Here is a 922,746-nt window from a genome sequence, read left to right as displayed (position 1 = left end):
GGCATGGATAACGCGGACATCGGCAGGCCGCCCAAGCACAGTGTCATGCTGCTGCTGGAACTGCTCAAGCAGTACGGATTTCAGTGCTGGCGTCCAGCCGGGATAAACATTGCTGGTGGCGGGTGAGAATCCTGCTAGGCGGCATACTGCCTTGATTCGTGCCACCAGCGCCAGTGCTGCACTGTCGCACAGCGAACGCGTCATAGCGTCCAGCGTCAGCTGACCTTCTGCTAGCCGCAGCTTGCCGATATTATTGGATGTTTCAACCACGCCCTCCAGTTCGTCGCTCCAGCGTGCGACGCCATAGGGCAGCGCGTTCAACAGGTCGATCAGCGTGGCAGAGGCCTCGGCGGACAGCGCGTTGCTTTCTGGCTGTGCTGCCTCGTTCAGCGACAAGGTGGCATCAGGATCGGAATGCGCCCATTCAGCACGTACAACCTGCTGCAGGCCATCCAACGTCTTGGCAACGCGTTCGACCTGATCGGCGGGCACCGCAATGGTCGCAATGGCATCGCGCGGGATCGCATTGCTCATGGTGCCCCCCTCTATGGCCACTAGGCGCAGTTCATCGACGCTCTCGCGCACGGCCAATAGCGCGCGCGCCAGTAGTACGTGAGCGTTGCCGCGCTGAAGCCCAATATCGATGCCTGAATGACCGCCTTTCAATCCGGAAACGGCAAGCTGTACTGTACGCAGCGCTTCCTTGCGCGGCAGCACGGGCAGCGACTCATCCAGCAGCACATGCACGCCACCTGCGCAACCCACGTAGACACTGCCCCACTCTTCGGCATCCATATTGAGCAGATAGCGGCCATTGAGCCATTCAGGGTCCAGCGCCAAGGCCCCCTCCATCGATACTTCTTCTCCGATGGTGAACAATGCTTCGAGCGGGCCATGTACCAGCGTATCGTCTTCAAGTACCGCCAGCGCAGCCGCCACACCGATGCCGTTGTCCGCACCGAGGGTCGTACCTTTGGCGTGCAGCCAGCCGTCGCGCACTTCAGTTTCGATCGGATCACGCTGAAAGTCGTGAGGTACGGCCGCCTGTGCCACCATATCCACGTGGCCCTGCAGCACGATGCCCGGAGCCTGTTCATGCCCAGGCGTCGCAGCCTTGCGCACCAGAAGGTTGCCGACAGCGTCCTTGACGGTTTCCAGACCTCGCGCAACGGCCCATTGGGCAATGCCGTCGATAACGGCGGTCTCACTGCCGGAAGGGCGCGGCGTATCACAGAGAAAACGGAAGTGCTTCCACAGGATCGGCGGATCCAGCCGATCCAGATGGGCATTGGGTGACGCAGCGAAATCGGTCATCAGAAACACCTCTTATATAGAGAAAGCGGACGATGGCAGCACACGAAGGCGACTGCAGCGATAGTCTCAGCATGCAGAATAGCGTGCCCACAGTGCAACCTTTCCGCGCAGCCACTGTTCGAATGCACGCTTGCCTGTCAGTTGAGGAAGCTGTGTTCTGGCCCACGTTTCCGAACGTCCCTGCAACAGCACGCCCGCCATGACAGCCACTTCTTCTAATGTGAAGGCATCGGCATAGCGCAGCAGGGCCCGCTGCAGGAAGGACCGCACACTCGCTAGCGGTGCCTTTTCTTCCCCAAAGCGTCGAAGCGCATCGCGCTCCATGCCATCGATCGGCGGAAGGGCTTTGTGTCGATCACGCAGCAGTGCTGCCACCCGTATCGGCGACAGCTCAGCCAATTCGAACGCCAGCTGAACGACGAATGTCGACCAGAACAGTCCACTCAGCGACGCCACGCTCACTTCGCTCTTACAGCACTCGCGCACCATCATTACGGCGCGCTCACCGGTCACCGTGTCGTCCTTTAATCCCACTCTTACCGTCGTGAAGCCAGTGTGCTGCCAGAATGCCAGTGTCGAAGGTTTGCCGCCAAAACTGACTCCGAGCAGATCAATACCCTCCTGCGCACTGGCATGGTGAACATGTGCCAGCAGCTGCGATCCGATACCCTGCCTTCGACACTGGGGATGCACGGCGATGCGCGTAATACGCCGCCAGCGCATACGGGCAACCTCAGGGTTCCCCGTATGCAGTGCCAGAGTCTGCGGTAACAGATGACCCGGTGGACGGCGACGGCCATCAGCCACCGCCTGAGCCAAGACATCAGACAGGCCGCCTTCATCAAACGCCATCACCACTGCCGCGACTTGCGGTACACCAGCGTCTGATGCCACGCAGGCTGTCCACAGCGACAGCGCAGGGTGATCAAGCAACGTCTGCAGATCACTGGGTGAAGTGCGGTAGTGGGCCTGTACCAATAGACCAAAGACCTGATCCAGCACTGCGGGCTGCGCCAGTAACTGTGTCTGACCGACGGCCTCGATATGTAATGCACCGTTTGTTAGTACTGGACACGGTGCCGCTTCTAGCCGCAGCAGCCGCGCCGTCAAAGCCTCCAATGGATCGTCAGCAGCCCAGCGGATAGGTGTCAGCAGTTCATAGTGAAGAACACCAGCAGCGTGCGATTGACCATGTCGCCGCTGCTGAAGCTGTTGGATGTAATCGGTAAAACCGTGCGCGCTGCCTTCGTAGCCGTGCAATGTGGTCGATAGCACGACATGAGGGCACCGTGACAGCCAGCGCCTCAGAAACGGCAGCGGTAAAGCGGCCGCTTCATCGACCAGTAGCAGTTCCGGCAGTGCAGCGTCCTCATCCTGCAGCTGATGAATCAGCGCATCCGGTGCGATGAACTGCAGCACCCGCTCTCCAAGCTGGAAGCGGTTACCCTCACGGCGGCCGCCCGGACAGAGACATTGCACTCGCTCGAACAATGCTTCTACTGCAGCGGCACGCGGCGCGGTCAGCCACAGCGTTTCCAACGCCCCTTCTTGCAGCCATGCAGCGACGGCAAGCCCCAGCACAGCGCTCTTCCCTCGCCCTCTGGCTGCAGTCAGCACCGTTACAGCCCGCTCAGGGGCGCCCTTTAGAACCTCAAGTGCCTGCCGTTGATCAGCGGTAACGGCTTGCTGCTGGGCAAGCTGCCATGCGGAGCGGGACACCGAAGTCTCGACAGATGGTGCGGCAGCACCGCTAGGCGGTGACACAGACAGTGCTGGGGGTATCGGTAAAGCCGCCAACCCACCTTCAGGAATGGACAGCACACAAGGATCTTCCGCCATCACCTGCTGTTGCCACTGATCAAAAAGGCCATCAGCAGCGCCTTCGGTATGCGCTGCCAGCAATATGGCGACGCCTCCCCCGGTCAGCGCACCAGCAATCGCTCCAAACGCATCGGCATCAAACTGCTCGCGGGCATCGACAACCAGCGTTCCCACTTCCCGCCCGAGCTGGGTACGCGCCTGCTTTAGCGTCAGAAAATGTACATCGGGGGGCAACGCTTCGGGCGGCTCGACACCTATCCAGACGTGCGGTGCGGGAAAGGCCTGCCACAAAGGCTTCACGGCAGAAATACAGACATTTCCCGACCATGCCCATAACCGGCGCTGACGCAGCGCCGACAGATAGCGGTGCCAATCGCGCAAGCGAGTAACGGCAGCAGAACAGGTATGGGTCATGGCAGGAGCGGCTCTCTTCAGGGCTAGGGATAAGGGATCGCAATGCGGCAGCGTACGGCTTCTGTCGTTTCAAGGCATAAAATCATTGCGTTTTTGTTATATTATAACTATTTTAGAGACCTTCTGTTTTCCTGGGTTCTCTTCCCCTCTTCATTTCATATACGGAACGGCATATGGCACACCAGCATCGTCGTGACAGAGCCTGCCAGTTTTCCTTGATGTCGATGTCGGCGATCAAGCGCGTAGGACTTACGCTCATTCCCATTGCTATGCTCTGGCTGGCGGCATTCTGGGCATTGAAATCAGGCCTATGACACACGACACCTCTACCCAACTCCGTCTTGATCACCTGACACTGGCCCGCAGCGGACGCGTCGTGCTGGACGATATTTCCGGTGAATTCGCCAGTGGGCGCATCACGGCCATCATCGGTGCCAACGGCGCGGGCAAAAGCACGCTTGTCTCCGGCATCATGGGCGAACTTGCGCCGGTATCGGGGCAGATCCAGTGCAACGTTCCCCGCGAACGCCGCGCATGGTTGCCCCAACAGCTGGTGCTCGACCTCAGTTTTCCGATGAGCGTCGAAGAACTCATCATGACCGGCTGCTGGCCGACACATGGCGCTCTACGTGGCTACTGCAGCCGCTGCTACGGTCGTGGGCGCGACATCATGGAACGCCTAGGCATTTCCCATCTGGCTCACCGCCCACTGGGCGAGCTGTCAGGTGGCCAGCGCCAGCGCGCCCTGCTGGGCCGCACGCTGATGCAGAATGCACGTCTGCTGATTCTGGATGAACCGTTCGCCAACGTCGACACCAACACCGTCGACGTGCTGACCCGCGTACTGCGCAGTATGGCCGATGAAGGGGTCACGATTCTGGTCGTGCTTCACGATCAGCAGCAGCTGGCCGAACTGGCCGATGAAGTGCTACTGCTGGCACAGGGCAAAAGCTACTGGTACAGCCGCGACCAGATCATGGCCGCTATCGACGCCACACCGGGCATGATGCTTCCCGTCCAGCCCATCGCCACTGCCAGTACTAAGGAGCCTGCGCTGTGATCGCCGACCTTCTTTCTTTTCTTCATACCCAGTTCTTCGACTGGCTCGATTTTGCTTTTATGCGGCAAGCACTGGTGGCATCGCTAGCGCTGTCGATTGCGGCCCCACCGCTGGGCGTTTTTCTGATGATGCGCGGCATGAGCCTGATCGGCGATGCCATGTCTCACGCCATCCTGCCCGGAATCGCGCTCGGCTTTTATATGGCGGGGTTCTCGCTTCCCGCCATGAGCATTGGCGGCATTCTATCAGGTCTCATCGTGGCCGGAATGGCCGGTGGCGTTTCACAGATGACCGGTCACCGAGAAGATTCGGCCATGGCCAGCTTCTTTCTAATGTCACTGGCAGGCGGTGTGCTGCTGATCTCGTTGGGCGGCAAGGACGTCGACCTAACACACGTACTGTTCGGCTCGCTGCTGGCTGTTGATCGCACTGCACTGATGCTGATTTTGACCATCAGTAGCGTAACGTTGCTGTTGCTGGCGGTCACGTTCCGCGCTCTGATTGTGGAGTGCCTCGACCCGCTGTTCCTGCGTGGTCAAGGCGTGCGCAGCGGGCTTATTCACGGACTGTTCCTCGGCATGGTCGTACTTAACCTGACCGCGGGCTTCCAAACACTGGGCACGCTCATGGCCGTCGGCCTAATGATGCTGCCCGCAACGGCGGCTCGCTTCTGGAGCAACCGCCTTGAAGGGCTGATCGGCATTGCCATTCTGATCGCCATGCTCTCAAGCATATTCGGACTGATGATTTCCTACCATCTGGATCTACCGTCCGGCCCCAGCATCATCCTCTTGGCTGGTCTGGCGTACCTGCTGTCCGCACTGTTAGGTCGCCAACACAGCCTGCTCAGCAAGTGGCGCAAACGTGCCGCTCCGTTGGACAGCACCCTTTAAATCAGGCGCTGCCCGCTTCCAACGTAATAGACAAGGAGATCGCCCATGAAGCCAGTCGCGTTCATGATGTCATTGATGCTGTCGCTCGTCCCACTTGCCAGTCACGCCGCCGAACGGCCCATCAACGTCACTACCAGCTTCAGTATTCTGGATGACATGGTGCAGGAAGTCGGGGGAGAACACGTCCACGTTCGCTCACTGATTTCGCCAGAAGGTGATGCGCATGGCTACAACCCGCGCCCGCGTGACGTAGGGGCCATCGCTCAAGCAGACCTAGTGGTCTTCAACGGCCTGCAGTTCGAAGGTTGGATGTCACGCCTGCTGGATGCTGCGCACTATCGCAACCCTGTCGTCATTGCCAGCGACGGCATCACACCGCTCAAAAATCAGGAAGAGCATGACGATGATGACCACGATCATGATGCGCACGAGCATGAAGCGGGTCATGAACACCATCACCATCACGGTCCGCAGGACCCACATGCGTGGCAGGATCTGCGCAACGGTGCTCAGTACGTCCGTAATATCCGCGACGGTCTGATCAAGGTCGATCCGGCTCATGCCGACGACTATCGCCAGCGTGCCGACGCCTACATCGCGCGCATCATGACGCTGGACGGCCAAATTCGCCAGCAGATGCAGCAACTGCCAAAAGACAGTGTCGTCATTACCGGCCACGCTTCCTTCAACTATTTTGCCAACGCTTATGGCCTGCCATTTATGGCGCTGCAAGGGCTATCCACCGAAGACGATCCATCTGCGGCCAGCGTTGCCGGACTGGTACGCACGGTCAACGAACATCACGTGCGCGCACTGTTCAATGAAAGCATGACGCGCTCGGCCTTGCTGAACCAGCTGTCTCAGGAAACGCGTGTTCCGATCGCAGGCACCCTGCACTCCGATGCGCTGGCGGCCAAAGGCGATGCCAGCACCTACCTCGGCATGATGCAACACAATGCCGATCTGTTGTATAACGCATTGCATGCTCCAGCGGCACCGCGCCCCTGAGCCAAAGACTCTGGATGAGTACAGAGCGGAGCGGTCAGCGCTCTGAAAACGCAAGGGGCCTCGCTCACATTGATGAGCGAGGCCCCTTGTCATGAAGAACCGACGTATCAACAGTTCCCCTCTCTTATCAAGTTCATCAGATTTAAACCTCTGAACCTGCCATCCACGTCACATGCACCCGCCCTAATCACCCGGGCCTCCCGCCCATGGCTTCGCTGCTCACTCCTACACAAAAAGGCCTGCATTCCATGGAATACAGGCCTTTATTCACCGACCGACCAAGCTCACCTTAAAAAGAGATACCGTACTGTCATACGCAGAGTTTCTCGTCAGATGAGGGGCGTCAGGTCAACGATCAGTGATGACCACCGCTAGCGGCTGGCTTTTCTTCGGCAGCACTGCCGACTTTAATGAAGTACACCAGTGTCTTCGCGTTGGCCTTAAGGGTCAGCTTGCCGCGACCATACTCTACCGTGGCACCTTTTTCGAGCATGGCACCGATATCATGGTCGAGTGCATTCAGCTGATCATCAGCACACAGGCGGCGCGTCATAGCGAGCATCGGCGCTGTCAGCACCTGACCATCCAGCTTGGCGCTGCCAGAGAAGCTGTTGCACATCTGCCCCGCGATCCGCAATGAACCGTCATCGTTACGCACGAAGCTAAGGGACGGTGCGCCCACTTCACGCGAGTCAATTGCCTTACCATCGACTTCCTTCAGTTCGAAGACGTGGTTGTTCACTGCATCGTTCAAGGTCGGCGGCGTGTTATCGCTCTCCGTCTTGCTGTGCCCGCAACCGGCCAGCAGAGCAGCCATGCCAAGAATTACTACCGAACGCTTCATCATCACGATTCCTCCCTGGGCAGAGCGCTCTGCCCTCCGTGCTCAACCTGAGCCGAGCGCCGTTTCCATGTATGAACTAGAGAATAATCAGCGGCAAAATGCCTCTCAAGCATATCGGCACGTTGACCATGATGCTTGCCAAAATTCTGACCTAAGTTGTCAGTATTCAAGGCTTACTGTAGCGGGTGGCGGCGCACCTCGCCATCATCAATGGCGATCAGTGCGCGCCTTTGGACTGCGCCTTGCGCAGTATGAGCACGAGAGGAAGAGAAATGAAGAACATCAGCCCCAGCCAATAGAAGATGTTGGTGAATGCCAATGCCTCTGCTTGGGTAGTAATCGAGGCCGCAATGCTCTTCAGACCGGCCGCCCACGGATGGTCGGTAGACGACAGCATCACTTCATAGGTCTGCAGACGCTCGACCACTTCTGGCCGCCCATCATTAATGGCGGGAATCATCTGGTTCCAATGATAACTAACTTGGCGCAGATGAATCGTGTTCAGCAGTGCCAGACCGATGGCGCCCCCAAGGTTGCGCATGACGTCCAGAATCCCCGAGCCTTGACCGACATCGCGCGCAGGCAGGTTCCCCAGCGCCACACGCGAGATGGCGATGAAGGACATCATCATCCCTACACCGCGGATGATTTGCGGCCAGAAGAATTCATGAAAATCGGACTGCGCCGTCAGGTTGGCGTTCATCAATGATCCCCAGCCAACCAGTGCAAAGCCACCAAAGATGAACATGCGCAGGTCGACATGGTCGCTGACGCGGCCCAAGATCGGCGCAGAGACAAACATCGCCACACCGGTGACGGCCATAATATTGCCGATTTGCATGCTGCTGAAGCCTCGCACCGTACCGAAATACAGCGGCATCAGATAGACCAGTCCGTAGACCGCCACGCCCAGAATGAAGTTCAGCCAGACACCGACGCAGAAATCGCGCTGTCGGAACAATCGCAGGTCAATAATGGGGTGAGCGGTAGTAAAGACGCGCAGAAAGAACAGTACGGCGGAAATGGCACAGATCACGGCGCAGATAAATACCGGCTGGCTGGAAAGCCAATCGTGCCGCGGCCCATCCTCGAGAATGTATTCCAGCGTTCCGAGGAAGAACGCCATCAGTACTAGCCCTATCACATCGAGCTGCTCGAGGACCGATCGCTCGCCCTTGTCGATATCAAGGAAACGCCAGACACCGACCACAACCAGCACCCCCGGCACCACGTTAAGCAGGAACAGCCTGTGCCAACTCAGGTGCTCGGTGATATAGCCACCGAGCGTCGGCCCGATGGAAGGTGCCGTAGTGGCCACGATGGCGATGAGTGCTTGGATCTTGCCCATCTGATTGCGCGGAAACAGCGTGAAGCTGATGGCGTGGGCCAGCGGAATCATCGCCCCGCCGAGGAACCCCTGCAACGCACGCAGGATGATCAGCTGCCCGATAGATTCCGACATAGCGCAACCAACGCTCGCCAGTACGAAACCGCCCCCTGAGATCACGAACATGATGCGGGTGGAAATGATACGCGCCATGGTGCTGGCCAGCGGAATCATGATGACTTCAGCGACCAGATAAGCCGTCTGCACCCATGCGATCTCGTCAGGGCTGGCCGACACGCCCGCCTGTATCTCGTTGAGCGAGCTGGCCACAATCTGGATGTCCAGAATGGCCATGAACATCCCCAGCACTGCGGCGAAGAACCCTATCTGCACCCGCAGTGGTGGCATTTCCTGTGGGCCTAGCGCCTTGACTGCACTCATGAGTGGTTCGCGTTATCTGCCGTGGTGGAAGTAGACACTTCATCTACCGTCGTGCGCAGCGCAGGGGCAACGTACAACGTATTCCCGCCGAGATCATGAGTGTCAACGCTGGGTTCGACGGACAGCCCGACCTGCAGCAGATTGAGCTTATCAAGCGGCCCTGTCAGGCGGATACGCACCGGCACGCGCTGAACGATCTTGTTGAAGTTACCGGTAGCATTGTCAACCGGCAGCAGGCTAAAGGCCGAGCCGGTAGCCGGTGCCAAACTTTCGACCTGTCCGGTAAAGCGAATATCAGGATAGGCATCAGCACGAATCTCGACCGGCTGACCGATACGCATGCGCGTGATCTGCGTTTCCTTGTAGTTCGCGACGATATACAGCGAATGTACCGGTACCAGCGTCATCAGGGTCTGGGACGGCTGCGCCAGCGTTCCCTTCTCGACGCTGACGTTACCGATAACACCGTCGGTGGGTGCCATGATGCGCGTCTTGGTCAACTGATGGCGCGCATAGTCGACCTGAGCCTGCGCTTCGGCAATCGTGGCACGTGCACGTTCGAGGGAAGCCTCGCGCAGCTCTAGGCTGCGGTGCGCTGAGATAATAGCGGCACGTTCGGCGCGCACAGCGGCATGCGCCACATCGTAGTCGGCCTGCATGTCGTCAAGGCGCTGTCGAGACACAGCCCCCTTGTCGAACAGCTCTTGGATACGCGCCAAGCTAACGCGAGCCTGCTCATCGCGTGCTGTGTCCGACGCCAGCTGTGCATTGTATTGGGTGATGGTGGCGCGCTGGAGCTCGATGTTGCGGGCCGCTTCAACGCTGGAGGCTTTCGCTTCATCCAGTGCCGCAATGGCTTTTTCCAGCTGACGCTGATAATCGGTAGGATCAAGCACGACCAGCACATCGCCGGCCTTCACCTGCTGGTTATGAATCACGGGAACATCAAGCACGCGCGCAGTGACTTCACTGCGTAGCGACACCGAATCCGCTCGCACATATGCATTGTCTGTCGATTGGTGGAACCGCCCCGACTGCAACCAAGACACCAGCATGAACATGCCAGCGACGAGCAGGATAAAGACGACAAGGGTGATGATGAAGCGTTTCAGCCACGTTCTGGTCAATGCATGCATGGCGATTCCAAGGAGATATAAGCGGGCGAACAGGAATAGGGCCGACCGAGTGGGCCTGGCACACGAGCAGCACAGGCACGGACGCGATCACGCCAGAAAGGGTACGCGATTGCCTAGACCATCGCAACGCACTGGCTCCGCCATTGTAGCGGCAGATGATGCAAATGTGTGCATTTCTATCGAACAGTGTTCCGTATTCCGATAGTGAGCGCTAGGGGATGACGATATACTCGATACAAGAATCCAGCGACAGGCCAATGCCTGCCCTCCTTCTTCTGTCCATCAGAGGTCGATCATCATGATGCAACGCGGATACCTTTGTGCCCTGCTTGTAGGCTTTATCGGCCTGTCGGCAGGCAATGTACAGGCCGATGATACCGGCTATACGCTGCCCTATCGCGACGTTCTGGCCATGCCTCAAGCGCAGGAACGGCTTGATCCTGCCGTACGGCTCTTCTTCGGCCAGCAACAGTTCCCCCAACCCACCTCGTGGCGTCACGACTACTTCGTCGATCGCTCGGGCAATGCCCTGTTCAAATCGGCTGAAAGCGCCTGTCGCAACGTTGCATTAGAAAACCTAGTAACGCTGCAAGAACGTGCACGCGCCGTAGGAGCCAATGCCGTGGTCAATATCGTCAGCGACTACTCGCGCTCGCCACGTAACGATAGCGACAGCTACCAGTGTCATGTAGGCAGCATGACAGCTAACGTGTCACTGAAAGGCACCATGGCGACATTGCCGGACTGACCGCACGCTCCACACGCGTTAGCATGCGCCTTCTATAGACCAAGTGAATGGAGAACCTTATGGCGACAACATCTGACTGGTGCCTGATTTTCGACTGCGACGGCACGTTGGTCGACAGTGAACCCCTGCTGGCCGACGAAATCGCCACCGCGTTCACATCGCTGGGCTTTCCATTCGTTCCCGATGATTACCTGCACGTTTACAGGGGCACCGCGTTCCTATCCATCCTTAACCAGCTTCAGGCGCGCCACGGACCGCTTCCAGTGACAACTGAGCAGGCTGCCAAGGCCGAGGCAGAGATGCGCGTGCGCCTACTGAAGCGCATGGAAACGGATATGGGGCTGATTGACGGCGCTGAAGAAGCACTCGACGCACTGGTGGACATCCCCCACTGCATCGCCTCTAACGGTCCAGGTAACAAGGTGCGCCTATCGATGCAGGTCACTGGCCTCGGCCGCTACTTCGGCGACCGCCTCTACTCCGGCTACGATCTGAAATGCTGGAAACCGGATCCGGGCATGTTCCTCAAGGCCGCAAAAGATCTGGGCAGCCGCCCCGAACACAGCATCGTCATTGATGACGCCTTGGTAGGAGTGAAAGCAGGGCTGGCAGCGGGCATGCACACACTGCATTTCAAGCCTCATCACCCTGACGAACCGACTCCGGAAGGCGCACTAGAACTGTATGACCTACGCGATCTGCCGCAGGTAGTGGCCCGTTTAATGGCCGAAATGCCGTAATAACACCACGCACGGGAAGCGGCCATCACCCTTTCCGTGCACTCAGTATTCATGGTTAGAAAAGCAATTTCAGGAAGATGGCGCGTGTAACGGCTGCCGTTTTGTTGGGCGCATCTAGCTTTTGCATGGCTTTACGCAGGTGGAAATTGATTGTGCTGGGGCTAAGCATCAATATCTCAGCGATCTGATCGGCTGTCTTACCATCGCTTGTCCAGCGCAGCACTTCTTTTTCACGCAGTGACAGCTGTATATCGGTATCGCTTCTTACCTTGTTCATTCGGCTCAGTACCGCTGTCGCGACCCACTGCATTCTGAAATCGACATTATCCAAATAGCGTTTGGTTAGGCTGTCACTGCTATCTGCATAGAAAACGCTGTACATGTTTTTCCGCTCGACCAACGACTGTGCCCATCCCCCACGATGACCAGAGCTGTAGTATTCCTCACATAGGTCAGGGATTTCCTTGAAGACGGCATCTTCGGTCGTTCCTTCCCATGAAAATGGCGTCATTGACCGAGCACAGTGACGTGACATGGGCGTTTCTAGGTAATCCCCATTCCTCTCACGTTCGTATGTCTTATCCTCTGCCGTATACAGTGTCATTATCTTGGGGGTTGCCAAAGGCAGCGGAATGAGGGAGCGAAACCCGCAGAATTCGAACCCAATAGGGGCTATGACCTTTATGGTGGCATCCAGCACATCCTGCATGCCGTTTGCGTTTTCTAGACCAGTGAATAGATCAACCTGCCAGTTGTTCATTTCAAGTGTCCTTTGATGTAATTGTTACTGGACATCCTCTTCTACATAGCGCCAGAAAAAGTGGCGATATAGCGCCTTCCTGACAGCGGTTTTCTTGTTGAATGCGTCCAGTTTCTTCGGCACGGCTCAGGTGGAAATTGGATCAGCCTGCATAATCGGGCGGCACGTCAAAACAACAGTCTAAGGAAGATGGCGCGCACAACGGCTGCCGTTTTGTTGGGCGCATCCAGCTTTTGCATGGCTTTGCGCAGGTGGAAATTGATCGTGCTGGGGCTGAGCATCAATATCTCAGCGATCTGATCGGCTGTCTTGCCATCGCCTGTCCAGCGCAGCACTTCTTTTTCACGCAGTGACAGCTGTATGCCAGAGGTATGCTTTATCTGATTCAGTCGGCTCAGTACCGCTGTCGCGACCCATTCCATTTTCAAGGTCACACGTTCAAGGTGTGCCGCTGTCATGCTGGTGCTGCTATCGGCATAGAACAGGCTGTACATGTTCTGTTTTTCGATCAACGACTGTGCCCAGCCGCCTCGATGGCCGTAACCGTAGTATTCTTCAAAAACCTCTGGCATCTGCTTAAAGACGGAATCTTCGGTGGTGCCTTCCCACACGAAGGGTGTCATTGATTGCGAACAGTGCACCGACATTGGTGTTTCCAGATAGCCACCGTTCCTTTCCTTCTCATACATCTCGTCTTCAGCGGTATAGGTCGTTATCAGCTGAGGACGAGAGAGCGGCAAGGGAAATAGCAACCGGAAGCCACAATATTCAAACCCGATGGGTTTTATGATCTTGGCAGTCACATCCACTATGTCTTGCACGGTATCGGCACGCCCAAGGCCCGTAAATAAATCAACCTGCCAGTTGTTCATTTCGAGTGTCCTTTGCTACTTGGAAGGTCATCCTAATAAAGAAGCCTGAGAAAAATGGCGCGCGCCACCGCCATATTGATATCCGTACAGCCCAGCAGCTTGCAGGCATTCTCCAGCACGGCATTGATCCACCGGAGAGGCTTATGCAGGACATCGGCGATCTCCTCGACGTGCGGACAGCCCTGCGCGTAGAGCCGCAGTATCTGCCGCTGTTCGGCCGTCAGGGCAATGTCCACCGTAGTCGGCAGTTCGTTGAGCCGCACATAGGCAGCGGCACATACCCATTGCAGGTGCTGATCGGCGCTGTGCATATCGGCGGCGGAAAATGGCTGCGTGCTCTCGACATAGAACATGTTGTAGTGCTGTTCATCGGTATCTATCGACTTGGACCAGCCCGCGTGGTGACCAAGACCGTAATATTCTTCGAACAGTTCGGGAGCCAGATGAAAAGCCTTGTCTTGGGTTGTTCCCAACCAACTGAAAGGTAAAGACGATTGCAAGCAATGGCGGGAACTCGGGGAATCATCATAGCGGCGGGCGCTTTCCTGCTGGTGCGCCATATCGTTCGAAGAAGTGATGGAGAGATGTTGCCCGCCCTGCGTATCACTCGATGCCAGTCGCCAGACACAGAAATCGAACCCGAAAGGACGCACGGCGGCAACGGAGGCGTCCATCACGCCCTGTAACGACTGGGCCGCATCCAGCGAGGAGAACAGGTCAATCTTCCAATTATTGGCGTTCATGGACCTATCCCCCTTCGGTTGTTGTGCATGCAGCGCTAGACAGTATTTGTCGGAGACGTTTCTAATCGCATCTTCGCGATGGAAATTAGCATCCGTAATACGCAGGAATACCCGTGGTATCTATAAGCCGCCAACTTAAAAGCAGATTGATTACTCTAAAGAAAATACGAATGCAGCGACTACTGTCTATAAGATCAGATCGCGTCGTTCAAGCGCACTACAAGCGCCCACAACAAAAGAAAGCCGCCTGATCGGGCGGCTTTCAAAGCTCGGTTCAATAGTGGGTGACCCGATGGTTTACCACAGCGAGCCACGTAGGACGATAGTGATCTCCTGAGATTCCTTGTCCACTAGACGAATGCCCATCGGCTGTTCGCCACCATCTTCAAGAATGGCATGCGCCTGATAGAAGGTATCGGTGACCTTGCGATCAAGTTCTACCTTGATGCATTCATGATTGGTATCGCCGCGTTGCATAAGCTGCGTGGTCAGCTGGCAGGCCTTAGTCGCAATGGCTTCTTCCTGCTGACTGGGTGCCGTCTTGTGGATATCGCTGTTGCAGCCGGCCAGTGCCAGCACACCACCCAGCACAGCAACGGACAGCATGCGTGAAACCTGTGCACTAAGTGTCGTGGTTGACATTGAAATTCTCCCCCTAAATGCTTAAGAAAAACTTTAATCACCCGTCCTATTATCCATTAACTTGATGAATATAAAAAGAAAGATAACGACATAGCGCTATTTGTCGCAGCGCATTGATCCCGCTGCAAAAAAGCGCAACGCATCAGCGCCGTGCAAGGTCTCCACGCATGCCATCTCTTGCCGTACACGTCCTTTATTCAGCGACTTCGACAGTGACGCTCTGGGCCTGCCACATTCGGGCATAGCGCCCACCGCTTGCTATCAGCGCTTGGTGCGTACCGCATTCGACGACACGCCCTTCGTCAATCACCGCAATCTGATCGGCACCGATGACCGTGGTCAGGCGATGCGCGACGATCACGACCGTCCTTCCCGTAACCAGTGCGTCGATGGCCTGTTGTACGGCGAACTCCGATTCGGAATCAAGGGACGCCGTCGGTTCGTCCAGCAAGACAATAGGGGCATCCTTGAGAATCGCGCGGGCAATCGACAGGCGCTGACGTTCCCCACCGGACAGCATGGCACCCACCTCACCGACCACGGTGTCATAGCCCTGTGGCAGCGCGTTCACGAAGTCGTGGATATTGGCAGCCTTGGCGGCATCCTTCATCTCCTGCTCGGTCGCCGAGGGGCGACCACACAGTAGGTTAGCGCGAATCGTATCGTCGAACAGCCAAACGTCCTGATACACCACCGAGATGGCGTGAGCGAGCTGTTGGGGCGTAAAGGTACGGATATCGACACCCCCCAGTGTAATGCTGCCCGACAACGGGTCTGCGAAGCGATTAATCAGCTGGGTGATGGTGGTCTTGCCGGCGCCTGATGGCCCTACCAGCGCTGTAATTTTGTGCTCAGGCAGCGTCAGCGAAACGTTATGCAGCAGTGCCTGATCGGGACGGTAACCAAAACTGACGCTCTTCAGTTCGACCGTCACGTCTTCTGGCATCGAAGCGCCTGCACCGCACGGCAGTGGTGCCACCTTCAGCAGCGCATTGATCCGCGACAGCGCCACTTCGGCCATTTCGAACAGCTTGCTCATGGTGGCGATGATGCCCAGCGGTTCGATTAGGTGTACAGCGATGACTAGCAGTGCTGCCAGCGTGGCGACATTCAGCCGCCCGTGTGCGACCAACACTCCTCCAACGGCAATCATCACGATCAGTGCCAGCTGCACGATAAGCTGGCACAGCGAGACATAGTACGCCGCAGAATGGCTGCCTTCCTGCTGCGCATCATGCTGATGCTCAAAGACGGCACTTAGACGCGGAGAATCGGCCCCCGCTTGGCCGGTCGCTTTAAACACTGCCAGCCCTGACACGTACTCGACGATCTGTGCGGCACTGGCCGCATCGGCGGCATCAACACGCAGGCTGTCCCGCTGGTAGAGCCGCTGTACTCGTCGGACAAGCGGCAACATGAGCCCTCCCGCGATGGCGAATGCTAACCCCAGCCGCCAGTCGATCAGCAGCATCAACACGATCATCAGCGCAGGAAGTGTCACCATCTGCACGAACAGCGTGGCAAGCGACGACAGTGCAGAGGCCGCTACATTGACGTTGCCACCAATGGTGTCAGCCAGTTCGCCCGCATCGTATCGACGCAGTGTCAACAGTGGTATGTCGTACAGGGCCTGCCCTAGCCGCAGGCGGGTATCACCGATCACGCGGTGCCAGCAGTGCCAAGTGAACCCCATGCTCTTCAGGCGCAGCATCGCTTCAGCCACCACTAACAGAGCATACAGTCCGAGCCACGGCCAGAGCCGTTCAAGCGGCACGGTAGGCGTACACATGATGTAGAACAACGGCACCAACACGGCATACGACATCACCTGAACCACTACCGCGGCCAGTACATAGCCCAGCGTGTGTCGGAACTGCGGGGCATAGCGACCCGCAATCAGCATCATCAATCTATATAGCCGTTTCATCGTGCCTCTCCTTGCCTGCCGCCATTCACGCCCCACTGCTGGGTAGCATCGTAGTGACGCCAAATGCGGGCATAGCGCCCCTCTTTGGCCAACAATGCGTGATGACGTCCCTGTTCGACTACGCGTCCGCTCTCGAGCACAACGATCTGATCAGCCTGAGTAATGGTGGACAGACGATGGGCAATGATCAGCACTGTTCTGCCTCGCATCAGACGGGCAAGGCCGGCCTGAATCTCGGCTTCATTTTCAGGATCGATATAGGCCGTTGCCTCATCCAGAATCACGATCGGCGCTTGAGACAGCATCGCCCGCGCAATAGTGATGCGCTGACGCTGCCCGCCGGATAGCCGGCCGCCACGTTCGCCCACTTGGGTCTGGTAACCGTCTTCCAGCACATTGACGATGAAGTCGTGTGCGTTGGCCGCCCGAGCGGCCCGTTCAACGTCGTCATCAGAGGCCTCGGGCTTTGCCAAACGAATGTTGTCCGCCACGCTACCCTTGATCAAAAACGGCTCCTGAAAAACGAAGGCCACCTGTTGGAGCAACGTGCGGCTGGCGATATCACGTAGGTCAATGCCTCCTATGCGGATGGCCCCTTGGCTGACGTCATAGAAGCGAGGAATCAGTCGCGCCAAGGTCGACTTGCCCGAGCCAGAGGTGCCGACCAGCGCACAGACCGTACCTTGAGGAATGGTCAGCGACACGTCAGTAAGGGCTGCCCCTCGCCCTTGCACAGCGTAGGAAAACGAGACGTGCTCGAAGCGGATGTCGAAACGCTGCGGCGTCTGGGGGAACTGCGTTTCGGGCAACGGTGGACGGGCCAGTATCTGACAGATGCGATGCGCTGATGCCTTGGCATCGTTCAATAGATTGGATAGAAACATTAGCGGCATGACTGCCTGCACCGGCAAGGTGCCGATCATCAGTGCCAACAGCAGATCGGTCAGCGAGATCATGCCCGCGTGCAGCATAGGCACCCCAAATAGCCCTAGCAGCAACAGGGTCGGCAGTGGTGCAATGAACACCGCATTAGCCTTACTGGAGCGGCGTGATGCCGCCAGCCACTGCGCCACTGCATGGGTGAAGTCCTCCACCCTAGCGCTGAAGCGCCGGAAGGCAACACGATCACCGTCGAAGGTGCGCACTACGGGCATCCCCTGCACGAACTCGATCACGGCCGCGTTAATGTTCTCACTAGCGGTACTGTAGCGCTCGCGCTGGGTCGCAAAGTCACGCGTCATCATGTACATGCACAGCATGATGACGGGCATCATCAAGCAGACCACGATGAAAAATTTCCACTGCACGAGCAGTAGCATCAGCAATGCCGCCAGCGGCTGGCTGACACCAACACCAACGAACGGCGATGCATCGGCAACCGCCGCATGCAGCCCTTTGACGTCATCGTGCATGATCTTCTTCAGACGCCCTGCCCCTAGCCCCTGCACCTCTCCGAGCGGCAGATGGGCCAGTGTTTCAGCAAGCCGCTTGCGAATCACGACTTCAAGATGAAAGGACGCGTCATGCGTGATGAGGTCAGCCAGATTGCGTGCCATGAAGCCGCCACACAGTCCCAAGGCGCCACCCACCAGCCAGTACCAGAACTCGGCAGCCAACGGCAAACCCACCGCCAGCTGCCCGACAGCATAGGCGCAACACGTCAGACCGATGACCGTTGATAAACCACCCGCAACGCCCAGTGCAACACCACAGCGAATGCGCGACCGTACCGTCGGTGACAGGCGGATCAACTGCTGAATGAGTTCGAATCCCTTCATCTCATATCTCCCCTTGAAAGAGCCGCATCGACACTGATGAACCTCATGACAAGGCCCATCACCAGACACGCCTGCTCGAACACGTTGTTTTGAGGGCCGTCATTGACAATGCAATCGTCGCTTGCGCGCATCACCTATCCGGCACACAGACAGGCTGCTCACGATGATAAGCGGGCGCACGTTACGCTATATGCACCATAGGAAGGTGACGCTCGGTCAACAAACGCCCTGAACACATGCGAGTGATCAACAGTCCTGAGGGGCACGCCCAATGAGAAGAGGTATCAGCTCCGGTGCTAGCGCTATACGCGTTCTTGCTGTGCCCCCCCGATGCTGGCATAGGCCAGCATCGCATGTGTAACGGGGTGCTTCGGTGCCGCAAAGACCTCACCAACGGCACCGCGTTCGACGATACCGCCCTCCCCCATCACCAGAATGTCACCGCCCAGCCGAGCGGGAACGGCCATGTCGTGAGTCACCATAATCAGGGTCATCTGCCGCTCGCGCCGCAGATGATCCAGCACATCCAGCAGTGCATTACGCCGTTCACTGTCGAGTGCGCTGGTCACTTCATCACACAGCAGAACATCCGGTGTCGCCAGCAAGGCTCTCGCCAGAGCCACGCGCTGGCGCTGACCGCCAGACAGCCGCTGCACCTTCACGCTCAGCAGGGATTCGGGCAACCCCACCCGCTGCATGGCATTGGCCAGCGCTTGTTCGCGAGCAGCACGCGGCAGTTCAGGAGAAAAGAGATGCAGTAAACGCCCTAGCAGCGCCCTGACCGACCAGAAAGGATTGAGAGAATCGTAGGGATCCTGCGGCACATACTGCAGGCAACGCTGTTGTTCACACGTACGCTCGTTTAGGCACTGCACCAGCGGCCGGCCGTGCAGCGTCAGCGATCCAGCCGATGCCGTATGAAGTCCCAGCAGGCAGCGCAGCAGTGTAGTCTTACCACACCCCGATTCACCGACGATGGACAAACAGCCTCCGCGCGCCAGCCGGAAACCAACGTCCTGCCACAGCGGCGCTGTCGCCCCATGACCACACTCCAGAGACTGCACACTCAGGATGGGCGACGATGTCGGAGAAGGGCGTTCGGAGCCAAGTACGGAGACGCGCCGCTGCGCCCTCATCAGACGCCGGCCCGCCAAACTGGTGGGTGCCGCAAGAAAATCAGCGACCCTACTCTGTTCGGCGATACGCCCTTCTTCCAGCACGATGAAACGGTCAGCGATACTGGCGGCCTGCTCTAGGCCGTGCGCGACCATCAGTACCGCGATTCCACGCTGGCGGGCAATCCGACGGATGTGCGTATACAGGGATTGAGTGGCGATACTATCCAGTGCGCTGGCGGGTTCATCCAGTACCAGCAGACGCGGCTGTCCCAGCAGCGCCAGAGCCAGCATGATGCGCTGACGCTGACCGCCAGACAGCTGATGAGGATAACGGCGCAAAAAGGCGGCATCCGCGGGTAGCCCAACATCCTGCAGCTGCTGAAGCAACCGAGCCGTGCGTGCCGCTCGAGGCAAACCAAGTGCGCGGGCACGCCGTTGCAGCACTAACCCCACACGCTGAAACGGCAGCAGTGCTGCTCGCGCATCCTGAGGCAGATAGCCAACATAGCGACGGCGAAGAAGGCGCTGACGCGCCGAGGGGATGGCCAGCATGTCCTCTCCAGCCAGCCAGATACCGCCCTGCGTTGCATGGCAGCCGTGCGGTAGTTCACCGAGTGCCGCATGCAGCAGCGTGGTCTTGCCACTGCCGGAGGCTCCGATCAATGCCACCACGTCTCCTGCCTCCAGCGCCAGCGATACCTGTTGCAGCAAAGGCTGGTCGGCGTGATGAATACTGAGCGAGCGAATATCCAGCACATCGCTGCACGGTGCGGTGCATACCGACTGCCGAGATAGCGGCGCCTTCGGATAGCGTTTCGGGCCGCGGGGACGAGCAACGATGCCATCAAGCAACAGGTTGGCGGGCACCAGCAGCAACAACAGCGCACCGACAGGCGCAAGCACCGCTAGCGGCTGAAGGCCTAACCCTTGGCTGTTCTCCATGATCATCAACCCCCAATCGGCCATGGGGGGCTGCGCGCCCAACCCCAAAAAACTGGCAGTAGCCATGATGAAGACCGCCGCAATGAAGCGTACGCCAACGTCGGCGACCACTAGCGGCCAAAGGTTCGGCGCAATCTCGTAGGCGAGGATCCACAGCGTTGACTCACCACGCAGTCGCGCGATATCGACATAGTCATGCTGCATGGCCTGCAGGGTCGCGGCCCGCGCAATGCGAATGATATCGACGGCGGATATCAACACGGCAGCACAGGCTGCACTGCGATACCCCGCTCCCAGCAGCGCTACCGTCACCATCAGCACCACCAAACTGGGCAGACTCTGCAGCACGTCGACCACAGACAGCACTAGGCGCTCAAGCCAGCCACCGCGCAGTGTGCTCAGCATCGCCAGCGCGCCTCCTATCAGCCATGCCGATACCACAACCGCCAGTCCCAACACGATCAACTCATGACCACCCACCAGTAAACGGCTCAACACATCAGCGCCCAGGTAGTCAGTGCCCAGCCAGTGATCAGCTGACGGCGGCGCAAAGGGCATATCGGCGATGTCATCTATGCCATAGGGCGCCAACAATGGACCGCACAGACTTATCAGCAGCGCCGTTGCCGCACAGAGCAGCAACAGCCACTGCGTCCAAGTCAACGATCGGCGAGCGGTCATGACGCCTCCCGCCTAGCGGCAGGGCTGGCCAACCGCGCCAGTCCATCCGCCAGCGCATTGACTACGACGGTAAAGGTGCAGATCAGCATCGCGATCGCCATGATGACCGGCACATCGCGGCTCTGCGTCGCGTCCAGCAGCGTCGAGGCCAGCCCTGGCCATGAAAAGAGGGTTTCAGCAATCAGCGCCCCGCTCAGCAGTGCCGTGACGTAGCGCGCTAGCAGAGGAACATAGGTGATCATCGCCATTGGCATGATCCAGTGCATGATCACCTGTCCCTCACTGAACCCGTTCAGACGCGCCATCTGACAAGCCTCGCTGCGGGTGGCTGCCAGCGTGCCTGCTCTGATTAAACGCACGTTCTGGGCCAGACAAACGCTCAACAGCGTCAGTACGGGCATCACCATAATCAACGCCCACTCACGGTATGACATTCCGTCATGCCACAGTGACAGCGCAGGCAGCCAGTGCAGTGTGAACGACAGTAATGCCACCAGTAGTGTACCGATCACGAACTCAGGCGTTCCTAGCCCGACCAGCGACAGTGTACTGATGAGACGATCACTCCACTGCCCTTCATGCAGGCCGCTCCACACGCCCAGCACAATCGCCAGCGGCACTAGCAGCGCGATCGTGACCGCGCCCAGTAGCAGCGAGGCCTTGCCACGCACCACCAGCAACGGCATGACCGGATCGCCACTGACGTCACTGTGGCCAAAGTCGCCGTGCAGCATGTGCATCAGCCACGTGCCATAGCGCGTTACAAAGGACTGATCGAGATGGAGCGCATGGCGTAGCGCAGCCACCTGGTCAGCGCCTCCGGTGCTGCCCAACCGCGCGGAAGCGGCATCACCGCGGATAAGTGACAGCAGCCAGAACAGTATGAGAGAAAGCACTAGCAGCGTGATGGCCACCTTACCGACCCGCCATAGCATGGCTTTGAAGATATGCACGCCGCCTCCTCAACCCGCCAGCCAGGCACTGCGCAGTGTGGGATAGTCAAAATAACCCGCGGCCTCAACGCCGTTGACGCGAGGAGAACTCAAAGCGATAGAAGGGATACGCATGAAAATGGCATCCCCCCCGTGGAAATACAGCGCTTCTTGAACATCGTGCACGGCGTTCACCAGCGCCTCCCCCTGTGCGGCTTGCAATGTCTGCATCAAGGCATTGAGTTTCGGTGAAGAAGGACCGGTAAACGGATAAGGCGCATGGCGACCGTAATAGAACGGCAGCGCGACAGGCAGCGGCATTGGGTGGAAATAGTTGGTTTTGAGGGGAGCATCGAACAGTGCATTAAGATCACTGTAATAGTCGGAAGCAGGCAGTTTGTTGAGACTCAGAGTGAATCCGGCAGGCTTGGCTTGGCGCAGCAGCAACGTCGCGCTTTCGGCCAGCCCCCAAGCATAGTTGCTGGTCAATATGGACAGGCTTGGCGGCGCCCCCGCCTTCTTGAGCAGCGCCTGTGCCCGCTCGGGGTCGTAGTGGCGTTGTGGCAGCGTACTGTTGTGCCACGGCTGACCCTGTCCCAGCGTATCATTGGCCACATCGCCCTTTCCAAACGATAGCGTGCGCACCATCGCCTCTCGGTCAATGGAGAGCTTCAATGCTTCGCATACGTCAGGCGAATCGAACGGCGGCTTACTGAGGTTCATTGAGAACATCAGACTATCCCAGAGGGCAGGCGGTGCCGTCACTACCTTGACGTTGGGATTATGTTGCTCAGTGAGGCCGCTTGTGAGTGCCACACCTCCTACATAATCGAACTGCCCCGCCTTCAATCCGTTGACGCGCGCGTTCATGTCCATGATGCCGTACAGCTGGATGCGATCCAGCAGCGGCCCACGCTCGCTGTCCCAGTAATCACTTCGCGGAGAGAAGGCATTGACGCTATCGCTGGACGACGTCAGTGTCCACGCCCCCGTTCCCGGCGCGTGATCAAGATCGCGCGTATCCGCAGGAAAGACGAACATGCCCTGCGCCAGCCGCCAGTCAAAAGCCCCGACGGGCTGCTTTAGTACCAGTGTCAAAGTGTAATCATCGTCAATGCGGGAGGCAGCGGTATCCAACGGGGCTAGCCAACCGCTCTGCGTGCAAGGGTTGCTCGCCAACACATGCAGGCTGTAGAGCACATCACGCGCCGTCAGCGGTCGACCGTCACTGAAGGTGATGCCGCGTCGGATTGTCAGTCGCCAACGGGTCGCTGTCCGATCGGACACCGCCGAGGTCATCAAGCGGTAGTCGATACGCCCATCATCGGTGTCGGCTAGCGCATCCCAGACCAAGCGTGCTCGCACATAGTCAAGAGGACTGCGGGTCGCCTGCAATACATTCATGGGCGTGCCAGCACGGCCAGCAAACGCCGCACGCAGCACTCCGCCACGACGCACCCTCGGTGCAGTGCCAGAAGGCATCTCTCCCGCTGCCAGCAGCGACCCCGGAAGCAGCAGCCCCCCCACGCCCAGTCCCCCAGCTTTCAAAAGAGCACGCCGACTCATGTTGCGCTTCATGCCTGACTCCCCCTGACACACAACCATCCAAGAACGTCATCGCTATCGGCGCAGTATGAGATAAAAGAGGGGCGACATCAATATAATGACAATCATTATCATTTGACACAAACACTCAACAATGGCCTCGATATGTACACCAAAGGCTACCAATGGCAAGGCATTCCGCCATGGTAACGTCAGCATATCCCTGCCGATGCTCAGCGCTCTTCCACCGCAGTCATACTCTATTTACCACCGCTATGTACCGCCACTCGATAACCAACACTGCGAGCCCAAACACTCCAGCGTCTTCTATCTATCTCCTGCGCAAAGTGCTACGTCGCCCCTCTAACGATCATGGCCCTCACTCATACGTCATCAGCATTCACACTCATGCGCATGTCTATGCGGGCAACAGGCGCTCCTATTTACACCCGGCCCATACGCAAAAGGCCCTGATCCGATTCAACGGATCAGGGCCTTGGCATTAGCGATAGGAACGTGCGCTACGCCCAGCGCGGCAGCGTGTCAAACAACACCCACCGGAAGCGTCAGTGCGCTTCATCCCAGTCTCGGCCTGCCCGCGCGTCAACGACCAATGCAACATCCAGATCGCCCGCTGCTTCCATGCGCTTACGCACTTCCACGATGAAGTTATCGACCTGCTCATCACGCACTTCGAACACCAGCTCATCGTGTACCTGCATGACCATCAGTGCATCCTGATGCGTATCGCGCAGCCAACGGTCCACATCAATCATGGCCCGCTTGATGATGTCGGCAGCAGTCCCCTGCATCGGCGCATTGATCGCCGTGCGTTCGGCGGCCTGACGACGGTTGTGCTGACGTGCGTTAATGTCCGGCACATAGAGGCGACGCCCGAAGACCGTTTCGACATAGCCTTGTTCGGCGGCCTGACGGCGGATGTCGTCCATAAAGCGTGCCACGCCCGGGTAGCGATCAAAATAGCGTTCGATATAGACCTGTGCCTGCGAGCGTTCGATGCGCAGCTGACGCGCCAATCCCCATGCACTCATACCGTAGATCAGCCCGAAGTTGATCGCCTTAGCGCTGCGGCGCTGTTCGCCGGTCACTTCGCCAAGCGGTACGCCGAAGACCTCGGCCGCCGTGGCCGAGTGGATATCTTGATCGTGTGCAAAGGCGTCCAGCAGCCCCTTGTCACCGGACAGGTGGGCCATGATGCGCAGCTCAATCTGCGAATAGTCCGCTGCGACGATGCGATAACCATCGCGTGCCACGAACGCCTTGCGAATCTGACGCCCCAGTTCGGTACGGACCGGGATGTTCTGCAGGTTGGGATCGGACGACGATAGACGCCCCGTCGCAGTCACCGCCTGATGATAGCTGGTGTGCACACGCTGCTGATGATCGACCAATTGCGGTAGCTTGTCGGTATAAGTCGATTTTAGCTTCGACAACCCGCGATGCTTCATGATGACCTTGGGTAGCGGATAATCGAGTGCCAGTTCTTCCAGCACGGCTTCGGCCGTGGAGGGGGCTCCTTTAGGGGTCTTCTTCAGCACAGGGATCTTCTGCTCTTCGAACAAAATTTCTCCCAACTGCTTGGGCGAGCCCAGATTGAACTCGCGGCCTGCCAAAGCATAGGCGTCCTGTTCACATTGCTGGATCTCGGCCGCCAGCGAAGCGCTTTGCGCATCCAGTGCCGCCGCATCAATCTTGACGCCGTTGCGCTCCATTTGCGCCAGTACGCGGATCAAGGGCGTTTCCAGCGTATCGAGCACCTCTTCCAGCCGCCCTTCCCGTGCCACGCGCGGTGCCAGCACGTCATACAGACGCAGTGTGACGTCGATATCCTCGCAGGCATAAGGCGCGGCTTCTTCCAGCGCGACCTGATTGAAGGTCAGCTGCTTCACCCCTTTACCCGCGACATCTTCGAAACTGGTCGTGGTGTGGCCTAGGTGTGCCAGCGCCAGCGAATCCATGTCATGACGGTTGGCGGTGGAATTCAGCACATACGACATCAGCATGGTATCGAGCAGTGTTCCCGACACACCGATCTCATAGCGTGCCAGCACCTCGATATCGTACTTGAGGTTATGGCCGAGCTTGGCAATGGCGGCATTCTCGAACAGCGGCTTAAGGCGCGCCAGTACCTGACGGCGATCAAGCTGATCAGGCGCGCCGATGTAGTCATGCGCCACCGGCACATAGGCTGCTTCGCCGGGCGCTAACCCCAACCCGATACCGACGATCTCGGCTTCCATATAGTTGAGGCTGGTCGTTTCGAGGTCGAAGCAGAAACGCTCGGCCTGCTCTAAACGCGCTACCCATGCCTCGAACGCTTCGGGTGTCAGCACCGTTTGATACTGATCCTGCGTGATGGGTGGCAGTTCGACGCTTTCGGCCTGATCATTCTCGTCATCATCACCGAATAACGCCCCCTGCGGCCCAGTAGAAGGGGCCTGAGCCGCGACCGCAGTGCTGGTCGTCTGGGCCGTGCGAGATACGCTGCTGAAAGTGCCGTTGTCCAGTTCTTTTAGCCAGCCTTTGAACTCTAGGTCGGCAAATAACTGATGCAACGCGCCGATATCGGGCGCTGGCAACGTCAGATCACACAGCGACACGGGCAGTTGGCAGTCAGTTTTGATCGTGGCCAACTGATAAGACAGGAAGGCCTGCTCACGATGCTCGGCCAGTTTTTTAGGCATGGACTTCGCCCCACGGAAGCTCAGCGCCGTCACTGCCTCTAGGTTTTGATAGATGGCGTCCAGCCCACCCTCAATGCCGGTCAGCAGTGCCAGCGCGGTCTTCTTGCCCACACCAGGCACCCCGGGGATGTTGTCGACGCTGTCGCCCATCAGCGCGAGAAAGTCGATGATGCGCTCGGGCGGCAAACCGAACTTCTCGGTAACGCCGTCAATATCCAGCGTTTCGTTGGTCATCGTATTGACCAGCGTGACGTGGCTGTTGACCAGCTGCGCCATGTCCTTGTCGCCGGTTGAGATAATGACCTGACGCCCTTCATCGCGCGCCTGATCAGCCAGTGTTCCGATCACGTCATCGGCTTCGACGCCTTCAACACACAGCAGCGGCAGCCCCAAGGCTCTCACGCATGCGTGCAGAGGCTCGATCTGAGCGCGCAAGTCATCAGGCATCGGCGGTCGATGGGCTTTGTACTGATCGAACAACTCGTCGCGGAAGGTCTTGCCCTTGGCGTCAAATACCACTGCCATCGGGCTGTCCGGCCAACTGTTGATGAGACTGCGCAGCATCGACACCACCCCTCGGATGGCCCCCGTCGGTCGGTTATCCGACGTCGTCAGTGGCGGCAACGCATGGAAAGCGCGATAGAGATAGGCAGAACCATCAACCAGAACGATGGGGGGCACGGCTTGGGCAGTCATGGTAACTCCACACGGGAACGGGTCTGTCGCGCTGCGCGCAGGACAACGGCGCACAGCCAGAAGAAATGGGCATCGTGCCACGGTAACTCGCCTTTGGCACAGGCATGGAACGAAGAAGGCATTAGGCCGCTCCACCCCGAGACACGGTGGCCTACATCACGGCCAGGCCCGCGAAAGTCAGCGCGCAATACCACCCGACAATGGCACCTCCCAAGGTCGACGTGGCGTACGCATCGGCTACCGCTTACACTGCGTGATGTCTTATGCCATTCTATCGTAATTGGACGGCACGCGCAGATGATCAAGCAGGAGGCACTCATGCAGCATACGCAATCAGGTCGACGGTTCGCCCGTCTGGCTCTAGGTCTGGTCGTGACGGCCGCCGTTCCGAGTCTTACGACAGTGGCGGCCCACGCCGACGACAAGCCTGCGGCAACACAGGCTCAGCAGCAGACACCCGATATCACCACACGTCAGGAAAAAGATCAGACGATCGAAGAGTATCGTATTCACGGTAAGCTGTACGCGATCAAGATCACGCCCAGTCGAGGCGAACCATACATGCTGGTTGACCACTCCGGCGACGGCAACTTCCAGATGGAGCGCAACCTGCGAATTGCTATTCCAGAATGGACCTTGCTCCGCTGGTAGCCTCTCGCACGACGGTTCCAATCAGAAACGACCGCTTGGCACTCAAGCGGTCGTTTTGCTGTCAGTGACATGAGCGGTAGGCCTTCCGTATACTCAGCGAATTCCTGTTTTATAGAGTCAACGCTGACTCCCACAACAACACATTCCAACACTGCTTCAGGATACCGAACGTATGGCGGTTTTCACCCCTTTGAACGCAGACCAGGTCTCTTCCTTTCTCGAACGCTACGATGTAGGCACCCTTGACAAACTCGCGGAAGTCGCGGGTGGAACGGAAAACTCCACCTTCTTCGTCACGACCGATCAGCAGCGCATGGTGCTGACCCTTTTCGAGCAGGGCGGAACGGATGAATTGCCATTCTTCGTCGATATGCTCGACTTTCTAGCCCATCACAATTTGCCCGTCCCTGGCCCGATTGCCGACCGCAGTGGACAGGCACTCCAGACGCTGGCTGATCGCCCTGCACTGCTGTTCCCTCGCCTACCCGGCAGCTCTCCTGAAGCCCCCACCCCTGCCCAATGCACCGAAATAGGGCGCTTTATGGGGCGCATGCACCAAATCTCACACACCTTCGACGGCCAGCGCGGTAACCAACGCGATCATCACTGGGTCGAACGCCAGATTCCCCGCGTACTGCCGTTCTTATCTACGGACGAACAGGCGCTGATGACTCGTTATGGCCACGCGCTCTGCGACCGCTTCAGTAACGCCCCAGCTCTTCCGCAAGGTGCTATCCATGGCGACCTGTTCCGCGACAACTCGCTGTTCGAAGGTGATCATCTGGGCGGTGTCATCGACTTCTATAACGGTTGCGTAGGTGACTTCATCTATGACTTGGCCGTTCTGGTCAACGACTGGTGCCATACAGAAGACGGCACACTGGACGAAGTTCGCTACAGCGCCATGATCAACGCCTATGTGCAGGAACGCCCCGTAACCGATACGGAGCGCGACTATTGGCACGATATGCTGAAGCTGACCGCGCTGCGCTATTGGCTGTCACGACTGCTGGTCATTCACGTTGACCAACCGGCCTTCCAGCTGACGCCCAAACCGCCGCGCCAGTTCCTTGATATCCTCAACGCTCACTACGCGACACGCCTGTCCGACCTGCCCTAAATATAAAGGGCCATTCGATTGCACCAAGCATCTGCATGAAAAATGCGACAAGGGCGACCTGTTTAGGGTCGCCCTTGTCGTTGATGCATCGTGCGCCGTCATGCTTCACAGCAGAAACAGTGCGGCATGTCCGTTCCTCAAGATACTGGGGCTTTCTGCGCCGTACGCGATGACGCCACTTCTTCGCCCTTCAGTACTTCGACACGCACCTGCGCTACCCCTTGCCCAGTCATGTTCATGCGCTGTGCCGCCGCCGTGGACACATCAAGAATGCGGCCTTTGACGAACGGTCCACGATCGTTGACACGCACAACGACCTGACGCTGATTAGACAGATTGGTCACGCGGATGCGCGTTCCGAAAGGAAGCGTGGGATGAGCCGCCGTCAGTTCATTCTGATTGAACCGTTCACCGCTGGCGGTCAAGCGGCCGTTAAGCGCCGCACCACCGTAATACGAGGCTTTTCCCTGCTGAACACGGGAAGGTGACGTCTTGTGCTGAACAGCAATCTTACGCTCGAAAGCTGCCGGTTTGGTGCGTGAAGGCGTGGCTTTGGGCTTTTCTTTCTTAGGAGGAGTGTGCGGCGTGGGCTTAGACGCGGCACGACGTTCGGGAGACTTCTGGCGCCCCTGTTGAGCCTGGGGCTTGGCGGCATGCTCATGGGCCTGAGCAATATGCATCTGGAACGACAGGCAGCTTACCAACAGAACCAGCAGCGCCTTGAACCCGCACCATCGCTGGCGATACGACGATTGTTGCAGCGGCCTTTGGGCCTTTACCGAATGCTTGTTCATGAAAGGAAGGACTCCACAAACGGCCGCTGAAGCTACATGCAGCGACCCGAAAATAAGGGGAAAGCAATAGGCCTACGGCGGCCCGTCTTTTTTTATTGACACCATTGAACCACATTCAGGGCGCACCGCGCAGACCAATCCACTACGCTTGACTCGGCTTTTCATCATTTTTGCGCATGCATCATCATGGTGCACGATACAGCAGCCTTTGCGCATGAGCAGCGTAAGAAAAGACGCCTCTCACCCTCAACATATTGAAAATAAATACAAAAAAACAAAAAGGCCGGAAAAATGCTTACCCGCAGGGCATGTAGCCATCACGCCTACTCTACCTACGAACGCTATCACTCTTGCTTCAGGAGCCGGGATATGTTGCCGAAACGCCTCACGTTTTCATCTTATCGGACAGGATGGCCGCTCGCCGTGCTGGGCGCGCTCATGGCCTGGTCAGGCGCGGCTACCGCAGATACGGCCACGCTCAACAGCGGTGACACGGCTTGGATGCTGACCTCATCCGTATTGGTACTGGCCATGACCATTCCTGGCCTGTTTCTGTTCTACGGCGGCCTTGCACGTAGCAAAAACGTACTGTCGGTGTTGATGCACTGCTTCAGTCTTACCGCCATCGTCAGCGTGTTGTGGGTGCTCTATGGGTACTCGCTCGCCTTCGACGACGCCGGTATGAAGGAAGGAGAGCTCAACTTGCACTCCTTTATCGGCGGGCTAAGCCATATCGGCCTGCGCGATCTGACAGCAGCAGCCGTACACGGCACAATTCCAGAAAGCGTCTGGATCATGTTCCAGATGACCTTTGCGATCATAACACCCTCACTGATTGTAGGTGCTTTCGCCGAACGCATGAAATTTTCAGCCATGCTGTGGTTCTCGGTGCTGTGGGTCTCCCTGGTGTACTTCCCGGTAGCCCACATGGTGTGGGGCGGCAGCGGCGCGTTCATGGGCAGTGACTGGGGCGTTATCGACTTCGCGGGGGGGACGGTTGTACACATCAACTCCGGTATTGCCGGGTTGGTCGCCTGCATTATGCTGGGGCGCCGCAAAGGCTATCCGACTCAGCACTTGGCCCCGCATAACCTGACCTACTCCGTCATCGGTGGCAGCTTGCTGTGGCTGGGCTGGTTCGGCTTCAACGCTGGCTCTGCCGCTGCTGCAGACGGCAACGCCGGGATGGCGATGCTAGTGACACAGGTGGCCACTGCTGCCGCAGCACTGGCTTGGATGTTCCTCGAATGGTTCCGTGCTGGCAAACCCAGCGTATTGGGTGCCGTCACAGGCGCCGTTGCGGGACTGGTGGCTGTCACGCCTGCCGCCGGTACGTGTGGTCCGTTGGGTGCCCTTCTACTGGGTGCTATCACCAGCGTGGTCTGCTTCTTCACCTCAACGACCGTCAAGCACTTCTTCGGCTATGACGATGCCTTCGACGTGTTCGGCGTTCACGGTACAGGCGGTATCGTCGGCTCCATCCTGACCGCCGTCTTCGCCGCGCCGCTCTTCGGCGGTAACGGCAATGGTGCCGTGGACTACGCCATGGGCGTGCAGCTGTGGGCACAGGTCAAAGGTGTGATTTTCACCGTGCTCTATAGTGGGATTATCAGCTACATCATCCTACGCGTGCTCAAGTCCACTCTGGGCCTGCGTGTCAGCGAAGAGACGGAAGCGACCGGCCTTGATCTAGCCGAACACAGCGAACGCGGCTACAACCTGTAATTACTAGCACAAATCAATAACCTAGTCGCATCCACCGGGCAGGAGAGGGTTCTCTCCTGCCCGTTGTGCGTTGTGCGTTGTGCGTTGTGCGTTGTGCGTTGTGCGTTGGGTGTTGGGTGTTGGGTGTTGGGTGTTGGGTGTTGGGTGTTGGGTGTTGGGTGTTGGGTGTTGGGTGTTGGGTGTTGGGTGTTGGGTGTTGGGTGTTGGGCAGGCCTTTTCCTTCGTTCACTGGCCAGATGCTGTCGGCATTACTCCCGTTCTTCACAGTCGGCCGAGTACCTCTCACGATCAGTGCTCCTTCATCATCTATATAAGGAAGATGCTGATTGGTGCAGTGAATTGCTTTTTTTTCACACCGGCATCGCTCGGCAACCTCCGTGAGCAAGCGCCTTTCAATCGCTCACATTGGCATGCACGCATCAAGAAACGCTTTGCCACCCTTCCAAGCCTTTCTGGCACCGATCAGCCGCCGCATAAGGCGAAGCTTAACTACAGCAAATCTGGCTCGACCTTTCTATTCTTAGCAGCAGGACAACGTGCTAAAAAATTGCTTACACAAGCAATTCACTAAGGTATATATCCACCATACTCACCCGCTGCCCGATCGCCGTTATTTCACCTTGTCATGGAGAAGCCCTTATGCAAATTCAGGAGAATTCCCCTTTTCGCTGGATCGAACGAGCAGGACTGCTGATCATTACCGCGGTCATTCTGTTCGCTATTGGCGAAAAATGCGTCGCGATGTGGGAAGTCCAAATCGTCACTGTCACCGATATATTGCTGCTGTTCATGTTTCTCGAGCTGATCACAATGGTCAAACTCTACTGGCATGAAGGACGCCTATCGGTACTGCTGCCGATCTTCATTGCCATCATTGGTATCGCGCGTCATATGATGGCGGACTCGCAAGAGTTCGGTCAGCATGACCTGATCTTCAGCGCAGGCGCCATCGTACTGCTGAGCCTGTCACTGCTAATACTGGCCTATTGCCAAGTACGGTTTTCATTCTATCCTTCCCATGAGGATCGCCGCCTTATATCGAGGGATACTCCAGAAGATAAAGACAAGCGCTCCTAAATCCTGCAGTACCTTCTTGCCCCCTCTGGCACACCCTTTGCTGCGTAAAACGTGTTGCCAGAGGGAACCTGATAGGCTAAAGATTGCCATATTCCTATTGAAGCCTCCGCCATTCTGTCATTTATGAGGCTTATATCCCGCAATTCTTAGTAGATACCGCTATATTCAGTGATATGAACGCTAGTTAATGCTCATTTTCAGAGGTTAAGGGCCCACACCACAGAAGAAATTATTCCATTCTCCTGTATAATGGATCCCTTCCTGTTTGATAATTTATCATTATTGATTGGTTCAACGTCTGTATTATTGCCTGCCAAAGGAGCACATGATGAGCTCGGCTCATGACAATCGAACGCTGAACGAACAGCGTCAGACATCGCACCAGCATCTAGGATTGGACGACATCACCATCGTCGACAACAGCACCCTGCGCAAAGCCGTTTCTGCTGCCGCGCTGGGTAACGCCATGGAATGGTTCGACTTCGGTGTATTCAGCCTTGTGGCTGCCTCCATCGGTAAGAACTTCTTCCCGGATGCTTCTCCGACCATTCAGCTGATGAGCGCTTTCGCCGTCTTCGCGGTTGCCTTCTTTGCGCGCCCGCTGGGTGGCTTGGTCTTCGGCCCGCTGGGCGATCGCATCGGTCGCAAACAGGTCTTGGCCCTCACCATGATCATGATGGCGATCAGTACCTTCTGTATCGGTCTGATCCCGAGCTTCAGCGCCATCGGCCTGGCAGCGCCCATCCTGTTGATCGCCTTCCGACTGGTACAGGGGTTCTCTGCGGGGGGTGAATACGGCGGTGCTGCTACCTTTGTGGCGGAGTACTCTCCTGACCGCAAGCGTGGCTTCATGGGCAGCTGGCTTGAGTTCGGCACGTTCGCAGGCTTCATTCTTGCCTCACTGACCGTAGCCGCCGTCAGCTACTTCACTGGCGAAGCAGCTATGCACGACTGGGCGTGGCGCATCCCGTTCTTCATCGCGGGTCCACTGGGTCTGATCGGTCTGTACCTGCGTACACGTTTGGAAGAAACGCCGGCGTTCGCCGAACACGCTGAAAAACAGAAAGCGGAAGGCAGCAGCGAAAGCGTGCCGCTGAAAGAGCTGTTCACTCAGCACTGGAAACCGATGCTGCTGTGTATCGGTCTGGTACTGCTGATGAACGTCAGCACCTACCTGCTCACCACGGTCATGCCGACCTACATGCAGCAGCACGTGACTGATCCGAATACGGGTGAACACATCCGTGCGCTGACTGCTGACGGCATGATGACCTTTATCATGTGCGCCATGTTAATCTTCTTGCCACTGCTGGGTCTGCTGGCAGACAAGGTAGGGCGCAAGCCGCTGATCATTACCGGCTGTATCCTCACCATGATCTTTGCCGTACCGCTGCTGCACCTGGTACAGCAAGGCTCTCTGCTCTGCATCGGTCTGGGCCTGCTGGGCTTCTCACTGATCCAGAGCTGCTTCTCCAGCACCATGCCGTCCAAGCTGCCGTCGTTGTTCTCGACCAGCGTCCGCTACGGCGGTTTGGCGATCGCGTTCAACATTTCAGCAGCGCTGTTTGCGGGCCCGACACCGGCCGTCAACACGTGGCTGATGGATCACACTGGCAGCATTGACGTCCCAGCCTACTACTGGATCGCAGCGGCCATTATCGGTCTGATCACGATCTTGCTGACACGAGAAACTGCATCTCAGCCGTTGGAAGGTTCAGCCCCGGCCGCCTCCTCTCGTGCGGAAGCCCGCGAACTGCTGCAGGAGCACCGCTCTAATTTGGAAAACGAGCTGGAAGAGGTCGAAGACGAACTGCGCGCTCTAAACGAACGTCGCGCGGAAATCATCGCCGACCATCCGCACCTGCACGACGATCACACCTCGCCCAAGAAAGACTGATGGCGTGATGCGTAAATAATGAAGAAGGCTGCCCTACCCGGGCAGCCTTTTTTGTGAGCATTTCCTACCCTCGACATCGCCACCTAGCGGCATTCAGCAACATCTCAGGTTCAACTCTGCGTGGAAAGGCCGATAGCTAAGACAGTCTTTAGCGCGTTAGCGCAGAAACACGCATATTCAATTTCCCCGCTTTCCTGCTGGTCTTGTAGAATGGGAAGGCAGGACGGTCGATCAGCATACCGTGGAGCAAGGTTATTTCAGATGGGCATTCGAGAGTAGTCTCATAACGTCGTGTCATCCCACCGACATATGAAGAAAGATTACATACATTCTCAGTATGCAATGCCGATATGAACGAGACTTTGCCCCAAAAAGTTGGTAAACTTACCTACATCACAAACCAGTGATCATCCCGAGGTATAGAAATGGCCATGAATGAAACAGTGACCCGGGTCACTCAACGCATCAAGGAACGTTCTGCTGAACGTCGTGCTCTGTATCTGAAACACATGCAAGAGCAAGAAGCTCGCGGCGTACACCGCGGCCAACTTGACTGCGGTAACCTGGCTCACGGCGTTGCCGCCTGCTGTGGCGACGACAAGCAGTCTCTGAAGCTGATGAACAGCGCCAACTTGGGCATCATCTCCGCTTACAACGACATGCTGTCTGCTCACCAGCCGTTCGAAGTCTTTCCGGATCTGATCCGCAAAGCGGCTCGTGAAGTAGGCTCCACTGCCCAGTTCGCTGGTGGTGTTCCGGCCATGTGTGACGGTGTCACTCAGGGTCAGCCGGGTATGGAACTGTCTCTGTTCTCCCGCGACACCATCGCCATGGCCGCGGCCATCGGTCTGTCTCACAACATGTTCGACGCCGCGCTGTACCTCGGTGTCTGCGACAAGATCGTACCGGGCCTGTTCATCGGTGCCGCTCGTTTCGGTCACCTGCCGACCGTCTTCGTTCCGGCTGGCCCGATGACGACCGGTATCTCCAACAAGCAGAAAGCTGAAGTTCGCCAGAAATTCGCTGAAGGCAAAGTTGGCCGTAAAGAACTGCTGGATTCCGAATGTGCGTCCTACCACGCACCGGGTACCTGCACCTTCTACGGTACTGCAAACTCCAACCAGCTGATGGTTGAGCTGATGGGTCTGCACCTGCCGGGTTCCTCTTTCGTCAACCCGAACACGCCGCTGCGTGATGCGCTGACGAAATATGCGACTCAGCGTGCGGTCAAAATGACCAAACAGGGCGGCGAATTCACTCCGTTCTACAAACAGGTCGACGAACGTACCATCGTCAACGCAATCGTTGGTCTGCTGGCATCTGGTGGTTCCACTAACCACACCATGCACCTGGTTGCTATGGCCGGTGCTGCGGGCATCACCATCACGTGGGATGACTTCACCGAGCTGTCTACTGTCGTACCGGGCCTGATGAAGGTTTACCCGAACGGCCAGGCTGACGTGAACCACTTCCACGCAGCAGGTGGCATGAGCTTCCTGACTCGCCAGCTGATCAAAGGCGGCCTGATCCACACCGACATCCCGACCGTATTCGGTACCGGTATGGAAGCCTATACCAAAGAACCGTTCCTCGACGGCGACAAACTGGTATGGCGTGAAGGTCCGGAACAGAGCCTCGACGAAAACGTTATCGCAACGATCGAAAAACCGTTCGCGAAAACGGGTGGTCTGGCCGTTCTCGACGGTAACCTCGGCCGCGGCGTCATCAAAACGTCTGCCGTTCAGCCGGAACACCGCAAAGTTGAAGCACCTGCACGTATCTTCAGCGATCAGCACCAGCTGAAAGCCGCTTTCGAATCTGGCGAGCTGGACCGTGACGTTGTCGTCGTTGTCCGCTTCCAGGGTCCGAAATCCAACGGCATGCCGGAACTGCACAAACTGACACCGTTCCTCGGCGTACTGCAGGACCGTGGCTTCAAGGTCGCGCTGGTCACCGACGGTCGTATGTCCGGTGCTTCCGGTAAAGTACCGGCCGCTATCCACTTCACTCCTGAAGCACTGGAAGGCGGTCCGCTGGCCAAACTGCGTGATGGCGACATCATCAGCCTTGACGCAGACAAAGGCGAACTCAACGTCATCATCGACGACGCTGAGTGGGCCAAACGCGAAGTCGTCAAAGAAGACCTCAGCGCTTACCACATGGGCATGGGCCGCGAAATGTTCGGCGGCATGCGTCAGCTGGTAGGTCCGTCTGAAGAAGGTGCTTGCACTTTCGGTGGCTTCGAACAGAGCATGCTTAAAAACAAATAAGCATTCGCCCTGTACGACGAAACCGGCTCCCAAGAGGAGCCGGTTTTTTTATGACATATTATTCGGCCCATATAGTTATCGCTGGATCAATTGAGTATGCCCCACCTGCCCATTCTCTCTGTCTATTACCGTTTACAAACAATAAATACCAGTAGCCACACGCGTTATCATTCAACTTTTTTATTAATTCGCTTATTTATATTCCCCATCCTATACATCTCCCCTCTAGGTAGCGCATAGTCGTCGTTAATGGCATAGCGTGGTCTCCCGCTGCCAGAAGCTCAGCGACGTCCTTGCTGTAGAGACAACACCAAGCCGCTCACCACCATAAATACGCCTTCACTTAAGTACGATGATTACGATTTGCACGCACATTGCAGCCAATGACATGCCGGTATGCGCATGCCCGCGCGATTAATCGTACTGACCCGTTAATGATCATGAGAAATAAGAGGACTGAATGATGTACTTCGAGATGCGTACTTATACGGTCAAGATCGGCAAGATGAATGAGTATATATCACTGTTCGAACACGTGGGCTTGCCCATCCTATCGAAGTACGCCACGTTGGTCGGCTATTGGCAGGCCGAATCGGGAGAGCTCAATCAGATCATCCATATCTGGGCTTATGAAAGCCTTGATGACAGGATCGAGAAACGGCGTGCGCTCTATCAGGATCAGGAGTGGCTGACGGCCTTCATTCCCGAAGCACTGCCAATGCTGGAAAAGCAGGAGAGCCGTATTCTGGTACCCAGCAGCTTCTCCCCTCTCCGATGATCAGCGAAGACCAGAAAGAACAGCTTCAGCACGTATCGGGCGAATACGTGCTCGCTGCACGAGCATCAAAACGCGAAAGGGCCTCCGAGGAGGCCCTTTCTACTGAATCCGTTCACAAGGCAGCGTGGCTAACTTGTGACACGTCAGACGGCGATTAGCAGTCTTTCAGTGCTTCAACGGTTTCGCGGCACAGCTTGGTGATGCCGTCCCAGTCTTTAGCGTCGATCAGGTTCTGCGGCAGAACCCAAGAACCGCCAACGCACATGATGTTGGACAGTTTCAGGTAAGTCGGCGCTTTTTCCAGCGTGATGCCGCCAGTCGGGCAGAATTTAACGCCCTGGATCGGACCACCGAAGGATTTGACAGCAGAAGCACCACCGCTGGATTCAGCCGGGAAGAATTTGAAACGACGCAGGCCGTAACGCATACCTTCCATCAGCTCAGAGATAGTCGCAACACCCGGCAGCATCGGCGCTTTGGCGTTGACGGAGTATTCGAACAGCTCGGAAGTAGCACCCGGAGTCACGATGAACTCAGCGCCAGCTTCTTCAGCCTGTTTGTACTGTTCGACGGTCAGAACGGTACCAGCACCAACGGTAGCGCCTTCAACGTCTTTCATCGCGCGGATAGCGTCGAGTGCACAGTCAGTACGCAGGGTGACTTCGAGGTTCGGCAGACCACCTGCAACCAGCGCTTTCGCCAGCGGTACAGCGTCTTCGATCTGGTTGACGACGATAACCGGCAGCACTTTTGCGCGTGCGCAGATTTTGTCGATGGAAGCGGTGAATTCCGCCGGGAACTGTTTGAGTTCGGACATGGAAAGACTCCTGACAGGAGGTAGGAACGAGGCGGGCAAACCTTCACCCACGCTCTGGATTCATATGCCGGCCCCATGATACGCCCACAGCGCAGGAGCCAGAAACCCTTGGTCTATTGGATTGGCCGACTGATCTTATACCGCACCATTTATATCACATTCACTTGTGCACCCACCTGCGACGGTAGCGCACATTGGCAAGGTGACTAGGTGTCCTATCGGCAGGATTCAGTAGACATTCAGCCAACGCAATGTACCGACAGGCAGTATACCGTGTTTTGGGGTTGCTCTGCAGCGCCAAATCGCCGGAATCGCGGCTAAGTCACGCAGGCTGTCGCCCATTCAGAAACGAATTCCGTATAATCGCACTCAACCTGTAGGGGCGCTGAGCGCTCGGTACATCGCGGCACCCCCTCATCTTCGTGGAGAAACCTAGCTCATGCATGTCATGTCGAAACGTCAGGCGGTCATTACCAGCCGCCTCCTCTTTGCCGGGGGCCTGATTATGATGTTTCCCCTGCACCTGCTGACCTGTCTGCTGGCGGGGCTGCTGGTGTTCGAGCTGGTGAATGCCCTGACGCTGCCGCTACAGCGCTTGATTCCAGGCGAACGCGCACGCTGGCTGGCCGTGGCACTGCTGGGGGCATGCATCGTCGCCATTTTGGCTGTTCTCGCTATTCTAGGGATCAGTGCGGTCTCGCATGAGCTACGCAATCCAGGCACGCTGTTCAACAATGCGATGGACATCATCAACCAAGCCCGCCAGCAGCTTCCTGCCAGCGTCGTCGCTCGGCTACCAGGCAGCGCTGAAGAAGTGCATCAGACACTCAAGGAGCTGCTGCACGAGCATATCTACGACCTGCAGCTGGTGGGCAAGGGGGCGATTCATATCTTCATCACTATGCTGCTGGGGATGATCATCGGGGCTATCGTGGCCCTACAGCGGCCACCCGCATCAACCTCAATGACGCCATTCACGTCCGCCCTGCTGCAGCGTGTGATCCTGCTACGCCAAGCATTTCACAACATCGTGTTCGCTCAGCTGAAGATCTCGCTGGTTAATACCGCCCTGACGACCATCTTCCTGCTGGTGATACTGCCGATCTTCGGCATCCACCTACCGCTGGCCAAAACGCTGATTATCTTCACCTTTGTGGTCGGGCTACTGCCGATCATTGGCAACCTGATCTCCAATACGCTGATCTGCATTCTGGCGCTGTCGGTGTCGTTCTGGGTATCGCTGGCAACGCTCGGCTATCTGGTTGCCATTCACAAGGTGGAGTACTTCCTCAACGCCCGCATCGTGGGGAACCAGATCAATGCCCGCTCATGGGAGCTGCTGGTCGCCATGCTGGTCTTTGAAGCCACCTTCGGCCTGGGTGGCCTGATCGCGGCCCCGATCTACTATGCGTATATCAAAAGCGAGCTGAAGAACGACGGGCTGGTCTAACCCTTCCCCTTCAGCCCCTCCTCGCCTTCCTTACAGCAAAGGCGAACACAAAAAGGCAGCCCACTAGGGCTGCCTTTTCATTTGCCTGTAGATACACAGCCTACCCGCACTATCGCGATAGGGCCGCCGTTGTCGGCCTACAGCCGCTCGGCAGGCATCGGGTCGGCATCCGCACGCCACAGCATATAGCGCACTTCGATATCGGCGGGCGTGTAGATCACGATGGGCATCCGGCTGTTGTAGCGCAGCATGCGGTTAGCATCGACAGCCTGAACGAATGCACTGCGCTCGCTGTCGGGCGGACACGCCTTTTCCGTCGAGACCAACGGATGCTCTTTGCCATACACAAAGTAATCGTAGCCCCAGCCGGGCACGTGACGTTCAACCAGCTCGCCGCCAAACGCGTAGTGGTTGCAGTCGATGGTCAGCGTCTTGCCTACCTGAATTTCAACCTGAAAGCGCGGTTCTTCTGCACGCGCAGGCAACTGAATGACGTGGCGGACCTGACCCGGCTCGGGCTGAGGAAAAGGTGCCAACGCGGCGTTGGGCGCAGCACTGGCCATCGTCGGGCCTAGCATCAGCAGCACGGTAGCAGCGTTCGCGAGAGTGGACATCTTCATATCATGAGGGTTCTTCGTGTCGGTGCATGAGTTACGGTGCCATTACGGCCTCAGTGGGAATACCCACTGTTGATCTGACAGTCCGCGGCGACGAAATCGAATGCCCTGTCGGTATGAATGCTGGGCAGATTACTGTAAAGGCACTGTCGAGCATCATTGCTCATCGCCTTGACATCGATACCGCCATCGACGAGATAAGGAGCAGGTGCGGAACAGCGTCCCAGCATGATCCCTATGATGAAAAGAATGAACGTTGTGACGACGCTTCGGGTACTCATTTCCACTCCTTGGATGTCTTTGTGCGGCGAACGGCATATAACGTCATGCTACACCAGCTAGGTATAGCAATATATATGGTTCATGACATCGCAACGTTCAACATTCGCAGCAGTCAGCTGCTACACTTCGTCCTCGTCTGTTCAGGAGAATGTCCATGAAAAGGATTGTCTTGGCGATGGCCCTGAGCGCCGTCGGTCTGCCCCTCGCAGCCGTCGCGGCACCTGCCTCTCAACCTGCCGTCGACGCGTATTACCACGATATGCTGTCCATCACGCACGATGCGAATCAGGCCGGTGAAGCCTGCATGTCGTCACTCAAGAATCATCGTTCTTCGGCGACAACGCCTGCCTGCCGCACGTTCGAACAGCGCTATCAGCGTGCGGTCGATCAGAGCGAAAGTTTGGCCGCCCGCCTTAAGGTGGCGGGTCAGACCTTGCACCGTTCCGATCCGCGTCTAGCTCAGCTGACGCGTGCAACCGAAACGCTCAACCACTATATGGACAACTATCAAGACCGCCCGTCAGCGGGCGAGCAAGACGGCGTTATGCACATCATGGAAGAACCCATGCACTAACGTCGCTTGATGCTGTCGGCAGGGTCGCATCACCGTCAATTAAACGGCCTGACCTTGCCGACACATCGGCTCAGCCGCCATCGGAAATGGCCGCTGTCAGGCCATAGGCCATCGCGACCGGCAACGGCAGGGTGTGGTCACGGATAGTGATCTCTGTGGGGCGCGTGTCGTCCAACGGGTGTTCGCAGTGCAGCACGCGCTTGCCATCAGCTGACGTCGAGCGCGTTACGTTTTCGCACGGCGTGGCTGAAATCATCAGGTGCTGTCCCGGCGTATGCGCAGTACTGCCCTGTATCTGCAGCAGCACGTTGACAGGAGTGTCGGTTCCGAACAGCTCGGGCGCCACCATCTGACCACTGGTCACGATCGTTTTATCCGCGTGCTCGGCGACACTTTTGGGAAAGGCGATGCTTGAGACCAGCGACATGCTCGCCGTGTCGTAGAACACCACCTGGTACTGCTGATGCGCTTGCTGCTTCGCCTTTTCATCCTCGGCGCTGGGGTGACAGCCCATCAGACCCACGGCCAGCAGTGCGATCATCCATCGTACGCCTCGTAACAGCATGAATACTCCTTACCTTCACTTCACCCAATACCATACTTGATACATTGAATTGATTGAACGCGCCTGTCCTCCATTGGACAGCGAGCACGGCCACAAAGTCGCTTATGGTAAAGACAACCGCTATGGCACGTCCACGTCGAAGGCTGCCTTACAGGCACTGAACGTCGACATGTGCCGCGCGTGTACTACCGTTTACTACCGTTCGCGGGCGGCACAAAGCCCTTCGCCAGCGCTGACCGAGCATCGCACGCTCGCTCTTCTTTATCCCTTATCATCAATCATTAACCCTTATCATCAATCATTAAAAGGACGACACACGGATGTGGGCACTGTCAGGCATTGCCATCGTCATCATTGGCTTCGCGCTACGTTTCAACCCGCTAGTGATTGCCCTTGCGGCTGCGCTCGCCACCGGCATTAGCGTGGGCCTGTCATGGGTAGAAGTCATCTCGCTTGTGGGCACAGCGTTCGTCGACCAGCGCTTCATGGTACTGGTTTTTCTAGTCGTGCCCGTGATCGCGATTCTGGAAGCCTATGGACTGCGCGAACGCGCTCAGCATGTCATGCGTAAGGCACACGCGCTCTCGACCTCACGGCTGCTGATCGGCTATCTGGCCCTGCGGCAGGTGATGTCATCGCTGGGGCTGATGGCGCTAGGTGGACACCCCCAGATGGTACGTCCATTGATAGCTCCCATGGCGGAAAGCGCGGCCCACCACCGCTATGGCATCGTTCCAGGACACTGGCGCGAGCAGATTCGCGCTCACGCAGCGGCCGTCGATAATATCGGCCTATTTTTTGGTGAAGACACCTTTGTGGCCGTAGGGCCTTTGTTGCTGATGCAGGGGTTCCTTGCCGCACAGGGCTACGCCTATGATCCACTTCAGCTTGCGGTATGGGCCATTCCCAGCGCCGTGATCGTCTTCATGCTGCACAGTGCGCGCCTCAGGCATTTCGAGGGCCAACTTCGCCGTGCCAGCCACCATGCCCCTCAGCACCGGGAGGCCTCATGAGCACACTTGATCTGCTCTATCTGCTGATGGGCGTCGTACTGGCCTGTGTCAGCGCATTCACAGCGCTTGATCATCACCATACCCAGCGACTCAAGGCCACCGCATTTTGGTCGATCAATGCCGTGCTATTTTTGGCGGGAAGCCAACTGCCACCCTTCGCATGCGGCGTACTGGTCATCATCATGGTTGCACTGGTGGCAACGCGCGGAGGCATCGGCCGCAGCCAGCGGCCCAAGGTCGATCGCACCCGCCGTGATGCGCGCGCCGCGCAGTTAAAAGGACGCCTTTTTCTACCAATGCTGGTCGTGCCGCCCATCACGCTGGCGGGCACAGCCCTCTTCAAGATAAGCGCTGCCAAAGGCTACCCGCTGATCGACCCGCACCATGCCACCCTGGCGGCACTGGCGTTGGGCATTGGGGTGGCGTTTATCGTGAGCCTGTACGTATTACGTGTACGCCCCGCCCAAGTAATGCGCGAAGGCACACAGCTGTACGACACCATCGGCTGGACGCTCATACTGCCGCAGATGCTGGCCGCGTTGGGGGCTATCTTCGCCAAAGCCGGTGTGGGCGCGCCTATCGCTCAGTTGGTTCAGCAGATGCTGCCACTGGCCCACCCTGAGGTGGCCGTACTGACCTATGGATTGGGCATGGCCCTGCTGGCGTTTATCATGGGCAATGCGCTGGCAGCGTTTCCCATCATGACCGTTGGGGTCGGGCTGCCGTTCATTGTGATCCAGTCAGGCGGTGACCCAACGGTCATGGCCTCGCTGGGCATGCTGTGTGGATTCTGTGGCGGGCTGATGTCGCCGATGGCGGCCAATTTCAACACGCTACCGGCCACGCTGCTCCAGCTTTCGTCACGCCATGCGGTCATCCGGCTGCAATGGCCAACGGCGCTGATTATGCTGGGGGTTAATCTGGGGCTGATGATGCTGCTGGTGTATCGCTAAAGGTGAGGATGCCGCGCTGTAGGGTTACAGCGCGGCGGTACGGGCGATGCGACCATAGCGCTGGCCGCGGTTCTCAACGCCGATAACGGCGCTGACGGGCAGTTCGGCCCCGTAGACGTTTTCGGGCGTCATGGCCGCACTGAGACACGCGGGCCGCTTGCCCACAGGGGCAATCACGATGTGGTGGGCGTCAACGCGTACGATCTGACCGACGTAGTAGCCATTGTTGTATTCGATTTCGGCTCGATCACCGGTACTGCAGCTCAGCAGTATGCGCAGGAACCGGTCATCCGGTACCCGCTGACAGTCACTGTTCACGGACGTCATCTCCTTGCAGATCATGGAATCGACCTCTGTCACAATGATATGACGTGATCCCACTTTTAGCACTCTGTGTTAAATGCTCTGCTTATCTGAATATGTATATATTGAATAACCCAACCGGTTCTTATTCATTTATTATAAGCGACAGACCATGTACTCTTATACTTTCATTCTGCGAACAGGCCAAGGTCACCCGCTGAGACGTGTTCGACAGTGGCATGGCGAACGCATGGCAAAGTAAAGGTGTTCAATAACGATGATTACGCTAAGGAACGTGTCCAAGCGCTTTGAGACACGCCACGGCATCGTGACGGCCGTCGATGATGTCACGCTGCACATAGAAGCGGGACAGATATTCGGCATCATAGGATACAGCGGTGCGGGCAAGAGTACCCTGATTCGTCTGCTCAATGGGCTGGAACTGCCCAGCGAAGGCTACCTAGAGGTGGCCGGTCATGAGCTGCCTAAGCTGACGACCGCTCAGATGCGCACCGCACGCCGGAAGATCAGCATGGTCTTTCAGCACTTCAACCTGCTGTGGTCACGTACGGTCGAAGAGAACATTTCGCTGCCGCTCGAAGTGGCAGGTGTACCAGCCTCCGAACGCCAGCAGCGCGTACAGGAACTGATCGAACTTGTTGGGCTGAACGGGCGCGAGCAGGCCTATCCGTCCCAGCTGAGTGGCGGCCAGAAGCAGCGCGTCGGTATTGCCCGGGCGCTGGCCAACAACCCTGACGTACTGCTGTGCGACGAGGCGACGTCTGCGCTTGACCCCAAGACCACCAACTCCATTCTGGAGCTGCTGTCGGACATCAACCGTCGCCTCGGCCTGACCATTGTGCTGATCACGCATGAAATGAACGTTGTGCGTCAGATCTGTCACCGCGTGGCTGTGATGGAAGCGGGCCGCATTGTCGAAAGCGGGCCAGTGCTGGAAGTCTTCGCGCATCCGAAGCAAGAGATCACGCGTAGCTTCATCCGCCAGTTGACGGGGGCCGAAGACACCGCCGATCAGGTCATTGCCCATCTTCGCAAGGCAAACCTGCCGGGCGTCATTATCAAGCTGACGTTCATTGGCAACCAGTCCGAGCAGCCGCTGATTGCGACATTGATCCAGCGCTACCAGCTGCCGATCAGTATTCTTCACGGTTCGATCAACTACACCTCGGAAGGCGCCTTCGGTTTGCTGTTCCTGCACGTACAGGGTTCACCGGAACAGATTCTCGAAATGCGCACCTTCATCGAAAGTCAGGATGTCGACATGGAGGTCATTTCCTCATGAGCCTTGCAAGCCTTTCCGACAGCAGCCACTTCTTCGGGCTGCTGCCCAATGTCACGTGGGACATGCTACAGACTGCGACCCTGCAGACGCTCTACATGGCATTCGTTTCAGCACTGATCGTGTGCCTGCTCGGCCTGACCATAGGTGTTTTCCTGTTTCTGACCTCGCCGGGACAGGCGCTGGATCGCCCGTGGATCTATCGTCCGCTGGCGCTCGCCGTGAACACACTGCGTGCCATTCCGTTCATCATCCTGCTGGTACTGCTGATTCCGTTCACCAAATTCTTGGTGCACACGACGCTCGGCCCGACAGCGATCCTGCCGACACTCATCATCGGTGCGGCGCCGTTCTATGCCCGCTTGGTCGAGATCGCGCTCAAGGAAGTTGACCACGGTGTGCTGGAAGCCGCTCAGGCCATGGGCTGCAACCTGCGCCACATCATCTTCAAGATCCTGCTACCCGAGTCATCCCCGGCACTGGTGTCCGGCATCGCCGTCACCACCATCCTGATGATCGGTTACACCGCCATGGCCGGCTTCGTCGGCGGCGGCGGCCTAGGTGATCTGGCTTACAACTTCGGTCACCAGCGCGGTATGACGGACGTCACGGTCTGCACAACCCTGATCCTGCTGGCACTGGTTATCATCGTGCAGTTCGTGAGCGACAGGGTCACCCGTCGTCTGGACAAACGCTAAGGCGACTCCCCCCGAGCTGCACCGATAGCCGCCTATAGTGGCATCGCCCTTCCCTTCCTGCTGTTATGCCAGACAGCGTCAGCCACCCTGCTGGCGCTGCCTGACAAACGGTTCCCGCCCGGCTGGTACACGAAAAGGATTTCGTTATGAAGACACACTGGATGACCACCGCGGCCGCTCTGGCGACTGCACTGCTGCTGTCGGCCTGCGGCGGCGGACGAGATGCCGACCATACGATCACCGTCGCGGCCAACCCCGTACCGCATGGCGAAGTGCTCGAACAGACGCGCCCGATCCTGAAGGCTCAGGGCTATGAGCTGGATATCAAGGTGGTCAACGATTACATCGTGCCGAACACCGCGCTGGCCAACGACGACGTCGATGCCAACTTCTTCCAGCACGAGCCTTACATGAACACGGTCATCCACGTCGAGCACAAGGGTGATCCCAAGTACGATTTCGTCAAAGCCGGCGGCTATCTGCTGGCCCCTATCGGCATCTACTCCAAACACTATAAGCGCCTGCAGGACCTGCCTGACGGTGCCAAGGTGCTGATGCGCAATGCGGTGGCCGATGAAGGTCGTGTGCTGGCCATCTTCCAGCGTGAGGGTCTGATTAAGCTCAACCCGAACGTACCGATTGTGTCTGCTAGTGTGGCCGACATCATCGACAATCCAAAACACCTCGACTTCCGCCCCAACATCGAAGCCTCCATGCTGCCCGCGATGTACCGCAACGATGAAGGCGATGCCATCGTCATCAACGCCAATTTCGCGCTGGGGGCGGGCCTTGATCCGGTCCACGATCCAATCGCCGTCGAGGCGTCCAACAATAACCCTTATATCAATATCGTAGCGGTGCGCCGCGGCCACGAACACGATCCGAAGGTTGAAGCGCTGCTGGGTGCACTACGCGACCCGAAGGTGCAACAGTTCGTGATCGACAAATACAAAGGCGCAATAATCCCGGTCAATGACTAAGGTAATGATAACGTTATAACCATTAGTCGCTTGTCCTCACGGCTAATCGTTATATGATCTGCTCAATACTGCGCACTGCCCTCTGCGCTCAGGACACGTTTCTCAGGAGAACATTGATGAAAAAGACATTGATCGCCACTGCGGCCGCATTGACCGCTGCTCTTGCCCTGACGGCTTGCGGCGGCAAGAAAGATGACCCGCATACGCTGACCCTCGCAGCGACGCCGGTACCGCACGCTGAGATCCTCGAACAGGCCAAACCGCTGCTGAAAGCCGAAGGCTATGACCTCGACATCAAGGTGGTGCAGGATTACGTGATTCCGAACACCGCACTGGCCAATGATGACGTCGATGCCAACTATTCGCAGCACCTGCCCTACATGGATACGGTCATCGCAGAGCACAAAGGCGATCCGAAGTACGATTTCGTCAATGCAGGGGCCATTCACCTCGAACCGATCGGCATCTACTCCAAAAAATACAAAAGCCTGAACGATCTGCCGGAAGGCGCCAAAATTCTGATGCGTAACACAGTATCGGATGAAGGCCGTACGCTGGCTATCTTCCAACAGGCCGGTCTGATCAAGCTGAAACCGGGCATTCCGGTCGTGTCTACTCGTGTTGCCGACATCATCGACAACCCGAAACACCTCGACTTCCGCCCGAACATCGAAGCCTCCATGCTGCCGACCATGTACCGCAACGATGAAGGCGATGCTGTTGTCATCAATGCCAACTTCGCACTGGGTGCGGGCCTTGATCCGGTCCACGATCCGATTGCCATCGAAAGCCCGGACAACAACCCCTACGTGAATATCATTACCGTTCACCGCGGCCATGAACACGATCCGAAGATCGAAGCGCTGGTCAAAGTGCTGCGTTCTCCGGAAATCCAGCAGTTCATCCGCGACAAGTACAAAGGCGCAGTGATCCCGGTCAACAACTGATTCAACCGGTGCGTATGCTGTGCTGACAAAGAAAGCCCGTATGCTTGTGCATACGGGCTTTCTTCATATCACGATAAAGGCGTAGCCGTTATGGCATAAGGTTCAGAGCCGGGTCATGCCGTCGACGTGGATGGAGCGCTTGAAGACCGATGGCAGCACGCCAAACTGCTTGTGGAAGGCGGCCGAGAAGTGGCTGGCATTGGCATAGCCGAGATCGGAAGCCACCGTCATGACAGAGACGTTATCGCACAGTAGCCGACGCCGCGCTTCTTGCATCCGCTCCGCTTGGAACAGCCCATAGACACTGTTATTAAACATTGAGCGGAACCCTTTCTTCACCTTCAAAACACTCAGCCCGGTTTCGCGCGCCAGATCGGTGATCGTAGGGGCTTTGGTTAGATCAGACAGCAACAGTGCCTTGGCCTTCATCAGCTTCTGGCGGTCAGGCTGCCGCAGCGGGCAATCGACACAGCGATCGATCTCCATATGCTTTTCGAGCATCAGGCTCAGCATCACCAGACTTTGCCCTTTCTGCCACATCGTGGCCAATGCATCGCCACCACGCTCGTCGGCATTGATCAAGGCATTCCACAGCATCTGTGCAGCACCGTGTATTTCAGCGCTGTGATTATTACGCTGACAATAGCCGTATGATATTTCACATTGCTGAAGAATATCGTTTACATTAGGAACACATTGTTTCAATACAACAGGGTCGATGGATAAGGTGATACTTTCAAAAATGCCCTCGTAAAAGGCTTTACCACGACAGCCCGAAGTATGACTTATATAAAACGTGCCGGTTTCTAATACACATTCATTATTGCTACGTCGCATATCAGGAATGATGCGAGATTTCCCATTGAGAATGCAGCTGAAGTTGATACGTCCGGAGTCGTCATAGAGATAGAATTCGCGCGGGGAGGACAGATGGGTGCGCCATAAGATCAGCTCCATCCCTTCCTGAACGGGGTAGCGGCGCAGCATGTACTGGGCATCGTGATCTAGCTGGGGGACGGGCTGCCCGTCCAGCAGGCGACTGATGGCAATGTCATCGGTGAGGTGACGCTCCCTCATAACGGCTGTCGCTCCGCATAACAGGGTTCAGCACCGATACGGATATTTAAAATACCCTTTGGGGTAGATGGATTCTTACCATGCATTACTCTGTCGCGGTTATATCCGACACCGCCCTCTGTTCGCTGGGAGAGAGTTCATGCTACTACACCCCAAACTCAGGGCACAATATAAGCGCAATGATATAAAGTCGCGTTCGCTATGGCATATAATGGCGCCCGTACATGTGCCCATTGTCACAGCGATGACAATTTCCGGCGTGGCGGCTCTGGCGTCTTTGGGAGCGCTGATCTGTTTGGCTTGGATCGTTCATTCACTCGCGATATCCCCGCAGTGGTTTCCAATATTCCCCTTCTGCTGCTGCCTAGCAGCGACCGTGGCAACCTATCTGCTGCGACTGACCGCCTTCACCGTTTCCCATGATGCCGCCTTCCAGTTGGAAGCGGGGCTACGCACTTCGCTCGCCCAAAAACTTATGAGGCTATCGCTCTCAGATGTACGTGCCCTCGGTACGGGCACGCTCTCTAATGTCATGCAAGAGGACGTGAGATCCCTGCATGCCTTCGTCGCCGACAGCACGCCGCTGTATGCGCGAGCGATCGTTATGCCGATAGCCACGTTTCTGGTAGCGGCCTACTGTGACTGGCGATTGGCCTGCGGCATGCTGAGCGTGTTGCTGCTGGGCGGGAGCGTTATGTACTGGGCGAGATGCCACGGCGATATGGGCCATCAGTACGGCCAAGCACGCGAACGCGTCAGTGCTGCGATTATCGAATTCATGCAGGCCATGCCCGTCGTGCGCATGTTCGACGGCGGCTCGTCCAGCTTCGTCAGCTATCAGCGTGCGCTAAAGGCGTGGCGAGACGTGCTGACCCGTTGGTACCGAGAAGCCTCCTGCTCTGCTCGGCTGTCGTTTGCACTGATCGGCCCCCTGCCGACCCTGCTGGTGCTGGTCTGGCTGGGCCATGGTCTGGCCGCACAGGGAACCCTGCGCCCTTTTGCATGGGTGACCGTGCTACTGATCGGCAGCGGGATGGCCGAGGCGGTGATGCCGATGATCGCCCTTCAGCAACTGGTGAAACACACACGTCTATGCGCGCTGCGTATCCAGCGCCTGCTGGCACAGCAAGAGCAGCCGCAGCCCGTGCAGCCGCGGTTTCCTGCCGATGCCAGCGTGAGGTTCCAACATGTCAGCTACCGTTACCCGGGCACGTCCGGAGACACGGCACTAACCGACATTGATTTCTATGCCCCAGCCGACTCAATGACAGCACTGGTAGGCACTTCCGGGGCGGGCAAGAGCACGGCTATGCGGCTACTCTGCCGTTTCGCAGACACCACAGAAGGGAGCATTACGCTCGGCGGCATCGACGTTCGCGCCATGACCACCGATACCCTAATGCAGCAGATCGCCTACGTTGCGCAGGATACCTTTCTGTTCGCCGATACTGTGGCAGCCAACATCAGCGTGGGTGTACCCAATGCAACGCGAGACGACATTATCGCGGCCGCTCGCCTGGCCTGCGCCCACGAGTTCATTGAAAAGCTACCCAACGGCTATGACACCGTAGTAAGCGAAAAAGGCTCCTCGCTGTCGGGCGGTCAGCGTCAGCGACTTGCCGTAGCCCGTGCCCTTCTCCAACAACGCCCGCTGATGGTGCTCGATGAAGCCACCGCCTTTCTGGACAGCACCAGCGAAGCCGCGCTGATGGCATCGCTGCGTACCGCGCGGCACAGCAGGACGATCCTCTTTATTACCCACAAACCCACAATCGCGGCCCAAGCCGATCATGTTCTGTTCTTCACAGAAGGACGGATCGTCGCACAGGGAACGCATGCCGTTCTGCTCGCGACCGTACCCGACTATGCGACACTGTGGGCGACCGCCAACAGTGTCCGCGGTTCTCAGTCATGACTCACGCGGAGATGGACGAGACGGATTGCTGATCCGCCCGCCATGACGAATATGCACACCCTTTTGCTGCCTTCTCGGCTACTGACGCTGTACCGCCACCTGCGACTGGCCGTCGGCCCGGCCGCCTCTCGACTGACCCGCTCACTGGTGGCGCTGCTGCTGGCAGCCATACTGCAAGGCATCGCGTTTTCGTGCCTGTACCCGATCGTGGCCATCATCATTAATAACCAGCCCATTGCGGGCATGCGGGTTCCTGCCACCGTGATGACAATCACCGGCCTGCTGTCGCTGGCTTTGCGTTGGTACGGCCAGGGGTTCGAGTACGCGGGTCATCTTGCTAACGCCACTTATGCCCTACGGCTGAGGCTCGGCGAGAAACTGCGCAGCATCTCTTTGGAAGCGCTGCAGCAAACGCGGGCGGGCGAAATGAACGCCGTGCTGCTCGGCAGCATCGACGAGCACTTCAACTACGTCATTGCTATTGCCAACACCGCCTTCACCTCGATCGCCACTCCACTCACCGTGACGGCCATCACCGCTGTCATCAATGTGCCTTTGGCACTTGCCCTACTGGTGATGTTTCCGTTGATGGCACTGCTGAACCACTGGCAGCGTCCGATGAAGCGACGCCACATCGGCGAGCTAGTGCAGGCCAATGAAAGGCTCAGCGGGGACATCGTCGAATTCGTGCAGGGGCTAGAAACGCTTCGCTTCTGTGGCGAGGAAGAGGCGCGTTACGCCGCCATTCGTGACCGCTGTCACGCCTTTAAGCAGCTCCAGCAGCGCCTGCACCGCGGTGGCGCTAATGCCACACTGCTCACCTCTAGCGCCATCGAACTGAGCCTGCTCAGTGTGGTGTGCCTCGGTGTGCTGTGGGTGATATCGGGATCGCTGGCCTTGCCCGCGCTGATGACCGCCATGATCATCATCAGCCGCTTTTCCGAGCCAATGGCAAGTTTCATTAGCCAAGCAGTGGTGCTAGAGCTGCTGTCCTCAACGCTGCTCCACCTTCAGCGTCTGCTCGATACGCCCGCCCTTCCCGTACTGCCCGGCGCCGCAGCGCCCAATTCATTTGAGGTGATCTTCGACCAGGTGACGTTCCGCTACGCACAGGCTCCGCACGATGCCGTTAACGCGCTGTCAGCCCACTTCGAAAGCGGGCGTACCAGTGCGGTGGTCGGGGCCTCCGGCGCGGGCAAAAGCACTGTCGCTAAGCTGCTTCAGCGCTACGCTGATCCGCAGCACGGCACGATCAGGATCGGCGGTGTTGATATCCGCACTCTGCCTGCGCAGCAGCTGAACCGTTACATTTCGGTGGTCTTTCAGGACGTCTTTCTGTTCAACGAAACCGTGCTGGCCAACCTATGGATGGCGCGCCCTGAGGCATCACGGGAAGAGGTGCAGGAGGCGGCACGACAGGCGCAGTGCCTTGAGGTAATCGAACGGCTGCCCGATGGCTGGCAAACACACATCGAAAATGCGGGTGTCACACTGTCGGGCGGCGAACGTCAGCGTCTGTCGATCGCCCGAGCACTACTGAAAGACACTCCCATCGTGGTGCTGGACGAACCAACGGCTTCACTCGACATGGAAAGCGAGCACGCGGTTCAGCGTGCGCTGGAACGACTGGCCGAAGGGCGTACGGTGGTACTGATCACCCACCGCCTAGCAACGCTGATGGCCGCGGATACGGTCTATTTCATGCAACAAGGCACCGTCACCGACCATGGGGCGCACACCGAACTGATGGCGCGCAATGCCGCCTACCGCGCGCTCTGGAGTGAAAGCACCAACTGAAGCGACGCCGCGTATATTCCCCTTAGCGATACCTCCCATCTTTCTGCCCTGACGCGCCTGCGTCGGGGCTTTCGCACGCACCCATATTCAAAAATTCCTTAATGATGAAAGGGTTATAAATACCAAATAGAGCATAAGCCAACCCTTTTCGGGTAGCTTACAAATGATAATGAATATTATTCTCATAAAAGAAAATACTGTCATTCATCGCGTGACACCGTACCCACACGGCGCTCGATCTGGCTGATAACGCTTATTGCTTCATGTCGTTCCGGCGTCATGAGCCGTCGCAGGCCAGCGTCAGGAGGACTCATGGCATCAGATACCTTTTCTTCTTCCTTTTCAGCACTCGATACGGACTACCAGCAGCTTCGCCAGCGTACCGCCGCGGCGCTGGGCATGGCGCTCAACGATGTAAGCCCGACAGACAATCTGCTACAGCTAGGGCTGGATTCGATGCAACTGATGCAGTTGATGCACTGGTTCCGCCAGCGCGGCTATCGCATTGCGCTAAAAGCGCTGTATCAGCAACCATGCCTTGCGCAGTGGCACACACTGATGGAACACCATGCGGAGGAGCACGCGGCTACGCCCCGCTCTTCATCCACCGCCGGCCCTTGTATGACCGACGGTACGCCCTTCCCGCTGACGCCCGTGCAGCACGCTTATCTGATCGGCAGAACGCCGGGGCAACCTCTCGGGGGCGTTGGCTGTCATCTCTATCAAGAGTTTGACGGCCATGGCCTGACGGCAGCACGTCTTGACCAAGCGCTGGCGGTGCTGATAGCTCGCCACCCGATGCTGCACGTTGCCTTCCGGGCCGATGGGCAGCAGTACTACCGGCCGCAGCCCTTTTGGAACGGCACCACGGTGCATGATCTGCGCCATACCTGCGATGACGCACGTGACACTTACCTAGCGGCCCTTCGCCAGCAATTGGGGCACCGCCGCCTCGACGTCGAGCAGGGCGAGACCTTCGACTTCCAGCTATCGCTGCTACCCGACGGTGCACATCGGCTGCACGTTAACATCGACCTGCTGATCATGGATGCCTCCAGCTTCACGCTGTTCTTCGATGAACTCAGCACGCTGCTGGCGGGCGGCACTCTCTTGCCCCGCCCAGCAGACTACGATTTCCGCAGCTACCTACATCACTATAAAGCCACCTACGCAGCCGCTATCGAGCAGGCCAAAGCCTATTGGCTCGATAAGTGCGAGACCCTGCCACTGGCACCGCAGCTGCCTCTGGCATGTGATCCGGCAACCCTGCCGGACGTGCGCATCACTCGACGACGCCATCACGTGTCGCCGTCCGCATGGGAAGCCTTTGTCCAGCAGACGCGTGCCCTCGGCGTAACACCTACCATGGCCCTTGCCACTTGCTTTGCCGCCGTGCTGGCACGCTGGAGCGGCCAATCCCGCCTGCTACTGAACCTGACAATCTTCGATCGACTGCCCTTGCATGACGCCGTGGAAGGCATGCTGGCCGACTTCACCAACATTCTGCCGCTGGACATGGACTGCCACGGTAGTCCGCTGGCGGCACTGATTCAGCACAACCAGCAGACGTTCGCCAGCGACCGCGAACACAGCGCATGGTCCGGGGTCGATCTGCTGCGCGAACTCAAGAAACGGCAGCGCCATCCACACGGTGCGCCCGTGGTCTTTACCAGTAATCTAGGCTCGTCGCTGTACGCCACTCACGATGACGCGCCGCTGGGCGAACCAGCATGGGGCATTTCGCAGACACCACAGGTGTGGCTTGACCATTTGGCCTTCGAGCACCGTGGCGAGGTGATACTGCAATGGGACAGTAATGAAGCGCTCTTCCCTACGGGGATGGTCGCCACGCTGTTCGACGCCTATACAGGGCTGGTCGACCAGCTGTGCCGAAACGCTTCGGCTTGGACGGCCCCCGTACCGGAACTGATGCCGGAAGCCCAGCGAGCGGTAAGGATGCGGGTCAACGCAACGCAAGGCCCAGTTCCTAAAGGACTTCTTCACCAGCGCATTCTGGATCAAGCTCAGCGTTCGCCCTCCGCGACGGCTGTAATTTCGGCACAGCAGTGCTGGTCCTACGCCGAGTTGGTGGATCGCGCCCAGCGCTGTGCCCAAGCGCTGGTGACGCGTGGCGTGACACCGGGCGATACCGTGGCGATCAGCATGCCAAAAGGCCCAGGCCAAGTTGTAGCGGTGTTGGGTACGCTGCTGGCGGGGGGCGTTTACGTGCCCGTGGCCGCTGACCAGCCGCTCGCTCGCCGCAACCGCATCTATCACGATGCGCATGTGCGTGTGGTGCTGGTCTGCGCGGATCACCCGCTCGCCGTAGGTGACAATATTCCGTGTGTAAGCTGGCAAGACACTTGGCACAGTGCGCCGCTGCCATCCCTCAAAACCGATGTTTCCCCCCTCTCTCCGGCTTACATCATCTACACCTCAGGGTCGACGGGCGTACCCAAAGGGGTCGTGGTCGCCCACCGCAGTGCATTGAACACCTGCATCGACATCAACCATCGCTACCACGTTGGCCCGCACGACCGTGTGCTGGCGCTGTCAGCACTGCACTTCGATCTGTCGGTTTACGACCTGTTTGGCGTATTAGGTGCAGGTGGTGCACTGGTAATGACGGATGAACACCAGCGCCGCGACCCTGATGCGTGGTGCACGCTGATCGAACGGCACGGGATAACACTCTGGAACAGCGTTCCCGCACTGTTCGATATGCTGATGACATGGTGCGAAGGCTTCGGCAATACTGTTCCGGCCCGCCTGCGCACCGTCATGCTGTCGGGCGACTGGATAGACCGGGCGCTGCCGGCACGCTATCGAGCCTTCAACCCTGACGGTCAGTTCGTTGCCATGGGGGGCGCAACAGAAGCGTCGATCTGGTCGAATGCCTTTGACGTCACTACGCTGCCCAGCGACTGGCGCACCATTCCGTATGGCTTTCCGCTGACCAATCAGTGCTATCGGGTCGTCGATACCCTTGAGCGTGACTGCCCAGACGATGTGCCCGGAGAGCTGTGGATCGGGGGAATCGGCGTAGCCGAAGGCTATTACCTTGACCCCGAGCGCAGCGCGGCGCAGTTCATAACGCGTCAGGGAAAACGCTGGTATCGCACAGGCGATATGGGATGCTACTGGCCCGACGGCACGCTGGTCTTTCTGGGGCGGCGCGATACACAGGTCAAAGTCGGTGGATACCGCATAGAACTTGGTGAGATTGATGCAGCATTGGCACGCATTCCCGGCGTGGCACGCGGCGTCACGGTGGCACTGGGCGAACAGGAAAAGACGCTGGCGGCCTTCGCCGTGGCCGAAGGAGAGGCATTGTCAGTGCCGCTGTATCGTCACACAGCGCTGCCCGACCACTATGCCGCCTTATTGCCGACACCGCTTGATGCCTCCTCGAACGCCGAGCTTCCCGACAACGAACTGCGCTGGGTCACCGCGTTTCTGTCCCACCATATTCATCATCATCTTGATGGACAGCACCTGTCCCCGTGCACAGCCGAGCAGCTCATCGCTCACAATGGACTAGCGCCGCACTGGGCTCCGGTATTGGATCACTGGCTGCACCTGCTGGATGCCCAGCATGCTGGCAAGGCTGACACGCGCTCGAAAGCTCATACAGAACAGTACACTCGCATTGCAGCAGGCGTGGATGCCCAACGTCGAGAGGCCACGACCACCGCTCACCATGCCCGATTACGCCAGATTATGCGGGAAGAACGCTCGGCACTGGAACTGCTGAACGATCCGGTATGGTCGCCGGAAGCGCTGGCCTTGCGTTCCCCCTGCTCCGCTCGATATCAGCAGGAGCTGACGCACCTCATCACAACGCTGGCGGAACGCCTAGAACGCCCCGTTCGTGTGATTGAAGTGGGTGCCCGTAGCGCGCGGGCAGCGGTGGAGCTGCTGACCCCGCTGACCGCAGATCAGATTGACTATGTCGGGCTGGAAGATTCCAGCGAACTGGCCCGGCAGGCTAATGAACGCCTTACCGCATGGCCGCATGCCCGCGTGGAACACACGACAAGCCATGCTCCCGCCGCGCTTGCCCATACCGCTGATATCGTATGGAGCCACAATGCCTTGCACCGACTGCTGCCGAACAACCCGGCGCTGCTGGCACAACTCGATACGCTGGCCGCTCCCGGCGGTCTGATCTACCTCACGGAATACACACGGCTGCCCGCGCTGGCGCTGCTGAGTACGTTGCTGCTTTCACCGGATCATCCCGAACAGCACCTGTGCTCTAAGGCCGCTTGGCAGACACGCTTTGCCGCGACGCGTCTGGAATGGCAGCACAGTGAAGAAGACGCCGGTCAGCTGCGTGTCATGCTGCGTGCACCGTCGTCTTGCGTCGTTCCAAGCACGGAGCGCCTCAAAGAAGCACTGGCTGCACAGCTTCCCCCTTACATGGTACCCAGCCAGCTGCATTTTCTGGATGCACTGCCACTAACGGCCAACGGCAAAATTGATCGGCGTGCACTGATGGCGCAAGCAGGCACGACGACGGACGAAACATCATCACTGCGCCCTCAGGGCGATGTGGAATGTTATGTTGCTCGCCTGTGGCAAGCGTGGCTGGCACTGCCCAGCGTCAGCCGCGACACCGACTTTTTCTTGCACGGCGGGGACAGTCTAATGGCGACCCGCCTGATCGGTGAACTGCATCAAGCAGGCTATCGGGCCACGCTGGCCGCACTGTTCAATGCACCGACACTGGCGGGTTTCGCCGCCACGCTTGAGAGTTCGGAGCAGGCAGTGCTGCCGCCGCTCCAGAGTGATCCTGATCACCGCGACCAGCCGTTCCCGCTCACGGAGGTTCAGCAGGCCTATCTAGTCGGACGTCAGCCCGGGCTGGTACTTAGCGGTGTAGGTGCACACTTCTTCGTCGAATTCAGCGTACAGGACTTGGACGTCGGGCGACTGGAGCGGGCATGGAATGCCTTGATCGCACGCCACGACATGCTGCGGGCCGTGATACGCGATCAGCAGCAGTGCATTCTGACCGAGGTGCCACACTACACCGTTGCCCAGCACTATCTGTCCACGGAACAGGACATCACCTCGCTGCGAGAAACGCTGTCGCATCAAGTGATCGACCCGACCCAGTGGCCGACGTTTGACTTACAGGTCGGCCTGCATCCGAGACAGCCCGCTCGACTTTGGCTCTGCCTCGACAACCTGTTTTTAGACGGTCTTAGCATGCAGTTGCTGCTGTCCGAGCTGGAACAGTGCTACCAGCAACCAGAACGACAGCGCCCAGCACCGCCACTGTCGTTTCGCGACTACCGGATGGCGCTGGCCGATCAGCCACTGAATCAGAACTCGATCGCCTACTGGCAGCAACGCCTCGATACCCTGCCGGATGCACCTCAACTACCGCTCAAAGCGCGTCCGGACAGCATTGGTGCTCCTCACTTCGTGCGCTTGAAAGGCGCACTCGACGCGGACGACTGGACTGCACTCAAGGCGCGCGCCGCACAGCATCGATTGACACCCTCGGCGCTGCTACTGACCGCCTACGCATCAGTGCTGTCAGCGTGGAGCGAGCGACAAGTGTTCACCCTCAATCTGACACTGTTCGACCGCCAGCCGCTTCACCCGCAGATCAACCAAATTTTGGGCGATTTCACCTCGCTCATGCTGCTGGAATGGCACCCTCACGGCGACTGGCAGGACAGTGCAGAAGCGCTGCAGCGACAGCTGCGCCGCGACCTAGAACACCGCGATGTCTCTGCACTGTGGGTGATGCGCCAACGCGCGCAGCGCCTTGGACTGCCTGCCACACCGATGCCTGTGGTGTTCACCAGCGCATTGGGCTTTGCCCACGACAACTTCCTCGCGCAGCACTCTTGGCTCAAGGCCGAATGGGGTATCTCTCAGACACCGCAGGTCTGGCTCGACAATCAGGTCTACGAGTCGGAGGGCGAACTTCGCTTTCACTGGGATGCCGTAGAAGCGCTGTTCGACAAGACGCTACTGAACACCATGTTCGAACAGTTCCAGACCCTGCTGAGACAGCTAAGTCGGGATGAGAACGCGTGGACCCACTCCTTGGCGCGGCTCATTCCTCGTCGGAACTCCCCGCGGCAGCCAACCTTCGCGACCAACGTACCGTCCCCTAGCGATGCCCGCGCCACACAGCCTTCTTCACCTTCACCTGCGCAGGCCGATGCCGTGGCGCTTATCCGTTCAGCGTTTCAGCACGTGGTGGGGCATCCCATCGACGTTCGGCAGCACTTCTTTGAAGCAGGAGCAAACTCGTTGAGCCTCGTTCAATTGCATATCCATTTACAGCAACAGGCGTTTCCGTCGCTGACCCTGCTCGACCTGTTCAGCTGGACATCACCGTATGCGCTGGCTCAGCACGTCATACAGGACACGGAAAAACAGTCGCCCGCGCCCGACTCGCGCCGCGAACGCCACCTGATGCAGCGTCAGCGCCGCCACAAGCGTTCGCCATGAGCGATGCCCTTGTTCACCGTCACAGCGCCCTCTCTTCTTTCAATGACACAGGAACGGTCATGGATGTCTCGCACATGTCTTCACGGTCAATGGATCAGATCGACGAACTGATCGCCCAGCACTTCCCCGACAGCGACCCGATCGCCGTCATCGGCTATGCCTGCCGCTTCCCCTGTTCGCCGGACAGTACCGCCTTCTGGCACAACATCGTGGATGGACAAGAGTGCAGTCGCCATTTCAGTCACCAGGAAATGCGCGAAGCCGGGGTACCCGATGAGGTCATCGACGCCCCCGACTTCGTCAATGTCGGCGCAGTACTGGAAGATGCCGACCGCTTCGATGCCACGCTGTTCGGTTATTCCCGACAGGAAGCAGAGTCCATTGACCCACAGCAGCGCCTGTTCCTGCAGAACGCTTGGCATGCGCTGGAACATGCGGGCTATGCACCGCGCCAAGTGCCACACAGAACGGGGGTCTTCGCCTCGTCTCGCATTAGCACCTATCCCGGACGAGCACAGGTCGACGTTACCGAAGTCGCGCAGGTGAAAGGACTGCAGTCGCTGATGGGCAACGACAAGGACTATGTCGCTTCACGCGTCGCCTACAAGCTTGACCTGCACGGCCCCGCACTGGCCGTACAGACGGCCTGCTCCAGTTCACTGGTCGCGGCTCACCTCGCCTGCGAGAGCCTGCGCAGTGGCGAGTCCGACATGGCCATCGCGGGCGGCGTAGCCCTCGCGTTCCCACAGCAGGCCGGCTATCGCTATCAGCCCGGCATGATCTTCTCGCCGGATGGACGCTGCCGTCCGTTCGATGCAGAAGCACAGGGCACCTTTGCAGGTAACGGTGTCGGGGCGATCGTACTGCGACGCCTGCGCGATGCGCTGCATGATGGCGACCCCATCGCGGCCGTAGTGCTTGGTAGCGCCATCAACAACGATGGTGAACGCAAGGTCGGCTATACCGCTCCGTCGGTGGCCGGGCAGCAAGCGGTCATCGAAGAAGCGTTGCAGCTGGCGGGTATCGGGGGGCAGCAGATCGGTATGATCGAGGCCCACGGCACTGGCACGCCGCTGGGTGATCCAATCGAGCTCAAGGCGCTTTGTGCAGCCTTCGGCGACACTGGACAACCAGCGCACTGTGCACTCGGGTCGATCAAGGGCAACTTCGGCCATATGGACACCGCTGCAGGCGTTGCCAGCCTGCTCAAGACCGTGCTGGCCGTGGAGCACGGCACGCTGCCGCCCACCCTCAACGTCCAAAAGCCCAACCCGGCACTGGCGCTGGATGAAAGTCCGTTTCGGCTGCTCACTTGCGCACAGGACTGGGGCGCGTCGCTGCGCTATGCGGGCGTGTCGTCCTTCGGCATCGGCGGCACGAACTGCCATATGATCGTAGCGTCGCTACCGGAGGCGCTGCGTCAAACCGCGCCCTCTTCATCACCATCAACACCAGCGCAACTCTGCCCACCGCTGCTGCTCAGCGCAGCCAGCGATACGGCATTGCACACGCTGGCCACACGCTATGCCGACGCACTGCGTGAACCTTCTTCTCCTGAGGCACTGGCCGCCACAGCACTGCATGGTCGTCAGCTCGACCTCCCTTACCGCTTGGCGTTGACGGTCGATCAGCACACCCCCGAGGCGCTGAAAAACTGGTCCGAAGGCGCCGCCGACGAACGTATCCACTGCGGTAGCGGCACCTTCGGCCGTCAGGCTTGGCTGTTTACCGGGCAAGGAGCACAGTGGCCAGGTATGGCCGCCGCCATGTACGCGTTCTCTCCCGTATTCGCAGAACAGCTGGACACATGCATCGCGGCCTGTCACGACCAAGCACCCGCGCTGCGCGAAGCACTGCTAGAAGCAGACTCGACGTGGCTTGACAGCATGGCGTACACCCAGCCAGCGCTGGTGGCGTTCGAGATTGCTATGGCCGCGCACTGGCAGTCTCTCGGTCTGGCGCCCGAACGGGTCATCGGGCATTCCGTGGGAGAATTCGCAGCGGCCGTGGTGGCGGGACACTACACGGCCGCTCAGATCATGCCGCTGGTCTGTCAGCGCGGCGCACTCATGCAGCAGTGCGCCCCCGGCAGCATGATCGCCGTTTTCGCTGAGGCTGAGCGCATCGCACCACTCGCCGAAGCCTACGGGCTCGATCTGGCCGCGGATAATGGCGTTCAACACCACGTCTATTCCGGCACCACAGCAGCCGTCGATACCTTCCAGCGTGCTCTTTTTGAACAGGATATTCTCTACAAGCGCCTCCCCGTCACTGGAGCCGCGCATTCCGCGCTGATGGACCCGATCATGGCAGACTTCCAAGCCGCTTGTGACGCACTACCGCCTGCGTCACCGGGCCGGGTACCTTTGATTTCGACGCTGAACGCCACGCTCGTTGACGCGACCGACCTGACAGCGGAGCACTGGGCTCGCCATCTGCGTCATCCCGTACGCTTCCAGCAGGCACTGGAACTCGCTCAACAACAGAATGTACGTGTCTTTCTGGAGGTAGGACCCGACGCTACACTGAGCACGCTGGGTAAGCGTGAAACTGACAGCCAAGAATGCACGTGGATTGCCAGCCAACACCGTGCCGCTGCCGACGAACTACCATTGCGCACGGCGCTAATGCAACTGTATGCCGCAGGTTGCCCGCTTCCCTGGACATCACTGTTCGGCGACACACCATTGCCGCGCTGCCGCGCGCCGCTTTATCCCTTCGATCGCAAGCGCTACTGGTGCGAGACTGAATCCCGCGCCGTATCGGCCGCATCTTCATACGCAACCTGCGCAGTGGAAGCCGGTCAGCGAGTCGCCATGAAGGAAGCAGGCTCGCTGTCACTTTCGCGGCTGCACACCCTGTACGACTGCGTTACCGAATTGCATGCCCTCTACGTCGATCAGCTGGTACGGCGCTGCGTCGGCGACCGCATTGACCACGATGAGGGCGTCGATGCGCTCAGCATTTTGCGGGCAGGCCGCTTGCTCCCCCGCTACCGACAACTGCTGACCCGCCTACTCAATAGCGGCGTGGAAGACGGCTACTACACCTGCCTCAATGGCACTCACTACCGCACGGTGCGTCGCGTCGAAGCCGACAGCAAGGTCACGCTGTTGGACACCTTAACGGACTGCTGCGAGGGGCTAGAAGCCATTCCTCGCACCGTGGCACACGCGGGCGACAACCTGTACGCGATGATGAGCGGGGGCATTGATCCCGTCGCCATCATCTTCCCGCAAGGCTCGTCCAGCGGCGTAGAAGTGCTCTACCAAGAGTTCAGTTTCGGCCGCTATTTCAATCAGATCGCCGCAGGCGTGCTAGAAGGCATCGTGGCCTCGCGGCCCACTGACAAGCCGCTGCGGATTCTGGAGGTGGGCGGCGGCACAGGAGGCACCACGGCTTGGCTGCTGCCGGTGCTCAAGGCTCATCCTCATGTCGACTACACGTTCACCGACATATCACTGCTGTTTACCCACCGCGCGCAGGAAAAATTCGCCGACTACGACTTCATGCACTACCGAGCCTTCGACCTGCATACCCCCGCGCTGGCTCAAGGATTCACGCCCCAGCACTACGATGTCATCATCGCCGCCAACGTTATTCACGCCACTCAACACGTAGGCAAAACACTCAGCAACCTCAGAACGGTGCTGAAGCCGAGCGGCCAGCTGGTGATGCGTGAAATTACTCAGCCTATGCGGCTGTTCGACTTCGTGTTTGGACCGCTGGTGCAGCCTTTGCTCGACTACGAGGCACGCCAGCAGGAACTTTTCCTGTCCACCTCTCAGTGGAAGCAGCAGTGCCATGAAGCCGGGTTTTCACGCGTCGATTGGCTGCCACTGGATGGCGGTCCTACCTCCGAGATGAGCGAACACGTCATCGTTGCTACGCCCACGGACATGCCGCTGTCCTCATCAAGCTCGACGCTGCCTTCCATCGACGCAGAAACTGACGACCCTATTCTGGGCCAGCGTCTCAGCGTGGACGGCACTTACCAAGCCGACTGGCACGAATGTGCAGCAGACCCCGAACGCTGGAATGCCTACTGGTGCCACGCTTGGCAAACCCTCTCTGAACGCCACGGTCAGGGGCAAAGCACACCGCCCGCACCGCCGTGCGCCGCACCGGCAACGCTGTCATGGGTGCGTCTGCACTGGCAAGCAACGCCGTTCGCACACGGTGCGCTGCAGATCGAAGCGCTGACGAACAACCGCTTCTGGCAACCGCTAACCCAAGCGTGTGCGCTGGCGCTGTCTCCCGCTCCGGAAACACACTACCAATGGCATTGGCACACGCAGCCGTTCCCGACCGCCCATGGTGAGGCCACCTACCGCGTGCTGAACGAAAAGGCCATAGCACACCTTTCGCTTTCCGAACCGCCCCCCCTCGCCGATGACGCGCCAACACTGCTATTCATCGCCGAAGACCCCTGCTCCACTCTGAGCGCACTCGTTCACGACGTGCTGGCCGCCCTCACTCAACATGACGAGGATCTGATCGTCGTAACCCATAACGGTTGGCGCATTCATCCCACCGATGGGGCAGCGCTATCACCTGAACATCATGCACTGTGGGCCTTGCTTCGCGTCGCGGCCAATGAGCAGCCCGAGCGCCTAATTGCAGCTGTTGATTTATCCGATACCCGCGATGATGCCTTGCTGCCCGCAGCCCTTGCTGCCATATCGCCCAACCAGCGCTGGCTAGCCCTTCGAGAAGGCCATCTTTTCAGCGAGGAACTGAACGCCTGTCAGCACACGGCACCACCACTGCCAGAGGACGCGTTCAGCGCCGATCAATGGCATGTCGTGACCGGTGCTTTCGGTGGACTGGGGCGTCTGACCGTCCGCTGGCTGCACGCCCGCGGTGCACGTCATATCGCCCTGCTTGCCCCACGCGCCGATGAGGCATGGCTGGCGCAGTGCCGCAGTGCAATGGGCGATGATACGGAACTGCGCTGGTGCGCCTGCGATGTCAGCGACGCTGCAGAGCTGGCGCAAGTGATGGAAACGCTTGCCTGTGAACGCGACATTGCGGGGGCCGTACACGCGGCAGGACAGTTGGACGATGGCCTGCTGCCGCAGCTCTCGGAACAGCGACTAACGCACGTGCTGGCGGTCAAGGCCACTGCCGCCGCCCAGCTACAAGAATGGCTTGCCGCACACGGTAGCCGCTATCTCGTGTTGTATTCCTCCGCCGCTGCCGCCCTAGGGGCTCGCGGCCAGGGTGCTCATGCACTGGCCTGCGGCTATCTGGATGGACTGGCACAGCGCACGCTCTCTTCTCCCTTATGCACACTGTCGATTGCATGGGGGGCTTGGGGAGAAAGCGGTCGAGCAGCTGACCCTGCGCTGCTGGCAATGCTGGCGGAAGACGGCATGGACGCACTGACCGACGCCGAAGGACTGTGGCACCTCGAACAGGCCATCATGCGCAACTGTCCGTACCGCCTTGCTATGCGTGTCCGACCGCAGCGTATGCCGCCCATCCAACAAGCGCTGCTGTACCCCCCCTCTGGCGAAGATGCACCGACGGACAAGGACCGCCCTCGACGCTCATCCTCGTCGACACTCGCAACGCCCTCCGCGTCATTCACCGGTCGCCGCGACGATGTCGATGACATCATCACGTGGCTGAAACAGCGCGTCGTCGCTCAGCTGCGCATCGAAGACCCCGAACAACTACAGCCCGAGCAGGACCTGCTACAGATTGGGATGGACTCGCTACTGTTCCTTGAACTGAGCAGCGATATCCAACGTCAGCTGGGCATTCGCCTTGATGCCGAAGCCGCGTGGCAGAACATGTCCATTGCCGGACTGGCCCGCACACTCTGTGCCGACTCGCACGAAACGACGCTACCGGATGCCCTTCCGGCGGAGCTTCATCACGACGAAGAGCACCGCTACGATCCGTTCCCGCTGACGCCGATCCAGCACGCCTACTGGCTAGGCCGCACGCAGGCGATTCAGTACGGTGGCGTGGCATGCCATGTGGTGTTCGAGTGGGACAAGCGCCACGACGAATTCGATATTTCCCGCCTCGAAGAGGCATGGAACCAACTGATCGAACGTCACGATATGCTGCGCATGGTGATCGACGATGACGGGCGTCAACGCATTCTGTACGACACCCCACGCTACCGTATCCGCCATCATGATTTGCGTACGCTGACGCCCGCGCAGCGCGAGGAAGCGCTGACGGAGACCCGCCAAGCCCTGAGCTACCAAGTTCTGCGCACCGATCAGTGGCCGCTGTTCGAACTGTTCGTCAGTGACCTCGACGCCGAGCATTATCGTCTTCATATGAACCTTGATCTGCTGCTGTTCGACGTGCAGAGCTTCAAAGTGATGATGGACGATCTGGCCGCTACCTGGCACGGCACAGCGCTTCCCGCGCCGGCCATCACCTTCCGCGACTACGTGATGGCCGAGCAGGCTCATCGCCAGACGACCGTTTGGCACGATGCGTGGGAATACTGGCAGGACATTTTGCCGATGCTTCCCCCAGCCCCTGCGCTGCCAACGGCCGATACCCCTCCTGACACGCCGCGCTTCATCACCTATCAGTCACGCCTCGAACCACAGGCATGGAGCGCTCTGAAACAGCGCTGGCAACAGGCCGGCATCACGCCCTCTGCTGCGCTACTGACTTTGTTTGCCGCAACACTAGAGCGCTGGAGTCGCCATCCAGCGTTCACCCTCAACCTGACATTCTTCAATCGGCGTCCCTTGCATCCGGACATTGACCGAATCATCGGTGATTTCACCGCCGTCACGCTGGTCGATTTTGATTTCAGTGCCGAACGACCGCTCTCCGAGCGCATGCAACAGACCCAACAGCGGCTTTGGCAGCATATGGCGCATAGCGATGTGAACGGTGTGGAAGTGATCCGTGAGCTGGGGCGTCTTCGTGGTCAGCAGCGCCAACCCCTCATGCCGGTGGTGTTCACCAGTATGCTAGGCATGTCGCTCGAAGGCCTCTCCATTGAGCAAGCGATGACTCGTCTGCTCGGCGATCCCTGCCATGTGTTCACCCAGACTCCGCAGGTGTGGCTGGACCATCAGGTTATGGAAAGCGAAGGTGCGCTGATCTTCAGCTGGTACTGCATGGAAGACGTGCTAACACCCGGCACCGCTCGTGACATGTTCGACGATTACTGTGCCGTACTGGCTGCCTATGCCACCCCCGGTGAAGAAGAGTCGCCGCAGCTCCAGCGTCTGCTGGCCGGACAATCCACCCCCTTCCCGCGCCAACGCTGGCCGCTGCCTGCCACGGACGCCTTTGATTTGCGCGATATCGAGCAATTCACCCAGGCCCAGCCCCATGTGAAGCAGGCGCGAGCCGAGCAGCAGCCGGACGGTACGCTGCGCCTCACCGTGACGGGTCGCCACGAAGCGTTGCCCAGCGCAGCACTGCCGCCGGATTCACCGCTGACGACTCTGGCCCTGCCACCGCTGACCGCCGACGAACAGCATGATCTGGACGCCACATGGGCATGGCTGGAAGCTCGCGCACTGCACGGCATGGCCGAAACACTGCTGCGCCATTCTCTGTTCGTTCAGGTGGGTGATCATCATGCGTTGGAAGACGTTATGACGGCACTGGGTGCACAACCGCAGTACCAGCGTCTGGTGCGGCAGTGGCTGCGCCATCTGCATGAAAAAGGGGTACTTGATCCACAGCAGGAGGGGTGGACGTGCGTGTCGCCATTGCAGAACATTCTTGCACCGCAGAGCCAGCGTCCCTCTTCCGACTGGGGAAAGACACTGGCCGACTATCTGGACAACTGTGTGGCACAACACGATGCGCTATTCAGCGGCGAGTGCTCACCCCTCGGGCTACTGTTCGACGCACAGGACAGCGTGGCCGATGCTTTCTACTGTCTGAACCCCGCCAGCCGCTGCCTCAACGAACAGGCGGCACGCATTATGGATCGACTGGCGGCCGAAACACCCTCGCTGAACGTGCTCGAAGTCGGTGCCGGCACCGCTGCCACATCACGCCACCTACTGGCCACGCCGCACAGCAAGGGCATTCACTATCGCTTCACCGATCTATCGGTGCAGTTTCTCAACGACGCTGCAGCACGCTTCGGCGATGACCCGCGCCTTAGCTATGGATTGCTCGACATCAATCAACCCGCCGTATTCGATGACCACCCTGACGGCGGCTATGACCTTATCGTTGCAGTCAACGTGCTGCACGATGCCAGCCATGTGCCTCATACACTGCAGCGGTTACGTCTTTTGCTTGCGCCCGGTGGCCGTCTGCTGATGATTGAGGCCACTGAGCGCGATAGCTCGCTACAGCGCGCCAGCATCGGCTTCATCGAAGGGCTGAGCGGCTACCGCGATGCTCGTCTGCGCGATGACAAACCGATGCTCAGTGCAGAAGGCTGGCAGAGTGCACTTCAGCAAACGGGCTGGGTGCCTGAACTGATCTGGCCTTCAGCCACTGCCCCTTCCTCGCTGCGCCAACACCTGATCGTCGCGCGCCACCCGGGCCACCATCGCCCTGCCTGCGATGAGATTGAGCACGCACTGCGCCAGCAATTTGGCGAGGCGCTGCCAACGCTTGCTGTTCGCTATCAGGAAGATATTCATACGCCGTCCTCGTGTGCGTCCCCCAGTACCGACGCCTTACCGCTTGCAACATCTACAGAAGCCCCTTCACACGGTGATGCTCAACGGCAGACGATACATGCGCCGACAGCGCTCGAACAGCAGGTCGCGGCACTGTGGAAAACGCTACTATCACGTCCAGTCACACACGACAGTGATTTCTTCCAATTGGGGGGCGACAGCCTAATCGCCACGCGCATGGTCGCGCAGCTCAACCAACGCGGTATCGGACAGGTTCGCCTACAAGATCTGTTCGAACACGCCCAGCTCGCCGACTTCTGCCGCTGCATCACGCCGCCCGAAGTGAACGATGCCACCCCGCTGGTGCCGCTCGCCAGCTCAGCACAGCAGCCCACACTGTTCGTGTTCCACGCATCGGATGGCGATGTCAGCAGCCTGCTACCTCTTGCCCGTCAGCTGAATGGCCAAGTATTCGGGCTTCAAGCCGTCGAGCCACAGCGCCATAACACCTTGCGCGCACTGACCGAAGCGTACGTTCAGGCCATCACGCGGCAGCAGCCTCACGGCCCCTATACACTGGTGGGATGGTCATACGGCACCTTCTTGGCCGCCGAAGCCGCGCATCTGCTGCATGCACAAGGGCATGTCGTCCGACTGGCACTGATCGACCCGGTCTGTCAGTGCGATTTCCAGTGCGAGAATCGCGCCGAGCTGTTTGCTCTGCTCTCACAGAGCGATGCGGCATGGACACTGCCCGACATGTGGGATTGCCTGAGTGATGACGAGCAGATGGCGCAGCTCGTCCAGCGCGGCACTGCGGCGGGGTGGCTGCCCGCCCACATGCAGGAAGAAGAGGCACGGCAATGGCTAAACCGTGTCCAGCACCTGCTGAGCCTGCTCGCTCACCACCCCCTACGCGAACCACTAGCAGCGCCGTGCCTGATACTGACGGCCGCACACCGCCCTGCCCATTGGACACCTGCGGATCGCGTCTGGCGTGCCTGGTTGGACAACGCGCACTGCCACACCCTTGATGCTGACCATTGGCAGCTGATGCTGGACACGTCTGGCACTGCCGAATGCGCTCACCGCATCCATCAATGGTTGACCCACCTGCCGGAGACCCTGTCATGACCAGTTCCCAACCCAAACGCCGCATAATCGTTGTGGGCGCAACGTTCGGCGAGTGGTACCTCAATGCGTTCATGCAGATTGATGCCCCGCTAGAGCTGGCAGGGCTGATGAGCACGGGCAGCGAACGCTCGCGACAGCTTGCCCATGATTTTGGCATTCCTCTCTACACCGATATCCAGGCTCTCCCTGACGACATCGACATCGCCTGCATCGTCGTCAGTTCGACGGTAGCTGGCGGTGCTGGCACCCGGTTGGCCGAAGCGTTTTTGTCACGTGGCGTTCATGTAATCCAAGAGCATCCCGTGCACCCCGACGAGGTAAGCGCCCTGCAACAGCGGGCTGCCCAGCACCAGTGCCACTACTGGGTCAGTAGCCTTTACCCGCACGTGCCTGCGGGCCGCTGCTGGGTATCGGAAGCACGCCAGATCAGCGAACGCCTCCAAGAACCCGCACGCTTCATCCGCCTGACCACCAGCCGCCAATTGCTATATTCGACGCTCGACATGCTGCTGTCGGCACAGCCGATTGATGCAGAAGCTGTCGACATCGTCCTGATCGACACCGACGCTGATTTCCATCTGCTGCGCTATCGGTGGCCCACCGGTACTGCCACGCTGTGGCTGCAGCGTTATCAGGACCCCACCTCGCCGGACATGCACAGTTTGGTGATGCACCACCAGCAGATCGGCTGGACTGAAGGCTATCTGACCCTCAATGCCAGCTACGGGCCGGTGATATGGTCATCCACCCTTCATGTGAACCACCCGCATGACAGCACCACCACGCTTTATCACCGCCCAGAGGCTCTCAATGAAATCGCCTCTCAAACGCGCTACGCCGCCCCATACCAATGGCGCGACTGCTGCGAAAGCGAAGGCCCCGCAGGCATCGCCCACCTGCTGACCCAGTTCGACCACGCACTAAACGCAGACCCCACTGCCCTCGCTACGGCGGCCACTCACCAACGTGCAGTGGCTCGACTGTGGCAGCGCACTCTGCAGTGCGTGGGTGCTGCCGAAGATCGCCATTTGGAGGCCCCACGCTACGACGCACTGACCCCGTGGACCTATGCTGAAGAGGAACATTTATGAGCACGTCATCCCTACTGACGCCGCTGGTGGATAATGCAAATGGCCCTTTCCACTTGATCATGTGTCCCTTTGCCGGAGGCAGCGGCAGCGCCTTTCAGACTTGGCGCGCGCTTACACCGTCCCGACAACTGCCCAGCCTTACACTGGTCACCTATCCCGGACGGGATCGTCTGCGCAACCGCCCTCCAGCACAGAGTATTGAAGTGCTGGCCGACCAGCTGGCCGATACGCTCAGCATGCTGGACCCGCGAATGCCGGTCGTCATGGCCGGCCATAGCATGGGCGCGCAGGTGGCCTTCGAGACCTGCGCGCGGCTACACGGCAGCCCCCATGCCCCGCAGGCACTGGTGATATCGGGCTGCCATGCGCCGCATGAACAAGGACGTCGCCAGCTTCGCTCACTGAACGACAGCGCTTTTATCGAACAGCTGGCCGATATCGGGGGCTGCTCCCCAGCCTTGCTCGAAGCCCCCGAACTGATGGCACTGTTCATGCCCTTACTGCGCGCCGATTTCCACGCTACCGAGACCTATCACCGCACGTTGCCTGCCCACGATGCGAAGCTGCACCTTCCTGCCCTGCTACTGTGCGGACGCCAAGATAGAGAAGCCTCTGCGGAAGAAGTTGCTGCATGGCAAGCCTGGTTACCGCAGGCGGACGCACCGGCCATCATGGAAGGCGACCATTTTTACCCACTTCAGCACCCCAGCGCGTTCCTTCACCGTATTGTGCACCACTTCCACCTTCACGCAGAGCAAGGCAGGCACCACCATGAGCACCCATGACGCGCTACTGGCACCTTTCGCGACACCCCTTGATGAACAACTGGCCGAATGGGCCATTCGGTACGCCAGCAAAACCGCACTGGTCGAGGGGCATCACCGCCTGTCCTACTGCGCTCTGAACGAACGAGTGGATACCGCTGCGCGCCACCTGCATACGCTGGGCATCGCTCCCAGCGACCATGTGCTGCTGCAACTGCCCAATAGTGCAGATTTCGTCATCGTGCTGTTCGCGCTTTTGCGGCTGGGGGCATTGCCCATACTGATGGTTCCATCGCTGCGTGAACGCGACCTGCTGCCCTTACTGGATGCCACTCAGCCTACGGCCTACATCATGGAGGTGGCCCAGCATCAAGCACAGGCCGAGACCTTCCGTACCCACTGCCCGGCCCTGCGCCTCGTAATCGGTCGCGGCGATAACTCCGGCATGCCCGACGATTCCACCGTTCACCCGCTATCCCGCCTGTACGCACCTTGCACTCAGCCACTCCCGCACCTACAGCGCCAGGGCAGCGACATCGCCGTACTACTGCTGTCAGGGGGCACCACGGGGACACCAAAACTCATTCCCCGCACCCACGCTGACTACAGCTATAACTTCCGCGCCTCTGCGGAGGTCTGCGGCATGGATGACCGTAGCGTCTATCTGGCTGGCGGTACTGCCTATCGCCCACAACTTCCCACTGGCCTGCCCCGGTGTACTCGGCACACTGTCACAGGGCGGTCGTGTGGTGCTATCCGATACAGCCAGCTGTGATGAAGCGATGCCGTTGATTGCCTCGGAACGGGTGAGCCACGTAGCGCTGGTTCCCGCACTGGCTCGGCTGTGGCAGCAGGCACGCGAGTGGGAGGACAGCGATCTCTCATCGCTGAACGTCATGCAGGTAGGGGGTGCCCCCCTCGACCCGCGCAGTGCACAAGCCCTAAGCCGTACCTTTGCCTGCACCCTGCAGCAGGTGTTCGGCATGGCAGAAGGGCTGCTGTGCTACACGCGGCTTGATGACGACGACGAAACCTGCCAGTCCACGCAGGGACGGCCGCTGTCTTGTCATGACGAAATACGCATCGTCGACGAACAGGAGCGCCCCGTACCCACAGGCGATATCGGTCAGCTGCTGACGCGCGGCCCCTACACCATCACCGGCTACTACCGCGCTCCAGCCGCCTCGGCACAATCGTTTACGGCCGACGGTTTTTATCGCACTGGCGATCTGGCGTGCTGCGATAAACACGGCAACGTGCGGGTCGAAGGGCGACTCAAGGAACAGATCAACCGTGCAGGCGAGAAGATCGCCGCCACTAGTGTGGAAACGGGCCTGAAGCAGCTGCCGGGTATTGAGGATGCCGTGGTCGTGGCGGTCCCTGATGCCCTACTGGGAGAACGCATCTGTGCCGTACTGATGACTTCGGCTTCACAGCCATCGCTGCCCGAACTTCGTCATGCCCTGATCGAATGCGGCCTCAGCCGTCACTCGCTGCCGGATCAACTTATGGTGGTAACGCACTGGCCACTCACAGCCGTCGGCAAGATTGACCGTCAAGCGCTTATCCGGCAAGCCACCGTCACCCCGCCTGAGTCTGCCGCGTAAATATCATAGTAGAAACAAGGGAATTACGACCCGACACGGGCAGAATGCTGCTCATATCGGGTAGCCGCAACAATAGAAACGATTATCATTTACAAGCACAACGCGCTCAGAAGGCCATCAACACATCAGGAAGACAGACCTCATGTCCATCATCAGGCGCTACTCAATTGCGCTAAGCGGCGTACTGCTGCTGCCCATTGCCCAGGCAAGAGCCTTACAGCGAACATCCGACGTCTACGAAGTCACGGCCAGTAAGGTCTCTCCCGATTCAGCATCGTCACAGAACGCTGCTTCGACCGTAGTGGATGCCCCCGCCTTGAGGGCCGCAGGTGTCACCGATACCAGCAAGCTGGATCGCGTGTTGCCAGGGCTGCATATGGAAAACGCTGGCTCACTGTTGTTTCCTTCTATTTCCCTGCGGGGCGTCACGTCGGCACAGGACCCTTACAACCCCGCGCTCTCCGTGTACGTAGACGGGGTGCCGCAGCTTTCGACTAACACGATACAAGCGCTGACCGATGTCCAGAGCGTCGAACTACTGCGCGGCCCGCAGGGCACGCTGTACGGCAAAAGCGCACAGGGCGGGGTCATCAACATCACAACTCGCCGTCCGACGAATACCCCTCATGGCTATATCGAGGGCGGCGTCGAAAGCCGAGATGGCTACCACAGCAAGCTACACCTTAGTGGCCCGCTGCAGAAAGGCCTGCTGTACGGCAGCATGACCCTTCAACGCCAAGTTGATGGGGGCGACATGACCAACCCTGCCACGGGTCACGATGATCTAGGGGGAGCAAAGACCAATACCGGCAACGTTAAACTGCTGCTGGCTCCGGACAATCAGCCGTGGGAAATCGGGGTATCCGCCACTCGCGAATGCACCCGCGCCACGCAGGATACGTATGTCGCTTTCGGCGATCCGCACAACCACACGTTGAGCGTCGAGTCGGGCTCACCTGATCCCTATCTCGACCGCTGCACCAACAGCCAGACACTGACAGGCAAGTACACCACCGATGCGTGGACGTTCTCGCTGATCAATGCTTGGCAGCAACAGCACTACGACCGCAGTTTTCCCAACAGTACGCTGATCGCCAATACCCCGGAACGCTGGAACCAGAACCTTCAAGAGCTGCGAGCGACCACCAATCCTGGCGGTCCCATGGACGTGACACTGGGTCTTTACCGCCAGAACACGCGTGAAAATCTGGACATGCGTTATGACATGCCTACCGGCAACTACCTGTCCACCCAGTCCCGCACTACCAGCAACACACTGGCCGCCTATTCCGATCTGACCTGGCACGTGACCGATCGCTTTGATCTTGGTGGAGGACTGCGCTTTTCGCACGATAAGGCCAGCACGCACTATGCCGGCACCATGCTTGGAAGTCCTTTTGGTGACGGTAACACCACTAGCGACGATCAGGTACTGGGGCAGCTATCTGCGGGCTATATGCTGAACGACGACTGGCGTGTGTACACCCGCATCGCACAGGGCTACAAACCGTCGGGCTACAACATCATACCGTCGCCCAGTCTATCGGCGACCCCGTTCGCAGCGGAAAAATCCATCAACTACGAACTGGGCGCACGCTACGAAAGCGATGCCGTTCGACTGCAGAGTGCCGTCTTCCACACCCACACCAAAAACCTGCAGCTGTACTCAGGCGCACAGGGCCTACAAACCCTGACCAATGCGGGCACCGCCGACGCAACGGGCGTGGAACTGGAAGCGGCCTGGCAGTTCACCCCGAACTGGAGCTGGGACGTTAGCGGTAACGTCGTGCACTCAGTCTTCGCCAACGACAGCGACTCCTATGCGGGCAAACGCACTCCCTTCACTCCCCGCTATACGCTGGGCAGCGGTCTGAGCGGCCACATCGACACGTCCTATGGCGCGCTGACCCCACGCCTTGCAGGCCACATGGTCGGCTCGCACTACTTCGAAGGAGATAACACGCTACGCCAGGGCACCTATGCGACCGTCGATGCCCGTCTGGGGTGGCAAGCCACTCAGCGCCTGAATGTCGAACTGTACGTCGATAACCTGTTCGATCGCCGCTACTTCACCTACGGCTATCTAAGCGGCAGCAGCGCCTTCGGGCAGGTCAACATGGGCCGAACCGTCGGCCTCAACGTCCGCGCCAACCTGTTCTAAATGAATATGGCATGGCACCCGTGTGATCGGTGCCATGCCATAAGGACCATCTGACCGGCCACTTCCCTTCCCACGCGGTACTGGAGGCTTCCCATGCAGACACCCATCACCTGCCGCAGCCTGACCGATATCCGGCAGGCCATCGACCGCATTGACCATGACATCATCCTGAAGCTGGCCGAACGTATGCACTACGTACTGGCCGCCTCGTACTTCAAGCCCGATGCCGCCAGCATCCCTGCCCCTGAACGCGTCAGAGCAATGCTGCCCAAGCGCATGCAGTGGGCGGAAGAACATCAGCTGGACGGCACCTTTGTGCATGACCTCTTCACCCAGCTCATCCAGTGGTACATCACCCAGCAGACCCTCTACTGGCACCAACAACACCCACCGTCTCAGAACGACAGCGCCCTATAACCCCTACCGCATAGCTCGGCAGCAAACGCTAGCGATCGACCCTGACAGCACGACACTTGCCCACAGTCCACATAAAGCAGAGCCAGCGCCCGATAGCCCGATGTTATCGACACTCCCTTCTGGCCACTTGGGCGCTTCTGCTTCTGCTTCTGCTTCTGCTTCTGCTTCTGCTTCTGCTTCTGCTTCTGCTTCTGCTTCTGCTTCTGCTTCTGCGGGTAGCGGGTAGCGGGTAGCGGGTAGCGGGTAGCGGGTAGCGGGTAGCGGGTAGCGGGTAGCGGGTAGCGGGTAGCGGGTAGCGGGTAGCGGGTAGCGGGTAGCGGGTAGCGGGTAGCGGGTAGCGTATGACGCCCGATAGCACGGGGCCATGCAAATGTGCACCGCCCCATCTTCGTCTCGCGCCTTTTCATCGACCATAAAAAAACGTCACCCTCGAACAAAGGTGGCGTTCTAGCGACAGCACGTCCGACGTGCCGCAGACTTAGCGCTTCAACTGATGGATATACGCCTTGACGATATCCGTGGTAAACAGCTGGCTGGCTTCAGACGTTGCCGGTTCGAACTGCGAACCGTTGGTCGCATTGTTGGTGATGACGCGCACGCCCATGAACGGAATGTTGAATCCTCTGGCGATCTGTGCAGCCGCAGCGGTTTCCATCTCTTCCATCGACGACCCGTACTGCTGATGGAACAGGGCGATGCGGTCTAGCTCGTTGTTCCAGACATCAGAAGAAGCAATGACACCATCAACCACCTTACCGCGAGAATAGTGCTCAGCGGCGCGGTGCGCGGCCTTCAGCAAGCCGGTATCGGCTGGAAACGCTCTCATCGGCTTGTCGACGATTTTGTCGCTGGTGTCTTCTTCCTCGGTCAGCAGATCCATCGGGGCCCACGTGTCGGCATGCGTGCCTTCACCGCGCGCTTTGAACGGGGTCTTAAAGCTGCCGATGTTAATGGATTCCTTACCGATCACGATATCGTAATTGTGCAGCTCAGGATCATGCCCACCGGCGGTGCCCTGATTGATGATCGCTACCGGATGGAAGGTGGCTGCGGCTAGCGCGGTCGCCGCCGAGGCATTTTCCATGCCGATATCCGTTTTGGACACGATAACCGGATAGCCATCAAGCTGCCCTTGCCAGAACTGCCACTTGCCGATGGTCATTGGCTTGGCGTCCTTGAGCTGCTTGATCAAGGTATCGATTTCAGAGCTCATTGCGCCCTGCACGACAATCGGAGCCTGCTGCGGTGCAGCGGCGGCCACGCCAGCGCCCATGAGAGTGGCACAGCACAGCCCTGCTTTTACTACGGTGCTGATCGACACGCTTAGTCCCTCGCCTGATCAGGATGATGATCGGCCGCCCGTCACCCTCGGTGCACGCAGCGGCCCATGAAGAATGAAGATACCTGCCAGTGGCCTACAGCCCTTCTTCCAGCAGCTGCGCAGCGAAATAGGTCAGAATCAGATCTGCTCCCGCACGACGCATAGCGCCCAGCGATTCCCGCACGACCGCACGCTCGTCGATAACACCAGCCTGCGCCGCAAACTTAATCATCGCGTATTCACCGCTGACCTGATAGGCCGCGAGCGGCAACAGGCTGTGGCGGCGGATGTCGGCCATCACGTCCAGATAGGCCATCGCGGGCTTGACCATCAAGATGTCCGCCCCTTCGGCTTCGTCCTGCAAGGATTCACGCAGCGCCTCGCGCCCGTTCATCGGATCCATCTGATAGGCCTTACGGTCACCCTTCAGCGTGCTGCCCGCCGCTTCGCGGAACGGACCATAGAACGACGAGGCCATCTTGGTCGAGTAGGCCATGATCGGCACATGGGAGAAGCCAGCGTCATCAAGGGCCGCGCGGATGGCCGCAACTTGACCGTCCATCGCTGCCGACGGCGCCACCATATCAGCCCCTGCGGCGGCCGCGATCACCGCCTGACGCCCGAGGTTGGCGATGGTGATGTCGTTGTCGACGTGATCATCGCAGATGACACCGCAATGGCCGTGAGTGGTGTATTCGCAAAAACAGATGTCGGGAATAACCACCAGTTCCGGCGCGGCTTCCTTGATCGTACGCGTCATACGCGCTAGCAGCCCAGTGCCCGACAATGCATCGCTACCGATATCATCCTTGTGGTGCGATACGCCAAACGGCATGATGCTGCGCAGCCCCAGTGCCGCCAGACGGCGCGCTTCATCGGCCAACTGGCTTTCGGGAATGCGGTACTGGCCCGGCATGCCATTAATGGGCTGAGGCTCATCCAGCCCCTCTTCGACGAAGATGGGATAGATCAGATGTTCGGCACTCAGTGTGTTTTCACGGACCAGATCGCGCAGGGCTGGCGTGCGACGCAAACGGCGAAGGCGAGTGGTCGGGAAACGGCTGGACATGATGCGCTCCTTTCATCATCAGGCGAGTGTCAGCAGTGTGCTCTATGCTGAATATCATACGCGAGTCATGCCATAACTGCTCCATTTCGCCAAGGATTGTCGCAGAAAAGACGCGATTCAGAGCAGTACATCGCCGTTATGCCATCAGCCGGACAAAGGAGAACTACCGTGAGCGCACAGCACTACGACTACCTCATCGTTGGCGCAGGTATGGCGGCCGCCTGCGCGGCTCAGGGCATCCGTGAGCGCGACAAGAACGGTTCGATCGGGATTATCGGCGATGACATCGATCCACCGGCCACCCGCCCCGCCCTGTCGAAGAAGTTGTGGCTCGATCCCGCGTTTAGCCTACAGAAGATATGGATGCGTCCCGATCAGCATGCAGATGCCCACCTCCACCTTCAACATCATGTCGTCGAACTGGACCGACACAAATGTACGGTCCGCTGTAGTAACGGTGCCCGCTTTCACTATGGCCGCCTACTGCTGGCAACTGGAGGCAAGCCCACTCTGCAACGGCTACCACCAAGTGAGCGCGTGCTTTATTTCCGCACGGTCTCCGACTACCGTGTGCTGCGCGCGTGGAGCCACACCGACGGCACTCTGCACGCCGTCGTCGTAGGTGGCAGCTGGCTAGGCATGGAGCTTGCCGCGGCGCTGTGCCAGCAGGAACGCGTACAGGTGCAATGGGTCTTCTCTCAACCACAGCCTGGCATCGACCGCTTTCCTCCCGAGCTATGCACATGGCTACAGCACGCCTTCAGCACCCACGGCGTGGACATGCTCAGCGAGAATCATGCGCTACAGGGTGATGAAAGCGAAGACGGCATATCGCTAGTATTGGAAGACGGCTCGGACATCAGCGCCGACGTTGCGGTGATGTGCACCGGGATAGCCCCGTGTGACGAACTGGCCTATCAAAGCGGCCTCGCTGTTGACGACGGCATTACTGTCAACGAGCACCTACAGACCTCCGACCCCGCCGTATTCGCCGCAGGCGATATCGCTTTCTACCCCGACAGCAGGCTAGGACGGCAGCGCGTGGAACACGTGGACAACGCCCAGCAGATGGGGCACTGCGCCGGACGCAACATGGCGGGTGCGTCCGAGGCCTATACACATACACCTTACTTCTATACCCGTCTGTTCGGGCTGGACTTGAAGGGCATCGGCCACATGAGTACCGACCTGCAGCTCATCTGCCACTGGAAGACGCCGCCCGCCCCCGGTAACACCCCGTGCGGGGTGATCTACTACGCCGACGATGACAGCACCTTACGAGGAGTCGTCCTTATCAATATCGACGATAGCGAAGCCGGTCTGACCCTAGCGCGCCAAGTGATCAACACACGCGACAGCGGCCGCCCAGAAGCGCTGCTGAAAGCGTAAATCAGGTCAGAGCATCGACCACCGCGTGCATCGCTCAAATGAAGGCGCAGCTAAAAAAAGGCAGACTCATGGAGTCTGCCTTTCTGTCTAAAACATCGCTCACCCGCCAGTCAGAACCTGTTCAGGCGGGTGAACGATACACAACCTCACCGGTGATATGGGGCAAAATGCATGCCGTGAATCACACCTTCAGGTAGTCCAGAATGCTGCTGGCCGCTACGCGTCCTTCATGCACGGCGGTCACCACCAGATCGGAACCACGGACCATATCGCCACCGGCAAACACCTTGTCATTGGTGGTCTGATACGCCAGCGGGCCACCCACGTTTTCCTGTACCGATGCCACCACGCGACCACGGCTGTCCACATCAATGCCGTGCTCGGCCAACCACGGTGTATCGTGTGGCTGGAAACCAAAGGCGACGATGACAGCATCGGCTGGCATCACCATTTCAGAGCCAGGGATGACTTCCGCGACGCGACGCCCTTCTGCATCCGGTGACCCCAGGCGCGTCTGGACAACCCGGACACCCGTCACCTGACCGTCAGCCCCCGCTTCGATCGCGATCGGTTGGCGGTTGAAGCTGAACTCGACGCCTTCTTCACGCGCATTCTTCACTTCGCGGCGTGAACCCGGCATGTTCGCTTCATCACGACGATAGGCACAGGTCACGGAAGCCGCGCCCTGACGAATCGCCGTACGCGTGCAGTCCATCGCGGTATCGCCACCGCCCAGCACCACGACGCGTTTATCGCGCATCGACAGGTACTCGACATCCGTTCCCAACCCCAAGCGGTGCTTGACGTTGCTGATCAGGAAGTCGAGCGCCTTGTGCACACCCGGCAGCTCTTCGCCCGGCAGCCCACCGGTCATAGACTTGTAGGTACCGGTACCAATGAAGACCGCATCATAGCCTTCGATCAGATCGGTAAAGCTGACATCACGTCCCACTTCACTGTTGAGGTGGAAATGAACGCCCATGTCTTCAAAGATCGCACGGCGACGCGTCATCACGGTCTTTTCGAGCTTAAATTCGGGAATCCCGAAGGTCAGCAGCCCGCCGATTTCTGGATGACGGTCGTAAACGACCGGACGTACACCGTTGCGTACCAGTACGTCCGCACAGGCCAGCCCGGCAGGACCAGCACCGACGATGGCAACGCGGCGGCTCGTCCAGCGCACGTTGCTCATGTCAGGACGCCAGCCCAACGCAAAAGCGGTTTCGGTAATGTACTTCTCTACCGACCCAATGGTGACGGCCCCAAAGCCATCGTTCAGCGTACAGGCCCCTTCACACAGGCGATCCTGCGGACACACACGACCACAGACTTCCGGCAGCGAGTTGGTCTGGTGAGACAGCTCGGCAGCCTTAAGGATGTTGCCTTCGCTGACCAATCGCAGCCAGTCGGGAATGTAGTTGTGGACCGGGCATTTCCACTCGCAGTATGGGTTGCCGCAGCCTAGGCAACGGTGCGCCTGACTGGACGCATCCTGCGGACGGAAGGACGCGTAGATCTCGTTGAAGTCGCGAGCGCGCAGGCGGGCATCTTTCTTCTCGGGATCGTGCCGACCTACATCAATAAACTGAAAATTGTTGGCAAGACGTTCGGCCATGAGAAAACCTCTTTCGATTCTGCATCCGTCGAGAGGCAGCGCCCACAGGCACTGCCTGCCATTATGCTCTCCGACACCACCGTGCCGGAGCTGCCGTTACTGAGCGCCGCGACTCGGCTGCTTCAGCAGATCGTGCAGGCTGGCGGCCTTCGGTTTGACCAGCCAGAAATGGCGCAGATACGCGTTGAAGTCATCCAGTATCCACTGGCCCCATGCCGAGTGCGTCTCGGCCACATGCTCTTCGATCACTTCACGCAGGTGACGACGATAGGCATCCATCGTTTCACCGCTGAGGCGGCAGATTTCGACCAGCTCATGGTTATAACGATCCACGAAGCCGCGGTCTTCATCCAGCACATAGGCAAAACCACCGGTCATGCCCGCCCCAAAGTTGACGCCCGTCGGCCCCAGTACGCAGACCATACCGCCAGTCATGTACTCGCAGCCGTGGTTGCCTACGCCTTCGACCACGGCATGCGTACCGGAGTTACGTACCCCGAAACGTTCGCCAGCCGTTCCTGCGGCGAACAGCTTGCCGCCGGTCGCGCCGTAAAGGCAGGTGTTGCCCATGATCGCCGTCTCACGGCTTTCGAAGCGGCTACCTTCTGGCGGAGTGATGACCAGCTTGCCGCCGTTCATACCTTTACCGACATAGTCGTTGGCATCGCCTTCGAGGTACATGTTCAGCCCGCGAGCGTTCCATACCCCGAAGCTCTGGCCGACGACACCGCGCAGATGCACGTCAAGCGGTGCTTCGTCCATACCTTCTTCGCCATAGCGACGTGCGATTTCACCGGACACACGCGCCCCGACGGAGCGGTCGCAGTTGGTGACGGTGAACGAGAACTCGCCGCCTGTACGACGGGCAATGGCACTGGCCATCGTTTCGTACATCTCGCGGTTCTTCAGCCCCTTGTCGTGCGGTGCATTGCGCGTCAAGGTGCAGAACTGCGGAGCATGCGGATCGATTTCATCGTTAAGCAGCAGCGGAGTCAGATCAAGACGCTTCTGCTGCGGTGTGTCGCCTTCGATGCGTTCCAGCAGATCGGTACGACCGATCAGGTCAGTCAAGCGACGAATGCCCAGCATTGCCATGATTTCGCGTACTTCTTCCGCAATGAAGTGGAAGTAGTGCTTGACCATGTTGACGGTGCCACGGAAGTGCTCATGGCGCAGCTGCTCATGCTGCGTCGCTACCCCCGTCGCACAGTTGTTGAGGTGACAGATTTTCAGGTATTTACACCCAAGTGCCACCATTGGTGCCGTACCGAAACCGAAGCTTTCTGCCCCGAAGATCGCGGCCTTGACCACGTCTAGCCCGGTCTTCAGACCACCATCCGTCTGAAGGCGGATCTTGTGGCGCAGGCCGTTGGTACGCAGCGCCTGATGCACTTCCGGCAGCCCCAGCTCCCACGGCGAACCCGCATGACGAATGGAGGTGATCGGGCTGGCGGCCGTACCGCCGTCATAACCAGAAATGGTGATCAGGTCCGCATAGGCTTTAGCAACACCCGATGCGATCGTCCCAATGCCCGGCTCGGATACCAGCTTGACCGACACCTGCGCACGCGGGTTGACCTGTTTGAGGTCGAAGATCAGCTGCGCCAAATCCTCAATGGAATAGATATCGTGGTGCGGCGGCGGCGAGATCAGCGTCACGCCCGGCACAGCATAGCGCAGCCGTGCAATCAGGCCGTTGACCTTGCTGCCCGGCAGCTGCCCGCCTTCGCCCGGCTTGGCCCCTTGCGCCACCTTGATCTGCAGAACATCGGCGCTGGCCAGATAAGCGGGCGTCACACCAAATCGTCCGGAAGCGATCTGCTTGATTTTGGAGCGTTTGACGGTGCCATAGCGAACAGGGTCTTCACCACCTTCACCGGAGTTGGAGCGGCCCCCCATTTCGTTCATGGCCTGCGCCAGCGCTTCATGCGCCTCAGGCGACAGTGCCCCCAACGACATGCCCGCACTGTCAAAGCGAGGCAGCAGCGATTCCACCGACTCGACTTCATCAAGCGAGATCGGGCGCTGGCCGGGCTTGAGACGGAACAAATCGCGGATCGTCATGACCGGACGGTCGTTGACCAAACGTGCGAATTCCTTCCACTGCTCATAGTCGCCATGCTGCACAGCGGCCTGCAGGGTCTTGACCACATCAGGGTTGAAGGCATGGTATTCCGTGCCGTGCACGTATTTGAGCAGCCCACCGCGACGCAGCGCCTTGCGTGATGACCACGCTTCGCCGGCCAGCAGTGCCTGCTGCATCTGAAGCTCGGCAAAACCGGCACCCTCGATGCGAGAAGCCATGCCAGGGAAGCAGTCGTCGATAATTTCGCTTGCCAGTCCCACGGCTTCGAACAGCATCGAGCCACGGTAAGAAGCAATGTGCGAGATCCCCATCTTCGAGAGGATCTTCAGCAGGCCTTTCTGCAGCCCACGGCGATAGTTATCACGGCAGTCCGCTGGGTCGCCGATGATTTCGCCTTCCTGTTGCATGCGCGTCAGAATCTGGTACGACAGATACGGGTAAACCGCCGTCGCCCCAGACCCAAACAACACCGCCATATGGTGAGAGTCACGCGCATAGGCCGTTTCGACGATCAGGTTGATGCGCGTACGCAGCCCTTGGCGACCCAAGCGGCTATGTACAGCACCGGTGGCCAGTGCCGGATGGATCGGCAGCTTACCTTCTTCCATGTGCGCATCGGACAGCACCACGATAACGTCACCGCCACGGGCCGCATCGGCCGCCTGCTCGCACAGCTGGTCGATGGCAGCCTTCAGGCCGATGCCTTCATCGTAATAAAGAGAAATAGTGCGGGAACGGAACGCCTTGTCCTGCTGCGTCGTCAGCGCCTCAAATTTCTGACGAGTCAGGATCGGCGACGTCAGAATCAGGCGATGAGCGTGACGCTCGGTGGCATCGAACAAGTTGCGCTCGGCCCCTAAGCAGGTTTCCAGCGACATCACGATCGCTTCGCGCAATGGGTCGATCGGCGGGTTGGTGACCTGTGCAAACTTCTGACGGAAATAATCGGTCAGCAGACGCGGCTGGCGAGACAGCACTGCCATCGGCGTGTCGTCACCCATAGAGCCAACGGCTTCGAGCCCCGTTTCCGCCAGCGGCCGCAGTACCTGATCGCGCTCTTCGGCAGTGACGAGGAACATCTTCTGGTAGCGCACCAGATCATCGGCATTCATCGGCTCGAAGAGGCTTTCTTCGGTCAGCGTCGACTCCAGATAGCGCGCACTCTCACGCAACCATTCACGGTACGGGTGAGCGGACTTCAGACGGTCATCAACGTCGTCGGTCTGCAGCATTTCACCCGTCTGAGTGTCGATCGCCAGAATCTGGCCCGGTCCGACACGCCCTTTGGCAATGACGCGCTCAGGGCTGCAGTCGTAGACCCCAACTTCGGATGCCAGCGTGATGAAACCGTTGTCGGTGATCACCCAGCGCGCCGGACGCAGGCCGTTGCGGTCAAGCGTACAGACGGCGTGGCGACCATCAGTGATCACTAGACCCGCCGGACCATCCCACGCTTCCATATGCATGGAATTGTATTCGAAGAAGGCACGCAGCTCGACGTCCATCGTTTCAGCGTTCTGCCACGCAGGCGGCACCATCAGACGGATCGCACGGTACAGTTCCATGCCACCAGTCACCAACACCTCAAGCATGTTGTCCATGCTCATGGAGTCGGAACCATTGGTGGATACCAGTTCGTCCAGCTCGTTCAGATCAGGCAGCAGCTCGCTGACTAGGTTGTCGCGGCGCGCGTTGGCCCAGTTGCGGTTGGCCGAAATAGTGTTGATCTCACCATTGTGGGCGAGAAAACGGAACGGCTGAGCCAGCGGCCAGCGCGGTGCGGTGTTGGTCGAGAAGCGCTGGTGGAATACGCAGATGGAAGTCTCGACACGCGAGTCGCTCAAATCGGCATAGAACGCAGGCAGGTCCTTCGGCATCACGAGGCCTTTGTAGGACACGACCTTGGGCGACAGCGAACAAACGTAGAAGTCCTCGTCGGCCACCATTTCCTGTTCGGCCATACGGCGCGCACGGTAGAGATCGACCATGAACAGCGTGTCGCTCTCGCGACCTTCTGCCGGCGCAACGAACACCTGGCGGATACGCGGCATGACATCAAGGGCAAGCGGACCACAGACGGAGGAGTCTACGGGTACGTCACGCCAACCGATCAAGGTCAGCCCGTAGCGACCAAGGTTGCGCTCGATGGCCGCGCAGCCGGCACGGCTCTGGGCATCGCTGTTGCCGACGAAAATCGTCCCAACGGCATACTGGTCGCCCAGCGTGACACCGAACGATTCTTCAGCAATGGCGCGCATGAAGACATCGGGCATGCGAATCAGCAGCCCGCAACCGTCTCCGGTTTTGCCATCGGCGTTGATACCACCACGGTGGGTCATGCAGGCCAGTGCATCTATGGCCGCGTCGAGCAGTTCATGGCTGGCCTGGCCTTCCATATGGGCGATCAGGCCGAAACCGCAGTTGTCTCTGAACTCTGACGAGCGATGAAGACGTTGCGTCATGTATGAGCCTCTTGCTTGTGCGGACTTTCCTGCCACGCCATTTCGAGACGCGAGCAGATCCGTCATTGTCGTTATGCTCTACACCAGCGCACGGCATCACCCGCGACAAGTGGGATCGCCGGTGATGAGTGATGAGCGCACAGCGCCCGCCGAAGAACGGCGAGCGTTGAGGGAAGGCCCTCTACCGCAGCAGTAGAGGAATCAGGCGCTGATGGTGAGCGTATCTCGCGGATAGGCCTCAATGAAGGCGCGCAAGCGCGCTTCATCGACGCCCTCTTCCATGCAGCCTTCACCCAGTGCCTTCAGCAACACGAGGCGGATGCCTGAATCGAGGGTCTTCTTGTCACGGCGCATCAGCGAGATAAAGCTTTCGGTGCTCATGCCTTGTGGCGCATGGGTCGGCAGGCCAGCAGAGATCAGAGCGGTTTCCACACGGGAAACTTCGGCAGCGGTCAGATATCCCAGTTCCTGAGAGAAGTGAGCGGCCATGGCCGTACCTGCAGCCACGCCTTCACCGTGCAGCCAGTTACCGTAGCCTTGGTGGTTTTCGATGGCGTGGCCGAACGTATGGCCAAGATTGAGCAGCGCACGAACGCCCTGCTCGGTTTCATCCTCGGCCACGACGTCCGCCTTGATGGCGCAGCTGGTCAGGATGGCGTGCTGGAGTGCGGTGGGATCAAGACCACGCAGTGCACTCATATGGTTCTCGAGCCAGTCGAGGAAGATGCTGTCACGGATAAATCCGTATTTGACCACCTCAGCCAGCCCGGAGGACAGTTCACGCGCCGGCAGCGTGGCCAGCGTGTCGATGTCAATGATAACCGCGCGCGGCTGCCAGAAGGCACCGATCATGTTCTTGCCGAGCGGATGGTTGACACCGGTCTTACCACCAACGGAGGAATCGACCTGCGACAGCAACGTCGTTGGCATCTGGATGAAGGCCACGCCGCGCTGATAGCAGGCGGCGGCAAACCCGGTCATATCGCCGATGACACCACCGCCCAACGCGATGATCGTGACGCGGCGGTTGCTGTTGATTTCCAGCAGTGCACGCCAAACGCGCTCGACCATTTCAACGGTCTTGTGTTGTTCGCCGTCAGGCAGGATCACATGGTGGACACCGAAACCGCGCGCTTCGAGCTGGGCCCGCACTTTATCGAGATAAAGGGGTGCCACGACATCGTTGGTCACAATCATGACCTGTTTGCCCACGATATAGCGGGCATAGGTATCGCCGTCATCCAGCAGGCCACTGCCCACGTGAATCGGGTACTGGCGTTGATCAGGCAATTCGACCATCAGGGTTTGCATGACTCTATCCTTTGATGATGCGCAGAAAATGATCGCCACCCCTCCTGGCATGGATGATGCAGGTTACTGGCGTAATCGGCGCTTTATTTCATTAACGACGGCCCGAGGGCTACGTCGTTCGGTACTGATGGTCCAGTGAGCCACTTCACGATAGATCGGCTCACGGACCTTGAACAGTGCGCGCAGGCGCTGTTCGGGATCTTCGCACTGCAACAGCGGACGATTGCGGTCACGCATGGTGCGTCGCATCTGCTGCTCGACGGAGGTTCTTAGGAAGATGACCAGCCCACGCTCGCGCAGGCACTGGCGATTCTCTGGGCGCAGGATAGCCCCGCCCCCCGTGGCCATCACTATACCGTCCATAGCGGTCAGGGAAGCAATCGCTTCTATTTCGCGCTGACGGAACCCTTCTTCACCTTCGACATCGAAGATCCAGGGGATTCGGCAACCACAGCGTGCCTCGATCTCATGATCGCTATCATAGAAAGGACGCTGCAGTTCGGCAGCCAACAGCCGCCCTACAGTGCTCTTGCCTGTGCCCATTGGGCCGACCAGAAAAATATTGCGTGTTCTTTGCATCAATCTGCCACTGCAGGGGTGTCAACTATTCTCGGAGTGATGAAAATCAGCAGCTCTGCCCGTTCATTGCCGTTCTCCCGAGCACGAAACAGCGCGCCCAGTAGTGGAACGTCTGCCAGCCAGGGTGCCTGACTGAGACGCTCAACCTGTTTGTGCGTCAGAATACCGCCAAGTGCTATGGTTTCGCCATCATTGACGGCCACTTGCGTCTGGATGCGGTTGGTGTCGATCACCGGCATGTCGTTGAATCGTAGATCAGACACGCTATCGTTCTGGATGTCCAGCGTCAGCATAATCTGCCGCCCGGTCATGATGACCGGCGTCGCCGAAAGCGCCAGCACGGCATCATGCAGATGCGAACTGGTGGCTCCTGAGGCACTGGTTTCCTGGTAAGGAACTTGCTGCCCTTGCCGGATGACAGCGGGCTGACGTTCCACGGTAACGACGCTGGGCTGGGACAGCGTTTGACTGCTGCCTTCGCTTTCCAGCGCTTCAAGCGTCAATGCCAGCAAACGATGGCGAGTGACAAAGCCTAAACCCAATCGGGCGGCCGTACTCGCTGCGGGGTCGCTCAGCAACGTCAGACCCGTCGATGCCTCAACGGCACCCGGCGTGTCGTGCTGCCAGCGAATGCCCAGCTGGCGGGCATGGTGCTCTCGCATAACGACGATACGGGCCTCGATCTGCACCTGATGCACCGGCTTGTCGAGCAGCGCGACCCACGCGGAGAGGTGATCCAGTCGCGAGGGGATATCACTGATCAGCAGCTGATTGGTGCGCGGATCGGCCTGTAATACGGCCTCTGCACCCAGTAGGCTCGCGCCATCACGCCGCATCAGTGCAGCCACCTCGACGGCATTGGCATGGGCAAGTCGAAACGCGCGTGTTTCGGTGCGTTCCGACAGCGGGCGGTCATTTTGCGGTTCGATGATATCGACCGCTCCCACTCGTGTACGGTGCAGGCGTTCTGATGACATTACTGATCTAAGCGCCTGTTCACAAGTCACATCATCAAGATGAAGACTGACATCTCCCTTTACCTTATCGGAAATCACGATATTCAGATGGGCGCTATCGGCCAACAGCGTCAGCATGTCCCTAATCGGAACACGTGCATTATCAATATGTAGGTGACGACAGTCCTGTGCCTGCCCCATCGGCTGTGCCGCTGTTGGCGAGACGTTCAGCACCGCAGTGCCGGATATCACTGATGCCATCAACCACACCGCGTGAAGACGTCGAGTCATGTAGTTTCCCTGCGTTATATGCCGCCCGCACCTCATCCTCGTGGCGGGGCCGCTTATCGTTATGCGTCGCGTGCTCTACGGGCACGGATCGTCGGTAAAGATGCCCGGAAGCATCCTGCTGAATGACAAAGACCTGTCCGTGGCTGATCACTGAACCACGAAGGGCCTCATGGCGGCGAGTAGCCGGCTCGGCAACGGGTGCCGCTACACTGCTTGCCATCAACGAAGGCCAGCACGCTACCTCACCCGCCGCGATGTCCGGCACCGCCGTTTGCGGTTTAACCAAGGCCGTGGAAGAAACGGTGCTGACTCCCCGCGGCATCAGTCCATACCCCAACACCAGCAGTCCTGCACACCACACCGCACACAGCGTCCACAACCCTTTCTCTTTACGAGGGCTCATGATGACAGCGCCTCCCAATGCCAAAGCTCGGGCAGCAGGGTCACATCCAACTGATACCGTCTGGACGCCCTTTCCTCACCGCCCTCTTCCTTTGGCAATGCCTGCCACTGCCACCGTTGAACACTCCCCAAGAGCACAGAACGCCCAACATCATCCCACCACCCCAGCAGCGACGTACTGTCGCCACGCAGCGATACGTCGAGCCGCCCCTCATGGGCATGCCACTGCAGCGCCACCAGATCGATCCCGCGTCGAGTGGCCTGATCGCGGCACGCTTGCAGCAATGGCGCTTCGGTAACGCGTACCAGATGGCCTACGGTAGAAAGCCGATGCACCGCATCCGCAACATGCTCCGCATGCTGGCGCTGCGCGTAAGCCTGTTCGATCTGACGGCTGACACGTCGCCACTGCGGCGCGATCATCCACTGCTGCCCGCCCCACCACAGTCCCAACAGCATGACGATTGCGACGGCCGTGCTCGGCGCCGGCAACAGCACGGACCTTGCCCAGCGACCAGCTTCCCAGTAACGCTCAGTCATGACGCCCTTCTCTATTCTTATCATCAAGACGAGCGCAGTGAATCAACGTCTCCGATAGCGCCTGACAGGTCAGCCGTGGCACTACGCTGTACACGTGCTCATCAAGCGGCCGATGCGAGAGATTGATCACCTTTATTTGAACCTGCTCAGGCCGCCAATCAACGGACTGGACAGGCAAACCCGCCATCGTCAGCGTCTGCCACAGCGACGCCAGTGCCTGCTGATCTTCCAGACGCCGTTGCTGATGCGTCATAGCATCCAAGCGCCATTGTTCAGCAGTCCATTGGGACTCCTGTCGCCGGCGCTCAGGCGCACGCTGTGCATCAACATGCTGCATATATACCCTCTGCCTTTCAGCAAGGTGATTGCGCCACCCGCTGTGCCATAGGTGTCCGCAGCCGCACCACCCCACCAACATAACGACACTTCCGTACAACCAGCCTCGCTGCCGTTGCCATCGCTGCTGACGATGCTCATGCCATGGCAGCATATTGATATCGAACCGTATCATGCCCATCGCTGCTTCCCTTTGAGCACCGCCCCCGCTGCAATAGGGTGCACATCATCACAACACTGCCAGTCAAGCCGATCGCCATATGCCCGCCAGCGCTGGCACAGTGCCGCCGAACCGGCCAGACGCACCGGAAATTGGCAAGGCTCATCATTGCCCGTCATCAAACCTGCGCGCCGCACTGTGCTGTACAGCGTGTGACGCGCATCCTCCAGCGCGAGTGCACACACGGAAGGAAGCGGCTCGGCGTGATAGGCCCACGGCCATGCCGCTGGCCAATACAGTGTGCTCGCTTTGGGCATTGCCACCAGCCACGCCTGATGATCCGCCTGCTGCCGCTGGGCGTAGCGCCATAGGGCATGACAATCTGGTTCGATGGCGACGATTTTTTCCTGCGCTGTCGCGTAGTGCGCACACCATTGTTCTGTCTGCGCGCGAGGCAGCAAAAAGACAGCCACCGAGCGGCGTTCCTCCGGTTCAACGAGCAGATCAAGGTGCTGATCGCGTGCACACATTCTCCTTGATTGCAGCACCGCCATGATCTGATCCCGCGACAGCGGTGGTTCGAACGGGACAATATGAAGCTGGAAAGCTCGCTGAGGTACTGCCAACACAAGCGCTTGCTGCCGCCTCAGCGTAAATGCGTGCTTACTTGCCCCACAACGCGACGCGCGCGCCCCTGAAGCCAAGTCGATTCCCTGCCGTTCATTTACCCCAGGAGCATAGCGAGAGCCTATGCGCTGCAGCCCCTGCCACAGTCGAGCACCGCTATCGGATACGTGCGCCATCATGTCATCGGATCTCCTGCACTGTGTGTCTCGGTTTGCAAGCTCCTTTCACTGGTTCCTCCTGTTCATGCGCCTTATACTAGGCTGTTCCCATGACAGCTAAATTGCTCTCATTCCGGCCGATGGCGCAGCGTCACGGTCCGGGACGGTCGTCGGCACCTGCCGCGCCGGCCCGCACTGTTTCCCGTTCCCATCGCAATTCCCATGAGATGGGCTGCCCATAACGATGAAGTCGATCACACGCATAGTCTTAACTCTTGTCTCTCTGGCACTCTCGGTTACGGCGGCTATTACGCTGGCTGTAGTCGGCATGGTCATCTATTTCACGCCAAGCCTGCCGGACATCAACAATCTCCAGCACTATCAGCTGTCGACCCCGCTGCGCATCTACAGCAGCGATGACAAGCTGATCGGTGAGTTTGGGGAACAGCACCGCCAGATCGTGTCTTATGACGATCTGCCGCCTCATCTGGTCAATGCCTTTTTGGCCGCCGAGGATCAGGATTTCTTCCACCATGCTGGGGTAGATCCCAAAGGCATCGGGCGCGCGCTCGCCTACATGGCGGGTTACGGCAAGGTGCGCTCAGGCGGGAGTACCATCACGATGCAGGTGGCGCGCAACTACCTGCTGACCCTCGACCAGACCTTCTCGCGCAAGATTCGCGAAATCATGCTGTCACTGCAGATGGAGCGCATCCTGTCCAAACAGCAGATTTTTGAGCTGTACGTGAACAAGATCTATCTGGGGCAAGGAGCTTACGGAGCGGGTGCTGCGGCACAGGTCTACTTCAACAAGCCGATCGACCAGTTGACGCTGCCTGAAGCGGCGACGATTGCCGGGCTGCCGAAGGCGCCTTCTGCCTTCAACCCCGTCGTGAACCCCATCCGTTCGCTGGACCGCCGCAACTGGATCCTCAGTCGCATGCGTCAGGCCAATACCATCACCGAGCAGCAGTATCGTGACGCGCTGGAAACACCGCTTGATGTTCGCCAAGCGCACTCCGACATGCAGCTGCAGGCCCCTTACATCGCAGAAATGGCACGCCAGTACGCAGTTCGCCACTTTGGTGAACAGGCCTACACCAACGGCTACACCATCAAGACCACCATCAACAGTGCTGAACAGGAAGCGGCTCGGCAGGCACTGATCGACGGGCTGGTCGCGTATGACGTGCGCCACGGCTGGCGCGGCGTAGAGCAGAAAGGCATTCCGAAGACGCTGGTGGAAGCACAACAGCGTGCAAGCCGTACAAGCGCAGCGGATGAAGAGCAGGCGGTGTCGGCAGACGTCAAACAGGCCACTCGCCGCGCTGCCGAACGCAGCGTAGCGCGCATTCCCGGTATCGACGGCGACGTTTCCAACTGGATGCACGAGCTGAACAATGCCGCCAATGTCGGCCCGCTCGAACCTGCGATCGTGGTCAGCGCTGACGGCCAGCAGATCAAGGCGCTGCGCCGCAACGGTACGCTGATCACCCTAAGCGGTGACGACGTTCGTTGGGCCGCACGTGCCCGCGCCGCATCGCCGGTAACCGGCGACATGATCCGCGTGCTGCCACTGAAGGACGGTGGCTGGAAGCTTTCTCAGGTACCGCGCATCGAAGGGGCCATCGTGGTGCTTGATCCGACCACGGGCGCCATCCGCGCACTGCAAGGGGGCTTCAGCGACGCCAGCAGCAGCTTCAACCGCGCAACACAGGCACGTCGCCAGCCGGGTTCCACCTTCAAGCCGTTCATCTATCTGGCCGCACTGGATCAAGGCAACATGACCCCAGCGACCGTACTGAACGATGCCCCGATCGTCGAATCCCAAGGCGGCAAGGTATGGCGTCCTGAGAACGACAACCGCACCTTCCAGGGACCGACACGTCTGCGTGTGGGGCTGTACACCTCGCGTAACATGATCGTGATCCGCGCCCTGAACGAAGTGGGCGTCGATAAAGCCATCGACATGCTGGTGCGCATGGGGTTCCAACGCGACCAAATGCCGCCGGGCCTGTCGCTGGCACTGGGGAGCGCGTCGCTCACGCCGCTGGAAATGGCACGCGGCTATGCTGAAATTGCCAACGGCGGCTTCAAGGTCGAACCGTGGTACATCCAGAGCGTGACGCAGAACGATGATCCGACCAACCTGCTGGAACAGCAGGAAGGCTATCATCTGCCGCCAGTCGCCTGTCCAAACTGCAGCACAACGGCGACCACGACAACACTGGCTGATGGCAAGACCTATCCGGTAGCCGAACGCATTGTTGATCCTGCCGCGGTCTACATGATCCAAGACATCATGCGCGACGTTATCGTGCGCGGCACTGGGCAGCGCGCCAGCGTTCTACACCGCAGCGACCTGTCAGGCAAGACCGGGACATCCAACGATCAGCGTGATGCGTGGTTTGCAGGCTTCAATGCCAACCTCGTCACCACGGTCTGGGTCGGTATGGACAACAACTCCCCGACGGGTGAGTACGGCGCTCAGGCCGCCCTTCCCATCTGGGTGCAGTTCATGGGCCAGGCCCTGAAAGGCAAACCGAACGCCATCATGCCGCCGCCGGACAACATCGTTCGTGCCCGCATTGATCCGGACAGCGGTCTGCGCCTGCGCGATGAACAACCGGGCGGCATCTCGGAAGTCTTCCGCGCCGACAACCTGCCTCAGTTCAAGGAAATGACAATCGATCCTGAGCTACAGCAGAAATCAGGATCGGAAGGCACGGCAAGCTACGACTCGATCTTCTAATCGTTCGCTTAGCCATACAGTACGATGCAGCGGGGGCGACTAAGGGTCGCCCCCGCTGTCGTTGATGACAGAACAGAACGCTTCCGACACAACAACACTCACCGACACAGTGCACCCAATCCTGCGCGGATATCGCTTCGGGCATGGCAAGAAAGAAGGCCAGACCTACCACAACAGAGACGTTCAGCGAGCCTCTGTCGAAACGATATTCGAAAAGCCTCCCTCCACCCGCCTAAAACGCTACCCAGCAGAAATCATCATGACTGGCGTGTGGCGTGTGGCGTGTGGCGTGTGGCGTGTGGCGTGTGGCGTGTGGCGTGTGGCGTGTGGCGTGTGGCGTGTGGCGTGTGGCGTGTGGCGTGTGGCGTGTGGCGTGTGGCGTGTGGCGTGTGGCGTGTGGCGTGTGGCGTGTGGCGTGTGGCGTGTGGCGTGTGGCGTGTGGCGTGTGGCGTGTGGCGTGTGGCGTGTGGCGTGTGGCGTGTGGCGTGTGGCGTGTGGCGTGTGGCGTGTGGCGTGTGGCGTGTGGCGTGTGGCGTGTGGCGTGTGGCAGTAATGATGAACGAGCCATCAGCAACTGCAAGGGGTAGTAATGATTTTTCATCCCCCTGAAATGCAAGAACCCACGCCCGAAGGCGTGGGTTCTTGTGGACTGTATCGAAACGCGATTAGCGTTTGATAGCAGCACCGAAACGCTTGTTGAAGCGTTCTACGCGGCCGCCAGTAGTCGCCTGTTTCTGCTTACCAGTGTAGAACGGGTGGCAGTTGGAGCATACGTCCAGAGACAGGTCGTGATCTGCAGTTGTGTGAACTTCAAAGGAAGCACCGCAAGAGCAGTTGGCAGTGATGGTGTTGTACTGCGGATGGATACCGGGTTTCATGAGCATATACCTCATAGAGGCATGCCGCCGCGCGATCACCAGAGGTGTCGGGCACCGCATGCGTTGATGATTAGAATGGGTATTTTCTCTCACCGCACGTACAACAATCAACCGACGTATTGCAGCACCACGCGCGTAAGAAGCGCGCCATTATAACACGTGCCCTCAGCGAATGACCACTCCCTCCAACACGTATGTTTCGGCTTGCGCGATCCGCACGTGGCCCCCATCATCATGGCATGCTGAATACGATGGTGTGGCGTTGCTACCGACGGCTGCGCCTGACTCCCTGATTTGCCGTGAACGATACTGCCATGTCTCTCCCGCTGGTTCTTCATGTGGCGGTGCCTTCTCCACTGCGCCGCCTCTTCGATTATCGTCCGTCCCGCACAGCCCCCGAATGCGGCTGGTGCAAGGGCATTCGTGTCCGCGTATCGTTCGGCAACCGCACGGTGGTCGGCATCGTCATGGGCGTCGACAGCAACAGCGACCTGCCCTACGCTGATCTGAAACCGGTCACCGACGTACTGGACGACGCTCCGCTGCCGGAAGACTGGCTACAGCTGTGCGAATTCACGGCCCGCTACTATCAGTACCCGCTGGGTGAAACGCTGGCCCATGCTCTGCCCAAGCTGCTGCGTCAAGGGCGCGCCCTCGAAGCACAGACCCGCGAGCGCTGGAAAGTCGCCACACACACAAACGGCGCGCCCTTCAGCGAGGAAGAAAAAAGCGAGCGTCTGGGCCGAGCTACCCGCCAGAAAGCACTGCTGGCCCTGTTGGAACAATATCCGCTCGGCATGTTCAGCAGCGCTATCATGGCGCACGGTTTCACTCGCCCTCAGCTGGAAGGACTAGAACACAAGGGGTTGATCTCTCATCAACAGGAATGGGTAACGGGGGGCGCTTCGTCCAGTAAGCCACTGTTAGCCGAACCCGCTTTGCCACTTAATCGTGAGCAAGGGGAAGCGCTGTCGCGCCTGCACCAGGTCATTAATGAGTTTGCCCCCGTACTCCTGCATGGCATCACCGGCAGCGGCAAAACCGAGGTCTACCTCCAGCTGATCGACGCGGTGTTGCGCCGCGGCAAGCAAGCGCTGGTGCTGGTACCGGAAATCGGTCTGACACCGCAGACCCTGTCGCGTTTCCGCAAGCGTTTCAATGCACCAATCGTGGTCATGCACTCCAACATGAGCGACACCGAGCGACTGGACGGCTGGGAAGCGGCGCGCTCTGGTCGCGCCAAGATTGTCATCGGGACGCGATCGGCCATCTTTACCCCTATGCAGGCACTCGGTACCATCATCGTCGATGAGGAGCACGACAACTCCTTCAAGCAGCAGGACACGCTGCGCTACAACGCACGCGACCTTGCGCTGGTCAGAGGACGCCGCGAGAACGTCCCCGTAATTCTAGGCAGCGCCACGCCATCGCTGGAAACGCTGCTGCACGCACGCCAAGGGCGCTATTGCTATCTGCGCCTAACCCAGCGTCCCGGCAACGCTATGCCAGCGAAGTTAGAGCTGGTCGACCTGCGCATCGGGCAGCGACGCGGCGGCATCGGTGCCGTCGCTATCAAGGCCATCAAGGCCCAGCTGGAAGCGGGCCATCAGGTGCTAGTCTTCATCAACCGGCGCGGGTTCGCTCCCACATTAAGCTGCCAAGCATGCGGCTACGTGTTTGAGTGCAGCCACTGCGATGCCCGACTGACCTATCACCGCCAGCCCCCCATGCTGCTCTGTCACCACTGCGAGCATCGCTGGCCCATACCCGATGCCTGCCCTAAGTGCCAGAGCGCCGACCTGCGTCCGCTGGGAGCAGGCACCGAACGTGCCGAGGAAACGCTGGCCGAACTGCTGCCGGACGTACGTATTTTACGCATCGACCGCGACAGCATGCGCCGCCGCCATGCGCTTGAAGAGGCCATCGACGAGATCAAGCGTAACGAACCTTGTCTGTTGGTCGGCACCCAAATTCTAGCCAAAGGGCATCACTTCCCCCACGTCACGCTCGTGGTGGTAGTCAACGCCGATGGCGGCCTATACAGCGCCGACTTCCGCGCCCCCGAACATATGGCACAGCTGCTGGTACAGGTAGCGGGCCGCACCGGACGTTCTTCACTGCCGGGGCAGGTGCTGATTCAAACCATGCACCCCGACGACCCAATGCTGACCACCCTGACCACCGAGGGCTATGACGCACTGGCCGATCAGCTATTGGATGAGCGCCGCATGGCACAGCTCCCCCCGTTCCAGCATATGGCGTTGCTACGCTTTGAAGGTGCACAGATGGAACAGGTGATGACGCTGGCGCAGGAAGTGGCCGATACCGCACGCGCGCATATCCAGCAGCATCAACTGCCCGCCCTGTGCATGGGGCCATCGCCCGCCCCCATGGAGCGCCGTCAGAACCGTTATCACGTACAGTTGCTGGTCACCAGCGAGCAACGCAGCGCACGCCATGACACCGTAGCCTGCTTGATTCAAGCGCTGACGCAGCACCCATTGGCGCGCCGCTGTCGCTGGTCGGTAGACATCGACCCACAGCTGATGGGGTAACCCTACCAAAGCGTACCGCCAGTCACTTTTAATCGCCCCTTGGCGCGTACACGACTTGAGCCGTGTAGCCCGCTGCCACATAATGGCGCTATTCAGCACCGCCGTTCATCCGCGAATAGGCGGTGCCCTATTTTCGTAACCGATGCATCGTGCCATGCCTGCATCGGCCTTCAGGTCCTTCCGACGATACGGCTTCTTCATGAAAGATACCCTTGTTTCCCTGCTCGAACGCGCCCTTGATTCCCTCAAGGCCGATGGTGTCATCCCAGCAGATGCAGCCCCGGCCATCCGCCTGGACGCCGCCCGTGACAAGAGCCACGGCGACTATGCTTCTAACATTGCCATGATGCTGGCCAAACCGGCAGGCATGCCGCCACGCGCACTGGCCGAGAAGCTGGTCGCGGCACTGCCGCAGGACAACGCCGTCAGCAAGGTCGAAATCGCCGGACCGGGCTTCATCAACTTCTTCGCCAATAGCGCCGCGGCCGCCACCGTCGTACGCACGATCCTCGACAGCGGCAAACAGTTCGGCCGCCACGACTTCGGCAAGGGTGAAAAGGTGCAGGTTGAGTTCGTCTCTGCCAACCCGACAGGGCCGCTGCACGTGGGCCACGGCCGCGGTGCCGCAGTGGGCGACAGCATCTGTCGCCTGCTAGAAGCAACAGGCCACGATGTTACGCGCGAGTTCTACTACAACGATGCTGGCGCACAGATCACCAATCTGACCCTGTCAGTTGCCGCTCGCATCAAGGGACTGACACCGGATGATGCACAATGGCCGGACGATGGCTATCGCGGTGAGTACATTCAGGACGTAGCCAAAGCGTATCTGGACGGCGCCACCATTGAAGCCGACGACCGCAAAGTCACCGCCAAAGCAGATCCCGACGACATGGAGGCGATCCGCGAATTCGCTGTCGCCTACCTGCGTCACGAACAGGACTTGGACCTTAAGGCGTTCAATGTCAGCTTCGATGTCTACTTCCTTGAATCCTCGCTCTATCAGGACGGCAAGGTTGAAGAGACCGTCAAGCGTCTGATGGACAACGGCTATGTCTACGAAAACGAAGGTGCACTGTGGCTGCGCACCACCGAGTTCGGCGACGACAAAGACCGCGTCATGCGCAAGCAGGATGGTCATTACACCTACTTCCTGCCGGACGTTGCCTATCATCAGGACAAATGGAACCGCGGCTTCACCACCGTGGTCAATGAACAGGGGGCCGATCACCACTCGACGGTCACCCGCGTTCGCGCAGGTCTTCAGGCACTGCAAACGGGCATTCCGCAAGGCTGGCCGGAATACGTGCTACACCAGATGGTCACCGTGATGCGTAGCGGTCAGGAAGTAAAACTGTCCAAGCGTGCAGGTAGCTACCTCACCCTGCGCGACCTGATCGAAGAAGTGGGCTGCGATGCAACCCGCTACTTCCTCGCCGTGCGCCGTGTGGATTCGCAGCTGACCTTCGACATCGACTTGGCCCGTTCGCAGTCCAGCGACAACCCGGTCTACTATATCCAGTACGCACATGCGCGCGTCTGTAGCGTGCTGCGCAAGGCCGAAAGCGAAGACAAGGCATTCGATCAGGCGCTGGCCCTCGACAATCTGGCCCTGCTGGAAGACGAGCGTGAAAAGCACCTCTTCAACCGTCTGTCCGCCTATCCTGAAGTGGTCAAACGTGCTGCCGTGCAGCGTGAGCCGCACCAGATCGCACAGTATCTGCAGGATCTGGCCAGCGAGTTCCATACCTACTACAACGCCGTCCGCGTCATGGTCGATGACGATGCGCTGCGCAACGCCCGTCTGGCGCTGGGCATCGCCGTTCGCCAGACCCTGCGCAACGGCCTCGAATTGCTGGGCGTATCGGCCCCAGAGGAGATGTAAATGGCCCGCGGAGCCTCCCACACACCTTCACGGAAGAAGACGACACAGCGTTCCGCTTCGACAGGCTCTAGTGGCCTGCCGGGGTGGGCAAAAGGCGCGCTGTTCGTTGCCGTAGGCTTTGGCATTGCTTACTTTGTCTTCGGCAAAAAGGAAAGCTCTGCACCCACTCCCCCGACACCGCCGCTCGTCAGCCCCGTTCAGCCGCCCGCGGCCGGGAACGTGGGTAAGCCAGCGGCGACGGCACAGCGACCCACTACGTCGGCCTCTCAGGCGCCGCAGGAGCAGAAGAAGAACGAAGCGCAAAGCTTCGACTTCTATACCATTCTGCCGTCGTCCGAGATCACACCGACCTCGTCGGCACCTATGCCTCGCGCGACACAGGCTCCCGCGGCAACAGCAGCACCGTCTCGCCCAGCCATAGCGACAACGGCAACACCAGCGCGCCCGTCAGAAGCACAGCCCGCCGTGGTTGCGCGCCCAGCACCGGCAGCGCCAACAACCAGTGCTCCTACAGCGGCCAGCACCAGCGGCGCCAGCTACATTCTGCAATCGCTGTCGACAAGCTCGCAGGAAGGAGCCAACACCGTGGCCGCACGTCTGCGCGATCTGGGCCTGCCGACGCAAGTACGGGCCGTGCAACTTGCGAACGGCAAGACCACCTACCGCGTGCAGTCTGGCCCGTTCCCTGAAGGCGCCGAACGCGACCGCGCGCTGGGACTGATCCGCGTACAGCATCTGGACCCCATGGTGATCCGAGTACGCTGACGTCGAACCGGATGTACGTCTACGGCCCGTGCCGCCATGCTCTGCTTGCATGTCGATCACGGGCCGTCTTCATTTCGAGAGCAGCTTAACGGACAAGGAGAAGTGCCGATGCAGATACATACCAAGCGCGCCCCCAATGCACCGAAAGGCTTCCTAGAAACCGAAGCGGCCGGTCTGGAATGGCTACGCGAAGCCCACGGTGCCGCAGTAGTGAAGGTGGTATCCGTATCGGCGTCCACGCTGGTACTGGAAGCGCTAGTACGCGGCCGCCCCAACGCCGACATGGCCTATCGCTTCGGCGAAGCGCTGGCCCACACCCATGCCGCAGGTGCAAAAGGGTTCGGCGCGCGTCCCCCTCTGGCACCGCTTGATCACGGCTATTACGGCCCCACGGAAGAACCGCTGCCGATGGCCTATGCCGACGAGCGTCAATGGGGCCGGTTTTTCGCCGACCATCGGCTGCTGGCCTATGCTCGAATCGCCCATGCGCGCGGCCAGCTGACATCATTGGCCCCATTCGAACAGCTAGCTGAGCGGCTACGCGCAGGCGATTTCGACGACACCTTGCCTCCCGCCCGCATCCACGGCGATCTGTGGTCCGGCAATCTGCTGTGGACACCCACCAGCGGCGTCCTGATCGACCCTGCCGCGCATGGCGGTCATCCACTCACCGATATCGCCGCGCTGGCCTTATTTGGCGTTGCCCATTTCGACGATATCGTGGCGGGCTATCAGCACGTCACCCCGCTTCCTACACAGTGGGAAACGCTCATCGACCTGCACCAGTTGCCCTGTATCCTGCTGCATGCTGCTCTGTTTGGCAGCGTCTATGGCGCACAGGCACGCCAACTGGCACAGCGCTACCTGCACTAGCGATCAGGCCCGCGCTGCACGACAGCAGTAGTGCCGTGCCCGTGCATGATCGTCGGCAAGACCGCGCCACAGCCACCTATTCGCGCAAAATTCTAAAAGAAACACTTCTTTTCAGCATAAATTGACGAGGATTAGAAAAAATCCCCCTTGATTTGCATGCGAGCAGCCCGCACCTACAACGTCATGTGCTGGTGATTTATCGAGTTCATCCGACACACCAGGCCACCACTCACTAGTAGCGAGAGAACACAATGACCACGATTGTATCCGTGCGTCGGGGAAATCAGGTTGCCATCGCCGGCGACGGCCAGGCCACCATGGGCAACACCGTAATGAAAGGCAACGTCTGCAAGATCCGCCGCCTCTACCGCGGTCAGGTACTGGCAGGTTTTGCGGGCGGTACCGCTGATGCCTTCACGCTGTTCGAGCGCTTCGAAGCCCAGCTTGAAAAAACACAGGGTCACCTGACCCGCGCCGCCGTCGAAATGGCGAAGGAATGGCGCAGCGACCGCGCCCTGCGCAAACTGGAAGCCATGCTGGTCGTAGCCGACCATACCGCTTCATTGATCGTGACCGGTACGGGTGACGTCATGGACCCCGAACACGGCATCGCCACCATCGGTTCTGGCGGCATGTACGCTTTTGCTGCGGCCCGCGCCATGCTCGAAAATACCGAGCTGACCGCACGTGAAATTACCGAGAAAAGCCTGAATATCGCGGCAGATATCTGCGTGTATACCAACCACAACATCAAGCTCGAGGTGCTGGACTGATGAATGTCAAAGCACAGATGACGCCGCGCGAGATCGTTCATGCGCTTGACCAGCACATCGTCGGTCAAAAAGAAGCCAAGCGTGCCGTAGCTATCGCGCTACGCAATCGCTGGCGCCGTATGCAGCTGGACGATAGCTTCCGCGCCGAAGTGACGCCGAAAAACATCCTGATGATCGGGCCAACCGGTGTCGGTAAAACCGAGATCGCACGTCGCCTGGCCAAGCTCGCCAACGCCCCGTTCCTTAAGATCGAAGCCACCAAGTTCACCGAAGTGGGCTATGTGGGTCGCGATGTGGAATCCATCATCCGCGATTTGGTCGAGATGTCGATGAAGCTGGTGCGCGAACAGGCCCAGCAGGAAGTGCGCAACAAGGCAGAAGATGCGGCAGAAGAGCGCCTGCTTGACGCTCTGCTCCCTCCAGCCCGCGGTGGTGAGTACGACAGCACCGCGCGCAAGGACAGTTCCACTCGCCAAGTCTTCCGCAAGAAACTGCGTGAGGGTGAGCTGGAAGATAAAGAAATCGACATCGAAGTAGCGCCAAACGTCAACGGCACGATGGAGATCATGACGCCGCCCGGCATGGAAGAAATGGCCAGCCAGCTGCAGAACATGTTCTCCAATCTTGGCAAGCAGAAACGCGAATCGCGCCGCATGACCGTGGCCGAAGCACGCAAACTGCTGATCGAGGAAGAAGCGCAGCGCATGGTCGGCGATGACGACATCAAGCAGCGCGCCATTGAGGCCGTCGAACAGAACGGTATCGTCTTCATCGACGAAATCGACAAAGTCACCAAGCGTGGCGAAAACACCGGCGGTGGCGATGTCTCCCGCGAAGGCGTTCAACGCGACCTGCTGCCGCTGATCGAAGGCTGCACGGTCTCGACCAAGTACGGCATGGTGAAAACGGATCACATCCTCTTCATCGCTTCCGGTGCGTTCCACCTGGCCAAGCCGTCCGACCTGATTCCAGAATTGCAGGGGCGTCTGCCGATCCGCGTCGAATTGAGCGCGCTGACACCAGATGATTTCGAACGCATCCTGACTGAACCGTCTGCTGCTCTGACGCGTCAGTATCAGGCGCTGCTGAAGACTGACGGCCTCGATATCGAGTACACCGCCGACGGTATCAAGCGCATCGCTGAAATCGCGTATCAGGTCAACGAAGGCACTGAAAACATCGGGGCACGTCGTCTGCACACCGTCATGGAACGGTTACTGGAAGAAGCCCTGTTCGCCGGTGGCGAGCTTGAAAAACAGGTCATCGACCGTGCATACGTCGATGAACGTCTGGGCGATCTGGCCCGTGACGAAGATCTGTCGCGCTATATCCTGTAAGCGTAAGCGCACGTCTTGCCAGACCGCTGACGCAAACGGCTATCACTTACCGCAGTGATCATGCTGCTACGCCAGCCGGTCTTTCACGGGCACCTTCGGGTGCCCGTTGCCGTATCTGCATGGCATACTTTTACAATTCCGACCAATATCATTGGCATTACCCAATGCACCCGCAGTCACGAGGTACGCCCACATGACGGATACGCCACTTCCCTGCCACGTTCACTATCACCGCGATCAGCGAATGCTTGAACTGATCTACGCGACGGCGGACAGTCAAGGCATGCCACCCGCACAGCCCGATGACGAAGGACGTGACCATTATTGGCTACCCGCCGAACTGCTGCGGGTCTACTCGCCATCGGCCGAAGTGCAAGGCCACTCCCCCGAGCAAGCCATACTGCAAACGGGCAAACGTACAGTGGGCCTCAACGACATCACCCCCGTCGGACGCTACAGCCTTAAACTGCACTTCGACGATGGTCACGACAGCGGCTTGTTCACTTGGGAGTACCTGTACCGCATGGCACGCGAACAGGACGCATGGTGGGAGCGCTATCTGGCACAACTGGAAACCGCCGGCGCATCACGCGAACCAACGGCCATTACCTTCAAAGCCCTCTGATCAAAGGCAATCGAACGAGCAGCATTCCCTTGATTGGCGCGACCATAAACGGACATATTCAGGCATCCTGGCCGCTCGCCAGCAGCCAGCGTCACCCTGAACGGCATCTGTCGCGAGGCCTTCATCATAATCAGAGGCCATGTCGGCAGACATTGCGGCCCTGCAACGCTAAACTCTAACTATCCATCGCTTTATTCGACATTCATCCGGCTGGCCTGCCCTTTTGGGACTACACAGGCCGCGATAAGACGCCTCAAGGGACACATCATGGACGACAAGCGCACGACCCACTTCGGATTTCAGAACGTACCCGTCGAGGAAAAGGCCAGCCGCGTTGCCAACGTATTTCACTCCGTGGCACAGCGCTATGACCTGATGAACGATCTGATGTCGATGGGCATCCACCGCCTCTGGAAGAAACTGACCATCGAAAAAGCGGCGGTTCGCCCCGGTCAGACGATCCTCGACATTGCGGGCGGTACGGGCGACCTGACCGCCAAGTTCGCCAAAAAGGTCGGCCCGACCGGCCGCGTGGTGCTGGCTGACATCAACGCCTCAATGCTGAATGTTGGACGCGACAAGCTGATGAACATGGGCATCGGTCATGAAGTGGAATACGTTCAGGCCAATGCAGAAAGCCTGCCGTTTCCGGACAATACCTTCGACCGCATCACAATCGCTTTTGGTCTGCGTAACGTCACTGACAAGGACAAGGCGCTGCGCTCAATGGCGCGCGTGCTCAAGCCGGGCGGTCGTCTGCTGGTGCTAGAGTTCTCGAAACCGACCAATCCTCTGTTTGAGAAAATCTACGACCAGTACTCGTTCCAGATCCTGCCGCGTATCGGCCGTCTGATCACGCAGGACGCCGATTCCTACCGCTATCTGGCAGAGTCGATCCGTATGCACCCGGATCAGGAAACGCTCAAGGGCATGATGGAACAGGCCGGACTGGATCGCGTCGAGTACACCAACATGACCAACGGTATCGTCGCCCTGCACACAGGCATCAAGTTCTGAACGGCCGAGGCCCAGCTGGCTCATGATGTTTCTACCCCGTTTTATGCTCAGGCGTGCCGAACGAGCGCTCAACGTCCTGCTGCAGCGCGATCCAGCCACGCCCCAGCGTCTGGCCCCACTGGCCGGACGTTCGCTAGCCCTCGTGCTGACCGCACCGGCGCTGCAGATCGTACTGGTGGCGACTGACGCCGGGCTGCGTATTGCCGATGGCTCATCTGCTCCCTCGCCGGATGTGCGCCTTACGCTGACGCCAACGGCCCTCGGTGCGCTGCTGGGTGGCGCCGATATCGAAACCGTTATCCTGCAAGGCAGCGTACGGGCGGAAGGCGATACGGCACTACTGAGCCACTTTGGCACTCTGCTGCGCCGTCTGGACCCTGATCTTGAAGGCGCGCTGGCCCAACTGATTGGCACACTGCCCGCCCATGCGCTGATGAGTCAACTGCGCCGCCAGCAGGCGCTGTATCGCAGTACTTGGACACAACTGCGCACCGACAGTGCCGATTACGCGACCGAAGAAGCGCGAGTAGTAGTGGGCCAGCGTCAGCTTCACATCATCCGTGACCAGCTGGATGAACTTGTACGCCAGCTGGAACGCAACGAACGGCGCTTGGCCCATATCGAACACCGCCGCACTTCCCTCGACGACAACAAGGAGCCACCCGCGTGATGCTAACGCGCCTGCTGCGGATTTTCTGGGTCATCGCTCGCTACCGCCTCGACCTGCTGCTACCTCGCCACCGCCTACCCACACGGATGCGTCTGCTTCTGCTGGTGCTGCCGTTCTGGCTGTTTCCAAAGCGCGATCTTCCCCGCGCTGTACGGCTGCGCGTGGCGCTGGAAACGCTCGGGCCGATCTACGTCAAGTTTGGTCAAATGCTGTCGACGCGCCGCGACCTACTGCCCAACGATTTTGCGACCGAACTGAAGAAGCTACAGGATCAGGTTCCCCCGTTTCCCAACGACGTCGCGCATCGCGTGGTCGAAGAAAGCCTTGGTGCCCCTATCGACCGTCTGTTCTCGCACTTTGAAGCATCACCACTGGCATCGGCTTCCATCGCTCAGGTGCATGCAGCACGGTTGCCCGAGGGCGACGATGTCGTGGTCAAAATCATCCGCCCCGGCATCGACAAGGTGCTGCGCAGCGACATGCTGCTGCTGACCCGTGTGGCACGTCTGCTGCGCTGCGTACCTGAGTTCCGCCGCCTGCGCCCGGTCGAGGTGGTCGACGACTACCGCCTGTCGCTGTTCGACGAACTGGATCTGCATAAGGAAGCGGCCAATACCTCGCAGCTACGCCGCAACTTCAGCCAGTCGCATCTGCTGTACGTTCCCACGCTCTACTGGCCGCTCACGCGCCGCAATGTCATGGTGCAGGAGCGCATCTACGGTATTCCGGTGGCGGATATTGAGACCCTGCGCGCCAAGGGCGTCGACCTGCGGCTGCTGGCCGAACGTGGCGTCGAGATATTCTTCACCCAGGTCTTCCGCGATAACTTCTTTCACGCCGACATGCATCCCGGCAATATCTTCGTGGATGCGCGCGATCCGGCCGACCCTCGCTATATCGCCATCGACTGCGGCATCGTCGGCAGCCTGACACGTGAAGATCAGGACTATCTGGCCCGCAATATCCTAGCGTTCTTCCATCAGGACTATTACGAAGTGGCAGCCCTGCACATCGAATCAGGCTGGGTGGGTGAAGGCACTCGTGCCAACGAATTTGCGTCGGCCATCCGCGCCGTATGCGAGCCGATCTTCGAGAAACCGCTGAAGGATATTTCGTTTGGGCAAGCGCTGATGGGGCTGTTCCAGACCGCACAACGTTTCAATATGGAAGTGCAACCACAGCTCATCCTGCTGCAGAAGACGCTCATCAACATCGAAGGGCTGGGCCGTACGCTCTACCCCGAGCTAGATCTGTGGCATACCGCCAAGCCCTACCTCGAAAACTGGATGCGCGAGCGCTCAGGGCCACGCGGGCTGTGGAAATCGCTCAAGCGCCATGCGCCCGAACTGACCGATCGGCTGCCCGAGCTGCCACTGCTGGCACACCAAGCCTTGCGCACCTACGCACATGGGCAGCGCCACCGCCAACAACTGGCAGTGGCGCAGTCACAGCAGCTGCGTCAATCACGCCGTCAGCCACGCCGCTACCGCCGCCTGCGCATCGGACTACTGCTGTTGGCCACCGCACTGGCTTGGCAACCCTTCTTGAGCGACTGGGTAGCCGAACAGCATTGGAGCACTCTGACAGCCGGTGCTGTGGGCCTGCTGCTGCTGCTGTAGCGTCATTCCCATCCGCAGTATGATAGAAAGGCCTCGGGCACATCCGAGGCCTATACCACGATAACGACAAGGTCTACCGATGAGTGATGTTTTCGATCGTCTGAGCCAGGTACTGGCAGAGCGCCGCAACGCGTCCCCCGACTCTTCTTATGTGGCGCAGCTGCACCATAAAGGGTTGAATAAGATCCTCGAAAAAGTGGGCGAAGAAGCCACCGAGATGATCATTGCCGCCAAGGATGCCGAACATCCCACCGACGCCGATCGTGAACGACTTCGCCTTGAAGCCGTCAAAGAAACGGCCGACGTCTGGTTCCACTCTCTGGTAGCGCTTTCACACCTCGGACTGGGGCTTGAAGACGTCGAGGCCGAACTGGCACGCCGTTTCGGTACCTCAGGACTGGAAGAGAAAGCATCACGCACCCGCTCCTGATGGCCGCCACTGGCGCGTTCCTTGCACACAGAATAATGCGATACCGATCGCCGAACGCGCCCGTGGACCGAACAGGCTTTATCGAGTCACCTTGATGTCCCTGCGAGAATCCCAATGCTGAACGGCGTATCCCTTTCTTCCGTCATGATGGTCATAGGTGTCCTGCTGATCGTACTGGCCCTGTGGCGACTGCTGCGCGTCTTCCGTCCAGCCAACCGCCATCGCAAGGCTGCGGCACCTGCCGAAACGACACGGCAGGAACCGGCCATCGGCTCATCGGATAGTGAACGAGGTGAATAATCATGCTGGATTTCAGCCTGTCAGAACTGGCGGTCGTCGGCACGATAGCGCTGGTCGTACTGGGCCCTGAACGGCTGCCCAGCGCCGCGCGAACGGCCGGGCGCTGGATCGGCAAGGCACGACGCTTTGCGACCCAGATGCAGCAGGAACTGACCTCACAGCTGGACGCAGAAGAACTGCGCAAGGAAATGAGCGAGCATCAGCGCCTACTGGATGAACAGATGCAGGAGACGCGACAGGCCCTCGCTCAGGTACAGCGCGACACCCAGCATGCCTTGACGGATGCCACCGTTGATCCGACGAAGCCCGTACCCACCGTGATAGCACCGCCTCGCGATCACTATGCACAGCAAGATGAGGTGGCCCCTTGGCGGCCTGTCGCCTCCATGCCAACACCTGCCGTGCAGGATGCACCGCGCCCGCGCATAGCAGCGAGCGCCCTGCGTCCCACATTATCTTCAGACAGCAACGCCGCTACCACGACAAGGAATGCCGATGACTCATGAAGCGCCTTCCTCTGCGCCCGACGATGAAAACGGTGGCCTGCGCGCCCCACTGATCGAACACCTGATTGAACTGCGCAAACGGTTGATTCGCTGCGCACTGTCGATCGTGGCCGTTTTCCTCGCGCTCTATCCCTTCTCTAACCGACTTTACGAGTTCGTATCCGAGCCGCTTATCCGCATGATGCCGCAGGGCACACGCATGATCGCCACGGAAGTGGCATCACCGTTTCTCGCCCCGTTTCGCCTGACCGTACTGACGGCCATCGTCATCACGGTGCCCTTCCTGCTTTATCAGATTTGGGGCTTCGTCGCGCCCGGCCTCTACCGCAAAGAAAAGCGGCTGGCTCTGCCGCTGCTGGTCTCCAGCGTGCTGTTGTTCTATCTAGGCATGGCCTTCGCCTATTACGTCGTCTTCCCCGTGCTGTTCCATTTCTTCACGGGCACCGTTCCCGCGCACGTTGAAATGATGACGGACATCGACGCCTACCTCTCTTTCGTCGTGAAGCTGTTCATCGCGTTTGGCGTTGCATTCGAAGTGCCTGTCGCCACAGTTCTGCTGGTGATGACCGGTATCGTGAGCGTCGATACCCTGAGCAAGAAACGTGGCTACGTGGTCATCGGCTGCTTTGTGATCGGCATGCTGTTTACCCCACCTGATGTGCTCTCACAGTGCATGCTGGCCGTTCCCATGTGGGTACTGTTCGAAGCAGGTCTGCTGTTTGGCCGCTTGGTCAGTCGGCGCCAGACATCACGCGATGATGAAGAGGATGCACAGGCAGACGACTAGCGCACCTGCCTGCACCATACGGTAGCGGGAGCCAATACCTCTGCCCCGCTGCCTACTTCCCCGCGTCATCCTTACCCACTCCGCTCATCTTGCCCCGCCCCGTCTTCCCGCATGAACAACCTCAAGCACAATGCCAATGTTTAACACTGTTCATCACGCGTGACATCCTGCATCACGGCTTACGCACGCACCTTTTTATCTCCAGCAAAATCAGGCCATTGCTCGCCGCAGAGCACCGGTATCTGGCACTATTTGCACATGACAACAGTACGGTGGCCTGTACGGCGCCCGTAGCGTAGGGATTATTTTGAATCACAAGAGGGGAAAGGAAATGACGTCGAACACTGCATCCCGTCACTCGTTCAAGTGGGCGCTGATCAGCATCATGCTCGGTGGTGCAATGTGCTACTTGCTGCCCTGGCACAGTGTCCTACTGAGCAACGGTATCTATGACATTCTGGTCAACCGCACACCGATATTCTATCCGCTATTTTCATGGCTGATGGCATTTCCCAACGGCATCATAATCGTTGCACCGCTGACGCAATTGCTCGGGCTGTACTATTTCCATCAGATCATCATCATGAAACTTGCGCTAGATGATAAAAATCGGGGGCTATTCAGAAGCAGCATCACACTTATCTTCGCATTGGTGGCGGTCTTTTTTGCGGCGATAGTGACACTGAATTTGCTGAACCCTCACCACTACGGTTATGGGCCCAGCAGCGATATTATTCTGATAGCGCTTCTACAGCTGCCGATGGTGGCAGCACTGTGCGGTCCCTGCCTATCGATCGCTCAACAAGGGGGACTGCGTTCGATGATGGCCGCGCTAGCGGCTTTCCTGTTCATTACCTTTGCCTTACCTGCCTATAGGGCCTACTCCCTGCTAACGTTTAATAAACAACTGGCTTACATGGTGCTTATCCATGCGGCCTTTACAGCAATCAATATCCTGTTCGCCACCCTGCTAAGAATGAGCGGTATCTCGATGCGATCGACGCTGTACGGTGTAGCCCTTGTCTATATTCTCTCTCATATCGTGGTCCTAATCGTCATATGACGTCTCGTGTCTGCAACGCATCATGAGCTCGTAGCGACCCCGCTGGTGCCATAAACTACTGCTTCTGGCACCAGCGAAAAGCCCCCTCTTATGGCGAATAAGAGGGGGCTTACTGTCTGGCGAGCAGCTATATAACGTCGATAATGACAATCAGCGATGATATGGCCTAACGCACTATCCGCAATGGCCGGAGTAACGCAAAGCGATACCGACCCGGCCGAACACTAGGCCGGGCGAGAGCGCTTCCAGAGCGGCAGCGCTTCCTTTAAGGCACCGATCCAAGGCACGGAGCGCGCGTCGCGCTGCTCACAGTTCAGCCCCACGAAATGCTGGAAAGGGTGGCTAACCGTCATTGCCAGATAGCGCAGCTTACGCGATATCGCATCGCGCTGGGTGAACAGCCGAGCGATCTCTTGCGTCGCCAGATACAGCGGTCGGGCGGTCAGTTGGGCCCGACGTGCCACGGTAGCCACCACACTGTCGCCACCGATATCGTCACCGTTCAGGCAGGCCACAGCAACCTCGGCCGCCAACGAACGTGCCCCCATCAGCCCCAAGTTCAGTCCATGCGCTGTGATTGGCAGCATGCCGACGGCGGCATCGCCCAGCAAAATGGTACGCTCAGCGTGAAAGCGATCAGCATAACTGCCGCTGAGCGGCACACGGTAGCGCGACGACGTCAGCGCGATATCCCCCAGCCGTCCTTGCAGCCGTGTATCCAGATAAGCGCGCAGAGTCCCCTCATCCATCATCATCACGCGATCGGCATCGACAGGTTTTAGCATCAAGGCCAGCGATGTCTGCTGCCCCTGCAACGGTAGCGTGGCAATACTGCCGCCATTGTCGAACTGCTGTAGCGTCCAACCATCGTGAGGTTCAGAGTGCTTCACTCGACAGCACAGCATGTCGAACCCTTGGTCATCCGTACGGTGGCTGATATTGACGAGCGAACGCGTTTTGGAACCGCGGCCATCGGCGGCCACCAGCAAGCGGGCACCCAGCGAACGTCCATCATCAAGCGTCAGCTGAATGTGATCGGACAGCATGTGGACGCCGCTCAAGCGATGCTCCAGTAACGGCTGAAAACCGGCCTGCCGAGCCACCAAAGTAAACAGCTCATCACGCAGACGATGTTCAGGAATAAACTCCCCCACCCGGTCCGCTCCCGGCACCGGTCCAAACGACAGCGAGCGAGACACTTCCAAATCGCTGACGCGCGCGCCACGAATAGGAGAGCGTTCGCCGTCAGCGAGTCCGCTCAACGCCCCCAATGTATCAAGCCAGTCCAGAATACCGTTAGATAAGGCCACATCGCGCCCATCGTATTCGGAATCTTGCAACGAGGTAGCGGGCCGTGGATCGATAACGGCCACTGACAGTCCCTGAACCAGCAACGCCAGCGCAGCGCTGAGCCCTACCGTTCCCGCCCCGATCACTGCAACGTCAACGGTATCGCGTTCTTGATGCATCAAATGTCCCTTGTGGTATTCCTGCGGAAAAGTTCCTTTTCCATTGCGCCATGCCTTCTCCACTTTACGGCACGGAGTACACAGTCTAGCAGCATCGGCAACGGCATCGGAGCGCGAACGCCGCTGAATGAGGAATGTTCACGCGGAAGAAAACACCCTTCACTCGATATGGACATCAGCGGATGAAGGGTGTACAGGGGCGTGGGCAATACACGGATTAGCTTACCAGCTGCCCTGATTTTCCATGCTGCTCCACGGTTCGGCAGGCGCGAGCGCTTCGCCTTTCTGCAGCAGTTCAATGGAGATGCCATCCGGAGATTTGATGAAGGCCATATGCCCATCACGGGGCGGCCTATTGATCACAACGCCATCGTCCATCAGACACTGGCAGAGGGCATAGATATCATCGGTTTCGTAGGCCAGATGACCGAAGTTGCGACCGCCGCTGTAAGTTTCGGGGTCCCAGTTCCAAGTCAATTCAAGTTCAGGAGCATGTTCGGAAGACGAGCGGATTTCATCTTGCGGAGCGGCCAAAAAGATCAGCGTGAAGCGTCCTTTGTCGTTATCGACGCGGCGCATTTCACGCAGACCCAGCAGGTCGCAATAGAAATGGAGGGAGGCATCGACATCCTGGATACGAACCATCGTATGTAGATAACGCATGAACAGCACTCCTTGTTGTTGCGGGCAACGATCGTGGCCTTGATATCCACTGTAGTGACGTGTGGATCACTTTGCCTATCGTTTGCCTGCTTATCAAGTGCCGTTCATGCGTTAACGGATTATCGATTGTTCAATGATCCGCAGTGCTGCGGATCGCAGGCCCTCACTGAGAAGGCAAGGGCCTGATAACGCTTACTTCTGGTAGCGAGCGCGCAGCTGGCGAGCTGCAGCCACCATGTTGTGCAGTGCCGGATCAACTTCTTCCCAGCGGCGTGTTTTCAGACCGCAGTCCGGGTTAACCCACAGACGTTCGACCGGAATGTACTGAGCCGCTTTGTCGAGTAGGTCAACGATTGCTTCGACGCTCGGGATGTTCGGCGAGTGGATGTCGTAGACGCCCGGGCCGATTTCGTTCGGGTATTCGAAGCTACGGAACGCTTCCAGCAGCACCATGTGCGAACGAGAAGTCTCGATGGTGATGACGTCGGCATCCAGTGCAGCGATGGATTCAATGATGTCATTGAACTCGGAGTAGCACATGTGGGTATGAATCTGGGTTTCGTCCTGCACACCAGCAGCGGACAAACGGAAGCAGCCTACGGCCCATTCCAGATATGCATCCCATGCGCTGCGCTGCAGCGGCAGACCTTCACGAACCGCAGGTTCGTCGATCTGGATAATGCCGATACCGGCTTTCTCAAGGTCGACCACTTCGTCACGCAGGGCCAGAGCGATCTGACGGCAAGTGACTTCGCGCGGCTGGTCGTCACGAACGAAGGACCACTGCAGAACCGTAACGGGACCGGTCAGCATGCCTTTCATCGGTTTGTCGGTCAGCGACTGAGCATACTGACTCCAACGTACCGTCATCGGCTGCGGGCGTTCGACGTCACCGAAGATGATCGGCGGCTTAACGCAGCGAGAACCGTAGCTCTGAACCCAACCATTGCGCGTGAAAGCGAAACCGTCGAGCTGCTCACCGAAGTATTCGACCATGTCGTTACGTTCGGCTTCACCGTGTACCAGTACGTCGATGCCGTATTCTTCTTGGCGTTTGACCGCATCGGCGATCTGCGCCTTCATCTGCTCTTCGTAGCCCGCCTGATCCAGCTCACCACGTTTGAACTGACGACGTGCGGCACGGATTTCCTGCGTCTGCGGGAAGGAACCGATAGTGGTCGTCGGAAGCAGCGGCAGGTTGAAGCGCGCACGCTGTGCTTTAGCACGTTCCGCATACGGATGCTGACGGTCGTAATCGCTGTCTTTGACAGCTTTCAGACGGTCGGCCACGTGTGTGCGGTGAACGATCGTAGAGGCAGCGCGATCGGCAACGGCCTTGGCCGCATCTTCAGCGGCGGCTTTGTCAGCATCGCTGGCACTGCCATCGACCAGACGGGAAACCAGTGCGATTTCATCCAGCTTCTGACGTGCAAAGGCCAGCCACGGTGCCAGATAGTCCGGCAGGTCGGTTTCGAAGGACAGATCGACCGGCGTGTGCAGCAGAGAGCTGCTACCTGCAACCCACAGACGATCGCCCAGGGCTTTGTGCGCTTTTTCCAGCGCTGCCGCTGCCGCCTTGGTGTCTTTGCGCCAGATGTTACGGCCGTCGATGACGCCCAGAGACAGCACTTTGTCCTGCGGCCATGCGTTTAGGTAATCAGCGTCCTGACCTTTGCCGAACACGAGGTCAAGGTGAACACCGTCAACCGGCAGTTCAGAGACCCATTTAGCAGACTGCTGTACGGCACCGAAGTAGGTCGCCAGCAGAATGCGCGGGCCTTTGCCTTTCAGCGCGGTATAGGCTTTCTGTACGGCCTGCGCCCATTCCGCCGGGACTTCCTGAACCAGCAGCGGTTCGTCGAGCTGAACCCATTCGACGCCCTGTGCTTTCAGTTTTGCCAGTACTTCACCGTACAGCGCAACCAGCTGGTCGAGGTAGTCAAGACGGGACGCTTTGCCGGTAGCACGTGCCAGCCACAGGTAAGTGACCGGACCGATCAGACTGACCTTAACGTTGTGGCCCAGATCCAGCGCTTCCTGCACTTCGTCAAACAGACGAGTGCTGCTGAGGCTGAAGGTCTGACCGTCTTCCAGTTCCGGCACCATGTAGTGGTAGTTGGTGCCGAAGAATTTAGTCATCCCGCAAGCAGCGGCGGGTTTACCACTCGGCGCACGGCCACGAGCCATGCGGAAATAGGTGTCGAGGTCGACCGCTGTTCCGGCTTTGTGCTCGAAACGTGCAGGAACGGCACCGATCAGCGCAGTGATATTGAGCACGTGATCATAGAAAGCGAAGTCGCCGACAGTAACGAACTCAAGACCGGCCTGTTTCTGGTCGTTCCAGTGGCGAGCACGCAGTTCACGTGCGGTGGCTTCCAGTGCATCAGCGGAAACCTCACCCTGCCAGTAACCTTCCTGAGCTTTTTTCAGTTCGCGCTGTGCCCCGATGCGCGGATAACCAAGAGTATGTGCCGTAACGGTCATGTACCTGTATCCTGTGTGTAGAGAAAAGGGAAAGCGATGGATGGTCGAGAGCCGTAAACAGCTCTGTGTGTCGGCCTCTGCTTATGGATTCAGTCTCCTTTGCATTCGAGATTGAATCAAACTCATAAATTTCATCATTTGAGTGAATATAATTCATGCCACGCCTCGAAATCAGACATTTGCGCACTCTGGTCGCCCTGCGTGACAGCGGATCACTGGTAGAGGCCGCCGAACGGGTGCACCTGACCCAGTCGGCCCTCTCCCACCAGCTCAAGGAGCTGGAGGGGCGTGTCGGTACGCTGTTCAAACGCAAAACGCGTCCCATTCAGTTCAGCCCCGTTGGCCAGCGCTTACTCGTACTGGCCGATCAGGTACTGCCGCAGATCCGGCTCGCTGAGCGCGACATCGACCGTCTGATGCGACGCCATGAAGCACGTCTTCACATGGCGATCGAGTGCCACAGCTGTTACCAGTGGCTGATGCCCACACTGGATCACTATCGCCAGCAATGGCCCGATGTCGAAGTCGACCTGATGGGCAGCAATGTCTTCGAACCACTCACGTCACTCCTGCGTGAACAGCTCGATTTGGTCATCACCTCTGACCCGCAGCCACTGGACGGCATTGAGTACATCCCGCTGTTCCGCTACGAGAGCCTGCTGGCTGTCGCTCAAGATCACCCTTTAGCAAAACGCGCATGGGTGGCACCGGAAGATCTGCGCGAACAGGTGCTCATCACCTACCCCGTCGAACATTCACGATTGGATGTCTTCAGCAAGTTCATGACGCCTGCTGGCGTCTACCCGGACGAAGTACGCACCGCTGAGCTCACCATGATGATGGTGCAGTTGGTGGCAAGCGGCCGTGGCGTCTGCGCGCTACCGAACTGGGCCCTCACCGAATACCTCAACCGCCAGTACGTCAAAGCACTGAAGCTGGGCGAACAGGGCGTTTGGAGCACGCTGTACGCCGCCATTCGTCAGGAACAGCGCGAACAGCCTTGGATGAAAGCGTTCCTGCAGATTGCTCGCCAAACCTCCTCCGAAGAGCTGGACGGCATTCAACTGCCATGAAGGACAGCGCAGCGTCTGCGCATGAATCAGAATTAGTGTAGCGCCAATGCACGGGCACGCGGTATACGGCACATCGCTATAAGAACATGCCTGCCAGCACTAAAGGCACTAAGAGAGGAAGGTGGGAACAGAAGAGGGGGGATTACGCAGGCGGAAGCGTTGCCCGCACGCCAACCACGATCAGCGGCTGACGCGCGGTAACAGCGCCTGCTGTTCCTGCCCCTTGGCATCCTGCGGAGGCGTAGGGATCAGCATGGAGAAGCGTGCGCCATTTAGACTGGGCGCAGAAGAGATGATCAGCCGGCCCGCATGCCAAGCCACGATCTTGGAGACGATGGCCAGCCCGAGCCCGTGACCACTCGAAAACGGATTAGGCGCTGACGAGCGCGTACGGCTACCGTCCAGACGCACGAACGGCTTGAACACCTTGTTGCGGCTGCTAGCAGGAATCCCTGGCCCATCGTCGTCTATTTGGATGCACACCACGCTATGGATATAGGCCAAACGGACATCAACCTGCTCCTCGGCATACTGGCATGCGTTGCAGAGCACATTGAGCAGTGCACGTTTCAGATAGCGCCGATCAGCCAACACCCACAACACGGCCTGCCCTTTCATACGCACCTCGATATGCGGGTAGCGTACCGCTAATTGCTCAATCAGATCACTGATCAGCTCATGTGCTTCAATCCACTCCTTGGCCAGCGGTAACTGCCCTGCGGAGCTTTCCAGACGCGAATAAGTCAGGATCTCATCCATCAGGTGATCGATGGCTTCAATATCATTGTCGATATCGCTCAGCTGACGCTGGATGGCCTCGGACTCACTGATATCCGCCACCATCTGCAACGCGAAGCGAATACGCGCCACCGGTGTACGGAACTCGTGTGATACCGCCTGAATCAGATCCTGCTGCGCACTGAGCGACGCCTGCACCTGCTCCGCCATGGCATTAATGGCATGGCTTAACGGGTGAAACGGGTCATGGAAGTCGACGGGCACGCGATAGGTGAAATCACCCCGTGCAATGCGCTCGGCCGCCCGTTGCAGACGCGCGAAGCGCCGCTGCCGGATCGAAATAAGCCAGCACCCCATCGCCACCAACATGATACCCAACGCCACCAGCAGCATCACAACAGGCATAATGGGCGTTGCGGTATAGAACGTGATCGGTCCTACCGCAATCCAATGACCATCGTTGAGCAACGCATACATCGACAGCGACGGCCCCTTGGCTGAGATCGAGGTCACGATTTGATGCGCACTAAGCTGCTCACGCTGCTCAGGTGTCATGGTGGAAAGCGACTCGCTTCCCATCTGCATTGGCCAGTCACTGGTCAGACGTAATCGATCGAAACGCGCATCGCGCGCCTTGGGCGGTTGCTGCTCAATCCACTCACGCAGCAATTGCATGAGAATGATGGGCTGGCGTTCAGTGAAGGAAATGGTATCCAGCACAAGCACCTGGCGCCCATCGGGCAGCAGGTGAAAGAGACGCCAGCCGTTATCGCTAGCTTCCACAACGGTCTGCAGACTATCTAGCCGCCGTTGCTGGAAATAGTTGAAGTGCAGCGTGGCTTCGTCGATAAGCGACAGATCGACACCCAACCGTTGGCCCCACACCGCCACCCAGTGCGCCTGCTCGGAAGGCTGCTTGCCTTCCAGCATATACGACAGGAGCGCCATGGGCATGCTGGCCGTCTGCTCACGGTAGTGCTGGGCCCTCCAGGACTCCCAGTACCAGAAGGCCGAGGCTGCCAAGGTCAGAATCAAGACAACCAATAGGATGAAGCGTCGATAACCAGCAAGCACTGGGCGTTTCAGATAAGACATCAAGCATCTCTGACAAACAGGTAGCCCTTGCTGCGTACCGTCTTGATACGCTGCGGATGATGCGGGTCGTCGCCGATCTTGGGACGAATACGTGACACTCGGACATCGATCGAACGATCTTGTCCGTCATACTTGATGCCACGCAGCGCCGAGAATATCTCTTCTCGTGTAAGTACTCGCCCCGCGTTGGATGCAAGCAACCATAGCAGATCGAACTCGGCGCTGGTCAGATCAATACGTTCGGCGTTCAGCCAAGCTTCACGCGTTCCCGCATCCACTACCAGATCCTTGAACTCTAGGCGGGCATCGGATGGTGCCGTTTCCACGGTTTCCGAACGGCGCAGCAACGCACGCATGCGTGCCAGCAGAACACGGGGAGGCACAGGTTTCGGGACGTAGTCATCTGCGCCCATCTCCAATCCCAGCACCTGGTCCATGTCATCCGTGCGGGCAGTCAGCATCAGGATCGGACCGGCATACTGGGGGCGTACGCGGCGGCAGATAGACAAACCATCTTCCCCCGGCAACATAAGATCGAGAATGACAAGATCCGGCCGCAGTGACAGGATGGTCTTCACGCCACGACTGCCATCATGTTCAACGCTGACCTTGAAACCGCTCCCTTCCAAATATTCCTTGGTCAGAGCGGCCAACCGCTCATCATCTTCGATGATCAGGATATGATCGTTTTCCAAAGCACACTCCATCGCTCGCCCTGTCGTCATTTTGAGGCGCTACCGACACATTCTGCTGTCATAGGCCTGTCATCATCGCCAGGACATCGTCGCCGGATGGTCGATTGACCCCCCTTCCTGAAAGTCAGCGTTCCGGCAACGTCCTGTGCCTGGCTCATATCATTGCATGATTCATTAGGAAAAAAGCTGTACGCGGCATGGTGACACCGTTCCCCTTACTCAGATCCAATTGAAGAAGCGGGGAAAATACGTACAGGGCCTTGGGTACTTTAATACCTGCCCATGAGGCCCACCACAGTTATTACAGAAAAGTTACAATTCCCTCCCCCGCATACCGTCAGTGCATACCCTCGCCAGACGCTAGGCGTACCGTCGATTGCAGGACTTGATGCCGACCTGCGCAAAGCCGCTCCAGAGAAGCGTTCACCGCAGGCTATTGCCACCATTGACAGATTACATGACCCTTAACCGGCTCATTGCAGTAGGCTTCTTAGGAAATGCAGCGTGTTCTGCACTATTTTCCGTTTTTGTAGGGGTTGATGTTTCCCCTATTCAGCGCCATCTTTCTAAGCAAGGCAGGATGCTTGGGTTATCGACAGCATCGCCTATTCAGGACACACTTTTGAAAAGGAACATTCCCATGAGCAGTGCAAAAACCAGCCATCTCAAAGACGCCAAAGCAACGGCGACCCGTCTGTTCCCGACCCGCAATGACATCCCTGAAAAGCAGCGTAGCCAGATCGTTGCCATCATGAATGCCCGCCTGGCCGAACTGATCGACCTGTCTCTGGTCATCAAGCAGGCACACTGGAACCTCAAAGGCAAAAACTTCATCGGCGTTCATGAAATGCTCGACGGCTTCCGCAGCGGCATTGATGCTCACGTAGATGAAACCGCAGAGCGTCTGGTACAGCTGGGCGGCACTGCCTTCGGTACGGTCCAGAACGTCGCTGAAAACACGTCTCTGGCGGCCTATCCGGCAACCATCCATAAAGTGGAAGACCATCTGAAAGCGCTGGCCGATCACTATGCAGGGGTTGCTGCAAAAGTCCGTAAAAGCATCGACGAAACCGATGAACTGGGCGATGCCGACACAGCTGACCTGCTGACAGGCGTATCTCGTACGCTGGACAGCAACCTGTGGTTCATCGAAGCGCATCTGCAAGCCTGATAGGCATCAACAGATCGAAAATCGCGTCGCTCCGTGATATTAACGGGCAGTGGGAAACCACTGCCCGTTGTCATATCCAGCGGCCGTACCTAACACCCTTTGGCACTGCATAGGTTCAGAGAAGTTTACCTCAACTTGCCTGATCATGCTCTCTACTGCTGTGTAACGCTAGTATCCACATACCTGCCCCCTAATCAAGCGCACGGCTACAGTATCCTCTTTTCAGAGCCAAGAGACGCAGTGTTAACGCATAAAGCATTAATATATCAATGTATTACAGTATGTTTCTCATATTAAAACATGCTCAATGCACACTGCTTTCATCTCAAGTGCCACTAGCGTCCTGCTTGCTCGTTCATGCCTTACCTATCGGACATGATTTACCTTACCACGCCACCGTTTCATATTGGAACTCAACCTATTGGGCATATCCGAAAAGCGTCAGCGCGGTGCATAGCTGAAGACATCCGAGAACACCTGCTCGGTCATTGGTTCAATAGAAGCCAGAGAATCCACGACACCGTATACCATGCCCGGAGACCCCGACAGAAAAATGCTGTAGTGACGATGCGCCTGAACATGCTGGATCAAGGCATCGTCGATACGCGCCACAACGCCACCTATGTTATGTTCCCCCGCCTGCTCGACAACGGGAAAGTAGGATAGCGCTGGCGTTGCCGCGGCCCACTGCCGCAGGTGAGTATGCAGGTACAGGTCATCAGCACCGCGCGCGCCCCACCACAGATCGACCTGGCGCTGCGGATAGCGCTGCAAAGCCGCCTCTGCAATGGCCTTCATCTGCGCCATGCCGGTCGCGGCGGCCACTAACAGCAAGGGACGGTCATCATCTTCCTGCAGTACGCACTCGCCTTTGGGCAAGCGCACCGTCAGAAGCGACTCTGCATCAAGCTGGTGTGCCAGTGCGGCTAGCGATGCGCTTCCTGACTGGAACTGGACGTGCAGTTCCAAACGCCCATCATGCGTACAAGCGTTAGCGATCGAGAAAGGCAGCCAGCGCTCTTCTCCCTCCACACTCGCCTGGATTTCCAGATACTGTCCTGGCTGATAGCAAAGCGATTCAGGCCCTTGCAGCCAGATGCGAGCGACCTCTTGACTCAACGGCTGACGTTCGACCACACGGCAACGTACAGTACGAGGTGTCACAGTGGCATGTGTCATGGATAACATCCTGTCATGAATGGCACAGCAGATGGACTGCCGATGAATACAACAACTGCCAGCAATGGCTGGCAGTCACGGTGTCCCCTATACAGAAGCGCGCACACTCAGTCCGGCAAAATGCCGTATTCTGCCCAGCGCTCGTCGACCCGCTTGACGATATCGTCATTGCGCGTGATCGGTCTTCCCCACTCGCGGTCGGTTTCACCCGGCCACTTATCTGTAGCATCCAGCCCCATCTTTGACCCCAAACCACTGACGGGAGAAGCGAAGTCCAGATAGTCGATCGGCGTATTCTCAACCATCACGGTATCGCGGCCGGGGTCCATTCGCGTCGTGATAGCCCACACAACGTCCTGCCAGCTGCGTGTATTGATGTCTTCATCCACGATGATGATGAACTTGGTGTACATGAACTGGCGCAGAAAGCTCCATACGCCCATCATGACGCGCTTGGCATGTCCCGCATAGCGCTTGCGGATTGAGACGATGGCCATCCGATAGGAACAGCCTTCCGGCGGCAGATAGAAATCGACGATCTCGGGAAACTGCTGCTGCAGGATCGGTACAAACACTTCGTTGAGTGCAACGCCCAGCACAGCAGGCTCGTCCGGTGGACGCCCCGTATAGGTGGAATGATAGATCGGATCGCGGCGGTGGGTAATGCGCGTGATCGTAAAGACGGGAAAACGGTCCACTTCATTGTAGTAGCCCGTATGATCACCGAATGGCCCTTCCTCCGCCAGTTCGTCGGGATAGATGAACCCTTCCAACACGATTTCTGCAGATGCCGGTACCTGCAAGTCAGCATGCCCACAACTGGCCAACTCGGTGCGCGCATCGCGCAGCAGTCCAGCAAAGGCATATTCGGACAGACTGTCAGGAACGGGCGTGACGGCGCCCAGAATGGTTGCGGGGTCAGCCCCCAGCGCGACGGCCACCGGGAACGGCTCACCCGGATGGGCTTTCTGCCACTCCTGAAAGTCGATGGCTCCGCCGCGATGCGACAACCAGCGCATGATGAGCTTGTTCTTGCCGAGCTTCTGCTGACGGTAGATGCCAAGGTTTTGACGCTTGCGGTGAGGGCCTTTGGTGATAACCAGCGGCCACGTCACGAGCGGTGCCGCATCTTCCGGCCAGCAGTGCTGGATGGGCAGACGATCAAGATCGACGTCATCGCCTTCCAGCACCACTTCCTGACACGGTGCACGGCGAACCTTCTTCGGCCCCATGCTCATGACCTTCTTGAGCAGCGGCAGCTTCGACCATGCGTCCTTGATACCCGTCGGCGGCTCAGGTGAGCGCAGCCACGCCAGCAGCTCACCAATCTCGCGCAGTGCGGAAACGTCGTTTTGCCCCATCCCCATGGCCACTCGGCGCGGGGTGCCAAACAAGTTCGCCAGCACAGGCATATCACTGCCCTTGACGTTTTCAAACAGCAACGCAGGGCCGCCAGCACGCAGCACGCGATCACAGATTTCCGTGATTTCGAGATAGGGATCGACCTCAGCGGTCACCCGCTTCAGCTCCCCTTCCCGCTCAAGATGGGCGATGAAATCACGCAGATCCCGATACTTCATGCGGCGTCCTCCTGACAGGCCAGCATCATCCGTGCACTCGTGTTCTAGCGACGCTTCATGGCCTCGAAGAACTCGATATTGGTCTTGGTATCTTTCAAGCGGTCAATGAGAAATTCCGTAGCCGCCACGTCTTCCATCGGGTTGAGCAGCTTGCGCAGGATCCACATGCGCTGCATTTCATCTTCGCTGCACAGCAGATCTTCACGACGCGTACCGGAACGGCGGATGTTGATGGCAGGGAATACGCGTTTTTCGGCCAGCTTGCGGTCGAGGTGCGCTTCCATGTTACCAGTCCCCTTGAACTCCTCGAAGATGACTTCGTCCATCTTGGAGCCAGTATCGACCAGTGCAGTCGCGAGGATGGTCAGGCTGCCGCCCTCTTCAATGTTACGTGCCGCACCAAAGAAACGTTTTGGTTTTTCGAGCGCGTGAGCATCAACACCACCGGTCAGCACCTTGCCGGAGGACGGCACGACGGTGTTGTAGGCACGGGCCAGACGCGTGATGGAGTCGAGCATGATCACAACGTCTTTCTTGTGTTCGACCAGGCGCTTGGCCTTCTCAATGACCATCTCGGCAACCTGTACATGGCGTGCCGGCGGCTCGTCGAAGGTGGACGCGACCACTTCGCCACGTACCGTACGCGACATTTCGGTCACCTCTTCGGGACGCTCGTCGATCAGCAGCACGATCAGGTAGCACTCAGGGTTGTTGCGCACGATCGCATTGGCGATGTTCTGCATCATCATCGTCTTACCGGCTTTCGGCGGCGACACGATCAGACCACGCTGCCCCTTACCGATCGGAGCGGTCAGGTCGAGGATACGAGAAGTGATGTCTTCGGTGGAACCGTTACCGATTTCCATGACCAGACGTTCATCGGGGAACAGCGGCGTCAGGTTTTCGAAGAGGATCTTGTGGCGGGCGTTTTCGGGGCGATCGAAGTTGATCTGGTTGACTTTCAGCAGGGCGAAGTAGCGTTCGCCTTCCTTCGGCGGACGAATCTTGCCGGAGATGCTGTCACCCTTGCGCAGGTTGAAACGGCGGATCTGCGACGGCGAGACGTAGATATCGTCCGGGCCGGCCATGTAAGAACTGTCGGCGCTGCGCAGGAAGCCGAAGCCGTCCTGCAGAATTTCCAGCACGCCATCGCCGTAGATATCTTCACCGCTTTTGGCGTGCTTCTTGAGGATGGCAAAGATGATGTCTTGCTTGCGCGTACGGGCAACGTTGTCGATACCCATGTCCTGAGCGATGTCGAGTAGCTCAGTAACGGCTTTTTGCTTAAGTTCGGTAAGGTTCATTGGCGTCTATAGGAAAGAGCTGAAAGCTTCAGCATGAGCATGAAAGAAAACGAGACGGTGGGCCTAGAAAGCACACGACTCATGAAGCGTGCGAGCGGGAAGCCACACACACTCAACAGGAGCGTCATGTGATTCCCGAGGTAATCCTCTTGAACCTGCTGTGGTCGATACCACGGCATTGACTGTCTAGACAGCAAGCCGGTCAACGAGAGCAACCGTAGGCACACGGCGAACAAACGCCATGTAAATGCCGTTATCGTGGCGATGACGCCAGACGGTGCGAATGCCATCAACAGTGGTGACCTCATCATGCCGGACAGGTCTCGAGCGGACGTGACATGCTTGCGACGAGCGAGTAAACCGCCTCGGTTTCATATAGCCTCGCCTGACGCCTGAAAACAGACGTAAGCTCAGAGGGAGAGTGGCAAAGGGAAACGAGAGTGGCTCGGCAGTACCAATGGATATCGGTGACTTAAATGCGCGCCGAAGCGTTGAAGATGTTTTTTAAACAGATGGATGCTCTGATGTTATTCAAGGAATCTTGGAAGTGCAAGTTCTGAACGCAATTTTCTGTTTCGGAACATTGTCGACAGCCAGACGACACCCTTTATCCCCCTTTTATTCACGTCCGCAGACGGTTCCATCGCGCCAAGCATGCCACCCATCCGCCACGATAGCGTCGGTATCGGACACCAGTGCCACAGGGGTCTCACCCACCCACGCTACCCGGAAACGTTCGCGCAGCCATGGCGGCACCCCACGGGCCTGAAAGAGAGCCTTAATCGAACGACGACAACCATTGACCCGCAAGCGCTCGCCACCTTCGCGCGCGACAAAACGCACATCAAGCGAGACATCACCGGCAATCAGCGGTTCGACCCGCCACTGAGCATAAGCGTCGATTGTCGCACTCGACAGAACGGCGCCATCGGCAGAGTTGGCCGCAAGATATAAGGCACCTTGCCACAACCGCACCTCACCGCCAGGCCAGTGGATATGCCCATGCCCAACCTTCAATTGCGCCAGCACCGTCTCAAGCCGAGCGCGTGGTGGCATTGGAATTCCCTGATGCGCCAACGCACGCCGGATCATCAGACGTGCCTCGCTATCACTCATCGTAGAGAGTGCATTGATCGGCAGTTGCTGGGGGGCTTTGGGCCACTGCGCCAGCTGTCGATCGGCCATCATCTCCAGCAGTTCGTGCGCTTCACGCGCATGCGCTGCCACCTGCCCCAGCGCAGCGACCGCTTGCGGCCAGCGTTCACTCAGACAGGGAATAACCTGATGACGCAGATAGTTGCGATCGTACTGCGACGAGGCATTGGATGGATCATCACACCACCGAAGGCCATGACGGCGCGCATATGCGCCGAGCGCTTGCTGACGATGTGCCAGTAGCGGCCGCATTAGCAGCGCCCTACCCAGCGGCCGCTGAGCAGGCATACCAGCCATGCCTGCAATGCCACTGCCTCGCATGGCCCGCTGCAGCACGGTTTCAGCCTGATCATCAGCATGGTGTGCCATCCACAGCACATCATCCTTGCGCAGCACCTTCATAAAGGCGGCGTAGCGCGCATCGCGTGCCTGCGCTTCAGGCCCACCGTCCGCGTCACTATCAATCGTCACGCGCTCAATGTGCAACGTGACACCCCATTCAGCGCAAGTAGAACAACACAAGCGTTCGAAAGCGGCCGCCGCATCTTGAAGCTGATGATTGACATGCAAAGCGTGAAGTTCAAGCGAGGAAGAAGGCAGTAGACGCAGCGCACGCGCGGTGCAATGAAGCAGCGTGATGCTATCGCAGCCGCCAGACAGCGCGACCCATAGCCGAGAACAGCAAGACGGCAGCGAAGCCAAGGCTTCGACTACCGTCTTGAGGAGAGGCTCTGCCGACCCGTGAAGGTCGGCGAGCACATCAGGACATGGCGCCATAGCTCATCAGACGCTTGAAGCGACGCTCCAGCAGCGCTTCAGTGCTCAGACCCTCAAGATGAGACAGCGACTGGTTAAGCGCTTCGCGCAGATTCTGTGCCATGACAGTCGGGTTGCGGTGAGCGCCACCCAGCGGTTCGTCGATGATGGTATCGACCAGACCGCGCTCCTTGAGCTGGCGAGCGTACACGCCCATGGCTTCAGCCGCTTCAGGTGCTTTCTCGGCGCTCTTCCACAGGATGGAAGCACAGCCTTCCGGCGAGATGGTGGTATACGTGGAGTATTCCAGCATCATCAGCTCGTCACAGACACCAATGGCCAGCGCACCACCGGATCCACCTTCACCAATAACGGTAGAGATGATCGGCGTTTTAAGGCGCGACATGACGGCCAGGTTGCGAGCGATAGCTTCACTCTGCCCGCGCTCTTCGGCATTAATGCCCGGATACGCCCCTGGCGTGTCAATGAAAGTGAAGATCGGCATGCGGAAGCGTTCTGCCATTTCCATCAGACGCAGTGCTTTGCGGTAGCCTTCAGGACGCGGCATACCAAAGTTGCGACGCACCTTCTCTTTCACCGTGCGGCCTTTCTGATGGCCGATGATCATGACGGGACGATCTTCGAAGCGAGCGACCCCACCGACCAGCGCATCGTCGTCGGCAAAGGCACGGTCGCCGTGAAGCTCATCAAACTCGATGAACACGGCGTCGATGTAATCGAGCGTATAGGGACGATCCGGATGACGGGACAGCTGACATACTTGCCATGCCGTCAGATCGCTGAAGATGTGCTCAGTCTGTTTGAGACTTTTCTCTTCCAGACGTGCGATTTCTTCGCTGATATTGATCTTGCTGTCGTTACCGACCAGGCGCAGCTCTTCGATCTTGGCCTGCAGCTCGGCGATCGGCTGTTCGAAATCCAGATAGTTGGGATTCATAAGGCGTGAAAAGGCTCTTCTGAAAGTGGCTACGGTACCTGCCTTCATGACACCGCAAAAAACGGCAGGCACCGACCTTGCGAGCATCGCCCTTGTCGCAGAACTGCCAGTAGGCAGTGCGGGGGTCGTCACGAGATGCTCGATCTTGTAAATCAACAGTGGCGCTTGCCACGTAGCGTGAACAGCCACCATAACGGCTGAATGCCACAAAGCGCACTGTTTCCAATATACGGCATTATCTCACGCATAACGAAACGTGCAAGAGTAGAAACTCTACCGGTACGTTAGGCGCACACCGCGCTGTCCTTCAAGTTCATTAAGCGAGATCATCAGTTCGTCGCTCGGTGAGACCCGCCATTCCGCCCCGAGTTCGATCAGACCACCGGCCTGCTCGTTGCGGTAGTTGAAGCGCACGGGCAGCCCCTCTTGATCAAGGTGTGGTTGCAGACCTTCCTTCAGACGGCGTGGGAAATGAATGTCCAGCCGACGCGTGTCTAGCGTGACCTCAATAGCCTCACCGTAGCGCTTGCGAGCATCCACCATCATGGTGATTTCCTTGCCGCGCAGCCTCAAACCACCACTATAGTCGTCCGAGCTGACATCGCCCTCAATGATCATCACCTGTGAGTCATTGAGGCTTGCACGCACCTGATCATACAGCTCGCCGAACAGCGAGACTTCGATGCGCCCGGTGCGGTCATCCAGCGTCACAAACGCGATCGTATCGCCGCGGCGCGACTTCATGGTACGCGTGCCAACCACCAGCCCTGCCACTCGCTGGGGTTCGCGCGAAGGACGCAAGTCGTTAATACGCGTACTGACGAAACGCTTCAGTTCCGGCTCATATTCGTCGATCGGATGACCGGTCAGGTACAAACCCAACGTATCTTTCTCGCCACCCAGACGTTCGCGATCGGTCCACTCGCGCACATCGCGATACTGCGCGTAGTTATCCGTTTCGCTCTCTTCAGCGGCGAACATGTCACCGAACATATCGTCAATGCCGATGGACTGGTTGGCATGCGACTGAGAAGCCGCCTTGAGTGCATCGTCCAGCGCCGCTGCCAGTATCGCGCGAGACGGCCCTAGCTGGTCCAACGCACCAGAACGGATCAGTGCTTCCAGCGTACGCTTGTTAAGGCGTTTGCCATCGACGCGGCGACAAAAATCGAACAGGTCAATGAAATCACCGCCCTGACGACGCGCGTCCACGATCGCTTCGATCGGGCCTTCACCGACACCGCGAATGGCCCCTAGCCCGTAAACCACCTGACCTTTCTCGTTGACACTGAAGCGATACTCGCCGCGGTTTACGTCCGGCGGCGTCACTTCAAGCTTCATCCGTCGGCACTCTTCGATCAACGGCACAACCTTATCAAGGTTGTCCATTTCGGTAGAGATAACGGCCGCCATGAATGAGGCTGGATAGTGGGTCTTCAGCCATGCCGTCTGGTACGAGACCAGACCGTACGCCGCAGAGTGCGATTTATTGAACCCGTAACCGGCAAACTTTTCTACAAGATCGAAGATGTTACCGGCAAGATCCTTATCAATACCGTTCTTCGCACACCCTTCCATAAAGCCAGACCGCTGCTTGGCCATCTCTTCCGGCTTTTTCTTACCCATCGCGCGGCGCAGCATATCGGCCTGACCCAACGTATAGCCAGCCAGTACCTGCGCGATCTGCATGACTTGCTCCTGGTACAGGATGATGCCGTAGGTCGGCTCCAGTACCGGTTTCAGCCACTCATGCTGGTAATCGGGGTGCGGGTAGGACAGCTCGGCACGCCCGTGCTTACGGTTGATGAAGTCGTCCACCATGCCCGACTGCAAAGGGCCAGGGCGGAACAGCGCCACAAGGGCGATCATGTCTTCAAGCGAGTCAGGTTTCAGGCGCTTGATCAGCTCTTTCATCCCGCGCGATTCAAGCTGGAACACGGCGGTAGTTTCCGCACGCTGCAACAGGCTGAACGTTTCACGGTCATCCAGCGGGATAGTGGCGATATCCAGCGGACCTTGGCCGCTACGGGCACGCTCTTTGTCCACCCACTGGAGCGCCCAGTCGATGATGGTCAGGGTGCGCAACCCCAAGAAGTCGAATTTAACCAGCCCGGCCTCTTCGACGTCGTTCTTGTCGAACTGGACGACCAATCCCGAACCGTCTTCATCGCACAGCAGCGGCGAGAAGTCGGTCAGCTTGGTCGGCGCGATCACCACGCCCCCGGCGTGCTTACCGGTACCACGCGTGATCCCTTCCAGCTTGAGCGCCATTTCCCAGATTTCGGCCGCTTCTTCATCGCCCTCGACATAGTCACGCAGCGGCTCTTCCTGTTCCCAGGCCTTGGCCAGCGTCATGCCCACCTCAAACGGAATCATCTTGGACAGACGATCCCCAAGCGAGTACGGCTTGCCCTGCGCGCGCGCCACGTCGCGCACCACGGCCTTGGCCGCCATGGTACCGAAAGTCACGATCTGCGATACCGCATCGCGACCGTAGGTGTCGGCCACGTAGTCAATGACGCGGTCACGTTTTTCCATGCAGAAGTCGACGTCAAAGTCGGGCATGGAAACACGTTCAGGGTTCAGGAAGCGCTCGAACAGCAAGTCGTATTCGAGTGGATCAAGGTCGGTAATCTCAAGCGAATACGCGACAAGCGAGCCAGCACCGGAACCACGCCCCGGCCCGACGGGAATCCCGTTCTGCTTGGCCCAGCGGATGAAGTCCATAACGATGAGGAAGTAACCGGGAAACCCCATCTGGTTAATGATTTGAAGCTCGAACTCCAGGCGTTCGCGGTACTTGGGTTCTTCTTCCTCGCGACTGCGCTCACGGTAGATGGCATTCGGACCTTCGAACAGCAACTCTAGGCGCTTGGTTAACCCCTCATGGGACAGCTTATTGAAGAATTCTTCGATACTAAGGCCATCAGGAATGGGGTATTCCGGCAGGAAGTAGGTGCCCAGACGCAGGTCGACGTTGCAGCGTGCGGCAATCATGACCGTGTTCTCGAGCGCCTCGGGGATATCATCGAACAGCTCAGCCATTTCGGCAGGCGATTTCAGATATTGCTCTTCGGTATAGCGCTGTTCACGGCGCGGATCGTTGAGCGCCCGCCCTTCCCCGATGGAGACACGTGTTTCATGCGCCCAGAAATCTTCACGCTTCAGGAAGCGGACGTCGTTGGTCGCCACCACAGGTGTGCCCGTCTCAGCGGCCAAAGCGACTGACAGATGCACGCACTCTTCATCGTACTGGCGGCCGGTACGCTGCAGCTCCAGATAAAAGCGATCAGGGAAGAAGCGCTGCCATTCAGCGAGCAGCGTCCGCGCCATTTCGGCGTGGTCTGCCAGCAGGAAGCGTCCGATTTCACCCTCACGCGCGCCGGACAGGGCAATAAGGCCTTCAGAAGCTTCGAAGATCCATTCTTTGTGCAGTAGCGGTACGCCTTTGACCTGCCCATGCTGCCAGCCGCGGGAAATCAGCTCGGTCAGGTTCTTATACCCTTCCGCGTTCATGGCGAGCAGTGTCAATCGGTACGGGTGCTCTTCATCCTGCGGGTTGATCATCCACAGGTCGCTGCCCACTACCGGCTTGGTACCGGCCCCCTGTGCCGCTTTATAGCCCTTGACCAGCGCAAACAGGTTAGTTTCGTCGGTAATGCACTGTGCGGGCATGCCCATTTCGGTGACGGTTTTGGTCAGCGGCTTAAGCCGCACCAGACCGTCCACCAGAGAATATTCGGTATGTACGCGCAGGTGTACGAAAGGCGTCGTCATGGCAACTCTCGAAGAAGAAACAGAGGTGATCGCCCTTCATACAGAAGGGATCACTCGCCGTGATATGCAACACACATCATGGCAGGGAATCGCAGCTAAAGGGTGCAGACTTCCGGCATCATTCCAGAAGCCTCACGCCTCACAGCAAGGATAGCTGACGCTGTACGGGGCCGAAGGAACGGCGATGTTCGGGCAGAGGCCCCAGTTTTTCCAGCATGGCCAGATGCTCGCGCGTTGGATAGCCCTTGTGGCGAGCAAAACCATATTCGGGGTATTGCGCATCCAGTGCGACCATTTCCGCATCGCGCGCCACCTTGGCCAGAATGGAAGCGGCCCCGATAGCGGGGTGACGTGCATCGCCTTTAACGACCGCCTGCCCGGGCAACGAATGGCCCGGCAGACGGTTGCCGTCAACCAGCAGGTATTCAGCGGCCGGAGCCAGCGCGTCAATGGCGCGCCGCATGGCCAAATGCGTCGCGTGATAGATATTCAGCTCGTCGATCTCTTGCGGAGAGGCACTGCCGATCGCCCAGGCCAGCGCTCGCTCACGGATCAGTACATCCAATGTCTCGCGCTTCTTGGCCGACAGCGCTTTGGAATCGGTCAGCCCATCAATGGGACGCGAGGGATCCAGAATTACGGCGGCCGTTACGACATTGCCGATCAACGGTCCTCGTCCCACTTCATCCACACCCGCCAGCAACATGCCATCGTACTCGATGACGAGTGGCGGCCACTCTTTAGGAGTACCTTTAGCGGCACGAGAGCGAGAGCGCGTTGAAGAGGAACGTACGGTCATGAGCAACAGTCCTTTGCTGGTAGCCGTGGCAAGCACGACTACGGTCAATCAGGCGAATTCTGAACGAGTGACAGCACGGCATCGGCTGCTCGCTCACTGGCATGGCATGCCAGTTGCGCGTGCAGCTGCCGGAAGCGCGTCATGATCGCAGCATTGTCCTGATGGAGCAAAGGTCTCAAGGTGTCATGCAGCCGCTCGGGCGTGACCTCATCCTGAATCAGCTCGGGAATCATGTCGTCCTGCGCGATCAGGTTGGGCAGCGATATCCAGCGCGTCTTCACCATTCGCTTCGCGATGGCATGCGTCAGCCACGGCATGCGATAAGCCACCACCATCGGACGATGGCAGAGCATGGCCTCAAGCGCCGCCGTTCCTGACGTAAGCAATACAGCATTGGCCGCTGTCATGACCGTCGCAGCCGGCTCGGTCGTCACGGCAATAGCGGCCGCCACCGCAGGGTCAGCCTGTGCCAGCAGCGCCCTGATCTCATCGTAACGAGCAGGCGTGGCCGCAGGAATGACGATCGACAGCTGAGGCTGATCCGCCAATAGCAATGGCACCGTGTCTAGGAAAACGGGGAGCATGCTCGCCACTTCACTGCGCCGCGAGCCCGGCAGGATCGCTAGTACTGTGGCCTCACCGGTAAGCGCCAGTATCCGGCGCGCGGCCGCCTGGTCATCTTCAACGGGCAACGTATCGGCCAGCGGGTGTCCCACAAAAGTGACCGGCATCCGATGCTGGCGATAAAAATCGGCTTCGAACGGCAGTAGTGTCAGCATGTGCTCGGCCGAGGCCTTGATGCCCTTGATGCGCCCCTGTCGCCATGCCCACACTGAGGGACTGACATAGTGCAACGTATGCATGCCGCGTTCGCGCAGCTGCCGCTCCAGCCCAAGCGTGAAGTCCGGCGCGTCGATACCGATCATGATATCAGCCCCCCATGCCAGAGCAGCCTCACGCAGCTGACGCCGCACGCTGAAGAGCCGTGGCAGATGGCGCACCACCTCAACCAGCCCCATCACGGACAGCGTTTCCAGCGGGAAAAGACTCTCCATGCCCTCAGCAATCATTCGGGGGCCACCAATGCCTTTGAAGGCAATCTGTGGATGGCGGACTTTGAGCGCGTGCAGCAAGCCACCGCCAAGGATATCGCCCGAGAGTTCGCCCGCAACGACGAACACCTTGAGCGGCGCGGGAGCAACGGTCTGAGTCATGGGTAGGGTCACCGTACCGGAGAATAGGCGGGACGATCCGATCACAGTCGCGCGAGCCGTGCCCTGCTGGCTGGCGTGTCTGTACGGCCGATCATGGAGACAGGGTCACCGAAGCGGCATGGAAGCGCAGGCAGTGTTCCATGAACGCAACGGGAAACCCTTCGTCAGCAGTACTGACGGTATGTCCTGCACGCCGATAGAGGGTATCAGCGTGTAAGGCCTCGAGTAGACGATACCAACGAGTCGATGAACATATCGACTTCTGGCAGGGTCTCTTCCTTTTGCAGCTCGGCAATCGCTTCGCTGAGCGTTTGCTTGCCACGGAAGACGCGCTTGTAGGCGTCTTTCAGCGCGCTGATCGCTTCAGCGGAGAACCCACGTCGACGCAGCCCTTCCGCATTGATGCCGTGCGTATGAGCCGGGTTGCCATTGACCATGACAAAGGACGCAATGTCCTTAGTAATGATCGAGCCGCCACCACACATGGCATGCGCACCAACGTGACAGAACTGATGCACGGCGGCCAGCCCACCCAAGATAGCATGATCACCAATGGTGACATGCCCGCCCAGCGTGGCTTGGTTGGCCATGATGCAGTGATCGCCAATAACGCAGTCGTGTGCTACGTGCGAGTAGGCCATGAACAGGTTGTGGCTGCCGATACGCGTCAGCGCCTGATCCTGAACCGTACCTCGGTGCACGGTAACACCTTCACGGAACGTATTCTCATCACCAATCTCGAGATACGTTTTTTCACCGTGATATTTCAGATCTTGGCAGTCCTCACCGATAGTGGCGAACTGGAAGATACGATTGCGCGCACCGATGATCGTGGAACCCTTGATGACGACGTGGGGTGCAATGACACACCCCGGTCCGATGACGACATCAGGCCCAATAACACTATAAGGCCCGATTTCGACGTCATCGGCGACCCGCGCTTCAGGGTCGATGATAGCAGTCGGGTGGATCAAGCGATCTTCCTCTCAGCACAGATGATGTCGGCTTCACAGGCAAGCTCGTCGTCGACATAGGCACGGCAAGTAAACTTCCAGATGCCACGCTTGGACTTGTCCATGTGAGCTTCTAGGTACAGACGATCACCCGGGTAGACCGGACGCTTCAGACGCACGTTGTTGCTACCGACGTAGTAATAGATGTAGCCATCACGTGGCAGCTTGTTGACTGTCTTGAACCCGAGGATACCGGCCGCTTGTGCCAGTGCTTCGGTGATCAGTACGCCCGGCATGATGGGATGATCCGGGAAGTGACCGGTGAAGAACGGTTCGTTGTAGCTGACGTTCTTGTAAGCTCTGATGTACTTGCCCAGTTCAAGTTCCACTACTCGATCCACGAGGAGGAACGGGAAGCGATGCGGCAGGTACTCCTGAATTTCCTTGATACCCATGACCATGTAGTCAACCTCTGAGGCACGGCCTCTGAAAATTAAAATGCCTGCGACCAGGCAGGCTTTATATAGTGCGTATTGGCCCGATGCAACCTTGCGGGCCAAGACACTCTCCGAATATCAGCGCTTTTCGAGCCGAGAAAGACGGCGGGCCATCTCGTCCAGCTGCTTGAATCGAACGGCATTCTTACGCCACTGGGCATTCGGCATCGCGCCAGTACCCGAGGAGTATACACCTGCCGAGTGAATCGAGTTGGTGATCAGGCTCATACCGGTAATCTGGACGCGATCGGCGATCTCAAGGTGACCTGCGACGCCGACACCACCGCCCAGCAGACAGCCGCGGCCGATCTTGGTCGACCCAGCGATGCCAACGCAACCCGCCAGCGCGCTATGATCGCCAATCTGGACGTTATGGGCAATCTGCACTTGGCTGTCGATCTTGACATCGTTGCCGATGATCGTATCGCCGAGCGCACCACGGTCAATGCTGGAACAGCTTCCGACTTCGACGTCATCGCCCAGACGAACGCCACCGATCTGTGCGATTTTGGTCCAGCCCTTGCCGTTGAAGGCAAAGCCGAAACCGTCACCGCCAAGTACCGCGCTGCTGTGGATGATGCAACGTTCGCCAAGCGTAACGCCGTGATACAGCGTGACATTCGGATAGAGGTGCGATCCCTTGCCGACGATGCAGCCATCGCCGATGGCCACGCCAGCGTCGATAACGACATCGTCTTCGACGGTCACATGGGCACCGATATGGACATGCGGTCCAATGGATACACGCTCACCGATAGTCGCTGTATCGGCAATTACGGCAGTTTCATGAACAGTGGGTGCTTGCTTCATAGCCATCGGATCGAAAAGCTGCGATAGCATGGCATAGCCGAGATAAGGATCCTTGAGCACCAGTGCGGGCACTGGACAGGCATCTTTATGCTCTTCGCGGATCAAAACACCCCCTGCATGAGTATCTTGCAGGAAGCGCAGGTAAGAGGGGTTGGCCAGAAAGGCCAGATCTTCGGGGCCCGCATCATGAAGGGTGGCCAGTCCGGTGATCAGCGCGTCTCCGTTTCCGGATACGGTCGCTCCCACGCGTTCGGCCAGTTCATTCAACGTGTAGCCGTGCTTGGCAATCGTATTCATGGCTATCCGTGACAGGGCCGGAAAGGCGGCATGCCCTTCCGACCACAGGAATCATCATTTGGCGGCGTTATACGCCTGTGTGACTTCGCCGGTCAGATCCAGTGCGTCGTCGGCATAGATGACACCGGTACGGTCAACGAGGACTTTCACACCGTGACGCTGAACGACCTGCTTGATGGCAGCGTCAAGACGCGGACGCGCGGAACGCAGGAACTGATCTTCTTGGGTCTGACGCTCTTCTTCGAGCTGAGCGCGAAGTTTCTGGAATTCCGCACCTTTGGTCTGGAACTGCTGCATCTGCTGGTTACGCGCAGAGTCAGACAGGGTGGCACCGTCACGCTGCAAACGCTGCTGCATCTGCTGGAGCTCTTGGCCCATCGTCTGGAGCTGCTGCGGACGGTTACCCAGCTTGTTCTTAAGCTGGTTCATGGACTGTTTGGCCGCGTTGGTATCCAACAGCGCCTGCTGCCAGTCCACAACGGCGATATCCGCTGCCTGAGCAGCAGTTGCCGTTGCCGTACCGATGAACGTGGCCGCAGCCATGCCCAGAGCCAGAGTCAGTTTACGCATTCTTATCTCCTTTTGAAACGTGATCGACACGTGCTGTCACCTTCATACAGCGCGATGAGGCAAGCACGCTCTGGATATGAAGGCCGCATTGCCTGCTGCTGGTGAATATCCATTTCGGTTAGCAAACACTACACAGCAGGCATCGCATGGCATCAGAAAGTCTGGCCCAAAGAGAACTGGAAGACTTGAGTATCGTCGCCAGATTTCTTGTGAAGCGGTTTAGCCAGACTGAATGTCAGCGGTCCCACTGGGGTCAGCCATGACAGTCCGACACCGACAGAGTAGCGAAGTTCGCCCATATCGACACCGGTCTTGCATTCGTTAGTGCGTGCCACGGAACCTGTAGAATAGCAATCCGTGAGGAATGTGTTACCCGCATCCAAGAACAGAGAGGTCTGCAGCTGGCGGCGATCTTCGATGAACGGCAGCGGGAAGATCAGCTCAGCCGAACCTTCGACAAGGATGTTACCGCCCAACGTGTCGTCGTCACCGTCGTTGCGCTTGGTGGTCTTCTGTCCCAGCGTGCTGTTGGTATAGCCACGCACAGAACCCAGACCGCCTGAATAGAAGTTCTCGAAGAACGGGTACTGCTCGGTTTTGCCGTAACCGTTGGCGTAGCCCAAATTGGTGCTGAATTTCAGCGACCATTCCGGCTTAAGTTCGAACAGGGTCTGCGCGCGATAACGCAGTTTGTAGTACTCGGCATCGCTACCCGGGCCGGTACCTTCAAGGGACGCACGCTGATAGTTACCGCTGGTCGGCAAGATGCCGCGGTTCAGGTTGTTGCGCGTCCAGCTCAGGCTCAGCTTATAGTTGTTGTAGTCGCCGCCGTTGTCTTTGATGTACTGGTCGATCTCGGCCGGAGAATCGTTGTAGGCCTTGACCTTCAGGTGTTCACCGCCCAGACCAAAGTTCAAACGTGACAAGTCGCTGATCGGGTAGCCGAAGTTGATTCCGCCCCCGATTGCATCACTCGAATAGGTCGAGACGTCGGAGTCTTCGTAGTTGGTCTTGCGGTAGTAAAGGTCATAGCCGCGAGAGATACCATCCAGCGTCCAGTACGGGTTAGTAAACCCGAAGCGCAGGTTGGTGTAGTACTTGCTCTTCTGGGCGCCAACATCTACGCGGTTACCCGTACCGAGGAAGTTGCTCTGCGAGAGCGACGCCCCATAGATGATCCCTTCCGACTGTGCGAAACCGACGCTGGCCGAAATGCTACCGGACGGCTGTTCGGTGACGCTGTAATTTACGTCGAGCTGGTCGGGTTCACCGGGAACGGGCTGTGTCTGTACATCCACTTGACTGAAGAAGCCAAGACGCTGCAAGCGTTCACGCGACAGGCGAATGTTGTCTGACGATGCCGGCGCACCTTCAAGCTGTACCATTTCGCGGCGCAGCACTTCATCGGCCGTCGTGGTGTTACCTCGGAAGGCGACACGGCGCACGTAGGCGCGCTGGCCCGGATCGACGTTAAAGGTAATGTCAACGCGGTCATCCGAAGGATGCACGGTAGGCACGGCATCCACCTTAGCGAAGGTGTAACCGGCATTGCCCAGCGCCAAGCGCATGGCTTCCGTTGATTTCTGCAGTTCGGCCTGATTGAAGACCTGACCGCTTGAGACGGTCAGTAGCTTGCGCGCTTCCTCTTCGCTCATACCCAGTTTGCCGGCGAAGCCGATGTTGCCCAGCGTATAGCGCTGACCTTCATCGACATTGACCGTGATATAGATATCGGCTTTGTCGGGACTGATCGACACCTGCGTGGAGGTGACGTTGAAGTTGACGTAACCACGGTCCAGATAGAACGAACGCAGGCGGTCAAGATCGGCCGTCATAGCATCGCGCGAGTAGCGGTCACTCGAAAACATCCCGAAGAACCAACCGGGCTTGTCGGCCAGCTCGAACTGTTTGCGCAGTGTGTCATCGCTGAACGCGTGGTTGCCCACGATATTGATCTGACGAATACGGGCGCTCGCCCCTTCGTTGATGTCGATGTTGACTTGGACACGGTTGTCCGGCAGCGACTTCAGCGAGGTACGGATGGTAGCGTTGTAACGCCCTTGGGACTGGTACAGACGCTCCAGCTCGCGCTGCACTTCGTTCAGCGTGGAACGCTGCAGCACCTGCCCTTCACTGACTCCGGACTGCGTCAGCCCTTTCTTGAGGTCTTCGGTGGACAGCTGGCGGTTCCCCTTGATTTCAAGGCGCGCAACGACCGGGCGCTCAGCCACTCGCACGACCAGCACGTTGCCGTCGCGCACGAAATTCACGTCGTCGAACAGGCCAGTGCGGAACAGCGCTTGCCCGGCCTGTGACAGCTGAGCATCGTCAAGACGCTGATGTGATGAAAACGGCAGCGCGTTCAGCACCGTTCCCGTGGATACGCGTTTCAGACCTTCGACGCGGATGTTCGCTACATCGAAGGGTGCTGCAGAAGCCATCTGCGCACTGCCGAGCAGCCAGGCTGCGGCCAAACCAAGGGTCTTCTTCTTCATGCCGTCCATGCCGTCAATATTCGCTTTCACAAGGTCGCTACCGAGAGTTGCCGTGTCGTCCCTGCAACCTTGTCACGTAGCGTGCACCTTATACATAACCTGACCTACCTGACAAGGTTCGTCAGCGTGCGAACCAGGTCGAAGTAGAATGCCATTAACATTAGCCCACCAACCACGATAAGCCCTACCACACGCCCTCCAAGCTGCATGCGCATGGAGAGCGGCCGTCCCTTGATCGCTTCTGCCAGCAGATAAACCAGCTGCCCACCATCCAGCATCGGGATAGGCAGCAGGTTAAAGATGCCGAGGCTGACCGAAAGATAGGCCATGAAGTCGAGGAACGTTTCCAGACCGCTACGCGCCGAAGCGCCCGCCACCTGGGCAATCATCACCGGGCCACCAAGGCTTCGCGGCGACGCGGCTCCGGACACCAGCTGCCATACGCCTTTCGCAGTCAGCACTGTCATGTCCCATGTACGCCCTACCCCACGCATGATTGCTTCATGCACAGGATAGCGCTGCTGATACAGATGTGTCGCGGGCCATGCCACGTTCTGCGGCTGGATACCGATGACTGCATCGCGACCATTACCGAGCGTCTGTGGCTGCACCACTACCGTACGCGGAGTTTCGCCCGGTGACCACTGTACGCTAAGACGCATCGCGCGATGTTCGGTATTGCTGCGTACGTGCGTCAGCACCTCTTCCCATGAGACGACCGGCTGATCGTCGATCGCCACGATGCGAACACCTTCCGACAGTCCCGCAATGGCGGCGGGCGTATTGGGTACCACCTTACCGATCACGGGTGGCAGCGTTGGCTGCCAAGGCACAATTCCTGTTCGCTGCCACAGGGAGAGCGCCTCGGAACTCGCTGCCAGTTCAGGCATGCGGTGCTGAACACCATCCGTCGTTTCGATCGTGATCGGCGCCTTTAACGTACGAGATTCCAGCACCTCTTTCACTCGCGACCACGTTGGAGTTGCTTCACCATTGATCCGCTGGATCTGCTGGTCAGCCTGTAGCCCGCCACGTGCCGCCCAGCTACTGTCACCAACATCGCCGATGACCGGGGTAATGTCCGTTGCACCGCGCATAAACATCACCGCGCAGACGGCGATAGCCAGCACGAAGTTAGCTGCTGGCCCAGCGGCCATGATAATGGCACGTTTCCAACAGGGCTGAGCGCCCATGGTTGTGCCGTGTGGCACCTCTCCTTCGTCCAGCTCATCGGGATCGTTCAGCAGACGGACATAACCGCCCAGCGGCAGCAGCGAGAGCATGAAGCGCGTACCCTTGCGCCCTCGCACGCTCACCAGCGGTTTGCCAAAGCCAAACGAAAAGGCGAGAACATGGACACCGCACCAGCGTGCCGCCAAAAAATGGCCAAACTCATGGAATGTGACCAGCCCGCCCAGTACGACGATGGCAGCCAATATGTTTTCAACGATATTCATGCGCGTTTCCGTTGCAGAGCATGGCGGCGAGCGCGGCGAGTACCCCCCGCCAGCATCAGACCCGTCTCAGTGCCAGTCGTTCACTCATCACACCACCGAGCGACGATTTTCGCAGCATAATCACGGGCCAACGCATCCTGCGCAAAGATAGTCTCCAGCGTATCAGCGGCCACGACCGGCAACGCCGCCATAACCTCGTCAATCAGCTTCGGAATAGCCGTAAAGCGAATCTGACCGTTTAGGAAAGCATCCACGGCCACTTCATTCGCTGCATTGAGCACGACCGGTGCCGTTCCACCCGCGTTCATAGCACGCCGCGCTAACCCCAGACAGGGAAACGCCTCTTCATCCGGCGGGCGGAACTCAAACTGCGCCATGCTGAACACGTCCAGCGGCGCAACGCCAGAGTCGATGCGCTCGGGCCACGCCAATGCATGTGCAATCGGCGTACGCATATCGGGATTGCCCAGCTGAGCTAGCACCGAACCGTCGCGATAGGCCACCATCGAGTGCACAATGCTCTGCGGGTGTACCACAACGTGGATATCGTCAGGCGTCAGATCAAACAGCCAGCAGGCTTCGATAATTTCCAGCCCCTTGTTCATCATGGTGGCGGAATCAACCGAAATCTTACGCCCCATCGACCAGTTGGGATGGGCACACGCCTGCTCCGGGGTCACGTCGTGCAGTTGATCACGCGACCAGCCTCGGAAAGGCCCCCCGGAAGCGGTCAGCAGCAAGCGTATCACGCCGGCCTGTGCAAGATCGGTATGCAAGGCCGTCGATGATGAAGGCGCTGGCAAGCACTGGAAGATCGCATTGTGTTCGGAGTCCACCGGCAGCACGCGCGCACCGCTCTGCCGTGCCGCGTCGGTAAACAACGGCCCCGCCATCACCAGCGACTCCTTGTTGGCGAGCAGAATCTGGTGCCCAGCTCTTACTGCCGCCAACGTAGGCGCCAATCCCGCGCCGCCCATGATCGCCGCAACCACGACATCGACATCAGCAGCCGATGCCACATCGCATAGTGCCTGCTCACCGTACAGCACCTGCGTTTCACAGCCCGCATCCTGCAAGGCAGCACTCAGCCAGCGGGCATCGTGCTCATGGGCGATGACTGCAGTATCAGGATGATGCTGAAGACACTGTGCCAACAGTTTGTCGCGCGAAACGTGCGCCGTCAGGGCAGCCACACGGTAACGTTCGGGATGACGCGCAATGACGTCCAGCGTACTGGTGCCAATGGAACCGGTCGCACCCAGCACTACAATCCTTTTCTGCATTGACGGATTCACACGTCGTCCTTGTAGTGAAAAGAAAGGCGTTCTCTTATGAGCATAGAAGCTAGAACAGGCACTTGCGACCATTACGTCACAGGTGCCTGCATAAGATCAATGAACGAGGAAAGGCAGGAACAGCGCAAAGACAGGAATAGCCGCCAGAAGGCTATCGATACGATCCAGCATGCCACCATGCCCCGGCAGCAACTGGCTTGAATCCTTCAGACCGCGGTAGCGCTTGAGCATACTTTCGAACAAATCGCCTACAACGGACGTCAGCGTTACCAGCCAAGTTACGCCGAGTAGCACTATCGCCTGACGCAGATCAAACCCTTGAATGGCATCCATCAGGAACGACAGCACAGCGGTACCTGCCAGCGCACCATAGACGCCCGCCCACGATTTGCCCGGGCTGACGCGTGGTGCCAGCTTACGTTTGCCGAACGCCTTGCCCGCAAAATACGCACTGATATCGGCACCCCAGATGATGAACAGCACGTACAGCAGCCACCATGCAAACCCGGAGGATCCGGTCGCGATCTCACGCAGCTGTTGCAGCCCCATCCAGCTGGGCAGCATGATCAACCCACCCAGCACCAGACGCACGACGCGCGAGTGCCACATCCGCCCCGTTGCGGGATAGGTCAGCACCCAGCCGCAGCAGACGATCCACGTCGCCAGCGCGACCCACATCGGCCAGTTCTGATGCACGATATCGGTCAGACAGGTGGAGATCATGCCCGCCCCGATCGCCAGTGTATACACGAAGCGACCACCCGGGCTTTCGAGGCCGGAGAGGTTGGCCCACTCCCAAGCACCCAGCAGGATGACGAAGCCAACGAACATGGCAAACGGCAATCCCGTCAACGTGAACAACAGCACGAGTGACAGCGGGCCAATGGCCAGCGCTGTCAGAAAACGTTGCTTAAGCACCCTTCACCTCTATCTGCTCGCCCGTCATGCCGAAGCGACGGGAGCGGTTTGCAAAGGCATCGAGCGCGTCATCGAAAGCCGCCGCATCAAAATCAGGCCAGTAGCACGGCGTAAAATACAGCTCGGCATAGGCCATCTGCCATAGGAGGAAGTTACTGATGCGCTGCTCACCGCTGGTACGAATACACAGATCGACATCCGGCAGACCACCCAAACAAACTTCCTGACCCAGCAGTGTTTCGTCGATATCAGCCGAGGCCAGCTCACCCTTCTCGACCTGCTCGGCCAGACGACGTGCGGCCTGTGCGATATCCCAGCGCCCACCGTAGTTGGCCGCCACGACCAGATGAAGGCCGGTATTGTCGCGCGTACGCGTTTCCGCCTTGGCGATCAGCTTCTGCAACACCGAGGAAAACCGACTTCGATCACCGATAATCGACAGACGGATATTATGACGCGCCAGCTTGCCGACCTCCCGCTGGAGCGCCAGCATGAACAGCTCCATCAGTGCGCCCACTTCTTTGGCTGGCCGCTTCCAGTTCTCACTGGAAAAGGCAAACAGTGTCAGCACTTCGACACCGCGCTCGGCAGCACGACGGATCGTAGCCCGCACGGCATCGACGCCGGCGTGGTGCCCACGGATGCCGGACATGCCTTTTGCCTTCGCCCAGCGGTTATTGCCGTCCATAATGACGGCGACATGGCGCGCAGGCGTGGACGTAGGCTCGGTCTTCGTGGAATCCGTCATTGACTCAGACCTGCATCAGGTCGTGTTCTTTCAGTTCGAGCAGCTTATCGATTTCAGCGATATGCGCATCGGTCAGCTTCTGGATCGCGTCTTCGCCCTGGCGAGCATCGTCTTCGCTGATCTCTTTTTCTTTCAGCAGTGATTTGATGTCGTTGTTGGCATCGCGACGTACGTTACGAACGGCAACACGGCCCGTTTCGGCTTCCGCACGTGCCTGACGCGTATAGTTGCGGCGCGTTTCTTCGGTCAGCGGCGGCATCGGTACACGAATGACGGTACCGGCAGTCGACGGATTCAGGCCGAGGTCAGAGGTCATGATCGCTTTCTCGACCTTCTGGACCATCGGTTTTTCCCACGGCACGACGGCCAGCGTGCGTGCATCTTCAACGTTGATGTTGGCGACTTGGCTCAACGGTACTTCACTGCCGTAGTAGTCAACGCGAACGGCGTCGAGGATACTCGGGTGCGCACGACCGGTACGGATCTTGTTGAAGGCGGATTTCAGCGCTTCAACGCTCTTGTTCATGCGTGTTTCAGCGTCTTTACGAATTTCATTGATCATGGGCGTTACCTCTGCCTGAAAATAAGCTGACCGCCATGAAGAAACGGTCAGCAGTATACGAAACGATATGCAGGGACTAATGATACAGGAAGTCGCCGACTCTCAGGAGAGCGACACGCAAGGAATTCACCTCGCATCACTCTTTCCTGAGCGCAACGCGGTGCATCTTATTCGATGACCGTACCTTCCTTACCGCCCGTGACTAGATTCAGCAGTGCACCCGGCTTGGTCATGTCGAAGACGCGTACCGGCATGTTGTGATCACGAACCAAGCAGATGGCCGTCAGGTCCATAACACCCAGCTTCTGATCAAGCACGGCGTCGTAAGACAGGCTGTCGTATTTGACGGCATCGGCGTGCTTGACCGGGTCCTTGTCGTAAACGCCATCGACCTTGGTGGCCTTGATGACGACATCCGCGTCGATTTCAATACCGCGCAGACAGGCCGCAGAGTCCGTTGTGAAGAACGGGTTACCGGTACCTGCAGAGAAAATCACGACGTCGCTGGCCGTCAGATAGCGGATAGCCGTACGGCGGTCGTAGTGCTCGACGACGCCGCTCATCGGAATGGCTGACATGACACGTGAACGGATACCCGCACGCTCAAGTGCATCGCGCATCGCCAGGCCGTTCATGACGGTGGCCAGCATCCCCATGTGATCGCCGGTCACGCGATCCATGCCCGCTTCGTGCAGAGCCGCCCCACGGAACAGATTGCCCCCGCCGATAACGAGACCTACCTGCACACCGATACCGATCAGTTGGCCAACTTCTTGGGCCATGCGATCCAGCACTTTGGGGTCGATCCCAAAGTCGTGCTCTCCCATTAGGGCTTCGCCCGAGAGCTTGAGCAGAATCCGCTTGTATTTGACACTTCGATCATGAACGACGGGCATGGCAGCGCTCCTTACAGGCATGCGAAAGCAGCACGCGACTTATGGGCATGCTGGACGCAACTATACAGATACAAATTGGCGTGCGAACAACGCACGCCAGAGAGAAACGGGAATCCTGCCGATGCATCCATGATGATCGGCTGGTGGCAGTGGCGAGAAAGCCGCTGCGGATGGTGACCCGGAAACTCCGGGCCACCATTGGAAGGTGACGACAGCATAATCGTCATGCAAGCACTCGCTTACTTATTGAGGCCAGCCTGTTCCATGACTTCCTTAGCGAAGTCAACTTCTTCCTTCTCGATGCCTTCGCCGACTTCGAAACGTACGAAGCTGACGACTTCACCGCCCGCGCTCTTGGCGTATTCGGCAACGCTGACGTTCGGATCTTTAACGAACGGCTGGTTAACCAGGCTATTTTCAGCCAGGTATTTTTTCAGGCGACCCTGAACCATTTTTTCAGCGATTTCGGTCGGCTTGCCGGCCATGTCAGGCTGCGCCAGGATGATGGATTTTTCATGATCCAGCTGTTCCTGCGGCATATCTTCCGGACGAGCAACGGCCGGGTTGATAGCGGCAACGTGCATAGCGATGTCGCGAGCGACGTCTGCATTGCCACCTTTCAGGACGACAACGGCACCGATGCGATCGCCGTGCACGTAACCACCGACAACACCTTCCGGTGCTTCGACGATCGCGATGCGACGAACGCTGATGTTTTCACCGATTTTCTGAACCAGCTGGTTACGAGCGTCTTCCAGCTCGCCTTCCATCAGGGCAGCAACGTCTTCAGAGCGCGCTTCGAAAGCTTTGGCCGCAACGTTCTGTGCGAAAGCTTTGAAGTTTTCGTCGCGAGCAACGAAGTCGGTTTCAGAGTTGATTTCCAGCATGGCAGCAAAGGAAGCATCGTCGGCAGCGCGGATAACGATAGCGCCTTCGGCAGCGATGCGGCCTGCTTTCTTGGCAGATTTCAGACCTGCATTCTTGCGCAGATCGTCGATTGCCTGTTCGATATCACCGTTGGCTTCCTGCAGTGCTTTTTTGCACTCCATCATGCCCAGACCAGTGCGTTCACGCAGTTCTTTGACCATAGCAGCGCTGATAGCGGCCATACTAATTCTCCATTCTTTAGACGTTTCTTCGAACGTGGGTGATGTACGCCCCCATCCAAAGAAGGCAGCACACAGGCCAAATGATACCTGTGAGCGTCGTATTCCTGAACCTTAGACGATCCTGCATGCCTATGGCGAACACCGGGCCAAAAAAATGGGGCCCGCACGCCATGATATGGCGCATGGTACGCCTGCCGACGCGTCGGTGAACAGCAGCAGGGTTCTCAGGTGGATATGAAAAAGGGGGCCGAGGCCCCCCTTTCGCCTTTTGTCATCGCACTCGGGGCGCGCGGACAACCAGGCGTCAGCGGCTGACCTTATTCGGCAGCTGCTGCATCTTCTGCTTCTGCAACTTCGACGAACTCGTCCGGACGACCTTCTTTCGCTTTGGCACATGCATCAGCAATGGCTTCAACGTAGATCTGGATAGCGCGGATGGAGTCATCGTTACCCGGGATGACGTAGTCGACACCGTCCGGGTTGGCGTTACTATCAACGATACCGATAACCGGGATACCCAGTTTGTTGGCTTCGTTGATGGCGATGCGTTCGTGGTCAACGTCGATCACGAACAGTGCATCAGGCAGACCGCCCATTTCCTTGATACCACCGATGGAGCGCTCGAGTTTCTGCTGCTCACGGGTGGCCATCAGGACTTCCTTCTTGGTCAGCTTGTCGAACGTGCCATCCTGATGCATGGCTTCGAGTTCGCGCAGACGTTTGATGGACTGACGGATGGTTTTGTAGTTCGTCAGCATACCGCCCAACCAGCGGTGGTTGACGAACGGCTGACCTACACGGGTAGCCTGTTCGGCGATGACCTTGCTCGCAGCACGTTTAGTACCAACGAACAGGATCTTGTTGTTGCTCGCAGCCATCTTCTCAACAACCGCAGTCGCTTCGTTCAGCGCCGGCAGTGTTTTTTCGAGGTTGATGATGTGGATCTTGTTACGAGCGCCGAAGATGTATTTGCTCATCTTCGGGTTCCAGTATTTGGTCTGGTGGCCGAAGTGGGCACCCGCTTTGAGCAGGTCACGCATTGAAACTGCCATGGAATTTCTCCTTGAATCGGGTTGAGCCTCCACGCATCCCATGGATCCGACCCAGCGCAGCCTGCGACAGGCACCCGGGACCATGTGACGATACGTGTGTGGGGTCAGTGATAGCGCAGTGAACACTGCCTATCTGTAGTGGGACACTACAGAGTATAGAGGGTTCACCGAAGAATCGTTCAGATCCGTCATTAAGCGCGGCGTTTTATATCATACCCGATGGAAATTTAGAAGCTGCGCATTCGCCCCATGCGTCCACATCACCCCTGTGCACATGTCCAATAAGGCGATATCCTTTCTCCCAACATCAAGAGCAAGGCGGTACACGCGACCTTCGTTCTGACACCTCTTGCCTGGAAAATCCGTGTACGCACAGGGATCTTCCGGGCATCACCCTTTGGAGATTGCACTACTCATGTCTACCGACATTCCTCGCTACGGCGCCGAAGAGATCGAAAAACTACGCATCGCTGGCCGCATGGCCGCCAGCGTTCTGGAAATGATCGAACCGCACGTCAAGGCGGGAGTCTCTACCGGCGAACTGGATCAGCTCTGCCAGCGCTATATTGAAGATGAACTGAAAGCGGTTCCGGCCTGCCTGGGCTACCACGGCTTCCCGAACGTCAGCTGCATCTCGCTGAACCACGTGGTATGCCACGGCATTCCCAGCTTCAGCAAAAAACTGAAGAAAGGCGACATCCTTAACATCGACATCACCGTCATCAAAGATGGCTACTACGGCGATACTAGCCGCATGTACTACGTCGGCGAGAACATCCAAGGTGAACGCCTCAGCCGCGTGGCTCAGGAATGCCTGTACAAGTCGATCGAGATCATGAAACCGGGCGTACGTCTGTCTGATATCGGTAAAGTGATCCAGCAGCACGCGGAAGGTAACGGCTATAGCGTCGTCCGCGACTACTGCGGTCACGGCATCGGCACCGAGTTCCATACCGACCCGCAAGTGCTGCACTACGACGGCTATGACGAGCACACTGATCTGGTACTCGAAGAAGGCATGTGCCTGACCGTCGAGCCGATGATCAATGTGGGCGGCTATGCCACCAAGGTGCTCAAAGATGGCTGGACGGCAGTGACTCGCGACAAGAGCCTGTCAGCACAGTGGGAACATACGCTGATCATGACCAAGGATGGCGTACTGGTGACCACTGCTCGCAAGGATGAAGACTTCTCCGGCATGCCAAACGTCACCGTGTAAGCCTGTCTGCACGCGTTACCGAGGCACCTGTTCATCAGCGTGCCTCGGCCACGCCACACAGTTGATCCTTCATTTCTCTTGCCCTATTTCCTCACCGAACGCCCCATCAGGTCGCACACAACGCCCTAACGTCCAGAACACCTGATATAAGCAGGGTACCAACGGATTGTAGTTTCTTGATTCTTGTTGTTTTTTATCGTTCATCTGCCTCAAGACATATCGGATCACACCCTTCATTAATACGGCGTACGCCCCGTAAACGTCGGGATGAGAAGCACTCCTCTATCTTTCCTTCAATACCCCGTGGCCATCGCGCCTATCGCGTGCGGATTCTTGCCGTGCTGGCTCTCCATCGCAGCGTCAGGATCGGATATGATGCCAACAGACGATTACGCCTTTTCTGTTCATCCTCTTTTCGCGAGGTCCCGACATGCCGGATACAACGACAACAGCATCGGCACTGGCGCTTCCAGATATCGATCAGCTACAGCATCAGCTGACTGATCACCCGGCCATTCCCCTTTTCCGCAAGGCGCTCGGTACACTCTACGCCGCCCTCGCCGAACGCTTTCGCCAAGGCGCACCGATCGACCAGCTGGTTCACCTGCGTGCCGAGGTCATGGACCGCATCATCAGGGCCGCTTGGCAGCATGCAGGATTACCCTCCGACGATGCGACCAACATCATGTTGCTGGCGGTCGGCGGCTATGGCCGTGGTGAACTGCTACCGCACTCCGACATCGACCTGTGGGTCGTACTTCAGCAGGAAGATGCGGTCCATCAGGAAGCGCTGTCGGCCTTCGTCATGCTGCTGTGGGACATCGGCCTGATGCCAGGACACTGCGTACGCACGCTGGCGGACTGCGAACGTCTGGCGGCCGAGGACCTGACGGTCATCAGTGCCCTGCTGGAAAGCCGCCTGTTGATCGGCCCTCAGACCCTGTTCGACACGCTGCATACCGCAACGTCGACCGCACACATGTGGCCTTCCCGCGATTTCTTCGAGGCCAAGAGAGAAGAACAGCGGCAGCGGCACGGCAAGCTGGATCAGACCGAGTCGCTGCTGGAACCTAACGTCAAGGACTCTCCTGGCGGCCTGCGCGACCTGCACACGATCGCTTGGGTGGCTCGCCGCCACTACGGGGTGCACAGGCTGGCCGAAGCCGTGACGCTGGGGTACATGACCGAAGAGGACCTGACACGCTACGACCAGAGCATGCAGTTCCTGTGGCGTCTGCGCTTCGCGCTGCATCTCGAAACTAACCGTGAAGAAGACCGCCTGCTGTTTGAGCATCAGCAGGTGATCGCACAGCAGCTGGGCTTTGTCGACACGCCCGAAAAGCTAGCCGTCGAGCAGTTGATGCACGTCTACTATCAGACAGCAGCGATCGTGACCGAGCTGAATGACATCATCTTGCTGCACTTCCGTGAGCAGTGGGTCGATCTCGATACCGAGGCCCCGACCGAACTGCTGGACGCCCATTTCGCGCTCAGCGGCGACCACATCCAGATTCGGGAGCCCGATACCTTCGAGCAGTTTCCCGAAACGCTGCTATCGCTGTTCGCATGGCTGGCTCAGCGCCCTGATATCAAGGGCATCCGGGCCGACACGCTGCGAGCGCTGTGCGCGCAACGCCATCTGATCGACGATGAGTACCGAGACAACCCACTGCACCAACAGATCTTCATGCTGATGATGCGTGCGGAAGGCAATATTCCCCGCACGCTGTCGCTGATGGCACGCTACGGCGTACTGGGCCGCTACCTCCCGCAGTTCGGACGCGTCAGTGGGCTGATGCAGTACGACCTTTTCCATATCTATACCGTAGGGGCGCACACGCTCAACCTACTGCAACGCCTGCAGCAGTTCCTCGAAGGCGATGAACGCTGCGATGCGCCATTGGCGATCGAGATCATGCAGCGCCTGCGCAAACGTGAGGTGCTGTGGATCGCAGGGCTGTTCCACGATCTGGGCAAAGGGCGCGGCGGCAACCACTCGCTGCTGGGCGCAGAAGACGTGCGCGTGTTCTGTGAGCGCCACGGACTGTCGGCGGAAACCACCGAACTGGCCGAGTGGCTGGTACTGAACCATCTGCTGATGTCGCAGACAGCGCAGAAGCGTGATCTGTCAGAACCCGCCGTCATTCGTGAGTTCGTTGAGATCGTGCAGGACAAGCGCCACCTTGCCACGCTCTATCTGCTGACCGTCGCTGACATTCAAGCCACCAACCCGACACTGTGGAACGGCTGGCGTTCGGCACTGCTGCGTCAGCTATTCGAAGAAGCTTTCCGCTTGCTGGAACGCGGCCTGTCCGTACCGTTCGATCGCAGCGATGCTAGCCGTGAAACGCGCCGTGATGCGTGGGCCATGCTGGAGGCGCTGGGCTGCAATATGAAGGCGGTCGAGCGCTGCTGGCATCACTGCGGTGACGACTACTTCCTGCCCTACTCTGCCTACGAAATCGCGTGGCAAACGCTGGGTATTCTCGAGCACCCCGGCGTACCGATCATCATGTTCAGTACCCCGGGTGACGATACCCCTGAAGGCGGCACCCAGGTCTTCATCCACACGCACTCGGTCAACGGCCTCTTCGCGGCCATCGTCAGCACCTTCGACCAACTGGACCTGTCCGTACACGACGCACGCATCATCACGTCGAGCGATGACTGGACGCTGAACACCTTCACTCTGCTGGATGCTCAGCATCAGCCCGTGACAGACCCCGCTCGTCTGCGGCATATTCATGCTGTACTGACCGAAGCACTGCGCACGCCGCAGAACCTGCCGCCGATCGTGACACGCCACACATCGCGCCAGTTGCGCCACTTCCAAGTGCCGACACAGGTGGCTTTCCGTGAGGACAGCATGCACCGCGGTAGTATCCTAACCGTCGAAGCCGCCGACAGGCCAGGGCTGTTGGCCCGCATCGGACGGCTGTTCGTCGAGTTCGACGTATCCGTGCATTCAGCGAAGATCTCGACACTGGGCGAGCGGGTGGAAGACGTCTTCTTCGTGACCGACGCACGCGGCGGCCCACTGCGCAATACCGATTACAATCAGCGCCTGACGTCGCGGCTGAAAGAGGTGCTTGATGCGGTACTCGGCAGTTAAGGTCCGGCTTTGGTACACTGGCAGACCTGAACGTCAGAAGGCAGCCCATCGCGCTGCCTTCTCCACTCATTCGATCAGAGAAGTCCGAGCATGACAGTGCCTCATCCTCTTCCGACGCTGTATGGTCTTAAGCAGTGTGACAGCTGCCGCAAGGCCCGCCGCCTGCTGGATGAACTCGGCGTTACCTACCGCTTCATCGACCTGCGCGCCGATGCTACCGATGCAGAAGGGCAGCTAGACAGTGCGCTACTGGCACACTTCATGGCCGCGGTGCCTTGGGAAACGCTGCTCAACCGCCGCAGCACGACATGGCGCCAGCTGGATGCCGCTGACCGTGAAGCGCTTGATGCCAATAAGGCACGCGCTCTGCTGCGTCAGCACCCCACACTGTTGAAACGCCCTTTGCTGGTGACGGACAGCGCCGTGATCGTCGGCATCGACGACGCGCGCTATTCGGCGCTGGCCTGAGCACACCGCTCACGGCCCACATTCAATGAATTCGCGGCTTTCGCGGCGTCACTGACAGAAAGCTCTTTTCGCGCCACATTGCTTACCGCGTCGGCGTTTAATCGCGACACGGTGGCTTCAGGAGAACGATTACAATGTTGAGTCTTGGACTAGGTATCGGTACACAGAATCTGCAAGGCGAATGGCTGGAAGTGATGTTCCCGGCACCGCTGCTGTCGCCTTCAGAAGCGATCACCACCGCGGTAGCTCGCGCGCTGGACGTCACCATCACTAAAACCACTAACATCAGCGTTCATCAGGAACAGTGCCCGGCACTGGCGAGCGCTTTGGCCGCGCTGACCCACGATGCCGCACTGAAACAGGAAGTGCAGCCGCTCATCGATCTCGTCGAAGCCCTCGAAGACAGCCAACGTCCGCTGGTCGCGACCTTCATCGTGGCAGACGAAGCGCCGCAGAGCGTTCCTGAGGTCTACCTCAAGCTCCAGCTGATCTCCCATCGTCTGAGCCGCCCGCACAGCCTCAATCTGGACGGCATGTTCGGCGTGCTGAAAAACGTCGCATGGACCAGCGAAGGCGCCATCGACATCGAAGAACTGCCGGCTCGCCAGCTGAAGGCGCGCTTGGCAGGCCGTACGCTGTCCGTCGACTGCGTTGACAAGTTCCCGAAAATGACCGACTACGTCGTGCCGACGGGCGTACGTATTGCCGATACATCCCGCGTGCGTCTGGGCGCCTACTTGGGCGAAGGCACGACGGTCATGCACGAAGGTTTCTGCAACTTCAACGCGGGCACCGAAGGCCCCTGCATGATCGAAGGCCGCATTTCTGCTGGCGTCTTCATCGGCGCACACTCCGACCTGGGTGGCGGTTCCTCCACCATGGGTACGCTGTCCGGTGGTGGCAAGCAGGTCATTTCGGTTGGTGAAAAATGCCTGATCGGTGCTAACGCGGGGATCGGCATTCCGCTCGGCAACCGCTGTACGGTCGAGTCCGGTCTGTACATCACTGCGGGTGCCAAGGTCGCTGTACTCGACAGCAATGGTGACGTCGCCAAGGTCGTAGCTGCACGCGAACTGGCCGGACAGGACGATCTGCTGTTCCTGCGCCATTCGCAGACGGGCCGCCTCGAATGTCGCACCAACAAAACGGCCGTTGCACTGAACGAATCGCTGCACGCTCATAACTGATCCGCGGATCGACCGACACAGGACACTGCTACGCATGACACACCCCACCGCTCCCACGCTCGACGATACACCGACACTGGCACTGGCACGCGATCTACTGGCGCGCCCGTCGATCACACCGGACGACGCAGGCTGCCAGCAGCTGATCGGTGATCGCCTGAAAGCGTGCGGCTTTACGCTGGAAACACTGGCTGAAGGTGGGGTGATCAATCTGTGGGCAACCCGCGGCACCGGCACCACGCTGGCCTTCGCGGGACACACAGATGTCGTGCCGACCGGTCCTATCGAACAGTGGCAGACACCGCCTTTCGAGCCGACTATCGACGAGGAAGGCTACCTGCGCGCCCGTGGTGCGGCAGACATGAAGGGCAGCGTGGCCTCAATGGTCACGGCCGTCGAACGCTTCGTGGCGGCACATCCCGACCATCAGGGACGTCTGGCGTTTCTGATCACCAGTGATGAGGAAGGCCCGGCGATCCATGGCACACGCATGGTCGTCGACGCACTGCGGGAACGCGGTGAACAGCTCGACTACTGCATCGTCGGTGAACCTTCCAGCGTCGACACGCTGGGGGATATGGTCAAGAACGGCCGTCGTGGCTCGCTGAACGCTACCTTGACCGTCATTGGGCAGCAGGGACATGTGGCTTACCCTCACAAGGCCCGCAACCCAATCCACATGGCACTGAGCGCACTGGATGAACTAACCCGTACCCAGTGGGACGATGGTCATGACGGTTTCCCACCGACCAGCTTCCAGATATCGAATCTGAATTCAGGCACTGGCGCGGAAAACGTTATTCCGGGTGAGCTAACGGCCCGCTTCAACTTCCGCTTTTCGACCGCTTTTACCGCTGACGAACTGAAAGCACGCGTTACCGAAGTGCTGACGCGCCACGGTCTGATCGACGGCAAGTCGTTCACGCTGGACTGGTCACTGTCGGGCAACCCATTCGTCACCCTACCCGGTCGTCTGCTGGATGCGGTGTCTCATGCCGTCGAAGCGGAATGTCAGCGCGCGCCGGTACTATCGACCAGTGGTGGCACCTCTGACGGTCGCTTCATTTCCACACTGGGCACGCAAGTCATCGAACTCGGGCCGGTCAATGCAACAATCCATCAGGTCGATGAACGCATTCTCGCCGACGACCTAAACATCTTGAGCCGCGTCTACGAGCGCATTCTGACTACCCTGTTCGCCAATCAGGCCTAAGGAGGCTCTGATGAGCATCGAGCGCTTCCCCGATATCGAAGTCTACGTTAAGGGCATCACCTCCGATGCGCTGCTGGCATGGCTGCAGGACACGCTGCAAGCCACTCTGACGCCCGCAGGCAAGGGCCACTGGCGCGGTGAAGGCCGGGGCGAAGGCGGCGCTGTCATTCCTTGCATGATCATGGAAAAGGCAGCGGACGGTTTCACTAGCCTGTCGATGGACAGCGATGCAACCCCGTGGCCGCGCGACATCGACTGTGCCCGTGCCCTGCATGCCGCACTTGGCGGCGAAGTGCGCTGTTCACCGGGCGGCTGGCTGCCAGGCGAAGAGCCGGAATGCTATATCCGCCTCGTCAACGGTGAAGAAAGCACACTGCTTTGGCAGTGAATGCATGTCCGGTTTATAACCCACGACAGAACGAAAAAACCCTGCGACCTCTCGGTCGCAGGGTTTATTTTTACTGCGGTGTTGCCTGTCAGGTGATGACGGTCACGTCTTCAGCCTGAAGGCCACGTTCGTTGCGGATGGCGTAATAACGCACGCGCTGCCCTTCAACCAGCGTGCGATGCCCTTTACCACGGATGGCACGGAAGTGAACGAAGACGTCTTCGTCTTCACCGTTGTCACGCGTGATGAACCCGTACCCTTTATTAACGTTGAACCACTTGACCATACCGGTCTCACGGTCATCGTTCTCAAGTTCAGCAATGGAAGACTGACGCGGGCTGAACAGCTGTACGGCAAAGGTGGCAATCAACAACAGGATGAAAGCCGCAATGACAATCCAGATATAATGGTTAAGGAAAACGGTGTATGCGTTTTCGTCACCGGTAATGGAGACCAGCAGTCCCATCAGCAGCGGTGATACAAGGGCAAGTGGGATACTGATAATAAAACAGCGAACTAATGCTTTCAGACTCATGGCACACTCATTCTCTTGATGAAGTCACATATATGATGAGGAATCACTGTACAGCAGGATATTCAGGAGCCTCATCACAACTCCTGGGCGATGCAGTATCATTGTAGTCATTCGGGCGATACCGTCCTGCTCGCTCACTCATACACACGGCCTAAACCGCGCGCTCTAAAGGAATATAACATGGCTCAAGATGCTTTGCCTGCTTCGTTTCTGGAGCAAATCGAGGCCCTCGAAACCCGTCTTGCCTTTCAGGAAGACTGGCTGGAATCGCTCGATCGCACCGTCATCGAACAGGGCCGTCAGATCGAACGCCTAGAACGCATGAATGCCCTACTTCAGCAGCGTCTGCGCGAACAGGGGGAGACCCAGAACCGCTTCTCTCCCATGCCATCGCTGGATGATGAACGTCCGCCACACTACTGATACTTTATTAAGATCCATTTCAGCCTGTGTACCCTGCTATGCGCCATGACGGCATTCCTACACACGCAGCGACAAAAAAGCGCCCGGGGTGATATCCCTCGGGCGCTTTGTCATTCGTGTACATCGCTCATAGGCGAGCGACCTCAAGCATGCGATACGCTGGGGTCAAGATGATCAAGGAAGCGCTCGGCATCCAGCGCGGCCATGCAGCCACTGCCCGCCGAGGTGATCGCTTGACGGTAGATACTGTCGGCCACATCACCGGCCGCAAACACGCCGGGAATACTGGTCTGTGTCGCGTTGCCCTGCGTACCAGACGCCACTTCCAGATAGCCGTTGTTCATTGCCAGCTGACCGTCAAAGATCTGCGTGTTGGGATGGTGACCAATGGCAATGAAGATGCCCGGTGCTGCGATATCGTGCGTTTCACCTGTACGCACATCTTTGACACGCACGCCGGTGGCCCCCGTGTCGTCGCCCAGCACGTCATCAACCTCGTGATGCCACAGCAGCTCGACATTGCCGCTCTCGGCACGTTCATACAACTTGTTCTGCAAAATCTTCTCGGCGCGCAGCGTATCGCGACGGTGGATCAGTGTGACCTTGGAGGCCAGATTGGACAGGTACAGCGCCTCTTCGACGGCAGTATTGCCCCCACCCACCACCACGACGTCCTTGCCACGGTAGAAGAAGCCATCGCAGGTCGCACAAGCGGATACGCCTTGACCACGGAAGCGTGATTCGGACTCCAGCCCCAAGTAGCGCGCGCTTGCGCCTGTTGCGATGATCAACGCATCGCAGCTATAGGTGCCCACATCACCGCGCAGCACGAACGGACGCTGCGTCAGCACGGTTTCATGAATCTGATCGATAACGATATCGGTGTCGAAACGCTCGGCATGCTGCTGCATGCGCTGCATCAGTTCCGGTCCTTGCACGCCTTCGGCATCGCCGGGCCAGTTATCAACGTCGGTGGTCGTGGTCAGCTGTCCGCCCAGCTCCATGCCGGTGATCAGCATGGGTTCAAGGTTGGCACGCGCCGCATAAACAGCAGCGGTATACCCCGCCGGACCGGAGCCAAGAATGATCAGTTTGCGATGAATGATGTCGCTCATATCGAAATCTCGCCAGAAAAACAGGGTGCCTATGCTGGAAGGCACAGGTCACGGAAGAAGGGAAGGCCGTGCTGCTGCAGGCAGAGGATGAATCACGGCTAAAGTGTACGTATGGTAAAGGAAAACCGTGCCGATGTGACCCGCGACGCACAACCGGATGGTGCTATCGTTATGACAGCCTGGGTCTATGAGCGTTCATCGCCCGTCATATCAGCACCACCGGGCTCGCGGGATAAGAATGTCGTGGGCTGTCTCTAGCATAGAAAGGCATGAACAGAATGATAAGCGCTCAATAGCCACCTTCGCTCATATCGACTGGATGCTTGCCAGCGCCGATACGCCCAGCGTCTTCCCTTTCGCTCTGTGCTCAAGGAGTTGCCATGACCTCACACTCACCGATCACAGCCCGCCAGCTGACGGTCCAGACGCATGCGCTGCCTTATGAACCGCCCTATGCATGGCCGCTGCTGTGCGCGTTCTATCGATCACACCCCGTTCCTGCACAGGAATGGCTAACGGAAGACGCGCTGGGAAGAACATTCGAACTCGACGGCACTCACGGCTACTTTTGCGCTCGCGTCGTGCCACAGCATGCGCGGTTCGATGTCGAACTGGCGCTCGATCGTCCCGAACATACCGATGCCGTGATCAAACAGATCCGTCACATGCTTGATCTGGACAGCTCTCCACAGCAGATCGAAGGACATCTTCACCACCATTTCCCTCATCTGCCACTGGTTGAAGGACTTCGTATTCCGCGCTTGTGGTCGACTTTCGAAGCCGGTGTGCGTGCGATTCTCGGCCAGCAGATCTCGGTAGGTGCCGCCAGCAAGCTGGTAAATACGCTGATAGAAGCCGCTGGCCGCCCCATCGACACACCGCGGGGCATGCGTTTTCTGTTTCCTAGCGTCGAAGCGCTGCGGCACACCGACCTTGGCGTGCTGCCGATGGTCAATGCGCGCCGCGATACGCTGAAACGCTTCGTCGAGTGGTACAGTGAAGCGGGCGAATATGCCGATGATCCCGAGCGGTGGCTTGCGCTGAAAGGCATCGGGCCGTGGACAGTCAACAGCGCGGCCATGCGCGGTCGCGGCGACAGCGATATGTGGATTGGCGGCGATCTAGGCATCCGCAAAGCACTGGAAGCGCTGGCCCCCACCGATGACTTCGATCCCCTGCGGGCCTCGCCGTGGCGCAGCTATCTGACGCAGCAACTGTGGAGCCAGCCCGCGGCTTGGGCTCCCGCTCGGCGCAAAACATAAAGTGCTGGCGCTGGCCGCCGCGCGCGGGCTATTGAATTCAGACATCACTGCCCCCATCCGCTCTTCTCATGACCGCCGATGATGGAAGGCCACACCATCGGCACTGACACATCTGGCGAGGTAGACCATGCAGATCATCGACCCGCGTACCGGCATGCCCATGCGCGCCGCGTCCTCCACCCCTCATACGGAAACCGGCGCCGCTCCAGCAAGCAGTGCATCTCCGTTTATCGTCGACATCGACATGCACAACTTCCAGCAGGTTGTGCTGGAAGGATCCATGCAAGGGGCGGTCATGCTGGTGTCGTGGATGCCGGGACACCCCGACTGTGCACCGCTGATGCAGTCGCTTGAAAAGATCGCCAACGAGTACCAAGGCGCATTCACGCTGGCACGCCTGAACATCGAAGAACAGCAACAGATCGCCATGCAGCTGCGCGTTCAGCAGGTGCCCGACGTCAAGCTCATCGTTCAAGGGCAGATGTACGGTCAGTTCCAAGGCAGCCAGCCCGAGCACAAGCTGCGTGAATGGCTGGGTCAATTCCTCGAAGCCCCCGAAAGCGCAGAAGGTGATCTGAAGGGGCAGGCAGAAGCCGCGCTGGCGGCAGGCGATACGGCTACAGCACAAGCGCTCTATCAACAGTGGATTGAAACCGCACCGGAAGACCCCGCACCGCGCATTGGTCTAGCCAGCGTACTGGTCGCAACGCATGCACTGGAAGATGCCGAACAGGTACTGGCCTCGTTGTCCGAAGAAGATCAGGCCACTCCTGATGCTCGTGCGGTCAAGGCTCGACTGACCTTCGCCCGCCAAGCGCCGACGCCGGAAGAGATTGCGGCACTGGGCGATGCCGACGACCTGACATCGCGCACTCAGCGTGCGCTGCGCGCCATCGCGGATGGCCAGTATGACGAAGGACTGGAAAGTTTGCTGTCGGTCATGAAGGCCGACCGCGCGCACGATGACGGTGCTGCTCGCAAGCTGCTGATCCAAGTGTTCGAAGCCCTCGGCAACGATCACCCGCTGACGCTGCAGTACCGCCGTCGCATGTTCGCCCTGCTGTACTGATGGACTGAGGCTCGTTTCGTCACCCAGACCGCGGTCGGTGCAGACGACAAGGCCCCGTGAATGCGAAGCGAAACGCTCTCCATTCACGGGGCCTTATCATTTCATACCAGAGCAACTGCTTGCTCCTCGGGAACAGTACCGTCACGGCCCCGCTCCCGCGAATCGTTTCTGCGCTTACGGCTGACGCCTTGCAATGCGGCGGTCAATGCGCTGGAGCGCTTCTTCCAGAATATCGCGGGTCGTCCCGAAGTTGATGCGGACGAACCCCGGGTTGCCGAAATCGGCACCGTCGGACAACGCAACCTGCGCGTCCTTCAGTAGCGTCTGCTGAGGGTTATCGCCCAGATTAGCCTGACGCAGATCGATCCATCCCAGATAAGTCGCCTGCGGCGGCAGGAAACGCGCGTTAGGCCAGCGATCGACATACGACTGGATCAGCGCCACATTGCCTTGCAGATGTTCGACCAGCTGCTGGCGCCACGGCTCACCGTCACGATAAGCCGCTTCGGTCGCGACCATGCCCAGCACGTTGTGGGAAGGCATCCAACCTTCGCAAGCCGCAGCAAAACGGCTGCGCAGCGCCGGATCAGGGATAACGGCACACGCACAGGTCAGACCCGCAATATTAAATGTCTTGGAGGCAGCCCACAGCGTGATAGTACGGTGTGCGATCTGCGGGGCACTTTTAGCGAATGGGCGGTGTGCTGTGCCGTCGAGAATCAGGTCACAGTGCAGTTCGTCGGAACAGACCAACAGATCATGGCGTTCAACGAACGCTGCCAGCGCGGCTAGCTCACTATCGTCGAACACACGGCCCGTGGGGTTATGCGGATGGCACCACAGCAGCAGACGCGTCTTCGGCGTGACCGCACGTTCCATAGCCTCAAAATCCAGCGTCCAACGCTGACCGTTAGCCTCGCTGGGTTCAGCCATCGGCGCCGTCACCATCCGACGCTGGGTGTGCTGGGCAACTTTGAGAAATGGCGGGTAGATTGGGGTGATCACCAACACTTCCTCATCGGCGGCACACAGGGCCTGCGCCGCGATGTGCAGTGCCGGCACAACGCCCGGCAGCCAGTGCTGCCACTCGTTCTCGATCGCCCAGTCATAGTGGCTGCGGCTCCATTCAGACAACGTACTGCGCATGGCAACCGGCGGGTTGGCATAGCCATAGACACCATGGGCAATACGCTGGGTCAGTGCTTGCTGAACACAGTCAGGTACTGCAATATCCATATCGGCTACCCACAGCGGCAGCACATCATCATCGTAGGTTTGCCATTTGGTGCTCGTGACCTCACGGCGGTCGATACGGGTCGAGAAATCTGCGCCCATGATGCATCCTCATTGAAACGAGTACCGCAGCGACGCTATCGGTACTCTCGGTGTTATTGTCGTGCACGGCGGCCATGTACCGGATTGTCGCTATATGACCGGCATCAAGGCGGCTCGTGCCACCACCCGCTTTTCCCCAGGCCATCGAACAAGAGCAACAACTAGGCCGCTGACAAGAGGTGTTTCCTTACCATGCCCGAAGCCCCTACGTTTGCCAAGTTCTATCCCTTGGCACGGCAAGGATTTGCGCCACTGATCCAGCGCTGGCGCACGCACGTTACAGCGACCGATGAGCGCTCGCTGATGATGCTGGCGGACACCGCCCGCATCGCCGATCTGGGGCAACCGCCCGTCGAACTGCCCGTCCCCGAAACGCTCGTGCAATGGGCCAGTAGCGAACGCGATGATCCTCCGCTGTGGCTGCTGAAAGCCCTGCTGTTCTTGATCGTCCAAATGCCCTCTCGACCGGTGCCCGACAGCAAAGCAGAGCAGGCCGCATGGGCGTACCTATGGCTGCGCCTGCGCCCGTGGTCATCCACTGACGACGCTTGTCGCGCGCTGCCGGAACACCTGCAGGGCGTGCTGAGCGATGCACTGCCAATGGGCTGGCAGGACATGCAGGCACAGCGCCTCTGACGCGGTATCATAGCGTTGGTCAGCCAAACGCTGACGCTCATTTATTTCTGCGAAGACAGGAGACACGATCATGGCCAGAACCACGCCCGCTACCCGCGCGCTCGACAGTGCCGGCATTCCTTACGAACTGATCGAATACACGATGCAGGCGCACGAGGACGGCTATGGGCAGGCCGTGGTCACTGCGACGGGGCAGGCCCCGGAGCAGGTCTTCAAGACGTTGATGGTCATCCATGACCGTACGCTGATCGCCGCGATGGTGCCTGTTGCGGCCAAGCTCGACCTCAAGGCCGTCGCACGCGCGCTCGGCGTAAAGAACGTTCAGATGGCTCCGCAAGCGCAGGCCGAGCGCGCCAGCGGCTACAAGGTTGGCGGTATCAGTGCGCTGGGCCAGCGCCAACCGCATCCCAGCCTGCTGGACGTTTCAGCGATGGGCTTCGACAAGATTTATATCAGTGGCGGGCAGCGCGGGCTGGAAATCGGCATCGCACCGCAGGATCTGGTCGATACCACCGACGCGGACATCGTCGAGATCGCACGTTTCTGAACGAATGCCGCTGACAGCAGGCCTGCGCTTGCCGTCACGCGCCGCGCCCTCTACCATGCGCGCTGCCTTTCGAAGGGCACGGCCTTGCTTGAGCATTGCCGCTCGCGATGCCCCCTTCGACGCTTATTCAGTCTCACCACACGGAGTGAACATTCATGGTCATCACCCTTGATCAGGCCCCCGATGAACGTCAGCTGGCGCTGATTCGCGAGCAGATCGGTCGCGAACCCCGCGGCATCGACGCGGTGACGGCCGAAGATGGCGAAGGCACCCCACTGGTACTGCGCATGCAGAGCCTAGTGGACGGTGCGCCGTTCCCTACCCTCTACTGGCTGTGCAGCGATCGACTCAAGATCGAACTGTCGCATCTTGAAGCGGCCGGCGTGATCAAGCAGTTGGAAGCCATGCTGGCCGAAGACCCCGAGTTCATGGCCGAGTACCGCCGCAGCCACGAGGACTATGTCGCTCAGCGCTGGCATTACATGCCGGATGACGTCAAGGCCGAGGTCGAACGTCGCGGTTACGATACGCTACTGAAGGAACGCGGCGTAGGCGGCATCGCCAACTGGACACAGGTCCGCTGCCTGCACACTCAGTACGCCCACCACCTGTGCGGCGACAATGCCATCGGCCGCTGGATCGACGAACACTACCCGCAGGTCGCCGCCTGTCTGCCGTGATCGCATAGCGCGCACGGCCTGCGTCAACGTAACCCTACAGTGATCCTGCTCTGCGGCCGAAAACAGGTTCGGATGATTCAATCGAGGCTTCGCCGGGCGGGTACTATACCGCTCGGCGTTTTTCATTTACGGCTTCCCCCCGTTTTCAAACCGCCTTTCATCATGACAAACCCGTCAGCGTGTAGGCTAGCGCCCCCTCTCATCATCAACGCTGATCACCACACACCAAGCATCTGTGACGAGCCTTAATGACGCTTTTAATTCCTATCAATCGCATCAAGATATTCGATAATAGAGAGAGGGGCATAAATGCTACACTTGCCGCTCATTTTCCTGACAGGTAACGGGACATGCTCTGCGTCATTTCGCCAGCAAAATCATTGGACTTCACTACGCCTGCCCCGACGGCTGCGTACACTCAGCCATCGCTGCTGGAGATGAGCCAGCCACTGATCGACCGCCTGCGTGAGTTCACACCCGCGGAGATTGGGGCACTGATGAAGATCAGTGACACGCTGGCAGCGCTCAATGCTACGCGCTACGCCCAGTGGCAAACCCCGTTTCAGCTCGGTGACGACGAGCACCCTGCCAAGCAGGCGCTGTTCGCCTTCACCGGCGACGTATATACCGGCATGGACGCTCTGCGTTTCAGTGAAGAAGAGATCGCGCGCGCCCAGCGACAGCTGCGCATTCTGTCCGGCCTGTATGGCGTACTGCGTCCACTGGACCTGATGATGCCCTATCGCCTTGAGATGGGCACGCGGCTGACCACCTCGGCCGGCCGTACGCTCTACGACTACTGGGGCGCGGTGATTACCGACACTCTGCGACAAGCCATGCAGGATGCCGATACCGACGTCGTGGTGAATCTGGCCTCCAACGAATATTTCAAGGCCGTCGATGTCAAACGTTTAGGCGCTCGCCTTATCACGCCCGTGTTCAAGGACGAAAAGAACGGCGAGTTCAAGATCATTTCATTCCATGCCAAGAAGGCACGCGGTGCCATGGCGGCGTGGATCATCCGCGAAGGACTTGATGAGCCGGAACAGCTCAAAGCCTTCGACGGCATGGGGTATCAGTACTCAGCAGCACACTCCCGCAGCGACACTTGGGTGTTCACACGCTAGGCTGACACTATCGAACGACGACCGCGCGGCCAGGGCCGCAGGGTCATCCGAAGCAGCGGCATATGGTCCTGCTTCATCACTACAGGAGAAGACGACAAATGCGTCATATCATGATCGCGCTGATGGTCGCCCTGCTCTCGCTCGGAACGACGATCGAAGCGGCCAACGCGGCACGCTTCGGCGGCGGCGGCTCATCGGGCAAGATGTCCCGTTCCATCGGCGGGGGTTCATCCTACTCGAACAGCAACTACGGTAACCGTGGCGCAGCGGCACAGCAGAACGCGGCACGCCCTAACGCAGCAAACAATGCCGCGAATGCTTCGCGTGGCGGCCTGTCTCGCTTCATGGGGCCGCTGGCCGGCTTCTTGGCGGGTGGCCTGCTGGCCTCTATGCTGTTCGGCGGCCACTTCAGCATGCCAGGTATCCTCGATATCCTGATCATCGCGGCCATCGCCTACTTCGGCTATCGCTTCCTCAAGCGTCGCCGTGAAGCGGCAGCATCAACGTCGTCTTCGACGCACAGCACCGCATCGCCGTTCGGCAGCACACCGAACGACAACTACTCGCGCCAGCACGACAGCGTGAACCAGAATGCCGCTGCGCCGCAGGGCTACCAGAACGATGCTACGCAAAATGATGCCCCGAGTGCCGTCACTAACACGACCGTACCGGCCGACTTCCAGCGCGAACCGTTCCTCAACGAGATGCGCCAGCGTTTCGAGCGTCTGCAGAAAGCCTGGGATGCCAACGATATGGCCAGCATCCAGGACAACGTGACGCCTGAGTTCTATAACGTGCTGAACGCCGAACGCCGCAAGCAGCCCGAGAACAACGTCACGGAGATCGTGCGTCTGTTCGTCGAGATGGGCCACGTGCAGAGCATCGGCCAGCAGGACGAAGCGACGGTACTGTTCCACGGTGTCATCCGTGAACAGGGTCAGGAACAGGAGTTCAACGAAACGTGGCACCTGATTCGCGAACAGCGCCCGAACGAAAAATGGTATCTGCAAGGTATTGAGCAGAACGGTTGATTATCGACCGTAAACCATCAGTCAGATCAACCCGCTCTATATGAGCGGGTTTTTCTTTATATAGGGAGAGAAGATATAGGGATTACATTGAACGACGTGTATGATGCCGAATGCCATTCATTATAATAGTGTTAGTGAATATGCAGTGGATAGCCGCGTTAAAACAACAGCGGCAACAGGGATAGATAATAAATGTTCTATACAAAATCATATTTAATTCGCCAGCTCGGTTATACCTACGATCGCTGGATGCCCATTGCACTTGAACAGATCAACGCCATTGCCGCCGAAGAAGGTGAGCTGTCGGATGAACGAGTACGCAACATCATCACACAGCTGCTGGACTCGCCAAAATTCAGGAAAAGCGCTTGGCGTGACGCACCTAGCCCGTTCTATATCAACCTAGAGCGCCAAGCGTCCACGGATGATGCCGATAGCCATTACCTTGCCGACAATTACCAGCAAGTGGTGACGGTCATGTCACATCTGATGCGCCTGCCAACGGTCGAGGCCGGAGCGGTCATGCCAGATGCCTGCCCGGCAGGCACCATCTGCGTTGGCGGTGTAGTGGCTGCGCGCAATGCGATCCATCCGGCCTTCCATTCAGCGGACGTCTGCTGTTCGATGAGTCTGACCGAGTTTGATACCGAGGATGCCGCAGCGGTACTGGATGCGGCCATGAAGGTAACGCATTTCGGGCCAACGGCGCGCCCGGAACCACAACCGATGCCGGATGAACTGGTAGCGCGACTAGAATCCAACCCGCTGACACGTTCGCTGATGGGCAACGCCGTGCGCGACTTCGCCACTCAGGGCGATGGCAACCATTTCCTGTTCGTTGGCACGTCACGCAAAACCGGCAAGGTCTGCGTAGTGACACACCACGGTTCGCGTTCACTGGGGGCCAAGTTATACAAGCAAGGAATGGCGACAGCGCGCTCGTTCGCAACCCATATCGCGCCTGACGATGTACGCGATCGCCGTCCGCTGGCGCGCGGCGTCAACGCGGGCGACATGGCCTGGATACCGTTCGATACACCAGAAGGCCAGCAGTATTGGGATGCCCTACAGATCGTGCGCCAGTGGACGTATGAGAACCATAAGCGCATACACGACCTCATCCAGCAGGCATTGGGGCTTGAGGTACTCGACCACTTCTGGAACGAACACAACTTCGTCTTCAAACGAGGTGATCTTTTTTATCATGCCAAGGGCGCGACGCCGGGCTTCGAAGGCTACGAACGCACGCTGGTGCCGATGAACATGGCTGAGCCAGTACTGGTCACGCGCGGCACGGGCGCAGAGAATGGCCTTGGGTTCCTGCCTCACGGTGCGGGCCGCAACATGAGCCGCAGCGAGTTCCAACGCCGCTACCCGCAGCTGCCACAGCACGTCGATGTCCGCAGCTTTTCGGGCACGCTGGACACCTCCGAACTACCGCAGGCCTACAAAAATGCTGCCGAGGTTAAACGTCAGATGGTCGAGACCTACAAGCTGGCCGAGGTCATCGACGAAATTCTCCCTTACGGGTCGATCATGGCCGGCGAACCGGAGTTCGATTTCCGCTCGCGCCGCAAACGCCGTACACCGGCGACACGGCACATCGACAGCGAGTGAATGACACTCATCCCTGACGAAAAAAGGCCCACCGATCGGTGGGCCTTTTCATTTTGGTACCTGATTTGGTACCTGAAACGTATGAAGCCAGACGCTCGCCACAGATCTCGCTTTGGTACAGCCAGCGACATACCGCTTATCCTTCACACCGTATTCACTGTAGAGAGATAAACCGCTACTCAGGCGTCTGATCTCGCCAAACACCTGCCGTGCACAACGGTGCCAGCTGCCGGAAACACGCCTCAATGGCAGTCATAAACGCGTCTTCATCACTCTCAAGGTACAACATTTCCCCTACCGCGACGTCGCAGTTGACCGGCACCAACAGTGCTTCACCTTTCGGCAGCGCGCGGCCTAGCCCTCGCAGTAGCACTGGTGTTACCCCCACCTGAGGATAATCGCGCAGCAGATGACTGATGCCGCGCTTGAGCGGTTGCATCTGCTCAGGACGCCCACGGCTGCCTTCCGGAAACAAAATCAGAATATTGCCCGCGTCCAGCGCATCGAAGCAGCCCTGCAGGGGATGCGCCTGCCCGGCACGCCCCCTGCGCTGTACAGGAATAATGTCGAGCACGTTACGCGAGAACCACGACAGCCACCGGTTTGCTAGAAAGTAGTCGGCAGCGGCCACCGGGCGCGTGCGCCACAGCAGTCGCAGGGGCATCAGGCTCATCAGCACCATCGTATCGAGGTGGCTATTGTGGTTGGCGATGACCACATGTGGCCCGTCCTTCGGCAGTCGCTCACGGTGATACACGTTCAATCCGATCAGCAGAATGACCAGCGGGCGCACCAGTACGATGAAAAACAGACACTTGAGCAGACGCGTTTTCATGCGACGCCCCCTCCCAGATAGTGATAAAAATGGAAGAAGATCGGGGCGGTATAGATCAGACTGTCCAGACGGTCCAGCAGCCCACCGTGGCCGGGGATCAGACGCCCTGTATCCTTGATCTGCAAATCACGCTTCACGGAGGAGATCACCACATCACCGAAGAAGCCGCAGACCGCCATAAGCCCCCCCGCCAGCGCGCTCATGGCAGCACTCAATCCGGTCAGCCACGGTCCCAGCAACGCCGACACGATTACGATAGTGATGCAGCCCCCCACCATGCCTTCCCATGTTTTGCCCGGACTGACCTTCGGTACAATCTTATGTCGCCCCAGCGATTTACCCCAGATGTACTGCGCTACATCGTTGAGCTGCGTCATCAGCAGCACGAACAGCACCGGTCCGACATAACCGGCCTGCGCATTAGTGACCGGTAGCATCAGCAGCGCCCCTAGGTGACTCAGACAGTAGACCGCCAGCATGACCATCCAGTGAATCACGCCTGCCGAACGAATGAATCCTCGGGTTTCACCGATCAGCAGCATCCGTACAGGCAGGAACAGAAACACATAAACGGGTATGAAGATGCTGATCATCGCCAGCCAGCCCATCCCCACCCACAGATACTGTACCGGGATGGCCAGATAGGCCCAGAACAGCACGCGCCGATCCATCAGCCGTGTCGGCACAATGGAAAAGAACTCCTTGAGCGCGAGATAGCTGAGCACCGCAAAGAACACGATGGCCACGGTTCGGTTGAACAGCAGTGCCATAAACAGCAGCGCGATCATCCACCACCAAGAACGGATGCGCTGGCGCAGCTCGGTATGGTCGCGCTGCGGCTGTAGCTTCACCATGGCGATACTGATCACGCTGGCGACCGCCAGCAGCACGACCACACACCCTACGACCCACTGCACATGTGGTGGTATTTCTAACATGTCATCCCCCCCTTGAATGCCCATTGGACACGAGCGAACCTCATTATGATGTTCCTTGAAGAATAGCTATCGACAGCACTTATCCGATATACGTCATCATGGCGGCCAGAAAGCACAACCCTCATGCCCACTTTCGTTGCCACGACGTATAACGTGTCAGAGGTGATTATTGAGTGGTATCACTTGCGCCTGTTCTATAATGCGCCGCCATTATGCGGTACATCCGTGCGGCATAATACCTTCCAATGGGCATCTCCGCTTATGATAACGGGACAGCACTCTTCTATCAGACATTGGGATAGCTCGGTCGATTACTATGTAAGTATATATTTATATCAACAAGGCAAAGCCGGGCACCTAGAGACGGTTTCATAACCTCAATATCCATCTCATGAATAAAGCTTAATGCCACAAAAGTGCGGTAGAAACTGTTTGCTCTAGAAGAGGTAAAGGCCGCCGATCAGCCTCTCATAGGAACACTGAGCACTACGGGCATTCTTCAACCCGGCGCGCCAACGTCCTATTTAGCCGTCAACCCTGTCCTGATGATCAGCGCTGATCTTCATCCTCAACCAGCACTCCAGTACGTCCAGCACATAGGCGCGTTCATCCTCGCTGAGCGCATGCCCTTTCGGGATACGGTGCCATTTCGCCAGACAGCCTCGGCAACAGGTACCGGTCGCATGCTGCGCCACGAAGATGGGGTGCCCTTTCATCGGCGTTTGCTTGCCATCGCGGGCAGGAAGTGCAGGGGCAAGACGCTGGATGATGAAGTCATCACCGTGCGACATAATCGTGTCCCAGCCTTTATCGAAAAGGTAGCGCAGCTCCTGCTCACGCAGGCGAAAGCGCCGTCGGAAATCAGACGCGGCCAGTGCCATCATCACACTATCCAGTCCGGTATAGCTCGTGCGCGAAGAACGGCACATGCAAGCACCTCCTGATGAACGTCAGCTCACTCACAGTATACCCGCGCCAACACGCTTCGACGCAAAGCCCCCAGCTTATCGCCCCCCGTAACCCCACGGTCACAACCGACTGTCCCCTATCACTTTCAGCATCGTGTTCTTGGGCTGTGTTCTTGGGCTGTGTTCTTGGGCTGTGTTCTTGGGCTGTGTTCTTGGGCTGTGTTCTTGGGCTGTGTTCTTGGGCTGTGTTCTTGGGCTGTGTTCTTGGGCTGTGTTCTTGGGCTGTGTTCTTGGGCTGTGTTCTTGGGCTGTGGGCTGTGGGCTGTGGGCTGTGGGCTGTGGGCTGTGGGCTGTGGGCTGTGGGCTGTGGGCTGTGGGCTGTGGGCTGTGGGCTGTGGGCTGTGGGCTGTGGGCTGTGGGCTGTGGGCTGTGGGCTGTGGGCTGTGGGCTGTCAGTAGTGCACTCCGAGCGGTCTAAATCCACAAGCAATCTCGACATATCAGCACGGTTCAATAGTCATTAAAGTGTGCAATTCATATCATGCCATTGCAGTCATGAAGGCATGCCGAGCCTGAGCGAGGTGAAAAAGGTCACCGCTTAGACACACTGATCCGGCGTCTATCAACAAAAACGCCCCCTTCAAAGAAGGAGGCGTTGAAAGTCAGCCCAACTCGCGATCAGAAGGTGTAGCGAACACCGAGATCTAGTGTGCTGGCATGGATGGTGCCGTAATCGTCATCGCCGTCCTCATCGGCAAGCAGCTTGCTGCTGATAGCGTTGTGGATGTATTCGTAGCGACCGAACAGCGCCAGGTTATCCGTAAAGGCATAGGACGCCCCCAGCCCCAGTGTCGGCGCCAGCGTCGTGCGACGCTCGTCATACTCGGTGTAGCCACCGAGGCTGTCATTATCACTGGATGTCAGCTTGGAGCGTGTCATCGCCAGACCTACGCTACCTTCCAGCTTGAATTTTTGGGTAATCGGCAGCGTTGCGATGGAGCGCAGCACCAATGCCTGAGAAGAAATTTTCAGGCCGCCAGTCTCAGAGAAAGTGGAGCTTTCATCGTTATAACTGGATTTGAAACGGCCCAGATCCTTATAACCCAGTTCGAAAGACCAGGTGTCATCCAACACATAGCCAGCACCGAAACCATAGCGGTTATGTTCCTGTTTGAAGGACTCCGTACCGCTGTAGTCTTCGTTTTCACTTTCGTAAAGTGAATTCAGACCATTGAAGTTGGAATGGGTGTAGTGACCAAACAGGTAAACATCCCCTGGTTTTGCAACCGCGGAACCTGTGGCAACAAGACCGGCCAGTGCCAGTGCTGATACAAGACGTTTCATCGAACCCCCTTGATTCGATCAGATCAATAAAAAAGTGCGCAGATGCGCGAGCATGGAAAGAGCAATGGGTGTGCGCGTGTTCGTTTCTGAGTAGAAATGGGCACAGCCTTACCTTAACGGTAAGGCTGTGCATTCAACCCGTTGAATTAACACTACATCCATTGCTTATCTATTACTTAATCGTCAAAAGGGGGGAATACATTAGCGTTGTGCTTGCTGGCGCTGCTGATGGCGTTTCTTAAGGTACTGGTAATCGGGATCGTGCTTTATCTGTTGGAGTGCTCGTTGGAATATCTGTGCGGAAGCCGCTTTGACAGGGTCTTCTTCTGCCAATGGACGCTCTTCGCCTGTTTCGGGGTCATATTTTCGCCCACCGCGGTGGCGGGCATAGCGACGCGAGCGGGTATAGCCCATCTGGATGAACTTGCGTGTCATGTCCATGCCGACGAAATCATCATGTGCTTTGTAATCGGCATAGCGTTGCAACAGAGCGGCGGCAGATTGCTCGGCAATGTCTGGCGTCTTAAAGCGCCATAGCGGCAACAGTTCACTCTTATAAGGTTCGATCGTCAGAACACCCCGTTCACCGTGTCCGATAGGGTAGCGCTCGGGGTGCTGACGATAGTTCAGGTCTGGGTCGATCTCCACGGTCACCTCCTCGTTGATCAAAACGACAGACGGAAAAAGCGCCGTCCGTCGCAATGTCGATCAGCAGGACAGTCGATAGCGCAATTCACTGGCCGCTTGACGCAGTGCGCTACGCACGGCGGGCACCTTGGCTAGCGGGTTCAATAGACCGAAATCATGTATCAGGCCGTTATAACGCACGCAGCTAACTTCGACACCGGCAAGGGCCAAAGCGCGGGCGTAGGCTTCTCCTTCATCGCGTAGTACGTCGAACTCGGCGGTCTGGATCAGTGCAGGAGGAAGACCGCTAAGCTGTTCTCGTGTGGCCTGCAAAGGAGACACAAGGTGCAAACGCCGCTGATCATGGCCGTCGAGATAGTTGTTCCAAAACCATTCCATCATTCCACGCGTTAGGAAATAACCATTTTCCCATTCCTGATAAGAGTGCGTGTCAAAACGCGCATCGGTGACTGGCCATAACAACAGCTGGCTGCTGATTTTGGGGCCGCCACGCGCCTTGGCCATCATGCAGACCACCGTAGCCATATTACCGCCAGCGCTGTTGCCCACTACGCTGATACGAGAAGTATCTAACCCTAGCATGTCACCGCTAGCAGCCACCCAGCAGGTCGCACTGTAGGCTTGTTCGATGGCCACCGGGAAGCGTGCCTCAGGTGAACGGCTGTAGTCGACAAACACGCAGGCGGCACCTGACAGTGTGACCAAATCACGAATCAGACGCTGGTGCGTAGGATAATCACCGAGCACCCAACCTCCGCCGTGAAAGAACATAAAGACGGGCAGTGCTACGGAGGCATGGGCGGGCGTAACGATGTACAGCGGCACTTCGCGGCCGTCTACGTCGATGACCTGTCGTTGCTGCGTTACGCCGTTGTCGATACTGCTCTGCTGCTGGAGCTCTTCCAGTACCTGACGTGCTTCTTCTGGCGTTAGGGATTCGAGAGGAGCCGCCCCGCTGTTGTTGAGCCGTTCAAGAAAGGCGAGTACATGGGGTTCCACTCCCTGCGATAGAGTCATCATGGCCGTTAGCTCTCCATTCGTAACAAGATGTCACTACTGAGTAACAGCCTAGCTGATCCACTACAGGCGTCGAGGAATTGTCGCCCCCATCGTCGCCTGTCTCGCTCAGCCCTGCATTAGCACGCGGGCATACTCTTCGCGGTCCAGATTGCCACCGCTCAGAATCACACCAACGCACCGTCCCTGCTGACGTTCGCGTTCGTGCAGCAGGCCAGCCAAGGCTGCCGCACCAGCACCTTCCGCCAGATTATGAGTCGCTTCATGGTAGAGACGCATTGCCTCAGCGATTTCATCATCGCTAACGCGGATCACGCGCGCTGCACCACGGCGAATTATATCGAACGCCACCGGATCTGGCTTGCGACAGGCAATACCGTCCGCAATGGTATCGGCGGTCTCAGTCGTCCGGATTTCACCGCATTCCATGCTCTGCGCATAGGCGTCGGCCCCTTCGGCCACCACACCTACGATTTCAGTATCCAGCCCCAACAGATCGCGAGTGCGGATCAACCCACAGATACCTGACCCCATGCCGATCGGCACATAGACCGTATCCAGCGGGGCCGCCTGTTCAAACAGTTCAAGCGCATAGGTAGCGACACCACGCACTAGATCCGGGTGAAACGACGGAACGCGCAGATAGCCCTCTTCTTCAGCAAGACGCGTGGCTTCTTGGCTAGCCTCATCAACGTCGCGCCCTTTGATGACGACGGTGGCTCCCTGCGCCCGCATAGCGGCGTTTTTCTCGCTTGAGTTGCCTTCTGGAACCACGATCGTCAGCGGGAACCCCGTCATTTGACTAGCGACGGCAATGCTCTGACCGTGGTTACCACGGGTAGCGGTCACTAAAGGCTGACCAACGGGCACCTTGGATGCCAGCACCGCCATATACGCGAGCCCACCGCGCAGTTTAAACGCGCCTACTGGCGAGTGGTTCTCGTGTTTGACCCATACCGTGCACCCCAAACGCTGGGCCAACAGCGGCCATGCGTACTGCGGCGTTGCGGGCATATGACGATGAATGAGATCGGCCGTCTGGCGAAGTTCAAGCAGCGTAAACATGGCATTTTCCTTTTAGGAGGTGACGCGGTGTTAGTGCCATGCTAGAAAATACGTATTGCATGAGTAAACATATATATTGCATGGGCAGCAATATCGTTATTCCAGAAAAGAATAATTCACACCAAGAGGCCGCCATGGCAGCGCAGCAAGCGATATGGATTCCAGACATTCGTCCATTCAGCCACCTCCCCACCTATCTGGGGCTGGTAGAGGCGATCGCCGCCGCCATCCGGTGCGGCGAACTGAAGGCTGGCGATCGCCTGCCCCCTCAGCGCCGTCTGGCGTGGGCCATGGATCTGAACCCAAGCACCACGCTTCAGGCCTATCGCGAGGCTTCGCGCCGCCATCTCATTTCAGGTGAGGTCGGCCGTGGTACCTACGTACTGGCCGATAGCCAAGAAGCGTCGCTGTTCCGGCTGCGCACGGCGACGGTCGCGGCCACCGAGCTGATTGACCTGACCACCAATGTGCCCATTCTTCCGCTGGAAGGTCACGACATGCGCGATACGCTGCACCATCTGGCCGATGACGCTGATGCACATTCGGGTTGGGCAAACTACCTGACCGATGCCGATGCGCTTCAGGGCGAACTGTTGTGCGCGCAGTGGATGCGCGAGGTACGCCAGATGGAAGTACCTCCGGATCAGTTCATGCTGTGCCCCGGTGCCCAGAAGGGCCTGCTGGCTGTATTGATGTCGTTCTGCCACGGAGGTGACCCCGTGCTGGTGGAGGCACTAACCGCCCCAGGAATCCGTTCGGGCTGCCGTCAGCTGCGTCTGCCATTGCACGATATCCGCATGGATAGCGAAGGCATCCTGCCCGAAGAGCTTGACCGTATGGCGCGTTCCACCGGAGCACGCGTGGCGTTGCTGACTCCTATCCTGCAAAACCCAACCGGAACCACCATGACCGTGCAGCGCCAGCACGCAATCGCCGAAGTGGTGGCGCATCACGACTTGCAGGTGATTGAAGATGATGTGTATGGCGGCCTAAGCGATGTACCCCCACTCACACGGCTGCTGGGACATCGCGGCATTCTGGTCAGCAGCCTGTCGAAAACGGTTGCACCGGGACTACGCTTTGGGTTCATTCACGCCCAACCGGAGCGATTAGCCCAGATCGACCCCGACACCCAGCTGACGCGCTGGGGCATGTCACCGCTTATGCTGGGCGTTGCGCGCCACTGGATCGAACACGGCATTGCTCAGCGCCACCTACGTCATCAGCGACAAGCCACAGCGCAGCGCTGGCAGCTGGCACAGCGCCTGCTCGGCCACGCTATGTTGATGGGCACCCAGCCATCGCCTCACATCTGGGTGCATAACGTAGGGCACCTACCTCAGCTGGCCCAGGCCTGCGAAGCACGCGGTGTCAAAGTCACCCCCGAAAACGTCTTCGCCATTCATCCTCATACTGAACAGGCCGTGCGCATCAGCCTGTCGGCGGCCCCCGATATGGAAACGCTGGAAAAAGCACTGCGGCTGATTGCACCGCTCTTTGCCCCACCAACAGCCTCATAAGCGAGCACGGATCTCCTTTCCGTCACCTGCCGCCCTTTCTGTTCAGGCATAAAAAAAGCCGTCTTCCTGAGGGAAGACGGCCTACGTCACAACCATAAGCGATACCGCTTACAGCATGACTTGCCCACCAATCTCGACCACGCGCCCCGACGGCAGATTAAACGCTCGAGCCGGGCTGCGTGCATTGCGGAACATCAGCTGGAACAGCCATTGCTGCCAGTGCAGGATACCGTTCTGGCACAGCGGCACCTCACGGCCGACAAACCAGCTGGCCTTGTCGGGGTCGATACCGGCAACGCAGCTGTGACATTCCTTCAGCGCCAGCGGTACGTCCGTGCACTCCATGAAACCGAAGTGCAGCACCAGTCGGCTGACCCCGCTGCCCAGATAACGCGCTTCGCAGCGTCTGTCCGCAGGCACGTGAGGCACCTCGTCCGTAATCACGGTCAGCAGCAGCACCTGTTCATGCAACACCTTGTTGAATTCAAGGTTCTGGCGCAGCGCAGAGGGCGTGCCGTTGAAGCGACCACACAGATAGATTGCACAGCCTTTGATGCGCGCCGGCGGATGCTGCTTCAGCGCATGGATCAGTTCGTCCATGCTCGGCTCGCCATCCTGTTGCGCCCGTTCGAGGCGCATGCGGCCACGACGCCATGTATCCATGGTAATGAACACCACGATGGCAATAACGACTGGCACAGCGCCGCCGTGGAAGAACTTGGTCAGGTTGGCGTAGAACAGCGCCACATCAACGACCAAAAACGCCAACACCAGCGGCAACCCACACCAGATTGGCCAACGCCAGTGCTTCAGCACGATCAGGACCATCAGGCAGCTGGTAATCACCATCGTACCGGTAACCGCCACCCCATAAGCCGCCGCTAGACGCGCCGAACTCTGGAACAGCGTAATCAGCAACAGCACGCCCACCATCACCGTCCAGTTTACGGCCGGCATGTAGATCTGGCTCATGGCATGGTTGGAGGTGTGGCGAATGCGCAAACGCGGCAAATAGCCCAGACGAACCGCCTGCTGGGTCAGTGAGAACGCCGCCGTGATTACCGCCTGAGAGGCGATGACCGTTGCCATCGACGCCAGAATAACCAGCGGCAACAGCAGCCAATCCGGCGCCATCAGAAAGAACGGGTTGCGCAGTGCATCGCCGTTGATCGTCAGCAACGCCCCTTGCCCGAAATAGTTCAAGATCAGGGCGGGCATGGCGACCCACGTCCAAGCACGGATGATCGCCGGACGCCCAAAATGCCCCAGATCAGCGTACAGCGCTTCCGCCCCGGTCAGTACCAGCGTGACCGCGGAAAAGACCGTGATGCCGACACCCGGATTATGATGAAAGAACGTCAGCGCCCACCACGGGTTGACCGCTTCCAGCACGGCCGGTGCCTTGAGGATATTGATCAGCCCAAGTACACCCAGCGTCAGGAACCACAGCAGCATGACCGGGCCAAACAGCTTGCCGATCCGCTCTGTACCGAATCGCTGAAGGGTGAACAGCCCAAGGATGATGACAACCGAAATCGGCACCACCTTATCGTCTAGATGCGGATAGGCCAGTTCCAGCCCTTCGATGGACGACAGTACGGATACCGCCGGCGTAATCATGCTATCGCCATACAGCAACGCTGCACCGAGCAACCCCAGCGTCACCAGCAGGCCGCGCCTGCGCGTGCCGGGTTTCACATAGCGACGTGCCAGCGCCATCAGCGACAGCACCCCGCCTTCACCCTGGTTGTCGGCGCGCGTGACCAGCATCACGTACTTGACGCTGACCACCCAGATCATCGACCACAGTAGCAGCGACAGCACGCCCCTGATGCTATCGGGCGACACAGTCACGCCATAGCCACCGATGAAGATTTCCTTGAACGCATAGAGCGGACTGGTCCCGATATCCCCGAGGACAACGCCTACGGCAGCGACCACAAGCCCTGTGCTCACCTTGCGCGCAGCGTTCATCGCGGGAGCGGATTCTGTTGATACCAGAGAGGACATTGAATTCACGACCAACGGTTGAGGATGATGAGTTGCGCAAATTACGCTTCTCATGCGGCAGGTGGAATAGCTCGCCCCCTACTAAAGACACATTTTTACGCATTTTTTACGCATGCGACGGCGGGCGTTCACTGTTCCAAAAAGGATACTCACCTCAATGAGTGCCAACTTACCGTTATGCGCCCCCGAGGCCTTTGCTCGCAAGACATTTAGCAAGCATGAACGGATATGCACACGACAGATACGACAGCGCCGCCACGGCATGCGTAATGCAGTGGCGGCGCAGGGACATTGCGCTAGGCAGGCAGTGCGGTTATTTCGACTGGGTGAACAGCCAGTCACGCACGGCAGGAATGCGGTATGCGATCGGCCATGTCCAGACGTGGCCACTGGCGGCCGACGTGACATTGGCCGGAATCACTGTGCCTTTTTCGAAGCTGGTGAAGTACATGTTGCTGTTCGACCCCTCTTTCAGCATCGCAGCAGCGGCAGTAGCGAACTCTTGATCGCTTGAGCGTCCGTTCCACGTGGCTCGGGTCACCTTAGCGCCGTTTTGCTCCCACTTGGCGACCAGACTGTTCATTCCCGGCCACGCCTTGTCATCATCCTGAGATACGATGATCCACAATTTCTTGTCCGCCATGCTGGCCACAACCTCAGGGTCCCACTGTCCCGCTACTAACAGCGTGGCAGCAAACAGTTTTGGGTACTTCAGGTTCATCGCAATGGACGCCATGCAGCCTCCCGACTGCCCGGTCGTGTACAGGCGATGGCTATCAATGCGGTAGCGGTGGGTCAGCGATTTAACCAGACGCGCCGTAACGTCGACATAGTCGCTGGTCTGGAACGCATCGTTCGCCAGTCCGACCGGATACTGCGGTGCCAGTACGAAGGCCGGATGACGCGCCTGATCTTCGGGGCCAGCGAACGATACGGCCCCAAGCCCCTGCTCTAGCGTGCGCAGCGGGTTGGTGCCCGTGACACCGTAATCATGCATGAACAGCACCAGCGGGTAGCGCTTGTGCGGATCGTAATTTTTGGGAATGTACAGATTGTAGGTCAGCGACAGGCCCGTCTCGGCATCGACATAGGTGAATTGACGGAAATCATCGACGATCTGATTGATCTGACGCGTGTTGATTAACGGCTGGGCACTGGCAGCAATGGATGACCCGTTAGCCGCGGTCAAGGCTTGGGTCTGACTCACCACGACCGTTGCGGGCTGCTCGACATCCGGCGCGAAGATGACGCTTTCACTGTCGTCAGGGTCCAGTTCCAGCACCACATAGCGCCCGTCATGGCCCTGTGCGGCACGCTCAGGCCTGTCGTTCACATAGGCTCGAACGATATGGCGATTGGTCACGCTCCACAGTGCCGCATCGACATCGGCATTCCTGAGCGGCGTATCGTATTCGATGATCGCGGCGGTCGTGCGCTGGCTACGGCCAAATACGTCGGTGACGGCCGTCACCTCGCGCACATGCTGATCGCGAAATACCGTTGAGTTGATGATAGGGCCTCCCTGCTGTGCCGCCTGCGCGGGCATGCCGCCCAGCGTCAGCGCTCCCAGCAGACAGGCGGCCAGTACCGCCTTCAGATGACGATGCTCTGAAACGGGTGCTGACATAATCACTTCTTTCATCATTGAAGCCTCTCTATGGCGTAATGTCATTAACCTACCGCCCAATAGCAGTGGATGACTTACAGTCTAATGGTCAAATGAGGAATCAATTATGGTGCAACCGATAGTGCGCAGTGTCATCGCCATACTTACATCGTTGATATGCACGGCAGCCGTAGCCCAGCAAGCGACAGACGACGATACTCAGGCGCTGCGCGATCAGACGCGTCAGCTGATGGAACAGCAGGACTATGCGCAGGCGCTTAAGATTACTCGCGCTGCGGCAGCTAACGGCAATGTCGAAGCGCTCGCTATCCTCGGCCAAATGTACATGAGCGGCTCGCAGGGCGTGCCTCAAGATTACGCCCGTGCCCGCTGCTACTTCCGCCAAGCCGCAGCAAAGGGCAATGCCAGCGGACTGTTCAATCTGGGGCTGATGTACTGGCAAGGGCTAGGCGTAGCCAAACGACAGGAAAAGGCGCTGACGTATTTCGAAGCAGCGCGCAAAGCAGGGCACATGAAAGCCGGCCGCTATATTGGCCTCTATCATGAACAGCATGGTAATGACGCTCTGGCCGTGGAGGACTATCGACAAGCAGCGCAGGCTGGCGATATCACCAGCCAATACTATCTGGGACGCGCCTACGAACTCGGCAAGGGCATCCCTCGTGACTACGCACAGGCAATGGCGTGGTATACCCAATCGGCCACCCGAGGCGACAGCGTTGCCTCGGACGGTATGGTAGGACTGGCGTCGCTCTACGAACATGGCGAAGGCGTGCCCACCGATCTAACCCACGCTAAGGCACTGTACGAACAAGCGGCACAGCTGGGCAACGCCAATGCGCAGGCCGCACTGAAACGCCTTGCGGCCCAAACGCCCTGACTCGCTCGCGTTCATCCCGGGCGCCCCGATGCACGGCCAGCGGTCTCTTTCCAGCCGCCACCTAAAAGATCAGTGCTTCTATGACACGGTAGAAGCCTGGCGCTGGTGATACGGCTCGGCGGGCGCCCACTCATCCCCCCGCAACTCGCGGTCGTCGTACGCCACAATGCCTTGATAATGATGATCCCGGTCCTCGACATACAGCTTGCCGACAATGGCTTCTGCTACCGTGCGTGCCGCCTGACTAATACCGGGAATCAGACCAATCACATGTCCGTTGCTTAGGTGTGCCGGATGGCAGAAGCAGTAGACATTCGATATCGCGGCGGGGGCTTGTGCGCTGCGCGGCTGAAACGAAAAGTCATCATTGAGATAAGGGTATTCGGTCAACTGTTCATGCTGCTGATCGGGTGTCGGCTGGAAGGCGTCCCCCCAACGTTTGATATGCGGTACTAGGGCTGAAAATGCAGGCTGGGCCGCCCAGTCGAGCCGATATCCGGTTGCCAGAATCACATGGTCGACGGCGATATCCCCTTTCGGGGTGTGCACCAGAACGTCATGCTGGCGCGGCCGGATACGCGTTACGGGACTGCTGAAGTTGAACCACACATTGTCGTGCCGCGAGACGCGCAGTGTGCTGCCATGCGGCGGCGCAATCTGCTCGGTCAGCAGCGCATGCTCAAGCTGCCACTTCCAAGCATCCGGCAGTGCTGCGTAGCCCTGTCGGAAGCCGGGGTTACTGACCCCTTTGGTGCGGTTGAAGCGCGGAAAGTCAGGGCGTCGAATCAGAATCTCCACCTCACTGGCTCCCGCTTCCAGCGACGTTGCAGCGGCATCCATCGCGGAGGCACTGCCACCGACCACGGCCACCCGCTTCCCCTTCAAGGCCGCATAGTCCGGCGGTGCCGAGGTGTGCGACCAGTAGCGCTGCGGCACATCACGCACAACATCGGGTAGCGACGGGCCGCCAAAGGCATCCATCCCCAATGCCAGTACCACATGGCGTGCCATCACAGTATGCCGTTCACCGCGATGGCTCAGCGTTAGCGCCGTCACGCCATCATCACGCGGTACCAGCGAGATCAGCTCATGCTCGTTGCGCACATCAAGCGTCAGCACCCGCCGATACCAGCGCAGATAATCCATCCATTGCAGACGCGGAATCTTGTCGAGTGCATCCCATGCTTCGCGGCCAAACTGGGCTTCATACCAAGCTCGAAACGTCAGCGAAGGAAGCCCCAGCGCTGGCCCGGTAAGGTGCTTGGGAGAGCGCAGGGTTTCCATGCGCGCAATAGTGGCCCACGGCCCTTCATAATCACGAGCGGCTCTGTCGTACAGCACGGCGTGAACACCCTGTAACTGCAGCGCCGCGGCAGCGGCCAGTCCCGCCATGCCGGCCCCGATCACCACGACGTCCTGAACGGGCTGTCCATCACGCTGCACGCGAGGGGTCCAGCGGCCGGCTGGCAGAGCCAGCCACTCCAGATCCTGCTGTAGGCGGGCCTCCAGTGCGGGAAGCCCACTCGGCGGTGCAGAGGAATGAGGCATGCGTGCTCCTTCATTTCAGTGTCAGCGTGTCGGGTTATCCTTGAGGAATAGCATTTATATTCCCGACAATGCCAATAACCTTTTTGCCTAGGCTAATAATCCCTTTCTTTTTGTCCCGGCCAATGCACTAGCCGCTACTGATAGGAAAACGTGACGCCCGCCAGCGCATTGGCCGTGCCGCCCTTCAAGTCCCCCGTGCGGACATAGCGCACGCGTAGCGGCACCGTAACAGAAGCACCATCACCACTCACATCAGTAATCTTAAACTGGTGGACAGCCCCTTCGGAGCTGTCATCGGGCCCCAGTTCGAGCGGTACGTCGCTGTCACCGTACAGCACCTGAACCCCGACGCCACCACCAGTCGAATCGCTGCTCAGTGACACCACCTGCGAAGTATTGGCAAGATTCGACTGGTCCGACACCGTGGCATTCAGATGCACCTGATCGTCACAGGTCAGCCCGATCGGAACCTCCTTCGCCGCCGACACACTGCCAACGCTGGGCAGATCGCTGGGGGTAACCGTACCGAGATCGACGTTCTGCTGGACCGAACCGACCGTGCAGGCACGGGCCTTGATGGTTAGCGTGGTCGACGAAATATCAATCGTGGAGGTTTTCTCGGTTCCTACCTGATCTTTGGCGCTCACATAGGCGATGGACTGTGCGGGAATGACATAGGTGCCGCTCTGTAAATGGCCGGTCGTCTTCACGAATGTGATATGAGCGTTGAAGCCAATGGTATACAGCACCAGCTGTAGCAGCTTACGACTGAAAGACTGGTTGGCACTGCTGCCCATTGGGGTGTAGGCCGTCGCATGAGTATCTTTAATGCCAACGATATAACCAATGCCGGGCACTCCGGTGTCAAAGACGGAATAGCTCACACCGTTCCAAGTCGTCGTCAAGGGTAAAGGGGCCTTCACTGGCCATATCCATGACTCATCGCACTGCCCCAACACGACAAGCGCAGGCCCGCAGGAAAACATGTTCCATTCACTGCCAGTGGTCACCCAGTCATCGGCGATCAGCCCCCCTAACTCGGCGCTGTCACTGGGACCTGAGTAGCTTTTGGGGGCGGGAGTCAGCGTCAGCGGGTCCTGAACCGTGACCCATGCGCTGGCAGCCCCCGACCATACGGCAAGACACAGCGCCAAGACACCCGCCAGACAGCGCCATCCGGCGTGATTGCAATGTCGATGCTTGTCCATCCAACTGTCCTTACTATTCATATTCAATGGCGAAATCGACCACGGCATCTGCCTGACCCGGCTGCAGTACGGTATCCGTCGCCACATAGCGCGCGGTGAAAGTCAGCGTATTGGTAATATCCGGCAGCAGCGCATAGGCACTGCTGGGTTGATTCAGTCCCACTAGCGTTCCCTGTGCATCTCGCAGCTGAATGCCCAACCCGCTTGCCCCGCCTTCGCTCAGCGCTAACACCTGGCTGTCCTGCGTGCTGGCGGTGCCTGAAAAGGTCACTCGTGCCTTAGCGGTTGCGCTGTTGCACTTGGCAATACCGATAGTGAAGAGCGTCGGCTCGAAGACATCCCCGATCTGATAACGCGCCTTACCCAACAGGGCGCTCTTCATCGGCACCGTCATTTCCTGCGCCGCACTGCTCAGCTCGCACGTGTTCACCTTGACGTTTCCAGTGACACGAATCAGTACGTCAGCCGCCTCGACGGGCACAGTGACAACGGTCAGGGCCAGCAGCCCCCATAGCCATCGCTTCATGGTGCACACTCCGACGTAATGTAGGTCAAGGGGTCTTCCAGCACGGATTCAGGCAGCAGATAGTCGATATGGCACTGTTGATCCTCCGCGTCTCCCCACCGTACCCACAAGCGACCGCGCAGCGGCAGGCCCGCCATATATGCCTGGCTGTGGTCATCGACGATTCCTTCGGACACCGTACGCGGATCGCTGCGCCGCGGCACCAGCGTCACGGTTGCCCCAAAAGGCACAGGCTGCCCCCCCGGCTGCCGTAGGGTGATCAGGCTGCGCATGCCCGTGCGGACATCAAACTCGGCACGCACCAGTGCTCCTCGCGTCGGTACCACGTGCGTCACGGCATCAGTCAGTTCGACGTTGTTGTGCAGGGTGTTGATATCCAGTGCTACACGATTGCGACGATAGAGAGAGGCATACGGCACGATGGCATACCCCCGGCTGTCGGTGGTCAGGCCGCTGTTGTCTTCGATCTTCACGTGCTGTGCACCGGGCGCCTTGACCAAAATGTTGGCATCGCCCAGCTGCCGCCCCAGCGTCAGGCCATCGCGGTGCGCTACGGCGCTTCCGCGCAGCACATAACTGATCTGCCGGCTGTCACGGTCGTAGCTGTACCCCAGTTGGCTTTCTGCCAGCGCACCGTGATAGTCCAGACTAACCCCACCGTTATAGCCATTGCCCTGATTGGCATAGGATTGGCGCACGCTGTAGCCCAGATTGTTATCCGCCAGCGCCGTGCCGGACAGGATCGCACTGTGGTTCATGCGCCCATCATCATCGCGGGTCGTGGTCCACGACAGCCACGGAGAGGAATCTCCAGGCCTACCGCCCAGCCGCCCAATCGGATACGACAGCGACACGGTGTACAGCTGGTTGTCGCGCGCACTCCATGCGCTGCGGCTATCACTGAAGGCCAATGAGTAGTTGAGCGACCCCACGCTGTCCGAGTACCCCATCTGCCACAGTCGGTTCTTACGTTCCATGTGCCAGTAGGCTTCTTCGCTACCGCTGATAAATAGCGTCCCTGCGCCGGGAATGCGTTGGGAAACACTCAGCTGAATGCGTGAGCGGCGCGAGTGATGCAGATTGTAGTAATCGAGCGCATCGGCGACCCAAGCGGGGTCTCGTTCGCGGCGCTGCTCGTCGTCGAGCACGACCCCGCCGCTCATATGGCGATTGGCGGTCTGATCAAGGGTATAGAACCCTTTTGAGGAATAGCGATAGCCCAACAGCTGAAAGGTCGTGCCCAGCTCGTTAAGTGATTTGGAATACAGGAATGACCACGACTGCCCACTGTGCTCGGAACCGTCCACCAGCTCGCTGTGCGCCTGTGTACCGCTCACCGAAAAGGCCCCGAATTCGCCCATGTTCTGGCCCCAGCCCAGCGCCAGCGCCCGGTAGCGATCGGCGTACTGCGCGCCGCCGAAGACCGTCATGCCATGCGGCAGTCCATAGATCAGCGACGCCTGCCCAAACGAAGGACTGCTCTGATCGGTATTGCCACGCAAGCGCCCCGCCGTCACGGCGTACTTGATACGCCCTTGACGCTGTAGGATCGGCACTGCTGAATAAGGGATAATGAAGGAGTGCGTTTCACCATCATTTTCCTGCACGCTGACGGTCAGGTCGCCACTGCTGCTGGCCGGGTACAGGTCAGTGATCTCGAACGGTCCCGGAGCCACACTGCTTTCGTAGACGACATAGCCGTTCTGGCGCACCGTCACTCGTGCATTACTGCGGGCAATGCCCCTCACCGTGGGCGCATAGCCACGTCGACTGTCAGGCAGGGCGCTATCATCGGACGCCAGCTGAACCCCTTTGAACCCCAACCCGTCGAACACGTCCGCCGGAGAGAAACTTTCCCCCACGACAAGATCGCTTTCCCACGCGGGCAGCGGCATCTCCATAAAGGTCTTGATATGGGTCCACTGCGACCCCGACCGCCCATGACGCCACGTCATGTCATCGTGAAAGCGCAGTGCGCCCACATTGATACGGTTCTGAAGGGTGAGGAAATAGTCATCGTAGCGGTAGTCGCCGCGCTGATGCGCACCGTTGAACGAGTAGCTGACCATGGCCGCATTGATGCCATCATCCCACTCCTGCGGCGATACATAGCCACGCGGACGATGCGCCAACGAGGCCTGCGGCAGAGTGATATCGAGCCGCTGATGGCCCGCCTCGAAGCTGCCGCCCGCCTCGGGCACATACTGCTTCAGCGACACGCACGCCATAGATGACATCTCTGCAGCGGGCCAGACATCTTCACGCAGCCCGAACTGCGCCACCACTGACGCGGGCAGACACACGTCCATATCCCCCACACCCAGCAGTAGCGGCAGATAGCGCGGTTCATCTCGACGCAGCGTACTCAGTGGCGCGAAGGTCAGGTCGTAGGGCGCCAGATAGTGCTGATTGACGTACACCATCACCCGGTAGCGCCCGGGAGGAATAACGGCCCCTTGCTCGATGGGCGTCAGATCGGCCACGGCCCCACTGTCACCGGCAAGAAAGGCCGGATTGAACACCGGCGCCGCATGCCCCAAGGCAGGCCATAGCACCGCGACGGCGGCGATGCGGATTAACCATGGCGTGTCGTTGTTCGTTTTTCTCTGCTGGCGCGGCCGTCCGTGGCCCTGTCGCACAACGCCAGGCGATTCATATGTCATGATCGACTGCCACACAGCGCTGGCGCTCAGCGGCATGCGTACCCCATACGGCTGACGGCCCAGCGATGACCGTTCTGACCGCCACGCCCTGCATCCTTGCAGGCCGCTTCCATCCGGCGATCACCCCTTGGGCGCAGCCATCCGCTGCGCCAATGACTCCGCCTACGGCAGCGTCTTTTGCTGCACGCGCGTCACCGCGCCATAGTCATTAATGGTCTGAAACGCTACCGTATGAGACGTCGCACTATCCGGCAACGATGCCGTGCCCTTAGGCGGCACCATCACACTGGCCGCATCACGGCTATCAAGACGCACATTAACCATCGTTATGTAATAAGGCGTCGGATTATGTGCCACGATAGCCCCTTGCTCACGCGCAAGCGCCAGCATCGACTGCGCATCATCAGCACTTGGCTGAAGCCCCTCGGGACGATAGAACAGTTTAATTCGACTGGTGAACGACAGCTGCAAGGTGCTCTGATCAGCAGGCCGATTCTGATCGCGTGCAGGTATTGCCTTGACGCTGATCCAGTAGGCCGTCTCACGGTCAGCAGGCAGCGGCGCCCCCACGTGAATCAAGCGCAGCGTGTTCTCGCTGCCCGGTTTGATAACAAACAGCGGTGGCGTCACCGCGAAATCACCGCTGCGCTTGCCGTCGATATCTTCGATCCACGACTGTAATAGAAAGACATGTTGCGTATCGCTGTTGATAACGGGCAGCGACGCTTGGCGCTCGCTGGCGTTGTAAACCAACCGCGTAGCCCCCAGTGCCACCCCGCCGGCATGTGCCGACGCATTCAGCCCCGCGACGGCCATCACCACCGCACCCGCTGACAGCGCAGCCCGGCGGCACAGATCACGTCCCTTTGCTATTGGCATGACATCCCCTCCCCACTTACGGCTATCGCGACCAACGCGCGCCGATGAATGACGCAAGAAGATGCCGGTGTTACCACCGACATCTCTGCGCCCACAGATTTAACTCATTGCCATGTGCGCCTGACAGGCATCAGGAATAGGTAATGTTGAAGTTGGCGGTCGCGCTGGCATCCCCCGCGGTAGCCGCGTCAGAGGTGCCGTAGAAACTGGCGTTGAAGTCCAGCTCGTTGCTGCCATTGTTAAGCGAGAAGGTGCTTGACGGCGTGCCAAGCGTCACAGCGGTACCCGTGCTGTCGAAGATCTGGATACCTACACCGGTCGCAGCGCTACTGCCTTCGCCGGCCTGAAGTACGTTGGTGTAGCCTGTAGCAGCCGTACCGGTGAACGATACCGCTGCAGATTTATAGGTGCTGGTATCGCAGTCGCCTAGCATGATCTTGAAGGGAATGCGACTAGAAGACAGCGCATTCTTAGTCAGCTTGGCCGTACGCACCTGACCCAGCTGGACTTCCTGATTGACACTGTTGGCATCCACCGCGCAGGCCGCATTGACCGCCGTGCCCACGAAATGGATTTTGCCGCCCGGTGCCGTCTGCGATGCAGCGGGCGTGTCCGCTGCAGAAGCCGCCAACGGCAGCACGCCTGCCAGCGCAACCGCGCCCAGCCATGCGATTCTTTTCATCGTTATGCTCCTGACATTCATGGTGCCCTCTTGAAGAGGGTCACATCCTTGTTCATGACAAACAAACGCCCACCCTCCGGGCTTAAACGTGCTCAGAAGCCCGGAAGCAGCAGGCGATTGAAGTATTGGTCAGGCTGACAAAATTGCAAAATTTCGACTAATTTTGTGCACGTTCACAGCTATAGAAAGATATTAACGTCAGAATATCTCTGCACACTCGGCGGATGACTCACGGTAGCCTCTTGTATTTCCGCCTGTTTGCGATAGACACATTGAGTTGACCTCAGCATAACGACGGCCCCACGCCCCCATAAAACGTGCAAGCAAGGGCTGTCCTGCATGCTCACGCAGCCCTTGGATCATCAACGACTAGGCTACCGCCCCCCACAACACACCATGTCTTATCAGGAAAACCGATCGGAACACGCCTGTGCCGCAGAAGGGATTGAGGAGGGAAAATGGATATACAGAACACGAGAAAGGATAAAAGCCGCCCCATAATATCGGGCAAGTCACGATAATTATTTATTCAGAACGCTTACATAACACGCGCCATTATCGCAAGATAACAACGCATCCATAATTCTTATCAGCAAGACTTATATTTTCTTATGAAAGTGCAATCAATGCCGCTTGAACCGCGGACTCTTCTTTTGAACAAGCACATTCAACATCTAGCAATAAAAGATGAAAAACACGTACTTTCAATTACCTACACGACATTACTATCAGCCAATAACCACACCGGCCTTCAGCCTTGATGACGCCATTGAACATGGCCGTTTCACAATCAGCATGAAATCGTGATCAAACTCCAGCGCAGGAACCGCTTATATCTGTTATGCGTCTTACTACCGGCTGCTCGAAAACATACTGCGAACATCGCCAGTATCTTTCCAAGCAGCGCACCGCCTGTGAAAGAGCAAACCGATGACCCACGCTTGCCGTGCTTCACAGGCGATCCTGTATCCGTTCAAAGGGGTATGTATGACGACATCAACGACGACGAACGCAACGACACAGCCTTCACATTGGACGCGCGAGACCGCCGCCAGAATCCAAGCCAGTTCGACCAACACCTTTCCGCCCTTCAACTTGGCGAAGGTGCTGCCCTTGATGCCCGGCTACCATGTCTGGGACAGCTGGTTCGTTATGACGGAAGCCGGGCAGATTGCCAGCGTCAAAGGGTTTAAGGTGCTGATCGCACTGGTACGCCCCGTCGAGGATAACGAAAGCGCCAATGCCCGCATCGCATACTTCTACTCGGCCGATGGTGAACACTACACTCCCGGTGGTTTCCTGTTCGAAAGCAAGCTGTACGATGACTGCCAGGAATGGAGCGGCTCGACGGTGCTGCGCGACGACGGCCGCCTGCAGACGTTCTATACGCTGGCCCAGAGCGTTGAACTGAACGGCAACTGGCAAACCCGCCAACGCTTCGCCACCGCGCTTCAGCCCCTTAGCAGCACCGGCGGCAAACTGATCATCAGCGCCCCGACCTATCATGACGTACTGGCCGAACCCGATGGTGTTTATTACGAAACAGCGGAACAGGCCAGCCTGCGCGAGTCCCACTACCCAACGGCCCATGACCGCAGCCTTGGCTCTGACCAGAGCGAAAACAGCTGCTTCCGCGATCCGCACAAGTACGTCGATCCGCATACTGGCAAACACTATCTGCTGTTCGAAGCGAACACTGCCACAGCCCTCTGTCCGGCAGGCAGCGTCAAGCGCGACTACATCGGCAGCAATGACTTCGAACCGGACTACCAACCCACCATCGATGACCTTAAGGCCAACGGTTGCGTCGGTGTACTCGAATTGCAGGATGAAGACTGCACCCACGGTGAGTTCCTGCCCCCGTGGCTGACCGCCAACCTCGTGACTGATGAGATCGAGCGCATCAACATCATCGACCACGATGACCACGTGTACCTATTTGTGGTCGGGCACGGCAACAAGAACACCTTGGTGACGCACTACCCCGCCCTGTCCAACCGCGACTACCTGCTGGGCTTCCGTGCCGACCACTTCCTCGGCTCCCTGACCCCGCTCAATGACTCCGGCGTCGTCGTACAGCAGAAATCGCTAGGGGCCCCCTATCAAGGGCAGGAGCAGAACACACAGTACGTCTACAGCTGGATGCTGATTCCCACGCACAATCCCGACGTATTCGACTGTATCAGCTACGCTAACTACTCGTTTGATACCGCAACGGGGCAGAGCAAGGCGGTCAAGACGGCCGGTCCTACGGTGCAGGTATGGCTGAAAGGGTTGGAAAGCCGCGTAGTCGGCATGAAATACACGATCCTGCCCCTGCCCGATAGCGCAGAGAAAAGCACACGGGATAGCATGGAAAGCATCACCACGGCATAGTGGTTACACACCGTTTAAGCAACGCCATATCAATAAAACGCGAGCCAACCAGAGCGGTTGGCTCGCGTTTACCTACCCCAAGCGATATCCTATTTTTCCATCAAAGAACAGGAGTTCCATACGATGAAATCAATCAAAGGCATCGCGAGCGCCCTCGGTATCGCGGCCGCACTGGCGGCAAGCGGCGTACAGGCCGTAAGCCTGCAGGACTCCCTTTCCGGAGCACTTGGCCAGCTCGGCCAAACACAAAGCAACACATCATCGGCCACCACGTCGGCCTCAACCACCGCCACGGCGGGAAGCGCCCTGACAGGGCTGCTGAACGGTAACAACCAGACACTGAGCTCCGGCACCATGAGCAACGCCACCGGCGTACTGCAATACTGCATGCAGCAGAAACTGGTATCGGCCACCAATGCCGAAAACGTCAAGACGCAGCTAATGAACAAACTGGGCCTGACAGGCACGCAGGAACAGGAGCAGCAGACCGACTATACCCAAGGGCTGGCGGGTATTCTTAATACCAGTAACGGACAACAGATCAATCTGGACAGCCTCAAGAACACTCCTGTTGCCAAGAAAGCTCGAACAAAAGCGTGTGATATCATCCTGAAGCAGGGCAAGAACTTCATTAATTGAGCATGTGATAACAAGAAGGCCTATATCCTGAATGATATAGGCCTTCTTATATAAAGGAGCGTGGATATCGTACCAAGACACCACAAGAGTGCCTTGCTATTGATACTCCTTCGCCTTTATAGCCGTATCGCCTTGATCACCAGATCGGTTGCTGCCGAGAATAACTCACGGCAAGCCCATAGCGTGGGCGTTTCGTGCCCTTATCAAGGCAAGCAACAATACCGGCAAAAGATACGGGCACACCTCGGCACACCAAGGCGCTATCGGGTTAGATTAGGGTCGTACGATCTTTCACCACGTCTTATTGGTCAGGTCGATATGGCACGCCTTCGCAATCCGATCGGCCGCATTGCGAGCCCCCGCCGAGGATACGGTCATGCTGAGAGGCTCCCCATCCAGCTTGACCCCCATGGTGATCGGCCCCTTGGCATTGCGCACCATATAGAGCGCCCGCACCGCATCCTTTTCACGCTGGGATTCCACCCCCACATAGTGACTGTTACGGCGCACGATCTCCGTCGGCCCGAAATCGAGCGTTTCCTGACCGACCTTCAAGCGCATGGCAGAACTCAGATCAGAATTGAGCTCTTCATCCGCCCGCTCCTCATACTCTTCGATCAAGGACACCGACAGCGTATCGTCTTCACAGTCAAAGATGATGGACTGATCGCTGTCGTCGTCACTGGTGATGAACCCCTCTTCCTTATCAGAGAACGCTGAAGGATCCAGACTGACCATCCATTCCGCATTCGCATGCACGGATAAAGACGCCAGCACGGCCAAAGTCGCTAATTTCAATTTCATGAATATCCCCTATTCGTGAATGGTAACGGACCCACGCCTAACAGCAGTGGCGGACCCGCTAAATAAAGATGACGCAGCCTTCACGGCCTGATTGTTCGTGATCCACAGGACAGGACGTACACATGTCCACATAATATCGGCACGCGCAATGCCGCCCGCATATGGACATAAAGAGAAACACTCCAGAAGCCTACAGATCCTTATAGATCAGACTCTTGGCGATCGCGCCCGATCATATACGGCTTGAAGACTCACTGCAAAAAGCCAGAGAGCCTACGGCCTGTAACACTGCGGCTATTGTTAGCGGCTATACAAGCAAGAGGGGATGATTCATGTTCTGCAGACATTCGGCCTCAATGATCAGCAACGACTGGGACGGATGCATGAGGAGTATGGAGGTTCGTGGATGAGAGAAATGCAGAATGTAAGCAGCACGAAGGGATTTATGTGAAGGCGCAAAGGACTGAGGGGAAAGATGGCGCTGTAAAATATTAAACGGCAGGAAAAACAAAGGGGTTCAGATGGCTCCCCTGACTGGACTCGAACCTGCGACCCAATGATTAACAGCCACACTAGAACTCAACATATAACAGCATTGCTTGTATTTAGCAAAATAAAAAGGCACTTATACCACCATATAAGTGCCAAAATATCTCGATCTATTGCCGTATAAAACGCATTATTTCATTGTAACTCTCTCTTGCTTCAGAGTCTAATTTTATATTGTTAGACATTATTTTTGAACACAGATTGTATAGATTGCCTTTTTTATCTTTTGTAATTTCCAGCATAGATTCCAAATAACTTTTATTATAATTATGGTTTTTTATCGCAGAATAATACCAACCTATTGCACTGCTAATAATATTTTCATCTTTATATCCATCTTGATTACAAAGCAATCCATATAAGTTTGCAATGGTAAACTCTGCATTTGTTAATGTCTTACTCCTTTTCCCATCGTTATATGCTTTTTTTGCATAATCTATGGCGTCAAATATATGACGGGGATCTTTTACTATTTTGCCCATTGCTTTGGCTCTTTGTAGCCAGTAATCAGGATCATGACTCAAAATTGGCTGCAAATCTTCGTAAAGTTTTATTAAAAGCCTTCCGGCACCTCTTTCTCTTGAAAAAAACTGGTTGACAGTATCAAACATAATGAGTTTCTTTCCAACTTCTTCAAGTTGTTTATTTTTATAAAAATGAGAGATCATTTCGATCATAACTTCTGACAATTCATTATCTTTCAGACTATCCGTCATATAGTCTTTAATTATACTAAATAGCCAAGTCTTGGAATTTGATACCAGTTTAAATTTAGATTTGTGGTTTTCTTCTTCTTTTGTCGTTTCTATAATTTCCACTATGGGGCTATATTTTTTACTAAAATCATTAGCTTCATTATTTCCGAAACCTATCTCGCGTCCAAGAGAAATATACACTTTATCCAAAAGAGCAAGAAGTATTAACAATTTAAATTCTTTTTTATTTATTTTTGGATAATCAAATATTTCCTGTTTCATCTGAGGATAATTTCTTGCAGTTGCATAAGAATTATCTAAAAAATTACAATCCTTTTTCCACTCGATTATTCCCAATTCTGATACTTTCTCATTAAAATTCTGTAACTCATCAAGATCGAACCTATTTTTTAACTCGAAAAAACCTGTTTCTATTTCTAGGCTGCTAAAAGTATTTGCCACATCTATTTCCGTAGGATTGCATGCTATTAAAAACTTAACGCCACTATCAATTATTTGTTTTTTAAAAGCTCTTATTTTTGATGCTTCCAGATATGTAATAACATTACTATCTATTAAAAATATGGAGTCTTTCACGCTGCATATTTTCTCTATTTCATTTACATTAAGAGAAAAAGAAGACGGAACAAAATAAACTTTTTTATCTTTTATTTTTTGAGATAAATTTTTAAGAAATAGGGACTTGCCTGAAAAACGCCTACCTTTTATTATGGTAAATGGTGTAGACAAGATTGACTTTATCACGTCGGGAGTAAGGCTTCTATCGATGCTATAACAAGGAATACTAAAATTTTTATTGCTATTGTCTCCTTCTTTAAAAACAGCGCCTCCTTGTAACATAAAAGATATATTAGAGTTTTTTTCACTGCTTATTTTTTTTATATTTTTACTGTCAAAGTTATCGAATATCGAGGTTTCATCTCCAGCTCCGAATAGAAATGCTTCATTTACTACTCGATATATATCATCATAATTTTCAAGAAGCCCCACTACATTTATGCCATAATCTTCTATTTCATCCATCATCATTTCATCTGGGCAATTTCGAGTTATAAAGATTTTTTTAGACTCAATAAAATCATCTTCTTTTTCACCTGAAACAGAATACATCAAGTCAATTTCTCTGCTTAGACTACACCCGATGTATAGCATGTTACTTTCTAACATATCAGATCTTAGCGCTTGCAATATATGCTCATTTTTTATCAAGCTTCTCACATATTGAAGATCTGTAAAAACAAGTGTACTTTCTTGAATATAAGTACATTCTTCCATCGCACACCCATGCACCTTATAAACAAGGTTTATATCATTTGCTCGTTTTTCTATTTTCTTATATGGCAGTATTTTGGTTAGATTTTTGTTTTGCCTTTCGATAGCATCATCAATATTTAAAGTATATACATATCTCCATTTATTTTCGATAAATCTTTTTTTCAAATAACTAAGCTCAACTTTTGTGAAATTATTTTTTATATCTTCAACAAAAGATTCCCTAGAAACATAACGTTGAGATAAATAGTACCTTGAAACTGACTTAAAATCTTTTTTTTCACAAAGTCGAGATATCTTACTTTCTTCTAGATTACCTTCTTTTTTCAATCTACCTATCATCAAATCTATTAGTCCATTGCCATCAGGTACTGTTCCTCCTAGAGCCTTCTCACCTTTGGTAAATCCGGCGCCGATAACAGGAATTAACCCTGTGGTATTTATACATAGTTTAATCATTTCTTTAAACTCAGCAGAGTTAACATCCATTATTTTCATCTCACTACTCCCATAATAATTGATAGCACCAAACTATCTAGAACAAAATTTTTCACACTAGACTAGTCAAGGATAGTAAATGATAAGTTTTTTTCAAAACGCATAAATCCGCATAATTTTTTTGCCCTCAAAATTTCGCTACAGCCCGCATCATGCGGGCTGTTTCGTATCCTTCCCCCCTGCATAAAAATCGACCTATTTAGAAACCGCAGGCGCGGGGGGCAACTGCGCGTGGTGGCGTGTGGCGTTGAGGTCTCGCCGAGGTGGTGGGGGGGAGGGTCTCGCTGTCGAACAGACGAAAAAAAGCCGCCTCGCGGGCGGCTTAGATATCGGTATAACGCAGGGACTATGAACGGGGCTGGCTAAGGCTGAACGGGGCGAAGCGGACCACCTCTTGCCCAATCATATCGTTGAACTCCGATAGCGTTTCCTGCAGCGGTTCCAGTTCGTTGGCCACGAACACGGCCGCCGCTTTCTCAATGTCCCCAAAGCCGCCGGTATTGTTGGGGATGATCCCCATCAGCTGCGGCGGTACGCGATGTGCGGCCAGCTGGTCGTCGCGGGTCTGCCCTTTGATCGCTTGAAAATCATCCTTTGCCGCAATCTCACTGATCGGGATTAGGTTCACCGAGTCTTTGTTGCCATCGGTGATGTGCATGTAGAAGTTGCGGAAGTTGCCGGGGCCTTTCGAGTCCTTCAATGCCTTGCGCATGTTGTCCTGATCAGTGGGATCAATCTTGTCGCCGGTGGTGTACAGAATGAACCCCGCATGGCTGCCGTTGCGGTAGTAGCGCAGGCGGAACGTGGTCGCTTCCTTGTTGAGTTGGATTGAGTCCAGCGCGCCGATATAGTCCGGCTCGCCGTAGACCTCTTGATCAATGCCTGGTTGCATCAGGTGCCACGGCGGGGTGGTAAAGGCTTCTTCTTGTCCGTACAGCGGCACCCAATAGTAGGTGTCAAGATCAAGGCCACGGCGCACGTACTTGGCGCGCGGCACATCAAGGGCCATCAGGTTGCCAAGGCGGCTATAGATCGGGTGCAGGTAGCGTTGCCGAAGGTCAAAAAGTCCAGTGCCAGCGCAGTGAACTGCTGGCGCTGTTTGCGGATAATCTGCTGGGTCTGGCGTACCATCGCCGACTTGAGATCCGGCGTATAGCGGTAACGAGTGACGTTGGGAAAGAACATCTCGACCAGCTGGGCCACGGAGTCCCCCCATGCCAGTGACGTCGATACCGATGTGCTCGACGTTGTAGGCTTGGTCACGCGTTCGATGAACTCGGCCTGTGCGACAAGCTCGACCGCCGCAAGCCCCGCACGCATAAATAGGACGCGCGTCAGCTATTGGGGGTCACACCGAAGATACGGCAAGTCGCCTCCGGCAGTATTCTGCTAAGGAAATAATAAGGTGATAACTTCTTACTTGGGCAGGGGGAGTAATCAACATGACGGCTTATACATGTCCAGCCCGCGCGTGAAGCAACATCGCCGGTCACATCGTCTGACACGGTCGCACCACCTGCCGGCAGATATCACAGATAAACCTATCTTGTGAAAATAAAAAAACGCCCCGGTTGTTGCCAGAGCGTTTAATTCATACTGATTGTGTCCAGTCTTCCACGCGTAGTCCTGGGACTTGGTCGAACTCGCGCCGATTATTCGTGACCACAATCAAACCTAGGCTGCGCGCATGTCCAGCAACCATTTGATCATAGGGCCCAATAGGGCGACCTATCTTTGCCTGCTCAGCACGTAATTGCCCTGTATGCTCGGCGGCCAGTGTGTCATACGTCAACACCGTCACTCTGGCAGCGAACCCTTCAACCACTGAGAGATTGCGTTCAGGACAAGCACTTTTCTCTGCGCCGTAGATAAGCTCCATGAGCGTGACTGTACTGATGCACATTCTGCCATGATGGAGGTTGAACAGATCACGTATATGAGAAGGTCTGTTCTTGATCGTAAAAATACAGATGTTGGTATCCAGCATGTATTTGAGCATCAAAACACCTCACGCGGCTGATCTGATGGCTGCTCACGATCTGCCATATAGTCAGACCCAATGCTTTCGCCGTCGAACCACTCATCCCAGACCTTGTTGGCCGGCGTGATGATGCGCGTATGGCCTACTGCGATGACTTCGACGTATTTGACATCATCAGGAAGAGCCACAGCTTTAGGCAGCCGTACCGCCTGACTGCGATTACTTTTGAAGATCGTTGTTTGCATAACGGCACGCCTCCAGCGTATATACCTTACGTATATCCAAACCTGCCACATAAGATGGATATGTCAAAGGGATATACATTTATGCCTGTATAGCTTTGCCCTCACTCCAATGAATGGCAACGTGCTGGTTATCCCTACAGCTAAGAGACTGTTTCATAACCTGAGTGGTTGTTTTACCTTTTCTAAAATAGACAGTTTCTGCCGCCATATTGTGACTTGACGTCTCTTCAACGACATGGGCATTGGAGTTATTAAACATGCTCTAAGCGGACTTAGATAACTATGATCAAGTTTTTTATCAACCTTATACACTATGGCTATCTATGGCTACTGCTGATTGCACTACAGGGTGCAAAGTACGACTGGATGTCAGAGATAGATCCTTCCATTCAGCCTGGTGACATTGTCGATGATTCAGGCGACAGGGCCACTGTAAAAGTCATGATGGTCACCTGCATGGTGATTTTGCAGACCATCATACTGGGAGTGGCTCAACGACGCCATGAACGTAAGCTTGCGCTTTTGCTGATGGCAGTAGCCGTCGTGACCTACTGCGTCACGCGCTAAACTTGCGCCTCGCGATAGTAAAAAGCCCGCGTATAGAGCGCAGGCTTTTTCATAACATCATTCCGCGTGGATATGTTTTTGACACCATGGGCCTCACTGCGGGTAACAGACAGCTGCATAACGCATATATGCGCTATATGCATGATCAAAAGTCTCTAACACAAGGGGCTGAAGAAGTTCTTTGACACCAACACGACGGGAATTTAGAGTGCACACGCTACCAAGCTCAGCACTCAGCTGGGCGCACGCAATGCCGCCACCTGTCCAACCGACATGAGGCACCTTCATTCCCCAAAGGCAGATAACGAAGCACGCGGCAGGCCTTTTTCGCATGAGCATCTCCACCCCACGATGACCGCATAGCAATATCCAACTTCAATTCCGCTAATTCGAGCAGCATCCAACATCTACCTTGCGCATTAGCAATGAGACGATGCCACCCGATATACCTATCGAAAGCGGCAGCCTTACACCGAAGGAGCCATGAGGATAGGCCAATGCTTACCCTGCTGACATGTGGATCGTAATGGAACAGGCTTACCTCCACTTCATTGCCCTGCTACTGCATGAAGAAGTGGTTCACTCCTCACAACGATTTGGCATCTACGGCTTAAAAAGTCAGGGAATTACAGACATGCCCAGCACACGCTATGACAAACAGGAAGCGTTGGGGCATAGAAGCAGTACAATGATGGATATCTACGATTTGAGCATTCCGCTGGTATCAACGCCAGAAACTACGAAAGCGGAGACTGAACCCGAGTAGGAATATTACGGAAAAATCTATGTAGTTTGAGAATTTCAGGGAAGAAATACGATACAGGGATGTATCAAAAAGGAAGGGAAAACAAGGGGATTCAGATGGCTCCTCGAGCAGGACTCGAACCTGCGACCCAATGATTAACAGTCATTTGCTCTACCAACTGAGCTATCGAGGAATATCTGATTGTCTAGCAGTGTGTAAGGCGCTTGGCTCCTCGAACAGGACTCGAACCTGTGACCCAATGATTAACAGTCATTTGCTCTACCAACTGAGCTATCGAGGAACATCTTGCCTAAGCACGAGGCGTATTATACGCAGCCGATCGAAAACGTCAACAGGGATGTCACCGATTTCGTTAAAAATATCGGAAGCCAGACGACATCAGCGCTGCCTACCAGCCTCCGCATTCTCGCGCCACCAGCAAAACACCTATCGCGGACATGATCGACTATATTTTCGACATTTTTGCCTACCCAGGGTTCGCCCTTGAATCATGAACATCCAGAGCCTTTCTGGGTCATCGGCCGGCATTCTCGGGGCTCGTTGCATCCCCGATAGATTCAGTCTGCCATAACAGCTGTGTCATACTCAGCGCCAACGATCCATCCGCACCCTTTAGGCAGTGGGTCCATCCACCACCGCTACGGTGCCCTTACGGTATGACCTTGCATTAGAAGCCACCCTTCGCACACTGACCCAGAGGAGGTCCGTCATGTCGAACACATCTCGCGGTCAGCATCGCGAATACGATTACATCATTGTTGGTGCTGGCTCCGCCGGCAGCGTAATCGCCATGCGCCTGACAGAAGACAGTCATGCGCGTGTACTGCTGCTGGAGGCGGGCGATGCCGAGCGCCGCTTCGATCTCAATACCCAAATGCCGGCCGCACACATTGATACTGATCACGGCAGCCGTCATCACTGGGAATACCATACAGCGCCTGAGCCTCATTTGAATAACAGGCGGATCACCTGCGTTCACGGCAAAGGGTTGGGCGGGTCATCTCTGATCAACAACATGTGCTATCTACGTGGCAATGCGCAGGACCTAGAGCACTGGGCAACCTTGGACGGGCTTTCCGACTGGCACTACGCCGACTGTCTGCCCTACTATCGCAAGGCTGAAAACCGTGATATCGGGCCAAACGATTACCACGGCGACGAAGGTCCGCTGTCAGTAACCACTGCAGATATCGACGCCTACCCGCTGAATCGCGCCTTTATCGAAGCGGCCAAGCAGGCGGGCTATGCAGAAACTGCTGATATGAACGGCTACCGCCAAGAAGGTTTCGGCCCCATCGACCGCCTCACGACGCATGAAGGACGCCGCGCCTCCACTGCACGTAGCTATCTGGATATCGCTAAGGGCCGCAGCAATCTGAGCGTCGAAACGCAGGCTACCGCAGACCGCATACTGTTTGATGGCACGCGGGCGATCGGGGTGCGCTATCAGCAGCACGGCCAGACCAGAGACGCATTCGCACAAAGCGACGTCATCATCTGCGCAGGCGCTATCGCGTCTCCTGCGTTACTGCAGCGTTCTGGTGTCGGCGACCCCGCACTGTTGTCCTCACTCGGCATTGAGGTGGTACACCCCCTTTCCAGCGTAGGCAAGCACCTTCAAGACCATCTGGACGTCAGTATGCAGTATCGCTGTACACCACCGCCCGCACTGTACGCCACTCTGTCTCGCATGAAACGCTTTCAAGCCACCGCACAGTGGCTTTTCAAAGGCATCGGCCCAAGCGTTAGCAACCAGATAGAGGCAGGTGGTTTCATCCGTACGGATGAGCAAGAACACTCTCCTGATATTCAATACCGCTTGCAACCGCTGCAAAGCTCCCAAAGTGCGGTTCATGGTGGCTTTCAGGTCGTGATCACCTTGGTACGTTCGGACAGCCGTGGGCGGGTCGACATCACCTCCCGCGACCCGCATTCCTCCCCTCGCATTCAGCTTGCTTATGCAAGCACCGCTCAGGACAGGGAAAGGCTTCGTCGTGGCATCCGTATCGTTCGCCGCATTCTCCAACAATCGGCTGTCGAAAACTGGCAGGTGCAGGAAATAGTGCCGGGTCCGGATTGCACAACAGATGACGCGATTGATGCGTTCGTGCAGGCTCATGCTGTCAGCGCTCACCACCTAGGCGGCTCCTGTCGGATGGGGGAAGGCGATGAGGCCGTAACCGATGCACAGGGGCGCGTACACGGCACTGATCACCTGCGCGTCATTGATGCTTCGCTGATGCCCACTCTCGTGACCGGCAACCAGCATGCGACGACCCTTATGATGGCGGAGCTGATAGCCGATAGAATTCGAGGAAAAGCGCCACTGGCCCGCAGCACAGCCCCTTCCTACCGCTTGCATGCCGACAGCTGATGGATGAGTAAGGCGCACTAATATCAAGCATGCTTTGATAATACAGGTGCGCCTTGCAATTCATATTTATCTCAAGCCATTACCGACCGGTTCGCTCAATTCATTTTCATGAAGCACATCCCGATGAATCGGCGCGTAATCTGCCTGATGTTCTGAAGCATTCCATCAGGCCTCATTCCAAAAGCCAATTAAAAACAAAACATTACAATAATTGGCGCATTGCGAAACCTGCCACCAACTAGACTAAAGAACAGTAGTAAAGACCTTTCATAGTTTCCTAAAGTAACCTGACAGAATAGGCAGGCAGAATGGAACCTGAATACGATAAAGAGGCAGGGTCATGAACACGAACAACTGGAAGATTGACCTGTTTACATCCTTGGACTCGGCCCATTCATTTCAATCGGTCATGCAGGCCGCTTTGAACGCGATCCGACCCTTTGGCTTCGACTATTGTGGCTGGCGCACAGATCTCCCTTTAGAAGGCAAGGTCAAGCACAGTGGCATCACCGCGTTGAACGCCGTCGAAGATGAGGTCTATTGCACGGTGGTGCGTGGCGGCTACGAAAAGGGTCCCATTCCCCGCCACTGCGCCCATTCGACAACGCCCATTTCATGGCAGGGCACGTTCGAAGACGACATGTTCATGCAGTCCCCCGAGCTTATGGAATCCTACTATGGCCTTGGACACCGGGGTGGCTGGGCAATCACCACCATCGCACCAGATGGCACTCGGGGCATGTTCTATGTCGAAAGCCAGCACACGCTCTCTCAATCCGATCTGTATCACGCCGAACAGCACATGCCCTGGGTAAGTGCCGCAGCCTGTATGAAAATCAATGAGATAAAGGAAGAACTGCCGGCAACGGTTACCCGTAAGGAAAAGGAGCTACTGAGGGTGCTGTCAGAAACCAACGGCAGTATCAAAAAGACGGTAGAACATACTGGATGGAACATAAATCCGCTCATTGCCAGCCTCAAGACGATAAAGAAAAAGCTGGAGTGTCGTGACCTGCATAGCGTAATCACACGAGCGACGTTTCTTGGGCTGATATCCTGAATGGAACACGGATTTATGCCTGAGCTGACACAGCATATGAAATATACGAGCTATTATCGATGCCCACTATTATCAATAGTCCGCCATTGCATATGCGGGTTAATATTGCACCAACCTCATATATAATCAGCACACTACACCAATATAAATTCAATGTAGTAGCGATCAATTATTATTTTTATTCGATGCCATCAACGGATTTAGTGAGCGCCGTTAAATCATAAATAAGACAGGCAGAAACCCTACAATAGGACAGGTCACTCTCTATTTCCAACCAACGTATTTTTTGTATAAGAAAACACGTCGTATCGAACCGTCAGGTCACTTAAATGCTCGAGACAGCAGCCCCCGCCTCACGACCGCCTTGTAGCAACCTGTTTTTTGCAAGGACACCTTGTCGCATCTACCCGCCGCACAAGGCGCTATCAAGCCAACGACACCTCACCTGAACCTACAGACAGTAGCTGTACCTTCTGCCATTTCTCTAGAGTAACAGGATAGAAAGAAACGCGATTTCGGCACTGTTTATACTGACTCGACTCAAATAACACACTTTCTGTATAAGAAAGCCCGTCATCTCCATTACGGTCCTACCATCTTGATATCGCAAACAGTTCTATAAACGCCTGTCGACTAAAGGATATTTATCATGAACAATTGGCAGATAGATTTATTCACAGGACTAGATACGTCGACCAACATGCAAGATGTGCTGGATGCCACCTTGAAAATAGTCAAGCCCTTTGGTTTTGACTATGTCGGGTGGAGAACAGAGCTTCCTCTTCCCATGTCCGCCAAAAAGACGCTGGCATTGAACACGGCCGAAGATCACGCGCTGGAAAAAACAGCCAATGGCGGCTACGACGACGCACCAGTCCCCACCCACTGCTCTCGATCAATGGATCCCATATCGTGGCTGGGCACAACGGAAGACTGGCTGTTTAAAGCGATACCGGACACCATGGAAGAGTATTACAGCTGGGGTCGGTTCGGCGGCTGGGCTCAATCACTGGTAGAAAGCAAGTCCATATACAGCATGTTCTGGGTCGATACATCTAACCCTATTCAGAAGGCCGATATCGACAACATCTATTACGAGATGCAGTGGATTTCAACGGCTGTGCTTAGTCGCATGAATCAGGTCAGAACGAAATCCAACATCACGCTTTCACTGCGTGAAAAGGAAATCCTACGCTGGACTGGCGATGGCAAAACGGCTGACCAGATTTCCCAAATATTGTCGCTCAGCCAAAGCACCGTCAATTTCCATCTGCGCAATGCTATGACCAAGCTGGATGCGCCCAACAAGACAGCGGCCGTCGTTCGCGCCATCTACCTTGGCCTACTGCACTGATCGCACTGCAAGTACGGTTCCACCACACGCCCATGATGCCGAAGGAGGCCTCCATGAATACTCTGCAGATCGACCTGTTCACCGGTTTGAATGACGCCGACAGCATGCAGGATGTCCTGGATGTCGCTCTGAAAGTCATCAAGCCCATGGGGTTCGACTATTGCGGCTGGCAGTCCCAGCTGCCGCTGCCACTCACGCGCCCTAGGCTCGCTTCGCTCACCACGGTGGAAGATGAAGTCGACAGCAAAATCTCCAGCGGTGCCTATCTCGATTCACCGCTCATTCGCCACTGCTCGAGCACAACTACCCCGCTGCTCTGGAAAGGCACGACCGATGATGAAACCTTCCTGCAGGACCCCGCGCTGATGGAAGAGTATTACAGTTTCAACCATCGCGGTGGATGGGCCCAGTCCGTGTTTGGCCGGGTCGGCACTTTCAGTCTGTTCCATGCCGACAGCATCAATACGTTTACGCGGCAGGATCTGCAGAACAGTTCAAGGGACATGCAGTGGGTCGCCATGGCTGTACTGGGACGCATGAATCAGATTCGAGAACGGTCGGATATCAAGCTTTCGTTACGCGAACAGGAAATCCTGCGTTGGACCGGTGATGGCAAAACCGTCGAGCAGATATCGAGCATCCTGTCGATCAGCGCCAGCACCATCAACTTCCATCTGCGCAATGCCATGATGAAGCTAGATGCTCCGAACAAAACCGCGGCCGTCGTGCGGGCCATATTTCTAGGCCTTCTTTATTAAGATATAGAGACGCTTATGCACAACTGGCGACTGGACCTTTTTTCGGGACTCGATTCGGCCCAGGACATGCATGGTGTTCTGGACGTCGCTCTCAAGGTCATCCGTCCGTTCGGGTTTGAGAACTGCGGCTGGAGAGCCCTAGTGCCGACGGCACCTATTGGCCGTTATACGCTGCTGCACTCATGGGAAGACAGTTTCGTTCGTAAGGAACACGATGGGCGCTATGACGACGCGCCGGTTCCTCAGCACTGCGCGCAGTCAACGGACCCTATCTCATGGCAAGGCACAACCGAAGACCCGCTGTTCATGAAAGCGCCGCTGTTGTGGGAAGAGTATTACGAATGCGGTCACTATGGCGGTTGGGCACAGTCTCTGCTGTCAGGCGAGGGAAACTTCAGCATGCTGTATATGGACAGCTCGCACGTGCTGTATCCCGATGATCTTCTGCATGTCGATACGAATCTGCGCTGGATCACGGCTGCCGTGCTCTGTCGCATGGATGAGGTCAAACAGTCCGATTCCGTGCGTCTTGCCCCCGTCGAACACGACATCCTGCGCTGGCTGTGCGAAGGACTGGACGATGAACAGATCGCCAAACGTATGACGACCTCGGTCTATCTAATACACATGCACCTGCGCTCCGCGATGGTGAAACTCAAGGCCTCTACGCGACAGGCGGCCGTGGCGCGCGCCGTTTTTCTGGGACTGCTGTAGGTAGCGGCGCACGTATAACAAAAGGAGGAGCTATACGATGAACAACTGGAAGTACGACCTTTTCACCGGACTGGGTAACGTCAGCACCATGCAGGACGTGCTGGGTACGGCCACACGGGCCGCGCATGCCTTAGGGTTCAACTACTGTGGTTGGCTATCGCAGCTGGCACAGCCGCTGCCCAAGGTAGGCCATCTTTGCTTCACCTCTACCGAAGACGCTGTTCACGAACGCATCCGCCAAGGGCGCTATGATGAAACGCCCGCGCGTCGCCATTGCGCGGCCAAGACCAGCCCCTTCATGTGGACGGGCGGAACAAACGACAGCGTGTTCCTGCAGATCCCTGAAATCGCCGAAGAGTACTACAGTAGCGGTCACCGCGGAGGCTGGGCCCAGTCTGTCATCCTTGATGATGGTTTGAGCTATATGTTCTATACAGACAGCCGCGATGAAATTCCCATGCACGAACTCGAACAGCGCTCACCGCACCTGACCTGGGTTGCCGCTGCGGTACATGCCCGCATGCTGGCCTTCAAGACACCGTCGTCGGTCACGCTGACATTTCGGGAACGCGATATCCTGCGCTATCTTGGCGAAGGGTTCGATCTACCGGACATCTGCCTGAAAATGAAGCTCAGCACCGAAACGGTAGAGTTCCATCTTGAAAATGCGCTTTATAAGCTGGAAATTCCTGATATCCGCACGGCCATAGCTCAGGCATCCTTCATGGGCTTTCTGCACTAAAGGCGAGATACAGATAGCTCGGCCGCGCCTGTCTTCAGGTACAGAGTGTATCCTGACGGCATGACTTCTATCCTAGTGCGATTATCACAAGAATCACGCCGTTCATCACGACAAGGATCCCCAGGGGGGCATACATATGAATGACTGGAAACTTGCACTGTTTACAGGGCTGTCACAGGCCAGCGGCATGGAAGACATCATCGACACGGCCGCCGAAGCCGTTCGTCACCATGACTTCGACTACTGTGGCTGGAAGATACGACTGTCACATCCCTCTATCCGTCAGAAGGTGCTGACAGTGGCCTCTGCCGATGAAGATCTCTACGACCACGTCGTGGATGGCCAAGCATCACTGCCCTCTTCTTGCACTACGCTGTGGGCCGGCATGACACGCGACGAGCTTTATGCCAAAGCGCCCGAACTGGTAGATGACGACACGACGCCAGATAGCGTTCACAGCCGCTGGTGCCATTCGGTTCGCGATACCCATACCGGCGCCTACTGCGTCTTCTATGCCAACAGCCTCTCGCCGCTGTCACAGGAACAACTCCAGCATGCGGCTGCCAACCTGCAGTGGATCGCGGCCGCCGTGCACGCCAGCATGCTGTACATGCCGGTACGCCAGGATCAGGCCCTAACCCTGCGCGAACAGAATGTGCTGATGCATATCGGTAACGGCCTGACGATCGAAGAGATTGCCGACCATATGCGGCTGAGCTTCGAAACAACAGCGTTCCATGTGGAAACCGCCGAATATAAGCTTCAGACACCTGATCCGCAGCAGGCGGTCGCCAAGGCGCTGTTCTTCGGCCTACTGGATTGAGTGCGTTGAGGGGAGCTTTCCGTCATGCCCCCATGGCAAATGGCATTTCTGAATGCGCTCTATAATCTGGACGACATGCAAGACGTGCTCGACATCGCCACCAAAGCGGCATAGAAACTGGGGGCCGAGTTCTGTGCTTGGCGACACAGCGCCCCATACCGCTGACGCAGCAGCGCTCGTTCGGTCTGTCTGCCTTCGACGGACGATGAGGTACACAGGAAAGGATGCGAAGGCGGTTATGATCAGTCGCCTTGATGCAGCACTGTTCACGCTCGACTATGCCGTTCCACTGGTGCAGCACCACCAGCGACAGCATTTTCAAGCAGGCACCGGAACTGTTCGAAGAATACTATGGAGGGGGACATCAAGGCGGGTGTGTGCAGTCGGCCTTTTACAGCCTAAACACTTGCGGTGTCTTTATTATTGCGGATACAAGCCAGAGTTTGGCTGCAGGCCGTCGAGCTGGACATGTAATGAATCGCAACGACCGTGCATTGCAGCATGCTGCGCATCCAGAGTGCAAAGCACACGCGTTAACGTTATGAGAACAGGAAATACTCAAGTGGAGCGTCGATTTCTGAATGCGCTCTATAATCTGGACGACATGCAAGACGTGCTCGACATCGCCACCAAAGCGGCATAGAAACTGGGGGCCGAGTTCTGTGCTTGGCGACACAGCGCCCCATACCGCTGACGCAGCAGCGCTCGTTCGGTCTGTCTGCCTTCGACGGACGATGAGGTACACAGGAAAGGATGCGAAGGCGGTTATGATCAGTCGCCTTGATGCAGCACTGTTCACGCTCGACTATGCCGTTCCACTGGTGCAGCACCACCAGCGACAGCATTTTCAAGCAGGCACCGGAACTGTTCGAAGAATACTATGGAGGGGGACATCAAGGCGGGTGTGTGCAGTCGGCCTTTTACAGCCTAAACACTTGCGGTGTCTTTATTATTGCGGATACAAGCCAGAGTTTGGCTGCAGGCCGTCGAGCTGGACATGTAATGAATCGCAACGACCGTGCATTGCAGCATGCTGCGCATCCAGAGTGCAAAGCACACGCGTTAACGTTATGAGAACAGGAAATACTCAAGTGGAGCGTCGATGGCAAAACGGCAGAGGAAATTGTCATCATCCTGTCGCTAAGCGTAGGGCCGGTCAATTTCCACCTGCGCAATACAATGCTGAAACTGGACGCGCCCAACAAGATATCAGCCGTCGTCAAGGCCATCTATCTACGGCTGCTGGACTGACAAAACCGGCCGAGTGGCCGCGCTTATCTTTTTCGCACCTTCGGGATTCTTTTCCCGTGGGTCACTCAGCCGAACTGATAGATAGCCTTCTCCCTGCGTCGCAGCCTGCCGCGAACCTTCAATTGCATCCACGTCACGCGTCACTCAGGCCTTATTCGGCACTGGCAAAACGCTCTAGCCCTTTGACGAAACGCGCCGAGAGACGTTCAAACAGTGCACGATCCGTCTTGAACTGCTGCATGATGCGGTCTTCATCTACCATCAGCGTAGCACTGTACTCGCGCGTACCACGGGTAAAGCCGATCCGTTCACCGCTATCCCGCCAACTCCAACGCTTGAAACCGGCATCGCGCAGCCAGCGCTCATGAGCTTCGGTAGCCACTACCTTCAGACGCATTCGCTTGGTAAGACGGGACACCAGCGCACGCGCATAACCACGGCCCCGCAGCGGTTCGGGCGTCGTCAGCCACTTGAGTTCAGCCCCTTTGCCCCCTTCTTCCAACACGAGCAGTGCCACACAGAGAATGCGTTCCTCGGCATCGACCAGCGCTAGCACGCGAGCCTGATCACGTGGCAGCCACTGGGTCAGTGCACCGGTGTAAGCGAGCAGCGGTGCCAGCCCGGCCTGTTGTCCATAAGTATTGGCACACAAAAGCGCCACACTGTCGTCGCGACGCTCGTCAGCGCCCAGTTCGATCAGATGCATGTAAGACGAAATTCCTTGCGGGTTCTGCTAAGTAGAAGAAAGGCTGCACGATATGAACCTGAAGCACCTCGACTGTACTTCACAGTCCAAGAAAGGCTACTCTTGATGAAGATAGTCTGACTGAACAAAGACAGCTAACAGGTGCGTTTCGCACGCCAAGACCTCCATATTGCCACACTGTCTCCGATTGCCATAGGCACACGGTTCGTACATGTCGAGGTCGGCCGTCTGCGGCCTTTCTCTTCCAGCAGGAGCACTCATGAAACTTCCAGCGCTTATCGCTCATCGCGGCTATTCGGCACGAGCGCCCGAGAACACGCTGGCCGCCATTCGTGCTGCCGCGGAAGCGGGCATTCGCTGGGTCGAGCTGGACGTCCAGTGTCTGGCCGACGGCACGCCGGTCATCTGGCACGATGCGCATATGGCACGCTGCAGCAATGGCCGCGCCCTGCTCGCTCACCTTACACTAGAGCAGGCGCGCCGCTATGACGTGGGCAGCTGGTTCGATCCTGCGTTTTCGAACGAACGCATCGTCACCCTTGATGAGGCGCTAGAAGAAATCGAACGCCTCGATATGGGCTTGAACCTTGAACTGAAAGTATGCCTTGCCCGCGACCCCATTCGTCTTGCTAATCAGGTCGTTCCGCGCCTGAAAGGCAAGCTGCAAGATCGTCTGTTGGTAGCCAGCTACAGTCAGGATGCGCTGTATCAGGCGCGCAAACTCGATCATGCACTGCCGCTCAGCATCATCTACGACGAGAAGGTGCCGCGTACATGGACATGGGACGTCGAGCGCGTCAATGCGGTTGGCGTTCATGCCAACTGGGAACATATCAATGCGGAACAGATGAAAGAAATCAAGACGGCGGGGCTGACCATGGTCTGCTATACGATCAATGACCCGAAAGCGTTCGCTCCGTGGTGGAAGCGCGGTGTGGACAGCGTGATCTCCGATGACCCGCTGCTGTTTCATCAATACGACATGGACCCGGAGAGCTTCGACAGCCGCGAACGCGAACTGGGCGCACGCTGCCCCGTCAACATGCGTATCCCCGGCCTGCGCCGACTGTTTCGACGCCACCGATAGCCCCATCCATCAAGGTATCCATGCTCTTTAGACGGATAGCCCACATGTCACAAAGATGCCGCTGAACTTTCGCTCCAGCGGCATCTTTGTGTATTACGACTGCGGCGGGAAGAACAGCGCCTGCAGTGCATCGCCCGGTACGTCGGCGCGCATGAAGGCCTCACCGACCAGGAAACCGTAAACGTCGGCAGCCAGCATCTGCTCGACATCGGCGCGATCCAGAATGCCGGACTCGGTAATCAGCGTCACGCCTTCAGGCACGCGATCACGCAACGTCAGTGTCGTATCGAGGCTGACATCGAAGGTATGCAGGTTGCGGTTGTTGATACCCAGCAGTGCCAGTGACGGAATCGTCAGCGCTCGGGTCAGCTCTTCATCATTGTGCACTTCGACCAGCACGTCCATGCCCAGCGACAGTGCCAGCGCATGCAAAGAGTGCAGCGCCTTGTCATCCAGCGCGGCGACGATCAGCAGGATCGCATCAGCCCCCATCACACAGGCTTCATGTACCTGATAAGCACTGACGATGAAATCCTTACGCAGCACGGGCAACGCACACGCCGCGCGCGCATCTTGCAGATATTCAGGGCTGCCTTCGAAGAAGTGAGGCTCGGTCAGTACGGACAGGCAGGCAGCGCCCCCTTGTTCATAGCTCTGTGCGATATCCGCAGGTTCGAAATGCTCGCGGATACGCCCCTTGGAGGGCGAGCTGCGCTTGATTTCGGCAATGACGGCCGGTTCCCCGCGAGCGATGCGTGCGTTCAGCGCTTGAGCAAAACCGCGGCGCGGTGCTGCCTGTTCGCTGGCATGCTTCAGCTCGGCCAACGAGACCTGCTGCTGACGCGCGTCGATCAGCTTGCGTGTGGCCGCGATGATGCGCGTCAGTACGGTAGGTTGTTGTGTCATGGTACCTGGTTCCTCGGTCGAGCGGGCAAACGGCCCCTCTGAATAGTCTTTTGCCATCAGGCCGACACGGCCGGCGCAAAAGCTTGTAGCTGTCGGACGCGTTCGGCGGCGGCCCCGTTCGTCATCAGAGAACGTGCCATGGCAACCCCCTCAGCAATAGTGCCTGCTCGCTGTGCAACACACAATGCCGCCCCTGCATTCAAGGCAATGATATCAGCAGCGGGTCCCGGCTCCCCGGCGAAGGCAGCCTGAATCAGCGCTAGACTCTGTTCCGCTGAATCGACGACCAGCGGCTCCAGCGACCCTAAAATGCCTACCGATGCAGGGTCAAAATCGCACAGCGTAATCTCACCGTGATCGAGCATCACCATCTGGGACGGTGCCGCAATCGACAGCTCATCCAGACCATCTTCGGAATGAACGATGAGCGCTCGCTCGCTGCCCAAATCACGCAGAGCTTCGGCCATGACCGTCAGCAGTTCTGGCGCATAGACCCCGATCACATGATGCCTGACGCGAGCAGGATTGATCAGCGGCCCCAGCACATTAAAGAGCGTTCTGACACCCAGCGCTTTGCGCACCGGCGCGACATGCTTCATGGCCGGGTGGTGCTGAGGCGCGAACATAAAGCCGATACCAACGTCATTGATACAGCGCCCGATTTGCTCGGGTGACAGCGATAAGTCCAACCCTAGTGTACGAAACAGATTGGCGCTGCCAGAAGACGATGACACCGCGACATTGCCGTGCTTAGCCACCGGTACACCCGCTGCCGCCACCACGAAACAGGCCGCCGTCGACACGTTGAATAGGTTGGCACCATCGCCGCCCGTTCCCACGATATCAATCGCGGGTGCGGAGGCCTGCAGTTCCACGGGAACCATCAACTCACGCAGCACTTCCGCCGCCGCCGATATCTCAAGACTGGTTTCCCCCTTGGCTGCCAGCGCGACCAGCACACCCGCAATCTGCTCGGGCTGTGCGCTGCCGGACATGATGGTTTGCATCACCTTATGCATCTGATCACGCGACAGCGTTGTCCCCTCAATCAAAGACGCCAGTATTTTCTTCATTTCACTCTCTCTTGTTATTGGTCCTGTTATTCCTATGAAGCCAGCCGAAGTGAATCGCATCGGCAAACCATACTGACGATGCCTGCGTCAGCGGTACCGCTTGGCGTCTCTACCGCGTTGATCCTTGACGCTCACCGCGCATCAATGATGCAAGCCGGTTAGGCGGCAGCGTTGCCGACGGGGCGTCGCTTGAGGAAATTGCCCAGCAGCTCATGGCCCTGGCGGGACAGAATCGACTCGGGGTGGAACTGAACGCCCTCGATATCCAGCGTACGGTGGCGCAGCCCCATGATCAGCCCGGGAGTGATATCGTCGGCCGCAGTAACAGCCGTAATTTCCAGACATTCGGGCAGCGTGTCACGGTCGACGATCAGTGAGTGATAGCGCGTCACTTCGAGTGGGTTATCGAGTCCTTCGAAGACACCGCTATCAGTGTGATCGACAAGCGACGTTTTGCCGTGCATGACACGTGGGGCGCGCACGACACGGCCGCCGAAGACCTGACCAATGGCTTGATGGCCAAGGCACACGCCAAGAATTGGCACCTGTCCGGCAAAATGTTCGATGGCCGCCATGGAAACGCCCGCTTCATTGGGAGAGCACGGGCCAGGAGAAATAACGAGGTGGGAAAAATCACGCTGGGCAAGCTGTTCGATCGTTTCAGCGTCGTTGCGAATAACCTCTACCTTCGCGCCCAGTTCACCCAAGTACTGGACGATGTTGAAGGTAAAACTGTCGTAGTTGTCGATCATCAGTACATTCATGGCGGTTATCCTCAGTGAACCCTGCACCCTTTTTATTGATAGTCGCTAAATGCGCTGGATGCAGATATTGCCCGCATTACGAGCCGTTCCCTTTGAAGCCATAAACGCAAAAATGCCGCCTCAAAGGGGCGGCATTCGAACGTTTCATTCGGACATACGTTAGCGCCGCACCAGTTAAGAGGAGCGCCACCAATTACCGTTAGTCAGAGTGTTACGTATAAAATTGTTCATATGCTCAAAATGCTACATCCGGCCAGACCTGTCAAGCGCCTGAAGACTGTCGCAAGCGCAGCGACATGACGATGGAACACTCCGAGTACAGGTTTCGTTAAAAACACCCTATCGATTCCCAGTTTGATCAGCCTGCCGAGCACTTTGTCGTGCTCTGTCACGACGCTACAGATATTTCGCCAGCGGTGCGATCGTCAGTTCACCGCAGCGCTTCCCATCAGCGTTCATAGGGCGTTCATTCCCATGCTTTTAAGGGATTATCAATATCTATCACACATAAAAAAGCGATGACCGTGATACATCACGACCATCGCTCATCAAGCGCCCCATCACAGAAAAGGCCATCCGTGCTACCCGCAGAGGATCAACATCATACTGGGCGGCCCATTATGCGTGCGGTATACCACTCGGCAGACTTACTGACCGACCTTCCAGCCTTTGCCGACTTTCACGACCGGTACATCCGCTTCGTGCGTTTCACCGTTGCGGGTAGACCCCTTGATGTGCACCGTCATATGGCTAACATCAGCGCCTTTTTGGGCGTTGGAGACCTCCAACGCTTTCAGCCCGCCTTCGTTCTTCAAGCTGGCCTGCATCTGCTGGAACATGTCGTGACGGATCTGCTGAGATTGCTCTGCCGGCAGCTGTGCCAGGACATCAGGGAACTGCATCAGATCATTGAAGCCCGCTTCGTCACCTTTATCCACAGCGTTGAAGTAGCTTTTTACTGCCTGTTCAGGCGTGGCAATAGTGGCTGCCTGAGCGGTAACGGCCAGCAGGCTGCTACCCGTCAGAACGATGGCACCCAACAGTGTCTTGATCTTCATAAAATTATCATCCCTATATTGCTAACGTAGGCGAACAACCATGAAACGGTCCGCTTTCAACGGTCGGGCATGTCACTGCACGACATTACGCAAGGCAAGGTGCGCGGACACGCCCGATATCGGGCTTATTGGCCGACCTTCCAGTATGTACCCACCTTGACGACCGGAACGTCTTCTTCGTGCGTCTGGCCGCTGTTCGTAACGGCCTTGTAGTGCACGATCATGTGCGCGCTGTCCTGACCGGCCTGAGCCTTAGAGACTTCCAGCGACTTGAGACCGCCTTCCTGCTTGACCGCCCCCTGCATGCCCGCGAAGACCTGGTGTTTGGCTTCGGTCTGCTGTTGCGCTGGCAGCTTGTTCATAGCTTCTGGCATCTTCATCAGCTCAAAGAAGCCATTTTCATCGCCGCGCTCCAGCGTACTAAAGTAGCCTTGGACGGCCTGTTCCGGTGTCGTTGCAACCGCAGCCTGTGCGCTGATGGTCATCAGGCTGGTGGTCGCCAGCACGATAGAACCCAGCATCATTTTGATTTTCATTGAAGCCCCTCGTTTTAATCAGCTCGGCAGCACCCGCAGGGCTGCCGTTCAGTACAAAATCCATCTTGTGCGTGTCGTCGATCATACGGGATAGCACCGGGCATCTCACCCCTAAACTGCTGTTCTACAATATGCTTTCACGTTCTTCCGTATTCACCGACACACGGTAATGAAAGGGCGGAGCCTGAAGAAGACAGACCCCGCCCTTTCGTCATATGGCATGAACCCATCAGAGATTCAGGCCACGCTCCGCCAGTTCGATCGCCTTGAACATTGCGGCACGTTTGTTAAGCGTTTCTTCCCATTCCTTTTCAGGAACAGAATCGGCCACGATGCCCGCCCCCGCCTGCAGATGCAGGTTGCCATCCTTGATGACGGCTGTACGAATGCCGATGGCCATGTCCATGTTGCCCTGCCATGCCAAATACCCAATGGCACCGGAATAGATACCACGTTTGACGGGTTCCAGTTCATCGATGATTTCCAGCGCACGGATTTTCGGTGCACCGCTGAGCGTGCCGGCTGGGAACGTGGCTCGCAATACGTCCATCGGGCCAAGGTTCTTACGCAGCGTTCCCACCACATTCGAGGTGATATGCATGACATGGGAATAACGTTCGATCACCATCGTATCAGTGACTGATACTGAACCGTCTTCGCTGATGCGCCCAACATCGTTACGCCCGAGGTCGATCAACATAACGTGTTCGGCACGTTCTTTGGGATCGTTGATCAGCGCCTCCGCCTGCGCACTGTCCTCTTCCGCATTGCGGCCGCGCTTGATGGTGCCCGCAATCGGTCGCACCGTCACCTGCCCGTTCTCGACGCGCGCCAGTATCTCGGGCGACGCTCCGACCACGTGATGATCTTCAAAGTTGAAGTAGAACATATACGGCGACGGGCTGATGTTGCGCAGGGCGCGATACAGCACCAGCGGCGACACCTTGCAGCGGGTCGACATGCGCTGCGAAGGCACGCACTGCATCAGGTCCCCGGCGCGGATGTATTCCTTGATCCGCTCGACCGCCGCTTCGTAATCCTGCTGTGAAAAGCTGGAGAAGAAGTCGTCTTCGCTCGTAGGGTCACTGACCACGCCCGCTTTGGTCTGCTCGGGCGTCAGCACGCTGTCGCGCAGTTGATGCTCCAGCGTGGACAGGTACTCCTGCGCGCGGCCATAGGCATTGTCTTCGCTCGGATCGACATAGGTCATCAGCTTCAGGCTATTGCTGAAACTATCGAAGACCACGAAATCGTTAGCAACCAGCAGCAAAATATCGGGGATTTCAAGCGGGTCGGGTTTTTCGATGCCCGCCAAGCGAGGCTCGATATAGCGTACGGTGTCGTAACCGAAATAACCCACTAGCCCCCCGTTGAGTCGACTATCCGGCTCTTCGGGCACTTTAAAGCGCAAACGGAACTGCTCAATCCATTCCAGAGGATCGGCCACTTCAGTGGCTCCCACCTGATACCCGTCCTTGAAGCGGCGTACCACGTGACCACGCACTTCAATACGCTCACGACACGGCAAGCCTATCCAAGAGTAGCGCCCCCACTTTTCATCCCCCTGAACGGATTCCAGCAGAAAGCTCCAAGGCGCATCTGCCAGTTTCATGTAGGTGGAAAGCGGTGTGTCCAGATCAGCCAGCAACTCTCGAGTCACTGGAATCCGGTTGTAGCCTGCTTCTGCAAGAGAAGCAAAACGCTCTGGGGTCATCATGTGACAGCGCTCTCATTATTCGAAAAGAAAGGTATACACGGCACCAAATACAGAATGCCCATACGGAATCGTAGCGCACATCCGGTGAGAAGAGCGCAGGAGAGCCGCTGCAAGGCGTATTGGCCGCCTGCCGCGCAGCCGCGGGCATCCTAGTGACACTAAACGAGTCGATGGGGTGATTCAACCGAGGAAGGCTTCTGGCATTGGCAGCGACGTCATGAAGACTTATTGGGATAGGCCGATAACCCGTTGCTGACGCAGCGTGGGGGCGGTATCGACTAAGCGGCAGCGTTCACTTTTTTTATCCCGCCAACCCACTGCCTTTGCGCGATTTTTAGATAAAGAAGGCTTATCGCTTGTCGATAAAGTTGACATTGCCCATACCGTATTCGTTCAATTCGCGGCATAATGTCACATATAGCTGTAGTATTATGATCAGTTATTGGCTACAGCCAGAGTATTCAAGCACAAGCCAGTGCCCACTACTACACTGCAGTTTAGGCACTGAAGCTTGACCTCTATCGTGGGACGGCAAGTACCGGTCTTTCAGCCGCCGTATGCGGGGATCGGCCGCCGTTCGATTATTTTTCATCAGCGCTCGAAGGAACATTCCATGACATGCCCCCGAATCGTTGTCGTTGGCGGAGGCGCTGGCGGCCTTGAACTCGCCACTCGCCTAGGTCGCACGCTGGGCAAACGCAAGCGCGCCGACATCATTCTCGTCGACCGTAATCCGACGCACATCTGGAAACCGCTTCTGCATGAAGTCGCTGTCGGCGCACTCGATACTGACCTCGACGCGGTGTCGTATCAGAGCCATGCGCGCCAGAACGGCTACTACTTCCAGCGCGGCACCCTGACGGGGCTGGACAAGGAAACTCGTACGCTGACGCTGGCGCCGATCAATGATGAAGAAGGCAAGGTCATCATCGGTGAGCGTTCGCTCAACTATGACTATCTGGTGATGGCGGTAGGCAGCATCTCGAACGACTTTGGTACTCCGGGCGTTCGCGATAACTGCTACTTCCTCGACAGCCCACAGCAGGCAGAAAGTTTCCGCCAAGCAATGCTGAGCGCATTCCTGAAGAACGCTCCGGCCGACAACGGTCAGGACGGTGACAAGGAACTGACTATTGCCATCGTAGGCGCAGGCGCAACCGGCGTGGAGCTGTCCGCCGAGCTGTTCAACGCCGTCGAGATGCTGCACAGCTATCGCGTGACAGGCGTTGATCGCCAGCGCCTCAAGGTGCATATCATCGAAGCAGCCGACCGCATTCTGCCGGCACTGGCCGAACGTATCAGCAGCAACGTTCATCAGGAACTGACACGCCTTGGCGTTCAGATTCACACCAAGACGATGGTTGCCAAGGCCGATGAACACGGCTTCGAGACCTCAACGGGTGAGCGCATTGATGCAGACTTGCTGGTATGGGCAGCGGGTGTCATGGCACCGAAGTTCCTGTCAGAGCTGGGCCTGAGCACGCGCCGCAACAACCAGATTGAAGTGCATCAGACCATGCAGAGCGTCGATGATCCGCATATCTTTGCGATCGGCGACTGCGCCGCCTGCCCGCAAGCGGATGACAAATTCGTTCCGCCGCGTGCTCAAGCCGCCCACCAGATGGCCAGCACCATGTACAAAAACTTGGTCGCGCTGATCAACGGTAAGGAAATGAAGCCGTTCGAATACCGCGATCTGGGCGCACTGGTATCGCTGTCGCACTTCCACGCAGCAGGCCGCCTGATGCGCGGCGCATCTACACGTGGTCTGTTCATCGAAGGCTGGTTGGCGCGCACCTTCTATACATCGCTGTACCGCATGCACCAGCAGGCGATCTACGGTACGCCACGCATGCTGGCGAAGATCGTTGTCGACCGCCTGAACCACTGGCTGCGCCCGCGCCTCAAGCTGCACTGATCGCGCGGCTCGACGTTGAAAAGGCACCCTTCGGGGTGCCTTTTGCGTATTCGTGCCCCTATGTTTTCATAGCGGCCGATGCGCTATTGGCGCGGAACAGGTACCCCCGGCAAAAGGCTGGCATCCTGTACCATTGCCGTCATACTGTAGTCGCAGGCACTTGATAAGTGCGGTAGTTCGGTACATCTTCGAAGCATGCTTTCCATTAGTGACAGAGGGCCGCTCGACTACCCCGCTATCGCTAGGTGCTTTTTTCTCACCGTTCACTGCAGGAATTCGCCATGAGTGCTCCCGTCTTCATCTGTGCCAACGCATTCGGTCCCGTGTTCGTCAAACACCACGGTCACGCCACGGCAGCCAACTTGGCTTCCCGCGCCGGTGCCGCTGGCCTTGAGGTTCGCCAAGAACTAATGACACCGGCTGATTATCCGCTTTCCTCGCTCAAGAACGTGCTCGACAATCTGCAGCTGGGCTGCACGTTCTCTGCCAAGGTGCACGTGTGGAACTACGAACACTGTGACAAAGAAGGGCTGCTCAAGGCACTGGAGATCGCGGAAGAACTGGGCGCACGCTTGCTGAAAGTCAGCATTGGGGCCCTACCCGCCGATCCGTCGCTCTCACGTGAAGAGCTGGAAACCGTAGCGGCTCGCCTCAAACAGAGCTCGGTTCGCTTGGTGATCGAAAACGATCAGACCCCTGAGGGCGGTGACATTGAGGTCATGGAAAGGGCTCTGGCCTTGTTGGCCGAAGCGGGCATAGAAGCTGGACTGACCTTCGATACTGGCAACTGGTACTGGGTGGGCGAGAACCCGATTGACGCGGCACGTCAGCTCGGCGCCCGGGTCGAGTACATCCACTGCAAAAGCATTGATATCGTTCACGACCAGCCGCGAGTCTGTCAGCCGCGCGCACCGCATCTGGCGGCGTGGTCAACGTTGTGGACCGCCTTCAAGCCCAATACTCTGCGCTCCATCGAATTCCCGCTGGCACAGGAAGACAGCATTGACCTGAACCACAATGCCCTCGTGGCCAGCGCACACGAATTCATCGCTCGTCTGCGCCATTATTAAGCGCCACTCTGGGACGCCTTTTAGGCGTCGTCGATGATCGCGATAGACACCGCATGTGCATAGCGCCAGGTCCGCAAGGGCTTGGCGCTATGTCATTCGGGGCTGTTCTCTGTCTGTCACACAGCAACATGTATCCATATCGCGTATCAGCGCACCGGCAACTCGATATCGTCTAGCAGCTGGGCGTCCTGTCGAGTGTTCTGCATAACCGCATCTACTCGCTCACGTGTCAGGTGAGGAGCCATGCGCTCGATGAAGTCGTACATGTACTTGCGCAGATACGCTCCCCGACGCAGAGCGATACGCGTCACGGAGTAATCAAACAGATGGCGCGCGTCGATCGCAACCAGATCCGTGTCGGTCGCTTCCGCAGCCATGTGCGCGACAATCCCGACCCCTAGCCCAAGACGAACATAGGTCTTGATCACGTCGGCATCCGCGGCCGTCAGTACGACGTTCGGTTCCAGTCCTTTGGCCAAGAAGTTCTCTGCCAGCTGCGCACTGCCGGTAAAGCCACTGGTGTACGTGACAAGCGGGTACTTGGCGAGCGCTTCCAGCGTCAGGTGCTCTTCATCGCACAAGGGATGTCCTTTAGGTACCAGCACACTGCGGTTCCAGCGATACCACGGCAGGGCTGCCAGATCATTGAACTGGGTCAGCGCTTCGGTGCAGATCGCGATGTCGGCCTGACCGTCGCATACCATCTGCGCAATCTGACGCGGATTGCCCTGGTGCATGTGCAGGCTGATGCCGGGATAGCGCTCACCAAACTGCTTGATGATTTCGGGCAACACATAGCGGGCCTGAGTATGCGTCGTCGCCAGGGTGAGGCTCCCCTGGTTTTCGTCGTTGTGCTCTTGGGCCACCTGCTTGATGTTGTTGACGAGGTGCAGCACCTGGCCAGCAAGGTCAATGACCGTCTGTCCTGCCGGTGTCACACGCGTCAAGTGCTTGCCACTGCGGGCAAATATCTCGATGCCCAGCTCGCCTTCCAGCAGACGAATCTGTTTCGAGATGCCCGGCTGGGAAGTGTACAGCCGCTGAGCCGTCGCGGAGACGTTCAGGTTATGGCGCGAGACTTCCCAAACGTAACGTAACTGCTGAAGTTTCAAGGCAATATCCTTCTGAACGATAGTGAGCGAACTTTTTTTTCAAGCTATCAGGGAATAAGATAATGAACAAACGATACTTTTTGATATAAGAAATTGCGCCTACAGTGTCAACATTCTTTTTCCACGATGGCAAGTGATATTCGCACCGTGTGAGCGGAGAGGCCTTTCATGACATTGGAAACGTTTGGAATTTTCATTGCAGCAGGTGCGGCGATCGGATTCTGTATGGGGTGCACGGGTATCGGCGGGGGCTCGCTGATGATGCCTGTGCTGCTGTTCATGGGAATCCCATCACAAGTGGCCGTGGGCACTGACCTGCTGTACGCCTCAATCACTAAGTGCAGTGCCGTGGTATCCCATCAGCGTCAGCGCAACATTGATTGGAAAACGGTGGCCTTCTTGCTGCTGGGTAGTATTCCTGCTTCGCTGCTCACGCTGTTCGTGCTGCGCCATCTACAGGCCGAAGGCGGCATCAGCGATGCGCTCATCACCCGCTCACTGGGTGCCCTACTGGTGTTGACTGCTGTTACGTTGATCTTCCGCGCCCGCCTATACCGCTGGGCCAACGCACACGGCAGCGTTCTGTTGCGCCATGCCACCACGCTGTCGGTGCTGACAGGACTGTTTCTGGGTATCTGCGTGACGCTGTCCTCGGTCGGCGCAGGCGTCATTGGTACGGCACTTCTGATGCTGATCTACGCCCAATACCCCTCTCGCCATATCGTGGGCACCGATATCGCACATGCCGTGCCGCTGACGTTTGTTGCCGGCTCGGGCCATATGTTCATGGGCGGCATCGACTGGTTCCTGCTGTGCGCCCTGTTGATCGGTTCGGTACCTGCCGTCTACTTCGGTGCCAGCATGGCACGACGCATGCCTGACAAGTTGCTACGTGGGGTGCTGACCGTCATCTTGCTGGGCATGGGTCTGCATTACCTGTGGCCACTCTAAATAGTGTCACTATAAACGGTGTCACTCTAAGCCCACGTTGGTGAGGGGACTGCCTATCTATGCGGCTTGTAGCGCGGGACATTAGGCAGTCTCTCTACGAGTAGAAACCACTACAGTACACGCCATCAGGTCATCATGAGCACAAAGCACGACATCCTGCTCCCCGGCAACCCTCTAGAATCGCCCCCCGTATCTGTCACCCCACGACGGCTGATCGTCATGGGGCGGTAGATGCTCTGCTAACATGATAATGACCCGCTCGAGGAACTACTCGTCGTGCCCCGGTGAGCCGATGCAAATGATTACCGTTGATAAAAAAAGAGTGTGCGCCCTCTTTTGTTCACCGCCAAGTGACCTGATATAGAGTAAGTTGATAAAAAAGATAGCCTGCGTTGTATTTGCTCCACTTCTGACATCAGGCTACCATCTGACTATAACGGTTGGTTAAACCTGCCCCACCGAATTCAAGGAGAGCCTTATGTCCAAGTTCATTGACGTCAATGACAGCAATTTCCAGAAAGACGTACTGGAATACGCCGACACCCCCGTGCTGGTGAAGTTCTGGGCGCCGTGGTGTGGCCCGTGTAAGGTCATGACGCCGATCGCAGAACAGGTTGCCGCTGCACGCAGCGATGACGACCTGCGTTTCGTCGACATCAACGTCGATGAAGCCGTTAATGTCACGCAGGCACTCAGCATTCGCGGTGTCCCCACCGTCATGCTGTTCAACAAAGGACAGCGCGTTGCGGCCGTCACCGGCGGCCTGAACCGCCAACAGCTCGAAGCGTTCATCGACCAGCATATCTGATCGCTCGCAACGACTGACGATACGTCTCTATACAAGAAGGCCCCAGCTTCATAGAAGCTGGGGCCTTCTTGCTATCGCGCGCTTGAATGAGTCATTTGTCGATGGCCCATTCTTCAATGAACCTTGCACGCCATCTCCTCTCATCAAGTGCGCAGAGAGGAGTCCTCTAACTCAGCATGCGGTTTCTCTGCAAGCCCCTCTCTGGACGTGGTGCGCGCATGCGCTTCGGACAGCAGACGAAACATCACGTTGGAAATGACGCCGACGCTGGTCAACATAATGACCAGCGGCCATGGGCCATAGTCCCCAAACGCATTGACAATAAAGCTACCGATACCGCCGGAACTGAACTGGATGCATCCCAGCGCCGCTGTTGCCGTGGCACTCATGCTGGGGAAATAGTCCAGCATCGACGAGATGGCATTGGCCGTAATCAAGCCGTTCATCGAGCTAAAAATAATGACCAACGGCATCAGTGTCCAAGCCGCATCCAGACGCAATGCAACCGTCAGCAACGCCATCACCCCAAAGCCGAGCTGCAGCATCATCCCCACCTTGAGAATGTCATGCGGCGAGTGATGCTTCAGCAGCGATAGATTGAGGCGGTTAGCCCCCAGCACCAGAATGATGTTGCCGGTAAACATCAACCCATAGATCCACTCGGGCACCTTGTAGTAGTTGATGCACAGGTACGATGACGCTGACAGGAACGAGAAGATACCCGCGTATGAGCAGGCCACGGCAATGATGTAGCCCAGCGCGGCACGGTGCCCCAGCACACGTCCGTAACGACGTGCAATGGTTGCCAGTCCTTCGGCATGCCCGGACAGCACCGCCGTTTCTGGCAGCTTGCGACTCACCAGTGTCAGTGCGACCAAGGCATAGATCGCCAAGAACAGGAAGATAGCCTGCCAGCCGCCTGCATAGTTGTTGAGCAAGGCACCGAGTGACGGGGCACCCAGTGGGGCCAGCAACAGGATCATCGTCATGGTCGACATCATCCGTGCCGATTCACGCCCTGAAAAACGGTCGCGCACGACGGCAGCCGCATTCACAGAGCACGCACCGCCCCCTAGGGCTTCGACGAAACGCAGCGAACAGAACATCATCAAGCTGCTTGAGAAGGCAAGGGCAAGGCTGGAAAGAAAGAAAACGATGATACCGCCGATGGCGACAGGGCGACGACCGATACGGTCAGAGATAGGACCGAAGATAACTTGACCACAGGCAAAGCCCAATAGATAGAGGCTCATAGAGTTGGCGGCAGCACTGGCTTCGGTTCCTAGATAACGAGCAATATCTGGAATGGCGGGGAGATACGCATCCGTTGCCAGAGGTGTCAACGCCATCATCAGGGCCAGCAAGCGGGCCAGACGGCGGGGGGCGAAACGTTTCAAGACTGCACCTCCTTTTTTTCTCATCATTAGTATGTCCAGGCAGTCTGTCGGAGCATTGCTGACAGCCAATGGCCTATGCCAAGGCCTTTCACTCATACTTCATGTGCTGTCACGGTCTATCTGCCTGTCAGGGTCAACGCCTGTCACGACGGCCCTAGCGCCTCATCTCGCGGTCGTCATCCCTCGATAGGCCGCGGATCAGATACTGCGTCCATCGCGCGCTGTTTCTTATCGAAAAAATGGGGATTCGAGCGCACGATAGCCCCCTTCTGCGGACATCGCGTAGAAGGGTAAAAAAGACCGTCCGAAAAAGGCTGATTGCAGCGACTTTCTCGAACGGTGATCACATCGTGAAGTGCGGGTTACTTCTGTGTGGCAGGTACGGCCCCGGCAGCCGGTTCGTCATAATCAAAATCGCCCGAGGCGAAAGGATCATGCTTTGTCTGCCCACCGTCGATCTCAAACTGACGGCGCTGCATCCACGCATCGCGCAGCAGCGTATAGCGATCGCCTTGCAGCAGCTTTTCTTGCTCCAGCATGCTCGCACGCCAATTGACGGTATTCAGGCCATACAGCCCCCAGCGCGTATAGTCATCGCTGATCTGGTGCGTTGGGCTGACATACCAGTCACCCGGCTTGCCGACCGTATCACGCAGCGAACTCGGCCCCAGGATGGGCAACATCAGGAAAGGCCCTGAACGGAAGCCCCATGCGGCCAGCGTCTTGCCCACGTCTTCATGACGCGCTTCGATACCCAGCTGCGTTGCGGGGTCGAGGAACCCACCCAGCCCGAGGGTCGTGTTGATCAAAAAGCGCGACAGCGAAATGCCCAGTATTTTCGGGTTGCCCTGCAGCACGCCGTTGGCCATGTTGCCGACTTCGCCTAGGTTACCGAAGAAATTCGTTACCCCGTCCTGTACCGGCTGAGGCGTCACTGCGTTGTAGCCCTTGGCGACCGGGCGCAGCGCATACTCATCCAGCGCGTCGTTGAACGCAAACACCTTACGGTTGACTGGCTCTAATGGATCGTTGGGCGCACCGTCCTGTGTGTACATGCCAGCACAGCCGCTCAGCGTGGTCGCCAGCACTGCTGCTGCCGTGAATTTCAATCCTGCTGCCTTCATGCCTGCCTCTTCGACACTTGAAGCATGCCTGCGGACATGTGCCCATCCACAACGGCATGCAAATATGTGGGCATCGTATCACGATGCTTATACGGTTGGCCCTGCCCTTTTACAAAAGCAAACAACAGAGCGAAGTTCCGTATCCAAACGTTATTCTCCGGCAATGATTTCCTGCCAGCGCCGTTCCAAACGTTTGACCGATACGGTGTCCAGTGTGCCCAGCTGCTGGGCAAACAGGGAGACGCGCAGTTCCTCAATCCACCAGCGGAATTCGGCCAGTGCGGGGTCAAGGGCACCCTTGACGCTCTGTCGTCGCGCATCCCAACGCGCTTCGAAATCGTGGATTTCCTGCATTGCAACGGTATCGCGCCGATAGTCGCGCCCCAGCTTCTCAAGGCGAAGCAGTGCCGCCTGCATGTAGCGAGGATAGTGGCTCAGCCACTCCCCTGCGTCGACGACAAATCCTGGGTGAACCAATCGAGCCATCTGTGCTTTCAGATCGGAATAGGCCCGCGCCAGCTGAAGGCTAACGTTGCCCTTCAGCTTCTTGGTGACGTCAAGATAGCCCTTCAAAGCAGCTTCGACCTCATCGGCCAGCATATCGGCCAGTTCGCCCAGATCACCGCGGCGCGCTTCGATACGTTCGGCCATTTCGTCCGCACTGCGGGGCAGTGGATCGAAAGCGAACGCCCGTAGAAACAGGGCATCTACGATATCGGATGCCAGCGCCTGACGTGATCCGACTTTGGTGAAAAGCAGCGCACAACGATCCAGTTTCGGCATCGACTTCGTAAAATAGCGTACCTGCTCCGGCAGCGCCTGCATGGCGGCGCGTTTCACCCCATGTCGATGCTGCTCGTGAGCCTTGCCCGGGTGGTCGAATAGTACGACCCCGAGGCTATCGCCTTCGTCAACCAGTGCGGGATAGGCTTCAACGCGGATGCCCGCTTGTTCGCGGCGCTCGCGTTCGGGCAGACGCTGTGAAGGCCATGCAGTCAGCCCCGTGCGCGGCTGGCGGCTATCGGCCAGTGCCGCTGCGCCTTCTTCTGCCTGTCGCTCGAAACGCGCGATCAGCGCATCCAGATCACGCCCCTCGCCGAGCACTTTCCCTTTGTGATCCAGTACACGGATGTTCATGATCAAATGAGGCGGTAGCTGTTCGACCTGCCAATCCTCATCTGACAACCGCACGCCGGTACGGCGGCGCAGGAACTCGCCCAGCGCCTCGGTCATGTAGGTCTGCCCCGGCGTCAGCGCTTCCAGCGCCGCATCGACCCAGTCGGGGATCGGCACGACCTGACGGCGCAGCGCCTTGGGCAGTGACTTCATCAGCGCAATGCCCTTGTCGCGCCGCAGCCCCGGCACCAGCCAGTCGAGCGCCTCACGCGGCAGGGTACTGAGCATCACCGCCGGCACCGACACCGTCACTCCATCGTCTGAAGCGCCAGGGGCAAAGTGATAGGACAGCGGAAGCTGCATGTCGGCTACCATCAGTCGCTCGGGGTAGCGCTGATCGGTAACTTCTTCGGCTTCACGCGCCATCAGCGCATCCAAATCAAAGAACAGTGCTTCCGGTGCTTTGTGTTCGACATCCTTGCGCCAGCGCTCGAAGCTGGCACCGTTCGTGATGTTGTCGGGAATGCGTTCGTCATAAAACGCGAACAGCGTGTCTTCATCGACCAGAATGTCGCGGCGGCGCGCCTTATCTTCCAACGCCTCCACTTCCCCAATCAGAGCGCGGTTATGGGCGAAAAACTTGCCCTGAGTGCGAAACTCGCCTTCGACAAGCGCGCTGCGGATGAAGATTTCACGCGATTCCTGCGGTGCGATCGGGCCATAGTGCACCTTGCGCTGGGTCACGATGGGCAGCCCGAACAGCGTAACCTGTTCATAGGCCACGACCTGTGCGCGCTTCTTCTCCCAATGCGGTTCGCTATAGCTGCGCTTGACCAGCTCACCGGCCGTCGGCTCGATCCATTGCGGCTTGATACCCGAGACTTCACGCGCATATAAGCGGGTGGTTTCCAGCATTTCAGCGGCCATGATCCACTTCGGCGTTCGCTTGGACAGCCCCGAACCGGGGTGAATCATGAAACGACGGTTGCGCGCCCCTAAGTATTCGCGGTTCTCAAGGTGCAACCCAAGGTTGGACAGTAGCCCTGTCAGCAGCGCGCGGTGCATGCCATCGACTTCGATCGCCAGCTTGCCCTCTTCGTCGCGCGCCAGACGCGGATGCACCTCGCCCAGCTTCAGTTCCTGTGCTAGCTGACGCAGCTGACGGAAGGTATCGTGCCACTCGCGCAAACGCATGTAGCTCAAGAAGTGTGTACGACACCAGCGTCGCAGCGCACTCGATGACAGATCATCGCGCGCGGTCGCGAAGCCATTCCACAGGTTGAGCCAGCTGACGAAATCGGAGTCCTTATCGGCCCACTCACGGTGCTTCTGATCCGCCGCCTCACGCTGATCTGCCGGGCGCTCGCGAGGGTCTTGCACCGCCAGCGCACTGACGACGATCAGCACTTCCTGCAACGCTTTGAATTCGGCCCCCGCCAACACCATGCGCGCTAGGCGCGGGTCAATGGGCAGACGCGCCAACTTGCGCCCCAGCGGCGTCAACTGATCGTTGCTGTCGACCGCCCCCAGCTCGTTCAGCAGCCGGAAGCCATCGCGCACCGCACGGCTTTCGGGCGGCTCCAGAAAGGGGAAGGCTTCAATATTGCCCAGACGCAGGGCCAGCATCGACAGAATGACCGCCGCCAGGTTGGTCCGTCTAATCTCCGGTTCGGTAAAGGCCGGTCGCAGGATGAAATCATCTTCACTGTAGAGACGAATGCATGCCCCTTCGCTGATACGACCACAGCGCCCCTTGCGCTGCTCCGCACTGGCCTGACTGATCGGTTCGATCGGCAGCCGCTGTACCTTGGCCCGCGGGCTATAGCGACTGATGCGTGCAAGCCCGGGGTCAATTACATAGCGAATACCCGGTACGGTCAGCGAGGTTTCCGCCACGTTAGTGGCTAACACGATGCGTCGCCCAACGGACGGCGTGAAAATGCGTTGCTGCTCGCTGACCGACAGGCGCGCATACAGCGGCAGAATCTCAGTATCACGTAGTTGTGCCTTGCGCAGCGTTTCTGCTGTCTCGCGTATTTCACGCTCGCCCGGCAGAAAGACCAGAATGTCACGCGGCCCCGTAAACCAGCGCTTTTCACGCTCGATATGCGCAATCTCTTCGACAGCTTCAAGGATGCCTTCCTGCAGCGTCAGGTCGCTTTCTTCAGCACTGTCGCGCATCAGCGGACGATAACGCGTCTCGACCGGGTAAGTACGCCCGGATACCTCGATGATCGGTGCAGGCTTGCCCGTACGCGGATCAGCAAAATGTTCGGCGAAGCGTTCGACGTCGATGGTCGCCGAGGTGATGACGATCTTGAGATCATGGCGACGCTGAATCAGCTGGCGCAGATAGCCCAGCAGAAAGTCGATGTTAAGGCTGCGCTCGTGCGCTTCATCGATGATAAGGGTGTCATAACGTAGCAGCTGAGGATCATGCTGAATTTCGGCCAACAGAATACCGTCGGTCATCAGCTTGATGCGCGTGTGCTCATTGGTATTGTCGGCAAAGCGCATCTGAAAGCCGACCGTTTCACCCAGCGGCACCTGCAGCTCTTCGGCCAAACGTGCGGCCACATTACGCGCTGCAAGACGCCGCGGCTGGGTATGACCAATCAGCCCACGACGACCGCTGCCCGCTTCCAAACACAACTTGGGAATCTGAGTTGTTTTCCCCGAACCGGTTTCCCCCGCGATCACGACAACCTGATGCGCTTCCAGAAGCTTCAGTATTTCATCGTGGCGCGCGGATACGGGCAGTTCTGGCGGATACTGCAAAGTGATGGGCCGAGACAGCCGCGCCTCCAGCTGTTGAAGACTGGCATCGCACTGCGCCTGCAGCGCCGCCAGCGAGCGGTCGACAGGCTGACCTTGCTTAACGCGTCGCCGCAGTGCGGAAAGGCGCTTGCGCACATCGGCCGCTTCACGCAGAGGAAGCTGATCGCAGCACTGCTGCAACCGAGCCAGCTGCGCGTCGGCCGCGTCAGAATGATGGGGCACAGAAGGAGAATCGCTCAAGACAGCCTCACAGAAAATCGGTGATGCGCTTCCGCTCCCCCAATGCCGAGGACCCAATGCGAAGCGCCAAAGATAACGCTATTTTATCGCGGATTGCAGGTTATCCCTACCCCATGCGCAAACCTACCGTTATGACAGCATGAAAAACCCACTCCAATAGACTGATATCAAAGTAAATGGGGATAGCGAAGGCCGTCATCATTCAACGAAGAAGAGTAGGCCAAGTATCGATCGTCATTCCTTGCTGCCACAAAAAAGCCCGACCTTGTAGAAAGGCCGGGCTTTTTCAGCGTCGAGTGATGCCCGTAGGCATTTTCTCAATCGCTTAGAACGCTTCCAGGAACAGCGCTTCGACTTCTTCCTGAGAACCCTGACGCGGGTTGGTCAGTGCACAAGCGTCTTTCAGCGCGTGGTCAGCCAGAATCTGGACGTCTTCACGTTTAGCACCCAGATCCGTCAGCGTTGCCGGAATGTCGATGCGTTTGGACAATGCTTCAACGGCAGCGATAGTGGCGTTAGCACCGTCGCGGTCACTCAGACCCGCAACGTCGACGCCCATTGCAGCACCCATATCCTTGATGCGAGCAGCGGCGACTTCAGCGTTGTAGCGCAGTACGTGCGGCAGCAGTACGGCGTTGCAAACACCGTGAGGCAGGTTGTAGTAACCGCCCAGCTGGTGTGCCATGGCGTGTACATAGCCCAGAGAGGCGTTGTTGAACGCCATACCGGCCATGAACTGTGCGTAAGCCATGGCTTCACGCGCTTCCATGTTGCTGCCGTCTTCGCAAGCGATCGGCAGGAAACGAGCGATCAGTTCAGCCGCTTTCAGCGCGCAGACGTCGGTCAGCGGCGTTGCAGCGGTAGAAACGTAGGCTTCGAAAGCGTGCGTCAGCGCATCCATACCGGTTGCCGCTGACAGGCCTTTCGGCATGCCCATCATCAGAATCGGGTCGTTGACGGAAACGATCGGAGTGACATGACGGTCGACGATCGCCATTTTCACGTGACGTTCTTCATCAGTGATGATGCAGAAACGCGTCATTTCGGACGCCGTACCGGCCGTGGTGTTGATCGAGATCAGCGGCAGCGCGGCTTTGCTGGAACGATCAATACCTTCGTAATCTTTGACTTCACCACCGTTGGTAGCCACCAGAGCAACCGCTTTAGCGCAGTCGTGCGGTGAACCACCACCGACGGAAACAACCAGATCAGCGTCGTTTTCTTTCAGCAGTTCGAGACCCTGTAACACGCTGCCGACTGTCGGGTTAGGCATAACGCCATCAAAAATGACGGAAGGGATACCCGCCGCGTCCAACAGAGATGCCACTTTACCTGCCGTACCGCAGGAATTCATGAACGCGTCGGTAACGATCAGCGCACGGTTGAAACCGCGGCCTTTCAGGTCACCGATGGCTTTTTCCAAAGAGCCTTCGCCCATTTCGTTTACTGGTGGCACATAGAATGTTGAAGATGCCATTGAAGACAGCCCCTCTGATAATCGTGGTGAGTGGCGGGGACAGCAATACCCCGACCGATCTGTTACGCAGCACGCGGGTACTGCGCATCGGGACAGGCAGGCAACAGGGGATACCGGTGGGCTAGTGCGCATACGGGCGACAAAAACCCTTCCCGTCCATAAGAACAGCATACGCTTGAAATAATGTAACATCACTTGGGCATTTGGCCGCATGCCAAAAGGGTAACGGGACGATCAGGCACTGAATGGTGCGCACCCTGTTAGCGCATGCCCAACCGAGTGATCGAAAACCGTAGTATTGCCCTGCCATCGCCATTTCAAGCCGCTATCCAACACTGGCAAGCCCATTCCCTGATTGTCATCCCTGCACCCTGACGCGATGCCACCATACAGAGATTGCGCAGACTCCATGTCCATCACGACACGCACAACAGCGCCGTTGGCGTGTGGCGTCAGTGTCATGTGCTCGACGGACTGCCGCGGTTACGATACACCTAATGTTACGGTAAGGAACCTGTATCGAAGTGCAATAAAAATCCCACTATCACACTGAGAAATAAGCAAAAAAAGGCCGCCATCATGGCGACCGTTCAGAGCCTAATAAGAGTGAACATCACGCCGCTACGGCGTAGGGGCTGCCATCGCCTGCGCATAAGTAGGGGAATGAGGCCCTGGCAGGATGCCATTGACGCGCTGCGGGCTCAGCAAACGTTCATCGGCTCGCCCCGCCACTTCATGACCGTAATCGCTGACGGAATCCACGATCTGATTGATGATGGCGCTCAGCAGCATGCCCGCCAGACTACTGCTCTGGCCGCGCTCTTCTGCAGTTGAAGCATACCCTGCCCCTTGCCACAGCAGTGTGCCCGTCCGCAGATCCACCAGTCGCGCCGATAGCGTCACCGTCGTGTCACTGTTAATGACGTGATAGGAAGTGCCATAGTCCTCAACCACGACGTATAGCGCTGCGTCGGCACCAAACGTGTCGTGCAGCTTGTCGAACGGGATGCTCTGGATGTCTTCGGGCGTGGTCATGCCGTTGCCACGGAACGTTTCGTCGACCAATGCGACGGGCAGTACGTAATAGCCCGCTTCGCCCAGCGGACGGCTCAGCTGCGCCAGCACGCTATAGGTGGCCTTGACCTCAGGCGAGTGGTTGATCGGTGGCAGGATCAGCACCGATGTGGGGCGACTAGCACGATATGCCGTGTAATCGTACGGCGTGGACGGCAGGGCACAGCCTGACAGCAACAGTGCACCAACAACGACACCTACCGCTTTTATGAACAGAGTTCGCATGCATCAGCTCCCATGAACACGGGCATTGCCGTGATCGGTCTTGATGTTGCGCATCAGGAAGCGCATGTACGGCACCGACTCAGGAAACAGTGCCTGCTCGCGTTCGAAAGCAGGAACAGCTTCATCCATACGCCCCGTCAGGCTGTAAAGCATGCCCAGCTGAGCGTAGTACCCCGGAGCCGGGGTCATCCCCTTGCTCTGCGCCTTCTGCAAGTGTTTCTCCAGAATGTCGATCTGCTGCTCGGCAGATGTCTCGTTCTGGAAGTGGGCATAGACCTGTTCTTGATAGCCCGGCCAGTAATAGAGTGGCGCTGGCTTGCTGGCACAGCCGCTTAAAAGCGCCATGCCCGCCAGCAGCCCCACCCAGATCCCCCTTGGTCCCATGACATCTTCCTCGAAGTTATTGCGCCTGAGATGGAGCCCATGCCCCGCTGTCGATGCCTTCTACCAAGCGATTGACGGCTTCACGAATGGCCAGATCAAGCACCTTGCCGTTTAGCGTGGCGTCATAGCTGGCGGTGCCACCAAAACCGATCACTTCGCGGTTAGACAGGCTGTACTCTCCGGCCCCCTGCGTGGAATACACCACTTCGGACGTGCGCACGTCGATAATATTGAGGTTGACCTTGGCATAGGCGATCTGCTGTTTGCCACGTCCCAGCAGGCCAAAGAGCTGATGATCACCGACTTCCTTACGCCCAAACTCGGTCACATCCCCAGTCACGACATAGCGGGCCCCCTTCACTTGCTGGGCCTTTTTCGAATACGCGCTTTCCTGCGCCAGCTCATTCATATTGTCGCGATTCAGCATCGAGAAATGGTGGGTCTGCTGCAGGTGCGTTTCCAGAATGGTGCGCGCCTGCCCGCCCAAACGATCGGTGCCGTCCGAGAACAGTCCGCGCATGTAGCTCGAACGGTTGTCAAACTTGCCGATCGCTAGCGGCTGGCGTGGACCGTGATAGTCGCTGTGTGCTGAGTTGACCTGTTCGACTTTCAAAGCCTGCGAAGACTCAGTGGCGCAGCCTGACATCAGCGTTGCAGCCCCCAGAACGCCAGCAAGAACCAGTGTCTTTTTCATTTGTACACGTCATCCGTAGTGTTGTGATAAGGGAGTTCAGTCACCGGCCTCGTGCCGAGTACTAAGGGTTTCCCTGTCGCTATAGGCGTGAGCAAGCTCTCTCAACTATCGGCAAGCCGCGGTACCTCTTGCATGATCGGTTGAGAAGCGGCACATGCCACTCGATAAAAATGCGCTATTTTTATATTTTAAAAACAATGAAGTATGAATAATAACACACGGCCATTTGATGTTATCGGTCGGCACGCTGTCCAAGCCCTCCGGGCTTTCCTATCTTGATATCAAAGGATGTGAATAGACTCTAAGGTCATAACCTTTTTCTCTTTGCCCGGGTTCTGCTCTGGCGTTAGGCTGGATTCAATCGCTTGTTGCCGTGCGCAGCCGCATGCCACTGCAAGCCACTTCATTTGCTGCTAGGGAGCGTCTCATGAGCCGTATCGTCGAGGACAACACGGAAACCATTGGCAATACACCGCTGGTCCGCCTGCGCCGCGTGACCCAGCATCCGCGCGTCTACGCCAAAATTGAAGCGCGCAACCCTGCGTTTTCGGTCAAAGACCGCGTTGGCGCCAACCTGCTGTGGAGCGCTGAGCAATCAGGCGAACTGAAGGAAGGCATGAGCATCGTCGAGCCGACCTCCGGCAATACCGGAATCGCGTTGGCCTTTGCCGGTGCCGCACGCGGCTATAAGGTCATCCTAACCATGCCCTCTTCAATGAGCATTGAGCGTCGTAAGGTACTGAAGGCACTGGGAGCCGAGCTGGTACTGACCGAGCCGGCCAAAGGCATGCAGGGGGCCGTCGACAAGGCAACCGAGATTCGTGACAGCGACCCGGCATGCTATTATCTTCCGCAACAGTTCGAAAACCCGGCCAACCCCGAGATTCATGAACGAACGACCGGACCAGAGCTGTGGGAGGCAACCGATGGTGAGCTAGACGTGTTAGTGGCAGGTGTAGGCACTGGTGGAACGCTGACCGGAATTTCACGCTATTTCGAGCATGCTCGTAAACGCCCGCTGCACTCGGTGGCGGTGGAGCCGGCCGAATCCCCGATCATCAGTCAGGCGCTGGCGGGCCAACCACTGACACCCGCCGGACACAAGATTCAGGGAATCGGTGCGAACTTCATTCCGAAGAACCTAGACCTTGAGCTGGTCGATGACGTGCAGCCCGTGACCAGCGAAGACGCGATTGCCATGGCCCGTCGCTTGGCCACCGAGGAAGGCATTCTGTGCGGCATTTCCTGTGGTGCAGCGGTAGCAGCGGCCGTTCGGCTAGCCGAACGCCCTGAGTTCCAGGACCGTTCGATTGCCGTCATTCTGCCCGATGGCGGTGAACGCTACCTGACGAGCCCGCTATTTGCAGACCTCAACGTCGACTGATCTCATTTTTCACCAACAAAAAGGCATCCATAAAGGATGCCTTTTTCATTGCAGTGCTGACGATCAGCTGCTGCACTATAGCGTTGAATCGGCCACCGTTCAGAGCGTTGGCTCGCGACGTTCACGACGCTGCGGTTCAGCATGCGCCGAGCCACTCGAGTCCTGATCATCGCCCGAGGCATGACGTGCGCGCCATGCACCGAACAAAACGCCCACAGCTCCCCCAATGATGGCGGCCAGCAGTACGACCAGCAACGCCGTGCTTGCACGATGGCGCATAACGTCCATCATGGCGACGATAACCGCCGGCGCGACACCGGAGAAGCTATCGTCGGTGACGGTAGCGGTTTCATGGAAGCTCCACGGCATCCAGCAGACGCCCGCCACGATGCCGACCAGCACCCATTGCAGCGTACGTGGCAACCAGCGCGTGCCGAGCCATCCCATTATCAGTACGATAAGGGACAGCACAAGGTAGAGCATCCAAAGAGTAGGAAGAGAATTGAGCACCGAAGCCATTGTACGGATGTCTCCTCGTTTTCAAGACGTTTAACGAACAATGTTTAACGAACAATAGTGACTATGGTACACGCCCAGTGATGAAAGCGCAGTCTCCATCAAGACCCGAACGCCCCGTTGACCTTTTCTTTCAGGATCACGATCCCGAGTGGCTGTGGCTGGAATCGCGGGAAGACCCGCAGGTCCGGCGCTTTCTAGAGGCCGCCAATCAGGAAGCCAACGCCTGGTTTACGCCGCTAACACCGCTGATCGAACGGCTGTATGACCAGCAGCTAAAACGCCGAGAGCTGGCCGTCACCAGCCTGTCCACCACGCTGAGCCATCATGTGTACTGGCACCACACCGAAGCCGAGGCGGAATACCCCATATGGTATCGGCATCCCATTGGCCAGCCTGAACAGCGCCAGACGCTGCTCGACCTGCCCACCCTCGCCCGCGAAACGGGATTTGCCGAACTGGGCGACTTGGCCATTTCACCGGATGAACAATGGCTAGCTTGGACGCTCGATACCCGCGGCGATGAATATTACGACCTCTACATGCGCCCTCTGCCCTCAGGCGAACCGATCAAGCTGGCCGAAGGCATCGGCCCCGAGTTGATCTGGGCAGAAGATAACCGCCACTTGCTGTATAGCCACTACGATGCCACCCAGCGCCCGGCCAGCGTCTGGGCGATGGATACACAGCAGGCCAACGCGCCGTTCTGCCTGTTCGAAGAAGACGATACCGAATTCTGGGTTGGGCTGGGCAAAACGCGTTCACGCCAGTGGCTAATGATCGAAACCGCGTCCAAGGACACCTCAGAGACGCATCTGCTGCCGGCCGATCTGTCTTCACGCACGTTGACCTGTGTTCGCCCACGTGAAACGGGTATCGAATACCATCTGGACCATATGCCCGGTGTATTTCTAGTACTGCATAACACCACGCTACCGCAGGGGCAGCTTGATCTGGCCCCGGAAAGTGCTCCGGCACAGTGGCACGCCTGGCTTCCAGCACGCGAGGATGTCACGCTGGATGGCGTAGATGCCTTCGAATGGGGTATCGTGCTGACCGAGCGCTATCATGCGGATGCACAGGTACGGCTACGCATTATCGAAGGGACGCCATCGGCCACAGCATCAACGGCAACCTTTGCGGTGACCCATGATGCGCTGCTGCCGCTGGAAGAATCGCCTTCCAGTCTGATGCTGGAGGACATCCCGCATTTCAACAGCCGCACGCTGCGCATCCGCGAAGAGAGTTTCACCACCCCACCGCGCTATATTGCCTGCGACCTCGACACGGGCAGTCGCACGCTGTTGAAGCAGCAGCCCGTCTATGGTGATCTTCAACCGAACGATCTCGTTGCACGCCGCCTGTGGGCCACCGCACCGGATGGCGTAAAGGTGCCGGTATCGGTCGTGATGACAAAAACGGCAGCCGCCACTGGTGCGCCGCTGCCCACACTACTCTATGGCTACGGTGCCTATGGCGAAGCGCTCGATCCGTGGTTTTCCATTCCGCGGCTAGGGCTGCTCGAACGCGGTGTCGCCTTTGCGGTGGCCCATGTCCGCGGTGGCGGTGACTGCGGCGAACCGTGGTACCGTGCTGGCAAGTTAGAACACAAGCACAACACGTTCACCGATTTCATTGCCGCTCGCGATGCATTGGTCAATGAAGGCATCAGCGATGAGCAGCATGTCGTGGCCCACGGTGGCAGTGCTGGTGGGCTACTGGTAGGTGCCAGCATTAACCTGGCCCCGGACGCCTTCTGCGCCGCCGTACTGGATGTGCCGTTTGTCGACGTGCTGCGCACGATGCAGAACCCCGATCTGCCACTGACAACGGCGGAATACACCGAATGGGGTAACCCCGAGCAACCCGATGTGTTTGAGCGCATCAAGGCCTACTCGCCGCTCGATAACGTGCGTGATCAACCCTGGCCCGCCCTGTTCATTCAAGGCAGCTGGCACGACTCTCGCGTGGCCTATTGGGAACCCGCCAAGCTCTATGCCCGCATCACGCAGGCCGGCACGGCGCGAGGCCCCGTGCTGATGCGCACTGAAATGGATGCCGGTCACAGTGGCGCCTCGGGGCGCTTCGAAGCATGGCGCGATACCGCACGACAGGACGCGTTTATTCTCTGGGCGCTGCAATGTGCCGATAGATAGCACCTAGGTGGCTCACAGCAAATCGCATACACGGCGGCTGTGGGCCCATCTGCCACCGGGCTACCCAGCGCCGTTCTCATCATGCGCGCCGCATCCCTTGTGCTGACAGGATAAGCATCGGTATCGGTATGAATCTGATGGCAAGACAGCGATGCCTCGCTCACCTTGCCATCAGACTAGTCACTAAAATGCTGTGGCACTAAGAGGCTGTTTCATAACCTGAGTGATGGCTTCTACCCTTCCCCAAATAGACGGTTTCTACCGCAATTTTGTGGCTTGAAGCCCCTTCAATGACATGGGTATTAGGGTTATGAAACATGCTTTAAAGCTATTGTATGCAGACAAGCACCGGTATCTCTCGCGCTAAATGATGATCGTCAACAGAATTCAACCATAAGTGGCTATGCGCAATGCAGTTTCGCCTGCCCATTAGCGTGTTATATAGGTGATGACTTATATTTAAAGATTAAGGTTACTATCGTGACCCACTCTTATAATTCAGATACATGTCACCGCCAGCCATAGTCCCCCCGGTCACTATGAGCCTTACCGCCCCGCCATTTACACGTTCCTGCACTTTTCCCCAATACGCTCGCATTCATACTTCTATAGCGTCCTGTTCTACTGTAATAGAATCACCGTGCTTCTAAGGTTAGAAAAAAAGAACTAGCCCGTTAATTGTCAGCCGATTACAAAGCTGTTTACTCTAAAACCTCATTATTTCATGACTTGATGACATGAAGGGACGCCCGCGTCGCCTTATGCCATCGGCCATGGCTGACAGGGGGGCGTCATGACACTTTCATCCGTACTGCGCGCGTTATTCCAGAAGATCGCTCGCGTTGTTCGCCTTGAAGAAAGTGCGGTACAGCACGCAGCGAGCGGCATCCCGCGCATTTTCATGCTGGCAGACGAGGGTCTTGGCGGCCTGACGACCTTCAGTCCATCGCTATGGCAAGCACAGGCTCGCGAAACGGCACCCTACGACCGCCGCAGGAGCACTGCGTCCCAATGAGCAATTCAACCTTGCTATCGACGCGTCGCGTGCTGCCTGGGTTTACCTTGTCGCTGGGCACGACGCTGCTTTACGCCGCGCTGATCCTGCTGCTGCCACTGACCAGCCTGATTGGGCAGCTGTCGCAGCTGTCTTGGGCGGAGTACTGGGGGGTCATTACCGATTCACGCAACATCGCGAGTTACAAGGTGACGGTTCTTACTGCACTGGCAGCGTCAGTCATCAATGTGCTGACGGGGTTATTGCTGGCCTGGGTATTGGTGCGCTATCGCTTTCCCGGCCGCACTCTGCTTGATGCGCTGATTGATCTGCCGTTTGCGCTGCCCACTGCCGTTGCCGGCATCACGCTGGCCACACTGTACGCACCAAACGGTGCACTGGGAGCATGGCTGGCCAAAGTGGGCATTACGGTGTCTTACTCGCCGTTGGGCATCATCATGGCCATGGTATTCACGAGCCTGCCTTTCGTGGTACGCAGCGTGCAGCCCATTTTGGAAGAACTGCCAGCGACACTCGAAGAAGCGGCTGTGTCGCTGGGCGCAACCGAACGTCAGACGTTCTGGCGTGCACTGTTTCCGATGGTATGGCCCGCCCTACTGACAGGTGGTGCGCTAAGCCTGGCCCGCTCACTGGGCGAGTACGGCGCAGTGATTTTCATCGCAGGCAATACCCCTTACAAGACCGAGGTGATGTCGCTGGCGATCGTCACGCAGCTTGAAGAATACAGCTACACCAACGCTGCGGCACTGGCATCGCTGGTGCTGGCCTCATCGCTGCTGCTTCTACTGTTCATCAACGCGTGGCAGGCCCGCTTCTTCCGCCGTCTGCATGGAGGTGAGGCATGATCAGAATCGGCTATCAGCGCACGGTACGGCGCGTACTGATCGGTGCCGCCAGCCTAGTAGCGCTCTGGCTGCTACTAGTGCCACTCATCGCCATCGTTGCGCAGGCCTTCGCGCAAGGGGTTCAACCGTTCTGGGCCAGTATCACCGACCTCTACACGGTCAAAGCACTGCTGCTTACCTTGCTGGTGGCAGTAATCACCGTGCCGATCAATCTGGTGTTCGGGGTCACGCTAGCATGGCTAATCACGCGATTCTCATTTCCCGGGCGCCGCCTGCTGCAGACGCTGATCGACATTCCCTTTGCGGTGTCCCCCGTCATCGCGGGGCTACTGTACCTGCTGCTGTATGGCACCAATGGCTGGCTGGGCGGTTGGCTTGCAGACCACGACATACAGCTGATGTTTGCATGGCCGGGCATTGTGCTCGTCACGCTGTTCGTGACCTGCCCGTTCGTCGCGCGTGAGGTCATTCCCGTCATGCAGGTACAAGGACGTCTGGAAGAGGAAGCGGCCGTGACGCTAGGGGCCAACGGCTGGACGCTGTTCTTCCGTATCACGCTGCCCAATATTCGTCTAGCGCTGCTGTACGGTGTAGTGCTGACCAATGCACGCGCCATCGGCGAGTTCGGAGCTGTATCCATCGTATCTGGGGCTATTCGCGGTGACACCAGCACACTGCCGCTACAGGTCCAGCAGCTCTATCAGGACTACAACATCGTAGGCGCCTTTGCGAGCGCCTTGATACTGGCACTGCTGGCGGTCCTCACCCTGTTGATTAAGGCGCTGCTGGATCGTTATGCCCAGCAGCACACCGAAGGAGAGTAACGGATGAGCATCATCGTAGATCAGGTAGCACGCCGCTTCGGGGACGTCACGGCCCTGCATCCGACCTCTCTGGAGATAAGACAAGGAGAGCTGGTTGGGCTACTCGGACCGTCAGGCTCCGGCAAGACGACGCTGCTGCGTATCATTGCCGGTCTGGAACACCCCACCGCGGGCCGCATCCTTTTCGGTGACCGGGACATGACGGCGGTACACGTACGCCATCGTCAAATCGGCTTCGTATTCCAGCACTATGCCTTGTTCCGCCATATGACAGTCTTCGAAAACATTGCGTTCGGGCTTCGCGTGCAGCCTCGCGCTCAGCGCCTTTCGTCACAGGCGATTGCCGAGCGAGTGAATGGCCTGTTGGACACCATCCAGCTATCGCCTCTGGCCAAACGCCTGCCCGCTCAGCTGTCCGGTGGTCAACAGCAGCGTGTGGCACTGGCTCGCGCGCTGGCCGTTGAGCCCAAGGTACTGTTGATGGATGAACCGTTCGGCGCGCTCGATACTCAGGTGCGCGTCGAGATGCGCCGTTGGCTGCGAGCACTGCATGACAAGCTCAAATTCACCTGTGTCTTCGTCACCCACGATCAAGAGGAAGCGCTCGAACTGTCGGACCGCGTTGCAGTGATGAGCCACGGCCGCATTGAGCAGATCGACACGCCCACAGCCCTCTATCAGGCCCCCAGCAACACGTTCGTGTTCAATTTTTTAGGAGAAAGCAACCTGTTCAAGGGCCAGTTGGCAGACGGCCTACTGACATGCGGTGAGGCCTACCTGCCCGCCCAGAGCACTACGGTGCAGATTCGTCCCTACGACCTAGGACTCGACCGCCAGCCCGATGCATCTCATACGTACCTGCCCGTCGATATCCATGACGTTGTATCGTTGGGCGCGCATGTCCGCGTCGAGTTGCACGCACCGTGGCTGGAACGCCCTTGGCACGCCTTACTGCCCCACCATATCGCGGAACAGCAGCGCTTCACGCGCGGCGAGCGAGTCTTCGCAACGCCACATCACCTGTTCAGTTTTCCCATGTAAGCACCGGCGGCCCACCTCATTACCCCTCGCGTGATAACGCGGAGGATTGATCGGGAGGCCCTTCTCCACAGGTTCCGGCGGCAAAAAGCCCTTCACTTCTATCAACACACAAGACGCTAGACTCGCCATAACAATAGAAAAAGGGGCCCCAGAGGCCCCTTTTTCTATGACGATAGCGAACAGAGGCGGTGCGCGATCAGCGCTTGTAGATCTGATCGAAGGTACCGCCGTTGGCAAAGTGGGTCTTCTGCGCCGTCTGCCAGCCGCCAAAATCGTCGACTGTTGTCAGCTGGAAGTTTGGAAACCGGTCTAGCAGCGCTTTTGGAACGCCTTCGGTACGGCGGGGACGATAGAAGTTCTCTGCCACGATGCGCTGCCCTTCCGGAGAGTACAGATGCTCCAGATAAGCCTTGGCGGCCTGCTCGGCCTTCGGCCCTTTGCGCTCAACGTTACCGGAGACCAGCGCCACGGGCGGCTCGGTCAGAATGCTGATCGACGGCGTCACGATCTCGTAGTCCTGCCCGCCCGATTCCTTCAATGCTAGGAACGCTTCGTTTTCCCACGCAATCAGCACATCCCCCAGCCCACGCTGAACAAAGGTATTGGTCGCACCGCGCGCCCCACTGTCCAGCACGGGTACATGCTTAAACAACTGCGTCACAAACGCCTGTGCATCGGCCTGCGCTTTTGCCACATCCGCCTTGCGCGCCGGATCATGCAAGGCCTTCAGATCACCCAACGATTGCTTCAGCCCATACCCCCATGCCGCCAGATAATTCCAGCGTGCGCCGCCGGAGGTTTTGGGGTTCGGCGTGATCACCGAGATGCCGGGCTTGATCAGATCATCCCAGTCCTTAATGTGCTTAGGATTGCCCTTGCGCACTAAAAATACGATCGTGGAAGTATAGGGAGAGCTGCGGTCGGGCAACGCCTTCTGCCAGTCCGGCGCGACCAGCTTGCGTCCGCGTTCCGCGATGGCGTCGATATCGTAGGCCAGAGCCAGTGTCGCCACGTCCGCAGGCGCCCCCTCAATGATGCTACGTGCTTGGGTGCCCGACCCTCCGTGACTTTGGCGAATCGACACCTGATCGCCGCTCTGCTGGCGATACCATTGGCTAAAAGCTTGGTTGTATTGCTGATACAGCTCGCGCGTCGGATCGTAAGACACGTTCAGCAGTGAAATATCCTCTGCATGCGCCACTGGCTGGTAAGCCAGCCACAACGGGAGTAGCCATGCTACTTTCTTGAATGTCGATGCCATGCTGTCGTACTCCTGCTGCCGTAATGGATGAAAGGCCTGCTTCGAGTGTACGAAGCAATCCCCTATCAACAGAAATACTGATTGGTAAGGTTGTTATGCGGATCAGCTATCCATATTGAAAGTGACAGATCGACTATAACTGCGCCCCCTTTCCCTCATAATATTTTTATTCTTCAATATTCAGAAATATCGTCATTATCATACTTCATTAATAGCGGTAAGCCCTTACACTCATTTAACGCGCCGCATTATAAAGAAGAATAAATATCAAACTTATATAGCATCTATGCCGATATCAATAATCATTAACACCATGCCAAATCACATGCACAGATAAAAAGCATTTTGTTTAATTAAATGATGCATGTACCGCTATCAATCGACACCTATGTTTATATTCAGAATGGCACCGCACACCATAGCCGCGGTGGCAGGAGGGGATGCAATGACAGGGGCACTCGTTGAATTCACGCACCATGACCATCAGGACAGCGTCTACACCACCAGAATTGGCCTGATTTTTAGGAAGACGCTCACCATCACGGCAGAAGGACTTCAGTGGAAAAACCGCTTTATCCATTTCAATGACATTGCCGCAATCGGCTGGGGCGGGCTGTACCCTATCTACAGCTTCATCCCAACCGGCACGATCTACTGCATTCTGCTGCAGGATGACCGCGATCGCTTTCCAACCCAGATCGTGACGCGCCGCAAGAGCGTGTACAAGAAGATAGTCGAGCAGCTGTGGGAACATGCCTGTTCGCGCCTTATGATCTCGCTGCTGGTAGGCCTGCAACACGGCAAGCGCTACCGGTTTTCAAGTGCAGTCATCGACGACCGAGGGCTGTATATCTCGCGCCCTCGCCTGTTAAGGCCGTCGGAGATGTTTTACTTCACATGGGATCGCGTCGACCTGTGGAGCAACAACGGCCAGCTGTTCATCGGCCAGCGTAATGGGCTGTTCCATCAGCTGCCTTATGCCTCGTGCGACAACATCCACTTGCTCGAAGCGATGGTGTCTTCAGCCATTGAGCACGGCTACGATCAGCTCAGTCAGTTATTGAAATAGCAGGTGTCTACGCCCCTACACACTGATGCCACACCCCTAGGACGAAGCCAGCAAGTGAATGTTCGCCCTTCTAAACGTTTTGTCGGTATACATGAGGGTACATACACTGGCGATTCAGGCCGTTGGCCAATATAGAAGCATGCGGCTTTGAACGCAGCTGCGCCAAGTTTTTTGCGGCAGGATAACAGTAGGAGCAACACTAAAAGAAAGCGCCATTCACGACATAGGCAAGTAGAACGACAGGGTGTCTAGAGACTATTTCATTACCTGAATGATCGCTTTTGCTCTTTTAAAGACAGATGGTTTTTACCGCAATGTGATGCGTTAAAGCCCCCGCAATGACGTGGGCATTGAGGTTCTGAATACATGCCGTTAAGGCAACAGCATAGGGCAGCCAATTGTCCTTTTCCATCTTAAGGGCGATACGGCTACTGTTTGATAGACGATAAATATCGGTATAGAAAAATCGTCCACTCATCGCATTGAATCTTGCGTCATGCCTGACGCAATACATCTACGATTAGCGCTCTAGCGAACCATTCGTGCAGCCGCCTGATGATGGCACATTCAGACGGCCGCACCTTCACGCCGTCATGACCAGCGTGAGTTGGCCCCCAGTGCATAGCGACCAGCGCCCAGGAACATGATGCTAAGCCCGCCGAAGAAATACAGCGCTTCGGTTTCCAGAGCCCATGCACCGACGTCCGTCAGCGAGAAGAAACGTCCCATACCCACCAACAGCGTCGCAACCAGCAGGTTAAAGGCATATACCAACGCTGCAGGACGCGTCAGCACACCGATGATAATCAGAATCGGCGCAACTATTTCACCAATAAAGACGCCGTAAGCAATAAACCCCGGGATGCCCTTGGCGTCTAGCATGGCAGAGATCCAGCCGATACCGTGCTGGGCTTTTGAAACACCGTGGAACAACATCAGGATGCCGAACGTCAGGCGCAGCAGAAGTCGCCCAAAATCAGAGTGAGCCACTGCGGTATTAAATCGAGTCAGCATGGAAACCTCCTAAGGTTTACAGTCAGGTCATTCGCTATGAAAAAGCATTCACGTGCCTACTGATGTCAGGCACCCTTATGGTCGCTAAACGTTGTCGACCCCATAGAGAGGTAGGTATAGTCAAAATGGCGCGCTTCGTGCAGGAAAACAGCGTCCTCGCTCGAGAGGCATAGGCCTAGCGTTCATTGCAAGACAGCTCGCTTTCAGCCGCCGATGCAGACGACGGATACACACCTAGACGCCCTACTAGGCAATGAAAATCATTTTCAGCTTATACACAATGGTAATGTCGTGAAAGAAGGCACCTGCACGACACTACGTTACCTCCGAGTGACTACCTCAAGAGAACACAGTGGTTATGAGTGAACGGTTTACCTACGATATTTACAACGACTGCTGCCCGGCCAGAGAAGTGCTGGGACGGCTTGCCGACAAATGGGCCTTGCTGATTCTGGATCGGCTAGAACAGGGACCCGTTCGCTTCAACAGCCTGCGACGCGACATACAGGGCATTTCACAGAAAATGCTGACGCAGTCCCTGCGTCGACTTGAACGCGATGGCCTAGTTCACCGCGAAGTGCAGCCCACTGTACCGGTCACGGTTGAATACAGTCTGACAAGACTGGGCCAAACGCTTACGGAGACCGTCACGGTGCTCACCCATTGGGCCGAACACAACATGAACGCCATCATCGCCGCCCAGACGGCCTATGACGAGGCCCAGCAGGCCTGAAAGTCGCCCTCTACATCCCTGACAATCGCCCCGCCGCTTCCCATAGCGGCGAAGAGCGCTCCTCAATAAGCACTCAAGGCGGCGACGCGCCAAGCGTTACGCACCATGCCACACAGTCACTGGTGTGGTCGGCATGTTCCTGTTCCTCCCGACGAAGCGGCATACAAGCAGACGATCAATGCTCCCGCCAGCCATCAGGCTACCTACCCGACACTACGAACCTCACCACAACGCACGACGTTACGCGAGCAACGAGAGCTCAGCGTATGGCAGCGCTCCCTCATGCGTAGTGGCGCGGATACGGTGGCAACACGGTAAGGCCTATCGGATTATCCACTTCTTCATGCGCAGCGGCACAGATGGTGTGGCGACGTGGTGGAGCCTATTGGATGACCCGCTCTTTAGCGCCTATTTCATAACCCCAATACCCATATCATTGAAGGGACTTCAAACCACAAAATTGCGGTAGAAACCGTCTATTTTAGAGAGGGTAAAAGCCATCGCTCAGGTTATGAAACCGTCTCTTACCACGCAACGGCACAGATGTCGTACATGTCGCATGGTATCCCCCATACGTTTACTGCTGCGACATTCATTATCAGCGTATCCTGCATAACCGTATTATTCCTACGCTAATCATAGGTAATACGACAGCTCTATTCTTATTATTCAATGAAGATAAATAAGGCGATTAGTCCCTATTTCCTTATGAAATCCTGTCAATGAAAAGCACCGTATGCGCCGTTGGTGACCCATCGTGTGCTGTGGCTGCAGGCCATCCATCGTCATCGCGCCTCGCCAAAGCAACGGCCGGTTCCACCACCGTTGCCATCAATGAACCTTTATCACACATGTAAAAGAAACACTGCACGCATTATATCTTAAGATCATATGCGTCTAGCCCCTCGATTGACGCTCCACGTCATATGTTTTAAGAATATGTAAATAACGCGCACTTAAATAAGTTATTTATTTCATACCGTCGTGTTCTACGCCGTCAGATCAGCCTCTTTTTTATTTCATCACATAAAAATAGCGATTGCTGATCATGATCACTTATCGCGGTTATGAAGCCGCGCGCACCCACATTCGACGAAAAACTAAAGGGATGGGACAAATGGCACTACGCGATGCAATCGACACCTTCGTGGAGACGTTCTTAGGCGATTACCAACAGGCAGCGCTACAGATCCACGCAACGCCTGAAACCAGCAATCATGAGTTCTTTGCCCGCGATACCCTAGTGGCTCTACTGAAGCAGCAAGGGTTTACCGTACGGCAGGAGGTGGCAGGTCATCGCACCGCGTTCGATGCCCGCTACGCAAGTGCGAAACCCGGTCCCGTTATCGTGTTTCTTGCCGAATATGATGCCTTGCCCGATATCGGTCACGCCTGTGGCCACAACCTGTTCGGCACCACATCATCACTGGCCGCCAGTGCGTTGCGCCATGTCATCGACGCGATCGGCGGTGAAGTCCGGGTATACGGTACGCCGGGCGAGGAAGGCGGTGAACAGGGATGGGCCAAAGACAGTTTTGTGAAGGCGGGCTTCTTCGACGATGTCGATGCAGCGCTGTGCGCTCACCCCGGCTATCGACACACCCGCACCTCGCCCTCGCTGGCCGTGGACATGGTGAATGTGCAGTTCGTTGGCAAAGCCGCCCATGCCGCGGCACGGCCTGAAGCAGGCATCAATGCGTTGGATGCCGTCATTCAGGTCTTCAATGGCGTCAATGCTTGGCGTCAGCAGCTACCGCCGGGGGCCCGCGTTCACGGCATCATCACCGATGGCGGTGCCGCGCCCAATATCATTCCCGAGCACGCCAGTGCCAAATTCTTTCTGCGAGCCGAAACACGTCCGGTGCTGAATGCCATGACCGAACGGTTCCGCGATATCGTGCAAGGTGCAGCGCTGGCAACAGGCGCGTCAGCCTTCTTCGACAAATATGACAACAAACTGGATAACACGCTAATCATCCGTGAATTCGATGATGTCTATGCCCGCAACCTTGCACTGTACGGCCAGACGCTCGAAGAAAAGCCGGTGAACGAAGGCTACGGTTCCAGCGATGTGGGCAACGTCAGCCAGCTCGTGCCGACGATTCAGCCCATGATCAGCATTTCGGACACGCCTATCGTGCTGCATTCACTAGACTCAAGAGAGGCTGCCAAGAGTCGCAAGGGACTGGACAGCATCGGTCTAGGCGCACGAGTGCTGGCCCTGACAGCCATCGAGCTCATCCAGACGCCTTCACTGCTGACATCCATTACCGCCGCCCATCGGCATGTACTCGATGGACAGCAGGCAAAGTGACAGAGAAGACGACATGATCAGATTTCAGCACATAACGAAGTCATTCTCGCAGCGTCAGAGCAATGTTCTGGCTCTAGATGACATCACCCTAGAGATCCCCAAAGGCGAGATATTCGGTCTTATCGGTCACAGCGGTGCGGGCAAAAGCACGCTGGTACGTCTGATCAATGCACTGGAAACGCCCACCAGCGGCAGCGTGTTCATCGACGGACGCGACCTTACTCAGGCCTCACCGCAGGCCGTGCGACAACAGAAGAAGAAGATTGGTATGGTCTTCCAGCACTTCAACCTGCTGGAAAACCGTACCGTGGCCGAGAACGTCGGCCTGCCACTGCTTCTCAACGGGGTTAAAAAATCAGAACGCAAAAAGATCGTCGATGACCTGCTCGACTATGTGGGATTGAAAGACAAGAAGGATGTTTACCCGCGTGCGCTGTCCGGCGGCCAGAAGCAACGCGTGGGTATTGCGCGCGCGCTTACCAATAGGCCGGATATTCTGCTATGCGATGAAGCCACCTCAGCGCTGGACCCACAGACGACCCGCTCCATTCTCGATCTGCTGAAAAGGATCAACCGGGAACACGGCGTCACTATTGTTATCGTCACACACGAGATGAGTGTGGTCACTTATGCCTGTCACAGCTTGGCGGTGATGAGCGGTGGCCGCGTGGTTGAGCAGGGCAGAACCCCCGCACTGTTCAAAGCACCCACGCACCCGGTGACGCGCCAATTCGTTAACGCCATCATCCATCAGAAACTGCCGGTGACTGTGTTTAGGTCGCTGTCTCAGACCGATGCCGATCACCTCTACCGGCTGGAATTCCTTAACCCAACGGCCAACGAGCAGGCATTAACCCAGCTCATTCGCCGCGGTGAAGTCGAACTCAGCATCATCTTCGCCAACATGATCGATATCCAAGGCGACATCATCGGCCATATGTTCGTGATCCTCAAAGGTCAGGAACAGGAGATCGCTAACGCACTTGAGTACCTTTCATCACAGAACATAAAAGCGGTACAGATCGACCCTCGGGAGTTCCAGCATGACGACTAACATCACCACCGGACTTTTCCTGCAGTCGGCCTACCAGACCCTCTTCATGACCGGCGTATCGTTCGCGATCGGCGCAGTGCTGGGCATGGGACTGGCTTTAATCCTGATCCTGACGCGCCCGCAGGGGCTAAAGCAGAACGTTCCGCTATATACGGTCATCAGCACCATCATCAATATCCTGCGCTCGCTGCCCTCGCTCATTTTGATGATCGCCGTGATACCGCTGACGCACCTGATTGTCGGCAGCTCGATCGGCTCAACGGCAGCGATTGTGCCACTGACCCTTTTCATCACGCCCTATATCGCACGCCTGCTGGAAAACTCTCTGCTGGAGATCAACACCGGCATTATCGAAGCTGCCGATGCCATGGGAGCCACTACCTTCCAGATCATCTGGCACTTCATGCTGCCCGAAGCCAGCCCCTCGATCGCTCTGAGTTACACCACGTCGATCATCACCCTGATTGGCGCCACGGCGATGGCCGGTGCCATCGGGGGCGGCGGTATCGGTGACTTGGCGATCAGCTATGGCTACCAGCGCTTCGACAACGTCGCGATGATCATCACGGTCGTGACACTGATCATCGTCGTGCAGCTACTACAATCACTGGGTAATGCCCTATCCCGATACTTCAAAGGGAACTGAGAGGAATAACGATCATGAAGACCTATCTGCTTAGCGCATCACTGGCTGCCGTACTGGTTCCTTTTGCCCTCGCTGGCTGCGGCCACGACAAGTCCCCTGTCGGCAGCGACAAGAATGAAATTACTATGGGAATCTCACCGGGACCGTACAGCGAGCTGTTCATTTCCGCAGTAGAGCCGATCCTGCAGCAGAAAGGCTATACGGTGAAGCACGTGAACTTCACGGGGCTGCTGGAATCCGATGTGGCCATCAACGAAGGCTCCGTGGACTTCAACGTGGATCAACACACTGCGTACCTGAACACGTTCAACGCCCAGCGCGGTGCTGACCTGACGCCGCTGGTGCGCATTCCGACCGTGGCCGCTGCCATTTTCTCGACACGTCATGCGTCTTTGAACGACATCAGCGCCCATGCCAAGATCGCAATTCCACAAGACCCGTCCAACACCTCGCGCGCCTACCGTCTGCTCGAAAAAGCAGGCTGGATAACACTGAAAGCTGATGCCAACCCGGTGCTGCTGACGCGCAATGATATCGCCGACAACCTCAAACAGCTCGACATTGTCGAGATGGATTCAGCGAATATTCCAAGGACGCTGCAGGACGTCGACTATGCCGTTATTCCCGGCAGCGTGGCCTATGCCTCCCAAGTTGATCAGAGCAAGAGCCTGCTGCGCGAAGACCTGATCGATAACCTATATCTGGTCGTAGCCGTCAAGGCTGGCAACGAAAAGACCAAATGGGCTGAAGAGATTAAGCAAGCGTACCTCTCTCACGACTTCAAACAGTACATCATCACCCACAATGCCAATGATTTCTGGAACCTGCCTCCGGAACTCCAGCAGCAATAAGCCCCTTTGTGTACCTCACCTTGCCTTCCCGCTCGGGAAGGCTTTTTAGCCTGCTCTGAATTGTTACTCGTGATAACACGTATTCGTGAAGTGATCACTCTCACGGCAGCGGCTTTGGCACGTGCCTTTATCAAGCACTTATTGTCATCCTTATTTATACAACAGTAATAAGGCCTGTTTGCAGAATCCCACTAACATCCCCACCAATGTACTTGTTCTGCCATAATGACGCATATCCTTAGCACTAACGTTCCGCTAGAATACCGCCTATCTGTTGCCAGATTATTATCCGCAACCTACTGTCTGGGTCTCGCTCGTTATTATAATGCTACACATTTTCGAATACGTTCTTAATTATTGTGATCATTATTGCGTACACGTGCGAGCCACAACCTACTTTTTATTAATTATCGCCTAGAGATATCTCCGTATGACCGATAACGCCACGCCGTCCCCTGCCCCCGCGACGCAGACGCCAATATATGAAGTGAAGATAGGTTTGATATTCAGAAGCACACTGACCATCACGCAAGAAGGTGTGCGATGGAGAGGCCGGTTCGTGCGCTTCAGCGATATCGTTTCCACGGGCTGGGGCGGTACGCGCCACATCTACAATGGTATTCCAACCGGTACAACTTACGATATCCACCTAGACGATCGCCAAAAACGCCGCCCCATGACGATCCGTACCCGCCGGAAAGCGGTGTACAGCACTATTGTCGACACGATCTGGCAGATGGCTGGCATTGCGATTTTGACACGCCTTCTGGAAGGGCTCCGCGCAGGCGAACGCTATGTGGTCGGCGGATCGATGGTCAGCGATGAAGGAATCCATATCAGTCGCAAGAAGCTGTTTAAGGATCCCGAAGTCGTGTTCTTCCCGTGGCGTCAGGTCAGTGTGGTACGCCAACAGGGCAACTGCATCATCCATGGCGAACGCGGCTTCAGCGAATGCCTGCCCTACAACGAGAACAACAATACCCACATCATTGACTACGCCATAGAGATGGCGCTGCAGAACGGCCTGACGCGCCTAAGCGACATGCTTCAGCCGGCCGCGCAGTGAATACCGCCATCTATAGGGATACACGTTCTATGAGTAATCAAGCCTCTCCTGCACCGCATCATATGAGGCTGTACGCGGGTGGAATAACACTGTCTGTCCTGCTCGCGGTCTACTACTGGCATGCTGCACCGTTGGCGGCCTTCGTGCAGAAAGCCCTGCCCCCGTCGATGGGCCTTTGTTCACCGACACTCCGTGCTACCATCGGCCTTACCGCGCCGGGCCTGATTGTCGGCACGGTGCTGTGCCTGATCTGGCCGCTTGTCCGCGCCAACATTGTCCCCTCTCCCCGCGATGAATCGGCCGTTCTGGCGGCATTTCTCCATGCACGACGACCGGCATCCTCGTCAGCCTACATGGCCATCGTTATTACGCTGATCTGTGCCTACAACCTGTTCTTGCTGATGCCGCCCGACTCCCTTCTCGACTACGGCACCAACCTAGTGAATGTGCTCTACCCACTGATATCAAAGTGGGGGCTGGTCATGTTTGTGATAGTCGGGGTCATCTGGGATCGCTGGGCCGCACGGCAGTTCAAATCGGCCGTTGTCCTGCTCACGCTGGTGCTAGCGTTACTGTTCTTCTCACCCGTGATACTGAGCATCGCCCCTTCGCTAGCCTACGGCCATGACACGATACCGTACGAGCTGACGTACCTGATACTGTCCAAGATACCGTTGGTCGTCGGCATGGCAATCATCACCGACCTATTTCGGCGCATCGACACGAACACGGGCTATTTCGGCGTAGCGCTGAGTTCGATCGTTGTGATGCTGCTGTCTTCGTCATTGCTCACCACTAATGCCATTGCCATGCTGATCTGCTGTGGAATATTCGGCACGCTGCGCGCCGCAGGTGTATCACTGCGTATCATGCTAGGCCTGCATGTGCTGTCACAGGTGTCGGCTTATCTGATCTTCAGGGGAGGGTATCTGCTGCACTACGTGCCGACCAACCTGCCCCATCCCTTCTCGTATTATTAAGCAAATAGAGAGACATCAGCACAGGCGACACATGATAAAAAAGGCGGTGCAGAAGCAAGGCGCTGCGTGACGCCCGATGTCTTTCCTCTGCAGCCTTTTCACGGACACCTTCGCCATGCGACAACGCCCATGCCGTCAGATCGACGACATGGGCGTTGTTATGGAGAAGCAACCTATCAGCCCACCGGACTCAAGGCGACATCCATTTTTCATCACAAGTGAAGGAGATCGTCAGCCAGCGGTGTGGTGAAGGCTTGCCGAGCGCATCGGCCAACTCTTGACGAATAACGTCCAGTGTCTTCAGGGTTTCAACGCGGTAGTCATCGGGCACTAAAATGTGAATTTCGATGAAGCGCCCTCTACCGTGCTGCTCAACGTAGGTTTCGTAACCAATGAAGCCGTAGCGCTTGACGATGGTCGAGACTTTCTCCTGCACGCGAGCGTCGAGCGGTTCAGGTGCCATCCCCAGCACCTCGCGGAACGACGGCATCAGTATCTCCAGCGCCATCGGGAACATTGCAATCGCCAACAGTACCAGCAACAGCGGGTCCACATAGACTGACAGCCACGCCCACTGTGTCTGCTGCAACCACCACGCCAGCAGGAAGCTGACCATCAGCCCTGCCGACAGCATCGCATCGACGAGCCAGCTCACGTTGTCGTATTGGATCAGACGCGATTTGAGCGTTCGGTTGCGGTTGCGGACGTAAAAGAAGAAGGAACCGTTCAACACAGTGAACAGTACAGCGTATACGGATGCGGCGCCGAACTCGACGGCGTGACCACCACCGATGATACCGATAACGCCATTGACCAGTGCGTAGATGGCGATGACGAAGACGAACGCGCCTTCCAGCACCAGTACCATCGGTTCAAGATGCCAGAAGCCGAACTGAAAGCGGTCGCTGGTTTGTCGCTCGACGAGCCGAACGATGAAGAACATCAGCAGTTTGATGGCGACGGCAATGACCGAGAAGTAACCGTCGAAGAGAATGGAATGCGATCCAGAGTACACCCCAAAGCCGAGGCCGCCGATAGCGACAAGGGACATCATCAGGGTGGAGTAGGTGATCAGTCTTTGCTCAAGGCGACTGGTCTTCATGGTGACACCAGAGGGTTATGGAAATGCGGCATCCCGTTCGGCTTGTCGTCAGGCGGGATGTACTGTCGTCGTGACAGTGCCTCTAGTGTATATGAAGCGCATCGGAAAGCGCAGAGGGAGCCACGCGCTGTTTCGCTTTCCATCACGAAACAACATGAGCTCCCTCCGGTGCATTGCGGGTACAAACATCCCGCCATTTAGCGTTCAGCGAAACGATGGCGCAATCGGCAAGATAGCAATGATATGGTCGTCCAGCTGGGCATCGGTCACATTGGCTTCCGAGTACACGCGTCCCGCAACGCTGATGCCCTTCTCACGCATGCGACGGTCGCTACCCGCCCGCAGAGGGTGCCAGCCGGCCAGTGCACGGTGTTCGTACAGACGGCGGTACGCGCAGCTATTAGGCAACCAGCTGTATTCTTCCAGTTTGTCACGGCTGAGCTGTAGGCACTCCGGTACACGCGAAAAGCGGTTGTCGTAATCGCTGCAGCGCGCCGTCGTGGTATCCATCAAACGACACACCACATCAGTGATGGCCCGTTCGCCGCTGTCAGGGTCTTCCAGCTTGATCTGGCAGCACTGACCACAGCCATCGCACAGCGCTTCCCACTCGGCATCGGTCATCTCTTCGAGCGAATAACGCTCCCAGAAACGCTCGCGCAGCTCAGGAACAGCTACCGTACTCATCAGTAACGTCCCTCTGTCGGCGCGCTGTAGGCATTGAGCCCCTGCACGGAGCCATCCTTCGGCGGTGGCAGCTGCAGATGGAAACCCTTCGCTTCGATATCAGCCAGTACCGTCATCGCATCAACACGCACCATTGAGCGCTCGGGCGTCAGCACGAACACGATCGACGGTTCCGGCACCCCAAATTCGGCCAGCAGTGCTTCAGGCACACGCGCTAGCCCTTCTGCCTTTTCGACGAACAGGTACATGCCGTCATGGCGCTTACTGCGATAGACCTGACACAGGCAACGTTGCATCACGATGGAACTCCTTACTTAGCAGCGGGCTGAACGAAGACCGTGTCCCATATCGGCGCGAGCAGCGGTGCACGCCAGTCATCCGGCAGCGCAGGACGCGTCCCGTACAGCCAGTCGGTAATCCACTCTTCACGCTCGCGGCGACGCATCAACAGTTCCGGCGCGATGCCAAGTGATTCGGCAACCTCATTCACGGCGGCACGCAACGGCTTGAGCGTAGATTTCCATGCGGTGCCTTGCTGTGAAGGCAGCGTCTTGGGCAGCTCACTTTCGGGCAGCGCCAGTACCTTCTGGATCATGTCCAGCACGGTTTCGCCGTCGCGCTTGATAAAGGAAGGCCGCAAGCCTTGGATATCAGCCAAGCTGTAAATGTTCTTCGGCAGACGCTCGGCGATAGTCATTAACTGCCCATCATTGGCTAGATAGCCACGCGGGATGTTGCGACGACGGATTTCCTCTTCACGCCATGCGCACAAGCGGGCCAGTGCCGCCAGTCGGCGCGCATCAAGCCGCCACGCCTGACGATGGCGCAGATAGTAGTGCGAGTGATCGACGGGATGTGAGGCCACTTCTATCATCGCCTGACAGCACGCTTCGACCCAGCTCAGGCGCCCCGAGGCGGTCAGCTCGGCTTTCTGCTGCGCCCAGATCGGCGGCAGGTACTGAACGTCCAGAGCGGCATAGCGACACTGGGTTTCGGTCAGCGGGCGCTGGGTCCAGTCAGAACGTGTGGCATCCTTGGGCAGATCAACGCCCAGCCGCTGTTCAACCAAGCGTTTGTAACCCATACCAGCCTCACCACAGCAGAAGCCTTCAGCTACCTGAGTGTCGATCATCGGGCGCGGAATATCCCCCAGCCACAACTGGAAGATTTCCAGATCTTCTCCGCAAGCATGCAGCAGCTTAACAGGCCCTTCTGGCCCCAGCAGGTGGCGGACGGCATCGGTCGGCGCCACCGTCATCGGGTCGATTAACCACGCCTGCTGACCGTTTCCGAGCTGAATCAGGGCCGGAATCGGGGCAAAGGTGGTCTCACGCAGAAACTCGGTATCGACACCGATGACGTCGCTCTGCGCCAACTGGGCACAGGCATCATTCAACGCCTCAGGGCTATCGATCCAGAACCAGGGCTGGGTCATGGCAGGTTACTCGTATCCAATCCGTTCGACGATGCATCCGTGCGACACGGATGGCAGACAAAGGAAAAAGCGGGCACGAAGCCCGCTTTGTTCAAGGGAAACCGCGACAAACCGCTGTCTGAAACGAAGCGATCGCGTCCTTGTCCTTTCGATAAGGTGCCTATTATGCCACGACAGCCCCTCAGGACTGAAACGGTTGGCGACCCGAAAAGGCCCGCGATAGCGTTCCGCCATCCACGTATTCCAGCTCGCCGCCAAGCGGCACCCCGTAAGCCAAGCGTGAAAACGTGACGCCCAATGGCCGCAGCTGCTCGGCGATGTAATGGGCCGTGGCCTCGCCTTCAACGGTAGGGTTGGTCGCCAGCACGATCTCTTGATAGCGATGCGTGCGCACTTCCTGTTCGAGCAGATCAAGGCCCAGCGCATCCGGCCCGATGCCATCCAGTGGCGACAGGTGGCCGTGCAGCACGAAATAGCGTCCACGATAGCCGCCCGCCTCTTCGATCGCCATCAAATCCGCCGGCGATTCAACCACGCACAACGATGTCGATTCGCGGCGTGCATCTTCGCAGAGGCTGCACACCTCGTGCTCGGTCAGGTTGCGACAGCGCTGACAATAGCCCACACGCTCAAGCGCCTCATGGAGTGCCTGTACTAGGCGTTCACCACCGGCACGATCGCGTTCGAGCAGGTGCAGCGCCATGCGCTGAGCACTCTTGGGCCCGACACCGGGCAGCACGCGCAGTGATTCGAGCAGGTGCTCGACGACCGGGGAGAACAGCATCAGAAGGGCATCTTGAATCCGGCAGGCAGATCAAGACCGGCCGTCAGGCCTTCCATCTGCTTGCGGGAATTTTCTTCGACCTTGCGAACGGCATCGTTCACCGCCGCGGCCAGCAGGTCTTCAAGGAATTCCTTGTCTTCTTCCATCACGCTCGGGTCCAGCTCGACGCGCGTCACGTCATGACGACCGTTCATAACGATCTTAACCAGCCCGGCCCCAGCGCTGCCTTCCACTTCTGCATTGGCCGCTTCTTCCTGCGCCTTCTGCATCTTTTCCTGCATTTCTTGGGCCTGCTTCATCAAATTGCCCATTCCACCCTTGAACATCGCTAGTCTCCTGTAGCAGCAGCGGTGTGCCCTGCTCTTTCTGATACGGTGATCACAGGCCGTGCCTTATGCACGGCCTGTGGCTCAGTGAGATGACTCCCCCTCGAACGACGTCACGCTGTCTTCGAGCAAGCGCGCACTGAACTGTGTCTGGAACAGCTGAACATGGGGATCGCTGCGCAGCGCTTCAACCGCGCGTGCCTGACGTTCAGCCTGAAGTCGGCGACGCCGCACGATAGGCGTTTCCACGCCTTCTGCAATAGCGCCAACTTCAATGTGTATTTGTCGCTGCCAGCCTTGCTGAGACAGTGCCTCGCTCAGACGCTGGGCGTGCACTTCCGCGTTCATTGCGCCTTGAGAGGGATCAAGACGCAGCTGCAACGTGCGACCGTCATCGTGCTCCAGCACCGTATGCGCCACCAGGTTACCGGTCAGACCACCAAGCGATAGCCACGTGAACAGCGCCAGCCAAGCGGGATGGTCCAGCGGCGCATTGTCAGGAGGCAGCGAGGCAGCCGCGGTGTCCGGCACGGCGGACACCGGCGCACTGGGCGCTGGCACCGCCTCAGGCTTTTTTGCAGTCGTACTGTTGACCTCAGCGGACGACTCCCACGCCGAAGCATTCTGCATGCTTTCAAACGCAGCGTAGTCATCCATAGCATTTATATCGCTATCGTGAGCGACAGGTGCCGCTGACGCTTGGGGCGTAGGCTCACGCGAAGCCGCCGCATTGGCAGGCGTCGCCTGCCCCGGCATGTCCCACGGCGGCTCGCTGACCGCTGCTGCGGTGGCTTGCGATTGCTGCGGTTGCTGCGGTTGCTGCGGTTGCTGCGGTTGCTGCGGTTGCTGCGGTTGCTGCGGTTGCTGCGGTTGCTGCGGTTGCTGCGGTTGCTGCGGTTGCTGCGGTTGCTGCGGTTGCTGCGGTTGCTGCGGTTGCTGCGGTTGCTGCGGTTGCTGCGGTTGCTGCGGTTGCTGCGGTTGCTGCGGTTGCTGCGGTTGCTGCGGTTGCTGCGGTTGCTGCGGTTGCTGCGGTTGCTGCGGTTGCTGCGGTTGCTGCGGTTGCTGCGGTTGCTGCGGTTGCTGCGGTTGCTGCGGTTGCTGCGGTTGCTGCGGTTGCTGCGGTTGCTGCGGTTGCTGCGGTTGCTGCGGTGCGGCAGTAGATGCGCTGGGCGCCTCATTTGCAACTGAATTTTGCGCCACGCTAGGCGCAGCTGCGGCACTGCCCACCATCGGCAAAGGCACCTTGGCGGGCGCCGGTACGCCCTGAGGACGAAACGCCAGCATGCGCAGCAACGTCATTTCAAGCGCGGAACGCGGTTCAGGAGCCGAGGTCATGTCCTGACGCCCTTGCAGCGCAATCTGGTAATAGAGCTGGACGTCTTCAGCCGTGAACTGCTGGGCCAGCTGTACCACCTGCTGCTGATCCTGCGCCCCCGATATGGCTTCCGGCACCATTTGCGCAACGGCCAGCAGGTGGAACAGCTCGCACAGCCCATCAAGTACCGCGCTATAGTCGGGGCTCTGCTCGGCCAGCTCACCGACGGTGCTCAGCAGCGCAGGCGCGTTGACGGCCGCAAGGGCCTGTGCAATCGAGGTCAGATGACGATGATCAAGCGTTCCCAGCATGCTGGCAACATCACGTTCATGGATCGCGCCCTGTCCGAAGGCAATCGCCTGATCGGTCAGCGACAGTGCATCGCGCATTGACCCCGACGCGCCACGCGCCAACAGCCAGAGTGCAGCTGATTCGAAGGTGATACCTTCCTGCCCCAGAATATGCTCGAGGTGGCCAACGATGTTCTCAGGCGACATCGCCTTCAGCGCAAACTGCAGACAGCGTGACAGCACGGTGATCGGCAGCTTTTGCGGATCTGTAGTGGCCAACAGGAACTTCACATGGGGAGGTGGTTCTTCTAGCGTCTTCAACAAGGCATTGAAACTGTGCGACGACAGCATGTGCACTTCGTCGATCAGGTAGACCTTGTAGCGCCCTTGGGTCGGCGCGTACTGCACGTTATCCAGCAGCTCGCGCGTATCTTCGACTTTGGTGCGCGATGCCGCATCGACCTCAATCAAATCGACAAAGCGCCCTTCATCTATCGCACGGCAGGTATCGCACTGACCACACGGGTTGGACGAGACGCCCTGTTCGCAGTTAAGGCATTTGGCCAGAATGCGCGCGATGGTGGTCTTACCTACCCCGCGCGTTCCGGTGAACAGGTAAGCATGGTGCAGGCGATCCTGATCAAGCGCATTAATCAGCGCGCGGCTGACATGGCTCTGGCCGATCAGTTCATGAAAGGTGCGCGGCCGCCATTTGCGGGCCAGTACCTGATAGCTCATGCGGCACGGATTCCTTCGCCGAAGACGAGTCAGTAGAGAGAAGCAGAACGAGGTCATGCAGGGCCGTGAACCGGCGCTACGCCTAGGGTATCGCCAACGCTAAGTCGCTGTTGGCACGATGCCAGACCTCATTGATGATGCAGGCATTCTAGCGTTCTGGGACGCCAAGTGCGAGCCGGGACACCGCGAAGCAAGCGTGAATCATCTTTATATCAGATGAAGGAAAAGCAGCCGATCAGTGCGATGTAAGCGACTTATCCACACCCAGTTACAGCATGACCTATTGTGGATAATCCAGAATCATACGGACACGCCATCCATCAGGGATGAAGTCTGATCAAACAATCGATGAGAGAAAACGAGGAGGAACGAAGCGCAAGAAAGGCGGTGGCCCCTACCAGCCACATCCCGGCACACACTACATCACTACCGTTGCTCCCTTCCGGGCCTGGCGGGGTTCGTGATTTCATGTTGCGAGAGGACCGATAAGGGCCACCATAACGACTCGGCCGCGTGCAGTGCTGCGACGAGTAGGCATGCATATTAACAGCACGCTTCATCGGCATCAAGCGCCACCATCAATCGAGTGCTGTCGAAACCTGCCGCCACCCACGGTCTGGCACGCTCATTCTAGCGGTCACGAGCCTTGCACGTCGGTTCAGAGACGCTCGTCTTTCTCCAGCATCATGACATGGCGCAGGCGGCTTAGGCTGATGATTACGGCCAGCGCTGTGGCACCAAACGCTCCCCACAAGCTCAGGTGAATGGCGAACATCTCTTGGTCGAGGGTGCCATGCAGCGCGGCATAGGCCGACAGCACGCTCCCGACCGCCGCTGCCCCGAGGCACTGTCCTGAAATACGCATGATGGCCAGAATGCCCGACGCATAGCTGCTGCTTGAGCGCGGTACGTTGGACATCATCTCGCGGTTGTTGGGACTCTGGAAACAGCCGAAACCGATACCGCACAGCAGGCTGCGCAGCGCGATATCAAGGATGGAGGCATGCGCTGACAAGTTGGCCAGCAGCACCAGCCCGATAGCGAAGCAGCCCAGCCCACACGTTGAAATAAGAGCGGAAGGGTAGCGATCAGACAGCTTGCCCGCCCACGGAGCCACCAGAATGATGCCGATGGGCCATGGCATAAACAGCAGCGCCGACCCCAACGCGCTGTAACCATAGGCACTCTGAAACAGGAATGGCAGGGCAACGAACGTAATGCCTTGGCTGACGAACGACACCATGGAGGTCAGCGCCGCCAGTGAAAAGCGTACGGAAGAGAACAGGCTCAGCGGTATAAGCGGGCGTGGTGCGTAGCGCTGGCGAACGACGAAAGCGATGCCTGCAACGACAGCCGTCGCACCGTAAGCGGCCGCCATGAGCATCGTACGGAAGGACGAACTGCCTGCCGCAGGATGCGCAAAGGCGTTGGCCGTCATGACAAGCGCCCCAAGCGCCACCGCAGATAGCAAAGCGCCATAGATGTCGAACGGTTCATGTCGAGCACTGCGTTCATTGGGAATAACTCGCAGAGTCAGCATTAGCGCAACGATCCCTAGGGGAATGTTGATCGCAAACAGCCACGGCCAACCGAGCGCCGACAGCAGCGTTCCTCCTAGAATCGGAGCCACGGCGGTACTGGAACCGACCAGCATCGCATTCAGACCGATAACCTGTCCCAACAGCCGACTGGGGAAAATGGAACGCATGATGGCCGGACCAATACTCATTGTTGCGGCACCGCCAATGCCCTGTACCACACGCATAGCAACCAGCATCGGCAGCGATGTCGATAGCGCGCAACCCAACGAGCTGAGCGTGAAGACGCTGATACCGAAGGTAAACAAGGTGCGGTAGCCTAGGTGCGTGGCCAGCGCCGCAAAACTGGCCAGCAGCATGGCGGCCGCCAACAGGTAACTGCTGGCCACCCACACCGCTGTACCGGCCGTCACCTGCAGGGTCTGTGCTATCTGCGGCAGGGCGATATTGACGATGGCACCATCGAACACCGCCATCATCGCTGCCGTCATCACCGCGATCATCGCTAGGCGTCGCTTATTTCCCGGCAATCCTTCATCACCGGGTTTGTCTACGAATAATTCCATGCGCGAGCGGCCTCCAGACCTGCACTGTCGGTTAACGGCGACGAGCCTTATTTGCTGTGCCAAAAAGCGTGAGCACCATGATCGGGCAAAAGCACTGGAAAAGATATGCAACTGCGACTCATTGTCATTAAAGAAGGAAGAAATAGGCAAAGACGCGCTGTATACATTTCTCCCATCCTCTATTATCAACCAAATCTCGACCGTCTGATCCCGATTGACGACGCTCCCCGCCATACCGCTCAGGCAGTGGCAGTGTAGAAAAGCGCATCCTTGCGAAAAGGCCCATACCCCATGCACCAGGTGGTCATGATAAAGTGCGTTTCCTCGCACCAATGGACCTTCACTACCATGCAACGTCTCGACCAGCTCATCGTTACCCGTGGCCTGATTTCCTCGCGCACACGCGCCCAGCGGCTCATCAAGCATGGCCGTGTCTTTCTGACCAATGCCAGCGGCCAGCGCCTCAAAGCGCTGACGCGTCCGGGAGAAAAACTAGCGGACGATGTTCTGCTGGATATCGAGCCGGATGAGGAAGAGCGCTATGTGTCGCGGGCAGGGCTAAAACTCGAAGGGTTGTTGGACGTAACGGGGCTGGATGTTCAGGGCATGACGCTTCTGGATATCGGACAATCTACCGGTGGATTCACCGACTGCGCCCTCCAGCGTGGAGCCGCACGCGTGATCGGTATCGAAGTGGGCCATGACCAACTGGACCCATCACTGCGTCAGGATGAACGCGTGACCTGCATGGAGGGGGTCAATGCCCGTGATCTGCCCCATGATGCGATTCTCGCCCATGCACCCGAAGGCATCGACGGTGCGATGATGGATGTGTCGTTCATCTCCCAGACCCTAATCCTGCCCTCGCTGGCACCGCTGTTGCCAAAGGGCGGCCATCTGCTGACACTGGTCAAGCCGCAATTTGAGCTGACCCGCGATGCCATCAATGACAAAGGGCTTGTGCGCAACCCCGCGCTGTATGCCGATGTGGAACAGCGCATCCGCGACTGCTGCCACTCACTTGGACTAGACGTACAGTGCTGGTATGACAGTCCCATCAAAGGCGGCGATGGCAACCACGAATTCATTCTACATGCGATAAAGCGCGCCTGATCTAGCAATACGCGATGACGTCTGTGGTAGAGGGCAAGCTTCTGTTGCCCTCTTCCTCATGCCTATTACGCTCGCTATATTTCCCCACTGCCCCAAGCTTTTCTGATGCTGATAGCGCATACAGCCCCTCTTCTATAAGTAGCGCGCAAGGCATCTCCTCTGCGGCAGCGCATGGATATCAACGAAAACAATAGCGCCCATCATTCCCCTATACAGGATGGGATGGCACGGCACACTCGGTTCGATAGTCCTACAGGGCAGTGTTCTTAGGGCGTGTTTAATCCCTCTACTCATGTCATTGATGAGGCTTAAGCGACAAGATTACGGTAAGCGCCATCTATTTTAGAAAGCGAAAAATCAATCTGACGTCACCTCTAACAGTGCATATATCAAACCTCAGCAACGCCCCGCCGTATCCTCCTAGCCTTGCCTAGGACACTGACACGCCTCGAATGCTCTCGCGTTCGCCTCCCCTCTCCATGTTCAGCACGGCGCTAAGTGAAGTGTCTGTCGCCACGTGCGTGGGCTGGTGCCATACCAGCGCTGAAAGGCGCGCGAGAAAGCACTCAGCTCCGAGTAGCCCAGCTGCAGTGCAATATCTGACAGTGGCAGCTGACGCTGAGGAAGCAGGTACTCGGCCAGTTCTCGCCGTACGGTGTCGATCATCTGGGTGAAGCAGGTCCCTTCTTCGCGCAGGCGTCGCTGGAGCGACCACGGCGAAATACCCATGTTGTCAGCCACACGTTCAAGGCTCAGCGGCCCTTGCGCCAACAGCAGATGAATCTGGTTGCGCGCCTGATCGACAATCCCTTGATGCGGTGTCCGGTCATTAAGTCGGCGGATTGCATCCTGCATCACCGCGAGCAGGAGCGGATCGCTGTCAGGCATCGTTCGACCAATATCGCGCTTGGGAATCAGCAGCGAATTGAACGGCTGCTCAAAATACACAGGGGCGTCGAAGACCTTGCAGTGCTCGTGCCAGCCCTCCGGACGAGGGTGCTCGAACTGCACCTCACGTGCGGCCCACTGCGGCCCCAGCACATAGCGGATCAGGTTGAGGAACATGCCTAGCGTCAGCTCGGCATCCTGCCGGCGAGCCAGAATGGCACCGTGATGCACCTGATAGTCGAGCCGTAGGCATTCGCCTTGATCAACCAACCGCGTCAGAGTGTCGTGCTGATGACAGGGAAAGGCACTCACCACATTACGCAGCGCCTGTTCCAGCGTCGGCGAACACAGACCGATATAGCCGATCAATCCAAGCGCTTGGGGTTTGAACTGGCGGCCGTAGTACAGCCCGAAGTTATCCTCCCCCGATGACCGTGCGGCTTCCTCCATCACTCGGCAATAATTGACCAGCCCCAGACTCAGCGTAGGGCTGCCCAACAGCTCGGGGTCGATGCCACTGATGCCGAAGATATGGTCAATATCGCCGCCACAGTGACCAATAAAGTCGCCTAGCCCAGAAGCCGCAGCGGATAGTACACCGCGGTGCCCGGCGGGTACGCCAGCAAAGGCACCGGCCAGCGCGGACTGAAACGAAGGCATTGCCATGGACACCTCTCTTGCACAACGATCACCGGAGATGGTGATCTCCAAGCAAGATGCGTACCACCTTCCCACTCCCACTCCCACTCCCACTCCCACTCCCACTCCCACTCCCACTCCCACTCCCACTCCCACTCCCACTCCCACTCCCACTCGCGGTCGAAAAGGCGATAGTGGCTAGCTCCCCACAGGCAACACCTGCTCTTCCAGATAACGACGGCACAGCCGCACGGTATGGTGCATCCAGTCAGAGCCAAGGCTCTGCGCCATTTGGGTCTGAGCATGCGACGCTACCCACGCGGTCATCTGGATACGACGCTGCATCACCAGTGCTGGAATAACGGCCAGATCATCGTCGTCGAGGTGTGCCTCACGCTCGTAACCGGTCAGCCAGTGTTCGATCCACGCTGGCGCATTAGGGTGATGCTCTTCGAAGCTGATGGCCGCTGCCAGATCATGCAGATACCAGCCCATGCCGCAATCGTCGAAATCAATGACGCGCGTTTCCCCCTGATGCAGCAGCAAATTGGTGAGCCGCAGGTCGGCGTGTATCAGCCCATAGCGCGCCGGAGACGTTCCAAACGCGGCCATTTCGACACCGATACGCGCTACCGCTTCATCCATCAGCGCCCGATCGCTCGGCCGCAATCCCGGTGCCTCACACCAGTGGCCCCAATGCCCTTCCGCGCCAATCATTGAGGCATGATCCCAGCGAATGCGCGTGAATCCCGCGGGTTTCTGCCAGCACTGGCTGTGACGATGAAGCCGTGCGGTGATCTGCCCGAGTGGCTCAAAGGCTCGTGGGTCGATGCCATGAGTGGGCATTTCACCTGCGACCCAGTGAAAGATCACCGCATGCCGCTGCTCGCCACCCGGCAACGATAGCGTTTGCACTCGCTCGCCTTCACCATCGTAAAGCGCCTCGGGCACCGAGATGCCTTCCTCACGCAGCGCATCCAACCACAGTAGCTCACTTTCGATAGCCACCTTGCGATGATAGTGGCCACGATGCAGGCGCAGCGCATAGCGCTGTCCCCGTGCCTGCACGCAGAACGTCGCGTTCTCCGAGCGGCAGATCAACTGCAACTCGCCATCTCTGAGAAAGGGGTAGCGCTGCAGCGCGCAATGGGCCAACTGCGCTACCGCAGCATCGTCAAGGGTGTCGTACTGAGCGGTACTCATCGAACGTACTCCAAGCGGATAAGAGGCATTCAGCATGGCGCGCCCGTTCCCTTTCGCGCTTGACCTCGCCGGTGCATCACTTGACGCCAGACGACACCCTCTCTGCCTTTCTGTCGAAGTTGACCGCAGCGCGCACAGGTAGGCGCGGCCACGTCAAGTTTTCCGTCTCGTCCTGGTGGCATGATCGATAGCGACCTCACAACAGTGGTCAGGCATAGCGCTTCGGCACACAACAACAACGAGGACGGCCGTGATGACACACGCACTCAAGCCCACACTGGGCACGTTGCACCTTTGGGGAATCGCTGTCGGGCTGGTGATTTCCGGCGAATACTTTGGCTGGAGCTATGGTTGGGGCACGGCCGGAACGCTCGGTTTTCTGGTCACAACACTGTTCATTGCCGTGATGTATACCTGCTTTATCTTTAGCTTTACCGAGCTAACTACCGCCATCCCGCATGCAGGCGGGCCCTTCGCTTACAGCCGCCGAGCCTTTGGCGATACGGGCGGTCTGATTGCGGGCATGGCGACACTGATTGAATTCGTGTTTGCCCCACCCGCTATCGCGATGGCCATTGGGGCCTATCTGAACGTGCAGTACCCCACACTCAGCCCCAAGTACGCCGCCATCGGCGCCTATTTCGTCTTCATGACGCTCAACATTCTCGGGGTGAAGCTGGCCGCAATGTTCGAGCTGGTCGTCACGGTACTGGCCGTCATCGAACTGCTGGTCTTTATGGGGGTAGTCGCGCCCGGCTTCAGCCTGGCCCACTTCACGGCCCACGGCTGGGCGGGCAGCGATAGCTTTTCAGGTACTGCTATGGCGGGCATCTTTGCCGCGATTCCCTTCGCCATCTGGTTCTTTCTTGCCATTGAAGGTGCCGCTATGGCTGCAGAAGAAGCCAAGAACTCAACGCGCACCATTCCCCGCGCCTATATCACCGGTATCATGACGCTGGTTGTGCTGGCGATTGGGGTGATGCTGATGGCCGGCAGCGCAGGCGACTGGCGCGTACTGTCGGGTATCAACGACCCGCTGCCACAGGCAATGAGGATGATCGTTGGCGAACACTCTAGCTGGATGCACATGCTGGTATGGATCGGGTTGTTCGGTCTGATAGCCAGCTTTCACGGCATTATCTTGGGCTATTCGCGTCAGCTGTTCGCACTGGCCCGCGCGGGCTATCTTCCGCAGGGGCTGGCCAAGCTGTCACGCTTCCAGACGCCCTACCGGGCCATTCTGGCCGGCGGCGTGGTGGGCATCATTGCGATCTTCGGCGACGGCATCAATTTACAGGGCATGAGCTTGACCGCCGCGATGATCACCATGGCCGTCTTCGGCGCTATCGTGATGTACATCATGAGCATGCTGAGCCTGTTCCGTCTGCGCCGCACGGCTCCGGATCTTCCACGCAGCTTCCGAGCCCCCGGCTATCCCATCGTGCCCGCCGTTGCCCTGATCTGCGCCATCATTTGTCTGGCCGCCATGCTGTGGTTCAACCCAATGATCGCCACCCTATTCCTGCTGTTTATGGGGGTGGGCTACCTGTACTTCCTCACCACCAAGAACCGCCGAGAACGGCAGGCAACTCCCACTACTGCACAGGAAGGCGAGGCCTGACACCGCCGTCGTCAGAACCACTTCCCCGGGTTGCTCTCTTTACGTTTTATGGCTTCATTTCTCGATCTTCACGCCCTCAACGAGGTGACTCATGAAAACGCGCTCCACCATCATGGATACCAACAGTTTTCGCGCTGAACATGCCAATGCACTCAGCCCTGACATTCGAGCGCTGACCGATAAACGCGGCCAGGTGTTAGGCGGTGCTTATCGGCTGTTCTATCGCACCCCGGTGCATCTGGTGAAAGGCAAGGGGCAATACCTGTGGGATGCCGACGGCCACCAGTACCTCGACGTCTACAACAACGTGGCCAGTATCGGCCACTGCCACCCTGCCGTCATTGATGCTGTCTGCTCCCAGATGGGCCAGCTCAATACACATACGCGCTATCTGCATGAACGCATCCTCGACTACAGCGACGCGTTGCTGGGCACACTTCCCGCTGAAATCGACCGTGCGATGTACATGTGCACCGGCTCAGAAGCTAACGATCTTGCCATCCGTGTGGCCCGCGCCCACAGCGGCGGTACGGGCATCATCGTGACCAAGGAGGCCTATCACGGCACCAGCGATCTGACGTCGGGTGCCTCACCGGCACTCGGCAGTGGTCAACCGTTAGCCCCGACCACCCGCCTCGTCATGCCGCCTGATCACTATCGCGTCGATGCACCCGATCTGGGGGAGTGGTTCGCTCACGAGATTCAGCAGCAAATCGACGATATGGCCGCGCACGGCATTACCTTCGCCGGTTTTCTGGCCGATTCGATCTTTTCATCCGACGGCGTGCTGCCCTACCCGCGCGGTTTCCTACAGAAAGCGGTTGAGGTCGTGCACGCTAACGGCGGCATCTTCATCGCGGATGAAGTACAGCCCGGCTTCGCCCGTACGGGGGAATCGTTTTGGGGCTTCGGTCGCCACGGCGTAGTACCCGATATCGTCACGACCGGCAAACCGATGGGCAATGGCATCCCGGTATCGGGACTGCTAGCGCGACATGAGGTACTGGCCTCGTTCAGTGATCAGATTCCCTACTTCAATACGTTCGGCGGCAACCCTGTCGCCATGGCAGCAGCACAGGCCGTCCTCAACGTGATTCAGCAAGAGGGATTGCAGGAACACAGCCTGACGGTCGGCACGGAATTGCTGGCCGCCCTGCAAACGCTGCAAGATAAGTACGACTGTGTGGGCGATGTACGCGGTGCAGGGCTGTTCATTGGCTTTGAACTGGTGAGCGATCGCGCCAGCAAGACCCCCGACAAGACATTGGCCCTAAACCTGATTGAGGCGCTGCGAGAGGAGCGTGTACTGACTTCAGTGGCCGGTCCCTACGGCAACGTACTCAAGCTGCGTCCCCCGCTGGCCTTCCAGGCTGACGATATCGAATGGCTGGTCGGCGCCTTGGACAGAAGCCTCGCCCGCCTGCTCGCGTGAGCTTTTTTCGTTATAAAAAAATGCTCGCCGATAGAAGGAAGAACGTTTGCTTATAGAAAAAGCGCCGAGGACGACCATCCTCGGCGCTTTCATTGGTGAGATGCACGCCATCATTTTCAGACACAGGTCATCAGATGCCACCAATGCCTAGCCGAAAAGAACATGCCGATAGCGCGATCGCTTAGGCCCACACTTCGTCCGCGATCTCTTTGATCAACGCAATCTTCGCCCACTGCTGGGCTTCGGTGATGATGTTGCCTTCTTCGGTAGATGCAAAACCACACTGAGTGCTCAAGCACAGACGTTCCAGCGGCAGATACTGAGTCGCTTCCTTGATGCGCGCGATCACCGCTTGCTTATCTTCCAGTTCGCCAAATTTGGACGATACCAGCCCCAGTACCACCTGTTTGTCACCGGAAACCTTCGCCAGCGGTGAGAAATCACCAGAGCGCTCGGTGTCGAACTCAAGGTAATAAGCGGCAACGTTTTCACGGCCGAACAGCACATCGGCCACCGGCTGATAACCACCACTAGCGGCCCATGACGAATGATAATTGCCGCGGCAGACGTGCGTCGTCAGCACCATGTCCTCCGGGGCACCTTCAATGGCGGCATTGTTCACCGACAGGTACAACTCGGCCAACGTCTGCACCTTGCCGGATACTGCCGGCGTGCTGCCATGCTGACCGCAACCACAGGACGCCGTAGAGTTCGGCGTATCCGCACCACCAGCACCTGCGAACTTAGGATCGACCAACATGCCCCACGTGCAATCGTCCAGCTGCAGATTGCGACAGCCCGCAGCGTACAGTTCAGCGATAAACGTACGATAAGCGGCAGCGATGTCGTCCAGCAACGCTTGCTCGGACGGATAGATTGCATCCGTCGCCGGTTTGTTTTCCGGACGCTGCAACTCCGCCAAGAACTGTGCCGGAGACGGCACGGTCAGACGCGGTGTGATACCCGGTTCAGCGAACTGCAACAGGAACTTGAAATGCTCGATAAACGCATGGTTGTCACCGGAAATTTTACCGGACAGACGTGCCGTTTCAGCGCGCGTTTCTTCACCTTCGAACACGTAGCCTTTGCTGACATCGGCTTTTTCGACGCCGTTCAGTGCCCACATGAAATCGAGGTGCCACCAGCTGCGACGGAACTCACCGTCGGTGATGACCTGAAGACCCACGTTCTTCTGCTGTGCCACCAGCTCGGTGATGGCCTTGTCTTCGGCGGCTGTCAACGCTTCAGCGCTGATCTCACCGTTGGCAAAGCGTGCACGTGCTTCGTGCAGATAGGCCGGACGCAGGTAACTGCCGACAACGTCGGCGCGGAAGGGAAGACGTGATGAAGGGGCCGTTGTCATGAATACCGTACCTTTTTTGTTTAGATTTGTGTTGAACAAAAAAGAATACCACCTGACTATAGGTGCAGGGAATATATGAGCGATTTTGTATTATTTTCTTTTAGAAACTTTTTAAAAGAAGAGGAATGCCCCCTGATTAATTATAAGAAAAACCACTATTGATATAATCAATAGTGGTTTCGTGATACGCCATCACCAACGGCATGACAAGGCACGCTAGCCTCTATCGTGCCGCCATCCACAGATCTAATTCATAAACAGGCCGCTGGCACTTATATCCATTGAGCGTCCAATACATTACTAGTAATCAAAGCTCATTTTCAGCGTTGTCACCGCATTACCGTCCTTATCTACCAGCTCTATATTGCCTTTTCTCAAGCGCTCAATGGGGTCACCGGCTTTAAGGCACCACTCATCAGGCATACATATTTTCAACTTGCACTCATGATCCAGATACCGGGCTTCATCCACGGTGATATAGGCAATGCCGAGGTTGCGGCACATCACCCTGGCCGCCTCTTCAGGCGCCATTGGGTTTTCTTCATCAAGCAAAAAGGTTTCGATCTGATCGATCAAATAGCCCATGGGCACAATATGCTCACGATAGCGCGCCACTTTGACACCCGGCTCGTTGGCCATTAGTTGCTCATATAACGCGCGCGAGTAGCCCTTAAAGATCAGTACCTCTTCAGGATGAAGCAGCGTCTCCAGAAAGCGCGAATGACGCCCATACATGGGCGCCCAGCCACTTTCATTCAGCCGCAACTGACGAAATGTGCTGTAGTTGAGGATGTGCTGCACAGCCAGCCGACATGTCCCAAGCAGAAACTCATCAAGCCCTTTCATCTCCCTTGCTCCTCTTATTTCTTATCATCATTGAACAAGGCGGCCTTGCGCTGATCGACCAGCTTGGCGTCCCCATCCTTGTTGTGCAGCCACACATCCATCTGGCGGTAAGCGATCTGAATCCCGGCCTCGCGGAACAGTCGATCCACGCCGCGGTTCAGCGCATCACGCGTTGCCAGCCGGTGTGCAACATCATTCACATACACACGCACTTCGAAATTGAAGGCATCGGGAGTGTAGTCCATGCAGAAGATTTCGGGAGCCGGTTCTTCAAGGATCATCGGCACCTCCTTGATGGCCTGAACCATCAGGCGGCGTGCCTCATCCAGATTGCTGCCATGCGCCACACCGAAGGTCAGCACCACGCGCGTGACGCTGTCCGACAGCGACCAGTTGATCAGGCGGTCGGTGACAAAGGTCTTGTTCGGGATGATGATCTCTTTATGGTCGAAGTCCATTACAGTCGTGGCGCGAATGCGGATACGCGTGACCTTGCCATGCAGATCGTTAAGCGTGATGGTGTCACCGATGCGAATCGGGCGCTCGAACAGGATGATCAAACCCGAAATGAAGTTGGCGAAGATTTCCTGCAACCCAAATCCCAACCCGACCCCCAGAGCGGTCAGCAGCCATTGCAGTTTCGACCACGACAGCCCGAGCAGCCCCAGTGCCGCCACGATCCCTACCCCCATGATGGTATAAGAGAGCACCGAAGTGATCGCGTAAGCGTTGCCCGCCTTCAGCCGCATGCGCGACAGTACCGTCACTTCGAGCAGCCCAGGCAGGTTGCGCGACAGCGTAATGGCAATCGGCAATGCCATCAGCGCCATGATCAAGCCAATCACCGTGACATGCGTGACGGTCTGGTTGCCATCACGGACATCCCATACTGTCACCGAATCAAGATACGACAGCACGTTGAGCAGGTTGGCCCAGACGACGTATAGCACAACAAGGAAGAACGATAGCAGTGCCAGCCGAGACAGGCGCAGCGACTGATGGTTGACCTGATCCATATCCAATGGTGGCTCTTCCAGCACTTCCGCTGCAGACTCGGCCCCCGCGATATCACCCGCCTGCTGGCGGTGCAGTGCTCTGCGCCGTTCAACGAGACGCCGATAGGCCAAACGCCGGGCCGCCACGGCCAGACCACGCACGATAATGGCTTCTGCCAGCACCCACATTCCTAGGATGTAGAGACTGGTCACGAAACGCGTCGACAATCGAATGGCGGTATAGCCATAGCCATAGATGATTAACCCGACCAGAAGCAGCGGGATGGTCGCCACGATGATGCCCAGCACCAACCGCAGCGGCTTCACGCCCACATGCGGCACATGGCTCCACACCAGCCGCAGCAGAATGAAGCTCATCGCAAGAAAGCACCCCATCAACACAAGCAGCGCAATAGGCTGATCTTCCAGCGGCAGGTCAAAACCTTGCGTCATCCGCACCACAAAGATGGTCGGCATCAGCACAGCACCTAACGCCGCAATCCAGCGGCGCAGCTGGGCAACATAGCGCTCCGGCCAGTGGAAGTGCCGCACAGCCACACCGTTATCGACCAGTAAACGGTGTGCCCAAGCAAAATAGCCCCACGACATCGCTACATAGATCAGCGATTTCCCCAGCAGCACACCACCACTGCTACCGGCAAGGCGAAGCCCCATTCCCACGGAGGCCAGTGCGATAGGCCCGCGGGCCTCCAACACCAATTCAAGCAGCACGGCCCATGGCGTATGCAGCTGCGTATCCTGCCGCAGCTTGCCCACTTCATCCTGCAAGCGCTGCAGTGCAGCGCGTATGCGTCGCCGGAAAATCGACAGCCCGGTTACCAGCACCACTAGCGGCAGCGCAGCAAATATCCACGGCGAAGGCGTAATCAAAAACGTGCTGAGCATATGGGCCCATTCAGGGTCCTTCAATTCATCCAACGCCTTGCCCGGTAGGGTTCTGAACCACTCCCAGCCTAACGGACGACCGCTCGCCACCCAGAACAGCTGTTCTTCGATCGTATTGCGAACATCGGTCGTGGTGGAAATCAGCAACTGCTGGTTGAGCTGCACATCAATCAACGCCGTCAGCAGCGTACCGTATTCATGATCCAGCTGATCCAGAAGGTCACGCTGCGACTGATAGAGCGGAGTCAACACAGCGCGCAGCGCGTCATCGCTGGCCCCATTTTCCTTAGTGGCATCGCCCAGCAACGGCGGCGAGGCCACCAACTGATTCACATAATCATCCAAACGCGTCAGCGACTCGCGAGACTGCTCAACGTTAAACTGCTGAAGCCGCAGATCGGCTATTTCATTAGTCAGCTGACGGGGCGAATCCACATCGGGCAGCACTTGGCGTTGCTGACGCAAGATACGTGACAGCAGTACGCTACCGCGCATCGCCTCAATCTGGCGGGCCAGATTGCCCTGCACCTGCTGCGCCGTATCCAACTGACTGCGCACCCGAATAGCATCGCCGACCATTGAGTTGATACGGTCGGTGGTCTTCAGCAGTGCATCGCTGAGACTCTGGTTATGCTCCAGCACCTGCTTAACGCGTGGATCCTGCCGCAGCGGCCCAGCAACGGTTTCATTGATGTTGTCGATGGTCTGGCGGGAGTGATCGCGACGCTGCTGGTCGATCACCTGCTGCAACCAAGACAGCAAGTGCTGCTGAGCCTCCAATTGCTTGGTCAGCAGCGCGCGCTCTTGCTGCGCCAGATCGCGCAGCACCGTGCTGTCGGCCAGCTCGGTACGGTGCAACGCGATTTCAGCATCGGCGGCCTGAAGACGCACTGCCAATGCTGTACGCTCAACGGGCAATGCCGAACTGCCCTCTTCGCCACGCAACTGATTACGCATCTGCTGGGCATCGCGCTGCAACCGCCCAATGGCACTCTGCGCCCGCTCGGGAAGTGTCTGGGCCGTAGCCACGCGCTGATTGACGTCGCCCAGCTGTTCCTGCAAGGACTTGAGCTTTTCCAGTGCGCTGCTCATGGTCTGCTGAAGCTGCGGTAAGGAAAGGTGCGCCAGCCGATCTTCATCGGGAATAAGAGTGGGATCAATCTGTGCCAGCTGATCCTGATAGCGGCGCTGCTGCGCAGGTGCATTGGTGATACGACCGCGAAGATCGCTTTCCTGCTGATGGATAGAGGCAAGCTGATCAAGCGCCTTCAGGGTGGTATCCAGCGCCTGACGCTGGCGCTGATACTGGGGGTCGGTCTGATCACCACGCTCCAGCGCCGCCAACTGGCGCGCCACTTCGCTGCGCTCAGGAAGCGAAGCCTCTTGCGCCAAGGCAGGCCCGCATAGCACCGCCATGCACGCGACATAGAGCATCATTCTGATCAAGGCCATCATGCCAAGCCGTTGGTCATGCTTCATGTAACGTGTCTCCCTTGATGAACCGCGTAGATATGGCAATGTCTGCCAGCATAGCATTGGAGCGACGTCCCCTTCTGGGAAACGCCGCTCCAATAGTGTTCTATCTCATCACACAATACGCCACCGCGTCACGCTGAACGCACGGTGCCCTAACGCCCCCCAGCAGAATGCGAATGGTCGTGGTCGTGGTCGTGGTCGTGGTCGTGGTCGTGGTCGTGGTCGTGGTCGTGGTCGTGGTCGTGGTCGTGGTCGTGGTCGTGGTCGTGGTCGTGGTCGTGGTCGTGGTCGTGGTCGTGGTCGTGGTCGTGGTCGTGGTCGTGGTCGTGGTCGTGGTCGTGGTCGTGGTCGTGGTCAGTATTATGCGACTCGCTGACATCAACTGCGCAATGACAGTTCATTTCAGCATGACTGTCAGCCCCTTCGACCTGAATGGTGGCATGCGCGATCCCGAAACGTTCGGCCAGCAGTGCACGCCCCATCACTATCACCTCATCGCGCAAAGCGGATGAATCCACCACCAGATGGAGTGACGCCAACGATTCACGGTGACTCAAGCCCCAGACATGCACGTCATGCACCCGCTGCACACCGCGAAGCGTCAACAATGATTGGCGCACGTCCGGCAGCGAAATGCGTTCAGGGGTACCTTCCAGCAGCACATGCGCCGACTGACGTGTGACGAGCCATGCAGAACGCACGATTAACAGCGCCGCCAGCAGCGACAGAATCGGGTCGGCCCGCTGCCAGCCCAACGTTATAATGAGGATAGCCGCCACGATGGCCGCAACGGATCCCAACAGGTCACTCAATACGTGCAGCCAAGCACTGCGCAGATTGAGATCATGCTCATCGCCACCGTGCAGCAGTTTGGCCGCAATCACATTGACGATGAACCCCGCAATCGCAACCCCTAGCATAGGAATGCCCGCGACCGTGCCCGGGTCACGTAATCGCCCTATCGCCTCAATCACGATCCACAGCGTCAGCATGAACAGGACGATGCCATTCACGAAGGCGGCCAGCACCTGCCCGCGTTGATAGCCATAGCTACGCAGATCATCCGGTGCCTTGCGCGCCAGCGCGACCGCAACCAACGCCAATCCCAGCGCCAGCACATCGCTCAGCATATGAATACCGTCAGCAATCAGCACCAGCGAACTGCTCAGTACCCCCGTAACCAGCTCTAGCACCATGAAGACAACGGTAAGCAGCAGCGCCCATTTCATCCGTCGCGCGCCATCCTGCCCTTCAGGCATCGCATGGTCGTGATGAGAGTGATCGTGATGATCATGAGTCGCCATAATCCAGTCCTTGTGTATTGTTCATCATGGAAGTCCTCACCTTATCAGCGGCAAAGAAAGAGAGCGGAAGGCCGCTTCATGTCGCCACATGACGCACTTTCAGGCCCTACACAGTGTTACAGCAATTCACAGCATGACGCTTTTTTTTCGGGAATGATGTGCGCTCATCCCCATGGGTACTGATACACTGCGGGTGGCGTAGCCGGCACAAAGCGAAACGAGACGTATTCCTCTTTACGCCCTTGCTATCAGCTTACTCGCACCGAGACAAAAAATCTGGATGTCATCGCATGACCTCACTGCTTTTTCGCAAGCACTCATTCACACTGCTGACGAGCGTTGCCGCCCTGCTAACCGGCAGTGCCACGATCGCCCACGCACAGAGTGCTGCCGACATACAGAAAGATGCCGCGCTCAAGCAGCAGGCAACTGACACCAGTGCCCTCCGCCGCTACTACGATCGCACCGCGGACAGCAACCCGCTTGCGATATCAACCTATCGCCGCAATTACATTCTGCCGATTGCTTATGACACCAATCTGCCGAATCAGCGCCAATTCAATGAAGTCGTCGCTGGCTCGCCCGATCATAACGAGCTGAAGTACCAGATCAGCCTCAAGGTCAATCTTGCCGAAGACATGTTCGGCGATAATGGCGATCTGTTTCTGGCATATACCCAGTATTCATTGTGGCAGGCCTACAACAAGCACTCCGCGCCGTTCCGCGAGACCAATTACGAGCCGGAACTGTTCCTGCGCTTCGATAACGACACCCACCTCTACGGCTGGACTAACACGTTCAACCGCGTCGGTCTTATTCACCAGTCGAATGGCCGTGGGGGCGACCTATCGCGCAGCTGGAACAGGCTGTACGTCGAAAGTATCCTGCAGCGTGGGCCGTGGACACTCAGCCTCATGCCATGGTACCGCCTGCCTGAACCGAACATGAAAGACGACAACCCTGATATAGAAAAATACTTGGGGTATGGCGACTTCACGGTGATGTATACCACCGCACAAGGGCATGAAATATCCATGCTGACGCGCGCTAACCCCGTCAAGGGCCGCTACAGCCAACAACTGGACTATGCCTTTCCGCTATTCGGCCGCGTGCGTGGCTACGTACAGTACTATCACGGCTATGGCGAAACGCTGATCGACTACAACCGCCGCGTTAACCGCATCGGCCTTGGTTTTAGCTTTAACCCTTTGGTGCCGGGGGCGGCAGGTGGCAGCTTCAGCGAACAAACCGCCGAAGAAACCACTATTGGCTGGAACGACCATCGCAATGTATTCGAGCGCCTCAACGACGCCAACCCATTCGCTTTGTCGAGCTACCGACGCAACTACATCCTACCGCTCAGCTATAACTCTGCGCCAATGAACCGCGCACACTTCGACCAACTGGGTTCAGACGCCTCACCCGACAGCACCGAAAACAAATTCCAGATCAGCCTGAAGGCACATCTCTGGTCGTCACCGTTTGGCATTGACGGCGATCTATACGGTGCCTATACACAGACCTCATGGTGGCAGGCCTACAACCGCCAGGCCTCATCACTGTTCCGCGAGACCAACTACGAACCGACCGTATTCCTATCGCTCAATGGCAAGCACACACTGTGGGGATGGAAGAATACGCATAACGATATCGGGTTCGTGCACCAGTCCAACGGCCGCGCCGACGAGCTATCGCGCAGCTGGAACCGCATCTTCCTTGAAAGCCATTTTAGGAACGGCAACTGGCACTTCAAGGTGCGCCCTTGGTGGCGAGTGCCTGAGTCCCGTTACGATGATGATAACCCGAACATTGAGCACTACCTCGGATATGCCGATGCCACGCTGGGCTACAGCCGCAATGAACAGGAAGTGACTTGGACGCTGCGCGGCAACCCAATGCAGAGCACGATCAGCCATCAGATCGACTATAGCTTCCCGATGTGGCACAAAATCCACGGTTACCTGCAGTACTACAACGGCTATGGCGAAAGCATGGTGGACTACGATCAACGCGTGAACCGGATCGGCATCGGCCTGAGTTTCAACCCGGAATTCCTGTAAAAACCCGCGTTTCGCCTGCGGGTGCATATCTTCCTTTTTCTTTCTTTTCCTGCGCCAGCCACACGGTTGGCGCACTTTCCTCCCCTTCACGCATCGCTATCCCCATTTATGCATTTCTCCTTCATCTCGCACCTTACATGTCGATCATTTCTTGTCTATGCTGGGAGATGACACTTTCCCATCAGGAGGATAGGCAATGTCTCGTCAACAGGATGACTTTCAAGACAAAACGGCAGATCTGAGCTACGACGAACTGAAGGAACGGCTGAACGAACTGTCCAGCACCGTCGAAGAATTCGTCAGCAACAGCAGCGAAGATGCCGACGAAAAAGTCAGCGCACTGCGCGAACGTGCCCAGCACCTTGTCGCCAATACCAAGGACTACTTGGCCAACGCAGGCGAACAGCTGCGTGACAAAGGACGCGACTCCGTTGCCTGTGCAGACGAATTCGTCCACAAGAACCCATGGACCAGCATCGGTATCGGCGCAGCGGTAGGTCTGGTTATTGGTGTGATTGCAGGACGACGCTGATGAGCGATCGACGACAGGGGCCCGCTGCACGCGCCTTTTCAGCAGCGCGTGAACTGGTCACGCTCTTGTTGAAATCCGGCACGACTCGCCTCCGGCTAGCCGTCGTCGAGTTACAGGAAGAGCGTGCTCGCCTGTTCTCATTGCTGATCATGGTCTTTGTAGCCCTGCTACTGGCGGCCTTCGGCATTGGCATGCTGATGCTGCTGATCACGGTCTATTTCTGGGATACGCCCTATCGCCTTGAAGCCATCGCCATCTCCGCTGGTGTGCTGCTGTTGCTGGCAGTACTGCTGGGATGGCGCGCCCTGTCGATAGCGCGCAAACCGACGCTGCTGCGCTCCACGCTACAGCGGCTGACGGAAGATACCGAACAGATCAATCAGCACATCGACACCCAGCAAATGGGCAAGCGCATGCGTGAGGAGCGAGACGAATGAGTCACCACGTCTCTACTGTAAAACGCTGCTCGCTGAAGCAGCAGCGTGAACAACTAGAGCGGCGCATCGCATTGGAACGCCAGCAGCTTGCTCGCACGACGCAGCAGTGGTACGGCGCAACGGCAGGCTTCGACCAGCGCATGGCTCAACTGGCAGCATGGAAGAAACCACTGCTGGTAGTGGGAGGTTTGCTGCTTGCACGCCAACTGCGTCGCTCCCCCAGCAAGCTACTTCGCTTAGGGAAACGAGCGGTTGCACTCTATGCCGTTGGCCGCAACGCACATGGCATGCTCAATCGCCTGCGCAACCGATAGCCATCAGCAGTTCGTCTGACAAAAGGCGCTTTCCCATGAAAGCGCCTTTCTTATCTAGCGACAGTGCGTTACGCAAAGAGGGATGAAACTCTATTCATAAATTTGACCGCAATAAGAGACCGTTTCACAACCTGAGTGATTGCTTTTGCTCTTTCTAAAATAAACAGTTTCTACCGCAATTTTGTGGTTTGAAGTCTCTTCAATGATATGGGTGTTGGGATTACTAAGTATGTTCTAAGAAATAAGAACACATCGCCCTACAAGAGGGCGGATCATTATTGTGATTGGAATACTTTATTAAATAACAAAAAAATTATTTACAATATAACAAACATTCAATGGTATTTCAGAGCAGGTGACGTAATAATATACTTATATCAGTCAGCGAGCTAACGCTGACTTCGCGACGGTTTGTTTATTTCCCAATCGAGAAATAATAATCACCATCAGCAATTCATTATTACCTAAAAATAAGCTCGATAATTGAATAGCCATAAGAGTCGTCCTCCATATACTTTTAAAAAGAAGCACGAACCAGGCATGCCGCCATCATCGTGTTAAACGAAGGATATGGCGAACCAATATGCTCTTCACAAAGGCCTATCTTCTCAGAATAATCTAGACAATCATAAATACCATTAAAATTCACGGGCATCATGCTCTATTCAAGGAATACAGAATTTAATTCTTTCGCAGCTAGAAGCTCTTTTACAGACTCGGCAATCACCTCTCCTTATCCAACAATATTCTTGTCAACCTATTGTCGTGTCAGCCAGCACATGAACTTCATATAACGTTATGACTTAATATCATGTGCAACTATCAGAGCAAAATTATTACCTGTATTCATACATCATAACAAGTGCATAAAAAACCGATTGTACATTATCCAAATAACCAACATTACATTCTGCAGACAGCACACCATACTGCAGTATTGGTAAAAAAATACAATGGTCTATCTAAGAAGAATCCTATCAATAGTGCCCATCGTCCTATTCAATAATAAGTAGCTTAGGATATGTAAAAACTAAACTCTATCTATTCAGATTCTACATAAGATTTTCAAGATAGGATTGCTTTAGCACAGCCCCCATATCTTGCATGATATGGCGCTCACCAACTTTGGCTAAATGCGCCATATGCGTGATGGCGTGGACGCGGGCGAAGTGCTCAATGCGGTAAGGAGCACATTCGATAAAGGCAGAAGCACGACCATACATTTCATCGGGACGGAGAGAACCCAAGCGCTCACGCAGAGGCATGAACAATGGTTGATTATCGACATCAAGAATATCAAGATTGGAACGGCATAGAGTGGCCATGAACTCCTGAACCAGAATATTCATGTTCTGCGAACTTCCACAGCCAATATCGTCACTACGATCAGCAGGGAATATCTGCCCAAACAGAGTTTGAATTGTCAGACTGTCCGCTGTTTTTTCCCCCCACAGAAAAAGCTCACCGAATGCCGACCGCGCAATAACATGATAGCGATCATGGCATTCAAAGGGAGAACCTGCTAACCATAAGGCTACGACTTCCTCATATTCAGCTGGATTAACAAGCCAAAATAATCCATCGGCAAAACCAGCCCACCCCCAATACCGCCAATACTCTATTAGTTTACGAGGTAAACGGTACTCATAATATCGTATCGCTGCCTCTGGAACACAGACAGTATCGTTGATAGGGCCAAAGCCAGCATCCCTATAAAAGGATATAAACCCAGAATCCATTACATCCATCATAATTTTCACCACCTAATTTTATGATTCTACATATCATGGTTCATCTTCCATTATTATATTACAGTAATCAAAACGATGCCTTGTTATCTATAAAAAATCACGCTTGAATATATTCATCTTAATTTTTCTCACATTATCCCCAAAATAACAAACAGTTACCACTATTCATTAAACGGTAAGACTATGTGCCCAACTCTTAACTATTCTTATTAAGCAGCACAGGCAATGATTGTAACAATATCAGTCTTCACAAAATCATAATGTGCTCTTCCTACTTTTTTCTCAAAAGTAGGTTCTTCAAGATTGAAAATTCACGGGCTAGTAAACGTATACGCCAATATTCAAGCGCTTTATTTTATTTTTCCCAAAAAGGAACACAGATAGGCACCAGCAGCCATATTCTTGTGGCAATGCTACGTTATCGAATTTTTCATAGAAAAAATGCACAAGAACTGGCAACTGGCAACTGGCAACTGGCAACTGGCAACTGGCAACTGGCAACTGGCAACTGGCAACTGGCAACTGGCAACTGGCAACTGGCAACTGGCAACTGGCAACTGGCAACTGGCAACTGGCAACTGGCAACTGGCAACTGGCAACTGGCAACTGGCAACTGGCAACTGGCAACTGGCAACTGGCAACTGGCAACTGGCAACGCAGTATTGTGGAGGGTGATGATAGTGATGCAAGCATCATATTCAAATATTACATACATTTCTTATTTAACAAAAGAAAAACAGAGTATTCACGAATAAAAACCATGATATTATTCACCATAGAACAATGAATTCATAATAATCACATACCTATAATTTTTGCGCTGACAAAACCAAACCCTTTCATTAATTAAAAATTAACTAATGGCCATCTAAAAATAAAATTCATTTCTAAAACAAAATATAGAGATATGTACATCCAAACCAGACAGATAAAATTTACCCGTATAAAAATCAAATATAAATCACAGGCATCTCATGGTTATGTATAAACAATTACTTATTGACAGTAAGGCTGTAAAAATTCCTATTTTACAGCCCTCTTTCATCATATTTAGCAATTATATAGCCTGCCCACACGCCACCCCAGAAGCCCACGCCCACTGAAAATTAAACCCACCTAACCGTCCAGTAACATCGAGAACTTCACCTATAAAATAAAGATTGGGAATGGTTTTAACACTCATATCTTTAGATGAAATTAGACGGGTATCAATTCCCCCCAATGTCACTTCCGCCGTACGCCACCCTTCCGTACCCGCAGGTTTCAACTCGCATTCTTGAACAGCACTGCTAAGCTGCTTCAAATAAGCATTACTACATTCCGCCAGTATCGTATCTTTCTCACAAAACCATTGGACAAGCGCCTGAGCCAAACGCTTAGGCAAACGTTCAGATAACATCGTCACCACTGACTTTCTAGGGGACGTGTCTCGCCACTCGATCAGATCATCATAGAGAACACCGTCTGGCCACCAGTTAATCTTCAAAGCCTGCCCTGGTACCCAATCACCAGAGATATCCAATACAGCAGGACCTGAAATACCACGATGAGTCAAAAGCACATCTCCTCGAACTATCGCATCACCACATTGAACATCAACGGGAGTGGCTAGCCCAGCCAAGGCAGCAAAGCGCTCTTTCCACAGTGAGGTCAATGTAAACGGTACCAGAGCCGGGCGAGTATCCCATACATTTAGCCCGAACTGACGTGCAAGCTCAAAACCAAAGCCCGTTGCCCCAAGGGTAGGGATAGAGTAGCCACCTGTTGCGATGACTAACTTTTTCGTGCGCAACTGTCCTTCTGTAGTTTCAAGACAGAAGCCCTCTCCATCACGCACTACAGCATCAACGCTCACACTGCACCGTAAAGCAACACCAGCCCACTCACACTCCGTGGTCAACATCTCAACGATGGGCTTTGCCGAGTCACTGCAGAATAGCTGCCCAGGCGCTTTTTCAACATGGTCAATACCATGACGCTCCACGAGTTCGAGAAAATCATAGGGCGTATAACGCTTCAGAGCTGATATGCAGAAATGGGGATCATGGGAGCGATAATCCTCCGGGGTAGCATTAAGGTTGGTAAAGTTACAGCGCCCACCACCTGACATCAGAATTTTTTTGCCAGGCCGGTTTGCATGATCGAGCAACAGCACGTTCTTACCACGATAACCTGCAGTAGCGGCACACATCATTCCAGAGGCACCCGCCCCGATAACAACCACATCCCACTGAGTATCCATATGCCAACCTTAATCGCCGTATCACTAGTGACAGCAAGTATACCTTATTCTTTCAGACACCCAATGTTTAGATAGACCATAAACGTAATTTATTATCAATAAAACCATTTAACACAACATATCATAATAAAATAAAAAGCCAATAGATACAAAAACAAGTGATAACAAAAATAATCGACCAACTAAAAATCAATATAACATATAAAAATTAAAATTAGATATAAAAAATAAAAATATAACACTAACAATTAACATACCAAATATATTATCTGTGCTATCTGAGTGCTTTAAGTAGTGGTATAAGAAGAATACAAGGCTAAAAAATTTTAAGGAGGTGTCTGTAGAGAAAAGTAAATGGTAAATATTCTTTCTGACATAAGCTCGCGACCCTATTATCTTGATAGTACAAAAATAAGAGCAAATGAAGCCGGAGCTCAGTAAATGTGGCACTACAGCCCAAGGTATTTTTGCCCGAACCCCGAGCTTCTAATGGATCAGGTTCTTTGCAGCAGATAGCCTACCTTACAGACACGCCGACATCACCAAGGCCTAGGAGACGATAAAGGTGCCCTGTCCTAGCGCAGCAAGCTTTGAGTGATGCCACTCGCCATAAAGAGAAAAGATAAGAGTACAAAGCAAGGGCGTGTTGAGGCGTTATGCCAAGCGGGATCCATCAACAAACGGACCGTAAAGCAGCAGCGTAGGCGCTTTGAAGGATATAAAAGAGGTAAGCCTGCGCATCGCAGAGGCCGTCGCCCAGCAAGCCGTTGAAGAAGGCGTGACCGAAGGCCGAGATAGTACGCCTTTGAAGGAACGCCTTGAGGCACACTTCTGGACACCCGCGTACGCTTGCTACGGCTAGAGCTGCAGCATTCGTCTTGCGATAACTAAACACCCCGATGATGGCCTGAGTAGCGGATCATCGGGGTATTTTCATGACGGCATCTAGTAGCTGTTGGCTGTTTGGGACAGATGAGCGATCGGCAGACGATGGAGCGGTGCGTTACTGAGGTGTCTGCCGTTTTTGGAGGCAGGGCCTTAGGGTTACGCTGCCGCTCTTCTTCTCTTGGTTCTGGCCACTCATCTGCGCTTCTTAGCCACGGCGACGAGGGCGGGCACGGCCGTTATCACTCGTCTGCAACCTTAGCCTGCTGCCTTGGCCCCTAGCTCCCAAAGCAAATACCCCCGACCATTGCTGGCCGGGGGTATTCAGTAGAGATGCTTGACGATGACCTACTCTCACATGGGGAAGCCCCACACTACCATCGGCGCTGAGCGGTTTCACTTCTGAGTTCGGCATGGGATCAGGTGGTACCCGCTCGCTATGGTCGTCAAGCGTATTCGGTTCGGTCTCGATGCCTAAGGCACCGCAACCTAAATCTGTAAATCATGCTGGGCCGAGATCGTCTCGTCGCGTATCCGTTGTTTTCGGATCGTGTCTATAACCCTTTGGGGTTATATGGTCAAGCCTCACGGACCATTAGTACACGTTAGCTCAACGCATTGACTGCGCTTCCACACCGTGCCTATCAACCTCGTAGTCTTCGAGGGTCCTTTAGGGGGCTCAAGGCCCCAGGGAAGTCTCATCTTGAAGGGGGCTTCCCGCTTAGATGCTTTCAGCGGTTATCCCGTCCGAACATAGCTACCCGGCAATGCCACTGGCGTGACAACCGGAACACCAGAGGTTCGTCCACTCCGGTCCTCTCGTACTAGGAGCAGCTCTTCTCAAACTTCCAACGCCCACGGCAGATAGGGACCGAACTGTCTCACGACGTTCTAAACCCAGCTCGCGTACCACTTTAAATGGCGAACAGCCATACCCTTGGGACCGACTTCAGCCCCAGGATGTGATGAGCCGACATCGAGGTGCCAAACACCGCCGTCGATGTGAACTCTTGGGCGGTATCAGCCTGTTATCCCCGGAGTACCTTTTATCCGTTGAGCGATGGCCCTTCCATACAGAACCACCGGATCACTAGAACCTACTTTCGTACCTGCTCGACGTGTCTGTCTCGCAGTCAAGCACCCTTATGCTCTTGCACTCACTGCACGGTTTCCAACCGTACTGAGGGTACCTTCGTGCTCCTCCGTTACTCTTTGGGAGGAGACCGCCCCAGTCAAACTACCCACCACACACTGTCCTTCTACCGGATAACGGTAGCAAGTTAGAACGCCAATGATGTCAGGCTGGTATTTCAAGGTTGGCTCCACTGCAACTGGCGTCACAGTTTCAAAGCCTCCCAGCTATCCTACACAGACAACATCAGCATCCAGTGTGAAGCTATAGTAAAGGTTCACGGGGTCTTTCCGTCTAGCCGCGGGAACACTGCATCTTCACAGCGATTTCAATTTCACTGAGTCTCGGGTGGAGACAGTGTGGCCATCATTACGCCATTCGTGCAGGTCGGAACTTACCCGACAAGGAATTTCGCTACCTTAGGACCGTTATAGTTACGGCCGCCGTTTACCGGGGCTTCGATCAGGAGCTTCGGACGAGTCCTAACACCATCAATTAACCTTCCGGCACCGGGCAGGCGTCACACCCTATACGTCCGCTCACGCGTTAGCAGAGTGCTGTGTTTTTAATAAACAGTTGCAGCCACCTGGTATCTTCGACCGGTTGGGGCTCTGAGAGCGAGTCTCTTCACCTTACGCCGGCGCACCTTCTCCCGAAGTTACGGTGCCATTTTGCCTAGTTCCTTCACCCGAGTTCTCTCAAGCGCCTTGGTATTCTCTACCTGACCACCTGTGTCGGTTTGGGGTACGGTCACACAGTACCTGAAGCTTAGAGGTTTTTCCTGGAAGCGTGGCATCAATGACTTCCTGAGTCCGAGGAATCAGTTCGTCTCGTATCTCGACTTTAAGCAAGCGGATTTGCCTACTTGCTCAGCCTACATACTTTCACCAGGACAACCGTCGCCTGGCTCACCTAGCCTTCTCCGTCACCCCATCGCAGTACTGTCTGGTACAGGAATATTAACCTGTTTCCCATCGACTACGCCTTTCGGCCTCGCCTTAGGGGCCGACTCACTCTGCTCCGATTAACGTCGAACAGAAAACCTTGGTCTTCCGGCGAGGGAGGTTTTCACTCCCTTTATCGTTACTCATGTCAGCATTCGCACTTGTGATACCTCCAGCATGCCTTACAGCACACCTTCGCAGGCTTACACAACGCTCCTCTACCGCTCAACACTAAGGTGTTGAACCCGTAGCTTCGGTACTTGGTTTGAGCCCCGTTACATCTTCCGCGCAGGCCGACTCGACTAGTGAGCTATTACGCTTTCTTTAAAGGGTGGCTGCTTCTAAGCCAACCTCCTAGCTGTCTGAGCCTTCCCACATCGTTTCCCACTTAACCAAGATTTTGGGACCTTAGCTGACGGTCTGGGTTGTTTCCCTTTTCACGACGGACGTTAGCACCCGCCGTGTGTCTCCCATGCTGCACTCACCGGTATTCGGAGTTTGCCTCGGGTTGGTAAGTCGGGATGACCCCCTAGCCGAAACAGTGCTCTACCCCCGGCGGTGATACATGAGGCGCTACCTAAATAGCTTTCGAGGAGAACCAGCTATCTCCGAGCTTGATTAGCCTTTCACTCCGATCCACAAGTCATCCGAATCTTTTTCAACAGATCCCGGTTCGGTCCTCCAGTTGATGTTACTCAACCTTCAACCTGCTCATGGATAGATCGCCCGGTTTCGGGTCTATTCCCAGCAACTATGTCGCCCATTTAAGACTCGGTTTCCCTACGCCTCCCCTATACGGTTAAGCTCGCTACTGAGAATAAGTCGCTGACCCATTATACAAAAGGTACGCAGTCACAGAACAAGTCTGCTCCCACTGCTTGTACGCACACGGTTTCAGGATCTATTTCACTCCCCTCACTGGGGTTCTTTTCGCCTTTCCCTCACGGTACTGGTTCACTATCGGTCAGCCAGGAGTATTTAGCCTTGGAGGATGGTCCCCCCATGTTCAGTCAAAGTTTCACGTGCTCCGACCTACTCGATTTCACCTTAATTGCATTTTCGCGTACGGGGCTATCACCCACTATGGCGTGCATTTCCAAACACTTCCGCTAATACAACTAAGACTTAAGGGCTAGTCCCCGGTCGCTCGCCGCTACTGGGGGAATCTCGGTTGATTTCTTTTCCTCGGGGTACTTAGATGTTTCAGTTCTCCCGGTTTGCCTCCATACCCTATGTATTCAGGTAAGGATACCCGTCTTATGACGGGTGGGTTTCCCCATTCAGAGATCACCGGATCAAAGGTCATTTGCCACCTCCCCGATGCTTATCGCAGGCTATCACGTCTTTCATCGCCTCTGGCTGCCTAGGCATCCACCGTGTGCGCTTAATCGCTTGACCATATAACCCGAAAGAGTCATAGATCACGATTCAAACGAAAACAATTTTCGCCGGATACGCTTGAGACGTATCTCATTTGCCAATGTCACGGCCTATCGGATGCTACTTCCGAGGAAGTAAAATCTGACGGCGTTCCATTGGACTTGGCATCAGCATGATTTACATTGTTAAAGAGCAATACTGCGAGCAAGAAGCTTACAGTCAGGAAACAACATGCATCACATGATGTGGTATTGATTATTACACTCTCTAATAATCAATCATCAGGCAATGAAGATTGGTTCGTGACTAGAAGCTAGATCACTAAACTAAGTACTGGGTAACCGGCCATCAAGACAGTCAGATGGTGGAGCCAAGGAGGATCGAACTCCTGACCTCCTGCGTGCAAGGCAGGCGCTCTCCCAGCTGAGCTATGGCCCCATATAATAATGGTGGGTCTGGGCAGACTCGAACTGCCGACCTCACCCTTATCAGGGGTGCGCTCTAACCAACTGAGCTACAGACCCGGCAACTGCTTGCGCACGGCCAGGGAATATCCCCTGCAGTACTTCGCTCTATCAAGATCAGGCAATTTGTTGTGGGTACTTAAGATCACGAGGTGATCATTTTACGTTTAAGGAGGTGATCCAGCCGCAGGTTCCCCTACGGCTACCTTGTTACGACTTCACCCCAGTCATGAACCACACCGTGGTAACCGTTTTCCCGAAGGTTAAACTAGCCACTTCTGGTGCAATCCACTCCCATGGTGTGACGGGCGGTGTGTACAAGGCCCGGGAACGTATTCACCGCGACATTCTGATTCGCGATTACTAGCGATTCCGACTTCACGGAGTCGAGTTGCAGACTCCGATCCGGACTGAGGCGAGCTTTCTGGGATTAGCTTCACGTCGCCGCTTCGCAACCCTCTGTACTCGCCATTGTAGCACGTGTGTAGCCCTACTCGTAAGGGCCATGATGACTTGACGTCGTCCCCACCTTCCTCCGGTTTGTCACCGGCAGTCTCCTTAGAGTTCCCGACCGAATCGCTGGCAAATAAGGATAGGGGTTGCGCTCGTTACGGGACTTAACCCAACATTTCACAACACGAGCTGACGACAGCCATGCAGCACCTGTCTCAGAGTTCCCGAAGGCACCCATCCATCTCTGGAAAGTTCTCTGGATGTCAAGAGTAGGTAAGGTTCTTCGCGTTGCATCGAATTAAACCACATGCTCCACCGCTTGTGCGGGCCCCCGTCAATTCATTTGAGTTTTAGTCTTGCGACCGTACTCCCCAGGCGGTCAACTTAGTGCGTTAGCTGCGCCACTAAATCCTCAAGGGATCCAACGGCTAGTTGACATCGTTTACGGCGTGGACTACCAGGGTATCTAATCCTGTTTGCTACCCACGCTTTCGCGCCTCAGCGTCAGTGTCAGTCCAGAAGGCCGCCTTCGCCACTGGTATTCCTCCAGATCTCTACGCATTTCACCGCTACACCTGGAATTCTACCTTCCTCTCCTGCACTCAAGTCTGCCAGTTCCAAATGCTGTTCCCAGGTTAAGCCCGGGGCTTTCACATCTGGCTTAACAGACCGCCTACGCGCCCTTTACGCCCAGTAATTCCGATTAACGCTCGCACCCTCCGTATTACCGCGGCTGCTGGCACGGAGTTAGCCGGTGCTTCTTCTGTGGGTGATGTCCTTCCTGAAACGTATTAGGTCTCAGGCTTTCTTCCCCACTGAAAGTGCTTTACAACCCTAAGGCCTTCTTCACACACGCGGCATGGCTGGATCAGGCTTTCGCCCATTGTCCAATATTCCCCACTGCTGCCTCCCGTAGGAGTCTGGGCCGTGTCTCAGTCCCAGTGTGGCTGATCATCCTCTCAGACCAGCTATGGATCGTTGCCTTGGTGAGCCATTACCTCACCAACTAGCTAATCCAACATGGGCTCATCCGATAGCGAAAGGTCCGAAGATCCCCTCCTTTCTCCCGTAGGACGTATGCGGTATTAGCGTGCGTTTCCACACGTTATCCCCCACTATCGGGCAGATTCCCATGCATTACTCACCCGTCCGCCGCTCGCCACCAGGAAGCAAGCTTCCCGTGCTGCCGCTCGACTTGCATGTGTTAGGCCTGCCGCCAGCGTTCAATCTGAGCCATGATCAAACTCTTCAGTTTAAATCTTTCATTGGTCATTAGGTGACCAATCCGGCTCGAGTATCGAAACAACTCATTGAATCGATGAGTTACTTGATGCTCGAAATGATGATTCACTTCGAAAACCTCAAGCACCCACACAAATTGCCTGATCATCTTGTTAAAGAGCGTCTTGCGAGCGGCGTTTGCTGCTCAGCAAGTGGAAGCACATTCTACATTTCCTGAAGATTTTGTCAACCGCCGATTTGGCGATTATTTCAGGAGACGATACGGCTATCTCAACTGAAACCTCTTCAAAAAAAGCGAAGACCTACAAGAGGTTAGCTTCCGTGCCACCCGGCGTTTGCCCTGGCAGCGAGGGCGTACTTTACAGAGATCACCCGGGGTTGGCAAGGGCTTTTTCACCCCCATCGCAAGATGAGTAATGCAGCGCGTCCAGAAAAGGAAATGGCGCCTAACGAAGAAAAGGCGCCATAAGTTAACGGCTTATCAGGCAATGGGGCATCGCCGTCATACCAGAGCGACTTATCTCCCCTCTTCTATTAGATCGTCGGGGTCTACCGTCGTCAGTCGAGCCAGACGCGGGCCGAGCCATTCCCGTATGGCTTCCATGCGAGCAAAGACGACCGGCACACAAATCAGACTCAGCAACGTAGAGGTGACCAAACCGCCAATGACAGCCGTTGCCATCGGGATTCTAAAGCCTGAGTCGGCGCCAAATCCCAACGCAGCAGGTACCATCCCTGCCACCATCGCTACCGTCGTCATCACGATAGGGCGTGCACGCATCATACCGGCATGCTTAAGCGCATCGTGCAGCGAACGCCCATCACGAAGCCCTTCTATCGTGAAATCGACCAGCAGAATCGCGTTCTTGGTCACGATCCCCATCAACATCAGCAGACCAATGATGGCCGGTAGATCCAGTGCGGCACCAATAAGCCACAGGGCCGCAATAGCGCCAACCAGTGACAGCGGTAGCGTGAAGAGAATCGTGAGCGGCTGCAGGAAACTGCGAAACAACAGCACCAGAATCGCGTACATGGTCAAAATGCTGGCCACCATCGTCAGCGAGAAGTTTTCGAACATTTCATCCATATACTCAGCGTCGCCGTACGTCACTTGCTGCACACCTTCGGGCAGGTGCTGCAATGTCGGTAACAGCTGTGCGGCATCCAGTGCTTCGCCCAGTGATGCAGACTGGAGATTGGCTTCGATGCTGATGCGACGCTGGCGATCATGGCGATCAATACGCGCCTGACCTTCGCCGTACTGGATATCGGCAACGGCGGACAGCGGTACGCCCTTTTCATGCGTCAGGCTTGAAATACGCAGACTGCCCAGCACATCCAGATCGGAGCGATCGCGTTCGGACAAGCGGACACGCAACGGTATCTGACGCTCCTGTATGTTGTAGTGCGCCGACTGGGCATCCTGCTCACCCGTCGTTGCCGTACGCAGCACGTCACCAATAGCGGTGGTACTGACGCCCAGACGTGCAGCATCGTCGGGGCGGGGGCGTACCTGCAATTCCGGTCGTACAGGCGCCAGACTGATCTGCACGTTCGCCAGCTGTGGTAGTCGGCGCATGTCATTGGCCACGCTGCGAGCGGCGGCTTCCAATGCCGATGCATCGCGCCCTACCAGCATAATCGAAACTTCGCTATTGCCTTCCACTAGGAATTGGAAACGCGTATCCGGTACAGCGGCCAGTCGGCTACGGATATCGTTCTCAAACGCTTTGCGCGAAAGCTGGCGCTGATCGCGCGGTAACAGGGTAATGCTGAAGCTGGCGTCATCAGGTGATTCGGCAATGACCAGCACATGCTTGACTGCCGGATGCGCACGAAGGATATCGGTGATGCGCTGCGTCAGCTGCTGAGCCTGTGCACCCGAGCTGCCGGGCGATAGCGTGACGCGCAGCTGGGACAGGCTGGCGTCATTGGCGGGAAGGAAACCGCTCGGCAAAGTACCCCCTACCCATATCGACGCGACAAAGAGCGCAGTGGCAGCGGCCAGCGTTTTCCACGGGTGCCGCAAGGCGAGGTCCAGCATACTGACATAGCGCTGCATCAGCCCGCCTTTCGGTGATTCATCCTTATAAGCGGGTACCGTGGATGCAGGCACCGCACGCATGAAATAAGCTGCCAGCAGCGGCGTCAGAAAACGAGCCACCAGCAGCGAGCACAGCACGGCAATGGCTGAGGTTAAGCCAAACTGGCGGAAATACTGGCCGATGACACCGGGCACGAACCCTACTGGTGCGAAGACCGCCACGATGGTCAGTGTCGTGGCTAATACAGCCAGTGAGATGCCATCCGCAGCATGCAACGCTGCGCGGTAGGGCCGTTCCCCCATATGGATATGGCGATCTATGTTTTCAATCTCGACGATGGCATCGTCAACAAGAATGCCAATGACCAGCGTCAGTGCCAGCATGGTGATGCTGTTAAGCGTGAAGTTCAGCCATAACATGGCAAGGAACACGGGCAGAATCGACAGCGGCAAGGCAATGGCAGCAATCGCCGTTGCACGCCAGTCACGCAGGAACAAGAAGACCACCAAGATTGTCAGTATGGCCCCTTCCACAAGGGTATGCATGGCGGTGCTGTAGCTGGCGCTGGTATAGGCCACCGTCGAGGTCACTTCATGCATGACGATGCCCGGCTGTTGAGCCTGCAACGCTTGCAGCCGCTCGGCGACACGTTCGGCAACTTGGGTATCGCTGTAGCCCTTTCCTCGCCAGATGGAGAATCCTACTGCAGGCTCACCGTTGAACTGGGCAAAACCAGAGGGTTCGGTGACTGTTTCTCGGATGCGCGCCAGTTCACCCAGCGGCAGCCAACGGCCACCCGGCATCGCAATAGGTAAGGTTCCTAGTGTATCGGGCCGTGCCTGCCGCCCCTGTACGCGAATGGTGTGCCGTTGGACGGACGTTTCCAGATGGCCGCCCGGCACGTTGGCATAAGTATCACGCAGCTGAGCATTCAGCGTTTCGATGCTCATGCCATATTGCGCCAGCACAGCGGGGTCCGGTTCAATACGCAGTTCCTGCGTGGCGCCGCCAAAACGAGCGACGCGCTGGACACCTGGTACGGCTAAAAGCTCTCGGCGGACGGTATCATCCACGTACCATGATAGCGCGGCAGAAGATTGCCCTGGGGCTTCTAGTACGTACTGAAGCATGGCCCCGCCTTCGACATCCACGCGCTGAATGACCGGCTCGGGTATGTTCTGAGGCAGTTCACCGCGGATCTCTCCAATGGCAGCACGCACATCACTGACCGCGCGATCGGGGTCCGTTCCCAGCTGAAATTCAACGATGGTGTCACTTTCAGAGGCCTTGGCGGTCGACTCGATATGACGCACGCCTGACAGCCCGGTCAGCGCATTTTCGACGCGACGGGTTATCTCCGATTCGATTTCAGAAGGGGCGGCACCGGGCTGTACGACGGCAACGCTGACCAGCGGAAAGGCAACCGGTGGGTTGGCATTCACGGGCAAGCGCAGGAAAGCCATAACACCCGCCAGCGTCAGTACGCAGAACAACACGATGGTGGGGATCGGGTGACGAATCGCCCAAGAAGATAGTCCTTGTGTCATGGCTGCACACTCGTGGTGGTATGAGTAGCCGCGGGTACGCCTTCGACCCTTTCCCCTTCCGACAACAAAGCGGCACCGGCCAATACGACGGTATCCTGAGGCGTCACGCCGTGACTGATTTCGACCCATTCGCCATCGCGCCCACCGGTGCTGACATCCACGCGTTTGACGCGCTGATCCGCACCAACAACGAATACATAGGTAGAGCGACCATCATTGCCGTAGCGCAGTGCACGCGCATCCAGCGCCAGCGCTTGGCGCTCATCCAAGGACAGCTGAACGCTGCCTGCCGTACCCGCTCGCAGCCGTGACAGTGCACCATCGGTTGCCGTGATGCGCACCTCTCCATACCCCGTATCGCTATCTACAACCGCAGCGACCTGTCTGATTTGCCCAGGCAGGTGACATGATGGCAAGGACAACTGGGCGGGCATTCCAACCGAAATGTCCGGCAGCACGGAGGCCGGCACCTGTGCACTGAACTCAAGATCACCGTCGCGCACTAGGGTAAACAGAGGGGTCTGCGCATTGACCAGCGCACCGGTCTGTACCTGTCGCTGGATGATCAGCCCCGCGACAGGCGCTCGCACTTCGGCATGCGCTAGCTGTATACGGGCCGCCTCCGTTTGGGCACACATCTGCTTCACTGTGGCTTGTGCTTGCTCATACTCTGCCTGAGCGCTGGCGTAAGCAGCAGTGGCCGCTTCCAGTTCCTGTGTGCTGATCGCTCCGTCAGGCTGCAGGCGACGAGCGCGTTCAAGCGCCGATGCCGTTTCCTTCATGTGCGACTGAGCATGCACTTGTTCAGCACGGCTACGCTGGATGCCCTGCTGGGACTGCTCAAGCTGGGCGGACAATGCATTGCGTTCGAGCCGTGCAAGCACCTGCCCTTGCTGCACTCGCATACCCACATCGGCTAGCACTTCACGTACACGCACGCTGTCCAGCGGTGCCATCACCGTTACCTCTTCTCGCGCTACCCAGCGCCCAGAGGCCGTCACCCGCCGAGCCATCGTGCGTGCCTGTGCATACTGGGTTTCAACGCGCTGGGCGGAAAGCGGTACAGGCGGTTCTTCCGCCCACACCTTCTCCTGTGCACCCAGCGCCATCACCAGCGCCATCACCAGCGCCATTGCCCACCACGCATGCCGTCCACATTTCCCATAGGAGATCATCGTTAGCCACCGCATTCGTCTTAGAACGTGTAATCCAGCATGGCGAATCCGGCAGCGCCAGTGCCACTTTCCACAATGGGGCTGTGACGCGCGCGATCGCTGAACGCCATCAGATTGGCGCCCATCAGCAGGGTCCAGTGGGAGTTAAAGCTGTGCTGCCAGTCCAGAGAGGTGGAATAGGCGTAGATGCCAGATTTGGTATCGAAGCGCTCGAAGCTCGAGCGACGTTCCTGCTGCTCGCTCACCCCGAAATAGGTGCGGTTATAGCGGCCATCCCCCATGTGGGCATTGACACCAAGCGTCACCGTATCGGTTGAGCTGCTGAACAGCGTGCTTTCTAACCCAAACCGATAGCGGTTACCTCGGTGATAACCTGCCACACGGAATTCGGCTTCGCCGCTGACCGCTAGCCATGAAGTGATGGCCTGAGAGAGCAACAGATCAGCGGTAGTGGCCCCCGTCACATCGCCCATGCCACGCAGGCGATCTGAACCGGCTCGCCATGAACTATCGTGGTCTTTGCGACCGGGGTCATAGGCCAGAGCGCTACTGACATAAAAGCCGCTGTCATTCATGTATTCAGCACCGATACCGCGCGTCGAATCGGCGAAGAAGATTCCGCGAGAAAGACTGAGGGTTGGCAGCAGCAGCGCGTGTGTCTGCTGAGAGCCCATATAGCGAGGGCTAACGACAGTGCCTAAGCCAACGGCAACGGTGGTCTTATCTCCCCACAGGCTGCGCGATGCCTCGGGCACGGTTTCTTCGGTTTGACTGGCGTGAGAAACGCATGCGCATGCCAGTCCCATGACGGACAGCACGGCACGCAGAGGGGCCTTGAAGCGGCGTGTAGTCATTCGTACTGCTCCTCGCGAGGAATGTAGAGGAGAAGCAGTACACCAACGCCTTGGCAAGGGGGGCCTAAGAAAGGATCAATATTCGATGAAGAAAAAGCGGATTCTCTTAATGAGGCAGGAGGATGCGGAGAGAAGCCCCCCCGCCGTCACGGTTATGGACGGACAGATGACCGCCATGCGCCTGTACAATCGCGGCCGCTACCGCCAGCCCCAACCCACTGCCTCCTGCATGCCGCGAACGCGAACTTTCCGCTCGCCAGAACCGGTCGCATGCGCGCGCCAGATGCTCGGGAGCGAAACCGGGACCGCCATCATCGACGGCAATGATCACGCCCCCCTCCTGCAACCGTGCCTGTACTATGACCCAGCCCCCCGAGGCCGCGTAGCGCATGGCATTGTCGAGCAGGATAGACACCACCTGACCGAGTCGATCCCGGTCCGCGCGCAGCTGTAACGCATCATCCGCCTCGACCTGAGCCTGCATACCCAGCTCTCGCAGCCGTGGAGCCGCCCACGCCATGCGCTCTTCCAACAGCGACCGCACGGCAAAATCGCTCGGTGACAGTGCTAACTGTTCCGCCGAGATCAGCGAGAGCAGATACAGGTCATTGATAAGGTGGTTCAACTGGTCCAGCTGACGCATGATCAGCTGGAAATTCTGTGCGGTAGGCTCGAAGACACCGTCTAGCATGCCCTGCAGACGTCCCTTGGCAGCCGTCAGCGGAGTTCGTAGTTCATGCGCCGTAGCCGCACTAGAGGCTTGCAGCTCACGCTCGCGTCGCTCCAGACGTTCGGCCATACGGTTGAAGTCATCCGTCAGGCTGCGCAGCGCCTCGGGCGAGTGCTGCGCCAGTGCAGCCCGGGAGGTGAGGTCACCTTGGGCGATCCGATCGGCCGAAATGGCCACCGCACTGAGCTGACGCGATAGGCGCAGTGACATCCATGCTCCGCCAACAAGAATCAGCGGAATCGACAGCAGAATAAAGCCACCAAAGAACAGCAGATCCTTATTTTCAGACTCGTTGGTAAAGTATTCACCGTACATGTACTCCCCATAGATCTGCAGCAGACGCTGGCGGTCTCCTCGAGGCTGCGCTTCGAGCATATCCAGCTCTTGACGCACGGGCGCAGGAATCTTGGCCCGCAAGTGCCCTTCCCACCAAGCGAACCGCAGCCACATTCCACCACAGACAAACAGGATGGCCGACATCGCCAACGCAATCATGCGCACGCCGATCCAGCGCCAGAGCGGCGCACCGGGGCGCACTCTGCGTTTACGAAGCAATCCAATCATGAGGCGCACTCTCTCACGAGACGTTGCTGAAGCGATAACCCAGGCCGCGCACGGTCAGCAGGACATCCTGCACATTCGCCTGTTCCAGCTTGCGGCGCAGATTGTAGATATGCACATCAACCACGCGTTCCAGCGCATCGCTTTCAGGCAAGCAGCGCTCCAACAGCTCGGCACGCGAAAACATGCGCGTAGGCCGAGCCATCAGCATGGCCAGCATGCTGAACTCCGTACGCGTCAGGTCGATCGGCTGACAGGCTCCATCCACGTCAATGGATGCCTGCGCGGCTTCAACATCGACCACCAAATTGCCGTGCCGCAGACACTGACGACGGTCCTGGGCACTGCCGCTCCAGCGCCGCAGCACGGCATGAACGCGCGCGACGACCTCGCCGGGATTGTAGGGCTTGACCACATAGTCGTCGGCCCCGTATAGCAGGGAGTTAATGCGGTTCGACTCGCTGCCGACCGCCGTCACCATGATGACGGGCGTCGTCGAATGCTGGCGGATTGCGGCCATGACATCATTACCGCTCAGACCGGGCAGCATGATGTCCAGCAGCACCAGATCGGGGCGCCACTGTGCATGCTGCTCTAAGGCTTGGTACCCATCGGCAACGTGGCGCGTCTGAAAACCATCTCGCTTCAGATAAGCACCTAATACCTCGGCGCCATCAAAATCGTCTTCGACGATCAACACTCTGCGCTGACTCATAGACCCGCTCTCTTCATGATATCTTGATAGTCCGTCAATATTCTCTTGATTCCAAAATGAGAATATCGCTTCCAATTTCAGCTCATATTTATTATCAATACCGAGCCTTACTCTTATCATCAATCGGGCTTCATCATAGAAAATGATGTTATGCATTTCAATTAAATAATTTAATGCCATGCATTATTTAAGAGAAGAATAGACAGTTTTCTTAAAAGCACATGTCTACAGCCCGTAGACGCGCAGCGAGCGGACTTCCACTGTGGCAAGCGCAGTCATAAGCATCGGGGCTTGCCGACAATGTATTCCCCCTTTAATTTCCATCCAAGGATATTTGTTATTCATCGCGGGTGATCATTACCTTATTGTAATCATACCGATTTATTGTCATGAAAATGAATGTAAGGCAATGGTAGATGAATGATTGTCCTTTGAATATGACGGGCGTTATATGAACACTATGCTATATCGTACCAGCTGTCTGTTAACCCTCTGTGCCCTGACAGGCTGCTCATTGGCGCCCGATTACGAACGTCCGGCCGCGCCCATTGCAGCCCACTATTCAACTCAGGACACATCTGCAACGGCTTCCACTGCCGTGCTGGAAGATGGCTCTCTCTTCTATACGGACGAACGGTTGCGCAAACTGATTACGTTGGCACTCGCCAACAACCGGGACTTGCGCCTTGCCGCGCTAACGTCAGAACGTCTGCAGAGCCAGTACCGCATTCGTCTTGCAGAACAGTGGCCCGCATTGAACGCCGAGATCAGCCAAGAGCACATCCGTCCCGAGTCCTCTTCTGACACGGCAACGTATGGCTTGGCGATTTCAGGATATGAGCTGGACCTATTCGGTCGCGTACACAACCTCAAGGAAGCAGCGCTTGCGGACTATTTCTCGTCCGTGGCCTCGCGCCATGCAGCTCAGCTTAGCTTGACGGCTGCCGTCGCCACCACGGACCTATCGCTGAGAGCCGATGAGCGACTGCTCGCGTTAGCGCGCGAGTCACTGCAAGATCAGCAGCAGACCACGGCGCTGACGCACAAGCGCGCTGCCGAGGGACTCGACGATGAGCGAGCCTATCAACAGAGCCTTTCTGCGGAACAGGATGCCATCGCAGCCGTTGCCCGCTACGAGCAACAGCGAGCACTGGATGAACACGCCTTGCTGCAGCTACTCGGCGTTCCCGAGCTTCCCACCGACATTCCTAGCGCCGCGATAGCCCCTGTTGAACAGGTCATCGGTGATGTTCCGGCAGGGCTGCCGGCTGATCTACTGACACGCCGTCCGGATATCGTCGCCGCCGAAGACCGTCTGATGGCCGCCAATGCCTCTATCGGCGCCGCACGCGCCGCATTCTTCCCGCGTATCACACTGACGGGATCATACGGCCGCGCAAGCAACGATCTGGCCCATCTGTTCAACGATTCAGTTCGCGGTTGGTCGTTTTCACCGAGCGTGACGCTACCGCTGTTCGATTTCGGCGCTCATCAGGCCAACTTGGAGGTCGCCAAGATCGAAAAGGATATGGCCGTAGCAGAGTATGAAAAAGCAATTCAAGGCGCGTTCCGAGAAGTAGCGGACAGTCTGAGCGCCAAAGCTACCCTACGGCAGGACTTCGAGGCCGCCCAACGCAAGGCCGAGGCTCAACACAGAAGCGCACAGCTTGCCGACCAACGATTTCAGGTCGGACGCGATAGTCGTATCGACATGATGAGTGCCCGCACAGCATGGCGCGATGCAAGGCAAGCGCAGATCCAGGTGTCGCTGCGTCAGCAGCTCAATCTGATCACCCTCTACAAATCGCTCGGCGGAGGCTGGGACAGACAGGCCCTGCTGTCTCATATGAGGCCAGCCACCTAACGGCACGGCTCTATTCCTCTTTCCGCATCTTTCTTAAAGATGCCCCGTTTTGTCAGCGCTGCATGACCACGGAAGGTCTAGCGCTGACACCTTCTTCGCCCAGATTCCTTTACTAGCCCGCGACAGCTAGCTCGCCAGACGATCTTCTTCATTGTTCAGCACAACAACGCGCCCCAAAGCCAAAAGGATCAGCGCCATGTCACGGTGACCCAGTGGCGCAACGGTGAGCTTTGCAGCATCATGTGAATCCCCCCCTCATCGGTGTGACCGTGTTGAGGTTACTCGGCATGCGCCGCTAACTCACCGAAGTACCACCGCTCACAACGATAGTCATCACTGGCGAACAATAGACCCTTCTCTTCCATATTTGATGGCAATGCCAGCGCCCACTCATCGCTGAGTCGCTGATGTTCGATAAGGGATCGTCGCCCGAAGTGGTTCTCGCCGGGTTCCGTGTGAGCCTGAAAATAGTCTTCACGCGTATAGATACACAGCTCGCTGGCAAACATACTGGGTAGAACGATGCAGCAGGTGACTCGGCACTCAGACAGTGCCGCTGGCTTGGCAGCGGTTAAGTGAGCACACGCCGCGATCATTTCCTGTGCACAGTAGGCCTGCAGCACGGAAGAGGTCTGTTTGCCCTCTACTAACGCACACGCAACGGGAATCTTGATGCTCCAATAGCCGTGTGCATAGTCCTCATCCGTTAGGGTCGGAAAGTATCCTTCAAAGGATGCGGCCCAACGGCTGATCGCCCGCAGACGACGCGGTACGCCGCGCAGCTTCTTGTGAGTAAACGAAAGTGATCGAGCCATGACATGCCCCTATGCAATTGACGTTCTGGTAACTGCCCGCCACGTGCTTGCCAGCACAGTAGCCGCACGGCGTGCAGCGCGAGGGTACGGTAACGGCCTAGACAGGGTGAGACGGAACAGACACGCGTGAAAGAGACGCGATCGCGCCATGTCGACCAAACGGCCGCTTCGCAATGACAGAAGGAAGGTGACAAAGACAGATATGGATAGGAAAGAGGGTAGATAAAAACAAAAAAAGCCGCTAGGCGAACCTAGCGGCTTTTTCATCAAATCAGTGGCGGAGAGGGAGGGATTCGAACCCTCGAAGCCTTTCGACTTACACACTTTCCAGGCGTGCTCCTTCGACCACTCGGACACCTCTCCGTTCAATGTCTTGCGACATCGAAGTGGTGCGTATACTAACCGCCTTACATCGGGATTGCAACCCCTCTCCCCCGATTCCTATACACAAAACATCCACTAAGGACATAACACGGCGATCACGGCGTAGAACATCACGACCAGTATTCGATGAAATCGGCTGGCTCAAGGGCCACCGGAGGACGTGGTTCCGTGGCGGGCGTTCCCAGATAGATGAAGCCTACCAATTCATCCATCGGCTTCAGTTCGAAAGCACCGCGTACCAGCGGGTCGGTAGCGTAATCCCCCGTACGCCAAAACGCACCAAGGTCCTGCGCGTAAGCCGCGTACAGCATGGCATGTGCCGCACACCCTGCCGTGATGACCTGTTCCTGACGTGGGATGCGCTCGGTGCGTTCAACGCGGGCGATAACCGCGATAATCAGCGGTGCCGTCAGTGGCTTCTGGCTGACTGCCGCCAGTGTTTCATTCGAGGTGCCTGGAGCACGCGATTTGAGCGATGCAGCCATCAGCCGCCCCAACGTCGCTCGCCCTTCCCCACTGATCTCGACAAAGCGAAAAGGGGCCAGCGCACCGTGATCGGGCGCACGCAGCGCGGCTCGGTAAAGCAGATCAAGCTGCTCGGCTGAAGGGGCGGGATCGGTCAGGCGACCACATGAACGACGCTGCAACAGTAACGTATCAGCCTGCATGAAGAACCTCTTGATGACAGAAGCTCCGGTAAACCGGAGCTTCATGGTGAAGGGAACGTGCGCACACCTTACTGGCGGATAAGGCGCGGCCAAGCGGGCAACGCCGTCAGAGCATGATCCGGCGTGGCGCGCGTCGGGTTGATATCCAACCCGCCTCGTCGAACATAGCGTGCACTTACCACCAACGACTCGGGCGCAATACGGGACATAATATCCACAAAAATACGCTCGACACAGTGCTCATGGAAATCTTGGTGCTGGCGATAGGAGATCAGATAGGCCAGCAGCCCGTCGCGTGCCATACGCGGCCCGCGATAGCGAATGACGACGGCACCCCAGTCAGGCTGCCCTGTGACGGGGCAGTTGGACTTAAGCAGGTGCGAATATACCGTCTCTTCGACAATCTCCTCCGACGCCTTGGTCAGCAGTTCCGGCGTGGGCGTGTAGTGCTTGATGGCAACGTCCAGATCATCGAGACACTCGCCCGGCATCGCCTGCCCTGCCAGCGAAGAAGCCTCCACGCTCAGCAGTTCGACGCTAACCGGCGCACCGGCGGCGGCACTGAGATCTCGCGTCATACGTGCCACGACCTCGTCTTCTGAAACGAATGCGGTCTGATTGAAGCTGTTCAAGTACAGCTTCCACGACTTGGACTCGATCAGATTAGGCGACTGCGCCGGCAAAGTGAAACGCCCGATTCTGACATTCGGCCGTCCAGAAGGTTCCAGCCAGGAAATCTCGAACGCCTGCCACTCATCAACGCCCACAAACGGCAGTGCAGCAGCATCAACGATACCCAACGGGCGTCGCTGAGGCATACGGTCAATTGGGAACAGCAGCGACGCATCGTACTGCTCGGGATAGGCTGATTCATGCCCCAGCGGTGCATCAACCAGAAGTTCGGACTGCGTTTTCATCAGCTACGGATTCCTTTACCTTTCGCCAGCATGTACAGCGCCGCCAAGAACATGACCACGATGAAAAGCACGATCACAGCCAGCGCCCAACCGATACCCACATCGGCGATGTTCAGGATACCGTATCGGAAACCGTTCACCATATAGAGCACGGGGTTGATCAGCGACACGTTGCGCCAAAACTCGGGCAGATCGTTGATCGAATAGAACACACCACCCAGGTAGGTCAGCGGGGTCAGCACAAAGATCGGAATGATCGAGATATCATCAAACTTGTTGGCGAACAGCGCATTGATGAAGCCTGCGATGGAGAACATTGCTGACGTCACGACTACTACCAAGATGGTCAGCAGCGGATGTGCCACGTGCACGGTGGTGAACAGCAGCGATACGATCGTGACGATCAGCCCAACCAACAGGCCACGTGCCATGCCACCAATCACAAACCCGGTCAGGATGACCCAGCTGGGCATCGGTGACACCATCATCTCTTCGACCGAACGCTGGAACTTGGTGCCAAAGAACGATGACGCCACATTGGAATAGCTGTTGGTGATGACCGACATCATAATGAGGCCAGGCACGATGTAGTCGATATACGCCACACCATCGATGTTACCAATGCGCGAGCCGATCATGCTGCCGAAGATCAGAAAGTACATCGACATGGTGATGGATGGCGGCAACAGCGTCTGCGGCCAGATACGCATGAAACGGCGAACTTCTCGAACGGTCAACGTCCAGAGCGCGACCATGATCTGCTGGGCATTCATCCGCGAATCTCTCTTCCCTTGTGATCTACCAGTGAAACGAACAGTTCTTCGAGGCGGTTGGAACGGTTGCGCATCGACATCACCTCAATGCCGTGCTCAGAGAGCTGCGCGAAAGCGTCATTGATCTTGCGCCCCTTAGGCACGACCAGTTCCAGCTGCATGTCATCAAGGCGGCGCAGCTCGAACCCTTCCAGCATCGGCGCCTGTGCCAGCGAACGCTCGGTATCCAGAATGAAGGTTTCGGTATCCAGCTGCTGCAACAGTGCGCGCATACTGGTGTTCTGCACGATCTGCCCTTTGTCGATGATGGCGATGTTACGGCACAGACTCTCAGCTTCTTCCAAGTAGTGCGTGGTCAGAATGATCGTCATGCCTTTTTCGCGGTTGATGCGCTGCATGTATTCCCACATGCTGCGGCGCAGCTCGATGTCGACGCCGGCCGTCGGCTCATCAAGAATCAGCAAGCGTGGCTCATGCACCAGCGCACGAGCGATTAGCAGACGGCGCTTCATCCCACCCGAAAGCATCCGCGCAGCCACATTGCGCTTCTCGTACAGCCCCAGATCTTCTAGCAGCTGCTCGGCACGCGCCTTGGCGACCTTGTAACGAATCCCATAGCAGCCCGCCTGCGCGGTGATGATGTCTTCGACTTTCTCAAACTGGTTGAAGTTGAACTCTTGGTTCACGAAACCGATGTCGAACTTGGCGCGTGAAAAATCCCTGTCGATATCGCGCCCGAAGATTTCGACCTTACCCGAGGTCTTGTTGACCAAAGAACTAAGAATGCCGAGTGTCGTCGATTTACCCGCCCCGTTAGGGCCAAGCAGAGCGAAGAAGTCACCTTCAGCCACATCAAGGTCAATGCCCTTGAGGGCTTGGTGAGTACCGTAGGTCTTGGTCAACCCGCGGATGGAAAGCGCTGGAGTCCCCATGCGTCACTCCCTGTGCAGCGGTGGATGATCATATCCGTGGATAGAGAAGAAAATTTGGACGGCAGTATGGCATAGCCCATGCATCCGGCCGAATCGAGGATAGCGGCCTACAAAGGCCGCATTTATTTGCATGCTAACAAAAAAGCCCGCACACCGCGAACATAGCGATACCCGCCTTATAGACTCAGCATAGTGGGGGAACAGCAGCATTCAAAAAGTGGGCTACGGTACTGACATGCCCATAGTATGGCGTATCTATACGAAAATAGTGAGAACGGTTGCAGACTTAAGCGCATCGACCGGCCTGTTTTATAGCAGAGCGGCCAAGCTCGGCGGCAGAATGGCATGCAACACGACGAATCGTTCGAGCAAAAGGGGAAGCCGAATATATTGCAGCAGCGAAGACCGCTAGAAGGAATGCAAATAGAAACTAACAAAGGGGGGAAAAGAAGTGGCGTCCCATAGGGGGTTCGAACCCCTGTTACCGCCGTGAAAGGGCGGTGTCCTAGACCACTAGACGAATGGGACGCATTGGCTGTCAGAAAGACAGCAGATTCCTGAATAGGAATGCCGCCATTATGCCCATTATGCGCAGAATGGTCAACTATTCAGCACGACCTTCTTTACCCGCCGGCCTCCTTTATTAGCAGGAAGGCCAAACGAGCGAAAGGTCATCACTGCGTTCCATGGAAGCAAAGGATAAGCGAGCCCGGTCTAGAACGCCTGAGCCTAGAAAGGTATGGGCGCTTCCTCTCCCCTGACATCCCGCACAGTCTGCTACTGAGCCAAGAATGGCGCCTATGCCCTCGTTTTTTCTTCAGAGGCACATCGTCGACATGCTCACCCTGTCCGTTGTTAGCCTACCGTCGACGCGCTACATGGATCGCTAAGCAGATAGCGACAAGCACCACCAGCGATGCCAGTGCACCGATGGACAGCATCACCGCATTCAGACCACCGTGTCTCAGCATTTCCGCATACAGTGCCCCGGCAAATGCCGTACCCAAGGCGAAGCAACCTTGCTGCACGGTAGCCAGCGCACCGCTCACTTCGCTGGCATAGCGCCTATCCACATGGGAAAGCGTCAGCCGATAGGCCGACGTCAGCATGATGGCATTGCCCAGCCCAATAACACCCGTCGCGCCCCACAGGTCATAGAACGTCAGGCGGTGGTTTAAGTGGTAGAACAGCCAGATTGTCGCCAAAAAACCGCTCACCGTTAGAAGCGCACCCAAAGCGTACGATAGGTGATCACCGAGACACTGGCCTAACCGCTTGCTGATGAGCGAGCCGATGAAGAACATCGCGCCCAGCGCGACAAATGCATTTCCCGATTCAAGCGGTGTAAAACCAAGCTCGCTCTGCAGACACAGTGCGGTCACGAACAGGTATCCCGGGAACGCGAAAGTGACCGTCATTTCTCGTACGAACCCGTTCTTGACCATTGCTTCTCTGAACATCGACGGAGGCAGAATCGCCTTTCTTCCTGCCCGCTCATGGCCGCGTTCGACCCGCCACAGCAAGAACGCACACGGCACCGTCGCCGCCAGCCACCACCACAGCCCATGCCATCGTCCGCCAAGGGATATCGGCACCATGACGGACAGCAGGCACAAAATGAACAGGGCGATTCCCCCCAGATCCATACTCTGTCGGGTGTCCGACGAGCGCGTTTCAGGGATGGTCAGACAGCCAAACATAAAGATAACGAGACAGATGGGCACATTAATAAAGAAGGCTACCCGCCATCCTAGGTTCCACAAGTTTGCGGAGACCAGCCAGCCCCCTGCCACCTGACCAAGAATGGCAGATAGTCCACCGATTGAGGTATAGATGCCGACAACATAGCGGTGGCGTTCACCCTCAAGCGTGGCATGGATCGTGGCGAGTATCTGAGGCAGCAAAAGCGCAGCAAATACGCCTTGCAGCACGCGCCCGAGAAGCATCGATACAATGCCCGACGCAAGGCCACAGAGCGCCGACGCGGCACAGAACCCGACGATACCTACCATGAACAGGCGCTTTCTGCCGTACTTGTCTCCCAAGCGGCCGCCCGTAGTGATCAGCGCAGAAAAGCTCAGGCCATACAGCGCCACGATCAGTACCAGCCCGGTCTCATCCGTATTCAGTGCCTTACCCAGCACATCAAGAGATACATTCACGATCGCGAAATCTACCTGTGGTAACACCTGTCCGATAACGAGAAGCAGTACCGCGACGATAGACAGCCCGCTGACATTATTTCCATGCTTCATATTTGCATGCCCATATAATAATTAGATAAAAAACGATGACACCAAACATATACTTAAAAGCAAAATTTACATGGCTCATAAATATTTTTTATAAAGACTACCTCGCGTCTGGAAACGCTCCAAGGTTTATACCTTCACACGGCGTTGGTCGATCTTAACGGTACCCAAAAACGTAATGTATCGGGTATCTATAGGCAGCACTCCGCCGATAACCACCTGCATTTTCGCATGCGATCACGATATTCACTCGACGTCTTTCCAAGTATCTAATGCCCCCACCCTTTCGATGGTGATATTTATTTAATAAATAATGATCATGAAAGAATAGCCGGCACCTTTTCACACGTTCGATTATATATTCAACGCCATCATTACCTGTTCTTAATCGCTGGACTGCATTATGCTCTCTGCGCTGCACCGCACAAGAAACAGTTTAGACATGTATAAATTGTATAGGGCTAATGAATGCACCCGGACAATCTCAAATGGGTAGGTGATTTTCTACGGGCCAAGCGAGAAAGCATTTCACCCGAAGCGGTAGGGCTGTCCAGACCGGCACGTACGCGTACGACAGGGTTGAGAAGAGAAGACGTCGCCGATCTTTCCGGCATCAGTACCGTCTGGTACAGCAAGATAGAGCGCGGACAGGCAGCGGGCATTTCTGCGCAGGCCTTCGCGTCCATATCCTCCGCTCTGCGGCTGACCAAATCCGAACGCAAATATCTGCACAACCTGATCTTCCCGCAGACACGCACCTACAAGGCGCCCTGCCAGACGACATCAGCGCATACGCTGCAACTGCTGACGCAGCTCAACCCGCTGCCCGCGCTACTGGCGAACGACTACCTAGACATCGTGGCATACAACGATGCGTTTCAGCTGATGATCGGCTTCGACCTAAACGACCTTCCTGCCGAAGCACAGAACTATCTTCACCTGACGATCACGCACCCTCAATGGAAAAGATTTGCCTGCATCGACAGCGAAGAAACACTCGCTTTGCGAATAACCCGCATGGCGGGCTTTCTACGAGACACTCTCGCCAAACGCCCCAATGACGACGTGCTGAAGCAACGGATTTGCGCCTTTAAAGCGCAGTCACCACTGTTCCATACCGCATGGAGCACCAATACCGTACTGCAGCCGGAAGAAGTGACCTACACCTATCGTCATGCTCAATTAGGAATAATGGCGCTGGACAAGCAACTGTGGTGGCACACTAACGGCAATGCCAGTAGCCGCTTGAACGTCTACTACCCCCAGCACGATGCCGACTTCCAGCGGTTGCAGCAACTCGTGTCACCAAACGCTGACCAAGCGTCCGCCCAGCCATAGGGCGCGCTCAATCCAAGCGTCCTTCCCACGATGAGCTTAGCGGCGAAAACACGTTCATCGTGACGGGCTACGGATATTGCCCCAAGACGCTTCACGCTATGAGGGATAAGGCATAAGGTAGTCGTCCTTGGGGCAGCACGGGCTGCCACGGTCTTACGGCTCTTTTGATGAGGAATCGGTAATGTCCGCGACGACGACCTTACCCGACGACGACCACGCATCACTCTTTCGCAAGGTGACGTGGCGGTTAGTGCCTTTCCTATGCTTCTGCTATCTCGCGGCGTACCTCGACCGCATCAACGTCGGCTTTGCACGACTGCAAATGCTGGACGATTTGGGCTTCAGCGAAGCCACCTTCGGTCTGGGAGCGGGGCTGTTCTTTCTGGGCTATATCCTACTGGAAGTGCCCAGTAATCTGGCACTACAGCGCGTCGGCGCACGGCTGTGGATCGCCAGAATCATGCTGACCTGGGGCATTCTGTCGGCCTGCACGCTACTGGTCAAAACACCGCTCCAGTTCCATATCTTGCGCTTCTTCTTAGGGGCTGCCGAGGCCGGCTTCCTACCCGGTGTTCTGTTCTATCTGACCCAATGGTTTCCCAGTCAGCGCCGTGGTCGCATCATTGCGCTGTTCATGATTGGTCTACCGCTGTCATCCGTCATTGGCGGCCCTCTTTCGGGCTGGATCATGAAGGCCGCCCATGACCTGCATGGCCTACACGGCTGGCAGTGGCTATTTCTGCTCGAAGGTTTGCCCAGCATTGCACTGGGCATTCTCGCTTTCTGGTGTTTACCAGATTCACCACGCCACGCACGCTGGCTGAACGAACAGGAACGCGCCACGATCGACGCTGTGCTGGCCCAGGACCAAGCAGAGATGCCTGCTGCGCGCCATCGTTTCAGAGACGGTTTCTGGAACCTGAAGGTGTGGATGCTGGGCGGTATTGACTTCTCAATCCTGCTGACCGCCTATGCGTTAGGGTTCTGGATGCCCACCTTTATCAAGGCGACCGGCATCAGCGACGCCTTCCATATCGGCCTGTTAACGGCGCTGCCCAGCGTGGCGGCCCTTATCGGCATGCTCGCCATCGGCGCCAGCTCTGACCGCCATCGCGAACGTCGCTGGCACATCATCATACCGTTCGTTATTGGCGCAGTGGCCATGGCGGGCAGCACATTCTTCACCCACAGCACATGGGCCACGGTGCTACTGTTCTCAATCGCACAAGCCATGGTGATCGGTGCCGTTCCCGTCTTTTTCAGCCTGCCCGCCACCTTTCTGAAAGGGACGGCCGCAGCAACAGGCTTCGCGCTGGCCTGCTCACTGGCCAATATCGCCGGGCTGGTCAGCAACTCTGTTATGGGCTTTGCAATGCAGCTAAGCGGACAGGCCGGAGGCGCCATGTGGTTCTTTGCCGTGTGCCTGCTCGCCAGCTCGCTGCTGGTAGTGGCCCTGCCAGCGAAGGTGGTCAATCGTTAGAATCGCATAAACGCTCCTCGTTCTACCCACCAAATAGCGAGAGATGAACGGGGAGCGCCATGTGTTAAATTGATGTCAGGCCATCGAGTGATGATGTGTATCAAAGAGGAAAGCACCCACACGCAGTGAATGCATGTGATTGAAAAATAAAAAGCCCCCGCTCACGATGTGAACGAGGGCTTTTCTAAAAACTGGAGCGGGAAACGAGGCTCGAACTCGCGACCTCCACCTTGGCAAGGTGGCGCTCTACCAACTGAGCTATTCCCGCATAACAGAAGAAGGTGGCGTCCCATAGGGGGTTCGAACCCCTGTTACCGCCGTGAAAGGGCGGTGTCCTAGACCACTAGACGAATGGGACACACTGGAGCGGGAAACGAGGCTCGAACTCGCGACCTCCACCTTGGCAAGGTGGCGCTCTACCAACTGAGCTATTCCCGCATATCTAGGAAGAAGTGGCGTCCCATAGGGGGTTCGAACCCCTGTTACCGCCGTGAAAGGGCGGTGTCCTAGACCACTAGACGAATGGGACACATTGGAGCGGGAAACGAGGCTCGAACTCGCGACCTCCACCTTGGCAAGGTGGCGCTCTACCAACTGAGCTATTCCCGCTTAGTACTTCCTATTGCCTCAAGCTTCCGAAAAGGTGGCGTCCCATAGGGGGTTCGAACCCCTGTTACCGCCGTGAAAGGGCGGTGTCCTAGGCCACTAGACGAATGGGACCTATCGCAACCGTTTCCGGTGAACTCAAGATGGCGCGCATATTATCGGCATAATGGTGAAGTGTCAAGCTACGACGTTGATATTTGAGTCATTGAATTGTGTCGACGGGCTTCACTTTCGACATCTGTAACGCGTCATTCCAGAAACAGCGCGCCTTTCAGTGCCTTATTCTCCTACAGCAGACAGCCTTTCACTAAAACTTGCGTCGGCTTTGGGCGGCCGCCACACTGCATGCTAAGGCCAACGATGTTGCTCTGTCGCCTTCGCGTTATCGGCTACTGTGCAGCGGCTCAGCGCCCGCGATACCGTTTCCGCTCTTCTTTCCTTCAGGAGTGTTCCATGCCCCACCACAAGCGACATGCCGACCACATTCATAAATCCGATCAGGAATGGAAAGCTCAGCTCACGCCAGAGCAGTACCATGTGACGCGCCAAGCGGGTACAGAAGCGCCGTTTAGCGGTGACTATCGCGTATCGCCTACTCCGGGCACGTTCCACTGTGTATGCTGCGACGCGCCGCTGTTCGACAACGACGATAAATACGAGTCTGGCTGTGGTTGGCCCAGCTTTGATCGCCCGCTGCCCGATGCCCACATCGAGGAGCACTTTGATACAAGCCACGGCATGCGTCGCGTCGAGGTACGCTGCCGTCGCTGTGGAGCTCATCTGGGGCATGTCTTTCCCGATGGCCCGCAAAACACGACGGGTATGCGCTATTGCATCAACTCGGTTTCGCTACGCTTCCACGCCAGCACGCACAATGAAAGCGATGGGGATCGAACATAGGCCGTTTTGAAGGATATTAGGAGCATGTTTCATCACCTCAATACCGCTGTCATTAATGGCGTTTCAAGCCACAAACGTGTGGTGGAAACCGTTTACCTAGTCTGGCGAAGACAATTACTCAGGTTATGAAGCAGCCCGCGGCACGATTGCGTGGCGTCTTCTAGACACACTATTCAGCGCGGTTGGGGTCCCTTCAAAAGAGGTGGTGGGCCGCGCGGTCGAGCGTCAGCGCGCTTATCAGATCCTTCGCAGACGCCATGTTCCATGATAAAGAAGGCATCTCTCGCCCATCCTGCGTAGAATGCCCTGTTATAACGTCGTCACCCTCCTGCCTTTTCTATTGTCACGTGTCACTGCAATGCACCTCGGTGCGCTGACCCAATGGCAAACGCTGCTCGCCATTGAGGTAGAGGCGGCGCTCCATTTGACATGGGATAGGCAAGGTGTTCTGGCGACGCCACTGAATGATGTATGGAGAAGTGCAATGCTGGGCTGGTTTCCCGGACATATGAATAAGGCACAGCGCCAGATCCAACAGGCGCTGCCCAAGATCGACGTGGTAGTGGAAGTCCTCGATGCACGTCTGCCCTACTCCAGCGCTAACCCGATGCTGGCTCAGCTGACGCGCCACAAACCGGTGCTTAAGCTGCTCTCGCGTGCTGATCTGGCCGACCCTATCGCGACACAGCAGTGGTGCGATTACTTCAACGCACAGCCCAACATGCGCGCACTGGCGATCACAACCACCAATGCACGGGAACTCAAGCCTATTGCCAAGCTGTGCCGCGAGCTGGCCGGGCATATTCGCGCCGACCGCGACGTACGCGTCATGGTGATGGGAATTCCCAACGTCGGGAAATCAACGCTGATCAATGGGCTGGCAGGGCGCAAGCTGGCCAAGGTCGGCAACGAGCCGGCCGTGACCAAGCGCCAGCAGATCATCAAGCTCGAAAACGGCATTTCGCTGACGGACACGCCCGGAGTGCTGTGGCCGAAGATTGAGGATCAAGCCAGTGCCTATCGTCTGGCCGCCAGCGGCGCCATTCGCGATACGGCGCTGGACTACCCTGACGTAGCCAAAGTCACTGTCGCGGAGCTGGCACGCCGCTATCCTGATGCTCTGAAAGCACGCTACAAGCTGACTGAACTGCCCATTTTCGACATGGGGAAAGCGGTGAAACAGGAAGCAGAGCAGCCCGAAATAGAGGTGGATGACAACGGCCTCAGCTATATCGACCTGCTGGCACGCACCGGTTTTGACGGCGATGCGCTGTTGGATACGATCGCTCGCAAGCGCGGCGGTCTGAAGGCCGGTGGCATCGTGGACATCCACCGTGGTGCGGAAGTGCTGCTGCATGAGCTACGTCAGGGCGTACTGGGCCGCATCACGCTTGAGTTGCCGCAGGATATCCCACAGGACGAGCCGGCTCGCCCGGACACTCTGCCTGAAACGGATGATAACGATAGCGACAGCTGACACTGCCAGTAACATCGTGCCATACATCGCCCTTGCTGCTACCGACGCAAAACACCGACTGTCGTACAAGCATCATGCGGGGGCGATACCTTCTTTCTTTGCCTTCTGATAGCCCTCTTGGGACCTTTAGCGCTAAGCACCTCCTCTTATAAACATCTGCTGACGGTTAGATATGGCAAAGCCTCCTCTTTGACCTTGCGCGGCACACTCAGCATTTCTGCGCCGTACGCGACAAATGAATGCCATTGCACGCGGTGTTTCCCACACACCCGATCAGTTTCATTGCGTCGCATTCTGCCTCGTAAATGCAATCTCTATGGGGCTTCAGAAAAAATCCCGACTGAAGTGGCATATCAAAAGCACGCTACGGTATGCTGAGTGATACGCCTGCGGTGCCACTTCTACGCCGAGCCTTCTGCTCGCCGTGTACACACCCTTGCTTTTCATACATTGAGGTCGATATCCCGTAGAGGCCTCTCGACATGGACCTGATCACGGCCCACTGATTTACACCTTCAAGCCCCCTCTAGGCAGAACCGAACATGAACGCTCCGATCCGCAAATCAAGAAAGCTCGACAACGTCTGTTACGACATCCGTGGTCCGATCATGGAGCACGCGCGTCGTCTGGAAGACGAAGGTCACCGCATCCTCAAGCTCAATATCGGTAACCCTGCCCCGTTCGGTTTTGAAGCGCCTGAAGAGATCCTCCAAGATGTCATGCGCAATCTGCCGACGTCCCAGGGCTACAGCGATTCGAAGGGGATCTATTCGGCACGCAAGGCCATCATGCAGGAATGCCAGCGCAAAGGTGTTCAGGGTGTCGGTATCGACGATATCTTCATCGGCAATGGCGTGTCTGAACTCATCATGATGTGCATGCAGGGTCTGCTGGATAACGGCGATGAAGTACTGATTCCTGCACCGGACTACCCGCTGTGGACAGCCGCCACGCATCTGGCTGGCGGTACCGCCGTGCACTATCGCTGCGATGAAGAAAAAGGCTGGGAGCCAGACATCGAAGACATGCGCGCCAAGGTGACGCCGCGCACGAAAGCACTGCTGCTGATCAACCCGAACAACCCCACAGGGGCCGTCTATTCACGCGAAGTCATCCTCAACCTGCTGCAGGTAGCGCGTGAAAACAATCTGGTAGTTTTCTCTGATGAGATCTACGACAAGATCCTGTACGACGGTGCCCAGCATATTTCTACGGCAACGCTGGCCGATGACCTGCTGATCATCACCATGAACGGTCTGTCCAAGAACTATCGTTGCGCTGGCTTCCGTGCGGCGTGGATGACCCTGTCAGGTGAGAAGCGCCATGCGCAGGACTTCATTCAAGGACTGAACATGCTGGCCTCAATGCGTCTGTGTGCCAACGTACCGGCACAGCATGCGATCCAGACCGCACTGGGCGGCTATCAGTCCATCAATGATCTAGTACGCCCCGGTGGCCGCCTGCTCGCCCAACGCGATGCGGCGTGGGAAGCGCTGAACGCTATCCCTGGCGTCTCATGCGTTAAGCCGAAAGGCGCGCTCTACATGTTCCCGCGCCTCGACCCCGAGGTATACGACATCAAGGACGACCAGCAATTCGTACTTGAACTGCTGTTGGAAGAAAAGATTTTGTTGGTGCAAGGAACGGCCTTCAACTGGCCTGATCCCGACCACCTGCGCATTGTCACACTGCCGTATGCAGACCAGCTGGTCGAGGCGATCGGGCGTTTGGGCAATTTCTTGGCTCGCCGCCGCAGTTAAGCTGCCCATCAGTTGGTGCGCTTGAATATGGCCTATATTAACCCCATTCCATCAGGCAACTATTGCTGATACACAGTGGTCTCATTCATGTGAGGCCACTTGTTCGTCCATCCTTGAATAGTGGGGCTTTCACCCGCCATTCACACAGGAGAGTACGTTTATGATGAGGGTGCTGCTGTTTCTAGCCACCAACCTGGCCGTCATGCTGATCGCGGGTATCGTTCTGCATCTGACGGGGCTTGATGTTTATCTGCGCTACCGCACCGGTACTAACCTGTTCGGCATGCTGGCAGCGTTTTTCGTCATCGGCATGGCGGGATCTGTGGTCTCGCTGTTCCTATCAAAATCCATGGCGAAAATGTCGACTGGAACACGCATCATCCAGCAGCCGCAGAACAGTCAGGAACAATGGCTGCTTGATACCGTCGCTGAGCTGTCACAGCAGGCCGGTATCCGGATGCCGGAAGTGGGTATCTTCCCGATGCAGCAGGCCAACGCCTTCGCCACTGGCTGGAACCGCAACAGTGCGCTGGTCTCGGTCTCTGAAGGGCTGCTCAATCAAATGCGTCCGGAAGAAGTGCGGGCCGTCATTGGTCATGAGATCGGTCACGTAGCCAACGGCGATATGGTGACACTGGCACTGATCCAAGGCGTAGTGAATACGTTCGTTATGTTCTTCGCCCGTCTGGTCGCGATGGGAATCGACACTTTCCTGCGCCGCAATGACGAAGAGCGAGGCATGGGTCAGCTGGCGTTCTTCCTCGTCGAGATGGTCATGCAGGTGATCTTCGGAATTGCAGCCTCGGCCATCGTGGCGTGGTTCTCGCGCTGGCGCGAATATCGTGCAGACGCAGCAGGCGCTCGTTTGGCAGGATCAGGCGCCATGATCAATGCTCTGACGCGTCTAAAAGGCGACGCACAGCGCCCCGATGAGATGCCAGACTCAATGACAGCCTTCGCCATCACTCAGGGACAGGTGGCATCGTTCATGCAGAAGCTGTTTGCTAGTCACCCGCCGCTGGACGAACGCATCAATGCGCTGAAACAGGCGGCCTATCGCTAAGCCGTTGAGACGTTCATAAACATGAAAGAGGGTGCCGGGATCAATATCTCGGCACCCTCTTTTCGTATCCGTTGAGCGCTGACAACCGCAGACCATATTTGTCTCTTTTCTCGGTCGGCTTTGCAGACTCGCCGTATTCCGTCAGAATGACCTTTACCCCTGTCATCAATCACACGTGGATAACAGGTGGCATTCTATTACCTCTTACTGAGCGGAAACCTCGGCCACATGATCGTACGTTGGGAAAGTGACCATGATTACGTGCTGGTGCATGTGCATCAGGACATGTTTGGCGACTGGATTGTTAGCCGCGCCTGGGGGCAGATCGGAACGCAGTTCGGCGGTCTAAAGCACATGTTGGCCGAAGACTATACGCAGGCCATGACGTGGGTGGACGACGTCCACCATATTCAGACATCACGCGGCTTTCACAAGGTGCTTGAAGTGGACAGTGAGTCACCGGAAGGTCAGGCAGCAATGCGCCAGCTTTCACTGCTGGAATAGCGCCACGCTTTCGATCAGTGTTATAGCCGCGATCAAGGCAACGCGAGCCAGTGCCTGTCGTAGAATTCACTATTGGAATACCGCACCTGATAGCAGCGCTCTGCTCGCTCGGCCCTGAGTGCCCTGTGCCTAGTTAAGGCCAGCGAAATGGCCCCTGCATGGTCAGATGCAGGGCATGCCATCGAAGCTCTTGCCGCTACGGCCACAAGCTTCGACTCAACCTCAACCGCCGTGATATGCCTTGCAGCATCCACACCTGTCTCAAAGCCACTTTGCACGGTGCACGCAGGGCGCGCCATCGCAGCACGGCCTCTTGGGCCGTAAGTTTCGGCTCAACTAACGATATGCCTTTCTGCATCCGTGCCTGTCTCACAGCGACTTCACACGGTACCTACAGAGCGCGCGCTCACGGCGGTGATCACTGCCGTAATCAACTTACTCAGTGCAGCTAAGCGCCGCCGCTCGTTCCGCTTACCTTCCCCGGCATGCTTTTCTCGGATAAGCACCGTCCACGTGGTGCGTGACGCCATAACACTTGCTACTCGTCATCCAGTACCCAGTGGTGTGTTACATAGGCGTTGCGCACCATCGGGTGCTGTTCATTGAGAACGCCCTTGAGATCGCTCAGCTTGATACGCACCCACTCGGGGCTGAAATCCGTTGATGCTTCCCCGATATAGATGAACAGCATGCCGCTTTCGATATAGAACACTTGGTTATCGGTGATGTTGGCAGCGGTCATTTCCATCTGTTGCTGGCGTGAACCGTGAGTACCACGGGTCAGCAGCTGCTTCAGGCGGGGGTGATAATCATCGGTAAACAGCTCTCGGAAGGTGATCTGGTGACCGTTGCCAAGATCATAGTGGCGGGTTTCAAGACCCGTTTCCGGGATCATTTCAGCGTGAGACAAGCGTTCCTTGTCGGCGATGATGCTGAGTACCTGCCCTTCGACAACGGCATCGACTAGCACGTCAATGTCAGCAGACCCGAGTGCCTTACGTTCGTAACCACTAAACAGCCAGTCATGCACCACACTGTTGATCCGTCGTGACATGGCGCGGTTAGCCATGCCCATCACCATCGGGTATTCGATGTCGACACGCACTTCGCGATGGTCGTCGGGGCTAACGTTGGTGTCATTGCGACGCGGGTCAGGCTCGACACTGTGGAAGGTCACGATCTTGATTTTTACATCGGACTCTTCCGCCTGATGCGCCTTGATGAAATAGGTCAGCGTGCCGTCGGCCTGTACCCACGGCGATACGCTCATTATCCCTGCACCCAGCATGTAGCACAGATATCGCCAAGCACGAGTGGACCACCGGCGGTGACGATGCAATAGCTGGGCTGCCCTCATTATTCCTACTCCATTACAGTCATACCAAGGTCGCTACTCTATGCTGTCCGCCACATCAGATGCAAATGATACGCAATGGCTCGCAGCGGCAACCTATTGATTCTGGATGGCACATATCCTCGCTGATGAACGCTTAATGATCGCTTACACATGAAGAAACGCCGTGCCAGTTACCTGACACGGCGCAACGTTCAACGATGACGAATCACGAACACCTTGTGGATATCTGGACGGCGCTGGAAATCGGGGTCCAGCGTACGCGAGGTAATGTCTTCCACGTCGTAATGTTCTGCCAGTGAAGGCTCTAGCTTGAAGCGACGCTGGTTATTGGAGAACACCAGTGTGCCGTTTTTCGCAAGACGGGCCATAGCGCTGTTGATCAGCGGGATCTGGTCGCGCTGCACATCAAACGTGGCCTCCATTTTCTTCGAGTTGGAGAACGTCGGCGGATCAAGGAAGATCAGATCGAACTGGCTGCGGTCTTCTGCCAGCCACTTCAGGCAGTCTTCACGCTCAAGGCGGTGGCGGCGCAGGTCAATGCGGTTCAGCTCGAAGTTGTCACGCCCCCAGTCCAGATAAGTATTGGACATGTCAACGCTGATGCTTTCGCGGGCACCGCCCAGTGCCATATGGACTGTTGCCGTAGCGGTGTAGCAAAACAGGTTGAGTACGCGCTTGCCATTCGCCATCTCGCCCAGCATCAGACGTACCGGACGGTGGTCAAGGAACAGGCCGGTATCGAGGTAGTCACGCAGGTTCACCCACAGCTTTGCTTTCCCCTCTTCGACCACGAGGCGTTCTTGGCTGTTGCTCTGGCGTGTGTACTGTGCCTTGCCTGCCTGACGCTGGCGACGCTTGAGGTAGATATGGTCGCTGGCCACGTCCAGTACCTGCGGCAGTACCGTCAGCGCTTCCATCAGGCGACGCTCGGCCTGACGCGGATCAATACCCTTCGGCGCCACGTATTCCTGCACATGAACACGGCTGCCGTAGATGTCGATCGCCAGTGCGTATTCCGGCATGTCAGCATCGTACAGGCGGTAGCACTGCACACCGCTGCGCTTACGCCATTTGGCCAGCCGCTTGATGTTCTTGCGCAGGCGGTTGGCAAACATCTGTGCGCCTTCCGACAGCGAAGGCGCTTCTTTCACTTCCCCTTCGGGAGTGAGATTGCCATGCGCTTCTGCAACGGCCTGACGCTCTTCTGTGGTACGGATCTCAAACAGGAACAGCTTGCACGCCAAGGCACCGTTGAAGAACGAATACTGCTTGTGCGCCTTCATGCCGAAACGGTAGCCCAGCTCGGGGTTGCCAGTGAACAGTGCCACGCTCCAGCCCGGATAGTGCTGGCGCAGGCGAGCGCCCAGCTCGCTGTACAGCGGCACCAGTGCCGGCATATCACCGATACGCTCGCCGTAGGGCGGGTTGGTGATAACCAGACCGGTTTCATTGGGGGCCAGCGCCGTCAGGCGCGTGGCATCGCCGCGTGTCAGGGTCATCAGCTGGTCGACCCCTGCACGACGAGCATTGGATGCAGAGGCCTGAATGACATAGCCATCAACATCCTGCCCGATGAAAGCGGCACGGCAGCGGCGCTTGCCCGCTTCGGCGCGCCAGCGAGCCTCACGCTCGACCTGCTTCCACAGTTCGGGGTCGTGTTCTTGCCAGCCTTGGAAGCCCCAGCGCGGGCGACCCAAGTTCGGTGCGATATCGCACGCCATCAGCGCACCTTCGATCAGCAGCGTACCCGCCCCACACATCGGATCGACCAGCACTTCACCTTTGCGGGCGCGCTCAGGCCAGCCTGCACGGACCAGCAGTGCTGCCGCCAGGTTCTCCTTCAGCGGTGCTTTACCACCCTCTAGACGATAGCCGCGCATGTGCAGGCTGTCGCCAGACAGGTCAATCCCCAGTGTCAGCACGTTGCGGTGCAGATGGGCATAGATGCGCGTATCCGGGCGATGGGGGTCAACGTTGGGACGTAGCAGCCCCTGCGCCTGAAAGCGATCGACAACACCGTCCTTGACGGTCTGAGCACCGAACTGGGTATGGCGAATGCCTTCGGAGCGGCCATGGAAGTCGACACGCAGCGTGGCATTTTCCGGCATCAGCGTTTCCCAGCTGACATCACCGACGGCCTTCAGCAGGTCAGCGGCACTGTCCACTTCTTCAACGCGGGCTAACGTCAGGATGATGCGGTTAGCCAGACGTGACCAGAGGCACATCTGATAGAGCGTCTGCAGCGTGGCGCGCCCGATGACCCCCGCTACGGTGGTGCGTTCGATCTCGGCATCCAGCGTCACCAGTTCATCGGCGACGAGTGGTTCGATACCGCGTGGGCACGTTGCCAGGAAGGCATAAGTATCCGTAGGCACGGAAGCCAGTTCAGGTGTAGTCATGGCAGAGGCGTCGATCCGGAAGGATCACAGGATTCCCGAAAAATGAGGACAAACCCGGTGACCATAAAGGCCACCGGGTCGCAAACAAAAGGACTGGAGGGAGGACGTTGGAACTTACACGTCCCGCAATGCGCGCGCGCAGGCCCCGACAAGGCCCGGACCACGATAGATGAACCCTGAGTAGAGTTCGACCAGCTCGGCCCCGGCACGCTGTTTTTCCAGTGCGTCATGACCTGACAGGATACCGCCCACGCCAATAATCGGCAATGTAGGCGCACGATGATGGATGCGCGAAACGATGCGTGTCGATGCATCGGCAACCGGACGCCCCGACAGCCCGCCGGTTTCACCAGCATGGCGGTGCCCTTCTACGGCCTGCCGGTCGATCGTGGTGTTGGTCGCGATGACGCCATCAATCTGATGCCGTACCAGTGTATCGGTTAGCGCGTCGATCTGCTCGTCGCTCATGTCCGGTGCAATCTTGACGGCGATCGGCACGCGGCGTCCGTTCTCACGATCGAGGCGCGTCACTTCAGCCTTCAGCGCCGACAGCAACGGATCAAGGCTGGAATCGCCTTGCAGATCACGAAGTCCCGGTGTGTTTGGCGAGGAGATATTAATGGCAATGTAATCGGCATAGGGATGAACGGCACGCAGGCAGATCAGGTAGTCATCCACTGCCTTTTCGAGCGGCGTATCGCGGTTCTTGCCGATGTTGACACCGACGATGCCCTTATAGCCAGCACGCTGCTGCTTGAGCTGCTCAACAAGGTGATCAACCCCCTTGTTGTTGAAGCCCATGCGGTTGATGATCGCTTCATGCTCGGGCAAACGGAACAGGCGCGGCTTGGGATTGCCCGGCTGGGGACGTGGCGTGACGGTCCCCAGCTCAATAAAACCGAAGCCCAGCGCACCCAAGGCAGCCAAATAGTCGCCATTCTTATCGAGCCCCGCAGCCAACCCGACACGGTTGGGAAAGGTCAGCCCCATGACGGTAGCGGGATCCTCGACGTGATGTCCGCTGACCATCCGCATCATGTGCAGCTGATGCCCCAGACGCATGCCTTTGAGACTCAAGGTGTGTGCTGTTTCAGGATCGAGCCGGAACAGAAGTGAACGCGCAAGCCCATACATTGCCGACATAGCCGTTGCCTTTGTGATCGTGGTGAAAGAACGCTTTCTGCTGCCCTGCCCCATCGGACACGACCGACAGGGCGGTGCTACAAAGCGCGCTCAAGGGATCTCGAAAAAGGGACCCTGCTCACCGGTGACGTGCCCGCCATCACGAGCCGTTCACCAGCAGACAGGATCCCCGGAGGAACATTGTCGGAAGCACACCCTAGAAGGCGTGTGGAATTACGGCAACAGGACCAACTGCCGCAACCCCTTTCTTCGTGGAAGTGTCCCGCCCCGCCGCCGCTCTTCGGCAACAAGGTGCATACCATCACGCATCGCTCAACCGCATGCGTTAATGCCACACGGCTTGAGCAGGGTGACCCTGCGGCTGCCATAACAAAAAATGGCAGCCGTGTGGCAAATGACCTCACGCGATGCTCGCCCTGCGTGCCGATAACGACCGATTGCCCTACGTTCAACGACGTTCCAGCAATACCCCACATTCACAGTGATGGGTATAGGGGAACTGATCGAACAGCGCCAGCCGCGTAACACGGTGCGTTTTAGTCAGCTGTTCGAGGTTGGTTTCCAGCGTATCCGGATTGCATGAGATATAGACGATGCGCTCGTACTTGGCGATCTCGGCGCAACTGCCTTCGTCTAGACCTGCGCGAGGCGGATCAACCAGTACCGTCGAAAAATCATAGGTATCGAGTGCTAGGGCCTGGGCACGGCGCCCCACGCGCTCACCGCTCAGCGCCTGCGAGAAGTCTTCGCTGGACATGCGCGCCACAACGACATTATCGAGGGCATTGGCCTCAATGTTGACCTGTGCGGACGCCACCGACGTACGGGAGATTTCGGTACCCAGTACACGGCGGAAGTTTTCGGCCAGCGCCACGGTGAAATTGCCGTTACCGCAGTACAGCTCGACCAGATCACGCAGTTCTTCACCAGCGCGCGGACGCGTTGCCTGACGCGCCCATGTCAGCATCTTGGCAGCGATGACGGCGTTGGGCTGGGTGAAGCTGTTCTCAACCTGCTGGTAGTGGAACGTCTTACCTTCCACTTCAAGATGTTCGGTCACGAAATCGTCAACCAGCACGATACGCTGCTTGCGTGCACGCCCGATAATCTTGATGTCGAACTGCTGCTGAAGCGCACGTGCTTCGGCTTCCCATGCTTCGTCCAGCTGGCGATGGTAAATCATGCTCACTAGAGTTTCGCCGCCCTGAGTGGACAGAAACTCGATCTGGAAGATCTTGCGTCTCAACACATCGCTGGCGCGGATAGCCTGACGCAGCGGCTCCATCAGCGCGTTGATGCGCGCGTTAGCCACGGGAAACGTATCGACACGAACGGGGCGCTGCTTGCCGGGCAGGTCGGGATCAGGTTCGAACATGGCGTAGAAAAGGTCATCACCTTCATGCCACAGACGAAATTCAACGCGCTGGCGATAGTGAGTCGGCGGTGACGCCAGCACTTCCAGCGCCGGAGGATCGAAGCGGGCAAACTGCGTTTCGATGCGATCACGCTTGGCTTCCAGCAAAGCTGGATAGGCCGCAGGGTCAACGTTGGGTACGCTCAAGACAACCTCTCAGAAGAACGGATCCGAGGCCGCGCCGAGGCGGCGTGGGCCAGACGGTGCGCCGGGCACCGTACGATTGGCGGCACATTCTACGCGTTTGCGACCAGCTCGACCATCAAACGGCGTGCAGGAGGAACGCCCATGCCCGCCAGCGCCTGTTCAAGGCCTGGCCGTTCGGGGGCAGTAGCAAGACTATAGTTCTCGCTCGCCACGTCGCTCGCGGCTGCGTCCCCCCCCTCGATCGCCCTACCCTTCAGCACGTCAGCCGTACGGCGAGCAATAGCGGCACCGGAATCCAGCCAGCGAATGGCTGAGCGGCCATGCGCCCGCGCAATCCGTTCGCACTCCTCCTTCACCAAGGGGAAGTGGGTACAGCCCAACACCACCGTATCCAGCAGCGGATGCGCCCACAGCGGTGCCAGCATGGCTTCCAGCACGGCATCGTCGAGCACCTCGCCACGCAGCTTGCGCTCGGCCTGCCCGACCAGTGCATCGGCCGCGATATTGACCACCTCGCACTGTGCAGCAAACTGCTGGATGAGGCGTTGAAGATAGGCGCCATTGATGGTCGTGGTGGTAGCCAGCACGCCGATCACGCCACTCTGCGACTGTTCGGCAGCAGGCTTAACCGCTGGCACCGTGCCGATTACGGGGATATCCAATGCTTGTCGCAGATCATCAAGCGCCACGGTACTGGCCGTATTGCAGGCAACGACCAACGCACAGGCCCCCGTTTCATGCACCGCGGCCTGACAGACGCTGACGATGCGCTCACGCAGCCAGTTGGTGGGCTTAGTGCCGTACGGTAGCGCAGCGTTGTCGCATGCAAAGACGAAAGGATGCACCGGAAGCTGGGCACGGACATGCGCCAGCACGGAAAGGCCGCCAACGCCTGAATCGAATACGAGAATAGGAGCCGTCATGATGACATTGCCAAGGGTAGAAGTGACGTATGCACCGCAGGGTGCGTTCTGTTCAGACACGGTTAGACTGTCCATTATACAGACGAATGGCGCAGTCCCGACCGCAAGAAGGCTCGCGATGCCAGAGGTGACGTTCGCTGCCGCACATGCCACCATAATGAGCCCTACGCGGGAGACATCATATTCCCGTAGAACTCTACAAGGATAGGAAAGGCAATGGATCTTTTCGCTGCCGAACAGACGCGCATGGCCAATGAACAGGCGCCGCTGGCCTGGCGCATGCGCCCGCGTACGCTGGACGAATACGCCGGCCAAGATGCCCTGATCGGCCCGGGCCAGCCACTGCGCCGCATGGTCGAATCTGGCGTGATTCGCTCGATGATCCTATGGGGACCGCCCGGCGTAGGCAAGACAACACTGGCCGAGCTGCTGGCCGAGGCCTCCAACGCTCATCTGGAGCGGCTGTCAGCGGTCATGGCCGGGGTCAAGGACATACGTGACGTCGTTGAACGCGCCCAAGTGCAGCAAAGCCAAGGCCGCCAGACACTGCTGTTTCTCGACGAGATCCATCGCCTTAACAAGTCCCAGCAGGATGCCCTGCTACCGCACGTCGAATCCGGCACGCTAGTGCTGATCGGTGCCACGACGGAGAATCCTTCGTTCGAGGTCAACTCGGCGCTGCTGTCGCGCGCGCGCGTTTATGTGCTGAAGCAGCTGACTGAAGAGGATCTGGTCGGCGTGTTGCGCCGCGCACTGGATGACCCCAAGCGCGGTCTGGGCAAGCGCAAGCTGGCCGTGACCGACGACATTCTCGGTACGCTGGCCCGTGCCGCTCAGGGCGATGCTCGCCGCGCGCTAGGCCTGCTGGAAACCGCCACCGACTTTACCGTGCAGGAAGGCGATCACGAGCGTTTGGATGAAAGCACTCTGCAGGAGCTTATCGGCCATCAGTCTACCGCCTTCGACAAGAACGGCGATGCCTATTACGACCTGCTATCGGCCATCCATAAATCCATTCGCTCATCGCGCCCCGATGCGGCCCTGCTGTATATCGCACGCTATATCCGCGGCGGCGGTGATCCTCTTGATGTCATCCGGCGTCTTGCCGCCATTGCGACCGAGGACGTAGGCAACACCGACCCTCGCGCCCTGCCACTGGTCATGTCGTGTTGGGACTCCTACCTGCGGCTGGGCGACCACGAAGGCCAGCGTTCTATCGCACAGGCCGCCATCTACTTGGCTGTGGCGCCCAAAAGTAACGCCGTCTATAAGGCGTGGAAGAAAGCGCAGGCCATGGCAGAGCAGTACCCCAATCTGGAAGTACCGCTGTATCTGCGCAATGCCCCGACCGAGCTGATGGCCTCGCTCGGCAACGGCACCGGCTATCGCTACGCACACGACGAACCCTATGGCTATCCTGCGGGTGACGATCATGACTGCTGGCCGGAAGGCGTACCGAAAGACGTGCTGTACGAACCAACGGAGTACGGTGCAGAGAAGCGTTTCAAGGAAATCATCCAGTGGCGGAAAGGACGCGATCAGACACCGCATTCTTCCTGAAGCCAGCAAAGGACAGGGGACCACCCTGTCCTCGCACGGAGCCAGCAACGCTTCGGTTCCTCTGAGGGTGCGAACCGCTAAACGCCGCTGACTCATAATCAGAGGGCGCCCGTTAATACCGGGACTATCACCGTATTAAAGTGTGCTTCCCCCAAATATTCGCTAAGAATAATGACCGACTGTTCTTGTAGTTATCATAATGATATTCGGCGCCTTTATGCCTCATAAAAAATAAATATATTTTAATAAAAACATCACCATAGGATAATTAATCCCCCTTTTATACCAACCATACTTATATTGAAAAAAACCGTTAAAAATCTATCGTCACGATGCAGTAACGCATCACTATTAGATCGTGCTTATTATGTTCATCATTCTTGAATATTCATGGTTAAATAAATATATCCACTCTCTGTTATTGCTTCACAACTGCATCATGCCTTGGGCCTATGGCTTCTGGCTTGGCACCTGAACTAGAGTAAGGCGATAGGCGTGCACTTATCGTGTACGGCCTCGACATTGATCTCAGCTTCAACCACGTATCGACTGCATTCAAAGGAGTCCACGGATGAACAAGGACACTGTTTCCACTGCCCCTGATGGGCAACCTTTCCAGCTTGCCGAACTGCGCAACGCAGCGGGTATGACCGTAACGCTTATGGACTGGGGGGCTACACTGCTTTCCATCAAGGTGCCCATGAACGATGGCAGCGTCCGCGAGGTGGCACTGGGCTGCGCGCATACCGCGATATGGACACAGCAGGATGCCTGCTTGGGCGCATCCATTGGCCGCTATGCCAACCGCATTGCCGATAGCCGCTTCACGCTGGACGGCAAGGTCTTTGAACTGGTGCCCAATCAGGGCCAACACCAACTTCACGGTGGACCAGAGGGGTTCAACAAGCGCCGCTGGGACGTCGAGCACCAGAGCGCTAATAGCGTGCAGTATGCCTTGACCTCCAACGATGGCGATCAGGGCTTTCCCGGCACACTGCATGCCACAGCCCGCTTCACCCTACACGATGACCAGCGGCTGACCATCGACTATCAAGCCAATGTCGACCAGCCCTGCCCGGTGAACATGACCAACCACGTCTACTTCAATCTTGACGGCGTACAGGGCGATATTCGCTATCACCGCCTGCAGGTTTTCGCTGACCGTTATCTTCCCGTCAGCAAAGAAGGCATTCCGAAGCGTGGACTGGTACCGGTCGATGCCACCAGCTTCAACTTCCGCCAGCCCAAGGCCATCCTCGAGGACTTCCTGACCGACGACGACCAGCGCAACGTCAACGGCTACGATCACGCCTTCCTGCTTAGCGCCAAAGGCGACCTCAAGGCCCCCGCCGCTCACGTCTGGTCAACAGACGGCTCACTGCAGATGACTGTGCACACTACCGCCCCAGCGCTACAGGTCTATACGGGCAACTCACTGGAAGGTACACCCGCACGCGATGGCGGGCACTACGAGGCATGGCAAGGGTTGGCACTGGAAAGCGAATTCCTGCCGGATAGCCCACATCATCCCGAGTGGCCGCAGCCTGACTGCATGCTGCGCCCGGGGCAGCACTACCGCAGCGTGACGGAGTACGCATTCATCTCATAAACTGCGTACGTCAGCATGGCCGATACGGTGAATACTCTTCGCTTTCACCGTATCAGTCAGGATCGGCTTCCCACGCGACACAACCTATCTGCTCATCCCTCCCCTCACGAGCAGGGCAAGCCCTGTGCCAAGATAAACGCGGCCGCTAGTGACGCTTGCAGTGAGCCGTTCAGCACAGGCTTAGAAACAGCAGGCTATGCCATAGCACTACTGTGCCGAGGCCGCCGTCACATCGCGCATCGCGCCTGCCCGTTTGGATCAAAGGGCGCTTACGATGAAAAACCTCTCCCCCCCAGTTGTGCGTTCGCCACGAGCTGTGGATAAACGCTCGTTCAAGACACACCGCCCTTATGAGTAAAGCGCTTTAGTGCTGACGACATATTCTGCTCGTTCGATAGCGGACAAGTTTTGGAAGTAGTTATTGATATCCTGTGTCAGCTGTTCGACTTCTTCCGAGCAAGGGCCAGCACGAGTGATGTCTCTTTTATCAAATATCGCGCCCACGATATTCTTGCCAATCAGCATCATATTCAGGTGCTGTGCATTAACGTGCCCCTTACCCTGATGTGCCAGCAAATTGGATTTGGCCACGATGTTCTTGCGCCAGACGCAGTCTTGATGATCAGACTCATCGCTGGCAGCACGCCGCTCGTTGACGGTAAACGTTCCGCTTTCATCGTATGAAATCAATTCCAGCTGATCGCGCGACATGCCTTTGAAGGGGTTGGTACCACGCCCGCGAAGGTAATCGGTAGCCTGATGCGCCAGAGCGGCAGCATCGGGGGCGTCCACATCCAATCCCTCCTTGTCGAACACCTCTCGCTGCGGCGATTCAAGATCAAACATGAACAAATCTTCCGACGTCTTGGCCCACTTGACGAGGTCCTCATCGCTCAATCCCTGCGGCATAGCGGCCGCAGATCGGCTTAAACCTTGAGCAAGAAACGAGGTGTGCTCGGAATTCTCAGCCTTATCCACCGAAGGCGTGTTTCCTCCCACCGAAGAGCGTTCAGCCATCGACGTGCCCGCACTGATGCTGGGTGTTAATACCGTGCCGTAATGATGAGAAGCCGTATCGGTCACTGCCAGAGTCAACATATTCATCCCCCCTCTAAATATAAGAAGTAGTGTTATATGAGGCCTGTACCATAGACGGCCAGACCCCATATTTATCAATCTTTGCTATTGACTGCATTTATTTCATAGTAAAGACAACGTGCCATGAATGATCCTTCAAGTCGGCACTGATTATGTCCGCTGTACACCTAGCACCACCTTGTGGCGTCGCAAACTTAAACCACTGAGGAATATAGGTCTTATATCCCACCATTTTATTTACGAACAGACTTCTGAAATTGCACGCTTTTGTTCCCATCGTATAATGCAATTCAGCATAGTTGGTGCCTTCTCCTACGTTATTATCCACGGCGAAAGTATCTTCTTCACTGGGACGTATTTGCGCTTTGGGCGTAGGATGCGCATTCATCAGTGTGTATCGGTGATTGTTATTGACACTATCCCGTATAATCGGTGACGCGCCTAGGTTTTTGACCGTCACGGTAACAGCGGGAGAAGCTTCGGCACAGGCCGTCTGCAAAAACAGTGCGGCGATTATCCCCTTCCACCAGTGCTTAGAGGCTGTTCCACACCCTAAGAGACAGCCTTTTCCTATTATGGAGCAGACCGTTTCTACCGCATTTTTGTGGCTGGACGCTTTATTCACGACATAGGTATTGACGTTATGAAACACGCGCTTATCCATTGCACTCTCCTTTTCGTTTTATTCTAATAGCCAATAATGCTTCGAATAATTCAGCATATTAGAGCATGTTTCATAACCTCAATGTTTCTGTCATCGATAGATGGGTTAAGTCACAAGAGCACAGCAGAAACCGTTTATTCTAGTAAGGGCAAAAAAATCACTCAGATTATGAAACGGCCTCTTAATGCATTACTTTAATTCAAAAGTAGCCATTTCATATACCATAAACACTGGCAACAAACACTATAGTCGTCAATAATGATACATCAATGGATGAAAAAAATATAATTTAATCGCCATTTATAGCAATACTCACCAAAACCACACTATTTATTTATATAAAGTCACTATTCATAGCAGAAATACCGTTTATAACCAATGGCAGATCAGTAGATTGATGTCTTTGAATTACAATATTTCAATATCAGTCTATAACCATGAAAAACCGATAATAGCGTGCATCAATGCCTCCCTGTCAGCCACCGCGCTACAACATTGCTATCGCCGTCCGGTGTGGACAGCCATAGGCATTGGCACCGGCGGGTAATGACAACCTTTCTGCCAGCGCACATGAGGCCGAGTAACGGCAGCAGCCCAGATAGACGAAGCCCGCCATGCAGGCGGGTTTCGTGGGCACGAGCAGGTCTCGATCACGCGTTCAGGTAAACCGCATCGGCTTGGCGAGACAGCGCGATCCTGTCGCCGTAACGATAGTCATCAAGAAAGTCGAACACGAGTGGTTCGGTGCCACGATCCAGCTTCTCGCTCAACCCGTGAGGGGCCGTATGTGCCCAGCGCTGTAGGTGGTCGGCGAACGCTTGGCTGGAGCGCGATACACAGCGGTTGCTGAAGTCGGTGAAATCGACGGGCAGGTCGTCACGGTACTCTTCATACAACGCCTGAAGCGTCGCGATGACATCTTCTTCTTCCCGCTCACCCTCCTTGTACGCTTCCATCAACGTGCATGCCTTGTCGAACATCTCTTCGAAGCGGTGGCTTTCCAGCGAGAGCTGGCCCGGGAAGGTGGTATCGTCGATCGCACGTTCGAGTGCGTCATCATCGCCCGTACGCTGGTAGTCATCGAAGATCTTGCGCCAGCGCAGCACGCCGATATAGCTGCCGGCCACCCAAGCGCGGAACCAAGCGTTCCACAGCGGAAAACTGTCGAAGGCGGTAAACGAGTTGGCGACGAGCCGGTCGTTGGTGGCAACGACCCGCAGCCCATAGTGCTGATAGCTTTCGAAATCCTACCTGTCGAAGCGGTCAGCCTGGACGGCCCGCAGCAGCTTAGGTGCCACGCGCGCGATCGATTCAAAGGTGTTGGCCAGCCCGCGCGAGAACAGTGGGTCGACGAACCCGGCCGCATGCCCCAGCAGACAGTAGCGATCACCGATCAGGGCACGGCTGTTGTAGTTGAGACGTGGGGCGACGGTCCATTCGCGTACGCGCGCGGCGTGCTCGAAATGCTTGGCGATCGAAGGGTAATCATGCAGAAGCTGCTGGAATTCTTCTTCCGGATCGCCCGCGGGGCCGTATTCATCAATGTCCAGCTGCAGCCCTATGCTGCACAGCGTGTTGGTCGAATGCGGGTGGTTGTTGAAGGGGATAATCCACAGCCAGCCGCCCTTGAACATCTGGTGCAGCGTGCTCTGGGACAGATGGTTCGCCATGCCCGTCGCTTCGATCGGCGCAATCGCCTCCTCGAACAGCGTGACATTGGTCATATGAGTGAACATTGAGCGGGTGCGGGTCTGCATTCGCTGTGCGCCATCGCGCAGCCCGAAGGTCTGGGCAATCGGTGAGCGGTAACCGGCCGCATCTACGACATAGCGCACACGGATATCTTGCTTGCCGGTCTTCAGCACCATGGCATCCGCTTCTTCCAGAATGTGCTGGATGCGCGTTTGCTGCCAGATGGTGGCCCCCATACGGGCTGCCAATGCAAGGTAGTAGGCATCGACATCCTGGCGAAACAGGTGCGCTTCCGGTGCGATGATAGGGAAGGAATCGATATGGTCGAGCCGCTGTGGCTGGTGGCGTTCGTTCCAGGCAAAGCCAAAGGACAGCTTGATCCCGGCACTGGATGTACCCACATGGTTGATCAGCGTATCGACGCGCGCCGGATAGCTGAGTTCGGGGATGTCATAGCGCGCCGCCAGAATGTCCAGCAGCACCCCGCTTTCAGGGATCATCGACTCGCCCACCGCAAAGCGGGGATGGGTGCCTGCGTCAATGATCAGCGTGCGCACGCCGTGCTTGGCAAGGATGGCGCCCAACATGGTGCCTGAAATGCCACTGCCGATAATGGCAACGTCGTAATCTACTTCCATTCCTGGCTCTCTTCCCTATCGGATAGTCACACCCACAAGGCTAACACTGCTAGCACCTGCGGGGCACCTGACGATACGATACGTTCAGCTTGAGCTGAAGGAAGCGCAGTATGGCCTAGTGCCGCGAGTGCCAGTGCCCATCGCTTCCTTTTTCGTAGCAGTGTTTGACGGCCGCCCATGCCACACGATGCGCCGTTTGCTCACGAGAATCGCCGCCGTGCCGATCTTCTTCATCAGCATATTCGGCATAGGCATGGTTGAACGCCTCGCGATAGATATCTTGTGCATGAGGCGGTAACACATGGCGTACACTGTCGGGCAATGAATCGCGGGTGGGATAAGGCATCGGGCGAGCTCCAGCAGATAGACACGGCACAGCAAACTCTATGCCATTACAGCAAGTTCGCTATCGGATATGCCTTTTCAGCATGGAAGAATGTCCGTACTGCCGCCAGCAATGGGGCCGAGCAGTGAACTGGTCGACGCCTACCCGGGTCTATATAGTGCAGTGCGGCCGATTATCGGCCGCAAATTCTCACATCACAGCGAGTCGATCGACGACTCCGGTTTCACGACCACCACGCAGGGATGACATGAAGCGCCTGATCTACGTTCTGATCCCCTTCATCACCAGTGGCTGCATCACGCACGAGCTTATGACGAACCTCAACGACGTGCATGCCAATACCTCGATCGTGGCGCAGGAAGATGACATCCAGCATATGGTGCAGACTGCCAATGCGCGCCAGCTGCAGCTGATCGGTCAGGAAAACACCTACACCTTCAATTTGGCGCGTCCCGTTGCCGATGATTTCTCAATGTTTATGGAAACAATCATCGACCAGCTGTCGTTCAGTATTGAGGCCACGCCCGACAACTACCACGCCTACGAGGGCACTATCTATCAGCTCGATGGCTTCGATGGGCAGCTGCATATTTGCTACGACCCCGGCCATTCAGCCAGTGCGCTGACCGAAGTCGAACGCGAGCTGATTGCACATTTCGAGATGTCCACGGCCAGCTACTACTGCAACTATCACGGCTACGAAAAGCTGCTCGATATCCGCCGTTCCAGCATCGTGGCCAATCCGCCACCGCCCGAACCGGAAGCGTCCGAATCCACACCGGCCACTCCAGCTCCGCCGGTGACCAATGGCGTTGCCTCACCGGTATCACTACCGTCGGCGACGACCCATGCCAGCAAGAGTGCTGCCGAACAGGACGCCCTTCGCCGCCGTATTCGCTGGCAGCAGGCGCGCAAAAACTCCGGCATCAACCCCGATGTGATGTTCATTCCACTGGCTGTGGCAACTGACGTTCTGACGCTACCAATCCAGCTGATCGGCAAAGGCATTTCGTTCTGGCTACCTAGCGATAGCGGAACTTCGACTTCGACTTCGACTTCGACTTCGACTTCGGCATCGGCATCGGCATCGGCATCGGCATCGGCATCGGCATCGGCATCGGCATCGGCATCGCACTAGTCTGATGCGCGAAGCGGCCCATTCAACAGAGGGCTTACGCTGGTAGCACTTCCGATATTTCAATCAGGTTGAGGTCGGGATCGCGCAGATAGATCGACCGAATAGGCCCCATCGCCCCTGTGCGTGCCACGGGGCCTTGTTCGATCGCTACCGCCTTAGCCTTCAACGTCGCCATGACGTCATCAAGCGGTCGACTGGCGATAAAGCATAGATCGAGCGCGCCGGGCACAGGGGTATGCGCTTTCGGCTCTATTTCATGCCCTTTCACATGCACGTTAATCTTCTGCTGTCCGAACGTTAGCGCCTTGCGCCCTTCACCAAACCTCTCCAGCGTCATACCCAGCACATCCACATAAAAACGCAAACAAGCCGCTTCATCCACGGTCGTCAGCACCAAGTGGTCCAGGTGGTCGATCATCATTCTTATCCTTATTTATCAATAAATTATCATCCACCATGCGCCATATCGGACGCGTCACTGGTATCCCAAGCAAAATATTCTATCCTGAAGAATATTAAGTTAATATTCAGCGAGGATGGGCACATGCACTCTCAGCTCGCCGCCATTGCACAGGTCATTAGCTCTTGCCTACCCGTATTCCTGCTGATCTTTCTGGGCTGGCTGTCCGTTCATCTGCACTACGTCGATAAGAGTGCGAAGGCCATCTGTTCGACGCTGGTGTCGCACTATGTGTTCCCGGCCTTGCTGTTCGTGCACACGGCCACCACATCGCCCACGCAAGTGTTCAACGGGCGATGGATGCTGGCGTTTGCCATCAGCATGGGGCTGCTATGGGTCGTCAGCTTTGCCACCAACATGTTCGGTCTAAAATGCGATCTTAAGCAGAGCACCATGCAGGCCATGCTGTGCAGTTTCCCCAACATGGGGGGGATGGGCGTGCCGTTCTTGATCCTGCTGCTGGGGCCGGCATCGACCATTTCCGTGGCCATTGCTAACTTCGTGGTGGCACTGACACTGATCCCCGGCACCATCTTCCTACTGGAACTGAGTGATAGCCTTGCCACGGGCGATAAGGTGGATTACCACACGGTACTGCGGGCGCTGGGGCATTCATTGATGAAGCCGATGTTTATCGGAGTGGCGCTGGGGGTACTGGCCAGCCTGACCCATGCCACACAGTGGCTGCCTGCCTTCATCTTCAATACCGGCAAGATCATGTCCGATGCCTGCAACTTCATCTCGCTGTTTGCGGTCGGGGTGGCACTGCACGGGGTCGCCATCAAGCTGAATGCAGGGCTATGGCTCAATCTGGGGTTGAAAAGTCTGCTGGCACCGCTGATCTCATGGGCCATCGTGTTTGCGCTGGGGCTACAGGGAGCAAGCGCTCAAGAACTGATCTTCCTGCTGGCAATGCCGACAGCCACCAACGCCACGATTCTGGCCTATCAGTGGCACGTTCAGGAGACGGAAGCCTCGAGCCTCTACCTGCTGTCAACGGCACTCTCTGTCGTGGTGCTGCCCGTATTGATGCTGCTGATGCAGGCGTTTATCCCAGGCACCACATCGTAAAGGCATGTAAGATAACCGCCCTTAATACATGCGCACTTTACAAGGATAAAATTGCATGAAACTCGTCAGCTTCACTACGATGAATGCACAAGAACGCTACGGCATCCTGACCGCCGATGGCGTCATTGAGCTTGGCCCCCGCCTGGGCGAGCACGTTCCCACACTGGTCGATGCGCTGACCCACTTTTCTATCGAAGAGCTGAACCAGTATGCCTCGCTGCCCTGCGACTATCGGCTGAACGACATCCATTATCTGCCCGTCATTCCTCGCCCCGGCAAAATTCTATGCATCGGCATGAACTACGCACAGAAGCGTCTGGAGTTTGCCTCGACCGAGGAAGCGCCTACGCTGTTTATCCGATTTGCCGATTCACAAGCCGGTCATGAGCAGCCAGTATTGAAGCCCACCTGCACCGAACAGTTCGATTACGAAGGTGAACTTGCGTTTGTCATTGGCAAGGCCGGCCGCCATATCGCCCCGGAAGACGCCTACGCGCACGTGGCAGGCTACAGCGTCTACATGGACGGTTCGGCGCGCGACTGGCAGCACGCATGGTACACCGCAGGCAAAAACTGGCCGCAGACAGGTGGGTTTGGTCCGGCATTGGTTACCCGTGACGAGATTCCCGATCCTCATGCGCTGACGCTTCAGACTCGCGTTAATGGTGAGGCGCTCCAGAACGACCATACGCGCAACATGATCCATACGATTCCTCAGATCGTGGCCTATATCAGCACCTTCACGCCACTCAGCCCCGGCGACGTCATTCTGACCGGTTCGCCGGGCAACGTTGGCAAGAGCCTGGTGCCGCCGCGCTACCTGCATGCCGGTGACGTGGTGGAAGTCGAAATTGAAGGACTAGGCACTCTGCGCAACACGGTCGTTGATGCGGCGGATGTCGAATAGGACAGGCTGCCGCGTTTTCCCCCTCTTCTAAAGATGAGGCCACTCATGACACAGCAGACAAGCGCACATGCAGGCTCTCTGGAGTCCTGCGACATTCTCGTGACACTGGAACGATGTCCGGTCGGACAGGGACGTACGCTACAGCTCAACATTGCCATGCCCGAGCTGTACGGTGAGCACATTCATGCCCTGATCGAACACCATCTGGACCAGCTGGGCCTGCACGATGTGCGCGTCACGGCGGAAGACAAGGGCGCGCTGGATGCGACGATCCTGGCGCGACTGGATACGGCGTTCATGCGGCTTACCGCTTCAGCCGCGTGAAGGAGACTCTGATGCGTATCAAGAAATACCGCTCAATGCTGTACGTCCCCGGCAATAACCCCGCGATGGTGCAGCAGGCCACTATCTACGGAGCCGATTCAGTACTGCTCGATTTGGAAGACGCCATTGCACCGGATGAGAAGGACGCCGCGCGCGATCTACTGCGCCATCATATTCCGCTGCTCGACCGTGAGAACTGCGTACTGACAGTACGCGTCAACGGTCTGGATACGCCACTGGGCGAGCAGGACGTGCGTGCAATGGTGCCACTGCAACTGGACGCCATTCGAGTGCCCAAAGTAGAAAGCGCAGTGGCCATGCAGCAGCTCGACGCTCTGATCACCGAGCTGGAGCGTGAACACGGCATCACGCAGCCGGTCGAGATACACGCCATGATCGAAACGGCCCGAGGGGTAATGAACGCGGCCGACATCGCGACCAGTACCCCACGTATCAGCGCGCTGACCTTCGGTGCACAAGACCTGCTGGCCGATCTTGGCCTGCGTCGCACCGACCGTGCGGGGCTGACGTTTCCGCGCGGCCAGATACTAATGGCGGCCAAGGCGGCCCGCCTGCACGTACTGGATACGCCGTTCATCGACATTGAGGATGAAGACGGCCTGCGCGCCAGTGCCGAAGAGGCCAAGTCGCTAGGGTTCACGGGGAAGGCCGTCATCAACCCGCGCCAGATCGATATCGTCAATCAGGTTTTCAGCCCCTCGCCAGAGGAAGTGACGCATGCCATTCGCGTCGTCGGCAGCTTTAATGCCCATAAGGCCGCAGGTAGCGGCGTCTTCGCGCTAGACGGCAAGATGGTGGACCGTCCCGTCGTCGAGCAAGCCATCACGGTTCTGCGCCTAGCCGATATCGACCCTGCCACGCTCTGATTCAAGAGGTTGTCGTCATGAACAGCACTTTGCCTCAACACATCGCAGGCTATGGGGATGTCACCCCGTTCCAAGGCAGCGCCGCCTACCTTGACCGCCCGATTCCGCCTCGCGTGGCCGCTCCTACGCGCCGTTCGACACCGCACGGTTCCAAGCAGCGCAGCTCACTGCAGGCCGCCATCGAAGCCTGCCACCCTTTCGACGGCATGACCGTATCGTTCCATCACCATCTACGCGTGGGCGACAGCGTAGTGATGCAGACCATCGAGCTGCTGGCGCAAATGGGCATCAAGGATATCCGGTTGGCCGCCTCGTCGCTGACCAGTGCCCATGAGGGATTGGTGCCATACCTGCAAAACGGTACCGTTACCCGCATCTGGACGTCCGGCGTGCGTAGTGGTCTGGGCGAGGCGATCAGCGCGGGCCAACTGGCCACACCGGTGGTCATCCATTCGCACGGCGGGCGGGCCCGAGCCATTACCACGGGTGAACTGACCATCGACCTCGCGGTGATCGCTGCGGCATCGGCCGATGAACAGGGCAACTGCACCGGTACCGTTGGCCCTTCCGCCTTCGGCTCCATCGGCTACGCACAGGTCGATGCCCAGTACGCTCGGCAGACCATTGTGGTCTCGGACACTATCGTGCCCTACCCCTGTGTGCCGGTGTCTATTCCACAGACCCAGATCGACCATGTGGTGAAGGTCGATGCGATCGGTGATGTACGTAAGATCGCCAGCGGCTCGACCCGCATCACCAAATCTCCCGTCGATCTGCTGCTGGCACGCCGCGTCGCTGACGTACTGCATGCCTCGCAGGCCATGACGCCCGGCTTCAACTTCCAGCTGGGATCCGGTGGCGCATCATTGGCTGTCGCCAAGTTCCTGCGCCCGTATCTGCGCGATGAGCAGCTCAAAGGCGGTTTCCTGCTCGGAGGAATCGTGGCTGAAGCGGTCGCACTCAAACAGGAAGGCTTCTTCGACGCCATCGTTGATGTGCAGTCCTTCGACAGTGCCGTGGCTACGTCAATGGCGGAAGATCCGCACCACCTAGAGATTTCCGCCGACACTTACGCCAATCCGTTTAACGGCGGCTGCATGACCGATCTGGTCGATATCTGCGTGCTCAGTGCGCTAGAGGTAGACACCGATTTCAACGTCAATGTCATCACCGGCTCGCAAGGGGTCATCATGGCGGCCTCTGGCGGTCACAGTGACACCGCATTTGGTGCCAAATTGACCGTCGTCGTGTGCCCGTCGTTTCGCGGCCGTGTTCCCACATTGGTCGAGCGCGTTACGACCTGTGTCACACCGGGTGAAGACATTGACCTGCTGGTGACCGAGCGGGGCATCTGCGTCAACCCCAGACGCCCGGAGCTGGAAGCCCGCCTGAAGGCGGCGCATCTGCCGGTTGTGGACATCCATACGCTGAAAGCCAAGGTGGATAAGTTGCTGGGGGTTCCCGCGCCGCAGCGCTTCAATGACCGCATTGTTGGGGTCGTCCAGTATCGCGACGGTTCGGTGATCGACGTTATCCGTCAGCGGCGCGGCGCATGAACCGAGCCGCGATCCTCTCCGCCCGCGAGCAGCGGGCGCAGGAGAAGCAGCGCTTGCTGGCCAAATGGCCGGTCATCGTCAGCCTTAGTTTCAACCTGCCGGGATTGCCCAAGAGCACGCCGCTGACGCAAGCAGCCTTCGATGATGTGGCCCAAGCACTGACGCACTACCTCTGCGCCCACCGCTGCGCGCTGCACCCGCAACCGACCGTGCACGACGCGGCGGGCGATCATGTGCTGTGGGCAGGACGCCCATCGTGCGATGCCGTCGCGCTCAAGGCGCTGACCGAACGCTTCGAAGGAGAACACCCTCTCGGCCGCCTGCTGGATGTGGACATCTATACACCCGAAGGCCCCATCCGCTCCGGCAAGAATAAGCGCTGTTTGATATGCGATGCGCCAGCGCTGGTATGCATGCGTGCGCAGCGTCACTCACTTGAAACCCTGCGAGCATACTGCGATCAGCAGCTTGCTGACTGGTGGGACACACAACAGGCTTCACGCCATGCCCGCATGCTGGCCAGCAGCATGACCCGCGCCTTGCTGGACGAGGTGCTGCTAACGCCGAAGCCTGGGCTGGTCGATCAGCAGGACTGTGGCAGCCATGACGACATGGACCTTCCCCTATTCGTTCAGGCTATCAGCGCCCTGTCGCCTTACTGGGAGCGCGTTGCCCGACAAGGCATAGCGTTCGACGGCGAAAACGGGCACGACGCCCTGATTGCACTGCGTCGGCTAGGGCTAGAAATGGAAGCCGCCATGCGCCAAGCCACCCACGGCATCAATACCCACAAGGGGGCGATCTTCTTGGGCTGCCTTGCCGTGTTTGCCCACGCGTATGCATGGCGCTGCGGTTCGTCTTCTCACCCCGAGGACTATCGGCGCATCGTGCGCCACCTCAGCCGTGATCTGGTCGCGCGTGACATGAAAGCGCTTCATAACGATCATTCGTACGGCCAGCGGCTGCTACAGACCTACGAAGATGCACGCGTAGGCGGCCCTCGCTATCAGGCCGAACATGGCTTGCCCGCGGTGTTCGATCACGGCCTGCCAGCGCTTGAGGCTGCGCTGAACAGCGGCAGCACCGCCGATACCGCTAGCCTACATGCCTTGCTGACGCTGATGGCCCACGTGCTGGATACCAACGTACTGCATCGTAGTTCGCTCAGCGTAACCCACCGCTTTATGGCGCTGGCCCAACAGGCCGCCGCGACATTGCCGCCACGCGCCGAGGATATCGAACACCTGCAAGCGTTCTGTCGCCGTCACTGGATATCCGCCGGTGGCTGCGCCGATCTGCTAGCCATCACGCTGTTCTTCCACTATGCCGACCACGCGACAACACTCCATGCTGCATATCAATGACTATCCACGGCTGCCGCGCTTTCAGTGCCGCGCACTCGCCGCCTTTCTGGAGCGCCATCAGCTGCACTTTGCCGAGGATATCGACGGCGCTGTGCTGGCTGAAACTGAGGCGGGTGATATTGTCGGCTGTCTAGCCCATCAGGATGATGTGCTGAAGTATTTCTGTGTCGCCGACGACCATCGCGATGAAGGACTGGGCAGCCAGCTCATCAGCACACTGATCAATCGCCTGCTCCGCGAGTACAGCGGAGTGCGCGCCTTCACATCGCCCTGCCGCGCCGCCACATTCGAGTCGCTGGGCTTTCAGCGGCTCGCCGCCACGTCTCACTATGCGCTGCTGGAATTTGGCCCACGCGGGCTGGATGACTATCTGAATGCCGTTCGCGCACGGCTCCCCAGTACAGCAATGCCGGTCAATGCCGTGGTGCTCAATGCCAACCCGTTCACTCTGGGACACCGCTATCTGGTTCAACAAGCGGCAGCTCATGGCCTGCAAACGCTGGTGTTTGTGGTGGCAAACGACCACTCCCGGTTTCGCTTCAAGGACCGTTTGGCGATGGTCGAAACGGGCTGCCGAGACCTTCCCGGCGTTACCGTCTGCAGTGGTGGCGCCTACATGGTGTCCGGTGCCACGTTCCCTCACTACTTCCTCAAGCAGACCGACCATGATGCACTGGCCCACTATCAGGGTGAACTGGACGCGACCCTATTCGCCACCCGCATAGCGCCCGCTCTGAATATCACTCAACGCGTCATCGGCGAAGAACCGCTGTCCCCCGTGACGGCTGCCTACAATGCGGCACTGCATGAGACGCTTCCCGCCTACGGCATTCAAGTGATCGAACTGGCACGCCGCGAACAGGCTGGCAGCGTGATCAGTGCCAGCCGCGTACGTGCGCTGCTCGATGCCGAAGATAACGCTTGGGAAGCACTGGTACCTGAGACCACGCGAGACTATATCCTCACGCATGGGCTGAACTAAAACGCTGACGACAGGCATAAAAAAACCGCCGTGGATCAAGGCGGTTTCAGCATGTTCAATACGGCCAGTCAGAACGGTGTTCCCTATGCCGTCAGGGCATAGCTGTCTTCCAACAGCGTGATCACCTCTTCCATCGCCACCTGCGCTAACAGCACCGACACCCAGTGCTCCTTGTTCATATGGTAGGCCGGTACGATTCCGTCCTGCATTAGCAGACCGCCAACGTGCTCGGGGCGTACCTTCACGTTGAGTATCTCGACCTTAGCAGCCGTGCTTAGCCCCAGGCGCTCCCCCGGTATGCGCGCCACCAGCCCATACCATTTGCGGTGAGTGGCATGCCGCAGCACAGCATGATCGGGGTCACGCGCCCATGGGTAATCGGGCAACGTCCCGAAACGCTGCTGCGCATACTCCAGCACCTGTGGTATCGCCATGATCAACGTTCCTGTACGGCAGCGCGCGCGAGGGAATCGAGCGCGCGAAAACCGTGCGTTGGTAGAAAAGAGAGAATAACCGCTAAGGGGATACTCAGTGCTGCGATGCCATATCGACCACCAACCGCCCGTGGATGTCGCCATTCAGCAATGCTTCGGCACTGCCAATAACTTCGTTCAACCCAATCATCGTACTGATGGCCTGAAGCTGCGATCCCGACAGTAGCTCACTTAGACGCTGCCAAGCCGCAATGCGCGTCGGTAGCGGTTGCATCACGCTGTCGATCCCCACCAGAGTGACCCCTCGCAGAATGAACGGTGCCACAGAGGCAGGCAACGCCATGCCTTGTGCCAAACCGCAGGCGGCCACAGTGCCACCGTATCGCGTAGCCGCCAGCACGTTTGCTAGCGTATGGCTGCCAACACAGTCGATGGCCCCTGCCCACTGGGCCTTTGCCAACGGCTTGCCCGGTGCAGACAGCGGCTCACGGTCCAGAATGTCGACAGCCCCCAACTGGCGCAGATAATCGGCCTGCGCCGCCTTGCCTGTCGATGCGATAACGGTATATCCCAGTGTCGCGAGCAATGCCACCGCATAACTGCCCACGCCGCCCGTTGCTCCGGTCACCAGTATCGGCCCCTTGTCCGGCGTAACACCGTGCTGCTCCAACGCCATGATTGACAGCATGGCCGTATAGCCCGCCGTACCTATTGCCATGGCCTCGCGGGACACCATACCCGCAGGCAACGCAATCAGCCACTCGCTCTTCACACAGGCCTTCTCCGCCAAACCGCCCCACCATGCCTCGCCTACCCCCCACCCGTTCAACACGACCTGATCGCCACAAGTAAAGGCCTTGCTGGAGGACGCAATGACCGTACCGGCAAAGTCGATGCCCGGGACCATTGGGAACTCGCGCACCACCGGCGACCGCCCCGTAATGGCCAGAGCATCCTTGTAATTGACGGTACTGCACGTTACCGCCACCGTAACGTCGCCCTGCGGCAACAGAGACTCATTCAGCGACTCCACGGCCACATGCTGCCGTTGGTCGTGCTGACGAATCACGATAGCGTTGAACATGGGCGGTTCCTTTTTTTCAGAGCGATATCGGCCACGGCCATGACGCCGGACGAAAGGTGATTCTCCCCCGAACGACAGCTGGCACTAGCGGGCCAGATACCCGCCATCAATAGGAAAAATGCCTCCCGTACAGAAGCCGGCATCGCCAGACAGCAAAAACAGAATGAATGACGCCACTTCATCGACGGTCGCCATTCGCTGCAAGGGATGCGCTTCGGCAAAACCGTGCCGCACAGCCTCAGGAAACTCATGCATTCTGGGCGTATCGACATAGCCGGGAGCCACAGCGTTGATTCTTATGCCGTCACAGGCATACTCCAGAGCGGCAGTCTGGGTCAAGCCGATGACCCCATGCTTGGCGACCGTATAAGGTCCCAGCCCAGCGATACCGACTAGCCCGTTGACGGCAGATAGATTGACGATGGCCCCACCGGCCGCCGCCACCAGCTGCGGCAGCTCATACTTCATGCAGTGAAAGACCCCGCTGAGCGTCGTTGCCATCACCTGATTCCAGTTGTCGATCGACTGCTCCGCGATGGGACGGCCGCTGTCACCAGTGATGCCTGCACTGTTTACAGCAAGGTCAATACGCCCGAAATGCGCCACTGCCTGTTCGATCATCTGCCGCACCGACGCAGGGTCGGCCACATCGCAGGCAATTCCCAGTACGCGCTGCCGATCATGGGAAAGCGCTCGCGCTTTCTTCTCAACCAATGCTGCCGAGCGCGATGCGATCACCACACAAGCCCCTTCTGCATACAGACGCTCGGCTACCCGTTCACCAATGCCATTGGTCGCCCCAGTGACGACAGCCACTTTATTTTTGAATCTCACGATGGCGTGCTCCCATAGTCTGGTGCAGAAACGCTTCTGCACACCACCAGACGCTACCGCTTGCCAGTGACAGTTTCTGTCAGCAGGCACCGCAGGAAGGCCCCTCAACGACGCACTATTTCAGCGACGCACGTAGAGAAAAGGAAACATCGGACATCGGCGCTAGCATGGCAAACGCCTGCCGCCATGCCCGTCACCGACAGTTAAAGCCAAAGACGCCTTCACGGAAGTAATCAACGATCCCATATGAATGCGCCAGCGCCATCTCGACACCGTCTCGTCCAGCCCCGTGTCAAGCAACGCTTTATGCCGAAGCAGTGTGTATGGCCGCCTTGACCACGGAACCATGCGCTGACCGCCCTTATAAGAACGATACCTGTTCAGGTGCGGCCTAAGTTCACGATGAAACACTCACGCCCACACTGCCCGCCGTAACGAACGTAGGCCTCAAGCATCGCGTAAATAGGCAACGCGCAGGCGATGGCCGTCAGGATCCAGTGCGGCAAAGGTGTAGCCGAAATCCAGCAACGCCGGTTTCTGGTAAATGGTCACGCCGTGGGTAACGCCCCACTCAAGATAGAGCGCCTCCAGCGCATCCTTCGACGCCACGGTGAACATCACCTCGCAGCCACCCGCAGGGGCCGTGACCAACGGTTCAGCAGTGAAGCGCGACCACAGCGCCAGCTGAAAACCGTTTTCAAACACGAGCAGCACAAAGCTGGGATGCACCTCATGCTGACGCACGGTGAAGAGAGAGGAATAGAACGCGAGACTTTTGATTGGATTTTCGACAAACAGAATAGTCATATCAGCGGTCGGCATGGTAACGGCTCCAAGTAGTCCTGAAAGAGCCACTACCATAGCCGTCAGCCGTGACAGATTTTGTCAGCAGGCACTAATCGGTGATACCCATCTGCGCTTTCCACGTATGCAACAGTGTCTGGCGATGGCGAGGATAGCGCTCCTCATGCACACAAAGGCTGTCGATGCGGTCAGTGCGAAAATGACGAAAGTCCTGACGCAGCTCGCACCATGCCACCAACACCCGCGATGCATCGAAAAAGGCGATGGCCATTGGCCATATGCGACGCGAAGACGAACGCCCCTGCTGATCGTGGTAGGCCAACTCCACCACAAACTGATGCCGGATGGCATCACGCAGCGCCGACAAATGACACGACGTCACCTGATGTTCAGACGGCCCCAATTTCAGCGCAGGGAGATCCAGCACCTCCGCCATTCGCTCCGGCAGCACAGCCCGCACCTTGGCCTGCACATCTACAGCCGCCTGGCCGAGCATCTCATCAGCGTTCTGCGCGACCCACTGCAACCCCAGCACCAGCGCCTCGATTTCATCCGATGAAAACATCAACGGCGGCAGAATAAAGCCCTCGCGTAGCATATAACCAACGCCTGCAGAACCCTCTATGCGCGCCCCCTGATGCTGCAACTGAGCGATATCACGGTATAGCGTACGCTTACTTACACCAAGAGATTCGGCTAGTACCGCCGCCGTTACCGGATAACGGTAGCAACGCAGTTTCTGGATAAGAACAAGAAGACGCTCGGCGCGGGTCATGGCGGTATTTCATAAGAAAGGCAGGAAGCCAACGGTTATACCTAAACATCGCCCTATGAACCAGTGCATGAGAGGAAAACCACTCAACAACGCATCAGGCAGAGCGCAATCCCCTTATTTTCAAACTGCCTATGCGGCAGCGCACTAGTTTGTAGGATTCCTGCAGACTTGTTTGCATTTCTAAGCTGCCTATGCGGCAGCGAACTCTCTATCGCGCTGCGCGACGATATCCGGCATTTTCTAAGCTGCCTGTGCGGCAGCGAACACGATGTCCTCGGGAGCCTTCGACGACCACTTTTTCTAAGCAGCCTGTGCGGCAGCGAACGCTGACGGCACTTTGGAAATGGACAGCCCGATTTTCTAAGCTGCCTGTGCGGCAGCGAACATATGTCGATAATGACTATGCTGGCGGGTATTTTTCTAAGCTGCCTGTGCGGCAGCGAACCATGACTGCATGAATCTTCATGACTTGCGAGATTTCTAAGCTGCCTGTGCGGCAGCGAACGAGCAATCCTCGCCGGAGCAAGAGCCGTTTCATTTCTAAGCTGCCTGTGCGGCAGCGAACAATTGAGCGCATCAAAGACTCTGGTGCTGAATTTTCTAAGCTGCCTGTGCGGCAGCGAACCAACGTCCACGAACTATTACGGCTAATAAGAATTTCTAAGCTGCCTGTGCGGCAGCGAACACTGGGAGGCTATCCGTACAGCCTTCGAGGCTTTTCTAAGCTGCCTGTGCGGCAGCGAACCGTTCCGGCAAGGTGAAGGTAGAGAGCAAGCATTTCTAAGCTGCCTGTGCGGCAGCGAACGACAAAAAACCAGAGCCAGCAGGCTTTGCGATTTTCTAAGCTGCCTGTGCGGCAGCGAACCATGAGATTACTTGCATTTAAACAAGGAAGATTTTCTAAGCTGCCTGTGCGGCAGCGAACACCAAGCGCTGTACATTGGCGGCCTGCTTAACTTTCTAAGCTGCCTGTGCGGCAGCGAACCGGCGGTTTGCATGACGGTTCCCCTCAGTGTTTTTCTAAGCTGCCTGTGCGGCAGCGAACATATTCCAAAAGCGCAACGCGGGCATCCCGATTTTCTAAGCTGCCTGTGCGGCAGCGAACCTTGGTCACGATTTGCTCACGGAAGCCATTTTTTTCTAAGCTGCCTGTGCGGCAGCGAACATTCTGGTCGAGGAAGCGGTCGCGTCACTAATTTTCTAAGCTGCCTGTGCGGCAGCGAACCGTAAAACCGAAGAATGGCGCGGTGGCGGCATTTTCTAAGCTGCCTGTGCGGCAGCGAACGCCAGTCGCCTTAGTCCTTCCGACAGTGTGTCTTTCTAAGCTGCCTGTGCGGCAGCGAACATTCTAAGTGCTCTGCTGGCTTAGAATTTGCCTTTCTAAGCTGCCTGTGCGGCAGCGAACTTCATGGGCACGACAGCACAGCTCACCCACTTTTTCTAAGCTGCCTGTGCGGCAGCGAACTAGACGCATTTTATCCTAATACATTGTCACGAAAGGGGAAGGACTAGTATCGAGTCATTCACCCCTTTTTCGGAGCGGTGTCTTCGGCTTCTGTAAAAACAACGCGTTAGCATTGCTCTCAAAAAAAGGGTTCACCAGCGCATTTGCTAAAGTCGTCATGCCGTGCTCATAAAAAAAACACCCCGAAGGTTGGACTTGCTTTATCCAACGTTGGGGGTGCAGTTCATTGCGAGGGCATTTCTTTATGAGGCAGTTCGGGGATAGTTATTCCCGAATCACTTCCGCCCCTTTGGGAATCTGGAAGTGGAAAGTGCTATCACTGATCTGGGCATTCGGCTGTACGTTGCTGAAAGCCACTTGGGTATGCTGTCCAGAGGCATCGTACATGTCGAGCGAGGACAGTCGGCTGCTGTCGAAAGTCATCTGCAAGCGGTCGAACAGTGAGTCGGTGCTTTTCGGCTTGAGGGTATAGACCTCTTTGCTGCCTTGGGTCTTCTCGGTCACGCTATAGCTGTGCACCAGCTCGCTGGCTTGGCCGGACAACAACAGTGCCGGGGTATTGGTCACTTGAGGATCAAGCTTGCGAATGGTGACCTGATCCAGATCGGGGTCGTGTAGGTAAACTTCCTTACCGTCAGAGACCACAACTTGTGAATACGGCGCATCTACAACCCAGCGGAACTTGCCCGGGCGTGCGACCCACATCTGCCCTTTCGACTGCTGTGATACGTGTCCGTTACCTTCGATGCGCTGGCTAAAGTCAGCTGCGTAGCTGGTCACGGGTTCAAGGCGCTGCGTCAGGTGCTGTGCTGCGCTCAGCTCGTCTGCACCGGCCCACGGTGTCATGCTCATCAGCGCCACGCCTGCCAGACAAGCCTTGCCCCACTGCGTCATCGTGTTCATTACAGCCATGAATAGTCCTCTTCGAATCCGGTATATAGCGGCTGTCGCGCGGGCTATATATGTGCCCCTCTGCGCCAGCGTTTGAATCCAGTCTATGCCATGACGCGGCGCAAGACAGCGGTACTCGGCCGCCCTCAGCGCCTGTGTCATGATAATGCTCATAAGAGTGCATGATACGGCGAAGGTTCAGTGCCCAGGGGACAGCTGAACCTTCGCTTCAGCCAGCGTCAGTCCGAGATAGGCGGCGGGGCCAGCACTTCGCGGCTGCCGTTGCTGCCCATACTGGACACTACGCCGGCCATTTCCATCGCTTCGACCAAACGGGCCGCGCGGTTGTAGCCGATCTTGAACTTGCGCTGGACGGACGAAATCGACACGCGACGCGTCTGCGTCACGAATTTGACGGCTTCGTCATACAGTACGTCCTGCTCAGCATCACCGCCTTCGCCTTCAGCTTCCAGTCCCGTTAGCGCATCGGCGGAAACGCCACCGCTCAGAATCTCTTCATCGTACTCAGGCTTACCACGACGCTTCCAGTCTTCCACCACGCGGTGCACTTCATCATCATCGACGAACGCTCCGTGGATACGCGTCGGGGTGCTTTCACCCACCGCCAAGTACAGCATGTCACCGTGACCCAGCAGCGCCTCGGCACCGCCCTGATCAAGGATTGTACGGGAGTCGATACGTGAAGACACTTGGAAGGCGATACGCGAGGGGATGTTGGCCTTGATCAGACCGGTCACCACATCCACAGACGGGCGCTGCGTCGCCAGCACCAAGTGAATCCCCGCGGCACGAGCCTTCTGCGCCAAACGCGCGATTAGCTCTTCGACCTTCTTGCCGACGATCATAAACATGTCGGCAAACTCGTCGATGACCACCACAATATACGGCAGCTTTTTCAGTGTATCGGGCTGTGCACCCGGGGCATGGGTGTCAGCGTCCCACAACGGGTCAGCGACCTGCGCCCCTGCCGCGTGAGCCTGATCAAGCTTATCGTTGAAGCCCGCGATATTGCGCACGCCCATCTTAGACATCAGCTTGTAGCGCCGCTCCATCTCGGCGACACACCAGCGCAACGCATTAGCCGCTTCCTTCATGTCTGTCACAACCGGGGCCAGCAGGTGCGGAATGTCATCGTAGACTGACAGCTCCAACATTTTGGGGTCGATCAGGATCATGCGAACATCTTCAGGGCGCGATTTCATCAAGATCGAGATCAACATCGCGTTGACCCCAACGGATTTACCCGACCCTGTTGTCCCCGCCACCAGCACGTGAGGCATCTTGGCGAGGTCCGCCACGACAGAATGCCCACCGATGTTGTGGCCCAGCGCAACGGTCAGCGGCGAACGCGCATTGCGGTAGATATCGGAATCCAGCACTTCACGCAGACGGATCATCGCGCGGTGAGGGTTGGGAATCTCAATCCCGACGGTCGGTTTGCCATAGATGACCTCAATGACACGGACACTCTTGACCAGCAGCGAACGCGCCAGATCCTTCGACAGGCTGCTGATTTTGGACCCTTTCACCCCTGCGGCGGGCATGATCTCGAACTGAGTGATGACTGGGCCGGGCGAAATATTGACGACCTCTGCCTTCACACCGTATTCCTTCAGGCGCATTTCCAGCAGCTCGGCCATCTGTTGCAGTTCTTCTTCGGAATAGGAAGGCTGCTGTTCATCGGCAGGCGTCAGCAGCTGTATGCCGGGCATCTCACCGATAATCTCAACATGCTGGTTCTCATCGCGCTGCTGCAGATGCTCAACGGTCCACAGTTTCGGCCCATCGTCTTCGACAAGCTCGTCCTCATCGTCATCCAGCGCCGAGATGGGCATGGTCGATGCCGGTGCAACATTATCGCTGTCGCGCGGCGATAGCGGCGTCAACGGGCGTTCAGGAAGATCCAACGGCTCGTCATCGGCGTACTCGTCTTCATCCTGTTCATCCTCGACATACTGCGGCTCGGGCTTATGCAGCGCCACAGATGCCGGCGGCTGCACGGGCATGCTTACAGAGGATGGGCGAACAGGCTCATGCACCGCGTAGACATCATCCGCCTCGTCATCACCATAATCACCGTCATCTTCTTCATCAGCGGCAGACAGCGGTGTCGCATCGAATGCCGACGCTGGCGCAGGAGCTTCCGGCACATGCTCCGCTTCACCCTCATCGTCCATGTCGACCATAAAGCGCGGTGTGAACGCGGGCATTTCATCATCGGAAGCCGCAGACGAGCGCGCCGCCGGCGCAGTGCGATCATCAACACTGCCCTGCCGCTCGTGTACCTGTTCTTCATGTACCGCCGCTTCACGTGCTTCCGGCTCATCGACCGCATCCTGCGTGGATGCAGAGATCGGTGCGGTCGGGGTAAAGACCGGCTCGTTAACCGCGACCTGTGTAGCAGCTATTGCCGGCCAAGCCGCTACGGCTTCGACAGGCACCGGGTGTACGGCCGCGAGTGGTGCTGGCATCGGTTTGACAACGTCAATCGTAGACGCATCAACGTCGTCACTATTTTTCTCATCGACCTCGTCTGGGGCTGGAGCACGCACGATAGGCACTTCACGCCGCGGTGCCGGTTCTTCCTGTTGAGGTGTAATCAACGGTGCATCTGCATGTTCATGCGGCTCGTCCACACGCGTCGGTGCCGAGACGGCCGCCCGGCGCAGCGCTTCCTCTTCTTCTTTTGCTTTTCGTTCTTCCGCTTCGCGCAATGATTGCAGTGTTTGGCGGTAACGCTCGGCTTGCTCGGCTACCGCCGCATCGCTCTGTTCGGCTTCATCCCACGGAATACGGCTATCCGCAACAGTCGATACGCTAGGTACTGGCGCAGCATCGCGCTCATCTTGCTCATCACGACGAGCCCGGATCGTCAACGCTGGCGCGTCTTCTTCACTATCGTCGACACTATCCGTCATCGAACCGGGGTAAGGGCGCTCGTACGGCGCATAGCGCACCGGTTTGACGTTATGTTCCGGCGCTACGGCCGATGTGGGCTCGGAGCGATAGGCGTCCAGTTCAGGCTCGCCACGGTGAATGCCCAGCGTGTTCGCAAGGTGCGACAGCTTGCGGCTCAGCCACGAGGGCTCGGCAGCAACATCGTCATCCAGCTCGTCAGACACGGGCAGACGGGCATCACGACGCTCGTCATAACGCTCTTTCGCCATCAGTAGGCGATCCCGAACGAAGCGTCCGACACCGCGCAAGCCTCGGAACAGAGCCTTGCCAATCTCATCCATCAGCGTGAGCCACGATAGCCCCGTCAGCAGCGGCACACCGCACAGCACCAGCGAAATGCCCACCAACGTGGCACCGTGCTGCCCCAGAGGAGCCGTCAGTCCAGAACGCAGCCCTTGCCCGACGATATCGAAACTGTGGTCTTTCAATTGCTGGATATTGGAAAACAGTGCTTCAAGCAGACAGGTCCCTAGCAGTACCAGTGTCAGCCCCGCCATGCGTACTGCCAGCACCGTGGTATCCCATGTGAACGAAGCGATACGGCGGCGCACTAGCTGCCACGCCCCGAGAGCACACAGCGCGGGCCACCACAACGCCGCCGTACCAAACAGCGAATACAGGCTGTCAGACACCAGCGCCCCAACGTGTCCCATCCAGTTGGCCACCCGTGTGTTTTCAGGCCCGGTATGGAACCACGACGGATCGCTCATCGTGTGACTGAAAAACGCCAGCAACAGAAATGTACCCAGCGACAGCAAAATCACGGTGACACCGTCTTTGGCGGCCCCCTGCAGCGTCGTCGTCACCCGCCCGGGGGTACGACTGGCTTGGGCCTGCTGGCGCTTCCTAGCGTTCTGGCGTTTGCGAGGTGTCTTGGGCGACGCTCCTCGTTTGGCGTTTGCTCTGGAAGACGGTGTTCCTTTCTTCGAACTCACTGTAACCATCCCCTTGTGCCGCTACTCAGCGGCTGTCTGAAACCTGATCCGTGGCAGAAATGCAGGACTACATGATACTGGTTGTGCGTACATGTGCCACCCTGTCCGTGACGCCTACCCGGCGAATATCCTATGATCGTGAACCGGCGATGAAGTGCCGATCAGTGGAAACAAAGGCGCGTTACGTTAACGACCAACCCGCCGACAAAGGTATCAAGGAGCAGGCATGCTGTATTGGCTGGAAGAGCATCCCGTGGCATTCCCTGCCGTGGAAGACGCGCTGGACGAACCCAACGGGCTGCTGGCCGCAGGCGGTGCGCTCACGCCAGAGTGGCTGCTGACCGCCTATATGAACGGTATCTTTCCCTGGTTCAACGCTGAAGACCCTATTCTATGGTGGACACCCGATCCGCGCATGGTGCTCTACCCTAATGAGTTTCGCTGCCGACGCAGCCTCGCGAAACGCATCCGCAACGGCGGCTTTACCCTGACATTCGATACGGCCTTCAAAGAGGTCATGCAGTACTGCGGCAGTCTGCGCGACGACACCTGGATCTCGCCACAGATGGTGCGGGCCTATCACGACCTGCATCTGCTTGGCTACGCCCACTCACTGGAAGTCTGGCACGATGGCGAACTGGTCGGTGGCCTCTACGGACTGGCACTAGGACGCATCTTCTATGGCGAGTCGATGTTCTCGCGCTGCCCCGATGCCTCTAAGGTAGCGCTGGCCCACTTGGCCACCCTACCGTCCGAATACGGTTTTGCCTTAATCGACTGCCAAGTACATAGCGATCATCTTGCTAGTCTGGGCGCACGCGAGATAGCGCGCAGCGAATTCAATGCCGCACTCAGGCAGCACGCCTCGCTCGAACGCTGGCACCCGCCAATGCAGTAGTCACCTGCTACGACAGGATAGCGATAACTTCGCTGCTTCACAGCTGCAAAGCATGGATTACTGAAGGAAACGTATGCCCAGCGCCCGAGAACACAGCGCTTGGCATGCGTTACTTTTGCCAGTACCTGACAGCTATGCCATAATTCGCAACCATTCCGGCACGCATACGGGTCAGAAGCGGCCCCGCGCACGTCGAATCCGAGCGTGTCCCGCCTCAGTAGAATACCAATGGGTATTGTCCCGCTCCGTACGGCGATACCGGCAAGTGCACAAAATTTATTCCCGGAGGAAAGGCCCTCATGGCACGTGAAGATCATATTGAAATGGAAGGTTTCGTTATCGACACCCTTCCGAACACCCAGTTCCGCGTTCGCATCGGCGACGACATGCACGACGAGAAAGCACCGGTCGTGACCGCTCACATTTCAGGCAAAATGCGCAAGAACTACATCCGTATCCTGACCGGCGACCGCGTCAAAGTAGAACTGACGCCGTACGACCTGACCAAAGGCCGTATCGTGTACCGCTCTCGCTAAGGAAAAACGAGAGTAGCAAAATAAAAAGGCCTCTAGCGAAATCGCTAGAGGCCTTTTTATTAGCCATATATAAAAACACAAAACTATCAAAAATTAATTTTATCAAAGGTGGGGAAAATGAGTACAAATAATTTCGATTTTGATATCAAGTCTTCCACTCAACAAAAAAGCTGTAGCAATGTGTTTGCTCTAGGCTGTAAATCTTGCATGCGCCTACCTGGAATTCCAATATTTCCAGTAAGGTACTCAGCATGTAGCATTGATGGCAATGGTGCCATTCCAAAGTTGCCGAATGACATTATAAGCGCATTTACCTCTATCACTCTTGATCAATATATAGATAATGAGGAAAGCATTAAAAAAGGCTCTCCCTTTAACAGATATATCCTTAGAAAACTCAGAAAAGGATATATGTATATCTATGATGAAATCTATGGTGGGCAATGGCAATGTTTTGGAATATATCCCAGCGGAGAGTTAATCGCCTTTGCTCCTGAAGCGCCTATCCCCATCACGTCTTTAAATAATTTTTCGTGTAAAACACCAGAAAACTCTTATATTTCCAGTATAGTTACCATACCGAATGGAGAAAGCAGGAACATATATGTTTCTTATGTAGAATACCCGTGGTCCATACAACATATGGATCGACTTAAAAATGATGTTTCTATGCGTCAAGACTGCATGCAAGAATACAAAATAACAAGCAGCCGTGACGACACAATAAAATCAAACAATGGACTATTACGTTCTTATAGTGAAATCACGGATTATCTACCCGAATACAATTCAAAATATTCTAAATATGCGCTAGGAAAAATTGATATAACATCAATCGTCATCCCAGACTCACCACTAAAGACAAAAGAAAAAACGGAAGAACAGCATGCTATTGAAAATGCACTATCGTCTGTTGCTCATGATCGGCAATCTCATCCTGGATTGATGATGATTGTGCATGATGAAATCGGATTGATTGAACAGTTAAAAAATTTAAGACAAGAGCCTTATAACAGAACCCAGATAAAAGTTATTGAACGTCCAAATGGCTTAGGCCTGCGAGAGTTATACTGGCTTCAGTCAGTTCAAAAATTAGAAGAAGGGATATCCCTTCAGTTTGAAGAAGAAATAAAAGAAATATACAAAAAAGACTCTCCTGAGGCCCATGAGCAGTTTATAAAAGAGGGTACAAAACTATTCGAAGGCATAAACGAAAATCAAAGAAACCCTAGCCCCTTCGACATAGATAACTATTCAGAATCATCCAGAGTGGTCAAATTTCATGACCAAGAAATACAAAATACTTCACTCATGAGATCAAGGGTAATTTCCGAATTTAGAAAGTATTATGACAACGATAAACGAAAATATTTGGAAGAGTATTTTGATCCTTGCATAGAAGATTTCGAAAAAAGTAAATTTATTCTTGATGCTAATTATTGCGACTGGATAAGACATCACCTTGAACACGCGTTAAAGCGCTATGATACAACCGTCTTAGAATATTCTGCATACGCAGTACATATCCTTGGTAGCCTCTTAGATGAAGGAAGCATATTAACTATAAACAGTCAACGCCTGTGGCAATGGCTACATGAGGAAAGTACAAATAACAGCTCTTCTATTCTGGCAAGAGGGATTTGCTGTAACCACGATGAAACCAGATCGCACTATAATGCATCTCAGCTAACAGAAAATGATCCTAAAGATCTAAAAAGTAATCCCGAAGAATTCGAAAGCAACGAAGCTCCCAGCGTTTTCACAGACACTCTAAAAATAAAAAACTGGTACGATGTAGTTAAGAAAGGACAAAAATTACATGAGAAATGGAAAGATATAAGAACAAAAGAATTAACAACACCATTGAATGCTTGGCGAGCCGGTTGGAAAGATTTTTGGAAGCCTTACAAGCAGCTTCAACAAGCGTTAACCACATCTAGAATTGCCTTATACCAAAAGCACTTGGCACAACTAAGAGCTGAAATTCCTATTTCTTGGAAAAATGCAACAAATGTATCTCCGACATTAAAACAGCTGCAAATTGCAGGTGCAATAGAAGCCGCTATTGCCAACGAACCAGTAGAAAGTAGAACATTTGGCATCTCAAAAACCAAAGTTAGCTATGAAACATTATTAAAAAGCGTAGAAATCAATAACAACAACTATAAAAAATATTCGTCCACCTCGTTCCATGATTATACGCCAAGTTCATTTAAGACGGGGAGCAAAAATACTAGTAGCAAAGCATCTGGAAACTTTACTTACGGTATAAAAGAGTTATACCAATCGACAGAAAATAAAAATATAAAAGAGGACTCTAAAGAAAACAACGGTCGCTTTTATACTTCAGAAAAAAATCAACAAATAAACTCTAGCAGTGAAAAAATCCAAAAGGCAAAGGGTGACTTAGTTGAATTAAACACCTCACACAAAATAAACTACTTTGCCATTAGTGATATGCATACTGATATTCCAGAGGCAATACTATCTGATGAAGAAAAAGTTCTCATAGCAGAGCAAGAAAAGGTCGCTGAAGCTTGGACAAAGGGAAAGTCTTCCGTTATATATGCAAATCTCATCATGTCTTTTCTTAACATGAAAAATGCTATTAATTCACTAGGAAAAAAAGATGCTGGCTTAGAAGAGTGGTGGAAAGTTATAGGATCATCTATAGCGACACTACAAGCTGCAGGTGATCTCATGTCTAATGTCACATCTTATAGGTCAGCAAATGCACTCCGCGTAGCACAGAAACTTGATTTAGCAAAAAAAGCTAATATCTTAAAATTCGAGACCAGCCTTCTTGGTAAAACCATAGCTATTATTGGCATCATTGATAGCCTAATAACTTTTGCCAAAGCTTACCAAAAATATAAAAATGGTGGCACTACGAGGGATATGCATATTGAAATGGCCATAGGAACTTTATCTCTTCTGGGTTCAATAATATCCCTTTCTGCAGGATCAGCAGTACTTGCACCGGTTCTACTCACGCTGATCATCTTAATTATAGGGCTATCATTTCTATTAACCCACTTAGTACCTAAGAATATCGAAAATTGGCTGCGCCGAAGTTTGTATGGAAAAGACCAAGAAACTGTCAAAGGTAAAATATTTCAAAGTATGGAAATAGAACAAAGCTCGCTTCAGATGGTACTAAAGGGAATTACTGTTGATGTAGAACTAGATCATGCAATTTTAAAATCAGAATCATCAGAAGATTTAAAAACATATGTTTTTAAATCAAAAATAGAATACCCCAAAAACATCAATGAAAATATAGAAATGACACTAAAAAACAACATGAATGGAAATAAAATAGCAACAATAACAAGAAATACAGATGGGGAAATAAAAAATATTTTTTTAGGGAAGATAGCCATGTCACGACTATCTGAAAAAGAATTAAGTATCATAAAAAATAAAACAAGCGCAGAAAACTTTTACACTATAGACATAACATATATAATTGGAATAAATAGAGACATAGAAAAAACATTGGATTTATCATTCGAAATTCTATTAAGTGGTAGCCTAAAAAGAGATGTATTTTATGTATCCATATAAAAGCATAACTGGCATTATAACCATTTCAATACTGGCAGTATATTCTTCTTATTCAAATGCATCAATGATTGTATACGAAAGAGATGACATAGAAAAAATAGCCAATGAAAACAACATTAAAGAAATTGAACATTGTGCAGAAAAAGGATCTTCTGCGTGTTCAACTATATTAGGCGGAGCTTATTATTGGGGCCTTTCCTTTTATGATAAAAGGATCAACATTAATGACAGCATCGCAATTAGATACTTCAAAAATTCTCTAATTGAAAGTTTGACATCACGAAGTATATTATCAGTAATCATAGAAAAAGAGAGAAGTCTAGAAAGCAAGGCTCTTTTAACATCAGCAGCAACAGAAAGATACTACCCTGCAGTATACAGGCTAGCACATCCAGATTATTTAAAAACGAACGAAATCAGGCAAGAAAGTATCAAGTGGCGAAAAATTCAGATGGACATGGAGCCTTCTACAGGAAGTGATGAAAAAGGGTTCATAGGTTCTATTTATTTACAAATGACCCCCCCTGATTATACCAATGCTTTATATTGGTTAAATAGAGCCATTACAGAAGAAGACGATATGTTGGCAGAACGTAATATCGCCAAGCTCTACGCCGAGGGTAAAGGCGTCGAAAAAGACTACATCACCGCTTATATGTATTACGACTTGGCGGGCACGGCGGGGGCGGAAGAAAAATCCAAACTGGCTGAACTGATGACGCCGGAGCAGGTGCAGGAAGGGCTTTCGCGCTCCCATGAATGGCAGGATGAACACCACTCTTATCGGCCCGGTTACGGTGCATGGAACGATATGGGCGGCATTGAGTGGCACGTGCACTAGCCAAAACCCACCGCCAATTAGTGGGTGCGGTGCGTTTTCATCTCAATAAAAAAGGCAGGCTCGCCATGAGCCTGCCTTTTGATTACCACAATACACGCGGTTTTGATCACGCGTCAGCAACGGCTTTGTCCGTCGACAATGCAAGCGCATCGCCCTTCTCATTAACACGGATCCGCACAATGCCACCATGTTCGGCCAATTCACCAAACAGCAGCATATCGGCCAGTGGCACTTTAATGGACGTCTGCACCAGTCGCATCATCGGACGTGCTCCCATCGCCTTGTCATAGCCTTTTTCAGCCAGCCATTCACGGGCGTCGTGATCCACATCCAGCTGAACGCGTTTCTCGTCAAGTTGTGCCTGCAGTTCGATCAGGCACTTGTCGACGACGCGATGAATTGCGTCCGTATCCAGCGGCTTGAAGGTGATGATGCTGTCGAGGCGGTTACGGAACTCGGGGGTGAACGTGCGACGAATCGCTTCGCCGGTGTCCGTGGTGTGATCCTGCTCTTGGAAACCGATTGAGCGGCGCGCGCTATCGGTAGCCCCAACGTTCGAGGTCATGATCAGAATCACGTTGCGGAAGTCGGCTTCACGCCCGTTGTTGTCGGTCAAACGCCCGCGGTCCATCACCTGCAACAGCAGGTTGAATACGTCCGGGTGTGCCTTTTCGATCTCGTCGAGCAACAGCACGCAATGAGGCTGCTTAGTGACGGCTTCGGTCAGCAGACCGCCTTGGTCATAACCGATGTAGCCCGGAGGCGCACCAATCAACCGCGATACGGTGTGATGCTCCATGTACTCGGACATGTCGAAGCGCACCAGTTCGATGCCCAGCTGTTTCGCAAGCTGACGCGCCACTTCGGTCTTCCCTACCCCAGTTGGTCCGGTGAACAGGAAGCTGCCAACGGGACGATCAGGGGCGGCCAGACCTGCACGGGCCAGTTTGATGGCAGACGCGAGGCCGTCGATCGCCTGATGCTGCCCGAAGATCATCATCTTCAAATTGCGTTCGAGGCTGCCCAGCATTTCACGGTCGGAGCGCGATACCTGACGCGGCGGTATGCGCGCCATCCAAGCAACGACGTTCTCGATCTGCTCAACATCCAGCGTACTGATGCGTTCGCCTTCCGGTTTGAGCTGCTGATGTGCACCCGCTTCGTCGATCACGTCAATGGCCTTATCCGGCAGCTGACGGTCATTGATATAGCGTTCGGATAGCCGTACCGCCGCGTCTATGGCACCGTCGGTGTAGGACACTTTGTGGTGCGCTTCGAAGCGACTGCGCAGCCCTTTTAGGATGCGGCAGGTATCTTCAACAGACGGCGCTTCAACGTCGATCTTTTGGAAGCGACGAGCCAGAGCGTGGTCCTTTTCAAAGATGCCACGGTATTCTTGGAAGGTGGTCGCTCCCACGCAGCGCAGTTTGCCGGAAGACAGTAGCGGCTTGAGCAGGTTAGAGGCATCCATCACCCCGTTCGATGCCGAACCGGCACCGATAATGGTGTGAATTTCATCAATGAAGAGAATCGAGTACGGTACATCGTTGAGCGCCTGCAACAGTGCTTTGAGACGTTTCTCAAAGTCGCCGCGGTATTTGGTGCCGGCCAGCAAAGCACCCATATCCAGCGAGTACACCACAGCTTCGCGCATGATCTCGGGAACGTCGCCATCCACGATGCGGCGCGCCAGCCCTTCGGCGATGGCCGTCTTGCCGACGCCCGCTTCCCCCACTAGCAGTGGGTTGTTCTTGCGACGGCGTACTAGCGTCTGGATGACGCGCGTCAGCTCGTGATCGCGCCCGATCAACGGGTCGATGTTGCCTTGCCGTGCTTCTTCATTGAGATCGACGGCATAGCGTTTGAGCGGCGAGGGTTCCGGCGCACTGCCCGCTTCAGAGCTGGCTTCGCCTTCGGCGTCGCCGCTGCGCATGGACATGTCATCATCGCGCGAGATGCCATGAGCGATATAGTTCACGACGTCGATGCGCGAGACATCCTGTAACCCCAGTAGATAGACGGCCTGACTTTCCTGTTCAGAGAAGATGGCCACCAGCACGCTGGCACCGTCAACTTCTTCCTTACCAGAAGATTGAACATGGAAGACGGCACGCTGCAGGACTCGCTGGAAACCAAGCGTCGGCTGGGTCTCACGCGTATCGACCTGCGTTTCGGGAATCAGTGGCGTGGTAGAGTTGATGAAGGACTGCAATTCTGCGCGCAGGATGTCGATCTGAGCCCCACATGCTGTCAGCACGTCAGCAGCAGATGCATTATCCAGCAATGCCAGCAGTAGGTGCTCCACGGTCATAAACTCATGACGTTTGGAGCGTGCTGCCGCAAAGGCAGCGTTTAGCGTCAGCTCCAATTCCTTGCTCAGCATAGCGGGCTTCCTCTTGCCTGGCGCGGTCAGTCCGCGCGCTCTATATCACACAACAGTGGATGCTCGTGCTCTCGCGCATGTTCGTTGACCATCCATGCTCGGGTGGCCGCAATGTCATAGGGGTAACGCCCACAGACGGCCTTGCCTTGAGTATGAACCGTCATCATGATTTGGACAGCCTGCTCGCCGCCCATGCCGAAAAACCGCTCGAGGATATCCACCACGAAATCCATCGGGGTGAAGTCATCGTTGAAGAGCACCACGTCATACCAGCGGGGTTCCGCCAGCTCTGTGCGTTCCTCCTCTTCGGTCAGATGGTCGAGACCATCGGCATCTGCCGCGCTGTCCGAATCATCGGACATGTTCATGATCAGCGGTGCCGTGGAAGCGGCAGTCGCGGTCTTATTGTGCATACGGGGCCACATGAGTGAACGGTAACGGATATGATGAAGGGAAGTGCATGACGATGCCGTGACATGACCGGTCTCCCACTAAGAAGACCGAGCGGCACTCGGTTCGATGCCTCGGATGCCCGGATATATGCCATCGCATGCAAAAGGTAAGATGATCCTCTATAACATCTTTCCATAGTGGTGCTCATGGCACGCTTTTTCAAGCGCTGGCCAATAGCGCCGAGCGTCTCTTGCCCATCCGCAGACACTGACATGCACGCCAATGTCATCATAAGGCCATGCTCACTGTCCGCCTGCAAGCCCTCTTGGTACCCTTTCACTTTTATGGAGCATCGTCACCATCGCAACAAAGGGCACCATGCCTACACCGCCCAATGTCCAACCCGATGGCCGACCCTGTTCCTCCGCCCTCGCGACCTGATGGTGCTTCTATCTATGAGTACGCTCTACCTGCTTAACAAGCCGTTCCACACACTGTGTCAGTTCACCGATGAGCGCCATGAGGGCGAACCACGCAAGACGCTGGCTCCGCTGATCGCCGTCCCCAATGTCTATCCCGCAGGCCGCCTCGACTACGACAGCGAGGGGCTGCTCCTACTGACCGACGATGGCGCACTGGCACATCGCATCACGCACCCATCCCAAAAGCTGCCCAAGACCTACTGGGTGCAGGTAGAAGGAGCCCCTGATGATGATGCCCTCCAACGCCTGCGCCACGGCGTAACACTGAAGGATGGGCCGACCCGCCCCGCCAAGGTACGCCGCATCGACACGCCAGAGGTACCGGAACGCATACCACCGGTACGCTTCCGCGCCAGCATTCCTACCCACTGGCTGGAAATCACCATCAGCGAAGGCCGCAACCGTCAAGTCCGCCGCATGACGGCCCACGTTGGCCTGCCCACACTGCGACTGATCCGCGTCGCTATCGGCCCGTGGACGCTCGAAGGCATCGCACCGGGTGAATGGCGCAAAGAAACCGTGCATCTACCGCAGCAGGCCGCGTCATCCTCACCAAACCGCCAAAAGCGAGGCCCACGTCAGGGCCCAGCGGGCAAGCGCCCTGTTCGAGGAACGCAGCGCCCGTCCTCATAAGGGGGTTGCCGCTGCCGTCTGCGCCAGACATTATGCCTATCTCGACGTAGCGGAAAGACACCGATCAGATGCCTTTCCGCCGGCCTGCTCGTGCACATAAGTGCGCGGGCGGTGCCCGATAACAACAGACTGATCAACGCATCGAAAAGGATTCACCATGAAAGACAACCGCTGGATGCCTCATGCAACGGTCGCGACCGTCATCTTCGACGGTGAACGATACCTGCTGACCGAAGAGATCAACCGTGGCGCCAGCCGCGTCGATTACCCCACGCTGTTCAACCAACCGGCGGGCCACCTCGAACCAAACGAAACACTCATCGAAGCGGCACGGCGTGAAACACGCGAAGAATGTGGCTGGGAAGTGACGCTGACCGGCTATCTGCGCCTTTATACGCGGGCTTGGAAACAGACCGTTTATCACAGCCATGCCTTTATCGCGACGCCGGATCACCCGGTAGACACACCGTTGGATGAAGGCATCGTGGCAGCCCATTGGCTGACATGGGAAGAGATTCAAGCGCTGGATGCAGAAGGCAAGCTGCGCAGCCCATTGGTACGCATGCGCATCGAAGATTATCAGGCGGGTCTGTGCTTCCCGCTCGACGTGCTGAAAGAGCTGCACCCGGCCTAAGCAAGCCACTCTGGCGATCGCGCACCGAGGTGGTTCAGCCGCCTGCCGCCATCAGGTATACTCGTCGCATATAATGCTGGCCTGCTCGTGGCACCGTTACTGACCGCGGCGAGCAGGTGCTTCACCGCTCGGTGCCAGCACACCGCGCCACCAAGGAGATCGGGCGCTCCCCGGATTCAATGCTATGCAGAACATGACTCGCTTCCCTCACCCTTCCCAGCTCATGATGGATGACACTGCCGCTGCGGGTACACCGTCGAAGACCAAGGTCATCGTCGGCATGTCCGGCGGTGTGGATTCATCCGTCGCGGCCTCGCTGTTGATGCGCCAAGGCTATGAGGTCGAAGGCCTGTTCATGAAGAACTGGGACGAGGACGACGGCACTGAATACTGCACGGCGAAAGAAGACCTTGCCGATGCCCAAGCCGTTTGCGACACGCTCGGAATCCGCCTGCACACGGCCAACTTTGCCGTCGAGTATTGGGACAATGTTTTCGAGCACTTCCTTGAAGAATACAAGGCAGGCCGTACGCCGAACCCCGACATCCTCTGCAACCGTGAAATCAAGTTCAAGGTCTTCCTCGACTACGCGGAAAAGCTGGGCGCCGACCTGATTGCCACCGGGCACTACTGCCGCGTGCGCAAGCCTGCGGGCAGCGAACTGGGCGAACTGCTGAAGGGGCTAGATCCGAACAAAGACCAGAGCTACTTCCTGCACGCCGTGACCGGCAAGGCGCTGGGTAAGACTCTGTTCCCGATCGGTGACATGGAAAAACCGGAAGTGCGCCGCATTGCCGAGGCCGAAGGCCTGATCACGGCACGCAAGAAGGATTCCACCGGTATCTGCTTCATCGGCGAACGCCGCTTCACCGATTTCCTGCGCCAGTATCTGCCGGCCCAGAAAGGCAAGATCGAAACGCCCGAAGGCGAAGTGATCGGCGATCATATCGGCCTGATGTACTACACCATCGGCCAGCGCCAAGGCCTCGGAATCGGTGGGCTGCCCAACCACGATGAAAGCCCGTGGTACGTTGCCCAGAAAGACCTCGACCGCAACGTGCTGATCGCCGTACAGGGCAAGCATCATCCGCTGCTTTATACCGACGTACTGACCAGCGAACCGATCGAATGGGTCGCAGGCAAGGCCCCGATGGCCGTTGGCGAGACACTGGCGCTACGCGCTAAGGTGCGCTATCGCCAGAACGATCAGGGCTGCAAGGTCACCCTGCGCGAAGAGGGTAGCGTCAGTGTCCGGTTCGATGAACCGCAGCGTGCGGTGACACCGGGGCAATCGCTGGTGCTGTACGCTGACGATCTATGTCTCGGTGGTGGTGTCATTCTCGAAGCCCACCAGTCGGACACGTTTTCCCTTGAGGAGATTCCGGCATGAGCACAACGCGCCGCCAAGCCATCGCACTGGCGGGGGTCTTTCAGGCCGCCGCAACGGTCGATAGTCTGGCCCGCACGGGTCAGCACGATACGACGGCATGGCGTACGTTGATCGACGCGACACTCGATACCGAGCCCGCCGACTTCGAAAGCGTCTATGGCGGCCAGCTGTCTCACCTTCAGCTCGGGCTCGATACACTGCGCCGTACGCTTGATGATCCCTCACACAATGCTGTTATCGCCCGCTATGCGATGGCGATGCTAATGCTGATGCATCGCCTACGGCGCGATAAGCGCATGATGACGACACTCGGCGAACGCCTGGCACGCGTCCGCCAGCAGGCAGGCCATTTCGGGCCGGTGCATGAAAACGTCGTCGCCAGTCTAGGAGAGCTCTATCAGGACACGCTCTCTACGCTTCCACGCCGGATCGTGGTACAAGGGGACCCCGGACTACTACAGATGCCCATGATGCCCGAGCGCATCCGAGCGGCACTCCTCTCGGGCATTCGCTTTGCCATGCTCTGGTACCAGATGGGGGGCCGGCGTTGGCACCTCATCTTCCGTGGTGGCCTTAAACGTCAGCTAGACGAACTGACGCGATGAAGGCTGCCCTCTTCTTCCACCTCCTCTGCAGGTGCTCCTGATGCAACGTACTACGCTGACTGCGCTTTCTCCCGTCGATGGTCGCTATGCTCGCCAGACCGCTCCGCTGTGCGAGTTCTTCAGCGAATTCGGTCTGCTGAAGTTTCGCGTCCAGGTTGAACTCCGCTGGCTTGAAAGCCTCGCTCTGCATCCCGATATTCCTGAAGTCCCCCCGCTTTCCGACAACGCCCACCGCTTCCTCGACCAGCTGATCCGCGACTTCTCGCTTGAAGACGCACAGGCGATCAAAGACATCGAAAAAACAACCAACCATGATGTCAAAGCGGTCGAATACTTCATCAAGTCCCGTCTGGCCGACCACGCCGAACTGGCCGCCGTCAGTGAATTCGTACACTTCGCCTGCACCAGCGAAGACATCAACAACCTGTCGCACGCCCTGATGCTGAAGAACGGTATGGAATCCGCCGTCCTGCCGCTGATGACGCAGCTGACAGAGGAAGTGGAACGTCTGGCACGCGATTACGCCGACCAGCCGATGCTGTCCCGTACCCACGGCCAGACCGCCAGCCCTACCACGCTGGGTAAGGAAATGGCCAACATCGCCTACCGCCTGCGTCGCCAGCTCGAACAGGCCCGCAGCATCCAGCCGATGGGCAAGATCAACGGTGCCGTGGGTAACTACAACGCTCACCTGAGCGCCTACCCACAGGTCGACTGGGCCACGCATGCCAAAGGCTTCATCGAAAGCCTCGGCATCGCCTTCAACCCGTACACCACACAGATTGAACCGCACGACTATATTGCCGAGCTGTTCGACGCTGTCGTTCGCTTCAACACCGTACTGATCGACTTCGACCGCGATATCTGGGGCTACATCTCGCTGGGCTATTTCAAACAACGCCTCAAAGAAGGCGAAGTGGGCTCGTCGACCATGCCACACAAGGTCAACCCGATCGACTTCGAAAACAGCGAAGGGAACCTGGGCATCGCCAATGCGCTTCTGGAACATCTGGCCCGCAAGCTGCCTGTTTCCCGCTGGCAGCGCGACCTGACCGATTCCACCGTGCTGCGCAACCTAGGGGTGGGGCTGGCGCATGCCGTCATCGCCTACAACGCCTCGCTGAAAGGCATCGGTAAGCTGGAAGCCGACCCGGCCCGCATGAACGATGACCTCGATCATCATTGGGAAGTGCTGGCGGAGCCGATCCAGACCGTCATGCGCCGCTATGGCCTCGAAACGCCTTATGAGCAACTCAAGGCGCTGACCCGCGGCAAACAGATTGATCAGGCCACACTGGCCACCTTTATTGACGCACAGCAGCTGCCCGACGACGCCAAGGCCGCTCTGCGCGCACTGACACCGGGCACCTATACTGGTAATGCAGCGCAGCAGGCTGCCCGTATCGGTCAACAGGAGAAGTAACTGCATGACAGCCCCCAGCACCCTCCCCGGCGGCCTTGATGTCACCACGTTCCTGCGGGACTACTGGCACAAGAAACCGCTGCTGATCCGCGGTGCCTATCCGGACTTCGAACCGCCGTTGATGCCTGACGAACTGGCCGGTCTGGCCTGCGAGGAAGGCATCGAATCGCGCATCGTCGAGAAGGTCGGTGCCAACGGCAAACCGTGGCAGGCAAGCCACGGCCCGTTCGATGAAGACACCTTTGCACGCCTGGGCGATCGCGACTGGACCGTACTGGTACAGGCCGTCGATCACTACGTGCCTGAGGTCGCCGAACTGCTGAAAGACTTCCGCTTCATCCCGACGTGGCGTCTGGACGACATCATGATCAGCTACGCCCCCACCGGCGGCAGCGTTGGTCCGCACATGGACAATTATGATGTGTTCCTGATTCAGGCGACGGGTAAGCGCCGCTGGCAGCTCGGCAAGTTCATTGACGAAGACGAGCCGGTGATCCAAGGCATCGACCTGCGCATCCTCGAACACTTCGAGGTTGATCAGGATCAGGACTGGGTGCTGGAACCGGGCGATATGCTCTATATCCCGCCGCGCATCGCGCATAACGGGGTCAGCGAAAGCGATGACTGCATGACCTATTCCATCGGCTTCCGCGCACCGTCCGCCGACGAGATGGTCACGTCTTACGCCGACTATCGCGGCGAGCAGCTCTCCGAGATGCAGCGCTATGCCGACGCTGATCTGACGCTGGGTAACCCGGGTGAAGTGGATGACGTCGCGCTGGAACGCGCGCGCCAGCTTATCCTGTCATCGCTGGATGACCGCGAGCAGTTGAAACAGTGGTTCGGGCGCTACATGACCCAGACCAAATACCCGGATCAGCTGATCGAGCCGGACGAGTATCTGGATGCCACCACACTGCGCGAAGCGCTGGCTGAAGGTGCAGAGATCGAACGCGCACTGGGCTCGCGATTTGCCTGGCATGATGAACAGGGCACCTATGCCACGCTGTTCGTCGATGGTGACGGCCTGCGCGCACCCAAGGCACTGGCTCATCTACTGGGCAGTTCCGCACCCATTCCAGCCGAACTGGCAGACGACGATGTCGCCGCTGGCCTGCTGGCTAAGCTGATCAACCGTGGCAGCTTGATACTGAGCGACGACTGATCGGTTAAGGATGCCTCCTCTGACACAGTCGTGTTGGGGGAGGCTTTTTCTTTTCCATAAAAGCCCCCTCGCCTCGCATAAACGTCCTTTCTCTTCTGTAATTCCCTGCCACCTCCGTTTCTCACAGCAGAACATTACGCCACAGTCCAAATAGCCCATTACTGCTTTTCGCTTTCGTCTTAATTTCGCCCCCATGCCTTGCGATAGCAGATCTTTTCCTACCGCCAGAGCGCGCATAGCGATAGGCGCTAAGCAAAGAAACCCTCGATAGAAATGAGACTGATCGGAATGACCGTAAAGCGACGGCTGCGCTACACTTTTCATCAAGGTGAATGCACGCTTACCGTGACGTGTTACCACCGAGCGTGTCTTTGCTACATGATATGACTGGAATTTTCACGAACCCTTAGCAGGTTTGCCGGTCAAATAGACAGAGCATGCTATGTGCCATCCGTGGATGGCGATACAGCGATTTTCATCTACGCTAGAGTTCAAGGGCCCGCTACGCGGTAGCGGCTCAGGATGGATCCAAGCACCGGCACATGCCGATAGAAAGGAGATTTGCCATGAAACGTTACCTGACACTGGCTGCCGTTGCGGCAATGGGCGCGATGACACTGGGCGGCTGTGCCAACGAACCCTATAACGGCAACAACTACACTGGCGCACAGGCAGGTCAGGCACAGAGCGTTTCCTACGGTACCATCACAGCCATTCGTGCTGTGAAGATCGAAGGCAACGGCACAAGCGGCTTCGGCGGCATCGGTGGTGCAGTGCTGGGTGGTCTGCTGGGCCACCAAGTCGGCGGCGGTAGCGGCAAAACCATCGCAACGGCTGTGGGCGCACTGGGCGGTGCTTGGGCGGGTAACCGTGTAGAAGCAAGCTCCGACCGCACCAACGGTATGGAAGTGCAGATCAAGCGCGATGACGGCCAGAACTTGGTCATCGTACAGCAGGCCGACAACACCTATCTGGTCGGCCAGCGTGTGCGTATTATCGGTTCAGGCACCAGCGTGCGCGTTGCCCCAGCTCAATAAGCTCGGTCATCCCGCACATGAAGACGCCCCGTTGCGCCCTGCGCACGGGGCGTTTTGCGTCAGACAGCAGACAATGCCCGTGCATCGTGTTGATGCCATGCACGCTGAGCACACCCACAGGCCAGCAGCGCACAGGTTGCCGCCAGTCCGAAGATGGCCGAATACCCCCAGGCACTCAGTACCCCACTGATGCAACCCACCAATAGAATTCCGATATCGAAGCAGGCTTCGTACGCACTCAATGCCAGTCCCATGTGTGCCGCAGGTAGGCTGCCGATTGCCGTCACACCCAGCAGCGGATACACCATCGACAACCCGTACCCTGTCAGAAATGATCCCACGATGGCCAGCAATGGCCCGATCGACGCACTGCTTACGCCAGCACACGCGATCATGGCCAATCCCAGCGCCTCAATCACCATCATCAGTACCGTCGCCCGACGTCCCAGACGCGAGGTATAGAAGCCCACGCTAAGGCGGCTGAGCACATAGCCGACGCTGTACATCACCAGTGCGATCGTGGCCGTGCTCTGCCATCCTTTTGACCAGAGCATCAGCATCAGAAATGACATGATCGCCGCATAGCCCATGTTACTGAGCGCAAAGCCAGCACCGGACGGCCACACCCGCGCCACGACTTGCACCAACGACAGCGACATATTCGTTCCCACGATCGGTGCCGAAGGCAGGCACAGCGCAATGCACCAGCCTACCAACGGTGGCAACGTCATCGCCCATGCTCCACTGGTCAGGGAAAGGTAGCCTTGATGAGCCAACCCGCCTACACCGTTGCCGACGGCCAGACCGATGAACATGCCGATTCCGACCATCGACATCACCTTACCCGCGCTTTCGCGCCCGATCAGGCCGATGGGCCATGTGCCACTGCAAGTGAACACGAGGCTCTCCCCTACGCCCATCACGATACGCGACAGCAGGATGATCCCCAGCGTTCCGAGCGCCCCCCACTGAGCGGCTCCCTGAATAGCCAGCAGGCACATAGCCCCCGCCAACGCCGAGAGCGCCAGCCCCCACAGCATGCCGCACTTGGCACCGCGACGATCCGAAAAACGTCCCGCGGGCAGGCGAGACAACAATGTACTGATCGACTCCAGTGCAATCACAGCACCCACGACGGTCGGCGTGAATCTAAGTTCATTCGTTAGATAGAGCGGTAGTAGCCCCAGCGAAATGCCCAGACCAAAGATGACGACGCACAGTAGACCGCTAATGATGACCGCACATGTCCATGGATGCTGACGCATACTTCCCCCTCGACTGCCTGCAGAATGAACACAACCCGTTGATCGGACTGATGATACATCCACTGTACAAATCACCACCACTGGCTTTTAGTCACGCATCACGCTTCCTTCCGAAAAAAGACAATGATGGTATTCGACAGCGGAATCTCCCTTCAGCCCTGCGAACGCGGCGCCATCACAGCAAGAACAATGCAGCAGCCATAGCCCCAGCCGTAGCCGTAGCCGTAGCGGGACGCCTTGAAACGCCAGCGCCGCGGCAAAGGTTGAGCTTATCTATGCGACTACCGCGATCGCATGAAGGGGGAGGCCATCAGAAAAACAGTGATTACCGCTCTGGCTGACAAAGACGAAAAAAACCGACCCAGTCGAGCGAGAGTCATCTGCCACAGAACGAGGCGTCATAAAAAAGAGGGGTAAGAAAAAAGAGAGAGGCCAAAAAAGAAAGGTGAAGCGGCAACCCAAAGAAGAAAGATCAAGATGAACAAGGGGCCATGAACAGGCCCCTTGAAAGGCAACGCAATGCCATCAAGCCATCGTGCTTTTGGACACAACGGGGGCGGGCTGGTCACGCCGCTCCTGCTGCTCGCGCAGCATCATACCAATACGTCCGCAAACGAATTCAGCTTGGCCCAGAACATCGGACTCAACATTCGGCCACGATGCCAACGCCGCTAACAGATCACGGGTATGGGCTTCGAAGATGGCAATATCAAAAGCCCCGGTAACGCTTTCATCGTAGTGGCGTGTAACGCGCTGCTGCCATACTTGCAAGGCAACGCGCTGGCGGTCGGGAATCAGACTGGCCCTGAACAGCGCGCGCACCTGCATCACCAAATGCCCCACCGCAAAAGCCAGTAACCCTTGTTCGACCCAGTGCCACGGCAGGCGATCACGGGCCGAGCGCTCGTAGCGCCCCAGTTGCTGCAAACGCGACAGCATGTTGCTGTTAAAGCGTTCGGCTTCATCACGCTTCGATCCCACCTGACGCAGGTCGCTCAGCATGGCGCGATACAGACGACGGTGCACCGCTGTCGCCCGCGGCACGGGCAGACTGCGGAACAGCACCATCAGCAGGGTGAATCCCATCAGCAGCGCCAGCCCGCGTTCGATGGCACTCGGCACGTCAAAGGTCATGTGGTTGCTGGGCATGGTCATGATGATATAGGTCATGCAGAAACCCAGCGTCTGCGGGAACGTCTGACGGGCCGTAAAGCCAAACAGTGCGATGAACAGCGGTAGCCCGAAAATCATCAGCATGCACTCGAACGCATGCATGGTATTCGCCAGCAGCACGTTGCCGAAAATGATCGCTATCGGAAACGCAATGGCCCCGCCCAATAACGCCCGCATCACCAGCATGTCCGAGTGGGGTAGCTGGGCCAACATCGTGCCAAGCACGACAGGAATCAGCATCATCATGATCGCGCTGTTCCAGCCCGTGGATATCCACACTATCGCCCCGATAATGAACAGCAGCATGCAGCGCAGCCCTACGGTCATCGCGGGCAGCCAGTCCTGACGTGTACGCGGCGCGCGCGCCTTGAGCGCTCGCCCCGGCTCCGGCGATTCGATCAGCAGACAGGCATCACACAGCACGATCAAATGCGCCATCAACGTCAGCAACGCACGACGTGTATGCTGCTGTGAAGCAGATGCTTTCTCGTCCAATGGCTGACGGATGATCGACTGACGCAGTTCGACCAGCTCATCGCGCATGGCCTTGGGATCGTCGCGTTCCAGCATGCTGCCTAGTTCATCGCGCAGCCGGTCGATCCACACCGACAGCATCTGATTGAGCTCGCCGCGTTCGCGATACGCCATGCTATTAGCATCAGCAATCAGGCTCAGGCCGCGCTGCGATAGCAGGTGAGCGGCACGGGCACGGCGCGGCCCCGCGGGGCCTTCATAGAAGACTGGGCCGGTATCGGCCTGCAGTGCCATGATGGCATCGAGTGCATCGAGGATAGCGGCGTGGCGATCCCCGGCTTCATGAACGTCCAGCTGGGTATGCACCACCTTCAGCGCAGCCTTCAGCGTACCGAGTGCATCAGCCATCATGCGTGGGTGGGTATCCTGCGGCCACATCACCAGACTGATGCCCGTCGCACATGCCACGCCGATCCCGATCTCGGTCACGCGTGACACGGCGATAGTGAAAGCTCCGGCACTGCTGGGTGCCGACGATTCGGTGATCAGCACCACCATGCCCATGGTGGTCGCAATCATGGCGAACAGATAGGTAATGTTGAAGTCGCGTGTACGCGAGGCCAGCGTCCCCAACACAAAAATCATCAGTGCAACGCTGCCCAGTGCCAGTACGCGGTGCTGAAGGCCGTAGGACAGGATAACCAGTCCGATCAGGCCACCGATCACATTGCCGCAGAACTGAAAGAACCCCTTCTGAATCACCATGCCATTTTCAGGACGCATCAGCAGAAAGACGGCCGAAATCATCGCCCAGTATGGTCGATCGAAATCCATCAGCATCGTCACGTAGAGCGATAGCCCCATCGCCACAATGCCTTTTAACCCAAAGCGAATGGTCGACAGCTTGGGCTTCAGGTAGACCGCGAGCACGGAGGACGTCATGGCGACACGGTACCCTCAGCGGTTACCGCGGGCTGTGCGGGTGCCGCATGCGCACGGCGCTCGGGATGAACGTGCAGCGTCGCCGTCATGCCCGCACTCAGCATTACATCAGACGGCGACTGATCAAACGCCACATCAACGGGAATGCGCTGTGCCAGACGAACCCAAGTGAAGGTCTGTGAAACACTCGGCAGCAGATCGCTACCGGGAGTCAGGTTGCTGTTAGAGATACCACGCCCAATCGCTAGCACGTGCCCTTTCACCGTATGGTTAGACGCCATTAGGTGGATATCGACAGGGTCGCCGACCTGTATGCCCGCCAGCTTGGTTTCTTCGAAATAGCCGGTCAGATAGTAGCTGTCATCGCGGATCAGCGAGATCTTAGCACTGCCGCGGGTCACGTAATCGCCGGGATGCAGCTGTAGATTAACCAGCTGACCATCGAAAGGGGCCTCGTAGCGGGCACGTGACACGTCCAGCTGCGCACTGTTGACCGTCACCTGAGCGGCATCGTAGGCCGCCTTGGCTTCGGCCGCGCTCAGATTGGCGGTATCCCGCGCTTCTTGGCTGATCGCCAGCTGCCCCAGCTGGGCACGGCGTACAGCCGAATGCTGGGCCTGTTCCCATGCGGCTCGCGCCTTTTCGGCCGTTGCCTGCGCCTGATCCAATGCCAGCTGATAGCGGGCGAGATCGACGGTGAACAGCAAATCGCCCTTGTGTACCAGCCGCTTATCGTTGGCATTAAAATTCTCGACCCATCCTGACACATCGGGCGTGATGGTCACGATATCGGCCCGCACGCGCGCATCACGCGTCCACGGGGTATACATGTAATAGCGCCACAGCCAGATACCGGCCAACACGGCAGCGGCAATCACGGCGACGGTAAAGATGAAACGCATCAATCGCTGCATGAAGGAATTCCTCGAACCAAGTCTCGTGCCATGACGCCTCGTCAGGCATCACACCACGCTAAAAAACCACATCACGGCGGCCAGCAAGCAAATGAAAAGGGCTACATCGAACCACCCTTCCCGCCAAGCCACCCGACCGATGCGCGTATCGCGCAGCCAGAACCTCAGGCTCAACAGCAGCACGAGGCTGATCGCGCAATACATCACCATGGGGCTGACCAGAACGCCTCCCCACGCCATTTCACGTAACCACATAAGTGTTTACCACCTCACTGTCTTGCCAATGCATGTGCGTGCAGGCCGGAGGAATACATATAATGCGATATATTAGCATGCTAACAAGATAATTGACTATCCTGCTACTGCCATAACTATCAGTATGGTCGGGTATAAAAGAGCGTCCACTCTTCGTGCTCGCCTTGTTGCATGCGGCATGCCACACCGAAAGATAGGCCAATAAAAAAAGGAAGAACCCGAAGGTCCTTCCTTTTCACTGGATGGGAGCGTGCGAACGCCTAGCGCTCACTGCACGTTCAGTGCTGGTGCTGCCGTTGCAACGCTTCAAGCTTGGTCGACATGCGTCGCTGCTGCTGTTCTTCTTCACGGCTTTTCTGACGGGCCTGCAGCTGCTTGAGCTGTTCGCGCGCATGCAGCGCTTCCTCTTCCGTCACCTGGCTGGCTGGCCGGCCTTCCAGATCGACGCGCTGTGCACCCGGTCGTACCGATTTCATATAGCGTGGCAGATTGACGTAGCAGGCCAACGTGCGGCGGATCAGACGCGCCGACCACGGTTCAGCATCGATCAGCGCTTCATGAATGCCGATCTGCAAGGGACGTGTATGTGCCTTGAAGAAGGCTTTGGGATAGCGCGAATACCACTGCTTCAACAGCTGCTGCGGAGAAGGCGCATCCGCCGGGTCCTGCACAGAGGCATTATCGAGGGAAGAAGACATGTCAGTGTTGGTCTCGGCATTAGACAAGGAGGTAAGCGCTGTGGCCACCTTCTCATCGGTAGCCGACAACGGGAAGTCGCTACGTACTTCATCGGCCGTCGCAGAGGAGGCTTCAGAGGTGGTCTCGACATGCTGCTCAAGCGTAGACGGCAATGATGAAGCTGTCACATCGCATGCGGGATCATCTTGCTCCTGCGCAGGGGACGCAACGTCCCATGAGGCCATCGCCCGCACATGCGACACGACACTGGACAGACGCGTTTCCAGCGTCGCCAGCCGCTCGCGCAGTCGGTGATTCTCCTGCTCAAGCGATGCCACCTGTGCCAAGGCTGCCTGCCGTTCCTGTACAAGATCGCGAATCTGCTGATCCAGTGACGCAAAAAGCGTATCGAGAGAACCTGTCACCTGCTTCTCCTGCCTTCCCTGAGCCGCCCGCCTTAGCGTGACTGGCGTACGTACGTGACGAAATCGTAGTAGGGCTGCCCTTCATCGGGGTTCCCTGCCACGCGCTCTTGTTCCTGCCAGACATCGTCTTCCAATAGCGGAAACCGCGTATCGCCTTCGACGGTCATGCGGATCTCGGTCAGATAGAGCTTGTCGGCATCCGGCATGGCTTCGGCATACACCTGACCGCCGCCGATGACCATGACCTCCTCTGCGCCGTGCTCCAACGCGTACTGCTGAGCAGCAGCCAGTGCACTGGGCCAATCACGGCAGACCACAACACCTTCGGCAGCAAATTCAGGGTCGCGCGTCAGCACGATGTTATGGCGCGACGGCAGCGGACGCCCGATGGACTCGAACGTATTGCGGCCCATGATGATCGGTTTCTGCCACGTGAGACGCTTGAAGTGCCCGAGGTCTTCAGGCAAATGCCACGGCATCTTGTTGTCAGCACCAATCACGCGATTGCGCGACAGTGCGGCAATCATCGCCACGGGAACATCGTGTTCACTCATACAGATACCTGTGCCTTGATATGAGGATGCGGGTCATAGCCTTCGAGCGCAATATCCTCGAAGGTAAAACCGAAAATATCCTTAACCTCGGGATTGAGCACCAGCGTCGGGCGCGGACGCGGCTCACGCGTCAGCTGAAGCTCTGCCTGTTCCAAATGGTTCAGATAGAGGTGGGCATCGCCTAGCGTATGGATAAACTCACCCGGTTCGAGACCGCATACCTGCGCCACCATGTGCGTCAACAGCGCATAGCTGGCGATGTTGAACGGCACCCCGAGGAAGATATCCGCACTGCGCTGATACAGCTGGCACGACAGCTTGCCGTCCGCCACGTAGAACTGGAACAAAGCATGGCACGGCGGCAGCGCCATCTGATCGACCAGCGCAGGGTTCCAAGCCGACACAATCAGGCGACGCGAATCAGGATTGGTCTTGATCTGCTGGATCAGAGTGCTGATCTGGTCGATGGATTCACCGTTCGGTGCCGGCCAGCTGCGCCACTGATAGCCGTAGACAGGCCCCAGTTCGCCGTCTTCATCAGCCCACTCGTCCCAAATACGGACACCGTTTTCCTTGAGATACGCGATATTGGTGTCGCCCTGCAGAAACCATAGCAGCTCATGAATGATGGAGCGCAGGTGAAGTTTCTTGGTAGTCAGGCAGGGAAAACCTTCGGACAGATCGAAACGCATCTGATAACCAAAAACGCTGATCGTACCGGTACCCGTACGGTCACTCTTGCGCGTACCGTTTTCCAGCACATGTCGCATCAAATTCAGATATGGCTGCATCAGCACCTCTCATCGCATTCGGGATATCAGACAGACAAAAAGGATGACCTAGCGTACAGGTCAGTGCGGGCCATGATAGCGCAGACGCGCTCGTAAGAGCAGCCTTCATGACCGAAGGTGGACGGCATGCAGCAGCACAACTTCCATGCACGGCAGAGCACGCGCCGCACGCCGCCCAAGAATGGAAAACGATCATAAGCGAGGTAGACCTTAAGATGACGTACGTCACTCGCCCTAGCGACTATGTGCTTTTTCAAGGCTGATCAAGTATGGAGGGCGCGCCCTCATGAGAAAGCGACCATCACGCGCCCTTTACATCCATAAAACACGATCACGAGTGACCGGCCAACGGTGCTGGACGCCCACTTATGGCTACTCCAGATGCAAACAGCCCCGATGCACGAATGCACATCGGGGCTGCACGCTAGCGCTAATGATCCGTTACGACGCAGCAGGCGTCGTATCAGCAGCGACAGGTTGATCAATAGGCTGTCTGCGAGACCATACAATTAGCGCAAGGCCGATCAACACCATCGGCAAGCACAGCTCCTGCCCACGCGTCATCCAACCGAAGGCCACGAAGCCCAACTGTTCGTCCGGCATACGGAAAAACTCCGTGAAGAAGCGGAAGGCACCGTACAGCAGCATGAACAGCCCTGACATCAGACCACGCTGACGAGGCTTGCGCGATACCCACCATAGGATGACGAATAGCGCCAACCCTTCCGTCAACCCTTGATAAATGGCCGAAGGGTGGCGCAGTACGGCCCCATAGCGCGGATAATCAATGGCCCACGGCAGGGTGCTTTCACGTCCTGGCAGCTCCTGATTGATGAAGTTGCCCAAACGCCCCGCTCCCAAGCCCACCGGAACGATCGGAGCAATGAAGTCCGTCAGCTGAATGAACCCAAGACGATGACGACGCGCAAAGACCAGCGCAGCGACCAGCACCCCGATCAGACCGCCGTGGAAGCTCATGCCCCCTTCCCACACGCGCACGATCCAGCTCGGGTCCTGCCAGAAGCGATCGAGACCGTAGAACAGCACGTACCCCAGACGCCCGCCCAGCACAACGCCCAGCGCACCGTAGAAGATCATGTCGGAGACGGCCTGCCTAGAGATGCCCAGTCGGTGGGCGCGACTGCGCGCCAACAACCAAGCACCGAGAAAGCCGATAACGTACATGAGACCGTACCAATGCACCTTGAACGGTCCCAATTGAAGTAGCACTGGATCGAAATTGGGGTAATGCATGTGCCCCTAGCTCCTTGATCGCAACCACGAATGGCAGATGCGCTGCACTCCAGGCAACGCCTACGGATAGATGTTTCTCAGTGTACCCTACTCATAAAGCGGGATGAACGCACGAGCAGCGGTGCAATTGAGAAAAGACAGCAGGCAGGATGGACAAGGAGCCTGACCGTTTCCGGCCAGGCTCCTGATGATGCTTACAGCAGATGGATCAGCCTGCGTGCCTCGCGCAATCGCCCTTACAGGCGCGGCGCTAGCTCGTGAAGCGCGCGTCGATAGACCTCGCGTTTGAAGGGTACCACCTGTCCCAGCGGGTACCAGTAGCTGACCCAACGCCACCCATCGAACTCTGGTTCAGACGTTTTATTCATGCAGATATGGGACTCCTGCCCTTTCAGGCGCAAAAGGAACCATTTCTGCTTCTGCCCGATACACAGCGGTCGGGAATGCATGCGGATCATGCGACGCGGCAAGCGATAGCGCAGCCAACCTCGAGTACAGGCCACCACTTCAACGTCCTGTGGGCACAACCCGATCTCCTCTTCAAGTTCCCGAAACAGCGCCTGACGCGGCGTCTCGTGAGGCTTGATTCCACCTTGGGGAAACTGCCATGCATTTTGCCCTACCCGCCGTGCCCAGAGCACTTGCCCAACACGATTGGCAATGATGATGCCAACATTGGGCCTGAAGCCATCCGGGTCAATCACGGGATCATTCCTCTCGTAGAATGCGCCGGCCCAACCACGACCGACGAAGGAGATGGAAGATGCCCCTCGGCAAAGGGCCTCTTGTCATGGCATCATTTTTCCATAAAGCATGAAACAGCATCAACAATATGGTGTGATGACGCGTAGCATGTCATTGTGCGTTTTCCCTTTCTGCCTGGAGGCTCTATCGTGCGACTTGCGCTTTTCGACCTCGACAACACCCTGATCGCTGGTGACAGTGACTATTCTTGGGGCGAGTTTCTTATTTCTATTGGTGCCGTCGATGAGAAGAAGCATCGCGCCGAAAATGACCGTTACCTGCGAGCCTATACCGCAGGCGATCTTGATGTCGCCGAATATCAGGCGTTCTGCGTCGCCCCGCTGGCAAAAGCCTCCCGCGAGCAACTGGATGCTTGGCATCGCCAGTTCATGCGCGAGGTGATCGAACCGCTGATGCTACCGAAGGCACAGGCCCTGTTGGCAGAGCACCGCGCCCGCGGCGACTACCTGATGATCATCACGGCCACTAACCGCTTTGTGACCGAACCGATCGCCGAAGCACTTGGCGCGGATGAACTGATCGCTATCGACCTTGAGACCGACGCCACGGGCCGCTATACCGGCCGCATTTCTGGTGTGCCCAGCTTTCAGGAAGGTAAGGTCATTCGTCTTGAAGCATGGCTGGACGAACATCCAGAAATCGAACGTGCAGGCATCTACTGCTACACCGACTCACACAACGACCTGCCGCTGCTTGAGTACGTCGACCACCCCATCGCCGTCGACCCCGACCCCACGCTGGCGGATATGGCCCGCGCCCGCGGCTGGCCGATCATCTCACTGCGCCGCTAGAATCCCTTTTTTAGACAATCAAGGCCACTCCCTGACGAGGAGTGGCCTTGATTGCTATATGATGACGTCGTCGTCTTCATCATCGTCATCTTCAAAATCCTTCTCCACTTCATTCTGCAATGCTATATATTCATCACTCTGCATTTCTTCTTGATAGTGTCTGGATGATAATTCGATACAGCTTTTGAAATCAGCGATCATTTTCAATTCAATATTCGTCGATGCACTGATCAGCTCACTAATTTCGTCATTCAACTTATCATATTCTTCTACTATCTTTTTCTCTTTATCATGATACATTTCTATATTGCGATAACGATTTTCATCAGAAGTAGATTGGTTCCATTGCTCCCACAATTTATCTCGCTCGATTTTTTTCTTGTTTAAATTCTCTTCATTATTAAACAATGCCATAAGGTCATCGAGTTTAACCCCTTGCATCTCAGAAAATATGGAGATGGAGCGCAACGTAAGTTCATCAAGGCTAGAAGAAGAAAGGCTTTTCTTGATGATGCCTTGGTTAAACAAATTCTGCTCATGCTGACGCCGATTCGTAAGGCCTGGCGAAACCTTGCCTTTCGATTTATTCCAGACAACAAACTGGTTTCCAGCTTCAACATAATGGCCGTTATTCAGTTCTTTTAAGAGCGTACTGTTTAGAAAAGCAGTTGCTCCCACATTGTATGAAAATGAAACAAGTGCACTGAATTGCTCATCCGTTAGTTCAACTGTAACCGCATCTGACACACAGCGTTCGTACTTCTCGATATCTTTATCAAAGAGTTCATCTGCCTGCTGCTCTGTTATACGATCACCCGGCTTTATTTTTCCACGGTCAGTGTGACCATAACCGATGGTATACGGCTCACCCTTTGTAAGGGGATCAGGATAGGCGTGGAGGACTAAAGATTCAGAGCTTTTAATAAAAAAACGGCCATTATCATCAAGTTTTCTCACTACAGCACCTTTTTTATAATTTTAATTAGCTACTACCTATTACACCATACACAAAAATACGTATAATATCGCAGAATGATTTTGTCACAACAAATATCAGAATGGCGCTATTACAACGATCATCATTAAGCGTGATAATAAACAACTAAACATAAAAATAAGAGTGATAATAATGACGAGTAAAAATCGGCACGCTAGCTGATGGGTAAACAGGAGAGGAAGGATATAATCAGAGTGCGCAGCGTCAAGCCGCTATGGCGCAGATAAAAGAAAGGCCGGACGGGCCGGCCTTTGCGTGCTTGGCTTTGCGGGTATAAGCCCCTTTGCCTTTGCGCGGTTTCTCTGTTTGCGAGCGGTAGCAGGTTTTCATCACCATCTTTTTCGCGGCATTGGTATGCGATGCAGCCATTCCAGATTGTCCTTTCTCTATATCAAATCAAAACAACGTATCAAATCAAAACAGCGCGCAATAAACGGGCGGCACTCAGCCGTACGATCAACGCGCCGTGTATGGTCGCACAGCGCCGATTCCTTTCGCAAGCGGCCTTATGTAATGGCATTAGACTGGGATCGGTACACCTTCTGCGCGTGCTAACGCGGCCCCGTAGAGGGTGAAATGGAGGCTAAAGACGGTGGGGGCGAACATAGCATAATGTCCTCAACGGGGCCGCTCTCTAAAAGGCAAGGGGCACAGAGGTCGGGAAGCAGCAAACCAAATGAAAACGCCCGCGAAAAAACTCGCGGGCGTCGGCACTCGGCAGCAGACTTACGCAGCGTAGCGCGGGGCATCGCCTTTATTATCTTTGGGCGGTGTCGTGCGACCATCCGTCTTGCGGAACGCTGAAAACAGCGCGCCACAGGCCACAACACCAAGGACGATAAAGCCAATCATCGTCCAGCCCGGCAGGGTGATGCCAAGGAAAATGCCCTGAATTTCGGCACATTCGCCAGAACCCGAAAGCACTTGGCGCAGCACGCTCCAGAGCGGCAGACTTTCCAGCATGTAGTCCAGCGGTGGGCCACAGGACGGCACTTGGTCAGCAGGCAGGCTCTGCAGCCATAGATGGCGTGCGGCCAGTGCGATCCCCGCCAGCGAGCTTAGCAGTGCTAACCCGCCCCATACAGCAGCACTGCGGTATGGACGATAGAAGATGCCCGGCAAGAAGCACAGCCCAGCTACAATCACGGCGATACGCTGGAAAATGCATAAAGGGCAAGGTTCCAGATCGAAGACGTGCTGGAGGATATAGGCAAATACGATCATGCCAGCGCACATCAGAAACCCGATCAGGCACCATAGGCGGCCTGACATTCCCATCAATCGTCTGCTCATGTCGATTACTCTTTTCCTGTAGTCCCTGTTCTGTCGTACCTGTCGTGCATCACGCACATCCATAAATGAGCGGGCACGGAAGGCGCTCCGCTCTGACCCTCACGATTAAAGGGGTCGTTACCACTTCTTCAAGAAAGATGACGCGCCGATGCCAGATAACGCTCTACATAATCATCGAAACTGCCTTGATCATGCTCGACCAGCGCGCGTTCGTCCGCAATGGACTGCGCTCGTTTTTCTTCCAAGCGCTGTACCATCTCATCACTGAGTGGCTGACCGCGCAGCGTGGAAGCATGCTGCCGCGCTAGACGCATAGCGACCGTCGTTAAGTCGTCACCGGTAGCTGTCAGCGCTTCCGCTGCTTGACCTGACGCCGTGTACGCCGGGTCATTTAGTCCTGCTCGCAGCGAACGCAGCGCCTGCTGGTGCAGTTCACCCTCTTCGTTCTCATCTAAACAGGCAGCCACGTCAGCAAGCTGATCAAACAGCAGTGTAGCCTGCTCCGCAAGCGTCACCATGCGGCCTTCGATGGAGAGTACGCCGTCCTGAATCCGCCCACCCGTAGCAACACGCGCCCGGTTGTCATCCAACCGCAGGCATTCCTCTTCGCCGATCCAATCCCCCGGTGACAGCAGGCACCAAGTAAGGAAAGTATCGAGGAAGCGCACCTGCGTTTCGTCGATGCCCAGCGGCAGGTTCGGGTTGATGTCCAGACAGCGCACTTCGATGTATTCCACACCGTTGTCATGCAGTGCCTGCAGCTGTGTCTGTCCGCGATGTGCGACACGTTTCGGCCGCACGTCACAGTAGTATTCATTCTCGATCTGTAGGATATGGTCGCTGATCTGCTCCCACTCGCCGTTCACCTTGACCCCGATCTTCTCGTAGGGCGGCCACGGCGTTTCAATCCCTTGCTTCAGCGTGCGGATATAATTGTCCAACCGGTTGAAGCACACCTTGAGCTGACTCTGCACACGGTTTTGATAGCCCATGTCGCTCATGCGCAGCGAGGTCGCCTGCTCGGACAGCAGCGTATGCCGACCGTGGGGCACAAGGCCGTCCGGCACGGTCATGTCCGTAAAGAACGTGTCGTCGACCGCCACCGATGAACCGAACAGATACAGCAGCAACCAGCTGTTGCGACGGAACTGACGGATCAGATGGAAGTAGCGCGCCGTGCGATAATCGTCGAGCGATTGATCGTCGGCCCCTTCCAACGTCTGCAGAATGCGCCAGAATTCAGGCGTCAGCGAGAAGTTGTAATGAATGCCCGCGATGGACTGCATGATGCTGCCATAGCGGTGACGCAACCCCTTGCGATACACGCGCTTGAGTTCACCAGAATGCGAGGAACCATAGTCAGCGATCTGTACGCTATCACCACCATTGGGCAGACGCGCCGGCATGCTGGCAGGCCACAGCCATTCGCCCTCTGGCAGATGCCGCAGCACGTGGTGATGCAGGTCGGCCAGAAACGCCAGCACTTCAGGAGCGCTATCGCAAACCGGCGTCACCAGTTCCATCAATGATTCGGCATAGTCCGTCGTGATCCAGGGATGAGTGAGCTTGTGACCCAACGCGTTAGGATGCGGTGTCTGGGCAATGCAGCCCTCCGCATCGACGCGCAGTACTTCGCGTTCAATACCGCGTCGAATAGGGCGAAGTCCATCCCCCAGCGGGCCTTTAAGCCCATCCAATAGGCGAGTTAGCATATCCGGCACAGGCTAGCGCTCCTTGCTCAATAGGTGTACGTCCGTGGGTCATCCCTCGAAGCACACCAGTGCTTCGAGGTTGGACTGTCAATGCCTGCACAGGTTCACTTACGACGTGCAGCTCCGGCTTTCAGCAGCGCTGCACCCAGCGCCCCCATCGGCGCACTCTGCGAAGACGCCGCCGAAGAAGACGTGCGTGAACGCGGTGAATGCTGGCGATTCGGGCGCGCAGCACCAGCAGACGTGTTCTCAGCGTCTGGGTGGCGCTCAGCCTGATCGCTCATGCGCATTGACAGTCCTACACGCTTGCGCGGCACATCGACGGACATCACTTTCACTTTGACGATGTCGCCCGCTTTCACCACTTCGCGCGGATCGCTGATAAAGCGCTCGGACATTGCCGAGATATGCACCAGACCGTCCTGATGCACGCCAATGTCGACGAATGCGCCGAAGTGGGTCACGTTGGTGATGACCCCTTCCAGCACCATATCAAGTTCTAGGTCGTTGAGCGACTCGACCCCTTCCCGGAATTCTGCGAATTCAAAACGCGGGCGTGGATCGCGTCCCGGCTTGTCCAGCTCACGCAGGATATCGGTCACGGTAGGGACACCGAACCGTTCATCGGTGTAATCGGCCGGTTCAAGACGCTTGAGAAAACTGCTGTCGCCGATCAACTCTGCCACCGGGCGCTGATGGCGTTCGGCAATGCGTTCGACGACGGGATAGGCTTCTGGGTGCACGGCAGACGTGTCCAGCGGATTTGCGGCACCGTGGATACGCAGGAAACCAGCACACTGCTCAAAGGTCTTCGGACCGATGCGCTCAACCTTGAGCAGCTGGCGGCGATCCCCAAAGGCCCCTTCACGATCGCGGTAGGCCACGATGTTGCCCGCGAGAGTGGTGTTGAGGCCGGATACGTGCGACAGCAGCGCAGACGACGCCGTGTTTAGGTCGACCCCAACACCGTTGACGCAGTCTTCCACGACCGCATCCAGCGAGCGCGCTAACGCTACCTGCGACACGTCATGCTGATACTGCCCCACCCCAATGGATTTCGGTTCGATCTTGACCAGCTCGGCCAGCGGGTCCTGCAGACGGCGCGCAATAGAAACGGCACCACGGATAGTCACGTCCAAATCGGGGAATTCTTGGGCCGCATAGGCCGATGCGGAATAGACGGAGGCCCCCGCTTCATTGACCACCACCTTGCTGATGTTCAAGCGATCCTTAAGCCCTTTTACCAGCTCGGCCGCCAAACGATCAGTTTCGCGACTGGCCGTGCCGTTGCCAATGGCGATCAGTTCGACCTGATGTTTCAGGCATAGCCCAGACAGCACCTGCAGCGCTTGGTCCCACTTTTTGTGCGGCGCATGCGGGTAGATGGTCGCATGGTCGACGAACTTGCCCGTGGCGTCGATCACCGCCACCTTCACCCCGGTACGCAACCCCGGGTCAAGGCCCAGCGTCGGACGCGCACCAGCAGGCGCGGCCAGCAACAGGTCATTGAGGTTCTCGGCAAACACCTGGATCGCGGCACTTTCAGCCTGCTCACGCAGGCGGCCAAACAGTTCGGTTTCAAGACGAGTGTACAGCTTGACGCGCCATGTCCAGCGCACCACTTCCTTCAACCATGCATCGGCCGCACAGCCAGACTCGGACGCGATGCCTGCGGCTTTAGCAATGGCGGCTTCGGCAGGCGAGGTCAGTCCTTCAATCTCTTCAGGGAATTTCAACGCCAGCGACAGCGCGCCTTCGTTGCGTCCGCGGAACATGGCCATAGCGCGATGAGATGGCACCTTGACCAGCGGCTCACTGTGCTCGAAATAGTCAGAGAACTTGGCACCTTCCTGTTCTTTGCCACTCAACACTGCTGACTGAAGGATGCCCTCCTGCCACAAGCGGTCGCGCAGCACACCTGCCAGCTCAGCGTCTTCGGCAAAGCGCTCCATCAGGATCTGCTTGGCTCCGTCCAACGCGGCCTTGGCATCAGGTACATCAGCCCCTTCGATAGCCGCCGCCGCAACCACATAAGGCTCGGCAGTCACCAACGGGTCAAGGGCGGGATCGGCTAGCAGCGCATCGGCCAGCGGTTCAAGGCCCGCTTCACGCGCCATCTGCGCACGCGTACGGCGCTTCTTGCGAAACGGCAGATAAAGGTCTTCCAAACGCTGCTTGGTATCTGCCGCCGTAATCTGCGCACGCAGAGCATCGGTCAGCTTGCCCTGAGCGTCGATATCCGCCAGCACCGTTTCGCGCCGCGCCTCCAGTTCGCGCAGATAGCGCAGCCGTTCTTCCAACTCACGCAGCTGGTTGTCGTCCAGCCCCCCGGTCACTTCCTTACGGTAGCGCGCGATGAACGGCACTGTAGCGCCTTCGTCCAGCAGTGTGACAGCGGCATTGACCTGCTGAGCGGCGACGTCCAGTTCGCGGGCCAGCTGTGCAACGATTCGGGAGGTATCAGTCTGTGTAGCGTCCATAGCACCTGATGTCTTGAAGTGAGAGGTTCAACGGTGAGCGTCAATGCGGTCGGCCTAGCCGACATGTACTCGTTAGCAACAGTATGCAGTTACTTACGCTGTTCTGCCGTGAAGAAAAGCTAGGCTTCGGTTGGGCTGTCTTGGCTTATGCGGTAGCGTCTTGTCCTTCCGTCGCAAGGAGCCCCAAATGACAGCACGCCATGCCCCGATGGGAACATGGCGTGCCAGTCAGCTCAAGGCACGGTTGCCTTGAGCTCAGCGCGTGCGTGATCGAACCGTACGATCATGCGTCAGTGCACCGTAGGGGATGGTGCTTCCGGCGACTCAATCAGCGACTCAACGTCGGCAGCCGTGAACGCATAGTGCGTATTGCAGAAGTGGCAGTGCGTGTCGATCTGCCCCTGTTCTTCCACGATGCTGCGCAGTTCGTCAGGATCGATGCGGCCCAGTGCCTGAGCGAAACGCTCACGGGAGCAGGTGCAGCCAAACGCCACGGGAACGGGCGTGAAGACGCGAGTCTGCTCTTCATTAAACAGACGGAACAGCAGCGGCTCGGCTTCCAGCGTCAGCAATTCTTCCGATGTCACGGTATCTGCCAGCATGCTAAGACGCGGCCATGCATCAGCATCTTGTGTATCGCTCTGCGGCAGCTGTTGCAACAGCAGGCCAGCGCTGCGTTCACCATCAGCAGCCAGCCACAGGCGCGTCGGCAACTGCTCAGACTGCATGAAGTAGTGTTCAAGGCAGCCGGCCAACGTGTCCTGTTCAAGCGCCACGATCCCCTGATAGCGCTTGCCATTGCGCGGGTCGAGAGTGATCACAATCTGACCGTTGCCCAGCAGTTCCGCCAACGACATATCCTGCGACAGCTCAGCGTCTTCGTCCCAGCGCGCGATACCGCGCAGCTGCTGTTCAAGGTCGCCGTTACCCGGACTGGATTCCGCCATCAGTAGCGTCACCGGGCCAGCGCCGCGCACTTCGATAGTCATGATGCCATCCAGCTTGAGGGTGGCTGTCAGCAGCGCTGCTGCCGACAGCAGTTCACCCAGACGCATAGCGATAACATCGGGATAATGGTGGCGATCCTGTACGTGACGCCAGGTCTGCTCAAGCGAAACGATTTCGCCGCGCACATCGGTGTCGTCGAAAAGGAAGCGCTGCAGGTGATCGGTAAACATCTTGGTCATAGTCGGTTCCAAAGATCGGGCAGGCATTCGCGATGCCCGCCACAGGCAAAAGAGAATCAGGCGTCCGTGCTTTGACGCTGGAAGCGGTGAATGGCGCGACGGTCTTTCTTGTCTGGCCGATGCTTCGGCGGCTGAAGCGCTTGGCGTGCCAGCGAGCGCTGTTCGGCCCCCTTCTCACGCTGCTCACGGCTTTCCGGCGTCTCCTGATAAAGCAGTTGGGCTTCAGGCGCACCGCGACGCTGTTCACTCAGCGCCATCACTTCGACCTCGATCGAGTCCCAGCCCTGCGGCAGCGTCAGGCGCATTCCCACTCGGATCTGCTTGCTGACTTTGACGCGCTCACCGTCACAGTGCACCTTGCCACCTTCGATGGCCTTCTTCGCCATGGCGCGCGTCTTGAAGAAACGGGCGGCCCAAAGCCATTTGTCCAAGCGCATCTGCATATGCTGTGGCGTCATTGTCATTCCTTGCGTTTGTTCGCCTGAGTGATGCTCCTAGAATGGGGACGATCGTGCGCTTTCTCAATCCCGACCGGTACACGCTGTCGTTCGTCACCGCGCATGTTCCATGCACATCGCCCCCTGCGTTTGCCTAATGTTCTCTCATTACCGTTATCCGTCATAGTGATGCGAGCGCAGCGTTGAAATGAGGGCACCACACGGCCCTTTTCACGCACCGGCAATTCTCTGCGCTGCGCCGTCCGTTTTCCCTGTCAGGGCCCTTCGCACCTACAGCGAGATCCGCCCCACCATTATGGAGCCTACCCATGACGCGCCCTCTTCCTCGTATCACTCGCACCACAACTGTTGCCCGCACCCGCATCTTTCGTGTCGAAGAAGTCGACCTGACCTTTCCCAACGGTGTGCAGTGCACGTTCGAACGCCTGCGCCGTCCACCGCGCGGTGCCGTGATGATCGTCGCGGTGACTGAACATCAGCAGGTGCTGATGATCCGTGAATATGCGATGGGCTTCGAACGCTACGAGCTGACGCTGCCCAAAGGGGCCATCGACGAAGGTGAAAGCCCCCTCGAAGCCGCACAGCGCGAGCTTCAGGAAGAGTGCGGCATGGGGGCCCGTGAGCTAATTCCCCTCTGCCGCCTTTCGCTGGCACCGAGCTACATGGATCACTTCATGCATGTCGTCATTGCGCGTGACCTCTACCCAGCCTCCCGCCAGGGAGACGAACCAGAGCCACTGGCCCTTGAGACACATTCACTAAAGGACATTGAAGAGATCATAGAGGAAGCGGATATTCATGAAGGGAGGGTGATTGCAGCGCTGTATCGCACACAGTCATGGCTAGCACGTCACTCTCAAGGGTAGCACGCAGACAAAAGTGCTAGGACAAGGATAGTGCTAGGACACTGGCGGAGACACCTCGCCGCCGTCATTCAGGACGAGACCATGACATTCACACGCGTTGATTCACTGACACCACAGCCGCCGCGGCGTGGAGCAGAAGCACTGCTGGAAATTCTGGCCAGTGAAGGGGTCGACTATATCTTCGGCAATCCCGGAACGACCGAATTACCCCTGATAGATGCCCTGCTACGCGAACCCAACATCCACTACGTGTTTGGCCTTCAGGAAAGCTCGGTTGTCGCGATGGCAGACGGTTATGCACAAGCATCAGGGAAGGTCGGCTTCGTCAACCTGCACACCTCGGGCGGACTCGGTCACGGTATGGGCTGTCTGTTAAGCGCTCAAGTATCGCAAACCCCGCTGGTTGTCACGGCGGGCCAGCAAGATCAGCGCCATATGGTCACCGACCCGCTGCTGTTCGACGACCTAGTAGGCATCGCCACCCCTGCTACGAAATGGGCGAAGGAAGTCACCAGTGCCCGCCAGCTGCCCATCATGGTGCGGCGCGCGTTCCACGATGCCGAAGCCGCGCCGCAAGGCCCGGTCTTCTTGTCACTGCCGATGGACGTCATGGAAGGCATGACCGATATCGACATTGGCCATAAGTCGCGCATCTACCGTCGCGCTACCGCGCAAGGACTTCCTGAACTGGCTGAGGATCTAGCGGCAGTGGCACCCGGCAAGCTGGCGTTGATTGCTGGCGACGAAATTCGTACCAGTCAGGCGGCTGAAGATGTGGTCAAGGTGGCAGAACTGCTCGGCACGCCCGTGTTCGGTTCATCATGGCCACTTTGCATGCCGTTCCCTACCGATCACTCACTGTGGCAAGGCAATCTGCCCGGTACCGCCGCACAAATCGCACAGATGCTGTCCGACTACGATGCCGTACTCGCTTTGGGCGGTAACTCACTGGTCACGATCCTGTATTCAGAAGGCGCAGCCATACCGTCGAACTGCAAGGTCTATCAGCTCTCTGACTCGGTCACCAATCTTGGTCGCATCTACTCAACCTATCTGTCGATGGTCGGCGACATCAAAGCATCACTGACCGCGCTAATACCGCTGATCGAACAGCAACTAACCACCGCGCAGCGCACCGGAAACACCGCACGCATCGCTACCTTCCGGCGCCATCGCGCCGATCAACGCATCTTACTGACCCAGCAAGTGGTCGAGCAGTGGTCATCGCCCGTCATCTCGCCACTGGTGGCCGCCCATGAAGTCATGAAGGCCATCGGCCCCAGCGTACCGATCATCGACGAAGCCGTTGCCACCTCGCGCTATATCAAAGCGCTGATGAACAGGAACGCCGCTGCCCAGTACGCCTTCATCCGTGGCGGTACACTAGGCTGGGGCATGCCCGCTGCCGTCGGCACTTCGCTGGGCATCGGCCGTGAACCGGTCGTCAGCTTGGTAGGAGACGGCGCGGCCCTCTACTCGCCGCAATGCCTGTGGACAGCCGCTCGAGAACAGCTGCCCGTCACATTCATCGTGATGAACAACCGTGAATACAACGTACTGAAGAACTTCATGCGCCAGCAGAAGGACTATGTTTCAGCACAGTCCAACGAATTCATTGCGATGGATATCGAACCGGCCATCGACTATCAGGCCCTTGCAACCGCAATGGGCGTACCCGCTCGTCGCATCGACAAGGCCAGCGATATCGCCGAGGCCGTCGCAACCGCAATACGCAGTGGCAAACCCAACCTGATCGAGATCGCCATTCGCCCTGAATAGACACGGTACAGGCAGGTGCAGCACAAGCGCCTGCCTGCTCATCACGCACTACCGATCAAGACTCAGTTTGATGATGGGCAGCAACACGATATAGCACGCAGTCAGTACTAGCACGACCTCCAGCGACAGCGGAAACGCCTTCGTCAGCGCCAGAAAAAGCGACACCAGACAAGCCAGAATGACACTGGCATAGGTCACGAGAAAACGTGGCGACCACAGTCCGGGATCACTGTCGAAACTGGCCGAAGCCATCAGTCCTATGAAAATAATAGCAATAGGAATCCAGACTTTATTCTTCATTAGAATATTACCCCACCCAATGGGTTAAACACTCAACTCAAGAGCGCCGTAACTTCTTTCAAGAATCAAGCAGCAAAACCTATATCACTATACTATTATTTATTTTTCAACATGTGCGTATATAGCATCAGCGACTGCACAAGCAAAGGGAAAATATTGCTTTCTCTAACATCAAGTAAAATTAATCAACGGCATCAATATCGCCTTTATAAATAACACTTTATACTATAAATGTTGCGTTAATGCATCATAAATACATAAAATTTTGTTTTTATAAAAGATAGGTCAAATAGCACTTTACGATGGGAAAGACTCCCCTACATTTTCGCAAGGGTAATAAAAACTATTCCTACATCGGCTCATAAGAATACTATACGCAATGTCTCCATTGTATAGATACCGTCTCTCTACAAAGAACAACACGATATCGTCAAATACGCAACGTACCGCAATAGTATAAGATGAAATTTCATTTTCTGAATTATGAATAGGCACCATTGCCTGCACTTTCATTCACGCGCGTCATACTATTTCCGCCGCGATTGACATGAATGCGCAGCCACCATGCCAAGGCGAAGCCATGCGATGGGCTGCCTTCGCTCGATAATCACAATGCTGCCCCCCCTTGATCACGCGTCACGACGCTACCGTGCCGGCCCCACCCACGACTGTGCCGCCACCTTACGCTGCTACCAGCGGTCTGCACGATGCCAGTGGGCGCTGCAACAGAAATGCGATGCCCGCGTACCGACCATAAAAAACCCCGTGCCATTGCTGGCACAGGGTCAGAGATAACGCTATCGCGTAAGGAGCGCCCTAACGCTTTAGCGCTTAGATTTCATCCAGTTTTGCACGGTCGCGAACGGCACCACGGTCAGCCGAGGTGGCCAGCATCGCGTAGGCTTTCAGCGCATAAGACACCTTGCGCGGACGCGGGTTGGCCGGTTTCCACGCCTGATTACCACGCGCTTCCATGACCGCACGGCGGCGCGCCAGCTCGTCATCGGAAACCAGCACATTAATGGTACGCGCAGGAATGTCGATGTGAATGCGATCGCCGTTTTCAAGCAGACCAATGGCCCCACCGGAAGCCGCTTCAGGAGAAACGTGCCCAATGGACAAGCCAGAAGTACCGCCCGAGAAACGGCCGTCGGTCAGCAGAGCACACTCTTTGCCCAGCTTCTTGGACTTCAGGTAAGACGTCGGGTAAAGCATTTCCTGCATGCCCGGGCCACCTTTGGGGCCTTCGTAGCGAATAACAACAACATCGTTCGCTTTGACCTTACCGCTCAAAATATTCTCAACCGCTTCTTCCTGCGATTCGACGACATGAGCAGAGCCTTCGAAGACCAGGATCGAATCGTCGACCCCCGCCGTCTTGACCACACAACCGTCCAGCGCGATGTTACCGGTCAGCACGGCCAGACCGCCCTCTTTCGAGAACGCATGTTCCAGATCGCGAATACAGCCGTTCTGACGATCACCGTCCAGACTCGGCCAGCGCGCGCCCTGTGAGAATGCCTGCTCGGTACGCTTATTACCCGGGCCTGCCTTGTAGAACTCAACCACATCATGACTCGGAGCACGCATGATGTCCCACGTATCCAGCGCGTCCTTCAGCGATGCACTGTGTACTGTCGGCAGCGACGTATCGAGTACACCGGCACGGTCCAGTTCGCCTAGGATCGCCATGATGCCGCCCGCACGGTGACAGTCTTCAACGTGGTATTTCTTGGTGTTCGGTGCCAACTTGCACAACTGCGGTACGTGACGGGAAATGCAGTCGATATCCTGCATGGTGAAATCGACGCCCGCTTCCTGCGCAATAGCCAGCAGATGCAGGATAGTATTTGTCGATCCCCCCATGGCGATATCCAACGCCATGGCGTTTTCGAATGCGCCCTTCACGCCAATGCTGCGCGGCAGCACGCTGGCATCGTCCTGCTCGTAGTAGCGCTTGGCGAGTTCAACGATGCGGTGACCCGCCTGCTCGAACAGCCCGCGACGGTCTTCATGCGTTGCCAACATTGTGCCGTTACCCGGCAGCGACAGCCCCATGGCTTCGGTCAGACAGTTCATCGAGTTGGCCGTGAACATGCCGGAGCAGCTGCCACAGGTCGGACAAGCGCTGCGTTCGATATCGGCCAGATCATCGTCGGACACGCTATCGTCAGCGGCCATGATCATGGCGTCGATCAGGTCGAGGTTGTGATCGCTGAGCGTGGTCTTACCCGCTTCCATCGGCCCACCGGACACAAAGATGACCGGGATGTTGAGTCGCATCGCGGCCATCATCATTCCGGGAGTGATCTTGTCACAGTTGGAAATGCAGACCAGTGCATCGGCGCAGTGAGCATTGCACATGTACTCAACGGAGTCGGCGATGATGTCGCGCGACGGCAGCGAATACAGCATGCCATCGTGACCCATAGCGATACCGTCATCCACAGCGATAGTGTTGAATTCCTTCGCTACACCACCGGCCTTCTCTATTTCGCGCGCAACCAGCTGCCCCATGTCCTTCAGATGAACATGCCCAGGCACGAACTGCGTGAAGGAGTTGGCAATGGCAATGATGGGCTTTTCGAAATCACCATCACGCATGCCAGTGGCACGCCAAAGGGCGCGAGCGCCCGCCATGTTACGGCCAGCCGTCGTGGTTCGGGAACGGTATTGCGGCATCGGAAAACGACCTCTTCGTATTCGTAAGGCATCCTGTCAAAACAGAATGGGGAACGCACGACACGTAGCGGTACATCATGGGGATCATCTGACGCAGGCAAAAGAATGCCCTCGTACAGCCACCCTTCTGGGGCAGGCTGATAACCCGTGTGTGCATGATGGCAGAGACGCCAAGCGTCCCTGCCATTCTCAGGTCTTTCATTCTGCCACAATGAGAGAAGGCTAACGACTCTCTTTTGGCATACAAGATTGCTTATTTTTCAAAACATATAGCATTATATGCCAAATTATTACCATTGCGTGGATTTTGTTGATAACCATTGTTATCAACACCCGCCAATCGACACGCGGTGACCCGAAAGCAGTGCTTTATCATCAATGATGAAAACCACTGCCCTCTTCTTCGGAAAGCGGCACTGCCGCCGGGTGTTGTGCAAAGTAATCAAGGCAGCGCTGGATGTCATCGACCAGCAGCGAAGCCAGATCGCGGCTGACCCCATGGCGCACCAGAATGCGCTGAATAACCAAGTCGGTACGATCTGCTGGCATGGAGTAGGCCGGCACCTGCCAGCCACGCGTACGCAGACGATCCGCTAGGTCATACAGTGTAAAGGATACGTTAGCATCGTCCTTGAGCTTCCAACACAGTGCTGGCAACCCTTCGGTCATATCACCGCCGAAGATGATCTCGAACGGCCCCAACTTGCCGATAGCATCGGCCAGATACTGCGCTGTGTTATAGCAGGCCGTCTGAATGCGGCGATACCCTTCTACACCGAGGCGGATGAAGTTGTAGTACTGCGCAACGATCTGGCCCCCCGGGCGCGAGAAGTTAAGTGCAAAGGTGGGCATATCACCGCCCAGATAGTTAACGTTGAAAACCAAGTCTTCCGGCAATTCATCGGCATCGCGCCATACGACCCAGCCCACGCCCAGCGGTGACAGCCCGTATTTGTGACCAGAGGCATTGATGGATTTCACGCGCGGCAGGCGGAAATCCCACGGAATGTCAGGCGCACAGAACGGCGCCAGAAAACCACCGCTAGCAGCATCCACGTGAATCGGGATGTCCAGACCGGTTTCCTCTTCCAAGCGATCTAGTGCCTTTTGGATCTGCTGCACCGGCTCGTACTGGCAGGTGAAGGTCACCCCGAAGGTCACGACCACCCCAATAGTATTTTCATCGACGCGTTTCAGCACTTCTTCGGCGTTCATGATCAAGCGATCGCCGTCCATCGGAATTTCACGCAGTTCAACGTCGAAATAACGGGCAAACTTGTGCCAGCAGATCTGCACGGGGCCACAGATCAGGTTGGGACGATCCGTTGATTTACCTTCGGCTTCGCGGCGTTTGCGCCACTGCCATTTGAGTGCCAGCCCTCCCAGCATGGCGGCTTCCGACGACCCGGTCGTGGAACAACCCATCGTATTGTTGGCATCCGGCGAGTTCCACAGGTCAGCCAGCATGTGCACACAGCGCGCTTCCAATTCGGCTGTCTGCGGATATTCATCCTTGTCGATCATGTTCTTGTCGATACAGGCATCCATCAACTGATGGACTTCATCTTCAAGCCAAGTCGTACAGAAGGTCGCCAAATTCTGGCGAGAGTTACCATCGAGCATCAGTTCATCACGCACGACATTGAACGCATTGCGAGCGCCCAGTTCGCTGGCTGGGAAACGGTAGCGCGGAAGTGAAGCGGATAGGTCATCGGACGCATAGACGTCGTCCAGAAGTGCATCGCGGACATCCTGTCGGTAATGCAGCGGCATGGTAGTTCTCCTTGATCATCTATAAAAGTGGATACGGAGTCCCTGGCACTTAACATCAATGCACAAAAACAGTGCGTACGAAGGAGGGCTGGAGGTCATGCACGACAGAGTGTCATGGCGCGGCTCGCCTGGGTGCCACAGGTGCGATCGGTAAAGGCCCGGACCTCATGGCGTCTGGTATCCAGATGCGCCGCTCACTATAGGCCGCTCGTCGGCCCTTCGCTTCTGGCACGGGTTGGTATTCCGCGCACCACAACGGTGCAATATCGACGCTATTTCTGGCGATCTCTTACGTTCCGGCAGCTCATAACCTGCCATTTACTCAACGCAACGTCTTTCTTTGTCACTCCTGCGCCCAGTACGCCATCCACACGCCCGTCCATAGACGGTCCGTCATAATGCCCGCTTGTTTTCCACTGGATTGCAGAAGCCACATGACAATGACAACAACGAATGTAGCCTATCCATGGTGGCAAGAGGCCGTGATCTATCAGGTCTATCTTCCTTCCTTCGCTGACAGTAACGGTGACGGCATAGGCGACCTGCCCGGCGTAACCTCACGGCTTGCCTATCTGGCAGAATTGGGAGTCACCGCTCTCTGGGTGTCGCCATTCTTCACCTCGCCTCAGGCAGACAATGGCTATGACATCAGTGACTACTACGATGTCGATCCCCGCTATGGCACGCTCAATGACATCGACATGCTAGTGACGCAGGCCCATGCCCACGGCATGCGCCTCATCATCGACATGGTGGCCAACCATACCTCCACCGAACATCCGTGGTTCAAGGAAGCGCTGGCCTCGCCTGCTGGCAGCCCCGCCCGCGACCGCTACATCTTCCTCGACGGCAGAGGCGACGGTCACACAGAAGCACCCAACAACTGGACCAGTATGTTCAGTGAATCTGCATGGACACGCCCAGCGGGCGACACACAGTGGTATCTGCATTCCTTCTCAGACAAACAGGCCGACCTCAACTGGCATAACACCGAGGTAAAGGCCGAGTTCAGAAGGATCATGCAGTTCTGGATAGCGCGAGGGGTCGATGGCTTCCGCATGGACGCCGCCATGTGCATGATGAAGCGCGCTAACTTCACAGACACCGCGCCGACCGATACGGACGATCCGCTACTTCACCAGCCGGGCATACTGGGTCTGCACCGCGAATTCCGCAGCTTCATGAATGAATATCCCGAGCACTGCCTGATCGGTGAAGTGCTGGCAAACGACCAGCGGCAGGTACTCGACTATGTAGGCCCCGACAAACTGCATCAGGTATTCGCCTTCAACTATCAGTATGCTTATTGGAACCGCACCGCCCTGCAGAACACCATCACCCAGTCTCTGCAATCGACCAACGTAGGGTCGATGCCAATCTGGGTAACGTCCAGTCATGATCAGGTGCGCCATGTATCGCGTCTTGGCCTAACCGTACCGGGCTATTTACCGGGCGGCCTGGGGCCAATGAGCGAACAGCCAAGCTGGTCGCTGGGGCAAGCACGCGCGCGCGCGATGATCTGCATGACCGCATTTCTGCCCGGGGCCCTGTGCCTGTACTACGGTGAAGAACTGGGGCTGCCGGATCACACCCAACTGGAAGACCGCTACCGCAAAGACCCTCGCTTCCAGCCAAGCCAGTACAATGGCCGCGATGGCAGCCGTATTCCAATGCCGTGGGACAGCAATGCGCCAGCCTTCGGATTCAGCACACAGACCGATACCTGGCTGCCACAGCCGTCTTGCTACCACCACTATGCCGTTGATCGCCAACAGCATTGGGCAGGCAGCATGCTCACGCTCTACCGCCAGCTGCTGGCCCTCCGCAAGCAGTTCCAGCTAGCACGTCACCCGCTCCAGTGGCTGCCAACCCTGCGCAACGATGTCCTCATGGCCTGCTGTGGTGGACTGGTACTGGCGATTAATTTCGGCCACACCTCGGTAAGACTGCCGACCAAAGGAACGATAGTGGCACGCAGCCACCCGCATATCGCCTTGAGAAACGGTATGTTGCCCGGCAACGCCGCCATCTGGCTGCGTCTAGAGCAGCAGTAGCTGCCCCCAAAAATGACAATGCGGCACTCAGGAAAACCTGAGTGCCGCATTCATTAAGCACGCATGACGGCATTGCTTTGCCGCCACAACCGGCCTATTCGCTACGAGCGCTGCGCAGCAAACGGAATGCCGCGAGTACGACACCGACGCCGGTATAACCCCCGAAGATCAGCAGCAGTGTGACCGACGGTTTCGCCCAGATCAGCACGATCAGCACGACAATCGCCAGCAGTACCACAAAGGGCACAGGGTTGCGGATATCGATCTTCTTGAAACTGTAGAAGCCGATATTGCTGACCATCAGAATACCGGACACTGCCACCACCAGCGCCAGTACAACGCGCGCCGGGAACGATGCCATGTCAAAATCCGTCATGACCCATACACAGCCGGCTACCAGCGCCGCCGCAGTTGGGCTGGGCAGCCCAACGAACCACGCCTTGTCGACGACACTGAGCTGCACGTTGAATCGCGCCAAACGCAGCGCCGCCCCCGCCACGTAGATGAAGGCACAGATCCAGCCGAACTTGCCCAGCTCGTTGACGCCGCCCAACTGCATCCAGCTGAAGGCAACGACGGCAGGCGCCAGCCCGAATGACAGCATATCGGCCAGACTGTCGTACTCGGCACCGAAAGCGCTCTGAGTATTGGTCATACGGGCCACACGGCCGTCGAGACCGTCCAGCACCATTGACAGAAAGATCGCAATGGCCGCCGAGATGAAGTCATGGTTGAGCGCACTGATGACGGCAAAGAAGCCGCTGAACAGCGCCATGGTCGTAAACAGGTTTGGCAGCAGATAGATACCTCGTCGCCGGATGGGCTGCCCATCCTCGATGATTTCTTCTACAACCTCACTGTCGTCCCGAAACTCCTTGAACGGGTCACGGGAACGCCCGCATTTATGGGACTTATGACTCGAGTTAGCGTCGTCAGCTTCCTGTCGATCATCTGTCATGGTGTGTATTTCCTTTAACGATGAGCCTTCACGGCGAGCACGATAGCGGCCTGCATCAACGCCTTATGCAAACGGCGCGATACCCACAGCGCGACGCAGCTCGTCCATGAACGGAACCGCTTCGGCTCGGGCACGCTCGGCCCCTTTCTTCATGATGGACTCGATATGAGCCGGGTCTTCCAGCAGCTCATGGTAGCGCTGACGAGGTTCCTTCAAAGTCTCGTTAAGCAGCTCGAAGATGCGATTCTTCGCGTCGCCCCAACCGATGCCATCAGCATAGGCCTGCTGCATATCAGCAATCTGATCGTCCGTTGCGAACGCAGAATAGAGCTGGAACAGCGAACAACCTTCCGTTTCCTTCGGCTCGCCCGGCTCAAGAGAGTTGGTTTTGATCTTGCGAATCAGCTTGAGCAGCTGTTTTTCAGTGCAAAACAGCGGAATAGTGTTGTTGTAGCTTTTGGACATTTTGCGTCCATCCAGCCCGTTCAGCTGCTGCACGCGGGTATCCACTTCGGCTTCCGGCATGACGAAGTAGTCGCCCTTGTAGATATGGTTGAAACGCCCCGCTATATCGCGCGCCATTTCAAGGTGCTGAATCTGGTCACGGCCGACCGGCACACGATTAGCCTTGAACATCAAAATGTCGGCCGCCATCAGTGTGGGGTAGCTGAACAGCCCCATGGTGACGCCGCGATCGGGGTCAGGGCTGCCAGCAGCGTCGTTATCGGCCACAGCAGCCTTATAGGCATGCGCACGGTTCATCAACCCCTTGGCACAGACGCAGGACAGCAGCCACAGCAGTTCGGTGATCTCCGGCACGTCGGACTGACGGTAGAAGACCGCATTGTCGGTATCCAGCCCCAGCGCCAGCCACGTTGCCGCGATATCTAGGCGCGATTCAGCGACCCGTTTCGGATCCTGCGCTTTGATCAGGGCGTGCAGGTCAGCGAGAAAGAAGAACGGTTCAGTGTTCTCTTCCTTGCTGGCACGGATAGCGGGACGAATGGCACCAACATAGTTGCCGAGATGCGGGATCCCTGTAGTCGTGATCCCTGTGAGCACACGTGTCTTGGTCATGAGCACTTCTCTGGTTATCGAGGACAGCATCCAAGCGAATGCACCGCATGGGAAGCAAAGCCCTATGCGATGCGCAGCATTACCGGATGAGCGCAGCGCGGAAAAGCCCAGTGTACAACAATGGACCGGGCGGCTGAAAACGCCTCTCTGTCACGCCCATGCAGACATCGCCGCTATCGCCGCCTCGTTCAGGGCAACAACCCGCCGTCGCTATCGACAAGCGATCAGGGGGATACCGCAGGGTATGACGGCCTCTCTAGCGTATTGGACGCTGACAGAGGCCGTATCGTTCACCGCGCGACAGGCACTGCGTATCAATCGCGGTAGACGCGAACACCCAGTGCTTTCAGATAGGACGTTTCGGGAATGGCCGGATGAACCGGATGGTCACTGCCCTGATGGCCTTCGAAAATGATCTGCGCATGGCGATCCTGATGGCGAGCAGCACCGCGGACGATGTCCTTATGACGCTCAGGCAGCAGGTGCATAGAGCAGGAACCAGACACCAGCAGACCATCGCGTTTCAGCAGACGCATCGCTTCACGGTTCAGGCGACCATAGGCGCGCTCACCGACGTTGAGGTCCTTACGCTTACGAATGAATGCAGGCGGGTCAACGATCACGATATCAAACTGCTCGCCTTGCTCCTTGAGCGCAGCCAGCACCTCGAAAGCATCGCCTTCAATCGTCGCAACACGATCAGCAACACCGTTTAACTCAGCGTTGCGCTCGACGGCACTGAGCGCCTTGGCAGACGCATCGACACACGTCACCGACGCCGCACCGTTAACAGCTGCCTGCACGCCCCAGCCGCCAACGTAACTGAAGACATCCAGTACGCGCTTGCCTTCAACCCACTGGTTTAGCCACGCACGGTTGTCGCGGTGATCGTAGAACCAACCTGTTTTCTGGCCTTCCAGCGGAGAAACCTGAAACTTGACGCCGTTCTCGACCAACGAGACCAGACCATCTTCCGGCAGCTCGCCGCGAACGACAACCGACTCCAGCGGCAGACCTTCCATACGACGACCACTGGTGTCGTTGCTCATCACGATGACACGTGGACGAATGACTTTGTCGAGAGCGTCGATAATGTCCGCTTCCACTCGGGCCATCCCTTGGGTATTGATCTGAACGACCAGAATGTCATCGAAGCGGTCGATTACAAGCCCAGGCAGCAGGTCGCTTTCACCGTGAACCAGACGGTAGTACGGCTCTTTGAAGAACTGCTTGCGCAGCGACAACGCTTGATTGAAACGGTGCACCAGCAGCGAACGATCCAGCGCCACCTTAGGATCACGCGATACCACACGTGCGCAGATCAGCGAGTTGGGGTTGACGTAGGCAACGCCCATTTCACGACCGTTGTCGGCTTCGATAATGACCTGCTCGCCCGGCTCAATGCCTTTCAGCGGGGTGACCTTGATGTCGATCTCGTTAGAGTACAGCCACAGATGCCCGCCCTTGAGGCGACGATCAGCATTTTTGCGAAGACGAAGACGTTGCATGACAGGATAATCCTTTCAAATACAGAAAAATGACACCGACTGAACGCCATCATGCGCAGTGTGGCCGAAGAAAGCGTTCGAGACATGACAATAATGCGCACCGCTGCCAGACAGAACCCGGCATGGTACAGATGGAATGAAGGTCAGCGCTAGCGCTGACACTGGGGGCAGAATACCGTCGCACGCTGCCCGATCACGACCTGCTCGAGGCGACACTCACAGCGAATGCATGGCTCGCCGCCACGCCCATAGACGCGCAGCTGCTGGGCAAAATATCCAGGCGTGTTCTGACCGCTCACGAAATCGCGCAGTGTCGTACCACCCTGTGCAATGGCGGCTGTCAGCACATCCTTGATCGCCATCACCAGTAGCGTCAGCGACGCCTCACTGACCTGGCCTGCCGGCTTGCGTGGATCAATCCCCGCCATGAACAGCGCCTCGTTGGCGTAGATGTTGCCCACCCCCACCACTACGGCGTTATCCATGATGAAGCTTTTGATCGCAACCCGCTTGCCCTTGGCTTTAGCCGCCAGCAGTTCGGCCGTAAAGGCCGCTGACAGCGGTTCAGGCCCCAGCGAGGCCAGTCGTGTGTCCTCCAGCGGATTGCCTTCGATGAAATCGACAAAGCCAAAGCGCCGCGGATCGTGATAGCGCAGTTGCCACCCCGAGCTCAGATCAAGGTCGATATGATCGTGCTTACGCAACGGCTCATCCGCCTGCGTCAGTCGCAGACTGCCGGACATCCCCAGATGCCACAGCAGATGACCGCCCGCGATGGGCAGCAGCAGATATTTCGCTCGCCGCTGAAGGGTGCCGAAGCACTCTCCCTCGATACGCTGCTCAAGCCCATCAGGTACGGGGACACGAAAGCGCCGCTGACGCACGCGCATCGCATCGACACGGTGGCCTTCTACATATTCGGCGATACCACGTCGAGTCGTTTCGACTTCCGGCAATTCTGGCATGTCAGAACACCTCCTGAATCATGATGGACATTGCGCCATGGCCCTATGACAAGGGGACGTAGCGCAGGTTCAGCACGCAGCCTACCGACCGTACCTGAGACCTGAACGCAAGAAACCCGGCAGCGAGGCCGGGTTTCCATGCACTGCGAGACACCTTACTGACAAAATGCCGAAGTTGCCTCGAAGCGAAGTGACTTCGAGAAGAAGTTACTTGATTTTCGCTTCACGGTAGATCACGTGTTTGCGAACAACCGGGTCGTACTTCTTGAATTCCAACTTGTCAGGCGTATTACGCTTGTTCTTGTTGGTAGTGTAGAAGTGACCAGTACCCGCAGAAGAGACCAGTTTGATCTTGTCGCGCATGAGAATGCTCTCCAGCTTGAAAACGAAAGCGTTAAACGAGATTGCGTGTCTTAGACGCGCTCGCCACGGGCACGGAGTTCAGACAGAACCTGATCAATGCCTTTTTTGTCGATGATGCGCATGCCTTTAGAAGAAATGCGCAGTTTGACGAAACGCTTCTCGCTTTCCACCCAAAAACGATGAGTGTGCAGGTTCGGCACAAAACGACGACGAGTTCTGCGCAGAGAGTGTGAAACGTTATTACCCGTCACCGGACGCTTGCCGGTGACCTGACATACCTGGGACATGCGTGCCTCCAACCGTTAGCCTGGCCGATCGAACTCGTGTGGCGACGGGTCCAACCAGAAATTCATTCGCGCTGAGTGCCTTGGTCCCATGTGGGATATCGACAAGACAGACAACGCGTCAAGATTGCTCGAGTTGCGTCAATCATGCGCTGTCAGCCGTTCCCAAAATCATTGATCTGGGAAGGCGAAGCACCATCACGCAGGAGTACTCGAATCCAACTGACGTGAATTACAGGGGCCGGAAGGCGATGTTGCAAAGGTCACGCTGTTGCGACATCGGCACGAAACCCGGACATCCTGCTAGCAAAGGCCGCATTTTATACCAGAGTACACCGCTGTCGGCAAGCGCGACAAGTGAAGTGTCAACCCTGGTGCGGCACCTCAGGCGCACATTGTACACATGCTAGCGACGATATCCCATAGCTAAGGCAAGGATTGTCGACAAGTTCTGCATATTTTTAAGCCGCGCTGTGTCATCACGCCACATTAGCAAAGAACAGGCACGTCTTGAACCTTGGCCATGGACTGTCTGCGTTATGCCAAAACTCCATGCGAGGTAACAAGACACGACATATCCGCAAAGAAGAAAGATAGAAACCACCGACCTACAAAAACGCGCGGGGGCACGTAAGAACAGCACGCCACACGGCAGCTTCTATACATCACCCACAAAAGAAGACAGTGCCTCCGCAGGAGAGCCCCCCGCGCCGATACCCTCCATCGCCCCGTACCACCGCGTGCGCAAAACACATGCAGCGACAAGACGCAGGGTAGTGGGTAGTGGGTAGTGGGTAGTGGGTAGTGGGATAGCACGCCTCGCCACCGTCAATGCATACATACAGCACAACAGGCAGCTACTTTTTATGGCAACGTATCCTCTCCATACCCATGCTGGACATTCCGATGCGCTTTCGATAAGCAACAACATTGACTTTCTATTTCGGGATATACAGATCACATACGGCAACCCCTCGACAGGCCGAAACAAGCACCTACCGCCCTTTCCACATGTCCCTCATCGAACCGCTCACTTCCTGTGTCTACTATTCAGCATCACCAATAAACACAAGGCCCCGTTAATCGTCTTACACTGCCGACTCGCCCCCTCTTTCAAAGCCAATACCTCAACGCCAATACATGTGTAACACCCCAGTTATAGCGCCCACGGCAACCTATACCCGGTTTCAGGGCGATTGACGACAGAACAGGAGGTAACGTGCACTTAAAATCCAATCAGTGCTATCGGGCCAACAGGAAGAAGTGGAATGCGATAAGGACGCACGCGACGAGACCATGAGGTTCAATAGAAGGCTTCCCATTACGTTGGAGCAGTCTTTTCACGGGGCCATGAACGTTGACCTAACAAACGTTACTCACCTATACGAACACATACCATTACTTACAGCAGAAAGCAGCCGGCAACGACTACCTTACCAAGTAGGCTTGAGTGCTTTCTTGGAAGATGACTGAACGGTGGCGTTTCGTGCCATTGTTACAATAACCTTTTAGACGGGTTGACTATTTTTCGATAGGGCCTAGCCTTTTATTTATACACTCTTTTTTCGCTCTTACTTTAGCGGTTCATTATGCCTTTAAAGTGAGCTTAAAGTTGACACAATTATACCTGTTACTAAAAGATAAAAGCAAACTTTTCTCACAGTCCAGTCGCCCGGTGTATAATGAAATATATCAAGGAAGGCTATTCGCTTGGCATTTCAAAACAATGATGTTTTATAAAACACAGGAATATCATGGCGCGCACTTTCTCTATAGTAACATCCATTGCTACGGTGCTTTCGGCAACACTATTAAGCAGCTGCACTTATGTCAGACCGGCAGCGGATACAAGCGCCTCTATCTCTACCGAACGTATTGCGTTCATCCGACAAGCTCAGCGAAGCACTATTGCCCAGGCCAGCGAAATGGATACCATTCGACTGTGCTGGGAGAACCTATTGAAGGCTATCCATGCGGACACGCGCCTGCCCGAACACGATTACGACACGATATCGGCTTGGCAAGACCTGGCAGACCTGTATGCCTTGGAGGATGAAAGCGACCGTACGGTATTCGTGTTGCTGGGCGCACAGTTAGGCTGGCGCTACGACCAGACGCCACTTATCCGGCATATCCTTAGCGGTTACGCGCCCAAGACCGGTTCACTCCTCCCGCTTTTCAGAGGCATTTCTGAAGAAGACTGGTACCGTCGCGTTGAAGAATGGCCCCACAAGGACATATACCCGTTCGCGGGCAGTAAGCTGTCGCCGTCACTTGAACGTACGACTTGGGATATCTGTACCGACCGCTGCGATATCATCACCGCCATCACTCAACATATCGACAGCCGCGCCAACCTTCATATTAGCGTAGCCAACGTGGCTCATCATGCGTGGGTGACGCTGTTCGAAACCCAAACGCCGTGCAAGACGGAAGAAGATCGCCAGATCACGATCAATGACCATTCCGTGCGCGCCCATTTCTATTGCCCACAGCCTAATGTCGTGGCCGCGGACTTCCCCGATGATGCGGCTCGCCGCACAATGGTGGAAGCCATCAATAGCGGAAACCCCATCACACTTGGGCACGTTTCCGCATTTCCTCTTGTACATATCGCCAATCGAGGTGGAGCATTCGTTCTGTCCTCACTTGATATCAATACGACAGAATAGCCATTGACGGCTCAATGAAGCGCCAATTGCACAACACCCCACTGTGGGCAGCCAGTTGAACAACGACACGTATTGGCCAGCATGACACCATGCGTCAAGGAGTACTCTTCATCATATAGTGCCTTGAGTAACAGATACGTTATGGCCTTCTCTTACTGCACGTCACATCTTCGACCTAAAAGATAGGAATGCGCCTTCCATGGACATAGATAAGCCTTATATTTATAAAGATAAAAAACCTATCTAAATCAATATAGTTAAGCAATACCTCACTATTACCTACGCATTACATAGAGGATAGTGTCCTCACGAAACACGCCATACGGCTTTGCTGTAAAACAGTGCGGTCTGCCGATGAGCACCCGCCCCGTACCGTAGGAATAGGCGATGAGCACACGTCGTACACAACCACGCCTCACCTACGAAGGGATGCCACCTGTTCGCGCTCCAAATTTTTACATCGCCACTCAATTTTTCACCTCGCCGCCATGCGTTCACAACAAACCTTGCTCGGCAAATGACACAATGTGCTGATCAGCCACGATGAAGTGATCCAGCACACGAATGTCCAGCAAGGCCAGCGCATCCTTCAGCGTGTGTGTCAGGCGAATATCCGCATCGCTGGGCTCGGGGCGTCCTGTGGGGTGGTTATGTGCAAAGATAACGGCGGCGGCATGGCGCTCCAACATCAGTCGCGCCACTTCACGCGGATACACGGTCGCCTGATCGATAGTCCCAACCGAAAGCTGCTCGAATGACAAGATACGATGCTGGGTATCCAGCAATAGCGCCGCAAACACTTCGTGCTTCAAATCCCTCAAACGCGCCTTCAGGTACCCTTTCACCTTATGAGAGGCATTGAGCGCATCGGCCTTGTGCAGAGAAATAGCCAGATGACGTCGCGACAGTTCCAGCGCTGCTTGAAGCTGGGTATAGCGGACGACACCCAGCCCTTTCATCCTGCAGAAGTCCGCACAGTCGGCACACAACAGGTTGCGGATATTACCGAAATGATGGAGGGCTTGGCGCGCCAGCGATACTGCACTCTGCCCCGGCTGCCCGCTACGCAAGAAAAGCGCCAGCAGTTCCGCATCGCTTAGGTGCTCGCTGCCCTCGTTCAGCAGCCGTTCCTGTGGCCGCTCTTCTACGGGCCAATCTCGTATCGACATCTCCCCTCCATCCATGTCAAAGTCCTTAGGTCATCGGCTTGATCCTGCTCGATTTAAGGGCTTTCAATATCTCCCAGCACATGACATTTCCGATAAGAAACATGCCTTTTGACAAATAGTCGCAGCTGGGAATACAACATTCCGCACTTGACCGTTCAGGCTGGTATACTGTGCGCACATGGTGGCCTTGCTCTTCCTTCATGCCTTGCTGAAGGCAATTGCAGGTAAGCCGATAACGTCTTTCCTATCCACGAATCAAGGGATACTTCTAATGGCCAAGCTCGTACTGATTCGCCACGGCGAAAGCGAATGGAACCTTGCCAACAAGTTCACTGGCTGGGTTGATGTCAACCTGTCAGAAACTGGCGTCAAAGAAGCACAGCAAGCGGGTGCTCGTCTGAAAGAAGCGGGCCTGCAGTTCGACGTGGCTTACACGTCCGTACTGACTCGCGCTATCAAAACCCTGCACTTCGCTCTGGAAGGTCTGGGTCAGCTGTGGATTCCTGAATACAAATCCTGGCGCCTGAACGAACGTCACTACGGCGCGCTGTCCGGTCTGAACAAAAAAGAAACCGCTGAAAAATACGGTGACGAACAGGTTCACATCTGGCGCCGCAGCTACGACGAACTGCCGCCGCTCGTCGGCACTGACAGCCCGTTCCACCCGGTCAACGATCCGCGTTACGCCAACCTGGATCCGCGCACTCTGCCGGCTGGCGAAAACCTGAAAGTCACTCTGGAACGCGTTATTCCGTTCTGGCAGGACCAGATTGCTCCGCAGCTGCTCGATGGCAAAAACGTTCTGATCGCTGCACACGGCAACAGCCTGCGTGCGCTGGTCAAATACATCGAAGGCATCAGCGATGAAGACATCATGGGTGTCAACATCGATACAGGTACTCCGCTGGTCTATGAAATCAGCGACAAAGACCTGTCTGTCATCAGCAAAGACACGCTGACCAAAGCGTAAGTCTCTGCCGCTTCCTCTGGAAGCTGACAGCGAAACGCCTGCCATCACTGGCAGGCGTTTTCATTTATACCGTCCTTTTATTCTCATCCGTCCTACCTACCTCCGGTCGCTTTCTTCGACCTTGCTCATCGCCCTTACCTGCCCCAGCTACGCAAAAACACGCTCAGGTGATACAGTTCAGTGATCATGGCGCGCACGGGTTTTCACCATCATATCCAAGCGATAGCGCCATACCGCTATGTTTTTGATCCGCCATACAGGACAGGATGCCTACGCTCATGAGTTCAAACGACAGTCTTTCCCCTCTTCATGGTCGCCGCGTCCTGCTAGGCATCAGCGGGGGCATCGCCGCCTATAAAAGCGCCTATCTGGCTCGTTTGCTGAAAAAGGCCGGAGCAGATGTGCGCGTGGTCATGACACGGGGGGCGGAAGCCTTTATCGCGCCGCTCACCTTTCAGGCGCTGACCGGTCACGCGGTACGCGATTCCCTGCTTGATCCTTCTGCCGAAGCCGGCATGGGGCATATAGAGCTGGCACGTTGGGCAGATGTGATCGTCATCGCGCCAGCAACGGCCAACCTGATGGCATCGCTGGCGCACGGGCATGCCGATGACCTGCTGACCACGCTCTGCCTCGCCTCCCACGCGCGCCTGTTCATTGCCCCGGCAATGAATCAGGGCATGTGGAGTCACCCCGCCACTCAGGCCAATCTGGAACGTCTGCAACAGTACGGCTGGCACATCGTCGGCCCCGATGCAGGCGAACAGGCCTGCGGCGATGTTGGACAAGGCCGCATGCTGGAGCCGGAAGCAATTCTCGAAGCACTGCATCAGGCCTATCAGCGCGATACCACGCCAAAGCCTGCTGCAGGCCTCAGGATCACGGTCACGGCAGGCCCCACACGTGAGCCGCTGGACCCCGTGCGCTACCTGACGAACCGTAGCTCAGGCAAGATGGGCTTTGCCCTTGCGGAAGCCGCGCAGGCACTGGGGGCCTCCGTCACACTGATCAGTGGTCCCGTCACGCTGGAGACGCCACACGGTGTACGTCGCGTGGATGTCACGACAGCGGATGACATGCTGGCAGCCGCTCAGCAGAGCGTGCAGAAAGGATGTGATCTCTTCATCAGCAGTGCCGCCGTAGCGGACTACAAAGCCGCGTCCTATGCCGAGCACAAGCTCAAGAAACAGAATGGCGAAGAAACGCTAACCCTGACACTGGTGAAGAACCCCGATATTGTCGCCACGATCGCAGCGGGGGAACGTCGGCCTACCGTCGTCGGTTTTGCGGCTGAAACACAGGACGTAGAGCACTATGCGCTGGATAAGCTGACGCGCAAGAAGCTCGATATGATCGTGGCTAATCAAGTGGGTGCCAACGAAGGGTTCGACAGCGATGACAACGCCGTGACGCTTTACTGGCAGGCCGAAGGGGGCGTCAAAGCACACGAACTTCCTTTGCAATCAAAGGTCTCACTGGCACATGCCCTGCTGCACGAGATTCTTCGAGTCAACGCCGCGTCGCTCGCGCCTGCAGCGCAATAAACGCCCTGAATGGCCGTGTGTTCCTGCGCGCGCGCGCGCGGAGGATAGTTTTTAGTGGTGCTGTGTCCACAAGGGATAGACGATCGCGCCTCAAGGGGCGGTCGCTGGGTCACCGAAACGCAGCGTAAACCTGCAAGTCTACACTCAATTGATTCGGAAACAGTAATGCCACGTCTTGAAGTCAAGGTCCTCGACGAACGAGTTCACCAACACGGTTTGCCTGATTATGCCACGCCGGGAAGTGCAGGCATGGATCTGCGTGTGCTGCTCAATGAACCGCTCGTGCTACAGCCAGGCGAATCTACACTGGTACATACTGGATTGGCCATTCATATCGGCGATCCGGCGTTCGCTGGCATGATCCTGCCGCGTTCCGGTCTGGGCCACAAGAAAGGCATCGTGCTCGGTAATTTGGTCGGATTGATTGATTCCGATTACCAGGGAGAATTGATGATCTCGCTTTGGAACCGCAGTGCCGAAGCGGTGGAGATAGAACCGTTCGAACGCGTTGCGCAGTATGTTCTAGTCCCAGTGGCACAAGCACAGCTAGTCGTTGTCGACAGTTTCAATGCCAGCGAACGTGCAGAAGGTGGCTTCGGCCACTCCGGACGTCATTGAAGACAGCCGCATTTCTTTTCTGGCGGAACCCAACCCCTCCTACATGAGGGGCTCACTGTTGAGGCAATAACATCATGACGAACCAGACCGTTCTTCCTGCAACTATATTTCGTGCCTACGATATCCGAGGCATTGTTGATCGAGATCTGACGCCCGAAGGCGTTACTCTGCTGGGCCGCGCCATCGGCAGCGAAGCACGCGCCCGTGGCCAGTCCACCGTCATCGTCGGCCGCGATGGCCGTCTGTCCGGTCCCAAGCTGTCCAAAGCGCTGGCAGAAGGCCTGCAAGCGGCGGGCTGTGATGTCATCGACATCGGCATGGTGCCGACACCGGTACTTTACTTCGCCGCCAGTACGCTGAAAGAAAGCAGTTCCGGCGTTGCCGTCACCGGCAGCCACAACCCGCCGGACTACAACGGCTTCAAGATCATGATCGGCGGTGAAACACTGTCCGGTAACAGCATCAAGGCGCTGTACGACCGCATCGTGGCCCAGGACTTCACAGAAGGCCAAGGGCAATACAAAACCTACGATATTCGTGAAGACTACCTGAATCGCATCACCTCTGGCATCACCCTTCAGCGACCGCTGAAAGCCATCGTTGACTGCGGTAACGGAGTCACCGGTGAGTTGGGGCCGGAACTGGTGCGCCGTCTGGGCGTCGAGGTCATTCCGCTGTTCGACGATATCGACGGTCACTTCCCTAACCACCACCCGGATCCAGGCAAGGTCGAAAACCTGCAAGACCTGATCAAGGCCGTCAAAGAACACAACGCCGATATCGGTCTGGCCTTCGATGGCGACGGCGACCGTCTGGGCGTGGTCACACCACAGGGCAAAGTCATCTATCCTGACCACCTGATGATGGCCTTCTCGGAAGACCTACTGGAACGCTCACCCAAGGCGCGCATCATCTTCGACGTTAAATGCACCGGCAATCTGCCGCGCATCATCGAACAGGCCGGTGGCGTGCCGGAAATCTCCTGCACGGGCCACTCGCTGATCAAGGCGAAGATGAAGGAAACTCAGGCAGCACTGGCCGGAGAGATGAGCGGACACATCTTCTTTAAAGAACGCTGGTACGGTTTCGACGACGGCATCTACTCCGCCGCACGCCTGCTGGAAATCCTCTCCAAGCAGGACGTTGACGCTGACGTTTTCTTCAGTCGCTACCCGCAGGACATCGGTACAGCCGAGATCAACGTTACTGTCACCGATGAAGGCAAGTTTGACCTCGTCAAGCGCCTTGCGACTGAGACTGACTTCGGACCGGATGCCAAACGCACGACCATCGACGGTATCCGCGTCGATTATCCCGATTGCTGGGGCCTGTGCCGCGCCTCCAATACCACGCCGGTACTGGTCTTCCGTTTTGAAGGGAAAACAGAAGAAGCGCTGGAAGGCATTAAAGATCGCTTCAGAACAGCACTGAAACAGGTCGCACCTGACGTTAGTGCTCCATTCTAAGACGTTTAGGCGGCATAATAATTAAGGCAGGCTCATGAAGCCTGCCTTATTGTATCCGGCTATTATGTTAAGCTACATTGAGCAAGGGGTTACTTACCATGCAGACAACAATGCACGAGCCAGGACTCGTGGTCGAGATTCTTTCAGAAGCCCTGCCTTATATTCAGAAGTATGCTGGCAAGACCATAGTGGTCAAGTATGGCGGCAATGCCATGACAGACGAACGCCTTATCGATTCGTTCGCCCGCGACATGGTGCTGCTGAAAACGGTAGGTCTCAATCCTGTTGTTGTGCATGGCGGTGGCCCACAAATCGGCCAGATGCTTGAAAAGCTCCAGATCCGTTCCGAATTCATCAATGGCATGCGCGTCACGACCAAAGAAGCCATGGATGTCGTCGAAATGGTACTGGGCGGACAAATCAATAAAAGCATTGTCGACCGCATCAACAGAGCGGGTGGACAAGCCATTGGGATGACCGGCAAGGACAACGCACAGATCATTGCGCACAAGCTCGTGATTGAACGGCCGTCGGATACAGCGACCGGAGAAAGCGAGCAGGTGGATCTGGGGCACGTCGGCGAAATCGTCGATATTTCGACAGACCTCATCAACATGCTGTCGAAAGCCAATTTCATTCCCGTCATCGCTCCGATCGGCGTGGATGAAAAAGGCAACGCCTACAATATCAATGCCGATATCGTGGCTGGCCGTATTGCCAGCGCCTTAAAAGCGGAGCGCTTAATGCTGCTCACCAACATTGCCGGCCTGATGGATGCCGAAGGCAATGTGATGCGTGACGCCAGCACGGCCCAGATTCAGGCCTTGATTGCAGACGGTACGATTCATGGTGGCATGCTGCCGAAGACCAGCTGTGCACTGGAAGCAGTCAAGCAAGGGGTCACTAGTGCCGTTATTGTAGATGGGCGTGTGCCGCACGCTACCTTGCTGGAAATATTTACTGATGCGGGGGCGGGAACCATGATTGGTGCTGCCCAGCACTGATATCACCTTCTCTGCCCGGCAGGAAAGGGACGGTCCTCGCATCACCAACGAGAAGAATCGCAAAACGATGATGACGCAGGATAAGTCCAGACGTGACCAGATTCTCCAGGCGCTTGCCGCCATGTTGGAGGATCCCGGCACGCAGAAGATTACGACAGCGGCACTGGCGCGCCTGGTAGGCGTGTCCGAAGCCGCTCTCTATCGCCACTTCCCAAGTAAGGCCAAGATGTTCGAGGCCTTGATCATCTTTATTGAGACGACGATTTTCGAGCGCTTACAGGCGATTCTTTCTGCCACACAGGCAGAGGAAGAGCCTGTCGGTGAACGCATTCGTCTGGCACTGACATTGGTGCTGCGCTTTGCTGAGCGCAATCCGGGCATGTGCCGTCTGATGACGGGGGAACTGCTCTCGGGCGACCTGGCGCGCTTGCGTCCGCGCATGAACCAGTCCTTCACTCGCCTCGAAACCCAGCTGCGCCAGCTTCTGCGCCAAGCTGAAATCGAGCAGGGACTGCGACTGCCAATGACGGTCAATGCCTGCGTCAGCCTGCTGACCAGCCTGATCGAAGGACGTATCGTGCAGTACGCGCGTACGGGCTTCAAACAGTCGCCAATCGCGCATTGGGACGACCAGTGGCCAGTAATTGCCCATGGGCTATTCCCACACTGAGACGTTCCTGCCCTCAACTAATGGATGTCAGGCAACAGGAACGCCCCGCTACTCATCGACTGAGTCACGGGGCGCTGTTGCAAGGTAATCTACCACCACGACCCATCCCTTATTTTTTGCTACACGGTGTCCGTCTTGCACTTCTGACGCGCCACTTTTGCCAAACGATTCTTTCTCAGCTCGTCGTGCCATAAGCCCTGCCTAACTACCGTGACGTAGGGCTTATGGCATCACTCAAACCACCGTTCACTTCGCCTCCTGCCCGACGTCTCACTTACAGCTTAGCCAGCAAGCGCAGTATCTGCTGCCGTGCTTCCTCACCCGATACCGAGCGTGCGATCAGCTCGTTGGCCATGTGCTTGTGCATGTCGACCGCCTCGGTAGATGAGGTGACGCTGGCAATACCGCAGTGGATGTTCGGCAGCTCCCCGAGCCGGTAAGGGCTGACGGCAACGTAGCTGGCCGTAGGCTGATAAAATATCTGGAAGGTCAGATTGGGCAACAGCTCATCGACCAAATAGATATTGAAATGAGGGTTCTGCTCAATCTGGCAGATGAGGTGCTCCACTTCGCGGCGTGCCTGCAGCGCCCGTTCCATTCGCGTACTGGCGGGTAGGTCCAGTCGCCCTACCAGCCCAATATGCAGGAACCGTTCGATCTGGCGGATGCTGACGATGGAGTTGATCTCGAAGTTGATTTTGGTGAAGGTTTCCTTGCGGCGATACAGGATATCCAAGGTCTTCTTCTGAATCACCTGCGCTTCGGCAGGAAAATGCTGGGGACGCGCTTCTTCCAACATCTTCAGGAAGTAATCGAAGTACTGATCGGACGTCAGCAGGTAGGAAAATGGATCGAAGTAAGACACCACCTTGGTAGACTTCGCTTCTAACTGATGCATGCGCTCGAAGTAACCCAGAGCGTTATCGAAGTACTCCGTTTCAGACCCCAGCAAGCTGTTGATGGGCACCTTAAGCAGATGAGCCAGCCGATCCAAGGTGTCCAGCTTGACGACGATCCCGCGCTCAAGGCGATACACCGCGGCGCGTGAGATGCCCAGCTGCTTTGCGATTTGATTCGCACTGAGCTGCCGTCCGATTCTATAAGCTCTGAGTCGTTCCCCTATGGCGGAGTAATCAATCTGGCTCACAAGCGGGCCTCTTCAAATCTACAGGGGGTTATTGTTCTAGCGCTTCTTGCAAAGCTACCATGCTGGGCTGTTCAACTGCCTTCGAATGCATCAAGGCAACATCGGCACTCGAACAGCCTCACCATCACGCGTTCGGTCACATACGTGATCTCCTGAATGCAGAGAGAGAAAAGCGCTCCTCTCCATGACACTGGCGGCTACTGTACCACTCATTGAGCACGCGCTTATCCTGCGGGCCATATTGTCCGTCATTGCCTTAGCGATATGCGACAAAAGCATTCCTTAAGTATTGTTCCCGGGAACGTATCCCGCAAGAGCCGTGATCACGATCCTGTTTTATCTTTTGAGAAATGCTTTATAACATGCCTGTTCAACGACTAAATGACAATATTCGATGTTCATTCGTCAGGCACCAAAGTGGGTCAAAGCGGCCTCATTGATGAGCATCGACATCAAACAGAATGCTTGATCAGGTTTGCTAACATATGAACAAGTGCTGCTTTTGAAAGAAAGAATCTCCCTATTTCGAGCGCAGAATGGACATACATTATCGGGTTCATGGCCCTGCCTTCAGGCCGTCATCGCACGCCGGATATCGCCACTGTCCGCGCTTGTATTCATTGATATAGATATAGCGCATAAAACTGCACTTAAATACAGGAAAATAATAATAGTGCGCGTAATACTTTCACTTACTTTTGTGCTGAGTCGGAATATTATACGGCCGCCCTATTAGAGTGCAGTCCCCTGTGCAGTATTATTTCTGAGCGAAAGGGAACGATAAAAGGTCTTGACGGCAGAAAGGGCCTCGTCTAAAAAATTATATTTCCGAGTACGTCAATTCATATCACGGCCCTATCATCTCGCTATTCCCAGGTAGAATAGCCTACGTACGGCAGAAAACGTCTAAAAATTCAAACGGCACTGGCACTGCTCAGCAGAGGATTCCGAATGGCTAACGAACAGAACACAAAAGCGGCAAGCGGTACGATGACGCCTCGGAGGGCGCTGATTGCCAGTGTCACGGGCTACGCCATGGACGGCTTCGATCTGCTCATCCTTGGCTTTATTCTCACCGCCATCAAGCATGGGCTCGGGCTGAGCGATGCTCAGGCAGGTTCCATCGTCACATGGACACTGCTGGGTACCGTGGCCGGTGGCATCATTTTCGGACAGCTCAGCGACCGCTTTGGCCGCATTCGCATGCTGACAGCCAGCATATTGGTGTTCTCGGTCTTCACTGGCCTGTGCGCCCTGTCACAGGGCTACTGGGATCTGCTGGCCTACCGCACCTTGGCGGGCGTGGGTCTCGGCGGTGAGTTCGGGATCGGCATGGCACTGATCGCTGAAGTATGGCCGGCTCATCAGCGCACCCGTGCATCGTCCTATGTCGGCATGGGCTGGCAAGCTGGGGTACTGGCCGCCACGCTTCTGACGCCGGTACTGCTGCCGTATATCGGCTGGCGCGGCATGTTCTTGGTCGGACTGCTGCCCGCGCTGGCCTCGTTTGCCATTCGCCACTCCTCAAGCGAGCCGGAGAATTTCGTCAAGGCCAAACCGGAAACCGTTTCCTTCGGCAGCCGCTTCGCTGAATTGTTCAAGGACCGCCGTACCGCCTGCGCCAGTGTGGGGGTGCTCATCCTGACCTCGGTACAAAACTTTGGCTATTACGGACTGATGATGTGGATGCCAGACTATCTGTCTAAACAGTTCGGGCTATCGCTCAAACAATCCGGGGTATGGACAGCGGCAACGGTCATCGGCATGACGTTTGGGATCTGGCTGTTCGGCCAACTGTCAGACCGTTTCGGGCGCTGGAAGATCTTCCTGCTGTATCAGGTGGGTGCCGCGATCATGGTCGTAGTGTACGCCGCCCAGCAGAACATCGTGGCAGTACTGATCACCGGGGCCATCATGGGGATCTTTGTCAATGGCATGATCGGCGGCTACGGTGCGCTGATTTCGGACCTCTACCCGATACAGGCTCGCGCCACCGCACAGAACGTTCTGTTCAACATCGGCCGCGGTATTGGTGGCCTCGGGCCGCTAGTAGTCGGTGCCGTGGTATCCCAATACTCTTTCTCAATCGCGATCACCATGCTAATGGCCATCTATATACTGGATATTCTGGCGACCCTGTTCCTACTGCCCAAACTGAACGGCGGCGAAGAACTGCACACGCAGAAGTAGCGGGCAACGATACCGCCTTGACCCTGCCACGGCTTACGGGCCGTGGTTTTTAATCATGCCGGGGTCTAACTTATTAGACAAAGGTGACTTTCATGATGCATGAAGGCGTACCGACAGCTAACAAGGCTCTTATTCGCTGCCTGTATCACAGTGAATCGCCGTTAATGTCTAAATATTTAAACAACAGACAGCACGGATTTTGGGGAACACCCTTTAAAAGCGCTACCAACAGCAACCGAGGCCGAGAGATGCTCACACTACGATCCCCACGCGATGACGTGCGCATCGCGACTGCCACACCCGATGACGGCACGGCGCTCATTCTTCGCAATGAATGGGTGAACGGTGATTACAAGCACATGGTACTTAAGGCAAGCCGTGCCGCCTGTCAGGCCCAACCCGGCCAGTTCTTCAACCTGCTCTGCCCGGCCGAAGGCAGTATGGCGCCTTTCTTCCGCCGTCCGATGAGCACGTATGGTGCCGATCCACACAGGGGCGAGGTCGAGTTTCTGTACAAGGTAACGGGGAAAGGAACTCTAGCGCTGTCACAGCTACAGGCGGGCGATTCTCTCGACATTCTCGGTCCACTGGGCAAGGGCTTTCGACTTCAGCCCAACTGGCAACATATCGTCATCGTGGCGCGCGGTGTCGGTTTAGCCACACTGGCGCCCCTAGCAGAGGCGGCCCATGCGCATCATATTGCCATGACGGTTATCCTCAGCGCCCGCAGTAAGCACGCCTTACTGATACCGTCACAGCAGCGCTTCGAAAGACTAGGCGCTCGCGTACTTACAGCACGGGATGACGATGGTACCAGTCAGCTCGACGGTATCGAACGGATGCTGCGCGAAATCATTGTTCAGCACGCTCCCGATGCGCTGTTCACCTGCGGTTCGAAACGACTGACGGCACTGCTCAAGCGGCTGGCTGCCGAGCATGGCATCGCGGGTCAGGTCGCAATGGAAGAACAGATGGTGTGCGGCCTTGGGATGTGTCAGTGCTGCACCAAGGTGTTCGAGCAGGACGGTAAGCCCATCAGCCGCCGAGTCTGCGTAGAAGGCCCCGTATTTGACCTTTCGGAGGTAGTGGCATGATCGACCTCAGCGTTACGGTAGGAGGGCTGACGCTGAAGAACCCCGTCATGCCCGCCTCAGGTACGTTTGCCGAAGAACTGGCCTTGCTGCTCGACTTTGATCGACTGGGTGCGCTAGTGACCAAGACTATCACCGCCGACAAACGCTCTGGCAATCCCTTGCCACGCGTCTGCGAGTTGCCCGGCGGCATGATGAATGCCATCGGTATTCCTAGCAAAGGAGTGGATGATTTCATCGAGCACACGGTGCCGTTTTATCAGCGCTTTGATAGCCCGCTGATCGCCAGCATCTCGGCACCATCTGCCACACAGTTTGCAGCACTGGCCGCTCGACTGTCTGCCACGCCTGGAATTGCTGGCATCGAAGCCAACATTTCCTGCCCAAACATAGAAGCGCACGGTCAGTCCTTTGCCATGCATACCGCCAGCACGGCGCAGGTCGTCAGTGCCATGCGCGCAGCAACATCGCTGCCGCTCTGGGTCAAGTTGACACCTAACAGCGGTGAAGTGGTCAACGTCGCCAAGGCCGCAGAGTCAGCGGGCGCCGATGCCATTGTAATGGGCAACACACTGCTGGGCCTTTCCATCGACGTGCATGCCCGACGACCGCGGCTAGGCAACGTCATGGGCGGTATTTCAGGAGCGTCCATCAAACCGCTGATGGTGCGACTGACCTATCAGTGTGCACAGGCACTCGACATTCCCATCATCGGCTGCGGCGGCATTGCCACCGCCGAAGATGCCATCGAATACCTACTTGCCGGTGCCAGTGCCGTACAGGTGGGCACCGCCACATTCATTCATCCTCACGCCATGCAGCACGTCATTCAGGGGTTAGAAGCCTTCTGCGAACAGGAAGGCATTGCTGCCGTCCGCACACTGACGGGCGGTCTGAACGATGCGCCAGGCGCGCTATTTGGAGCGACACCATGAAAGCAGCTTGGACAGCGCTTGCCACGCGCCTTTTCGACGATATCGCTGCACTGACGCGCGATCCTGATGCGGGCATTACGCGCGAATGCTATGCCGACAGCGAAAACCGTGCCATCCATCATCTACGTCAGTTCGCTCATAATGCCGGATTGACGAGCTACACCGACCGCGCAGGTAATGTTGTGTTCCAGCGTCCAGACGATCAAGGTCGCCCAGCGCTATGGTGCGGCTCTCATTTCGATTCCGTCCCCCAAGGCGGCAATTACGATGGTCTGGCGGGCATCATTGCTGGACTACTGTGCCTGAAGCAGCTGCACGATGCTCATATCGAACTGCCGTATGACGTCCGGGTGATCGGGCTGCGCGGTGAAGAAAGTCCGTGGTTCGGCAAGGCCTACCTAGGTTCACGTGCGCTGAGCGGCGGCCTTACCGAACGCGACCTTGCGCTGACCAAACGCGGCAGCGACATCACGCTGGCCGACAGCCTGTCTGCAGTAGGCGCGGATATCGAAGCCATCCGCCGTCAGGAGTGGTTGATCGCCCCCCAGCAGTTCGCGGGCTATCTCGAAGTGCACATTGAGCAGGCAGATTCCCTTGAACACCACCATCAAGCGCTAGGAGTGGTTCCCGGCATCCGCGGCAACGTGCGTCACAACCTCGTGCACTGTATCGGTGAAGACGGTCACTCCGGCGCGGTGCCACGCGAGGAGCGCCACGATGCGGTATTCGCCGTCAGTGAACTGATCAGTGTCGTCGATCGACGTTGGCGTGAATGGGTGGCCACAGGCCATGATCTGGTCGTTACCGTCGGAATGCTGGGCACCGATGCAGCCCACCATTCGGTTTCACGTATTCCTGGGGACGTCAGCTTCAGCCTAGAAATGCGCAGCCTGCACAGCGCAACGCTTGAGGCTTTTTACGAGGTCGTTCAACAGGAACGCTATCGGATTGAAACCGAGCGGCAGGTACGCTTCGACTTTGACAAGCGCATTGATACGCCGCCAGCCGCCATGCATGCACCGTGGGTCGCTCAGGCACAGCACATTATGCAGCGCCACGGGCTAGAAGGCCTGCTGACGCCCAGCGGCGCCGGGCACGATGCCGCGGTGTTCGCCAATGCGGGCATTCCTAGCATCATGCTGTTCGTGCGCAATCAGCACGGTTCACACAACCCTCACGAAGCGATGCGAATGGACGATTTCATCGACGCCACGGCGGTGCTGTACGACATGTTGCAGACGCTGGTACAGGTATGACCTGCCCACACAAGAGCGAGCGGGGGTCGCCATGAGTGAACTACGCTGTGTTCACGCCGTTTGGCTTCATTATGGAACAGTGGCAAGATCATCAGAGGCGCTGCCAGCCGCTCAGGCACGCGGGCCATTGCCTGAAATCTTGCTCGAATGCAGCCGTGATCATACGACCGCTCGGCACATCGTGGCGTACGGTTAGGGCTGTCTATTGTTTGTGCCATTACCTCATCAAGCGTTTATGAGCACATATCGCACTGCTTGGTGACCGTCAGATATCCAACGTATGAATAGGTAGGCCTACACATGAAATTTTCGGAAATGGTAGAGCATTTCGAGAGATCACTGCCGGGCGCAGAGTCGTTCAAGACCGCTAAGGCGCACTGCGATGCCATCATGCAGGACGAGCCGTTTCAGGCCGCGGCCGCTTTTCTTATCGCGGGCTTCTGCCGTACCTATGTGCTGCTGTATGAGGATCAGGCCGTCACATCTGAGTTCGCTTCTAAGAACAAGCTACAGCTGCTTCAGTACATGCAGCACCTTGATCAAGCACTGACCACGCAAGACCCAGCTAAAGCTTATGTGGCCATCAACGAAGTGCTGCAACAGTACTTGGCCAGCGACCGCATCTTCTAGGTAGAGCGGATGGCCGCTCCCTTGATGACAGAGAAGACAGAAGGCCGGATCACACCAAAAGGTAGGATCCGGCCTTCGTTCATTCTGGGGGCATGATGTATACGCGGCATCCTTACTTTGGCCGCCTTATTCACTGCCCTTTAAGCAGGCGCTTCAAGGGAAAGTGATGGTCTCGCAAGCAAACCGCGCCCTTTATGGTACGCCTCCTAGGCAAGACCATGATGTTGAGACAAAAAAATCTGCCACCCTGAACGGATGGCAGATTGTATGCTTGAGAAGCGCGGGTACGTATCAGGCAACGAAAGCCGACACGTCATCACCCAGAAAGTCGCGGATCTTTTTCATCGCCGCTTTTTCGAGCTGACGAATGCGTTCGGCAGACACGCCGTATTGGTCCGCCAGATCGTGCAGAGTAGCTTTGCGCTCGGCTAGCCAGCGCTGCTGCAGGATGTCACGCGCACGCTCATCCAGCTGCGCTAGCGCTTGGCTCAGACGACGTGAAGCGTTTTCCTCGTGATCAGCTTCTTCCAGCTGCAGTGCGGGATCGAAGCGAGAATCTTCGAGGTAGTTGGCCGGTGCCTGATAGCCCTCTTCGTCATCCGTTGCACTGGCATCGAAGCCAGCATCGCGGGACGCCAGACGGTTTTCCATTTCGCGCACGACGTGCGGTTTGACGTCGAGATCCTTCGCGATGGCATCGACTTCCGCCGTGTTCATCCACGACAGGCGTTTTTTTGCGCCGCGCAGATTGAAGAACAGCTTACGCTGCGCTTTGGTAGTCGCCACTTTGACGATACGCCAGTTGCGCAGTACGAACTCGTGAATCTCGGCCTTGATCCAGTGAACGGCGAAAGAGACCAGACGGACCCCTTGGCTCGGATCGAAGCGTTTGACGGCTTTCATCAGCCCCACGTTGCCTTCCTGAATCAGGTCAGCTTGCTGGAGGCCATAACCGGAATAGCTGCGCGCAATATGAACGACAAAACGAAGATGTGACATGACAAGACGGCGCGCGGCATCAAGATCGCCGTCGCGATGCAATTGCACCGCTAGATCGTGTTCTTCCTGCGCGCTCAGCACAGGAATGGTATTAACGGTTTGAATGTAGCCGTTGAGATCGTGCCCCGGTGAGAGCTGACCAATGGCTTGAAGACTGTTGCTCATTATGCAGATGTCTCCATCTTTGACGCTTCGACGTGATTGCCGAAGGGTCTAAAACCTTTCTGTTTAGTTGGACTCTCGACTGCGACAAAAGTTCACCTTGAAAGGCCTTCTGTCTCAGCGCGGACGTATGCGTGCCCAATGATGGCTGACGGCCACCCAAGCGCCCAGCAGACCCAGTAGTATACTACAGGTAAACAGCAGGAGTGAACCGCTAAACCCCGGTCCTGGCAGGGTATATTGACTGCCGTAACTCTCTGCCAGCGCCCTGATCGGAGCGGACAACCAGCCACGTCCGAGGGTCAGTAACAGCAGTGCCAACACACCACCACCCGCGCCATACCAAGCACCGGTATACAGGAACGGTCGCCGTACAAACCCTTGGGTTGCGCCCAGCAACGTGATGACTTCAATCTCATGGCGACGGCTTTCAACCGACAGCCTCACGGTGTTGCCAACGATCAGAATCACCCCGAACCCGAACAGTACACCGAGTGCCAGCACTAGGCGATTACCCAGGCCTTTGATGGCCTTGAGCCGCTGCAGCCAAGCAAGGTCCATGCGAACTTCATCAACACCGGGCAACGCCTTGAGCTTATCGGCCAGCGCCTGAACGTCAGCGGTATCGCGCTGCTGTGGACTAACGATCAGCGCAGCGGGCAACGGATTGTCGCGCAGCTGCCCCGACGAGAGCGACAGCCCCAGCGTCTGCTGGAACTCCTTCAACCCTTCATCGGCGGTGATAACGGAGACTTTGGCAACCCCGGAAGTCTGCCGTACTTGCTCTGCAGTACGTTCGACCACGCTATTGTCCGTACCCGGCTTAATGTACAGCGTCATCTGCGAACCATCATCTAGGCGCCCGTCCAGCGCATTGACGCTGCTCATCGCCAACCACAGCATGGCGGGCAACACGAACGACACGGCAATGGCCAGCATGGTCAACGCGGAAGCAATCGGGTGCTTGCGAATACGTTGGAAGCTTTCAGAGCTGACCTGACGATGGTGCCGCCGCCACGCATGGTAGCGGTTTTCCCACGAGACCTGCTGCGTGCGGGCACCGCGCGATGCTGGCTGCACTGCCGCAGCTCTGGTGGGGCGACGCGGCGGTCGTGTGCGCTGGTTCATGACGCCTCCCGGTCTGAAATCAAACGGCCATCGCGCAGCTTCATAATGCGATGCCGCAAGCGAGCGATCAGCGCCAGATCGTGACTCGCCAGTAGCACGGTGGTGCCGATACGGTTGAAGTCTTCGAATAGCCGCATGATGTCAGCAGACAGCTGGGGGTCGAGGTTACCGGTCGGCTCATCGGCCAGCAGCAGCGCAGGCTTGTTGACCACTGCACGGGCAATTCCTACGCGCTGTTGCTCACCGCCCGACAGTTCGATGGGCAGCGCGCGTTCACGGTGCAGCAACCCTACCTTGTCGAGCGCCGCACGCACGCGACGTGCGGCATCACGCGGATGCATGCCCTGAATCATCAGAGGCATAGCCACATTGTCGAAAACGTTGCGGTCGAACAGCAGCTGATGATCCTGAAATACCACCCCGATCTGGCGACGATAGAAGGGAATGCGAGCGGCACGCATGGAGGCAAGGTCACGCCCCCCGACGATGATCCGCCCGCGCGATGGCCGTTCGAGACACGTCAGCAGCTTCAGCACAGAGCTTTTCCCTGCCCCGGAATGACCGGTCAGGAACACCATTTCACCCGCATCAATGGTGAAATTGAGATCGGCAAGCGCTTCATAGCGCCCACCGTATCGCTTGCCTACATGCTCGAACGTGATGATGGCCATCGTTTCAGTCGCTCTACTCGTCTTCGGTACGGTCGAAGAGGGCTTCGATGAACGGCTGCGCCTCAAAGGGACGCAGATCGTCGAGAGATTCCCCAACCCCGATGAAGCGTAGAGGAATACCCAGCTGTTGGGCCAGTGCGAAGGTCACCCCCCCTTTGGCCGTACCATCCAGTTTCGTCAGTACCAGCCCCGTCACAGGAGCGGCTTCACTGAAGGTGCGGGCCTGAGCAATAGCGTTCTGTCCCGTACCGGCATCCAATACCAGCAAGACTTCGTGGGGGGCATGCTCATCCAGTTTACCCATCACGCGACGCACCTTGCGCAGCTCTTCCATCAGATGCGCCTTGTTGTGCAGGCGACCCGCGGTGTCGGCAATCAGGACATCGACCTTGCGTGCGCGCGCCGCAGACAGCGCATCGTAGATGACCGACGCACTGTCGGCTCCCGTATGCTGAGCCACGACAGGCACGTTATTACGCTCGCCCCAGACCTTCAGCTGTTCGACAGCGGCAGCGCGGAAGGTATCCCCGGCGGCCAGCATTACCGAACGGCCTTCGTTCTGGAAACGGCGGGTTAGCTTGCCAATCGTGGTGGTCTTACCTGCACCGTTGACGCCAACGACCAGAATGACGAAAGGCCCTTCCCCCTTCGGCGGCAGTTCGAGCGGTTTTTCAACGCCCGCTAGCATATCGCTCAGTTCTTGCTGAAGCGCGGTATACAGCGCACTGGCATCGGCCAGCTCCTTGCGGGACACTCGCTCGGTCAGGCGATCCATGATTTCCGTCGTGGCTTCGATGCCCACGTCCGCCATCAGTAGCTGGGTTTCCAGCTCTTCCAGCAGATCATCATCAATATGCTTGCGACCCAAAAACAGTGTTGCCAGCCCTTCCGTCAGCTGGGAACGCGTTTTGCCCAGTCCCTTGCGAATACGACTGAAGAAGCCTTCTCGACGTGGCTTCTCCTGCGTTTCGATGGAGGATGAGATGGCCTCCACCGGCGCAGCTTCTGTTTCAGCTTCTGTTTCAGCTTCTGTTTCAGCTTCTGTTTCAGCTTCTGTTTCAGCTTCTGTTTCAGCTTCTGTTTCAGCTTCTGTTTCAGCTTCTGTTTCAGCTTCTGTTTCAGCTTCTGTTTCAGCTTCTGTTTCAGCTTCTGTTTCAGCTTCTGTTTCAGCTTCTGTTTCAGCTTCTGTTTCAGCTTCTGTTTCAGCTTCTGTTTCAGCTTCTGTTTCAGCTTCTGTTTCAGCTTCTGTTTCAGCTTCTGTTTCAGCTTCTGTTTCAGCTTCTGTTTCAGCTTCTGTTTCAGCTTCTGTTTCAGCTTCTGTTTCAGCTTCGACTAGAGCTTCAACAGACGGGGTTGGTGCTTCGGTGACAGCTGGCGCAGCATGCTCCTCTGCGGGCACCACAGGAGCGTCATTGTATACAATGGCATCGTCAGAGGAACGTGATGTTTCAGAGATGGCCTCGTCATGCTCTGGCGTGACGGGCGCTTCGTCCTCCGGGGTACGCTCGATGCGCTCGGCGGCGCTCATTTCACGCGCGATCTCAGCCGTCGCCAGCGATTCATCCGCGGCAGCAGCGATATCCACCGGCATCAGGGCGTCGTCGGCACGCGCTATTTGGGCGCTTTCTTCTGCATCATGCGTAGCGTCTGACGCATGCGTTACCTCTTCCTCGCGCTCCGCTACGATCTCGGCGTGGTGAGTCTTCTCTTCTCCGGCACCGTGCTCGGATGCGACCGGTACGCTATCGGTTTCCGACACCTCGGGGGTGTCATGATGCGATCCAGCCACCTCTTCTACTGCTTCAGGCGTCTGAACCTGCGATTGTTCCTTTTCTGCATTCGCTGCATCGCGATGCTTTTTCCTGTTACGCTTGAAAAAACCGAACATGGGCAGACCTTGAACCCTTGGTTAGGATGAAGATGCTTCGGCATTCCGGCCGCTGACAAGTGGGCCCTTGCGGGTTCTCCCCTCTCTGTCAGCATATGTCAGAATCGTTACCGAAGCGTCATGGACAGGATAGAAACGGCACTATAGCGTGGCTGCTCGAAAGGGAGCAACGCTCATCCCGTGCCCCATACCCGCATAGGAGTAATTTCGTCATCATGGCTCCCCGACGCCCTGTACGGACCCCTCGCCGCAAGGGCGCTGCGCCCACGCACAGTGGGCGTATTCGCCTGATCGGCGGCACCTATCGACGCCGCCTACTGCCGGTTATCGATAGTCCCGGCCTGCGTCCCACACCCGATAGGGTGCGCGAGACGCTGTTTAACTGGCTGGGCCTGCATGTGGCAGGCGCAGAAGTGCTTGATCTGTTCAGTGGCACTGGCGCGCTGGGGCTAGAAGCACTGTCGCGTGGGGCACGCCATGTCCACTTGGTTGAACAGCAGCCGCGCGTGGCGGAGTGTTTGCGCAGCAACATTACAACGCTTGACGCCAGCGCACAGGCCACCGTGCACATCCAGGATGCGCTACATTGGCTGCAGCAACCGGCTCCTGCGGTGCCTTTCGATCTTATGTTCCTCGACCCACCGTTCCGTAAGGCACTGGCAGCACCTTGCTGCCAGCTGTTGGAAGAAGGCGGCTGGCTATCAGACGGTGCCTTCATCTATTTGGAAGTGGAGTCAGAGCTTGCGTTCACTCCGCCGCTACACTGGCAGCTGCACCGGGAAACGCATGCAGGAGAAAGCCATGGGCTACTCTTTCAACGCAATCTGCCCGACAATGCATGACACCGTGCGTTGAGGCTTGCCGCAACGGCCGACCACGCGTACGCTGACACCACATTGGAACGGCAAGGTTCGCCCTAGATGCGAGTCCTGCCTACCGCTCATTTAAAGGATATCCTGTGCGAGCATTTAGGCTGGCACAGGTGTTGGGTATCAGGAGAAAAAACATGAGCTCTGAACTGTTCGATCAACTCGAGAAGAAAGTCAGCCAGGCCGTCGACACCATTGAAATGCTGCAGCTTGAAGTGGAAGAGCTGCGTCAGGACAATCAGCGTCTCAAGGACGAACGCCAGCAGTGGGAAGGTCGCCTGAACCGTATTATCGAACAGCTGGGCAGCTTGGATGACAGCGCTGATACTGCGCCGCAGGCCCCTGCCACTCAGCAGCCGCATTCCGGCCAGTAAGCATACCGCTGGCGGAGATGCTCTCCGCCAGCCATTTTATCCCAGCGCCAGCGACATGAGACACGCCGCTTCGCGCGCGCCTTCCCCGTTCAATGCCGGATAGTAATTGGCCCTCAGGCCATCCACGCTGAAGCCCATGCGTTGATACAGCGCGATGGCGGCTGTATTCCCCTCTCGCACTTCCAACAGCACACGTTCCTTACCCGATGCCCTTGCCTGCGCCGCGGCCTGTTCGATCAGCACCTGCCCTAGCCCTCGACGCCGATAGGCGCGCGCTACGATCAGACTGTCAACCTCGACATCGAACGGCCCTACGGCAACGATAACCGCCGCGACCAAGGCACCATCATCCCAACACCCCCACACCTGATGATCGCTGCTTCGCAGCACTTCAGCGGCGTGGGTAGCATAATTCGCGACCAGTGGCTCGTCGGCCAGCAGTGACGCCAGCGCGTCCCGATCTTCATCGGTAAGCCGCTGGCAGGTCATTGGGCACCTTCGATAGCGGCCTCGTCCGCAACAGGCGTGCCGCCTAATCCTTGCCATTGCTGTCCGAGCGCATGCAACTGCGGCCACAGTGCCGCCTTAGCTTGCCCCGAAGACATCAACGCCACCAAGGAAGGAGCCTGCCAGACCGGTAGTCCCAGCAGCGAGCTCTGCGATGCCGCATCCAGCGCCAGCACCTGCATCAATGCCTTCATGCCGTCGTCGTCATCTGCACCAAACACCATCAATTGCTGCGGCGTGAGCCCGGATCGTGCACGCCCGTCAAGGAAGGCTTTGATGCCCTGCTGGGCTTCGATTACTGGCGATTCCACCATCAGTCCTTCGATCATCGGCCATTGAAAGTCGATGAACGGTGAGACATGTTCAGCTCGAATCCCGACGGAAGACCACAGTGCACTCAGCAAGCGCTGCTGCGGTACTGTTGGCGGCTCAGGCTGCACCAGCACTACCAGCCAACGATCATCCAGTGCGGCCACCTGAAGCGTAAAGCGTAGTGCCTGCTGAACGGGGGCTAAATCGGCCGGTGCATGCTCGTGCTGAGGCGCAGAGGACGGCGTTTCCGAGCGAGCGACCGATACAGAAACCGCGGCCTTCGCCTGTGGAGCCTGCTCAACGTTGGCCGCATCCAGCAGAGCACGCATGCGTCCAGGCGCGGAAGCGGAAGGCGACGCTGGCGCGGAAACGGGAGCCGGTGCCGGCGCGACCGGACGCGGCGCAGACGTATCGTCCAACAGCGAGTGCAGACGCTGAACCGGCGGCTCTGCTGCTGCCGCTGGCGCGACGTCAGGCCACTCACACGCAGGCGTTTCAGCCGCATTCGGTATCCGATAGCGCGCCGTCCACGTGGTGATCCCCATCGCGTCCAAGTATTGGAGTTGGTGCGGAGCCGCCACCTGAGGCACGGCCATGGCAGAAGCGCGTTGAGTCATCAGCTGTGATGGCCCCCGCGGCAGTTGGGCGTCGGCGGGATATCGTGTTGGCGCGTCTGCCATTCTTCCGGCGTGAACAGACGCAGGCCCAGCGCATGCACGCTGCTGGCCAGTTCATCTTTCAACAGGGAATGAATGGCGCGCTGGCGATCAATCAGCTTCTGACCGTCAAAGGCGCTGCTGACCATCACCACGCGAAAATGGGTTTCGGAATTGGGCGGCACATGGTGCATGTGGCTTTCGTTCTCTACCTGCAGCCATGCGGGAGCCAATGCCTGAAGTTTTTGTTCGATCTGTTGCTGAATGCTCATGTTCACGCCCTCGAGTTGTGTCATTCATCAATGCCCTGTGGCGCATAACTGACAAAAGGTGCCTCACGCAGTGGTTGCGGGACACCTTCCATCGAGCATGAAAACGGGGATAGCCCCGCCCAACTCACTCCTGCTCAAAATCGAGCAGCAGGTCGTCGCTATCGATGCTTTGCACGCTGAGCGGCTGATCCTCTTCCAGATCGAGCGCCAGATAGCTGAACTCAATCTGCAGGAAGTCTTCGAACAGCGCCCAGTCCAGGGTTTCGGGCCACAGCCTGACGTCTTCTTCCCACGCCCGCAGCTCGTTTTCGAGAATGTCGAGATAGCGCTCACGCAGATAGGCGTGGATCGCCTCTTCGCTGTCCATCTCACCGATGAGGTAGATCGTGCTTTCACGCTCTACGTCTTCGAGCAGCAGATCGTCTTCACCTTCGGTCGCTTCGAGCTGATTGATCCAATCAACGAAGGCTTGGGTGGGTCTGACACTGAGTGCCGAACGGTTTACTACGTTCACGATGACTCTCCCTGCAGATGCAGAAAAAAGTGGAAGAACGGTGCCGCCCTACTTATAGCAACACCGCACGTTACCGGCACTCGAAGGTGCCCGAACCCTGCGCGTCAGTCGACCAGCGGACGCATGGCCGGGAACAGCAGCACGTCACGGATCGACGGGCTATTGGTCAGCAACATGACCAGACGGTCGATACCGATCCCTTCACCTGCTGTCGGCGGCATACCGTACTCGAGCGCACAGACATAGTCTGCATCGTAGTACATGGCTTCAAGGTCACCGGCATCCTTCTCGGCTACCTGCGCACGGAAACGCTCCGCCTGATCTTCGGCATCGTTCAACTCAGAGAAGCCGTTGGCGATCTCGCGACCACCGACGAAGAACTCAAAGCGATCGGTGACGTCAGGATTCTGGTCGTTGCGGCGTGCCAGCGGACTGACTTCAGCAGGATACTCGGTAATGAACGTCGGCACGATAAGACGATGTTCTGCCACTTCTTCGAACACTTCCGTCAGCAGACGACCTTCGCCCCAGTTATCGCGCGTTTCGAGGCCCAGACGCTTGGTCAGCGCCAGCAGCGCCGCCTTGTCGGCCAGATCCTGCTCGGTGATGTTCTGCTCGGCACCGTATTTCAGCACGGATTCACGCATTGTCAGGCGATCAAACGGCTTGGCCAGGTCGATCGTGATGGCATCGTCATCCTGTCCCATCTGCAGCTCAGTGGAGCCCAGCACGGTAGTAGCGACGTGGCGCAGCATGTCTTCCGTCAGCGAGATCAGGTCACGGTAGTCCGCAAACGCCCAGTAGAACTCCAGCATGGTGAACTCGGGGTTATGACGGGTAGACAGACCTTCGTTGCGGAAGTTGCGGTTGATTTCGAACACACGTTCGAAGCCGCCCACGACCAAACGTTTGAGGTACAGTTCTGGCGCGATGCGCAGGTACATGTCCATGTCGAGCGCGTTGTGATGCGTGATAAACGGACGCGCCGTAGCACCACCCGGAATCGCTTGCAGCATTGGCGTTTCGACTTCCATGAACGCACGTTCGCCAAGGTACTGGCGGATCGCGGCGATCACGGCGGCACGGACACGGAAAGTATCGCGCACTTCAGGATTCACGATCAGATCAACGTAGCGCTGACGGTAGCGGCTTTCCTGATCGGTCAGGCCGTGGAACTTGTCAGGCAGCGGACGCAGGCTCTTGGTCAGAAGGCGAGCGCCTTCCATCATGACGTACAGATCACCCTTGCCGGATTTATGCACCGGCCCATGTGCCGCCACGATGTCACCGATGTCCCAGCCTTTGATGTCGGCCAGTACGTCTTCCGGCAGCCCTTTCTTATTGACGTACAGCTGGATCTGAGCGCTGACGTCTTGGATGACGATGAACGGGCCGCGCTTACGCATGATACGACCGGCAACGGCCGCTTTGCGGTCCTTCTGTTCCAACGTTTCCTTATCGAACTCACCCAGCTCGGCCTGCAGTTCGGCGGCCAGACTGTCGCGACGGAAATCGTTGGGGAACGCACTGCGTCCTTCGGTTTCAGCACGCTCGCGCAGTGCGGTCAGCTTGGCGCGACGCTCAGCGATCAGAGGGTGTTCTTGTGCTGCGTCAGCAGCGTCATGATGAGGCTGATCCTGATGACCCATGGAACCATCCTGTTAGCAAACGGGAGGCAGCCGACCCATTATCGACTGCGTCATGAACGAAAACGTCACTGCGGCTATCGCAGTGACGACCACCGGTTCTGTCGACCGGCATATTTTATTGACCGGCACAGAAAGCGCGCTGCTGGCTTTATAGGCCTGCTTTCAGGCTGGCTTCGATGAAGGCATCCAAATCACCGTCGAGCACCTTGTCGCAGTTGCTGCTCTGCACGTTGGTGCGCAGGTCCTTGATGCGCTGGTCATCCAGCACGTAAGAACGGATCTGACTGCCCCAGCCGATGTCTGACTTGGAGTCTTCCAGCTTTTGTTTCTCTGCGTTGCGCATCTGCATTTCGCGCTCGTACAGCTTCGCCTTCAGCATCTTCATCGCGCGATCGCGGTTGGCATGCTGCGAGCGTTCAGTCTGGCAGGACACGACCACGTTGGTCGGTTCGTGCGTAATACGCACGGCCGAGTCGGTGGTGTTGACGTGCTGACCACCGGCACCGCTGGAGCGATAGGTGTCGACGCGCAGATCGGCAGGATTAATGTCGATTTCGAAGCTGTCATCGACTTCCGGAGAAAGGAAGACGGACGCGAACGAGGTGTGACGACGGCCACCAGAATCGAACGGGCTCTTGCGCACCAAGCGGTGAACGCCGGTTTCGGTACGCAGCCAGCCGAAGGCATATTCGCCCTGGATATGGATGGTCGCCGACTTGATACCGGCAACCTCGCCCGCACTGACTTCGACCAGCTCGGTCTTGAAGCCGTGGTGCTCTGCCCAGCGCAGGTACATGCGCAGCAGGATGTTGGCCCAGTCCTGTGCCTCAGTACCACCGGAACCCGACTGGATATCGAGATAGGCGTTGTTGGCATCCATTTCGCCTGAGAACATGCGGCGAAATTCCAGTTCGGCCAGACGCGCTTCCAGCTGTTCAAGATCGGCCTTCACCGCTTCGACGGTATCCTCGTCATCTTCCATGACGGCCAGCTCTAGCAGCTCGCGGTTGTCGGTCACGCCATCGTCGATTGCGTCAATGGTGCCGACGATCATTTCAAGGCGTGCACGTTCGCGGCCCAGGTCCTGAGCGCGTGCGGGGTCGTTCCAGATATCTGGATTTTCCAGCTCACGGGTAACTTCTTCTAGCTGCTCTTTACTGGCAGCGTAGTCAAAGATACCCCCTCAGGACGTCGGCGCGTTCAGCCAAGTCCTTGAGCGTGTTGTGAATGGGATTCAGTTCCTGCATGAACAGTTCCTTTCGGATGTAACGTCAGGGCCCGCGCGCACCCAATTGTGCAGCGGCCCCGCAAAGAAAGGAGGCTATTGTAGGGCATCAGCCCATGAAGCGTCATCCCACAACGCAGACTTCATGCACGACAAATGCCAGCGGGTGGTTCAGTCGTCACGGTCAATGGTGCCATCAAGCGCTTCCCCTTCCCTTGTTCCCTACCCGCCACCTCGCTCACACGGGCCTTTTTCAAGGCCATGACAGGGCCGCATTAAGATGAAGAAAAAGGCCTGCTCCAACCCCCATGACGCGCGCTGAAGACAGCATGCACCGTCGCACACAGGAGGTGATGACAGAGTGCATAACCATATTCCTGTCATATCTGACTAAAGTGGAAATCTATAGTGGCCTAACGTCAGCACTCCCTTTAGAGTATGAGAAAAGGCCATAGCGGAATCCGGCCGGGAAACAACGGCGTCTGCGCCTTAGCATAGCACCTTGAATTTCCTCGTCGATGCCACCGGACATGGCCCATGCCGTCTCCCTACGCCAAGCGGAACTCCGGCATAGGCGGTGGCAGGATTCCGTGCCCATGACCCCTTGATGACAGGATACGCCTCATGTCTCGATTCCACGGTTTTATGACTGCCAGCGCGGCAGCTCTCAGCCTGTTGCTCGCTGCACAGGCCAACGCCTACACGCTTAAGGTAGGCATCACCAGCAACCCGGCGTCGCTCAGCCCTGCCAAGATCACTGGCGGTACGTGGGAAGAAGACGTGCTGCGTGACATCTATGCAGGCTTGGTCGACGTTTCTGCCGACGGCAAAGTGATCCCCGGGGTCGCCGAACGCTGGGAAGTGTCTGAAGACGGCCTGACATGGACGTTCCATCTGCGCGAAAGCAAATGGTCCGACGGCTCGCCCGTAACCGCTGACGATTTCGCCTTCTCGCTGCGCTACTTCGTGACACCGCAGAACGCAGCGACAGGGGTTGAGCGCCTGTACCCGATCGTCAATGCGGAAGATATCGCACGCGGCAAGGCCTCGCCTGACACCCTTGGCGTCGAATCCAAGGATGAAGGCCGCACGCTGGTGATCCATCTGCGCGAACGCACACCGTACTTCGCCAAGATGCTAGTGCTGTACCCGTTCTACCCCATGCCGCATACGCTGGTAGAAAAACTGGGCGACCGCTGGAGCCAGCCGGACAACATCGTGACCAACGGCGCATTCAAGCCTGCGTCATGGACTATCAACACCGAACTGGCGACCGTTAAGAACCCCAACTACTACGATGCCGAACACGTAGCGCTGGATGGCGTCAATTTCTACCCAACCGAGGACCGCAACGCGGGGGTTACCCGTCTGCGCGCGGGCGGTCTGGACATCCTGCGTGACTTCCCGGCATCGCGCCTGAACGAGCTGAAAGGTCTCATTCCTGACGCCGTTCACGTCACGCCGCGTCTGGGCACTTACTATTACACGATGAACTTGCGCGATGGACAGCCCACCGCCGACCGTCGTGTGCGCGAAGCCCTGTCACTGGCAATCCAGCGCGAGCTGATCACCAGCAAGCTGTTGAGCGATTCAGTGCAGCCGGCCTACGCCCTAGTTCCCCCGGGCACCAGCGACTACACCAATCAGCCACTCGCCGAGCTGAAGAATGATCCGCAGAAACGTCTGGAACGCGCCAAGGCGCTGCTGGCCGAAGCTGGCTACGGCCCCAGCAAACCGCTGACGCTCAAGCTGACTTACAACAACAGCCCTGAGCACAAGCGTATCGCTGTGGCCATCGCCGCGATGTGGAAGCAGATCGGCGTGAATACCTCGATCGAGAATGCGGAAGCCAACGTTCACTACAGCAACATGCGTCGCGGTCAGTTCCAGATTGGCCGTGCAGCATGGCTGTCCAGCTACGACGATGCGCAGAACTTCCTGCAGCTGACGTACACCGAAGGCAACAACTACGGTAACTACCAGAACCCACGCTTCCGCGAGCTCTACGAAGCAGCCAACCGCGCCAAGACGCCGGAAGAACGCCGCGAGCTGATGCAGAAAGCCGAAAAACAGCTGGCCGATGACATTGTGTTGATCCCGATCTACTACTATGCCGCACTCAACCTCGTGAACCCCGGCCTCAAAGGGTGGCAGGACAATGCCATAGATGTGCATCCCTCTCGCTGGATTTCACATCCTTAACCCTCGTAAGATTTACATGCAGCCTGCCGATAACGCAGGCTGCATGCGTTATGAGCCGGCGCATCATGAGCACGATTCATGGCCTCCGTGAACCGTGCTCATGATGGGCTTCAGTCTTCTGTCGAACGCTACGGAATCTGGAACACTGATGTCATCCTTATCACTTCTTCCCCGTACTCGTCACAGCCTGCTCTCAGGCGCAGCATTGGCGGCTGCTTTAAGTGCATCGCTCGGCCACGCTGACTCACTGTCGGTGGGCATCGTCGGCGACATGGCCTCTCTCGATCCAGCGGCCATCAACGGCGCCAGCTGGGAAAACGACGTCTTGCAGGACATCTATGAAGGTCTGGTCTCGACGTCAGCATCCGGGGAGCTGATTCCCGGCGCCGCCGCACACTGGCAGGTCTCGGCAGATGGCCGAACGTGGACCTTCACCCTGCGTGACGATGCGCGCTGGTCGGACGGCGCGCTCGTTACCGCAGACGACTTCGTGCAAGCGTTCCGCCACCAGCTCGACCCGACCGTCGCTGCCAGCTACGCCAACATGTTCTACCCCATCCGCCATGCGCAGGAAGTGAACAGCGGCAAGCTGCCCTTGACGGCCCTCGGCGTCACCTCACGCAACAGTGGCCGCACGCTGGTGATCGAACTGGAACACCCTACGCCCTACATCCTGCGCATCTTGGCACACGGCACCGCAGCCCCACTGCCCACTCACCTGATTGCCAAGGATCCGCAGTGGAAGAGCATCGGCCATCTGGTCACCAATGGGGCTTACACGCCAACGGAATGGGCACCGCAGTCTTATCTGCGCGTACAGCGCAACGCCGCTTTCCATGCGACACATGATGTCAACTACGACAGCGTCACCTACTACATCACCGACAGCCGTCAGTCAGCGATCATGCGCTTCCGAGCCCATGCCCTCGACATCGCCCGCACGGTACCGGCCGAGCGACTGCAGTGGCTTCAGCAGATAGAACCACAGGCACTGCACGCCTCACCAATGCTGGGCAGCTACTTCTACGCCTTTAACACCGTCAACGGTCACCCCACCAGCGATCCGCGTGTGCGCGAAGCACTCAGCCTCGCCGTTAACCGCACCACCATCGCCGATCAGGTGCTGGCAGGTGGCTTCGTGCCCTCCTATTCGCTCGTCCCGGCGTCGATGACAGGCTATACCCCTCAGCAAGTGCCCGATGCGACGGCTCGCAGTGAGCGCGCGCGTCAGCTACTGAAGGACGCTGGCTACGACCAGAGCCGTCCGCTGATTATCAAGCTGCGCTACGACAACAGCGAGGACAACCGCAAGAGCGCTCTGGCGCTGGCGGCCATGTGGCAGCGCATTGGCGTCAAGAGCCAGTTGGAGAAAGCAGAGCCGCCCATTCACCACGCTGCGATACATCAGGGTGATTTCGATGTGGCGCGCGCTAAGTGGGATGCAGACTATGACGATGCGATGACCTTCTTGGACACGCTGACGTCGTGGAGCACCAATAACTACAGCCACTACCACAACAGCGCCTACGACTCGCTGATCAAAGAAGCGGTGGATGCTGTGGACCCGACGATCCGCCGCCAGCTGCTTGAACAGGCTGAACAGGTCGCCATGAAAGACTACGCGGTGCTGCCATTGATGACCCAACGCAGCCTCAACCTCGTATCGCCCGCCGTCAGCGGCTGGCAGGACAACGCCCTCGACGTGCACCTGTCTCGCTGGATGAAACCGTCAGCACAGGATGCCGCTCAGCACTGAGCCACTCGGCATTCATCATTGAAAAAGGCGTTCGGCGTTATGGCTGAACGCTTTTTTTGCGAGAAGACATTGACCCGCACGCCCCAGACACAGCCACATCACCCGCTCAGACCGGCACGTGCGCGTACCACCCTACGCGACCGCTTCGCAGAGCCAGAAGAACAGCCCACCGATCCAACAGAAATCGCCAGCTGAACACGAAGATATTCCCTCATGCTTAGTCCTCGGTCTTCCTCTCTCCCGTGCACCTTATTCGGATACGCCACGCGCCTTCAGCCCAGCAGTCAAATGTGCCTATCGAGCAGATCTACTGCCACTTGTACGAGTCACACGCGGCCTCTTTTCGCATGTGCTTAGCTGCCCCGCCGCACAATCTCCCCCTATCACACGGATAATACTGCGCGTTATCAACCTTATGGGTGGCATTGATGCTGGCGCACAGCATGTGCTGCGCATGCCATGAGCGACTCAAGCGCACTGAAAGGTTGCATTCAGCTCCCTTCTGTCGATATGGTTAACACTGTTAACTAAATAACGAGGCACGAGCCATGTCGACCGTTACGTTACCCTGCGATGAAGTGCGCGGCTTCCGGACCCTGCTGCGCGAGATGGTGCGCGAACTGGGTATGCTGAACCGTACCCTTCATAACACCGGCCTCTCGCCGCTTCAGAGCCATATCCTGATCGAACTGGGCCAACGGCCGCTCGGCGTGACCGAACTGGCCCGACTGCTGTGCGCCGAAAAATCCAGCATCAGCCGCACGCTGCGCAGCCTGACCGATAATGGGCTGCTGGCCAGACAGGAAGACGACAGGGATCGGCGTGCCTCAGTATTCCTACTGACGGAAAAAGGGCAGCACGTGCTGCAAGACGTTCACCTGCATGCCGACCAGCATATCCTCAATGCGCTGGCGCTCTCCTCAGAATCCGAGCAGCGGGCAATGGTCAGCACCGCCAAGACACTGACCGCGGCCCTGCGCAGTGCTCGGCGTCAGGAAGACGCTCGCATAGCGCTGCGTCCAATCCAGCCAAAGGATGATCCTGCTATTCAGCGTGTCATCGTGCGCAGTTTCGAGGAAAACGGCATTGCCCACCTCGAAGGCGTCAGCCTGCACGATCCGGCCCTTGGTCACCTCAGTCATGCCTATAGCTTGCCAAGGGCGAGGTACTGGGTCGCCACGCAGGGTGGCCGCGTGATTGGCGGCGTCGGTATTGCGCCACTGGCAGGGGCCGACGACCAGCACTGCGAAATGCAGAAGCTCTATCTGGACAGTCAGTTCTCCGGGATGGGAATAGGCCGACGTCTCATCGCACACGCACTGCGCGAGGCACGCGCCTTCGGCTACCGTTACTGCTATCTGGAAACGCTGAACGAACTCTCGTCGGCCGTCGGCCTCTATCGTACGTTCGGATTCGAATACTGTGCTCGCTTGGGCCATACCGGGCACGGCAGCTGCGACATATGCATGCTGAAAGTGCTGGAGTAACGCGCCTCATACGCCGCAGGGTCTCCTCCCTGCGGCGTTTTTCGTTCACGCTGCCGTTTTCTCACACAACGCTGAACCGCACTTACCGTGCGCCCCACTCCGACACTCGATACAGCACCTGACTATCCCCCGAAAAGCTCCCACACCGTGGGCATACCGCCCATACCGTGCCCCTTCCAATCTCTGCGAGCGCATTTAGCTGCTCAGCCTCGTAGACAGGAAATAAACGCTTCCTTTCTTGTTACCGTTTTACTGCGCATTGTTATGTCCTACCCGTGGGCACGATACGCTACGCTAACTGTTAATCTCCCCGATATTCAAACAGGTTACTGCCTCATATCCGTCTGGCAGTAGGCCATGACATTAGGACATCCGCCGTGCAAAGAACGCTGACCCATCGTGCCGCTACCCTGCTGCTGTCCTGCCTGCTGTCGCCGCTCGCCATTGCGGCACCGCTGCGCATCGACAATACCGGCGAACCGGAAACCCTTGATCCCCAGATGGCGACTGGGCTGCGCGAGTTCCGCATTGACCGTGAACTGTACGAGCCGCTGATCACCTACGATGCCGAAGGCAAGCTGATTCCAGGGCTGGCCCAGTCATGGGAAACGTCAGCGGACGGCCGAACATGGACCTTCCACCTGCGCGATGCGAAGTGGTCGGATGGTCAGCCCATCACCGCCGACGATGCCGTCTTCGCCCTTCAGCGCGCGCTGCTGCCGTCCACGCATTCACAGAACGCCTATCTGTACTACCCGATCGCGAACGCCCGCGACGTTAACACCGGCAAGAAAGCACCCGATACACTGGGCGTACGAGCACTCGACGCGCATACCATCGAAATTACACTGGATGCCCCGCTGTCCTACATGACATCCGTCATGGCTGATATCGCGCTGGCACCGCTGCCTAAGCACGCCATCAAAACGCTCGATAACACCCATTGGGTGCGTCAACAACCGTTGGTGGTCAGCGGCCCGTATCAGCTCGACCATTGGACACCGCAGGTCGAAGTGGTCGTTAAGAAGAACCCTGCTTATTACGCCGCGGACAGCGTGAAGATCGATAGCGCCGCGTTCTATCCGATCGAAAACACCGCCACGGCACTGACCCGCTACCGCAGCGGAGCACTGGACGTCTCCTACAGTCAAATTCCTTCGGCACAGTACAACTGGGCACGTGAGCATCTTGCTGATGCACTCAAGACCTATCCGGTGCTGGTGCATTACGTGTATCTGCCCAATATGAGAGAAGGCCAGCCGTTGGCGGACCATCGCGTGCGTGAAGCGATGAATCTTGCCGTACAGCGCGAGCTGATCACCGACAAGGTTATTCAGAGCAGTCAGCGCCCGTCCTACGCGGCCGTACCCTCCGTCGTTACCCAGCCGCATCAAGCACCTCACTTCGATTTCCAGTCATGGCCTTACGCGCAACGCCTCGAACGTGCCAAAGCGCTGATGAAAGAAGCGGGCTACAGCCCCGAACACCCGCTGGACGTCGAGCTGTCCATCAATTCAGTCGATGACCACCGCCGCATTGCCGTTGCACTGGCTGCGATGTGGAAACCGATCGGCATCGCGCCTCATTTCGTCACCCGCGATAGCTCGGCCCACTACAGCGCCATTCACCACGCGCAGTTCCAACTGGCCCGTTATGGCTTTCTAGGTGCAATGATGACGCCTGCCGAAGAACTCGGCATGTATGTATCGGATGCCAGCAACAACTACGCGGGCTATCAGAATCCACGCTATGACCAAAAAGTGGCGGAAGGCGTGCACGCCCTTACGCCCGAAGCGGCACAGCGAGCCTTCGACGATGCCCAGCGCATGTTGCTGGATGATATGGCGATGATCCCGATTCTGGACCAAACACAGTCACTGTTGGTGTCATCAAAAGTAAAGGGCTGGCAACCCAACGCGGTCGATGTTCACCCGCTGCGCTATCTGTCAGTCACGCCGTGACGTCACCGCCTTCAGTTAATTAGATTGCTATCGAGTAAGGAGGCTTTAACATTGAACGAGAGGGTCTATAAGACAGATTGCCTTACCCTCATTATCTGGTAGCGTGAAGGTTTTCCCGTTGAACGGCACACGATATGCAATGGCATGGGCGAACAATAACAACGCATGCCGTTGCACTACTCTTCTTCTGACGAAGACCCTTTAGGGAGAGCACAATGAAAACAGCATCCTCTGGCGCACTGGTGCGCGCATTGAAGGTGTCGGCGCTACTGATGGCATTCGGCTCGCCGCTGACACTGGCCAGCACACTGCGGATCGACAACGCCGGCGAGCCGGGCACGCTCGACCCGCAGCAGGCTCAAGGGCTGTGGGAAAGCCATATCCTGCAAGAAATGTACGAACCGCTGCTCACCTTTGATGCCAAGGGCAATATCATCCCGGGCCTAGCCTCTTCTTGGGAAACATCGGCAGACGGCCGCAAGATCACCTTCCATCTGCGTGACGCCAAGTGGTCCGACGGGCAGCCCATCACTGCCGACGATGCGGTGTTCGGTCTGCAGCGCACGCTACTGCCCGATACGGCGAACCCTAACGCTTATTACTACTATCCGATCCTGAACGCCGAGCAGATCAATCAGGGCAAACTTCCGGCCTCAGCACTTGGCGTCAACGCGCTGGATGCCCATACGCTGGAAGTCACGCTGACGCGTCCCAACTCCTATATTCTGGCGGAATTCGCGGCGCAGCCCTCTGTGCCCTTACCCAAGCACAGCATCAAGTCTCTCACTAATCACAGCTGGAGCGCGCGGCAGCCGGTCGTCAGCGGCCCTTACCTGCTTGATCACTGGAATCCACACGTCGATGTGCTGCTGAAGAAGAACCCCTCGTTCTATAACGCAGACAAGGTCAGCATCGACAACGTGGTGTTCTACCCTATCGAAGACCCGCTTTCGGCAGTAAACCGCTACCGTACGCACACGCTGGATATCTCCTATAACCAGATACCGTCGGCGCGTTTGGCCGAGCTGCGCAAGGACATGCCCAGTGACGTACAGGTCTTTCCATCGCTGTCGCATTACTATTACCTGCCCAATATGAAACAAGGGCAGCCCTTGGCGGACAAGCGCATCCGCGAAGCGATGAACATGACCGTCCAGCGTGAGGTCATCACTGATAAAGTGCTGAGAAATGGCTATGTGCCCACAACCTCTATCCTGCCCAGAACGATGAGCAAGGGTGCCTATGCGGTGGATGCTGACTTCCAGTCGTGGCCGATGAGCCAGCGCATTGAACGAGCGCGCGAACTGATGAAGGAAGCCGGTTACGATAAGGATCACCCTCTCGCACTCGAGATGAGTTTCAACTCGCTGGACGACCACCGCCGCGTTGCTGTCGCCATGGCCGCGATGTGGAAGCAGATTGGGGTCAACGTGACCTTGCAGACACGCGATGTGGCCAATCATTACAACAGCGTCAAGCTGGGCCAGTTCCAGCTGGCTCGCCACGGTACGATTCCGTCCATCGACAACCCCGTCGAAATGCTGGCCATGTTTGTCAGTGGCAGCCCGGACAACCGTTCCAGCTATACCAACCCAGAATTTGACCGCCACGTGAACAGCGCCATCACAGCCATGTCGCCTGAGGAAGCCCAGCGTGAATGGCAGGCGGCTCAACAGATTGCCATGAACGACGTCGTAGAAATTCCAGTAATGGATATGGCAATGGCCTATCTGGTGTCGCCCACGCTGAAGGGGTGGGAGCCGAATCCGCTTGATGTGCACCCACTACGCTACGTATCGCTGCAGAATCAATCGACTCAGCCGTGATCGTACGAGGCCGATGAGATAAGGCAACCGCTGGCATTTCATCTGTCGGTTCATCGGCGAAAACACGTTGGAGCTGCCATGCCGGAGCGTTTCGGACTGGCATGGCAGCCATTATTCCGCCATCATTCGTCCCTTTTGTAGCAATGCCGTGCCAACGTGCATACGCTGGATACATACGCCAAGAGACTTGCCACTATGCTGAAGTACATCATCAAACGGCTACTGCAAGCGATTCCGACGCTTCTCATCGTCATCACCTTGTCATTCTTCATGATGCGGCTTGCCCCGGGTGGCCCGTTTGACGGTGAACGCCAGTTGCCCCCAGAAATAGAAGCCAACCTGATGCGCTCCTACGGGCTCGATAAGCCCTTGCTGGTGCAGTACGGGAACTACCTGACGTCGCTAGCGCACGGTGATCTGGGACCGTCCTTCCGTGACAAGGACCACACGGTCAACGAACAGCTCGCACAGGGTCTGCCGGTCAGTATGACGATCGGTCTGCTGGCCATGGCGCTGGCCCTGCTGGTCGGTCTGCCACTCGGCATTCTGGCCGCTCTGCGGCGCAACGGTATCGTCGACTATGCCGTGATGGGGGTCGCACTGAGCGGTATTGCCATTCCCAACTTTGTGCTTGCGCCGCTGATGGCGGTCTTCTTCGGTCTGATCCTGCGCTGGCTACCCGTCAGCGGCTGGCCTACTGCCGGCCAAGGCATGATGAGCTATCTGCCGTACATGGTACTGCCCGTCATCGCGCTTTCTATCCAACAGATCGCCTACATCGCCCGCATGATGAGGGCGTCGATGATCGAGGTGCTGGGCCAGCCGTTCATCCGTACCGCTCGCGCCAAGGGGCTCTCGACGGTACAGATCATTCGCCGTCACGCCCTGCGTCCGGCTATGCTCCCCATCCTGTCGTACCTCGGGCCGGCCATCACCGGCATCATCACCGGTTCGGTTGTGGTCGAGAAGATCTTCTCCATCCCGGGCGTGGGCTCCTACTTCGTGCAAGGGGCCACCAACCGCGACTACACCTTGGTCATGGGGACCGTCGTACTGTATGCCACCATCATCATCATCATGAACCTGTTGGTCGACCTGCTGTACGCCTTCGTCGACCCTCAGGTACGCCACAACCGTTGAGGTTCAGGTGATGTATACGCTACGTCTTTATCTTCTTGCCCGATTGCAGTGAGTTTGCCATGACATCTTCCAAACCAGCTTCCTCTGCTGCGCTTTCCGGCAGCAGCCTGAGCCGCGAAGCTTGGCGGCGCCTCCGCCAGAATAAGGCCGCCATGCTCGGCCTGACGCTTCTCATCCTGATGATGGTGATTTGCGTCTTCGGCCCTTACTTTTCGCCGTGGGACCTCGATAGCGTCGACTTCGAGAACATCAGCGGCAGTCCGCCCTCTTTCGCGGCCCACCACTGGCTCGGTACCGACTCCGTCGGCCGCGATGTGCTGACGCGCACCCTCTATGGCGGGCGCATTTCGCTGGCCGTCGCCTTTATCGCATCGTTCGTGAGCCTGATCATCGGGGTGACTTACGGTGCTATCGCAGGCTATGTCGGCGGTCGTGTTGATACCCTGATGATGCGCTTCGTCGATATTCTGTTCTCGCTGCCGTTCATGTTCATCGTCATCCTGCTGATGGTCACGTTTGGCCGAAATATTCTGCTGATCTTTGCCGCCATCGGAGCCGTCGAATGGCTCGACATGGCGCGCATCGTGCGCGGCCAGGTGATGTCGCTCAAGCACCGCGAGTTCGTTGAAGCGGCGAACGCTTTGGGCGCTAGCGACACCAGCATCATCTTCCGCCATATGATTCCAAACACGCTGGGGTCGGTCATCGTCTACATCACGCTGACCGTTCCGCGCGTCATCCTGATGGAAAGCTTCCTGTCGTTCCTCGGTCTCGGGGTGCAGGAACCGAACACCAGCTGGGGGGTCGCGATCTCGGAAGGCCGCGATGTCATGGAAACCATGCCGTGGACACTGATCGTACCGTCCATCTTCCTTGCAGTGACGCTGTTCAGCCTGAACTTCCTAGGCGATGGACTGCGTGACGCTCTTGATCCAAAAACTCGCTGAGGCAGCCAAAGGAACGCTCTATGACGATGCAAGACACAGCGCCTTTGCTTGATGTAAAAGGCCTCAACGTTCACTTCCGTCTGCCCACGGGCGACATGCACGCCGTCAAAGACGTCAACTTCTCTGTGCGCGCGGGCGAAGTGCTGGCACTGGTCGGCGAGTCCGGCTCGGGCAAATCCGTGACAGCCAACAGTTTAATGCAGCTGTTACCCGATATCGCGACCCTCAGCGGTGAGGCCACATTCGATGGCAGCAACCTGCTGACCCAGAGCGAACGGGCCATGCGTCGCGTACGCGGCCAAGACATTTCGATGATTTTCCAGGAGCCGATGACGTCGCTTAATCCGCTCCAGCGCATCGGCCGCCAGATCGAAGAGGTGCTTAAACAGCACACCTCGCTCGGCAGTGCGGGTCGCCATGCGCGGGTCATCTCTCTACTGGAACAGGTCGGCATTCCCGAACCCCAACGCCGCTATCGCAGCTTCCCGACCGAACTTTCGGGCGGCCAACGCCAGCGCGTTATGATTGCTATGGCGCTGGCCTGTAACCCCCGTTTGCTGATTGCTGACGAGCCCACAACCGCGCTGGACGTGACCGTGCAGGCGCAGATTCTGGCGCTACTGCGTTCGCTGCAACAGCAGCACAACATGGCGGTGATCTTCATCACCCATGACTTGGCACTGGTACGCCATTTTGCCGATACCGTCTGTGTCATGCGCCAAGGCGAGCTGGTCGAATCAGGCCGCGTGAAGGATGTGTTCGATCACCCAGAGCACCCCTATACGCGCCAGCTGATCGATGCTATTCCGCGTGGCAGCAAGGCCCCCGTGCCTGACGATGCCCCAGTGCTGCTCGAAGCGCGCAACATCAGCGTGACCTACCCCATCCCGCGCGGCCTGTTCCACACCGATCATTTTCAGGCGGTCGACGGCATTGACCTGACACTGCGCAAGGGCCAAACGCTTGGGATCGTGGGCGAGTCCGGTTCAGGTAAATCGACGCTGGGACGAGCCCTGCTGCGTCTGATCGACTGCGAAGGCCAGATCATCTTCGACGGCCACAACATTGCCGCCATTCCTGCTCGGCGTCTGCGCTCTCGCCGCAGCGAGATGCAAGTCGTCTTTCAGGACCCTTACGGCTCGCTGTCACCTCGCATGACCGTGGGCGAGATCATCGGTGAAGGACTGCGCACCCAATTCCCTCACTTGTCCTACGATGAGCGCGAACGGCGCATCAGCGAGGTCATCAAGGAGGTCGCGCTCGACCCAGAAGTACGTAACCGCTATCCCCACGAATTCTCAGGGGGACAGCGCCAACGTATCGCCATCGCGCGAGCGGTCGTGCTCAATCCTCGCTTCCTACTGCTGGATGAACCCACGTCGGCCCTTGACCGCTCGGTACAGGCGCGCATCATCCAGCTACTGCGCGACCTACAGCAGAAGTACGAGATGAGCTATATCTTCATCAGTCACGATCTCGGCGTCGTACGTGCCCTTTCCGACACCATCATGGTGATGCAGAAAGGTAAGGTGGTCGAATCAGGCCCAACGGCCCAGCTGTTCGAAGCCCCCAAGGAGCGCTACACGCAAACACTGCTGGCTGCCGCATTTCTGGATGCTCCCCAAGCCTCCTGACCCGACGATAAAACGCCCCGGCACCCACTCATTACGGTGGATGCCGGGGCATTTTTTTATAAGAAAATAAAAAAGAATAAGCTAATAAATAGCCTGCAAATAAATAACACACCCAATTAATATCAGAAGCACTTCGTTGATACTTATAACTCAGCTGTCATATATTTTTCATAGTGGTTGCATTATCATGCTGTCGTTACTGGGAACTTTCCCGTATAAATAAGCGCATGTGTGTCGTAGCCGTGCTGGCATCTGCAGCACGTTTATGGCATAAGAAATTTCCCGAGATGCAGTGCGTAAATGGGTGCCTTTCATTTATGCATAATGAAACACTATCAAATCATCTGCTTCCCCGCCGATATTGAAGTGATTCATAAGCCGACGTCTCCACGAGGTCTTTGCTGGCATGGTACCTGCAAGATCACGTGATGGACTGACGCTATAAATAAAACCAATAAGAACATTCATGGCAGACACGCCCTGTCTGCTGAACCATTATGCTGACATCATCAAGGATCAACGACATGCAGATTTCCGCGAAGCATGCCCTCAAGCTGGCAATCGGTGCCGCTGCACTGGTAGGTGCCGCTCAAGCCAACGCTTTCACTGCTTTCCAGACCTCAGGTCTGCAGTCTGACGAGCTCATCATCAAAGGCCGTGTCGCTTATGAGTACGACTGGAACAAAAGCGGCAAAAACCATGATGATCATGATGACGCAGGTTCCCGTACTGCCATCAAATATACCCACCACTTCAACGAAGACTTTGCCGTTCTAGGTACGACAGAATGGGGCTACAACCCGTTCTTCCGCCACGGCTCTGACACTCGCCGCAACAAGCTCGACTACTACAAACGTCTGCAATTCGCAGGGGTTTCCTACAAAGGCATCGGTACACTGACCTACGGTAAACAGGCATCTGTTTACAGCATGGTCACCGACGCTACCGACCAATACTGGGTCTTCGGTGCAGCCGCCGACGGCAAAACTGGCCTGAAGCACCTTGTTGGTGCTGACCGCCCAGATAACAGCCTGAAATATCAGAACGCCTTTGGCGATGTGACCGTTGGCTTGATGTTCGGCGGCAACGATCATGACTATGACGATGATGGCAGCCGCCTGACTCGCCGCCACTTCGATCAGGCTGCCGTCAACTGGCAGGTTGCGCCTGACGTCACCATCGGCACTGCGTACAACCACGCCGCAATGAAGGACGACGCCAGCGATGAAAACTTCAACGTTGAACAGTACGTCGTAGGCGCTACGTGGACGCCGGGCAACTGGACTCTTGGCGTACTGGCAGGTCAATACCACAACGAACTGGCAGGTAACTACACCAGCGCTCGTGGTTATGAAACCTTCACTCAGTATGCCTTCAAGGATCTTGTTTCCTTCGGTGACGTATCCCTGTACGGCGGTCTGAACCGTCTTGAAGATCGCAACAGCCCGGCACGATCAAGCTCCTACATCGTAGGTACGGCACTGAAAACCCATAAAGGGTTCGGTGCTAATGACCGCTTCATCGTTGCTCTTGAACACGTCTTCAACGACAACAAGAATTCCAGCGGTCGTGATCTTGACGCCGAAGGTAAAAACCTCGACGCTACTTCCCTGCTGGTTCGCTACAACTACTGATAGCGATCTTCGGGAATGTCGTAACGTACTGCCCCGCCAGTGCGTTACCGAGGTACCAGACCCAGCTTCGGCTGGGTCTTTTCGTATCCCCATCCTACGTCTTGCATTCGCCCTAACTGAACATCATCGGTTCACTGTATCTGACCACCCGGTATGGACAGAGTTCACGCCACCGTCCAGGGCTTAAGTTTCATTCCCGATTAATAACATCAGATTTGAATAAACGGGTCTGCGGGTCTGCGGGTCTGCGGGTCTGCGGGTCTGCGGGTCTGCGGGTCTGCGGGTCTGCGGGTCTGCGGGTCTGCGGGTCTGCGGAAAAGATAATGACCCCGCCTCTGATAAGGCAAGGGCCATCCTGTACAACCAAGTGCGCCTTACTGAAATTCACGCCACCTCAGCATGACTCACCATCAACTGAAGCGATACGACGCCACGATAGCTGTTGCGCGCCAGACGATAGGCACACCGAATGCGATCACCAGGACCAAACGGACTTTCCTGACCCGCTGCAATCGCCTTGAACCATATGGCACGGTACTGCATACGCCCAGCGCCGAGCATCAACATCATGTGGTTGCGCTGACTGCCCACCAAACGACAGTCATGGATCTCGAACACGCCCTCAAACAACGGCTCTTCGAACTCGCGCCCAAACGGTGCTAGCTGTTCCAGCAGCGCGACGGTTTCCAGTGACACCTCTTCCGGCAGCAGCTCGCCATCCGTCAGTACGACAGGTGCCAGCTCTCGATCGCCCAGCTGATCGGCCACGGCCTGCTCAAGCTGGTGCTGAAACGCCTCAACGTGCTCTCTGAACAGCGTAACGCCTGCCGCCCCGGCATGACCACCAAAGCGCAGCAGCGCTCCTAAAACGCGCTCGTGTACCTGTTGCAAGGCCTGCCGCAGATGCACGCCTTCGATGGATCGTCCTGAACCACTGAGCTGATTGAGCGCAGGCGCATTGGTCAGAATCACCGTAGGTCGCCCATAGCGCTGAACCAAACGTGAAGCAACGATACCCTGAACACCGGCATGCCCTTCAGGCAAATGAATCACCAGTGCAGGCGCATTGCGCTCCAGCAGTGGCTTCGCCTTCTGGACCGCCTGCTCCACCATCTCAGCTTCAATCATCTTGCGCGATTGATTGTCGGCGTCGAGGATATCGAGGTAGCGACGTGCCGTGGCATCATCCGATGCCATCATGAAATGCAGTGCCGCATAGGGATCGTCTAGTCGAGAGCGCGCGTTAATGCGCGGCCCCATCTGGAACCCCAGCGTGCCCGCATCAAACGGCAAACTGTCGGCCCCCAAGCGCTCGGCCATCACGCGCCAGCACGGTGCATCCATGCGGTTGATAAGCGCTAGCCCCCGCGTGACAACCGCGCGATTGATTGCACTGCGCCCAAGAGAAACGCAGTCCGCCACTGTGCCCAGCGCTACATAGGACAACCAACCAGACAGCCGAGGCGTCGATTCAGGAATCGCGCCCCATTCAACCAACTGAGCGCGGGTCTGCATCATGATCAGCCAAGCGACCATACAGCCCGCAATCGTCGTATCGGGGTAGTCGCAGTCTTCACGCGAAGGATTGACGACCGCATAAGCAGAAGCAGGCGGCCCTTCGACAGGCAGTGCATGGTGATCAGTCACCACAACGTCGATGCCTTCAGCGGCCAAACGGGCGATACGCGGCTCGTCAGACGATCCGCAGTCAGCCGTGATGACCAGTGTCGGGCGCGGCCTGAGCGCCAGCGTATGCTCGACCAACGGCGCGCTGATGCCATAGCCATCGTTGATGCGATGCCCAATCAGACTGTGTAGACGCGCTTCAGGGACACCCAACAGTTCATGTAGCGTGCGCTTGATTACGACATGAGAGGTGATGCCATCGACATCGTAATCGGTCAGGATGCCGATCTGCTCGCCCTCGGTCACTGCCTGCGCAATGCGGGCCGCGGCGCGCTCACCATCCTTGAGCTGGCAAGGATGCACGATACTGCCCAGCGTTGGCGTAACCAGTTCCGCCAGATCCGTACACCCCTTGAGGCGCCCTGCCAGCACGCGCGCTGCCAGCGGCGACAGGCCCAATGCCTGAGCAGCAGCCAGCACACCACCATCCTGTTCACGCCTAACAAGGCAGACCTCGGTGGTCGCTCGTGATACCGGCGCAGGCACCGCCTGCGCCAGAGAGGTTGCACGACTCATCAGTGACGATGACTCTCGACGAACGCCTGAACCGCACTCTGCTCAGCAGGCAGTACGTCGTAGTACTCGTCTGCGGCCAGCATTTCGACAAAGTGCAGCGGCAGTACGGGTTCGGCCAGTCCAGCCTTGACGATAGCGTCGGAGAACTTGGCCGGATGCGCAGTCGCCAGCGTGACCATCGGCACGTCAGGGTGCTGGTTACATTTTTCAGCCGCGTACACACCCGTTGCCGTATGCGGGTCAAGGACTTCGCCCGTGCGATCGAACATCTCGCGAATCACGTTCAGGATGGTGTCATCACTCGCCGTTGCGCTGGAGAACAGCTCGCGCATGCGCGCCAGCGGTGCATCGGCCAGTGCCGCAGGTGCTTTCTGGAAGCGTTCCAGCAGCTCGCGAACGGCAGCGCCATCACAGCCATATGCGAAGAACAACAGGCGTTCGAAGTTCGATGACACCACGATGTCCATTGACGGCGCCAGCGTCGCCAACAGCTCCTTACGGGAGAAGTCGTTGGACGCTAGTGTGCGGTGTAGGATGTCGTTCGCATTGGTCGCGATGACCAGTTGACGAATCGGCACACCCATTTCACGCGCGATATAGCCAGCAAAGATGTTACCGAAGTTAGCAGACGGCACGGTGAAGCTGACTTCGCGATCCGGTGCGCCCAGCGCTACGGCCGCCGCAACGTAGTAGACGGTCTGCGCCATAATGCGCGCCCAGTTGATCGAGTTCACCGCGATCAGGCGCGTACCGTGCAGGAAAGCTTGGTCGGCAAAGCTGCCTTTAACGATCGCCTGCGCGTCATCGAAGTTGCCCTCAATAGCGATGTTGTGAACGTTATCGGCCTTAACGGTCGTCATCTGGCGACGCTGGATTTCGGAAACGCGGCCTTTGGGATGCAGGATAAAAATATCCAGGTTTTCGCAGGCACGGCAGCCTTCAATAGCGGCCGAACCGGTGTCACCCGAAGTCGCCCCCATGATGACGCCTTTCTCGTCACGCTGCTTAAGGAAGTGATCCAGCAGACGGCCTAACAGCTGCAACGCCACGTCTTTGAACGCCAGCGTCGGGCCATGGAACAGCTCTAACAAAAAGTGGTTGCTGTTCAGCTGCTTGAGCGGCACAACGGCATCGTGATGAAAGGAGGCGTAGCTTTCTTCGATCAGGCGACGGAAAGTGGCATCGTCGATGGCATCGCCCACGAACGGACGCATCACGCGATAAGCGATCTCGACGTAGGAGCAGCCTGCCATGGCACGCAGATCATCTGGCGTGATCTTCGGCAGAGTTTCGGGCACATACAGCCCACCATCGCTTGCCAGACCCGCCAGCAGTACATCTTCAAATCCCAATGCAGGGGCCTGACCCCGCGTGCTGATATAACGCATGCCCAATATCGTCCCGTGTGTTCTGTTGATCATGAAGGCCTGGCACTATCGGCCAAGACACTCCATGCGAAAAGGGTTCTTCATGAACGCTACAGCGCCCGTCTGACAGGGTGCTTCAGTGACGCGCCTGACCAAAATGCTCAACGCGAATGCGATTAGCAGGATGCACGACGTCATCCAGCGCTTCAAGGCGCTCAATGGCCGCATTCATGTGCGCTTCGCTGGCTTCATGCGTCAGTAGAATGATATTGACGCGATTGGCCCCTTCACTGCAATCGCATTGCAGCATGGATTCGATGCTGATGGCATTCTCGGCCAGAATAGCCGTAATTGCAGCCAGCACACCCGGGCGATCTTCCACGACAAGGCGCAGGTAATAGCTGCAGACCACTTCATCCATGGGCAGCACAACAGGAACGGATTCACCGTCAGCCGGTGCATTGAAGCCGAGATAGGGGGTACGGTATTCGGCAGGCATCGCCATGTCGCGGGAAACGTCGATCAGGTCGGCAATAACGGCTGAGGCCGTTTCTTCACCGCCCGCACCCGCACCATAGTAGAGCGTTGGGCCAACGGCATCGCCCATCACTTCGACAGCGTTGAGTGCGCCGCTAACGCTGGCCAGCAGCTGAGAAGCTGGCACCAGCGTCGGGTGTACGCGCAGCTCAATGCCTTTGTCGGTCTGGCGCGCAATGCCCAGATGCTTGATGACATACCCCATGCGCCCAGCCTGCGTGATGTCTTCCTGCGTCAGGCGAGAAATACCTTCGGTGTAGACCCGCTCGAACTGCAGCGGAATCCCAAACGCAGCCGAAGCCAGCAGCGTCAGCTTGTGCGCAGCATCAATACCTTCGACATCGAACGTCGGGTCGGCTTCGGCATAGCCCAGTGCCTGCGCTTCAGCCAGCACGTCCTCGAAGGAGCGGCCTTCATCACGCATATGAGTCAGGATGAAGTTGCCGGTACCGTTGATGATGCCGCCCAGCCATTCGATACGGTTGGCGCTCAGCCCTTCACGCAGCGCTTTGATGATCGGAATACCACCGGCAACGGCAGCTTCGTAAGCAACGATGACGCCCTTTTCAGCGGCTGCGCGGAAGATCTCGTCACCCTGCTCGGCCAGCAGTGCCTTGTTGGCCGTCACAACATGCTTGCCGTGAGCGATGGCTTCCAGCACCAGCTCGCGCGCAACGGTGTTGCCACCGATCAGTTCAACGACAACATCAACTTCGGGATCGCGAGCCACGTCGAAGATATCGCGCGACACGCGTACATCACCGGTGTCACAGGCAGGGTTGTTACGGCGAGCACCCACGTGCTCGACCACGATGGGACGCCCTGCGCGGCGTTCAATCTCACGCGCATTGCGCTTGAGCACATTGAAGGTACCGCTACCGACGGTACCAAGACCACAGAGCCCTACCTTGAGAGGTTTATGCATTATTGTCTCCTGCTACGGGGGGTCATGGATGACATTATCATAAGCGATACGGTGCGCCGTTAGTTCTGGTAGTCCAGACCCAGCGCTTGCACTAGCTGTGGAGCGGGCAGATAGCCGTCCAGCTGTTCGCCGTTTTCAAGGAAGATGGCGGGCGTGCCCTTGACGCCCAGCTTGAGGCCCAGCGCGTACTGTTCACCAACCTTGCCCACGCACTCCTTGCCACTGTTACGCAGCTTCTCACCGCGCATGGCTGCCGACAACGCTTCGGTTGGAGTGGGCTGACGGCTACACAGCACGGCCGCCAGCGTCTGGGCACTGGCAGATTCGGGCCCTGTACGGGGGAACATCTGATAGCGAACTTCGACACCCTGCCGGTTCAGTTCGCCCACTTCGGCGTGCAACTTCTGGCAGTAAGGACAGGTACTGTCAGTGAAGACACGAATAACAGCATGCACTTTTCCTGCAGGCTTGAAGGTCACGGCATCTTCGGCACGAATGCCCTGTACGATATCCTTGCGCTCACGCGCTTCCTGCTGACGCGTCAGGTTCAGTAGCCCTTTGGGGGTGTTCTCATACAAATTGCCAGTCATCATATAATGGCCACTGGCATCGGCATAGAACGCATCGCCCGTATCCAGGCGCACACGATACAGCCCGCTGACGGGTGAAGGCTCTACCGCGGTGACATTGACCTTTTCACCGCCGATGGACAGCTGTTTCAGCCCTTCGGGGATAGAAGCCGCGGTGGCCAGCAGGCTGCTGCCCAGTCCAGTGGCAATCAGTAGCGTTGCCGCTGCGCGTGTCAGGATGTCCTTGCCGATCTGCATGAGTCGTCTCCGGTGCCTTTCCATTGAGTAGGTAATGCCTTGCCAGCCGCGGTGACTAACCACGCGGATGGTGCTGCTGATGCAGCGCTTCCAATCGCTGCTGTGCAACGTGGGTATATATCTGGGTGGTCGATAGATCAGTGTGGCCCAGCAGAGCCTGTACGACGCGCAGATGCGCGCCATGATCGAGCAGATGGGTCGCAAAGGCATGACGCAGCGTGTGCGGCGACAGCGGCTTATCAATACAGGCCACCTGCGCATAGTGCTTAATGCGATACCAGAAGGTCTGCCGCGTCATAAAGCCATTGTGGCGACCGGGAAACAACGGCGGTACCGTAATGTCCGTCACCAATCCGGGGCGCGCCTCTTTCAGATAGCGCTCAATCCAGTCCAGCGCCTCTTCGCCCAGTGGCACCAGCCGCTCCTTGTCCCCTTTACCTATCACTCGCACGATGCCCTGACGGATGCTGACGCTATCAGTGCGCAGCGATACCAACTCGCTGACACGCAGTCCACTAGCATACAGAACTTCGAGCATGGTGCGATCCCGCAGCCCAATCAGCGTATCGACATCAGGTGCTGCCAGCAGGCGCTCGACCTCATCTTCATCTAGCGTTTCGGGCAGCCCGGGGCGAACGCGCGGTAGTGCTATTTCAGCCAGAGGGTCGTGATCAATGAAGTGAGTCAGCTGTGCCCAGCGATAGAAGCGACGCAGCGCTGACAGTAGACGCGCGCTTGAGCGTGGGTGATAGCCTGCCTGCTGACGCCGCTCAAGAAAGGTCTCGGCATCGTCGTGTCGAGCGTCCAGCAGGCCATGCTCAGACCACGCGGCAAGAAAACCTGCCCAGTGGCGCATATCACGCCCATATGCCGCCAGCGTGTGTTCGCTAGCCCCTCGTTCAAGCCAAAGCGTATCGAGGCACTGCTGTATCAAACCATCGTCTTCTGGGGCAATCGGAGCCGTCGCCATGCGCTGGTGATCATCGACCGACACTGATCCTGTCATATGACACGCTCCCGTTGTGCGCGTTCACACACGCCGAATTCCATACTCGATAGCACTATAACAACGCTGGTAACCCTACTACAGGTAGCCCGTGATAAAAGGCCGGAAAACGCTGTACTCAGCCCACCTACACCGTGTGATATCACCCTCTTCCCACACGTGCGGCATCATTACAGATCCGACAAGGCGGTCGCAGAACCTCTAATCCTGCCCGTCAGCAGCGTGCAGCGTAAACTGAGCGATCTGACCTGACAGCATAAGGCCGATGCGCTAGTCAGTCCCCGGACACTCCGTCCGGAGGGCGGCAGCAATCGCCTCTAGCCGAATCATCCACAGCCCCTCAGCTGAAGAGGGGGTGTGGATAAATCGGATGGCGAGCGTGCCAAAATTCGGGGCATCAAACGCAGAACCCCGCGAGCACCAAGGCGTCGCGGGGTTCTGGTATGCAGTGGCTGCCGACGATGCGGCAGCCAAGCGCATCATCAGGACAGTTTTTCCTTGATGCGTGCAGACTTACCGCTACGCTCACGGAGGTAGTACAGTTTAGCCTGACGAACGTCACCGCGACGTTTCAGTTCGATGCTGTCAACCAGCTTACTGAACGTCTGGAAGGTACGCTCAACGCCAACACCGTGAGAGATCTTACGAACGGTGAATGCGGAGTTCAGACCACGGTTACGTTTACCGATGACAACGCCTTCGAACGCCTGCAGACGTTCACGAGTACCTTCGACAACCTTAACCTGAACGACGACGGTGTCCCCCGGGCCGAAGCTCGGAATTTCTTTGCCCATCTGTTCGGCTTCGATCGCCTGGATCACTTTATTGCGGTTGCTCATTGCTCTCTACCTTCTCTACTTCCGATCCTGATTCGGACCGGGATCCCGACGAACTTCGCGGGGATCGATGTGGATGACATGCAGCGGCCAGAATACTGTTCACTGGCGCTTGGTCGTGGTGCCTACATGCGACACCCGCTCCTGTCACCCCCGTTCACCGGGGTGGCTGCACACCGCCGTCGCCTTTTGCGACGTATTCTCGGATGAAATCATCAAGAAGCGTTTGCTCTTCTTTCGTCAACATCCTGTCTTCGAGCAGATCGGGGCGATAACACCACGTCCGCCCAAGTGACTGCTTGAGTCGCCACTTGCGAATCTCTTGGTGATTGCCGCTCAGCAGGACCGGAGGAACACCATGCCCATCGATGCTTTCGGGACGCGTGTAATGCGGGCAGTCGAGAAGCCCGTCAGCAAACGAGTCTTCTTCGGCAGACTGGGCATGACCCAGTACACCGGGCACCATCCGCGCAACAGCATCCATCAGCACCATGGCAGGCAGCTCGCCGCCACTGAGTACATAATCACCAATCGACCACTGCTCATCGATATCCGCATCAATGACGCGTTCGTCGATGCCTTCATAACGACCTGCCACCACGACCAGACGGCCGTGATCAGCCAGTTCGCGCACCCCCGTATGATCCAGCACTCGCCCTTGCGGGGAAAGGTAGATCACCTTCGGCGGCACACCGTCTTCAGACATCAGCGACTGACGCGCATCGCGAATTGCCGCGCGCAGTGTATCGACCTTCATCAGCATCCCGGGACCACCACCATAGGGGCGATCGTCAACGGTACGATGTCGGTCGGTGGCGTAATCACGCGGATTCCAGAACCCGATATCAATGATGCCCTCACGAACTGCGCGTCCACTGACACCGTGTTGGGTCAGTGCATCGAACATTTCAGGGAACAGCGATACCACGCCCAGTTTCAGCGCTGCGTCACCTTTTACCGTGTCATGAGCGCTAGAAGCGTCACTTACGGCGTCGTTACCAGTACTGTCTGCCATGACTCAGAACTCGGGATCCCAGTCGACGTGCATGGTGCCCGCCTCCAGATCGATCTCACGAATGACATCATCCGGCAGATATGGCAGCAGCCTTTCGCGACCGTCTGGTCCGCCCGTCACCACCAGAACATCGTTGGCGCCGGTTTCGAACAGATGATCGACCTTGCCCAGTACCACGCCCTCAAGCGTGATGACCTGCAAGCCTTCCAGCTGATACCAGTAGTAATCACCCTGATCGAGCGTCGGCAGCGCCGACGTCGGCAGCATGATCTGTGCGTTGGCCATTGATTCGGCCAGTTCACGAGTAGTGATGCCTTCGAGACTGACGACCACGCCCTTGCCCTGACGACGGCCTTGAATCACCTTGACCGGGCGGCGAACGCCTCCCTTTTCGATGATCCATTCCGAATAGTCGAGGATGCTCTCCATCGGGTTGGAATGGGAATAGACCCAAAGCCATCCCTTCACACCGTACGGGCGCATGAGGTGACCCATGACCACGTTATCCGATGCAGGAGCCTTGCTGTTGGTGGTGTCCTTCACGTCTGCCTCACCTATCGATCGACGCACTTGAATCAGGCAGCTTTACGAGCCTGTTTGACCAGTTCTGCAACGCGATCAGAAACCTGAGCACCCTGCTGCTGCCAGAATGCAACGCGGTCCAGATCAACGCGCAGGCGCTCTTCAGCACCACGAGCGATCGGGTTGAAGAAACCAACGCGTTCGATGAAGCTGCCATCGCGAGCGTTGCGAGAATCAGTCACAGTCAGGTGATAGAACGGGCGTTTTTTGGAGCCGCCACGTGCCAGACGAATGGTTACCATGTTTATTGCCTCTCAGTGATTCCTTGACCGGGAAAGACAAGGCAGCCTGCCAGCCTTTCCCGACGAGCCGGCCTGAAGGCCGGGTACGCCAATAGTACGCCTGAGGGTTTACCCCCACGCACACTGCCGACGTGATCTTGCCGTAGCCGAATCGTGCCACGGCCAGACAAGTCTGAAAATGGGCCATCGTAGTCGAGACAGCCCATTTCCGAAGACGCCGCATTCTACGGGAAATTACAACACCTGAAAACCATTTTCCCCGAAAAGCGCATCGACAACGGGGTTGATCAGCGCATGAAGCCGCCCATTCCACCCGGGCCACCCATGCCGCCACCGCCCATCAATGCGCCCATGCCACGCATCATTTTCTTCATGCCACCCTTGCCGCTGACCTTTTTCATCATCTTCTGCATCTGCTTGTGCTGCTTCAGCAGGCGATTGAGTTCAGGGATCTGCGTACCCGAACCCGCACAGATACGGCGTTTGCGCGAACCATTGATGACCTCGGGTTTGCGACGCTCTTCCGGGGTCATTGAGTTGATCATCGACTCAAGCTTGGCGAATTCCTTCTCGGCGGCACCGCTCTTGGCGATGTCGGCGACCTGTCCCATGCCCGGCAGTTTGTCGAGCAGACTGCTCATGCCGCCCATGTTCTTGAGCTGCTGAAGCTGGTCACGGAAGTCTTCGAGGTCGAAGCCCTGCCCCTTGCGAATCTTCTTGCCGAGCTTCTCTGCTTTCTTCTTGTCGACCGTACGTTCGGCGTCTTCAATCAGGCTGAGTACGTCACCCATGCCCAAAATACGGGAAGCGATACGATCAGGGTGGAACGGTTCCAGCGCATCGGTTTTCTCACCCATCCCGATGAACTTGATCGGCTTACCGGTCAGCTGACGTACAGACAGCGCCGCGCCACCACGCGCGTCACCGTCGGCCTTCGTCAGGATGACACCGGTCAGCGGTAGCGCCTCGTGGAATGCCTTCGCAGTGTTGGCGGCGTCCTGCCCGGTCATCGCATCGACGACGAACAGCGTTTCAGCCGGATTGATCGCCGCATGCAGCGCTTTGATCTCATCCATCATCTCGGTATCGACGTGCAGGCGACCTGCCGTATCGACGAGAATGACATCGTGGAACTGGATCCGACCGTGCTGAATGGCCGCGTTAGCGATATCCACCGGTTTCTGATCCGGCGTGGACGGGAAGAAGTCAACTTCCACTTCCTTCGCCAGCGTTTCAAGCTGGTCGATGGCGGCCGGGCGATAGACGTCGGTGGACACCACCAGCACTTTCTTCTTCTCGCGCTCACGCAGGAAGCGGGCCAGCTTGGCCACAGAGGTGGTCTTACCCGCCCCCTGCAGACCGGCCATCAAGATGATGGCAGGCTTGTGCTTCAGTTCGAGGGGAACGTTGGCTTCGCCCATGACCGCTTCCAGCTCCTGCTGGACGATCTTGACGAATTGCTGGCCCGGCGACAGGCTCTTCGACACTTCGGTGCCGACAGCGCGTTCACGTACCTGTGCGATAAAGCTTTTGACTACGGGCAGTGCCACGTCAGCTTCAAGCAAGGCCTTGCGGACTTCGCGCAGCGTGTCCTTGATGTTGTCTTCGGTCAGTCTGGCCTGACCGGTGATAGTTCTGAGCGTCCGCGACAGACGATCGGTCAAACTCTCGAACATGGTCTTCTCCAGCGCTGGCGAACGTCGCCAGTGGGTAAGAATGGATGCCTGAACCCGACTGCCGTGGGCCTGCCGCTTGTCGCAAGCAGAACGCCATGACAGTGACAGCGGCTATTGAGAGGCCGCCGTCACTTGATTATCGGGTCATGATGAAGCGTCGCGAACTGTGCAGCGCGTCCCTGCTTCACCTTTACTTGGGGTCGATTATACGCACGATGGGGGTCTTGCTCCATCCATCCGGTGCAGTGAAGTGCGCGACGTCATCATTACCGTTATAGTGGGACGGTATATACTGCTCGCTCATCACGCCATGCCGCCCCTTACAAGCCCCGGTTCACGAACGCCCGTTCGCCGTGGCGCCACGGGCAGCGCCCTTTTTCAGGCATGGCGCCTCACAAGGCTGTGGACATGACGACGTTAGTTCTTCCTCTTGCCCTGTTGGCCATCCTGCTCTATGCGCTGAGCGGCGGCTGGCAGCTGCTGGTGCTAATGCGCCAGATTCCTTCGATAGAACGCCCACCGCTCGTACAGGCCGCTATCGGCGTGGCCATCGTACTGCATGCCGTCGTGCTGTATCTGCTGCTCAACGCCACCGGAGAGCTGCGACTCGGCGCATTAGAATTCACCTCGCTGATCTGCTGGTGCATGGGCCTCATCGTCAAGGCGTTCAGCCGCTACAGCGCTATGCGTGCACTGACAGGGATTCTGTTTCCGCTGTCGGCATTGAGCCTAGTGGCACTGATCGGGCTGCCCAAGCAGCCCGCCGGACTGCCCCTATCAGCGGGCGAGCTGGCCCATGTCATCACGTCGGTGCTGGCCTATGCCTTGCTGGGGCTGGCTGCGCTACAGGCGCTGCTGCTGGCGATTCAAGGACGCGCGCTTAAGATGCGCCGCCTGCGTGGCATTGTCGAAGCCCTACCTGCCCTGACGCGTATGGAACGTGTGCTGTTCGACCTGATCACCATGGGCATGATTCTGTTGACGCTTTCGATCGTCAGCGGCTTATTGTTCGTCTTCCATGTGCGTGATCTGTATCTATCAGCAAAAGCATTGCTGGCACTGATGACTTGGCTGATCTTCGGCACTCTACTGTGGGGACACCGCTATCGCGGCTGGCGCGGCCGTCGCGCCGTGCGCTGGACCCTCGGTGGCAGCGTGCTGCTTTTGCTGACCTATTACGGCAGCCATCTACTGCTATCTGCACCGGCAACCGCGGTATAATCGTCCGATAACGGCAGGCCCGCCGATCCCCGGGCTTGCGGCAAACCGCAGAATGTCTGACGGCAACGGCACAGAAATGGGATCACGGTTTCTGCTCTTTTTGTCCCGGCGCATTGCTTTATCTGTTCCATTTTGTATCCTGCGCCGAGATCACCTAGCGAGGATGGCATGGCGCTTTCGTTAATTCTGACTCTGGTTTTGGTTGTTCTGTGTGCTTTTTTCTCGATGTCCGAGATCAGCATGATGGCGATCAACCGCTATCGGCTGATGCACCGCGCACGTAACGGCGACAAATCTGCACGCCGCGTACTGGCCCTCATCAAACGTCCCGATCGCCTGTTGGGCGTGATCCTGATCGGCAATACGCTGGTCAGCAACATCGCTGCGTCGCTGACCACTCAGATGACGATGAATACGTTCGCCAACTCGTCCATAGCGGCGCTTATCGCCACGACGATCCTGACCGTGGCGATGCTCATCATCGGTGAAGTCATGCCGAAGACGTGGGCGGCCTTGCGCCCCGAGCAGGTCGCGCCGCCGTGCTCGCGCATCCTAACGCCGCTGCTGGCCTGCTGCTTTCCGCTGGTCGTGATGGTCAACGGGATTTCCAACTATCTGCTGCGCCTGTGCGGCCTGCGCCAGCTCAAGAACGAAGAACCAGCTATGTCTTCCGAAGAGCTGCGTGCCATCGTCAGCGATGCCGGACGCCTGATGCCGGCCCGCAACCATTCGATGCTGCTGTCGATCATCGACCTCGACAAGTCCACCGTCGACGACATCATGGTGCCACGCCACGAAATCGACGGTATTGACCTCGACTGGGACGATGTGACCCTGCTGGCCGCGCTGCGCCGCACTCAGCATACCCGTCTGCCTGTTTATCGCAGTACGATCAACAACGTGGTGGGTATCCTGCATATTCGCAACGTACCCGAGATTATCAATCAACCCGCCCAGCTCAGCGCAGCCATCGTAGCGGCCATCTGTGCCCCCTATTTCATTCCAGAATCCACGCCACTTCACACCCAGCTGCTAAACTTCAGACAGCACGGGCGTCGTCTGGGCGTCGTGGTCGATGAATACGGTGAAGTGACAGGGCTAATCTCACTTGAAGACATTCTGGAAGAGATTGTCGGTGACTTCACGGCACACGTGCAGCCATCACAAGCGGGAATCTTCGAAGAAGAAAGCGGCTGTTACCGCATTGCGGGATCGACCCTGCTGCGCGATATCAACCGCCATCTGGGCTGGCAACTCCCCCTTAACGGGCCACGAACGCTCAATGGCCTGCTGCTCGAACATCTGGAGAACCTGCCCCAGGGCCCGATCACGATGCGCATCGACAACTACCAGTTCGAGGTCAGCGCCCTTCAGCACAACGCTGTCGTCAGCGCGCGCTGCTGGAAGCTCGACCCGGCCGACGTCCGCTATCAGCGTTCATCACATGCGCATCGCTAACGTTGTCTCAAGAAGCCGGCGCATGCTGCTGGCCGTAGGATTGGCAGGGATGCTGACATCCCCACTGGCACATTCCGAGGAATTTGATCAGAATACCGCATTGGAACTGACTCAAGCGGGCGCGATCCTACCTTTATCGGGCATCGTCGAGCGCCTGCACCAACAGCATCGTCTTCATGGCCTTAAGCTGCTGGAAGCGACGCTGCATGCAGGCAGACCGCATCCAGCCTATCTTCTTGAGCTTATGGATGACGGCCACTATGTAGAAGATATCTGCGTCGATGCGCTGACGGCCCAGGCCCGCAGCCTTGAGGCCTGCCACACGGCGAAAGACCGCCCCGAATCTGACTGAATGGATACTGCTAACCATGCGAGTGCTACTTGTCGAGGACAACGTTCCTCTTGCCGATGAACTCAATGCCCTGTTCACTCAGGCGGGCTACGCTGTCGACTGGTGCACGGATGGTCGGGACGCCGCCACTATGGCCACCGAACTGCCGTTCGATGCCATCATTCTCGATCTGGGCCTGCCCGGACGCCCAGGCTTACAGCTGCTGGAAGAATGGCGCGAAGCGGGCCTCGATACACCGATCCTCGTTCTGACCGCTCGTTCCAGCTGGAGCGAACGTATCACCGGGCTGCGCGCGGGGGCCGATGATTACCTGCCCAAACCGTTCCATCCCGACGAGCTGCTGCTGCGCCTGCAGGCACTGGTGCGCCGCCGCCACGGCCAGCGCCCGACGCCTAAACTGGCTGTCAATGGTGTTGTGCTCGACGAAGCGGGCCAGCAGGCCACGCTGACCGAGAGCGAGACCGACGCCCCCATCAAACTGACCCGTGCCGAGTTCGCCATTTTGCGCTACATGATGCTGCACCCGGATCACGTCATCCCTAAAGAACAGCTGCTCGACCATCTGTATGACAGCGAGCACGAGCGCAACCCCAACGTGGTGGAAGTGCACATCAACCATATCCGCCAGAAGCTGGGACGCGGCATCATCCTGACTCAGCGTGGACAGGGCTACCGCTTCGGTGGCAACAGCTCTGCCTCGTGATCTCGCTGACACGTCGCCTGACCATCGGGCTACTATTGACGGCATTGACGATTATGCTGCTGCTGGCACAGGGCAGCATGATGCTGTTCGACTACGCTGTCCGAACCTATCTGTATGACCGCCTACAAACCGAAGCCGAAGGCATTATGTCGGCGACACTCGGTAGTGCTCCCAATTTTAACGATGATGAGTTCTCAGGCGATGCTTTCGCCTACCAACGTGTCTACTCAGGGATGTACTACACCATCCAGATGGACAACGATGCGCCTATGCGCTCCCGCTCGTTATGGGACTTTCCGGCACCCGACCTGAGTAACCATCGTCGCTATCAGCTGGTAGCCGGCCCCAATGATCAGAAACTGCTGGTCTGGCAGGGCACGTTCCACCATGCCCACCACACGTTCCGCATCACCACCGCGCTCGATTACACCCCCATCACTCGGCGACTCGGCTGGATACGCCTGTACCTGTGGGGGCTGGGCGGTTTGATGGCCCTTGTTCTGGTCATGGTGCAGCGCATGGTGGTGCGCTCAAGTCTTCGACCGTTCAAGCAACTGCGTGAAGAGCTGATGCGCCTCAATGCTGGCCATCAGATGCAGCTGACCACGGCCGTGCCACGCGAAGTGGCCCCGGTCGTTAACGAACTCAACCATCAGCTGGAACGCATCGACAAAGTACTCAAGCGCTCGCGGGATGGCATCGCCAACCTCAGCCATGCGCTGAAGACACCCTTGGCGGTGATGGAATCGCTGCTTTCACACCAGGAGTTGAAGGAGCATCCGCGCCTGCAAAACGAACTGCGCTACCGCCTTGATGACATCCATCGCCTTGTCGAGCGCGAACTGCAACGGGCCCGCTTAGATACTCGCGATGAGAACCATACTGCTCGCTTTGCACCGGACGTAGACCTGCCTCCGCTGATGGAAACGCTGCGCACGCTCTACCCGCACATCCATTTCACCAGCCGCCCCGATGTTCACCCGGTAATGCCATGGGACCGCGAAGACGTACTGGAAGTACTAGGCAATCTGCTGGATAACGCTGGTAAATGGGCCACTACACGCGTACGGATGACGTTCACCGATACCGATCAAGCGCTACAGATCGACATTGAAGACGATGGTCCCGGCATCGCCCCCGACCGCCGCGCCGACGTATTGCAACGCGGTACACGGCTCGACGAACGCGTATCAGGGCATGGGCTGGGATTGGGAATCGTGGCGCAGATCGTGCATTACCACGGCGGAGAACTGAGGCTTGAGGAAAGCGAATGGCATGGCCTGAACGTCATCCTAACGCTGCCTTGGCCTTAGCAGTTCGAGACCAAGCCCGAGCATAAAAAGGCGATAGAACCGCTGAAGAAGCATAATCAGGCCGCATAAAAACCATACCCCCTATAAAAATGCCGACGCCCTGTTAAGGCATCGGCATTTTGGTTCTCACCCACCCTTTACGGCGGCTAGTGCAGACTGTCGAGATACTGTTTCAGCTGACATACGCGCTGATAGAGTAGTTCTCGCGTCACCTGTTCAGGCGGCACAGGCTCACCAAACATCATGCGTACGCGGGCATGGATCTTCTTCGGCCAACCACTGAACGGTGGCGTATCCTTGTAGGTTCCCCACCCCCCCCACAGCCCTGATAACGCAGCAGGAATAACAGGGACTGGCGTTTCCTGGATGATGCGTTCGATGCCACGTTGGAACGAACCAATCTCGCCGTTACGCGTCAGCTGCCCTTCTGGGAAGATCATCACTACTTCGCCAGCATCCAATGCTTTCTTGATCTGATGAAACGTGCGGCGCATCGCAGACGGCGTATTGCGCGCGTTATTGATCGGGATAGCGCCCGCGACGCGGCAGAAACCGTTGACGAGCGGCATCTCATAGATGGGGGCATACATTACGAAGCGCAGTGGTCGAGGACTCGCTGCCGCCAGAATAAGGGCATCGGTATAACTGACGTGGTTGCACACCACGACGGCAGCCCCTTCTTCCGGAATGAACTCACGCCCCTTGATGCGCAGCTTATAGCACAGCCGCATGCCCATAAAGATCATAATGCGCAGGCACGGCCGCGGGTTGTAACCGAAGCACGCCACGCCGATCAGCAGCGCGCACAGCGCCACCAGCGCATAGAAGACAGGCAGTGACCACTGCAATACGTTGGTGATTAGGATCGCGAACAGCGACGCCACCAGCATGAACAAGGCGTTGACGATGTTGTTAACCGCCACCATGCGCGCACGATGACCGGGATCGCTTTTGATCTGCAGCATCAGATACAGCGGCATGATGTACAGCCCGCCCCCGATACCGACACCGATCAGCTCCAGCATCATAGGTGGCAACGTGCCATCACGCAGACGGATCATCAGCCCCAACTCTTCCACAGCCCCACCTGTCGGGCCGGAATAGGCGAACAACGTCCCGCAGACGGCAATCACTAGCGCCCCGATCGGCACCAACCCCAGCTCCAGACGCCCGGCCGACAGCTTGGAGTACAGCAGTGCCCCCAGCCCGACCCCAATGGCAAACGCAGCCATCAGTGCGCTGATCATGCTGGCGTTACCACCGGCGATCTCCTTGGCCCACACATTGAGCTGCGAGAGGTAGCACGTGCCGAGAAACCAAAACAGGCTGATCCCCAAAATGGCAAAGCGCATGGAACGCTGTGTCCAGAACTGCTTCAGGGCGCTACGCGTGATGGCCTGACTGCCACCTGCGCTTTGCTGCGGAGGTGCGGTAGGAATGCGGCAGGACGACCACCAACCGGCCAGCGCTACGGCAATGAGGGTGACACCGATAATGCTATAGCGGTGGCTATCGGGTAGCTCAATCATGGCCCCGGCCAGTATCGTGCCGAGCAGGATAGCCAAGAAGGTCCCCATCTCAATCCAAGCATTTGCTCCGACAAGATGCGCACGCGGTACATGCTGGGGAAGGATGGCGTACTTGACGGGGCCGAACAGCGCCGCCTGAATACCGATCAGCGCTAGGATGCCCATCATCGCGACATAAGCTTCGTACCAAATAGCCAGTGCCGCCAGCACCATACAGGCCACTTCGAACGTCTTGAGTGTGCGAATCAAAGTGGCCTTGTCTCGGGTGTCGGCCAGACGGCCACCCCAGGATGAGAACAGCAAGGTCGGCATCATGAACAGCATCATACCGATGCTGTTCAGCAACGAGCTGTTCCAATGCATGTGCGGTGCCGCTTCGAACGTCAGCAGCAGTAAGATGATCTGCTTGAAAACGTTATCGTTGAACGCTCCCAGCGCTTGGGTCCAGAAGAACGGCGCAAAGCGCCTGTCCTGCATCAAATTCATTCATGCATTCCGTCAATGAGAGGGATCAGGAAAGAAGAAAAGCATCGAACATCGCTACGCCACTGGCCGCTCGCTTCGGGCTCAGGACTCAGAAGCCCCCGGCAACGGGCAGCTGGCTTTCAACCCCGCCAGCGTCATGTCGAGTAGCTGATCCAGCAGTTCGGGCACCTGATAGGCCTTGCCGTTCCATTGGCCCAAACGATCGTTCAGGCCCAGCTGTACCAGCCCATGTACGCTCCCCCAAAGGGTACGCGCCATTCGGCTGAGCACCACTTCGTCAAGTGACGGGCAGATTTCTTTCAGTGCGGCGTGAACGACCACGAACAACTCTTCGATCGCGACATTCTGACGCTGATCGAGCTCCCCTTCCTGTGCCAGAGGATAGTCGAACAGCAGCTCCCAGCGATAAGGATTATCGTGGGCAAAGCTCCAGTAGGACGCGGCCAGCGCGCCAAGTAGCTCTTCTGCGGGAACATGGCTACGCGCATCGACGGTCGAGCGCAGAATGGCCAAGGTCTCGATATTCACATACTGCAGCAGGTTGTTGAAGCTACCATAAAGCTTCAGCAGCGTGCTGGGGGCACAGCCAATATCTCGCGCCAGAGAACGCAAGGACAGGTGGTGAACCGACCGGGATACCAGCCATTCACTGCAGGCCGCCATAACCTTGGCATGCAAGGCTTCCGGCGCATGCTGACGTGGACGCGCCATCATGGTGCTCCTCGATGATCGACTCGGATATCAAACACTGTTTCCGATGGTATTGTCAGCATATCGTGCCCACAATCAGATGCAAGCATGACATACTGGAAATATTGGCATTACTTCGCCAGGCTAAAGCAAAATAGTATCAGTAACATCAGTAAGTTGCATTATCACCGCCCACCGACATGTACTTACGTACAGGAGCTGCTGCATGGCTGGACGCCTGCATATCGCCGAGATGAATATCGCGGCCCTCTTGACGCCGACGGGCCTTCCGTCGCCAACGATTCGCCAGCCACTGCTGACCAGCCCCAATCACTCCCCACGCCACCCCACCAGTATCATCGCGCTGACAGAGGAAGGCGCGCCAGAACTGCGCTCGGCCTTCTGGGGACTGACGCCACCGTGGCTTAAGCAGCTGGATCGGGCCCCGCACTGCGCTCGATTAGATGCGTTGGATAGTCGCCCCATGTATCGCGACGCTCGCCATCACCGCTGCCTCGTTCCCGTGACGGGCATCTATATCTGGATGACGCAGGCCAGTGGCAAGCAGCCGTTCATGGTGACGCACGTCGACCGGCGACCGCTACTGCTAGCGGGCATCCGCACGTTCTACCCAGACCCTTTACAAAAGACGATGCCCGCCCATTCTTCTTCATCGCCACGAGGGCGGGAATCTTTTGCGCTGATTACCCTCGAATCCAATGCGCTGATTGCACCGTTCAGCGATCGTCTTCCTGCTATTCTGGAACCAGAGTCAGTTTCGACTTGGCTTTCTGCTACGACGACACCAGAAGAAGCCTGTGCTCTGCTATCACCTGCGCCGCTTGATGCGCTGGGCATCTTTCCCGTCAGCCGCGCTATCAACGCGCCGTCCTGTCAGGAGTGGCACTTAAGCCATCCGGTTGGCCCAATGCGCACCGCTCCTCGCAATGATGACACTGACACACAGCAGTGACACGGCCCCCTAGACGCATAGAAGCGCCTTCACCACAGACAGATAGGATGTCCTACATGACACGACGCCCAACGCTTCATCTGCAACGCCTCCGCCTGCCACAGCTGGCAAGCGGCCTGCTGATCGGTAGTCTGCTGGTACCCATGGCCACCCCGGCACTGGCACTCACGCCAGCTACGACACAGACGACGCCGGCCCATCAGGGCATTGACCTGACTCTGCCAGCACGCAACCCCGCCTCATCGACCATCATCAGCAGTCCCAACGATCCGTCCCAGTACCGTACGGTGACGCTAGCAAATGGTCTGCAAGTGCTTCTGGTCCATGATCCTCGCGCGGATAAGGCCAGTGCAGCAATGGACGTCAATGCAGGGAGCGCACAGGAGCCGGCCGACGTTCCGGGGCTGGCCCACTTCCTTGAGCACATGCTGTTTATCAGCACCCAGCGCTATCCAACGCCGGGCGAGTTCATGGACTTCATTTCGGCCAATAGCGGACAGACCAACGCCTACACGGCCTCCGATCATACGAACTTCATCTTCTCGATCACACCAGACCACTACAAGGAAGCGTTGGATCGCTTTGCGCAGTTCTTCGTCGCTCCCCAGTTCAATCCTGAATTCGTCGATCGTGAACGCCATGCGGTCAACTCCGAGTACCAGATGCAGATGCAGAATGACGCGTTCCGCATCAACGACGTCCTCAATCTGGTGACCAACCCCGCCCACCCGTTCCACCGTTTCAGCGTCGGCAGTCTAGATACACTGAAGGATGGCCCCGCGGGCACGCTGCGTGATCGTCTACTCGCGTTCTATACCCATCATTACAGTGCTCGGAATATGAAGCTGGTGGTCATGGGGCCGCAGCCGATCGAACAGTTGGAGCAGTGGGTACGAGCCTCCTTTAAGGACGTTCCTGATCGCAAAATCGACGACGCCCCTATTACGGCAGACCTGATACGCCCCGATCAGTTCCCCCTCGCTGTCACCGCCCGCAGCCAGCAGGAAACCCCTGAAGTCCAGTTCATCTTCCAAGTGCCGTCGGATCTGCTGCATATGGAACAGCAACCCGTACGTATCATCGGCTCTGTACTGGGCAACGAAAGCGAAGGCAGCCTGCTGAGCCGTCTGCGTGAAAAAGGCTGGGCGACGGGCCTGAGCGTAGACACTGTCGACACCGACCGTCGTCAGGACCTGATGGCCATCGACATCTCTCTGACGCCCGAAGGCCGTCATCACCTCGACGACATCCAAGCCAGCGTATTTGCCTACATCGACCAAGCTCGTCACAGCATCGAACCATGGCGCTTCGACGAACTGTCGCTGCTGCTACGCCAGCAGTTCCGCTTCCTGCAGACCGACACCTCATTCGAGCGTGCCTCGATGCTCGCACTGGTCATGCAGCAAGTACCGATCAGTGAAGTGAACGTGGCCAACTTCCGCCTCGAACGCTTCGACCCGGCCTTGATCCAACACGTACTCGACAGCATGACACCGCAGCGCCTGCTGCGCCTGTACACAGCACCGGATGTTAAAGGCGACAAGACCACTCAAGACTTCAAGGTCCCCTACACGGCCGAACGTATGGTCCAGTGGCCTACCGGCAAGGCTCTTGAGGGACTACGCGTTCCCACCCAGAACCCGTTTATTGCCCGAGATCTGACCGTGCTGCCACTGACGTCGGCGAAGCCACACCAAATCACGACTCAGCCCGGCATGGACCTGTGGTACGCTCCCGACAGCGCCTTCGGCACCCCGAGTGTGGAATGGCGCCTTAACCTGATCAACCCGCTCAGCGCTCGCACACCCCGCGATCACATGCTGAACATCCTGTTGACACGCTGGCTCAACGACAGCCTGGCAGAAACGCTCTATCCGGCTGCTGAAGCAGGACAGACCAGCGGGGCCAGCGCGCATATCTACGGCACCACCATTTCGCTGGCAGGGTGGCGTGACCGTCAGCCCGATGTTATGGATACGCTGCTTCGCCAACTGCAGACAGGCGAGATAAAGGCTGACAGCTTCAACCGCATCAAGCAGCGAACAACCGACATGCTGCGCAACGAAGAACACGGCACGTTGTTCCGCCAGCTCATCAGCCAAGCGAACCGCCGCCTGATCACACCGCATTGGTCCACGCCCCAGGAAATGGATGCGCTGAAAGACCTGACCCTGCAGGACCTGATTGAGTATCGCCAGCAGTGGCTCAAGGAGCTGCATATTCAAGGTGTCGTCGTGGGCAACCTTGATGAAGCTACCGCACGCAAGACGGCCAATGTCATCAACGCGCAGCTGAAACCTCAGCTTCCGTTGACCCCGGATATCAAACCGAAGGCGCTGGCCTTGAAAGGTACCCTGCCGGCCTTCCGCCCACAGACCGATCAGAAAGACTCGGCCATTTTCCGTTATACCCAGGCCCGCAGCGACAGCCCTGCCGAAACGGCGCGCTACATGGTGCTGGGCCAGTTGATGAGCCAGCCGTTTTTCACTCAGCTGCGCACTCGCGAGCAGCTCGGTTATGTGGCAACGGCACGTGAAAACAGCATCCTTCAGGTGCCCGGCATCATGTATGTGCTGCAGTCACCAACCCGCAGCAGCCAAGTGCTCTTCGAGCGCGTCGGCGCATGGGAAAATCAGTTCGACAGCACGATGAAGACACTGACACCAAAACAACTGCAGCGCTACAAGGATGCCCTTGTCGCCTCCCTTAAGGAGCGTGACAGCAGCCTGAACGAACTGACGGATCGCGTCTGGGTGCAGGTACTCTACGGCTGGACGGATTTCAATCGCCGCGACACCCTAATCAAGGCCGTGCAGCAAGTGACCGTTAAGGACATCCAGAGCACATGGCACACCTTCCGGACGGCTCCACGTTTCGATGCCGTATCGGACAAAGATGTGCCCGCGACCACGGATGACATCACCGGTGCACTGAAACCGTTTCCGCTAGGTGCAAAATAGGCGGTTTTCCCTACCGAGAAATGCACGAAGCCCCCGTCATAACCCTATGACGGGGGCTTCGTTGCAAGAGAATCACCTCTGCGCGCGTGCCTGAATGCTATACCGCGGTGGCGCCGCTCACTCGAAGGCCTGAGACGGCATGATCGACTCGACGTGCATCACCACTTCTTCCAGAATCTGCCTGACCTCAGGCGTCAGGTCCTGCTGATTGTAGCGTTCAATTTCACGTGCAAAATTGGTCAGCGTTAGTGCACTGTGTTGCGCATCGTTGAAGCGCTCCCAACGGAAAGCCTCCCACTGCTGACGCTCAGCCGTTTCCAACGTATCCGGGTAGCTGCGAGCCCGCACTCGGAACAGCATCTCCGGTAGGCGAAGGTCCTGAAAGGCAGGAGCCATACCCACCAGATCCCATCCCGACTCACGCTGATGCACCTGCGCCATTTCACGCTTGTCAGATGCCGAGAAGAAGCTGCCGCTATACAGCATGGTATCGGGGTCGGGCGACTCATCATCAGGATGAGCCTTGTCGAACACCGCTGAGACCTTGCCCATCAGCGTGGGATCCGCCACCAACTGCTGCCAGTGCTGCTCGGCGGCGGTCTTATCCAACCCCAAACGTTCGGCAGCAGCGACATCCAGCGCTTTAATCGGCAGCACGACAGGACAACGGTTTGCATGAATGACCTTCAACGGGATACGCGTTTCTCCCTCGGGAAGATCATCGTTGCTGATAAACACGCGCTCGCGAATCTGCTCCGCCGTCAGGGTCTGCAGCGGCGTCGGATCGACTGACAGGTCACAGACAATGATCCCATTGGGATTACTGGGATGACGCGCTAACGGCACCACCAGCGCACTGCACCCTTGAGCAGCCGGGTAACGGCGCGACACATGGACAACCGGACGACGTGCGACCACGTCCAGCATTTCGTTGACCTTGTGTTTGCTACGCAACGAGAACAGGTAGTCGAACAACCGCGGATTGGCTGCCCGCAGCAGCTTCGCCAGTGCAATCGTAGCGCGTACATCGGACAGCGCATCGTGCGCCCCTTCATGTGGAATGCCGTTAGCTGCCGTCAGATGCTCAAGCTTGAAACTCGGCGCCTTGCGCCCGTCTGGCAGCTCGCGCATCGGCCACTCGATGCCCTCTGGACGCAGAGCATAGAACGCACGCACGACGTCAATCAGATCCCAGCGAGAGTTACCGTTCTGCCACTCACGCCCATAGGGATCCAGCAGGTTGCGGTAGAACAGATGACGCGTAACTTCATCGTCGAAGCGCAGCGAGTTGTAGCCCAGCACACAGGAGTTGGGCTCACACATCATGGCATGCACGGCCTCCGCGAACTCAATCTCCGGCAGCCCCCGCCGGTTGGCCTTCTGAGGCGTGATGCGCGTCAGCACGCAGGCGGCCGGATGCGGCAGATAGTCATCCGATACCTTGCAGAACAGCACGACAGGCTCACCGATTTCGTTGAAGTCTGCATCGGTACGAATCGCCGCAAACTGAGACGGCCGATCACGACGAGGGTCGGCCCCGAAGGTTTCATAGTCGTGAAAAAGAAAGGTATGAGACATGCAACGAGACCTTTTGGCTGACACAGAAATAACGGAAAAAAGAAGGCTGACGATTCGGGCAGCGTGAGCACCCTATCATACCTGCAAGCCCCCCATCGTGCAGAGGTGCACGCAAGGAAGTTTCTTTTAGGAAGCAACAGATAACGCTCCCGATTATGCTGCGACACTATAACGAGTCGGCATATCTACCTATGTGCGCTAGCATTTTCCATCCAATGTTGGCAGAAGGACCTCGTCATGATCGCTGACGCATCATCGGCACCGCCGCCTCGTTACCTACTGCTTAACCCACGCCATCAAGACCCTCAACACCTAACGAGTGCAAGCGACGTAACGCCTGACAAAGGGTTATACGTCATTCACCAGCCCCACCTTAAGCAGCCAGCACACTGGGCGCTGCGTCTTATTGATCTGCACCAGCGCCCCGACATCAAAGAACAGGCGACAGAATGGCTGAAGACCAAACGCTGGCCCCGCGAAACCTTCTGCGGCTGGCTTGTCACAACGGCCTCTCCGCTAACGCTGGTAACTCACCTAGAAAGCCAACTAGTGCAACATACAGCGGACCGGCGCCGCATGCTGTTGCGTTATTTTGATCCCCGTGTACTGGATCAACTCGAGCATATTCTGGATGACGGCCAGCGCCGCACATTGATGGGCCCCGTGACACATTGGACACTGTTAGATGCCCATTACACACCACACACGTTGGTATGCCCTTCAACGCGACAGCCTCTTCGCTGCATTGACCAGCATCAATGGCAGGCTATTGGCTATACAGACGAGGTCGAACATGTTCGCCGCGCTTGGATGGATTATATCGCCCCAGTGCGTTTGCCCGACGACCATTACCACATCATTGAGGCTTGGTTAGCCATAGCGAACCAACAAGGATTGGATGACAGCACCGACCGAATCACCTTCACACTCATCGGCACACAGCTGCGCTGGCGCTTTGATGCAACGCCAAAATTTCACCAGTTGATGATGCGCCATCGAACCGAAGGTCACCCGCTTACTGCCATGCTCAATGCCATGACCGCTAAAGAATGGGCCCTTATAGAACAGTGGACACCTCGGGAGCCTTGCCCCGCATGACAACGACACCAGATAACACGATTAACCTTTCACGGCTCTGCGCGTGCTCACAGAATGTATCCCATGCCCACAAGCCCAAGAATGGCTGCGAATTCTGTCAAACGCGAGGGCTACCCATTCTGCCTGTACGCTATGCAGTTACAGCCACCCACGAGTCCCATCTTTCCCAGCTATCACCACCGCCAGCACTCGCAAACACTGCATTCGAACAGCATCATTACACGCTGCGCCTAATGCGCACAGGCTACCTCTATCTTTATGATGAAGCGCATGACCGCTGCGCAGGCTGGTTTATCACGCCTGATGCCAAATTTTTCCACTACGCATTAAGTGATACCAACGAAAACGGACTGCCTTGCCTTGTCAGCAATATTCGCAGCGATGAAAACAAGAACACGCTGCTAACGTGTAACGATAAGAGCCATCATTTACTTGCCTCAATGATTCGTTGGCCACTCAAAGGCTGTAGCCGCTTATGGATGACGTACAGCGAGTTACCCATTCCGACCAAAACACTTCAGACGCTGGTCAAACAAAGCGCATGGCGATCAGCCAATATGCAGCCCTTTGATGCGCAGGCATGGTCCAACGGGCAGTTCATACAGGAAGGTGCCTTCAAAGTAAGCCAGGCTAGTCCATATCTGGCAGAAGCCAACTCTACTCAAGGTACGACGTATGATTGTCATCCATTCCAACCAGACCCCTTATTGGGCAAGGGGCTCGAGCTTCAGAAAAACATTACAGAATTCTTCACCCAATATGGCCAGGCAAATAATCAGCAAGGGCTAGTCATGGCGTTACGCGATGACATTGCGATCATCGAAACTCTAAACCATGATCGCCATCGTCCCGAACGTATCTTGCAAAGCGCCATTGGCAATCCCGACAGCGAATTACGGCCATTGAATGCAAAAGACTATGAACGTCGTCGCCAACTGCAGTGCTACTGTTTGCTGAATATTCTGAATGACAACGAGGTACAGAAAGGCCAGCAAGAAATCGATAGTTATAACGAACGCTATAAGACTCCAGCAGGTCGCCATGAATTAGCGCAGCCAATAGTCAACGCCATGGCGATGAATGGCGCTCTCATCATGGATGAGCAAGATTATCTACAAACACCCGAGCAACATGCAGACACTGTTCATAAGGAAGTCGAAGAAAATCAAGCCAATATTTATGAAAATGCTTCTGAGTACATCAATATAAAGGCATTTAAAGAATTCAAACGTTACTACGAAACCGCAGTAGCCACCCGTGATAATGACCTACTAGCGAACGATAGGGACTATTCATCGTTTTCCACGGCGGCTCTTAAAGAAATCATGAGCGCCTTTTCATGGTTGAGCGATTATCCCCTCCTCGCTGCATCATTCATGTCTATTCTCTTACGCTGCATACAAGGCAACGTTATGACGCCTGCCAGCAAAGAACTGTGGGACAAGCAGCTGCTACCTGCTGATTCTGTAGGCATTATTGTCAAGACGCTAGGTCTACAAGATGATGCTCTTGCCGAAAAGCTGATCAAAGAATTTACCGCAACAGAAAACGATTTCATTGATCAACTTGTTAAGTCCAAGAACATTCAAAAAGTCCTCAAAGAGGCAAAAAGCTTCATTGACGGCCTCATTAAAAAGCTCAGCAAACAAGCTAGTACAGCACTGATACAAATGGGCCCAGGCGCATTTGATGCCTCCGGACAGAAGCCCCATGTATGGCGCTATGCCAGTGTACGCACAGCCAACATATTGCGCTTGGACGCCAATGAGCCGCTTTATGTTGCCATCAAGGTCACGATGCCTCGCAGTGAAGGTATCAATTTACTGCTGGCGCTTCCCGACGAGGTTCATGCAAACCCGGAAGCACTTTTACCCAAAATGAAAGAAGTGACTGTCAATAAAGACAACGAAGGCAGAATTACACGCATTAGCAATAAGCCGTGCAATCATATTGCAGCACCGCCTAATGAAGAAAAACTAACGCTGACATTGCTGGTGACAGAGCAAGATAAAAAAGAATCCCTCCGTTCCGGCACGACCTATGATGCCTATCAGGATCCCAAAACAGGCGTTTATAGCGTGAATGTAGAAGGAACTAGCGAAAAAACGACTATTAATTCAATGCGCTTCGCACGCCTTAAAAAAGGCATGGTGAATATTTTGCGAGCTGAATCCAATTATTCAGCAGCGAGTGCGTCTGTCGGCATGCTATTCGCATTCTATGCCTTCGGAGAGGCACTAATTAAAAAAGATAAAACAGCAAAAGATTGGGTATCCCTCAGCAGCAGTTTTCTTGGGGTTATCAAAAGCGGAGCGACATGGCGAGATGCAATTGCAAACGCTATTCCCGAAGAGGAAAGAGTAGGGAAACTTGTCCTGTGGAGCGAGACGGCTTGGCTAAAAAGTATTGGCCATGGCATCAATATTTTTGGCATTATCGGCGCTCTTTATGACCTCGATCAAGCCATTCAAGCGCAACGCAATGGTGAATCTGGAAGAGTTGTTGCATCAGCCTACGCATCAGCAGGATTAACTGCCATTGGTATAGTATTTACGTATATTCCGCTACCGTTTGGAATCGGACAGATAGTGGGTATACTGCTTATGTTATTAGGTGCATTTGCTGCATGGTGGGGCATTCAAGCGCTGACACTTGAGCAACGCATGTGGTTTCACAGAAGTGTCTTCGGACTTCCCGGAAAATACTACAATGCCGAGCACTTTGGCGGTCAACCACCCGCCGAACATGCACCTGACAGCGCACAGCTTTCATATCACAAGAATGCTCTGAATGACGAGATGTTAGCCCTAAGCTTGCTAGTGCAAGGAATCAAGCTAGAAATTGACTATCAGGGAATATTTAGCGGGCAAAATATCAAGAAAGCCGCCATCAATTCACTTGGCGTAGCAGGCACTGTCTATAATACGCTAACAGATGATCACACAACCTCTGTCACTATAAAAATAACCATCCCTATTGAGTTGGACTGTATAATACAATTAAGCTTAGCATCTCATAATATTGCCGAAAAAAGAGCATCTGATGACAATTTAAAGTCAGAAGACAGTTATATAAAAATAGGGAACTCGGTTGAGAAACACCAAACTATTGATATCAACATAATGAATAAAGAACCATTAAATTATAAGACTACAGAACATGAGCTCATAATAGAAAAAGAGTATACCGTCAAGCTGTATAATTCATATCCTATTACTTTATCTATTGCGGATACAAAGGACATTCATTATGTCATTGCAAAAGACAATTATATTATCAATGCTACCCGCTAAGGTAGCACTTTCAATTTATATAGTTTTTATTAGCAGCATTTCCCAAGCTCAGATACTCTATGCTACCGAAGAACAGAAAACAGATGCTTTTTTCAATGAAACAGCGGATAATATTTCTGCGGGAATTTTAGTCAACGACCCTCATTATATATACTTGCAGCTGCTACATGATTTAAAAAGCCCCACAGATAAAGAAGAGACGATAATAAAATTAAAAAAACTTGCGGACAATAATATAGCAGACGCGCAATATAGCCTATATTTAATCATGCAACAAATAGATTCAAAAAACGTATCAAAAAAGGAAGCCTTTAATTATCTTGTAGCTTCAGCAAATGACAATTACACGCCTGCTCAAAAAAAATTATCGACATTGTATCTTTTTGGGAAAGGCGTTGATAAAAGTGCTGAAAAATATCATTTCTGGCAAGAAAAGGCAGCTCAACAAGGCGACGCGGATGCAATGATCTATGTAGCACGAAGCTATTTTTCTGGCGAAGGAACAATGCGGGATGATACCAAAGGTTTTCAATGGGTAATAAAGGCGCTAAGCACGCAAAAAAGTCGCTTCAATGACTGGGATATGCTCGCACAGTTATATGAGCAAGGCCGCGGCACTCCCATCGACCTTGTTAAGGCCTACATGTGCTACGACCTTGAAGGCACTGCGGGTATTGATGAAAAAGCCCGCATTGCACCGCGTATGACCGAGGCAGAACGTGCAGAAGGATTGCGTCTATCACAAGAGTGGCAAGAGCAAAACCATTCCTATACGTTCCCAGCCTTAGGGCTTGAGCATCAGCCTGATGGCAGCTACCGTCATCGATGAATTTGATAAAACCGATGTCGCCTATAAGGACTTTGCATAATGTGTGCTCCCTAGCATCTGGTATCACATTTTGCATCATACAAAAGACCCCGAACCAACCAGATGGCAGGCGTCGGGGTCTTTTGTAGAAGCTGTTCGGCAAGCATTGCGGCATGCGCTTGCGCGTTCAGCCCTTTCTCTTAATCGTCTTTATTGGGCAGCGTGACGTTCAGTTCAAGCACGGAACAGTCCGCATCGCGATCAAGCGTGATGTTGATGGCATCCTGATCGACTTCGACATAGCGACGAATCACTTCCAACAGTTCGCGTTCCAGCATCGGCATATAATCCGGCTGGCCACGCTGACCGCGTTGATGGGCCACGATGATCTGAAGGCGCTCCTTGGCAACGGATGCCGTCTTCTTGCGCTCGCCTCGCAGGAAATCGAGTAACTTCACCGGCGACCTCCCCCGAAGACACGACTCAGGAAGCCTTTACGCTGCACTTCATGGAAACGAAGCGGTACGTCGTTGCCCAGCAGGCGTTCAACGGTATCCATGTAAGCTTGGCCTGCATCGCTCTGCAGATCGTGGGTTACCGGAATCCCTTGGTTGGAAGCACGCAGTACGGCCTCCGACTCGGGAATCAGCCCCATCAGGTCAATCTTGAGGATATCCTGAATGTCTTCGAGGTTGAGCATATCGCCCGTGTTAACACGGCTCGGTGAGTAGCGCGTGATCAGCAGGTGCTCCTTGACCGGTTCGTCGCCCTGTTCTGCACGGCGCGTCTTGGCTCCCAGCAACCCCAGGATGCGGTCGGAGTCGCGGACAGAAGAGACTTCAGGGTTGGTGACGACGATCGCTTCATCCGCGAAGTACATCGCCAGCTGTGCCCCGCGCTCAATGCCGGCCGGAGAATCGCAGACGATGAAGTCGAATTCACCGCCCAGTTCTTCGAGCACCTTTTCGACGCCGTCATCGGTCAGTGCATCCTTATCACGCGTCTGTGATGCCGGCAGGATGTACAAGCCTTCAACACGTTTGTCGCGAATTAGGGCCTGCTGAAGCTTGGCTTCACCCTGAATCACGTTGATCAGATCATACACAACGCGACGTTCGCACCCCATGATCAAGTCAAGGTTACGCAAGCCCACATCGAAGTCGATGACGACAGTACGGTTACCTTTGAGCGCCAGTCCCGTGGCGATCGCGGCAGCGCTGGTGGTCTTGCCAACGCCACCTTTTCCTGAAGTTACTACGATTATCTTGGCCAAGGTCTGTTTCCCGTAAAAGAACGCTTGTTCATTTCATTAACACATAACGGAAGGATGCTGCCTAATAAACGTATGGTCATCCGTGGATGTTCATCTCTTTGACAGCAAATTACGGCCAGCATCCCTCTCATGATGAATCGCTGCCATGTCGATCAGGACAGCGGCGAAATTTCCAGCTGGTCGTCCGACAGTTTCACCTGAACATGCTGATTGATGAGTCCGGGTGGAATGTCTTCGAGCCGCTTGTAATTTCCCGCGATGGAGATCAGCTCGGCGTGCAGTTCGTGGCAGAAGATACCCACGTTGTTGTGCCCATGGATACCGGCCAGCGCACGGCCACGTAGTGGACCGTACACATGGATGCTGCCTGCGGCCAGCACTTCGGCTCCCGCATTGACCGCGCCAACGACGACGAGATCACCCAGCGGTGCGCTGACCTGCTGTCCTGAACGCACCGTACCACGGAAGATGCGTCCATTGGAAAGCTCGACCTCTTCAGGTACTGGGCGGGCTTCCGGCTGAGGCTCCGGAGCCGTCTGCGTTTCGACCGGCTGTGGCCGGGCAGGCTGCGGCGGGAACCACGCCATGCCCATTGCCCACACGGCCTGTTTGACCTGATCGTTACCACCACGGAATGCCATAGGCAGCAGCTTGTACTCTCTGCACAGCGCGCACAGTCCTTCTAATGGCAGCGGGTCGTTGCTGCGCACATGCTCCACGCTGATCACTACCGGGGTGTTCTGAAAGAAGGCGGGAGACTGAGACACCTTCCCGGCCAACTGGGATTTGATCTGATCCAGATCCGCACTGGCCAGTTCCAACACGGTCATGGGCAACATGCCGCCCTTGAAGCTGAAGGCAGCGTCTACCGTTTCCATCTTGATCATTCCCTGCTCCACGTCCTGATCATGAGCTGCTGCGCACCCGGTGCGCGCGTCCATGAACCATTCTACCCATGTCCGCCGCTGCCTTGGTGCAATTACTGTCCATAATTAGAGAAACTATCCCTATCACTGTAACGGTAGCATAATTTTGCAAATAAACGCGCCGCGCGTTGACAATTTCTCAAAAAGGCGTAGAGTGTGTCTCACGTTGATGCGGGGTGGAGCAGTCTGGTAGCTCGTCGGGCTCATAACCCGAAGGTCGTTGGTTCAAATCCAGCCCCCGCTACCAAATACAGGAAGATGGCTTAGGCGGTCTTCCAGAAGAAGGGAAGTGCTTTCGAGCACTTCCCTTTTTTCATTTCTGCCCATCATCATGCTCTACGCTTTTTCTTGCACGACACGGCAACGCCATATCCTATGCCTCACCGTCGGGATACCCGACAGATACTCTTTCCTTAGCATAACCTACCGCTTCCGCTCGCAAAGCGCTTTTACCGCGCGGCTATGCACGGCTGTTTCCAGTACAGCAGATGTCAGGAATGTGCCTCGACCATCAGCTGCTGAGTCAACCAATGGTCAATTTCATCCATGACCGTGCGCTCAATGCCGTAATATCCGTGTGGACTCAGCGCTCCGCATGCCCGCGAGGATTTCTGTGTTCCGCCATCAACCTGCATGACCTGAACATTAGGACTGGCGGTCAGGGCCGCGGCTAGGCGGGAAGCATGGTCAGGCGGGGCGACCCAACAGCGGTCCTGCCGATTGGCCACAATCAGCACGGGCACGCTTACCGTAGAGGGTGATGCGTCAAAGACCGTTTCACCGCTACGTCCTTTCACAGTTACCGATTCGGCCAGTACGATGCCTTTTATATCGGGGATATGTGCGGCGACATTCAGTGCGGCAATGCTGCCTTGGCTGGTGCCGATCAGAAAGATCGGTAGCGAGGACTGCTGCCGAAGGCTGCCAATTATGCGCGAAACGTCCTCAGCATAGGCCTGCGTATGGCGCTGCCCCCGCAGGTTGCAATGGTCAGGGCTATCCGGCAAGGCCACCGCATAGCCGTGCGCCAGCCAGTCTGCGCGTGTTCTTACCGTAAAGTCGCGTGCATGCCGTGGCTGCCCCGCCTTATCAAGACCGACACGCCCAGAGCCACCGGGCAGCATCAATAGAATGGCAGTGGGATGCTCAGGCGCGCTATAAACCATGCGCAGCAATTGCCCATCGGAGAGCACCAGCGTTTCTACACGCGAAGACGCCACTGCCGTGGATACCCACAGCATCAGTGATATGCCGAGCCATTGGAGACAGCGGTATCTTCTCTGCACTTGGGCCTTCCTCACTGAGGATAAAATGATGTGATGCGCTACCAGCGAGCGCCGTCATGATTCAGGCGTGCACTGATGACTTTCGCCGGATGAACAGCATACCCAGAACTACCCCGTCGTCTGTCATATCAAACAGCCCTGACGCTTTCCCGACAGTCTGTCGAACTGATTCTGGTGCCACCGTCATACTCCTCGGCTTGTGCTTCCATAACACCCATTTTGGAAAACACACGCTTTGCCACATCTATGACACCACTACGACAGGGTATTAACAGTGAAAATAGCCGGCGTCACAGGGGGGACGCGACAGTATCCCCGCGTTCTCTTTTGTCGCATTACAGCCTCTCGGCCATACACTTATCTTCCCCTTCTCATCATAGCCTGAGACAATATTGCCAATTGCAGAAGATAATAATTCTCGTTAGCTTCATCATACGAGAGATAACGCGGCGCAGGCTGGCGTAACTCTTTCGCATGCCTGCGTTATCTGCTCATGCCACTCCGGCGTGGGCGGTTCTTTCTTTTCAGGAGGCTCTCATGCAGATGGCATCATCTCGTGCAGCACATGCCTATCAGGTCACCGGCTTCCATGCTGACATCCACCCCGCTTTCCGACAGCGACTGCTGGCAATGGGGCTGCTGCCGGGCGCAACTTTCCGCGTCATCCGCACAGCTCCGCTAGGCGATCCGGTCGAAATCGAAACGCGTCGGTCGCGTCTAGCGCTACGTCGCAAAGATCTTCAACTGCTGCTCTTTCGTGAACATGACGCACACGCGGCCACCCGCGAAGCCGCCACTCCCTCGCACGCTTTGTCCAACAGCACCCAACTGACCTGACCCTATACCATGAGCAGTCTGACCATCGGCCTGATCGGCAATCCCAATGCAGGCAAAACGACCCTTTTCAACCAACTGACAGGCGCTCATCAACGGGTCGGCAACTGGCCTGGCGTAACCGTCGAACGCAAACTGGGTCAGTTCAGCACCCAGCAGCACGCCGTGACACTCGTCGACCTGCCCGGTGTCTATTCACTGACGCCCAATGCACGTGACTCGTCTCTCGATGAGCGTGTCGCCTCCAGCTTTCTGCTTGAACACCAACCCGATGCCATCATTAACGTTGTTGATGGCGCCAACCTCGAACGTAATCTCTACCTGACGCTGCAGCTGCGCGAGCTGGGCGTGCCCTGCATTCTGGCGCTCAACATGCTGGATATCGCTCAGCGCCATGGCATCGTCATCGACCAGCAGAAGTTGGCCGAGTTTCTGGGCTGTCCGGTCGTGCCACTGATTTCTTCGCGTGGCCGAGGCGTAGACAAGCTGCATGACGCCATCGACACGCTGGTCACACTGTCACCCATTGAGCTACAGATCGAGTACGATCCAACGGTCGAAGACGCGCTGCGTATGCTCGAACAGGCGATGCCTCAGCACTATCTTCCCCAGCAGCAACGCTGGCTGGCCTTGCAGATGCTGGAGGGCGAAGAGCACCTGCCAGCGCGTGTTGGTCAGGCCGCTCATCTGATGCCGACGGTCAAAGCACATCTTGATGAACATCAATGTGATGCGCCGCTGCTGATCGCCGCCACACGCTATGAACAGATCAATCGCCTGCTGAGCGATTGCACCACCCAGCAGCAACAACAGCGCGGTTCCTTTGATCGTGCGCTGGACCACATTGCCCTCAACCGCTGGCTGGGACTGCCCGTATTCCTGCTGGTGATGTATCTGATGTTCTTCATCTCCATCAACGTGGGCGGGGGCATACAGCCACTGTTCGATGGTGCCGCGTCCACCGTGTTCGTTGATGGCATTCAGTGGCTGGGGTATCAGCTCAGCTTTCCCGACTGGCTGACCATCTTCCTCGCGCAGGGTATCGGCGGCGGTATCACCACAGTGCTGCCACTCATCCCACAGATCGGGCTGATGTACCTCTGCCTGGCCTTCCTTGAAGACTCGGGTTACATGGCGCGTGCCGCCTTTGTCGTTGATCGCGTGATGCAGGCACTGGGGCTGCCCGGAAAATCGTTCGTACCGCTGATCGTGGGTTTCGGCTGCAACGTACCTGCCATCATGGGGACTCGTACGCTCAACTCGCCACGCGAGCGACTGATGACCATCATGATGGCACCGTTTATGTCCTGCGGCGCACGGCTGGCGATCTTCGCTGTCTTTGCGGGCGCCTTTTTCTCACAGCACGGGGCCAGCATCGTCTTCTCTCTGTATCTGCTGGGCATCGTGGTCGCACTGTTCACTGGTTGGGTACTGCGCCACACCCTACTTCGGGGTGAAGCGCAACCGTTCGTGATGGAACTACCGCCCTACCATTGCCCACGGGTCGGCAGCCTACTCATCCAGACTTGGCTGCGTCTCAAGGGGTTCGTACTGCGTGCAGGGAAGGTCATTGTCTGCGCGAGCATTGTGATCGGTGGGCTGAACAGCCTGTCGATTACGGGCAGGCCGGTCGACGGTCGCCTTGACCAGTCTGCGCTGGCCTCGGTCAGCCAGTGGATCACTCCGGCACTCCAGCCCATTGGCATCGCGCCCGATCACTGGCAGGCCACGGTCGGCCTAGTCACAGGGGCCATGGCCAAGGAAGTGGTTATCAGTACACTCAACACACTGTATACCGCTGACAGCCTGCGCGAAGAGCCGTTCGATCCCGAAGCCTATAGCCTGTGGGATGGTTTAAAATCCGCTCTGACGGATACGCAAGATGGGCTGGCGAACGCATTCTCGCTGCAAACCCTCAACAACCCAATCGAAGGCAGTATGGGCGATGGCTCCATGGATACTAGCACCATGGGCATCATGGCATCGCACTTCGGCAGCGGCATCGCCGCCTACAGCTACTTGATCTTCGTGCTGCTGTACGTGCCGTGTGCATCGGTCATGGGCACTATCGCTCGCGAAACAAGCGGCCGCTGGATGCTGTTTTCCATTCTGTGGGGGCTGGACATGGCCTATTCCGTGGCCACGCTGTTCTATCAGCTGGTGACCTTTGCCGATCACCCGTTGTACAGCAGCCTCTGCATCGGAGCCGTCGTGGTGGTCAATGCCTTACTGTTGCTGACCATGCGGCAGCGTGGAACACATATGGAAACGCTACCGTCGCATATCACCGTAGGAACGTCTTCGTGCTCGCACTGATTGAGCAGCTGCGGAACGCACCGTCAGGCATCTCGGCCGAAGCACTGGGCAAAGCAACTGGGCGGCCCCTTCCGTTGGTGACGGCCATGATTGAGCACCTCGAACGCGGTGGCCGAATTGAGCGCGTTGCAGCTGATAGCACCTGCTCCGTTAGCAAGCACTGCCGCCACTGCCCCGACAGCCAAAGCTGTGTGGTGCCTCTATTCCGCTTGCGTACTTAGCCTCTCAATTATTTCTCACCTTCCAGAAACGACACGTCCGCCTTTCCCTGACGAGAGAAAGGCGGACGTTCTTATTGGTGGGCTTTGGTGCCCGGTCACCGCTGCGGGTGTGATCAGCTCAGTGTGACAGCAGCCGTGACAGGAACTGCTGGGCGCGCTCGCTGCGCGGCTGTTCGAAGAACTGTGCGGTCGGCACATCTTCAATGATTCGGCCTTGATCCATGAAGACCACGCGATCAGAAACGTGACGCGCAAAGCCCATTTCATGGGTCACGCAGATCATCGTCATCCCCCCGCTAGCCAAATCTCGCAACACGTCCAGCACTTCACCCACCATTTCGGGATCCAGCGCGGACGTTGGTTCATCCAGCAACATGCAGACAGGATCCAGCGCCAGCGCTCGAGCAATGGCCACTCGCTGCTGCTGACCACCAGACAGCTGCGCCGGTCGCTTATCACGCTGTGACAGCAACCCGACACGCTCTAGCATCTGCTCGGCGCGCTCGACGGATTCAGCCTGTGAGCGATTCAGCACTTTGCGCTGCGCCAGCGTCACGTTGTCGATCACACTGAGGTGCGGGAACAGCTCAAAATGCTGAAAAACCATACCGATACGCGAGCGAAACGCAGCTAAATTGCGCACAGACTTAAGCGATTGCCCTTCGACGATAATGTCACCGCTATCGAACGGTTCCAGCGCGTTCACCAGCGTGATCAGCGTGGATTTACCCGAGCCAGACGGCCCACAAATAACGACAACCTCGCCTTCCGCCACATCGAGGCTACAGTCGCTCAGCACCTGGAAATGGCCGTAGTGCTTGCTGACATTCCGAATACTGATCATACCGTTTTTCCTGATAGCGTCTTGCGAAGGCCTACCGCCAGTACGTCCAGCAGCGAGCAGCAGATGAAGTAAATCAGCGCCACGAACAGATAGATGACCGCGGGCTGCGTCATGACGGTGTTACTGACCTGACGCGCCAGAAAGGTCAGATCGGCCGTGCTGATAATGTAGGCAAGCGACGTATCCTTGATTAGGGATACCCACTGATTGACGAACGACGGCAGCATGCGAGGAAGCGCCTGTGGCAGGATCACGCGCCCCATGACCTGCGGCCACGACAGCCCCAGCGCCTTACCTGCACGCCATTGCCCCTTGGGAATACTGTTGATACCCGCAGCCACGCTGTAGGCCAGATAGGCTCCACCCACCGTTCCCAGCGACAGCGTAATGGTCAGCATTGGCGGTGTAGTGCCATGCACCCCGACCAGCTTGGGCAGCACGAAATACACCACAAAGATCAGCATCGCAATGGGAATGGAACGAAAGAACCCCAGTATCGGGACGATAATGATGCGTGCCCAACGCGGGCAGCAGGCTAGCATGATGCCAAACACAATACCGACAACAGCGGACAAAGCCCCCGAGGTCAGACTGAGAATGGCCGTAATGGCAGCGCCCTGCAGCGGCCCTTCTGGCCACAGGCCCACCATGAAATAGCGGAAGTTGTCGACGATGACGGATAGATCCATGACTTAGTTCCTCCGTCCATGCAGCGGCGTCATACAGGCTGTCAGGATGGCATTCAGCAGTTCGACAACGCCTACTGTGGCGATATAGAGCACGGTCACGATACCGAACAGCTCAAAGGTACGCTGGGTCGCATCATTGATCATCCCGCACACGTAAAACAGCTCGGCATAGCCGACCGCCATCGCCAGTGACGAATTCTTGATCGCGTTCATGAACTGGCCCATCAATGGCGACACTACCGCGCGCAGCGCCTGCGGCAGGATTACAGAGCGCCAAGCCTGCCCTGATGTCATACCGAGCGCCTGCGCTGCACGCCACTGCCCCTTACTGACCGTGGCCACTCCAGAACGGCACTCTTCCGCTACATAAGAAGCGGTATAGAGCGTCAGCCCGATCAGCGATGCTAAGAACTCCCACGAAGGGCTTTCCCACACCGTGCCGAACAGCGTCCATTCGGCCGGCGTCATCAACACCAGACGCACAGACTGCGGCAATAACCCAGGAAAGGCGAAATACCAAAACAGCAATTGCACCAGCAGCGGGGTATTGCGGAACAGCGCCAGCCAACCGATAGCGATGCCACGTACGGGAGCCAGCGGCGACATGCGGGCAATGCATAGCAACAGCCCCAGCACCAAGGCTAGGGCAATCGATTCAATGGAGAGCACCAGCGTACATTGCAGCCCGGACCAGATCATGTCCGTGTACTGCGGGGCCAGTGGCTCTCCCCAGAGTGACAGCACGCTCATTTGGCAGCGGCACCTTCTACCGGTGCGGACTGACCGATGCGGTAGTTGCGTGTCAGCGGCGTGCGGCTGTCCGGCCCGAACCATTTGTCATAGATGCGCTGTGCTTCACCGTCTTTCTCCAGCGCCAACAGCGTATCGTCGACTTCTTTCTTCAGTGCGGTCTCACCTTTCGGAATACCGACAGCGATTAGGTCGTTGGACAGCGTCAGCGGCGGCACTTCGTAGTCGTCACGGTCAGGAACGGTCGCCAGCAGACCAACCAGTTTGGTGCCGTCCTGAGTGATGGCCTGCACGCTGCCGTTGCGCAGAGCGGCGAACGCAAACGGCGTGTCGTCGTAGGCAATAACCTTCGCTTTCGGGAATTTCTCGCGCAGTACGCCTTCGTTCACGGTGCCTTTGTCCACACCGACACGCCAGCGATTAAGGATGTCAGGCGAGGTCAGCGTACCTTTGCGCACGATGAACTGCTGACCAGAAGCAAAATAGGGAATGCTGAAATCGACCTGCTGAGCACGCTCAGGCGAAACAGTGAAGTTGGCCGCGACCAGATCCACCTTACCCGACACCAGCAACGGCATGCGGTTGGCAGGATTGGTCGGCACCAGCTTCAACTTCACGCCCAGATGTTTAGCCAGTGCCTTCGCGTAGTCGACATCAAGGCCGTCTAGCTGGTGGGTCTTGGTATCAATGAAACCGAAAGGCGGGTTGCCATCAAAAGTCGCTACCTTCAGCTCCCCTGCACGGCGAATGTCATCCAAACGATCGGCATGGGCCAGAGGGGCCAGCACGCTCAGCGCTGCTGCGGCGATAAAAGGCAGTAGTTTCATAGGGTTGATCCTCGCCATGGCTAGATGGAATATTCATGTAAGCAATGAACTATTGATACCACGCGAGGGAACATACCTGAAGGAATGAATTCGAAGGTTTTTATTCACTGATGGAATAAAGGCGCTTAAAAAGACAGAGGCATGTCGTATGGAACAGCGTCTCATCATCACGCTGAAATGACAATGCCCACCATAAGGTGGGCATTGAAGGGTACGACAGTAGAAGAACCGAAAATCAGTTCTTCGCTTTGTCGACCATCTTGTGAGCAGCGATCCACGGCATCATCGCACGCAGCTTGGTGCCCACTTTTTCGATCGGGTGTTCAGCACCGATACGACGGCTGTTTTTCAGTCTCGGGAAGCCAGCCTGGTTGTCCAGGATGAAGTCGCGAGCAAAAGTACCGTCTTGGATGTCTTTCAGAACACCGCGCATAGCGTTTTTGGTGTCTTCTGTGACAACTTTCGGGCCAGTGATGTAGTCACCGTATTCAGCGGTGTTGGAGATGGAGTAGCGCATGTCGGCCATACCACCTTCGTACATCAGGTCAACGATCAGTTTCATTTCGTGCATACATTCGAAGTACGCCATTTCCGGAGCATAACCTGCTTCGACCAGCGTTTCGAAACCTGCCTGAATCAGTGCCGTAACACCGCCGCACAGTACCGCCTGTTCGCCGAAGAGGTCGGTTTCAGTTTCTTCTTTGAACGTCGTGTGGATGATACCCGCACGGCCGTTACCGTTGGCAGAAGCGTAGGACAGCGCGATGTCGCGCGCCTGGCCACTGGCGTCTTGCGCGATAGCGATCAGCGCCGGAACACCGCCGCCCTGCGTGTAGGTCTGACGAACAGTATGACCCGGCGCTTTCGGCGCGATCATGATGACGTCGAGGTCAGCACGCGGTTCGATCTGTTCGAAGTGAACATTGAAACCGTGAGCGAATGCCAGTGCTGCGCCTTCTTTCAGGTTCGGTTCGACATCGCGGTAGTAGATCTGTTTCTGATTTTCATCAGGGGCCAGAATCATGACAACGTCAGCGCCTTTAACGGCTTCCGGTACTTCCTTGACGGTCAGACCAGCGGCTTCGGCTTTTGCCCAGGACGTAGAGGTCTTGCGCAGTGCGATAGTAACGTCGACACCGGATTCTTTCAGGTTGTTGGCGTGCGCGTGGCCCTGAGAGCCGTAGCCCAGAATGGTGACTTTCTTGCCCTGGATGAGAGAAAGATCACAATCCTTGTCGTAGTAGACCTGCATGATGACTGTTCCTGTCTGCTGAAATTATGGGTCCGTTTGTACGGTTAGCGTTGTACAGCGGGATGGAAACGGTACATGTGAGCACAACGGGTTACAGCGCCAACACCTTGTCACCGCGAGCGAGACCTGCAACGCCAGTGCTTGCTGTTTCAAGCACGGTGGCAGGCGCCAGTGCCTGCATGAAGGCACTGATCTTTTCAGCGTCCCCTGTGATCTGCAGGGTATAGACGCTGGGGGTCACATCGACAATCTGAGCGCGGAAGATGTCCGCCGTGCGTTTGATTTCGGCACGCATTTGCCCAGTCGCCTTGACCTTAACGAGTCGAAGTTCACGTTCTACGTGATTGCCTTCGGTCAGATCCACCAGCTTGACCACTTCGATCAGCCGGTTGAGATGCTTGATGATCTGTTCAATGCGACGACGATCACCGGTCGTCGTCACGGTCAGCCGTGACAGCGAGGGTTCTTCAGTCGGCGCGACGTTCAATGTCTCAATGTTGAAATTGCGCTGTGAGAAGAGGCCGACGACACGCGACAGGGCACCCGGTTCATTCTCAAGCAAGACTGAGATGACATGTCGCATTACACAACCTCCGTATCCGATACGCGCATTTCGTTCATGGCCCCACCCGGAATCTGCATCGGATAGACCTGTTCGGACGGTTCGACGGCGATATCCAGCATGACCAGTTCGTTCGGGTCGCGGAAGGCGTCTTCGAGCGCCGCTTCGAGTTCGTCGGCTCGCGTCACCTTAATGGCGCGGAAACCGTAGGCACGGCAGATCAGATCAAAATCGGGCGTGGTCTGCATCAACGATTCGGAATAGCGACCATCATAGAACATGCCCTGCCACTGGTGCACCATGCCAAGGAAACTATTGTTCAATGCCACGATTTTGACAGGGATGTCGTACTGACGGCAGGTACCGAATTCCTGCATCATCATTTGGAAGCTGCCTTCACCCGTGAAGACGACGACCGTCTGATCAGGGCAGCCGACCTTGGCCCCGATACCCGCCGGGAAACCGTAGCCCATCGTTCCCAGTCCGCCCGAGGTCAGGAACTGACGCGGACGTTCACAAGGGTAGTATTGGGCCGCGAACATCTGGTGCTGACCCACGTCAGTAACAACGATCGCCTTACCTTCGGTGATGTTGTAGACCGCCTCCACGACCTGCTGAGGCTTCGGCTGAGCATCGCCTGTTGCCGGCGTGTAGCGCCACTTCGTGGACTGCTGACGGACATCGTCGATGTGCGCCCACCACGGTGCCAGTGCTTGGCGGTAGTCGTCGAGGGCACGGCCCTTCTGTTCGTCCGCCAGACGGCTCAGCTCGGCTAACACATCGCTGGCACTGCCCACGATCGGGATATCCGCCACGACAGTCTTAGAGATCGCACTCGGGTCGATGTCGACGTGTACGATTGTGGCATCGGGGCAGAACTTGCGTACGTTGTTGGTTACGCGGTCGTCGAAACGCGCGCCGATGCAGAAGATCAGATCGGCTTCGTGCATGGCCGTATTGGCCTCGACGCTACCGTGCATACCCGGCCAGCCCAACGATTGGCGATCCTTGCCCGGGAAGGCACCGATGCCCATCAGTGAAGTGGTAACCGGCAGATCGAAGCGACGTGCAAAAGCGGTCAGTGCTTCGCCTGCATTGCCGGAGATGACCCCACCGCCAGCGAACAGCACCGGACGGCGGGCTTCGAGCAGTGCGCTGAAGGCCTTACGAACCTGCCCGCCATGCGGACGTACGGTGGCCTGATAGGAACGCAGATCAACCGAACTGGGCCAGACGTATTCGAAAGTCTTGTCGATGGCCGTCATGTCTTTGGGGATGTCGATGACGACAGGGCCGGGACGACCAGAACTGGCAATATAAAAAGCCTTGCGGATGATGCCTGGGATCTCGCTCGGGTGATGCACGGTGAAACTGTGCTTCACGATCGGACGTGTCACACCAATGATATCCGTTTCTTGGAATGCATCTTCACCAATCAGGTGGCTCGCGACCTGACCACACAGCACCACCATCGGAATGGAGTCCATGTAAGCCGTGGCAATACCGGTAATGGTGTTGGTGGCCCCTGGGCCAGAGGTCACCAATACTGCGCCAGTCTTGCCTGTCGCGCGGGCATACCCGTCAGCCATATGGGTAGCGCCCTGTTCATGGCGTACCAAAATATGCTTGACGCGATCCTGCCGATGAAGGGCATCGTAGATATGCAGTGCCGCACCGCCCGGGTATCCGAAGAGGTATTCGACCCCTTCGTCCGCCAGCGCGCGAACCACCATATCTGCACCGGATAACATTGTGCTCACGTTGTATTCCCCTTTGCAGGTCCAGTCATCATCACATGTCACTTTGGGCAGAAAGCGGTCTACTGTTCTTGTCCGCTTCCGAGCATGCCAAGCACCGTAAATCCCAACCGTTACTGCTGAGCGAAGGCGCCTGGCCGATGGCCCTGACAAGGGCTCTTGTTGTTGCCTTGGGTATTAAGACTCCAATAGTAGCCACTATCTGTCAACACCGTGCCCAAAATAAGCCAATAAAAGAAATTTCATTTAAAAATACGCCAACAACAAAAACAATATGCTCAAAATCAAAGAAACAGAAGCATAAAATGCCTTTGCAGAAAATCCGTATTCATACCGCACTGCGCCCGTGCATGAAAGCACCATTATGGGCAGCGCATACCTTATAAACTGCCACAGCCCGCACGGTAACGCCACTTAGGGTTATGAGAATATAGCGTTGGTATCTAGCGAGAGCAGCCGAGCCCTTCGCTTCCCAACCATCGCGTTGTTATGCAGACCACCCCGCCTGTGCACGAAGCCATCCACATGCTCTACCAGATTATCTGCCCATCTCTTTGATTAATAAGCCATTGTAATGAAATAACAAAGTGCTAGATCGAAACGCTTGATAACGTCCGTTCAGATGAGCAGCCACGCCATGCCCGGTGCCGCAGCGACCTAATAAAAATCCCCCAGCGCAGGGGGATAAACTGCGCTGGGGGAAAGTGGAGACCTCGCCAAGAGGTCTCATCAAGTGTAGTCACTCATATTCGCGACCGCGAACAAGCGTATTCCGCCACACGCCAACGGTGCACCACAACACCTCATAGCATGCCGATTCACATACACATCATCGACATCACTATCCCGTCATGAATGCGGGGATGCCCTCGCACGGAAGAGACTCACGGAAGCATTTCTATGCAGCGCCTAACTCATGCAGGCCATCGACGTCATCACATGATGAGCACCCACCTTGGTATGCAGCACAGACATAGAAAAGGCTCGTTTAAGCGCGACCAAAGCCCATGGCCTCGTGCAGGTCATACTCTCCATGGCGGGTAGATGCGGGGGCAGTATCGTAAAGGAGACCATGCACAGCCGTGTTGCGCCACGCGGCAGCAATGCAGAATGCAGGGGCGCGCCATCCACACCATGAGGCATCGCTCGGTATCAGAAGCGAAGACAGGCTTGGGAGAACCTCGGTGCCATGAGCGCAAAATAAGAAAGCCCCTACTCCGCAAAGAGCAGGGGCTTTCGATCGGCCGAGTCGCAGGACTCAGTGGCAAAGCTTAGCTATTCAGTACCAGCTCACCATCGCGCACATCGACTTTGACGGTCGCACCCGGGGCGTACTTGCCGCTCAACAGCGCCTGCGCTAGCGGGTTTTCAAGCCGCGTCTGGATAGCGCGTTTCAGCGGACGCGCACCGTAGACGGGGTCGAAACCAGCGTCGCCCAGCAGATGCAACGCATCGGGTGTCAGCTCGAGTGCCAGGTCGCGTTCCGCCAGACGGCGGCGCAGACGATCCAACTGGATGGAGGCAATCCGCTCGATCTGATCTTTTTCCAGCGGGTGGAACACCACCACTTCGTCGATACGGTTGATCAGCTCGGGGCGGAAATGCGTGCCCACGACGCCCATTACGGCCGCCTTCATTTCACTGTAGCTTTCGTCCTTGCCGGCATACTGCTGGATGATGTCAGAGCCCAGGTTAGAGGTCATGACAATCACGGTGTTGCGGAAATCGACGGTACGCCCTTGCCCATCGGTCAGGCGACCATCTTCCAGCACCTGCAGCAGGATGTTGAACACATCCGGGTGTGCTTTTTCCACTTCGTCCAGCAACAGCACGGAGTACGGTTTGCGTCGTACGGCTTCGGTCAGGTAGCCGCCTTCTTCATAGCCAACGTAGCCCGGAGGTGCACCGATCAGGCGAGCAATAGAGTGTTTCTCCATGAACTCGGACATGTCGATGCGCACCATGGCTTCTTCGGTGTCGAACAGGAAGCCCGCCAGCGCCTTGCACAGCTCGGTTTTACCGACCCCGGTCGGGCCGAGGAATAGGAACGAACCGTTCGGACGATTCGGGTCACCGATACCGGCACGGGAACGGCGCACGGCATTGGATACCGCTTCGACCGCTTCATCCTGACCGATAACGCGCTGATGCAGCGCTTCTTCCATGCGCAACAGCTTATCGCGCTCACCTTCAAGCATCTTCGCGACCGGAATGCCCGTCCAGCGTGAAACCACTTCGGCAATTTCTTCTTCGGTCACATTGGAGCGCAGCAGTTCCAATTTGCGGCCTTCCGCTTCGCTCGCTTCGGCGATCTGGGCTTCCAGCTTCGGAATCACCCCGTACTGAATTTCGGACATTTTGGTCAGGTCGCCCTGACGGCGCGCCGCTTCGAGGTCAATATGGGCCTGTTCCAGCTTGGACTTGAACTCGGCAGCGCCCTGCAGACTGGCTTTTTCAGACGTCCAGACCTGTTCGAGGTCGGCATATTCACGTTCCAGATCGTCGATCTGCTGTTCCAGCACCTCAAGGCGTTTCTTGGTGGCCTCGTCGGTTTCGTTCTTGATCGCTTCGCGTTCGATCTTGAGCTGAATCAGGCGGCGTTCCAGGCGGTCCATGGATTCCGGTTTGGAGTCCATTTCCATGCGGATGCGCGATGCCGCTTCGTCGATCAGGTCGATCGCTTTGTCAGGCAGCTGGCGGTCGGTGATATAGCGCGTAGACAGTTTGGCCGCCGCGATGATCGCACCATCGGTGATTTCTACCCCGTGGTGCACTTCATAGCGCTGCTTCAGCCCGCGCAGTATCGCGATGGTGTCCTCTTCGGACGGCTCGTCGACGATCACTTTCTGGAAGCGACGTTCCAGCGCAGCATCCTTCTCAATGTACTGACGATATTCATCGAGCGTGGTGGCCCCAACGCAGTGCAGTTCGCCACGCGCCAGCGCTGGTTTCAGCATATTGCCCGCGTCCATCGCGCCATCGGCCTTGCCTGCACCTACTAGCGTATGCAGCTCGTCGATGAACAGGATCACGCGGCCTTCTTCCTTCGCCAGCTCGTTGAGCACCGCTTTCAGACGCTCTTCGAAGTCACCGCGGAATTTGGCTCCGGCCAGCAGCGACCCAAGATCGAGCGACAGCACGCGCCGGTTCTTGAGGCTTTCCGGCACTTCACCATTGATGATGCGGCTCGCCAGCCCCTCAACAATTGCTGTTTTACCGACCCCCGGTTCACCGATCAGTACCGGGTTGTTTTTGGTACGACGCTGCAGCACTTGGATGGTGCGACGAATTTCGTCATCACGCCCGATCACCGGGTCCAGCTTGCCTTCGGCCGCCCGTTTGGTCAGATCGGTCGTGTATTTGTCCAGCGCTTCGCGGGATTCTTCCGCAGCCGCATCGTTCACTGTCTCTCCTCCGCGGACGGCATCAATAGCCTGACGCAGCCCCTGTTCGCTCAGTCCAGCACCTTTCAGTGCTTTGCTGAGGCCATCGTTCATCTGCAACGCCGCCAGCAGGACCAATTCGGTCGCGACATAGCGGTCGCCGCGCTGCTGCGCTTCACGATCGGCCAGATTGAGCAGACGGCCCAGCGACGCGCCCATCGTGACGTTGCCATCGAACTGCCCAACGGTCGGTTCCTTGTCCAGCTCGGCATTCAGCACTCGCTCGACCACTGTCGGATCGGCACCTACACGCTGTACCAGCGAACGGATACCGCTGTCACGCTCGTTCAGCAGCGCTAACAGTACGTGAACGGCTTGGAGCTGATTGTTGCCGCGGCCGACGGCAATCGACTGAGCTTCGGACAATGCATTCTGTAGCTTACTGGTAAGACGATCGAGATTCATACGCACCCTCCTGAGCGCTGTGGAGGCATAGGCAGCCTGTCACAGCAGCAAGATTCCGCGCCATGTGGCGCATGTCGACAGAAGACACCTGCCTTGATATCTAGCGTAGTCCGATACGACGAAAGTGGGCGTAGCGACTGCACTGAGCAGATGACCTGTGCTTTGAACCAGTAGATGGGGATGCCGCGAGGAAGGATCAAGATCAGATTCGAAAGAAAAAGGCAAGGCGCACGCACTCACTGATTATTCACGTGTAACGCCTTGAGCACTTACGCTCCTGCCCGCTCGGCGATAAAGTCGATCAGTGCACGCAGTGGTGCCGCCACCTGCCGCGCGGAGTAGTACAGATAGAACCCCGGAAACGCAGGCGTCCACTCATCAAGCAGCTGTACAAGGCGCCCATCGGCCAGCATCTCATCAACCTGATGTGCGAACTGGTAGCCGATACCACTTCCCTGACAGGCAAGGGTACTGAGCATGGCCGGTTCATCGACGATAATCGGGCCGCTGACGGCCACTTCCAGCCGTTCTCCCCCGCGCTCGAATTCCCAACGATAGACGCTACCATCACTCGGGTTGCGATAGGTCAGACAACGGTGGTGCACCAGCTCACGTGGATGCTCAGGACGGCCATGGCGCTCAAGGTAGGCAGGCGCAGCGACAACCTTCATCAGCAGATCCCCGCTCAGACGTCGCGCAATCATGTCGTTGTGCAGTTTTTCGCCCAGCCGGATGCCCGCATCGAAGCGCTCGGCGACGATATCCACCAGACGATCGTCCACCACCACATCCAGCATGATTTCGGGATAAGCCTCGATAAACTCACCCAATAGCGGTGCTAGGTAATGAACGGCAGCTACCCGCGAGACGTTCAGGCGTAGCCTACCGGCAAGGCGCATATCGGTGTCGCGCAACTCGTCGATCGCCTCTTCCATACTGCTGAACACGGGGCGTAGACGCTGGAATAGCCGCTCTCCGGCTGAGGTCGGCGAGACGCTGCGCGTCGTGCGGTTCAGCAAGCGCACCTGCAAGCGCGTTTCGAGCTGGCGGATGGACGTGCTCAACGTAGAGGGGGTGATGCCGAGATAGGCCGCAGCCCGTGTGAATGAGCCGTGCGTTACGATCATCATAAACGCCTTCAGCTCAGCGAAGTCGCGTCCTGTAAGCGCATTATTCATTTTCACCCAACAGTATCATGTGAATTCATCGCATTATCCTACACCGTTTCTGCTGATAGGTTGAACCGTATTCCCGTCACAACAGGAGAACGGACATGGCACGCTTTGAAGGAAAACGACTACTGGTCACGGGTGCGACCAGCGGTATCGGCTTAGCCGGTGCGGTACGTATTGCCGAAGAAGGCGGACAGGTCATCGGCACCGGCCGCAATAAAGAACGCCTAGAAGCCCTGCGCCAGAGGCTGCCCGACAGCGCGACGATCATGGCACATGATGCAGGCTGTTCCGCACAGATCAACGCGCTGGTTGAGCAAGTGAAAGCCGTAGGTCCACTTGATGGCCTGTGGCTGAATGCGGGGTATGCCGCGATCAAGGCCGTCGACGAGGTCAACGCCGACCATTTCGATACCATGATGGCGGCCAATGTGCGCGGCCCGGTACTTCTGATGGCGCAGCTGGCACCGCTTCTGAATGAGGGTGCCTCTGTAGTGCTCACCGGCTCGACATCCGCTTATGAAGGTGGCGCAATGGCTAGCGTCTATGCCGCCACCAAAGGGGCCTTGCTGTCACTGTCGCGCTGCTGGGCCAGCGCTCTGGGAGAACGCAGCATTCGGGTCAATATGCTGCAAGCTGGCCCGATTGATACCGACTTCCGTCATTTTATGGCCGCAAAGGCTCGACAAGCGTTCGAAGCCGACGTCACATCACGTACAGCGCTGAAGCGTATGGGCAGTGCGGAAGAAGCCGCCGCCGTCGCGCTGTTTCTGTTATCAGACGAATCTCGCTTTGTCACCGGCAGCCAATACGCCGTCGATGGTGGACTGGTGATGCAATAAGCCCAATGTCATGCCCTGCGCAGAGAGCGTTGATAAACGGTCACTTTCCCGATGACGATCATCAGCACGATCAGCATCGTCAGACACAGCACCACGACAGCAACCGTCGCGCCCAGCATGGGTACGGCAACACCGGTCAGCCACGGCAGCAACCCGCCCAGTGCATAGCCGCCCGACTGCGACAAGCTGCTGAGTCGCGTGGCTTCGTAGCCGGATTTTGAAAAGATCAGCGGCAGTGACAGGGCGATCGGAAACAGACCGCCGGTGCCGATTCCCAACAGCGCGGCGGCAATCCATCCGCCGTAAGGCATCACCAGCACCATAATCCCCACCGCGGTCACTCCTGCAAAACCAAGGCTCAATAGCGTCAGGCGCTGGCCCATGCGGCCCAGCAGGAGGGGAAACAGCAGGCTGCTCAGCGTCTGCACGCACAAGAACAGTGCCATCAGATAGGCCGCAGTGGATGCCGTTGTGCCCTGCGCCAGACAGACACTGGGCAGCCATGCGACGACCGTGTAGTTCACCCCCGCCTGCAGACCGAAGAATAGCGTCAGCCACACTACCCCCATAGCGGCCAACCGCGGTGCCGCAGTCGTTCGTGGCGGCGGAGAGTTGGCGGGAACGGGCCGCCGTGTCCAGATCAGCAGCGCTAGCAGCACGGGCACGGCCCAGCAGCCCAGTCCCCACTGCCATGAGCCCAACGCCACGGCCAGATGCGGTGTCGTATAGGCCGACAGCGCCGCGCCGATACCCATACTGGCCGCATACAGCCCCATGACCGCATGCGATTCGTTTCCAAAGGTCTGCTTGATGAACCCAGACAGCAGCGGCCGAATCAGTGCATCGCCAACACCGACCAGCATCGCGGTCATCGCCAACACTGCAAAGCCGTTCGCCCAGCCACGCCACAGCAACCCTATGCCAAGCACTCCTAGCGCTATCCGCATGCTTCGCAGCAGGCCCCATCGCCGCTCGACGGCGCCGCCCATGAATGACAGCCCGCCCATGCAGATCACGGGAATGGCGGTTAACAGCCCGAGCGCGGCCGTGCTAACCCCCAGCTCGGTCTGGATACGATCCAGCAGTGGTGAAACAGACGCGATGCCCACTCGCAGCCCGATACCCGCACTGACGACCATCAGCCACGGCCATACAGCGTTCATCCTCATGTCACTCTCCTTGCGGTTGCCCATTCAGCACACCACTAGGGTAATGACGCCGAGCACTGACGTCTTTCGACAGGATCTGCCATTATGTCGAGCAAGTATCAAAGACTAAGAGCATTCCGCCATGACCCGACGACGCTCCGACGACTGGCAAAGTGCAACGACCAGTTCACTGACGGTGCTTCCCCGCCCGGTATTCTTTCGTGCCTATCCAATCGCGGCACGCACACGCGTTGAGGAACACCGCCACGACTGGTGGCAGTTCATGTTCGCACGAGAAGGATTGATGCAAGTGCAGGCCGCGGATACCGCGCTGGTACTGCCACCGGCATACGGCATGTGGATACCCGCCCACTGCGCTCATACGCTGTGGGCCGCGGAAGAGGTGATGTTGGAAAGCCTGTATATCGAGGAAGCCGCGCTAGGCGGAACACCGCCTGCCCTGCAGGTCGTGGCCGTGGACGAGTTTGCGCGAGCCTTCATTCATCATGCCTGCACGCATGTTGAGGAAGACTATGACGAAGAAAGTGCGGCAGGGCGCAAGGTGGCGGTGCTGCTGGAAGTACTGCAGGCGCTGCCCCGTGCCGATTTCATGCTGCCGTTTCCGACCGATCCGCGCTTGAACGCGGTCTGCATGGCGATACAACACGCTCCCCATCTTCCCCATCATCGAGAAGACGCCGCTAGGCGTGCACACCTCTCGCCGCAGACGTTCTCCCGTCGCTTTCTGCGCGCGACGGGCCTGCCCTACCAGCAATGGCGTCAGCGCATGCGGCTGCTGTGCTCGCTGGCGCTGCTGAGAGAAGGCAAAAACGTGACAGAGACTGCGCTCGCTGTCGGATACGCTACGCCATCGGCATATATCCACGCGTTCAGGCAGCTGTTCGCCGTGTCGCCACGTCGGTTCGCTCACTGACAGATAGAGGACGGCACCCCACACGTCCTCTTCCCCATCACACAAAAGCGCTTCACACAGACAACACCTTGGCGAAATAGCAGGATCAGGTCGACCGCACCGGACACGCACACCGTGCTGTAAATAGATCAGGACCCGCCGTGGGCGCTCTAGCCGCCTGCGCTTGGAAGTGTCGACGCCATTCCTGCGGCGAGACACCAAAGCGCGCCTTGAAGTGCTGGCGGAAGGTAATAGGCGAATTGAAGCCAACGGCAGCGGCAATCTGTTCCACTGTCGAGCGGGTGGTTTCCAATGCGTTTTGGGTCAAACGCAGCCGCTCCTGCACCAGCCACTGGGTCACGCTCTGCCCAGTAGCCTTCATAAAATGGCGGGTCAGAGTACGGCGGCTCATCGCAATACGTGCTGCCAGTGCATCCAAATCATGTGAAACCGCGATGTTCTGGCGCAGATGCTCAATCAACCCATTGATGCGAGCATCTGCCGTGCTCTGCGGCACAGGGCACTCAATGAACTGCGATTGACCGCCTTCACGATAAGGAGGCACCACCATGCGTCGGGCAATGCGGTTGGCGACCGCACTGCCATAGCGCTCCCTAACGATGCACAGACAGCAGTCTATGGCCGCAGCCGTGCCTGCGGAGGTGATAATGCCGTCATCCTGCGTGTACAACGCATTAATATCGAGCCGGGCCTCAGGAAAGCAGGCCTGAAATACGGCTTCATATTCCCAATGAGTCGACGCCTTGCGCCCATCCAGCAGCCCGGCATACCCCAGCACGAACGCGCCTAGGCACAGCCCCGCAATCCATGCGCCACGAGCATGCGCCTTCTGTAGAGCCTCAATCAGCCCTGCACTGGGTCGCTGATGCGGATCAGGCCAGAACGGCAGCACAACGATGTCTGCAGTAGTCAGAGCCTCAAGCCCCTGAGCGGCATCCATCATGAACCCTTCGGAAGAGCGCTTGATGCCCGGCACTTCTGCGCACAGACTCACCGAAAAGAGCGGTTCCCCTGATGCTCGCTGGCTGAACAGGATACTGGGGACAGACAGGTGAAACGCACTGAAATCAGGCGTGACCAGCAGCGCAACGTTCAGCGTCGTCATGGGGCCTCCTCGGCTCAGTGAATGAAGGTCAGAAAATCACCGATTCGCCATCTTCAGGAATGTGGACGTACTCTGCGACACCGTTGTCGCGCACAAACTCGCGCAGTGCTGCCCGCGTCAGTAGGCAGTGATTGATGGCTTCCATATGCGTCGCCACGATCTGCGCGCCGGGCACAGCATGGTGAATGCGTACGGTATCTTCCGCTCCCATGATGATCGCCCCGAATGGCATGATGTGCGCCCACCCCATGTTGGCGATTACCACGTCGGGCTGCACAACCTTGAGCGTATGCTCAACCACCGGCGTCCAGATGCTATCCCCTATCAGATAGAGGGTCCCTTCATCAGCGTGACGGAAAATGACGCCGCAAGCATCCCCCATGCGTTCGGCCGTTGCGGGATCGGCATACGCGGCATCAGACCCGTGCTGCCCAAGAGTGCGCGTCAGTGTGACATCGCCGAAGCGCGTTGCGGCGCCCATCACGGTCAACTGCGTGAATCCCTGCTGACCGAGCAACGCACGATCATGTTCGTTCTGGACAAAGATCGGCATATCTTTGGGAATGCGGTCGACGGCAACGTCGTCCCAGTGATCAAGATGAGTATGCGTCAGGATAACGGCGTCAATATCCAGCAAGCGTTCGATGTCGCAGGGCAGCTCGACCCGTGGATTGTAAAGATGCGAACGGGATGAGCCCGGAAACCCTGGATAAGTGCCTTTATCGGCCAGCATAGGGTCGACAAGAAAGCGTTTGTTGGCATAGTGAATGAGCTGGGTGGCATTGCGTACCTGTGTGATCTGCATGAGCGGCTCCTTGTTGAGTGAGCCTTTAGCATGCCGTATGGCGATCACGCGGCCTGTAGCCTTAGAGGCTGAATACGATGAGATCGGGCCAATGTCGTTCGCGGCTAGTCTGTTCTTCTTCATTCAAGAAAGAAGCGCGACTGTCTCCTAATGCCTTGGCTGCCGATCACCTAGGCACTTCGGAAAACGGCCGCACGACTCAACACGCAAAGACGATATTCATCCTCTTTTCGTTGCCACGATGGGGCTGCTGACGCTATCAACGGACGGTGCGCGAAATGCCCCTCGTACCACCTGCCCGTCAGTGCCATCTGTCTCTCACGCTCACCAGCCCCACTGGCATCATCAGAAATGGCTTCTCGGCGGCTTACATCCTCAATAGCAGGTGCTCGCGCTCCCAAGAGCTGATGACATGGAAGTAAGCATCGTACTCGGCATGTTTGACGGCGATATAGCTATGCACGAAGCGCTCGCCGAGAATGTCGATGAGCGGTTGGCATTCCCGCAGCAGGTCGAGAGCGTTCAGTACGTTGGATGGCAGGCTAAAGGCACCGTGCGGCGAGGAATGTACCAGCGGCGGGCGCGGTTCGAGCTGGTGCAGGATGCCAAGATAACCACAAGCCAGTGTGGCGGCCATCGCCAGATAGGGGTTGGCATCGACGCCCGGCAGACGGTTTTCGACACGTGTTGCCTCTGGAACATCAATGGGCACGCGCAGCCCTACCGTCCGGTTGTCGTACCCCCACTCGGCGTTGGTCGGGGCGCTACCTGCGCTGGAACTGGGCATCAGGCGTCGCCATGAGTTGACGTTAGGCGCGAAAAACGGCATCGCTGCCGCCATGTAGTGTTGAAGTCCCCCGATATAGTGGGTGAACAGGTTATTGGGTTCGCTCGGCAAACTGGCGAACAGGTTCTCTCCCGTCTCAGCATTGATCACGCTCTGGTGAATGTGCATCGCACTGCCCGGCTCATCCGCCATTGGCTTGGCCATAAACGTGGCATACATGCCGTGGCGCAGCGCGGTCTCGCGCATGGTGCGCTTGAAGATCACGACTTGATCGGCGAGGAAGAGCGGATCGCCGTGCTGGAAATTGATTTCCATCTGTCCCGCACCTTCCTCATGGATCAGCGTGTCGATGCCTAGCCCTTGCTGCTCGCAGAAGTCGTACATCTCTTCAAACAGCGGGTCGAACTCATTGACCGCGTCGATGCTATAGGATTGGCGCCCCGTTTCCTGCCGCCCCGACCGCCCGACCGGGGGTTCCAGCGGGTAGTCGGCATCGGTGTTTGTTTTGACCAAATAGAATTCGATTTCCGGCGCGACCACCGGCTTCCAGCCGCGCTCTTCATACAGCGCCAGCACTCGCTTAAGCACATGACGCGGCGACAGTTCCACTGCCTTGCCGTTCATATAGCAGCAGTCATGGATCACCTGAGCCGTCGGCTCTTCGGCCCACGGCACCAGATAGGCCGCATGAGGATCGGCCACCAGCTGCATATCCAGCTCGGAGAAGTTCCAGAAGCCCAGATGCTCGTCCTCGGGATAATCCCCGGTGACCGTTTGGATAAACACCGAGTCAGGCAGGCGCGGCCGCCCTCCGCGCAGGTATTTGTCGGCGGGCATAATCTTGCCCTTCAGTACGCCGGTAATATCGCTGACCAGGCATTCCACTTCCGTAATGCCGTGCTCGCGTATCCAAGCATCCAGCTCCTCGTTGCGAGAATTATCGATGGGAGCGGTATTCGTGACTGTCATGTGAACCCCCGTTCACTCTTTATCAGCGTGCCACCGGACAGCGTCTCTGCCATCCGTGGTGCACATACCATTGTCGACCGCCAAGACCTCAGGTCGATGAAAGACCGTCCTCTTAGGACCAGCCCCACGCTGGCCCGTCGCTCAGCGCGAGCGCACCTCATTCCATATTTCCTGAAACACCGTCAGCTGCTCGCCCTGCTGCACAGGCAACAGTTCCAGACGCTTCATCTCGTCATCAGTAGGCAGCGAAGGCGATTCGCGCAGTGCGGGATTGAGCAGCGGCACAGCAGCTTGGTTGGGAGAGGAATACCACGTCCAGTTGGCCAGGCGAGCGCCGTTCTCGGCCTCCAGCATGAAGTCGATGAATTTGTGGGCCAGTGCGGGATGCGGTGCGTGGGCTGGAATCATCATGCTGTCGACCCACATTTCGCTGCCCTCTTTGGGAATGACATAGCGCAGATACTTGAAACTCTCCGGATCGGACTGCTTGGCATTGAGGAAATCGCCGTTGTAGCTGATAGCGACTTTATCCACCCCTCTTGCCAGCATAGGCAATACCGACGTGCCATCGACGAAGCCGGTAAAATTGGCGCGCTTCTTGGTCTGGAGCAGCAGCTTGCCCGCTTCGGCCCAAGCCTCAGGCGTGTTGCAACCGCTACCGTGGTGCTGCCAGGCACACGCCGCAGCGATCATGACACTGCCATCGTTCTGCAGCGTGAACGGCTGGCGCGGGTTCTGCTGAGGATCGAATAGCAGCGACCAACTGTCGGGGGCCTGCGGGAAATCACGGATGTCGTACACCAGCCCTGTCGTGCCCCATAGGTATGGCACGCTATAGCGCAGATGAAGGTCGTAGGCGGGGTTGGTAAACGTTGGGGCCACGTTCTTTAAATGCGGCAGCTTCGATTGGTCGATGGGCTGCACTAGCCCCCCACTGATCAGACGCGGGATGTAGTAATTGGACGGTACAACAAGGTCGAACTGACTATCACCGCCCGACTGCAAGCGGGCATACAGCTCGCCGAGGCTGCCGTAGTACGACTGCACCACATCGACATCGTAGCGCTGCTCGAACGCCGTGATGAGCGCCGGATCCATGTACTCGGTCCAGTTGAAGAGATAAAGCGTTTCACGTGCCTGCGCCAGCGTCGCGGTCGAACACAGTACCGCGGTGGCGATCACGCCTCGGGCCATACGGTTAAGCTTCATGGTGATTCTCCGCTCTTTGACTAGAAATGCACCTTCGATATTCGACAGAACACGCTTAGGGGGTGGCCTTGACCAGCGGACGCTCGGCCTGCCGACGCTGCACGCGAAGGGTGACGACCATGCTGCCCAGCGCCGCCAACAGCCCCCCTCCGATCATCAGCGCCCCGATCGCATTAATTTCGGGCGATACGCCACGCCGTATGGCGCCCCAGATATAGATCGGCAACGTCACGCTTTCGGGGCCAGAAGTGAAGAAGCTGATGACGAAATCATCGAAGGACAGCGTGAAGGCAAGGAAGAACCCGGCCACCAGCGACGGTTTCAGTGATGGCAGGATGAACAACTGCATGCGCTTCCACGGATTGGCGTACAGGTCCTTAGCGGCATCAAACAGCGTTGGATCCAGACCCACGAAGCGCGAATAGATCAGTAGCGCCACGAACGGAATTTGGAAAGTGACGTGCGCCAGTAGCATCGTTGTCAGCCCCGGGGCGAACAGACCTGTCCAGCTGTTCAGACGAACAAAGAACGACATGTCGGCGATCCCAAACACCACGTCGGGCATCACGATGGGCAGGTAAATCAGTGCAATCAGCCAGCCCACCCGTTTGCCCCGGTGGCGATAGAGCCCATAGCCCAGCAGCGTGCCCAGCACGAGGGCCAGACAGGACGACCCCACCGCAAGTACCATTGAGTTACGCAGCGCCGTAATGATCTGCTCGTTGCCCAACAGCTGCTGATACCAGCGCAGCGAGAAACCGGCAAAATGCGTGGCACTGTTGATGCTGTTGAAGGAAAAGATCACCACGATGATCAGCGGCAGATAGAAAAACACCATGGCGGCCCACCAGCACGATGCTAGCCAAGGGTGGAATGACCTGCGTTTCATATCACCACCTCCTCACCGCCGCCGAACCGACGCCCCAGACGGCGCAGGCAGATAATGCCCAGCAACGTAGCCAGCAGCATCAGCAAGGCTCCCGCGGCGCCCAGCGGCCAGTTAGCCCCTTCGGCGAACTGTGTGGCGACCAAATTGCCGATCATCATCGCGCGACCGCCGCCCAGCAGTTCTGGCACAACGTACATGCCAAAGGCGGGGATCATCACCAGCACCAGCCCGGCCATCAGTCCAGGCAGCGTCTGCGGGAATATGGCCGTTCGAAATGCCGTGAGTGGCGTGGCATACAGATCGCGCGCCGCTTCAACTAGCCCGTAATCCATCTTTTCAAACGCGTTGTAGAGCGGCAGCACCATGAAGGGCAGAAAGTTGTAGACCAGCCCCAGCATCACCGCGAACGATGAGGGATAGAGGCCCAGCTCGGGCGTCGTGAACCCCAGCGCACTGGCAACGTTCGCCAATGGCGTGCCCGGGGCCAGTAGATTCATCCACCCGAACGCACGCACGACCTGATTGGTCCACGAAGGCATCACGACCGCGAGAATCATCAGCGCACGCACCGACGGGCGACAGACTGCGATATAGGCCGCGATCGGATAAGCCACCAACGCGGTGATGCCGCTGGACAGCAGCGTGTACCAAACCGAACGCCATAGCGTTTGCAGGTTACCCGGACTCCAGCCAAGGTAGCCGTAACCGGAAAGCTGACCGAAAGCATGCGTCGAGAGCGGCAGGCTGGGCTGACCGTACGAATCGTTGGTCATGAACGCCATGCCGACCAGATAGAGGCTGGGCAGCACCAGAAATACGCCGATCCACAGTGCCGACGGCAGCGTAGTCCACAACAGATGGCCTACATCGCTCGTCGTGCCCGGTGCGGGGCCCTTATAGGGTTTGGGAAGTGTCTGAGCCATGACCGCCTCCTTAGTCGCCGATCATCACGATGTCTTCGGGGTATATCTCGACCTGAACACGATCCCCCACCTTGAACAGCCGCTCGCCGCAGTTGGCACTGTCGACGACCAGATCGCACTGCTGGCAACGCACGCGGTATTCCACCGAAGCTCCGCGATAGAAGCGCTCTTCGACGATCCCCTCAAGACGATTCAGCGCCAACGATGGATCAATGCCGGGGCTATCGGGAACGCTCAGCGCGATGACCTCCGGCCGGATAAGCGCAAAGGCCTGCCGAGGGTCGCCAGTCGATGCCGCATTGAACTGCAACGTCCCCAGCGCGGTCTGCAGCGTGCTGCCATCACACCGTTCGACGGGAAACAGATTGTCGTGCCCGATGAAACGCGCCACGAAGCGGTTCACCGGATACTCGTAGATTTCCGCGGGCGTACCGACCTGCTGGATCTTGCCGCCGTTAAGCAGCGCGATGCGATCAGACATCACCATCGCTTCGGCCTGATCGTGGGTCACAAATACGAACGTCATGCCCAGCGTCTGCTGCAACCGCTTCAGCTCGACCTGAAGATCAGTACGCAGCCCCGCATCTAACGCCGAAAGCGGTTCGTCCAGCAGCAACACGTCCGGCTCGTTGATCAACGCCCGTGCCAATGCAATGCGCTGACGCTGGCCACCAGACAGCTGATGAATGCGGCGTTCCAGCAAGGCATCCAGCTGCATTCGATGTGCAATGTCTTCCACGCGGCGTTTTTGCTCGGCCTTGCCAACCCCGCGTACGCGGAGTCCGAAAGCAATGTTGTCGCGCACGGTTAGGTGCGGGAACAGCGCATACGACTGGAACACGGTGTTGACGCTGCGCTTGTGCGGTGGTGTCTCGGTCACATCGCGGCCACCGATCACCACAACGCCCTGATCGGCCTCTTCCAATCCGGCCAAAATTCGCAACAGCGTGGTCTTCCCGCACCCCGAGGGGCCCAACAAGGTAAAGAACTCACCGGCATGGATATCCAGATCAACATCGTCCAGTGCGATGGCATCCGCATTGAAATAGCGCGATAAACCGCGCAGTGAAATCGACGATGCCTCGCGGACCGCTTTTGCGCTGGTCTTCTCACCGCTCGCCGAAGATACAGAGGGAGATGCTGTCGTTGTCATGCGACCACTCCTATGAAAAAGACGGGCGTCTACCGAATAGACACCAACAGAGAAATTGACGTCACAGCTTGTCTTTCAGGCGATAGAACAGCGAGGCCATCGCCACCATCGGATCGTTGAACTGACGCGCCATGGGAATACGCCGCGGCGCGAACTGGGAGAACAGGTCGAAACGCTCGGCCTGCCCACCAATCGTCTCGGCCAGCAGCTGGCCCGCCAGTCCAGCCAGCGCCATTCCATGCCCCGAATACCCCTGCGCGAACAGCATGTTCTTACCGTGCAGCCCAAAATGCGGGGTCTGATCGGCCGTTACGCCGACAAGCCCGTTCCAGTAGTAATCGAGAGGCACCTCGGCCAGCGTCGGAAACAGCCAACCGATACGACGCTGTGCTTCGGCTACGCTCTGCCGGCCCCCCAGCAGCAGCCGGTTATCGTGAGAGATGCGGTAATAATCAAGCATGTACATTGCATCGCAGACCGCGATACGCGTCGGCAGCGACCCCGCCAGCTGTTCCTCGGTCAGGGGGGCGGTGGCAACGATGTGGCTGGGGACCCTCACCATGCGCGAGGCCAGCTCGGGCAGCAGATCAGTTGAGTAGGCATCTACCGCATAAACAAAGAAGTCGGCCGTCACCCGACCGTTCGCCGTGCGCGCAGCCAAGGTGTCACCCGATGTCGATTCGTCCAGTTGAATAACTCGACTGTCGCTGTAGAGGCGTGCCCCGGCGTGCTGAGCGGCAGCGGCAATGCCAAGCGTGTAGTTGAGCGGATGAAGATGGCCAGAATCGGCATCCCAGGTGCCGCCGATATAGCGTTGGGTCACGACCTGCCGATGCATTTCATCGACCTCCATCCAACGCAGACCGTGATAGTCATAGCGCGTAGCCATATGCTCGATCAGCGCTAGCTGCTCTTTCTTGTGGCGCGGTTTGTTCGCCGCATGCAGATACCCCTTACGGAAATCGCAGTCGATGCCGTGTTGCTCAATCAGCTGCCCCGTCAGCGCCACGGCTTCGCAGGTCATCTCCCACACGTGTGCGGCATCGTCACGCCCCAGCACCTTTTCGATGTGCTCAATCCCCGCACTCAACCCCGTGATGACCTGCCCCCCACTGCGTCCGGAGGCACCGTGCCCGAACGTTTCGGCTTCAAGTACGGCCACATCGTAACCACGTTGGGCCAGATGCAATGCCGTCGAACAGCCGGTCAGTCCGCCGCCAATGATGCAGACATCAGCATGCGTATCCCCCTGCAGGGCAAAGGTCGGTGCCAAGTTCGACTGGCAGGTCGCCTCGTAATAGCTTTCATGGGCGATTTGCCGCCCCATGTCGGCACGCAGCGGCACGGCCTTTTCGGCTCCACGAGAAGGCTGCTGGGTGGAAAGTGAACGTTCTGCCGGGCGCATCGTTCTCATTGCGGTTATCTCCCGCCCGAAGCCGTGTTCGAGCATCAACGATAGTGAAAAGGGGCAGCACTGATTTCTTCTGATACCAACCTGCCATTCTGAGACTTAGGTCGGCTGTGCTTGTGATTCGTCACGGTTCATTGTGTGATCACACATGAGATGACATTCAATGCCCTGTGCATGCATTGCAACTCGTGCGCCAACTTTGGCGACAGGCACACGATCACTTTATGAAAGACCTCTGCGGACAAGCCGTGCTAAACGCCAGCAGGCCTGTCGCGCTCTGGGGCGGTGGCGAAAAACGCCCCTCTGTAAAAAGGCATTTTCGATAACGATAAAGGTAGGCGCCGGAAAGCGGCGAGACAGGATAAAGAGATGAACATGAACAATACGCACCAGAACCGTGATACCCCTGATGACGCATTTGCGCCGAAGACGCGCTCTGCAACAGTGCACGATCAGCTGTGTGCCCAGCTGTGCGCGGGCGAGCTTGCGCCAGGAGAAACGATCTCGATCCGAGGCATAGCACAGCAGCACGGCTGCAGCGCCATGCCTGCCCGCGAAGCGCTGCGCTGGCTGGTGGCCGAAGGCGCGCTGGAGTTCATCGACAGTCGGCGCATCATCGTGCCCAACGTCAGCCGCCAGCGCTTCGAAGAGCTGTTGTTTGCTCGTCGCCAGCTGGAAACGGAGCTGAGCCGTCAGGCCTTCCCCCATCTTGGTGATAACGATGTGGAGGCGCTAAACCGCATCGACGATGCCATCGGCACCGCCATTGCCGACGGCGATATGACCGGCTACATGCGCGGTAACCATGCCTTTCACTTCCATATCTACGAGCGCAGTGGATCTCGCGTACTGCTGCCACTTGTGAAGGTACTGTGGATGCAGTACGGCCCCAGCATGCGTTATATCGCGTCACTGTGGAAAAACAGCACGCTGGCCGACGATTTCCACGTACAGATCATCAATGCCCTCCGCCAACGCGACAGCGAGCGTTTCTGCACGGCCATCGCCGCCGACATTGAACAAGGTATGGGGCTGCTGACGATGCAGGTCACACGCTAATGACAAGTGTGATCACAGTAGGCATGCATTCTGCATCCCTTCGTCCAACGAGTGCCTAATATCAAGACACCGTCGTCATAGAACCGCCTGCGATACCGCCTCACACTCGACCGGCACGCGTAGCGGCTCACAGAACGTCGTTCCTTCGGCCCATTCGTGCGTGGTCACCCCACGCCCATAGAGGATTCAGGCATGTCGATTTCGTCTTTTTCTGCCATCCCGTCTCACGATGCGCTTCCGTGCGTTCCCCGCATTGGCGTGATTGCCGATCAGGGTGAGCACAGCGGCGTGGCCGCTCAGGCCGTGATGCAGAAATACCTTGATGCCATCGTGCTAGCAGGTGGCATTCCCTTCATCCTGCCTCACGCACTGGCCACTCACTCCACGCTGTTTGCAGCTGCAATGCGCACGCTGGACGGACTGTTTCTGACCGGCAGTCATAGCAATGTCGAACCCGTTCACTACCCCACCGACGACCAGCGCCCCGAAACGTGCCTTGATCAAGGCCGCGATGCGCTGGCCTTCCAGCTGATCGACCATGCGCTGCGCACCGACATGCCGCTACTGGGCATCTGCCGCGGCTTTCAGGAACTGGTGGTGCGCACCGGCGGCAGCCTTTACCGCCACGTGCACGAACTCGATGCTTTTCACGATCATCGTGAGGATGAGCGCCTGCCCTTGGAAGGCCAGTACGCACCGGTTCACGACGTCGAACTGACATCGCAGGGGCTGCTGGCACAGCTGTTGCCAGACACGCCAGTGATTCATGTCAACTCCCTGCATGGACAGGGCGCACGCACGCTAGGGGAAGACGTCACCGTGGAAGCCATCGCAGACGATGGACTGGTGGAAGCGATCTCGGTCCCCAGGCACCGCTTCATTTTGGGGGTGCAGTGGCATCCCGAATGGCAGAGCCGCGCCATTCCGGCATCGCGCCTGCTGTTTGATGCGTTCCTGCACCACGCCTGCGACTACAACGCTGAACGCTAACCGCGCCCCATAACGATTCCGTATCGACCACACAAGGAGCCTCCCGTGACCCAGCCCTTTTCTGCCGATGTAAACGCATCGCTCGACGCCGATGTGCTGTTGCTGATCGACGGGCAGTGGCGGCCCGGCAGCGCCCAGCGCTGGCAGCCCATCGAAGACCCCGCCCGCCAGACCGTCATCGGCCGAATGGCCTGTGCGGAGGACACCGATATCGAACACGCGCTCAGCGCAGCCGACCAAAGCTTTGCCTCCTGGCGGCACACCTCCGCACGCGAACGGCGCGCCTTGCTGCTCGACGCGGCGGCCCTGTTGTCCGAACGCAGCGAAACCATCGCCCGTCAGCTCACACTTGAGCAGGGCAAGCCGCTACAGCAAGCGCGCAACGAGCTGGCAGCCGCCTGCGAGGTCGTAGAATGGTTTGCGGAAGAAGCGGTGCGCGCCTATGGACAGGTTATTCCCGCGCGTCAAGCGCAGGTGATGCAGTACACGCTCAAAACACCCGTGGGCCCTGTCGCCGCCTTCACCCCGTGGAACTTCCCCATCGGCCAGCTGGTACGGAAACTGTGTGCCGCGCTGGCGGCGGGGTGTACGCTGATCGCCAAAGCGGCCGAAGACACACCCGCCTCACCCGCGGCTTTATTCGGCTGCTTTCACGATGCGGGCTTTCCTGCCGGGGTGATCAATCTGCTCTACGGTGACCCCGAACACATTTCATCGCGCCTGATTACCGACCCACGCATTCGCAAGATCTCCTTTACCGGCTCAACGGCCGTGGGCAAGCATCTCGCTCAGCAGGCAGGCCGCCATATGAAACGCATCACCATGGAGCTGGGCGGACACGCCCCGGCCATCGTGTGCGCTGATGCCGATATCGCCACGGCGGCACGCCAACTGGCACAGGCACGTTTCTATAATGCTGGGCAGGTCTGCATTACGCCGACGCGGATACTCGTGCATGCCGACGTCATAGACACCTTTACGCATCAGTTCGCCGAAACTGCGCGTGCACTGAAGACAGGCCATGGACTGGCCCCCGACACCACGCTAGGCCCAATGGCAACCGCACGCGGCGCGGCACACCTGCGTGCCCTGCGCGATGACGCCCTCGCCCAAGGTGGCAAGGCCGTACTTCTACCCACGACAGAACAGGAGCATGGACAATTCGTGCTGCCCAGCATCGTGCGAGACGTTCCGCTGACCGCACGCGTGATGAACGAAGAGCCATTTGGCCCCCTAACGCCGATCAATGCGTTCACTTGCCTAGACGACGCTATTGCCGAAGCCAACCGCTTACCCTACGGACTTGCCGCCTACGGCTACTCACGCGATATTGGCACCCTGCACCGGCTAGGCACCGGCATCGAAAGCGGCATGCTGAGCCTCAACCACTGCGACCTTGCAGACCCAGAACAGCCCTTTGGAGGCCTGAAGGACTCCGGCTATGGCAGCGAAGGCGGCAGCAGCGCCATCCAGTGCTACCTCGATGAACGATTCATCACCTGCAACGCAGAGTGATCCCCCCTCTTGCATAAACGGGCCGCTAAGTCACACACCGCCCAGACAGCACGGCCGCTCTTCCAGCAAACCACCGGAAGGTAGACAGATAGCGGTGCGGAATGCAGGAATGCAGGAATGCAGGAATGCAGGAATGCAGGAATGCAGGAATGCAGGAATGCAGGAATGCAGGAATGCAGGAATGCAGGAATGCAGGAATGCAGGAATGCAGGAATGCAGGAATGCAGGAATGCAGGAATGCAGGAATGCAGGAATGCAGGAATGCAGGAATGCAGGAATGCAGGAATGCAGGAATGCAGGAATGCAGGAATGCAGGAATGCAGGAATGCAGGAATGCAGGAATGCAGGAATGCAGGAATGCAGGAATGCAGGAATGCAGGAATGCAGGAATGCAGGAATGCAGGAATGCAGGAATGCAGGAATGCAGGAATGCAGGAATGCAGGAATGCAGGAATGCAGGAATGCAGGAATGCAGGAATGCAGGAATGCAGGAATGCAGGAATGCAGGATGATGACACTGCCCGGACGCGCTAAGTGCAAGCCCGTCACCGAAGAATATATCGCCTTTTCTGTGTATTGCTACGGCCAGAGCCGCACCACGTGCGTCTACCCTGGCCGTTTTTCATCAAACCTGATCGAACCAAATCACCGTTGCCATGCGGCCGGTTTTTTCGCCGTCACGGCGATAGGAATAAAAACGGCCGACATCGCAGCAAGTACAGTCGCCACCACCGTGGATATCGCCAACACCGATGGCTTCAAGCCGCTGGCGCGCCAGCAGATACATATCAGCCATATAACGTTCGCCAGAACGGTGTGGAGAGGGAATGAACGCCTTGGCCGCCTGCGGCAGTTTTTCCATAAACGCGCCACGCACCTCGGCCCCCACTTCAAAACAGCACTGACCAATCGCGGGCCCGAACCATGCGATCACTTCCCCCGGAGCGCAGTCCATCTCACGCACGGCGGCTTCGATCACGCCATCCAGTAGCCCTTTCCAGCCGGCATGCACGGCACTGATGCGAGTGCCTTCACGATCGCACAGCACGACCGGTAGGCAATCGGCCGTCATGATGGCACACCCCTCGCCCGCCACACGGCTAATCGACGCATCCGCTTCAACCCCATCATCCAGCTCAGGACCTACCACGGTCGTACCATGCACCTGAGCCAACCAGTGAAAACGCGTATCGCCTGCGTGCACGGCCAGCTGACGACGACATTCAGCCACGTCGGCCAAGTTGTCCCCGACATAGTCTCCCACGTTAAAGGCATCGTAAGGCGCCTTGCACGGGCCCCCAACGCGTGTGGTAACTAGCGCCCGAACATTGGCCGGCGCAGGCCAGTCAGGCGTGATGAACTCGCAGGACAGCGGTGACTGAGACATAACGGATCTCCAGCAGAGTGTTAGCGGATATACGTCTACGTTAGCAGGTTGTGTGCCATCAGGAATAGTCGCACCTAACGCGAGCATGTACAGCGCAGGCAATTTCAGCGTACCCATATATCAGACTATATTTAGAGGCTATTGCCTTACATGCTTTGATATGCGCTTGCCGTGGCATAATCAATCACGCTTGCCCCGTATCGTTATTACCTTTCAGTAAGAGAATAAAGGGCACTAAAACTCGTCTCTTATGCCTTATTCTCTCAAGAAAAAATCATCCCTATTATTATATTAAGAAAACTTACCAGCCTATTAATTAACTTCCCTGTATACTACCGAATAGTACTTATTATTATTCATCCTATATGCCCCTCATATCTCGATAAGCCGTGATAGCATGATCGTCGTTGCGCTTTTCCGAGGAAAAAACATGCCGCATCCCTATCCATCCACCACTCTCTCCAACCCTTGGTGGGCGTTAGTCGTGCTGTTGGCTGGCACTCTGCTTCCACCTTTGGATTTCTTTGTCGTCAATACGGCCCTGCCTTTTATCCAGCAGGATCTGCACGCCAGTGATACAGCAACGCAGCTGGTCGTGTCAGCCTATGCGGCCACCTATGCCGTCTTTTTGATCACAGGTGGGCGTCTGGGCGATCTGTATGGCCGTCGCCGTGTCTTTCTTGCCGCCATGGCGGGCTTCTCACTGTCATCGCTGATCTGCGGGCTGGCGTCTTCCGCCTCGATGCTGGTGTTCGGTCGCATCTTGCAGGGAGCTGCCGCAGCCGTCATGGCCCCGCAGGCGCTGGCATCCATTCACGCCCTGTTTCCCGATACTCATAAGCAGCGAGCACTAGGACTATACGGCGTGACGTTCGGGATGGCCGCCGTGGTGGGTCAGGTGATGGGGGGCTGGTTGATTGACATCGACCTGTTCGGTCTTGGCTGGCGCAACCTGTTTCTGGTGAATATTCCTGTACTGCTGGTGGCCATGCCCGCGGCGCTTATGCTGGTGCCAGAAAACCGCGCCGAACATCCGCAGCGCCTTGACCCAATAGGTATTCTGCTGCTGGCGGCAGCGCTGATCTGTCTGATCGTTCCGCTGGTAGAAGGCCGCCACCTTGACTGGCCACTGTGGAGCCTCGTCATGCTGCTGGGCTCGCTGCCACTGTTCTTGCTGTTCTGGCATCACGAGCACCGCCTATTCGCCCAAGGGCGGGATCCGCTGGTCATTCCTGCCGTCTTCGATGCACCGGGCATGATTCGAGGCCTGTTGGCAACGGTGTTCTTCTACGCCATCGCACCGTTCTTCCTGCTATTCGCGATTCACCAGCATGCCTATGCTCAGCTACCGCCCCTGCAAGCTGGACTAAGCGTACTGCCACTCGGCGTTGGCTTCTTGATCGGCCCACTGTTCAGTGGTTGGTGTATCAGCGCGACCTACCAACGTTACGTCGCTCCTGTCGCCATTGTGATTGAGGCCCTAGGCGTATGGGGCACAGGTCTAGTGGCAGCCAACGATCACGCTTTCTGGCTTCCCATAACGCTATTTCTGATCGGCGCAGGAGAAGGTATGGCGCTTCCCCCTCTTGTTCGCCATGTCGTGCAGCGCGTTGACCGACGCTGGGCAGGGCTGGCAGCGGGACTGGTAAACTCAGTGCTGCAATGTAGCTCTGCACTGTTCGTGGCCATTGAGGGAGGTCTATTCTTTTCCCTTGTTGGGCACTCGTTTAGCCCTGCACGTGTGGCGCAGGCCTTCACCATCACATGTATCGTCATCGGTGCACTGCTGCTGTTATCAGCGTTGCTGGCCTACCCACGGCAAGCGGACACCCTTATCAAATAGCCACGTTATGGTGATGCCCACCAATAACAAAAAGCCGCTTGATCCGGTGTGAATCAAGCGGCTTTTTTATTGCCTCATTGAACATGCGCTATTGAACATACAGCCCACCCACGCAGCGCCTCTTCATAAATTCCAATGAATCGCGTGGATTTCTGCAGGCAGCGTGGAGCACTATTAACCAAACAACGGATGATAACGCCGCGACCAATACGCTAAGCATGTTCGCTTACATTAGCCTCAATATTCAGCCCAATAGCCCCGATGCTCACCTTGCGCAATGAGAACCGTATTAACGCAGTACCATTGACGACAAGGCCGCCATCCTTCTCTTTCGACATCCATACCATACGGCAGTGACAGGTACATCATGAGTCATGCTCGACTACCAAAATAAAGCTCCCAAGCATTGCCCAAACGCTTCAGCACCAGCGCCACACACCGTGCCACAAGGCACTCATTACGAGTAATGCAGAAAATAATTGCTCATAGCATTCCTGCACGCTCATTTACTTGACGCAAAAGCCAGTTTTACTCCGAAGGCGATAAAAACACATCCGGTCAAACGATCTAGGGCCGTGACGATTTTTGGCTTTCGCAGGAAACGAGCCATCGGCACCATAGCGGCTATGAGGATGCCAAACCACACCAGTGTTATCAGCACATGCAAGCATGCGAGAAAGAACGTATATCCAGCTATGTTCACGCTAGCAGGCACGAACTGCGGCAGAAAAGTGACGTAGAACACCCCAACCTTGGGGTTCAGCAGGTTGGTCAGTAGTCCACGCAGGAATGCTTCCCTTGTTCCACGTTCACCTGTTCCCCCGTGTCCTGCTTCAAATGTGGTTCGCGGACGGATGATAAGGCGAACACCCAGCCAGACAAGGTAAAGCGCCCCGACCCAACAAACGATGCCGTAGGCCAGTTCAGAAGCGCGCAGCAAAGCTCCTAAGCCTATGGCGGCTGCCGCCCCCCAGAACAGGCAGCCCAATGTGACGCCCAGCGAAGCAGCCACTGCCGAACGTTGCCCACCGGTAGCAGACGAACGCAGCACTAACGCCGTATCGATACCCGGCGTGATGGTCAGAATGAAAGCTGCGGCGACAAAGGCCAACAGAAGAGAAAGGTCGGTCACATCGGCCTCCTTACTTTGCTAAAAATAGAGAATGGAAGGACTAATAGCATCGTCTGATATACAGAAATGGCTGTCTGCTAACATAGCGCCGAACCCGATCAGTCAGCAATAAGAGGCTTAGCTCTTGTTGCTTTCAGGAGGCCTATTGCCATCCGCCCAGTGCTCACAGAACAATGCCGCAAAACGCTCAGTAGCTAAGGGAAGCGACCGCCCTTTAAGTTTACTCAGCACTACTCGGATAGGCGCGATATCGCGCGTGTCGATTGGACGAACACAAATCCGTTCATCTGCACATGGAACGCCATGCTGGATCTGGAAAGTAATAGCGTTATCTCTCAGCACATATGCACGGAGAAATTCCAGCGACCCCGACTCGACAGGCACATCCAGCTCGACCTGGCGGCCATAAAGCGCCTTATCGAACAGAGCACGAATCGCCAACGATTGATCAGGCATCGCTAGAGGGAACTCGCAACAATCACGAAGCCGAACCCTATTGTGCTGCGCCAGTGGATGAGCAGCACTCATGACGGCACAGAGCGGGTGCCTCATCACCAACAGTTCTTCCAAGTCACAAACCAAAGGCGGATCAAGCAACAGCGCAAGATCTGCCTCGAAGTTCACCAACGTCTTGACGCCCTCAGCGTGATCACGTACTGCGACGGAGAAGGAAACCTGTGGGAATTGGGCACGATAGGCCGCAATCTCATCAGGAAGCACGCTATCCGTAAAAGCTTGGCTGCATGCAAGGGAAACGTGACCACGGCGAATACCTGAAAGATCGGCTACCTGAGAACACAGACGTTCGAAGTCGGCCAACTGGTCCTGAATGTGGCGCATAAGCAACTCGCCGGCAGCATTCAGTCGCATACCACGCGGCAGCCTTTCGAAAATGGGTGTGCCGAATTCTTCTTCAAATTCTTGGATCTTGCGCGTCAATGCGGACGGCGTGATATGAAGATGCTCCGCACTTCGGCGAATCGACCCTCGGCGGGCAATGTCCGCAATACAGCGAAATACCTGCAAGTGTTTCATCAAGAGCGCTCCCTTAACGGCGAGCGTTGCATATTAAGAAACGCAATGGTGAAAATCAAACAATAGACGGCAACAGTATTCATTTTTATTCTCGGCGTATTCCCTCAGCGCTTCACCGTGATGAAGACGTTTCAACGCACCGAGAAACCGCCATGCATGATCATCAATGGAAAGACCTGATTTCCTACCAATGTGCCTATGCGTCTGGCATTGAGCCCGTCAACGTGCTTTCGGCGCTGCATGAACGCATCACGCAACGCGCTGATGATCCAACATGGATCAGCCTATTTCCGCTCGACGACATACTGGCCATGCTAGCGGTGGCAGCACAGAGGAAACAGCAGGGTGAAACACTGCCGCTGTATGGCATTCCCTTCGGAGTAAAAGACAACATCGATGTAGCAGGGCTGCCGACGACAGCAGGCTGTCCAGAGTTCGCCTACATGCCCCAACAACATGCCGTGGTCGTACAAAAACTCATTGCCGCAGGGGCCATTCCCATCGGCAAGACCAACCTTGATCAGTTTGCCACCGGACTGAATGGCACACGTACACCGTATGGCATACCAAGATGCGCATTTGATGATCGCTATATTTCTGGGGGCTCCAGTAGCGGCTCGGCTATCTCCGTTGCCAGCAATACAGTGCCTTTTGCACTGGGCACCGATACGGCCGGCTCAGGTCGGGTACCCGCAGCACTCAACAATCTTGTGGGTCTGAAGCCTACTAAAGGGCTACTGTCGACCACTGGACTGGTACCCGCTGTACGCAGCCAAGACTGCATCACTGTGTTTGCTCACAGTGTGGATGATGCGCTGACCGTCTCACGTATCGCCGCTGGTTTCGACTCCAGCGATATTTACTCTCGCCAAGCCCCTCCCCATTCGCTAGCGGAATGCGTCTGGCCGACGCACTTCAACTTTGGCATTCCAGACAAGAAACAGCTGCAGTTCTTTGGCGATACAGAAGCGGAAGCCCTGTTCGAAGCCGCCATACAGAGGCTAGAACGGCTCGGCGGTAATGCCGTAACGTTCGACTACACCCCCTTTCAGCAAGCAGCGAAATTACTGTATGCCGGTCCGTGGGTAGCGGAACGCCTTGCCGCTCTCCACACCTTTGCCACCCACAATGCAGATGCACTGAATCCTGTCGTTCGCGACATCATTCTCTCTGCGGAAGGCATCAGCGCTGTCGACACTTTCAATGGCTTTTATCAACTGGCGCACCACATCAGAACCGCCGAACGCACTTGGAGCAACATCGACATCATGGTGCTACCTACAGCGCCAACGACGTACACCGTCGAACAGATGTTGGCCAACCCCGTGCAGCTAAACAGCAACCTAGGGGTTTATACCAATTTCGTTAACTTGATGGACCTATCTGCCATCGCAGTTCCCGCGGGTTTTCGTACTAATGGTCTTCCTTTTGGCATCACGATGATCGGACAAGCGTTTCAAGACGGCACCATCGCTAGCCTAGGTAAAGCCTTCATGAAGGAAGAGCTGACCACGGCATGCCACCATGTCTGTGCCGCCGAAAGTGAAAGGGTCGAAGTAGCTGTAGTAGGAGCTCACCTTTCTGGTCAACCACTGAACGCTCAACTGACAGAGCGCAAAGCGATCTTGAAAGAGACTGCTCACACAGCCAGTGGATACGCACTGTATGCCCTCTCAGACATGATGCCTGAAAAACCAGGCCTGATCCGTGACCCAAATGCAGCAGGGCATATCGAAGTCGAAGTGTGGACGCTGCCCTTGACGAAATTCGGCTCATTCATCACAGACATCACCGCCCCATTGGGTATCGGTACCATCACGCTTGATGATGGCCGCCAAGTCAAAGGCTTCCTCTGTGAGCCTCATGCAGTAACAGGTGCGGTAGACATTACCCACTATGGTGGCTGGCGTGCCTATTGTGCTGATCGACATTAGGCCACTACTGCTTGGCGTTCCCCTGACATTTTCGGAAGGACAACACATGACATTCGCACAGCGGGCATCCAACAACGACAATCGCCACGTACGGACTACTGATGTTGCCGTTATCGGTGCGGGCACATCGGGACTAGCGGCGTATAGAACCGCTCGTGCAGCAGGTAAGCGCGCCCTGCTCATTGAGCAAGGCGCAGGGGGAACAACATGCGCCCGAGAAGGATGCATGCCTTCTAAGCTTCTCATTGCCGCAGCGGATACGGCACATGCCGCACGCCACTCGACACCGTTTGGCATCCACATTGATGGCAAGGTTGAGGTGGATGGACAGAAGGTTATGCAACGGGTCAGACAGGAACGTGATCGATTCGTCGAACGTGTACTGGGGCGGGCCGCAACGATTCCATCAGAAGACCGACTCAACGGCCATGCACGATTCATCGACGATACAACGCTACTTGTCGGAGATGACATCACCGTTCATGCCAATAGTATCGTGATCGCTACCGGTTCGAGTCCCGCCGTCCCCACTTCATTCCATACACTGGGTGATCGTGTAGTGGTGAACAGAGATGTCTTCGAATGGCATGACCTGCCACGCAGTGTGGCCGTGTTCGGTGCTGGCATTATCGGCCTTGAGCTTGGACAGGCTCTCTCACGCCTCGGCACACATGTCCGCGTATTCGGTGCGAACGGAAGCATTGCGGCACTCACCGATCCCATCATCAAGAAAGCCGTCACAGCCTGCTTCAACGAAGAGTATTACGTTGATCCCTATGCCAATGTGACCGACATGCAACGCGATGGCGACCACGTCGTCATCACCTTCACTGATCGTCAAGGTAATGAGACTACCGAGCATTTTGACTATGTGCTTGCTGCTACAGGCCGGAAACCCAACCTTGATGGGCTGTCGCTCGAACGAACAGGCCTTCGCCTTGACGAACAGGGTGTGCCACTGTTCGACCCTCTGACACTGCAATGCGGCCAAACGCCCATCTTCATTGCAGGTGACGCGAATGGTCGCTTACAGCAACTGCATGAAGCCTCATTTGAAGGCAAGGTTGCAGGAGAAAATGCCGCGGCGTTTCCTGATGTCCGTCCAGTCCAGCGCAACTCTCCGATCAGTATCGTATTTAGCGATCCACAGATTGCCATGGTCGGCCAGCGCTACTCCGATCTAACACCGGGAAGTTTTGTCATCGGCAGCATGGATTTCGAGGACCAAGGCCGTAGCCGTGTCATGCTAAAGAACCGCGGCATGATGCACATCTATGCGGATAAGCACAGCGGCCGCTTCTTGGGAGCGGAATGGGCCAGCCCTAGCGCCGAACATATCGCCCACCTACTGGCGTGGTGCCATCAGCAATCATTGACGATCAGACAGATGCTAGACATGCCCGTCTACCACCCAGTAGTGGAAGAAGGTTTGGTCAGCGCGCTTCAGCAAGCCGAAGCTGCACGAGCGTCTGAATGATGCTTTTACCGCCCAATTCCCCCCGACAGCCATCTTGAAGGATATACAGCATGATGACGATAGATACGGCAACAATGCTTGCGCGCTATAGCAACTGGGCGGACCAAGTTCTGTTCTCCGCTATGCGCACACTGCCCGAAGGGGCCATATATGCGCAACGAAAAACTCTTTTCTCTTCCATGGTAGGAACACTCAATCATAACTATGTCGTCGACCTGATCTGGCAGGCCCATCTGCTAGGCAAAGCACATGGTTTCTCTACTCGTCGAGACATACTCTATCCCGATTTTACTGACTTGGTGGCAGCACAAACGGCCCTCAATCAATGGTATCTAGAATGGGCAGAGTCTCAGACGCCAGAGAGCCTGAGTGAAAAAAGGTCGTTCCACTTTGTTTCGGGCAAGCAGGCCGAAATGACGCGCGGAGAAATGTTCCTTCATATCATCAACCACAAGACTTACCACCGCGGCTGGGTAAGCCAGATGTTTTTCGACTTTGATATCAACCCTCCAGAAACTGACCTTTGTGTCTTTCTGTGTGAAGAGTGATCCCGCACGCATCTTGGTAAGCCCTTATGGCCATTCCAGTACGTGCAGGAAATAACGTTCTCTATTTACTGGCGGAGATAAATGATATGCAACTCGATGAACTAGAAAAAACAATCAACCAGTTACCACGCAAACGCATCGGCTTCTATCCCACGCCTTTCCATAAGCTGGAGAATCTCTCCCGCACCTACGGCATTAACTTATTCCTCAAGCGCGAGGACATGGCGGGGCCTGGTGCTATCAGCGGCAGCAAGATGCGCGTTGCCGAATTCGTGATCGGCCAAGCGTTGGAAGAGGGTGTAGATACGCTTATCACCCAAGGTGCCTATTTAACAAACTCCGGGATGCAATTTTCGGCAGCCGCACGGGTAGCGGGCATCACACCCATTCTTTACCTTACGCGTGATGAGCAGCAACACGGCACGCTCAATGAATACAGGGGCAACCTGTTGCTTGATAGATTGATGGATGTGGAAACCCATTATCTAAGTGCGCCCAGCAATGCTTTCAAAAATGTGAAAGAAGACAAGCAGCACGTACTAGATGCTATGCATGCCCGCAAAGCCGAGCTGGAAGCCGAAGGCCACAACGTATTGATAGTGCCAACGGGCGGTGCATTGACAGCGGGGTTCGTTGGTCATGTCATGACCTTTAAGGAGATCATCGAACAGGCACGTCAAGCCGGCGTTGAACCCGACTACATCTATCATACGACAGGCACTGGTACAGCCCTTCCTGGCATGCTTGCGGCCAAGATAATGACCGGCAGCAAAGTGAAGTTTCGCTCAATTTCCGTGTCGTTCTACCAGCCTGATTTCTGGATCAATGAAGCCATAATTGTAGAACGTGTAAAGGATATTCTGCGCACATTCAACGCCGATATTCCTGATGATCAGTCCATTCTTGACGAAATCGAGGTAGATAACCGCTTTATTGGCGAAAACTATGCCACTCCATCAGAGGAAAGCACCGCTGCAATAAAGGAAATGGCCAAGGCCGAAGGTGTCTTTCTTGGGCCAGTCTATACAGGAAAAGGCTTTGCTGGGCTGCTTGAACATATTCGCACCGGAAAGGTAGCACCGAATAGCAACGTGGTATTCCTTCACACTGGTGATACCGCCAATTTATTCGAAGTACCCGGTGCAGCAGGCCCAACCAGTATCATTGATCAATAACGCATTATGCTTAGAGGCTGTACATAACCTAAATGATCGTTTTATCCCTTTCTAAAAAGACGGCTTATGCTGCATTTTTTGGGGATTGAGACCTTCTCAATGATATGAACGTAAGGTTATGAATATGCCCTTAATGCGGCAACTTAAAAATAGTGTTACCTGAATATCACAGCCTATGCAGCCGAAAATTTTTCGGCTGCTGATTCATCCTAACCATTGGCTGCCAACACTTATCAACCAACATTTTTTCATTGCATTTACATCTATCGTCAATATAAGCCGTCATCTCGTACTGATATGCTACCAGCAGCACTACGTGATACAACAGCTAATATTTTCATCCACTTACTTTGGCGCAAAATAAGCCCACAACTTACTAAAAGGAAAATATCACCAACAAATAAAGACATGCTGCATGGCAGAACATTATTTTGCTCTTTTTTCACTATCTTTTATGCAAAACACAATCGCCATAGGCTCCATAAAAGCGCTAATAACAATCTATAAACTCACACCATCATGTTGAATGGCATTCAATCAACATGTCGCGGGTTCATTATAACATTTCATAGATCAATAATAATTTCAAAGGATCCCACTAATGACAGCACTAATCAAGAAAGAGGCCGATTTTTCTTCAAAAAAATCGTCATCAGGTATCGGACTCGCATGGCAGATTGCTATCGGACTGGTTATCGGTATTGGTACCGGACTACTGTTAAATGCCCACCCCGCTATGCGTGCCATCATAGTTGTGGACTATCTTCAGCCCGCAGGTGACCTGTTCATAAAACTCATCAAGATGATCGTCGTTCCTATCGTATTTACAAGCATGATTGTAGGTATAGCAGGCACGGGAGATGGTAAATCACTGGGACGCATTGGCCTCAAAACAATCGTCTATTTCGAGATTATCACGACGTTAGCAATAGTATTTGGGCTAATATTTGGGCTCGCGTTTCAGCCAGGAAGTAATACCGATATCTCTCAGCTCGCCCATGTAAATATGTCCCACGTTCATGCATTAGAAAATACGGCTACTGCTCCTCATGGCATCATGGCGCTCATTCTAGGTATTGTACCGGACAATATCATTTCCGCTATGGGGCGCGGCGATCTATTGCCCATTATATTTTTTTCCATTCTTTTCGGAATAGGGCTTCAGTATCAGCCAGATGAAATAAGGAAACCCGTTGTTTCAATACTGCGAGGGACATCTGAAGTCATGTTCAAGGTCACTTCAATAGTAATGAAATATGCCCCTGTAGGGGTAGCGGCACTCATCGCTGTCACCGTCGCTAACTTCGGTTTTAGCTCACTTATCCCACTACTAAAGTTATTGGGTATCACCTATGCCGCCATCATTTCTTTTACATTGATCGTACTGGGCATTACTGCACGCCTGTTCGGGTTCAATATCTTCCACCTGCTGCTTATCATCAAAGATGAGTTACTTATTGCCTTCACAACGTGCAGTTCAGCAACGGTGTTACCCACGATTATCAAAAAAATGGAAGATTACGGCTCCCCCAAAGCAGTCACTGCGTTCGTTATTCCAACGGGATACGTATTCAACCTTGATGGAGCCTCAATCTATTTGGGGATCGGCACACTATTTATCGCACAGCTCTACGGCATTCATCTTGGAGTACAGGAGCTTGTCATGCTGGTATTGACGATGGTTGTGACTTCTAAGGGCGCAGCCGGTGTGCCAGGGTTCATGTTCGTCATCCTGCTGGCAACACTATCAAGCGCAGGGCTTCCTCTCGAAGGACTGGCGTTGATTGCTGGTGTTGACAGAATCATGGATATGGGACGTACCGCCTTGAATGTGGTAGGAAATTCACTTGCAACGCTAATCGTAGCCAAATGGGAAGGAGTATATGACGCCGAAAAGGGCAAGGCCTATTTCGAAACAATCACTAGATCAAAAACCTGACAGCAATGGCCTTACTGTCAGGTAAATTGGGCCCTATCGTTGGGAGCCATTTTACCTTTAAGCCGAAGAAATAACGCATTGAGGTTGTTACACGTATTTCATTGAGATAGCGAGACGGAAGCACCAGAATGCTTCGAAAACAGACATGAGCGATGTGACATGGTCTTGAGTACGCCAAGTATAGGCACACCATACTCTGCGTTTGGTATGCCTTATCATGCCGCATCGCCAATACAATCACGGACACATAGTGAACGCGGATAGGCAACATGCTGGCCTTAAGCGAGCACCCGCGTTTTTTGTGTTTGCTCCCGTTGCTGTTCCTACTTTTTTATACGGGCGTCTAGCCGCCAAATATTTATTACCCCGCCCAGCGTTTGAAGATGACACTCGCATTCACGCCGCCGAAACCGAAGCCGTTGGAGATCGCGTATTCACACTCCAGTGCACGAGGCTCACCACGCACAAGGTCAATGCCAGCCGCCTGCTCGTCGGGATGCTCAAGGTTGAGCGTGGCCGGCGCGATCTGATGACGCAGGGCCTGTACGGTAAACACCGCCTCAAGCCCTCCGGCAGCCCCCAACAGGTGTCCCGTCGAGGATTTGGTCGAGCTGACGGCCACATGGCTGTCCCCCCCGAAAACGTGATGGATCGCGGCCAGCTCGCCTGCGTCGCCGACCTGAGTGGAGGTGGCATGTGCGTTCAGGTGACCGATCTGATCCGGCCGGATGCCGGCCTGACGAATCGCACGCTGCATCGCGTTGATCGCCCCCGATCCATCTGGGGCTCCGGCCGTCAGGTGATAGGCATCAGCACTGGTGCCATAGCCCACCAGCTCGGCAAGCGGCGTCGCACCACGCTCAAGGGCATGCTCCAGCGTTTCGATAACCAGCACACCTGCGCCTTCCCCCATCACGAAGCCATCGCGATCACGGTCAAACGGGCGCGAGGCCTTTTCGGGCGCGTCAGGGAAGGCCGTTGACAAAGCACGCGCGGCTGCAAAGCCTCCCAAACTCACTGTGTCGATACAGGCTTCAGCCCCCCCACAGACCGCGATGTCCGCCTCACCACAGTGAATCAGCCGGGCTGCGTCGCCAATGGCCTGCACACCTGCCGCACAGGCGGTGACGGGCGCACCGATTGGCCCCTTGAACTGATGGCGAATAGAAACGTGTCCCGCCGCCAGATTGACGAGGAAGCCCGGCACGGTGAACGGCGACAGACGGCGGGTGCCGCGCTCATCTACGGTACGTACGCTGTCCACGATAAGAGGAAAGCCACCGACACCGGAGGCGATAATCGTCGCTGAGCGTTGTTGCTCGTCATCCGTGCGAGGAGCCCAGTTGGCCTGCGCCAGCGCTTCATCCGCTGCCATCAGCGCGTACTGGATGAACGTGTCCATCTTGCGCAGTTCCTTGGGCGCTGCCACGCGCGCAGGATCGAATCCGCCTTCGGCATCGTCCTCAATACTCGGCACCTGTCCGGCTGCGTGCACCTGCAAATCCGCGCGCATCGCATCCGGCAGTGCGCGTACGCCGGAGCATCCTGCCAGCAGACGTTCCCAGGCACATGCTGTGCCACAGCCCAACGGAGATACCACTCCCATTCCGGTAACGACGATGCGACGCATATTCATTCCTCTTCAACAGATTCATCAGGTGCGGGATAGCACGCCTGCCAATAGGCCTGGATGCGCTCGATACGCGAGATCATCGGCGGCTGCGCATCAGGTCCCGGCACTACAAATGTGGTCTCGAAAGCCAAGGGCGTCAGAGTACGACGATCCACGACGATCGGCTCAATTGGTCGATGGTCTGCGCGATTGACCATTGTAATCTCATGTGACCCGTCTGGAGAGGCATAACGCTCGCCCCAGTCGAACAGCATCAGAAGGATCGGATAGAGCGCACGTCCCTTTTCCGTCAGTCGGTACTCATAGCGCACGGGGCGCTGCTGGTAAGGGTGCTTTTCGAGCAGGCCTTGATCGACCAGTTGTACAAGCCGCCGTGCCAGCATGCTGCTGGAAATCCCGAGACTTTTTTCAAGCTCATCGAACCGCGCAATGCCTTGGATCGCATCCCGGATGATGAGCAAACTCCACCATTCGCCCACGCAGCCAAGGGCGCGTGCGATGGGGCATGGCATTGTGGACAGATCATTAACTTTCATAATAGAAGTCACTCTACAGGGAAACGCTAGGAAAGGGAAATACCGATGATGAATCTCCGCCACGGCATGCCGTCTGCCATCTCGCCCCTTGAGCCTGATACGAGCGGAAAAGCGGATAGAAAGCAAAAAGGCGGAGCCACACTGGTGGCCCCGCCTTTCCTGACATTCACAAATGAACGATGAAGAATCTGGACTTAGAGGCCCAGTTCATCTTCTTTATGAATGACCTTGTGTACCAGACCGTACTCGACGGCTTCTTCGGCACTCAGCCAGAAGTCGCGCTCCGTATCTTTTTCGATGCGCTCCATCGGCTGACCTGTCGCATCAGAGAAGATGCGGTTCAGACGCGTGCGCATAATGCCGATTTCGCGCGCGTAGATTTCCAGATCGCTGCTCTGACCGCGGAAACCGCCAGACGGTTGGTGTAGCAGGAAGCGCGTGTTCGGCAGGGAATAGCGGTCTTCTTTCTCGGCAGCGGCATAGATCAGCGCCCCGGCACTGGCCACCCAGCCCGAACCGATGACGATGACGCGCGGTTTGATAAAGCGGATGGCGTCAAAGATCATGTCACCGGATTCGACGTGACCGCCCGGCGAGCTGATGAACAGCTTGATCGGCTTGTCGCTCAGGTGCGCCATGACGTGCAGCTGCTGCACGACTTCACGCGCCATCTTGTGCTCGATTTCACCGGTGATGAAGATCTTGCGCGCTTCCAGTGTGGCTTCCAGCAGCTTCGTGTTGACGATGCTGCCTTCATTGCGTTCCTTGTCGTCGGACATTACACCCCTACTCCTCGGTCAGTCTCTCTGTCGCATACCCGTATTGCAGGCATGCAATGGGTATCAGCCTATCACACCGCTCCCGCGACGCCATCAGCCGATGACGCCTGAGAAAACGGCATCATTCTTCGCGCAGGCAATCCAGCAGCTGCGCCATATCGTCAGGCAGCGGTGCGTGGCACATCACTTCCTCTCCCGTCACCGGGTGCTCGAAGCGCAGGCGACGCGCGTGCAGCGCCTGACGACCGAAATCTTTCAGCGCGTCGCGCAGTGTCTCGGAAGCACCTGGCGGGAAGCGCAGGCGCCCACCGTAAACGGGGTCACCCACCAGCGGCCAGCCTTCATGTGACATGTGCACGCGGATTTGGTGCGTTCGGCCGGTCTCAAGCTGGCAACGGATATGCGTGTGGCCGGAGAAGCGCTCAACCACGCGGAAGTGCGTGACCGCAGGCTTGCCATTGCTCACCACCGCCTGGCGCTTGCGATCTTTGGGGTGACGCCCCAGCGGAGCATCGACAGTACCGCCCGCGGTCATGACCCCTACCACGACAGCGTCGTACTCACGCGTGACACTTTTGTCCTTGAGCTGATTGATCAGCGAGTGGTGCGCTTCCAGCGTGCGCGCTACCACCATCAGGCCCGTCGTCTCCTTGTCGAGGCGATGGACGATACCCGCACGCGGTATGTTTTCCTGTGCAGGATAGTGATGCAGCAGCGCATTTAGCAGCGTGCCGTCGGGATTACCGGCAGCCGGATGTACAACCAGCCCAGCGGGCTTGTTGATGACCAGCACGCTGTCGTCTTCGTACACCACATCCAGCGGGATATCCTGAGCAACCCACTCACCTTCAGCCTGCAGGGTCGCCTTCAAGCGCAGCCACTGGCCGACCAGCACTTTTACCTTGGGCTTGACGGTCTTGCCGTCTAGGGTCAGAGCCCCTTCGCCAATCCACTGTTTGAGGCGCTCACGCGAGAACTCGGAGAACAGCACTGCTGCCGCCTGATCCATGCGCATGCCATGTTCTTCGCGCGTCAGCTGCGCCTCGCGTTCGATGATCTCGGCCGTGGGCTCGGTCATGTGCCATATCCTCGGGGCATTATCGTGCAGGACTATACGGTGTCGATGGACAGAACCCCGGGAGACAACGCGGTGTCATAACACCACGGGGTGCTTTATAGTAGATGTATCATCATACGCCATCGGGTGGCATGGACGCCTTCCGACCGGTCGGCATATAAGGCCTCCGGCAGAAACGTACCGTGCGCGATGCTTTTCGCACCCCGACCGCATGACACCGTACACATTCAGAGCGGCGATTCTACCAGAAGCGGGAATGCCGCGGCTTGCCTGACAAGAGGAAAATGATGCGTGCCACTTCACTGAGTGCCATTGTCCTGGCCACCGCACTGCTGGCAGGATGCGCCAGCGGCCCTTCCAAGGAAGTCCTTGCTCGGCAGCCAGAGCAACAGCTTTACCAGCAAGCCATCGAGGCGTTGAACAACGGCCGCTACTCCAGCGCGGTCACCCAGCTCGAAACGCTCGACAGCCGTTACCCGTTTGGCCAGCACGCACAGCAAACCCAGCTGGCGCTGATGTATGCCTACTATCAGATCGGTAGCTGGGAACTGGTGCGTTCGACGGCAACCCGCTACGTGCGCCTGCACCCGAACGATCCTCAGGTCGACTATGCCTATTATCTGCGTGGCTTGGCCGCGTGGGAAGCAGGCCGCTTCAGCCTAGAAAGCCTCGATCTGATCGACATTTCCAAGCGTGATCTTGGCTCTAGCCGCGATGCCTACGTCGACTTCAGCGAACTGGCTCGCCGCTTCCCTAGCAGTCCCTATGCCGCGGATGCCCGTCAGCGCATTATCTACCTGCGCAACGTACTGGCCCGCCATGAACTGCAAGCCGCTGACTTCTATCTGCGCCGCAAAGCCTATGTTGCCGCAGTCGAACGCGGTCGCTGGGTAATCGAGCACTATCCGCAGACCTCCGCCAACGCCGATGCGCTGGCCGTGATGGTCGAAGGCTATATGGGGCTGGGTGCTAAGGACCGAGCGCAGGAAACACTGGCCATTCTTGAGCACAACAAACCGGATCACCCGCAGGTGCGTGATGGTATCTTCCATCCACGCTATGTGAAGGGCACGCTGTCGCTCAACGAGTGAAGACGGCGAATGGTGCGTGCCCATGAGACTCGGTAACGGTGCCCTTTGGGCACCGTTTTCCCCGTTGGAGCCTTGCTTATGCCTTTTCGCTACGTCCTGATCGCTGGCCTTATCTGTGCGGCCATCATCTTCATCAAGCGTCGTCGCTATCAGATGCGCAGCGACCGTGCTGCTGGCACGCGCGCGCCGATCCGCATGGTGCGCTGTGCCTTCTGCGGTGTGCACATCGCTAATCGCGAGGCCGTACGCCTGCCCGCTAACCCAGATCAAAATAGGTCAGAGCGCTATTACTGCTCGCTGGATCATGCCAAGCAGGACCAACTCCACCGCGACTGAGCTTCCCTTCTCGCTTTTGACTCAAGACCTTCGGCCTTATGACGACGACTCTGAGGCAGCCTCGAGGGCTGCGCCTCTTTCGTCTCATGGAGCCAAGCGATGCCATCTCGACCGCTACCGTATATCTCACCGTGTGCGCCTTGGGCAGATGACCAAGGGTATACGCTGTTGTCCGTTCTGCTCGCCATGGCCCTTATCAGCGCCACGGCCTTTATCGGGGTAACAGCCTATTCCCACCACAAGGAAGCGGCTCAGCTCAACGCTGCCGAGCGTCAGCTGGCAGCGCTAATGCAGCAGGGCCGAACACATGCCCGCCTGCGCGGAACACCTCTCGTACTTTCGGACAGTCAGCACCCCGAAGGCTTTAGCGACTGGCAACAAGGCATCACACTGCGCACCGGCACACGCAGTACACCACTGCTCACTCGCCACTGGCCCACCGGCGTTGCCGTTACCGGCCCTGCCCACCGACTGTTTTTCATGCCTCGTGCCTTCGATAGTGCGCTGACCGCTACGTTCGTACTGTGTACTGCGTCCGGCAGGGGGCGTCGCCTCGTCTTTAACCGGTTCGGCTCTGCACGTCATGAAGACGCTAGCGAGCAGGATTGCCAGCGTCGCTGACCACGCCACAGCTTGGCATCGATCACTCGATCATGCTCAAACCGTTCGCGCCGAAGCACGAACTGTTGCAGCAGACGACAGTCATCAGCATGCGCATGACGCAGCGTGATCCACGCTCCCGTACATCGTTCGCCCTCTGCTGCCAGGCACGGCGGCGAGGGTTCGACCCACGCTACTGATTTAAGCCCCCCTACTGACAGAGCACTTGCCCCGCAGGCAGCCACTGGCTGTGGAAAACTCAACGTGCTCTGCTGCCAGTGCCACCATAGGCACTGCCACTCATTTTCCAGCGCAACCTGTTCTTGCACTACCCGCTGACGATCCTGCACCAACCGCAGGCCATCCAAAACATCTTCGCTGGCACAAAGCACCATCAGCACCAGCGCCGCCATTAACCCGACCACAGCGAGCAGCACAGAGCCACTTTCACCACCGACATCACTCGGTACCGCATATCTCGTCATGGCGATGTCTCCCCCAGCCCGTCGACTAAGGCAGGGCGGGCCACGTAGCGATCGAGTGCATAACAGGCTTGAGCCAGCGCCGCATGGCATCCCGTACGATAATGATTCCCCAGCCGAAAAGGTTGACTATCGCTTGCAGCCTCAACGTGCAGCCAACCACCCTGACCAGTAGCCTCGGGCTGCCATGCCATCTGCGTCAGCCCATTGGCGAGACGCTCACTGTTACGCAACTCTGCATGCTGCACGGTAAGGCGGCCATCCGCATGCCAACGGTAACTATCCGTAGTACCAGTCACAGAAGACAGCACCACCAAGGCAGACGCCTCATCACTCCCCACCGTCCAGTGCACCGCATCGGGAAGCGCACTGGCCGTAGCAAGCGCCTGCGTCAGCTCAGCGGCCACGCTTACGGCCCGCAGCTCGGCCTGCTCGACTGCCGCTATCGCTGCCGAGTGGTGCCACAGCATCAGAGCCACCTGCGCCGCGACCGACAGCAGTAGGGCCCCCAACCCTAGGGCCACAAGGGTACGCAGCAGCATTCCCCCCGCCTCAGTTCCACCCTGCGCGACATCCCGTTCAAGGTTCACCCATGGTGAGAAAACAGTAACGGCCCTCTTCATGCGCAGGGCTCCTTATCCAGACACAGTTGCTGCGCAAGTGGCCAATCCCCATAGCACTCCGGCAGGGGCTGTTGCCGATCGCGCTGCCAGCGTACAGATAACAGCCGCCAAGGAGGATGCTCACTCAGACAGGCCACACCCGATGGCAGCAACGCGTCTGTCAGGGCCACCCGACCCGCCAACGAAACGCCTGCCGCCAACTGATCCGCCGTCGACAGTGCCCAGCGCTGCGCCGCCTGCTGGTGAAGCCGAACGCCCTCCGCTTTGAGTGTTGCCAACGAAACGCTCATCAATGCCTGCGTCATAGCCGCCAGTACTCCACAGCTGACCAACGCCTCCCATAGCATAAAACCGCGGTCATTTACGTCATGCGCTAACAAAGGCATATAGTGCTTCCTCCTGTCTGTGCTCAAGAATGTCTACGACAAGACAAAGCCGTTCTAGAGACAGGAAGAGAGCGAGTTACCTACAACAGTCAAATATGAGAGATTTAACTCATTATGGGTGTAATTTTAGCACCATTAACCATAGAACAATAAATCTCCGACGACTCATATTAACTCATTGTCAACCATTATAATAAATGACGCACTGTTATAAACAATCACACATCTATTCACCACAATTGAGAAGAATAGGGATAATGAAAAATGATAACGGCCAAGATGTTTTCGAAGATGCTATAAACATGTTGCAAGGCGATGTGACTACTGCCGCAGCGCGCTTAACTATCGATCCAAATTTACGTCTTGAGTATTCGAGACGAATAAAAGAAATGTCTGACAGTCTAAAAGAAAAAGTCGCCAATGGCTCTACAACATGGAAACAAGCGGCTCAAGAAGCTCAGGAGACGCGCAATGTAATAATGGACTTGATCAGACAAAGGAGCACTCCTCTGGGCCAAGCAATGGCTCACCAACTGAAAGCTACCGGGAAAACGCTAGAAGAGCTTGTCATAAAAAAAGCGACATCCATGTATGGCAAGCATATCCCATTTGAAGCGCTTTCTGCCGAACAGCAAAATAGCGTCTATGCAAACATCGTTGAATCTGCTGGAAGATCGAACAGTGCTGTAAACCAAAGGATGGGGACTTTATCTCGTGTGGGGAAAGGTCTTCTATTCTTGTCTATCGCTATATCTATATGTGAAGTATACAACGCAGATGACAAATTGAATGAAGCCGGGCGACAAACATTCATTATGGGATCGGGGCTAGCCGGAGGATGGGCGGGAGGAGCTGCTGCAGGCCTAGTCTGTGGACCAGGTGCCCCTGTATGCGTCATCGTAGGTGGATTTATTGGAGGTGCACTTGCCGCGTGGGGCGCTGGTAATCTCTGGAGTTGATATGAAAGACAATACTATAGATGTTCAACTTATCATAAGAACTGACCGTACCCAGTATAAATCATCATGTTCGGAAATACGCATAAAAAACAGCGATACGGGTATCATGGTACCCGGCTGTCTATTAGAAGCGTGTGTTGATGCTGGCAATGATACTTACATATTATTTACAACAGATGACAGTCTTTTTGAAGAAGCCCTTTATATATCGCATGTCGATCTACATAAAAAATCGACTTTGGACAGCATGACGATGTTCGTCCCTTATTCCACCGGCATATTCAAAATGCTCGCGGTACAGAAAGACAGCATTTTATTCCAATTTATTGCAGAAATACCATGGGAATTATCCATTACTAGAAAGCCCACTTTTTTTACAGGCCGTCTTTATAAGGAAATAAAGAGACGAATAAAAATAAGAAGCACACTGAAAATCAGAAAAGCCCCCCACTCCTCTTAAATTATCTTCTTAAATGAAGAATGTTTGAGCGAAAGGGCCGGAACAACTGACTCGTTTCGCTCAAACAACGTGATATCAGTGGCTTGCAATAATCCCTGTCCGCAGTTCACGCGGCAGGTTGAAGGTCATGGTTTCCTTACGCCCTTCTAGCTCTTCAGGCAGTCCCGCTCCCAGCTCGCGCAGACGATTGATGACACCTTCCACCAGTATCTCTGGGGCACTCGCACCCGCGGTCAGGCCAATGGAAGTGCAGCCTTCAAACCATGCGGGGTCAATCTGGCTGGCATCGTCGATCAGGTGAGCAGGCGTATCCATCCGCTCGGCCAGTTCGCGCAGACGATTGGAGTTGGAGCTGTTGGGGCTGCCGACCACCAGCACGACATCGCTGTCCGCGGCCAGCTGGCGCACCGCATCTTGGCGATTCTGCGTGGCATAGCAGATGTCATCCTTGCCCGGCCCCTTGATGGCGGGGTACTTGTCACGCAGTGCGTCGATAACGGCAGCAGTGTCGTCCATCGATAGCGTTGTCTGAGTGACATACGCCAAATGCTCGGGATCCTTCACGTTCAACGCAGCCACATCCTCGGCATCTTCCACCAAGTAGATATTCCCACCGAAGCTGTGATCGTAGCGCCCGAGGGTGCCTTCCACCTCCGGATGCCCTTCGTGACCGATCAGGATGCATTCTTGGGCATGACGCGAGTAGCGCAGCACTTCCATATGCACCTTGGTGACCAGCGGGCAGGTCGCATCGAAGACCTTGAGCCCACGCGCTTCGGCTTCCTGCTGCACCGATTTCGGTACCCCGTGAGCGGAAAAGATCACCAGCGTGTTGTCCGGCACATCATCCAGCTCCTCGACGAAAATCGCACCGCGAGCGCGCAGCGTATCGACGACGAACCGGTTGTGGACAACTTCATGGCGGACATAGAGCGGCGCGCCAAAGATATCGAGGGCGCGATTGACGATGTCGATCGCACGGTCGACCCCCGCGCAGAACCCTCGCGGGTTGGCGAGAAGGATCCGCATGGATGGCGTTGAATCGCTCATGGTAAAAGGCCTCGTTGCAGTAATGAACCACCGTGGCACGGCGTATTCAGACATAAAAGCGCTGTCCTTATCTCTAGGATAGGACAGCGAGGTCTTTGAATAGGCGAGAAGTGACCCGGCACCGTCTGCGGTGCGGGTATCAGCCTATGGGTATCACGCTGCCGGATCGGAAACGGCGGGTTTCTTACGGCGCAAGCTATCCCAGATCAGCATCAGCATGCCCACCACGATGGCGGAATCAGCAATGTTGAAGGCGGGATAGTAGTACGTATTCTGCCAGTGGAATGACAGAAAGTCTGTGACACGACCGGCCAACACGCGGTCATATAGGTTACCAAGGGCACCGCCAACCACCAGCGCAGCTGAAATGGCCTGCCAGTAGCGGTTACGCGGCATGCGCATCATCCACACGATCATGCCAATCACGACGGCAATGGCAATGATGGCGAACAGCCAGCGCTGCCAACCGGAATGGTCCGCAAGGAAACTGAACGCTGCACCGTAGTTGTACAGCAGGCGCAGATCGAAGAAGCCCGGAATAACCGTGACCGCGTCGTTCTCACCCAGATAAAGTCTTACTAGTGCCTTCGATCCTAGATCCAGCACGATCATCAGCACCGATAGCCAGATCCAGCTGATCGCCGATTTCATCGGTTTTCCATCTGGCATCTGATGTCCGTTCGAGTGGCTACTCATGACATCGCTTCCCTGCAATAGAAGTGATAGGAAACACAATGGCAGATACCCCTCGGCATCTGCCATTGCAATGATCCGGACGCAGGCCATGCGCGCTTAAAGAAAGCGACCTCGACCTACGCCGTCTGCCAGTCCCCATGGACAGCGCTCACATCAGCGAGACCGAGACACTCCCGACCAAGGCCGGAAGTGTCCACGAGTACCCGATCAAGCGCTACCGGCGGCACGTCACACGAAGTGACGGACTTCGCCCGGGCCTTCCGGCAGGTTGGCAATGCAGCGTGCGCACAGCGTCGGGTGCTCAGGATCCTGACCGACTTCCGGACGGTGCTCCCAGCTGCGCTCGCATTTCGGATACGGGCTGACACGAACGCTGACCTTGAGACCGTCGATTTCGGTATCCGTTGCATCCACAGCGTCCGCGAGCGGCTTGAGCATCGCGTCAGATGTCAGCAGTACGAAACGCAGTTCGTCCTCCAGACGGCCCAGCGTTGTCAGCAGCGCGTCGTTAGCGAACAGCGTTACTTCAGTATCCAGCGAGCCCTTGACCAGTCCCTGGTTACGCGCGTCTTCCAAGCACTTGTTGACCGCATGTTTGACGGCCATCACGTCTTCCCAGAATTCACGACCGAACGCATCGTCGTTCGGCAGGCAGGTCAGGTCGTCGGCATACTCTTCCAGATGTACGCTTTCGAGACGTTCGCCCGGCAGCAGTCCGTAGATCTCTTCGGCGGTGAACGACAGGATCGGAGAGATCCAGCGCGTCAGCGCAGAGAGGATCTTGAACAGTGCCGTCTGGCAGCTGCGGCGCGCCAGCGAGTCTTCCTGCGTGGTGTACTGACGATCCTTGATAATGTCGAGGTAGAAGCCCCCCATATCACTGGAGCAGAACGTCAATAGCTGCTGATATACATCCAGGAAGCGATACTCTTCGTACGCTTTCTGGATGCGTTCCTGCAGCTGTGCGGCACGGTCGATGGCCCAACGGTCGAGCGCCAGCATGTCAGCAGGTGCCACGCTATGCTTGGCCGGTTCGAAACCGTTGATGTTCGCCAGCATGAAGCGCGCCGTGTTGCGGATACGACGATAGGCATCGGCCGTGCGCTTGAGGATCTCGTCGGAGATCGCCATTTCACCACTGTAGTCGGTCGACGCCACCCACAGACGCAAGATATCTGCGCCCAGCTTGTCCATGACTTCCTGCGGAGCAACCGTGTTGCCGATCGACTTGGACATCTTGCGGCCCTGAGCATCCACGGTGAAACCGTGCGTCAGCAGCGAACGGTACGGCGCGTGGCCGTCGATGCCTGCGCCTGTCAGCAACGAGGACTGGAACCAGCCACGGTGCTGGTCGGAGCCTTCGAGGTACAGGTCGGCACGCGGGCCTTCTTCATGTCCCATCGGGTGCGAGCAGCGCAGAACGTGGTAGTGCGTTGTTCCGGAATCGAACCATACGTCCAGCGTATCGGTCACTTTCTCGTACTTGTCGGCGTCGTCGCCCAGCAGCGTAGCCGGATCAAGGCTGAACCATGCTTCGATGCCCGACTTTTCGACCAAACGTGCAACGTCTTCCATCAGCTCGACGGTACGCGGATGCAGTTCGCCAGTCTGACGGTGGAGGAAGAACGGAATCGGTACGCCCCAATTGCGCTGGCGAGAGATACACCAGTCAGGACGCTGTTCGATCATGCCCTGCAAACGCGCCTTGCCCCACGCCGGAACGAACTGAGTGTCTTCGACACTCTGCTTGGCCGCTTCGCGCAGCGTGGCGCGGCCTTCTTCAGGCTGGTGGTCCATACCGATGAACCACTGCGCCGTTGCGCGGTAGATCAGCGGCGTTTTGTGGCGCCAGCAGTGCATGTAGCTGTGCACGATCGGATCGTGCGCCATCAGCGAATTGACGTCGCGCAGCTTCTCGATGATCAGCGGGTTGGCCTTCCAGATGAACATGCCACCGAAGAACGGCAGATCGTCCACGTAGTGACCGTTCGACTGTACCGGGTTCAGGATGTCATCGTTGGTGAAGCCATTACGGCGGCAGGTATAGAAATCGTCCTCACCGTAGGCCGGTGCAGAGTGAACGATACCAGTACCAGCACCGTCTTCGACGTATTCCGCCAAGAAGACTGGGGAAACGCGGTCGTAGAACGGGTGCTGGAAGCGAATGTGATCCAGCGTGCTACCCTGAGCACGCGCAATAACCTGGCCGGTCAGGCCATAGCGTTCCAGACACGCTTCATAAAGCGTTTCGGCCAGCAGCAGGATGCGATCACCAGTATCGACCAGCACGTAGACGAAGTCGGGGTGAACGTTGAGCGCTTGGTTGGCCGGAATAGTCCACGGCGTGGTGGTCCAGATAACGATGGAGGTCGTTTTCGGCAGCGACGTCAGGCCGAAAGCTGCCGCCAGTTTAGCGCTGTCGTCCGGTGCCACTTCAAACGCAACGTCGATGGCATCGGATTTCTTGTCCTGATATTCGACTTCGGCTTCCGCCAGAGCAGAACCGCAATCGAAGCACCAGTTGACCGGTTTCAGGCCTTTAAAGACATAACCTTCTTCGACCAGACGCGCCAGCGCACGGATTTCACCCGCTTCATTATCGAAATCCATGGTGCGGTACGGGTGATTCCAATCGCCCAAAACCCCTAAGCGAACGAACCCGGCTTTCTGGCCTTCGACCTGCTGTGCGGCATATTCACGGCACAGTTCACGCGTACGGGCAGCGGACATGTCTTTGCCGTACAGCGTTTCGACCTTGTGCTCGATTGGCAGGCCGTGGCAGTCCCAGCCCGGCACATAGGGTGCGTCGAAGCCTGCGACAGTCTTCGACTTGATGATGATGTCCTTGAGGATCTTATTGACAGCGTGACCAATGTGGATGTCACCGTTAGCATAGGGAGGGCCATCGTGCAGCAAGAACAGCGGCTTGTCTTTGCGCGCGCGGCGAATCATGCCGTACAGGTCCATCTCGGTCCAACGGGCCAATCGCTGCGGCTCTTGCTTCGGCAGACCACCCCGCATCGGGAAGTCGGTCTGAGGCAGGTTCAGCGTATGCTTGTAATCCTTGCGGTCGTTCTTGGAATCGCTCATGGACAACTCGTCGCCTGATTCAGGTCAATTGGAAATGTAGATACAGCATGCGCCCTGTCAGGACGCAGATTCTGTCACGGCCGGCGCAGTCGCCAGCAGTGTCCAGCCGTCGGCATCGTCACGGCAGAGCGCGCTCAGACGTGATGAACCTTCGGCTCCGGCGGCCATACGCTCGGCGTAATGGTGTCCGGCATCAATGTCACGCATCAGCTGTGCGCGCAAGGCGTCAATGCCATCGAAACGCATCTCTCTACGCAGCCGCTGACAGGGAATGACCGTCAGCCGCTGGCCGTAGAGATTCCCTGAAAAGTCCAGCAGATGTACTTCCAGCACGGGGCGCGTGCTGCCCACAGTCGGACGCCAGCCGATATTGGCAACGCCCCAGTACACCTGCCCATCTTCCGTTTTCACCGCCACAACATACACACCCTGCAGTGCAGGCGGCTTCATGGGCAGCGGAAGGTTGGCGGTCGGCACGCCTAGCGTTCGCCCCAACTGGCGGTCTTGGCGTACTCGCCCTTCATAGCAGAAAGCGCGTCCTAGCAAGCAGGCCACCTGCCGAAAATTGCCCGACGCCAACAACGTGCGTACACGACTACTGGAGACGCGCTCATCGTCGAGCAGGAAGGTCGCCGCATGCTCGGTGTGGAAGCCGTGCTGCATGCCCTGCTGCTGCAACAGTGTGAAATCACCCTTGCGATCACAGCCGAACCGGAAATCATCGCCCACCACGACATAGGACGCACCTAGCCCCTTCACGAGAATCTGCTCAATGAACTGCTGGGCAGACAGCTCACGCAGGCGCTGGTTGAAGGCCAGGCACAGCACGCGATCGACACCGCAGCGTGCCAGCAGACGCACCTTGTCACGCAGTAGCGTTAGTCGCGCAGGTGCCTGATCGGCTCCGAAGTATTCACGCGGCTGGGGTTCGAACAGCACCACGGTCAATGGCTGATGCTGCTGATCGGCCAGACGGCGCAAACGGTTCAGCAACATCTGGTGCCCCTTGTGCACACCATCGAAGTTGCCGATCGTTACCACGCTGCCCCGGTGCTCGGGACGCAGGTTGTGTACGCCTCTGATCAGTTCCATACGTTCTTTGTCCCGCCAAATATCGTTCAGGCTCGGTCAGCCCTGCATTCTGAAATCGCGCAGCCGCATGCCGGTTAGGAACAGCCAGACGACGTACCCGACCATGGCGACGGTGATTTCAAGCGTCATCACCGATGCACGCTCATAAATGCTCCATTCCAGCCACTGCTGGCGTTCGGGCGTGAACAGTACTAGCCCCGCGCCCATCAGCGCGCAGCCACTGCCCAGTCTCAGCATAAAACGCCACCAGCCCGGCTGGAAGACCAGCACCTTCTCGCGGTACAGCGCCCACCCCAGCATACCCGCGTTCAGACACGCCGACAGCATGGTGGAAGTAGCCAGGCCGACATGGGCCAGATGCTTGTACAGCAATAGGTTGAAGACCATATTGCTTGCCATCGCTATCATGCCGATCTTGACTGGCATTCGCGTGTTCTGGCGAGCGTAAAAGCCGGGGGCCAGCACCTTGATCAGCATGAAAGCCACGATCCCCACCGACATTACCCGCAGACACTGAGCGGTCATCTCAACGTCATGCACAGTAATGCGGCCGTACTTAAACAGTGTGATCAGCAGCGGCTGTGTAATCAGGAAGATGGCGACCGCGGCAGGCACGCTGACCAGCAGTACCATGCGGATGCCCCAGTCCAACATCCGTGCAAAATGATCTCGATCCTGAGACGCATGGCGTCGTGACAGCGCCGGCAGGATAACGGTACCGATCGCCACCCCGAATACCCCCAGCGGCAGCTCGGTCATGCGGTCGGAATAATAGAGCCAGGTCACGCTGCCAGCCGTCAACATCGACGCCAGCATGGTGTTGATCATCAGGTTGATCTGCGCCACGGAGACCCCGAACAGCGCTGGCCCCATCAGCTTCAGTATCCGCTTCACCCCCGGGTGACGGAAGTTGGGCTTGGGAAGCGGTAGCAACCGCAGTTTGGCGATAAAGGGTAACTGGAACCCAAGCTGTACGAACCCCGCCGCCAATACGCCCCATGACAGCACCTTGGCTGGCTCCGGAAACAGCGGTGCGACCTTGACGGCAATGATCATGGTCACGTTGAGGAATATGGGGGTCAACGCCGGAATCGAAAAGCGCCCCCAGCTGTTGAGAATACTCCCCGCATAAGCGGCCAGTGAGATCAGCAGCAAATAGGGGAACATAACTTCCAGCAGCTGCGTCGTCAGCAAGAACTGATCGGGGTGCTCACGAAAACCAGGCGCAAAGATATACACCAGCTGTGATGAAAACAGCATGCCCAGTGCCGTCACAATCGCCAGCACAATTGCCAAGCTACCGGCAACGGCATTGAGCAGATCCCGTGTTTCACGATGGTTGTCGCGGGTGGCGTATTCCGACAGTACCGGCACAAAGGCCTGATTGAATGCCCCTTCGGCAAACAAACGACGCATCAGGTTGGGGATGCGAAACGCGACGAAGAAGGCATCAGAGGTACCCCCTGCGCCCAATAGCGCTGCCACCATCACATCGCGCACCATACCTAACACGCGCGACAGCATGGTCATGATGCCCACGACCATTCCCGAACGCAGCAGCCCTACCGACTTTTCCTTTGCCATGAGTCGATGTTTCCCGATATCCAAGACCTTTCCCTGAGCGCTACCCGCATCGACGCCACCTTTTTATGATTCAGCCCGCAATAAACACGGACCGATCATAGGCAGCACTCTGCGAGAGATGCTCCGATCGCACCTCGACAGCGTAGTTGAGCCAACAGCGGATAGCGCTCGCACGCCGCGCTTTCGATACGCCACCTACCCCTACCGTTCTTTGACGGAAAAGGGACAGATACCACAGCGAAAACACGATGTTCCTGTGACAGGGAAGCGTAGAAATGATTCGCTACCACTACGCCTCGGACGGGGTGCAGAGGACTGCCTGTTGATAATCCATAAGGCAGACATACAAAAAAACCGGCCGGAGCCGGTTTCATGCAACACCTGTCCGGCTTAGGCCGCCAGGTTTTTAATTCGTGCGTTCAGACGACGTTTCAGACGTGCAGCCTTTTTCTTGGCGATGACGTCTTTGTCAGCCATGCGGTCGAGGACCGGCTGAGCAACGCGGAATTCAGCCATGGCAGCGGCGTGATCGCCAGCCTGGACAGCTTTCAGGACGCGTTTAACGTAGGTACGAACTACGGAACGCTGACTTGCATTGTGCTGACGACGGACTTCTGCCTGACGTGCACGTTTACGGGCTTGTTTACTGTTCGCCACTGTCTACTCCCGGAGATATGACAGATAAGAATCTATGGAATATTGCTGCGTCTGACGCTTGCCGCCAACACCACGAATGCAGTGCCTGCGCGGAGTTCAGACATTCAGGTCCTGTGATCGACATCGCCCTAGCGATGTCACGCCACGTGGGCCATGTCTGAGAGGATGCCGCATTCTATCAGTGAAGCGCTATAAACGCCAACCACTACGACCACCTTCCTTGACATTCGCTGCGCATGAAGGCTGGCCCCTATCGCAGATCAGCCTTCATGACAGCGTGTTACACGTGACGCACCGAACGTACCGGCCGCCTTATACGGCGATCGAAATCGCGGTATCAGATCAGCACCAAATCATCGCGATGAATCAGTTCACCGTGATGCGCGACCTCACCGTTGATGCACTCTTTGATGTGGTCAGTGCTGACGCCTAGAATACGTTCGGCTTCGTTGCGGTCGAAATTGATCAACCCTTTGGCAATCCGGCGCCCCTGCTGATCAACACAGGTCACCAAATCGCCCTTACGGAAACGCCCACGCAGCGCCTTAACCCCGACGGGTAGCAGGCTGGCACCGTTGTCACACAGGTGACGCACGGCACCATCGTCGAGCACAACCGTGCCCCGCGACTGCATCTGACCGACAATCCAACGCTTGCGCGCCTTCAATGGTTCATCGGCAGGTTTTAGCAGCGTTCCCAGACGTTCGCCTTCCAACAGCCGTGGAATAATGTCCTTCTCACGCCCACTGGCAATGATCGTCATGGCACCAGAGCGCGCTGCCAGTCGTGCAGCGTTGAGCTTGGTGGCCATGCCGCCGGTCCCTAGCTTGCCACCGCCGCCGGCGACGGCATCCAGACGCTCATCGTCCGCCAACGCTTCTTCGATCAGCTTCGCGTGCGGATTTTTGCGTGGATCGGCATCGTAGAGCCCGGTCTGGTCGGTCAGCAGGATGAGCGCATCAGCGTCCATCAGGTTGGCGACCAGCGCCCCCAGCGTATCGTTATCGCCGAGTTTGATCTCCTTGGTGGAGATGGCATCGTTCTCATTGATGATCGGAATCACCCCCATGTCGGTCAGGGTATGCAATGAGTTGCGTGCGTTGAGGTAGCGACGACGGCTCGACAGGTCATCGTGCGTCAGCAACACCTGAGCGCTGCGGATACCGTGACGAGAAAAGTGGCTCTCCCAGCATTGCACGAGGCCGCTCTGGCCAACCGATGCGGCCGCCTGCAGCTCGTGCAACTCGGTAGGTCGCTCATGCCAGCCCAGCCGCACCATACCTTCAGCAACGGCCCCCGAACTGACGACGATCGGTTCGATACCTCTCGCCAACAGCCCGACCAGCTGGTCGACCCAGCTGCCAATGGCTCGCCCGTCGAGCCCACGTCCATCATTGGTCAACAGAGAACTGCCGATCTTGACCACAACACGCTTCACATCACGAAGAGCCTGACGCTCTTTTCTAGGGGATGTCATATAGCTTCCGTTCTGGTTTAGCTCACGCCCTGAGCTACGTCATCAGGGCACGTATTCGACCTCGACGTCACTGTCATCATCATCGTCGTCGTCATCCCATGCTTCTGTATCCAGGCCTTTCTGACGACGGCGCCATGCCAGGCGCGCCTCGGTACGCTCTACCGCTTCCTGCTCCATACGCTCGCGAACACTACGCTCGTGCTCGGCGGCGTCTTCATTATCGGCGATCAGTTCGCGCTGCTCGGTCAGCCAGCGGTAGATCGCCTGAATCAGCTCATCACAGCCTTCGCGCGCGATGGCTGAAATCTGGAAGGTGGGACCGTTCCAGCCCAGACGGCCGACGATATCGTCGATCAACGCCTGGCGCTCGTCTTCGGCCACCAGATCCAGCTTGTTGAGTACCAGCCAACGCGGCTGTTCAGCCAGCGTCGGCGAGAACTGTTCCAGCTCCTGCACGATCAGCTGAGCGGACTCAACGGGATCACTGCCGTCCACGGGCATCACATCGACGACGTGCAGCAGTAGGCGTGTACGGGTCAGGTGCTTGAGGAAACGCAGCCCCAGCCCAGCACCGTCCGATGCCCCTTCGATCAACCCCGGCACGTCCGCCATAACGAAGTGCGCGTGACGATCCAGCTTGACCACGCCCAAGTTGGGTACGAGGGTCGTGAACGGGTAGTCCGCCACCTTGGGACGAGCCGCAGAGACCGAGCGAATCAGCGTAGACTTGCCCGCATTCGGCAGCCCCAACAGACCCACATCCGCCATCAGCTTGAGCTCCAGACGAAGCTCGCGGCGCTCACCCGGCGTTCCCGGTGTCGTACGGCGCGGTGCGCGGTTGGTCGAGGACTTGAAGTGAATGTTCCCCAGACCACGGCGTCCACCCTGCGCCACCTTGATCACCTGCCCGGCTTCTGTCACGTCACCGATGACTTCCAGCGTATCGACGTCAATAAGCGTAGTGCCCACAGGGACCTTGACGTACAGATCGTCCCCCTGCCGGCCACTCATCTGGCTGCCCTGACCGGGGCGGCCGTTTTCAGCCTTATAGAACCGCTGGTACTTGAAGTCAATCAAGGTATTGAGCGCTTCATCGCCCACCAGATAGACAGTGCCACCGTGACCGCCATCCCCACCATCGGGACCGCCTTTGGGGATGAACTTCTCACGGCGGAAGCTCAGGCAGCCACTACCACCGTTGCCTGCTTCTACCGTAATCGTGGCTTCATCGACGAATTGCATGCGCTATCTCCCGAATACTGTCTGTGCACCGGCATACCGATGACCTTTTCTATGTGACGGCCATTCGCACCGGCAAGCACACATGCAAAAAAGCCCCGCGTGTGCGGGGCTTTCCAGGCGGCACTGATACTGGCCATGCCAGTCAGCATGCCCACCCGTTTACGCGATCATCAGGCCGGTTCGACGCTGACGAATTTACGCTGTTTCGGACCTTTGGTTTCGAACTTGATTTTACCGTCGGTCAGAGCGAAGAGCGTGTAGTCCTTACCAACACCCACGTTAGTACCAGCGTGGAACTTGGTGCCGCGCTGACGAACGATGATGTTGCCTGCTGTAGCAGCCTGGCCGCCGAACAGTTTTACGCCGAGGCGTTTGGACTGGGAGTCGCGTCCGTTACGCGAACTACCTGCTGCCTTCTTGTGAGCCATTGTAGTGCTCCTTCAAGTGAGTTCGTAGAAAATGCGTGTCAGAAATCAGGCAGAAATGCCGGTGATTTTGACTTCGGTGAACCACTGACGGTGGCCCTGACGCTTCATGTGGTGCTTACGGCGACGGAACTTGATGATAGTGACCTTATCACCGCGGCCGTGAGATACGACTTCAGCAGTAACCTTGGCACCGTCAACAACCGGGGCGCCTACTTTGACGTCGTCGCCAGCAACCAGCAGGACTTCGTCGAAAGTAACGGTTTCACCAGTAGCCACTTCCAGCTTTTCGAGCTTGATGGTCTGGCCTTCCTGAACGCGGTACTGCTTACCGCCGCTCTTGATAACTGCGTACATGGTCTTCTCCAAAGGACTCATCTGTTTTGCTACTTGGGTCGACCTGCTTCAAGTGGTTCCACTCTGGAAACCATCTAACAGGGAGCACGACGAGCTTAAGGCGAAGAATTATACCCTCACGCTAACGTCATCACAATCCCCTTTCACGACCTTCATCCTGTGAATGACGCGGCGTCCAGGCAGATCAATACCTTCGGTGCACCCGAAGAACCTCAGACGTGCATGCGCGGTTGCCTTCTACGTCCATAACCACCCTTTTCTAAGGGGGAAATGCCCCGAAATGATGCCTTCTAGCCCTTTAACGGCGCACTTTTGCTGATGTAACCAGATGGTAAAAAAGCGCATAGAAAATGGATTTATCCCTACAGGATTTCGCTGCGCGCCCTCTCCATAAGGACAGCCGACTTATTCCATTTCTTAAAATTCCTTAAGGGAACAAAGAGTTATCTAACAGTAACCACGCAAGAAAAATGCGCTTATATTTGCGCATTTACGCCTTTTTTTGCTCTCTCTTTAACACTGTACTTTTGGCGTTTGACGCTTATATAACGTTCTTGTTATTAATCTTGCAGCTGCTGATTTAAAGGCAAATAACCGTATTAAATGAGGGAGGCTAACATGCCCTTTCGTTCATTTACTAAAGTCGTATCAGCTCACCCCGATTCACCTGCTATTATTCATCACAACAACCGATCCGTATCGTATCAAAAACTACTTTTGCTAATAGAGGCTATTTCGTGTGGCCTAGTAAAAAAAGGGCTACGTATTGGCGACAGAGTTATTCTTCACAGCAAAAATAGAATCGAACTTATCGCGAGCTATTATGCATGCCTAGCTACGGGCGCGACATTCGTACCAACCAATCCTCATCTTCCCAATAAAGACATCAGCAAAATCATTTCGGATAGCGGGGCACGATTCTACTTAGGAGATACCACAAGCTACACAGCCAACCGAGAAGCGATCGACGAAGCCTGCACGCTGGAGGGTCGCTGGGTCATTGGCATGAAAACGCCGACCGGCAAAGCACAGTCTTGGCACTCCCTACTACAGGCGGGAGGCTCTTTTTCACCGCCACCGCTATCACTCGATCTGATTGCCAGCATTTTCTATACGTCAGGCACTACGGGGCAACCTAAGGGATTTGCCTTTTCCCGCCGAGCCATAAGCGCCATCATTGATATCGTATGTTCAACCATGGCGCTATCAGTCAAAGCGACCAACACTGCCCCCTTCTACTCCATGGTCGATGTCATCAGCCCTTGGTCCATTCAGACGTCATTGGCTTCGCTAAGCCTGCATCGCCCTGTCATCTTGACCGATAACCACGCCCCCCACACCGTTCTCAAGGTACTGAACACCTACCAGTTATCGTGGTTTACCGGCACGCCAGCCAATTTCCATGATCTTACCGTTGCAGCCCAAGAGCTTGACCATGTACCTGTCCTTAGCGCCACAGCCTGCGTATCGGGTGGCGATACATGCCCGCTCGAAATCGCCCAGCGCTTCCATACCACGTTCGGCGGCCACCTGCAGAACTCGTACGGCCAAACTGAACAGGGTTGCATCACCATCCACCACCCCGATCTGACCAAAGCCTCCGCGCCCACCCTGGGCTGGCCGCTGCCCACAACAGCCATCAAGATCGTTACTGATAATGGGGAAGATGGCGAGGTAGGAGAGCTGTTCGTTCAATCTCCTGCCAAAACGGCAGGGCGATGGACAGACAAAGGCATTGAACCCGTTTATGAGGACGGCTGGATCCCTACTGGTGATCTGGTGCGTCGACATGCTGATGGTTGCCTAGAAGCGCTTGGCCGCCAGAAAGATCTCATCAAGATCGCGGGCTATCCCGTCTATCCGCTGGAAATTGAGGAAGAGTTATTAAGGCATCCGGATATTGCCAAGGCAGTGGTATTCGCTATTCCTGACGTTGCAAAGGGGGAATCCATCATTGCCATGATCGAAATGCACCGCGGAAAAACGCTTTCATCAACAGCAATAAAAAATTATCTAGCGGACAAGATCGCTCATTATAAAATTCCAGAAAACATCAGCTTCGTCGACACTATTCCTATCGTTAATAACAAAATAAGTCGACGTCATATCGCTAGGGAATATCTCATATCATGTGACAAGGAGGTCCGGCCGCTAGAATAACCTCTTCCTTTAGCCAAGTACTCACATATAACGTCCTTCCATATCGGTATATCAAAATTATACCGAGAAAGTTTTTTACACCCTAAATAACGAATATTGCCTTTCATACAAATAGGAGAGATTCCCTTGAACAGTATCCAGAACACTATCGCCAATATCCTGATCGATGACCTTTTCATCAGCGTGCCGCGCGATGACATCAATCTCAACGACAACATGCGTGACGTACTGGGCCTCGATTCGCTGGGCTTCAGCGAGCTGCGTGCGCAGTGCGAATACGCCTTCGGCATCAAGATCACCGATGACCAGTTCACCCCGAAACACTTCGATTCCATCGCCACGCTGTCAGCGCTGATTGAGCAGCTGACAGCCAACAGCGCACAGTAGGAGGCCCATTCATGACCACTTCAAGCACTGCTACCGTCGCTACAACGGCCCCTCGCACCATGGGATTTACCGAACTTAAAGGGTGGCTGCGCCACCGCCATCCGATGGTCTTTCTGGATCGCGTGCTCGACTATGCCCCTGGGGAATACCTCAAGAGCCTGATGGCCGTTTCGGGTCAGACAGACGCTATCTCTGGTCACTTTCCCGAACGCGCTATTTTCCCGGCCAGCCATATGATGCAGGCCGTCGCTCAGTCCGCCATCATCTTGCTACAGGTATCGACGACCCCCTTGGCCGACGATGAGGTCACCCTCATTGGGTCAGTCAAATCGCGCTTCACGCATATCGTCGTGCCGGGGGATCTGGTCACGTTCGACGTACGCTGCGATCACCTGCGCGATGACTTCCTCACCTTCACCTGCTACGCCACGGTTGGCGAACACGCTGCGGGCACTATCAAAGGGTCGATCATCCGCAAGAACATTGCGGACCTGGGAGAACAGCTATGGTGAATGACTCCCCGGCGATCTGGGTTACCGGCATGGCGTGGTCCACCGGCTTGGGGGCAGACCTCAAGACCGTATGGGAGGCGCTGCTAGCGGGTGCGTCAGCCATCGACCATGTCCCCACCGAACACGACCTGCGCAGCGACCTTGCCGTTGCGCTTCCCCACCTACCGTTGGACATGCCGTTAGCAGAACGCCAGCACACGCTGACCTGTTCGACGCTGAAAATGGCGCTGAACGATGCTGGCATTGCGGCCGATGCACCTCAGCTAATGTCGGTGCTGGGCACAAGCTATGCCCATCATCTGGACGATACCAACACTGAGTCGCTGTCGGATTGGGCCAATGCAGCGGCACGCTCGCTTGGCTTCAAGCGCCCTCCCGTCGTGGTGTCCACGGCCTGCTCGGCGGGAGCGGATGCGATTCAAGTGGGGATGTCACTTATCCGCGACGGCGCGGCTGATCTGTGTATCTGCGGTGGCGCAGACATTCTGTCGGAAGGAAAGCGGCTCGGTCATTCGCGATTAGGCACGCTGTCACCCGACGGACTGTATGCCTTTGACCGCAACCACAGCGGTACCGTACTGGGCGAAGGGGCGGCCTTCATTGTGCTGGAATCAAAAGCGCACGCGCAGGCCCGTGGTGCGCAGCCCTACGGCTTTATCGTCGGGACAGGCGCCGCCAATGATGCCGTCAATGCAGTGGCCCCCGATCCGTCCGGCCAGAACGTTATTAATACGGTCGAACGCGCCCTTCTCAGCGCGGGCCTGCATCACGACGATATCGCGCTGATCAATGCCCACGGTACGGGTACTCAGATCAACGACAATGTTGAGTCCATTGCCTATTCCTCGCTGTTTGCCAGCAACGCCCATCCACCCGTGCTGTTTGCGACCAAAGGGGCGCTCGGACACACGCTCGGCGCAACGGGGGCCATCGAAGCCATCGTCGTGCTACTGGCACTCAACCACCACTGCGCCCCGCCCGTATATGCCTTGCAGCAACCGCTGGACGTTCTCAAGCTGCCGATTCCCATCCATACCCCCATGGTGGTGGGCAAGGGCTATGGCATCAGTGTCACGCTGGGCTTTGGCGGCTTCGATACCTGCCTGGTGCTGCAAGGCGCCCAGAGGAGTCTGTCATGAGCACGCTTGCCTCTTTTAATCCTCACACCCTTCTCGCTATTGGCGAAGGGACGGCCAGTGCGCCCGATCTGGCGTCGATGAAACCCACTCAGAAAGCATCACTGTATGCCGATCCGCTGTCGTGGCTGGTACTCAGCGCCGTGGAAAACGCGGTCGCTTCGACCCGCGAGGCACTGGACGCTTCCCGCCGTACGGTCGGCCATATCGTCATCAGTGATACCTGCACCCTGCACACACTGCATGCCATCGCGCGAACGGTGCCGTCCGGTCACGTTTCACCGCTGAAGTTCTCGGGTGCCTGTCCGGGGCTGATCTGTTGTCTACCCTCGCAACTGCTGGGGTTCAGCGGCCCGAGCATTGCACTGTCGATGCCCGGCCTACTGGGCCAGCCCCATGCCATGACACTGGCACAGACGTGGCTGAAAGATCAGGCGGCGTCACATGTCATTGTGACGGTTCACCATGCCGATGCGTCAGGTCACCGCGTTACTAGCACGGTGTTCACTTGCGCCACTTCGGGAGAAACAAGATGACAACGCCATTGAAACCGCTGGCGCCTGACACGATTCAACGTTTTCTTGATGATATGGTGCAGGCCGATCAGGCCCAGCCCATCGCCATTAAAGTCGATGATGTCATCGCCGACCTGCGTGCCAAAGGCGTTCAGCCCGGCCACCCCGTCATGGTGGCCATTCCCAATAGCAAAGCCTTTGTCGCAGTGGTATTTGGTATTCTGGCACTGGGGGCCGTTCCCGTGCTGCTGCCATCTTCCGCCCCTCCTGCACGCATCCAGCGCATCGCCCACATTGTGGGCGCCAGTGCACTGGTCGGGCTGAACATCTCCCCCGCGCTCAGCCCCGCCGACAGCGTGTCGGCACTGGCCGGTGTCGCCAAGTTCGCCTTTATCGATCAACGTGCGCCCCATGTTTACCCCGAACATCACATCATCCTGCTGACATCGGGCACCTCGGGCATCTTCAGCGGCTGCCTATTCCACATCAACGCACTGCTGCTCAATGCATCACGCCATATCGCCGCCATCGGTCAGAGCGCCAGCGATCGGGTGCTGATCAACCTGCCGATGTACTACTCCTATGCGTTCGTGGCTCAGCTGCTGGCCAGCTTCCTGCTAAACAACCGAACCGTAATCGCGGGCCCACCTTTCACTCCTGAACACTACGAACACACCATCCGCCAGTACCAGATATCACTGTCATCGCTGACGCCGCTAATGGTCGATGCATGGCTAGATGCGGGCGATCAGCCGCTGCCTGAACCGCTGCGCCGCATGACGATTGGGGGTGATGCGTTGTCGACTGCGTCACTGAAGGCGCTGCTTGATCGTACGCCGGGGTTGGCACTGTACGTGACCTATGGTCTGACGCAAGCCGGCCCGCGCGTTGCCACGCTGGCGGCGCATGAAGCACCGCCGAGCAAGTACGGCTCGGTGGGGCTGCCCTTCCCCGATATTCGCGTTTATCTGCGCAAGGATCACCCTGACGATGACGGCGGTGAACTGATCGTCGAAACCGACAGCGGCATGACCCGCCGCATCACCGGTGCTGAAGATGAACCGGATACGCCGCGCATCGGCGATCATCGCATCATCCACACTGGCGACCGTTTCCTGATCGACGACGATGGCTATCTGTTCTTCAAGCGCCGCAAGCCCTCCTACGTGATGAGCCGCGGTGAAAAGGTCAGCCTGAAATCGGTCAGCGATATCGCAGAGAACATCTCCGGCGTAGCGCGCGCCGAGGCGTGGGTGCACGAGTACGACGAGACCTCCGGCAACTCGCTCTTCACCCTGGATGTGTACTGCGAAGACGACACGCTCACCGAGGGGGATATCCGCCGCCAGCTGGGCAGAACGCTGCTACGCAGTGAGCAGCCCACGGTGATCACTCTTCACTCCGCGGCCGACATTGGCTGGCGCAAAACACCGTCTCATCACGCCACTACCGCTTCCAAGGAGGTGACGCCATGACCATCGCTTCGCTACCGCTCGTAATTTCCGGTGATTCGGACAATGCCTTGATCGACGCCGCCAGACACCTGCTCGCCCAGATCGAACCGCTGGCCGAGGAGGCACTGCTACCGTTCTGCCTCGAACAGCTCGTACACCCCCACGGTACACTGCGCGCCGCCGTATCCGGCCCCGACAAGAAGCGCCTTGTCGGGGGGCTGAAGGCGCTAGTGGAAGGCCGCCCGGCGCGCAATGTGATCAAAGGATCTGCGGATATTGCTAAGGCACCGGTCTTCGTCTTTCCGGGCCAAGGACCGCTGTGGCCCGGCATGACTCGCGGTCTGATCGAGGCCTCACCGCTGTTCAAGGAACGCATCGCTTTCTACACACAGGCACTTCAACCCAGCCTACATTGGAGTCCGCAGGAGGCGCTGACCACCGGCCAAGAATTCAAGCATCTGACCGAAATCCAGCCCATCCAGTTCACTATGGCGTCGGCACTGGCCGATATGTGGCGCGCCTACGGCATCACTGAACAAGCCGTAGTCGGCCATTCCGTCGGGGAAGCGGCCGCCTCCAATGCAGCGGGGCTGCTCTCGCCCGAGGAAGCCGCCAGACTGACCGTCGCATGGGGGAAAGCGCTGACCCATATCGACGGCCAAGGGGCGATGATTTCTGCCGCCACGTCGCTCGATAAGCTGAAACCGCTGCTGGCACGCTGGGAAGATCGTCTATCGATCGCCGCGGTCAACAGTAAGCGCAGCGTGACCGCCAGCGGCAGTACCGCCGATACCGATGAGCTGCTCGCGTTCCTCAATGAAGAAGGACTGTGGGCGTGGAAAGTGCCCGGTGGCGATGTGGCAGGCCACAGTGCCATGGTGGACCCGCTACGAGAGGAAGTGCTCGCAAACTCCCCCGCCACGGTGTCCTCCGACACGCGAGCGGTGTACTACTCCTCCGTCATGGGCGAACGGTTGGCCCCAGAGGACTTCCCCGCCGACTACGGCTTCCGCATTTTGCGCGACACTGTGCGCTTTGCTGACAGCGTGCAGGCCCTGATCCGTGACGGCTATCGCCTGTTCATTGAAGTCAGCCCGCACCCCATTCTCACAGGCATCATCGAAGAACACCTCAATGAAGCAGGCGTGCAGGGTGCGGCCATTCCAACCCTTGATCGCCGCAAGGACGATGCAGAAAGCTTGGTACAGTCCTTCGTGCACGCCTTTATCTACGGCGCACCGATCGATTGGCCGCACGTTGTTTCTAGTTTCTTTCCTAAACAGAAAGTGGATCTATCTCGGCTGCAACACGCGACGCCGACACATGATGCGACCACCCCGGTGGCAACTTCCGGTGAAGCGAGTGAACTGCACCAGCAGTCGCCCGACGCACAGCGTGAGTACCTGCTATCACTGATTGACCAAGAAACCCAGGCGCTATTGGGTCAGTCGTTCTCCTCAGATACGCAATCATTTCGCGATATCGGCTTTACATCATTGACCGTCGTCGAGTTCGCTCGTGGACTCTCGGCGGCCACAGGTATCGAGCTGCCGTCCACACTGGTCTATGACTACCCGACGCCACGCGCCGTCAGCGACTTTCTGCGCCATGAGATGGGACTGAGCAGCGACGATGCTACCGATGACGCCTTCAAGGATCGCGTGTATGTCGATGAGCCGATTGCCATCATCGGGATGGCTTGCCGCTACCCCGGTGGCGTTACAGACCCCGAATCACTGTGGACCATGATCGAGGAAGGCCGAGACGCTGCCGATCACTACCCCACGGACCGCGGCTGGGACACCCAGAACCTCTATGACCCTGAACCCGGTCAGCACGGCAAGATTTCGACACCGACCAGCAACTTCCTCTATGACGCAACGGGATTCGACGCCGAGTTCTTCGGCATCGCCCCGCGAGAAGCCGTCACGCTGGAGCCGCAGCAGCGTGTGCTGCTGGAGGTGGCCTGGGAAGCGGTCGAGAATGCGGGCATCAACCCCACTACGCTGCGCGATTCCCTTACTGGCGTGTATGCCGGGGTAATGGGAACCGAATACGGCAGCCAGATTCAGTTCGCGCCGAAGGATGTGGCGGGCTATGGCTACATGGGAACTGCTACCTGCGTAGCTTCGGGACGCCTAGCCTACTGCCTCGGACTACAAGGGCCGGCGATCACCCTCGACACCGCCTGCTCGTCATCGCTGGTGTCCATCCATACCGCCTGCGAAGCGCTACGCAGTAGCGATTGCAGCTTGGCACTGGCGGGCGGCGTGACGGTTATGCCCACCCCGGGGGTACTGATCGACTTTGCACAGCAGCGCGCGCTATCCCCCGACGGACGTTGTAAGGCGTTCTCCGATTCCGCTGACGGGGTGGGCTTGTCGGAAGGCGCGGGCATGCTGGTGCTAGAGCGGCTGTCACAGGCCAAGGCACACGGACATCGCATTCTCGGTGTCATCCGCGGCAGTGCGGTCAATCAGGACGGCGCGTCGAACGGCCTTACCGCACCCAGCGGCACCGCACAGCAGCAGGTGATTCGCCATGCATGGGCCAACGCCAAGGTCGATCCGCAAGACATCGACATCGTCGAAGCGCACGGCACTGGGACACGTCTGGGCGACCCCATCGAAGCCAATGCACTGCTGGCCACCTACGGCCGCCAGCGTCCAGAACAACACCCGCTGCAGCTGGGGTCGGTCAAATCGAACATCGGCCATACACAGGCCGCCGCGGGGGTAGCGGGCGTCATCAAAATGCTGATGGCCATGCGCCACGGCACCTATCCGCGCTCGCTGCATATCACGGCCCCGTCAAGCGAAGTGGACTGGTCGAACGGTTCGCTGCAACTACTGACCGCCTCGCAGCCGTGGCCGCGCCCAGAAAGCCGCCCACGCCGCGCCGCTGTTTCGTCATTTGGTGTCTCAGGCACCAATGGCCATTTGATCGTTGAAGAATATCTAGACGAGCATGCGGGGATCGCCAGCGAAAATACCGCCCACTCAACGGCGCAGGATATGTTCTGGCCGCTGTCAGCGCGCAACGACGAGGCGCTGCACACAGCGGCCGAACGCCTGCGCGACTACGTGCAGACGCATCCAGAGATCAACCCTGTCGACATCGGCTATACGCTGGGCATGTCCCGCAGTCATTTCGCTCAACGGGCTGCCGTCTGGGGACCGACCCGCGACGCCCTGTTGACCGGTCTGAATGCACTGATCGCGGGTCAGGATCATGCGGCTCTGGCCGTAGCACAACGTCCCGTCATCCAGAAAGGTAAATTGGCTTTCGTCTTCCCAGGACAGGGATCGCAATGGCCGACGATGGGCATGGCGCTGTACGAGGCCTTCTCGGTCTATCGCCAGACCATTGACCAGATCGATGAGGCGCTGCGCCCTTACGTCGATTGGTCGCTGATCGACGTGCTGAAGGCGCAACCTGATGCCCCGTCGCTGGAACGCATTGACGTGGTACAGCCGGCGCTGTTCGCCGTCATGGTGGCACTGGCACGGCTGTGGGAATCGTTCGGTCTGACGCCAGACGCTGTGATCGGCCACTCTCAGGGTGAAATCGTTGCGGCGCACGTATCGGGCGCGCTCAGCCTGCAGGATGCGATCAAGATCGTCGCCCTGCGCTCCAAGCTGATGCTGACTCAGGCCGGCAACGGCGCAATGGCGACCGTCGGTCTGCCGGAAGCAGACGCACGCGCGTTTATCGCCCCGTACGGTGACTCGGTGTCGCTGGCCGTCTTCAACAGCCCGTCCGCCACGGTCGTATCGGGCGACACAGAAGCCGTCGAACGCTTGCTCAAAGACTGCAAACGGCAGCGCATCCGCGCCAAACGCATTGCCGTTGATGTCGCGGGCCACTCACCGCACATGGAAGCATTGCGCCCCGTACTGATGGCGCTGTTCTCCGATGTGACGCCGCAAGCAACGCGCCTTCCGTTCTACAGCACGGTGGAAGGCTACCCGCACGACGAGCCGCTGCTGGGCACTCGACTGGACGCGCACTACTGGTGTGACAACCTGATCCATCCTGTGCGCTTCGTGGATACCGTCACTGCTCTTAGCGACAAAACCAACGTCACCTACTTGGAGTGCAGCCCGCACCCCGTGCTGATTCCGCCGTTGGAAGAAACGCTCGAAGAGGCGGGAACCGCTCTGGGCACGCTGCGACGCAAAGCACCCGCAGTGGCCTGCCTGACCGAAACGATGGCACGCCTGTACACCGACGGACATGGCATCAGCTGGCGTGCGCTGCACCCTGATGCCCGCATCGTCGATGTACCGACCTACCCTTTCGAACATCAGTACTACTGGTTGAATGCCAGCGCCAGCGGCGATGTGTCATCGACGGGACTGCGCGCGGATGACCATGCCCTGCTGGGCGCGATCATCGATCTTCCCGATGACGATGCCATCGTCATCAGCGGGCGCATCGGGCTGTCAGCCCAACGTTGGCTGGCCGATCACGCCGCAGCGGGTGTGACACTGGTACCGGGCACGGCCTATCTGGACATGGTCCAGCACGCCGCGGATACCGTGGGCTGCCGTCAGATCAGTGAACTGACGTTGCAGGCCCCAATGGTACTGCCTGAAGAAGGCGATCTGGATCTGATGCTCAGCATCGATGCGCCTGATCAGGATGACCTGCGCGCGCTTGCGGTCTATTCACGCCCGCATACTCAAAGTGACAGCGACCCCGCCCCGTGGGCGCTTCACGCTACCGCACAGCTCTCTCCCCACGCCTTGTCACCCGTACCGACAGCCACACAGAGCTGGCCGCCGACCGACGCTCAGCCCGTCGACATCGACCAGCTGGAACAGACGCTGGCCGAGGCGGGCTATGAGTACGGCCCGACCTTCAAGGGCATGACTGCTGCTTGGCGCCGCGGCAACGATTTCTTCGCTGAGGCCCAGCTACCGCAAGGGCTGTCCGCCGAGGGTTATATCATTCACCCCGCGCTGCTGGACGCGGTACTGCACCTTATCGCCCTGCCGCCGGACACCACCCAAACACACGGGCTGCGACTACCGTTCTCGTTCAGTCAGGTCGCGCTGTCCGGTCTACCCGCACAGCAATTGCGCGTCACCCTTCATACGCTGTCGGACAGTGCCGTCAGCGTCACTGTGAACGATCCTCACGGCCAGCAGCTACTGTCGATCGGGTCACTGGCCGTGCGCGAAACTGACCCCAATGCCCTGCGCAGTCTGTCCCGCTACCGCCCCGAACGAGACCTACTGCGCCTTCAATGGCAGCCGCTGCCGTCTGCCCCCGTCGAGCCGACAGCTGCACCCCACTGGGCGGTGTTGTCATCCCAAGAGGTGGACGGTGCGTTGACCGCACTGCCCCGTTTCTCTGATCTAGAAGCATTGGCGAACGCCGAGACCCCGGCCGCGGTGATCTGGCCGCTGCCACTGACGGAAGACGGTGACTCGGCACAAGCAACCCATCAGCTGGCAACGCTGGTGATCGAACAGCTTCAGGCTTGGCTGACCCAGCCACAGTGGGGCCAGACACCGCTGGTCGTCATCACCCGCCATGCCGAAATTATTCAGGAACCGGAGCGCGCCCAGCTGGCTCACAGCGCGGCGTGGGGACTGCTGCACAGTGCACAGACCGAAAACCCCGACCGTTTCGTGCTGATCGATACCGATGCGCCCATCGAAGCGCTAGGCGCCATCACGCAGGCTCTTGAACAGCAACACTCCCAGTTCGCTCTTCGGCACGGCAAACTGCTGACCCCATACCTTGCCCGCACCGAGACATCGGCACTGCTGACACCACCGGCTGACACTGCGCTCTGGCACCTAGACGTTCCTGCCTCTGGCAACCTGCCCGAAATGGCGATCGTACTAGCCCCCGAACAGGACCCTCCGCTGGGTGACGACAGTGTCCGTATCGCCATTCGCGCCGCGAGCATCAACTTCCATGATGAGATTGCGGCACTAGGGTTGATTCCCGCTCATACGCGCATCGGCTCGGAAGCCGCAGGGGTCGTCACGGAGGTCGGAGCAGGCGTAAAAGACATTCAGGCCGGCGATCGCGTGCTAGCGCTGGCCGAAAATGCCTACGGCCCCTCCGTCATTGCTCACCAGCGCAACATACTGCCCATACCAGCGTCGTGGACGTTTGCGCAGGCCGCCGGGGCCCCTATCGCCTTCTTGACCGCGTACCACGCCTTCACACGCATGGCGACGCTCAAACCCGGCGACCGCGTTCTGATTCACGCCGCCGCGGGCGGTGTGGGACAAGCGGCCATCCAGCTGGCGAAGCACCTGGGGGCCGAGATATTCGCCACAGCCCATCCTCGCAAGTGGCCGCTTCTGCGCTCGCTGGGCCTTGCCCAAGACCATATTGCCAGCTCACGCACACTTGAGTTCGCCGAACAGTTCGAAGACGCACTGGGCGATCAAGGCATCGACCTTGTGCTGAACTCGTTGATGGGCGATGCCGTGGATGCGGCCATGGGCCTGATGTCGCCGGGCGGATGCTTTATCGAACTGGGACGCACCGATATCCGCCATGTCGAAGCTGCTGCAGTCATTCGTCCTGACATCAACTATCTCGTGCTTGATCGCCCAGACCTCGACCCAGTTGATACGCGTCACAAGCTCGAAGAACTGGCAGCGCTGATCCACGACGGCGCACTCACGCCGCTGCCCGTGACAGCGTTCGATATACGTGAGGCACCCACAGCCTTCACGCTCATGCAACAAGGTCGGCATAGCGGCAAGGTCGTTCTGACCATTCCCCGCCCGCTCGACCGCAACGGTACGGTGCTGATCACCGGCGGGACCGGCACACTGGCAGGCTTTCTCGCGCACCATTTGGTCAGCGTCCACGGTATCCAGCACCTGTTGCTGGTCAGCCGCCGCGGTCCCGACAGCGAAGGGGCCGCAGCACTCAAGCAACAGCTTGAAAGCGAGGGCGCACATGTCACCCTCAAGGCCTGCGACATGTCCGATCGTGCTGGCGTCGAAGCGCTGCTGGCCGACATTCCGACAGCGCATCCTCTTACTGGGATATTCCATACAGCGGGGGTACTGTCCGACGCCACGATCGCCAACCTGAGTGAGGACGATATCGACCGCGTCTTCGCTCCGAAGGTCGACGCGGCAGCGCTGCTGCACGAGCTGACGCACGATCAGGACCTCGCGGCCTTCGTGCTCTACTCCTCCAGCGCCGGCGTGCTGGGCAACCCCGGGCAGGGCAACTACGCGGCAGCCAACCGCTTCCTCGACAATCTGGCGCTGAACCGCCGCCGTCAGGGGCTGCCCGCTACCGCATTGGCATGGGGCTGGTGGCAAACCATTTCATCGCTGGCCAGCGATCTAACCAGCGCCGATCAGGCCCGTATCGCCCGTACTGGGTTCGCACCGATCAGCGAAGAGCACGGTAATGCGCTCGTAGATGCGGCCATGGCCCTGCCATACGGCGCACTGGCTCCTGTTCCCCTCAACCCACAGACGCTGGCCCGCAATGCCCAGCAAGGCAGCCTTCACCCGCTGCTGGAACAACTGTTGAGTGCAGGCGCTCTCCGCAAAGCCCGCGCACAGGGGCAGCACGTTCCCACCCTGAAGATCGAACTTCAGGCACTGGACGCCTCAGCACGACCCAAGCATCTGCAGAAGGCCATTGCAGACGTCATCGCCGCCATTCTCAGCCTTGAGGATGCCTCCGGCATTGCGCTGGACAGCACCTTCAAGGAAAGCGGCATCGACTCGCTGATGGCCCTAGAACTGCGCAACCGCCTAGCCTCGGCGACGGGACTGCGCCTCCCTGCCACGCTGACCTATGACTACCCCACCCCTCTCGAACTGGCTGCCCATTTGGGCGAACTGCTGTCGTCCGATCTAGAAGACGGCACCGATTCAACGTCGTCTCCCACGGTTTCTGCCGAGGATGACGCTCGCATCCGGACACTGCTCGCCACTGTGCCGATCGACCGCCTGCGCAGCGCTGGCCTGCTGGCGTCGCTACTGCAATTGGTTGACGACAGTACATCAGACAGTGCCCCCATCAGCGATATCGACACCGCCAGCATCGACGAACTGGTAGCGCTCGCTCAATTCAACAATGAGGTTCAAGCACAATGACAGCGACACCCTCAACACCGTCCTCATCCGGCAGCAACGAACAGCGTCTTGCCGATGCGCTGCGCAGCAGCCTCCGAGCACATGAACAGTTGAAGCAGCGCTACCAGCAACAGGTAGACGCCAACCACGAACCGATTGCCATCATTGCAATGGGATGCCGACTTCCGGGCGGCATCGACAGCCCCGAAAAGCTGTGGCAATGCCTTGAAGAGGGTGCCGATGTGATCGGCCCGCTGCCCGACGATCGCGGCTGGGACATCGACGCGCTGTTCGGCGATGACGCCAGCGCCAAAGCTAAAGCGGCCCAGTGGCAAGGTGGGTTCGTTGAGGACATCGCGGGCTTCGACGCCGAGTTCTTCCGCATTTCGAACCGTGAAGCGCTGGTGATCGACCCCCAGCAGCGCTTTCTGATGGAACTGGCATGGGAGGTGCTGGAACGGGCCAATATCGTGCCCGCCACGCTGAAGGGCAGCCAAACCGGCGTTTTCATCGGGTCTTGCTACGACCATTACATCCCGGATATCACCCACCGCACGCCGGAAACCGACGGTTACCGCCTGCAGGGTATGGAGATGAGCATGGCGTCTGGGCGCATCTCGTACACGCTCGGACTTAACGGCCCTGCCGTCACCATCGATACAGCGTGTTCATCATCACTGACCGCGCTACATCTGGCTGAAAAGTCGCTGCGCGAGAAGGAATGCGATCTTGCCATCGTCGGGGCAACCACGCTTATCGCACAGCCAGACGTGTTCGTTGAATTCACCCGTCAGGGCGGGCTGGCTGCGGATGGTCGCTGCAAAGCCTTCGCCGATGCCGCCGACGGCACAGGCTTCTCAGAAGGCGCAGGGGTGCTGCTGCTGGCACGGCTGTCGGACGCACTGGCCGCTGGCTATCCCATTCAGGCCCTGATCCGCGGCAGTGCGCTCAACCAAGACGGTGCCAGCAACGGGCTGACCGCACCAAGCGGCCCCGCACAAGAGCAGGTGATCCGCAGCGCAGTGAAGAACGCACAGCTGACACTCGCCGAGGTGGACGCCGTGGAAGCACACGGTACAGGCACCACGCTGGGCGATCCCATCGAAGCCAATGCCCTGCTCAACACCTATGGCAAGGCGCACTCCGATGAACAGCCGCTGTGGCTAGGTTCGGTCAAGTCCAATCTGGGCCACACACAGCTGACCGCAGGCGTCGTCAGCATCATCAAAATGGTAATGGCACTGCAGCACGAGCAACTACCGCAGACGCTGCACGTCGATCGCCCAACCACCAAGGTCGACTGGCAGGACGGCGGCATCAAGCTGCTGTGCCAGCCACAGCCGTGGCCGCGGGATGCCCAGCACCCCCGCCGCGCAGGGATCTCGGGGTTCGGCTTCTCGGGTTCAAACGCTCATGTGATTGTGGAAGAAGCGCCGCTGCTGAACGATGAGGACCGCGCCAGACCGCCGCTTCAACCCCTCAGCGTCAATCTGCCAACCAGCGTGCTGCCTATCTCCGCGGCATCGCCAGACGGTCTCGCGGCACAGGCCCGCCAGCTCGCAGAGGCACTGCGTGAAAATTCCGACACGGCGCTGTCAGACATCGGCCACTCACTGGCGACCTACCGCACGCATTTCGACTACCGCGCGGTCGTGACCGCCGCCACACGCGAGGAAGCGGTGGCGGCATTGGAAGGCATCGCCGAACAGCGCTTCGTGTCTGGCGTCGCTCAAGGCATACGCACCGCGGGCAACATCGCGTTCCTGTTTTCTGGGCAGGGCGCGCAGTGGGCCACCATGGGCCGCACCCTCTACGCCGCCTCCCCCGTGTTCGCTGACGCGCTGGATGCACTGTGCGACGCGTTTGACCCGTTGCTGCCACAGCCGCTCAAGAGCGTAATGTTCGCTGAAAAATCCAGTAACGACGCACTATTGCTGAACAGAACCGACTTCACGCAGGCCGCACTGTTCACGTTCGAAGTGGCGCTCTATCGCTTGCTGGAACGGCTAGGCATTACACCGGACGCGGTAACAGGACACTCCATCGGTGAAATCGCCGCGGCCCATGTAGCAGGCGTGTTCTCGCTGAACGATGCCGTACGCTTTGTAGCCACGCGCGGCCGTCTGATGCAGGGCATTACTCGTGTGGGTGCCATGGTCGCCATCGAAACGGATGAAGCCTCGCTGCTAGCGTCGATCGGTGATGATGAACGTATATCCATTGCCGCACTCAATGCGCCCGATTCGACCGTCATCTCTGGTGACGAAGCGGCGGTGCTGGCACTGGCCGAACAATGGAAGCAGAAAGGCAAGCGCACTCACCGCCTGAGCGTCAGCCACGCGTTCCATTCCCCCCACATCGACAGCATCGTCGATGAACTGCGCGCCACGCTGACCACGCTCTCCTACCGGGCACCGCGACTGCCCATCATTTCGACGGTAACAGGCAAACCACTGACTGCCGAAGAGGCCTGCTCGCCCGACTACTGGGCGCATCAGGCACGCAGCGCCGTACGCTTTGCCGATGCCGCCCACTGGCTGCTGACGCACAACACGCGTCTGACCTTCGAGGTCGGTCCCGACAGCGTGCTTGCTGCCCTCGGCCGCGCCAACGGCATGGCCCACAGTGGCAACACCGACACGCTTTGGCTGGCCGCCATGCGTAGAGAACGCGACGAAGCACGCACCCTGCTGGCCGGACTGGCTGCGCTGCATGCTCACGGTGTCACGCCGGACTGGCAGCAGCTACTGCCGGCTGCCGCCCCCGTTACACTGCCCACCTACCCCTTCCAGCACCGTCACTACTGGCTGACGCTCAGCGAGAACAACGCTCCCACCATGCGCCACAGCGGCACGATCGCACTGTCGCACGCCTTCCTTGAACAGGGGGTTGAACTGGCCGACCAGAGCGGCTGGATATTCACCGGCCACGTTCGTCCCGATGAACACCCGTGGATCAAAGAACACCGCGTTCACGGCGATATCGCCATCGCTGGGGCCATGACGTCAGAAATGATCCACCATGCGGGCAAACAGTTCGGCTATGGCGTGGTCAACGACCTCGTGTTGCAGACGCTGATGACCTTTCCCGACGGCGCTTCGGCTGACGTACAACTGCGGGTCGAATTGCCGAACGAACACGGCCAGTGCAAGGCGGCGTTTTACTACCGGCCGCGCTTCGACGGCAATAGCGACGAGCTTGAACCGACGTGGATCAAACACGCCACGCTATCGCTGGGGGCCAGTCCGCAGCAGATCCCCGAGTGGGAGGACATCGACACCACTAGCTGGCCGCCGCAAGGTGCCGAGCCGCTGGACATGGACGATATGTACCGTCACCTGCGTTCATTGGGGCCAGCATTCCGCCGCCTCAAGGCCGCATGGCGCAGCCCGGAAGGCGTCTATTTTGAAGCCGACCTGACGCAAGATGAACTGAACAAGATCGGCCGTTTCGACCTTCACCCCGTGCTGTTGGATACGGGCCTCCAAGCAGGCTTTATGAATGCGCCACAGGCAGAAGATGCCCCTGTGCATGTGCTGTTCATGGTCAGCGGCCTGCACATCTATGCTCAGGGTGCCCGCAGCATCAGAGGACTACTGACGACCGATGAGGTCGAGACCAACTACGAGCACAGTGAACATAGCGTGCGCCTGTTCGACGACACCTATACACCTGTCGCCGAGGTGAAATCCTTCGTGCTGAAATCGTTCGACCCTCAGCAGGCCCGCCCACCGCAGTACTACCGCCCCCCATATCGACTGCTCTGGAAAGCACTGGAAATTACCGACGCCAAGGCTTCTGCCGACATTCAGTGGGTAATTCCAGCGGCATCTACCGTCCCAACCACCGCGGCAACACTGGCTCAGCAAGCGCTGAGCGATATCGACGATGCCCGCGCTGCGCTTACCCAAGCACCGCAAGACGGCATCACCGCGCTGCTGTGCACGGGCACCGAAGACGAATCGCCTGTGAACGCAGCTCACCAGCATCTTCAACAGGCCACGGAACAGCTGCAGCGCTGGCTGGCTGATGCGCACACCGCCAGCCGTCCGATGGTATGGATCACTCGCCACGCCATCGCCACGGACGATACCGAAGACGTGACCGACTTGGCCTGGGCCCCACTGTGGGGGCTGATCCGAACAGCTCAGCACGAACACCCCGACCGCTTCCTGCTGATCGATCTCGACGAGGACGAACGCAGCTGGCAAGCCTTGCCCGCCGCCATCGGCACACTGATCGCGGAACGGAACTCTCAAGGGGCACTGCGTCGGGGCCAACTGCAGGTGCCGAAGTTGACCCGCACGGTGCCGGCCGAGCTGCTGCCGCTGCCCGCAGGCAACCACGGAACGCTAGTTCAGAAGGACGCCTCATCGCTGACTGCCAGCGCCTTTGCCTGGAAGGATGACGCGCAAACGTCGCTTCAGCCCCAACAGCTACGCATTGCGGTACGCGCCGCAGCGCTGCCCCGAGCAGGTTTCCACACCGACACCGTCGCCCACGGCATTGCCGGGGTCGTCGAAGCGTGCGGTCACGATGTTTCGGCATGGCAGCCCGGCGACCGTGTGATGGTCATCAGCCATGAAAAAGGCCTCCCCGTACAGCTGATCGTCAGCGAACACGATGTACTGCCACAGCCAGCAGAGTGGACGTTTGCCGAGGCGGCTACCTCCATCGTGCCTTACACCGAAGCCTGGCAATCGCTTACTCAGCATGCCTCCTCCATCACAGGTCATCGCCTGCTGATCGCCGATGCCAGCAGCACACAGGGGACTGCCGCCGCTTGGCTGGCCGAGGCACTCGGTGCCGACGTACACGCCATCACGCCAACCGGCCAACTGGCATCCGCTGCCGAATACGACAGTGCCAGCATCCACTGCGTACGACCGGAAGAGGCCGATCAACTGACCGATATCGACGTCACACTACGCCAGACAGATAGCGATACGGCGCTCGGCCGCGGCAAAGCGCTGACCATCGCCCCTCTCACATCCCCCTTGTCATTCCGTGAAGAGGAAGCGCAGGCACTGGCTGCAACGCTTGCGTCTATGCCGCCGCTGGCACCCGACGCCACCGATGTCCGCTATGCCGCCCATGCGCTGCAACGCCATGCCCTTAATACTGACGACGACCGAGCACTCGCTTTTACCGTTCCTCATGAACTTGATCAGAACGGCACCGTACTGATCACCGGGGCCACGGGGGCACTGGCACAGGTCGCCGCCCGCCATCTGGCATCGCGTTTGGGCATGCGCCACTTCCTGCTTGCCAGCCGCCGAGGTCCAAATGCGCCTCAAGCCGAACGGATCGTGCAGGATCTCAACGCCCTCGGTGCTGAAGCAACGCTGGTGGCCTGCGACGTGGCGAAGGAAGAAGACGTCTGTGCACTACTGGATGCCGTTCCCGCCGAGCATCCACTGACCGCCGTGCTACATGCAGCTGGCGTAGTGGACACTGCCATGCTTGATGCCATGACGCCCGCGCAATTGCATAACGTCATGCGCCCCAAGGTGGACGCGGCTTGGCACCTCCATCGCCTCACTCGCCACAGCGATCTGGCCGCCTTCGTGCTGTACTCAACCTCAGTCGACCTGCTGACGCAGAAAGGTCAGAGCGGCTACGCTGCCGCCAACATCTTCCTTGATGCACTGGCGCACCACCGCCGTCATCAAGGACTACCGGCCAGCGCACTGGCATGGGGGATGTGGACAGAACGCTCCGAAATGGGCAAGCAGCTTGGCAACGAACTCATCGACACCATCATGACGTCGGGGCACCTGCCGCTGCCGACCCCACAGGGCCTGTCCTACCTGATCTCAGCGCTGGGTACCGGAGCGGAAAGTCATGCGACCATGCTGCTACCAACACGCCTCCATCTGGCCGCCTTCCAAGACGTACCCTGCCTCGCGCCACTGCTCACCGAGCTGAGCGACAGCGCCACGATCGCGCGCACGGCACCGCAGAAGAATATCGCTCAACAGCTGGCGGCTCTTTCAGCAGAAGAGCGTCGCCAACGCCTGCTCGAACTGGCCATTCAGCAGGTCAGCGAAGTGCTCAATCACCCCGATCCCAGCAGCATCCGCAGCGACGTCACCTTCACCTCGCTGGGCCTGGACTCGCTGACCTCGGTCGAAACCAGCCAGCGTCTCTCGGCGCTGATCGGTACGCGCCTGCCTGCAACCATCATGTTCAGTCATGAAACGCCCATCGCACTGGCCGAGTTCCTCGACAGCGTGCTAAGCGCGCCAAACACCGCGGCCATTGCCTCCAGCCCGCAGACAGGCCGGTTCTACGCCCAACTCAAGCAAGGGGTAGAACAACAGCGTGTACCGGAAACGCTGATGGAGATGGCCAATGCCGCCGGAGCACGCCCCCAGTTCAGCGAGGAAGACGCCACCGAGCACCTGACCACCCCCGTATGGGTACGCCAGCAGGGTAATCGTCCTCTACTGGTCTGCCTGAACTCGTTCATCCCCGCCGCCGTCGACCTGACCTACCAGCGCCTGATCAACGGACTGGGCGAACAGGTGGATGCGGTCACGATCCCGCTGCCCGGCTATCAGGAAGTCGCCTTGCCCACGACCCCCGCTGCAGCGGCCAGAGCGCTTGCCGAAACAATCGTTCGCTGCACGGACGGCCGCCCCTTCATCCTGCTCGGCTTCTCGACCGGCGGCGTAATGGCCTACGCCGTCGCCGAAGCGCTGGTGCAGCAGGGCGTGACGCCCGACAGCGTGGTCATGATCGACAGCAGCACGATGAGCACCTCACTGCACGACATCATGAACGAGGTTATGGGCGATTGGCTGACATCCAAAAGTGAGTTCTGGACCTACGACGACCAAGGGCTAGGCGCGCTGGCATGGTACGCCACGCTCTTCAGCCAGCACTGGACACCGACAACACTGCCCGCCCCCGTGTTGCTTGTTCAGTCCATGTCACCGCCCAAAGGGGTCGATTCAGTCAAACTGGCCTGCCAGTGGCCCACGCTAACGGACAAGGCGATGACACCGGGTCGTCACTTCGAGTTACTGACTACGTACGTGGAACACACCACCGAACGCGTGCAAGAGCTGCTAGCACGTCAGGAGGTACTGCATAGCGTCTTCGCAGACGAGTAGCACGTACGACACCCAGAAGGCCAGCCGTCCACGGCGGCAGGCCTTCACCCTGCAACCGAGGTTATCCGCCCATTCACGACTCACAGGCATACACCGTCATGACCAGCGACGACGTCGTAAAACGCTTCAACCATTCAGCCCTGTTCGAACGGCTCGGTCTTCATATCTATCACCTCGATGACCACAGCCTTCGACTGCACCTCAACGATGACAACCCCTGCCATCGCGGCGGTTTCGGCGTGCTGGAAGACATCGGCATCAACGGCTCGGTCATCAGCGCGGCCATGGAAGCCGCTATTGGCCTCTGCGGCTTGAACGCGCTCGGCGGCATGCCCTCTGGCGTCATTGAGTTCTCGATGAAACTGCTGCGCATCGTGCGCCACAAACCCGCTTGGATCGAAGCGCAAATCGACAGGAAGAGTCAGCAGCTGGTGTTTGTCTCCGCGCGCCTCTACAGCGCACGAGACAGCGTATGCGCCACCGCCACCGGCATCGTCACGCGGGGATATCACGTCAAACCCGTCCGGCACCACCAGAACGAATAACACCGGCTCCGCAAAGGACGCCGCCTCGCAGTCCAGCGCGCCATACGTCCTTCACACGCCCATTGATAGCGACGACTCATAACGCCAACAAACACCATTCGTGACAAGGAGTGCACACCATGGCCTCTCGCCAAGAGCAGCTCGCCTACCAAGACTACCCGAAGACAATGAACGCCTATGTGATCCGCTCGGAACGCTATGGCGAACCCATTGATGCCATTCAGCCTGAAGTCATCGCCGTGCCCGCCTTGTCGTCCCACCAAGTGCTGATCCGCGTCATGGCAGCCGGCCTCAACTACAACAATGTCTGGGCTGCCATGGGCAACCCCGTCGATGTCATCGCTGCCCGCCGCAAGCGCAACCGCAACGCCGAGCCGTTTCACATCGGGGGGTCGGAAGCTTCCGGTATCGTGACGGCCGTTGGTGCTGAGGTGTCTCACGTCAAACCCGGTGATGCCGTCGTCGTGTCCTGCTCGATCTACGACGCCACATCCATGGAGTCACGCACGGCACCGGACCCCATGTTCACGCGTTCTCAAGAGATCTATGGCTATGAACGCAACTACGGCTCGTTTGCCGAATACACTGTGGTCGAAGACTACCAGTGCTTTCCTAAACCGGATTTTTTGACTTGGGAAGAAAGCGCCACCTTGATGCTGAATGGGCCCACGGCCTACAAACAGCTGACCCACTGGGTACCCAACAACGTCAAACCGGGCGACCCGGTGCTGATCTGGGGCGCGGCGGGCGGGCTGGGATCACTGTCCGTACAGATCGTGCGCGCACTGGGTGGCCTGCCTGTCGGCGTGGTCTCTAGTGAGGAAAAAGGGGAATATATCCGCTCGCTGGGGGCCGTGGGGTACATCATCCGCCAGCATTATCACCACTTCGGGCGGTTGCCCAACGTCACCAGCGAAGAGCACGACGCTTGGGCAAAAGCGTTTGCCGCTTTCCGTCGCGATTTCTTCAAAGCGCTGGGCCAGAAAGAGCTGCCAAAGCTGGTGATTGAGCACTCTGGCAAGGATACCTTCCCGACATCACTGCAGATCTGCGACCGCTCAGGAATGGTCGTCACCGTCGGCGGCACGTCCGGTTATAACTGCGACTTCGACGTTCGCCACCTGTGGATGCATCAGAAGCGCATTCAGGGGTCGCACTACGCCAATATCCGCGAGTGCCACGAGTTTCTGCAGCTGGTTAACCAGAAGCGCATTTCCCCAACACTTAACAAGGTCTTCCGCTTCGACGAAGTGCCCTATGCCCACCAGGAACTGCTCAAGGGGCGGATCAACGGCAACGCCGCCATTCTGGTCAATGCCACCATGCCCGGTCTCGGCCGCAAAGAAGACGCAACGCAACAGGCCGCCCCCAGTGCAAGGAACGCTGAGCAGGCCGTGGCCCACCACTGACAGCCGCCCCCAAAGATCAAGGCACGTGCTTACACACACGCCCTGACCCTCAAACGACAAAGCCCCCTTCACACATTCAGTGAAGAGGGCTTTCCTACATGACGGTATCAGTGCGGACGTTGATTAACCCGGAAGGCGTAGAACTGCGTCTTCTGACTGGCGCTGAAATTATCGTCCGAAGCGAAGACCAGAATTTCGTTGCCCTCACTGTCGCGCCCAAAGGACACGCATTCGATATTGTCGGGCGTCAGTCCCAACGCACGGAAATCAATGACCAGCTGCTTGCGCATCGCCACAATGTCGTTATGGCTTTCCGTCAGCGATTCAATGCCAGAGATGTCTGTTGCCCCATTGGTATCGGCCAGATAAACCTTGATGGTGAACCCGAAACCGCTCGCAATGCTACGCTCAATGACCAGCAATCGGTGCTCATCCAGCGCTAGCACCTCCGACACACCATTATCGTTTTCGACCGGGCTAGTCAGCGGCCGCTGCGGAATCGCCGATACCGGATAGGCGTACTCGGCCGTAGGCTTGCCCGACGTCGGCTCGTAGCGAACGAAGCGCGACAACGTACCGTGCCGCAGCGATGCCTGCCCGCCGTCCTGATAGAGCGCGGTTTCCATCGCCGCGATCATGTTGCCGGAAGGCAGGAACGTCAGCCCCTCGAACGCCATGTTTTCACGAATGCCGGAAGAACGGTCCGAGGTCGGAGCAAACCCGTCCGGCTGTTCGAAATCACGAACGAAATTGCCATCACGATCAGCTACTTTCACTTGGGTAGGCAACCCAGACACCCGACTGCCCTCGGTCGTCCAATAGACGTTCCCATCCGCTCCCAAACGAATCGACTCGGGGTCCACCGCACGCCTATAGAACGACTTACCCGTCTTGTATTTGAGGTTGACGGTACGCAGAACGGAAATATCCTCAATGCCCTCGTCCGTCACCTCCAGTGCAAGCTCATAGAAACGTGCTGGGGCACGCTCTGAACGGTCATCACTCAACGCAATGTAATGGCCGGTGGCCGGATCGAAATCCAGCCCGGAAATTCCGCCAAAGGGGATGCCATCAACGCTGTAATCCCACGACAGCGACGTTTCGCCCAGATAGGTCAGCGATAGCGTTGCATCACAATCGTTCAACGGGCAAGACGAGACGACCTGCTCACCGACCTCCAGTGCCCACACCGAAGGAACGGACAGCAGCAAAATCATGGCCCCACCCACCAACCAGTTGTTCGTTTTCAAGGTCTACCTCCAGTACTCATTCGATAACAAACGACACTGGACAGCATACGTCCTCAACCACGACCACTTGGCGACCAAGCGTTGTAACCTACTGATTGCACAACTATTCATATGGAACTAAAAACGTATCAATGCGATTCTACCTGCCAGCGCAGAGAACTGCCCCGCCCACGGTAACCCGGCACATGGATGTGATGCTCATCCTGCCACTGCCACGACATATCCTGCGCTTGTTCAAGCTGTTCAGGCGTCATCTGCTTCTCAATGGCATGTTTCTCGCTCGCCATCCCGGTTCCCCCAAGATCGCTGTAGAACCAAGCCTTGACGAGGTCCTTATTTTTGCCATTAGAAAAAATAGGGACCAGTCTGCGCCCTGCAAAAAGATATCCGCGATTGGCTGCTTTCTCTAACCAGTAAATGGCCTCGTCTTCTTTATTGTTTTTTTGAAGCAGCTCACCCAGAAGACATTCAAGTTCTCCTGAACTATCTTTTTGCTGGAGAATTATTTTCTTTAAAATATAAATAGCTCTATTATTATTTTCTGGAAATAATTTTCTATCTACATCGCTACCATAGTAAAAATTTAGTAGAAAGTTTCCGGCAACCATATCCCCTTCCCGAAAAGCTGATTCTAATAGCAGCTTCGACTTCATCATATTTTGGGGATCATCTCCTCTATCACCAGAAGAAATCGCAATTGCTAATACTCTTCGCGATACAACCGAAAGCCCCGTAATGGGAGTCAAATCCCTTATACCTTCTTCACGCTGACCAAGGTAAATTTCATGACGAGCACTATTAATCAAGCAGCTATAGTCAGTTGAACCACAATGTTTTTCGTCGCAATAAGACTTTCCAGAAATAGAAAAACATATTAAAAAAAGAAAAACCTTCTTCATTCCATTTTCCTAATGCCAAAAGACTATTTTAAAAATATGAAGCAATACCATAAAAATAGGCGGTCAGTTTATGCTGGATGCTAAAGATCAAATCACGGCATATTGAGCGCACAAATAGCGGCTCGTCATTCACGATGCCATCATGCAAGTTATATTTAAAACTCACCGCTAATATCACCGTATTGTTATCAATATAAAACCGTATATGGCCTTGACCGTGCATACCCGATAATAAAAGTTATAAGAGGTTGCCTCTACAACTCTTTATAGCGCAGATGCAGAAAAAAAAGCACCTCTAATTTACCTGCCAGCGAATGGGACTGCCTTGGTTGCGATAATCAGGCATGTGTATATGATGGGCATCCTGCCAATCCCATGACATCTGCTGAGCTTGCTCTATTTGCTCAGGGGTCATTTGTTGTTCTAATTCATATCGCTCAGATGCCATAGAACTTCCTCCTATGTCGCTATAAAGCCATGCTTTCATAACGTCTTTTTCATCACCAAAAGATAAAGATGAAACTAATGTTTTAGTCGCAAGCACATTACCTCGGTCGACGGACTGTTCAAGCCAAAATATAGATTCTTTTTTCTGGCCTTGTTCCAACAACAACTCTCCTAACAAGCTCTCTAAGATACCCGAGCTAGATGTATGCTGAGAAAGCACCTTCTTTAAAATATAAATAGCTCGACCGCTATTTTTAGGAAAAAATTTTGTATCGACTTTTTCTCCAACATAAAAATTCAATAAAAATCGGCCTGCATCCATATCCCCCTCGCGAAAAGCAGATTCTAGTAACAACCTTGCTTTTAGGGCAACAACATCTCTTATCCCCCCATGTGACATTAAATCAATGGCGAGAGTAGTGCGAGCATTCACTGAAACACCTGTTATAGAATCTAAAGTATGAAGCCCATTCTCACGATGCTCTCCGCCTTGCATTATTTCATTTTCCGCTTTATTAATTACCCCATTATATTTATCCACCACTCTTTCTTTTGCATTCAAATTAGTAGATAAAAAAACAAATAAAGCAAATAAAAAACCTTTGAATTCATTACACCATCCTCGTATTATCAAATCGCACCATAGTTCTATAAACATCATTATAAAAATCCTTTTCATCCCAAATACTTACACTTAGCGAAATTTCATTCTCAGAGCTATTTTTTTCCTTTGTTATTTTTTCGGAAAAATTTATTTCAACTGTTTTTCCCTTTAATACTTTAATTTCTGGAAAAATATAGGTACTTACATCTTCCCCCTATTAGTAATATCCACCATAACTCCATTATTTCCATAGTGATTGTTTAATTTAGAGGATGTTTCAAAATCTCTTGAAAAACCATGTTGCCCAAAAATCTCACCGCATGGCTACTTCCTAACAAACTCTGGCGTATCATCCAACCTATTGCACCAGACCCTCGCGGAGGAAGACCTCGTGTATCTGACCGACAGGCGCTGTCCGGCATCTTGTTCGTACTGATGACAGGGATTCCTTAGCGACATCTGCCTGTTTCTCTGGGCTTTGGCTCCTACCCTACCTGTTGACGACGTTTGAAAGAGTGGCATGAGGCAGGCGCTTGGCAGCAACTCCATCATGAGCGGTTACAATGCCTGCATCTGGCAGATCGCATTGACAGGGAACACGCCTGAGTGGATGGCTCATCTGTAAAGGGGAAAAAGGGGAATCTGCCGTAGGCCCCGATCCCACCGATAGAGAGCGCCTTGGGTGCAAGCGTCATCTGCTGACGGATGGCAATGGTGTACCGTTGGTAGTGCTTTTCCCGGCGCCAGCGTGCACGATAGCGTTACTGGAAGTAGTGCCTCGGCTGCAGGGCGCTCGCGGCCATCTTCGGCATCGTCCGAACAAGCTCCACGCTGACAAAGCCTATGCCTACACGCGTTGTCGGGAAGCCTGAGTTGTTCGAAGCATGACGCCCCGCATAGCCCGCCGAGGCAAGGACAGTAGCACGACGCTAGGTCGGCACCTTTAGGTAGTAGAATGCACTTTTGCATGGCTCAATCATGCTAGGGAGCCGGTCGCTAGGTACGAATGCCGACTCGATATTTACTGCGCCTTCACGTTGCTACGATGTGCCATGATCTGTTTTAAAAAGTTGATGTCAGGGTTCTGAAACAGTCTCTTAATGCTACAACTGTATGGCTACTCCACCTGCCAAATAATGGGACTACCCTGTCCACGGTAACCTGGCAAACGTATATGATGGTCATCTTGCCAATCCCATGACATCTGCTGCGCCTGCTCCAACTGCTCAAGCGTCATCTGTTTCTCTATCTCGCGTCGTTCATTAGCCATCGAAGATCCACCCATGGTGCCATAGAACCACGCTTTGACGAGGTCCTTATTTTTGCCACTAGAAAAAATAGGGACCAGCCTGCGCCCCGCAAAAAGATATCCACGATTGGCTGCTTTCTCTAACCAGTAAATGGCCTCATCTTCTCTATTATGCTTTTTAAGCAACTCTCCCAAAAGGCATTCAGTTTCTCCAGAACCATTTTTTTTCTCGCTAAGTATCTTCTTTAAAATATAAATAGCTCGCTCTTCATTTTCTGGAAATACACTACGATCTAAGAGGCTTCCATAATAAAACCATACAAGCGCCCCTCCCGCATCTAAATCACCTTCTCTAAAAGCAGATTCTAACAGTAGCCTAGATCGTTCTATAGTTATAGGGTCATCACCCTCCGCACGTAGAAAAATCCCCAAAATTTTTCTAGAACTGATAGAAGGGCCAGTAATTGAATTTAATATATCAAGTCCCTTTTCTCGGTCACCCCCAGATACTTCATTTCTGGCTTTATCAATAAAACAATCATAATTATTTAACCTGCAATATTTTTCTTCTGCATTAGCCATATTAGAAAGAAATAAAACTATAAAAAATACGGCTATTTTTTCCATATTACTATTGAGCCATCCATACTGTTCTATCCCCATTAAAAATCACATCAAAAAATCATTCTGAATCGTATCAATGAAATACATAAACGGAGTGCCCTGTCCGCACTGTTGCAGCATGCGCTGCACTTCGGGTATCCGATCGAAGTCTTCGCGGTACTCCAGTCCACACAGGGCATAAGCGGTCACGTCCATCTGGGTTTCCAGCCCGTAGTTCAGCGCGTTTGCCACTTGTCGATCGGCCTTAACCGAGGCGTCATGCGGGACTTTGCGTTCGCTCTCTGCACGCATATCTCGCCAGACGCTCACCACATGGGACGTGGCATCGAACCGTTTAATTGAAGCCCACTGATCCTCCGTCAGATTCACCTGTCGGCGTGGCTCCTTGATCTCAATAGTCCGAAGGTCATGATTCCAGTCGCTGTACGTCCAGCGTGTTACCGGTGAAATCAGTGCCGCGAGCTGTTCCTCTCCTAATAGCACATGCAAATGCTGAAGAACGCGAGGGTCGTACAGGCGAATGAGCGCTCGACGTCCGTTGGGAATGGGCTGCACCATGTTGGCGTTGAGGGCCATCGCCAGAGCTTGCGTGGAAAGGTCAGCGTCAAGCCAGCCGCTGATGCAGGGGCGATAGTCTTCCGGCAGGGAATCAGCCCACTCGAGGCTCTCTTGCCAGAGGACACTGCCCTGAACGCACGGCTGCAACCGCAGCTGCTCAGCAACGATTGCAGGAATCGCGGGGTTATCGATCGTCGCTATGCTATCGGCATCGCGCTGTTGCTGCTGCTCTATGGCAGGGGTCGTCAGTGACTGCGGATCGAAAGTGGAGGGGTCTAGCAGTAAGTAGTGCGCCATGAAGCATGCCCTTGTTTCTTATATAGGAAGACGGCAATAGAAAATACGCGGTACTGATCGTGGCGGTGCCTGTGTACCTTTATGTACTGTCGTGATCACGCGAGACACGCATCCCTGCCAATGTCATCGCTCGAATGCTGCCTAGGATACCTTAAGTCGCGTTAAGCGAGGGCAAACCTCACCCTCGCACTGACAGACGTTTCGTCGCAGCGCATCGTGGCTCGCAGATTGTCGCTATAGTGGACGGTATGCGCTTGGATGACGGATGCCTTTGGCAGCGCTGGCCTGACCAACACCGATTAAAATGGTAAGGTAATGAGCTGAATGAGCGACCTGTTGATGCTGGACGGCGATGGGTGACTCGCGGCATGCTGGGCAGGCCAATGGCGATCTGTCATACACGACGCGCCATCATGCGATAACATGATGGCCATCATGGCGTGCACACCGCTCGGCTAGCTCGTCCGCGCCTAACGTTCTTACTGTCTTACACTGAGTATGCCCATGTCATTGAGCGCCCTACCCACGCATGCCCCTGTTGCTGACGACTTCGAGCAAGTGAACCGGATCATCCATGAACGGCTGGCTTCCGGCGTCACGCTGATCGAGACTATTGGTCACTACATCGTCGACAGCGGCGGCAAGCGAGTGCGTCCGCTGCTGGTACTGCTGGCGGCACGAGCACTGGGATATGAAGGCGATCGTCACACATTACTGGCGGCGCTGATCGAGTTCATGCATACCTCGACACTGCTGCACGACGATGTGGTCGACGAGTCCAGCCTGCGACGCGGCAAGGCGACGGCCAATGACACGTGGGGCAATGCACCGTCGATCCTCGTCGGTGACTTTCTCTATTCCCGCTCCTTCGAAATGATGGTCGATGTTGGCTCAATGCCGATCATGGCCGTGCTGTCGCACGCCACCTCGACGATCGCCGAAGGTGAAGTGCTCCAGCTGACCAATATTGGTAACGCTGACATCAGCGAAGATGACTACTACCGCACCATTCGCGGTAAGACTGCGATGCTGTTTGAAGCGTCCGCTCATACGGGGGCCATGCTGACCTCGGCACCGGAAGCGCACAAGGAAGCACTGCGCGTGTTCGGCCAAGAATTGGGCATGGCCTTCCAGTTGATCGACGACTATCTGGATTACGCCGGCAATGCCGCCGAAATGGGCAAGAACGTGGGCGATGACCTTGCCGAAGGCAAACCCACCTTGCCATTGCTGCACGCTATGCAAAAAGGCAATGCCGAAGAAGCGGCACTGATCCGTCAGGCAATCGAAAAAGGCGATGGTATGGATCACCTAGAGACGATCCTGCGTATCGTCCGCGATACCGGTGCGCTCGACTACACGCGCCAGCAGGCCAACGATCGCGCTCAGCGTGCGCTGGAAGCGCTAGCCATCATTCCTGACTCGCCCTTCAAGGACAGCCTTTCACTGCTGGCACGGCAGGCTGTAGAGCGTTCTGTCTGAATCAGGGCTTGCGTTCGAAGCAAGAATGCGTATAATGGCCCCTGTCGATGAGGCGAACAGCAGCATAAAATGCTAGCTGTTCAATAACTTGTCGAATGTCGGAGTGTAGCTCAGCTTGGTAGAGCACTGTCTTCGGGAGGCAGGGGTCGTAGGTTCAAATCCTATCACTCCGACCAGGATTCTCGACAAAAGCCCCTCAGGTTCAACGCCTGAGGGGCTTTTTGTATATCTAAGATTTAGCCTTTATCGTCATCCCTCGATACGCTCCCTCTACCGCGTCATCGCCCCTTTCGCCGACACGGCAGACAGCGAATAGTGCTTCTCTTCTCTCAATGAACACTCTGCTCTTGGTGGGCACAAGGCTCGGTCAGTACCCGCCCACCAGACACTAGTGGCCTACAGCCAGATACCCCACCATCGGCTCCTCTCCCCGCTATGCAAAAAAAGAAGGCACCCGCAGGCGCCTCTTTGCATGTTGCATGGCTTTTTTCACCATACGCACCACCACTGAACAAACGGCGGTCTACCGAGAGGTATCCAATTCATCCTGAGAGACCTCAATCCAGTTCTGATCGGCCGTCACGGGCTGCCCCAGTGCCTTCTGACGTTCAGCGGACGCGTGGCGCCAATCGCGCATCTGCTGTAGCGCGGCGGGCTTGCGCACCACCCACAGCCGCACGCCGCCGTGCTCGACATCTACACCGTTCAACAGCATAAAGCCGTCCGAACGCGGTGTGTCACCGCCTACCATCACGGGCATCTGCCACTGATCAATCCAGCCTGTAATCGTGCCCAGCTTGCCTTCGAACCAGGTCATCGGATTAACCAGATATGGCGTCAATACCTTATCGAGGTTCTTCTGTGGATCGTACTGACCATCACGAATCTGGAAGCGGGACGTCGTTAGCGCGCCAGTGCGGGGATCCTTCAACAACATGTTGATGCCGATGACCTGCCGAGGGTCCAGCCCATAGCCATATTGGGGATCGCTGGCGATCATGCGCACGATCTCTTCGTTCCCCACCGTCATCACATACACCTTGATGCCGTTTTCCTGCAGATAGTGATACAGCTCCTGCATGCCTTTCAGCGGCCGAGGCGGGTTCACAGTGCTTTGCTTCTGCGTATGGCCCGACCAGTAGCTGACCGGAATCGGTCGTCCATCGGCCATCATGTCATCGACGTTCTGTTTCAGTTCGCGCAAGGTGAAGCCTGAAAAGGCCTGTGCGATCCACGGGTAGCACACAAGGTCATCAACTTCGCTGCACAGGCGGTTGTAGTAGCTGTACAGGCTTTCATGCACGCCCTGCTCATCGCGAAAAGGAATCAGCTTCAACGAGGGGTCAAGACGCTCGCGGGTCAGCACCCCCTTGTACTCCATCCACGCCAGCAGCGCTTCGGTCGCATCGTAACGGTAGCTAGTGTTGTCCATATCGAAGACGGCATAGGCCCCTTCACGACCACGATTGGCATCAATCATGGCATCAATCTGACGGGCCTGAGCGCTTGGCCAATGTTCCAGCATGGTGGCTCCCTGTGCAGCCAGCGAAAAGACACTACTGATGACACCGACGCAAAGGGCGGTGGCAACCGTCCGAAGGCACTGCGGCATATCACTACTCCTGTTGTTATCAACTGTTGCTATCAACGGCTGTTACCACTTGTCTTTATCAACTGCGGCTATCGAGCCGCCGCTCGCCCACGAACACTCCTGCCTATCGGACAGGTCTTCTTCATGAAGAGGCAGACTACGCTGAAAATAAACCCCTCATGAAAGGACACCCATCATGCATGATCATTACGCGTCTCTAATAGCACACTTTGTTGGCCAGCATATTCTGTACACCTACGAGAATGGTTGGTGCTACGAGATGTACATCAAGCAGGCAGACCGTGTCGACTACCGGATTCACAGCGGCGACGTTGGGGGGCACTGGGTGAAAAGTCAGCCTGCTCATATCGCCTGCATCGCCGAGGATATCTTCAAGGTGACGTGGGAAGAACCGACCGGCACCGCGGTCTGTTTAGTCTTCAACCTAAGGGATGGGCTGACTCACGGTACAGCGTTCTTTCCACGCTGGATTGCCGATGCGCCGCAAAAGACAGTCTGCTTCCAGAATCAGCATCTGGATGAAATGCGCACCCTGCGCGATGCAGGCCCGATCTACCCTATGTTTGTTCTGGACGAGTATTCACAGATCAAAGCAATGGAGAACCGCGGCGCAGGCAATGAGGCGGTCATTCACTGCGCACCGAGCGAACTGCCAGCAGACTATATCGAGGCCCTGTGCCAGCGCTCGCCCTTCAAGCTCAGCCATTAACCAACATGTATCTGATATCTAGCTACAGGTACCGCGCCAGTCCGAGCTTGGCACAGCACCACGCCTGAAAGCGTCGCCACGGCGAGCCTGGCTCACGCGTCAGCACCTGTGAATGACCGCGGTCATCAAGGGTGCGCCATTGCAGCGCCCCTTCATGCAGCCGAACACGGAAGCTATAGCGTGGCTGCTTGCCCCATTCGCCGATCAGGGTGAGCTGTCGGTTAAGCGCAGGGCTGTCGATGATGGCCGCGATTTCGCAGTTCCACCACACGGAACGAGGATCAATGTTGAACGACCCAACGATCAGACGATCGCTGTCCAGCGCCATTGCTTTAGCGTGCAGGCTATAGGACTGAGAAGGCGACAGCCGTGGACGACTGTGGGCATGGCGTCGGCGATGCAATCGTTCGCGCTTTACGCGCTGCTTGCGGCGTACCTCATACAACTTCACCCCCGCTTCCAACAGCGCCTTGCGATGTGGCGCATAGCCACCGTGCACGATAGGCACATCCGACGCCTCCAGCGCATTGGTCAATACGGATATCTGCACCCCTCGATGAGCCAGCCCAAAAATGTCGATGGTATCAAGCTGCTCTGGCACGAAATAGCCGGAAATGACCAGCAGGCGATGCTGCACCGAGGAAAGCGCCTGCCCTACGGCATGGCTCATACGCATCCCGATAGGCGGCAGGCCCGCGGCACCGGCAGCATCGGGAGACTCCCACACCACCGAAGAGGTCGCCCACGTTAGCGGGCTCAACAGACTATCGAGCGACCGAGCGCACAGCGTATCCAGCGATTGGGTATAGCGTGTCCCCTTGGTCGAGCGGTGACAGAGCGCATACATCTCGCGCCAGTCTCCTTCCGGCGCCGTGATGAAGGTGGTCAGCGGCACGGCCAGTTCGTGCTGCCAGTAGGCCTCGAACGAGCGTTTCATCTGCGCAACGGCAGGACCGCCGACAGCCGCCACATCAATGTCCAAAAAATCGTGCGCCGGATTGACGTTGAAGTAGTCATCACTGAGGTTACGCCCGCCGACAATCCCAATCGCATCGTCGGCCAGCCATAATTTATTGTGCATCCGCCGATGCAGACGGCGCGCCTGCAGCGCAAAAGTGAGCCAGCGCAGTGGTGCGACACGGCGCCAGTGGCGTACCGGATTGAATATCCTCACACTGACGCGCGGATGCGCATCCAGCATGGCCAAGCGCTTCTGCAATCCCCCTACGCTAAGGTCGTCGACCAATAGTCGCACGGTCACGCCGCGCTCGGCCGCGTCGATGATGCGCGTGATCAATCGCCGCGTACTGTGACCGTCTTCCAGAATGTAGGTCTGGATATCCAGCGTACTGCGGGCCTGATCCGCCGTCACCGCACGCAGCGCGAATGCTTCCCCGCCGTGGGCGAACAGCCTGAACCCCGAGCGCCCAGCGTGGTGCTGATCCTGTGCGGCCAGCCGCTGCAGCGATGACAACGATTCGGGAGTAGGAGAAGACGTGGAATGCAAGGATGAAGGCATGCGCGTGGTCTGCTGTGGCGGAAAGAAAAGAGTGACGGCCTGCGTCACGTTCATCTGGGCGTGCAGCTAGATTCAGAATACAGGATACACAGCAAACGCGAAGTGCGCGGTACCGCGTTACACGAAGTCTTCATACCGTCTTCGCACCCACGTGGTCTGGCATTGTCTGAGCAACGGTCATGCCTTACCACTCCCCTTGCCCGTGATTTTATTTAACGCTGTGTATTGAAATTGCAGTAGGCCCTATGACGGCCATGCCCAGACAGCACGCGGGGTGCTGCCAGATCCCCTCCGAATGTGGGGTGCGACATGAAGTGCATTATCGACTACAACGCACTATCCGCTGGCAGGGCGAGCCGCTAGAATATGCGCCCCTATAAACCGGGCACCATGAATCTTTACGGGCACTTCTCTGAACTATGAGCGACTTCACACCAGGCCAGCGCTGGATCAGCGATGGCGAAGCGAATCTTGGGCTGGGCACCATCCTTTTCTGTGATGCCCGCACCGTCAGAGTCTACTTTGCCGCTAGCGAAGAGACGCGCACCTACAGCACCCGCCAAGCCCCGCTAACCCGCGTGGTCTTCGGCAGCGGTGATCAGGTGGAATCCGCCGACGGTGAAACCCTTCGCGTCGAAGACATCAAGGAAGATGCCAACGGGTTGGTCACGTATATCTGCGCCAGACAGGACGGTACGCTGACCGAACTCCCCGAATCCTGCCTCAACGATCGCATGGCCTTCCATCAGGCCCGCGACAAGCTGCTGACAGGTCAGGTCGATCGCAACGACGCGTTCAACCTGCGTTACCGCAGCCTCAATCACCACGCGCGTCTGCAGCGCCACCCCGGCTACGGCTTCTCAGGGCCGAAGGTCGACCTGATCCCGCACCAAACCGGCATTGCACTCGACGTGGCCAATCGCCACCGCCCGCGCGTCCTGCTGGCCGATGAAGTGGGACTAGGCAAGACCATCGAAGCAGGCCTCATCCTGCACCGTATGATGGTCACAGGCCGCGTTGGCCGCACCCTGATTCTGGTTCCGGAAAGCCTGACTCACCAGTGGCTGGTCGAGCTGCTGCGTCGCTTCGGGCTGGAAGCGCGCCTGCTTGATGAAAAGCAGAGCCAGCAGTACCCCGATGAAAACCCATTCGACACGGCTCAGCTGGTACTGGCCAGTGCTCAGTGGCTGTTCGCCAATCCGCGCCGCCAGCAGCAGGCAGAAGCCTGCCAGTGGGATATGCTGATCGTCGACGAGGCTCATCACCTCAATGAAGAAGACGCCGATAGCGGCTATCCCTTCGTCTCAACGCTGACCGCTCAGATTCCCAGCGTACTGCTGCTGACCGCCACACCGGAACAGCTCGGAGCAGAACGCCACTTCGCCCTGCTGCAACTGCTCGACCCCGAGCGTTATCACGATCTAGAGACGTTCAAGCAGGAAGAAGAACGTCATGCGCCGCTGGCCAACATCATGGATGGTCTCGTCGCCCTGCACGAACAGCGCACCCCGCTCTCGGCCGAACGGGAAGCCCAACTGCTGGCCTTCATTGCCGATGACGAGGACGCTCAGCAGGCATGGCAGGCACTACGTGCCGACGGTGACGAGGATGCTCAACAACTGGCCTTCGCGCGTCTGCGCAGCGCGCTGCTGGACCGTCACGGTCTCGGCCGTGTGATGTTCCACCACAGCCGCCGCGACATCGCAGGCTTCCCAGAACGCCGCCTGCATACCCAGCGACTGGAAGCACCACTGCCCTATCAGCGTGTCGTACGCCGCCTCCAGCGCAATGAGGACTACCTCGATACGCTGATGATTGAGCACGAGTTGGCCTACCCCGACCTACTGCTCTATCCCGAAGACACCTATATGGCGTTGACGACCGAAGATGCTGATCCGTGGTGGAAGATTGACCCCCGCGTACAGGCCATCATCGACTGGGTAGAAGAACACCCGGGCGAACAGGCGCTGGTTATCTGCCATTCAAGCGCTACGGTGCGCTCGCTGGCAGAAGGGCTGCGCGTCATCGCGGGCCTGCATGTGCCCGTCTTCCACGAGCACATGTCGCTGATCGAACGTGACCGTGCCGCGGCCGCCTTCGTCGACGGCGAATCCAATTGCCCGTTACTGATCTGTGCCGAAGTCGGTGCGGAAGGTCGCAACTTCCAAAACTGCCACCACCTGATCATGTTCGATGTGCCGACTCATCCGGATCAGCTCGAACAGCGCATCGGCCGCCTCGACCGTATCGGTCAACAGCACCCGATCGACATTCATTTGCTCACACTTGAAGGCACACCGATGGAAGCGGTTGCCCGCTGGTATGCCGAAGGCGTGATGAGCTTTGGTGAACCGACCGGGCTGGGCAGCGAACTCTACGACGCCTTTAATGAATCGCTGGATGCCGCGCTGCTGGATGCCGACGAGCTAGATGCCGTCATCGCAGATACCCGCGACGCACTAGAAGAACGCCGCCAGAAACGCCAAGCCGGCCGCTATCGCCTGCTCGCGCACCGCACGGCTGGTCAGCCGCAGGCCATGGCCGATCTAATTACTGAGCTGGACGATCAAGAGAAGCTGTCACGCTATCTGGAACAGGCCAGCGAAGTGTTCGGGTTCGACATCAAGGACCTCGGTGGCGAGCTGTACCACATTGCACCAACGGGCCAACTGCTGGACGGTCTGCCTGGACTGGTCAAGGGTGAAGAAGGCTTCTCGGCGACGTTCTCGCGCAGCGTTGCGCTAGAGCGTGATGACGTAGAACGCTTGTCGTGGGAACACCCGCTGGTGCAGGAACTGCTGTCACGCGCAATCGACAGCCCGCACGGCAATACGTCACTGGCCCTGCTCAAGCACCCCGCGATTCCGGCGGGCCGCCTGATGACCGAAGTGATGTTCGTCACGCAGACGCCCGCGCCCAAGGCACTGCATGCAGGCCGCTTCCTGCCACCGACACCTATCCGCGTTTTGCTGGATCAAGGCGGTCAGGTGCTGACGAAGAACGTCTCGTTTGGCGGTCTAGCCAAGCACCTGCAGCGTGTTAAGCGTGCGATGGCCCGCGATATCATCAAGCAGTGCCTGCCGCAGCTGCGTGAGATGCTGGACAAGGCCGAAGGCGAAGCCGATCGCGAGCTGCCAGCACTGGTGAAAGCCGCGCATCAGGGTATGTGCGATACGCTGGATCAGGAACTGGCACGCCTCAAGGCACTGGCCGCACGCACGCCGGGCATCCGCCAGGATGAGATTGACGCCCTGCAGCAGGAGCGTGACCAACTGGAAGTCGCCATCAACGACTCCCGCCTGCGCCTGGATGCCGTACGCGTCATCGTCACGGTTGATCCCAACAGCTGATCGCCAAAGGGCAGTACGCCTATACGCAACAGCGCCCATACGGTTCTCCCGTATGGGCGCTGTCATCATCGGGCATAACATCATCGCTTCTTCATCTCAGAACACTGCCATTGCCCGACGATAGCAGCATAACAGCTACAAAAGCCCTTTCTCTGACGCTATCTTACCCCACGCCTTTACAATCATTGTCAACACCTCCATGCGCTACCGAGACGGGTATCGACAGGGTGTGTACCGCTGCATGTATCACCGTAAGGGCAACCATTTCTAGAGTAAGCAATACACCGCTCATCCCCTCACCCTCATCTAACCAAAGCCCTCACCAATACAGCTACCCTACCGAAGCAGCACCAAGGCATGCGCCGCAGGCAGGCCAACAGGACCTACGGTGTCCAAAACCAGCAAGGCGTACGGCCGCAGAACCACCATTCTTCCTCACGCCGGCCTCGTCTGTCACCCGCCATACGTCTCTCCTACCACGAGCAGCATCAAAGCACATGCCGATATGGCCCGCGGCCCCCAACGCTAGCGTCGACCGCAGGGCTATGATGCTTCTGCCCTGTCGACAGGCTCATGTATCGTGCAGTGCCTTAGCCAACGCCGCAGGCAGCTGTGGAGCCGTAAAGGCAAAACCGCTGCTAAGCAGCTTGGTAGGCCGCATGTTCACGCTGGCGGTCAGCAGCGATGCCCGTTCTCCCAGCGCCAGCCATACCGCCAATGTCGGCACTCTGACCCACACGGGACGATTCAAGGCATGCCCCACAGCCTTCATGAAATCACGCTGGCTGACGGGTACAGGGGCGCTCATGTTGACGGGGCCGGACAGTGACGGCTCGGTCAGCATATAGATGATCGCGCGCACCACATCATCTAACAGCACCCACGGCATCATGGCGCGGCCTCGACCGATCCACCCACCCATCCCGCAACGAAAGGCGGGCAGCATCGACTTCAACATGCCTCCGCTGCGCCCTAACACCAGCCCAAGACGCAGCGTGATCAGGCGTGCGCCGCTTTCTGCCAGTGGCGAAGCGGCAAGCTCCCATGCCTGACACAGCCGATGGGCAAAATCATCGTGCGGCGCCGTAGCCTCAGTGACCGCCGCCGCGCCCTGATCGCCATAGAACCCCATTGCGGAACCAGAGATGACAACATGAGGCAATTCAATCAATTGCTCGCACAGCCATACGATATCCTGTGTCATTCGCACACGGCCGTCGATCAGCTCACGCTTGTAGTTTGGGGTCCAGCGCCGAGCAGCAATCGGTGCACCCGCTAGATTGATGATGGCATCGAAGGCGGCATCGGGATGTTGCTGCCATAGCGCACGCACATCCTTAAATGCCGCCACCTCAGCCCCGAGAAGGGCGGTGACCTGTTCCGGCCGCCGGGAGATCACAGTGAGGCTATGGCCATCAAGGCGCAATCTTCGGCACAACGCTCGACCGATGAAGCCTGTGGCGCCTGTAAGCAGTATGTTCATAATGTGCCTGAATGGATAACGGTATGGATCCGCAGCGCTGCAGAGCAGCCGTGGCGTTGATCCCTACAGGATAGGAGAAGAGGTCCACGATTTGACAGCAAAGTGCAGGCTCACCACAATCGTGCCCTTTTGACTCGCTGGCGCTATTTTTGCTGGCATTACCCCAACGGGAAATCAACGCTCTATACTGGTAGCACAACGCACATGTCTACCCGCCTCGGTTCAGGAGTTCCACATGCCTTCAGATCGCCAGCTAGTCTGGTTCAGAAGTGATCTGCGCATCGAAGATCACCGTGCCCTGGCGCACGCACGCCGCCGTGGCCCCGTCATCGCCGTGGTCATCCGCAGTCAGAAACAGTGGGCTTCTCACGACCGAGGCCCGAACTGGTTCGATTTTTGGCAGCGAGGCGTAGCCGCACTCGCACAGTCACTTAACGTATTGAATATCCCGCTGATCATGCTGGATATCGACCATTTTGCCGATATTCCCAGTAAATTGATCTCGTTTGCGCAACGGAACGAGTGTGGCACTATTCATTTCAACGATGAGTACGGGCTTGATGAACGTCGCCGCGATCAAGGTGTCGTACAACAAGCGCGCCGCCACAATCTGACGGTCGAGCGCCACACCGATCACGTGCTGTTTCGCCCCGGTGATCTGCTGACAGGCAAGGGTGAGTATTACAGCGTCTACACACCGTTCTACAAGGCGTGGCTACGCAATCTGACCGCCGATCAGCTGCATCAAGACGATGCGCCACAGGCACAGACACCTATTGCGGGCATCAGCACCACGCTGCTCGATGACATGCCCGCTGCGGCTGAGCACATCATGCGCCAATGGCCTGCTGGTGAAGCGGCTGCGCAGGATCGGCTGGCCCACTTTCTGACCCGCCGCGTACAGCACTACGCCGAACAGCGTGACTTTCCCGCCGTCGACGGCACCAGCCAGCTGTCACCGCATCTGGCACTGGGCATGATCTCGATTCGGCAAGCGCTCAACGCTGCCGCATCCATGAATGAAGGACGGTTGGGCGATGGGCACCAAGGCATCACGACTTGGATCAACGAGCTGGTATGGCGCGAGTTCTATCAGCACATCCTAGTCGCCGCGCCGCGCGTGTCGATGCACCAGCCGTTCAAGGAAAACACTCGCCACCTGAAGTGGCTCAACGAACGCACACACTTCAAGGCGTGGTGCGAAGGCCGGACAGGCTACCCTCTGGTAGACGCGGCCATGCGCCAGCTAACGGCGACCGGCTGGATGCACAACCGGCTGCGCATGCTGACAGCAACGTTTCTCTCCAAGCACCTACTGACCGACTGGCGCTGGGGGGAAGCATTTTTCATGAACCATCTTTTGGATGGGGAGCTAGGGGCAAACAATGGCGGGTGGCAATGGGCCGCCTCCACGGGCACGGACTCGGCACCTTATTTCAGGGTGTTCAATCCAGTGACTCAGTCGGAACGCTTTGATAAGAACGGTGATTTCATCGCTCAGTGGGTACCCGAACTGGCCTCGGTACCAGCCAAGCAGCGGCATTTTCCTGACGCGGCAACGCGCAGTCGCTGTGGCTATCCGGCCCCGATCGTCGATCACAAGGCAGCACGCCTGCGCGCTATCGAGGCGTTCAAGGCCTTGCCTTCCGATGATTAAGCCCCCATTACGTCATCTGGACCGCGTGTGGCATAATCCCACGCAGGCAGTGAATACGTCAGGCCAAGGCGTGCATTCACTGGGTGCCCCCGATACACTGACGATAACCATGCGTCGACGGGGCATGTTCCGATTCGTGCAGCGAGATCAGGCTGGCCGCCACGGCAGTCGCTGGTCCGCAAAGGCACTTCACTTTTGACCCGCGGAATGAATCAGTGACCAAGCAACAATCCTTTACCTACGATGAACTGCTCAAGTGCAGTCAAGGCGAACTTTTCGGTGAGGGCAACGCACAGCTGCCAGCCCCCAACATGCTTATGCTTGATCGCATAGTCCACATCAGTGAAGAAGGTGGTCATTACGGTAAAGGCGAGCTGATTGCCGAACTCGACATCAATCCTGACCTGTGGTTCTTCAAATGCCACTTCCCGGGCGATCCGGTCATGCCTGGCTGTCTCGGTCTTGACGCCATGTGGCAGCTACTTGGCTTCCACTTGGGCTGGCTGGGCAACCCTGGCCGCGGCCGTGCACTCGGCTGCGGAGAAGTGAAATTCTCTGGCCAAGTCATGCCGACCGCCAAGAAGGTCACCTATCATATTCACGTCAAGCGCGTTATGACGCGTCGCTTGATTCTCGGCATTGGCGACGGTGTTGTGTCCGTCGATGGCGAGGAAATCTATCAGGCCAAGGATCTGCGTGTCGGCCTGTTTTCCACTCCAGCAGCGAATTTTTGAGACGGGAGGCTTCCATGAAACGAGTGGTAGTCACCGGCCTGGGTATCGTGTCCTGCTTGGGCAATGACCAGCAGCAGGTACTGGACGCGCTAAAAGCAGGCCGTTCGGGCATCCGCTATCGCGAAGAGTATGCCGAACACGGCATGCGTAGCCAGATTGCCGGCGCAGTCGAGATTGATCTCGACCCCCTTATTGATCGTAAATTTAGACGCTTCATGGGCGATGCAGCGGCATATGCCTATGTATCCATGAAGCAAGCCATCGAAGATGCAGGTCTAGCACCGGAGCAGGTATCCAACCTGCGTACCGGTCTGATCGCAGGCTCTGGCGGCGCGTCCTCTGCCAATCAGGTAGAAGCGGCCGACATCCTGCGTGAAAAAGGCCTGCGTCGCGTAGGTCCTTACCGCGTCACCCGCACCATGGGCAGCACGGTTTCGGCTTGTCTGGCGACACCATTCGCCATCAAGGGCGTCAACTACTCCATCTCGTCTGCCTGTGCGACATCAGCACACTGCATCGGCAGCGCGGTAGAGCAGATCCAGCTCGGCAAGCAGGACATCGTCTTTGCCGGCGGTGGTGAAGAAGAGCACTGGACACTGTCCTGCCTCTTCGACGCTATGGGTGCCCTCTCCACACGCTACAACGACACGCCTGAAAAAGCGTCTCGTCCGTATGACAGCGCACGCGACGGTTTCGTCATCGCTGGCGGCGGCGGTATCGTCGTACTCGAAGAGTATGAACACGCCAAAGCACGCGGTGCGAAGATCTACGCGGAAGTCGTTGGCTATGGCGCCAACTCCGACGGTTACGACATGGTCGCGCCGTCCGGTGAAGGCGGCAAGCGCTGCATGGAAATGGCGTTGGCCACTTCTGAAGGTCCGATTGATTACATCAACACCCACGGAACGTCTACACCGGTAGGCGACCTCAGCGAACTGCGTGCGATGCGCGAGCTGTTCGGCAATAAAGTGCCGCCGCTCTCCTCCACCAAATCGCTGACCGGTCACTCTCTCGGCGCAACCGGGGTGCAGGAAGCGATCTACACGCTTCTGATGATGCAGAACGACTTCATCTGCGCGTCTGCCAACATCGACGAGCTTGACCCGGAAGCAGACGGTTTCGATATCGTGCGTGAACGCCGCGATAACGTCCGCCTAAACCGTGCCATGTCCAACAGCTTCGGCTTTGGTGGCACCAACGCGTCGCTGCTGTTCCAACGCATCGACTAAGCAAGACAGTCGAGCGAAAAAGGCCGCCCTTCGGGGCGGCTTTTTTGTCTGTTCCTTTCCTTGCGCACTCAATCAGTCGAGCGAAAAAGGCCAACTCATTGCGCAAGAATGAGCGTATCTATTGCCTTCATGGCATTGCCCTCAGAAATAGAGCCGTCCACTACCTCTTACCAGCCCACTCGCCATACATCCTCTTGTGGATAACCCAAAGCCCTTTGCTGCTCAAATGCCGATATCACGTGCGCGGGAGGCACGAAATTCTTTTTCGGCACAACAGGCAGCGGCAACGGTAATCAATCTATGGTACGCGCCAGCATGCTTACTGATATAAAGGCATCATGCTCTGCCAGCCATTTCTGCCCATAACGCCTCCTCCGAGCGGCAACAGCAAGCATCAAAGCATAAAAAAAGCGACCCACTAAGGTCGCTTCGCGTTTCGAGTGCAGAAGACGGGTCAACCACCAATGTGTTCACGCTCCGCGTTGATCCACGCTTCTGCTTCTTCTGTGACGCTAGCGGCATCGCGCCCAACCGTTTCAATCGGCGCACCGATAACGACCGTGATACGCCCAGGACGCTTGATCCAGCTGTTGTTGAGCCAACAGTGCCCCGCATTGTGAGCGATAGGCACAACCGGACAGTTGGCACGGCAGGCAATCAAAGCCCCACTCTTGGCAAACGGCTTGCGCTCGCCGGGCGCCAGTCGGGTACCCTCAGGAAAGATCAGCATCGACAGCCCTTGCTTCAGCTTTTCCGGCCCTTCCTTGATCACCTGTTTGAGCGCTCGTGTTGGGCTGGATCGGTCCAAGGCAATGGGACGAATCAAACGCAGTGACCAACCGAATACAGGGATGTTCAGCAGCTCTTTCTTCAGCACGGTGCATACCGGCGGCTTGAGGATCTGCAGGAACAACGTCTCCCACTCGCTCTGGTGATTGGACAGCAGCACACAGGCACCTTTCGGCAGATGCTCACGCCCCGTCACATCAATTCGAATACCGCACGCAATGGATAGCCAACCCATCATCGCTCGGTTGTACAGGTTCAGGACCGGAAAACGTTTTTTATACGGCAGGCACAACGCTATGGGCGACAGCACCACAGCCACAAACAGCACCAGCACGACATAGCCGGTGTAAAAGATAATGCTTCGCAGGGCATTCATAGTGCCACTCTCTCCTCATTGCCCCGTATGGGAACGATATTCAAGTCCATAGCATCAAGCCACAAGCGCAAAGATAACAAAGCGCTTGGAATGTCGTGCGACAGCAAAGCGTACGCTCGACGCCGCACAACGAAAAACAGGTCTAAAGAGAATCCAGCGAACGCGCCCAAAGGCCGTACGCACGAGGTATACGCCTCAATCAGCGCCGCCCCCTTTTACCATCGGTATGCCGTGCATCGACAACCAACGGCGCACGTGATGCTGCAATGGCTCACGCCACGCGGTCTGATGGATACCAAAGGTCATCAAGATCTTCTGGCAACCCAGAATACGGCGTACGGTACTGCCCAAACCTTCGGCCACAATCGCCGTCTCCGGCAACGCCTGCAAGACGCCAGGCATCGCTGTGTCACGCAGACAGGCCAGCGTGGCCGCCGCGAACTCGAACTGGCTGACCGGTTCTCGCCCTGACAGGTGGAATGTTCCCCACGCGTCAGCCCCATTGTCGAGCTGGAGAATCATGCCCAGCACGGCACGCGCCAGCGCATCCACAGGTAAGGGGGCTAGAAACAGGTGGTCATCCGCCGTCACGGTTTCTCCTTCCAACCAGCTCGAAAGCTGCTCAGGCAGCGCCATGCCATCACCTTCGCTACCGAACAGCTCACTAGTACGAATGATGATGTGACGGTGCCAGTGCTGGCGTACCGCACTCTCAATCTCGGCCAGCTTCTGAAGGGCGGCTGCAAGCGGTCTGGGCTGCTCGCTTTCATTCAGCAGATGCTCATGATCCTGTTCGAACAGCTGATGCCCGACGCACCACACCAGCATCATATCGAGACGCTGACAGGATGCCTGCAACGTTTCGACTAACACGGCATGCTGCTCAATAACGGTCAAGGGCAAGCGTTCCGGGTGAATGAGCGGCGGTATCACGACGACATCGGCACGATGCTCGTTCAGATAGTTCAAGGCATCCGAAAGCCCGTCGGCCAACCACATGTCGACGTCATGACGAGGCGCTACCTCCTGTTGCAGGGCTAGCGTCAATCCATGCCGATTGTCAGGGATGAGTAGTTTCAATGCGTTTCGCCTTGAACAGGGATGAGGATAACGGTGCGCTTCATATCACATGGGGCAAGAAGAACAGGTTTTTCACCTCTTCTATAAAGCCTCGCCATAAGACCGAAGGCACCACCACTATGGCATGCATGTTATCGCATGACCGTTCGACCTTCATCATTCCATGAAGATGCGATTAGCTACGCTCATGGCACGCTTACCGTTGGTATTGGCCGACAGAAAGTCTATTCCGGCAACCGACAGCGATAGTGGCTGTTGCGCCATGATCTGTTCCTTCCAGTAAGTGGCGGGCTGCTGTATAGGCCAGGCCATAATCGTCATTTGCCCCCCCATGCAGCGATACCCGAATGTCTGCACGCGCCCGTTCAACGTGCCGTCACCCAGTAGCGTCATATCCAGCCCTGTATCAGTATCCGCCGCACACAGCGGCAGTGGATGCCGACTCACATCAATCACCAGCGAAGGCTCAGCCGTATTTAGGGTGAAATTGCTACGCAGCACCATGCTGATCGCTGCATCAGAAGCATCGGGTAGTACAGGATAACGCGATGTCAGTTTCTGCCACTCCCCCGACGACGCGATTGGGTCTGCCACAGCAATGCTGGCACTGACTAACGTCAAGGCAATGGCCCATCGTGCAATGCGCGATAACCATCGAATCATATTGTTCCCCCTCTCTTCGCCTGGTAAGCCCAATCCACTCACATTACCTCGGCATTCACGCACCCACTCACCCTTTCGTGAATGGAAAAACGCCGCTACGCTGGACGGCGCAGCGGCACAAGGGTACTACAACAGCATGCGCTGCTCCGTCACCTTCAGTGCATCCAGACCATTACAGTTCGCGCCACGGAAAGAATGCACGCCTACCCGCATCTCGATGGGCTGCTGCGACGCGATCGTGGCCACGATGATCGAGATATCCTCTGGATTCTGTCCCATTAGCTCTAGATCGCGTCCACCCATACACCGATACGCAAAGTGCAATGGCTTGCCGTTGATCTGCCCCACGCCCAGAGGGCGTACCTGATAGGCCATTTCATCGTCGCTCTGGCACAGCGGGAAGGAAGGAAAGGTCAGATACGGAATGATGTCGTTGCTTTCCATGTCATTACCCAGCTGCAAGTAAGCACCCGACGCACGTGTATCCTGCATGATAGCGGGCCCGGTGCGATCCCATTCCCAGCAGCGTCCATCGTCAGCCCGCGCCGACGACAGGCCTACAAGCAACAGTATCGTGCTCAAAAACGCCCACACTTTCCTTGTCATCCTTGTACCCCAGATCATCGTATTTCTTCTCGTTGAATCAATATGTCACGGCACACACACCGCTGACTCAGGGGCGACACGTTCTCTGGACTTAGCCATAAAATGCACACGCCGATAAGCTTCGCGGTTTCTCTAGGAATGTGCACCATCCTGCATATTGTCCACTATCGCTGCGGTTTGTTGAACACACCCTCTTAAATCATGCAGCGAGTAATATGACGACAAGTCGATGTGGGTACTATGTCACCACGCGAATTCGTAACCACTCTCGTACGTTCTGGCATAAAAAAACGAGGCCTCCTGAACGGAAGGCCTCGCATCGTATATAACGCAAGGTTCAGCAATAATCAGAACGGAATTTCGTCATCGAAATCGTCGAAGCCGCCCGGCGCTGGCGCACCATTGTTCTGCTGCTGGGGCTGACCATAAGGGGTACCCTGCTGCTGCGGAGCACCGCCAAACGACTGAGACTGCTGCTGCGCAGGCTGCTGGGGTTGCTGCGGCGCGGCACTACGCTGTTGCTGCTGAGGCTGACCATAAGGATTGCCCTGCTGCTGGCCGCCGTTATTCATGCCGCCTTGGGGTTGATAGCCGCCTTGCTGACCCCCATTATTCGGATAGTCATTGCCACCCGCATTGCCACGAGAATCCAGCATTTGCATATCGTTGGCAACGATCTCGGTAGAATAGCGATCCTGACCGTCTTGGCCTTGCCATTTACGCGTCTGCAGGCGACCTTCGATATAAAGACGGGAGCCTTTGTGAACGTACTGCTGCGCGATTTCCGCCAGCTTGTTGAACAGCACAACGGAATGCCATTCCGTGCGTTCCTGACGCTGTCCAGTCTGACGATCGGTCCAGCTATCGCTGGTAGCGATACGCAGGTTGCACACAGGGTTGCCTGAGGGCAGGAACCGTACGTCCGGATCCTGACCCACGTTGCCTATCAGGATGACCTTGTTTACACCACGGGCCATAAGTCCCTCTCCTAGAATGGTGAATGACGGCAGATGCGCCCTGCCACATGCAGAGTGCCTTGCCATCGCGTTCATGAGTCAGGGCCTCATCAATGAAGCTCTGCGAGAATGAATCAATTTTAACCCAGATACGCTACTGGATGAATGCCAAACCCAGCTTCCTTTTTCTGAAGCTGCTGCTTTGCGTCAGACATGTCTTCCTGCCTATAGTTAAACGCTTGATCACATTTCGAGGCTGCTATGGATCGTATATCGGTACGCGGTGCGCGCACGCACAATTTGAAGAACATCGATGTCGACCTGCCGCGCGACTCGCTGATCGTCGTGACCGGTCTTTCCGGCTCGGGCAAGTCTTCTCTCGCCTTCGACACTCTGTATGCCGAAGGCCAACGTCGCTATGTCGAATCGCTTTCGACGTACGCGCGACAGTTCCTGTCGATGATGGAAAAGCCCGATGTCGATCACATCGAAGGGCTATCCCCTGCCATCTCCATCGAACAGAAATCGACTTCGCACAACCCGCGCTCGACGGTCGGCACCATCACGGAAATCTACGACTACCAGCGCCTGCTGTTTGCACGCGCAGGCACGCCGCGCTGTCCCGAACATGATATAGAACTGGAAGCGCAGACCATCTCTCAGATGGTTGACCAAGTGCTGGCGCTGCCTGAAGGCACCCGCGTCATGCTGATCGCGCCCATCATTAGGGGCCGCAAAGGTGAGCATCTGCAGACGCTGGCGGAAATCCGTTCGCAGGGCTTTGTGCGCGTACAGGTCGACGGCCAAGTCATGGAGCTTGACGATGTGCCGGCACTCGACAAAAACCGCAAGCATGACATAAGTGTCGTCGTAGACCGCATCAAAGTGCGTGCAGACCTCATGCAGCGCTTGGCCGAATCGTTCGAAACGGCACTGACGCTCTCTAATGGCTCAGCCATGCTCGAGTTCATGGACGATGATGACAAAGACCACATCACGTTTTCATCGAAGTTCGCATGCCCCCTGTGCGGCTACGCCATCGCAGAACTCGAACCGCGCATGTTCTCGTTCAACAATCCGGCAGGCGCATGCCCTAGCTGTGACGGCCTTGGCGTTCATCAGTACTTTGACCCTGCTCGTCTTATCCGCGACGACGAACTGTCGCTCTCCGAAGGCGTCATCAAGGGCTGGGACCGCCGCAGCATCTACTATTTCAGCCAGCTCGAAACGGTCGCCGAACACTACGGATTCGATCTGGACACCCCGTGGAAAGAACTGTCACTCGCCGTTCGCGATGTGATCCTTCACGGCAGCGGCCTGAAGGAGCTGTCCTTCAGCTACGTCAACGAACGAGGGCGACGCGTCGAGCGTGTCCATCCGTTCGAAGGCGTCATCCCCAATATGGAACGCCGCTATCGCGATACGGAATCGTCTTCGGTACGCGAAGATCTGGCACGCTACATTGCCATGCGTCCTTGTCCTGAATGCCACGGCAGCCGCCTACGCAAGGAATCCCGTCACGTCTACGTCGACGGGCATACGCTGCCAGAACTCTCGCGCCTACCAATCGGCGATGCACATGCGCTTTTCTCTAATATGACATTGCCTGGCCGCAAGGGAGAGATCGCCGCACGCATCCTGACAGAGATCTGCGCGCGTCTAGAGTTCCTTGTCAACGTCGGCCTCGACTACCTGACCCTAGAACGCAGCGCCGACACGCTGTCGGGTGGTGAAGCTCAACGCATTCGCTTGGCCAGCCAGATTGGTGCCGGTCTAGTTGGTGTCATGTACATCCTTGACGAGCCTTCCATCGGGCTGCATCAGCGCGACAACGATCGACTGCTTGATACGCTCAAGCATCTTCGAGACCTTGGCAATACGGTCATCGTCGTCGAACACGACGAAGACGCTATCCGTGCAGCCGACTACGTACTGGATATTGGGCCGGGCGCGGGGGTACACGGCGGCCGCATCGTCGCTCAAGGCACACCGGAAGAAATAGCGCATAACCCTGAATCGCTGACGGGCCAATACCTCAGTGGTACTCGTCGTATTGAAGTGCCCACCATTCGCCACGAGCCAGATCCTAAGCGCCAGCTGGTACTGCGCGGTGCCAGCGGCAACAACCTCAACAATGTGGACATGACCGTCCCCCTAGGGCTGTTCGTGTGCGTTACGGGTGTCTCCGGCTCAGGGAAATCAACACTGGTCAATTCAACCCTAATGCCGATCGCTGCGCGCGAACTGAACAAGGCCACCAGCCTGTCGCCAGCGCCCTATAAAAGCATTCAGGGTCTGGAGCTACTCGATAAGGTCATCGACATCGACCAAAGCCCGATCGGCCGTACTCCACGCTCTAATCCGGCGACCTATACCGGCATTTTCACATCAATTCGTGAACTGTTTGCCGGAACGCAGGAAGCTCGCTCTCGCGGCTACAAACCCGGACGTTTCAGCTTCAACGTCAAGGGTGGCCGCTGCGAAGCCTGCCAAGGCGACGGCATGATCAAGGTAGAGATGCACTTCCTACCTGACATCTATGTGCCCTGCGATGTCTGCCACGGCAAACGCTATAACCGAGAAACACTCGAGATCCTCTACAAAGAGCACAACATCCATGAAGTGCTCGACATGACCGTAGAGGAAGCACTGGAGTTCTTCAGCCCAGTACCGGCTATCGCTCGGCGCCTACAGACCCTTATGGACGTAGGGCTTTCCTATATCCGCCTCGGACAAAGCGCCACGACCTTATCAGGTGGTGAAGCCCAACGCGTTAAACTGGCCCGCGAACTGGCCAAACGCGATACAGGTCGCACACTGTACATTCTTGATGAGCCGACAACAGGGCTTCATTTCGAAGATATCCGCCAGCTGCTGACGGTACTTCATCGTCTTCGCGATCAAGGCAATAGCATCGTCGTCATTGAGCACAACCTCGACGTCATCAAGACAGCCGACTGGCTGATCGACCTCGGCCCCGAAGGTGGCTCAAAAGGTGGACGCATCATTGCAGAAGGCACGCCAGAGAACGTCAGCAATGCGCCGCAGTCTCATACAGGGCATTTCCTGAAACCGCTGCTAGAACGCGCCCAGCAAGCGTAAACAGAGAAAGATCGGGCCTTATCCACCCCCTTTGCTTTCTCATCACACAAGGCGCTGTTACAGGTGTCTGAGACTAGCCTCCTAATGTGCTTCGACATATTAGGAGGCTTTTTTATAGCACTCTAAAGTAGCTCTTCCCATGCAAAACAAAGCGCCCCTCTTTGCTATGCAAGGCGCCTTGTGGCATGGCCTTTGTGCCACACCGACGGCTCTGACAGCTGTCATAGACCTACGCTAAGAGCTGCACAAATAGCTACGTGGTCGCAATGAACGTTCAGAATAAGCGCTAAAGCCAGATTCACGCGTTCCCTCTCACTGCCAATGACGGCACCGTACTTCTCTGCTTGAGGGCATGGCCTACTTTGGCCTGAATTTATTCAGCCATCCGCACAAAAGCATACCCGCCTCTCCACAGAGTAAGAGAAAGCATGAAACGTTTTGTGGTGGGCACGGCAAAGGTCAAAAGAGGCAATAGCCGTCCTCAACACAAGCGGTGAGGTGGTGAGGTGGTGAGGTGGTGAGGTGGTGAGGTGGTGAGGTGGTGAGGTGGTGAGGTGGTGAGGTGGTGAGGTGGTGAGGTGGTGAGGTGGTGAGGTGGTGAGGTGGTGAGGTGGTGAGGTGGTGAGGTGGTGAGGTGGTGAGGTGGTGAGAGTAAAAAGTGCCTAACCGATCAGTACAACCGCTGAATAAAGAAAAACCGGCCCACCCTAAGGCAAGCCGGTTTCGTTCCACGATACCTACAGACTAGGCTGCAGTTACCGGATCGTGCTTATTCTTCGCCAGCTGCTTCTGCAACGGGACGATCAACAAGCTCAACGTATGCCATCGGAGCATTGTCACCACGACGGAAACCGCATTTCAGGATGCGAACGTAGCCACCCGGACGGTTTGCATAACGTTTACCCAGCTCGGAGAAGAGCTTGCCAACAGCAGCGTCAGAACGCGTACGGCTGAATGCCAGACGACGGTTTGCAACGCTGTCGTTTTTAGCCAGGGTGATCAGCGGCTCGATATGACGACGCAGTTCCTTGGCTTTCGGCAGGGTAGTCTTGATGATTTCGTGCTCGACCAGAGACACGCTCATATTTTTGAACATGGCGTGGCGGTGCGAAGCATTACGATTGAGCTGACGACCACTCTTACGATGACGCATGGTTGTAATTCCTTACCAATCTTGGACTCGAGTCAGCCGTTTCAGGCAGAGGCCTTGTCGTCTTTGAGGCTTGCAGGCGGCCAGCTATCCAGCCGAGTGCCAAGCGCAAGACCACGTGCTTCAAGGACGTCCTTGATTTCATTCAAGGATTTTTTACCCAGGTTCGGCGTTTTCAACAGCTCAACTTCAGTGCGCTGAATCAGATCGCCGATGTAATAGATATTTTCGGCCTTGAGGCAGTTTGCACTACGAACGGTCAACTCAAGATCATCTACGGGACGGAGCAGAATCGGATCGATCTGATCCTCTTCCTCTTCGACTTCCTGCTCTTTGTCGGCTTCCAGATCAACAAAGGCACCAAGCTGCTCCTGCAGGATCGTTGCGGAGCGGCGGATCGCCTCTTCGGGATCCAGAGTGCCATCTGTTTCCAGATCGATCACGAGCTTGTCGAGGTCGGTACGCTGCTCGACACGCGCAGACTCAACGGAATAGGCAACGCGACGCACCGGGCTGAAGGTAGCATCCAGCTGGAGACGACCGATCGGACGGGTTTCGTCATCCGCCTGTTTGCGAACATCTGCCGGCTCGTAGCCACGTCCGCGCATAACGCGGAGCTTCATATTGAGCGCACTGCCATCGTTCAAGTGAGCGATGACATGATCCGGGTTGACGATCTCGACGTCATGACCTACGGCGATATCACCGGCAGTCACGACACCAGGACCCTGCTTGTTCAGCGCCAGCTCAGCATCGTCGCGTCCATGCATCTTGATGGACACGTCCTTGAGATTCAGGAGGATCTCAATGACATCTTCCTGAATGCCTTCAATGGCGCTGTACTCATGCTCGACACCTTCAATTTCAGCCTCGACTACAGCGCAGCCCGGCATGGAAGAAAGAAGGATACGACGCAGAGCGTTCCCCAGGGTATGGCCGAAGCCGCGCTCGAACGGCTCGAGCACGATCCGTGCGTGATTAGCGCTGACTTCTTCGACCTTGATATCGCGAGGACGGAGAAACTCTGTCACTGAACGCTGCATAAGAACACCTTTAGGCTGCCAAACGAATACTCGAAGTCCCTACAAACAAGAAGTTCAAGGATTATTTCGAGTATAGCTCGACGATCAGGTTTTCGTTGATGTCAGCGGACAGGTCGCTACGCTCAGGAGCGGCTTTGAACGTGCCTTCCATCTTCTTGGCATCAACATCGATCCAGGAAACATCACCGCGATTCGCAGCCAGAGACAGGGCATTCTGAATGCGTTCCTGTTTCTTAGCCGGTTCACGTACGGTAATCACGTCGCCTGCAACCACTTTGTAAGAAGCGATGTTGACGGTACGACCGTTGACAGCGATAGCCTTGTGGCTTACCAGCTGACGTGCTTCAGCGCGGGTAGAGCCGAAGCCCATGCGGTAGACAACGTTGTCCAGGCGGCTTTCCAGCAACTGAAGAAGAACTTCACCGGTAGCGCCTTTATGGCTAGCGGCCTTCTTGTAGTAGTTGCGGAACTGTTTTTCCAGAACGCCGTACATACGACGGACTTTCTGTTTTTCACGCAGCTGAGTGCCATAGTCGGAAAGACGCTGACGACGCTGGCCGTGCTGGCCCGGGATCTGCTCGGCCTTGCACTTTTTCTCAAACGCTGTAGCACCGCTTTTCAGGAACAGATCCGTTCCTTCACGGCGGGACAGCTTACATTTTGGTCCGATATAACGTGCCATGAATCTGTCTCCTTACACGCGGCGTTTTTTCGGCGGACGGCAGCCATTGTGAGGAATGGGCGTCGCGTCAGTAATGCTCTGCACACGGAAGCCGGCGGCGTTAAGAGCACGCACAGCAGATTCACGGCCCGGGCCAGGACCCTTGACCAGAACGTCGACGTTTTTCACACCATACTCGGCTGCAGCATTTGCTGCACGTTCGCTTGCTACTTGAGCTGCGAACGGGGTGCTCTTACGAGAACCACGAAAACCCGAACCACCGGCAGTTGCCCAAGACAGAGCATTGCCCTGGCGGTCTGTGATCGTCACGATCGTGTTGTTAAAAGAGGCATGGATGTGCGCAACAGCGTCCACTACCTGCTTTTTAACCTTTTTACGGTTATTACGCGGGTTAGCCATGTTGGTTGTATCCTGATGTATAACGCACTAATGAGCGTTATTTGCGAATCGGTTTACGCGGCCCTTTACGGGTACGCGCGTTGGTCTTAGTACGCTGACCACGCAGCGGAAGACCACGACGATGGCGCAGACCACGGTAGCAACCCAGATCCATGAGACGCTTGATGTTCAGCGTAATCTCACGACGAAGGTCGCCTTCCACGGTGTACTTGCCTACTTCTGCACGCAATCCATCGATCTGCTCAGCAGAGAGGTCACCGATTTTTGCAGTCGGTTCGATCTCTGCAGCAGCGCAGATTTCTTGAGCGCGCGTACGGCCGACACCATAGATATAGGTCAGCGAGATCGCCGCATGCTTGTTGTCCGGGATATTGACGCCTGCAATACGGGCCATCAGCTTACTCCGAAATTGAGCGGCTTGCTCGATTGGTTATCTACAAAAAGGCGCAATAGTATACCTCTTATCCCACTAAGGAGACAAGAGGCATACCGCACCAACGTTGCTTACAGTGCAAGACTGGGAATCAGCCTTGACGCTGTTTGTGACGCGGTTCAGTACAAATAACACGTACTGCACCACGACGCCGTATGATCTTGCAGTTACGGCAGATCTTTTTAACGGAAGCTCGAACTTTCATCGTTCACTCCAATTCTCTCGTGGCGCATCATCGGATGATGCAGCTGCGATCAATGGCCTTTGAGGTTGGCCTTCTTCATCACAGATTCATACTGATTGGACATCAGTTGGGCTTGAACCTGGGACATGAAGTCCATGACGACAACAACCACGATCAATACAGAGGTACCACCTAGCTGGACAGATACGCCAGTCAAAGCTGCCAACAGCTGGGGCAACAGTGACACAAAGGCAATATATGCCGCCCCGAATAGCGTCAGACGGGTCATTACCTTGTCGACATAGCGAGCAGTCTGTTCACCGGGACGAATACCTGGCAGAAATGCACCGGATTTCTTCAGATTGTCTGCAACGTCCTTGGGATTGAACACAAGAGCGGTGTAGAAGAAACAGAAGAATACTACGGCTGCAGTAAAGAGCAACACATAAAGTGTGGCGCCAGGTTTCAACGCTTCACTGACAGTGTTCATCCAGTGGAAGCGATTGCTATTGCTCAGCCACTGAGCAACAGACCCCATGAACAACAGGATACTCTGCGCGAAGATGGCTGGGATAACCCCGGCCATGTTTACCTTCATAGGCAGGTAGCTGTTCTGCCCCGCATACATTTTGTTGCCAACCTGACGACGCGGATAGGTCACTTTAATGCGACGCTGACCACGCTCAATGAAGACAACAAAGGCAACGGTGATCAGTGCTAGGAGACCCATCCCCAACAGGGAAAGAGCACCATTCACACTGCTATTGCCATTATTTGCTGCGGTAGATGCATTGCTGATGATTTGAGGCAGGCTTGCAACGATACCGGCAAAGATGATCAGCGAAATACCATTGCCAATCCCTTTTTCGGTAACCTGCTCACCTAGCCACATCAAGAACATGGCACCTGCGACAAATGTCGAAACGGTAATAAGATAGAACGTTGCGCTACCTTGAGCTGCCCCGCCTCCGACCAACCCCACTGACATGCCGACAGCTTGAATCACTGCGAGTACAAGCGTTGCATAACGCGTGTATTGTGTGATCTTGCGCCGGCCAGCTTCGCCTTCTTTCTTCAACTGCTCAAGTGAAGGAGAAACGACTGTCATCAGCTGCATGATGATCGACGCGGAGATATACGGCATGATACCAAGCGCGAATACACTCATTCGCTCGAGGGCACCACCCGAGAACATGTTAAACATGCCCAGGATGGTGCCACCGTTGGCATTGAAAAGAACAGCGAGCTGGCCAGAATCGATACCGGGCACCGGAACATGGGCACCGATACGATACACCACGATCGCGAGCAGCACGAAGAGAAGGCGAGAACGCAGTTCTGCGAAGCCACCTCCAGAGCTTGCCGGTACGTTTCCTGACTTAGCCATTTAGTCCTCTACCTTGCCGCCAGCGTTTTCAATGGCACTGCGTGCGCCTTTCGTGACTTTGAGGCCACGAATGGTGACAGCCTTGTCCAGCTCACCAGAGAGAACAATTTTGGCAAAGCGCGTGTCATCTTTGATCACGTTAGCCTGTTTCAGCGCGGCCAGATCGATAACATCAGCGCTAACTTTGGCCAGTTCGGAGAGGCGAACCTCTTCAGAGACCAAAGATTTTGCAGATGTAAAACCGAACTTCGGCAGACGACGCTGCAAAGGCATCTGACCACCTTCGAAACCCGGTTTGACGCTACCGCCAGAACGGGCTTTCAGACCTTTGTGACCACGGCCACCGGTCTTGCCAAGGCCAGAACCGATACCACGGCCAACGCGTTTTTCAGCGTGCTTGGCGCCCGCTGCAGGACGCAATGTATTCAGTTTCATGGATTACTCTCCCTCGACTCGAACAAGGTAGTTAACCTTGTTAATCATGCCGCGAACGGCCGGGGTGTCTTCCAGTTCAACCGTATGGCCGATGCGACGCAGGCCCAGGCCACGCACGGTAGCCTGGTGTTTTTTGCCTGTGCCGATGGCACTGCGAACTTGAGTCACTTTGATCTTGGCTGACATCGTAGTTACCCCGTGATTTGTGCGACGGAGAGGCCACGTTTGGCAGCAACATCTTCAGGGGAACGCATGGAAGCGAGACCCTTGATGGTTGCACGTACAACGTTGACCGGGTTGGTCGAGCCGTAGCACTTAGCCAGAACGTCCTGAACACCTGCCAGCTCCAGTACAGAGCGCATCGCACCACCGGCGATGATACCCGTACCTTCGGATGCAGGCTGCATGAAGATCTTGGACGCCCCGTGGTTTGCACGCACCGGATACTGCAGCGTGTTACCTTTCAGCTCGACTTTGATCATGTTGCGGTGCGCCTGATCCATAGCCTTCTGGATAGCGACCGGCACTTCACGTGCCTTGCCGCGGCCAAAGCCGACGCGCCCTTTGCCATCGCCAACAACGGTCAGAGCAGTGAAACCGAAAATACGGCCACCTTTGACCACTTTGGCGACGCGGTTAATCTGCACCAACTTCTCTTGCAGATCACCGCTGCCTTTCTGTTCGTTATTCGCCATCGTGTCACCCTTTAGAATTTCAGGCCGCCTTCGCGCGCAGCATCAGCCAGCGCCTTGACTCGACCGTGGTACTTGAACCCGGAGCGGTCAAAGGCTACCTGGGAAATACCTGCTTCCTTGGCACGCTCGGCCAGCAGTGCGCCGACTTTGGTCGCTGCATCGACGTTGCCAGTGGCACCTTCACGCAGCGATTTGTCCAGCGTCGAAGCGCTGACGAGAACACGCCCACCGTCCGCAGAAATAATCTGCGCATAGATATGGCGCGGGGTGCGGTTGACGCACAGACGCTCGACGCCCAGCTCGCGAATTTTCGCGCGCGCGCGGCGGGCACGACGGAGACGACTTTCTTTCTTCGCGTTCATAACCCTGCCTTACTTCTTCTTGGCTTCTTTACGACGGACTTGCTCGTCACCGTAACGTACACCTTTGCCTTTATAAGGCTCCGGCGGACGGAAGGCACGAATTTCAGCCGCCACCTGGCCGAGACGCTGCTTGTCAGCGCTTTTCAGCACGATCGTGGTGTTCTTCGGAGTTTCCGCAGTAACACCTTCAGGCAGTGCATACTCGACAGGGTGAGAGAAACCCAGCGTGAGGTTGATGGTTTTGCCACTTGCTTGTGCACGGTAACCGACACCGGTGATTTCCAGTGTACGAGTGAACCCTTCGGTTACACCGATGACCATGTTGTTAGCAAGCGCACGGGTGGTACCAGCCATAGCCCAGTTTTTTGCCGTTTCGCTCGGTGCGAAGGTCAGTTTGCCTTCTTCCTGGCTCACGACAACGTCGGGATGGATGGTCAGCTCAAGTTGACCCTGGCTGCCTTTGACAGTCAGAACCTGGTCGTTGAGCTTGGCTTCGACGCCGCTTGGCAGCGTTACCGGGTATTTTGCGATCCTGGACATTTCTCGCTCCTAGAATACGGTGCAGATGACTTCACCGCCGACGCCAGCTTGACGTGCAGCGCGGTCGGTCATTACGCCCTTGGAGGTGGAAATGATCGCCACACCCAAACCATCTGCAACCTCGGGAAGTTCATCCTTGCCCTTGTAGATGCGCAGAGAAGGCTTGGATACGCGTTGCAGGTGTTCGATGACCGGTTTGCCTTCGAAATACTTAAGGGTCACATTCAGCTGCGGCTGCTTGTCACCTTCGACAGCGAAGTCCGCAATGTAACCTTCTTCTTTCAGTACGCGCGCTACCTGGACCTTGATCTTAGACGACGGAATAGAAACCGTCGCCTTGGTAGCCTGCTGCGCATTGCGAATACGCGTAAGCATATCCGCCAGAGTGTCTTGCATGCTCATTTATCGCACTCCTGTGTACGCGGTTACCAGCTTGCCTTGGTCAAGCCGGGGATGTCACCGCGCATTGCGGCTTCACGCAGCTTGTTACGACCCAGGCCAAACTTGTTGTAATAGCCATGGGGACGACCTGTGATACGGCAGCGTTTACGCTGACGTACCGGGCTGGAGTCACGCGGCAGGGACTGCAGTTTGAGCTGTGCATCGAAGCGATCTTCATCAGACGCATCAACACTCTGGATGATTGCTTTGAGCTCAGCACGACGCGCGGCATATTTTTCAGCTAGGCGCGCACGTTTAAGCTCACGCTCAACCATACTTTTCTTAGCCATTGTCCGACCTTATTTCTTGAACGGGAAGTTCAGAGCGCTCAGGAGCGCACGACCTTCCTCGTCAGTGTTGGCGGTAGTGGTAATCGTGATATCCAAACCGCGGATGCGATCAATCTTATCATATTCGATCTCGGGGAAGATGATCTGTTCACGTACCCCCATCGAATAGTTGCCGCGACCGTCAAAAGATTTCGGGTTCAGACCACGGAAATCGCGGATACGCGGGATCGCAATGTTGACCAGGCGATCAAGGAATTCCCACATGCGTTCGCCACGCAGGGTTACCTTAACACCGATCGGCCAGCCTTCACGGACTTTGAAGCCAGCAACGGATTTACGTGCTTTAGTCACGACAGGTTTCTGCCCTGACAGCTTCTCCATATCCGCGGTAGCAAAGTCGATCAGTTTCTTGTCGCTGGTCGCTTCACCGACACCCATGTTCAGAGTCACTTTCGTGATCTTGGGCATCTGCATTACGTTGGCATAGCCAAACTGTTCTGTCAGTTTGGCTACAACCTCGTTCTTGAACTGCTCTTTCAAATTCGCCATTGTCCCACCCGACTCACGTTAGGCGTCGATCTGCTTTTGAGTCGACTTGTAGATACGGACCTTGGTACCGTCTTCTTTGACCTGGAAGCCAACGCGATCAGCCTTGCCGGTTTCCTGGTTGAAGATTGCAACGTTGGACTCGTGAATCGGAGCCTCACGCTCAACGATACCACCCTGGGTGCCCAGCATCGGGTTGGGCTTAGTGTGACGCTTAACAACGTTCACACCAGCGACGACGAATTTGCCGTCTTTCAGAACACGTTGAACGGTTCCGCGCTTGCCCTTGTCCTTGCCGGCGATGACGATAACTTCGTCTTGAGTCTTGATCTTGCGCATTGTCCGTTTCGCTCCTTACAGCACTTCGGGCGCCAAGGAAATGATTCGCATAAACTTCTCGTTACGAAGTTCGCGAGTCACCGGCCCAAAAATACGAGTGCCGACCGGCTGTTCGTTGGTGTTGTTCAACAACACCGCTGCATTGCCGTCGAAACGGATCAGCGAACCGTCGGGGCGACGTACGCCACTACGGGTACGGACCACGACCGCTTTCAGGACCTGACCTTTCTTGACACGACCGCGCGGAATAGCTTCCTTGACCGTCACTTTGATGATGTCGCCAATTCGCGCATAGCGACGATGCGAACCACCGAGAACCTTAATACACATAACTCGGCGCGCACCGCTGTTGTCAGCGACATCCAGCATTGTTTGCGTCTGAATCATCGGTTTTCTCCAAACCTAAACTGACTGCACTGGCAGACGGGATTAACCCTTCGCCCGTTCGATCACTTCTACCAGTGACCAGGATTTGTTCTTGGAGATCGGACGGCATTCCGCGATGGACACCGTATCACCAAGTTTCGCCTGACTGTTTTCGTCATGAGCCTGCAGCTTGGTGGAGCGCTTGACGTATTTACCGTAAATCGGGTGACGTTCGCTACGCTCGATCATCACGACGATGGACTTGTCCATCTTGTCGCTTACTACCTTGCCGGTAAGCGTACGGGGCTTTTTGTCTTCGGCCATCTTAGTTACCTGCTTTCTCGTTGATCACAGTCTTGACACGAGCGATGTCGCGACGCGTCTGCTTCAACAGATGGGCCTGACTGAGCTGACCCGTAGCTTTCTGCATACGCAGGTTGAACTGCTCACGCAGCAGCTCAAGCAGCTGCGCCTTGAGCTCATTGACTGACTTGTCGCGGAGTTCCTGAGCTTTCATCACATCACCGTCCGTTTCACGAAAGTAGTGGCAACGGGCATCTTCTGAGCGGCGAGATCGAAAGCTTCACGTGCCAGCTCTTCGGAGACACCTTCGATTTCGTAGAGCACTTTGCCCGGCTGAATCTGGGCAACCCAGTATTCTACAGAACCTTTACCCTTACCCATACGAACTTCGAGAGGTTTCTCGGAGATCGGTTTGTCCGGGAAGATGCGGATCCAGATCTTACCGCCACGTTTAACGTGACGAGTGATGGCACGACGGCCAGCTTCGATCTGACGTGCAGTGATGCGGCCACGACCTACGGCTTTGAGGCCGTATTCGCCGAAGCTCACGCTACTTCCGCGCTGAGCCAGGCCGCGGTTACGGCCTTTGTGCTGCTTGCGGAATTTAGTACGTTTGGGCTGTAACATCGACTACCCCCCCTTACTTGGAACCTTTCTTCTTGGATGCAGGTTGCTGAGGTTGTTTCGCCTTAGCGCGGACTTCCTCGATGCCACCAAGAATTTCGCCTTTGAAAATCCACACTTTTACGCCGATAACACCATAGGTGGTGTGAGCTTCATAGGTGGAGTAGTCAATGTCTGCGCGCAGAGTGTGAAGCGGCACACGGCCTTCACGATACTGCTCGGTACGTGCGATTTCAGCACCGCCAAGACGGCCGGACAGCTGAATCTTGATACCTTGAGCGCCCAGACGCATGGCGTTCTGCACAGCGCGTTTCATGGCACGACGGAACATAACGCGACGTTCCAGCTGGCCAGCGACGTTCTGAGCCACCAGGCGAGCATCAAGCTCGGGTTTGCGAACTTCTTCGATGTTGACATGGACCGGAACGCCCATCATCGCAGTCAGCTCACGGCGCAGACGATCAACGTCCTCGCCTTTCTTACCAATCACGATACCCGGACGAGCAGTGTGAATGGTGATACGTGCATTGTTGGCCGGACGTTCGATCTGAATGCGGCTAACGGATGCATTTTTCAGACGGTCTTCGATGAAACTACGTACCTGAAGATCGTTGTTCAGCTTGTCGGCGTAAGCGCCACGCTCTGCGTACCAGACCGAAGTGTGGTCTTTGACGATACCGAGGCGCATACCGATTGGATGTACTTTCTGACCCATCTGGTCGACTCCTACTTCTCGGCTACCTTGACGGTGATGTGACAAGTGCGCTTCATAATGCGATCCGCACGGCCTTTGGCACGCGGACGGATGCGTTTCAGCGTCATGCCCTCATCGACATAGATAGTCGAGACGCGAAGTTCGTCGATGTCCATGCCGTTATTCTCTTCCGCATTAGCAATCGCGGATTTGAGCACTTTTTGTACCAGGACAGCGGCTTTCTTCGGAGAGAATGCCAAGATGTCCAGCGCTTCCGCTACGGGCTTTCCGCGCACCTGATCTGCCACCAAACGGGCTTTCTGAGCGGACAGGCGAGCGCCGCGCAATTTAGCAGCTACTTCTTCCATTTCTATGGTCCTCTCTTACTTACCGCTTGGCTTTCTTGTCAGCCGCGTGACCGCGATAGGTGCGGGTTGCAGCGAACTCGCCGAGTTTGTGACCGACCATCTCTTCAGAGACGTAGACCGGTACATGCTGGCGACCGTTATGGACAGCAATGGTGAGACCTACCATGTTTGGCAGGACCATGGAACGACGCGACCAAGTGACGATCGGTTTGCGGTCGTTCTTCTCCACAGCCGCCTCAACCTTCTTCAAAAGATGAAGGTCAATGAAGGGACCTTTCTTAAGTGAACGTGGCACAGCCGTTACCCCTTAGTTTCTATTACTTGGCCTTGCGGCGACGAACGATCAGTTTATCGGTGCGCTTGTTCTTGCGGGTCTTGTGACCTTTGGTCGGAACGCCCCACGGAGAAACCGGATGACGGCCACCGCTGGTACGACCCTCACCACCACCGTGCGGGTGATCAACCGGGTTCATTGCAACACCGCGAACTGTCGGACGCACACCTTTCCAGCGTTTGGCACCGGCTTTACCCAGTTGACGCAGGCTGTGTTCAGAGTTGCCGACTTCACCAAGCGTAGCGCGGCATTCAGCCAGTACACGACGCATTTCACCAGAACGAAGGCGGATGGTCGCGTAGTTGCCTTCACGGGCAACCAGCTGAGCGCTTGCGCCAGCACTGCGAACCAACTGAGCACCTTTACCCGGTTTCAGCTCGATGCAGTGGATGACAGAACCGACCGGAATGTTACGCAGCGGCAGTGCATTACCACTGCGGATTGCGGCGTTAACACCGGATTCAAGACGATCACCAACGCTGACACGCTTAGGAGCAATGATGTAGCGACGTTCACCGTCCATATATTTCAGCAGCGCGATATGGGCGCTACGGTTCGGATCGTATTCGATACGTTCAACAACAGCAGGAATGCCGTCCTTGGTACGTTTGAAATCGATCAGACGATAATGCTGGCGCTGACCACCACCGATGTGGCGAGTGGTAATGCGGCCTTTGTTGTTACGACCACCAGTGCGGGTCTGGGACTCGACCAGAGAGGCAACCGGACGACCTTTATAAAGGTCGGGGTTGACAGTCTTCACCAAATGGCGACGACCGGCGGAAGTAGGTTTGGTCTTAACTACTGCCATGATCCGTTCTCCTGCCTTACTCGTTACCGGTGAAGTCTTCGAGAGTTTCACCAGCGGCCAGAGTGACATAAGCCTTGCGAATGTCGTTGCGGCGACCTTCACCACGTGCGCTGCGCTTGACCTTGCCTTTGATGTTCACTACCTGGACGGACTTAACCTTTTTCTCGAAAAGCGCTTCTACTGCTTTCTTGACTTCGGTTTTAGTCGCATCGCTGGCCACCTTGAAAACGTACTGGCCGTTTTCAGCAGCAACAGCTGCTTTTTCGGTCATGTGCGGACCAAGCAGAACTTTGAATACGCGTTCCTGGTTCATGCCAGCTTCTCCTCGAACTTGCGCAGCGCCGGAACAGTTACCAGCACTTTGTCGAAGGCGATCAGGCTAACGGGGTCAACCGCTGCCACGTCGACAACAGCAACGTTAGGAATATTACGTGCTGCCAGGTACAGATTGGCATCAACTTCTTCGGTGATGATCAGCACGTTTTCCAAATCCATTGCTTTCAGCGTAGCTGCCAGCTGTTTGGTCTTCGGCGTTTCAACAGCGAAAGTTTCGACTGCCACCAGGCGATCCTGGCGTACCAGTTCGGACAGGATGGAGCGCATGGCCGCACGATACATTTTGCGGTTAACTTTCTGCGCGTGGTCCTGCGGGCGAGCTGCGAAGGTTACACCACCGCTACGCCACAGAGGAGAACGGATAGTACCTGCACGAGCGCGGCCAGAGCCTTTCTGACGCCACGGTTTTTTACCACCGCCGCTGACATCGGAACGAGTCTTCTGTGCACGAGAGCCTTGACGTGCGCCTGCCAGGTAGGCAGTCACAACTTGATGAATCAGGGCTTCGTTGAAGTCTTTACCGAAAGTCGCGTCGGAAAGTTCGACGGTGCCTGCGTTAGCACCTGCGAGATTCAGGTTCATTGCGCTTTTTCCTCCCCGCGAGCTTTGACAGCGGTACGTACAACTACGTCGCTGCCAGTAGCGCCCGGTACGGCACCTTTAACAAGCAACAGATTACGTTCAGCGTCAACGCGAACGACTTCAAGGCTCTGGACGGTTACACGAGCACTACCCATGTGACCTGCCATTTTTTTACCTTTGAATACACGTCCAGGCGTCTGGCACTGACCGATAGAACCCGGTGCACGATGCGAGAGGGAGTTACCGTGGGTCATATCCTGGGTACGGAAGTTCCAGCGTTTAACACCACCCTGGAAACCCTTACCTTTGGACAGGCCGGTCACGTCAATCTTCTGACCAGCTTCAAAGAGGGATACAGTGAATTCGCCGCCAACTTGCGGGTCTTCATCGCCGTCTGCAAGACGGAATTCGACCAAGGCGCGACCAGCTTCGACACCCGCTTTAGCAAACTGACCAGCAGCTGCTTTAGAGAGGTGCTTAGCTTTGCGGGAGCCAGTTGTAACCTGTACAGCGCGATAGCCGTCAGACTCAAGCGTCTTAACGGTAGTAACGCGGTTCGGCTCAACCTCGATAACGGTTACGGGCACTGATGCGCCATCTTCGGTGAAGATACGGCTCATGCCGCACTTCTTACCGACTAAACCGATCGTCATGTTCAGTCTCCTAATAGTGTACGGGGCTATCACCCGCTATGGCTGCCCTTTCCAGAGCATTCCACTAGCACATTGTATGGCGTCATCCCGACGCGACGGTCAACGTGACCGTGAGTGACTAGTGTAATTGATTAATCAACCTTGATCTGTACATCTACGCCAGCAGCGAGATCAAGCTTCATCAGCGCATCAACTGTTTTTTCAGTCGGCTCAACGATGTCGAGCACACGCTTGTGAGTGCGGATCTCGTACTGATCACGCGCGTCTTTGTTGACGTGCGGAGAGATCAGGACAGTGTAACGTTCGCGGTTGGTCGGCAGCGGAATCGGACCGCGCACCTGAGCGCCAGTACGCTTCGCGGTTTCCACGATTTCTTGCGTGGACTGATCGATCAGGCGATGGTCAAACGCTTTCAACCGAATGCGAATTTTTTGGTTCTGCATGTGCCAGAAACTCCAGTAGCCACACCCTATCACTTTTGCACTACTACAGCACAAAAGCAACAAAGCGAGCAGCCTTGTGAATAGCAACGACGCGAGCCGTCTACTCACACCGTAAAGATGGCGAATTATAGGCTCCCTATTCTAAGGAGTCAAATCACACCAGGCATGAGAGACACTCGACATGACAAAGGGGCCCCCGCAGGGGAGCCCCTTTATGTGCAGATCGTATCAATTATTCAACGATCTTGGCAACAACACCAGCACCTACGGTGCGGCCACCTTCACGGATTGCGAAACGCAGACCATCTTCCATTGCGATAGGAGCGATCAGCGTAACTTCCATGGTGACGTTATCGCCAGGCATTACCATTTCAACGCCTTCCGGCAGTTCACAAGTACCAGTTACGTCAGTGGTACGGAAGTAGAACTGCGGACGATAGCCTTTGAAGAACGGAGTGTGACGACCGCCTTCGTCTTTAGACAGGATGTACACTTCCGCGTTGAACTTGGTGTGCGGAGTGATAGTACCCGGCTTAGCCAGAACCTGACCACGTTCGACTTCGTCACGTTTGGTACCACGCAGCAGCGCACCAATGTTCTCACCTGCACGACCTTCGTCGAGCAGTTTGCGGAACATTTCAACACCAGTAACGGTAGTTTTGGTGGTTTCGCGCAGACCAACGATTTCGACTTCTTCACCAGTCTTAACGATACCGCGCTCTACACGACCGGTAACAACGGTACCACGACCAGAGATAGAGAATACGTCTTCGATCGGCATCAGGAACGGCTGATCAACGGCACGTTCCGGTTCCGGGATGTACTCATCCAGGGACTTGATCAGGTTACCAACAGCGGTAGTACCCATACCGTTGTCGTCTTTACCTTCCAGCGCCATCAGTGCAGAACCGATGATGATCGGAGTGTCGTCACCCGGGAAGTCGTATTCGTTCAGAAGTTCGCGAACTTCCATTTCGACCAGCTCGAGCAGCTCTTCGTCATCGACCATGTCCGCTTTGTTCAGGAACACAACGATGTACGGAACGCCAACCTGACGAGACAGCAGGATGTGCTCACGAGTCTGCGGCATGGGGCCGTCAGCTGCAGAACATACCAGGATCGCGCCGTCCATCTGCGCAGCACCAGTGATCATGTTCTTGACGTAGTCAGCGTGTCCCGGGCAGTCAACGTGCGCGTAGTGACGGATTTCGGACTGATACTCAACGTGAGCAGTCGCGATAGTGATACCACGTTCACGCTCTTCAGGAGCGTTATCGATGGTATCGAATGCACGCCAGTCACCACCGAAGAGCTCGGCGGAAACGCGAGTCAGGGCCGCTGTCAGCGTCGTTTTACCATGGTCGACGTGGCCGATGGTACCAACGTTGACATGCGGTTTGGAACGATCAAATTTTTCCTTAGCCACTGCTATAACCTCTTTCTGTACTAAAACGGGTTATCCGTTCTGATTGATGACGGCTTCGACGACGCTGGACGGCGCCTCATCATACTTCGCAAACTCCATAGAGTAGCTTGCGCGGCCCTGGGTCTGCGAGCGCAGGTCGGTCGCGTAACCGAACATCTCACCCAGCGGCACCATTGCACGAATGATTTTACCAGAGGAAGAATCATCCATACCCTGCACCAGTCCACGACGACGGTTAAGGTCACCCATAACATCGCCCATGAACTCTTCCGGTGTAACCACTTCGACTTTCATGATCGGCTCGAGCAATACTGCCCCAGCTTTACGAGCACCTTCTTTGATCGCCATAGAAGCGGCAATCTTGAACGCGTTCTCGTTAGAGTCGACATCGTGGTAGGAACCGTCAAACAGCGCAACTTTGACGTCAATCATCGGGTAACCCGCGATAACACCATTCTGCAGCTGCTCGAAAGCACCTTTTTCTACAGCCGGAACGTATTCCTTAGGTACCACACCGCCAACGATTTCGGAGTCGAACTTGAACGACATTTCCGCATCGTCGCCTTTGTCTTCGGCAGTCAGCGGTTCGATGCGCAGCCATACGTGACCGAACTGACCACGGCCACCAGACTGACGTACGAACTTACCTTCCTGCTCGACAGACTTGCGGATGGTTTCACGGTAGGCAACCTGCGGCTTACCAATGTTGGCTTCAACCTTGAACTCGCGACGCATACGGTCAACGATGATGTCGAGGTGGAGCTCACCCATACCGGCGATGATAGTCTGACCCGTTTCTTCATCAGTCTTCACGCGGAAAGACGGATCTTCCTGAGCCAGCTTACCAAGAGCGATACCCATTTTTTCCTGGTCTGCTTTGGATTTCGGCTCAACCGCTACAGCAATAACGGGATCCGGGAATTCCATGCGTTCCAGAACAATTTTGGCATCGATATCACACAGGGTATCACCTGTAGTGACGTCTTTCAGACCAACACACGCTGCGATGTCGCCAGCGTAAACTTCTTTGATCTCTTCGCGAGAGTTGGCGTGCATCTGAACGATACGACCAACGCGCTCGCGCTTGGACTTGACCGAGTTGAATACGCTGTCACCAGAATTCAGTACGCCAGAGTAGACGCGAATAAAGGTCAGCGTACCCACGAACGGGTCAGTTGCGATCTTGAACGCCAGCGCAGCGAAAGGCGCGTTGTCGTCGGCTTCACGAGTTTCGATGGTACCAGCGGCATCATCCAACTCACCTTCGATCGCTTTAACTTCAGTCGGGGACGGCAGGTATTCGATGACACCATCCAAAACCGCCTGAACACCTTTGTTCTTGAATGCAGAACCACAGGTGACGAGAACGATTTCGTTGTCCAGCGTACGGCGACGCAGAGCTGCTTTGATTTCTTCCTTGGAGAGGTCACCCTCTTCCAGATATTTTTCCATCAGCTCATCAGATGCTTCAGCAGCAGCTTCGAGCATGAACTCGCGCTGTTCTTCTGCTTTGGCCTGAAGTTCTGCAGGAATATCAACCAGCTCGTAAGACATACCCTGGTCTTCTTCATTCCAGAGGATGGCTTTCATTTCGATCAGGTCGACAACGCCTTTGAAGTCGTCTTCTGCGCCCCAGTTAATCTGGATCGGCACAGCGTTGGCATTCAGACGTTCGCGCAGCTGATCGACAACCATAAAGAAGTCGGCACCAGCACGGTCCATCTTGTTGACGAAGACCATACGCGGAACTTCGTACTTGTTAGCCTGACGCCATACCGTTTCGGTCTGCGGCTGAACACCGGAAGAACCACACAGTACGACAACAGCACCGTCGAGTACGCGCAAGGAACGTTCCACTTCGATCGTGAAGTCAACGTGTCCTGGCGTATCGATGATGTTGATGCGGTGCGGTTCAAACTGCTTGTTCATGCCCGGCCAGAAACAGGTAGTCGCAGCGGACGTGATAGTGATACCACGTTCCTGCTCCTGCTCCATCCAGTCCATGGTCGCAGCGCCCTCATGCACCTCACCGATCTTATGAGAAAGACCGGTATAGAAGAGGACGCGCTCAGTAGTCGTCGTCTTACCCGCATCGACGTGCGCTACGATACCGATATTACGGTAACGATTGAGAGGTGTCTTACGTGCCACGATAAAGTGTCCTGTGGTTGGAAGCGTCGTTCTATGCGCTTTCGGCATCTGCCAAGCCGTTTGTACAGTATTGGCAGACACCTGAAAAGCAACTTAGAAACGGTAGTGAGAGAACGCCTTGTTGGCATCTGCCATGCGGTGTACGTCTTCACGCTTCTTAACTGCGGCACCCTTGCCTTCTGCGGCATCGAGGATTTCGCCAGCAAGACGCTGTTCCATGGTTTTTTCACCACGGGAACGCGCTGCATCTACCATCCAGCGCATAGCCAGAGCTTCGCGACGGGACGGACGCACTTCGACAGGCACCTGATAGGTAGCACCACCGACGCGGCGTGATTTGACCTCTACCATCGGCTGGATGGTTTCCAGCGCTTTCTCGAAAATGGCCAGCGGCTCAGCATCGTTGGAGCGAGCGGCAACACGATCAAGGGCACCGTAGACAATACGCTCTGCTACGGATTTCTTGCCGCTGATCATCAGGTGGTTCATGAACTTAGCCAGGCGTTCACTTCCGAATTTAGGATCCGGCAGGATTTCGCGCTTGGCGGCAACACGACGTCTAGGCATGATAAGCCCTCAGTTGAAGGGTCCTTCAGGTAAACCTGGCAACTTGCTGACCAGCCTTACTCTTATCAGACCGTAGTGGATCAAGATTTAGGACGTTTAGCACCGTATTTAGAACGGCCCTGTTTACGATCCTGAACACCAGAAGTATCCAGAGCACCGCGAACAGTGTGGTAACGCACACCTGGCAAGTCTTTTACGCGACCGCCACGAATCAGGACAACGGAGTGCTCCTGAAGGTTGTGCCCTTCACCACCGATGTATGACGTGACTTCGTAACCATTGGTCAGACGTACACGACATACTTTACGCAGTGCAGAGTTTGGTTTCTTCGGTGTAGTGGTATATACGCGAGTACATACACCACGACGCTGCGGGCAAGCCTGCAGAGCCGGCACGTCACTTTTAGTGACGGGGCGCTTGCGGGGCTTACGCACCAGCTGGTTAATGGTTGCCATTAATGCTCACTCCATAATGTGCTTGAAGACCGCCAAAAGCGGCCTCTCTTCTGACATCGAGAATAGATAGACTACTCCCTCTATCAAAGGCTGCGAATTTTACGGGGTTAACGTAACAAGCGTCAAGCCCGCTCAACAAAGAACGGGCAAGACTTATGCTACCTCGTTGCTCGCAATGCCTTATTCATCATCCGCATCGAGGGCCGTCAGCTGTGCACCGAGCTCTTGCTCGATGTCCAGCGCACTTAGGCTGCTCAATGCGTCTTCAGGACTGTTACCGCGTTTACGCTGACGCTCAAGGTGATGCGCCAAGCCTGTACCTGCTGGGATCAAACGACCCACAACAACGTTTTCCTTCAGACCGCGCAGATGGTCGCGCTTGCCGGTAACGGCAGCTTCGGTCAGAACACGCGTAGTTTCCTGGAACGAAGCGGCAGAGATGAAGGACTCGGTTGCCAAGGAAGCCTTGGTGATACCCAGCAGCACACGCTGATACTTCGCCGGGAACTTGCCTTCACGCTCGATACGAGTGTTTTCGGACAGTACACGCGCGATATCAACTTGGTCGCCATGAATCAGCGTACTATCGCCAGCGTCAGTAATTTCAACCTTACGCAGCATCTGGCGAACAATGACTTCAATGTGCTTATCGTTGATGCCAACACCCTGCAGACGGTAAACGTCCTGGATCTCGGTCGTGATGTATTTCGCGAGTTCAGAGACGCCCAGCAGGCGCAGAATGTCATGCGGGTTGCTCGGGCCATCAGAGATGACTTCACCCTTCTCGACCGTTTCACCTTCAAACACACCGATCTGACGCCATTTCGGGATCAGCATTTCGACCGGATCACCTTCGGAAGGCGTAATCGTGAGACGACGCTTGCCTTTGGTTTCCTTGCCAAAAGTAACGGTACCGGAAATTTCCGCCAGGATGGACGGCTCTTTCGGTTTACGCGCTTCGAACAGGTCGGCAACGCGCGGCAGACCCCCGGTGATATCCTTGTTACCCGATGCCTCTACCGGAATACGTGCAACGACTTCACCCACCCCGATAACGTCACCGTTATCAGCGGACACGATGGCGTTACCCGGCAGCATGTACTGAACCGGTGTATTGGAACCCGGCAGAGTGATGTGTTTGCCAGCATCATCCAGCAGCATGATCATCGGACGCATGTCGCGACCGGAGGTAGGACGGTTACCGACTTCCATAATCTCGATGGAAGACAGACCAGTCATCTCATCCACCGTACGGTGCATGGTATGACCTTCGTCCATATCGGTGAACTGGATCTTACCTGCCACCTCGGCAATGATCGGGTGAGTGTGCGGATCCCACTTCGCTACCACTTGACCGGCTTCGACGCGTTCGCCTTCACGAACACCCAGCTCGGCACCGTATGGCATCTTGTAGTATTCACGCTCACGGCCCTGTTCATCGGCAATCGCCAGCGCGCTGGAACGAGAAACGACGATCAACTTGCCATCCGCACGCTCAACAGACTTCATGTTGTGCAGACGGATCGTACCGCCGTGCTTAACCTGTACGTTGTCGATGGCAGAGGCACGAGATGCCGCACCACCGATGTGGAACGTACGCATGGTCAGCTGTGTACCCGGCTCACCGATAGACTGTGCTGCGATGACACCGACGGATTCACCGACGTTGACCACGTGGCCACGGGCCAAGTCGCGACCGTAGCAGGCAGAACATACGCCATGCTCGTTTTCACAAGTAATGGCGCTGCGCACGACGATTTCGTCGATACCCATGCCATCCAGACGGCCACACCACTCTTCGTCCAGCAGCGTCCCTTTCGGGATCAGTACGTTGTCATTGGCATCAACGACATCTTTGGCTACGACACGACCCAGCACACGCTCAGCCAGGGAGACGATGATATCACCGCCCTCGATGACCGGGTTCATCACCAAGCCGTCTTCAGTACCACAGTCTTCACGCGTTACGACAACGTCCTGCGCAACGTCTACAAGACGACGCGTCAGATAACCGGAGTTAGCGGTCTTGAGCGCCGTATCCGCCAGACCCTTACGAGCACCGTGGGTCGAGATGAAGTACTGGAGTACGTTCAGACCTTCACGGAAGTTCGCAGTGATCGGCGTTTCGATGATGGAACCATCCGGCTTCGCCATCAGACCACGCATACCCGCCAGCTGACGAATCTGTGCAGCACTACCACGAGCACCAGAGTCAGCCATGATGAAGACGCTGTTGAACGAGTCTTGTTCGACTTCATTGCCATCGCGGTCGATGACTTTCTCTTTCGAGATATTCGCCATCATCGCTTTAGCGACTTTATCGTTCGCCTTGGACCAGATATCGATAACCTTGTTGTACTTCTCACCCGCAGTAACGAGACCCGAGGAGAACTGGCTTTCGATTTCTTTGACTTCTTCTTCGGCCGCCGCAACGATTTCTGCTTTGGAGTCAGGGATAACGAAGTCATTAACACCGATGGAAGCACCTGACCACATAGCCATGCGGAAACCGGTGTACATCAGCTGGTCAGCAAGGATGACCGCTTCTTTCAGACCGACCGTACGGTATGCCGTATTGATCAGCTGAGAGATCGCTTTCTTCTTCATCGGGCGATCGACATTCTCGAACGCCATACCTCGCGGAATGATGCGGAACAGCAGCGCACGACCAACCGTGGTGTCATGGATGGAAGTGTGTTCAACGAACTCACCGCTTTCCTCATCCTTGGCCCACTCAGTCAGACGAACTTTGACACGAGCATGCAGATCAACGCTCTGAGTGCCGAAGGCGCGTTCAACTTCATTCAGGTTAGCGAAGACCATGCCTTCGCCTTTAGCGTTGATGCGCTCGCGGGTCATGTAGTACAGACCCAAGACAACGTCCTGAGACGGCACGATGATCGGATCACCGTTCGCCGGAGACAGTACGTTGTTGGTAGACATCATCAGCGCACGCGCTTCGAGCTGGGCTTCCAGTGTCAGCGGTACGTGTACCGCCATCTGGTCACCGTCGAAGTCGGCGTTGTATGCCGCACAGACGAGCGGGTGCAGATGGATAGCCTTACCTTCGATCAGCATAGGTTCGAAGGCCTGGATACCCAGACGGTGCAGCGTCGGTGCGCGGTTGAGCATGACCGGATGTTCGCGGATGACATCAGCAAGGATGTCCCACACTTCCGGAACTTCACGCTCGACCATTTTCTTGGCCGCTTTAATCGTCGTTGCCTGACCGGAGGCCTGAAGCTTGGCGTAGATGAACGGCTTGAACAGCTCCAGCGCCATTTTCTTCGGCAGACCACACTGGTGCAGGCGCAGCGTCGGGCCCACTGTGATAACGGAACGACCAGAATAGTCGACACGTTTACCCAGCAAGTTCTGACGGAAACGACCCTGCTTACCCTTGATCATGTCAGCCAAGGATTTCAGCGGACGCTTGTTGGAACCAGTGATGGCACGACCACGGCGACCGTTATCGAGCAATGCATCGACGGATTCCTGCAGCATGCGCTTCTCGTTGCGCACGATGATATCCGGAGCATTCAGGTCCAACAGGCGTTTCAGTCGGTTGTTACGGTTGATGACACGGCGATACAGATCGTTGAGATCGGAAGTCGCGAAACGGCCACCATCCAGCGGTACCAACGGACGCAGATCCGGCGGCAACACAGGCAATACTTCCATTACCATCCATGCAGGACGGTTACCGGATTTGTAGAACGCTTCCAGCAGCTTGAGGCGTTTGGAAAGCTTTTTGATCTTGGTATCAGAGTTGGTCTGCGGAATCTCTTCACGCAGGCGTTCAATCTCTTCACCCAGCTCAATTTCGGCCAGCAGAGCCTGGATCGCCTCGGCCCCCATACGAGCGTCAAAGTCGTCACCGAACTCTTCCAGCGCTTCGAAATACTGCTCATCGTTCAGCAGCTGCCCTTTTTCAAGGGTCGTCATGCCAGGATCGATGACCACGAAGGATTCGAAATAAAGGACGCGCTCGATATCACGCAGCGTCATGTCTAGCAGCATACCAATGCGGCTAGGCAGTGATTTCAAGAACCAGATATGCGCAACGGGGGATGCCAGTTCGATATGCCCCATGCGCTCACGACGTACGGAAGCCTTGGTGACTTCGACACCGCATTTTTCACAGATGATGCCGCGGTGCTTCATCCGCTTGTACTTGCCGCAGAGGCACTCGTAGTCCTTTACCGGGCCAAAGATTTTGGCGCAGAACAAGCCGTCACGTTCAGGCTTGAAGGTACGGTAGTTGATGGTCTCTGGCTTTTTGACTTCGCCATAGGACCAGGAGCGAATCATATCCGGCGAGGCGAGCGAGATCTTGATCGCATCGAACTCATCGGAATGAGCCTGCGATTTGAGTACTTTCACCAAATCTTTCATAACATCGGCTCCGTGCGGAGTTGTCATGTGCAATGCGACGGACTCAGGCGGCCAGCGCACACTGCAAACCAACAGGAATTACGGTCAAGCGTTTGGCAACACCCGTGCCGCCTCTAGGGCAGCACGGGTGCTCCAATCGCGGCTCAGCCTTCGAGTTCGATATCGATACCCAGCGAGCGGATTTCTTTGACCAATACGTTGAAGGACTCAGGCATACCTGCCTGCATCGTATGGTCACCATCGACAATGCTCTTGTACATCTTCGTACGGCCTTCGACATCGTCGGACTTGACCGTGAGCATTTCCTGGAGCGTATAAGCAGCACCGTACGCTTCGAGTGCCCACACCTCCATCTCACCGAAGCGCTGACCACCGAACTGAGCTTTACCACCCAGCGGCTGCTGCGTAACGAGCGAGTAGGAACCCGTAGAACGTGCGTGCATCTTGTCGTCTACCAGGTGGTTCAGTTTCAGCATGTACATGTAGCCAACGGTAACGGGGCGATCGAATTTCTCGCCGTTACGGCCATCGTACAGCTCGACCTGACCGGATTCCGGGATGTCTGCCAGGCGCAGCAGTTCCTTGATTTCGGATTCCTTAGCACCGTCGAATACCGGCGTTGCAATCGGTACACCGCGAGACAGGTTCTTCGCCAGATCAATGATTTCTTCATCAGAGAAGCTGTCGAGTTCTTCTTTGCGACCACCCGTCTTGTTGTAGACCTGGTCGAGGAACTCACGGATCTCCTTGACCTGCTGGCCACGAACATCCTTCAGCATACGGTTGACTTTTTCGCCAAGGCCGAATGCCGCCATACCCAAGTGAGTTTCGAGGATCTGACCAACGTTCATTCGAGACGGAACGCCCAACGGGTTCAGTACGAAGTCGACCGGCGTACCGAATTTATCGAACGGCATGTTCTCGACAGGTTGAATCGCAGAGATAACACCCTTGTTACCGTGGCGCCCTGCCATTTTATCACCCGGCTGGATGCGGCGTTTAACGGCAAGGTAGACCTTGACGATCTTCAGCACGCCCGGCGCGAGGTCATCGCCCTGAGTCAGCTTGCGTTTCTTGTCTTCGAAGCGCTCTTCCATCTCTTTGCGACGGCTTTCGAGCTGTTCGTTGGCCTGAGCCAGCAGCTCGTTCAGGGCTTCGTCCTGCATGCGCAGGCTGAACCACTGGTCGTGCGGCAGAGAGTCAAGGTAGCTGCCTTCGACGACATCACCTTTCTTCAGGCGAGGACCACCGTTGACGGCTTCACCAGACAGTACGCGATGCAGACGTTCAAACGTTGCTTTTTCAGCAATGCGGAACGTTTCCTGCAGATCTTTGCGGACTTCAGCCAGCTGTGTCTGCTCGATGGACAGTGCACGCGGATCTTTCTCTACGCCATCGCGAGTGAAGACCTGAACGTCAATGACCGTACCGCGCATTCCGGTAGAAGCACGCAGCGACGTGTCTTTGACGTCGGAGGCTTTCTCACCAAAGATGGCGCGCAGCAGTTTTTCTTCCGGCGTCAGCTGGGTTTCACCTTTCGGCGTTACCTTACCGACCAGAATGTCGCCCGGGTTGATCTCGGCACCGATATACACGATACCGGATTCGTCCAGCTTGTTGAGCGCAGCTTCACCAACGTTCGGGATATCGGAAGTGATTTCTTCCGGCCCAAGCTTGGTGTCACGAGATACGCAAGTCAGCTCCTGGATATGTACCGTAGTGAAACGGTCATCCTGAACGACACGCTCAGAGATGAGCATGGAGTCTTCGAAGTTGAACCCGTTCCACGGCATGAACGCGATACGCATGTTCTGACCCAGCGCCAGATCACCCATATCAACGGACGTACCGTCGGCCAGAATGTCACCGCGAGAAATCATGTCGCCCGGCTGTACGATCGGACGTTGGTTCTGGCAGGTGTTCTGGTTAGAACGAACGTATTTAGTCAGGTTGTAAATATCAACACCCGCTTCACCACCCACGATCTCGTCTTCGTTCACACGAATAACGATACGCTTGGCGTCAACGGAGTCGACTTTACCACCGCGGCGCGCAACAGCGCAGACACCGGAGTCACGCGCAACGAAGCGTTCCATACCGGTACCGACCAGTGGTTTGTCGGACTTCAGCGTCGGAACTGCCTGACGCTGCATGTTCGATCCCATAAGTGCACGGTTAGCGTCATCGTGCTCAAGGAACGGAATCAATGCTGCAGCTACAGAAACGACCTGACGCGGAGACACGTCCATCAGGGTAACTTTTTCAGGAGACATAAAAGTGGTTTCACCTTTATGACGCACCTGAACCAAGTCATCACACAGACGGCCTTCTTCGTCGACGCCAGCAGAAGCCTGAGCGATAACGAAATCGCCCTCTTCAATGGCGGACAGATGAACAACTTCGTCTGTCACTTTCTGATCAACGACCTTGCGATAAGGCGTCTCTAGGAAGCCATAGCTGTTGGTACGGCTATAGGTGGCCAGAGAGTTGATCAGACCGATGTTCGGACCTTCAGGCGTTTCGATCGGACAGAGACGACCATAGTGGGTGACGTGTACGTCACGCACTTCGAAGCCTGCGCGTTCACGTGTCAGACCACCCGGCCCAAGTGCGGATACGCGACGTTTGTGCGTAACCTCGGACAGCGGGTTGTTCTGGTCCATGAACTGGGACAGCTGGCTGGAGCCAAAGAATTCTTTGACGGCAGCAGCGACCGGCTTAGCGTTGATCAGATCCTGCGGCATCAGGCCTTCGCTTTCGGCCATGGACAGACGTTCCTTGACGGCGCGTTCAACGCGCACCAGACCTACACGGAACTGGTTCTCTGCCATTTCACCGACGCTACGGATACGACGGTTACCCAAGTGGTCGATATCATCCACTTCACCGTAGCCGTTACGGATGTTGATCAGCTCTTTCAGCACGTCGATGATATCGTCGTGCGTCAGGATACCGGGGCCTTCGTCGCTATCACGGCGCAGACGACGGTTGAACTTCATGCGGCCGACAGCAGACAGATCGTAGCGGTCTTCCGAGAAGAACAGGTTGTTGAACAACGTTTCTGCGGCATCCTTGGTGGGCGGCTCGCCCGGACGCATCATACGGTAGATTTCGACCAGCGCCTCCAGCTGAGAGCTGGACGTATCGACTTTCAACGTATCGGAGATGAATGAACCCGCATCCAGATCGTTGGTGTAAAGCGTTTCGATACGCGTAATGCCGGCTTTGCCCAGTGCTTCGATAACTTCAGGCGTAATTTCGGTATTACATTCGAAGATCAGCTCACCCGTATCCGGATTGATCTGATCGTGAGCCAATACTTTGCCGAACAGGTATTCCATCGGCACACGCAGACGCGTGATATTGGCTTTTTCCATCTGACGGATGTGTTTCTGGGTGATGCGACGGCCTTCTTCGACAATCACATTCAGATCAGCATCACGAATTTCGAAAGATGCCGTTTCACCGCGCAGGCGTGCCGGTACCAGCTCAACAGAGAAACCGTTGTTTTCGATATGGAAGACGCTAGTATCGAAGAACTTGCCGAGGATCTCTTCCTGAGACATGCCCAGCGCGCGCAGCAGAACAGTTGCCGGCAGTTTGCGGCGACGGTCGATACGAACGAAGACGTTGTCACGCGGATCGAACTCGAAGTCGAGCCAAGAGCCGCGGTAAGGAATGATTCGAGCAGAATAAAGCAGCTTGCCAGAAGAGTGGCTTTTGCCTTTATCGTGATCGAAGAACACACCCGGGCTGCGGTGAAGCTGGGAAACGATGACGCGTTCAGTACCGTTGATGATAAAGGTACCGTTGTCCGTCATCAGGGGAATTTCCCCCATGTAGACTTCCTGCTCCTTGATGTCTTTGACCGCTTTGTTGGCGGATTCCTTGTCAAAGATCACCAGGCGTACTTTTACGCGCAGCGGTGCGGAATAAGTGACACCGCGGAGCTGGCATTCCTTCACGTCGAAGGCAGGGGTTCCGAAACGATAGCTAACGTATTCAAGTACCGCATTGCCGGAGAAGCTCTCGATCGGGAATACGGAATTGAACGCAGCATGCAGGCCTGTTTCGCGACGCGATGCGGCCGGCAGGTCCTGCTGGAGGAAATCGTGATAGGAATCAAGCTGAATGGCCAGCAAATAAGGCACATCCAACACTTGGGGCAGTTTGCCGAAATCCTTGCGGATGCGTTTTTTCTCAGTGTATGAGTAAGCCATCTGTATTCCCCAGCTTGTTCACCATGAGTGACCGGCGCAGTCGGTACTCGTTGGCAGTACGTGGCCCCGACAGGCGCCAACGGCAAGTCTTCAGTTCCTGAACGACTCGCCGTTGTAAAGTGTAAGGTCAGCTTATTACTGATTACTGACAGCACGATTGACGTGTAGACTCGACAATGATGCTGTTTTCAGCGAGGCGGAAGGGACAGGTCAGCTGAAGGCCCTGCCCGATGCATCCTGATAGCCTATTTTCCGGCCAGAGCTGCATAATCAACACAGTTACTAGCAACAGAAAAAGGCTGGCGACGGATTTCCGTCACCAGCCGTGTACGCAGTTTAGACAGCGTACGAGGCGCTATGCATGAGCTTACTTGAGCTCTGCTTTGGCGCCAGCTTCTACCAGCTTCTTAACAGCTGCTTCAGCTTCGTCTTTCGGCATAGCTTCTTTCAGAGTAGCCGGAGCGCCGTCAACGGCAGCTTTGGCTTCTTTCAGACCCAGGCCAGTGATTTCACGAACGGCTTTGATGGTGTTAACTTTCTTCTCACCAGCGTCAGTCAGAACGAGGTCGAATTCAGTTTTTTCTTCAGCAGCTTCGCCACCGGCCGCCGGGCCAGCAACTACTGCAGCTGCAGCAGAAACACCGAATTTTTCTTCCATGGCAGTAACCAGTTCAGCTACTTCCATGACAGTCATTTCAGCAACAGCGTTGATGATATCGTCTTTGCTAAGAGCCATCTTAAAAATTCCTAGACTTTGCGGAGCACCGTGCGTGCTCGATCAAGTAAAAAGCGTTTCAATTCACAGCAAGAATACAGACGGCCGGATTAGGCAGCCGCTTCTTCTTCCTGTTTTTTGTCACGCAGCGCAGCAAACGTACGAGCCAGCTTGCCAGCAGAAGCTTCTTTCATGACGGACAGCAGTTTCGCCAGTGCTTCGTCCATCGTCGGCAGAGTTGCCAGACGATCAAGATCAGCAGCCGGGATCAGCTCACCTTCATAAGCCAGCGCCTTAACTTCAAACGCTTCCTGGCTCTTGGCGAATTCTTTGAACAAACGAGCGCCAGCGCCCGGATGATCAGTAGAGAACGCCAGGAGTGTCGGGCCAACGAACGCTTCATTCAGGCACTCATAAGCAGTACCTTCAAGCGCACGGCGAGCCAGCGTGTTACGAACAACACGCAGAACAACACCGTTCTCGCGAGCCTGTTTACGCAGAGAAGTCATTGCGTCAACAGTTACACCACGAGAGTCAGCAACGACGACGGAGAGCGCAGCTTTGGCAGCCTCGTTGACTTCGGCAACGATGGCCTTCTTGCCTTCAAGACCTAATGCCACTGTCATTACTCCTTCGTGCCAGAACGATTCTTACATGCAAAATCGCCTGGAGTTGCTTTTTCATGCCGCCAGAAGACGGTCATGAACCGGGGAGGGCCACATCAAAAAGACATGGCCCACCATCTGCGCAGGCGCCTAAAAGGCATTAAGTACCAGACACCTGCGGTCTTTGACGGCACCCGGGCAACTGCACGGGAACCGCAAAGCAGATCGATACCAAACGCAGAGAACGGTTAGTATACATCATTCGCTCTCTGCGACCAATCATGAGAGACTGGAAGTGTCGATTGTCAAGCCCGGACCCATTGTCGTAGACAGGGTAACTTTCTGAAGGTAAATACCTTTAGAAGAACTCGGCTTGAGTTTTTTCAGGTCAGCCAGTAGTGCTTCAACGTTGCCTTTGATGGCATCCGCAGCGAAGTCGACCTTACCAACGGTAGTGTGAATGATACCGTTTTTGTCAGTACGGAAACGAACCTGACCAGCCTTGGCGTTTTTGACAGCGCCAGCAACATCAGGAGTAACAGTACCGACTTTCGGGTTCGGCATCAGGCCACGCGGACCGAGGATCTGACCCAATTGACCAACGACACGCATCGCATCCGGAGCAGCGATAACGACGTCGAAGTCCATTTTGCCGCCTTTGATTTCTGCAGCCAGGTCGTCCATACCCACGATCTCAGCGCCGGCTTCACGAGCAGCGTCAGCCGCTGCGCCCTGTGCGAACACAGCAACGCGAACGTCTTTACCAGTACCGTTAGGCATGACCGTAGCACCACGGACAACCTGATCGGATTTACGCGGGTCAACGCCAAGGTTTACTGCCACGTCGACAGATTCCTTGAATTTGACGCTGGACAGCTCGGCCAGAAGCGCAACAGCTTCTTCAACGCTGTACTGTTTGTTGGCATCCACTTTTTCGCGGATAGCCTTCATACGTTTAGTCAGCTTTGCCATCTCAGAGACCCTCCACATTCAGACCCATGCTGCGCGCAGTACCTGCGATGCAGCGAACCGCTGCTTCGAGGTCGCCAGCAGTCATGTCGGGTTCCTTGGTGCGAGCAATCTCTTCGAGCTGTGCACGCGTAACCGTACCGACTTTCTTCTTGTTCGGCTCACCAGAACCGGACTTGATGCCAGCCGCTTTCTTCAGCAGGACTGCCGCAGGCGGAGTCTTGGTGATGAAAGTGAAGCTGCGGTCGGAATAAACGGTAATAACTACAGGCGTCGGCAGACCCGGCTCAATGCCTTGAGTCTGAGCGTTGAACGCCTTGCAGAATTCCATGATGTTTACGCCGTGCTGACCCAGAGCCGGACCTACGGGAGGACTCGGGTTAGCTTTACCTGCTGCAACCTGCAGCTTGATATATGCCTGAACCTTCTTGGCCATTACCTTCTCCTTTGGGTGATAACGCCGACAAGCGGCTCCCCATACAATGACGCGCGCCCTTTGCAGTGCGCGCTCAAAAAGTGCCCCGCCATTACAGCAAGACACTGTTTATTCTGAAGAGAGTTACTCTTTGACGACCTGAGAGAATTCCAGCTCGACTGGCGTAGCGCGGCCGAAGATCAGCACGCTCACTTGCAAGCGACTCTTCTCATAGTTCACTTCTTCAACAACACCATTGAAGTCAGCAAACGGCCCATCGATGACACGAACGGTTTCACCCGCATCGAAGACAGTCTTCGGACGCGGCTTATCAGAACCATCCTGCACGCGACGCAGAATGGCTTCTGCTTCACGCTGAGTAATGGGCGCCGGTTTTTCAGGCGTACCGCCAATGAAGCCCATGACACGCGGCGTTTCATTCACCAAGTGCCATGTAGCATCGTTCATATCCATCTCGACCAGCACATAGCCAGGATAGAACTTGCGCTCACTCTTGCGACGTTTGCCGTCGCGCATTTCAACGACTTCTTCGGTCGGCACCAGAATTTCACCGAACTGATCTTCCATCTCATGGAGACGGACACGCTCTTTCAATGAGCGCAGTACCTGCTTTTCGAAGCCGGAATAAGCGTGAACGACGTACCAACGCATGGCCATACTGTGCGATCTCCTAACGATTCACGATATAGAAAACACCGTAGCCCAGAAGCGTATCGATGAGCCAGAGGAACAGCCCAACGATGAATACAGCTGCTATGACGATTACGGTAGTCTGAGTCGTTTCCTGACGCGTTGGCCACACGACACGCTGAATTTCTTTCTTGGCATTACGTCCAAGCTCAATCAGAGCGTGACCTTTAGACGTGGAAAATCCCGCAGCAAGACCAAGCCCAGCTACGATGATGACGCCAAGAATACGATAAGGGAGGGGTTGGGTATCGAACAACGCGTTGCCGACCACAGCCAATGCTATCAGAAGAATAGCGACAAGCCATTTTACGGCATCGAAGCGCGACGCCGCCTGCACCCCGGTATTCTTTTTCATGGGATAAACTCCTGGCGTGGCGACAACTTGAAAAATGAAAAAGCCGATTGACTACCGGCTAACACACACCAACCTGGGGAAGGTTGGCAGGCCAGGAGGGAATCGAACCCCCAACCTGCGGTTTTGGAGACCGCTGCTCTGCCAATTGAGCTACTGGCCTGTATCGACACAACAGATTAACTGTTGCCTGCAACTGGATAGGCCCCAGATGCATGCGCGAACGAGGGCATGTTAGCCAAGACGATGACATTTGGCAAGTTCATGCCAATCAAACGCCTTATCGCGTTGACAAAAAAAGGAATGACCAACCGATCATTCCCTTCTTTGATAATGGAGCTCATGGACGGATTTGAACCGTCGACCTCACCCTTACCAAGGGTGTGCTCTACCCCTGAGCTACATGAGCCTAACCATGGAGCGGGCAGCGGGAATCGAACCCGCATCATCAGCTTGGAAGGCTGAGGTTCTACCATTGTACCATGCCCGCATGAACACCGCGCTTCTGCACTGTTCAGCAATTGGTGGAGAGGGAAGGATTCGAACCTTCGAAGCTTTCGCGGCAGATTTACAGTCTGCTCCCTTTGGCCACTCGGGAACCTCTCCATTACAAGCGCCATATTCTGACACTCTAGAGCATATTTGTCAATGCGCCAAACTCTTTATACAACTCAAAAGCTTGTCTGACAAGGGGTTAGCCCCTGCTCTTCAACGCGGCGCATTATTTCAAAGCAGGCTAGAAAAAGCAAGCCCTTTTCGCAGCCATTCTAAGCTTTCAACCGGCGGTACAACGGGAGCCCCCGTCATCTGGCCGTTACATTCATTTTGCGTGACAGGAAATAATGCTTCCAAACCACCGTAAACCATGTCACGCCATACCGCATGAGGCATCTTCAAACCGCGCGCGATAATTTCGGAATCCCCCCCGGTAACGAACAAAGGCAGCACTGCGCCATAGCGATCGCACGCTTCGGCGTACAATCGATCGATCGTACTGACCGCCGTCATGTAGACACCATGCCCTACGGCATCAAGCGTTTTCTTTCCGGGCACTCGCAGAGTGGCAGGCTCACTATCAGGGTCAATCGGCACATTGCGCGTATTCAGACGCAGGCTTTCTTTCATCAGGCGTAGCCCAGGCAATATGTACCCTCCCAGATGCTCTCCCCCCGGTAAAACGATATCCATTGTAATGGCACTCCCGCAGTCGACCACTACACATCCTTGGCTGAGACGATACCCTGCCAGCACTCCCAGCCAACGATCAACGCCCAGCAATCCGGGGTGCTCGTAACCGTTACGCACTCCCAACGCTTCCGACTCAGAGCGCGCAACGTGTACCGACATGACACGCTTGCTCAGCATACCAACGGTCTCTATCAGTACTTCACTGCGTGCCACGTTAGAGATGCGCACCACCTCCACGATACCCAGGTCAGGTATGTCCTCACCTGGCCGCCACTCCTCATGCGTCCATACCGCACCACGCGCTTTTATCTGGTTACTGCTGCGCTCCTTCAAGCGCCATTTGGACAGCGTATTGCCTATATCAAGGTCAAGAATCATGAGTATTTCCGTATACTGATCTCGCCACCGGACAGCTTCTGCAGCCGACCGTCGCGCATCACTTCCAGATTACCATTGCCATCCACGTTCAGGGCACGCCCTTGCCACTGCTGAACGCCTTGCACGATATCGACGTCCATATCGCGATAGGCATGGTAGCGATTCCACTCATCGCGCCACGGGGCAAACCCTTCTCGCTCGAAACGCTCGAACATTGCCAGTAAGCGCGAAATGAGATTTGCTGCAATCTCGTTGCGCGATACCGTCCCGGCGTGCGTAGCAATAGACGTCACCGGCTGAGGCAACTCTTCAAGAGTCGGCGTCTCATTTACGTTCAACCCTAGGCCGGCAACCACTTCGCACGGCCCATTTACATCTCCTCGCAACTCGACAAGAACCCCACCGAGCTTACATAGCACGCCATCGTCACGCATTACCAATAGATCGTTGGGCCACTTCAAGCGCACAGGCACACTCATAGACTCCAGCATCTGAGCGACTTCAACACCAATGGCCAAGCTCAACCCCTCAAGATGCGAGGCTGACGTATCGAAACGCCATCCCAGCGATACGCATAGTCCCTGCCCCAGACTGGCAACCCATTGGCGACCACGACGCCCTCGGCCACTCACCTGCATCTCTGCAAGGCACACCTCACCATGCCCTGCTTTTTGAGAAAAGCGGCGCAGAATGAAACTGTTGGTTGAATCCAGCGACATCTCGACGAACAATCGCGACAACCCTTGTCGAGCAGGTGCCGTCAAGTGGCTGACGATCCGAGCACCATCAAGCAGCTCTATGGGCTGCGCAAGACGATACCCTTGCCCTCGAATGCCTTCTACCTGTATACCCAGTGCTTCCAGCTTGCGAAGCTGCTTCCAGATAGCCGTGCGTGAAACGCCCAGCACTTCGCCTAGCTGCTCCCCTGAATGAAAGGCACCATCGCTCATCAATCGGATCAATTCTCGAAAATCCATGACACACTGCCTTCTTCAATGCCGCCTTACTCAGGCACAGCCTTTCGTTTATTCATACTCATACCCTTGCTATGACATCCCAAATCAATGAGTAGCGCAGTACGACATTCCACTCTATATCCCGTTTCGCAAATCAACGACACTCCATGTGAACAAAAAAGCCCGGCTTCTCTACCTAGAAGCCGGGCCCATCAGCGTTTCATTGCCGATCAGTAGTGCGATAGATTCTCAGCACGCACCTTGCCGCGGAACACATAGTAGCTATACACAGTGTACCCCAGCACCAAGGGAATGATGACCAGATATCCCACGATCAGGAAGAACTGGCTTTTCTCGCTGGAGGCCGCCTGGAAGATAGTGATATACGGCGGAATGATTACCGGGAAGAAGCTGACAAGCAGGCCTGCCAACCCCACCAAGAACAAACCGATCACCTTGGCAAAAATGGAACGCTCTTTGCGCTTGCTGATACCAGAGATAATGCTCAGGCAGAGCGCGATGGCAATAATCGCCAACACAACCATCAGCACGGCTCCCGGCACGGTAGACCAACGCTCGAAGACCTGCACGTTATGGATAGGCGTCCATACAGCGACGACTGCCATTGCCAACAACACCAACAGACTCAAAGGACGAACGAAATTGTAGGCACGACGTTGAATAGCGCCTTCCGTCTTGACCACCATCCAGGAAGCGCCCAGTAGCGCGTAACCACAAATAAGTGCCAACCCAGTGAATACAGAAAAAGGCGTCAGCCAGTCCAGTACGCCCCCTGCAAAGTGACGCTGATCCAAATCGACGTTCAGTCCGTGAATGATACCGCCCAGTACGATACCTTCAGCGAAGGTAGCGATGATGGCCCCGCAGGAGAACGCCATATCAAACATATGGCGATATCGGGTGGACTTAGCGCGAAACTCAAACGCAATACCACGGAAGATCAACGCCAGCAGCATCAAGACCAGCGGCAGATACAATGCAGGAAGCACCGTGGCATACACCAGCGGGAAAGCGCCGTACAGGCCAGCACCCGCCAGAATCATCCACGTCTGGTTACCATCCCATACGGGCGATGCTGTTCCCATCATGACATCACGATCTTCTTTTCCTTTGAAGAAAGGGAAAAGAATACCGATTCCCAACGTAAAGCCGTCCAGAACGACATACATGGCAATGGCCAACCCAATGATGGCTAGCCATGCGATGGGCAATGCCGACATTTGCTCGAACATGTTCATTCTCCTCGCCTCAACCGTCGATGCTTTCAGAGGTTGCGGACATGGGACGCTTCGGGTGACGCTCTTCGCCCGGCCCACCTTGCGGCAACGGCGCAGTCGGTTCTTTACGAATCAACTGCAGCATGTAGTAGATACCGATACTGAATATGACGGCATAGACCACCAAAAAGGCCAGCAGACTTATCGTCAGGCTGCCCGCACCAAGATAGGAAGCCGCATCACGCGTTTTCAGCAACCCATAAATGACCCACGGCTGGCGCCCAGCTTCGGTAGTGACCCACCCTGCGACAAGTGCAACAAAGCCAACAGGAGACAGGCACATCAGTACACGATGGAAGAGCTTCTGATCATAAAGTCTGCCACGCCAGCGCAGCAGCGCCCCCACCATGCTCAACAACAGCATAAGCATGCCAAGCCCGACCATGACGCGGAAAGACCAGAAGACCAGGGGAACGTCAGGGATTTCATCCTTGAATTCACTCAGCCCTTGAATCTGGCCACTCCAGCTATGCGTCAGGTACAAACTGGCAACATGCGGAACCTCAATGGCAAAGTCGTTTTTGCCTTCCGCCATATTCGGCAATGCGAACAGCGTCAGGGGCACACCATCACCTTCCTTGCCCGCTTCAGGCCCCCAATAACCTTCCATAGCAGCCAACTTGGCAGGCTGATGGTGCAGCGTATTCAAGCCGTGCAAGTCACCAGCAACAATCTGGATAGGCATTGCCACGATAGCCATCCACATGGCCAGCGACAGCATTGTGCGCGCACCTTCGTTCTTGCGATCGCGAAGAAGATGGTAAGCACCAACCCCGGCCACCAAAAATGCAACGCAGATATAAGCCGCCATCACCATATGCACAAAGCGATATGGGAAAGAAGGATTGAAGATAACCTGTAGCCAGTCGGCCGGCAGGAAACGACCATTAACCACTTCGTAGCCAGACGGCGTCTGCATCCAGCTATTGGAAACGAGAATCCATGTTGCAGAGATCAGCGTCCCCAAAGCGACCATGAACGTTGCAAAGAAATGCACAGACCGGCTCACGCGCTGCTCACCGAACAGCATGATTCCCAAGAAGCCCGCTTCCATAAAGAAAGCTGTCAGCACTTCGTAAGTCAGCAACACCCCAGTGATGTCACCGCCCTTCTCAGCAAAACCGCTCCAGTTGGTACCAAACTCATATGCCATGACGACACCCGTCACGACCCCCAGCCCGAAGGCGACGGCAAAGATACGAATCCAGAATCTATAGAGCTGGTGATAGACATCTCGTCCCGTCTTCAACCACAACGCTTCCAGAGCCACCAAGAAACTGGCAAGCCCTATTGATAGCGCAGGGAAGACTATGTGGAACGATACCGTGAAAGCGAACTGAAACCTCGCCAGATCGATGGCATCTAAACCAAACATTGAGCCACTCCTTGTGATGTTGGCAGCTCCCCTACCACTGCCTACGGGGTTCATCTAATTAGCCGAGCATTATAGTAGGCTTTAGCCTTTACTTTACAGTGCGGAATAAAATTTCCTGAACTACGAGTTTCCACAGCCAAAATCCAAACCACCCACTGCTCGATGTATATCAGTGTAGCCTAAGCATATCTATCAACATCCATCAAAGAGCCATAAAGAAACAGCCAACTCCTATGGGCACACTCTGGATATAGAGAACCTACTTAGCTTGGCGTGGCTGGTGGCTGGTGGCTGGTGGCTGGCGGCTGGCGGCTGGCGGCTGGCGGCTGGCGGCTGGCGGCTGGCGGCTGGCGGCTGGCGGCTGGCGGCTGGCGGCTGGCGGCTGGCGGCTGGCGGCTGGCGAAGAGTGTATGTGCTCATCAAGAGGTGCAAGAGCAGGACTAACCTCATCAACAAAAAATAATAAGGCAAGGCAGCATACAGGGGCCGCATCTGCACGCGAGGCTAAACCCACCACGGATTAACCAATATAAGCGAGGCAATCTGAGGCGACTACAAAGCAGGCGGCGTGAAGGAGCACGCCGTAAAGACAATAGATCCACAAGATAAAGAGAGTGAGGGCTATTCGCCGGAGCAGACAGTTAAAGAGAAAAGATAAGAATCGAGGACGTATTGAGGCGTTATGCCAAGCGGGATCCATCAAAAAAGGCTGTTGCTTCTTGAAAGATATAAAAGAGGTAAGCCTGCGCATCGCAGAGGCCGTCGCCCAGCAAGCCGTTGAAGAAGGCGTGACCGAAGGCCGTGATAGTACGCCTTTGAAGGAACGCCTTGAGGCACACTTCTGGACACCCGCGTACGCTTGCTACGGCTAGACGCTACAGTCTTGACGTCTTGTCATAACCAAACACCCCGATGATGGCCTGAGTAGCGGATCATTGGGATGTTTTCATGAAGGTATCTAGTAGCGTTGGCTGTTTGGGACAGATGAGCGATCGGCAGACGATGGAGCGGTGCGTAACTGAGGTGTCTGCCGTTTTTGGAGGCAGGGCCTTAGGGTTACGCTGCAGCTCTTCTTCTCTTGGTTCTAGTCACTCATCTGTGCTTCTTAGCCACGGCTACGGGGGCAGGCGCGGCCGTTATCACCCGCCTTCAGCCTTAGCCTGCTGCCTTTTGGCCCCTCCCCCCCAAAGCCCCCAAAAGCAAATACCCCCGACCATTGCTGGCCGGGGGTATTCAGTAGAGATGCTTGACGATGACCTACTCTCACATGGGGAAGCCCCACACTACCATCGGCGCTGAGCGGTTTCACTTCTGAGTTCGGCATGGGATCAGGTGGTACCCGCTCGCTATGGTCGTCAAGCGTATTCGGTTCGGTCTCGATGCCTAGGGCACCGCAACCTAAATCTGTAAATCATGCTGGGCCGAGATCGTCTCGTCGCGTATCCGTTGTTTTCGGATCGTGTCTATAACCCTTTGGGGTTATATGGTCAAGCCTCACGGACCATTAGTACACGTTAGCTCAACGCATTGACTGCGCTTCCACACCGTGCCTATCAACCTCGTAGTCTTCGAGGGTCCTTTAGGGGGCTCAAGGCCCCAGGGAAGTCTCATCTTGAAGGGGGCTTCCCGCTTAGATGCTTTCAGCGGTTATCCCGTCCGAACATAGCTACCCGGCAATGCCACTGGCGTGACAACCGGAACACCAGAGGTTCGTCCACTCCGGTCCTCTCGTACTAGGAGCAGCTCTTCTCAAACTTCCAACGCCCACGGCAGATAGGGACCGAACTGTCTCACGACGTTCTAAACCCAGCTCGCGTACCACTTTAAATGGCGAACAGCCATACCCTTGGGACCGACTTCAGCCCCAGGATGTGATGAGCCGACATCGAGGTGCCAAACACCGCCGTCGATGTGAACTCTTGGGCGGTATCAGCCTGTTATCCCCGGAGTACCTTTTATCCGTTGAGCGATGGCCCTTCCATACAGAACCACCGGATCACTAGAACCTACTTTCGTACCTGCTCGACGTGTCTGTCTCGCAGTCAAGCACCCTTATGCTCTTGCACTCACTGCACGGTTTCCAACCGTACTGAGGGTACCTTCGTGCTCCTCCGTTACTCTTTGGGAGGAGACCGCCCCAGTCAAACTACCCACCACACACTGTCCTTCTACCGGATAACGGTAGCAAGTTAGAACGCCAATGATGTCAGGCTGGTATTTCAAGGTTGGCTCCACTGCAACTGGCGTCACAGTTTCAAAGCCTCCCAGCTATCCTACACAGACAACATCAGCATCCAGTGTGAAGCTATAGTAAAGGTTCACGGGGTCTTTCCGTCTAGCCGCGGGAACACTGCATCTTCACAGCGATTTCAATTTCACTGAGTCTCGGGTGGAGACAGTGTGGCCATCATTACGCCATTCGTGCAGGTCGGAACTTACCCGACAAGGAATTTCGCTACCTTAGGACCGTTATAGTTACGGCCGCCGTTTACCGGGGCTTCGATCAGGAGCTTCGGACGAGTCCTAACACCATCAATTAACCTTCCGGCACCGGGCAGGCGTCACACCCTATACGTCCGCTCACGCGTTAGCAGAGTGCTGTGTTTTTAATAAACAGTTGCAGCCACCTGGTATCTTCGACCGGTTGGGGCTCTGAGAGCGAGTCTCTTCACCTTACGCCGGCGCACCTTCTCCCGAAGTTACGGTGCCATTTTGCCTAGTTCCTTCACCCGAGTTCTCTCAAGCGCCTTGGTATTCTCTACCTGACCACCTGTGTCGGTTTGGGGTACGGTCACACAGTACCTGAAGCTTAGAGGTTTTTCCTGGAAGCGTGGCATCAATGACTTCCTGAGTCCGAGGAATCAGTTCGTCTCGTATCTCGACTTTAAGCAAGCGGATTTGCCTACTTGCTCAGCCTACATACTTTCACCAGGACAACCGTCGCCTGGCTCACCTAGCCTTCTCCGTCACCCCATCGCAGTACTGTCTGGTACAGGAATATTAACCTGTTTCCCATCGACTACGCCTTTCGGCCTCGCCTTAGGGGCCGACTCACTCTGCTCCGATTAACGTCGAACAGAAAACCTTGGTCTTCCGGCGAGGGAGGTTTTCACTCCCTTTATCGTTACTCATGTCAGCATTCGCACTTGTGATACCTCCAGCATGCCTTACAGCACACCTTCGCAGGCTTACACAACGCTCCTCTACCGCTCAACACTAAGGTGTTGAACCCGTAGCTTCGGTACTTGGTTTGAGCCCCGTTACATCTTCCGCGCAGGCCGACTCGACTAGTGAGCTATTACGCTTTCTTTAAAGGGTGGCTGCTTCTAAGCCAACCTCCTAGCTGTCTGAGCCTTCCCACATCGTTTCCCACTTAACCAAGATTTTGGGACCTTAGCTGACGGTCTGGGTTGTTTCCCTTTTCACGACGGACGTTAGCACCCGCCGTGTGTCTCCCATGCTGCACTCACCGGTATTCGGAGTTTGCCTCGGGTTGGTAAGTCGGGATGACCCCCTAGCCGAAACAGTGCTCTACCCCCGGCGGTGATACATGAGGCGCTACCTAAATAGCTTTCGAGGAGAACCAGCTATCTCCGAGCTTGATTAGCCTTTCACTCCGATCCACAAGTCATCCGAATCTTTTTCAACAGATCCCGGTTCGGTCCTCCAGTTGATGTTACTCAACCTTCAACCTGCTCATGGATAGATCGCCCGGTTTCGGGTCTATTCCCAGCAACTATGTCGCCCATTTAAGACTCGGTTTCCCTACGCCTCCCCTATACGGTTAAGCTCGCTACTGAGAATAAGTCGCTGACCCATTATACAAAAGGTACGCAGTCACAGAACAAGTCTGCTCCCACTGCTTGTACGCACACGGTTTCAGGATCTATTTCACTCCCCTCACTGGGGTTCTTTTCGCCTTTCCCTCACGGTACTGGTTCACTATCGGTCAGCCAGGAGTATTTAGCCTTGGAGGATGGTCCCCCCATGTTCAGTCAAAGTTTCACGTGCTCCGACCTACTCGATTTCACCTTAATTGCATTTTCGCGTACGGGGCTATCACCCACTATGGCGTGCATTTCCAAACACTTCCGCTAATACAACTAAGACTTAAGGGCTAGTCCCCGGTCGCTCGCCGCTACTGGGGGAATCTCGATTGATTTCTTTTCCTCGGGGTACTTAGATGTTTCAGTTCTCCCGGTTTGCCTCCATACCCTATGTATTCAGGTAAGGATACCCGTCTTATGACGGGTGGGTTTCCCCATTCAGAGATCACCGGATCAAAGGTCATTTGCCACCTCCCCGATGCTTATCGCAGGCTATCACGTCTTTCATCGCCTCTGGCTGCCTAGGCATCCACCGTGTGCGCTTAATCGCTTGACCATATAACCCGAAAGAGTCATAGATCACGATTCAAACGAAAACAATTTTCGCCGGATACGCTTGAGACGTATCTCATTTGCCAATGTCACGGCCTATCGGATGCTACTTCCGAGGAAGTAAAATCTGACGGCGTTCCATTGGACTTGGCATCAGCATGATTTACATTGTTAAAGAGCAATACTGCGAGCAAGAAGCTTACAGTCAGGAAACAACATGCATCACATGATGTGGTATTGATTATTACACTCTCTAATAATCAATCATCAGGCAATGAAGATTGGTTCGTGACTAGAAGCTAGATCACTAAACTAAGTACTGGGTAACCGGCCATCAAGACAGTCAGATGGTGGAGCCAAGGAGGATCGAACTCCTGACCTCCTGCGTGCAAGGCAGGCGCTCTCCCAGCTGAGCTATGGCCCCATATAATAATGGTGGGTCTGGGCAGACTCGAACTGCCGACCTCACCCTTATCAGGGGTGCGCTCTAACCAACTGAGCTACAGACCCGGCAACTGCTTGCGCACGGCCAGGGAATATCCCCTGCAGTACTTCGCTCTATCAAGATCAGGCAATTTGTTGTGGGTACTTAAGATCACGAGGTGATCATTTTACGTTTAAGGAGGTGATCCAGCCGCAGGTTCCCCTACGGCTACCTTGTTACGACTTCACCCCAGTCATGAACCACACCGTGGTAACCGTTTTCCCGAAGGTTAAACTAGCCACTTCTGGTGCAATCCACTCCCATGGTGTGACGGGCGGTGTGTACAAGGCCCGGGAACGTATTCACCGCGACATTCTGATTCGCGATTACTAGCGATTCCGACTTCACGGAGTCGAGTTGCAGACTCCGATCCGGACTGAGGCGAGCTTTCTGGGATTAGCTTCACGTCGCCGCTTCGCAACCCTCTGTACTCGTCATTGTAGCACGTGTGTAGCCCTACTCGTAAGGGCCATGATGACTTGACGTCGTCCCCACCTTCCTCCGGTTTGTCACCGGCAGTCTCCTTAGAGTTCCCGACCGAATCGCTGGCAAATAAGGATAGGGGTTGCGCTCGTTACGGGACTTAACCCAACATTTCACAACACGAGCTGACGACAGCCATGCAGCACCTGTCTCAGAGTTCCCGAAGGCACCCATCCATCTCTGGAAAGTTCTCTGGATGTCAAGAGTAGGTAAGGTTCTTCGCGTTGCATCGAATTAAACCACATGCTCCACCGCTTGTGCGGGCCCCCGTCAATTCATTTGAGTTTTAGTCTTGCGACCGTACTCCCCAGGCGGTCAACTTAGTGCGTTAGCTGCGCCACTAAATCCTCAAGGGATCCAACGGCTAGTTGACATCGTTTACGGCGTGGACTACCAGGGTATCTAATCCTGTTTGCTACCCACGCTTTCGCGCCTCAGCGTCAGTGTCAGTCCAGAAGGCCGCCTTCGCCACTGGTATTCCTCCAGATCTCTACGCATTTCACCGCTACACCTGGAATTCTACCTTCCTCTCCTGCACTCAAGTCTGCCAGTTCCAAATGCTGTTCCCAGGTTAAGCCCGGGGCTTTCACATCTGGCTTAACAGACCGCCTACGCGCCCTTTACGCCCAGTAATTCCGATTAACGCTCGCACCCTCCGTATTACCGCGGCTGCTGGCACGGAGTTAGCCGGTGCTTCTTCTGTGGGTGATGTCCTTCCTGAAACGTATTAGGCCTCAGGCTTTCTTCCCCACTGAAAGTGCTTTACAACCCTAAGGCCTTCTTCACACACGCGGCATGGCTGGATCAGGCTTTCGCCCATTGTCCAATATTCCCCACTGCTGCCTCCCGTAGGAGTCTGGGCCGTGTCTCAGTCCCAGTGTGGCTGATCATCCTCTCAGACCAGCTATGGATCGTTGCCTTGGTGAGCCATTACCTCACCAACTAGCTAATCCAACATGGGCTCATCCGATAGCGAAAGGTCCGAAGATCCCCTCCTTTCTCCCGTAGGACGTATGCGGTATTAGCGTGCGTTTCCACACGTTATCCCCCACTATCGGGCAGATTCCCATGCATTACTCACCCGTCCGCCGCTCGCCACCAGGAAGCAAGCTTCCCGTGCTGCCGCTCGACTTGCATGTGTTAGGCCTGCCGCCAGCGTTCAATCTGAGCCATGATCAAACTCTTCAGTTTAAATCTTTCATTGGTCATTAGGTGACCAATCCGGCTCGAGTATCGAAACAACTCATTGAATCGATGAGCTACTTGATGCTCGAAATGATGATTCACTTCGAAAACCTCAAGCACCCACACAAATTGCCTGATCATCTTGTTAAAGAGCGTCTTGCGAGCGGCGTTTGCTGCTCAGCAAGTGGAAGCACATTCTACATTTTCTGAAGATTTTGTCAACCGCCAATTTGGCGATCATTTCAGGAGACGATACGACCATCTCAACTGAAACCTCTTCAAAAAAAGCGAAGACCTACAAGAGGTTAGCTTCCGCGCCACCCGGCGTTTGCCCTGGCAGCGAGGGCGTACTTTACAGAGATCACCGGGGGTTGGCAAGGGCTTTGTGATCTTTATTTCAAACACTCGGCCCACTTCTTGCTAGGAGGTTCTTTTGGCTTTGGCTTTGGCTTTGGCTTTGGCTTTGGCTTTGGCTTTGGCTTTGGCTTTGGCTTTGGCAACATAAAAAAAGCCTCACTGCTGCGCAACAGTGAGGCTCTTAATTCAACAAGCATAGAAACTATAGGAGCTAGGCTGTGATTGATCGTTCACTTCGATCTTATCGGCCGTTCATCCTTCAAGCTTAACCTCTACGGTCGCAAAACGGCGTTTGCCCGCTTGAATGGTGTAGGTTTTACCAAACGCCAGCATGGTGCTTGGCGCCACGGTTTCCTGATCCACCTTCACGCGTCCGTTCTTCAGCAGATCCTTTGCTTGTGCGCTGTTTGTCACCAGTCCCGCTTGGTTGAGCACTGAAGCAATGGGCGCAGCGTCGATACCGCTGTAGGTCACAACAACGTGCGGCATGTCTTCGGGCAGTTCACCTTCGCTCAATTGGTTCCCGCTACCTTTATGCGCATTGGCCGCTGCTTCTTCGCCGTGGTAACGCGCTACGATCTCACGGGCGAGCTCCATTTTGATATCTCGCGGGTTAGCACCGTCAGCCACTTGCTGTTTGAACGCGTCGATTTCCTGCGTGGAGCGCAGCGACAGCAGTTCGAAGTAGCGCCACATGATGGCATCAGGGATCGACACCAACTTGCGGAACATTTCACCTGGGCGTTCTGTTACGCCGATGTAGTTGCCTAGAGACTTCGACATTTTCTGTACGCCATCCAGCCCTTCCAGAATCGGCATGGTGATGACGGTTTGTGGTTCCTGACCATAATGCTTTTGAAGCTCGCGCCCCATCAGCAGGTTGAAGCGCTGGTCGGTACCGCCTAGTTCAATATCAGCTTCCAGCGCTACGGAGTCATACCCTTGAATAAGCGGGTACAGGAATTCGTGGATCGAGATGGACTGACCGCTTTTATAACGCTTTTCAAAATCGTCGCGTTCAAGCATGCGAGCCACCGTTGACTGTGCCGTCAGTTCGATCATCTGTACGGATGACAGTTTGCTCATCCATTCGGAGTTGAACACGACTCGCGTCTTGGCAGGGTCGAGCACTTTGAAGACCTGCTCTTGATAGGTCTTGGCGTTTTGCTGGACCTGCTCTTCCGTCAGCGGCTTACGCGTTACGTTCTTGCCCGTCGGGTCACCGATACGACCAGTAAAATCACCAATTAGGAACATGACTTCATGTCCTAGATCTTGAAACTGGCGCAGTTTGGTCAGCAGTACGGTATGGCCTAGGTGCAGATCAGGCGCAGTCGGATCGAAGCCGGCTTTGACGCGAAGCGGTCGACCGCTTCGCAGCTTCTCAACCAGCCCGTCTTCGGGCAGAACCTCTTCTGTGCCGCGCGTGATCAGCGACAGTGCATCCTTGATATCAGTCATTATCAACGTCTCTCGAGTCCTGAAACGGTCACACGACGCACTCTTGCCAAGCGCGCGCGAATGGCGCCATGTTAGCATGACACCTCTTGGCGATCATGACTCGGATACACTTTCAAGCGTTGTAACCGACGCCACGACACTCCGGCCTGGGCGGATAAGCGCTTCACCCGCAGCCATACATCTGCCCTGCATGCCCAGTTACGATGATAGGCCACCACGCATGAGCGCCATGCCGTGCCTATATCGCTCTTTTGTATTGATATATGTCGCAGGAATACTCCATGTCTCTCGATACGCCCTCTTCCGCCTGTGCTTCTCCCAACTCCGTTACTTCGCGCCTGCACGCAACGCAGCAGCACTTGCAACAGGCTCTTGCCTCAGCGGGCCGAGCTTCGGACAGCGCTCAACTGCTGGCCGTGAGCAAGACGCGCCCTGCCGAAGAAATTCGCGAAGCCTACAACGCCGGGCAGCGGGCCTTTGGCGAAAACTACATGCAGGATGCGCTGGGCAAGCAGCCTTCCTTGGAAGATCTGGATATCGAGTGGCATTTCATTGGTGCACTACAGTCCAACAAGACACGGGAAGCGGCCACCCATTTCGACTGGGTGCACACGGTCGATCGCGTCAAAATCGCTCGACGTCTTGACGCCCAACGCCCTGAAGGGCATGCGCCACTGCAAATCTGTCTGCAGGTCAACATTAGCCGTGATCCCAATAAGTCTGGCGTGCTTCCCGAAGACGCCGCCAGTGTTGTTGAGGAAATCCTTGCGCTTCCCCATCTGACGCTGAGAGGGCTGATGACGATTCCCGCCAAAGCAGAGGATCCTTCACTGCGTCGCGCGCCATTCAAGGCACTACGTGAATTGCGCGATCAGCTATGCCAGCAGTTTCCCGACGCCCCATGGGATACGCTTTCAATGGGCATGACCGCTGATATGGACGATGCTGTAGCAGAAGGCGCAACGATCGTGCGCATCGGTACCGCCATATTCGGTGAACGTGACTATGGCACGGCACATTGATCTCTTTCGATGCGTTCACGGGTTGAAGAAGCGCTGACAGTACAACATCATGCGGTAAGGCGTGGTAACGACACTCCCTTACGGACAAGGATCTTTCAATGCATAGCAAAACCCTGAGCTTCATCGGCGCAGGCCATATGGCTGAAGCCATCATTGCTGGCCTGATCAATACCGGGCATCCGGCCGAACGCATCATTGCCACCGCACGTAGCGACAAAACGCTGGCCCCGCTGCAGGCACGCTATGGCATCCAAACCACCACCGACAACTGCAATGCCATTGCTCAAGCTGACGTTGTGGTGCTGGCCGTCAAGCCACAGGTGATGAAAGAGGTCTGTGCGCAGGTCACCGATATCGTTGCCCGTCAGCGTCCTCTGATTCTGTCGGTAGCTGCAGGACTTACCTGCGCCACTCTAAGTCGTTGGTTGGGCGGCTATGATGCCATCGTGCGTGCTATGCCAAACACGCCATCGCTCGTTGGCACTGGGGCATGCGGTCTGTACGCCACCGATGCGGTTTCCAAGGAACAGTGCACGCTGGCTTCTGACCTGATGTCAGCCGTTGGCATTACCGAGTGGGTGAATGAAGAACGTCTGCTGAGTACCGTCACGGCTATTGCCGGCAGTGCTCCAGCCTACTTTTTCTATCTGATGGAAGCATTGGAGAAAGCGGCTATCGAACAAGGCATGCCGCTGGAAAGCGCTCGTCGCCTTATTATCCAAACTGCACTGGGCGCTGCCCGTATGTGCGATGCCAGCGAAGATGCTCCTGAAGAGTTCAAGAAACGCGTGATGTCTCCCAATGGCACCACCGAACGCGCTATCTTCCATTTTCAGGACCACGGCTTCGAACAGCTGGTCAATGATGCCGTTCAGGCTTGCTTCAACCGCGCTGAAGAACTAGGCGAGTCACTTGGCAGTCAGTAATCTCTTCATGGCACTATCAGGTCTTCGATGACCTAATCACGCACTTCTTCCGGAGGATCAACGTGCCTTCTACACTTTGGCTATTCGTACAGCTGTTCCAGCTCTATCTGTTCATTTTGATGATGCGCTTCGCACTGCATTTTGCACGGGCCGACTTCTACAACCCGCTGGTACAGGGCATCATCAAGGCAACGGACTGGCTGGTCGCTCCTCTGCAGAAGGTGCTGCGCCCGGGTCGCCACTTCGACCCTGCCACGCTGGTGGCGGCACTACTGTTCAGCGCCATCACCAGTGCGGTACTCAGCAAGATGATGCCGGTATCACTCGGCAACATTGCGGCATTGCTCTGTGCCGGCGTACTGGGAACGTTCTACACCCTGCTGCGCATGTACATGCTCGCCATCATCGCGCTGGCCATCATGAGTTGGATCGCCCCTCAGCCGACTCATCCTGCTCCGCTGCTGATCGCCCAGATCACACGTCCGATTCTGGCGCCTTTGCAGCGCATCATTCCGCCGCTGGGCGGCATGATTGATATCAGTCCGCTAATCGTCATCTTTGGTATAACAATTCTTCAAAGCATCGTGATCAATCTAGCGAACAACATACTCATAATTCAAAAACTGATCATCGTAGGACTTCAATGACACACACCGACAGTCAGACGGCCCTGAATCTGTCTGGTCCACACAGAGCGGCGTTCGATGAGCCGCTGGCGCTGGCCTGCGGACAGACGCTAGAGCACTATGAACTGGTCTATGAGACCTATGGCACGCTCAATGAACAACGAAGCAATGCCGTGCTCGTCTGTCATGCCCTGGGTGGCAATCATCATGCTGCCGGCTTCCACGAAGGTGATCGGAAACCGGGCTGGTGGGACAAGCACATTGGCCCAGGCAAGAGCATTGATACCGACCGATTCTTTGTCATCTCACTCAACAACCTAGGCGGCTGCCATGGCAGCACTGGCCCCAATGCCATAAACCCGGCCACCGGAAAGCTGTGGGGACCGGAGTTTCCGATGATGACGGTACCCGATTGGGTACACAGTCAGGCACGCCTTGCGGATCATCTTGGAATCGAGCGATTTGCGGCTGTCATCGGCGGCAGTCTAGGGGGCATGCAGGTTCAGACATGGGCCATCCTGTACCCCGATCGCATCGCCAATGCCATCGTGATTGCATCGACACCGCGCCTGTCTGCTCAAAACATTGCGTTCAACGAGGTGGCTCGTCAGGCCATTCGTTCTGACCCCGATTTCCATGAGGGCTGGTATTACCAGCACGACACGCGCCCGCGCCACGGACTAAAACTGGCGCGCATGATCGGGCACATCACGTATCTTTCCGAAGCGGCTATGGGTCGCAAGTTCGGACGTGACCTGCGTAGTGCGCTCAACTTCGGCTATGATGTCGAATTCGAGATCGAGTCCTATCTGCGCTATCAAGGCAACAACTTCTCCAACAGCTTCGACGCCAACACCTATCTGTTGATGACGAAGGCGCTGGACTATTTCGACCCTGCGCGCGATCACAATGGCGATCTGGCCGCGACATTCGCCAAGTCGCAGTGCCGCTTCCTGATCATCAGCTTCTCGAGTGACTGGCGCTTTACGCCGGCAAGGTCACGTGAAATCGTTGAGGCGCTAGTGGAAGCAGACAAACGCGTCAGCTACGTCAACATCGAATCCCCGCACGGTCACGATGCCTTTCTGCTGCCCGACGAACGCTATGAAACGGTGCTGAAGAACTTCCTCAGCCACGCAATGGCAGCGCCATCGGATGACACGCATCACCACAACAGAGGAAACGACCATGCTGCGTCCTGATCTGGCCCTGATTCACGACTGGGTTGCGCCAGGCAGTCGCGTGCTCGACCTTGGGTGCGGTGATGGCGAACTGCTGGAAGTACTGGCACGTGATAAGCAGGCGACAGGCTACGGCCTTGAGATAGATCCTGTGCGCATCAACGTATGCCTAGAACGCGGTGTCGATGTCATCGAACAGGATATCAACGAGGGGCTACACAACATCCGCGATGATGCGTTCGATCTGGTGATCATGACGCAAGCCCTGCAGGCCTTGAAGCGCCCCGATAAGGCGCTTGATGAGATGCTGCGCATTGCACGCGAGTGCATCATCACCTTCCCGAACTTCGCCTACTGGCGCCACCGTCTGCATCTTGGAATGAAGGGCCGTATGCCAGTTTCCAAGGCGCTGCCGCATGCGTGGTACGACACACCGAACATTCACCTGTCGACGTTCAAGGACTTCGAACAGCTGTGTCGAATGCGAGGCTATACCATCGTTGATCGAGCAGTGGGCAAGGATGGCGGCATCGGTCATTGGACCAGCCGAACATGGCCCAGCATGCTAAGCCGAATGGCGGTGTTCCGTATCCGCCGTTAGAGCAGTACCGGCAACGCGTGCGTCAAGGTCATGGCATGGGGGTCGATATGGCATCCGTACGCCCTGATCTGGACGCCACGCTCAGCGGCGGCTTTCACCGCTTCTGCATAAGCAGGGTGAATGTCAGCCGCTGGCCTTACAGCCGCGATGCCCGTATGGGTGGCACAGAACAGCAACATGGCGCGGTCCCCTTCAGCCACCCGCGCCTCCAAGGTCTGCACGTGCCGAAGCGCGCGTGTACTGACGGCATCTGGAAACGCACCGACCCCATCGCCTTCCAACAGCGTTACCTGCTTCACTTCGACCCAAGTTGTATGACCCAAATGATCAAGCAGCTTGAAATCCAGCCGTGCATCGTCCACTTTCACTTCTGACCTGCATGACGCGATATCGTCAAGAATCACGCCATTGTCGAGCGCTTCGCGGACAAGGCCGTTAGTCCGTGCGGTATTGACGGAGGCCAGTGCTGGGCCTGTTGTCGTCTCAACTTCGATCAGCTCCCAGCTCCATGCCAGCTTGCGTCTGGGGTCATCGTGAAAAGACAGCCATACTCGGGCACCTTCCTGCAAGAGCCCGGTCATAGCACCGGTATTGGCGCAGTGCGCGGTAACCTCTCGACCATCATCAAGCAGGATATCCGCCAGGAATCGCTTGTAGCGTCGTAACAGCGTTCCGGAGGAGAGTAAGGGATAATTCACAGGCGCTCCTGAAAACGATGGGGGTGTCAAAGCGTCGAACAACGCCAAATACCGTTTTTACTGTTGCATTGGCTGTCGTTTTTAGATAAAAGGCTCTACCTTCGATGGGAGGCAATCGCAACGCTGCCACCCCATCTGCTGCGGCCAATGCGGCTCAAGTCACACTGCGTAATGAGGCATTACCCATGGCAGTTGCCGATAATATCCCAGAAGCGCTGAACAAGTTTAAACCGTACGAGCCAGCTCCTGGCGAAGAGTACATGAACGAGAAGCAGCTTGAGCACTTCCGCCAGATCCTGCTGAACTGGAAACAGGACCTGATGGAAGAAGTCGACCGCACCGTTCGCCATCTTCAAGAAGAAGCCAACAACTATGCGGACCCTGCGGACCGTGCGACACAGGAAGAAGGCTTCAACCTTGAACTGCGTACGCGTGATCGTGAACGCAAGCTGCTCAAGAAGATCAACGAAACCATCGAACACATCGATGAAGATGATTACGGCTACTGCGAAGATTGCGGTGTCGAAATCGGCATTCGTCGTCTGGAAGCTCGTCCCACAGCGACACAGTGCATCGACTGCAAGACACTGGCAGAACTCAAAGAACGCCAACTCGGCGGTCACTGATATCTGAGGAAAGGCCTGCGACTGCAGGCCTTTCTTGCATCTGCCTGCTCGCCCTCCCCTTGATCCTCATTTTTTCCTGCCCATACATCTTCAGTACTCGATAGCTCTGCAGCATCAGAAATAATCATTCCGATCAACGCAGTAGATACCGTACCTCCGGAAAGCGCTTAGCAATCACGCACCAAAAAAGAACAATTGCGCACCATTTTGGTTCACAAAATGCACGCCATTGAACCGCCCGGTGCCTCCGACACTCTTCCTGCATAGGCACACTGACAGCTCAATCTTCATAACCTCATGATATTCAAGCAAATCAATCAATATCGGCACGGTTCCCGCATTGTGAAGGACGGGTACGATGGTGGTTCTGCTGGGTATTGCACAACAAAAACAAAGGGCAATACGACAGAAAGGCGACAACAAGAACAATGCCGCTGCCACGCCCCTCTATTCACCCTGGGTGAGTAGCGACGAAAAACAAAACTCGGCGCTCAACAAAAACAACATCGAGTGTTTTTCTTCCCCCAGCCCCAGGCTGCAACAACGATAACCACCCCTTACAGGCGGGAGGGTCTTACAAGAACAATAGCCCCTTCTCACGCCCCTCTATCGCGGGGCCATGATTCCAGACCATCAGTCGATGGACCTTCTTTCCGATATAGCAATCAGACCCGTAGCGATGGGAAACGGTGTAGAATCAGCAGAAGCTCCACAATAACCTGCTTTGAAATGAGAAAAGCCTTCGCTACACTACCAGTCAATCCTAGCCCTTATGGGCAATACAACTTCATCAGGTAGCGGTAATCGTTTGAATACCCCGATTGGCAAACATTCAGGACACGTCAGGATTCTTGGTAGCAAGGACCATATCCTGCGCCGAAACCAACTCAGTGAAAACGCGCTCAAGGTCGTCCACCGGCTGGCAGAGGCGGGTCATGAAGCCTATCTCGTAGGGGGATGCGTACGAGATGGACTGCTTGGGCTTGATCCCAAGGATTTTGACGTCGCCACCAGTGCCACCCCCGACGAGGTGCGCGCACTGTTTCGCAACGCTCGCATCATCGGGCGCCGCTTTCGTATCGTTCACGTCTGCTTTGGTCGCGAGATCATCGAAGTCACCACGTTCCGCGGCCAGCACTCCGGCGACGAGGGCGATCATCGCTCTCAGCAGTCCGAAGACGGCATGCTGCTGCGCGATAACGTTTGGGGCAGCGTCGATCAAGATGCCTTGCGCCGCGATTTCACTGTCAATGCGCTCTACTACAACCCTATCGATGGCACGATCCACGACTGGGCGGGCGGCATAGAAGATATGGAAGCGCGCTGCCTGCGCCTTATCGGCAAGCCCGAGGTGCGCTATCGCGAAGACCCCGTACGCATGCTGCGCGCGGTACGCTTTGCGGCCAAGCTCAGCTTCACGCTGGAAGAAGAGACCGAAGAGCCTATCCATCTACTTGCGCCGATGCTGCTTCAGGTTCCACCTGCACGCCTCTTCGAAGAAGTGCTGAAACTGTTCCTGTCCGGCAAGGCCCTGGCCACCTATCTGATTCTGCGGGAGCAAGGCCTATTCGCCATGCTCTTCCCGGCCACGTTCGACGCGCTAAGCGTACTGCCGTGGGCCGAGAAAATGATCCGCCAGGCATTGAAGAACACCGATGCACGTCTGGCCGCAGGCAAGCCGGTAACGCCTGCGTTCCTGTATGCCTCACTGCTGTGGCCCGCCGTCGTCATGGAATCCATGGCCATGCAGGCAGAAGGCATGTCGGAAATTCCGGCCGGCCAGCAGGCCGCGCACACGACGATTACGCGCCAGCTTCAGCACACGTCCATTCCCAAACGGTTTAGTCTGCCGATGCGGGATATCTGGGACATGCAGCAACGCCTGCCGCGTCGCCGTGGCAAACGCGCTGACCAGCTGCTGGAGCATCCACGCTTCCGCGCCAGTTATGACTTCCTGCTGTTGCGCGAAGCCGCTGGCGAGCTTGAGCCGGGTCTGGGTGACTGGTGGACACAGTATCAGGCACTGGATGAGCACAGCCGCCGTGAGATGATCGCTGCGCTGCCCGCATCGACCGCCAAAGCACCAAGCAGCCGCCCGCGCCGCCGCCGCCGTTCGCCGCGCAAAGAGCAGAGAACAAGCTGATGCTGGCATGGCATGACGCCTATATCGGCCTGGGCAGCAACCTTGATGATCCTAGAGCGCAGCTGATGCGAGCGCTTGAGCATCTGGATGCGCTGCCTTTGACCCAACGGGTTGCCACTTCGCCGTTGTACGGCAGTCAACCGGTTGGGCCGCAGGATCAGCCTGATTTCGTCAATGCCTGTGTCCATCTTCGTACAGCGCTCTCGCCTCTGGCGCTGCTGGATCAGCTCCAGAGTATCGAACAACGTCAGCGACGCGTTCGCGTGCGCCATTGGGGACCACGCACACTGGATCTCGACTTACTGTTGTACGATGATCGCGTGATGCATCATCCCCGCCTTAACCTTCCCCATCATGAAATGCATCAGCGTGGATTCGTGCTGATTCCCTTACTGGATATCGCCCCAACCCTGATTCACCCGGGTATGAATCTCCCGCTTAGTACACTTGTGACCGATGAGCTTCGTGGTACGCTAACGCGTCTATAGGGCACCTTGCGTCCCCTTCACACGTTCATGCACACGAGGATACCTCATGTCATCTGTCACGATCGCTACCCTAGTCGGCCGACGTGAAAGCAATACTCCCTTCAGCTGTCTGACCGCCTACGATGCCTCCATGGCACGTCTCGCCGAAGAAGCAGGCATTGATGTACTGCTGATCGGTGACTCTCTCGGCATGGTCATGCAGGGCCAGACCAGCACGCTGCCCGTTACTGTCGATGACATCGCCTATCACACTCGCTGCGTTGCACGCGTTACCTCTCGTCCGTTGATCATGGCCGACCTACCTTTCATGGCCGATACCAGCCTATCCCACCTTCTTGAAGCCTCCTGCACGCTGATGCAGGCCGGTGCTCACATGATCAAGATTGAAGGCGGTGCATGGCGCCATGAAGCTATCGCCGAGCTTACTCAACGCGGCGTGCCTGTCTGCGTGCATCTGGGCCTGACACCTCAGCACGTCAACAACTTCGGTGGCTATCGCGTACAGGGCCGCGACCCTGACGACGCGCAGCGCATCATTGACGATGCACTGGACCTTGAGCAGGCTGGCGCTGCGATAGTGCTGCTCGAATGCGTGCCCGCCGCACTTGCACAGCAGGTACGCGATGCACTGACGGTACCGGTCATCGGTATTGGTGCAGGGCCAGACGTCGATGGCCAAATTCTCGTGATTCAGGACATGCTCGGCATGACGGGTGAAAAAACGCCCCGCTTTGTGAAGGACTTCCTCAAGGGCGAAGACTCCGTGTTGGAAGCACTGGCGGCTTACCATGAAGCCGTCGTCAGCCGTACCTTCCCAGACGACGAACACTGCTTCTAACGCCTTTTTTCTGGCGCATGACATGGATGCACACCCGCCTGCCATGCGCCGGCACCTCCTGTCCATACCACCACACCTCATATGCCTACAGTATCGAACGGATAAGGCAACGTTAGCGATTTATTACCTCGACACGTACACGGAGCGCACCGAGAGGTGTACATTGAGGGCTTTACGAAGGGTCGAGCCTTTCAGCCACACTGGGTGGATAGCAGCGAGACAGACATCAGAGCGCCATCCTCGCTGGGCACCCACCTCCTGACATAGCGCATGAACATGCGCCTGCATTCGAATGCCATATCGCTCAGGCTGAACGGTATACACGAATAAAAGTCTGATGCCGCTCGACCCATAAACCGACTTGGTTACCGCGAGCAAGGTGCTCTATGCTCGCCGTACAGCATGATACGAGCTTCCCATGCGACTGATTTCCGACATTTCCACACTCCGCCACGCTATAACGACCCTCCGCCACCCCGTAGGGCAACCTGCACGCCGCATTGCTCTCGTTCCCACCATGGGCAACCTGCACGACGGCCACCTGAGCCTCGTTCGACAGGCACGAGAACAGGCCGACATCGTCATTGCGACCGTCTTCGTCAATCCACTGCAGTTCGGTGAAGGAGAAGACTTCGATCAGTACCCTCGCACGCTGGAAGCCGATGCGACAAAACTAGACGGCGCAGGATGCGATATTCTGTTTTCCCCTGCGGCAGACGATCTTTTCCCAGCCGCGGCCAGCGACATGAGCCGCGTTGTTGCTGGCGCTGTCAGCCAAGGGCTATGTGGCGCGAAGCGTCCCGGCCATTTCGATGGCGTTGTCACTATCATTTCGCTGCTGTTCAATTTGGTCCAACCGGACACGGCCATCTTCGGCGAGAAGGACTACCAGCAGCTGCAGGTCATCAAGGCCTTGGTGCGCGACTTGCACTTCCCGGTTGAGGTACTGGGCGCACCGATCGTGCGCGACCATGACGGGCTGGCACTGTCATCCCGCAACGGCTATTTATCAGACGTCGAGCGCGCTACGGCACCGGCACTGTACCGAACCCTTATCTGCATCAAAGAACTGCTGGAGCAGGGACTGAGTCACGAACAGGCTCTTGAAGAAGGCATCCGTCAGCTGGATGCCCAGGGATTCACCGCAGACTACCTTGAGCTGCGTGATCGCCACACGCTGGTGCCCGCAACGGAAGATACCCGTGAAGGCATTCTGCTAGTCGCTGCCTATCTCGGCACCACACGCCTGCTGGATAACCTGAAGGTAGAGCTTCCTGTCGCCTGATCCGAATTAGCACCCACAGCCATATCAGGGCCTGCCAGAGCCTCACAACGGCCAGCCATGCTAGGAGCAGGCTCGATACTAATCGGCCTTCAGAGCGCCGCTTTGACCCGCACTGCGTCATGTACACTACTTATGGCCGCGCCATATATACAAAAGCCCCCGCACTCGTTGAGTACGGGGGCTTTTCAATGCCGATGAGAGCGAAGTCCAAACAGACCCCGCTCACACCTCACATCATTCTGCTTCGCTAGCTTCGAACGCCGCTTTTTCTTCCGGTGTTACTTCCTTGATGGACAGTTTCACACGGTTGCGGTTATCGATATCGAGCACCTTAACGACGACCATATCGCCTTCGCTCAGGAAATCCTTCACGTCGTTGACGCGCTCCGGCACGATCTGGGAAATGTGTACCAGACCGTCGGTACCCGGCATGAAGTTGACGAATGCGCCGAAGTCAGCGATGCGTACAACCTTACCGCGATACAGCTTGCCAATTTCCGCTTCGGCAGTGATGCCTTCAACGGTATTGATGGCCTGCTGAAGACCCTCACGGGTATCAGCGTAGATACGGACGGTACCGTCATCATCGATGTCGATGGATGCACCCGTGTCTTCGCAGATCTGGCGGATGGTGGCACCACCTTTACCGATGACATCGCGGATTTTGTCGGTATCGATCTTGATCGATGCCATAGCCGGAGCATGCTCGGCAACGCTGTTACGGCTCTGCGAGATCACTTCGTTCATCTGGGAGAGGATAGACAGGCGAGCCTGATAGGCCTGAGCCAGCGCCACTTCCATAATCTCTTCGTTGATGCCTTCGATCTTGATGTCCATCTGCAGTGCGGTAACACCTTCAGCGCTACCGGCCACCTTGAAGTCCATGTCGCCGAGGTGATCTTCATCACCGAGGATGTCGGTCAGAACAGCGAAACCGTCTTCATCCTTGACCAGACCCATCGCGATACCGGCAACCGGTGCTTTCAACGGGACTCCCGCATCCATCAGTGCCAGAGAAGCACCGCAAACGGATGCCATAGAGCTGGAACCGTTGGATTCGGTGATTTCGGAGACGACACGAATGGAGTAAGGGAAGGCGTCTTCTGCTGGCAGTACTGCGGAAACACCGCGACGTGCCAGACGGCCGTGGCCAATCTCGCGACGTTTAGGAGAACCGATGAAGCCTGCTTCACCTACGCTATACGGAGGGAAGTTGTAGTGCAGCATGAAGCGGTCATGACGTTCGCCACCCAGGCCTTCGATCAGCTGTGCATCGCGCAGCGTACCCAGCGTGGTCGTGACAATTGCCTGCGTTTCACCACGAGTGAACAGCGCAGAACCGTGCGCACGCGGCAGAACGCCAACTTCGATGCTCAGCGGACGAACGGTAGTGCGGTCACGGCCGTCGATACGCGGTTCGCCAGCGATGACGCGGCGACGAACGACGCGTTTTTCGAGACTACCGAATGCGCCACTGACGTCTTCTGCAGAGAACTCGCTGCCTTCGCCAGCCAGCTGCTCAACAGCCTTGTTGCGCAGTTCGGCAACGGCATCCTGACGCTGCAGTTTGTCAGTGATGCGGTAAGCGTCACCGATCGCTTTTTCGAAGCCCAGTGCTACGGCCTGTTTAAGCGCATCGTTGACGGCTGCCGGCTGCCAGTCCCATTTCGGCTTGCCCGCTTCAGCAGCGAACGCCTTGATGTTCTCGATAGCAACCTGCATTTCCTGGTGACCGAACAGTACGGCACCCAGCATTTCGTCTTCTGTCAGCTCGGCCGCTTCGGATTCCACCATCAGTACGGCTTTCTCGGTACCCGCCACGACCATGTCAAGCTCGGACGCTGCCAGCTCTTCTTGGGACGGGTTGAGGAAATAGCCGCGATCTTCGGTGAAGGCAACGCGTGCGGCACCGATAGGACCGGAGAACGGTACGCCGGAAACGGCCAGCGCTGCAGACGTACCCAGCATGGCAGCAATATCCGGATCCTGATTGCGATCAGCGGACATGACGGTACAGATAACCTGTACTTCGTTCATGAAGCCTTTCGGGAACAGCGGACGAATCGGACGGTCGATCAGACGAGACGTCAGCGTCTCTTTCTCTGTCGGGCGGCCTTCACGCTTGAAGAAACCACCAGGAATCTTACCTACGGAGTAGGTTTTTTCCTGATAGTGAACGGACAGCGGGAAGAAGTCCTGACCTTCACGGGTCTCTTTCTTGGCAACGACCGTACATAGTACGACGGTGTTGTCGATAGAAATCAGAACGCTACCGGTAGCCTGACGGGCAACACGACCGGTTTCGAGGGTGACCGTCTTGCCACCGTACTGGAATGTCTTCTTGACAGGATTCAATCTGAAGTCCTTCGATAAACTTTGTATATAGGCATCTTTGGTTACGCCTCAATGGTAGAGCCTTCCTGCCAATCTGTCATCGGAATTGTGACAGCGAGGAAAGCCACTTTCCTTAAGGCACAGCGTGCGAGACGCTGTTTCCAGATGTACACATATGAAAAAACAGGCAGCCTGTTCAGGCTGCCTGTTTTCACGATGCTTGCAACACCGCCGATATCAGCGACGCAGACCCAGACGCTGGATCAGAGACTGGTAACGGTCGAAATCGCGAGATTTGAGGTAGTCCAGCAGTTTGCGGCGCTGGTTAACCATGCGGATCAGACCACGACGAGAGTGGTGATCTTGTTTGTGGGACTGGAAGTGATCCTGCAGACCAGTGATGTTAGCAGTCAGCAGTGCAACCTGTACTTCGGAAGAACCGGTATCCGTTTCGCTGGCACCGAATTCTTTGATGATCTGAGCTTTCTGTTCTGTAGACAGAGCCATGATATTCTCCAGTATCAATATGCTTTGACAGCATGTGAGAGATGACCACGCATATTTGCAGTCATCCAGTTCAGCCGCGGACTATAACACAGTTCTCAGCAGACGCCGAGGACCAATTACACCCGTCTTAACGACAGTGACCAACCCAAGCAGGCGATCACCTTCATACGCTCTTAGCATGACGTCGTCGTCATGCGTTGCCGTGTCGGCATGCACCTTCTGCCCCATCAGTAGCCGCTCAGCCGATGCAGCATCCACATTCACGGTCGGCAGGTGCTCTATTAGCACATCGACCGGCAGCAGATGAGCGTCGCGCGCCGCTTCTTCCGTAGTTTCCAGTGCATCCAGACTCAGCATACCTTCACTATTGAAAGGGCCCGTCTGCAAGCGCTGCAGCATGGTCAAGTGCGCACCACACCCAATGGCAGCACCGATGTCAATCGCCAGCGTCCGGATATAGGTTCCCTTGCTGCACGTCACATCCAGTAGCAGCGACTGCGTATCAGGATCCCATTCCATCAGCGTGATGTCATACAAGGTGACCTGACGCGGTGTCCGCTTGATCTCAATACCCTGGCGCGCCAACTCGTACAACGGGCGCCCTTGGTGTTTCAGGGCCGAATACATCGGCGGCACCTGTTCGATCTCGCCGCGAAAACGTGTCAGTACCGCCTCAAGCGCTACTTCATCCAGCACGGGCACGTCAGCACGAGCGATTTCCTGACCCTCAGCGTCGCCGCTATCGGTCGCCACGCCAAGCTGCACACGCGCTTGATAGCGCTTGTCGGCGTCCAGCAGGTAGGCCGAGAACTTGGTTGCCTCACCAAAGCAGACAGGCAATAGGCCCGTTGCCATGGGATCCAGCGTTCCGGTATGTCCTGCCTTGGCCGCTTGGAAGAGACGGCGTGCTCGCTGCAAGGCCTGGTTGGCACTCAAGCCCTTGGGCTTGTCCAGCAGCAGCACACCATCCAAGGCACGCCCTTTCCGACGTCTTGCCATGACGATTACGCCTCGCCTGAATCTTCTGCGCTCGCGTCAGCATCACCCTGGTGCTGCTGGTCGCTTTTCACGGCTTCATCGATCAATGCCGACAGCTGGTGCCCACGTACGACGCTTTCATCGTAGTGGAAACGCAGTTCCGGCACATGGCGCAGCGACATGGTGCGTGCGATACGGCTACGCAAGAACCCGGAGGCCTGGCGAAGAATCGCCAGGTTGTCCTTGATGCTCACGGCGTCGTTATCGCCCAGCAGGGTGAAATAGACATCGGCGTAACCCAGATCTCGGCTGACTTTCGCCGAACTGATGGTGACCATCCCCAGGCGAGGGTCTTTCACCTCGCGCTGGATCAGAAGAGCCAGCTCCTGTTGGAGCTGCTCTGCCACTCGATCGGTACGCTTAAATTCACGCATGCATAGCCCCTTTCAATGAGAAGGCGATCAGAGTGAACGTTCGACTTTGACCTGATCGAAGACTTCGATCTTGTCACCGACCTGAACGTCGTTGTAGTTGCGAACGCCGATACCACATTCCATACCGTTACGGACTTCGTTAACGTCATCTTTGAAGCGACGCAGGGATTCCAGCTCGCCTTCGTAGATAACCACGTTGTCACGCAGAACGCGGATACGCTTGCTGCGGTAAACCGTCCCTTCGACGACCATACAGCCAGCGATCGCACCAATTTTCGGCGCACGGAAGACATCGCGGACTTCAGCCACACCAACGATCTCTTCTTTCCATTCCGGTGCCAGCATACCGCTCATCGCCTGCTTGACCTCATCGATCAGCTGGTAGATGACGCTGTAGTAGCGCAGGTCGAGACCTTCACGTTCGATGATCTCACGCGCACTGGCATCCGCACGGACGTTGAAGCCGATGACGATGGCATCGGATGCCACAGCCAGGTTCGCGTCAGTACCGGTGATACCACCCACGCCGGAGGAAACGACAGCCACTTTGACTTCGTCGTTGGCCAGGTCGGCAAGCGCGCTGCGGATCGCTTCCAGAGAACCCTGTACGTCCGCTTTGAGTACGACGTTGACCGTTGCACTCTCTTCCTGACTCATGCGGCTGAACATGTTCTCCAGCTTGGCTTTCTGCTGGCGAGCCAGGCGGACTTCACGGTATTTGCCCTGACGGAAATTGGCGACTTCACGCGCTTTCTTCTCATCAGCAACAACCGTGAACTCTTCACCGGCATCCGGCGTACCGTCAAGACCGATGATCTCGACCGGCATGGACGGACCGGCAGCGTCGATCTGCTGACCCAGTTCGTTGATCAGCGCACGGACGCGACCGTAGTGCAGGCCAGCCAGTACGGTATCGCCCTTGCGCAGGGTACCGTTCTGGACCAGTACGGTTGCCACGGGGCCACGACCACGGTCCAAGCGGGATTCGACAACGACACCTTTACCCGGTGCGGACGGTACGGCATCCAGCTCAAGGACTTCAGACACCAGCAGGACTGCTTCGAGCAGGCCGTCGATGTTCTGTCCCATCTTCGCGGAGACCGGCACGAACATGGTATCGCCACCCCATTCTTCGGAGATGACACCGTGCTGTGACAGTTCGTTGCGTACGCGGTCTAGATCAGCGCCCGGCTTGTCGATCTTGTTGATCGCAACAACGATCGGCACTTCTGCGGCACGCGCGTGTTCGATCGCTTCGATCGTCTGCGGCATGACACCGTCATCGGCCGCAACAACGAGGATGACCACGTCGGTTGCTTTCGCACCGCGAGCACGCATGGCGGTAAACGCCGCGTGTCCAGGGGTATCCAGGAACGTGATGTTGCCGTTGTCGGTTTCGACGTGGTAGGCACCGATGTGCTGGGTGATACCACCCGCTTCACCTGTGGCGACCTTAGTACGACGAATGTAATCGAGCAGCGAGGTCTTACCGTGGTCAACGTGGCCCATGACGGTAACGACCGGCGCGCGCTTGACCTTCTCACCGTCGTAGTTGTTCGCTTCGAGCACTTCGAGCTCGATGGCGTTTTCATTGACCAGTTTCGGCGTGTGGCCCATCTCTTCCACGACAATCGCAGCAGTTTCCTGATCGATGGTCTGGTTGATGGTAACGGCAGCACCCATGGTAAACATGGTTTTGATGACTTCGGCCGCTTTGACGGCCATCTTGTCGGCCAGTTCTGCAACGCTGATAGATTCCGGAAGCGCTACTTCACGCACGATGTGCTGAGTAGGACGTTGGAAGCCGTGTGCATTGTTGCTGTTCTGGTTGCCACCGCTGCGACGGCCACCGCGACGTTCGGAACGACGCGTTTTCTTGGCACCGCCACGACGACGTTCGCGACGCTCTTCGTTGTCTTCACGACGTTCGGAGCTCGCTTCTTTACGGTCTTTGCGATTGCGACGAGCGCCTTCACCGCGCGGGCTTACCGCACCGGAATCAGCGCCATCGCCTGCCGCTGCAGCGCCTTCGACATCAACGACGGCCGGAGCCGCGGCATCAACGTCAACAACGGGAGCTTCTTCACGCTTGCTGGCATTGCGAGGCGCTTCATCACGCGGCTTCGCTTTGCTTTCAGAGCGAACAGCATCCTGTTTCTTCGGCTGCTCTTGCTTGACGGCTTCTTCTGCCGGAGCCTGTTCTTCGGTTTCCGGTTTTACATAGGTACGTTTCTTGCGTACCTGCACTTCGATCGTCTTGTTACGATCACCTGTGCGCAGACGGCTTTTCGTCTTGCGCGTCAGGGTAATGCGATTACGGCCTGGGCCAGCGTTACCGCCGTGCTGGCGAGTCAGATGCTCCAGCAAACGCTGTTTGTCTTCTTCAGACACTACATCATTCTCAGACGCGTGCTCGAGACCTGCTTCCTTCATCTGCTCCAGCAAGCGTGCCGACTCACGGCCCACTTTCTGTGCAAATTCCTTAACCGTCATTTCTGCCATTCGACCCTCCTGAACCCGTTGCTGCCCATTGCGACATGATGCTGCCGGGCACTCATGTGCCAGCGGCAGCCATACAGCGATCAATCTTCGCTTGCGAACCAGGGCGCACGGGCCGTCATGATCAATGCGGCGGCGCGTTCTTCATCCACGCCGTCGATATCCTTGAGATCTTCGATGGCCTGCTCGGCCAGATCTTCCATAGTACAGATGCCTCGCGCGGCCAGCGTAAGGGCCAGCGTCTGATCCATACCTTCCATTTCGAGCAGATCATCTGCCGGCTGAGCGCCGTCCAGATTCTCTTCTGTCGCGATGGCAAGATTGAGCAGCTCATCTTTGGCACGTGACCGCAGCTCTTCGACGAGCGTTTCATCCAGCCCTTCGATTTCGAGCATTTCGTCGAGCGGCACATAGGCCACTTCTTCGAGCGAGGTCAGGCCTTCTTCGACCAGTACGCGCGCCAGCTCCTCTTCGATGCCGAGGTGCTCCATGAAGTAATCGACATGACTGTCGATTTCCTGTTCACGCTTGCCAAGCGCTTCTTCTTCCGTCATGACATTGAGCGACCAGCCGGTCAGCTCGGATGCCAAACGAACGTTCTGACCACCACGGCCGATAGCCTGGGCCAGATTGTCTTGGGCTACGGCGACATCCATAGCGTGAGCGTCTTCATCCATCATGATGGAAGCGACGTCAGCCGGTGCCATAGCGTTGATAACCAATTGAGCGGGGTTATCGTCCCACAATACGATGTCGACGCGCTCGTTGCGCAGCTCGTTGGAAACGGCTTGCACACGAGAGCCTCGCATGCCGACGCAAGCGCCGACGGGGTCGATGCGACGATCATTGGTCTTCACGGCCAGTTTGGCACGGGAACCCGGATCGCGCGCAGCGCCCTTGATTTCGATCAGCTGTTCGGCGATTTCAGGTACTTCGATTTCGAACAGTGCGATCAGGAATTCTGGACGAGAGCGAGACAGGATCAGCTGTGAGCCACGCGCTTCGGCATCGACCTTCCACAGCAGCGCACGTACGCGCTCGTTCATGCGATAGCGTTCACCAGAGATCATTTCATTGCGCGGCAGGAAGGCTTCTGCGTTCTCGCCAAGGTCGACGATCAGACCGTCACGCGTGATCTTCTTGACCGTACCGCTGATGATTTCGCCTTCACGTTCGCGATACTGACGCACGATTTCAGCGCGTTCGGCTTCACGAACCTTCTGTACGATGATCTGCTTCGCCATCTGGGCAGCGATGCGTCCGAAGCCGACCGATTCGATCTTTTCTTCGACGCAGTCACCCATATCGAGTGCAGGCTCACGCTCCAGACCCGCAGAATACGGAATCTGTCGGTGGGACGTGGTGTAGTCTTCATCGGGCACGACTGTCCAGCGACGGAAAGTTTCGTAATCCCCGGTATCACGGTCGATATGAACACGGATATCGACGTCCTGTCCTTCGAGACGCTTCTTCGAAGCGCCTGCCAATGCGGCCTCTACAGCTTCGAAGATGACCTCGCGCGGAACACCTTTTTCATTCGAAATTGCGTCAACGACCAGCAAGATCTCTTTGCTCATGTCTTTGCCTCGCCAGAAAAATCGTTTTTACCACGTCCGCTGCTCACGTCATCATCCCTGTGAGCGACCCTTTCCTCGTCGATATCGAGGGCAGACGCTTAGTCTTTCATCTCTTGTTTTCGAAGGTTGGCATCACGTTGGCACGCTCAATACCTTCAATGGGAAAGGCATATTCCTCACCATCGACATGCAGGAGCACTTCGTCTTGCTCAACGCCAGCCAGCAATCCCTGGAACTTGCGGCGACCTTCGAAAGGAACGCGAAGCCGCAACTGAATCTGGTGTCCAGCGTAGCGTTCGTAATGCGAAAGCGTATAAAGGGGACGATCCATTCCAGGAGAAGACACTTCTAGATCGTAATGTCCTGAGATGGGATCTTCGACATCGAGCAGCGCGCTGACCTGACGACTGATATCTGCACAATCGTCAACGGTGACGCCTTTGTCACTGTCGATATAGATGACAAGCCTAGAGTTGCGTCCCTGGGAGATATGACTTATTCCCCACAGTTCGAACCCCATGGCCGAAATGGTAGGCCCGATGAGTGTCTGAATTGCTGTTTCCTTGGTAGCCACTAGCAAGGCTCCTCTGTATGGATTCCGATGGCAGGTGCCAAACGGGCACCTGCTCCCGATGCAAGGCCAAAGCGCCGTGCTATATCAGGTCGGCATACAGGGGTACCTAGCGGAGGTTGACTGGCACCTGGCCGGACAGAACATCGAGAGGTGGCCGATTGGCATCGCCTTCGAGGTGCATCCTCGTCATGCAGGGTGCATGCCGTGGCTACCTCGTAACAAAAAGCCCCTTCTATCTGGAAGGGGCTTTCCGTATAAAATAAGTGGTAGCGGGGGCTGGATTTGAACCAACGACCTTCGGGTTATGAGCCCGACGAGCTACCAGACTGCTCCACCCCGCATCATCAAGCAACATTGTAGAGACATCGTTTCACTAAAGCAATCAGAAAACGATGCATGCTGCTTATTCTTGCTTCCAACCGTACCCGCATCATAAAGAAGATGCTTAGATGGTGCCGAAGGCGGGACTTGAACCCGCACGGCCTTACGGCCACTACCCCCTCAAGATAGCGTGTCTACCAATTCCACCACTTCGGCATCAGGGGATATGCAGTGTACTTTACACAAACCTTGTTGATCTATCAACAGGTTGTTTCACTGCATCACTGTGCAGGATGCTGCGTACTCTGCTGTTCAGCAGCAGGCGCTTTATCCTGTACAGGCGCTGCATTATCCACGGTAGCCGGTGCTTCGTCAACGGCTTTGGCAGAATTGTTTTCTTCAGTCGCCGCAGCAGGCTCTGACACGCTGGTGGTGGCAGGTGCCGTCTGCACTTCGGTCGCGACTTTCTGAGCGTGATGGGCAAAGGCCGTCAGCCCCAAGGATGTCACAAAGAACAGCAGAACCAACAGACCGGTCAGCTTAGCAAGGAAGCCTGTGCTACCGCGGGAACCAAATACAGTTTGGGACGCGCCACCACCGAAGGCTGCGCCAGCTTCGGCCCCCTTGCCTTGCTGCAGCAGAACCAGAACGATCAGGCTGATCGCCAGGAGAATATGAACCACAAGAGTCAGATACGTCATCAGTTTTGACCTGCAACATGACAGATTGAAAGAAAATCTTCGGTCCTCAATGAGGAACCGCCAATAAGACCGCCGTCGATATCCGGCTGGGCCAACAAGCGACGCGCGTTGTGCGCATTCATGCTGCCACCGTAGAGCAACCGGGTCGATTCAGCCAATTCGGGATCAATTTCATGGAGATATTCCCGAATGGCCGCGTGTATTTCCTGCGCCTGCTCTGGCGTTGCCGTCAGTCCAGTGCCAATAGCCCAGACCGGTTCGTAGGCAATCGACACCCACGAAAGGTAGCGCGCATCTAGGCGCTCCATCACCGAGCTAACCTGATGCAGCACCGTTGCCAGTGCATTACCCGACTTATGCTGTTCGAGCGTTTCGCCCACACACAAGATAGGGTGAAGTTGTTCGCTTACCGCCGCATTCACGCGCGCGAATATTTCGTCTTCGCTTTCCTTGTACAGCCGGCGACGTTCGGAATGCCCGACCAGCACATATTCCGCGCCCAGTTCGTGCAACATGACGCCACTGACTTCCCCGGTGTGAGCACCGGCACCGCGAGGGTTGAGCGTCTGAGCACCCACCTTGACGCCGCTACCCAGCAGGGCACGTACCATCTCACCGATATAAGGAAACGAAGGGATCAGCAGAACATCGACCTTATCGGTGATATCCGCATCCATAAAGGCCTTGCGGTACGCAGCCACTAGCTGCCGAGTACCGTTCATTTTCCAGTTACCCGCGATCATGGGCTTGCGCATTTCAGTACCCGCCCTCACGTGTTGGCTCGAAATGGTAATGGACGACCGTGCCCAATACAACCGGCAGGGCGCGAGCAGCACTCCCTGCCGGTCATCGAAGCATTACGCGGCGCGCGCTGCCTCAATAGCATCCGCGATACGCGTTGCCAGCGCATGGGCATCGAATGCTGGCTGCGCTTCGACCATGACACGAATCAACGGCTCGGTACCGGAGGGGCGCAGCAGTACGCGACCACCCTCTTCGCCCAGCTCGGCTTCGACGGCTGTGACGGCCTGTTGAACGGCTTCGGCTTCCATCAGCGCCTTGCGATCTGCACGACTATCCAGACGCACATTGATCAGTGATTGCGGCGCTTTTTCGAAATTCTGCAGCAAAGAATCCAGCGTGCGACCTTCGCGCATCATGATCGACAGCACCTGAAGCGCGGCAACAATACCATCACCAGTGGTCTGAACGTGCCCACAGACGATGTGACCCGACGACTCACCGCCCAGTTCCCAGCCGTTGGCCTGCAGGCGTTCGATGACGTAGCGGTCGCCGACCTGTGCACGCTCGAACGGAATGCCTTTGCGCTTGAGCGCATTTTCAAGACCGAGGTTGCTCATCACGGTACCGACAATGCCACCGTGCAGCACACCACGCTTATGGCGATCGTTACCGATAAGATAGAGCAGTTCGTCACCGTCAACTTCGCGGCCGTGTTCATCTACCATGATGACACGGTCACCATCACCGTCGAATGCCACGCCGATATCGGTGCCAGTTTCGATCACTTTCGCCTTGAGCGCACGAATAGACGTCGAGCCGACATTGCGGTTGATGTTGAGGCCGTCCGGAGACGCACCGATGACTGTGACGTCGGCACCAAGTTCTCGGAAGACACTAGGGGCGATGTGGTAGGTTGCGCCGTTGGCGCAGTCGAGCACCACTTTCAGCCCTTGCAGGCCCGTGCGCTCGGGCATTGAGGACTTACAAAACTCGATATAGCGCGCAGCAGCGTCGTTAATACGCACGGCCTTGCCAAGTTCGTTGGACACGACCGTCGTCAGCGGACGTTCCAGCTCTGCTTCGATTTCAAGCTCAATCTCGTCGGGAATCTTACGACCATCGGCAGAGAAGAACTTGATGCCGTTGTCCTGATACGGGTTGTGCGAAGCACTGATGACTACACCGGCCTGCGCACGGAAAGTCTGCGTCATATACGCGATGCCGGGGGTAGGCATCGGCCCCAACAGCATCACATCGACGCCCGCCGCGGAGAAACCGGCTTCCAGAGCGGCTTCGAACATATAGCCGGAGATACGCGTGTCCTTACCGATGACCACTTTCGCGGCCCCGTTGCGGCGCAGAACGCGGCCGGCGGCCCATCCCAGCTTGAGCACGAAATCGGCCGTAATGGGATATTCACCTACTGTGCCGCGGATACCGTCGGTTCCAAAGAAACGGCGTGCTGTTGTCTTGGCTGACACGCTTCTCTCCTCACTGTCTTTTGTTTGATCAAGACGATCATTGGTCGCCATCCAGCGACCCTGAAAAATTCGTCATGCCTGCTGTACGGCCTGGAACATATCCATGGCATCACGCGTAATGGCCACATCGTGAGTGCGAATGATGGTCGCGCCACGCTCAAGCGCCATGACGGCCAATGCCAATCCGCCCATGATGCGCCCTTCACCCAGCGGTGCGAGCGGACGGTCGAGCACTTGCCCGATCATAGTTTTGCGCGACACCCCCACCAGCAGCGGGCGACGGAATACCTGCAACATATCCATCTGTTGCATCAAGCGAAGATTATGCGCCAAGGTCTTGCCGAAGCCAAAACCCGGATCAAGGATCAAACGGTCAACTGCAATGCCAGCCGCCTCGCAAGCGCGCATTCGCTCCGCCAGCTGCCGTGCCACGGCCGCTTCGATAGGCTCGTCATAATGGGGCGACAGCTGCATGGTATCCGGCTCACCGGTCATGTGCATTAGGCAGACGGCCAGCGATGTGGCAGCCGCTGCTTCTAGGGCTCCTTCACGAGTCAGAGAGCGCACATCGTTAATAATGCCTGCCCCTAGGCGAGCACCTTCCGTCATCACCACTGGGCAGCTGGTATCCAGCGACACCAGTGCGTCCAGCTCGCCTACCAAGCGCTCAACCACCGGCGCGACACGATCCAGCTCTTCCTGCGCCGTTACCGGTGCCGCTCCGGGGCGAGTGGACTCTCCCCCGACGTCGATGATGTCGGCACCTTCCGCCAGCATGGATTCTGCGCGCTTCAACGCAGCATCAACGGTGTTGTAGCACCCCCCATCCGAAAAGGAGTCGGGTGTAACGTTGAGCACCCCCATGACATGGGGGCGGGTCAGGTCGAGCGTCTTTCGCCCACAGACCAGTGCGGACGATGCCATTGGGAAAGAGGAGGTAGACTGAGGCATTAATCATTACCTTCGTTGTTCTTCAAGCTATACCGGATCAGGCGAACCATCATGCCGAAGCATCACGACCGCACATGCAACCAGCCAGCGTAACAAATGACAACGGGCAGGCAGGGTTTCCCCTACCTGCCCGTCATGGCGTCACGGAATCACTCAGACAGTGACCTCATGAGCGCGGGTCCTGCGGATCATCGTTGGAGCGTTCGTCACGGACATTGTCGCCAGGCTCGCTGGGCGGCGGCTGTACATCGCCACCACCGTTGACCGGCGTGGCCGTGCCGTCGATCACCTGACCACCGTTCGGCGGCGTACCGCCACCGGTGGATTTAGGCGGAGACGGGAAACGGCCTTCCATGATTTCAGCAACCTGATCGGAATCGAGCGTTTCGTATTCCACCAGCGCTTTGGCCATCAGATCCAGTTTGTCCTTGTGCTCAATCAGGATACGCGTGGTTTCCTGATAGCACTCATCAATGATGCGACGCGCTTCGCGGTCCAGCAGCTGGCGCGTTTCTTCAGACATAAAGCGCTTAGCGCCCTGACTGTCCATGTACTGATTCTGCGGATCATCATACAGCAGCATGCCCAGCTTGTCGGACAGACCATAGCGCGACAGCATGTTGTAGACCACTTGGGTGATCTGCTGAATATCACCGTAAGCACCGGAGGTCACGCCTTCCGGCCCGTGCAGAATTTCCTCGGCAGCACGGCCACCCATCGCGACACAGATACGGCTGACCATTTTGCGGCGCGATTCGCTGTACGCTTCTTCCGGCAGGAACATGGTTACACCCAGCGAACCACCACTGCGCGGCATGATCGACACTTTGTAAATCGGGTCGTATTCCGGCACATGCAGGGACACGATCGCATGACCCGCTTCGTGGTAGGCGGTGCTGAACTTTTCCTTATCGGTCATCAGCGAGCGGCGCTCAAGCCCCATAATGAGCTTGTCACGCGCATCGTCGAGCTCCTTCATGCCGACCAGACGCAGGTTGCGACGGGCAGCGAACAGTGCGGCTTCGTTAACCAAGTTGGCCAGCTGCGCCCCGGAGAAGCCCGGTGTACCACGTGCCAGCTTAGTGACGTCGATATCATCGGCACACGGCACTTTCGCCAGATGCACGTTGAGGATCTGTTCGCGCCCTTTGAAATCGGGCAGGTCGACGGTGACCTGACGGTCAAATCGGCCCGGACGCAGCAGCGCTTTGTCCAGCACATCGGGACGGTTGGTTGCCGCAATCACGATGGTGCCATCGTTCTTCTCGAAACCGTCCATCTCGACCAGCAGCTGGTTGAGGGTCTGCTCACGTTCATCGTGGCCGCCACCGCTCATGCTGCCGCCACGCGCACGACCTACGGCATCGATCTCGTCAATGAAGATGATGCACGGCGCGCTCTTCTTGGCCTGCTCGAACATGTCGCGCACGCGCGACGCCCCAACCCCGACGAACATTTCGACGAAATCAGAACCCGAGATAGTGAAGAACGGCACTTTCGCCTCACCCGCAATAGCCTTAGCCAGCAGGGTTTTACCGGTCCCAGGAGGGCCGACCATCAGGATACCGCGTGGAATCTTGCCGCCCAGACGTTGGTACTTGCCCGGATCACGCAGGAAGTCGACCAGTTCAGCCACTTCGGCCTTGGCATCATCGCAGCCCGCCACATCCTTCAGCGTGGTATTGATCTGATCCTGCGACAGCAGACGCGCCTTGGATTTACCGAAGCTCATCGGGCCGCCCTTGCCACCGGCACCACCCTGCATCTGGCGCATGAAAAAGAAGAACACACCCAGCGTCAGCAGGATCGGGAAGGCACTGATTAGCAGGCTCTTCCAGATGCTCGGCTGCTGCGGCTCACGGACGTCGATTTTGATGTCGTGATGCAGCATCTGATTGATCAGCTGAGGATCATCGCCCACGCTCGGACGGATAGTCTGGAAAGACGTGTCATCCTGCTGTTTGCCATGGATGACGTAGCCATCGATGGTAACGCTCTTGACCTTATCGTCCTGCACATTGTGGACGAAGTCGGAATAGCTGACCGCCGGAGGCGCTGAGTCAACGCTGAAATTGTTGAACACCAGCAGCAGCACCACTGCGATGATCAACCATAGACTCAGGTTCTTGGTCGTATCGTTCAAGGGATTACCCTCACTGCATGATTCTGAGGCCAACACACCTCAAAGTGCGTCGGGCGACTACTTCTTTCCAGACATGCTCATTCAGGACATGCTGCTTTATCCAGAGATGAGGCCATCGGTATCGCAATACAAGTATTGCACAGCTTTAACGGCCAGGTAGCTCAATCAGCCACGAAAACCGCGTCCTAGCAGATAGACTTCTCGCGAGCGCGCACGCGAAGCTCCGGGCTTGCGCGTAACGACCTTGTCGAACGAGCCCCGCATGTCCTTAAGGTAGGCATCAAACCCTTCGCCCTGAAACACCTTGACCAGAAAGTCACCACCGGGTTTCAGAATCTGACGAGCCAGATCCAGCGCCAACTCAACCAGTCCCATTGCGCTCGGCTGGTCAATGGAGGTCTGCCCACTCATGTTAGGTGCCATATCCGACAGCACTACGTCGAATTCACGTCCGGCAATTTCTGCCAGTATGGCATCAAGTACCGCATCTTCGGTGAAGTCACCCTGAATAAAGCTTACGTCTGGGAGCGGTTCCATGGGAAGGATATCCGATGCAACGACCGTTCCATTGCCGTTCAGTTTCTGAGTCACGACCTGACTCCACCCACCCGGTGCCGCACCGAGGTCGACGATGCGCATACCTGGCTTCAGCAGCGCGTCCTTTTCGTCTATTTCCAAAAGCTTGTAGCTGGCACGCGAGCGATAACCATCGACCCACGATTTTTGGACGTAGACATCGTCGAAATGCTCCCTGAGCCAGCCTGCACTGCTGCGACTACGGGAGGTGCGTTGGGAACCGTTATCGGAACCGCCTGATCGAGAAGAGGAACGAGCCAAGGGACCACCTGAAGAGAGAAGAGATCATTCGTACTGTCCCGTCAACCACTATGCGCCGGTGCCAGAGGTGACACATGACAGAGGTTGGTCAACATGCCAGCAGATAGGGTAGACTGGGAGGTCGACTATCGTACATTTTTAGGTGACCAACATACCATGCCTCTTACATCGGCACAAAAGAAGCAGTTCCGCAGCATCGGCCATCATCTTTCCCCTATCGTACAGATCTCAGAGAACGGTCTGAGCGCCGGAGCGGTCGAAGAGGCCAAGCGTGCGCTGGCGGATCACGAGCTGATCAAAGTGAAGCTGATGTCTGGCGAGCGTGACGAACGCGCCGCTCAGATCGAAGCTTTGATTGAGCAGACGCGTGCGGAACTGGTGCAGACCATCGGCAAGATCGCCCTGCTGTATCGTCGCAACCGCGACGGCAGCAAGCTGTCCAACGTGACACGCTACAGCGTCTGAGTCTTCGCATGCGCTAACCATGCGCCATGCAGACCACGGAAGGCGACCGAAGGGTCGCCTTTGTCGTTTCCGGAACATCCATGGTCATAGTGTAGCGGCAGTGGCAGCGCTTAGCCCCACCACGCGCTGTAAAGGAAGTCGATACCGACACACAGCATCAACAGTGCAAAGCCCAGCTTCAGCTGTACGCCCGATGCTCGATGAGCGATCCTCACTCCTAGGTGAGCAGACAACATGCTGGCGACAGCCACGCCACACAGCGCCGGCAGGTTCACATAGCCAATACTCCACGCAGGCAGTCCCGCCTTGCCCCACCCAAAGGCCATATTGCCCGCTGCCCCGAACAGCGCAACGGCCAGTCCACAAGCTGAAGAGGTCGCAACGGCGCGGTGCATACTCAGCTTTTTGGACGTCAGCAGTGGTACCGTCAGCGAGCCTCCACCAATACCGAACAACGCTGACGCCCATCCGATCACCGCCCCGCTACCGTACTGCCACATCCGCGACGGCAAAGGGTAGTCGGCCTGCGTTGCCTCATTGCCGGTCTGGCGTTTGCCCTTGACGATCTCACGGACCTGTTGAGCCGCCATCGTCAGCGAGAACAGCCCGACAATCACCTGCAGCGCGGCACCTGATAGCCACGAGGCCGTAGCGGCCCCCAGCACGGCACCGATGGCAATTCCGATCGTCATGCCTTTCAGCACACCCCACTCCACGGCCCCTTTGCGCTGGTGGGCAATAACGGCATTGAGTGAAGTGAAGACGATAATGGCCAGTGACGTGCCCAACGCAACGTGCATGGCAACGCCGGCCTCGACACCGTTAAGGGCGGTAAAACAGTAGACCAGCACGGGCACAATGATCATGCCTCCACCGATACCGAACATGCCGGCCAGCAATCCAGAACAGACGCCTGCCAGCAGATACCATATGAGCGCCATGAGCGACTCTCCTATCGTGATATTGTCATAAGAATGCGCGGAACCGACGCCTCTGCGTGCTGTTGTTCTTGTCCGCTCGCCGACAGTAGCCTCTCGCACATAGTCCATTATGCCCGAAACCGGCCACCGCTATGAACGCGAGGCGCGCCGGCCCGTACCTATCCCTCAATGCCTTGCGGCACTCTTCACTTTCTTCCATAAAAAAAGCCCGCTCGGCAATAGCCGGGCGGGCTCCTATCATCCACTCAAGGCCTGAGGCTTTGGTGGATCACGGCATCAGATATATTCGACGTCGCTGATTTCGAACTCGACATCACCGCCCGGCGTACGGACGTTGACGATATCGCCTTCTTCCTTGCCGATCAGCGCGCGGGCGATCGGAGACGTCAGCGAGATCATGCCGCTTTTAATGTCGGCTTCATCTTCGCCCACGATGCGGTAGCGCGTAGTGGCATCCGTATCGAGGTTCAGCAGCGTGACCGTCGTACCGAAGATCACCTTGCCGGTGTTCGTCAGCTTGGTGACGTCGATGACCTGCGCGTTGGACAGCTTGCCTTCGATTTCCTGAATGCGGCCTTCGATGAAGCCCTGCTGTTCTCGCGCAGCGTGATATTCGGCATTTTCTTTAAGATCGCCGTGCTCACGCGCTTCTGCGATATCCGCGATGACACGAGGACGCGCTACGGTTTTGAGCTGGACCAGCTCTTCGCGCAGGCGTGTCTCGCCATTAACCGTCATCGGCACTTTATTCATTCTGTTGCTCCTGCGTGCAAATCCTGAAGACGCCGCACGTTCAGTCGATCACCGTATTCAAGCGCCATACAGATCGCCTGAGCCCCTGCCAGCGTAGTGGCATAAGGCACCTTGCGGGCCAATGCCGTACGACGGATCTCAGACGAGTCACTGATGGCTTGACGCCCTTCAGTGGTATTGACGATGTAATCGACGTCTCCGTTTTTCAGCATATCGACAATATGCGGACGTCCTTCGTAAACCTTGTTAACAATGACCACAGGCAGGCCCGCAGATGACAGCGCATCCGCCGTCCCGCGTGTGGCAACCAATTTAAAGCCCAATGCTATCAGAGCATGCGCAACCTCGATAATGCCTTTCTTGTCCGGGTCGCGTACTGAGAGGAATGCCGTGCGAGGGCCGTTCTTCTGCGGAAGCGGCGCACCGGCACCGATCTGCGCCTTGTAGAAGGCTTCCGCGAAGGTGGTTCCGCTACCCATGACTTCACCGGTCGATTTCATTTCCGGCGACAGAATCGGGTCGACACCCGGGAACTTGTTGAACGGGAAGACGGCTTCCTTGACGCTGTAGAACGCCGGGATGATCTCTTCCGTAAACCCTTGCGAGGCCAACGTCTGACCCGCCATACAGCGAGCCGCAACCTGCGCCAGCGAGCGGCCAATGCACTTGGATACAAACGGCACGGTACGCGATGCGCGCGGGTTAACTTCAATGATGTAGATCAGACCGTCCTGCCATGCCATCTGCACGTTCATCAGACCGACAACACCCAGTTCGACCGCCATTGCCTTGACCTGGCGACGCATTTCGTCCTGCACGTCTTTCGGCAGAGAATACGGCGGCAGCGAGCAAGCAGAGTCGCCGGAGTGAACACCTGCCTGCTCGACGTGCTGCATCACGCTGCCGATCACAACCAGTTCACCATCGGAAACGGCGTCGATATCTACTTCGACAGCAGCGCTCAGGAAGTGATCCAGCAGTACCGGGCTGTCGTTGGATACGCGCACAGCCGTGGTCATGTAATGCTCAAGCTCGGACGGACTATAGACGATTTCCATCGCGCGGCCACCCAGCACGTACGACGGACGCACGACCAGCGGATAGCCGATGGCTTCAGCTTTCGCAAAGGCTTCGTCGAAGCTGCGTGCCGTCGCGTTCGGCGGCTGACGCAGACCCAACTTGTCAATCATGTGCTGGAAACGCTCGCGGTCTTCGGCACGGTCGATGGCGTCCGGCGTCGTCCCGATGATGTTGACGCCCGCGGCTTCTAGCGCACGTGCCAGTTTCAGCGGCGTCTGACCACCAAACTGCACGATGACGCCTTCAGGCTGTTCCTTGTGCACGATTTCCAGTACGTCTTCCAGCGTGACCGGCTCGAAGTAGAGGCGATCGCTGGTGTCGTAGTCGGTAGAAACCGTTTCCGGGTTGCAGTTGACCATTAGGGTTTCATAGCCGTCTTCGTGCAGCGCCAGCGCCGCATGAACACAGCAGTAGTCAAACTCGATCCCCTGCCCGATACGGTTCGGGCCACCGCCCAGCACCATGATCTTGCGGTTGCTGGTCGGCTCGGCTTCGCACTCTTCTTCATAAGTAGAGTACAGATACGCCGTGGACGTAGAGAACTCAGCCGCACAGGTGTCAACGCGTTTGTAGACCGGACGCAGCTTCAGTGCATGACGATGATCACGCACAACCTGTTCGCTGATGTTCAGCAGCGTGGCCAGACGGGCATCACCGAAGCCCTGGCGTTTGAGACGACGCAACGTCGCGTAGTCTAGGTCGGCCAGCGTATGTTCTGTCACCCATTTTTCAGCGGCAACCAGTTCTTCGAGCTGAACGAGGAACCACGGGTCGATATTGGTGTAGCCAAACACGCGATCGACGCTGTAACCGAAGCGGAAGGCATCGGCAACATACAGAATGCGCTCTGGCCCGGCACTCTGCAGCTCGCGCTGGAGCTGCTGCTCGCTTTCATAGCTCAGTTCGTCGATGCGCGGGTCCAGACCATCAACGCCAGTTTCCAGACCACGCAACGCTTTCTGCAGTGATTCTTGGAAAGTCCGGCCGATCGCCATGACCTCACCGACGGATTTCATCTGGGTGGTCAGACGGTCGTTGGCCTGCGGGAACTTCTCGAACGTGAAACGCGGAATTTTGGTGACGACATAGTCGATGGCCGGCTCAAACGATGCCGGCGTTGCACCACCGGTGATGTCGTTGTCCAGCTCATCCAGCGTGTAGCCGATCGCGAGCTTCGCGGCGATCTTAGCGATCGGGAAGCCCGTCGCCTTGGACGCCAGCGCAGAAGAACGCGATACGCGCGGGTTCATCTCAATCACGACCATGCGGCCGGTCTCAGGATCGACACCGAACTGTACGTTGGAGCCCCCGGTTTCGACACCGATCTCGCGCAGTACCGCCAGAGAGGCGTCACGCATGATCTGGTATTCCTTGTCGGTCAGCGTCTGTGCAGGCGCGACCGTGATGGAGTCACCAGTGTGAACCCCCATCGGATCAAAGTTCTCGATCGAGCAGACGATGATGGCGTTGTCCTTGCGGTCACGCACCACCTCCATCTCGTATTCTTTCCAGCCCAGGAGCGATTCGTCGATCAGCAGCTCGCGTGTCGGTGACAGATCGAAGCCACTGGTGCAGATGGTCTCGAACTCTTCACGGTTATAGGCCACGCCACCGCCAGAGCCCCCCATGGTGAAGGACGGGCGGATGATGCAAGGGAAGCCGAGTTCGCCTTGGATTTCCCACGCTTCATCCATGGAGTGCGCGATACGCGCTTTCGGGCACTCGAGGCCAATGGCACGCATCGCCTTGTCGAAACGGTCGCGGTCTTCGGCCTTATCAATAGTATCGGCGTTGGCACCGATCATTTCGACGCCGTAGCGCTCCAGTACGCCTTCGCGTTCCAGATCGAGGGCGCAGTTAAGCGCCGTCTGACCGCCCATGGTCGGCAGGAGTGCATCGGGACGTTCTTGTTCGATGATGCGCTCAACCGCCTGCCAGGTGATCGGCTCAATGTAGGTCGCGTCCGCCATGACCGGGTCGGTCATGATGGTGGCAGGGTTGGAGTTGACCAGAATGACGCGAATGCCTTCTTCGCGCAGCGCCTTGCACGCCTGTGCGCCGGAATAGTCGAATTCACACGCCTGCCCAATAACGATGGGGCCGGCGCCGATAATCAGAACGCTGTTGATGTCAGTACGTTTTGGCATGACTGAGTCCGCAGTGAACGGCCACCGCCTGCAAGGCAGTGGCGAAGATTCAAGATGTGATCCGGTTCATACCGGACGGCACAAGGCCGTCCGGGCTGTTCATCAGGCCGTTTTATTGGCCTTCATCAGCTCGATGAAGCGGTCGAACAGAGGCGCGACGTCGTGCGGCCCCGGACTGGCTTCAGGGTGACCCTGGAAGCTGAAGGCCGGGCAGTCGGTGCGTTCGATGCCTTGCAGCGTGCCGTCGAAGAGCGATCGGTGCGTAGCGCGCAGGTGCGCCGGCAGGCTCTCTTCATCTACGGCGAACCCGTGGTTCTGGCTGGTGATGAGCACCTTGCCGGAATCTAGGTCCTGCACCGGGTGGTTGGCCCCGTGGTGACCGTGGCTCATCTTAGCCGTACGCGCACCGCTGGCCAGTGCCAGCAGCTGATGGCCAAGACAGATGCCGAAGGTCGGAATCTTCTGCGCCATGACCGTACGGATCGCGTCGATCGCGTAGGTGCAGGGCTCGGGGTCACCCGGGCCGTTGGACAGGAAGACACCATCGGGTGCCAGTGCCAGCACCTCATCCGCTGGCGTGGTCGCCGGGACGATCGTCAGGCGGCAGCCGCGTTCGGTCAGCATGCGGAAGATGTTGTATTTGGTGCCGAAGTCGTAGGCGACGACGTGATACGGACGTTCTTGCTTTTCGGCGTCGGAGTAGCCGTGGGCCAGTTGCCACTCGCCCTGATGCCACTCCAAGCGTTCTTGTGTTGTTGCCACCTGAGCAAGATCGGCCCCTTTTAGGCCGGGGAAGCTGGACGCCAGTGCAATGGCGCGCGCTTCGGCGTCATCGCCCTGCGCTTCACTTCCTGCCAGAATCGCGCCTTTCAGTGAACCCTTTTCGCGTAGCAGTCGCGTCAATCGTCGTGTGTCGATATCTGCGATACCGACCACATTCTGCTCACGGAGATAGTCATCAAGCGCCATCTGGCTACGGAAGTTGCTGGCCAGACGCGGCAGGTCGCGAATTACCAATCCTGCGGCACACACACGGTCGGACTCCACGTCTTCGTGGTTGATACCGGTATTGCCAATATGAGGATAGGTCAGCGTGACGATCTGCTGGAGGTAGGAGGGGTCGGTAAGGATTTCTTGATAGCCTGTCATGGCGGTGTTGAAAACGACTTCCCCATGGGTATGTCCTTCAGCGCCGATGGAAATACCATGGAATATACTGCCGTCTTCCAATGCCAGTATCGCAGGGGTAATCAATGCTGTGCCCTCCCGAAGACAACCTTGGATGTTCTTGTATAGCGCCCGTGCAGCGGGTGTTGGGGGCACGGGCAATGTGCTGGCTGTAAAAAAACGGGGACGTCCGTTGAAGGATACGCTCCCGCTCTTTAGGTTCGGCCACTGCGAGCACGCTCTCAGCGACACGCCTGGATTCCGGTACAGCCATCGGTGATGCTGAGACCACCTACCCGTAATCTCTTCGAGTATACGGTGTCAGCCGTGAACCGACTACCCCCTGTCGGCATCTGCGAGCGGCTTAAGCTGCCCATCACGGAAGATCATCGGTGCTCCCGGCGTCGGAAGATGCAGGGTCTGGGCGTCGATATGCCCATGATGGCGCAGGGACTCTACGACACCCTGAGGCTCGTGCTGCCCATCATTGGCGAGCGAAAAACAGCCAAAATGGCAGGCCATACTGGCCTGACATCCCAGCTCGTGATGCGCTCGGACGGCCTCATGCGGCTCAAGATGCACGTCTTCCATACACCAGTGTGGCTGATAGGCCCCAACGGGCAGCAGCGCCAGCGACATCGGCCCCATGCGCGTGCGGATGCGCTGAAAACCATCGCTATAAGCCGTATCCCCGGCGAAATAGAGCGGCCCCTGCGGCGTTTCGATCACGAAGCCGCCCCACAGCGTGCGGCATTTGTCCCACAACGTACGTGCGCCCCAGTGGCGAGCTGGCACCAGCGTGATGGCACGCCCTTTCAGTCGACACGACGACCACCAATCAAGGCTTTCCTGACGCAAGAACCCTAATTCTTCTGCCATGACATCGTGCCCCAGCGGCGCAATAAGGCGCATGCGAGGGTTGCGGCGCAGCAGCGCGCGCAACGTATGAAAGTCACAATGGTCGTAGTGGTTGTGACTGAGTAGCACCGCATCAATGAGCGGCAGTCTGTCTAGCGGAATACCGGGGGCGTGGAAACGACGCGGCCCTGCCCAGCGCAGTGGGCTGACACGCTTCGACCATACCGGATCGGTCAGCAGGTTCATGCCTGCGAATTGGATCAGGAACGTAGCGTGATTAATGAAAGTGATGCGAACGCTGTCATCTTCGACACGTGCCACGGGCGTTGGCGCAGCGGGAATCTCTTCCCACGACCACGGGGTCATGTGCCGACGTTCACGTCGCAGCTGCCATAGATCGCGAAAGCCGATGCGGCGCAGTCCAGGCTGATTGCCGAACCGCTCACCGTCGAAGTGCCCCGTACGAGGGCCGCGATACCGATAGCCTCCCAGCAGGCTTTTCAGTGCCATTGTCCACAGAGGTCTGCCGCGCTGCGCCATCATCAATCCTTGCTTGGTTGGTCACGAAAACGTCATGGCGTCGATGCCTTTGTATACGAAGGGCACCGACGCCATGACGCAAGGAGATACACCCTGCCGTCAGTCTCTAAGTCCAAGCACGTCCTGCATGTCATAGAGACCGGGCTGCGCCTGCGCTACCCATAGCGCGGCACGTACAGCACCGTTCGCGAACGTCATGCGGCTGGAGGCCTTGTGTGTGATCTCGATACGCTCGCCTTCAGTAGCGAACATAACAGTGTGCTCACCGACGATGTCACCAGCACGAACCACGGAAAAGCCAATTTCATCGTCCGTACGCGGACCACAACGCCCTTCACGCGAGAAAACACCCTGCGTACGCAGGTCACGTCCACAGGCCTCTGCCACGGCACGCCCCATCATCAGCGCGGTACCGGAGGGGGCATCGACCTTATGGCGATGGTGTGCTTCGATAACCTCGATATCGTAACCAGCGTCAGCCAGTGCGCGCGCAGCGGTCGCCAGCAGGTTGAGCGATAGGTTGACACCGGTACTCATGTTGGCGGCATAAACAACCGGCACCGCTTTGGCCTGCTCGCCCAAGGTCTTTTCCTGAGCCTCATCAAGCCCGGTCGTACCGATTACGATCGCCTTGCCATGTGCCTTGCACAGCGCGACGGCCTGCTCGGTCAGGGCAGGTGTGGTGAAGTCGATGACGACGTCGATCGCATCGATCACCTTGTCGAGGCTGTCCGTTACGGCAACACCGCACTTCCCGGCACCAATCAGTTCACCTACGTCGGCACCGATCAACGAACTGCCCGGGCGGACGATGGCCGCACCAAGCTCAGCGCCGTCAGTCTGCAGCGTGGCCTGTGCCAGCATCCGCCCCATGCGCCCAGCAGCGCCCAAGATGGCTATACGCGTCATCTGTTCTCCTTATCTCAGGGATCACGTCAATCATGAAGGCATGATATTCTGCTCAGCCCTGCCACGGCTAGGCCGGGATGTGAATCTCTTCTCCTGCGCCCTAGCCCATCACGAGCATCGTCTTGACCGCATACCTAATAGTGTCTTGCTATCAAGGCACTACACAGATGCGCCATTTTTCGATAACTGCGCACTAGAACTACTTGGAGGACGCATGAGCGACATCCCCCCGCACGACCCCCTCCCATCGGATGAATCCACCGCTGGCTATCAGCGCAGCATGAAGATGCGCCATGTCGTCATGCTGTCACTGGGCGGTGTCATCGGCACGGGGCTATTCATGAGCAGCGGCGCCACCGTCGGCCAGGCAGGCCCCATCGGGGCCATACTGGCCTATGTCATCGGCGGTTTCGTCGCCTACTTGGTCATGATGAGCCTCGGCGAACTGGCCGTTCACATGCCGGAAACGGGAGCATTCAGCGCCTACGCGACGCGCTACATCGGCCCTGCGACCGGCTATACGGTGGCCTGGCTCTACTGGATGACGTGGACGGTGGCCTTGGGTGCCGAACTGACAACGTCCGGTCAGCTGATGCAGCAATGGTTCCCCGGCATTCCCGTATGGCACTGGAGCTTACTGTTTGGGGTCGCGATCACTCTGATGAACATCTTCACCACTCGCCTGTTCGCCGAGTCGGAGTTCTGGCTGTCGCTGCTGAAAGTGATCATCGTGGTAGTCTTCTTAATGGTAGGTATGGCCGCCATCACCGGGCTTATTCACCCCAGCCAGAGCGTCGTTTCTCCCGGCCTCCATCAGCTAGTGAAAGACGGCATATTCCCCAACGGCCTAATGCCTGTACTGTCATCACTACTGATCGTCACCTTTGCCTTCTCGGGCACTGAGCTGATCGGAATCGCCGCTGGCGAAACGGCCAATCCCTCCAAAACAGTGCCGAAGGCCATCCGCATGACCCTGTGGCGCCTGATCATCTTCTTTGTAGGGGCAATATTCGTGATCGCGACCCTGCTGCCGTACAAGCAGGCAGGGCTGACCGATAGCCCGTTCGTGATGGTCTTTCAAAACATCGGCATTCCCTATACCGATCACATCATGCGCTTCGTTATCCTAACCGCGATGCTGTCGGCCGCCAGTTCAGGGCTATACGCCTCATCACGCATGCTGTGGACCGTCAGCCAGCACCGGATGCTGCCGCGCTTTTTCAGCTGGCAGACGGCCAAAGGTATTCCGCTCGTGGCCATAATGTTCAGCATGCTGGGCGGCCTGCCAGCGCTACTGACAAAGTACTATCCGACAGGCACCGTCTACATCGCATTGACCTCTTTAGCCGCCTTTGCAGTCGTGGCCGTATGGATGAGTATCAGCGTCAGCCACATCATGTTCCGTCGATCTCTGGCACGTGAAGGCAAGAGCAGCCACAGTCTCGAATACCGTTCTCCGGGATATCCGTGGGTACCGGCCATTTCATTCCTCGCATGCGTAGCTGCCTTCCTTGGCATGGCCTTCGACCCAATACAGCGCCCTTCACTCTATTGCGGCCTATCCTTCACCGCTCTGTGTTACCTCTCCTATTACACGGTCAGATGCTTTCGCAAGTGCAAAAGTATCTGATGATCGATATCGTCTATGCCCTTCTTAGGAAGGGCATTTTCTTATTCATATCGGCTCTCTATACGACGGTTTCCTGTTGGCAGCGTTTGCGGCACACTAGGACGTTTATCTATCAGCACGCTGCTTGCGGGGATGCTGCCCCGCTCTTGAGAAGAACAACTGAAAGGCTCACGACCATGACACACCCGCTTGATGACCTGCTGGCCCGCGTCCCGTTTGCCATATTGGATGGAGCCTTGGCCAGCGAGCTGGAAAACCGAGGCTGCGACCTCAACGATGCCCTGTGGTCTGCACGCGTACTGGCCGAGCAGCCTGCATTGATTGCTCAGGTTCACCGCGACTATTTTGATGCCGGTGCTGATATCGACATTTCCGCCAGCTATCAAGCCTCGCTGGCTGGCTATGCACAGGCCGGCATCAACGCCGAGCGCGCCCGCCAGCTGATGGCCGAGTCTGCCACGCTGCTGAATCAGGCGCGTCAAGACTATCTAGACGCACACCCCGACCACACGCTCCCCATGCTGGTAGCTGGCAGTGTCGGTCCATACGGCGCATGGCTGGCCGACGGCTCCGAGTACGTGGGTAACTACACCCACGACGAACGGACACTGAAAGATTTCCACCGCCCACGCATTGCTGCACTGCTGGAAGAGGGTGTGGATATTCTGGCTTGCGAAACCATCCCGATGCTGGCCGAAGCCCAAGCACTGACGCACCTCTTGGAAGAAGAATTCCCCGAGGCAACCGCATGGATCGCTTTCAGCGTTCAGGATGACGCCCATATCGCCGATGGCACGCCCATCGAAGAGTGCGCGATTTGGCTGAGCCAGCACCCACAGATCAAGGCCATCGGCCTTAACTGTACAGGCATGCAGCACGTAGAAGGTATGGTGAAACGTTTAGCGTCAGCGACCACACTTCCCATTGTGATCTACCCCAATGCCGGCGAGCACTACGACCCCACTGATAAACGTTGGTATCCGTGCGAAACGGCACAGTCGCTGGGCAGCCATGCATCGCTGGTACAGCGCTGGTACGCTGCGGGTGCACGCATCATCGGTGGATGCTGCCGCACAACACCTAACGACACACGCACAGTCGCCAAAGTACGCCAAGTGCTGCTGGACGCCGAAACTCAGCGCTAGTTATCCACATGCGGGATTGACCGCTTATCCCCATCTGCTGCGAAAAGAGGTGTGGATAAGTTGAGGACGGATGGCGCTATCCTGCAGCTGGCGCAGGCTCGCGCAAACTGATCATAAATTGAACAGAGGCCTTTTATGGCGGCTATTCAAACGTTTGCATGCTATTGATCAACTGGCGTCATGGCGGCACCAACAAAAAAAGCGCCGTACGAGAACATGCTCGTACGGCGCTTTTCGTTACCGCATCCTTCGTCAGCGACGAGGTCTACGGCGAACCATTCAACCGCGCAGATCTTCGAAGAATTTCTTCACGCTATCGAACCAGCCTTCCTTACGCGGCGAGTGACGGTCGCCAGTGCCTTCCAGACTGCTCTGGAACTGGCGCAGCAACGTTTTCTGCTCTTCCGTCAGGTTGACGGGCGTTTCGAGTACCAGGTGGCACAGCAGATCGCCCGGTCCACCGCCGTGTACAGAACGCACGCCTTTGCCGCGCAGGCGCAGCACTTTGCCCGTCTGGGTTTCTGGCGGCACGCTCAGTTTAACGCGACCGTTGAGCGTGGGAATTTCCAGCTCGGTTCCGAGCGTGGCATCGACAAAGCTGACCGGCACTTCGCAGTGCAGGTGAGTACCATCGCGGCGGAAGATCGGGTGCGGGCGCAACGTCACTTCAACAAACAGGTTACCTGCCGGCCCACCGTTCAGACCACCTTCACCTTCACCCGTCAGACGGATACGATCGCCGGTATCGACACCTGCCGGAATGGTGACTGACAGCGTGCGTGTTTCACGAACGCGCCCTTCACCATGACATTTCGTGCAGGGTTTTTCGATGATTTCACCGCGCCCCTGACAGGTCGGACACGGCTGTTCCACAGCAAAGAAGCCCTGCTGCATCCGCACCTTGCCCATCCCGTTACAGGTCGGACAGGTCTTGCGGCTACTGCCCGGCTCGGCACCGTCACCGTGACAGTGGTCGCACTGCGCCATGCGCGGTATACGAATATCGACGCTAGTACCGCCGACCGCTTCTTCAAGGCTGATCTCAAGGTTGTAGCGCAAATCAGCACCGCGACGCGGCGCGTTCGGATCGCGACGGCCTCCGCGGCCACCCCCGAAGAACTCGCTGAACGCATCGCCGAAGATGTCACCGAAGCCACCTTCACCAAAGCCGCCACCGAAACCGCCCGCGCCACCGCCAAAGCCGCCGCTTTGACCGTCTACGCCAGCGTGACCGAACTGGTCGTAAGCCGCACGTTTGCTTTCGTCGGATAGCACCTCATACGCCTCGGAGACCTCTTGGAACTTCGCCGCGGCAGACTCGTCTCCCGGGTTGCGGTCAGGGTGAAGCTTCTGGGCCAGACGGCGGTACGCCTTCTTGATCTCACGCTGATCGGCTTGGCGTTCGACACCAAGCACTTCGTAATAGTCACGTTTGGACATCAGTCTCTCGACCTCCGGTTGCTGTCGGGCCATGCCTTCAGGGTGCACACCCCGCCAGCCCTTTCTGGATTCTTTCGTACAGTCAGTGCAGATGATACCCGGACTGTACCCGTTCCGCCTGACCAAGCAGAACGGTGGATCTCCACATGAAACGGCGCGGGAGCCGTTACCGGCCTAAGGCCGAACTCCCGCGCCATGCGCAGCCGCACGTTACCGTGCGGCCTTTACGCCTGTCAGCCATCAAAGGCATCAACGACCTTAGGATTTCTTGTCGTCGTCTTTGATTTCTTCATACTCGGCATCAACGACGTTTTCATCCTGGCTGTTGCCCTGAGCACCCTGTTCGCCAGCACCTTGCGGTTGACCCTGCTGCTGCGCCTGTTCGGCGTACAGTTTCTGGGCCAGAGAACCGGAAGCTTCGGTCAGAGCATTCAGTTTGGCCTGAATGTCATCCTTGTCATCGCCCTTGAGCGCTTCTTCCAGAGCGTTGGCAGCAGATTCGATTTTCTCTTTCTCTTCTGCAGTCGCCTTGTCGCCCGCTTCTTCAAGCGTCTTGCGCGTTGCGTGAATCATGCCATCGGCCTGATTGCGCAGCTGCACCATTTCTTCGAATTTCTTATCTTCGTCCTGGTGCGCTTCAGCGTCACGTACCATCTGGTCGATCTCTTCGTCGGACAGACCGCCAGACGATTTGATGACGATGGATTGTTCTTTGCCGGTCGCTTTGTCTTTCGCAGACACGCTCAGGATACCGTTGGCGTCGAGGTCGAAGGCAACTTCGATCTGCGGTACACCGCGCGGTGCCGGCGGAATGTCGGACAGGTCGAAACGACCGAGCGACTTGTTCTGGGTCGCCTGTTTACGCTCACCCTGCAGCACGTGAATGGTCACGGCCGTCTGGTTATCTTCTGCGGTAGAGAAGACCTGCGTTTTCTTGGTCGGGATCGTCGTGTTCTTCTCGATGACCGGCGTCATGACACCACCCATCGTTTCGATACCCAGCGTCAGCGGGGTAACGTCGAGCAACAGGACGTCTTTGACATCGCCGCCCAGAACACCACCCTGGATAGAAGCACCCAGTGCTACGGCTTCATCCGGGTTGACGTCTTTGCGCGCATCTTTACCGAAGAATTCGCTGACTTTCTGCTGTACCAGCGGCATGCGCGTCTGACCACCGACCAGAATGACATCGTCGATGTCGGAAGCGGACAGTTTGGCATCAGCCAGTGCTGTTTTGCACGGGTCGAGCGAACGCTGAACCAGATCACCAACCAGTGCTTCCAGTTTGGCGCGAGTCACTTTGACGTTCAGGTGTTTCGGACCGGTCTGGTCAGCCGTGATGTACGGCAGATTGACGTCGGTCTGCTGAGCGCTGGACAGTTCGATTTTGGCTTTTTCAGCGGCTTCTTTCAGACGCTGCATAGCCAGAGAGTCGCCAGACAGGTCGATTCCGCTGTCAGCTTTGAACTGTTCAACCAAGTAGTTGATGACCGCGTTGTCGAAGTCTTCACCACCGAGGAAGGTGTCACCGTTGGTGGACAGCACTTCGAACTGGGTTTCGCCGTCAACGTCAGCTACTTCGATGATGGATACGTCGAAGGTACCACCACCCAAGTCGTATACCGCGATCGTTTTGTCACCACGGGACTTGTCCATACCGTAAGCCAGAGCGGCAGCGGTCGGCTCGTTGATGATACGTTTGACGTCCAGACCCGCGATGCGGCCAGCGTCTTTAGTTGCTTGGCGCTGAGAATCGTTGAAGTAGGCCGGTACGGTGATGACCGCTTCGGTCACTTCTTCACCGAGGTAGTCTTCGGCCGTTTTCTTCATTTTCTTCAGCACTTCAGCACTGACCTGCGGGGGAGCCATTTTCTTGCCTTTGACTTCTACCCACGCGTCGCCGTTGTCTGCTTTGACGATGTCGTACGGCACCATGTTGATGTCTTTCTGTACGACGTCATCGCCGAACTTACGGCCGATCAGACGTTTTACCGCATACAGCGTGTTTTTCGGGTTGGTGACCGCCTGACGTTTGGCCGCCTGACCGACCAAGATTTCGCCGTCGTCAGTGTATGCAACGATAGAAGGGGTAGTACGACCGCCCTCTGCGTTTTCGATGACGCGCGGCTTGTCACCGTCGAGTACCGCGACACAGGAGTTGGTGGTCCCCAGGTCAATACCGATGATACGTCCCATGAGTATTACCTCTCGATTCTCTTGAATGAACCTACTTAGCGTAGGCCATTCGATATCCGTGGATCGCGCCGATCGAAGGCTTCGTACCGGCGATCATGTTCTGTTGTCTTTCTATATAAGGGCGGTCGGTTGGCTTTCAAGGGACAACCTGTCAAAAAGTGCTGTCAACCATTCTGATTCTGCCGATCACACCGACCGTCCCCGTCATATCAGGCGTCGACGCCCTTGCTGACGACGACCATCGCCGGGCGCACCAGACGATCGTTAAGGGTGTAACCCTTCTGCAGCACATCCATGACGGTATTGGGCTCCATGGCCGGATTCGGCACCATGGTCATGGCTTCGTGATACTGCGGGTCGAACGGTTCGCCCTGAGGTTCAAGCTGCTTGACGCCGAACTTCTCAAGCGCGGAGTGCTGCATCTTGAGCGTCATTTCCAGCCCTTCGCGGTGCACGCTAGCACCTTCGTCGTTCTGGAGGCTTTCCAGTGCCTTTTCAAGGCTGTCGACGACTGGCAGCAATTCCTTAACGAAACGCTCCAATGCGAACTTGCGTGCCTTTTCGGCATCCTGCTCGGCACGGCGACGCGCATTCTGGGCATCGGCCGCAGCACGCAGCGCCTGATCCTTGGCCTTACTGACTTCTTCTTCCAGTGCCGCAATGCGTGCTTCCGGTGAATCAGCCTGTTCCGTATCCGCGGCGTCAGCGGGCTGGGCCTGCTCTACGGTGTCCTCTGCCGGGACTTCATTGCGTTCCTGTTCGTTCTCGGTATTGGAATCACGAGACATGAGCCTACTCCTGACTGCAGGAGGACAATCCAGCCCCGCCAGTTGCTGCGGTGGATGCCCATCCCAAAGGTACGAATGAAAGGAAAGTGATCAACACTTCCATCTTGGCCCATAAATGAGGGCAGCGCTCTTCAATCTCAAGTCAATAAAAGCAACAGAAGGCACTGGAAAATACTGTATAAAGATACAATAATGGTGGTCGATACAGTTCATGCCACGGCACCTGTTTGCACAGACAGATGCCCCGCCCCAGCACGGATAGGCCGTCGGCCGCCGCGGGGTGCGTGTCACGATCACCACTGCCTCGTCGGGAGAGCCCTATGCTGACGCAGCTGACCATTCATCACTTCGCCATCGTCGACCACCTCGAGTTGGATTTCGCCTCGGGCATGACGGCCATCACGGGCGAAACAGGAGCCGGGAAATCCATTCTGCTGGATGCCCTGTCTCTCTGTCTGGGCGCTCGCGCCGATGCCAGTAGCGTTCGCGCCGGCAAGGAACGGGCGGAGCTTACCGCACGTTTCGACATCGCACGGCTGCCTGATGCCAAGGCGTGGCTGAATGCCCGAGAACTGGGCACTGACGAGTGCCTGCTGCGCCGCGTGATCTCCATCCAGGGGCGCACGCGCGCTTGGATCAACGGCACGCCGTGTACGCTGGCCGACATGAAAGCGCTCGGCGGCATGCTGATCGACATTCACGCCCAGCACGCCCAACAGTCGCTTTTACACGCTTCGCACCACCTCAAGCTGCTAGATGAATTCGCGGGCACCGATGAACAGCTCACGCAGGTGCGCGAGGCATGGAAGGAATGGCAGCGGCTACGGAAACGGCTGCGCCAGCTACAGGACGACGGCGATGCCCTGCAGGCCCGCCGCCAACTGCTGCGTTATCAGGTAGAAGAGCTGGATACGCTGGCGCTGCAGGATGACGAGCTGGATGCACTGGAAGCCGAACAGGCGCGCCTTGCGCACGCCGAGCAAACACTGGCTCAGATCGAAGCTGCCAGCCGCTTGTGCACGGACGACAATAGTGGCGCACTGCCACGCCTTAATCAGGCGCTGGCCTGCCTGGCGGAACTACCAGAGCACGATGCCGCAGCGCTGGCCAACACTCTGACCATGCTTGAAGAGGCCCGCATTCAGCTTGAAGAAGCGCAGAGCGAACTGGATCATCATGCCAGCAATGTTGAGCTTGACCCTTCTCGACTGCAGATCGTCGACGAGCGGCTGAGCGACGTCTACCGCATCGCCCGCAAGCACCATGTCATGCCGGATGAAGTCTCGGCCCTGCACCGTCGTCTACAGCACGAACTCAGTGAACTGGAAGGCGGCGATGACGATATCGAACAGCTGACGCAGCGCACGCAGGATATGCAAGATCAGTGGCGCCAGCTCGCACGGTCTTTGTCCCACCAGCGCCAGCGCCATGCACCGGCCTTCAGCCGTGAAGTGCAGCAGCAACTGGCGTTTCTCGGTATGGACAAGGCCACGTTCGAGGTCAGCGTCACCCCGCTAGAAATCGCACAGGCCGACGGACTGGATCACGTCCAGTTCCTGATCAGCGCCAACCCCGGCCAACCGACTCGGCCACTGGCGCGCGTTGCCTCCGGCGGCGAGCTGTCGCGCATCAGTTTGGCCATTCAGGTAGTTGCCGCGCAGCACAGCACGATGCCGACTCTGGTATTCGATGAAGTGGACGTGGGTATTTCTGGTGCGACGGCTGAGATTGTCGGCCAGCTACTGCGCCAGCTGAGCCATAACGGCCAGATCTTCTGCGTGACTCACCTGCCTCAGGTGGCCGCTCAAGCGCATCAGCACCTACATATTGAGAAGCACAGCAACCGCAACACAACGCGTACGCACATGGCTCGCCTCGACGAAAGCGGCCGCATTCAAGAGCTGGCACGCATGCTTGGAGGCATTCACCTCTCGGAGCACACGCTGGCGCACGCGCGCGAGATGCTCCATAGCGGTCAGCAGAAGCAGGCCCAGTAGCACCGCCCCATCCTTGATGTCAGCCTCACCTAACACCCTATGGGTGAGGGTTCCCCTTGCGCAACAGCCCTCGCTCTATGCGCAAACGGGCAGCTACGCCGTGTAGCTGCCCGTTCTTTTCTTTCATTGATCGTGCTGAACACACTATTGGCCTTACTCACCGCGTTCAGAAACGATGTCGACCGCCTACCGAGCATGACCCGAAGCAGAAACATCGCCCCAACCATAGGCTCAGCGCGGCTGACAGACAATAATGCCCATTCCCGCCAGCGCCACCAGTACTCCAGCGATATCCCACACACTGGGCCGAATGCCATCCACGCCCCACAGCCATAGCAGCGCCACCCCGATATAGACTCCACCATAAGCGGCATAGACGCGCCCAGAAGCTGCATCATGCAGCGTCAGCAGCCATGCAAATAGCGACAAGCTCACCGCTGCAGGCACCAGCAACCAAGGAGAGCCGTGCTGTTTTAGCCACAGCGCTGGAAGATAGCATCCTGCGATCTCAGCAAGCGCCGTCACGACATAGAGCAGAATGGTTTTCATACGTTCTCCTTAGCAAGTACGGCGATACGGCTCGACCGCGAAGTTACTGTTTAGTAAAATTCCAGCTCAGCCATGAGATGCCATGCATATCAACGCATTATGGGTACGTACAGCGATGCCCTCCGGCAAGGGCAGCTCGGCTGAGCAAAGAGTTGTTCAGAACGCTCGCACGTGCGTGCAGATCGTAGATGGGGTCAGGAAGACGTCGGTGTTCGACGGAGAGAAGACTTTCGCGTTACCTTGGAGCCTTTCGGGCGAACATACAGTACCAGCGCATGGTCGACCAGTTCGTAGCCACGCTCTTCGGCCAGTTCGCGCTGACGGCGCTCGATTTCAGGATCAAAAAACTCAATAACCTCGCCGCTTTCAAGACACAGCATATGATCGTGATGATCTTCGGGCGACATTTCAAAGACAGCGTGCCCGCCATCGAAATTGTGACGCACAACCAAACCGGCGGCTTCGAACTGAGTCAGCACACGGTAAACCGTGGCAAGCCCTACATCTTCACCGGCATCCAGCAGCGCCTTGTAAACGTCTTCTGCGCTCAGGTGCAGCTCTTCTTCTTCTCGCGTAGCTTCGAGAATCTGAAGGATTTTAAGACGCGGGAGCGTTACCTTCAGGCCAGCCTGGCGCAGTTCATGATTCTTGTCGGACATGGGTTGACCTTCGCAGTCACTCTTGGTATCGGGTATGATCAAGCTAGGCAAACGATAGGGAAAGTCGAAATCAAATGCAAAACTCGATCAGGATCGTAGTAATGGGCTGCCTGCTAGGGCTTCTCGCTGGCTGCAGCTTCTTCAGCGTCTACAAGCGTGATATTCCGCAGGGCAACCTAGTATCTGAGTCCATGGTGTCCCAGCTTAAAGTGGGCATGACCCGCGAGCAGGTCGTCTACGTCATGGGCAATCCCTTGTTGGACAATGCATTCGATGCCAACGAGTGGGACTACATCTATCAGGTACACAAGGCTGACGGTAAAGTCGTTTCTCGTCGCGTCAGCATCACGTTCCATAACGGCCTTATCGGCGCCATTGATAAGGAAGGCGTCGACAACAGCACCATCACGGTCAACGAACGACCCGCCGCGACGGAAAGCACCAGCGTCACTCCCCAGATCAGCGATTGATCGCCAAAGGCTGTCTGTACGGACACATTCGGCAGACAGCCTTCATTCTGCCAGCCTCCCGCCACGATTACCTGATTCATCGCTGTCTGACCGTGATGATATGGCTTTTCCTATAACGATAATCGGTTATACCGCATCGTCAATCAAAACCGCACCATGCCGTACGTTACTGCCGCAAGGGCCGCTGTGCCGCACGCATACGTCGCATCTGCTTGGGATCACACGTGATGGGACGATACCCCTCAATGCGATCGCCGTGCTGCACTTGCTGCGTATCTGGATCATGCACCGGACGAGAGAATATGCCCAAGGGCACGGAAGCCAAGTCATCAAGCGTCAGGGCCTCCATATGGCGGTCGATACCTGACTGCACGAAGGCCTGGCGCACGGTCGTGCCGACCGGCACTTTGCAGCGCAGCAACACCTGTTCCGTTTCCGAAGCATAGGCCACTTCGATCGCCAGCATTGGCGATGTGGGCTCGGCAGTGCGCATCGTCATGCCCCGTACAGCTGGTCGGCACGCTGCGTGAAGCTGACCACTTGCTGCGCCGCTGCCTGACTGAACAACTGCCCAAACGCCATGCCCAGCAGCATGTTGCCGAAAGTGAATTCGATATGCAGGTGTACGCGACAGCCTTCGCCCTCTGGAGTAAACGACCAGTAGCCCGAAAACGAGCGAAATGGCCCTTTCACCAGCGAAAGGTCTATCCGTTCAGGTGCCGTTAGCTGATTGCGCGTCGCGACGGCCTGAGTGATACCTCCTTTCCCCAGGGTGATCTCTCCCACGATGAAGTCGTCACCTTGTTCGAGCACACGGGCTGCCTTGCAGCCGGGCAGAAACTGAGGATAGCTTTCAAAATCATTGACCAGATCGAACATCTTCTGGCAGGAATGCCGTACAAAGGCGGTCTTGTCGACTACAGGCATGCGCCTCTTCTCCTGACGATGACTCGCAAACCGCGTATCATCTCGGTTCCATACGGTATGAGCCTCACGCGAGGCTAGGCCGTTTCCAGCGTTATCTATTACGCTTGATGATAGCATGACCTACCCTCATCACAGGAGTGGTCACTTCTTTAGACAGGAACCATTTATGGGCAAAAAGAAAAAGGCAGCGCCCGGCGGCAATCTGATCGCACAGAACCGCAAGGCACGCCACGAATACCACATCGAAGAAACGTTCGAGGCGGGACTTGAACTGGCCGGCTGGGAAGTCAAAAGCCTGCGCGCGGGCAAGGGCCAGCTCACGGACACCTACATCCACATCCGCAACGGGCAAGCGTGGCTGCTGGGGTCGCATTTTACTCCGCTCAGCACCGCTAGCACGCATACGGTCGTGGAACCCGACCGCACGCGCAAACTGCTGATGCACAAGAAGGAAATCGCCCGCATCTTCTCCAAGACTCAGGACAAGGGCCATACCTGTGTTCCTCTGCGCCTGTACTGGAAAGGGCACTTGGTGAAGTGCGAGATCGCTCTCGTTGTCGGTAAGAAGCTGCACGATAAGCGCGCAGACGAGAAGAATCGCGATTGGGAACGCCAAAAAGGCCGAATCATGCGATCGCAGAACTGAATCTGCTTGAAATTCGGCAACGCAACCCCTATTGTATGGAGTCCGGCAAGCGTGTACTGAATATACATTCAGCACACTGGCTGGAACACTTCATCTGTTACGGGGGCGTTATGGATTCGACGCCGGTTGCAGATCTTGAGGTGCATGCCGAGATGGTAACGTGTCTCGTAAATACCAACGTTGCAATTGATATAGTCGCAAACGACGAAACCTATGCTCAGAAAGGTGCTCTGGCTGCGTAAAACCAGTTAGACCCTGTTCGGCCCGGCGGGAATGTGCCTGTTCATTTCCAATGGGAGAGCCACGATTGACAGGACCGCATACGGCGTAGCTCTCGCGTCGTGTGTTAAATCTACGAGGGACCGCTGTCTGAAAGCCTGCCCATCGGCGCTCAGATGGCTAAACCAAAAGATGGAACTAAGCATGTAGAGCTGATAGACGAGTGCCGGCGGACGGGGGTTCAACTCCCCCCGCCTCCACCAATTCCCGAAAAAGCCGCTTCCGAAAGGAGGCGGCTTTTTTCATTTATGCGTATGAAGCGCGAACCGCATCGCGGTACCGCTCGGCTCACACGGCTCAAAGCTTCCAGGAACCGTATCGCAGAGCGTCATGGCACACGCGGTTCAGCGCATCGGCAGCCTTTCTGGCACCAGCAGCAGGTATGGTCTCGCGCACGGGCCCTAGATCGCGCTGTACGGCCAGCTCAATAGGCGCTTTCGCGTTGCGAATCAACTACAGCGCATGCTGTGTAGTGAGGTAGTCCTGATCTTCGAAGGCGATATAGTCGTCGTTGCGCTGGTTAGCCAGTGCGAAGTCGAGTTCCAGCGTTTCCTTACCGGTCGTAAGCCGCATGGCGTAGGTCTCACGCGAGTCCTGTTTCGTATGCCCATAGGGCTGGCTATTCTGCTGCTTGAGCAGCGAAAGCGTCGTGGTGCCGGACTCACAGCTGATTTTGATGCCGCGATCCTTGCCATCCATTCCCGTCATGGTCGCGTATGTCGCCCTTGGAAACACCTCGGACTCAACGCGCGTTTTCCACTGTGCCTGAGCCTGCACGGCCAGTATGCTCAGCACGAAAACCACTCCCCCATTTCATCTTCATGATTTCTTCGTCCCTGTCCCGGCAAGAGCGCTCACGCATAGCATTAATCATAATCACTTGTATCATAACTATTTTTAGAACATTAAGTCATGCAGCATGCAAGCGTTCTCCAACCAAACTCAAGCATGCTGGCCAGACGTAATGCGATACACTGCACGGCAGAAAAGGGGCACATCTGCCACTATCGCGTTGACCACTGAAACGATACCTAGAAGAAGAGGAAGGCTATGGCATACACGGAAAATCTAGCCATCATTGAAATGCAGGAAGAGCAACGCTCGAAACGCGGGGTAAGCACATTCAGCATGGGAGAACTGGAATGCCCGACGGGGCAGATCATAGCAGCCGACCCGTTCATGCAGCCAGATGAAAGGCCATTCGTTCGTACCGTGAAACCGGGGCGCTATCCCATCACGCTATACGGAGCCGACGGAGGCATCGCACTTGCCACCCTTCGCATTGCGGTAGGCACCGTCGCATACTGGGAAATGGCATTATGTACGGGGCAGAACATGACCGATCTTGAGCCAGGCGAGTACTACGGCTATCCCGTAGATACTGGCTATGGCTGCTTCATGGATATCATGGGTTATCGAGCACTAAAAGCGCGAGAAACGTTCGAATGGGAACAGGATCCAGAATACGATGGCGACTATGTCAACGGCATACTTTTCCCCGATATCGAGCAACCGCCAGCAGACCATGTACTGCATCGTCCCTTGCCAGATCAACCGGGAGTCGCCGTATTCATGAGCGGCTTTGGCGACGGTTTCTATGCCTCTTACTGGGGGATGAGCGCTACCAATGAACCGCTCGTGCTGGCGACCGACTTCAACCTACTCGAAAATGCCACCGCGTACAGCATGCGCAAGCGCTGAAGCGTAGCCAAAATGGAGAATATACAAGCGTGCTCTGCAAGCAAACGCCATCGACCAAGCAGACGCTATAACACCAGAGTGAATGCCCGTCGCCTTCGTCCCGTATGTACCTCGTGTGCGCCACACATCGTCAGCTAACGCATTTACCATTCGGTAGTCTTATAGTGATGAAGACACGTGCGTTCGTTCACCACTTTTCGTCACGTAGCTGGCGCCGCATCCGGCTTTTCATTCATCGCTGCATAAGGAAGATCCATGAGCACTCGTTCCGATATTCCGCAGATTACCCTCAACGACGGCACCACGCTGCCCGCCGTGGGTTTCGGTACCTACACGCTGAACGGCAGCCAAGGCGTCGTCGATATGGTCAAGGCCATCCACAATGGCTATCGCCTGCTTGATTCCGCGTTCAACTATGAGAATGAAGGCGCCGTAGGGCGTGCCGTTGCACAGTGCGGTGTAGCACGTGAAGAGTTGCGTGTGGTATCGAAGCTGCCGGGCCGCCACCATGCCTACGATGAAGCGATCGCAACCGTCGAAGAATCGCTGTATCGCGCGGAGCTGGACTACTTCGACCTGTACCTAATCCACTGGCCCAACCCGATTCAGAACCATTACGTCGAGGCTTGGCGTGCCATGATCGAGGTACAGAAGCGCGGACTAGTGCGCTCCATTGGGGTCTGCAATTTCCTGCCCGAGCACCTGCAGCGCCTGATCGACGAAACCGGCGTCACTCCCAGCATCAACCAGATCGAGCTGCACCCGTATTTCCCGCAGGCAGAACAGCGGGCATGGGACACCGCGCACGGCATCGTGACCGAGTCGTGGAGCCCTCTGGGGCGCGCTAGCGCCGTACTGCAAGACCCCACGCTGAAAGTGATTGCCGATCGGCATGGCAAGAGCATTCCGCAAATTATTCTGCGCTGGCACACTCAGCTGGGCGCCATTCCGATTCCCAAAGCCTCTTCAGACGCTCGCCAGACAGAAAACCTGTCGCTGTTCGACTTCACCCTGACCGATGACGACATGGCGAAAATCGCGACGTTGGCCCGCCCAGACGGGCGTATTGCCGATCAGGACCCCGCTCGTTACGAAGAGTTCTGATCGCGCGAGTGCACTGCCGCAGCCCAAAGAGTGGCGAGGCCGTACTTTGTGTCCTTGAAACGGCGAAGGCCGCCTCATCCCTAAAAGATGAGGCGGCCTTTTTAATATATTCTCGCCTATAACCAGTGGCGGGCACGTCATGCCTGTCGCTAGCCGTTGCAATATCGCTGGGCTATTGCTGTACCAGCACGCCGTTTTCGACGCGATAGACATGCTGGTTGTCAGGACCGACAAACGAAGCCGCAGGCTGCCGGAAGAACAGGCGCTCGAAAGCGGCCGACTTCACTGGCGCGTAGTTACTGGCATCGTTGATATCGCCCTTACCGATATAGCGTGCGATATACGGATAGGGAAAGACCGGACGCGTTGCCGTGACCGGCTTGTTAGGCATCGCAATCGGTGAGCTGGGGCGCTGCACGCCGTGGAACTGCGCTTCGGCAGGGGCTGTGTCATCACCCATGGGGGCATTGACCGGTGCAGGGGGCATCCCCCCCGCATCGACCTGTTCACGCTTGCCGGTGATCAGCTGTTGAGGGGCCTGGCCATCTTCGGTCCATGCCATCAGCGGCGTCAGTAGATCAACCTGATCGTAGCCCTCACCGTTACCGCAGTGACCTACCCCCGGCAGCAGGAACAAACGCAGGAAACCATCAACCGTCTGCGCCCCCATCAGTGCCTGCACGCCACGGTAATAGGCCAGCGAAAAGGCAGGGCTGACAGAGTCATCGGCCAGACCGTGCCACATGATCAGCTTGCCTCCTTGCTGCTGGAACGAACGCAGGTTGGTATTCGCGGCATTGTAGAGCGGTGCCAACTGCGCCACGCGATCGAAATTCTGCTGCGTCAGCGGAAAATCTTTCATCGACTGAACGTTCTGATGTCCGCCCGGCAACAGCACCGACTGCAACGCAGGCAGCACCATCGCTTCAGCCGAAGAGTTTCCCTTTTCGCTTGCTGGCACAGCCCAGCGCAGCTCTGATCCCAGCGGCAACCCGCCCAGTACGAACTGGTGCCCTTCAGTATCGGATGCGCCTTCATAGAAGCGACGAGCGGCATTGATCTGCTCTGCGCTCAAACAGTCCTTCTGTTCACTGTCGCCTTTGGCACACTGCCTGACCCAGTCCGCCGAGAAACGGCAGGCATACGGGTTTTGCAACAGCCCATCGTTGACACCAGACAGCGTTGGGCAGTGTTGCAGTACGGCCTTGTGCAGAATAGGCAAATGCTTCTGTAGCAGGATAGCCGAGCCATCGGCGCGCTGATTCGCGGCAACGCTCCAGCCGTGATAGAAAGAATTCTGGAACTGGAAGAACGCCGCCGGGGCACCGGCACTGATGCCATTAAAATCATCGGGATAGCGCTGCGCTTCCATCAGCGCTTCACGCCCGCCATCCGAGCAGCCCATAAAATAAGCGTAGCGCGGTGCCTGCCCGTAATAGGCTGCCGATAGCGCCTTGGACAGTACAGCCGTCAGGTGGTTGGCGCGATAGGCAAAATCGATACGCTTCTGCGGCTGCTCGGCCCACGAGGCATCCATCATGCTTCCGCTGTGCCCCATATCCGTTGCCGCCACGACAAACTCACCGTTCAGGGCGGGTACACAGCTGCTCGCATTGGAAAGATTCAGAGTGATGCTGCCACACAGTCCACCGCAGCCCACCTGCAAGAAACGCTGCGTCCAGTGTTCGGCGGGCAGCGCTACCTCAACACCTATGGACGGCGCGATCGTAGCAGAAACCTTGCAAAAACTGCCCTTGTCCGTTGCCATCGGCGCAGCAGCGTTAATCGTGACCTGTTCACCCAATACGGAGGAAAAATCCTGCTGTGCCAGCTGCTCGCAGGACAGCCTAGGCGCTACCTTAGGCAAGGATGCTGCCCAGGCGGACACACCTACACTGCAACACCCCAGTACGGTCATAGCTACTGCACCTAGACACTGCCGTATCAACCTTGTTTTCATCGCTCACTTCCCTTCCCAAACTATGTAGCGTGCACGAAGCATAGGCGCTTATACGCATCCTGCTCGCACCGCGCCTATCGCCTCATGGCATATTGCGCTCAGGGTATGCCCTGCACGCCACCAAGTAGAGAAAATATAAAGGATATCCTGATGAGCTACAGAAGGATCGCACTGCCCCGCTGCTTTTCCGAATATGCCATGAAATAGCTAGATAGCGTCTACCGATAATAATTCAGGGGAACGCTAACCGATCTCCATGATGATTCGATCCACTCTTTCTAACGTAGCTAAGGAAATATTTCGTTCGACAGAAACAAGAAACATGATTTCTAACAAAAGGGCGATTACAAAAAGTAATAATGGTAACCCGCCCAATGGATATGTACTGGCCCAAAAGGAAAGAATAACCATCACCATCATGCCGATGAGAATACCCAATTGTGTCCAGCGGTTCTTTCTGCGTGTTCTTTTAAAGAGGTTGTAATCCACACGAAGCGTCCCTGCCCGCTCGGTAATGAATCTGGAAGACAATCTTATATATTTCTCCACTACGCCATGCGCTCAGCAAAGCGCGTAAATACGCATATAGATTTTTCGTAATCTCGGGTCATATATTCCTGTAAGACGAGTTAGTAGTATTTCTGCCTTGCGCTGTTCAATAAAGGAGATTGCCATCTCATCGTTAGTCTTCATAGCAAGGTACAAGGCACCATATCGTTCATACCGGTCTATGGCCCTGTTCCTGATGATGGATAATAGTCCTCCTACATTCTCATAATACTTCACGATGAATATGAAAGAGAGAAACACCAAAAATAAAACACCCTTTCCCTGCACAAGGTTATATATCTTAGCGACATCATCAATCATGTAATTATCCTTTCCAATAAATAAGCCATGCTCGATAAAACCGAACATGGCTTATTAGTGAATGATAATAACACCATCAATACGTCATTGGCATAAAGCAATGCGTATCTGTATCAACGACGATCCTTCCACACCGTCTGAATATTGCAGAACTCATGCAGACCAAAACGCGACAGTTCGCGTCCAAAGCCGCTTTTCTTCACGCCGCCGAATGCGACACGCGCATCGCTGGCACCACTGCCATTGATGAACACGCCTCCACATTCTAGGCGGTTGGCGATCCAGTTCAGACGCGTTTCATCCTTGCCGAACAGCGTGGAAGAGAGACCGAATTCGCTGTCGTTGGCCAATTCCAGCGCATGAGCATCATCACGGACAACGGTGACGGTTGCGACAGGGCCGAACAGCTCCTGACGAAAGCCGGTCATTTCCGGCGTCACATTGGCCAGCACCGTCGGCTGGTAGTAGTTACCATTGCCTTCCACCTTATGCCCGCCGGTCAACACAGTTGCCCCTTCACTCACCGTTTTCTGCACTTGTGCGTCTAGCTCATCGCGCAGGTCGAAGCGGGCCATCGGGCCCACGTAATGCGCCTCATCACGTGGATCGCCCACTTTCAGTGCCTTCACTGCTGCAACGAACCTTTCGGTGAACGCCTCTGCAATATTCTGATGAATGATAAAGCGTTTGGCCGCTGCGCAAACTTGGCCGCTGTTCTGGAAGCGCCCAACGACCGCAGCGCTGACAGCGGCATCAAGGTCCGCGTCCTCTAATACGATAAAGGGATCGGAGCCGCCCAGTTCAAGCACACATTTCTTGAGTGCACCAGCGGCCTGAGCACCGATGGCGGCCCCCGCACGTACACTGCCGGTCACGGTGACCCCTGCGACGCGGTCATCTCGGATCACGCGACTGGACTCATCGTTGGTGATATTAAGCACTTCGAATACGCCCGCTGGCAACGCCGCATCCTTCACGATGCGGTCGATCAGATAGGCGCTTCCCATCACGCTGGGGGCATGTTTCAGCAGGTAGGTGTTACCGGCCAGTAGGATTGGCACCAGCCCACGGAACACCTGCCACAGCGGAAAATTCCACGGCATGACGGCAAACACGGGGCCGAGTGGACGGTACTCAAGCACCGCGTGACCGTTGTCGACCGTCGTCTGCTCGGTGGCTAACATCGCTGGACCATTATCGGCATACCAATCGCACAGGTGCGCAGACTTATCGACCTCGGCGCGCGCCTGAGCAACCGGTTTGCCCATCTCGGCCGTCATCATCTGCGCCACTTCTTCCTTGCGGGCACGCAAGGCATTGCCTAGGGCGCGCAGGGCGTCACCGCGTTCATTTATGGAACGTTCTCTCCACTCACGAAACGCATGATGACTACGGGCCAGCGCCTGATCGGTGTCGGCACTGCTGGCGTACGGATACTGTGCAAGCACTTCACCCGTAGCGGGATTACGTGAAACGGCGTGGGTATCAGTGGATACGGTCATTGCGGGACTCCATACGGCATTCCAAAGGCCAAAGCAGCGGTCAATTCACAGCACTGCCGAAACGAATAGGGCCAGCGTAGCGTGCCTACTTCTTTCTGTATAATGAATAACACTGAAAGGATCATTCACGAAAAGAGAACACTATGGACGTGACCCAGCTGGAGATGTTCGTTGCCATCGTCGATACCGGCAGCATCAGCGCCGCTGCGCGGCGCATTCACCGCGTCCCATCCAATCTGACCACCCGTATTCAGCAGCTTGAAGCATCGCTCGGTGTCCAGCTGTTCATTCGCGAACACCAGCGGCTGCGTCTATCGCCCGCTGGGCACGATTTTCTGTCTTACAGTCGGCGCATACTGGCCCTGATCGCGGAGGCCAAGCAGGCCATCACGGGTGAAGAACCCTCCGGTACTCTGCGACTAGGCGCGCTGGAAAGCACCGCGGCCGTGCGCATTCCTGCCATTCTGGCCGAATTCAATCAACGCTATCCGCGCGTACAGCTCGATCTAACCACCGGCCCATCGGGCGAGATGATCAAGCGGGTGCTGGATGGCTCGCTTTCGGCCGCCTTTGTCGATGGCCCGCTGTCCCACCCGGCACTCGGAGGCATCCCCGTCTTTGATGAAGAAATGATGATCGTCACGCCGAGCAGCCTTGCGCCCGTGAAGCGCGCGCAACAGGTCGATAGACTACCGCTGTATGCCTTTCGCAACAACTGCACGTACCGGCATCATTTTGAAGCGTGGTTTGCTGCCGACGAAGCCGCTCCTGGCCGTATCTACGAGATGGAATCCTATCCCAGCATTCTCGCTTGCGTCGCAGCGGGTGCGGGTGTTGCCCAGATGCCGCGCAGCATGCTGGAGATCATGCCCGGCAGCTCGCAGGTTAACGCGTGGCCGCTGAGTGACGCCTGGCGGTGGATCACCACCTGGCTGGTCTGGCGCCACGATGCCCAGACACGGCAACTGCATGCCTTCACCCAAATGATGCCGCCACCTGAGCGTCCGGACTGAGGCAGCAGGCAGCAGGCAGCAGGCAGCAGGCAGCAGGCAGCAGGCAGCAGGCAGCAGGCAGCAGGCAGCAGGCAGCAGGCAGCAGGCAGCAGGCAGCAGGCAGCAGGCAGCAACAGATTAACGGATACTCATTCACTACTTGCCAGCACAAATGCAACGAGGGCATGGGAACTGGCCCCATGCCCTCGTTATCACATCTAGCGATCACATGCGCTAACGCACGCGCCGGTGACGATCACTCGCCGCCGGAAATGCGGATGTTGACGCCCGTGATGTAAGTGGCGTCGTCGCTCAGCAGGAAGCTGACCGCACCCGGAATTTCGTCGATGCTACCGCAACGACGCAGCGGTACACCGCCGATCATCTGCTTCTCAGTCTGCTTCGGATCGGTAGAAAAATATTGCGTGTTGGTTTCAGACTGCAGCTTGACCTGACGGTCCCACATGAAACCAGGCCCCATCAAGCCAGGGCTTACCGCGTTGACGCGGATGTTGTACGGCGCGAGGTCCTTGGATGCGGTTTCGGTCAGCCCCACCATCGCGAACTTGGACGCACCGTAAGCGGCCATGTTGGGAGGACCACCGACACCCGCCATGCTCGCCATGTTGACGATGCTGCCGGACTTGCGTTCGACCATGTGTGCGGAGACTTCCTTCAGGACGCTGAACGCGCCGGTCACGTTGATATCCATCACGCGAGCGAAGTCTTCGACATCGTATTTGTGTACCGGAGCGAAAGCGCCCTGATAGCCTGCGTTGTTGAACAGCAGGTCGATAGCACCGAAATCTGCGATGACGCGAGCAACAGCATCTTTGACGGCGTTGGCATCGGTAACGTCACAGATATAGGACTCGGCACGCACACCTTTGGCTTCAACCTTGGCCTTAGATGCCGCCAGCTTGTCTTCGACGATATCCAGCAGGGCGATGGAAGCACCTTCTTCCGCCAGACGCAGCGCTGTTGCCAGACCGATATCACCGCCAGCGCCAGTGATCAGCGCGACCTTGTCTTTGAAACGGGTCTTCATCGTCTCACTCCTTGAAGAGAAAATTCGGGGGCGACTTCAGCAGTCATTCTTTCCTACCAAGCCGCTCGCCTTTTTGACGTTATCAGTTTCTTAAAGAGAGACAATGCCGCTAATGTATAACATCCCATTATTGACTACTGGACATATCCGGCCATCGGATTATGGAAAAGGGCAAAAAACCCCAAAAACTGAACCTAAGAACAGGTCAATAACTGCTTTAATTACAAAAGGATAAATAGACACTGCGTACCGTGCAGAACATGTTGAGTCAGCGGCAAAAACGAGTACGCTCCACCGCCACCAGCCGCGACCTGGCGCGTCAAAACACCACAGCCCATACCGTTCCAGCCGAGGTCATCAGCACCTTGCTTACAATACTTGCAGCATGAATCCGCGCCATCGTTGGGGCACACTGAGTCCCGGAAGCCATCTAAACATGACTTTCTCACTCAAAAATAATAACAACAAAAAGAGTACTATCATGAACTTATCCAAACGCCTTTTGACGATGGCTCTTGCCGGCATGATGACGGCCCCTCTCGTTTCGGCCCACGCGGAAACGACGGCCGCCGCCACGACCGAAACGACAAGCACAGTGATGCCGACCATCCGAGTGGGCTTCTCTCCAGAAGGCACGGCCAGCGCACTGGTGCTGGACGTCATCAACAACGCCAAGCGCAGTCTGCGCATGCTGTCCTACGTCATGACCTCACCTGACATCGTCAATGCACTGATCGCCGCCAAGCAGCGAGGCGTTAACATTCTGGTCGTTGCCGACTACAACGTGAACCAGAGTCGCGAAAAGAGCCAAGAATGCCTCAAGGCACTGCTGCGTGCCGGCATCCCTGTTCGCGTCACTAATGCCTACCGCTCCTTGCATGACAAGGTCATCATCGCAGACAAAAACACCGTTCAGACCGGCTCGTTCAACTACGCCTACTCCGCATTCAGCATGAACAGCGAAAACGTTGTGGTCATCACGGACGCACCTAGCGTCACGGCAAGCTTCATGGACCTGTGGCGCTCCCGCTGGTACGGCGCGACGGACTACAGCGTCGACGACAACACCACTGTAGAACGTCATCTGTAACCGTTACCGCACACCGGGCGTCGCTCGGTGTGCTTTTCTTCCCGTACTTTTTTCATTACTGAACGCTTCGCCTCAAGAAGCGTCATTTCCCCATATTGCTTATTTGAAAGCAGGCGTTAGGATTTGACTGACGGCATGGCCTAATCAGCAATGGCCGCTTTTCCGCAGCTCAGGAGTACGCTTGTGATCGAATGGCAGGATCTCCATCACTCTCAACTGACGCCATCTAGCCTCTATACGCTATTGGCCTTGCGCAACGAGGTGTTCGTTGTCGAACAAGACTGTCCTTACCAAGATATTGACGGTGAAGACCTGCTGGGCGACAACCGCCATTTGCTAGGCTGGCGTGACCAACAGCTTGTGGCCTATGCGCGCCTGCTCAAACGTCAGGACGATCATATGCCTGTTGCCATCGGCCGCGTCATCGTTGCCCCGCAGGCACGAGGACAGAAAATTGGTTATCAGCTGCTGACACAGGCCATCCTCAGCTGCGAACGTCACTGGCCGGAACAGGCCATTCACATCAGCGCACAAGCTCACCTACAGGCGTTCTACGGTCACTTTGGCTTCGTCCCCGTAACCGGCCTCTATGATGAGGACGGCATTGCGCATATCGGCATGGCCCGCGGCGAGGACGCGCCCACCCCAGCATGATGTGAACTACAGCGCGCACATGCCCCCAAGCACTACCGCTGACACACCTTGCGCTTCACTCAAGCACTGCGGTCTGACATAAGAAGGCTTAAAAAAGCCTTCTTTGCAGGTCGATAATAGGCATCGTAGTCCCATTCACCTCACGCGAAATATTCGGCGCTCATGGCTAATGCCGGATGTGCATCGCGATACTTCGTTAGCAGGCTTCCCTGCCCACTTTCCCTGATACAGGATACCGCCTATGCCCGCCTCACCTTCTCGCTGGATGAAGCGCACAGTCCTTGGACTCGCGACTGTAGCCACTCTGGGTGCTGTCGGCGCTGCTAACGCTGACGCGTTCAGCGATTACGAAAAGAACATTCAGGCCTTTGCCGAGCAAGCTCAGACCGGCCAAGCACTGCCACGGTTCAGCGATAAAAACACTGCGGCGCTGATCCGCCAGCTAACAGATCAGAAGCGAGTACTCGACCGCATCGACTTCAATAACGATCTAGTGTCGATGCGTGCCATGCAAGGACCCTGCGCGACCGCGAACCAGCTACTGCTGACGTACTTGAGCCATGGCGTCGATCTGTCTGACAGCAACCGTGACCAGGTGATGGAGGGATTGAACAAAAACGGCCAGATCTATCAGGATGAAGTATCGGCAATACAATCGTTCTCTCTGTCGTGTATGAGCCATGTGATGCCCACCATGGTCCGCTACTTCCAGACATCTAGCCCCGCACCGCAGGACATGTCCGAGGAACAGCGCACAGGTATTGTCCTGTTCAGAAAAAGCATCGTTCAGTCCCTTACCGGTACACTGACGGCCGTTCAGGACCCGTCCGTGAAACCGGCGAATAGAGAAATGCTGCTGAAGTCGATGCTGACGGCAATGCCCAACATCGCCCGCGTGCTGCCTCTCGACACCCGCGGACAGCTCAAAGCTGCCGTCGACGAAGCCAAGGCCAATATTCCGGTGAACCAGCACCACTATATCGACAAGATAAACCGTGCACTGACCAATGCTCCATGTCAGAAGGTCTGCCAGATAGTCATTACGCCATAACGAAAAAGGCATCTGCCCAGACTCAACATACCGAGCCCGTGCAGATGCCACTCATACCGTATACACATCATTATTATCCAAGCGCCGCACACAATACCGTCAACTATCGTCATCAACATCAAGCAGCGCAGTAACACATTACATATAAAGATAAAAACAACACCATCACACACATAAAAATTGGTAATTCCACTACTTCCTGCGGATGACGGGACATGCCCGCCACCCGCATAACGACAGCAATACAGTAAAACGTTGCCGTTAGGACTTGAGCAGAGACAGTACGTTCTGCGGTACAGAGTTGGCCTGGGACAGAACGTTCTGGCCAGCCTGCTGCAGAATCTGAGCGGTGCTCATTGCAGATACTTCGGATGCGTAGTCAGCATCAGAGATCTGAGATTTAGCAGCGGACAGGTTAGTTGCCGTTGCCGCGTTGCTTTCTACCGTGGATTCCAGACGGTTCTGCTGCGCACCCAGCGTGCTACGAGTGCTGTCGATGGACTTGATCTGCGCATCGATGGTGGTCAGTGCAGAGTCGCTGACGACACCAGCAGAAGAGATCAGTGCGTTACCGCTGATCGTCTGGTCGCTGCCGCCTTTCAGGGTAGATGCTGCAGAGCGGACGTCCGTCATTTTCAGGTCGATCGTCTGACCGTCAAAGGCACCGATCTGCAGTTTGGTAGTCAGCTGGGCGTCAGTCTGAGCAGTACCGGAGTAAGTTTTGTCGCTGCTACCCAGCAGCTGCTTGCCGTTGAACGTGGTGTCTTTACCGATACGGTCCACTTCCTGCAGGCGAGCGTCGATTTCGTTGTTGATACTCTGACGGTCTTCGTCAGTGTAAGTACCGTTCTTCGCCTGTACGACCAGCTCACGTACACGCTGGAGGTTGTCGGTAACTGCACTCAGAGCGCTTTCAGCAGTCTGAGCCATAGACATACCATCGTTGGCGTTACGGTTAGCCTGTTTCAGACCATTGACCTGAGAGGTCATGCGGTCAGAGATCGCCAGACCAGCAGCGTCGTCTTTGGCGCTGTTGATGCGCTGACCAGAAGACAGACGTTCAATCGCCTGGTTCTGTGCTTTCTGGGATTTATCCAGATTGTTCTGAGTCAGCTGGGAAAGCGTGTTGGTAGCAATTACCTGTGCCATGTGAAGGACGTCCTGTTAGAAATAAAGGTTCTTGGTTATCAAAGCTTATTAAGTGCTTTTTCATATAAAGGTAAGCATTCACTACCTTGCTCCCAAATTATCGGCCCCGATCAGCAGACCTTTATGAATATAGAGGTATCGGAATTTGACAATATGAGTGGCAAAAGCCCTTCAATTCTTGTCATGCCTTGCGTGCTTACTGTGGGACCCCTTCACGATGAAAAAGCGACACTCGGGAAAACAGAGGGTTACTGCTCCCACCCTATAGGCCGTAGCAAAAGCACATCATGCGATAGGCAAGGTCGGCAGGTCGGTCATCGGGTGAGCGACAACGCTTTGCAACGCTCGCAATGAAAGAAAGGCGAAGCGTGAAAGCGGGTCCACGCTTCGCACCACAGGGCTATTTGAGCAACGAGAGCACGTTCTGCTGCGACGAGTTGGCTTGAGCGAGCACTTTCTGCCCCATCTCAAGCTGTATCTGTGCGGTGCTCATGGCAGAGACCTCTGCGGCATAGTCAGCATCAACGATCTGCGAGCGGGCCGCCGACAGGTTAGTTGCCGAGGTTGCGTTGCTGTTGATGATCGACTCAAGGCTATTCTGCTGTGCCCCGAGCGAGCTGCGCGTGCGGTCAACCGCTTTGAGCTGAGTGTCAATCAGCGTCAAGGCGTTGTCCTTCAGCTTGCCATCGGCATCAATCAGTGCGTTGCCCGAACTGGCCAAGTCCGTGCCATCTCCCCCCTTTAGCGCCTTACTAATCGTGCTGACGTCCATCAGCTTTAGCGACAGGGTCTGACCATCGAACGCCCCGATCTGAATATTGACCGATTGTGTATCGCTGGAGCTGCCCAGCAGTGTCTTCTGATTGAAGGACGTGTCGCCGCTGATACGGGCGATCTCACTGATGCGGGTATCGATCTCGTTATTGATGCTCTGACGGTTTTCATCGCTGTAGGTGCCGTTCTTCGCCTGTACAACCAGATCGCGTATGCGCTGGATGTTGTCGGTCACCGTGCCCAACGCGCTTTCCGCCGTCTGCATCATGGAAAGGCCATCGTTGGCGTTGCGGTTGGCCTGCTTCAGGCCATTGACCTGCGACGTCATGCGGTTGGCAATAGACAGCCCGGCGGCATCGTCTTTTGCGCTGTTAATTCGTCGACCGGAAGAAAGACGTTCGATGGATTGGTTCAATGCTTTCTGTGATTTGTTCAAATTATTCTGAACGAGAGAAGAAAGCGAGTTCGTTGCTATTACTTGTGCCATTTATTTCGGCCCCTTATATAGCAGATTCTGCATGTCAGCCGTATTGGCCACCCCTAATGTATACAAGCGCTGTGAACCATCGCCTTCACCCCCTATCGGCGCGCTACTGCGTATCTTTATTGTCGGAAGACGGAGCGGCTTAACACAAAATTAATCAAATGCTAATGACATATTAATAATGCCGTTACTCATCAAAAGCGCTATTTTTATAATAATTGTATGGCATGCAAATAATACGACACTTCATATAAATGAAGAAATAAAACCCTGTCGTTCATCATAATCGTGCATCGTTACGGATGACGGGCTGTTCATCGCTGTCTGGCCTCACAAGGCACGCTCATCGGCAGCCAGGGGAAAGTCGCGCGAAAAGGGAAAATTCAAATGCAAGATACCCACAGTGGGCCACGCTATGAGCCGCCATTGATGGAAAATTCATCGAAATACCAACGAATCGCGGTGTAAAAAGTGCCGCAACGGCCAGACGGCATCGTCACACCACCGAGCATTCATTATGATGATGAGGTAACAGACAGGGTTTTTCTGTGCCCGCCACCTCCGCTACGATACGTTTCGAAAACAAAGACAGCACAAGCGTCCCGCTGAGATCACAGAAGACAGCATGTTCTACCTTATACTCGTGTGCAGGAATGCTGTCCTCGTCATGCACGGCATATGTCGAGATGCGCTTACAGCCCTCAGGAAATGACTCGCAAGGAATAGGCTACATGACCCACCCTACACGACGGCTGGCTCCGCTGCTGACGCTCATCGCACTGCTGGCCGGCTGCCAGCAGGTTTCTGCCGAGGCCAAGGTACGTCCCGCATCGTCTTCTCGTACAAGCGCTTCATCGCCGCATTCCGATTCGCTGTTGGCCACCAATGGTGAGCCCAACCTCAACCGCCTGACCCAGAAGCTGCGTAATGCGCGCCAGCGTTCGGTGCATATCGTGCAGTTCGGCGACTCCCACACCGCCGCGGATTTCTTCTCCGGCCAACTGCGCAGCCGCTTACAGCAGCGTTTCGGCAACGGTGGGATCGGCTTTGTCAGCCCTCTGGGTCTGCCCGGACAGCGCTACGGCAACATTGCCCTACGCAGCACGTCGCGTGATTGGACGCTCGCGACCAGCCGTCGTGACGAACGCCCAGACTTTCCGCTGGGCGGCAGCGTAGCGCAGCCGAAGGGCAACAATCGTACGGTGGCCTTAGAACCGTTCACTCCCGTCGCAGGCAAGTCGCGCGTTCGACTGCTGTATAACAGTGAACGCCAGAACACGCTGATCGGGGCCAGCGGCCAAGATCGACGCGTCATCGCGCTACCGCCGACCAAGAGCAAGTGGGGGTTCAGCTACCCCATCAATCTGGCACTGCCTGCTTCGCTGAGCTTAGCCAGCAGTGCAATGGGAACGCGCATTGGCGGCTGGTACCTTGATGGCCCTGAACAGGGGGTCATCCTGTCTACGCTGGGCAGCAACGGGGCTTCGCTGTCCCTGATGGATCGCTGGCAGGACGGCTGGCAGAGTCAGCTGCGTGCTATCCAGCCCGACATGGTGATTCTGGCATACGGCACCAACGAAGCCTTCAACGATACCCTCAACCTGAACGACTATCGCTCGCTGCTTCAGCAACGTATCCGCCAGATTCGCCGCGAGATGCCCGACGCGGTGATTCTGTTGGTAGGGCCGAGCGACAGCATGAAGGATCGTTCGGGCAATAGCTGTGGCAAGCCCACCATGCTGGACAGCGTTATCCGCATCCAGCAGGACGTCGCCCGCACCGAACATACCCTGTATTGGGACTGGCGCCGTCAGATGGGCGGCGAATGCTCGATCAGAACTTGGCAGGCCCGTGGCGATGCCCGCCCCGACTTCGTTCACCTGACGCGCCCGGGCTATGAAAACAGTGCTAACCGACTCTATCAGGATCTCATGCAAGCGCTGAAATTGACGCCTTGAAGCCCCCGCATCATCTGAATCAGCGTCATCAATGGCCGCCGCTTCCCCACCGGGAGCGGCGGTTTTTGTCATGGGCGTGCACGTGCCGGACATCGTTCATTAATGAATTTAAACAGATGAGCGCGTCGGGAAAGCCAGCGGCTTATACATTCAGGTATGATTCACGTACAACGATCAGGCGACGCGCACACCATACGGATAGACAGGGATAGCCAGCGTCACCTTTTCGACATGATGAGTGCGAAAATGCCATGCTCCATGATCGTCCGTATCGGTGGATTGCCACTGCACTCAGTCATTCATTTCCTATAGATTACAAACGTCAATGAATCTGCTTTCACTCGACTTTGCAGGATACTTTCTGCTCTTCTTCGTAGGCTATTGGCTGCTGCAGCCGTCCTCCTGGCTTCAGAATATCGTGCTGCTTCTGGCAGGCCTTGGCTTCATGACTCTGGCATCGCCGGAAGCACTGCTCGTTCTGTTGGCCTGGACAGCACTGATCTGGCTGTTGAGCCTCTATATAAGGCACGGGGGACGAAGGCGTATCGCCAATGCGCTGCTGATCGGCATGGTGGTGGGGTTCTTCTTCGTCTTCAAGTACTACCATGCCATGCAGGACACCCTTGATCATTGGCGGGCAGCGGTGGGACTGGGCGTTCATTTGCCCATCATGGAAATGCTGGCTCCGCTGGGGCTGTCGTTCTATGTCTTCCATTCCATCAGCTATATTGTGTCGCTTCAGCGCACGGAAGAAGACAAGGGCCGTGGCGCGCTTCCCCGCGAGCACATCAATGGCAACCCTGACAGTTTCTTCGCTCTGCTGCTCTACCTAAGCTTCTTTCCAAGCATCGTCGCAGGCCCCATCAACCGAGCGGCTCATTTCATGCCCCAATTGCTGCCGATGCAGCTACGCCGCATTGAGCAGCCTGCGCGCGCCATCGGTCTGATCGTGCTAGCACTGCTCAAGCTGTTCCTGATCAGTGACTATCTCGACAAACATCTGGTCGCGCCCGTATTCAGCGCGCCGACCAATGCGTCACCGCTAGCCTCGCTGACCGCTGTGCTGGCGTACGCTTGGCAGATCTACATGAACTTCTCGGGGTACACCAATCTGGTGACGGGGATCGCGTTGCTGCTGGGCTTCCAGCTGCCACGTAACTTCAATGCTCCTTATCTGGCGCTTGATCTCAAGGAGTTCTGGGGACGCTGGCACATCAGCCTGTCGCAGTTCATCCGCGATTACATCTATATCCCACTGGGCGGCAGCCGCTGCGGCCTGCTGCGCCAGAACGCCAACGTGTTCATCGCGATGGTGCTATCGGGCATCTGGCACGGGGCGGGGCTGAATTTCGTGCTGTGGGGAGCACTCCACGGCGCAGGACTGGTAGTGGTTAATCTGTTCCAGCAGGGCCGCAAGGGACCACACGGCAAGCGCTGGCTGACCTTCCCTGCCCCCATCGCACGCCTGTTCACCTTTGCCTTCATCTGTCTGACGTGGGTGTTCTTCCGTGCCAGCAACATGGACGATGCCACCACTCTGCTGGATAACATCGGGCACATCACGCCAAGCATGCTTGTTCATCCCAGCGCACTGATCATGTGGGCTTTACTGCTGATCGTGATGAGCTATCACTGGCTGGAAAAAGGCAAGCTGGCACTGTGGAACGGCCTGTCCCGACTGCCGCTGTGGGCGTATCCGCCCTGCCTGATTGTCACCATCACGCTTATCTTCATGCTTGCACCAGCAGGAACGCCGGGGTTCATCTATGCCAACTTCTGACCGCAACCAACGCCGCGCTTATGCGTGCACGTTGAAACGAGCAGCCGGAATACTGGGTATCGCCCTTACCACCGGCGCCGGCCTGCTTTGGCTCAACCAGCAGGCGATTGAACGCTACTGGCAACAGACGCGCCATGCACCGTCACCCTTCAGCGATATATCGCTAGCAGGCTGGCAGATCGGCGCCCAGCTTGAAGACGCACTTCGTAGCCATCTTCAGCGGGCCGAACAGTGGCTGGCACCGGCACAGGATATTGCCGCAGATACGCCGCTGGTAGACAGCACCGAAACCGACAGCGACGATGGCAACGGCGATCTGCCTGACGCCACACCCACCGCGCCAGCTATCGAACCGAATGGTCTGGCGATGGACGATATCGGCGGACAGCCCGCTCGCGACGGCACTCCGCTGGACATGTCCGTGCCTCATGCGGGTTCAACGCTAGCGCCGCAGACGACACCGACACCTCCGGTGACGACGCCGGCAGAGCCCGTGGCGCAGCAAGTGCCACCGTCCTCCACACCGGCCCTACGCGATGAGCATACACATGCCATCCTGCTGACACCGCAGGACCGTGTCCTATTCATCGGCGACTCGATGATGCAGGGGGTCGCCCCTCACGTCATGAAAACGCTGCTGAAGCAGTACCACGTTCAGAGCACCAATCTCAGTCTGCAAAGCACCGGTTTGGCATACCCCGGCGCATTCGACTGGCCGGGCACGCTGCGTTCAACACTGTCCAGTGCCACGGACATCAAGGTGCTGGTGGTGTTCCTTGGCCCGAACGACCCGTGGGACATGCCGAGCCGCGCTCGCGGCCCGTACCTGAAGTTCAAGAGCCCTGCATGGGAAGCGGAATACCGTCTGCGCATCCGCAGTATTCTTGAACAAGCCAAGGCGCGTGATATTGCGGTGATCTGGATCGGTCCTCCCGCCATGAAGCGCGTCGCACTATCAGAGGGCGTACGTTTCCTCGACACGCTCTATCAGAGTGAAGTCGAAGCGGCAGGCGCATCCTATATCGCTGTCGATGATCTGTTTGGCTATCAGGACCACCGCTACAGCGAACCGGTCATGCTAAACGGCCGTCAGGTGAAGCTGCGCAGCGATGACGGCACACACTTCACGGTGACAGGCCAGAAGCTGATCGCCCGAGCGGTGCTCTCGCTGCTACAGCCCGCGCCGGAACCCGTGCAGGTTGAAACCCCGGCAGCCCCGGCGGAAACTACACCAAGCGGACCACCCGCACAGACATCGACCAGCAGTGCAGCCCGGCAAGTATTCTCCGATCCCACCGCCACCGCACCCCGAAGGGACAGAAGCGCCGACGCCGCGCAGGTGTTCACACCGCACCCATAGGTCTCATACAAAAGCGGCGGCCCCCGAAAGGAGCCGCCGCTTTTGTGATGCGCCATCAGGCAAGGACGATCATTCTTCCTTGGTCATCTTTTCCGCCTTGTTCTGACGTGCGCCTTTGCGATTACCTTCATCCAGCAGATCGGCCACGGAATTCAGCACTTCTTTAGGACGGAAGGGAAAGCGGTCGATGCTGTCACGTGATGAAATTCCGGTCAGCACCAGCACGGTGTACAGCCCTGCCTCCATCCCCGCTACCACGTCGGTATCCATGCGGTCACCGATCATGCCGGTGCCTTCCGAATGCACACCCAGCTTGTTGAGCGCCGAGCGAAACATCATCGGGTTCGGCTTGCCGACAGCGTACGGTTCACGTTCGGTGGCCGCCGTAATCAGCTTCGCGACGGCCCCCGTGGCCGGAAGATCACCTTCAGGGCTGGGCGTGGTCACATCAGGGTTGGTCACGATAAAACGCGCACCGCGGTTGATCAGTTGGATCGCTTTGGAAATCGCTTCGAACGAGTAGGTACGCGTATCGCCCAACACCACGTAGTCGGGATCGACATCCGTCATGATGAAGCCCGCCTCGTGCATTGCCGTGGTCAGACCCGCCTCGCCGACAACATAGGCCGAGCCACCGGGTGCCTGATCCTTGAGAAAATCGGCCGTTGCCAGCGCCGATGTCCACAAATTGTCTTCCGGCACGTCGATACCGCAGCGACGCAGACGAGCGCTAAGATCGCGCGGCGTATAGATGGAGTTATTGGTCAGCACCAGAAACGGTATGCCTTGAGCCCGCCACTGTGCGACCAGTTCCGGGGCTCCTGGGATGGCTTCGCCCTCGTGCATCAGCACGCCATCCATATCCGTCAGCCATGATTTGACCTTGTTGCGTGTCGTCATTGCCCTACCTCGTTTCATCCAATGAAAGCGATAGCGACTGCAAGCCGCTCACCGATGCCGTCCCAACCACGGCGACACCCTTGTTTTGCCAGCATAGACCTTTCCCCGCCTGCCTACACGTACAGGAGTTCCGTATCACCGCAACGAAAAGGCCGCCCTTACGGACGGCCTGTAGGTATTGCTTTATAAGCGTGACCGATCGACAGACAGCAACCTGCGTCAGTCCTCTTCGACCTTGCGTGTCATGCCCAACCAGCGACTGGAAACAGCCCCTGCGGTCATCGCCCCGTTCACGTTGACGGCCGTGCGCCCCATGTCGATCAACGGCTCAATAGCGATCAGCACCCCAGCCAATGCCAGCGGCAGGTTCATCGTCGACAGCACCACGATAGCCGCGAATGTCGCGCCACCGCCCACACCGGCAATCCCGAACGACGAAACAGCCACAACGCCGACCAGTGTGAAGAAGAAGGAGGGGGTCATCGGGTCGATGCCGACTGTCGGTGCAATCATCGTCGCCAGCATCGCCGGATACAGCCCGGCACAACCGTTCTGCCCGATGGTCGAGCCGAAGGTCGCAGCGAAGTTGGCAATAGCTGGCGCAATGCCCATACGCTCGGTTTGGGTTTCAATGCTGAGCGGGATAGAAGCCGCACTGGAACGCGAGGTGAACGCAAAACTCAGTACCGGCCATGCACGGCCAAAGAAGCGTTTCGGTGAAATGCCGCTCAACAGCAGGAACACAGCATGCACGACCAGAATCAGCGCCAGCCCGATATAAGACGCGACCAAGAAGCGCACCAGCTCAAGAATTTGCTGCCAGTGCGAAACGGCAACCATATGCACCATCAACGCCATCACCCCATAGGGCGTCAGACGAATAACGATGCGCACCAGCCGCAAAATCCACGCCTGTACCAGCTGAATACCCGCCATCAATCGTTCACCGGCTTCCGGCTCGTCACGACGCAGCATCAGCGCGGCACCGCCTAAAAAGGCCGAGAAGATCACGACACTGATGATGGCCGTCGGGCTGGCCCCGGTCAGCGCGGCAAAAGGGTTGCTCGGAATGAAGCTGACCAGCATCTGCGGCACGCTCTGATCACCGAGTTGCCCCGCTTTGGCGACCAACGCCTGACCACGCGCAAAGGCCTGTGCGTTATCTGCCAGCCCTTGCGCTGTCAGCCCAAACACATGTGCAATGCCAATACCAATCGCCGCCGAGATGGCAACGGTAATCATCAGCATAGCGAGCACCGACAGGCTGATGCGCCCCAGCGCCCGCGCATCGTTCAAACGTGCAATCGCGCCGAGAATTGACACCATAATCAGAGGCATGACGATCATCTGCAGCAAGCTAACGTAACCGCTACCAACCACGCCGACCCAAGCCAGTGTGTCCTTGATGATGGGCGAATCGGCACCGTGCAGCGCCTGTAGCCCCGCGCCATACAGTACCCCGACCACCAGCGCGATTAGCACCTGACGTCCCAGCGTCAGTCCCGACCGCTGACAGCGATAGAGCCCATAGATCAGCAGCAGGAAAATCAGGCAGTACAAGATAATAAGCATGGCAACCTCTATCGTTCCAAAAGCAACGGATAAGAAAGCACTGATGGCGAATCCCAGCCCCTTCTTGATGACGCATCCTTGATAACAGGAGTATGGCCCATTTTGGGCGACATACTTTTGAGAACGGAATAGCCTAATTCTTGACACTTTTAGTTTGAAACACCGTCTAGTTCCATCGCTATCGCTTTTGGTTATAAAACAGCATGCACGGGCTGTCATTTAGTGGGCCATGCGAATCAGCGCGAAGTAACCACCTTGACGACACCTGAACAACCAAAGCAACGGCAATGTAACGTCGTGGTAGGTAGGTAGGTAGGTAGGTAGGTAGGTAGGTAGGTAGGTAGGTAGGTAGGTAGGTAGGTAGGTAGGTAGGTAGGTAGGTAGGTAGGTAAAAAGTTTGGGAGCACCCGCCGTATCTGGCAACAGACATGAGTCGCTATTACCAAATCCGGTTACTGCAGTGGCCTGCTATTCTCATAACAGCAACGTCACTATTGTGATGACAGCGAGGCGGCCGTTGCGTCAAGCATCGTTCAGCCTCGTGTCGAGTGCGGTAGCACTTATCCGCACAGGGAACCGATCGCGCAATCGCGCGTCAGAACGGGCATATCACCGGCAGCACTGCTGTCCCAAGCGACAAGGATATTCATCATGATCAAATCACTTCTTTCAGCGACAGGTATCATCGGCAGTGCACTACTGCTGTCTGCATGCAGCAGCTCTGGCACCGATACAGGTGCGAGCCAGCCCGCACAGCTCACCCCACTTGTCGTAACGGGTCAGGACAACTGCCAGAACGTCAGCCTGAAGCAAGGCCAACCGCTGGTCGTGCGCTTTGAAAGCAACCCGTCCACGGGCTATCAGTGGTCGCTGCTGCAGGAGTCGTCGATCCTCCAGCTCGAAGGCAGCCATTTCGTCGAGCCACGCAATGAAGACGGCAAACCACCAATGGTGGGCGCACCGGGCGTGCATGAATGGCAGTTCTCCACACGCCAGAAAGGGCTGGACACGCTGGTCTTCACCTATCAGCAGCCGTGGGAACGTACGTCATACCGCAAGGTGGAATGCCACGTCAGCGTAGAATGAGCGTGACGTCGCATGGGAAGGCACAGTGCCCAAACATTACGTTAGGGAAATAACGCTTTCCATAAACTCGATAGCGTGTTAATTATTGTGTATACCAACTATTCCCACGGCAGATGTCCGTCTGCCGTGGCGTGATGCACGAATCATTTGGAGCTGCCTTTATGTCTATGGATGTTGTTACTGCATCGGAAGCGCGATTTACCGCCAAGAAATACGATGCCAGTCGCAGGATCGATGCGGCAACGATGGATAAAGTTGAAACGCTGCTGCGCACGGCACCGTCGTCGGTCAACTCTCAGCCGTGGCACTACATCATTGCCGGCACCGAGCAAGGGCGCGATCTGATCGCGCAGGCGGCCGATGGCAACTACGCCATGAACTTCGAAAAGATCCGCCGCGCTTCACACGTCGTAGTCTTCTGCGTGCGTGACGATATGGACGAAGCGCACATGCAAGCCATTCTGGATCAGGAAGACAAAGACGGCCGCTTCTCGACCGAAGATGCGCGCAGTGCGATGGACAAGGGCCGCCACTTCTTCGTCGGCCTCAACAAACCGCGCATGCAGGACTGGATGGCACGTCAGGTCTATCTGTCACTGGGTTATACCCTGCTGGGCGCGGCCGCACTGGGCCTCGATAGCACTCCGATCGAAGGTATCGATGTCGACCGCCTCGACGAGCTGCTCGGACTGCGTGAGAAAGGGCTGCGCAGCCTAGTCGTGCTGCCGCTCGGCTATCATGCCGAAGACGATTTCAACGCCAAGCTGCCGAAATCCCGCCTGCCGGCCAAACAGATCATCACGCACATCTGACAAGCCACGCTTTACCCTAAATGAAAACGGCAGCCGTTCCTAAGAGTCGGCTGCCGTTTTGTTCTGCCATAGTCTTGCTGCTACATAGTCGTGCTACTAACTACTAGGGAACCCACATTCCTGCTTGATGCGTACTACAACTTCTCAACACTACTTCTTTCCTGCCCTTATCCGCCTACCTGCCACTGTCTATCCCAGAAGCTCTGGCAGCTCGTGAATCAGACGAATACGGCCCGCTGTATCTTCCTGTACGTCTTCCTGCTCCTTGAAACCCAGTCGACGCGTCATCGCCAGCGCTGCCTTATCGTCACGACAAACATCCAGCGTGACATGAGAAGCGTCCATCCAGTGCGACATGCCGCGCTTGAACAGCGCTAGGCAGATACGTTCACCAAGACGTCGCCCACGAAATTCGGGGTTAACGACCAGCAAGCTGACGTGCAACATACCAGGCTCCTGCTGCAGGATCTGACCGAACGCCATCACGTCATGATCAGTCGCCATGACCAAAGGCAGCGACTCCTCAAGGTCGACCTGCGCCCACAGCGCGTCGGCGTCGATAGGCCATGCCCAGCCAGAACCCGCCCAGCATTTCAATGCCGCTTCGCTGGGAATCCAGCCAATGATGGTGTCCAGATCCTCACGCACGATATGACGAAGAGTCCAGCTTGAAATCATGGGCGCTCACTCATGGTCGACGACGGCCGATAGCCATCGCACAGGGATAAAAGATGGAAGCCTTTCTCCACCAACGCTTCCTTATATGACAACGGCATTTGTTGAGGAATATTCACCTGAATCTTCCGTCAGGTCGCCGTCATACGGGCGCTGGAGCGGAAAAAACCCTCATTTTTCCTTAATACCTACCGATATAGTCTGGAAGAAAATCCACTGTATCCGTTCGCGCCGCAGCCATGCCCCAACGCAAGGATGCCAGGGGTCTGCCTCCTGCCTTTGCGACTGCTAGGAAGGCGGTATGCAGAAGGGGCGGTACAGTATCTCGCGTTCGGGTACCGCCGTGGCGAGTGGTGGAAGCACAGCGATATCGCTTTCATTCCACGATATTCGATAAACGTAGTGAACAGCTGTGCCCCCGACGCCGATAGTGACTCAAGGGGCCTTCTCTTTTCGAGACATCGCACGCTCATGTCATGAACGCCTCTCCCTCTCCGTGTACGAGACCAGCATGGCATGCCCTCCACGCCGTCAGCACATCGGCAATGGGCAACGTGCACAGACCCAAGAGTATATTTTCATGATAAAGAGCACCTATCTCAATGACTTACATGCCTTTGCCAGCGTGGCGCGGCATCAGAGCTTCCGTAAGGCGGCTCAGGAACGCAATGTCTCTGCCTCTGCCCTGAGCCACTCGCTGAAAAATCTGGAAGATCGGCTTGGCGTTCGCCTCCTCAATCGCACCACGCGAAGTGTCAGCGCCACGACCGCCGGTCAGCAACTGCTAGCACGGCTTGGTCCAGCGCTGCAGGAAATCGACGAAGCCCTCGACCATATCAATGAATTCCGTGACACACCGTCCGGCCTGGTGCGCCTGAGCATCCCTCGCGCGGCAGCGCAGGTTGTTCTTGCCCCGCGTCTGGCCGAATTCAACCGCTGCTATCCGCATATTCAGCTGGAAATCGTGACCGACTGCGCAACCACTGATATCACCAAGGAAGGCTTCGATGCAGGCATCCGCTTCGGCAACTGCGTCTCATCAAACATGACCGCTGTCCAGCTGCTGCCCACGCCACGCATGGTAGTAGTCGGCGCGCCGGACTATCTGGCTGCGGTTGGCTATCCAGAAGACCCTCGCGACCTAGCACGCCATATCTGCATCGGCCGCCGCTTCCCGAGCGGGGTCGTGTATGCATGGGAATTCACCAAGGATGATGAAACCATCGCCATGCAGGTAGAGGGCCCATTGCTGCTAGACGACGACGTACTGATGGTGCGCGCGGCCCTCGACGGGGCAGGACTGGCCTACGTTCACCGCCCGATTGCGGCGCCGTTCATTGAACACGGTGAGCTAATCGAGGTCCTGAGTGAATGGCACCAGGATACGGATCATTTCCACCTGTTCTATTCAAACGAAGCGCCGGCATCACCGCCCTTGCAGGCCTTCATCGACTTCATCAGCAGCGCCTCTCGCGAACAGTAGGCCCACGTTCGCGGTTCCTCTCCAGCCCTCCGATGCACCACTGCAACATTCCAGCAGCCAGTGCATCGGTCGGCCGCATGATCTTTGCCTTCTTCCCCACTATGATTCATGGTATCCCATTGGCCCATACGGTCATTCAGGAGCTCACCATGCGCACGCATTTGGATATCACGACGCCACTGGGCGACATGCGCCTTATCGCCGAAGACGATCAGCTGTACCGCATCGTCCTCTCGACGGCCCATGTAACAGACGACACTTTCGGCACGGCAGCAAACACGCCGGTACTGTGCGAAGCCGCTAGGCAGATGGAAGAATGGCTGCTAGGGCAGCGTACGCACTTTGAGCTCCCCCTAGCCCCGTTCGGCACCCCTTTTCAACGGGCCGTTCGGGATGCAATGCTAGCCATTCCTTATGGTAGAACGTGTCACTATGGCGGCATTGCACAGCAGGTAGGCTCGCCCCGCGCCGCACGTGCCGTCGGACTGGCCTGCCGCAACAATCCCCTGCCGATTGTCGTACCGTGCCATCGCGTACTCGCTGCCGATGGCGGGCTGGTCGGCTACAATGGGGGACTGGATATCAAGCGTCACTTGCTGGCATTGGAAGCGCGTATCATGAAGGCCACAACGCCGTAGCGCTGGACACTTGCCAGAGCATCAGCAGCTCTTTTCAACGGGCGGTACATTTGCAAGGGCAGCCTTCACACGCTCCGCCTCCATCCATCAGCCAACGAATGGACAACCTGCATATGCGTGAAGACTATGACAATGATTCGTTTCGTGTAATTTCCTTTGAGGAGATGCATCGCTACGCCCACGAAGAAGGCGTTGTCAGTGCCGACAAAATGGCGCTGATCATGACGACCGACATGGGCTTCACTCACTGCTACCGCAACGATACCGCCCAGCGGTACGAGATCTGCAATACGGCAGATCTTGACCAACAACAGGCGGACAGCACGCTGGTACGCCTGCGCTGACCCCAAACAGCACCAAGCCACTCCCGATAGAACAAAGCCCCTACCATGACATGCATGGCAGGGGCTTTGTTATGAAGAGCAGGTCAGATCGACAGGATCAGGCCTTGGCTACCTTCTGCTGTGGCGATTCGATACGGGGCAAAGTAAAGAGCGCTTGAATCGTCATACCGATGATGAACACACCCATGATCATATAGGTCGGCTCGAAACCAATGGTTTCGTAGCTGAAGCCCATCAGCGTGGACAGCAATACTGCACAAATCTGCTGGGAGCACTGAAAGCTCACCAAGTAGACCGTAGAGGTGTAACGGCTATCGAACGACGGTGCGATGTACTTGAAGGTCGAGACGATCAGCATTGGAACGTCAATAGCCTGCATCAGCTTGAGCGCACCCGCCATGATGATGCGTGCATGCGTTTGATCCGGATGCGGGAAAAAGACCGTGACCAAACCTGACATGAAGATACGGAAAGCCATGATGACGCCGGCCAACAGCAGACCGTTACGCGCACCGATGCGATTGATGATCCACGGCATGATTAACAGTACAGAAGCGTCGCAGCACAGCTGGATGGCCAGCAGAATACCTGCCACTTTCTTACCGCTACCTTCCTGAAGGTCTGCCAGATTCACCATATTCTGCGCCTGCTGAAGCTGCTCGCTCGTACCGCTTACGGTATGTGCTAACAGGTCACGCGCATGCGTCAGCTGATCGGCCGAGAACGTGACGAATAGCTTGGCAAAGTAGTTGGGGAACTGCTGGTCGTACAGCATGAAGCCGCCGCTGGCAGCAAAGAGAAACAGCGTCAGCAACCAGAAACGAGACAGCTTGAACAGCCCAAAACTCTGCACCAGCGAGTTGGTACGCTCTGCGTAGCGACGCTCTTGATCCGGTTGAAGCTGACGAGTGTCGAGAGAGATCAGAATCAGGACGAACAGCACACCGGCCGCAGAGGTGATGTAGTAGCAGATCTGGGGGTTAATATCGAGGAAGAAACCTACGGTACTGGCAGAGAAGGCATAGCCCAGCGACCCCCATAGACGAGCGTTGCCGTATTCAAAACCGATATGGCGCGAAGCGCGTTCGCAGTAGGACTCTACCGTCCCGACCCCCCCAACCATCACGATCCCGAGATAGAACGCCAGCAGAATGGCCGACGCAATAAACGACACGTCGCGTGCGAGGAATACAAACAGGTAGCCCATGACCGGAGAGCAGAGAATCATCCCGGCGCCCAGCCACATCAGAAGCTTCTTGGAGGTACCCAAGTGATCCTGCAGTACCCCGAACAGCGGTGCGCTAAAGAGCGCGACGAGAGCAACCAGTGTATAGATCGTACCGATCTGCTGTGGCGTAAATCCAACCACCTGCTTTACCCACGCCTGCAACAAGGCATAACACGAGGCAAAGGCCAGATAGAACAGCAGCAGCAAGCCGCTAAAGGAAAGATAGAAACGTAAGACAGATGATTTCATACAGTCAGTATCCCGGACGGTTGGGGTCAACTCTATTGTAGGCTGCACAGAAATTGCCGCGAGCTGGCGATTCGGTCATGCATTCAGGTTATCACACGAATACCGCTGATGCCGGACAGAGGGCTTCGTCTTCCGATGGCGCCACAGCACAGAAGTGCCGCGTGGAACGGCTCGCACAGACAAGCCCGCCCAAAGAAAGAATTCCCTTCACTGGCATCCTTATCCTGCGGCATGAAAACCGTACCGGCAGGATAAGGATATATGACACTGCCTCGCACCCTATGCAACGAATTAGTGCACGCTCGGACCGATGAACACGAGGTCTCTCCATTGAATATCGGCTTGTCGAGCGATGCGTGAAGCCTGACGCACGACCATAGCCATCAGGCTGCGGAACGGCGACGCAGGCGGATGACCAGATAGCTGATACCCAGCAGGACAAACCAACCGGGGGTGATCAGCAGCGCCTGGCGCGTATCCGGCTGCAGCCACAGCATCACGATGATGGCAGCGAAACCGATCAGACAGACCACACTCATAACAACGCCCATCGGCATGCGGTAGATGGAACGGGCATGACGGTCTGGGTGCTTGTGGCGGTAGGCCAGATACGAGCACAGGATGATCGACCAGATAAAAATGAACAACAGCGACGAAATCGTGGTGGCCAGCGTGAACGCTTTCATGGCACTGGAACTGAGCAGGCAGGCAATCGAGCCCAGCAGCAAGCAGGCACAGGAGAACAGCAACCCATTGGCGGGAATGGCAACGCGCGACAGACGACCGAAAGCACGCGGGGCATCCCCCTTATCGGCCAGTCCATACAGCATGCGGCTCGTCGAAAAGATACCGCCATTGGCCGAAGACGCTGCGGACGTCAAAACGACGAAGTTGATGATGCTGGCCGCTGCCGGCAGCCCCAGCATGGAGAACAAGTTTACGAACGGGCTGACGTCAGGGTTGATGTTCCACCACGGCGTGATGCTCATAATGATGGCGAGTGCGCACACGTAGAACATGATGATGCGGATCGGAATGGCATTGATGGCCTTGGGCAGCACCGTTTCGGGGTCTTTGGCTTCTGCCGCTGCCGTTCCCACCAGCTCGATCCCTACGAACGCGAACACGGCAATCTGGAAGCCCGCGAGGAACCCGCTTATCCCCTTCGGAAAGACGCCGCGCTCCCACAGATAGGCGACAGAGGCGGGGGTTCCATCAGTCGCAGTAAAGCCAAAACCCAGCATCCCAATACCCACAACCACAAGTGCCACGATGGCAACAATCTTGATCAGTGCGAACCAGAACTCCAACTCACCGAACATTCTTACGGCGATGATGTTAAGCCCCAGCAGCAACCCGATGCTGCCCAGTACCGGAATGATGCTCGGCAATCCTGGCATCCAGAAATGGATGTAGTTGGTGATGGCCACTACATCAGCCATGCCGGTCACCACCCAGCAGAACCAATAGGTCCAACCGGTGAAGAACCCCGCCCACGGTCCCAGCAGATCCGCTGCGAAATCACTGAAGGAGTTGTATTCAAGATTACTCAGCAACAGCTCACCCAGCGCTCGCATAACGAAGAACAGGATGGTACCGATGATGGCGTACACAAGCAGGATCGACGGCCCCGCCAGAGAGATGGTCTTTCCCGACCCCATGAAAAGGCCGGTCCCAATGGCGCCCCCGATAGAAATGAGCTGAATGTGACGGTTGGTCAGGGTCCTTTTCAATTCCTGCGGTGGTGCCTGATCGGCATCCACTGCAGACGATGGTCGGTCGGTCATGAGAAATCCTTGGTAACCATGCACCGGCCCGCGCAAAGCAAGGCCAGCGTTACTGGGTGAAAAAATAAGGGTAATGGCTTTCTATCATAACTGTTTCTGCCTATTGACACGCAAACGAAGTGCCAAAAGACGCGGCTTTCACAGCTATCAGCCCTCACATTAGCTGGCATCGCTCAGCAAGATTAACCGTTTCATGTGCCACGACCTACAACACCATCAACATAACTCGATGATATGGAAAGAGTAAATTAGAGAAAAGTCCCGACAAGGAGAAAGAAAGGTGCGTACGGTGGCTCTACTGCGGTTGATACAATGAAGACGCTCCACCTGCACTTAGCACCCCAAAATCAATGCTTGGATACAGAAAAGGCTGCCCTTTCTGGGGCAGCCTTTCGATTACACGAGGGTGAACGCATCACTGAGTGACACGCGTCATCGAGTAGTCTTTTTTCGAGAGGGTCAGCGTAATGGACTCACCGCTACCCTGTTTTTCCAGCAGCTTCAGCGTATTGTCATCGGTACGCTGATAGTAAGATGCAGGTTCGCTATCGTCATCCGGCATCAGGTGGTACACCACGGCCTTGGGATCTTCAGAAGACCCTGTCAGCACGGCGAACAACCCTTTGACGTTGAACGTATGGTTGTTGCCATCGTCCTTGGCCCCCAGATAGTTCTGCGTCAGGGTGAAGCCATCCGGCTGACCGTCTTGAGTGAAGTTGAGCGTCAGCTCGTTGCGAATGCCATCGCAGTCAGCGCACGGCGCCGTACCTGCAAAGCGCTGTTGTACGCCCGCCTTCGCTTCCTGCTGGCCCGGTGTGGCCGTCTTACTGGCATCGGAATCACCGCCGTTGCAGCCAGCAATTGCCCCGATAGAAAGGCATGCTGCAACCAATGCCCCTGTGAACATCAAACGTTGTTTCGCCATGATTGCGTTATCTCCTCAAAGCAACTGCCTACAGCATTGTACCTGTTCGGCGACTCGTCAATGTCGTGAGGGGCTTTGGCAGGCCACAATTTCGTTTTACTGCCTCATTGCGCTCATCCGCTAGGCAGGATTCTCGGCTAACAGGTGCATGTCGGACGCTTTCTTGATCGCATGCTTGGCATTGACGGCCTTGAGCTTGGACACCACGTTGCGCATATGAAATTTCACCGTGCGCTCGGAGATGTTGAGAATCACGGCAATCTCTTCATAGGTCTTGCCGATGCTCGCCCAATGCAGCACTTCGTTTTCACGTTCCGACAACGGATTGCGAAGATCGCGGGCAAAGAGGAAGCCTGCTGCCCCAAAATGCGCCACGTAGCGTTCGTGTGTATCGAGCAACTGCATCTGCAGACTGGCGCGATTCTTGACGATGAGATGGTTGAACGTGTCAGCATCATGGCTGTGATTGCAGATGTGCAACGTCCCCATGTTGCCGTAGTGATCATGCACCACGAAGGTATAACCCGCCGTAATACGGTAATGCTTGGCAATATCGAAGATGTTGCTGCATTCCGCCCCCATCGTGGCGGCCGTGTCCCATGCAAACGGCGTCACCCGATGTCGTGCCGTTTCGATAACGGAATCGATCCGGTACAGCTTTTCTGCACAGTAGCGCTCGTAGTACTCACGCGGGAAATTCGAAATGATCTCAGGTTGGACAGCCCCTTCCCGAGGCAGTGAATAGTAGGCGAATTGATCAAGGCCTAGTGCACTCAGAGCTTCGGTCAGTGTCGAAAAGATTTCTTCATAGAAGGCATCCTTGCCCGACGCATTTACTTTGTCTTCCACTTTTTCCTGCATGCCACTATCCCTTGTGCAATGTCATGAGAATCGACCGACCAGCGGTTTTTATCATTGGTAAAATATCACCTGTGACGCTCGATAAAAACCCGCATTGTTCACTCGGGAATAAAATTCAACGAACGTCTTAACCAGTACCAGTCGGGGCCCCGCGCTTTTGCTAGGCAAAATACCCACAGCAGGGTCGAGTGTTACCATATGGCACTTCCCCCCGATAAAAAACGGGGTGCCCCCTGTAAAAAGGTCGCACCCCATGCGTTCCAAAATAGCAGACGACAGCTTACCTCATCCGCAAACCTTGCACTTAATTTCCATGTTTATTAGTCCTTTACCACTGGTAACCGACCCCCACAGCGCCGCCCACTTCACCCTGAGTATTGCCTGAAACCTGGCCCTTTATGATCCAGCGACCATTATCGGTCATGGTCGAAAGACCTACGGCAACGGCAGACTGGCCTTCATACGTACCCCCTGCCGCCGACATCATACTGCGGCCCGGCAATACGGCCTGCGGCAGCCCCGTCATCGCCATAGCCGACGCCGTACCCGCCTTAGCATGACGTTCGACCTTGTCGATACGATGGTCCATGGCACTGAAACCTCGGCTCATCTGCCCCACCGTAGCGGCATCGTGCGCTTGGGTACCGTCCGCGACATTGCTGATGGCACGCTCACTGCCTACGCTGCCGACCGACACGGTATTGTCTCGGCCGTCCGTAGAAGAGCCTGCTCCCAACGCAACAGAGTTTTGACCATCAGCCGTCGCATTCTGACCGAAGGCCGCACTCTGACTGCCACTCGCAGTTGCGTTCTGGCCATAAGCCGTCGAGCCGTCACCAGAGGCCTTGGCCGCGTTGCCGCCAGCAGTGCTGCCGGTGCCGGAAGCAACGGCATCCCTACCGAAAGCGGAGCTGTTATCGGCGCTCGCTTTGGCGCCATGACCAGAGGCAGTAGACCCTGTTCCAGACGCCTGAGCATTCACGCCACTGGCCGTTGCATAGTCGCCTTTCGCGGAGGAATTAGTACCGGTTGCCGTACTTTCCTTACCACCGGCACTGGCACCTGCACCTGTTGCAGAAGCGTTTTCACCCGTGGCTTTAGCACCATTACCCAGCGCCGTGCTGTTGGTATTGGAAGCAACGCTGTTAGCACCACCCGCCGTGCTGCCGTTGCCTGTAGCGGAGGCCTTGTCACCGTTGGCCGTAGCGCCCACACCTGACGCATTGGCCCCTGCGCCTGTTGCCGAGCTGTGATCGCCGGTCGCCGATGAACTGCCGCTATCGGAATTCGAGGCCGTACTCTGTCCCAGTCCTTGCAGCGCCTGATCGACCCCAACGTACTGCTTACCGTTCAAGGTATATACCGGTACAGACAGCGTACCGTCTGCGTTAACGGTAGAGCCACCGCCAAGGCTGTTGGCAATGCTCATGTTGCTGGCATGGAGCTGACTGCCGTTGATGGCATCCTGACTCGTGCTGTTGATATCGCCGTTGGCTACTTGCATCAGCTTGCGAGCATTGCCGTTCTTGTCCGCAAAGGTTACGGCCTTACCGTTGCTGTCCTTACCAACGGTGATGGTTGCATCGTTGCTTTCCTGCTGAACAATACCCGATTTCCCACTTGCCATCTGATTGATCGCATTGGTGTTGTTCACCGTACGGTCATCAAGATTGGTGAGTGCGCCACCCACATTATTGGCCGTTGTTGTGGAACCATCTGCGTTGTGAAGCGTATAGGAAGGCGCCGTAACCGAACCGTTATCCGCCACACTGGCCCCGCCCCCAAGCGCGTTGGCTAGGCCGGTGTCCGCTGTCTGACGCTGCGTCTGCTCGTTGTGCAGCTGGCTGCCGTTCACTGCCTCCTTACTGGTAGCACTGACACTACCGTCTGAAACGCTCGTCAGCGTACGCGTGCCGCCGTTCTTGTCGGCAAACGACACTTCTGTACCGTCAGTATCCTTGCCCACCGTGATCTTCTCACCAGCCGCAGCCTGCTGAGTCAAGCCAGTCTTACCACCGGTGATATCGCTGATGGCCTGGTTGGTCGCATAGAGCTGGCTACCGTTCACGGCCTGCTTGCTGTCTGCCGTCACGGCACCATTAGCGACGTTGTCGAGCACGGTGCCTTTGTCACCACCTTCCAACGATGCCTTGCTGGTATTGATGGTACCGTCAGCGTTGCGGTTGTACTTGACCGCACCAGCGTCAATATCGCGCATCGCCTCTTCAACACGGTCAAAATTGCGGCCATTCACGCTATAGCCGTACTCACCAGCGGGATTGACGCGAGCCGCAATCTCACGGATCTGATCCGTATTGGTGATCGTACGGCCATCAACATTACTGAGTGCCTCACCAACGTTGCTGTAGGTCACGGCAGGCTGCTCGCCAGAGTGCTGGTTGTAGGTGTGCAGCTGATACGACGGTGCCGTCACCGTACCGTCAGGGTTCAGCGTCGAACTACCGCCGAGTGCATTGGCAATACTTTGATTACCCGCATACAGCTGGCTGCCATTCACAGCATCCGTGCTGGTAGACGTAATAGCACCCGCCGTCACATTGGTCAGCTTACGTGTGCCGCTGTTCTTATCAGCAAACGACACTTCCGTACCATCCGTATCCTTACCGACGGTGATCTTCTCACCCGCAGCAGCCTGCTGCGTCAGCCCGGTCTTACCACTGTTGATGTTGTTGATCGCATCGGTGTTGCCCGCAGTGCGGGTATCCACGTTGGTCAACGCATCACCCACGTTATTGGCGGTAGTGGTCGAGCCATCGGCGTTATGTACGGTGTAGGAAGGATTACTTACCGTGCCATCATCAGCCACTTTGGAACCGCCACCCAGCGCATTCGCTAGGCCTGTATCCGCGGTCTGACGCTGTGCCTGCTCACTGTGCAGCTGGCTACCGTTCGCCGCCTGTTTGCTATCAGAAGCGATTGTGCCTGGCGCAACATTATCCAGTGTGGTGCCGTTGCTTTCGCCTCCCAGCGTGGCCTTGTCTTTGTTGACACTGCCATCGCTGTTGCGGTCGTACTTCACAGCATTTTCATCAACTGCGGCCAACGCTTTATCAACGCCCTGGTAAGACTGACCGTGAACACTGTAGGTTGGGGCTGTGACAGTGCCATCAGGGTTCAGCGTCGAACCACCACCTAGTGCATTGGCAAGGCTCTGATTACCCGCATACAGCTGGCTGCCATTTACGGCATCTGTGCTGCTAGAACTGATCGTTCCTGCCGCCACATTGGTCAGCTTACGCGCGGCACCGCTTTTATCAGCAAAGGTAACTTCGGTGCCGTCTGTATCTTTTGCCACCGTGATCGGTTTGCCTGCTGCTTCCTGCTGTACCAGACCCGTCTTACCGCTGCTGATGTTATTGATCGCATCGGTGTTGCCCGCGGTGCGGGTATCCACGTTGGTCAACGCATCACCCACGTTATTGGCGGTAGTGGTCGAGCCATCGGCGTTATGTACGGTGTAGGTTGGGTTGGTCACCGTACCGTCATCAGCCACTTTGGAGCCACCACCCAACGCATTCGCTAGGCCGGTATCCGCGGTCTGGCGCTGTGTCTGCTCACTGTGCAGCTGGCTACCGTTCACTGCCTGTTTGCTGCCAGAAGCGATTGTGCCTGGCGCAACATTATCCAGTGTGGTGCCGTTATCGCCACCTTCCAGCGAGGCTTTGCTCTTGTCGATCGTGCCATCGCTGTTGCGGTTGTATTTCACCGCGCCATCGTTCACGTCCTTCAGCGCATCACCGATGTTGTTGTAGGTAGTGCCATTGTTGGCATATGTCGGCTTCGTCACCATGCCATCAGGGTTCAGCGTCGAACCACCACCTAGTGCATTGGCAAGGCTCTGATTACCCGCATACAGCTGGCTGCCATTCACGGCATCCGTGCTACTAGAACTGATCGTTCCTGCCGTCACATTGGTCAGCTTACGTGTGCCGCTGTTCTTATCAGCAAACGACACTTCCGTACCATCCGTATCCTTACCGACGGTGATCTTCTCACCCGCAGCAGCCTGCTGTGTTAACCCGGTCTTACCACTGTTGATATTGTTGATCGCATCGGTGTTGCCCGCGGTGCGGGTATCCACGTTGGTCAACGCATCACCGACGTTATTGGCGGTAGTGGTCGAGCCGTCAGCATTGTGTACGGTGTAGGTTGGGTTGGTCACCGTACCGTCATCAGCCACTTTGGAACCGCCTCCCAGCGCATTCGCTAGGCCTGTATCCGCGGTCTGACGCTGTGTCTGCTCACTGTGCAGCTGGCTACCGTTCACTGCCTGTTTGCTGTCAGAAGCGATCGTGCCCGGCGCAACGTTATCCAGCGTGGTGCCGTTATCGCCACCTTCCAGCGAGGCTTTGCTCTTGTCGATCGTGCCATCGCTGTTGCGGTTGTATTTTACCGCGCCATCGTTCACGTCCTTCAGCGCGTCACCGATGTTGTTGTAGGTAGTGCCATTGTTGGCATATGTCGGCTTCGTCACCGTGCCATCAGGGGTCAGCGTCGAACCACCGCCGAGTGCATTGGCGATACTTTGATTACCCGCATACAGCTGGCTGCCATTTACGGAATCCGTGCTGGTAGACGTAATAGCACCCGCCGTCACATTGGTCAGCTTACGTGTGCCGCTGTTCTTATCAGCAAACGACACTTCCGTACCATCCGTATCCTTACCGACGGTGATCTTCTCACCCGCAGCAGCCTGCTGCGTCAGCCCGGTCTTACCACTGTTGATATTGTTGATCGCATCGGTGTTGCCCGCGGTGCGGGTATCCACGTTGGTCAACGCATCACCCACGTTATTGGCGGTAGTGGTCGAACCATCGGCGTTGTGTACGGTGTAGGTTGGGCTGGTCACCGTACCGTCATCAGCCACTTTGGAACCGCCACCCAGCGCATTCGCTAGGCCTGTATCCGCGGTCTGACGCTGTGTCTGCTCACTGTGCAGCTGGCTGCCATTCACAGCATCCGTGCTACTAGAACTGATCGTTCCTGCCGTCACATTGGTCAGCTTACGTGTGCCGCTGTTCTTATCAGCAAACGACACTTCCGTACCATCCGTATCCTTACCGACGGTGATCTTCTCACCCGCAGCAGCCTGCTGTGTTAACCCGGTCTTACCACTGTTGATATTGTTGATCGCATCGGTGTTGCCCGCGGTGCGGGTATCCACGTTGGTCAACGCATCACCGACGTTATTGGCGGTAGTGGTCGAGCCGTCAGCATTGTGTACGGTGTAGGTTGGGTTGGTCACCGTACCGTCATCAGCCACTTTGGAACCGCCTCCCAGCGCATTCGCTAGGCCTGTATCCGCGGTCTGACGCTGTGTCTGCTCACTGTGCAGCTGGCTACCGTTCACTGCCTGTTTGCTGTCAGAAGCGATCGTGCCCGGCGCAACGTTATCCAGCGTGGTGCCGTTATCGCCACCTTCCAGCGAGGCTTTGCTCTTGTCGATCGTGCCATCGCTGTTGCGGTTGTATTTCACCGCGCCATCGTTCACGTCCTTCAGCGCATCACCGATGTTGTTGTAGGTAGTTCCATTGTTGGCATATGTCGGCTTCGTCACCGTGCCATCAGGGTTCAGCGTCGAACCACCACCTAGTGCATTGGCAAGGATCTGATTACCCGCATACAGCTGGCTGCCATTCACAGCATCCGTGCTGGTAGACGTAATAGCACCCGCCGTCACATTGGTCAGCTTACGTGTGCCGCTGTTCTTATCAGCAAACGACACTTCCGTACCGTCTGTATCCTTACCGACAGTGATCTTCTCACCCGCAGCAGCCTGCTGCGTCAGCCCGGTCTTACCACTGTTGATGTTGTTGATCGCATCGGTGTTGCCCGCGGTGCGGGTATCCACGTTGGTCAACGCATCACCCACGTTATTGGCGGTAGTGGTCGAGCCATCGGCGTTATGTACGGTGTAGGTTGGGTTGGTCACCGTACCGTCATCAGCCACTTTGGAGCCACCACCCAACGCATTCGCTAGGCCGGTATCCGCGGTCTGACGCTGTGTCTGCTCACTGTGCAGCTGGCTACCGTTCACTGCCTGTTTGCTGTCAGAAGCGATCGTGCCCGGCGCAACGTTATCCAGCGTGGTGCCGTTATCGCCACCTTCCAGCGAGGCTTTGCTCTTGTCGATCGTGCCATCGCTGTTGCGGTTGTATTTTACCGCGCCATCGTTCACGTCCTTCAGCGCATCACCGATGTTGTTGTAGGTAGTGCCATTGTTGGCATATGTCGGCTTCGTCACCGTGCCATCAGGGTTCAGCGTCGAACCACCACCTAGTGCATTGGCAAGGCTCTGATTACCCGCATACAGCTGGCTGCCATTCACAGCATCCGTGCTGGTAGACGTAATAGCACCCGCCGTCACATTGGTCAGCTTACGTGTGCCGCTGTTCTTATCAGCAAACGACACTTCCGTACCGTCTGTATCCTTACCGACAGTGATCTTCTCACCCGCAGCAGCCTGCTGCGTCAGCCCGGTCTTACCACTGTTGATGTTGTTGATCGCATCGGTGTTGCCCGCGGTGCGGGTATCCACGTTGGTCAACGCATCACCCACGTTATTGGCGGTAGTGGTCGAGCCATCGGCGTTATGTACGGTGTAGGAAGGATTACTTACCGTCCCGTCATCAGCCACTTTGGAACCGCCACCCAGCGCATTCGCTAGGCCTGTATCCGCGGTCTGACGCTGTGTCTGCTCACTGTGCAGCTGGCTACCGTTCACTGCCTGTTTGCTATCAGAGGCGATCGTGCCCGGCGCAACGTTATCCAGCGTGGTGCCGTTATCGCCACCTTCCAGCGAGGCTTTGCTCTTGTCGATCGTGCCATCGCTGTTGCGGTTGTATTTCACCGCGCCATCGTTCACGTCCTTCAGCGCATCACCGATGTTGTTGTAGGTAGTGCCATTGTTGGCATATGTCGGCTTCGTCACCGTGCCATCAGGGTTCAGCGTCGAACCACCGCCCAAGGCATCGGCAAGGCTCTGATTACCCGCATACAGCTGGCTGCCATTCACGGCATCCGTGCTGCTAGAACTGATCGCGCCGGCTGCTACGTTGGTCAGTTTGCGAGCGCCATTGTTCTTATCAGCAAACGACACTTCCGTACCATCCGTATCCTTACCGACGGTGATCTTCTCACCCGCAGCAGCCTGCTGTGTTAACCCGGTCTTACCGCTGTTGATGTTATTGATCGCATCGGTGTTACCTGCGGTACGGTTATCCACATTAGTAATCGCATCACCGACGTTATTAGCGGTAGTGGTCGAGCCATCGGCGTTATGCACGGTGTAGGAAGGATTACTTACCGTCCCGTCTGAATTGACGGTTGAGCCTCCGCCCAGCGCATTCGCTACGCTGCTGCTAGTGCCATAGAGCTGGCTACCGTTGATCGCCTGTTTGCTTGATGAAGACACTGTGCCGTTGGCGACGTTATCTAACGTAGTACCGTTACTGCCGCCTTCCAGTGTGGCTTTATCCTTGTTGATGCTGCCGTCGCTGCCGCGTTCGTACTTCACAGCACCGCTGTTTACATCGCTTAACGCCTCGGCCACATTATTGAAAGACTTGTTGTTATTGGTATAGGTCGGCGCTGTCACTGTGCCGTCATCGGCGACAGCCGCACCACCACCCAAGGCCGTTGCTAGGCCGTTATCTGCCGTACGACGCTGCGTCCGTTCCGTGTTCAATTGGCTGCCGTTCACGGCATCCTTGCTGCTAGAACTGATCGCGCCGGCTGCTACGTTGGTCAGTTTGCGAGCGCCATTGTTCTTATCAGCAAACGACACTTCCGTACCATCCGTATCCTTACCGACAGTGATCTTCTCACCCGCAGCAGCCTGCTGTGTTAACCCGGTCTTACCACTGTTGATGTTGTTGATCGCATCGGTGTTGCCCGCGGTGCGGGTATCCACGTTGGTCAACGCATCACCCACGTTATTGGCGGTAGTGGTCGAACCATCGGCGTTATGCACGGTGTAGGAAGGATTACTTACCGTCCCGTCAGAATTGACGGTTGAGCCTCCGCCCAGCGCATTCGCTACGCTGCTGCTAGTGCCATAGAGCTGGCTACCGTTGATCGCCTGTTTGCTTGATGAAGACACTGTGCCGTTGGCGACGTTATCTAACGTAGTGCCGTTACTGCCGCCTTCCAGTGTGGCCTTATCCTTGTTGATGCTGCCGTCGCTGCCGCGTTCGTACTTCACAGCACCGCTGTTTACATCGCTTAACGCCTCGGCCACATTATTGAAAGACTTGTTGTTATTGGTATAGGTCGGCGCTGTCACTGTGCCGTCATCGGCGACAGCCGCACCGCCACCTAAGGCCGTTGCTAGGCCGTTATCTGCCGTACGACGCTGCGTCCGTTCCGTGTTCAATTGGCTGCCGTTCACGGCATCCTTGCTGTTAGCGGAGATATCGCCATCCGTCACATTGGTCAGCTTACGTGTGCCGCTGTTCTTATCAGCAAACGACACTTCCGTACCGTCCGTATCCTTACCAACAGTGATCTTCTCACCCGCAGCAGCCTGTTGCGTCAGACCGGTCTTACCGCTGTTGATGTTATTGATCGCGTCTGTGTTGCCCGCGGTGCGGTTATCCACGTTGGTCAACGCATCGCCCACATTATTGGCTGTGGTCGCGGAGCCATCGGCGTTATGCACGGTGTAGGAAGGATTACTTACCGTCCCGTCAGAATTAACGGTTGAGCCTCCGCCCAGCGCATTCGCCACGCTGCTGCTAGCGCCATGCAGCTGGCTACCATTGATCGCCTCCATACTGCTTGACGATACGGTCCCTTTGCCAAGGTTGTCGATAACGGTGCCTCGACCAGAACCTTCGTGGTTTGGGTCATCTTCGTTAGGCAGGTCACCTTGCAACGTAGCGCGCATGTAATTGATTTTGCCGTTGCTGTCACGGTCGTATTTCAAAGCACCTTTGTTGACGTCCTTCAGTGCATCCGCAACATTATTGAACGAGGTATTATTGTTGGCATAAGTCGGTGCGGTATACGCACCGGTAGAGCTGTCAAATGCAGCGCCGCCGCCCAAGCTAGAGGCAAGGTTACTACCGACGTACCTCAGCTGACGCAAGTTGACAGCATCGGTGTCCTGCGTACCGCCAGCCACATTGATAATCTGACGCTCATTATCAGTGCTACCTACTGACACAGCCCCTTTCTGAGATTTAACTGCCGTTCCAGAAAAGACTTCTGTACCACTATTAAGGCCCGCACGGCTCGCCGTAGCGCCTTCACCAAGTGCTACGCCACTGGCACTAGAACTTTTAGCGCCATTACCCAGTGCTACAGCGCTATCACCAGAAGCAGCGCTGCTATTTCCCAGCGCAATAGCATTTGTTTCTGATGATGTTGCAGCCTGACCTAACGCCATTGACCCCGTTTCACTCGCTTGGGCACCACGGCCAACCGCCAGCGCATTTTCTTTAGCAGCTGAAGCACTATCACCCAGTGCAATAGCGCTCTGATCCGCAGCGCTCGCACCGTAGCCTGCAGCCAATGCATTAGCACCACTGCTGCTGGTATTACGCCCTACAGCCGTAGCGTTCTCAGCGGTTGCCTGGCTAGAAGAGCCCAGCGCTGTTGATTTTGCTCCAGAGGCATTGGTAGAAGTACCTGCCGCTAAGCTCGATTCACCAGAAGAGGCCGCCAGATTACCGATAGCTGCGCTATTTGCACCGGAAGCTTTAGTGTTAGAACCAAGCGCCGTAGCATTCGATTGCGAAGCACTCGCTTGATACCCGTTGGCAACAGACTGGTTTCCCGCTGAAGAGGCGTAATTACCCAACGCAGTGCTGAAATCACCTTTTGAGGTACTGTCCTCGCCAATCGTGACAGAGTAGTTACCTAACCCTTTGGCATCGTACCCAATGGCAATCGCAGAAGTACCTGATGCCGCAGCATTTTTACCAATTGCCACCGTGTTTTTGCTAGAAGCAGTCGCTTTAGTACCCAATGCAGTAGCGTATTGGCTGGTCGCTTTAGCACCCGAACCAATAGCGGTTGCATCAGGAGAAGTGGCCTGTGTGCCATACGTCGTATCGGAGGCAATACGTTCACTGTCATTGGTTGATGTACTGGATGGGCTTTCTTCTGATGGGGCACCAATCGCAATACTACGACGGCCACTCGCTGTTGCAGCTAATCCCATCGCAATAGCCTGCTGGTCGGATGCTTTAGAGGCATTACCAATTGCTGTGCTGCTATAACCAGAGGCTTTACTATCCTTGCCTTCCGCAAATGAATAAGCGCCGGAAGCATTGCTTGACGCACCTAGTGCATTGGCATAAGTCGCAGAAGCACTGCTTGACGCGCCTAGTGCATTGGCATTGTCTGCTGATGCAGTACTGATGTTACCTAATGCGATCGAGCTAAAACCTGAAGATTTTGCAGTACTCCCTTCAGCGATAGAAGCCACGCCAGAAGCAGCCGCTTGATACCCTAACGCCGTACTATTATTGGCGGAAGCATTAGCATCACTCCCAATACCAATCGCACCGTTAGCAACACCTTTAGCGCCATTACCTAACGCAACCGTGCCATTGCCGGTGGATTGAGTATTGTAACCTTCTGCCACAGCAGCCTGCCCACTTGCGACTGATTTTGTACCAGAGGCAATAGCATTGGCACCAGACGCATTGGCCTGATAACCAAACGCCTGCGCGCCACCCGTAGAGGCCGTCGACATAGAACCAATTGCAGACGCATTATCCCCTGATGCAGAAGCCTTATAACCATACGCAGAGTTATTGTTATTACTGGCCTTCGCGCTCTGACCGGTGGCAACACTGCCATTGCCCGTTGAGCTCGAGCTTTCACCAAGTGCAATAGATGAAATTCCCGTAGATTTTGCTGCGGTACCCAGCGCGATAGCATCCTGCCCTGAGGCTTGAGTGTTATTACTCGTATCCTGCTTGACCCCTCCGGTGGTAGAAGGTGTCCCCATTGCAATAGAGCGAAGGCCAGTGGCCGATGCAGAGTAACCATAAGCCATTGCACTTTCGGCATCGGCTGTTGACACTGTGCCCAGGGCAATGGAATGCATTGCGCCTGCATAAGACAAGTGACCTTGCGCAATACTCGCTAGTCCAGAAGCGTAAGAAGCACTACCAATCGCCATACTTGCCTGTCCCACAGCGCTGGCAGATGTACCGATGGCTTCACTCAATGACGCCGCTGTCGTGTTAGACCCGAAGGAGACAGCAGATCCTTTTGATTGAGCATTCTGGCCAATTGCAACGCCATAGTTGCCAGTCATCCAAGTATTGTTGCTACTGCTGTCTGCTTTACTAGTGGCGCCTTTACCGTCGGTACGAAGCTGAACAATATCCGTTTTTTTACTGGTATCGACGTTAGCACCGTTAGAGCCATTATCATGACCTATAACAATAGACTTACAGTCGGCGCTGCTAGTACATAGGGGGATCTCGTAATACGACGACTGTGAGGCATGCGCTAAAGGGACAATCGACATGATGATCCCGCCTACCAGCAAGATCAGTAAGTAAGGTGCCTGCCATACGCGACGTGTCTGACCTGAAGACACAGATTCAGCCCCTCGGCGTGATGCCAACTCTGATGCAGCGACCCATGCACCCAGCGCACTATTCCAAATTACCCGATATACCCTGTTCATCCCTTGGTCCTCTATGATCAATCCGTTGATCTTTTTTTCTGCTTCGCTGTAATGGCCGGCTCGGTCGAAAAGGGAACGGCAAGCCGCGTGCACCTAAGGACACGCGAAGGCCAACAAGTAAGTTCACAGTGGTGACAGCAGAAAAGCATGCTGATAAGCAATGCAGGAAATGCTTGAGGCTAAAGGCAAAAAATCACAAAAAATGCAAGACGATGCCTTATTTTCCCAATAATTCAAAAGATAGTCACAATCATTGCCGTTTCAAGAAACAAGGCATGAAACGAGCAAAAGATTGAAAAAAAGTAGACGCTTATTTAATTAATCGTTATCCGCCCTCTGCCGATAAGCATTCTTGAACGAAAGCCCAATTTTCAATTAAGACGATGAAAAACAAGAGAAAAATAAAAATAGATGCTATTTATAATTTAGCCGCTACTGGACATAACCTACTGTTTAACCAGTTATTATCTCGAAAGAAGACAACGGGTTCGAAAAGCGAAAAATCAACTTAAAGTTGAATTGGCGTGAATAAAAAGACATACAGAAAGGAAGCCAAACAGCACACGGCACTTTCGAGACGTGCCATGCTCTAATACGAAAGTACCGCGATTACAGCGATAGCCGTTTGACGTGATGTAGGCTCGGCAAGCAAGGCCGTGCCACATGTAGAGGAGATGGACAGATGAAGAAAATACTCGTTGCTGCCGTTTGCCTGGCTGGCGCATTTTCACTGGGTGCTCAGGCATGCCCTCCTGGAACGCATCCGGTAGGCGGCACTGGTCCTCACCATAAAGGTGGCACCTGCGTTGCCAACCATCAGAAGACACCTGCACGCCCGCATCACGAAGCCAAACCGGCTAAGAAACCGCATGCTGAAGCGCCGCAACATCAGAACAAGGCACCTGCACCGGACCGTAACCGCGCACAGCAGCAGCCTGAACAACCGCCGGTCAACGGCCCTGTAGATCAGGCTCCGGGGCGCTAAGCCCCAGGAATCTCGCGCCCTCGAGCGCGAACGCATCCGCAGCAAAAAGCAGGCATTACGCCTGCTTTTCTTTTTTTACAGCTACATAGCGTTATCCAGCAACGTCAGCGAGTGGCGCAGTATCTTGCGCAATGGGGTAGGAAACGGCTTCTGGGACGTGTCCGGCACCGAAGACGGGGAACGCTCGCTGCCGGGCAAGTGAACGGGCACGTTGATGCGCGTTCTGACATCAGGCCGTTGCTGGTTGTTACCGACCTGCAGCAGAAGACGGCTGGAGAAGGTCGTTTGAGGCAACGGATGCTTTAAGTAGAGGTCGATCGGCAGCAGTATCATTACCGGCGCACGATAGTCTTGGCTCGGCGCATTACGCCAGTGCCGACAACCCCACTCATCATGATGATCGCAGATGCGAAGCAGCGAGAAAGTAGGCATGTGCTGATCGCTTTTCAATACGTGCAGCCGTTTACCCATGGGGTAGATCGAACGCCCATGATCCACGGAAATCTCCAGATCCATGGCGTTCAGCGCCGGATCCTGCCAAGCAGGATCAAGGTAGACATGGAGCGCCTGAGAAGATTGCTGCTCCGCTGCCAGCTCCCCCCCTCGCTCATCACTCCACGCACATTCGATAGGCACATCCATGTGAATGTGCCAGATCAGACCATTACCGCGCTCCTTATCTCTGTAATGCAGTGGCAACTCACCCTCATAAGCGTGAGTACTCTCCGCCGTCGGCAATTCTCCGCGTTGCAGACACACCAATGCCTTGGCATGCCCGGACATCAACACGGCCAGCAGCAGTATGCCTAGCCACACACTAGACACATGAAAACCTCGCATTCTTACACCTGTGTACATAGTTCTTCCCGTTCAGGTGTGAAGAGCAGCAATAAGAGATAGCACGAGGAGACATTGCCTCTGCCATTCATCAGAAAGCGCCATACTCTTCAGGAAGAAAATTGATTATTTCCCTACAAGCAACAACCCTGAAATGCCCGCACTCGCCTATTCTCCTATCGGCAGCAGTGTCCGTTCTGCTGTGAACCTGTTTGCTACTCCCACTATTTCTATGGAGAACAAACAAGTACCACGTCGATGCAGGCCGTTGATATCCTTCAGAATCGTATACCCCACGTTTACAATCATCTTCACAGTCAACGCACAAAAAATCTGCTACCCACTACGGGCAGATGGCACCTGTTACCCCAGATAAATGGCACGCAAAGAAGCACGGCGCCCCAAAAGGACCCGCGCAGAAGATGTCCAAAAGCTAGGTGTCTTACCCGCCGCTACCCGTCGACGCGATCACTAAACGGGCGCGGACAAGACACCGAGGCACGCTCAGCGTGCGTGTATGACAGAGACCGTGTTGCCGCCATAGTCGTTGATCGTTTCGACCTGTAGATCATCGCGCTTGACAGCACGTACTGTCGGCTCTGTCTTGAAATCATGGGCGCTGAAAGGCGATACCATACCGATATCTCGCGAAATCGGCCGAAGCCCCTTAGTGTCCATGATCTGGTTGACCGACACGTGGAAGGGTGTCGGGTTGCTGAGTCGGATGGCAGGCCCCACCTGCTGCCATACCAGTTGACGCGGCGCACTGTCGGCACGTCCGCTCAATCCTTTCGGGCGGAAGAACACCTTGATGCGCGTACGAATGGCGAACTGCACATAGTTGCTGTCCGGGCTGGTCGGGTCCGGCGGAATATCCATGACGTTGAGATAAAATACCGACTCTCGATCGGTCGGCAGCGGATCGCCATTCCAGGCAATCTTCAATGCCTGCGACATGCCCCCATTGACGCGAGCCACGGGCGGTATCAGAGAGAACGGCACGTCTTCCTCATCCGGAATGGAATCAGGATTGCCATTGTCGATCCACGACTGCATCAATGAGGGCTGATTGCCTTCATTGGTGACATTGACCGTCACATCGCGCGCAGCGCCGTTGTAGATGACACGCGTCGTGTTGATGACGAGATTTGCCTCTGCATACCTCGTCATTAGAAGCAAAAACACACCGCTTATCTTCAATAAAGTCGACAGATAGGACTGATAACATCCCCCTCTAGCGCCGATCATGACTGTATCCCTTGCTTAAGCGCAGTCGCCGGCAACGACGCTTGGCATCGTTACCGGCTCTGACATGTTTCATATCAGTTATAGCTGAGTGCATACGTCACCAAGGTCCTGACCCCCCCTGCGCGCGTCTCGTCATTACCCGTTTTGTAGTAATTGGCGTAGAAGCGTAGAGGTTGAGGAGTCTTGGCCGTCGATGACGCCGTGATCCGCGTGTCATACGGCGTATTCAACTTGATCAGTTCGTCAGGGTGGCCCTGTTCAGTGATCGCAATGCCGATGTTGCTGGGACGCCCATCCCGTGTCGGCATTTCGTTGCGCAGATACTTGCCGTCGGACGAGATCTGCGGACCACTGAAGGACATACGAATGGTCGGCGACCATCCTGACCGCGCGCTGCCGGCCTGAGCACAGTCGGAAAGATCAAGCTGGAACGGCTGACGATTGACGGGAATCAGTCCGCGCTGCGTCATGGTATTTGCCTGTTCCACACTGATAGGCGGCAACGACACTGTTAGGCTGCTGCTGTTGTGACCGTTGATCGTGCACGTTGTATCGGTCACTGCACCCTGGAACGTAATCGTTCCCCCGCCGAGAACACCTTCCGCTGCTGCCGCGATCGGCATTGCGAGGCTTAATGTGGAAACTGCTGCCGCAATAGTCATGCTGGATGTCTTCATGGCCCGTTTTCACCTCGGATGTACTGTAACTTACTGTAATCGAAAGGAAAGATAGATTCCTTATCAGCGATTCCAGTGGTTAACGCTTGCCATACCCTGCTTGCCGTTAGCCGGCGTCTAGATCGACCACCCTCATAACTATATGAAACACTTATTTTCACATAGTTACAATTGAGGCGCGAATACTCCAAGGAATTCAACCTGAATTTCCTTTTTTTCGATAACATCATGTAATTACTAGTTAGCACCAACTACTAGCCCCCGCCTTTTCAATACTTGTTTACTGCTCTTTTTTTACCAATAGTATCTTCTGGACTAAAAATCCAGGAGCAGCCAAAACCCGCTGAAAACACGGGAATTAGCGGCTTGCCATCCATTTATTTACGGCCAGAGACAGCGTTTCCTGAAATTATCGAAACAAGGCGTGGGATAGGAAAAATAAATTAAAATTAGCTCTGGAATATATGAAAATGGGGTGCTAGCAAGCTGTATTGAAAAAAGCAAAAAAATGTCAAAAATAATACTTTATATTTATATGAAAGCTCGTTAAAACACGTTAATTGCCCTGAAAAGAAACACCCCCTGGATAAATATGGCAAAAATAAGAATACTTCTTTAAAGTTGATATATCACATGTAAATCCACGTATATAGCTATGCTAGTATCCCTAAGACGGTGCGTTTAGAACGAAAGATAACCCTAGGTGCGGCGGGAGATATCTCCAAAGTAAGTTCTTACAACCGCGCCTCATTATCATTCAAGGATTTGTCAGAGACGACATCTCGGATAACAGCAAGATGCAGTTCATACGTATATGTCTTCATGTCTGTGACAACAGCAAATTAGATAAAACGCATGAAATACGATGACCTGCCGATAAATCATCCGGGCTTAGGTCTAACACCCTTGTGAAACACCAAACATTCGTCCTCGGGCGGCCAACGTATTCCACTCTTGTTCTGTACGCATTCGTTAACCGAAACCGCGTCCGACATTCTTATCGGCCAGCCACGAGGGAGACTTCAGCGATGCCCTTTTCTGCATTGCAACCGTCTCAAACGAACAGCACACATGCGAAGCAGCGTCATTCCGAGGGAAAGAATGCAGATGACACTCGTAGACTGGTCGTCAGCTTGCCGTTGCACGTCCAGCACTTGATTCCAAGACGGCACGGACGCGCATGACTGCACAGGGATACAGCATTGACGCTGAAAGTGCAGAACACGCCTTCAGGCAACACCATACGGTTTCATACGGCAGTGGATCGATAACCATGCTTGGCATGATGAAACAGATACGCAGAACCCAAAGCACCATGGAGGCGATTCAGCGCGCCACGATGGTGATGGAAATGACTCCTCAGGGATACATCACGAGCGTCAACGCCAATTATCAGCGTTTCATGGGCTATGATGCATCGCAGCTGCTCGATCACCACCATGCCGTACTGTGCAGTGACAGCTATGCGCGTCACCGCGCCTACTACGCATTCTGGCAGCAGCTCAGCAAGGGCGTGAGCATCTCTGGGCATTTCCAGCGTCAGACACAGTCCGGCCGCATGGTCTGGCTGCAGGCGGCCTATACGCCCATTCTCGATTCTCACGGGCAGGTCACGCGCATCATCAAGATCGCCACACCGCTGTCCGAACAGCTGGCGCCCGTTATGGCTCCGCCACTGCAGGAAGAAAACGAAGTGTCCGCGCACGCCATGTCAACGCTGACACTGTCGCCGTCAGGGGTCATTATTGACGCCAACGAACAGTTCATGCAGGTGATGGGGTATACGCGAGATCAGCTGATAGGGACACCGCATACGGAGCTGTTCATTCCAGAAGCGGGTCGCCTGCATGATGATTTCTGGACGTCGCTGTCCCATAACGACTCTATGACAGGCTGCTTCCGTTACCTGCACGCGCACGGCCACGTACTGAGCCTCTGTGCAGCCTACGTGCCGGTCAAAAACGAGCAAGGGCAGATCATGTCATTCATGGTCGTGGGACATCACGCCTGTATTTCAGAAACGCCGGGCTCGGAGGAGCACCTTCACCACAAACGTCACCCGCTGCTGGACGATACGCAGCAGATGCAGAACGAACTGCAGAGCCTGATGCAGCAAGCATCCACCCTGTCACGTCGCATTCATCATATGGCGCAACAAGCCAATGTGCTGTCCATCAACTCGTCGGTGGACGCCCTGCGCAACAACGAGCAGGGACGTGAGCTCGCCCAGATATCGCAGGCCATGCGCCGCCTGTCGTCCCATACGGCAGACAACATGCACAGCGTTGCCCACGACATTACCATGCTGTCCCAGCTGCTGCGCCACGCATCAATCGAAGCCGTGCAACCAGAAAAGGAAGCGGCCAAGGCAGAAGCCCCCAGCATGAGCGCAGAAGAGCTGATCCAGCGTGTAGCCGATACGCTGAGCCTCGCACCACAACGCCCCCATACGCGCTACGTGACCTGACCGCTAGCGACGCCCATCCTTTCTTTCAATATTCAAGGAGCGTCGAACGACGCCCCTTTTTCTTTATCTTATACCTTGTTGGTAACGCTCAGGATGCGTGAACGCCATGCGTTCTGTCTCGCCTTATTGCATTGCATGGGGCTATTTCTACTTATTGTCTTGACATGTCGACAAGGATTCATGAGCAATTCATGCTGACATATTGTATTGTTTAGACTCTTTTTGAAATTTATCCTTTTGATGAAACATCGTTAAAGGTATCCACGGACATCCGAAAAGGATTCAATAGAAAAAGGACGGTGCTGAAATGGATTCAAAAAAACGGGCCGGGGAAGTCATCGATAGAATCAAGGCGGTGCTGAATCTGCGCAGTGATCGCGAAATGGCACGTCATTTCGGATACGGCACAACCAGTATCACCAGCAAGCGTCAGCGGGGCAGCGTACCTTATGAGGAGTGCGTACTGCTGGCGGAAACCCAGGGCATCGACCTGAACTGGCTGGTGCTCGGCAAGGGCATATCGCCACTGGAAGGGCGCGGCACATCGCCTGGCATTATTACGCTGAACGGTACTCAACTGCCGCCCGACAGGGAATATGCCGCCATTGATCTTTACGATATAGACGCCGCGGCAGGCAACGGTCGCCTGCTAGAACATGAGCAGGTAGAGTCCACGGTGTATTTCGAACGGGCACTGCTTGAGGAGCGCGGCCTCTGCGCTGACACCCTGATAGGGGCTCGTGTCAGCGGCGATTCGATGAACGACACACTGAAGGACGGCGACCGCGTACTGGTTGATCGCACCCAAGTAAAACCGGATGGCGTCTTCCTGTTTCGGATGGATGACGAGCTACGCATCAAGCGTCTGCAGCGTGCAGCAGGAGGTGCTCTGCGCATACTGAGCGACAACAGCCGCTATTCTGCCGAACTTGTGCGCCCAGAAGAACTGGACAAGATCGAGATCATTGGGCGCTGTGAAGTCGTCATTGGCCGGATCATCTGATATGGCCTCAGCGCCACCCCCGCACCATCGCTTTTCATCCGATAGCAAACTGCCGGACAGCCCCTTCAAAGGCTATCCGGCAGCGGGTAGAGCACGCACATAGAAAAATGGCGAATCAATCAGTCGGCGTGGGTCTCGCTTGAGCGACTGAAGCGATGGCGCAAGAACTCAATGACGGCCGGCAGGATCGACACCACGATGATGCCGACAATCACCAGCTTGAGATTGCTCTGAACCCACGGGGTCCCACCAAAGAAGTAGCCCGCATAGGTCAGCAACAGCACCCACATCACCGCCCCAATGACGTTATAGGCCAAGAATCGGCTATAGCGCATGCCCCCCATGCCCGCCACGAAAGGCGCAAAGGTGCGCACGATGGGCACGAAACGAGCAATGATGATGGTCTTGCCGCCGTGGCGTTCATAGAACGCCTGCGTGCGTTCCAGATGCTTGCGCTTGAACAGCTTGGCATTAGGGTTGCTAAACAGCTTTTCACCAAAGAAATGCCCGATGGCATAGTTGACCGCATCCCCCAGCACAGCAGCGCCCAACATCAGCAACACCATCAGGTGGATGTTGAGGCCGTTGTCGGGACGCGCCGCCAGGGTGCCCGCCATGAACAGCAGCGAATCGCCAGGGAGGAACGGTGTAACCACCAACCCCGTTTCGCAAAACAAAATGGCGAACAGAATAGCGTACGTCCAGACGCCGTAGTCAGCGACCAGTTGGGTCAGGTGAACGTCGATATGCAGGATAAAATCCAACAGCATGTGAAGATAGCTCATGGCGTCTCCGAGTCATGAACATGACAGAATGAACAGCAGGCCTGAAAGGCCAGACCTGCTTCGTGTGTTCTCACGTCAGTAACGATGCTTACCTAACATCAAGACGCTGACGAATGGCAGCCTCGATGCCTTCGGCATCCAGCCCACAGTCGTGCAGCAGTTCCGCTGACGTGCCCTGGTCGACAAACGTGTCGGGCAATCCCAGCATTAACAGCTCAGCGGATGACGCCTGCTCGGCCAGTACGGCAGCAACGCTGCTTCCCGCACCACCGATCAATGCGTTCTCTTCCAGCGTCACTAACAATTCATGCTGCGCAGCAGACTCAAGAACGGCGTCTCGATCCAAAGGTTTGATGAAACGCATATCAATCAGGGTGGCATCCAGTGCTTCTGCAACGGCACGCGCGGGCGTGACCATGCTACCGAATGCCAGCAGTGCAACGCGCTTGCCCTCACGCAGCAGACGCGAGCGCCCTATCGGCAACACATCCAGATCGTGAGATATTGCTGCCCCAGGACCAACGCCGCGCGGATAGCGCACCACGGCAGGCCCTTCAAAGCGATAGGCTGTCGTCAACATCTGGCGACATTCGGCTTCATCGCTCGGTGCCATCAGCACGATGCCCGGCACGCAGTTCAGGAAGGAGATATCCAGCGCACCGTGATGCGTCGGCCCGTCTTCGCCGACCAACCCAGCGCGGTCTACCGCGAACGTCACGTCCAGCCCCTGCACCGCCACATCGTGAATCAGCTGATCGTAACCGCGCTGCAGGAACGTCGAATAGATGGCCACGACGGGTTTCAACCCTTCACAGGCCATTCCCGCGGCCAGCGTGACCGCATGCTGTTCAGCGATAGCGACATCAAAATAGCGTGAGGGATACTGCTGTGCGAAATGCACGAGGTCAGAGCCTTCCTTCATCGCAGGCGTGATCGCCATCAGGCGGGCATCCGCCTGCGCCATATCGCAGATCCACTCACCAAAGACCTGACAGTACTTGAGATGCGGAACGCTCGGGCGCGCTTTGGGCGACTCCAGTTTAGTAATAGCATGATAGCCCACCGGGTCCTGCTCTGCGGGCAGGAAACCACGCCCCTTGCGCGTCACCACATGCAGGAACTGCGGTCCTTTGCTGCTACGTAGCCGTGTCAGTACCTGATGCAGGGCCGTCAGATCGTGCCCGTCGATCGGGCCGGTGTATGTGAAGCCCATCTCTTCGAACAGCGTGGAAGGACTCAGCAGCCCTTTGACGTGCCCTTCGGTCATACGGGCGATATCCAGCGCACCCGGCAACTTCGACAAAACCTTGCGGCCATGATCGCGCAGCGCGGCATATGGGGAACTGGTAAGAATCTTGGACAGATAGGTGGCCAGTCCGCCGATGTTCTGTGAAATCGACATCTCGTTATCGTTCAGCACCACCAGCATATTGGCCCCTTCATGCCCGGCATGAGCCAGCGCCTCAAAGGCCATACCTGCGGTCAACGCGCCATCACCGATAACGGCACACACCTGTCGCTGCTCGCCCTTAGCGCGCGCTGCCAGCGCCATGCCCAGCGCAGCGGAAATTGACGTACTGGAGTGCCCAACGCCGAAGGCATCGTATTCAGACTCACTGCGCTTGGGAAATGCGGCCAGCCCACCGTGCTGACGCATGGTCAGCATGGCTTCACGGCGACCGGTCAGGATCTTGTGCGGATAGCTCTGATGCCCGACATCCCAGACAATACGGTCGTAGGGAGTATTGAAGGCACGATGCAGCGCAACGGTCAGTTCGATAACGCCTAGCCCCGCACCGAAATGTCCCCCGGTTTGTCCCACGCAGTACAGCAGCCATGCCCGCAGTTCATCGGCTACACGCCGCACAGCAGCGTCATCCATCTGGCGCAGCACGGCAGGGGTATTGACCTGATCCAGCAGCGGCGTCAGCGGCCGCTCCGTAGGCATCGCTTCAAAAATCTTCATGGCGTTGCTCTCGATAGGTCAGTGATCGCGTTCGATCATGAAACGGGCCAACGCATTCAGCGGCGCAGCGGCATCGCCCAAAGGCGCAAGGGCATGACAAGCCTCATCGACCAGCTCACACGCACGCTGACGCGCCCCTTCCAACCCGAGCAATGCAGGATAGGTCGGCTTGTTGAGGCGCAGATCGGCACCTTGTGTCTTGCCGATCACTGCCGTATCGCCCTCGATATCCAGTACATCATCCTGAATCTGAAAGGCCAGCCCGATGGCCTGCCCATAGGCACGCAATGCCTGAACACGCTCGCCCTGTGATGACTCACATAGCAGGCCCGGCATTTCCAGCGATGCCACGATCAGAGCACCCGTCTTGTGGGCATGCATTTCGATCAGGCGCTCAAGCCCGATCTGCTGCCCAACCGACGCCAGATCGACCGCCTGCCCACCGGCCATGCCCGCACGACCAGCCGCCTTCGCCAGACAAGCCACCAGCCGGGCAGCCGCAGGATGGTTCAGAGACGCCAAGTGCTCGAAGGCCAACGTCTGCAACGCATCGCCAGCCAGCAACGCTGTCGCCTCATCAAAGGCCTTATGGCAAGTGGGACGACCGCGGCGCAGATCATCATCGTCCATGGACGGCAGATCATCGTGTACGAGGGAATAAGCGTGGATCAGCTCAACCGCTGCTGCAGGAGCATCTAAGAGCTCATCATCAACGCCAAGGGCCTGCCCTGCCGCATAGACCAATACCGGCCGTAGCCGTTTGCCGCCGCCCATGACGCTATAGCGCATGGCATCAGCGAGATACGTGGATGGGCCAGAAGCCTGATCCAGCACACGGGCCAACGCGAGGTCAACGCGTTGGCGTCCCGTATTCAAGAGAGCGGTGATATCCATGCGTTACATGCCCTCCTGACCGTTGGATGGCGATAGCGACCCATCGGGACGCGTCTGAAGGGTCTGTACCTTGAGTTCGGCTTCTTCAAGGCGCTTCTGTGCCTCGCGGGTCAAACGAACGCCACGTTCGAAAGCCGTAAGCGAGGCTTCAAGCGGCATGTTGCCCGACTCCAGCTGCTCAACGATCTGTTCAAGCGCGGCCAGAGTGGAAGCGAAGTCCTGCTGCTCGTCCGTTGAGCTCGAGCCATGCGCCTGAGCGGCGTTCGCGCCGCGCTGTTGCTGTTCGGCCATGACGTCTCCATTAGAGAAAAGATGACGAAAGGGAAAGCGCCCCATCCATGGCTCAACGCATGAGCACTCGGTCGCGGACAGGGCGGAAAGTCATAGTGACGTTACACCGCATTATACACATGCCCCCAGCCCCACACAGTGAAGAAGCCGCGCCTTTTTAGAAGCTTCTTCAGCCCCCCATTCGTGCGCAACCCCCATGCTAGAGCAGCATCTTTGGCGTCACGTTACCCGTGACAACGTAAGGAACCATCAGAGGGAGATGCAGCATGCTATTCATATCTTGCCAGCCCGACGCCACAGCAGTATGTATGAGCGTTGTCTACCACCCTGCTTGAAGCGCTCAGAAGAAAAGTCTTAGAGGACACGATGAAGATTGCGACATTAATTCGACGTCTCGAAGAAGTACAACAGCGACACGGCGATGTAGAAGTAGGCATTCGTTTGGATATCGATGAAGTTTCCCCGCGCATTCGCATTGAGCCGGAGGTGATCGACATGGAAGTGCGCCATGGTGACATCCAACCCTGCCTCGTGCTTCACCCCGCTGACTGGGAATGATGACAACGCCAGAAGGGTACTAAGCATATGCCAGAATAGCCCATGGCACGCTCTTCAAGGCCTTGCGCGCGGTGCACTTTTATAACCGAAGATCAAGCGTTGTGCGGCATGCGCCCAAAGCGTATTGTCAGAAGAAGGAGGCTTCGCCATGTTGGTGCACGTACATGGCCCATGCCTCCTTCTTCGTCATTATTTCGATTGATTTGAATAGCGAGAGGTTGCTGGGACATGACCAAGACGACGTCACTGGATAAGAACAAGATCAGGATCCTGTTGTTGGAAGGAGTACACCAGTCAGCAGTAGAGCACTTCAAGAGTGCTGGCTACACCAACATCGAATACCTGACGACATCCTTGAGTGGAGAAGCTCTCCACGAAAAACTGCGTGACGCTCATTTTGTCGGTATCCGTTCCCGCACCCAGCTGGATGATGCAGCATTTGAAGCAGCAGAAAAGCTCAACGCCGTCGGCTGTTTCTGCATCGGTACCAATCAGGTTGATCTCACGGCCGCACTGAAACGCGGGATTCCCGTCTTCAACGCGCCGTATTCCAACACACGCTCCGTTGCCGAGCTGGTATTGGCAGAAGCCATCTGCCTCGCCCGCCGCGTTGCCGAGAAGAACGCCCGCGCCCACCGCGGCGAGTGGGATAAGTCCGCTGCAAAATCCCATGAAGTACGCGGCAAAACCCTTGGCCTCGTCGGCTACGGCAGCATCGGTTCCCAGCTTTCCGTGCTGGCCGAAGCGCTTGGCATGAACGTCATCTATTACGACATCATCACTAAGCTTGACCTCGGTAATGCTCATCAGGTCGAAAGTCTTGATGAACTGCTGTCCAAATCCGACATCGTCAGCCTGCACGTTCCGGAAACACCGCAGACACAGTGGATGATCGGCCGCGACGAACTGGCCAAGATGAAGAAGGATGCCATTCTGATCAATGCTTCTCGCGGTACCGTCGTTGACATCGAGGCGCTTGAAGAAGCCCTGGAAAGCGGCCACCTGCTGGGCGCAGCCGTTGACGTGTTCCCGGTCGAGCCGAAGAGCAACAAAGAAGCATTTGAATCCCCGCTGCGCCGTTTCGACAACGTGATCCTGACACCGCATATCGGTGGTTCCACGATGGAAGCCCAGGAAAACATCGGTTTGGAAGTGGCCGAAAAATTGGTCACCTATTCCGATAACGGTACGACACTGTCTTCTGTCAACTTCCCAGAAGTCGCTCTGCCTGCACACCCGGATCGCCACCGCCTGCTGCACATCCATACCAACGTGCCGGGCGTACTGTCCGAGATCAACCGCGTCCTCAGCGAAGCGAACATCAACATTTCCGCGCAATACCTGCAGACCAATGCCGATGTCGGCTACGTCGTTATCGACGTCGACAAGGCCTACGGCCCGAAAGCGCTGGAAGCCCTGCGTCAAGTGCCTAACACACTGCGTGTGCGCGTCCTGTATTCCTGACCCGAATAGACGCAACGCCCTCAACGCCGAGTCCCCATCACCGGGGCTCGGCGTTTTTGTATGGGGCAGAAATGAACGTTTATTCGTACGCCCTATCTCACCCACCCCTTCACCCTGACACTTCCTTCCGGCGTTCGGCGTTCGGCGTTCGGCGTTCGGCGTTCGGCGTTCGGCGTTCGGCGTTCGGCGTTCGGCGTTCGGCGTTCGGCGTTCGGCGTTCGGCGTTCGGCGTTCGGCGTTCGGCGTTCGGCGTTCGGCGTTCGGCGTTCGGCGTTCGGCGCATCATAAAATCACAACAAAAATAAATTGCAAGCAATTGATTTACATGCAATTACACCAATACGTAATAATAAGATAATAATTTCTTTTCCTTTCCGATAAAATAAGCACGCTACTAAAAATAACTATCTTTGGCAGCACCCAATGGACTCAAAAACAGGCAAATCCTCGTTTACACACCACACCTAACGCAAAAATCATGGCAAGGACAGAAACGCGTTTTCAGGCGCAATCACCCACAGCAATGAAGGCATATAGGCCACTGCTATATAACAAGCTGATAATGTTGAAAAAACGAAGTGACCACTTCTATCGAAATGATTTTGTGGGTGTGGGTGTGGGTGTGGGTGTGGGTGTGGGTGTGGCATCAGCGTAATGGCGATAAAGCACTGAGGATACAAAAACGCCGCGGCGCGAGACGCTGCGACGTTTTTTCATAAGCAAGAGAAGAAAGCTAGAAGTCGAATCCTAGGTCCGGCTGCATGAAGCTGTTGAGTATCACTTCGGCAGCAATGCCATCGACGCCGTTGTCTCGGTAGCTACCCGCTCGGCGACCACGCTGACGCGCAATTTCCTTGGCTTGGCGGGTCGAACCGTACTCGTTGATCCATTCCACGGGGCGTCCGTAGCGCGCATGCAGTCGATTGCCGAACTTACGAGCTCGGCGACTCATTTCTGACTCGCTGCCGTCTTCATTGAGCGGCAAGCCAACGATGAACATGTCGGGCTTCCATTCCAACACGCAGGCGGTGACACGATCCCAGTCAGGGATGCCATCACGCGCGGTCAGCGGCGGAAGGGGACGAGCAGCGCCAATGCGCTCATGCGCAACAGCGACGCCAATGCGACGGCTACCGAAATCGAAGCCCATCAACTGGCGCTGTCCGATCTCAGTCTGTGCCGGTGTCTGGCGCAGCTGCTGGATGCGAGGATCGTTTTCCGGAGCGATGGCCATCAGGCGTGCCCCACCTGCTGTGACAAACGCGCAAGGTCCATGCCCTGCGCCAGAGCAGCCGCTTCGCATCGCTCGTCCGCTTCAGTGTCGAACAGCACAGATGAAACCGCGGGCAGTGTCAGCCATGCATTGGCTTTCATTTCATCGACCCACTGCCCTTCTTCCCAGCCAGCACAACCCAAGCAGACAAGGAAATCCTCTGGCCCATTGCCTTCGGCCAGTGCCTGCAGAATATCCAGCGAGGTAGTCAGTGCCACCTCATCCGTCACCTGCAAGCTAGAGGACCACTCTGCCGCGCGACCGCGGTGCAATACGAATCCTCGATCGTGATGTACAGGGCCACCGAACAGTACCGCCTGCTGGCGAACGGCCAGCGACGCATCGTGATCGTCGAGATCCAGCTGACCAAACAGATCGCTCAGCGTCAGTGCAAGTGGCCGATTGACGATCACCCCAAGCAGCCCCTTGCTGTCATGGTCACACAGATAGACCAGAGAACCGGCAAAGTTCTCATCTTCTAACTGCGGCATGGCCAGCAGGAAATGATCGCGCATTCCTTGCATGCAGACTCCACTCGTCAAGGTTCCAGTAATGCGCCCTGATTGAATACCCATCCCTGCCGGAACGTCAGCGTCTGCCGATTACCCATTCCCGCATCGAAAGGTCTGAAAGGCGCTGCCGCACGAATGGCCTTGAAGGCCTGCGCATCCAGAGCGGCATCTCCCGTAGAGTGTACCATGTCCAACCCCAGCAGCCTGCCTTGGCGATCGACGGTAACGTTGAACTCCAGGCGGGCATCGCGACGCGTTCTAGGGAAGTGGAGATCGATATAGGTCTGCGTAGCACGCACCCAGTCCTGACGATAACGCGACAGGGCCGTCTGTACGCTGCTAGCGCTGTCTTGCGCGTAACGCTGACTGGTACTCTGCCAAGCCTGCTGGTGCACGTCCGCCAAGGCGTTGCCGAGCATATCGCCTCCTGCAGGCGGCGTTGGGGCGACCGACGGCTGCGCGTGATGAACCGCGCCGTTACTGCTCGCACGAGAAGGTGCACTGCGATGCGTTGGTGCGGTCTTCGGCTGCGGCGATGTCGGTTTAGTCGGAGGAGGGGGCGGCGGCACAACGTCCGCTGGCGACGGTTGAACGCGGGGATGTGGTGCAGCAACCGTCGCCAGCTGAATCACGATGGGTGAAGACGGCTCGGTCAGTGTCGGCAGCGGCATCGTCCACAGCCCGGCTACAATGCCGACATGCAGCACGATGACCCCCGCTACGCACCAGAGACGATAAACCCGGCCGGAGGCGGCCCCCCGCAAAGGAGAACCGCTGACCGATGTGGAGCCACCTGCTTGGCGCATCATGGGCATCGGACTCGGAACGCTTAGGCGCGCGCCGCCATCCTGCGTGCGATAGCATCCATGACGCGTCCAGAAATATCGGTGCCTTCCTGCGCGTCTATTTCACGGAAGCAGGTCGGGCTGGTGACGTTGATTTCGGTGATATAGCCACCGATCACATCCAACCCCGCAATGATGATGCCTTTTTCTTTTAGGACAGGAGCCACGCGCGCGACCAGCTCGCGGTCGCGGTCGTTGAGCGCACGCACAACACCGTGGCCACCCGCGGCCAGGTTGCCACGCACTTCTCCTTCAGCAGGCAGGCGCGCCAAACCAAACGGCACGGCCTCACCGTCGATCACCACGATACGGGTATCCCCTTCGGTGATTTCAGGAATGAAGCGCTGCGCCATGATCTGGTAATGCCCCAGCTCGGTCAGCTGCTCGATGACGGATCCCAGATTGCGGCCGTCTTCCGTGATGCGGAAGATGCCGCTGCCGCCCATACCATCAAGCGGCTTGAAGATCACGTCGCGATGTTCGCGATGGAACGCCTTAAGGATCTCCTTGTTGCTTGAAACAACGGTCGGCACAATGCAATCCGTAAATTGCTGGGCAAACAGCTTTTCATTGCATTCGCGCAGCACGGTCGTCGGGTTGACGACGAGTACGCCTTCGCGTTCGGCGAACCCAAGCAGGTGCGTGGCATCAAGGAAGGCACGGTCGACCGGCGGATCCTTACGCATCAGAATTACGTCCAGCTCTGCCAACGGCATCGCCCGCGGCTCGCTCAGTTCGAACCAGTGCTTAGGATCCTCGAATACATCCAGATCACGTACACGCCCGAAAGCACGCCCCTGGTCGAGATAAAGGTCTTCCTGCTCAAGATAGTACAGCGACCATCCGCGCTGCTTTGCCGCCCACAGCAGGGAAAGGGAAGAATCCTTGCGATAGGTGATGTTCGCAATGGGGTCCATCACGATACCGATCTTCAACGCGTGCGCCATGACATACCTCGAACAGGATTGATGAATGCGGTTGACCATACCGAGCATGGCCTATCGGCTCAGTATGGCGCAACAGGTCATGCTCGACCAAGAGGGAAGGTGGGGCAGGATGTGCAAAGAGAAGGGATAGAGGGATCAGCGAAGATCGCCGTAGCGGTACTGCAGCAACGTCATGGCCGCGATCGGGGCCGTTTCAGTGCGCAGAATACGAGGTCCCAGCGACAGGATCTCGAAATGCTGCGCGGCCGCTTGGTCGATCTCGTCTGCCGTGAACCCGCCTTCCGGCCCAATCAGCAAGGCGGCTCGCCCCGGGTTGTGCTCGTGGTCTTCCAATGCAGAACGGCCCGGCTGAAGCATCAACTTCATCGGTTCATTGCGCTGTTCAAGCCAGCTGCTCAGCGCCATCGGCGCATGGATGATCGGCAGCGTGGCACGCCCACACTGCTCGCAGGCACTGGCCGCGACCGCCAGCCAATGCTGCCACTTGCGCTCTTCACGTTCACCCTTGAGGCGCACGTCACCGCGCTCAGTGTACAGCGGGGTGATTTCCGTCACTCCCAACTCGACCGATTTCTGGATGGCAATATCCATGCGATCGCCCTTGGAGATAGCCTGTCCCAGATGCACGCTCAGCGGCGATTCCGGCGTCACTGCCACGGGTTCGCCCAGTGTTACCGACACACACTTACGGTCCACGACCGACAGCACGCCTTCGAACTCGTGACCGCGGCCATCGAACAGACGTACGGCATCACCAACGCGACGACGCATGACGCGTCCAACGTGATGGGCCTGTGCGTCAGGGAGGGTAAAGATCATTCCTGCGGAAGCTGCTGCCAGAGCGTCCGTATCGACGTAGATGCGCATCGGTATGCGACTCTCCTTCGTGCTGTTCGTTGAATCGTTCAACCCGCCATGCACACGGCGCGACATGCCAGAAAAGACATGCCGCGCCGTGTGAGTAAGCGGTCTATGACGTAAGACGTCTTACTGGATGTTCGGCTGCTGTTCGCTGGCCTGCTGCAACTTCTGCGCGTACAGCGCATCGAAGTTGAACGGGGCAAGCATCAGCGCGGGGAAACCACCGCGGGTTACGAAGCTGTCGATACATTCACGCACGTACGGGAACAGCATGTTCGGGCAGTACGTATTGAGCATGTGATCAAGCTGGCCTTCGTTCACTCCGGTGATCTGGAACAAACCGGCCTGCTGCACTTCCACCAGGAACATAGTGTTACTGGATTCGGTGTGTTTGGCATCGGCCGTGATACTGATCACGACTTCATAGAAATCGTCAGCAACCTTGCGCGCAGAGGTGCCGATATCCAGCGCGACCTGCGGCTGGAACTGCTGGAAAATTTCCGGTGAATGCGGCGATTCGAACGATGCGTCTTTCAGGTAAATGCGGTGCAGGGCGAACTGCACTTCCGACTGCTGGCCCTGATCGTCCTGAATATTGTCCTGAGACATCAATCTTCTCCCTGATGATGAAAGTGAAAACGTGTACACCTGAAACGGCAGGCGGATGATGATTATCACCTGCCGATAACGCACGGACAGCGACGTGCTATCGTTCGTATTCTATCGTCCGATGAGCGTCGTCAGTCCGCGCGCTGCAGCGAGTTCCGCTATGCTGACACACAGAAAGGCGCGTTTATTTCTTGACCAGCGGAAGGTTCTCGGCCTGCCACTGATCGACACCACCGCGCAGGCGTGCCACATGCTTGAAACCCGCCTTCTTCAAGGTAGCCACTGCGGCCCCTGACTGCTGGCCCATCTTGCAGACCACGATGATGGGGCGTTCCTTGAAACGCTCAAGTTCGCTCGTGCGCGTGGCAAGGGAAGCCGCCGGAATGTTGATGGCCCCGGAGATATGACCGCTGCGGAACGCATTGGCGTCGCGCAGGTCCACTACCACGCCCTCGTGCTGGTTGACGAGTGACGTCAGCTGATGGATGGTCACTGCGTTAGCATTGTTGCGGCCGATTTCGTATCCCAGCCAGATCAGCAGCAGGACGATGAACAGGCCGACGAGAATCGGGTGCTGATGGAGCGCAAATTCGAGAAGGTGATCGATGTTCATGAGACTGACATACTCTTGCTGATGTATGCGCCAAGGCATACGGAATGGGTGGCCGTCATACAGCGCCGCCAGTATACACCACTCGATCGCGCGCCTCTCGTTTGCGGCGACCTATTGATGCACTGCCGTGACCGCCGATGATGGGCTGCGCGCTGACCGTGTGGTGCCGTCGACACAAGACTGACCGCGTCATGTGATAACGTAGCGAATCGCCACTGCGCAAAGGATATTCCGCCGATATGCAAGGTAATGCATTTCCTTCTTCCCCTTCACGCCGTACGGTCGCAGGAAAGCGATACTGGCTGACAGCGCTGCTCGCTGCAATGTTCATCGGCAGTTCGATCACCTCTGTGCAGGCTACGCCATCCTCCCCCGGCGTGTCGCGCGCCAAATTGCGTCAAATCAATGCCGACATCCTCAAGGCTCGCCGTCAGCTCGACAGCACTCAGCAGCAGCAAAGCACTGCCCGCAAAGCCATCAAAGATGCCGAGTCGGCACTGGCGGATACCCACGCGCAGCTGGACGACCTGGCGCGCCAGCAACGTGAGGTGTCACAGCGCCTCAATCAGCTCGACCAGCAGGCCAGTGGACTGCAGAAGGAACGCGAGCGGCAGCAGCAGGCACTGGCCGAACAGCTGGCGGCCCTCTACCGTCTCGGTCATGAGCCGCAGCTGAAGCTGCTACTGGAACAGCACGACCCCACACGCCTCGAACGCTACCAGCGCTATTTCAATGCGCTGGATCAAGCGCGTAACGAGCGTCTGGCAACGCTGCAACGCCTCGATAGTGAAGTTGCGACCAACCGCCGCGAAGCGGAAAAAGAACGTAAGCGGCTCGCCACTCTCATTGATAACCAAAAGGCGCGCGAACGTACACTCGTGCAGCAACAGTCCTCGCGCCAGCAGGCGCTGGATGAACTGGCGCACAGCTTCCAGAGCGATCAGGTACGCCTGCAATCGCTGACGCAGGAACGCGATCAGGCCGAAGCCGTCATCGAACAGATCGAACGAGCCGTTGCCGCCGAACGCACTCGCACCGAAGAAGCACGCAAAGCTGCCGCCGAGCGACGGCGCCAGCAACAGCAGTCAGGCACGCCGTCCACGCCCTCGACGGAAGAACCCGACGGCCTCACTGATGAAGAGTTGAACGCGGAAGCGCCCGACGATGACACGCCCCCTGCGGCAATGTCACCCAAGGCTGCGACACCACGTCTCGACACCTCATGGAATGGGCGCTGGCCGGTCGATGGACGTATTATCGCGTCGTTCCGTCAGGGCGACGGCATCGACAGGAATGGTATGCTGATCGCAGCCCCTGCGGGTACGCCGATTCACGCCATGGCGGCGGGCCAGGTCGTCTTCGCAGACTGGCTCAACGGTTTCGGCTATCTGGTCATCGTCGATCACGGCAGCGCCATGACCGTTTATGCACACAATCAGCGCAACAGCGTCTATACCGGCGATCGGGTCCGCAAAGGCACCATCATTGGCACGGTCGGCGATACCGGTGGGCGCAGCAGTCCGGCGCTGCATTTCGAAGTACGACGCCAGGGCCGTCCCATCGACCCCATGGGTTGGTCAGGATAACCACCCTCGTTACATGCCTAGCCTGCATCCAAGGAGATTCCATGCACGCGCTTTCCCTCCTCCGCTCAGCACTGCTCGGCAGCATAGTGCTGATGCTGCCCCTGTCGACGTGGGCAGCCGAGACAGAGGCCCCTCGGGAGACAGCCCCCGACGCCCTGCCACTGAAGGAGATCAGTGCGATGGCGGATGTCTTCGAACGTATCAAACGGGCCTATGTTCACCCGACAAACGACAAGGAACTGCTGGAAGGTGCCATGAAAGGCATGGTGCAGCAGCTCGATCCACATTCGTCCTATCTTGATCCCGAAGCGCTGCGCCAGCTGCGCGAAGCCACTGAAGGTGAATTTGGTGGCGTCGGACTGGAAGTAGGGTTGGAGAAGGGGCGCCCAACGATCATTTCACCGATCGACGGTACCCCAGCCGCACAGGCAGGACTCAAGCCGCACGACGTACTGCTGAACGTTAACGGCCGCAGTCTGGACGGCATACCACTTGAAAGCATCGTCACCATGATGCGCGGCAGCATTGGCTCATCGGTAACGGTGACGGTCCAAAGCGCGGGCAGCAGCGAATCTCGAACGGTCACGATGAAGCGCGCCAGCATCCAGACGCCCAGTATCAGCGCACAGCGACTGGGCTCGATCGGCTATGTCCGCATCAGTCAGTTCCAGGTACGTACAGGACAGGAACTGCGTCAGGCACTTGATCATCTACAGCAACAGGGGGCATTGGAGGGCATCGTGCTCGATATGCGCAACAACCCAGGCGGGGTGTTGCAGGGTGCCGTCGATGTCAGTAGTGCGTTCGTCAACGATGGACTGGTCGTGTACACCCAGGGCCGCCTCAAGGAAAGCAACATGCGCTACAGTACGGCCCACGATGCCATGCTGCCGTCCACGCCAATGGTGGTGCTGATCAATGAAGGCACCGCATCGGCAGCCGAGATCGTGGCCGGTGCCCTGCAGGATCACCATCGTGCGGTCATCATGGGAACGACCAGCTTCGGCAAAGGATCAGTTCAAAGCGTGCTGCCGCTCGAAAACGGTGGCGGGCTCAAGCTGACCACCGCGCTCTACTACACGCCCAATGGCCGCTCAATTCAGGCCGAAGGCATCCAGCCCGACATCGCCGTTGCGCCTGCCAACGTACAGCCGCTGGCGACCAAAGCCCCCATCCGCAAGGAAGCCGATCTGAAAGGGCACTTCGCCAATGCACAGCAAGGTGCGACAGCCGATCAAGATGCGGCTCCGACGGGTACGCTGGCGCATGATTATCAGGTGCAGGAAGCACTGCAACTGCTGAAGGGTATGGCTGTATTCAAGCACCTCAACACGCCATCGCATACCAGTTGATCTTCTCACGCACACGGTGCCAGAGAACACCGTGTGCGTGCCATCCTGTCAGCAGCCCGCTTTGTGTTTCCTCGCCGCCTTCCTGCCCTCAGGGTTAATCGTTATCATCTGCGTCTGTAACGAACGCACCGGAACAAACAAATAGCCATCATCGTCAATGACGTCGGCGATGGCACCGCGCCTATTGCTACGGGGAATACGTCCTATGATACCGGCAGGTTTCTGGAAACGACTGGCAGCACGCCTGATCGACATGCTCATTATTTCTGTCCTCACCATTCCCATCGTTATCTTCTACATGCCTAGGCTGGAACCGTTCCTCCTCACCTATCAACAAGCGCTTGCCAGTGCGGATATCGAATACGCCCAGCGCGCCTTCTCGGCGCTAACGTCGGAAATGGTCAGCGCACTATCACCGACCATGCTAGTGGTCGAGACCCTGTACTTCAGCCTACAGGAAGCCTCTCGCTATCAGGCAACACTCGGCAAGCGCGTGCTCGGCATCAAGGTCGTCAACCGCAACGGTGAGCGTGTGTCGCTTCTGCAATCTGTCGCACGGACACTGGCGAAATACGTTTCCGGTTTTATCTTCTGCATCGGGTATCTGATGGCTGCCTTTACGCGTCGCAAACAAGCGCTGCACGATCTGGTGACCGATTCATTCGTCGTCAACAACGATAAAAATCGTCAGGCAGCCGATGCGGATAACCGCACCAGCACGTTTGTTAGCTAGACGACAGTTCTGGCATTTCAGGAGGGGGGATAACCGATGTTGCGTGCTGGATTCTGGCGACGAGCCGGAGCTTTTGCCATTGACAAGTGCTTACTTACAGTCGGCACATACTCGCTATTCACACTGGCCTTCTTCAGCATCATGCTGCGCGCCGTGCACAATACGTACAGCGTGATCGAAGAAATTGTCATCTGGGGCCACTTCAAGCTGATCGTGCTCCATCTGCTATTCATACTGGTGCTGACAATCGTCACAACGCTCTACCATGCCATACTGGAGTCATCGCCTAGGCAGGCCACGCTCGGCAAGAGAATCTGCCAGCTTCAGGTCACGAACACTCATGGACGCTGGCTCACCTTTATGCGGGCTTTAGGCCGACAGTTTTCGAAGGGACTATCGCTGCAGCTGTTGGGTTTGGGTTATGTGATGGCCTGCGGACGCAGCAAGCTGGCGCTGCACGACCGCATGGCAGCCGCTCAGGTCATACACGTTCGTTTGGACGAACCGACTCCTTCCGCATAACAAAGAACCCCCTGTGGATAATTCAATATCCACAGGGGGTTCTTGCGCCCGACGGGCAACAGCCGTGGCTAGGCTTTCATCGTTTCTGGCAAATCGGGCCGATCACCTAGCGCCTGACGAATGAAGAAGCGCTTGAGGGGTGCGCAACGGTCAACCGCACGCAGCCCCGCATTGCGCGCCCACTTCACCCAAATATTTTGCTCTCCGAACCCTCGGCAAAATGCCTCCATTGCCTTCAGCATAGTGGCATTATCCATGCGTCGCCGCCACTCGTAGCGCGCCAGCACGCGTTGATCGCTGATCGGAGCACCCTGCCGATACGCACGCCCTAGCTCTTCCGCCAACACGGCGGCATCAAGAAAGCCCAGATTGGCCCCTTGTCCCGCCAAGGGATGAATGCCATGCGCCGCATCTCCGACCAGTGCAAGAGAAGGCTGCACGTACTGCGCGGCATGACGCTGTACCAGCGGGAAAATGGCCCGCTTGCCCACGGAAGTGATACTCCCCAGGCGCTGTTCGAACGCCTCAGCTAAGGCGACCGCAAAGTCGTCATCTTCCAACACCATCAGGCGCTCAGCCTCAGCGGTATCCGCCGACCACACGATGGAAGACATATGTCCTTCGGCACGCTCGCCTTCCAAGGGCAGGAATGCCAGCGGCCCGGTCGGCAAAAACACCTGCTGTGCCTGCTGCTGGTGAGCACGTTCATGCGTCACGACAGTCACAACGGCTTGCTGATGGGTATCCCACGTCTTCGTGCCAATACCCGCCATGCGACGTAGCGGAGAACGTGCTCCGTCAGCAGCCACTACGACGGCGGCCTCTAGGGTACGCCCATCGTTCAGCGTCAGGGTTCGAACAGTACCGTACGGCGCAGCTGGACGCGCTTCGCTTACCTGCGTGACCTGCGCTGAAGGCCAGCAACAGATAGTGTCTTGCTGCTGCAGTGCCTCGCACAGCGCATCCGTGATAACGCTGTTTTCGACGATATGCCCCAGCGCAGGCGCCATAACATCTTCGGCATTGAAGTGGATTTCACCGCTGCCAGCACCATCCCAGACGGTCATCTGTGTATAAGGCGTCACGCGCCGCGCGATCATATGCGGCCACAGTCCCAGCGTCTCGAACAGCTGACGAGAAGCTTCTGTCAGCGCACTCACGCGCGCGTTGACGTTCTCCGGCTGCCAGCGCGGCGACATATCGCCCGCTTCAATCACCGCCACTCGAAAGCCCTGCCGACCCAGCAGTAAGGCCAGCGTGCCGCCGACCATGCCACCACCAACGATGGCAACATCGTAGCGAGTCGCCGTCAGCGGTGATTCCTTAACGTCATGCCTCATCGTACGACTCCCATGGCGCGGCGCATCAGGGCACGACGCAGCGGCCCGACCTTATCCAGCGTGGCCAGCCCTAGGCTGCGCAGATGTGATAGCGGCATATTGTCGATGCCAAACAGTGATACCAGCAAATGACTGCCTTCTGCGACCTGTAGCCGATCCTGGCTGCGGCGATGTTCGAAATCGCTGAGTGCCGCCATGCTGCCGAGCGGTTCGCCACGCAGAGCCTGATTCTCCAACGCCGCGCAGAGATCCATCACACCGCGCAGTGCTAGATTGAAGCCTTGCCCAGCCACCGGATGCAGGGAATGCGCAGCGTTGCCCAGAATGGCGAGGTGAGGGCGGATCTGTTCGCAAGCCTGCCGCTTCGACAGCGGGTAATGATGGCGCGAGCCGACCTTGCGGAAACGCCCGACGCGTTCACCGAAAGTGCCCTGCAATGCCGCCAGAAACTCTCGATCACTCATCACCAGCAGCGCCGCCAGTTCATCGGGGGCACGCGTCCACACCAATCCCATGCGCTGACCTTCGAGCGGCAGCAGCGCCATCGGTCCCGCGCTATCGAAACGCTCATATGCAATGCCCTGATGAGGGCGACTGATCTCAACGTTCGCGATCAGCGCATGCTCGTGATAATCATGCACCTGATCACTGATACCCAGCAGCGACTTGATCGGGGAGCGACCACCATCGGCCAATACCATCAGGCGCGCGTCGATCATCTGCCCGCTGTCCAGCGCCAGCCGATAGCCTTCAGGCAATGGTTCGGCACTGATTACCTGTGCAGGACAAAAGCGCTGCAGCGGCAGCGTATCAAGCCGAGCCATCAGCGCCTGTCCCATCCAGGCATTGGGGATGACATAGCCCAACGCCTCAGCATGCACGTCCTGCGCATGCATATGCGTGGAGCCGAGTCGGCCACGTTCACTGATATGGATATGACGAATGGGGCTGGCATGTTCCGCCATCGCCTCCCAGATGCCGATACGCTCGAAGTGAAGTCGAGATCCCAACGCAATGGCGCTGGAACGCTCGTCGAAGCTCGGCTGATAAGAGCGCTCGCCTGACCTAGAGAGCGGCATGGCCTCAATGATGGCCACCTGCCACCCTTGACGCTCGGCCAGCGGGGCAAGGGCGCAGGCCAGACTCGACCCCACCAGCCCGCCCCCTACGATTGCGATATCCACCTGAATGGGCCTTGTGTCGGTCATCACCACTCCCTGTAACTAGAAGACGACGGCGGAAGGCCGCTCAGTGCAGCGTCGGTGCTGGAGAGCTACTACCTTCATCAGGATTTTCGACAGTAGGACGACCCGGATGGTGTTCCAGCCACAGCAGAATGCAGGCCACGCGCACGTGCTCGTGTAGCGCCAACAGATCGCCTTCGTGTTCGCCCTGATCGTCGAAACCGATCTCCTCAAACTCACTGGCGATATCCGATTCTGCGATCTTGCGAATGTCCTGCAACGCTTCCTTAAGCGGTGCCGAGACCAGCTCGTCACTTTCGATGCCGTAGTCGTCGAGTGCTTCAACGAAGCCCTGCGTCCACTCCTGCAATGCCCGCACGCGCTCGGCCACAGAAAAGAGGCTGTCCGGCAGCAGCGGCTCGAAGCTCATGTCATCACTGGCAAGACCCTCGCGATCTTGAGCGCGCCAGCGCAGCAGCAGCTCGGCATCTTCACGCGAACGCGGGGACTCCACGCTCAATACTTCGCAGATGCTCATCAGCCACTGTTCTGCCGCTTCGGCATCGTCACTGTTTGCAGACAGCGCCAGTGACGCCACCAGACGCCCATCGTAGAAAGCCGGTGAAGTGAAAGTGCCATAGCTCAGGAAAAGATCAGCGATTTCGAAGAAATCGAGAGGGGCTTCTTTGGGAACGAATTCAGTGACCATGAAGACTCCAACGGCAGGGGAATGGCGCATTTAGCACGATAAAATATGGCAGTATCTTATAGTGATTTCCATTGCATGGCACCGCATGCCCGCAGGAAATTGCGGCGCATTCTCCGCACGACACCTGCCGTCTTTCCCACAGAACACCGTCACTACTGCACGTCTCAGCAAGTTCTCTTGCCATCACGTTTTCAACCCGCGCTTGCCCCTCTCTATCGGTACAGGTCAGCGGCATCCTCTGGTGGCACACGGCCAGACTCCTCTCGCATCTTCTTCAAATCCGGGGCATCAATACGCTTTTCCCCTCAGTAGCACGACCTCTGTAGGCCGACCCCAAAGTGATCGATAGCACTCGCCCCCTAGAGGCCAAAGGGTAACTGGCATAAGATAAGGCCCACTGTACAAGGCCGGAGCCATGCTTCCAGCCAGTCTGCAGCCAACAGCGTATCTGTCGTGATTCAGCGCCCTTGGCTGCCGCCCGATTCCTGCAGGAGCCTTTTGAATGAGCGATTCGCCGACCACGACCAACATCACCCTGCTGGGGCATACCTACACCATCAGCTGCCGACCCGGCGAAGAAGGAGCGCTACTGCGCTCGGCGCGCTACCTCGACAACGCACTGGAAGGTATCAAGTCGCGTATCAAGACACACGACAATGAAAAGATCGCCCTGATGGCGGCGCTCAACATTACACATGAGCTGCTGGACTGCCTTTCGACGCTGAAGGATCAGAAGCACCAAGTGGAAGGCATGATTTCGCGTCTGGAGGGAGCACTGGCACGCGTTGACCGCCAGTTGTCCCCGAAAGAATGACATCAAAGCGCTTTGTTAAATGCCCCTCATGTCTGTTAAACTTAATGTGTTCTCTGGGGTGTTCGCCGGACGTCATTTGTCCCTCGAGCCTATGCATTATCCCCGGGAAGCCAACATGAGGGAGCCGTGTGCATGTCCGTGCGTCGGAACGCCTAACGCGCCCTTTGAGGTTACCCACCTGAACCTGTAGGTTCAGGGCCCTGACGACTGCGGCATTCTGGAGAACTCTTATATGCCCCTGCGCTCTTCTCGCGCTGTCCCTCGCCTACGCTATCGTCCCCAGCGTGCTGGCCGTCTGATTCATGATCGTCTTGTCCCTGTACGTCCCATCGCTCGCATACATTCTTCTGTAGCTTCCCCCATCTGTCCGTCGATACCAACATCATCCTGCGCCCAATCCCGTGCATCGCTGCGCCGCGAACTTCGCCAACGACGTCGTCATCTTACGTCTCGACAGCAACGTCAGGCTGCGCGTGGCATGGTTGCTCAGCTACTTCGTCATGGAGCTCTGCGTCGTGCGCAGCGCGTCGCTCTCTACTTGCCCGCTGACGGTGAGCTAGACCCCATGCCGCTGATACATTGGCTACAGCGTTTCAATATCAGCGTCTATGTACCAGTACTGCGCCCGTCCGTGACCCCGGGGCTCTGGTTTATCAAGCTAACGCGCCATACACGTCTGACACGCAATCGCTTCGGGCTTCTTGAACCCGTGCTGCCTCATCACGCTTGTCCCGCGCACAAGTGTTCCGCCTGGGCACTCGACATCGTACTGATGCCACTGGTAGGTTTTGATGCGCAAGGTGCGCGATTAGGAATGGGGGGCGGCTTTTATGACCGTACCTTCAGCCGTGCACGCTACGCCGAACGGGCCTTCAAAAGGCCCCGACTCATCGGACTGGCGCATGATGTGCAGGAAGTAGCTGCACTGCCGACGGAAGCGTGGGATGTGCCGCTGGACATGATCGTAACGGGAACGCGCTGTCTGTACCCACAATGACAGCCCCGAAATGACAGTGCCCACCCAAGACAGGGCGGGCACCACAGAGACCGATGGCGAATCGGAAGAACAGCACTGGATCAGGGAGTGTCAGCCGCCCAATAGCGCCTGAGCATAGCTTGTTGCCGCAAGCCCGATGCCGAAGGCAAAGACAAGACTAATGACCAGATCCGGTTTACGACGGCGCTTCATCCGCAACTCTCCATGATGTGATGCGACTGACTGACAGCAAACACGCGACACATTGTGTCGTTATGCCGCCGGTAAATATAGAGTGCGTACTCACTTGGTATCAACAGGCTCATTCCCTTGAATAACGCTCTGGAATGGGGTTACTCAATAAGTCTGTCGTTACTGAACTCAATCTTGTGAACACGTCAGTTATTGACTTCGGTATATCTCGCTGAAAGTTGAGCATTTTTCTCCAGAGCTCTTCGCGGTGCGGCATTTTGTACCAAGGCGCACCCCCTTAGACCCGCAATGAGAGATTTCCATGACGATTCAAACAATGACACTGCGTCGACCGGACGACTGGCACCTGCACGTGCGCGATGCTGACATGCTGAAGGCCGTTGTGCCGTGGTCTTCCGCTCATTTTGGGCGCGCCATCATCATGCCGAACCTCGTACCGCCCATCACGTCCGTGGAAGCAGCGCTCGCCTACCGTGACCGCATTCTGGCGGCCATCCCGCCAAAAGACACTTTCGTCCCGCTGATGACGTGCTATCTGACTGAAGGGCTCAACCCCCGGGTGCTGCGCGAAGGGTTCTTATCGGGGCTGTTTGCCGCTGCCAAGCTCTATCCTGCACACGCCACCACCAATTCCGCTTTTGGTGTCAGCCACTGGCATACCATCACCGACCTGCTAGATACCATGCAGGAGATCGACATGCCGCTACTGATCCACGGTGAAGTCACCGATGCGGATATCGACATCTTCGATCGCGAGGCCGCGTTCATCGACCGCGTCCTGCAGCCGCTGCGCAAGGCCTATCCAGCACTACGCATCGTCATGGAACACATCACGACCCGCGAAGCAGCAGACTACGTGCGTGAAGCTGGACCACGTACGGCCGCCACTCTGACACCACAGCATTTGCTGATCGACCGCAATGCCATGCTGGTCGGTGGCATTCGTCCACATCTGTTCTGTCTACCCATCCTCAAACGCCGCGAACATACCGAGGCCCTGCGCGCGCTGGCGACCAGCGGTTTCGAACGCGCTTTCCTCGGTACCGACTCCGCACCGCATGCACGCACAGCCAAGGAAAGCGCCTGCGGCTGTGCAGGAATTTTCAATGCCCCTACTGCGCTATCCACCTACGCCGAGATATTTGAAGACGAAGGCGCACTTGATCATCTGGAAGCGTTCTGCAGTGAAAACGGCCCTCGCTTCTACGGCCTGCCGCTCAACGAAGAGCGAATCACGCTGCAGCGCAACGATCACACCGTACCGGAGCGCATTACGGATAACGGGCAGGACCTGCATCCCTTCCGCGCAGGTGAAACGCTACGCTGGCGCGTCGTCACCGCATAGGCCCACTGCAACACTGTAAACCAATACAGAAAGCCTCTCTCGTGGACCACACGAGAGAGGCTTCTTTGGTTCTGCGGGCTATCTAGCGATGAGCCGGCGCGCTGCCCTGTGCAGGTGCGGGCATCTGGGCCTGCGGAGCGGCTGGTACAGCGGCCAGCGCACCACCAAAGGCCACCTGATCCATCAGCATGGTCAAACGCAGGTAGTGCAGCTGCTCGGGCAGTACGCCATCCAGCGACAAAGTGATCTCGGTCCAATTGCCGGGTGCCAACTGTAGCTGACCACGAAATTCAGATGAATGCAGTGCCTTGCGCCACTGCTGGACCTGCTCCGGCGCGATCTTGTCGCCTACGGGCATAGTCGGCCCCCACTGAGCCATGAATCCCGGATTGAAGACGGCAACGCTACCGTTGTTGGCAACGCGCAGCGTCAATGCACTGCCTTTACCATCAGGCAGTGGCTTTACTTGTATTAGCTGACCAATCAGGCTGACCACGCCGTTGTTGAGGCTGAAGTAGCGCACCTGGGCCGGATCAAATTCGGTATATTCAAAACGAGACACCACCATATCGTGCTGCAACAGTGCTTGGCGGTCCATATCCATCTGGCGTGCTTGCATGTCGACCCGGCTGCGCAGCTCAGCGACCTGCGCATTTAGTGCATCCGTATCGGTCTTCTGACACCCCGCCAGAGACACCGCAATTATCCCGGCACCCATCATTACGCCCATCAGCGCACGTACGCTTTTGGAAGAAGACATCATCCCTGTTCTCCTCACGCCCTGTCCGTGGAGCAGCGTTCTACCCGCTGCCTAAAAAAGTCATATAGCAACAGCAGTGTAGTCACTGGATAAAGGGCGTGCCGCGCTCGTAATCGACCTAACGAGGCCAAAACGGTCGATATCGACTGCGAAGGGCGCTTTTTCACCGGATGCGTCATCCTGCCCTAATGCGTCATAAGGCCTCACAACAGCTTCGATTAAGCGAATCACATGCACGGCACATATTGGCCCAAACCCCTTAAATAAGGCTTATATATGCCGCGAACTGCCGCACGAAATAAAAATAAAAGCCGCTCCAAAATCATTCATATATCGATTAACACTTTTATTTGGACGCCATCAGTGATCATTTAGCTCTGGCATTTGTAAAAAATTTTAGACATTATTGCGATAGAAACATAGCGGGGTCACAATATTTGCCAACCTGACCCAAAGATCAGGTAACATAGTGTTCCATAGGCATTTTAGTCAGTGAAATGAGCCGCAATAGCGCATCGGTTGTGGCTTTGACACACAATGCCATCGGGATATTGTATGTCTCGTTGCGACAACACCCAATGCAGTCACTCCTGCACGAAAGTGAAGTAAAACGTTGAACAAGGGGATCCCCTAACGGCACTGAAGGCGAGAGTATGGCGTCTAAGTGTCTAAAAAAAGGTTCTTGTTCATTTGTCAGCCGCTATAACAGGACAGACAAATAAACGAAGGCACTTGGGGGGTGACAGAAGTAGTCGGATGAGGTGTCAGAGGATGTCGCATCGCGCCCGATTTATCGGCCGTCACCCAGTTTCTGTTTCCTAACTGACAGAATTGCCAGTTTGTTCATGGCGACTGCTGTACGACCCTGTCGTGGGCGAAACACGGCGTCTTCATTTTCGAAGAAGGCGATCCGGTGCCTGTCACTCTGGTGACCACGCTTTCTCGGCAACCGAATGACGCCTTTTCTGGCGCTTCGTTCGTGACCGGGTCGATGGTGCCCTTCGCAGGGACATCACATCTCTGGATGTACCGCATGTTCTGCAGTGAATTTCATGCCTGGCATCGTTGCCACGGCAAGGAAGCGGCGTTCTTGTCGTGGCAGACCATACGATTGATTGAAACACAAATGATTCTCAAAAGGAGAAGACAATGAAGAATCTTAAATTACTTGAATGGTTGCGCAATGCTGATGCTGAAACCATCGAACGCACAGGCGTCACTTACAGCTACCTGCGCCTGATCGGCTACGGTCACAAACAGCCGTCAGCCAAAGCGGCAACCGGCATCGAACAGGCCACTAACGGTCACGTCACCCGCCGCGAACTGCGCCCGGACGACTGGTGGCAAATCTGGCCAGAACTGCGCGAGCAGAATGAAACCGTGTCAGAAGCCAGTACATTGGTCGAATGAATGCCAGCATGACGAGCCGTTGATCGAACTATCGGATGTCCAGAGAAGCACCTCACGAACGCGATGGCGTGGGGTCTTCACCTTTCTATCGAGACGCTCCGTGGAGCTATCGTAAAGAAATAACCTCACTAATAGTCGATTACTCGTCACATTGTTGCCACGATTAATGTATATGCTGCTTACGATCGAATCATGGAGTCACAAGGATCGTAACGCATGACCGGAATCTACGAAGTCAAACTGACAGCTCAAGATCAGTGGCAGCTTGCTACTTATGACGGCGAGCGCTTTTTCTTGCAGACCGGTGAAGAAGCCCGACAGGTCTTCCAATATCGAATTGCTTTTTTTGCCTGAATATTGATCAGGGTGCTCTATTGAGAGAGCTGTTCGCTTAGAACAGCTTTCCGAGCGCTTTTATCCCCCGATTCTATACTTGCCCCCTCGTTTTATGCCCGCGCGGTGAACCGCCGCACAGCGCTATTCATCACGCCATACGGCGACAGATGACATCCCTGCTTGTGCTGATGGGGTGATATGCGCATCGCTCTTATCATGCAATATCGATTATCGTCGTCAATGATCTAATGTGCATAACGTCCAAATAGTAACGCCCATTAGGATATGCATCGCCGATATATCCGTATCGATAAATAACGGTCAGCAGAACATTGGCATACTTGGGCGTCATTACACGCTATATATGCAACAAGGTTTAAATGCCTTTGCAGTCGGTCATGGGGCCATTGAACAAGACCCGTCCAGCGAATGATCGCCACAAAGATGCTATCGGTACCCGCTCATCGCCAGTCGTGGCAAGTGGCGCGGATATTAGCACCGCTGGCGCGGCACCATCAGTACACCCCGATTAGTGGACATAAGGCGCTGCCCACCACGTTCGGCTTCAAGGTGGCAGTGTGGCTGGATGAGTTCTTGCGTCACCTAACACGCCTGAGCGAGATTTAGGACCGCGTACTGGTTGGCAGCCTCAACGGTGCTATCAGCACCTACACGGCATTAGGTCCGCAGGGCCTGGCCGTAGATGGCGATGCGCTCACGCAGCTGGGAACACCGCAGATAGGCATGGAAGTCATCGTAATCAAGTGCATGGCTTGCGTAGCCCAACAGCAGCGCTCAGTACGCGGCATGCGTCGGAGGAAACTGCTGACGTACCGATCCGGCAACGCCCGCGTCAGCACGGGAAACGTGCAGGCGAGGTAGTCCACCAGCCCCTGTCGAGCCCGCAAACCGGCGGCATCGTCAGGTTGGGCATGAACGATCAGAGAGGCTACCCGCTGCGTCAGTGAATCCGCCGTACGTTATCTCCTTCAGGCGATTGCTGAACCGCCTGCATCGCGTCAACGTGCATGACACTACCAGGCCACTTCACATGCCAAGCCATGCATAAAAAATGATCCATCATTAGTTGAACAGGTAATTAAGGCTATAAATAAGACATCCTAAAAATATACGGATGACATACCGTTAGGGCCATCTTGTTCCACGGCATTCTTATATCTATTTAACAGAAGAGAGAGCGTAACGGATATATCAGAAACAGCGTGCTGCAAGGCCTTTAGGGCAACAGCATACCGAGACAGGCAAGCATGACAGTATTAAAGAGAAATGATGATAGGGAAAATGATAAGGAAAGAAGGGCCCTATATAAGATAACGAACTGGCCGCAAGTTCATACCCATCATCACGCGCCAGATGATAGTAGTGAAACTCGCGGCCAGTCAGGGATGGATCAGGCTTCTCGACGCTCTACGCTGCCATCCTTGCGGCCCAGCAACAGCACATCGGCTCCGCGGGCAGCGAACAAACCGTTGGTGACAACCCCCACCAGCTGATTGATGCGGCTTTCCATCTCGACAGGGTGCTCGATCGGAAAATCGTAGAGGTCGAGAATCTGGTTGCCGTTATCGGTAATAACGCCTTGGCGATAGATCGGGTCAGCGCCCATCTTCACCAGCTCACGCGCCACATAGGAGCGCGCCATCGGAATGACCTCAACGGGCAGTGGGAATTGACCCAGCACCGCCACATCCTTCGATTCATCGGCAATACACACAAAACGCTCGGCACAGGCCGCGACGATCTTCTCGCGCGTCAGGGCAGCACCACCGCCTTTGATCATAGCGAAACCGGGGTCGATCTCATCAGCGCCGTCGACGTAGACGGGCATGCTTCCCACGCTGTTGAGGTCGAACACATCGATGCCGTGTCCGCGCAGGCGCTCGGCCGATGCTTCGGAACTGGCAACGGCACCTTTGAACGTGCCCGCCAGCGTGCCCAGCTCATCAATGAACATGTTGGCCGTGGAACCCGTACCGACACCGATGACGGTTTCAGGCGTGAGCAGCGGACGAATCTCTTCCAGCGCAGCTTTGGCAACGGCGCGCTTGAGAGCGTCTTGTGCAGCAGTCTTGGAGCGGAATGCCATGAAGGTCTCCATGAGAAGTGATGGCAGCGTGGGATGAAAATCGCGGACGGAACGAGGCTGTTGATAGACGCAGCGCTGACGAGGTGCCTACCACTCTATGTCGCATGGGCTTGCTGTTCCTTCGGTAGACTGGTACCAATGAAGACGGTACAGCCTATCTGTGCCCGCGATCTAATTCGAACATGATATTGGACAATCACCGATGCAAGATACCCCGTTGCTGGAAGCGTACGTCAAGAAGATACTCACCGCCAAGGTCTATGACGTCGCTATTGAGACGCCGCTGTCCCCCATGCCCATGCTGTCCCAGCGTCTCGGAAACCAGATTTCCATTAAGCGCGAGGATCTGCAGCCCGTCTTTTCTTTCAAGATTCGCGGTGCCTACAACCGTCTGGCATCACTGACTGACGCTCAGCGCCGTCAAGGGGTCGTGACGGCATCAGCGGGCAACCATGCACAGGGGGTTGCGCTGGGAGCCAAGCAGCTGGGCATTCGCGCGGTCATCGTTATGCCGCGCATCACACCGGATATCAAGGTAGCCGCTGTACGTGCCCGTGGTGCCGAGGTCGTGCTAACCGGTGACAACTTCAATGAAGCGCTCGAATACGCGCGCGAATTGATGACACAGGAAGGCCTGACCTACGTCGCGCCGTTCGATGATGCCGAAGTGATCGCGGGCCAAGGCACCATCGCTATGGAGATTCTGCGCCAGCAGCAGGGACCCATTGATGCCATCTTCGTTCCGGTCGGCGGCGGCGGCCTGATCTCTGGCATTTCGGCCTACGTGAAATACCTGTTTCCGGAAGTGAAGATCATTGGGGTCGAACCGGAAGATGCGGCGTGCCTGAAAGCCGCGCTGGAAGCAGGCGAACCGACAACGCTGGATCAAGTTGGGGTATTCGCAGAGGGTGTCGCTGTTTCTCGCATCGGTGAACTGCCGTTCGAAATCCTGAAGGATACCGTCGATGGCGTTATCACCGTTAACGCCGACGAAATGTGCTCAGCTGTAAAAGACATCTTCGAAGATACTCGCGGTTTGCCGGAAACATCCGGTGCCGTGGCCTTGGCCGGTCTCAAGAAATACATCCGCCAGAACGGCATTCAAGGCCAGAACCTGATCTGCATCAACTCCGGGGCGAACATCAACTTCGACCGCCTCAACCACATCACCGAGCGCACCTCGCTGGGCGAACGCCGCGAAGCGATGCTGGCCGTCAAGGTGCCAGAACGCGCAGGTTCCTACAAAGCACTGTGCGAAGTGCTGAGCAACCGTATGGTCACACAGCTCAGCTACCGCTATGCCCACCATTCTGACGCGCAGGTACTGGTCGGTATTAACGTCACGCCGTCCGATGATGACGCTGACCGCCACGCACTCATTTCGACGCTGGAAGAGGCGGGCTATCCCGTGGTCGACCTCAGCGAAAACGAAATGGCCAAAGTGCATATCAGCCATCTGGTCGGCGGTCACATGCTGCCAGCACTGCCCGATGACATGCACGAAGAGCTGTACCGCTTCGAGTTTCCAGAACGCCCAGGAGCACTGAACAACTTCGTGCGCCAACTGCCGGCGAACTGGAATATCTCGCTGTTCCACTACCGCAACCACGGTGCCGCCTATGGCCGTGTACTGGTAGCCCTACAGATGCCGAAGGACGAGCAGGACGGTCTTGATGCGCACCTTGATGAAATTGGCTACCGCTACTGGCGCGAAACGGACAATCCCGCTTACGGTCTCTTCCTGCGCTGATCGCAAATAGCCCGCGGAAAAGACGCCTCATGATAGACACATTGCCCCCTGATGCCGCTCTGGCGCAGGGGGCAACGTATATCTACGCAGGCGAACACCACGCGGGCCACAGAAGGCGTGCCCCATCAACGATATCGAAAGCAGAGCAGGGAAGATTCAAGCCGTAATAAACAGATGGGCGAGGGGAAAAGCAGATAAGACAAAGCCCGCACACAAAGAACGTGTGCGGGCTTCTGAATTTGGCGGAAAGCGTAGGATTCGAACCTACGGACCCTCTCAGGTCGCTTGTTTTCGAAACAAGTGCATTCGGCCACTCTGCCAGCTTTCCAAAACACCGGGTCGGTGTCAGGTGCCTAGCGTACCGATCCTGATCCCAGTGTCAACTACTCCTTGCGTGCCCGTACCTGTCGATGCGAGGCCGACATCGCTCGCACAGGCCATTCAATCAATCTCCAGTTGCCAGTCCAGTAGGTGAAGTTCACCCGACCCCGAATAGATTTCAGAGCCGAGCTCGACACTGCTCAGGAACAGCGCATCGCTTCGCCAATGGCCCGTACGGGCGAGGTATCCCAGCAGTGGCTGGAGATCCATGGACAGGTCATCAGCGCCCTCTTCAAGCACAAAGGTATACACCGGCCAACCGGTGGGAAGCGAGCCCACATAGAAGCCCCAGTGGCGCCCATCAATCGTCACCCGGCCCTTATAGTCGCCAGCAGGATGAACGTTGATACTGCGCAGCCAGACCATCACCTCCGCTGCAGGCGATGAATACCAGCGCGCATGCGATGAGGTATGGCACCACAGGTCATAGGCAACGTTATAGCGACCATCAGCGTTCAGCGCGAACCGGGCATGCGTGCGGACATGATGCAGGGAGGAAAGGGCGGCGGGAAGATGGCTACGAGGGTCATAGTTGGACGACCAATGCCAGCCGGTCACCAGTGCAGGATAGGCCTTGACGCTCTCTGTCGTGCTCGGCCAGTGCCAGCGCCACCCCATATCATGCTCGGAGTGATAGAACACCTGCTGCCAGCCTTCTTCAACGTCTGCTGCACCCCATTGGTTGTTGTTGAGGTAGCTTTTGCCTCCGTCGATCTGAATTTCGTCGCCAGCCATGCTTGTCATGGCAGCGCTGACCATCGGCGCGTACAGACAGGCCATCATCATGACCATGACAGCACCTGCCGTTGCACCGGATATTTTCATTGTTGTTCTCCTTGAACATACGGTGGCGGGATGAATGTCGGCATCGAGAGCCTAGTCGCCATGCAGCCCATGTACCACGGGCTATAGTTGTCTGTGAGATCGCCACAGGAGGTGGCGGCTCATATCTCTCGAGCCTCTCGAGGGTATGAGATTCACTTTCATCGACAAGGAGCGCATGCAGATGGCAGCCAAGTTCGAGATCTACAAGAGCAGTGAAGGGCAGTTCCGTTTTCATCTGAAGGTCACCAACAACGGTGAAATCATTCTGGCCAGTGAAGCCTATACGCAGAAGGTCAACTGCAAGAAAGGCATCGAATCTGTCAAGAAGAACGCCCCTGAAGATACGCGCTATGCGCGCAAGGAAAACAAAGCCGGCAAATGGTACTTCGTGCTCAAAGCGGGCAACCATGAGGTCATTGGCACCAGTCAAGCCTACAGCAGCGAAGCGGCCTGCAAAAAAGGCATCGAATCTGTAAAACGCCACGCACCGGATGCTGAACTGGTCGATACGACAACGACACAGAACTGATCGACGCCCGGCGATTGCCGCCGTGCAGCATGAGGTGCCACTGCCATGGGTACTTCAGCGGAAATGAAAAAGAAGGGGTGGCTCAGCCGAGCCACCCCTTCTTCATATCTATAACGATGATCGTGCGGATCAGGGCGCGACAGCTGCCCCTTGCGACGAGGGCACCGCGTCAGGGAAGGTCAGCCAGACCCACGTCAGGGTGGAATCGTCGACATGCTCGCTGCGCGAGTAGCCAACATGCTCCTGTGCTATCCACGGCGCCAGCTGCTGACGTAGCTTCTGGTAGTCGCTCGCACCGTGCACTAGCAGGCCAAAGGGCTGGCGTGCATCAAGTCGGGCCTGTAGCGCTTCGGCATTAATATCGCCTACCCGCCAATCATGATAGAACGCCAGCGCACCACGCTCGACTTCTGTCAGCCCCATCCCCGCGGTCTTGGCACGATAGGCCTCGGGTACCGCCTGATAGAGCGCCTCGTTCTCGGCACGCGTGCTCTTGCGCGGCCCCTGAATACCGTTCATAAACAACGTCCAAGTGATAAAGACACTGAATGCCGCCAAGAAGATGCGCACGGCGCCAAGCGATGTCATGCGCATGCACACGACAAGCGCGATGCTGAGCACCACGGCGGCGATCTGCCCCATGTGATTGCGAGCGATCAGTTCGATCATCTCAGGTGTGGCATGGCGAGTGGGCAGCAGATGCGCATACAGCGGCAATAGCAGCACGACCAGCTGGAACGCCAGCGCCGCCCACAGCGTGAACAAGGCATAGCCACGCACCCAGCGCGCCGGAGCATGATGTGCAAGATATTGGCCCGCCATCATGGCGAAGAACGGCAGGATCGGCAACAGGTAGAGCGAACGCTTGGTCTGCGCCATCGACAGGATCAGGAAACTCATGATACCGCCGATCAGCAGCAACAGTTGGCGCAACCCCATACGGCGACCTGCGCTCAGGGTCGTGACCAGCCACGCCACGATCAGCGGCACCCACGCCAGCGTCAGTGACAGCATGGAGGGGATATAGTCAAACTTGGTTGTCGCTTCGTCATGACCCAGCCCAGCGGTACCGTTCAATCGGCCCACCTGATTGCGCCAGAACCACTCGTTCCACAGCCATTCGCCGTCCTTATGGCTGACCAGTGCCCAGCACCAGCCGCCGCACAGCACCACCATCACGATAACCAGCAGAAGGTTGTCGAGCACGATCTGCCGCCAGTGCGTCTTGCCGCGTGCCCACAGCTGATGCAGGAAGAGAGCACCCCAGAAAGGAATCATGACCAGCGGAGCCACTGGCCCCTTAGCCAGAAAGGCCCCCGAAATGGCGATGCCGGTCCACAGCGCAAACACGCGACGGTTGTCTAAGTAGAACGCGATCAGCGTCCACAGGCTCATGGCACAGAAAAAGGCCAGCGCCACATCCGTACGGATCACATGGAAGTGTTCGAGGAAACCACTCATGGTTGCCAGCGACAGCACGCTCCAACATGCCGCCCGCTCACCGAACATCCGGCGCGTAGCGAGCCACAGACATGCCAGTGTTCCCGCTGCATAGAGCGAACAGGTCAGGCGCAGCACATTAACAGGATCAATGAAGTATCCCGTCACAGCATTCACCAGCAGCACGCTCCAATAGAACAGTGGCGGCTTCTCAATGAAATACTCACCGCTCAACGTGGGCACAATGAAGTCATGCGAGCGCAGCATTTCCCACGCGATACCGGCTTCGCGCGGCTCATCGGGCGACCACAGGTCATGGTCGAACTGCCCAAACAGCAGCAGCACGGCGATCAGCACCAGTAGGCCGCCCCATAGCAGGCGTCGGTGATGTAGGGCAGGGGGATGTGTCATATCGGAAGGAGTCCTCCATCCATGGCAGGAGAGTGGCGAAGAGTCGACATCATTGTGGCAGGGTAGGCCTAGCCAGCGGTAGACCATGCTGAAAACTGTAGTGACATTTCGTCTCGTTGACGGATTCCCTGCGCTTTTGAACAGGCAGGCTGATAATTTGCTTGACGCTGTTGTTGTGAACGCGCAGGATAGGCCTTGTAGGTTAGCAAGTCATATCGTCAGTTGTAATCGAGTCCTTCGGTAGCCTGGTAGATATTTCTCTTGTTTTACCCACGACATGTCCTATATATGATTCGCATCTATAGGTCCCGTCTATTCCCAGTCAATCGAGGATTTCGACAATGGCAACTGGCACAGTTAAATGGTTTAACGACCAGAAAGGTTTTGGTTTCATCTCTCCGGCAGACGGTGGCGACGACCTGTTCGCACACTTCTCCGAAATTCAGGCTGAAGGCTTCAAATCCCTGCAAGACGGTCAGAAAGTTACTTTCGACGTCACTCAGGGTAAAAAAGGCCTCCAGGCTTCCAACATCCGCCTCGCTGACTAATCATTATTGATTAGTCCGGCGAACGCCGGCTGTTGATAAAGGGGACCCGCTTTCGAGCGGGTCCTTTTTTTGTGCCTGAATTTCTTATACCTGCGATGCGTGCCCAATGCCAGCGCCATCAATGGTACGCCGCCTCGACTAGCGGTAGCAGGCCTGATGTCGATACTTCGCCAGCGGCATTTCCATCACGTCGAGCGGAACAGGCGCATGCCCAGCTCCCGGATCGAATGAGCTGCTATCGCCGGTGTACTCGAACCCCTGTCGGTTATACCACGCCATCAGCTCGCGACGGGGACGAATAACACCCAGCCGGATCGCATGGCGCCCTGCGGCTGCATGCCAGCGCACCGCTTCATCCAGCATCTTCTTCCCCAGCCCTTGGCCCTGACAGTCAGGATCGACGGCAAACATGCCGAAATAGCCAGCACCGTCCTTTTCTTCGCCAAGCCAAGCACAGACCACTAGGTGCCCCTCCTGTTCGCCGACCACGATGCGGCCATCTGTGCGCGCCAGATCACTGCGCAGACTGTCGACGGTCGCCCGCGGTTCATCTGGCATACCGATCTCTTCCGCCCACGGTTCATGAATCAATGCCTGATAGGCCGTATTGATCAACGTCAGCAGGCGCGGGATATCCCCTTGATGTGCCGTACGGAAGTGGAGTGTCTGGGACATCGTTCATCCTTTCATTATCGACAGAGCCTATCTGCAATTAAGCGCTGTGCGGTAACTGTATATCCACCCGATGCCTATCGTCATCGTGGCATGGTTGCGTGTGAAAGGGCGGGGATGCTACCTGAACAACTCGCGTTTATGAAGAAAAAAGAGGCCAATTACGATCATTTCCACAAAGTAACTCGCCCGATGACGGTGCGGTAAAAGATAGCAGGGAAAGAATCGGCATGGTCAGCGGGGGTCAATGAGCAGTAGGGTAGGAATAGTAACGGTGCCTTCACGATAACGAGCAGGCTATGCCCGACGCGCAAGGCATGTTTCCTTCGAAATCATCCATGGATTGGACAGGAGGTGGCCATCCGGCCAACGCAAACGATGACGAGCGACGTTCATACACAAGGGCTGCGGCCTTCTAGGGTGCGCTGGGGCGTACTGGTACTGCTGTTTCTGGCCGTAGGTGTCAACTATATGGACAGGGTCAATCTGTCGGTGGTGCAGGGCAGTCTTGAGCACCAGTTCGGGCTGACCGGCACTCAATATGGCTGGCTGCAATCGACCTTTATCGTGGCCTATTTAATAGCACAGGTGCCAGGCGGGCGCTTATTAGACCGCTGGGGCACGGAAGGCTTCTATGCGCTACTGATCCTGCTGTGGAGCGGTGCCACCTTTGCGATGGGCATTGGCGGACTGCTAGGCTTCGGCACAACGGCCGTTCTGGGTCTGATGATGGTGTGCCGCATCGTAATTGGACTGGCGCAAGCTCCTTCCTTTCCGGCCAACGCCAAGATTGCGGCCATGTGGTTTCCGCATCATGAACGAGCGCGCGCCATCGGGGCCTATTCGACAGGACAGTATCTGGTCACAGGCCTGATGGTGCCTGTGCTGAGCATCGTAGGGGTGCGTTACGGTTGGCCTTCCGTTTTTTATGTGTCCGGTGGGCTGGGCATTCTGCTGGGGCTATGGTGGCTGTTCGGCTACCGCGATCCAGAGCATAGCCGTGCCAATGCGGCGGAACTGGCCCTGATTCGGCAAGACAATCGTCAGGCACCTTCCGTCGCCGATGAACCGGATAGCGGCAAGGTTGGTTGGCCCGAGTTGCGCCATATTTTGGCTCAGGGCCGCTTCTGGGGCATCTGCTTCATGCACTTTGCCGCCACCTCCATCCTCTACTTCTTCCTGACATGGTTTGTACCGTTCTTGCGCAGCAGCCTGCAGCTGCAAGGCGCATGGGCGGGCGTCATGGAAAGCGTGCCCTTCCTGCTAGCGGCGGTCGGGGTGCTGTTCGGTGGCGTATGGAGCGATCTGCTTCTCAAGAGCGGCCATTCGCTGGTCAAGGCGCGCAAAATTCCGATCGTATCGGGCCTACTGGTGTCCGCGCTGATCTTCTGCAGCCCATTCCTGAGCGCTTGGCCACTGGTGGTGATCTGTGTGCTGTCGGTGGTCTTTCTGGCCAATGCCGGCTCCAACCTGGGCTGGACCGCGATGAGCGATATCCTGCCGAAGCGCATGATCGGCACGGCAGGCGGTATTCTCAATATCTGTGGGAACATGGCCGGCATTCTGACCCCACTGGTGTTCGGCAGGGTGCGCGACATGACGGGGAGTCTGAACGGTGGGATGTACTATCTGGGGGCCGTCGCCCTACTGGGCGCACTGTGCTTTCTTTTCTTCATCAATGACCTGACTGAAATCGACATCAGTCAGGCCCGTTCCCGCTAGCGCATAGCGCTACGCCTTACGGTTGGTGGCCTCGTACAGCATGAGGCCACTGGCCACGGCCAAATTCAGTGAGTCCGTCCCGCCCCGCATCGGGATCTTCACGCGCTGATCACAGGCTTCCAGCAGCGCGGCTGACAGCCCGGACTGCTCCGTTCCCATCAGAAGCGCACAGGCGTGCGTCTCATAATCAGCCTCGCGGTAGTCCTGCGCACGCTCCAGCGTCGTGCCGATCATGCTGACGCGGTGCTGATGAGCCCATTCGATAAACGGTGCGGTCGTGCTTTTGACCAGCACCACGTCGAACAGCGCACCGGTCGTCGCACGCAGCGCTTCCGGCGAGAAGGGATCGCAACTGTCATTCAACAGAATGACGCCGCGGGCGCCCGCCGCATCACAGGTGCGGATAATGGTGCCCAAGTTGCCAGGGTCACGCGGGCTGTCGAGCACAATCCACACCTCTTCAACCGCAGGAACGACGCTATCCAGTGGCTGCCATTGCTGATGAAACACCGCGATTGCATGGTGAGGATTGTCACGCCCAGACATCTGCCCCAGCACCTGTGCCGTGGTGGGGATCAGTTCAACATGATCCTGTGCGGTGGCATCGACCAGCAGCTGGTTGAGGGCTTCATCAGAGGGACGTGCATCGGCGTCAAACGCCAATGTTCGGAGCACATGTCCACCACGACAGCCATCGGCAATGGCCCGCACGCCTTCTACCAGAAAGGCCTGTTCAGCGTTACGGTACTTCTTGGTATACAGCTTACGCATGGCTTTGATGCGCGGATTGGCTGCGCTGGTAATGGTGGCGTCAAGGCGCATGCGCGACCTCCAGAAAAAACGAAAGTGAACACGACAAGGCCCGGTGGTCGCCGGGCCTTGTCTTAACAAGCCATACACACAGAACGAGCACTATACCGCATGGGTCAGAAACGACCACAGTGCCGACAGTATACCGGTGATCTGGCTGAATGCCGCCAATACCGCCAACACCCCGATCACAATGACCAAGAGGTTGGAGGGGTTGCGACGGTAACGGCTCAGCACGGGCAGCGTGTAGATGGCCACCATCGGCAGTAGGAACAGCAGCAGCGCAATGATGGGGCCGCCCAGCTTCTCGATCATCGACAGGATACCGGGGTTTAGGGTCGCCACACCCCAGCAGCTCAGTCCCATCAGCACGGCAGCCACATCGTTGAGCACACGATGACGACGCGAGGAGGACTTGCCACGGCAAACGTGCTCGATCAGCCCTACGGCCCCTTCTCGCGCGCCGATATAGTGCCCAAGGAAGGACTTGGCAATGGCGATCAGGGCAATGATGGGGGCGGCCACCTCAATGATCCGGGTATTAAAGTGGCGAGCCAGATAGGACAAGATAGTGATGTTGTCCGCCTTGGCTTCGGCAAGATCAGCCGGGGTGAGCGATAGCACGCAACTGAACACAAACAGCAGCACGGTCGCGACCATCAGCAGGTGAGCGCCGCCCAAAATCTGGCAGCTCTTGCGATCGGCGTTAGCACCGTAACGCTGACGCTGATCCATAGCAAAGGCAGAGATGATCGGGGAGTGGTTGAACGAGAAGACCAGCACGGGAATCGCCATCCAGATGGATGTCCACACCGCACTGCTACTGCTCGCCGCCTCGGTTCTGGCGGATGCCGCAAAGAACGCCGTGCTCCAGTGAGGAATCAAGATCAGCGACAGAATGACGAGAGCGGCAATGAAGGGATAGACCAGATAGCTCATCGCCTTGACGACACGACGCTCACCACCGCGTGCAATGCCGATCAGTACTGCGATCAGCAGGAAGGACACCAGCGCTCGGGGAGGAGACGTCATGCCCAATTGGTGGGTCAGCACATCAAGCGTGGTGTTGGTGATGGCAACGCTATAGACCAGCAGGATGGGGAAGATGGCGAAGAAATAGAGCACCGTGAATAACGCTCGGGCATGCGGCCCGAAATGTCGGCCAACGACATCGGTAATGTCGCGATCACTGTCTGCGCCGGACTGGACGAAACGGGTAAGCGCTCGGTGAGAGAAGTAGGTAACGGGGAGGGCAAACAATGCAATGAACAAAAGCGTCCATGTTCCCCCGATACCGGCGGCGATGGGCAGGAAAAGCGTCCCCGCACCAATGGCCGTACCAAAGAGGCCGAGTGCCCACGTTATATCCTGACGGTTCAACGCTCGTTGGGCAGCAGGTAGCACCTGATCGGTCTGACGAAGTTCGGTCATGAGGTCTGCCTTGAATGATTGTTCTAGATAAGCCTGAAGCGGCAACCTCTCGGCAACGGCTTGCCAAGAGCGCGACGAAGACACGCACATGACTTCGCCACGAAAGAACGACCATCATAACCGATGCACCAAAGCCGGGCGATGTGTCAGGGGCGCGCGCACGCCCCTGACGCGTTCAACGACCGAAGACCGTCGTGAACGAAGCGCTTGCCAACGCATTGAAATGTACGCGGAAACCGACCTGGGCAGGCGTCGGGTTTTCAGGCAGGTCGAGCGATGCGACCTTCAGCGCATGCACTGTAAAGATGTAGCGGTGATCACCGTGGCCCGGAGGCGGTGCGGCTCCGGCAAAGTCCGTGGTGCAGGAATCGTTATAGACTGCCACGGCACCCTGGGGCAGCGGATGACGTCCGCTGCCCGCACCTTCCGGCAGCGAAGTAACATCCGCCGGAATATTGGCGACCACCCAGTGCCACCAGCCCGAACCAGTGGGCGCATCAGGATCGTAGACAGTCACGACAAAGCTGCGAGTACCTTCAGGAGCATTTTCCCAATGCAACTCAGGCGACAGATTGTCGCCTTCAAGGCCGGGATAGGCAGCCCACTGCGCTTTGGTCAGGCGCTGTCCATCCTTGAGCGTATCGCTCAGCAGACGAAACGTCATTTTCGGTTCTCCTTGAATGAGAAACAGACAGGCATAGCATAATGTCTCGCACGTGCGAGGGTTTGCTAGCCGCTCAACGTCGCACAGGGATACGACCACGCAGAAGCTATGGCACTCCATGCCGTTATCTCTGTGCACACTATCTTCACGATTGCCGTATCATAATAAGCCGTTTGGTGTTCTTTTCAGTGTGCCTGTGTAGCGCCGCCTGCAGCGGAAGCCGCCACTCACCTATAACGATCATATTTTCTTGTACTTGATTCAGTGGAGTCCCATGAGTTCTTTCAAGCAGTGGAAACATCGTCTCAAATGCGCTTTTCTATCCGCTAGAATCGGTCAACCCCAGCAAAACTGGCTGCGCGCGCTGGCAGACAATCCGCAGTTCGGTACGCTAGCAGCAGGCGATGAGCAGTTCTCCTATCGCCACTTCAAAGCCTACCTGAATCGCCACCTGACGGCGGCCCAGAAGCTGTCAATCGTGCACCATACAGCTCAGCGACTGTGCGATGTGCTGTCGAAAGACCGCTTCGAAACCATCTTCACCGGCAAGGGTCTGCTGCTGGCCACGCTGCCCTTCAAGGACGGCGAGGGCGAAGCGCGTGTCGTCATGCGTCGCGCAACGTTCCCACGCGAAGGTGAAATCGGCCTATTCATGGAGACCGATGAGGAAGGGGTGATTTACCAGCTCAACTTCTCGCTGGCCCCCCCCGCCACGCTGCTGATTGGAGGTCTGCAGGGACCACGCCCTGAGCAGGGTGACATCATCAAGCGCTACAACAAGGCGCTGCACGGCCTGCGCCCGCAAAACGTGATGGTATCGGCCATGTACGCCTGCGCACTCGTCTTTGAGGCCGACTGCGTCAAGGGAATCACGGAAACTGCACATCCGCGCCGCAAGCGTTTGAAATCCAGCTACGACCGCTTCTGGGCGGAAAATGGTGGGGAAGAAATCAAGGGAGGCTGGTTCCAACTGCCGCCAGCGGAACCCGAGCGTGACATTCAGCAGGTTAAGAGCCAGCGTCGCGCCGCCTTCAAACGCCGGGAAGCACTGCGCGAGGATATGGCCCGTCAGATCGTCACTGCGCTAGGCTATCCCGAACGCATGCCAGCCCCTGAAATGGAAGAAGCCGCCACGGAAGCCGCGGTATAGCCACATCGCGTCGATCACTATGCCGCGATAAAGAAAGCCCCAGGACGATAACATCGCCTTGGGGCTTCCTCGTCATCAGCCATTCAAAGGATCACGCGGCCTCGTTCAGCAACCGATCAACGAAGTCGGCCAGATCATCACAGACCCATACCGCCTCGCTGTGCTGAAGAGCGTCCAGTTTGGGACGCGTCTCCTGCCCGTTACCCGTCAGCACCAGCGCCAGCCGAGTGCCCGCTGCTTCGCCCGCCTGAAGATCGCGCAAGGAATCACCCACCATCCATGCTTCATCAAGGCGCTTATGCCCTAGCTCACGCGCGATCCGATGCAACATCCCCGGCAGCGGCTTGCGACAATCGCACCCGTCATCGGGGCCATGCGGGCAGTACGCAATATAGGCCAGCCGCCCCCCGGCAGCATCTACCAGCGAGGTCATTCGCTCGTGCATCGCCTCCAGCTCGATCATTGGTGTCAGGCCACGGGCGATGCCGGACTGGTTCGTGGCTATCGCGACGTCGTAGCCCGCCTTCGCCAGACGCGCGACGGCGTCGATCGCTCCGGGCAGAGGGATCCATTCATCACGGTGTTTGATGTACTGGCGACTGTCCTGATTGATGACACCATCACGGTCGAGAATGACGAGGGGGCGAGGCATGAACGTTCCCATCAAAAATGAATACCACGGTTGATGCGCCAGCTACCGCTACGAGAAGCAGCCACCCGCGCATGGATGTGTTCGACGATATCGCATGAAAACGGCCATACGCCAAAATAAACCCCATTGAGAGCGAATATTCCGGCTTTGGCCGATGCCATGACGGCGTTACTGTGTCGCTGCCCTAGTCGTCGATGTCCTCATGCACATCATGGACATCGGTGTAGGCCCCACGACGCATAATGAGATCGGCGATCGCAGCACTTGCCGCATCAAGGTCGATCAGGCTCATATCCGTGGCCGTGTCGTCCCCCTGCGGCGGAGAAAAGGCCAAGCGCCGATCGTCGTGATTGCAGGTCTGCCAGCGCAGCGAGGTCGCCGAACGCTTGGCGGGATAGAAGCCAACGGTCGCAATGTCGAGGCAACCGGCAATATGCAGTGGCCCCGTTGAACCGGCGATCAGCCCATCGGTAGCGTCCAGCATCTTGGCCAATGCTGAAAGGCGTTGGTTGGCCGGCAGGCGACGAGCGTCTATGCCTCCGGCGGTCAGGCGATCGCACAATGACGTGGCCACAGCCTCTTCACCCGGCCCAGCACTGAACAGCCAGTGAACGGGACGGTCGAGACGGGCATGCACCTTCTTGATCAGTTCGGCATAGCGCTCGGGGGTTAGATTAACGGCTGAACCGCCGCTGCCAGCGTGCACACACCACCATGGGCGATCTAGCGACAGACCGCACGCCTTGGCCAGAGCCACACGGCCCTGACGATGCGAACGCTCGGTCATCGGCCAGAACGGCGGACGAGCAGCGTCACCTTGTACGTTGAGTCGTTCCAGCAGAGCCAGCGCCAGGTCAACGTTGTACTCGTACTCCGGTTTCAGAGACTGAGAACGGTGCTGTACGACACGGTGGTTGTAGAAAATCTGCGCCCACTTGGTAGCCGGTGCCATGCGCATCGGAATACCCGCGCGCCAGCCCAACCAACCAATGCGGGGCGTAGAGAACAGTGTCAGCATCGCATCGAACTGCTTGTCGTGCATGCGGTTGAGCAAGTGACGGCGCTCGGCACGCGATGCGCCATGACCGGGATCAATGATGACGTCATCGACCCAAGGGCAGCAGTGCGCGATGGATGCCGTATATTCCGGCACCAGCACGGTGACATGAATGTCCGCCTGTGCCTGCTTGAGCGTTTTCAGGGCGGGCCAACTCAGCATGAAGTCGCCAAGCTTGTCGTTGCGTACGACCAGTACGCGAAGGTCAGGTGTTGTCATGGTCGAAGGCATAATCCGGCGAAAGAAGCAGCGTCATGGGGTAGGCTTGAGATAGCCTTGGCGAATCTCGTGCATCAACCCGGTCGCACGGGAAGGTGCAAAACGGGTCAGCGAGCGCTCAAGGCGTTCCATATTGCGCGCCTGCCAATGGTGCCCGTTGCGAATACGACAGCGATCCAGGTCGATGATCCACGGTTTTCCATCACGATCCAGCAACAGATTGCGCGCATTGAGGTCAACATGATCAAGACCAAGCTCGTGCGCCTTGCGGATCAGGGCACCGACCGCCCTCAGAGAGGTATAGGGCAGATCTTCGGAAGATTCGATGCAGTCGGCAAGCGTCTGGGCACCGGGAATACGTACGGTAATCAAGGCGCCTTCATAAAAGAGGCCGGTATGCCATACGCAGGCTCCGATAGGCTGCGGAACGGAAAGGCCCTTTTCACGCAGGGCAACGGTGAGGCGGAACTCGCGCGCGGCGCGCGTACGTGCGCTGCCACACCAGACATAGCGCTGCTGGCTAACCCGAGCCACCATGCCTCCGCGACGATACGGGCGCAGCACCCAACCGTCTTCCGTCGTTTCGCTGGCGTGATCGCCAGGATCGAAGAAGACGCTGGCACCTCGTCCGGGGGCTTCGCCTACGATAGCTTCACGGTCCTGCCAGTACGCCCGGGTGAACAGTTCCGGGGTGACAGGGCCGCAAAGTGCCGTGGCATCATATAGAATGTGCGCATTCGCACTTTGGGATTCGAGTATTCGCATGACGCTACCTTTGCCTGCTTCGCCGACGCATATCTGTGTATTGCGACTATCCGCGCTGGGAGATGTCTGCAACCTGGTGCCCGCCATCAGGGCTATGCAGCATCAGTGGCCAGACGCTCGTATTACCTGGATCGTCGGCCGCGCGGAGCACAGTCTACTCAGTGGCCTCGATGGGGTCGAGCTTGTGGTGTACGACAAATCTACTGGCCTGAAGGGAATGTATGCCCTATGGCGCCAGCTGTCGAAGACACGCTTCGATGTACTCGTTCACGCACAGCAATCCATCCGAGCCAGTATTCTGTCACTGGGCCTGAAAGCCCGCGTACGTCTGGGGTATGACGCAGCCCGCGCCAAGGACCATCAGACGTGGTTCACCAACTGCAAACTGGCACCGCATCCTGAAGCTCACGTGCTGGCGTCGTTTGTCGACTTTGCCCGAGCACTCGGCGTTCAGGATGAGCTTACGGCACGCGACAGTCTTGAATGGCATATTCCCATTCCCGACAGCGCTTTTGCCGAGGCTGCGGAGATTACCCGAGGCGCACGCTACATGGTACTGAGTCCCTGTGCCACACCTCGGCGACGCAATTATCGCAACTGGACGGCCGAAGGCTATGCTGCGGTCATCGACCACGCTTATCGGCACCAAGGGCTGGTCACTGTACTGACCGGTGGTCGACGTGAAGAAGAGCAGGCCATGATCGCCGACATCATCGAACGCACGCGTCAACTCAGAGCGGCCCACCAAGAGGGCGAAGAAGGGGTTCCCATCGACGCCTCGGGCAAGACCTCACTTAAGGGACTGCTGGCGCTAATTCGCCGTGCTCGCGTCGTCATTGCACCCGACTCAGGACCGGTGCACATGGCCAACGCGCTGGGCACGCCCGTGTTAGGCCTGTTCGCGACAACCAATCCCGATCGCGCTGCGCCTTATTTGTGGCGCGACTATGTCGTCAACCGCTACCCCGATGCCGTCACACGCTATATGCACAACACGCTGGACGACATCACCTGGGGCGCTCGTGTACGTCACCCGGATGCCATGCAACTGATCACCATTGACGATGTCACATCGCACCTAGATCGGCTTCTAAACGTCACAGCCATACGCGATCACGACGACAGCCCTTTATTCGGCAAAGACATTCCACGCACTGTCTGAATGCGGTGCTACCTTTTTTATCTTCTTCAGCGGAGACATGGATCACGATGCTGGACCTCACTGCTTTCGACTCGGCGCGTCTTCTGATCGTCGGCGACATCATGCTGGACCGTTACTGGTACGGACCGACTTCCCGAATCTCGCCCGAAGCGCCGGTCCCGGTCGTACGGGTCGACGAGAGTGAAGACCGTCCGGGTGGGGCTGCTAACGTTGCCCTCAACATCGCATCGCTGGGTGCCCATGTCTGCTTGTCCGGTCTAGTCGGACGCGACGACAACGCCGATCGTCTGGCCGCTGCGCTGACACAGGCGGGCATCACGACTCACTTCCACGTCAGCGACGCCGTACCGACCATCACCAAGCTACGCGTCATGAGCCGCAACCAGCAGCTTATCCGCCTCGATTTCGAATCACCGGCCTCCGCCGAAGACGCCGCACCACTCGCGGATCGCGTTGCCGAAGCCCTGCCAGAATCAGACCTAATGATTCTGTCGGATTACGGCAAGGGCTCGCTGAGCAATATCGAACAGCTGATCGCGCTGGGCCGCAAACTCGGCAAGCGCGTACTAATCGACCCCAAAGGCAGCGACTATTCGCGCTACAAAGGGGCTAGCATCATCACCCCGAATCTGAGCGAATTCGAAGCGGTCGTCGGGCCGTGTACCGATGACGACGACATGATCACCAAAGGCGAACGCCTGCGCAAAGAGCTGGGGCTCGAAGCACTGCTGATCACCCTAAGCGAACGCGGCATGATGCTGATTCGCGCCAACGAAGCACCGCTGCACCTGCCAACTCATGCCCAAGCCGTCTACGATGTCACTGGGGCAGGGGATACCGTGATCGGGGTGCTGGGGCTGGCACTGGCGGCCGGGCAACCGCTGCCGACCGCAATGTGGCTGGCTAACCTTGCAGCAGGCGTTGTCGTGGCAAAAGCAGGTACCGCCACACTGACCGTCGCTGAACTGCATGAAGCGATTCAGGATGCGGGCCAATCGTCCACCAGCGACAGCTCTCTGGACGCCGTCATCCGCCAAGTGCGCGCAGCACAGGCGCGCGGCGAACGCGTAGTGATGACCAATGGCTGCTTCGACATTCTGCATTCAGGCCATGTCGGTTATCTCGAAGAAGCGCGCCAGCTCGGTGACCGCTTGCTGGTGGCCGTCAACGACGATGCATCTGTCGCGCGCCTCAAAGGCCCGACGCGCCCCGTCAACACACTGGACCGCCGCATGCGCGTGCTCGGCGCACTGGCGTCCGTTGACTGGGTCGTGCCATTCAGCGAAGACACCCCTCAGGCCCTGATCGAAAAGATCCTGCCAGACGTGCTGGTGAAGGGTGGCGACTATAAGGTTGAAGAGATCGCCGGGCATGAAGCCGTGCTCGCCAACGGTGGCGAAGTCAAAGTACTGGGCTTCGAGGAAGGCGTGTCGACCAGCGCCCTGATCAAGGCTATTCAAGGGCAGACCCCATAATGTTTGGCCGACGTGGATACAGCGCACTGCTCTATGCGCTGTCACCGCTGATCTTCAAACGTCTGAAACGCGAGAGCCTGCCGGATCATCCGGCAGGTGAGCGAATGGGCCATATTCCCGACTACCGAGAGCGAAAGACCCTATGGGTGCACACCGCCTCTGTCGGTGAAGTCATCACCGCGGCCCCCGTCATCCGGCAACTGCTGGCCGACTACCCGTCGCACACGATCGTCGTCACCACCATGACCGCGACCGGCGCCGAGCGAGTCAAAAGCCTGTTCGGAGACACGGTCATTCATCACTTTCTGCCGATCGACTTTCCGGGGGCAATGAAACGCTTCGTGCGCTCGCTGACCCCAGAGCTGCTGGTACTGGCAGAAACCGAGCTGTGGCCCAACATGCTGTATGCCGCCTCGGAGCACAATGTGCCGGTGGTCATGATCAACGCACGCCTCTCCGACAAAGCCTACTCACGCTATAGGCGCTTCCAGCAGCTCACGCGCGACATGCTGATCCGCATTAACTGGATTGCGGCTAAGAGCGGCGAAGATGCCAAACGTTTCCGCTCGCTGGGGGTACCGCCTAAGCGTCTGTCGGTCGCCGGTGCATTGAAATTTGACCTTACGGTCAGCGAAGAACAGCGAGAGAAAGGCGCTGCGCTGCGCACGCTGATCGGCCAGCGTCCGGTATGGATTGCCGCCTCGACGCATGAAGGCGAAGAACACGCCGCACTCGCCGCACACACACAGCTGCTCAAGGTGAAACCCGATGCCTTGCTGATACTGGTGCCGCGCCACCCGCAGCGCTTCGATGACGTTGCCAGCGAGTGCCTTAAAGTCTTCCCCTCAGCCGTTGCCAGACGCTCGCATGACGAACCCATCACAGCCGACACACGCGTCTACCTTGGCGACACCATGGGCGAGCTGATGGCCCTCTATGCCGCCAGCGACGTGGCGTTTGTCGGAGGCACCCTGGTGCCGATCGGGGGGCACAATCTGCTGGAACCGGCAGCGCTTGGTGTCCCGGTCATCAGCGGCCCATATCTGAACAACCTGCAGGAAATCGCCGATGTCATGGAAGAGCATCAGGCTCGGCGCAAAGTAAGCGATGCCACCACTTTGGGCCATGTACTCATCGAACTGTTTGTCGATACCAGTGCGCGCCACTGGCTAGGCGAAGCCGGCCTGCGCGTTGTCGAACGCAATCGCGGTGCCAGCACCCTGATACGCGACCGTATTCGCACTATGGTGCCCGTCGACGAGGTACTGAGCTAAGCCTCGCTCATCTCATCATCACGTCCCATCGCATCCGCTTGTCCGCGTGAGCGGCACGGCGTGCACCGGCCTCTGCCGAACCGCACCCGTGCCCTCACGCTTTTTTCCTTGGGGCTCGATAACGTGTGCGAGTCCCCACGGATGACCGCCTTATTTCATCATGACGCAAACTGCTAGTTACATATCAATAAATAAGAAAGGAGGGTAAAGATAAGCCTTCTCTCAATAGTTATAGAAAGATAATGAGCGACATAATCGCGCAGCAATACACTTGAAGCATTAATAATAGTGGGGAAAACGGGAAGCGCACCTTGCAAACACCTATACTTTATACGGGCTCCTTAAACAACGTTATAAACCTGTGATACCATCCCCGCCTACTTTGCCGCGAAGACAGTATTTATACTGCATGGTGAGAGCATTCTCGTCACGTGGCACTCTCAGGGAATCTATGCGAGATATATAACGCTCATGAACTCTACACTACGTAAGGTTGCATCGACCATCGGCAGTATCATCGTGGTCGTCGGCATCATCGCGATCAAAGGCTGCAACCGGGTCGGTAACAAAGAAACGCTGAAAACAGAAGAAAAACAGTATTATCAGCTGGACGAACTCAACAATGCGCTCGACTGCAACGTCATTCATCATGAGCTGCTGGAGTTCATGAGAAAGTCATCACCGACGATTGAAAAAGGCGGCAGCGTTACCGTGCCGCTGATGTTCAGCACGCGCAACTGCGGACGCTCCATCGACTACCGAGGCAAGATCCCCGAATTGCACAGCGCAGGCGAAACCTATCTGCGCAACTTCCAAGAAGTCACACGTAGCCTCGACAGCAACGGCGATCACAAAATGTCGCCGGAAGAGTTCGACGCGGCGGTCGACAACTTCAATGCACTCGCTGACAAAGGTCAGGACCTGTTCCAGATCTACGGCGAAGTTGAAGAAAAGTGGTACAAGGCACGTCTCGACACTATCGGCCATGACCATGCCCGCCGTCATGTCCACTGGGTCTATACGCTGGCGCTGGACATCAACCTGATCACGCGCAGCCTGCGTAAAGATGACGTTGATGTGCCTGTTGTCGAAAAAGCCATTGCCAGCCTGAAACAGAACCTAGCTGATATGAAAGACGACATGGAAGGCAGCGACTGGAACCAGCAAGACAAGATCGAGCAGTGGGCACAGGGTATTCCCGACTTCCTGCAGGCCGCGCAGACACGCCTCGACTTCATAAAGAACAAGGCAGCAACAGCGACAGAAGACGAAAAGGAAGCCTCCCAAGCTGATTTCAGAGATGCAGAAATCGGTGACCAACCGGAGAGCTTCGAAGATACCTTCGTTGTACCGGAATCCACACCGTCCCACCATCATTCCTAAATAGTGGACGAGTGATAATCAAGCCCCTACCGCCTGAAAGCAGTGGGGGCTTTTTTATCCACAGAATTTTTATATATAAAAAAATCTGCATATAACTTGATAAATTTTCGCCCTAATCCATCCAACTTGAAAAAATTGCACTCTATGGAATACGGTTTTATATACCAAAATAAATTTTATAAAATACGCGAACAATCATATAAAACTATTACACAAAAGACGAAATATAACTATAACAAAAGAAAAGAAGAGAGTAAAAATATTGGCAATAAAAATATTTTTATAGCAGAGTACGCACTAGAAGCTGAGTAAAAGCTGAAGGCTATCTTCAACCTAAAACCACCGCATACCTATATCCTCTCATGAAAAATGGAGATATACATCGTGAACGTAACGTTTCATTGGAAAATGAGATTCTCTGATGATGCAATCCCTTATGCTATCTCAGATGCTCTTAGTAATGATGGTTTAGATTTTATAGGTTGTTTGTTTTCTGATAGCGGAGGAGCAAAGTATGATGATCCTGTCTATGTGGAATTATTAGAAGGTGGAATATATGGAATAGAATTGGTTAAAAAAGGAGGTGTTAAATACTTTGACTGGTGTCTTAGTTACTGGGGAGCTGAATTTGAAGAAAATATGGCTAGAGTATATTCATTATGTGACGAGAATTTTTTTATAAATGTTAAATTAGATGACTTTGAAAAAGTATTAATAGATTGGAAAAAATTTGTTTCAAAAGGACCGTTAGATAATAACGCAAAAGACACCTTAGATGCCTAACTGACGTTTGTAGAGGCCTTACAGGTCCGAACACATAATAAAGCTGCCTGATACAAATCCGTCATTAATTGATAGGCGCCCAGAAAGCGATGGCGCTGAGCAGCTGGCAACAGGTTTCCCGCATTGATGTTCCCCTCCCCAAAAAATGTATGCTAATGAAGTGAATGCAGCGCAGCCTACATATAGGCATACAAAAATTCATGCAGTGAGCTGGTGACGCCTTGGGAGGCTATATAGATAGACAATCTTGCTGAAAGCCGCATGATGACTGGCTTCTAAGGAAATGCGGGGAGGGGGTGGGGAAGTGCTATGGCGCGCCTGGCGGGATTCGAACCCACGACCCCTGCCTTCGGAGGGCAGTACTCTATCCAGCTGAGCTACAGGCGCATTATGAGAAATGCGTCATCATCCTACGCAAAGAGCGGGCTGGTGTCCAGTCGAGAGGAACGCAACGTATTGCCGTTGCCCTTAAAATCAGGCGCTGGCGTGCGCTGTTCCTTGGTGAACGCTTGTCACGATGTTTCACGTGAAACATCGTGACAACAGGACACTTCACCCATCAGGGATAACGCCGTGGAACCGAGTTCTCCCCGAACAGACCGTCGTCATAACGAAAAAGCCGCGCCCTTAGATGAGCGCGGCTTTTGAATAGCGATAACAGATAAGGCTACTGCAGCAGCGCTTTCAGTCCCGCAATGGCATCCATTCCGCGTTCCCGTTTTTTCTCAGGGTCTTCCTTGTCGGGGCGGCCTTCCCAGCTGATGTCATCTTCCGGCAACTCATCCAAAAAGCGGCTCGGGGTACAGTTCAACATTTCACCGAACGCCTTACGCTGGCGGGCCAGTGTCATGGTCAGCGTCTGACGGGCGCGAGTGATACCGACGTAAGCTAGGCGGCGTTCCTCTTCGATGGTACCGGCTTCGATAGCGTTGCGGTGGGGAAGCAGGTCTTCTTCAAGCCCCATGATGTAGACATGGGGATACTCCAGTCCTTTAGAAGCATGCAACGTCAACAACTGCACCTTATCGGTATCGTCTTCTTCCTGTTGCTGTTCCATGATGTCACGCAACACCAACCGCGAGATGGCCGCTTCGACATCATCGGTTTCTTCACTACCGTCATCGTCGCCTTCATCGTTACGCTGCATCGAGCGTTCAAGCTGGTCAATCAGCGTCCATACGTTCGCCATACGTTTCTCGGCCACGATGGGCGCACTGGCGTTTTGATACAGCCAGCCCTCGTAGTCGATCTCCTGAAACAGGCTGCGAATAGCGGCAAGAGCATCGCCCTGATCCATGCGCTTACGCACGTCGGCAATAAGATGGTTGAAGCGCGCCAGCCGGAACAGCGCTTTTTCGGGCAGCAGTTCCTGCAGCCCCAGCTCGCAGGAAGCATCGTAAAGACTGACCTGACGCTCGGTCGCATAGTTGGCTAGCTTTTCGATTGTGGTCGGGCCAATCTCGCGGCGCGGTACGTTAACGATACGCAGGAAGGCGTTGTCATCAGCGGGATTGATCAACAATCGCAGATAGGCCATCGCATCGCGGATTTCGTTGCGTGAGAAGAACGAAGTACCGCCGGACAGCTTGTAGGGAATCTGATAGTGCTGAAGCTTAATCTCCAGCAAGCGCGCCTGAAAGTTGCCGCGGTACAGCACGGCAAAGTCCTTCCATTTAGCACTGAGCTTGAGGCGGCGCGTCAGTATTTCACTGGCGACGCGCTCGGCTTCCACTTCTTCATTACGATTGACGATCACACGGATGTCATCGCCGCGCCCCATCTCCGACCACAGCGTCTTTTCATAGACGTGTGGGTTATTGGCAATCAGTGTGTTAGCCGCCTTCAGAATGACGGCCGTGGAACGGTAGTTCTGCTCCAGCTTGATGACCTTCAGACTGCGGAAATCGTCTTGCAGCTGCTCAAGGTTTTCAGGGCGAGCACCGCGCCAAGCATAGATGGACTGATCATCGTCGCCCACTACGGTGAAGGTTTCACGCTCAGCCATCAGCAACCGCACCAGTCGATACTGGCTTGAGTTGGTGTCCTGATACTCATCGACCAGCATGTAGTGAATGCGTTTGCGCCAGCGCGCCAGCACCTCCGGTTCACGCTCAAACAAAACCGCCGGCAGGTAAATCAGATCGTCGAAGTCGACAGCGTTGTACGCTTTGAGGTGACGAACGTAGGCTTCGTACAAACGCGCGGCGTAATCCTGGTCTTGATCTTCAGCGTGCGACAGGGCCTGCTGAGGAGTGACCAGATCGTTCTTCCATTGTGATATCTGATGCTGCACACGGTTGATCTGATCAGCGTCAACGGCGGCATCCTTGTGCATCAGGTCGCGTAGCAGCGCCTTGGCATCTTCAGGGTCAAACAGAGAGAAGCCGGAGCGATAGCCCAGCACTTTCAGTTCAGCCTTGATGATGTTGAGCCCCAGCGTGTGGAAGGTGGACACCGTCAGCCCATGACCGAGCTTGCCGGGCAGCATCTTGCCAACGCGCTCTTTCATCTCGCGGGCCGCCTTGTTGGTGAACGTCACAGCCGCGATGCGCCGTGCTGGCATGCCACATTCACGAATCAGATAGGCGATCTTGGTCGTGATAACGCTGGTCTTGCCTGAACCGGCACCCGCCAGTACCAGACATGGCCCATTGATGTAGGTGACCGCCTCACGCTGTCGCGGGTTGAGTGTCTGTAGACGCGTCTGCATCAGCTCGTCACGCATGGTGAGGCCGCCTCCTGAAAGGTTCGTACTTGGGAGGGGCATGATACTACGTTAGGCCACCTACCTCCCAGCCGTCACGGGCATGAGAACGTCGGCCAGCGGCAACCCCATGAAAGACATGAAAAAGGTGTCACATCAAAGCGGGAACGCGTCACTGCTGGAAGGAAAGAGAAGAGAAAGAAGAGGGCATATTGGAAAAGGCGGGACAAACGCTGGTCCTGAAACGCCGATAGCACTGCTCAATTGAGGGCAGTGCTATCGAATACGATCAATGATCAGTCACGCAACATCCGTGTTTCACGTGACACACTCATTCATGCCTGAGTGTGGGGCATTTCATCCAGTGCCAGCCAGACAGCGGAGTTACCCGGCAACTGCGTCCCCTTATCGATACCCGGGCGGCTCTGGGCGATGACCCGGCCTGCCGGCAGATCCAGTGGTGCATAGCCGAAGTTAATGTAGATGCAGACGCTGCCATTGCGTGCAACCAGTACGTCGTTGCGTGGGGAATCAAACCACTGCAGCGAACCAGTCCCCAGCGCGTTCTGCGTGCGCAGCGCGATCAAGCGACGATAGAGGCTCAGTGTGGAGTGCTTGTCTTTTTCCTGCAGATCAGCGGCATAACCGGCATAGCTGTCCGGCTGAGGCAGCCAACTTTTGTCGCTCGGACTGAAACCGAACGCAGGCGCTTTGGCCTTCCACGGCATCGGAATGCGCTGGCCGTCACGACCGATCATCGTACCGTTGGAATCGAAGAAGCGCGGGTCCTGACGGAAACGCGGTTCCATCGTTGTATGGTTAGGCAGACCCAGCTCTTCACCCTGATACAGATAGAGCGCTCCCGGCAGGATCATCGTCAGCATGATGAGTGCACGCGCACGGTCCAGGCCCAGTTGCTCGTTCGGCTGTTCGGTTGTGCTATCCAGCCCCATTGGGGTTGCGCCCGGAGTGGTCAGGCCCAATCGGGTAGCGATACGCACTTGGTCATGGCTTGAGGTGACCCAGCTACACGGTGCGTTGACCGTACCCATGTTGGTCAGGTACTTGTCGATGATGGCACGGTAGTTGGTAGCTCCCCACTGCGACAGCTGATAGTCGAAGTTGAATGCTTGCTGCAGCTCATCGGAACGCACGTAGTTCACGAGGCGAGAGATCGGCTGCACGTGGAACGCTTCAGCCACCATTACGCGGTCATCATACGTATTGACCAGCTTGCGCCAGCGACGATAGATGTCGTGCACGCCGTCTTGGTCAAACATCGGACCACGGTACTGCTGATCGGTCATCGTTGAGTTTTCCGGCGTGACGTCCGGCAGACCGGCGGCTTTCACTAGGTTATTAGCCGCGTCGATGCGCAGGCCGTCGACACCGCGATCCAGCCAGAATTTCAGAATGTCATCAAAGGCATCCCGAACGGCGGGGTTGTCCCAGTTCAGGTCAATCTGATGGGTAGAGAACAGGTGCAGATACCACTGTTTCTCGCCTGGCACCCGTTTCCAAGCGCTACCACCGAACAGACTGGTCCAGTTGTTGGGTGGCAACTCATTGTTTTCGCCGAGGCCATCGCGGAAGTGGTACCACTCACGTTCAGCGCTGCCCGGTGCGGCAGCCAGTGCACGTTTGAACCACGGGTGCTGGTCAGACGTATGGTTCGGCACTAGGTCAATGATGACGCGGATGCCGTAGGCATGCGCTTCTTTAAGCAGGATATCGAAATCATCCAGCGTACCGAATACCGGATCGACATCGCAGTAGTCGGAAACATCGTAGCCCGCATCAGCCTGAGGAGACGGATAGAACGGCGTCAGCCAGATGCTGTTGATGCCCAAGTTGGCCAGGTATTTAAGGTGCGCTGTAATGCCTTTGAAGTCACCCACACCATCACCATTGCTGTCAGCAAAGGAACGCGGAAAGATTTCGTAGCAAAGGTTGTCGCGCCACCACGGGGCAGTACGCTGTGTAGTCAAAAGTGTCATGTCACTTCCTTGTTATTGTTCTATGACGGGAAAACCGTGCCCTAGCCCATTCGGCATAGGCCGGCAACGCAAACGATAATGCCCCCACCCTACGAAAGTTGATAGCAGATAACGGTGTAGTTCGCAGATCACACCGTATCGCTATATCAGCTCAACCATGCGGCTTTCACCCATAATCGACGCCAAAAAAAGCGCAGCTGATAGAGATGGCTGCGCTTTTTATTCTGCTTATCGCTACATTCTCTTCCTTATAGGAAGAGGGGGATCATCAATCCGTGATGACACGACCATTCAACGGCTGAACCGGGCGGTTATTGTGCTGACCAATGGCCTGTTCGAAAGCGCCCAACTGGGCCAAGCTCAGTTTGACGTGATGATCAAGCACCAGCCAGATGACCCCTTCCGAGCACGGCGGTGTCGTCAGCGAGCCAGAGAAACGATAGTAGTGCAGCGACTGCGGCAGCAGCGCTTTTAGATCGACGGGCTGAGCCAGCGCCGTTTCTTCATGCGGTACGTTCTTCAGCTGATTGATGAACGGCACCAACGCCTTGCTAGGAGCACCATCCTCATACATGACGGCCAACACCAGCGGTTGAGCGTCATGCATAAAGACGAAATGGCCTTCGAGCGGGAACTGCTTACCGTCGAGGGTGTTTTCGCTGGGCGTATGGAAGTGGAACTGCTGCAGGGTGTAAACGTCGCCATCCAGCGTCAGCTGGGTCGGCTTGCCACCCTCTGGAACAACTTCAACGGTATGGCCATTGTTGACGATCTTCTGCTCGCCACTGCCGAGCTTCAGCGCCAGCGGTGCATGACGCGTATGTTCACTGCGGCGGATATTAATGGGCGATTGGTTGTGGCCCATCTTGCATTCGGCAAAGCGAGTGTCCACATCGCCCCAGTGTTCGGGAGAACCGTCACCGGTATAGCCCCAGTGGGCACTTTCAGAGGCATAGGCAGGCAGGGTCATACAGGCCAACAGCGTGGCCGACAGCAGGGTTCTTACGGGGTGCATCATGGAAGGGCGTCCTTCGTTCTTCAGTATCTTCCAACGCTGGTCTTTCAGCGAGAGCCACGTGAGTGAACGCTCTCGTGCAGTGCAGCACCGCGGCCGATCATACACCCTTCACACCACGCCAATTCAATGCAGTGCGCCACTAAACCCCAGTTGACGCCAGCTTTCATACACAACGATTGCGCACGCATTCGACAGGTTGAGGCTACGGCTGTTGGCCTGCATCGGCAGACAGATGCGCTGTTCCGGCGGCAGGCTGTCCAGCAGCGTTTGCGGCAGGCCACGCGTTTCAGGACCGAACACCAATGCATCCCCAACCTGATACTGCGGCACATCATGATGAGTGCGCCCACGCGTCGACAGCGCAAACAGCCGCGTCGGCTGCACCGTCGCGATGAAATCATCCAGCGAGTCATGGATCTGCACCCGAGTCCACTCGTGGTAGTCCAACCCTGCACGTTTTAAGCGACGATCGTCCAGTTCGAAGCCCAGCGGCCGGATCAGGTGCAGTCGATAACCCGTGTTGGCACACAGGCGAATGATGTTACCGGTATTCGGCGCGATTTCGGGTTCGTACAGCACGATGTCGAGCATGGAGAGACGCTACCTGTCATGAACGTAGGAAAGAACTGCGTTCAGTGTACCAACTGCGCGAACGAAAGGGTGATGGATGACGCGTCATCGTGACGACGCGGCACGTTCCTTGGCATGAGGTTTGGCGGCCGCCGTCAGACCGTGTGACTGCCGATAGTCGCGCACGTCCTCATCGGAAACATCGTCCTTGTAGCACAGCGGTGAATAACCGCCCGGCCGCGAGTAGGCACTGCGTCCACCGCATGAACGCCCATTGCGCATAGTGTTGTAGGGACAAGGACAGTTGCCGGGGTAGTCGTCTAGCGACTCCTGAATCATTTGCTGGCGGATAGCGTCATCGCTTACCGCAGCCGCCTGCGACGACACCATAAAGAGCTGGCCTAACAAAGCGATGGCACTGAATATCGCCCGTTTTCTTGTTGATTTTTTAAGGTAATTCATGATCGAAGTTCATCCTTAGAGCGTGCTTCATAACCCTAATACCCATGTCATTGAAGGAAACTTCAAACCACAAAATTGCGGTAAAAGCCGTCTATTTTGGAAAGGGTAAAAGCAATCGCTCAGGTTATGAAACAGTCTCTTAATAGCGTCGATAGTGGCAGACGGTAGATCACTGCTCGGATGATGAAGTTTACGTGTCGAATAACGCTCAGCTCAATAAAAAAGGCAACCCCAAAGGGCTGCCTTTTCCTCAAACGAAGCGGGCAAACGAACTGCCCGTCATGCCTTGGCGCAACAATAGATCAGAAGCCGACGCTGGCACCGATGAACGGGCCGCGATCCAAGCGATGGCTGCCTTCGTTATCGAACTCGGTGCTGAACACGCGGTAACCGCCATAGACGGACACGTCAGCGATCGGATTGAAGCGCACCTGCGCGCCGTATTCCTTGCTGGTGTGTACATCGCCGTGCGCCAGCTGTTTCGGCGTGTAGAAGCCGTAGGCCCCGATTGACGTCATTGGCAGGAAGGTCGGCACGTAAGCGCTACCCCCCACGCTGACGCCGCCGCCATCACCGTAACCGGTGGTCTGGTACTGATAGCGGACGCCCGCAGACAGATCGACGAACGGCACGTACGGGTTGAACATCAGACCAGCAGTGTACGCGCGGTCTTTGTCACCGTGTGCATCGTTATCGCTGCTCTGGAAGAAATCGAAGGTCGTGGAGAACATCGGCAAGATGCTCTGGCGAGCCTGAAGGTTGTAGCCGTGCTTGGTGCCGCTGGCGTTGACGCTGAACGCAGAGGCAGACTGGCTGGCGAACGCCAGCACGGCAGAGGCGGCAATACCGCAAGCGATACGGAGGCGCATTGTCGTTGTCCCTTGCTAGTGAATGGCAGAATGAATGGCGTTGACTCTGTTAACGGCCAAGGCAGAAATAAAATTCACCCTAAACCGCACCAGCATAGAATCTTTTTGCGCATCCATTCCGCCAGAAAGAAGGATTCTTTCAGCAATGACAGCAAGATGGCGTCAGGACTTCACGCCATAACGATCACGATAAAGACGGATTTCTTCGGCATGTGCTTGCAGCGCGTTGTTACCGTGCTGCATCAAGTAGTCAAGCACATTGCTCAACGTGACGATAGGAATGACCGGGATGCCATGACGTTCTTTGATTTCTTCGATGGCCGAACGCTCGCTCTTGCCACGCTCTTCGCGATCGAGGGCCACGACGATACCCGCAGGACGAGCACCCTGACCACGGATGATGTCCAGCGCTTCGTTGATGGCGGTACCCGCCGTGATGACGTCATCAACGATGACGACATCACCCTTGAGCGGTGCCCCCACTAGCGTTCCGCCTTCACCGTGATCCTTGGCCTCCTTGCGATTGTACGCATAGGGGAGGTTGCGCTGATGCTCGACAGAAAGCGCTACACTGGTAGCAGCAACCAACGGGATGCCTTTATAAGCAGGGCCAAACAGCACGTCACATTCCAACCCTGAGCGTTCGAGGGCTTCGGCGTAACAGTGCCCCAGCATACCCAGGGTACGGCCATCGTGGAAAAGTCCGGCATTGAAGAAATAAGGGCTGATGCGCCCGGATTTCAGGGTGAAGGAACCAAAGGAAAGGACGTCGGCTTCAATGGCAGAGGCAATGAAGTCGCGTTGGTAATCGTGCATGCCTGCGCTCCGATCAGGATGACGGGATAAGGTGGGAAAGTTGCGTGAAAAAATCAGCGTAGCCTTGCCCAAAAACGATAAACCTCGGGTATCATACACGCGCGCAAAACAAGGGGCCATGTATGAAGATTGCCAGCGTCAACGTCAACGGCATTCGTGAAGCGGTCGAGCGAGGTTTTCTCGACTGGCTGCACGCACAGGATGCCGATGTCGTGTGTGTCCAGAATCTCAAGACCAAAAGTTTTGAGCTGGACGATAATATCCTCTACCCAGAAGGTTACGAGGGCTATTTCCTAGATGCCGAACAAGATGGAATGTCCGGCGTCGGGCTGTACTGTCGTCAGATTCCCAAGGCCATCATGTATGGGCTGGGGTTCGAACAGTGTGATCATGAAGGGCGCTTCCTGCAGGCCGACTACGACCGATTCAGCGTTGCCTCATTTCTGATGCCAGAAGCGCCGGAAGAGAAACAGCGTTTCATCGAGCAGTACAGCGACTACCTGAATAAGCTGCGCCGCAAGCGCCGCGAGTACATCATCTGCGGCACGTGGCACATCGCGCACCGCACGGTGGATGTCAGTAACTGGCAAGACAACCAGTTCACCGCAGGCTTCCGCGCCGAAGAGCGTGCGTTCATGGATCAGGTGTTCGGCCCGATGGGCTTCGTCGACACGTTCCGCGAAGTCGAACGCGGCGAAAACCAGTTCACCTACTGGCCGAAACTGGATCAGGAAGTACCGCGCAACCGTCAGGAAGGCTGGCGCCTCGACTATCAGGTCGTCGGCCCCAACCTACAGCGCGCAGTGAAAAAGGCGTGGATCGATACGGAAGCGACATTCTCAGAATATGCTCCCATTATCGTTGAGTACTCGCTCTCTGTATAAGACCCGCATCCTTCGCTGCGGGTTTTAGCAGAACCCCAGCGCCCTCTGATGCGCCAGGGGGTGATTCAGCTCCTTTCTTGCAGAACATCCGTTCGCACCTGCTGTACGAACCGGGCGACAGCGTCCCAGTCGGTATACTCGACGTGGGCATGCCGTCCGGTTTCCCCTTTCCCCATCGCCATGATCAGCTGCACCATCAACCGATCCCACCAGCGATACAGATCGTATTTCACCGCCCCAGCAAACGCCGCGCAGTAGCTCGGCTGCCATGCCGTCTTCTCTAAGAACTTGCGCGTGTACACATTGGTTTCCGGCGTATCCTTGCCCGGCTTACGCGCCACCAGACTGACCGAAAAGAACGCTGTCGGCATCGCATTTAGGCGCTCAGTGTGCGCAGCAACGAAGTGGCGAAATACCGGCGCAAAGTGTCCGTAGTGAATGGAGCAGCCCATTACCACCGTTTGGTAGTGATCAAGGGAAAAGTCTTCGGGCAGATGTTCGAGATCAAGGCAGTCACACTGATAGTGTCCGGCAGCTTCGAACAGCTCGGTAATGCGAGCGGCAATGCTGGCCGTCTGGCCTTCGCGGGAGGCATACAGAATGGCGATCTTCATAACGCATCCTTGCGTGGAAAAGGTCGTGAGCGACAGGTCAAAAGAACAAGGCAGCGGTATCAGCAGCGCATCATCACGGATGAATGACATCCGATAGATATGACGCAGACCACCACGCTTATCAATAAAAGCAGCGTACGACAAGAGCATAGAGGAAACGAGGCATGACCGATAAACCGATCATGCCCGTCATTGTGGTGCGGTTTATTCCACCAGACCCAGCGCTTCGCGCTGACAGGCGAACAGCTGGGTACCCGCCTGCTCGGCCAGATCCAGCATGGTGTTCATTTCAGCACGCGAGAACGCGGCTTTCTCAGCGGTGCCCTGCACCTCAATCAGCCCACCGTCTGCGGTCATCACCACGTTAAGATCGGTATCGGCATTGGAGTCTTCGGCATAGTCAAGGTCGACAACCGGCTGACCTTTATAGATACCAACGGACACAGACGCAACCAACTGCTTAAGCGGATCACTCTTGATCATGCGCGTACGCTGCATGTGATGGATAGCATCGATCAGCGCTACGCAGGCACCGGTAATAGAAGCCGTGCGAGTGCCGCCATCCGCCTGGATCACGTCGCAGTCCACTGTGATAGTGAACTCGCCCAGTTTTTTCAGATTGACCGCTGCCCGCAACGAACGCCCGATCAAACGCTGAATCTCCAGCGTGCGGCCACCCTGCTTGCCACGAGAGGCTTCACGGCCACCACGAGTATGCGTCGCACGCGGCAGCATGCCGTACTCCGCCGTCACCCACCCCTTACCTTGACCGCGCAGCCAGCGCGGCACGCCCACCTCGACGGACGCATTGCACAGCACTTTGGTATCCCCGAACTCGACCAGCACCGAGCCTTCAGCATGCTTGGTGTAGTCGCGTGTCAGTCGTACTTCACGCAGGGCATCGTTCGCTCGTCCACTCGGGCGCATTCAAGAACTCCTGTCGAGCAGCGCTCAGGCCGAGCGCTGCAGGTTGTATCATGACGATAACGACGAAGCACAGGCATGACATTGCAGAGGCCCGCCGTCGTTATCCAGCTGCCCACCATTCTAACGTGTCGCCGCGCGTTCGGGTGCACTGTCTGATCACATTCGTTATAAAGAAGCACGCTTCTTTCTGGCACAGCACGCCGTGACCGCCATTCACGCCTTACCGGAGATTCCCCATGATCCGCAGCATGACCGCCTTCACCCGCCAACAACAGCACACAGAATGGGGCCAGCTGACCCTAGAAATTCGCTCCGTCAATCATCGCTACCTGGAAATCGGTTTCCGCCTTCCTCCTGCATTGCTGCCACTCGAAGGGGCCCTAAGAGACAGGCTGCGCAAGGGGTTATCACGCGGTAAGGTAGATGTGACCATAACGCTCGGGATTGAAGGCAGCACGCAGGGCTTCCCCCTTGATCATGATCGGCTTCGCCAGCTTAACGCCGCACTGACCGCCATTCAGGATGAAGTCGACGGCGTACGCGCCCCCGATGCACTGGCGATCCTCAACTATCCCGGCATCATCCGCGACGTCCAACCCAGTGAAGACCATATCGCAGCGGCCGCACTCACCTTGTTCGATAAAGGCCTTGTCGATCTTATAAGTGCGCGTGAACGTGAAGGTAAACGCATCGACACCATGCTCACCACACGCCTAGACGCCATTGACGACCAAGTAGCACACGTCCGCACCCTGATGCCGACGATCATTGAGCGTCAGCAGACACTGCTGAAAGAACGCATCGAAGCGGCCCGCGCCGAGATCGACGAGCAACGACTGGCGGGAGAGATCGCCCTGCTGGTGCAGAAAGCGGATGTAGAAGAAGAGCTGGATCGCCTGACCAGCCACGTCGTAGAAGTACGTGATCAGTTAAAACAGAGCAAACCCGTCGGACGTCGACTAGATTTCTTGATGCAAGAGCTCAACCGCGAAGCGAATACGCTGTCGTCGAAGTCAGTGGTGGCAGAAACCACCAAGTGCGCCGTGGAGCTGAAGGTGCTGATCGAACAGATGCGCGAGCAAGTGCAGAATGTTGAATAATTCATAGTATTAATATTATATTGATTTAAAATCACGTTATTGGATAATCATATGAATATTGATGTTCTTTCTAGGTTTATCGAGGCAACAGATGTATCTACTTTCCGTTCAATAGTAGCTAAGCTTCTTCTTCCACTAATCGGACTTAGAGATGCTGATTATTGTGATGGACCTTACGATGGAGGAAAAGATTTTAGTTTAGCAACAATGCCAGCAACTGGTATTCGCATAGGAATTCAAATTTCTGTTGAAAAAAAATGGGAACCTAAGATTAGAAATGATGCAGTTAAATTGAAAAAAAATTTCAACACAAATACCATGTATTTTATTTCCTCAAGAAGAATTCCCGAAGGAAGTTACGAAAAAATTAAGGAAGAAATATTTTCACAGTCTGGTATCACTATAAACAAATATGACAATCAAGCAATAGCTTCGCGACTAATAGAAAACAACAAAATTAATGAAGTATTTATTCTGATGGGTATAGAAGAACCCGTTTTTTCGAAAAAACAGCAAGAATATCTTAGCCCCAAAAATGAAGCAGTATCATCACTTTTGTTATTTGACGAGAATACCAAAGACCTTCGACAGCGTTTTTTCAAAGCGATTATTATGGCAGTCTTATCTCGAAGTCAAGATGGCTTATCAAGACAAGATCTTTTCGATAAAATAGAAGAGAGCTTTGATATTGAAAAAAATCAGCTTGTACAAATAAACTCAAACATAGACAGTTTGCTACAAACAAGAAAAATAACCACCTATGGAAACATGATAAAATTATCAGAGAATGAAAAAAACAAATTTTTAGGACTAAGGAAAACCACTGAATTAGAACTGGAATCATTAAAATCAGAATTTAAAATAAAAATAACAAGCCTTTCTGAAGACATTGATTTCAATACTCAGAATTTACTCATCAATAATTTCCTCGATTTGACAATCTACCTATCAGGAAAAAGCTACAGCACTTACGATAATGAGCTTAAAAAAAACGAAAAATACAAGATTATTCAAGAGATAATCTCATCAAGATTTGGAATAAATAAAGCATCAAAAATATTTAGAGAGCTTTCAGAGTTTTTTGCCGCTTCAGCTTTTACTAAGCACATAGCATGCGCCAAATTGTATGATGCATTCTTAAATACAAAATCTTCTCATCTTATAAATGCATTAGGCGGAACCGAAAGTTTAAATGTTTATATAGACTCATCCGTATTTATTCCTGTAGTGTGCGGATTATTATTCGAAAAAGTTGGCAATAGATCTTCTCAATCAGCCGCATCTTTATATAATTTAATAAAAACCCACAAATTCAACGCAATTGTTCCTTACGATTATATGGAAGAAGTTGCAAGCCATATTATAGAAGCTTGCCGTGACTACAAACATATAATAGAAGAAGATATAGACTTGTCTCATTCCGGAAATGCATTTGTGAGCCACTACTCTAATTATAAGAAAAAAAATCCTGATATAAATTTTGAAGAATATGTTATGGTATTTAACATTAGACTCAAAGATATTAGCCCAGATATGCCAGACAGCACCTTTTTCTCTATTCGAGATAAGGTCACTCGTGAACTTAGTAGTATTGCTTCTAGGTACAGTTTCTCTACTGAGAAACTCACAGTAGATTATCTTGACAAGAAAATTGAAGCTTATAAAGATTTTATATGCAACGCCGGTATAGAAAGACCCGATGTTTTGATAAGGCATGATGCTAGAGTAATAGAATATTTATCTGGTTATTACATACCATCAAAAATTGTAAAACTCCTCTGTACATGGGATAAGGTCCATTCTATGAAAAATCCAGACGGCAAGGATGGCTACTATGTTATGCATCCAGTTGCAGTTATAGATTATTTTTCTTTAGCAAAAGGAGATGGAGATTCTTCCGTATCGCACCTATTGGATTTTGCGATGATGCAAGAAGAAGCAGACCTTGAATTAAGTTCAAAAATATGGGATATAATAGCCCGAATAGAAAACGAAAATCTATCAGATGGACAGATATTTATTAGCGCAAAAAAATTCAAAGAACAATACATGGAAAAACATGCAAATGATGAAAGAATGGCAGGCAGTCAAGTTGAAAAAGAATGGTTAGCCTGGAGAAAATAATATTATCGCTGCACGTTTTACTTTATTCGTTGACAAAACCCTACGCGTTTTTTGTCCTCTAACAACTTCGGTGCAAGGGCAGCAGGACAGCTCTACTTCCTTTACACCATTCGGCGCGCCACTGCGCGCTGGATCGTTCCTGCTGCCAAGGCAGCACCCTTAACTTAAACGTTCACGGAACACATATGACTGACCCCGAACCTGGACCTACAACCTTGCCTGCCTGACCTGCCACCTCCGGTGTGCTCGGGCAGGCACATTGGAGTATGCACAATGCGTTATTCACTGCTCAAAGCTAGGCTCGCAGACTTTCTGCGTAACCGTCATATGACACGTCACTTCCAACGGCTACTACTGCCAGACAAATATTCACCTTTACGCAAACAAGACATGGGGCTGCAACAAGCAGAAACACTGCGCCGCGCGGCTTATGCGCTACCCGACACCGTCCTGCATCAATTAAACAGCAGCGCTATAGGACTGACTGAAACGCAGGCGGAAACTCTGCGTACGCAGGTCGGCCTGAATGCGCTAGCGCAAGAAGCACCGTTGCACTGGTGGCAACATCTCTGGCTGTGCTACCGCAATCCTTTCAATCTGCTGCTGACACTGCTTGCGGTAGTGTCGTGGCTGACCGAAGACATGCAGGCCACGCTGGTGATCGGCGCAATGGTCATACTGTCCACGCTACTGCGCTTCTGGCAGGAGGGAAAATCCAACCGAGCCGCCGATGCGCTCAAGGCGATGGTTAGTGCAACCGCGTCCGTACGGCGCCCCGCTCAAAACGTTAACGCAAACGTAACACCATCGTTTATCACGACAGAAATTCCGATGGATCAGCTAGTACCGGGCGATGTGGTCGTTCTGGCCGCGGGGGATATGGTTCCTGCTGACTGCCGTGTGCTACAGGCTAAGGACCTGTTCGTGGCTCAGGCCGCCATAACGGGGGAGTCGATGCCCGTCGAGAAGCGCGTTATTCAAGACTCGCCCGATACGATCAATCCATTGGATCTGGATAGCATTGTATTCATGGGCACCAATGTGGTGTCCGGCACAGCAACGGTAGTCGTGCTTGCAACGGGAAGTCATACCTACTTCGGCGCACTAGCATCTCGCGTCACCGCTGTCGATTCAGCACCAACGGCATTTCAGGCCGGTGTGAACAAGGTCAGCTGGCTGCTGATCCGTTTTATGTACGTGATGGCGCCTTTGGTCTTTTTGATCAACGGACTGACCAAAGGGGATTGGACTCAGGCTTTACTGTTTGCGCTCTCCATTGCGGTCGGGCTGACACCAGAAATGCTGCCAATGATCGTCACCTCGACACTCGCTAAAGGGGCGGTGTTCCTGTCTCGCCAGAAGGTTATTGTCAAACGGCTGGACGCTATCCAGAGCTTCGGCGCCATGGACGTGCTGTGCACGGATAAGACCGGCACACTGACCGAAGACCATATCGTACTGGCCCGTCATCTTGATGTGTGGGGTGAAGGCTCCGACCGTGTGCTCGAAATGGCCTACCTCAACAGCTACTACCAGACCGGCCTGAAAAATCTGCTCGACAAGGCGGTACTCGAACATACCGAAGTGCATGGCGCACTGGCCCCGAATACTCACTATCGCAAGGTGGATGAGATTCCGTTCGATTTCGAGCGGCGGCGCATGTCGGTGGTCGTCAGCGAGCGTGAAGATCATCACGAACTGATCTGCAAAGGTGCCGTTGAAGAGATTCTGGCAGTATGCACACATGTACAGCATGGCGAGACAACCGACATGCTGACGCCCGCACTGTTGGCTCGCATACGATGTGTCACTGACGCACTGAACAAGGAAGGTCTGCGCGTGGTAGCGGTAGCCGCAAAAGAAGTACCTCCCAGTAAGGAAACCTATAGCCAATCAGATGAAGGCGAGCTGACGCTGATGGGCTACGTTGCCTTCCTTGATCCTCCCAAGGCCTCTACCGCCCCCGCACTCAAGGCACTGGCCGAACATGGCGTAACGGTAAAAGTACTGACGGGGGACAACGACCGCGTAACGGCCAAGGTCTGTCGTGACGTAGGTCTTGATCACGCTGATGTTGTGATATTGGGCAGCGATATCGACCGCATGGACGATGCGACACTGGCAAAGGCGGTCGCTTGCCATACGCTGTTTGCCAAGCTGACACCTGCGCACAAAGAGCGCGTCGTAGGCAGCCTAAAAAAGAGCGGTCATGTGGTCGGCTTTATGGGAGACGGCATCAATGACGCTCCCGCACTGCGCCGTGCCGATATCGGCATCTCGGTCGATACGGCGGTAGACATCGCCAAGGAAGCGGCTGATATCATCCTGCTCGAAAAAAGCCTGATGGTGCTGGAAGAAGGGATTCAAGAAGGGCGTAGGACCTTTGCCAACATGCTGAAGTACATCAAGATGACGGCCAGTTCCAACTTCGGCAACGTGTTCTCGGTGTTGGTGGCTTCGGTCTTCATTCCATTCTTACCGATGCTGCCCATGCATCTACTCGTGCAGAATCTGCTGTACGACATCTCGCAAACGTCGATTCCGTTCGACCATGTCGACGCGGAACAACTGAAAGTACCTCAGCGCTGGCAGCCCACTGATATTGGGCGTTTCATGCTGTTCTTTGGACCGCTTAGCTCGGTATTCGACATCGTGACGTTCGCCATGATGTGGTCTCTGTTCAAGGCCAATACACCCTCGCAACAAACGCTGTTCCAGTCAGGCTGGTTTGTAGTGGGGCTGTTGACCCAAACGCTGGTCATTCACCTAATCCGCACGGCCAAGGTGCCGTTCGTTCAAAGCAGAGCCGCATGGCCAGTGCTGGTCATGACGGGGCTGATCATGATCATTGGTGTCTGGCTGCCCATGGGGCCCTTGGCAGGTTACTTCAAACTACAGCCGCTACCCGCGACCTATTTCATCTGCCTGCCACTGATCCTAGCTGCCTATATGGCCCTGACTCAGGCCATGAAGCGTATCTATGTTCGACGCTACGGCTGGCAGTAATGCTTGGGTGAGGTTCCATTAAACCGCCTGAAGAGCGAATAGGAATGAAAAAGGGAGCAGGCACATCACGCCCGCTCCCTTTTTCTAATGCAACAATGGGTATCAAAGCGACCGAATCACCTTGCAGGGTGTTCCTGCGGCCACGACATTGGCCGGAATGTCCTTAGTCACTACGCTTCCCGCACCGATCACACTGTTGCTGCCGATAGACACACCCGGCACGATGTTTACCCCTGCACCGATCCAAACGTTGTCGCCAATCGTAATCGGTAGCGCATATTCCAGCCCCTGCACACGCTGTTCGACGTCGAGCGGATGCCCCGCCGTATGAATACCCACGTTAGGGCCAATCAATACGTTATCGCCAATCACGACCTTGTTGCAGTCCAGAATGACCAAATTAACGTTGGCGTAGAAGTTTTCGCCGACCTCGATATTGCGTCCGAAATCGCAAGCGAAAGGCTGCTCAATTATTAGCTGCTTGCCGGTCTTGCCCAGCAGCGCTTTCAGCTGTGCCGTACGCTGCGCAATATCGCGTGGATCGGTAGCGTTATAGACCTGCAGGCGGTATTTCACTTCCATGCGCTCGGCCAGCAGTTCCTCGTCGTTAGCGGCATCGTACAGCTCACCGCACAGTGCCTTTTCACGCTCGGTCTTCATTCACCATGCCTCTTGTCTGTGGGCGATATTGGAAGCCAGTTTCTTAAAGTGCCTCTATAGCTGGGCCAGCTGCTGCACCATGCGAATGACATCCTGCCGTTCAATCGCAATGACGGAGCGATGGATGGTGACCCCTTCAATCAATGCATCAAGCGCCACCACGGCAGTAGGCGAAAAATGTCGCGCCAGCGCACGGCGGCTCTTGTTCATCCAAGTATTCATCACCGACGTCATGGCAGGATGACGGCTGGCAAAGCCATATAGCTCGTAGCTCAACAGCAACGTGCGGGACGATGACGTTACATCACCGAAAATAATGTCTACGACCGCCTCATAGGCCTCTTCTTTCGAATGGGCATCCGCAATGCGCTGCGCGAACACCTGCGATGTTTCATCGGCCAGGCGTGTAAAGGCCGCCGTCAGCAACGTCTCCATACTGGTGAAGTAATAACTCACGGCTCCCAGCGGCACGCCTGCTGCAGCGGCCACCTTGCGATACGTCGTCCCCGCCACACCGTACTCTGCGATCACCTCAAGCGCAGCGGCAGCAATTCGTTCACTGCGTAGGGGATCTTGCTGCCAATGCTTTCCCGTCATACCTACTCCTCCTTACACGTCATCAAGGTGCCAGCCTCGCACATCATGCGAAATTGTACAAACGTACAATTTTATCCCAAACGCATCCTGACCCACTTACGGCAGCGATATAACACGGGAGAAGTGGCAGCTTTATCAGCGTCGTGTAATGATCAAGAACACGGCCTTCAATATGAAAGGTCGGTATACAAAAGAGGAGTGCTCTATGCTTTATATTGCGGTACTGACGTACATCCGTCCTGTAGAGGAAATCGATGCCTGCTTGGCCGACCACATTGCATGGCTGGAAGAAGGCTATCAAGCGGGGGCATTCATCGCTTCAGGGCGACGCGTACCGCGCAATGGCGGAGTCATTCTCGTAAAAGAGGATAGCCTCGAAGACGTCGAAGCACGCTTGAGCCAAGATCCTTTCCAGACCAAAGGACTGGCCAAGGTCGAAGTCATTCCTTTCGAACCCAGCAAGCGCATTGCCGCGCTGGAAGGCGTGATCTAATCCCCCCAAGCCCTCCTGCAAAGCGACCCTGGCAGGAGGGCTCATTGAACGCCTATCCGCTAGCGTTGCTCCAGCTTCCACTGGACGCCCATGTCACTGCCCCGATAGCCTGCACGATAAGAGCGGTGCTCATCCTGCCAGCGCCACGACATCTCCTGAGCTTCGCGGACCTGCTCCGGCGTCATCCGCGCCGCCAGCTTAGCTTTTTCGTCAGCGTACCCTGTACCTGTCAGGTCATACATCATATAGGCACGCACGAAATTGCGAGGTACCAGTTCGCCTTTTTCGTAAAGAGGGGCCAAATATACCGTAGCAAATGCAGTGTCATTAGAAACTTCTCTTTCTAAAAGAGGCACTGCGCTAGGATCATTGCGCCTTATCAATACCTTAGCCAGTTCTATATTATACCTGCCCACATAGTCTTTCTTAAATAATTCTCCTAAAGAATCATCTTTGCTAGCAATATTGATCATATTTTTTAAAACACGTATTAGTTTTCCACAAGCATCTTGGTTACAATAAATGTCTTTTACATTTTTGCTGGTATAAAGATCGTATAGTTTTTCACAAGCACTTACATTATAATCACTACATGATGATAAAAGAAGGGCTTCTCCTTTTTTCAAATTCTCATTATTTGTAATATACAAATTTCCTAAAACAAACCTGGCAGAAGGGTAAAAAGTAGATTTTTCTAACCATGCCTTAGCACTGCTTAGGTTTTGACTTACGCTACCATCAGGAAGCCTGAATTTATAAGCATAAAAAACCCCTATATTCCTTGAGCATAGCCTATCGCCGTTATCAGCACATTTTTTTAAAGCCAAATAGTCATCATGAACTAGTCCTTCTTTTATTTGCGCAACCTCAGTTGCAGCATAAGATTGTGTTACACCCATTAAGCTAGCCAATAAAAAAACAAATAAAAATTTATTATCTAGAAATCGCATAGCTATTACCCCCTTCTTCAATAACCAAAGGAATCCTAAACACATCATCATAAACCCTATTATCTGTCCTTATAACTATCCTCGCCATAACCATATCTTTTGCATTGTTTATGTCATTATCTACGAATATTTTTTTCTTAATTACACAATCAACACGTTCACTATTCTTATTAAAAGACACGGCCTTATCTAAAAAGAAATCTTTTACATTTAGTATATAGTTTAAATCATTATCATCAACAACCAAATTGTCTCCTATTAACCTCCCACCTTTATCGCGTATTTCTTTTTTCACATCATCGATTTCGGTAGAAAAATCTTTCTGAAGAACATCATCAGCATCGCTAGATATTTTCGTATTTTTTGCCATAACAATATTATTTTCTAAATCATTACCTCTGACTATTATGAAAATAGAAGGTTTTTCTATTTTAACTTTTGAATACCCACTAGATAATTCAATATTCATAATACCACAAGTTTTTTCAGGGTAAGTGATCACGAGGGTTACCTCCTTAACTTGTGAGGTCACTCTACAATTTGGAGAAATCCCCCCATCAGGAAGATTACATAAAAAATTCGAATTTTCTCGCTTGGTATCTTCACTGTTTACTTGAGCAGTAATAGTAATTCCTGCCAACAGTGACCGCAAAGATTCTTGTTCTTCATTCATATCACGAAAGGGTTTGCCAAGCACGGTATCTTGTTCTTTCCCAAACTTACTACGCCTAAGCCAAGTTTGTATACATTCTGGCACTAAGCGTTTTTTTATGAACAACGAAGTAATTCCAAATATTATAAGCGATAGAAATGCACCAATGAAAAAAGACGTAATACACAGGCCAATTATGATAGATGATACAAGATCAATTACTATTTTAGATGCCAGTGCTATTTTATCTTGCCTCAAAGCTCCCCTCTTAGTCATATCAGCAAGCTGTACTAACCCCTTCCATGCATCATATACGCTCATCATTGTAATAAGATGAGTCATTCCTTTCGATGCCAAAATACACATTTCACTGTTAACCACATATCGACCTATGCGTCTTACAGCTCGTTCCGACAAGAGCTCCCCATCATGCTCTAAAACCGCCCTAACTTTTGTGTTATCCAGCAATTTTTTACCAATATTCGCACCCTCTTTTATTATCTCTTTTCTAGCTAGGCGAGTGTAACGCCAAGATGCAACATCAGTAATAATTTGAAAAACACTCAACCATGACGAAATACACTTCCACCACAAATCCATATCACGATTATTATTTATTACATCTTTAGTCGCTTTTACACATGCAATGACCACACTCACTTTACCAGAAAGCGTATCGAAGCATTTTTTCTTGCTGCTAAACAAATCAACAAAAGCTTGTTGGTGTTTGTCATGAAAATCCACCACTGAATTAGTAGCAGACATTCTTTTTCCATATGAGTAATTTAAATTTTGTATGGTATCTCGATGCCCAATGACAAAAAAATCTAATTTAGTATTGCTACTTACATCAACATTAGAGAAATTTCCGCCGACTTTATTTAAGTTACTGAAATGCTCTGCGATAGGCCTAGCCTTATCTTCAGGAGCACCGACCAGATTTTCTTGCACAGCATCCGCTAACTTGCTTAACTCTCCCAATGTGAGAGTATATTTTTCCACGGAAACTAAAGGGGGGCCTTGCTCCGATAAAACTTGCGAAACACTTCTTGCAATTTCATTTAAGGTACATAGTCTTCTTTCTCCATTCAAAGCTACCGCATATCTATTAGTAAATGCTTCTTCTTTTGACAACGAATGTGCAAGATCATTTATCCAAGCTGTCGTTGCCACATTGGCATGCACTTGCGCAATTTTCTGCACGGCTTCGTGGTACGTCTGCAGATCCCCTTTATCCCATATCGCTTTCTTCAAAGAGTCGCTTTTCGCTTTATCGTATGCTTTTTTGAATTTTCCATAGCACTTTTGAGCTCCTTTTATTATAGACTTAAGTTCTTCTAATTTGTTTTTCCCTTCCGCAGGGGCCAAATATTCATCAATATCACTAAACACTGTTGGCATATTAAATGTAAAGCCACGCAACAAAATTTTTCCTTCATCATTAAAATTCTGCAGCATATCCCACATCCAGCTACTAGCAGGACTTAATACACCGTGCTGTAAAACATCTGCTATTATTGATGCGACATGCCCACAATGCATAAATGAATTTTCATCGTAACGATTAATCACTCTATGCAGATGAAATATTACCCAAAGACTATAGTCATCATCAAATATAGGTGTATCTCTTTTTATTCTTTCAACATATTTACCAACTACACTATCGATACAATTCCAATCATCCCCATTATAGTAATCCCCTACCTCCTCTACTGCACTATCGCGCTTGGAAATATCTGCTCTTCGGCAAACTGCCCATTCACGCTCATAAGATCTTTTTTTACGTGCCAGATAATTATAATAATCTTCTTCTTTATTTTTAACCACCTTTTGCTTATCTTCTTCCGATAGACTTTCATAATTATAATACATTTTTGTATATCGTTTTATTATATCGGGTATTTCTTTTTTTCTTTCTTCCAGTTCTTCCAAAACTTGTTTATAAGTCTGATTTTGGCCTGGCACAATATAATTTTCATCTACTTCTTCATCCCTTATTTTCATTGACTGCATAATTGCTTGAAACTGCTGAACAGCCAAGTACCACTTATAATTTCTTTCATTTAGTGTCTTATTAGCTGGCTGGTTTGGGTCTTTTGAATCCCCTGGCAGCATGTCCTTACGCAATACAGCAGTAGGGTATGCGCGCTGTGCATCAAGCTGTTCAATAATCCCGACTTCATCCTTAACAGCAAACATAAACCCTTCTGAACCACCATTCATGCACTCAACAGAATCCATATGCTGCCCCAGCACTTCATACGTATCCATTCGAAGTTGACGAGCAATATCACTGGTAACTTTATCTGCGTACCGTCCCTGCCACATCTGGTGCTTCAAAACTTCATACGTATTTCTGTCATCATCATACTCAGGAACAAATTTGGGTATTTCAAAACGTGAAAAGTAGTATGGGCTACTTTTTGGAGAGGATACTTCAAATGCCTGCATATTCGCTTCTCGCCACTCAGGTTGTGAAGCGATCCAATCCAATCGCTCTTCATCCAAAGCAACTTCCAAAAACATAACATGCACTGTGCGACTAACGTGGGGGTCACGCAAAGAAACCAAAGATGCTCGAGCAGGGTGTCCATCTCCTTTAATACAGTTATCCATTGGATTTAATTCATCAAGAGCTTTTGGCGATGCCGCAGGAAAGCCGGTCAATTCACCATTATCATTGACGCCATAACAAATCCAAGCAGGTAGCCCAGGATGATCATCGTATATATATAGATAACCCTTTCTGAGTTTTCTCAAGATATAGCAGCTTTTTGCAGAGCGAGCAGTTCTTCGACCAGACTTGCTTAGACTTTCATTTAGTTTTATATCGGTAAATTTATCCACCTTGCTTTCAGGGAGAGCATAGTCTCCCAAATCATTTATCTCACCAACGGCATAACGAACAGGTAAAAACACCATTCCTTTTTTATTGCACTTATCACAGCCACCAATACCGAATTTTTCTATAACACTTTCCTTGGCTGCTATTTGAATGAGTGTAGATACATTCTGTGATACTTTGCTTGCCGTTGTTACTAATGAGCTTATAACCGTCATCCTTCACCCTGCCAAGTTAAAAAATGGTTTAAAACCAACCAATTTGATTTTTTATATTCACAGCTTCTGCAAAACCTGCACCCTCAGCACACCTTGAAAGAATTTTTTTAAACGAAGGCAGCCGATCAAATTCCTTGCCACATACAAGACCAATCAAGCAGTAAATAGTAATATCTAACTGACTCACAAGACCATAAGATAATGCCTGCCTAACTTGATCATCAGCTTTTTTTGTCGCATCAAAAGGCAAAGGATTTTCCGCTACCTTTTTCCAGATGCTAATGACATGCTTTACTATATCCAAACGCTTTAGTGATTCCCATTGCTCAAAAGTAAAAGACAATTTTTTGCATGATTTATCACTTATCTCAAGGCAATATTCTTTTCCATTAATATCGTAAAACATCCATTTATCGACATAATAAAAAAGGGCGCCTATCTGAGAAGCACTTAAAATTACAACCAAGTGTTGCAATACAAAGGGATCAAAAAACCTTACAAACCCTTTCCGTCCATTAGGGGTCTCCTGATATAAGCTTTTCTCTATTGCGAGTGCTAGGCCAGATAAATTTAAAGATGACGAAATCCATCCACTAAGGCAATATCGCTGATCATCAAATAAATCATCATACCAAGTTCTACTTTCCGCCCATAAGGCCCCATGCCTATCGAGCTTTTGTAATCGCAACTGTCTTTCTATAGTTTCAGGAAAAACAATATTATCTATTGTGTCAATCTTCCCTGTATTTTTATTTAATCGTATTTCAGCAGATGACAACTGCTGAGGATCAAACACACTAGGATCTAACAGCAGATATTCTTTCATTTATTGGATCCCAACTTAATGCTATGTAAATTCATACCATTATACCCAATACAGAAACAGCCTTCACCATATCACCCTAGACACTCAGCTATTTTCTTGGCTTTTATCGCCCTAATGAAAAATCGTATACAAAATATAATTGTCTCCCCCTTATCCCAAGTGAGCACCACCCACAATGACAGCTTTCGCCATCGCGCTATGGGTTGGCTTTCTTGCCCTATGCGTGCTCGGTCTATCAAGATTACAGCTGAGAAAAACCCGAGACGCCCTCTATCCCACACCGCCGATGTTTCCCGTGAAACATCTGAACGACGAGGCCTCGTCGTTACAGCCCAAACCGGTGCTTCCTCACCACCTTCAGGCGTTATTCTGGCAGGTCGTTGAAGCTCGCAAGGGGTTATCCTTAGCGGGGCATTCTCAGGCCATGATTTTGGCCAGTGTACCCTTTGCCTCGTTGATGGAGTCGTGCGGGGAAGATCGCACGCTTCACCAGATGCATTCTCCGCTCGCCGAACTGGTGATCGTTGATGCACAGTTCCTACCACTGGTTGTCTTGAGCACCTCGCCATTGGAGGGATACATAAAAGAGCTGTTGATCAAAGCGGGGATCGGCTATGTCCATGCCCCAGCCAATATGGGAAAGGACGAGCTAATGATGGCGCTTTACAAGACACTCCCTCGCTGAAGCCGTCTTTCCCAACGGTGAGTCAGCACCGCTATTTGTTTGATGAACAGGAAGTACTGCACTAAAAAAAGCGAAGCCATAAGGCCCCGCTTCAGCAACTGCTTCTACCACGAATGTTTCACATGAAACATTCGCAGTGTGTTCGTCTTCCCTCGCTCAATAACCCGCCGCCTGTCCATCACCACGCGGGTCGGTTGCACCGTATTTCATACCCGTCTTCTGATCGATCAGGATCGCACCAGCATGCCCCATAGTGTCGGTATAGCCATCGACGACCTTGATGGGATGACCGCGCTCCTTCAAGGTTTTGATAACCGCAGGATCGACACGCCCCTCGATCTTAAGGTCGTTAGAAGAAGCCCCCCATGTACGGCCATGCAGCCAGCGTGGCGCATTGATCGCATCCTGCGGTGACATGCCAAAGTCGACGATGCGCGTCACAATAGCCGCCTGTGTCTGTGGCTGACCTTCGCCCCCCATCGTGCCGTAAACCAGGTACGGCTTACCATCGCGGGTCAGTAGGGCAGGGTTGAGGGTATGGAACGTACGCTTATGCGGTTCAAGGTGGTTAACGTCTTTCGGATCAAGCGAAAAGAAGCTACCGCGGTTCTGCAGCAGCACGCCTGTGCCTTCCGGTACGATACCTGAACCGAAGTCGTGATAGATGCTCTGAATCAGCGAGACGGCGTTGCCTTCTTTATCAACGACCCCGAACCATACCGTATCGCCTTTAGGATCAAGCGGTTTGATATTGACCTGAGCATGCTGCATGTCGATACGTGCCGCCTGCGCCTTGCCATGCTCGGGCGACAGCAATTGTTTGAGCGGAATAGGGCTAAAATCCGGGTCCGTCAGATATTTGTCTCGATCAGCGAAAGCCTGTTTGGTGGCTTCCACCATTAGGTGGTAATAGTTGGCCGAGCCTTCACCCTGCGCTTTCACATCGAAATTATTAAGGACGTTAAGAATTTCCAGCGAGGCCATGCCCTGCGTATTCGGCGGCAGGTTCCATGCGGTATAGCCACGGTAATTGACGTGCAGTGGTTCAACCCAATCAGCGCGATGATCGGCAAAGTCTTTCAGTGTCAGCATGCCATCGTGCGCCTGCAGATCGGCCACGATGCGCTGCGCGATCTCTCCCGTGTAGAAAGCGCTGGCCCCTTTGTCAGCAATAATGGTGAGCGTACGCGCGAGATCAGGCTGTTTCAGCAACGCACCCACCGGATAGGCCGTATCGTTCTGCGTAAGGAATATCCGCTTGAACTCAGGAAAGCGCTGCAGGTCACGGAAGGTAGTGTCCTTGGGATCGACATTGACGGTTGCCCAGTAATTGAGGCTGGGCGTTACCGGCATGCCGTTCTGGGCATAACCGATGGCCGTCTGAAGCAACGTCTTCCAAGGCAGCGAATGCCCCATGCTGGTAGCCGCGTACTGATAAGCCGCATCCCATCCGGAAACGGCACCCGGGACCGTATTGGCGGCCAGATAGCCGCGAGACGGTATCTTGTCGTATCCCAGCGCGCGATAGTGGTCGATTGTGGCTTTTTCCCCAGCGCGCCCGCTCGCATTGAGCGCCTTCACTTCTCCCGTCTTGGCGTTGTAAATCAGCCAGAAGTTATCCCCACCGATAGTGTTCATCTGCGGATAGACCACCGCCATGGTCGACGCAACGGCGATCGCGGCATCAACAGCGTTGCCGCCCTTGCGCAGAACATCGACGCCCGCCTGCGTCGCCATGTAGTTAGAGGAGGTGACCATGCCGTTGACCGCAATGGGATCGACACAGCGGGAAGGGGTGTCACAGTATTTACCAGCATACGATGTCATGTCGATTTCAGCATGAACAGTCGTCGTAATGGCGGGCAGGATCAGCGTCAGGGTCAGCGCAAGCAGGGGGCGGCTCATCGGCAGCTCTCTCCAAATCAGTGGGACAGGGCTTCGGCACAGCGGAAGCCGCTCACTTCATGCACGGAGCGCGCCAAAAGAAAGCAGACGGATAGAAGACGAGGGATATCAACGCCAACGAGCGCCAATCGAAAAGGCGGGGTAAAAGAACGGCGAGGCCTCATGAAAGCCCCGCCGCATCGTAGTGCATATTGCGCGCCGTTTCAGCGCAGCAATACTGCTCAGGCAGTGGTCAGTTTTTCACCTTCTTCGCCGTCAGGACCTTCCTCCTGCTGGCGAAGTTCGGAGTATTTACTGATCATAACTTCGTTTTCCGGTGACAGACCGCGCAGTTCAACAGTAGTCCCCGTGCGCTGAAGCTCAGCACGAATACGGTCAAGCGTGACGACGGCACAGTGATCCCACAGACGCACCTGACTCATGTCGATGATGGCAAGACGTACATCCGTCAGGCTATCGAATGCGGCATTGAACTTGAGTGCGGAACCGAAGAACAGTTGGCCTTTAACGTTGAACTTGCGCACGCCTTCTTCGACATCCTGCACATCGACGCTCAGCAGACGGCTGAAGCGATAGGTGAAGAAGAATACGTTCAGCAGAATACCCGTCACGACGCCGTACACCAGGTTGTTGGTGGAGACAACGACGACAACCGTAGCGACCATAGTGATGTTGGTCGTTTTCGGCAGCGTGAACAGCTCTTTGAACGAACGCCAGCGGAAAGTACCAATAGCCACCATAGTCATGACGGCCGCCAGCGCTGCCAGCGGAATCTGACCGACCACACCTTTCAGGAAGACGGAAAGGATCAGCACACCGACACCACCGATCAAAGTGGACAGACGCGTACGACCACCAGAAGCCAGGTTCACGGACGTCTGACCAATCATCGCGCAGCCGGCCATACCACCGAACAGGCTAGAAACAATGTTAGCGAGCCCCAAGCCGCGGCATTCACGGTTCTTGTCACTGGGCGTATGGGTGTACTCATCGACCACGGTCGCGGTCATCATGGATTCCAGCAGACCTACGATGGAAACGAGGATTGCCGGTTTCAGGATGATCATGAGCGTTTCGAAGTTCAGCGGAACGTTGAACCACAGGAAGTGCGGCAGCGAATCGGGGAGCTTGCCCTTGTCAGCAACAGTGAGGATTCCCGGCTGCAGGTAAGCACATACGGCCGTCAGCACAATGATGCACACCAGCGGAGATGGGATGATACGGCCCACTTTCGGAATGCGGGGCAGGCCATAGATGATGATCAGACCCACGATGACGAACAGCGGGGAGATCCAGATCGCCGGTGCCATGTGACCGCTTTCAGCCGCTCTGGCCAGCAACGTGCCACGTTCTCGAATGAGCTCGTGCACCTGGGACAGGAACAGCAGGATACCCAGCGCATTGACGAAGCCGTGCAAAATAGGACGTGCAACGAAGCGCATCAGGGTGCCAAGGCGCAACAGGCCGAAGATCAGCTGGATAATCCCGACCAGCATGGTCATCGGGAATAGGTAATCAACCCCGTGATCTTTGACCAACGTGACCATCAGCAGCGCAGTGGCACCGGTTGCAGCAGAGATCATGGCAGGGCGACCGCCAGTGAAGGCGCAGACTACAGCAATGCAGAAGGAAGCGTACAGACCGACCTTGGGGTCTACGCCCGCAATGATCGAGAATGCGATTGCCTCGGGGATCAGCGCCAAGGAAACGACAATGCCGGCCAGTATGTCGTTCTTTGGATTGCCGAACCATTCCTTTTTGGAGAGCATCAACATCAGAAGTTTCCCTCAATAGAACGGTTGAAGGCACTTCTCGGTTCAGGTGACGTCCTATACGTTGGACTTGGGAGGCGACACGACCAAATGTGCTGAACAGGAAAAACCTGCAACACGATAGGGTGTAATGACGTCTTGATCGGTGGCGGTTTCACCCAGCGGTGAAACAGGCCGACAGCTTAAAGCCGCATAGGAAATCCGTGAAACGAGCTGCCTGACTCATAACAACGGGACGTGTGGCATCCACGCAGATAGCGAAGATGCAGACGTCTCTACTTGGGGATAGCGGCTCCGGAGAACTCCAGAGACAGAATGTCCTGTGCCGGGACGCCCGTAGCATGAAGTAGCGGGAATAAGGAGAAATGGCGCAGGACTGGCGCTACACGAAAGCCCGAATAGCATATGCCTTCTATAACACCAGTCAAGGTTCAAGATGTCGCGGGGGAGCCGCCAGATACGGCATATTCACTGCCGTTCAGCGCATTTATATCGGTATTTCCAAACGTTCGTTTTCAACGATTCCGGCTATAGCAGGAAGCTCATCTGTCCATCATCTTCGACATGAATGCGGCTCGCATCATCTTCATTATTATCAATGGAATGTGATTCAGCCGAAGACTGCACATCGCCCTGCTTCTCATCAAGAGATGAAAACAGATCAAAATCCCCACTTTCTGTCGTAGACAGCGGTGCCGCCTTAGCAGGCTTATCCGCTACCTTCAGCGGTGAAGAAACGGCCACTTTTCTACTATGCGGCTCAATCGGACGCTGTTCGGGATGTACTTCCGAAGTAGAGGCAGGAAGATCATGAGCGGAGCCAGCAGCCGATGCCTCCCGGCGATCCACCGAGGTATCAGGCGCTGGTGACACAGAAGCCGCCGACACCAGCTTGCGATCCGCTGAGGACTCGGACACCGCGTTCACGCGAGTAGCTGACACGTCACTGCGCGCCGGTGACGGCTCTGTCACTACATGAGCAGTCGACACTGTCCTGCGCACCGAGGGCTCAGATGATGATGCCACGCGAGCCGTCGATAAAGCCACAACCTCTGGTGCTTGGGAGGCCTCTTCCGAGTCAACTTCGGTCGTCACTGATACCAGCTCGGCATCATCAGAGTGCCCGGCAAAGGAAGGCGATGCGCCGGTCATCTGCTGCTGGCAACGTGCCTTGATATCGTTGAGCGTAGAGGTCAGCGTCGAGATAGCTCGTTTCTGCTCGCTCAGGAACTGCTGGTAGTGAGCCACACGCTCCAACTGCTCGTTCAGCTCGGCATCGGGAGTAGCAGGGTCATCCGCCTGAAAAAGGGCTAATAGCTCACGGCAGTCAGCCAAGGTCAGCCCTAGCTGCTTGCCGGTCAGCGCGATGCGCAGTAGATGCCGTTCTTGAGGGGTATAGATGCGCTCGTGACCACGACGCGAAGGCGAGATCAGGCCTTGCTCTTCATAGAAGCGAATGGTGCGAGTTGTCACCGCCAGATCGGCGGCCAACTCAGAAATGCGGAAAGTGACAGCCATGCGGGCCCCTGACGTTGACGTTAGCGTGCCCAAACATTCTACGCATGCAACGTCATCATCGCCAGCCGCACGGCTGCCAAAGCGTTTAAGCCAGGAGGGGCACGATGAGTGGAGCGATAGCCGCCGTTGCTAAGCCGGCAACGCCCATAGCCAGGCCAGAGAAAGCACCGGCCAGTGCACTAATGGTGGCAAAGCTGTGCGCCGTACCGAACCCGTGCGCCGTCATTCCCAGCGTAAAGCCTTTGACCGTATGGTCGTGGATACCCAACACCTTGAAGACCAGCGGAGCGGTCAGGCAGCCAACGACACCTGTCACCAACACCATCGCAGCGGTCAGAGAAGGCAGGCCGTGAAGCTTGTCGGCGATCTGCATGGCAATCGGCGTCGTGACAGATTTGGGCGCCAATGAGATGCTCACTTCGCTTGGCGAACCGGTAACGCGCGCAATCACCATCGTAAAGACGATAGCCATGACCACCCCGAAGACGCAGCTGCTCAGCAACGGCACCAGCATCGCTCGGATACGATCGAGGTTGTCAAACAGCGGCACGGCCAGTACGACGGTTGCAGGCCCCAGCAACAGGTGGATGAACTGGGCACCTTCGAAATAGCTCTGATAGGGCGTTCCCGTCACCTTGAGCAACACGATGATGGCTGCGATGGTCAGTATGGCAGGATGAACAAAACGCATGAAGCGTACGCGGCGAGACAGCTCAAAGCTCAGTGCGAACACAATGATGGTAAAGAGGATGGAGAACTTCGGAGCACTTTCAGAAAACACCCAGATCTTGGTCATCAGGTCATTCATGAGCGATCTTCCTTATCCTGCTCTACGGCTTCAGCACCTGCCAGAGTCGGATCTATGTCATGATCTTCCAGCAGCCCTTGGCGCTTAAGCATGAAGCGCATGAACAGCGCGATCGAGGCCTGAAGTGCTATAGCAGAAACAATGAGCGTGACGGTAATGGATAACAGATTGCTGCGGATCAGCGGCCAGCGTTCCATAACGCCAACCCCGGCAGGGATGAAGAGCAGTGCAAGGTAGCGCATGAGTCCATTGCTGGTGATCCTGAGTCCTTCCGGCACTCGCCCATATACCATCAGACCGATCAGCAGGATAACCATGCCGATAACCGAGCCAGGGATAGGCAGGTGAAAGAGAGATTCCAGGGTCTCGCCAAGGAGTTGGCATAACAGCAATATACTCATGCCAGCAAGTAAGGGCATGGTGATCGCCTCGATAATGATGAGGGTTATTGGAACGGCTGTCAGGCTGCATGAGCTGAAGCGATGCAGCGGAAGGTGCAGGATGACAGTCGGTTGGTTGCAACGTTGAGTGTCAGTGCCTCTCGGATGAAACATGACCATTCCGAAGAATGGTCATTAGATAGTGGCACCATCCGTAAGGAGATGCCACAGGGTGCCGAACACATCGGCACCCTTGAGGATCGCACGCTAGCGCTAGACCTTAGATCAGGCCTTCTACGCCGACGGCTTCCATCAGTTTGCTGTTGTGGCTGTAATCGACCGGAATGGCCACCAGAGAGGTGCCTTCGTAGTCCATTGCCGCTTTCAGCGTAGTTTCCAGCTCTTCTGCTGAGTTGACAGCAAAGCCTTTCGCACCACAAGCGTCTGCGTAAGCCTTGAAGTCGATCGGGCCAAACTTGGTGCCCGCAACACGCTGGTATTTTTTGTATTCCTGGAACGCTACCATGTTGTAGTTCTGGTCAACCCAGAGTACATGAGTCAGGTTGCAGTTCAGGCGTACAGCGGTTTCAAGTTCCATGCTGCACTGCATGAAGCTACCGTCACCGGAGACAGACAGTACTTTCTGACCTGGGTTTGCCAGACATGCAGCGATACCCCAAGGCAGAGAAACACCCATGGTCTGCTGACCATTGGTGATCATCAGCTGACGCGCACGGAAGCAGTTGAAGTAGCGTACCAGCCAGATGTGGAAGCTACCCATGTCGACGCAGACGTTGACATCGGAGCCGGCCAGTTTTTCCAGCGCTTTGACGATGCGGAACGGATGAACCGGAGCGCCGCCCAGCGTCGGGGCTTTTTCAGCGATGAACTTGCGGTTGTTCTGAACGCGATCCAGAATCTGGCTCAGTTCAGTCGACAGGTCGATCGGCTGCAGCTCAGATTTCAGGCGTTTGACGGTCGCGTTGATGTCACCGATCAGTTCGACGGTCGGACGGTAGTTGCGTTCCATGTCCGGAATGACAACGTCGATGTGGATGATCGGACGCAGAACTTTGTTCCACAGGGGCGGATCGTATTCGACTGGGTTGTAGCCGATAGTGATAACGGCATCCGCTTTCTGGATCAGTTCATCAGCCGGCTGGTTGCTGAACAGACCAATGCGGCCTGCGAACAGGTGCTGCTGGTCAGCGTTTAGTGCGCCTGCTGCCTGGAAGGTGCTGACAACAGGAATGTTGCAGTCTTTGACCAGTGCACGGATCGCGTCGACGTTTTCCGGACGGCTTGCCATCATGCCCAGCAGGATAACCGGACGTTTAGCGTTGCGGATTTCCGCAGCCGCTTCTTTGATGGCATCTTCGTCAGCGGCACCCTGTTTCGGTGTGCGCGTGCTGGTCAGGACGTCACCGGTAGCCGGCATGTTGACGATGTCCATCGGCAGGCTGACGAACGTAGCGCCCGGACGGCCAGTTTCCGCAACACGGAAGGCGTTGGACATAACTTCGGAGATGGTATCCGGAGCCGTTACTTCAACGCTGGATTTGGTGATCGGACGGAACAGGTTAGTCGTGTCCATCGTCTGGTGAACCTGCTTCAGCAGATCATCACGCTTGACGGCACCGCCGATAGCAACCATCGGGTCACCTTCGGAAGTCGCGGTAGCGGCAGCGGTTACGACGTTGGAGATACCCGGACCAGAAGTGGCAAGTGCAACACCTGCTTTACCCGTCATGCGGCCGATAGCGCCTGCCATGAAACCAGCGCTGGCTTCATGACGAACGACGACGGTTTCGATGGAAGAATCTTCCAGAGAGTTGAATACGCGGTCTACCTTGGCGCCCGGGATACCGAAGACATGGGTAGTACCATGTGCTTCGAGGTTGCGGACAACCAGATCGGCACCGCATGTCCACTGCTGCTGTTTATGTTCGCTCATCGTTTCCTCGCATATGCGAATCGTGGTGATGCGCCAGCAGGGGAACCGTCGCATCACTCGGGGAGAGGTCTAACTGATCAAGGACCCGCGAAGGATCAACCTTCGGCTTCCTTGATGGCTTTATCCAGGTCTTCCGGCGTCAGGTGAGCCTTTTTGAAGGCTTGCGTACGCGGAAGGTCGACGAACATCTTCGAGATGATACCCATCTGAAGGCGTCCGCGTTTCAGTCGATATTCGACGACATGGCCACCGCCATCACGGTCATCCGTGATGAAGTGGATGTGATAACCCGCAACGTTCATCCCCTGTACATACTCGGGACTGCGGAAACCGACCATAATGCCGGTACGGTCATCGAATTCGAACATCGGCTGCTGTGCTATCGCCTGAAGCATCGGTTTGTACGGTGGTTCCTGACGTGGCACGGTACGTGTACGCACGTATTCGAAATCACCGTCGATGCGGACGGCACAGAACAGGTTGTCAGAACCAACCAGCTCGTTAACCAACGCTTCAACGTCTTTGTTGGTCATCGGCTCGTCAAGATCGCGCTCGATAGTCGGCTTGAAGAACGTCATGCAGGCAAACGGCGTCTTCTGCTCTGGGCGAGCAACATGAGCACTGCCATCTTCTTTCAGGTGATGCACGTTGCTATCGAAAGCAATCAGCTCACCATCGAGCTGGTTAAAGGTACCCAGACCGAAATCGCCGTGTTCTAGCAATTCCTTGATGGTGACGTCGCCTTCGTAGACACCGTCGATCAGGCCGCTCATGAGAGAAGTCTGATAGAGCACCATGTCTTCATTGTGTTCGGCATGTCGAGCAAAGCTGCGTGCAACATCTTCTGCGCAAGAGCAGGTAGACGAATGCTGAGCCATGTGGGTGACTCCCGTGGGTAGGGTTGGAAGACAAGACTCCACCGACTACCGTCGCCGGCATGGTGTTGCGGGAGGTATCGGCAGAGAGGGTGATCTGGATGAGTGGTGGAAATCCTGCCATGTCATACAGCCGATATCAAATATATCGAAGTGGTGCGTTTGAGACATTTAAGATATGGAACTGAGACATCTGCGCTACTTTGTCGCAGTCGCTGAAGAGCGACACTTTACCCGGGCTGCCGAGCGTTTAGGCATTGCTCAGCCGCCTTTGAGCCAGCAGATCAAGAAATTGGAGCAGGAATTGGGGACTCCGCTGTTCCGCCGATTGACGCGAGGCGTCGAACTAACAGAGGCAGGAGTGCTGTTTCTGGAGGACGCTCGCGGCATCATGTCGCAGGTCGAGCGCGCCCGTGCACGCGCCATGAGTGTGGCGCGCGGTGAAAGTGGTCGCATCAGTATCGGTTTTGCAAGCTCGGCTGTCTTTCATCCATTGGTCGCAACGCTGATCCGCTACTACCGCGATCAATACCCGCGCGTCACCATTTCACCCATCGAAGGCAGCACCCCATCACTGGTCGAGGGGATGGACAGCGGTAACATCGATGCTGCCGTCGTGCGCCTGCCCTTCAACGAATGCGGTGACAACTACTGCATGGACGTTCTGGCCGAAGAAGAGATGCTGATTGTGCTACCGGCCCATCACCCACTGGCAGGCAAAGATGAGATCGCGCTGGAAGCCCTCGAGCGAGAGACGTTGATCATGTTTCCACGCAGTCTAGGGCCGGGCCTGTACGACAGTATTATTGCCGCCTGCCGCAAGGCCGGATTCAGCCCGTCACTGGGCCAGGAATCCCCGCAGGTCCCTTCAACGGTCAATATGGTGGCGGCAGGCTTCGGTGTGTCGGTTGTACCGGCATCCATCCGCAGCGTTCACGCTGAAGGGGTCACCTACCATCGGATCAAGGGCGGTCAACTCAAGGTGCAGATCGCGCTGGCCCATCGCGCCAACGAGCGCTCACAGGCCGTTCACAATCTAGTGAAAATGATCCGCAGCGATAAATGGCAGACCTATAGCCATGATTATCGCAAGGGCCTGCCAACGTCACAGTGACGGCCCTAACCTCGGTCCTGCAGAAGCAGGGTAGGGCCACTCCACTTCCATCATTACCCTTTCAGAAAGAAACATATTCTCCTTTCCTTTCTCATCATTTTCGGTTGTTCGACCACGCCCGAGTGGTCAGATTAAATCCGTATATCCGCACGTATTACTTTTAATTTAATAGCGCATATAACACCGCTCTCTTTGAAAGTAATCACCCACATTACTTTTATTGCATTCGTTATATTCCGAAAGGAATGGTCGGATATGAAAACCATTCCATAAAGATCACCTCGGACAAGTCGATAACGTTAGCCCGACTCTCCTGCAATATCACGACAAGAAAGCGCTCTCAGAAACAGTTTCGGCGTCATGCTGCCGCTTCAGCTTGCCGAAAAATAACTGAGAGCACCTACTGACATCCAAGGAAATCGCCACATGAACTTCAGCCACTTGAAAGTATCGACCCGGCTGATCGCGACATTCGCCATACTGCTGTCGCTGATGCTGGGACTCTCTCTGTTCATATACGTCTCCATTTCTTCCGTCCAGGTGCGCTCTCAGGGCGTCACCGATAACAACATTCTGACGCTGCAGTCCATCGCCGACATGAGTTCTAGCTCGCTGACACTGCGCACGGATGAGATGAAATATGCCTACGTCGTCGACCTGAAGGATGCTGCACAGGTTCGCGATACTGAAGAGCATATGAAGTTCAACATTGCCAAGTTCGAGGGCGCACTGCGCAGCTACACCGAGCGTGCTGAAGACCCTCAAGAAAAGCGCTTTGCTGACCAGCTGAGCCAGCAGTGGGCGGACATGATCAACTTCCACAACCGCCTGATGCCGCTGGTTCAGCAACAACAGGAGAAAAAGGTTGATGACCTGCTGGCGACCGATGGCATTGCAACGCGCACCGCGCTCGAAAACCAGATGGTGAAGGTGTACGCCAACGAAGTGAAACAGTCTGCCGATGCGTCACAAGAAGTGCGCCAGAGCTTCTCGACCATGCAGACCTTCCTCATCATCGGCTGCGCTATCGCAGTACTGTTTGCGATCGCAACGGCCTGGCTGCTGATGCGCTATCTGCTCAATGCCTTCCGTGAAACCGTTGTCGTGGCACAACGCATTGCTGCAGGCAACTTGGTGGAACCGGTCGCCGGTCGTGACACCCGCAACGAAGTGGGTGACCTGCTGAAAGCCATGGATGACATGCGGACCTCTCTGGCCAACACGGTATCCTCCGTACGCGAAAATGCGGACAGCGTAGCCTCTGCCAGTGAGCAGATCGCACGCGGCAACACCGATCTGTCTTCTCGTACCGAAGAGCAGGCCTCCGCACTGGAAGAAACCGCCTCTGCGATGGAAGAGCTGAGCGCGACCATCAAGCAGAACACCGACAATGCGATGAACGCCGATCGCTTGGCACAAGATGCTTCTCAGGTTGCGAACGACGGTGGGGATATCGTCAAGCGCGTCGTCACACGCATGCAGGACATCAATGAAGGCGCCAACCGCGTCGTGGAAGTAATTTCGCTGCTGGACAGCATTGCCTTCCAGACCAACCTGCTGGCCCTCAACGCGTCCGTCGAAGCAGCACGTGCGGGTGAACAAGGCCGTGGCTTTGCGGTCGTCGCTTCCGAAGTGCGCAATCTGGCCCAGCGCAGTGCCGAAGCCTCTCGCGAGATTGGCGCTCTGATCACCGAAAGCGTCAACAGTATCCGTTCGGGTACGGAGCTGGCCAACGAAGCCGGTACCACCATTGATGAAGTGGTGAAATCTGTCGGGCGCCTGAAAGACATCATGAGCGAGATCAGTGCTGCCAGCTACGAGCAGAACCAAGGGGTTTCTCAGGTCAGCACGGCCGTCACCCAGATGGACCAGACCACTCAGCAGAACGCCGCGCTGGTAGAAGAAAGTGCTGCCGCAGCAGCAAGCCTGTATGAACAGGCTCGCGAACTGCAGAACACCGTGAAGGTCTTCAAGATCAATACCTCTCACGATTTCAGCACCGTCAACCGCCAGCCCGTCACTCGTAAGACGCCTTCAGAGGCATCGACTGCGCCCAAGAGTCATTCGACGGCCAAAGCAAAGCCGGTCAAAGCGTCTCATGACAGCAACGATGACTGGGAAACCTTCTAACAAGGCTTTTAGCCATCGTCTGCGGTGAATAAGTGCGGCACAAGAACCGCATTGTTCCTCGTAACATCTCGCAGACATTGCCTTACCACATCATAAAAAGTGGCTCGGATAGGCCGGTTGTGCTGGTGCAACCGGCCACCTTATGTGTGCGGGATTCACATCATCCTACAAGCACTCAAATTGACACTATTCCGTGACCATGTGCTTCCCTCCGCCAACCTTAGGCAGTGCATGGCAGGGAATATTGGGGGTTACACGACATGTTCAAAAAAGTCCGCATCATCACCATCCTCGCGGCGTGCTCACTGATCTTTCTACTGATGTCGCTCTTTTCCAATGGCATCAGTGCGCTGTTCATGAGCTCGTCCAACACCTCTATCCGCTATCTCTATAACGAGAACGCCGTCATTCTGGGCATCGCGGACACCACCAACTTCATGCGCACCGCACGTACGTCTCTGCTTGCAGCGCTGCCGCACGTCAATGACAGCGACACCACGCAGTTCGACAAGGCAATGGCTGACAGCTGGCGCTACTACGACCGTGCTCGCAAGGCCATGGAACACTATCAGGGGCTGCCTCATGACAGAAATGAACAGCTGCAGGCAGATGCATTGGCCGAGCGTTTCAACGACTATGCGCTGAAAGGGTTCGAGCAACAGTTCGACGCGCTGAAACGCAAAGACACGGCGGCGTTCCTTAAGATCGCCAGCGGCGATGCCGTCACCTATGACGCCCGCTACAACCCGGCGCTGGATGCAGTACTGGAAATTCACGACAAGGCTGCCCAGCAGATCACCGAGGATGCCAACGGCAACACCCAGACAGCGTATGTTGTGATCGTTGTCTGTACGCTGCTATCCATTCTGATCATCGCGCTGGTGGCGGTCATGCTGACACGCATCCTGATCCGTCCGCTGCGCATGGCCGGTGAAGTGGCGCACGCCATCGGTAAAGGGCACCTGTCCAACACGATCAATCATGATCGCCAAGATGAAATCGGTGCCGTACTGCAGGCCATGCGGGAGATGCAGGTCAATCTGTCCTCTACCGTTGCCGCCGTTCGCAGCAATGCTGACCACGTTGCATCGGCCAGTACCCAGATCGCTCAGGGCAACCAGGACCTGTCCACGCGAACAGAAGAACAGGCCTCTGCACTGGAAGAGACCGCGTCAGCTATGGAAGAGCTGGGGGCGACCGTCAAGCAGAACGCGGGTAACGCTCAGCATGCCGACAGCTTGGCGCAGGAAGCAGCCAAGGTCGCCAAAGAAGGTGGTGGCGTCGTTGAACGCGTCGTTCATCGCATGAACGATCTCAACGATGGAGCACAGAAAATCGTCGACATCATTTCGCTGATCGACAGCATCGCGTTTCAGACTAACCTGCTGGCACTCAACGCTTCCATTGAGGCCGCTCGCGCGGGCGAACAGGGGCGTGGCTTTGCCGTAGTGGCTTCGGAAGTGCGCAATTTGGCTCAACGCAGTGCTGACGCCTCGCGCCAGATCGGTGATCTGATCAACGAGAACGTCACGGGCATTCGTGAAGGCACCTCACTGGCAGGGGATGCAGGCAGTGCCATGCGCAATGTCATGAACGTCATCAAGCGCTTAACCGACATCATGAGCGAGATCAGTTCAGCATCTCATGAGCAGAGTGAAGGGGTATCTCAGGTCGGCACAGCCGTCATTCAGATGGATCAGATGACCCAGCAGAACGCCGCGCTGGTAGAAGAAAGCGCTTCAGCCGCCGCCAGCCTACAACAACAGGCAGCGGAGCTGGTTGCACAGATGCAGGTATTCGTCATCGACGAATCGGCAGCATAGTCTACGTCCTGCGTGCGCTGACAACGACACGATAGCAACAACGCGTGATGATCCCTGCGTCCCTACGGGCGCAGGGATTTTTTTGCATAAGGCCGTCAAGCATAGCGCCATTCTATCCAATACATTGGGAGTTTAGGGACATTATAAAAGCGGGGTTATCATCGCTTTTTAATTATTGAGCACAGCTCATCTATAGCAGGCTATTTCTTTAATTAATAAATATACCTCATGTATAAATACCCATATAACCGAAAGTTCTCAATGACATTTAAAAAATAATTATTTTTTTTGTGTAGAAATGTAAAGGAATCGTTAACAAGCGTCGATAAATCATCATGACCAGAAGGGTCATCATCCCCCAAATCCCCTGCAATAAAGAGCGCAGGTTTACCCCCACTGCGCTCTGCTCCTGTCTATTAGGGAACGACGCCCCATGAATGCCAGCAATATGAAAATATCCACTCGCTTGATATCGACGTTTGCAATTCTGCTTGCGCTGATGATTGGACTTGCCGGTCTAACGTTCGTTCGCATGAGTAGCGTTGAAAGCCAGACCACCAATATTGCAGAAAGACGCCTGCCCAGCACTCAGCTGCTCGGCGATCTGCGTAGCTATGCCCTGAGCCTTCGCCTCAACGAACTCAAGTACACCTATTCCATGCCTCTCGCTGAGAAGCAGGCACTGGAAAAGAGCATGCAGACCACTATCGACAAGTTCAATGTGGCGATCGATCAGTACAAAGACATGCTGGATGATGACAGCAAGTATCTGGGCGAGCGTCTCGATAAGTCTTGGGACAACATCAGCGCCTTCCATGCTCAGATCATCACCATGACGCATGAAGGCAAAAGTGAAGAAGTGGATCGTTTGCTGCTGGGCAAAGGTAGCGAACTGCGCCAGACCATTGAAGATGTGCTGACCGAGCTTACCCAACGCGAACTGACATGGTCCAAAGAAGCCACGATTGCTACACGCAAGGACTTCTCGCTGTCCTTCCACCTGCTGTGGGCGGGCTGCCTGCTGGCGGTCATCTTTGCCGCTATCGCAAGCTGGTTCCTGATCCGCTATCTGCTGGATGCCTTCCGTCAAGCCATCGCAGCAGCACGTCGTATTGCCTCTGGCGATCTGGTCAACCAGGTAGAAGGGCGTGAACTTACCAACGAAGTGGGTCAGCTGCTGAATGCGATGGATGAAATGCGTTCGTCACTGTCCTTCACGGTTGCGGCCGTCCGTCAGAACGCTGATGGTGTAGCCGCGGGCAGCGAGCAGATCTCGCGCGGCAACGCCGACCTGTCTTCTCGCACGGAACAGCAGGCAGCGGCACTGGAAGAAACGGCCTCTGCGATGGATGAGCTGAGCGCGACCATCAAGCAGAACACCGACAACGCCATGAATGCCGATCGCTTGGCACAGGATGCTTCCAAGGTTGCCAATGACGGCGGTGATATCGTCAAACGCGTTGTAACGCGCATGCACGATATCAACGAAGGCGCAAACCGCGTCGTCGAAGTGATCTCGCTGCTGGACAGCATTGCCTTCCAGACCAACCTGCTGGCACTCAACGCGTCCGTCGAAGCGGCACGTGCCGGTGAACAGGGTCGTGGCTTTGCCGTCGTCGCTTCCGAAGTGCGCAATCTGGCCCAGCGCAGTGCTGAAGCCTCTCGCGAGATCGGCGGTCTGATCACCGAAAGTGTCAACAGCATCCGTTCGGGTACGGAACTGGCCAACGAAGCCGGTACGACCATTGAAGAAGTCGTCAGTACGGTAAACAACCTGAAAGACATCATGGGCGAGATCAGCTCTGCCAGTTACGAACAGAACCAAGGGGTAACGCAGGTTGGTACGGCGGTCACCCAGATGGACCAGACAACACAGCAGAACGCCGCGCTGGTAGAAGAAAGTGCAGCGGCAGCAGCAAGCCTGTACGAGCAGGCACGCAAACTGCAGGAAACCGTACAGGTCTTCCGTGTGCAGGACGCGTAATGTCTCGATGACAGAGGGATAAAGCGGATCCCAACGTCAGGAGTGTCGACTCGGTCATCTCATAGAGATACCAACGTCATGTGGCCTTCCCCCTTGCTGTTTCGGCAGCAAGGGGGCTTCTGCATGAGAGAGGGTATCAAAGCTGAGTATGGCGACGGTGGAAGGCTCGGGCGACCGCACACTGGGGGGCAAAGGGCGCTCTCGGCAACCAAGCCCCCATTCCACGCGTTACCCGCAACTGACCGCCTTGCCAGACAACATGGCCACCGCAGACCGTAACCGATGCCATGCCCTTAGTGGTCAGCCCTTCATAAAGACTGTTATCGCTACGCGAATGATGGGTCACTGCCGACCACGAATGATGCGCTTCAGGATCCCACAGAACGATATCCGCGTCCGCTCCCTGGCAGATCACACCCTTGTGAGGGTAGAGGTGGAACAGCCTGGCGGTTCGCGTCGAGGTCAATGCCACAAACTGGCTCGGCGTCAGACGGCCGCTGTTAATGCCAGCGTGCCAACACAGCGCCATGCGCTCTTCGAGCGCGCCACAGCCCACGGGCACGTGATCGAAGGCATCAAGATGGCGCGTCTTGTCTTCTCGATGGAAAGGCTGGTGATGAGACCCCAGCGTATGCAGCCACCCTTGACCGGATGCCTTCCACAGAGCGCGCTGGTCATCAAGATCACGGAAAGGAGGTGCCGTAATGTGCAGGGCAGCCTTGATCTGATCCGTGTTCTCATACACTTTTGACGACAGCATCAGGTTAGCCACAGGGGCTTCGCCGTACACACGCAGCCCGCGCTCATGCGCACGCCCGATCGCCTCGATAGAGGCCTGACAAGAAACGTTAGCCAGATACAGAGGTACGCCTGCCAGCTCTGCAACGGTGATAGCTCGCTGCGTGGCTTCCCCTTCGATGGCGGCAGGATGCGCCAATGGGTAGCACGACGGTGACCGCAACCCCTTGCTAAACAGCGTACGTTGCAGCTGCCGCGCCAAAACACCGTTTTCGGCGTGCACAATGGGCATGACGCCCAGCTCTAACAGACAGGCGAAACTCTGCATTAGCACGGCATCGTCACACATCAACAGCTCATCGTACCCCATGTAATGACTAAAGCTGTTGATGCCTTCCTTTGTCAGCGCGGCGACATCGCGCTGCATCTGTTTATCCCAATGTGTGATGGTGGCATGGAAGCCATAGCTGCACACGGCACGCTCAGCTTGCCGGCGGTGGTCGTGATAGGCCTCCATCAGTGATTGACCCGGCAAGGGATGAATCGTATCCAGTACCGTGGTCGTGCCACCGGCGAGCGCTGCCGCCGTGCCATCGAAAAAATCGTCTGCCGCCGCAGGCTCCCGTAGAGACGTGGCTAAATAGGTATGGGGATCAATGCCGCCCGGCATGACGTATTGACCCGTAGCATCCAGCAATTGAGTACCAGGTGGTGCCTGATCGTCGAGATCTTCACCGACAGCAACAATCTTGCCGTTCACGCACAGCACATCAGCGCGCCATGAGCGATCAGCATTGACGATCATGCCACCCTTGATCAACAGGGGGGTTGGCATCGACATCTTCTTCTTTTCCTGTCATGGCGAATGGCCGCAACGAGCACCGGTCTCATGCCCACCGCCACCATTCGAATCGAATCTTCGAGAATGCCCACAGTTTTTCACATCCGGGCAAACTTTTCATTTGTAAAAGAGAAGTCGCATTTTACAGGAGGGTAAGGCTATGGCATTACACCACTTTTCCTTATTTTCCGCAGGGATAGGTGGGCGATTACTATTCGGAAAACACGCCAGCAGCCACGCCTGCAACTAAAGCAACCCTTTGCTTCTGCCGATAGCTGCGGGCAGGGACCCAATATCAATAACCTGCCTATGGCCGTGGGAATGACGAGCTTTTATCTGGCTCATGCGGACTCATGACCGCCGTTGAGGAAACCGCTCTTATGAAACTGGCGAACCTTCGATTATCGATGCGTTTAGGTGCAACATTTGCTGTCCTACTCGGCATATTACTAATTCTTATGGTAACCGTGTTGAACGGCATGAGCTCCGTTCGATCGGGAATGAACGAGATACTCGATGTTCGCGTACCAGGTACACGCTTCGTCAACCGGCTGAACAATGCCGTGCAAAGTATGCGCATTGGTGAGATCGAAGCGCTTCAGTACTGGAATGACGCTCGCATGCGCGACCCTCTTCTCAAAAGCTTCTCAGAAAACCCGGCCAACGTTACTGAGGCACTGAGCCGCTATCGCGCCCTGCCGCTAAGCGACATACAGCGCCAGCGCTTGCAGACGCTTGAAGATAGCTGGAACCGCATCCTGGTGAATCACCAGGCCATCATCACTATGCTGGATCATCAGCAGTACAAAGAAGCATCGGCCAAGGCTATCGGTGAGCAGCGCGACCAGTTCCGCCAGATGAACAAGATCTTCGATGATCTGTATGCGGCCGAAAAAGCCCGCTCTACTGAGGTGTCGGTCAATGTGCGCGGCACGCTGTCCAACGCAACCACAGTAATGATCCTTGGCAGCATCATCGCACTGCTATTTGCTGTCGCAGCGGGCTTCCTTTTGAGCCGCTACTTCCGTCTGATCTTCGATCAGCTCATTGCCGCATCCCAACGCATCGCACGTGGCGACCTCAGCCACAAGATCGAAGGTACCGATCTGACCAACGAAGTGGGCGACCTGCTGCGCGCTATGGATGATATGCAGAAAGGGCTATCCGTCACCGTCGCGGCCGTACGCCGCAACGCGGATCACGTGGCGTCGGCCAGTGCCCAGATTGCGCAGGGCAACCAAGATCTTTCTTCTCGTACCGAACAGCAGGCATCCGCGCTGGAAGAAACCGCGTCTGCCATGGAAGAACTGGGCTCTACCGTCAAGCAGAACGCCAGCAATGCTCAGAACGCCGATAACCTCGCACAGGAAGCCGCTAAGGTGGCTCACGATGGCGGTCAGGTCGTTGAACGCGTGGTTCATCGCATGAACGACCTCAACGACGGCGCTCAGAAAATCGTCGATATCATTTCACTGATCGACAGTATTGCCTTCCAGACCAACTTGCTGGCCCTCAACGCGTCCATCGAAGCGGCTCGCGCGGGCGAACAGGGTCGCGGATTTGCCGTGGTCGCCTCAGAAGTGCGCAACCTGGCACAGCGTAGCGCCGATGCATCTCGCCAGATCAGCGGATTGATCAACGAGAGCGTTACGGGCATTCGTGAAGGCACGTCACTGGTCGGTGACGCCGGTAAAGCCATGCACAACGTGACCGATGTCATCACACGTTTGACTGACATCATGAGTGAAATCAGTTCTGCGTCTCACGAGCAGAGCGAAGGGGTATCTCAGGTTGGCACTGCGGTCGTTCAGATGGACCAGATGACACAACAGAACGCCGCACTGGTAGAAGAAAGCGCCTCCGCTGCCGCTAACCTGCACCAGCAAGCCGCCGATATGGTCGAGCTGGTACGCGTTTTTGAAGTAGGTGACGTCGAAGATGATCGTCATGGGAAACCGACCATGGCAACGCGCAAGATCAGTACGACAACGTCTAGCCCCAAGGCACATGCCAAGACCGAGCCCAGCGTTAAACACAGCGCACCTTCCGCTGAGCACAAGACACCGGCCAAAGATGAGCCTGTGTTGACCAGCTCATCGGACGATGACTGGGAAACGTTCTAAAGGCTAGCGCCCAGCGCATGCTCTACAGACAAAAGGCCGCCCCTTTAAAGGGCGGCCTTTTCGATGGTGGAAAGCATCACTCAAAATCAGTTGCGATGCGGACAAAAACACCAGACTAGGCACGCACACTTGCGTGTCGTCTGTTGAGGAAGCGAAGCGCTCGCCTAGCAGACCGTAAGGCATGCTCCCCGACCTGCGCCTCAACGATCTGGCGACTTCGGAGCCTTGGTACGAATCCACAGATCAGCGTATTTGGCGAACGTCGAGTGCGCGGACAGCACGGCCAGTAGGAACCCGGCCTTACCATCCAAGAAGCCCGCTTTCAGCACGTACATGCGCAGAAAGCAGCCCAGTGCGTGTCCGACACCGCCCAGCAGGCTACCTGTCTTGCCGCGTGCTGCACGCTGTTCAGCCCACGCCTGTGCGTAGTGCGCCGACTTCTCTAGGTAGTGGCGAAGATCACGATAGCTATAGTGGAGCAGGTCTCCGTCCAGATCATGCACGGGCAACCGGTGCACGTTCTCCAGCTTTTCATGCACCAGTGCCGCATCGTAGCCGGCCTGTTCGCGAGGATAGAGGCGCGCGACACGATCGGGATACCAACCACTGTGCCGAATCCATGCCCCAAAGCACCACGTCAGACGCGGCAGTCGGTAGATCGCCGCTTCACCATGCAGTGCATCTTCGATGTTGGCACGTAGCGCTGGCGTTACGCGCTCGTCAGCATCGACCATCAACAGCCAGTCACCCGTCGCGTGCCGCTCGGCCCGCTGGCGCTGGACACCAAACCCTTGCCAATCGTTATAGACGAACACCTTGTCGGTATAGCGACGAGCGATTTCGCAGGTAGCGTCGGTGCTGCCGCTGTCGACCACGACGATTTCATCGGCCCATGTGAGCGTGCTCAGACAGCGCTCAAGGTGCTCGGCTTCGTTCTTGACGATCAGCGCTACGGTTAAGGTCATGGGGTCTCCCGCGCGAGAATAGTGGACTGCTCGATCCGATAGGTGTCGATGGCCTTTACGACCCGCGTGACTGACAGCTGATGAAGGCAGTCGGTATGCCCCAAGGGACACACACGCTTGAAGCAGGGTGAACAGTCCAGCGCCAGCCAGTGGATATCAGCATTGTGCGTCAGCGGCGGCGTGTAGCGCGGTGAAGAAGACCCATAGATCCCCTGCACATGAACGCCAACAGCAGCCGCCACGTGCATGAGCCCAGAATCATTGCTGACGACCTGCTCGCACATGCCGAGCAAATCCACGGCATCAGCAAGTGCCGTCTTACCGCACAAATTCAGCGTATGAGGCAGCTCACCGGCGACCTGCTGTCCCGCGTTGACATCCTTAGGACCACCCAGCACCAGCACGCCATAACCCCGCTCCACCAGTGCCTGCGCCGTGGCATGAAAGTGCGCCAGCGGCCATTGCTTGGCCGGGCCGTATTCCGCACCGGGCATCAGTGCAACCAAGGGGCGATCCAGTAGATCGACTGCCGCAAAATCCAACGCCTCACGCAGGCGAGCTTGGTTGTCGGCATCGACGCGCAGCGCAGGAAAAGGCATCTCACGGGGCGGATAGGCCTCGCCCTTTGGCAGGCCCAGCGATACAAAACGCTTCACCGTCTGATCAAGTACCGCTTTATCGAGGTCGCGACGCTGGTTGAGAATTCCGTAGCGCTGCTCGCCCGTAAAGCCAACCCGCACAGGCACCCCCGCAAACCACGGCACCAGCGCTGACTTCAGCGAGCGCGGCAGCACGATGGCCTGATCGTACTCGCCCTTCAGGCTGCGCCCGAAACGCCAGCGTTCCCTCAGCGCCAGATCACCGTGGCCGACGCGCAGAGTCAGCGCCCGGCGTGCTTCGGGCATCCGTTCAATGATCGGTGCCGACCATGCGGGTCCCAGCACGTCGATGACGCACTGGGGATCTTGGGCCTTCAATATCTTCAGCAGGCTCTGCGCCATCACCATATCGCCGACCCACGAAGGCCCGACGATGAGAATGCGCTTGCCCATACGTTCGCTACCGCTCATGTCAGTCACGTGAAGTCAGCCATTCGAGATACGCCGTGACACCCTGCTCGACTGTCTTGAACTCATGGTCGAAGCCCATACCACGCAGCTTGCTCATGTCGGCACAGGTGTAGCTCTGGTAGCGTCCTTTCAGATGCTCAGGGAAGTCGATGAATTCGATATCGCCCTTGCCGAAGAACGTGATGACCGTATCGGCGATGGCGCGGAACGGCTCTGCACGGCCCGTACCCAGGTTGAAGATGCCGGACACTTCCGGATGATCGAGACACCACAGGTTGGCCGCAACCACGTCACCGACGTAAATGAAATCGCGGCTCTGCATGCCTGCTTCGTAGCCATCGTACGGCCCAAACAGCTTCGGTGATTCGCCGCGTAGTACCTGCTGGTAGTGATGGAACGCCACACTGGCCATGCTGCCCTTGTGCTGCTCACGCGGACCATAGACGTTGAAATAGCGGAAACCCACTACCGGTGCCGTCAGCGTATCCATATGGCGGCGCAGATACTGATCGAACAGCAGTTTGGAGTAGCCATAAACGTTCAGCGGACCTTCAAACTCAGGCGTTTCACGGAATGTCGCCGTGTTACCGTAGGTCGCTGCGGAGGATGCATAGTAGAAAGGAATACGATGCTTCTGGCAGTAATGGAACAGTTCTTTGGTATACGCGTAGTTGTTGTCCATCATGTACTTGCCGTCCCACTCGGTCGTGGCTGAGCACGCCCCTTCGTGGAAGATGGCGTCGAGTGTCGGCAGTTCATCACGCGCTACGCGGGCGCGGAAGTCGTCGAGATCGAGATAGTCGGCGATATTGCAGTCAACCAAATTGACGAATTTAGTACCATCCTTGAGATCGTCGACCACGATGATATCGGTAATGCCACGCTCGTTGAGGGCCTTGACGATATTGGAGCCGATGAAGCCAGCACCACCAGTAACTACGATCATGAGACATTCTCCGTGATGGGCCTGAACAAATACCCACACCTGAAAGCTAAATGAAATGCGATAGTGAAGGTTATCGGCCACTCACTCTCGCGACATTGAAAACGATGGCACCCAGCAGATATCTGCTTAGCATAACCTGTTCTTTCGTGAAGGTTTGACTCATGAGGCGCGCGTTTCCTACCTCATTCTGCGGGTGTGGGGCGTCATTGGGCGACAATCGGCCCTATAACCCCATTGGGGACAATTGTATACTTGTGGGTCTGTTAAATCATGACAACCTCCTTTTTCCAAGTTTCACAAGCCGGACATACGCACATGACACAGCCGACGCCAGACGTGACAACCTTTCAGGGCCTGATCCTTGCCCTGCAGCGGTATTGGGCCGAGCAGGGCTGCGTAATCATGCAGCCGCTGGACATGGAGGTCGGCGCTGGTACGTTTCACCCGGCGACCTTCCTTCGTGCGATCGGGCCGGAACGGTGGAGCGCGGCTTACGTTCAGCCCTCGCGCCGTCCTACCGATGGTCGCTACGGTGAAAACCCCAACCGTCTGCAGCACTATTATCAGTTCCAGGTCGTAATGAAGCCGTCTCCCGAGAACATTCAGGACCTGTATCTGGGCTCGCTGAAACACCTCGGCCTCGACCCGGCCATCCACGACATCCGTTTTGTCGAAGACAACTGGGAATCACCGACGCTGGGCGCATGGGGTCTGGGCTGGGAAGTGTGGCTGAACGGCATGGAAGTGACCCAGTTCACCTATTTCCAGCAAGTCGGCGGGATCGAATGCTTCCCTGTCACCGGTGAGTTGACGTACGGTCTCGAACGTCTGGCCATGTACCTGCAAGGCGTCGACAGCGTCTACGACCTCGTCTGGTCAATCGCGCCGGACGGCACACGCGTCACCTATGGCGACGTCTATCTGCAGAACGAGAAAGAGCAGTCGGCTTACAACTTTGAACACGCCGACGTCGATGTCCTCTTCAACGACTTCGATAACGCAGAGAAAGCCTGCAACGCACTGCTCGAAGCGCGTCTGCCGCTGCCCGCCTATGAAAAGGTCTTGAAGGCATCGCATACCTTCAACCTGCTCGACGCTCGTCACGCCGTTTCCGTTACCGAACGCCAGCGCTACATCCTGCGTGTACGTACCATGGCCCGCGACGTCGCTCAGCTCTATTACGAATCCCGTGAGGCCGCTGGCTTCCCGCTGGCCGATCCAGAGCTGCGCGCGCAGCTGCTGTCCTCCGCCGAAGAATCCGCCGCAGGCGCGGCATCAGAAGAACAGAAGGCTTGAACATGTCATCCGAATCCACATTTCTGGTCGAGCTCGGCTGCGAAGAACTGCCGCCGTTCGCACTCGAACCTCTGTCCCGCGCCTTTGCCGACAGCCTGAAAGCCAACTTGGCCGCCGCTGACATCGCTCATGGCGACGTGCACGCATTTGCAACGCCGCGCCGCTTGGCCGTCAAGATCGAAAAGCTCGCTTCCCAGCAGCCTGATCGAGATGTAGAGCGTCTTGGACCGGCCGTTGCCGCTGCTTTCCGTGATGGAAAACCAACCAAGGCCGCTGAAGGTTTTGCCTCCTCTCTGGGCGTCACTGTCGATGATCTGATGACCATCGAAACGGACAAAGGCCCGCGTATCGGCTATCGCAGCCAACGCAAAGGGGAAGCGACCACGACCCTGCTGCCGCAAATGATCGAACAAGCCATTGCAGGCCTGCCAGTACCGAAATACATGCGCTGGGGGGCTTCCCGCACGGCCTTCTCTCGTCCGGTGCACTGGCTGGTTGCGCTGTACGGAACGGAAGTCGTTCCGGCTACCGCGTTGGAACTGACCTCGGGCCGCACGACATTGGGTCATCGCATTCACTGCGAAGCACCGATCGAACTGGCCAACGCTGACGAGTACGAAACCGTGCTCGAACAGAAAGGCTATGTCATCGCCGATGCTGCTCGTCGCAGCGCGATCATCCGTCAGCAGGTCGAAACCGAAGCCCAGCAAACGGGCGGACACGCTGTCATTGACGACGACCTGCTGCAAGAGGTCACCGGTCTGGTCGAATGGCCTGTCGCGCTGACCGGTAGCTTCGACGAGCGCTTCCTTGAAGTGCCGCAGGAATGCTTGATCTCCTCGATGAAGGCCAACCAGAAGTATTTCCACCTGCTGGATGCCAACGGCCAGCTGCTGCCGAAGTTCATCACTATCGCCAACCTCGAAAGCCGTGATCCGGCACAGGTCGTTGCCGGTAACGAGCGCGTCATTCGTCCGCGTCTGGCCGATGCGGCGTTCTTCTTCGAGACCGACCGCCGTTCTACGTTAGACAGCCGCCGCGCCGGCCTTGAAGACGTAGTGTTCCAGCGCCGTCTGGGAACGCTGGCGGATAAAAGCCGTCGCATCGAAGTCGTCGCCGCCGAAATCGCCAACCGCATCGGTGGCGAACCGACACATGCACGCCGTGCCGCTCAGCTCGCCAAATGTGACCTGAACACCGAAATGGTGCTCGAATTCCCTGAACTGCAGGGGATTATGGGGACCTATTACGCGCGTGAAGACGGTGAGCCGGCCGACGTCGCGGAAGCCATTCAGCAGCAGTACCTGCCGCGCTTCGCGCAGGACAGCATCCCGTCCTCGAAAACGGGTGTGGCATTGGCACTGGCTGACCGTCTGGACACCCTGACGGGTATCTTCGGCATCGGCCAGCGTCCGACCGGGGCCAAAGACCCGTTTGCCTTGCGTCGCGCTACCATCGGTGTACTCAACATCATCATCAAGGGTGAATACGACCTCGACCTGCGCGAGCTGCTGCAGATCGCCGTCGACCAACACACCTCTCTTGACGGTGACAACAACGCCGTACTGGTCAACGACGTGCTCGACTATATGCTCGAACGTCTGCGTGGCTGGGCTGCGGATGAAGGCATTTCAGCTGAAGTCTATCAATCCGTACGTGCGCGCAACGTCACCCGCCCACTCGACTTCGCTCGCCGCCTGCAGGCCGTCAAGGCTTTCAACGAACGCGAAGAAGCCCGTGCACTGGCCGCGGCGAATAAGCGTGTCGGCAACATTCTGGCCAAACTGGAAGGCGGCGTACCGACGACCAATGTCGACCCGACACTGTTCGAGCACAAGGCCGAACAGGCGCTGCTGGACGCCCTAACCGTGCTGGAAGCAGAAACAGCACCGATGTTTGCGGAAGCACGCTACAACGAAGCGCTGGATCGTTTGGCAACGCTGCGCGAGCCGGTCGATGCCTTCTTCGAAGACGTCATGGTCATGGCGGAAGATGAGAAGATCCGTAACAACCGCTTGGCGCTGCTGGCGCGCCTTCATGCGCTGTTCTTGGCCGTAGCGGATATCTCGCTGCTGTAACGAGCGCGATTGTTACGTCGTCATATGACAGGAAACGCCGCCCCATCCATGGGCGGCGTTTTTTTTGAGGGTAACAGACTGGGAGTGAACGGCCCGTCTGTTCGACACAGAGGTAGATCCTGATAGAGCGAATCGTCGTGCACAACACTACATGCTATCGGACATTCACATCACGTTTGAGCAGGCGGAATGCGCCAGAACCATTGTAGATTTCGGTACCGAACTCGACGCTGCTTAGGTACTTGTCCTTGCTCAGGTACTGTTTGTTGACCAAATAGTCAGTGAAGTTCGTCATGTTCAGCGACGCCGAAGTGGTCGGCACCTTGCGTACGAACGAATAGACGTTCCACGAAGAGACATGACCGACATACAGATCCCACTGCGTGCCTGCCAGCGTAACGGTTTCCTTGTAGCTACCCGCCGGCGTAACGCCACCGCTGCGATTCAACCAGACCATTACTTCATCCGTCGGCGCATTGGCCCACGTTGCCGCATTGGTCGTGTGGAACCACAGGTCATAGGCCGCATTGTAGGCACCCGTCGCGTTCTTGAACGCATAGCTTACGTTGGTATCGACGCGTTTGTGTGCGGACAGTTTGACGGGGAGACCGCTGTTGGGTGTATAGCCAGCCGTCCAGTGCCAGCCGGTAACTGCAGAAGGATATCCTTTGACGGACGTTGTGGAACTGGGCCATTTCCAGCGCCAGCCGTTGTCGCTATCACTGTTGTAGTAGATTTCCTGCGTGCCATTCGGCACTTCACCGCGTCCCCACTGGTTATTGTAGAGATAGGACTTGCCACCGTTGAGCGTGATTTTGGCATCGGATGCCGTCTGAACCTGACCTGCAGAAGCGTAATGAATGGAAGCACACATAAGGGCCATTCCCAGCGCCGCCATACCTGTTTTCATGCCTTTCATTTTATCTATTCCCAAGACAAGTAAATGAACACATCAAACCCCCTTTGCAGAAGGCGCAGGCAGGTTATTTCTTTTAGGTAACACGTCGCTAGTGATTCCAGTTGTGAGCCGAAGGCACAGGAAGGCGCCACTTATTGTCGTTTCCTTGCTTTTTACATGCTGATCCCGTCAAGCACGACGATGTTCTAGCCGATAACAGCAGTTGACTTGGAGAACAAATGGCCCACGCCTAACAAAGGTAGACCGACCATGAAAATGCAAGACAGGAAGCTATCGACATTGCTAACGGTAGCGCTGGGGGGCATCTTGCTTCTGTTTGCGCTCATTATTGGCACCAACTCCGTGGTACTTCATGAATCAGAAGAATTAAGCCAGGCCGCGGAAAAAGAGCTGAAACTGACACGAACCCTAGAAAGCAGCATGGGGTATTTGCACCTATCACGCATCGCACTGCACCGTGCTGTTTCCGCCGCGGTCATGAAAGACACGGAAGAATTCCGCCAGCAGGAAGCGCGCATCAAAGAATTGCTACAGTTGTCCGATCAGCAGCTTGATCACTTCCGTCAGCAAGAAGACGACTCTCCCGAAATGCTGGATTCGCTGGTAGCCGCTCGTCAGAAGCTGATCGACCAATCCATTCTGCCCACCCTTGCGGCACTGCATAACAATGAGATCACCAAGGCCGATCAGTTGACGCTGGGTGCAAAGAACATCGATCCACAGCTGGTCAAATCCGTCGAAGCGATTCAGACCGTACGTGAAAAGCACCAAGCCGATGTCTCTCAAAAAAGCCGTCAGCAGGTGCGCTTGAGTTACTACATCATGGCGTTCAGCGGGCTGTTCAGTGCGCTGGTGTGCGGCATCATCTTCATCGGCGTTCGCCGCATGATCATCAAGCCGCTGGATGAAATTCAGGACCGCTTCCGCCAGATTGCGCAGGGCAATCTGAGCGAGCCGATCCATGACCGCGGACGCAATGAAATCGGTCGCTTGTTCTCAACGCTGCGTGATATGCAGTCCGATCTAGGCATGATCGTCGGTCAGGTACGTAACAACAGCATCAAGCTGCACGACCACGTCCGGGATCTGGTTACACGCAACCAAGATCTGGCCAGCCGTACCGAACAGCAGGCAGCATCGCTGGAAGAAGCCGCGGCCAGTGTTGATGAACTGTCATCGACGGTAGAACACAACACGACCAATACGGCACAGGTCTCGGCACTGTCGGCGGATGCGGCGGATATCGCCCGCAACGGCGGACAGGAGATGCGTCAGGTCGTCGACAACATGAACGATATTGCGACGCGCGCCGAAGAAATCGCGTCCATCGTTGGCATGATCGACAGCATTTCGTTCCAGACCAATCTTCTGGCTCTCAACGCATCAATCGAAGCGGCAAGAGCCGGGGAACACGGACGAGGCTTTGCCGTTGTGGCTGGCGAAGTTCGCATGTTGGCAACCCGATCTGCCGACTCCGCCCGCTCCATTCGCACCCTGATCGACGGCGTAACGACCCAGATCAAGTCTGGGGGCCAGGTTGCGCACACGGCAGGTAATACGATCGAAGAGGCCGTGAAGAGCATCACCCAAGTTAACCAACTGATTGCGGATATCGCGGCGGCATCCAAAGAGCAGGCTATGGGCATCCGTCAGGTCAGCCAGGTCGTCACGGAAATGGACGGTGTTACCCAGCAGAACGCCACGCTGGTGGAACAAGCGTCTTCTTCCATGACCTCGCTTGAAGGGCAAGCCGCGGACATGGCCAGCCTCGTCGAACGCTTCCGACTGGCAAAGGAAAGCTGATCGCCACGCGTCATGGGCACCATGGACAAGGCCCATGACGCTTGCTACCCATACCAACCGTCGTGATCCGCTACGCTCAGCGCCCCGCCATCACAACAAGAACGGTACGCTGATATCGGATCATACCCACAACAAAAAAGGGAATGTTTCATGTGAAACATTCCCTTTTTGCATTTGATAGTGTGCATAGCCAAGCAACGTCAATCGGCGAGCACAGCCTCGTCCGCGCCCAAAAAGACATGGCGCTTCGCCGACACTTCCGGCTGACGCTTCTGCAACCAGTACCCTACGCACGCCGTCACACAGGTAATGACCAGTGTAGCAATGACCTCCAGTCGATGACCGGGCAGGAACGACATCAAGCCCAGAATTGCCGCGATAGTCAGAATGGCCAGCCATGTCAGATAGGGAAATGCCCACATACGCACCGGCGGCGTAATGCCGTGACGATCATTCATAACGCGCATCTTTAGCTGAGTGATAGCAATGACCAGGTACATTAACAGAGCAATCGCCCCACTGGTCGACAGTAGAATGTTGAAGGCTCCTTCTGGCACCACGAAATTCAGCAGCGTGATGACCAACGACACACCCGACGTCGAAAAGATGGCCCAGCGCGGCACACCTTCACCGTGCGTCATGGCCCAACGCTTGGGTGCATCACCGCGCGAAGCGAGCGAGAAGGACATGCGCGAACCGGTATAGATCGCCGAGTTGAGGCAGCTCACTACCGAAACAAGCACAACAACGCTCATGATGCCCGCCGCATAAGGAATATTCATCGCCTTGAGCGCAGCCTGATAGGAACCCTGCGCCAGCTCAGGCGTATTCCACGGCACGATGCAGACCACAACGAAGATGGAGCCGATATAGAACAAGCCCAGACGCCATACGACCGAACGGATAGCCTTGCGCACGTTGCCACGCGGATTATCCGATTCCGCAGCGGCAATAGTCACGATTTCAGTTCCCTGGAAACTGAACATAGCCACCAACAGCGCCGTAACGACAGAAACACCGCCCTGCGGGAAGAAACCACCGTGTTCGGTCAGATTGTGCAGCCCTTGAGCCGGTGAGAACGGCAGCCAGCCCAGAATGGCCAGAGCACCAAGAATGATGAATAGACAAATAGCGATGACCTTGAACAGCGAGAGCCAGTACTCCGCTTCACCGAACATCTTGACATGCAGACTATTGCACAGCGTCAGGATAGCGATCATTCCGACTGAATACAGCGCTGATGGGCCACCGAACCAACTGGCCAGAATATTGCCCGCCACGATGGACTCTATTGGCACCAGCAGTACATAGAACCACCAGTACAACCAGCCGATGGTAAAACCCGCCCAGCGTCCGAGCGTGCAGTCAGCATAGGAAGAAAAAGAACCAGTCGTAGGAAATGCCGTGGCCATTTCACCCAGCATTTTCATGACCAGGATGATGATGCCAGCGGCCACGAGATAGGCCAGCAGCACCGCGGGGCCAGCGGTCATGATGGCATTGGAAGACCCGACAAACAGGCCTGCGCCTATGACACCGCCAATGGAAATCATGGTGATTTGGCGGCTGCTCAGGCCATTACCAAGGTGCGTATCCTCGCGAGGCGAAGAGGAAGAAGCCGCGTGCCGAACGCGACGTCGAGTGCTCGTTGCAGTAAAGGAGGTCATCGGTATCACTCTCCATGCTCATGAGTACCAGGCAGCCTATGGTCGTTTATCACTGGGCCTGGTGAAGGCTTGACCGTTTCGATTGTTCCTTTATGGCATTGCATGAAACATGCCAGCCTTTTTCACAGGCCGAGGTGAGCATCAGAGCAGAACAGAGAACAGCGGGTAGAGCATGAGGCGCGTGCGAACACGACAGGGGGCGGCCGAAGAAGGCAAACGAAGGCGGCATTACCGAACGGAAGGAAACAACGGAAAGAATAGCGGCACAGTCTTGGTGCAGAGGATCACGGTACAACGGAACGAGGTTTTGCCACACATCCCTTTGCGGCAAGAACGCCCGTATTAGGCATGCATTTGATTCAACGCATATTCATGTTCAGTGTTGAGGATGTCATGCGCCGTGCGCCCATGAAGGGCCTGATGCAGGCGAGCGTTGATGACATCCTTGGTGCACAGGCGTGGCTGTGCACAGTGCTGGAGCGCATTCTGGATTTCGTATTGCGTGATGGACTCGATGGCTGCGTCCAGCTTCATACTCTGTTCTGGAGACAGAGAAGCCTTGATGCGCTGCAAGGATAGGAGATAGCTCTCAGAGCTACTCAGGTCAATGGCAGGTTCTCGCTGGCACCCAACAAGCGTGCAGATAAGCGTGGCGAGTGTACTGGTTAATAGAAAGCGCAGCATGCGAGAAGACACCGTCTTGAAGGTCATTTTTCTAAGCGAGTCACGATGATACGGCAAGGCTGCCCCCTTAATCTAGACAAAACATGACGTTATCTGACATATATCGACCGTTTTTTAGAAGACTGTGCACAAGATGTGCTTTCGAAAAGAAAAGGAAAGCATGTCAAAGCTGCAATAAGCGCTCAAAAACACCCTCTTCACGTGGAATGAAGCAGTGTTAACACCTTGACGAGGAAGAGATATTCAGGGTCTGCCAGAACGACACATCGCGAGGAACGGGTCTTGCGAAGGGGCTGAATAAAGAGGAGAAATGCGCACCACGTTAAGGCGCAAGCTGCCTTGCCTTTGCCATAACCTCTTCTGCACTCAAGCCATTGAGGTAAGTCAGCGATAATATGGGCGCAGAGCTGGGTGCGGCGGCCCAGCGATTAATATCTTGCAGGGTCAGCGATGTTACCAACCGCTGTAAGGCTCGCTCGAACGTTTCCCGCTGGTCGTCGGGCAGCGCCTCCTCCATATGCTGTATCGAAATCAGCATGTGCTCTTCATCGCTCAGATCAAGGCGAGGCACGGGAGCAGACAAGGGTGAACAGTGGGTAATGCTGAGTCCCAGCACCACCACCATTGCAATGCGGAGCCGTCGGATGATAAGCGCAGCAGCATGCAGCATATAGCGTTCCTTTCACGTGAGTCATCATGTCATGACTGTTCATCCTGCAAGTGAAAGTGACCGTGCGCAAAGCTGGGACGTTGTGCAGTGCCGCATGATGACGACGCACCTCACCCGCCACGTATACGTGGTATCAGCGCGTGATTTCGATCATGAAGTCATAGCAGTCCGTACGGCACCACGTTTCCGTCAGTTCAACGGGGCGGCCAGTCAACAGATAGCCCGTACGGATAGATTTCAGCAGTGCCGTACCTTCGGGTACATCAAGCAGTGCAGACAAGGGAGGAGAAGCATTGATGGCACTGACCTGCTGCAGTGCGCGCGTAATAGGTGTGCCCTGCTGATCAAGGTAGCCGTACAGCGATTCCTGCAACGCGTCGGGGCACGGCAGCAGGTCGGCAGCGATATAGTGATCGTTGACGGCCACGACCTGCTGATCGGCCATGCGCTTGCGCTTTAGGAAGGCAACGGGAGTTTCAGGCTGAAGCCCCAGCCGTACAAGGCAATCGGTAGGCGGCACACGGACATCGCGCACCAACCATTCAGAGGATGGATGATAGCCGCGCGCCTTCAGCATCTCCGTCAGCCCCTCCAAACGTGTCAGCGTATGCTGATCACGAATAAGGTCTGCCTGAGGGGAGATGTAGTTGCCTGCGCCGTGACGGCGTTCGATCATCCCTTTGGTATGTAGACTGTCCAACGCCTTGCGCACCGTAACGCGAGACACGTTCAGCACTTCGGCCAGCACACGCTCTGAAGGCAGCACATCGCCCGTGTTCCATAGGCCGGCAAGGATCTGCTGTCGAAAGGCCTGCTCTAACTGCTGGTATAACGGTATAGAGGTTTCATGATCCAGCATAATGCGAGCAAGGCGGTTCTGCATGCAGGTCTCCGGCATATAGAAGAGGACAGAATAGGCAAGTAGCCCAAGATGAAACATTATATAAACGTCATCTTAAGACTACACGATCCTGCCACATTGATGGATAACAACGCCCCGAAACTGCGTATTCTATTAGGTATAGCAATGCTTCATCCAAAGTGGCAGAGAGACCAAATGCCACCCCGCATGTCTTTCCCACCACTTATAATACGAACTGTATCGAAAAAGAAATTCCCGCCAACGCCCGTAGGATGAGGCATAAACCTCGGCCCTCCATACCTAATTCAGTCCTGCGCTCCTTATATCTGGCTCTAACAACAAAAGCCGTGTAGCGCTCGTTGTCGCTATTTTTTATTAACAAATAGGCCAATTAGTTTAATTCTGCTTTTTTACCGATTAGGTTATTGCTCTCGTTCATACCTTCTTCTTTCACATAACTCGACCAGAGACAGCTGCCTCCTCCCCTCGCCCTTTTCTCTATCACAATATAAAGGCACTTTTAATTCGTTTTAAAGCATCGCTGCCGCATCGGACACTCTTTCCAGACTAGAAGCCGATCATCGGCACGTGTCACCTCTTTTCCCCAAGGCCATGCCACGGGCATGACATTAAAGCGGAGCATGCAATTTCGGCCTCCCACTTGCGTTGCTGAATCTGCATTTCGCAGGCCATGATCGAATCCTGTGCCCTAGTGGCCTGCGAACTCTCCTGCGATATGGCATGATCAGAAAACACGACGGCCTTGTTATAGGCTCTTCATCACCGTTTGCCCGCACCCCATGGCCGGTGAGTCTTTTCTGAAACGCAAGGATTGACGCCTTTCACTTATCGCCAGCAGGAACTCCAACACCATGAACGTACACGAATATCAGGCCAAGCAGCTGTTCCGTCAGCACGGTCTGCCTGTGCCCGAAGGACATGTCTGTACTTCCGCCAGCGAAGCTGAGTCGGCTACGGCCCTGCTGGGCCCCGCTCCATGGGTCATCAAATGTCAGGTGCATGCGGGTGGCCGCGGTAAGGCCGGCGGCGTGAAGCTCATTCACAGCGCCGAAGAGGCGCATGCCTTTGCAGAACACTGGCTAGGCCAGCAGCTGGTTACCCATCAGACCGACGCACAGGGGCAGCCCATCCATCAAGTGCTCGTGGAAGAAGCCACAGCGATTGCTAGTGAGCTATACCTGGGCATCGTGATCGACCGTGAATCCCAGCGCATCGTGGTTATGGCTTCTCAAGAGGGTGGGATGGACATCGAGCAGGTGGCCACGCAGACACCAGAGCGCATTCACACCATCACTTTGCATCCGCTTCTGGGCGCTCAACCGTGGCAAGGCCGCTCACTTGCCTTTGCTCTCGGGCTGCAAGGCAAGCAGGTTCGTCAGTTCACCGATATCTTCATGAAGCTGACAGCACTGTTCACTACCTGCGACCTATCGATGGTCGAGATCAACCCGCTGGTTATCACTGAAGGCGGTGATCTCAAATGCTTGGATGCCAAGCTGGACATTGATAGCAATGCGCTGTTCCGTCACCCGGACCTTGCCACGCTACGCGATCCGTCTCAGGAAGATGAACGCGAAGCGCGAGCGGCCGAATGGCAGCTCAACTATGTGGCACTGGATGGCAGCATCGGCTGCATGGTGAACGGTGCAGGGCTGGCGATGGGCACGATGGACATCATCAAGCTTCACGGCGGTGCGCCAGCTAACTTCCTCGACGTCGGGGGCGGTGCCACTAAGGAACGCGTCACGGAAGCCTTCAAGCTGATCCTGTCAGACAGCAAGGTCAAGACCGTACTGGTGAACATCTTCGGCGGAATTGTACGCTGCGATTTAATCGCGGAAGGCATCATCGGCGCCATTACTGAGGTCGGCGTCGATGTTCCGGTCATTGTTCGGTTAGAAGGAAACAACGCAGCACTTGGCGCTCAGCGTCTGGCCGACAGCGGGCTGGATATCATTGCAGCAACCGATCTGACGGATGCGGCACAACGCGCCGTCGCTGCCGCGGAGGGGAAATAATGTCCATTCTGATCGACAAACACACCAAAGTGATCTGTCAGGGGTTCACAGGCAGCCAAGGCACTTTCCATTCCGAACAGGCACTGGAATACGGCACTCAGCTGGTCGGCGGCGTAACCCCCGGCAAGGGCGGCACCTCTCATCTAGGCCTACCGGTCTTCAATACGGTACGGGAAGCAGTAGATGCTACCGGCGCAACAGCATCGGTCATCTACGTGCCCGCCCCGTTCTGCAAGGACTCCATTCTTGAGGCCATTGATGCCGGCATTGAGCTGATCGTCACGATTACCGAAGGTATCCCGACACTCGACATGCTGGCCATCAAGGCGCGCCTCAACGAGGCTGGCGTTCGCATGATTGGCCCCAACTGCCCCGGTGTTATCACACCCGGAGAGTGCAAGATTGGTATCATGCCGGGACATATCCACCTGCCGGGCAGCGTAGGCATCGTCTCCCGCTCAGGCACGCTGACCTATGAAGCCGTCAAACAGACAACGGATATCGGCATGGGGCAGTCCACCTGTGTAGGCATCGGCGGCGACCCCATTCCGGGCACGAGCTTCATTGACGTGCTGGCGTTGTTCGAACAGGATCCGAAAACGAAAGCGATCGTGATGATCGGTGAGATCGGCGGCAACGCCGAAGAAAAAGCGGCGGAATACATCCAAGCCAACGTCACCAAACCGGTGGTGGCCTATATCGCTGGCGTGACGGCACCTGCAGGCAAGCGCATGGGCCATGCTGGTGCCATCATTGCGTCAGGCAAAGGAACGGCTGCCGACAAGACTCAAGCACTGGAAGCAGCCGGTGTAACGGTCGTCAAAAGCCTAGCCGATATCGGCAAAGCATTAACGCAGCTGTAACCCATCACACCGACGCCTCAGCAAGCACAATGCCTCTATCCGCCGCCAACAAGGCTAGATAGAGGCCTTTTTTCATCACGACCATGTCACCCCCCTTTCCTGTCAGCAATGCCTGTTCTTCTTCACTCTGTATCGACATGTCCTGAAGGCAGTGGACTGCATCAGACAGCGACTCTATGCAGAAAGCCCGCTCTCATCGCTGCCGACAAGAACGGGCCTATCCATCAGGACACTGTCATCCGGTCAGAGATATCAGTGGCTCAAAGTGCAGACATATCGAAATGAGCGCTACCTTGCAACGCAGGGTAGAATCCGACCCCTTTCGCCCCGGCATCCACCAGCGCCTGCACCTGTTGACTCAGAACGGCAGCGGGGATGGTGTAGTCCTCACCGCTAGAGTAGTAGCTCCAACACACGCTCTGCAGCTTGAATACCAGCTTGTGCGAGCGCTGACGACCATTGCTGTCCGCGATAGCGATCGCCGTCTGAGCCAAATTTCGCAGCCATGACATCGCATCGTCAGAGGCCGGATCGCCGCCAGCGCTCATATTGAAGTAGGACATCACCACAACCTGATCGTAAAGGTCGAGTGCCGTATCCAGGTTCTGTGCGTACCATTCCCCCGTGACGGCATCGCGGTACAGCACAGCGGCATCGTAGTAGTCACGAGCGAAGAGTAGGCGCGTACTGTCAGACTGCTCACGCTGCGCAAAGCGTTCAGGGAAGGCCTGCTGATAGCCGCGACGGAAGGCATCGAACATTTCACGGCTGAGCTGATCCAGCGCCTGTGTTTTATAACGACGCCAGTCTTGGTTCTGCGTATTTTCATCGTCGTTGAGGAAGTCGTTCAGGGCATCATCGCTGGTGTCAGTCAGGCCGTAGCGGGCAACAAGCAACTCGACCCCCTTATCAGACACATCTTCCCAGTTCGACAGCAGCAGATCGTCTTGGAACATCACACCGTCCAGTGCTTCGCTGGCCTGTCCCAGCGCCTCGAAGAACGTCGCCAGACGCGTATGGGTCAGCTCACTGAACGGAGAGGCGCGGCGATACCACACGCAGTTCTCGCTTTCGGCTTCTTCCGTTGCCTTCACAACGGTGTTGTCCGCCATCAGGAAGGCGTTATAGATGCTGGGCGTCCAGACAAGAATGCGACTGTCAGGAAGCAGTTCGCGAATGATCTTAACACCGGCCTTGAAGATGTTCGCATTCATGACATTGGCGCCAAGCGAGTGGCCCGGATCAAACAGCAAGTAATCCGCCATTCGATCACGGTCATTAGCGATATTGTCGAAGTTTTCGCTGAAGACCTGCACATAAACAACGTTGGCCCCAGAACCTTCCAGACGAGCCCGTATATAGTCTTTCAAATCATTGTAATCATACCCTTCACCATCGCCATAACACATGACGTCCAGGTCGATCTGCATAACTCGAGTTGCTACGTTCATTGATTATCGTCCTTTGCTTGACCGCTTGTTACCACTTGGGAACGCCATTAGTGTTGGACAAGCAAGAGGACATTGCCAATATTTAAGGGGAGCACGCGTTGTTATATAAAATCCCACACCCATATAAATCGTAACGTATTGAAAGAACAGCTATAAAATGCCTAAAATGACACATCAAATAAAACAATAAAGACAAATAAGAATAAATAAGTAGCTATTCAAAGCCATGTAATCCAATTGATGACACTTCCTATCCCTGCAAAAAATATAACGACAGATGCTTTTTTAACCCGCCCTTCATTGCGTACGCACCCTTTCGGCATGATGGTCAGCTAAGGCCTGAAACAACCGTTACTTGCTGCCAGACCTTTTCGAATATCAAAGCGATCCAGACTTGCCTGTGCCTATGAAACCCCGCTGATGCGGGCCACCTGATGGGCGTCATTATTGAGCTCAATCCAAACCATTACGTAAACGTAATAAAAGTAATGGAAAAGCCAATACCACCGCCACATCTATTATTTTTGCCCTTGAGGTAAAGTTGGTGATAGAAGCCAAAAATTGACGTTTCATTGAATTTACCCTTGAGGATAAGTTAATTCAGTTAAAAATATATCGTTTAAAATCAACATCATGTATTTAATTATCTTAACGTGAACGTCATATATTCCTAAGGAAAAGTACTCATTACCTCCTCTCGCCATGCTAAAAGATCCCTTTGGAAAGGGAGCAGTGGCAAGCATGAGCACGTGGCTTTCCGCCCGAGAGATAAAGAAGCCATCTCCTATTCATATAACGTTAACGTCATAAAAGAGATTGCTGGTTCACTTCCATGACTCTGCTATCATGGGCCGTTTGTCATCTCATAGGGGAAAATGGTGAAGACACGTCAGATCATTTGTGCGCTGTTTGCCGCTAGTCTGGCATCCTCCGCTGTAGCCGCTGATTCCGCCATAACGCTTCCACGGGATATACGCATCTTTCTGACCAACATGGAAGACTGTGAACATATGGCTGGCGAGGTGGACAATACACTCCCTCCCGAAGCGCTCCAGAAAAACATCAACGAAGCCAATCGCACGTGCAAGCTCGCAAAACGGCAATATGAACATCTTCGCCAGAAATATCAGGGCCAGGGAGCCATCGAAAACATTATCTCTCCCTACGGCACGACCATGAATTCATCCTTATAACATTCAAGATGAATCATCTGCATGGGATGGCAATGCGGTTTATTGCGCTCTCGGCTCTATCTAAAGAATAAAAGGATACTCTATGGCTCCTTCCATCATACGCGTCGTTGCCGCTTGCCTACTGGATGACCAGAACCAACTTCTTTTAGTGCGCAAACGCAATACACAGCTCTTCATGATGCCGGGAGGCAAGCCCGAAGTCGGTGAAGACAATCTCATGGCACTCACACGTGAGCTAAAAGAAGAGCTGGACTGGGAATGTGACCCACAGACGCTGAAACCGCTGGGTCAGTTCAGTGCGCCAGCAGCCAACGAAGCCGATATGACGGTAGTCGCCGATGTATTCTGGGGGCGAATTGATCAGACGGTATTTCCGCAGGCTGAAATAGAGCAGCTGGAACGGGTGCCTCTGGGGAATATTGACCGTCTGCCTTTGGCCCCTTTGCAGCAGGTACTGATGCCTGCTCTTCTGGCGGCATACGCATCGGAACAATAACAGAGGGTGTGGATAACACAGTCCATCATGTTATCCACACCCCTTTCGCAAGACATGTTAGAGAATAAATACCGTACCGGTATAAAGGTGTCGATCATGCTGCTGACCCAATGGGTGATTACCGCCGTTCTGTCGCTTTCAATCTGTGTTGTATCGGACCGACAGCTAAATGCGAGCCATATACAAGGCGCAAACACCCACCGAGCCATACAAAAGGCCGGTCAGCTGATAGGGGCGATGGCGACCACACTTGCCTGTCTATGGCTGGTGAAATGGGTTGCGATAAACTCGCTGCTGGCGATCGTACTGCTCCAGTTGGCAATGGCACTCTATCTGGCTCATCTGGTCTGTGGGGCTGTGTTGCGCCAGCGCTCAGCGCAACACAGGCAACAGCAGAGTGACACTTATCTGCGCGCCATCCCTATGGTGTTGCGTTCAACCTTTCTTGCCCCAGCGGGGCTTTGCTCGCTGGGCCTGCTGTCACTGTTCATTTCAACGCAGCAGGTCTCTTGGCGTTTTATCTTGAGCATTGCGCTTATTCATATTGTCGTTATCGGTGTTCACACTTTGACACCACTGCGACAACACAACGAAGATAACCTTTCAGGCGACACCGCCAGATGGAAGACCATTATGTTGCGCATAGCATGTGTCACGCTTCTGTTCTCAAGCGCTTGTATCGCTGGACGATCTATCCTTCATCTCTATTGATTGCCTGCCTTCCTATTACCCCTCAAGCGATACCCCACGCATAGTTGCTTCTTTTCCATGTAAAACAGACGCCTGCCACTGATGCGACAATCAAGCCTTGGCGGGTGCCATATCGAAAGACCTTTCGTAGGAAGGCGTTGGGCCTGCTTCAGCCACAGCGAGCGGCTCAACCTCAGCCAGAAACAAAGCCACTATCGCGCCCTGCACCATCAGTGGCACGGCCCTCTTCACCGCCTGCTCGTTCGTCCGATACCTCCTCGTCATAGACCCGACACATAGCAAAACACCGTGGGTCCCTTTCAGGGCCCACGGTGTTTATATGCTGCTGTAAGGAAGAAGATATCGTTATTTCTTCGCGACAGCGTCTTTCAAATTCTTACCCGGTTTGAAAGCAACGTTCTTGCTGGCCGGAATGGTCAGCGGTTCACCCGTCTGCGGGTTTTTACCTGTACGTGCAGCACGTTCGCGCACGGTGAAGGTACCGAAACCGATCAAAGTAACGTCACCACCTTTAGACAGGCTACCGCTGATTTCATCAAGAATGGTATTCAGCACCTGGCTGGCCTTGTCCTTAGACAGATCTGCACGTTCGGCGATGGCTGCTGCAAGTTCCGGTTTACGCATGTTGAACTCCTGAAAAACAGAAAAAAGTATGGCACACGTGCCCATCCCTGGACGGAAACACGCAACGAGTGCGCTAATGTTCCCCGTCATGCCTGGACACACTGACATGACACCTCCACGGGGAAATGCCCTGCCTATAATGCCGCGATAGTGCATGTCATCATGCCTTCAACTACACATGATGAGCCGGTTGTCGCCATGCGACTCTGTCATGGCAATGCCAGCGTCATCGTAGCAACATCATATGAGGCGGTGCCAGTCGCGCCGGTCCGCTATACATATATTTGTCACGTCGTGTCACACACTCACATGTGTCATGGCAATGATAGACATCATTCGGGTACTCTCCATGCAAGGATAAGGCCTCTTTACTGTTTTCTGCTCTGGGATCCATCCATGTTGCACGCCATACACCACTTCCTTCGCTACCGCGCCTGCGATTTCATTCGGCTGATGCGCCTAGATCGACCTATTGGTACCTGGCTGCTGATGTGGCCGACACTCTCAGCGCTGTGGCTGGCCCGCCAGGGCATTCCCTCTCGACGCGTGCTGGTGATCTTCCTGCTGGGGGTCTATCTGATGCGCGCAGCGGGCTGCGTGATCAACGACTATGCCGATCGGCACATCGACGGCCATGTCGCACGCACCCGATCACGCCCCCTGGCCGTCGGGGCAATCGCTCCCAAAGAAGCACTGGCACTGTTCGGTATCCTGTTAGGCGCTTCCTTTATTCTTGTCTGTTTCACCAATGCATTCACGGTGCTGCTGTCGTTCGGTGGTGCCGCCCTAGCCGCCATCTATCCGTTCATGAAACGCTACACCCACCTTCCTCAGGTCGTGCTAGGAGCGGCATTCGGCTGGAGCATCCCAATGGCGTTCGGCGCCGTGCAGGGCACCGTGCCGCTGGACGCTTGGTGGCTGTTTCTAGCCAATGTGGTATGGTCGGTGATCTATGACACCCAGTACGCCATGGTCGATCGCGACGATGATCAGCAGCTTGGCGTTAAGTCCACTGCCATTCTGTTCGGCAACGCCGACCTCGCCATCATCATGCTGCTGCAACTGTTGATGCTGGTGCTGCTATCCGGTCTGGGACTCAGCATGGCACTGGGGGGATTCTATTGGCTGGGGGTAATGGGTGTTGCCGCTACCTTCCTGTACCAGCAGTGGTTGACGCGCTTCCGCGATCGCGACGCCTGTTTCAAGGCATTTCTCAACAATCACTGGACAGGAGTGTGTCTGTTCGGCGGTATCGCGCTGTCGCTCTGGCCCTGATTCATCAGCCCACCACTGGTTTCATGAGGAGCCACTATGGCGCAGACCATCCTGATCATCGATGACGAAGCGGCCATCCGCGACATGCTGGCAACCGCCCTTGAAATGGCGGGATTCGAGGTGCTGGAAGCCGAGAATGCGCAGCAAGGCCACGAGATGGTGCTTGATCATCGTCCCGATCTGATTCTGCTGGACTGGATGATGCCCGATATCAGCGGCATCAAACTGGCGCGCCGCCTGAAGCGCGACGAGACGACCCATGAAATTCCCATCATTCTGCTGACGGCAAAAGGTGAGGAAGACAACAAGGTGCAGGGGCTTGAAGCCGGCGCTGATGACTATGTCACCAAGCCGTTCTCGCCGCGCGAGCTAATTGCCCGCATGCGCGCGGTTATGCGCCGCGCCGCGCCAAGCGGCCAAGGCACCGTCGAAGTGAACGGCCTGGTACTCGACCCCACCAGTCAGCGCGTCACCATCGACGGGCGCCCACTTGAGCTGGGCCCTACCGAATATCGCTTACTGTCGTTCTTCATGACCCATCAGGAACGCGTTTACAGTCGCGCACAGCTGCTGGATCGCGTGTGGGGTGCAAGCGTGTTTGTAGAAGAGCGCACGATCGACGTTCATATCCGACGCCTGCGCAAAGCGATGGGAGAAGGCTACGATGGCCTGATCCAAACTGTCCGTGGCTCAGGCTACCGCTTCTCGGCCCAGCGCTGAACGCGAGCGAGAACCGCTACACTCATTCCATTCGGTGCCCACTCAGGACACCGCTTTTGCTGACTGCTTCGTCTGACAGGGATAACGCCGCATGTTCTGGCTGCGTGAACTGATGGTTATGCTACCGCTGGTGCTCGTGCCAACGGGAATACTGGGATTCTCACAGCATCAATGGCTGTGGGGGCTGTGTATTGGCCTCATGGCGGCACTGCTGCGACAGCTGCGGCAACTCTGGCAGGTCTACCGCTGGTTTCGTACACCAGAGCAGCCTGTACCGTGGGCTAACGGCGGCTGGGGGGCCATGCTGTCGCGCCTGCACCGTTACCGTCAAGCACAGCATCGCCGCCAGAAACGCCTGAACGATGCTGTCCTCCGTATGGGACAGACCGCCGAGGCCATGACCGATGCGATTGTTGCTATCGACAGCCACGGGCAACTCGATAGCTGGAACCATGCCGCACAACGCATCCTTGGCCTGAACACACAGGAACACCGAGGTCAGGTCATCACGAACGTACTGCACGACGAACAGTTCGTACGCTACTACGAAGATCAGCACTACGATGAACCGCTTGTCCGTCCGTCCCCGGTTGATACGTCATACATGCTACAGTACCGCATCACTCCGTTTGGCAACGACGAGCGACTGCTGATTGTCAGTGACGTCACGCGTCTGCATCGTCTGGAACAAATGCGCCGCGATTTCGTCGCTAACGTCTCCCATGAGCTACGCACACCACTGACCGTGCTGCGTGGCTATCTGGAAACGTTCGAACAGGCCGCTAACGATATATTGCCGCCGCGATTGGCTCGCGGCATCGGCCAGATGCAACAGCAGGCCGAGCGCATGCAGCACCTGACCGATGACCTGCTGATGCTATCGCGCTTGGAAAACGATACCCGCACCACGCCTCACGCCATCATGGATATTGCAGCCCTGATCGACAACGTGCGCCGTGACGGTATCGCACTATCGGAGTCCTACGGCCATACGTTGACTATGAAGGTCGAACCGGGCTACAGCCTCTACGGCGACCCTCTCGAAATTCGTAGCGCCATCACCAATCTTGTATCGAATGCCGTGCGCTATTCCGGCCAACAGCGCACTATCGAGCTGACGTGGACATTGGAACGTGACGCACATGGCAGCGTTCAAGGCGGCATTCTCGAAGTGGCAGATGATGGCGATGGTATCGACCAACGCCACCTTCCACGCCTAACCGAACGTTTCTATCGTGTCGACAAGGGGCGTTCCAGTGCCACTGGGGGAACGGGGCTTGGGCTTGCGATCGTCAAGCACGTCATGCTGCGCCACAAAGGCTATTTGACCATTAAGAGTGCTCCCGGAGAAGGTGCCCGCTTCAGCCTACATTTCCCTGAAGACCGCCTGATTCCTAACGGCCTGTAACCCTCTCTTTTGCTCTCACAAAAAAGGCGCATCATGATGATGCGCCTTTTTTATTCCCTTGTTTAAAGATCTATTCAGCGATAGCGATCACTTACTTACGTCTGACGGCACGCACAGGAACAGGCTTAGGTGCGAAGCGGCTGCCTAGCAATTGTTGGGCAACGGCAGGCCCTTGATACTTGTCGAGCAGCGCAAACAGAATGGCCGTTGTTTCCGCATCGGCAACGCCACTGTAATCGGCGGGTCGGAAGTGCATCTGGAACGCAGCCACGACCTGCCGTGTCTTCTCATCCATTACCCCGCTGGATACCAAACTGTAGCCATAGCGTGAAAACGCGTTCTGCAGATCACCAATCGCCGGCAGGCCCAGACTATCAAAGCGCTGCCGATAGGCAGCGATCGTAGCGCTATCAGGCCACGCCCCCACCCCCGCATCGGCCAGCTCTTTCCATGGGAAGAAGGGACCCGGATCCAGCTTGCGGCCCGGCGAGATATCCGAGTGCCCTACGACATCGGTCGGCGTGATGCCATAGCGGTTAACGATATCCTTCGCGAGCACCACAACCTGATTAATCTGAGAAGATGAAAACGGATGCCACACCATCCCTGTTTCAGTCCGCGTGAAACCGGGATTGACGATCTCGATACCGATGGAGGTGTCGTTAAGGTTGTCGCGTCCTTTCCACGAACTGACGCCCGCATGCCATGCCCGCAGATCCTCATCGGCCAGCTGCATGATGACAGGCTGGCTATTGTAGATGCCGGTTTGTTCGGGAATCAGATAGTGCACGCCAACGTGTTCGCCGGTCAGCTCACGGATGGCAGCGGGATCGTCTCCCCCCGTGTAGTGGATCACCAGCGTTCGCACACGTGCGTTGGCCGCGGAAGAGCGCAGGCTGTGATCGACGCGATAGCCACTGCGTCGTTCTAGCTTCTGTGCTTCTGCGGGGCTGTAATAGCGAGGAGGAAAGGCATCCTGCAACACGGGAGGGCTGATCGGCTGATGATCGACCACTTTGAGTGAGGGAGAACGCGTGGTGGGTTTGGCAGGCTCGCCAGCACACCCCACCACTGCCGTCATAACCATTCCCAGTAATACTGATGGCAGCGCCAGACGGCGAAGCGAACGCGATTCACGGGCCATGAATGAGGTCTCAGGTACAAGAATGACGGTAAAGGGGAAAATGCCCCGATGGTCATAGCCGCTGGCCATCAGAGCCGATGAAATATGACACGGTGGACTGCGCTCATACTGAACCGCACCACTCTATGAAGCGTAGCACCTTCTGATTTACTCTCCTTCCTGCCCTGCTGAAAACTGGCTTAGAAGGCAAACATGGCATCAATTGACGGCATCCAAAGTTTGTAACCACTTACAAACCCCAGAGATGGCTTATCAAAAGCACTCGACTATCAAGACCCCGTTCGATAATGGTGGCTCCAGAGAATAACGCCTGCGGCTACGGCCGCGGGCATAATAATCAGATTGAGTATCGGGACGACGATAAGAGGCGTCAGGATAAGACCAAAGAGCAGCGTCTGTCCCTTATGCTTCCATAGCAAGCCACGCATATCCGCAAAGCTCACCTGATGGTTATCCATCACATAGTCCAGATACTGAATGGACAGGCACCAAGCCGAAAGAAGCAGCCAGGCCACTGGCATGAACGGCTGTGTCCCCGGAACAAAGCCGATAGCGAACAGCAGCGCCATCCGCGGCAGGATGAACGACAGTTTTTGCCATTCACGCCCGAGGCTATCAGTGATCAGCTGCCCCCAGCGCCGCTCGTCCTGACTGCCACTCCCCCCTAGCTGCCGTTCGACCTGTTCCGCCAGCAGGCCATAGAAGGGGGACGCCAGAAAGGCAACGACAAGCGTGAATGTGAAGTAAGTGATAACTAACGATGTAGCCATCATCAAAAGCCATATCAGCCACGACAACCAATGCAGCCATGAAGGAAAATGGCGGGTCAGCGCATCGCTCCAGCCAGGCAGGTAAGCGTAGAGAAAGCCCAGTAGCACAACGTACAGCACCGCGCTGATAGCCACCGGAACGACGACGTAACGACGCAATCCGGGGGACAGCACCATTCGGGCGCCCTGCTGTAAGGCATCGATTGCATTCATGACATGGCCCTTGTTGGTTGATATTTATACCCGAGGATAACAATGCCGGCGCACCCTGCGTGAGCAGAATGCGACGGCATCATAAGGGTAACGCGATGTACCGCGCTCAGCGCGGAAGGCACGAGCGCTTAGAGCGGTTGCAGCTTGGCAAAGCCCAGCACCAACCACTTGTTGCCTTCATCGTCGAAATTGATCTGGACGCGCGCACGACTGCCTTGGCCTTCGGCACCAATCACAGTACCGTCCCCAAAGACCGGGTGAGAAACGCGCTGCCCCAGCGATAGGCTCATGCCATCGTGCTCAGCCTGCTGCTGCTCGAGCGAGCGCTTGGAATCGTACAGCCCACCACGCGATGCATTCTTCGATGAAAAGCTGCTGCGGGACGGCGGCATAGGACGGGCAACCTGTCCACGCAAGCGCACTTCTTCAATCAGGTCTTCGGGCAGTTCGCGAATGAAGCGCGATGCCCGCTGATAGGTTTCCTTGCCGTGCAGACGGCGCATCTCGGCATAGGTCAGGTACAGACGCTGCATGGCGCGTGTCAAACCCACGTAGCAGAGGCGTCGTTCTTCCTCCAACCCAGCGGGATCTTCTATCGACCGATTGTGTGGGAACAACCCTTCCTCGATACCGGCAATGAAGACGACCGGGAACTCGAGCCCTTTCGCTGAGTGCAGCGTCATCATCTGTACCGCATCTTCGAATTCGTCGGCTTCGTGATCCCCAGCATCCAGTGCCGCTTCAGAAAGGAAGTTTTCCAGTGTAGCGTCGCCAACTGCTTCACCGGCCGGTTCGAAGGGGTCGGTACCGCGCATGTCTCCCTGCACGTATGCACGTGCTGCACTGACCAGCTCTTCTAGGTTCTCTACACGCGCCTGCCCCTTCTCACCCTTCTCTGCGCGATGGTGCTCAATCAATCCCGTCACGGTAATCACGTGGTCGATGATTTCGTGCAGCATTAGTCCCGAAGTTTCGTTGTCGAGACGATCGACAAGATTAGCGAAGGTCTGCAACGCGCTAGCGGCGCGCCCGCTGACCTGCTTGTGAGCGACAAGGTCGTGCAATGCCTGCCACAGTGAAATGCCTTCGTCACGAGCATGTGTTCGCAACAATTCAACTGTCTTGGTACCTATGCCGCGGGCGGGCACGTTGATGACTCGCTCAAGCGACGCGTCGTCTTCGCGTGAGACCATCAAGCGCAGATAGGCCAACGCGTTTTTGATCTCAAGGCGCTCGTAGAAGCGGTGTCCACCGTAGATACGGTACGGCACCTTGGAACGAATCAGCGTTTCCTCAATAACGCGCGACTGCGCGTTGGAGCGATAGAGGATGGCAATATCACTACGCTTGTAGTCGTGTTCTTTGATGAGTTTCTGCAGTGTATCGACGATATAGCGTGCCTCGTCGAGGTCATTGAACCCCGCATACACCGAGATTTTTTCGCCACCGCTGATATCGGTCCACAGCTCTTTGCCCATGCGCCCAGTGTTGTTGCGGATCAAGGCGTTGGCCGCATCCAAAATCACATTGGTCGAGCGGTAGTTGCGTTCCAAGCGCACGACCTGCGTGTTCGGTAGCTCCTCGCTAAAGCGCACGATGTTCTCGACGCGCGCACCGCGCCAGCCATAAATAGACTGGTCATCATCGCCCACGGCTGTCACATGGCCATTGGGACCCGCGAGTAGCTTCAGCCACGCGTACTGCAGACGGTTGGTATCCTGAAACTCATCCACAAGGATATGGCCGAACCGCTCACGGTAGTGCTCAAGCAACGGGGGATTGTCACGCAGCAGCTCCAGCGAGCGCAGCAGCAACTCGCCAAAGTCGACCAGCCCTGAGCGTTCGCAGGTCAGCTGATACAGTTCGTACAGCTCGACCATCCGCAGCAAGTACTGATCGCCATGCGCCTCGACCTGCCCCGGTCGCAGTCCTTCTTCTTTGCACCCAGAGATGAACTGCATCACCTGCCGAGGCGGATAGGTTTCATCGTCAATGTTGTGGTCTTTCAACAGGCGCTTGATCAGCCGCAGCTGATCATCACTGTCGATGATCTGGAAGTGTTCCTGCAGCTTTGCATCGTGCCAGTGCGTGCGCAGCAGACGGTGCGCAATGGAGTGGAACGTACCGACCCACATGCCCCGCGGCGAGACGCTCAGCAACGCTTCCAGACGCGTACGCATTTCACGTGCGGCCTTGTTGGTGAAGGTTACCGCCAAAATGCTGTAGGGCGACAAGCGCTCGACTTCCAGCATCCAAGCGATGCGGTGCACCAGCACGCGCGTCTTGCCGGAGCCAGCCCCTGCCAGTACCAGCAGGTTGCCCTGCGGTGCGCTGACGGCCTGGCGCTGTTCGTCGTTGAGCGAATCAAGCAGATGATGGGAGTTCATGTCTGGTGTTCCGCTGATGGCCTCTGGACGGCACCTTCATCGCTGCGACCAGAGGTCTTGAATAGAGAAGTAGAAAGACGGTATTCAGCGTCCCTTCAAGGCGCGCTGTAAATAACCACAGCATACCATGAAGCCCTGATCACCGCCCGATAGCGCCAGAGTCCTCTTCAGAAGAATGCAGGCCTACAACGCTGAAACCGCATGTGGATAACCTGATCTAGTCGCAAGCCCAAACGGCTTCCCTCTATGGGTCAGAACAGCGTGCTTTGATGCTCCCCAGCAAACGTGTCCGGCACCCTTACCTGACCATTATGCTGCAGTGCTGCTGAAACCTGCTCGGCATAGCGCCGTGCCAGCGTTGGTGCCTGCCGATTGTCAGGAGTATGCACAAACAGAAAAGGGGTTTTCCCCTGACTTATCCACAGGGCAAGCCGATCGACCCACGGCGCAAACAACGGATCGTTGATCTGATCCTCAAAATGGCCGATAAAGCGCACGATAGGCCGCGACCCCGTAGCGATCACATGCAGCGGGCGTTTGGGTTTCTCCTGCTGTGCCTTCCACAGGGCCGAACCGGGAGCCCCCGGATTCATCATTACCGGCCGAACATCCAGCATGACACGGTCAGCGTTGTGAGTTATCAACAGACGATTGAACGCTCGCTCCGCGTCGCCTTTGGCAAAGAAATCAAACGACCGTGGTTCAACGGCACAGGGAATATGGGCAGGCCACTGCACTAGAAGGCGTTCGAGATCAATCATGGCTTCCTGACCCAGATCGCGCGGCAACTGAACCATGACCGGCCCGAGGCGAGGTCCCAACAGACTTAACCGTTCAAGAAAGCGTGCAATATCGGCCTCACAGTCACGCAGACGCTTTTCATGTGTGATGAAAGCGGGCAGCTTGAAACAAAAGCGAAACGACTCGGGCGTCTGAGCGGCCCAAACTCGCACGGTCTCTTCCTTGGGAATACCGCTGTAGAACGTCGTATTGCCTTCCACGGCATCGAAAGCCGCAGCGTAGTCGGGCAGACTTTCCGTCATCGCCGTATGCGGCGCATAGAGGCTTCCTTTCCAATCAGGATTGGCCCACATGGCCAGACCGAGATGAAGCTGCGGCGTGTTCTTGTGCATTACCGACGGAATCCTTGTCATACCCATGGGTCATAGAAAAGCGTAGCGAAACTTACCCTCTGTAAAAACCGCATTGCAAATGCTGGAACAGAGGGCCGTCGAGTCTCTACACTACGCAACGTCCGCCTTTCATCATTGCGAGAGATGCCCCGCCATCCCATCGCAATCATTTACGTATTGCAACGAGGTCTGTCGTGCGTTCGCTTCGCTATCTGCGCTCTCTGATGTCTTTTGGTCATCTGCTGTTCGCAGGCCTACTGGTAACGGCCTGTAGCTCGACAGCACCTCGCCCGTCCACACCCCAGAACACAGCTTACGTGCCGGGTCTGCGCACCGATGCCGGTAGTGGCTCGTCACTGACGCGCTGGCGCACGGAAGACTGGCAGCAGCTTCCCGGTTGGTCAGAGCGCCAGGCACAGTCGGCATGGCAACCGTTCCTGCAAAGCTGCAAAGCACTGGGTAAGCAGCGTGACTGGCAGCAGGTGTGCATGGACGCTCAGCGCATGAACGCCGCCAATGCCAGCGAGCTACAGCGCTTCTTCGAAGAACGTTTCCGGCCATGGCATCTGACCAACGACGATGGCTCAACAACCGGGCTGATCACGGGATATTACGAGCCCGTGCTGCGTGGTTCTCTGACCCGCCACGGCCCCTATCAGACGCCGGTCTATCGCTATCCACACGGCATCGCCAGCACGCAGGTCAACAAACCACGTGCGCACCTGATGAAGCAGCCATTCCTCAAAGGGCGAGAACTAGTATGGGTGGACGATCCTGTCGATGTGGCCTATCTGCAAGTGCAGGGCTCAGGACGCGTCAGGCTGGAAGATGGCCGCATGATTCGCGTGGGCTTTGCGGGCACCAACAACCTGCCCTTCCGTTCCTTCGCACGCTGGTTGCTTGATCGTCATCAGATCACCGCCGACCAAGCCACGATCAAAGGCATCAAGCAATGGGCACATGCCCACCCTCAGCAAGTCGACGACATGCTCAATGCCAACCCGCGCGTCGTCTTCTTCCGCGAGATGCCTGCCGTCGATGAGTCGACCGGGCCCACTGGCGCGTTGGGCGTTCCTCTAACGCCGGAACACAGCATCGCCGTCGACCCCTCGCATGTACCACTGGGCGCACCGGTATTTCTGTCGACCACGCGTCCGCTGTCCAATGAACCGATCCAGAAACTGGTTATCGCTCAGGATACCGGCAGTGCCATCAAGGGCACTGTTCGTGCCGACTACTTCTGGGGCCTAGGTGATGCCGCAGGAGAAACCGCTGGGCGCATGAAACAACGCGGTGAAATGTGGGTACTGCTGCCTCGCTACATGGGATCAGGACAGCTCTACTCGGCGCGCGGATAGTCTTTTTGCTCTTCTCTCTGGCCGTGCATACGGTCAGAATGCTTCGCTTTCTTGATTCAGGTGATACGCTTTATGACAGGGCCGCTCACCGGAACGGAGAGCCTTTGGGTTTCATAGCGTAGAACGAACAGGGACGATCGACATATGAAGTGGCAACGCGGCAGACGCAGCAGCAATATCGAAGACGAACGCAGCAACGGCTCTAGCGGCGGCGGTATGCGCCTAAGCGGTGGCAAGATCAGCATCGCGGGGATCGTACTGGTGGTGGCCTTCGGTCTGATTACGAAACAGGACCCGATGCAGATTCTCAGCCAGGTTCTAGGACAGATCGGCGGCAACGGTGGCAGCGTAGCGACGCAATCGAATACGTCATCGACCACACCGAGCCAAGTCGACCACAGCCGTGACGAGTTCATTAGCACGGTGCTGGGCGATACCGAAGATACTTGGACAGAGATATTCAAGCAGCAGGGCAAGACGTACCAGCCCCCGAAACTGGTCCTGTTCAGTGGCAGCGTCTCTTCTGGCTGTGGCTATGCTTCCGCCGCGGTCGGTCCGTTCTACTGCCCAGCCGACCAGAAACTGTATCTCGATACCTCCTTCTTCGCAGAAATGAAGTCACGCTTTAAGGTTGGCACCGACTTCGCTCAGGCCTATGTCATCGCACATGAAGTGGGGCACCACGTACAGCACCTGACCGGCATTGATCGCCAGGTCACTCAAGCCGAACGTCAAGGCGCTGCGCGCGAGGGGGCCAACGGGCTTTCCGTACGCCAAGAACTGCAGGCTGACTGCTATGCCGGCGTATGGGGCCATCAGGCCGAAAGCCGCTACAACTGGCTCGAACCGGGCGAAATCGAAGATGCCTTGAAAGCAGCCGACGCCATCGGCGACGACAACCTTCAGCGTCAAGGGCAGGGCCGCGTGGTGCCCGACAGCTTCACGCACGGCACGGCTGAACAGCGTGTACGCTGGTTCAAGGTCGGCTTCGACAGCGGCGACATGGCACGCTGCGATACCTTCTCAGCCAAGCAGCTTTGACCGCCTAACCCCCAAGCGTAGATACAGCCAGCGAGTACTTAGCTGCAACGGTATTAAAGCGACAAGACCATCGGGCTGGCACCAAGGGAAAGCGCGTATTCCCGAAACGTCTGTCTATGCGCCATCCTGTATCAAGCCCTTGCGTATTACTATTACGCGAGGGCTTTTTCTTTTCATGAATGCGTTATTTATTTTCTTATTGGCTCGTTCATTTGCACGTAGAACATGACCCAAAACATAAGCTGCCCTAGAAAATATCGGCCCAGCACGCTACTTACTCATTTTGATGACACCCCAAAAGAATGAGATTTTATCTGTCATAACAGCCACATAAATATTAACAAAGGTTTTAAAAGCGTTTGTAACGCAGTATGTTGCCCTCTAAGTAACCGATACCCCAGAAATGGGATCGGCATCATTGCATCTCAGGAACTCAAAGTTCTGTGACGAAGCAAGCACCAAGACGGCTATTCATGGCCTGCAAAATGCCTTTTTATATTTAGGAGATCAGGGGTGTCAGAAGCAACGTGGTATTACTCCAAGAACGGAACAAGAAACGGTCCTTTCACTATTGATCAGATGAAAGGCTTTGCCGCCTCAAGCGTGATTGGTCTGGACACCAAGGTCTGGGCAGGGGCCGGTGACTGGGTGTCGCTGAAGGAAACGGAGCTAGCCGCCAGCGTTCCTCCTCTGTCTGGCCCGCCGCCACTGGCGTCTAGCGATGTGGACAACCGTTTTGTCTGGGCATTGGTCGGCGTACAGATCATCGGCGCACTGCTGGGCTTACTCTTCGATATCAATATCGGGTGGCTCATCCTTATCATCAACGTCATTCTCTGCGTGGTAGATGAACGACGTTTGAAAGCCGCCGGCTATGACGCACCGGAAACCTACTGGGCCGTGCTGATCCCTGTCTACCTGTGGAAACGCGCCAACCTTATCGGCCATAGCAAAAACTACTTCTATGCATGGATTGCCGGTTTTGTTTTGCTAGTGATCGTGGGTTTCATGGACAGTGACTCAGAGATCGAAGAAGCGGCCTGCCCTATCGTCACCACCATCATTCATGACCAGTTCTATCAAAAAGCGTCCTGCATAGCCGTCGCTATCGACGACGAGCCTAAAGACGATTTCTACACGGCAACGGCCTACCTCGATAACGGTAACCAGCTGGATATCACCATTGAGAAGAAGCAGGACAAGATATTGGTACGCGTACCGCTACAGTAATACGGGAAAAGCTTTCTTATGGTGAAGCTAACGAGACGATGCACCGTCCTTACCCTTCACCATAAGGCGGAGCCATTTCCTGATCGCACTCCGTGCGGATGTCCCTTGCCTTGCTAGCCAAAGGCAGGGGATTTTTGTATTTAACTGTCCGTGATACGGCGAAGCAACGTAGCGTTGTTCCAAGCGGAGAGAGGCATTTTCAACAGGCCAACGGCCATGACCACCCGCATTTCACGTGGTATTTTTCAGCACTGGCAGACATATTTCCAGAAAAAACCGACCATACATACCCAATAACGCATTGAATAATAGCAAATAATTTAGAACTCACTGTTTGTTTCACGTGAAACAAAACACCCCCGCCACAGCGCCCATTGCAGGGCACCATAACGGGGGTGCTATCGCTGATACGTATTAATCAGCGTCCTCAGGCCAACGACGCCACCATAACCGCCTTGATGGTATGCAGACGGTTTTCAGCCTGATCGAAGACGATGCTGGCCGGTGACTCGAACACCTCTTCTGTCACTTCAACGCCATCACCAAATTCCGGATAACGCGCAGCCACCTGGCGACCCACGGCCGTTTCTTGGTTGTGGTACGCCGGCAAGCAGTGCATGAACTTCACGCGCGGATTATCGGCTGCCGTCATCAGCGCGGCATCAACGCGATACGGGCGCAGTAGGGCGATACGTTCATCCCATACTTCTGCTGGTTCACCCATCGACACCCAGATATCGGTATGTACAAAATCGACACCTTTGACGGCCGCCAGAGCATCTTCGGTCAGCGTGATTCGCGCACCACTGTCGCGTGCAAACGCCTGGCACTCTTCAACGAAACCGTCATCCGGCCACAGCGCCTTCGGCGCAGCAATGCGTACATCCATACCCAGCTTGGCACCGATCATCAGCAGCGAACGTCCCATGTTGTAGCGCGCATCGCCCAGATAAACGTAGCTGATCTGATGCAGCGGTTTATCGCTGTGCTCAATCATGGTCAGCACATCGGCCAGCATCTGTGTCGGGTGGAATTCAGCTGTCAGACCATTGAAAACCGGCACACCCGCATATTCTGCCAGCGTTTCAACCGTGATTTGATCCGCGCCGCGGAACTCAATGGCATCGAACATGCGGCCCAGTACACGTGCGGTATCGCTGATCGACTCCTTATGGCCCATCTGTGAAGAGGATGAGTCGATGTAAGTCACGTGAGCGCCCTGATCTTTGGCAGCCACTTCGAAGGCACAGCGCGTGCGCGTCGAGGTCTTTTCAAAGATCAGCGCAATCTGCTTGCCCTGTAGCCGTGGCTGTTCAGTACCTGCTCGTCGTGCACGCTTGAGCTCTGCAGAAAGATCTATCAGATAGCGGATTTCTTCGGGAGTGTGCCGCATAAGACTCAAAAGATGACGCTGACTCAGGTTGAACGCCATGGTCGATACCCTCGCTTGGGTTGATGGAAGAATTTAGAAGGAAAGAATCCAGACTATCAGCATTATGCGGATTACAGAAATGGACAGCTCGCCACAGGTTCCATATCCCATTCACCATGACCGCCCTTCACGCAGCCAATGCACAGCGATTGGTATATTTATGTTATTGATCAATCAGCATGATGCACACCGTTACCAATTCACCACACCATCACTACGCACTCGCGTTTACACCGATACGTAGCGTTTCCTAATATAAGAGAACATTGGTCGACCGCATCATATGAGGATGCGTTGGCTTTATTCGTAGGATGGTTATGGTCATGAACAGAATTGATGAACTGCTGGAGTGGCTGCGCACGGCAAGTGACAACGACATCGAGCAGACAGGAGTCAGCCGAAACTATCTTCGCCTCGTCGCTTACGGCCACAAGCGGCCTTCAGCGCGAGTGGCAACAAGCCTAGAGCAACTTTCGGGCAAGGAGATCACACGCCAGATGCTGCGCCCGGACGACTGGGAAATCATCTGGCCCGAACTGGTCAGGCCGCCTCGCTATTAAGCGCATTGACGTGGTACCAGGATGTCCCACGTGGCAGTTTGGGCAAGGATGCCCTTTTCACGTGGTAATATTTAGTCCCGACAATGTTTCACGTGAAACATGCCCTCTCCCTCTGCCACCGTGATACGGCTCTGGCACATGCTCTACTCATGCTTTCCATCCTTTTCCCCACGTGGTAAAAGCGCCACGATATCGACACCGTTCGCCAGCAGTGGCTTGACCGTGATCTTATAGATATCCGCATCAAAGTGATCGTCGACCTGCCAATGTCCTTGCTGCGCATGTGCCAGCGAGTCAAAGCTTCCTAGGTAGCGCCAATGATTTAGCACATGATACGCCGTCATATCGCCATGCTGCTCGCGTAGTGCCACCGGGCCATCGTAGGGCCACATCACCACGTGGTAATCCGTCAGTGCCAGCAGTAACCGCTCTCGGTGTTCGACAAGGCTTTCCTTCCCCTGACATGCGCCGCGGCACTTACCGATACTGGCCCGGAAACAGCCTCGCTGACGCACTAACGAATCCAGCCCCATGACGCCGAGGCACAGCTGGTGTTCGTCTGCGAGTGCCAATAACACGTCTCGCGCCTTCTTCTGATTTTTAAACAGCCCATATACCCGCGGATCACGCCCATAATTGATGCGCTGTGACGGTTCGATCTGCACTTTCCCAGCGTCATCCAGCACGATGGAACTCAGTGTGCCTTGGCGCCGCAGGCGTCGATTAAACAGCGGCTGGCGCTGCTTGATCAGCCGCGCCTCCAACAGCAGCGCACTGATCTCCCCAGCCGTGCAGTGAAACGCAATGCGCCGTGTCTGATGCAGCAAGCGCGCCTCGCTCTTGTTACGCAGGTGAGCATTCAGCCGAGAACGCAGATTGACGCTTTTACCAATGTACAACGGCACCCGTTCGTCCTCCCCCAAAAACAGGTATACCCCGGGTGCCATCGGGGCCTGCTGAACGTCGGCACGCAGATGCTCTGGGTATTGATATGGAAGGTGACGAACGCGTGAGGTTGTGACCATGACGGAATGCGGAGGCTCCGGAAATAGGGAAGGCGGGAGGCTTCATCATAACGCAGCCCTGTATATCTGTTCAGCCCGAATATTGGAGTGCAATGTTGCGTGGTTTTGGCTTGATGAGCTAAACCTATACCCACATTGACCGTATTGCCCGCTGTTACACCCTCATGCAGGGCCTATCTCAAGGAAGGAGATCGCAGACAATGAAGCATATCCATAATGCCGGCATCGCGCTGACCGTATTCGGACTTCTGGGAGGAGCTTCCCTATCCGCACTGGCACTCGATGACACCAACACCCCGTTGCCTTCTCTGCATGAGCGCATTCAACGCAGCATGAACAGCACGCATCAGAGCTATGAAGAGGTTAAGACATCCTCGCAGAAAGCGTGGGATGCACAGCCCGCCAGCGACAGAGCTGCAGCGACGGCATCGGTTACCGCTGCCAACGTTCGTTCGGGCGCTAGCAAAGCCATCGACGAAGCCAGCCAGAAGGCGGAGCAGCTCAAAGCCGAGTCCGCTGAAGCCGCTCAGAAGCTGCAAGACAAAGCGGCTGAGATGAAGCAGCAGGCAGAAGAGACATATCAGAAACAGACCTCCGGCGACACCAGTGACGCTGCGCGCGAAAAAGCAGAAGCTGCACGAAAAAGCACGCGTGAAGAGGCCGACCGCCTGAACGAGAAAGCGGCAGACCTGAAACAGCAGGGTGCAGAAAAAGCCAGTGATGCGAAGGACAAAGCCGCTGAGCTGAGAGACCGGGCGGCAGATGCTGTCAGCAATGGCAAAGACACCACCGCCGAGCAAAGCCGCAGTACGACGGACACCCTCAAGGAAAAGGCACACGACGTGTCTGAAAGTGTTCAGGAAAAAGCGTCCGAGCTGAAAACCGAAAGCGGTCATCTGTGGGACAAAACTAAGGAAGGCACTAGCAAAGCGGCAAGCAGCGTCAAGGAACACGCCTCTGACGCTTATGACAGCGCCAGCCAGAAAGCTTCCGAATGGAAGGACAAAGCGGTCAACGCTGCCGAGAAATAGGCCTCACCACAACGCTTCAACTGCAACAGCCGCTGTTGGTTACAGCGGCTGTTCTTTTATCAAAAATAAAGAGAGGGTGTGGATAAGTTTTGCTGCCGAGCAAGTAACCCTTTCTTCGTGCGTTAACAAAAGAACGTCTAGGCCCCCCATCAACTTTTCCACGCCAGATATCCGCCCCTGTTAAGCCGTTTTCTGCATCGCGCAACTTGCCTAGTGAGTAAAGTACTGGCACCCCCTTCATGGCGGCGCTCTGAACGGCCGACCATTCATGCCTGCTCAGCACCTCAGATGCTGGCTTAGCGGTCACCTTTCTTATCTTTATCACGTTGCTACGCCTCCAGCGCTAGGCTTATAGCCCTATCCTCGGTGCGTCTTTCTTTCCTTCACCTAGCATTAGCAACCTTTTTCTTATCTTCGCGATTTAAAGAGTTTTTCACGAAATTTGAGCACTTTTGTTTACTATTTAGATAAAGAAACCGCAAAAATTAACGGTAGAGGAAGCCGCTTCAAAGCGCTATGCTGCATGCATACACATACTTTATTCAAACTTAAAAATTATCGTGACCTGTACTTTTTCGAGCAAAGTACAGGTTGACCTGTACTTTAGATCAGGTTACTATTCACCGCGTAGTGTCATTAGTCATCATGATCCTTGCTGGACAATAGCATTCTGTGATTGATCGGGTTCCTTGCCGCCCTGCACAGGCGGCTTTTCTGAACGATACGATCGTCACACCTTCCATCGCTCCATGCAGATTGGCAGCAGGGAACTCTTCCGGTGATTACTGGTCTTCTAAACAGAGCATGCGTTGTATTCTCTGTTCTTCTCAAAGACATCCCTGCTTGATACCCGCCATCCCCCTAGGCGGGTTTTTTTTGCCCATATCCAGCCCATTTTCCATGACGCAGATGCCAGACCATGCGCGATTGTGGTAGGTCCGCATGCCTGTGCCGCTTATACTCGTGGGTTCTTCCTTTTCAACGGCATTAGGTAATACCGCTATGGGCACGGCATCTGATACCCCTCGTGGCCGCGAGGTCATGCGAGGCTTGAAGAACTCGGTCGCGATGCAGATCGGCTTCATCCCCTTCGCCCTAGTGCTTGGCGCACAGGCTGTCCAGAAAGGCCTGCATCCCGCAGAGGTTTCGTTAATGACAGGCCTCAACTTCGCTGGCGGCTCCGAGTTCGCCGCCATTGCCCTGTGGACCTCTCCCCCTCATCTGCTGCTGATTGCCGCCATCACACTACTGATCAACAGTCGCCATGTACTGATGGGCGCTGCGCTAGCGCCTTTCATTCGTCACTTATCAAAGCGAAAGGCGCTGGCCGTGCTCTTTTTCATGTGTGATGAAAGCTGGGCCATGGCATTGGCCGATGCCCGCAAGCGCACGGCCACTCAAGGGCGGCAGGCCCTATCCGTGCCCTACTACGCGGGGGTATCCGCCGGCCTGTACTTGTCATGGGTCATCTTCACCACCATCGGCGGGTTACTGGGCCCGATAATGGGTGACGTGCATGCGCTCGGCTTTGACATGGCCTTTCCGGCCGTGTTCCTAGTACTGATACGGGGCATGTGGAAAGGCATGCGGGCCGCGATACCGTGGGGCATCAGCTTGGGCGTTGCCATACTGACCTATCTCTTCATTCCCGGTAGCTGGTACGTTGCTAGCGGTGCATGCGCGGGCCTGCTGACGGCATGGCTAATGGCGAAGGAGAGCGCTCCATGCTGATGACCTGCCTTACCATCGTTGTCATGGCCTTGATGACCTACCTAACGCGCATTGCGGGTTACCTTGTCTTCCGCAATATCGAGATGGGGCAACGTACCCGACAGGTGATGGAAGCCGCGCCGGGATGCGTACTTATCGCCGTCATTGCCCCGCATTTTGCAACAGGGCGTCTGGCCGATGTGCTTGCGCTGGCAATTACGATCGCCGTTGCAAGCCGCTTTCCACTGCTGGTGACTGTGCTAGCAGGGGTAGCCTCTGCCGGTATTCTGCGCTGGCTCCTTCCTCTGTAGGAGTCACAAGGCGAAGTGCCATGAACGCGATCTTTTGATCGGGACGTAAAAAAACGCCGCCAAGCACAGTGACTGTGCTTGGCGGCGTTTTTGCATCATGAAAAGCGACGTTATATCAACGCTCAAGCCTTCAGCGCGTGAACCGTACCCACATAGCTTTCGATGACGTGATATCCCGTGGTGGATTTAATCGGGCCACGGATGCCTGAATATTCTTCAGGCAGATTTTCTGGGAAGAAGTGCTCCAGCACACGCGCCATGACTGACAGCACACGCTCGTCACCGGCCAACGCCAGCGCGCGAATACGTTCGAGACTGACCCAGATGCGCGCGGTGCGATCCAAAGGACGCGTTTCGGCATCCAGCGGGAACGCCACCATCTCCGGCTCGAATTCACGCCAGGCGATCTCTTCTGCCGCTGCCGCCAGACGCCTTGGGTCGAGGCGGCGATAGTTCAGCCCCAGGTTGCTGTTCAGGCTCAGCAGCGACGACCACTCGTAGTTATGGCCGAGGTCGTACTCAAGGATGGTGTTCTGTCCGTCAATACGTTCGGCCAGCATGCCACGCACGTCATCCCAGAAATGGTTATCAACGTGCTCAAGCAGGGCGTTAGCCTTGTGGCGCAGCTCAGCGTGATCGGAAAGCTGCAAGCGCAAGGCCATGGCTTCGAACAGATGCATGCCAGCATTCAATTCGGAGAAGTCGCCACCTTCGCGCGGCTGGAAGATGGACGCTGTCGGGATGGCCAGAATGGCATCTTCGGTAACGGTCATGTCCGCATCCAGTGCGGCCTTATCCAGCACGCTCGGATCGTCCAGCAGGCCATCTAGGTAGTGCAGCTGCACTTGAGCATTGAGCAGAAACGCCAGCTCATACATGGCCGCACCGTCGTTGGTCGGCACTGGCGCATAGGCCGGCTGGCCGTTCAGCATGCAGGGGGTCAGGTAGTGCTGGCGCGTGGACTGATAGATGTCCACCGCACGGGCAGCCGCGGCTCGGTCACCGAACTCGCGCGCCATATGCACGTTATAGATGATGCCGCGCGTCTGGCACAGCTGACGAGGTGCTTTGGTATTCTCACCGTGGGCGACGAACTCGGGCACGCGCCCTTCGTCGTCGATGCTGGTCGCCAGCGCGGTATTATAGATCGTCAGGATATCGCGAAAGCGGGAAAACAGAGCCTGTGCATCGTGCATGGAATCTACCCCATTGCAGACAGTAGTCGAAGGATCGATGGCCATGCGCACGGCACGGCCGTATAACGCGACACACTAGCACGAATCGCGCACCATCGCCGCACCGACCGTGAGTGCGGCCTGTCGGCTCATACCGCGTCTACGTGGCGTCCGTAGACCAGCTCAACCATCGTGATGGCAGAACGGATGATTTCGGCATCCTGTGCGGGCAACGCGCCTTTGTTACGACCGTGCTCGTTCAGCTGCACAATCATGGCAAGCGATTCGAGCGCATCTTCAAGTGAACTGGACAGCGCTTGGTGATCCGGCGTCAACAGCGGCGCCAGGCTAGAAATGGAAGATGACATGTATACCCTCTTATCAGAATGAGCGACGCGCCAACGCATGGGAAATACGGCGTCGAGTTCGTTCTTCTCGTTCTTTTTATTGCTACTGGGGAAGACAGGCGATCGCCTGCTGAGTTCTTACAAGTTTACGAAAGGGTCTGAAAGATCAAATTGCAAATATGCAGGAAAAAACCCTGTTGAACGGCCTTTCAAGAACACTGTTCGCATTTGTATTACGACCATTAGTCAGCCCTTCTTTACCCTGGAAGCTGCATTTATTTAGCTGTTTTCAAAGCAACTCCGTCAATTGTCAGCATTGAGGACACATCGCGGGCCACAGCTATTCCTTTCTTTTACATGAAGATACATTTTGAAGGGCGCATTACCGACGGTATGGCCTATTGTTGGCAGCCTGTCTTTAAAGTCAGTGCACAAATGTCAGCACCTTTTCTACGCTTTTCTTTTGGGTAACCGTTTATGCCATTGTGTGGCACTCGGTGCTCTTGACTCGAACTGCTGGTAGCAAGGAGGCATGCCATGCACTCTACCCCTCACGTGCTCGATCGCCGTGATCGCGAACGCACTCATCACGCCATTCGACATACGCTGTTTCAGATCTATCTGCTGATGGTGGTACCGGTGACCTGCCTGCTGGCCATGACCTATTTCCGCACCTATCTGGAGTGGATCAGCCGCAATGAACTCAACGGCTCCCCTCTGATGGTCAGTGTTCAGATCCTGTCACTGATGTATATCGTGGCCTCCGTAATCTGTGGATTGGGCGTACTGTTCCACCAGCCGTGGGCGCAGAAGGTCACTCAGAACTTCCTACTGCTGTCCGTGCTGTACCCGCTAAGCATCTACCTGCTACAGATGAAAATCCTGCACTGGCACCTGCATTCTCCCTTCATCGGTTTTGTGTGGGTACTGGTGCCAGCGCTGGTGAACTGCGCTATCTGGACCATGCATGCCCGCAGTGAACACCATATGCAGATCGACTACTGCCTAGAGTGCCGCAAGCAGCGTCGCGCCCAAGAAGCGCACTAAAAACTTCCACGATTGGCAGCATGACATTATGCCAATGCTGTACCAGTATGAAGGGTGATTCACATCGCTTGAGAAGGTAGGCCCTTCACAGCAACAAGGAGAGTGTCATGAGCATGGAAGAACTGAAAGGTAAAGCTCAGGAAGCCGCTGGACGCGTACAGAAAGCAGCAGGTGACGCGTTCGACAACAATGAATGTCGCCTTAAAGGGCAGCTCCGCCAGGGGGCCGGTCGCATCCAGTCTCAGTACGGTGAAGCCGTAGACCGAGTACGCGACTTCGCCCAAGACAAGCCGTTTCAAGCGCTGGGTATTGCGGCTCTGGCAGGCTGGGTCATCGGTCGCGTTCTGAAACGCTGATTGTGTACAAGCAATGATGAAGTTCCCAAGCCTCTTGCTTCGGCAAGGGGCTTTTTTATGGCCATCACGGTCGGCGGGGTTGCGACAACACCGATAAAGAACACACCATCTCATCCTCGCTCGACATAGGGGAGACGACACGCGTCCACCTTGCACTCCATTTGGGCACTGTCCCCGGCCGTGAATGTTGGTAATGGCATGTTGCCTTCAATGCTACAACACTCCATGCTCGCGTCTATGTAGCATAAATTATCTTTTACACTTCTTATTATTTTAATGAGCTGCTCAATATATTGTTTCAGGCTCGATCTAAAACAAATATAACCACCTGATAGTATAAAGCGTTATGAATAGCCCTATCAGAACGTACAGGTCTGCCCCTCCAAAAACAAACTTCATCATCAAGCGACCATATTTATAAAGAGAAGCCTATTGGTGACACTTGATAACATTAATTATGTACGCATTTTGGTGAGTTATGTCTAGATTTCTCCCTGTCACGCAGACAGGGCGGCAGTACGGTTAAGTGTGCTGCCGCTATATAAACCAATTGATAACAAGAAAAATAAGAGGATCTTCACATGGCTGCTATTACGAAAACGACCAGCGCCACTAATAGCGCGGCCACTATTTCTCACTGGACCCGCGAACAGGCACTCAGCTTCAAAGCCACCGAAGCGAATACCTTTCCGGAATTCGATAACACCAAGATCCAAGCGTTCATGGAGGGGTTCGATATCTGGGATTCGTGGTTCGCTCTGGACGAAAACGGTGATCTGGCGTCCATAGAAGGGTTCCGCGTGCTATGCGCACTGGGGCTGAAACAGGCCGACAATCGCAAAATCGCACGCATCAACTATTTCTACTCCAAAGACGGCCACTCCTTCATTCCGGGCGGTCTGCTGTTCCCGCGTCGCCTTTTCAGCGACATTCAGGAATGGAGCGGGTCCACACTGCTGCGCAATGATGGTCGAGTGCAGACGTTCTACACCACAGCAATGGGCCACACTCGCGATGGCATCTGGCAGACGTTCCAGCGCTTGGCCACGGCCATACAGCGTCCGTCGGTCAAGGATGGGGTACTGACTTTCTCGTCCCCAGAATACCACAACCTTCTACTTGAACCGGACGGTGTCTTCTACCAAAACGTGGATCAGGCCGACGATGCAGAACTACGCATGCCGACCCTCCACAACCGCAGCTACGGTAATGATCAGGTCAACAACCTCTGCTTCCGCGATCCCTTCTTCTTCAAAGACCCGGCAACACAGAAAAACTACCTGCTGTTTGAAGCCAACACGGGGCCCCGCAACGATGCAGAAGGCACCGTACGCCGCGACTACATCGGCAGCGACGATTTCGAACCGAACTATCGTCCTACCGTGGATGATCTGAAGGCCAATGGCTGCGTCGGCGTTGCGGAATTCACCGATGATCAGTACACCAAGCTCAGCCTGTTGCCTCCGATCCTGACCTCGAACCTGATCACAGATGAAATCGAACGAGTCACTCTGATCTACCGTGACAGCAGCTACTATCTGTTCTGCGTCACCCACGGTAACAAGATGACCATTCTGGATGACACCTTCATCAACCGCGACATGATGCTGGGCTTCAAGGCATCATCCATGTTCGGCCCTTATACCCCGCTCAACGGCAGTGGTGTGGTCGTGCAGCAGAAGTCAGAAGGTGCCATGTACACCGCACAGGCAAGCAACTATCAGTACGTCTACTCATGGAACGTACTGCCGGACCTGTCCGTACTGAGCTACGCCAACTACTCCTATTCGGCAGCGGAAGACCGGATGCTCTACACGAAAACCGTTGGGCCGCGTATCCACCTCAATCTGCAGGGTACGCAGACCGAGATCACCGGACTGGACTATGGCTTCGTGCTGAAGACGGCAACGCAGGAAGCTCAGGATACCGATGAGCCTGTCGATGAAAGCGATGTATAAGACCACCGCCGTTTTTGACATTTGAATAGTTATATCGAGGCCCTCGTCTGAAACGAGGGCCTTTTTCGCCATAGGCAAGGCGCTTTATGGACAATCCTGCGACCAGCCACCACTATGAACACGACTTCAGATGAAAGTGCATGTTCTATTCTCACTATCATGAGGTCTTATCGGTAAGCTTATCGTTTCACTGCGGCGCCCCTTCCCGGCACGGCAGCTTCTCAAGACAAGGTCTTCGTGTACATGCAGGATGCTTCAACAGGCAAAGGGCCGCTAGGCCCCGAGGCCGACCAAGCGTTTCAACCGCTAACGTCTACCGCCATGACAGGCCAGGTACGCATCGCGCGCCTGTCCTACCATGCCCGTAACGGCTCTCAGAAATACCTGACCATGCCCTTCGAGCGCATGTTACTGCGTTATTGGCAACATCGGCTGCCCGGTAGCCAGCGCATCGAACAGTGGGGGCTTCCCCGCAAGGCCATGATCGAAACGCTAGGCGATGCACTAATACTGCATGTCGATCCCCGCCAGCTCATTCGCATCATCGGTTGGCCGCCGCGCAGCGAATGCGCGTTCAACGCTTTCATCTGGGACGGCGACTGGGACCTCAAGCGTGAGGACCTGCGCATCGGCGATCGTTATCGTTTTATCAGCGATATAGATGAACACCGTCAGCACCTTGAAAAGACCGAGCGCTATCAGCGCTACCTGGACGATCTGCGCCGTGGCAAACCCGCCCGCTTCCGCCAGCTGGGCATTCGACTCGACAGTCCAGAGCTAATCAAGCGCTACCTTCAGGTCTACCTACGCTTTCTAGACAGTATGGCCGCCCACGGTTTCGATGCCGACAAAGGCAAGGATGAACTGGGCGTCGCCGTCAGCCGAGAAGGGCGTCTTATCAAGATCAACAAAGGGCTACATCGTCTGGCAATGGCCCAGCGTATAGGGCTTCCTACGGTTCCGGTTCGCGTACAGTGGGTGCACCGCGACTGGTGGGCCAACGTGACGGATGGTGCACGCGGTGCAGAAGCACTGGCCCGCGTAAAGGCGGCTCTGCCGCTCTGCGTACCGGAAACCGAAGCCGGTCCCAACGATACCGAACAACCTGCAATATTGGGTGAAGATTTCTGGCCGATACCGCGTGGCATTGCTAGCCAACCTTCGGATACCGAAGATAGAAACGCTCTCTAACGGCATCAATGTGAGCAACAAATACACGGTCACACCGGCTAGCACGGTGGCTCATCGGACAGTCGCCATGCAATGAAGACACAAAAAAGCCAGCCTCTAAAGGCTGGCTTTTTCTATTGCAGAAAGCGTCAATCAGAACTGCAGGAACAGCCAGAACATGCCACCCGCCAGCAGAATGGTCGCCGGCAGGGTCAGTACCCATGTCAGCGCCAGATTGCGCAGTGTGCCCCATTGCAGGCCAGAACGGTTGGCTGCCATGGTACCGGCAACGCCAGAAGACAGCACGTGCGTCGTGGATACGGGCAGGCCCAGTATGTCGGCTGCGCCGATGGTCGCCATTGCAACAGTCTGTGCTGACAGCCCTTGAGCATAAGTCATGCGGGACTTGCCGATCTTTTCACCCACAGTATGCACGACACGCTTCCATCCAACGACAGTACCCAACCCCAGCGCCAGTGCAGTCACTACTTTCACCCACAGCGGGATGAATTTGATCGTGCTGTCGATGTGCGCTTTCAGGCCGTTCAATGCTTTACCGGAGTGGCCTTCGAACTGTGCCTTGAAGGTATCGCTGCCGCTCATCATGCGAATAGCTTCACTGGTGATGTACATGTCATCACGGATATCGTTGACCTGATCGTCGCTCAGACTCTCGAGGCTTTCCAACGCCGCTATTTGTGCATGGATGCGGCCGGTTAGCACACCCAATGCCGGAACGACATCAGGCGTTTCGTGATGGTTGCGCAGGTATTCACGCAGAATCTGGTCAGCAGGCTGAGACAGATCCGGCAGTGTATCGCCATTGATGATATGGCTGACTTCATAGGCCGAAGATGCGAACGCTGGCAGGTCGTGCTGCGTGGAATAGCGATCCAGCGCGTAGGTTGCCGGTATTAGGCTGACCAGAATCATCATGATCAGGCCCATGCCCTTCTGACCATCGTTGGAGCCGTGCGCAAACGCGACACCACTGGAACTGGCGACCAGCAAGCTGCGAATCCACATTGGAGGCGGCATACCATCACGCGGTGCTTCATACAGCGCCTTATTGCGGACCATCAAACGCAACGCCAGCAGCATCAGGCCTGCAAAGACGAAACCAATGAACGGAGAGAACAGCAGGGAATAACCGATCTTGATCGCTTGTCCCCAGTTCACACCGTTGAGCGAACCGTGATTGATCATGGCATTGGCAATCCCCACCCCGATCATGGAACCGATCAGCGTGTGGGAAGAAGATGCAGGGATGCCTTTCCACCACGTCAGCAGGTTCCACGCGATAGCCGACAGCAGCAGCGCGAAGACCATAGCAAAACCGGTGGACGGATGACCGTGCAGCACCAAGTCAATGGGCAGCAGCGCTACCACACCAAAGGCCACGGCCCCGGACGATAGCAGCACGCCTAGGAAGTTGCACAGTCCCGACAGAATGACAGCTACGGTCGGAGAAAGGGAATGAGTGTAAATGACCGTCGCAACCGCATTGGCGGTGTCATGGAAGCCATTGACGAACTCGAAACCCAGTGCAATCAACAATGCTGCTGCCAGTGTCGCCACGACCGTCCAATGCAACGGAGACATGGCATGACCGGACACATCACTGTAGATGCTGATGCCGACATATATCACCCCGGCCAGCAGTGCGAGAAAGAACAGAACACTCAAGTGCCTGCTGGGACGCGCACCCGCTGACGGGTTTTTGGAGACCTCGGAAGAATGCGAAGTCACAGACATAAGCTGTCATCCAGTAGTGGTATTGAAGAAAGTGCCTAGCCTAGTCGGCGAATATGACAGTTTTCTTACAGGGCGGTAATGAAATGGTATATGCGCCCCCAATTTCAGGAAAATAAGGGCGAGCTACCGTCACTGCGCTGCTAATGGTCACTCAGCAGGGTGCGACACTGAGACCGTTTCGCGCGTATTTCCAGCGTACTGATTCTGGGCCTGCAATGCCTTGCGCTCCTCGGCCTGACAGACAGCCACCGTAAAGAGCAGATCGGTCGAGCTGTTGAGAGCAGTTTCAGTCGAATCCTGCACAACACCGATCGTCATCCCAAAGGCCACGACTAGCCCAGCGATCTGAGGGTCGATCCCGAACAGGCTGCACGCCATAGGGATCAAGATGACCGAACCGCCCGCAATGCCCGAAGCCCCCAGCGCAGCGATGGTTGCGATAATGCACAGCACCAGCGCACTGCCCATGCTGACGTCGATATGCAGCGTGTGCACCGCCGCCAGCGTCAGCACGGTGATGGTGGTGACAGCACCGGACATGCTGATGTTGGCGCCGATCGGAATCGACATCTGATAGATATTCTTATCAAGCTTGAGGCGCTCGCACACGGCCAGATTGACAGGAATGTTGGCAGCCGAACTGCGCGTGAAGAAGGCGGTAATGCCCGACTCCTTGAGGCACATAAACACCAGCGGCCAAGGATTGCGGCGAATGATAAACAGCACGATGATCGGATTGATGACCAGTGCGATGAAAACCATGCAACCGATCAGCACGGCCAGTACGTGCAGATACTGGGCGAAGGCGCTGATGCCGACGGTGCTGACATTGTTCGCGACCAGTCCAAACACGCCAATAGGAGAACAACGGATGACGAGACGGATGAGGCGCGTGCAGGCATTCGATAGATCCTGAACAACCTTCTGAGTCGTATCGCTGGCACTGCGCAAGGCCAGACCAAGCCCCAGCCCCCATACCAATACGCCGATGAAATTGCCTTCAACCAGAGCTTTGGCAGGGTTCTCGAGGATCTTACTGACTAGACCGTCCAACACATCGCTCAGCGAGCCTGGCCCTTGCAGGCTGACGGCCGCATCGCCCATTTGCTGCAGCTTCAGCTCACTGGGAAAGAAATGGCTGGCCAGTACCGCCAACACTCCCCCCAGCACCGTACTGCACAAATACAGGATCACGATGGTGCGGATGCCTCGCCCGCCCTGCTTCTGGCGCGGATGCATCATTGATGACATCACCAGCACCAGCACCATTAGCGGGGCAATGGCCTGCAATGCTTTGATGTACATGCCGCCCAAATACCCCATGTGAGCGGCCGTGCTGCTGCGAAAGATATCCAAAATCCCATTAATGATGCCTTCCCCTGCGCCCTGGTAGATATAGCCAGCGGGTACTCTCGGGTCGAAGTACCCCAGCAGGGCCCCGAGCAGAATGCCCACGATGACCTGCGGAATGAATTGCCGGCTCAATCGTGAGAGAAGCGAGGGTGATGATGGGGAAAGCGCATGAGACATAGTGAATATCTTTGGTAATGAGTCAGTGAAAGGCAAAGACCTCGGGAAAATCCCCAAGGCCTTTGCTTGCGAGCAGCGAAATCAGGCGTCTTCGCCTTCCGCGCTATCGCCATAGGCATCCTGCCAGGAAGCCGTCATGGCCGCCGTCACGCTATTGCCGAGCTGTTCGGCAACGTCAGCGCTGACGCAGTGAGTCAGCAGAAGAGACAGCGCCGTGGCACTTGCCGCCTGTGCAGCCTGCGACGCCTGTTCGTCATCGCTATCGGATTCTGCCGCTGCATCGCCAAGAGACGCTTTGGCCTGTTCGATCAGTTCATCGCTGTACTGCTCTCGCAGCCACTGGCTGATCGCCTGCGTCGCCTGTTGCCAGGCAGCGTCATCGGGCAGCTGGCCGATACGTTCTAGTTCGGTGGCCACGTGCCCCATGGTCAGCGCGGCAAAGCCTACGGCAGCGCGCGCACATTGAAGCGAAACATCAGTCGTCATGAGAAATTACCCTATCAAGAGGGAGGCATTCCCTCTTGTCACAGAGAGACATGCGAGGAGAAGAGTGCCCTTCACCCAGCGCACTCTGTTTCAAAAGGGGTGCATGTTACCCGCGTCGGCTTGCTGCCGACAATGGCATTGCTACTATTCGCGCGCATTGCCGCACGTACTCCTGAGCGGAAAAGGCGAAAAAACACCCGCTATCAGATTGCGGCACGGTGCTCCATGAAGCATTCCAGAGCGCCGGTAGCGTCATCTACGCCATCCCCTGTTACACGGAATCCACGCTGCGCCGAGCAAGCAGGTTAGCAACATATACATTCAGCGTAGCTACTTCTCGGCCGCGCAGCGCGTGAGCCAACAACGCAGACCCTACTCCTTCCCCTTAATGCTCAGGAGCAACGAACAACGCCGCGATCTGATGCTCGACGCAGCTGACGAAACTGATGACATCACCCTGTTCAACCATAACCGCTGTATCTGCCTGAGACAGGTATACCTCTCGCGTCAGCGGACATGCCTCGCGCCAATACTGCGCGGGAATGAGATCATGACGGATGATGGACGCCTGACACCACAGCGCAACAACAGCGTCCATGTCACGTTCTGGCGGCATGGCACGAATCACACTCATCGCACAGCGCCTTTCGGCACATGTTGAACGACACACATATTCCTGACCACCAAAGAAAAAGGCCACACACGGTGGCCTTCTTCCTTCTCTTAGTGCAAGCGGCAATCGCTGCTGTACAGCGCTTCACAGGTCGTGTGCCCATCTTCTGCTCAAGCAGAGAGTATCGGGCACGGCAAACCACACGCCGTAAGTAACCACTTACTTTTTATTCATGCTGCTTGTCAGCCGGGGTATATCCCCAACAGTAAGCTGTTCGAGACTCTGCCCTTGCTGTGCCAGCAGCGCTTCAAGCAGCGGGTAAAGTTTGCCCAGATTTTCTTCGAGCGTCGTGCGTACGGTATCGACGACCACCTGCGTACCACGTTCGATCTCGATATTGAGCAGATCACCCTGCTGCTTGTCTTCAAACGTGGTCATGCGGCGTGTTTCGGGAATCAGCCACACGTCAAACCACCCTTGCTGCCGATCGACCTCAGCGATGGTTAGGCTGGCACCGTTGATGGCGATATAGCCTTTGGGAAAGATGTAGCGCTTCCAGTCGCCTTCCATCGCAATACGCAGGCGATAGTTGTCTTCAATCTCCGTGACACTCAGCACAGAGGCGGCAAAATCGATATGCCCCGACAGCGGGTGCCCACCGATTTCGGCACCGTCCTTGGCGGCACGCTCAACGTTGACGCGCGCGCCTTCCTCGAACTGGCTGAGGGTCGTCACCCGCAGGCTCTGCAGCATCACATCGAAGCTAGCGCGCGTCTCGGACAGCAGCGTGGTCACGGTCAGGCACACCCCATCTACGGCAACGCTGGCACCTATCGCAAGCCCTTCGCAGAACCCCTGCGAAAACTCAATTTCAAAGGTGCGGATACCGTCGTGATCCCGCAGGCGATCAATCGTTGCCACAGCCTGAACAATCCCGGTGAACATGGCGTCTCCTTGCTATGTGAGTAATTACTAACTATCGCTACAAATCAGATGATGTCAGACACTCTTGAACGTCACCAACGGTAGTGTATTGCGCTCCAGCCACTCGCGCGTAGTGCCAGACAGATGGGGCAGCAGACGCTCGCGTACCTGCTCGTGGTAGCTATCCAGCCAAGCGATCTCTTCATGCGTGAGCAGTGTCACGTCGATAGGCTTCATGTCGATGGGGCACAGCGTCAGGGTTTCAAAACGCATGAAGCTGCCAAAGGCATTGTCGACATGGCGAACGTTGGCCACGAGGTTCTCAATGCGGATTCCCCATTCGCCTTCACGGTACAGCCCCGGCTCGATAGAGGTGATCATGCCTTCACGCATGCCGTTGACCTCGTTGGGACGGCCATAGAAGGAAATGCTCTGCGGACCTTCGTGCACGTTGAGGAAGTAGCCCACCCCGTGGCCCGTGCCATGCCCGAAGTCGAGGTTCTGCTGCCACAGCGGTGCACGAGCGATGGCATCCAACATCGGCGCAGGAATACCGTCGGGAAAGTGAGCGCGCGACAGCGCAATGGTGCCTTTGAGCACCGTGGTGTAATCGGCGCACTGCGCATCAGAAGGGGTGCCGATCGCCAGTACACGCGTGATGTCGGTGGTGCCGCCTAGGTATTGAGCACCGGAGTCAATCAGCAACAGTCCATTGCCTTCGATGGTGGCAAAGTTCTTTGCCGTGGCCTGATAGTGCGGCAGCGCACCGTTTTCGTTGTAACCCGCTATGGTTGGGAAGCTGAGGCTGACGAACCCGGGCCGGCGAGCGCGTGCCGCTGTCAGATGGGTGTCGATATCCAACTCTGTCCACTGCTCACCGCGCAAACGCGCTTCTTCGAAGGCCTGCAGGAACTCAACCAGTGCGATGCCGTCCTGAACCATGGCATTGCGCACATGCGCCAGCGCCTGCGGTTCTTTGCAGGCCTTGAATAGTGTGGTGGGGTTGGGCGAGTCGAACAGTTCGACACCGTCCGGCAATTGCGCGTCGATGTAGGCGCTGACCTTGCTGCACTCCAGCAGTACGCTGCCAGAAACATTCGCCGATAGCCATTCGCCAACGCTGTGGTACGGCGCAGTCTCGACGCCAGCACGTTCCAGTACGGCACGAGCATCCTCGTTCAGACGGCTATCATCCACGAACAGCACGGCACGCTGGGCATCAACCCACGCATGCGCCAGAAAGACCGGATTGTAGTCGACGTCCTGACCGCGCAGATTGAACAGCCATGCAATGTCATCAAGCGACGATAGAAAGTGGCCATCGACGTCTTCTCCCACCAGCACTTGACGCAAACGCGCCAACTTATCAGCGCATGAGGTCGGCACATAGCGCGCATCATGCGCGTAGACCTCGGCTTGAGGCAGCGCAGGGCGGTCATCCCAAACGTCATCCATCACGTCGACACTGGTTTCCAGCTCGCATCCGGCTGCAGCGAGATGCTGGCGCCAGTCAGCGACCTGTTGCATGGAGATCACCGTGCCATCAACACCAACACGTTCCCCCTCTTCCAGATGCTCGGCCACCCACTCTAGTACGTCCGTGCGGCGCGGATACCATTTGGCCCACTCGATGCCGGTGCCCTTGAGCTGGTTGCCAGCCTGCAACCAGTAGCGGCTGTCTACCCACAGCACCGCCTCATTGTTGGTAATTACTAACAAACCTGCAGATCCAGTGAACCCGGACAACCATGAGAGCGCTGCCCAATGGTCAGGCAGGTATTCGGACATATGAGGGTCTGACATCGGTACGATCCAGGCCGCCAGACCGTGCTGCTGCATCGCAGCGCGCAATCGAGAGATGCGTTCACGGATCAGGGTCGAAGAGGAAGACGAGGGCGTGGTTGCCGGCATGACAGGCTCCGCAAAGAATGAAGATATAAAAAGAAAGCGCTCAGGCACGGTATCACGCACGTCCCGAATGCACTCCTGACGGTATACGACTCAGCATACTCGCTGTCACCCATGAGTGGCAGGGCTCTGCAACATAAGACAAGGCCGTCTGAAAGGGTACAGGAACAGGGCGACATGATGGTATGGTCACCCTCAAGGATGACCGGGCAGGATGCCCAGCCATTGCAGTGCGGCCAACCGATAGGAGCCGCGTTCCTCTATCCATGGCAATGGGAGTAGACACATGAGTACTCGTACGACAACGGTCGTGTTCATGGGCGTATGCGGTTCAGGCAAGACAACCATCGCTAAGCTGTTCGCACAGCGGGTCGGCTGGCCCTTTGCCGAAGCAGATGATTTCCACTCTGCGGCCAACGTCGCCAAGATGGCCTCCGGCACCCCGCTTACCGATGACGACCGCTGGCCTTGGCTGCGCAGCCTGCGCGACTGGATCAGCAAGGAAGCGGCGGCAGAACACAACGTAGTGATGACCTGCTCGGCGCTCAAAAAAGCCTATCGCGACATTTTGCGCGAAGCCGACTCCGACGTGTATTTCATCGAACTAACCGGCACCCGCGAAGTGCTCATGGCACGTTTGTTGAATCGCAAGGACCACTATATGCCCGCTAAACTGCTAGATTCCCAGCTGGCAATCCTTGAGTCGCTGAGCGACGACGAACCCGGCTTCAAGGTGGACATCGACCACACTGCCGCAGAAGTCGTCGACAATACGATGTCACTGCTCAAGCTGTCACCGCGCTCGGCATGAACCGTTTGTAGCCGCTTGCCATATCACGGTTTTCACGCTGAAATGCCTCGATATGGGAAACCTGCTTCAGACTGAATATGCCCGCCATGCCACTGTAAGAGGATGCAGATCATCGTATTCTAAAGTGTAAAACTCGGCATAAAGTGGCATGCTTGCTCGCACTGCCCCTACATGAATGGGCAGTGCGGGTGTGGTATTCACTGCGCATGTTCAGCGCGAACCACAGCCGTCGTAGTGTTTTTGTGTAGGCACATTATGTATTGCCCACTGCGACAACCTCCCTCGTGCCACAGCGAACCGGCGTCTGTGGCAGGGTAGACTTTCATGCAGAAAGTGCGGGGACACGACTACCCTTTTCCTATGACAGGAATGTTTGGCTGCGCCTGTTGCAGGCCGCAGTGCTTTACAAGGCTATCGCTTCACCACGCGGATAGCCCAAGGGGTGCGCGTACCGGTAAGCGTGCATTCAGTTCATCAATCGTGAGGTCTTTATGCCCCACCCCAGAAAAAGATTTTCGCAGGCGCTGCGAAGATGGTTGCAGGTCTTTGCCAGCCCCGTCCGTGAAGAGGACGACGGCGGTAAGGCTGGCATTGCCATCCATACTTATCGAGGGTATGGCTCGCACAGTGAAATCTATCTGATGGGACGTGTTTTTCGTCAGAGCCGCGTCGGCCGCAGCATGAAGCAGAGCTTCTGGCGTGACATCTTGGACGTCCTTCGCCGCATCACGCGTCGAGGCATGCCCGGCGTCAACGTTGCCGTCAGGTTCGGCGACTCCCATACCGTTGTAGACACCGATGCGGACGGATATTTCCGTGCGCATATGATGATCAATGAGCCGCTGCCCCCTAACAAGGTGTGGCACAAGGCCGAGCTCAAAGTGCTGTTTCGAAACGAAACCGTCAAAGCTCGCGCGGCGATCTACATTCCCCCACTCGAAACCGACTACGTCGTGGTCAGCGATATTGACGATACCGTCATGTACACCGGTGTTGCTAACAAAGCCAAGATGATGATCCGTCTCTTCTTCGAGAAGGCCGATCGTCGTGCGGTATTCCCCGGCGTGGCCGCGTTCTATCAGGCTCTGTTTGACGGCGGTGAAGATCGCAAGCGCCCGCTTTTGTACGTCTCGCGCGCGCCGTGGACCATCTATGAAATGCTGGTCGAGTTCTTCCGTATGCACCGCATTCCGGAAGGCCCAGTACTGTTCCTGCGCGAGTGGGGACTATCGTGGAAAAGCCCTCTGCCGCGTCGTGCCGTTCACCACAAGCAGATGGTGATCCGTCAGATGATGCAGCTCTACAAAGAACAGAGCTTCATTCTAATCGGCGATAGCGGTCAGAAGGACCCTGAGGTTTATACGCAGATGGTGCGCGAGTTCCCGTCTCGTATTAAAACCATCTATATCCGTTCGATCGACGAAAACCCCGAACGTGACAAGTCGATCAGCGAACTGGCGCGAGAAGTCCACGAGACAGGCTCGACGCTGGTACTGGCAGAAGATACGGTCAGCATGGCCCGCCATGCCCTGTCGCAAGGGTACATTTCGAAGGAAGGGTTTGCGGCCGTCCAAGAAGAAGCACGCAAGGATGAAGCGATTCGTGGCTGACGGAACAACCGGCTACCGCTCATCGGCTATCGACACTGACACAAGGACTATGTGACATGCGCAACCTCTTTCGCCTCATCAGCGCAGGCATGATGCTCGGCATGGCATGGCTGGCAACGCCAGCAATGGCAGCAACACCCGTCACGCACGACGCCAAGGTGCAGACAGCCCCCATCGCCAAGGATGCTCCGCTGGTGCTCTACTACCGCGATGACTGCCCCTACTGCTGGAACGTGATGAGCTATCTTAACGATCAGCATCGCGAACTGCCGATGAAGGAAATCAACTCTTCCGAAGCCATCTCCAATGAACTGATCATCGGTGGTGGGAAGCGTCAGGTGCCGTGCCTGCGCATTCGCGAAAACAATGGCAACAAGATCACTTGGCTGTATCAGTCCGCTGAGATCATCAAGTACCTGGACGAACATCCGCAGCCTTGATCGGCTTCAGTAGCACTAGCACGCTGCGGCCACCAAGACTTAGCTTCTAACTGACAGTCATAGAAAAAGGGCCCCGCAGGGCCCTTTCCCATCCACCGCAGTCACACACTGCGTTCTTGCTTGTCACCGTTACAGCACGGTATTGCTGATGACAGTGACTTCCGTATCGCCGCAGCCTCGCTCTTCCTCGTCGCTAAGCACATTGCGGACATGCTGTACCTGATAGCCCGTAATAGTGTCGCAACGAACAACAAAGGGCAGCCCGTCGATCTTGGTGATATGCAGGTAATCACCTTCAAACGTGATGCTGTCATCCAGAGCGGTATCTGGATCAAGGAAGGCACAAGGCCCGCCCCACCCCATGACATTCTTCGAGGCCGGCATAACTTGCACGCGAAGGCCGTTTACCTCGCCTACCGGGGTTTCCTCGCTCAACAGGCTACGGTATTCATCGAACAAGTCGGTCAGCGCACCATCCTCGCCACCGTGGCCGTGTTCCTCGGTGCTGGCCATATAGAACGTACGACGACTCAGGCAGTCCTTGAGGCCTTGAGGCATCTGCAGCTCCATGTCGATGTCATTGAGGATATGGCCGAGGGTCCGCTCTTCTGCACCATCGGCAATATATGACCAGCTGTCATCCACACGCCATGCCGCAACTTGGTCGATATCAAACTGGTAGTGATGGCCGCTCAACGCCACAACATGCAGGAAGTCTGCATCGAGATAGACAACGTCGTTGAGGTCCTCTCGCATATCGACCATGAGACGCTGTTGGCACATTGGCGAGTGATAGAGATTGCCGGTCAGCATGATGCTGACTGTACGCGCGGTGCGCTGGCGATCACCGTTGAACGGCTGGGACTGCTGTCGCAGGGCATTCACCGCTTCCTGTATCTGCGTATAACGCAGCGGATAGCCCACCGGTATGGTTTTCGGCACCACAACCTCGGAGCAGCGGTCAGCGCAGCGGATGACGTAGGGCATCAAGCTGGCATGAAAGGCCTGCAGCTCATAGTTGTAGCCCTGGCTGCTGGCGGCGTGGGTATTCATTATGGTGGTGTCTGTCATTGTGGTATTCCCCCTTAATAGTTGTAGCGTTCGTCTTGATCAATACAGACCATGTCAGAGTCGATCGTCTTACCTGTCAGCGTGTCGATCACGGCGTAACTTTCAATATCGCCGCGATTGAAGACGCCTGAGACACCATCAAACGAAGACACGCGCACTACGTGGTTTTGAATCGGCACCAGGCGAGCAATGTCATCTGCGGGGAAGGTAAAGAAGTGGAAGGGCTGGGTGTCATCGCCGAACCAGATATTGAGGTCGATACGCCACATCGCCATGGGCAATACAGTGGAGGCATCAGCCATTAGTGACTGGTACTGGGAGGCAATGTCTTCGATGGTAGCCAGCCGTTCTTTCAGATCATCTACCGTGAATGACTGAGGCAGACAACTGGCAGCAAACGCCTGCTGCAACAGCGTCGCTTCCTTACGAGCGAGACTCACTGCGTCGGCAGAAGTCGTGCTAGAGGCCGGATCACGCACGTCACGTGCTGCATCAGCATCTGTGCAAAAATCCCCGTGAAAATCGGTCAGGAACCCTCGAATACCGATCATAGGAAGCTGGTAGTAAGGGCAGTAGTATGATTTCGGAAACGCACAGCGAATATTCAGCGTGCCGTCTTCTTCGTTTAGAAAATAGCCTTCATCCAACAGCACACGGCCGATCTGGAACGTTTCCAGCTGAGAGTGCAGGCCGGACGCTTCGCGCCAGTGCATGATGCGTATCTGGCGATCGAAGCCATTGTAGGGAACGAAGCGGTGAGCAAACTGCTTCAGCCGCACCTGCCATTCGGTAAAGAACAGTCGAATCCACCCAGACGCAATGACGTCTTCGAGTGCTTCCGTATCCTGACGATTGAGAGAAGCCGCCATGCTCATCAGCTGAAGAGGGTCAGCCTTACCCATCTGTTCTAGCGTGTCCGTTCGCAGTTGTGCAGAAAGGAGAGTTTCAACATTATTATCCATTTAAGATCCCTTATTGTAATTGTTTTAGGGCGTATATATTCAAACACACTACAAACAATTCATGTGGCTTATTGGGTTGTTATTTTTAGGATGACAACCATATGACTCAATTATATTAACAACAATAATATACACAAATTATCCCGTATTAAAATAGGTTTGATGGGAATTTATCAATGTAAATATTGACTTTATCACTCCACCAAAATTTCACAAAAACACAGCAGTGGCATAGAGATACATGACATACCTGTATGCCATAAGCTTTTCTATGTTCGTAAGAATGTAATGGAAGATACAGTTTTAATGACAAGTATACAGACCATATATTTGATCTATAAAAATTACAAAAACAACATATTACCAACAACAATTATTACATTCATGCATCAGTAGTCATATTCATATAATAAGAGAATGATCGCCGCCTTCTAAAGTAAGGCTTTCACATCATTCAGCAATGACCACCGCAAAATGGAAAGGCTTCACAAAATGGCATAACGACCAGCAGGAAAGCAGCGCCGCTGCACAGCAAGCGTTGGCAATGGCCAATCGCTTTTCATTGGGTCCCGGGCATTACGATGCAAGATCAACGCTGCCGCTGAGCACATCAGCACAGTTTTCGAACAGCGCGATAAGATGATCGGCCACGGCCCGCACTCGGCGTGTATGTGCCAGCTCGGTCTGCATAGCCAGCCAAAGCGACTGATCCAGATCCAGCGTAGAGGATACGCATGAAAGAGCCGCCGAACGCGCGAGAAAATGGGGCAGCACGGCCAGCCCTGCGCCAGCGCGCGCCGCCACGACCTGGGCCATCAGGGTCGTGGTTTGCAGGCGACAGGGGCGGCCTTGCCGCTCGGCCGCTATCCACTGCGCAGCGGGCAGGTGGGCATAGTCCTCTGACCAGCCGATGAAATCGCAGGCCGTCCATGCATCGTGAGCATGAGCAGCGACATAGTCAGGCGCACCGTACAGACCAAAGCCGACCGTAGCCAGACGCCGCATCGTGATATTGCCCGCCTCGGGCTTAACCATTCGAACAGCAATATCTGCATCACGCCGATGGATATTCAGCGTGTCCACACTGCTGACCAGCTCGATATGAAGAGCAGGATGCTCCGCGAACAGCGTCGGCAGCGAGGGGGCAATAAATTCGTTTGCGATATTGTCCGTCGTGGCCAGCCTGACACAGCCCGCCACGGCATGCTGTTCCAGCGCAGATTCTTCGAAGGCGCGGGCGGCGTTTTCCAGCGCCTCAGCCTGCCCCAGCAGTGCATCGCCCCCGGAGGTCAACCGATAGCCCTGCTGATGGCGGCTGAACAGTGGCATCCCCAGCCCCGCCTCAAGACGCTCCAGACGACGCGAAACGGTCGCCACGCCCATGTCCAGCGTGTGAGCCGCGCCGCTCAGTGTGCCGCTGCGCGCGATGGCCAGAAATATGCGGGCATCATCCCAAATCACGGGTATCTCCGTCTGTATTCCAATACTGGAAAGCCGAGTTCCATTTACGTCGATATCGCCGCCCAAGATGCGGCGCCTATACTCGGGCTCATGCTTGGCATGGAGGATAACGACAATGCAGCCACGACAACTGGGTTCCGATCTCAATGTATCCGCGCTAGGACTGGGGTGTATGGGCATGAGCGAGTTTTACGGCCCGCGCGATGATACACACGCCATGCAGGTACTGGATCGCGCCATTGAGCTGGGCATCGACTTCTTCGACACCGCGGATGTCTACGGCCCCTATCATAACGAAACACTGATCGGGCGCTATTTGCACTCCCGTCGCCCGTCGCGACTCAAAATCGCGACTAAGTTTGGGATCGTACGCAAGGCCGGTGAGTATAACCGCACCATCAACAATACACCGGCTTACGCCCGCGCCTGCTGCGAAGCGTCGCTAAAGCGACTCGGCATCGAACGAATCGACCTGTACTACGTGCACCGCATCGCCGCAGACCAGCGTATAGAAGACACCATGGAAGGACTGGCGCAGCTGGTCAAGGAAGGCAAAATCGCCCATATCGGTCTGTGCGAAGTTAACGCCACCACTCTGCGCCGAGCACATGCCGTTCATCCTATCACGGCCGTACAGACCGAATACTCACTGTGGAGCCGCGAGATAGAAACTGACGTACTGCCTACCTGCCGAGCGCTGGGCATCGGTGTTGTGCCTTATTCTCCGCTGGGTCGCGGCTTCCTTACCGGGCGGTACCAGCAGGACAGTACGTTCGCTGAAGGCGACTTCCGCGCCATGCTGCCACGCTTTCAGGATGACAATCTGGTTGCCAACCTCAAGCTGGTCGATGTGATTGCGGCGCTGGCTCAGCAGAAAAGCTGTTCCAACGCGCAGATCGCACTGGCATGGCTGCTGGCACAGGGCAACGATATCGTGCCAATTCCCGGCACAACCCGCATCGCTCACCTAGAAGATAACGTAGGCGCAACACAAGTCACTCTGACAGCACAGGAATGCACGGCGCTTAGCCAAGCGATTGCCGATCTGCCTATCGCAGGTGAACGCTACACCCCAGAAGGCATGAAAGGCGTCAACGGCTGACCATATTGCCGCTTAAAAACCACAGGGGCCCAGCACATAGCGACATTTCCTGGCGCTATTGAAAGCCGCTGAGCTCTTTCGTGCAGAGCACCTGTATACCGCAGATGCTCTGTTCACCTTCCATTTTCACTGATTGCCGTGCGTCATCAGCTTTCATGCTGAGGACAGCGTGCGCCTTCATCCACTTCGTCATTCGAACACACGTTCATAAAAAGAGTACGCATGTGAACAGACACGCTCACCTGACCGATAGCACCGCTGTTTCATGGTCTCGCTGGCTGGCCGTCATCGCCCTTGGCATCAGCGCATTCGCCATCGTGACAACCGAACTGGCCCCCATCGGGCTATTATCACCATTGGCCGCCGACTTCGGGCAGACAGAGGCCCGAGCCGGATTGATTGTCACGGCTTACGCTTGGGTGGCGGCCATCATTGCCCTACTATCGGCCACCTGTCTGGGCCGCTTGCCACGCAAACCACTGCTGGTGGTGCTGATGGTCATACTGGCACTGTCCAGCCTGACGGCCGCGCAAGGCAGCCAGTTCATCACACTGCTGATGGCCCGCATGGTGGGCGCATTGGCGCATGGCGTGTTCTGGACCATCATCGGCGCAACAGCTGCTCAGCTGGTACCTGCACGTCGACTGGGCCTAGCATCGTCCATCATCTTTGGCGGCGTATCGGCAGCCAGCGTCGTCGGCATACCACTTGCTAACCTGCTCACCCAGTTTAGTGGCTGGCGTACAGCCTTCATGGCCATCGCGGCACTCTCATTGCTAACAGCACTGATCATCGCTTTCACCGTGCCACATGTCCCCCCTGCCCCATCGCTGGGCATAAAGGCCTTGCTTCAAGTGCTACGCCACCGCACGCTGGTGGCTCTTTATGCAGTGACCGCGGGGGCCATCACCGCCCATTTCGCAGCGTTCACCTATATAGAGCCAGCGCTTTCCCAACTGCTGAACATGCCCCCTACTACTGTTAGCGGGCTATTACTGATCTTTGGGCTGGCAGGTATCGCAGGCAACGTCATATCCGGCCGGTTGATGGATCGCTATCTCAAGCGTTTGGTTACCTTAGCACTCGCTGTTATTGCACTGTGCCTTATCGCTCTCAGCGCATTGCCTATTCGCGGCATGATTATGCCGCTCGCGCTTCTACTGGTGGGTTGGGGAATGGGCATTGCCATCGTTTTCGTGGGCCTTCAAACGTGGGTACTGCGTTTGGCAGGAGATGCTGCCATGCCTGCATCGGCGCTTCATGTCGCCATCTTCAATGCTGCGATCGGTGCGGGTGCTCTGCTAGGGGGAATAGTTATTACTGGCTTCGGCATAGCCGGTATGATGGTGATCATGGCGGTAGTGGTGATGTTAAGTGCGCTGTGTGTAATGCGATTGAAGTAAGCGGTCTAGCTACTAGACTGGGGAAGAACGACCAAAAAGGCCGCTGGATTACATCCAGCGGCCTTTTTACGCGCCGATTTCTACAGAGGGGCTGTTTTGAGAAAAACTCAATGAGTACTTAAATAATTTTCTTTGATATCGGCGTTTCTTCACCCAAAAGCACTCAACACATTGAGAATGAGTGGCGCTATGTCAGCACAGCGGATTTATCAGTAGCACCGCACTCATGCTCAGCATGAAGACGGCTATCATGCCGTCCAACACACGCCAAGCACGCACGCTGCCAAAGAGCGGTTGCAAGAAACGAGCGCCGTAACCCAATACCGAAAACCAAACCACACTGGCAAGACAAGCCCCAAGTCCGAACATCCAATGCGCGTCCCCTGCATAGTGCATAGAGAGACTGCCCAATAGCACCATAGTGTCGAGATACACATGTGGATTAAGGAAGGTGAACGCCAAGCAGGTCAGCAGTATCCTGCGCCAACTGCCATTGCTAGCGTTGCGCTCAGACACCAGAACATCGCTGCTTCCGAAAGCGCGCCAAGCCGCCTTCAAACCGTACAGCCCCAAGAAGGCCGCCCCGCCGAAACGCAGCACCTGCATCAGCAGCGGCCACTCTTTCACCAGCACCCCACCCCCTACGATGCCGCACATGATCAACAGGATATCGCTGCTCACTGCTACGCTGACGACTAACCCCACATGACGACGCAGTAGCCCCTGCCTCAGAATGAAAGCGTTTTGTGCACCGATCGCTATGATCAGTCCCGCGCCGCTGATAAAGCCGGCCAGTACCGCCGAGAAAAGCATGATGGTCACACCTGTATAGGAAAAGAACCCTGAGGGTGGACAAACCTGCGCAATCAGTAAAACTATCTTTTCTTGGCATTCATTAGAAAATCTAATTTGGAGCACAGACGACATTGGAACTGCTACACCCGCAACTCACCGCCTTTGCTACTGTTCTGGAAGAGGCTAGCTTTGATGCAGCCGCACGTCGGTTGTCTGTCACTCCCTCGGCCATATCGCAACGCATCAAGGCGCTAGAAGACCGGCTTGGGCAGGTTCTCATCATCAGGCAGACCCCGTGCCGCCCAACACCTGCGGGAAAGAAATTGCTGCGCCGCGTAAAGCCCATGCTGGTGCTGGAAACCGAAGCGCTACAGGACTTCACGGATGCCAGCACGACAGATTTTCCTCAGCAGCGCATTACCCTGGCGGTGAACGACGATTCGCTGGCCACGTGGGTGATAGCGGCCCTTGCTGAGCTGCATGAACAGTCCGGCTTCCTCTTCGAAATCATCGTGGATGACCAAGATTATTCACTGGCCCTACTGCGCGATGGCAAGGCCATCGGTGCGATCACAGCGGAATCTTCGGCTATACAAGGCTGCAATGTGCATGCGCTGGGCACCATGCGGTATATGGCCGTTGCGTCTCCTCGCTTTGCTGCACGCTACTTCTCGCATGGCGTTGATGCTACCTCACTGGCAACGGCCCCCATGCTGGCCTTCAATCGTAAGGATGAGCTACAGACACGTTTCATCCGTACCGTTACTGGCCGCGAGCTGACACCCCCCACGCATTATTTACCAACCTCGATAGGATTCATGGATGCTACTGCACGTGGAATGGGATGGTGCATGGCACCGGACAGCCTCGTGAACCCTGCGCTGAAACAAGGCAATGTGCAGCTCATCAAACCCGAGGTGTGGCTTGATGTTCCACTGTACTGGCAGCATGCAGCCGTGCGCTCAAGCACACTGGCATGCATCACCCGTGCATTGATGGCCGCATCTAAAACGATGCTACATGACATGCCGCGAGAGGAACGTTAGCAATGCCACCTGATAAAAAGGCCCTGAAGCGGATGCTTCAGGGCCTTTTTCGCGACGATTTTTAAGCAGTACTCATTCGCCTTATCAAAGCTATAGATACGGTAATGCCGCTAGCGGTGGGAGGTACCTGTTTACCTAGGCTAAATCACCAAACGATTTTCATTTCATATATAAAAACCGTTATTCCACCGTCACGCTTTTCGCGAGGTTACGCGGTTGATCCACATCGGTGCCTTTCAGCACAGCCACGTGATACGACAGCAGCTGTAGCGGTACGGTGTAGATGATCGGGGCGACCAGTTCATCCACCTGCGGCAGCGTCATTACATGGACGCCTTCACCTTCGCTGATGTTGGCACGGCTATCGGCAAACACGAACAGTTCGCCACCACGGGCACGGACTTCCTGCAGGTTGGACTTCAGTTTTTCCAGCAACTCATCGTTAGGTGCTACGGCGATGACCGGCATCTCGCTATCGACCAGCGCCAGCGGGCCATGTTTCAGCTCGCCTGCGGGATAGGCTTCCGCATGAATGTAGGAGATTTCCTTGAGCTTCAGTGCCCCTTCTAGAGCGATCGGGAACTGAGGACCGCGGCCAAGGAACAGGGCGTGATGCTTCTCAGCAAACGCAGCAGACAGGGTTTCGATCGCGCTATCCAGCGCCAGCGTTTCCTTCAGTACGTCTGGCAGATGACGCAGCGCCTTAACCGCGTTGGCCTGTACATCGTCGTTACCTTGGCGCTGATGACGCAGTGCCAGTGCCAGCAGCAGCAGGGCAACCAGCTGGGTCGTGAACGCTTTGGTGGAAGCGACACCGATCTCGGGGCCGGCCTGTGTCATCAGGCTCAGCTCGGACTCGCGCACCAGAGAACTACCCGGTACGTTGCAGATCGCCAGCGTGCCCAGATACTTGTTCTGAGATTGAGCGAAACGCAGTGCCGCCAGTGTATCCGCGGTTTCACCTGACTGCGACAGCGTCACAAACAGCGTGTTGCGCGGCACAACAACGTCACGGTAGCGGTATTCAGAAGCCACCTCGACCTGTGTCGGAATGCCTGCCAGCTTTTCAATCCAGTAACGTGCCACCATACCCGCATGATAGCTGGTACCACAGGCGACAATCTGAATCGCGTCGACCTGATCGAACAGCGTATCGGCAGCGGCACCGAAGGAGCGTGTCAGCACGTGATTCTCGGTCAGGCGACCTTCCAGCGTCGCGCTAACGACTCCTGCCTGTTCGTAGATCTCTTTCAACATGAAGTGGCGATAGCCACCACGACTAACGGCACCATCGCCATGTTCAAACGTGGTGATTTCACGTTCGACTGCTTTGCCAGCGTTGCGGATTTCAGCGCCTTTGCGCGTCAGACGCACGATGTCGCCTTCTTCCAGATAGATGAAGCGATCAGTTACCTGTAGCAGCGCCAACGGATCGGAACCGATGAACATCTCTTCGATGCCTACACCGACAACCAATGGGCTGCCTTTGCGAGCACCGATCAGCGTTTGCGGTTCATCTGCATGAACGACACCCAGCGCGTAGGCACCGTCCAAACGTGCAATAACGCCTTCAACGGCTGCCAAAAGATCGCCGCAACGGTCGTATTCACGCGCAACCAAATGCGCAATGACCTCGGTGTCGGTATCAGAGGTAAAGGCATACCCTTCAGCTTCGAGTTCCTGTTTGAGGCTTTCGTAGTTCTCAATGATGCCGTTATGCACTACGGCCAGTTTGTTACCGGACATGTGCGGGTGTGCGTTGCGCTCCAGCGGACGACCATGTGTAGCCCAACGGGTATGTGCAATGCCAAGGCAGCCGGGCAGGGATGCTTCTTTCAATGCATTTTCCAGTGCCGCAACCTTGCCTGCTGCACGGCGGCGTTCCAGCTGACCGTCATCTGACAGCACTGCCATACCGGCGCTATCATAGCCGCGGTATTCGAGGCGACGCAGGCCTTCCAGCAGAATGTCCTGTACCTGACGCCCTGCGATCGCACCAACGATTCCACACATGGCCTATCTCCTGAACGAAGGGGTTGAAGCAGCAAGCCGTAGGCTTGCTGCTTACGAATTTTTTAGCGAGGGGTATCCGCCACTTGGGCACGCACGACATTGACCCCTTGCGCAGTAATCGTGTCGAACAGCTCATCGCTGATCTGATCATCGGTAATCAATACATCAATAGCTGACCAGGCCAACTCGAGGTTGGGGATACGGCGCCCCATCTTGTCGGACTCGATCATCACCACAACTTCACGGGCCACATCGGCCATCACACGAGACAGATGCAGCAGCTCGTTGAAGGTGGTCGTACCTCGCTCGGGGTCGATACCGTCAGCCCCGATGAACAGCTGGTCGAAGTCATAGGCGCGCAGTACTTGCTCCGCCACCTGCCCTTGGAAAGCGCATGAGCGCTCATCCCATGTACCGCCCGTCATCAGCAGCGCGGGGCGGCTGTCCAGCTCGCGAATGGCGTTGGCCACTGCCAGCGAGTTGGTCATCACGACAAGCCCTAGCACATCGCGCAGTTCTGGAATCAGTGCTGACGTGGTGCTGCCGCTGTCGATAATGATGCGGGCATGATCGCGTATGCGCTGGCGCGCGGCCTTGGCAATGGCCAGCTTGGCCAAAGACACCACGGCAGGCTGATCGGTGCGCGGAATAAGGGCGGCTCCACCATAGCGGCGAATCAGCAGCCCCTGATGCTCAAGCAGCGCCAAGTCCTTGCGAATCGTGACCTCAGAGGTCGAAAAGTAGCGGGCCAGCGCCTCGACGCTGATCTCGCCGCGCTCTTCCAGCAGCGCCATGATTTCCGTACGGCGTGCGGGGGTGGAACGTCTGGTCATGACCGTCCTTTGAGTGTGCTTTCGACGTGGCAACGAAGAATAACAGCGCCTTCCCTTAATTTCACTTCAAAAGGTAGTATCTTTCGAATCGAAATGTAAAGCCGTGTATACCGATAACGGCAGAATCGGGCATTTGCGTTACATCCAACGACACGGCTGACCGACAGAAAGCGCTGAAGAGGGAGAATTACTGGCGTTTGGTCGGTCGCTTCCAACCCGCTTTCACGACCTGACGAGCGCGCCCGATGGCCAGGGTATCGTCGGCTACATCGCTGGTAATGACCGAGCCAGCGGCTGTCGTCGAGCGATCACCGACCTTGACGGGCGCGACCAAGGCCGTATTGGAGCCGATGAACACATCATCCCCCAATACGGTGCGCGATTTGTTGACGCCATCGTAGTTACAGGTGATTGATCCCGCTCCCACGTTAACGCGCTCGCCGACGTCTGCATCGCCGATATAGCTGAGGTGGTTGACCTTGGCCCCTTTGCCCAGCACGGCTTTCTTGATTTCGACGAAGTTGCCAACTTTGGCGCCTTCACGCAGCTCAGCACCTGGGCGCAGGCGCGCGAACGGCCCGATAGCGTTGGCACCGTCGACCTGTGCATCGTCGATCACGCTGTAGGCATCCACCTGCGTATTCGCACCGATCGTGGCATTGCGGATAATGCAGCCCGGACCGATCGCAACACCGTCGCCCAATGTTACTTGCCCTTCAAACACACAGTTGATGTCGATCAGCACATCCTGACCCACCGTCAGTTCCCCCCGAATATCAACACGCGCGGGATCGGCAACGGTAGCCCCAGCGCGCATGATGGCGTCAACCTTGACGGCCTGGTGGCAGCGCTCTAGCGCGGCCAACTGCACGCGATCGTTAACGCCTTGCACTTCGAAAGCGGCGGCTGGCTGATAGGTGTCGATAGTGACGCCTTCGGAAGCGGCCATCGCAATGATATCCGTCAGGTAGTATTCGCCCTGCGCATTGTCTGAGGACAGCGCGGGCAGCCAGCGTTTGAGCTGCGCACCCGTAGTGGCAAGAATACCCGTATTGCATTCGGTGATGCTGCGCTGTTCGTCGGTCGCATCCTTCTCTTCGACGATACCGGTGACGCGCCGCTCAGCGTCGCGCACGATGCGTCCATAGCCGTACGGATTGTCGAGCATTACCGTCAGCAGCGACAGCGTAGCAGGCGAGACTTTCTCGACCATGGCGGCCAGCGTATGCGGTGCGATCAGCGGAACATCGCCGTACAGGATCAACACGGCGCCGTCCCCGATCTGTTCCAACGTCTGAGCCACCGCATGCCCAGTACCTTTCTGCTCGGTTTGGCGGGCGAAGCTAACGCCGCGCCCTGCCAATGCCTGCTCGACCTGTTCGGCCCCATGACCGACGACGACGTGAGTGCGGCTGTCCGGCAGCGTATCGGCAGCGTCGATGACATGTGCCACCATCGGCTTACCACCGATCTGGTGCAGCACCTTCGGCAGTTTCGAACGCATACGGCTACCCTGACCGGCAGCAAGGATGACAACGTCGAGCGACATGGGAGTTCCTCTGGATGAATCGGTCACCCTGCAGGGCGACGGCATGACGGGTTCACGAAGCGGGATCGACTCACCGCCGATCTTTCCGCACAGACAGATAGGGAACATGGTAGCAGCATCGGCCCCTAGGTTTCATTCCGAAAGATAGCAACACAACACAACGACAATAAACATCACACCGATATACAGGGAGCACCATTTTCGTGCACCTCATCCCACCGCTAACGTCATTCCATCAGCCGTGGCGCTCTCGACGCTACCGCACACACTCATAGCAAGCGAGAATGATCTACACGGCACCGTAGCAATATGCATATCACAGCCGCAGATTCATTATGGGGGCCACATCGTGTACGACGATATCAAGCAACGCGCCACTGAGATCATAATCGGTCTCGAAAAGGAGCATGTCAGTGCAGAAAGCGACAACGAAAGAGCCGTAATTGCCCAAGCACTGGAACGCTATCGTCGATTCATGGCATCAGTGGAAAATCATTCCCTTCCCATTTATAAGAAGACCTGCCTTATATACGGCAATGCTAGAATCGCCATTGATAATGGCGGCCATTATTATCATAAGATCTATAGCGACATGGCTGATTTTGAACGTTATTTGGCAGAAGTTGCCGTCGATCCACGCGACCAAAGGAAACGCTAGCTCATGTTGAATAGGCACGAACCAATGACCCTAGAGACGAAACGCCTAACATTGCGTCAATGGACAACGCCTGATATAGCAGCGTTCAACACCATGTCAGCAAATCCCGAGGTGATGCGCTATTTTCCAGCCATATTGACGCAAGAGCAGAGCACGCAACTCGCCTTATCCTTGCAAGGCGACATTGCCAAGCAAGGGTGGGGGCTGTGGGCGGTCGCACTAAAAGAAACCGGCGAATTCATCGGCTTTACCGGCCTTCGCCACCAAACTGGTGATATTCCGCTTAGCCCTTTCATTGAAATAGCATGGCGGCTAGATGAGCGCTTCTGGCACCAAGGCTACGCGTCCGAAGCCGCGAAGGCTGCGCTATCCTTTGCCTTCCGCGAGCTGGATGCACCTACGGTGCTTGCTTTCACGACGTGCACCAATGCACCGTCCATCGCGCTAATGCAACGTATCGGCATGCGTAAGCTGAATCAGGACTTCAAGCACCCTTTGCTTGATCGGAATCATCCACTTGCCGATCATGTGCTGTACATCATTGATCGTGAAGAATGGCAGCCGTCCGGTGATATATAACCGAGTCAATAAGGCTGATTTAGACGTCCATAAATCAGTGTTTAAACACTCGTATTACCTCTACACTATCGGAGCCATACGCGCTGTAATCAACGGTGGGAAATTAAGCCCATAATATTGTTACCTATTATATATAAGAAATAAGGAGTCACCCGATGATTATTCACAACGCTATCTTTCAGCTGAATCCGGCGCTGACACAGCAGCAGATTGACGAACTGGGTCAAGCCTTTCTCGGGATGAAGGACCGCATTCCGACTATTCGTGATATCAGCTGGCACGACAATATCACCGATGAACCCCTCCACCACGGTTTCATGCACGTGCTGCGCGTCGTGTTCGATGATAAGGCCGGTCTGGACACCTATGTGCCTCACCCGTATCACGCTGAAGTCTGCGAGAAATACCTGCTGCCAGCGCTGAAATCCGACGTGCAGACGTCCGTCCTGGTACTGGATCACGAACTGGCGGACTGATCACCGCAGCAATGGGAACGCAGGGCGCCCATCTTTCGTGCCGTTAATGACGCTTCGCTCTTTCCCATGAAAAACGCCTCTTTCCCTTGATAAGGAAAAGAGGCGTTTCTATACGATTGAGCCGCAAGCGGCGTGCAATCAACGTTTCTGCTTTTGCTTGTACGTCTGCAACGTACGCAGGCGCGCATTGGCCTTGGCAATATCAGAAAGCGCTTTCGAGAAGTTGATCTCGTCGACTTTGTCTTTCTTGCGCTGTTCAGCACGTTCGCGCGCACGTTTGGCCTCGGCTTCGTCGAGGTCTTTCGCACGTGCTGCCGTATCGGCCAGAATCGAGATCATGTGTGGCTGCACTTCAAGGAAGCCGCCGGACACATACAGCACCTCTTCCTTGCCGCCTTCGAGGCGGATCTCGACAGGCCCCGGAGCCAGCTGGGTCAGCAGGGGAGCATGTCCTGGGCGAATACCCATTTCACCTTCGACCCCGCAGGCCACAACCTGCTCGACCAGACCTGAAAAGATCGACTTCTCAGCGCTGACGATATCGCATTGGACGCTTCTTGCCATCATGCATTCTCCTGGTCAGCACAGCGGCTCATCAGAGCCGCTGAATGTCTCGCTAGGCAATTAGAGGGTTTTGGCCTTCTCGACCGCTTCCTCGATACCACCGACCATGTAGAACGCCTGTTCGGGCAGATCGTCGTAGTCACCATTCAGGATGGCTTTGAAGCCAGCAATGGTGTCTTGCAGCGATACGTATTTACCCGGAGAGCCTGTGAAGACCTCTGCAACGAAGAACGGCTGGGACAAGAAGCGCTGAATCTTACGAGCGCGTGCCACAACGTTTTTATCTTCGTCGGACAGTTCGTCCATACCAAGAATCGCGATGATGTCTTTCAGTTCTTTGTAGCGCTGCAGAACGTTCTGGACTTCACGAGCGGTGTTGTAGTGATCTTCACCGACGACCAGCGGGTCAAGCTGACGAGAGGTAGAGTCGAGCGGATCAACGGCCGGATAGATACCCAGCTCAGCGATCTGACGCGACAGTACGATGGTTGCATCAAGGTGAGCAAACGTCGTAGCAGGAGACGGGTCGGTAAGGTCATCCGCGGGAACGTAGACGGCCTGCACGGAAGTGATGGAACCCACTTTCGTAGAGGTGATACGTTCCTGCAACATACCCATTTCTTCTGCCAGTGTCGGCTGATAACCCGCAGCAGACGGCATACGACCCAGCAGTGCCGATACTTCGGTACCTGCCAGTGTGAAACGGTAGATGTTATCGATGAACAGCAGTACGTCACGGCCTTCATCACGGAATTTTTCCGCAATAGTCAGACCCGTCAGCGCTACGCGCAGGCGGTTACCGGACGGTTCGTTCATCTGACCGTATACCAGTGCAACCTTGTCCAGAACGTTGGATTCGGTCATTTCGTGGTAGAAGTCGTTCCCTTCACGAGTACGCTCACCCACACCGGTGAATACGGAATAACCGGAGTGCTCGGCCGCGATGTTACGGATAAGCTCCATCATGTTGACGGTCTTACCTACACCCGCACCACCGAACAGACCAACTTTACCACCCTTAGCAAACGGGCAGATCAAGTCGATGACTTTGATACCCGTTTCCAGCAGGTCATTGTTGGCTGACTGTTCGTCGTAGCTCGGGGCGTGACGGTGAATGGACATCTTCTCGTCACTGATCGGGCCTTTCTCGTCGATCGGCTGACCAAGAACGTTCATGATACGGCCCAGCGTGGCTGTACCGACCGGAACCTGAATCGCTGCGCCCGTGTTCTGAACAGTCAGACCGCGTTTCAGACCTTCGGTAGAACCCATGGCGATGGAACGTACGACGCCATCACCCAACTGCTGCTGAACTTCCAGTACGGTTTCCGTGCCATCGACGTTCAGGGCGTCATAGACCTTGGGCACGTCATTGCGCGGAAACTCCACATCGATGACCGCGCCGATGATTTGTACGATACGTCCGCTCATCTGGTTGGTGTCCTCTAAATCCTGCTGAAACCTGTTGTGCCGCGTCGGCACAAAGCCTGCGCCTACAATGGCGCCATTGCGGGGGCTATCACATGACCGTCAGGGTCAGACAGCGGCCGCACCACCCACGATCTCGTTGATTTCCTGCGTGATCGCGGCTTGACGCTCTTTGTTGTAGAGCAGCTGCAGGTCGTTAATCAGTTCACTTCCGTTATCGGTGGCGTTCTTCATTGCGATCATGCGAGCAGCTTGCTCACAGGCAATGTTTTCGACCACGGCCTGATACACCTGGGACTCGACGTAGCGAACCAGCAGGGTATCCAGAAGCGTGCGTGCATCCGGCTCGTACAGATAGATCCAGTGACCTTTTGGCAGGATGTCTTCTTCTTTCTCATCCGGCTCAACATCACTAGCATCAATCGGAAGCAGAGTGCGTGCCGTCGGCTGCTGCGTCATGGTGTTCACGAATTCGTTGGACACCAGCACCAAGCGGTCCAGCTGACCTTCGTCGTAAGCATCAAGCATAACCTTGATACTGCCGATCAGATCGCTGGCGACGGGGGCATCACCCAAGCCGTCTTCAGACGCCATCACTTCACCGCCGTATTGCCGGAAGAACGAGGCCGCCTGACGACCAATGGTGCAGAATGCAACGCCAACACCTTGATCACGCCACGTCTGTGCGTCCTTGAGTGCCGCCTTGAACACATTAATGTTCAGACCACCGCACAGCCCACGGTCGCTGGAAATGACGATATAACCTACACGGTTGACCTGTTCACGCGGCACCAGATAAGGGTGACGGTAATCCAAGTTGGCATTGGCCGTGTGGTGGCATACTTCACGAATCTTGCGCGCATAAGGCTTGCCCGCCTCCATGCGCTCCTGAGAACGACGCATTTTAGATGCGGCCACCATCTGCATGGCGCTGGTGATCTTCTGCGTGTTCTTGATACTGCCGATCTGCGACTTGATATCTTTAATGGCTGCCATGGCGACCTCCTGTTCAAACCCGTAAGCCAATGGTCCGGCGAATCACCGGCCGAACCACGGCTTCAATCGTGCGGTAAATGACGTTCCGCGCGCTTAGTTACGGGTTGACTTGAAACGTTCAACGGCGTCTTTCAGGCCTTTCTGAATGTCGTCGTTGTAGTCGCCAGAAGCATCAATCGTATCAAGCAGAGGCTGATGTTCAGCGTGCATGAAGTCGATCAGATCACGTTCGAAGCTCAGTACGTCGCTGACTGCGATGTCAGAGAGATAGCCTTCGTTCGCGCAGTACAGCACGACAGCCATTTCGGAAACGGCCAGCGGTGAGTACTGTTTCTGCTTCATAAGCTCGGTAACGCGTTCACCGTGTTCGAGCTGTTTGCGCGTAGATTCGTCAAGGTCAGATGCGAACTGAGAGAACGCTGCCAGCTCACGATACTGCGCCAGAGCCAGACGGATACCACCGCCCAGTTTCTTGATGATCTTGGTCTGCGCTGCACCACCTACACGAGAAACCGACAGACCGGCGTTGATCGCAGGACGGACACCAGAGTTGAACAGACTGGTTTCCAAGAAGATCTGACCGTCGGTGATGGAGATAACGTTGGTCGGTACGAAGGCCGATACGTCACCACCTTGGGTTTCGATGATCGGCAGTGCCGTCAGAGAACCCGTTTTACCTTTCACTTCGCCTTTGGTGAACTCTTCAACGTATTCGACGTTGACACGAGCAGCACGTTCCAGCAGGCGGGAGTGGAGGTAGAACACATCACCCGGGTAGGCTTCACGGCCCGGCGGACGTTTCAGCAGCAGGGAAATCTGACGATATGCCCATGCCTGCTTGGTCAGATCGTCGTAGACGATCAGCGCGTCTTCACCGCGGTCGCGGAAGTATTCACCCATCGTGCAGCCGGCATACGGTGCAATGTACTGCATGGCAGCCGGATCAGAAGCACCCGCCACGACGACAATGGTGTGTTCCATTGCACCGTGTTCTTCGAGCTTGCGCACGATGTTGGCAACGGTGGACTGTTTCTGGCCGACAGCGACGTAGATACAGGTAACACCTTTGCCTTTCTGGTTGATGATGGCGTCAATAGCGATCGCGGATTTACCGATCTGACGGTCACCGATGATCAGCTCGCGCTGACCACGACCTACCGGCACCATGGAGTCGATCGCTTTCAGACCCGTCTGGATCGGCTGATCGACGCTCTGGCGGGAGATAACACCCGGAGCGATCTTTTCAACAGCGTCGGTCTCGGTGGTACTGAGATCGCCTTTGCCGTCAATGGGGTTACCCAGTGCATCGACAACGCGGCCGATCAGTCCACGACCTACCGGCACCTGAAGAATGCGGCCGGTACATTTACCGATCATGCCTTCTTGCAGGTTCTCATAGTCACCCAGGACCACGACACCAACGCTGTCGCGTTCAAGGTTCAAAGCCATACCGTAAATGCCGCCGGGGAATTCGATCATTTCCCCGTACATGGCATCGTTAAGGCCGTGGATGGTCACGATACCGTCAGCAACACTGACGATCGTGCCTTCATTACGTGCTTCTGCGCGAACATCAAGATGCTCGATACGGCTCTTGATGATGTCGCTGATTTCGGAAGGATTCAGTTGCTGCATGCCATGTCCCTCGACTTCAGGCTGTCAGTGCGCTGCGGAGTTGCGCTAAGCGTCCACGGACGGAACCGTCGATGACGGTGTCTCCTGCGTGAACGATAACGCCACCGATCAGCGACTGATCCACTGAAGTGGTGATAGAGATTTCGCGATTGAGGCGCTTAGCCAACGCTTCTGCGAGCTTGTTCTGCTGAGCTTCAGTAAGCGGAAAGGCGCTGATCAGCTCAACGCGAGCCTGTTTCTCATGATCAGCGCGGGCAGCATCAAACTGCGCGGCGATTTCCGGCAGGGCTTCAAGACGCCCTTCTTCAGCCAAGACCTTGACGAAATTGCCACCGAGCTCATCGAGCTCGCTCTGGCAGATCGCGATGATCTGCTCTGCCTTCTGGGCGTAATCAATGCGCGGGTCATCAAGCAATTCAACGACACGCTCATCGGCGACCACAGCGGCGAGCAGTTCGAGCATTCTGGACCACGCGGGCAAGGCGTCATGCGCTAGAGCCAACTCAAAGGCAGCTCGCGCATAAGGTCTCGCAACCGTGGGCGTATTCGACTGTGCCATGGTGACGTGACCTCCTGTCAGAGCTCGGCAGCGAGCTTGTCGAGCAGATCACTGTGTTTCTGCTCGTCAACGGACGCCTCCAGAATGCGCTCTGCCCCTTCTACGGCCAGAGCGGCGACTTGACTACGCAGATCGCGACGAGCCTTTTCAGTTTCCTGCGCAACCGCGTTACGCGCGTCTTCGATGATCCGGTCACCCTCGGCACGCGCCTTTTCCTGTGCCTCTTCGATCAGGTGATTGGAACGAATACGTGCCTGCTCGATGATCTTCGAGGTTTCATCACGCGCGCCACGCAGAATGCGCTCGGCTTCCTGTTTGGCTGCCGCCAGCTCTTTATCCGCGCGGTCGGAAGCACTTAAACCTTCCGCTATTTTCTGTTCGCGTTCATGCATCGCCTTCTGAAGAGGCGGCCACACGAACTTCATGCAGAACCAGACAAAGATCGCAAACGAGATCAATTGTCCGATTAATGTCAGGTTGATGTTCACAGGTCAGTACCTTTAACGATTCGTGGCAAACCGAGAGTGAAAAGCCAGTTCTTCGTTCAGGACGCTTAGTGACCAGCAACAACGAAGATCAGGTACAGGGCGATACCAACACCGATCATCGGAACGGCGTCAAGCAGACCGGTCATAAGGAAGGTACGACCCATCAGCTGGCTGTCCAGCTCAGGTTGGCGAGCGATGGACTCGAGCAGACGGCCACCCAGCAGGCCAAAGCCGATACCCGTACCAACAGCGGCCAGACCGATCATGATAGCTGCAGCAACATAGACAAGTTCTTGCATGGCGAGTAACTCCAGATTAAGCCAGATTTCGACGGTTGTTTAAGATGCAGTTTCTCAGATTTCTCTGCTGATCCACTGCACGTTCTGCAAGGGAATAATGCTCTATTTCTCAGTGCTTCTCATGTGCCTGGCTGAGGTACACCACAGTCAACATCATGAAGATGAAGGCCTGAAGCGGAATGACAAGCACGTGGAAGATGGCCCATGGTGCACTCAGCACCCACTGTACCCACCAAGGCAGCAGTGCGATCAGGATAAAGATGACCTCGGCAGCGAACATGTTACCGAACAGTCGCAGTGCCAGAGACAGCGGTTTGACGAACAGACCGACCAGCTCAAGCACCAAGTTGAAGGGGATCATTGCCCAGTGGTTCATCGGCTGAGACGTCAGCTCTTTAACGAAACCACCCACACCTTTGATCTTGAAGCTGTAGAAGAGAATCAGCAGGAAGACCCCGATCGACAGACCGAAGGTGATGTTGACGTCCGCGGTGGCCAGAGTACGCATATGCGGGGCGCCCAGCATGCTAGCGATCAGCGGAATGAGGTCGACAGGCAGGATATCCATGATGTTCATCATGAGCACCCAGACGAATACGACCAATGCCAGCGGCGCGATGACCGGGCTTTTACCATGGAAGGAATTGCGAACGAGGTTGCCCACGAAACCTATCAGCATCTCGACGAAGTTCTGTACCTTGCCAGGCTGATCGGAGGTTGCCTTGACCGCCACTCGACGCAGGAACCACATCATCAAGATCCCGAGGACGAGTGCCCAACCCATGGTATCAAGGTTGATGGACCAGAAACCCATTGCCTTCGCCTGTGCAGCGTCATGGGCGGTCATCAATTGACCCGTGCTCTTGTCTAGGCCAAAGACCCAGCTTTGGAGGTGGTGGTTGATGTACTCCGAAGAGGTCATCGCTGTTTCTTGTTCGGCCATGGGTACGCCTCAAGTTCGTCAGGGAGTGACGCGCGCCTTCGTACGCCAGCAGCAGAGCTGCGGTACAAGGCAGGTCACTGCGTATGCAGAGAAAAACAGTACCGGATGCGCCGGGGGCAGCTTCACGAAAACGATGACGAACAACGCCATTGAGAGCGTAAATTTGCCAACCTGAGCGCGATACAGGTTACTCACATGTTGTTTCGCCTGTCGTGAGCCACGTGGTCGCAGAAAGCGACAAGCGAAGTACAGTGCAGGCACCATGCAGACCACGCTACCCAACAGCGCGCTCAACACGGCCCCGCTCCCGACCAGCACCCATGCCAAGGCAGCCAGCAATACCGCCGTCAGACACTGTCTGATCAGCAGCCTTGCAGGCATGTCCTGATAAGGGCGGCGCTGGGCGAGGTGAACTCGTGGTACTTGCTTCATGTGTCAGTCTTGGCCGGTTCGATAACAACCATTGAAAAGCCTTGAATCAGCAAGTCCTTGCTAGCCATACAGTTACCACCGCTGACCAAGCCACATTAAAACCATCGGGATTATATGGAACCCCGCAACGTCCGGCAAACCGCGGTCCCATATTACGCTTTTTGCGCGTTTTTGCAGGAATGGATAGCCTGCAAACCCTTTTGCGAGACAATCCGTCGCATCCGTAAGTCGCGGGCGGCCGTTGCCTTAGCGAATATGCGCCAATATTCCATCCAACTCATCAAGACTGGTATAGCGAATGGTGACATTTCCCTTTCCGCTCGCTTTGTGATCAATCTTGACGGCAGCACCTAGCAGTTCACCTAACCGCTGCTCAAGCCCCGCCACATCAGCGGAGGGCTGCGCTGCAGTATTTGCTGTTTCTTTCTTTTCGGCGGCAATGCGGCGAACTAAAGCTTCAGTTTGTCGCACCGTCAGTGATTTGGTCGCCACTTCTTTTGCCGCTTTGCGCTGCCGAGTGCCCTTAAGCGCCAGTAAAGCTCGGGCGTGACCCACATCAATCTCGTGTTTCTCTAGCCGCTCGCGTACGTCACTTTCCAGCGACAGCAGACGTACAAGGTTGGCGATCTGGGCGCGTGATTTGCCCACGGCATCAGCGGTCTGCTGCTGGGTCAGGCCAAACTCATCCATCAGCCGACGCAGCGCGACCGCTTCGTCGATAGGGCTGAGGTCTTCACGCTGAATGTTTTCGATCAGGGCCAGCGCCAGTGCTGTTTCATCGTCCAGCTCGCGCACGATGGCAGGCACGGTGTCCAGCTCGGCCAGCTGTGCGGCGCGCCAGCGGCGTTCACCGGCAATGATTTCATAGCGGGGAGCATGGGGCTTGCCGCTCACCAAGGGGCGAACGACCAGAGGCTGCATAATGCCGCGAGCACGGATAGAGGCCGCCAGTTCATCAAGCGCTTCCGGCGGAAATTCGCGGCGCGGCTGATACTCGCCGCGCTGGAGCTGCATGATAGGCAAGCGCACCAGCTGCTCTGCCGGGGCGGTTACCGCGGAAGATGTGGCGTCGTGAGCGCTGATAGAAGAATCGTCAACAGCATTGCCTGCTGCCAAGGACGTGTGTCGGCCACGGGAACGGGCCCCTGCACCAATCAGGGCATCCAGCCCTCTGCCCAGAGCACGTTTGCGTGTCATGAGTGCCTCTCTGCGATAGATACGATAAGTCTGGCGGTGTGCCGCTCAGTCATCACAAGCCCAGACGCTTGATCAGCTCCTTGGCCAGCACGCGGTACGCATGGGCGCCACGCGACAGCTTGGCATAGCGCGTCACGGGCATGCCGTGGCTCGGTGCTTCCGCCACGCGGATGTTGCGCGGGATAGCCGCTTTGAGCAGAGCGTCGCCGAAGTGATCGGATAGCTGCTTGCTGACGTCGCGCGTCAGCATGATGCGGTTGTCGTACATAGTGCGGACGATACCGCTGATCGCCAGATCAGGATTCACGGACGCACGGATCTGCTCGACGGTATCCAGCAGTGCTGACAGGCCTTCCAGTGCATAGAACTCGCATTGAAGCGGAATCAGCACCCCGGTGGACGCTGTCAGCGCATTGACGGTCAGCATGTTCAGGGAGGGTGGGCAATCGATCAGGATGACGTCGTAATCGGCGGCCACAGCGGCAATGGCTTCGGACAGGCTGCGTTCGTGATGTTCGTTCTGCAATAGATCAACTTCGGCAGCGGTCAGATCACCGTTGCCAGGCAGCAGGTCATAGCCAAAATCGGTGCCTAAGATGGCATTGTAGGCCGACGTATCGCCCATCAATACATCCAGCACACTGCCGTGCTCAAGATCGTATTTATCGACACCGCTACCCATGGTGGCATGGCCCTGCGGATCAAGGTCGATCAGCAGAACGCTTTTCTTCAGGCCCGCCAGCGAAGCGGCCAGATTGACGGCTGTGGTGGTCTTCCCTACCCCACCTTTCTGATTGGTTACCGCTATGATCTGGGTCACGACGTATTTCCTTGACGACGTTGTTTCTTGTAATCCCTTGGACGTCTATTTCAACGCCGAAGGGCCGCTCGCACCAGATGACGCTCACCGGGATCGCCGGGGGCGGAAAGATCGTGGCTACCAATCTGTTCGATATCGTCAGGAAGCACGTCATCCGTATCGACGCGTCCACGCATGGCCAGCCATTCCCCGCCGTCGGCCAATACATGACGGCTCAGCGAGACGAAATCATTCAGCGATGAAAACGCGCGGCTCGTGATCTGGTCGAACTGCTGATCTTCAGACAACGCTTCGATACGCTCGTGCAACGGAGTGACATTGGACAGGCCCAGCTCCATCACAACCTGCTTCTGGAAGCGCACTTTCTTGCCGTTGCTGTCCAACAAGCTGACCTGCAGTTCTGGGCGCACGATGGCTAAAATCATGCCAGGCAGTCCGGGACCGGAGCCTACATCCAGAATCCGAGGGCCTTTGACCCACGGCAGAATGGTCAGACTGTCGATGACGTGGCGCGTCATCATGGCGTTCGGATCACGCACTGCCGTGAGGTTATAAGCGCGATTCCATTTGTGCAACAGCACAACATACTGCACCAGACGCTCACGTGCCGTGGCGTCCAGTGTAAGTGACAGCGCATTCAGCCCTTCGTCGAGACGGGTTTCAAGCTGAGCAATCATGCGTTCTCCTGCGTCTGGCGGTATTCACGTTTCTTGAGGTAGACCAACAGCAGCGATACGGCCGCCGGGGTGACACCCGAGATGCGTCCCGCCTCGGCCAGCGTTTCCGGCCGCGCTTCCATCAGTTTCTGACTGATTTCCTTCGACAGCCCGTCGATGCGTTCGTAATCAAGATCAGCAGGCAACTTGGTATCTTCATGACGACGTAGGCGTTCGATCTCATTCTGCTGACGCGCGATGTAGCCTTCATACTTGGCCTGAATCTGCACCTGTTCGATAACGTCTTCAGCCACCGCGTCATCGCCCTGCGGTAGATCGCGGTAATCAATTTCAGGACGGCGTAGCAGATCAAGCATGTTCTGCTCGCGACTCATTCCTTCCAGTTTGTCACCGAAATGCGCTGCCAGTTCGCTACCCGGCAGTACCCATGTCGATTTCAAACGGGTTGTTTCAGCATCGATCGCATCGACCTTCGCGGAGAATGCTGCATAGCGTTCATCATCGACCAGCCCCAGTTCACGCCCTTTTTCGGTCAGACGCAGGTCTGCATTGTCTTCACGTAACAACAGGCGGTATTCCGCACGGGAGGTGAACATACGATACGGCTCGCGTGTTCCCATGCGGATCAGGTCATCAACCATGACTCCGATGTAGGCCTCGTCGCGGCGCGGATACCAACCGTCCAGCCCTTTAGCACGGCGTGCAGCATTCAAACCGGCCAACAGTCCCTGCGCAGCCGCTTCTTCATACCCTGTCGTGCCGTTGATCTGGCCTGCAAAGAACAGGTTATTCATGAAGCGGGTTTCCAGCGTGTGATGCAGGTCACGCGGATCGAAGAAATCGTATTCGATGGCGTAGCCCGGACGCAGGATATGGGCGTTCTCCAGCCCTTCCATCGAGCGCACCAGATCCAGCTGCACATCGAACGGCAGCGACGTTGAAATGCCGTTGGGATACAGCTCGGGCGTATCCAATCCTTCGGGTTCGATGAAGACCTGATGGCTGTTCTTGTCGGCAAAGCGGTGGATTTTGTCTTCGATCGACGGGCAGTAACGCGGACCAACACCTTCGATGACACCGGAGTACATCGGCGAACGGTCGAGGTTATTGCGGATGATGTCGTGGGTGCGTTCGTTGGTATGCGCGATATAGCAGTTGACCTGCCGCGGGTGCATTTCACGATTGCCCAAGAAGGACATCACCGGCACCGGCGTGTCACCTGGCTGAACCGCCAACTTGGAGAAGTCAATCGAACGTGCGTCCAGACGCGGCGGCGTTCCGGTTTTCAGGCGCGCCACGTTGAACGGCAGTTCACGCAGACGTTCCGCTAGAGCAATTGCACTAGGATCGCCAGCACGTCCCCCTCGATAGTGTTCCAGACCAATGTGAATCATCCCGCCCAGAAACGTTCCCGTACACAGCACTACTGAGGTGCTGTGAAACCGAATGCCTGCTTGCGTCACCACACCTTTTACGTCATCGCCTTCAACGATCAGATCGCTGGCTGCCTGCTGAAAAAGCGAGAGGTTGGGTTGATGCTCGAGGGTATGGCGGATGGCGGCCTTGTAAAGGACGCGGTCCGCCTGTGCGCGCGTAGCGCGCACCGCCGGCCCTTTTCGGGCATTCAGGGTACGGAACTGAATACCGCCTTTATCGGTGGCCAGCGCCATGGCTCCCCCGAGGGCGTCGATTTCCTTGACCAGATGGCTCTTGCCGATGCCACCGATGGCCGGGTTACAGGACATCTGTCCCAGCGTTTCGATGTTGTGAGTCAGCAGAAGCGTTTTCGCACCAGTGCGCGCAGCGGCCAATGCGGCTTCTGTTCCGGCATGACCACCGCCGATGACGATGACGTCGAAGCGGTCTGGATAGTCCACGTGTGTAACCTCGATGAATGGAGCTTTTGGGGTAACGGCAACGTCAGGAAAAAATCGTTTCCATGCGAATGCGATGGGGGCAATCCGTCGGGGAGGCTGCGTTGCGGGCCGCATTATAACGTGGCTGTGGGTAACCGTCAGGGTTTTCCACATGGGCCAAGTCATAACAGTGATTCAGTACATATCTAAAGAAAAGTATTTAAAGAGAAGTTCTATTGAAGTAATGATGATTAGTCAGACGTCTTTTTGTGGATAACGCACTTTTGTCCATTGAATACATGAATTTATAGCCTTCATATCCTTCTGGGGCGATGTTGTATGGACTGGGGAGATGATCTTCATGACCTGTGAACAACTTTCGTGATTATCCACATGTCCATCCGTCCACGGGTTGCTAACGGATCTGTACGTAAGTTGTGCCCGAGGTTATTAACGTATACGTCAAGGTAGTTCGAGTTGGCATGCCACTAGGGATGGCAAGGAGATAGGAGTGGATAACAGTGATTTTTATCCACAGCCCAATTTCCTTATTTCCAATGCTGTTTTGAGGGGCTTTACATGAAGGCGGAAGGTACTGCATACGATCGAGGGGCCATTGCAAGCGTCATTTGCTTGACGTTAAAAAGCCTGCCGTGTGGCAGGCTTTTCTGCATGATGCTTGAGCAGCGCCGAGGACGTTTAGTCCTTGAGGGTGTAATCGATGTTGGTGACGACGCGGACTTTCTTGATGTCAGGCGTGTAATTGTCCAGATCTTCTACCGTGAAGTACCCCTGTGAAGCGTTCTTGATTGCGCCAAGGTGGCTTTCCGAATCCGACGCAAACTGCTCTGCCGCTTTGCGTGCGTTGGCCGTCGCTTCGCGGATCATGTCGGGCTTGATGTCATTAAGCTTGGTGAACTGGTACTGCGGGGCGTAATCGTTGCCATCGTACAGCCCGGATGACAGCAGCACTCCTTGGCTGACCAGATCACCTGTATGGCGCGAAGCCGTGCGAACGGTTTCTACCTTGGATGTGCGCACGACGACAGCAGCAGAGCCGGTGTAGCGGTTGATAATCGGTTTGTCTGAAGAACCGTATTCGTTGCGATCGCTGACCTTCATCGGTGAGAGGCTAAGCTCGCTGTCTTCGAACCCTTGCTGGCGGAGGAAGGCTCGGGTGAGGTTTTCACTTTTCTGCAGCTCGATCTGCAGCGAGGCCAGATCCTTGGCTTCTACACGGAAATAGACGGGCCAGAGGGCCATGTCAGCTTTCAGTTCGCGTTCGGCGACCCCTTTGACGGAGGCGATGCGGTTAGATTCCTGCCAGATCTTGCCGACCGTGCGTAGGTAGCTGCCGCTCCAGACCAAGCCTACGGCGATTAGGCCGCCCAGCACGGCACCTGTCAGTAGGTTGCTTCGTGAATGACTCATTGAAATATCCCTGTGAGATAGGAGGGGTGCGAGGAGGGTTCCTCTCTTCTTTTGTAGCGCAGAAGAAGTGTATCGCAACGTGTGTTCATGAAAGGTGAAGGCAGTGATGAAAATGCCCTTGCTTCCAATAAGGCAAGCAAGGGCATCGGGGGAGGCTTAGAGAGGAAAAAAGTCAGATAGTGAAGGATGAACCGCATCCACAGGTCGAGGTTGCATTCGGGTTGTGCACCATGAAGCGAGCCCCCATCAGGCCCGTTTCGAAGTCGACGGTTGATCCCACTAGATACTGATAGCTCAACGGATCAATAACGACAGCAACGCCGCCGTTATCAACCAGCGTGTCGTCTTCTTCAAGATCACGCGTCAGATCGAACCCGTACTGGAAGCCTGAGCAGCCACCGCCCGTCACGTAGACGCGCAGCTTGAGATCGTCGGCCTGTTCCATGTCCATCAGCTCGCGGACGCGGGTAATCGCGCTCTCGGTCAGCACCAGCGGTGCTGCGGGATGTTCGGCACCACTCATGGCAGCCTCCTATACTTGAGCGCCCGCCACAGCGCGGCTAGCGCGAGCGTGGGGGCGAAGAATCATTATCATTGGTGGTTAGTGTATCACTGCAGGTTACTAGGTCTTCAGTTTCCTGATTGAATATGACAATGACCATCATGGCCGTCGACCGTGTAACGTTTTTGAGCGGCGGTGGGGCTTCGGTCATATGCTGAAAGCGTTGGGCAAGGAATGCCTTCTCTTTACATTCAGGGAGTGATGATGATGCAGACGTGGAGTCAGTGGGTATTGGGTGGCCATATCATAGCCTTCGTATTCTGGAGTGCGGCGTTATTCGGTATGGCGGGGCTGCTGGTGCACCATGCGCAGGCGGCAAAGGAAAACGATGCGCTTGGATGTGCACGCTTCTCCATCATGGAAAAACGACTGTTCCGTGGCATCATGAGCCCCGCCATGCTGGCGGTTATCGTTTTCGGTATCCTGTTGATCGTGCTCAACACGGGGGTACTGACCCGTGGCTGGCTCTATATCAAAGCGGCTTTGGTTATCATCCTTATCGGACATCAACATTTCTGTCTGGCGCAGATCAAGCGCCTGGCGGCCAATCAAGGCCATAGCCCATTGTATTATCGTGCCCTAGCGATCGTACCGACCGTGTTAGTCGTGGCCATCATTCTTTTGAGCGTACTGCGGCCCTATTAAGCGGCCGGCGTCGCTTATCGTTCTTTCTCGCTGCCAGCGCTTGATAGTCTGGCCGTGTCATCTTTCTTGGAGGCAAGCCCTATGACGACCTCTTCACAGCTGTTCGAACGTGCGCAACGGCACATTCCTGGCGGCGTGAACTCTCCCGTACGCGCTTTTAAAGGGCTGGGTATGGCGCCCGTGTTCATTGAGCGCGCACAGGGGCCTTACCTCTTTGATGTCGAAGGTCAGCGCTATATCGATTATGTCGGGTCGTGGGGGCCGATGATTACAGGGCATGCTGATCCTGATGTTCTGAAGGCTGTCCATGAGCGCGTCGAAAAAGGGCTGTCCTTCGGTACGCCGACAGCGATCGAAACGGAGATGGCTGACCTAATCTGTACGCTGGTGCCGTCGATGGACATGGTGCGCATGGTCAACTCTGGTACCGAAGCGACTATGTCCGCCATCCGCCTAGCGCGTGGACACACGGGGCGTGATCGGATCGTCAAGTTCGAAGGCTGTTACCACGGCCACGTCGACTCTCTGCTGGTGAAGGCCGGTTCTGGAGCGCTGACACATGGCGAACCGAGCTCGCCGGGGGTACCCGATGCGCTGGCCGAGCTGACCATTACCTTGCCCTACAATGACATTGATGCGGTGCGGACGCTGTTCGCTGAACGCGGTGATGACATTGCGGCTGTGATTGTCGAACCCGTCGCAGGCAACATGAACTGCATTCCGCCGGTGGCTGGTTTTCTGGAAGCGCTGCGTGATGTAACCGATGCGTGCGGCAGCGTGCTGATTTTCGATGAGGTCATGACCGGCTTCCGTGTGGCGCTAGGCGGTGCCCAGGCACACTATGGCATCACACCCGACCTGACTTGCCTAGGCAAGATCGTGGGCGGCGGTATGCCAGTCGGTGCTTTTGGCGGTAAGCGCGAGATCATGGCGAAACTGTCGCCGTTAGGACCTGTCTATCAGGCAGGGACGCTGGCAGGTAATCCGTTGGCCATGTCTGCGGGACTAACGCTGCTCAACAAGATTCGCGCACCGCATTTCCACGAGCGACTGGCCGATAAGGTAAATCAGCTGTGCGACGGCCTTGAAGCGCGCGCTCGGGCTGCGGGCATTCCCTTACTGACGCATCGCGCAGGCGGTATGTTCGGCGTATTCTTTACCGATCAGTCTGCCGTGGACGGCTTTGAACAGGCGACGGCCTGTGATGCTGAAGCGTTTCGCCGTTTCTTCACATTGATGCTGGAACATGGGGTGTATCTGGCGCCGTCCCCCTACGAAGCGGGGTTCATGTCGGCCGCACACAGCGACGATGATATTGCACACACCCTGCAGGCAGCAGAAGAAGCCTTTGCCCGCATGGCCGCCGCTGCCTAGGCATGGCGCGCGATGCCGTGCCTGTTTACACTATCGGCATCGCGTAGTCGGTACGGCCGGCGTTCGCTACACGGCTCATGTTCCTGTCGATCAGGCGTGGGCGCGACGATTTTTCATGACCATCAGGAGAGCACCGCGTGATCCGGACACTGCCATCGCTGCTCAAGCGCCTTGCCCATTACGGGTATCTCGACGATACCACCCTTGGTGATGTAGACAGCCTGTCGGGTGATGCGTTGACCTCGGTGCTGTATAGCATCGCGGACAACCTGATGGCCCGACGCAAAGCCCCTTCGTGGCCCGATGCGCGCTATCAGACGCCCAATGAAGCCTTTGACGACTGCATTTCCCGCTTTGAAGGCGTAGATCTGGCCCCTGAAGAACAGGAAATTCTGACGCAGCTGCGCCCTTGGGGCCGGGAAGCCTATGCGCGTCTGGCCCCCACCTTCCAGAAACGTCGCGACGATGGTTTTACCGTTCCCGCGCTGGGCATTGCCGAAGGCGATGTGTGCGGCGATCTGGCGGTGATGGCCGCCGAAAGCCTCAGTCACGATCAGTTGCGTACGGCCAACGTTATTGCCGATCGCTACCTTGAAGAAACCGGCGACTACGCCACGCTGCGCGTGCTGATCTACTTCATCGCGTATGTGTGCCTGTATCGCGCGTTGGAAGTGGTCAATGACCCTGAATCGCGCCTAGCATATCTGCGAGAAGCGGGCTGGGTGGCCGAGTTCCGCGTGCCGTACCTCCTGATCGGTACGGGCGTGCACGGCAGCGGTAAAGGCGATTTTACCTACTCGGCGATGAAGGAGCTGGGCGGTATCCGTATTCGTGCCAATGTTGAGCGTGCGCGCATTCTCGGTAAGTCGGTGGCGAATACGCCCGATGACTTCGATGAAGCCACTACCGAGCAGACCTATCGCCGCATGGCTCATATCACGGGGCTGCTGCTGGAAGCCGGCTACCCAGTCTACATTGACGGCAGCTGCCTGACACGCGCACAGCGATCACTGCTGCGCAACGAGGCTGAGGCACGCGGTCTGGCGGTCATGATCGTCAGCTTCGAGGCCGATCAAGCTACCTTGGAAGCCCGTGTGGCCGAACGCCAGCGCAAGGTGGGGCTGCCGGTCGAAGACGGTCTGCGCATTCTCAGCGAGCAGCAGGCGCGCTTCGAGCCGTTCGATGATGAAGAGCTGTTCCATCTGGTGCATCTGGATACGACACAGCCTGATGCCAACGATACGCTGGTTGCGCTGATTCGAGAGAACGTACGTATTCCCGGTACGACGATTCCCATCCCTCCGTTCAGCTGAGGCTGAGCGTCCCACGTCAATTCCCTTCAAAAACGATCAGGCCACGGTGGTGACGCCGTGGCTATGATATGACCGATACGCTGCACGAGAACGATATGGCGACGACTTCACAAGCCGTAGTGCTGGCCAGTGGCAACGCTGGCAAGCTGCGCGAATTCCAAGAACTGCTGGCTCCGCTGGGTATCACGCTGAGCAGTCAGGCCGATCACGATGTCCCCGAGGTTGAAGAAACCGGGCTGACCTTCGTCGAAAACGCACTGCTCAAGGCGCGCGCGGCATCCCGTCATACCGGCCTGCCCGCCTTGGCTGATGATTCAGGGCTGGTTGTCGATGCGCTGAATGGCGCACCGGGCATCTATTCCGCACGCTATTCTGGCGAGCATGCCGATGATGCCGCCAATAACCGCAAGTTGCTTGATGCGCTGCGTGATGTACCGGAAGGTCAGCGTCAGGCGCATTACTGGTGTGCGCTGGTCTATCTGCGCCATGCCGATGATCCCGCGCCGTTGATCATTCAGTGCGGTTGGAAGGGCGATATTCTCTCCCTGCCGCGTGGTGAAGGTGGCTTTGGTTATGACCCACTGTTCTGGGTGAGCGAAGCGGGTATGAGCGCTGCCGAAATGAGCCGTGCCGAGAAAAACCGTCTCAGCCACCGCGGACGCGCCGTTGCCGAGTTTATCGACGCATTGAAGGCTGACAACGCTTGATGACTGTTGAGACAGGCTTGCCGCCGCTGTCGCTGTATGTGCATGTGCCGTGGTGCGTGCGCAAGTGCCCCTACTGCGATTTCAACTCGCACGGCATTGGACGTAATGCAGCATTGCCTGAAGAGGACTATCTGGCTGCGCTGTTGGACGATCTGGCGCAAGAATGTGCTCTGATCACTCCGCGTCCGCTGCACAGCATCTTCATCGGTGGTGGAACGCCCAGTCTGATGTCGCCCGCGTTCTATGAGCGGCTATTGCAAGGCATCGACGCACGCATTGGCATGGCTGACAACATCGAAATCACCATGGAGGCCAACCCAGGCACGTTCGAACAGGCGCGCTTTGCCGGGTTCCGAGCGGCGGGCGTTAACCGGCTATCGCTGGGTATCCAGAGCTTCGATGACCATGCGCTGCAGGCCCTAGGGCGTATCCACAGCGGTGATGATGCCTATACAGCGGCCGATCGTGCTCGCGCGGCTGGGTTCGACAATATCAACCTCGATCTGATGCACGGCCTGCCGGGGCAAACGGTCGAGGCGGCGCTGGAAGATATCGATCGGGCGCTCTCAATCCAGCCCACGCATCTGTCGTGGTATCAGCTGACCCTTGAACCGAATACCGAGTTCTTTTCGAAGCCGCCTGCGCTGCCCGAAGAAGAAATCCTGTGCGACATTCAGGACGAAGGGCACCGTTATCTGTCAGAACACGGCTTCGAACGCTATGAAATATCAGCCTATTCGCGCCGCGACACAACACGCGATTACCGTTCACGCCACAATCTGAACTACTGGCAGTTCGGCGATTATCTAGGCATCGGCGCTGGGGCTCATGGTAAGCTGTCTACCCGCTCGTCGGCGGGTGAACTGACGCTGGTGCGCCGCTGGAAAACGCGTCAGCCGGAGGCCTATCTGCGCCGCCGTCACGACCCCCGCGGCTATCTCGCGGGACAGCGTGAAGTGGCTCGCGATGAGCGTGGGCTAGAATTTCTGATGAACGCATTGCGTCTTGTCGACGGTGTTGACCGTGACTGGTGGACATCGCGAACCGGCCTTGCCATGGCCGAGCTGGACGCACAGACCCGTGAGGCACGCGCCCGTGGGTTGCTGGATGAACATTCGACGCGGTTGAAGGCCAGTGAACAAGGACTATTGTTCCTGAATGACCTTCTTGCGTTATGTGACCTCGATGACAAGGACTGACGGCACTCGTACGGGCTGCCGATGTCGGTGATGAAGGAGAATGACCGATGAATCGTAAGACACTGTGGGCACTGCCTTTGGTTGGCGTGCTGGGCCTGGCGGGATGTGCCTCTTCCTCTTCCGTAGCCGAGCAGCAGAGTGCGCCAATGGCTCGCCCTTCTGCATCGCAGCAGCTGGACGCTCAGGAACAGCGCCTGCGCCAGAAAACCCAGAATATCAATGGCATCAGCGTGATCCGCACGGCTGACACGCTGCAGATGAGCATGCCGGGTTCCATTACCTTTGCGAATGACAAGGCCACGTTGTCCAGCACCATTCGCCCGGTGCTGTCTGACGTTGCGACCATTCTGAAGGAATTCCCGGATACAGCGATCGTCGTGGACGGTTACACCGACGCCAACGGTCGTGCGGCCTACAACCTGCGCTTGTCTGAACTGCGTGCGCAGTCGGTGGCTAATGCGCTGGTGCAAGGGGGCGTCGACATTCGCCGTCTGTCCACCAAAGGACACGGTGCATCTGACTTCGTCGCGTCCAACAAAACGGCCAAAGGGCGTGCTCAGAACCGTCGCGTAACGCTGACGCTGGTACCGCCACACTATGACAACCAGCCGATTCCGGGCCAGATCATTCCTGGTCAGAAGTAATCGCTACGTTTTACCACGCAGTATATGCTGACGTGATGGACAGGCCCGGGTTTCCCGGGCCTGTTTACATTCAAGGCTGTCCGTTCGAGAACCAAGGAGATTGCCGTGCTTGCCTACCAGCACGCTTACCATGCAGGCAACGTTGCCGATGTACACAAGCATGTTACCCTCAACGCCCTGCTGGCCCGCCTGCATGGCAAGGCTTCGGCCATTACCTGCGTGGACACCCACGCGGGACGCGGCATCTACCCCCTCGATGCACAGGAAACCCAGCGCGGTGGCGAGTACATCACCGGCGTAATGCCGCTGTGGGAACAGCGCCAGAAGCTGGCCGAGCGCAGCCCCGTGCTGAAGGAATGGCTCGACGATCTGGCCACGCTTAACCCAAATGGCACGCTGTCCTGCTACCCCGGTTCACCGTGGTGGTTTGGTCATACACTGCGCGACCAAGACACGCTGGCGCTTTTCGAGTTGCATCCCGGTGAAGTGAAGCACCTCGAAGAAGCCCGCGAAGCGTTGCCCCACAATGTGCGGGTGACGTACGGTGACGGCCCTGAAACGCTGCTCGATCAGCTGCCGTTTCCGACGCCTCGTCTGTGCGTGCTGATTGATCCGTCATACGAGATCAAGAGTGAATATGCGCAGATGGCCGATGTGCTGGCAGCAACGGCCTACAAGGTGCGCCATGCGATCGTGGCGATCTGGTATCCGCTATTGCCGGAAAATCGCCATCAGGCGTTGCTGGAAGGGATCGTGGACTACGATGTGCGCAAGGTTTGGCGCAGCGAACTAATCTTCCGCGATCCGTCTGCCGGCCGGGGTATGTACGGCTCTGGGCTGGTGATCATGAATCCGCCGTGGCAGCTAGATTCGATCCTGAACGACGCTTTTGGCATCATTGCCGCATGCTATGGCGAGCAAGCCTCGCACCGCAGTGGCTGGCTGGTCGAAGAATGACCACTCTTTCATCGTTAAGGAGCGATATCATGGCTCACACAGCAGAGGCGCTGGTCATCATGGCCGAGTTCACTCTGACGCCGGAAGGCTTACACCGGTTTCTGGACATTGCTCGTCAGGATGCCCGCGATTCAGTGGCCAACGAGCCGGGCTGCCAACAGTTCGATGTCCTCATCAATGAAGACGACCCGCTACAGGTGACGCTGCACGAAGTCTATGACAATCAGCAGGCTTTCGAAGCACATCTGGCAGCACCGCACTTTGTGCCTTTCCGCGACGAGACGCCCGCGCTGATCGCTTCGCAGAAGGTGCGCAGATTCACACGCAGTGCGCGCTGAGCGCCTCTGTCATCACGTTCGACGTAACAAGGGCAGGACAGTGTATGTCCGGAAAAGTATTGCAGCTGTGCCTTTCCAAGGGCGCAGGCGGGCTTGAAGTGTATCTGGCCCGCATCATCACCGGGTTGCAGCAGCAGGGCTGGACCGTTTACGGCGTTGCGTTAGAAGGAACGCGCGTTGCCGAATACATGCATGCTGCGGGTATCCGGTATCGTGCCAGAAAGAGCCAGGCACGTGCGCTGATGAGTGTCCGTTCCATCGTGCGCTGGATGCGTCTCGAAGGCATTGATGTCATCCACTGCCATAAATCGAGCGATCTGAGGCTGGCTGCCCTCATCAAATGCTTCCTGCCGCGCACCAAGCTGATTTATACCGATCATGTGGGCAGCAAGCGTGAGAAGAAAGATCTGTTCCATCGTTGGGCATATGGCAAGGTGGATCGCGTACTGTCGATTAGCGATGAAACTCGCGAGCGCAACGTTAAGGCGCTGCCGTTGCCTGCTGATCGCATCACCCGTCTGCATCACGGCATCGAGATTGACCAGTTCCCACCGTTGGCGTCGATTGAAGCGCGTCATGCACTGCTGAAAGAGCTTGATCTGCCGACCGACCGGGCCACGATCTGCCTGCCTGCGCGTGTGGCAGAAGGCAAAGGCCACGATGTCTGGGTTGAAGCGCTGGCACAGCTTCCAGACGATCTGCCGTGGCATGGCGTGATTTTGGGCGGTACGGTGTGGTCTCAAGGGGGCGATGAAGACTACGTTGAGCGTATCGAAGCGCTGATCGAACGTCTTGGTCTGGCGTCGCGCATTACGTTTACCGGGCACCGCTCCGATATTCGCCGCCTGTTGCCCGCCTTCGATGTGCTCTGCATCCCTTCGCGCAACGAAGCGTTCGGCCTGACCGTTATTGAGTCGATGGCGGCGGGACGACCTGTCGTGGGCTCCAACAGCGGTGCCATTCCTGAACTTCTGGCGGAAGACAGTGGTCTGCTGGCCACTTACGACGATCCCGCATCATGGGCCGCCCAGCTGACCCGCTTGCTGAAAGATGAATCGCTGCAGGAAACGCTTGGTCGCAGAGGGCGCGAACGGGTAGAAGCTCATTTTTCGCAGCAGCAGCACGTGGCCAAGCTGATCCAGCTGTACACGGATCCGACTCATGTCGGGCCTGTGCTGTAGCGAGTTCCCCCGCAAGGGAAGACGGTAGCAAATTATCGAGACGGTGCGTTCTTTGGGTGTCGTAAGCTGGTGGGTGACAAGTGCTCGTTATAGCCTCGATCCAGACGAAAGCATAAGGTAGATCGCGAGGAAGCAGCGGATAACTATAACAATAATGCGCTTTCTCGGCGGCCGTATAACAAGAACAACGAGGCCGGGGATACGTCAGTTTGTGCACCATTGACCTGCTAATAGGTCATGGTGCTCTTTTAACTGCCTAAGTGCTTATGGACGTTATCTTTGATATGCGCTTAGGATGAAGGCTTCCCGCGACTATCGAGAAGGAAGCGCCATGTATACGCAGATCGTTCCAGCCTGTTCTGAGCATGCCTCTGATATCAGCACCATGATTCATGACATGCTGGAACTGTTTCTGGCAGAAAGTCCCGAACAGGTGCAGGCTTCCTTTTTCGAACGCTATCTTTCCACCGACGCGATTCGCACCTATCTGTTGGATAAACATCATGATTATTACGTTATGCAAGCCGAGCAGGGTGAAATAATCGGGGTGATTGGCCTTCATGAAGCGCGTCACGTTCGCCACCTGTTTGTTGCCCGGAATCACCATGGCAAGGGGTATGCCCGCCAGCTCTGGGCCCACGTGCTTCCTCTAATGAAGGCTCGAGCATCGCTGGAAAAGCCGTTTACCGTCAACGCCAGCGTCTACGCTATTCCCGCCTACCGCGCCTTTGGCTTCGTTGGCCGTGACGAAGACCTTTGCTGTGAACACGGTATACGCTATTTGCCCATGAGCCGCCCTGCAACGCTATAAATACGCGCATCTATCAATGCGTTGCCTTTGCCGGTCAATGGCAGAATTTACTCGCCAGAAACATGGCGATATTTGGTCGTTTTTCTGATGTTCTTTGCTATCAATACATTGATTTAATAGTTAAATTTATGCTTTTAATGGTGTCTATCCTGTGCTATTTCATTCGCCATTCAGGAGCAGGTGCCAGCATGATGCCTGATGGCTTCATATTCAGCGCGTACAGGGACTGATGGTCATCAGTCCTTTTTCTATCCTATAAAAATAAAGTGTTATTCTATTTATAATGGCACCATTATTTGATTTAATGATTAATAAAGTGGCTTTTTACGGTGGATAAATTTGGCACGCTATATATGGTGTAATATGCCATGCGTTTATTTTTTATGGTGCCTGGAGGGTGCTTAGAATGAGAGAGCAAGGGGTGCTCTTCTTGCTTTTGGAATAATGACGGAAAAAGCCACCTTATCGAATAATACTTTCTTTACCAAACATCATTAAATTCTTTCTCGACAACCACAGGGTGTAGTTATTATTTTATAAAATTGGCACTATAGCCATGCAGCATATCGCTGCAATGTATTGATAATAATAACAATAGGGGAAACATCATGTCTGTTGAATCCGTTCGCAATCTGTTGAACTACACTACTGTCTACGCTGGTTTTGATGTACGTGGCCTCGACACTTCTCGTCGTGACGCTTGGGTGAGCCTGGTGCATTCCGGTGAACTGACGTACCGCATTACTGAACGAACGCCTGAACTTGATCGTATCGAAGACCTCTGCTCGCAGGTAACGATGTCTTTCTACAGCCTGACGCTGTGGGCTTTCCATGCGGGCAGCCGTGCGCTCGCGCTGATCCAGCAGATGCTGGACGAAAACATGGATCGTACCGACGAAATCAAGGCGCTGATCGAAGCGACACCGCTGGATGACGACGATGATGGTTACGGCTATGGTTCATCTGACAGCTATGGTATTCAAGCCGTAGAAGAAGGCTATGGTGACGCGTCGGTTGCCGAATAAGACAGCGATGAGCAGGCGCTGAGCGCATATGACAGCAAATGGCTAGATGACAAAAGGCTCACCTCCGGAAGGAGGTGAGCCTTTCTTATTCCAAGATAGCAGTAGCGTTATTGGCGGGACAGTGCGTCGAGCTGCTGCGCGATATTATCTGCCAGCTGCTGGACGTTCCTGTCCAGTGCATCAACGAGGGCGGCATAGCCATCCTGCGCCAGCGGTTCTTCATATGAGAACGCATGCTGACGGATGATGCGCCGTTCGGCATCCAATATACGGTACAGGCCACTTACGATAGCTTTGCCGTCATAGCGTCCCTGAAACTGGTTGATCTGGACGGTGACGTAGTAGCTAGGCACGTCAGCAGAATCGCCCGTCATCAGGCTGACGGTACGAGTGCGGTTCGACAGGGCTTGATACAGCGAACGGTCGAGCTGGCTGGACAGGGTGTCAGCCCAGAGGTTGTTGCGAGCTTCGTTGACCTCAACCGGCGAGGTCTGGAAAACGATCCCGTTGACCTGTAACTGCCCCGCCAGCTGGACAGGCATGATCAAGGCCCCTTGCTTGGCGGGCGCGACAGAGGCCGCCTGCGGTGTGACCAGCGGGTGCTGGGGCAGCGTGTACTGGTGAGTGGCGACGGGCGAGCTGCCACAACCTGCCAGTAGCATGCTCAGCAGCAGCGCAGGCCATGACCTGCGTGCCGCCCGCGATAAAAACGTCAGTCGTGGAAACATGGCCGATTGCCTCATGGGTGCGCCTTCGGTTGAGGATCTTTGGCGTTGCCGCCGTCGAAGATCAGAGCATTGGGCTTGTCGCTGATCTTACGAACCGCGGGCTGAGCATTGCGCAGCAACTGGTTCAGCTGCGTAATCGTGCCCTGTAGCTCGCGATAGGTCGGCGATTGCTGCGAGAACCCATCCATCGTGTTGCGCAGTGAACGGATCGACTGCTGGATGTCTGCTGGCAGCTGCTGGAACGTGGGCGATGCCATGACGTCGTTGAGCCCTTTGACCGTACGGGTCAGCTGTTCCGTCATGTCGCTGGTGTTCTTCAGCGTCGTATTGAGGTTACCCACCACGGACCCCAGCTGCAGCGAGTTCAAATTATCCAGCAGCGTCGAAACTTTGCCCGTGATCTGGCTGAAGCCACCTGGCTGACTCGGGAATACCGGCTTGCCATCGTACAGCTGTGGTTGATAAGGCGAGGGTTTGTCGACCACGCTCAGATCAACAAACAGCGCGCCAGTCAGCATGTTGCCCGTTACCAGCGAGGCACGCAGGCCGTGTTTGATCATGGCGTCAAGACGCTGACGCGTATTGCGCAGATCGTCGTCGGTGACCACTGGCTGCAGGCGCTGAGGCTCAATGCGGATCAGCACCGGAATGCGGAAGCCCTGCTGGTTGTTGTCGCTGAGGCTTTTAATGTGCCACGGCAGCGCGGTCACGGTCCCGATGCGCAGACCACGGTATTCGACCGGTGCGCCTTCGATCAGTCCGCGCACCGAGTCGTCGACCATCACTACGTACTCGATGTACTGGTTGTAGCTGCCCTGTTTGGCATCATCTTCATCATTGTAGAGCCGGAAGCGGGTATTTTCGGCGACGGTGGGGCCGGGGTCGACGCCATCCGTTACTTCGAAAGTGACGCCACCGCTGACCAGCGTTTCCAGTGATCCGATACCCGCTTTGAATCCTTCCGACGTTAGCGTGAAGTTGACCCCCGATGTCAGCCAGAAATGGGTGTTCTGAGTGATCAGGTCACGATATTCGTGGAAAATGTAGATATCGTAGTGGATCTTGCGTTCTTTGGGGTCGAACGTTGATGATTCCACGCGGCCGACCGTATACCCCTTGAAGATGACGGGGTCACCGACGCTGAGTGAACTGGCGCTGTCGCTGTCCAGCCCGATGCGCAGGCCGTTGGCGTCAGCCAGTGCAATGGGGGGCTGATCGAGCACGTCGAACGTCTTGATCGGCTCGTCTTCGGTCATATCGGGCAGTAGCTCAATATAGGTACCGGACAGCACGGTGCTAAGACCGCTGATGCCTTCTGGGCCGATGCGGGGCTTCACGACCCAGAAGCGAGCGTTCTGACCGAGCAGGTGTTCGTATTCCGGATTGAGGCGCGCCTTGATGAACACGCTGTGCGCATCATCGGACAGTTCGACGCGATTAACCTCACCCACCTTGACGCTGCGGGCGCGAATCTCCGTGCCGGCCTGAATGCCCTCGGCACTCTGGATCGACAGGGTGATGATCGGCCCAGTCTGGGTGATGGCATGGATGACCATCCATAATCCGATCAGCAGTGCCAGCAGCGGCACGAACCAGATTGGCGAAATGGCATCGCTGAGACGTTTAGCCCTGCTCTTGGGTGCTGTCGAAGGCTGCATCGGCAATATCGTCCTGTCCTGATGAAGTGTGCGAGGTCTTCATGACCTCTTGCAGGGAGGTATTCTGGCGGAGAAAAGCGTCTTCGGCAGCGTCCCACATGAGGCGCGGATCGAAGCGTTCTGCGGCGACCATGGTGATGACGACAACGCTGGCGAAGGCCACGATACCGTGTTCGGGAATGATCGCCATCAGTGCTCCCAGCTGCACCATTGAGCCTAGCACTGTCACGACGAAAACGTCGATCATCGACCAGCGGCCGATGAAGTGCGTGACGTGATAGAGGCGCATGCGGTTGCGATAGCGAAACGGCAATGGTTGACGCGTCTTCAGGCACAGCCACAGCAGTGCCATCAGCTTGGCCACGGGCACCATCACGCTAGCGAAGAAGATCACCAAGGCGACGGGATAGTCACTGTAGCCGATCAGCAGCAGCACCCCGCCAATGATAGTCTGGTGGGCGTGATCTCCCAGCTGGTTGATGGTCATGACTGGCCACAGCATGGAAGGGATATAGAGCATGGCCGCCACTAGCAGCAGCGCCAGCGTATGCTGGATGGAGTTGCGCGTACGGGCATGGAGCACTTCATTGCAACGTGTGCAGCGGCCGTGGCCGTGTTCATCGACCCGTCCAGGCTGCTGGCAGACATGACAGCAGGTCATGCCTTGTTGCAGGCCACGCTTGGACGTGTCCATCTTAGGGGCGCGGCATGGGCCGCCGAGCGCTTCCCATATTTCGTTCCAGCTGGTGTGGGCGACCGTCAGCAACGTGAGCAGGCTGAACCCACAGAAGGTCCAGAATGATATTCCGACGCTGATCGAGGCCATCGACATGATCTTGATCAGGCTAACCAGTACTCCGACCACGAAGATATCCGGCATGACCCACGTCAGGGAATAGTGCATCAGACGTGCCACATAACGGGCGCGGCCTGACTGCCGACGTAGGGCCAGAATCAGGTAGAGGTAGAGGGTGCCAATGAGGTACAGCGCAGGCAGTAGCAACACGAAGATCACGAACAGCAGCGTCAGAACGGGGTAGTTCAGCACCATGGGGGTCGTGGCCGCCTGAGGCAGCGTGATCGAGTGCGATATGCCTGAGGAAGAAAAGGAGATGTAGTCGTAGCTGAGCGAGAACGCCAGCAGGATCAGCGCCGTGATCGCCAGTGCCGCTGGTGTTCCTATTGGCACATGGCGGCGCTTAAACAGTACGTGACCACAATAACGGCAGTGCGCACGTTCACCGCGTGCCAGTTCCGGCAGCGTACTGACGGTATCGCACATTGGGCAGACGCGCTGCCGGGTCACGGGGTGGCGCATATCAGGCTGTATGCGTAGTGACGTCATCCTGACTCCATGAAGCAGACAAACAGCCCCGATGAATGAGGCCGCCTGTCTGAGCGTACGACAGTGGTCGGAATAGACGTCCTAGCGATGCTATACGTCCAGGTTAGCCACCAGCGCATTGTTTTCGATGAATTCGCGGCGAGGCTCGACTTCATCACCCATCAGGGTGTTGAACATCAGATCCGCAGCAACGGCATCTTCGATAGTTACGCGCAGCATACGGCGCACTTCGGGGTCCATCGTGGTTTCCCACAGCTGCTCTGGGTTCATTTCACCCAACCCTTTATAGCGCTGGATGCTGAAGCCACGCTGAGCTTCGCCCATCAGCCACTGCAGTACCTGATCGAAGTTTTCGACCGGTTTGCGGCGTTCACCGCGCGCAACGAACGCGCCTTCTTCCAGCAGACCTTCTAGCTCGCGGCCCAGCGCCATCATGGCGGTGTAATCGGCGGAAGCAAAGAATCCTGCCCCCAGCGTATGATCATGCTTCACGCCATGAGCATTCACTGTTACGGATGGGAAGAACATGCTGCGTTCAGCGTCATGATAGGTGCCCACTTCGTACTGAGCCACGCCTTCATGGACAGACAATGCGTCGAGACGTTCCTTCAGCGGTGACAGCCATGCTTCTACGGCAGCTTGATCGCGCAGTTGCTCGGTCGTCAGTGCCGGGACGTAGACCATCTCGCGCAGGATATCGAGCGGGTAGACGCGTGCCAAGCGGTCGAGGCGGTGCATGACGTCACGATAGCGATGGATCAGCGCTTCAAGGCGATCGCCGCTGATGCCCGGAGCCGTTTCGTTGACAAACAGTGCTGCGCCGTCCAGTGCCGTGGTGGTCAGGTACTGTTCGAGGGCCGCTTCATCCTTCAGGTACATCTCCTGCTTGCCGCGCTTGATCTTGTACAGCGGCGGCTGTGCGATGAAGATGTGGCCGCGTTCGATCAGCTCCGGCATCTGGCGGAAGAAGAACGTCAGCAGCAGTGTACGGATGTGCGAGCCGTCGACGTCGGCATCGGTCATGATGATGATCGAGTGGTAGCGCAGTTTGTCCGGGTTGAACTCTTCGCGGCCGATACCACAGCCCAGCGCCGTAATCAGGGTGCCGACCTCGGCAGAGGACAGCATCTTGTCGAAGCGGGCTTTCTCAACGTTGAGGATCTTACCTTTCAGCGGCAGGATCGCCTGCGTGCGGCGGTCGCGGCCCTGCTTGGCGCTGCCGCCTGCAGAGTCACCCTCCACCAGATACAGTTCGGATTTCGCCGGATCTTTTTCCTGACAGTCCGCCAGCTTGCCGGGCAGCCCTGCGATGTCGAGCGCGCCTTTGCGGCGTGTCATCTCACGAGCCTTGCGAGCGGCATCGCGTGCACGCGCAGCATCAATCATCTTGTTGACGATCGTTTTCGCTTCGGAGGGGTGTTCCAGCAGGTACTCGGAGAACTGACGGTTCATTTCCTGCTCAACCGCCGTCTTCACCTCGGAAGACACCAGTTTGTCTTTGGTCTGGGACGAGAACTTCGGATCAGGCACCTTGACCGAGATGATCGCGGTCAGGCCTTCACGGGCATCGTCACCAGTGGTACTGACCTTGGACTTCTTCTGCAGCTCTTCGGATTCGATGTAGCTGTTCAGCGTACGCGTCAGGGCCGCACGGAAACCGGCTAAGTGCGTACCACCATCGCGCTGCGGAATATTGTTGGTATAGCAGTGCAGGTTTTCGTTGAAGCTATCGTTCCACTGCATCGCCACTTCGACGCCGATGCCGTCTTCACGTTCGATGTTGAAGTGGAAGACCGGGCACAGCGGCGTGCGGTTCTGGTTGAGGTGCTCAACGAACGCGCGCAGGCCGCCTTCGTAATGGAAGACTTCTTCGCGGTTGTCGCGTTCGTCGATCAGGCGAATCGCGACGCCCGAGTTGAGGAATGACAGCTCGCGCAGGCGCTTGGCCAGAATGTCATAGACGAACTTGATGTTGGCGAATGTTTCCGCAGAAGGGCGGAAATGCACCTGTGTACCCGTGCGTTCGGTTTCACCGATCACGGCCAGCGGGCTTTGCGGTACACCGTGAATGTAAGTCTGTTCGTGAACCTTGCCGCTGCGCCAGATGGTCAGCGTCAGCTCGGCCGACAGCGCGTTGACGACGGAAACACCGACGCCGTGCAGACCACCGGAGACTTTATAGGAGTTGTCGTCGAACTTACCGCCTGCGTGCAGGACGGTCATGATGACCTCGGCCGCCGAGACCCCTTCTTCCTTGTGGATGCCTGTCGGAATGCCGCGACCGTTATCGGAGACGGTGATGGATTCATCGGCATGGATGACGACGCGGATTTCGGAGCAGTAGCCAGCCAGTGCTTCGTCGATCGAGTTGTCTACGATCTCGAAGACCATGTGGTGAAGACCGCTACCGTCATCGGTATCACCGATGTACATGCCCGGGCGTTTTCTGACGGCGTCTAGCCCTTTGAGTACCTTGATACTCGATGAATCGTAAGCGTTGTCACTCATTGCACGCTCCCTTGGAGGTTCATGGAAGACCCGCATGGCGTACCGTGCGAGCCCTCTTGCAGGGTAGACGATGCGCGCGGGCACACCGTCCGTGTGTTCATGTTTTGAGCTGCCCGTCTTTCAGCCTGAAGTGGCTGACGGACGTATCGCTGCGCCAGTCGTAACCCAATGTGCTTTCGTCGATCACGGTCATGAAAGCCTGGCTTTGCTGTGCCTCCAATTGGGCACAAAAACGCTGGCGATGTTCCAGATCCAGCTCTGCGGCCAGATCGTCGATCAAATAGATGCAGTGGCGATCTGTGTGCTGTTCGAGCAGCTGACCTTGAGCCAACTTGAGGGCACTGACCACCATCTTTTGCTGCCCGCGAGACAGTACTTCCTGTGCCGCACGGCGATGGATGCGCAGTTTCAGATCAGCGCGCTGCGGACCCGCCTGGGTAAAGCCCATCTGACGGTCGGTCTCGAAATGCTCGTCGAGCACTTCGTGCAGTGACCGTTGCCTATCCCAGCCGCGCTGGTAGCTCAGGCTCAACGTTGGCAGCGAGGTCAGGTCGCCCAGAATGCGATCGAACAGCGGTGACAGTGCCTCAACATAGGCTTGGCGCATGGCATCCAAACGTTCGGCAGCCTGCGCCAGCTCATGGTTCCACGTACGCAGCATCAATGGATCAATTCTATCATGTCTCGGCCTTAGCAGCGCGTTCCGCTGCTTCAGGGCGGTGCGGACTTGTTGCCAGCAGGCCATGAAGGCCGGCTGGGTATGGAACACGCCCCAGTCGAGGTATTCGCGGCGTGCCTTCGGAGCACCTTCCAGCAGTCGGAACGTATCGGCATTGATCAGCTGCATTGGCAGCCAGTGCGCCAGTTCTGACAGCCGTGTCAGCGAGCTACCCGCCAGCCGTATTTCCGGGCTTTCCGCATCGCGCTGGCGGGCCAGTCCGATGGGAACGGGTGGATCACCGGCGAGCTGTCCGAACAGCACCAGCTTCTCTCGTTCGAAGTGAATAGCATTTTTCAGCTGACGCGTGCGGAACGAGCGGGCCAGCCCCAGTACATGGAGCCCTTCCAGTATGCTTGTCTTACCTGCGCCATTGTGGCCAGAAATCAAATTGATGGCAGGACTGGGGCGCACCGACAGGTCGGCCAGATTGCGCAGTCCCATCAGGTCGAGGCGCTCAAGCGGCATGGTGATTTACCAGAAAGGGAATAATACGGAAAGGCGGCCAATGCGGAGCCTCTAAACGGCAAGGTGCCAAGGCACAGACGCAAGGATGCCCATCTCGCGCGGGCGACATGGGCATCCTCGTCATCACTGCGTACCGTATGAAGGGCGCATGATAAAAACGCGAGCGCTGCGATTACAGGCGCATCGGCATTACGACGTACTGAGCCGTGACGGCCATCTTGACGTCGTCATCCAGCGCACGTTCCAGCAGCGCACTGCTGTTCGGATCGGACAGCGTGATGTGTACGCGGTCGGAGTCCAACACGTTCAGCACATCGACTAGATAGCCGACGTTGAAGCCGATCTCGAGGCTGTTGCCTTGGTAATCGACGTTGATGTTCTCTTCCGCTTCTTCCTGCTCAGGGTTGTTGGCCTGAACGCGTAGGTTGCCGCTTTCGATGAACAAGCGAACACCACGGTATTTTTCGTTGGAAAGGATCGCGGTACGGGACAGTACCTGACGCAGCTCGCCACGCTCGGCCAGCACGTGCTTGTCGCCGCCGCGCGGGATGACGCGTTCGTAGTCAGGGAACTTGCCATCGATCAGCTTGGAGGTGAACACAAACCCGCCTGTGCGTGCGCGCAGATGGTTCGGGCCGATGACCAGCGTGATCGGTTCATCGCTGTCGTCAAGCAGGCGTGCCAGTTCGAGTACACCCTTGCGTGGCAGGATCAGGCGCTGCGGAGCGGCCAGATCATACTGTCCTGTAGCGGCAGCGGTTGCCAGACGGTGACCGTCGGTTGCAACGACGCGGACTTCATCCGGTTTCAGCTCGAACAGCATACCGTTCAGGTAGTAGCGGACGTCTTGCTGTGCCATAGCGAACGATGTGGCATCGATCAGGCGCTTCAACGTACCGCGCGGCAGTGTCAGTTCGCTGTCTTGCTTGCCTTCCTCAATGTTCGGGAATTCGGCGGCGCTCAGTGTCGACAACGTGAAGCGAGAGCGGCCAGCGCGCAGCACGGCACGACCTTCTTCCAGCGCGATGTTGATCATCGTGCTGTCGGGAAGCGACTTGCAGATATCCATCAGCTTGCGGGCAGGAACCGTAGTGGCGCCTGCGGCGTCCAGCGTATCCATGTCGGCGTGACCGATCAGTTCGACCTCAAGGTCGGTACCGGTCAGGCTCAACCCGTTGTCACTGGCGTCCAGCAGCACGTTTGAGAGAACCGGCAGCGTCTGGCGGCGTTCCACGACGCCTGCCACGAGAGAAAGGGGGCGCAGCAGGGCTTCGCGTGTGATGGAGAATTTCATGGCATTCCGCTCTTCGTATCTGGGCTGAAACTTCTGTCGGAAGACACACCTGCGGTGTGATTCCATAACGATATCATGGCATGACTGTAGCGCGTTTGACGACCTGCGCCTATTGCCATTGTGACCTATGCCATCGGCCTTGCGGAAACGGTCATGTTCCCCGCGGCAGACGGTCTACCCCGTGTGCCTTAGCTGGTCAGCAGGCGCATCAGGTTCTTGTAGTCCTCGCGGATATCCGCATTTTCTTCGCGCAGCTCGGCGACCTTGCGGCAGGCGTGCAGCACGGTGGTGTGATCGCGTCCGCCGAAGGCATCACCGATCTCGGGCAGACTATGGTTGGTCAGCTCCTTGGCGAGCGCCATCGCAACCTGGCGCGGGCGTGCTACCGAACGCGAACGGCGTTTGGAGTGCAGATCGGCCACCTTGATCTTGTAGTACTCCGCCACCGTACGTTGAATATTGTCGACGCCGACCTGCTTGTCTTGAAGAGCCAGCAGATCCTTCAGTGATTCGCGAATGAATTCCTGCGTGATGGGACGGCCCATGAAGTGAGAGTCAGCAATGACTTTCTTCAGGGCACCTTCCAGCTCGCGCACATTGGAGCGAATCTTCTGGGCGATGAAGAACGCGGCGCTGTGAGGTAGATCGACTTCTGCCTGCTCCGCTTTCTTCATCAGAATGGCAACGCGTGTTTCCAGCTCTGGCGGTTCGATGGCGACGGTCAGCCCCCAACCAAAGCGCGACTTCAGACGCTCTTCGACGCCCGCGATTTCTTTGGGATAGCGGTCCGAGGTCAGAATCATCTGCTGACCGCCTTCAAGCAACGCATTGAAAGTGTGGAAGAACTCTTCCTGCGAACGTTCCTTGCCAGCGAAGAACTGGATATCGTCAATCAGCAGAGCATCGACGCTGCGGTAGAAACGCTTGAAATCGTTGATGGCGTTGAGCTGCAGTGCCTTCACCATATCCGCCACGAAACGCTCGGAATGCAGATAGACCACGCGTGCATTCTCACGCAGCCCCGCCAACTGATTGCCGACAGCGTGCATCAGATGGGTCTTACCTAGACCGACACCGCCGTACAGGAACAGTGGGTTGTAGGCACCGCCCGGGTTCTCGGCGACCTGGCGGGAAGCGGCGCGGGCCAGCTGGTTCGACTTACCTTCGACGAAGGTGTCGAAGGTGAAGTTGGGATTCAGGCCGCTCTGGTGCTTGAGCCCCCCCTCGACCTGCACGTGGCGCGCAGCGTTACCACGCACGACAGCCGGCGCTTCGTCGATGTCCGCAGCAGCGTTGTCTTCGCTGTTCTGACCGAACTCAACCCGCGGCGCAGCAGGGCGCGCGCTCGGCGTGGCTACCCCACGCGGGCGCTCCTTGGGAGCCGCTGCCGGTGCGGCGGCCGCTCGGCGGCTACCGATACCCAGCGAGACTTTTGGAGGCTTGCCAGAGGTCTGTTCGCGCAGCAGTTCATTGATGCGCTTGAGGTACTTGTCACTGACCCAATCCCGTACGAAACGGTTGGGAGCCAAGAGGACAAGCGTATTGCTGTCCATATCGCTTTCCACCTGCAACGGGCGGATCCAGGTGTTGAACTGCTGAGAGCTCAATTCATCCTGAAGGTATGCGAGACATTTTTGCCAAAGACCTGTCGACAC

Annotated in this window: 777 protein-coding genes, 24 tRNA genes, 6 rRNA genes, 3 other RNA genes, 2 pseudogenes and 1 CRISPR repeat array (1 of these 813 only partly in view); of the genes and pseudogenes, 332 read left to right on the top strand and 480 right to left on the bottom strand. The window is 56.5% G+C overall.

Annotated elements, in window-relative coordinates; all coding sequences use genetic code 11:
* Positions 1-1,314 carry the 5' portion of an aminoacyl-histidine dipeptidase gene (locus tag ZBT109_RS04030; RefSeq protein WP_038279654.1) on the bottom strand. The gene continues 183 nt to the left of window position 1, outside the view, so 1,314 of the gene's 1,497 nt are visible here — the first part of the coding sequence; it begins with the start codon at positions 1,312-1,314; its stop codon lies off the left edge, out of view.
* 66 nt (positions 1,315-1,380) lie between these two features.
* On the bottom strand, positions 1,381-3,549 hold the full coding sequence (locus tag ZBT109_RS04025) for a GNAT family N-acetyltransferase (protein WP_051524231.1): 2,169 nt from the start codon (positions 3,547-3,549) through the stop codon (positions 1,381-1,383).
* Between the two features lie 173 nt (positions 3,550-3,722).
* On the opposite strand from ZBT109_RS04025, the gene ZBT109_RS13735 reads away from it, so the two are divergent.
* The 4 genes from ZBT109_RS13735 to ZBT109_RS04010 are packed head-to-tail and all read left to right on the top strand — an operon-like array spanning position 3,723 to position 6,510.
* Entirely contained in the window at positions 3,723-3,863 is a 141-nt protein-coding gene (locus ZBT109_RS13735) for a hypothetical protein (protein WP_169734036.1), read from the top strand.
* On the top strand, positions 3,860-4,609 hold the full coding sequence (locus ZBT109_RS04020; protein WP_084261959.1) for a metal ABC transporter ATP-binding protein: 750 nt from the start codon (positions 3,860-3,862) through the stop codon (positions 4,607-4,609). Before ZBT109_RS13735 ends, ZBT109_RS04020 begins: the two co-directional genes overlap by 4 nt.
* Positions 4,610-4,668: 59 nt before the next feature.
* Positions 4,669-5,502, top strand: a complete 834-nt coding sequence (locus ZBT109_RS04015) for a metal ABC transporter permease (protein WP_051524234.1) — start codon at positions 4,669-4,671, stop codon at positions 5,500-5,502.
* Positions 5,503-5,547: 45 nt separating this feature from the next.
* Entirely contained in the window at positions 5,548-6,510 is a 963-nt protein-coding gene (locus ZBT109_RS04010; RefSeq protein ID WP_027706274.1) for a metal ABC transporter solute-binding protein, Zn/Mn family, read from the top strand.
* Positions 6,511-6,865: 355 nt separating this feature from the next.
* Here ZBT109_RS04010 and ZBT109_RS04005 read toward each other — a convergent pair whose 3' ends face one another.
* From ZBT109_RS04005 to ZBT109_RS03995, 3 genes are all read right to left on the bottom strand, one after another.
* Positions 6,866-7,357 carry an META domain-containing protein gene (locus tag ZBT109_RS04005; protein ID WP_051524230.1) on the bottom strand — a complete coding sequence of 164 codons (492 nt, stop codon included), beginning with the start codon at positions 7,355-7,357 and terminating at the stop codon, positions 6,866-6,868.
* A 214-nt stretch (positions 7,358-7,571) separates the two neighbouring features.
* A complete protein-coding gene (locus ZBT109_RS04000; protein WP_027706273.1) occupies positions 7,572-9,122 on the bottom strand; it encodes a DHA2 family efflux MFS transporter permease subunit in 1,551 nt (516 codons plus the stop codon).
* The gene (locus ZBT109_RS03995; protein ID WP_084261958.1) at positions 9,119-10,258 is read right to left on the bottom strand and encodes an HlyD family secretion protein; all 1,140 of its coding nucleotides are present in this window, start codon (positions 10,256-10,258) and stop codon (positions 9,119-9,121) included. Before ZBT109_RS03995 ends, ZBT109_RS04000 begins: the two co-directional genes overlap by 4 nt.
* Positions 10,259-10,556: 298 nt before the next feature.
* Between ZBT109_RS03995 and ZBT109_RS03990 the strand changes: the two genes are divergently transcribed.
* Entirely contained in the window at positions 10,557-11,006 is a 450-nt protein-coding gene (locus ZBT109_RS03990; protein ID WP_038279651.1) for a YbjQ family protein, read from the top strand.
* Positions 11,007-11,065: 59 nt separating this feature from the next.
* Complete coding sequence (locus ZBT109_RS03985; RefSeq protein WP_027706271.1) at positions 11,066-11,746, top strand: HAD family hydrolase; 681 nt, start codon at positions 11,066-11,068, stop codon at positions 11,744-11,746.
* A gap of 55 nt (positions 11,747-11,801) precedes the next feature.
* On the opposite strand, the gene ZBT109_RS03980 is transcribed toward ZBT109_RS03985, so the two are convergent.
* From ZBT109_RS03980 to ZBT109_RS14070, 11 genes are all read right to left on the bottom strand, one after another.
* Positions 11,802-12,506, bottom strand: coding sequence for a helix-turn-helix transcriptional regulator (locus ZBT109_RS03980; protein WP_051524229.1), 705 nt, complete (start codon positions 12,504-12,506; stop codon positions 11,802-11,804).
* A 167-nt stretch (positions 12,507-12,673) separates the two neighbouring features.
* A complete protein-coding gene (locus tag ZBT109_RS03975; RefSeq protein ID WP_051524228.1) occupies positions 12,674-13,378 on the bottom strand; it encodes a helix-turn-helix transcriptional regulator in 705 nt (234 codons plus the stop codon).
* 32 nt (positions 13,379-13,410) lie between these two features.
* Positions 13,411-14,121 (bottom strand): helix-turn-helix transcriptional regulator, encoded by a 711-nt coding sequence (locus tag ZBT109_RS03970; RefSeq protein ID WP_027706270.1) that lies wholly within the window; start codon positions 14,119-14,121, stop codon positions 13,411-13,413.
* A gap of 297 nt (positions 14,122-14,418) precedes the next feature.
* Positions 14,419-14,763: a hypothetical protein gene (locus ZBT109_RS03965; RefSeq protein WP_027706269.1), complete on the bottom strand. Its 345-nt coding sequence runs from the start codon at positions 14,761-14,763 to the stop codon at positions 14,419-14,421.
* A 193-nt stretch (positions 14,764-14,956) separates the two neighbouring features.
* Positions 14,957-16,690: an ABC transporter ATP-binding protein gene (locus ZBT109_RS03960; protein ID WP_038279648.1), complete on the bottom strand. Its 1,734-nt coding sequence runs from the start codon at positions 16,688-16,690 to the stop codon at positions 14,957-14,959.
* The gene (locus ZBT109_RS03955; protein WP_027706267.1) at positions 16,687-18,468 is read right to left on the bottom strand and encodes an ABC transporter ATP-binding protein; all 1,782 of its coding nucleotides are present in this window, start codon (positions 18,466-18,468) and stop codon (positions 16,687-16,689) included. The genes ZBT109_RS03960 and ZBT109_RS03955 overlap by 4 nt, the downstream gene beginning before the upstream one ends.
* Positions 18,469-18,770: 302 nt before the next feature.
* The gene (locus ZBT109_RS03950; protein WP_051524227.1) at positions 18,771-21,209 is read right to left on the bottom strand and encodes an ABC transporter ATP-binding protein/permease; all 2,439 of its coding nucleotides are present in this window, start codon (positions 21,207-21,209) and stop codon (positions 18,771-18,773) included.
* On the bottom strand, positions 21,206-22,162 hold the full coding sequence (locus ZBT109_RS03945) for an ABC transporter permease (protein ID WP_027706265.1): 957 nt from the start codon (positions 22,160-22,162) through the stop codon (positions 21,206-21,208). The genes ZBT109_RS03950 and ZBT109_RS03945 overlap by 4 nt, the downstream gene beginning before the upstream one ends.
* Positions 22,163-22,171: 9 nt before the next feature.
* Positions 22,172-23,719 carry an ABC transporter substrate-binding protein gene (locus ZBT109_RS03940; RefSeq protein WP_027706264.1) on the bottom strand — a complete coding sequence of 516 codons (1,548 nt, stop codon included), beginning with the start codon at positions 23,717-23,719 and terminating at the stop codon, positions 22,172-22,174.
* A 533-nt stretch (positions 23,720-24,252) separates the two neighbouring features.
* Complete coding sequence (gene polA, locus ZBT109_RS03935) at positions 24,253-27,087, bottom strand: DNA polymerase I (protein WP_027706263.1); 2,835 nt, start codon at positions 27,085-27,087, stop codon at positions 24,253-24,255.
* Entirely contained in the window at positions 27,084-27,209 is a 126-nt protein-coding gene (locus ZBT109_RS14070; RefSeq protein WP_267878436.1) for a hypothetical protein, read from the bottom strand. Before ZBT109_RS14070 ends, polA begins: the two co-directional genes overlap by 4 nt.
* 196 nt (positions 27,210-27,405) lie before the next feature.
* Here ZBT109_RS14070 and ZBT109_RS03930 point away from each other — a divergent pair, with 196 nt between their 5' ends.
* Both ZBT109_RS03930 and ZBT109_RS03925 read left to right on the top strand, forming a co-directional pair.
* Complete coding sequence (locus ZBT109_RS03930; RefSeq protein ID WP_051524226.1) at positions 27,406-27,738, top strand: DUF2782 domain-containing protein; 333 nt, start codon at positions 27,406-27,408, stop codon at positions 27,736-27,738.
* Positions 27,739-27,910: 172 nt separating this feature from the next.
* Positions 27,911-28,858: a homoserine kinase gene (locus ZBT109_RS03925; RefSeq protein WP_027706261.1), complete on the top strand. Its 948-nt coding sequence runs from the start codon at positions 27,911-27,913 to the stop codon at positions 28,856-28,858.
* 137 nt (positions 28,859-28,995) lie between these two features.
* Here ZBT109_RS03925 and ZBT109_RS03920 read toward each other — a convergent pair whose 3' ends face one another.
* Positions 28,996-29,652, bottom strand: coding sequence for a septal ring lytic transglycosylase RlpA family protein (locus ZBT109_RS03920; protein WP_169734035.1), 657 nt, complete (start codon positions 29,650-29,652; stop codon positions 28,996-28,998).
* Between the two features lie 369 nt (positions 29,653-30,021).
* Between ZBT109_RS03920 and ZBT109_RS03915 the strand changes: the two genes are divergently transcribed.
* The 6 genes from ZBT109_RS03915 to ZBT109_RS03885 all read left to right on the top strand — a co-directional run bounded on the left by ZBT109_RS03915 (position 30,022) and on the right by ZBT109_RS03885 (position 37,399).
* Complete coding sequence (locus tag ZBT109_RS03915) at positions 30,022-31,377, top strand: ammonium transporter (protein ID WP_051524225.1); 1,356 nt, start codon at positions 30,022-30,024, stop codon at positions 31,375-31,377.
* Positions 31,378-31,696: 319 nt separating this feature from the next.
* Complete coding sequence (locus tag ZBT109_RS03905) at positions 31,697-31,948, top strand: hypothetical protein (protein WP_027706259.1); 252 nt, start codon at positions 31,697-31,699, stop codon at positions 31,946-31,948.
* 68 nt (positions 31,949-32,016) lie between these two features.
* On the top strand, positions 32,017-32,454 hold the full coding sequence (locus tag ZBT109_RS03900; protein ID WP_051524224.1) for a phosphate-starvation-inducible PsiE family protein: 438 nt from the start codon (positions 32,017-32,019) through the stop codon (positions 32,452-32,454).
* 328 nt (positions 32,455-32,782) lie between these two features.
* The gene (gene proP / locus ZBT109_RS03895; RefSeq protein WP_038279645.1) at positions 32,783-34,351 is read left to right on the top strand and encodes a glycine betaine/L-proline transporter ProP; all 1,569 of its coding nucleotides are present in this window, start codon (positions 32,783-32,785) and stop codon (positions 34,349-34,351) included.
* Between the two features lie 425 nt (positions 34,352-34,776).
* Entirely contained in the window at positions 34,777-36,621 is a 1,845-nt protein-coding gene (gene edd / locus ZBT109_RS03890) for a phosphogluconate dehydratase (protein ID WP_027706257.1), read from the top strand.
* Between the two features lie 460 nt (positions 36,622-37,081).
* Entirely contained in the window at positions 37,082-37,399 is a 318-nt protein-coding gene (locus ZBT109_RS03885) for an NIPSNAP family protein (protein WP_232012862.1), read from the top strand.
* A 154-nt stretch (positions 37,400-37,553) separates the two neighbouring features.
* Here ZBT109_RS03885 and ZBT109_RS03880 read toward each other — a convergent pair whose 3' ends face one another.
* Positions 37,554-38,216: a bifunctional 4-hydroxy-2-oxoglutarate aldolase/2-dehydro-3-deoxy-phosphogluconate aldolase gene (locus ZBT109_RS03880; RefSeq protein WP_027706255.1), complete on the bottom strand. Its 663-nt coding sequence runs from the start codon at positions 38,214-38,216 to the stop codon at positions 37,554-37,556.
* A gap of 439 nt (positions 38,217-38,655) precedes the next feature.
* Here ZBT109_RS03880 and ZBT109_RS03875 point away from each other — a divergent pair, with 439 nt between their 5' ends.
* Positions 38,656-39,666 carry an AI-2E family transporter gene (locus tag ZBT109_RS03875; protein WP_027706254.1) on the top strand — a complete coding sequence of 337 codons (1,011 nt, stop codon included), beginning with the start codon at positions 38,656-38,658 and terminating at the stop codon, positions 39,664-39,666.
* 137 nt (positions 39,667-39,803) lie between these two features.
* Here the strand turns inward: ZBT109_RS03875 and eco are convergent, their stop codons facing one another.
* Both eco and ZBT109_RS03865 read right to left on the bottom strand, forming a co-directional pair.
* On the bottom strand, positions 39,804-40,286 hold the full coding sequence (eco, locus tag ZBT109_RS03870) for a serine protease inhibitor ecotin (protein ID WP_027706253.1): 483 nt from the start codon (positions 40,284-40,286) through the stop codon (positions 39,804-39,806).
* A 50-nt stretch (positions 40,287-40,336) separates the two neighbouring features.
* A complete protein-coding gene (locus ZBT109_RS03865) occupies positions 40,337-40,564 on the bottom strand; it encodes a hypothetical protein (RefSeq protein ID WP_027706252.1) in 228 nt (75 codons plus the stop codon).
* A 155-nt stretch (positions 40,565-40,719) separates the two neighbouring features.
* Between ZBT109_RS03865 and ZBT109_RS03860 the strand changes: the two genes are divergently transcribed.
* Positions 40,720-41,139, top strand: coding sequence for a hypothetical protein (locus tag ZBT109_RS03860; protein ID WP_145984476.1), 420 nt, complete (start codon positions 40,720-40,722; stop codon positions 41,137-41,139).
* A 70-nt stretch (positions 41,140-41,209) separates the two neighbouring features.
* Here the strand turns inward: ZBT109_RS03860 and ZBT109_RS03855 are convergent, their stop codons facing one another.
* Positions 41,210-41,704, bottom strand: a complete 495-nt coding sequence (locus ZBT109_RS03855; RefSeq protein ID WP_027706250.1) for a hypothetical protein — start codon at positions 41,702-41,704, stop codon at positions 41,210-41,212.
* A gap of 320 nt (positions 41,705-42,024) precedes the next feature.
* Between ZBT109_RS03855 and ZBT109_RS03850 the strand changes: the two genes are divergently transcribed.
* Together ZBT109_RS03850 and ZBT109_RS03845 are read left to right on the top strand one after the other, a co-directional pair.
* Complete coding sequence (locus tag ZBT109_RS03850) at positions 42,025-42,717, top strand: DUF969 domain-containing protein (RefSeq protein WP_027706249.1); 693 nt, start codon at positions 42,025-42,027, stop codon at positions 42,715-42,717.
* The gene (locus ZBT109_RS03845; protein ID WP_027706248.1) at positions 42,714-43,670 is read left to right on the top strand and encodes a DUF979 domain-containing protein; all 957 of its coding nucleotides are present in this window, start codon (positions 42,714-42,716) and stop codon (positions 43,668-43,670) included. The genes ZBT109_RS03850 and ZBT109_RS03845 overlap by 4 nt, the downstream gene beginning before the upstream one ends.
* Positions 43,671-43,694: 24 nt before the next feature.
* On the opposite strand, the gene ZBT109_RS03840 is transcribed toward ZBT109_RS03845, so the two are convergent.
* The gene (locus tag ZBT109_RS03840; protein ID WP_145984475.1) at positions 43,695-43,988 is read right to left on the bottom strand and encodes a hypothetical protein; all 294 of its coding nucleotides are present in this window, start codon (positions 43,986-43,988) and stop codon (positions 43,695-43,697) included.
* Positions 43,989-44,250: 262 nt separating this feature from the next.
* Between ZBT109_RS03840 and ZBT109_RS03835 the strand changes: the two genes are divergently transcribed.
* The 4 genes from ZBT109_RS03835 (at position 44,251) to ZBT109_RS03820 (ending at position 47,898) form a co-directional block, all read left to right on the top strand.
* The gene (locus ZBT109_RS03835; protein ID WP_027706246.1) at positions 44,251-45,276 is read left to right on the top strand and encodes a methionine ABC transporter ATP-binding protein; all 1,026 of its coding nucleotides are present in this window, start codon (positions 44,251-44,253) and stop codon (positions 45,274-45,276) included.
* Positions 45,273-45,971 (top strand): methionine ABC transporter permease, encoded by a 699-nt coding sequence (locus ZBT109_RS03830; protein WP_051524222.1) that lies wholly within the window; start codon positions 45,273-45,275, stop codon positions 45,969-45,971. The genes ZBT109_RS03835 and ZBT109_RS03830 overlap by 4 nt, the downstream gene beginning before the upstream one ends.
* Positions 45,972-46,117: 146 nt before the next feature.
* Complete coding sequence (locus tag ZBT109_RS03825) at positions 46,118-46,951, top strand: MetQ/NlpA family ABC transporter substrate-binding protein (protein ID WP_120185327.1); 834 nt, start codon at positions 46,118-46,120, stop codon at positions 46,949-46,951.
* Between the two features lie 116 nt (positions 46,952-47,067).
* The gene (locus ZBT109_RS03820) at positions 47,068-47,898 is read left to right on the top strand and encodes a MetQ/NlpA family ABC transporter substrate-binding protein (RefSeq protein WP_027706243.1); all 831 of its coding nucleotides are present in this window, start codon (positions 47,068-47,070) and stop codon (positions 47,896-47,898) included.
* Positions 47,899-48,000: 102 nt separating this feature from the next.
* On the opposite strand, the gene ZBT109_RS03815 is transcribed toward ZBT109_RS03820, so the two are convergent.
* Positions 48,001-48,975 carry a helix-turn-helix transcriptional regulator gene (locus ZBT109_RS03815; protein ID WP_027706242.1) on the bottom strand — a complete coding sequence of 325 codons (975 nt, stop codon included), beginning with the start codon at positions 48,973-48,975 and terminating at the stop codon, positions 48,001-48,003.
* Between the two features lie 226 nt (positions 48,976-49,201).
* Here ZBT109_RS03815 and ZBT109_RS03810 point away from each other — a divergent pair, with 226 nt between their 5' ends.
* The 10 genes from ZBT109_RS03810 (at position 49,202) to ZBT109_RS03770 (ending at position 74,917) form a co-directional block, all read left to right on the top strand.
* Positions 49,202-50,890: an ABC transporter ATP-binding protein gene (locus ZBT109_RS03810; protein ID WP_169734034.1), complete on the top strand. Its 1,689-nt coding sequence runs from the start codon at positions 49,202-49,204 to the stop codon at positions 50,888-50,890.
* 42 nt (positions 50,891-50,932) lie between these two features.
* Positions 50,933-52,687: an ABC transporter ATP-binding protein gene (locus tag ZBT109_RS03805; protein WP_084261954.1), complete on the top strand. Its 1,755-nt coding sequence runs from the start codon at positions 50,933-50,935 to the stop codon at positions 52,685-52,687.
* A 312-nt stretch (positions 52,688-52,999) separates the two neighbouring features.
* Positions 53,000-59,164, top strand: a complete 6,165-nt coding sequence (locus tag ZBT109_RS03800) for a non-ribosomal peptide synthetase (RefSeq protein ID WP_051524219.1) — start codon at positions 53,000-53,002, stop codon at positions 59,162-59,164.
* A gap of 74 nt (positions 59,165-59,238) precedes the next feature.
* Complete coding sequence (locus ZBT109_RS03795) at positions 59,239-68,877, top strand: type I polyketide synthase (protein ID WP_169734033.1); 9,639 nt, start codon at positions 59,239-59,241, stop codon at positions 68,875-68,877.
* Positions 68,874-69,968, top strand: coding sequence for a Gfo/Idh/MocA family oxidoreductase (locus tag ZBT109_RS03790; protein WP_084261952.1), 1,095 nt, complete (start codon positions 68,874-68,876; stop codon positions 69,966-69,968). Before ZBT109_RS03795 ends, ZBT109_RS03790 begins: the two co-directional genes overlap by 4 nt.
* Positions 69,965-70,753 (top strand): thioesterase II family protein, encoded by a 789-nt coding sequence (locus tag ZBT109_RS03785; RefSeq protein ID WP_051524218.1) that lies wholly within the window; start codon positions 69,965-69,967, stop codon positions 70,751-70,753. The genes ZBT109_RS03790 and ZBT109_RS03785 overlap by 4 nt, the downstream gene beginning before the upstream one ends.
* Complete coding sequence (locus ZBT109_RS14065; RefSeq protein WP_269460478.1) at positions 70,740-71,507, top strand: AMP-binding protein; 768 nt, start codon at positions 70,740-70,742, stop codon at positions 71,505-71,507. The genes ZBT109_RS03785 and ZBT109_RS14065 overlap by 14 nt, the downstream gene beginning before the upstream one ends.
* Complete coding sequence (locus ZBT109_RS14060) at positions 71,395-72,339, top strand: AMP-binding protein (RefSeq protein WP_269460484.1); 945 nt, start codon at positions 71,395-71,397, stop codon at positions 72,337-72,339. The genes ZBT109_RS14065 and ZBT109_RS14060 overlap by 113 nt, the downstream gene beginning before the upstream one ends.
* 142 nt (positions 72,340-72,481) lie before the next feature.
* Positions 72,482-74,500 (top strand): TonB-dependent siderophore receptor, encoded by a 2,019-nt coding sequence (locus ZBT109_RS03775; protein ID WP_027706239.1) that lies wholly within the window; start codon positions 72,482-72,484, stop codon positions 74,498-74,500.
* A gap of 93 nt (positions 74,501-74,593) precedes the next feature.
* Complete coding sequence (locus tag ZBT109_RS03770; protein ID WP_027706238.1) at positions 74,594-74,917, top strand: isochorismate lyase; 324 nt, start codon at positions 74,594-74,596, stop codon at positions 74,915-74,917.
* Between the two features lie 3 nt (positions 74,918-74,920).
* Here the strand turns inward: ZBT109_RS03770 and ZBT109_RS03765 are convergent, their stop codons facing one another.
* From ZBT109_RS03765 to hemB, 3 genes are all read right to left on the bottom strand, one after another.
* The gene (locus tag ZBT109_RS03765; protein ID WP_170144681.1) at positions 74,921-75,331 is read right to left on the bottom strand and encodes a hypothetical protein; all 411 of its coding nucleotides are present in this window, start codon (positions 75,329-75,331) and stop codon (positions 74,921-74,923) included.
* A 64-nt stretch (positions 75,332-75,395) separates the two neighbouring features.
* Entirely contained in the window at positions 75,396-76,238 is an 843-nt protein-coding gene (locus ZBT109_RS03760; protein ID WP_038279639.1) for a 5'-methylthioadenosine/S-adenosylhomocysteine nucleosidase, read from the bottom strand.
* 94 nt (positions 76,239-76,332) lie between these two features.
* Positions 76,333-77,307: a porphobilinogen synthase gene (gene hemB / locus ZBT109_RS03755; protein WP_027706237.1), complete on the bottom strand. Its 975-nt coding sequence runs from the start codon at positions 77,305-77,307 to the stop codon at positions 76,333-76,335.
* A gap of 168 nt (positions 77,308-77,475) precedes the next feature.
* Between hemB and ZBT109_RS03750 the strand changes: the two genes are divergently transcribed.
* Positions 77,476-78,696: an NAD(P)/FAD-dependent oxidoreductase gene (locus ZBT109_RS03750; protein ID WP_027706236.1), complete on the top strand. Its 1,221-nt coding sequence runs from the start codon at positions 77,476-77,478 to the stop codon at positions 78,694-78,696.
* Between the two features lie 181 nt (positions 78,697-78,877).
* Here the strand turns inward: ZBT109_RS03750 and ZBT109_RS03745 are convergent, their stop codons facing one another.
* From ZBT109_RS03745 to ZBT109_RS03710, 9 genes are all read right to left on the bottom strand, one after another.
* On the bottom strand, positions 78,878-80,311 hold the full coding sequence (locus ZBT109_RS03745; protein WP_027706235.1) for an FAD-dependent oxidoreductase: 1,434 nt from the start codon (positions 80,309-80,311) through the stop codon (positions 78,878-78,880).
* A gap of 96 nt (positions 80,312-80,407) precedes the next feature.
* A complete protein-coding gene (gene gltB, locus ZBT109_RS03740) occupies positions 80,408-84,859 on the bottom strand; it encodes a glutamate synthase large subunit (protein ID WP_027706234.1) in 4,452 nt (1,483 codons plus the stop codon).
* A gap of 201 nt (positions 84,860-85,060) precedes the next feature.
* The gene (gene aroB, locus ZBT109_RS03735) at positions 85,061-86,170 is read right to left on the bottom strand and encodes a 3-dehydroquinate synthase (RefSeq protein WP_038279635.1); all 1,110 of its coding nucleotides are present in this window, start codon (positions 86,168-86,170) and stop codon (positions 85,061-85,063) included.
* A 63-nt stretch (positions 86,171-86,233) separates the two neighbouring features.
* Entirely contained in the window at positions 86,234-86,749 is a 516-nt protein-coding gene (gene aroK, locus ZBT109_RS03730; protein ID WP_027706232.1) for a shikimate kinase AroK, read from the bottom strand.
* Entirely contained in the window at positions 86,749-87,966 is a 1,218-nt protein-coding gene (pilQ, locus tag ZBT109_RS03725; RefSeq protein ID WP_169734032.1) for a type IV pilus secretin PilQ, read from the bottom strand. The genes aroK and pilQ overlap by 1 nt, the downstream gene beginning before the upstream one ends.
* Entirely contained in the window at positions 87,869-88,399 is a 531-nt protein-coding gene (locus ZBT109_RS13730; RefSeq protein ID WP_027706231.1) for a hypothetical protein, read from the bottom strand. The genes pilQ and ZBT109_RS13730 overlap by 98 nt, the downstream gene beginning before the upstream one ends.
* The gene (locus ZBT109_RS03720) at positions 88,396-88,938 is read right to left on the bottom strand and encodes a hypothetical protein (RefSeq protein WP_027706230.1); all 543 of its coding nucleotides are present in this window, start codon (positions 88,936-88,938) and stop codon (positions 88,396-88,398) included. The genes ZBT109_RS13730 and ZBT109_RS03720 overlap by 4 nt, the downstream gene beginning before the upstream one ends.
* Positions 88,931-89,275 (bottom strand): hypothetical protein, encoded by a 345-nt coding sequence (locus ZBT109_RS13535; RefSeq protein WP_156934060.1) that lies wholly within the window; start codon positions 89,273-89,275, stop codon positions 88,931-88,933. Before ZBT109_RS13535 ends, ZBT109_RS03720 begins: the two co-directional genes overlap by 8 nt.
* A gap of 170 nt (positions 89,276-89,445) precedes the next feature.
* A complete protein-coding gene (locus ZBT109_RS03710; RefSeq protein ID WP_027706228.1) occupies positions 89,446-90,240 on the bottom strand; it encodes a hypothetical protein in 795 nt (264 codons plus the stop codon).
* Positions 90,241-90,463: 223 nt separating this feature from the next.
* Here ZBT109_RS03710 and ZBT109_RS03705 point away from each other — a divergent pair, with 223 nt between their 5' ends.
* The gene (locus tag ZBT109_RS03705; RefSeq protein WP_027706227.1) at positions 90,464-92,971 is read left to right on the top strand and encodes a penicillin-binding protein 1A; all 2,508 of its coding nucleotides are present in this window, start codon (positions 90,464-90,466) and stop codon (positions 92,969-92,971) included.
* A 665-nt stretch (positions 92,972-93,636) separates the two neighbouring features.
* Here ZBT109_RS03705 and rpmE read toward each other — a convergent pair.
* Entirely contained in the window at positions 93,637-93,849 is a 213-nt protein-coding gene (gene rpmE / locus ZBT109_RS03695) for a 50S ribosomal protein L31 (RefSeq protein WP_027705243.1), read from the bottom strand.
* Positions 93,850-94,163: 314 nt separating this feature from the next.
* On the opposite strand from rpmE, the gene ZBT109_RS03690 reads away from it, so the two are divergent.
* The 15 genes from ZBT109_RS03690 to ZBT109_RS03620 all read left to right on the top strand — a co-directional run bounded on the left by ZBT109_RS03690 (position 94,164) and on the right by ZBT109_RS03620 (position 109,054).
* On the top strand, positions 94,164-96,404 hold the full coding sequence (locus ZBT109_RS03690; protein WP_038278333.1) for a primosomal protein N': 2,241 nt from the start codon (positions 94,164-94,166) through the stop codon (positions 96,402-96,404).
* Positions 96,405-96,603: 199 nt separating this feature from the next.
* Positions 96,604-98,289 carry an arginine--tRNA ligase gene (gene argS / locus ZBT109_RS03685; protein ID WP_027705245.1) on the top strand — a complete coding sequence of 562 codons (1,686 nt, stop codon included), beginning with the start codon at positions 96,604-96,606 and terminating at the stop codon, positions 98,287-98,289.
* Complete coding sequence (locus ZBT109_RS03680; protein ID WP_027705246.1) at positions 98,290-99,054, top strand: SPOR domain-containing protein; 765 nt, start codon at positions 98,290-98,292, stop codon at positions 99,052-99,054. It begins immediately after the preceding gene.
* A 108-nt stretch (positions 99,055-99,162) separates the two neighbouring features.
* The gene (locus ZBT109_RS03675) at positions 99,163-99,927 is read left to right on the top strand and encodes a fructosamine kinase family protein (protein ID WP_027705247.1); all 765 of its coding nucleotides are present in this window, start codon (positions 99,163-99,165) and stop codon (positions 99,925-99,927) included.
* A gap of 251 nt (positions 99,928-100,178) precedes the next feature.
* Positions 100,179-100,700 carry an ATP-dependent protease subunit HslV gene (hslV, locus tag ZBT109_RS03670; RefSeq protein ID WP_027705248.1) on the top strand — a complete coding sequence of 174 codons (522 nt, stop codon included), beginning with the start codon at positions 100,179-100,181 and terminating at the stop codon, positions 100,698-100,700.
* Positions 100,700-102,037 (top strand): ATP-dependent protease ATPase subunit HslU, encoded by a 1,338-nt coding sequence (gene hslU / locus ZBT109_RS03665; RefSeq protein ID WP_038278337.1) that lies wholly within the window; start codon positions 100,700-100,702, stop codon positions 102,035-102,037. Before hslV ends, hslU begins: the two co-directional genes overlap by 1 nt.
* Before the next feature lie 193 nt (positions 102,038-102,230).
* Entirely contained in the window at positions 102,231-102,662 is a 432-nt protein-coding gene (locus ZBT109_RS03660) for a gamma-butyrobetaine hydroxylase-like domain-containing protein (protein WP_027705250.1), read from the top strand.
* Between the two features lie 267 nt (positions 102,663-102,929).
* Entirely contained in the window at positions 102,930-103,679 is a 750-nt protein-coding gene (gene ubiE / locus ZBT109_RS03655; RefSeq protein WP_027705251.1) for a bifunctional demethylmenaquinone methyltransferase/2-methoxy-6-polyprenyl-1,4-benzoquinol methylase UbiE, read from the top strand.
* Between the two features lie 22 nt (positions 103,680-103,701).
* Complete coding sequence (locus tag ZBT109_RS03650) at positions 103,702-104,349, top strand: ubiquinone biosynthesis accessory factor UbiJ (protein ID WP_027705252.1); 648 nt, start codon at positions 103,702-103,704, stop codon at positions 104,347-104,349.
* Entirely contained in the window at positions 104,349-105,968 is a 1,620-nt protein-coding gene (gene ubiB / locus ZBT109_RS03645) for a ubiquinone biosynthesis regulatory protein kinase UbiB (protein ID WP_027705253.1), read from the top strand. Before ZBT109_RS03650 ends, ubiB begins: the two co-directional genes overlap by 1 nt.
* Before the next feature lie 79 nt (positions 105,969-106,047).
* Entirely contained in the window at positions 106,048-106,398 is a 351-nt protein-coding gene (locus ZBT109_RS03640) for a phosphoribosyl-ATP diphosphatase (protein WP_027705254.1), read from the top strand.
* A gap of 114 nt (positions 106,399-106,512) precedes the next feature.
* Positions 106,513-106,698, top strand: a complete 186-nt coding sequence (locus tag ZBT109_RS03635; protein WP_027705255.1) for a hypothetical protein — start codon at positions 106,513-106,515, stop codon at positions 106,696-106,698.
* A 2-nt stretch (positions 106,699-106,700) separates the two neighbouring features.
* Positions 106,701-107,204 carry a Sec-independent protein translocase protein TatB gene (tatB, locus tag ZBT109_RS03630; RefSeq protein WP_051523835.1) on the top strand — a complete coding sequence of 168 codons (504 nt, stop codon included), beginning with the start codon at positions 106,701-106,703 and terminating at the stop codon, positions 107,202-107,204.
* Positions 107,194-107,991, top strand: a complete 798-nt coding sequence (tatC, locus tag ZBT109_RS03625) for a twin-arginine translocase subunit TatC (RefSeq protein WP_027705256.1) — start codon at positions 107,194-107,196, stop codon at positions 107,989-107,991. Before tatB ends, tatC begins: the two co-directional genes overlap by 11 nt.
* A 331-nt stretch (positions 107,992-108,322) precedes the next feature.
* Entirely contained in the window at positions 108,323-109,054 is a 732-nt protein-coding gene (locus ZBT109_RS03620) for a hypothetical protein (RefSeq protein WP_027705257.1), read from the top strand.
* 224 nt (positions 109,055-109,278) lie between these two features.
* Here the strand turns inward: ZBT109_RS03620 and ZBT109_RS03615 are convergent, their stop codons facing one another.
* The 3 genes from ZBT109_RS03615 to metE all read right to left on the bottom strand — a co-directional run bounded on the left by ZBT109_RS03615 (position 109,279) and on the right by metE (position 113,670).
* Positions 109,279-110,523, bottom strand: coding sequence for an FAD-dependent oxidoreductase (locus tag ZBT109_RS03615; RefSeq protein ID WP_051523836.1), 1,245 nt, complete (start codon positions 110,521-110,523; stop codon positions 109,279-109,281).
* 222 nt (positions 110,524-110,745) lie between these two features.
* Positions 110,746-111,186, bottom strand: a complete 441-nt coding sequence (locus ZBT109_RS03610; RefSeq protein WP_027705258.1) for a VOC family protein — start codon at positions 111,184-111,186, stop codon at positions 110,746-110,748.
* 192 nt (positions 111,187-111,378) lie between these two features.
* Positions 111,379-113,670 carry a 5-methyltetrahydropteroyltriglutamate--homocysteine S-methyltransferase gene (metE, locus tag ZBT109_RS03605; protein ID WP_027705259.1) on the bottom strand — a complete coding sequence of 764 codons (2,292 nt, stop codon included), beginning with the start codon at positions 113,668-113,670 and terminating at the stop codon, positions 111,379-111,381.
* Positions 113,671-113,825: 155 nt separating this feature from the next.
* Here metE and ZBT109_RS03600 point away from each other — a divergent pair, with 155 nt between their 5' ends.
* Positions 113,826-114,743 (top strand): LysR family transcriptional regulator, encoded by a 918-nt coding sequence (locus tag ZBT109_RS03600; RefSeq protein ID WP_027705260.1) that lies wholly within the window; start codon positions 113,826-113,828, stop codon positions 114,741-114,743.
* 180 nt (positions 114,744-114,923) lie between these two features.
* Here ZBT109_RS03600 and ZBT109_RS03595 read toward each other — a convergent pair whose 3' ends face one another.
* A complete protein-coding gene (locus ZBT109_RS03595) occupies positions 114,924-116,576 on the bottom strand; it encodes an ATP-binding protein (RefSeq protein ID WP_027705261.1) in 1,653 nt (550 codons plus the stop codon).
* A complete protein-coding gene (locus tag ZBT109_RS03590; protein WP_051523837.1) occupies positions 116,576-117,301 on the bottom strand; it encodes a winged helix-turn-helix domain-containing protein in 726 nt (241 codons plus the stop codon). The genes ZBT109_RS03595 and ZBT109_RS03590 overlap by 1 nt, the downstream gene beginning before the upstream one ends.
* A 610-nt stretch (positions 117,302-117,911) precedes the next feature.
* Here ZBT109_RS03590 and dps point away from each other — a divergent pair.
* Positions 117,912-118,442: a DNA starvation/stationary phase protection protein Dps gene (gene dps / locus ZBT109_RS03585; protein WP_084261810.1), complete on the top strand. Its 531-nt coding sequence runs from the start codon at positions 117,912-117,914 to the stop codon at positions 118,440-118,442.
* 441 nt (positions 118,443-118,883) lie between these two features.
* Here the strand turns inward: dps and ZBT109_RS03580 are convergent, their stop codons facing one another.
* From ZBT109_RS03580 to rpsB, 21 genes are all read right to left on the bottom strand, one after another.
* Positions 118,884-119,621, bottom strand: a complete 738-nt coding sequence (locus tag ZBT109_RS03580) for an FAD-binding oxidoreductase (protein WP_051523838.1) — start codon at positions 119,619-119,621, stop codon at positions 118,884-118,886.
* A 107-nt stretch (positions 119,622-119,728) separates the two neighbouring features.
* Positions 119,729-121,201, bottom strand: coding sequence for a 4-hydroxy-3-polyprenylbenzoate decarboxylase (gene ubiD, locus ZBT109_RS03575; RefSeq protein ID WP_027705265.1), 1,473 nt, complete (start codon positions 121,199-121,201; stop codon positions 119,729-119,731).
* A 44-nt stretch (positions 121,202-121,245) separates the two neighbouring features.
* Positions 121,246-122,505 carry a transcription termination factor Rho gene (gene rho / locus ZBT109_RS03570; protein WP_027705266.1) on the bottom strand — a complete coding sequence of 420 codons (1,260 nt, stop codon included), beginning with the start codon at positions 122,503-122,505 and terminating at the stop codon, positions 121,246-121,248.
* A 618-nt stretch (positions 122,506-123,123) separates the two neighbouring features.
* Entirely contained in the window at positions 123,124-124,437 is a 1,314-nt protein-coding gene (gene tilS / locus ZBT109_RS03565; protein WP_051523839.1) for a tRNA lysidine(34) synthetase TilS, read from the bottom strand.
* The gene (gene accA / locus ZBT109_RS03560; RefSeq protein ID WP_027705268.1) at positions 124,421-125,374 is read right to left on the bottom strand and encodes an acetyl-CoA carboxylase carboxyl transferase subunit alpha; all 954 of its coding nucleotides are present in this window, start codon (positions 125,372-125,374) and stop codon (positions 124,421-124,423) included. The genes tilS and accA overlap by 17 nt, the downstream gene beginning before the upstream one ends.
* 273 nt (positions 125,375-125,647) lie before the next feature.
* Positions 125,648-129,151, bottom strand: coding sequence for a DNA polymerase III subunit alpha (gene dnaE / locus ZBT109_RS03555; RefSeq protein WP_027705269.1), 3,504 nt, complete (start codon positions 129,149-129,151; stop codon positions 125,648-125,650).
* A 139-nt stretch (positions 129,152-129,290) separates the two neighbouring features.
* Complete coding sequence (rnhB, locus tag ZBT109_RS03550; RefSeq protein WP_051523840.1) at positions 129,291-129,950, bottom strand: ribonuclease HII; 660 nt, start codon at positions 129,948-129,950, stop codon at positions 129,291-129,293.
* A 44-nt stretch (positions 129,951-129,994) separates the two neighbouring features.
* Positions 129,995-131,164 carry a lipid-A-disaccharide synthase gene (gene lpxB / locus ZBT109_RS03545; protein WP_027705271.1) on the bottom strand — a complete coding sequence of 390 codons (1,170 nt, stop codon included), beginning with the start codon at positions 131,162-131,164 and terminating at the stop codon, positions 129,995-129,997.
* Between the two features lie 206 nt (positions 131,165-131,370).
* Positions 131,371-132,138 (bottom strand): acyl-ACP--UDP-N-acetylglucosamine O-acyltransferase, encoded by a 768-nt coding sequence (gene lpxA, locus ZBT109_RS03540; protein ID WP_027705272.1) that lies wholly within the window; start codon positions 132,136-132,138, stop codon positions 131,371-131,373.
* Entirely contained in the window at positions 132,135-132,578 is a 444-nt protein-coding gene (gene fabZ / locus ZBT109_RS03535) for a 3-hydroxyacyl-ACP dehydratase FabZ (RefSeq protein WP_027705273.1), read from the bottom strand. The genes lpxA and fabZ overlap by 4 nt, the downstream gene beginning before the upstream one ends.
* A 114-nt stretch (positions 132,579-132,692) precedes the next feature.
* Entirely contained in the window at positions 132,693-133,721 is a 1,029-nt protein-coding gene (gene lpxD / locus ZBT109_RS03530; protein ID WP_027705274.1) for a UDP-3-O-(3-hydroxymyristoyl)glucosamine N-acyltransferase, read from the bottom strand.
* A 54-nt stretch (positions 133,722-133,775) separates the two neighbouring features.
* Positions 133,776-134,291, bottom strand: a complete 516-nt coding sequence (locus ZBT109_RS03525; RefSeq protein WP_027705275.1) for an OmpH family outer membrane protein — start codon at positions 134,289-134,291, stop codon at positions 133,776-133,778.
* Positions 134,292-134,443: 152 nt separating this feature from the next.
* Complete coding sequence (gene bamA / locus ZBT109_RS03520; protein WP_027705276.1) at positions 134,444-136,786, bottom strand: outer membrane protein assembly factor BamA; 2,343 nt, start codon at positions 136,784-136,786, stop codon at positions 134,444-134,446.
* 104 nt (positions 136,787-136,890) lie between these two features.
* Positions 136,891-138,243, bottom strand: coding sequence for an RIP metalloprotease RseP (gene rseP, locus ZBT109_RS03515; RefSeq protein ID WP_027705277.1), 1,353 nt, complete (start codon positions 138,241-138,243; stop codon positions 136,891-136,893).
* Between the two features lie 80 nt (positions 138,244-138,323).
* On the bottom strand, positions 138,324-139,526 hold the full coding sequence (ispC, locus tag ZBT109_RS03510; RefSeq protein WP_038278343.1) for a 1-deoxy-D-xylulose-5-phosphate reductoisomerase: 1,203 nt from the start codon (positions 139,524-139,526) through the stop codon (positions 138,324-138,326).
* 108 nt (positions 139,527-139,634) lie between these two features.
* Entirely contained in the window at positions 139,635-140,456 is an 822-nt protein-coding gene (locus ZBT109_RS03505) for a phosphatidate cytidylyltransferase (RefSeq protein WP_027705279.1), read from the bottom strand.
* Positions 140,449-141,204: a polyprenyl diphosphate synthase gene (gene uppS, locus ZBT109_RS03500; protein WP_027705280.1), complete on the bottom strand. Its 756-nt coding sequence runs from the start codon at positions 141,202-141,204 to the stop codon at positions 140,449-140,451. Before uppS ends, ZBT109_RS03505 begins: the two co-directional genes overlap by 8 nt.
* A 4-nt stretch (positions 141,205-141,208) precedes the next feature.
* Positions 141,209-141,766: a ribosome recycling factor gene (gene frr, locus ZBT109_RS03495; RefSeq protein WP_027705281.1), complete on the bottom strand. Its 558-nt coding sequence runs from the start codon at positions 141,764-141,766 to the stop codon at positions 141,209-141,211.
* A 167-nt stretch (positions 141,767-141,933) separates the two neighbouring features.
* Positions 141,934-142,662: a UMP kinase gene (gene pyrH, locus ZBT109_RS03490; protein ID WP_027705282.1), complete on the bottom strand. Its 729-nt coding sequence runs from the start codon at positions 142,660-142,662 to the stop codon at positions 141,934-141,936.
* Positions 142,663-142,901: 239 nt separating this feature from the next.
* Complete coding sequence (gene tsf / locus ZBT109_RS03485) at positions 142,902-143,771, bottom strand: translation elongation factor Ts (RefSeq protein WP_027705283.1); 870 nt, start codon at positions 143,769-143,771, stop codon at positions 142,902-142,904.
* Between the two features lie 317 nt (positions 143,772-144,088).
* Entirely contained in the window at positions 144,089-144,823 is a 735-nt protein-coding gene (gene rpsB / locus ZBT109_RS03480; RefSeq protein ID WP_027705284.1) for a 30S ribosomal protein S2, read from the bottom strand.
* A 415-nt stretch (positions 144,824-145,238) separates the two neighbouring features.
* On the opposite strand from rpsB, the gene map reads away from it, so the two are divergent.
* The 6 genes from map to ZBT109_RS03450 all read left to right on the top strand — a co-directional run bounded on the left by map (position 145,239) and on the right by ZBT109_RS03450 (position 152,410).
* Positions 145,239-146,042, top strand: coding sequence for a type I methionyl aminopeptidase (gene map / locus ZBT109_RS03475; RefSeq protein ID WP_027705285.1), 804 nt, complete (start codon positions 145,239-145,241; stop codon positions 146,040-146,042).
* Between the two features lie 430 nt (positions 146,043-146,472).
* Complete coding sequence (gene glnD / locus ZBT109_RS03470) at positions 146,473-149,154, top strand: [protein-PII] uridylyltransferase (protein WP_038278347.1); 2,682 nt, start codon at positions 146,473-146,475, stop codon at positions 149,152-149,154.
* 90 nt (positions 149,155-149,244) lie between these two features.
* Entirely contained in the window at positions 149,245-149,622 is a 378-nt protein-coding gene (locus tag ZBT109_RS03465) for a Spx/MgsR family RNA polymerase-binding regulatory protein (protein WP_038278350.1), read from the top strand.
* A 134-nt stretch (positions 149,623-149,756) separates the two neighbouring features.
* On the top strand, positions 149,757-150,809 hold the full coding sequence (dapD, locus tag ZBT109_RS03460) for a 2,3,4,5-tetrahydropyridine-2,6-dicarboxylate N-succinyltransferase (RefSeq protein WP_027705288.1): 1,053 nt from the start codon (positions 149,757-149,759) through the stop codon (positions 150,807-150,809).
* A 34-nt stretch (positions 150,810-150,843) separates the two neighbouring features.
* The gene (gene dapE / locus ZBT109_RS03455) at positions 150,844-152,022 is read left to right on the top strand and encodes a succinyl-diaminopimelate desuccinylase (protein ID WP_027705289.1); all 1,179 of its coding nucleotides are present in this window, start codon (positions 150,844-150,846) and stop codon (positions 152,020-152,022) included.
* Positions 152,023-152,032: 10 nt separating this feature from the next.
* On the top strand, positions 152,033-152,410 hold the full coding sequence (locus ZBT109_RS03450) for a hypothetical protein (protein WP_038278352.1): 378 nt from the start codon (positions 152,033-152,035) through the stop codon (positions 152,408-152,410).
* Positions 152,411-152,498: 88 nt separating this feature from the next.
* Here ZBT109_RS03450 and ZBT109_RS14055 read toward each other — a convergent pair whose 3' ends face one another.
* Positions 152,499-152,945 carry a cold-shock protein gene (locus ZBT109_RS14055; RefSeq protein WP_027705291.1) on the bottom strand — a complete coding sequence of 149 codons (447 nt, stop codon included), beginning with the start codon at positions 152,943-152,945 and terminating at the stop codon, positions 152,499-152,501.
* Positions 152,946-153,125: 180 nt separating this feature from the next.
* On the opposite strand from ZBT109_RS14055, the gene ZBT109_RS03440 reads away from it, so the two are divergent.
* Positions 153,126-153,368 carry a SlyX family protein gene (locus ZBT109_RS03440; RefSeq protein ID WP_027705292.1) on the top strand — a complete coding sequence of 81 codons (243 nt, stop codon included), beginning with the start codon at positions 153,126-153,128 and terminating at the stop codon, positions 153,366-153,368.
* Positions 153,369-153,511: 143 nt separating this feature from the next.
* Here the strand turns inward: ZBT109_RS03440 and trxB are convergent, their stop codons facing one another.
* Positions 153,512-154,483: a thioredoxin-disulfide reductase gene (gene trxB / locus ZBT109_RS03435; protein WP_027705293.1), complete on the bottom strand. Its 972-nt coding sequence runs from the start codon at positions 154,481-154,483 to the stop codon at positions 153,512-153,514.
* A 380-nt stretch (positions 154,484-154,863) separates the two neighbouring features.
* On the opposite strand from trxB, the gene ZBT109_RS03430 reads away from it, so the two are divergent.
* Entirely contained in the window at positions 154,864-155,745 is an 882-nt protein-coding gene (locus ZBT109_RS03430) for a DNA-3-methyladenine glycosylase family protein (RefSeq protein WP_051523842.1), read from the top strand.
* Positions 155,746-155,872: 127 nt separating this feature from the next.
* A complete protein-coding gene (locus ZBT109_RS03425) occupies positions 155,873-156,814 on the top strand; it encodes a tetratricopeptide repeat protein (RefSeq protein WP_027705294.1) in 942 nt (313 codons plus the stop codon).
* Between the two features lie 174 nt (positions 156,815-156,988).
* On the opposite strand, the gene ZBT109_RS03420 is transcribed toward ZBT109_RS03425, so the two are convergent.
* Positions 156,989-158,149: a MalY/PatB family protein gene (locus ZBT109_RS03420; protein WP_027705295.1), complete on the bottom strand. Its 1,161-nt coding sequence runs from the start codon at positions 158,147-158,149 to the stop codon at positions 156,989-156,991.
* Positions 158,150-158,341: 192 nt separating this feature from the next.
* Between ZBT109_RS03420 and ZBT109_RS03415 the strand changes: the two genes are divergently transcribed.
* From ZBT109_RS03415 to ZBT109_RS03390, 6 genes are all read left to right on the top strand, one after another.
* Positions 158,342-158,785, top strand: a complete 444-nt coding sequence (locus tag ZBT109_RS03415) for a hypothetical protein (protein WP_027705296.1) — start codon at positions 158,342-158,344, stop codon at positions 158,783-158,785.
* Positions 158,786-158,855: 70 nt separating this feature from the next.
* Entirely contained in the window at positions 158,856-159,332 is a 477-nt protein-coding gene (ybaK, locus tag ZBT109_RS03410; protein WP_027705297.1) for a Cys-tRNA(Pro) deacylase, read from the top strand.
* A 155-nt stretch (positions 159,333-159,487) separates the two neighbouring features.
* Positions 159,488-160,012: a DUF501 domain-containing protein gene (locus ZBT109_RS03405; protein ID WP_027705298.1), complete on the top strand. Its 525-nt coding sequence runs from the start codon at positions 159,488-159,490 to the stop codon at positions 160,010-160,012.
* 350 nt (positions 160,013-160,362) lie between these two features.
* Positions 160,363-161,139 carry a peroxide stress protein YaaA gene (yaaA, locus tag ZBT109_RS03400; protein WP_027705299.1) on the top strand — a complete coding sequence of 259 codons (777 nt, stop codon included), beginning with the start codon at positions 160,363-160,365 and terminating at the stop codon, positions 161,137-161,139.
* Between the two features lie 98 nt (positions 161,140-161,237).
* On the top strand, positions 161,238-162,170 hold the full coding sequence (locus tag ZBT109_RS03395; RefSeq protein ID WP_027705300.1) for a Tim44 domain-containing protein: 933 nt from the start codon (positions 161,238-161,240) through the stop codon (positions 162,168-162,170).
* Positions 162,171-162,362: 192 nt separating this feature from the next.
* Complete coding sequence (locus ZBT109_RS03390; RefSeq protein WP_027705301.1) at positions 162,363-163,787, top strand: RtcB family protein; 1,425 nt, start codon at positions 162,363-162,365, stop codon at positions 163,785-163,787.
* A 175-nt stretch (positions 163,788-163,962) separates the two neighbouring features.
* Here ZBT109_RS03390 and ZBT109_RS03385 read toward each other — a convergent pair whose 3' ends face one another.
* From ZBT109_RS03385 to ZBT109_RS03375, 3 genes are all read right to left on the bottom strand, one after another.
* Entirely contained in the window at positions 163,963-164,622 is a 660-nt protein-coding gene (locus ZBT109_RS03385; protein ID WP_051523843.1) for a lysophospholipid acyltransferase family protein, read from the bottom strand.
* On the bottom strand, positions 164,619-165,560 hold the full coding sequence (locus tag ZBT109_RS03380; RefSeq protein ID WP_027705302.1) for a phosphatidate cytidylyltransferase: 942 nt from the start codon (positions 165,558-165,560) through the stop codon (positions 164,619-164,621). Before ZBT109_RS03380 ends, ZBT109_RS03385 begins: the two co-directional genes overlap by 4 nt.
* A 524-nt stretch (positions 165,561-166,084) precedes the next feature.
* The gene (locus ZBT109_RS03375) at positions 166,085-166,489 is read right to left on the bottom strand and encodes a DUF4186 domain-containing protein (RefSeq protein ID WP_027705303.1); all 405 of its coding nucleotides are present in this window, start codon (positions 166,487-166,489) and stop codon (positions 166,085-166,087) included.
* A gap of 243 nt (positions 166,490-166,732) precedes the next feature.
* Between ZBT109_RS03375 and ZBT109_RS03370 the strand changes: the two genes are divergently transcribed.
* Positions 166,733-166,945, top strand: coding sequence for a hypothetical protein (locus ZBT109_RS03370; protein ID WP_197714365.1), 213 nt, complete (start codon positions 166,733-166,735; stop codon positions 166,943-166,945).
* A gap of 200 nt (positions 166,946-167,145) precedes the next feature.
* Here ZBT109_RS03370 and ZBT109_RS03365 read toward each other — a convergent pair whose 3' ends face one another.
* From ZBT109_RS03365 to ZBT109_RS03350, 4 genes are all read right to left on the bottom strand, one after another.
* Entirely contained in the window at positions 167,146-167,811 is a 666-nt protein-coding gene (locus tag ZBT109_RS03365) for an outer membrane protein (protein WP_027705129.1), read from the bottom strand.
* A 201-nt stretch (positions 167,812-168,012) separates the two neighbouring features.
* Positions 168,013-168,459: a DUF4385 domain-containing protein gene (locus ZBT109_RS03360; RefSeq protein ID WP_232012860.1), complete on the bottom strand. Its 447-nt coding sequence runs from the start codon at positions 168,457-168,459 to the stop codon at positions 168,013-168,015.
* Positions 168,460-168,519: 60 nt separating this feature from the next.
* Positions 168,520-169,479: an alpha/beta hydrolase gene (locus tag ZBT109_RS03355; RefSeq protein ID WP_027705127.1), complete on the bottom strand. Its 960-nt coding sequence runs from the start codon at positions 169,477-169,479 to the stop codon at positions 168,520-168,522.
* 105 nt (positions 169,480-169,584) lie between these two features.
* Positions 169,585-170,541: a threonine dehydratase gene (locus tag ZBT109_RS03350; RefSeq protein WP_027705126.1), complete on the bottom strand. Its 957-nt coding sequence runs from the start codon at positions 170,539-170,541 to the stop codon at positions 169,585-169,587.
* A gap of 134 nt (positions 170,542-170,675) precedes the next feature.
* Between ZBT109_RS03350 and ZBT109_RS03345 the strand changes: the two genes are divergently transcribed.
* A complete protein-coding gene (locus ZBT109_RS03345; protein WP_027705125.1) occupies positions 170,676-172,061 on the top strand; it encodes an aminotransferase-like domain-containing protein in 1,386 nt (461 codons plus the stop codon).
* Positions 172,062-172,169: 108 nt separating this feature from the next.
* On the opposite strand, the gene ZBT109_RS03340 is transcribed toward ZBT109_RS03345, so the two are convergent.
* Both ZBT109_RS03340 and ZBT109_RS03335 read right to left on the bottom strand, forming a co-directional pair.
* The gene (locus ZBT109_RS03340; protein ID WP_027705124.1) at positions 172,170-174,071 is read right to left on the bottom strand and encodes a potassium transporter Kup; all 1,902 of its coding nucleotides are present in this window, start codon (positions 174,069-174,071) and stop codon (positions 172,170-172,172) included.
* Positions 174,072-174,384: 313 nt separating this feature from the next.
* On the bottom strand, positions 174,385-175,698 hold the full coding sequence (locus ZBT109_RS03335; protein WP_169734004.1) for an alpha/beta hydrolase-fold protein: 1,314 nt from the start codon (positions 175,696-175,698) through the stop codon (positions 174,385-174,387).
* Between the two features lie 106 nt (positions 175,699-175,804).
* Between ZBT109_RS03335 and ZBT109_RS03330 the strand changes: the two genes are divergently transcribed.
* The gene (locus ZBT109_RS03330; protein WP_051523792.1) at positions 175,805-176,578 is read left to right on the top strand and encodes a tetratricopeptide repeat protein; all 774 of its coding nucleotides are present in this window, start codon (positions 175,805-175,807) and stop codon (positions 176,576-176,578) included.
* A gap of 78 nt (positions 176,579-176,656) precedes the next feature.
* Here ZBT109_RS03330 and ZBT109_RS03325 read toward each other — a convergent pair whose 3' ends face one another.
* The 6 genes from ZBT109_RS03325 to ZBT109_RS03300 form a co-directional block, all read right to left on the bottom strand.
* Entirely contained in the window at positions 176,657-178,126 is a 1,470-nt protein-coding gene (locus tag ZBT109_RS03325; protein ID WP_027705122.1) for an NAD(P)-binding domain-containing protein, read from the bottom strand.
* Positions 178,127-178,260: 134 nt separating this feature from the next.
* Positions 178,261-179,334 (bottom strand): fimbrial protein, encoded by a 1,074-nt coding sequence (locus ZBT109_RS03320; RefSeq protein WP_051523791.1) that lies wholly within the window; start codon positions 179,332-179,334, stop codon positions 178,261-178,263.
* 13 nt (positions 179,335-179,347) lie between these two features.
* Complete coding sequence (locus ZBT109_RS03315; RefSeq protein WP_051523790.1) at positions 179,348-179,860, bottom strand: fimbrial protein; 513 nt, start codon at positions 179,858-179,860, stop codon at positions 179,348-179,350.
* The gene (locus ZBT109_RS03310) at positions 179,857-182,523 is read right to left on the bottom strand and encodes a fimbria/pilus outer membrane usher protein (protein WP_169734003.1); all 2,667 of its coding nucleotides are present in this window, start codon (positions 182,521-182,523) and stop codon (positions 179,857-179,859) included. Before ZBT109_RS03310 ends, ZBT109_RS03315 begins: the two co-directional genes overlap by 4 nt.
* A 162-nt stretch (positions 182,524-182,685) precedes the next feature.
* Positions 182,686-183,402 carry a fimbria/pilus periplasmic chaperone gene (locus tag ZBT109_RS03305; protein ID WP_051523788.1) on the bottom strand — a complete coding sequence of 239 codons (717 nt, stop codon included), beginning with the start codon at positions 183,400-183,402 and terminating at the stop codon, positions 182,686-182,688.
* A gap of 130 nt (positions 183,403-183,532) precedes the next feature.
* Positions 183,533-184,084, bottom strand: coding sequence for a fimbrial protein (locus ZBT109_RS03300; protein ID WP_027705119.1), 552 nt, complete (start codon positions 184,082-184,084; stop codon positions 183,533-183,535).
* Positions 184,085-185,071: 987 nt separating this feature from the next.
* On the opposite strand from ZBT109_RS03300, the gene ZBT109_RS03295 reads away from it, so the two are divergent.
* Together ZBT109_RS03295 and ZBT109_RS03290 are read left to right on the top strand one after the other, a co-directional pair.
* Positions 185,072-186,460 carry a glycoside hydrolase family 68 protein gene (locus ZBT109_RS03295; protein ID WP_169734002.1) on the top strand — a complete coding sequence of 463 codons (1,389 nt, stop codon included), beginning with the start codon at positions 185,072-185,074 and terminating at the stop codon, positions 186,458-186,460.
* Between the two features lie 123 nt (positions 186,461-186,583).
* On the top strand, positions 186,584-187,099 hold the full coding sequence (locus ZBT109_RS03290; protein WP_027705117.1) for a DUF2501 domain-containing protein: 516 nt from the start codon (positions 186,584-186,586) through the stop codon (positions 187,097-187,099).
* A 291-nt stretch (positions 187,100-187,390) separates the two neighbouring features.
* Here ZBT109_RS03290 and ZBT109_RS03285 read toward each other — a convergent pair whose 3' ends face one another.
* From ZBT109_RS03285 to vapB, 6 genes are all read right to left on the bottom strand, one after another.
* Complete coding sequence (locus tag ZBT109_RS03285) at positions 187,391-187,903, bottom strand: hypothetical protein (protein WP_027705116.1); 513 nt, start codon at positions 187,901-187,903, stop codon at positions 187,391-187,393.
* Positions 187,904-188,562: 659 nt separating this feature from the next.
* Entirely contained in the window at positions 188,563-190,938 is a 2,376-nt protein-coding gene (locus tag ZBT109_RS03280) for an SIR2 family protein (protein ID WP_027705115.1), read from the bottom strand.
* Between the two features lie 346 nt (positions 190,939-191,284).
* Positions 191,285-191,947: a phage portal protein gene (locus ZBT109_RS03275; RefSeq protein ID WP_051523787.1), complete on the bottom strand. Its 663-nt coding sequence runs from the start codon at positions 191,945-191,947 to the stop codon at positions 191,285-191,287.
* Positions 191,947-192,258 (bottom strand): hypothetical protein, encoded by a 312-nt coding sequence (locus ZBT109_RS03270; RefSeq protein WP_051523786.1) that lies wholly within the window; start codon positions 192,256-192,258, stop codon positions 191,947-191,949. The genes ZBT109_RS03275 and ZBT109_RS03270 overlap by 1 nt, the downstream gene beginning before the upstream one ends.
* Before the next feature lie 271 nt (positions 192,259-192,529).
* On the bottom strand, positions 192,530-192,937 hold the full coding sequence (gene vapC, locus ZBT109_RS03265; RefSeq protein ID WP_027705114.1) for a type II toxin-antitoxin system tRNA(fMet)-specific endonuclease VapC: 408 nt from the start codon (positions 192,935-192,937) through the stop codon (positions 192,530-192,532).
* The gene (gene vapB / locus ZBT109_RS03260) at positions 192,937-193,164 is read right to left on the bottom strand and encodes a type II toxin-antitoxin system VapB family antitoxin (RefSeq protein WP_027705113.1); all 228 of its coding nucleotides are present in this window, start codon (positions 193,162-193,164) and stop codon (positions 192,937-192,939) included. Before vapB ends, vapC begins: the two co-directional genes overlap by 1 nt.
* A 282-nt stretch (positions 193,165-193,446) precedes the next feature.
* Between vapB and ZBT109_RS03255 the strand changes: the two genes are divergently transcribed.
* The gene (locus ZBT109_RS03255) at positions 193,447-193,731 is read left to right on the top strand and encodes a hypothetical protein (RefSeq protein ID WP_038278165.1); all 285 of its coding nucleotides are present in this window, start codon (positions 193,447-193,449) and stop codon (positions 193,729-193,731) included.
* 526 nt (positions 193,732-194,257) lie between these two features.
* Complete coding sequence (locus ZBT109_RS03250; protein ID WP_038278190.1) at positions 194,258-194,497, top strand: hypothetical protein; 240 nt, start codon at positions 194,258-194,260, stop codon at positions 194,495-194,497.
* A 96-nt stretch (positions 194,498-194,593) separates the two neighbouring features.
* Here ZBT109_RS03250 and ZBT109_RS03245 read toward each other — a convergent pair.
* Positions 194,594-194,669: transfer RNA gene (locus tag ZBT109_RS03245), tRNA-Asn, on the bottom strand.
* A 32-nt stretch (positions 194,670-194,701) separates the two neighbouring features.
* Positions 194,702-194,777 (bottom strand) — tRNA-Asn (locus ZBT109_RS03240).
* A 429-nt stretch (positions 194,778-195,206) separates the two neighbouring features.
* Between ZBT109_RS03240 and ZBT109_RS03235 the strand changes: the two genes are divergently transcribed.
* The 8 genes from ZBT109_RS03235 to ZBT109_RS14180 all read left to right on the top strand — a co-directional run bounded on the left by ZBT109_RS03235 (position 195,207) and on the right by ZBT109_RS14180 (position 203,573).
* Complete coding sequence (locus tag ZBT109_RS03235) at positions 195,207-196,871, top strand: choline dehydrogenase (RefSeq protein WP_038278159.1); 1,665 nt, start codon at positions 195,207-195,209, stop codon at positions 196,869-196,871.
* A gap of 340 nt (positions 196,872-197,211) precedes the next feature.
* Positions 197,212-197,931, top strand: a complete 720-nt coding sequence (locus tag ZBT109_RS03230; RefSeq protein ID WP_027705110.1) for an autoinducer binding domain-containing protein — start codon at positions 197,212-197,214, stop codon at positions 197,929-197,931.
* Positions 197,932-198,580: 649 nt separating this feature from the next.
* Positions 198,581-199,285 (top strand): helix-turn-helix transcriptional regulator, encoded by a 705-nt coding sequence (locus ZBT109_RS03225; RefSeq protein ID WP_051523784.1) that lies wholly within the window; start codon positions 198,581-198,583, stop codon positions 199,283-199,285.
* 53 nt (positions 199,286-199,338) lie between these two features.
* Positions 199,339-200,043: a LuxR C-terminal-related transcriptional regulator gene (locus ZBT109_RS03220; RefSeq protein ID WP_051523783.1), complete on the top strand. Its 705-nt coding sequence runs from the start codon at positions 199,339-199,341 to the stop codon at positions 200,041-200,043.
* A gap of 15 nt (positions 200,044-200,058) precedes the next feature.
* Positions 200,059-200,757: a helix-turn-helix transcriptional regulator gene (locus ZBT109_RS03215; protein ID WP_027705109.1), complete on the top strand. Its 699-nt coding sequence runs from the start codon at positions 200,059-200,061 to the stop codon at positions 200,755-200,757.
* Positions 200,758-200,794: 37 nt separating this feature from the next.
* Entirely contained in the window at positions 200,795-201,499 is a 705-nt protein-coding gene (locus ZBT109_RS03210) for a helix-turn-helix transcriptional regulator (protein ID WP_027705108.1), read from the top strand.
* A 136-nt stretch (positions 201,500-201,635) separates the two neighbouring features.
* On the top strand, positions 201,636-202,322 hold the full coding sequence (locus tag ZBT109_RS03205; RefSeq protein WP_027705107.1) for a helix-turn-helix transcriptional regulator: 687 nt from the start codon (positions 201,636-201,638) through the stop codon (positions 202,320-202,322).
* Between the two features lie 1,083 nt (positions 202,323-203,405).
* Positions 203,406-203,573 (top strand): LuxR C-terminal-related transcriptional regulator, encoded by a 168-nt coding sequence (locus ZBT109_RS14180; protein WP_084261791.1) that lies wholly within the window; start codon positions 203,406-203,408, stop codon positions 203,571-203,573.
* 151 nt (positions 203,574-203,724) lie between these two features.
* Here the strand turns inward: ZBT109_RS14180 and ZBT109_RS03195 are convergent, their stop codons facing one another.
* Positions 203,725-204,279: a GNAT family N-acetyltransferase gene (locus ZBT109_RS03195; RefSeq protein WP_027705106.1), complete on the bottom strand. Its 555-nt coding sequence runs from the start codon at positions 204,277-204,279 to the stop codon at positions 203,725-203,727.
* A 259-nt stretch (positions 204,280-204,538) separates the two neighbouring features.
* Between ZBT109_RS03195 and ZBT109_RS03190 the strand changes: the two genes are divergently transcribed.
* On the top strand, positions 204,539-205,366 hold the full coding sequence (locus tag ZBT109_RS03190) for a glycerophosphodiester phosphodiesterase family protein (protein WP_084261789.1): 828 nt from the start codon (positions 204,539-204,541) through the stop codon (positions 205,364-205,366).
* 93 nt (positions 205,367-205,459) lie between these two features.
* On the opposite strand, the gene trpC is transcribed toward ZBT109_RS03190, so the two are convergent.
* From trpC to trpE, 6 genes are all read right to left on the bottom strand, one after another.
* Entirely contained in the window at positions 205,460-206,272 is an 813-nt protein-coding gene (gene trpC, locus ZBT109_RS03185; RefSeq protein WP_027705105.1) for an indole-3-glycerol phosphate synthase TrpC, read from the bottom strand.
* A 56-nt stretch (positions 206,273-206,328) separates the two neighbouring features.
* Positions 206,329-207,345: an anthranilate phosphoribosyltransferase gene (trpD, locus tag ZBT109_RS03180; protein WP_038278155.1), complete on the bottom strand. Its 1,017-nt coding sequence runs from the start codon at positions 207,343-207,345 to the stop codon at positions 206,329-206,331.
* Between the two features lie 158 nt (positions 207,346-207,503).
* A complete protein-coding gene (locus ZBT109_RS03175; protein WP_027705103.1) occupies positions 207,504-208,109 on the bottom strand; it encodes an anthranilate synthase component II in 606 nt (201 codons plus the stop codon).
* A 647-nt stretch (positions 208,110-208,756) separates the two neighbouring features.
* Positions 208,757-209,167: a nuclear transport factor 2 family protein gene (locus ZBT109_RS03170; protein ID WP_027705102.1), complete on the bottom strand. Its 411-nt coding sequence runs from the start codon at positions 209,165-209,167 to the stop codon at positions 208,757-208,759.
* A gap of 125 nt (positions 209,168-209,292) precedes the next feature.
* Complete coding sequence (locus tag ZBT109_RS03165; RefSeq protein WP_027705101.1) at positions 209,293-209,703, bottom strand: nuclear transport factor 2 family protein; 411 nt, start codon at positions 209,701-209,703, stop codon at positions 209,293-209,295.
* Positions 209,704-209,932: 229 nt separating this feature from the next.
* Entirely contained in the window at positions 209,933-211,417 is a 1,485-nt protein-coding gene (gene trpE, locus ZBT109_RS03160; protein WP_027705100.1) for an anthranilate synthase component I, read from the bottom strand.
* 616 nt (positions 211,418-212,033) lie between these two features.
* On the opposite strand from trpE, the gene ZBT109_RS03155 reads away from it, so the two are divergent.
* Both ZBT109_RS03155 and ZBT109_RS03150 read left to right on the top strand, forming a co-directional pair.
* Positions 212,034-213,338, top strand: coding sequence for an NAD(P)/FAD-dependent oxidoreductase (locus ZBT109_RS03155; RefSeq protein ID WP_027705099.1), 1,305 nt, complete (start codon positions 212,034-212,036; stop codon positions 213,336-213,338).
* A gap of 281 nt (positions 213,339-213,619) precedes the next feature.
* Entirely contained in the window at positions 213,620-214,408 is a 789-nt protein-coding gene (locus tag ZBT109_RS03150) for a sugar phosphate isomerase/epimerase family protein (protein WP_051523781.1), read from the top strand.
* A gap of 146 nt (positions 214,409-214,554) precedes the next feature.
* Here the strand turns inward: ZBT109_RS03150 and cysB are convergent, their stop codons facing one another.
* Positions 214,555-215,520: an HTH-type transcriptional regulator CysB gene (cysB, locus tag ZBT109_RS03145; RefSeq protein WP_027705098.1), complete on the bottom strand. Its 966-nt coding sequence runs from the start codon at positions 215,518-215,520 to the stop codon at positions 214,555-214,557.
* 168 nt (positions 215,521-215,688) lie between these two features.
* Between cysB and ZBT109_RS03140 the strand changes: the two genes are divergently transcribed.
* Positions 215,689-216,471 (top strand): sulfite exporter TauE/SafE family protein, encoded by a 783-nt coding sequence (locus tag ZBT109_RS03140; protein WP_027705097.1) that lies wholly within the window; start codon positions 215,689-215,691, stop codon positions 216,469-216,471.
* Between the two features lie 478 nt (positions 216,472-216,949).
* Positions 216,950-217,279 (top strand): thioredoxin family protein, encoded by a 330-nt coding sequence (locus ZBT109_RS03135; RefSeq protein WP_027705096.1) that lies wholly within the window; start codon positions 216,950-216,952, stop codon positions 217,277-217,279.
* Positions 217,280-217,422: 143 nt separating this feature from the next.
* On the opposite strand, the gene ZBT109_RS03130 is transcribed toward ZBT109_RS03135, so the two are convergent.
* The 7 genes from ZBT109_RS03130 to ZBT109_RS03100 all read right to left on the bottom strand — a co-directional run bounded on the left by ZBT109_RS03130 (position 217,423) and on the right by ZBT109_RS03100 (position 227,788).
* Complete coding sequence (locus tag ZBT109_RS03130) at positions 217,423-218,676, bottom strand: multidrug effflux MFS transporter (protein WP_051523780.1); 1,254 nt, start codon at positions 218,674-218,676, stop codon at positions 217,423-217,425.
* A gap of 362 nt (positions 218,677-219,038) precedes the next feature.
* Entirely contained in the window at positions 219,039-219,800 is a 762-nt protein-coding gene (locus ZBT109_RS03125) for an MlaA family lipoprotein (protein ID WP_027705095.1), read from the bottom strand.
* A gap of 150 nt (positions 219,801-219,950) precedes the next feature.
* The gene (gene hrpA, locus ZBT109_RS03120; RefSeq protein ID WP_027705094.1) at positions 219,951-223,934 is read right to left on the bottom strand and encodes an ATP-dependent RNA helicase HrpA; all 3,984 of its coding nucleotides are present in this window, start codon (positions 223,932-223,934) and stop codon (positions 219,951-219,953) included.
* Positions 223,935-224,259: 325 nt separating this feature from the next.
* Positions 224,260-225,411 carry an L-threonine dehydrogenase gene (gene yiaY / locus ZBT109_RS03115; RefSeq protein WP_027705093.1) on the bottom strand — a complete coding sequence of 384 codons (1,152 nt, stop codon included), beginning with the start codon at positions 225,409-225,411 and terminating at the stop codon, positions 224,260-224,262.
* A 621-nt stretch (positions 225,412-226,032) separates the two neighbouring features.
* Positions 226,033-226,710, bottom strand: coding sequence for a DUF799 domain-containing protein (locus tag ZBT109_RS03110; RefSeq protein WP_027705092.1), 678 nt, complete (start codon positions 226,708-226,710; stop codon positions 226,033-226,035).
* Positions 226,711-226,713: 3 nt separating this feature from the next.
* Complete coding sequence (locus ZBT109_RS03105; protein ID WP_038278150.1) at positions 226,714-227,094, bottom strand: DUF4810 domain-containing protein; 381 nt, start codon at positions 227,092-227,094, stop codon at positions 226,714-226,716.
* A 16-nt stretch (positions 227,095-227,110) separates the two neighbouring features.
* Positions 227,111-227,788, bottom strand: a complete 678-nt coding sequence (locus tag ZBT109_RS03100) for a CsgG/HfaB family protein (RefSeq protein ID WP_027705090.1) — start codon at positions 227,786-227,788, stop codon at positions 227,111-227,113.
* 427 nt (positions 227,789-228,215) lie between these two features.
* Here ZBT109_RS03100 and cysK point away from each other — a divergent pair, with 427 nt between their 5' ends.
* Positions 228,216-229,172, top strand: coding sequence for a cysteine synthase A (cysK, locus tag ZBT109_RS03095; RefSeq protein WP_027705089.1), 957 nt, complete (start codon positions 228,216-228,218; stop codon positions 229,170-229,172).
* A gap of 99 nt (positions 229,173-229,271) precedes the next feature.
* Here cysK and ZBT109_RS03090 read toward each other — a convergent pair whose 3' ends face one another.
* Positions 229,272-229,691 (bottom strand): hypothetical protein, encoded by a 420-nt coding sequence (locus ZBT109_RS03090; protein WP_038278147.1) that lies wholly within the window; start codon positions 229,689-229,691, stop codon positions 229,272-229,274.
* An 80-nt stretch (positions 229,692-229,771) separates the two neighbouring features.
* Here ZBT109_RS03090 and ZBT109_RS03085 point away from each other — a divergent pair, with 80 nt between their 5' ends.
* From ZBT109_RS03085 to ZBT109_RS03070, 5 genes are all read left to right on the top strand, one after another.
* Positions 229,772-231,844, top strand: a complete 2,073-nt coding sequence (locus tag ZBT109_RS03085; RefSeq protein ID WP_027705088.1) for a S9 family peptidase — start codon at positions 229,772-229,774, stop codon at positions 231,842-231,844.
* A gap of 793 nt (positions 231,845-232,637) precedes the next feature.
* Complete coding sequence (locus ZBT109_RS13515) at positions 232,638-232,859, top strand: hypothetical protein (protein ID WP_027705087.1); 222 nt, start codon at positions 232,638-232,640, stop codon at positions 232,857-232,859.
* Complete coding sequence (gene cysT / locus ZBT109_RS03080) at positions 232,856-233,704, top strand: sulfate ABC transporter permease subunit CysT (protein ID WP_027705086.1); 849 nt, start codon at positions 232,856-232,858, stop codon at positions 233,702-233,704. The genes ZBT109_RS13515 and cysT overlap by 4 nt, the downstream gene beginning before the upstream one ends.
* Positions 233,701-234,528: a sulfate ABC transporter permease subunit CysW gene (gene cysW, locus ZBT109_RS03075; RefSeq protein ID WP_027705085.1), complete on the top strand. Its 828-nt coding sequence runs from the start codon at positions 233,701-233,703 to the stop codon at positions 234,526-234,528. The genes cysT and cysW overlap by 4 nt, the downstream gene beginning before the upstream one ends.
* Positions 234,529-234,531: 3 nt before the next feature.
* Positions 234,532-235,569, top strand: a complete 1,038-nt coding sequence (locus ZBT109_RS03070) for a sulfate/molybdate ABC transporter ATP-binding protein (RefSeq protein WP_038278145.1) — start codon at positions 234,532-234,534, stop codon at positions 235,567-235,569.
* Between the two features lie 196 nt (positions 235,570-235,765).
* Here ZBT109_RS03070 and ZBT109_RS03065 read toward each other — a convergent pair whose 3' ends face one another.
* Positions 235,766-236,830, bottom strand: a complete 1,065-nt coding sequence (locus tag ZBT109_RS03065) for a sulfate ABC transporter substrate-binding protein (protein ID WP_084261786.1) — start codon at positions 236,828-236,830, stop codon at positions 235,766-235,768.
* Between the two features lie 445 nt (positions 236,831-237,275).
* Between ZBT109_RS03065 and ZBT109_RS03060 the strand changes: the two genes are divergently transcribed.
* Positions 237,276-237,899, top strand: coding sequence for a hypothetical protein (locus ZBT109_RS03060; protein WP_027705083.1), 624 nt, complete (start codon positions 237,276-237,278; stop codon positions 237,897-237,899).
* Positions 237,900-238,188: 289 nt separating this feature from the next.
* Here ZBT109_RS03060 and ZBT109_RS13720 read toward each other — a convergent pair whose 3' ends face one another.
* Together ZBT109_RS13720 and ZBT109_RS03055 are read right to left on the bottom strand one after the other, a co-directional pair.
* Positions 238,189-238,377, bottom strand: coding sequence for a hypothetical protein (locus ZBT109_RS13720; protein ID WP_156934035.1), 189 nt, complete (start codon positions 238,375-238,377; stop codon positions 238,189-238,191).
* Between the two features lie 113 nt (positions 238,378-238,490).
* The gene (locus ZBT109_RS03055; RefSeq protein ID WP_027705082.1) at positions 238,491-238,913 is read right to left on the bottom strand and encodes a DoxX family protein; all 423 of its coding nucleotides are present in this window, start codon (positions 238,911-238,913) and stop codon (positions 238,491-238,493) included.
* A 358-nt stretch (positions 238,914-239,271) separates the two neighbouring features.
* On the opposite strand from ZBT109_RS03055, the gene ZBT109_RS03050 reads away from it, so the two are divergent.
* The 7 genes from ZBT109_RS03050 to ZBT109_RS03020 all read left to right on the top strand — a co-directional run bounded on the left by ZBT109_RS03050 (position 239,272) and on the right by ZBT109_RS03020 (position 246,557).
* Positions 239,272-239,646, top strand: a complete 375-nt coding sequence (locus ZBT109_RS03050; protein ID WP_027705081.1) for a winged helix-turn-helix transcriptional regulator — start codon at positions 239,272-239,274, stop codon at positions 239,644-239,646.
* A gap of 1,117 nt (positions 239,647-240,763) precedes the next feature.
* Positions 240,764-241,960, top strand: a complete 1,197-nt coding sequence (locus ZBT109_RS03045) for a M20 family metallopeptidase (protein WP_027705080.1) — start codon at positions 240,764-240,766, stop codon at positions 241,958-241,960.
* Between the two features lie 13 nt (positions 241,961-241,973).
* Positions 241,974-243,014: a methionine ABC transporter ATP-binding protein gene (locus tag ZBT109_RS03040; protein ID WP_051523779.1), complete on the top strand. Its 1,041-nt coding sequence runs from the start codon at positions 241,974-241,976 to the stop codon at positions 243,012-243,014.
* The gene (locus ZBT109_RS03035) at positions 243,004-243,660 is read left to right on the top strand and encodes a methionine ABC transporter permease (RefSeq protein WP_027705079.1); all 657 of its coding nucleotides are present in this window, start codon (positions 243,004-243,006) and stop codon (positions 243,658-243,660) included. The genes ZBT109_RS03040 and ZBT109_RS03035 overlap by 11 nt, the downstream gene beginning before the upstream one ends.
* A gap of 14 nt (positions 243,661-243,674) precedes the next feature.
* Positions 243,675-244,511 carry a MetQ/NlpA family ABC transporter substrate-binding protein gene (locus tag ZBT109_RS03030; protein WP_027705078.1) on the top strand — a complete coding sequence of 279 codons (837 nt, stop codon included), beginning with the start codon at positions 243,675-243,677 and terminating at the stop codon, positions 244,509-244,511.
* 559 nt (positions 244,512-245,070) lie between these two features.
* Positions 245,071-245,577 (top strand): hypothetical protein, encoded by a 507-nt coding sequence (locus ZBT109_RS03025; protein ID WP_027705077.1) that lies wholly within the window; start codon positions 245,071-245,073, stop codon positions 245,575-245,577.
* 29 nt (positions 245,578-245,606) lie between these two features.
* On the top strand, positions 245,607-246,557 hold the full coding sequence (locus ZBT109_RS03020) for a hypothetical protein (protein ID WP_027705076.1): 951 nt from the start codon (positions 245,607-245,609) through the stop codon (positions 246,555-246,557).
* Between the two features lie 190 nt (positions 246,558-246,747).
* Here the strand turns inward: ZBT109_RS03020 and ZBT109_RS03015 are convergent, their stop codons facing one another.
* From ZBT109_RS03015 to ZBT109_RS02975, 9 genes are all read right to left on the bottom strand, one after another.
* A complete protein-coding gene (locus tag ZBT109_RS03015; RefSeq protein ID WP_027705075.1) occupies positions 246,748-247,659 on the bottom strand; it encodes a cation diffusion facilitator family transporter in 912 nt (303 codons plus the stop codon).
* 204 nt (positions 247,660-247,863) lie between these two features.
* The gene (locus ZBT109_RS03010) at positions 247,864-248,346 is read right to left on the bottom strand and encodes a YcgN family cysteine cluster protein (RefSeq protein WP_027705074.1); all 483 of its coding nucleotides are present in this window, start codon (positions 248,344-248,346) and stop codon (positions 247,864-247,866) included.
* On the bottom strand, positions 248,346-248,642 hold the full coding sequence (locus tag ZBT109_RS03005; RefSeq protein WP_027705073.1) for a YcgL domain-containing protein: 297 nt from the start codon (positions 248,640-248,642) through the stop codon (positions 248,346-248,348). Before ZBT109_RS03005 ends, ZBT109_RS03010 begins: the two co-directional genes overlap by 1 nt.
* A 14-nt stretch (positions 248,643-248,656) precedes the next feature.
* Positions 248,657-249,781, bottom strand: a complete 1,125-nt coding sequence (rnd, locus tag ZBT109_RS03000; protein ID WP_051523778.1) for a ribonuclease D — start codon at positions 249,779-249,781, stop codon at positions 248,657-248,659.
* Positions 249,782-249,962: 181 nt separating this feature from the next.
* Positions 249,963-250,565 carry a recombination mediator RecR gene (gene recR / locus ZBT109_RS02995; protein WP_027705072.1) on the bottom strand — a complete coding sequence of 201 codons (603 nt, stop codon included), beginning with the start codon at positions 250,563-250,565 and terminating at the stop codon, positions 249,963-249,965.
* Entirely contained in the window at positions 250,565-250,891 is a 327-nt protein-coding gene (locus ZBT109_RS02990) for a YbaB/EbfC family nucleoid-associated protein (protein ID WP_027705071.1), read from the bottom strand. The genes recR and ZBT109_RS02990 overlap by 1 nt, the downstream gene beginning before the upstream one ends.
* Positions 250,892-250,975: 84 nt before the next feature.
* Positions 250,976-253,234, bottom strand: a complete 2,259-nt coding sequence (gene dnaX / locus ZBT109_RS02985) for a DNA polymerase III subunit gamma/tau (RefSeq protein WP_120185321.1) — start codon at positions 253,232-253,234, stop codon at positions 250,976-250,978.
* A gap of 392 nt (positions 253,235-253,626) precedes the next feature.
* An RNA gene (gene ffs / locus ZBT109_RS02980) (signal recognition particle sRNA small type) lies at positions 253,627-253,722 on the bottom strand.
* Between the two features lie 170 nt (positions 253,723-253,892).
* The gene (locus tag ZBT109_RS02975; protein WP_038278595.1) at positions 253,893-255,338 is read right to left on the bottom strand and encodes an MFS transporter; all 1,446 of its coding nucleotides are present in this window, start codon (positions 255,336-255,338) and stop codon (positions 253,893-253,895) included.
* A 348-nt stretch (positions 255,339-255,686) separates the two neighbouring features.
* On the opposite strand from ZBT109_RS02975, the gene ZBT109_RS02970 reads away from it, so the two are divergent.
* Positions 255,687-256,451, top strand: a complete 765-nt coding sequence (locus ZBT109_RS02970; RefSeq protein ID WP_027705514.1) for a TlyA family RNA methyltransferase — start codon at positions 255,687-255,689, stop codon at positions 256,449-256,451.
* 483 nt (positions 256,452-256,934) lie between these two features.
* Here ZBT109_RS02970 and qhpR read toward each other — a convergent pair whose 3' ends face one another.
* Together qhpR and ZBT109_RS02955 are read right to left on the bottom strand one after the other, a co-directional pair.
* Positions 256,935-258,005, bottom strand: a complete 1,071-nt coding sequence (qhpR, locus tag ZBT109_RS02965; protein ID WP_051523938.1) for an AraC-like transcriptional regulator QhpR — start codon at positions 258,003-258,005, stop codon at positions 256,935-256,937.
* A 171-nt stretch (positions 258,006-258,176) separates the two neighbouring features.
* A complete protein-coding gene (locus tag ZBT109_RS02955) occupies positions 258,177-259,217 on the bottom strand; it encodes a phosphotransferase enzyme family protein (protein ID WP_197714364.1) in 1,041 nt (346 codons plus the stop codon).
* Positions 259,218-259,434: 217 nt separating this feature from the next.
* Here ZBT109_RS02955 and eat point away from each other — a divergent pair, with 217 nt between their 5' ends.
* Together eat and ZBT109_RS02945 are read left to right on the top strand one after the other, a co-directional pair.
* Positions 259,435-260,802, top strand: coding sequence for an ethanolamine permease (gene eat / locus ZBT109_RS02950; RefSeq protein WP_027705511.1), 1,368 nt, complete (start codon positions 259,435-259,437; stop codon positions 260,800-260,802).
* Positions 260,803-260,893: 91 nt separating this feature from the next.
* Positions 260,894-262,234 (top strand): aspartate aminotransferase family protein, encoded by a 1,341-nt coding sequence (locus tag ZBT109_RS02945; protein ID WP_027705510.1) that lies wholly within the window; start codon positions 260,894-260,896, stop codon positions 262,232-262,234.
* Positions 262,235-262,415: 181 nt separating this feature from the next.
* Here the strand turns inward: ZBT109_RS02945 and ZBT109_RS02940 are convergent, their stop codons facing one another.
* From ZBT109_RS02940 to ZBT109_RS02920, 4 genes are all read right to left on the bottom strand, one after another.
* Entirely contained in the window at positions 262,416-263,597 is a 1,182-nt protein-coding gene (locus ZBT109_RS02940; protein ID WP_027705509.1) for a uroporphyrinogen decarboxylase/cobalamine-independent methonine synthase family protein, read from the bottom strand.
* Between the two features lie 300 nt (positions 263,598-263,897).
* Positions 263,898-264,443: a hypothetical protein gene (locus tag ZBT109_RS02935; RefSeq protein WP_038278591.1), complete on the bottom strand. Its 546-nt coding sequence runs from the start codon at positions 264,441-264,443 to the stop codon at positions 263,898-263,900.
* A 14-nt stretch (positions 264,444-264,457) separates the two neighbouring features.
* Complete coding sequence (mscK, locus tag ZBT109_RS02930) at positions 264,458-267,823, bottom strand: mechanosensitive channel MscK (protein ID WP_051523936.1); 3,366 nt, start codon at positions 267,821-267,823, stop codon at positions 264,458-264,460.
* A gap of 149 nt (positions 267,824-267,972) precedes the next feature.
* On the bottom strand, positions 267,973-269,124 hold the full coding sequence (locus ZBT109_RS02920; protein WP_179949538.1) for a cation diffusion facilitator family transporter: 1,152 nt from the start codon (positions 269,122-269,124) through the stop codon (positions 267,973-267,975).
* A 290-nt stretch (positions 269,125-269,414) separates the two neighbouring features.
* Between ZBT109_RS02920 and ZBT109_RS02915 the strand changes: the two genes are divergently transcribed.
* From ZBT109_RS02915 to ZBT109_RS02900, 4 genes are all read left to right on the top strand, one after another.
* Positions 269,415-271,184 carry a phospholipase A gene (locus ZBT109_RS02915; RefSeq protein WP_084261842.1) on the top strand — a complete coding sequence of 590 codons (1,770 nt, stop codon included), beginning with the start codon at positions 269,415-269,417 and terminating at the stop codon, positions 271,182-271,184.
* A 196-nt stretch (positions 271,185-271,380) separates the two neighbouring features.
* On the top strand, positions 271,381-271,716 hold the full coding sequence (locus tag ZBT109_RS02910) for a DUF883 family protein (RefSeq protein WP_027705505.1): 336 nt from the start codon (positions 271,381-271,383) through the stop codon (positions 271,714-271,716).
* Entirely contained in the window at positions 271,716-272,153 is a 438-nt protein-coding gene (locus ZBT109_RS02905; RefSeq protein ID WP_027705504.1) for a phage holin family protein, read from the top strand. Before ZBT109_RS02910 ends, ZBT109_RS02905 begins: the two co-directional genes overlap by 1 nt.
* Complete coding sequence (locus ZBT109_RS02900) at positions 272,150-272,467, top strand: YqjK family protein (RefSeq protein WP_038278588.1); 318 nt, start codon at positions 272,150-272,152, stop codon at positions 272,465-272,467. The genes ZBT109_RS02905 and ZBT109_RS02900 overlap by 4 nt, the downstream gene beginning before the upstream one ends.
* Before the next feature lie 1,052 nt (positions 272,468-273,519).
* Here ZBT109_RS02900 and ZBT109_RS02895 read toward each other — a convergent pair.
* On the bottom strand, positions 273,520-274,218 hold the full coding sequence (locus tag ZBT109_RS02895; protein WP_051523934.1) for a GAD-like domain-containing protein: 699 nt from the start codon (positions 274,216-274,218) through the stop codon (positions 273,520-273,522).
* Between the two features lie 441 nt (positions 274,219-274,659).
* Here ZBT109_RS02895 and ZBT109_RS13715 point away from each other — a divergent pair, with 441 nt between their 5' ends.
* Complete coding sequence (locus ZBT109_RS13715) at positions 274,660-274,893, top strand: hypothetical protein (protein ID WP_170144684.1); 234 nt, start codon at positions 274,660-274,662, stop codon at positions 274,891-274,893.
* A gap of 382 nt (positions 274,894-275,275) precedes the next feature.
* On the opposite strand, the gene ZBT109_RS02885 is transcribed toward ZBT109_RS13715, so the two are convergent.
* Positions 275,276-276,460 (bottom strand): BaiN/RdsA family NAD(P)/FAD-dependent oxidoreductase, encoded by a 1,185-nt coding sequence (locus ZBT109_RS02885; RefSeq protein ID WP_027705642.1) that lies wholly within the window; start codon positions 276,458-276,460, stop codon positions 275,276-275,278.
* Positions 276,461-277,169: 709 nt separating this feature from the next.
* Here ZBT109_RS02885 and ZBT109_RS13710 point away from each other — a divergent pair.
* Entirely contained in the window at positions 277,170-277,322 is a 153-nt protein-coding gene (locus ZBT109_RS13710; RefSeq protein WP_156934024.1) for a hypothetical protein, read from the top strand.
* Between the two features lie 358 nt (positions 277,323-277,680).
* On the opposite strand, the gene rrf (ZBT109_RS02880) is transcribed toward ZBT109_RS13710, so the two are convergent.
* The 10 genes from rrf (ZBT109_RS02880) to ZBT109_RS02835 all read right to left on the bottom strand — a co-directional run bounded on the left by rrf (ZBT109_RS02880) (position 277,681) and on the right by ZBT109_RS02835 (position 290,590).
* Positions 277,681-277,796 (bottom strand): 5S ribosomal RNA (gene rrf, locus ZBT109_RS02880).
* 123 nt (positions 277,797-277,919) lie between these two features.
* Positions 277,920-280,819 (bottom strand): 23S ribosomal RNA (locus ZBT109_RS02875).
* A 344-nt stretch (positions 280,820-281,163) separates the two neighbouring features.
* Positions 281,164-281,239: transfer RNA gene (locus tag ZBT109_RS02870), tRNA-Ala, on the bottom strand.
* A 9-nt stretch (positions 281,240-281,248) separates the two neighbouring features.
* Positions 281,249-281,325 (bottom strand) — tRNA-Ile (locus tag ZBT109_RS02865).
* 108 nt (positions 281,326-281,433) lie between these two features.
* Positions 281,434-282,973, bottom strand: a 16S ribosomal RNA gene (locus ZBT109_RS02860).
* Together the 16S, 23S and 5S rRNA genes with 2 tRNA genes alongside form the textbook arrangement of a ribosomal RNA operon.
* A 504-nt stretch (positions 282,974-283,477) precedes the next feature.
* Positions 283,478-286,555, bottom strand: coding sequence for an efflux RND transporter permease subunit (locus tag ZBT109_RS02855; RefSeq protein WP_027705553.1), 3,078 nt, complete (start codon positions 286,553-286,555; stop codon positions 283,478-283,480).
* The gene (locus ZBT109_RS02850) at positions 286,552-287,730 is read right to left on the bottom strand and encodes an efflux RND transporter periplasmic adaptor subunit (protein ID WP_169734011.1); all 1,179 of its coding nucleotides are present in this window, start codon (positions 287,728-287,730) and stop codon (positions 286,552-286,554) included. Before ZBT109_RS02850 ends, ZBT109_RS02855 begins: the two co-directional genes overlap by 4 nt.
* Before the next feature lie 20 nt (positions 287,731-287,750).
* Positions 287,751-288,584 carry a MipA/OmpV family protein gene (locus ZBT109_RS02845; RefSeq protein WP_027705551.1) on the bottom strand — a complete coding sequence of 278 codons (834 nt, stop codon included), beginning with the start codon at positions 288,582-288,584 and terminating at the stop codon, positions 287,751-287,753.
* A 106-nt stretch (positions 288,585-288,690) separates the two neighbouring features.
* Complete coding sequence (locus tag ZBT109_RS02840; RefSeq protein ID WP_027705550.1) at positions 288,691-289,878, bottom strand: sensor histidine kinase; 1,188 nt, start codon at positions 289,876-289,878, stop codon at positions 288,691-288,693.
* A 13-nt stretch (positions 289,879-289,891) separates the two neighbouring features.
* Positions 289,892-290,590 carry a response regulator gene (locus ZBT109_RS02835; RefSeq protein WP_027705549.1) on the bottom strand — a complete coding sequence of 233 codons (699 nt, stop codon included), beginning with the start codon at positions 290,588-290,590 and terminating at the stop codon, positions 289,892-289,894.
* Between the two features lie 451 nt (positions 290,591-291,041).
* Between ZBT109_RS02835 and ZBT109_RS02830 the strand changes: the two genes are divergently transcribed.
* Complete coding sequence (locus ZBT109_RS02830; protein WP_051523954.1) at positions 291,042-292,454, top strand: efflux transporter outer membrane subunit; 1,413 nt, start codon at positions 291,042-291,044, stop codon at positions 292,452-292,454.
* A 278-nt stretch (positions 292,455-292,732) separates the two neighbouring features.
* On the opposite strand, the gene ZBT109_RS02825 is transcribed toward ZBT109_RS02830, so the two are convergent.
* From ZBT109_RS02825 to ZBT109_RS02790, 8 genes are all read right to left on the bottom strand, one after another.
* On the bottom strand, positions 292,733-293,269 hold the full coding sequence (locus tag ZBT109_RS02825; RefSeq protein ID WP_038278671.1) for a DUF3916 domain-containing protein: 537 nt from the start codon (positions 293,267-293,269) through the stop codon (positions 292,733-292,735).
* Positions 293,270-293,544: 275 nt separating this feature from the next.
* Positions 293,545-293,632, bottom strand: a tRNA-Ser gene (locus ZBT109_RS02820).
* Between the two features lie 131 nt (positions 293,633-293,763).
* Complete coding sequence (locus tag ZBT109_RS02815; protein ID WP_027705547.1) at positions 293,764-294,321, bottom strand: nitroreductase family protein; 558 nt, start codon at positions 294,319-294,321, stop codon at positions 293,764-293,766.
* 68 nt (positions 294,322-294,389) lie between these two features.
* Positions 294,390-295,238 (bottom strand): NADPH-dependent 7-cyano-7-deazaguanine reductase QueF, encoded by an 849-nt coding sequence (gene queF / locus ZBT109_RS02810; protein WP_027705546.1) that lies wholly within the window; start codon positions 295,236-295,238, stop codon positions 294,390-294,392.
* On the bottom strand, positions 295,238-296,011 hold the full coding sequence (locus ZBT109_RS02805; RefSeq protein ID WP_027705545.1) for an ABC transporter permease: 774 nt from the start codon (positions 296,009-296,011) through the stop codon (positions 295,238-295,240). The genes queF and ZBT109_RS02805 overlap by 1 nt, the downstream gene beginning before the upstream one ends.
* Entirely contained in the window at positions 296,008-296,943 is a 936-nt protein-coding gene (locus ZBT109_RS02800; RefSeq protein ID WP_027705544.1) for an ABC transporter ATP-binding protein, read from the bottom strand. Before ZBT109_RS02800 ends, ZBT109_RS02805 begins: the two co-directional genes overlap by 4 nt.
* 452 nt (positions 296,944-297,395) lie before the next feature.
* A tRNA-Glu gene (locus tag ZBT109_RS02795) sits at positions 297,396-297,471 on the bottom strand.
* A 332-nt stretch (positions 297,472-297,803) separates the two neighbouring features.
* Positions 297,804-299,198 (bottom strand): MFS transporter, encoded by a 1,395-nt coding sequence (locus tag ZBT109_RS02790; RefSeq protein ID WP_038278666.1) that lies wholly within the window; start codon positions 299,196-299,198, stop codon positions 297,804-297,806.
* A 465-nt stretch (positions 299,199-299,663) separates the two neighbouring features.
* Between ZBT109_RS02790 and ZBT109_RS02785 the strand changes: the two genes are divergently transcribed.
* Positions 299,664-300,533, top strand: coding sequence for a helix-turn-helix transcriptional regulator (locus ZBT109_RS02785; protein ID WP_027705543.1), 870 nt, complete (start codon positions 299,664-299,666; stop codon positions 300,531-300,533).
* Positions 300,534-300,714: 181 nt separating this feature from the next.
* Positions 300,715-302,013, top strand: coding sequence for an MFS transporter (locus tag ZBT109_RS02780; protein ID WP_027705542.1), 1,299 nt, complete (start codon positions 300,715-300,717; stop codon positions 302,011-302,013).
* A gap of 192 nt (positions 302,014-302,205) precedes the next feature.
* On the opposite strand, the gene ZBT109_RS02775 is transcribed toward ZBT109_RS02780, so the two are convergent.
* The 6 genes from ZBT109_RS02775 to ZBT109_RS02750 form a co-directional block, all read right to left on the bottom strand.
* Positions 302,206-302,281, bottom strand: a tRNA-Gly gene (locus tag ZBT109_RS02775).
* Positions 302,282-302,295: 14 nt separating this feature from the next.
* Positions 302,296-302,371, bottom strand: a tRNA-Glu gene (locus tag ZBT109_RS02770).
* Between the two features lie 4 nt (positions 302,372-302,375).
* Positions 302,376-302,451, bottom strand: a tRNA-Gly gene (locus tag ZBT109_RS02765).
* Positions 302,452-302,466: 15 nt separating this feature from the next.
* Positions 302,467-302,542, bottom strand: a tRNA-Glu gene (locus ZBT109_RS02760).
* 4 nt (positions 302,543-302,546) lie between these two features.
* Positions 302,547-302,622, bottom strand: a tRNA-Gly gene (locus ZBT109_RS02755).
* Positions 302,623-302,657: 35 nt separating this feature from the next.
* Positions 302,658-302,733, bottom strand: a tRNA-Glu gene (locus ZBT109_RS02750).
* Between the two features lie 339 nt (positions 302,734-303,072).
* Between ZBT109_RS02750 and msrB the strand changes: the two genes are divergently transcribed.
* The 5 genes from msrB (at position 303,073) to ZBT109_RS02725 (ending at position 308,323) form a co-directional block, all read left to right on the top strand.
* Positions 303,073-303,519, top strand: a complete 447-nt coding sequence (msrB, locus tag ZBT109_RS02745) for a peptide-methionine (R)-S-oxide reductase MsrB (RefSeq protein WP_027704919.1) — start codon at positions 303,073-303,075, stop codon at positions 303,517-303,519.
* 484 nt (positions 303,520-304,003) lie between these two features.
* Positions 304,004-304,996, top strand: coding sequence for a ribosome biogenesis GTPase YlqF (gene ylqF, locus ZBT109_RS02740; protein ID WP_027704918.1), 993 nt, complete (start codon positions 304,004-304,006; stop codon positions 304,994-304,996).
* A gap of 542 nt (positions 304,997-305,538) precedes the next feature.
* A complete protein-coding gene (locus ZBT109_RS02735) occupies positions 305,539-306,756 on the top strand; it encodes a pyridoxal phosphate-dependent aminotransferase (RefSeq protein ID WP_027704917.1) in 1,218 nt (405 codons plus the stop codon).
* Positions 306,757-306,916: 160 nt separating this feature from the next.
* On the top strand, positions 306,917-307,819 hold the full coding sequence (htpX, locus tag ZBT109_RS02730) for a protease HtpX (RefSeq protein ID WP_027704916.1): 903 nt from the start codon (positions 306,917-306,919) through the stop codon (positions 307,817-307,819).
* 228 nt (positions 307,820-308,047) lie between these two features.
* Positions 308,048-308,323 (top strand): hypothetical protein, encoded by a 276-nt coding sequence (locus ZBT109_RS02725; protein WP_027704915.1) that lies wholly within the window; start codon positions 308,048-308,050, stop codon positions 308,321-308,323.
* Between the two features lie 538 nt (positions 308,324-308,861).
* Here the strand turns inward: ZBT109_RS02725 and ZBT109_RS02715 are convergent.
* The 5 genes from ZBT109_RS02715 to murI form a co-directional block, all read right to left on the bottom strand.
* Positions 308,862-309,593 carry a hypothetical protein gene (locus tag ZBT109_RS02715; RefSeq protein WP_027704913.1) on the bottom strand — a complete coding sequence of 244 codons (732 nt, stop codon included), beginning with the start codon at positions 309,591-309,593 and terminating at the stop codon, positions 308,862-308,864.
* Between the two features lie 278 nt (positions 309,594-309,871).
* Complete coding sequence (gene rlmKL / locus ZBT109_RS02710) at positions 309,872-312,079, bottom strand: bifunctional 23S rRNA (guanine(2069)-N(7))-methyltransferase RlmK/23S rRNA (guanine(2445)-N(2))-methyltransferase RlmL (protein WP_051523744.1); 2,208 nt, start codon at positions 312,077-312,079, stop codon at positions 309,872-309,874.
* A gap of 114 nt (positions 312,080-312,193) precedes the next feature.
* Complete coding sequence (locus ZBT109_RS02705) at positions 312,194-313,222, bottom strand: quinone-dependent dihydroorotate dehydrogenase (protein WP_408646074.1); 1,029 nt, start codon at positions 313,220-313,222, stop codon at positions 312,194-312,196.
* Between the two features lie 448 nt (positions 313,223-313,670).
* Entirely contained in the window at positions 313,671-314,783 is a 1,113-nt protein-coding gene (gene trmA / locus ZBT109_RS02700) for a tRNA (uridine(54)-C5)-methyltransferase TrmA (RefSeq protein WP_027704910.1), read from the bottom strand.
* Between the two features lie 89 nt (positions 314,784-314,872).
* Entirely contained in the window at positions 314,873-315,766 is an 894-nt protein-coding gene (gene murI, locus ZBT109_RS02695) for a glutamate racemase (RefSeq protein WP_324603175.1), read from the bottom strand.
* Positions 315,767-315,922: 156 nt separating this feature from the next.
* Between murI and ZBT109_RS02690 the strand changes: the two genes are divergently transcribed.
* Positions 315,923-317,266, top strand: coding sequence for a replication-associated recombination protein A (locus ZBT109_RS02690; RefSeq protein ID WP_027704908.1), 1,344 nt, complete (start codon positions 315,923-315,925; stop codon positions 317,264-317,266).
* A 571-nt stretch (positions 317,267-317,837) separates the two neighbouring features.
* Complete coding sequence (gene galM / locus ZBT109_RS02685) at positions 317,838-318,875, top strand: galactose-1-epimerase (protein WP_027704907.1); 1,038 nt, start codon at positions 317,838-317,840, stop codon at positions 318,873-318,875.
* Between the two features lie 348 nt (positions 318,876-319,223).
* On the opposite strand, the gene ZBT109_RS02680 is transcribed toward galM, so the two are convergent.
* From ZBT109_RS02680 to chaB, 5 genes are all read right to left on the bottom strand, one after another.
* Entirely contained in the window at positions 319,224-319,973 is a 750-nt protein-coding gene (locus ZBT109_RS02680; protein WP_051523743.1) for a hypothetical protein, read from the bottom strand.
* 97 nt (positions 319,974-320,070) lie between these two features.
* On the bottom strand, positions 320,071-320,637 hold the full coding sequence (locus ZBT109_RS02675) for a hypothetical protein (protein ID WP_051523742.1): 567 nt from the start codon (positions 320,635-320,637) through the stop codon (positions 320,071-320,073).
* 650 nt (positions 320,638-321,287) lie between these two features.
* Complete coding sequence (locus ZBT109_RS13945) at positions 321,288-321,764, bottom strand: hypothetical protein (RefSeq protein WP_197714362.1); 477 nt, start codon at positions 321,762-321,764, stop codon at positions 321,288-321,290.
* A gap of 120 nt (positions 321,765-321,884) precedes the next feature.
* On the bottom strand, positions 321,885-322,967 hold the full coding sequence (locus ZBT109_RS13940; protein WP_197714361.1) for an NAD(P)/FAD-dependent oxidoreductase: 1,083 nt from the start codon (positions 322,965-322,967) through the stop codon (positions 321,885-321,887).
* Positions 322,968-323,082: 115 nt separating this feature from the next.
* A complete protein-coding gene (gene chaB / locus ZBT109_RS02665; protein WP_027704905.1) occupies positions 323,083-323,313 on the bottom strand; it encodes a putative cation transport regulator ChaB in 231 nt (76 codons plus the stop codon).
* Between the two features lie 90 nt (positions 323,314-323,403).
* Here chaB and ZBT109_RS13705 point away from each other — a divergent pair, with 90 nt between their 5' ends.
* Positions 323,404-323,559 (top strand): hypothetical protein, encoded by a 156-nt coding sequence (locus ZBT109_RS13705; protein WP_156934031.1) that lies wholly within the window; start codon positions 323,404-323,406, stop codon positions 323,557-323,559.
* A gap of 1 nt (position 323,560) precedes the next feature.
* The gene (locus tag ZBT109_RS02660; protein WP_027704904.1) at positions 323,561-324,451 is read left to right on the top strand and encodes a hypothetical protein; all 891 of its coding nucleotides are present in this window, start codon (positions 323,561-323,563) and stop codon (positions 324,449-324,451) included.
* Positions 324,452-324,485: 34 nt separating this feature from the next.
* Here the strand turns inward: ZBT109_RS02660 and ZBT109_RS02655 are convergent, their stop codons facing one another.
* A complete protein-coding gene (locus ZBT109_RS02655; protein ID WP_232012859.1) occupies positions 324,486-324,872 on the bottom strand; it encodes a VOC family protein in 387 nt (128 codons plus the stop codon).
* Between the two features lie 123 nt (positions 324,873-324,995).
* On the opposite strand from ZBT109_RS02655, the gene ZBT109_RS02650 reads away from it, so the two are divergent.
* From ZBT109_RS02650 to citC, 7 genes are read left to right on the top strand one after another with little or no spacing between them, the layout of a single operon-like run.
* On the top strand, positions 324,996-325,982 hold the full coding sequence (locus ZBT109_RS02650; protein WP_027704902.1) for an AEC family transporter: 987 nt from the start codon (positions 324,996-324,998) through the stop codon (positions 325,980-325,982).
* Positions 325,983-326,037: 55 nt separating this feature from the next.
* A complete protein-coding gene (locus ZBT109_RS02645; RefSeq protein WP_027704901.1) occupies positions 326,038-326,889 on the top strand; it encodes a fumarylacetoacetate hydrolase family protein in 852 nt (283 codons plus the stop codon).
* Between the two features lie 45 nt (positions 326,890-326,934).
* Positions 326,935-327,213 carry a citrate lyase ACP gene (locus ZBT109_RS02640; RefSeq protein WP_027704900.1) on the top strand — a complete coding sequence of 93 codons (279 nt, stop codon included), beginning with the start codon at positions 326,935-326,937 and terminating at the stop codon, positions 327,211-327,213.
* A gap of 11 nt (positions 327,214-327,224) precedes the next feature.
* Positions 327,225-328,100 (top strand): HpcH/HpaI aldolase/citrate lyase family protein, encoded by an 876-nt coding sequence (locus ZBT109_RS02635; RefSeq protein ID WP_038277951.1) that lies wholly within the window; start codon positions 327,225-327,227, stop codon positions 328,098-328,100.
* 17 nt (positions 328,101-328,117) lie between these two features.
* A complete protein-coding gene (gene citF / locus ZBT109_RS02630) occupies positions 328,118-329,656 on the top strand; it encodes a citrate lyase subunit alpha (protein WP_038277948.1) in 1,539 nt (512 codons plus the stop codon).
* Positions 329,653-331,020 carry a triphosphoribosyl-dephospho-CoA synthase gene (locus tag ZBT109_RS02625; RefSeq protein WP_027704897.1) on the top strand — a complete coding sequence of 456 codons (1,368 nt, stop codon included), beginning with the start codon at positions 329,653-329,655 and terminating at the stop codon, positions 331,018-331,020. Before citF ends, ZBT109_RS02625 begins: the two co-directional genes overlap by 4 nt.
* On the top strand, positions 331,004-332,002 hold the full coding sequence (gene citC / locus ZBT109_RS02620) for a [citrate (pro-3S)-lyase] ligase (protein ID WP_051523741.1): 999 nt from the start codon (positions 331,004-331,006) through the stop codon (positions 332,000-332,002). Before ZBT109_RS02625 ends, citC begins: the two co-directional genes overlap by 17 nt.
* Positions 332,003-332,085: 83 nt before the next feature.
* Here citC and ZBT109_RS02615 read toward each other — a convergent pair whose 3' ends face one another.
* The 7 genes from ZBT109_RS02615 to ZBT109_RS02585 all read right to left on the bottom strand — a co-directional run bounded on the left by ZBT109_RS02615 (position 332,086) and on the right by ZBT109_RS02585 (position 342,203).
* Complete coding sequence (locus ZBT109_RS02615) at positions 332,086-332,436, bottom strand: MmcQ/YjbR family DNA-binding protein (RefSeq protein ID WP_027704896.1); 351 nt, start codon at positions 332,434-332,436, stop codon at positions 332,086-332,088.
* Positions 332,437-332,530: 94 nt separating this feature from the next.
* Positions 332,531-333,520, bottom strand: a complete 990-nt coding sequence (acuI, locus tag ZBT109_RS02610) for an acrylyl-CoA reductase (NADPH) (RefSeq protein WP_027704895.1) — start codon at positions 333,518-333,520, stop codon at positions 332,531-332,533.
* 84 nt (positions 333,521-333,604) lie between these two features.
* Positions 333,605-334,354 carry an SDR family NAD(P)-dependent oxidoreductase gene (locus tag ZBT109_RS02605; RefSeq protein WP_027704894.1) on the bottom strand — a complete coding sequence of 250 codons (750 nt, stop codon included), beginning with the start codon at positions 334,352-334,354 and terminating at the stop codon, positions 333,605-333,607.
* 447 nt (positions 334,355-334,801) lie between these two features.
* Positions 334,802-335,176, bottom strand: a complete 375-nt coding sequence (locus tag ZBT109_RS02600; RefSeq protein WP_027704893.1) for a VOC family protein — start codon at positions 335,174-335,176, stop codon at positions 334,802-334,804.
* Between the two features lie 73 nt (positions 335,177-335,249).
* Positions 335,250-335,933, bottom strand: a complete 684-nt coding sequence (locus ZBT109_RS02595) for a helix-turn-helix transcriptional regulator (RefSeq protein WP_027704892.1) — start codon at positions 335,931-335,933, stop codon at positions 335,250-335,252.
* Between the two features lie 117 nt (positions 335,934-336,050).
* Positions 336,051-337,398: direct repeats of the CRISPR family, unit length 28 nt; unit sequence TTTCTAAGCTGCCTGTGCGGCAGCGAAC.
* 264 nt (positions 337,399-337,662) lie between these two features.
* A complete protein-coding gene (lolA, locus tag ZBT109_RS02590) occupies positions 337,663-338,310 on the bottom strand; it encodes an outer membrane lipoprotein chaperone LolA (protein ID WP_051523740.1) in 648 nt (215 codons plus the stop codon).
* Positions 338,311-338,528: 218 nt separating this feature from the next.
* Positions 338,529-342,203, bottom strand: coding sequence for a DNA translocase FtsK (locus tag ZBT109_RS02585; RefSeq protein WP_169733997.1), 3,675 nt, complete (start codon positions 342,201-342,203; stop codon positions 338,529-338,531).
* A 226-nt stretch (positions 342,204-342,429) separates the two neighbouring features.
* Between ZBT109_RS02585 and aat the strand changes: the two genes are divergently transcribed.
* The 4 genes from aat to ZBT109_RS13505 all read left to right on the top strand — a co-directional run bounded on the left by aat (position 342,430) and on the right by ZBT109_RS13505 (position 348,045).
* Positions 342,430-343,101 carry a leucyl/phenylalanyl-tRNA--protein transferase gene (aat, locus tag ZBT109_RS02580; RefSeq protein ID WP_027704889.1) on the top strand — a complete coding sequence of 224 codons (672 nt, stop codon included), beginning with the start codon at positions 342,430-342,432 and terminating at the stop codon, positions 343,099-343,101.
* A 299-nt stretch (positions 343,102-343,400) separates the two neighbouring features.
* A complete protein-coding gene (gene infA, locus ZBT109_RS02575; protein WP_027704888.1) occupies positions 343,401-343,637 on the top strand; it encodes a translation initiation factor IF-1 in 237 nt (78 codons plus the stop codon).
* Positions 343,638-343,754: 117 nt separating this feature from the next.
* On the top strand, positions 343,755-347,204 hold the full coding sequence (locus ZBT109_RS02570; RefSeq protein ID WP_145984469.1) for a T6SS effector BTH_I2691 family protein: 3,450 nt from the start codon (positions 343,755-343,757) through the stop codon (positions 347,202-347,204).
* A complete protein-coding gene (locus tag ZBT109_RS13505) occupies positions 347,191-348,045 on the top strand; it encodes an SEL1-like repeat protein (RefSeq protein ID WP_156934030.1) in 855 nt (284 codons plus the stop codon). The genes ZBT109_RS02570 and ZBT109_RS13505 overlap by 14 nt, the downstream gene beginning before the upstream one ends.
* Before the next feature lie 106 nt (positions 348,046-348,151).
* Here the strand turns inward: ZBT109_RS13505 and clpA are convergent, their stop codons facing one another.
* Both clpA and clpS read right to left on the bottom strand, forming a co-directional pair.
* Positions 348,152-350,428 (bottom strand): ATP-dependent Clp protease ATP-binding subunit ClpA, encoded by a 2,277-nt coding sequence (clpA, locus tag ZBT109_RS02560; RefSeq protein ID WP_027704885.1) that lies wholly within the window; start codon positions 350,426-350,428, stop codon positions 348,152-348,154.
* Positions 350,429-350,454: 26 nt separating this feature from the next.
* Positions 350,455-350,841 carry an ATP-dependent Clp protease adapter ClpS gene (gene clpS / locus ZBT109_RS02555; protein WP_027704884.1) on the bottom strand — a complete coding sequence of 129 codons (387 nt, stop codon included), beginning with the start codon at positions 350,839-350,841 and terminating at the stop codon, positions 350,455-350,457.
* Between the two features lie 435 nt (positions 350,842-351,276).
* Here clpS and ZBT109_RS02550 point away from each other — a divergent pair, with 435 nt between their 5' ends.
* The 7 genes from ZBT109_RS02550 to ZBT109_RS02520 all read left to right on the top strand — a co-directional run bounded on the left by ZBT109_RS02550 (position 351,277) and on the right by ZBT109_RS02520 (position 358,190).
* On the top strand, positions 351,277-351,936 hold the full coding sequence (locus ZBT109_RS02550; RefSeq protein ID WP_027704883.1) for a pseudouridine synthase: 660 nt from the start codon (positions 351,277-351,279) through the stop codon (positions 351,934-351,936).
* 157 nt (positions 351,937-352,093) lie between these two features.
* The gene (locus ZBT109_RS02545; RefSeq protein WP_027704882.1) at positions 352,094-352,570 is read left to right on the top strand and encodes an NUDIX domain-containing protein; all 477 of its coding nucleotides are present in this window, start codon (positions 352,094-352,096) and stop codon (positions 352,568-352,570) included.
* 226 nt (positions 352,571-352,796) lie between these two features.
* Positions 352,797-353,960 (top strand): tRNA 2-thiouridine(34) synthase MnmA, encoded by a 1,164-nt coding sequence (gene mnmA / locus ZBT109_RS02540; protein WP_027704881.1) that lies wholly within the window; start codon positions 352,797-352,799, stop codon positions 353,958-353,960.
* Positions 353,957-354,565 carry a high frequency lysogenization protein HflD gene (hflD, locus tag ZBT109_RS02535; RefSeq protein WP_027704880.1) on the top strand — a complete coding sequence of 203 codons (609 nt, stop codon included), beginning with the start codon at positions 353,957-353,959 and terminating at the stop codon, positions 354,563-354,565. The genes mnmA and hflD overlap by 4 nt, the downstream gene beginning before the upstream one ends.
* 40 nt (positions 354,566-354,605) lie before the next feature.
* Entirely contained in the window at positions 354,606-355,988 is a 1,383-nt protein-coding gene (purB, locus tag ZBT109_RS02530; protein ID WP_027704879.1) for an adenylosuccinate lyase, read from the top strand.
* Between the two features lie 4 nt (positions 355,989-355,992).
* Positions 355,993-357,153: a cupin domain-containing protein gene (locus tag ZBT109_RS02525; RefSeq protein WP_027704878.1), complete on the top strand. Its 1,161-nt coding sequence runs from the start codon at positions 355,993-355,995 to the stop codon at positions 357,151-357,153.
* A gap of 566 nt (positions 357,154-357,719) precedes the next feature.
* Positions 357,720-358,190 (top strand): outer membrane lipoprotein, encoded by a 471-nt coding sequence (locus tag ZBT109_RS02520; RefSeq protein WP_027704877.1) that lies wholly within the window; start codon positions 357,720-357,722, stop codon positions 358,188-358,190.
* Between the two features lie 59 nt (positions 358,191-358,249).
* Here ZBT109_RS02520 and ZBT109_RS02515 read toward each other — a convergent pair whose 3' ends face one another.
* From ZBT109_RS02515 to ZBT109_RS02475, 9 genes are all read right to left on the bottom strand, one after another.
* Positions 358,250-359,455, bottom strand: coding sequence for an MFS transporter (locus tag ZBT109_RS02515; RefSeq protein WP_027704876.1), 1,206 nt, complete (start codon positions 359,453-359,455; stop codon positions 358,250-358,252).
* Between the two features lie 525 nt (positions 359,456-359,980).
* Positions 359,981-362,044 (bottom strand): FUSC family protein, encoded by a 2,064-nt coding sequence (locus ZBT109_RS02510; RefSeq protein WP_027704875.1) that lies wholly within the window; start codon positions 362,042-362,044, stop codon positions 359,981-359,983.
* The gene (locus ZBT109_RS02505) at positions 362,041-362,958 is read right to left on the bottom strand and encodes an efflux RND transporter periplasmic adaptor subunit (protein WP_051523739.1); all 918 of its coding nucleotides are present in this window, start codon (positions 362,956-362,958) and stop codon (positions 362,041-362,043) included. Before ZBT109_RS02505 ends, ZBT109_RS02510 begins: the two co-directional genes overlap by 4 nt.
* Before the next feature lie 48 nt (positions 362,959-363,006).
* A complete protein-coding gene (locus tag ZBT109_RS02500; protein WP_027704874.1) occupies positions 363,007-363,213 on the bottom strand; it encodes a DUF1656 domain-containing protein in 207 nt (68 codons plus the stop codon).
* 278 nt (positions 363,214-363,491) lie between these two features.
* Entirely contained in the window at positions 363,492-364,316 is an 825-nt protein-coding gene (locus ZBT109_RS13995; RefSeq protein ID WP_051523738.1) for a ProQ/FINO family protein, read from the bottom strand.
* A gap of 32 nt (positions 364,317-364,348) precedes the next feature.
* Positions 364,349-364,870, bottom strand: coding sequence for a dihydrofolate reductase (locus tag ZBT109_RS02490; protein ID WP_027704873.1), 522 nt, complete (start codon positions 364,868-364,870; stop codon positions 364,349-364,351).
* Positions 364,867-365,661, bottom strand: a complete 795-nt coding sequence (locus ZBT109_RS02485) for a thymidylate synthase (protein WP_027704872.1) — start codon at positions 365,659-365,661, stop codon at positions 364,867-364,869. Before ZBT109_RS02485 ends, ZBT109_RS02490 begins: the two co-directional genes overlap by 4 nt.
* A 441-nt stretch (positions 365,662-366,102) precedes the next feature.
* On the bottom strand, positions 366,103-366,915 hold the full coding sequence (gene lgt, locus ZBT109_RS02480) for a prolipoprotein diacylglyceryl transferase (RefSeq protein WP_027704871.1): 813 nt from the start codon (positions 366,913-366,915) through the stop codon (positions 366,103-366,105).
* A 236-nt stretch (positions 366,916-367,151) separates the two neighbouring features.
* The gene (locus ZBT109_RS02475) at positions 367,152-367,619 is read right to left on the bottom strand and encodes an RNA pyrophosphohydrolase (protein ID WP_027704870.1); all 468 of its coding nucleotides are present in this window, start codon (positions 367,617-367,619) and stop codon (positions 367,152-367,154) included.
* Between the two features lie 189 nt (positions 367,620-367,808).
* Here ZBT109_RS02475 and ZBT109_RS02470 point away from each other — a divergent pair, with 189 nt between their 5' ends.
* Complete coding sequence (locus ZBT109_RS02470) at positions 367,809-368,471, top strand: histidinol-phosphatase (RefSeq protein ID WP_027704869.1); 663 nt, start codon at positions 367,809-367,811, stop codon at positions 368,469-368,471.
* A gap of 54 nt (positions 368,472-368,525) precedes the next feature.
* Here the strand turns inward: ZBT109_RS02470 and ZBT109_RS02465 are convergent, their stop codons facing one another.
* From ZBT109_RS02465 to ZBT109_RS02435, 7 genes are all read right to left on the bottom strand, one after another.
* Positions 368,526-369,428, bottom strand: a complete 903-nt coding sequence (locus ZBT109_RS02465; RefSeq protein WP_120185320.1) for a glycoside hydrolase family protein — start codon at positions 369,426-369,428, stop codon at positions 368,526-368,528.
* Positions 369,429-369,672: 244 nt separating this feature from the next.
* Positions 369,673-369,837, bottom strand: coding sequence for an alternative ribosome rescue factor ArfA (gene arfA, locus ZBT109_RS02460; protein WP_084261764.1), 165 nt, complete (start codon positions 369,835-369,837; stop codon positions 369,673-369,675).
* 357 nt (positions 369,838-370,194) lie between these two features.
* A complete protein-coding gene (locus tag ZBT109_RS02455) occupies positions 370,195-370,761 on the bottom strand; it encodes a disulfide bond formation protein B (RefSeq protein WP_084261763.1) in 567 nt (188 codons plus the stop codon).
* Between the two features lie 128 nt (positions 370,762-370,889).
* Entirely contained in the window at positions 370,890-372,473 is a 1,584-nt protein-coding gene (gene gshA, locus ZBT109_RS02450) for a glutamate--cysteine ligase (RefSeq protein WP_038277961.1), read from the bottom strand.
* A gap of 104 nt (positions 372,474-372,577) precedes the next feature.
* Positions 372,578-374,953, bottom strand: a complete 2,376-nt coding sequence (locus tag ZBT109_RS02445; protein WP_027704867.1) for a Tex family protein — start codon at positions 374,951-374,953, stop codon at positions 372,578-372,580.
* 290 nt (positions 374,954-375,243) lie between these two features.
* Positions 375,244-376,140, bottom strand: a complete 897-nt coding sequence (gene hslO / locus ZBT109_RS02440) for an Hsp33 family molecular chaperone HslO (protein ID WP_027704866.1) — start codon at positions 376,138-376,140, stop codon at positions 375,244-375,246.
* A gap of 56 nt (positions 376,141-376,196) precedes the next feature.
* Positions 376,197-376,598, bottom strand: a complete 402-nt coding sequence (locus tag ZBT109_RS02435) for an RNA-binding S4 domain-containing protein (protein ID WP_232012858.1) — start codon at positions 376,596-376,598, stop codon at positions 376,197-376,199.
* A gap of 308 nt (positions 376,599-376,906) precedes the next feature.
* On the opposite strand from ZBT109_RS02435, the gene nudE reads away from it, so the two are divergent.
* Both nudE and ZBT109_RS02425 read left to right on the top strand, forming a co-directional pair.
* A complete protein-coding gene (gene nudE / locus ZBT109_RS02430) occupies positions 376,907-377,464 on the top strand; it encodes an ADP compounds hydrolase NudE (RefSeq protein WP_027704864.1) in 558 nt (185 codons plus the stop codon).
* A gap of 81 nt (positions 377,465-377,545) precedes the next feature.
* Positions 377,546-379,243 (top strand): thiamine pyrophosphate-binding protein, encoded by a 1,698-nt coding sequence (locus ZBT109_RS02425; RefSeq protein ID WP_027704863.1) that lies wholly within the window; start codon positions 377,546-377,548, stop codon positions 379,241-379,243.
* A gap of 48 nt (positions 379,244-379,291) precedes the next feature.
* Here the strand turns inward: ZBT109_RS02425 and ZBT109_RS02420 are convergent, their stop codons facing one another.
* From ZBT109_RS02420 to ZBT109_RS02410, 3 genes are all read right to left on the bottom strand, one after another.
* Positions 379,292-379,543 carry a hypothetical protein gene (locus ZBT109_RS02420; RefSeq protein ID WP_027704862.1) on the bottom strand — a complete coding sequence of 84 codons (252 nt, stop codon included), beginning with the start codon at positions 379,541-379,543 and terminating at the stop codon, positions 379,292-379,294.
* Between the two features lie 831 nt (positions 379,544-380,374).
* Positions 380,375-382,225 (bottom strand): dihydroxy-acid dehydratase, encoded by a 1,851-nt coding sequence (gene ilvD / locus ZBT109_RS02415; protein WP_027704861.1) that lies wholly within the window; start codon positions 382,223-382,225, stop codon positions 380,375-380,377.
* 375 nt (positions 382,226-382,600) lie between these two features.
* On the bottom strand, positions 382,601-383,998 hold the full coding sequence (locus ZBT109_RS02410; RefSeq protein WP_038277940.1) for a glutamate decarboxylase: 1,398 nt from the start codon (positions 383,996-383,998) through the stop codon (positions 382,601-382,603).
* Between the two features lie 440 nt (positions 383,999-384,438).
* Here ZBT109_RS02410 and ZBT109_RS02405 point away from each other — a divergent pair, with 440 nt between their 5' ends.
* On the top strand, positions 384,439-386,052 hold the full coding sequence (locus tag ZBT109_RS02405) for an alpha-amylase family glycosyl hydrolase (protein ID WP_169733996.1): 1,614 nt from the start codon (positions 384,439-384,441) through the stop codon (positions 386,050-386,052).
* Between the two features lie 94 nt (positions 386,053-386,146).
* Here ZBT109_RS02405 and pssA read toward each other — a convergent pair whose 3' ends face one another.
* From pssA to rpmB, 6 genes are all read right to left on the bottom strand, one after another.
* Positions 386,147-387,010 (bottom strand): CDP-diacylglycerol--serine O-phosphatidyltransferase, encoded by an 864-nt coding sequence (pssA, locus tag ZBT109_RS02400; protein WP_027704858.1) that lies wholly within the window; start codon positions 387,008-387,010, stop codon positions 386,147-386,149.
* Positions 387,011-387,073: 63 nt separating this feature from the next.
* Positions 387,074-388,087 carry a tryptophan--tRNA ligase gene (gene trpS / locus ZBT109_RS02395; RefSeq protein WP_027704857.1) on the bottom strand — a complete coding sequence of 338 codons (1,014 nt, stop codon included), beginning with the start codon at positions 388,085-388,087 and terminating at the stop codon, positions 387,074-387,076.
* A 314-nt stretch (positions 388,088-388,401) separates the two neighbouring features.
* Positions 388,402-389,595 (bottom strand): class I SAM-dependent rRNA methyltransferase, encoded by a 1,194-nt coding sequence (locus ZBT109_RS02390; RefSeq protein ID WP_027704856.1) that lies wholly within the window; start codon positions 389,593-389,595, stop codon positions 388,402-388,404.
* Between the two features lie 149 nt (positions 389,596-389,744).
* Entirely contained in the window at positions 389,745-390,560 is an 816-nt protein-coding gene (gene mutM, locus ZBT109_RS02385; protein ID WP_027704855.1) for a bifunctional DNA-formamidopyrimidine glycosylase/DNA-(apurinic or apyrimidinic site) lyase, read from the bottom strand.
* Between the two features lie 207 nt (positions 390,561-390,767).
* Positions 390,768-390,923: a 50S ribosomal protein L33 gene (gene rpmG / locus ZBT109_RS02380; protein ID WP_027704854.1), complete on the bottom strand. Its 156-nt coding sequence runs from the start codon at positions 390,921-390,923 to the stop codon at positions 390,768-390,770.
* Positions 390,924-390,973: 50 nt separating this feature from the next.
* On the bottom strand, positions 390,974-391,210 hold the full coding sequence (gene rpmB, locus ZBT109_RS02375; protein WP_027704853.1) for a 50S ribosomal protein L28: 237 nt from the start codon (positions 391,208-391,210) through the stop codon (positions 390,974-390,976).
* 1,751 nt (positions 391,211-392,961) lie between these two features.
* Here rpmB and ZBT109_RS02365 point away from each other — a divergent pair.
* Complete coding sequence (locus tag ZBT109_RS02365; RefSeq protein ID WP_027704851.1) at positions 392,962-393,879, top strand: hypothetical protein; 918 nt, start codon at positions 392,962-392,964, stop codon at positions 393,877-393,879.
* A 494-nt stretch (positions 393,880-394,373) separates the two neighbouring features.
* Here ZBT109_RS02365 and radC read toward each other — a convergent pair whose 3' ends face one another.
* The gene (radC, locus tag ZBT109_RS02360; RefSeq protein ID WP_027704850.1) at positions 394,374-395,048 is read right to left on the bottom strand and encodes a RadC family protein; all 675 of its coding nucleotides are present in this window, start codon (positions 395,046-395,048) and stop codon (positions 394,374-394,376) included.
* Between the two features lie 271 nt (positions 395,049-395,319).
* On the opposite strand from radC, the gene ZBT109_RS02355 reads away from it, so the two are divergent.
* The 6 genes from ZBT109_RS02355 to slmA all read left to right on the top strand — a co-directional run bounded on the left by ZBT109_RS02355 (position 395,320) and on the right by slmA (position 401,320).
* Positions 395,320-396,018, top strand: a complete 699-nt coding sequence (locus ZBT109_RS02355) for a 2,3-diphosphoglycerate-dependent phosphoglycerate mutase (RefSeq protein WP_027704849.1) — start codon at positions 395,320-395,322, stop codon at positions 396,016-396,018.
* 278 nt (positions 396,019-396,296) lie between these two features.
* Entirely contained in the window at positions 396,297-397,562 is a 1,266-nt protein-coding gene (gene coaBC, locus ZBT109_RS02350) for a bifunctional phosphopantothenoylcysteine decarboxylase/phosphopantothenate--cysteine ligase CoaBC (protein WP_038277938.1), read from the top strand.
* Positions 397,563-397,727: 165 nt separating this feature from the next.
* A complete protein-coding gene (gene dut, locus ZBT109_RS02345) occupies positions 397,728-398,180 on the top strand; it encodes a dUTP diphosphatase (RefSeq protein ID WP_038277935.1) in 453 nt (150 codons plus the stop codon).
* Between the two features lie 74 nt (positions 398,181-398,254).
* Entirely contained in the window at positions 398,255-399,646 is a 1,392-nt protein-coding gene (locus tag ZBT109_RS02340) for a phosphomannomutase/phosphoglucomutase (RefSeq protein WP_027704847.1), read from the top strand.
* Between the two features lie 98 nt (positions 399,647-399,744).
* Positions 399,745-400,650 carry an acetylglutamate kinase gene (argB, locus tag ZBT109_RS02335; protein WP_027704846.1) on the top strand — a complete coding sequence of 302 codons (906 nt, stop codon included), beginning with the start codon at positions 399,745-399,747 and terminating at the stop codon, positions 400,648-400,650.
* A complete protein-coding gene (gene slmA / locus ZBT109_RS02330) occupies positions 400,634-401,320 on the top strand; it encodes a nucleoid occlusion factor SlmA (RefSeq protein ID WP_324603174.1) in 687 nt (228 codons plus the stop codon). Before argB ends, slmA begins: the two co-directional genes overlap by 17 nt.
* 274 nt (positions 401,321-401,594) lie before the next feature.
* Here slmA and ZBT109_RS02325 read toward each other — a convergent pair whose 3' ends face one another.
* Positions 401,595-402,467 (bottom strand): helix-turn-helix domain-containing protein, encoded by an 873-nt coding sequence (locus ZBT109_RS02325; RefSeq protein WP_027704844.1) that lies wholly within the window; start codon positions 402,465-402,467, stop codon positions 401,595-401,597.
* A gap of 951 nt (positions 402,468-403,418) precedes the next feature.
* Here ZBT109_RS02325 and ZBT109_RS02320 point away from each other — a divergent pair.
* The 5 genes from ZBT109_RS02320 to ZBT109_RS02300 all read left to right on the top strand — a co-directional run bounded on the left by ZBT109_RS02320 (position 403,419) and on the right by ZBT109_RS02300 (position 408,569).
* A complete protein-coding gene (locus tag ZBT109_RS02320) occupies positions 403,419-404,657 on the top strand; it encodes an MFS transporter (RefSeq protein WP_038277933.1) in 1,239 nt (412 codons plus the stop codon).
* Positions 404,658-404,905: 248 nt separating this feature from the next.
* Complete coding sequence (locus ZBT109_RS02315; protein WP_051523737.1) at positions 404,906-405,751, top strand: dihydroorotate dehydrogenase electron transfer subunit; 846 nt, start codon at positions 404,906-404,908, stop codon at positions 405,749-405,751.
* Positions 405,748-406,683: a dihydroorotate dehydrogenase gene (locus ZBT109_RS02310; RefSeq protein ID WP_027704841.1), complete on the top strand. Its 936-nt coding sequence runs from the start codon at positions 405,748-405,750 to the stop codon at positions 406,681-406,683. Before ZBT109_RS02315 ends, ZBT109_RS02310 begins: the two co-directional genes overlap by 4 nt.
* Entirely contained in the window at positions 406,680-407,939 is a 1,260-nt protein-coding gene (locus ZBT109_RS02305; protein ID WP_027704840.1) for a Zn-dependent hydrolase, read from the top strand. The genes ZBT109_RS02310 and ZBT109_RS02305 overlap by 4 nt, the downstream gene beginning before the upstream one ends.
* A 300-nt stretch (positions 407,940-408,239) precedes the next feature.
* Positions 408,240-408,569, top strand: a complete 330-nt coding sequence (locus ZBT109_RS02300) for a hypothetical protein (RefSeq protein ID WP_027704839.1) — start codon at positions 408,240-408,242, stop codon at positions 408,567-408,569.
* Positions 408,570-408,860: 291 nt separating this feature from the next.
* Here the strand turns inward: ZBT109_RS02300 and rpoH are convergent, their stop codons facing one another.
* The 4 genes from rpoH to ftsY form a co-directional block, all read right to left on the bottom strand.
* Entirely contained in the window at positions 408,861-409,733 is an 873-nt protein-coding gene (gene rpoH, locus ZBT109_RS02295; RefSeq protein WP_027704838.1) for an RNA polymerase sigma factor RpoH, read from the bottom strand.
* A 114-nt stretch (positions 409,734-409,847) separates the two neighbouring features.
* Complete coding sequence (gene ftsX, locus ZBT109_RS02290; protein ID WP_027704837.1) at positions 409,848-410,858, bottom strand: permease-like cell division protein FtsX; 1,011 nt, start codon at positions 410,856-410,858, stop codon at positions 409,848-409,850.
* The gene (ftsE, locus tag ZBT109_RS02285; protein ID WP_027704836.1) at positions 410,855-411,523 is read right to left on the bottom strand and encodes a cell division ATP-binding protein FtsE; all 669 of its coding nucleotides are present in this window, start codon (positions 411,521-411,523) and stop codon (positions 410,855-410,857) included. Before ftsE ends, ftsX begins: the two co-directional genes overlap by 4 nt.
* A gap of 19 nt (positions 411,524-411,542) precedes the next feature.
* A complete protein-coding gene (gene ftsY, locus ZBT109_RS02280) occupies positions 411,543-412,985 on the bottom strand; it encodes a signal recognition particle-docking protein FtsY (protein ID WP_408646087.1) in 1,443 nt (480 codons plus the stop codon).
* Between the two features lie 647 nt (positions 412,986-413,632).
* Between ftsY and rsmD the strand changes: the two genes are divergently transcribed.
* Together rsmD and ZBT109_RS02270 are read left to right on the top strand one after the other, a co-directional pair.
* A complete protein-coding gene (gene rsmD, locus ZBT109_RS02275) occupies positions 413,633-414,259 on the top strand; it encodes a 16S rRNA (guanine(966)-N(2))-methyltransferase RsmD (RefSeq protein ID WP_038277709.1) in 627 nt (208 codons plus the stop codon).
* A gap of 164 nt (positions 414,260-414,423) precedes the next feature.
* Complete coding sequence (locus ZBT109_RS02270) at positions 414,424-414,660, top strand: cell division protein ZapB (RefSeq protein ID WP_027704651.1); 237 nt, start codon at positions 414,424-414,426, stop codon at positions 414,658-414,660.
* Between the two features lie 36 nt (positions 414,661-414,696).
* Here the strand turns inward: ZBT109_RS02270 and ZBT109_RS02265 are convergent, their stop codons facing one another.
* The 6 genes from ZBT109_RS02265 to prfB all read right to left on the bottom strand — a co-directional run bounded on the left by ZBT109_RS02265 (position 414,697) and on the right by prfB (position 419,817).
* Positions 414,697-415,149, bottom strand: coding sequence for a GNAT family N-acetyltransferase (locus tag ZBT109_RS02265; protein WP_027704650.1), 453 nt, complete (start codon positions 415,147-415,149; stop codon positions 414,697-414,699).
* Positions 415,146-416,096, bottom strand: a complete 951-nt coding sequence (locus ZBT109_RS02260; protein WP_120185319.1) for a hypothetical protein — start codon at positions 416,094-416,096, stop codon at positions 415,146-415,148. Before ZBT109_RS02260 ends, ZBT109_RS02265 begins: the two co-directional genes overlap by 4 nt.
* Positions 416,096-416,407, bottom strand: coding sequence for a BolA family protein (locus ZBT109_RS02255; protein WP_027704649.1), 312 nt, complete (start codon positions 416,405-416,407; stop codon positions 416,096-416,098). Before ZBT109_RS02255 ends, ZBT109_RS02260 begins: the two co-directional genes overlap by 1 nt.
* A 124-nt stretch (positions 416,408-416,531) precedes the next feature.
* Positions 416,532-416,921, bottom strand: coding sequence for a hypothetical protein (locus ZBT109_RS02250; RefSeq protein WP_027704648.1), 390 nt, complete (start codon positions 416,919-416,921; stop codon positions 416,532-416,534).
* Between the two features lie 104 nt (positions 416,922-417,025).
* Positions 417,026-418,570 carry a lysine--tRNA ligase gene (gene lysS, locus ZBT109_RS02245; RefSeq protein WP_027704647.1) on the bottom strand — a complete coding sequence of 515 codons (1,545 nt, stop codon included), beginning with the start codon at positions 418,568-418,570 and terminating at the stop codon, positions 417,026-417,028.
* A 148-nt stretch (positions 418,571-418,718) separates the two neighbouring features.
* Positions 418,719-419,817, bottom strand: a protein-coding gene (gene prfB / locus ZBT109_RS02240) for a peptide chain release factor 2 (protein WP_120185318.1) whose coding sequence is annotated in 2 segments (ribosomal slippage) — positions 418,719-419,741 and positions 419,743-419,817 — 1,098 coding nt in all. Because the reading frame shifts where the segments join, the coding sequence is not laid out codon by codon here.
* A gap of 602 nt (positions 419,818-420,419) precedes the next feature.
* Here prfB and ZBT109_RS02235 point away from each other — a divergent pair.
* From ZBT109_RS02235 to ZBT109_RS02195, 10 genes are all read left to right on the top strand, one after another.
* Positions 420,420-421,997 (top strand): peptide ABC transporter substrate-binding protein, encoded by a 1,578-nt coding sequence (locus ZBT109_RS02235; RefSeq protein WP_051523684.1) that lies wholly within the window; start codon positions 420,420-420,422, stop codon positions 421,995-421,997.
* A gap of 148 nt (positions 421,998-422,145) precedes the next feature.
* Complete coding sequence (locus ZBT109_RS02230; protein ID WP_038277737.1) at positions 422,146-423,753, top strand: peptide ABC transporter substrate-binding protein; 1,608 nt, start codon at positions 422,146-422,148, stop codon at positions 423,751-423,753.
* A gap of 39 nt (positions 423,754-423,792) precedes the next feature.
* The gene (locus tag ZBT109_RS13700) at positions 423,793-423,948 is read left to right on the top strand and encodes a hypothetical protein (protein WP_156934026.1); all 156 of its coding nucleotides are present in this window, start codon (positions 423,793-423,795) and stop codon (positions 423,946-423,948) included.
* A 353-nt stretch (positions 423,949-424,301) separates the two neighbouring features.
* Positions 424,302-425,240 (top strand): bifunctional helix-turn-helix transcriptional regulator/GNAT family N-acetyltransferase, encoded by a 939-nt coding sequence (locus ZBT109_RS02225; protein WP_051523682.1) that lies wholly within the window; start codon positions 424,302-424,304, stop codon positions 425,238-425,240.
* 377 nt (positions 425,241-425,617) lie between these two features.
* The gene (locus ZBT109_RS02220) at positions 425,618-427,201 is read left to right on the top strand and encodes a peptide ABC transporter substrate-binding protein (RefSeq protein ID WP_051523681.1); all 1,584 of its coding nucleotides are present in this window, start codon (positions 425,618-425,620) and stop codon (positions 427,199-427,201) included.
* Between the two features lie 215 nt (positions 427,202-427,416).
* Positions 427,417-429,027, top strand: coding sequence for a peptide ABC transporter substrate-binding protein (locus ZBT109_RS02215; protein WP_038277707.1), 1,611 nt, complete (start codon positions 427,417-427,419; stop codon positions 429,025-429,027).
* Between the two features lie 195 nt (positions 429,028-429,222).
* A complete protein-coding gene (gene oppB / locus ZBT109_RS02210) occupies positions 429,223-430,167 on the top strand; it encodes an oligopeptide ABC transporter permease OppB (RefSeq protein WP_027704640.1) in 945 nt (314 codons plus the stop codon).
* 59 nt (positions 430,168-430,226) lie between these two features.
* Complete coding sequence (locus ZBT109_RS02205; protein WP_027704639.1) at positions 430,227-431,114, top strand: ABC transporter permease; 888 nt, start codon at positions 430,227-430,229, stop codon at positions 431,112-431,114.
* A gap of 26 nt (positions 431,115-431,140) precedes the next feature.
* A complete protein-coding gene (locus ZBT109_RS02200; protein ID WP_027704638.1) occupies positions 431,141-432,748 on the top strand; it encodes an ABC transporter ATP-binding protein in 1,608 nt (535 codons plus the stop codon).
* A gap of 524 nt (positions 432,749-433,272) precedes the next feature.
* The gene (locus tag ZBT109_RS02195; RefSeq protein ID WP_027704637.1) at positions 433,273-434,382 is read left to right on the top strand and encodes a porin; all 1,110 of its coding nucleotides are present in this window, start codon (positions 433,273-433,275) and stop codon (positions 434,380-434,382) included.
* Positions 434,383-434,766: 384 nt separating this feature from the next.
* On the opposite strand, the gene recJ is transcribed toward ZBT109_RS02195, so the two are convergent.
* From recJ to ffh, 10 genes are all read right to left on the bottom strand, one after another.
* Positions 434,767-436,584 carry a single-stranded-DNA-specific exonuclease RecJ gene (recJ, locus tag ZBT109_RS02190; protein WP_084261729.1) on the bottom strand — a complete coding sequence of 606 codons (1,818 nt, stop codon included), beginning with the start codon at positions 436,582-436,584 and terminating at the stop codon, positions 434,767-434,769.
* Entirely contained in the window at positions 436,584-437,972 is a 1,389-nt protein-coding gene (gene thrC, locus ZBT109_RS02185) for a threonine synthase (RefSeq protein WP_027704635.1), read from the bottom strand. The genes recJ and thrC overlap by 1 nt, the downstream gene beginning before the upstream one ends.
* Before the next feature lie 115 nt (positions 437,973-438,087).
* Positions 438,088-439,413: a homoserine dehydrogenase gene (locus ZBT109_RS02180; RefSeq protein WP_038277705.1), complete on the bottom strand. Its 1,326-nt coding sequence runs from the start codon at positions 439,411-439,413 to the stop codon at positions 438,088-438,090.
* A 59-nt stretch (positions 439,414-439,472) separates the two neighbouring features.
* Positions 439,473-440,240 carry a DsbC family protein gene (locus ZBT109_RS02175; RefSeq protein ID WP_038277703.1) on the bottom strand — a complete coding sequence of 256 codons (768 nt, stop codon included), beginning with the start codon at positions 440,238-440,240 and terminating at the stop codon, positions 439,473-439,475.
* A gap of 55 nt (positions 440,241-440,295) precedes the next feature.
* On the bottom strand, positions 440,296-441,210 hold the full coding sequence (gene xerD, locus ZBT109_RS02170; protein WP_051523687.1) for a site-specific tyrosine recombinase XerD: 915 nt from the start codon (positions 441,208-441,210) through the stop codon (positions 440,296-440,298).
* A gap of 518 nt (positions 441,211-441,728) precedes the next feature.
* Positions 441,729-442,085, bottom strand: coding sequence for a 50S ribosomal protein L19 (rplS, locus tag ZBT109_RS02160; protein WP_027704630.1), 357 nt, complete (start codon positions 442,083-442,085; stop codon positions 441,729-441,731).
* Between the two features lie 154 nt (positions 442,086-442,239).
* Positions 442,240-443,022, bottom strand: coding sequence for a tRNA (guanosine(37)-N1)-methyltransferase TrmD (trmD, locus tag ZBT109_RS02155; protein WP_038277733.1), 783 nt, complete (start codon positions 443,020-443,022; stop codon positions 442,240-442,242).
* Positions 443,023-443,100: 78 nt separating this feature from the next.
* On the bottom strand, positions 443,101-443,592 hold the full coding sequence (rimM, locus tag ZBT109_RS02150; protein ID WP_051523686.1) for a ribosome maturation factor RimM: 492 nt from the start codon (positions 443,590-443,592) through the stop codon (positions 443,101-443,103).
* 80 nt (positions 443,593-443,672) lie between these two features.
* Complete coding sequence (gene rpsP / locus ZBT109_RS02145) at positions 443,673-443,921, bottom strand: 30S ribosomal protein S16 (protein ID WP_027704628.1); 249 nt, start codon at positions 443,919-443,921, stop codon at positions 443,673-443,675.
* A gap of 287 nt (positions 443,922-444,208) precedes the next feature.
* Positions 444,209-445,597 (bottom strand): signal recognition particle protein, encoded by a 1,389-nt coding sequence (gene ffh, locus ZBT109_RS02140; protein WP_027704627.1) that lies wholly within the window; start codon positions 445,595-445,597, stop codon positions 444,209-444,211.
* A gap of 408 nt (positions 445,598-446,005) precedes the next feature.
* Between ffh and ZBT109_RS02135 the strand changes: the two genes are divergently transcribed.
* The 5 genes from ZBT109_RS02135 to ZBT109_RS02115 all read left to right on the top strand — a co-directional run bounded on the left by ZBT109_RS02135 (position 446,006) and on the right by ZBT109_RS02115 (position 450,644).
* The gene (locus ZBT109_RS02135) at positions 446,006-446,818 is read left to right on the top strand and encodes a cytochrome C assembly family protein (RefSeq protein ID WP_038277700.1); all 813 of its coding nucleotides are present in this window, start codon (positions 446,006-446,008) and stop codon (positions 446,816-446,818) included.
* 168 nt (positions 446,819-446,986) lie between these two features.
* Positions 446,987-448,276, top strand: coding sequence for an HlyC/CorC family transporter (locus ZBT109_RS02130; protein ID WP_027704625.1), 1,290 nt, complete (start codon positions 446,987-446,989; stop codon positions 448,274-448,276).
* Positions 448,277-448,298: 22 nt separating this feature from the next.
* Entirely contained in the window at positions 448,299-448,628 is a 330-nt protein-coding gene (locus ZBT109_RS02125) for a hypothetical protein (protein ID WP_027704624.1), read from the top strand.
* A gap of 16 nt (positions 448,629-448,644) precedes the next feature.
* Positions 448,645-449,331: a response regulator transcription factor gene (locus ZBT109_RS02120; protein ID WP_027704623.1), complete on the top strand. Its 687-nt coding sequence runs from the start codon at positions 448,645-448,647 to the stop codon at positions 449,329-449,331.
* On the top strand, positions 449,328-450,644 hold the full coding sequence (locus ZBT109_RS02115) for a sensor histidine kinase (protein WP_027704622.1): 1,317 nt from the start codon (positions 449,328-449,330) through the stop codon (positions 450,642-450,644). Before ZBT109_RS02120 ends, ZBT109_RS02115 begins: the two co-directional genes overlap by 4 nt.
* 146 nt (positions 450,645-450,790) lie before the next feature.
* Here the strand turns inward: ZBT109_RS02115 and ZBT109_RS02110 are convergent, their stop codons facing one another.
* Both ZBT109_RS02110 and ZBT109_RS02105 read right to left on the bottom strand, forming a co-directional pair.
* Positions 450,791-452,659 (bottom strand): MFS transporter, encoded by a 1,869-nt coding sequence (locus ZBT109_RS02110; protein WP_038277698.1) that lies wholly within the window; start codon positions 452,657-452,659, stop codon positions 450,791-450,793.
* Positions 452,660-452,740: 81 nt separating this feature from the next.
* On the bottom strand, positions 452,741-453,370 hold the full coding sequence (locus ZBT109_RS02105; protein WP_027704620.1) for a TetR/AcrR family transcriptional regulator: 630 nt from the start codon (positions 453,368-453,370) through the stop codon (positions 452,741-452,743).
* A 205-nt stretch (positions 453,371-453,575) separates the two neighbouring features.
* On the opposite strand from ZBT109_RS02105, the gene ZBT109_RS02100 reads away from it, so the two are divergent.
* Both ZBT109_RS02100 and ZBT109_RS02095 read left to right on the top strand, forming a co-directional pair.
* Positions 453,576-454,322 (top strand): SOS response-associated peptidase, encoded by a 747-nt coding sequence (locus ZBT109_RS02100; protein WP_027704619.1) that lies wholly within the window; start codon positions 453,576-453,578, stop codon positions 454,320-454,322.
* 56 nt (positions 454,323-454,378) lie between these two features.
* A complete protein-coding gene (locus tag ZBT109_RS02095; protein WP_051523680.1) occupies positions 454,379-457,282 on the top strand; it encodes an insulinase family protein in 2,904 nt (967 codons plus the stop codon).
* Positions 457,283-457,399: 117 nt separating this feature from the next.
* On the opposite strand, the gene sbcB is transcribed toward ZBT109_RS02095, so the two are convergent.
* Positions 457,400-458,860, bottom strand: a complete 1,461-nt coding sequence (gene sbcB / locus ZBT109_RS02090) for an exodeoxyribonuclease I (protein WP_027704618.1) — start codon at positions 458,858-458,860, stop codon at positions 457,400-457,402.
* A 237-nt stretch (positions 458,861-459,097) separates the two neighbouring features.
* Between sbcB and ZBT109_RS02085 the strand changes: the two genes are divergently transcribed.
* Genes ZBT109_RS02085 through ZBT109_RS02075 form a run of 3 tightly spaced genes read left to right on the top strand, consistent with a single transcriptional unit; the run spans position 459,098 to position 464,080 of the window.
* Entirely contained in the window at positions 459,098-459,958 is an 861-nt protein-coding gene (locus tag ZBT109_RS02085) for a DUF4123 domain-containing protein (protein WP_027704617.1), read from the top strand.
* Positions 459,955-463,251, top strand: coding sequence for a T6SS effector BTH_I2691 family protein (locus ZBT109_RS02080; protein ID WP_145984466.1), 3,297 nt, complete (start codon positions 459,955-459,957; stop codon positions 463,249-463,251). Before ZBT109_RS02085 ends, ZBT109_RS02080 begins: the two co-directional genes overlap by 4 nt.
* The gene (locus tag ZBT109_RS02075; RefSeq protein WP_120185317.1) at positions 463,208-464,080 is read left to right on the top strand and encodes a tetratricopeptide repeat protein; all 873 of its coding nucleotides are present in this window, start codon (positions 463,208-463,210) and stop codon (positions 464,078-464,080) included. The genes ZBT109_RS02080 and ZBT109_RS02075 overlap by 44 nt, the downstream gene beginning before the upstream one ends.
* A gap of 179 nt (positions 464,081-464,259) precedes the next feature.
* Here ZBT109_RS02075 and minE read toward each other — a convergent pair whose 3' ends face one another.
* The 3 genes from minE to minC form a co-directional block, all read right to left on the bottom strand.
* Positions 464,260-464,517 carry a cell division topological specificity factor MinE gene (gene minE / locus ZBT109_RS02070; protein ID WP_027704614.1) on the bottom strand — a complete coding sequence of 86 codons (258 nt, stop codon included), beginning with the start codon at positions 464,515-464,517 and terminating at the stop codon, positions 464,260-464,262.
* Positions 464,514-465,332, bottom strand: a complete 819-nt coding sequence (gene minD / locus ZBT109_RS02065; RefSeq protein WP_027704613.1) for a septum site-determining protein MinD — start codon at positions 465,330-465,332, stop codon at positions 464,514-464,516. The genes minE and minD overlap by 4 nt, the downstream gene beginning before the upstream one ends.
* Before the next feature lie 152 nt (positions 465,333-465,484).
* Positions 465,485-466,219 (bottom strand): septum site-determining protein MinC, encoded by a 735-nt coding sequence (gene minC / locus ZBT109_RS02060; RefSeq protein WP_027704612.1) that lies wholly within the window; start codon positions 466,217-466,219, stop codon positions 465,485-465,487.
* 209 nt (positions 466,220-466,428) lie between these two features.
* Between minC and ZBT109_RS02055 the strand changes: the two genes are divergently transcribed.
* Positions 466,429-466,505: transfer RNA gene (locus ZBT109_RS02055), tRNA-Met, on the top strand.
* A 244-nt stretch (positions 466,506-466,749) separates the two neighbouring features.
* Here ZBT109_RS02055 and ZBT109_RS02050 read toward each other — a convergent pair.
* Entirely contained in the window at positions 466,750-467,544 is a 795-nt protein-coding gene (locus ZBT109_RS02050; RefSeq protein ID WP_197714360.1) for an alpha/beta hydrolase, read from the bottom strand.
* A gap of 537 nt (positions 467,545-468,081) precedes the next feature.
* Between ZBT109_RS02050 and feoA the strand changes: the two genes are divergently transcribed.
* The 3 genes from feoA to ZBT109_RS13695 are packed head-to-tail and all read left to right on the top strand — an operon-like array spanning position 468,082 to position 470,915.
* The gene (gene feoA / locus ZBT109_RS02045) at positions 468,082-468,381 is read left to right on the top strand and encodes a ferrous iron transporter A (protein WP_051523679.1); all 300 of its coding nucleotides are present in this window, start codon (positions 468,082-468,084) and stop codon (positions 468,379-468,381) included.
* Between the two features lie 9 nt (positions 468,382-468,390).
* Positions 468,391-470,694 carry a Fe(2+) transporter permease subunit FeoB gene (gene feoB / locus ZBT109_RS02040; RefSeq protein ID WP_027704610.1) on the top strand — a complete coding sequence of 768 codons (2,304 nt, stop codon included), beginning with the start codon at positions 468,391-468,393 and terminating at the stop codon, positions 470,692-470,694.
* Entirely contained in the window at positions 470,682-470,915 is a 234-nt protein-coding gene (locus ZBT109_RS13695; RefSeq protein WP_027704609.1) for a FeoC-like transcriptional regulator, read from the top strand. Before feoB ends, ZBT109_RS13695 begins: the two co-directional genes overlap by 13 nt.
* Positions 470,916-471,033: 118 nt before the next feature.
* Here ZBT109_RS13695 and ZBT109_RS02030 read toward each other — a convergent pair whose 3' ends face one another.
* From ZBT109_RS02030 to ilvB, 7 genes are all read right to left on the bottom strand, one after another.
* Positions 471,034-471,759 carry an amino acid ABC transporter ATP-binding protein gene (locus ZBT109_RS02030; protein WP_027704608.1) on the bottom strand — a complete coding sequence of 242 codons (726 nt, stop codon included), beginning with the start codon at positions 471,757-471,759 and terminating at the stop codon, positions 471,034-471,036.
* Positions 471,756-472,448, bottom strand: coding sequence for an amino acid ABC transporter permease (locus ZBT109_RS02025; RefSeq protein WP_027704607.1), 693 nt, complete (start codon positions 472,446-472,448; stop codon positions 471,756-471,758). Before ZBT109_RS02025 ends, ZBT109_RS02030 begins: the two co-directional genes overlap by 4 nt.
* Positions 472,449-472,451: 3 nt before the next feature.
* Positions 472,452-473,198 (bottom strand): amino acid ABC transporter permease, encoded by a 747-nt coding sequence (locus ZBT109_RS02020; protein ID WP_051523678.1) that lies wholly within the window; start codon positions 473,196-473,198, stop codon positions 472,452-472,454.
* The gene (locus tag ZBT109_RS02015; protein ID WP_027704606.1) at positions 473,195-474,025 is read right to left on the bottom strand and encodes an ABC transporter substrate-binding protein; all 831 of its coding nucleotides are present in this window, start codon (positions 474,023-474,025) and stop codon (positions 473,195-473,197) included. The genes ZBT109_RS02020 and ZBT109_RS02015 overlap by 4 nt, the downstream gene beginning before the upstream one ends.
* Before the next feature lie 235 nt (positions 474,026-474,260).
* Positions 474,261-475,277, bottom strand: coding sequence for a ketol-acid reductoisomerase (gene ilvC / locus ZBT109_RS02010; protein WP_027704605.1), 1,017 nt, complete (start codon positions 475,275-475,277; stop codon positions 474,261-474,263).
* Between the two features lie 91 nt (positions 475,278-475,368).
* Positions 475,369-475,860, bottom strand: a complete 492-nt coding sequence (gene ilvN / locus ZBT109_RS02005) for an acetolactate synthase small subunit (protein ID WP_027704604.1) — start codon at positions 475,858-475,860, stop codon at positions 475,369-475,371.
* Positions 475,860-477,590, bottom strand: a complete 1,731-nt coding sequence (gene ilvB / locus ZBT109_RS02000) for a biosynthetic-type acetolactate synthase large subunit (protein ID WP_027704603.1) — start codon at positions 477,588-477,590, stop codon at positions 475,860-475,862. The genes ilvN and ilvB overlap by 1 nt, the downstream gene beginning before the upstream one ends.
* A gap of 146 nt (positions 477,591-477,736) precedes the next feature.
* On the opposite strand from ilvB, the gene ZBT109_RS13500 reads away from it, so the two are divergent.
* Positions 477,737-477,982 carry a hypothetical protein gene (locus tag ZBT109_RS13500; RefSeq protein WP_145984465.1) on the top strand — a complete coding sequence of 82 codons (246 nt, stop codon included), beginning with the start codon at positions 477,737-477,739 and terminating at the stop codon, positions 477,980-477,982.
* 885 nt (positions 477,983-478,867) lie between these two features.
* Here the strand turns inward: ZBT109_RS13500 and clpB are convergent.
* On the bottom strand, positions 478,868-481,444 hold the full coding sequence (gene clpB / locus ZBT109_RS01995; protein ID WP_027704602.1) for an ATP-dependent chaperone ClpB: 2,577 nt from the start codon (positions 481,442-481,444) through the stop codon (positions 478,868-478,870).
* Positions 481,445-481,713: 269 nt separating this feature from the next.
* Entirely contained in the window at positions 481,714-482,622 is a 909-nt protein-coding gene (locus tag ZBT109_RS01990; RefSeq protein WP_038277695.1) for a LysR family transcriptional regulator, read from the bottom strand.
* Positions 482,623-482,717: 95 nt separating this feature from the next.
* On the opposite strand from ZBT109_RS01990, the gene ZBT109_RS01985 reads away from it, so the two are divergent.
* Positions 482,718-483,458, top strand: a complete 741-nt coding sequence (locus ZBT109_RS01985; protein WP_027704600.1) for an SDR family oxidoreductase — start codon at positions 482,718-482,720, stop codon at positions 483,456-483,458.
* Positions 483,459-483,466: 8 nt separating this feature from the next.
* On the opposite strand, the gene ZBT109_RS01980 is transcribed toward ZBT109_RS01985, so the two are convergent.
* The gene (locus ZBT109_RS01980; protein ID WP_038277693.1) at positions 483,467-484,627 is read right to left on the bottom strand and encodes an MFS transporter; all 1,161 of its coding nucleotides are present in this window, start codon (positions 484,625-484,627) and stop codon (positions 483,467-483,469) included.
* Positions 484,628-484,748: 121 nt separating this feature from the next.
* Between ZBT109_RS01980 and ZBT109_RS01975 the strand changes: the two genes are divergently transcribed.
* Positions 484,749-485,540, top strand: a complete 792-nt coding sequence (locus ZBT109_RS01975) for an AraC family transcriptional regulator (RefSeq protein WP_027704598.1) — start codon at positions 484,749-484,751, stop codon at positions 485,538-485,540.
* An 85-nt stretch (positions 485,541-485,625) separates the two neighbouring features.
* Here the strand turns inward: ZBT109_RS01975 and ZBT109_RS01970 are convergent, their stop codons facing one another.
* The 8 genes from ZBT109_RS01970 to ZBT109_RS01935 all read right to left on the bottom strand — a co-directional run bounded on the left by ZBT109_RS01970 (position 485,626) and on the right by ZBT109_RS01935 (position 494,794).
* The gene (locus ZBT109_RS01970) at positions 485,626-486,645 is read right to left on the bottom strand and encodes a GlxA family transcriptional regulator (protein WP_051523677.1); all 1,020 of its coding nucleotides are present in this window, start codon (positions 486,643-486,645) and stop codon (positions 485,626-485,628) included.
* A 28-nt stretch (positions 486,646-486,673) separates the two neighbouring features.
* Positions 486,674-487,450, bottom strand: coding sequence for an MBL fold metallo-hydrolase (locus tag ZBT109_RS01965; protein ID WP_027704597.1), 777 nt, complete (start codon positions 487,448-487,450; stop codon positions 486,674-486,676).
* A 367-nt stretch (positions 487,451-487,817) separates the two neighbouring features.
* Complete coding sequence (locus ZBT109_RS01960; RefSeq protein ID WP_051523676.1) at positions 487,818-489,206, bottom strand: glutamine synthetase family protein; 1,389 nt, start codon at positions 489,204-489,206, stop codon at positions 487,818-487,820.
* Between the two features lie 141 nt (positions 489,207-489,347).
* The gene (locus tag ZBT109_RS01955; protein WP_120185315.1) at positions 489,348-490,415 is read right to left on the bottom strand and encodes an ABC transporter substrate-binding protein; all 1,068 of its coding nucleotides are present in this window, start codon (positions 490,413-490,415) and stop codon (positions 489,348-489,350) included.
* A 55-nt stretch (positions 490,416-490,470) separates the two neighbouring features.
* Complete coding sequence (locus tag ZBT109_RS01950) at positions 490,471-491,304, bottom strand: ABC transporter permease (protein WP_027704594.1); 834 nt, start codon at positions 491,302-491,304, stop codon at positions 490,471-490,473.
* On the bottom strand, positions 491,301-492,227 hold the full coding sequence (locus ZBT109_RS01945; RefSeq protein WP_027704593.1) for an ABC transporter permease: 927 nt from the start codon (positions 492,225-492,227) through the stop codon (positions 491,301-491,303). Before ZBT109_RS01945 ends, ZBT109_RS01950 begins: the two co-directional genes overlap by 4 nt.
* Before the next feature lie 10 nt (positions 492,228-492,237).
* Entirely contained in the window at positions 492,238-493,380 is a 1,143-nt protein-coding gene (locus ZBT109_RS01940; RefSeq protein WP_027704592.1) for an ABC transporter ATP-binding protein, read from the bottom strand.
* 61 nt (positions 493,381-493,441) lie between these two features.
* The gene (locus ZBT109_RS01935; protein ID WP_232012857.1) at positions 493,442-494,794 is read right to left on the bottom strand and encodes an NAD(P)/FAD-dependent oxidoreductase; all 1,353 of its coding nucleotides are present in this window, start codon (positions 494,792-494,794) and stop codon (positions 493,442-493,444) included.
* Positions 494,795-495,166: 372 nt separating this feature from the next.
* On the opposite strand from ZBT109_RS01935, the gene ZBT109_RS01930 reads away from it, so the two are divergent.
* The 4 genes from ZBT109_RS01930 to ZBT109_RS01915 all read left to right on the top strand — a co-directional run bounded on the left by ZBT109_RS01930 (position 495,167) and on the right by ZBT109_RS01915 (position 498,889).
* A complete protein-coding gene (locus ZBT109_RS01930) occupies positions 495,167-495,850 on the top strand; it encodes a GntR family transcriptional regulator (RefSeq protein ID WP_169733988.1) in 684 nt (227 codons plus the stop codon).
* 192 nt (positions 495,851-496,042) lie between these two features.
* Positions 496,043-496,840 (top strand): gamma-glutamyl-gamma-aminobutyrate hydrolase family protein, encoded by a 798-nt coding sequence (locus tag ZBT109_RS01925; protein WP_051523673.1) that lies wholly within the window; start codon positions 496,043-496,045, stop codon positions 496,838-496,840.
* A 45-nt stretch (positions 496,841-496,885) separates the two neighbouring features.
* Positions 496,886-498,355: an NAD-dependent succinate-semialdehyde dehydrogenase gene (locus ZBT109_RS01920; protein ID WP_169733987.1), complete on the top strand. Its 1,470-nt coding sequence runs from the start codon at positions 496,886-496,888 to the stop codon at positions 498,353-498,355.
* A gap of 117 nt (positions 498,356-498,472) precedes the next feature.
* On the top strand, positions 498,473-498,889 hold the full coding sequence (locus ZBT109_RS01915) for a hypothetical protein (protein ID WP_120185314.1): 417 nt from the start codon (positions 498,473-498,475) through the stop codon (positions 498,887-498,889).
* A gap of 91 nt (positions 498,890-498,980) precedes the next feature.
* Here the strand turns inward: ZBT109_RS01915 and pgeF are convergent, their stop codons facing one another.
* Complete coding sequence (gene pgeF / locus ZBT109_RS01910; protein ID WP_027704588.1) at positions 498,981-499,742, bottom strand: peptidoglycan editing factor PgeF; 762 nt, start codon at positions 499,740-499,742, stop codon at positions 498,981-498,983.
* A gap of 430 nt (positions 499,743-500,172) precedes the next feature.
* Here pgeF and ZBT109_RS01905 point away from each other — a divergent pair, with 430 nt between their 5' ends.
* Positions 500,173-501,585 (top strand): MFS transporter, encoded by a 1,413-nt coding sequence (locus ZBT109_RS01905; RefSeq protein WP_027704587.1) that lies wholly within the window; start codon positions 500,173-500,175, stop codon positions 501,583-501,585.
* Positions 501,586-502,087: 502 nt separating this feature from the next.
* Here ZBT109_RS01905 and ZBT109_RS01900 read toward each other — a convergent pair.
* Entirely contained in the window at positions 502,088-502,717 is a 630-nt protein-coding gene (locus ZBT109_RS01900) for a LysE family translocator (RefSeq protein ID WP_027704586.1), read from the bottom strand.
* Between the two features lie 117 nt (positions 502,718-502,834).
* Positions 502,835-503,752 (bottom strand): LysR family transcriptional regulator, encoded by a 918-nt coding sequence (locus ZBT109_RS01895; RefSeq protein WP_051523672.1) that lies wholly within the window; start codon positions 503,750-503,752, stop codon positions 502,835-502,837.
* Positions 503,753-503,904: 152 nt separating this feature from the next.
* Here ZBT109_RS01895 and atzF point away from each other — a divergent pair, with 152 nt between their 5' ends.
* From atzF to ZBT109_RS01870, 5 genes are all read left to right on the top strand, one after another.
* A complete protein-coding gene (gene atzF, locus ZBT109_RS01890) occupies positions 503,905-505,686 on the top strand; it encodes an allophanate hydrolase (RefSeq protein WP_027704585.1) in 1,782 nt (593 codons plus the stop codon).
* Between the two features lie 46 nt (positions 505,687-505,732).
* Positions 505,733-507,163, top strand: a complete 1,431-nt coding sequence (locus ZBT109_RS01885; protein WP_051523671.1) for a dihydrolipoyl dehydrogenase — start codon at positions 505,733-505,735, stop codon at positions 507,161-507,163.
* Between the two features lie 50 nt (positions 507,164-507,213).
* Positions 507,214-507,711 carry a DinB family protein gene (locus ZBT109_RS01880; RefSeq protein WP_027704583.1) on the top strand — a complete coding sequence of 166 codons (498 nt, stop codon included), beginning with the start codon at positions 507,214-507,216 and terminating at the stop codon, positions 507,709-507,711.
* A gap of 26 nt (positions 507,712-507,737) precedes the next feature.
* Positions 507,738-508,886, top strand: coding sequence for a 1-aminocyclopropane-1-carboxylate deaminase/D-cysteine desulfhydrase (locus ZBT109_RS01875; protein ID WP_084261725.1), 1,149 nt, complete (start codon positions 507,738-507,740; stop codon positions 508,884-508,886).
* Positions 508,887-509,487: 601 nt separating this feature from the next.
* Positions 509,488-510,825, top strand: a complete 1,338-nt coding sequence (locus tag ZBT109_RS01870) for a cation:dicarboxylate symporter family transporter (RefSeq protein WP_038277690.1) — start codon at positions 509,488-509,490, stop codon at positions 510,823-510,825.
* Between the two features lie 361 nt (positions 510,826-511,186).
* On the opposite strand, the gene fabF is transcribed toward ZBT109_RS01870, so the two are convergent.
* The 4 genes from fabF to rluD all read right to left on the bottom strand — a co-directional run bounded on the left by fabF (position 511,187) and on the right by rluD (position 514,851).
* Positions 511,187-512,461 (bottom strand): beta-ketoacyl-ACP synthase II, encoded by a 1,275-nt coding sequence (gene fabF / locus ZBT109_RS01865; protein ID WP_027704581.1) that lies wholly within the window; start codon positions 512,459-512,461, stop codon positions 511,187-511,189.
* Positions 512,458-512,970: a winged helix-turn-helix transcriptional regulator gene (locus ZBT109_RS01860; RefSeq protein ID WP_051523670.1), complete on the bottom strand. Its 513-nt coding sequence runs from the start codon at positions 512,968-512,970 to the stop codon at positions 512,458-512,460. The genes fabF and ZBT109_RS01860 overlap by 4 nt, the downstream gene beginning before the upstream one ends.
* A gap of 218 nt (positions 512,971-513,188) precedes the next feature.
* The gene (locus tag ZBT109_RS01855; protein WP_027704579.1) at positions 513,189-513,773 is read right to left on the bottom strand and encodes an ATP-dependent Clp protease proteolytic subunit; all 585 of its coding nucleotides are present in this window, start codon (positions 513,771-513,773) and stop codon (positions 513,189-513,191) included.
* 121 nt (positions 513,774-513,894) lie between these two features.
* The gene (gene rluD / locus ZBT109_RS01850) at positions 513,895-514,851 is read right to left on the bottom strand and encodes a 23S rRNA pseudouridine(1911/1915/1917) synthase RluD (protein WP_027704578.1); all 957 of its coding nucleotides are present in this window, start codon (positions 514,849-514,851) and stop codon (positions 513,895-513,897) included.
* A gap of 287 nt (positions 514,852-515,138) precedes the next feature.
* Between rluD and ZBT109_RS01845 the strand changes: the two genes are divergently transcribed.
* The 3 genes from ZBT109_RS01845 (at position 515,139) to ZBT109_RS01835 (ending at position 516,899) form a co-directional block, all read left to right on the top strand.
* Complete coding sequence (locus ZBT109_RS01845; protein WP_027704577.1) at positions 515,139-515,942, top strand: outer membrane protein assembly factor BamD; 804 nt, start codon at positions 515,139-515,141, stop codon at positions 515,940-515,942.
* Between the two features lie 78 nt (positions 515,943-516,020).
* On the top strand, positions 516,021-516,278 hold the full coding sequence (locus ZBT109_RS01840; RefSeq protein WP_038277689.1) for a hypothetical protein: 258 nt from the start codon (positions 516,021-516,023) through the stop codon (positions 516,276-516,278).
* A 99-nt stretch (positions 516,279-516,377) separates the two neighbouring features.
* Positions 516,378-516,899, top strand: a complete 522-nt coding sequence (locus ZBT109_RS01835; RefSeq protein ID WP_027704576.1) for a GspH/FimT family pseudopilin — start codon at positions 516,378-516,380, stop codon at positions 516,897-516,899.
* Here the strand turns inward: ZBT109_RS01835 and ZBT109_RS01830 are convergent.
* From ZBT109_RS01830 to ZBT109_RS01820, 3 genes are read right to left on the bottom strand one after another with little or no spacing between them, the layout of a single operon-like run.
* Positions 516,860-517,363 carry a hypothetical protein gene (locus tag ZBT109_RS01830; RefSeq protein WP_027704575.1) on the bottom strand — a complete coding sequence of 168 codons (504 nt, stop codon included), beginning with the start codon at positions 517,361-517,363 and terminating at the stop codon, positions 516,860-516,862. The two genes, ZBT109_RS01835 and ZBT109_RS01830, sit on opposite strands and share 40 nt — an antisense overlap.
* Entirely contained in the window at positions 517,360-517,983 is a 624-nt protein-coding gene (locus ZBT109_RS01825) for a hypothetical protein (protein WP_145984464.1), read from the bottom strand. The genes ZBT109_RS01830 and ZBT109_RS01825 overlap by 4 nt, the downstream gene beginning before the upstream one ends.
* Entirely contained in the window at positions 517,980-518,369 is a 390-nt protein-coding gene (locus tag ZBT109_RS01820; protein ID WP_027704573.1) for a hypothetical protein, read from the bottom strand. The genes ZBT109_RS01825 and ZBT109_RS01820 overlap by 4 nt, the downstream gene beginning before the upstream one ends.
* 257 nt (positions 518,370-518,626) lie before the next feature.
* On the opposite strand from ZBT109_RS01820, the gene ZBT109_RS01815 reads away from it, so the two are divergent.
* Positions 518,627-519,328 carry a hypothetical protein gene (locus ZBT109_RS01815; RefSeq protein WP_027704572.1) on the top strand — a complete coding sequence of 234 codons (702 nt, stop codon included), beginning with the start codon at positions 518,627-518,629 and terminating at the stop codon, positions 519,326-519,328.
* Position 519,329: 1 nt separating this feature from the next.
* On the top strand, positions 519,330-519,788 hold the full coding sequence (locus ZBT109_RS01810) for a hypothetical protein (protein ID WP_051523669.1): 459 nt from the start codon (positions 519,330-519,332) through the stop codon (positions 519,786-519,788).
* Between the two features lie 75 nt (positions 519,789-519,863).
* Here the strand turns inward: ZBT109_RS01810 and ispH are convergent, their stop codons facing one another.
* The 10 genes from ispH to rplU form a co-directional block, all read right to left on the bottom strand.
* On the bottom strand, positions 519,864-520,817 hold the full coding sequence (ispH, locus tag ZBT109_RS01805) for a 4-hydroxy-3-methylbut-2-enyl diphosphate reductase (protein ID WP_027704571.1): 954 nt from the start codon (positions 520,815-520,817) through the stop codon (positions 519,864-519,866).
* A 174-nt stretch (positions 520,818-520,991) separates the two neighbouring features.
* Entirely contained in the window at positions 520,992-521,534 is a 543-nt protein-coding gene (gene lspA, locus ZBT109_RS01800) for a signal peptidase II (protein ID WP_232012855.1), read from the bottom strand.
* A 228-nt stretch (positions 521,535-521,762) separates the two neighbouring features.
* Positions 521,763-524,624 carry an isoleucine--tRNA ligase gene (gene ileS / locus ZBT109_RS01795; RefSeq protein WP_027704569.1) on the bottom strand — a complete coding sequence of 954 codons (2,862 nt, stop codon included), beginning with the start codon at positions 524,622-524,624 and terminating at the stop codon, positions 521,763-521,765.
* A gap of 57 nt (positions 524,625-524,681) precedes the next feature.
* The gene (gene ribF / locus ZBT109_RS01790) at positions 524,682-525,716 is read right to left on the bottom strand and encodes a bifunctional riboflavin kinase/FAD synthetase (RefSeq protein WP_051523668.1); all 1,035 of its coding nucleotides are present in this window, start codon (positions 525,714-525,716) and stop codon (positions 524,682-524,684) included.
* A gap of 36 nt (positions 525,717-525,752) precedes the next feature.
* Complete coding sequence (murJ, locus tag ZBT109_RS01785; RefSeq protein WP_027704568.1) at positions 525,753-527,300, bottom strand: murein biosynthesis integral membrane protein MurJ; 1,548 nt, start codon at positions 527,298-527,300, stop codon at positions 525,753-525,755.
* Positions 527,301-527,690: 390 nt separating this feature from the next.
* Entirely contained in the window at positions 527,691-527,957 is a 267-nt protein-coding gene (gene rpsT, locus ZBT109_RS01780; RefSeq protein WP_027704567.1) for a 30S ribosomal protein S20, read from the bottom strand.
* A 337-nt stretch (positions 527,958-528,294) separates the two neighbouring features.
* Positions 528,295-529,434: a glutamate 5-kinase gene (gene proB / locus ZBT109_RS01775; RefSeq protein ID WP_027704566.1), complete on the bottom strand. Its 1,140-nt coding sequence runs from the start codon at positions 529,432-529,434 to the stop codon at positions 528,295-528,297.
* Between the two features lie 42 nt (positions 529,435-529,476).
* On the bottom strand, positions 529,477-530,676 hold the full coding sequence (gene cgtA / locus ZBT109_RS01770) for an Obg family GTPase CgtA (RefSeq protein ID WP_027704565.1): 1,200 nt from the start codon (positions 530,674-530,676) through the stop codon (positions 529,477-529,479).
* A 170-nt stretch (positions 530,677-530,846) separates the two neighbouring features.
* Positions 530,847-531,104, bottom strand: coding sequence for a 50S ribosomal protein L27 (gene rpmA / locus ZBT109_RS01765; RefSeq protein WP_027704564.1), 258 nt, complete (start codon positions 531,102-531,104; stop codon positions 530,847-530,849).
* A gap of 45 nt (positions 531,105-531,149) precedes the next feature.
* Complete coding sequence (gene rplU / locus ZBT109_RS01760; protein ID WP_027704563.1) at positions 531,150-531,458, bottom strand: 50S ribosomal protein L21; 309 nt, start codon at positions 531,456-531,458, stop codon at positions 531,150-531,152.
* A gap of 618 nt (positions 531,459-532,076) precedes the next feature.
* Here rplU and ZBT109_RS01755 point away from each other — a divergent pair.
* The 10 genes from ZBT109_RS01755 to ccrA all read left to right on the top strand — a co-directional run bounded on the left by ZBT109_RS01755 (position 532,077) and on the right by ccrA (position 554,772).
* Positions 532,077-533,618, top strand: a complete 1,542-nt coding sequence (locus ZBT109_RS01755) for a class I adenylate-forming enzyme family protein (RefSeq protein ID WP_051523667.1) — start codon at positions 532,077-532,079, stop codon at positions 533,616-533,618.
* A gap of 126 nt (positions 533,619-533,744) precedes the next feature.
* Positions 533,745-534,005, top strand: a complete 261-nt coding sequence (locus ZBT109_RS01750) for an acyl carrier protein (protein WP_027704562.1) — start codon at positions 533,745-533,747, stop codon at positions 534,003-534,005.
* A gap of 11 nt (positions 534,006-534,016) precedes the next feature.
* Positions 534,017-534,517 carry a 3-hydroxyacyl-ACP dehydratase FabZ family protein gene (locus ZBT109_RS01745; protein WP_197714359.1) on the top strand — a complete coding sequence of 167 codons (501 nt, stop codon included), beginning with the start codon at positions 534,017-534,019 and terminating at the stop codon, positions 534,515-534,517.
* Positions 534,511-535,656, top strand: coding sequence for a beta-ketoacyl synthase N-terminal-like domain-containing protein (locus ZBT109_RS01740; protein WP_027704560.1), 1,146 nt, complete (start codon positions 534,511-534,513; stop codon positions 535,654-535,656). Before ZBT109_RS01745 ends, ZBT109_RS01740 begins: the two co-directional genes overlap by 7 nt.
* Positions 535,653-536,189: a hypothetical protein gene (locus tag ZBT109_RS01735; RefSeq protein WP_027704559.1), complete on the top strand. Its 537-nt coding sequence runs from the start codon at positions 535,653-535,655 to the stop codon at positions 536,187-536,189. Before ZBT109_RS01740 ends, ZBT109_RS01735 begins: the two co-directional genes overlap by 4 nt.
* On the top strand, positions 536,186-537,643 hold the full coding sequence (locus tag ZBT109_RS01730; RefSeq protein ID WP_051523666.1) for a class I adenylate-forming enzyme family protein: 1,458 nt from the start codon (positions 536,186-536,188) through the stop codon (positions 537,641-537,643). The genes ZBT109_RS01735 and ZBT109_RS01730 overlap by 4 nt, the downstream gene beginning before the upstream one ends.
* Entirely contained in the window at positions 537,640-545,721 is an 8,082-nt protein-coding gene (locus ZBT109_RS01725; protein WP_027704558.1) for a type I polyketide synthase, read from the top strand. The genes ZBT109_RS01730 and ZBT109_RS01725 overlap by 4 nt, the downstream gene beginning before the upstream one ends.
* The gene (locus ZBT109_RS01720; RefSeq protein WP_051523665.1) at positions 545,718-552,818 is read left to right on the top strand and encodes a type I polyketide synthase; all 7,101 of its coding nucleotides are present in this window, start codon (positions 545,718-545,720) and stop codon (positions 552,816-552,818) included. Before ZBT109_RS01725 ends, ZBT109_RS01720 begins: the two co-directional genes overlap by 4 nt.
* A gap of 98 nt (positions 552,819-552,916) precedes the next feature.
* Complete coding sequence (locus ZBT109_RS01715) at positions 552,917-553,363, top strand: PaaI family thioesterase (protein WP_027704557.1); 447 nt, start codon at positions 552,917-552,919, stop codon at positions 553,361-553,363.
* Positions 553,364-553,482: 119 nt separating this feature from the next.
* On the top strand, positions 553,483-554,772 hold the full coding sequence (ccrA, locus tag ZBT109_RS01710) for a crotonyl-CoA carboxylase/reductase (RefSeq protein ID WP_084261723.1): 1,290 nt from the start codon (positions 553,483-553,485) through the stop codon (positions 554,770-554,772).
* 107 nt (positions 554,773-554,879) lie between these two features.
* Here the strand turns inward: ccrA and ZBT109_RS01705 are convergent, their stop codons facing one another.
* From ZBT109_RS01705 to ZBT109_RS01695, 3 genes are all read right to left on the bottom strand, one after another.
* Positions 554,880-556,022, bottom strand: a complete 1,143-nt coding sequence (locus ZBT109_RS01705; RefSeq protein WP_027704556.1) for an esterase-like activity of phytase family protein — start codon at positions 556,020-556,022, stop codon at positions 554,880-554,882.
* Between the two features lie 128 nt (positions 556,023-556,150).
* Complete coding sequence (locus tag ZBT109_RS01700; RefSeq protein ID WP_145984463.1) at positions 556,151-556,921, bottom strand: hypothetical protein; 771 nt, start codon at positions 556,919-556,921, stop codon at positions 556,151-556,153.
* Positions 556,922-557,216: 295 nt separating this feature from the next.
* On the bottom strand, positions 557,217-558,029 hold the full coding sequence (locus ZBT109_RS01695) for a hypothetical protein (RefSeq protein ID WP_027704554.1): 813 nt from the start codon (positions 558,027-558,029) through the stop codon (positions 557,217-557,219).
* A 240-nt stretch (positions 558,030-558,269) separates the two neighbouring features.
* On the opposite strand from ZBT109_RS01695, the gene ZBT109_RS14175 reads away from it, so the two are divergent.
* A complete protein-coding gene (locus ZBT109_RS14175; RefSeq protein ID WP_408646072.1) occupies positions 558,270-558,425 on the top strand; it encodes a transposase in 156 nt (51 codons plus the stop codon).
* A 664-nt stretch (positions 558,426-559,089) separates the two neighbouring features.
* Here the strand turns inward: ZBT109_RS14175 and ZBT109_RS01685 are convergent.
* On the bottom strand, positions 559,090-559,884 hold the full coding sequence (locus ZBT109_RS01685; protein WP_027704553.1) for a hypothetical protein: 795 nt from the start codon (positions 559,882-559,884) through the stop codon (positions 559,090-559,092).
* A gap of 6 nt (positions 559,885-559,890) precedes the next feature.
* Entirely contained in the window at positions 559,891-560,700 is an 810-nt protein-coding gene (locus ZBT109_RS01680) for a DUF4123 domain-containing protein (protein WP_027704552.1), read from the bottom strand.
* Between the two features lie 504 nt (positions 560,701-561,204).
* On the opposite strand from ZBT109_RS01680, the gene ispB reads away from it, so the two are divergent.
* Positions 561,205-562,182 (top strand): octaprenyl diphosphate synthase, encoded by a 978-nt coding sequence (gene ispB / locus ZBT109_RS01675; RefSeq protein ID WP_084261722.1) that lies wholly within the window; start codon positions 561,205-561,207, stop codon positions 562,180-562,182.
* Between the two features lie 99 nt (positions 562,183-562,281).
* Positions 562,282-562,358, top strand: a tRNA-Pro gene (locus ZBT109_RS01670).
* A gap of 347 nt (positions 562,359-562,705) precedes the next feature.
* Here the strand turns inward: ZBT109_RS01670 and ZBT109_RS01665 are convergent.
* Positions 562,706-563,794, bottom strand: coding sequence for an HAD family hydrolase (locus ZBT109_RS01665; RefSeq protein ID WP_027704550.1), 1,089 nt, complete (start codon positions 563,792-563,794; stop codon positions 562,706-562,708).
* Between the two features lie 175 nt (positions 563,795-563,969).
* Here ZBT109_RS01665 and ZBT109_RS01660 point away from each other — a divergent pair, with 175 nt between their 5' ends.
* Complete coding sequence (locus ZBT109_RS01660) at positions 563,970-564,503, top strand: phenolic acid decarboxylase (protein WP_027704549.1); 534 nt, start codon at positions 563,970-563,972, stop codon at positions 564,501-564,503.
* Between the two features lie 22 nt (positions 564,504-564,525).
* Here the strand turns inward: ZBT109_RS01660 and ZBT109_RS01655 are convergent, their stop codons facing one another.
* Positions 564,526-566,076 carry a phospholipase D-like domain-containing protein gene (locus ZBT109_RS01655; protein ID WP_051523664.1) on the bottom strand — a complete coding sequence of 517 codons (1,551 nt, stop codon included), beginning with the start codon at positions 566,074-566,076 and terminating at the stop codon, positions 564,526-564,528.
* 365 nt (positions 566,077-566,441) lie between these two features.
* On the opposite strand from ZBT109_RS01655, the gene rapA reads away from it, so the two are divergent.
* On the top strand, positions 566,442-569,372 hold the full coding sequence (gene rapA, locus ZBT109_RS01650) for an RNA polymerase-associated protein RapA (protein WP_027704548.1): 2,931 nt from the start codon (positions 566,442-566,444) through the stop codon (positions 569,370-569,372).
* Positions 569,373-569,943: 571 nt separating this feature from the next.
* Here rapA and ZBT109_RS01645 read toward each other — a convergent pair.
* Positions 569,944-570,855, bottom strand: a complete 912-nt coding sequence (locus tag ZBT109_RS01645) for a TIGR01777 family oxidoreductase (RefSeq protein WP_027704547.1) — start codon at positions 570,853-570,855, stop codon at positions 569,944-569,946.
* A 235-nt stretch (positions 570,856-571,090) separates the two neighbouring features.
* On the opposite strand from ZBT109_RS01645, the gene phrB reads away from it, so the two are divergent.
* From phrB to fabB, 3 genes are all read left to right on the top strand, one after another.
* Positions 571,091-572,512: a deoxyribodipyrimidine photo-lyase gene (gene phrB / locus ZBT109_RS01640; protein ID WP_027704546.1), complete on the top strand. Its 1,422-nt coding sequence runs from the start codon at positions 571,091-571,093 to the stop codon at positions 572,510-572,512.
* 215 nt (positions 572,513-572,727) lie between these two features.
* Complete coding sequence (gene fabA, locus ZBT109_RS01635; RefSeq protein ID WP_027704545.1) at positions 572,728-573,246, top strand: 3-hydroxyacyl-[acyl-carrier-protein] dehydratase FabA; 519 nt, start codon at positions 572,728-572,730, stop codon at positions 573,244-573,246.
* Between the two features lie 14 nt (positions 573,247-573,260).
* Positions 573,261-574,475 (top strand): beta-ketoacyl-ACP synthase I, encoded by a 1,215-nt coding sequence (gene fabB, locus ZBT109_RS01630; RefSeq protein ID WP_027704544.1) that lies wholly within the window; start codon positions 573,261-573,263, stop codon positions 574,473-574,475.
* Between the two features lie 454 nt (positions 574,476-574,929).
* Here the strand turns inward: fabB and ZBT109_RS01625 are convergent, their stop codons facing one another.
* The 5 genes from ZBT109_RS01625 to ZBT109_RS01605 form a co-directional block, all read right to left on the bottom strand.
* Positions 574,930-575,640, bottom strand: a complete 711-nt coding sequence (locus ZBT109_RS01625; protein WP_027704543.1) for a lysophospholipid acyltransferase family protein — start codon at positions 575,638-575,640, stop codon at positions 574,930-574,932.
* 195 nt (positions 575,641-575,835) lie between these two features.
* On the bottom strand, positions 575,836-576,720 hold the full coding sequence (locus ZBT109_RS01620) for a sugar nucleotide-binding protein (protein WP_145984462.1): 885 nt from the start codon (positions 576,718-576,720) through the stop codon (positions 575,836-575,838).
* A 156-nt stretch (positions 576,721-576,876) separates the two neighbouring features.
* Positions 576,877-577,383, bottom strand: coding sequence for a hypothetical protein (locus tag ZBT109_RS01615; RefSeq protein ID WP_027704541.1), 507 nt, complete (start codon positions 577,381-577,383; stop codon positions 576,877-576,879).
* A 126-nt stretch (positions 577,384-577,509) separates the two neighbouring features.
* On the bottom strand, positions 577,510-577,989 hold the full coding sequence (locus ZBT109_RS01610; protein WP_156934025.1) for a hypothetical protein: 480 nt from the start codon (positions 577,987-577,989) through the stop codon (positions 577,510-577,512).
* 347 nt (positions 577,990-578,336) lie between these two features.
* A complete protein-coding gene (locus ZBT109_RS01605) occupies positions 578,337-578,966 on the bottom strand; it encodes a single-stranded DNA-binding protein (protein ID WP_027704539.1) in 630 nt (209 codons plus the stop codon).
* 240 nt (positions 578,967-579,206) lie between these two features.
* On the opposite strand from ZBT109_RS01605, the gene uvrA reads away from it, so the two are divergent.
* Positions 579,207-582,047 carry an excinuclease ABC subunit UvrA gene (gene uvrA, locus ZBT109_RS01600; protein ID WP_027704538.1) on the top strand — a complete coding sequence of 947 codons (2,841 nt, stop codon included), beginning with the start codon at positions 579,207-579,209 and terminating at the stop codon, positions 582,045-582,047.
* A gap of 769 nt (positions 582,048-582,816) precedes the next feature.
* Here uvrA and rplQ read toward each other — a convergent pair.
* The 48 genes from rplQ to ZBT109_RS01360 form a co-directional block, all read right to left on the bottom strand.
* Complete coding sequence (gene rplQ / locus ZBT109_RS01595; RefSeq protein ID WP_027704537.1) at positions 582,817-583,200, bottom strand: 50S ribosomal protein L17; 384 nt, start codon at positions 583,198-583,200, stop codon at positions 582,817-582,819.
* Between the two features lie 41 nt (positions 583,201-583,241).
* Positions 583,242-584,240: a DNA-directed RNA polymerase subunit alpha gene (locus ZBT109_RS01590; protein ID WP_027704536.1), complete on the bottom strand. Its 999-nt coding sequence runs from the start codon at positions 584,238-584,240 to the stop codon at positions 583,242-583,244.
* A gap of 61 nt (positions 584,241-584,301) precedes the next feature.
* Positions 584,302-584,922: a 30S ribosomal protein S4 gene (gene rpsD, locus ZBT109_RS01585; protein ID WP_027704535.1), complete on the bottom strand. Its 621-nt coding sequence runs from the start codon at positions 584,920-584,922 to the stop codon at positions 584,302-584,304.
* A gap of 12 nt (positions 584,923-584,934) precedes the next feature.
* Positions 584,935-585,321 carry a 30S ribosomal protein S11 gene (rpsK, locus tag ZBT109_RS01580; protein ID WP_027704534.1) on the bottom strand — a complete coding sequence of 129 codons (387 nt, stop codon included), beginning with the start codon at positions 585,319-585,321 and terminating at the stop codon, positions 584,935-584,937.
* 37 nt (positions 585,322-585,358) lie between these two features.
* A complete protein-coding gene (gene rpsM, locus ZBT109_RS01575; protein ID WP_027704533.1) occupies positions 585,359-585,715 on the bottom strand; it encodes a 30S ribosomal protein S13 in 357 nt (118 codons plus the stop codon).
* Positions 585,716-585,845: 130 nt separating this feature from the next.
* On the bottom strand, positions 585,846-585,959 hold the full coding sequence (gene rpmJ / locus ZBT109_RS01570; protein WP_077373351.1) for a 50S ribosomal protein L36: 114 nt from the start codon (positions 585,957-585,959) through the stop codon (positions 585,846-585,848).
* A 49-nt stretch (positions 585,960-586,008) separates the two neighbouring features.
* Positions 586,009-587,325, bottom strand: coding sequence for a preprotein translocase subunit SecY (gene secY / locus ZBT109_RS01565; protein WP_027704532.1), 1,317 nt, complete (start codon positions 587,323-587,325; stop codon positions 586,009-586,011).
* The gene (rplO, locus tag ZBT109_RS01560; RefSeq protein ID WP_027704531.1) at positions 587,326-587,760 is read right to left on the bottom strand and encodes a 50S ribosomal protein L15; all 435 of its coding nucleotides are present in this window, start codon (positions 587,758-587,760) and stop codon (positions 587,326-587,328) included.
* Between the two features lie 3 nt (positions 587,761-587,763).
* On the bottom strand, positions 587,764-587,946 hold the full coding sequence (gene rpmD, locus ZBT109_RS01555; protein ID WP_027704530.1) for a 50S ribosomal protein L30: 183 nt from the start codon (positions 587,944-587,946) through the stop codon (positions 587,764-587,766).
* A gap of 5 nt (positions 587,947-587,951) precedes the next feature.
* Positions 587,952-588,455 (bottom strand): 30S ribosomal protein S5, encoded by a 504-nt coding sequence (gene rpsE, locus ZBT109_RS01550; RefSeq protein ID WP_027704529.1) that lies wholly within the window; start codon positions 588,453-588,455, stop codon positions 587,952-587,954.
* Between the two features lie 11 nt (positions 588,456-588,466).
* Positions 588,467-588,817 (bottom strand): 50S ribosomal protein L18, encoded by a 351-nt coding sequence (gene rplR, locus ZBT109_RS01545; protein WP_027704528.1) that lies wholly within the window; start codon positions 588,815-588,817, stop codon positions 588,467-588,469.
* Between the two features lie 9 nt (positions 588,818-588,826).
* A complete protein-coding gene (gene rplF / locus ZBT109_RS01540; protein ID WP_027704527.1) occupies positions 588,827-589,357 on the bottom strand; it encodes a 50S ribosomal protein L6 in 531 nt (176 codons plus the stop codon).
* A gap of 9 nt (positions 589,358-589,366) precedes the next feature.
* Positions 589,367-589,759, bottom strand: coding sequence for a 30S ribosomal protein S8 (gene rpsH / locus ZBT109_RS01535; protein WP_027704526.1), 393 nt, complete (start codon positions 589,757-589,759; stop codon positions 589,367-589,369).
* 23 nt (positions 589,760-589,782) lie between these two features.
* Positions 589,783-590,088 carry a 30S ribosomal protein S14 gene (rpsN, locus tag ZBT109_RS01530; RefSeq protein ID WP_027704525.1) on the bottom strand — a complete coding sequence of 102 codons (306 nt, stop codon included), beginning with the start codon at positions 590,086-590,088 and terminating at the stop codon, positions 589,783-589,785.
* 9 nt (positions 590,089-590,097) lie between these two features.
* Complete coding sequence (gene rplE, locus ZBT109_RS01525) at positions 590,098-590,637, bottom strand: 50S ribosomal protein L5 (RefSeq protein ID WP_027704524.1); 540 nt, start codon at positions 590,635-590,637, stop codon at positions 590,098-590,100.
* Positions 590,638-590,655: 18 nt separating this feature from the next.
* Positions 590,656-590,973 carry a 50S ribosomal protein L24 gene (gene rplX, locus ZBT109_RS01520; protein WP_027704523.1) on the bottom strand — a complete coding sequence of 106 codons (318 nt, stop codon included), beginning with the start codon at positions 590,971-590,973 and terminating at the stop codon, positions 590,656-590,658.
* Between the two features lie 15 nt (positions 590,974-590,988).
* Positions 590,989-591,360: a 50S ribosomal protein L14 gene (gene rplN, locus ZBT109_RS01515; protein WP_027704522.1), complete on the bottom strand. Its 372-nt coding sequence runs from the start codon at positions 591,358-591,360 to the stop codon at positions 590,989-590,991.
* A 42-nt stretch (positions 591,361-591,402) separates the two neighbouring features.
* Complete coding sequence (gene rpsQ, locus ZBT109_RS01510; protein ID WP_027704521.1) at positions 591,403-591,663, bottom strand: 30S ribosomal protein S17; 261 nt, start codon at positions 591,661-591,663, stop codon at positions 591,403-591,405.
* Between the two features lies 1 nt (position 591,664).
* Positions 591,665-591,856 carry a 50S ribosomal protein L29 gene (gene rpmC, locus ZBT109_RS01505; RefSeq protein WP_027704520.1) on the bottom strand — a complete coding sequence of 64 codons (192 nt, stop codon included), beginning with the start codon at positions 591,854-591,856 and terminating at the stop codon, positions 591,665-591,667.
* The gene (rplP, locus tag ZBT109_RS01500) at positions 591,856-592,269 is read right to left on the bottom strand and encodes a 50S ribosomal protein L16 (RefSeq protein ID WP_027704519.1); all 414 of its coding nucleotides are present in this window, start codon (positions 592,267-592,269) and stop codon (positions 591,856-591,858) included. The genes rpmC and rplP overlap by 1 nt, the downstream gene beginning before the upstream one ends.
* Positions 592,270-592,282: 13 nt before the next feature.
* Entirely contained in the window at positions 592,283-592,981 is a 699-nt protein-coding gene (gene rpsC, locus ZBT109_RS01495; protein ID WP_027704518.1) for a 30S ribosomal protein S3, read from the bottom strand.
* Positions 592,982-592,992: 11 nt separating this feature from the next.
* On the bottom strand, positions 592,993-593,328 hold the full coding sequence (gene rplV / locus ZBT109_RS01490) for a 50S ribosomal protein L22 (RefSeq protein ID WP_027704517.1): 336 nt from the start codon (positions 593,326-593,328) through the stop codon (positions 592,993-592,995).
* 19 nt (positions 593,329-593,347) lie between these two features.
* Positions 593,348-593,623, bottom strand: coding sequence for a 30S ribosomal protein S19 (rpsS, locus tag ZBT109_RS01485; protein WP_027704516.1), 276 nt, complete (start codon positions 593,621-593,623; stop codon positions 593,348-593,350).
* 22 nt (positions 593,624-593,645) lie between these two features.
* Positions 593,646-594,473 (bottom strand): 50S ribosomal protein L2, encoded by an 828-nt coding sequence (rplB, locus tag ZBT109_RS01480; RefSeq protein ID WP_027704515.1) that lies wholly within the window; start codon positions 594,471-594,473, stop codon positions 593,646-593,648.
* 16 nt (positions 594,474-594,489) lie between these two features.
* Entirely contained in the window at positions 594,490-594,786 is a 297-nt protein-coding gene (rplW, locus tag ZBT109_RS01475) for a 50S ribosomal protein L23 (protein WP_027704514.1), read from the bottom strand.
* Complete coding sequence (gene rplD / locus ZBT109_RS01470; RefSeq protein WP_027704513.1) at positions 594,783-595,391, bottom strand: 50S ribosomal protein L4; 609 nt, start codon at positions 595,389-595,391, stop codon at positions 594,783-594,785. Before rplD ends, rplW begins: the two co-directional genes overlap by 4 nt.
* On the bottom strand, positions 595,388-596,044 hold the full coding sequence (gene rplC / locus ZBT109_RS01465; RefSeq protein WP_027704512.1) for a 50S ribosomal protein L3: 657 nt from the start codon (positions 596,042-596,044) through the stop codon (positions 595,388-595,390). Before rplC ends, rplD begins: the two co-directional genes overlap by 4 nt.
* A 131-nt stretch (positions 596,045-596,175) precedes the next feature.
* Positions 596,176-596,487 (bottom strand): 30S ribosomal protein S10, encoded by a 312-nt coding sequence (rpsJ, locus tag ZBT109_RS01460; protein WP_027704511.1) that lies wholly within the window; start codon positions 596,485-596,487, stop codon positions 596,176-596,178.
* Positions 596,488-596,719: 232 nt separating this feature from the next.
* Complete coding sequence (gene tuf, locus ZBT109_RS01455; protein ID WP_027704510.1) at positions 596,720-597,913, bottom strand: elongation factor Tu; 1,194 nt, start codon at positions 597,911-597,913, stop codon at positions 596,720-596,722.
* A 30-nt stretch (positions 597,914-597,943) separates the two neighbouring features.
* A complete protein-coding gene (fusA, locus tag ZBT109_RS01450) occupies positions 597,944-600,064 on the bottom strand; it encodes an elongation factor G (RefSeq protein ID WP_027704509.1) in 2,121 nt (706 codons plus the stop codon).
* A gap of 93 nt (positions 600,065-600,157) precedes the next feature.
* The gene (rpsG, locus tag ZBT109_RS01445) at positions 600,158-600,631 is read right to left on the bottom strand and encodes a 30S ribosomal protein S7 (protein WP_027704508.1); all 474 of its coding nucleotides are present in this window, start codon (positions 600,629-600,631) and stop codon (positions 600,158-600,160) included.
* 80 nt (positions 600,632-600,711) lie between these two features.
* On the bottom strand, positions 600,712-601,086 hold the full coding sequence (gene rpsL, locus ZBT109_RS01440; protein ID WP_027704507.1) for a 30S ribosomal protein S12: 375 nt from the start codon (positions 601,084-601,086) through the stop codon (positions 600,712-600,714).
* A 180-nt stretch (positions 601,087-601,266) separates the two neighbouring features.
* On the bottom strand, positions 601,267-605,481 hold the full coding sequence (rpoC, locus tag ZBT109_RS01435) for a DNA-directed RNA polymerase subunit beta' (RefSeq protein WP_027704506.1): 4,215 nt from the start codon (positions 605,479-605,481) through the stop codon (positions 601,267-601,269).
* Between the two features lie 143 nt (positions 605,482-605,624).
* The gene (rpoB, locus tag ZBT109_RS01430) at positions 605,625-609,701 is read right to left on the bottom strand and encodes a DNA-directed RNA polymerase subunit beta (protein ID WP_027704505.1); all 4,077 of its coding nucleotides are present in this window, start codon (positions 609,699-609,701) and stop codon (positions 605,625-605,627) included.
* A 367-nt stretch (positions 609,702-610,068) separates the two neighbouring features.
* Positions 610,069-610,437 carry a 50S ribosomal protein L7/L12 gene (gene rplL, locus ZBT109_RS01425; RefSeq protein ID WP_027704504.1) on the bottom strand — a complete coding sequence of 123 codons (369 nt, stop codon included), beginning with the start codon at positions 610,435-610,437 and terminating at the stop codon, positions 610,069-610,071.
* Positions 610,438-610,526: 89 nt separating this feature from the next.
* Positions 610,527-611,036 (bottom strand): 50S ribosomal protein L10, encoded by a 510-nt coding sequence (gene rplJ, locus ZBT109_RS01420; protein ID WP_027704503.1) that lies wholly within the window; start codon positions 611,034-611,036, stop codon positions 610,527-610,529.
* Positions 611,037-611,300: 264 nt separating this feature from the next.
* Positions 611,301-611,993, bottom strand: a complete 693-nt coding sequence (gene rplA, locus ZBT109_RS01415) for a 50S ribosomal protein L1 (protein WP_027704502.1) — start codon at positions 611,991-611,993, stop codon at positions 611,301-611,303.
* A 1-nt stretch (position 611,994) separates the two neighbouring features.
* Positions 611,995-612,426: a 50S ribosomal protein L11 gene (gene rplK, locus ZBT109_RS01410; RefSeq protein WP_027704501.1), complete on the bottom strand. Its 432-nt coding sequence runs from the start codon at positions 612,424-612,426 to the stop codon at positions 611,995-611,997.
* A gap of 123 nt (positions 612,427-612,549) precedes the next feature.
* A complete protein-coding gene (gene nusG / locus ZBT109_RS01405) occupies positions 612,550-613,083 on the bottom strand; it encodes a transcription termination/antitermination protein NusG (protein WP_027704500.1) in 534 nt (177 codons plus the stop codon).
* A 13-nt stretch (positions 613,084-613,096) separates the two neighbouring features.
* Positions 613,097-613,471 (bottom strand): preprotein translocase subunit SecE, encoded by a 375-nt coding sequence (secE, locus tag ZBT109_RS01400; protein ID WP_027704499.1) that lies wholly within the window; start codon positions 613,469-613,471, stop codon positions 613,097-613,099.
* Positions 613,472-613,555: 84 nt separating this feature from the next.
* Positions 613,556-613,631: transfer RNA gene (locus tag ZBT109_RS01395), tRNA-Trp, on the bottom strand.
* Between the two features lie 171 nt (positions 613,632-613,802).
* Positions 613,803-613,877 (bottom strand) — tRNA-Thr (locus tag ZBT109_RS01390).
* Positions 613,878-613,884: 7 nt separating this feature from the next.
* Positions 613,885-613,958 (bottom strand) — tRNA-Gly (locus tag ZBT109_RS01385).
* Positions 613,959-613,990: 32 nt separating this feature from the next.
* A tRNA-Tyr gene (locus tag ZBT109_RS01380) sits at positions 613,991-614,074 on the bottom strand.
* A gap of 120 nt (positions 614,075-614,194) precedes the next feature.
* On the bottom strand, positions 614,195-615,034 hold the full coding sequence (locus ZBT109_RS01375) for a type III pantothenate kinase (RefSeq protein WP_027704498.1): 840 nt from the start codon (positions 615,032-615,034) through the stop codon (positions 614,195-614,197).
* A complete protein-coding gene (locus tag ZBT109_RS01370) occupies positions 615,031-616,011 on the bottom strand; it encodes a biotin--[acetyl-CoA-carboxylase] ligase (RefSeq protein ID WP_027704497.1) in 981 nt (326 codons plus the stop codon). Before ZBT109_RS01370 ends, ZBT109_RS01375 begins: the two co-directional genes overlap by 4 nt.
* A 209-nt stretch (positions 616,012-616,220) precedes the next feature.
* The gene (gene cydB / locus ZBT109_RS01365) at positions 616,221-617,243 is read right to left on the bottom strand and encodes a cytochrome d ubiquinol oxidase subunit II (RefSeq protein ID WP_232012854.1); all 1,023 of its coding nucleotides are present in this window, start codon (positions 617,241-617,243) and stop codon (positions 616,221-616,223) included.
* Positions 617,244-617,259: 16 nt separating this feature from the next.
* Positions 617,260-618,663 carry a cytochrome ubiquinol oxidase subunit I gene (locus tag ZBT109_RS01360; protein ID WP_027704495.1) on the bottom strand — a complete coding sequence of 468 codons (1,404 nt, stop codon included), beginning with the start codon at positions 618,661-618,663 and terminating at the stop codon, positions 617,260-617,262.
* A gap of 273 nt (positions 618,664-618,936) precedes the next feature.
* Here ZBT109_RS01360 and ZBT109_RS13690 point away from each other — a divergent pair, with 273 nt between their 5' ends.
* Positions 618,937-619,107 (top strand): phosphotransferase, encoded by a 171-nt coding sequence (locus ZBT109_RS13690; RefSeq protein ID WP_170144683.1) that lies wholly within the window; start codon positions 618,937-618,939, stop codon positions 619,105-619,107.
* Between the two features lie 275 nt (positions 619,108-619,382).
* Entirely contained in the window at positions 619,383-619,535 is a 153-nt protein-coding gene (locus ZBT109_RS13685) for a hypothetical protein (RefSeq protein WP_156934024.1), read from the top strand.
* A gap of 372 nt (positions 619,536-619,907) precedes the next feature.
* On the opposite strand, the gene rrf (ZBT109_RS01350) is transcribed toward ZBT109_RS13685, so the two are convergent.
* The 6 genes from rrf (ZBT109_RS01350) to tyrS form a co-directional block, all read right to left on the bottom strand.
* A 5S ribosomal RNA gene (gene rrf / locus ZBT109_RS01350) occupies positions 619,908-620,023 on the bottom strand.
* A 123-nt stretch (positions 620,024-620,146) separates the two neighbouring features.
* Positions 620,147-623,046, bottom strand: a 23S ribosomal RNA gene (locus ZBT109_RS01345).
* A 344-nt stretch (positions 623,047-623,390) separates the two neighbouring features.
* Positions 623,391-623,466 (bottom strand) — tRNA-Ala (locus tag ZBT109_RS01340).
* 9 nt (positions 623,467-623,475) lie between these two features.
* Positions 623,476-623,552, bottom strand: a tRNA-Ile gene (locus ZBT109_RS01335).
* Between the two features lie 108 nt (positions 623,553-623,660).
* A 16S ribosomal RNA gene (locus ZBT109_RS01330) occupies positions 623,661-625,200 on the bottom strand.
* 603 nt (positions 625,201-625,803) lie between these two features.
* Positions 625,804-627,012 (bottom strand): tyrosine--tRNA ligase, encoded by a 1,209-nt coding sequence (tyrS, locus tag ZBT109_RS01325; RefSeq protein ID WP_027705442.1) that lies wholly within the window; start codon positions 627,010-627,012, stop codon positions 625,804-625,806.
* A 281-nt stretch (positions 627,013-627,293) separates the two neighbouring features.
* Between tyrS and ZBT109_RS01320 the strand changes: the two genes are divergently transcribed.
* The 5 genes from ZBT109_RS01320 (at position 627,294) to metW (ending at position 631,368) form a co-directional block, all read left to right on the top strand.
* Positions 627,294-628,034: a YggS family pyridoxal phosphate-dependent enzyme gene (locus ZBT109_RS01320; RefSeq protein ID WP_084261836.1), complete on the top strand. Its 741-nt coding sequence runs from the start codon at positions 627,294-627,296 to the stop codon at positions 628,032-628,034.
* 98 nt (positions 628,035-628,132) lie between these two features.
* Positions 628,133-628,960 (top strand): pyrroline-5-carboxylate reductase, encoded by an 828-nt coding sequence (proC, locus tag ZBT109_RS01315; RefSeq protein ID WP_027705440.1) that lies wholly within the window; start codon positions 628,133-628,135, stop codon positions 628,958-628,960.
* A gap of 62 nt (positions 628,961-629,022) precedes the next feature.
* Positions 629,023-629,607 (top strand): YggT family protein, encoded by a 585-nt coding sequence (locus ZBT109_RS01310; protein ID WP_051523903.1) that lies wholly within the window; start codon positions 629,023-629,025, stop codon positions 629,605-629,607.
* Positions 629,604-630,788 (top strand): homoserine O-succinyltransferase MetX, encoded by a 1,185-nt coding sequence (metX, locus tag ZBT109_RS01305; protein ID WP_051523901.1) that lies wholly within the window; start codon positions 629,604-629,606, stop codon positions 630,786-630,788. The genes ZBT109_RS01310 and metX overlap by 4 nt, the downstream gene beginning before the upstream one ends.
* On the top strand, positions 630,778-631,368 hold the full coding sequence (metW, locus tag ZBT109_RS01300; protein ID WP_027705439.1) for a methionine biosynthesis protein MetW: 591 nt from the start codon (positions 630,778-630,780) through the stop codon (positions 631,366-631,368). Before metX ends, metW begins: the two co-directional genes overlap by 11 nt.
* On the opposite strand, the gene sfsA is transcribed toward metW, so the two are convergent.
* Entirely contained in the window at positions 631,365-632,066 is a 702-nt protein-coding gene (gene sfsA / locus ZBT109_RS01295; protein ID WP_027705438.1) for a DNA/RNA nuclease SfsA, read from the bottom strand. The two genes, metW and sfsA, sit on opposite strands and share 4 nt — an antisense overlap.
* Positions 632,067-632,251: 185 nt before the next feature.
* On the opposite strand from sfsA, the gene dksA reads away from it, so the two are divergent.
* From dksA to panC, 6 genes are all read left to right on the top strand, one after another.
* Positions 632,252-632,692, top strand: a complete 441-nt coding sequence (gene dksA / locus ZBT109_RS01290) for an RNA polymerase-binding protein DksA (protein WP_027705437.1) — start codon at positions 632,252-632,254, stop codon at positions 632,690-632,692.
* A 358-nt stretch (positions 632,693-633,050) separates the two neighbouring features.
* Complete coding sequence (locus ZBT109_RS01285; RefSeq protein WP_027705436.1) at positions 633,051-633,242, top strand: hypothetical protein; 192 nt, start codon at positions 633,051-633,053, stop codon at positions 633,240-633,242.
* A 258-nt stretch (positions 633,243-633,500) separates the two neighbouring features.
* The gene (gene pcnB / locus ZBT109_RS01280) at positions 633,501-634,835 is read left to right on the top strand and encodes a polynucleotide adenylyltransferase PcnB (RefSeq protein WP_051523898.1); all 1,335 of its coding nucleotides are present in this window, start codon (positions 633,501-633,503) and stop codon (positions 634,833-634,835) included.
* Positions 634,835-635,323 (top strand): 2-amino-4-hydroxy-6-hydroxymethyldihydropteridine diphosphokinase, encoded by a 489-nt coding sequence (folK, locus tag ZBT109_RS01275; RefSeq protein ID WP_038278462.1) that lies wholly within the window; start codon positions 634,835-634,837, stop codon positions 635,321-635,323. The genes pcnB and folK overlap by 1 nt, the downstream gene beginning before the upstream one ends.
* 46 nt (positions 635,324-635,369) lie before the next feature.
* Complete coding sequence (gene panB, locus ZBT109_RS01270; RefSeq protein ID WP_027705434.1) at positions 635,370-636,161, top strand: 3-methyl-2-oxobutanoate hydroxymethyltransferase; 792 nt, start codon at positions 635,370-635,372, stop codon at positions 636,159-636,161.
* 418 nt (positions 636,162-636,579) lie between these two features.
* Positions 636,580-637,446 (top strand): pantoate--beta-alanine ligase, encoded by an 867-nt coding sequence (gene panC, locus ZBT109_RS01265; protein ID WP_027705433.1) that lies wholly within the window; start codon positions 636,580-636,582, stop codon positions 637,444-637,446.
* A 234-nt stretch (positions 637,447-637,680) separates the two neighbouring features.
* On the opposite strand, the gene pnp is transcribed toward panC, so the two are convergent.
* The 15 genes from pnp to rlmE form a co-directional block, all read right to left on the bottom strand.
* The gene (gene pnp, locus ZBT109_RS01260) at positions 637,681-639,801 is read right to left on the bottom strand and encodes a polyribonucleotide nucleotidyltransferase (protein ID WP_027705432.1); all 2,121 of its coding nucleotides are present in this window, start codon (positions 639,799-639,801) and stop codon (positions 637,681-637,683) included.
* Positions 639,802-640,017: 216 nt separating this feature from the next.
* A complete protein-coding gene (gene rpsO / locus ZBT109_RS01255; protein ID WP_027705431.1) occupies positions 640,018-640,287 on the bottom strand; it encodes a 30S ribosomal protein S15 in 270 nt (89 codons plus the stop codon).
* A gap of 81 nt (positions 640,288-640,368) precedes the next feature.
* Positions 640,369-641,286 carry a tRNA pseudouridine(55) synthase TruB gene (truB, locus tag ZBT109_RS01250; RefSeq protein ID WP_027705430.1) on the bottom strand — a complete coding sequence of 306 codons (918 nt, stop codon included), beginning with the start codon at positions 641,284-641,286 and terminating at the stop codon, positions 640,369-640,371.
* A 5-nt stretch (positions 641,287-641,291) separates the two neighbouring features.
* On the bottom strand, positions 641,292-641,699 hold the full coding sequence (rbfA, locus tag ZBT109_RS01245; RefSeq protein ID WP_027705429.1) for a 30S ribosome-binding factor RbfA: 408 nt from the start codon (positions 641,697-641,699) through the stop codon (positions 641,292-641,294).
* A gap of 27 nt (positions 641,700-641,726) precedes the next feature.
* Positions 641,727-644,201: a translation initiation factor IF-2 gene (infB, locus tag ZBT109_RS01240; protein ID WP_027705428.1), complete on the bottom strand. Its 2,475-nt coding sequence runs from the start codon at positions 644,199-644,201 to the stop codon at positions 641,727-641,729.
* A gap of 80 nt (positions 644,202-644,281) precedes the next feature.
* A complete protein-coding gene (nusA, locus tag ZBT109_RS01235; RefSeq protein WP_027705427.1) occupies positions 644,282-645,775 on the bottom strand; it encodes a transcription termination factor NusA in 1,494 nt (497 codons plus the stop codon).
* Between the two features lie 106 nt (positions 645,776-645,881).
* Positions 645,882-646,349 carry a ribosome maturation factor RimP gene (gene rimP / locus ZBT109_RS01230; protein WP_027705426.1) on the bottom strand — a complete coding sequence of 156 codons (468 nt, stop codon included), beginning with the start codon at positions 646,347-646,349 and terminating at the stop codon, positions 645,882-645,884.
* Positions 646,350-646,613: 264 nt separating this feature from the next.
* Positions 646,614-646,690: transfer RNA gene (locus tag ZBT109_RS01220), tRNA-Met, on the bottom strand.
* A 109-nt stretch (positions 646,691-646,799) separates the two neighbouring features.
* A tRNA-Leu gene (locus ZBT109_RS01215) sits at positions 646,800-646,886 on the bottom strand.
* 65 nt (positions 646,887-646,951) lie between these two features.
* Complete coding sequence (gene secG, locus ZBT109_RS01210; RefSeq protein ID WP_051523896.1) at positions 646,952-647,371, bottom strand: preprotein translocase subunit SecG; 420 nt, start codon at positions 647,369-647,371, stop codon at positions 646,952-646,954.
* Positions 647,371-648,126 carry a triose-phosphate isomerase gene (gene tpiA, locus ZBT109_RS01205; protein ID WP_027705424.1) on the bottom strand — a complete coding sequence of 252 codons (756 nt, stop codon included), beginning with the start codon at positions 648,124-648,126 and terminating at the stop codon, positions 647,371-647,373. The genes secG and tpiA overlap by 1 nt, the downstream gene beginning before the upstream one ends.
* Positions 648,127-648,228: 102 nt before the next feature.
* Positions 648,229-649,596, bottom strand: coding sequence for a phosphoglucosamine mutase (gene glmM, locus ZBT109_RS01200; protein ID WP_027705423.1), 1,368 nt, complete (start codon positions 649,594-649,596; stop codon positions 648,229-648,231).
* 72 nt (positions 649,597-649,668) lie between these two features.
* Positions 649,669-650,547: a dihydropteroate synthase gene (folP, locus tag ZBT109_RS01195; protein ID WP_038278458.1), complete on the bottom strand. Its 879-nt coding sequence runs from the start codon at positions 650,545-650,547 to the stop codon at positions 649,669-649,671.
* 166 nt (positions 650,548-650,713) lie between these two features.
* The gene (ftsH, locus tag ZBT109_RS01190; protein ID WP_051523895.1) at positions 650,714-652,690 is read right to left on the bottom strand and encodes an ATP-dependent zinc metalloprotease FtsH; all 1,977 of its coding nucleotides are present in this window, start codon (positions 652,688-652,690) and stop codon (positions 650,714-650,716) included.
* A 165-nt stretch (positions 652,691-652,855) separates the two neighbouring features.
* Complete coding sequence (gene rlmE, locus ZBT109_RS01185; RefSeq protein WP_051523893.1) at positions 652,856-653,527, bottom strand: 23S rRNA (uridine(2552)-2'-O)-methyltransferase RlmE; 672 nt, start codon at positions 653,525-653,527, stop codon at positions 652,856-652,858.
* A 156-nt stretch (positions 653,528-653,683) separates the two neighbouring features.
* Between rlmE and yhbY the strand changes: the two genes are divergently transcribed.
* Positions 653,684-653,992 (top strand): ribosome assembly RNA-binding protein YhbY, encoded by a 309-nt coding sequence (gene yhbY, locus ZBT109_RS01180; protein ID WP_027705421.1) that lies wholly within the window; start codon positions 653,684-653,686, stop codon positions 653,990-653,992.
* A gap of 110 nt (positions 653,993-654,102) precedes the next feature.
* Here yhbY and ZBT109_RS01175 read toward each other — a convergent pair whose 3' ends face one another.
* The 6 genes from ZBT109_RS01175 to dapB all read right to left on the bottom strand — a co-directional run bounded on the left by ZBT109_RS01175 (position 654,103) and on the right by dapB (position 662,387).
* The gene (locus ZBT109_RS01175) at positions 654,103-654,933 is read right to left on the bottom strand and encodes a sulfite exporter TauE/SafE family protein (protein WP_027705420.1); all 831 of its coding nucleotides are present in this window, start codon (positions 654,931-654,933) and stop codon (positions 654,103-654,105) included.
* Positions 654,934-655,209: 276 nt separating this feature from the next.
* Positions 655,210-655,686 (bottom strand): transcription elongation factor GreA, encoded by a 477-nt coding sequence (gene greA / locus ZBT109_RS01170; RefSeq protein ID WP_027705419.1) that lies wholly within the window; start codon positions 655,684-655,686, stop codon positions 655,210-655,212.
* On the bottom strand, positions 655,683-658,913 hold the full coding sequence (carB, locus tag ZBT109_RS01165; protein ID WP_027705418.1) for a carbamoyl-phosphate synthase large subunit: 3,231 nt from the start codon (positions 658,911-658,913) through the stop codon (positions 655,683-655,685). The genes greA and carB overlap by 4 nt, the downstream gene beginning before the upstream one ends.
* A 102-nt stretch (positions 658,914-659,015) precedes the next feature.
* Positions 659,016-660,167: a glutamine-hydrolyzing carbamoyl-phosphate synthase small subunit gene (gene carA / locus ZBT109_RS01160; protein ID WP_027705417.1), complete on the bottom strand. Its 1,152-nt coding sequence runs from the start codon at positions 660,165-660,167 to the stop codon at positions 659,016-659,018.
* Positions 660,168-660,416: 249 nt separating this feature from the next.
* Entirely contained in the window at positions 660,417-661,481 is a 1,065-nt protein-coding gene (locus ZBT109_RS01155) for an MBL fold metallo-hydrolase (protein WP_084261832.1), read from the bottom strand.
* Positions 661,482-661,577: 96 nt separating this feature from the next.
* Positions 661,578-662,387 (bottom strand): 4-hydroxy-tetrahydrodipicolinate reductase, encoded by an 810-nt coding sequence (gene dapB / locus ZBT109_RS01150; RefSeq protein ID WP_027705415.1) that lies wholly within the window; start codon positions 662,385-662,387, stop codon positions 661,578-661,580.
* A 214-nt stretch (positions 662,388-662,601) separates the two neighbouring features.
* Between dapB and ZBT109_RS01145 the strand changes: the two genes are divergently transcribed.
* Entirely contained in the window at positions 662,602-664,017 is a 1,416-nt protein-coding gene (locus ZBT109_RS01145; RefSeq protein WP_051523891.1) for an amino acid permease, read from the top strand.
* A gap of 176 nt (positions 664,018-664,193) precedes the next feature.
* Positions 664,194-665,162 carry a homocysteine S-methyltransferase gene (gene mmuM / locus ZBT109_RS01140; RefSeq protein ID WP_027705413.1) on the top strand — a complete coding sequence of 323 codons (969 nt, stop codon included), beginning with the start codon at positions 664,194-664,196 and terminating at the stop codon, positions 665,160-665,162.
* A gap of 279 nt (positions 665,163-665,441) precedes the next feature.
* On the opposite strand, the gene dnaJ is transcribed toward mmuM, so the two are convergent.
* From dnaJ to grpE, 3 genes are all read right to left on the bottom strand, one after another.
* Entirely contained in the window at positions 665,442-666,602 is a 1,161-nt protein-coding gene (dnaJ, locus tag ZBT109_RS01135; RefSeq protein ID WP_027705412.1) for a molecular chaperone DnaJ, read from the bottom strand.
* Between the two features lie 258 nt (positions 666,603-666,860).
* Complete coding sequence (gene dnaK, locus ZBT109_RS01130; RefSeq protein ID WP_027705411.1) at positions 666,861-668,798, bottom strand: molecular chaperone DnaK; 1,938 nt, start codon at positions 668,796-668,798, stop codon at positions 666,861-666,863.
* A gap of 209 nt (positions 668,799-669,007) precedes the next feature.
* Positions 669,008-669,586 carry a nucleotide exchange factor GrpE gene (gene grpE / locus ZBT109_RS01125; RefSeq protein WP_027705410.1) on the bottom strand — a complete coding sequence of 193 codons (579 nt, stop codon included), beginning with the start codon at positions 669,584-669,586 and terminating at the stop codon, positions 669,008-669,010.
* Between the two features lie 320 nt (positions 669,587-669,906).
* Between grpE and recN the strand changes: the two genes are divergently transcribed.
* Positions 669,907-671,583, top strand: coding sequence for a DNA repair protein RecN (gene recN / locus ZBT109_RS01120; RefSeq protein ID WP_027705409.1), 1,677 nt, complete (start codon positions 669,907-669,909; stop codon positions 671,581-671,583).
* A gap of 231 nt (positions 671,584-671,814) precedes the next feature.
* On the opposite strand, the gene ZBT109_RS01115 is transcribed toward recN, so the two are convergent.
* Positions 671,815-672,132, bottom strand: a complete 318-nt coding sequence (locus ZBT109_RS01115; RefSeq protein WP_027705408.1) for a YnfA family protein — start codon at positions 672,130-672,132, stop codon at positions 671,815-671,817.
* A gap of 194 nt (positions 672,133-672,326) precedes the next feature.
* A complete protein-coding gene (gene fur / locus ZBT109_RS01110) occupies positions 672,327-672,791 on the bottom strand; it encodes a ferric iron uptake transcriptional regulator (protein WP_027705407.1) in 465 nt (154 codons plus the stop codon).
* 101 nt (positions 672,792-672,892) lie between these two features.
* Between fur and ZBT109_RS01105 the strand changes: the two genes are divergently transcribed.
* On the top strand, positions 672,893-673,261 hold the full coding sequence (locus ZBT109_RS01105) for an outer membrane protein assembly factor BamE (RefSeq protein ID WP_051523889.1): 369 nt from the start codon (positions 672,893-672,895) through the stop codon (positions 673,259-673,261).
* Between the two features lie 166 nt (positions 673,262-673,427).
* Here the strand turns inward: ZBT109_RS01105 and ZBT109_RS01100 are convergent, their stop codons facing one another.
* Entirely contained in the window at positions 673,428-673,760 is a 333-nt protein-coding gene (locus tag ZBT109_RS01100; RefSeq protein ID WP_197714358.1) for an RnfH family protein, read from the bottom strand.
* Complete coding sequence (locus ZBT109_RS01095; RefSeq protein ID WP_027705405.1) at positions 673,757-674,188, bottom strand: type II toxin-antitoxin system RatA family toxin; 432 nt, start codon at positions 674,186-674,188, stop codon at positions 673,757-673,759. The genes ZBT109_RS01100 and ZBT109_RS01095 overlap by 4 nt, the downstream gene beginning before the upstream one ends.
* Before the next feature lie 166 nt (positions 674,189-674,354).
* Here ZBT109_RS01095 and smpB point away from each other — a divergent pair, with 166 nt between their 5' ends.
* A complete protein-coding gene (gene smpB / locus ZBT109_RS01090; protein WP_027705404.1) occupies positions 674,355-674,834 on the top strand; it encodes an SsrA-binding protein SmpB in 480 nt (159 codons plus the stop codon).
* 101 nt (positions 674,835-674,935) lie between these two features.
* Positions 674,936-675,316: a transfer-messenger RNA gene (ssrA, locus tag ZBT109_RS01085) on the top strand.
* A gap of 250 nt (positions 675,317-675,566) precedes the next feature.
* Here the strand turns inward: ssrA and ZBT109_RS01080 are convergent.
* On the bottom strand, positions 675,567-675,908 hold the full coding sequence (locus ZBT109_RS01080; RefSeq protein WP_145984460.1) for a hypothetical protein: 342 nt from the start codon (positions 675,906-675,908) through the stop codon (positions 675,567-675,569).
* A 255-nt stretch (positions 675,909-676,163) separates the two neighbouring features.
* Here ZBT109_RS01080 and ZBT109_RS01075 point away from each other — a divergent pair, with 255 nt between their 5' ends.
* Both ZBT109_RS01075 and ZBT109_RS01070 read left to right on the top strand, forming a co-directional pair.
* Entirely contained in the window at positions 676,164-676,814 is a 651-nt protein-coding gene (locus ZBT109_RS01075; protein WP_051523887.1) for a DUF4241 domain-containing protein, read from the top strand.
* A gap of 255 nt (positions 676,815-677,069) precedes the next feature.
* Entirely contained in the window at positions 677,070-677,918 is an 849-nt protein-coding gene (locus ZBT109_RS01070; protein ID WP_027705401.1) for an aldo/keto reductase, read from the top strand.
* A gap of 172 nt (positions 677,919-678,090) precedes the next feature.
* Here the strand turns inward: ZBT109_RS01070 and ZBT109_RS01065 are convergent, their stop codons facing one another.
* The 4 genes from ZBT109_RS01065 to ZBT109_RS01050 all read right to left on the bottom strand — a co-directional run bounded on the left by ZBT109_RS01065 (position 678,091) and on the right by ZBT109_RS01050 (position 682,250).
* The gene (locus tag ZBT109_RS01065; RefSeq protein ID WP_027705400.1) at positions 678,091-679,878 is read right to left on the bottom strand and encodes a tannase/feruloyl esterase family alpha/beta hydrolase; all 1,788 of its coding nucleotides are present in this window, start codon (positions 679,876-679,878) and stop codon (positions 678,091-678,093) included.
* Between the two features lie 243 nt (positions 679,879-680,121).
* A complete protein-coding gene (locus ZBT109_RS01060; protein ID WP_027705399.1) occupies positions 680,122-680,367 on the bottom strand; it encodes a hypothetical protein in 246 nt (81 codons plus the stop codon).
* A gap of 72 nt (positions 680,368-680,439) precedes the next feature.
* Positions 680,440-680,748 (bottom strand): hypothetical protein, encoded by a 309-nt coding sequence (locus tag ZBT109_RS01055; RefSeq protein ID WP_027705398.1) that lies wholly within the window; start codon positions 680,746-680,748, stop codon positions 680,440-680,442.
* Between the two features lie 113 nt (positions 680,749-680,861).
* Positions 680,862-682,250, bottom strand: coding sequence for an aldehyde dehydrogenase family protein (locus ZBT109_RS01050; RefSeq protein ID WP_027705397.1), 1,389 nt, complete (start codon positions 682,248-682,250; stop codon positions 680,862-680,864).
* A gap of 143 nt (positions 682,251-682,393) precedes the next feature.
* On the opposite strand from ZBT109_RS01050, the gene ptrR reads away from it, so the two are divergent.
* Positions 682,394-683,263: a putrescine utilization regulator PtrR gene (ptrR, locus tag ZBT109_RS01045; protein WP_027705396.1), complete on the top strand. Its 870-nt coding sequence runs from the start codon at positions 682,394-682,396 to the stop codon at positions 683,261-683,263.
* 235 nt (positions 683,264-683,498) lie between these two features.
* On the opposite strand, the gene ZBT109_RS01035 is transcribed toward ptrR, so the two are convergent.
* Positions 683,499-684,290: an SDR family NAD(P)-dependent oxidoreductase gene (locus ZBT109_RS01035; RefSeq protein WP_027705600.1), complete on the bottom strand. Its 792-nt coding sequence runs from the start codon at positions 684,288-684,290 to the stop codon at positions 683,499-683,501.
* 481 nt (positions 684,291-684,771) lie between these two features.
* Between ZBT109_RS01035 and ZBT109_RS01030 the strand changes: the two genes are divergently transcribed.
* The 3 genes from ZBT109_RS01030 (at position 684,772) to ZBT109_RS01020 (ending at position 687,085) form a co-directional block, all read left to right on the top strand.
* Positions 684,772-685,380 (top strand): phospholipase D family nuclease, encoded by a 609-nt coding sequence (locus ZBT109_RS01030; RefSeq protein ID WP_051523973.1) that lies wholly within the window; start codon positions 684,772-684,774, stop codon positions 685,378-685,380.
* A 183-nt stretch (positions 685,381-685,563) separates the two neighbouring features.
* Positions 685,564-686,034, top strand: a complete 471-nt coding sequence (locus tag ZBT109_RS01025; RefSeq protein WP_027705599.1) for a GNAT family N-acetyltransferase — start codon at positions 685,564-685,566, stop codon at positions 686,032-686,034.
* A gap of 241 nt (positions 686,035-686,275) precedes the next feature.
* Positions 686,276-687,085, top strand: a complete 810-nt coding sequence (locus ZBT109_RS01020; RefSeq protein ID WP_027705598.1) for a hypothetical protein — start codon at positions 686,276-686,278, stop codon at positions 687,083-687,085.
* A gap of 261 nt (positions 687,086-687,346) precedes the next feature.
* Here the strand turns inward: ZBT109_RS01020 and ZBT109_RS01015 are convergent, their stop codons facing one another.
* Together ZBT109_RS01015 and ZBT109_RS01010 are read right to left on the bottom strand one after the other, a co-directional pair.
* The gene (locus tag ZBT109_RS01015; RefSeq protein WP_027705597.1) at positions 687,347-688,234 is read right to left on the bottom strand and encodes a flagellin N-terminal helical domain-containing protein; all 888 of its coding nucleotides are present in this window, start codon (positions 688,232-688,234) and stop codon (positions 687,347-687,349) included.
* 400 nt (positions 688,235-688,634) lie between these two features.
* The gene (locus ZBT109_RS01010) at positions 688,635-689,495 is read right to left on the bottom strand and encodes a flagellin N-terminal helical domain-containing protein (RefSeq protein WP_027705596.1); all 861 of its coding nucleotides are present in this window, start codon (positions 689,493-689,495) and stop codon (positions 688,635-688,637) included.
* 728 nt (positions 689,496-690,223) lie between these two features.
* On the opposite strand from ZBT109_RS01010, the gene ZBT109_RS01005 reads away from it, so the two are divergent.
* From ZBT109_RS01005 to ZBT109_RS00995, 3 genes are all read left to right on the top strand, one after another.
* On the top strand, positions 690,224-691,450 hold the full coding sequence (locus ZBT109_RS01005; RefSeq protein ID WP_038278749.1) for an SGNH/GDSL hydrolase family protein: 1,227 nt from the start codon (positions 690,224-690,226) through the stop codon (positions 691,448-691,450).
* A 325-nt stretch (positions 691,451-691,775) separates the two neighbouring features.
* On the top strand, positions 691,776-693,230 hold the full coding sequence (locus tag ZBT109_RS01000; RefSeq protein ID WP_027705595.1) for an MBOAT family O-acyltransferase: 1,455 nt from the start codon (positions 691,776-691,778) through the stop codon (positions 693,228-693,230).
* Complete coding sequence (locus ZBT109_RS00995) at positions 693,217-694,590, top strand: SGNH/GDSL hydrolase family protein (RefSeq protein ID WP_051523972.1); 1,374 nt, start codon at positions 693,217-693,219, stop codon at positions 694,588-694,590. Before ZBT109_RS01000 ends, ZBT109_RS00995 begins: the two co-directional genes overlap by 14 nt.
* A 69-nt stretch (positions 694,591-694,659) precedes the next feature.
* On the opposite strand, the gene ZBT109_RS00990 is transcribed toward ZBT109_RS00995, so the two are convergent.
* Both ZBT109_RS00990 and ZBT109_RS00985 read right to left on the bottom strand, forming a co-directional pair.
* Complete coding sequence (locus ZBT109_RS00990) at positions 694,660-695,490, bottom strand: HAD-IIA family hydrolase (protein WP_051523969.1); 831 nt, start codon at positions 695,488-695,490, stop codon at positions 694,660-694,662.
* Positions 695,491-695,709: 219 nt separating this feature from the next.
* Entirely contained in the window at positions 695,710-697,062 is a 1,353-nt protein-coding gene (locus ZBT109_RS00985; protein WP_038278745.1) for an L-cystine transporter, read from the bottom strand.
* A 651-nt stretch (positions 697,063-697,713) separates the two neighbouring features.
* Here ZBT109_RS00985 and ZBT109_RS00975 point away from each other — a divergent pair.
* A complete protein-coding gene (locus ZBT109_RS00975; protein WP_051523980.1) occupies positions 697,714-698,148 on the top strand; it encodes a protease inhibitor I42 family protein in 435 nt (144 codons plus the stop codon).
* Positions 698,149-698,309: 161 nt separating this feature from the next.
* Positions 698,310-698,960: an oxygen-insensitive NAD(P)H nitroreductase gene (gene nfsB, locus ZBT109_RS00970; RefSeq protein ID WP_211245195.1), complete on the top strand. Its 651-nt coding sequence runs from the start codon at positions 698,310-698,312 to the stop codon at positions 698,958-698,960.
* A 189-nt stretch (positions 698,961-699,149) separates the two neighbouring features.
* Here nfsB and ZBT109_RS00965 read toward each other — a convergent pair whose 3' ends face one another.
* Positions 699,150-699,638 (bottom strand): GNAT family N-acetyltransferase, encoded by a 489-nt coding sequence (locus ZBT109_RS00965; RefSeq protein WP_027705622.1) that lies wholly within the window; start codon positions 699,636-699,638, stop codon positions 699,150-699,152.
* 577 nt (positions 699,639-700,215) lie between these two features.
* Between ZBT109_RS00965 and ZBT109_RS00960 the strand changes: the two genes are divergently transcribed.
* The 3 genes from ZBT109_RS00960 to ZBT109_RS00950 all read left to right on the top strand — a co-directional run bounded on the left by ZBT109_RS00960 (position 700,216) and on the right by ZBT109_RS00950 (position 702,100).
* The gene (locus ZBT109_RS00960) at positions 700,216-701,118 is read left to right on the top strand and encodes a LysR family transcriptional regulator (protein ID WP_027705621.1); all 903 of its coding nucleotides are present in this window, start codon (positions 700,216-700,218) and stop codon (positions 701,116-701,118) included.
* Positions 701,119-701,267: 149 nt separating this feature from the next.
* Positions 701,268-701,756: a methylated-DNA--[protein]-cysteine S-methyltransferase gene (locus ZBT109_RS00955; RefSeq protein WP_027705620.1), complete on the top strand. Its 489-nt coding sequence runs from the start codon at positions 701,268-701,270 to the stop codon at positions 701,754-701,756.
* Between the two features lie 113 nt (positions 701,757-701,869).
* Entirely contained in the window at positions 701,870-702,100 is a 231-nt protein-coding gene (locus tag ZBT109_RS00950; RefSeq protein WP_156934042.1) for a hypothetical protein, read from the top strand.
* Between the two features lie 97 nt (positions 702,101-702,197).
* Here ZBT109_RS00950 and ZBT109_RS00945 read toward each other — a convergent pair whose 3' ends face one another.
* The 6 genes and pseudogenes from ZBT109_RS00945 to ZBT109_RS14165 all read right to left on the bottom strand — a co-directional run.
* Positions 702,198-703,577: an MFS transporter gene (locus tag ZBT109_RS00945; RefSeq protein WP_027705618.1), complete on the bottom strand. Its 1,380-nt coding sequence runs from the start codon at positions 703,575-703,577 to the stop codon at positions 702,198-702,200.
* 383 nt (positions 703,578-703,960) lie between these two features.
* Positions 703,961-705,364, bottom strand: a complete 1,404-nt coding sequence (gene cycA / locus ZBT109_RS00940) for a D-serine/D-alanine/glycine transporter (protein ID WP_027705617.1) — start codon at positions 705,362-705,364, stop codon at positions 703,961-703,963.
* Positions 705,365-705,779: 415 nt separating this feature from the next.
* Positions 705,780-706,289: a copper resistance protein NlpE N-terminal domain-containing protein gene (locus ZBT109_RS00935; protein WP_027705616.1), complete on the bottom strand. Its 510-nt coding sequence runs from the start codon at positions 706,287-706,289 to the stop codon at positions 705,780-705,782.
* A 120-nt stretch (positions 706,290-706,409) separates the two neighbouring features.
* Positions 706,410-707,150 carry a LuxR family transcriptional regulator gene (locus ZBT109_RS00930; protein ID WP_027705615.1) on the bottom strand — a complete coding sequence of 247 codons (741 nt, stop codon included), beginning with the start codon at positions 707,148-707,150 and terminating at the stop codon, positions 706,410-706,412.
* Between the two features lie 328 nt (positions 707,151-707,478).
* The gene (locus ZBT109_RS00925) at positions 707,479-718,230 is read right to left on the bottom strand and encodes a YadA-like family protein (RefSeq protein ID WP_232012853.1); all 10,752 of its coding nucleotides are present in this window, start codon (positions 718,228-718,230) and stop codon (positions 707,479-707,481) included.
* A 495-nt stretch (positions 718,231-718,725) separates the two neighbouring features.
* Positions 718,726-718,821 (bottom strand): annotated as a pseudogene (locus ZBT109_RS14165) (ESPR domain-containing protein); the annotation flags it as partial.
* A 682-nt stretch (positions 718,822-719,503) separates the two neighbouring features.
* On the opposite strand from ZBT109_RS14165, the gene ZBT109_RS00920 reads away from it, so the two are divergent.
* Positions 719,504-719,806, top strand: a complete 303-nt coding sequence (locus ZBT109_RS00920) for a hypothetical protein (RefSeq protein ID WP_038278700.1) — start codon at positions 719,504-719,506, stop codon at positions 719,804-719,806.
* 81 nt (positions 719,807-719,887) lie between these two features.
* Here ZBT109_RS00920 and ZBT109_RS00915 read toward each other — a convergent pair whose 3' ends face one another.
* The 3 genes from ZBT109_RS00915 to ZBT109_RS00905 form a co-directional block, all read right to left on the bottom strand.
* A complete protein-coding gene (locus tag ZBT109_RS00915) occupies positions 719,888-720,646 on the bottom strand; it encodes a hypothetical protein (protein ID WP_027705573.1) in 759 nt (252 codons plus the stop codon).
* A 501-nt stretch (positions 720,647-721,147) separates the two neighbouring features.
* Entirely contained in the window at positions 721,148-721,813 is a 666-nt protein-coding gene (locus ZBT109_RS00910) for a fimbrial biogenesis chaperone (RefSeq protein WP_051523962.1), read from the bottom strand.
* A 152-nt stretch (positions 721,814-721,965) separates the two neighbouring features.
* Entirely contained in the window at positions 721,966-722,568 is a 603-nt protein-coding gene (locus ZBT109_RS00905; RefSeq protein WP_027705571.1) for a fimbrial protein, read from the bottom strand.
* Between the two features lie 1,180 nt (positions 722,569-723,748).
* Here ZBT109_RS00905 and ZBT109_RS00900 point away from each other — a divergent pair.
* Both ZBT109_RS00900 and ZBT109_RS00895 read left to right on the top strand, forming a co-directional pair.
* A complete protein-coding gene (locus ZBT109_RS00900; protein WP_084261850.1) occupies positions 723,749-725,035 on the top strand; it encodes a methyl-accepting chemotaxis protein in 1,287 nt (428 codons plus the stop codon).
* 307 nt (positions 725,036-725,342) lie between these two features.
* Positions 725,343-726,038 carry a LexA family transcriptional regulator gene (locus ZBT109_RS00895; protein ID WP_051523957.1) on the top strand — a complete coding sequence of 232 codons (696 nt, stop codon included), beginning with the start codon at positions 725,343-725,345 and terminating at the stop codon, positions 726,036-726,038.
* A 119-nt stretch (positions 726,039-726,157) separates the two neighbouring features.
* On the opposite strand, the gene ZBT109_RS00890 is transcribed toward ZBT109_RS00895, so the two are convergent.
* From ZBT109_RS00890 to ZBT109_RS00875, 4 genes are all read right to left on the bottom strand, one after another.
* The gene (locus tag ZBT109_RS00890; RefSeq protein ID WP_027705569.1) at positions 726,158-726,823 is read right to left on the bottom strand and encodes a DedA family protein; all 666 of its coding nucleotides are present in this window, start codon (positions 726,821-726,823) and stop codon (positions 726,158-726,160) included.
* Positions 726,824-726,911: 88 nt separating this feature from the next.
* Positions 726,912-728,789: a 1-deoxy-D-xylulose-5-phosphate synthase gene (dxs, locus tag ZBT109_RS00885; protein ID WP_027705568.1), complete on the bottom strand. Its 1,878-nt coding sequence runs from the start codon at positions 728,787-728,789 to the stop codon at positions 726,912-726,914.
* 18 nt (positions 728,790-728,807) lie between these two features.
* Positions 728,808-729,683: a polyprenyl synthetase family protein gene (locus ZBT109_RS00880; RefSeq protein ID WP_051523956.1), complete on the bottom strand. Its 876-nt coding sequence runs from the start codon at positions 729,681-729,683 to the stop codon at positions 728,808-728,810.
* A gap of 3 nt (positions 729,684-729,686) precedes the next feature.
* A complete protein-coding gene (locus ZBT109_RS00875; protein ID WP_027705566.1) occupies positions 729,687-729,974 on the bottom strand; it encodes an exodeoxyribonuclease VII small subunit in 288 nt (95 codons plus the stop codon).
* 366 nt (positions 729,975-730,340) lie between these two features.
* On the opposite strand from ZBT109_RS00875, the gene ZBT109_RS13495 reads away from it, so the two are divergent.
* Positions 730,341-730,532 carry a hypothetical protein gene (locus ZBT109_RS13495; protein WP_145984459.1) on the top strand — a complete coding sequence of 64 codons (192 nt, stop codon included), beginning with the start codon at positions 730,341-730,343 and terminating at the stop codon, positions 730,530-730,532.
* 228 nt (positions 730,533-730,760) lie between these two features.
* Complete coding sequence (serA, locus tag ZBT109_RS00865) at positions 730,761-731,996, top strand: phosphoglycerate dehydrogenase (protein WP_027705564.1); 1,236 nt, start codon at positions 730,761-730,763, stop codon at positions 731,994-731,996.
* Positions 731,997-732,105: 109 nt separating this feature from the next.
* Here serA and ZBT109_RS13490 read toward each other — a convergent pair whose 3' ends face one another.
* The 8 genes from ZBT109_RS13490 to ZBT109_RS00830 form a co-directional block, all read right to left on the bottom strand.
* The gene (locus ZBT109_RS13490; protein WP_145984458.1) at positions 732,106-732,312 is read right to left on the bottom strand and encodes a hypothetical protein; all 207 of its coding nucleotides are present in this window, start codon (positions 732,310-732,312) and stop codon (positions 732,106-732,108) included.
* A gap of 417 nt (positions 732,313-732,729) precedes the next feature.
* Positions 732,730-733,146 carry a Holliday junction resolvase RuvX gene (ruvX, locus tag ZBT109_RS00860; RefSeq protein WP_038277652.1) on the bottom strand — a complete coding sequence of 139 codons (417 nt, stop codon included), beginning with the start codon at positions 733,144-733,146 and terminating at the stop codon, positions 732,730-732,732.
* An 83-nt stretch (positions 733,147-733,229) separates the two neighbouring features.
* Positions 733,230-733,793: a YqgE/AlgH family protein gene (locus ZBT109_RS00855; RefSeq protein ID WP_027704492.1), complete on the bottom strand. Its 564-nt coding sequence runs from the start codon at positions 733,791-733,793 to the stop codon at positions 733,230-733,232.
* Positions 733,794-733,807: 14 nt separating this feature from the next.
* Positions 733,808-734,590: a TonB family protein gene (locus tag ZBT109_RS00850; protein WP_169733986.1), complete on the bottom strand. Its 783-nt coding sequence runs from the start codon at positions 734,588-734,590 to the stop codon at positions 733,808-733,810.
* 20 nt (positions 734,591-734,610) lie between these two features.
* Positions 734,611-735,573 carry a glutathione synthase gene (gshB, locus tag ZBT109_RS00845; RefSeq protein ID WP_027704490.1) on the bottom strand — a complete coding sequence of 321 codons (963 nt, stop codon included), beginning with the start codon at positions 735,571-735,573 and terminating at the stop codon, positions 734,611-734,613.
* A gap of 135 nt (positions 735,574-735,708) precedes the next feature.
* Positions 735,709-736,440 carry a 16S rRNA (uracil(1498)-N(3))-methyltransferase gene (locus ZBT109_RS00840; RefSeq protein ID WP_051523655.1) on the bottom strand — a complete coding sequence of 244 codons (732 nt, stop codon included), beginning with the start codon at positions 736,438-736,440 and terminating at the stop codon, positions 735,709-735,711.
* 120 nt (positions 736,441-736,560) lie between these two features.
* Positions 736,561-737,043, bottom strand: a complete 483-nt coding sequence (gene secB, locus ZBT109_RS00835) for a protein-export chaperone SecB (RefSeq protein WP_027704488.1) — start codon at positions 737,041-737,043, stop codon at positions 736,561-736,563.
* 184 nt (positions 737,044-737,227) lie between these two features.
* On the bottom strand, positions 737,228-737,656 hold the full coding sequence (locus ZBT109_RS00830; RefSeq protein ID WP_038277558.1) for a rhodanese-like domain-containing protein: 429 nt from the start codon (positions 737,654-737,656) through the stop codon (positions 737,228-737,230).
* A 239-nt stretch (positions 737,657-737,895) separates the two neighbouring features.
* On the opposite strand from ZBT109_RS00830, the gene ZBT109_RS00825 reads away from it, so the two are divergent.
* The 4 genes from ZBT109_RS00825 to ZBT109_RS00810 all read left to right on the top strand — a co-directional run bounded on the left by ZBT109_RS00825 (position 737,896) and on the right by ZBT109_RS00810 (position 741,849).
* The gene (locus ZBT109_RS00825) at positions 737,896-739,242 is read left to right on the top strand and encodes a murein hydrolase activator EnvC family protein (protein WP_027704486.1); all 1,347 of its coding nucleotides are present in this window, start codon (positions 737,896-737,898) and stop codon (positions 739,240-739,242) included.
* Between the two features lie 41 nt (positions 739,243-739,283).
* On the top strand, positions 739,284-740,594 hold the full coding sequence (locus ZBT109_RS00820) for a S41 family peptidase (protein WP_027704485.1): 1,311 nt from the start codon (positions 739,284-739,286) through the stop codon (positions 740,592-740,594).
* Positions 740,595-740,799: 205 nt separating this feature from the next.
* Positions 740,800-741,327 carry an RDD family protein gene (locus ZBT109_RS00815; protein WP_051523654.1) on the top strand — a complete coding sequence of 176 codons (528 nt, stop codon included), beginning with the start codon at positions 740,800-740,802 and terminating at the stop codon, positions 741,325-741,327.
* Positions 741,328-741,363: 36 nt separating this feature from the next.
* Positions 741,364-741,849 (top strand): RDD family protein, encoded by a 486-nt coding sequence (locus tag ZBT109_RS00810; protein ID WP_027704484.1) that lies wholly within the window; start codon positions 741,364-741,366, stop codon positions 741,847-741,849.
* Between the two features lie 68 nt (positions 741,850-741,917).
* Here ZBT109_RS00810 and ZBT109_RS00805 read toward each other — a convergent pair whose 3' ends face one another.
* The 3 genes from ZBT109_RS00805 to ZBT109_RS00795 are packed head-to-tail and all read right to left on the bottom strand — an operon-like array spanning position 741,918 to position 745,082.
* The gene (locus tag ZBT109_RS00805) at positions 741,918-743,189 is read right to left on the bottom strand and encodes a UbiH/UbiF/VisC/COQ6 family ubiquinone biosynthesis hydroxylase (RefSeq protein WP_051523653.1); all 1,272 of its coding nucleotides are present in this window, start codon (positions 743,187-743,189) and stop codon (positions 741,918-741,920) included.
* Complete coding sequence (gene ubiH, locus ZBT109_RS00800; protein WP_027704482.1) at positions 743,186-744,397, bottom strand: 2-octaprenyl-6-methoxyphenyl hydroxylase; 1,212 nt, start codon at positions 744,395-744,397, stop codon at positions 743,186-743,188. The genes ZBT109_RS00805 and ubiH overlap by 4 nt, the downstream gene beginning before the upstream one ends.
* A 40-nt stretch (positions 744,398-744,437) precedes the next feature.
* Positions 744,438-745,082, bottom strand: coding sequence for a UPF0149 family protein (locus tag ZBT109_RS00795; protein ID WP_027704481.1), 645 nt, complete (start codon positions 745,080-745,082; stop codon positions 744,438-744,440).
* Between the two features lie 502 nt (positions 745,083-745,584).
* Here ZBT109_RS00795 and ZBT109_RS00790 point away from each other — a divergent pair.
* The 4 genes from ZBT109_RS00790 (at position 745,585) to pyrC (ending at position 748,430) form a co-directional block, all read left to right on the top strand.
* Positions 745,585-745,896 (top strand): cell division protein ZapA, encoded by a 312-nt coding sequence (locus ZBT109_RS00790; RefSeq protein WP_027704480.1) that lies wholly within the window; start codon positions 745,585-745,587, stop codon positions 745,894-745,896.
* A gap of 47 nt (positions 745,897-745,943) precedes the next feature.
* A non-coding RNA gene (gene ssrS / locus ZBT109_RS00785) (6S RNA) lies at positions 745,944-746,124 on the top strand.
* A 4-nt stretch (positions 746,125-746,128) separates the two neighbouring features.
* A complete protein-coding gene (locus tag ZBT109_RS00780; protein WP_084261709.1) occupies positions 746,129-746,893 on the top strand; it encodes a 5-formyltetrahydrofolate cyclo-ligase in 765 nt (254 codons plus the stop codon).
* Positions 746,894-747,386: 493 nt separating this feature from the next.
* A complete protein-coding gene (gene pyrC / locus ZBT109_RS00775) occupies positions 747,387-748,430 on the top strand; it encodes a dihydroorotase (RefSeq protein WP_084261708.1) in 1,044 nt (347 codons plus the stop codon).
* Between the two features lie 82 nt (positions 748,431-748,512).
* On the opposite strand, the gene ZBT109_RS00770 is transcribed toward pyrC, so the two are convergent.
* On the bottom strand, positions 748,513-749,193 hold the full coding sequence (locus ZBT109_RS00770; RefSeq protein WP_051523652.1) for a DUF3251 domain-containing protein: 681 nt from the start codon (positions 749,191-749,193) through the stop codon (positions 748,513-748,515).
* Between the two features lie 1,146 nt (positions 749,194-750,339).
* On the opposite strand from ZBT109_RS00770, the gene ZBT109_RS00765 reads away from it, so the two are divergent.
* The 3 genes from ZBT109_RS00765 (at position 750,340) to ZBT109_RS00760 (ending at position 751,563) form a co-directional block, all read left to right on the top strand.
* Positions 750,340-750,600, top strand: coding sequence for a transcriptional regulator (locus ZBT109_RS00765; RefSeq protein WP_051523651.1), 261 nt, complete (start codon positions 750,340-750,342; stop codon positions 750,598-750,600).
* A gap of 216 nt (positions 750,601-750,816) precedes the next feature.
* The gene (locus ZBT109_RS13680) at positions 750,817-750,954 is read left to right on the top strand and encodes a hypothetical protein (protein ID WP_156934023.1); all 138 of its coding nucleotides are present in this window, start codon (positions 750,817-750,819) and stop codon (positions 750,952-750,954) included.
* 411 nt (positions 750,955-751,365) lie between these two features.
* On the top strand, positions 751,366-751,563 hold the full coding sequence (locus ZBT109_RS00760) for a hypothetical protein (protein WP_145984457.1): 198 nt from the start codon (positions 751,366-751,368) through the stop codon (positions 751,561-751,563).
* Positions 751,564-752,347: 784 nt separating this feature from the next.
* Here the strand turns inward: ZBT109_RS00760 and rpiA are convergent.
* The gene (gene rpiA, locus ZBT109_RS00755) at positions 752,348-753,043 is read right to left on the bottom strand and encodes a ribose-5-phosphate isomerase RpiA (protein WP_027704475.1); all 696 of its coding nucleotides are present in this window, start codon (positions 753,041-753,043) and stop codon (positions 752,348-752,350) included.
* Between the two features lie 217 nt (positions 753,044-753,260).
* Here rpiA and ilvA point away from each other — a divergent pair, with 217 nt between their 5' ends.
* Positions 753,261-754,793 carry a threonine ammonia-lyase, biosynthetic gene (gene ilvA, locus ZBT109_RS00750; RefSeq protein ID WP_027704474.1) on the top strand — a complete coding sequence of 511 codons (1,533 nt, stop codon included), beginning with the start codon at positions 753,261-753,263 and terminating at the stop codon, positions 754,791-754,793.
* 240 nt (positions 754,794-755,033) lie between these two features.
* On the opposite strand, the gene ZBT109_RS00745 is transcribed toward ilvA, so the two are convergent.
* Positions 755,034-755,121 (bottom strand) — tRNA-Ser (locus ZBT109_RS00745).
* Positions 755,122-755,234: 113 nt separating this feature from the next.
* Positions 755,235-755,999 (bottom strand): GH12 family glycosyl hydrolase domain-containing protein, encoded by a 765-nt coding sequence (locus ZBT109_RS00740; protein ID WP_051523650.1) that lies wholly within the window; start codon positions 755,997-755,999, stop codon positions 755,235-755,237.
* Positions 756,000-756,180: 181 nt separating this feature from the next.
* Here ZBT109_RS00740 and ZBT109_RS00735 point away from each other — a divergent pair, with 181 nt between their 5' ends.
* The gene (locus ZBT109_RS00735) at positions 756,181-756,528 is read left to right on the top strand and encodes a YegP family protein (protein ID WP_027704472.1); all 348 of its coding nucleotides are present in this window, start codon (positions 756,181-756,183) and stop codon (positions 756,526-756,528) included.
* 129 nt (positions 756,529-756,657) lie between these two features.
* Here ZBT109_RS00735 and ZBT109_RS00730 read toward each other — a convergent pair whose 3' ends face one another.
* On the bottom strand, positions 756,658-758,379 hold the full coding sequence (locus ZBT109_RS00730) for an ArnT family glycosyltransferase (RefSeq protein ID WP_027704471.1): 1,722 nt from the start codon (positions 758,377-758,379) through the stop codon (positions 756,658-756,660).
* 341 nt (positions 758,380-758,720) lie between these two features.
* Here ZBT109_RS00730 and ZBT109_RS00725 point away from each other — a divergent pair, with 341 nt between their 5' ends.
* Positions 758,721-758,927 carry a cold-shock protein gene (locus ZBT109_RS00725; RefSeq protein WP_027704470.1) on the top strand — a complete coding sequence of 69 codons (207 nt, stop codon included), beginning with the start codon at positions 758,721-758,723 and terminating at the stop codon, positions 758,925-758,927.
* A 138-nt stretch (positions 758,928-759,065) separates the two neighbouring features.
* On the opposite strand, the gene ZBT109_RS00720 is transcribed toward ZBT109_RS00725, so the two are convergent.
* Positions 759,066-759,602 carry a GNAT family N-acetyltransferase gene (locus tag ZBT109_RS00720; protein WP_051523649.1) on the bottom strand — a complete coding sequence of 179 codons (537 nt, stop codon included), beginning with the start codon at positions 759,600-759,602 and terminating at the stop codon, positions 759,066-759,068.
* 375 nt (positions 759,603-759,977) lie between these two features.
* Here ZBT109_RS00720 and ZBT109_RS00715 point away from each other — a divergent pair, with 375 nt between their 5' ends.
* The gene (locus ZBT109_RS00715; RefSeq protein ID WP_051523648.1) at positions 759,978-761,321 is read left to right on the top strand and encodes an MFS transporter; all 1,344 of its coding nucleotides are present in this window, start codon (positions 759,978-759,980) and stop codon (positions 761,319-761,321) included.
* 9 nt (positions 761,322-761,330) lie between these two features.
* On the opposite strand, the gene ZBT109_RS00710 is transcribed toward ZBT109_RS00715, so the two are convergent.
* The 3 genes from ZBT109_RS00710 to ZBT109_RS00700 form a co-directional block, all read right to left on the bottom strand.
* Positions 761,331-762,143: a TrmH family RNA methyltransferase gene (locus ZBT109_RS00710; RefSeq protein WP_027704468.1), complete on the bottom strand. Its 813-nt coding sequence runs from the start codon at positions 762,141-762,143 to the stop codon at positions 761,331-761,333.
* Between the two features lie 90 nt (positions 762,144-762,233).
* Positions 762,234-763,562, bottom strand: coding sequence for an SLC5/6 family protein (locus ZBT109_RS00705; RefSeq protein WP_051523647.1), 1,329 nt, complete (start codon positions 763,560-763,562; stop codon positions 762,234-762,236).
* A gap of 175 nt (positions 763,563-763,737) precedes the next feature.
* On the bottom strand, positions 763,738-764,226 hold the full coding sequence (locus ZBT109_RS00700) for a YbhB/YbcL family Raf kinase inhibitor-like protein (RefSeq protein WP_027704467.1): 489 nt from the start codon (positions 764,224-764,226) through the stop codon (positions 763,738-763,740).
* A gap of 274 nt (positions 764,227-764,500) precedes the next feature.
* Between ZBT109_RS00700 and ZBT109_RS00695 the strand changes: the two genes are divergently transcribed.
* Positions 764,501-765,376, top strand: a complete 876-nt coding sequence (locus ZBT109_RS00695) for a VirK/YbjX family protein (protein WP_051523646.1) — start codon at positions 764,501-764,503, stop codon at positions 765,374-765,376.
* A 91-nt stretch (positions 765,377-765,467) separates the two neighbouring features.
* On the opposite strand, the gene gmhB is transcribed toward ZBT109_RS00695, so the two are convergent.
* From gmhB to ZBT109_RS00680, 4 genes are read right to left on the bottom strand one after another with little or no spacing between them, the layout of a single operon-like run.
* Complete coding sequence (gene gmhB, locus ZBT109_RS00690) at positions 765,468-766,028, bottom strand: D-glycero-beta-D-manno-heptose 1,7-bisphosphate 7-phosphatase (RefSeq protein WP_038277555.1); 561 nt, start codon at positions 766,026-766,028, stop codon at positions 765,468-765,470.
* An 11-nt stretch (positions 766,029-766,039) separates the two neighbouring features.
* A complete protein-coding gene (locus ZBT109_RS13675) occupies positions 766,040-766,189 on the bottom strand; it encodes a hypothetical protein (protein WP_170144682.1) in 150 nt (49 codons plus the stop codon).
* A 23-nt stretch (positions 766,190-766,212) separates the two neighbouring features.
* On the bottom strand, positions 766,213-767,304 hold the full coding sequence (locus ZBT109_RS00685; protein ID WP_051523645.1) for a glycosyltransferase family 9 protein: 1,092 nt from the start codon (positions 767,302-767,304) through the stop codon (positions 766,213-766,215).
* A gap of 33 nt (positions 767,305-767,337) precedes the next feature.
* Complete coding sequence (locus ZBT109_RS00680) at positions 767,338-768,069, bottom strand: 3-deoxy-D-manno-octulosonic acid kinase (protein WP_027704465.1); 732 nt, start codon at positions 768,067-768,069, stop codon at positions 767,338-767,340.
* Between ZBT109_RS00680 and ZBT109_RS00675 the strand changes: the two genes are divergently transcribed.
* The 5 genes from ZBT109_RS00675 (at position 768,068) to ZBT109_RS00655 (ending at position 774,146) form a co-directional block, all read left to right on the top strand.
* Positions 768,068-769,231 (top strand): glycosyltransferase family 9 protein, encoded by a 1,164-nt coding sequence (locus tag ZBT109_RS00675; RefSeq protein WP_027704464.1) that lies wholly within the window; start codon positions 768,068-768,070, stop codon positions 769,229-769,231. The two genes, ZBT109_RS00680 and ZBT109_RS00675, sit on opposite strands and share 2 nt — an antisense overlap.
* A 47-nt stretch (positions 769,232-769,278) precedes the next feature.
* Entirely contained in the window at positions 769,279-770,706 is a 1,428-nt protein-coding gene (gene hldE / locus ZBT109_RS00670) for a bifunctional D-glycero-beta-D-manno-heptose-7-phosphate kinase/D-glycero-beta-D-manno-heptose 1-phosphate adenylyltransferase HldE (protein ID WP_038277553.1), read from the top strand.
* Positions 770,706-771,980, top strand: a complete 1,275-nt coding sequence (gene waaA / locus ZBT109_RS00665; protein ID WP_038277551.1) for a lipid IV(A) 3-deoxy-D-manno-octulosonic acid transferase — start codon at positions 770,706-770,708, stop codon at positions 771,978-771,980. The genes hldE and waaA overlap by 1 nt, the downstream gene beginning before the upstream one ends.
* Positions 771,981-772,451: 471 nt before the next feature.
* Positions 772,452-773,363, top strand: coding sequence for a hypothetical protein (locus ZBT109_RS00660; RefSeq protein WP_027704461.1), 912 nt, complete (start codon positions 772,452-772,454; stop codon positions 773,361-773,363).
* A 384-nt stretch (positions 773,364-773,747) separates the two neighbouring features.
* Entirely contained in the window at positions 773,748-774,146 is a 399-nt protein-coding gene (locus ZBT109_RS00655; RefSeq protein ID WP_145984456.1) for a hypothetical protein, read from the top strand.
* 310 nt (positions 774,147-774,456) lie between these two features.
* On the opposite strand, the gene ZBT109_RS00650 is transcribed toward ZBT109_RS00655, so the two are convergent.
* The 8 genes from ZBT109_RS00650 to pyrE form a co-directional block, all read right to left on the bottom strand.
* Positions 774,457-774,533: transfer RNA gene (locus ZBT109_RS00650), tRNA-Arg, on the bottom strand.
* Between the two features lie 280 nt (positions 774,534-774,813).
* Positions 774,814-776,871 carry a DNA helicase Rep gene (gene rep / locus ZBT109_RS00645; protein WP_027704460.1) on the bottom strand — a complete coding sequence of 686 codons (2,058 nt, stop codon included), beginning with the start codon at positions 776,869-776,871 and terminating at the stop codon, positions 774,814-774,816.
* A gap of 314 nt (positions 776,872-777,185) precedes the next feature.
* On the bottom strand, positions 777,186-778,847 hold the full coding sequence (locus ZBT109_RS00640) for a glycoside hydrolase family 13 protein (RefSeq protein WP_027704459.1): 1,662 nt from the start codon (positions 778,845-778,847) through the stop codon (positions 777,186-777,188).
* A 268-nt stretch (positions 778,848-779,115) separates the two neighbouring features.
* Positions 779,116-779,865, bottom strand: a complete 750-nt coding sequence (locus ZBT109_RS00635) for a carbonic anhydrase (protein ID WP_197714357.1) — start codon at positions 779,863-779,865, stop codon at positions 779,116-779,118.
* Positions 779,866-779,988: 123 nt separating this feature from the next.
* Positions 779,989-780,456 (bottom strand): tRNA (uridine(34)/cytosine(34)/5-carboxymethylaminomethyluridine(34)-2'-O)-methyltransferase TrmL, encoded by a 468-nt coding sequence (trmL, locus tag ZBT109_RS00630; RefSeq protein ID WP_027704457.1) that lies wholly within the window; start codon positions 780,454-780,456, stop codon positions 779,989-779,991.
* An 84-nt stretch (positions 780,457-780,540) separates the two neighbouring features.
* Entirely contained in the window at positions 780,541-780,897 is a 357-nt protein-coding gene (locus ZBT109_RS13990) for a hypothetical protein (RefSeq protein ID WP_051523643.1), read from the bottom strand.
* 302 nt (positions 780,898-781,199) lie between these two features.
* Complete coding sequence (locus tag ZBT109_RS00620; protein WP_038277549.1) at positions 781,200-781,766, bottom strand: YfaZ family outer membrane protein; 567 nt, start codon at positions 781,764-781,766, stop codon at positions 781,200-781,202.
* A gap of 162 nt (positions 781,767-781,928) precedes the next feature.
* Positions 781,929-782,582 carry an orotate phosphoribosyltransferase gene (gene pyrE / locus ZBT109_RS00615; protein WP_027704455.1) on the bottom strand — a complete coding sequence of 218 codons (654 nt, stop codon included), beginning with the start codon at positions 782,580-782,582 and terminating at the stop codon, positions 781,929-781,931.
* Between the two features lie 122 nt (positions 782,583-782,704).
* Between pyrE and ZBT109_RS00610 the strand changes: the two genes are divergently transcribed.
* Entirely contained in the window at positions 782,705-783,466 is a 762-nt protein-coding gene (locus ZBT109_RS00610) for an exodeoxyribonuclease III (RefSeq protein ID WP_027704454.1), read from the top strand.
* A gap of 65 nt (positions 783,467-783,531) precedes the next feature.
* On the opposite strand, the gene hemG is transcribed toward ZBT109_RS00610, so the two are convergent.
* Together hemG and rph are read right to left on the bottom strand one after the other, a co-directional pair.
* A complete protein-coding gene (gene hemG / locus ZBT109_RS00605; RefSeq protein WP_027704453.1) occupies positions 783,532-784,080 on the bottom strand; it encodes a menaquinone-dependent protoporphyrinogen IX dehydrogenase in 549 nt (182 codons plus the stop codon).
* A 204-nt stretch (positions 784,081-784,284) separates the two neighbouring features.
* Entirely contained in the window at positions 784,285-785,007 is a 723-nt protein-coding gene (rph, locus tag ZBT109_RS00600; RefSeq protein ID WP_027704452.1) for a ribonuclease PH, read from the bottom strand.
* A 236-nt stretch (positions 785,008-785,243) separates the two neighbouring features.
* Here rph and ZBT109_RS00595 point away from each other — a divergent pair, with 236 nt between their 5' ends.
* From ZBT109_RS00595 to mgtA, 3 genes are all read left to right on the top strand, one after another.
* Positions 785,244-786,107, top strand: a complete 864-nt coding sequence (locus ZBT109_RS00595) for a YicC/YloC family endoribonuclease (protein WP_027704451.1) — start codon at positions 785,244-785,246, stop codon at positions 786,105-786,107.
* Between the two features lie 51 nt (positions 786,108-786,158).
* Entirely contained in the window at positions 786,159-788,231 is a 2,073-nt protein-coding gene (locus ZBT109_RS00590) for a hypothetical protein (protein WP_027704450.1), read from the top strand.
* Between the two features lie 273 nt (positions 788,232-788,504).
* Positions 788,505-791,237, top strand: coding sequence for a magnesium-translocating P-type ATPase (gene mgtA, locus ZBT109_RS00585; RefSeq protein ID WP_027704449.1), 2,733 nt, complete (start codon positions 788,505-788,507; stop codon positions 791,235-791,237).
* Between the two features lie 102 nt (positions 791,238-791,339).
* Here the strand turns inward: mgtA and ZBT109_RS00580 are convergent, their stop codons facing one another.
* Both ZBT109_RS00580 and ZBT109_RS00575 read right to left on the bottom strand, forming a co-directional pair.
* Positions 791,340-791,897, bottom strand: coding sequence for a sugar O-acetyltransferase (locus ZBT109_RS00580; protein ID WP_027704448.1), 558 nt, complete (start codon positions 791,895-791,897; stop codon positions 791,340-791,342).
* Positions 791,898-791,951: 54 nt separating this feature from the next.
* The gene (locus ZBT109_RS00575) at positions 791,952-792,494 is read right to left on the bottom strand and encodes a TetR/AcrR family transcriptional regulator (RefSeq protein ID WP_027704447.1); all 543 of its coding nucleotides are present in this window, start codon (positions 792,492-792,494) and stop codon (positions 791,952-791,954) included.
* A 205-nt stretch (positions 792,495-792,699) separates the two neighbouring features.
* Here ZBT109_RS00575 and ZBT109_RS00570 point away from each other — a divergent pair, with 205 nt between their 5' ends.
* The gene (locus ZBT109_RS00570; protein WP_038277545.1) at positions 792,700-792,987 is read left to right on the top strand and encodes a YciI family protein; all 288 of its coding nucleotides are present in this window, start codon (positions 792,700-792,702) and stop codon (positions 792,985-792,987) included.
* A 59-nt stretch (positions 792,988-793,046) separates the two neighbouring features.
* Here the strand turns inward: ZBT109_RS00570 and ZBT109_RS13485 are convergent, their stop codons facing one another.
* Genes ZBT109_RS13485 through ZBT109_RS00550 form a run of 3 tightly spaced genes read right to left on the bottom strand, consistent with a single transcriptional unit; the run spans position 793,047 to position 798,478 of the window.
* On the bottom strand, positions 793,047-793,937 hold the full coding sequence (locus ZBT109_RS13485; RefSeq protein ID WP_145984455.1) for a hypothetical protein: 891 nt from the start codon (positions 793,935-793,937) through the stop codon (positions 793,047-793,049).
* Entirely contained in the window at positions 793,921-797,652 is a 3,732-nt protein-coding gene (locus ZBT109_RS00560; protein ID WP_145984454.1) for a toxin VasX, read from the bottom strand. Before ZBT109_RS00560 ends, ZBT109_RS13485 begins: the two co-directional genes overlap by 17 nt.
* Positions 797,653-797,680: 28 nt before the next feature.
* Positions 797,681-798,478, bottom strand: coding sequence for a DUF4123 domain-containing protein (locus tag ZBT109_RS00550; protein WP_027704442.1), 798 nt, complete (start codon positions 798,476-798,478; stop codon positions 797,681-797,683).
* 175 nt (positions 798,479-798,653) lie between these two features.
* On the opposite strand from ZBT109_RS00550, the gene ZBT109_RS00545 reads away from it, so the two are divergent.
* Positions 798,654-799,163 (top strand): hypothetical protein, encoded by a 510-nt coding sequence (locus tag ZBT109_RS00545; RefSeq protein ID WP_027704441.1) that lies wholly within the window; start codon positions 798,654-798,656, stop codon positions 799,161-799,163.
* A 156-nt stretch (positions 799,164-799,319) separates the two neighbouring features.
* Here ZBT109_RS00545 and ggt read toward each other — a convergent pair whose 3' ends face one another.
* The 7 genes from ggt to budA all read right to left on the bottom strand — a co-directional run bounded on the left by ggt (position 799,320) and on the right by budA (position 808,378).
* The gene (ggt, locus tag ZBT109_RS00540; protein WP_027704440.1) at positions 799,320-801,068 is read right to left on the bottom strand and encodes a gamma-glutamyltransferase; all 1,749 of its coding nucleotides are present in this window, start codon (positions 801,066-801,068) and stop codon (positions 799,320-799,322) included.
* Between the two features lie 221 nt (positions 801,069-801,289).
* Positions 801,290-802,843, bottom strand: a complete 1,554-nt coding sequence (locus ZBT109_RS00535) for a SulP family inorganic anion transporter (protein WP_027704439.1) — start codon at positions 802,841-802,843, stop codon at positions 801,290-801,292.
* Between the two features lie 525 nt (positions 802,844-803,368).
* Positions 803,369-804,358 (bottom strand): MerR family transcriptional regulator, encoded by a 990-nt coding sequence (locus ZBT109_RS00530; RefSeq protein WP_051523642.1) that lies wholly within the window; start codon positions 804,356-804,358, stop codon positions 803,369-803,371.
* An 85-nt stretch (positions 804,359-804,443) separates the two neighbouring features.
* Positions 804,444-805,166 (bottom strand): LrgB family protein, encoded by a 723-nt coding sequence (locus ZBT109_RS00525; protein ID WP_027704438.1) that lies wholly within the window; start codon positions 805,164-805,166, stop codon positions 804,444-804,446.
* On the bottom strand, positions 805,163-805,585 hold the full coding sequence (locus ZBT109_RS00520) for a CidA/LrgA family protein (RefSeq protein WP_084261721.1): 423 nt from the start codon (positions 805,583-805,585) through the stop codon (positions 805,163-805,165). Before ZBT109_RS00520 ends, ZBT109_RS00525 begins: the two co-directional genes overlap by 4 nt.
* 241 nt (positions 805,586-805,826) lie before the next feature.
* Positions 805,827-807,500: an acetolactate synthase AlsS gene (gene alsS / locus ZBT109_RS00515; protein WP_027704437.1), complete on the bottom strand. Its 1,674-nt coding sequence runs from the start codon at positions 807,498-807,500 to the stop codon at positions 805,827-805,829.
* Positions 807,501-807,595: 95 nt separating this feature from the next.
* On the bottom strand, positions 807,596-808,378 hold the full coding sequence (gene budA / locus ZBT109_RS00510) for an acetolactate decarboxylase (protein ID WP_027704436.1): 783 nt from the start codon (positions 808,376-808,378) through the stop codon (positions 807,596-807,598).
* A gap of 175 nt (positions 808,379-808,553) precedes the next feature.
* On the opposite strand from budA, the gene ZBT109_RS00505 reads away from it, so the two are divergent.
* From ZBT109_RS00505 to ZBT109_RS00490, 4 genes are all read left to right on the top strand, one after another.
* Positions 808,554-809,489 carry a LysR family transcriptional regulator gene (locus ZBT109_RS00505; protein ID WP_051523641.1) on the top strand — a complete coding sequence of 312 codons (936 nt, stop codon included), beginning with the start codon at positions 808,554-808,556 and terminating at the stop codon, positions 809,487-809,489.
* Positions 809,490-809,915: 426 nt separating this feature from the next.
* Positions 809,916-811,619, top strand: coding sequence for a methyl-accepting chemotaxis protein (locus ZBT109_RS00500; RefSeq protein ID WP_027704435.1), 1,704 nt, complete (start codon positions 809,916-809,918; stop codon positions 811,617-811,619).
* Positions 811,620-811,879: 260 nt separating this feature from the next.
* The gene (locus tag ZBT109_RS00495; RefSeq protein ID WP_051523640.1) at positions 811,880-813,442 is read left to right on the top strand and encodes a methyl-accepting chemotaxis protein; all 1,563 of its coding nucleotides are present in this window, start codon (positions 811,880-811,882) and stop codon (positions 813,440-813,442) included.
* Positions 813,443-813,875: 433 nt separating this feature from the next.
* Positions 813,876-815,426, top strand: a complete 1,551-nt coding sequence (locus ZBT109_RS00490; RefSeq protein WP_051523639.1) for a methyl-accepting chemotaxis protein — start codon at positions 813,876-813,878, stop codon at positions 815,424-815,426.
* Positions 815,427-815,562: 136 nt separating this feature from the next.
* Here ZBT109_RS00490 and hydA read toward each other — a convergent pair whose 3' ends face one another.
* Positions 815,563-817,005, bottom strand: coding sequence for a dihydropyrimidinase (gene hydA, locus ZBT109_RS00485; protein WP_120185309.1), 1,443 nt, complete (start codon positions 817,003-817,005; stop codon positions 815,563-815,565).
* 353 nt (positions 817,006-817,358) lie between these two features.
* Here hydA and ZBT109_RS00480 point away from each other — a divergent pair, with 353 nt between their 5' ends.
* Positions 817,359-819,128: a methyl-accepting chemotaxis protein gene (locus ZBT109_RS00480; protein ID WP_084261705.1), complete on the top strand. Its 1,770-nt coding sequence runs from the start codon at positions 817,359-817,361 to the stop codon at positions 819,126-819,128.
* Between the two features lie 200 nt (positions 819,129-819,328).
* Here the strand turns inward: ZBT109_RS00480 and ZBT109_RS00475 are convergent, their stop codons facing one another.
* The 3 genes from ZBT109_RS00475 to rfaD are packed head-to-tail and all read right to left on the bottom strand — an operon-like array spanning position 819,329 to position 822,109.
* A complete protein-coding gene (locus ZBT109_RS00475; protein WP_027704433.1) occupies positions 819,329-820,093 on the bottom strand; it encodes a glycosyltransferase family 2 protein in 765 nt (254 codons plus the stop codon).
* Positions 820,090-821,163: a lipopolysaccharide heptosyltransferase II gene (gene waaF / locus ZBT109_RS00470; protein WP_038277542.1), complete on the bottom strand. Its 1,074-nt coding sequence runs from the start codon at positions 821,161-821,163 to the stop codon at positions 820,090-820,092. The genes ZBT109_RS00475 and waaF overlap by 4 nt, the downstream gene beginning before the upstream one ends.
* A 1-nt stretch (position 821,164) precedes the next feature.
* The gene (gene rfaD / locus ZBT109_RS00465) at positions 821,165-822,109 is read right to left on the bottom strand and encodes an ADP-glyceromanno-heptose 6-epimerase (RefSeq protein ID WP_027704432.1); all 945 of its coding nucleotides are present in this window, start codon (positions 822,107-822,109) and stop codon (positions 821,165-821,167) included.
* 315 nt (positions 822,110-822,424) lie between these two features.
* On the opposite strand from rfaD, the gene glyQ reads away from it, so the two are divergent.
* Together glyQ and glyS are read left to right on the top strand one after the other, a co-directional pair.
* Entirely contained in the window at positions 822,425-823,405 is a 981-nt protein-coding gene (gene glyQ, locus ZBT109_RS00460; RefSeq protein WP_027704431.1) for a glycine--tRNA ligase subunit alpha, read from the top strand.
* 2 nt (positions 823,406-823,407) lie between these two features.
* Positions 823,408-825,483, top strand: coding sequence for a glycine--tRNA ligase subunit beta (gene glyS, locus ZBT109_RS00455; protein WP_027704430.1), 2,076 nt, complete (start codon positions 823,408-823,410; stop codon positions 825,481-825,483).
* Positions 825,484-825,637: 154 nt separating this feature from the next.
* Here glyS and ZBT109_RS00450 read toward each other — a convergent pair whose 3' ends face one another.
* Entirely contained in the window at positions 825,638-826,402 is a 765-nt protein-coding gene (locus ZBT109_RS00450) for a GH12 family glycosyl hydrolase domain-containing protein (protein WP_051523637.1), read from the bottom strand.
* Between the two features lie 249 nt (positions 826,403-826,651).
* Between ZBT109_RS00450 and ZBT109_RS14260 the strand changes: the two are divergent.
* Positions 826,652-827,413: pseudogene (locus ZBT109_RS14260) on the top strand (Tar ligand binding domain-containing protein); the annotation flags it as partial.
* Positions 827,414-828,205: a methyl-accepting chemotaxis protein gene (locus ZBT109_RS14255; RefSeq protein WP_456300746.1), complete on the top strand. Its 792-nt coding sequence runs from the start codon at positions 827,414-827,416 to the stop codon at positions 828,203-828,205.
* Between the two features lie 200 nt (positions 828,206-828,405).
* On the opposite strand, the gene ZBT109_RS00440 is transcribed toward ZBT109_RS14255, so the two are convergent.
* The 4 genes from ZBT109_RS00440 to ZBT109_RS00425 all read right to left on the bottom strand — a co-directional run bounded on the left by ZBT109_RS00440 (position 828,406) and on the right by ZBT109_RS00425 (position 832,109).
* A complete protein-coding gene (locus ZBT109_RS00440) occupies positions 828,406-829,872 on the bottom strand; it encodes an amino acid permease (protein WP_051523636.1) in 1,467 nt (488 codons plus the stop codon).
* 342 nt (positions 829,873-830,214) lie between these two features.
* Complete coding sequence (locus ZBT109_RS00435) at positions 830,215-830,613, bottom strand: DUF6694 family lipoprotein (RefSeq protein ID WP_156934022.1); 399 nt, start codon at positions 830,611-830,613, stop codon at positions 830,215-830,217.
* 265 nt (positions 830,614-830,878) lie between these two features.
* Positions 830,879-831,226, bottom strand: a complete 348-nt coding sequence (locus ZBT109_RS00430) for a DUF6694 family lipoprotein (protein ID WP_027704426.1) — start codon at positions 831,224-831,226, stop codon at positions 830,879-830,881.
* 133 nt (positions 831,227-831,359) lie between these two features.
* On the bottom strand, positions 831,360-832,109 hold the full coding sequence (locus tag ZBT109_RS00425; protein WP_169733984.1) for a GntR family transcriptional regulator: 750 nt from the start codon (positions 832,107-832,109) through the stop codon (positions 831,360-831,362).
* Between the two features lie 851 nt (positions 832,110-832,960).
* Between ZBT109_RS00425 and sucC the strand changes: the two genes are divergently transcribed.
* Together sucC and sucD are read left to right on the top strand one after the other, a co-directional pair.
* Complete coding sequence (sucC, locus tag ZBT109_RS00420; RefSeq protein WP_027704424.1) at positions 832,961-834,127, top strand: ADP-forming succinate--CoA ligase subunit beta; 1,167 nt, start codon at positions 832,961-832,963, stop codon at positions 834,125-834,127.
* Positions 834,127-834,990: a succinate--CoA ligase subunit alpha gene (gene sucD, locus ZBT109_RS00415; RefSeq protein WP_027704423.1), complete on the top strand. Its 864-nt coding sequence runs from the start codon at positions 834,127-834,129 to the stop codon at positions 834,988-834,990. Before sucC ends, sucD begins: the two co-directional genes overlap by 1 nt.
* 260 nt (positions 834,991-835,250) lie before the next feature.
* Here sucD and ZBT109_RS00410 read toward each other — a convergent pair whose 3' ends face one another.
* Positions 835,251-836,441, bottom strand: coding sequence for a poly-beta-1,6-N-acetyl-D-glucosamine N-deacetylase PgaB (locus ZBT109_RS00410; RefSeq protein WP_084261702.1), 1,191 nt, complete (start codon positions 836,439-836,441; stop codon positions 835,251-835,253).
* Positions 836,442-837,316: 875 nt separating this feature from the next.
* Here ZBT109_RS00410 and ZBT109_RS00405 point away from each other — a divergent pair.
* The 3 genes from ZBT109_RS00405 to ZBT109_RS00395 all read left to right on the top strand — a co-directional run bounded on the left by ZBT109_RS00405 (position 837,317) and on the right by ZBT109_RS00395 (position 838,841).
* Positions 837,317-837,634, top strand: a complete 318-nt coding sequence (locus ZBT109_RS00405) for a hypothetical protein (protein ID WP_027704421.1) — start codon at positions 837,317-837,319, stop codon at positions 837,632-837,634.
* Between the two features lie 82 nt (positions 837,635-837,716).
* Entirely contained in the window at positions 837,717-838,130 is a 414-nt protein-coding gene (locus ZBT109_RS00400) for an NUDIX hydrolase (protein ID WP_027704420.1), read from the top strand.
* Between the two features lie 96 nt (positions 838,131-838,226).
* Positions 838,227-838,841, top strand: coding sequence for a hypothetical protein (locus ZBT109_RS00395; protein ID WP_027704419.1), 615 nt, complete (start codon positions 838,227-838,229; stop codon positions 838,839-838,841).
* Positions 838,842-839,186: 345 nt separating this feature from the next.
* Here ZBT109_RS00395 and ZBT109_RS00390 read toward each other — a convergent pair whose 3' ends face one another.
* The gene (locus tag ZBT109_RS00390) at positions 839,187-839,465 is read right to left on the bottom strand and encodes an HU family DNA-binding protein (protein WP_027704418.1); all 279 of its coding nucleotides are present in this window, start codon (positions 839,463-839,465) and stop codon (positions 839,187-839,189) included.
* 396 nt (positions 839,466-839,861) lie between these two features.
* Here ZBT109_RS00390 and ubiA point away from each other — a divergent pair, with 396 nt between their 5' ends.
* The 3 genes from ubiA (at position 839,862) to phoR (ending at position 842,868) form a co-directional block, all read left to right on the top strand.
* Positions 839,862-840,740: a 4-hydroxybenzoate octaprenyltransferase gene (gene ubiA, locus ZBT109_RS00385; protein ID WP_051523635.1), complete on the top strand. Its 879-nt coding sequence runs from the start codon at positions 839,862-839,864 to the stop codon at positions 840,738-840,740.
* Between the two features lie 36 nt (positions 840,741-840,776).
* Complete coding sequence (gene phoB, locus ZBT109_RS00380) at positions 840,777-841,460, top strand: phosphate regulon transcriptional regulator PhoB (RefSeq protein ID WP_027704416.1); 684 nt, start codon at positions 840,777-840,779, stop codon at positions 841,458-841,460.
* A 91-nt stretch (positions 841,461-841,551) separates the two neighbouring features.
* Complete coding sequence (gene phoR / locus ZBT109_RS00375; protein WP_027704415.1) at positions 841,552-842,868, top strand: phosphate regulon sensor histidine kinase PhoR; 1,317 nt, start codon at positions 841,552-841,554, stop codon at positions 842,866-842,868.
* Positions 842,869-842,959: 91 nt separating this feature from the next.
* Here the strand turns inward: phoR and ZBT109_RS00370 are convergent, their stop codons facing one another.
* The 4 genes from ZBT109_RS00370 to ZBT109_RS00355 all read right to left on the bottom strand — a co-directional run bounded on the left by ZBT109_RS00370 (position 842,960) and on the right by ZBT109_RS00355 (position 848,515).
* The gene (locus ZBT109_RS00370) at positions 842,960-844,012 is read right to left on the bottom strand and encodes an N-acetylmuramoyl-L-alanine amidase (protein WP_169733983.1); all 1,053 of its coding nucleotides are present in this window, start codon (positions 844,010-844,012) and stop codon (positions 842,960-842,962) included.
* 269 nt (positions 844,013-844,281) lie between these two features.
* The gene (cysZ, locus tag ZBT109_RS00365) at positions 844,282-844,995 is read right to left on the bottom strand and encodes a sulfate transporter CysZ (RefSeq protein WP_027704414.1); all 714 of its coding nucleotides are present in this window, start codon (positions 844,993-844,995) and stop codon (positions 844,282-844,284) included.
* A gap of 128 nt (positions 844,996-845,123) precedes the next feature.
* The gene (uvrD, locus tag ZBT109_RS00360) at positions 845,124-847,382 is read right to left on the bottom strand and encodes a DNA helicase II (protein ID WP_027704413.1); all 2,259 of its coding nucleotides are present in this window, start codon (positions 847,380-847,382) and stop codon (positions 845,124-845,126) included.
* A 251-nt stretch (positions 847,383-847,633) separates the two neighbouring features.
* Positions 847,634-848,515, bottom strand: a complete 882-nt coding sequence (locus ZBT109_RS00355) for a DUF72 domain-containing protein (RefSeq protein WP_027704412.1) — start codon at positions 848,513-848,515, stop codon at positions 847,634-847,636.
* 194 nt (positions 848,516-848,709) lie between these two features.
* On the opposite strand from ZBT109_RS00355, the gene mltA reads away from it, so the two are divergent.
* The 3 genes from mltA to ZBT109_RS00340 all read left to right on the top strand — a co-directional run bounded on the left by mltA (position 848,710) and on the right by ZBT109_RS00340 (position 852,144).
* Entirely contained in the window at positions 848,710-849,873 is a 1,164-nt protein-coding gene (gene mltA / locus ZBT109_RS00350; protein WP_051523634.1) for a murein transglycosylase A, read from the top strand.
* 144 nt (positions 849,874-850,017) lie between these two features.
* Positions 850,018-850,914, top strand: a complete 897-nt coding sequence (gene ypfJ, locus ZBT109_RS00345) for a KPN_02809 family neutral zinc metallopeptidase (RefSeq protein ID WP_027704411.1) — start codon at positions 850,018-850,020, stop codon at positions 850,912-850,914.
* Between the two features lie 513 nt (positions 850,915-851,427).
* A complete protein-coding gene (locus tag ZBT109_RS00340; RefSeq protein ID WP_169733982.1) occupies positions 851,428-852,144 on the top strand; it encodes a DUF4339 domain-containing protein in 717 nt (238 codons plus the stop codon).
* A 427-nt stretch (positions 852,145-852,571) separates the two neighbouring features.
* On the opposite strand, the gene ZBT109_RS00335 is transcribed toward ZBT109_RS00340, so the two are convergent.
* The gene (locus ZBT109_RS00335; protein WP_027704410.1) at positions 852,572-853,576 is read right to left on the bottom strand and encodes an ornithine carbamoyltransferase; all 1,005 of its coding nucleotides are present in this window, start codon (positions 853,574-853,576) and stop codon (positions 852,572-852,574) included.
* Between the two features lie 323 nt (positions 853,577-853,899).
* Between ZBT109_RS00335 and ZBT109_RS00330 the strand changes: the two genes are divergently transcribed.
* Positions 853,900-854,136 carry a transcriptional regulator gene (locus tag ZBT109_RS00330; protein WP_051523661.1) on the top strand — a complete coding sequence of 79 codons (237 nt, stop codon included), beginning with the start codon at positions 853,900-853,902 and terminating at the stop codon, positions 854,134-854,136.
* Positions 854,137-854,279: 143 nt separating this feature from the next.
* Here the strand turns inward: ZBT109_RS00330 and ZBT109_RS00325 are convergent, their stop codons facing one another.
* The gene (locus tag ZBT109_RS00325; RefSeq protein ID WP_027704408.1) at positions 854,280-855,161 is read right to left on the bottom strand and encodes a GIY-YIG nuclease family protein; all 882 of its coding nucleotides are present in this window, start codon (positions 855,159-855,161) and stop codon (positions 854,280-854,282) included.
* A 200-nt stretch (positions 855,162-855,361) separates the two neighbouring features.
* Here ZBT109_RS00325 and ZBT109_RS00320 point away from each other — a divergent pair, with 200 nt between their 5' ends.
* The 3 genes from ZBT109_RS00320 (at position 855,362) to ZBT109_RS00310 (ending at position 858,213) form a co-directional block, all read left to right on the top strand.
* Entirely contained in the window at positions 855,362-856,192 is an 831-nt protein-coding gene (locus ZBT109_RS00320; protein WP_027704407.1) for a hypothetical protein, read from the top strand.
* 1,002 nt (positions 856,193-857,194) lie between these two features.
* Positions 857,195-857,923 (top strand): AzlC family ABC transporter permease, encoded by a 729-nt coding sequence (locus ZBT109_RS00315; RefSeq protein WP_027704406.1) that lies wholly within the window; start codon positions 857,195-857,197, stop codon positions 857,921-857,923.
* Positions 857,917-858,213: an AzlD family protein gene (locus tag ZBT109_RS00310; RefSeq protein WP_027704405.1), complete on the top strand. Its 297-nt coding sequence runs from the start codon at positions 857,917-857,919 to the stop codon at positions 858,211-858,213. The genes ZBT109_RS00315 and ZBT109_RS00310 overlap by 7 nt, the downstream gene beginning before the upstream one ends.
* A 122-nt stretch (positions 858,214-858,335) precedes the next feature.
* On the opposite strand, the gene ZBT109_RS00305 is transcribed toward ZBT109_RS00310, so the two are convergent.
* Positions 858,336-859,409, bottom strand: coding sequence for an AGE family epimerase/isomerase (locus ZBT109_RS00305; protein ID WP_027704404.1), 1,074 nt, complete (start codon positions 859,407-859,409; stop codon positions 858,336-858,338).
* Between the two features lie 128 nt (positions 859,410-859,537).
* Positions 859,538-859,756, bottom strand: a complete 219-nt coding sequence (locus tag ZBT109_RS00300; protein ID WP_027704403.1) for a hypothetical protein — start codon at positions 859,754-859,756, stop codon at positions 859,538-859,540.
* A 516-nt stretch (positions 859,757-860,272) separates the two neighbouring features.
* Between ZBT109_RS00300 and ZBT109_RS00295 the strand changes: the two genes are divergently transcribed.
* The 4 genes from ZBT109_RS00295 (at position 860,273) to ZBT109_RS00280 (ending at position 864,287) form a co-directional block, all read left to right on the top strand.
* Positions 860,273-860,782 (top strand): hypothetical protein, encoded by a 510-nt coding sequence (locus tag ZBT109_RS00295; RefSeq protein WP_027704402.1) that lies wholly within the window; start codon positions 860,273-860,275, stop codon positions 860,780-860,782.
* Positions 860,783-860,889: 107 nt separating this feature from the next.
* Positions 860,890-861,138, top strand: coding sequence for a CsbD family protein (locus ZBT109_RS00290; RefSeq protein WP_027704401.1), 249 nt, complete (start codon positions 860,890-860,892; stop codon positions 861,136-861,138).
* Between the two features lie 581 nt (positions 861,139-861,719).
* A complete protein-coding gene (locus tag ZBT109_RS00285; protein WP_027704400.1) occupies positions 861,720-863,096 on the top strand; it encodes a glycoside hydrolase family 68 protein in 1,377 nt (458 codons plus the stop codon).
* A 243-nt stretch (positions 863,097-863,339) separates the two neighbouring features.
* A complete protein-coding gene (locus tag ZBT109_RS00280) occupies positions 863,340-864,287 on the top strand; it encodes a hypothetical protein (protein WP_051523632.1) in 948 nt (315 codons plus the stop codon).
* Between the two features lie 132 nt (positions 864,288-864,419).
* On the opposite strand, the gene ZBT109_RS00275 is transcribed toward ZBT109_RS00280, so the two are convergent.
* The 6 genes from ZBT109_RS00275 to ZBT109_RS00250 form a co-directional block, all read right to left on the bottom strand.
* The gene (locus tag ZBT109_RS00275; RefSeq protein WP_027704399.1) at positions 864,420-866,021 is read right to left on the bottom strand and encodes an inorganic phosphate transporter; all 1,602 of its coding nucleotides are present in this window, start codon (positions 866,019-866,021) and stop codon (positions 864,420-864,422) included.
* A 147-nt stretch (positions 866,022-866,168) separates the two neighbouring features.
* The gene (gene sstT, locus ZBT109_RS00270) at positions 866,169-867,551 is read right to left on the bottom strand and encodes a serine/threonine transporter SstT (RefSeq protein WP_084261697.1); all 1,383 of its coding nucleotides are present in this window, start codon (positions 867,549-867,551) and stop codon (positions 866,169-866,171) included.
* An 81-nt stretch (positions 867,552-867,632) separates the two neighbouring features.
* The gene (locus ZBT109_RS00265) at positions 867,633-868,037 is read right to left on the bottom strand and encodes a hypothetical protein (protein WP_027704398.1); all 405 of its coding nucleotides are present in this window, start codon (positions 868,035-868,037) and stop codon (positions 867,633-867,635) included.
* Positions 868,038-868,422: 385 nt separating this feature from the next.
* Positions 868,423-868,671 (bottom strand): GNAT family protein, encoded by a 249-nt coding sequence (locus tag ZBT109_RS00260; protein ID WP_051523631.1) that lies wholly within the window; start codon positions 868,669-868,671, stop codon positions 868,423-868,425.
* Between the two features lie 198 nt (positions 868,672-868,869).
* Positions 868,870-869,595 (bottom strand): riboflavin synthase, encoded by a 726-nt coding sequence (locus tag ZBT109_RS00255; RefSeq protein ID WP_027704397.1) that lies wholly within the window; start codon positions 869,593-869,595, stop codon positions 868,870-868,872.
* A gap of 54 nt (positions 869,596-869,649) precedes the next feature.
* Entirely contained in the window at positions 869,650-871,485 is a 1,836-nt protein-coding gene (locus ZBT109_RS00250) for an aminopeptidase P family protein (RefSeq protein ID WP_027704396.1), read from the bottom strand.
* A 283-nt stretch (positions 871,486-871,768) separates the two neighbouring features.
* On the opposite strand from ZBT109_RS00250, the gene ZBT109_RS00245 reads away from it, so the two are divergent.
* The 3 genes from ZBT109_RS00245 (at position 871,769) to ZBT109_RS00235 (ending at position 874,343) form a co-directional block, all read left to right on the top strand.
* Positions 871,769-872,293: a gluconokinase gene (locus tag ZBT109_RS00245; protein ID WP_038277538.1), complete on the top strand. Its 525-nt coding sequence runs from the start codon at positions 871,769-871,771 to the stop codon at positions 872,291-872,293.
* Positions 872,294-872,784: 491 nt separating this feature from the next.
* Positions 872,785-873,903 carry an App1 family protein gene (locus ZBT109_RS00240; RefSeq protein WP_027704394.1) on the top strand — a complete coding sequence of 373 codons (1,119 nt, stop codon included), beginning with the start codon at positions 872,785-872,787 and terminating at the stop codon, positions 873,901-873,903.
* A gap of 56 nt (positions 873,904-873,959) precedes the next feature.
* Positions 873,960-874,343: a glutaredoxin family protein gene (locus tag ZBT109_RS00235; RefSeq protein WP_051523630.1), complete on the top strand. Its 384-nt coding sequence runs from the start codon at positions 873,960-873,962 to the stop codon at positions 874,341-874,343.
* A 129-nt stretch (positions 874,344-874,472) separates the two neighbouring features.
* On the opposite strand, the gene ZBT109_RS00230 is transcribed toward ZBT109_RS00235, so the two are convergent.
* The 3 genes from ZBT109_RS00230 to ZBT109_RS00220 form a co-directional block, all read right to left on the bottom strand.
* Positions 874,473-875,414: a hypothetical protein gene (locus ZBT109_RS00230; protein ID WP_027704392.1), complete on the bottom strand. Its 942-nt coding sequence runs from the start codon at positions 875,412-875,414 to the stop codon at positions 874,473-874,475.
* 14 nt (positions 875,415-875,428) lie between these two features.
* The gene (locus ZBT109_RS00225; protein ID WP_027704391.1) at positions 875,429-876,376 is read right to left on the bottom strand and encodes a hypothetical protein; all 948 of its coding nucleotides are present in this window, start codon (positions 876,374-876,376) and stop codon (positions 875,429-875,431) included.
* 576 nt (positions 876,377-876,952) lie between these two features.
* A complete protein-coding gene (locus ZBT109_RS00220) occupies positions 876,953-877,837 on the bottom strand; it encodes a LysR family transcriptional regulator (RefSeq protein ID WP_027704390.1) in 885 nt (294 codons plus the stop codon).
* 115 nt (positions 877,838-877,952) lie between these two features.
* On the opposite strand from ZBT109_RS00220, the gene ZBT109_RS00215 reads away from it, so the two are divergent.
* Both ZBT109_RS00215 and ZBT109_RS00210 read left to right on the top strand, forming a co-directional pair.
* Positions 877,953-878,939 (top strand): aldo/keto reductase, encoded by a 987-nt coding sequence (locus ZBT109_RS00215; protein WP_027704389.1) that lies wholly within the window; start codon positions 877,953-877,955, stop codon positions 878,937-878,939.
* Positions 878,940-879,163: 224 nt separating this feature from the next.
* Positions 879,164-880,342 carry an MFS transporter gene (locus ZBT109_RS00210; protein ID WP_197714356.1) on the top strand — a complete coding sequence of 393 codons (1,179 nt, stop codon included), beginning with the start codon at positions 879,164-879,166 and terminating at the stop codon, positions 880,340-880,342.
* Between the two features lie 192 nt (positions 880,343-880,534).
* Here the strand turns inward: ZBT109_RS00210 and ZBT109_RS00205 are convergent, their stop codons facing one another.
* On the bottom strand, positions 880,535-881,155 hold the full coding sequence (locus tag ZBT109_RS00205) for a LysE/ArgO family amino acid transporter (protein WP_027704387.1): 621 nt from the start codon (positions 881,153-881,155) through the stop codon (positions 880,535-880,537).
* A 113-nt stretch (positions 881,156-881,268) separates the two neighbouring features.
* Between ZBT109_RS00205 and ZBT109_RS00200 the strand changes: the two genes are divergently transcribed.
* Positions 881,269-882,183: a LysR family transcriptional regulator ArgP gene (locus tag ZBT109_RS00200; protein WP_027704386.1), complete on the top strand. Its 915-nt coding sequence runs from the start codon at positions 881,269-881,271 to the stop codon at positions 882,181-882,183.
* 180 nt (positions 882,184-882,363) lie between these two features.
* On the opposite strand, the gene glmS is transcribed toward ZBT109_RS00200, so the two are convergent.
* The 3 genes from glmS to glmU all read right to left on the bottom strand — a co-directional run bounded on the left by glmS (position 882,364) and on the right by glmU (position 886,578).
* Positions 882,364-884,196 carry a glutamine--fructose-6-phosphate transaminase (isomerizing) gene (gene glmS, locus ZBT109_RS00195; protein ID WP_027704385.1) on the bottom strand — a complete coding sequence of 611 codons (1,833 nt, stop codon included), beginning with the start codon at positions 884,194-884,196 and terminating at the stop codon, positions 882,364-882,366.
* Between the two features lie 62 nt (positions 884,197-884,258).
* On the bottom strand, positions 884,259-885,029 hold the full coding sequence (locus ZBT109_RS00190) for a DeoR/GlpR family DNA-binding transcription regulator (RefSeq protein ID WP_027704384.1): 771 nt from the start codon (positions 885,027-885,029) through the stop codon (positions 884,259-884,261).
* A gap of 187 nt (positions 885,030-885,216) precedes the next feature.
* The gene (glmU, locus tag ZBT109_RS00185) at positions 885,217-886,578 is read right to left on the bottom strand and encodes a bifunctional UDP-N-acetylglucosamine diphosphorylase/glucosamine-1-phosphate N-acetyltransferase GlmU (RefSeq protein ID WP_027704383.1); all 1,362 of its coding nucleotides are present in this window, start codon (positions 886,576-886,578) and stop codon (positions 885,217-885,219) included.
* A 349-nt stretch (positions 886,579-886,927) separates the two neighbouring features.
* Between glmU and ZBT109_RS00180 the strand changes: the two genes are divergently transcribed.
* From ZBT109_RS00180 to ZBT109_RS00170, 3 genes are all read left to right on the top strand, one after another.
* Positions 886,928-887,236, top strand: coding sequence for a hypothetical protein (locus ZBT109_RS00180; protein ID WP_027704382.1), 309 nt, complete (start codon positions 886,928-886,930; stop codon positions 887,234-887,236).
* 3 nt (positions 887,237-887,239) lie between these two features.
* Positions 887,240-887,815: a GNAT family N-acetyltransferase gene (locus ZBT109_RS00175; protein ID WP_197714355.1), complete on the top strand. Its 576-nt coding sequence runs from the start codon at positions 887,240-887,242 to the stop codon at positions 887,813-887,815.
* 155 nt (positions 887,816-887,970) lie between these two features.
* Positions 887,971-888,291, top strand: a complete 321-nt coding sequence (locus tag ZBT109_RS00170) for a Dabb family protein (RefSeq protein WP_051523629.1) — start codon at positions 887,971-887,973, stop codon at positions 888,289-888,291.
* A 138-nt stretch (positions 888,292-888,429) separates the two neighbouring features.
* Here the strand turns inward: ZBT109_RS00170 and ZBT109_RS00165 are convergent, their stop codons facing one another.
* From ZBT109_RS00165 to erpA, 15 genes are all read right to left on the bottom strand, one after another.
* On the bottom strand, positions 888,430-888,858 hold the full coding sequence (locus tag ZBT109_RS00165) for a F0F1 ATP synthase subunit epsilon (RefSeq protein ID WP_324603169.1): 429 nt from the start codon (positions 888,856-888,858) through the stop codon (positions 888,430-888,432).
* 57 nt (positions 888,859-888,915) lie between these two features.
* The gene (atpD, locus tag ZBT109_RS00160) at positions 888,916-890,286 is read right to left on the bottom strand and encodes a F0F1 ATP synthase subunit beta (protein WP_027704379.1); all 1,371 of its coding nucleotides are present in this window, start codon (positions 890,284-890,286) and stop codon (positions 888,916-888,918) included.
* Positions 890,287-890,391: 105 nt separating this feature from the next.
* Entirely contained in the window at positions 890,392-891,279 is an 888-nt protein-coding gene (atpG, locus tag ZBT109_RS00155) for a F0F1 ATP synthase subunit gamma (protein ID WP_027704378.1), read from the bottom strand.
* A 93-nt stretch (positions 891,280-891,372) separates the two neighbouring features.
* Entirely contained in the window at positions 891,373-892,914 is a 1,542-nt protein-coding gene (atpA, locus tag ZBT109_RS00150) for a F0F1 ATP synthase subunit alpha (protein WP_027704377.1), read from the bottom strand.
* A 16-nt stretch (positions 892,915-892,930) separates the two neighbouring features.
* Positions 892,931-893,473 (bottom strand): F0F1 ATP synthase subunit delta, encoded by a 543-nt coding sequence (locus ZBT109_RS00145; protein ID WP_027704376.1) that lies wholly within the window; start codon positions 893,471-893,473, stop codon positions 892,931-892,933.
* Between the two features lie 17 nt (positions 893,474-893,490).
* Positions 893,491-893,961 (bottom strand): F0F1 ATP synthase subunit B, encoded by a 471-nt coding sequence (locus ZBT109_RS00140; RefSeq protein WP_027704375.1) that lies wholly within the window; start codon positions 893,959-893,961, stop codon positions 893,491-893,493.
* 65 nt (positions 893,962-894,026) lie between these two features.
* Positions 894,027-894,260, bottom strand: coding sequence for a F0F1 ATP synthase subunit C (atpE, locus tag ZBT109_RS00135; RefSeq protein ID WP_038277530.1), 234 nt, complete (start codon positions 894,258-894,260; stop codon positions 894,027-894,029).
* Between the two features lie 109 nt (positions 894,261-894,369).
* Positions 894,370-895,203 (bottom strand): F0F1 ATP synthase subunit A, encoded by an 834-nt coding sequence (gene atpB, locus ZBT109_RS00130; protein ID WP_027704373.1) that lies wholly within the window; start codon positions 895,201-895,203, stop codon positions 894,370-894,372.
* 18 nt (positions 895,204-895,221) lie between these two features.
* Positions 895,222-895,635 carry an ATP synthase subunit I gene (locus ZBT109_RS00125; protein ID WP_027704372.1) on the bottom strand — a complete coding sequence of 138 codons (414 nt, stop codon included), beginning with the start codon at positions 895,633-895,635 and terminating at the stop codon, positions 895,222-895,224.
* 246 nt (positions 895,636-895,881) lie between these two features.
* Positions 895,882-896,832 carry a ParB/RepB/Spo0J family partition protein gene (locus ZBT109_RS00120; RefSeq protein ID WP_027704371.1) on the bottom strand — a complete coding sequence of 317 codons (951 nt, stop codon included), beginning with the start codon at positions 896,830-896,832 and terminating at the stop codon, positions 895,882-895,884.
* 52 nt (positions 896,833-896,884) lie between these two features.
* Positions 896,885-897,652, bottom strand: a complete 768-nt coding sequence (locus tag ZBT109_RS00115) for a ParA family protein (RefSeq protein ID WP_027704370.1) — start codon at positions 897,650-897,652, stop codon at positions 896,885-896,887.
* Positions 897,653-897,702: 50 nt separating this feature from the next.
* A complete protein-coding gene (rsmG, locus tag ZBT109_RS00110; protein WP_027704369.1) occupies positions 897,703-898,329 on the bottom strand; it encodes a 16S rRNA (guanine(527)-N(7))-methyltransferase RsmG in 627 nt (208 codons plus the stop codon).
* Entirely contained in the window at positions 898,326-900,206 is a 1,881-nt protein-coding gene (gene mnmG, locus ZBT109_RS00105) for a tRNA uridine-5-carboxymethylaminomethyl(34) synthesis enzyme MnmG (RefSeq protein WP_027704368.1), read from the bottom strand. Before mnmG ends, rsmG begins: the two co-directional genes overlap by 4 nt.
* A 678-nt stretch (positions 900,207-900,884) precedes the next feature.
* Complete coding sequence (locus ZBT109_RS00100; RefSeq protein WP_027704367.1) at positions 900,885-901,616, bottom strand: SIMPL domain-containing protein; 732 nt, start codon at positions 901,614-901,616, stop codon at positions 900,885-900,887.
* Positions 901,617-901,788: 172 nt separating this feature from the next.
* Entirely contained in the window at positions 901,789-902,139 is a 351-nt protein-coding gene (erpA, locus tag ZBT109_RS00095; protein WP_027704366.1) for an iron-sulfur cluster insertion protein ErpA, read from the bottom strand.
* Positions 902,140-902,352: 213 nt separating this feature from the next.
* On the opposite strand from erpA, the gene ZBT109_RS00090 reads away from it, so the two are divergent.
* From ZBT109_RS00090 to ZBT109_RS00040, 11 genes are all read left to right on the top strand, one after another.
* The gene (locus ZBT109_RS00090) at positions 902,353-902,823 is read left to right on the top strand and encodes a CopD family protein (protein ID WP_084261695.1); all 471 of its coding nucleotides are present in this window, start codon (positions 902,353-902,355) and stop codon (positions 902,821-902,823) included.
* Between the two features lie 81 nt (positions 902,824-902,904).
* Positions 902,905-904,197, top strand: a complete 1,293-nt coding sequence (gene hemL, locus ZBT109_RS00085) for a glutamate-1-semialdehyde 2,1-aminomutase (RefSeq protein ID WP_027704364.1) — start codon at positions 902,905-902,907, stop codon at positions 904,195-904,197.
* Between the two features lie 137 nt (positions 904,198-904,334).
* A complete protein-coding gene (locus tag ZBT109_RS00080) occupies positions 904,335-905,510 on the top strand; it encodes an AAA family ATPase (protein WP_051523627.1) in 1,176 nt (391 codons plus the stop codon).
* A 95-nt stretch (positions 905,511-905,605) separates the two neighbouring features.
* The gene (rdgB, locus tag ZBT109_RS00075) at positions 905,606-906,217 is read left to right on the top strand and encodes an RdgB/HAM1 family non-canonical purine NTP pyrophosphatase (RefSeq protein ID WP_027704363.1); all 612 of its coding nucleotides are present in this window, start codon (positions 905,606-905,608) and stop codon (positions 906,215-906,217) included.
* Complete coding sequence (hemW, locus tag ZBT109_RS00070; protein WP_038277526.1) at positions 906,217-907,416, top strand: radical SAM family heme chaperone HemW; 1,200 nt, start codon at positions 906,217-906,219, stop codon at positions 907,414-907,416. The genes rdgB and hemW overlap by 1 nt, the downstream gene beginning before the upstream one ends.
* Before the next feature lie 47 nt (positions 907,417-907,463).
* Entirely contained in the window at positions 907,464-908,060 is a 597-nt protein-coding gene (locus tag ZBT109_RS00065; protein WP_051523626.1) for an OmpA family protein, read from the top strand.
* 105 nt (positions 908,061-908,165) lie between these two features.
* Positions 908,166-909,017 carry a 23S rRNA (adenine(2030)-N(6))-methyltransferase RlmJ gene (locus tag ZBT109_RS00060; RefSeq protein ID WP_027704361.1) on the top strand — a complete coding sequence of 284 codons (852 nt, stop codon included), beginning with the start codon at positions 908,166-908,168 and terminating at the stop codon, positions 909,015-909,017.
* A 29-nt stretch (positions 909,018-909,046) separates the two neighbouring features.
* Entirely contained in the window at positions 909,047-909,355 is a 309-nt protein-coding gene (locus ZBT109_RS00055; protein WP_027704360.1) for a putative quinol monooxygenase, read from the top strand.
* Between the two features lie 44 nt (positions 909,356-909,399).
* Positions 909,400-910,536: a glycosyltransferase family 4 protein gene (locus ZBT109_RS00050; protein ID WP_027704359.1), complete on the top strand. Its 1,137-nt coding sequence runs from the start codon at positions 909,400-909,402 to the stop codon at positions 910,534-910,536.
* A 331-nt stretch (positions 910,537-910,867) separates the two neighbouring features.
* Positions 910,868-911,347: a GNAT family N-acetyltransferase gene (locus ZBT109_RS00045; protein WP_051523625.1), complete on the top strand. Its 480-nt coding sequence runs from the start codon at positions 910,868-910,870 to the stop codon at positions 911,345-911,347.
* Positions 911,348-911,955: 608 nt separating this feature from the next.
* Positions 911,956-912,372 (top strand): hypothetical protein, encoded by a 417-nt coding sequence (locus tag ZBT109_RS00040; protein WP_027704358.1) that lies wholly within the window; start codon positions 911,956-911,958, stop codon positions 912,370-912,372.
* A gap of 107 nt (positions 912,373-912,479) precedes the next feature.
* Here the strand turns inward: ZBT109_RS00040 and ZBT109_RS00035 are convergent, their stop codons facing one another.
* The 7 genes from ZBT109_RS00035 to dnaA all read right to left on the bottom strand — a co-directional run bounded on the left by ZBT109_RS00035 (position 912,480) and on the right by dnaA (position 922,746).
* On the bottom strand, positions 912,480-913,100 hold the full coding sequence (locus tag ZBT109_RS00035; RefSeq protein ID WP_051523624.1) for a PqiC family protein: 621 nt from the start codon (positions 913,098-913,100) through the stop codon (positions 912,480-912,482).
* Positions 913,101-913,111: 11 nt separating this feature from the next.
* Complete coding sequence (pqiB, locus tag ZBT109_RS00030; RefSeq protein WP_027704356.1) at positions 913,112-914,758, bottom strand: intermembrane transport protein PqiB; 1,647 nt, start codon at positions 914,756-914,758, stop codon at positions 913,112-913,114.
* Positions 914,724-916,103, bottom strand: a complete 1,380-nt coding sequence (locus ZBT109_RS00025) for a paraquat-inducible protein A (RefSeq protein ID WP_051523623.1) — start codon at positions 916,101-916,103, stop codon at positions 914,724-914,726. The genes pqiB and ZBT109_RS00025 overlap by 35 nt, the downstream gene beginning before the upstream one ends.
* A gap of 90 nt (positions 916,104-916,193) precedes the next feature.
* Positions 916,194-918,611 carry a DNA topoisomerase (ATP-hydrolyzing) subunit B gene (gene gyrB, locus ZBT109_RS00020; RefSeq protein WP_027704355.1) on the bottom strand — a complete coding sequence of 806 codons (2,418 nt, stop codon included), beginning with the start codon at positions 918,609-918,611 and terminating at the stop codon, positions 916,194-916,196.
* 97 nt (positions 918,612-918,708) lie between these two features.
* Complete coding sequence (gene recF / locus ZBT109_RS00015) at positions 918,709-919,797, bottom strand: DNA replication/repair protein RecF (protein ID WP_027704354.1); 1,089 nt, start codon at positions 919,795-919,797, stop codon at positions 918,709-918,711.
* A gap of 172 nt (positions 919,798-919,969) precedes the next feature.
* Positions 919,970-921,091, bottom strand: coding sequence for a DNA polymerase III subunit beta (gene dnaN, locus ZBT109_RS00010; protein WP_027704353.1), 1,122 nt, complete (start codon positions 921,089-921,091; stop codon positions 919,970-919,972).
* A 188-nt stretch (positions 921,092-921,279) separates the two neighbouring features.
* Positions 921,280-922,746, bottom strand: a complete 1,467-nt coding sequence (gene dnaA / locus ZBT109_RS00005) for a chromosomal replication initiator protein DnaA (protein WP_027704352.1) — start codon at positions 922,744-922,746, stop codon at positions 921,280-921,282.

The organism is Zymobacter palmae, assembly GCF_003610015.1.
Classification (GTDB): Bacteria; Pseudomonadota; Gammaproteobacteria; order Pseudomonadales; family Halomonadaceae; genus Zymobacter; species Zymobacter palmae.
The sequence above is the reverse complement of the archived record's forward strand: the minus strand, read 5'-3'. Positions and strand labels throughout refer to the sequence as shown.

Bases quoted from the DNA above. Each gene is read 5' to 3' on its own strand.
- ZBT109_RS01905 (WP_027704587.1), top strand. From the start codon at position 500,173: ATGCCGCATCCCTATCCATCCACCACTCTCTCCAACCCTTGGTGGGCG.
- ZBT109_RS00355 (WP_027704412.1), bottom strand. From the start codon at position 848,515: ATGCACAAGAACACGCCGCAGCTTCATCTCGGTCTGGCCATGTGGGCC.
- ptrR (WP_027705396.1), top strand. From the start codon at position 682,394: ATGGACGTGACCCAGCTGGAGATGTTCGTTGCCATCGTCGATACCGGC.
- vapC (WP_027705114.1), bottom strand. From the start codon at position 192,937: ATGCTCAAATACATGCTGGATACCAACATCTGTATTTTTACGATCAAG.
- ZBT109_RS01680 (WP_027704552.1), bottom strand. From the start codon at position 560,700: ATGGCGCACTACTTACTGCTAGACCCCTCCACTTTCGATCCGCAGTCA.
- ZBT109_RS00570 (WP_038277545.1), top strand. From the start codon at position 792,700: ATGCTTTATATTGCGGTACTGACGTACATCCGTCCTGTAGAGGAAATC.
- phoR (WP_027704415.1), top strand. From the start codon at position 841,552: ATGTTCTGGCTGCGTGAACTGATGGTTATGCTACCGCTGGTGCTCGTG.
- citC (WP_051523741.1), top strand. From the start codon at position 331,004: ATGCTGCATATCAATGACTATCCACGGCTGCCGCGCTTTCAGTGCCGC.
- ZBT109_RS00935 (WP_027705616.1), bottom strand. From the start codon at position 706,289: ATGGCGAAACAACGTTTGATGTTCACAGGGGCATTGGTTGCAGCATGC.
- ZBT109_RS03820 (WP_027706243.1), top strand. From the start codon at position 47,068: ATGAAAAAGACATTGATCGCCACTGCGGCCGCATTGACCGCTGCTCTT.
- ZBT109_RS00265 (WP_027704398.1), bottom strand. From the start codon at position 868,037: ATGACGACTGATGTTTCGCTTCAATGTGCGCGCGCTGCCGTAGGCTTT.
- ZBT109_RS02030 (WP_027704608.1), bottom strand. From the start codon at position 471,759: ATGATCAGTATTCGGAATGTCAGCAAGCACTACGGCCATTTCCAGGTG.
- trmL (WP_027704457.1), bottom strand. From the start codon at position 780,456: ATGCTCGACATCGTGCTGTACGAACCCGAAATCGCGCCGAATACCGGT.
- ilvD (WP_027704861.1), bottom strand. From the start codon at position 382,225: ATGCCGCAATACCGTTCCCGAACCACGACGGCTGGCCGTAACATGGCG.
- ZBT109_RS03175 (WP_027705103.1), bottom strand. From the start codon at position 208,109: ATGAATGTACTGATGATCGACAACTACGACAGTTTTACCTTCAACATC.
- ZBT109_RS03995 (WP_084261958.1), bottom strand. From the start codon at position 10,258: ATGCATGCATTGACCAGAACGTGGCTGAAACGCTTCATCATCACCCTT.
- tpiA (WP_027705424.1), bottom strand. From the start codon at position 648,126: ATGCGCAAGCCCATGATCGCGGGTAACTGGAAAATGAACGGTACTCGG.
- ZBT109_RS00520 (WP_084261721.1), bottom strand. From the start codon at position 805,585: ATGCCCTTACTTGCTGGCATGAGTATATTGCTGTTATGCCAACTCCTT.
- ZBT109_RS02515 (WP_027704876.1), bottom strand. From the start codon at position 359,455: ATGCGTCAGCATCCATGGACATGTGCGGTCATCATTAGCGGTCTACTG.
- rplC (WP_027704512.1), bottom strand. From the start codon at position 596,044: ATGACGATCGGTTTAGTCGGTAAGAAGTGCGGCATGAGCCGTATCTTC.
- lysS (WP_027704647.1), bottom strand. From the start codon at position 418,570: ATGGGTCATCAGGATCAGCCTCATCATGACGCTGCTGACGCAGCACAA.
- dapB (WP_027705415.1), bottom strand. From the start codon at position 662,387: ATGACGCGTATAGCCATCTTGGGCGCTGCTGGGCGCATGGGGCGGATG.
- dnaJ (WP_027705412.1), bottom strand. From the start codon at position 666,602: ATGTCCAAACGTGACTATTACGAAGTGCTTGGTGTCGAACGCCAAGCC.
- ZBT109_RS03640 (WP_027705254.1), top strand. From the start codon at position 106,048: ATGAGTGATGTTTTCGATCGTCTGAGCCAGGTACTGGCAGAGCGCCGC.
- ZBT109_RS02425 (WP_027704863.1), top strand. From the start codon at position 377,546: ATGACATTCACACGCGTTGATTCACTGACACCACAGCCGCCGCGGCGT.
- fabB (WP_027704544.1), top strand. From the start codon at position 573,261: ATGAAACGAGTGGTAGTCACCGGCCTGGGTATCGTGTCCTGCTTGGGC.
- uvrA (WP_027704538.1), top strand. From the start codon at position 579,207: ATGGATCGTATATCGGTACGCGGTGCGCGCACGCACAATTTGAAGAAC.
- ZBT109_RS13495 (WP_145984459.1), top strand. From the start codon at position 730,341: ATGAAGATTGCGACATTAATTCGACGTCTCGAAGAAGTACAACAGCGA.
- ZBT109_RS00535 (WP_027704439.1), bottom strand. From the start codon at position 802,843: ATGTTGATGCTCTCCAAAAAGGAATGGTTCGGCAATCCAAAGAACGAC.
- rpsL (WP_027704507.1), bottom strand. From the start codon at position 601,086: ATGGCAACCATTAACCAGCTGGTGCGTAAGCCCCGCAAGCGCCCCGTC.
- ZBT109_RS02235 (WP_051523684.1), top strand. From the start codon at position 420,420: ATGTCTCGATTCCACGGTTTTATGACTGCCAGCGCGGCAGCTCTCAGC.
- ZBT109_RS00530 (WP_051523642.1), bottom strand. From the start codon at position 804,358: ATGGCTGTCACTTTCCGCATTTCTGAGTTGGCCGCCGATCTGGCGGTG.
- ZBT109_RS03150 (WP_051523781.1), top strand. From the start codon at position 213,620: ATGAGTGCTCCCGTCTTCATCTGTGCCAACGCATTCGGTCCCGTGTTC.
- dut (WP_038277935.1), top strand. From the start codon at position 397,728: ATGCCACGTCTTGAAGTCAAGGTCCTCGACGAACGAGTTCACCAACAC.
- ZBT109_RS02570 (WP_145984469.1), top strand. From the start codon at position 343,755: ATGAGTACAAATAATTTCGATTTTGATATCAAGTCTTCCACTCAACAA.
- ZBT109_RS03380 (WP_027705302.1), bottom strand. From the start codon at position 165,560: ATGTTAGAAATACCACCACATGTGCAGTGGGTCGTAGGGTGTGTGGTC.
- ylqF (WP_027704918.1), top strand. From the start codon at position 304,004: ATGCTGGGCTGGTTTCCCGGACATATGAATAAGGCACAGCGCCAGATC.
- ZBT109_RS03140 (WP_027705097.1), top strand. From the start codon at position 215,689: ATGACATTGGAAACGTTTGGAATTTTCATTGCAGCAGGTGCGGCGATC.
- ZBT109_RS01075 (WP_051523887.1), top strand. From the start codon at position 676,164: ATGGCATACACGGAAAATCTAGCCATCATTGAAATGCAGGAAGAGCAA.
- ZBT109_RS01755 (WP_051523667.1), top strand. From the start codon at position 532,077: ATGCCCTTTCGTTCATTTACTAAAGTCGTATCAGCTCACCCCGATTCA.
- ZBT109_RS01985 (WP_027704600.1), top strand. From the start codon at position 482,718: ATGGCACGCTTTGAAGGAAAACGACTACTGGTCACGGGTGCGACCAGC.
- ZBT109_RS02645 (WP_027704901.1), top strand. From the start codon at position 326,038: ATGAAACTCGTCAGCTTCACTACGATGAATGCACAAGAACGCTACGGC.
- ZBT109_RS03450 (WP_038278352.1), top strand. From the start codon at position 152,033: ATGAGCATCGAGCGCTTCCCCGATATCGAAGTCTACGTTAAGGGCATC.
- rpmE (WP_027705243.1), bottom strand. From the start codon at position 93,849: ATGAAACCCGGTATCCATCCGCAGTACAACACCATCACTGCCAACTGC.
- uvrD (WP_027704413.1), bottom strand. From the start codon at position 847,382: ATGAACTCCCATCATCTGCTTGATTCGCTCAACGACGAACAGCGCCAG.
- xerD (WP_051523687.1), bottom strand. From the start codon at position 441,210: ATGGCGACGGCTCCGATTGCCCCAGAAGACGATGGTTTGATACAGCAG.
- ZBT109_RS03155 (WP_027705099.1), top strand. From the start codon at position 212,034: ATGACATGCCCCCGAATCGTTGTCGTTGGCGGAGGCGCTGGCGGCCTT.
- ZBT109_RS03710 (WP_027706228.1), bottom strand. From the start codon at position 90,240: ATGATGGCGCACGTATCCGATAGCGGTGCTCGACTGTGGCAGGGGCTG.
- dnaN (WP_027704353.1), bottom strand. From the start codon at position 921,091: ATGAAATTCTCCATCACACGCGAAGCCCTGCTGCGCCCCCTTTCTCTC.
- ZBT109_RS03980 (WP_051524229.1), bottom strand. From the start codon at position 12,506: ATGAACAACTGGCAGGTTGATCTATTCACTGGTCTAGAAAACGCAAAC.
- ZBT109_RS02855 (WP_027705553.1), bottom strand. From the start codon at position 286,555: ATGACACAAGGACTATCTTCTTGGGCGATTCGTCACCCGATCCCCACC.
- ZBT109_RS01835 (WP_027704576.1), top strand. From the start codon at position 516,378: ATGCCATCTCGACCGCTACCGTATATCTCACCGTGTGCGCCTTGGGCA.
- ZBT109_RS03580 (WP_051523838.1), bottom strand. From the start codon at position 119,621: ATGACACATGCCACTGTGACACCTCGTACTGTACGTTGCCGTGTGGTC.
- ZBT109_RS14055 (WP_027705291.1), bottom strand. From the start codon at position 152,945: ATGAGTCTGAAAGCATTAGTTCGCTGTTTTATTATCAGTATCCCACTT.
- ZBT109_RS03235 (WP_038278159.1), top strand. From the start codon at position 195,207: ATGTCGAACACATCTCGCGGTCAGCATCGCGAATACGATTACATCATT.
- ZBT109_RS03300 (WP_027705119.1), bottom strand. From the start codon at position 184,084: ATGAAAAGAATCGCATGGCTGGGCGCGGTTGCGCTGGCAGGCGTGCTG.
- ZBT109_RS03990 (WP_038279651.1), top strand. From the start codon at position 10,557: ATGATGCAACGCGGATACCTTTGTGCCCTGCTTGTAGGCTTTATCGGC.
- rnhB (WP_051523840.1), bottom strand. From the start codon at position 129,950: ATGACCGTACGTTCCTCTTCAACGCGCTCTCGCTCTCGTGCCGCTAAA.
- gshA (WP_038277961.1), bottom strand. From the start codon at position 372,473: ATGCTAACTCGCCTATTGGATGGGCTTAAAGGCCCGCTGGGGGATGGA.
- vapB (WP_027705113.1), bottom strand. From the start codon at position 193,164: ATGCAAACAACGATCTTCAAAAGTAATCGCAGTCAGGCGGTACGGCTG.
- pilQ (WP_169734032.1), bottom strand. From the start codon at position 87,966: ATGGCATCAGTGATATCCGGCACTGCGGTGCTGAACGTCTCGCCAACA.
- ZBT109_RS01990 (WP_038277695.1), bottom strand. From the start codon at position 482,622: ATGAATAATGCGCTTACAGGACGCGACTTCGCTGAGCTGAAGGCGTTT.
- ZBT109_RS03430 (WP_051523842.1), top strand. From the start codon at position 154,864: ATGACCTCACACTCACCGATCACAGCCCGCCAGCTGACGGTCCAGACG.
- ZBT109_RS00770 (WP_051523652.1), bottom strand. From the start codon at position 749,193: ATGATGTCTTCTTCCAAAAGCGTACGTGCGCTGATGGGCGTAATGATG.
- ZBT109_RS00250 (WP_027704396.1), bottom strand. From the start codon at position 871,485: ATGCCGGCAACCACGCCCTCGTCTTCCTCTTCGACCCTGATCCGTGAA.
- rpoB (WP_027704505.1), bottom strand. From the start codon at position 609,701: ATGGCTTACTCATACACTGAGAAAAAACGCATCCGCAAGGATTTCGGC.
- ZBT109_RS01945 (WP_027704593.1), bottom strand. From the start codon at position 492,227: ATGGCTCAGACACTTCCCAAACCCTATAAGGGCCCCGCACCGGGCACG.
- ZBT109_RS03100 (WP_027705090.1), bottom strand. From the start codon at position 227,788: ATGAAAAAGACACTGGTTCTTGCTGGCGTTCTGGGGGCTGCAACGCTG.
- acuI (WP_027704895.1), bottom strand. From the start codon at position 333,520: ATGTTCAACGCTATCGTGATTCGTCAGCACGACCAACGGCAGCATGTG.
- ZBT109_RS00055 (WP_027704360.1), top strand. From the start codon at position 909,047: ATGGCTCACACAGCAGAGGCGCTGGTCATCATGGCCGAGTTCACTCTG.
- fabF (WP_027704581.1), bottom strand. From the start codon at position 512,461: ATGAATATGCGTCGCATCGTCGTTACCGGAATGGGAGTGGTATCTCCG.
- phrB (WP_027704546.1), top strand. From the start codon at position 571,091: ATGCCTTCAGATCGCCAGCTAGTCTGGTTCAGAAGTGATCTGCGCATC.
- secY (WP_027704532.1), bottom strand. From the start codon at position 587,325: ATGGCTAAGTCAGGAAACGTACCGGCAAGCTCTGGAGGTGGCTTCGCA.
- ZBT109_RS02175 (WP_038277703.1), bottom strand. From the start codon at position 440,240: ATGCAGATCGGCAAGGACATCCTGACACGCGCAGCGGCAACGCTACTG.
- ZBT109_RS03225 (WP_051523784.1), top strand. From the start codon at position 198,581: ATGAACAATTGGCAGATAGATTTATTCACAGGACTAGATACGTCGACC.
- eco (WP_027706253.1), bottom strand. From the start codon at position 40,286: ATGAAGATGTCCACTCTCGCGAACGCTGCTACCGTGCTGCTGATGCTA.
- rpsE (WP_027704529.1), bottom strand. From the start codon at position 588,455: ATGGCGAATAACGAACAGAAAGGCAGCGGTGATCTGCAAGAGAAGTTG.
- ZBT109_RS02315 (WP_051523737.1), top strand. From the start codon at position 404,906: ATGCTCACACTACGATCCCCACGCGATGACGTGCGCATCGCGACTGCC.
- rpmJ (WP_077373351.1), bottom strand. From the start codon at position 585,959: ATGAAAGTTCGAGCTTCCGTTAAAAAGATCTGCCGTAACTGCAAGATC.
- ZBT109_RS00165 (WP_324603169.1), bottom strand. From the start codon at position 888,858: ATGATGGCAAGAAGCGTCCAATGCGATATCGTCAGCGCTGAGAAGTCG.
- ZBT109_RS02990 (WP_027705071.1), bottom strand. From the start codon at position 250,891: ATGTTCAAGGGTGGAATGGGCAATTTGATGAAGCAGGCCCAAGAAATG.
- folP (WP_038278458.1), bottom strand. From the start codon at position 650,547: ATGCCTCAGTCTACCTCCTCTTTCCCAATGGCATCGTCCGCACTGGTC.
- ZBT109_RS00880 (WP_051523956.1), bottom strand. From the start codon at position 729,683: ATGGATATCACCGCTCTCTTGAATACGGGACGCCAACGCGTTGACCTC.
- ZBT109_RS04025 (WP_051524231.1), bottom strand. From the start codon at position 3,549: ATGACCCATACCTGTTCTGCTGCCGTTACTCGCTTGCGCGATTGGCAC.
- ZBT109_RS00215 (WP_027704389.1), top strand. From the start codon at position 877,953: ATGCAGCCACGACAACTGGGTTCCGATCTCAATGTATCCGCGCTAGGA.
- ZBT109_RS01685 (WP_027704553.1), bottom strand. From the start codon at position 559,884: ATGGGGATAGAACAGTATGGATGGCTCAATAGTAATATGGAAAAAATA.
- ZBT109_RS14255 (WP_456300746.1), top strand. From the start codon at position 827,414: ATGCAGTCCGATCTAGGCATGATCGTCGGTCAGGTACGTAACAACAGC.
- ZBT109_RS13505 (WP_156934030.1), top strand. From the start codon at position 347,191: ATGTATCCATATAAAAGCATAACTGGCATTATAACCATTTCAATACTG.
- ZBT109_RS02970 (WP_027705514.1), top strand. From the start codon at position 255,687: ATGCAACGTCTCGACCAGCTCATCGTTACCCGTGGCCTGATTTCCTCG.
- ZBT109_RS03105 (WP_038278150.1), bottom strand. From the start codon at position 227,094: ATGGGACCAAGGGGGATCTGGGTGGGGCTGCTGGCGGGCATGGCGCTT.
- aat (WP_027704889.1), top strand. From the start codon at position 342,430: ATGCTGTATTGGCTGGAAGAGCATCCCGTGGCATTCCCTGCCGTGGAA.
- ZBT109_RS00065 (WP_051523626.1), top strand. From the start codon at position 907,464: ATGAATCGTAAGACACTGTGGGCACTGCCTTTGGTTGGCGTGCTGGGC.
- hemW (WP_038277526.1), top strand. From the start codon at position 906,217: ATGACTGTTGAGACAGGCTTGCCGCCGCTGTCGCTGTATGTGCATGTG.
- ZBT109_RS02935 (WP_038278591.1), bottom strand. From the start codon at position 264,443: ATGAAAGGGCTTGATGAGTTTCTGCTTGGGACATGTCGGCTGGCTGTG.
- ZBT109_RS01645 (WP_027704547.1), bottom strand. From the start codon at position 570,855: ATGAACATACTGCTTACAGGCGCCACAGGCTTCATCGGTCGAGCGTTG.
- ZBT109_RS01605 (WP_027704539.1), bottom strand. From the start codon at position 578,966: ATGGCCCGTGGTGTAAACAAGGTCATCCTGATAGGCAACGTGGGTCAG.
- ZBT109_RS02815 (WP_027705547.1), bottom strand. From the start codon at position 294,321: ATGCAGGCTGATACGTTACTGTTGCAGCGTCGTTCATGTGGTCGCCTG.
- ZBT109_RS00985 (WP_038278745.1), bottom strand. From the start codon at position 697,062: ATGCTTATTATCTTGTACTGCCTGATTTTCCTGCTGCTGATCTATGGG.
- ZBT109_RS13940 (WP_197714361.1), bottom strand. From the start codon at position 322,967: ATGGAAGTAGATTACGACGTTGCCATTATCGGCAGTGGCATTTCAGGC.
- ZBT109_RS04005 (WP_051524230.1), bottom strand. From the start codon at position 7,357: ATGATGAAGCGTTCGGTAGTAATTCTTGGCATGGCTGCTCTGCTGGCC.
- ZBT109_RS02675 (WP_051523742.1), bottom strand. From the start codon at position 320,637: ATGGATAAGCGCGTGTTTCATAACGTCAATACCTATGTCGTGAATAAA.
- ZBT109_RS03425 (WP_027705294.1), top strand. From the start codon at position 155,873: ATGCAGATCATCGACCCGCGTACCGGCATGCCCATGCGCGCCGCGTCC.
- radC (WP_027704850.1), bottom strand. From the start codon at position 395,048: ATGTCGATACGAGATTGGCCCGTAGAAGAGCGGCCACAGGAACGGCTG.
- ZBT109_RS03855 (WP_027706250.1), bottom strand. From the start codon at position 41,704: ATGCTGTTACGAGGCGTACGATGGATGATCGCACTGCTGGCCGTGGGT.
- ZBT109_RS03275 (WP_051523787.1), bottom strand. From the start codon at position 191,947: ATGGCCCTTGATGTGCCGCGCGCCAAGTACGTGCGCCGTGGCCTTGAT.
- ZBT109_RS01015 (WP_027705597.1), bottom strand. From the start codon at position 688,234: ATGGCACAGGTAATTGCTACCAACACGCTTTCCCAGCTGACTCAGAAC.
- ZBT109_RS00790 (WP_027704480.1), top strand. From the start codon at position 745,585: ATGAGCGATTCGCCGACCACGACCAACATCACCCTGCTGGGGCATACC.
- ZBT109_RS02705 (WP_408646074.1), bottom strand. From the start codon at position 313,222: ATGTCGGCAATGTATGGGCTTGCGCGTTCACTTCTGTTCCGGCTCGAT.
- pyrC (WP_084261708.1), top strand. From the start codon at position 747,387: ATGACGATTCAAACAATGACACTGCGTCGACCGGACGACTGGCACCTG.
- ZBT109_RS00430 (WP_027704426.1), bottom strand. From the start codon at position 831,226: ATGCTGCATGCTGCTGCGCTTATCATCCGACGGCTCCGCATTGCAATG.
- rplB (WP_027704515.1), bottom strand. From the start codon at position 594,473: ATGGCAGTAGTTAAGACCAAACCTACTTCCGCCGGTCGTCGCCATTTG.
- secB (WP_027704488.1), bottom strand. From the start codon at position 737,043: ATGTCTCAGGACAATATTCAGGACGATCAGGGCCAGCAGTCGGAAGTG.
- ZBT109_RS03770 (WP_027706238.1), top strand. From the start codon at position 74,594: ATGCAGACACCCATCACCTGCCGCAGCCTGACCGATATCCGGCAGGCC.
- ZBT109_RS02320 (WP_038277933.1), top strand. From the start codon at position 403,419: ATGGCTAACGAACAGAACACAAAAGCGGCAAGCGGTACGATGACGCCT.
- ZBT109_RS02780 (WP_027705542.1), top strand. From the start codon at position 300,715: ATGTCCGCGACGACGACCTTACCCGACGACGACCACGCATCACTCTTT.
- clpS (WP_027704884.1), bottom strand. From the start codon at position 350,841: ATGCACAATAAGACCGCGACTGCCGCTTCCACGGCACCGCTGATCATG.
- ZBT109_RS13500 (WP_145984465.1), top strand. From the start codon at position 477,737: ATGGCCCTGACAAGGGCTCTTGTTGTTGCCTTGGGTATTAAGACTCCA.
- ZBT109_RS00660 (WP_027704461.1), top strand. From the start codon at position 772,452: ATGAACTCTACACTACGTAAGGTTGCATCGACCATCGGCAGTATCATC.
- ZBT109_RS00990 (WP_051523969.1), bottom strand. From the start codon at position 695,490: ATGACGACACGCAACAAGGTCAAATCATGGCTGACGGATATGGATGGC.
- ZBT109_RS02215 (WP_038277707.1), top strand. From the start codon at position 427,417: ATGAAAACAGCATCCTCTGGCGCACTGGTGCGCGCATTGAAGGTGTCG.
- ZBT109_RS00145 (WP_027704376.1), bottom strand. From the start codon at position 893,473: ATGGCACAGTCGAATACGCCCACGGTTGCGAGACCTTATGCGCGAGCT.
- ZBT109_RS03805 (WP_084261954.1), top strand. From the start codon at position 50,933: ATGACGAATATGCACACCCTTTTGCTGCCTTCTCGGCTACTGACGCTG.
- feoB (WP_027704610.1), top strand. From the start codon at position 468,391: ATGAGCAGTCTGACCATCGGCCTGATCGGCAATCCCAATGCAGGCAAA.
- pqiB (WP_027704356.1), bottom strand. From the start codon at position 914,758: ATGCAGCCTTCGACAGCACCCAAGAGCAGGGCTAAACGTCTCAGCGAT.
- ZBT109_RS02900 (WP_038278588.1), top strand. From the start codon at position 272,150: ATGAGTCACCACGTCTCTACTGTAAAACGCTGCTCGCTGAAGCAGCAG.
- ZBT109_RS03365 (WP_027705129.1), bottom strand. From the start codon at position 167,811: ATGAAACGTCTTGTATCAGCACTGGCACTGGCCGGTCTTGTTGCCACA.
- yhbY (WP_027705421.1), top strand. From the start codon at position 653,684: ATGCCTCTTACATCGGCACAAAAGAAGCAGTTCCGCAGCATCGGCCAT.
- ZBT109_RS00050 (WP_027704359.1), top strand. From the start codon at position 909,400: ATGTCCGGAAAAGTATTGCAGCTGTGCCTTTCCAAGGGCGCAGGCGGG.
- sbcB (WP_027704618.1), bottom strand. From the start codon at position 458,860: ATGTCTCATACCTTTCTTTTTCACGACTATGAAACCTTCGGGGCCGAC.
- ZBT109_RS00710 (WP_027704468.1), bottom strand. From the start codon at position 762,143: ATGCGCCTTGACGCCACCATTACCAGCGCAGCCAATCCGCGCATCAAA.
- queF (WP_027705546.1), bottom strand. From the start codon at position 295,238: ATGAAAACGCAGTCCGAACTTCTGGTTGATGCACCGCTGGGGCATGAA.
- ZBT109_RS03090 (WP_038278147.1), bottom strand. From the start codon at position 229,691: ATGGCTTCGGTGCTCAATTCTCTTCCTACTCTTTGGATGCTCTACCTT.
- gmhB (WP_038277555.1), bottom strand. From the start codon at position 766,028: ATGCCTCGCCCCCTCGTCATTCTCGACCGTGATGGTGTCATCAATCAG.
- ZBT109_RS03800 (WP_051524219.1), top strand. From the start codon at position 53,000: ATGGCATCAGATACCTTTTCTTCTTCCTTTTCAGCACTCGATACGGAC.
- citF (WP_038277948.1), top strand. From the start codon at position 328,118: ATGAACAGCACTTTGCCTCAACACATCGCAGGCTATGGGGATGTCACC.
- rph (WP_027704452.1), bottom strand. From the start codon at position 785,007: ATGCGCCCGAGTGGACGAGCGAACGATGCCCTGCGTGAAGTACGACTG.
- ZBT109_RS03865 (WP_027706252.1), bottom strand. From the start codon at position 40,564: ATGAGTACCCGAAGCGTCGTCACAACGTTCATTCTTTTCATCATAGGG.
- ZBT109_RS02525 (WP_027704878.1), top strand. From the start codon at position 355,993: ATGACAGCCCCCAGCACCCTCCCCGGCGGCCTTGATGTCACCACGTTC.
- tyrS (WP_027705442.1), bottom strand. From the start codon at position 627,012: ATGACTGATATCAAGGATGCACTGTCGCTGATCACGCGCGGCACAGAA.
- ZBT109_RS03905 (WP_027706259.1), top strand. From the start codon at position 31,697: ATGCTGATTGGTGCAGTGAATTGCTTTTTTTTCACACCGGCATCGCTC.
- minC (WP_027704612.1), bottom strand. From the start codon at position 466,219: ATGATCAAGATGGAAACGGTAGACGCTGCCTTCAGCTTCAAGGGCGGC.
- lolA (WP_051523740.1), bottom strand. From the start codon at position 338,310: ATGGCTGTAATGAACACGATGACGCAGTGGGGCAAGGCTTGTCTGGCA.
- ZBT109_RS01870 (WP_038277690.1), top strand. From the start codon at position 509,488: ATGACAGCACTAATCAAGAAAGAGGCCGATTTTTCTTCAAAAAAATCG.
- tsf (WP_027705283.1), bottom strand. From the start codon at position 143,771: ATGGCCGCTATCAGCGCTGCTATGGTCAAAGAACTGCGTGAACGCACT.
- cycA (WP_027705617.1), bottom strand. From the start codon at position 705,364: ATGACCGACCGACCATCGTCTGCAGTGGATGCCGATCAGGCACCACCG.
- ZBT109_RS03675 (WP_027705247.1), top strand. From the start codon at position 99,163: ATGCAGATACATACCAAGCGCGCCCCCAATGCACCGAAAGGCTTCCTA.
- grpE (WP_027705410.1), bottom strand. From the start codon at position 669,586: ATGTCTCGTGATTCCAATACCGAGAACGAACAGGAACGCAATGAAGTC.
- glmU (WP_027704383.1), bottom strand. From the start codon at position 886,578: ATGTCGCTCGACGTTGTCATCCTTGCTGCCGGTCAGGGTAGCCGTATG.
- coaBC (WP_038277938.1), top strand. From the start codon at position 396,297: ATGAGTTCAAACGACAGTCTTTCCCCTCTTCATGGTCGCCGCGTCCTG.
- ZBT109_RS04000 (WP_027706273.1), bottom strand. From the start codon at position 9,122: ATGAGTGCAGTCAAGGCGCTAGGCCCACAGGAAATGCCACCACTGCGG.
- lgt (WP_027704871.1), bottom strand. From the start codon at position 366,915: ATGCATTACCCCAATTTCGATCCAGTGCTACTTCAATTGGGACCGTTC.
- ZBT109_RS01695 (WP_027704554.1), bottom strand. From the start codon at position 558,029: ATGATGTTTATAGAACTATGGTGCGATTTGATAATACGAGGATGGTGT.
- tatB (WP_051523835.1), top strand. From the start codon at position 106,701: ATGCTGGATTTCAGCCTGTCAGAACTGGCGGTCGTCGGCACGATAGCG.
- ZBT109_RS00245 (WP_038277538.1), top strand. From the start codon at position 871,769: ATGAGTACTCGTACGACAACGGTCGTGTTCATGGGCGTATGCGGTTCA.
- ZBT109_RS02230 (WP_038277737.1), top strand. From the start codon at position 422,146: ATGTCATCCTTATCACTTCTTCCCCGTACTCGTCACAGCCTGCTCTCA.
- hslU (WP_038278337.1), top strand. From the start codon at position 100,700: ATGAATGTCAAAGCACAGATGACGCCGCGCGAGATCGTTCATGCGCTT.
- ZBT109_RS01925 (WP_051523673.1), top strand. From the start codon at position 496,043: ATGTCGATTTCGTCTTTTTCTGCCATCCCGTCTCACGATGCGCTTCCG.
- ZBT109_RS00810 (WP_027704484.1), top strand. From the start codon at position 741,364: ATGTTGCGTGCTGGATTCTGGCGACGAGCCGGAGCTTTTGCCATTGAC.
- rfaD (WP_027704432.1), bottom strand. From the start codon at position 822,109: ATGATCGTAGTTACTGGTGGTGCTGGCTTCATCGGCTCCAATATCGTC.
- arfA (WP_084261764.1), bottom strand. From the start codon at position 369,837: ATGGCTGCATCGCATACCAATGCCGCGAAAAAGATGGTGATGAAAACC.
- ZBT109_RS02455 (WP_084261763.1), bottom strand. From the start codon at position 370,761: ATGAGCAGACGATTGATGGGAATGTCAGGCCGCCTATGGTGCCTGATC.
- ubiA (WP_051523635.1), top strand. From the start codon at position 839,862: ATGTTGCACGCCATACACCACTTCCTTCGCTACCGCGCCTGCGATTTC.
- ZBT109_RS00405 (WP_027704421.1), top strand. From the start codon at position 837,317: ATGGTGAAGACACGTCAGATCATTTGTGCGCTGTTTGCCGCTAGTCTG.
- ZBT109_RS01970 (WP_051523677.1), bottom strand. From the start codon at position 486,645: ATGACGACGCTGAACGTTGCGCTGCTGGTCACGCCTGATTTCAGTGCG.
- ZBT109_RS03795 (WP_169734033.1), top strand. From the start codon at position 59,239: ATGTCTTCACGGTCAATGGATCAGATCGACGAACTGATCGCCCAGCAC.
- ZBT109_RS01105 (WP_051523889.1), top strand. From the start codon at position 672,893: ATGGGCTGCCTGCTAGGGCTTCTCGCTGGCTGCAGCTTCTTCAGCGTC.
- ubiH (WP_027704482.1), bottom strand. From the start codon at position 744,397: ATGACCGACACAAGGCCCATTCAGGTGGATATCGCAATCGTAGGGGGC.
- ZBT109_RS01360 (WP_027704495.1), bottom strand. From the start codon at position 618,663: ATGTTTGGTTTAGATGCCATCGATCTGGCGAGGTTTCAGTTCGCTTTC.
- pssA (WP_027704858.1), bottom strand. From the start codon at position 387,010: ATGACAGATGATCGACAGGAAGCTGACGACGCTAACTCGAGTCATAAG.
- rpiA (WP_027704475.1), bottom strand. From the start codon at position 753,043: ATGGCATTCCGCTCCAAGACTGCTGCACAAGACGCTCTCAAGCGCGCC.
- rplS (WP_027704630.1), bottom strand. From the start codon at position 442,085: ATGAGCAACCGCAATAAAGTGATCCAGGCGATCGAAGCCGAACAGATG.
- ZBT109_RS02445 (WP_027704867.1), bottom strand. From the start codon at position 374,953: ATGGACGCTACACAGACTGATACCTCCCGAATCGTTGCACAGCTGGCC.
- rplD (WP_027704513.1), bottom strand. From the start codon at position 595,391: ATGAACCTGAATCTCGCAGGTGCTAACGCAGGCACCGTCGAACTTTCC.
- rplA (WP_027704502.1), bottom strand. From the start codon at position 611,993: ATGGCAAAGCTGACTAAACGTATGAAGGCTATCCGCGAAAAAGTGGAT.
- cysK (WP_027705089.1), top strand. From the start codon at position 228,216: ATGAGCCGTATCGTCGAGGACAACACGGAAACCATTGGCAATACACCG.
- rplE (WP_027704524.1), bottom strand. From the start codon at position 590,637: ATGGCGAATTTGAAAGAGCAGTTCAAGAACGAGGTTGTAGCCAAACTG.
- ZBT109_RS01880 (WP_027704583.1), top strand. From the start codon at position 507,214: ATGATGACGATAGATACGGCAACAATGCTTGCGCGCTATAGCAACTGG.
- metX (WP_051523901.1), top strand. From the start codon at position 629,604: ATGACACACACCGACAGTCAGACGGCCCTGAATCTGTCTGGTCCACAC.
- ZBT109_RS03020 (WP_027705076.1), top strand. From the start codon at position 245,607: ATGAGTAATCAAGCCTCTCCTGCACCGCATCATATGAGGCTGTACGCG.
- lpxB (WP_027705271.1), bottom strand. From the start codon at position 131,164: ATGACTCAGACCGTTGCTCCCGCGCCGCTCAAGGTGTTCGTCGTTGCG.
- hemB (WP_027706237.1), bottom strand. From the start codon at position 77,307: ATGTCCAGCCGTTTCCCGACCACTCGCCTTCGCCGTTTGCGTCGCACG.
- rplN (WP_027704522.1), bottom strand. From the start codon at position 591,360: ATGATTCAGACGCAAACAATGCTGGATGTCGCTGACAACAGCGGTGCG.
- ZBT109_RS03660 (WP_027705250.1), top strand. From the start codon at position 102,231: ATGACGGATACGCCACTTCCCTGCCACGTTCACTATCACCGCGATCAG.
- recN (WP_027705409.1), top strand. From the start codon at position 669,907: ATGCTGACGCAGCTGACCATTCATCACTTCGCCATCGTCGACCACCTC.
- ZBT109_RS00720 (WP_051523649.1), bottom strand. From the start codon at position 759,602: ATGTCCCAGACACTCCACTTCCGTACGGCACATCAAGGGGATATCCCG.
- ZBT109_RS03620 (WP_027705257.1), top strand. From the start codon at position 108,323: ATGACGTCGAACACTGCATCCCGTCACTCGTTCAAGTGGGCGCTGATC.
- ispB (WP_084261722.1), top strand. From the start codon at position 561,205: ATGTCATTGAGCGCCCTACCCACGCATGCCCCTGTTGCTGACGACTTC.
- ZBT109_RS01820 (WP_027704573.1), bottom strand. From the start codon at position 518,369: ATGCCTTTGTTAGCGCATGACGTAAATGACCGCGGTTTTATGCTATGG.
- ZBT109_RS03310 (WP_169734003.1), bottom strand. From the start codon at position 182,523: ATGACATATGAATCGCCTGGCGTTGTGCGACAGGGCCACGGACGGCCG.
- infA (WP_027704888.1), top strand. From the start codon at position 343,401: ATGGCACGTGAAGATCATATTGAAATGGAAGGTTTCGTTATCGACACC.
- ZBT109_RS00500 (WP_027704435.1), top strand. From the start codon at position 809,916: ATGAACTTCAGCCACTTGAAAGTATCGACCCGGCTGATCGCGACATTC.
- uppS (WP_027705280.1), bottom strand. From the start codon at position 141,204: ATGACGGATTCCACGAAGACCGAGCCTACGTCCACGCCTGCGCGCCAT.
- ZBT109_RS03420 (WP_027705295.1), bottom strand. From the start codon at position 158,149: ATGGGCGCAGATTTCTCGACCCGTATCGACCGCCGTGAGGTCACGAGC.
- hslV (WP_027705248.1), top strand. From the start codon at position 100,179: ATGACCACGATTGTATCCGTGCGTCGGGGAAATCAGGTTGCCATCGCC.
- atpG (WP_027704378.1), bottom strand. From the start codon at position 891,279: ATGGCAGCCATTAAAGATATCAAGTCGCAGATCGGCAGTATCAAGAAC.
- ispC (WP_038278343.1), bottom strand. From the start codon at position 139,526: ATGCAGAAAAGGATTGTAGTGCTGGGTGCGACCGGTTCCATTGGCACC.
- ZBT109_RS01665 (WP_027704550.1), bottom strand. From the start codon at position 563,794: ATGCCGCAGTGCCTTCGGACGGTTGCCACCGCCCTTTGCGTCGGTGTC.
- ZBT109_RS00325 (WP_027704408.1), bottom strand. From the start codon at position 855,161: ATGGTCACAACCTCACGCGTTCGTCACCTTCCATATCAATACCCAGAG.
- ZBT109_RS04020 (WP_084261959.1), top strand. From the start codon at position 3,860: ATGACACACGACACCTCTACCCAACTCCGTCTTGATCACCTGACACTG.
- ZBT109_RS02420 (WP_027704862.1), bottom strand. From the start codon at position 379,543: ATGAAGAATAAAGTCTGGATTCCTATTGCTATTATTTTCATAGGACTG.
- ZBT109_RS01735 (WP_027704559.1), top strand. From the start codon at position 535,653: ATGAGCACGCTTGCCTCTTTTAATCCTCACACCCTTCTCGCTATTGGC.
- ruvX (WP_038277652.1), bottom strand. From the start codon at position 733,146: ATGGGCTTCGATTTCGGTAGCCGTCGCATTGGCGTCGCTGTTGCGCAT.
- rplV (WP_027704517.1), bottom strand. From the start codon at position 593,328: ATGGAAGAAGTAGCTGCTAAATTGCGCGGCGCTCGCCTGTCCGCTCAG.
- rplO (WP_027704531.1), bottom strand. From the start codon at position 587,760: ATGAAACTGAATACATTGCGTCCTGCAGCGGGCGCCAAGCACGCTGAA.
- ZBT109_RS03720 (WP_027706230.1), bottom strand. From the start codon at position 88,938: ATGACTGAGCGTTACTGGGAAGCTGGTCGCTGGGCAAGGTCCGTGCTG.
- ggt (WP_027704440.1), bottom strand. From the start codon at position 801,068: ATGAGCCGCCCCCTGCTTGCGCTGACCCTGACGCTGATCCTGCCCGCC.
- ZBT109_RS03170 (WP_027705102.1), bottom strand. From the start codon at position 209,167: ATGAAGATCAAGACACTGTTGGGTGCCATCGTTCTGACGGGTAGCAGC.
- rpsD (WP_027704535.1), bottom strand. From the start codon at position 584,922: ATGGCACGTTATATCGGACCAAAATGTAAGCTGTCCCGCCGTGAAGGA.
- infB (WP_027705428.1), bottom strand. From the start codon at position 644,201: ATGGCAGAAATGACGGTTAAGGAATTTGCACAGAAAGTGGGCCGTGAG.
- ZBT109_RS00235 (WP_051523630.1), top strand. From the start codon at position 873,960: ATGCGCAACCTCTTTCGCCTCATCAGCGCAGGCATGATGCTCGGCATG.
- ZBT109_RS00040 (WP_027704358.1), top strand. From the start codon at position 911,956: ATGTCTGTTGAATCCGTTCGCAATCTGTTGAACTACACTACTGTCTAC.
- rpsN (WP_027704525.1), bottom strand. From the start codon at position 590,088: ATGGCTAAGAAAAGTATGGTTGAGCGTGAGCTTAAACGTGCGCGCCTA.
- gyrB (WP_027704355.1), bottom strand. From the start codon at position 918,611: ATGAGTGACAACGCTTACGATTCATCGAGTATCAAGGTACTCAAAGGG.
- ftsX (WP_027704837.1), bottom strand. From the start codon at position 410,858: ATGAACCAGCGCACACGACCGCCGCGTCGCCCCACCAGAGCTGCGGCA.
- ZBT109_RS03960 (WP_038279648.1), bottom strand. From the start codon at position 16,690: ATGAAACGGCTATATAGATTGATGATGCTGATTGCGGGTCGCTATGCC.
- ZBT109_RS13715 (WP_170144684.1), top strand. From the start codon at position 274,660: ATGCACAAGAACTGGCAACTGGCAACTGGCAACTGGCAACTGGCAACT.
- ZBT109_RS01370 (WP_027704497.1), bottom strand. From the start codon at position 616,011: ATGGATTTTCGAGAATTGATCCGATTGATGAGCGATGGTGCCTTTCAT.
- ZBT109_RS02095 (WP_051523680.1), top strand. From the start codon at position 454,379: ATGACACGACGCCCAACGCTTCATCTGCAACGCCTCCGCCTGCCACAG.
- rpsK (WP_027704534.1), bottom strand. From the start codon at position 585,321: ATGGCTAACCCGCGTAATAACCGTAAAAAGGTTAAAAAGCAGGTAGTG.
- ZBT109_RS03205 (WP_027705107.1), top strand. From the start codon at position 201,636: ATGAATGACTGGAAACTTGCACTGTTTACAGGGCTGTCACAGGCCAGC.
- ZBT109_RS00490 (WP_051523639.1), top strand. From the start codon at position 813,876: ATGAATGCCAGCAATATGAAAATATCCACTCGCTTGATATCGACGTTT.
- ZBT109_RS01610 (WP_156934025.1), bottom strand. From the start codon at position 577,989: ATGACAAGGAAAGTGTGGGCGTTTTTGAGCACGATACTGTTGCTTGTA.
- ZBT109_RS02945 (WP_027705510.1), top strand. From the start codon at position 260,894: ATGAAAACGCGCTCCACCATCATGGATACCAACAGTTTTCGCGCTGAA.
- ZBT109_RS01730 (WP_051523666.1), top strand. From the start codon at position 536,186: ATGACAACGCCATTGAAACCGCTGGCGCCTGACACGATTCAACGTTTT.
- argS (WP_027705245.1), top strand. From the start codon at position 96,604: ATGAAAGATACCCTTGTTTCCCTGCTCGAACGCGCCCTTGATTCCCTC.
- ZBT109_RS00590 (WP_027704450.1), top strand. From the start codon at position 786,159: ATGAATATTGATGTTCTTTCTAGGTTTATCGAGGCAACAGATGTATCT.
- ZBT109_RS00545 (WP_027704441.1), top strand. From the start codon at position 798,654: ATGACAGCTTTCGCCATCGCGCTATGGGTTGGCTTTCTTGCCCTATGC.
- folK (WP_038278462.1), top strand. From the start codon at position 634,835: ATGCTGGCATGGCATGACGCCTATATCGGCCTGGGCAGCAACCTTGAT.
- ZBT109_RS00480 (WP_084261705.1), top strand. From the start codon at position 817,359: ATGACCGCCGTTGAGGAAACCGCTCTTATGAAACTGGCGAACCTTCGA.
- ZBT109_RS03970 (WP_027706270.1), bottom strand. From the start codon at position 14,121: ATGAACGCCAATAATTGGAAGATTGACCTGTTCTCCTCGCTGGATGCG.
- truB (WP_027705430.1), bottom strand. From the start codon at position 641,286: ATGGCAAGACGTCGGAAAGGGCGTGCCTTGGATGGTGTGCTGCTGCTG.
- ZBT109_RS02785 (WP_027705543.1), top strand. From the start codon at position 299,664: ATGCACCCGGACAATCTCAAATGGGTAGGTGATTTTCTACGGGCCAAG.
- ZBT109_RS00190 (WP_027704384.1), bottom strand. From the start codon at position 885,029: ATGACCAGACGTTCCACCCCCGCACGCCGTACGGAAATCATGGCGCTG.
- hemG (WP_027704453.1), bottom strand. From the start codon at position 784,080: ATGAAGATCGCCATTCTGTATGCCTCCCGCGAAGGCCAGACGGCCAGC.
- mutM (WP_027704855.1), bottom strand. From the start codon at position 390,560: ATGCCAGAATTGCCGGAAGTCGAAACGACTCGACGTGGTATCGCCGAA.
- ZBT109_RS00580 (WP_027704448.1), bottom strand. From the start codon at position 791,897: ATGAAGACCGAGCGTGAAAAGGCACTGTGCGGTGAGCTGTACGATGCC.
- ypfJ (WP_027704411.1), top strand. From the start codon at position 850,018: ATGAAGTGGCAACGCGGCAGACGCAGCAGCAATATCGAAGACGAACGC.
- ZBT109_RS02025 (WP_027704607.1), bottom strand. From the start codon at position 472,448: ATGGATCTATCCGTCATCGTCGACAACTTCCGCTATTTCATGGTGGGC.
- rpsC (WP_027704518.1), bottom strand. From the start codon at position 592,981: ATGGGTCAGAAAGTACATCCAATCGGTATGCGCCTCGGTATCGTCAAA.
- ZBT109_RS03825 (WP_120185327.1), top strand. From the start codon at position 46,118: ATGAAGACACACTGGATGACCACCGCGGCCGCTCTGGCGACTGCACTG.
- fabZ (WP_027705273.1), bottom strand. From the start codon at position 132,578: ATGGTCATGGGTATCAAGGAAATTCAGGAGTACCTGCCGCATCGCTTC.
- qhpR (WP_051523938.1), bottom strand. From the start codon at position 258,005: ATGGCAATGCCTTCGTTTCAGTCCGCGCTGGCCGGTGCCTTTGCTGGC.
- trpC (WP_027705105.1), bottom strand. From the start codon at position 206,272: ATGACACAACAACCTACCGTACTGACGCGCATCATCGCGGCCACACGC.
- edd (WP_027706257.1), top strand. From the start codon at position 34,777: ATGGCCATGAATGAAACAGTGACCCGGGTCACTCAACGCATCAAGGAA.
- ZBT109_RS00855 (WP_027704492.1), bottom strand. From the start codon at position 733,793: ATGCAAGGAATGCGCGATCATTTCCTGCTGGCCATGCCGCAGTTAGAA.
- ZBT109_RS00315 (WP_027704406.1), top strand. From the start codon at position 857,195: ATGGGCACGGCATCTGATACCCCTCGTGGCCGCGAGGTCATGCGAGGC.
- atpE (WP_038277530.1), bottom strand. From the start codon at position 894,260: ATGCAAGAACTTGTCTATGTTGCTGCAGCTATCATGATCGGTCTGGCC.
- rplQ (WP_027704537.1), bottom strand. From the start codon at position 583,200: ATGCGTCATCGTAAGAGTGGTCGTCAGCTCAATCGTAATGCTTCGCAC.
- ZBT109_RS01875 (WP_084261725.1), top strand. From the start codon at position 507,738: ATGGCCATTCCAGTACGTGCAGGAAATAACGTTCTCTATTTACTGGCG.
- ZBT109_RS01145 (WP_051523891.1), top strand. From the start codon at position 662,602: ATGAGCGACATCCCCCCGCACGACCCCCTCCCATCGGATGAATCCACC.
- ZBT109_RS00175 (WP_197714355.1), top strand. From the start codon at position 887,240: ATGTTGAATAGGCACGAACCAATGACCCTAGAGACGAAACGCCTAACA.
- ZBT109_RS03595 (WP_027705261.1), bottom strand. From the start codon at position 116,576: ATGTCTTATCTGAAACGCCCAGTGCTTGCTGGTTATCGACGCTTCATC.
- ZBT109_RS13675 (WP_170144682.1), bottom strand. From the start codon at position 766,189: ATGGCATCGGCCAAAGCCGGAATATTCGCTCTCAATGGGGTTTATTTT.
- ZBT109_RS03050 (WP_027705081.1), top strand. From the start codon at position 239,272: ATGAGTGAACGGTTTACCTACGATATTTACAACGACTGCTGCCCGGCC.
- ZBT109_RS00240 (WP_027704394.1), top strand. From the start codon at position 872,785: ATGCCCCACCCCAGAAAAAGATTTTCGCAGGCGCTGCGAAGATGGTTG.
- secE (WP_027704499.1), bottom strand. From the start codon at position 613,471: ATGAAAAAGAATACCGGGGTGCAGGCGGCGTCGCGCTTCGATGCCGTA.
- ZBT109_RS00925 (WP_232012853.1), bottom strand. From the start codon at position 718,230: ATGCATTCCATTGCCCTGGGCACAGTGTCAACAGCCGATGCCGAAAGT.
- ZBT109_RS03270 (WP_051523786.1), bottom strand. From the start codon at position 192,258: ATGCGTGCGGGGCTTGCGGCGGTCGAGCTTGTCGCACAGGCCGAGTTC.
- glmS (WP_027704385.1), bottom strand. From the start codon at position 884,196: ATGTGTGGAATCGTTGGTGCGATCGCAGGGCGTCAGGTACAGGACATT.
- clpA (WP_027704885.1), bottom strand. From the start codon at position 350,428: ATGCTGAGCAAGGAATTGGAGCTGACGCTAAACGCTGCCTTTGCGGCA.
- ZBT109_RS02500 (WP_027704874.1), bottom strand. From the start codon at position 363,213: ATGTGGTTACGTGAAATGGCGTGGGGAGGCGTTCTGGTCAGCCCCATG.
- ZBT109_RS01030 (WP_051523973.1), top strand. From the start codon at position 684,772: ATGAACTTATCCAAACGCCTTTTGACGATGGCTCTTGCCGGCATGATG.
- sucC (WP_027704424.1), top strand. From the start codon at position 832,961: ATGAACGTACACGAATATCAGGCCAAGCAGCTGTTCCGTCAGCACGGT.
- ZBT109_RS03315 (WP_051523790.1), bottom strand. From the start codon at position 179,860: ATGAAGCGATGGCTATGGGGGCTGCTGGCCCTGACCGTTGTCACTGTG.
- ZBT109_RS13700 (WP_156934026.1), top strand. From the start codon at position 423,793: ATGGCTGAACGCTTTTTTTGCGAGAAGACATTGACCCGCACGCCCCAG.
- ccrA (WP_084261723.1), top strand. From the start codon at position 553,483: ATGGCCTCTCGCCAAGAGCAGCTCGCCTACCAAGACTACCCGAAGACA.
- ZBT109_RS02120 (WP_027704623.1), top strand. From the start codon at position 448,645: ATGCGAGTGCTACTTGTCGAGGACAACGTTCCTCTTGCCGATGAACTC.
- ZBT109_RS00910 (WP_051523962.1), bottom strand. From the start codon at position 721,813: ATGACGAGGTATGCAGAGGCAAATCTCGTCATCAACACGACGCGTGTC.
- ZBT109_RS03975 (WP_051524228.1), bottom strand. From the start codon at position 13,378: ATGAACAACTGGCAGGTTGATTTATTTACGGGCCTTGGGCGTGCCGAT.
- ZBT109_RS03190 (WP_084261789.1), top strand. From the start codon at position 204,539: ATGAAACTTCCAGCGCTTATCGCTCATCGCGGCTATTCGGCACGAGCG.
- dnaK (WP_027705411.1), bottom strand. From the start codon at position 668,798: ATGGGACGTATCATCGGTATTGACCTGGGGACCACCAACTCCTGTGTC.
- ZBT109_RS02135 (WP_038277700.1), top strand. From the start codon at position 446,006: ATGACGACGTTAGTTCTTCCTCTTGCCCTGTTGGCCATCCTGCTCTAT.
- ZBT109_RS02100 (WP_027704619.1), top strand. From the start codon at position 453,576: ATGGCTGGACGCCTGCATATCGCCGAGATGAATATCGCGGCCCTCTTG.
- ZBT109_RS02845 (WP_027705551.1), bottom strand. From the start codon at position 288,584: ATGACTACACGCCGCTTCAAGGCCCCTCTGCGTGCCGTGCTGTCCGTC.
- dapD (WP_027705288.1), top strand. From the start codon at position 149,757: ATGTTGAGTCTTGGACTAGGTATCGGTACACAGAATCTGCAAGGCGAA.
- rdgB (WP_027704363.1), top strand. From the start codon at position 905,606: ATGGCGACGACTTCACAAGCCGTAGTGCTGGCCAGTGGCAACGCTGGC.
- ZBT109_RS03325 (WP_027705122.1), bottom strand. From the start codon at position 178,126: ATGCCTCATTCCTCTGCACCGCCGAGTGGGCTTCCCGCACTGGAGGCC.
- ZBT109_RS01940 (WP_027704592.1), bottom strand. From the start codon at position 493,380: ATGACAACGACAGCATCTCCCTCTGTATCTTCGGCGAGCGGTGAGAAG.
- ZBT109_RS03320 (WP_051523791.1), bottom strand. From the start codon at position 179,334: ATGGACAAGCATCGACATTGCAATCACGCCGGATGGCGCTGTCTGGCG.
- metE (WP_027705259.1), bottom strand. From the start codon at position 113,670: ATGACCGTTACGGCACATACTCTTGGTTATCCGCGCATCGGGGCACAG.
- ZBT109_RS00225 (WP_027704391.1), bottom strand. From the start codon at position 876,376: ATGGATAATAATGTTGAAACTCTCCTTTCTGCACAACTGCGAACGGAC.
- ZBT109_RS03885 (WP_232012862.1), top strand. From the start codon at position 37,082: ATGATGTACTTCGAGATGCGTACTTATACGGTCAAGATCGGCAAGATG.
- ZBT109_RS00640 (WP_027704459.1), bottom strand. From the start codon at position 778,847: ATGACACTTTTGACTACACAGCGTACTGCCCCGTGGTGGCGCGACAAC.
- ZBT109_RS02830 (WP_051523954.1), top strand. From the start codon at position 291,042: ATGAACACTATGCTATATCGTACCAGCTGTCTGTTAACCCTCTGTGCC.
- ZBT109_RS02510 (WP_027704875.1), bottom strand. From the start codon at position 362,044: ATGACGTCCTCCGTGCTCGCGGTCTACCTGAAGCCCAAGCTGTCGACC.
- oppB (WP_027704640.1), top strand. From the start codon at position 429,223: ATGCTGAAGTACATCATCAAACGGCTACTGCAAGCGATTCCGACGCTT.
- ilvB (WP_027704603.1), bottom strand. From the start codon at position 477,590: ATGTTATCCGGTGCAGATATGGTGGTTCGCGCGCTGGCGGACGAAGGG.
- panB (WP_027705434.1), top strand. From the start codon at position 635,370: ATGTCATCTGTCACGATCGCTACCCTAGTCGGCCGACGTGAAAGCAAT.
- ZBT109_RS02600 (WP_027704893.1), bottom strand. From the start codon at position 335,176: ATGCCGACCGCTGATATGACTATTCTGTTTGTCGAAAATCCAATCAAA.
- ZBT109_RS02200 (WP_027704638.1), top strand. From the start codon at position 431,141: ATGCAAGACACAGCGCCTTTGCTTGATGTAAAAGGCCTCAACGTTCAC.
- rseP (WP_027705277.1), bottom strand. From the start codon at position 138,243: ATGAATATCGTTGAAAACATATTGGCTGCCATCGTCGTACTGGGCGGG.
- ZBT109_RS02080 (WP_145984466.1), top strand. From the start codon at position 459,955: ATGACAACGACACCAGATAACACGATTAACCTTTCACGGCTCTGCGCG.
- ZBT109_RS02595 (WP_027704892.1), bottom strand. From the start codon at position 335,933: ATGACCCGCGCCGAGCGTCTTCTTGTTCTTATCCAGAAACTGCGTTGC.
- ZBT109_RS13705 (WP_156934031.1), top strand. From the start codon at position 323,404: ATGTCCGTACTGCCGCCAGCAATGGGGCCGAGCAGTGAACTGGTCGAC.
- ZBT109_RS00320 (WP_027704407.1), top strand. From the start codon at position 855,362: ATGAAGCATATCCATAATGCCGGCATCGCGCTGACCGTATTCGGACTT.
- ZBT109_RS00230 (WP_027704392.1), bottom strand. From the start codon at position 875,414: ATGACAGACACCACCATAATGAATACCCACGCCGCCAGCAGCCAGGGC.
- ZBT109_RS02655 (WP_232012859.1), bottom strand. From the start codon at position 324,872: ATGATGATCGACCACCTGGACCACTTGGTGCTGACGACCGTGGATGAA.
- ZBT109_RS02650 (WP_027704902.1), top strand. From the start codon at position 324,996: ATGCACTCTCAGCTCGCCGCCATTGCACAGGTCATTAGCTCTTGCCTA.
- ZBT109_RS00960 (WP_027705621.1), top strand. From the start codon at position 700,216: ATGATAAAGAGCACCTATCTCAATGACTTACATGCCTTTGCCAGCGTG.
- ZBT109_RS01810 (WP_051523669.1), top strand. From the start codon at position 519,330: ATGAAAGACAATACTATAGATGTTCAACTTATCATAAGAACTGACCGT.
- accA (WP_027705268.1), bottom strand. From the start codon at position 125,374: ATGAATCCCAACTATCTGGATTTCGAACAGCCGATCGCCGAGCTGCAG.
- ZBT109_RS03015 (WP_027705075.1), bottom strand. From the start codon at position 247,659: ATGAAGACCAGTCGCCTTGAGCAAAGACTGATCACCTACTCCACCCTG.
- nusG (WP_027704500.1), bottom strand. From the start codon at position 613,083: ATGGCCATGCGTTGGTACGTCGTTCACGCTTATTCCGGCTTCGAAAAG.
- rpmC (WP_027704520.1), bottom strand. From the start codon at position 591,856: ATGAAAGCTCAGGAACTCCGCGACAAGTCAGTCAATGAGCTCAAGGCG.
- purB (WP_027704879.1), top strand. From the start codon at position 354,606: ATGCAACGTACTACGCTGACTGCGCTTTCTCCCGTCGATGGTCGCTAT.
- ZBT109_RS13730 (WP_027706231.1), bottom strand. From the start codon at position 88,399: ATGAGCCCTCGTAAAGAGAAAGGGTTGTGGACGCTGTGTGCGGTGTGG.
- ZBT109_RS03965 (WP_027706269.1), bottom strand. From the start codon at position 14,763: ATGTCAACCACGACACTTAGTGCACAGGTTTCACGCATGCTGTCCGTT.
- rpmD (WP_027704530.1), bottom strand. From the start codon at position 587,946: ATGTCAGCCAAGATCAAAGTGACTCAAGTTCGCAGTGCCATCGGCACA.
- rplP (WP_027704519.1), bottom strand. From the start codon at position 592,269: ATGTTACAGCCCAAACGTACTAAATTCCGCAAGCAGCACAAAGGCCGT.
- ZBT109_RS01115 (WP_027705408.1), bottom strand. From the start codon at position 672,132: ATGAAAACCATTCTGCTCTATGTCGTGACGGCGCTTGCTGAGATCGCA.
- ZBT109_RS00635 (WP_197714357.1), bottom strand. From the start codon at position 779,865: ATGATGCACCCCGTAAGAACCCTGCTGTCGGCCACGCTGTTGGCCTGT.
- erpA (WP_027704366.1), bottom strand. From the start codon at position 902,139: ATGAGTGGTGCCGAACATCCCGCAGCACCGCTGGTGCTGACCGAGAGC.
- ZBT109_RS00090 (WP_084261695.1), top strand. From the start codon at position 902,353: ATGCCTTCTCTTTACATTCAGGGAGTGATGATGATGCAGACGTGGAGT.
- ZBT109_RS00255 (WP_027704397.1), bottom strand. From the start codon at position 869,595: ATGTTCACCGGGATTGTTCAGGCTGTGGCAACGATTGATCGCCTGCGG.
- ZBT109_RS00715 (WP_051523648.1), top strand. From the start codon at position 759,978: ATGACGAGCGACGTTCATACACAAGGGCTGCGGCCTTCTAGGGTGCGC.
- ZBT109_RS00425 (WP_169733984.1), bottom strand. From the start codon at position 832,109: ATGCAGAACCGCCTTGCTCGCATTATGCTGGATCATGAAACCTCTATA.
- ZBT109_RS02340 (WP_027704847.1), top strand. From the start codon at position 398,255: ATGACGAACCAGACCGTTCTTCCTGCAACTATATTTCGTGCCTACGAT.
- rpmB (WP_027704853.1), bottom strand. From the start codon at position 391,210: ATGTCCCAGGTATGTCAGGTCACCGGCAAGCGTCCGGTGACGGGTAAT.
- sstT (WP_084261697.1), bottom strand. From the start codon at position 867,551: ATGTCTCATGCGCTTTCCCCATCATCACCCTCGCTTCTCTCACGATTG.
- eat (WP_027705511.1), top strand. From the start codon at position 259,435: ATGACACACGCACTCAAGCCCACACTGGGCACGTTGCACCTTTGGGGA.
- budA (WP_027704436.1), bottom strand. From the start codon at position 808,378: ATGGCTCAGCATTCGTCTACCTGCTCTTGCGCAGAAGATGTTGCACGC.
- ZBT109_RS03390 (WP_027705301.1), top strand. From the start codon at position 162,363: ATGTTCTATACAAAATCATATTTAATTCGCCAGCTCGGTTATACCTAC.
- ZBT109_RS02715 (WP_027704913.1), bottom strand. From the start codon at position 309,593: ATGAGCGTATCGCCGTGGGTACAGGCCGACGGCACGCTGACCTATTTC.
- ZBT109_RS03985 (WP_027706271.1), top strand. From the start codon at position 11,066: ATGGCGACAACATCTGACTGGTGCCTGATTTTCGACTGCGACGGCACG.
- ZBT109_RS02905 (WP_027705504.1), top strand. From the start codon at position 271,716: ATGAGCGATCGACGACAGGGGCCCGCTGCACGCGCCTTTTCAGCAGCG.
- ZBT109_RS02405 (WP_169733996.1), top strand. From the start codon at position 384,439: ATGACAACAACGAATGTAGCCTATCCATGGTGGCAAGAGGCCGTGATC.
- ZBT109_RS03055 (WP_027705082.1), bottom strand. From the start codon at position 238,913: ATGCTGACTCGATTTAATACCGCAGTGGCTCACTCTGATTTTGGGCGA.
- ZBT109_RS00275 (WP_027704399.1), bottom strand. From the start codon at position 866,021: ATGTCTGTGACTTCGCATTCTTCCGAGGTCTCCAAAAACCCGTCAGCG.
- ZBT109_RS03815 (WP_027706242.1), bottom strand. From the start codon at position 48,975: ATGAGGGAGCGTCACCTCACCGATGACATTGCCATCAGTCGCCTGCTG.
- proB (WP_027704566.1), bottom strand. From the start codon at position 529,434: ATGACATCCCCTAGAAAAGAGCGTCAGGCTCTTCGTGATGTGAAGCGT.
- ZBT109_RS03005 (WP_027705073.1), bottom strand. From the start codon at position 248,642: ATGCAACGTTGCCTGTGTCAGGTCTATCGCAGTAAGCGCCATGACGGC.
- ZBT109_RS02485 (WP_027704872.1), bottom strand. From the start codon at position 365,661: ATGCAGCCATATCTGAATTTGATGCGACATGTGCTGGAAAACGGTACG.
- ZBT109_RS02305 (WP_027704840.1), top strand. From the start codon at position 406,680: ATGAAAGCAGCTTGGACAGCGCTTGCCACGCGCCTTTTCGACGATATC.
- ZBT109_RS00440 (WP_051523636.1), bottom strand. From the start codon at position 829,872: ATGACCTCCTTTACTGCAACGAGCACTCGACGTCGCGTTCGGCACGCG.
- ZBT109_RS03405 (WP_027705298.1), top strand. From the start codon at position 159,488: ATGGTCATCACCCTTGATCAGGCCCCCGATGAACGTCAGCTGGCGCTG.
- rplK (WP_027704501.1), bottom strand. From the start codon at position 612,426: ATGGCCAAGAAGGTTCAGGCATATATCAAGCTGCAGGTTGCAGCAGGT.
- ZBT109_RS03940 (WP_027706264.1), bottom strand. From the start codon at position 23,719: ATGAAGCGCAACATGAGTCGGCGTGCTCTTTTGAAAGCTGGGGGACTG.
- ZBT109_RS03385 (WP_051523843.1), bottom strand. From the start codon at position 164,622: ATGAAAACGCGTCTGCTCAAGTGTCTGTTTTTCATCGTACTGGTGCGC.
- hslO (WP_027704866.1), bottom strand. From the start codon at position 376,140: ATGACCAAGATGTTTACCGATCACCTGCAGCGCTTCCTTTTCGACGAC.
- ZBT109_RS03215 (WP_027705109.1), top strand. From the start codon at position 200,059: ATGCACAACTGGCGACTGGACCTTTTTTCGGGACTCGATTCGGCCCAG.
- ZBT109_RS13720 (WP_156934035.1), bottom strand. From the start codon at position 238,377: ATGAGTGGACGATTTTTCTATACCGATATTTATCGTCTATCAAACAGT.
- ZBT109_RS13735 (WP_169734036.1), top strand. From the start codon at position 3,723: ATGGCACACCAGCATCGTCGTGACAGAGCCTGCCAGTTTTCCTTGATG.
- ZBT109_RS03330 (WP_051523792.1), top strand. From the start codon at position 175,805: ATGGTGCAACCGATAGTGCGCAGTGTCATCGCCATACTTACATCGTTG.
- ZBT109_RS00890 (WP_027705569.1), bottom strand. From the start codon at position 726,823: ATGAGCTATCTTCACATGCTGTTGGATTTTATCCTGCATATCGACGTT.
- ZBT109_RS03210 (WP_027705108.1), top strand. From the start codon at position 200,795: ATGAACAACTGGAAGTACGACCTTTTCACCGGACTGGGTAACGTCAGC.
- ZBT109_RS00730 (WP_027704471.1), bottom strand. From the start codon at position 758,379: ATGACACATCCCCCTGCCCTACATCACCGACGCCTGCTATGGGGCGGC.
- ZBT109_RS01720 (WP_051523665.1), top strand. From the start codon at position 545,718: ATGACAGCGACACCCTCAACACCGTCCTCATCCGGCAGCAACGAACAG.
- ZBT109_RS00850 (WP_169733986.1), bottom strand. From the start codon at position 734,590: ATGATGCGCCAAGCAGGTGGCTCCACATCGGTCAGCGGTTCTCCTTTG.
- ZBT109_RS03690 (WP_038278333.1), top strand. From the start codon at position 94,164: ATGTCTCTCCCGCTGGTTCTTCATGTGGCGGTGCCTTCTCCACTGCGC.
- ZBT109_RS01745 (WP_197714359.1), top strand. From the start codon at position 534,017: ATGACCACTTCAAGCACTGCTACCGTCGCTACAACGGCCCCTCGCACC.
- ileS (WP_027704569.1), bottom strand. From the start codon at position 524,624: ATGAGCGATTCCAAGAACGACCGCAAGGATTACAAGCATACGCTGAAC.
- ZBT109_RS00035 (WP_051523624.1), bottom strand. From the start codon at position 913,100: ATGTTTCCACGACTGACGTTTTTATCGCGGGCGGCACGCAGGTCATGG.
- gltB (WP_027706234.1), bottom strand. From the start codon at position 84,859: ATGACGCAACGTCTTCATCGCTCGTCAGAGTTCAGAGACAACTGCGGT.
- ZBT109_RS03615 (WP_051523836.1), bottom strand. From the start codon at position 110,523: ATGCATCAAGAACGCGATACCGTTGACGTTGCAGTGATCGGGGCGGGA.
- ZBT109_RS00335 (WP_027704410.1), bottom strand. From the start codon at position 853,576: ATGGCGTTCAACCTGAGTCAGCGTCATCTTTTGAGTCTTATGCGGCAC.
- trxB (WP_027705293.1), bottom strand. From the start codon at position 154,483: ATGAGCGACATCATTCATCGCAAACTGATCATTCTTGGCTCCGGTCCG.
- ZBT109_RS00685 (WP_051523645.1), bottom strand. From the start codon at position 767,304: ATGACAACACCTGACCTTCGCGTACTGGTCGTACGCAACGACAAGCTT.
- ZBT109_RS01070 (WP_027705401.1), top strand. From the start codon at position 677,070: ATGAGCACTCGTTCCGATATTCCGCAGATTACCCTCAACGACGGCACC.
- ZBT109_RS03635 (WP_027705255.1), top strand. From the start codon at position 106,513: ATGCTGAACGGCGTATCCCTTTCTTCCGTCATGATGGTCATAGGTGTC.
- ZBT109_RS03775 (WP_027706239.1), top strand. From the start codon at position 72,482: ATGTCCATCATCAGGCGCTACTCAATTGCGCTAAGCGGCGTACTGCTG.
- ZBT109_RS01980 (WP_038277693.1), bottom strand. From the start codon at position 484,627: ATGAGGATGAACGCTGTATGGCCGTGGCTGATGGTCGTCAGTGCGGGT.
- clpB (WP_027704602.1), bottom strand. From the start codon at position 481,444: ATGAATCTCGATCGTCTTACCAGTAAGCTACAGAATGCATTGTCCGAA.
- ZBT109_RS02885 (WP_027705642.1), bottom strand. From the start codon at position 276,460: ATGGATACTCAGTGGGATGTGGTTGTTATCGGGGCGGGTGCCTCTGGA.
- rpsG (WP_027704508.1), bottom strand. From the start codon at position 600,631: ATGCCTAGACGTCGTGTTGCCGCCAAGCGCGAAATCCTGCCGGATCCT.
- ZBT109_RS03290 (WP_027705117.1), top strand. From the start codon at position 186,584: ATGAAATCAATCAAAGGCATCGCGAGCGCCCTCGGTATCGCGGCCGCA.
- ZBT109_RS02490 (WP_027704873.1), bottom strand. From the start codon at position 364,870: ATGAGTGAACACGATGTTCCCGTGGCGATGATTGCCGCACTGTCGCGC.
- ZBT109_RS02125 (WP_027704624.1), top strand. From the start codon at position 448,299: ATGCTGCTGGCCGTAGGATTGGCAGGGATGCTGACATCCCCACTGGCA.
- ZBT109_RS02410 (WP_038277940.1), bottom strand. From the start codon at position 383,998: ATGCCGCTGCATTACCGACAGGATGTCCGCGATGCACTTCTGGACGAC.
- ZBT109_RS02355 (WP_027704849.1), top strand. From the start codon at position 395,320: ATGGCCAAGCTCGTACTGATTCGCCACGGCGAAAGCGAATGGAACCTT.
- ZBT109_RS00575 (WP_027704447.1), bottom strand. From the start codon at position 792,494: ATGACGGGAAAGCATTGGCAGCAAGATCCCCTACGCAGTGAACGAATT.
- hflD (WP_027704880.1), top strand. From the start codon at position 353,957: ATGAGCACAACGCGCCGCCAAGCCATCGCACTGGCGGGGGTCTTTCAG.
- ZBT109_RS02075 (WP_120185317.1), top strand. From the start codon at position 463,208: ATGTCATTGCAAAAGACAATTATATTATCAATGCTACCCGCTAAGGTA.
- ZBT109_RS01915 (WP_120185314.1), top strand. From the start codon at position 498,473: ATGCAGGAATGCAGGAATGCAGGAATGCAGGAATGCAGGAATGCAGGA.
- ZBT109_RS03875 (WP_027706254.1), top strand. From the start codon at position 38,656: ATGCATGTCATGTCGAAACGTCAGGCGGTCATTACCAGCCGCCTCCTC.
- ZBT109_RS00760 (WP_145984457.1), top strand. From the start codon at position 751,366: ATGATCGCCACAAAGATGCTATCGGTACCCGCTCATCGCCAGTCGTGG.
- gshB (WP_027704490.1), bottom strand. From the start codon at position 735,573: ATGGCGCACGCGTTGAAGATCGGTATCGTGATGGACCCCATTGCGAAC.
- ZBT109_RS03335 (WP_169734004.1), bottom strand. From the start codon at position 175,698: ATGTCAGCACCCGTTTCAGAGCATCGTCATCTGAAGGCGGTACTGGCC.
- ZBT109_RS02310 (WP_027704841.1), top strand. From the start codon at position 405,748: ATGATCGACCTCAGCGTTACGGTAGGAGGGCTGACGCTGAAGAACCCC.
- ZBT109_RS00025 (WP_051523623.1), bottom strand. From the start codon at position 916,103: ATGACGTCACTACGCATACAGCCTGATATGCGCCACCCCGTGACCCGG.
- dapE (WP_027705289.1), top strand. From the start codon at position 150,844: ATGACACACCCCACCGCTCCCACGCTCGACGATACACCGACACTGGCA.
- map (WP_027705285.1), top strand. From the start codon at position 145,239: ATGTCTACCGACATTCCTCGCTACGGCGCCGAAGAGATCGAAAAACTA.
- ZBT109_RS01590 (WP_027704536.1), bottom strand. From the start codon at position 584,240: ATGCAGCGTTCAGTGACAGAGTTTCTCCGTCCTCGCGATATCAAGGTC.
- ZBT109_RS02850 (WP_169734011.1), bottom strand. From the start codon at position 287,730: ATGATCTCCTATGGGAAATGTGGACGGCATGCGTGGTGGGCAATGGCG.
- rpsM (WP_027704533.1), bottom strand. From the start codon at position 585,715: ATGGCCCGTATTGCAGGCGTCAATATCCCGGACAACAAGCATGCGGCG.
- ZBT109_RS00495 (WP_051523640.1), top strand. From the start codon at position 811,880: ATGTTCAAAAAAGTCCGCATCATCACCATCCTCGCGGCGTGCTCACTG.
- phoB (WP_027704416.1), top strand. From the start codon at position 840,777: ATGGCGCAGACCATCCTGATCATCGATGACGAAGCGGCCATCCGCGAC.
- ZBT109_RS03745 (WP_027706235.1), bottom strand. From the start codon at position 80,311: ATGGCCGAACGTCTTGCCAACAATTTTCAGTTTATTGATGTAGGTCGG.
- ZBT109_RS02390 (WP_027704856.1), bottom strand. From the start codon at position 389,595: ATGCAACGTCTTCGTCTTCGCAAAAATGCTGATCGTCGCCTCAAGGGC.
- ZBT109_RS00840 (WP_051523655.1), bottom strand. From the start codon at position 736,440: ATGCGCATCTACGTCGATACGGACGCTCTGGCAGCAGCTTCCGCAGGA.
- rpoH (WP_027704838.1), bottom strand. From the start codon at position 409,733: ATGAGCAACAGTCTTCAAGCCATTGGTCAGCTCTCACCGGGGCACGAT.
- ZBT109_RS01845 (WP_027704577.1), top strand. From the start codon at position 515,139: ATGCGTGCCACTTCACTGAGTGCCATTGTCCTGGCCACCGCACTGCTG.
- recJ (WP_084261729.1), bottom strand. From the start codon at position 436,584: ATGAGTCGTGCAACCTCTCTGGCGCAGGCGGTGCCTGCGCCGGTATCA.
- ZBT109_RS03705 (WP_027706227.1), top strand. From the start codon at position 90,464: ATGAAGTCGATCACACGCATAGTCTTAACTCTTGTCTCTCTGGCACTC.
- ZBT109_RS00975 (WP_051523980.1), top strand. From the start codon at position 697,714: ATGATCAAATCACTTCTTTCAGCGACAGGTATCATCGGCAGTGCACTA.
- ZBT109_RS00955 (WP_027705620.1), top strand. From the start codon at position 701,268: ATGCGCACGCATTTGGATATCACGACGCCACTGGGCGACATGCGCCTT.
- tatC (WP_027705256.1), top strand. From the start codon at position 107,194: ATGACTCATGAAGCGCCTTCCTCTGCGCCCGACGATGAAAACGGTGGC.
- ZBT109_RS01155 (WP_084261832.1), bottom strand. From the start codon at position 661,481: ATGATGGCGCAGCGCGGCAGACCTCTGTGGACAATGGCACTGAAAAGC.
- ZBT109_RS00695 (WP_051523646.1), top strand. From the start codon at position 764,501: ATGAGTTCTTTCAAGCAGTGGAAACATCGTCTCAAATGCGCTTTTCTA.
- atzF (WP_027704585.1), top strand. From the start codon at position 503,905: ATGCATGATCATCAATGGAAAGACCTGATTTCCTACCAATGTGCCTAT.
- yaaA (WP_027705299.1), top strand. From the start codon at position 160,363: ATGCTCTGCGTCATTTCGCCAGCAAAATCATTGGACTTCACTACGCCT.
- atpB (WP_027704373.1), bottom strand. From the start codon at position 895,203: ATGGCCGAACAAGAAACAGCGATGACCTCTTCGGAGTACATCAACCAC.
- ZBT109_RS03035 (WP_027705079.1), top strand. From the start codon at position 243,004: ATGACGACTAACATCACCACCGGACTTTTCCTGCAGTCGGCCTACCAG.
- ZBT109_RS00725 (WP_027704470.1), top strand. From the start codon at position 758,721: ATGGCAACTGGCACAGTTAAATGGTTTAACGACCAGAAAGGTTTTGGT.
- ZBT109_RS01095 (WP_027705405.1), bottom strand. From the start codon at position 674,188: ATGCCTGTAGTCGACAAGACCGCCTTTGTACGGCATTCCTGCCAGAAG.
- ZBT109_RS03830 (WP_051524222.1), top strand. From the start codon at position 45,273: ATGAGCCTTGCAAGCCTTTCCGACAGCAGCCACTTCTTCGGGCTGCTG.
- pyrE (WP_027704455.1), bottom strand. From the start codon at position 782,582: ATGCACGATTACCAACGCGACTTCATTGCCTCTGCCATTGAAGCCGAC.
- ZBT109_RS01010 (WP_027705596.1), bottom strand. From the start codon at position 689,495: ATGGCACAAGTAATAGCAACGAACTCGCTTTCTTCTCTCGTTCAGAAT.
- ZBT109_RS02840 (WP_027705550.1), bottom strand. From the start codon at position 289,878: ATGATTGGATTGCTTCGTAAACGCAGAGTGCGCCCCGGTGCGCCGCTC.
- ZBT109_RS03230 (WP_027705110.1), top strand. From the start codon at position 197,212: ATGAACACGAACAACTGGAAGATTGACCTGTTTACATCCTTGGACTCG.
- ZBT109_RS02725 (WP_027704915.1), top strand. From the start codon at position 308,048: ATGATCGTACGTTGGGAAAGTGACCATGATTACGTGCTGGTGCATGTG.
- ZBT109_RS00740 (WP_051523650.1), bottom strand. From the start codon at position 755,999: ATGAAAATATCCGGTGCAACGGCAGGTGCTGTCATGGTCATGATGATG.
- ZBT109_RS02110 (WP_038277698.1), bottom strand. From the start codon at position 452,659: ATGAATTTGATGCAGGACAGGCGCTTTGCGCCGTTCTTCTGGACCCAA.
- ZBT109_RS03255 (WP_038278165.1), top strand. From the start codon at position 193,447: ATGATCAAGTTTTTTATCAACCTTATACACTATGGCTATCTATGGCTA.
- ZBT109_RS01020 (WP_027705598.1), top strand. From the start codon at position 686,276: ATGCCCGCCTCACCTTCTCGCTGGATGAAGCGCACAGTCCTTGGACTC.
- ZBT109_RS02805 (WP_027705545.1), bottom strand. From the start codon at position 296,011: ATGAATGCCCAGCAGATCATGGTCGCGCTCTGGACGTTGACCGTTCGA.
- ZBT109_RS13485 (WP_145984455.1), bottom strand. From the start codon at position 793,937: ATGCGATTTCTAGATAATAAATTTTTATTTGTTTTTTTATTGGCTAGC.
- ZBT109_RS00120 (WP_027704371.1), bottom strand. From the start codon at position 896,832: ATGACACGCAAACGTGCTCTGGGCAGAGGGCTGGATGCCCTGATTGGT.
- trpS (WP_027704857.1), bottom strand. From the start codon at position 388,087: ATGACCAAGACACGTGTGCTCACAGGGATCACGACTACAGGGATCCCG.
- ZBT109_RS14175 (WP_408646072.1), top strand. From the start codon at position 558,270: ATGTTGCCCAAAAATCTCACCGCATGGCTACTTCCTAACAAACTCTGG.
- ZBT109_RS04015 (WP_051524234.1), top strand. From the start codon at position 4,669: ATGCGGCAAGCACTGGTGGCATCGCTAGCGCTGTCGATTGCGGCCCCA.
- ZBT109_RS01615 (WP_027704541.1), bottom strand. From the start codon at position 577,383: ATGATTCGATGGTTATCGCGCATTGCACGATGGGCCATTGCCTTGACG.
- ZBT109_RS02205 (WP_027704639.1), top strand. From the start codon at position 430,227: ATGACATCTTCCAAACCAGCTTCCTCTGCTGCGCTTTCCGGCAGCAGC.
- pgeF (WP_027704588.1), bottom strand. From the start codon at position 499,742: ATGTCTCAGTCACCGCTGTCCTGCGAGTTCATCACGCCTGACTGGCCT.
- ffh (WP_027704627.1), bottom strand. From the start codon at position 445,597: ATGTTCGAGAGTTTGACCGATCGTCTGTCGCGGACGCTCAGAACTATC.
- ZBT109_RS03930 (WP_051524226.1), top strand. From the start codon at position 27,406: ATGCAGCATACGCAATCAGGTCGACGGTTCGCCCGTCTGGCTCTAGGT.
- htpX (WP_027704916.1), top strand. From the start codon at position 306,917: ATGATGAGGGTGCTGCTGTTTCTAGCCACCAACCTGGCCGTCATGCTG.
- ZBT109_RS00450 (WP_051523637.1), bottom strand. From the start codon at position 826,402: ATGAAAGGCATGAAAACAGGTATGGCGGCGCTGGGAATGGCCCTTATG.
- ZBT109_RS01700 (WP_145984463.1), bottom strand. From the start codon at position 556,921: ATGAAGAAGGTTTTTCTTTTTTTAATATGTTTTTCTATTTCTGGAAAG.
- ZBT109_RS01965 (WP_027704597.1), bottom strand. From the start codon at position 487,450: ATGCAGATCACACAGGTACGCAATGCCACCCAGCTCATTCACTATGCC.
- atpD (WP_027704379.1), bottom strand. From the start codon at position 890,286: ATGAGCGGACGTATCGTACAAATCATCGGCGCGGTCATCGATGTGGAG.
- ZBT109_RS02690 (WP_027704908.1), top strand. From the start codon at position 315,923: ATGGATCTTTTCGCTGCCGAACAGACGCGCATGGCCAATGAACAGGCG.
- ZBT109_RS01100 (WP_197714358.1), bottom strand. From the start codon at position 673,760: ATGACGATGCGCACTGCCGAGCCCACATCGCCAATGCTGGCGATCGAA.
- ZBT109_RS03680 (WP_027705246.1), top strand. From the start codon at position 98,290: ATGGCCCGCGGAGCCTCCCACACACCTTCACGGAAGAAGACGACACAG.
- waaF (WP_038277542.1), bottom strand. From the start codon at position 821,163: ATGAGCGGTAGCGAACGTATGGGCAAGCGCATTCTCATCGTCGGGCCT.
- ZBT109_RS03065 (WP_084261786.1), bottom strand. From the start codon at position 236,830: ATGGCATCGACATTCAAGAAAGTAGCATGGCTACTCCCGTTGTGGCTG.
- ZBT109_RS01005 (WP_038278749.1), top strand. From the start codon at position 690,224: ATGACCCACCCTACACGACGGCTGGCTCCGCTGCTGACGCTCATCGCA.
- ZBT109_RS02195 (WP_027704637.1), top strand. From the start codon at position 433,273: ATGCAGATTTCCGCGAAGCATGCCCTCAAGCTGGCAATCGGTGCCGCT.
- ZBT109_RS02835 (WP_027705549.1), bottom strand. From the start codon at position 290,590: ATGAGTCAGCGCAGAGTGTTGATCGTCGAAGACGATTTTGATGGCGCC.
- rpsO (WP_027705431.1), bottom strand. From the start codon at position 640,287: ATGGCTCTGTCTACAGAACAGAAAGCTCAGATCATCAAAGAATTCGGT.
- ZBT109_RS03600 (WP_027705260.1), top strand. From the start codon at position 113,826: ATGCCACGCCTCGAAATCAGACATTTGCGCACTCTGGTCGCCCTGCGT.
- bamA (WP_027705276.1), bottom strand. From the start codon at position 136,786: ATGAAGAAGAAGACCCTTGGTTTGGCCGCAGCCTGGCTGCTCGGCAGT.
- ZBT109_RS03375 (WP_027705303.1), bottom strand. From the start codon at position 166,489: ATGTGCCGTTCTTCGCGCACGAGCTATACCGGACTGGATAGTGTGATG.
- recR (WP_027705072.1), bottom strand. From the start codon at position 250,565: ATGCTGTTCTCCCCGGTCGTCGAGCACCTGCTCGAATCACTGCGCGTG.
- rbfA (WP_027705429.1), bottom strand. From the start codon at position 641,699: ATGCGTGAATTTAAGCGTACCGATCGAGTGGCAGAGCAGCTCCAACAG.
- ZBT109_RS01055 (WP_027705398.1), bottom strand. From the start codon at position 680,748: ATGATTGATGATGTCGCTAAGATATATAACCTTGTGCAGGGAAAGGGT.
- ZBT109_RS01725 (WP_027704558.1), top strand. From the start codon at position 537,640: ATGACCATCGCTTCGCTACCGCTCGTAATTTCCGGTGATTCGGACAAT.
- ubiE (WP_027705251.1), top strand. From the start codon at position 102,930: ATGGACGACAAGCGCACGACCCACTTCGGATTTCAGAACGTACCCGTC.
- ZBT109_RS00705 (WP_051523647.1), bottom strand. From the start codon at position 763,562: ATGACCGAACTTCGTCAGACCGATCAGGTGCTACCTGCTGCCCAACGA.
- ZBT109_RS02910 (WP_027705505.1), top strand. From the start codon at position 271,381: ATGTCTCGTCAACAGGATGACTTTCAAGACAAAACGGCAGATCTGAGC.
- ZBT109_RS03790 (WP_084261952.1), top strand. From the start codon at position 68,874: ATGACCAGTTCCCAACCCAAACGCCGCATAATCGTTGTGGGCGCAACG.
- ZBT109_RS00505 (WP_051523641.1), top strand. From the start codon at position 808,554: ATGGAACTGAGACATCTGCGCTACTTTGTCGCAGTCGCTGAAGAGCGA.
- ZBT109_RS13680 (WP_156934023.1), top strand. From the start codon at position 750,817: ATGACCGGAATCTACGAAGTCAAACTGACAGCTCAAGATCAGTGGCAG.
- ZBT109_RS03280 (WP_027705115.1), bottom strand. From the start codon at position 190,938: ATGAAAATAATGGATGTTAACTCTGCTGAGTTTAAAGAAATGATTAAA.
- ZBT109_RS01975 (WP_027704598.1), top strand. From the start codon at position 484,749: ATGACCCGACGACGCTCCGACGACTGGCAAAGTGCAACGACCAGTTCA.
- ubiD (WP_027705265.1), bottom strand. From the start codon at position 121,201: ATGAAGTATCGGGATCTGCGTGATTTCATCGCCCATCTTGAGCGGGAA.
- ZBT109_RS02545 (WP_027704882.1), top strand. From the start codon at position 352,094: ATGAAAGACAACCGCTGGATGCCTCATGCAACGGTCGCGACCGTCATC.
- rpsQ (WP_027704521.1), bottom strand. From the start codon at position 591,663: ATGGCCGAAGACAAAAAGCCCCGTACGCTTACCGGCAAGGTAGTAAGC.
- ZBT109_RS03415 (WP_027705296.1), top strand. From the start codon at position 158,342: ATGCCCGAAGCCCCTACGTTTGCCAAGTTCTATCCCTTGGCACGGCAA.
- ZBT109_RS13515 (WP_027705087.1), top strand. From the start codon at position 232,638: ATGACACTTTCATCCGTACTGCGCGCGTTATTCCAGAAGATCGCTCGC.
- ZBT109_RS02020 (WP_051523678.1), bottom strand. From the start codon at position 473,198: ATGAGCGTGCTGTCACTCTGGGGAGAGCCACTGGCCCCGCAGTACACG.
- rimM (WP_051523686.1), bottom strand. From the start codon at position 443,592: ATGGGTCACCTCATGCGCCCGTACGGTGTGAAGGGATGGCTTTGGGTC.
- ZBT109_RS00045 (WP_051523625.1), top strand. From the start codon at position 910,868: ATGTATACGCAGATCGTTCCAGCCTGTTCTGAGCATGCCTCTGATATC.
- dxs (WP_027705568.1), bottom strand. From the start codon at position 728,789: ATGAAGATTTTTGAAGCGATGCCTACGGAGCGGCCGCTGACGCCGCTG.
- ZBT109_RS14070 (WP_267878436.1), bottom strand. From the start codon at position 27,209: ATGCCTTCTTCGTTCCATGCCTGTGCCAAAGGCGAGTTACCGTGGCAC.
- ZBT109_RS03785 (WP_051524218.1), top strand. From the start codon at position 69,965: ATGAGCACGTCATCCCTACTGACGCCGCTGGTGGATAATGCAAATGGC.
- ZBT109_RS00930 (WP_027705615.1), bottom strand. From the start codon at position 707,150: ATGCAGGAAAAAGTGGAAGACAAAGTAAATGCGTCGGGCAAGGATGCC.
- ZBT109_RS01740 (WP_027704560.1), top strand. From the start codon at position 534,511: ATGGTGAATGACTCCCCGGCGATCTGGGTTACCGGCATGGCGTGGTCC.
- ZBT109_RS01935 (WP_232012857.1), bottom strand. From the start codon at position 494,794: ATGAGAACGATGCGCCCGGCAGAACGTTCACTTTCCACCCAGCAGCCT.
- ZBT109_RS02895 (WP_051523934.1), bottom strand. From the start codon at position 274,218: ATGATGGATGTAATGGATTCTGGGTTTATATCCTTTTATAGGGATGCT.
- ZBT109_RS01625 (WP_027704543.1), bottom strand. From the start codon at position 575,640: ATGAATGCCCTGCGAAGCATTATCTTTTACACCGGCTATGTCGTGCTG.
- ZBT109_RS00680 (WP_027704465.1), bottom strand. From the start codon at position 768,069: ATGCGAATACTCGAATCCCAAAGTGCGAATGCGCACATTCTATATGAT.
- ZBT109_RS03060 (WP_027705083.1), top strand. From the start codon at position 237,276: ATGACAGGGGCACTCGTTGAATTCACGCACCATGACCATCAGGACAGC.
- ZBT109_RS03850 (WP_027706249.1), top strand. From the start codon at position 42,025: ATGTGGGCACTGTCAGGCATTGCCATCGTCATCATTGGCTTCGCGCTA.
- recF (WP_027704354.1), bottom strand. From the start codon at position 919,797: ATGCCGCTTGAGCGCCTCGACCTGATGGGACTGCGCAATCTGGCCGAC.
- rpmA (WP_027704564.1), bottom strand. From the start codon at position 531,104: ATGGCTCACAAGAAGGCAGCAGGTAGTTCGCGTAACGGACGCGACTCC.
- ZBT109_RS00830 (WP_038277558.1), bottom strand. From the start codon at position 737,656: ATGAACATCGATCACCTTCTCGAATTTGCGCTCCATCAGCACCCGATT.
- dksA (WP_027705437.1), top strand. From the start codon at position 632,252: ATGGCAGTTGCCGATAATATCCCAGAAGCGCTGAACAAGTTTAAACCG.
- ZBT109_RS02085 (WP_027704617.1), top strand. From the start codon at position 459,098: ATGATCGCTGACGCATCATCGGCACCGCCGCCTCGTTACCTACTGCTT.
- ZBT109_RS00310 (WP_027704405.1), top strand. From the start codon at position 857,917: ATGCTGATGACCTGCCTTACCATCGTTGTCATGGCCTTGATGACCTAC.
- ZBT109_RS00370 (WP_169733983.1), bottom strand. From the start codon at position 844,012: ATGGCCCGTGAATCGCGTTCGCTTCGCCGTCTGGCGCTGCCATCAGTA.
- ZBT109_RS00915 (WP_027705573.1), bottom strand. From the start codon at position 720,646: ATGCGAGGTTTTCATGTGTCTAGTGTGTGGCTAGGCATACTGCTGCTG.
- ZBT109_RS02955 (WP_197714364.1), bottom strand. From the start codon at position 259,217: ATGCTGAATGCCTCTTATCCGCTTGGAGTACGTTCGATGAGTACCGCT.
- ispH (WP_027704571.1), bottom strand. From the start codon at position 520,817: ATGCGGATCCTTCTCGCCAACCCGCGAGGGTTCTGCGCGGGGGTCGAC.
- ZBT109_RS03045 (WP_027705080.1), top strand. From the start codon at position 240,764: ATGGCACTACGCGATGCAATCGACACCTTCGTGGAGACGTTCTTAGGC.
- ZBT109_RS02255 (WP_027704649.1), bottom strand. From the start codon at position 416,407: ATGAGCATTCAGCAACAGATCGAACAAAAACTTCAGGCATTGGCTCCC.
- dnaE (WP_027705269.1), bottom strand. From the start codon at position 129,151: ATGACGACGCCTTTCGTACACCTGCGCGTACATACCGAATATTCTCTG.
- aroB (WP_038279635.1), bottom strand. From the start codon at position 86,170: ATGCAAACCCTGATGGTCGAATTGCCTGATCAACGCCAGTACCCGATT.
- lpxD (WP_027705274.1), bottom strand. From the start codon at position 133,721: ATGAATACGATTGCCAAGCACGGCTACACGTTGAATGAACTGGCCGAA.
- greA (WP_027705419.1), bottom strand. From the start codon at position 655,686: ATGAATAAAGTGCCGATGACGGTTAATGGCGAGACACGCCTGCGCGAA.
- aroK (WP_027706232.1), bottom strand. From the start codon at position 86,749: ATGCAAAGAACACGCAATATTTTTCTGGTCGGCCCAATGGGCACAGGC.
- cydB (WP_232012854.1), bottom strand. From the start codon at position 617,243: ATGTTCGAGCAAATGTCGGCATTGCCCATCGCATGGCTAGCCATCATT.
- ZBT109_RS00525 (WP_027704438.1), bottom strand. From the start codon at position 805,166: ATGAATGACCTGATGACCAAGATCTGGGTGTTTTCTGAAAGTGCTCCG.
- ZBT109_RS00875 (WP_027705566.1), bottom strand. From the start codon at position 729,974: ATGGCCGAACAGCAACAGCGCGGCGCGAACGCCGCTCAGGCGCATGGC.
- ZBT109_RS02270 (WP_027704651.1), top strand. From the start codon at position 414,424: ATGAGCTCTGAACTGTTCGATCAACTCGAGAAGAAAGTCAGCCAGGCC.
- polA (WP_027706263.1), bottom strand. From the start codon at position 27,087: ATGACTGCCCAAGCCGTGCCCCCCATCGTTCTGGTTGATGGTTCTGCC.
- ZBT109_RS02920 (WP_179949538.1), bottom strand. From the start codon at position 269,124: ATGGCGACTCATGATCATCACGATCACTCTCATCACGACCATGCGATG.
- ZBT109_RS02435 (WP_232012858.1), bottom strand. From the start codon at position 376,598: ATGACGCCACAGCATATGCAGATGCGCTTGGACAAATGGCTTTGGGCC.
- cysT (WP_027705086.1), top strand. From the start codon at position 232,856: ATGAGCAATTCAACCTTGCTATCGACGCGTCGCGTGCTGCCTGGGTTT.
- ZBT109_RS03395 (WP_027705300.1), top strand. From the start codon at position 161,238: ATGCGTCATATCATGATCGCGCTGATGGTCGCCCTGCTCTCGCTCGGA.
- ZBT109_RS03610 (WP_027705258.1), bottom strand. From the start codon at position 111,186: ATGCGTTATCTACATACGATGGTTCGTATCCAGGATGTCGATGCCTCC.
- ZBT109_RS00280 (WP_051523632.1), top strand. From the start codon at position 863,340: ATGCAGGATGCTTCAACAGGCAAAGGGCCGCTAGGCCCCGAGGCCGAC.
- ZBT109_RS01855 (WP_027704579.1), bottom strand. From the start codon at position 513,773: ATGTCCGACGACAAGGAACGCAATGAAGGCAGCATCGTCAACACGAAG.
- dps (WP_084261810.1), top strand. From the start codon at position 117,912: ATGAGCAGTGCAAAAACCAGCCATCTCAAAGACGCCAAAGCAACGGCG.
- rpsH (WP_027704526.1), bottom strand. From the start codon at position 589,759: ATGAGCATGCAAGACACTCTGGCGGATATGCTTACGCGTATTCGCAAT.
- ZBT109_RS01830 (WP_027704575.1), bottom strand. From the start codon at position 517,363: ATGACGAGATATGCGGTACCGAGTGATGTCGGTGGTGAAAGTGGCTCT.
- lspA (WP_232012855.1), bottom strand. From the start codon at position 521,534: ATGAGTAGCCACTCGAACGGACATCAGATGCCAGATGGAAAACCGATG.
- ZBT109_RS03070 (WP_038278145.1), top strand. From the start codon at position 234,532: ATGAGCATCATCGTAGATCAGGTAGCACGCCGCTTCGGGGACGTCACG.
- ZBT109_RS00290 (WP_027704401.1), top strand. From the start codon at position 860,890: ATGAGCATGGAAGAACTGAAAGGTAAAGCTCAGGAAGCCGCTGGACGC.
- ZBT109_RS02940 (WP_027705509.1), bottom strand. From the start codon at position 263,597: ATGACAACGGCCCCTTCATCACGTCTTCCCTTCCGCGCCGACGTTGTC.
- sucD (WP_027704423.1), top strand. From the start codon at position 834,127: ATGTCCATTCTGATCGACAAACACACCAAAGTGATCTGTCAGGGGTTC.
- ZBT109_RS00995 (WP_051523972.1), top strand. From the start codon at position 693,217: ATGCCAACTTCTGACCGCAACCAACGCCGCGCTTATGCGTGCACGTTG.
- ZBT109_RS00395 (WP_027704419.1), top strand. From the start codon at position 838,227: ATGCTGCTGACCCAATGGGTGATTACCGCCGTTCTGTCGCTTTCAATC.
- rplX (WP_027704523.1), bottom strand. From the start codon at position 590,973: ATGCGCAAGATCAAGACTCAAGACGAAGTTATCGTCATCGCCGGCAAG.
- trpD (WP_038278155.1), bottom strand. From the start codon at position 207,345: ATGAAGAAAATACTGGCGTCTTTGATTGAGGGGACAACGCTGTCGCGT.
- rpsP (WP_027704628.1), bottom strand. From the start codon at position 443,921: ATGGTAACCATTCGTCTGGCACGTGGCGGCTCCAAAAAACGCCCGTTC.
- ZBT109_RS00675 (WP_027704464.1), top strand. From the start codon at position 768,068: ATGACGCTACCTTTGCCTGCTTCGCCGACGCATATCTGTGTATTGCGA.
- ZBT109_RS00765 (WP_051523651.1), top strand. From the start codon at position 750,340: ATGAAGAATCTTAAATTACTTGAATGGTTGCGCAATGCTGATGCTGAA.
- ZBT109_RS01715 (WP_027704557.1), top strand. From the start codon at position 552,917: ATGACCAGCGACGACGTCGTAAAACGCTTCAACCATTCAGCCCTGTTC.
- secG (WP_051523896.1), bottom strand. From the start codon at position 647,371: ATGACGTATCTGACTCTTGTGGTTCATATTCTCCTGGCGATCAGCCTG.
- tilS (WP_051523839.1), bottom strand. From the start codon at position 124,437: ATGGCGCCATGTCCTGATGTGCTCGCCGACCTTCACGGGTCGGCAGAG.
- ZBT109_RS13535 (WP_156934060.1), bottom strand. From the start codon at position 89,275: ATGCAGCATGTTGATGCACAGCGTGCGCCTGAGCGCCGGCGACAGGAG.
- msrB (WP_027704919.1), top strand. From the start codon at position 303,073: ATGCCCCACCACAAGCGACATGCCGACCACATTCATAAATCCGATCAG.
- ZBT109_RS01375 (WP_027704498.1), bottom strand. From the start codon at position 615,034: ATGATTCTTGACCTTGATATAGGCAATACGCTGTCCAAATGGCGCTTG.
- ilvN (WP_027704604.1), bottom strand. From the start codon at position 475,860: ATGCGACATGTCATCTCAGTCTTGCTTGAGAATGAACCGGGTGCCCTG.
- ZBT109_RS00295 (WP_027704402.1), top strand. From the start codon at position 860,273: ATGCACTCTACCCCTCACGTGCTCGATCGCCGTGATCGCGAACGCACT.
- ZBT109_RS01815 (WP_027704572.1), top strand. From the start codon at position 518,627: ATGAAAAATGATAACGGCCAAGATGTTTTCGAAGATGCTATAAACATG.
- ZBT109_RS03030 (WP_027705078.1), top strand. From the start codon at position 243,675: ATGAAGACCTATCTGCTTAGCGCATCACTGGCTGCCGTACTGGTTCCT.
- ZBT109_RS01655 (WP_051523664.1), bottom strand. From the start codon at position 566,076: ATGAACGTGACGCAGGCCGTCACTCTTTTCTTTCCGCCACAGCAGACC.
- ZBT109_RS02790 (WP_038278666.1), bottom strand. From the start codon at position 299,198: ATGAAGCATGGAAATAATGTCAGCGGGCTGTCTATCGTCGCGGTACTG.
- ZBT109_RS02105 (WP_027704620.1), bottom strand. From the start codon at position 453,370: ATGGCGCGTCCACGTCAGCATGCGCCGGAAGCCTTGCATGCCAAGGTT.
- ZBT109_RS03835 (WP_027706246.1), top strand. From the start codon at position 44,251: ATGATTACGCTAAGGAACGTGTCCAAGCGCTTTGAGACACGCCACGGC.
- dnaX (WP_120185321.1), bottom strand. From the start codon at position 253,234: ATGAGCTATCAGGTACTGGCCCGCAAATGGCGGCCGCGCACCTTTCAT.
- ZBT109_RS03220 (WP_051523783.1), top strand. From the start codon at position 199,339: ATGAATACTCTGCAGATCGACCTGTTCACCGGTTTGAATGACGCCGAC.
- ZBT109_RS03925 (WP_027706261.1), top strand. From the start codon at position 27,911: ATGGCGGTTTTCACCCCTTTGAACGCAGACCAGGTCTCTTCCTTTCTC.
- ZBT109_RS02550 (WP_027704883.1), top strand. From the start codon at position 351,277: ATGAGTACGCTCTACCTGCTTAACAAGCCGTTCCACACACTGTGTCAG.
- ZBT109_RS03135 (WP_027705096.1), top strand. From the start codon at position 216,950: ATGTCCAAGTTCATTGACGTCAATGACAGCAATTTCCAGAAAGACGTA.
- rpsJ (WP_027704511.1), bottom strand. From the start codon at position 596,487: ATGCAGAACCAAAAAATTCGCATTCGGTTGAAAGCGTTTGACCATCGC.
- ZBT109_RS00305 (WP_027704404.1), bottom strand. From the start codon at position 859,409: ATGCACGATGCACAGGCTCTGTTTTCCCGCTTTCGCGATATCCTGACG.
- ZBT109_RS02915 (WP_084261842.1), top strand. From the start codon at position 269,415: ATGACCTCACTGCTTTTTCGCAAGCACTCATTCACACTGCTGACGAGC.
- ZBT109_RS00895 (WP_051523957.1), top strand. From the start codon at position 725,343: ATGGATTCAAAAAAACGGGCCGGGGAAGTCATCGATAGAATCAAGGCG.
- ZBT109_RS01320 (WP_084261836.1), top strand. From the start codon at position 627,294: ATGTCTCTCGATACGCCCTCTTCCGCCTGTGCTTCTCCCAACTCCGTT.
- ZBT109_RS03440 (WP_027705292.1), top strand. From the start codon at position 153,126: ATGGCTCAAGATGCTTTGCCTGCTTCGTTTCTGGAGCAAATCGAGGCC.
- ZBT109_RS01895 (WP_051523672.1), bottom strand. From the start codon at position 503,752: ATGAAACACTTGCAGGTATTTCGCTGTATTGCGGACATTGCCCGCCGA.
- ZBT109_RS00735 (WP_027704472.1), top strand. From the start codon at position 756,181: ATGGCAGCCAAGTTCGAGATCTACAAGAGCAGTGAAGGGCAGTTCCGT.
- ZBT109_RS00700 (WP_027704467.1), bottom strand. From the start codon at position 764,226: ATGACGTTTCGTCTGCTGAGCGATACGCTCAAGGATGGACAGCGCCTG.
- ZBT109_RS02365 (WP_027704851.1), top strand. From the start codon at position 392,962: ATGGCGCGCACTTTCTCTATAGTAACATCCATTGCTACGGTGCTTTCG.
- ZBT109_RS00805 (WP_051523653.1), bottom strand. From the start codon at position 743,189: ATGAGGCATGACGTTAAGGAATCACCGCTGACGGCGACTCGCTACGAT.
- ZBT109_RS00820 (WP_027704485.1), top strand. From the start codon at position 739,284: ATGCACGCGCTTTCCCTCCTCCGCTCAGCACTGCTCGGCAGCATAGTG.
- ZBT109_RS03285 (WP_027705116.1), bottom strand. From the start codon at position 187,903: ATGAAATTGAAATTAGCGACTTTGGCCGTGCTGGCGTCTTTATCCGTG.
- ybaK (WP_027705297.1), top strand. From the start codon at position 158,856: ATGGCCAGAACCACGCCCGCTACCCGCGCGCTCGACAGTGCCGGCATT.
- ZBT109_RS03125 (WP_027705095.1), bottom strand. From the start codon at position 219,800: ATGAAGGCAGCAGGATTGAAATTCACGGCAGCAGCAGTGCTGGCGACC.
- cgtA (WP_027704565.1), bottom strand. From the start codon at position 530,676: ATGCAATTCGTCGATGAAGCCACGATTACGGTAGAAGCAGGCAACGGT.
- ZBT109_RS01885 (WP_051523671.1), top strand. From the start codon at position 505,733: ATGACATTCGCACAGCGGGCATCCAACAACGACAATCGCCACGTACGG.
- ZBT109_RS03860 (WP_145984476.1), top strand. From the start codon at position 40,720: ATGAAAAGGATTGTCTTGGCGATGGCCCTGAGCGCCGTCGGTCTGCCC.
- proC (WP_027705440.1), top strand. From the start codon at position 628,133: ATGCATAGCAAAACCCTGAGCTTCATCGGCGCAGGCCATATGGCTGAA.
- ZBT109_RS02015 (WP_027704606.1), bottom strand. From the start codon at position 474,025: ATGAAACTACTGCCTTTTATCGCCGCAGCAGCGCTGAGCGTGCTGGCC.
- ZBT109_RS03465 (WP_038278350.1), top strand. From the start codon at position 149,245: ATGACAGTGCCTCATCCTCTTCCGACGCTGTATGGTCTTAAGCAGTGT.
- ZBT109_RS01660 (WP_027704549.1), top strand. From the start codon at position 563,970: ATGCATGATCATTACGCGTCTCTAATAGCACACTTTGTTGGCCAGCAT.
- ZBT109_RS03295 (WP_169734002.1), top strand. From the start codon at position 185,072: ATGACGACATCAACGACGACGAACGCAACGACACAGCCTTCACATTGG.
- thrC (WP_027704635.1), bottom strand. From the start codon at position 437,972: ATGCGTTATATCAGCACGCGGGGTCAGGCCCCTGCATTGGGATTTGAA.
- mmuM (WP_027705413.1), top strand. From the start codon at position 664,194: ATGACACACCCGCTTGATGACCTGCTGGCCCGCGTCCCGTTTGCCATA.
- ZBT109_RS00780 (WP_084261709.1), top strand. From the start codon at position 746,129: ATGCCCCTGCGCTCTTCTCGCGCTGTCCCTCGCCTACGCTATCGTCCC.
- galM (WP_027704907.1), top strand. From the start codon at position 317,838: ATGAACAAGGACACTGTTTCCACTGCCCCTGATGGGCAACCTTTCCAG.
- ZBT109_RS00950 (WP_156934042.1), top strand. From the start codon at position 701,870: ATGCGTGAAGACTATGACAATGATTCGTTTCGTGTAATTTCCTTTGAG.
- alsS (WP_027704437.1), bottom strand. From the start codon at position 807,500: ATGAGCGAACATAAACAGCAGCAGTGGACATGCGGTGCCGATCTGGTT.
- argB (WP_027704846.1), top strand. From the start codon at position 399,745: ATGCAGACAACAATGCACGAGCCAGGACTCGTGGTCGAGATTCTTTCA.
- rlmKL (WP_051523744.1), bottom strand. From the start codon at position 312,079: ATGACTACACCTGAACTGGCTTCCGTGCCTACGGATACTTATGCCTTC.
- ZBT109_RS03350 (WP_027705126.1), bottom strand. From the start codon at position 170,541: ATGTTTACGCTGCTTGAACTTCGCCAGACGGCCGATCTCATTCATCGT.
- ZBT109_RS00205 (WP_027704387.1), bottom strand. From the start codon at position 881,155: ATGCTTTTCTCGGCGGTACTGGCCGGCTTTATCAGCGGCGCGGGACTG.
- rnd (WP_051523778.1), bottom strand. From the start codon at position 249,781: ATGACCCAGCCCTGGTTCTGGATCGATAGCCCTGAGGCGTTGAATGAT.
- ZBT109_RS14065 (WP_269460478.1), top strand. From the start codon at position 70,740: ATGAGCACCCATGACGCGCTACTGGCACCTTTCGCGACACCCCTTGAT.
- ubiB (WP_027705253.1), top strand. From the start codon at position 104,349: ATGCTAACGCGCCTGCTGCGGATTTTCTGGGTCATCGCTCGCTACCGC.
- ZBT109_RS03345 (WP_027705125.1), top strand. From the start codon at position 170,676: ATGGCAGCGCAGCAAGCGATATGGATTCCAGACATTCGTCCATTCAGC.
- ZBT109_RS01035 (WP_027705600.1), bottom strand. From the start codon at position 684,290: ATGAAGACCCGTTTCAAAGACAAGGTCGCGCTGATCACTGGCGCTGGC.
- rluD (WP_027704578.1), bottom strand. From the start codon at position 514,851: ATGACCGAGCCCACGGCCGAGATCATCGAACGCGAGGCGCAGCTGACG.
- fur (WP_027705407.1), bottom strand. From the start codon at position 672,791: ATGTCCGACAAGAATCATGAACTGCGCCAGGCTGGCCTGAAGGTAACG.
- mnmA (WP_027704881.1), top strand. From the start codon at position 352,797: ATGGATGACACTGCCGCTGCGGGTACACCGTCGAAGACCAAGGTCATC.
- ZBT109_RS02615 (WP_027704896.1), bottom strand. From the start codon at position 332,436: ATGGCGATACCACAGGTGCTGGAGTATGCGCAGCAGCGTTTCGGGACG.
- ZBT109_RS02520 (WP_027704877.1), top strand. From the start codon at position 357,720: ATGAAACGTTACCTGACACTGGCTGCCGTTGCGGCAATGGGCGCGATG.
- ilvC (WP_027704605.1), bottom strand. From the start codon at position 475,277: ATGCAGGTCTACTACGACAAGGATTGTGATCTTTCTCTCATCCAGGGC.
- serA (WP_027705564.1), top strand. From the start codon at position 730,761: ATGACCAAGACGACGTCACTGGATAAGAACAAGATCAGGATCCTGTTG.
- hydA (WP_120185309.1), bottom strand. From the start codon at position 817,005: ATGTCGATGCCAACCCCCCTGTTGATCAAGGGTGGCATGATCGTCAAT.
- carB (WP_027705418.1), bottom strand. From the start codon at position 658,913: ATGCCAAAACGTACTGACATCAACAGCGTTCTGATTATCGGCGCCGGC.
- rep (WP_027704460.1), bottom strand. From the start codon at position 776,871: ATGCGTGACGAGCTGATGCAGACGCGTCTACAGACACTCAACCCGCGA.
- ZBT109_RS02800 (WP_027705544.1), bottom strand. From the start codon at position 296,943: ATGGGGACTCCAGCGCTTTCCATCCGCGGGTTGACCAAGACCTACGGT.
- ZBT109_RS01930 (WP_169733988.1), top strand. From the start codon at position 495,167: ATGAACAATACGCACCAGAACCGTGATACCCCTGATGACGCATTTGCG.
- frr (WP_027705281.1), bottom strand. From the start codon at position 141,766: ATGATCAATGAAATTCGTAAAGACGCTGAAACACGCATGAACAAGAGC.
- ZBT109_RS00610 (WP_027704454.1), top strand. From the start codon at position 782,705: ATGAAGATTGCCAGCGTCAACGTCAACGGCATTCGTGAAGCGGTCGAG.
- ZBT109_RS00285 (WP_027704400.1), top strand. From the start codon at position 861,720: ATGGCTGCTATTACGAAAACGACCAGCGCCACTAATAGCGCGGCCACT.
- ZBT109_RS00125 (WP_027704372.1), bottom strand. From the start codon at position 895,635: ATGAAGCAAGTACCACGAGTTCACCTCGCCCAGCGCCGCCCTTATCAG.
- ZBT109_RS03010 (WP_027705074.1), bottom strand. From the start codon at position 248,346: ATGAGTACGGTAGCTGTTCCTGAGCTGCGCGAGCGTTTCTGGGAGCGT.
- ZBT109_RS04010 (WP_027706274.1), top strand. From the start codon at position 5,548: ATGAAGCCAGTCGCGTTCATGATGTCATTGATGCTGTCGCTCGTCCCA.
- ZBT109_RS00620 (WP_038277549.1), bottom strand. From the start codon at position 781,766: ATGCGCCTCCGTATCGCTTGCGGTATTGCCGCCTCTGCCGTGCTGGCG.
- ZBT109_RS02505 (WP_051523739.1), bottom strand. From the start codon at position 362,958: ATGCAGCGATTGATGCGTTTCATCTTTACCGTCGCCGTGATTGCCGCT.
- nudE (WP_027704864.1), top strand. From the start codon at position 376,907: ATGACGCGCCCTCTTCCTCGTATCACTCGCACCACAACTGTTGCCCGC.
- ZBT109_RS00795 (WP_027704481.1), bottom strand. From the start codon at position 745,082: ATGGTCACTGAATTCGTTCCCAAAGAAGCCCCTCTCGATTTCTTCGAA.
- mscK (WP_051523936.1), bottom strand. From the start codon at position 267,823: ATGAAGCATGACCAACGGCTTGGCATGATGGCCTTGATCAGAATGATG.
- ZBT109_RS03085 (WP_027705088.1), top strand. From the start codon at position 229,772: ATGAAAGCGCAGTCTCCATCAAGACCCGAACGCCCCGTTGACCTTTTC.
- rplW (WP_027704514.1), bottom strand. From the start codon at position 594,786: ATGAACCAGGAACGCGTATTCAAAGTTCTGCTTGGTCCGCACATGACC.
- ZBT109_RS00920 (WP_038278700.1), top strand. From the start codon at position 719,504: ATGAAGAAAATACTCGTTGCTGCCGTTTGCCTGGCTGGCGCATTTTCA.
- ZBT109_RS01285 (WP_027705436.1), top strand. From the start codon at position 633,051: ATGGTGGTTCTGCTGGGTATTGCACAACAAAAACAAAGGGCAATACGA.
- rplR (WP_027704528.1), bottom strand. From the start codon at position 588,817: ATGAACGCGAAGAAAGAAAGTCGTCTCCGTCGTGCCCGCCGCGCGCGC.
- rsmD (WP_038277709.1), top strand. From the start codon at position 413,633: ATGGCTCCCCGACGCCCTGTACGGACCCCTCGCCGCAAGGGCGCTGCG.
- ZBT109_RS00300 (WP_027704403.1), bottom strand. From the start codon at position 859,756: ATGTCATCTTCCATTTCTAGCCTGGCGCCGCTGTTGACGCCGGATCAC.
- chaB (WP_027704905.1), bottom strand. From the start codon at position 323,313: ATGCCTTATCCCACCCGCGATTCATTGCCCGACAGTGTACGCCATGTG.
- nfsB (WP_211245195.1), top strand. From the start codon at position 698,310: ATGTCTATGGATGTTGTTACTGCATCGGAAGCGCGATTTACCGCCAAG.
- ZBT109_RS00410 (WP_084261702.1), bottom strand. From the start codon at position 836,441: ATGAACGTAGCAACTCGAGTTATGCAGATCGACCTGGACGTCATGTGT.
- rplL (WP_027704504.1), bottom strand. From the start codon at position 610,437: ATGGCTCTTAGCAAAGACGATATCATCAACGCTGTTGCTGAAATGACT.
- ZBT109_RS02300 (WP_027704839.1), top strand. From the start codon at position 408,240: ATGAAATTTTCGGAAATGGTAGAGCATTTCGAGAGATCACTGCCGGGC.
- ZBT109_RS00550 (WP_027704442.1), bottom strand. From the start codon at position 798,478: ATGAAAGAATATCTGCTGTTAGATCCTAGTGTGTTTGATCCTCAGCAG.
- ZBT109_RS02640 (WP_027704900.1), top strand. From the start codon at position 326,935: ATGACACAGCAGACAAGCGCACATGCAGGCTCTCTGGAGTCCTGCGAC.
- hemL (WP_027704364.1), top strand. From the start codon at position 902,905: ATGACGACCTCTTCACAGCTGTTCGAACGTGCGCAACGGCACATTCCT.
- ZBT109_RS01050 (WP_027705397.1), bottom strand. From the start codon at position 682,250: ATGACCGTATCCACTGATACCCACGCCGTTTCACGTAATCCCGCTACG.
- ZBT109_RS00815 (WP_051523654.1), top strand. From the start codon at position 740,800: ATGATACCGGCAGGTTTCTGGAAACGACTGGCAGCACGCCTGATCGAC.
- ZBT109_RS00400 (WP_027704420.1), top strand. From the start codon at position 837,717: ATGGCTCCTTCCATCATACGCGTCGTTGCCGCTTGCCTACTGGATGAC.
- rplU (WP_027704563.1), bottom strand. From the start codon at position 531,458: ATGTACGCAGTTATCAAGAGCGGCGGTAAGCAGTACCGCGTTCAGGAA.
- mgtA (WP_027704449.1), top strand. From the start codon at position 788,505: ATGCGTTATTCACTGCTCAAAGCTAGGCTCGCAGACTTTCTGCGTAAC.
- ZBT109_RS02625 (WP_027704897.1), top strand. From the start codon at position 329,653: ATGAACCGAGCCGCGATCCTCTCCGCCCGCGAGCAGCGGGCGCAGGAG.
- ZBT109_RS03305 (WP_051523788.1), bottom strand. From the start codon at position 183,402: ATGCCAATAGCAAAGGGACGTGATCTGTGCCGCCGGGCTGCGCTGTCA.
- trpE (WP_027705100.1), bottom strand. From the start codon at position 211,417: ATGACCCCAGAGCGTTTTGCTTCTCTTGCAGAAGCAGGCTACAACCGG.
- ZBT109_RS00825 (WP_027704486.1), top strand. From the start codon at position 737,896: ATGCAAGGTAATGCATTTCCTTCTTCCCCTTCACGCCGTACGGTCGCA.
- ZBT109_RS03765 (WP_170144681.1), bottom strand. From the start codon at position 75,331: ATGGTCGATGAAAAGGCGCGAGACGAAGATGGGGCGGTGCACATTTGC.
- ZBT109_RS01950 (WP_027704594.1), bottom strand. From the start codon at position 491,304: ATGAAACGCAGGTCATTCCACCCTTGGCTAGCATCGTGCTGGTGGGCC.
- cysW (WP_027705085.1), top strand. From the start codon at position 233,701: ATGATCAGAATCGGCTATCAGCGCACGGTACGGCGCGTACTGATCGGT.
- ZBT109_RS03915 (WP_051524225.1), top strand. From the start codon at position 30,022: ATGTTGCCGAAACGCCTCACGTTTTCATCTTATCGGACAGGATGGCCG.
- ZBT109_RS01175 (WP_027705420.1), bottom strand. From the start codon at position 654,933: ATGGCGCTCATATGGTATCTGCTGGCAGGCGTCTGTTCTGGATTGCTG.
- panC (WP_027705433.1), top strand. From the start codon at position 636,580: ATGCGACTGATTTCCGACATTTCCACACTCCGCCACGCTATAACGACC.
- ZBT109_RS00390 (WP_027704418.1), bottom strand. From the start codon at position 839,465: ATGCGTAAACCGGAACTTGCAGCAGCCATCGCCGAACGTGCAGATCTG.
- ZBT109_RS03525 (WP_027705275.1), bottom strand. From the start codon at position 134,291: ATGCGTAAACTGACTCTGGCTCTGGGCATGGCTGCGGCCACGTTCATC.
- ZBT109_RS01960 (WP_051523676.1), bottom strand. From the start codon at position 489,206: ATGACAGTCACGAATACCGCTCCCATCGATAATTCTCGCAACGAGGAG.
- rpmG (WP_027704854.1), bottom strand. From the start codon at position 390,923: ATGCGCGACAAGATCAAACTGGTCTCTTCTGCGGGTACTGGTCACTTC.
- rapA (WP_027704548.1), top strand. From the start codon at position 566,442: ATGAGCGACTTCACACCAGGCCAGCGCTGGATCAGCGATGGCGAAGCG.
- ZBT109_RS01000 (WP_027705595.1), top strand. From the start codon at position 691,776: ATGAATCTGCTTTCACTCGACTTTGCAGGATACTTTCTGCTCTTCTTC.
- ZBT109_RS02265 (WP_027704650.1), bottom strand. From the start codon at position 415,149: ATGACCTGCCAGCGGCTTACCGATGAAGATCGGGACGCGCTGGCGTCA.
- ZBT109_RS02680 (WP_051523743.1), bottom strand. From the start codon at position 319,973: ATGTTGACTCTGGCAGTGACCGATACGGCTTCTCATCATTACGGCACG.
- rsmG (WP_027704369.1), bottom strand. From the start codon at position 898,329: ATGATTGCTCAGCTTGAAACCCGTCTCGACGAAGGGCTGAATGCGCTG.
- ZBT109_RS03340 (WP_027705124.1), bottom strand. From the start codon at position 174,071: ATGTCCTCTCTGGTATCAACAGAATCCGCTCCCGCGATGAACGCTGCG.
- ZBT109_RS02180 (WP_038277705.1), bottom strand. From the start codon at position 439,413: ATGCATAAACCTCTCAAGGTAGGGCTCTGTGGTCTTGGTACCGTCGGT.
- nusA (WP_027705427.1), bottom strand. From the start codon at position 645,775: ATGAGCAAAGAGATCTTGCTGGTCGTTGACGCAATTTCGAATGAAAAA.
- rplF (WP_027704527.1), bottom strand. From the start codon at position 589,357: ATGTCCAGGATCGCAAAATACCCGGTAACGCTGCCAAGCGGCGTCGAA.
- ZBT109_RS02260 (WP_120185319.1), bottom strand. From the start codon at position 416,096: ATGACTCAACGCGCTTCTGCCATGGCCGTGCCTCAGGTGGCGGCTCCG.
- ZBT109_RS02660 (WP_027704904.1), top strand. From the start codon at position 323,561: ATGAAGCGCCTGATCTACGTTCTGATCCCCTTCATCACCAGTGGCTGC.
- ZBT109_RS01840 (WP_038277689.1), top strand. From the start codon at position 516,021: ATGCCTTTTCGCTACGTCCTGATCGCTGGCCTTATCTGTGCGGCCATC.
- ZBT109_RS03900 (WP_051524224.1), top strand. From the start codon at position 32,017: ATGCAAATTCAGGAGAATTCCCCTTTTCGCTGGATCGAACGAGCAGGA.
- glyQ (WP_027704431.1), top strand. From the start codon at position 822,425: ATGACACAGCCGACGCCAGACGTGACAACCTTTCAGGGCCTGATCCTT.
- glnD (WP_038278347.1), top strand. From the start codon at position 146,473: ATGCCGGATACAACGACAACAGCATCGGCACTGGCGCTTCCAGATATC.
- cysZ (WP_027704414.1), bottom strand. From the start codon at position 844,995: ATGAATGCAATCGATGCCTTACAGCAGGGCGCCCGAATGGTGCTGTCC.
- ZBT109_RS00260 (WP_051523631.1), bottom strand. From the start codon at position 868,671: ATGAGTGTGATTCGTGCCATGCCGCCAGAACGTGACATGGACGCTGTT.
- ZBT109_RS02735 (WP_027704917.1), top strand. From the start codon at position 305,539: ATGAACGCTCCGATCCGCAAATCAAGAAAGCTCGACAACGTCTGTTAC.
- ZBT109_RS02225 (WP_051523682.1), top strand. From the start codon at position 424,302: ATGTCGACCGTTACGTTACCCTGCGATGAAGTGCGCGGCTTCCGGACC.
- ZBT109_RS03110 (WP_027705092.1), bottom strand. From the start codon at position 226,710: ATGCGAACTCTGTTCATAAAAGCGGTAGGTGTCGTTGTTGGTGCACTG.
- ZBT109_RS03920 (WP_169734035.1), bottom strand. From the start codon at position 29,652: ATGAACAAGCATTCGGTAAAGGCCCAAAGGCCGCTGCAACAATCGTCG.
- ZBT109_RS02130 (WP_027704625.1), top strand. From the start codon at position 446,987: ATGGCGCTTTCGTTAATTCTGACTCTGGTTTTGGTTGTTCTGTGTGCT.
- ZBT109_RS03165 (WP_027705101.1), bottom strand. From the start codon at position 209,703: ATGAAAATCAAAATGATGCTGGGTTCTATCGTGCTGGCGACCACCAGC.
- ZBT109_RS01860 (WP_051523670.1), bottom strand. From the start codon at position 512,970: ATGCCATGCCCCATCGCACGCGCCCTTGGCTGCGTGGGCGAATGGTGG.
- ZBT109_RS00170 (WP_051523629.1), top strand. From the start codon at position 887,971: ATGATTATTCACAACGCTATCTTTCAGCTGAATCCGGCGCTGACACAG.
- ZBT109_RS03250 (WP_038278190.1), top strand. From the start codon at position 194,258: ATGGAACAGGCTTACCTCCACTTCATTGCCCTGCTACTGCATGAAGAA.
- ZBT109_RS02825 (WP_038278671.1), bottom strand. From the start codon at position 293,269: ATGGCTCGATCACTTTCGTTTACTCACAAGAAGCTGCGCGGCGTACCG.
- rho (WP_027705266.1), bottom strand. From the start codon at position 122,505: ATGAACCTTACCGAACTTAAGCAAAAAGCCGTTACTGAGCTACTCGAC.
- ZBT109_RS03950 (WP_051524227.1), bottom strand. From the start codon at position 21,209: ATGACCGCTCGCCGATCGTTGACTTGGACGCAGTGGCTGTTGCTGCTC.
- atpA (WP_027704377.1), bottom strand. From the start codon at position 892,914: ATGCAGCAACTGAATCCTTCCGAAATCAGCGACATCATCAAGAGCCGT.
- ZBT109_RS01065 (WP_027705400.1), bottom strand. From the start codon at position 679,878: ATGAAAACAAGGTTGATACGGCAGTGTCTAGGTGCAGTAGCTATGACC.
- ZBT109_RS03880 (WP_027706255.1), bottom strand. From the start codon at position 38,216: ATGTCCGAACTCAAACAGTTCCCGGCGGAATTCACCGCTTCCATCGAC.
- hldE (WP_038277553.1), top strand. From the start codon at position 769,279: ATGCTGGACCTCACTGCTTTCGACTCGGCGCGTCTTCTGATCGTCGGC.
- rpsB (WP_027705284.1), bottom strand. From the start codon at position 144,823: ATGGCAGTTTCAATGCGTGACCTGCTCAAAGCGGGTGCCCACTTCGGC.
- ZBT109_RS00905 (WP_027705571.1), bottom strand. From the start codon at position 722,568: ATGAAGACATCCAGCATGACTATTGCGGCAGCAGTTTCCACATTAAGC.
- ZBT109_RS00475 (WP_027704433.1), bottom strand. From the start codon at position 820,093: ATGACCTTAACCGTAGCGCTGATCGTCAAGAACGAAGCCGAGCACCTT.
- ZBT109_RS00965 (WP_027705622.1), bottom strand. From the start codon at position 699,638: ATGATTTCAAGCTGGACTCTTCGTCATATCGTGCGTGAGGATCTGGAC.
- glyS (WP_027704430.1), top strand. From the start codon at position 823,408: ATGTCATCCGAATCCACATTTCTGGTCGAGCTCGGCTGCGAAGAACTG.
- ZBT109_RS00945 (WP_027705618.1), bottom strand. From the start codon at position 703,577: ATGAAATCATCTGTCTTACGTTTCTATCTTTCCTTTAGCGGCTTGCTG.
- ZBT109_RS01955 (WP_120185315.1), bottom strand. From the start codon at position 490,415: ATGAAGCTTAACCGTATGGCCCGAGGCGTGATCGCCACCGCGGTACTG.
- ZBT109_RS02975 (WP_038278595.1), bottom strand. From the start codon at position 255,338: ATGGAATTATTCGTAGACAAACCCGGTGATGAAGGATTGCCGGGAAAT.
- ZBT109_RS03590 (WP_051523837.1), bottom strand. From the start codon at position 117,301: ATGACGACAGGGCGAGCGATGGAGTGTGCTTTGGAAAACGATCATATC.
- ZBT109_RS03955 (WP_027706267.1), bottom strand. From the start codon at position 18,468: ATGAAGGGATTCGAACTCATTCAGCAGTTGATCCGCCTGTCACCGACG.
- ZBT109_RS03650 (WP_027705252.1), top strand. From the start codon at position 103,702: ATGATGTTTCTACCCCGTTTTATGCTCAGGCGTGCCGAACGAGCGCTC.
- ZBT109_RS02635 (WP_038277951.1), top strand. From the start codon at position 327,225: ATGCGTATCAAGAAATACCGCTCAATGCTGTACGTCCCCGGCAATAAC.
- pyrH (WP_027705282.1), bottom strand. From the start codon at position 142,662: ATGCCCGTCGTTCATGATCGAAGTGTCAAATACAAGCGGATTCTGCTC.
- ZBT109_RS00560 (WP_145984454.1), bottom strand. From the start codon at position 797,652: ATGACGGTTATAAGCTCATTAGTAACAACGGCAAGCAAAGTATCACAG.
- ZBT109_RS03355 (WP_027705127.1), bottom strand. From the start codon at position 169,479: ATGATGACTCTATCGCAGGGAGTGGAACCCCATGTACTCGCCTTTCTT.
- ZBT109_RS00330 (WP_051523661.1), top strand. From the start codon at position 853,900: ATGAACAGAATTGATGAACTGCTGGAGTGGCTGCGCACGGCAAGTGAC.
- proP (WP_038279645.1), top strand. From the start codon at position 32,783: ATGAGCTCGGCTCATGACAATCGAACGCTGAACGAACAGCGTCAGACA.
- yiaY (WP_027705093.1), bottom strand. From the start codon at position 225,411: ATGGCATCTTCAACATTCTATGTGCCACCAGTAAACGAAATGGGCGAA.
- murJ (WP_027704568.1), bottom strand. From the start codon at position 527,300: ATGGCAAAGGAAAAGTCGGTAGGGCTGCTGCGTTCGGGAATGGTCGTG.
- smpB (WP_027705404.1), top strand. From the start codon at position 674,355: ATGGGCAAAAAGAAAAAGGCAGCGCCCGGCGGCAATCTGATCGCACAG.
- ZBT109_RS00100 (WP_027704367.1), bottom strand. From the start codon at position 901,616: ATGAGTCATTCACGAAGCAACCTACTGACAGGTGCCGTGCTGGGCGGC.
- ZBT109_RS03195 (WP_027705106.1), bottom strand. From the start codon at position 204,279: ATGCATCTGATCGAACTGGGCGCTGACGAGCGTCGCGACGACAGTGTG.
- feoA (WP_051523679.1), top strand. From the start codon at position 468,082: ATGCAGATGGCATCATCTCGTGCAGCACATGCCTATCAGGTCACCGGC.
- ZBT109_RS13990 (WP_051523643.1), bottom strand. From the start codon at position 780,897: ATGAATTACCTTAAAAAATCAACAAGAAAACGGGCGATATTCAGTGCC.
- ZBT109_RS00900 (WP_084261850.1), top strand. From the start codon at position 723,749: ATGACTGCACAGGGATACAGCATTGACGCTGAAAGTGCAGAACACGCC.
- waaA (WP_038277551.1), top strand. From the start codon at position 770,706: ATGTTTGGCCGACGTGGATACAGCGCACTGCTCTATGCGCTGTCACCG.
- ZBT109_RS03040 (WP_051523779.1), top strand. From the start codon at position 241,974: ATGATCAGATTTCAGCACATAACGAAGTCATTCTCGCAGCGTCAGAGC.
- ZBT109_RS03845 (WP_027706248.1), top strand. From the start codon at position 42,714: ATGAGCACACTTGATCTGCTCTATCTGCTGATGGGCGTCGTACTGGCC.
- ribF (WP_051523668.1), bottom strand. From the start codon at position 525,716: ATGGAACTGATCAGAGGCGTACACAACCTGCGTCCCGAGCACCGGGGC.
- ZBT109_RS01825 (WP_145984464.1), bottom strand. From the start codon at position 517,983: ATGAAGAGGGCCGTTACTGTTTTCTCACCATGGGTGAACCTTGAACGG.
- ZBT109_RS00595 (WP_027704451.1), top strand. From the start codon at position 785,244: ATGATCCGCAGCATGACCGCCTTCACCCGCCAACAACAGCACACAGAA.
- rpoC (WP_027704506.1), bottom strand. From the start codon at position 605,481: ATGAAAGATTTGGTGAAAGTACTCAAATCGCAGGCTCATTCCGATGAG.